Source organism: Lutimonas saemankumensis (assembly GCF_020171465.1).
Taxonomy (GTDB): domain Bacteria; phylum Bacteroidota; class Bacteroidia; order Flavobacteriales; family Flavobacteriaceae; genus Lutimonas; species Lutimonas saemankumensis.
This window is the reverse complement of sequence record NZ_JAIUZR010000003.1, coordinates 576,714-1,412,438: the sequence shown is the minus strand read 5'-3', so window position 1 is coordinate 1,412,438 and position 835,725 is coordinate 576,714. Positions and strand designations below refer to the sequence as shown.

742 protein-coding genes, 9 tRNA genes, 1 other RNA gene and 3 pseudogenes (1 of these 755 cut by a window edge) are annotated in these 835,725 nt (G+C 38.7%); 363 read left to right on the top strand and 392 right to left on the bottom strand.

Annotated elements, in window-relative coordinates:
- Positions 1–177 precede the first annotated feature (177 nt).
- Positions 178–1,149: a M20/M25/M40 family metallo-hydrolase gene (locus tag LCM02_RS07830; RefSeq protein WP_224927766.1), complete on the top strand. Its 972-nt coding sequence runs from the start codon at positions 178–180 to the stop codon at positions 1,147–1,149.
- Positions 1,150–1,239: 90 nt separating this feature from the next.
- Entirely contained in the window at positions 1,240–3,630 is a 2,391-nt protein-coding gene (locus LCM02_RS07825) for a Lon protease family protein (protein WP_224927765.1), read from the top strand.
- A 36-nt stretch (positions 3,631–3,666) separates the two neighbouring features.
- On the opposite strand, the gene dinB is transcribed toward LCM02_RS07825, so the two are convergent.
- A complete protein-coding gene (gene dinB / locus LCM02_RS07820) occupies positions 3,667–4,890 on the bottom strand; it encodes a DNA polymerase IV (protein ID WP_224927764.1) in 1,224 nt (407 codons plus the stop codon).
- Positions 4,887–7,862, bottom strand: a complete 2,976-nt coding sequence (locus tag LCM02_RS07815; protein ID WP_224927763.1) for a DNA polymerase III subunit alpha — start codon at positions 7,860–7,862, stop codon at positions 4,887–4,889. The genes dinB and LCM02_RS07815 overlap by 4 nt, the downstream gene beginning before the upstream one ends.
- A gap of 82 nt (positions 7,863–7,944) precedes the next feature.
- Here LCM02_RS07815 and LCM02_RS07810 point away from each other — a divergent pair, with 82 nt between their 5' ends.
- The 3 genes from LCM02_RS07810 (at position 7,945) to cmk (ending at position 10,550) form a co-directional block, all read left to right on the top strand.
- Positions 7,945–8,718: an XRE family transcriptional regulator gene (locus tag LCM02_RS07810; protein WP_224927762.1), complete on the top strand. Its 774-nt coding sequence runs from the start codon at positions 7,945–7,947 to the stop codon at positions 8,716–8,718.
- A gap of 103 nt (positions 8,719–8,821) precedes the next feature.
- Entirely contained in the window at positions 8,822–9,847 is a 1,026-nt protein-coding gene (gene porQ, locus LCM02_RS07805; protein WP_224927761.1) for a type IX secretion system protein PorQ, read from the top strand.
- A 1-nt stretch (position 9,848) separates the two neighbouring features.
- Positions 9,849–10,550, top strand: a complete 702-nt coding sequence (gene cmk, locus LCM02_RS07800) for a (d)CMP kinase (protein WP_224927760.1) — start codon at positions 9,849–9,851, stop codon at positions 10,548–10,550.
- Between the two features lie 7 nt (positions 10,551–10,557).
- Here cmk and LCM02_RS07795 read toward each other — a convergent pair whose 3' ends face one another.
- Positions 10,558–11,187, bottom strand: coding sequence for a 7-carboxy-7-deazaguanine synthase QueE (locus tag LCM02_RS07795; protein ID WP_224927759.1), 630 nt, complete (start codon positions 11,185–11,187; stop codon positions 10,558–10,560).
- Positions 11,188–11,373: 186 nt separating this feature from the next.
- Between LCM02_RS07795 and LCM02_RS07790 the strand changes: the two genes are divergently transcribed.
- From LCM02_RS07790 to LCM02_RS07775, 4 genes are all read left to right on the top strand, one after another.
- Positions 11,374–12,897: a helicase HerA-like domain-containing protein gene (locus LCM02_RS07790; RefSeq protein ID WP_224927758.1), complete on the top strand. Its 1,524-nt coding sequence runs from the start codon at positions 11,374–11,376 to the stop codon at positions 12,895–12,897.
- Between the two features lie 82 nt (positions 12,898–12,979).
- Positions 12,980–13,513: a hypothetical protein gene (locus tag LCM02_RS07785; RefSeq protein ID WP_224927757.1), complete on the top strand. Its 534-nt coding sequence runs from the start codon at positions 12,980–12,982 to the stop codon at positions 13,511–13,513.
- A gap of 31 nt (positions 13,514–13,544) precedes the next feature.
- Complete coding sequence (locus tag LCM02_RS07780; protein WP_224927756.1) at positions 13,545–14,192, top strand: pyridoxamine 5'-phosphate oxidase family protein; 648 nt, start codon at positions 13,545–13,547, stop codon at positions 14,190–14,192.
- Complete coding sequence (locus LCM02_RS07775; protein ID WP_224927755.1) at positions 14,179–14,541, top strand: cupin domain-containing protein; 363 nt, start codon at positions 14,179–14,181, stop codon at positions 14,539–14,541. The genes LCM02_RS07780 and LCM02_RS07775 overlap by 14 nt, the downstream gene beginning before the upstream one ends.
- On the opposite strand, the gene folD is transcribed toward LCM02_RS07775, so the two are convergent.
- The 4 genes from folD to LCM02_RS07755 all read right to left on the bottom strand — a co-directional run bounded on the left by folD (position 14,538) and on the right by LCM02_RS07755 (position 18,226).
- Entirely contained in the window at positions 14,538–15,410 is an 873-nt protein-coding gene (folD, locus tag LCM02_RS07770; RefSeq protein WP_224927754.1) for a bifunctional methylenetetrahydrofolate dehydrogenase/methenyltetrahydrofolate cyclohydrolase FolD, read from the bottom strand. The genes LCM02_RS07775 and folD overlap by 4 nt on opposite strands.
- A gap of 53 nt (positions 15,411–15,463) precedes the next feature.
- A complete protein-coding gene (ffh, locus tag LCM02_RS07765) occupies positions 15,464–16,792 on the bottom strand; it encodes a signal recognition particle protein (protein WP_224927753.1) in 1,329 nt (442 codons plus the stop codon).
- Between the two features lie 100 nt (positions 16,793–16,892).
- Positions 16,893–17,363, bottom strand: coding sequence for a peptide-methionine (R)-S-oxide reductase MsrB (gene msrB / locus LCM02_RS07760; RefSeq protein WP_224927752.1), 471 nt, complete (start codon positions 17,361–17,363; stop codon positions 16,893–16,895).
- On the bottom strand, positions 17,360–18,226 hold the full coding sequence (locus LCM02_RS07755; RefSeq protein ID WP_224927751.1) for an alpha/beta fold hydrolase: 867 nt from the start codon (positions 18,224–18,226) through the stop codon (positions 17,360–17,362). The genes msrB and LCM02_RS07755 overlap by 4 nt, the downstream gene beginning before the upstream one ends.
- Positions 18,227–18,403: 177 nt before the next feature.
- On the opposite strand from LCM02_RS07755, the gene LCM02_RS07750 reads away from it, so the two are divergent.
- Positions 18,404–19,708, top strand: coding sequence for an MFS transporter (locus LCM02_RS07750; protein WP_224927750.1), 1,305 nt, complete (start codon positions 18,404–18,406; stop codon positions 19,706–19,708).
- Positions 19,708–20,913, top strand: coding sequence for an L-2-hydroxyglutarate oxidase (gene lhgO, locus LCM02_RS07745; protein ID WP_224927749.1), 1,206 nt, complete (start codon positions 19,708–19,710; stop codon positions 20,911–20,913). The genes LCM02_RS07750 and lhgO overlap by 1 nt, the downstream gene beginning before the upstream one ends.
- A 37-nt stretch (positions 20,914–20,950) precedes the next feature.
- Here lhgO and LCM02_RS07740 read toward each other — a convergent pair whose 3' ends face one another.
- A complete protein-coding gene (locus LCM02_RS07740; protein WP_224927748.1) occupies positions 20,951–21,772 on the bottom strand; it encodes a mechanosensitive ion channel family protein in 822 nt (273 codons plus the stop codon).
- 504 nt (positions 21,773–22,276) lie between these two features.
- Here LCM02_RS07740 and LCM02_RS07735 point away from each other — a divergent pair.
- The 4 genes from LCM02_RS07735 to LCM02_RS07720 are packed head-to-tail and all read left to right on the top strand — an operon-like array spanning position 22,277 to position 26,300.
- The gene (locus LCM02_RS07735; protein ID WP_224927799.1) at positions 22,277–23,623 is read left to right on the top strand and encodes an MATE family efflux transporter; all 1,347 of its coding nucleotides are present in this window, start codon (positions 22,277–22,279) and stop codon (positions 23,621–23,623) included.
- Between the two features lies 1 nt (position 23,624).
- Positions 23,625–25,085, top strand: a complete 1,461-nt coding sequence (locus tag LCM02_RS07730; protein ID WP_224927747.1) for an oligosaccharide flippase family protein — start codon at positions 23,625–23,627, stop codon at positions 25,083–25,085.
- Positions 25,086–25,145: 60 nt separating this feature from the next.
- Positions 25,146–25,757: a LysE family translocator gene (locus LCM02_RS07725; RefSeq protein ID WP_224927746.1), complete on the top strand. Its 612-nt coding sequence runs from the start codon at positions 25,146–25,148 to the stop codon at positions 25,755–25,757.
- A gap of 45 nt (positions 25,758–25,802) precedes the next feature.
- Positions 25,803–26,300 carry a DinB family protein gene (locus LCM02_RS07720; protein WP_224927745.1) on the top strand — a complete coding sequence of 166 codons (498 nt, stop codon included), beginning with the start codon at positions 25,803–25,805 and terminating at the stop codon, positions 26,298–26,300.
- Positions 26,301–26,305: 5 nt separating this feature from the next.
- Here the strand turns inward: LCM02_RS07720 and LCM02_RS07715 are convergent, their stop codons facing one another.
- The 6 genes from LCM02_RS07715 to prmC form a co-directional block, all read right to left on the bottom strand.
- The gene (locus LCM02_RS07715; protein WP_224927744.1) at positions 26,306–27,373 is read right to left on the bottom strand and encodes an ATP-grasp domain-containing protein; all 1,068 of its coding nucleotides are present in this window, start codon (positions 27,371–27,373) and stop codon (positions 26,306–26,308) included.
- Positions 27,370–27,630, bottom strand: coding sequence for a DUF6095 family protein (locus LCM02_RS07710; protein ID WP_224927743.1), 261 nt, complete (start codon positions 27,628–27,630; stop codon positions 27,370–27,372). The genes LCM02_RS07715 and LCM02_RS07710 overlap by 4 nt, the downstream gene beginning before the upstream one ends.
- Before the next feature lie 119 nt (positions 27,631–27,749).
- Positions 27,750–28,976, bottom strand: coding sequence for an NADP-dependent isocitrate dehydrogenase (locus LCM02_RS07705; RefSeq protein WP_224927742.1), 1,227 nt, complete (start codon positions 28,974–28,976; stop codon positions 27,750–27,752).
- A gap of 1,109 nt (positions 28,977–30,085) precedes the next feature.
- On the bottom strand, positions 30,086–30,436 hold the full coding sequence (gene rplS, locus LCM02_RS07700; protein WP_224927741.1) for a 50S ribosomal protein L19: 351 nt from the start codon (positions 30,434–30,436) through the stop codon (positions 30,086–30,088).
- Between the two features lie 179 nt (positions 30,437–30,615).
- Positions 30,616–31,308: a tRNA (guanosine(37)-N1)-methyltransferase TrmD gene (trmD, locus tag LCM02_RS07695; RefSeq protein ID WP_224927740.1), complete on the bottom strand. Its 693-nt coding sequence runs from the start codon at positions 31,306–31,308 to the stop codon at positions 30,616–30,618.
- Positions 31,309–31,321: 13 nt separating this feature from the next.
- On the bottom strand, positions 31,322–32,200 hold the full coding sequence (gene prmC / locus LCM02_RS07690; protein WP_317197453.1) for a peptide chain release factor N(5)-glutamine methyltransferase: 879 nt from the start codon (positions 32,198–32,200) through the stop codon (positions 31,322–31,324).
- 74 nt (positions 32,201–32,274) lie between these two features.
- Between prmC and ribD the strand changes: the two genes are divergently transcribed.
- Both ribD and LCM02_RS07680 read left to right on the top strand, forming a co-directional pair.
- On the top strand, positions 32,275–33,327 hold the full coding sequence (ribD, locus tag LCM02_RS07685; protein ID WP_224927739.1) for a bifunctional diaminohydroxyphosphoribosylaminopyrimidine deaminase/5-amino-6-(5-phosphoribosylamino)uracil reductase RibD: 1,053 nt from the start codon (positions 32,275–32,277) through the stop codon (positions 33,325–33,327).
- Positions 33,320–33,937 carry an IMPACT family protein gene (locus tag LCM02_RS07680; protein WP_224927738.1) on the top strand — a complete coding sequence of 206 codons (618 nt, stop codon included), beginning with the start codon at positions 33,320–33,322 and terminating at the stop codon, positions 33,935–33,937. Before ribD ends, LCM02_RS07680 begins: the two co-directional genes overlap by 8 nt.
- Here the strand turns inward: LCM02_RS07680 and LCM02_RS07675 are convergent.
- A complete protein-coding gene (locus LCM02_RS07675; RefSeq protein ID WP_224927737.1) occupies positions 33,930–34,337 on the bottom strand; it encodes an acyl-CoA thioesterase in 408 nt (135 codons plus the stop codon). The two genes, LCM02_RS07680 and LCM02_RS07675, sit on opposite strands and share 8 nt — an antisense overlap.
- Positions 34,338–34,502: 165 nt before the next feature.
- Here LCM02_RS07675 and dnaA point away from each other — a divergent pair, with 165 nt between their 5' ends.
- From dnaA to LCM02_RS07660, 3 genes are read left to right on the top strand one after another with little or no spacing between them, the layout of a single operon-like run.
- On the top strand, positions 34,503–35,930 hold the full coding sequence (gene dnaA, locus LCM02_RS07670; RefSeq protein WP_224927736.1) for a chromosomal replication initiator protein DnaA: 1,428 nt from the start codon (positions 34,503–34,505) through the stop codon (positions 35,928–35,930).
- Positions 35,931–35,944: 14 nt separating this feature from the next.
- Positions 35,945–36,400: a low molecular weight protein-tyrosine-phosphatase gene (locus tag LCM02_RS07665; protein ID WP_224927735.1), complete on the top strand. Its 456-nt coding sequence runs from the start codon at positions 35,945–35,947 to the stop codon at positions 36,398–36,400.
- Positions 36,397–37,113, top strand: a complete 717-nt coding sequence (locus tag LCM02_RS07660) for an SAM-dependent methyltransferase (RefSeq protein ID WP_224927734.1) — start codon at positions 36,397–36,399, stop codon at positions 37,111–37,113. The genes LCM02_RS07665 and LCM02_RS07660 overlap by 4 nt, the downstream gene beginning before the upstream one ends.
- A 43-nt stretch (positions 37,114–37,156) precedes the next feature.
- Here the strand turns inward: LCM02_RS07660 and LCM02_RS07655 are convergent, their stop codons facing one another.
- From LCM02_RS07655 to dapF, 5 genes are all read right to left on the bottom strand, one after another.
- Complete coding sequence (locus LCM02_RS07655) at positions 37,157–37,786, bottom strand: peptidoglycan-binding protein LysM (RefSeq protein ID WP_224927733.1); 630 nt, start codon at positions 37,784–37,786, stop codon at positions 37,157–37,159.
- Positions 37,787–37,897: 111 nt separating this feature from the next.
- Complete coding sequence (locus LCM02_RS07650) at positions 37,898–38,827, bottom strand: DUF2279 domain-containing protein (RefSeq protein ID WP_224927732.1); 930 nt, start codon at positions 38,825–38,827, stop codon at positions 37,898–37,900.
- Positions 38,824–39,852 (bottom strand): endolytic transglycosylase MltG, encoded by a 1,029-nt coding sequence (mltG, locus tag LCM02_RS07645; protein WP_224927731.1) that lies wholly within the window; start codon positions 39,850–39,852, stop codon positions 38,824–38,826. The genes LCM02_RS07650 and mltG overlap by 4 nt, the downstream gene beginning before the upstream one ends.
- Entirely contained in the window at positions 39,852–40,382 is a 531-nt protein-coding gene (locus LCM02_RS07640) for a GNAT family N-acetyltransferase (protein WP_224927730.1), read from the bottom strand. Before LCM02_RS07640 ends, mltG begins: the two co-directional genes overlap by 1 nt.
- Before the next feature lie 2 nt (positions 40,383–40,384).
- Positions 40,385–41,164, bottom strand: a complete 780-nt coding sequence (dapF, locus tag LCM02_RS07635; protein WP_224927729.1) for a diaminopimelate epimerase — start codon at positions 41,162–41,164, stop codon at positions 40,385–40,387.
- Positions 41,165–41,280: 116 nt separating this feature from the next.
- Between dapF and LCM02_RS07630 the strand changes: the two genes are divergently transcribed.
- From LCM02_RS07630 to LCM02_RS07610, 5 genes are all read left to right on the top strand, one after another.
- On the top strand, positions 41,281–42,726 hold the full coding sequence (locus LCM02_RS07630; RefSeq protein ID WP_224927728.1) for a S1C family serine protease: 1,446 nt from the start codon (positions 41,281–41,283) through the stop codon (positions 42,724–42,726).
- 140 nt (positions 42,727–42,866) lie between these two features.
- Positions 42,867–44,312: a glyceraldehyde-3-phosphate dehydrogenase gene (locus LCM02_RS07625; protein ID WP_224927727.1), complete on the top strand. Its 1,446-nt coding sequence runs from the start codon at positions 42,867–42,869 to the stop codon at positions 44,310–44,312.
- Positions 44,313–44,432: 120 nt separating this feature from the next.
- Positions 44,433–45,584 carry an efflux RND transporter periplasmic adaptor subunit gene (locus LCM02_RS07620; RefSeq protein ID WP_224927726.1) on the top strand — a complete coding sequence of 384 codons (1,152 nt, stop codon included), beginning with the start codon at positions 44,433–44,435 and terminating at the stop codon, positions 45,582–45,584.
- 6 nt (positions 45,585–45,590) lie between these two features.
- On the top strand, positions 45,591–48,764 hold the full coding sequence (locus tag LCM02_RS07615; RefSeq protein ID WP_224927725.1) for an efflux RND transporter permease subunit: 3,174 nt from the start codon (positions 45,591–45,593) through the stop codon (positions 48,762–48,764).
- Positions 48,757–50,349, top strand: coding sequence for an efflux transporter outer membrane subunit (locus tag LCM02_RS07610; RefSeq protein WP_224927724.1), 1,593 nt, complete (start codon positions 48,757–48,759; stop codon positions 50,347–50,349). The genes LCM02_RS07615 and LCM02_RS07610 overlap by 8 nt, the downstream gene beginning before the upstream one ends.
- Before the next feature lie 96 nt (positions 50,350–50,445).
- Here LCM02_RS07610 and LCM02_RS07605 read toward each other — a convergent pair whose 3' ends face one another.
- From LCM02_RS07605 to sqr, 4 genes are read right to left on the bottom strand one after another with little or no spacing between them, the layout of a single operon-like run.
- Positions 50,446–50,949 (bottom strand): DsrE/DsrF/DrsH-like family protein, encoded by a 504-nt coding sequence (locus LCM02_RS07605; protein WP_224927723.1) that lies wholly within the window; start codon positions 50,947–50,949, stop codon positions 50,446–50,448.
- A gap of 33 nt (positions 50,950–50,982) precedes the next feature.
- A complete protein-coding gene (locus tag LCM02_RS07600) occupies positions 50,983–51,294 on the bottom strand; it encodes a TusE/DsrC/DsvC family sulfur relay protein (protein WP_224927722.1) in 312 nt (103 codons plus the stop codon).
- A gap of 32 nt (positions 51,295–51,326) precedes the next feature.
- Entirely contained in the window at positions 51,327–52,016 is a 690-nt protein-coding gene (locus LCM02_RS07595; RefSeq protein ID WP_224927721.1) for a DUF1641 domain-containing protein, read from the bottom strand.
- Positions 52,013–53,251 carry a type III sulfide quinone reductase, selenoprotein subtype gene (gene sqr / locus LCM02_RS07590; RefSeq protein ID WP_224927720.1) on the bottom strand — a complete coding sequence of 413 codons (1,239 nt, stop codon included), beginning with the start codon at positions 53,249–53,251 and terminating at the stop codon, positions 52,013–52,015. The genes LCM02_RS07595 and sqr overlap by 4 nt, the downstream gene beginning before the upstream one ends.
- A 204-nt stretch (positions 53,252–53,455) precedes the next feature.
- Between sqr and ligA the strand changes: the two genes are divergently transcribed.
- Complete coding sequence (gene ligA / locus LCM02_RS07585; RefSeq protein ID WP_224927719.1) at positions 53,456–55,453, top strand: NAD-dependent DNA ligase LigA; 1,998 nt, start codon at positions 53,456–53,458, stop codon at positions 55,451–55,453.
- A gap of 26 nt (positions 55,454–55,479) precedes the next feature.
- On the opposite strand, the gene LCM02_RS07580 is transcribed toward ligA, so the two are convergent.
- From LCM02_RS07580 to LCM02_RS07530, 11 genes are all read right to left on the bottom strand, one after another.
- On the bottom strand, positions 55,480–56,133 hold the full coding sequence (locus LCM02_RS07580; protein ID WP_224927718.1) for a Crp/Fnr family transcriptional regulator: 654 nt from the start codon (positions 56,131–56,133) through the stop codon (positions 55,480–55,482).
- Positions 56,134–56,314: 181 nt separating this feature from the next.
- Complete coding sequence (locus tag LCM02_RS07575; protein WP_224927717.1) at positions 56,315–57,367, bottom strand: porin; 1,053 nt, start codon at positions 57,365–57,367, stop codon at positions 56,315–56,317.
- Positions 57,368–57,384: 17 nt separating this feature from the next.
- Complete coding sequence (locus LCM02_RS07570; RefSeq protein WP_224927716.1) at positions 57,385–58,401, bottom strand: rhodanese-like domain-containing protein; 1,017 nt, start codon at positions 58,399–58,401, stop codon at positions 57,385–57,387.
- Positions 58,402–58,437: 36 nt separating this feature from the next.
- A complete protein-coding gene (locus LCM02_RS07565) occupies positions 58,438–59,439 on the bottom strand; it encodes a rhodanese-like domain-containing protein (protein ID WP_224927715.1) in 1,002 nt (333 codons plus the stop codon).
- Between the two features lie 443 nt (positions 59,440–59,882).
- Positions 59,883–60,509, bottom strand: coding sequence for a rhodanese-like domain-containing protein (locus tag LCM02_RS07560; protein ID WP_224927714.1), 627 nt, complete (start codon positions 60,507–60,509; stop codon positions 59,883–59,885).
- Positions 60,510–60,560: 51 nt separating this feature from the next.
- The gene (locus LCM02_RS07555) at positions 60,561–61,229 is read right to left on the bottom strand and encodes a rhodanese-like domain-containing protein (protein WP_224927713.1); all 669 of its coding nucleotides are present in this window, start codon (positions 61,227–61,229) and stop codon (positions 60,561–60,563) included.
- A gap of 11 nt (positions 61,230–61,240) precedes the next feature.
- Positions 61,241–61,831 carry a YeeE/YedE thiosulfate transporter family protein gene (locus LCM02_RS07550; RefSeq protein ID WP_224927712.1) on the bottom strand — a complete coding sequence of 197 codons (591 nt, stop codon included), beginning with the start codon at positions 61,829–61,831 and terminating at the stop codon, positions 61,241–61,243.
- 17 nt (positions 61,832–61,848) lie between these two features.
- A complete protein-coding gene (locus LCM02_RS07545; RefSeq protein ID WP_224927711.1) occupies positions 61,849–62,379 on the bottom strand; it encodes a YeeE/YedE thiosulfate transporter family protein in 531 nt (176 codons plus the stop codon).
- Positions 62,380–62,382: 3 nt separating this feature from the next.
- On the bottom strand, positions 62,383–63,324 hold the full coding sequence (nrfD, locus tag LCM02_RS07540; protein ID WP_224927710.1) for an NrfD/PsrC family molybdoenzyme membrane anchor subunit: 942 nt from the start codon (positions 63,322–63,324) through the stop codon (positions 62,383–62,385).
- An 11-nt stretch (positions 63,325–63,335) separates the two neighbouring features.
- Positions 63,336–63,869, bottom strand: a complete 534-nt coding sequence (locus LCM02_RS07535; protein ID WP_224927709.1) for a 4Fe-4S dicluster domain-containing protein — start codon at positions 63,867–63,869, stop codon at positions 63,336–63,338.
- The gene (locus tag LCM02_RS07530) at positions 63,866–66,109 is read right to left on the bottom strand and encodes a molybdopterin-containing oxidoreductase family protein (RefSeq protein ID WP_224927708.1); all 2,244 of its coding nucleotides are present in this window, start codon (positions 66,107–66,109) and stop codon (positions 63,866–63,868) included. The genes LCM02_RS07535 and LCM02_RS07530 overlap by 4 nt, the downstream gene beginning before the upstream one ends.
- A 212-nt stretch (positions 66,110–66,321) precedes the next feature.
- Here LCM02_RS07530 and LCM02_RS07525 point away from each other — a divergent pair, with 212 nt between their 5' ends.
- Together LCM02_RS07525 and LCM02_RS07520 are read left to right on the top strand one after the other, a co-directional pair.
- Positions 66,322–68,187 carry a hypothetical protein gene (locus LCM02_RS07525; protein ID WP_224927707.1) on the top strand — a complete coding sequence of 622 codons (1,866 nt, stop codon included), beginning with the start codon at positions 66,322–66,324 and terminating at the stop codon, positions 68,185–68,187.
- 4 nt (positions 68,188–68,191) lie between these two features.
- On the top strand, positions 68,192–68,860 hold the full coding sequence (locus LCM02_RS07520; RefSeq protein WP_224927706.1) for a lysoplasmalogenase: 669 nt from the start codon (positions 68,192–68,194) through the stop codon (positions 68,858–68,860).
- A gap of 1 nt (position 68,861) precedes the next feature.
- Here LCM02_RS07520 and LCM02_RS07515 read toward each other — a convergent pair whose 3' ends face one another.
- Positions 68,862–69,185: a YbaB/EbfC family nucleoid-associated protein gene (locus tag LCM02_RS07515; protein WP_224927705.1), complete on the bottom strand. Its 324-nt coding sequence runs from the start codon at positions 69,183–69,185 to the stop codon at positions 68,862–68,864.
- Positions 69,186–69,267: 82 nt separating this feature from the next.
- Here LCM02_RS07515 and LCM02_RS07510 point away from each other — a divergent pair, with 82 nt between their 5' ends.
- From LCM02_RS07510 to LCM02_RS07500, 3 genes are all read left to right on the top strand, one after another.
- Entirely contained in the window at positions 69,268–71,424 is a 2,157-nt protein-coding gene (locus tag LCM02_RS07510; RefSeq protein ID WP_394369929.1) for a S9 family peptidase, read from the top strand.
- A 124-nt stretch (positions 71,425–71,548) separates the two neighbouring features.
- Positions 71,549–72,586 carry a PLP-dependent cysteine synthase family protein gene (locus LCM02_RS07505; RefSeq protein WP_224927704.1) on the top strand — a complete coding sequence of 346 codons (1,038 nt, stop codon included), beginning with the start codon at positions 71,549–71,551 and terminating at the stop codon, positions 72,584–72,586.
- A gap of 163 nt (positions 72,587–72,749) precedes the next feature.
- Complete coding sequence (locus LCM02_RS07500; protein ID WP_224927703.1) at positions 72,750–73,994, top strand: aminotransferase class I/II-fold pyridoxal phosphate-dependent enzyme; 1,245 nt, start codon at positions 72,750–72,752, stop codon at positions 73,992–73,994.
- A 65-nt stretch (positions 73,995–74,059) separates the two neighbouring features.
- Here the strand turns inward: LCM02_RS07500 and tsaD are convergent, their stop codons facing one another.
- Positions 74,060–75,091, bottom strand: coding sequence for a tRNA (adenosine(37)-N6)-threonylcarbamoyltransferase complex transferase subunit TsaD (gene tsaD, locus LCM02_RS07495; RefSeq protein ID WP_224927702.1), 1,032 nt, complete (start codon positions 75,089–75,091; stop codon positions 74,060–74,062).
- Positions 75,092–75,346: 255 nt separating this feature from the next.
- Between tsaD and LCM02_RS07490 the strand changes: the two genes are divergently transcribed.
- The 6 genes from LCM02_RS07490 to LCM02_RS07465 all read left to right on the top strand — a co-directional run bounded on the left by LCM02_RS07490 (position 75,347) and on the right by LCM02_RS07465 (position 86,593).
- Positions 75,347–79,627, top strand: a complete 4,281-nt coding sequence (locus LCM02_RS07490; RefSeq protein WP_224927701.1) for a translocation/assembly module TamB domain-containing protein — start codon at positions 75,347–75,349, stop codon at positions 79,625–79,627.
- Between the two features lie 161 nt (positions 79,628–79,788).
- Positions 79,789–81,090: a sugar MFS transporter gene (locus LCM02_RS07485; RefSeq protein WP_224927700.1), complete on the top strand. Its 1,302-nt coding sequence runs from the start codon at positions 79,789–79,791 to the stop codon at positions 81,088–81,090.
- Between the two features lie 187 nt (positions 81,091–81,277).
- Entirely contained in the window at positions 81,278–82,738 is a 1,461-nt protein-coding gene (locus LCM02_RS07480) for a sodium:solute symporter (protein ID WP_224927699.1), read from the top strand.
- Positions 82,735–83,547: an N-acetylmuramic acid 6-phosphate etherase gene (murQ, locus tag LCM02_RS07475; protein WP_224927698.1), complete on the top strand. Its 813-nt coding sequence runs from the start codon at positions 82,735–82,737 to the stop codon at positions 83,545–83,547. The genes LCM02_RS07480 and murQ overlap by 4 nt, the downstream gene beginning before the upstream one ends.
- A gap of 71 nt (positions 83,548–83,618) precedes the next feature.
- A complete protein-coding gene (locus tag LCM02_RS07470; protein ID WP_317197452.1) occupies positions 83,619–84,365 on the top strand; it encodes a shikimate dehydrogenase family protein in 747 nt (248 codons plus the stop codon).
- A 131-nt stretch (positions 84,366–84,496) separates the two neighbouring features.
- The gene (locus LCM02_RS07465; RefSeq protein ID WP_224927697.1) at positions 84,497–86,593 is read left to right on the top strand and encodes a DUF349 domain-containing protein; all 2,097 of its coding nucleotides are present in this window, start codon (positions 84,497–84,499) and stop codon (positions 86,591–86,593) included.
- A 49-nt stretch (positions 86,594–86,642) separates the two neighbouring features.
- Here the strand turns inward: LCM02_RS07465 and LCM02_RS07460 are convergent, their stop codons facing one another.
- Positions 86,643–88,166: an alpha/beta hydrolase-fold protein gene (locus LCM02_RS07460; RefSeq protein WP_224927696.1), complete on the bottom strand. Its 1,524-nt coding sequence runs from the start codon at positions 88,164–88,166 to the stop codon at positions 86,643–86,645.
- A gap of 148 nt (positions 88,167–88,314) precedes the next feature.
- On the opposite strand from LCM02_RS07460, the gene ettA reads away from it, so the two are divergent.
- From ettA to LCM02_RS07445, 3 genes are read left to right on the top strand one after another with little or no spacing between them, the layout of a single operon-like run.
- Complete coding sequence (gene ettA, locus LCM02_RS07455; protein WP_224927695.1) at positions 88,315–90,006, top strand: energy-dependent translational throttle protein EttA; 1,692 nt, start codon at positions 88,315–88,317, stop codon at positions 90,004–90,006.
- A gap of 5 nt (positions 90,007–90,011) precedes the next feature.
- Positions 90,012–90,593, top strand: a complete 582-nt coding sequence (gene nudK, locus LCM02_RS07450; protein ID WP_224927694.1) for a GDP-mannose pyrophosphatase NudK — start codon at positions 90,012–90,014, stop codon at positions 90,591–90,593.
- Between the two features lies 1 nt (position 90,594).
- Positions 90,595–91,200 (top strand): alpha-ketoglutarate-dependent dioxygenase AlkB family protein, encoded by a 606-nt coding sequence (locus tag LCM02_RS07445; protein ID WP_224927693.1) that lies wholly within the window; start codon positions 90,595–90,597, stop codon positions 91,198–91,200.
- Positions 91,201–91,263: 63 nt separating this feature from the next.
- On the opposite strand, the gene LCM02_RS07440 is transcribed toward LCM02_RS07445, so the two are convergent.
- From LCM02_RS07440 to LCM02_RS07395, 10 genes are all read right to left on the bottom strand, one after another.
- Entirely contained in the window at positions 91,264–93,066 is a 1,803-nt protein-coding gene (locus LCM02_RS07440; protein WP_224927692.1) for a hypothetical protein, read from the bottom strand.
- A gap of 216 nt (positions 93,067–93,282) precedes the next feature.
- Positions 93,283–93,474, bottom strand: coding sequence for a cold-shock protein (locus LCM02_RS07435; protein WP_224927691.1), 192 nt, complete (start codon positions 93,472–93,474; stop codon positions 93,283–93,285).
- Positions 93,475–93,554: 80 nt separating this feature from the next.
- Complete coding sequence (locus LCM02_RS07430) at positions 93,555–94,784, bottom strand: Nramp family divalent metal transporter (RefSeq protein WP_224927690.1); 1,230 nt, start codon at positions 94,782–94,784, stop codon at positions 93,555–93,557.
- A 12-nt stretch (positions 94,785–94,796) separates the two neighbouring features.
- Entirely contained in the window at positions 94,797–95,351 is a 555-nt protein-coding gene (locus LCM02_RS07425) for an RNA polymerase sigma factor (RefSeq protein WP_224927689.1), read from the bottom strand.
- Positions 95,352–95,358: 7 nt separating this feature from the next.
- Positions 95,359–96,462 (bottom strand): glycosyltransferase, encoded by a 1,104-nt coding sequence (locus LCM02_RS07420; protein WP_224927688.1) that lies wholly within the window; start codon positions 96,460–96,462, stop codon positions 95,359–95,361.
- Positions 96,463–96,467: 5 nt separating this feature from the next.
- Complete coding sequence (locus LCM02_RS07415; RefSeq protein WP_224927687.1) at positions 96,468–96,689, bottom strand: membrane or secreted protein; 222 nt, start codon at positions 96,687–96,689, stop codon at positions 96,468–96,470.
- Positions 96,690–96,783: 94 nt separating this feature from the next.
- Positions 96,784–97,551, bottom strand: coding sequence for a GNAT family N-acetyltransferase (locus LCM02_RS07410; RefSeq protein WP_224927686.1), 768 nt, complete (start codon positions 97,549–97,551; stop codon positions 96,784–96,786).
- A gap of 67 nt (positions 97,552–97,618) precedes the next feature.
- A complete protein-coding gene (locus tag LCM02_RS07405; RefSeq protein ID WP_224927685.1) occupies positions 97,619–99,724 on the bottom strand; it encodes an elongation factor G in 2,106 nt (701 codons plus the stop codon).
- Positions 99,725–99,887: 163 nt separating this feature from the next.
- A complete protein-coding gene (murB, locus tag LCM02_RS07400) occupies positions 99,888–100,892 on the bottom strand; it encodes a UDP-N-acetylmuramate dehydrogenase (RefSeq protein WP_224927684.1) in 1,005 nt (334 codons plus the stop codon).
- On the bottom strand, positions 100,892–102,082 hold the full coding sequence (locus LCM02_RS07395) for a pyridoxal phosphate-dependent aminotransferase (protein ID WP_224927683.1): 1,191 nt from the start codon (positions 102,080–102,082) through the stop codon (positions 100,892–100,894). The genes murB and LCM02_RS07395 overlap by 1 nt, the downstream gene beginning before the upstream one ends.
- A 125-nt stretch (positions 102,083–102,207) precedes the next feature.
- Between LCM02_RS07395 and LCM02_RS07390 the strand changes: the two genes are divergently transcribed.
- The 4 genes from LCM02_RS07390 (at position 102,208) to LCM02_RS07375 (ending at position 104,693) form a co-directional block, all read left to right on the top strand.
- Positions 102,208–102,570 carry a YtxH domain-containing protein gene (locus LCM02_RS07390; protein WP_224927682.1) on the top strand — a complete coding sequence of 121 codons (363 nt, stop codon included), beginning with the start codon at positions 102,208–102,210 and terminating at the stop codon, positions 102,568–102,570.
- Positions 102,571–102,589: 19 nt separating this feature from the next.
- A complete protein-coding gene (locus LCM02_RS07385) occupies positions 102,590–102,940 on the top strand; it encodes a phage holin family protein (protein WP_224927681.1) in 351 nt (116 codons plus the stop codon).
- Positions 102,930–103,268: a hypothetical protein gene (locus LCM02_RS07380; protein WP_224927680.1), complete on the top strand. Its 339-nt coding sequence runs from the start codon at positions 102,930–102,932 to the stop codon at positions 103,266–103,268. The genes LCM02_RS07385 and LCM02_RS07380 overlap by 11 nt, the downstream gene beginning before the upstream one ends.
- A 96-nt stretch (positions 103,269–103,364) precedes the next feature.
- Complete coding sequence (locus tag LCM02_RS07375) at positions 103,365–104,693, top strand: PDZ domain-containing protein (RefSeq protein ID WP_224927679.1); 1,329 nt, start codon at positions 103,365–103,367, stop codon at positions 104,691–104,693.
- Between the two features lie 27 nt (positions 104,694–104,720).
- Here LCM02_RS07375 and LCM02_RS07370 read toward each other — a convergent pair whose 3' ends face one another.
- A complete protein-coding gene (locus LCM02_RS07370) occupies positions 104,721–105,170 on the bottom strand; it encodes a DUF1573 domain-containing protein (protein ID WP_224927678.1) in 450 nt (149 codons plus the stop codon).
- Between the two features lie 112 nt (positions 105,171–105,282).
- Between LCM02_RS07370 and LCM02_RS07365 the strand changes: the two genes are divergently transcribed.
- Entirely contained in the window at positions 105,283–107,919 is a 2,637-nt protein-coding gene (locus LCM02_RS07365; RefSeq protein WP_224927677.1) for a valine--tRNA ligase, read from the top strand.
- A gap of 24 nt (positions 107,920–107,943) precedes the next feature.
- Here the strand turns inward: LCM02_RS07365 and LCM02_RS07360 are convergent, their stop codons facing one another.
- From LCM02_RS07360 to rsfS, 8 genes are read right to left on the bottom strand one after another with little or no spacing between them, the layout of a single operon-like run.
- Positions 107,944–108,360 (bottom strand): VOC family protein, encoded by a 417-nt coding sequence (locus LCM02_RS07360; protein WP_224927676.1) that lies wholly within the window; start codon positions 108,358–108,360, stop codon positions 107,944–107,946.
- 1 nt (position 108,361) lies between these two features.
- Complete coding sequence (locus tag LCM02_RS07355; RefSeq protein WP_224927675.1) at positions 108,362–108,985, bottom strand: YceI family protein; 624 nt, start codon at positions 108,983–108,985, stop codon at positions 108,362–108,364.
- Positions 108,986–109,016: 31 nt separating this feature from the next.
- A complete protein-coding gene (locus tag LCM02_RS07350) occupies positions 109,017–109,286 on the bottom strand; it encodes an acyl-CoA-binding domain-containing protein (RefSeq protein ID WP_224927674.1) in 270 nt (89 codons plus the stop codon).
- Positions 109,286–109,936: a phosphatidylserine decarboxylase family protein gene (locus LCM02_RS07345; protein ID WP_224927673.1), complete on the bottom strand. Its 651-nt coding sequence runs from the start codon at positions 109,934–109,936 to the stop codon at positions 109,286–109,288. The genes LCM02_RS07350 and LCM02_RS07345 overlap by 1 nt, the downstream gene beginning before the upstream one ends.
- A complete protein-coding gene (locus tag LCM02_RS07340; RefSeq protein WP_224927672.1) occupies positions 109,936–110,757 on the bottom strand; it encodes a phosphatidate cytidylyltransferase in 822 nt (273 codons plus the stop codon). Before LCM02_RS07340 ends, LCM02_RS07345 begins: the two co-directional genes overlap by 1 nt.
- Before the next feature lie 4 nt (positions 110,758–110,761).
- Positions 110,762–111,361 (bottom strand): LUD domain-containing protein, encoded by a 600-nt coding sequence (locus LCM02_RS07335; RefSeq protein WP_224927671.1) that lies wholly within the window; start codon positions 111,359–111,361, stop codon positions 110,762–110,764.
- 39 nt (positions 111,362–111,400) lie between these two features.
- Positions 111,401–113,407 (bottom strand): ATP-dependent zinc metalloprotease FtsH, encoded by a 2,007-nt coding sequence (gene ftsH / locus LCM02_RS07330; protein WP_224927670.1) that lies wholly within the window; start codon positions 113,405–113,407, stop codon positions 111,401–111,403.
- Between the two features lie 21 nt (positions 113,408–113,428).
- On the bottom strand, positions 113,429–113,803 hold the full coding sequence (rsfS, locus tag LCM02_RS07325) for a ribosome silencing factor (RefSeq protein ID WP_224927669.1): 375 nt from the start codon (positions 113,801–113,803) through the stop codon (positions 113,429–113,431).
- 75 nt (positions 113,804–113,878) lie between these two features.
- On the opposite strand from rsfS, the gene LCM02_RS07320 reads away from it, so the two are divergent.
- The gene (locus LCM02_RS07320; protein WP_224927668.1) at positions 113,879–114,610 is read left to right on the top strand and encodes a biotin--[acetyl-CoA-carboxylase] ligase; all 732 of its coding nucleotides are present in this window, start codon (positions 113,879–113,881) and stop codon (positions 114,608–114,610) included.
- A gap of 9 nt (positions 114,611–114,619) precedes the next feature.
- Here LCM02_RS07320 and LCM02_RS07315 read toward each other — a convergent pair whose 3' ends face one another.
- Entirely contained in the window at positions 114,620–115,009 is a 390-nt protein-coding gene (locus LCM02_RS07315) for an SRPBCC domain-containing protein (RefSeq protein ID WP_224927667.1), read from the bottom strand.
- A 1-nt stretch (position 115,010) separates the two neighbouring features.
- Positions 115,011–115,655, bottom strand: coding sequence for an orotate phosphoribosyltransferase (gene pyrE / locus LCM02_RS07310; RefSeq protein WP_224927666.1), 645 nt, complete (start codon positions 115,653–115,655; stop codon positions 115,011–115,013).
- 7 nt (positions 115,656–115,662) lie between these two features.
- On the opposite strand from pyrE, the gene LCM02_RS07305 reads away from it, so the two are divergent.
- Both LCM02_RS07305 and LCM02_RS07300 read left to right on the top strand, forming a co-directional pair.
- Positions 115,663–116,265: an NUDIX hydrolase gene (locus tag LCM02_RS07305; RefSeq protein WP_224927665.1), complete on the top strand. Its 603-nt coding sequence runs from the start codon at positions 115,663–115,665 to the stop codon at positions 116,263–116,265.
- 65 nt (positions 116,266–116,330) lie between these two features.
- Positions 116,331–117,959: a SulP family inorganic anion transporter gene (locus LCM02_RS07300; RefSeq protein WP_224927664.1), complete on the top strand. Its 1,629-nt coding sequence runs from the start codon at positions 116,331–116,333 to the stop codon at positions 117,957–117,959.
- Positions 117,960–117,975: 16 nt separating this feature from the next.
- On the opposite strand, the gene coaD is transcribed toward LCM02_RS07300, so the two are convergent.
- Both coaD and LCM02_RS07290 read right to left on the bottom strand, forming a co-directional pair.
- A complete protein-coding gene (gene coaD / locus LCM02_RS07295) occupies positions 117,976–118,440 on the bottom strand; it encodes a pantetheine-phosphate adenylyltransferase (RefSeq protein ID WP_224927663.1) in 465 nt (154 codons plus the stop codon).
- An 11-nt stretch (positions 118,441–118,451) separates the two neighbouring features.
- A complete protein-coding gene (locus LCM02_RS07290; RefSeq protein ID WP_224927662.1) occupies positions 118,452–119,429 on the bottom strand; it encodes a D-alanine--D-alanine ligase in 978 nt (325 codons plus the stop codon).
- A gap of 124 nt (positions 119,430–119,553) precedes the next feature.
- Here LCM02_RS07290 and LCM02_RS07285 point away from each other — a divergent pair, with 124 nt between their 5' ends.
- Genes LCM02_RS07285 through yaaA form a run of 3 tightly spaced genes read left to right on the top strand, consistent with a single transcriptional unit; the run spans position 119,554 to position 121,965 of the window.
- Positions 119,554–120,123, top strand: coding sequence for a PASTA domain-containing protein (locus LCM02_RS07285; RefSeq protein ID WP_224927661.1), 570 nt, complete (start codon positions 119,554–119,556; stop codon positions 120,121–120,123).
- Positions 120,124–120,152: 29 nt separating this feature from the next.
- On the top strand, positions 120,153–121,187 hold the full coding sequence (locus tag LCM02_RS07280; protein WP_224927660.1) for an RluA family pseudouridine synthase: 1,035 nt from the start codon (positions 120,153–120,155) through the stop codon (positions 121,185–121,187).
- Positions 121,188–121,206: 19 nt separating this feature from the next.
- A complete protein-coding gene (yaaA, locus tag LCM02_RS07275; protein ID WP_224927659.1) occupies positions 121,207–121,965 on the top strand; it encodes a peroxide stress protein YaaA in 759 nt (252 codons plus the stop codon).
- Between the two features lie 16 nt (positions 121,966–121,981).
- On the opposite strand, the gene LCM02_RS07270 is transcribed toward yaaA, so the two are convergent.
- Entirely contained in the window at positions 121,982–123,508 is a 1,527-nt protein-coding gene (locus LCM02_RS07270) for a glycoside hydrolase family 10 protein (RefSeq protein WP_224927658.1), read from the bottom strand.
- Between the two features lie 237 nt (positions 123,509–123,745).
- Between LCM02_RS07270 and dnaK the strand changes: the two genes are divergently transcribed.
- Positions 123,746–125,674 (top strand): molecular chaperone DnaK, encoded by a 1,929-nt coding sequence (dnaK, locus tag LCM02_RS07265; RefSeq protein ID WP_224927657.1) that lies wholly within the window; start codon positions 123,746–123,748, stop codon positions 125,672–125,674.
- Between the two features lie 71 nt (positions 125,675–125,745).
- Here the strand turns inward: dnaK and LCM02_RS07260 are convergent, their stop codons facing one another.
- Complete coding sequence (locus LCM02_RS07260) at positions 125,746–126,201, bottom strand: hypothetical protein (RefSeq protein WP_224927656.1); 456 nt, start codon at positions 126,199–126,201, stop codon at positions 125,746–125,748.
- Positions 126,202–126,405: 204 nt separating this feature from the next.
- Here LCM02_RS07260 and LCM02_RS07255 point away from each other — a divergent pair, with 204 nt between their 5' ends.
- Both LCM02_RS07255 and LCM02_RS07250 read left to right on the top strand, forming a co-directional pair.
- On the top strand, positions 126,406–126,780 hold the full coding sequence (locus tag LCM02_RS07255; RefSeq protein ID WP_224927655.1) for a hypothetical protein: 375 nt from the start codon (positions 126,406–126,408) through the stop codon (positions 126,778–126,780).
- Positions 126,781–126,924: 144 nt separating this feature from the next.
- Positions 126,925–127,317 carry a hypothetical protein gene (locus tag LCM02_RS07250; RefSeq protein ID WP_224927654.1) on the top strand — a complete coding sequence of 131 codons (393 nt, stop codon included), beginning with the start codon at positions 126,925–126,927 and terminating at the stop codon, positions 127,315–127,317.
- On the opposite strand, the gene LCM02_RS07245 is transcribed toward LCM02_RS07250, so the two are convergent.
- Positions 127,314–127,922, bottom strand: coding sequence for a hypothetical protein (locus LCM02_RS07245; RefSeq protein ID WP_224927653.1), 609 nt, complete (start codon positions 127,920–127,922; stop codon positions 127,314–127,316). The genes LCM02_RS07250 and LCM02_RS07245 overlap by 4 nt on opposite strands.
- Positions 127,923–128,026: 104 nt before the next feature.
- Between LCM02_RS07245 and guaA the strand changes: the two genes are divergently transcribed.
- Both guaA and LCM02_RS07235 read left to right on the top strand, forming a co-directional pair.
- On the top strand, positions 128,027–129,559 hold the full coding sequence (guaA, locus tag LCM02_RS07240) for a glutamine-hydrolyzing GMP synthase (protein ID WP_224927652.1): 1,533 nt from the start codon (positions 128,027–128,029) through the stop codon (positions 129,557–129,559).
- Between the two features lie 84 nt (positions 129,560–129,643).
- Complete coding sequence (locus LCM02_RS07235; RefSeq protein WP_224927651.1) at positions 129,644–131,563, top strand: LysM peptidoglycan-binding domain-containing protein; 1,920 nt, start codon at positions 129,644–129,646, stop codon at positions 131,561–131,563.
- On the opposite strand, the gene LCM02_RS07230 is transcribed toward LCM02_RS07235, so the two are convergent.
- From LCM02_RS07230 to gcvP, 5 genes are all read right to left on the bottom strand, one after another.
- Positions 131,564–133,153 carry a cation:proton antiporter family protein gene (locus LCM02_RS07230; protein ID WP_224927650.1) on the bottom strand — a complete coding sequence of 530 codons (1,590 nt, stop codon included), beginning with the start codon at positions 133,151–133,153 and terminating at the stop codon, positions 131,564–131,566. It abuts the gene before it with no gap.
- Between the two features lie 38 nt (positions 133,154–133,191).
- Positions 133,192–134,511: a Na+/H+ antiporter NhaA gene (gene nhaA / locus LCM02_RS07225; RefSeq protein ID WP_224927649.1), complete on the bottom strand. Its 1,320-nt coding sequence runs from the start codon at positions 134,509–134,511 to the stop codon at positions 133,192–133,194.
- 120 nt (positions 134,512–134,631) lie between these two features.
- Positions 134,632–136,269 (bottom strand): pyruvate dehydrogenase complex dihydrolipoamide acetyltransferase, encoded by a 1,638-nt coding sequence (locus LCM02_RS07220; protein ID WP_224927648.1) that lies wholly within the window; start codon positions 136,267–136,269, stop codon positions 134,632–134,634.
- Between the two features lie 46 nt (positions 136,270–136,315).
- The gene (gene pdhA, locus LCM02_RS07215) at positions 136,316–137,314 is read right to left on the bottom strand and encodes a pyruvate dehydrogenase (acetyl-transferring) E1 component subunit alpha (protein WP_224927647.1); all 999 of its coding nucleotides are present in this window, start codon (positions 137,312–137,314) and stop codon (positions 136,316–136,318) included.
- Positions 137,315–137,469: 155 nt separating this feature from the next.
- Entirely contained in the window at positions 137,470–140,316 is a 2,847-nt protein-coding gene (gene gcvP, locus LCM02_RS07210; protein ID WP_224927646.1) for an aminomethyl-transferring glycine dehydrogenase, read from the bottom strand.
- Between the two features lie 116 nt (positions 140,317–140,432).
- On the opposite strand from gcvP, the gene LCM02_RS07205 reads away from it, so the two are divergent.
- Complete coding sequence (locus LCM02_RS07205) at positions 140,433–141,257, top strand: UbiA prenyltransferase family protein (protein ID WP_224927645.1); 825 nt, start codon at positions 140,433–140,435, stop codon at positions 141,255–141,257.
- Here the strand turns inward: LCM02_RS07205 and LCM02_RS07200 are convergent.
- From LCM02_RS07200 to ruvX, 8 genes are all read right to left on the bottom strand, one after another.
- Positions 141,231–142,742 (bottom strand): FG-GAP-like repeat-containing protein, encoded by a 1,512-nt coding sequence (locus tag LCM02_RS07200; RefSeq protein ID WP_224927644.1) that lies wholly within the window; start codon positions 142,740–142,742, stop codon positions 141,231–141,233. The two genes, LCM02_RS07205 and LCM02_RS07200, sit on opposite strands and share 27 nt — an antisense overlap.
- An 86-nt stretch (positions 142,743–142,828) precedes the next feature.
- On the bottom strand, positions 142,829–143,602 hold the full coding sequence (locus LCM02_RS07195; protein WP_224927643.1) for a zinc ribbon domain-containing protein: 774 nt from the start codon (positions 143,600–143,602) through the stop codon (positions 142,829–142,831).
- A 2-nt stretch (positions 143,603–143,604) separates the two neighbouring features.
- Positions 143,605–144,723: a Nif3-like dinuclear metal center hexameric protein gene (locus LCM02_RS07190; RefSeq protein ID WP_224927642.1), complete on the bottom strand. Its 1,119-nt coding sequence runs from the start codon at positions 144,721–144,723 to the stop codon at positions 143,605–143,607.
- A 31-nt stretch (positions 144,724–144,754) separates the two neighbouring features.
- Complete coding sequence (locus tag LCM02_RS07185) at positions 144,755–145,507, bottom strand: alpha/beta hydrolase family protein (RefSeq protein ID WP_224927641.1); 753 nt, start codon at positions 145,505–145,507, stop codon at positions 144,755–144,757.
- Positions 145,508–145,639: 132 nt separating this feature from the next.
- Positions 145,640–146,419, bottom strand: a complete 780-nt coding sequence (mazG, locus tag LCM02_RS07180) for a nucleoside triphosphate pyrophosphohydrolase (RefSeq protein ID WP_224927640.1) — start codon at positions 146,417–146,419, stop codon at positions 145,640–145,642.
- A 9-nt stretch (positions 146,420–146,428) separates the two neighbouring features.
- The gene (locus LCM02_RS07175) at positions 146,429–146,857 is read right to left on the bottom strand and encodes a DUF5606 family protein (protein ID WP_224927639.1); all 429 of its coding nucleotides are present in this window, start codon (positions 146,855–146,857) and stop codon (positions 146,429–146,431) included.
- A gap of 10 nt (positions 146,858–146,867) precedes the next feature.
- Complete coding sequence (gene def, locus LCM02_RS07170; RefSeq protein WP_224927638.1) at positions 146,868–147,452, bottom strand: peptide deformylase; 585 nt, start codon at positions 147,450–147,452, stop codon at positions 146,868–146,870.
- Positions 147,453–147,461: 9 nt separating this feature from the next.
- Complete coding sequence (ruvX, locus tag LCM02_RS07165; protein WP_224927637.1) at positions 147,462–147,872, bottom strand: Holliday junction resolvase RuvX; 411 nt, start codon at positions 147,870–147,872, stop codon at positions 147,462–147,464.
- A 107-nt stretch (positions 147,873–147,979) separates the two neighbouring features.
- On the opposite strand from ruvX, the gene LCM02_RS07160 reads away from it, so the two are divergent.
- The 4 genes from LCM02_RS07160 to LCM02_RS07145 all read left to right on the top strand — a co-directional run bounded on the left by LCM02_RS07160 (position 147,980) and on the right by LCM02_RS07145 (position 151,619).
- Complete coding sequence (locus LCM02_RS07160; protein ID WP_224927636.1) at positions 147,980–148,795, top strand: 2,3,4,5-tetrahydropyridine-2,6-dicarboxylate N-succinyltransferase; 816 nt, start codon at positions 147,980–147,982, stop codon at positions 148,793–148,795.
- A 61-nt stretch (positions 148,796–148,856) separates the two neighbouring features.
- Positions 148,857–149,609, top strand: a complete 753-nt coding sequence (locus LCM02_RS07155; RefSeq protein ID WP_224927635.1) for a glycosyltransferase family 2 protein — start codon at positions 148,857–148,859, stop codon at positions 149,607–149,609.
- Between the two features lie 14 nt (positions 149,610–149,623).
- Positions 149,624–150,184, top strand: coding sequence for an L-threonylcarbamoyladenylate synthase (locus LCM02_RS07150; protein ID WP_224927634.1), 561 nt, complete (start codon positions 149,624–149,626; stop codon positions 150,182–150,184).
- Between the two features lies 1 nt (position 150,185).
- Entirely contained in the window at positions 150,186–151,619 is a 1,434-nt protein-coding gene (locus LCM02_RS07145; RefSeq protein ID WP_224927633.1) for a CCA tRNA nucleotidyltransferase, read from the top strand.
- Positions 151,620–151,658: 39 nt separating this feature from the next.
- Here LCM02_RS07145 and LCM02_RS07140 read toward each other — a convergent pair whose 3' ends face one another.
- The 3 genes from LCM02_RS07140 to LCM02_RS07130 are packed head-to-tail and all read right to left on the bottom strand — an operon-like array spanning position 151,659 to position 155,287.
- Positions 151,659–152,798 carry an acyl-CoA dehydrogenase family protein gene (locus LCM02_RS07140; protein ID WP_224927632.1) on the bottom strand — a complete coding sequence of 380 codons (1,140 nt, stop codon included), beginning with the start codon at positions 152,796–152,798 and terminating at the stop codon, positions 151,659–151,661.
- Positions 152,799–152,808: 10 nt separating this feature from the next.
- The gene (locus LCM02_RS07135) at positions 152,809–153,663 is read right to left on the bottom strand and encodes a helix-hairpin-helix domain-containing protein (protein WP_224927631.1); all 855 of its coding nucleotides are present in this window, start codon (positions 153,661–153,663) and stop codon (positions 152,809–152,811) included.
- Positions 153,664–153,673: 10 nt separating this feature from the next.
- The gene (locus LCM02_RS07130; RefSeq protein ID WP_224927630.1) at positions 153,674–155,287 is read right to left on the bottom strand and encodes an alanine/glycine:cation symporter family protein; all 1,614 of its coding nucleotides are present in this window, start codon (positions 155,285–155,287) and stop codon (positions 153,674–153,676) included.
- Positions 155,288–155,499: 212 nt separating this feature from the next.
- Between LCM02_RS07130 and LCM02_RS07125 the strand changes: the two genes are divergently transcribed.
- Positions 155,500–155,865, top strand: coding sequence for a CoA-binding protein (locus LCM02_RS07125; RefSeq protein WP_224927629.1), 366 nt, complete (start codon positions 155,500–155,502; stop codon positions 155,863–155,865).
- Here the strand turns inward: LCM02_RS07125 and LCM02_RS07120 are convergent.
- Genes LCM02_RS07120 through pyrR form a run of 5 tightly spaced genes read right to left on the bottom strand, consistent with a single transcriptional unit; the run spans position 155,862 to position 159,037 of the window.
- The gene (locus LCM02_RS07120; RefSeq protein ID WP_224927628.1) at positions 155,862–156,782 is read right to left on the bottom strand and encodes a ribonuclease Z; all 921 of its coding nucleotides are present in this window, start codon (positions 156,780–156,782) and stop codon (positions 155,862–155,864) included. The two genes, LCM02_RS07125 and LCM02_RS07120, sit on opposite strands and share 4 nt — an antisense overlap.
- The gene (locus LCM02_RS07115; RefSeq protein WP_224927627.1) at positions 156,779–157,141 is read right to left on the bottom strand and encodes a T9SS type A sorting domain-containing protein; all 363 of its coding nucleotides are present in this window, start codon (positions 157,139–157,141) and stop codon (positions 156,779–156,781) included. Before LCM02_RS07115 ends, LCM02_RS07120 begins: the two co-directional genes overlap by 4 nt.
- Before the next feature lie 9 nt (positions 157,142–157,150).
- On the bottom strand, positions 157,151–157,504 hold the full coding sequence (locus LCM02_RS07110) for a ribonuclease Z (RefSeq protein WP_224927626.1): 354 nt from the start codon (positions 157,502–157,504) through the stop codon (positions 157,151–157,153).
- Positions 157,505–157,507: 3 nt separating this feature from the next.
- Positions 157,508–158,440 (bottom strand): aspartate carbamoyltransferase catalytic subunit, encoded by a 933-nt coding sequence (locus LCM02_RS07105; RefSeq protein WP_224927625.1) that lies wholly within the window; start codon positions 158,438–158,440, stop codon positions 157,508–157,510.
- 48 nt (positions 158,441–158,488) lie between these two features.
- Positions 158,489–159,037, bottom strand: coding sequence for a bifunctional pyr operon transcriptional regulator/uracil phosphoribosyltransferase PyrR (gene pyrR / locus LCM02_RS07100; RefSeq protein ID WP_224927624.1), 549 nt, complete (start codon positions 159,035–159,037; stop codon positions 158,489–158,491).
- Positions 159,038–159,196: 159 nt separating this feature from the next.
- Here pyrR and LCM02_RS07095 point away from each other — a divergent pair, with 159 nt between their 5' ends.
- The 3 genes from LCM02_RS07095 to LCM02_RS07085 all read left to right on the top strand — a co-directional run bounded on the left by LCM02_RS07095 (position 159,197) and on the right by LCM02_RS07085 (position 162,626).
- The gene (locus LCM02_RS07095; RefSeq protein ID WP_224927623.1) at positions 159,197–160,588 is read left to right on the top strand and encodes a tetratricopeptide repeat protein; all 1,392 of its coding nucleotides are present in this window, start codon (positions 159,197–159,199) and stop codon (positions 160,586–160,588) included.
- A gap of 91 nt (positions 160,589–160,679) precedes the next feature.
- Complete coding sequence (locus tag LCM02_RS07090) at positions 160,680–161,603, top strand: DUF368 domain-containing protein (RefSeq protein WP_224927622.1); 924 nt, start codon at positions 160,680–160,682, stop codon at positions 161,601–161,603.
- Positions 161,604–162,626, top strand: coding sequence for a DUF368 domain-containing protein (locus tag LCM02_RS07085; protein WP_224927621.1), 1,023 nt, complete (start codon positions 161,604–161,606; stop codon positions 162,624–162,626). It begins immediately after the preceding gene.
- 16 nt (positions 162,627–162,642) lie between these two features.
- Here LCM02_RS07085 and LCM02_RS07080 read toward each other — a convergent pair whose 3' ends face one another.
- Complete coding sequence (locus LCM02_RS07080) at positions 162,643–164,091, bottom strand: SLC13 family permease (protein ID WP_224927620.1); 1,449 nt, start codon at positions 164,089–164,091, stop codon at positions 162,643–162,645.
- 149 nt (positions 164,092–164,240) lie between these two features.
- On the bottom strand, positions 164,241–165,188 hold the full coding sequence (gene trxB / locus LCM02_RS07075; protein ID WP_224927619.1) for a thioredoxin-disulfide reductase: 948 nt from the start codon (positions 165,186–165,188) through the stop codon (positions 164,241–164,243).
- 406 nt (positions 165,189–165,594) lie between these two features.
- On the opposite strand from trxB, the gene LCM02_RS07070 reads away from it, so the two are divergent.
- Positions 165,595–165,669: transfer RNA gene (locus LCM02_RS07070), tRNA-Pro, on the top strand.
- A gap of 379 nt (positions 165,670–166,048) precedes the next feature.
- Here the strand turns inward: LCM02_RS07070 and LCM02_RS07065 are convergent.
- Positions 166,049–167,788, bottom strand: a complete 1,740-nt coding sequence (locus LCM02_RS07065) for a CRTAC1 family protein (protein ID WP_224927618.1) — start codon at positions 167,786–167,788, stop codon at positions 166,049–166,051.
- 38 nt (positions 167,789–167,826) lie between these two features.
- Positions 167,827–170,715 (bottom strand): tetratricopeptide repeat protein, encoded by a 2,889-nt coding sequence (locus LCM02_RS07060; protein ID WP_224927617.1) that lies wholly within the window; start codon positions 170,713–170,715, stop codon positions 167,827–167,829.
- A 167-nt stretch (positions 170,716–170,882) separates the two neighbouring features.
- Here LCM02_RS07060 and LCM02_RS07055 point away from each other — a divergent pair.
- Together LCM02_RS07055 and LCM02_RS07050 are read left to right on the top strand one after the other, a co-directional pair.
- Positions 170,883–170,956, top strand: a tRNA-Pro gene (locus LCM02_RS07055).
- 253 nt (positions 170,957–171,209) lie between these two features.
- The gene (locus LCM02_RS07050) at positions 171,210–172,157 is read left to right on the top strand and encodes a calcium/sodium antiporter (RefSeq protein WP_224927616.1); all 948 of its coding nucleotides are present in this window, start codon (positions 171,210–171,212) and stop codon (positions 172,155–172,157) included.
- On the opposite strand, the gene LCM02_RS07045 is transcribed toward LCM02_RS07050, so the two are convergent.
- Complete coding sequence (locus LCM02_RS07045; protein WP_224927615.1) at positions 172,147–174,798, bottom strand: cation-translocating P-type ATPase; 2,652 nt, start codon at positions 174,796–174,798, stop codon at positions 172,147–172,149. The genes LCM02_RS07050 and LCM02_RS07045 overlap by 11 nt on opposite strands.
- Positions 174,799–175,018: 220 nt before the next feature.
- Positions 175,019–176,278, bottom strand: coding sequence for an NAD(P)/FAD-dependent oxidoreductase (locus LCM02_RS07040; RefSeq protein WP_224927614.1), 1,260 nt, complete (start codon positions 176,276–176,278; stop codon positions 175,019–175,021).
- Between the two features lie 168 nt (positions 176,279–176,446).
- Here LCM02_RS07040 and LCM02_RS07035 point away from each other — a divergent pair, with 168 nt between their 5' ends.
- The 13 genes from LCM02_RS07035 to LCM02_RS06975 all read left to right on the top strand — a co-directional run bounded on the left by LCM02_RS07035 (position 176,447) and on the right by LCM02_RS06975 (position 187,424).
- Entirely contained in the window at positions 176,447–177,574 is a 1,128-nt protein-coding gene (locus LCM02_RS07035) for an NAD(P)/FAD-dependent oxidoreductase (protein ID WP_224927613.1), read from the top strand.
- Positions 177,571–178,284 (top strand): methyltransferase domain-containing protein, encoded by a 714-nt coding sequence (locus tag LCM02_RS07030; RefSeq protein ID WP_224927612.1) that lies wholly within the window; start codon positions 177,571–177,573, stop codon positions 178,282–178,284. The genes LCM02_RS07035 and LCM02_RS07030 overlap by 4 nt, the downstream gene beginning before the upstream one ends.
- Complete coding sequence (locus tag LCM02_RS07025; protein ID WP_224927611.1) at positions 178,274–179,326, top strand: type III polyketide synthase; 1,053 nt, start codon at positions 178,274–178,276, stop codon at positions 179,324–179,326. Before LCM02_RS07030 ends, LCM02_RS07025 begins: the two co-directional genes overlap by 11 nt.
- Positions 179,320–180,111 carry an SDR family oxidoreductase gene (locus tag LCM02_RS07020; RefSeq protein ID WP_224927610.1) on the top strand — a complete coding sequence of 264 codons (792 nt, stop codon included), beginning with the start codon at positions 179,320–179,322 and terminating at the stop codon, positions 180,109–180,111. The genes LCM02_RS07025 and LCM02_RS07020 overlap by 7 nt, the downstream gene beginning before the upstream one ends.
- A 3-nt stretch (positions 180,112–180,114) precedes the next feature.
- A complete protein-coding gene (locus tag LCM02_RS07015) occupies positions 180,115–180,552 on the top strand; it encodes a 3-hydroxyacyl-ACP dehydratase FabZ family protein (protein ID WP_224927795.1) in 438 nt (145 codons plus the stop codon).
- Complete coding sequence (locus tag LCM02_RS07010) at positions 180,552–181,826, top strand: beta-ketoacyl-[acyl-carrier-protein] synthase family protein (protein ID WP_224927609.1); 1,275 nt, start codon at positions 180,552–180,554, stop codon at positions 181,824–181,826. Before LCM02_RS07015 ends, LCM02_RS07010 begins: the two co-directional genes overlap by 1 nt.
- Positions 181,827–181,829: 3 nt before the next feature.
- Entirely contained in the window at positions 181,830–182,078 is a 249-nt protein-coding gene (locus LCM02_RS07005; RefSeq protein WP_224927608.1) for an acyl carrier protein, read from the top strand.
- A 20-nt stretch (positions 182,079–182,098) separates the two neighbouring features.
- A complete protein-coding gene (locus LCM02_RS07000) occupies positions 182,099–182,668 on the top strand; it encodes a 4'-phosphopantetheinyl transferase family protein (protein ID WP_224927607.1) in 570 nt (189 codons plus the stop codon).
- Between the two features lie 160 nt (positions 182,669–182,828).
- Complete coding sequence (locus LCM02_RS06995) at positions 182,829–183,917, top strand: Gfo/Idh/MocA family protein (protein WP_224927606.1); 1,089 nt, start codon at positions 182,829–182,831, stop codon at positions 183,915–183,917.
- 164 nt (positions 183,918–184,081) lie between these two features.
- A complete protein-coding gene (locus tag LCM02_RS06990) occupies positions 184,082–184,861 on the top strand; it encodes an MlaE family ABC transporter permease (RefSeq protein ID WP_224927605.1) in 780 nt (259 codons plus the stop codon).
- A 5-nt stretch (positions 184,862–184,866) separates the two neighbouring features.
- On the top strand, positions 184,867–185,607 hold the full coding sequence (locus LCM02_RS06985) for an ABC transporter ATP-binding protein (RefSeq protein WP_224927604.1): 741 nt from the start codon (positions 184,867–184,869) through the stop codon (positions 185,605–185,607).
- 6 nt (positions 185,608–185,613) lie between these two features.
- The gene (locus LCM02_RS06980; protein WP_224927603.1) at positions 185,614–186,612 is read left to right on the top strand and encodes an MlaD family protein; all 999 of its coding nucleotides are present in this window, start codon (positions 185,614–185,616) and stop codon (positions 186,610–186,612) included.
- 23 nt (positions 186,613–186,635) lie between these two features.
- Positions 186,636–187,424, top strand: a complete 789-nt coding sequence (locus LCM02_RS06975) for a patatin-like phospholipase family protein (RefSeq protein WP_224927602.1) — start codon at positions 186,636–186,638, stop codon at positions 187,422–187,424.
- Here the strand turns inward: LCM02_RS06975 and LCM02_RS06970 are convergent.
- The 4 genes from LCM02_RS06970 to LCM02_RS06955 all read right to left on the bottom strand — a co-directional run bounded on the left by LCM02_RS06970 (position 187,415) and on the right by LCM02_RS06955 (position 191,813).
- Positions 187,415–188,635, bottom strand: coding sequence for a metallophosphoesterase (locus LCM02_RS06970; protein ID WP_224927601.1), 1,221 nt, complete (start codon positions 188,633–188,635; stop codon positions 187,415–187,417). The genes LCM02_RS06975 and LCM02_RS06970 overlap by 10 nt on opposite strands.
- A gap of 4 nt (positions 188,636–188,639) precedes the next feature.
- A complete protein-coding gene (locus tag LCM02_RS06965) occupies positions 188,640–189,236 on the bottom strand; it encodes a CDP-alcohol phosphatidyltransferase family protein (RefSeq protein ID WP_224927600.1) in 597 nt (198 codons plus the stop codon).
- Positions 189,237–189,241: 5 nt separating this feature from the next.
- On the bottom strand, positions 189,242–189,850 hold the full coding sequence (locus LCM02_RS06960; protein WP_224927599.1) for a WG repeat-containing protein: 609 nt from the start codon (positions 189,848–189,850) through the stop codon (positions 189,242–189,244).
- A 136-nt stretch (positions 189,851–189,986) separates the two neighbouring features.
- On the bottom strand, positions 189,987–191,813 hold the full coding sequence (locus LCM02_RS06955) for a SulP family inorganic anion transporter (RefSeq protein ID WP_224927794.1): 1,827 nt from the start codon (positions 191,811–191,813) through the stop codon (positions 189,987–189,989).
- A gap of 113 nt (positions 191,814–191,926) precedes the next feature.
- Between LCM02_RS06955 and udk the strand changes: the two genes are divergently transcribed.
- The 3 genes from udk to LCM02_RS06940 are packed head-to-tail and all read left to right on the top strand — an operon-like array spanning position 191,927 to position 193,350.
- Entirely contained in the window at positions 191,927–192,532 is a 606-nt protein-coding gene (gene udk, locus LCM02_RS06950; RefSeq protein ID WP_224927598.1) for a uridine kinase, read from the top strand.
- Between the two features lies 1 nt (position 192,533).
- Positions 192,534–192,854, top strand: coding sequence for an FtsB family cell division protein (locus tag LCM02_RS06945; protein ID WP_224927597.1), 321 nt, complete (start codon positions 192,534–192,536; stop codon positions 192,852–192,854).
- A 19-nt stretch (positions 192,855–192,873) separates the two neighbouring features.
- Positions 192,874–193,350 (top strand): hypothetical protein, encoded by a 477-nt coding sequence (locus LCM02_RS06940; protein ID WP_224927596.1) that lies wholly within the window; start codon positions 192,874–192,876, stop codon positions 193,348–193,350.
- Between the two features lie 14 nt (positions 193,351–193,364).
- Here LCM02_RS06940 and LCM02_RS06935 read toward each other — a convergent pair whose 3' ends face one another.
- Positions 193,365–193,745 carry a hypothetical protein gene (locus LCM02_RS06935; protein ID WP_224927595.1) on the bottom strand — a complete coding sequence of 127 codons (381 nt, stop codon included), beginning with the start codon at positions 193,743–193,745 and terminating at the stop codon, positions 193,365–193,367.
- A 74-nt stretch (positions 193,746–193,819) separates the two neighbouring features.
- Positions 193,820–196,099 carry a TonB-dependent receptor gene (locus LCM02_RS06930; RefSeq protein WP_224927594.1) on the bottom strand — a complete coding sequence of 760 codons (2,280 nt, stop codon included), beginning with the start codon at positions 196,097–196,099 and terminating at the stop codon, positions 193,820–193,822.
- A gap of 122 nt (positions 196,100–196,221) precedes the next feature.
- On the opposite strand from LCM02_RS06930, the gene LCM02_RS06925 reads away from it, so the two are divergent.
- From LCM02_RS06925 to LCM02_RS06915, 3 genes are all read left to right on the top strand, one after another.
- Entirely contained in the window at positions 196,222–196,884 is a 663-nt protein-coding gene (locus LCM02_RS06925) for a metal-dependent transcriptional regulator (protein WP_224927593.1), read from the top strand.
- 147 nt (positions 196,885–197,031) lie between these two features.
- A complete protein-coding gene (locus LCM02_RS06920; protein ID WP_224927592.1) occupies positions 197,032–197,547 on the top strand; it encodes a DUF2892 domain-containing protein in 516 nt (171 codons plus the stop codon).
- 35 nt (positions 197,548–197,582) lie between these two features.
- On the top strand, positions 197,583–198,428 hold the full coding sequence (locus LCM02_RS06915) for an endonuclease/exonuclease/phosphatase family protein (protein WP_224927591.1): 846 nt from the start codon (positions 197,583–197,585) through the stop codon (positions 198,426–198,428).
- Positions 198,429–198,439: 11 nt separating this feature from the next.
- Here the strand turns inward: LCM02_RS06915 and LCM02_RS06910 are convergent, their stop codons facing one another.
- A complete protein-coding gene (locus tag LCM02_RS06910; RefSeq protein WP_224927590.1) occupies positions 198,440–200,266 on the bottom strand; it encodes a cation:proton antiporter in 1,827 nt (608 codons plus the stop codon).
- A gap of 121 nt (positions 200,267–200,387) precedes the next feature.
- Here LCM02_RS06910 and LCM02_RS06905 point away from each other — a divergent pair, with 121 nt between their 5' ends.
- Together LCM02_RS06905 and LCM02_RS06900 are read left to right on the top strand one after the other, a co-directional pair.
- On the top strand, positions 200,388–201,095 hold the full coding sequence (locus LCM02_RS06905; protein WP_224927589.1) for a copper homeostasis protein CutC: 708 nt from the start codon (positions 200,388–200,390) through the stop codon (positions 201,093–201,095).
- 90 nt (positions 201,096–201,185) lie between these two features.
- Positions 201,186–202,367: a PNGase F N-terminal domain-containing protein gene (locus tag LCM02_RS06900; RefSeq protein ID WP_224927588.1), complete on the top strand. Its 1,182-nt coding sequence runs from the start codon at positions 201,186–201,188 to the stop codon at positions 202,365–202,367.
- A gap of 66 nt (positions 202,368–202,433) precedes the next feature.
- Here the strand turns inward: LCM02_RS06900 and LCM02_RS06895 are convergent, their stop codons facing one another.
- Both LCM02_RS06895 and LCM02_RS06890 read right to left on the bottom strand, forming a co-directional pair.
- Positions 202,434–203,348, bottom strand: a complete 915-nt coding sequence (locus tag LCM02_RS06895; protein WP_224927587.1) for a bifunctional metallophosphatase/5'-nucleotidase — start codon at positions 203,346–203,348, stop codon at positions 202,434–202,436.
- Complete coding sequence (locus LCM02_RS06890) at positions 203,348–204,025, bottom strand: 5'-nucleotidase C-terminal domain-containing protein (RefSeq protein ID WP_224927586.1); 678 nt, start codon at positions 204,023–204,025, stop codon at positions 203,348–203,350. Before LCM02_RS06890 ends, LCM02_RS06895 begins: the two co-directional genes overlap by 1 nt.
- Positions 204,026–204,135: 110 nt before the next feature.
- Here LCM02_RS06890 and LCM02_RS06885 point away from each other — a divergent pair, with 110 nt between their 5' ends.
- From LCM02_RS06885 to LCM02_RS06835, 11 genes are all read left to right on the top strand, one after another.
- Positions 204,136–204,663, top strand: coding sequence for a DUF6913 domain-containing protein (locus tag LCM02_RS06885; protein WP_224927585.1), 528 nt, complete (start codon positions 204,136–204,138; stop codon positions 204,661–204,663).
- 20 nt (positions 204,664–204,683) lie between these two features.
- Positions 204,684–205,559, top strand: coding sequence for a 4-hydroxy-tetrahydrodipicolinate synthase (gene dapA / locus LCM02_RS06880; protein ID WP_224927584.1), 876 nt, complete (start codon positions 204,684–204,686; stop codon positions 205,557–205,559).
- 12 nt (positions 205,560–205,571) lie between these two features.
- Positions 205,572–206,084, top strand: coding sequence for a ferritin (locus tag LCM02_RS06875; RefSeq protein WP_224927583.1), 513 nt, complete (start codon positions 205,572–205,574; stop codon positions 206,082–206,084).
- Positions 206,085–206,217: 133 nt separating this feature from the next.
- Positions 206,218–207,039 carry an outer membrane protein assembly factor BamD gene (locus LCM02_RS06870; RefSeq protein WP_224927582.1) on the top strand — a complete coding sequence of 274 codons (822 nt, stop codon included), beginning with the start codon at positions 206,218–206,220 and terminating at the stop codon, positions 207,037–207,039.
- 3 nt (positions 207,040–207,042) lie between these two features.
- Positions 207,043–207,381, top strand: a complete 339-nt coding sequence (locus tag LCM02_RS06865; RefSeq protein ID WP_224927581.1) for a DNA-directed RNA polymerase subunit omega — start codon at positions 207,043–207,045, stop codon at positions 207,379–207,381.
- A gap of 2 nt (positions 207,382–207,383) precedes the next feature.
- Positions 207,384–208,595: a bifunctional phosphopantothenoylcysteine decarboxylase/phosphopantothenate--cysteine ligase CoaBC gene (coaBC, locus tag LCM02_RS06860; protein ID WP_224927580.1), complete on the top strand. Its 1,212-nt coding sequence runs from the start codon at positions 207,384–207,386 to the stop codon at positions 208,593–208,595.
- Positions 208,588–209,478 carry a type IX secretion system protein PorD gene (gene porD / locus LCM02_RS06855; protein ID WP_224927579.1) on the top strand — a complete coding sequence of 297 codons (891 nt, stop codon included), beginning with the start codon at positions 208,588–208,590 and terminating at the stop codon, positions 209,476–209,478. Before coaBC ends, porD begins: the two co-directional genes overlap by 8 nt.
- 69 nt (positions 209,479–209,547) lie before the next feature.
- Positions 209,548–211,200, top strand: a complete 1,653-nt coding sequence (recN, locus tag LCM02_RS06850) for a DNA repair protein RecN (RefSeq protein WP_224927578.1) — start codon at positions 209,548–209,550, stop codon at positions 211,198–211,200.
- A 91-nt stretch (positions 211,201–211,291) separates the two neighbouring features.
- Positions 211,292–212,113 carry an enoyl-ACP reductase FabI gene (locus tag LCM02_RS06845; RefSeq protein ID WP_224927577.1) on the top strand — a complete coding sequence of 274 codons (822 nt, stop codon included), beginning with the start codon at positions 211,292–211,294 and terminating at the stop codon, positions 212,111–212,113.
- 94 nt (positions 212,114–212,207) lie between these two features.
- Complete coding sequence (locus tag LCM02_RS06840) at positions 212,208–213,200, top strand: glycosyltransferase (protein WP_224927576.1); 993 nt, start codon at positions 212,208–212,210, stop codon at positions 213,198–213,200.
- 69 nt (positions 213,201–213,269) lie between these two features.
- The gene (locus LCM02_RS06835) at positions 213,270–214,631 is read left to right on the top strand and encodes a pyridoxal-phosphate dependent enzyme (protein WP_224927575.1); all 1,362 of its coding nucleotides are present in this window, start codon (positions 213,270–213,272) and stop codon (positions 214,629–214,631) included.
- Positions 214,632–214,665: 34 nt separating this feature from the next.
- Here LCM02_RS06835 and LCM02_RS06830 read toward each other — a convergent pair whose 3' ends face one another.
- Positions 214,666–215,454, bottom strand: coding sequence for an MBL fold metallo-hydrolase (locus LCM02_RS06830; protein WP_224927574.1), 789 nt, complete (start codon positions 215,452–215,454; stop codon positions 214,666–214,668).
- 1 nt (position 215,455) lies between these two features.
- Positions 215,456–215,977: a DUF7935 family protein gene (locus LCM02_RS06825; RefSeq protein ID WP_224927573.1), complete on the bottom strand. Its 522-nt coding sequence runs from the start codon at positions 215,975–215,977 to the stop codon at positions 215,456–215,458.
- A 201-nt stretch (positions 215,978–216,178) separates the two neighbouring features.
- Here LCM02_RS06825 and LCM02_RS16020 point away from each other — a divergent pair.
- The 8 genes and pseudogenes from LCM02_RS16020 to dnaJ all read left to right on the top strand — a co-directional run.
- A pseudogene (locus tag LCM02_RS16020) lies at positions 216,179–217,423 on the top strand (OmpP1/FadL family transporter); the annotation flags it as partial.
- Between the two features lie 186 nt (positions 217,424–217,609).
- A pseudogene (locus LCM02_RS16015) lies at positions 217,610–218,017 on the top strand (thrombospondin type 3 repeat-containing protein); the annotation flags it as partial.
- Positions 217,997–218,395 (top strand): OmpA family protein, encoded by a 399-nt coding sequence (locus LCM02_RS16010; RefSeq protein WP_449566802.1) that lies wholly within the window; start codon positions 217,997–217,999, stop codon positions 218,393–218,395. The pseudogene LCM02_RS16015 and the gene LCM02_RS16010, both read left to right, overlap by 21 nt.
- Before the next feature lie 87 nt (positions 218,396–218,482).
- Positions 218,483–220,846 carry an ATP-dependent helicase gene (locus LCM02_RS06815; protein WP_262902490.1) on the top strand — a complete coding sequence of 788 codons (2,364 nt, stop codon included), beginning with the start codon at positions 218,483–218,485 and terminating at the stop codon, positions 220,844–220,846.
- A gap of 83 nt (positions 220,847–220,929) precedes the next feature.
- Positions 220,930–221,556, top strand: coding sequence for a DUF4290 domain-containing protein (locus LCM02_RS06810; RefSeq protein ID WP_224927571.1), 627 nt, complete (start codon positions 220,930–220,932; stop codon positions 221,554–221,556).
- Between the two features lie 23 nt (positions 221,557–221,579).
- The gene (gene murA, locus LCM02_RS06805) at positions 221,580–222,896 is read left to right on the top strand and encodes a UDP-N-acetylglucosamine 1-carboxyvinyltransferase (protein ID WP_224927570.1); all 1,317 of its coding nucleotides are present in this window, start codon (positions 221,580–221,582) and stop codon (positions 222,894–222,896) included.
- Between the two features lie 101 nt (positions 222,897–222,997).
- Positions 222,998–223,579: a nucleotide exchange factor GrpE gene (locus tag LCM02_RS06800; protein ID WP_224927569.1), complete on the top strand. Its 582-nt coding sequence runs from the start codon at positions 222,998–223,000 to the stop codon at positions 223,577–223,579.
- Between the two features lie 27 nt (positions 223,580–223,606).
- The gene (gene dnaJ / locus LCM02_RS06795; RefSeq protein ID WP_224927568.1) at positions 223,607–224,725 is read left to right on the top strand and encodes a molecular chaperone DnaJ; all 1,119 of its coding nucleotides are present in this window, start codon (positions 223,607–223,609) and stop codon (positions 224,723–224,725) included.
- A gap of 64 nt (positions 224,726–224,789) precedes the next feature.
- Here dnaJ and LCM02_RS06790 read toward each other — a convergent pair whose 3' ends face one another.
- Entirely contained in the window at positions 224,790–224,996 is a 207-nt protein-coding gene (locus tag LCM02_RS06790; RefSeq protein ID WP_224927567.1) for a hypothetical protein, read from the bottom strand.
- A 73-nt stretch (positions 224,997–225,069) separates the two neighbouring features.
- On the opposite strand from LCM02_RS06790, the gene rnpB reads away from it, so the two are divergent.
- The 4 genes from rnpB (at position 225,070) to LCM02_RS06770 (ending at position 228,950) form a co-directional block, all read left to right on the top strand.
- Positions 225,070–225,397, top strand: an RNA gene (gene rnpB, locus LCM02_RS06785) — RNase P RNA component class A.
- Between the two features lie 184 nt (positions 225,398–225,581).
- Positions 225,582–227,849, top strand: coding sequence for an aconitate hydratase (locus LCM02_RS06780; protein WP_224927566.1), 2,268 nt, complete (start codon positions 225,582–225,584; stop codon positions 227,847–227,849).
- Between the two features lie 129 nt (positions 227,850–227,978).
- On the top strand, positions 227,979–228,368 hold the full coding sequence (locus tag LCM02_RS06775; protein WP_224927565.1) for a DoxX family protein: 390 nt from the start codon (positions 227,979–227,981) through the stop codon (positions 228,366–228,368).
- Positions 228,369–228,377: 9 nt separating this feature from the next.
- The gene (locus tag LCM02_RS06770; protein WP_224927564.1) at positions 228,378–228,950 is read left to right on the top strand and encodes a TlpA family protein disulfide reductase; all 573 of its coding nucleotides are present in this window, start codon (positions 228,378–228,380) and stop codon (positions 228,948–228,950) included.
- Between the two features lie 55 nt (positions 228,951–229,005).
- Here LCM02_RS06770 and LCM02_RS06765 read toward each other — a convergent pair whose 3' ends face one another.
- The 10 genes from LCM02_RS06765 to LCM02_RS06720 form a co-directional block, all read right to left on the bottom strand.
- A complete protein-coding gene (locus LCM02_RS06765) occupies positions 229,006–229,347 on the bottom strand; it encodes a hypothetical protein (protein ID WP_224927563.1) in 342 nt (113 codons plus the stop codon).
- 245 nt (positions 229,348–229,592) lie between these two features.
- Entirely contained in the window at positions 229,593–229,943 is a 351-nt protein-coding gene (locus tag LCM02_RS06760; protein ID WP_224927562.1) for a hypothetical protein, read from the bottom strand.
- A 189-nt stretch (positions 229,944–230,132) separates the two neighbouring features.
- On the bottom strand, positions 230,133–231,317 hold the full coding sequence (locus LCM02_RS06755; RefSeq protein WP_224927561.1) for an aspartate aminotransferase family protein: 1,185 nt from the start codon (positions 231,315–231,317) through the stop codon (positions 230,133–230,135).
- Positions 231,307–232,776, bottom strand: a complete 1,470-nt coding sequence (locus LCM02_RS06750) for an OstA-like protein (protein ID WP_224927560.1) — start codon at positions 232,774–232,776, stop codon at positions 231,307–231,309. Before LCM02_RS06750 ends, LCM02_RS06755 begins: the two co-directional genes overlap by 11 nt.
- A gap of 133 nt (positions 232,777–232,909) precedes the next feature.
- The gene (locus LCM02_RS06745; protein WP_224927559.1) at positions 232,910–234,178 is read right to left on the bottom strand and encodes an adenylosuccinate synthase; all 1,269 of its coding nucleotides are present in this window, start codon (positions 234,176–234,178) and stop codon (positions 232,910–232,912) included.
- Positions 234,179–234,196: 18 nt separating this feature from the next.
- Positions 234,197–234,643, bottom strand: coding sequence for a Fur family transcriptional regulator (locus LCM02_RS06740; protein WP_224927558.1), 447 nt, complete (start codon positions 234,641–234,643; stop codon positions 234,197–234,199).
- Positions 234,644–234,725: 82 nt separating this feature from the next.
- The gene (locus LCM02_RS06735) at positions 234,726–236,942 is read right to left on the bottom strand and encodes a RelA/SpoT family protein (RefSeq protein ID WP_224927557.1); all 2,217 of its coding nucleotides are present in this window, start codon (positions 236,940–236,942) and stop codon (positions 234,726–234,728) included.
- A gap of 81 nt (positions 236,943–237,023) precedes the next feature.
- Complete coding sequence (locus tag LCM02_RS06730; RefSeq protein WP_224927556.1) at positions 237,024–238,253, bottom strand: M48 family metallopeptidase; 1,230 nt, start codon at positions 238,251–238,253, stop codon at positions 237,024–237,026.
- A 42-nt stretch (positions 238,254–238,295) separates the two neighbouring features.
- Positions 238,296–239,108, bottom strand: a complete 813-nt coding sequence (locus LCM02_RS06725; RefSeq protein WP_224927555.1) for a TrmH family RNA methyltransferase — start codon at positions 239,106–239,108, stop codon at positions 238,296–238,298.
- A gap of 36 nt (positions 239,109–239,144) precedes the next feature.
- The gene (locus LCM02_RS06720; protein ID WP_224927554.1) at positions 239,145–240,218 is read right to left on the bottom strand and encodes a DUF3810 domain-containing protein; all 1,074 of its coding nucleotides are present in this window, start codon (positions 240,216–240,218) and stop codon (positions 239,145–239,147) included.
- A 289-nt stretch (positions 240,219–240,507) separates the two neighbouring features.
- Here LCM02_RS06720 and dnaB point away from each other — a divergent pair, with 289 nt between their 5' ends.
- On the top strand, positions 240,508–242,031 hold the full coding sequence (dnaB, locus tag LCM02_RS06715; protein ID WP_224927553.1) for a replicative DNA helicase: 1,524 nt from the start codon (positions 240,508–240,510) through the stop codon (positions 242,029–242,031).
- Positions 242,032–242,051: 20 nt separating this feature from the next.
- Entirely contained in the window at positions 242,052–243,335 is a 1,284-nt protein-coding gene (locus LCM02_RS06710; RefSeq protein WP_224927552.1) for an asparagine synthetase B, read from the top strand.
- Between the two features lie 32 nt (positions 243,336–243,367).
- On the opposite strand, the gene purL is transcribed toward LCM02_RS06710, so the two are convergent.
- The 3 genes from purL to LCM02_RS06695 all read right to left on the bottom strand — a co-directional run bounded on the left by purL (position 243,368) and on the right by LCM02_RS06695 (position 249,174).
- Positions 243,368–247,030, bottom strand: coding sequence for a phosphoribosylformylglycinamidine synthase (gene purL / locus LCM02_RS06705; RefSeq protein ID WP_224927551.1), 3,663 nt, complete (start codon positions 247,028–247,030; stop codon positions 243,368–243,370).
- A 130-nt stretch (positions 247,031–247,160) separates the two neighbouring features.
- On the bottom strand, positions 247,161–248,366 hold the full coding sequence (locus LCM02_RS06700) for an RsmB/NOP family class I SAM-dependent RNA methyltransferase (protein ID WP_224927550.1): 1,206 nt from the start codon (positions 248,364–248,366) through the stop codon (positions 247,161–247,163).
- 49 nt (positions 248,367–248,415) lie between these two features.
- Positions 248,416–249,174 (bottom strand): TIGR02757 family protein, encoded by a 759-nt coding sequence (locus tag LCM02_RS06695; protein ID WP_224927549.1) that lies wholly within the window; start codon positions 249,172–249,174, stop codon positions 248,416–248,418.
- A 144-nt stretch (positions 249,175–249,318) separates the two neighbouring features.
- On the opposite strand from LCM02_RS06695, the gene recG reads away from it, so the two are divergent.
- Both recG and LCM02_RS06685 read left to right on the top strand, forming a co-directional pair.
- The gene (gene recG / locus LCM02_RS06690) at positions 249,319–251,355 is read left to right on the top strand and encodes an ATP-dependent DNA helicase RecG (protein WP_394369928.1); all 2,037 of its coding nucleotides are present in this window, start codon (positions 249,319–249,321) and stop codon (positions 251,353–251,355) included.
- 104 nt (positions 251,356–251,459) lie between these two features.
- Positions 251,460–252,476, top strand: a complete 1,017-nt coding sequence (locus LCM02_RS06685; protein WP_224927548.1) for a DUF481 domain-containing protein — start codon at positions 251,460–251,462, stop codon at positions 252,474–252,476.
- Positions 252,477–252,517: 41 nt separating this feature from the next.
- Here the strand turns inward: LCM02_RS06685 and LCM02_RS06680 are convergent, their stop codons facing one another.
- From LCM02_RS06680 to lon, 6 genes are all read right to left on the bottom strand, one after another.
- On the bottom strand, positions 252,518–253,729 hold the full coding sequence (locus tag LCM02_RS06680) for a C40 family peptidase (protein ID WP_224927547.1): 1,212 nt from the start codon (positions 253,727–253,729) through the stop codon (positions 252,518–252,520).
- A 10-nt stretch (positions 253,730–253,739) separates the two neighbouring features.
- Positions 253,740–254,399 carry an alpha/beta hydrolase gene (locus tag LCM02_RS06675; protein WP_224927546.1) on the bottom strand — a complete coding sequence of 220 codons (660 nt, stop codon included), beginning with the start codon at positions 254,397–254,399 and terminating at the stop codon, positions 253,740–253,742.
- A 27-nt stretch (positions 254,400–254,426) separates the two neighbouring features.
- Complete coding sequence (locus LCM02_RS06670; RefSeq protein ID WP_224927545.1) at positions 254,427–254,756, bottom strand: DUF4870 domain-containing protein; 330 nt, start codon at positions 254,754–254,756, stop codon at positions 254,427–254,429.
- Positions 254,757–254,794: 38 nt separating this feature from the next.
- On the bottom strand, positions 254,795–256,051 hold the full coding sequence (locus tag LCM02_RS06665; RefSeq protein ID WP_224927544.1) for a dihydroorotase: 1,257 nt from the start codon (positions 256,049–256,051) through the stop codon (positions 254,795–254,797).
- Positions 256,052–256,085: 34 nt separating this feature from the next.
- Positions 256,086–258,047, bottom strand: coding sequence for a BatA domain-containing protein (locus LCM02_RS06660; protein WP_224927543.1), 1,962 nt, complete (start codon positions 258,045–258,047; stop codon positions 256,086–256,088).
- 168 nt (positions 258,048–258,215) lie between these two features.
- Positions 258,216–260,657 (bottom strand): endopeptidase La, encoded by a 2,442-nt coding sequence (gene lon / locus LCM02_RS06655; RefSeq protein ID WP_224927542.1) that lies wholly within the window; start codon positions 260,655–260,657, stop codon positions 258,216–258,218.
- 281 nt (positions 260,658–260,938) lie between these two features.
- On the opposite strand from lon, the gene LCM02_RS06650 reads away from it, so the two are divergent.
- Genes LCM02_RS06650 through LCM02_RS06635 form a run of 4 tightly spaced genes read left to right on the top strand, consistent with a single transcriptional unit; the run spans position 260,939 to position 263,899 of the window.
- Positions 260,939–261,511: an RNA polymerase sigma factor gene (locus LCM02_RS06650; protein ID WP_224927541.1), complete on the top strand. Its 573-nt coding sequence runs from the start codon at positions 260,939–260,941 to the stop codon at positions 261,509–261,511.
- A gap of 5 nt (positions 261,512–261,516) precedes the next feature.
- Positions 261,517–262,062: a hypothetical protein gene (locus LCM02_RS06645; protein ID WP_224927540.1), complete on the top strand. Its 546-nt coding sequence runs from the start codon at positions 261,517–261,519 to the stop codon at positions 262,060–262,062.
- Between the two features lie 18 nt (positions 262,063–262,080).
- A complete protein-coding gene (locus tag LCM02_RS06640; RefSeq protein ID WP_224927539.1) occupies positions 262,081–263,163 on the top strand; it encodes a hypothetical protein in 1,083 nt (360 codons plus the stop codon).
- 13 nt (positions 263,164–263,176) lie between these two features.
- Positions 263,177–263,899 carry a head GIN domain-containing protein gene (locus LCM02_RS06635; protein ID WP_224927538.1) on the top strand — a complete coding sequence of 241 codons (723 nt, stop codon included), beginning with the start codon at positions 263,177–263,179 and terminating at the stop codon, positions 263,897–263,899.
- A 55-nt stretch (positions 263,900–263,954) separates the two neighbouring features.
- Here LCM02_RS06635 and LCM02_RS06630 read toward each other — a convergent pair whose 3' ends face one another.
- From LCM02_RS06630 to LCM02_RS06610, 5 genes are read right to left on the bottom strand one after another with little or no spacing between them, the layout of a single operon-like run.
- Positions 263,955–264,338, bottom strand: a complete 384-nt coding sequence (locus LCM02_RS06630) for a DUF4258 domain-containing protein (protein ID WP_224927537.1) — start codon at positions 264,336–264,338, stop codon at positions 263,955–263,957.
- Between the two features lie 2 nt (positions 264,339–264,340).
- Positions 264,341–265,540: an alanine dehydrogenase gene (locus tag LCM02_RS06625; RefSeq protein ID WP_224927536.1), complete on the bottom strand. Its 1,200-nt coding sequence runs from the start codon at positions 265,538–265,540 to the stop codon at positions 264,341–264,343.
- Between the two features lies 1 nt (position 265,541).
- Positions 265,542–265,949 carry a tRNA (adenosine(37)-N6)-threonylcarbamoyltransferase complex ATPase subunit type 1 TsaE gene (tsaE, locus tag LCM02_RS06620; RefSeq protein WP_224927535.1) on the bottom strand — a complete coding sequence of 136 codons (408 nt, stop codon included), beginning with the start codon at positions 265,947–265,949 and terminating at the stop codon, positions 265,542–265,544.
- 33 nt (positions 265,950–265,982) lie between these two features.
- On the bottom strand, positions 265,983–266,702 hold the full coding sequence (locus LCM02_RS06615) for a YebC/PmpR family DNA-binding transcriptional regulator (protein WP_224927534.1): 720 nt from the start codon (positions 266,700–266,702) through the stop codon (positions 265,983–265,985).
- Positions 266,703–266,725: 23 nt separating this feature from the next.
- Positions 266,726–268,354 (bottom strand): acyl-CoA carboxylase subunit beta, encoded by a 1,629-nt coding sequence (locus tag LCM02_RS06610; RefSeq protein WP_224927791.1) that lies wholly within the window; start codon positions 268,352–268,354, stop codon positions 266,726–266,728.
- A 141-nt stretch (positions 268,355–268,495) separates the two neighbouring features.
- Between LCM02_RS06610 and LCM02_RS06605 the strand changes: the two genes are divergently transcribed.
- From LCM02_RS06605 to LCM02_RS06595, 3 genes are all read left to right on the top strand, one after another.
- The gene (locus tag LCM02_RS06605) at positions 268,496–269,026 is read left to right on the top strand and encodes an NADPH-dependent FMN reductase (RefSeq protein ID WP_224927533.1); all 531 of its coding nucleotides are present in this window, start codon (positions 268,496–268,498) and stop codon (positions 269,024–269,026) included.
- Between the two features lies 1 nt (position 269,027).
- The gene (locus LCM02_RS06600) at positions 269,028–269,468 is read left to right on the top strand and encodes a MarR family winged helix-turn-helix transcriptional regulator (protein ID WP_224927532.1); all 441 of its coding nucleotides are present in this window, start codon (positions 269,028–269,030) and stop codon (positions 269,466–269,468) included.
- Between the two features lie 199 nt (positions 269,469–269,667).
- Positions 269,668–271,356 carry a histidinol-phosphatase HisJ family protein gene (locus LCM02_RS06595; protein WP_224927531.1) on the top strand — a complete coding sequence of 563 codons (1,689 nt, stop codon included), beginning with the start codon at positions 269,668–269,670 and terminating at the stop codon, positions 271,354–271,356.
- 6 nt (positions 271,357–271,362) lie between these two features.
- On the opposite strand, the gene LCM02_RS06590 is transcribed toward LCM02_RS06595, so the two are convergent.
- The gene (locus LCM02_RS06590; protein ID WP_224927530.1) at positions 271,363–271,791 is read right to left on the bottom strand and encodes a VOC family protein; all 429 of its coding nucleotides are present in this window, start codon (positions 271,789–271,791) and stop codon (positions 271,363–271,365) included.
- A 202-nt stretch (positions 271,792–271,993) separates the two neighbouring features.
- Between LCM02_RS06590 and LCM02_RS06585 the strand changes: the two genes are divergently transcribed.
- Genes LCM02_RS06585 through LCM02_RS06575 form a run of 3 tightly spaced genes read left to right on the top strand, consistent with a single transcriptional unit; the run spans position 271,994 to position 274,328 of the window.
- Positions 271,994–272,314: a Dabb family protein gene (locus LCM02_RS06585; RefSeq protein WP_224927529.1), complete on the top strand. Its 321-nt coding sequence runs from the start codon at positions 271,994–271,996 to the stop codon at positions 272,312–272,314.
- A 17-nt stretch (positions 272,315–272,331) separates the two neighbouring features.
- Complete coding sequence (locus LCM02_RS06580; protein ID WP_224927528.1) at positions 272,332–273,729, top strand: M20/M25/M40 family metallo-hydrolase; 1,398 nt, start codon at positions 272,332–272,334, stop codon at positions 273,727–273,729.
- Positions 273,730–273,737: 8 nt separating this feature from the next.
- A complete protein-coding gene (locus tag LCM02_RS06575) occupies positions 273,738–274,328 on the top strand; it encodes a hypothetical protein (protein WP_224927527.1) in 591 nt (196 codons plus the stop codon).
- Between the two features lie 75 nt (positions 274,329–274,403).
- Here LCM02_RS06575 and ftcD read toward each other — a convergent pair whose 3' ends face one another.
- The 10 genes from ftcD to LCM02_RS06525 form a co-directional block, all read right to left on the bottom strand.
- Entirely contained in the window at positions 274,404–276,098 is a 1,695-nt protein-coding gene (gene ftcD, locus LCM02_RS06570) for a glutamate formimidoyltransferase (protein ID WP_224927526.1), read from the bottom strand.
- A gap of 210 nt (positions 276,099–276,308) precedes the next feature.
- Positions 276,309–276,491, bottom strand: a complete 183-nt coding sequence (locus LCM02_RS06565; RefSeq protein WP_224927525.1) for a YgaP family membrane protein — start codon at positions 276,489–276,491, stop codon at positions 276,309–276,311.
- Between the two features lie 31 nt (positions 276,492–276,522).
- Entirely contained in the window at positions 276,523–276,828 is a 306-nt protein-coding gene (locus LCM02_RS06560) for a hypothetical protein (protein ID WP_224927524.1), read from the bottom strand.
- Positions 276,829–276,833: 5 nt separating this feature from the next.
- Positions 276,834–280,040, bottom strand: a complete 3,207-nt coding sequence (locus LCM02_RS06555) for an efflux RND transporter permease subunit (protein ID WP_224927523.1) — start codon at positions 280,038–280,040, stop codon at positions 276,834–276,836.
- 6 nt (positions 280,041–280,046) lie between these two features.
- Positions 280,047–281,135, bottom strand: coding sequence for an efflux RND transporter periplasmic adaptor subunit (locus LCM02_RS06550; protein WP_224927522.1), 1,089 nt, complete (start codon positions 281,133–281,135; stop codon positions 280,047–280,049).
- A gap of 9 nt (positions 281,136–281,144) precedes the next feature.
- On the bottom strand, positions 281,145–282,476 hold the full coding sequence (locus LCM02_RS06545; RefSeq protein WP_224927521.1) for a TolC family protein: 1,332 nt from the start codon (positions 282,474–282,476) through the stop codon (positions 281,145–281,147).
- A gap of 190 nt (positions 282,477–282,666) precedes the next feature.
- Complete coding sequence (locus tag LCM02_RS06540; RefSeq protein WP_224927520.1) at positions 282,667–283,443, bottom strand: TerC family protein; 777 nt, start codon at positions 283,441–283,443, stop codon at positions 282,667–282,669.
- Between the two features lie 17 nt (positions 283,444–283,460).
- Positions 283,461–283,838: a hypothetical protein gene (locus tag LCM02_RS06535; RefSeq protein WP_224927519.1), complete on the bottom strand. Its 378-nt coding sequence runs from the start codon at positions 283,836–283,838 to the stop codon at positions 283,461–283,463.
- Positions 283,839–283,847: 9 nt separating this feature from the next.
- Positions 283,848–285,191: an adenylosuccinate lyase gene (purB, locus tag LCM02_RS06530; RefSeq protein ID WP_224927518.1), complete on the bottom strand. Its 1,344-nt coding sequence runs from the start codon at positions 285,189–285,191 to the stop codon at positions 283,848–283,850.
- Between the two features lie 61 nt (positions 285,192–285,252).
- On the bottom strand, positions 285,253–285,807 hold the full coding sequence (locus LCM02_RS06525) for a hypothetical protein (RefSeq protein ID WP_224927517.1): 555 nt from the start codon (positions 285,805–285,807) through the stop codon (positions 285,253–285,255).
- A gap of 187 nt (positions 285,808–285,994) precedes the next feature.
- On the opposite strand from LCM02_RS06525, the gene LCM02_RS06520 reads away from it, so the two are divergent.
- The 3 genes from LCM02_RS06520 (at position 285,995) to LCM02_RS06510 (ending at position 289,006) form a co-directional block, all read left to right on the top strand.
- Positions 285,995–286,696, top strand: coding sequence for a toxin-antitoxin system YwqK family antitoxin (locus LCM02_RS06520; protein WP_224927516.1), 702 nt, complete (start codon positions 285,995–285,997; stop codon positions 286,694–286,696).
- A gap of 96 nt (positions 286,697–286,792) precedes the next feature.
- Positions 286,793–287,980, top strand: coding sequence for a tRNA 2-thiouridine(34) synthase MnmA (gene mnmA, locus LCM02_RS06515; RefSeq protein WP_224927515.1), 1,188 nt, complete (start codon positions 286,793–286,795; stop codon positions 287,978–287,980).
- Positions 287,981–288,049: 69 nt separating this feature from the next.
- Positions 288,050–289,006 carry an NAD(P)H-dependent flavin oxidoreductase gene (locus LCM02_RS06510; RefSeq protein WP_224927514.1) on the top strand — a complete coding sequence of 319 codons (957 nt, stop codon included), beginning with the start codon at positions 288,050–288,052 and terminating at the stop codon, positions 289,004–289,006.
- 79 nt (positions 289,007–289,085) lie between these two features.
- On the opposite strand, the gene LCM02_RS06505 is transcribed toward LCM02_RS06510, so the two are convergent.
- The 11 genes from LCM02_RS06505 to LCM02_RS06455 all read right to left on the bottom strand — a co-directional run bounded on the left by LCM02_RS06505 (position 289,086) and on the right by LCM02_RS06455 (position 298,828).
- The gene (locus LCM02_RS06505; protein WP_224927513.1) at positions 289,086–290,012 is read right to left on the bottom strand and encodes a lytic transglycosylase domain-containing protein; all 927 of its coding nucleotides are present in this window, start codon (positions 290,010–290,012) and stop codon (positions 289,086–289,088) included.
- A gap of 24 nt (positions 290,013–290,036) precedes the next feature.
- Positions 290,037–290,576 carry a dTDP-4-dehydrorhamnose 3,5-epimerase gene (rfbC, locus tag LCM02_RS06500; RefSeq protein WP_224927512.1) on the bottom strand — a complete coding sequence of 180 codons (540 nt, stop codon included), beginning with the start codon at positions 290,574–290,576 and terminating at the stop codon, positions 290,037–290,039.
- Positions 290,566–291,234 carry an alpha/beta hydrolase gene (locus LCM02_RS06495; protein ID WP_224927511.1) on the bottom strand — a complete coding sequence of 223 codons (669 nt, stop codon included), beginning with the start codon at positions 291,232–291,234 and terminating at the stop codon, positions 290,566–290,568. The genes rfbC and LCM02_RS06495 overlap by 11 nt, the downstream gene beginning before the upstream one ends.
- 7 nt (positions 291,235–291,241) lie before the next feature.
- Positions 291,242–292,576 (bottom strand): tRNA (N(6)-L-threonylcarbamoyladenosine(37)-C(2))-methylthiotransferase MtaB, encoded by a 1,335-nt coding sequence (mtaB, locus tag LCM02_RS06490; RefSeq protein WP_224927510.1) that lies wholly within the window; start codon positions 292,574–292,576, stop codon positions 291,242–291,244.
- Between the two features lie 108 nt (positions 292,577–292,684).
- Positions 292,685–293,707 (bottom strand): endonuclease/exonuclease/phosphatase family protein, encoded by a 1,023-nt coding sequence (locus LCM02_RS06485; RefSeq protein ID WP_224927509.1) that lies wholly within the window; start codon positions 293,705–293,707, stop codon positions 292,685–292,687.
- A 17-nt stretch (positions 293,708–293,724) separates the two neighbouring features.
- Positions 293,725–294,582, bottom strand: a complete 858-nt coding sequence (locus LCM02_RS06480; RefSeq protein ID WP_224927508.1) for a rhomboid family intramembrane serine protease — start codon at positions 294,580–294,582, stop codon at positions 293,725–293,727.
- Positions 294,583–294,594: 12 nt separating this feature from the next.
- Positions 294,595–295,332, bottom strand: a complete 738-nt coding sequence (locus tag LCM02_RS06475; protein WP_224927507.1) for a rhomboid family intramembrane serine protease — start codon at positions 295,330–295,332, stop codon at positions 294,595–294,597.
- 5 nt (positions 295,333–295,337) lie between these two features.
- Entirely contained in the window at positions 295,338–297,191 is a 1,854-nt protein-coding gene (gene mutL, locus LCM02_RS06470; protein WP_224927506.1) for a DNA mismatch repair endonuclease MutL, read from the bottom strand.
- Positions 297,191–297,481 carry a hypothetical protein gene (locus LCM02_RS06465; RefSeq protein ID WP_224927505.1) on the bottom strand — a complete coding sequence of 97 codons (291 nt, stop codon included), beginning with the start codon at positions 297,479–297,481 and terminating at the stop codon, positions 297,191–297,193. Before LCM02_RS06465 ends, mutL begins: the two co-directional genes overlap by 1 nt.
- Before the next feature lie 93 nt (positions 297,482–297,574).
- Positions 297,575–298,057, bottom strand: coding sequence for a 6,7-dimethyl-8-ribityllumazine synthase (ribH, locus tag LCM02_RS06460; protein WP_224927504.1), 483 nt, complete (start codon positions 298,055–298,057; stop codon positions 297,575–297,577).
- Between the two features lie 6 nt (positions 298,058–298,063).
- Positions 298,064–298,828: a tetratricopeptide repeat protein gene (locus tag LCM02_RS06455; protein ID WP_224927503.1), complete on the bottom strand. Its 765-nt coding sequence runs from the start codon at positions 298,826–298,828 to the stop codon at positions 298,064–298,066.
- A gap of 212 nt (positions 298,829–299,040) precedes the next feature.
- On the opposite strand from LCM02_RS06455, the gene recF reads away from it, so the two are divergent.
- Together recF and LCM02_RS06445 are read left to right on the top strand one after the other, a co-directional pair.
- On the top strand, positions 299,041–300,138 hold the full coding sequence (recF, locus tag LCM02_RS06450) for a DNA replication/repair protein RecF (protein WP_224927502.1): 1,098 nt from the start codon (positions 299,041–299,043) through the stop codon (positions 300,136–300,138).
- Positions 300,139–300,146: 8 nt separating this feature from the next.
- A complete protein-coding gene (locus tag LCM02_RS06445; RefSeq protein WP_224927501.1) occupies positions 300,147–300,443 on the top strand; it encodes a DUF721 domain-containing protein in 297 nt (98 codons plus the stop codon).
- Between the two features lie 77 nt (positions 300,444–300,520).
- Here LCM02_RS06445 and LCM02_RS06440 read toward each other — a convergent pair whose 3' ends face one another.
- The gene (locus LCM02_RS06440; RefSeq protein ID WP_224927500.1) at positions 300,521–300,940 is read right to left on the bottom strand and encodes a nucleoside-diphosphate kinase; all 420 of its coding nucleotides are present in this window, start codon (positions 300,938–300,940) and stop codon (positions 300,521–300,523) included.
- Positions 300,941–301,011: 71 nt separating this feature from the next.
- A complete protein-coding gene (locus LCM02_RS06435; protein WP_224927499.1) occupies positions 301,012–302,013 on the bottom strand; it encodes an alkaline phosphatase D family protein in 1,002 nt (333 codons plus the stop codon).
- A gap of 112 nt (positions 302,014–302,125) precedes the next feature.
- Here LCM02_RS06435 and LCM02_RS06430 point away from each other — a divergent pair, with 112 nt between their 5' ends.
- The 9 genes from LCM02_RS06430 (at position 302,126) to lgt (ending at position 309,674) form a co-directional block, all read left to right on the top strand.
- Complete coding sequence (locus LCM02_RS06430; RefSeq protein ID WP_224927498.1) at positions 302,126–303,151, top strand: DHH family phosphoesterase; 1,026 nt, start codon at positions 302,126–302,128, stop codon at positions 303,149–303,151.
- A complete protein-coding gene (gene gldI, locus LCM02_RS06425) occupies positions 303,148–303,702 on the top strand; it encodes a gliding motility-associated peptidyl-prolyl isomerase GldI (protein ID WP_224927497.1) in 555 nt (184 codons plus the stop codon). Before LCM02_RS06430 ends, gldI begins: the two co-directional genes overlap by 4 nt.
- Positions 303,686–304,786, top strand: a complete 1,101-nt coding sequence (locus LCM02_RS06420; protein WP_224927496.1) for a peptidylprolyl isomerase — start codon at positions 303,686–303,688, stop codon at positions 304,784–304,786. The genes gldI and LCM02_RS06420 overlap by 17 nt, the downstream gene beginning before the upstream one ends.
- 168 nt (positions 304,787–304,954) lie before the next feature.
- A complete protein-coding gene (locus LCM02_RS06415) occupies positions 304,955–305,500 on the top strand; it encodes an RNA polymerase sigma factor (protein ID WP_224927495.1) in 546 nt (181 codons plus the stop codon).
- Positions 305,490–306,038, top strand: coding sequence for a hypothetical protein (locus LCM02_RS06410; RefSeq protein ID WP_224927494.1), 549 nt, complete (start codon positions 305,490–305,492; stop codon positions 306,036–306,038). The genes LCM02_RS06415 and LCM02_RS06410 overlap by 11 nt, the downstream gene beginning before the upstream one ends.
- Entirely contained in the window at positions 306,019–306,957 is a 939-nt protein-coding gene (locus LCM02_RS06405) for a hypothetical protein (RefSeq protein WP_224927493.1), read from the top strand. Before LCM02_RS06410 ends, LCM02_RS06405 begins: the two co-directional genes overlap by 20 nt.
- 119 nt (positions 306,958–307,076) lie before the next feature.
- A complete protein-coding gene (gene cysS, locus LCM02_RS06400) occupies positions 307,077–308,540 on the top strand; it encodes a cysteine--tRNA ligase (protein WP_224927492.1) in 1,464 nt (487 codons plus the stop codon).
- Between the two features lie 12 nt (positions 308,541–308,552).
- Entirely contained in the window at positions 308,553–308,807 is a 255-nt protein-coding gene (gene yidD, locus LCM02_RS06395; RefSeq protein ID WP_224927790.1) for a membrane protein insertion efficiency factor YidD, read from the top strand.
- 48 nt (positions 308,808–308,855) lie between these two features.
- The gene (gene lgt, locus LCM02_RS06390; RefSeq protein WP_224927491.1) at positions 308,856–309,674 is read left to right on the top strand and encodes a prolipoprotein diacylglyceryl transferase; all 819 of its coding nucleotides are present in this window, start codon (positions 308,856–308,858) and stop codon (positions 309,672–309,674) included.
- Here lgt and ppk2 (LCM02_RS06385) read toward each other — a convergent pair.
- From ppk2 (LCM02_RS06385) to LCM02_RS06340, 10 genes are all read right to left on the bottom strand, one after another.
- Positions 309,671–310,453: a polyphosphate kinase 2 gene (gene ppk2 / locus LCM02_RS06385; RefSeq protein ID WP_224927490.1), complete on the bottom strand. Its 783-nt coding sequence runs from the start codon at positions 310,451–310,453 to the stop codon at positions 309,671–309,673. The two genes, lgt and ppk2 (LCM02_RS06385), sit on opposite strands and share 4 nt — an antisense overlap.
- A gap of 6 nt (positions 310,454–310,459) precedes the next feature.
- Positions 310,460–311,323, bottom strand: coding sequence for a polyphosphate kinase 2 (gene ppk2, locus LCM02_RS06380; protein ID WP_224927489.1), 864 nt, complete (start codon positions 311,321–311,323; stop codon positions 310,460–310,462).
- A 3-nt stretch (positions 311,324–311,326) separates the two neighbouring features.
- Positions 311,327–312,019, bottom strand: a complete 693-nt coding sequence (locus LCM02_RS06375; protein ID WP_317197454.1) for a sulfite exporter TauE/SafE family protein — start codon at positions 312,017–312,019, stop codon at positions 311,327–311,329.
- Between the two features lie 29 nt (positions 312,020–312,048).
- Positions 312,049–312,501: a FixH family protein gene (locus LCM02_RS06370; protein ID WP_224927488.1), complete on the bottom strand. Its 453-nt coding sequence runs from the start codon at positions 312,499–312,501 to the stop codon at positions 312,049–312,051.
- Positions 312,502–312,509: 8 nt separating this feature from the next.
- Positions 312,510–313,916, bottom strand: coding sequence for a cytochrome c oxidase accessory protein CcoG (gene ccoG, locus LCM02_RS06365; protein WP_224927487.1), 1,407 nt, complete (start codon positions 313,914–313,916; stop codon positions 312,510–312,512).
- Between the two features lie 117 nt (positions 313,917–314,033).
- Positions 314,034–314,672 (bottom strand): cbb3-type cytochrome c oxidase N-terminal domain-containing protein, encoded by a 639-nt coding sequence (locus LCM02_RS06360; RefSeq protein ID WP_224927486.1) that lies wholly within the window; start codon positions 314,670–314,672, stop codon positions 314,034–314,036.
- Positions 314,665–314,856 (bottom strand): CcoQ/FixQ family Cbb3-type cytochrome c oxidase assembly chaperone, encoded by a 192-nt coding sequence (locus LCM02_RS06355; RefSeq protein WP_224927485.1) that lies wholly within the window; start codon positions 314,854–314,856, stop codon positions 314,665–314,667. Before LCM02_RS06355 ends, LCM02_RS06360 begins: the two co-directional genes overlap by 8 nt.
- Positions 314,857–314,868: 12 nt before the next feature.
- Positions 314,869–317,013 (bottom strand): cytochrome-c oxidase, cbb3-type subunit I, encoded by a 2,145-nt coding sequence (gene ccoN / locus LCM02_RS06350; RefSeq protein ID WP_224927484.1) that lies wholly within the window; start codon positions 317,011–317,013, stop codon positions 314,869–314,871.
- A gap of 21 nt (positions 317,014–317,034) precedes the next feature.
- Entirely contained in the window at positions 317,035–317,226 is a 192-nt protein-coding gene (gene ccoS / locus LCM02_RS06345) for a cbb3-type cytochrome oxidase assembly protein CcoS (RefSeq protein WP_224927483.1), read from the bottom strand.
- 96 nt (positions 317,227–317,322) lie between these two features.
- Complete coding sequence (locus LCM02_RS06340) at positions 317,323–319,698, bottom strand: heavy metal translocating P-type ATPase (protein ID WP_224927482.1); 2,376 nt, start codon at positions 319,696–319,698, stop codon at positions 317,323–317,325.
- Between the two features lie 102 nt (positions 319,699–319,800).
- Between LCM02_RS06340 and LCM02_RS06335 the strand changes: the two genes are divergently transcribed.
- On the top strand, positions 319,801–320,490 hold the full coding sequence (locus LCM02_RS06335; RefSeq protein WP_224927481.1) for a Crp/Fnr family transcriptional regulator: 690 nt from the start codon (positions 319,801–319,803) through the stop codon (positions 320,488–320,490).
- Positions 320,491–320,573: 83 nt separating this feature from the next.
- Here LCM02_RS06335 and rocD read toward each other — a convergent pair whose 3' ends face one another.
- Complete coding sequence (gene rocD, locus LCM02_RS06330) at positions 320,574–321,851, bottom strand: ornithine--oxo-acid transaminase (RefSeq protein WP_394369927.1); 1,278 nt, start codon at positions 321,849–321,851, stop codon at positions 320,574–320,576.
- 211 nt (positions 321,852–322,062) lie between these two features.
- On the opposite strand from rocD, the gene LCM02_RS06325 reads away from it, so the two are divergent.
- The 6 genes from LCM02_RS06325 to LCM02_RS06300 all read left to right on the top strand — a co-directional run bounded on the left by LCM02_RS06325 (position 322,063) and on the right by LCM02_RS06300 (position 327,323).
- Positions 322,063–322,665: an acyl carrier protein phosphodiesterase gene (locus tag LCM02_RS06325; protein ID WP_224927479.1), complete on the top strand. Its 603-nt coding sequence runs from the start codon at positions 322,063–322,065 to the stop codon at positions 322,663–322,665.
- Positions 322,655–324,373, top strand: a complete 1,719-nt coding sequence (ggt, locus tag LCM02_RS06320; protein WP_224927478.1) for a gamma-glutamyltransferase — start codon at positions 322,655–322,657, stop codon at positions 324,371–324,373. Before LCM02_RS06325 ends, ggt begins: the two co-directional genes overlap by 11 nt.
- A gap of 91 nt (positions 324,374–324,464) precedes the next feature.
- Positions 324,465–325,604, top strand: a complete 1,140-nt coding sequence (locus LCM02_RS06315) for a trans-sulfuration enzyme family protein (protein WP_224927477.1) — start codon at positions 324,465–324,467, stop codon at positions 325,602–325,604.
- A gap of 1 nt (position 325,605) precedes the next feature.
- Complete coding sequence (gene bshB1, locus LCM02_RS06310; protein WP_224927476.1) at positions 325,606–326,325, top strand: bacillithiol biosynthesis deacetylase BshB1; 720 nt, start codon at positions 325,606–325,608, stop codon at positions 326,323–326,325.
- 116 nt (positions 326,326–326,441) lie between these two features.
- A tRNA-His gene (locus LCM02_RS06305) sits at positions 326,442–326,517 on the top strand.
- 128 nt (positions 326,518–326,645) lie between these two features.
- Entirely contained in the window at positions 326,646–327,323 is a 678-nt protein-coding gene (locus LCM02_RS06300; protein WP_224927475.1) for a tetratricopeptide repeat protein, read from the top strand.
- 32 nt (positions 327,324–327,355) lie between these two features.
- On the opposite strand, the gene uvrA is transcribed toward LCM02_RS06300, so the two are convergent.
- Positions 327,356–330,127, bottom strand: a complete 2,772-nt coding sequence (uvrA, locus tag LCM02_RS06295; protein ID WP_224927474.1) for an excinuclease ABC subunit UvrA — start codon at positions 330,125–330,127, stop codon at positions 327,356–327,358.
- Positions 330,128–330,410: 283 nt separating this feature from the next.
- On the opposite strand from uvrA, the gene LCM02_RS06290 reads away from it, so the two are divergent.
- Positions 330,411–330,995 (top strand): RNA polymerase sigma factor, encoded by a 585-nt coding sequence (locus tag LCM02_RS06290; RefSeq protein ID WP_224927473.1) that lies wholly within the window; start codon positions 330,411–330,413, stop codon positions 330,993–330,995.
- Positions 330,996–331,259: 264 nt separating this feature from the next.
- On the opposite strand, the gene LCM02_RS06285 is transcribed toward LCM02_RS06290, so the two are convergent.
- On the bottom strand, positions 331,260–331,892 hold the full coding sequence (locus tag LCM02_RS06285; RefSeq protein WP_224927472.1) for an endonuclease III domain-containing protein: 633 nt from the start codon (positions 331,890–331,892) through the stop codon (positions 331,260–331,262).
- Positions 331,893–331,923: 31 nt separating this feature from the next.
- Here LCM02_RS06285 and bcp point away from each other — a divergent pair, with 31 nt between their 5' ends.
- On the top strand, positions 331,924–332,373 hold the full coding sequence (gene bcp / locus LCM02_RS06280) for a thioredoxin-dependent thiol peroxidase (RefSeq protein ID WP_224927471.1): 450 nt from the start codon (positions 331,924–331,926) through the stop codon (positions 332,371–332,373).
- Positions 332,374–332,429: 56 nt separating this feature from the next.
- On the opposite strand, the gene LCM02_RS06275 is transcribed toward bcp, so the two are convergent.
- The 4 genes from LCM02_RS06275 to LCM02_RS06260 form a co-directional block, all read right to left on the bottom strand.
- Positions 332,430–333,893, bottom strand: coding sequence for a TonB-dependent receptor (locus LCM02_RS06275; protein ID WP_394369926.1), 1,464 nt, complete (start codon positions 333,891–333,893; stop codon positions 332,430–332,432).
- Between the two features lie 95 nt (positions 333,894–333,988).
- A complete protein-coding gene (locus LCM02_RS06270) occupies positions 333,989–335,383 on the bottom strand; it encodes an NAD(P)(+) transhydrogenase (Re/Si-specific) subunit beta (RefSeq protein ID WP_224927470.1) in 1,395 nt (464 codons plus the stop codon).
- The gene (locus LCM02_RS06265; RefSeq protein WP_224927469.1) at positions 335,380–335,688 is read right to left on the bottom strand and encodes an NAD(P) transhydrogenase subunit alpha; all 309 of its coding nucleotides are present in this window, start codon (positions 335,686–335,688) and stop codon (positions 335,380–335,382) included. The genes LCM02_RS06270 and LCM02_RS06265 overlap by 4 nt, the downstream gene beginning before the upstream one ends.
- A gap of 11 nt (positions 335,689–335,699) precedes the next feature.
- Complete coding sequence (locus LCM02_RS06260) at positions 335,700–336,800, bottom strand: Re/Si-specific NAD(P)(+) transhydrogenase subunit alpha (RefSeq protein ID WP_224927468.1); 1,101 nt, start codon at positions 336,798–336,800, stop codon at positions 335,700–335,702.
- 215 nt (positions 336,801–337,015) lie between these two features.
- On the opposite strand from LCM02_RS06260, the gene LCM02_RS06255 reads away from it, so the two are divergent.
- Positions 337,016–337,783 (top strand): MBL fold metallo-hydrolase, encoded by a 768-nt coding sequence (locus LCM02_RS06255; RefSeq protein WP_224927467.1) that lies wholly within the window; start codon positions 337,016–337,018, stop codon positions 337,781–337,783.
- A gap of 19 nt (positions 337,784–337,802) precedes the next feature.
- Here LCM02_RS06255 and fdhF read toward each other — a convergent pair whose 3' ends face one another.
- The 8 genes from fdhF to LCM02_RS06215 form a co-directional block, all read right to left on the bottom strand.
- Complete coding sequence (gene fdhF, locus LCM02_RS06250; protein WP_224927466.1) at positions 337,803–340,514, bottom strand: formate dehydrogenase subunit alpha; 2,712 nt, start codon at positions 340,512–340,514, stop codon at positions 337,803–337,805.
- Positions 340,515–340,523: 9 nt separating this feature from the next.
- Entirely contained in the window at positions 340,524–342,155 is a 1,632-nt protein-coding gene (locus LCM02_RS06245; protein WP_224927465.1) for an NADH-ubiquinone oxidoreductase-F iron-sulfur binding region domain-containing protein, read from the bottom strand.
- A 66-nt stretch (positions 342,156–342,221) separates the two neighbouring features.
- Positions 342,222–343,397 carry a class I SAM-dependent methyltransferase gene (locus LCM02_RS06240; RefSeq protein WP_224927464.1) on the bottom strand — a complete coding sequence of 392 codons (1,176 nt, stop codon included), beginning with the start codon at positions 343,395–343,397 and terminating at the stop codon, positions 342,222–342,224.
- A gap of 1 nt (position 343,398) precedes the next feature.
- Positions 343,399–344,484 carry an AI-2E family transporter gene (locus LCM02_RS06235; protein ID WP_224927463.1) on the bottom strand — a complete coding sequence of 362 codons (1,086 nt, stop codon included), beginning with the start codon at positions 344,482–344,484 and terminating at the stop codon, positions 343,399–343,401.
- Positions 344,485–344,563: 79 nt separating this feature from the next.
- Positions 344,564–345,772 carry a copper resistance protein NlpE N-terminal domain-containing protein gene (locus tag LCM02_RS06230; protein WP_224927462.1) on the bottom strand — a complete coding sequence of 403 codons (1,209 nt, stop codon included), beginning with the start codon at positions 345,770–345,772 and terminating at the stop codon, positions 344,564–344,566.
- 88 nt (positions 345,773–345,860) lie between these two features.
- On the bottom strand, positions 345,861–347,450 hold the full coding sequence (locus LCM02_RS06225) for a peptide chain release factor 3 (protein WP_224927461.1): 1,590 nt from the start codon (positions 347,448–347,450) through the stop codon (positions 345,861–345,863).
- Positions 347,451–347,497: 47 nt separating this feature from the next.
- Positions 347,498–348,001: a DUF4760 domain-containing protein gene (locus LCM02_RS06220; RefSeq protein WP_224927460.1), complete on the bottom strand. Its 504-nt coding sequence runs from the start codon at positions 347,999–348,001 to the stop codon at positions 347,498–347,500.
- Between the two features lie 46 nt (positions 348,002–348,047).
- Positions 348,048–348,809 carry a peptidylprolyl isomerase gene (locus LCM02_RS06215; RefSeq protein WP_224927459.1) on the bottom strand — a complete coding sequence of 254 codons (762 nt, stop codon included), beginning with the start codon at positions 348,807–348,809 and terminating at the stop codon, positions 348,048–348,050.
- A 103-nt stretch (positions 348,810–348,912) separates the two neighbouring features.
- Here LCM02_RS06215 and idi point away from each other — a divergent pair, with 103 nt between their 5' ends.
- Genes idi through LCM02_RS06200 form a run of 3 tightly spaced genes read left to right on the top strand, consistent with a single transcriptional unit; the run spans position 348,913 to position 350,380 of the window.
- Positions 348,913–349,428 carry an isopentenyl-diphosphate Delta-isomerase gene (gene idi, locus LCM02_RS06210; protein ID WP_224927787.1) on the top strand — a complete coding sequence of 172 codons (516 nt, stop codon included), beginning with the start codon at positions 348,913–348,915 and terminating at the stop codon, positions 349,426–349,428.
- Positions 349,429–349,430: 2 nt separating this feature from the next.
- On the top strand, positions 349,431–349,844 hold the full coding sequence (locus tag LCM02_RS06205; protein WP_224927458.1) for a 6-pyruvoyl trahydropterin synthase family protein: 414 nt from the start codon (positions 349,431–349,433) through the stop codon (positions 349,842–349,844).
- Positions 349,841–350,380 carry a peroxiredoxin gene (locus LCM02_RS06200; RefSeq protein ID WP_224927457.1) on the top strand — a complete coding sequence of 180 codons (540 nt, stop codon included), beginning with the start codon at positions 349,841–349,843 and terminating at the stop codon, positions 350,378–350,380. Before LCM02_RS06205 ends, LCM02_RS06200 begins: the two co-directional genes overlap by 4 nt.
- 11 nt (positions 350,381–350,391) lie before the next feature.
- On the opposite strand, the gene LCM02_RS06195 is transcribed toward LCM02_RS06200, so the two are convergent.
- On the bottom strand, positions 350,392–351,405 hold the full coding sequence (locus tag LCM02_RS06195; protein WP_224927456.1) for an adenosine deaminase: 1,014 nt from the start codon (positions 351,403–351,405) through the stop codon (positions 350,392–350,394).
- Between the two features lie 156 nt (positions 351,406–351,561).
- Here LCM02_RS06195 and LCM02_RS06190 point away from each other — a divergent pair, with 156 nt between their 5' ends.
- From LCM02_RS06190 to LCM02_RS06170, 5 genes are all read left to right on the top strand, one after another.
- Positions 351,562–352,755, top strand: a complete 1,194-nt coding sequence (locus tag LCM02_RS06190) for a DegT/DnrJ/EryC1/StrS family aminotransferase (protein WP_224927455.1) — start codon at positions 351,562–351,564, stop codon at positions 352,753–352,755.
- 9 nt (positions 352,756–352,764) lie between these two features.
- Positions 352,765–353,496: a 3-deoxy-manno-octulosonate cytidylyltransferase gene (kdsB, locus tag LCM02_RS06185; protein WP_224927454.1), complete on the top strand. Its 732-nt coding sequence runs from the start codon at positions 352,765–352,767 to the stop codon at positions 353,494–353,496.
- A 20-nt stretch (positions 353,497–353,516) separates the two neighbouring features.
- A complete protein-coding gene (locus LCM02_RS06180) occupies positions 353,517–354,599 on the top strand; it encodes an iron-containing alcohol dehydrogenase family protein (RefSeq protein WP_224927453.1) in 1,083 nt (360 codons plus the stop codon).
- A 57-nt stretch (positions 354,600–354,656) separates the two neighbouring features.
- Positions 354,657–354,929, top strand: coding sequence for a hypothetical protein (locus LCM02_RS06175; protein ID WP_224927452.1), 273 nt, complete (start codon positions 354,657–354,659; stop codon positions 354,927–354,929).
- A gap of 104 nt (positions 354,930–355,033) precedes the next feature.
- On the top strand, positions 355,034–355,231 hold the full coding sequence (locus LCM02_RS06170) for a hypothetical protein (RefSeq protein WP_224927451.1): 198 nt from the start codon (positions 355,034–355,036) through the stop codon (positions 355,229–355,231).
- Positions 355,232–355,234: 3 nt separating this feature from the next.
- Here LCM02_RS06170 and LCM02_RS06165 read toward each other — a convergent pair whose 3' ends face one another.
- Positions 355,235–356,188 (bottom strand): LysR family transcriptional regulator, encoded by a 954-nt coding sequence (locus LCM02_RS06165; RefSeq protein ID WP_224927450.1) that lies wholly within the window; start codon positions 356,186–356,188, stop codon positions 355,235–355,237.
- Between the two features lie 102 nt (positions 356,189–356,290).
- On the opposite strand from LCM02_RS06165, the gene LCM02_RS06160 reads away from it, so the two are divergent.
- Positions 356,291–356,761 carry a Dps family protein gene (locus LCM02_RS06160; RefSeq protein ID WP_224927449.1) on the top strand — a complete coding sequence of 157 codons (471 nt, stop codon included), beginning with the start codon at positions 356,291–356,293 and terminating at the stop codon, positions 356,759–356,761.
- Positions 356,762–356,791: 30 nt separating this feature from the next.
- Here LCM02_RS06160 and LCM02_RS06155 read toward each other — a convergent pair whose 3' ends face one another.
- Together LCM02_RS06155 and LCM02_RS06150 are read right to left on the bottom strand one after the other, a co-directional pair.
- Complete coding sequence (locus LCM02_RS06155; protein ID WP_224927448.1) at positions 356,792–357,604, bottom strand: lysophospholipid acyltransferase family protein; 813 nt, start codon at positions 357,602–357,604, stop codon at positions 356,792–356,794.
- Positions 357,605–357,636: 32 nt separating this feature from the next.
- Positions 357,637–358,269 (bottom strand): NUDIX hydrolase, encoded by a 633-nt coding sequence (locus LCM02_RS06150; RefSeq protein WP_224927447.1) that lies wholly within the window; start codon positions 358,267–358,269, stop codon positions 357,637–357,639.
- Positions 358,270–358,421: 152 nt separating this feature from the next.
- On the opposite strand from LCM02_RS06150, the gene bshA reads away from it, so the two are divergent.
- Positions 358,422–359,555, top strand: coding sequence for an N-acetyl-alpha-D-glucosaminyl L-malate synthase BshA (gene bshA, locus LCM02_RS06145; protein ID WP_224927446.1), 1,134 nt, complete (start codon positions 358,422–358,424; stop codon positions 359,553–359,555).
- A gap of 20 nt (positions 359,556–359,575) precedes the next feature.
- On the opposite strand, the gene aroB is transcribed toward bshA, so the two are convergent.
- The gene (aroB, locus tag LCM02_RS06140; RefSeq protein WP_224927445.1) at positions 359,576–360,652 is read right to left on the bottom strand and encodes a 3-dehydroquinate synthase; all 1,077 of its coding nucleotides are present in this window, start codon (positions 360,650–360,652) and stop codon (positions 359,576–359,578) included.
- Between the two features lie 86 nt (positions 360,653–360,738).
- Between aroB and LCM02_RS06135 the strand changes: the two genes are divergently transcribed.
- Positions 360,739–361,905 (top strand): proline dehydrogenase family protein, encoded by a 1,167-nt coding sequence (locus LCM02_RS06135; RefSeq protein WP_224927444.1) that lies wholly within the window; start codon positions 360,739–360,741, stop codon positions 361,903–361,905.
- Complete coding sequence (locus LCM02_RS06130) at positions 361,906–363,168, top strand: metallophosphoesterase (RefSeq protein WP_224927443.1); 1,263 nt, start codon at positions 361,906–361,908, stop codon at positions 363,166–363,168.
- Between the two features lie 54 nt (positions 363,169–363,222).
- On the opposite strand, the gene fahA is transcribed toward LCM02_RS06130, so the two are convergent.
- The gene (gene fahA, locus LCM02_RS06125) at positions 363,223–364,512 is read right to left on the bottom strand and encodes a fumarylacetoacetase (protein ID WP_224927442.1); all 1,290 of its coding nucleotides are present in this window, start codon (positions 364,510–364,512) and stop codon (positions 363,223–363,225) included.
- A 141-nt stretch (positions 364,513–364,653) separates the two neighbouring features.
- On the opposite strand from fahA, the gene glyA reads away from it, so the two are divergent.
- The 3 genes from glyA (at position 364,654) to LCM02_RS06110 (ending at position 369,056) form a co-directional block, all read left to right on the top strand.
- On the top strand, positions 364,654–365,940 hold the full coding sequence (gene glyA / locus LCM02_RS06120; RefSeq protein ID WP_224927441.1) for a serine hydroxymethyltransferase: 1,287 nt from the start codon (positions 364,654–364,656) through the stop codon (positions 365,938–365,940).
- Positions 365,941–366,001: 61 nt separating this feature from the next.
- Complete coding sequence (locus LCM02_RS06115) at positions 366,002–367,882, top strand: CBS domain-containing protein (RefSeq protein WP_224927440.1); 1,881 nt, start codon at positions 366,002–366,004, stop codon at positions 367,880–367,882.
- A gap of 1 nt (position 367,883) precedes the next feature.
- Positions 367,884–369,056 carry a M14 family metallopeptidase gene (locus tag LCM02_RS06110; protein WP_224927439.1) on the top strand — a complete coding sequence of 391 codons (1,173 nt, stop codon included), beginning with the start codon at positions 367,884–367,886 and terminating at the stop codon, positions 369,054–369,056.
- Positions 369,057–369,066: 10 nt separating this feature from the next.
- Here LCM02_RS06110 and LCM02_RS06105 read toward each other — a convergent pair whose 3' ends face one another.
- From LCM02_RS06105 to LCM02_RS06095, 3 genes are all read right to left on the bottom strand, one after another.
- The gene (locus LCM02_RS06105; RefSeq protein ID WP_224927438.1) at positions 369,067–369,813 is read right to left on the bottom strand and encodes a 5'-methylthioadenosine/adenosylhomocysteine nucleosidase; all 747 of its coding nucleotides are present in this window, start codon (positions 369,811–369,813) and stop codon (positions 369,067–369,069) included.
- A gap of 15 nt (positions 369,814–369,828) precedes the next feature.
- On the bottom strand, positions 369,829–370,488 hold the full coding sequence (locus LCM02_RS06100; RefSeq protein ID WP_224927437.1) for an ABC transporter ATP-binding protein: 660 nt from the start codon (positions 370,486–370,488) through the stop codon (positions 369,829–369,831).
- Positions 370,489–370,576: 88 nt separating this feature from the next.
- A complete protein-coding gene (locus LCM02_RS06095; protein ID WP_224927436.1) occupies positions 370,577–373,000 on the bottom strand; it encodes a DUF5916 domain-containing protein in 2,424 nt (807 codons plus the stop codon).
- A 208-nt stretch (positions 373,001–373,208) separates the two neighbouring features.
- On the opposite strand from LCM02_RS06095, the gene sucC reads away from it, so the two are divergent.
- The 6 genes from sucC to LCM02_RS06065 all read left to right on the top strand — a co-directional run bounded on the left by sucC (position 373,209) and on the right by LCM02_RS06065 (position 377,279).
- On the top strand, positions 373,209–374,402 hold the full coding sequence (gene sucC, locus LCM02_RS06090) for an ADP-forming succinate--CoA ligase subunit beta (protein ID WP_224927435.1): 1,194 nt from the start codon (positions 373,209–373,211) through the stop codon (positions 374,400–374,402).
- A 630-nt stretch (positions 374,403–375,032) separates the two neighbouring features.
- Positions 375,033–375,374 (top strand): hypothetical protein, encoded by a 342-nt coding sequence (locus LCM02_RS06085; protein ID WP_224927434.1) that lies wholly within the window; start codon positions 375,033–375,035, stop codon positions 375,372–375,374.
- 84 nt (positions 375,375–375,458) lie between these two features.
- Positions 375,459–375,824 (top strand): hypothetical protein, encoded by a 366-nt coding sequence (locus LCM02_RS06080; protein WP_224927433.1) that lies wholly within the window; start codon positions 375,459–375,461, stop codon positions 375,822–375,824.
- 40 nt (positions 375,825–375,864) lie between these two features.
- Positions 375,865–376,254: a hypothetical protein gene (locus tag LCM02_RS06075; protein WP_224927432.1), complete on the top strand. Its 390-nt coding sequence runs from the start codon at positions 375,865–375,867 to the stop codon at positions 376,252–376,254.
- A 30-nt stretch (positions 376,255–376,284) separates the two neighbouring features.
- Positions 376,285–376,635: a hypothetical protein gene (locus tag LCM02_RS06070; RefSeq protein WP_224927431.1), complete on the top strand. Its 351-nt coding sequence runs from the start codon at positions 376,285–376,287 to the stop codon at positions 376,633–376,635.
- A 74-nt stretch (positions 376,636–376,709) separates the two neighbouring features.
- A complete protein-coding gene (locus tag LCM02_RS06065; RefSeq protein ID WP_224927430.1) occupies positions 376,710–377,279 on the top strand; it encodes a DUF2911 domain-containing protein in 570 nt (189 codons plus the stop codon).
- Positions 377,280–377,379: 100 nt separating this feature from the next.
- Here LCM02_RS06065 and LCM02_RS06060 read toward each other — a convergent pair whose 3' ends face one another.
- Positions 377,380–377,790: a thiol-disulfide oxidoreductase DCC family protein gene (locus LCM02_RS06060; protein ID WP_224927429.1), complete on the bottom strand. Its 411-nt coding sequence runs from the start codon at positions 377,788–377,790 to the stop codon at positions 377,380–377,382.
- Positions 377,791–377,867: 77 nt separating this feature from the next.
- On the opposite strand from LCM02_RS06060, the gene LCM02_RS06055 reads away from it, so the two are divergent.
- From LCM02_RS06055 to LCM02_RS06035, 5 genes are all read left to right on the top strand, one after another.
- Positions 377,868–378,560, top strand: coding sequence for an ABC transporter ATP-binding protein (locus tag LCM02_RS06055; RefSeq protein WP_224927428.1), 693 nt, complete (start codon positions 377,868–377,870; stop codon positions 378,558–378,560).
- Positions 378,561–378,563: 3 nt separating this feature from the next.
- Positions 378,564–379,796 carry an ABC transporter permease gene (locus LCM02_RS06050; RefSeq protein WP_224927427.1) on the top strand — a complete coding sequence of 411 codons (1,233 nt, stop codon included), beginning with the start codon at positions 378,564–378,566 and terminating at the stop codon, positions 379,794–379,796.
- 11 nt (positions 379,797–379,807) lie between these two features.
- Positions 379,808–381,052, top strand: a complete 1,245-nt coding sequence (locus tag LCM02_RS06045; protein ID WP_224927426.1) for an ABC transporter permease — start codon at positions 379,808–379,810, stop codon at positions 381,050–381,052.
- Between the two features lie 33 nt (positions 381,053–381,085).
- Complete coding sequence (locus tag LCM02_RS06040; RefSeq protein ID WP_224927425.1) at positions 381,086–382,192, top strand: efflux RND transporter periplasmic adaptor subunit; 1,107 nt, start codon at positions 381,086–381,088, stop codon at positions 382,190–382,192.
- Positions 382,193–382,356: 164 nt separating this feature from the next.
- Positions 382,357–382,737, top strand: coding sequence for a hypothetical protein (locus LCM02_RS06035; RefSeq protein ID WP_224927424.1), 381 nt, complete (start codon positions 382,357–382,359; stop codon positions 382,735–382,737).
- 33 nt (positions 382,738–382,770) lie between these two features.
- On the opposite strand, the gene LCM02_RS06030 is transcribed toward LCM02_RS06035, so the two are convergent.
- The 8 genes from LCM02_RS06030 to LCM02_RS05995 all read right to left on the bottom strand — a co-directional run bounded on the left by LCM02_RS06030 (position 382,771) and on the right by LCM02_RS05995 (position 392,251).
- Complete coding sequence (locus LCM02_RS06030) at positions 382,771–383,658, bottom strand: 3-hydroxyacyl-CoA dehydrogenase family protein (RefSeq protein WP_224927423.1); 888 nt, start codon at positions 383,656–383,658, stop codon at positions 382,771–382,773.
- Positions 383,655–384,296 (bottom strand): sterol desaturase family protein, encoded by a 642-nt coding sequence (locus tag LCM02_RS06025; RefSeq protein WP_224927422.1) that lies wholly within the window; start codon positions 384,294–384,296, stop codon positions 383,655–383,657. The genes LCM02_RS06030 and LCM02_RS06025 overlap by 4 nt, the downstream gene beginning before the upstream one ends.
- A gap of 2 nt (positions 384,297–384,298) precedes the next feature.
- Positions 384,299–385,258, bottom strand: a complete 960-nt coding sequence (locus LCM02_RS06020; RefSeq protein ID WP_224927421.1) for a Gfo/Idh/MocA family protein — start codon at positions 385,256–385,258, stop codon at positions 384,299–384,301.
- A 91-nt stretch (positions 385,259–385,349) separates the two neighbouring features.
- A complete protein-coding gene (locus tag LCM02_RS06015; protein WP_224927420.1) occupies positions 385,350–386,231 on the bottom strand; it encodes a TolB family protein in 882 nt (293 codons plus the stop codon).
- Positions 386,232–386,339: 108 nt separating this feature from the next.
- On the bottom strand, positions 386,340–388,133 hold the full coding sequence (locus LCM02_RS06010) for an acyl-CoA dehydrogenase family protein (protein WP_224927419.1): 1,794 nt from the start codon (positions 388,131–388,133) through the stop codon (positions 386,340–386,342).
- Positions 388,134–388,164: 31 nt separating this feature from the next.
- Positions 388,165–389,349 (bottom strand): acetyl-CoA C-acyltransferase, encoded by a 1,185-nt coding sequence (locus LCM02_RS06005; RefSeq protein ID WP_224927418.1) that lies wholly within the window; start codon positions 389,347–389,349, stop codon positions 388,165–388,167.
- A 3-nt stretch (positions 389,350–389,352) separates the two neighbouring features.
- The gene (locus LCM02_RS06000) at positions 389,353–391,758 is read right to left on the bottom strand and encodes a 3-hydroxyacyl-CoA dehydrogenase/enoyl-CoA hydratase family protein (protein WP_224927417.1); all 2,406 of its coding nucleotides are present in this window, start codon (positions 391,756–391,758) and stop codon (positions 389,353–389,355) included.
- Between the two features lie 22 nt (positions 391,759–391,780).
- Entirely contained in the window at positions 391,781–392,251 is a 471-nt protein-coding gene (locus tag LCM02_RS05995; protein WP_224927416.1) for a MarR family winged helix-turn-helix transcriptional regulator, read from the bottom strand.
- Between the two features lie 90 nt (positions 392,252–392,341).
- On the opposite strand from LCM02_RS05995, the gene LCM02_RS05990 reads away from it, so the two are divergent.
- From LCM02_RS05990 to LCM02_RS05975, 4 genes are read left to right on the top strand one after another with little or no spacing between them, the layout of a single operon-like run.
- Complete coding sequence (locus LCM02_RS05990) at positions 392,342–393,037, top strand: hypothetical protein (protein WP_224927415.1); 696 nt, start codon at positions 392,342–392,344, stop codon at positions 393,035–393,037.
- Positions 393,038–393,096: 59 nt separating this feature from the next.
- A complete protein-coding gene (locus LCM02_RS05985) occupies positions 393,097–394,026 on the top strand; it encodes an ABC transporter ATP-binding protein (RefSeq protein ID WP_224927414.1) in 930 nt (309 codons plus the stop codon).
- A gap of 19 nt (positions 394,027–394,045) precedes the next feature.
- Positions 394,046–395,374 (top strand): ABC transporter permease, encoded by a 1,329-nt coding sequence (locus LCM02_RS05980; protein WP_224927413.1) that lies wholly within the window; start codon positions 394,046–394,048, stop codon positions 395,372–395,374.
- A gap of 24 nt (positions 395,375–395,398) precedes the next feature.
- Positions 395,399–396,565, top strand: a complete 1,167-nt coding sequence (locus LCM02_RS05975; RefSeq protein ID WP_224927412.1) for a sigma-54-dependent transcriptional regulator — start codon at positions 395,399–395,401, stop codon at positions 396,563–396,565.
- Between the two features lie 7 nt (positions 396,566–396,572).
- Here LCM02_RS05975 and LCM02_RS05970 read toward each other — a convergent pair whose 3' ends face one another.
- From LCM02_RS05970 to LCM02_RS05950, 5 genes are all read right to left on the bottom strand, one after another.
- The gene (locus LCM02_RS05970; protein ID WP_224927411.1) at positions 396,573–397,022 is read right to left on the bottom strand and encodes a Spy/CpxP family protein refolding chaperone; all 450 of its coding nucleotides are present in this window, start codon (positions 397,020–397,022) and stop codon (positions 396,573–396,575) included.
- A gap of 4 nt (positions 397,023–397,026) precedes the next feature.
- Positions 397,027–397,590 (bottom strand): hypothetical protein, encoded by a 564-nt coding sequence (locus LCM02_RS05965; RefSeq protein ID WP_224927410.1) that lies wholly within the window; start codon positions 397,588–397,590, stop codon positions 397,027–397,029.
- 8 nt (positions 397,591–397,598) lie between these two features.
- Positions 397,599–398,147, bottom strand: coding sequence for an RNA polymerase sigma factor (locus tag LCM02_RS05960; protein ID WP_224927409.1), 549 nt, complete (start codon positions 398,145–398,147; stop codon positions 397,599–397,601).
- 78 nt (positions 398,148–398,225) lie between these two features.
- On the bottom strand, positions 398,226–400,682 hold the full coding sequence (locus LCM02_RS05955) for a TonB-dependent receptor (protein ID WP_224927408.1): 2,457 nt from the start codon (positions 400,680–400,682) through the stop codon (positions 398,226–398,228).
- Between the two features lie 14 nt (positions 400,683–400,696).
- Positions 400,697–402,394, bottom strand: a complete 1,698-nt coding sequence (locus LCM02_RS05950; RefSeq protein WP_224927407.1) for a M23 family metallopeptidase — start codon at positions 402,392–402,394, stop codon at positions 400,697–400,699.
- Positions 402,395–402,555: 161 nt separating this feature from the next.
- Between LCM02_RS05950 and LCM02_RS05945 the strand changes: the two genes are divergently transcribed.
- The 3 genes from LCM02_RS05945 to rny all read left to right on the top strand — a co-directional run bounded on the left by LCM02_RS05945 (position 402,556) and on the right by rny (position 404,924).
- Positions 402,556–402,846 (top strand): hypothetical protein, encoded by a 291-nt coding sequence (locus tag LCM02_RS05945; RefSeq protein ID WP_224927406.1) that lies wholly within the window; start codon positions 402,556–402,558, stop codon positions 402,844–402,846.
- 8 nt (positions 402,847–402,854) lie between these two features.
- Complete coding sequence (locus tag LCM02_RS05940; protein WP_224927405.1) at positions 402,855–403,148, top strand: cell division protein ZapA; 294 nt, start codon at positions 402,855–402,857, stop codon at positions 403,146–403,148.
- Positions 403,149–403,364: 216 nt separating this feature from the next.
- Entirely contained in the window at positions 403,365–404,924 is a 1,560-nt protein-coding gene (rny, locus tag LCM02_RS05935; protein WP_224927404.1) for a ribonuclease Y, read from the top strand.
- A gap of 45 nt (positions 404,925–404,969) precedes the next feature.
- On the opposite strand, the gene LCM02_RS05930 is transcribed toward rny, so the two are convergent.
- The 15 genes from LCM02_RS05930 to LCM02_RS05860 form a co-directional block, all read right to left on the bottom strand.
- A complete protein-coding gene (locus LCM02_RS05930) occupies positions 404,970–406,082 on the bottom strand; it encodes a DUF4421 family protein (protein WP_224927403.1) in 1,113 nt (370 codons plus the stop codon).
- A gap of 3 nt (positions 406,083–406,085) precedes the next feature.
- The gene (locus LCM02_RS05925; protein ID WP_224927402.1) at positions 406,086–407,636 is read right to left on the bottom strand and encodes an AlbA family DNA-binding domain-containing protein; all 1,551 of its coding nucleotides are present in this window, start codon (positions 407,634–407,636) and stop codon (positions 406,086–406,088) included.
- A 115-nt stretch (positions 407,637–407,751) separates the two neighbouring features.
- On the bottom strand, positions 407,752–408,801 hold the full coding sequence (locus tag LCM02_RS05920; protein WP_224927401.1) for a hypothetical protein: 1,050 nt from the start codon (positions 408,799–408,801) through the stop codon (positions 407,752–407,754).
- Positions 408,798–409,589: a porin family protein gene (locus LCM02_RS05915; protein WP_224927400.1), complete on the bottom strand. Its 792-nt coding sequence runs from the start codon at positions 409,587–409,589 to the stop codon at positions 408,798–408,800. Before LCM02_RS05915 ends, LCM02_RS05920 begins: the two co-directional genes overlap by 4 nt.
- Before the next feature lie 10 nt (positions 409,590–409,599).
- On the bottom strand, positions 409,600–410,097 hold the full coding sequence (locus LCM02_RS05910) for a glycine zipper family protein (protein ID WP_224927399.1): 498 nt from the start codon (positions 410,095–410,097) through the stop codon (positions 409,600–409,602).
- A gap of 19 nt (positions 410,098–410,116) precedes the next feature.
- Positions 410,117–410,602: a nuclear transport factor 2 family protein gene (locus LCM02_RS05905; RefSeq protein WP_224927398.1), complete on the bottom strand. Its 486-nt coding sequence runs from the start codon at positions 410,600–410,602 to the stop codon at positions 410,117–410,119.
- A gap of 124 nt (positions 410,603–410,726) precedes the next feature.
- Positions 410,727–411,371 carry a porin family protein gene (locus LCM02_RS05900; RefSeq protein WP_224927397.1) on the bottom strand — a complete coding sequence of 215 codons (645 nt, stop codon included), beginning with the start codon at positions 411,369–411,371 and terminating at the stop codon, positions 410,727–410,729.
- Between the two features lie 30 nt (positions 411,372–411,401).
- Positions 411,402–412,355: a transketolase family protein gene (locus LCM02_RS05895; RefSeq protein ID WP_224927396.1), complete on the bottom strand. Its 954-nt coding sequence runs from the start codon at positions 412,353–412,355 to the stop codon at positions 411,402–411,404.
- An 89-nt stretch (positions 412,356–412,444) separates the two neighbouring features.
- A complete protein-coding gene (locus LCM02_RS05890; RefSeq protein ID WP_394369934.1) occupies positions 412,445–413,026 on the bottom strand; it encodes a Maf-like protein in 582 nt (193 codons plus the stop codon).
- A 2-nt stretch (positions 413,027–413,028) separates the two neighbouring features.
- Positions 413,029–413,886, bottom strand: a complete 858-nt coding sequence (locus tag LCM02_RS05885) for a geranylgeranylglycerol-phosphate geranylgeranyltransferase (RefSeq protein WP_224927394.1) — start codon at positions 413,884–413,886, stop codon at positions 413,029–413,031.
- Positions 413,887–413,930: 44 nt separating this feature from the next.
- Complete coding sequence (gene smpB, locus LCM02_RS05880) at positions 413,931–414,389, bottom strand: SsrA-binding protein SmpB (protein WP_224927393.1); 459 nt, start codon at positions 414,387–414,389, stop codon at positions 413,931–413,933.
- A gap of 93 nt (positions 414,390–414,482) precedes the next feature.
- Positions 414,483–414,875: a hypothetical protein gene (locus tag LCM02_RS05875; RefSeq protein WP_224927392.1), complete on the bottom strand. Its 393-nt coding sequence runs from the start codon at positions 414,873–414,875 to the stop codon at positions 414,483–414,485.
- A gap of 86 nt (positions 414,876–414,961) precedes the next feature.
- Complete coding sequence (locus LCM02_RS05870; protein WP_224927391.1) at positions 414,962–417,547, bottom strand: phosphoenolpyruvate carboxylase; 2,586 nt, start codon at positions 417,545–417,547, stop codon at positions 414,962–414,964.
- 207 nt (positions 417,548–417,754) lie between these two features.
- A complete protein-coding gene (gene clpB / locus LCM02_RS05865; protein WP_224927390.1) occupies positions 417,755–420,343 on the bottom strand; it encodes an ATP-dependent chaperone ClpB in 2,589 nt (862 codons plus the stop codon).
- Positions 420,344–420,506: 163 nt separating this feature from the next.
- A complete protein-coding gene (locus LCM02_RS05860; protein WP_224927389.1) occupies positions 420,507–421,517 on the bottom strand; it encodes a TlpA family protein disulfide reductase in 1,011 nt (336 codons plus the stop codon).
- Between the two features lie 196 nt (positions 421,518–421,713).
- Between LCM02_RS05860 and LCM02_RS05855 the strand changes: the two genes are divergently transcribed.
- Positions 421,714–422,559, top strand: coding sequence for a transketolase (locus tag LCM02_RS05855; RefSeq protein ID WP_224927388.1), 846 nt, complete (start codon positions 421,714–421,716; stop codon positions 422,557–422,559).
- 4 nt (positions 422,560–422,563) lie between these two features.
- On the opposite strand, the gene LCM02_RS05850 is transcribed toward LCM02_RS05855, so the two are convergent.
- The 4 genes from LCM02_RS05850 to LCM02_RS05835 all read right to left on the bottom strand — a co-directional run bounded on the left by LCM02_RS05850 (position 422,564) and on the right by LCM02_RS05835 (position 426,331).
- Complete coding sequence (locus tag LCM02_RS05850; RefSeq protein WP_224927387.1) at positions 422,564–423,172, bottom strand: trimeric intracellular cation channel family protein; 609 nt, start codon at positions 423,170–423,172, stop codon at positions 422,564–422,566.
- A 14-nt stretch (positions 423,173–423,186) separates the two neighbouring features.
- A complete protein-coding gene (locus LCM02_RS05845) occupies positions 423,187–424,656 on the bottom strand; it encodes an MltF family protein (protein ID WP_224927386.1) in 1,470 nt (489 codons plus the stop codon).
- Positions 424,657–424,808: 152 nt separating this feature from the next.
- Entirely contained in the window at positions 424,809–425,813 is a 1,005-nt protein-coding gene (locus LCM02_RS05840; RefSeq protein WP_224927385.1) for a glycosyltransferase family 2 protein, read from the bottom strand.
- Between the two features lie 74 nt (positions 425,814–425,887).
- Positions 425,888–426,331: a type I restriction enzyme HsdR N-terminal domain-containing protein gene (locus LCM02_RS05835; RefSeq protein ID WP_224927384.1), complete on the bottom strand. Its 444-nt coding sequence runs from the start codon at positions 426,329–426,331 to the stop codon at positions 425,888–425,890.
- Positions 426,332–426,378: 47 nt separating this feature from the next.
- Between LCM02_RS05835 and holA the strand changes: the two genes are divergently transcribed.
- Positions 426,379–427,383: a DNA polymerase III subunit delta gene (gene holA / locus LCM02_RS05830; RefSeq protein ID WP_224927383.1), complete on the top strand. Its 1,005-nt coding sequence runs from the start codon at positions 426,379–426,381 to the stop codon at positions 427,381–427,383.
- 33 nt (positions 427,384–427,416) lie between these two features.
- On the opposite strand, the gene LCM02_RS05825 is transcribed toward holA, so the two are convergent.
- The gene (locus LCM02_RS05825) at positions 427,417–428,082 is read right to left on the bottom strand and encodes a YggS family pyridoxal phosphate-dependent enzyme (RefSeq protein ID WP_224927382.1); all 666 of its coding nucleotides are present in this window, start codon (positions 428,080–428,082) and stop codon (positions 427,417–427,419) included.
- A 22-nt stretch (positions 428,083–428,104) separates the two neighbouring features.
- Positions 428,105–429,340 carry a DUF1015 domain-containing protein gene (locus LCM02_RS05820; RefSeq protein ID WP_224927381.1) on the bottom strand — a complete coding sequence of 412 codons (1,236 nt, stop codon included), beginning with the start codon at positions 429,338–429,340 and terminating at the stop codon, positions 428,105–428,107.
- Positions 429,341–429,480: 140 nt separating this feature from the next.
- Here LCM02_RS05820 and LCM02_RS05815 point away from each other — a divergent pair, with 140 nt between their 5' ends.
- Entirely contained in the window at positions 429,481–431,124 is a 1,644-nt protein-coding gene (locus tag LCM02_RS05815; protein WP_224927380.1) for a sulfatase-like hydrolase/transferase, read from the top strand.
- A 249-nt stretch (positions 431,125–431,373) separates the two neighbouring features.
- Here LCM02_RS05815 and LCM02_RS05810 read toward each other — a convergent pair whose 3' ends face one another.
- From LCM02_RS05810 to porX, 3 genes are all read right to left on the bottom strand, one after another.
- Complete coding sequence (locus LCM02_RS05810; protein ID WP_224927379.1) at positions 431,374–432,324, bottom strand: D-2-hydroxyacid dehydrogenase; 951 nt, start codon at positions 432,322–432,324, stop codon at positions 431,374–431,376.
- 21 nt (positions 432,325–432,345) lie between these two features.
- Entirely contained in the window at positions 432,346–433,404 is a 1,059-nt protein-coding gene (gene serC / locus LCM02_RS05805; RefSeq protein ID WP_224927378.1) for a 3-phosphoserine/phosphohydroxythreonine transaminase, read from the bottom strand.
- Between the two features lie 196 nt (positions 433,405–433,600).
- Complete coding sequence (porX, locus tag LCM02_RS05800) at positions 433,601–435,148, bottom strand: T9SS response regulator signal transducer PorX (RefSeq protein WP_224927377.1); 1,548 nt, start codon at positions 435,146–435,148, stop codon at positions 433,601–433,603.
- Positions 435,149–435,259: 111 nt separating this feature from the next.
- Here porX and LCM02_RS05795 point away from each other — a divergent pair, with 111 nt between their 5' ends.
- The 11 genes from LCM02_RS05795 to LCM02_RS05745 all read left to right on the top strand — a co-directional run bounded on the left by LCM02_RS05795 (position 435,260) and on the right by LCM02_RS05745 (position 449,231).
- Complete coding sequence (locus LCM02_RS05795) at positions 435,260–436,480, top strand: HD domain-containing protein (protein WP_262902488.1); 1,221 nt, start codon at positions 435,260–435,262, stop codon at positions 436,478–436,480.
- 64 nt (positions 436,481–436,544) lie between these two features.
- Positions 436,545–437,582 carry a UDP-3-O-(3-hydroxymyristoyl)glucosamine N-acyltransferase gene (gene lpxD, locus LCM02_RS05790; RefSeq protein WP_224927376.1) on the top strand — a complete coding sequence of 346 codons (1,038 nt, stop codon included), beginning with the start codon at positions 436,545–436,547 and terminating at the stop codon, positions 437,580–437,582.
- Positions 437,579–438,976, top strand: coding sequence for a bifunctional UDP-3-O-[3-hydroxymyristoyl] N-acetylglucosamine deacetylase/3-hydroxyacyl-ACP dehydratase (locus LCM02_RS05785; protein ID WP_224927375.1), 1,398 nt, complete (start codon positions 437,579–437,581; stop codon positions 438,974–438,976). The genes lpxD and LCM02_RS05785 overlap by 4 nt, the downstream gene beginning before the upstream one ends.
- 15 nt (positions 438,977–438,991) lie before the next feature.
- The gene (gene lpxA / locus LCM02_RS05780; protein ID WP_224927374.1) at positions 438,992–439,777 is read left to right on the top strand and encodes an acyl-ACP--UDP-N-acetylglucosamine O-acyltransferase; all 786 of its coding nucleotides are present in this window, start codon (positions 438,992–438,994) and stop codon (positions 439,775–439,777) included.
- A gap of 9 nt (positions 439,778–439,786) precedes the next feature.
- The gene (gene efp / locus LCM02_RS05775) at positions 439,787–440,353 is read left to right on the top strand and encodes an elongation factor P (RefSeq protein WP_224927373.1); all 567 of its coding nucleotides are present in this window, start codon (positions 439,787–439,789) and stop codon (positions 440,351–440,353) included.
- Positions 440,354–440,357: 4 nt separating this feature from the next.
- The gene (locus LCM02_RS05770; RefSeq protein ID WP_224927372.1) at positions 440,358–441,290 is read left to right on the top strand and encodes a UDP-3-O-(3-hydroxymyristoyl)glucosamine N-acyltransferase; all 933 of its coding nucleotides are present in this window, start codon (positions 440,358–440,360) and stop codon (positions 441,288–441,290) included.
- Positions 441,291–441,369: 79 nt separating this feature from the next.
- Positions 441,370–442,242 (top strand): succinate--CoA ligase subunit alpha, encoded by an 873-nt coding sequence (sucD, locus tag LCM02_RS05765; RefSeq protein WP_224927371.1) that lies wholly within the window; start codon positions 441,370–441,372, stop codon positions 442,240–442,242.
- A gap of 152 nt (positions 442,243–442,394) precedes the next feature.
- Positions 442,395–445,358: a M16 family metallopeptidase gene (locus LCM02_RS05760; RefSeq protein ID WP_224927370.1), complete on the top strand. Its 2,964-nt coding sequence runs from the start codon at positions 442,395–442,397 to the stop codon at positions 445,356–445,358.
- 119 nt (positions 445,359–445,477) lie between these two features.
- Entirely contained in the window at positions 445,478–446,224 is a 747-nt protein-coding gene (gene fabG, locus LCM02_RS05755; protein ID WP_224927369.1) for a 3-oxoacyl-[acyl-carrier-protein] reductase, read from the top strand.
- A 126-nt stretch (positions 446,225–446,350) separates the two neighbouring features.
- On the top strand, positions 446,351–448,363 hold the full coding sequence (locus LCM02_RS05750; protein ID WP_224927368.1) for a hypothetical protein: 2,013 nt from the start codon (positions 446,351–446,353) through the stop codon (positions 448,361–448,363).
- Between the two features lie 40 nt (positions 448,364–448,403).
- Complete coding sequence (locus LCM02_RS05745) at positions 448,404–449,231, top strand: prohibitin family protein (protein ID WP_224927367.1); 828 nt, start codon at positions 448,404–448,406, stop codon at positions 449,229–449,231.
- Between the two features lie 51 nt (positions 449,232–449,282).
- Here LCM02_RS05745 and LCM02_RS05740 read toward each other — a convergent pair whose 3' ends face one another.
- From LCM02_RS05740 to LCM02_RS05715, 6 genes are all read right to left on the bottom strand, one after another.
- Positions 449,283–450,212 (bottom strand): carboxypeptidase-like regulatory domain-containing protein, encoded by a 930-nt coding sequence (locus LCM02_RS05740; RefSeq protein WP_224927366.1) that lies wholly within the window; start codon positions 450,210–450,212, stop codon positions 449,283–449,285.
- Between the two features lie 120 nt (positions 450,213–450,332).
- Entirely contained in the window at positions 450,333–451,016 is a 684-nt protein-coding gene (locus tag LCM02_RS05735; RefSeq protein WP_224927365.1) for an SDR family NAD(P)-dependent oxidoreductase, read from the bottom strand.
- Positions 451,013–451,708 (bottom strand): GTP cyclohydrolase I FolE, encoded by a 696-nt coding sequence (gene folE / locus LCM02_RS05730; RefSeq protein ID WP_224927364.1) that lies wholly within the window; start codon positions 451,706–451,708, stop codon positions 451,013–451,015. Before folE (LCM02_RS05730) ends, LCM02_RS05735 begins: the two co-directional genes overlap by 4 nt.
- 64 nt (positions 451,709–451,772) lie before the next feature.
- On the bottom strand, positions 451,773–452,414 hold the full coding sequence (locus LCM02_RS05725; protein ID WP_224927363.1) for a flavin reductase family protein: 642 nt from the start codon (positions 452,412–452,414) through the stop codon (positions 451,773–451,775).
- Positions 452,411–453,724 carry an ABC1 kinase family protein gene (locus LCM02_RS05720; protein ID WP_224927362.1) on the bottom strand — a complete coding sequence of 438 codons (1,314 nt, stop codon included), beginning with the start codon at positions 453,722–453,724 and terminating at the stop codon, positions 452,411–452,413. Before LCM02_RS05720 ends, LCM02_RS05725 begins: the two co-directional genes overlap by 4 nt.
- Positions 453,724–454,380, bottom strand: coding sequence for a TetR family transcriptional regulator C-terminal domain-containing protein (locus LCM02_RS05715; RefSeq protein ID WP_224927361.1), 657 nt, complete (start codon positions 454,378–454,380; stop codon positions 453,724–453,726). The genes LCM02_RS05720 and LCM02_RS05715 overlap by 1 nt, the downstream gene beginning before the upstream one ends.
- Before the next feature lie 234 nt (positions 454,381–454,614).
- Between LCM02_RS05715 and LCM02_RS05710 the strand changes: the two genes are divergently transcribed.
- The 3 genes from LCM02_RS05710 (at position 454,615) to LCM02_RS05700 (ending at position 457,982) form a co-directional block, all read left to right on the top strand.
- A complete protein-coding gene (locus tag LCM02_RS05710; protein WP_224927360.1) occupies positions 454,615–455,586 on the top strand; it encodes a glycosyltransferase family 2 protein in 972 nt (323 codons plus the stop codon).
- A gap of 264 nt (positions 455,587–455,850) precedes the next feature.
- Positions 455,851–456,345, top strand: a complete 495-nt coding sequence (locus LCM02_RS05705; protein ID WP_224927359.1) for a DoxX family membrane protein — start codon at positions 455,851–455,853, stop codon at positions 456,343–456,345.
- Entirely contained in the window at positions 456,342–457,982 is a 1,641-nt protein-coding gene (locus LCM02_RS05700; RefSeq protein ID WP_224927358.1) for a Gfo/Idh/MocA family protein, read from the top strand. Before LCM02_RS05705 ends, LCM02_RS05700 begins: the two co-directional genes overlap by 4 nt.
- 343 nt (positions 457,983–458,325) lie before the next feature.
- Here the strand turns inward: LCM02_RS05700 and LCM02_RS05695 are convergent.
- Together LCM02_RS05695 and LCM02_RS05690 are read right to left on the bottom strand one after the other, a co-directional pair.
- Positions 458,326–458,400, bottom strand: a tRNA-Pro gene (locus LCM02_RS05695).
- A 22-nt stretch (positions 458,401–458,422) separates the two neighbouring features.
- A tRNA-Ser gene (locus LCM02_RS05690) sits at positions 458,423–458,506 on the bottom strand.
- A gap of 276 nt (positions 458,507–458,782) precedes the next feature.
- On the opposite strand from LCM02_RS05690, the gene LCM02_RS05685 reads away from it, so the two are divergent.
- The 6 genes from LCM02_RS05685 (at position 458,783) to LCM02_RS05660 (ending at position 466,436) form a co-directional block, all read left to right on the top strand.
- Positions 458,783–459,460 carry a hypothetical protein gene (locus LCM02_RS05685; RefSeq protein WP_224927357.1) on the top strand — a complete coding sequence of 226 codons (678 nt, stop codon included), beginning with the start codon at positions 458,783–458,785 and terminating at the stop codon, positions 459,458–459,460.
- Between the two features lie 189 nt (positions 459,461–459,649).
- Positions 459,650–460,426: a DUF2490 domain-containing protein gene (locus tag LCM02_RS05680; RefSeq protein ID WP_224927356.1), complete on the top strand. Its 777-nt coding sequence runs from the start codon at positions 459,650–459,652 to the stop codon at positions 460,424–460,426.
- A 75-nt stretch (positions 460,427–460,501) separates the two neighbouring features.
- Positions 460,502–461,830, top strand: a complete 1,329-nt coding sequence (locus tag LCM02_RS05675; protein WP_224927355.1) for an anaerobic C4-dicarboxylate transporter family protein — start codon at positions 460,502–460,504, stop codon at positions 461,828–461,830.
- Positions 461,831–461,875: 45 nt separating this feature from the next.
- Positions 461,876–462,949, top strand: a complete 1,074-nt coding sequence (locus LCM02_RS05670; protein ID WP_224927354.1) for a type II asparaginase — start codon at positions 461,876–461,878, stop codon at positions 462,947–462,949.
- Between the two features lie 47 nt (positions 462,950–462,996).
- On the top strand, positions 462,997–464,175 hold the full coding sequence (locus LCM02_RS05665) for a porin (protein ID WP_224927353.1): 1,179 nt from the start codon (positions 462,997–462,999) through the stop codon (positions 464,173–464,175).
- A gap of 92 nt (positions 464,176–464,267) precedes the next feature.
- Positions 464,268–466,436 (top strand): tetratricopeptide repeat protein, encoded by a 2,169-nt coding sequence (locus LCM02_RS05660; RefSeq protein WP_224927352.1) that lies wholly within the window; start codon positions 464,268–464,270, stop codon positions 466,434–466,436.
- A 23-nt stretch (positions 466,437–466,459) separates the two neighbouring features.
- On the opposite strand, the gene LCM02_RS05655 is transcribed toward LCM02_RS05660, so the two are convergent.
- The gene (locus LCM02_RS05655; protein WP_224927351.1) at positions 466,460–467,263 is read right to left on the bottom strand and encodes a DUF2490 domain-containing protein; all 804 of its coding nucleotides are present in this window, start codon (positions 467,261–467,263) and stop codon (positions 466,460–466,462) included.
- A gap of 97 nt (positions 467,264–467,360) precedes the next feature.
- Here LCM02_RS05655 and LCM02_RS05650 point away from each other — a divergent pair, with 97 nt between their 5' ends.
- Positions 467,361–467,786, top strand: coding sequence for a (4Fe-4S)-binding protein (locus LCM02_RS05650; RefSeq protein WP_224927350.1), 426 nt, complete (start codon positions 467,361–467,363; stop codon positions 467,784–467,786).
- A gap of 73 nt (positions 467,787–467,859) precedes the next feature.
- Here LCM02_RS05650 and LCM02_RS05645 read toward each other — a convergent pair whose 3' ends face one another.
- The 4 genes from LCM02_RS05645 to LCM02_RS05630 form a co-directional block, all read right to left on the bottom strand.
- Entirely contained in the window at positions 467,860–469,401 is a 1,542-nt protein-coding gene (locus LCM02_RS05645; protein ID WP_224927349.1) for an arylsulfatase, read from the bottom strand.
- A gap of 107 nt (positions 469,402–469,508) precedes the next feature.
- Positions 469,509–470,117 carry a hypothetical protein gene (locus LCM02_RS05640; protein WP_224927348.1) on the bottom strand — a complete coding sequence of 203 codons (609 nt, stop codon included), beginning with the start codon at positions 470,115–470,117 and terminating at the stop codon, positions 469,509–469,511.
- Between the two features lie 9 nt (positions 470,118–470,126).
- A complete protein-coding gene (locus LCM02_RS05635; RefSeq protein WP_224927347.1) occupies positions 470,127–470,597 on the bottom strand; it encodes a hypothetical protein in 471 nt (156 codons plus the stop codon).
- 29 nt (positions 470,598–470,626) lie between these two features.
- Positions 470,627–471,007 (bottom strand): hypothetical protein, encoded by a 381-nt coding sequence (locus LCM02_RS05630; protein WP_224927346.1) that lies wholly within the window; start codon positions 471,005–471,007, stop codon positions 470,627–470,629.
- A gap of 199 nt (positions 471,008–471,206) precedes the next feature.
- On the opposite strand from LCM02_RS05630, the gene LCM02_RS05625 reads away from it, so the two are divergent.
- The 3 genes from LCM02_RS05625 to LCM02_RS05615 all read left to right on the top strand — a co-directional run bounded on the left by LCM02_RS05625 (position 471,207) and on the right by LCM02_RS05615 (position 474,855).
- A complete protein-coding gene (locus LCM02_RS05625) occupies positions 471,207–471,683 on the top strand; it encodes a (2Fe-2S)-binding protein (RefSeq protein ID WP_224927345.1) in 477 nt (158 codons plus the stop codon).
- Complete coding sequence (locus LCM02_RS05620) at positions 471,680–473,869, top strand: xanthine dehydrogenase family protein molybdopterin-binding subunit (protein WP_224927344.1); 2,190 nt, start codon at positions 471,680–471,682, stop codon at positions 473,867–473,869. Before LCM02_RS05625 ends, LCM02_RS05620 begins: the two co-directional genes overlap by 4 nt.
- Positions 473,870–474,186: 317 nt before the next feature.
- Positions 474,187–474,855 carry a hypothetical protein gene (locus LCM02_RS05615; RefSeq protein WP_224927343.1) on the top strand — a complete coding sequence of 223 codons (669 nt, stop codon included), beginning with the start codon at positions 474,187–474,189 and terminating at the stop codon, positions 474,853–474,855.
- Between the two features lie 143 nt (positions 474,856–474,998).
- Here LCM02_RS05615 and LCM02_RS05610 read toward each other — a convergent pair whose 3' ends face one another.
- Positions 474,999–476,744 (bottom strand): T9SS type A sorting domain-containing protein, encoded by a 1,746-nt coding sequence (locus LCM02_RS05610; protein WP_224927342.1) that lies wholly within the window; start codon positions 476,742–476,744, stop codon positions 474,999–475,001.
- 89 nt (positions 476,745–476,833) lie between these two features.
- On the bottom strand, positions 476,834–478,126 hold the full coding sequence (locus LCM02_RS05605; RefSeq protein WP_224927341.1) for a dipeptidase: 1,293 nt from the start codon (positions 478,124–478,126) through the stop codon (positions 476,834–476,836).
- 366 nt (positions 478,127–478,492) lie between these two features.
- Here LCM02_RS05605 and leuC point away from each other — a divergent pair, with 366 nt between their 5' ends.
- The 9 genes from leuC to LCM02_RS05560 all read left to right on the top strand — a co-directional run bounded on the left by leuC (position 478,493) and on the right by LCM02_RS05560 (position 491,662).
- Positions 478,493–479,890, top strand: coding sequence for a 3-isopropylmalate dehydratase large subunit (gene leuC, locus LCM02_RS05600; RefSeq protein WP_224927340.1), 1,398 nt, complete (start codon positions 478,493–478,495; stop codon positions 479,888–479,890).
- Positions 479,891–479,918: 28 nt separating this feature from the next.
- Entirely contained in the window at positions 479,919–480,515 is a 597-nt protein-coding gene (leuD, locus tag LCM02_RS05595; protein WP_224927339.1) for a 3-isopropylmalate dehydratase small subunit, read from the top strand.
- A 10-nt stretch (positions 480,516–480,525) separates the two neighbouring features.
- On the top strand, positions 480,526–482,046 hold the full coding sequence (locus tag LCM02_RS05590; RefSeq protein WP_224927338.1) for an alpha-isopropylmalate synthase regulatory domain-containing protein: 1,521 nt from the start codon (positions 480,526–480,528) through the stop codon (positions 482,044–482,046).
- Positions 482,047–482,061: 15 nt separating this feature from the next.
- Positions 482,062–483,120 carry a 3-isopropylmalate dehydrogenase gene (leuB, locus tag LCM02_RS05585; protein ID WP_224927337.1) on the top strand — a complete coding sequence of 353 codons (1,059 nt, stop codon included), beginning with the start codon at positions 482,062–482,064 and terminating at the stop codon, positions 483,118–483,120.
- A gap of 199 nt (positions 483,121–483,319) precedes the next feature.
- Entirely contained in the window at positions 483,320–484,837 is a 1,518-nt protein-coding gene (locus LCM02_RS05580) for a DEAD/DEAH box helicase (protein WP_224927785.1), read from the top strand.
- Between the two features lie 125 nt (positions 484,838–484,962).
- Positions 484,963–485,361 carry a hypothetical protein gene (locus LCM02_RS05575; protein ID WP_224927336.1) on the top strand — a complete coding sequence of 133 codons (399 nt, stop codon included), beginning with the start codon at positions 484,963–484,965 and terminating at the stop codon, positions 485,359–485,361.
- An 87-nt stretch (positions 485,362–485,448) separates the two neighbouring features.
- Positions 485,449–489,780 carry a CusA/CzcA family heavy metal efflux RND transporter gene (locus LCM02_RS05570; RefSeq protein ID WP_224927335.1) on the top strand — a complete coding sequence of 1,444 codons (4,332 nt, stop codon included), beginning with the start codon at positions 485,449–485,451 and terminating at the stop codon, positions 489,778–489,780.
- A gap of 10 nt (positions 489,781–489,790) precedes the next feature.
- Complete coding sequence (locus tag LCM02_RS05565) at positions 489,791–490,933, top strand: efflux RND transporter periplasmic adaptor subunit (RefSeq protein ID WP_224927334.1); 1,143 nt, start codon at positions 489,791–489,793, stop codon at positions 490,931–490,933.
- A 111-nt stretch (positions 490,934–491,044) separates the two neighbouring features.
- Positions 491,045–491,662, top strand: coding sequence for a TetR/AcrR family transcriptional regulator (locus LCM02_RS05560; RefSeq protein ID WP_224927333.1), 618 nt, complete (start codon positions 491,045–491,047; stop codon positions 491,660–491,662).
- A 1-nt stretch (position 491,663) separates the two neighbouring features.
- Here the strand turns inward: LCM02_RS05560 and LCM02_RS05555 are convergent, their stop codons facing one another.
- The gene (locus LCM02_RS05555; RefSeq protein WP_224927332.1) at positions 491,664–492,911 is read right to left on the bottom strand and encodes a mechanosensitive ion channel family protein; all 1,248 of its coding nucleotides are present in this window, start codon (positions 492,909–492,911) and stop codon (positions 491,664–491,666) included.
- Positions 492,912–492,987: 76 nt separating this feature from the next.
- Here LCM02_RS05555 and LCM02_RS05550 point away from each other — a divergent pair, with 76 nt between their 5' ends.
- Both LCM02_RS05550 and LCM02_RS05545 read left to right on the top strand, forming a co-directional pair.
- Positions 492,988–493,833, top strand: coding sequence for an ATP cone domain-containing protein (locus tag LCM02_RS05550; RefSeq protein ID WP_224927331.1), 846 nt, complete (start codon positions 492,988–492,990; stop codon positions 493,831–493,833).
- 432 nt (positions 493,834–494,265) lie between these two features.
- Positions 494,266–494,646, top strand: a complete 381-nt coding sequence (locus tag LCM02_RS05545) for a DUF423 domain-containing protein (RefSeq protein WP_224927330.1) — start codon at positions 494,266–494,268, stop codon at positions 494,644–494,646.
- Here LCM02_RS05545 and LCM02_RS05540 read toward each other — a convergent pair.
- On the bottom strand, positions 494,599–495,876 hold the full coding sequence (locus LCM02_RS05540) for a glycosyltransferase (RefSeq protein ID WP_224927329.1): 1,278 nt from the start codon (positions 495,874–495,876) through the stop codon (positions 494,599–494,601). The two genes, LCM02_RS05545 and LCM02_RS05540, sit on opposite strands and share 48 nt — an antisense overlap.
- A 31-nt stretch (positions 495,877–495,907) precedes the next feature.
- Positions 495,908–497,209 (bottom strand): alginate export family protein, encoded by a 1,302-nt coding sequence (locus LCM02_RS05535; RefSeq protein ID WP_224927328.1) that lies wholly within the window; start codon positions 497,207–497,209, stop codon positions 495,908–495,910.
- A 244-nt stretch (positions 497,210–497,453) separates the two neighbouring features.
- Here LCM02_RS05535 and nrfH point away from each other — a divergent pair, with 244 nt between their 5' ends.
- The 4 genes from nrfH (at position 497,454) to LCM02_RS05515 (ending at position 503,484) form a co-directional block, all read left to right on the top strand.
- Positions 497,454–498,041: a cytochrome c nitrite reductase small subunit gene (gene nrfH, locus LCM02_RS05530; protein ID WP_224927327.1), complete on the top strand. Its 588-nt coding sequence runs from the start codon at positions 497,454–497,456 to the stop codon at positions 498,039–498,041.
- A gap of 12 nt (positions 498,042–498,053) precedes the next feature.
- The gene (nrfA, locus tag LCM02_RS05525; protein WP_224927326.1) at positions 498,054–499,547 is read left to right on the top strand and encodes an ammonia-forming cytochrome c nitrite reductase; all 1,494 of its coding nucleotides are present in this window, start codon (positions 498,054–498,056) and stop codon (positions 499,545–499,547) included.
- Between the two features lie 65 nt (positions 499,548–499,612).
- Positions 499,613–502,771: a cytochrome c biogenesis protein gene (gene ccsA / locus LCM02_RS05520; RefSeq protein WP_224927325.1), complete on the top strand. Its 3,159-nt coding sequence runs from the start codon at positions 499,613–499,615 to the stop codon at positions 502,769–502,771.
- A gap of 38 nt (positions 502,772–502,809) precedes the next feature.
- Entirely contained in the window at positions 502,810–503,484 is a 675-nt protein-coding gene (locus LCM02_RS05515) for a DUF2461 domain-containing protein (RefSeq protein WP_224927324.1), read from the top strand.
- A 24-nt stretch (positions 503,485–503,508) separates the two neighbouring features.
- Here the strand turns inward: LCM02_RS05515 and LCM02_RS05510 are convergent, their stop codons facing one another.
- The 3 genes from LCM02_RS05510 to LCM02_RS05500 all read right to left on the bottom strand — a co-directional run bounded on the left by LCM02_RS05510 (position 503,509) and on the right by LCM02_RS05500 (position 508,512).
- Positions 503,509–505,803, bottom strand: coding sequence for a type IA DNA topoisomerase (locus LCM02_RS05510; RefSeq protein ID WP_224927323.1), 2,295 nt, complete (start codon positions 505,801–505,803; stop codon positions 503,509–503,511).
- Between the two features lie 146 nt (positions 505,804–505,949).
- A complete protein-coding gene (locus LCM02_RS05505; protein ID WP_224927322.1) occupies positions 505,950–506,384 on the bottom strand; it encodes a hypothetical protein in 435 nt (144 codons plus the stop codon).
- 571 nt (positions 506,385–506,955) lie between these two features.
- The gene (locus tag LCM02_RS05500) at positions 506,956–508,512 is read right to left on the bottom strand and encodes an amidohydrolase family protein (RefSeq protein ID WP_224927784.1); all 1,557 of its coding nucleotides are present in this window, start codon (positions 508,510–508,512) and stop codon (positions 506,956–506,958) included.
- Between the two features lie 220 nt (positions 508,513–508,732).
- On the opposite strand from LCM02_RS05500, the gene LCM02_RS05495 reads away from it, so the two are divergent.
- Positions 508,733–509,218: a nuclear transport factor 2 family protein gene (locus LCM02_RS05495; protein WP_224927321.1), complete on the top strand. Its 486-nt coding sequence runs from the start codon at positions 508,733–508,735 to the stop codon at positions 509,216–509,218.
- A 10-nt stretch (positions 509,219–509,228) separates the two neighbouring features.
- Here LCM02_RS05495 and LCM02_RS05490 read toward each other — a convergent pair whose 3' ends face one another.
- Positions 509,229–510,266, bottom strand: coding sequence for a S1C family serine protease (locus LCM02_RS05490; RefSeq protein ID WP_224927320.1), 1,038 nt, complete (start codon positions 510,264–510,266; stop codon positions 509,229–509,231).
- Positions 510,267–510,748: 482 nt separating this feature from the next.
- Here LCM02_RS05490 and LCM02_RS05485 point away from each other — a divergent pair, with 482 nt between their 5' ends.
- The 9 genes from LCM02_RS05485 to LCM02_RS05445 all read left to right on the top strand — a co-directional run bounded on the left by LCM02_RS05485 (position 510,749) and on the right by LCM02_RS05445 (position 519,365).
- Positions 510,749–510,970: a hypothetical protein gene (locus LCM02_RS05485; protein ID WP_224927319.1), complete on the top strand. Its 222-nt coding sequence runs from the start codon at positions 510,749–510,751 to the stop codon at positions 510,968–510,970.
- 10 nt (positions 510,971–510,980) lie between these two features.
- Complete coding sequence (locus tag LCM02_RS05480) at positions 510,981–511,487, top strand: glutathione peroxidase (RefSeq protein WP_262902487.1); 507 nt, start codon at positions 510,981–510,983, stop codon at positions 511,485–511,487.
- Positions 511,488–511,519: 32 nt separating this feature from the next.
- A complete protein-coding gene (locus LCM02_RS05475; protein ID WP_224927318.1) occupies positions 511,520–512,011 on the top strand; it encodes an SRPBCC family protein in 492 nt (163 codons plus the stop codon).
- Positions 512,008–512,544 carry a CIA30 family protein gene (locus LCM02_RS05470; protein ID WP_224927317.1) on the top strand — a complete coding sequence of 179 codons (537 nt, stop codon included), beginning with the start codon at positions 512,008–512,010 and terminating at the stop codon, positions 512,542–512,544. Before LCM02_RS05475 ends, LCM02_RS05470 begins: the two co-directional genes overlap by 4 nt.
- 80 nt (positions 512,545–512,624) lie before the next feature.
- Positions 512,625–513,389: an SDR family NAD(P)-dependent oxidoreductase gene (locus LCM02_RS05465; protein ID WP_224927316.1), complete on the top strand. Its 765-nt coding sequence runs from the start codon at positions 512,625–512,627 to the stop codon at positions 513,387–513,389.
- Positions 513,390–513,499: 110 nt separating this feature from the next.
- A complete protein-coding gene (locus LCM02_RS05460; RefSeq protein ID WP_224927315.1) occupies positions 513,500–516,001 on the top strand; it encodes a T9SS type B sorting domain-containing protein in 2,502 nt (833 codons plus the stop codon).
- Positions 516,002–516,012: 11 nt separating this feature from the next.
- Positions 516,013–516,975 (top strand): PorP/SprF family type IX secretion system membrane protein, encoded by a 963-nt coding sequence (locus LCM02_RS05455; protein WP_224927314.1) that lies wholly within the window; start codon positions 516,013–516,015, stop codon positions 516,973–516,975.
- 157 nt (positions 516,976–517,132) lie between these two features.
- Positions 517,133–518,230: a DUF7486 family protein gene (locus tag LCM02_RS05450; protein WP_224927313.1), complete on the top strand. Its 1,098-nt coding sequence runs from the start codon at positions 517,133–517,135 to the stop codon at positions 518,228–518,230.
- Positions 518,231–518,408: 178 nt separating this feature from the next.
- Complete coding sequence (locus LCM02_RS05445; RefSeq protein WP_262902498.1) at positions 518,409–519,365, top strand: aldo/keto reductase; 957 nt, start codon at positions 518,409–518,411, stop codon at positions 519,363–519,365.
- A gap of 1 nt (position 519,366) precedes the next feature.
- On the opposite strand, the gene LCM02_RS05440 is transcribed toward LCM02_RS05445, so the two are convergent.
- Entirely contained in the window at positions 519,367–520,299 is a 933-nt protein-coding gene (locus LCM02_RS05440) for a DUF1295 domain-containing protein (protein WP_224927312.1), read from the bottom strand.
- A 150-nt stretch (positions 520,300–520,449) separates the two neighbouring features.
- Between LCM02_RS05440 and gshB the strand changes: the two genes are divergently transcribed.
- The 11 genes from gshB (at position 520,450) to LCM02_RS05385 (ending at position 533,110) form a co-directional block, all read left to right on the top strand.
- Positions 520,450–521,484 carry a glutathione synthase gene (gene gshB / locus LCM02_RS05435; protein WP_224927311.1) on the top strand — a complete coding sequence of 345 codons (1,035 nt, stop codon included), beginning with the start codon at positions 520,450–520,452 and terminating at the stop codon, positions 521,482–521,484.
- 18 nt (positions 521,485–521,502) lie between these two features.
- A complete protein-coding gene (locus LCM02_RS05430; RefSeq protein ID WP_224927310.1) occupies positions 521,503–522,330 on the top strand; it encodes an N-formylglutamate amidohydrolase in 828 nt (275 codons plus the stop codon).
- A gap of 11 nt (positions 522,331–522,341) precedes the next feature.
- Positions 522,342–523,502 carry a flavohemoglobin expression-modulating QEGLA motif protein gene (locus tag LCM02_RS05425; RefSeq protein ID WP_224927309.1) on the top strand — a complete coding sequence of 387 codons (1,161 nt, stop codon included), beginning with the start codon at positions 522,342–522,344 and terminating at the stop codon, positions 523,500–523,502.
- A 22-nt stretch (positions 523,503–523,524) separates the two neighbouring features.
- Positions 523,525–525,099 carry a carboxypeptidase-like regulatory domain-containing protein gene (locus tag LCM02_RS05420; RefSeq protein ID WP_224927308.1) on the top strand — a complete coding sequence of 525 codons (1,575 nt, stop codon included), beginning with the start codon at positions 523,525–523,527 and terminating at the stop codon, positions 525,097–525,099.
- Between the two features lie 178 nt (positions 525,100–525,277).
- The gene (locus LCM02_RS05415; protein ID WP_224927307.1) at positions 525,278–526,399 is read left to right on the top strand and encodes a vWA domain-containing protein; all 1,122 of its coding nucleotides are present in this window, start codon (positions 525,278–525,280) and stop codon (positions 526,397–526,399) included.
- Positions 526,396–527,859 (top strand): AAA family ATPase, encoded by a 1,464-nt coding sequence (locus tag LCM02_RS05410; protein WP_224927781.1) that lies wholly within the window; start codon positions 526,396–526,398, stop codon positions 527,857–527,859. Before LCM02_RS05415 ends, LCM02_RS05410 begins: the two co-directional genes overlap by 4 nt.
- Entirely contained in the window at positions 527,856–528,959 is a 1,104-nt protein-coding gene (locus LCM02_RS05405) for an MBL fold metallo-hydrolase (protein WP_224927306.1), read from the top strand. The genes LCM02_RS05410 and LCM02_RS05405 overlap by 4 nt, the downstream gene beginning before the upstream one ends.
- A gap of 173 nt (positions 528,960–529,132) precedes the next feature.
- Positions 529,133–529,609 (top strand): Hsp20/alpha crystallin family protein, encoded by a 477-nt coding sequence (locus tag LCM02_RS05400; protein WP_224927305.1) that lies wholly within the window; start codon positions 529,133–529,135, stop codon positions 529,607–529,609.
- A gap of 502 nt (positions 529,610–530,111) precedes the next feature.
- Positions 530,112–531,332, top strand: a complete 1,221-nt coding sequence (locus LCM02_RS05395) for a sulfite oxidase (RefSeq protein ID WP_224927780.1) — start codon at positions 530,112–530,114, stop codon at positions 531,330–531,332.
- Between the two features lie 30 nt (positions 531,333–531,362).
- The gene (locus LCM02_RS05390; protein WP_224927304.1) at positions 531,363–531,803 is read left to right on the top strand and encodes a monoheme cytochrome C; all 441 of its coding nucleotides are present in this window, start codon (positions 531,363–531,365) and stop codon (positions 531,801–531,803) included.
- 65 nt (positions 531,804–531,868) lie between these two features.
- Positions 531,869–533,110 (top strand): alpha/beta hydrolase-fold protein, encoded by a 1,242-nt coding sequence (locus LCM02_RS05385; RefSeq protein ID WP_224927303.1) that lies wholly within the window; start codon positions 531,869–531,871, stop codon positions 533,108–533,110.
- 4 nt (positions 533,111–533,114) lie between these two features.
- Here the strand turns inward: LCM02_RS05385 and LCM02_RS05380 are convergent, their stop codons facing one another.
- From LCM02_RS05380 to LCM02_RS05370, 3 genes are all read right to left on the bottom strand, one after another.
- Complete coding sequence (locus tag LCM02_RS05380; RefSeq protein ID WP_224927302.1) at positions 533,115–533,702, bottom strand: pseudouridine synthase; 588 nt, start codon at positions 533,700–533,702, stop codon at positions 533,115–533,117.
- Between the two features lies 1 nt (position 533,703).
- Entirely contained in the window at positions 533,704–535,905 is a 2,202-nt protein-coding gene (locus LCM02_RS05375; protein ID WP_224927301.1) for an APC family permease, read from the bottom strand.
- Positions 535,906–535,973: 68 nt separating this feature from the next.
- Positions 535,974–536,495: a 5' nucleotidase, NT5C type gene (locus tag LCM02_RS05370; protein ID WP_224927300.1), complete on the bottom strand. Its 522-nt coding sequence runs from the start codon at positions 536,493–536,495 to the stop codon at positions 535,974–535,976.
- 165 nt (positions 536,496–536,660) lie between these two features.
- Between LCM02_RS05370 and LCM02_RS05365 the strand changes: the two genes are divergently transcribed.
- Positions 536,661–537,365: a DUF6090 family protein gene (locus tag LCM02_RS05365; RefSeq protein WP_224927299.1), complete on the top strand. Its 705-nt coding sequence runs from the start codon at positions 536,661–536,663 to the stop codon at positions 537,363–537,365.
- A gap of 23 nt (positions 537,366–537,388) precedes the next feature.
- Here the strand turns inward: LCM02_RS05365 and LCM02_RS05360 are convergent, their stop codons facing one another.
- Positions 537,389–538,252 (bottom strand): sugar phosphate isomerase/epimerase family protein, encoded by an 864-nt coding sequence (locus tag LCM02_RS05360; protein ID WP_224927298.1) that lies wholly within the window; start codon positions 538,250–538,252, stop codon positions 537,389–537,391.
- A gap of 106 nt (positions 538,253–538,358) precedes the next feature.
- Between LCM02_RS05360 and LCM02_RS05355 the strand changes: the two genes are divergently transcribed.
- Both LCM02_RS05355 and LCM02_RS05350 read left to right on the top strand, forming a co-directional pair.
- Entirely contained in the window at positions 538,359–539,621 is a 1,263-nt protein-coding gene (locus LCM02_RS05355) for a cation:proton antiporter (RefSeq protein ID WP_224927297.1), read from the top strand.
- A gap of 198 nt (positions 539,622–539,819) precedes the next feature.
- On the top strand, positions 539,820–541,949 hold the full coding sequence (locus LCM02_RS05350; protein ID WP_224927296.1) for a carbohydrate binding family 9 domain-containing protein: 2,130 nt from the start codon (positions 539,820–539,822) through the stop codon (positions 541,947–541,949).
- Between the two features lie 21 nt (positions 541,950–541,970).
- On the opposite strand, the gene LCM02_RS05345 is transcribed toward LCM02_RS05350, so the two are convergent.
- The gene (locus LCM02_RS05345; protein ID WP_224927295.1) at positions 541,971–544,163 is read right to left on the bottom strand and encodes an amino acid permease; all 2,193 of its coding nucleotides are present in this window, start codon (positions 544,161–544,163) and stop codon (positions 541,971–541,973) included.
- A gap of 100 nt (positions 544,164–544,263) precedes the next feature.
- Here LCM02_RS05345 and LCM02_RS05340 point away from each other — a divergent pair, with 100 nt between their 5' ends.
- A complete protein-coding gene (locus LCM02_RS05340; RefSeq protein WP_224927294.1) occupies positions 544,264–545,232 on the top strand; it encodes an NAD(P)-dependent alcohol dehydrogenase in 969 nt (322 codons plus the stop codon).
- Positions 545,233–545,235: 3 nt separating this feature from the next.
- On the opposite strand, the gene LCM02_RS05335 is transcribed toward LCM02_RS05340, so the two are convergent.
- The gene (locus tag LCM02_RS05335) at positions 545,236–546,054 is read right to left on the bottom strand and encodes a DUF1853 family protein (protein WP_224927293.1); all 819 of its coding nucleotides are present in this window, start codon (positions 546,052–546,054) and stop codon (positions 545,236–545,238) included.
- Positions 546,055–546,265: 211 nt separating this feature from the next.
- Here LCM02_RS05335 and LCM02_RS05330 point away from each other — a divergent pair, with 211 nt between their 5' ends.
- On the top strand, positions 546,266–549,991 hold the full coding sequence (locus LCM02_RS05330) for a glycosyl hydrolase (RefSeq protein ID WP_224927292.1): 3,726 nt from the start codon (positions 546,266–546,268) through the stop codon (positions 549,989–549,991).
- A 57-nt stretch (positions 549,992–550,048) separates the two neighbouring features.
- Here LCM02_RS05330 and LCM02_RS05325 read toward each other — a convergent pair whose 3' ends face one another.
- The gene (locus LCM02_RS05325) at positions 550,049–550,753 is read right to left on the bottom strand and encodes a LytR/AlgR family response regulator transcription factor (protein WP_224927291.1); all 705 of its coding nucleotides are present in this window, start codon (positions 550,751–550,753) and stop codon (positions 550,049–550,051) included.
- On the bottom strand, positions 550,746–551,876 hold the full coding sequence (locus LCM02_RS05320) for a sensor histidine kinase (protein WP_224927290.1): 1,131 nt from the start codon (positions 551,874–551,876) through the stop codon (positions 550,746–550,748). Before LCM02_RS05320 ends, LCM02_RS05325 begins: the two co-directional genes overlap by 8 nt.
- 326 nt (positions 551,877–552,202) lie before the next feature.
- On the opposite strand from LCM02_RS05320, the gene LCM02_RS05315 reads away from it, so the two are divergent.
- A complete protein-coding gene (locus LCM02_RS05315) occupies positions 552,203–553,093 on the top strand; it encodes an ABC transporter ATP-binding protein (protein WP_224927289.1) in 891 nt (296 codons plus the stop codon).
- A gap of 3 nt (positions 553,094–553,096) precedes the next feature.
- Positions 553,097–556,657 (top strand): ABC transporter permease/M1 family aminopeptidase, encoded by a 3,561-nt coding sequence (locus LCM02_RS05310; RefSeq protein WP_224927288.1) that lies wholly within the window; start codon positions 553,097–553,099, stop codon positions 556,655–556,657.
- A 101-nt stretch (positions 556,658–556,758) separates the two neighbouring features.
- On the opposite strand, the gene LCM02_RS05305 is transcribed toward LCM02_RS05310, so the two are convergent.
- Positions 556,759–557,163 (bottom strand): heavy metal-binding domain-containing protein, encoded by a 405-nt coding sequence (locus tag LCM02_RS05305; RefSeq protein ID WP_224927287.1) that lies wholly within the window; start codon positions 557,161–557,163, stop codon positions 556,759–556,761.
- A 341-nt stretch (positions 557,164–557,504) separates the two neighbouring features.
- Here LCM02_RS05305 and LCM02_RS05300 point away from each other — a divergent pair, with 341 nt between their 5' ends.
- Both LCM02_RS05300 and LCM02_RS05295 read left to right on the top strand, forming a co-directional pair.
- Positions 557,505–558,788 (top strand): alpha/beta hydrolase family protein, encoded by a 1,284-nt coding sequence (locus LCM02_RS05300; protein ID WP_224927286.1) that lies wholly within the window; start codon positions 557,505–557,507, stop codon positions 558,786–558,788.
- 88 nt (positions 558,789–558,876) lie between these two features.
- Positions 558,877–560,103: a multidrug effflux MFS transporter gene (locus LCM02_RS05295; protein WP_224927285.1), complete on the top strand. Its 1,227-nt coding sequence runs from the start codon at positions 558,877–558,879 to the stop codon at positions 560,101–560,103.
- Positions 560,104–560,112: 9 nt separating this feature from the next.
- On the opposite strand, the gene LCM02_RS05290 is transcribed toward LCM02_RS05295, so the two are convergent.
- Positions 560,113–560,295, bottom strand: coding sequence for a CPXCG motif-containing cysteine-rich protein (locus LCM02_RS05290; protein WP_224927284.1), 183 nt, complete (start codon positions 560,293–560,295; stop codon positions 560,113–560,115).
- A 100-nt stretch (positions 560,296–560,395) separates the two neighbouring features.
- Here LCM02_RS05290 and LCM02_RS05285 point away from each other — a divergent pair, with 100 nt between their 5' ends.
- Both LCM02_RS05285 and LCM02_RS05280 read left to right on the top strand, forming a co-directional pair.
- Positions 560,396–561,799 carry an exonuclease domain-containing protein gene (locus LCM02_RS05285; RefSeq protein ID WP_224927283.1) on the top strand — a complete coding sequence of 468 codons (1,404 nt, stop codon included), beginning with the start codon at positions 560,396–560,398 and terminating at the stop codon, positions 561,797–561,799.
- Between the two features lie 32 nt (positions 561,800–561,831).
- Positions 561,832–562,431, top strand: coding sequence for an SOS response-associated peptidase (locus LCM02_RS05280; RefSeq protein WP_224927282.1), 600 nt, complete (start codon positions 561,832–561,834; stop codon positions 562,429–562,431).
- A gap of 61 nt (positions 562,432–562,492) precedes the next feature.
- Here the strand turns inward: LCM02_RS05280 and LCM02_RS05275 are convergent, their stop codons facing one another.
- The 11 genes from LCM02_RS05275 to LCM02_RS05225 all read right to left on the bottom strand — a co-directional run bounded on the left by LCM02_RS05275 (position 562,493) and on the right by LCM02_RS05225 (position 574,915).
- The gene (locus tag LCM02_RS05275; protein WP_224927281.1) at positions 562,493–563,089 is read right to left on the bottom strand and encodes a 3-keto-disaccharide hydrolase; all 597 of its coding nucleotides are present in this window, start codon (positions 563,087–563,089) and stop codon (positions 562,493–562,495) included.
- 172 nt (positions 563,090–563,261) lie between these two features.
- Positions 563,262–565,637, bottom strand: coding sequence for a GH36-type glycosyl hydrolase domain-containing protein (locus LCM02_RS05270; protein ID WP_224927280.1), 2,376 nt, complete (start codon positions 565,635–565,637; stop codon positions 563,262–563,264).
- A gap of 18 nt (positions 565,638–565,655) precedes the next feature.
- Positions 565,656–567,302 (bottom strand): MFS transporter, encoded by a 1,647-nt coding sequence (locus tag LCM02_RS05265; protein ID WP_224927279.1) that lies wholly within the window; start codon positions 567,300–567,302, stop codon positions 565,656–565,658.
- Between the two features lie 109 nt (positions 567,303–567,411).
- Positions 567,412–568,158, bottom strand: a complete 747-nt coding sequence (locus LCM02_RS05260) for a sulfite exporter TauE/SafE family protein (RefSeq protein ID WP_224927278.1) — start codon at positions 568,156–568,158, stop codon at positions 567,412–567,414.
- On the bottom strand, positions 568,151–568,762 hold the full coding sequence (locus tag LCM02_RS05255) for a nucleotidyltransferase family protein (RefSeq protein WP_224927277.1): 612 nt from the start codon (positions 568,760–568,762) through the stop codon (positions 568,151–568,153). Before LCM02_RS05255 ends, LCM02_RS05260 begins: the two co-directional genes overlap by 8 nt.
- 1 nt (position 568,763) lies before the next feature.
- On the bottom strand, positions 568,764–569,795 hold the full coding sequence (locus LCM02_RS05250; protein WP_224927276.1) for an XdhC family protein: 1,032 nt from the start codon (positions 569,793–569,795) through the stop codon (positions 568,764–568,766).
- Positions 569,796–569,830: 35 nt separating this feature from the next.
- The gene (locus tag LCM02_RS05245) at positions 569,831–570,505 is read right to left on the bottom strand and encodes an OmpA family protein (protein ID WP_224927275.1); all 675 of its coding nucleotides are present in this window, start codon (positions 570,503–570,505) and stop codon (positions 569,831–569,833) included.
- Between the two features lie 12 nt (positions 570,506–570,517).
- The gene (locus tag LCM02_RS05240; protein WP_224927274.1) at positions 570,518–571,024 is read right to left on the bottom strand and encodes a lipocalin family protein; all 507 of its coding nucleotides are present in this window, start codon (positions 571,022–571,024) and stop codon (positions 570,518–570,520) included.
- Between the two features lie 70 nt (positions 571,025–571,094).
- Entirely contained in the window at positions 571,095–573,074 is a 1,980-nt protein-coding gene (locus LCM02_RS05235) for an alpha-ketoacid dehydrogenase subunit alpha/beta (RefSeq protein WP_224927273.1), read from the bottom strand.
- 140 nt (positions 573,075–573,214) lie between these two features.
- Positions 573,215–573,700, bottom strand: coding sequence for an Lrp/AsnC family transcriptional regulator (locus LCM02_RS05230; protein WP_224927272.1), 486 nt, complete (start codon positions 573,698–573,700; stop codon positions 573,215–573,217).
- A gap of 93 nt (positions 573,701–573,793) precedes the next feature.
- Complete coding sequence (locus tag LCM02_RS05225; RefSeq protein WP_224927271.1) at positions 573,794–574,915, bottom strand: M14 family zinc carboxypeptidase; 1,122 nt, start codon at positions 574,913–574,915, stop codon at positions 573,794–573,796.
- Positions 574,916–575,203: 288 nt separating this feature from the next.
- Here LCM02_RS05225 and LCM02_RS05220 point away from each other — a divergent pair, with 288 nt between their 5' ends.
- A complete protein-coding gene (locus tag LCM02_RS05220) occupies positions 575,204–575,587 on the top strand; it encodes a helix-turn-helix domain-containing protein (RefSeq protein WP_224927270.1) in 384 nt (127 codons plus the stop codon).
- 53 nt (positions 575,588–575,640) lie between these two features.
- Here the strand turns inward: LCM02_RS05220 and LCM02_RS05215 are convergent, their stop codons facing one another.
- The 5 genes from LCM02_RS05215 to LCM02_RS05195 form a co-directional block, all read right to left on the bottom strand.
- Complete coding sequence (locus LCM02_RS05215; protein WP_224927269.1) at positions 575,641–578,094, bottom strand: M1 family metallopeptidase; 2,454 nt, start codon at positions 578,092–578,094, stop codon at positions 575,641–575,643.
- 147 nt (positions 578,095–578,241) lie between these two features.
- Positions 578,242–578,793 carry a DUF4252 domain-containing protein gene (locus LCM02_RS05210; RefSeq protein WP_224927268.1) on the bottom strand — a complete coding sequence of 184 codons (552 nt, stop codon included), beginning with the start codon at positions 578,791–578,793 and terminating at the stop codon, positions 578,242–578,244.
- Between the two features lie 11 nt (positions 578,794–578,804).
- Positions 578,805–579,326, bottom strand: a complete 522-nt coding sequence (locus tag LCM02_RS05205) for a DUF4252 domain-containing protein (RefSeq protein ID WP_224927267.1) — start codon at positions 579,324–579,326, stop codon at positions 578,805–578,807.
- A 27-nt stretch (positions 579,327–579,353) separates the two neighbouring features.
- On the bottom strand, positions 579,354–579,818 hold the full coding sequence (locus tag LCM02_RS05200; protein WP_224927266.1) for a hypothetical protein: 465 nt from the start codon (positions 579,816–579,818) through the stop codon (positions 579,354–579,356).
- A complete protein-coding gene (locus LCM02_RS05195) occupies positions 579,805–580,314 on the bottom strand; it encodes an RNA polymerase sigma factor (protein ID WP_224927265.1) in 510 nt (169 codons plus the stop codon). The genes LCM02_RS05200 and LCM02_RS05195 overlap by 14 nt, the downstream gene beginning before the upstream one ends.
- 132 nt (positions 580,315–580,446) lie before the next feature.
- Between LCM02_RS05195 and LCM02_RS05190 the strand changes: the two genes are divergently transcribed.
- The 5 genes from LCM02_RS05190 (at position 580,447) to LCM02_RS05170 (ending at position 585,053) form a co-directional block, all read left to right on the top strand.
- The gene (locus LCM02_RS05190; protein WP_224927264.1) at positions 580,447–581,958 is read left to right on the top strand and encodes a S41 family peptidase; all 1,512 of its coding nucleotides are present in this window, start codon (positions 580,447–580,449) and stop codon (positions 581,956–581,958) included.
- Between the two features lie 100 nt (positions 581,959–582,058).
- Positions 582,059–583,573: a S41 family peptidase gene (locus LCM02_RS05185; protein WP_224927263.1), complete on the top strand. Its 1,515-nt coding sequence runs from the start codon at positions 582,059–582,061 to the stop codon at positions 583,571–583,573.
- Between the two features lie 24 nt (positions 583,574–583,597).
- Positions 583,598–583,975, top strand: coding sequence for an RNA-binding S4 domain-containing protein (locus LCM02_RS05180; protein ID WP_224927262.1), 378 nt, complete (start codon positions 583,598–583,600; stop codon positions 583,973–583,975).
- Complete coding sequence (locus tag LCM02_RS05175) at positions 583,965–584,549, top strand: TPMT family class I SAM-dependent methyltransferase (protein ID WP_224927261.1); 585 nt, start codon at positions 583,965–583,967, stop codon at positions 584,547–584,549. The genes LCM02_RS05180 and LCM02_RS05175 overlap by 11 nt, the downstream gene beginning before the upstream one ends.
- Positions 584,550–584,555: 6 nt before the next feature.
- On the top strand, positions 584,556–585,053 hold the full coding sequence (locus LCM02_RS05170) for a phosphoribosyltransferase family protein (RefSeq protein WP_224927260.1): 498 nt from the start codon (positions 584,556–584,558) through the stop codon (positions 585,051–585,053).
- Positions 585,054–585,057: 4 nt separating this feature from the next.
- On the opposite strand, the gene LCM02_RS05165 is transcribed toward LCM02_RS05170, so the two are convergent.
- Positions 585,058–585,582, bottom strand: a complete 525-nt coding sequence (locus tag LCM02_RS05165) for a shikimate kinase (RefSeq protein ID WP_224927259.1) — start codon at positions 585,580–585,582, stop codon at positions 585,058–585,060.
- A gap of 110 nt (positions 585,583–585,692) precedes the next feature.
- Between LCM02_RS05165 and LCM02_RS05160 the strand changes: the two genes are divergently transcribed.
- Positions 585,693–585,768 (top strand) — tRNA-Lys (locus tag LCM02_RS05160).
- A gap of 59 nt (positions 585,769–585,827) precedes the next feature.
- A tRNA-Leu gene (locus tag LCM02_RS05155) sits at positions 585,828–585,911 on the top strand.
- Positions 585,912–585,946: 35 nt separating this feature from the next.
- Here LCM02_RS05155 and LCM02_RS05150 read toward each other — a convergent pair.
- From LCM02_RS05150 to LCM02_RS05130, 5 genes are all read right to left on the bottom strand, one after another.
- Complete coding sequence (locus LCM02_RS05150; protein ID WP_224927258.1) at positions 585,947–586,294, bottom strand: hypothetical protein; 348 nt, start codon at positions 586,292–586,294, stop codon at positions 585,947–585,949.
- 137 nt (positions 586,295–586,431) lie between these two features.
- Entirely contained in the window at positions 586,432–586,845 is a 414-nt protein-coding gene (locus tag LCM02_RS05145; RefSeq protein ID WP_224927257.1) for a hypothetical protein, read from the bottom strand.
- Positions 586,846–587,066: 221 nt separating this feature from the next.
- Positions 587,067–589,019 (bottom strand): CHRD domain-containing protein, encoded by a 1,953-nt coding sequence (locus LCM02_RS05140; RefSeq protein ID WP_224927256.1) that lies wholly within the window; start codon positions 589,017–589,019, stop codon positions 587,067–587,069.
- An 82-nt stretch (positions 589,020–589,101) separates the two neighbouring features.
- Positions 589,102–589,413, bottom strand: coding sequence for a hypothetical protein (locus LCM02_RS05135; protein WP_224927255.1), 312 nt, complete (start codon positions 589,411–589,413; stop codon positions 589,102–589,104).
- Positions 589,414–589,706: 293 nt separating this feature from the next.
- Entirely contained in the window at positions 589,707–590,012 is a 306-nt protein-coding gene (locus LCM02_RS05130) for a hypothetical protein (protein WP_224927254.1), read from the bottom strand.
- 170 nt (positions 590,013–590,182) lie between these two features.
- On the opposite strand from LCM02_RS05130, the gene LCM02_RS05125 reads away from it, so the two are divergent.
- From LCM02_RS05125 to LCM02_RS05085, 9 genes are all read left to right on the top strand, one after another.
- Positions 590,183–590,256, top strand: a tRNA-Arg gene (locus tag LCM02_RS05125).
- An 808-nt stretch (positions 590,257–591,064) separates the two neighbouring features.
- Positions 591,065–592,528, top strand: coding sequence for a type III PLP-dependent enzyme domain-containing protein (locus LCM02_RS05120; protein WP_224927253.1), 1,464 nt, complete (start codon positions 591,065–591,067; stop codon positions 592,526–592,528).
- A 3-nt stretch (positions 592,529–592,531) separates the two neighbouring features.
- A complete protein-coding gene (gene speB, locus LCM02_RS05115) occupies positions 592,532–593,470 on the top strand; it encodes an agmatinase (protein WP_224927252.1) in 939 nt (312 codons plus the stop codon).
- Positions 593,460–594,434, top strand: a complete 975-nt coding sequence (locus LCM02_RS05110; RefSeq protein WP_224927779.1) for a deoxyhypusine synthase family protein — start codon at positions 593,460–593,462, stop codon at positions 594,432–594,434. The genes speB and LCM02_RS05110 overlap by 11 nt, the downstream gene beginning before the upstream one ends.
- Positions 594,435–594,453: 19 nt before the next feature.
- Positions 594,454–594,750 carry a hypothetical protein gene (locus LCM02_RS05105; protein WP_224927251.1) on the top strand — a complete coding sequence of 99 codons (297 nt, stop codon included), beginning with the start codon at positions 594,454–594,456 and terminating at the stop codon, positions 594,748–594,750.
- Between the two features lie 142 nt (positions 594,751–594,892).
- A complete protein-coding gene (locus tag LCM02_RS05100) occupies positions 594,893–595,144 on the top strand; it encodes a hypothetical protein (RefSeq protein ID WP_224927250.1) in 252 nt (83 codons plus the stop codon).
- A gap of 5 nt (positions 595,145–595,149) precedes the next feature.
- Entirely contained in the window at positions 595,150–595,563 is a 414-nt protein-coding gene (locus tag LCM02_RS05095) for a VOC family protein (protein ID WP_224927249.1), read from the top strand.
- 107 nt (positions 595,564–595,670) lie between these two features.
- Positions 595,671–596,453 carry an SDR family NAD(P)-dependent oxidoreductase gene (locus LCM02_RS05090; RefSeq protein ID WP_224927248.1) on the top strand — a complete coding sequence of 261 codons (783 nt, stop codon included), beginning with the start codon at positions 595,671–595,673 and terminating at the stop codon, positions 596,451–596,453.
- Positions 596,453–597,529 carry a DUF1295 domain-containing protein gene (locus tag LCM02_RS05085; protein WP_224927247.1) on the top strand — a complete coding sequence of 359 codons (1,077 nt, stop codon included), beginning with the start codon at positions 596,453–596,455 and terminating at the stop codon, positions 597,527–597,529. Before LCM02_RS05090 ends, LCM02_RS05085 begins: the two co-directional genes overlap by 1 nt.
- Before the next feature lie 34 nt (positions 597,530–597,563).
- On the opposite strand, the gene LCM02_RS05080 is transcribed toward LCM02_RS05085, so the two are convergent.
- Complete coding sequence (locus tag LCM02_RS05080; RefSeq protein WP_224927246.1) at positions 597,564–598,520, bottom strand: aldo/keto reductase; 957 nt, start codon at positions 598,518–598,520, stop codon at positions 597,564–597,566.
- Between the two features lie 357 nt (positions 598,521–598,877).
- Between LCM02_RS05080 and LCM02_RS05075 the strand changes: the two genes are divergently transcribed.
- From LCM02_RS05075 to LCM02_RS05055, 5 genes are all read left to right on the top strand, one after another.
- Complete coding sequence (locus LCM02_RS05075; protein ID WP_224927245.1) at positions 598,878–599,291, top strand: hypothetical protein; 414 nt, start codon at positions 598,878–598,880, stop codon at positions 599,289–599,291.
- Between the two features lie 34 nt (positions 599,292–599,325).
- Positions 599,326–599,997 carry a hypothetical protein gene (locus tag LCM02_RS05070; protein ID WP_224927244.1) on the top strand — a complete coding sequence of 224 codons (672 nt, stop codon included), beginning with the start codon at positions 599,326–599,328 and terminating at the stop codon, positions 599,995–599,997.
- 242 nt (positions 599,998–600,239) lie between these two features.
- On the top strand, positions 600,240–600,842 hold the full coding sequence (locus tag LCM02_RS05065; protein ID WP_224927243.1) for an SGNH/GDSL hydrolase family protein: 603 nt from the start codon (positions 600,240–600,242) through the stop codon (positions 600,840–600,842).
- A gap of 276 nt (positions 600,843–601,118) precedes the next feature.
- Positions 601,119–601,430 (top strand): hypothetical protein, encoded by a 312-nt coding sequence (locus tag LCM02_RS05060; protein ID WP_224927242.1) that lies wholly within the window; start codon positions 601,119–601,121, stop codon positions 601,428–601,430.
- Positions 601,431–601,538: 108 nt separating this feature from the next.
- Positions 601,539–602,858, top strand: a complete 1,320-nt coding sequence (locus tag LCM02_RS05055; protein WP_224927241.1) for a hypothetical protein — start codon at positions 601,539–601,541, stop codon at positions 602,856–602,858.
- Between the two features lie 15 nt (positions 602,859–602,873).
- On the opposite strand, the gene LCM02_RS05050 is transcribed toward LCM02_RS05055, so the two are convergent.
- Positions 602,874–603,422, bottom strand: coding sequence for a hypothetical protein (locus LCM02_RS05050; protein ID WP_224927240.1), 549 nt, complete (start codon positions 603,420–603,422; stop codon positions 602,874–602,876).
- Positions 603,423–603,433: 11 nt separating this feature from the next.
- The gene (locus tag LCM02_RS05045; protein ID WP_224927239.1) at positions 603,434–604,309 is read right to left on the bottom strand and encodes a PPK2 family polyphosphate kinase; all 876 of its coding nucleotides are present in this window, start codon (positions 604,307–604,309) and stop codon (positions 603,434–603,436) included.
- A 104-nt stretch (positions 604,310–604,413) separates the two neighbouring features.
- On the opposite strand from LCM02_RS05045, the gene LCM02_RS05040 reads away from it, so the two are divergent.
- Positions 604,414–604,854, top strand: a complete 441-nt coding sequence (locus tag LCM02_RS05040) for a hypothetical protein (RefSeq protein ID WP_224927238.1) — start codon at positions 604,414–604,416, stop codon at positions 604,852–604,854.
- 39 nt (positions 604,855–604,893) lie between these two features.
- Here the strand turns inward: LCM02_RS05040 and LCM02_RS05035 are convergent, their stop codons facing one another.
- The 5 genes from LCM02_RS05035 to LCM02_RS05015 all read right to left on the bottom strand — a co-directional run bounded on the left by LCM02_RS05035 (position 604,894) and on the right by LCM02_RS05015 (position 610,022).
- Positions 604,894–606,426: a serine hydrolase gene (locus tag LCM02_RS05035; protein WP_224927237.1), complete on the bottom strand. Its 1,533-nt coding sequence runs from the start codon at positions 606,424–606,426 to the stop codon at positions 604,894–604,896.
- Between the two features lie 97 nt (positions 606,427–606,523).
- A complete protein-coding gene (locus LCM02_RS05030) occupies positions 606,524–607,723 on the bottom strand; it encodes a receptor L domain-containing protein (RefSeq protein ID WP_224927236.1) in 1,200 nt (399 codons plus the stop codon).
- Between the two features lie 181 nt (positions 607,724–607,904).
- Positions 607,905–608,219, bottom strand: a complete 315-nt coding sequence (locus tag LCM02_RS05025; RefSeq protein WP_224927235.1) for a YdhR family protein — start codon at positions 608,217–608,219, stop codon at positions 607,905–607,907.
- 127 nt (positions 608,220–608,346) lie between these two features.
- Complete coding sequence (locus LCM02_RS05020) at positions 608,347–609,213, bottom strand: helix-turn-helix domain-containing protein (protein ID WP_224927234.1); 867 nt, start codon at positions 609,211–609,213, stop codon at positions 608,347–608,349.
- A 2-nt stretch (positions 609,214–609,215) separates the two neighbouring features.
- A complete protein-coding gene (locus tag LCM02_RS05015; RefSeq protein ID WP_224927233.1) occupies positions 609,216–610,022 on the bottom strand; it encodes an aldose epimerase family protein in 807 nt (268 codons plus the stop codon).
- Positions 610,023–610,253: 231 nt separating this feature from the next.
- Here LCM02_RS05015 and LCM02_RS05010 point away from each other — a divergent pair, with 231 nt between their 5' ends.
- From LCM02_RS05010 to LCM02_RS04990, 5 genes are all read left to right on the top strand, one after another.
- Positions 610,254–612,089, top strand: a complete 1,836-nt coding sequence (locus LCM02_RS05010; RefSeq protein ID WP_224927232.1) for an adenylate/guanylate cyclase domain-containing protein — start codon at positions 610,254–610,256, stop codon at positions 612,087–612,089.
- A 114-nt stretch (positions 612,090–612,203) separates the two neighbouring features.
- Positions 612,204–612,362, top strand: coding sequence for a hypothetical protein (locus LCM02_RS05005; protein WP_224927231.1), 159 nt, complete (start codon positions 612,204–612,206; stop codon positions 612,360–612,362).
- Positions 612,363–612,443: 81 nt separating this feature from the next.
- Entirely contained in the window at positions 612,444–613,892 is a 1,449-nt protein-coding gene (locus LCM02_RS05000; RefSeq protein WP_224927230.1) for a serine hydrolase domain-containing protein, read from the top strand.
- A gap of 143 nt (positions 613,893–614,035) precedes the next feature.
- A complete protein-coding gene (locus tag LCM02_RS04995) occupies positions 614,036–614,728 on the top strand; it encodes a protein-L-isoaspartate(D-aspartate) O-methyltransferase (RefSeq protein ID WP_224927229.1) in 693 nt (230 codons plus the stop codon).
- Positions 614,729–614,750: 22 nt separating this feature from the next.
- Entirely contained in the window at positions 614,751–617,162 is a 2,412-nt protein-coding gene (locus tag LCM02_RS04990; protein WP_224927228.1) for a spermidine synthase family protein, read from the top strand.
- Here LCM02_RS04990 and LCM02_RS04985 read toward each other — a convergent pair.
- Both LCM02_RS04985 and LCM02_RS04980 read right to left on the bottom strand, forming a co-directional pair.
- Positions 617,089–617,694: a DUF998 domain-containing protein gene (locus LCM02_RS04985; RefSeq protein ID WP_224927227.1), complete on the bottom strand. Its 606-nt coding sequence runs from the start codon at positions 617,692–617,694 to the stop codon at positions 617,089–617,091. The genes LCM02_RS04990 and LCM02_RS04985 overlap by 74 nt on opposite strands.
- 31 nt (positions 617,695–617,725) lie before the next feature.
- On the bottom strand, positions 617,726–618,679 hold the full coding sequence (locus LCM02_RS04980; protein WP_224927226.1) for an alpha/beta fold hydrolase: 954 nt from the start codon (positions 618,677–618,679) through the stop codon (positions 617,726–617,728).
- Positions 618,680–618,842: 163 nt separating this feature from the next.
- Between LCM02_RS04980 and LCM02_RS04975 the strand changes: the two genes are divergently transcribed.
- Positions 618,843–619,208 carry a lipocalin family protein gene (locus tag LCM02_RS04975; RefSeq protein ID WP_224927225.1) on the top strand — a complete coding sequence of 122 codons (366 nt, stop codon included), beginning with the start codon at positions 618,843–618,845 and terminating at the stop codon, positions 619,206–619,208.
- 63 nt (positions 619,209–619,271) lie between these two features.
- On the opposite strand, the gene LCM02_RS04970 is transcribed toward LCM02_RS04975, so the two are convergent.
- Together LCM02_RS04970 and LCM02_RS04965 are read right to left on the bottom strand one after the other, a co-directional pair.
- On the bottom strand, positions 619,272–620,003 hold the full coding sequence (locus LCM02_RS04970; RefSeq protein WP_224927224.1) for a sulfite exporter TauE/SafE family protein: 732 nt from the start codon (positions 620,001–620,003) through the stop codon (positions 619,272–619,274).
- 11 nt (positions 620,004–620,014) lie between these two features.
- Positions 620,015–621,589, bottom strand: a complete 1,575-nt coding sequence (locus LCM02_RS04965; RefSeq protein WP_224927223.1) for a T9SS type A sorting domain-containing protein — start codon at positions 621,587–621,589, stop codon at positions 620,015–620,017.
- A gap of 306 nt (positions 621,590–621,895) precedes the next feature.
- On the opposite strand from LCM02_RS04965, the gene LCM02_RS04960 reads away from it, so the two are divergent.
- Together LCM02_RS04960 and LCM02_RS04955 are read left to right on the top strand one after the other, a co-directional pair.
- Positions 621,896–622,366, top strand: coding sequence for a cupin domain-containing protein (locus tag LCM02_RS04960; protein ID WP_224927222.1), 471 nt, complete (start codon positions 621,896–621,898; stop codon positions 622,364–622,366).
- Positions 622,367–622,565: 199 nt separating this feature from the next.
- Positions 622,566–623,105 (top strand): hypothetical protein, encoded by a 540-nt coding sequence (locus LCM02_RS04955; RefSeq protein WP_224927221.1) that lies wholly within the window; start codon positions 622,566–622,568, stop codon positions 623,103–623,105.
- Positions 623,106–623,145: 40 nt separating this feature from the next.
- Here the strand turns inward: LCM02_RS04955 and LCM02_RS04950 are convergent, their stop codons facing one another.
- On the bottom strand, positions 623,146–624,564 hold the full coding sequence (locus LCM02_RS04950; RefSeq protein WP_224927220.1) for a sulfatase family protein: 1,419 nt from the start codon (positions 624,562–624,564) through the stop codon (positions 623,146–623,148).
- Positions 624,565–624,700: 136 nt separating this feature from the next.
- On the opposite strand from LCM02_RS04950, the gene LCM02_RS04945 reads away from it, so the two are divergent.
- The 5 genes from LCM02_RS04945 to LCM02_RS04925 all read left to right on the top strand — a co-directional run bounded on the left by LCM02_RS04945 (position 624,701) and on the right by LCM02_RS04925 (position 629,600).
- The gene (locus LCM02_RS04945) at positions 624,701–625,471 is read left to right on the top strand and encodes a DUF6090 family protein (RefSeq protein WP_224927219.1); all 771 of its coding nucleotides are present in this window, start codon (positions 624,701–624,703) and stop codon (positions 625,469–625,471) included.
- A gap of 85 nt (positions 625,472–625,556) precedes the next feature.
- A complete protein-coding gene (locus tag LCM02_RS04940) occupies positions 625,557–625,988 on the top strand; it encodes an HYC_CC_PP family protein (RefSeq protein ID WP_224927218.1) in 432 nt (143 codons plus the stop codon).
- Between the two features lie 72 nt (positions 625,989–626,060).
- Positions 626,061–628,310: a TonB-dependent receptor gene (locus tag LCM02_RS04935; protein ID WP_224927217.1), complete on the top strand. Its 2,250-nt coding sequence runs from the start codon at positions 626,061–626,063 to the stop codon at positions 628,308–628,310.
- 44 nt (positions 628,311–628,354) lie between these two features.
- Positions 628,355–628,720, top strand: a complete 366-nt coding sequence (locus LCM02_RS04930; RefSeq protein WP_224927216.1) for a heavy-metal-associated domain-containing protein — start codon at positions 628,355–628,357, stop codon at positions 628,718–628,720.
- A gap of 148 nt (positions 628,721–628,868) precedes the next feature.
- A complete protein-coding gene (locus tag LCM02_RS04925; RefSeq protein ID WP_224927215.1) occupies positions 628,869–629,600 on the top strand; it encodes a DUF6090 family protein in 732 nt (243 codons plus the stop codon).
- Here the strand turns inward: LCM02_RS04925 and LCM02_RS04920 are convergent.
- Positions 629,597–630,607, bottom strand: a complete 1,011-nt coding sequence (locus LCM02_RS04920) for a DUF3500 domain-containing protein (protein ID WP_224927214.1) — start codon at positions 630,605–630,607, stop codon at positions 629,597–629,599. The two genes, LCM02_RS04925 and LCM02_RS04920, sit on opposite strands and share 4 nt — an antisense overlap.
- Positions 630,608–630,862: 255 nt before the next feature.
- On the opposite strand from LCM02_RS04920, the gene LCM02_RS04915 reads away from it, so the two are divergent.
- Entirely contained in the window at positions 630,863–634,108 is a 3,246-nt protein-coding gene (locus LCM02_RS04915) for an adenylate/guanylate cyclase domain-containing protein (RefSeq protein WP_224927213.1), read from the top strand.
- Between the two features lie 13 nt (positions 634,109–634,121).
- On the opposite strand, the gene LCM02_RS04910 is transcribed toward LCM02_RS04915, so the two are convergent.
- The 3 genes from LCM02_RS04910 to LCM02_RS04900 all read right to left on the bottom strand — a co-directional run bounded on the left by LCM02_RS04910 (position 634,122) and on the right by LCM02_RS04900 (position 637,749).
- Complete coding sequence (locus LCM02_RS04910; protein ID WP_224927212.1) at positions 634,122–635,462, bottom strand: leucine-rich repeat domain-containing protein; 1,341 nt, start codon at positions 635,460–635,462, stop codon at positions 634,122–634,124.
- A gap of 88 nt (positions 635,463–635,550) precedes the next feature.
- Positions 635,551–635,754 carry a hypothetical protein gene (locus tag LCM02_RS04905; protein WP_224927211.1) on the bottom strand — a complete coding sequence of 68 codons (204 nt, stop codon included), beginning with the start codon at positions 635,752–635,754 and terminating at the stop codon, positions 635,551–635,553.
- Complete coding sequence (locus LCM02_RS04900) at positions 635,755–637,749, bottom strand: tetratricopeptide repeat protein (RefSeq protein ID WP_224927210.1); 1,995 nt, start codon at positions 637,747–637,749, stop codon at positions 635,755–635,757. It lies immediately after the preceding gene.
- A gap of 266 nt (positions 637,750–638,015) precedes the next feature.
- On the opposite strand from LCM02_RS04900, the gene LCM02_RS04895 reads away from it, so the two are divergent.
- On the top strand, positions 638,016–638,417 hold the full coding sequence (locus tag LCM02_RS04895) for a hypothetical protein (RefSeq protein ID WP_224927209.1): 402 nt from the start codon (positions 638,016–638,018) through the stop codon (positions 638,415–638,417).
- Between the two features lie 40 nt (positions 638,418–638,457).
- Here the strand turns inward: LCM02_RS04895 and LCM02_RS04890 are convergent, their stop codons facing one another.
- Both LCM02_RS04890 and LCM02_RS04885 read right to left on the bottom strand, forming a co-directional pair.
- A complete protein-coding gene (locus tag LCM02_RS04890) occupies positions 638,458–640,944 on the bottom strand; it encodes an alpha/beta hydrolase family protein (RefSeq protein ID WP_224927208.1) in 2,487 nt (828 codons plus the stop codon).
- A 185-nt stretch (positions 640,945–641,129) separates the two neighbouring features.
- A complete protein-coding gene (locus LCM02_RS04885; RefSeq protein ID WP_224927207.1) occupies positions 641,130–641,300 on the bottom strand; it encodes a hypothetical protein in 171 nt (56 codons plus the stop codon).
- 31 nt (positions 641,301–641,331) lie between these two features.
- Between LCM02_RS04885 and LCM02_RS04880 the strand changes: the two genes are divergently transcribed.
- Positions 641,332–642,069: a DUF6090 family protein gene (locus LCM02_RS04880; RefSeq protein WP_224927206.1), complete on the top strand. Its 738-nt coding sequence runs from the start codon at positions 641,332–641,334 to the stop codon at positions 642,067–642,069.
- Between the two features lie 86 nt (positions 642,070–642,155).
- Here LCM02_RS04880 and LCM02_RS04875 read toward each other — a convergent pair whose 3' ends face one another.
- The 3 genes from LCM02_RS04875 to LCM02_RS04865 all read right to left on the bottom strand — a co-directional run bounded on the left by LCM02_RS04875 (position 642,156) and on the right by LCM02_RS04865 (position 644,964).
- Entirely contained in the window at positions 642,156–643,052 is an 897-nt protein-coding gene (locus LCM02_RS04875) for a hypothetical protein (protein ID WP_224927205.1), read from the bottom strand.
- Positions 643,053–643,224: 172 nt separating this feature from the next.
- Positions 643,225–643,527 carry a DUF3817 domain-containing protein gene (locus LCM02_RS04870; RefSeq protein WP_224927204.1) on the bottom strand — a complete coding sequence of 101 codons (303 nt, stop codon included), beginning with the start codon at positions 643,525–643,527 and terminating at the stop codon, positions 643,225–643,227.
- A gap of 216 nt (positions 643,528–643,743) precedes the next feature.
- Positions 643,744–644,964, bottom strand: a complete 1,221-nt coding sequence (locus tag LCM02_RS04865) for a hypothetical protein (RefSeq protein WP_224927203.1) — start codon at positions 644,962–644,964, stop codon at positions 643,744–643,746.
- 327 nt (positions 644,965–645,291) lie between these two features.
- Here LCM02_RS04865 and LCM02_RS04860 point away from each other — a divergent pair, with 327 nt between their 5' ends.
- Together LCM02_RS04860 and LCM02_RS04855 are read left to right on the top strand one after the other, a co-directional pair.
- Entirely contained in the window at positions 645,292–645,762 is a 471-nt protein-coding gene (locus LCM02_RS04860) for a hypothetical protein (protein WP_224927202.1), read from the top strand.
- 71 nt (positions 645,763–645,833) lie between these two features.
- On the top strand, positions 645,834–646,247 hold the full coding sequence (locus LCM02_RS04855) for a hypothetical protein (RefSeq protein ID WP_224927201.1): 414 nt from the start codon (positions 645,834–645,836) through the stop codon (positions 646,245–646,247).
- A gap of 43 nt (positions 646,248–646,290) precedes the next feature.
- Here the strand turns inward: LCM02_RS04855 and LCM02_RS04850 are convergent, their stop codons facing one another.
- The 3 genes from LCM02_RS04850 to LCM02_RS04840 all read right to left on the bottom strand — a co-directional run bounded on the left by LCM02_RS04850 (position 646,291) and on the right by LCM02_RS04840 (position 648,403).
- Positions 646,291–646,755: a DUF4174 domain-containing protein gene (locus LCM02_RS04850; protein ID WP_224927200.1), complete on the bottom strand. Its 465-nt coding sequence runs from the start codon at positions 646,753–646,755 to the stop codon at positions 646,291–646,293.
- A gap of 88 nt (positions 646,756–646,843) precedes the next feature.
- Positions 646,844–647,371: a hypothetical protein gene (locus tag LCM02_RS04845; RefSeq protein WP_224927199.1), complete on the bottom strand. Its 528-nt coding sequence runs from the start codon at positions 647,369–647,371 to the stop codon at positions 646,844–646,846.
- A gap of 108 nt (positions 647,372–647,479) precedes the next feature.
- Positions 647,480–648,403 carry a hypothetical protein gene (locus LCM02_RS04840; protein ID WP_224927198.1) on the bottom strand — a complete coding sequence of 308 codons (924 nt, stop codon included), beginning with the start codon at positions 648,401–648,403 and terminating at the stop codon, positions 647,480–647,482.
- Positions 648,404–648,577: 174 nt separating this feature from the next.
- Here LCM02_RS04840 and LCM02_RS04835 point away from each other — a divergent pair, with 174 nt between their 5' ends.
- Together LCM02_RS04835 and LCM02_RS04830 are read left to right on the top strand one after the other, a co-directional pair.
- Complete coding sequence (locus LCM02_RS04835; RefSeq protein ID WP_224927197.1) at positions 648,578–649,312, top strand: DUF6090 family protein; 735 nt, start codon at positions 648,578–648,580, stop codon at positions 649,310–649,312.
- Complete coding sequence (locus LCM02_RS04830; protein ID WP_224927196.1) at positions 649,309–650,055, top strand: DUF6090 family protein; 747 nt, start codon at positions 649,309–649,311, stop codon at positions 650,053–650,055. The genes LCM02_RS04835 and LCM02_RS04830 overlap by 4 nt, the downstream gene beginning before the upstream one ends.
- 288 nt (positions 650,056–650,343) lie before the next feature.
- On the opposite strand, the gene LCM02_RS04825 is transcribed toward LCM02_RS04830, so the two are convergent.
- Complete coding sequence (locus tag LCM02_RS04825) at positions 650,344–650,652, bottom strand: hypothetical protein (RefSeq protein WP_224927195.1); 309 nt, start codon at positions 650,650–650,652, stop codon at positions 650,344–650,346.
- A gap of 266 nt (positions 650,653–650,918) precedes the next feature.
- On the opposite strand from LCM02_RS04825, the gene LCM02_RS04820 reads away from it, so the two are divergent.
- Positions 650,919–651,452, top strand: coding sequence for a DUF1566 domain-containing protein (locus tag LCM02_RS04820; protein ID WP_224927194.1), 534 nt, complete (start codon positions 650,919–650,921; stop codon positions 651,450–651,452).
- Between the two features lie 385 nt (positions 651,453–651,837).
- Entirely contained in the window at positions 651,838–652,794 is a 957-nt protein-coding gene (locus LCM02_RS04815) for a proline iminopeptidase-family hydrolase (RefSeq protein WP_224927193.1), read from the top strand.
- A 333-nt stretch (positions 652,795–653,127) separates the two neighbouring features.
- On the opposite strand, the gene LCM02_RS04810 is transcribed toward LCM02_RS04815, so the two are convergent.
- The 12 genes from LCM02_RS04810 to LCM02_RS04755 form a co-directional block, all read right to left on the bottom strand.
- Positions 653,128–655,992: a phospholipase D-like domain-containing protein gene (locus LCM02_RS04810; RefSeq protein ID WP_224927192.1), complete on the bottom strand. Its 2,865-nt coding sequence runs from the start codon at positions 655,990–655,992 to the stop codon at positions 653,128–653,130.
- Positions 655,985–657,604 (bottom strand): hypothetical protein, encoded by a 1,620-nt coding sequence (locus LCM02_RS04805; RefSeq protein ID WP_224927191.1) that lies wholly within the window; start codon positions 657,602–657,604, stop codon positions 655,985–655,987. Before LCM02_RS04805 ends, LCM02_RS04810 begins: the two co-directional genes overlap by 8 nt.
- 14 nt (positions 657,605–657,618) lie before the next feature.
- Complete coding sequence (locus tag LCM02_RS04800; protein ID WP_224927190.1) at positions 657,619–658,461, bottom strand: GIY-YIG nuclease family protein; 843 nt, start codon at positions 658,459–658,461, stop codon at positions 657,619–657,621.
- Between the two features lie 293 nt (positions 658,462–658,754).
- Complete coding sequence (locus LCM02_RS04795) at positions 658,755–660,467, bottom strand: hypothetical protein (protein WP_224927189.1); 1,713 nt, start codon at positions 660,465–660,467, stop codon at positions 658,755–658,757.
- A complete protein-coding gene (locus tag LCM02_RS04790) occupies positions 660,464–661,798 on the bottom strand; it encodes a restriction endonuclease subunit S (protein WP_317197448.1) in 1,335 nt (444 codons plus the stop codon). The genes LCM02_RS04795 and LCM02_RS04790 overlap by 4 nt, the downstream gene beginning before the upstream one ends.
- 5 nt (positions 661,799–661,803) lie before the next feature.
- Positions 661,804–663,240: a class I SAM-dependent DNA methyltransferase gene (locus LCM02_RS04785; RefSeq protein ID WP_224927187.1), complete on the bottom strand. Its 1,437-nt coding sequence runs from the start codon at positions 663,238–663,240 to the stop codon at positions 661,804–661,806.
- Positions 663,240–665,633 (bottom strand): EcoAI/FtnUII family type I restriction enzme subunit R, encoded by a 2,394-nt coding sequence (gene hsdR / locus LCM02_RS04780; protein WP_224927186.1) that lies wholly within the window; start codon positions 665,631–665,633, stop codon positions 663,240–663,242. The genes LCM02_RS04785 and hsdR overlap by 1 nt, the downstream gene beginning before the upstream one ends.
- A 129-nt stretch (positions 665,634–665,762) precedes the next feature.
- Entirely contained in the window at positions 665,763–666,173 is a 411-nt protein-coding gene (locus tag LCM02_RS04775; RefSeq protein ID WP_224927185.1) for a DUF6438 domain-containing protein, read from the bottom strand.
- Between the two features lie 8 nt (positions 666,174–666,181).
- Positions 666,182–666,871 (bottom strand): YDG/SRA domain-containing protein, encoded by a 690-nt coding sequence (locus LCM02_RS04770; RefSeq protein WP_224927184.1) that lies wholly within the window; start codon positions 666,869–666,871, stop codon positions 666,182–666,184.
- Positions 666,872–666,898: 27 nt separating this feature from the next.
- Positions 666,899–667,276, bottom strand: a complete 378-nt coding sequence (locus tag LCM02_RS04765) for a PH domain-containing protein (protein WP_224927183.1) — start codon at positions 667,274–667,276, stop codon at positions 666,899–666,901.
- A gap of 127 nt (positions 667,277–667,403) precedes the next feature.
- The gene (locus tag LCM02_RS04760; RefSeq protein ID WP_224927182.1) at positions 667,404–667,901 is read right to left on the bottom strand and encodes a hypothetical protein; all 498 of its coding nucleotides are present in this window, start codon (positions 667,899–667,901) and stop codon (positions 667,404–667,406) included.
- A gap of 51 nt (positions 667,902–667,952) precedes the next feature.
- Positions 667,953–669,077, bottom strand: coding sequence for a hypothetical protein (locus LCM02_RS04755; protein ID WP_224927181.1), 1,125 nt, complete (start codon positions 669,075–669,077; stop codon positions 667,953–667,955).
- 381 nt (positions 669,078–669,458) lie between these two features.
- On the opposite strand from LCM02_RS04755, the gene LCM02_RS04750 reads away from it, so the two are divergent.
- Complete coding sequence (locus LCM02_RS04750; RefSeq protein ID WP_224927180.1) at positions 669,459–670,475, top strand: NAD-dependent epimerase/dehydratase family protein; 1,017 nt, start codon at positions 669,459–669,461, stop codon at positions 670,473–670,475.
- Between the two features lie 7 nt (positions 670,476–670,482).
- Here the strand turns inward: LCM02_RS04750 and LCM02_RS04745 are convergent, their stop codons facing one another.
- Entirely contained in the window at positions 670,483–671,304 is an 822-nt protein-coding gene (locus LCM02_RS04745; RefSeq protein WP_224927179.1) for a hypothetical protein, read from the bottom strand.
- Positions 671,305–671,316: 12 nt separating this feature from the next.
- Positions 671,317–671,853 carry a PadR family transcriptional regulator gene (locus LCM02_RS04740; RefSeq protein ID WP_224927178.1) on the bottom strand — a complete coding sequence of 179 codons (537 nt, stop codon included), beginning with the start codon at positions 671,851–671,853 and terminating at the stop codon, positions 671,317–671,319.
- A 156-nt stretch (positions 671,854–672,009) separates the two neighbouring features.
- Between LCM02_RS04740 and LCM02_RS04735 the strand changes: the two genes are divergently transcribed.
- Positions 672,010–672,558: a hypothetical protein gene (locus LCM02_RS04735; protein ID WP_224927177.1), complete on the top strand. Its 549-nt coding sequence runs from the start codon at positions 672,010–672,012 to the stop codon at positions 672,556–672,558.
- A 4-nt stretch (positions 672,559–672,562) separates the two neighbouring features.
- Here the strand turns inward: LCM02_RS04735 and LCM02_RS04730 are convergent, their stop codons facing one another.
- From LCM02_RS04730 to LCM02_RS04680, 11 genes are all read right to left on the bottom strand, one after another.
- Entirely contained in the window at positions 672,563–674,824 is a 2,262-nt protein-coding gene (locus LCM02_RS04730) for a CocE/NonD family hydrolase (protein WP_224927176.1), read from the bottom strand.
- A 43-nt stretch (positions 674,825–674,867) separates the two neighbouring features.
- On the bottom strand, positions 674,868–675,506 hold the full coding sequence (locus tag LCM02_RS04725; protein ID WP_224927175.1) for a hypothetical protein: 639 nt from the start codon (positions 675,504–675,506) through the stop codon (positions 674,868–674,870).
- Positions 675,507–675,689: 183 nt separating this feature from the next.
- Positions 675,690–676,409, bottom strand: a complete 720-nt coding sequence (locus tag LCM02_RS04720; protein ID WP_224927174.1) for a LytR/AlgR family response regulator transcription factor — start codon at positions 676,407–676,409, stop codon at positions 675,690–675,692.
- Positions 676,406–677,515: a sensor histidine kinase gene (locus LCM02_RS04715; protein WP_224927173.1), complete on the bottom strand. Its 1,110-nt coding sequence runs from the start codon at positions 677,513–677,515 to the stop codon at positions 676,406–676,408. Before LCM02_RS04715 ends, LCM02_RS04720 begins: the two co-directional genes overlap by 4 nt.
- 133 nt (positions 677,516–677,648) lie before the next feature.
- Complete coding sequence (locus LCM02_RS04710; protein WP_224927172.1) at positions 677,649–680,150, bottom strand: S41 family peptidase; 2,502 nt, start codon at positions 680,148–680,150, stop codon at positions 677,649–677,651.
- A 61-nt stretch (positions 680,151–680,211) separates the two neighbouring features.
- Entirely contained in the window at positions 680,212–681,720 is a 1,509-nt protein-coding gene (locus LCM02_RS04705; RefSeq protein ID WP_224927171.1) for a carbon-nitrogen hydrolase family protein, read from the bottom strand.
- Positions 681,721–681,769: 49 nt separating this feature from the next.
- Entirely contained in the window at positions 681,770–683,296 is a 1,527-nt protein-coding gene (locus LCM02_RS04700) for a DUF1254 domain-containing protein (protein WP_224927170.1), read from the bottom strand.
- A 34-nt stretch (positions 683,297–683,330) separates the two neighbouring features.
- Positions 683,331–684,788, bottom strand: a complete 1,458-nt coding sequence (locus tag LCM02_RS04695) for a serine hydrolase domain-containing protein (protein WP_224927169.1) — start codon at positions 684,786–684,788, stop codon at positions 683,331–683,333.
- 4 nt (positions 684,789–684,792) lie between these two features.
- On the bottom strand, positions 684,793–684,981 hold the full coding sequence (locus tag LCM02_RS04690; RefSeq protein WP_224927168.1) for a hypothetical protein: 189 nt from the start codon (positions 684,979–684,981) through the stop codon (positions 684,793–684,795).
- An 11-nt stretch (positions 684,982–684,992) separates the two neighbouring features.
- Positions 684,993–685,154, bottom strand: coding sequence for a hypothetical protein (locus LCM02_RS04685; RefSeq protein WP_224927167.1), 162 nt, complete (start codon positions 685,152–685,154; stop codon positions 684,993–684,995).
- 100 nt (positions 685,155–685,254) lie between these two features.
- Complete coding sequence (locus LCM02_RS04680; RefSeq protein WP_224927166.1) at positions 685,255–686,247, bottom strand: GlxA family transcriptional regulator; 993 nt, start codon at positions 686,245–686,247, stop codon at positions 685,255–685,257.
- 134 nt (positions 686,248–686,381) lie between these two features.
- Between LCM02_RS04680 and LCM02_RS04675 the strand changes: the two genes are divergently transcribed.
- Positions 686,382–686,750: an antibiotic biosynthesis monooxygenase gene (locus LCM02_RS04675; RefSeq protein WP_224927165.1), complete on the top strand. Its 369-nt coding sequence runs from the start codon at positions 686,382–686,384 to the stop codon at positions 686,748–686,750.
- 67 nt (positions 686,751–686,817) lie between these two features.
- Here LCM02_RS04675 and LCM02_RS04670 read toward each other — a convergent pair whose 3' ends face one another.
- On the bottom strand, positions 686,818–687,420 hold the full coding sequence (locus tag LCM02_RS04670) for a c-type cytochrome (protein WP_224927164.1): 603 nt from the start codon (positions 687,418–687,420) through the stop codon (positions 686,818–686,820).
- A 225-nt stretch (positions 687,421–687,645) separates the two neighbouring features.
- Here LCM02_RS04670 and LCM02_RS04665 point away from each other — a divergent pair, with 225 nt between their 5' ends.
- Positions 687,646–688,527: a universal stress protein gene (locus LCM02_RS04665; protein ID WP_224927163.1), complete on the top strand. Its 882-nt coding sequence runs from the start codon at positions 687,646–687,648 to the stop codon at positions 688,525–688,527.
- Positions 688,528–688,546: 19 nt separating this feature from the next.
- Here the strand turns inward: LCM02_RS04665 and LCM02_RS04660 are convergent, their stop codons facing one another.
- Complete coding sequence (locus LCM02_RS04660; RefSeq protein ID WP_224927162.1) at positions 688,547–689,824, bottom strand: gliding motility protein GldB-related protein; 1,278 nt, start codon at positions 689,822–689,824, stop codon at positions 688,547–688,549.
- 74 nt (positions 689,825–689,898) lie between these two features.
- Positions 689,899–690,519 carry a uracil-DNA glycosylase gene (locus tag LCM02_RS04655; protein ID WP_224927161.1) on the bottom strand — a complete coding sequence of 207 codons (621 nt, stop codon included), beginning with the start codon at positions 690,517–690,519 and terminating at the stop codon, positions 689,899–689,901.
- Positions 690,520–690,630: 111 nt separating this feature from the next.
- On the opposite strand from LCM02_RS04655, the gene LCM02_RS04650 reads away from it, so the two are divergent.
- On the top strand, positions 690,631–691,560 hold the full coding sequence (locus tag LCM02_RS04650; protein WP_224927160.1) for a hypothetical protein: 930 nt from the start codon (positions 690,631–690,633) through the stop codon (positions 691,558–691,560).
- A 32-nt stretch (positions 691,561–691,592) separates the two neighbouring features.
- Here LCM02_RS04650 and LCM02_RS04645 read toward each other — a convergent pair whose 3' ends face one another.
- Both LCM02_RS04645 and LCM02_RS04640 read right to left on the bottom strand, forming a co-directional pair.
- Positions 691,593–692,447, bottom strand: coding sequence for a hypothetical protein (locus LCM02_RS04645; RefSeq protein ID WP_224927159.1), 855 nt, complete (start codon positions 692,445–692,447; stop codon positions 691,593–691,595).
- Between the two features lie 131 nt (positions 692,448–692,578).
- Complete coding sequence (locus tag LCM02_RS04640; RefSeq protein WP_224927158.1) at positions 692,579–693,898, bottom strand: hypothetical protein; 1,320 nt, start codon at positions 693,896–693,898, stop codon at positions 692,579–692,581.
- 120 nt (positions 693,899–694,018) lie between these two features.
- Here LCM02_RS04640 and LCM02_RS04635 point away from each other — a divergent pair, with 120 nt between their 5' ends.
- Complete coding sequence (locus tag LCM02_RS04635) at positions 694,019–694,858, top strand: hypothetical protein (RefSeq protein ID WP_224927157.1); 840 nt, start codon at positions 694,019–694,021, stop codon at positions 694,856–694,858.
- A 69-nt stretch (positions 694,859–694,927) separates the two neighbouring features.
- Here LCM02_RS04635 and LCM02_RS04630 read toward each other — a convergent pair whose 3' ends face one another.
- From LCM02_RS04630 to LCM02_RS04620, 3 genes are all read right to left on the bottom strand, one after another.
- Positions 694,928–697,792, bottom strand: a complete 2,865-nt coding sequence (locus LCM02_RS04630) for a M16 family metallopeptidase (RefSeq protein WP_224927156.1) — start codon at positions 697,790–697,792, stop codon at positions 694,928–694,930.
- Positions 697,793–697,964: 172 nt separating this feature from the next.
- Positions 697,965–698,786, bottom strand: a complete 822-nt coding sequence (locus tag LCM02_RS04625; protein WP_224927155.1) for an HAD family hydrolase — start codon at positions 698,784–698,786, stop codon at positions 697,965–697,967.
- 146 nt (positions 698,787–698,932) lie between these two features.
- Positions 698,933–699,322 (bottom strand): (deoxy)nucleoside triphosphate pyrophosphohydrolase, encoded by a 390-nt coding sequence (locus LCM02_RS04620; protein ID WP_224927154.1) that lies wholly within the window; start codon positions 699,320–699,322, stop codon positions 698,933–698,935.
- A 196-nt stretch (positions 699,323–699,518) separates the two neighbouring features.
- Between LCM02_RS04620 and LCM02_RS04615 the strand changes: the two genes are divergently transcribed.
- The 9 genes from LCM02_RS04615 (at position 699,519) to LCM02_RS04575 (ending at position 715,051) form a co-directional block, all read left to right on the top strand.
- Complete coding sequence (locus tag LCM02_RS04615) at positions 699,519–701,417, top strand: tetratricopeptide repeat-containing sensor histidine kinase (protein ID WP_224927153.1); 1,899 nt, start codon at positions 699,519–699,521, stop codon at positions 701,415–701,417.
- Positions 701,418–701,419: 2 nt separating this feature from the next.
- Complete coding sequence (locus LCM02_RS04610; RefSeq protein ID WP_224927152.1) at positions 701,420–702,085, top strand: DNA-binding transcriptional response regulator; 666 nt, start codon at positions 701,420–701,422, stop codon at positions 702,083–702,085.
- Positions 702,086–702,240: 155 nt separating this feature from the next.
- A complete protein-coding gene (locus LCM02_RS04605) occupies positions 702,241–702,654 on the top strand; it encodes an HYC_CC_PP family protein (protein ID WP_449566800.1) in 414 nt (137 codons plus the stop codon).
- A gap of 103 nt (positions 702,655–702,757) precedes the next feature.
- Positions 702,758–706,462 carry an efflux RND transporter permease subunit gene (locus LCM02_RS04600; protein WP_224927150.1) on the top strand — a complete coding sequence of 1,235 codons (3,705 nt, stop codon included), beginning with the start codon at positions 702,758–702,760 and terminating at the stop codon, positions 706,460–706,462.
- 7 nt (positions 706,463–706,469) lie between these two features.
- A complete protein-coding gene (locus LCM02_RS04595) occupies positions 706,470–707,687 on the top strand; it encodes a TolC family protein (protein ID WP_224927149.1) in 1,218 nt (405 codons plus the stop codon).
- A 2-nt stretch (positions 707,688–707,689) separates the two neighbouring features.
- Positions 707,690–710,098: a heavy metal translocating P-type ATPase gene (locus tag LCM02_RS04590; protein WP_224927148.1), complete on the top strand. Its 2,409-nt coding sequence runs from the start codon at positions 707,690–707,692 to the stop codon at positions 710,096–710,098.
- Positions 710,099–710,108: 10 nt separating this feature from the next.
- Positions 710,109–711,833, top strand: coding sequence for an efflux RND transporter periplasmic adaptor subunit (locus LCM02_RS04585; protein WP_224927147.1), 1,725 nt, complete (start codon positions 710,109–710,111; stop codon positions 711,831–711,833).
- Between the two features lie 122 nt (positions 711,834–711,955).
- Complete coding sequence (gene glgP / locus LCM02_RS04580) at positions 711,956–713,611, top strand: alpha-glucan family phosphorylase (protein WP_224927146.1); 1,656 nt, start codon at positions 711,956–711,958, stop codon at positions 713,609–713,611.
- A 561-nt stretch (positions 713,612–714,172) separates the two neighbouring features.
- Entirely contained in the window at positions 714,173–715,051 is an 879-nt protein-coding gene (locus LCM02_RS04575) for a helix-turn-helix domain-containing protein (protein ID WP_224927145.1), read from the top strand.
- 146 nt (positions 715,052–715,197) lie between these two features.
- Here the strand turns inward: LCM02_RS04575 and LCM02_RS04570 are convergent, their stop codons facing one another.
- The gene (locus LCM02_RS04570; protein ID WP_224927144.1) at positions 715,198–719,283 is read right to left on the bottom strand and encodes a hybrid sensor histidine kinase/response regulator transcription factor; all 4,086 of its coding nucleotides are present in this window, start codon (positions 719,281–719,283) and stop codon (positions 715,198–715,200) included.
- Positions 719,284–719,478: 195 nt separating this feature from the next.
- On the opposite strand from LCM02_RS04570, the gene LCM02_RS04565 reads away from it, so the two are divergent.
- The 7 genes from LCM02_RS04565 to LCM02_RS04535 all read left to right on the top strand — a co-directional run bounded on the left by LCM02_RS04565 (position 719,479) and on the right by LCM02_RS04535 (position 732,637).
- A complete protein-coding gene (locus tag LCM02_RS04565) occupies positions 719,479–720,861 on the top strand; it encodes a DUF4625 domain-containing protein (RefSeq protein WP_224927143.1) in 1,383 nt (460 codons plus the stop codon).
- 112 nt (positions 720,862–720,973) lie between these two features.
- Positions 720,974–724,000, top strand: coding sequence for a SusC/RagA family TonB-linked outer membrane protein (locus tag LCM02_RS04560; protein WP_224927142.1), 3,027 nt, complete (start codon positions 720,974–720,976; stop codon positions 723,998–724,000).
- Positions 724,001–724,019: 19 nt separating this feature from the next.
- On the top strand, positions 724,020–725,525 hold the full coding sequence (locus tag LCM02_RS04555; protein ID WP_224927141.1) for a RagB/SusD family nutrient uptake outer membrane protein: 1,506 nt from the start codon (positions 724,020–724,022) through the stop codon (positions 725,523–725,525).
- A 24-nt stretch (positions 725,526–725,549) separates the two neighbouring features.
- Complete coding sequence (locus LCM02_RS04550; protein WP_224927140.1) at positions 725,550–727,145, top strand: glycoside hydrolase; 1,596 nt, start codon at positions 725,550–725,552, stop codon at positions 727,143–727,145.
- 13 nt (positions 727,146–727,158) lie between these two features.
- Positions 727,159–728,424: a serine hydrolase domain-containing protein gene (locus LCM02_RS04545; protein WP_224927139.1), complete on the top strand. Its 1,266-nt coding sequence runs from the start codon at positions 727,159–727,161 to the stop codon at positions 728,422–728,424.
- Positions 728,425–728,432: 8 nt separating this feature from the next.
- On the top strand, positions 728,433–731,612 hold the full coding sequence (locus tag LCM02_RS04540) for a glycoside hydrolase family 2 TIM barrel-domain containing protein (RefSeq protein ID WP_224927138.1): 3,180 nt from the start codon (positions 728,433–728,435) through the stop codon (positions 731,610–731,612).
- Positions 731,613–731,668: 56 nt separating this feature from the next.
- Positions 731,669–732,637 (top strand): ketopantoate reductase family protein, encoded by a 969-nt coding sequence (locus LCM02_RS04535; RefSeq protein WP_224927137.1) that lies wholly within the window; start codon positions 731,669–731,671, stop codon positions 732,635–732,637.
- Between the two features lies 1 nt (position 732,638).
- On the opposite strand, the gene LCM02_RS04530 is transcribed toward LCM02_RS04535, so the two are convergent.
- Both LCM02_RS04530 and LCM02_RS04525 read right to left on the bottom strand, forming a co-directional pair.
- The gene (locus LCM02_RS04530) at positions 732,639–733,166 is read right to left on the bottom strand and encodes a hypothetical protein (protein WP_224927136.1); all 528 of its coding nucleotides are present in this window, start codon (positions 733,164–733,166) and stop codon (positions 732,639–732,641) included.
- Positions 733,167–733,187: 21 nt separating this feature from the next.
- Positions 733,188–733,541: a 4Fe-4S dicluster domain-containing protein gene (locus LCM02_RS04525; protein ID WP_224927135.1), complete on the bottom strand. Its 354-nt coding sequence runs from the start codon at positions 733,539–733,541 to the stop codon at positions 733,188–733,190.
- A gap of 60 nt (positions 733,542–733,601) precedes the next feature.
- On the opposite strand from LCM02_RS04525, the gene LCM02_RS04520 reads away from it, so the two are divergent.
- Positions 733,602–734,660 (top strand): acyl-CoA reductase, encoded by a 1,059-nt coding sequence (locus LCM02_RS04520; RefSeq protein WP_224927134.1) that lies wholly within the window; start codon positions 733,602–733,604, stop codon positions 734,658–734,660.
- Between the two features lie 9 nt (positions 734,661–734,669).
- Here LCM02_RS04520 and folE (LCM02_RS04515) read toward each other — a convergent pair whose 3' ends face one another.
- Together folE (LCM02_RS04515) and hisS are read right to left on the bottom strand one after the other, a co-directional pair.
- Positions 734,670–735,335, bottom strand: a complete 666-nt coding sequence (gene folE / locus LCM02_RS04515) for a GTP cyclohydrolase I FolE (protein WP_224927133.1) — start codon at positions 735,333–735,335, stop codon at positions 734,670–734,672.
- Between the two features lie 78 nt (positions 735,336–735,413).
- The gene (gene hisS / locus LCM02_RS04510) at positions 735,414–736,778 is read right to left on the bottom strand and encodes a histidine--tRNA ligase (RefSeq protein ID WP_224927132.1); all 1,365 of its coding nucleotides are present in this window, start codon (positions 736,776–736,778) and stop codon (positions 735,414–735,416) included.
- Positions 736,779–736,914: 136 nt separating this feature from the next.
- Here hisS and LCM02_RS04505 point away from each other — a divergent pair, with 136 nt between their 5' ends.
- The gene (locus tag LCM02_RS04505) at positions 736,915–738,321 is read left to right on the top strand and encodes a M20/M25/M40 family metallo-hydrolase (protein WP_224927131.1); all 1,407 of its coding nucleotides are present in this window, start codon (positions 736,915–736,917) and stop codon (positions 738,319–738,321) included.
- 37 nt (positions 738,322–738,358) lie between these two features.
- Here LCM02_RS04505 and yidC read toward each other — a convergent pair whose 3' ends face one another.
- Complete coding sequence (gene yidC, locus LCM02_RS04500; RefSeq protein ID WP_224927130.1) at positions 738,359–740,281, bottom strand: membrane protein insertase YidC; 1,923 nt, start codon at positions 740,279–740,281, stop codon at positions 738,359–738,361.
- Between the two features lie 144 nt (positions 740,282–740,425).
- On the bottom strand, positions 740,426–741,070 hold the full coding sequence (locus LCM02_RS04495; RefSeq protein WP_224927129.1) for a rhomboid family intramembrane serine protease: 645 nt from the start codon (positions 741,068–741,070) through the stop codon (positions 740,426–740,428).
- 148 nt (positions 741,071–741,218) lie between these two features.
- Here LCM02_RS04495 and LCM02_RS04490 point away from each other — a divergent pair, with 148 nt between their 5' ends.
- Positions 741,219–742,103, top strand: a complete 885-nt coding sequence (locus LCM02_RS04490) for a lysophospholipid acyltransferase family protein (RefSeq protein WP_224927128.1) — start codon at positions 741,219–741,221, stop codon at positions 742,101–742,103.
- 110 nt (positions 742,104–742,213) lie between these two features.
- Entirely contained in the window at positions 742,214–743,107 is an 894-nt protein-coding gene (locus LCM02_RS04485; protein ID WP_224927127.1) for a lysophospholipid acyltransferase family protein, read from the top strand.
- 11 nt (positions 743,108–743,118) lie between these two features.
- Here the strand turns inward: LCM02_RS04485 and LCM02_RS04480 are convergent, their stop codons facing one another.
- The 10 genes and pseudogenes from LCM02_RS04480 to LCM02_RS04435 form a co-directional block, all read right to left on the bottom strand.
- Positions 743,119–743,676: a DUF1697 domain-containing protein gene (locus LCM02_RS04480; RefSeq protein ID WP_224927126.1), complete on the bottom strand. Its 558-nt coding sequence runs from the start codon at positions 743,674–743,676 to the stop codon at positions 743,119–743,121.
- A 9-nt stretch (positions 743,677–743,685) separates the two neighbouring features.
- On the bottom strand, positions 743,686–745,155 hold the full coding sequence (locus LCM02_RS04475; protein ID WP_224927125.1) for an aminotransferase class V-fold PLP-dependent enzyme: 1,470 nt from the start codon (positions 745,153–745,155) through the stop codon (positions 743,686–743,688).
- An 18-nt stretch (positions 745,156–745,173) separates the two neighbouring features.
- Complete coding sequence (glmM, locus tag LCM02_RS04470) at positions 745,174–746,565, bottom strand: phosphoglucosamine mutase (protein WP_224927124.1); 1,392 nt, start codon at positions 746,563–746,565, stop codon at positions 745,174–745,176.
- Between the two features lie 115 nt (positions 746,566–746,680).
- Complete coding sequence (rpsA, locus tag LCM02_RS04465; protein WP_262902496.1) at positions 746,681–748,522, bottom strand: 30S ribosomal protein S1; 1,842 nt, start codon at positions 748,520–748,522, stop codon at positions 746,681–746,683.
- A 114-nt stretch (positions 748,523–748,636) separates the two neighbouring features.
- Positions 748,637–748,951: pseudogene (locus LCM02_RS04460) on the bottom strand (DUF2853 family protein); the annotation flags it as partial.
- Between the two features lie 218 nt (positions 748,952–749,169).
- Positions 749,170–750,123 carry an AAA family ATPase gene (locus LCM02_RS04455; RefSeq protein WP_224927123.1) on the bottom strand — a complete coding sequence of 318 codons (954 nt, stop codon included), beginning with the start codon at positions 750,121–750,123 and terminating at the stop codon, positions 749,170–749,172.
- 2 nt (positions 750,124–750,125) lie between these two features.
- The gene (locus LCM02_RS04450) at positions 750,126–751,472 is read right to left on the bottom strand and encodes a peptidylprolyl isomerase (RefSeq protein WP_224927122.1); all 1,347 of its coding nucleotides are present in this window, start codon (positions 751,470–751,472) and stop codon (positions 750,126–750,128) included.
- 1 nt (position 751,473) lies between these two features.
- Positions 751,474–752,307: a hypothetical protein gene (locus LCM02_RS04445; protein ID WP_224927121.1), complete on the bottom strand. Its 834-nt coding sequence runs from the start codon at positions 752,305–752,307 to the stop codon at positions 751,474–751,476.
- Positions 752,304–754,196 (bottom strand): peptidylprolyl isomerase, encoded by a 1,893-nt coding sequence (locus LCM02_RS04440; RefSeq protein ID WP_224927120.1) that lies wholly within the window; start codon positions 754,194–754,196, stop codon positions 752,304–752,306. Before LCM02_RS04440 ends, LCM02_RS04445 begins: the two co-directional genes overlap by 4 nt.
- A gap of 82 nt (positions 754,197–754,278) precedes the next feature.
- On the bottom strand, positions 754,279–754,560 hold the full coding sequence (locus LCM02_RS04435) for a DUF493 family protein (protein WP_224927119.1): 282 nt from the start codon (positions 754,558–754,560) through the stop codon (positions 754,279–754,281).
- An 87-nt stretch (positions 754,561–754,647) separates the two neighbouring features.
- On the opposite strand from LCM02_RS04435, the gene LCM02_RS04430 reads away from it, so the two are divergent.
- From LCM02_RS04430 to LCM02_RS04410, 5 genes are all read left to right on the top strand, one after another.
- Entirely contained in the window at positions 754,648–755,181 is a 534-nt protein-coding gene (locus LCM02_RS04430; RefSeq protein WP_224927118.1) for an AAA family ATPase, read from the top strand.
- Between the two features lie 7 nt (positions 755,182–755,188).
- Positions 755,189–757,090, top strand: a complete 1,902-nt coding sequence (locus tag LCM02_RS04425) for a RecQ family ATP-dependent DNA helicase (RefSeq protein ID WP_224927117.1) — start codon at positions 755,189–755,191, stop codon at positions 757,088–757,090.
- Entirely contained in the window at positions 757,087–758,031 is a 945-nt protein-coding gene (gene fmt / locus LCM02_RS04420) for a methionyl-tRNA formyltransferase (protein WP_224927116.1), read from the top strand. The genes LCM02_RS04425 and fmt overlap by 4 nt, the downstream gene beginning before the upstream one ends.
- Positions 758,032–758,221: 190 nt before the next feature.
- Positions 758,222–758,494 (top strand): HU family DNA-binding protein, encoded by a 273-nt coding sequence (locus LCM02_RS04415; RefSeq protein ID WP_224927115.1) that lies wholly within the window; start codon positions 758,222–758,224, stop codon positions 758,492–758,494.
- Positions 758,495–758,587: 93 nt separating this feature from the next.
- Positions 758,588–759,145, top strand: coding sequence for a YqgE/AlgH family protein (locus tag LCM02_RS04410; RefSeq protein ID WP_224927114.1), 558 nt, complete (start codon positions 758,588–758,590; stop codon positions 759,143–759,145).
- Between the two features lie 2 nt (positions 759,146–759,147).
- Here the strand turns inward: LCM02_RS04410 and LCM02_RS04405 are convergent, their stop codons facing one another.
- Positions 759,148–759,984, bottom strand: a complete 837-nt coding sequence (locus LCM02_RS04405; RefSeq protein ID WP_224927113.1) for an aminotransferase class IV — start codon at positions 759,982–759,984, stop codon at positions 759,148–759,150.
- Between the two features lie 67 nt (positions 759,985–760,051).
- On the bottom strand, positions 760,052–760,435 hold the full coding sequence (locus LCM02_RS04400; RefSeq protein ID WP_224927112.1) for an START-like domain-containing protein: 384 nt from the start codon (positions 760,433–760,435) through the stop codon (positions 760,052–760,054).
- A gap of 159 nt (positions 760,436–760,594) precedes the next feature.
- On the opposite strand from LCM02_RS04400, the gene LCM02_RS04395 reads away from it, so the two are divergent.
- Positions 760,595–760,668 (top strand) — tRNA-Met (locus LCM02_RS04395).
- Between the two features lie 93 nt (positions 760,669–760,761).
- Here the strand turns inward: LCM02_RS04395 and LCM02_RS04390 are convergent.
- The 3 genes from LCM02_RS04390 to LCM02_RS04380 are packed head-to-tail and all read right to left on the bottom strand — an operon-like array spanning position 760,762 to position 763,361.
- Positions 760,762–761,751, bottom strand: coding sequence for a DUF4421 family protein (locus LCM02_RS04390; protein ID WP_224927111.1), 990 nt, complete (start codon positions 761,749–761,751; stop codon positions 760,762–760,764).
- A gap of 19 nt (positions 761,752–761,770) precedes the next feature.
- Positions 761,771–762,205 carry a GNAT family N-acetyltransferase gene (locus tag LCM02_RS04385; RefSeq protein WP_224927110.1) on the bottom strand — a complete coding sequence of 145 codons (435 nt, stop codon included), beginning with the start codon at positions 762,203–762,205 and terminating at the stop codon, positions 761,771–761,773.
- Entirely contained in the window at positions 762,183–763,361 is a 1,179-nt protein-coding gene (locus LCM02_RS04380; RefSeq protein WP_224927109.1) for a THUMP domain-containing class I SAM-dependent RNA methyltransferase, read from the bottom strand. Before LCM02_RS04380 ends, LCM02_RS04385 begins: the two co-directional genes overlap by 23 nt.
- A gap of 58 nt (positions 763,362–763,419) precedes the next feature.
- Here LCM02_RS04380 and LCM02_RS04375 point away from each other — a divergent pair, with 58 nt between their 5' ends.
- Together LCM02_RS04375 and LCM02_RS04370 are read left to right on the top strand one after the other, a co-directional pair.
- A complete protein-coding gene (locus LCM02_RS04375) occupies positions 763,420–764,196 on the top strand; it encodes an SAM-dependent methyltransferase (RefSeq protein ID WP_224927108.1) in 777 nt (258 codons plus the stop codon).
- Complete coding sequence (locus LCM02_RS04370; protein ID WP_224927107.1) at positions 764,193–764,867, top strand: ZIP family metal transporter; 675 nt, start codon at positions 764,193–764,195, stop codon at positions 764,865–764,867. Before LCM02_RS04375 ends, LCM02_RS04370 begins: the two co-directional genes overlap by 4 nt.
- On the opposite strand, the gene ppk2 (LCM02_RS04365) is transcribed toward LCM02_RS04370, so the two are convergent.
- Together ppk2 (LCM02_RS04365) and recQ are read right to left on the bottom strand one after the other, a co-directional pair.
- Positions 764,868–765,689 (bottom strand): polyphosphate kinase 2, encoded by an 822-nt coding sequence (gene ppk2, locus LCM02_RS04365; RefSeq protein ID WP_224927106.1) that lies wholly within the window; start codon positions 765,687–765,689, stop codon positions 764,868–764,870. It lies immediately after the preceding gene.
- 28 nt (positions 765,690–765,717) lie between these two features.
- Entirely contained in the window at positions 765,718–767,916 is a 2,199-nt protein-coding gene (recQ, locus tag LCM02_RS04360) for a DNA helicase RecQ (RefSeq protein ID WP_224927105.1), read from the bottom strand.
- Between the two features lie 149 nt (positions 767,917–768,065).
- On the opposite strand from recQ, the gene LCM02_RS04355 reads away from it, so the two are divergent.
- From LCM02_RS04355 to lptB, 4 genes are read left to right on the top strand one after another with little or no spacing between them, the layout of a single operon-like run.
- Positions 768,066–769,031 carry a KpsF/GutQ family sugar-phosphate isomerase gene (locus LCM02_RS04355; protein ID WP_224927104.1) on the top strand — a complete coding sequence of 322 codons (966 nt, stop codon included), beginning with the start codon at positions 768,066–768,068 and terminating at the stop codon, positions 769,029–769,031.
- 44 nt (positions 769,032–769,075) lie between these two features.
- Positions 769,076–769,903 (top strand): twin-arginine translocase subunit TatC, encoded by an 828-nt coding sequence (gene tatC, locus LCM02_RS04350; RefSeq protein WP_224927103.1) that lies wholly within the window; start codon positions 769,076–769,078, stop codon positions 769,901–769,903.
- Between the two features lies 1 nt (position 769,904).
- Positions 769,905–770,498, top strand: a complete 594-nt coding sequence (locus LCM02_RS04345) for a YdeI/OmpD-associated family protein (protein WP_224927102.1) — start codon at positions 769,905–769,907, stop codon at positions 770,496–770,498.
- Between the two features lie 12 nt (positions 770,499–770,510).
- On the top strand, positions 770,511–771,260 hold the full coding sequence (lptB, locus tag LCM02_RS04340; RefSeq protein ID WP_224927101.1) for an LPS export ABC transporter ATP-binding protein: 750 nt from the start codon (positions 770,511–770,513) through the stop codon (positions 771,258–771,260).
- Between the two features lie 122 nt (positions 771,261–771,382).
- On the opposite strand, the gene LCM02_RS04335 is transcribed toward lptB, so the two are convergent.
- The 3 genes from LCM02_RS04335 to LCM02_RS04325 all read right to left on the bottom strand — a co-directional run bounded on the left by LCM02_RS04335 (position 771,383) and on the right by LCM02_RS04325 (position 776,011).
- On the bottom strand, positions 771,383–771,664 hold the full coding sequence (locus LCM02_RS04335; RefSeq protein WP_224927100.1) for a hypothetical protein: 282 nt from the start codon (positions 771,662–771,664) through the stop codon (positions 771,383–771,385).
- Between the two features lie 207 nt (positions 771,665–771,871).
- A complete protein-coding gene (locus LCM02_RS04330; RefSeq protein WP_224927099.1) occupies positions 771,872–772,810 on the bottom strand; it encodes a PorP/SprF family type IX secretion system membrane protein in 939 nt (312 codons plus the stop codon).
- Positions 772,811–772,816: 6 nt separating this feature from the next.
- On the bottom strand, positions 772,817–776,011 hold the full coding sequence (locus tag LCM02_RS04325) for a T9SS type B sorting domain-containing protein (protein WP_224927098.1): 3,195 nt from the start codon (positions 776,009–776,011) through the stop codon (positions 772,817–772,819).
- A 208-nt stretch (positions 776,012–776,219) separates the two neighbouring features.
- Here LCM02_RS04325 and LCM02_RS04320 point away from each other — a divergent pair, with 208 nt between their 5' ends.
- Entirely contained in the window at positions 776,220–776,771 is a 552-nt protein-coding gene (locus LCM02_RS04320) for a lipid-binding SYLF domain-containing protein (RefSeq protein WP_224927097.1), read from the top strand.
- 38 nt (positions 776,772–776,809) lie between these two features.
- On the opposite strand, the gene LCM02_RS04315 is transcribed toward LCM02_RS04320, so the two are convergent.
- Positions 776,810–777,574, bottom strand: a complete 765-nt coding sequence (locus tag LCM02_RS04315; RefSeq protein WP_224927096.1) for a CDP-alcohol phosphatidyltransferase family protein — start codon at positions 777,572–777,574, stop codon at positions 776,810–776,812.
- Positions 777,575–777,720: 146 nt separating this feature from the next.
- Between LCM02_RS04315 and LCM02_RS04310 the strand changes: the two genes are divergently transcribed.
- Both LCM02_RS04310 and LCM02_RS04305 read left to right on the top strand, forming a co-directional pair.
- Positions 777,721–779,580, top strand: a complete 1,860-nt coding sequence (locus tag LCM02_RS04310) for a DNA topoisomerase IV subunit B (protein ID WP_224927095.1) — start codon at positions 777,721–777,723, stop codon at positions 779,578–779,580.
- Between the two features lie 19 nt (positions 779,581–779,599).
- Positions 779,600–782,236 (top strand): DNA gyrase/topoisomerase IV subunit A, encoded by a 2,637-nt coding sequence (locus LCM02_RS04305; RefSeq protein WP_224927094.1) that lies wholly within the window; start codon positions 779,600–779,602, stop codon positions 782,234–782,236.
- Here the strand turns inward: LCM02_RS04305 and LCM02_RS04300 are convergent.
- On the bottom strand, positions 782,233–782,811 hold the full coding sequence (locus tag LCM02_RS04300; RefSeq protein WP_224927093.1) for a non-canonical purine NTP diphosphatase: 579 nt from the start codon (positions 782,809–782,811) through the stop codon (positions 782,233–782,235). The two genes, LCM02_RS04305 and LCM02_RS04300, sit on opposite strands and share 4 nt — an antisense overlap.
- 97 nt (positions 782,812–782,908) lie before the next feature.
- On the opposite strand from LCM02_RS04300, the gene LCM02_RS04295 reads away from it, so the two are divergent.
- The 6 genes from LCM02_RS04295 to LCM02_RS04270 all read left to right on the top strand — a co-directional run bounded on the left by LCM02_RS04295 (position 782,909) and on the right by LCM02_RS04270 (position 791,117).
- A complete protein-coding gene (locus LCM02_RS04295) occupies positions 782,909–784,783 on the top strand; it encodes a DUF3604 domain-containing protein (protein ID WP_224927092.1) in 1,875 nt (624 codons plus the stop codon).
- A gap of 9 nt (positions 784,784–784,792) precedes the next feature.
- Complete coding sequence (locus LCM02_RS04290; protein ID WP_224927091.1) at positions 784,793–786,706, top strand: DUF3604 domain-containing protein; 1,914 nt, start codon at positions 784,793–784,795, stop codon at positions 786,704–786,706.
- A 103-nt stretch (positions 786,707–786,809) separates the two neighbouring features.
- The gene (locus LCM02_RS04285) at positions 786,810–788,654 is read left to right on the top strand and encodes a DUF3604 domain-containing protein (RefSeq protein WP_224927090.1); all 1,845 of its coding nucleotides are present in this window, start codon (positions 786,810–786,812) and stop codon (positions 788,652–788,654) included.
- 149 nt (positions 788,655–788,803) lie between these two features.
- Positions 788,804–789,670 (top strand): peptidyl-prolyl cis-trans isomerase, encoded by an 867-nt coding sequence (locus tag LCM02_RS04280; RefSeq protein WP_224927089.1) that lies wholly within the window; start codon positions 788,804–788,806, stop codon positions 789,668–789,670.
- A gap of 15 nt (positions 789,671–789,685) precedes the next feature.
- Entirely contained in the window at positions 789,686–790,678 is a 993-nt protein-coding gene (locus LCM02_RS04275; protein WP_224927088.1) for a HupE/UreJ family protein, read from the top strand.
- Between the two features lie 76 nt (positions 790,679–790,754).
- Positions 790,755–791,117, top strand: coding sequence for a hypothetical protein (locus LCM02_RS04270; protein WP_224927087.1), 363 nt, complete (start codon positions 790,755–790,757; stop codon positions 791,115–791,117).
- A gap of 91 nt (positions 791,118–791,208) precedes the next feature.
- Here the strand turns inward: LCM02_RS04270 and LCM02_RS04265 are convergent, their stop codons facing one another.
- The gene (locus tag LCM02_RS04265) at positions 791,209–792,084 is read right to left on the bottom strand and encodes a DUF808 domain-containing protein (protein WP_224927086.1); all 876 of its coding nucleotides are present in this window, start codon (positions 792,082–792,084) and stop codon (positions 791,209–791,211) included.
- Between the two features lie 40 nt (positions 792,085–792,124).
- Positions 792,125–792,598 (bottom strand): 23S rRNA (pseudouridine(1915)-N(3))-methyltransferase RlmH, encoded by a 474-nt coding sequence (gene rlmH, locus LCM02_RS04260; RefSeq protein ID WP_224927085.1) that lies wholly within the window; start codon positions 792,596–792,598, stop codon positions 792,125–792,127.
- Between the two features lie 58 nt (positions 792,599–792,656).
- Between rlmH and nadC the strand changes: the two genes are divergently transcribed.
- Positions 792,657–793,514: a carboxylating nicotinate-nucleotide diphosphorylase gene (gene nadC / locus LCM02_RS04255; protein ID WP_224927084.1), complete on the top strand. Its 858-nt coding sequence runs from the start codon at positions 792,657–792,659 to the stop codon at positions 793,512–793,514.
- Between the two features lie 21 nt (positions 793,515–793,535).
- On the opposite strand, the gene LCM02_RS04250 is transcribed toward nadC, so the two are convergent.
- The 4 genes from LCM02_RS04250 to LCM02_RS04235 are packed head-to-tail and all read right to left on the bottom strand — an operon-like array spanning position 793,536 to position 795,700.
- Entirely contained in the window at positions 793,536–794,384 is an 849-nt protein-coding gene (locus LCM02_RS04250; RefSeq protein WP_224927083.1) for a sulfurtransferase, read from the bottom strand.
- Between the two features lie 15 nt (positions 794,385–794,399).
- Positions 794,400–795,047, bottom strand: a complete 648-nt coding sequence (locus LCM02_RS04245) for a protein-L-isoaspartate(D-aspartate) O-methyltransferase (RefSeq protein WP_262902485.1) — start codon at positions 795,045–795,047, stop codon at positions 794,400–794,402.
- Between the two features lie 43 nt (positions 795,048–795,090).
- On the bottom strand, positions 795,091–795,411 hold the full coding sequence (locus LCM02_RS04240; protein ID WP_224927082.1) for a CCC motif membrane protein: 321 nt from the start codon (positions 795,409–795,411) through the stop codon (positions 795,091–795,093).
- A gap of 4 nt (positions 795,412–795,415) precedes the next feature.
- Positions 795,416–795,700, bottom strand: a complete 285-nt coding sequence (locus LCM02_RS04235; RefSeq protein WP_224927081.1) for a DUF2752 domain-containing protein — start codon at positions 795,698–795,700, stop codon at positions 795,416–795,418.
- Between the two features lie 58 nt (positions 795,701–795,758).
- On the opposite strand from LCM02_RS04235, the gene LCM02_RS04230 reads away from it, so the two are divergent.
- Positions 795,759–796,301, top strand: a complete 543-nt coding sequence (locus LCM02_RS04230) for a Smr/MutS family protein (RefSeq protein ID WP_224927080.1) — start codon at positions 795,759–795,761, stop codon at positions 796,299–796,301.
- Here the strand turns inward: LCM02_RS04230 and LCM02_RS04225 are convergent.
- Positions 796,298–796,816, bottom strand: a complete 519-nt coding sequence (locus LCM02_RS04225) for a hypothetical protein (protein ID WP_224927079.1) — start codon at positions 796,814–796,816, stop codon at positions 796,298–796,300. The genes LCM02_RS04230 and LCM02_RS04225 overlap by 4 nt on opposite strands.
- Before the next feature lie 111 nt (positions 796,817–796,927).
- Between LCM02_RS04225 and LCM02_RS04220 the strand changes: the two genes are divergently transcribed.
- Positions 796,928–798,067, top strand: coding sequence for a cysteine desulfurase family protein (locus LCM02_RS04220; RefSeq protein WP_224927078.1), 1,140 nt, complete (start codon positions 796,928–796,930; stop codon positions 798,065–798,067).
- 58 nt (positions 798,068–798,125) lie between these two features.
- On the opposite strand, the gene LCM02_RS04215 is transcribed toward LCM02_RS04220, so the two are convergent.
- Entirely contained in the window at positions 798,126–798,962 is an 837-nt protein-coding gene (locus LCM02_RS04215) for an FKBP-type peptidyl-prolyl cis-trans isomerase (protein ID WP_224927077.1), read from the bottom strand.
- Between the two features lie 118 nt (positions 798,963–799,080).
- Positions 799,081–800,850: a translational GTPase TypA gene (typA, locus tag LCM02_RS04210; RefSeq protein WP_224927076.1), complete on the bottom strand. Its 1,770-nt coding sequence runs from the start codon at positions 800,848–800,850 to the stop codon at positions 799,081–799,083.
- A 185-nt stretch (positions 800,851–801,035) separates the two neighbouring features.
- Between typA and LCM02_RS04205 the strand changes: the two genes are divergently transcribed.
- Positions 801,036–801,854 (top strand): HAD family hydrolase, encoded by an 819-nt coding sequence (locus LCM02_RS04205; RefSeq protein WP_224927075.1) that lies wholly within the window; start codon positions 801,036–801,038, stop codon positions 801,852–801,854.
- Positions 801,855–801,860: 6 nt separating this feature from the next.
- On the opposite strand, the gene LCM02_RS04200 is transcribed toward LCM02_RS04205, so the two are convergent.
- The 10 genes from LCM02_RS04200 to LCM02_RS04155 form a co-directional block, all read right to left on the bottom strand.
- Positions 801,861–802,268 (bottom strand): acyl-CoA thioesterase, encoded by a 408-nt coding sequence (locus LCM02_RS04200; protein ID WP_224927074.1) that lies wholly within the window; start codon positions 802,266–802,268, stop codon positions 801,861–801,863.
- Between the two features lie 10 nt (positions 802,269–802,278).
- Entirely contained in the window at positions 802,279–802,872 is a 594-nt protein-coding gene (gene hisIE / locus LCM02_RS04195) for a bifunctional phosphoribosyl-AMP cyclohydrolase/phosphoribosyl-ATP diphosphatase HisIE (protein WP_224927073.1), read from the bottom strand.
- On the bottom strand, positions 802,869–803,624 hold the full coding sequence (hisF, locus tag LCM02_RS04190; protein WP_224927072.1) for an imidazole glycerol phosphate synthase subunit HisF: 756 nt from the start codon (positions 803,622–803,624) through the stop codon (positions 802,869–802,871). Before hisF ends, hisIE begins: the two co-directional genes overlap by 4 nt.
- A 9-nt stretch (positions 803,625–803,633) precedes the next feature.
- On the bottom strand, positions 803,634–804,368 hold the full coding sequence (hisA, locus tag LCM02_RS04185) for a 1-(5-phosphoribosyl)-5-[(5-phosphoribosylamino)methylideneamino]imidazole-4-carboxamide isomerase (RefSeq protein WP_224927071.1): 735 nt from the start codon (positions 804,366–804,368) through the stop codon (positions 803,634–803,636).
- Between the two features lie 2 nt (positions 804,369–804,370).
- Positions 804,371–804,955 carry an imidazole glycerol phosphate synthase subunit HisH gene (hisH, locus tag LCM02_RS04180; protein WP_224927070.1) on the bottom strand — a complete coding sequence of 195 codons (585 nt, stop codon included), beginning with the start codon at positions 804,953–804,955 and terminating at the stop codon, positions 804,371–804,373.
- 1 nt (position 804,956) lies between these two features.
- Entirely contained in the window at positions 804,957–806,090 is a 1,134-nt protein-coding gene (gene hisB / locus LCM02_RS04175; RefSeq protein ID WP_224927069.1) for a bifunctional histidinol-phosphatase/imidazoleglycerol-phosphate dehydratase HisB, read from the bottom strand.
- A 10-nt stretch (positions 806,091–806,100) separates the two neighbouring features.
- Positions 806,101–807,156 (bottom strand): histidinol-phosphate transaminase, encoded by a 1,056-nt coding sequence (hisC, locus tag LCM02_RS04170; RefSeq protein ID WP_224927068.1) that lies wholly within the window; start codon positions 807,154–807,156, stop codon positions 806,101–806,103.
- 17 nt (positions 807,157–807,173) lie between these two features.
- The gene (hisD, locus tag LCM02_RS04165; protein WP_224927067.1) at positions 807,174–808,457 is read right to left on the bottom strand and encodes a histidinol dehydrogenase; all 1,284 of its coding nucleotides are present in this window, start codon (positions 808,455–808,457) and stop codon (positions 807,174–807,176) included.
- 10 nt (positions 808,458–808,467) lie between these two features.
- On the bottom strand, positions 808,468–809,328 hold the full coding sequence (gene hisG, locus LCM02_RS04160; RefSeq protein WP_224927066.1) for an ATP phosphoribosyltransferase: 861 nt from the start codon (positions 809,326–809,328) through the stop codon (positions 808,468–808,470).
- A 220-nt stretch (positions 809,329–809,548) separates the two neighbouring features.
- A complete protein-coding gene (locus LCM02_RS04155; protein ID WP_224927065.1) occupies positions 809,549–810,430 on the bottom strand; it encodes a patatin-like phospholipase family protein in 882 nt (293 codons plus the stop codon).
- 64 nt (positions 810,431–810,494) lie between these two features.
- On the opposite strand from LCM02_RS04155, the gene LCM02_RS04150 reads away from it, so the two are divergent.
- The 5 genes from LCM02_RS04150 to lysA all read left to right on the top strand — a co-directional run bounded on the left by LCM02_RS04150 (position 810,495) and on the right by lysA (position 816,078).
- Positions 810,495–811,532 (top strand): WD40/YVTN/BNR-like repeat-containing protein, encoded by a 1,038-nt coding sequence (locus LCM02_RS04150; protein ID WP_224927064.1) that lies wholly within the window; start codon positions 810,495–810,497, stop codon positions 811,530–811,532.
- Positions 811,533–811,535: 3 nt separating this feature from the next.
- Positions 811,536–812,102 carry a hypothetical protein gene (locus tag LCM02_RS04145; RefSeq protein ID WP_224927063.1) on the top strand — a complete coding sequence of 189 codons (567 nt, stop codon included), beginning with the start codon at positions 811,536–811,538 and terminating at the stop codon, positions 812,100–812,102.
- Between the two features lie 82 nt (positions 812,103–812,184).
- On the top strand, positions 812,185–813,438 hold the full coding sequence (locus LCM02_RS04140) for a hypothetical protein (protein ID WP_224927062.1): 1,254 nt from the start codon (positions 812,185–812,187) through the stop codon (positions 813,436–813,438).
- A 99-nt stretch (positions 813,439–813,537) separates the two neighbouring features.
- Positions 813,538–814,767 carry a peptidase T gene (gene pepT / locus LCM02_RS04135; protein WP_394369933.1) on the top strand — a complete coding sequence of 410 codons (1,230 nt, stop codon included), beginning with the start codon at positions 813,538–813,540 and terminating at the stop codon, positions 814,765–814,767.
- Between the two features lie 99 nt (positions 814,768–814,866).
- Positions 814,867–816,078, top strand: a complete 1,212-nt coding sequence (lysA, locus tag LCM02_RS04130; RefSeq protein WP_224927060.1) for a diaminopimelate decarboxylase — start codon at positions 814,867–814,869, stop codon at positions 816,076–816,078.
- 18 nt (positions 816,079–816,096) lie between these two features.
- Here the strand turns inward: lysA and LCM02_RS04125 are convergent, their stop codons facing one another.
- The 4 genes from LCM02_RS04125 to LCM02_RS04110 all read right to left on the bottom strand — a co-directional run bounded on the left by LCM02_RS04125 (position 816,097) and on the right by LCM02_RS04110 (position 822,947).
- Positions 816,097–817,290 (bottom strand): serine hydrolase domain-containing protein, encoded by a 1,194-nt coding sequence (locus LCM02_RS04125; protein ID WP_224927059.1) that lies wholly within the window; start codon positions 817,288–817,290, stop codon positions 816,097–816,099.
- A gap of 163 nt (positions 817,291–817,453) precedes the next feature.
- Entirely contained in the window at positions 817,454–819,283 is a 1,830-nt protein-coding gene (locus tag LCM02_RS04120; RefSeq protein ID WP_224927058.1) for a DUF885 domain-containing protein, read from the bottom strand.
- 95 nt (positions 819,284–819,378) lie between these two features.
- Positions 819,379–820,794 (bottom strand): S10 family peptidase, encoded by a 1,416-nt coding sequence (locus LCM02_RS04115; protein ID WP_317197447.1) that lies wholly within the window; start codon positions 820,792–820,794, stop codon positions 819,379–819,381.
- 95 nt (positions 820,795–820,889) lie between these two features.
- Complete coding sequence (locus LCM02_RS04110) at positions 820,890–822,947, bottom strand: HD family phosphohydrolase (protein WP_224927057.1); 2,058 nt, start codon at positions 822,945–822,947, stop codon at positions 820,890–820,892.
- Between the two features lie 261 nt (positions 822,948–823,208).
- Here LCM02_RS04110 and LCM02_RS04105 point away from each other — a divergent pair, with 261 nt between their 5' ends.
- Genes LCM02_RS04105 through LCM02_RS04095 form a run of 3 tightly spaced genes read left to right on the top strand, consistent with a single transcriptional unit; the run spans position 823,209 to position 826,112 of the window.
- Positions 823,209–824,384 carry an acetyl-CoA C-acyltransferase gene (locus tag LCM02_RS04105; protein ID WP_224927056.1) on the top strand — a complete coding sequence of 392 codons (1,176 nt, stop codon included), beginning with the start codon at positions 823,209–823,211 and terminating at the stop codon, positions 824,382–824,384.
- Between the two features lie 33 nt (positions 824,385–824,417).
- Positions 824,418–825,188 carry a C40 family peptidase gene (locus LCM02_RS04100; RefSeq protein ID WP_224927055.1) on the top strand — a complete coding sequence of 257 codons (771 nt, stop codon included), beginning with the start codon at positions 824,418–824,420 and terminating at the stop codon, positions 825,186–825,188.
- Positions 825,189–825,230: 42 nt separating this feature from the next.
- Positions 825,231–826,112 carry an SdiA-regulated/phytase-like domain-containing protein gene (locus LCM02_RS04095; RefSeq protein WP_224927054.1) on the top strand — a complete coding sequence of 294 codons (882 nt, stop codon included), beginning with the start codon at positions 825,231–825,233 and terminating at the stop codon, positions 826,110–826,112.
- A 59-nt stretch (positions 826,113–826,171) separates the two neighbouring features.
- Here the strand turns inward: LCM02_RS04095 and LCM02_RS04090 are convergent, their stop codons facing one another.
- Together LCM02_RS04090 and gyrA are read right to left on the bottom strand one after the other, a co-directional pair.
- Positions 826,172–827,437: a tetratricopeptide repeat protein gene (locus tag LCM02_RS04090; RefSeq protein WP_224927053.1), complete on the bottom strand. Its 1,266-nt coding sequence runs from the start codon at positions 827,435–827,437 to the stop codon at positions 826,172–826,174.
- A 44-nt stretch (positions 827,438–827,481) separates the two neighbouring features.
- Complete coding sequence (gyrA, locus tag LCM02_RS04085; RefSeq protein WP_224927052.1) at positions 827,482–829,995, bottom strand: DNA gyrase subunit A; 2,514 nt, start codon at positions 829,993–829,995, stop codon at positions 827,482–827,484.
- Positions 829,996–830,219: 224 nt separating this feature from the next.
- Here gyrA and LCM02_RS04080 point away from each other — a divergent pair, with 224 nt between their 5' ends.
- The gene (locus LCM02_RS04080; RefSeq protein WP_224927051.1) at positions 830,220–832,754 is read left to right on the top strand and encodes an ATP-dependent Clp protease ATP-binding subunit; all 2,535 of its coding nucleotides are present in this window, start codon (positions 830,220–830,222) and stop codon (positions 832,752–832,754) included.
- Positions 832,755–832,860: 106 nt separating this feature from the next.
- Here the strand turns inward: LCM02_RS04080 and LCM02_RS04075 are convergent, their stop codons facing one another.
- Positions 832,861–833,451 (bottom strand): HdeD family acid-resistance protein, encoded by a 591-nt coding sequence (locus LCM02_RS04075; RefSeq protein WP_224927050.1) that lies wholly within the window; start codon positions 833,449–833,451, stop codon positions 832,861–832,863.
- A 454-nt stretch (positions 833,452–833,905) separates the two neighbouring features.
- Here LCM02_RS04075 and thrA point away from each other — a divergent pair, with 454 nt between their 5' ends.
- Positions 833,906–835,725, top strand: the 5' portion of a protein-coding gene (thrA, locus tag LCM02_RS04070; RefSeq protein ID WP_224927049.1) for a bifunctional aspartate kinase/homoserine dehydrogenase I. 625 nt of this gene lie beyond the right edge of the window; only the first 1,820 of its 2,445 coding nucleotides appear in the window; it begins with the start codon at positions 833,906–833,908; the stop codon falls past the right edge of the window.

Here is an 835,725-nt window from a genome sequence, read left to right as displayed (position 1 = left end):
CCGAACAGAGAAGTTAAACCTATCAGCGCTGATGGTACTGCCACTGGTGGGAGAGTAAGTCGTTGCCTTTCTTTTAAAACCTCTGATACAATCGTATCGGAGGTTTTTTTTTGGTAAAATTCCAATAATTATGTCACATATTCAATTTGAAGGGGTCTTTAATAGAAACCCATTGGCATGAACAACATTTCCCTGAAGTTAATTTGCTGTCTGTTGATTATTTTTAACTATGATATACTGACGGCCCAGATTATTGATAATTTCAAGTCTCATACAACTATACTGTCTTCAGATAAAATGGAGGGAAGGGGAGCTGGAAGCAAAGGAATACAGAAGTCGGGAGACTACATCAGTGAGCAGTTTCAAAAGTTAGGATTGCAGCCATTAAAAGACGGTACCTATAAACAATATTTTCCTTATCCGGATCAAAAAGAACCTGAAGCAAACATCATAGGAATTATAAGTGCTTCAGAACCTACAGAAAAATCTTTGGTTTTTACTGCTCATTATGATGGATACGGTATACGCAAAACGGAAGGTACTGAGGATTCAATATATAACGGGGCTCGGGACAATGCTGTTGGAGTAGCGGCCTTGATCGAGCTTGCAAGAATTTATAAAAATGAAAAGTTGCCACCGGTGAACCTTGTGTTTATAGCAACAGCAGGAGAAGAATTCGGTCAACACGGAGCGGAATTTTATCTCGAGCAACCTGTTTTTGAAACGAAGAAGATCATCTTTTGTTTGAATTTTGACGGGTTCAATGTATCAGGTAAGCGAAGTGATTTTTTTATGATGCCAAGACAAGGAGTAGATTTTGTTGATGAGATTATTCTTACAGCCCAACGTTCTGGCTGGATGTATAACCCTCCAGAATGGGTTGATGCAATGAATAAAAACTTTGATTCCGCATCCTTTTTAAAAAGAGGTATTCCGTCAGTTACCCTTTGGGCAGGAGATCGATTACTTGGGGGAGAAATTGCACCAAAACTAAATTTTGGAGATATACACAGTCCTTTTGATGAAATCAATGAAGAATGGGACTGGAGTGGAGTGGAAGATCATTTGAAATTGTATAAAAGAATAGCTGATTACTTCATGCGTTCTAATAAAAATGTTTTGGTAAAGAATCCCGAACTGTTTCAATAAAAACGCTCAGGATCAACAAAAGGAATGATTTTGGTCATTTTATTTCCATCGGGAATAATGTAAATTACAAGGTGTTTTAAAGCCTTTGTCATGTCTGTCCCTCAAAAAAATAAGCTTAAGTTTAATAAATTAAGACGAAAAATCGATTTTTCATATGAAAAATGGTCTCAGATACGCAAGCAAACCCGTCCCAAGTTTATTATCGGACAGCAGAGGGCCCTGGAGGCCTTTGAATTTGGAATTGGTAATAAGGGAACCGGATTTAACATTTACGTTTCAGGATATCCGGGAAGCGGTAAGTTAAAAGCATTAAAGAGTTTTTTGGAAGAAAGAGCCAGGACAGAAGAAGCTCCGGGAGACCTGTGTTATGTTAACAATTTTAAAGATCCGTATTGCCCTAAACGAATCAATTTGAAAAAGGGAGGAGCCCTTATTTTTAGAAATGAAATTGGACAGTTGATAGAAGAAGCAAGAGATGCACTGATTCGAGCTTTTGAAAGTAAGGAATATGCCAATAAAAGGCAGGGAGTTATTGATCATTTTAAACAGCAGGAAGCAGAACTTTTCAAAAAAATCTATAAAAGGGCGCAGGAGAATAGTTTTGCCATCAGCAGGACCCCTATTGAAATCATTGTCGTTCCGATTGACGATAGGGGCAATCCGACCAGCGATACAGTATTTAAGAATTACACGAAAGAAAAGCAGGATGATATTCTTCGAAAGCGAGACATGATTATGGAGGAATTGAAGTCTCTGTTACGTAAAAACAGAGCGCTGGAAAGAGAACGCAATAAGGCGCTGATTGAACTTGACGATTCTGTTTCGATTTATGCCATTGAATTATTACTCGAAGAACTGCGGGATAAATACAAGGATAATGAGGATGTTCTTGAACATCTTGAGGAAATCAAATCCGATATTATAAATAATTTGTCAAATTTTTTAGAGGTAGGCCGTCCTTCCCCCGCCCTAACAACAGGTGTTGATAAAAAATGGCTGGAATATGATGTCAATATTATCACAGATAATACGGAACTTCAGGGGGCACCTATAGTAATGGAATTCAATCCCACCTATAATAATTTGTTTGGTAAAGTTGAGCATGAATCAGATATGGGAACCATGGTAACTGATTTTACCTTGATTAGAGGAGGGGCACTTCATAAAGCAAATGGTGGATACCTGATTATCCCGGTAAGGGATCTTCTCTTGAATTATTTTTCATGGGACAGTTTGAAAAGAGCGCTAAATAATGCTCAGATTGTTATTGAGGACGCCAGCGAAAGATTTGGGTTCATGAGTGCCAAAAGTTTAAAACCAGAGCCTGTTCCGTTACAGGTACAGATCATTTTGATCGGACCTCCCATTTTATACTATTTATTGTATAAATGGGATGAAGATTTTAAAGAATTATTCCGGGTTAAAGCTGAGTTTGATACTTCGATGAGCTATACCGCGGCTCATGTCCGGGATTTTGCATCCGTCATATCTAAAATTGAAAAAGAAGATGAGTTACTGCCTGTCGATCTTAGTGGCATTGAACGGATTTTGGAAGAAAGCTGCCGATTGGCTGAGGATCAGAAACGCATCTCGATTCGTTTTGGGGAATTGAGCAAGATCTTGCAGGAAGCTCATTATTATGCTTTGTCCGATAAGAAGAATAAAATCACTTCAGGGCATATAGAAAAGGCCATAGAAAGTAAATATTACAGGTCCAATCTCATTCAGGAAAAGATAAATGAATTGATCAGAAGAAATACCCTGATGATCGAACTTGAGGGAGAGAAAACAGGGCAGATCAATGGCATCTCGGTTATGGATATTGGAGATATCATGTTTGGACGCCCTAACAAAATTACTGTAGCGGTAGCTTCAGGTAAAGAAGGCATCATTGATATTGAGAGAGAAGTAAAATTAGGTGGCCCTGTTCATAGTAAGGGGGTACTCATTATCAATGGCTTCCTTCGTGATCATTATGCGCAGGATAAATCGATCAGTATGATGGCCAGCCTTGTTTTTGAACAGAGTTATGGAGAAATTGAAGGTGATAGTGCTTCCAGTGCCGAGTTGTATGCCATTTTATCTGGATTGTCTAGATTACCGATAAAACAGGGGATTGCAGTTACAGGCTCGGTAAATCAAAAAGGACAGATTCAACCGATTGGAGGAGTCAATGAGAAAATTGAAGGTTATTTTGAGGTGTGTAAGCAGTTTGGTTTGAATTCTGAGCAAGGTGTAATTATCCCTCGCTCAAACATAGATAACCTGATGCTTAAACCCGAGGTGGTACGAGCAGTAAAAGCAGGCAAATTTCATATTTGGTCTGTAGATACCGTTGATCAGGGGCTTGAAATTCTTACGGGACATCCGGCAGGCAGAAGATTGAAGCAAGGATCTTATACCAAAAACTCAGTTCATTACTTAGTTGATGAACGCATTAAAGAATTGGGCAGGAACCTGTCAGGTAAGAGCAAGGCGTAAAGCTGATCACTTATGAATTTCAGTTGTTTTTAGACCTTATCTTCTTCTGTTTGCAAGTAAGGGAGGAGCCTCTCCATTAAAAGGATTTCCTCTTCCAATACTTTTGGCCCCCATTCCTGAAGCATTAATTACGGCTCGGCTTCCATAACGTTTTCTGATACGGTCCATAGCCTGATAAAGGCTGATCACTTTATCACTGTCTTCAAATAAGTTGATCTGGTGCCCTCCCTCAACAAGATGGCTGAAATTTACTCCGATCAACCTAACCAGTAAACGGCGCTGATACAGTCGTTTGAAGAGTTCCATAACTACAGGAAAGATACTGTGGTCAGAGGCACTGTATGGAATGCGTCTTTGCATGGTATAGGTTTGAAAATCAGAATACCGGATCTTGACGGAAACACAGGCCGTTAGTTTATTTCCGTTTCTAAGCTGGTAAGTGAGCTCCTGAGCCATAGCTGTCAGAATACTTTTAAGTTTTAAAACGTCGGTCGTGTCACGGTCAAAGGTCCTTTCAGTAGAGATGGATTTCCGTTCCTGATATTGTATCACAGGAGTAGGGTCTATACCATTGGCTTTCTTCCAGATGGTACCTCCGTTTTTCCCCAGGACCTTGGACATCATTTCATAAGGCATTTCCTGTACGGTTCTGATCTTTTTAATACCCAGGTCGCAAAGTGATTTATAAGTCACCTCTCCCACCATGGGAATTTTTCTTACCGATAAAGGAGCCAGAAATGGCTTTTCATTGCCTTTGCCGATCTTGATCTGGTTATTGGGTTTGGCTTCTCCTGTTGCGATCTTTGCAACGGTTTTGTTGATCGATAAACCAAAAGAGATGGGTAATCCGGTTTCTTTAATGACCTTGTTTCTCAATTCGGATGCAAGTTTATAGGAGCCAAAAAATTTATCCATTCCGGAAAGATCAATATAAAATTCATCAATGGATGACTTTTCATAAAGAGGTACATTTTCTTTAATAATATCGGTTACCATATTAGAATATTTTGAATAGATTCCTGAATTGCCCCTGAGTACAACAGCTTCAGGACAAAGTTGTTTGGCCATACGCATGGGCATGGCAGAGTGAATGCCAAACTTGCGTGCTTCGTAGCTGCAGGAAGCCACGACCCCCCTGTCAGAAGTTCCTCCGATCAATACAGGTTTACTGTTCAATCTGCTGTCGATGAGTCTTTCACAGGAAACAAAAAAAGTATCAAGGTCCATGTGAAGGATATTTCTTTCATTTAGGTGTATCATGTGATGATCTGTTTGTTTTGTTCTTCGGCATAGCGAGGGTCCTGCATCATATCAAGTTTTTTCATACTGCTGATCTCAATACTGATACTGTCAAATTCTTCCATTACTTTTCCGATCAGCTGATAAACCCCCTTCCCTCTGAAAGGAAACTTTCGGGCCACAGGAGGAAAATGCACCGTATCGATATAATCGCCGTTTCGATCTAAAAAAGTTCCAAAATACATTCTGTCCCCTTTATGGGTAGATGTGTTTTTGGCCGTTACATAATAGCCATAAGTAATCACTGTTTTATGAATATGTTCAGGGAGTTCTTTGGCTTGAATATAAGAGTCTATTTTGTTGGTTATCAATTCAAAAGGATCACATAAAGGAAAGCCAAGATATTCGATCTCATCAAAGGCATCTTCATATTTTGAACTGGGAAGGTCAGGAGTTCGGTAACAGATTTTTTCTGTTTTAAACAAGGTTACGACCTGCTCTTCCAGATTGACTTTATTGATCTTCATATAAGCTTCCCATAACAGTTCTCGTTTATTCCTTCCCGTAAATGCGAAGGCATTGATTTTTATCAGAACAGAGATCTGCTCAATTGAAATGGGTACTCGTTCAATAAAATCATCAAGATCGGTATAGATACCTTTCCTTTCTCTTTCCGCCACGATTCTCCTGGCATTGGCTACTTCAAAAGAATGGAGCAGGATAAAACCCAGATAGATGTGTTTTCCTTCTATACGTGTTTCATAGTTGCTTTTGTTGATATCCGGCGGATGGATCACGGCCCCGTGCATTCTGGCTTCGTGCAGGTACAGGTCTACTCTGTAAAACCCTCCAAAATTATTGACGGTTGCTACCATATATTCAAGAGGGTAGTACGCTTTTAAGAATAAACTTTGATAGCTTTCTACCGCATAAGAGGCGGAATGCCCCTTGGCAAAGGCATAGCCGGCAAAACTTTCTATCTGTCTCCAGATCTCAGCCGTTAATTCATACGAATGTCCCTTTTGCCTGCAGTTTTCAAAAAACTGATTTTTAACCTTTAGGAACTCTTCCCGGGACCTGAATTTTCCGGACATACCTCTTCGAAGCATGTCTGCTTCACCTAAGGTAAGCCCTCCAAAATAGTGGGCAACCTTGATCACATCTTCCTGATATACCATGACCCCGTAAGTTTCAGGCATAATTTTAAGAAGTATGGGGTGGGCATCTTTTCTCTTTTCCGGATGACGGTATCTTAAAATATATTCCCGCATCATTCCTGATTTTGATACCCCGGGGCGAATTACAGAACTTGCTGCCACAAGGCCGAGATAATTATCGACCTGCAATTTTTTAAGCAGCATTCGCATAGCAGGGGATTCTACATAAAAACAGCCGATGGCTTTGGCATTTTTTAATAGGTATTTGATTTTTTTATCTTCTTTAAAGCGCTTGATGTCATGAATGTCGATAGGAGGAATCTCCGGCCTGTTGTACTTAACGATCTCAACGGCTTCTTTGATCTTTCCTAAACCTCTCTGGCTTAAAATGTCAAACTTATAGAGCCCTATATCTTCTGCAACCACCATGTCAAACATTGTTGTAGAAAAACCTTTTGGGGGTAAAAAAGTAGCAGTATAATGAGAAATTGGTCTTTCCGAGATCAGAATCCCTCCGGCATGTATACCCAGGTAATTGGGAAACCCTTCGATAAACTGACTGTAGGCAATGACCAGTTTTGATAAAAAATCCAGCTGGTCTATATGAAACTGTCTTTTGCTGAGCTTGTCGATTTCCTCTTTGGGCAAGCCAAAAACCTTTCCAAGTTCACGTACCGAAGCTCTGAATTTAAAGGTATTATATACACTGATCAGTGCGGTGTTCTTAAACGTTTTAAAAATAAAATTAGTGATGTCATCCCTGTCTCTCCAGGAAAAATCAATATCAAAATCAGGAGGATTCTTTCTGTATAGATTGATGAATCGTTCAAAATAAAGGTCAAGCTCAATAGGGTCCACATCTGTGATCCTCAAAAGGTAAGCCACGATACTGTTGGCCCCGCTGCCTCTGCCAACATAGTAATATCCTTTGCTTCGGGCATATTTCAGGATCTTCCAGTTGATCAGGAAATAAGATACAAACTGTTTTTGCTGAATGATCTCCAGTTCTTTTTCCAGGCGGTTAAAAATGCGAGACCCCAGTTTTTTATAGCGGTATTTCAAGCCCTGATAGGCAAGTTTTCGCATTAACCTGAAATCCAGATCTTCATTTTGGGTATAGGTCTTTTGGTTTTTAGGAACCTGGTTCTCAAAATCAAAACTGATATGGCACTGTTCCAGAACCCTTTGGGTATTTTGGATGAGCTGCGGATAGTCTTTGTAAACTTCGTTGAGTTCCTTAAAAGACAACATAATATCGGTTTCTTTTCCCTGTTCAGAAAGAGGAAGTTTGCTCAACAGAGTGTTGTTGTCTATAGCTCTTAAAAGGCGATGGGTATTAAAACCTTTCTTGTTTTGAAAGGAGACTGTTTGCAGGATCACCAGTTTTTCCATGGGCCATACAGAACGAGTGAATTTTAATTTGGGCAGCTCTTCGGGCCTTATACCCAGAAACTCATTATGGTTTAAAGGCCTTTTAAGTTGTTTTGAAAAAGGGTAGATCACAAAAACTTCCGGTAGGATAGGGGGTTCTTCTGCTACATAAAACTTTTTTTGATGGAGCAGGCTGCTCAGGAATTCATTGATATACCGAAATCCTTTATTGCTTTGGGCCAGCAGCACAAACTCTTGTTGTACACCGTTTCTAAAATCAACCCCCAGCACGGGTGAAATACCGTATTTGGAGGAAAGGCGTACAAAATCGATACAGGCTGTCGTACTGTTTATATCAGTTAAAGCAAAGTATTTCAGCCCTTTATGCTGAGCCAGCTGTAAAAGCTCTTCAGGTTTTATGGTGCCGTAGCGCAAGCTGTAATAGGTATGTGTATTCAGATACATGTAAGACGTTAAAAAGAAATATTGGAATATGTTACAAATTTAGGTTATATTTGTACCAAACCTTGATAATATATGTACCATTATGAATTTTATTGCAAATAACATCAAACATCTGAGAGAGCTTAAGAATCATACCCAGGAGTTTTTTGCCAATGAACTGGAGATCAGCAGAGAGCGAGTAGCGTCTTATGAACAGGGAAGATCTTCACCCCCGGTAGAGATACTGATAGCACTTTCGGACTATTTCGATCTCCCTATCGATGTACTGATCAAAAACGACCTTTCCAAGTCGGAGGATGCTTCCTTTATTCATATTGGAAATCAACGCATATTGTTTCCCATCAAGGTCAATGAAGCTAATGAGGATATGGTTGAAATTGTTGCGGATGACGCTTCGGCCGGATACCTGCGAGGCTATTCGGATCCTGAATACATCGAGAGCCTGAATAGTTTGAAACTACCTTTTTTACCAGTCGGAAAGCACAGGGCTTTTCCGATCAAGGGAGATTCCATGCTGCCGATCAAAAGCGGCTCTTTTATCATTGCCCGTTATCTTGAAGATATTCATCACCTGAACAGTGGTAGTACTTATATCGTACTAACCCATAATGATGGTTTGGTTTACAAGAGGGTTTATGATAAGATCGAAGAGCACCAGTGCCTGCTTATGGTATCGGATAATAAGAAGTATGATCCTTATTATGTTCCTGTAAATGAGATTCTTGAATTATGGGAATTTACCTGTCATATTAATTTAACCGAGTATGATGAAAGTGAGATCAATACGGATAGTATTGCTCAAATGCTTACCAATATTGGTGTTCAGCTCGAGTCTATACGGAAAAAGGTAGGCTGATCACAGGCCTGTTTTTGTCTGCAAAGATGCCATTCTGATTAAATGATTAAATCTGCATATCCTTATATCATTTAACTCATTATTTCATTTCTTTGTAGGACCTATGAAAATTAGATTCTCAATACTGTTCTTTATGATCTGCCAACTCATGTCGGCACAGGTTGGAGGAGAACGAATCTATACTTTTTTAAATATTCCCACTTCAGCCCCACAGGCGGCACTTGGAGGTGAGACCCTGATTTTGAACGACGACGTAAACCAGCCACTGTGGAACCCCTCGACAATCAGTAAGTTCATGGATAACCAGGTTTCGGTAAATTACGTGAATTACCTCACTGATGTCAATATGGGCTCTGCAACTTTTGCACATACCATTAACCGGAGGTTTGGCACCCTCCATACAGGGATCCAGTATATCAATTACGGAGAGTTTATAGGGGCTGATGAAGACGGGGTTGAAACAGGTGATTTCGGAGCCAGGGACCTGGCTTTTTCAATCGGATACGCCTATAATTTCCCGAGGTCTGATTTTTATGCCGGAGTCAATCTTAAATTTTTGAGCTCAAAGATTGAGAACTACACCTCGCAGGGTGGAGCCATGGACCTTGGAATATTATACTATTCTGATTTGAGGCCTTATTCTTTTACCGCAGTGATACGAAACCTTGGCTATCAGTTTTCTCCCTATGATGAGAAAAGAGAAGAGATCGCTTATGATATAGCGGTCGGAGCAACCTACGAATTATCAGATGTTCCTCTAAAGTGGCACCTTACCATAAACAGCCTTCAGCAATGGAATATTGCAGTGCCGAACCCATCAAATGATGAGACAGATCTTGACGGAAACACAACCTCAGAGGATATCAATTTTTTCGAAAATGCGATCCGGCATTTCGTTATAGGCGCAGAATTTTTTCCGAGAAGGAAATTTAGTGCACGTCTGGGATATAATTTCAGGAGGGCGGCAGAACTGAAATTGACCGAAACCAGAACCTTTGCAGGAGTTTCACTTGGATTCGGTTTAAAAATGGGGAGACTTAAATTAGATTATGCTTTTACAAAATACCATCCTGTGGATAATTCCAGTACCTTTACCCTCTATTTTGACTTGACAAGAAAAGGATTTTAATATGAACCCTAAAAGAAATATAATCATCGCTGTGGACGGATATTCCTCTACTGGAAAAAGCACTTTGGCCAAACATATTGCCAGGGAAATTGGCTACGTTTATGTTGATACAGGAGCCATGTACAGAGCTGTAACCTACTTTGCGATGATCAAAGGATTTATTGATGAGAAGCATTTTGACAAGGAAAGTTTAATTGCCAACCTTTCAGAAGTGAATCTGAGCTTCAAGTTTAATAAGGGCCTTGGATATGCTGAAATCTTTTTGAACGGAGAAAACGCAGAATCTTTTATTCGTACCATGAAGGTTTCGAACAGGGTAAGCCAGGTGGCAGCTGTCCCTGAAGTTCGTCAGAAACTGGTTGAACAACAGCAAAAAATGGCACTTAAAAATGGGATTGTTATGGATGGCCGCGATATTGGTACAGTGGTTTTTCCGGAAGCAGAACTCAAATTGTTCATGACTGCCAGTACGGAGGAGAGAGCCAGGCGCAGATTTAAAGAAATGAGGGATAATGGCGTTGAAATTGATTATCAATCTGTTCTTGAAAATGTCATGTTGCGTGATCACCTGGACACTACCAGGTCGGATTCTCCCCTGGTAAAGGCTGCGGATGCCATCGAAATAGATAACAGCCAGTTGAACGTGGATGAAACCTTTGCTTTAGCTATGGGTTACGTAAAGGAAAAACTCCTGAAAACTTAAATAATTTTCAGGGAATGTTGAGATATTTATGGGTTTGCAGGGAAATTTTCCATTTGGGATGTTCCATGACATAATCAACGATCTGAGGTGTCATTTTATCTCGGTTGCTCCATTCAGGCTGAAGAAAAAGTTCACAATCCTTACTTACTCTCGCAGCTTGCTCTTCGGCAAATTTAAAATCATGTTTATTGTAAACGATCACTTTTAATTCGTGTGCCGCCTCATATACTTCACTAAGCGGAAGCTTGGTCTTTTTGGGAGATAGGCAGATCCAGTCGTATTTTCCAGTAAGGGTATAGGCCCCGGAAGTTTCAATATGAACTTTTAACCCCGCTTCATAAAGCATGCCTGTAATATAATCCATGTTCCACATAAGAGGCTCTCCACCGGTTATTACAACTGTGTTTGCATATTTTTGCGCTTTTTCAACGATATGTTTGGTCAAAGTGGGAGGATGTAGTTCTGCGTTCCAACTTTCCTTTACGTCACACCAGTGGCAGCCAACATCACATCCTCCTATCCGAATAAAGTAGGCGGCCTTACCGGTATGGAACCCTTCTCCCTGTATGGTGTAGAACTCTTCCATAAGCGGAAGCATTTCACCTTTGTCAATCCGTATTTCCGTTTCTTTTAGCATGGCGCAAAGATAAACAGTAATTCAGTATTATAGTGATTATTTTGAGGACATATTTTTATATTCAGAATCTTCAATGGAAGTTTGATCAGGAACATTGTATTTATTACAATCCCATATATTCCAAGAAGGGTAGAATAGATTTTTAATTATTCCTGAAAAGGGTTAAATTTAACAAAAAAGTATTCTATGGCAGATAGTAAAAAGTTTGTTGATTCAATAGCCAGGGGTTATCAGACAAAAGGAGAATTCATAACAATGGGGGCCGCTATGCTGGGAGAAGAAACCTTTACCGGTTCCTTGGTGAACATTCCCTTGAAAACAATCAACAGGCATGGTTTGATTTCAGGTGCAACCGGTACAGGTAAGACAAAAACATTACAGGTATTTGCCGAGAACCTTTCAGAAAAAGGAATACCAGTTTTATTAATGGACCTAAAGGGAGATTTAAGTGGTCTGGCAAAGGCCAGTCCCGGGCATCCTAAAATTGACGAACGCCATGAAAAGATAGGAATATCTTTTGAAGCTAAGGAATTTCCGGTTGAAATATTGACAATATCAGAGCAAAAGGGTACAAGATTGCGGGCTACTGTATCTGAATTTGGCCCGGTCCTATTATCCAGAATTCTCGGCCTTTCAGAAGTTCAGGAGGGAATACTGGCAATTTTATTTCAATATTGTGACGATAAGAATTTGGCCCTTTTGGATCTTAAGGATTTGAAAAAGGTTCTTCAATATGCCACCAGGGAAGGAAAAAGCGAGATCGAATCGAGCTATGGCAGAATCTCAACAGCTTCCACGGGTGCCATTCTGAGAAAAATTGTTGCTTTGGAACAGCAAGGAGCAGATTTGTTCTTTGGGGAGAGATCCTTTGATGTTCAGGATTTGTGCAGGGTGTCAGATGACGGGCGCGGCATTATCTCGGTTTTGAGACTTACCGACATACAGGACAAGCCGAAGATGTTCAGTACATTTATGTTACAGCTCCTGGCTGAAGTGTACAACTCCTTTCCTGAATTAGGAGATAGCGATCGGCCTGAACTGGTTTTGTTTATTGACGAAGCTCATTTGGTCTTTGAAAATGCTTCGAAATCACTTCTTGATCAATTAGAAAGTATTGTTAAGCTAATTCGTTCCAAAGGCATAGGAATATACTTTGTTACCCAAAACCCTAAAGATATACCATCAGATGTCCTGTCTCAGCTGGGCTTGAAAATACAACATGCCTTGCGTGCATTTACAGCAAAAGACAGAAAGGCTATAAAAATGGCCGCCGAAAACTATCCTGACTCAGAATTTTATGATACGGCAAAGGTACTAACAGAACTGGGCATTGGAGAGGCTTTGATCTCTGCTTTAAATGAGAAGGGTATTCCAACTCCATTGGTCAGAACCTTATTGAGGGCGCCGATGAGTAGAATGGATGTTCTTTCTAAGGAGGAGTTGGAAAATCAGATCGATCAGTCAGAGATAGCCTCTATATATAATGAAGTAGTAGACAGTGAAAGTGCCTATGAGCTGTTGAATGAAAAAATTGCTGCCGCACAGATGCAGGCTGAAGAGATTAAAAAGAAAGAAGATGAATTGGAAAGCAAAAGGAAGTCATCATCAAAAAGGAGCAAATCAACAATTAATCCAATTGTTAAAGTTGTTACAAGTGCAACCTTTATAAGAGGAGTTTTTGGAATTCTCAATAAAGTAATGCGAAAATAAATCCTTGTATTGGGATAAATATTTTTTGCAGAATTTCAAATGTGTATCTATATTGCTCCTTCAAAAAATAAATATTTTGAAAATGAAAAGAATACTTGGAATTTTTCTGTTGTCAATCCTTTTTGTTCAATGTGGACAGGATAGTGATCTGCTGATTGCAAAAAATCAATTGGGTAAAATTGAAAAAAATACCACCATTGATCAGCTCGATAAAATATTTAAAAAGGATTCGATAGAAAAGTTCCCCTTGGAATCAGAAATTATTAGAGAATACAGGGTTTTTGATTTAGAAGGAAAGCCCTCCTTGGTTTTTTTCCCATTAATCGAAAATGATTCTGTTAAAGGATTGGAGCTGGTAAAGATCTACAGTGATGATTACATAACGGAAAAAGGTATTTCTACATCTTCCTCATTTGGAGATGTGGCTGAGAACTACTCGATAGACAAAATTGAACCTTCTTTTAGTTCGGCAATTTTGTTTATCAACGAAATAAATGCGACCATTTCCTTGAATAAGGAAGATTTGAATCTGGAGGAATTTGATATGAGTGAGATTCGTCAGGATCAGATCCCTGATGAGGCTAATATCAAATTCATCAGCCTCTGGTTCGAATAAACTTGAATTTGATTTTTCAATAGATATAAGTATGAAAACTGACCGCTCTAAAGTCAAAAGGATCCCCAAAAGAGGTTCTTATGACAACGAAATCATTTATAGTATTCTGGACAAAGAATTTATATGTCAGATCGGTTTTGTTCATGAAGACCACCCGGTGGTCATTCCAACAATTTATGGAAGGAAAGAAGATACCTTGTATTTTCATGGGGCCAATGTGAGCCGAATGCTTCAATCTATGGAAGAGGGAGTCCGCCTTTCGATAAATGTTACAAGGACCAATGCTTTGGTTTTGGCCAGATCAGCTTTTCATCACTCTCTGAATTATGAATCGGTAACACTCTTTGGACAGGCATTTCTTGTTCAGGATGATAAAGAAAAATCAGAAGCTCTTCGAATTATTTCGGATCAGGTTCTCGCCGGCAGATGGGAGGAGGTAAGAGAACCCAATGCCAAGGAACTGAACGTGACGAAAGTTTTAAAATTTAAAATCAAAGAGGGTTCAGCAAAAATCAGAGATGAAGGAGTAGGAGATGATACAAAGGATTATGAACTTGATATCTGGGCTGGATTACTCCCTATAGAAAAAACTTACGGAAGGCCTATTTCAGATCCTTCGTTAAACGATGGAATTGAAATTTCAGAAAGTGTAAAAAAAGCAGCAGATGAAAAACTATAAAGTTCAGAAAAATCCATTTGTTGTTCCTACAGACGATGGGAAGTTAATCGAAGAACATTTTGGGCTTGCCAGTATCGTGGCCGATCTTAGTCTGGCTCACATGATAGCACCTCCGGGTTGGAGTGAACCTTTTCAAACGCCTGATTTTGATGAATTCACTTATATTATCAAAGGTAAAAAGAGATTTATCATCGATGGTGATGAATTGATTCTCGGGCCTGGAGAATCTATAAGGATAAACAGAGGTAGCCGCGTTCAATACGCCAATCCGTTTGATGAACCCTGTGAATATATTGCAATTTGCACTCCTCCCTTTGAGCTGGACAGGGCCAACAGGGAAGATGACTAATTATTTTTGCAGGCCTGAAGCGTATTTTTCAAGAGCATAGCAATCGTCATGGGTCCAACACCACCAGGTACAGGCGTGATATAACCCGCTTTTTTACTCACTGAATCGAAGTCAACATCTCCGGCAAGCCTGTAACCTCTTTTTCGGGTCTCATCCGGTACCCGTGTTATTCCCACATCAATGATCGTTGCCCCTTCTTTAACCATGTCGCCTGTTAGAAATTCAGCTATTCCCAATGCGGCTACCACGATATCTGCTTCTCTTGTCAATGCAGCCAGATCTTTTGTTCGGCTATGGGCTATGGTTACCGTTGCATTACCCACCTTTCGCTTTTGACTGAGTAAAATGCTCATGGGCCTTCCTACGATATGGCTTCTGCCTATAACTACGACGTTCTTCCCGGAAGTTTCCACTTCATACCTTTCTAAAAGTTCAAGTATCCCATAGGGAGTAGCTGGTAAAAAGGAGGGGAGGTCCAGCGTCATTTTGCCAACATTTACGGGATGAAAACCATCTACATCCTTATCAGGATCAACAGCCATTAAAACCTTTTGTTCATCAATCTGCTTTGGCAGCGGCAATTGAACGATAAACCCATCTATGTCCTTATCATTATTCAGTTCCTGGATTTCGTGTAGTAACTGTTCTTCGGTAGTATCCTCTGGCAAGTCAATTAAGGTAGAATTAAAACCAACTTTATGACAAGACTTGACTTTACTGTTGACGTAGGTCATGCTGGCTCCGTCTGTTCCAACAATAATGGCTGCAAGATGAGGTGTTTTTAACCCGGCTTCTTTACGGCTCTTTACTTCCTCGGCAATTTCGTTTTTGATATCGTCTGATGTTTTTTTGCCATCAAGTAGGATCATATCATGTAAGTTTTAATTGTTCAAAGCGATTTATTTGTTGTAGACCGATAAATTTATTGCATTCCCTTCATCATTTGCATCATCTTCTTACCACCGCCACCTTGCATCATTTTCATCATTTTGCTCATCTGATTGAATTGCTTCAATAACTGATTTACTTCCTGCACATTGGTACCTGAGCCCTTGGCAATTCTTTTCTTCCTGCTGGCATTAATTATTGATGGGGTGCTTCTTTCACCTGGAGTCATTGAATGAATGATTGCCTCAATTCCCTTGAAAGCATCATCATCAATGTCAACATCTTTCATCATTTTTCCAGCTCCCGGAATCATTCCCACAAGGTCCTTCATGTTACCCATTTTCTTGATCTGCTGGATCTGTTTCAGAAAATCATCAAAACCAAATTGATTTTTGGCAATTTTCTTTTGAATCCTTCTGGCTTCTTCTTCGTCATATTGTTCCTGGGCTCTTTCAACAAGAGACACTACGTCTCCCATACCCAAAATACGTTCGGCCATTCGATCAGGATGGAAAACATCAATAGCCTCCATTTTCTCACCGGTTCCGATAAACTTTATGGGTTTGTTAACAACAGATTTGATAGAAAGGGCTGCTCCACCTCTGGTGTCACCATCTAATTTGGTAAGTACTACACCGTCAAAATTCAATACATCATTAAAGGATTTTGCCGTATTTACAGCATCCTGACCCGTCATGGAATCAACCACAAAAAGTGTTTCCTGAGGTTCAATGGCCCTGTGAATGTTGGAAATTTCATTCATCATTTCCTCATCAACTGCAAGACGCCCGGCGGTATCGATGATCACCACATTTTTTCCGGTTGATTTGGCATGTTTAAGTGCATTTTGCGCAATTTCAACCGGGTTCATGTTTCCTTCTTCGGCATATACTTCAACACCAATCTGATCTCCAACAACCCTTAACTGATTGATAGCGGCAGGACGGTAAACGTCACATCCAACAAGAAGGACCTGCTTTGTTTTTTTATTTTTAAGATAATTGGCAAGTTTACCTGAAAAAGTAGTTTTACCGGAACCCTGAAGTCCTGACATCAGGATTATGGTGGGAGAACCTTTTAGATTGATCCCTACGGTATCCCCTCCCATCAGCTCGGTGAGTTCATCTTTAACGATCTTCACCATCAACTGACCTGGGTTCAAGGTAGTCAGTACATTTTGCCCAAGTGCTTTTTCTTTTACGGTATTCGTAAAATTCTTGGCAATTTTGAAGTTAACATCAGCGTCTAAGAGTGCTCTTCTAACCTCTTTTAAAGTTTCAGCTACATTGATCTCCGTTATACTTCCGTGCCCCTTGAGCACATGAAAAGCCTTATCTAATTTGTCACTTAAATTATTGAACATAATTACTTATCCTGATTTTTTATCGATGCTTTTTATAATAGCATGCAAAGATAAGAAATTAGAACAAAGATATCCGCAACAAAAAAAGCTCAGTGCTCTTTTACAGATCGGATTTTTCAAATCTTATTGAAGAAGTATTCACGCAATAGCGTTTCCCGGTGGTATCTCTCGGACCATCATCAAAAACATGGCCTAAATGTCCTCCACAGCTTGTACAGATGATCTCTGTTCTGATCATTCCGTGACTCTTGTCCAGGACATACTCAACACTTCCCTTGATAGCATCGTCAAAAGAAGGCCAGCCACAATGTGATTCGTATTTTGTACCCGATTCGAAAAGCTGAGCATCACAGGCGGCACAATGATAAGTTCCTTTTTCAAAATGTTTGGTATATCCTCCATTGCCCGGCCGATCAGTACCCTTTTCTCTCAATACATAATACTGCTGGGGAGTTAAAATTTCTTTCCATTCCTCTTCCGTTTTATTTACCTTTCTTTCCATACTTTTTTTTTCCTGTGCCGATAAAACTGTACCCGACAAAATTAACAGCAGTACAATAAATGTTCTCATTTTATAAAATCAATAATTCTCTGAATCACAAAACCGTCCTTAAATATTTTGTGATGACCAAGACCATTCGTGATCAGTAATTCACCTTTTTTAAGGCTTTGACGTATTTCAACCGCGCTGCTTACATCAACATACTTATCTTCACTGTCATGAATGATCAGGGTTGGAATATGAATGCTTTCAGCTTTATTTTTTGAAGAAAGAGCATCAAGTGAGGTACCCAGTTTCTTTTCTGATAAGGTGATAAGCCGCTTTTCAATTTCGGGTTTCAATTCTACCTTTTTTACAAAATACTTAAATATCTGAGGAATTGAATTATCTGCTCCAATGGTAACCAGTTTGGATACTTTTAAACCATTGGCAACGGCATTGATCAGGGACATACCACCAAAGGAATGACCTATGGCTGCATCAAATGGTCCGTATTTTTTATTTACCTCACTGATCGCTTCGAGAAATTCCATCATGTTGGTTGTTTTACCTGAGGATAGCCCGTGTGCCGGTCCGTCAAAACTTACAACCATCATTCTGTTTTCAAGAACTTTGTCGGCAATTTGAAACAACTGAGTTCCTCTTCCGGCCCAGCCATGAACCATAAGTATTTTCTTTTTAGAATATCCGTAGACATATACATTAATTTCTTTTTTGCATTTCGGAAGGTAAAGAGATTCATTTTTTGCGCTGTTTCTCATGGTTTGTTCCCTTTCCGGAACTTTAACCCTAACCGGTGTAGAAAATAATTTGGCCACAAACAGAGTTGCGGCATTTTCTGAGAAGAATTGCAAAACCTTGCCAAAGGTTATTATATATCTGGGGATAACAAAGGAATTATGATTTCGAGCGGGCAATTTATTATCAGGCACAATGTATTCTTTTCTGACTTTGTTTTACGATTTGTTTTTGTTGGGTCATGAACAATTTCCACTAAACAAAGCTAACGAATTTCTCAACGAAATAAAATCTAGGTATTTGGCCTTTTCTTACAGGTGAAAAGATAAAAAATTGTACATTGTCGTTCGAAATTTTTAAACTACCAAACTATGCTCCAAAAAGGAGATAAAAAACTGATTCACAGTTGGGCATTTTACGATTGGGCCAATTCAGTTTACTCACTTGTTATAAGTACTGCGGTATTCCCTATTTATTACGAAACGATTACCGAGACTGAAAGCGGCCTTGTTAACTTTTTAGGAATACAATTTGACAATACCTCGCTTTACACCTATGCGCTGTCATTTTCGTTTTTGATTGTTGCTTTTATTTCTCCTATCCTTTCCGGTATTGCTGATTATGTTGGAAACAAGAAATCCTATATGCAGTTTTTCTGTTATCTAGGATCTATCAGTGTAATGAGTTTGTATTTTTTTGATGGAGTGGACAGTTTATGGATAGGAATTGTCTTTTCGATTTTGGCAAGTATTGGATTTTGGGGAAGTTTGGTGTTCTACAATGCTTTTTTGCCCGAGGTTGCTTATAATGATCAACAGGATCGTGTAAGTGCGCTTGGTTTTATTTATGGTTATATCGGGTCAGTCTTACTTTTGATTTTTAATCTCAGCATGGTGATGAAGCCGGAATGGTATGGGATTTCAGAACCAGGGATGGCTCCAAGAATTTCCTTTTTAACGGTCGGAATCTGGTGGATGGGATTTGCTCAGGTTACTTTTAAGAGATTGCCGGATGGGTTTAGAAGCGATAAGAAAAAGCGAGATTATATCTTTAAAGGATTTCAGGAACTCAAAAAGGTTGTGAATGAATTGAAGGATCAGCCTGTCCTTTTAAATTTTCTAACTTCCTTTTTCCTTTATAGTGTAGGGGTGCAGTCAACCATTTTGCTTGCTACGATTTATGGAAAATCGGAAATAGGGCTTTCAACCAGTAGCCTTATTCTAACCATAATTGTAATACAGCTCGTCGGAATTGCAGGTGCATATATTTTTTCCAACCTGTCAGGTAAGATTGGAAATATAAGTACTTTGAAAATAACCATTATAATTTGGGCGCTTGCCTGTTTAAGTGCTTATTTCCTGGATAAGAATGATCCAAACGTGCAATTGAAATTCTATGTGATAAGTGGTTTTATTGGGCTGGTTCTTGGTGCGATTCAAACCCTTTCGAGATCTACTTATTCTAAACTTCTCCCTGAAAACACCCTTGATCCTACCACCTACTTTAGCTTTTTTGACGTTACCGAAAAAGTAGCCATTGTCTGGGGTACCTTTATTTTCGGTCTGGCTATTTCTATAACGGCCTCTATGAGATTGTCCATCCTTTTGCTCTGCATCTTTTTTGTGGCTAGTTTTATTGTTCTTAGTTTTATGAAAAAAACAAAATACGTGCATTGATGGCTGGAGATCAGGTTTTTGATTATCTGGTTGTAGGGGGAGGAATTGTCGGAACCGCTACGGCCTATAAACTCAGTGTTAAACATCCGGATAAATCCATTGCCCTTGTTGAAAAGGAGAGCGAGCTGGGCATGCATCAAACCGGCCGTAATTCAGGAGTCATCCACTCGGGGATCTATTACCGTCCAGGTTCGCTTAAGGCTGAAAATTGCAGAATCGGGAGAGAGCAGCTTGTTAAATTCGCAAAGAAGTATGACATTCCGCATCAGATTTGTGGAAAGATTATTGTAGCCACTACCAAAGAGGAATCTTTGATTTTAGATGAGATTTTTAAAAATGGAATCGAGAACAGGACCCCTGGTATTGAGTGCATTGATAGTGATGAAATCACTGAAAGGGAACCCTTTGTAAAAGGAGTGAAAGCAATTTGGGTTCCAAGCGCAGGGATCATTGACTATGTTGAAGTGGTCAAGACATTTGTCAGGCTTCTTTTAGAAAGGAACCCTGAAAACAAATTATTTCTTGGAAAAAAAGTTATTGGTCTGCATCGGGAAGCTAATTTGGTATACGTTGAAACTTCAAAACAGTCTTTTACAGCGAAGGAAGTAATTGTTTGTGGGGGGCTATTCTCTGATCGGCTTGCCCGTCTTGATAAACTAAAATTAAAAATGCAGATTGTAGGATTCAGAGGTGATTATTACGAGTTAAAACCCAGTGCAAAGCATAAAGTAAATAATTTAATATATCCTGTTCCTGATCCGAGGTATCCATTTTTAGGGGTACACTATACCCCGATGGTAGGAGGAGAGGTTGAGTGTGGGCCAAATGCAGTTTTTACTTTTAAAAGAGAAGGTTATCAAAAAACTAGTTTTAACTGGAAAGACAGTCTTCAGGCCCTTACCTTTAAAGGAACTATTAGACTCTTTGCGAATAACTGGAAGAAAGGTGTCGAGGAATACCGAAGGGCTTTTTCAAAAAAATTATTTGTAAAGGAATTAAAGAAACTGATGCCCTCAATTACCGAAGATGAAGTTGTTGCAACACGTTCAGGTGTCCGTGCCCAGGCTGTCGGAGAAAAGGGAGAAATGATCGATGATTTCAAAATTATCCATACAAATGGTGTTACCCATGTGATTAATGCTCCTTCACCGGCGGCTACAGCTTGTTTGGCAGTTGCGGACGAAATTATAGCAGGATTAGGGTAGACACAGGCCTACCCGCTATCCCGTCTACTCTTAATTTTTACTTTTGAATATGTACATCCATTTGAGGGAACGGTATACTGATACCTTCGGCGTTAAAGGCATTATACGTTTTTTCATTGATGTCAAAGTAAACATCCCAGTAGTCGTCACCTTTAACCCAGGCTCTTGCAGTTAAATTCACAGAACTGTCAGCCATTTCGGATAAGCCGACAAAATAGGCAGGGTCCTTAAGTATTCTTTTGTCACTTTTAAATAGATCAAAAATAACTTTTCTCGCCTTGTCCACATTATCTCCATATGCAATACCGAAGGTGAAATCAACTCTTCGGGTAGGTTGTGTAGAATAGTTAACCATTGATCCTGTAGACAAAGGACCATTTGGAAGTATAACAGTTTTATTATCCAGTTCGAGTAAAATTGTATTAAATATCTGTATCTCCTTTACAATACCTGCATGTCCCTGAGCATCAATATAATCTCCCACCTTAAAAGGCTTAAATAATAGAATAATTACTCCTCCTGCAAAATTTTGAAGGGTCCCTGACAAAGCCATTCCAACCGCTAAACCCGCAGCACCCAGAACAGCAATGAACGATGTCATTTCCACTCCCAGCATACCTAATACACTGATAACGAGCATCGTTTTTAAGAGGATGCCTGCCAGACTTATCAAGAATGGTTTGAGTGATTCATCAGTCTTTCTTTTATTTAGCATTTTGGTAAAGGATCCCATTAGAAGTTTAATGATGAATCCTCCAATGATCCATACGAGTATTCCTCCTAATAATTTTGGCCCGTATGTGTAAACAGCTTCTGTGAATTGATCTAGTAGATTGTTACTATTGAAGTTAATATCCATTTTGAGTATTGATTTAAAAAATTTTAGTGTTAATTAATGGTTTGATGCCTGGTCCTCACATGACCTGAACTTGAAGCAGGTGTTCACGAGGCGGAGGGTGTTGAAGACCTCGAATTCGGTCTTGTAGCTGGTCGCGTGGATGATCGTCTTGTGTCTGGTCTTTTCCTTGGTCTATTCGAAGATCTTTTGAATCACCTAATACAGACCTGACAGGATCATGATCTTGATTGTGGCTGATGTCTTCAATGCCTGCTGTCATTGTCGTAACTTTTTGAATACGTAAGACTTCCGAAATAAAAAACAGGAATGATGTTGAGATAGGAACTAAGGAAATAAATCTTTTCAAAATAAGACTGAATCGTGGGGGTTACAAACAAGCTTTTGCACAAAGATACATAAAACCAAAAGCATTTAAAACAGTGACAAAAGAAAATAATTAGGCACAATGAACTACCTATGCAAGAATACTATAAATTTGCATCAGCCAAACCTAAATATACCACGTTGAATTTAAAAAAATACACATCTGAATTTAAGTATAATTTTCAGTTGGCCATTCCTGTAATGATCGGGCACCTGGGTCATGTACTTGTGGGTCTTGCTGATAATATTATGGTAGGAAGACTCGGAGCGGCTCCACTTGCTGCCGTTTCCCTTGGGAACAGTTTTGTATTTATCGCATTTTCACTTGGTATTGGATTTTCAATGGCGATTACACCTTTAATTGCTGAAGCAGACGGAGAGAAAGACAGCGATAAAGGAAGAAGGTTGTTTCAGCATGGATTGATATTGTGTTCAATATTAGGTATTAGTATGTTTGTCATGCTGGTACTGGCAAATCCCTTAATGGAATACATGGACCAGCCACCAGAGGTTGTTGAGCTGGCCAGACCCTATTTGAACATTGTGGCTCTGTCTATGATCCCTCTGATGATTTTTCAGGCTTACAAGCAATTTGCAGACGGAATGTCCAATACAAAATACGGCATGAATGCTACCTTGATGGCAAATGTGGTCAACGTAGTCCTTAACTTCTTTTTAATTTACGGATTCTGGATATTTCCAAGGCTGGAGCTGGTTGGAGCTGCGTACGGCACATTGTTTGCCCGGTTTGCAATGGTTTTTTTTATGATCATTATTCTAAATTCGAGAAGCAAGTTTCATCCCTATTTTAATTGGTTGAAGTTAAAAGAGATTTCCAATGAGTTATTCAGAAGAATAATAAATCTTGGCTTCCCAACTGCCATGCAAATGCTCTTTGAGGTTGGTGTTTTTACGGCTGCAATTTGGCTGGCAGGAACAATGGGGACCATTGATCAGGCGGCAAACCAAATTGCACTTAATTTATCCTCCATGACCTTCATGATTGCTGTAGGGTTGGGTGTAACGGCGACCATCAGAGTTGGCAATCAAAAAGGATTAAAGAATTTTACAGAGTTGAGAAGGGTTAGTATTTCAATTTTCCTTCAGGTTTTTATGATCGAAATGGTATTTGCATTTTTGTTTATTACCTTTAAAAGTATCCTTCCCGAGATTTATATAGACGACGTCTCCGTTGTGAATACGGCAGCATCCCTGTTATTGATTGCTGGCCTTTTTCAGCTGTCTGACGGGGTTCAGGTCGTTGTACTGGGTGCCTTAAGGGGTCTGCAGGATGTTCGTATTCCTACCTATATCACTTTTATAGCTTATTGGATTGTTGGTTTCCCTATATGTTATATCTTGGGCAAAGAGCTTGGATTGGGATCCCAGGGAATTTGGATAGGACTTTTAGCCGGGTTAACGGTTTCTGCTGTTCTGCTCTTATTAAGATTTAATTATTTGACCAATAAACTCATAGATAATAATTAGAATGGGAATCGTATTTAAACAATCCTTCAATAATACTTTGATTCTGTTTTTAGGTTTTGCCATAGGTGGACTGAACGTATTGTTTCTTTACACCCATTTTCTGGAGGCCGAATATTTTGGCTTGATCACATTTCTATTGTCATCTGCCAACATGATCATGCCGCTTATCGTATTTGGTATGCAACATACGATTATTCGTTTTTTCTCTTCGTATAAGGAAAAGATGGATCAGGATAATTTTCTTTTGACCGCAGTTTTGCTCCCTCTCCTGGTGATGGTTCCTATGGGAATTTTGGGAGTTCTTTTTTACACTAAGATTGCAGAGTTTTTAGCAAGGGAGAATATCATCATTAAAGAATACACTTTTACTATTTTCTTCATAGCTGTTTTTATGGGCTATTTTGAAGTTTTCTATGCCTGGAGCAGGGTTCAGATGAAATCGGTTTTTGGAAATTTCGTAAAGGAGGTGTTTGCAAGAATCTCGGTTACACTCTTGTTGTTAGCGGTTTTTCTCGATTGGATTACAGCAGATGAATTTGTATATGCCGTCGTACTGGTATATTTTCTGCGAGCGGTAATTATGATGATCTATGCTTTTAAATTGTATTTCCCTGAACTCGTTTTGCAAAGGATGCCCGGGAATTTAAAGGAGATCCTTTCTTTTTCAATGTATATCATTTTGGCGGGGTCTGCGGGTACCATCCTTTTGGAGATTGATAAGTTTATGATTCCTCAGATGAAATTTATTGCTGAAGTTGCCTATTATTCTGTTGGGGTTTATATAGCTTCTGTTATAGGCATTCCATCAAGGGCCATGCAGCAGATCATTAACCCGATAACAGCCAGAGAGATCAATAACAAAAATATGGAAGAGGTTAGGAATCTTTACCAGAAAAGTTCTTTGAATCTTTTAATCGTTGGAGGATTACTGTTTTTATTGATCAACTTGAATATTGGAGATTTGTACAGTATCATAAACAAACCTGAATATTCAGTTGGAATTTACATCGTATTGATAATTTCGATTTCCGAACTGGTTAAGCTGTCTTTAGGAACGAACGGAGCCATTCTTACAAATTCCAAATATTATAAAATGCTCTTTTACTATTCAATAGGTATGGCAGTGAGCGTAGTAGTCTTAAACCGTATTCTTATTGAATCTATGGGTATTGATGGGGCAGCCCTGGCCACTTTACTGGTTGTTGGGATTTTTTCCTTGCTCAAAATCCTCTATGTCAAGGCTCGATTAAATATGCAGCCTTTTACTTCTAAAACGGGAGTTTTATTGATGATTATTGGGGCAGTCTATACTGTTTTCTCCTATGTTGACCTTTCTTTGAATCCCTTTGTCAACATTGTTATAAGATCACTTTTAATTTCAGCTGTTTTTATTTTTTTAGTGATAAAATTCAAGTTGTCAGAGGATATAAATTTAATATTCAGGAAATATCTTGGATTATAAGAGATTTTTATAATCATTATACCGAAATTTGATCTCAAACGCATTTATGGAAATAACTCTATGACCTATTTGACGCATATTTTATTGGGATTCGTTATGGCCTTTATAAGCTTGATTCCGCCAGGAATGCTCAACATGACTGCTGTAAGAACTACCATTGAAAAAAATAAAAAAGAAGGGGTTTGGTTTTCTCTGGGTGCTGCCTTGGTGGTAATTCCACAGGCATTTATAGCACTTGTATTCGCCCGTTTCTTTGCTGATCACCCGGAAATAATTGATCGATTGAACCTGGCTGGAATTATTGTATTGTTTTTTCTATCCGTGATGTTTTTTATTCAGGCCAGAAAAAAGTTCAGAGGAGAAGGAGGAAAAAGAAGAGGGAAGAGTTTTTGGTTGGGCATACTGATGTCTGGAATGAACATGCTGGCCATACCCTTCTATCTTGTACTGTCATCGGTTTTGGAGCACAGAGGTTTGTTAAATACCGAACAACCTTTTATTAATCTCTTCGTTACAGGGGTTTTTCTGGGTGCCTTTACTTTATTTTTTACCTACGTAAATTTTGCCAGGATCGTCGTCAAAAGAGCACAGTTCATTGCACGCAATATCAATTATATCTTAAGCCTGTTATTTTTCTTTCTGGGTATTTTGACGTTAATTCGATTTTTGTAGTAATTATTTTTATTAAATTAGCGACACATCCCAAAATAAATGTTAATGATTCCAGCTATCATTCAAAACCTCAACCGAGGAATCAGATTATTGAATTCAATAAATGATGAGGAATACTCCAATAATTCTACAGCACCCTATTACTCAAGTATAGGGGTACATATGCGCCATATTCTGGATGTATTCAATTGTGTTCTAAAAGGTATTGATAAAGGAATTATCGATCTGTCGGCAAGACAAAGAAATGAATTGGCGGAAATTAATGTTGCTGTCGGCCTCGCATATTTTGAGGAAATTCAATTAAAACTGAGTAAAATTGACCCGGCAAGTCTTGAACGTGTTGTTCAGGTGAAAGATGATTTAGGACTTGGCATGGTAACCGCCAATTATACTCTCGCAGCTGCCTTGATTCAGGCACACAGTCATGCTATTCATCATTTTGCGAGTATTGGATACATTATTTCTCAATTGGGAATCGATCTTCCCGATGGCGATTTTGGTTATAATCCAACCACTCCAAGAGGAAATACCGTCAACAAATAACGAGACTAGAGATCTAACATATTTAATTTTTTCAACTTTTTCGAGTACGTTCTTAACCACAGAATATTTTTTAGGTAGGCTGCAACCGAAGGATAGGGAATGTTTTGGTCATTATGGACCTGAACCGCTATTTTCCCCATAATTGCCCAATGTTTATTGATGGACTTAAGCGCATTTAAGAAAGAAGCATTTTTATCGGTGGCGTCATAGATATGTGTTGGTTCGGAAATGATGCCGTTAACTTCCAGTATCTTAAAATCAGTTCCTTTCATTAAACTTTTGTAATCTTTGTACTTGATGTCAAGCCTTCCATAATTCCACCCTTCCATTTCTTGACAAATTCCGTCCATAAAATCGATCAGTTTACCATTTATTAAATGATTGCCATTAATAAATTGGGTCCCCTTGGAGTGGTTCCCAATGACCGAAAGTGTCATTTCTTCGTCAAGATCCAATACCTGGTCAATTCTGTCTCTGTGAAGAATCGAAAACAGGTCCTTATAGAGAAAAGCTCTCTCGTCTTTTTGAATCAGTTCGGACAAGGTTAGTTTTCCGTCACCGGTTACTTTGACAAATTTTTTTATCGTAACTGAACTCACACTGCCAGTTTTTTTGTCTGGGAACTTATGGTAAAAAACGCCTATTTCGTTTTGATAGGTGATGAATTCCTGAATGATGGTGTTTTCATCGAGAAGTGTCAAATATTTTTTCAACTGATCCAGATTATCGATCTTTTTGACCATATAGCCTCTAAACCCGATGTCAGGTTTGGCAACAAGCGGAAAATTTATTTGAGCTTCAATCAACCTTTTTTCCAATCCATCCAGCGAATCATTCTTAGAAAAAAGAAATCCTTTTGGTCTGTATTTTTCAGGAAGGAGTTCCAGGGTTTTAAACTTTGATTCGGTACCGTTTCCTGAATATAGTACTGCAGGGTTTGCAACCGTATAGTAAATAGGGTGTCTGGCTTTTATAGATCGTACAAGAAACAGAGGCAGCAAAGGTAAATAATAGGTAAAGGCTGGCCAGTGTTCCCAGTGAGTAAGCTTGACAAAGGCCGCATTGCGTTTCATGAGCTAAAAAGTGCTTTTAAAATAAGCCGAAAGGCCTGGGTGACCAGTCCAATTGTAAAAATTGTCATAAGGCAGCCCAAAACCAGAAGAAAATATCCGTTTCCCTTATTTAAAGATTTAAAACCTATGGTTACAACAATAGGAGAGGCGAATAACAAAGGCAGAGAAGCTGCCAGAAATTTTAATCCTTTCTGGTAAATCTTTTTGGTCTCTGTATCCTTAAAGACTTTTTTCTGTTTAGAGGTTTCCTGATTCATGGTCATTTATATTCTTTGAGCCTGGGGCATGATAAATATAAAAGTGAAATTTCTTATAACCAAAAAAAGGGCTTTAATAGTTTATATCAAAGCCCTTCTGATTCAGTAAAACCTGTTGATTAAGCCAATGCTTTCTCAAGGTTATGTTTCAATTCATCAAGGAATTCCTGTGTGTTCAGGTAATCGTCTGAAGTCATATTTTCTTTGTGAATTAAAAGTGCAAGGTCTTTTGTCATTTTACCGCCTTCAACTGTGTCAATACAAACTTTTTCCAAAGTATGGCAAAAATTGATCAGTTCCTGATTGTTGTCAAGTTTCCCACGGTGTTCCAAACCTCTGGTCCATGCAAAGATGGATGCTAAAGGGTTCGTTGAAGTTTCCTTCCCTTGCTGATGTTGTCTGTAGTGTCTGGTTACAGTTCCGTGGGCTGCTTCAGCTTCAACAGTTTTTCCATCAGGAGTAACAAGAACAGAAGTCATCAGTCCTAAACTTCCAAATCCTTGGGCAACTGTATCTGATTGAACGTCGCCATCATAATTTTTACAAGCCCATACAAATCCACCATTCCATTTCATGGCAGCAGCTACCATGTCATCAATCAATCTGTGCTCATATGTAATTCCGGCTGCTGCGAACTTGTCTTTAAATTCATTTTGATATACCTCTTCAAAAATATCTTTGAACCTTCCGTCATAGGCCTTAAGAATTGTATTCTTTGTACTGAAGTATAGATTCCATCCTTTGGAAAGAGCCTGATTGAAACTTGAACGAGCAAAGCCATAGATGGATGAATCAATATTGTACATGGCCATGGCAACTCCATTCTCCTCAAAATTATAAATTTCGAAAGATTGAGTTTCACCACCATCCTCAGGAGTGAAGGTCATTGTCAATTTACCTTTTCCCTTGGTTACAATATCAGTTGCCTTGTACTGATCGCCAAAGGCGTGTCTTCCAATACATATCGGCTTGGTCCATCCCTGAACATATCTTGGAACATTTTTCATAATGATCGGTTCCCTGAAAATCGTTCCTCCTACTATGTTTCTGATGGTCCCGTTTGGTGAACGCCACATTTTTTTCAGATCGAATTCTCTAACTCTGTCTTCATCGGGAGTAATGGTGGCACACTTGATTCCAACATTATATTTCTTAATGGCTTCCGCAGCATCAATAGTAATCTGGTCGTTGGTTTCATCTCGGTACTCAACACCCAGGTCATAATATTTGATGTCGAGGTCAAGATAAGGAAGTATAAGCTGGTCTTTAATGAATTTCCAAATTATTCTTGTCATCTCGTCCCCGTCTAATTCAACGATGGGGTTGGTTACTTTTATTTTAGTCATTGTCGTTTTGATTTAATTGCTGCAAATATAATAAACCATCACTAAGTTTGGAACTTGGAAAATTAAAAAATGCAGTTTTGAGAATTCTCTAAATTTTAGCCCTGTTTCTAATGTATTTAAAAATTAAAAGCCGTATCAAAGTGGGACTTTGTACGGCTTTTTGGTTTGGTTAACAATATTTAATAGTATTTAAATATTGCTTTGGTTTAAAATAGGGAGGATTTAATGGTAGTATAACATTAAAAACTCTTTAAATGACTGCCTTTTGTAAAACTAAAATTGAATTGCGCTAAACACTTTAGTTCCATATTTCAAAAAACAGCTTTAGAAATTAATCTAAAGTCTTTTTTCTTAATGAGACAATTTTCATAACCTTTTTATCGGGGAGAGCCCCATCAGGATCAAAGACCAAAACAAATTTAAATGAACAGATTCACAAGTAATTAGAAATGAATAATAAAAAGACTAACAGGATATTAACAATCGTTATTAACAATTGTTAATAAGTCTAAAACCTCTTTATGGCTTCTATCAATTTTGATTGAAATGGCGCTTGTGAAAAGGAGGTCAAATTCTTAAAAACAATACCCATGAAAAAGTGGAACTTTCTCATGGGTAGTTGCCGAAACATTTAGCTTAAAATTGATCACTTATCCTCACATTTTCATGTTCCAATAATTAAACTTTAAGCTTTTATCTCTTTAAACATTTTGTCTATGTTTTTTGAAAATGCCTTCATCGAAAATCAGACTCCTTCAAAGAACAGCAACAAAACATTCTATTGCAATAACTAACCTTAAAATCTAAATATTTATGCTAAATACATTGATCTTATTGTAACGATCAGTCATCGCGCCAAGACTTTCATCCTGACAAAACCAAGTCGATTTCAAAAAAGGAAGAAACTTAAAATCTGCACCTCAAGTTCCAAACCTCAACTGGACCATCTTGATTTCTAATTCAAATATAAATCGTAAAATCTTAGAATTCAATTTTTAACCACTTTTGTTTTTAACATATTATTAAATACGATTATTAACAAAAGTTAATAAAAAAACCTCTTCAATCATAATGATCAAAGAGGTTGCTAATTTTTTATGAAATAAGGATTATGACCTTTTTTCTTTGATTTGTGCTTTTTTACCTGTAAGATTCCTGAAATAGTAAATTCTTGCTCGTCTTACTTTTCCGCGCTTATTTACTTCAATTTTTTGGATCGCTGGAAGGTTTACAGGGAAGATTCTTTCAACTCCGATTGTTCCAGACATTTTTCTAATGGTGAAAGTCTCTGAACTTCCGCTTCCTCTTCGTTGAATTACAACTCCTCTAAAAAATTGAGTTCTGCTTTTTGAACCTTCTTTGATTTCAAAGTAAACCGTAATTGTATCTCCGGCTGCAAACTCAGGAATTTCTTTTTTTGCAACAAATTCGTCCTGTACAAATTTTACTAAATTTTCCATTATTATATTTTAAAATGGTTTGTTAAGAATCAACATACACGATTTTCGTCAGAGGTTAATTTTTGAGAGTGCAAATTTATAAAAAAGTTTTGATTAAAAAAGAAGAGCTGTAAAATATTTTAGTAGGGTCAGGTTTCTTTCTAAATGACTTTCGCTCTGGTAATTAGGTTTTTTTAAGACTATTCATCTAAGGATTCCTCTTCCAACAGATCGGGCCGAATAAGCCGGGTTCGTTTCAAGGCCTGTTCATGTCTCCATTCATCTATTTTCGGAAAATTTCCCGAAAGGAGTATATCGGGTACTTTCATGCCTTTGTAATCAGCAGGTCGTGTGTAGACAGGAGGAGCCAGCAAGTTGTCCTGAAACGAATCCGTCAGAGCGGAAGTCTCATCTCCTAAGACCCCTGGAATGAGCCTTATTACAGCATCACAAAGTACAACGGCAGCCAACTCTCCTCCAGACAGTACATAATCTCCTATTGAAACTTCTTTGGTTACGAATTTGTCTCGTACCCGCTGATCAACTCCTTTATAATGTCCGGTCAATATGATCAGGTTTTCTTTAGCCGAAAGTGAATTAGCCATTTGCTGATTTAAGCTTGGAGCGTCTGGTGTCATGTAAATAACTTCATCGTATTTTCTTTTCTGCATTAACTGGCTTAAACACTTGTCAATGGGTTCCATCATTAAAACCATTCCGGCCCCGCCTCCAAACTGATAGTCATCTATTTTTCCGTACTTATTTATGGCGTACTCTCTAAGGTCATGAAAATGAATTTCCACTTTACCTTTTTCCTGTGCTCTTTTAAGAATTGAATGCTCAAAGGGGCTTTTCATCAACTCTGGTGAAACTGTTATGATGTCTATTCGCATGTGACAAAGATATTTATTTTTTAAGAGCCCTGATCATTCTGTCCGATCCGTAAATATCCTTTTTTAATTCAACAGATTCAAAACCCATAGCCTCTAATAGTTTAATTACATCTTCGGCCAGATACTGATTGATTTCAAAAAATAAATAACCCGACCTCTTCAGGCTGCTACAAGCGAGTTCTCCTATTTTACGATAAAAGATCAAAGGGTCCTCATCTTCGACAAATAGTGCCAGTTCAGGTTCGTATTTTAAAACATTATTTCTCATCTTGGTTTTTTCTGATTTCCTCACATAGGGTGGATTTGATACGATGATATCATACGATCGGGAAAGCTTATTCAAACCGAGAACATTATCATGTTCAAAATTGATTCTAACCTCGTTTTCTAAGGCGTTTTCAGCTGCAATCTTAAGTGCCTCTTTTGAGATGTCAATTGCATCTATTTTGGCATCAGGTAATTGCTTTGACAAGGATATGGGGATACAGCCGCTCCCTGTTCCTATATCAAGTATGTACAGTTTCTTGTTTTTAATCGTTGATTCCAGTATCCAGTGAATCAATTCCTCAGTTTCAGGTCTTGGTATCAGCACATTGTAATTCACTTTGAACCTCATTCCCATAAATTCGGTATGACCAATGATGTATTGGATGGGATATTCTTCTTCGAGCTTTGCCAGGGCGTCAAGGAAGATGTCAGAATCTTTTTGGTCCAATTTCAATTCTGGTTCCAAAGCGAGTTCTAAACGAGATTTATTCAGGTAGTTCTCCGTAAGCATATGGAAAAAACTGTTGATTTCACGGGCAGGATAATAGGTTTTTAATTTATGATGAAACAGGTTCTTAATTGATTTGATATGCATAAGTTGTTTAAAACGCTTGTCGTATTTCAATGTTATTAAATTAGAACAGTAGAAATATACATTTAAATTTTAATATTTTTATTTTCGCAAACCAATTGAGCCTTATGGAGGATCATGAAAAATTTATGAATCGTTGTCTGGAATTGTCAGGGCACGGTCTGGGCCTGGTATATCCAAACCCAATGGTGGGTGCCGTTGTTGTTTGTAATAATAAGATAATTGGCGAGGGATGGCATCAAAAAGCCGGTAGTCCACATGCCGAGGTCAATGCTATTCATGCCGTTAGAGATAAGGGCTTACTTCAAAGATCGACCATTTATGTAAATCTGGAGCCTTGTTCTCATCATGGGAGGACTCCTCCCTGTGCGGACCTCATTCTGAAAAGTGGTATTCCAAGGGTTGTTGTAGGGTCACTTGATCCAAATCCCATTGTAAGTGGGCGAGGGGTGAAAAGGCTAAAAGATAATGGTGTGGAGGTCATTTCCGGAGTTTTGAGACAGGAGTGTGAAGAAATCAATAAAAGGTTCTACACATTTCACAAGAAAAAAAGGCCATATGTAATTTTAAAATGGGCTCAAAGTAAAGATGGATTTATATTTCCGGATGCTGAGAATATTAAAAAGGGCAGTCCTGTTTGGATAACAAATGAATATTCCAGGCAAATAGTTCACCAATGGAGAACAGAAGAAGCTTCTATACTGGTTGGAAGAAAAACCGTCGAACAGGATAATCCCCAATTGAACAGCAGAGATTTTAAGGGCAGTCAAATTTATAGAATCATCATTGATCCTGAATTACGATTAAAGGGAGATCTGAACATTTTTGACAGTTCATGCCCAACCCTGGTTTTTAATTCCAGGCGAGATGACCTTGAAAATAACATTGAGTTCTGTAAACTTGATTCTGAAAAGGATGTTACAGAGCAAATTCTGAAGGTGTTGTATATAAAAGGCATTCAGTCACTGATCGTGGAGGGAGGATCAGTTACACTGAACTCATTTATTGAATCCGGATTCTGGGATGAGGCCAGAGTTTTTGTGGGCAATTCAGTTTTTCTAAATGGAATAAAGGCTCCTGATTTTAAAGGAAAACTTCAGGCCAGGTCAGAAATTGGTAAGGACATACTATATATGTATAAAAAAATGATTGATGGCTGAGGATAAAAATGATGTTTATTACACGATAGCTTCTCCATGCAGGGATGGTTTGTATAAAGAAAAGGGAAGTAAGTTTTTGGGGTTATCATTCCCGGTTTCAAGTCAGGATCAGGTCGAGCAGTACCTTTTGAGCGTAAAAAAGGATCACGCTAAAGCGAGACATTGGTGTTATGCATGGAAATTAGGGGTTGAAACTCCTGTGTTCAGGTATAATGATGATGGAGAGCCTGGCAACAGTGCCGGAAAACCTATTTATGGACAGATTCAGTCTTTTGGTCTTACTAATGTTTTGGTCATTGTCGTTCGTTATTATGGGGGTACAAAATTAGGGGTAGGAGGTTTGATCTCGGCATATCGCGCAGCGGCAAAACACAGCTTGGAGCAGTCAGAGATTGTTCAAAAATTAGTGGCGAGTTTGTTTTCGATTAAGTTTCAGTATGCGGATATGGACAAGGTCATGAGAATCATCAAAGAAGAGGGTATCATTATTGAAGGGCAGAAAATGGATTTGGATTGTGAATATTCATTATCGGTAAGAAAAAGTAATTTTGCGCAGGTGGAAAACAGATTTGAGAATCTTCGGTGCGTAGACCTTAAAAGAATCACTTGAAATATGAATAGATCTGATCCAGTAATTCCTTAGGGGCTTTTATGGGTTTTGATTTTTGCATATCCATAAAGACAAGGCTTGCATATCCTGTTGTCAGCAATTCTTTTTTTTCATTTTGGACTTCAAAATCAAATTCGATTTTAACAAGAGGTTTTTTTGAAAGAATCGTGGTAATTGTTAAGAGATCATCGTATTTAGCTGGTTTTAAATAGTTAATGTTTAATTCCCGAACAGGGAGCATAATGCCGGATTCTTCGAGGCTTTTATAACTAACCCCCAGAGCCCTAAGCCATTCTACTCTTCCCACTTCAAAAAACTGAGCATAATTACCATAATACACATATCCCATCTGATCAGTTTCTCCGTATCGAACACGAAGTTTAGTTTGGTTTTTGATCATTTTGTTGTAATTTGTAGTCGGATAGTTTAATCAAAAAATAAATAAGAATCAATAGCAATTTTATTTTTTTTTAATAAACTTTATTCACAAATTTGTAATAGCAAAAAAGATACCTGATTTGCTAAAAAAAGGGAACTATACTTAATTCAAAAATATTTTAATTAAATGACGAGAACAGCCTCCTCTGTATGGAATAATTGTTTACTTTTTATAAAGGATAATATCAAGCCTCAGGCCTATAAAACATGGTTTGAGCCGATAAAACCCATTAAGCTGTCAGGAGATGTATTGACCATTCAGGTACCAAGTAAATTCTTTTTTGAATGGCTGGAGGAACATTATATTAAATTATTGAGAGTTGCGCTGATCAGGGAGCTTGGAGATCATGCAAAATTGGTCTATGATGTAAGAATGGAAAATACCTATAGTAATAAAAAACCTCACACTGTAAAATTTCCAAGTTCAAATAAAAAACCCTTTAATTCACAGGGAGTAACCATTCCCCTCGAAATTGATAAAAGAGAATTAAAAAATCCATTTGTTATTCCGGGAATTCAAAAGGTAAAAATAGAGTCACAACTTAATCCCAATTATAATTTCGAGAATTTTATTGAAGGAGATTCAAATCGCCTGGCGAGATCGGCTAGTATGGCAGTGTCCAATAAGCCGGGTGGGACTTCTTTCAATCCTTTACTGATCTATGGTGGTGTAGGCTTGGGTAAGACCCATCTTGCACAGGCCATCGGTGTAAGAATAAAGGAAAGGTATCCTGAAAAAACGGTTCTGTATATTTCAGCGGAAAAGTTTACCCAGCAATTTATTGATTCGGTTAAGGCAAATACCCGAAATGATTTTATTCATTTTTATCAGATGATTGATGTTTTGATTGTGGATGATGTTCAGTTCCTTTCAGGAAAGTCCGGTACCCAGGACGTATTCTTCCATATCTTTAATCATTTGCATCAAAATGGCAAACAGGTTATTCTAACCTCTGACAAGGCACCTGTTGATATGCAGGATATTGAGCAGCGATTGTTGTCTCGTTTTAAATGGGGATTATCTGCTGAGCTTGTGGCTCCGGATTATGAAACCAGAATCAGTATTTTAAAAAGCAAAATGTTCCGTGACGGAGTTGAAATTCCTGAGGAAATTGTTGAATATATCGCCAAAAACATCAAAACAAATGTTCGCGAACTGGAAGGTGTACTAATTTCCTTGATAGCACAGGCTTCTTTTAACAGAAAGGAATTTACATTATCACTTACCAAGCAGATTGTTGATAAATTCGTTAAAAACACCAAGAAAGAGGTGTCTATAGACTACATACAAAAGGTTGTTTCAAAGTATTTTGAAATGGATGTCACAACCTTACAGTCCAAAACTAGAAAACGTCATATCGTACAGGCAAGACAGTTGGCGATGTATTTTGCAAAAAGAATGACCAAGGCATCATTGGCGAGTATTGGTTCGCAAATAGGAAGCCGTGATCATGCTACCGTTTTACACGCCTGTAAAACCGTTGATAATCTTACGGAAACAGACAAACAGTTTCGCAAGTATGTTGATGAGTTGACAAAGAAACTTACATTTTAGAAATTCAAAAGTTTATGGTGAGGGTATTAATGGTATGTCTGGGTAATATCTGCAGGTCACCATTAGCAGAAGGTATCCTTAAGTCTAAAGTTAATGCAGAAGCTATTTTTGTTGATTCAGCAGGTACGGGTGGATGGCATGTTGGAGAACTTCCGGATGTCAGATCCATGGAAGTTGCCCGAAAAAACCAGATTGATATAAGTGATCAGCGTTGCAGAAAATTTTCAGTTCAGGATTTTATAGATTTTGATCTCATTTATGTCATGGATAGTTCTAACTTGAGGGATGTGCTGAATTTGGCTGGATCTCAAAATGAAATTGATAAGGTAAAACTTATTCTCAATGAAATGGAGCCAGGAATGGACAGAGAAGTTCCGGACCCCTATTACGGTGGGAATAATGGTTTTGATCTGGTGTTTAAAATGTTGGACGCAGCCTGTGAAGTAATTGCAAAAAAAATTGAAAAATGAGTTCCGGATTTGGTAAACTGTACTTGATCCCAACAACCTTGGGTGACAATGAGCCTCTCGAGGTACTTCCGATCTCGGTAAAAAAGCGAGTCGAAAACATTGATTTTTTCATTGTAGAGAACGAGAAAAGCGCAAGAAGGTTTATTAAAAAAATCACACCCAGAAAATCTCAGCCGGCACTTCGATTGTTTTTGCTCGATAAATACACCAGTGAATTTGAGTCTAAGTCTTTTTTGGACCCCTGTTTTCAAGGAATAAATGTTGGTCTGTTATCAGAAGCGGGAGTGCCTGCTATTGCTGATCCCGGGGCAAATATTGTGATGCTGGCACATCAAAAAAAAATTGAGGTTGTACCTATGGTTGGGCCATCGTCCATCATTCTGGCCATGATGGGATCCGGGCTTAATGGCCAAAACTTTGCATTTAATGGTTATTTGCCCATTGAAAAAATAGAGCGAAAAAAGAGGCTCAAGGAGCTTGAAAGGCTTTCAAAACAAAATAATCAGACACAGATCTTTATCGAGACTCCATATCGGAATCAAAAACTTTTCAATGAGTTCAAGGCTTCATTAACTCCATCTACACTTCTGTGTGTGGCAGCCGATCTTACATTGAGTACGGAATACATCAAGACATTGACCATAAAGGAATGGAAAAATGAAAATATTGATCTGCATAAACGACCCTGTATTTTCATTTATCACAAATATTAGACGAGATCGGTTTCTTCAAGGTACCAGACCTGAAAATCCGATTTTAGATTCTGGCGTTTTTGACGGGCTTGATAAAGGAAGTGTCATAACCGGCAAACTTTTTCATATACTGATGCACGTTGGTGCCATAAGCATCATAGGCATTAAATTCACCATTGCTTCTCAGGTATTTCTTTACGTTTCCCGCGCCTGCGAGATGCGCAGCAGCCAGAATTCCGGATTCGGTAATAACCACCCCGTTAATTTTTTTACCCACGCTTCTCTTAATGTCTCTTATCAGGATCCATTTATTTAAAGAGCAAAGGGTGTAGAAAGCATCTTCCTGTAATTTTGGGTCATTGAGGAAATTCTCTGTATCATAAATTCTTATCCGGTTTAAAGTAGATTCACCAAATTGATACTTACCTAAATACCCAAGACTGTTTACTTTCTTGTAATTTCCTCTTGATTCTTTAAAAGCGATGGCTTCTTTAAATCCGATATAATGATTATCTACTGAAGGAGTAAAATAAACCTTGAAAGGCTCTACACTTTTACTTACCGTGACAATTGTATTTGCCTTTGGAAGGTTGTAACGCACTTTTTTATCTGCTTTATAAAAAAGGGTATAATTCTGTGTAAAAACAACTAAAATTATCGCAATGTATGCGATAAACATCATTCTCTTTTCCATGATTGTATTTTTTAGTTAGGGAGCACCTAAAAACTACATTTCTGGGACAAAGATAAGCCATTTTTTACAAATCGTTCAAAATGAGAAGAAAAGCTTGGGCACGAGGCAAATTTAAAAGTAAAGAAAATGGAATTTAAAGCTACCGTTACTTCTGTATTCAACTGTTGGCGCCGGTATTTTAACAAAGTTAAAAACGTTAAAAACAGTTTTCAGAAAATCTGATTTTGTTTTGATTTTTGTAAGATCTACATCAATACTTGTGAAAAATTGTCTGTATGATTCAATGGGAGCAGGAGGTTCAACCGAGTTGTCAAAACTCCCCTCGGGAAGCCCGTTGGCTCCATAGCCCAGGGAGAAGTTTAACCATGGCGGAATGTTACTTTCTTTAAAAAAGGACTTGAGATTGAAAGATAACCAATAAGTCTGACCGTTGTAATCTTTAAGAAGTTGTTCCAGGGTAGTACCACCCAGTTGCTCCGGATCATTTATAGCGTAATCCGTTGTATGAAAAGAAAATTTTATTTGGATTCTCTGTTCGTCCCAAAGCAGTTCCTGGCCAATCAATAATCCTGTTCCCAGAGCATTGGCTGCAACATCTCCCGTGGAAAAGCCCCATTCCTCAGAAAACCCATCTAAAATCTCTACGGCAGTTAAAAATACAAATCCAAGTGTTGCTCCATACAGGAGCTGGTTCTTTTTCGATTCACCCGCCCAGGCCAGGGCATCCATCCCCATTTTACCTATATAATACGAACTAAAAACATGCCCAAACTTATCCATTTGCATCCACTCGGAATTGTCATTGAAGGAATGAAATCGGGACCGGTCATAATCTGAATACCAGGCCTCGTTCAGAGCCAATAGGGTTACAGTAGCCAAAGACGCTTCTGTTATATATACAGCGTTTCTTCTTTTCTTGTTTAAAGTGTCAGAACGTTGGAAGAAAGGAGTTTTTTGCTGGGCCCTTAGTAAATCACTACCCGTAAAAGACAGCAGGAAGCACAGAAGAAAAAAAATATGTAATTTTTTTGAACCTATCACCTGTTTATTCCCTGTTGACTAACCCACCTCTGATATTCAGCGGCATTCTTATTGTGTTCTCTTAAAGTTTTGGCAAATTTATGATAACCTATTTTTTCAACACTCGCGCACATATAATAAAACTTATGGCCTTCAGGGTTCAAAACCGCATCAATTGAGGAAATGTCTGGCATTCCTATGGGTCCCGGAGGCAGTCCGAAATTTGCATAGGTGTTATAAGGCGAATCTATATCAAGATCCTTGTTCAGGACTCGTTTGAATTCTTTTTCCTGACCATATTTTTGTTTCAAGGCAAAAATAATCGTCGGATCTGCCTGTAGCGGCCAGAAATCATGAAGACGGTTCAAATAAAGTCCCGCAACGGTTTTTCTTTCCTCAATAATGGCAGTTTCTTTTTGAACGATGGATGCCAGGGTGGCTACCTGAATCGGATTCAGGTTCTGGGCCTTGGCTTTTTCCATTCGTGCATCGGTCCAGAACCTTTTGTATTCTGTGAGCATTCTGTCTCGAAATTCAACGGGGTTCGTATTCCAATAAAAATCATAAGAATTTGGGATATACATCGCAAGGGCCGTTTCGGGTGTGAACCCATTCCTGGCTATAAAATCAATATCTTTAAAGGCCTCAAATAAGGCTGCCGAATCTGCTTCAATCTGCATTGCAACCCTTCCTGCGAGTTTTTCGAAACTATCCTGATTGTTGAAGGTCAGGGTAATGGTCTCTGCTTTTCCGCCTCTTAAATGATTGATCAGTTCATCATTGTTCATTCCTTCAGTAATTCTGAATTTTCCGGGTCTTATTTTGTTTGGATAATTCTTCTTCTCGGCAACCCAGATAAATCCGTTCATGTTTCGGATATAAGGATCCAAAATTGGAATCAATTCTTTTATCGTGGTTCCGGCAGGAATGAAAACAGAAACGGTCTCTTTTACATTGGGGGCATAAATTTTTCGGTAAAAAGAGTAGCCGATTATGCAAAGCATCAAAAACAGTATTCCTAAGGTAATTGCGATTTTCTTTTTCATTAATGATTCGGGTTTATTTTTTGATAAAGTGCAACGTGCTCAAAGGACCCTCTTCTCCTGATCCATTCCTTCTGGATTCCTACTTTCTCAAACTTTTTTGTTTGAAAAAGGGATAAACTTGCATGGTTTTCTACCGGAATATTGGCATAGATCTGATGGAGGTCCAAATGCCCAAAAACATAGTTGAGAAACAGGTCCAGGGCTTTTGATGCATAGCCATTTCTTTTAAATCGATTCAAAATCAAAATACCTATACCGGCTCTTTTGTGGTGCGGATTGAAGTCATACAGGTCAATCAGTCCCAAGACACATTTGTCGGAAGCCCTAGTAATGACCAAACGCAATTGTTTGGCTTCATAAAGGTCAAGGTGCGCATTTTCAATATATCTTAATAAAACATCCCTCGAGAATGGTGTGAGTGTATCACTGACCTCCCAATAAGAGCTGTTATTTTCCACGGAAAAAAGCAGATCGAGGTCATCTCTCTCCAGTGCCCTCAATTTTAAAGTTTCATTTTCGAGCAAACTCATCGTTAAATTTCTATTTGACCTTCAAATACAAGGGTCGCAGGTCCCGTTAAGACTATATTTTTGAATCCGGTTCCATCAGGTTCAAAAGATATTTTCATTGACCCGCCTTTGGTTTCAATATGAATTTCTTCGGATTGGGTCTTATTCAAAAAGTAGGCGGCAAGAGCAACTGCCGTAACGCCCGTCCCACAGCTTAAGGTTTCATTTTCAACACCTCGTTCATAGGTTCTTACTTTAAAAGAATCGACGCCTGATTGTTCTACGAAATTCACATTTGCGCCAGTCTCGAAATAAGGCGCTCCGTATCTGATTTTTCTCCCCATCTCTACAACATCAACATTATTGACGTTTTGAGTGAACTCAATATGATGTGGTGACCCCGTATCAATAAAAACATGATTTGACTCTTTTTCAATGGATGAAACGTTCATCATTTTTAAACTTACCAGATCGTTTTCAATACTGGCCTCATAAAGTTCCCCAATAGCCTTGAATTTGGTCTTATTTTTAAAAACACCCATTTTCTTCGCAAAAGCAACCAGACATCTTCCACCGTTTCCGCACATTGACCCCGGCCTGCCATCTGCGTTATAATACTTCATTTCGAAGTCAGCTTCTGAAGATGCTTCAAGTGTCATAAATCCATCTGCTCCAATTCCAAATTTTCTATCGCACAAGCGTTTGATAAGATCAAAATCATCAATGGGGAAAACAGCGTCCCTGTTGTCTACGATAACGAAATCGTTACCGGCTCCCTGATATTTGAAAAAGTCTAAATTCATTAGGCAAATGTATGAATTATTGCAAGAAAATTCCCTTGTTAAAGTATAGTTAAAGTAGGTAGAACTTGGTTTTTTTCTTTTTATTTTTGAGATTAATGTTAAAAAATTGAAGAATTATGAAAAACTTTTTTAAGATTCTTGTCGTATCTGCCCTTGGTGGGGTTCTAACATTAGGGGGATATATTTTGTTTTTTGAAAATCAGGAAACAGTAGATAGATCTATGCGATCTTCAATGCCGGTTAGTATTCCTGCCATATACGAGAACGTCAAAGCGGAAGCCGCCGAAAGAACAGATTTTACTGCCATAGCGGAAAAGTCGATTCATGCGGTTGTCCATGTAAAGAATCTGAGTACGGCGCCTTCCAGGTCGAATCCGTTGCTGGAATTCTTTTACGGCCAGTCAGGAGGCTCAGAACGTCAGGTAGTTGGTTCCGGATCCGGTGTGATTATTTCGTCCGATGGGTATATTATTACCAATTATCATGTGATCCAGGGAGCAAAAAAACTAGAAGTAACCCTCAACAATAAAGAATCCTATCAGGCTGAAGTCGTAGGGATAGACGAGAGTACTGATATAGCCTTGTTAAAAATTGAGAAAAGTGATTTGCCTTATCTGGCCTTTGGAGATTCAGATAATCTGAATGTGGGAGAATGGGTTTTGGCAGTCGGAAATCCGTTTAATCTGACTTCTACCGTAACTGCAGGGATTGTAAGTGCCAAGGCCCGGGATATCAATATCATGAATAATAATAAGCGCATTGAGTCCTTTATACAGACTGATGCGGCCGTTAACCCCGGAAATAGTGGAGGTGCTCTTGTAAATACCCGTGGAAATTTAATAGGTATCAATACGGCCATATCTTCTCAAACCGGATCATACATTGGATACTCTTTCGCTGTTCCATCGAATATTGCAAGAAGAGTGATCGAAGATATACTTGAATTTGGTAATGTCCAGCGAGCCTATTTGGGAATCAATTATGAAGAATTAAATAGTGAAAAAGCGGAGGAGTTTGGAGTTTCCAGTACTGAAGGTGTTATAGTAACAAGGGTTTTACAGGGAAGTGCATCTGATGAAGCCGGTATTCAGGTTGGTGATATCATTGTCAAGATGGATAATATCAAGATTTCCAATTTTTCTGATCTGCAAGGTTTTCTTGGATCGAAAAGGCCAGGGGATGAGGTTCAGGTTACAGTTCTAAGAAATGAAAGCCGTAAAACGTTTCCGTTGAAGTTAAAGAATCAGTTCAATAAATATAAATTCGATAATTCTGATTTTTCAAAATATTTCATAGGAGAGCTTCAACCCATTTCCAGGGGAGCTGCGAGTAAGTTTGAACTTGATCACGGGGTAGAGATCACAAATTTGAGAAATAAGGAAATTGAAGAAATGTATGGCGTTGGGAACGGAGATATCATTTTGGCGGTTGAAGATCAGAAAGTATCAAGTGCTGAAGAGGTTGATTTATTGCTTAAAAAATACCAAAGCAAGGATTATTTTGAACTTCAGATTCTTACACGAAGCGGAAAAATGGGTTATATCAGGGTACGATCGAACTAAACTGCTGGATTTATCTATCTTTCTCTAAAAAATAAAAAATTAAGAACTTGACAAAAAATCACTCAACTTGAGTGATTTTTTTGTTGATTACATATAATAAACACATATTTTTGCGTTCTTAACAAAAAGACCCCTTTATTATGAAATTAATGAATAGCTATGAAGAACAGCTTTCTGAGCAGGTTGAACTGAGAAGAATGACCGTTGAACTGATCAAAGTGATCAGTGATCTGTGGTATGAAAACAACATAGAATTATTCCTTTTTAGAAATCAGCTTATCGACAGAAATGTTAGTGAGGTCCTGAATTTACTGGATTATGCCAAAGGATTTGTGCAAAAGCCCATTTCGATGAGTCATATGCTACAGATCGCTAAAAAGATCCAGCAATTGGAACTGCACCCTTCAAAGATCGATATTGGAAAGCTGGCCTATGTCTTCCATTTGACAGGTGAACACGACGTGGATGCATTTGTGACGAAGAAACTTGAAGGGGCCAAATACGGCAATGGTATCAAACCAAAGGATGTTGTTCTCTATGGTTTTGGACGAATTGGAAGGCTTTTGGCACGGGAGTTAATGTCCAGAACGGGTAAAGGAGTTCAAATGAGATTGAGAGCCATCGTTACCAGAGGTGAAATTACACCTGAAGTGCTCGAAAAAAGAGCATCAATGTTAAGAAAGGATTCTGTACACGGCTATTTCAAAGGATCGGTTAAAGTAGATTCAAAAAATAATGCGCTGATCATAAACGGAACCACCGTTTTCGTGATTTCTGCTAATGGCCCTGAAGACCCGGATTATACCTCATATGGTATCCATGAGGCATTGATTATAGATAATACAGGAGCCTTTAGGACAGAAGATGCCCTGGCCAGGCATTTAGAAGCCAAGGGAGCTGATAAGGTGTTACTTACAGCCCCTGGAGTCGGGACGGTTCCCAATATTGTATATGGTGTGAATCAAAATAACTTTGACCCGGACCAGCACCGTATTTTCTCAGCAGCATCTTGTACAACCAATGCCATTACACCTGTTTTAAAAGTCATTAATGATACCTTGGGCATTAAACATGGTCATATTGAGACCATTCATGCTTACACCAATGACCAGAACCTTGTTGATAATATGCATAAGAAGTATCGCAGAGGCAGAGCCGCCGGGCTAAATATGGTAATTACGGAAACAGGAGCAGGTAAAGCGGTATCCAAGGCAGTTCCGGAACTTTCGGGAAAGTTGACCTCTAATGCTATCCGGGTACCAGTACCTAACGGTTCACTTGCTATACTGAATTTGAACCTGCATAGCAAGACTTCAAAGGAGGATCTAAATGCAATTATCAAAAAATATGCTTTGGAAGGTGATTTGGTAGAACAGATTAGATATTCTCTTAGCAATGAACTTGTGTCATCGGATATTGTGGGTACTTTGGAACCGGCAATCTTTGACAGTCATGCAACTATTGTTTCCAAAGAAGGAGATAATGTCTTGTTATATGTTTGGTACGACAACGAATACGGCTATAGCCATCAGGTTTTAGGCCTGGCCAAGTATATTTCCAAGGTAAGGAGATTTGCCTATTACTAAGAGTATCGAATCATTTCCAGGGAACTTTGAATTATTTCTAGGGTTTTGAGGAATCATTGGTTTTCTTGTTAAAAGTTTTTATTATTTTTAACAATCCTTAACAGAACCAAATTTACCCCTATGAAAAAAATATACTTCCTTTTTTTATTGTCAGTTTTGATATCTTCCTGTAAAAAAGGAGATGACCAAAAAGTAATGCCTCCTCAGCCCTTTGAGGTTTATGAAATTCATACCGAATCGGTTCCACTTTATGAAGAGTTTGTGGGGCAGGTTTACGGAGAAAAGGATATTCCGATCCGTGCACGTGTAGAAGGCTTTCTAACAGGGATTCATTTTGATGAAGGACAACGAGTTAACGAAGGGCAGTTATTGTATACCATAGACCCTGAACCTTTTCAGGAAAAAGTTGTGGCAGAAACGTCAAAAGTTTCTGAGGCTAAAACTGTACTTGTTCAGGCTGAAAGTGATTTGCGCAGGATTGAACCACTTGCTGCTATGGCGGCTGTAAGCCAGCAGGAACTGGATATGGCGGTGAGTAAAAGGGATGCCGCACAATCGAGCCTTGAGGCGGCAAAGGCCAACCTGAACATAGCCAAGATCAACCTGGGCTATAGCAAGATGTATGCACCCATAGAAGGAATTATAGGTAAGACCAATGCACGTGAAGGCGAATTTGTGGGTAAAGACCCTAACCCGGTTATCTTGAATACGGTGTCCCAGCTTAGGAATATACGTTTTCAATTCTTCCTTTCAGAAAATGATTACCTTAAAATTGCACGTGAGTATATTTCTAGAACTGAGAGAAAGATAGAAAGATCGGACAGTGCTGATGTTGGGTTACGACTTATTTTGGCGGATGGAGAGGAATTCCCGGAAGATGGTAAGATAGATTTCATTGACCGAAACATAGATTCTTCAACGGGTTCCATTTTGATTCAGGCGACTTTTCCTAATCCGGACCGTCTTATTCGACCCGGCCAGTTCGCTCGAATCCGGGTTCAGTTCAGCCGTGCCGATGATGCCATCCTTATTCCTCAGAAATGTGCTCTAGAACTTCAGGGACAATATTCTGTCTATGTTGTGAATGCTGAAAACAAGCTTGAGAGCCGACAAATAAAGGTAGGTGAAACGGTAGGAGAATTTTACCTTGTTCAGGAGGGTTTAAACGCTGGTGACAAAATACTGATGGAAGGCTTACAAAGAGCTCGGCAAGACATGGAGATCATTCCAAACGTTACTGAATTCCAAAGCAAGAAAGTATCTAAACTTTAGAAGTATATGGCTACAAGTAAAGGTAATTTTTTCGTAAGACGTCCAATTGTGGCTATGGTAATTGCCATAGTTATAGTTATTGTGGGAATGGTATCACTGATAGGCCTTCCTGTTGAACAATACCCGAATTTCACGCCTCCAATCGTTCAGGTAAGAGCTACTTACACCGGAGCGAATGCTATCAATGTGGAAGAATCTGTTGCCACGCCCCTTGAACAGGAGATCAACGGGGTCGACAACATGATCTATATGAAATCTACCAATTCCAATGACGGAACTATGGTGATAGATATCTCCTTTGATGTGGGTACTGACCCGGATATGAATACCGTTTTGGCCCAGAACCGGGTTTCTGCTGCGACTGCCAAGCTACCTGCTGAAGTTACTAAATACGGGATCACAACACAAAAATCATTTCCAAACTTTGTGGGTTTGTATACGCTCACATCGGACGGTAGGTACGATCAGGAGTTTTTGAACAATTACGCGCTGATCAACATTAAAGATAAACTGGCGCGTACAAAAGGGGTTGGACGTGTAGATGTACTGGGAGCAGCAAATTATTCAATGCGAATCTGGGTGAAACCGGATCGTCTGGCTTCTTTGGGGATTGCTGTTCCAGAGATCATGAATGCCATCAACCAGCAAAACATTATTGTTCCAGGGGGTAAATTTGGAGCAGAACCGGCCCCTCCAGGCACCGAGTTTACGTATACGGTCAGACTTCCGGAAAGATTTAATTCTCCAAAGGCTTTTGAAGAGATTGTGGTAAGAACCAATTCGGATGGGTCGCAGGTTAAAATAAAGGATATTGCAACGGTGGAGTTGGGTGTTGAAACCTATAATATGCGCGCTCGCCTGAACAAGGAGACTTGCGCTATTGTAGCGATTTATCAGGCACCTGGAGCAAATGCCGTGAACCTGGTTGAAACCATTACCGCACAGATGAATGAGTTGGAGAAAGATTTTCCGGAAGGAATGAAATATGACCTCTCGCTGGATACCACTACAGCCATTACGGCAGGAATCCAGGAGATTATCACAACGCTGTTTATCGCTTTAGTTTTGGTGATACTTGTGGTATTTATTTTTATTCAAGACTGGCGGGCAACAATCATTCCTACCCTGGCAATTCCTGTATCACTGATAGGTGCCTTTGCTTTTTTCCCAATGCTGGGATTCACGATTAATGTATTGTCCTTGCTTGGATTGGTACTTGCTATTGGTATCGTGGTAGATGATGCTATCGTTGTGGTTGAAGCAGTGCAGGTGAATATTGAAAAAGGGATGAGCACGAAGGAGGCGACGAATGATGCTATGGCAAAAGTTACAGCTCCCGTTATTGCCACAACGCTTGTTTTAGTAGCAGTGTTTGTACCTGTTGCGGGTATGGCAGGAATTACGGGTATTTTATATCAACAATTTGCGATTACGATTGTAGTATCTGTACTTGTGTCATCGGTGAATGCCCTGACTTTGAGTCCGGCTCTTTGTTCGATATTGTTGAAGGAACCTAAACCCTATAAAGGGCCCTTGGGCTGGTTTTTCGGCAAGTTCAACCAGGGCATGGAACGCTCAACTGAGGGTTATATGAGTTTTACCAATGTTGTAACTAGAAAGCTAAAGCGAAGTGTTGCCTTTATCCTGATCATGACAATTGCGGCAGGGGTCTTCTTCAAACTGGTGCCCGGCGGATTTATCCCGGAGGAGGATATGGGTTATTTCTATGTCAATGTACAACTTCCTAATGCCTCGTCAATTCAAAGATCTGATGAGATTGCAAAAGAGATAGAAGAAATTTTAATGAGTATGCCTGAAGTGGAGTATACAACTACCGCTACTGGGTATAGTTTGCTTTCGGGGTCAATGGTTCCTAATAATGGCTTCTTTTTTCTTTCTTTAAAGGATTGGAGTGAGCGTGATTTAACAGCTGATGAGGTGATTCAGAAACTAAATGCCAGGCTGGCTGTTCAGATCAAAGGAGCACAGGCGTTTTCGTTTGGTCCACCTGCTATTCCGGGATTGGGTAATGGATCGGGATACAGCATCATGATTCAGGACAGAGGAGGTAATTCCGCCAATTACCTTCAGGAAAATGCCATGAAATTCGTGAGGGCTGCGGCAGAACAGCCGGAAGTGTTTAATGCTTTCACACCTTTTCAGTCTACCGTTCCTCAGCGTTATATGGATATTGACAAAGAGAAGGCCTTGAAATTAGGGGTGTCACTGAATGATCTTTACCAGACGATTGGATCATTTATGGGAGGCTCCTACGTCAACGATTTCACGCGTTTTGGACGTCTGTACAAGACCTATATTCAGGCTGAACCTGAATATCGCGTTGATGAAAGTCAAATTAATAAATTCTTTGTCCCCAATAAGGATGGTGATATGGTTCCTTTGGGAACAATAGTAAGTATTAAGCCTGTTTACGGACCTGATTATACGAATCGATTTAATTTGTTCAGGGCGGTTGAAGTGACCGGGGTTCCGGCTCCGGGTTATACATCAGCACAGGCCATGGAAGCATTGGAACGAGTTGCGGCTGAAACTTTACCGGCAGATATGACCTACAGCTGGAATGCCATGTCCTTTCAGGAAAAGAAGGCTTCAGGCTCTTTAGGGACCATCTTGATTTTTTCTTTGGTATTTGTATTTCTGATACTTGCCGCTCAGTATGAAAGCTGGTCTCTTCCTTTATCGATCTTGATGGGAACACCATTTGCCATCTTTGGAGCTTTGTTCTTTTTATGGGTATCCAGATTTATCAGCCCTTCTTTCGAGAACAACATCTTTGCCCAGGTTTCCTTTGTGATGCTTATCGGAATGGCTGCCAAGAACGCCATCCTGATCATTGAATTCGCGAATGAAGAATTTGCCACGGGAAAAAGCCTTTTCGATTCGGCTATGGAAGCTGCTAAATCCCGTTTCAGGCCGATATTAATGACTGCCTTCTCTTTTATTCTTGGAGTGTTGCCCTTGGTAGTGGCCTCCGGATCGGGTGCAGAGGCAAGAAAAGTGATGGGAATGGCCCTACTGGGAGGAATGACGATAGCAACATTTCTTGGAGTATTTCTATACCCAATGCTATTTGTTTTGATCGGAAAATTATTTGGCTATGAAAAACAACGTGAAAAGGCAATGGCCTTGGAACAAAAATCAACAGAAAGCAATGACTAAGAAACTTATTACATACGGTACGCTGGGCTTGATGACTATGTTGTTTGTGGTTTCGTGTAAGGTGGGGCCAAACTATGTGGAACCTGAAGACACAACTCCGGCTGATTTTAGGTTTGCCACAAAAAAAACGGATAGTATCATCAATTTCAAATGGTGGGAGATCTTTAATGACCCTACACTTGATACACTGATTCATGTTGCCCTACGCGAAAATAAAAACCTTTTGATCGCTGCAAGTCGAATCGAGCAGGCTCGTGCAAATTACAAATTCAATAAGGCGGATATGGGTCCAAAATTTGGTGTACAGGCGGATGCCTCGGTTCAAAATCAGTTATTTGGCCAGCCCCTTGATCAAAATCTCGAGACCTATGGAGTGAATGGCACTGTGAATTGGGAACTGGATTTCTGGGGAAAGTTCCGAAGAGGTAATGAGGCCGCCCAGGCTGAATTAATGGCCTCTTTTTACGGGAAGCGTGCCATAGAGGTTGCGTTGATCAGTGAGGTCGCCATTAATTATTTTCAATTGCTAGATTTCAAGACAAGACTCGATATTTCAGAGAAAACGCTGGCCTCTCGTGACACCTCGTTACAGATCATTCAGGCTCGTTTTGATGAGGGTTATACGCATATTATTGATGTGAACCAGGCTGAGATCCAGAAAGCTATTGCAGAGGTTTCTGTTCCTACGTTCCGTCGTGAGATTGGTTTTGCTGAGAATAATTTAAGTATACTATTGGGAAAAAACCCGGGAGGAATTTTAACTCCAAAGACGCTTATTGAGTACAGTGTTCCTGATTCTGTACCTCACGGAATCCCGTCGGAATTATTGGCAAGAAGGCCCGATGTTATGGAGGCTGCACAGCTATATAGAGCACAAAATGCCCGAATTGGTGTGGCACAGGCGATGAGGTTTCCGGCGATTAGCCTTACCGGAGCCTTAGGCGTTGGATCCAATGATCTTTCGAACTTATTGGATAATGGATTAGGATGGAGCGCAGGGGCAAGTCTTTTAGGGCCATTATTCGAATGGGGAAAAAATGTTCGTCGCGTGGATATCGAGCGCGAACTTGCCAGGCAGTCCCTTTTTTCTTATGAGAATACCGTTTTAACGGCGCTTCTGGAAGTAGATAATTCCTTAATCTCTTTGCAGACTTTACGGGATGAGCTTGCAGCGAATGAATATAAACTGGCAGCTGCTGAAAATGCGAGTTACTTGTCAAGGCAGAGATACTTTCAAGGGGTAACCAGTTATCTTGAAGTGATTGAAAACCAGCGACAGGAATTCGAAGCCCGACTTAGTTACTCTGAAAATTATCAGCGATTGCTCAGTGCTTACATAGGACTTTATAAATCCCTTGGAGGAGGTTGGGTTACCGAGGCCGAACTTGAAAAATACGCCCTTCAATTGGCAGATGAATTAAATGTTGATGAGTCTGAGATTGATCGGGACAGCCTTTATTATGCAGGCCAGTTAGTGGATTATTATTTGACACCTGAACAGGAACAACAACGTAAGGAACAACGAAAGGAACTGAATCGTAAAGAGCGTGAAATGCGCAAGGCCGCAAGACAATCAGCCAATTAAACGGACCAATAAAAAACGGCCGCATTTTACTGCAGCCGCTCTTGCTAAAAAAATCAACACAAAATCCCTGGTATGGATTGCCAGGGATTAATATTTTTATGTAAAGATAATTTGTGTTCTGTCACCATCGCAAAGTCCGTAGAAATCTCCAATCGTGATGATCGAATCTACTTCTTCATGAAGGTCCTCTTTTTCCAGTTTGAACATATCCACAGCCAGTTTACAGGCATAAATTGTTCCACCACCTGCCGTAATCATTTCAAGGAACTCATCAACAGGAGGAATATCCAGTTCTTCCATCTGATTACGCATCATTTTAGACACCCCTGCTTCAACTCCAGGCAAACCTCCAAGCATGGTTGGGAATGGAAGCCCTCCCGGCATTCGCATGGCCGGATTTCCGGTTGTAGCTGTATGTAAGCTGTTCAGACGTTCCTTAGTAATTCCATCCAGTCCGAAGAAAGTAAAGAATACGTTTGTTTCAATACCTTCCATAACGGCACCGTTTGCCATTACTAATGTTGCATATACATCTTCCAAAGATCCTTTGGCGCAAATAATACATACTTTTTCTAATGGTTTTTTTTCTTCTGTACTCATAATTCTATATTTTACATTGAAGGAATTGATCTTTTACACACAACTTGCGGGTTTTGGAATACCAGCGATTCTTGCTGAGTATTTTAGAGGCCCTTTAGGGAAAAGTTTGTAAAGTCCTTTGATGTCAGTTATTCCTGATTTCCCGACCTTTCTTATTGTTAAAGATTCACCTGCTTCAGTTTTGTCTCTTAAATAGTTCAAAACCTCGAAATGTTTATCCGTTAACTCGATACCAATTTCACTGGCGATTTCTCTTGCAACGTCTTCATTCCATTCATTCATATTTTCAAGATATCCATCTTCTGATACATTGATCTGTGCTCCTGCGATTGTTTGTAAAGCCATAATATTATTATTTAAGTTATTTATTTAATTGTTTATTTTTCTATACTTACGTCTCTAGAGACATTTTTCATAAAAGTTATTCCGTAACCCAGTGCTTTTTGCATTTCGGGGCTGTTCATTTCTCTCATCAGTTTCCAGACTGAGTAGGAAGGAACGCTTTCAGTTTCCATACTGTTAAATGCTTTAATGGCATTTTGCATGGTATTTAAAACCTCGGGCTGGGTCATTTCTTTGACAATGTTTAGAATTGAAACGATGCTATTGGCAAGTTCCTTTAGGTCCTGAGGACTGAATCCCTGAACAATATTGTCTACCACAGGCCCGATTTCTCGTATAAAGTCAAAATATCCTTTTTCCTCGAGAGAATTCATTTGTTTTGTAAAGTCAATGATTACCTCATTCGCTATTGGGCCAACTTCTTTACCCAGGTCCACTGCCATCTCAAGGGTATCCATTACGGCTTTAATATTCCCTACATTTCTAAGAAACGATACGGCCAATCCTGTCAGTTCGGACGGATCCAGTTCAACCTGTCTTTTGTCAAGCTCAGCAACTGTTGATTCATAAGCATCCTTTCCAACGATACTGAGGTCGCTAACAAGATCCTCAATCATTCTTGATTGCGAATTTTGTTGCTGGACATAGCCCAGTATCATGTCCATTTTTTTATCAAGTGCATCAATCTGCATTTGAATATTTGTATCTTCTGCTATCGTTTTCATGCTGTCACTCTTTTTTTACCGGCCATGGTCATATCGGCTTCAATGGGTAATTCTCTTCCCTTGAGCAAAATGTGCCAGTAGATCCATCTAAACAAGATTTTCCCGTAGTGGTTCATTTTGGTGTTCTTCAATAATCCAAAGGGTCCGATTCCAGGTAAAGGGAAGGTCCCTGGAAGGGGCTCAGTTTCATAATTGAAATCGATCAATGCTCCTTTTCCGTAACCTGTTTCAATATAACAGTTAGCGTGACCATCAAACTTAGCAGGTAATTCTCGTCCTTCTACGGCGGCTAAGATGTTCTCTGTTAGGATTTCAGCAGCGAAATGTGCTACAGATCCTGCTTTTGACGTTGGAATATTTGAGGCATCTCCAATGACAAAGATATTTTCAAATTGTTTTGATTGTAAGGTATGTTTGTCCGTGGGAACATAATTCATGTCATCACCTAATCCACTTCTTTCGATCATATCTGATCCCATATTTACGGGAACAATGGTTAAAATATCAAAATCAATTTCCCGGTCATCGTAAGAGACAATCTTTTTGTTTTCGTTATCTACATGACTTAAATAGAAATCAGCTTCTACCTTAATGTTCTTTTCTTCTAAAAGATCTCCCAGTACTTTTGACGCTACGGGTTTTGTGAAAGCACCTGACATTAAAGTAACATAAGTAATGTCTACTTTATCTCTCATTCCACGTTCAGCAAAATAGGCTTCCGCAAGACATACAAACTCTATGGGTGCCACGGGACACTTATAGGGTAATTCAGGAATACACATAACCAGTTTTCCACCTTCCCAGTCTTTAAAGCGCTTTTGCAAGGCGACTGCACCTTCAACCGTATAAAAGTCAAAAATGTCTTTATACCATAATTTGTCTTGTAACCCTTCCGTTTCAGAAGGTCTTGTCTCCGTACCCGTTGCGATGATCAAAAAATCGTAATTCAGTACTTTTCCATCCTCGAGCAATACCTTGTTCTCTTCACCTACAATTTTATCGATCGGGCTGAAGATCACGTTTACACCTGGAGGGAAAAAGTCATATTTGGGTTTAATGACATCTTTCTTGTTATAAATTCCAAATGGAATAAATAAAAACCCGGGTTGATAATAATGCGTTTTGTACTGATCTACAATTGTGATTTCCCATTCCTCTCTATCGAGTTCATGATGCAATTTGTTCAGCATCATTGTTCCGGCTGTTCCAGCTCCTAAAATCACTAGCTTCTTCATAATATTTGTCTTAATTAATTATAGCACAAAGATAGAGCGAGGTTTTTTTTCAATATGTGATTTAAATCATATTTTTGATCGTAAAGTCACTATTTTCAGTAACTTAAGTGACACAAAGGCTGAGGTATTTTTTATATAAGACCTGTATTCAAATTAAAAAAAAATAAAAAAAAGATTATTTTTAGTGCCTAAATACAACATTTGATGACTCCAGTAGAAAAGAAGATCAATGATTTAAGAGAAGAACTACGACAACATAACTATAACTATTATGTTCTTGATCAACCAACTATATCAGATTATGAATTTGATATGAAGTTAAAAGAACTTCTTCAGCTGGAAAAGGATCATCCGGAATTTGAGGATCATAATTCTCCCACACAGCGGGTTGGAGGTGAGATTACGAAAAATTTTGAAACGGTAACCCATGTGAACAGGATGTATTCTCTTGATAATTCGTATTCAAAGGAGGATATTCTTGACTGGGAAAAGAGAATTCAAAGGATATTGGGGGATGTGGATCTTGAATTTACCTGTGAATTAAAATATGACGGTGCTTCCATCAATCTGAGTTATGAAAATGATCAGTTTGTGAGGGCGGTCACTCGAGGAGATGGATTTATGGGGGATGATGTCACAGCGAATATTAAAACGATTCGCTCTATTCCTCTTGTTTTAAAAAATGGCAAACTAAATTCATTCGATATCCGAGGAGAGATCATTCTTCCACTTGAGGGATTCGAAAAAATGAACAAGGAAAGGATTGAGGCAGGGGAGGACCCCTATAGAAACCCCAGAAACACTGCAAGTGGAAGTTTGAAACTTCAGGACAGTACCGAGGTAGCTGCCAGGCCCCTGGATTGTTTGTTATATCAGGTTGTAATTGCGGATAATCCCTTCAAAACTCATTTTGAGACTTTAAAATATGCGAAATCACTTGGTTTTAAAATTCCAAAAACCATTCGTATCTGTAAGAATGTAGAAGAAATAATGGACTTTCTCAACCTGTGGGATACAAAAAGACATGAATTGCCCTACGAAACTGACGGGGTGGTTATAAAAGTGAACTCTTTACATTATCAGGAAGAGCTGGGTTATACTTCCAAATCTCCGCGATGGGCCCTTGCCTACAAGTTCAAGGCAGAACAGGTAAGTACGATATTGAATGAGGTTACTTATCAGGTAGGCCGAACCGGTGCGATAACTCCTGTGGCGAACCTGGAACCTGTTGAGTTGGCAGGAACGATTGTGAAGAGAGCCTCTTTACATAATGCAGATCAGATCGAAAAAATTGATCTTCACCTGAAAGACAGGGTATATGTGGAAAAAGGGGGGGAGATCATTCCTAAAATCGTCGGGGTTGACCTGGAGGCCCGTGCTCCCGATGCGCTTTCAGTTCAGTATATAACGCATTGTCCCGATTGTGGAACTGAGTTGGTAAGAAAGGATGGTGATGCCAAGCATTTCTGCCCGAATGAATTTGGTTGTCCGACTCAGATCACGGGAAGAATCCAGCATTTTGTGAGTCGTAAGGCCATGAATATTGACGGGCTTGGGGCAGAATCGGTAGAGTTGTTATTTAAAAATAATCTTATTCACAACTTCGCTGATTTGTATGAATTAAAGATTGATCAGGTTGTTCCGCTCGAAAGAATGGCCGAAAAATCTGCCCGGAATCTGATTAATGGAATCGAGGCCTCCAAAAAGATTCCTTTTGAAAAAGTCCTGTTTGCTCTCGGAATCAGATTCGTGGGAGAAACGGTTGCAAAAAAATTAGCCAGACATTATAAGTCCATTGATGCCCTGAAATCCGCGAGTTTTGAGGAACTGGTCGAAGTAGATGAAATAGGAGAGAAGATCGCTGAAAGTATTGAATTGTTTTTTAAAGATGAGGGAAACCAGATCCTGATCAGTAGGCTTGAGAATTATGGATTGCAGTTGTCTATGGATGAGACAGAACTGGAGGGTCAAACGGAACTGTTAAAAGGTAAGGTTTTCGTGGTTTCAGGGGTTTTCGAGATCATGTCTCGTAATGAATTAAAAAAGTCTATTGAGGACAATGGAGGAAAGGTTACAGGGTCCATTTCCAAAAAAACGAATTTTGTCATTGCCGGCGCCAATATGGGGCCAAGTAAAAAAACCAAAGCTGAGACGCTTGGCGTTCCCATGATTTCAGAGCAAGATTATTTGGATATGCTGTGAAGCAAATTTATCATTACAGAGCTTAATTACAGTTCAAGAACCTGTACTTTATTTCTTGTGGAATAAACTTTACCTTCATTGTGCAATTGCTTCAGCAAACGAGTAACAACAACTCTTGAAGTGTTGAGATCATCAGCAATTTCCTGATGTGTGATCTCAAGATTTACATCTTGATTGATTTTGGCCTTGTCCCCAAGATATTTCATCAGTCGCTGGTTCATATTCATAAAGGCAAGTCCGTCAATGGATTCGACCATTTCAATAAGCCTGAAGTGATAACTGTCAATGATAAAATGTCTCCAGGTTTTATAAAGGGCCAGCCAGTCATCAATGTATTCCACCGGTAAAAAAATGGCTTCTGTATCATTTTCAACCACGGCCCTGAAGATACTTTCTTTTCTATTGATACAATTAATAAATGAAATGGCACAGGTATCTCCTTTTTCAAGAAAATATAAAACGAGTTCCTCGCCTTCTTTTTCCTTCCTTATGATCTTTACAGCCCCGTTGAGTATTAGAGGGATATGTGTCATGTTCTCACCAATATCGACAAGGATTTCACCGTGCTTGTATTTATCGATAAATCCTACTTTGACGATTTCTTCGACAAGCTCCTTTTCAAAAATAGAGCCATAATATTCAGCTATTTTTTCCCTTAAAATTAATTCCTGTGTATTCATTGTTCTCGTTGATCTGCAGTAAGTTAAATTGTTTCAGTCAAAATTAAATGAAAAAAACAGGAGCAAATAGAACATTTATCATACTGTAACATTTGTTACCTAAAAAAACTCCCTGGCAATTTACCAGGGAGTTTTCACCAAAATCGATTCCGGCTGAATTCAAGCAAAACAAATAAAATACTTAGAAAACTACTTGAATTTGTGCCAAGAATTTATCGTTGTCCTGATTGATTACAGTTTCAATGTTGGCCTGATAATTGACTTGTAATCGTACGGCTTTGTTAAAGTAATAATTGAGGCCTAGAGTCATTCTTTCGCTGTAACGATAAGGAACATCCTTAAGGTCAAGATCCTGATCAAAGAACTCATATTTAAAAACAGGTTGCAGGTTCCACTTGGTATCATACCAGATCATGCCATAAGCTCCGTCTCTTTTTTCTCCCAAGGCAAGTGGTTCACCTCCACAGCCGGCATCTGCTCCGGGGTCATAAGCACCCTCGTCATAGATATATTCCCCTTGTATATGAAGATTATTGATGTCAAAAAGGATTTCCCCACCATAAGTGGTTCTACTGTCTTCGTCATTGTTAAGCTTTGGGTAACCATATCTGAAACTACCTCCAATGGTAACAAAATCAAAAAGCTTGTAGGTTACGCGCCCAACGATATCCTTTTTATTGTTGTTATCTGTTGTGAGTAATCCCTTACCATTCATAAGGGCAACTGCATAATTTAGTCGGGTATTCACATTACCACCCCAGACAGAGATACCATAATCCCTTTGAGGGACAACAAGCTGGTCCGAAACAATGGCACGGTCAATGGTGATTAATGCGTTACATGCGGTTTGAACTTCAAGTCCAAAAGGCTGTTTGTAGGAACCTACTGCAATTCTGGCCCAGTTGTATTTGTCCCAGGTAACAAAGGCATCCATCAGGTATGCTCTTCCTTCATTTCCACCATTAATAAATGGACTTGTTTCCAACATGAAATAATAAGTAAAATCTTCGAACAATCGACCTCTTACACCTATTCTTGCTCTTCTGAACTTAAAAGTGCTTTCAGCTGGGTCAGAAAAGGTGTAATTGTATTCGGGTTGAATAAAACCAAAAAGTTTGATCTTTGGCGGTGCTATGGTGTCATTAGGGTCCTCTGCGTCACAACCCTGGGCTTGTACCTGAGAGCTGAGCATAACAAGGACTAGTACGATAAAAATCGAAATGATGTTTTTCATAATGTCAGAATTGAAGATTAATTTTTGATCAATGGTAAGTTCTTAGGAACAGAAGATCCTACACCCCACTGATTTGGTCCCCATGCCGGATTAGAATGATAGATACCATTCATTCCAAAGGTCATACTGTAGGCATCATAACCAAGTACCTGCAACCAAGCTGTAATTACAGCAGAAGTTTGACCGGTATAGCAGTATGTGATGACTTTTGCATTGTTTTCCGGATTTAAATAGTTGGTTCCATTTCCTTCCAGTTTTAATTCTTCTTTAATTCTGAATGCATCCTGAATATGTCCGAAGTTTCCATAATCCGTATCGCTGAAATAATTATTGATAAAGTAATTAGATGGGTTATTCAATACATCCGTTCCTTTTGCGGTTTTGAATCCTCCTGCAACTACTGCTTCAATTCTTTGTTTTAAAATATCAGCTCCGTCTGCAGAATAGATATCAATGAACGGATCCTCGTAAGTGATTTTAGAAGGAGCACTATGTGCAGCCCAGTTGGTATGACCTTTTGCTTCGTCTCCTGTTTTTGAATACCATGGACCCGATGTATCTGCGTTCCAGCCGGACATTCCCCATTTTAGTGCCTGAGCATCACTATGGCCCGCAAGACGTAATAAGGAGGTTGCAAAGCAAGCTGTTTGGCCTGTGTAACAAACTACAAGAATCCTTTTGGAAGCTGCATCACCTTCGGTGAGAATATCAGCAAATGCAATGTTTTTTGCTCCCTGAATATGCCCGGAATTAAACGCTTCCGTTGAGCGTATATCTAGAATCGTATATTTGTTTAGGAAGGCATCTAAATCAGCTTCGGCAGGTGCACCGGCAACAAATTTGACCTCTCCACCAGGTCCGCTCAATATATTCCCAAGATCCAGTTGATTATCAAGCATATATCTTTTCATGACATCAAATGCAGGTTCCATAATTGGATTTTCCGGATTGATATCGTCACCTCTGTCACAGGAACTGAGCAATATTGCCGGTATACATAATAATGCTAAGACGAATAGATTTATTTTTTTCATAATTATTTTATTTATAGATAGTATTTTGAGTTTTTCTTATTCAATTACCGGGTACATGTTCACTTGTTTTTTAGTGAAGGCTTCCCTGTTATTTTCTTTTAAGGATTTGTGCATAAAACTGTTGGCACCATATGCAAGGTTGCCAGCGTCATAGCCCAGGATGTTTAAATAGGCTACTACGTAGGCTGTTTCCTGGCCGGTTGGACCATATACTAATATTCTTTTATCCGTTGGAAGTGTTAATAAATCATTGGCAGAACTTAAAGATCCCTGTGGGTCGTACTGAACAGCTGAAGGTATATGACCCTTGGCATAATTTTCTGATCCCGTATAGTCAACGATGTAATATTTGTCAGGATTTTCAAACACATCACTTGATTTCACGATGTACTCCTTATAGGGAGTTTCAAAGGCTTTTTGAAGACGGTCTCTTAAGATCTTTTCACCCTCACTCTGACCCGTGTTAATTGAAGGTTTAGAATTCTTTTCAGCTTTATCATTTGTGGTGGTTTCCAGTTTGGAAACAAAACTGTCAGAGGTGTTTTTCAACCAGGAGTTTTCAGCAAAATCCACTCTCCATGAGCTCATTCCCCAGTTCATACTGTAGACATTGTCATACCCGGCAATTCTCAGTAAACTAGTAAAATATGCTGCAGACTGCCCTGAATAACAGATTAGCACGATTTTATCAAAATCGGAAGGAACTATACTGCTTTCAAAATGATTCAGAAGTTGAGTGGGATGAACATTTACGGCATTTTTTACGTGACCGTATTCGAACCAGCTTTCACTTCGAATGTCAATGATTTGATATTTCGGATTTTTGAGATTCTTTTTAACCTCATCAGCCGATATCAGGGCAGGTGCAGCATCGGTATTGATGAATGGCCTGTTGGATTCTAAATATGCCAACAAGGTTTCAAATTCACCAGGGGGATTAATTGCGGTAAGAGAATTGCTATTGGTTGCTTTAAATCCGCTTAGTAAAATCCAAGCAGGCAAAAGCATAATTACGAGAATAAAAGATAGTTTTCTCATGATGTAAAATTTTAAAATTCAATAATTTATCTGTTTATACTTGACCTAAAAATAATTTTGGAGTAAGCATATTAACATGATATTTCTCATGAAATGTTAATACAGAATGAGTTTGCTTAGTAGCATAGGTTACATAAAAAAGATACCGTTGTTACTTCTTTTAATTCCTTATGAACAGTATGTAACAACCATATAATCAGTTGCTTAGAAGGCAATTGTTTAGATATTATTTACCTTGATACAGCAATGGGTATAATCTGATATGAGATAAGGTTTCATTCCATGGGTTCATGGCTAAACAATCCAAAATTATACACTAAAAATTGACTTAGAAATCGGCGAATCAGGCTCTGTTCTTTCAATTTTTTTTAAAAAAAAAATGCCCTGCAAAGAGCAGGGCATTTAACAAAACAATCAACTAACTTAGCCTAAGGATTCGCATTTTAACATCCTCCTTCCGGCATTTTCTTCTTCTTTTTGGGTTTCGTAACAACTTTTTTCTTTTGAGGTAAAGTTTTTTGTTTTTGTATTATTTTCTTCACCGGGGCAATTCCCGCTTCTTTCATGGTTTGAGCATAATCGTACAATGGATCCTCAATTGTGTTGTCGACAATTTTAAAGGTTTCACTCTGGTAATAGGCATCTACTGCAAGTAGCTTTAAATTCTCAATGCCAAGCTGATACAAAAGCAGACATGAATTGTTAGCTATCTCAGGAGTTTCATTATATATAATGATCGTTTTATTGTTTGCCGCGGCATTTTTTATAACATCGAGATACTCTTTTTTTAAAATCTGATTTTGGGGAATATTAACAGCATCGACCATATGTCCTTTTGTGTATTCAAAATTACTTCTATTGTCGATCAACAAATAAGACCCTTTCTCCATTAAAGCAAGCGAATCAAGCTGAATAATATAAGCGTCATCATTTAAAAACTGAAGGGTGTGATCTGAGTCCTTCGTGAAAAACACATCAGGTTTTCTAATCGTTACGAAACCAACAACGAGGACGAGTAAAAAGAGAATTGCTGAAATTGATATTCTCTTGGTTTTTTCTAATTCTTTCATAATCTATTATTGGAGTAAGCTAAATCATTCAATTCATATATCTTATTGTTTCTAACATCCACCCTCAGGCATCCGTTTCTTTTTCTTCGGTTTTGGAACCACCTTTTTTTTAGGTTCTGGAGCCACTTTAATTTTTGTTATGACCTCAATGGTATCCATATTAACTCCAAAATACTTGCCTGCTGCTTTTCTGAAATTATACAATTCAAAAGCTTTATTAGGCATGGTCTGATCCGGAAACGGAGGTTTGATGATCGTATTAAACCAGGCATTAAGGCCTCCTTGAAGCACATACAATCTTTGGTATCCTAGTCTGTTTCCAATCATCCATACCTCTTCGGCAAAAAAATGATCATTTGAATACAAAACAATATCGTATACTTCCTGATCCAGATACATATTGTTTTCCGGGTTGAATATTTCTGATACCGGAATATTGATGGCATTCGGAAGACTGTATTTTTCAAATGCTTCGGGGGATCTTGTATCTATAATGAGCAAAGCGGGATCCTGATTGATTATCCGGTCAGCAAGTTCATCAGAACTTATATATCTTTCTGAGCTCAACATGTTCTTAACATAGTGTTCCGGGGAAAGGCCTTCATGTTTTTGTATATCCGGAAGCAGAAAAAGGCCCGCTGCAAGAAGAATCAATAAAACAGCCAGGAATTGATAGCTTCTTTTGACAAGGATTCTTTTGGTTTTGTATGTGGCAGACATGATGTTTTGTTTTAGTAGAATATTTTTTTTGTACGTTTTCTGATTCGATCTGAAACGGCAAAAGCAAGTATGGCTAACAGCGTAAATCCAAAAATTATGGTTTCTCTGGATATTCCGAGAGTTTCATCCAGGGTAACATGTCCCAGATTAAAGTCTTCATAAATGGGTTCGATCCAATGAAATAATTCGGAAAACACTAAAATTCCTATAAAAAGGCCGATAGTAAATATAATCCCGTCAATTTTTCCTATCCCAACGGCGCAAAGACTGGTTCCGGGGCAAAATCCACCTGCAAGAAATCCGACTCCCATTGTAACACCTCCTATCAAGGATGCCCATAAAAAAGTAGGCTGGACAAAGAGTTGATCCAGGTCAATCCAGTTCAGATAATTCATATAACTCAGGCCAATCAAAGAAACCAGACAGGCAGTTAGAAATACCTTAAGGACGGCAAAGTCATAACCGTAAAAAACTCCGACAAGTTTCCTCGAGGAAGAAAATCCTGACGCTTCCATGATGAAGCCAAAAGCCATTCCTATCAGAATTGCCAATACAAAGTTCCATTCAACGGGTATGATTTCATTTGGAATAAGTGGTCCCATAATTTCTTTTTTGTGGTTTATATCCAGTTTTTTCTAAAAAAATATGCTACCAGATATCCGGTACCGAATATGGATAGCATACTTATAAATCCTGCAGTTGCCATCATGGAAATACCACTCAAAGCGGCTCCACTGGTACATCCTCTTGTGATTTGCGCTCCAAACCCGAACAGCAATCCACCTATCAAGGCAAATACCAGGCGCCTTCTGGCTGTAATTTTAGGGGAATGCTGGGTTCGCCATTGAATTCTTCCGGTAAGTACACCTGAAAGAAAAGCTCCCATGATTACACCTATCGCCTCAAAGACAAGCCAGTTATTCATCGGAGAATTTGATCCTTTCAGAAACTTGCTGTAGTAGGCGTTACTTTCACTGTGCTCGGGAGATACTTTATTGACAACTGTTACAACGCTGCTTTTTAAAGCTCCACTGGCTCCAAGACCTCTCCCGGTTACATAAAAGGTGAACAGGATAAGCAGACCTAAAAGGAAGCCACCGAAATAAGGGTTCCAGTATATGTGCCGATTTTGATTTTCTTTCTTTTCCATGTCTCAATATAAGTATCTAGTTAACTGACCTGCTTCGATCATTACCATCCTGAATATCAGTCCTCCAATTAGGATTAATAGCGCGGGAATGGCCACCGGAACTTTAAATCCTAATAACTCAATACTTTCAAGGAGGGCTGGAACCATCAACCCTAATAAGATGACAAATACAAAAAACATGACGGTATATTCTCCTCTAATCAGTATGTCAAGGGCTTCGAGTTGAACTGCTGAACCCGCATACATTCCCATTAGCATATGAGCAATAAGGGCAAGTTCAATAATGATTAAAGCCAGGTCTATTTTACTGAACAGCTTTCTTTCAATATGATCTCGGGAGAATAAAATGATACAGGCAGCTCCGGTTGACAAGCCCGAAACAAGAAACAAAGGCCCCAAAATGGCATTATTCCATAAAGGCCTTGCATTAAATGCAGACAGCAGTATCCCCGTGTAGATTCCCAGAATTATAGAAAGAGGCAACAGTATGATCGCCAGTTGCTTCCTGTGATTGATCAGGTAGCGTTCAAAGTTTTTAAGCCAACCTGTTTTAATGGACCACTTTGGGAACAATTCGGAAAAATAGCTGAATACCCATAAGAAGCTGGCGACTGTGACAAACAAAAGTACCCAGGCCCCCCAGGACATCGGGGATTCAACTCTTAGGGTAGTATATAGCCTCCAAACATATAGTTTGTGGGTAAGGTCATAAAATAATGCAATTAAGCCGATACTTAGGGCAAATAGTACAATGATCATTGCGGGTTTTATGGCTGTTTGCACTTTTTTTTCTTTTCCCAGGATTGTAAAAAGCGAAGCAAAGAAAATGATTCCGGCTGCCATGCCCCCTAAGAATAGATAGAGGGATATCGGAAAATGCCAGACCTCCAGGGATGGATCGATCTTTGGTATATTTCTTCCGCTTATGAATAGTTCTTCTTGCATGATTCAATATGTCAAATTAGATAATAAACATTCGGTTTGGTTCCGGCTTCAGGAGCCAGAACTTTATATTTTCTGGATTTTAGGAGATGAGAAACTTTGCTGGTAGGATCTTCAATATCTCCAAAATACATGCATTTTGTAGGACAGACAGACACACAGGCGGGGAGTTGGCCTTCTTTGAGCCTGTGGGCACAAAAAGTACATTTGTCAACGTAGCCATCAGGGTGCTGATATCTGGCATCATAAGGACAAGAAGCGATACAGGCACCGCAACCAATACATTCATCAGCCTTAACCAAAACTATTCCTCCTTCAGTTTTATGACTTGCACCGGTTGGGCAACAACGGACACAAGGTGCATTGTCACATTGATTACAACGTTCTGATTTTAATTCCAAATTGAGCTTCGGATAACTTCCGTTTACAGATTCAGTAACCCAGTCACGACAATAACCGACAGGAACCTGGTTTTCAGTTTGACATGCAACGACACAATCGCTGCAACCCACACATTTTAAGGTGTCTATGACCATTGCATATTTCATATCAGTACTTCTTTTGCCGGGTTTTCAGCATGGATTTTTACAAAATTACCTCGCATGCCTGTTCCACCCATTAGCGGATCAACCTTGATTCTTGTTATCATATCAGTATCGCTGATTCCTTTTCCATGGGCTCTGGATAATTTTTTATTATTATGTCCAAAACCATGGTACATATAAACCGAGTCCCATCGAATTCTTTCCGTAACGCGAACTTTAATCGGAAACTGCGATACTATTCCATCCTGATTTTCGAGCCAGACTTCCTGGCCCTTTTTCAAATTTTCTATTCTTGCAACCTTTGGGTTCACCCAAAGTGTATTTTCATCCGTTAAGTCGCTTAGATTCGGATTGTTGATGGTTCTGCTGAAGGTGTGCATTGGAGATCTTCCATAGTTAAGTCTGTAAAATCCGGAATCAGGCGTTTCATGAGGAGTGTATACGGGCATTGGATCAAGTCCCATGCCGGCCAGTTCCTCTGAATAAAATTCGATTTTTCCTGATTGGGTCGGAAATTCATAAGGTTTCCCTTTTTCCAGATAGAGAGGGCCCGATTTTCTCTTGAAATTTTTCACACCAATTTTTTTCATTTCTTTAAGCGAGCTGCCGATCTGCTTAAGTTGCCAGTCCAGCACTTCTTCAATATTTTCAAAGTCAAAATAATCGGCTAGCCCAAGACGATTTCCTAATTCTTTCGCCATCCACCAGGCAGGCTTCGTGTTGTATTGAGGTTCCACGGCAGGGGCTCTTAAAGCAACTGAAGGTTCTCTGTTAGGAGATGATCGCAACCCGTCATAGCGTTCCAGATAGGTGCATTCCGGGAGTATTACATCTGCATAGCCTGTAATTTCCATGGGCATGGTATCCATAACCACAATAAATTCGAGTGATTCAACGGCTTTCTCAATGATGTTTTTTTGAGGTACGGAAGCAACCAGATTTGTTCCTGCCACAAACCATCCCTTAATGGGATATTTTTGATTTTCAGATGCTATAGAAGCTTTGATAACTTCGGTTGTATTTCCCATTTCGGCAAATGGAAATTTTTCGCCGATCTCTTTCCATCCCCATTTTGGATGTGGGTATTTTGGATGTGGGTATTTTGGAATTTTGATTTTTTCTTTAAAATAAAAGCCACCCTTGTTTCCCCATGATCCCAGAAGGCCATTAAGAATGGCAACGGCTCTTGCACGTTGGGAATCATCTCCGTACCAGGTAACATGCCTACCGGGATGAACAATTGTTGAAGGTGCCGCGGCGGCCATGGCTCTTGCAGTTTTCCTGATTTGATCAGGTTTAATGGCCGTGATACCATAGGCCCATTCCGGGCTGAATGGTTTGACATGCTTTTTAAGCGCTTTAAAACCATGACCATATTTTTCTACATACTCTTTGTTGTAGAGATCCTCATAAATCAAAACATGCATCCATGAGAGGAGGAGCGCTATATCCGTAGACGGTTTGATAGGGAGCCAAAACTGTGATTTACTGGCAACCGTTGAGAACCTTGGATCCACTGTTATGATCTTTGCTCCGTTGTCAATGGCATCGGACATTTCCTGAACCTGACTGTTATGCATATTTTCACCTAAATGAGAGCCAATGAGTACGAGACATTTTGTATCTCTGATATCAGTGGGTTCGGGAGAACCTACCCAGGAACCAAAAGTCAGTCCAAAACCAGTTTCTCGTGGGCCCCTACACTGGGCATAAGCGGGCTCAGCGATTGTGTCAGAACCATATGCCTTAAATAGGTGTTCAAGGTGACTTCCGGGCGAGCCGTGTTTGATCAAAGCCATAGATTCGGGCCCGTATTGGTCTTTTATGGTTTGCATTTTACTGGCAACTAAATTCAGGGCCTCTTCCCAGCTGGCCTCTTTAAATTCCTGTTTGCCATTGATTTCGGTTCGAATCAAGGGGTGTTTTAACCGGTCCTTGTCACTGTACATTCCAACCCCACCGGTTCCTCTTGGGCACAAACGCCCAAAACAATGGGGGTCATTTTGATTTCCAATGATCTTATGAATCGTGCCTTGTTCATCAGAAAAAGCCCAGGCTGCACATTTCCAAAAACAGACCTCACAATAAGTAGCCGTTCTTTTGAGCGGCAAAGGATCGATTTTAGCTACTCCGGAATTTATTGTGTCTTTTATGGGAATTGCACTAAATGCTGCAGAAGATAAAGCCACACCACTTGCTCCCAGGGCAGAAAGCTTGATAAATGACCTGCGTGAATTGTTCATCTCGATTGAAATTTATGGAATTGAAAATGCATGAATGAATTTTTCCCTCTTGTTTCAATTGTAAAATTAGAGCTGAGAAGGAGTTGATTAGCTGATAAAAATCATATTGAAATGTGACTCCGGTCACATATCAGAGTCAAAAAACTGTCATTGCTCATAATTTAAAAAAAATGGTGGTCGTAGTTTTGTTGAGAATTAGCTGAAAAGTAAAGATGAGTGCTTTCCGTAAATATTTCAGCAGGAGCTGGCCCGCAATGATCATACTGATCTTTGTATCAATATGGCAGGTGTTGAAACATTTTGACAAAGAGTTGGAAAACACAGTTGAATATGCCTATGATAAAATCGACGAGTCAAAAGAATCCTGTATGGAATGCCACATCCGGGTAGAAGGCTTTTCAAAATATCACGATCCGGGTTTAATAGGTTGTGTAGTTTGTCACCTTGGCAACGGAAGCGAAACCGACAAAAAGAAAGCCCATCAGGATATGGTCCTGATTCCGGGAAATCTGAGTAATGCAGAACAGACCTGTGGGTCCTGTCATCCTGATGAACTGTATAAGGTCAGTCAATCTTTGATGACCACCAATAGCGGTATTGTTGCAGTAGATAAATATGTTTTTGGTGAAACGGACAGCCCCGATCTTCATTATGATATAAGAAATCTCGGGTATGATTCTTCAGATGAACATTTAAGAAACCTTTGTGCGAATTGTCATCTGGGGGCAGAGAAAACCGAATTGGGAAAAATTGATCAACTCAGCAGGGGAGGTGGATGTAACGCATGTCATTTAAACTATTCAGATCAGGCCGAGAATCATTTACATAACTATCTTTCATCTTCAAAAAAAGAATTACCTACGGTTCATCCCTCAACAGATATTTTTGTGCAGGATGAACATTGTTTCGGATGTCACAGCAGGTCCTCCAGAATTTCATCCAACTATATGGGATGGCACGAAACCTTACTGGAAGAGGATGAGGTTAAGGACACCTTAAAGTACAAGGTATTTCAGGACAAAAGGGTCTATGAATTCAAGGGGGAAGATGTGCATCATTCCAAAGGTTTGTTATGTATTGATTGCCATAGTTCACACGAGGTGATGGGGGATGGGAACAGGTATATACACGAGGAAGACGCGGTTTCGTTGCGCTGTGATGATTGTCATTATCAGGAGGAACCGCTAACAGTAAATTATGAAGACCTTGATAAGGAATCCTTACTCGTGTTTATGCACCGGGAATATTCGCATCAGGACCATAAAATGTTACGTGTTAAAGATGATGGGCACCCTTTGGTGAACACTTATCTCGATGAAAATAAAAATCTTTATCTGATAGGTAAAAAGGACGGAAAGAAACACTTAATTAAACCTCAGGCAGAGACTTGTGCCAGAGATCTTGCGCATTCCGAATTGAGTTGTTCCACATGTCACTCTCAGTGGGCTCCACGCTGTATCGGATGTCATAATACTTACAATGAGACGCAAAGAGGATATGATCTGCTGGATAAACAATTGACACGTGGAACCTGGGTAGAGCATGTCTTCGAATTTGAAACAGGGCTTCCTTCACTTGGAGTGAGAGAGGTTAAAGAAGGCAAAAAATACCAACCGGCCATACCGGGAATGATCTTGTCCATAGAGGCAGGGGATGAAGAAAAGTTTGAAAGACTCTATGCGGCTAATGCCCCCCATACCACGGGCAAGGGCGCAAGAAGCTGTGCTTCCTGCCATAAGGATCCTTCAGCCCTGGGTTATGGCAAAGGGAAACTTATATACACGATCCATGGAAATACAGGAAAATGGAGTTTTGAACCGGATTATGCTGATAACCCTATCGATGGCAAACCTGAAGATGCATGGATAGGCTTCCTGGAGGGGGAATCAGATGGAAAAGTGTCAACTCGTAAAGACTTCAGGCCCTTGAATATTGAAGAACAGAAACATGTTCTTAAGGTAGGGGCCTGCCTTGAGTGTCATGAGGAATCTTCAAAAGTTATGACAAGGGCGTTGAAGGAAGGACTAAATCCATTACTTTTGAATCTATCAGAAAACTGTATTTTACCTGACTTTTAATTTTATGAGTTCAACCAGGCCGGCTTCACGATTATTTCTATCGATTTTTCTTATTGTTTCTTTGGCTGACCTACTTGCCATACTATTCAATAACATTTTTTGGCAGACGCTTTTTAAACCTTTGATTATTCCTTCGCTAATTGCATTTTACCTTTCTGTTTCAGATCAAAAGAACAAACTTTTCCTTTTGGCTCTTTTTTTCTCCTTTTTGGGTGATGTCCTGCTTCTGGATAAGAATAAATTGTTCTTGTATGGAATCGCTGCATTTTTAATTACCCAGCTGCTCTATATTTTTTTATTCTCCAAAGGACTGAAGCAAAGTTCCCGGGATATCCGGGTAAAATCTTCTATCCCGTTTATGGGATTCTATATTGTACTGATATGGTTTTTATATCCGGGCCTGGGCCCATTTCTGGTCCCGGTACTTGTATACGGATTTGCAATTTCTGTTTTTGGGGTTGTAAGTTTGGTGAATTTTCTCGCCGGAAACAGAGAAATAACGCTGTATTTATTAGTAGGAGCCATTTTGTTCATTATCTCTGACTCCATGATCGCGCTTCATAAATTTCACTCAGAAAAGCCTTCCTATGGCCTTCTGATTATGGTGACCTATATATCAGCTCAGTTTCTGATTACGCATTATATGATACAACTTGAAAAGGTGAGGAAATAAATTATTTGAACATGTCCATTCCCGGAATGTCAGGCAGCCCTCCCTTTGCGGCAGCAGCCATCTCAGCTTCATTTATTTTGTTTGCTTTTTCAATGGCTTTGTTCAGTGCCAGGATCAGATAATCTTCCAAAGCCTCTTTATCCTCCAGCAACTCATCATCGATTGCAATATTCTTTACCTCCCTATTGGCGGTAATGGTAACAATGACCATTCCATTACCTGCATCTCCATCAACCATTACGGTATTCAATCTGCTCTTGGTCTCTTCAATTTTCGCCTGGGCCTCTTTCAATTTTGCCATCATGCCCTCCATATCTCCAAACATAATTATTTCTTTTAAAGTTAGAATTGATTTGTATTTTCGTGGGAAAACAAAATTACGAATTAAAGAGATACGGCGATTTTAAATGAAGAAATTAAATGTTAGTGTCATTATTTTATCTATTACTTTTGCATTTTCCTGTAACAATGAAAAGTTGGATAACAAAAAAGTTAGAAATATGCCAAACAAGGGGTTAAAACCTCCAGTAGCTGAAAGGATTCCAAAAAAAATGGAGATTCACGGTGATGTGAGAATAGATGATTATTATTGGTTGAATGAACGTGAAAACAAGAAGGTTATCGACTATTTGAATGCCGAAAATGATTATTATGATTCAGTAACCGGACATACAAAAAAGTTTCAGGAAGATCTTTTTGAGGAAATGAAATCCAGGATTAAAGAAGATGATGAGTCGGTACCTTATAAAAAGAACGGCTACTTTTATATTACCAGATACGAAAAGGGTAGCCAGTATCCTGTATATACAAGAAAAAAAGAGAATCTGGAGGCCAAAGAAGAGATCATTGTGGATGTTAATGAGCTTGCCAAAGGGCATGAGTATTATGCCCTCACAAGCCTGAATGTCAACAGAGCTAACAATGTAGCTGCTTTTGGAGTGGATACTATAAGCCGCAGGCAGTATGACATCATGTTCAAAAATCTGGAAAACGGTAGATTATTTCCAGAGGTTATTAAGAATACGACAGGAAGCACAGCCTGGTCAAATGACAATAAAACTGTTTTTTATGCGAAAAAAGATCCTGTTACCCTTCGAAGTGATAAGATTTACAAACATATTTTAGGAACCGACGCATCCGAGGATGAGTTGATTTTTGAGGAACAGGATGAAACCTTCTGGACTTTTGTCTACAAGTCAAAATCCCAAAAATATATAATCATTGGGTCCTATAGTACCTTATCAACTGAATACAGATTTCTGGATGCTGACAAACCGGAAGAAAGTTTCAGGATCATTCAGCCTCGCCAACGAGAGCTGGAATACAGCGTGGCTCACTATGGGGATGACTTTTATATACTTACAAATCACGGGGGAGCAACGAATTTTAAACTGATGAAAACCCCTGTCGAAAAAACGGGACAGGAAAACTGGGTAGATGTAATTCCTCACCGTGAGAACACCTTACTGGAGGATATATCTATTTTTAAGGATTTTTTAGTGCTTGAAGAAAGGACCAACGGACTGAACAAAATCAGAATCAAAAGATGGCATGATGAAGAAGATTTTTATTTGCCATTTGATGAGGAAACCTATACGGCATCGGTTTACAACAATCCTGAATTTGATACCCATATCATCCGCTACAGTTATAACTCATTGACAACCCCGAATTCAGTGATCGATTTTAACGTTGACGATAAATCCAAAGAGGTAAAAAAGGAACAGGAAGTTCTAGGAGGCAATTTTGACAAGAATAATTATACCAGTGAAAGGTTATGGGCCACCGCCCGTGATGGTAAAAAAGTTGCCGTTTCACTTGTTTATAGAAAATCAACTGAAATCAATGAAAATACCCCTTTGTTACTTTATGGTTATGGATCATATGGTAGTATAGTCAGTGATCGTTTCAGTTCGGTGAGACTGAGTTTGCTCGACAGGGGTTTTGTCTATGCTATTGCTCATATCAGGGGAGGTGAATACCTCGGTCGTGCCTGGTACGAAGATGGTAAGATGTTCAATAAGATAAATACCTTTTATGATTTTATCGATGTCGGGAAATTTTTGATCGAGCAAAAGTACAGCTCCGCATCACATCTTTACGCAGAGGGCGGCTCCGCAGGAGGTTTACTCATGGGTGCTGTAATTAATCTTAATCCTGAAATTTTTAACGGTATAATTGCGGCGGTTCCTTTCGTGGATGTGGTGACTACCATGCTTGATGAAGATATTCCACTCACCACGGGAGAGTTTGATGAATGGGGGAATCCAAAGAATAAGGATTCATATGAATATATGCTTTCTTATTCACCCTATGATAATGTAAAAAAACAAGACTATCCGCATATGCTGGTCACGACAGGTTTACATGACTCCCAGGTGCAGTATTTTGAACCTGCCAAATGGGTGGCCAAGCTAAGGGTGAACAAAACAGATGACAATAAATTACTCCTTTATACCAATATGGAAACAGGTCATGGCGGTGCCTCCGGGAGGTTTGATGCTCTAAAGGAAGTTGCCCGTGATTATTGTTTTTTACTTGATCTTGAAGGGATTACCGAATAATTATTTTTTTGTATTATTGTAACTTAAAGAACCTTTGCTTCAATCTTATGGAGATAATAAGTAGTAGTTTAAAAAAATTACTTAAATTTGCCCCCGGTTTTTATAATCAAAGCATTATATTTTTATGAAAAAACATAACGGTATAACTAATAATATATTAGATTTAGTCGGTAATACCCCATTGGTTAGATTAAATAGAATTACAAAAGAGTTAGACGGTCAGTTCTTAGCAAAATATGAAGCCTTTAATCCGGGCCATTCGATGAAAGATAGAATTGCTACACATATTGTGGAGCAGGCCGAGAGAAAGGGAATCCTTAAAAAAGGCAGCAAGGTTATAGAGACGACTTCCGGGAATACAGGATTTAGTGTTGCCTTGGTTTGCATCATAAAAGGATATGAATGCATTTTAGCGGTCAATTCCAAGGCCTCCAAGGGAAAGATCAATATGTTGAGAGCCATGGGAGCAAAGGTATATGTTTGCCCGGCCAATGTAAGTGCAGATGACCCAAGATCTTATTATCAGGTTGCCAAGAGGCTTCACGACGAAACAGCGGATTCTGTATATATCAATCAATATTTTAATGAACTGAATTCAGAGGCTCATTATTTGTCTACAGGGCCGGAAATCTGGGAGCAGACGGAAGGTAAACTTACACATGTTGTTGTGGCAAGTGGTACTGGAGGAACAATCTCCGGGGTTGGTAAATATTTGAAAGAAAAGAATCCAAACATTAAAGTTTTGGGTGTAGATGCCTACGGTTCAATACTGAAAAAATTCCACGAAACTTCTGATTTCGATACCGAAGAGATTTATCCTTACAGAATTGAAGGATTGGGAAAAAACTTAATTCCTACGGCGACAAATTTTGAGGTGATTGATGTTTTTGAAAAAGTAACTGATGAAGATGCTGCCCATAAAGCCAGACAGTTAGCTCTTGAGGAAGGGCTTTTTACCGGATATACAAGTGGTGCGGTGGTACAGGCCACGATGCAGTATGCTGATCAGGGCTATTTTGACAAAGATTCAATGGTTGTCATGATTTTGCCGGATCATGGATCACGTTATATGGAAAAGGTATACAGTGATGACTGGATGAGGGAGCAAGGCTTTTTTGATGCAAAAAAGCAAGAGACGAATTCCTTGGAGATTATAAGATAATTATTATGAAGATTTAATAAAAAGGCTGCTTGAATTCAAAGCGGCCTTTTCTTTTTTTTAAAAACTGTGAACATAGAAATTGTTGCTTAAGTATTTTTTCTATTTTTGCAAATAATTTAAAATAGGCGATTTAAATGATTGGCTATAGAAATTAGACAGATTTATGAAAGACTTATTTGAGAGAATTACTAAGGATAAAGGGCCGCTTGGCAAGTGGGCAAAGCAGGCTGAAGGATATTATGTGTTTCCAAAATTAGAAGGAAATATTTCCAACCGAATGAAATTCAATGGTAAGGAGGTAATTACCTGGAGTATCAATGATTATTTGGGTCTGGCTAATCACCCTGAAGTTATGAAGGTTGATGCCGAGGCTGCAAAGGAACATGGAATGGCTTACCCAATGGGAGCCAGAATGATGAGTGGACATACTGATTATCATGAACAATTAGAGCGTGAATGTGCTGAATTTGTTGGTAAAGAGGCAGCCTATCTGGTAAATTTTGGCTATCAGGGAATGGTTTCTGCCATTGATGCCTTGGTTACGAAGAATGATGTAGTGGTTTATGATATGGATTCACATGCATGCATCATTGACGGAGCCAGATTGCATCAGGGTAAAAGATTTACTTTCCGTCATAACGATATGGAAAGCTTTGAGAAAAACCTTATAAGAGCCTCAAAGAAAGCCGAAGAATCTAATGGAGGTATTCTTGTGATAAGTGAAGGTGTTTTTGGTATGCGAGGAGAGCAGGGTAAATTGAAGGAAATTGCAGCTCTTAAGGAAAAATACAATTTTAGATTGCTCGTTGATGACGCCCATGGATTTGGTACTTTAGGGAAAACCGGTGCGGGTGCAGGCGAGGAACAAGGGGTTCAGGACGCCATTGATGTTTATTTTGCAACGTTTGCAAAATCCATGGCAGGAATCGGTGCTTTTTTCGCAGGAAATGAAGATGTAATTAAATATTTACAATACAATATGCGATCTCAGATGTTTGCCAAGTCCTTGCCAATGGCCATGGTAAAAGGAGCATTGAAGCGATTGGATATGATCAGGACAATGCCGGAGTTGAGAACAAAACTTTGGGAAAATGTTAATGCCTTGCAGAATGGCCTTGTTGAAAAAGGATTTAATATTGGTAAAACGAACACCTGTGTGACCCCTGTATTTTTGGAAGGAGACATTCCTGAAGCAATGGCCATGGTAAATGACCTCAGAGAGAATTACCGAATATTCTGTTCTATTGTTGTATATCCGGTTATTCCAAAGGGAATGATCTTGTTAAGATTGATTCCTACTGCAGCGCACAATTTGGATGATGTTGCCGAAACGATTGAAGCATTTTCTTCTATAAGAGAAAAACTTAAAAAAGGATTTTACAAGAGAATCGCAGCTTCACTTATGTGATATAGCTCAAATCAATAAAAAAAAGCCGAAGATACTTTCTTCGGCTTTTTTTACTTTGTGGCGTTTTATTTATTAATGTCAAGTCTTGATGTGGCAATAACATTTTCGCTTGAGAAATCTTTACTCAGGTATTTGTAATAGCCTACGATACCAATCATGGCTGCGTTGTCTGTTGTATATTCAAATTTAGGAATATAGGTGATCCAACCCAATTCTTTTTCCATGGCCTTGAGCGTCGACCTGATCTCAGAGTTAGCAGAAACGCCTCCGGCAATGGCCACGTGTTTAATACCGGATTTTTCCGCTGCCAATTTTAATCTGTTCATCAGTATATTAACAAGGCTGCGTTGAACAGAAGCACAAATGTCATTGATGTTATTTTTAATGAAATCTGAATCCTTTTTTTGTTCCCTTTGAAGAAAATAAAGAATTGCTGTTTTAAATCCGCTAAAGCTAAAGTCCAGTGGATTCGGGGTTTTAGGTTCTGAAAAGCTAAATGCCAAAGGGTTTCCTTTTTTTGAATTTTTATCAATCAAAGGACCACCAGGATAAGGTAGCCCCAGTAATTTTGCCGTTTTATCAAAAGCTTCTCCTACTGCGTCATCAATGGTTTCACCAAGTATCTCAAAATCCTCATGGCTGTTTACCCTCAATATCTGGGTATGTCCTCCACTTATAGTCATACAAAGAAATGGAAACGGCGGTTGTTTCTGTGACTCGTCCTCTATAAAATGAGCCAGAACATGGGCTTGCATGTGATTTACCGGTATCAGTGGGATATCCAGCGCAATGGAAAGGGATTTTGCAAATGATGTTCCCACCAGTAATGACCCCATCAATCCGGGGCCTCTTGTAAATGCAATGGCGTCAAGTTCACTCTTGTCAACATTTGCAATTTTCAAAGCCTGATCCACTACTGGAACAATGTTCTGCTGATGGGCCCTGGATGCAAGCTCAGGAACCACTCCTCCATATGCGGCATGGACCTTTTGTCCGGCAACTTCATTGGATAGAACCCTGTTGTTTTTTAGCACAGATGCCCCTGTATCATCACAAGATGACTCTATAGCAAGTATGTGAATAGTTTTTTTTGACATGTCAAAAATTTAGGCACAAATATTGTACTTTTAAACATGCAAATTTAGAAATATTTTATTATCAGGCGGTTAAAAAGAATAGCAATTCGTATTTTTCTAATAGGCAGTTTTTTACTGGTTCTGTTAAGTATTATCTTCTCTTTTTCAAGTGTTCAGACCGGCCTGGCAAAAGTTGTTACCAACAGGGTTAATGCGAGGTATGACACCAATATAAACATTGAAAAACTCGACTTATCTTCCATACGAAACATTTCCTTGGACAACGTTTTGATTAAAGATCATCATGGCGATACCTTGATTTCAGCCGGAAGCATTGAAACCTCAATATTGAATTATCGGAATTTATTTACGAGCCAGCTGGATTTTGGCGAGATTTATCTCGATGACGGGGCTTTGTTAATGAAAACCTACAAGGGTGAGGAAAAAAACAATCTTACAGTATTTGTAAAGAAATTTAAAAAAGACAGTACAAGAGAAGGACGACAGTTTAAAATGTATGCGTCTTCCATTATCGCTGAGAATGTAGATTTTGTATTGTTCAATGAGAATAAGAGGGAGGGACCCATTGTTTTCTACAAGAATATTTATGGCGATTTTGATGATTTCAAGGTAGAAGGATCCAATGTTAGTGCAAATATTCATGATTTAAGAGTGATTGAAAATCATGATGTTTCGGTAACAAATTTCTCGACAAATTTCAAATACTCCAATTCTCGTATGGAATTCCTGGATACCCGGCTGGCAACCCGAGGATCGAATTTGGAGGCAGACATTGTATTTACTTATGAATTGGACGATCTGTCGGATTTCACCAATAAGGTACAGATAGAAGCAGATTTTAAGAAAGGCGACGTAGTTTTGTCTGATCTTAAAAAATTTTACGGCCAGTTTGGAAAGAATGATGCTATACATTTCACAGCAAAGGCTAAAGGAACAATTAATGATTTTGTTGTAGAGGATATTGATCTTGAATCTGACAGACAGTCTTCATTGAGAGGAACCGTGCATCTTAAGAATGTCCTTTATCCTGAGAAATTCAGATTGAAAGGAAATATCAGGGAAATTAGTTCAAATTATGATCATTTGGTTAATTTATTGCCTGATCTACTTGGGGCCAGAATTCCAAAGGAACTTGAAAAAATAGGATATTTTTCGAGTAGAGGAAAAGTTGATATCACAAAATCAGATATCGATATCCAGTTGAGAACCATTGCTCAGCTGGGATTGTCAGATGTTGATTTGAGTTTGAAAGATATTGATAAGGGAGATCTCGTTTCTTATAAAGGAAAGGTAGAACTTGTTGATTTTAAACTTGGGGAATTTGTAAGGGATTCTCTAATTGGCGAATTTTCCATGATCGGAGAGGTTGAAGGGCAGGGATTTTCAATTGACAACATCAGTGTAAAGGTGAATGGTCATATTTCAAAACATCAGTATAAAGGTTACACGTATTCAAATATTGATATTAACGGAGTTTTGAGAGATAAGGAGTTTGATGGCTATTTACGTGTGAACGACCCAAACATAAATCTAGAATTCAGAGGTTTAGCTGAACTTGGGGATGATAAAAAGTTTAATTTTAACGCTGATGTAGATTATGCCGATTTCTTGAAGCTAAACCTTTTTACAAGGGATGAAAAATCAATTTTAAAGGGTGAGATCCAGATGGATCTTACGGGAAGCAGTTTGGATAATATGGAGGGGGTTATCAGCTTTAAGGATGCTTCGTATTCAAATCAAAATGACGATTATTTTTTTAAGGACTTTACGATAACAGCGGAGAACAAGGATACCATAAGGGAAATAAAGGTAAATTCTTCAGAAATAGTCAATGGATACATTAAGGGAAATTTTAGATTCAGGGATCTTAAAAAACTGGGAGTCAATTCCCTGGGCAGCCTGTTTGTCAATTTTGAAAAGGAGAAAGTCGAAGCAGGACAGTTTCTGGATTTTAGATTCAGTATTTACAGCAAAATCATAGATGTTTTTATTCCTGACATTCAACTTGGCCCGAATTCTTTTATAAAAGGTTCTGTGGATTCGGATCGTGATATTTTTAATCTCACCATCAAGTCTCCCAAGATTGAGGCCTTTGATTACGCTGTAGACAAGATTAACCTTCAGGTAGATAATCAGAATCCTTTGTACAATACTTTATTGAGCATTGATGAAATTGATCATAAATATTATAGTCTTGCAGATATAAACATGGTTAATGTCATGTTGAAGGATACCTTGTTTGTACGTGCTGAAATGATTGGAGGTAAAGAAAAAAGAGAGAAATACACCTTTAGTTTTTATCATACCATTAATGAAAATAATCAATCTGTTCTCGGAATGAAAAGATCAGAACTGATTTTTAAGGACAACCAGTGGTTGATCAATCCTGAGAATAACAATCAAAATAAGGTGGTTTACGATAAGGAGATAAGAACCTTTGCATTTGATAATTTCAATATGGTGAGTGGTGATCAGAGAATTCACCTGGCAGGTCTCATTACCACAGATCAGGATAAAAACCTCGATTTGAGCCTTCAAAACGTGAACCTTGAAGATATTACGCCTTCGATTGACAGTGTTTCCCTTGATGGAAAAGTTAATGGTACCGTCAACTTAAGAACAGTTAACGGAAAGACCTTACCCATTGCCGACATGGATATCAATTATTTCAGTATTAACAATGATTACTACGGTGATTTGAAATTCAAGGCTACTTCTGACAATAATATTCGCAACTACACTTATGATCTTTTTCTGGATAACGGTGGATTAAGGACAGTACAGTCTCAGGGAGAAATTGACCTGACGTCCAATGCCCCAACAATTTTGGCTACGGCAAAATTTGACAGGTTCAGGATTAATGGATTTAGCCCTCTTGGAAAAAATGTACTGTCAAAATTGCGAGGAATGGCTTCGGGAGAAGCTACGGTCACGGGCAGGTTGTCAAATCCTGATATCCAGGGTGAAATTACCTTGGTGGATTCCGGATTGATGTTGCCATATTTAAATGTTGATTACGATTTCTCAGGAGAATCAGTGGTAAAACTTTATGGTCAGACATTTGATTTTCAAGATTTTAGAGTTAGGGATAAAGCTATGGGAACAACAGGTATTATTGATGGGACCATAACACATCGTTCTTTTAAGAAATGGAATTTGGACCTGGTTTTAAGAACCGATAATCTGTTGATTCTGAATACAGAAGATAAAGAAGGAGCCCTTTACTATGGTACAGGACTTATGGCAGGGACAACAACCTTAAAGGGGTATACGGATAATCTTACCATTAATGTAAATGCTACCACCAAAGCTGGAACAGCCTTTTACGTTCCGTTAGGAAATGTCAGTACAGTCAATACCTCCAGGTTGATTCATTTTGAAACTTTTGAAACCGAAGAGGAGGAAGAGAATTACCGGGAAAGTATTGTATTTGAAAAGCTGAAAGGATTGAATCTCAATTTTAAATTAAAGGTAACCAAAGAGGCCGTTGCTCAAATTGTCCTGGACAGGGCTACTGGTAGTATATTAAAGGGCTCAGGAGATGGAAATCTGGTTTTGAATATTGACACCAAAGGTAAATTTGAAATGTTTGGAAATCTAGTCGTGGACAATGGTGAATATCAGTTCAAGAATATTGTGAATAAGGATTTTATCGTTCAAAAAGGTGGAACCATTATCTGGGAAGGGAATCCATATGACGCTCAACTTGATATCACCGCCATCCACTACGCAAAAGCGAACCCTTCCGTCTGGCTTGATGCCATAGCCAGTTCGAGAAAACTTGACGTTGAGTTGTATACCAATATTTCCGGAAATCTTTCGGCACCTGATCTGGATTTTGACATTAAAATACCGAATGCCAGTTCTGATGTTGCGAGCGAACTTGATTTCAAACTAAGAAATGAGGATGAAAAGCTAACGCAGTACTTTTCACTTTTAGCCACTGGTGCCTTTGCCAGAACCGAGAATAACAGGACAAATTTTGACGGGAATGCCGCTATTGCAGGAACCCTTGCTCAAAAGGCATCCCAACTCCTTTCAAACATGTTGGAGAGCGATAACGAAAATTTTGAGGTCGGGGTTACTTACGACATTGGGGTTGAATCGGGCGTTCAGGACGTAATTACAGATGATCAGCTTGGTCTGGAAGTTTCAGGAAGAATTGCGGACAAGGTCATAGTAAGCGGAAAGGTAGGAGTTCCTGTTGGTTCAAATACCAATTCAAGTGTTATTGGAGAAGTTGAAGTCAAGGTGCCTCTGAATGAAGCTGAAACGTTTCAGGCCAAAGTTTATAACAGGCAAAATGAGATTTATTTTGACCCAACTGAAGGAGAAGGGTATACCCAGGGTGTTGGAATATCTTACAGATTTGATTTCAATAATGGAAGAGAGTTCATGGAAAAGCTTGGTTTAAAAAAGACGGCTGAGGAAAAAGAGATGACCAAGGGGCAGAGGGATAGCGTGAGAGCTGAAAAGAAACTTATTAGACAGGAATATAAGGAGGTAAGAGCTCAATCCGCTAAAAAAGGAAATTAATATGCTATTCTGACAACTTCTTTTCTATGCCGAAAAACGGTTATTTATCTAAGGATTGTTGTATTTTGTAGAAAATTACATGAGTAGTTTTTAATAAATACTATTTTTATTGCCGGTTCCCCCCAAAAAAGAACTTAATTAGTTACATTAAATTTTAGGATATGTCCAAACAATCATCTCTTGTGCCCTTAATGATCATCGCAGCCTTGTTCTTTATCTTTGGTTTTGTAACATGGATAAACGGAGCCTTGATCCCATTCATGAAAACTATCAATGAACTTACCGCTGCCCAGTCTTATCTGGTGGCATCTGCCTCTTATATTTCTTTCGTTGTTATGGCTTTGCCTTCATCAGCAATTTTAGCGAAGACGGGATACAGAAAAGGTATGTCTATTGGCCTGTTCGTTATGGCATTAGGAGCCTTGGTTTTTATTCCCGCAGCTAATGCAAGAACGTACTGGGTGTTCCTCTTAGGAATTTTTATTCAGGGAGCGGGAATGACTTTATTGCAAACCGCTGCGAATCCTTATGTAACCATCCTGGGACCCATTGAAAGCGCTGCGAAGAGGATTTCCGTCATGGGTATAGCCAATAAAGTTGCAGGGGCTTTAGGATCTTTGATATTTGGAGCACTTCTTTTATCAGGAATTGATGAGGTGAATGAGAAACTAAAAACGGTTACCGGAGAGGAAAAAAACCAGTTACTCGATACGATGGCTGACAGTGTTTTTGTGCCTTATATTATTATGGCAGTTGTTCTCTTTGTATTGGGAATTTTAATACGCAAAGCCCCGCTTCCTCATGTTGAAGCTGAACCAATAAAAGAGGAAGAAGGAGCTAAATCAGTAAAAACCAGTATTTTTCAGTTTCCACAATTAATATTAGGGGTTATAGCCTTGTTTATGTATGTTGGTGTTGAGGTGATTGCCGGAGATTCTATTATCGCTTACGGTTTATCACTTGGACTTCCAGTTTCACAGGCCAAATGGTTTACCACTTTTACTTTGTTTGCAATGGTTGGAACTTATGCGCTTGGGGTTATATTAATACCAAAATATATGAGCCAGACGACTGCTTTAAGACTTAGTGGGTTGCTGGGTATTGTTTTAAGTCTTGTTATTGTCAATACTACCGGTTTTACTTCGGTTCTGCTTGTTGCCGCATTGGGTATCGCTAATGCCCTGGTCTGGCCCGCAATTTGGCCATTGGCTATTGATGGTTTAGGGAAGTTTACAAAAACAGGAGCCGCATTTCTGATCATGGCAATTTCAGGTGGAGCAATACTTACGCCACTTTACGGAAGATTGGTAGATTACTTGAAAGAAGTGTATCTGGCGGAAGGCATGGAGGAAGTTTTAGCGACTTCTCAATCGGCTAATCAGGGATATTGGATCCTCCTTCCCGCATATATCATAATCTTCTTATATGCATTAAAAGGGCATAAGATTAAATCTTGGAGGTAAACTCCTGGATTTAGTTATTTTGAATTATTCAAATTACAGATAGATTTTAAGTTTTTATTTGAGTTGGTATAGCATATGGGGTAGCCTGAGAAACTACTCCATGCTGTACATTTTAAAATAATTTACATTTCGTTTTTATTTACGGATAACTGAGCCTATTTTTGAACGGAATCCTTAATAGAAAAGCTTGAGTACAATTCTGATTTTCGCAATTATTGTCGTTTATTTTGGCTTTATCATGGCCATTTCTTATTTCACTTCCAGGAACAGAAGTGATGAGTCATTTTTTACCGGTGACAGGCAGTCTCCGTGGTTTCTGGTAGCTTTTGGAATGGTAGGAGCAGCCCTTTCCGGGGTTACTTTTGTATCAGTTCCCGGCATGGTGGGCAACAATAGCTTCTATTTTTTTCAGTTCATTCTTGGTAATGTGGTGGGTTATCTTTTTATAACTTTTGTTTTAATACCATTGTATTACAGACTGAAGCTTGTCTCTATTTATGGGTATTTAAAGGATCGATTCGGAAATACCACTTATAAAACGGGCTCTTTATTCTTTCTTATTTCCCAGTCTTTTGGGGCCTCTTTAAGATTGCTGCTCGCCGCAAAAATTTTACAATTTGCGTTTTTTGAAAAGCTGGGAGTTCCTTTTTATTTAACTGTGATAATCATATTATTACTCGTCTGGCTTTATACCAATAAATCGGGTATAAAAACCATTGTCTGGACCGATACCATGCAAACTACATTTTTGATCCTCGCTGCTGTGGTCACCATTTATTCGATAACCTCAGCCATGAACCTTTCTGTAGGAGAGTCCGTAAGCAGGGTGCTCCAACATGATTTTTTTAAGGTATTTAACTGGGATGGAAGGTCAGGAAATAATTTTTTTAAACAATTTGTGGCTGGAATTCTGATTGCTATTGCCATGATGGGGCTCGACCAGAATATGATGCAAAAAACACTGACTTGTAAGAACCAATGGGATGCGCAAAAAAATACGCTTACCTTTAGCCTCATACTGGCCTTGACGCAATTCTTATTTCTTGGATTGGGGATACTTCTCTATATCTATGCGGATGCCATTCAAGTTACCTTACCAGTGGGTGAACAAGGACAATACCTGGATACGGATACCTTATTCCCCAATCTGGCTATCAATCATCTCGGGTTGATCACCGGAGTGAGTTTCCTGCTGGGAATCATTGCGGCCTCATTTTCAAGTGTTGATTCGGCACTCACGGCGCTTACGACTTCATTTACTTACGATTTCATGGATATTTCACATAAGTCAGGGGATGAAAAAAGAAAATTGAAAAACAGAGTGCTTTTTGGGTTTTCACTGGTGGTATTTTTAATCATCATGTCTTTTTCAGCAAGCCGGGGAGATGTAATTTCTTTAATATTTAAGGTGGCAGGCTATACTTATGGACCCTTACTGGGATTGTTTTTGCTCGGAATGTTTTCTGAGGTGACTGTAAAGGACAGATGGGTTCCTTTAATTTGTGTTATGGCACCGGCTTTGACTTATGGACTGAGTATTTACCTGAAAAATAGTTTTAATTTTGACTTCGGATTTATAAGTATTGCAGTTAATGCTTTAATCACGATAATAGGTTTATTGTTAATTAAACAAAAAGAACAGAAATGAGAGAAGGATCCACTACTGAACAATCATCGTACTATGACGATTTGGAGAAGATGAGTGTTCGGGACCTATTGGTAAACATGAACAATGAGGATAAAAAAGTTGCGCTGGCAGTTCAGGAAGCCATTCCTCAGATTGAACCTTTAGTAGGTGAAATTGTGAAACGATTTAAAAAAGGGGGAAGACTCTTTTATATTGGAGCAGGCACAAGTGGACGCCTTGGTGTTTTAGATGCTTCGGAATGCCCTCCAACTTACGGAGTTCCGGATACCTGGGTTATAGGACTTATTGCAGGAGGAGATGGAGCTCTTCGCAAGGCAGTTGAAAATGCCGAGGATGATTTTCAACAGGCGTGGCATGACTTAAAGGATTTTGATATCAATGAAAATGATGTTTTGGTTGGAATCGCTGCCTCGGGACGGACCCCTTATGTTATTGGAGGATTAAGAGACGCCAATAAAAATAATGTATTAACGGCATGTGTTACGTGTAATGTAGGGTCTGAAGTGGCACAGGAGGCTGTTTACCCCATCGAAGTGGTCGTGGGGTCTGAATTTGTAACCGGAAGTACAAGAATGAAGTCCGGAACGGCACAAAAACTGGTTTTGAACATGATTTCGACTTCGGTGATGATTAAACTGGGCAGGGTGAGAGGAAATAAAATGGTCGATATGCAGTTGAGTAATGAAAAACTTGTAATCCGGGGAACAAGGATGGTGGCTTCGGAATTGGGTATAGATGAGGGTCTGGCTCAGGAGTTATTGTTAAAATATAAGAGTGTCAGAGCGGCAATAGATAACTATAAGAAATAAATCAACCCAATCGTTGTGCTCTCTTTTGCGGGTTCAACAGTAAGTTTTTTTAAGATTAGAAGATTTTAGAAGTGGATAAAAAAAGGTTTGGCTTAATTGGAAGGAATATATCGTATTCGTTTTCCAGAAACTATTTCAATGATAAATTCAAGACGTTGAATTTGAAAGATCATGAATATGTGAATTATGATCTTGAGGACATCAATGATTTGAGAAATGAGTTACAAAGAGATCAGGCCATTTTAAGAGGCTTGAATGTTACGATTCCTTACAAAGAGGAAATAATTCCTTTTTTAGATGAAATTGATGCGGAGGCATTGAATATTGGTGCAGTAAACACGATTAAAATTTTACCAGGTAATAAATTAAAAGGCTATAATACTGATGCTTATGGTTTTGAAAAGGCGCTGAAATCGATCTGGAGGGGTTCGGAAAAAAGGGCCCTGATCCTGGGAACAGGTGGGGCGTCTAAAGCCATAGCCCACGTTTTGCACAAAACGGGAATTGAGTTTTTATACGTATCGAGAAAAAAGGGAAACGATTTTACCATCACCTATGACGATCTCGATATGGATATTATAACTGCACATGAATTGATCATTAATTGTAGCCCGGTTGGAACCTTTCCCAATGTGGAAGATTGTCCCAAATTGCCCTATGAGTATCTCACCGAAAAGCATTTACTATTTGACCTGATTTACAATCCCGAAAAAACCACCTTTATGAAAATGGGTGAGAAAGCAGGATCACTGGTTATTAATGGGTATTCCATGCTGGTCTATCAGGCAGAAAAGGCTTGGGAAATCTGGAATTCGTAGATAATACAGGGAGCTGCAACCTTTTAAAATTTAAGCATCTTATTATAAACATAATTTTGCGCTTTGTTGGGCTATTAGTATCTTTCACAACTTTTTTAAAGTAAAATTTTAGGAACCTTAAACATGAAACAATGTTAGACGTAAATAATGATCAGTTATCATCCGATTCAATGGCAGACGGAGAAGAAGGAAAACAGGAAATTAAATCTGTAAAAGCGAAGAAAGACAATAGCGATGCTGTAAAGGAAGAAATTAAGGAAACTCAGGAAGCACCTGAGATAAATGAAGTTGAGACAACGGATACGATTGAATCTGAATCTGAAGAAGCAGTTAAGGAACTTGAGCCCAAGGAGAAAGCAGAAGTAAAATCTAACGCTAAATCAGTGGAAAAGGCAGAAGATAAGGTCGAAGATAAGATCGAAGAAAAAGAAGAAGTGAAAGACGAAGAGGATACTGAAGCTAAATCTGGTCAGGACGTTGAGGAAAAGAAGGAGGAGGAAACTAAAAATAAGCTCCCGGAAATAGATCTTTCAACACTAACACTTGAAGGGGTCGTTGATACCATGAAAAGTCTGTTGGAAGAGTTCGATATCCAGGAGATCAAACAGCAGATAGAAGATCTTAGAATCGATTTTTTAAAGAAATTTAAGGCTTTTATTCAAGAAAAAAAGGAGGAATTTGTTAAGTCAGGTGGGAAGGCTGAAGATTTTTTCTATAACGCAACGGTTAAAAACAAATTTGATGAACAGCTCAGTATTTACAAAAGGAAACGTCAACAGTTTTATCGTGATATTGAGCGTATTCAAAAAGAAAACCTTGAGTTAAGACTGAAGCTTATAGAGGAATTAAAGCAGCTGATAGACAATGCAGAGGCTTCAACCATGTACAAGAAGTTTAGAAACCTTCAGGAGAGATGGAGAGAAGTGGGACAGATTCCTCATGCAAAATATAACGATATATGGAGGACCTATCATCACCACGTGGAGCGGTTTTATGATTTGCTGCATTTGAACAATGATTTTAGAGATCTGGATTTTAAACATAATCTTGAGGAAAAGACGAAACTCATTGAAAAAGCGGAAGCACTGACTGAAGAGGAGGATGTGAACCATGCTTTTAAGGAATTACAGGTCCTTCACAGAATGTGGAAAGAGGAAATAGGTCCGGTTGCCCGGGAGTTAAGAGAAGAGGTATGGCACAAATTCAGTGAAGCAACGAAGAAAATTCATAAAAAGAGACATGAGTTTCAGGAGATCCTGGATGAGAGGTACAGGGCCAATGTGGGTTTAAAACTGGCCGTTATCGAGAAAATTAACAGTCTCGATTTTGAAAAGAATCAAACACATAAAGATTGGCAAATCAGTATTAAAGAGCTTGATAAACTGAGGGATGAATTTTTTGCTATTGGGAAAGTCCCAAAATCAAAAAATGAAGAAGTCTGGCAATTGTTCAGAGAAGCCACAAGGAAGTTTAATGCTGAGAAAAATGCCTTCTACAAGAATATTAAAAAAGGCCAGGCTGAAAATCTGAAAATGAAACTTTCCCTTGTTGAAAAAGCAGAGGAGCACAAGGATAGTGATAACTGGGCAGAGGCTACAGAAATCTATAAAAAGATTCAGGCTGAATGGAAAACAATAGGCCATGTACCAAGGAAGGATTCGGACAAGATTTGGAAACGTTTTAAGGAGGCATGCAATTATTATTTTGATCGCCTTCATGAGAAACAAAACAATATTGATAAGGACCAGTCCGCTTTGATCGATAAGAAAAAAGAGTTTATCGAAACACTAAAACAAGAAATCGAAAAAGGAAAAGATATCAGCGCTGATTTGGTTCATAAAGCACTTGAACAATGGAGGGCTCTGGGGGTATTACCTCAGAAGGTCAAGCACCTGGATATAAAATTTAATAAGGTGTTAGACGCTGCATATAAAAAATTGAATATTGATAAGGATGAGGCAGATTTTTTACGGTTTAAAAATTCTGTTGATGCCATGTTGGATCAAAAAAGTACGAGAAAACTTGACAGTGAACAACTGTTTATTCGAAGAAAGATTGACGATATTACCAAGGAGATAAAACAACTTGAAAATAATATTAGTTTTATTTCAAATGCATCAGAAGATAATCCACTGGTTAAGAATGTTTACAAGAACATAAAGGGACATAAGAAATCACTGGAGGTCTGGAAAAGAAAACTTTCGTATTTAAAGAAAATGGAATATTAGCAAAAAAACCCACCGAAAAGTGGGTTTTTTTATGGGTTGTTATTTATATCTATTCCGATTTTTTAAGCCTTTCTTTTATTTTAAGCAATATTTCCTTGTGAGAGAACAAGGAGCAATGCCCTTCCATGGGACTAAACTCAATGATAGCATCCGATTTGGGGTCCTTGGTGTTTTTTATAAAATTTTCAAAGCCTCTGGTTCCTGTATTGAGATAGAAGTGGTCCATATCTCCCATCCAGATATATATTTTTCCTTGTAATTTTGGCCCCAGGGTTTTCCAGTTTTTTTCAGCATATTTTTTAAAGTCATATTTCTCCCAGGATTTTGCAACCAGTGAGTCTATTTCACCGGTCAAGTGGTCAAACATGGGCTGGGGAAGGCCATCCTTACCTTTTGGGCTGTATAAAGCCGTATGTGCACTAAACTGGCCTCCGGAATCAAGATAGGTGTCTGAGGCCCCAAAGACGTTTTCATAAGCGATAAACTCTTTCATGGACAACATGGGTTCTCCGTATTGATCGCGCATGATTGGCCTTAAATAGCCATATTCATTGTAAAAGGCATTTTTTTCCTTATAAATATTAATGAGTTGATAGTATTTAAAATCAATAGCATCAGGGCTGTAAGCGTAAACACCGTTAAAGATGTCTGGATAATACAGCTGTAGTCCAAGTGAAACCCAACCACCGGTTGAGCAGCCGTCAACAAATCGTGTTCTCATATCATTACTTCCTCTGTATTCAGATTCTATTTTCGGAATAACTTCATGGATCAGGGAATATCCATAGGGGCCGCTGTTGTCTGAATCCATTTGATAGGAATCTCCAAAAGGGCCTTCTCCGTCAAGAAAAACATTGATGACCTTTGGAGCCTGATCAGACTCCCACCATTCCATAAATTTTTTATTAGCCAATAATCGGTTCAAACGCGTGTAACGCCCGCCGTATCCTGCGACATTATAACGAATCGGATAACTTTTCCCTTCCTGATACCCATAAGGAAGTAGGATTGAAGCCTTGACGCGCATTTCTTTGTTCCACCAGCTTGAAAGTGTATCACTTTTTAGGTCAATTAATTTTGCAAGAGGATGTTCTTGAAGGGATCTTTTTTCGATTTGCTGGTTTAGTAAGACAGCAACCTTCTTCGAGGAATTGATCTCTATTTTCTTTTTTGAACTATAGAGGTTTCCGGGAGCACCGGTTCTGCTCTCTTTTGTATCCTGATCCCACAGGGCCTGCATATAATAAATTCCTTCCGGAACATTCGATAATCCCCATTCTGTAGTTTTGGTCCAGTTTTGATCGGGGCCAAATAGCAATGCTCTGTCTTGGGGGAAATCATTTTTATTGATGGCAAAAATATGAGTTTTGCTATAGGGGTTTGGCCAGGTTTGATTCCTTGGTTCCAGATCAGGATTTTTTGTTAAAAAGATAAATAGACGTCCGGATCTGCTAAAAGAATTGAGTATCCCTTCATCAACGGATACCTCAACAGAAAGGCTGTGACCCGTTGACTGGGATTGTAAACTTGCAAAGGAAAGCAGAAAAAACAGGCAATATACCAAATATTTCATGTCAGGTTTAATTAGTTATTGCCCTAAAAATAACAAATCCTATTATATTTGTAGCTCTTTATCAAAATGGAGTTTTCCAAATCAAAGATATCCTAATTGAATTTAGAAAACGGGTAACAGAAACAGCAAAAACTAAAAATCATCAAATATGTCAGACGATAAAAAAGTCATTTTCTCCATGTCCGGAGTGAGTAAATCTTACCAGGGAACCAATAAGCAGGTACTTAAGAATATTTATTTAAGCTTCTTTTATGGAGCGAAGATCGGAATACTGGGTTTGAATGGATCGGGAAAATCCACTTTGTTAAGAATAATTGCCGGTCTTGATAAAAACTATCAGGGCGATGTTGTTTTTGCACCGAATTATACCGTTGGATATCTTGCGCAGGAACCGGAACTGGACGACTCAAAAACCGTTATGGAGGTCGTAAAGGAGGGAGTTTCAGAAACTGTGGAGATTTTAGAGGAATACAATAAGATCAATGATATGTTTGGACTGGAAGAGGTGTATTCTGATGCGGATAAAATGGAAAAATTAATGGCCAAACAGGCAGATCTTCAGGATAAGATAGATGCGCTTAATGCGTGGGAGCTGGATACACAGCTTGAAATTGCCATGGATGCCCTCAGGACCCCCGAGGGAGATGCCTTGATAAAAAATCTTTCTGGAGGAGAAAGGAGGAGGGTTGCCTTATGCCGCTTGCTTTTGAAACAGCCGGATGTCTTGTTACTCGATGAACCCACAAACCATTTGGATGCAGAATCTGTTCACTGGCTCGAACATCACCTGGCTCAGTACAAAGGAACGGTGATAGCGGTCACCCATGACCGTTACTTTCTCGATAACGTGGCGGGATGGATTCTTGAACTTGACAGAGGTGAAGGAATTCCCTGGAAGGGAAATTATTCTTCATGGCTGGAACAAAAATCCGATCGTCTTGCAAAAGAAGAAAAATCAGCTTCAAAGAGGCAAAAAACCTTACAGCGAGAACTGGAATGGGTTCGTATGGCTCCCAAGGGGAGACATGCCAAATCAAAGGCCAGATTATCAAGTTATGATAAGTTGATGAGTCAGGATCAAAAGCAAAAGGAAGAGAAACTGGAGATCTACATACCAAACGGGCCGAGGTTAGGAAATAACGTAATAGATGCAGTGGGAGTGGCGAAGGCTTTTGGAGAAAAGCTTTTATATGATGATCTTAATTTCAAATTGCCACCCAATGGTATCGTAGGAATAATTGGACCCAATGGAGCCGGTAAAACGACGATATTTAAAATGATCATGGGAGAGGAACAACCTGACAAAGGAGAATTCAAGGTGGGGGAAACCGCCAAGGTTGCTTATGTGGACCAAAGTCATTCGAATATTGATCCTGATAAATCGATCTGGCAAAACTTTTCAGATGAACAGGAGCTGATCATGATGGGAGGTAAGATGGTAAATTCCAGAGCCTACCTGGGCAGGTTTAATTATAGCGGATCCGAGCAAAACAAGAAAGTTTCGGCCTTGTCCGGTGGGGAAAGAAACAGGCTTCATCTGGCCATGACACTCAAGGAAGAAGGTAATGTATTGCTTTTAGATGAACCAACTAATGACCTGGATGTAAATACGTTAAGAGCATTAGAGGAAGGGCTTGAAAATTTTGCAGGCTGCGCTGTGATCATTTCTCATGACCGTTGGTTCCTCGATAGGGTATGTACCCATATTCTGGCCTTCGAAGGAGATTCTCAGGTCTACTTTTTTGAAGGTAGTTTTTCTGAATATGAAGAAAATAAGAAAAAAAGGCTTGGCGGAGATATGATTCCAAAGCGGATAAAATACAAAAAGCTGATTCGATAAAACCTATGAATCCGAGAATAAGGAATGTGAGGAAGCTGCTCTTGTCTGACAACTGGTATACACTTCATAAGGTTGTATTTGACTATCAGATGCCTGACGGCAGTTGGGTGGAGCAGGTAAGGGAGTCCTATGACAGGGGAAACGGTGCAGCGGTTTTACTATACAACATTGAGAAAAGTACCGTAATATTAATTTCCCAGTTTCGGATGCCAACCTATCTGAATGGAAATGAATCGGGAATGATGATTGAAGCCTGCGCGGGTTTACTCGATGGTGATGATCCCGAAACCTGTGTGATTAAAGAAGCGGAGGAGGAGTCAGGATTCAGAGTATCCAAGGTTGAGAAAATTTATGAGGCCTATATGTCCCCGGGAGCCGTAACAGAAGTGGTTCACCTCTACATTGGACAGTACGAGGAGTCTGATCGGGTTGGAACAGGAGGGGGGCTTAAAGAAGAACATGAGGATATCAGTGTTTTGGAACTTGATTTTAGTAAAGCCTTAGACCTGATGGACAATGGCCAGATCAGGGATGCAAAGACGATCATACTTTTGCAGCATTTGAAGCTGCTTGGCTTAATGAGATAAGATGAAACTGTTTGATGAAAAAATTGATCCTGATAGAAATCTTCTGCCTAAAGATGGAATTGTAAATTATTACGGAATTATCTTCGATTCAAACGAAGCGACTGACTATCTGAATTTTTTACTGGATGAAATTCAATGGGAACAGGATGAACTTTTTATGTTTGGAAGAAAAATAATTACCAGGAGAAAAGTGGCCTGGTATGGTGACAGGCCTTTTAAATACTCGTATTCGCAGTCGCTTAAAACGGCACTTTCCTGGAAGGAGGAATTGTTAAATTTAAAAAACAGGGTCGAGGAGGTATGCGGAGAACGGTTTAATTCATGTCTCCTGAATTTATATCACAGTGGCATGGAAGGCATGGGATGGCACAGTGATGATGAAAAAGAACTAAAACCAAAAGGAGCTATTGCTTCTTTGAGTTTTGGAGCCACCAGAAGATTTGTTTTTAAGCATAAGGAGTCAAAAGAGAAAGTTGAGTTGCAACTGGAACCAGGAAGTTTAGTCCTGATGAGAGGATCAGTCCAAACATATTGGTCTCACAGTTTGCCAGTAAGTAAAAAGGTTATTTCTCCAAGGGTTAATTTAACCTTCAGGACCATTGCCTAAAGGTTATATTTAATTGAATTATGAATGTGAGTTCCCGGATGACCAAGGGGTGCGTTCAATACATTATGAGGTCATTGATTTAAGTCTTTTCTCAAACTGCTCAAGATTTTTCATGTGTCGCTGCAATTCGGTAGTAACACTGTTTTTAGAGTCTTCAAACCGATCCACAAATCTGTTAAAAAGATTTTGGTAATAGTTTATTCCGTTTTTCATATTACTGGCGAAGGAAAGAAAGTATTTCTCTTGTCTTTTGTTCAATTCACCCTTTGTGTCTTCTAGCTTTTCCTGTAGGTAATCAGCATATAGTTTTAGTTCTTTTAAAAACATGTGAGGCCTGTCTTTTCCTGATAAAAGGTTATTTCTGCCATAAATATGGTCCGTAATATCTTTCAAACTCATAATTTTCGAGAAATAGGCCATGTTGGGTCCGGGACAGATTGAAACCCCTTTTGAAGTCCTGCTGGTCTTGATGTTGTGCATCTTTTCTGTAGCTGCACCAAGACCGACACATAAACAAGATTTCTCAACGATTCGTTCAAATTGCTTTAAAAATGTCTTTTTGGGTAGGTTTTCGGCTTCCAGTTCCTTGATCTTGTTTCGTTGATATTGCCTTGAGGCGGTACAAATTGATCTATCAGAAAATTCACTGTTTAAGGCAAGAAATTCCTTGGGACAAGGGCTTCCGGGTTTGCCAGAAGCTGTTTTAATATCCTTTTCAATATCTTTAGAATTCCCTTTTAAATTATTGAAAGGAACTCCAAGCGGAGAAATATTGCTCAAATAAAGATCTTTTTCTTCCGCTTCAGATAATTTAGTCAAAGTAGCTTCGTCAACCGTTGTGGCTTCAGGCACCAGTAAAAAAGGGCTTCCCCAGCCCACAGAATCTAAGCCGTAATGATCGATAAGAAACTGATGCTCTTCATCTGTTCCAACGCCTCCCTGTGCAGTAATTTTTAAAGGCAGAGGTTTCTTAGGCTGAACCCGCCCCGCATCGGACAGGGATTTTGAAAGAATCTCATTTACTGCATTCGCAAGATCTTCTCTATTCATTTTGAATTCCTCTAATATTGGACCCAAAAGGAACCCCTCTGTAGCAAAGGCATGTCCACCGCAATTAAGCCCGGATTCAATTCTGTATTCTGAAACCCATAGTCCTTTTTTGGCCAGAAATTTACCCTGAATCAGGGCAGATCTGTAATCGCTTACCTTGATAACGATTTTCTTCTTGATATATCCATTGGCATCCGGATAAAAGTCATCAAAATTTTCCATGTAGCTGTATAATCTCGGGTTCATGCCCGCAGATAGAATCAGTGACGATTCAAGGTTGCTTTTCGCAAAACCTCTCAGAGCAGCGTGAGCATCGTTGTATTCCTGATCCAGCTTTTCTCCATGCTGATAATTGGACTTATCAAGTTTTGTCATAATATTTACATCGATACTACCCATACTCAAATGATCATGGGCCCAGGATTTGATATCATTCCAAGTAGCATTTTCAGATAGCATTGTTTTAAAATGCTCTTTTAAGGTACTCGAATCGGGAAGCATGTCAAAATAGTTTCTCAATTCAAGGCCTGATTCATAAGTGGCCTCTTTAAGTTGCTTGAATTTTTCTTCAGTCAGCTCCTGTAAAAGATTTAAATAGGAGGTGATTCTTTTGGCTCTGAAGTCTTCAATTTTGTTTGTAATCGTCTGATAAGGAATCTCAAACTTCTCACAGTAGCTCCTTCTGAGCTTTTCAATTAAAACATCATCTACGATGGATATGACAGAATCCATTCCATAATGTGATACTTTTAACGGGGTGTCCAAGGTAAAACCGGTCCCCATAACCGGGATATGAAAGGTATGTTTTGCAGGCATTTGTTTCTCTTTTTTCAGTATTCGTAAAGTAAATTCGAACCATTGATCCAAGCTTTTTTTGGTAACAGTTCGCACAGCCTACAAAAATAAAATTCAAGAGTTCTTATTTATTGATATTTATCATGTTTTAAGAAATAGGGAAAACATTTAAAATTTAAACAAAAAAACCTATTCATACGAATAGGTTCTGTCAATTAAAAAAATTAAAGCCAAATATTAAATGGTCTTCACATTTACTGCGTTTAATCCTTTTTTACCTTCTTTTAAATCGAATTCAACTGCATCTCCTTCTTTAACTTTGTCAATTAAACCAGAAATGTGAACAAAATGCTCTTTGTTTGAACCCTCTTCAGTGATAAATCCATAACCTTTGGATTCATTGAAGAATTTTACTGTTCCTTGTAACATTGTAATAAATTATAATTAAAGTACAAAGATAGTACTATTTTTTATAAACCCGTACTTAATTCAAGGCGTAAAGTACTGAATTAGATGTTTGTTAGATAAAAGATGCTGAAAAATATGAGAAAAGCGATTCCCAAATAACTGAGAATTCTCAAAGCCAAAGATGGTTTTGCCTGTTTAGGCATATGTTTTCCGGTAACAAGTAAAAGGTTGGCTACAGCGTAAAAAGGAGCTGTTAGAAAGGAAATAATTGTAGCAACTTTTACAAAAGTGATCATACTCGCCTTAAAATAGCCAAGAATGATAAGTGTTCCTGTCGATAAGGTAAGTATCCATATCAGGTAATAATAAGAGTTCTTTTTATTAAATAGAAGTTCAGTACTTCGGGCCATGGCACGAGGAGATGCGTCCAGGGTGGTTAGCGTAGTGCTGAACATCGTTGTTAATGCAGCGACCCCGATAAACACAGCTGCACCTGTTCCCAGGTTATCTGTGTAAAGACTGATCAGCTGACTTGCGAATCCACTGGCTCCCTGACTGATTTCTTCTGACGAATAAAACATGACAAAAGCTCCAAGGCTCATAAAACAGATACCCAGGAAAACAGTAGATATGTATCCGATATTGAAATCGGTGAGGGCTCTTTGCCGGTTAAAATCCTTGACCGTATCCTTTTGCTTTTCTATAGCCCACAAGGAATGCCAGGTTGAAATGTCTAAGGGAGCCGGCATCCAGCCAAGGAAAGCTATAAGAAAGGCAACCTCAATTGTTCCCTTGGGAAATTGAGGAGCGAGTGAAAAACTCTGGTCTGTTTTGAAGGCAGCAATACCGACTGCAATAACAGAACTTATGGCTAAAACAGAAATAATGATTTTCATCGTTTTGTCAAGGATATGATATTTCCCCAAAAGAAGAATAACGAGACTTATAATGGTGATGACAAGGCTCCAGATCGTCAGGTTTGAGGTCAGGCCGAAGAGGTTTTGAGCCAGTCCGGCAGTCACTATGGTTACTGCCGCCTGAATGGTAAACATGGTTAAAAAAGTTAGCACATAATAGAGTATCAATACCCACGTGCCCAGCCTTTTATAACCATCGATGAGGCTTTCACCCGTTGCAGCGGCATATCTGGGTCCAAATTGAAAAAAAGGGTATTTAAAAAGATTGACCAAAAGTAAAGCCCAGAGCAGACCAAAGCCAAAATCTGCTCCTGCGCGTGTCGACTGAACCAAATGGGAAACTCCTATGGCAGCACCTGCAAAAAGTAAACCTGGCCCCAGATTTTTGATGATATCGCCAAATTTCCCTTTCATAAATTTGATCAATTATTTCCCCGTAATAATCTCGGCAAGAAGTTTTTTTGCCCTTAACAGTTTCACCTTAATATTGTTCATGGGTTCATCAAGTTTTGTCGCCATTTCCTTATAACTTAATTCCTGAAAATACCTGAGGTTGATCACTTCCTGATAATGCGGTTTTAGCTGGCTGATATACGCTTTTAACTGGGCAAGATTTTGCTCCTGAATAAGTTTGTCCGAGGGAGAAGGATCTTCATCGACAATTCTGTGAAATTCTTTTCGGTTTTTATTTAAAGAGACAGTTTCAGTTTTTTTCTTTCTCAAATGATCAATATATAGGTTTTGAGCAATTGTGATCAGCCAGGTGTTGAACTGGAATTTTTCATCGTAACTGTCAATTTTATCAAAGGCTTTGGCAAAAGCTTTTATCGTGATGTCCTCTGCCTCATCTTCATTCTTGCATTTGTTCAACTGAAAAAGATAAACTTCTTTCCAATATAAGTTAAGGAGGTCATTAAAAGCCTTTTGTTCCCCTTTTTTGGCCTGATCAATTAATAAACTGATGTCTTTTATGTCGCTCATGTTTTGATTACCAATGTTTTGGGGGAGTAACTAAATTTCTTAAATAGATATACAACTGCATAAATATAATTGAAATTTCATACAAAGGTCCAAATAGGACCAAATCTTTTTCGTTTAACTTCGAGGCGGCTTTTGAAAGGTTCAAATACCAGAAAAGGAATCTTAAGAAAAATCCAAAAATAACTGCCGGCAGAAAATTTCCGCTAATCATGAGAGCAACAAAAAGTATGTAAAAAGAAAGTTGAGAAAGATAGAATAAACCCAGGAGAAATTTGATATTATTCTTATAATGATCCGCGGTTGTAATATGCCTTCTTTTTTGCTTGATCCATCCTGATAGAGATTTAGGCGCAATAGATATGGTGAACGATTCCCTGATTGAGCATATCTGCGTATTTGAATCATCGGCAATTTCCGAAATAAGCAGGTCATCATCACCGGATTTAACATTGATATGATTTGAAAAGCCATCCACCCTGTCAAAACTCGATTTTTTATATGCAAGATTTCTGCCCACCCCCATATATGGTTTTCCGGCCAAAGCATAGGAGAAGTACTGCATGCCGGTGACTAAGGTTTCAAAACGAATAAGTTTGTTCAAAAAGGATCTTTCGATTTTTTCATAGGCGCCGTAACCCAGGACAATTTCTGTTTGTTCGTTTAAAGCGGAAGTCATTAATGTGATCCACTGATGGCTCACCGGAACACAATCAGCATCAGTCAATAAAATCCATTCATGATCAGCATGACTGATCCCTTGAGCCAAAGCAGATTTTTTGCCTTTGGAATCTTTTTTGTCTATATGAACGACTTTTATCGTGAATACCGCTTTGGAATATTGTTTCTCAAAGGATCGAAATATCTTAATTGTTTCATCCTCAGAACCGTCATTGACTAATATGATCTCAAAATTTTCATGTTGCTGATTCGCAAGTGAAGGAAGTAATTCCTTTAAATTGTCGGCCTCATTTTTTGCGCAAATGATGATACTCACTCCAACTGAAGGATCTTTTGCGTGTATCCTGGAGTAATTCGAGAATTTAAGAAATAAGAAAAGATGAAAATAGAGTTGAACCAGTATAATAAAGTAAAATGCTATAAGCAATAACATCTTTTTTAACTTATACTCTTTGGACTTAGATCAGCTTCTTTGTTGTCAAGGTTTGTTGAACAACTCCCTTCCTTACCACAGCCACAAGTTATTCCTTCCGCTTTGAGTCTAACATTTTTTCCGGCACAGGTTCCGTCGAACTCACCGTCTTTTTTGGCCCAGATCTTAATCGCTATTCCAGCAAAGCCCAGACCTAAAAGAATTATGCTTAAAAGAAGTAATTTCATATCGAAAAAATTATGGGGCAAAATTAATGATTTCCTATCTTAAAGAAAAACTTTTGCTCCACTTTATAATTACTTTAAGAACTGATCGAAATGTCTAAACATTGAGATTTTCCAGGAATAAATCCGTATCCTGTTTGAAGGTATCTACCACAAAATTACCGTCGGCCCTGCATTTCAATTTTAAAGACTTTACATTTTTAACCCATTGATTGCCATCAAAGTATGACAAACCCTTAAAGTCTCTAACTTTATACAAAGACTTTTCTCCATAACAGGTACCTAAATAAACATATGAAAGATCATTTTCAAAAGCCCAGCGAATAACACTGAACATCATCCATTTACCCAAAGAATATTTTGGGTTGTCCAGGTCGAAAAATGCGAACCAGTAATGCAGGGTGTCATTCTCGATAATCGCAATGACATAGCCCACAGGTTTACCATCAGCTCTAAATCGAAAAACATGGCTGACACTTTTGGCGCTAAATATATATTCCAGCCGATTCATACTTATGGGTTCGCTGAAACGCTTGTTTGCAAAATCAAAACAATAGGACAGGAATACCGGGTCTTTGAGATTAAAATCTTTTACCGGGATAACTTCGAAGGAAGGATTTATCTCCTGAATTTTCCTGTCAACGCGTCTGTTCTCAGAAGTTTCTTTGTAGTCTGATAATTCAATCCTGAGGCTTCTTGCAAGATAATAAGTCTCCACTTTTAGATCTGTATTATTGGAATAAGGCAGGAATCCTTTGTCATAAATTTCAGGTAATTCACTTTTCTTTTCCTTTATGCAATAAGTTGCATAATTAAAAGTGTAGGTCTTATAATCAACAAAACTTTCTGATCGGAATATTTTCATAAGCAGCTAAGGTCAAAAAAAAACCCATCAAAAAAAATTTTTGATGGGTAAAAGTTAATTCCAGAATTTAGGCCTCCTGAATCAATTCGCTTTGAACGTTTGATGGAACCGGTTCAAAAGAAGCAAACTTCGTACTGAAAGTAGCCCGTCCCTGCGTTTGTGATCTAAGACTTGTAGAATATTTATACATCTCCGCTTCTGGTACTTTTGCTTTTATGATCTGATGTTTACCATCGCTGTCCATTCCCATTATTATGGAACGTCTAGATTGAAGATCGGTCATTACATTTCCTAATAATTCCTCTGGCACTTTGACTTCCAGGTCAAGGATTGGCTCGAGTAATTTTGGTTTTGCATCCAGGAATGCTGCTTTAAACGCGTGAGCTCCTGCGATTTTAAAAGAAATATCATTAGAATCCACTGAGTGCATTTTTCCATCAAAGACCATTACTCGAATGTCTCGGGCATAGGACCCGGTTAGAGGGCCTTCTTCCATGACCTCCAGAATTCCTTTCATGATGGCAGGTAAATAACGCGTATCGATCACACCACCTGTAATACAGTTGTAAAAAATCAATTTACCGCCCCATTTCAGATCAACTTCTTCCTTACCTCTAATATTGAATCCTTCCGGTTCATCCATTCCTTCATACCAAGGCTCAATTTTTAAATGAACTTCACCAAACTGACCGGCACCACCTGATTGCTTTTTGTGTTTATAACTTTGGGTTGCAGCACGCTGAATGGTTTCTCTGTAGGCCACTCTTGGCTGGTTAAAGATTGCCTTGATTCCATAAAGGTTTTTTAAGGTCCAGTCAATGGTTGCCAAATGTAATTCCCCCTGACAGGACAGTATCTGTTGCCGGAGTTCATTACTGTATTTTATTTCGATTGTTGGATCCTGACTGTGCATCTTTTTAAGAACCTCATTCAGTTTTTCTTCGTCTTTCTTGTTTTCCGCTTCCACCGCTTTTCTAATCCTTGGCTGAGGGAAGATTATAGGTTTGATGGTAATCTCAGTTCCTGGATCTCTCAAGGTATCATTGGTTTCGGTGTTCTTGAGTTTAAGAGTGGCCCCAATGTCACCCGCAGTAAGTTTTTCGACCTGATGTCTTTTCTTACCATCCATAATATAAAGTTGATTCAGACTTTCTGTTTCGCCATTTCTGGAATTTTTCAATCTGTCATTTTGGTTTACTTCACCGGATTTAACTTTGAAAAAAGTGATTTGGCCTAAATTAGGCTCATGAAATGTCTTGAAAATAAACAAGGCCGTAGGTTCGTTGGCCTTACAAAATACTTCGTTTCCTTCCAGGCTTTGTTCAGGTTTAAGGTCTGAAGCAGCCGGAGCCACATTGTCAATAAAGCCCATCAATCTTCCCGTTCCCATGTCATTCAATGCCGAAACACAGAAGACAGGGAAAAGTTCGTGATGTAACATACCTTTCTGAATTCCCAGTCTCATCTCATCTTCATTCAAAGTTCCCTTATCAAAATAAAGTTCCATCAATTCCTCATCGTTTTCTGCAGCTTTTTCCACCAGTTCATTATGCAAATAGTTAGCTGTTTCCGATTCACTTTCCGGAATTTCAAGTTTTTCAGGTTTCCCGCCCTCTGGTTTGAATTTGTAACATTTCATCTTCAGTACATCCACAATACACTGAGCGCCGTCAAGAAGTATAGGATACTGGATCTTCACAGCGTTGTTTCCCACAAGATCAACGATGCTTTGATAACTATTGTCAAAATTAGCCTGAGGATGATCGATCTGATTGACAACGAATAAGGTAGGGCGACTGAATCTGTTGATGTATTGCCAGATGATTTCTGTACCTACTTCAACTCCGTGTTGAGCGTTCACTACGGTAACCAAAGAATCCGCAACTCTCATGGTCGAGGCTATTTCGCCTATAAAGTCATCGAGTCCCGGAGTGTCAATAATATTTATTTTGTAGTTTCTCCATTCAGTGTGAAGAGGTGTGGCAAAAATGGAGGTTTCTCTTTCGTGTTCTATGTCGTGATAATCGGCAACGGTATTTTTATCTTCCACAGATCCTCGTCGATTGATCAATCCTGCTTCAAATAACATAGTTTCGGCAAGTGTGGTCTTGCCGCTGTTATGGGCTCCAACAAATGCAACATTCTTAATGTGTTTTTCGTCATATATTTTCATGGAAATTGTCTTTAGAAGTTCTCTTGTATAAAGTTAAGAAAATATACGACAAGTATTTTATGACATATGTTAGCTCTTATATCAATTTTTTTTCAACTGTAAAAAAAGAGCCAAAAACCGTAGAAAAACTTTTTAATAAACAGTGGGATCGGCTTTTTAATCCCTACAGGATATTAACTTCCATTTCGAGTGAGATGTTGAAATTTTGTTTAACGGTTTTTTGAATTTTTCGTGCCACTTCAAGTATTTCTGATCCGGTTGCCTTATCATAATTGACGAGGACCAGGGCTTGCTTTTTGTGAATTCCGGCATCTCCAAATCGTTTTCCCTTAAATCCTGACATCTCAACGAGCCAACCTGCAGGAACTTTTACAAATTCTTCTGAAATTCTGTAGAAAGGCATATTGGGATAGGTGGAATGAATTTTTTTGAAATGCTCTTCTGAAATCACAGGATTTTTAAAAAAACTTCCACTATTTCCTATTTCTTTCGGATCGGGAAGTTTTGACTGTCTTATTTTGATGACGGCATCTGAAATATTTTGTATGGTAGGATTTAGGATACCATCTTCCTTGAGCTGTTCTTTTATCGCCCCGTATCCGTCAAAAATGGCATGATTTATTGTTGTAAGTTTAAAGGTGACGTTCAAAATAACATATTGACCTTTTAACTCGTTTTTAAATACCGATTCCCTGTAGCCAAAATCACATTCCTCTTTGGTAAAGCGGACTGTATTTCCAGTCTGAATCTCCATCGCCTCCAATGAAACAAAACAATCTTTTATTTCAACGCCATAGGCCCCTATATTCTGCATTGGCGAAGTTCCCACATTTCCAGGTATCAGGGACAAGTTTTCCAATCCACCGAAATCCTTTTCCAGACACCAAATGACAAAATCATGCCAGTTTTCGCCGGCCTCAGCCTGCACAATCACATGGTCCTCAAATGTATCAATGATCTTTATTCCTTTATTCTTGAGAAGCACAACAGGTTTTGACAAATCCTTCGTCAACAGGATGTTACTTCCGCCGCTTAAAATAATCACATCCTTGTTCAAAGACAGGATCGAAGATAACATCGCCGCAGATGTGACTTCCACAAATTTTTCGGCAATTACATCAATGCCAAAGGTATTGTAAGGTTTTAAAGAGACGTTTTTCTGAAACATTAGTCCTTGTATTGTTCAAGTGCCAGTTTGAGTAATTCCACAGAACGTATCAAACTTTCTTTTTTCAAAACATAGGCGATTCTGATCTGATTTTTTCCTGAACCAGGCGTGGAATAGAATCCGCTTGCGGGGGCAACCATGACGGTTTGATTATTGTCGCTGAATTTTTCAAGCATCCATTGGGCAAATTCATCCGCATCTTTTACCGGCAACTGAGCAATACAGTAAAAAGCTCCTTTTGGACGTGATACCTTTACACCTTCAATCTCTGACAGTGCCTCAATGAGAACATTACGTCTTTCATCGTATTCTTTAATGACATTTTCAAAATAACTTGCAGGAGTTTCCAACGCGGCCTCACTGGCCAGAAGGGCATACGAAGGTGAACTAAGTCGTGCCTGGGCATATTTAAGCGCAGTCTGAATCAGATTTTTGTTTTTTGAAACGATACATCCTATTCTTGCCCCGCACATACTATACCTTTTCGACACAGAATCAATAACGATGGCATGTTCTTCCATGCCTTTCAGACTGAGAATTGAATGGTGTTTAATACCGTCATAAACGAATTCTCGATATACTTCATCAGCAATAAGAAAAAGATCGTGTTTCAGGGCAAGAGCCTTCAGTTTTTCCAGCTCCTCAATGGAATATAGATAACCAGTGGGGTTACCCGGGTTGCAGATAAGAATGGCCTTTGTTTTATCGGTGATCAGTTTTTCAAAATCCTCAATGGGAGGTAAAGCAAAATCATCTTCGATACTTGAGACGATTGGAACCACTTTTATCCCATTCGCCACCGAAAAGCCGTTGTAGTTGGCATAAAAGGGCTCTGGAATGATGATTTCATCTCCAAAATCAGTAACGCTTCCTAAGGTAAACAGCAAAGCCTCTGATCCCCCTGTGGTCACGATAATATCCTGGTGGTCGACTTCAATATTGTTTTTCCTGTAATATTGGCTTAATTTTTTACGATATTCCTCCGATCCTTCACTTCGGGCATAGGATAAGATCTTAATATCATTCTCCTTAACAGCCTTCAATGCAGCTTCCGGAGTTTCAATATCAGGTTGGCCGATATTGAGGTGAAATACTTGAACTCCTCTCTTTTTTGCGTCTTCTGCATACGGTACGAGTTTTCTTATTGGAGACTCGGGCATTTGTAACCCTTTCGATGAAATAACAGGCATAATATATGAGTTGAATCTGACTGCAAAATTGCAAAATATAATTTACTTTTTCCTCTTTGAAGCTCCCTTTTTTCAATGATTTTTAGTATCTTTATGTATATTATTCTAATCTTAAACAATGTATTATGTCTAGTGATTCAAAATTGTTGTTAGGTCTCATTTTAGGAGCCGCAACAGGTGCAGTGGCAGGATTGCTCCTAGCTCCCGCTTCCGGAAAGGAAACAAGGGAAAATCTTTCTGAAAAGGCTGGAGAATTGAAGAGTGATTTTGACAAAAAATTTAATGAGTTGTCAAAAAAAATTAAAGATTTGGACGATGAGTCGCTAAAGGATTTTAAAGAAAAATTTAGTGACATGAAAACTTCTGTAAAAGAGAAGTACGACCAGGTGGCGGCAAAAGTAAAAGATCTTGAAAAGGAATTGTCAGAAAAGATCGATTCCTTGAAAAAAGAAGCCAAAACCGTTGAAGCGAATGCCAATTCAATTTAATTTAAGGTTGACATAACTGATGATAGATTTGCTGAAACAGTATGTTGAAAACAGAATTCAACTGGTTAAATTTAATATTATCGGGGCAATCGCCAATGTGGCAGCAGGATTAGTCAGCTCGTTTCTGCTTTTGGTTATGGGCTTACTGATATTGCTTATGTTCAGTATTGCACTGGCATTTTGGCTTGCTACTTTTTTTGAAAGCGAAGTCATCGGATTTGCTCTGGTGGGTTTGGTTTATGTGATTTTGTTTGTTGTTTATGCTGCTTTTGCAAAAGAGCGTATAGAGTTGAAAATAAAAGACAAGATCGTCGAATCTGCTTTGACGGATGATGATGATTTTAACGAGTCCATAGAGTATGAGGAGTAAATTTAACCAGCGGATTACAACATTCGAAGAGCTTAATGCGGCTAAAAAGAAGTTGTCAGTTCAAATAAAAGCGCAGGAGGAAGAAATTCTTAGTAATCCGATAATTTCCATTCCTGCAGCTATACTTCAGGGAGGTTCCTTTAAGAGCTCCCTCAGGAGTTCTATGGAGTCAGTTTCACTGGATCATTATAAATCGGCGGCAATCAACCTGCTCAGTTCTTTTTTAATGGCGAATAAGAAAACCAGAAAGTTTTTTGTGGCTTTCATTATTGCTAAAGAAATGGTCCCCTTTATACTTCAGAAGATTAACGAGTATGTCAAAAAATAGCAGGATTTGACCTTGGCTTAAAAGCTAAATATTTCTTAAAATTATGGTCATCTCTCAATTTTGTACTACATTCCTATTGCTATTTTACATACCATCATGTTTCAGAAATTTTCGCTGACTATACTACTCTTGACCACCTGCCTGTTTCTTCAGGCTCAAGGTAGATTTTTGATTTCTGACAACAGTAAAGAATTAGAATCGGTTCCATTTAGGCTGGTTAACAACATGATTGTGGTTACCGCTGAGATCAACGGCGCTAAACTTTCTTTTCTACTGGATACGGGGGTAAAAAAAACAATGTTATTTAATCTTAAAATTGAAGATTCAATTCAACTTAAGAATGTCAATCAGCTTAAATTAAAGGGGTTAGGAGAGGGTAGTACAATAAATGCCTTGTCTTCAAGAGGTAATTATTTTAAAATGAAGAGCATTGTAAACCCATCGCTTTCGGTCTTTGTTATCACTGATGAATTATTTGACTTGTCCGCGAAAATGGGAATGGATATTCACGGAATCATTGGAGGTGATCTTTTCAGAGATTTTGTGATTAAGATCAATTATGGAAGCAAGAAATTGACATTTTATAAACCTGGCACCTATGACCTGTCAAAATGTAAAGGATGTGAAACGTTCCCCCTGGACTTTTATAACAACAAGCCTTTTATTGATGTAATCGTACAAAATCATCTTGGGAAGGAGTTCTCGGTAAAATTACTTATCGATTCCGGAGGAGGAGACTCCTTATGGTTATTCCCTCATTCAAATCCGAATATCTTGATCGGGGATAATTATTTTGAGGATTTTTTAGGAAGGGGACTAAGCGGTGATATAAGTGGTAAAAGGAGTCTGATCAGAAAATTAAAAATTGGAACATTTGAATTTGAGAATGCAACTGTTTCCTATCCGGATTCAACCTCCATAGTAAGAGTTCATGCCAACAAAGATCGCAATGGCACGCTTGGAGCGGAGATATTAAAAAGATTTCAGGTAATTATGGATTATTCAGGAAGTAAAATTACCCTGAGGAAAGTAAGCCGGTATTTTAACGCTCCCTTTCTTTATAACAAAAGTGGAATTGAACTGATTTATGGAGGGGAAATTCTTGTGAAGGAACATAGACAATTCAAGCCTATCCAACCCAATCAGAATCAGGCGCAGAATATCACGGATATCTTTTACACCTATGGATTGACTTACAAGCCCAGTTATAAGATTTCGAATATCAGACATGGTTCCCCTGCCCATTTGGCGGGATTACTTGAAGGTGATATAATACTGGAGGTTAATGGCAAGCCAGCCTATTCAATAAAAATGGAAGAAATCATTTATTTGTTTTCTTCCAGGGATGATAAGAAGATCAAATTACTTGTTGATCGAAGAGGGGAACACCTGAGGTACGAATTTTACCTTAAAAGCCTCCTATAAAAAAAGCCCTTGAAAAAGGGCTTTTATTTAGTTGGATTCTGAGACAATCGCTTTTTTCTTTTGAAGATCACCTGAACCTTCTTCAAGGACTCTTCCTTTAATCTTTAAAACCACTTGAGGCTCATAGGCATTTGAGCTTATTGTAATGGTTTTTGAAAACGGTCCGATTCTATTGGTTGCGTATTTTACTCCTATTTCTCCAGTTTCTCCAGGCATAATTGGTTCTTCAGGTTTTGTTGGTACTGTACATCCACAGCTTCCTTTAACCTTGGAAATAATCAACGGTGATTTCCCGATATTTTTAAATTTGAATACACGATTTCCATCAGAATTTGCTGCAATTTCACCATAGTCGATCACCTTCGTTTCAAATTCAAATACAGGACCTGTGTAATCTTTTTTAATATCTTCTTTTGTCTGTCCGTTCATTGGGATAGACATTACTCCAATAAATAATAAAATCAGTATTTTTTTCATGATAAATAATTTGCGCTAAAATTAATACTTTTTGCAATAAATCTAACTTTAAAACAACCTATTTATTGCTTAAAATTGTAATTTTGCACACTATTTGACAAAAATTTAACAAATGAATATACCTGCAAAATACAATGCACAATTGGTAGAAGAGAAATGGTACCGATTCTGGATGGAAAATAACTATTTTCATTCGGAGCCCGATGATCGGGAACCTTACACCATTGTTATTCCTCCTCCAAATGTGACCGGTGTATTGCATATGGGGCATATGTTAAATAATACCATTCAGGATGTTTTGATCCGTCGAAAAAGAATGCTGGGATACAACGCCTGCTGGGTGCCGGGAACGGACCATGCTTCGATCGCGACAGAAGCAAAGGTGGTAGCCAAATTAAAGGCCCAGGGTATTGAAAAATCAGAATTGAGCAGAGAAGAATTTATTGAGCATGCCTGGGACTGGACAAGAGAACATGGTGGTCTTATTCTTGAGCAATTGAAAAAACTTGGAGCATCCTGCGACTGGGAGCGAACCAAGTTTACCATGGATGAAGACCTCAACAAAGCGGTGAACAAAGTGTTTGTCAATTTGCATGAAAAGGGGCTGATTTACAAAGGTTACAGAATGGTTAACTGGGATCCTGAAGCAAAAACCACCTTAAGTGACGAAGAGGTTATCTATGTTGAACAGCCCGGTAAGTTATATTATGTCAACTATAACATAGAAGGCAGTGAGGAGGTGGTTCAGATTGCTACCACAAGGCCTGAAACCATTTTGGGAGATACAGCTATTTGTGTCCACCCAGAAGATGAACGTTTTTTTCATCTAAAGGGAAAAAAAGCAATCGTTCCTATTGTAAACCGTTCCATCCCTATTATTGAGGATGAATATGTAGACAGAGAATTTGGAACGGGTAGTTTAAAAATTACCCCGGCACATGATCCAAATGACAAAGAAATAGGAGAGAAACATAATCTGGAGGTCATTGATATCTTTAATGATGACGCAACTTTAAACAGGCAGGGACTTCATTATGAAGGAATGGACAGGTTCAAGGTGAGGAAAGAAATCGTAAAAGAGCTTGAGGAAAAGGGTTTTCTTGTGAAGACTGAAGATTACATGCATAAAGTAGGAACCTCAGAAAGAACCAAGGCTGTCATTGAACCAAAGATTTCAGAACAGTGGTTCCTCAAAATGGAGGATCTTGTAAAACCGGCGATCGAAGCAGTCCTGAAGAAAGAGGAGGTAAAATTGGTCCCACATAAATTTGTGAATACCTACAGGCACTGGATGGAGAATATCAGGGACTGGAATATTTCAAGACAATTGTATTGGGGGCATAGAATTCCGGCCTATTATTATTCTGAAGGGACCAGTGATTATGTCGTTGCGGAAAATGCCGAAGAGGCCCTTAGTATAGCTAAAGAGAAGACAGGAAACAAAAACTTAAAGGCTGGAGACATTAGGCAGGACGAAGACTCTCTGGACACCTGGTTTTCGTCCTGGCTATGGCCCATTAGCGTCTTTGATGGAATCAATAATCCTGAAAATAAGGATTTTAAATATTATTACCCTACCAATGATCTGGTTACAGGACCTGACATCCTTTTCTTTTGGGTGGCACGCATGATTATTGCAGGTTATGAATTTGCCGATGAGAAACCATTTGAACATGTTTACCTGACAGGTCTGGTGCGCGATAAAAAGAGAAGGAAAATGTCCAAATCTCTTGGAAATTCACCGGATCCGGTTGAATTAATGGAGTCTTACGGAGCTGACGGGGTAAGAGCAGGAATATTGATGAGTTCAGCAGCCGGAAATGATCTTCTTTTTGATGAAGGATTGATGCTTCAAGGTAGAAATTTCGCGAATAAAATATGGAATGGTTTTAGGTTGGTCAAGGGATGGAAAGTCAACTCAGATTCCGATCAACCTGATTCATCGAGAATGGCCATTGAATGGTATCAGGCAAAATTCAATAAGACCTTAAAGTTTGTAAATGAGCAGTTTGATCAATACAGGTTGTCAGATGCACTTACCGCGATTTATAAGCTGGTTTGGGATGATTTTTCTTCGTGGTATCTTGAAATGGTCAAACCACAATATGGAGAGTCTATGGACAGTGCTACATTTGAAGCCACCGTTGCCTTCTTTGAAGACAATATTAAAATACTTCATCCATTTATGCCATTTATATCAGAGGAAATCTGGCAATATTTTAAGGAAAGAAATACAGATGAGGCATTGATCGTTTCAAAGTACCCTGAGCAAGGAGATTTTAACGAATCGATTTTAGAATCATTTGAAGTCATAAAAGAAATTATATCAGCTGTGAGGAATTTACGTAAGCAAAAGAATATTTCTTTTAAAGAAAAGCTTGATCTTTTTGTTTTGAAAAAAGAATCCATTGAAACTGGATTTTACGCTTTGATTGGAAAGATGTGCAATATTTCAAAACTTATAGAGATCGACGAAAAAATAGAAAACGCTCTAACTTTTAGGGTGGGCTCTAATGAGTTTTTCATTCCTTTTAAAGAGGAAATCAACATAGAGGAAGAAAGATCCAAATTGGAAGAGGAATTGGCTTATCACAAAGGGTTTTTAGCATCTGTACAGAAGAAACTGGCCAATGAAAGGTTTGTCAGCAATGCACCGGAAAAGGTAATTGAAATGGAGAGAAAGAAGGAGGCCGATGCACTGGCAAAAATCAATATGCTGGAGCAAAGCCTTGCTGCCCTGAAAAGCTAAACTGATTTTAAATAGAATTGAGATTTATTTGGTTGTTTTGCCATTTAGGCTATCGGTAAAGACTTGATCGACCGGCTCCCACAATTCTATTTTATTGCCTTCAGGATCCATAATATGGACGAATTTACCATATTCATAAGTCTCAATCTCGTCACATATGGTAACACCGGATTTTTCTAATTCTTTCACCAGCGCTTCCAGATTGGCTACACGGTAATTGATCATAAAATCCTTTTTTGAAGGTTCGAAATAGGAGGTATCTTCTTTAAACGGGCTCCATTGAAGGTAATTGATCTTTTCTGGGTCGTTAGCGTTTCTAAACTCAAAAGGAGAGCCATAAGCGTCAATGACCAGTCCAAGGTTTTTATTGTACCATTCTTTCATTTTTTCAGGATCCGAACTTTTAAAAAAGATTCCTCCTATTCCCGTTACCTTTTTCATTTTATTTGGCGCTTGTTACTATTTTAGCCGCTATACCAACAACATCCCAGGTTTTACTCACTCCATCCGGCCCGGTATGAAGTTCCAGGCATGCCTCATTTATGGATTCCACTGCTTTTTGTGCCTGCCATGTGTTCAGGTCCATCGTCGCATTAATATTGATTGTGTCTTTGTCAATCTCGTAAGTAAAAGGAAGGTCTTTTGTCAATCCATTCATCGTGAATGCAATATTTCCATTGCTGTCATCCTGTATCTGAAACTTACCTTTTAACTTCATTGAGTTTTCCATTACGGCAAAAAAGAATCTTTGAAGTTTACCGTCGCGTATTGTATCCTTTGAATAAATACTTGATACAGGGACCTCAAATTCAAATCCTTCCAGTGCCTCAACCCCGGTAGATCCGTTATTTGCCTTCAAAACATTGATCTCTTTAAATGTTCCCTTTACAGGAATTTTGTCAGTTGTTTTATAGGCAGTCCAGGTAACAGAGGACAAATCTTTATTCACTGAAATTTTAGCTGTATCGTCTTTAACAGCATCCGTTGTTTCCTTTTTTTCCTTCGAACAATAGGTCAAGGAAATAGCCATAAACATGACAAGTGAAAAGTGTGTGATCTTTTTCATTTTCTTAGTTTTAATTTAGTAGTAATTCTATTTATTCAACTTTTTTACCGGTATATTTTTCAACCAGTTTTATATATTCTTTTTTCGCATCATCCGCCGATATATTGGCTATCTGAAAATAAGCGTTTAATTTGAATGCGTTACGAACCATGTCATTTCCCGATGGAATAACCATAGAGTCTTTTGTGGTTGCATGTTTGTAGTAGGAATAAAATTGAAGCATGATGTCTGGCGGCAACTTTTTTGTCATGGCCGATGCAATGTCAAAAGCCTTTTTAAATCTTCTGTCCAGATCATCCATTATTTAGAGGCCAAGATGGTTTCACCACCTCTTGTTTTTTGGTCTAGTTTCACTTCAATCTTCATCTCCAAAGGTACAAAAATATCTATTCTGGAACCAAACTTAATAAATCCGGCATCTTCACCCTGAATCACCTGATTATTTGATTTCGCATAGTTTACGATCCTTCGGGCCAGAGCTCCAGCAATTTGACGATAAAGTATTTCTCCGGAAACTTTATTTTCAATTACAATCGTTGTTCTTTCATTTTCTTCAGAGGATTTCGGGTGCCAGGCAACCAGATATTTTCCTGGATGATATTTGCTGTATTTTACAAGGCCTGAAACAGGATATCGAGTTACGTGGACATTGAGTGGTGACATGAATATTGATATCTGACGTCTTTTCTCCTGGAAGTATTCCTTTTCTACAACCTCCTCAATGACCACTACTTTTCCATCAGCCGGTGCAATAATATGATTGTCATCCAAAACGGTATTTCTCTTGGGATCCCTAAAAAACTGCAGGATGAGTATAAAGAAAACCAGCAGAAGAATCATCAGGGATTTTTGAAGCCAGTAGTTTGAGATGAAATTGTCAACTAATAAAATTCCGCCCACCACGATGAGGGCGCTTATCAATATAATCTTGAAACCTTCTTTATGAAACATTAGGTAGTGAGAAATAGATAAATAAAAATAAATGGAGTAGCAAAGATAACACTATCCAGCCTATCTAGAAAACCTCCATGACCCGGAAGTAAATTACTGCTGTCCTTGATTTTGGCCTGACGTTTAAACATGGATTCAATCAAATCTCCTAAAACTCCAAAAGTACTCACCAATATGGCAATTGTGAACCACTGGAGTGGCTGTATGCTCGGGCAATATTTGGCAACAATATAACCGGCGATAAAGGTGAAAATGAATCCTCCCAAAAATCCTTCCACCGTTTTATTGGGTGAAACCCTTTCGATCAGTTTATGTTTTCCAAAATTCTTTCCAATCAAAAATGCAAACACATCATTACTCCATATGAGAATAAAAATTCCAATAATAATTGAGGTATCGAATCTTCCCTCAAAATTCAGGTAGGGGATCTTGATTAACAGGGAAAATGGCACAATGATGTACATCAGGGTCAAAAAATTCTTTCCAAGGTATTGTATTCCAATCTTTCTCGAAGAAACCAGGGCAAGTATAAAAGAGAAATATACGGCAGCCATAAAAACTGATAAAATCAATTTCTCAGATGAGTCATCTTCAAATACCACCAGATTATTGTTTGAAATAACCGCTGTAAAAAAAGAAGTGGCTCCCAGAAGATAGGGATAAATACTTTTTAAATCGATTATCTTGATAAATTCGTAAATACAAAGCATCATGAAAACCAAAAACAGGCTGTAGAAATAAACGGCTCCCAACGTGGTTGAAGCTATTATAAGACCTACGTAAAGAAGGCCAAATACAATACGTTTGGTAAAGTTGTTCATGAATTTATAAGTCTTCTAGCAGCAACAAATATAAAGTTTTGGAATTAGTATTGCCATAACTCATAAAATCAGTCTCGGTTTTGTTTACAATGAAATCTTTAATAGAACTGATAATCGTAGGAGAATTCTTTTCAGACCGGTTCCTGATACCTGATATTCCGTCTCGTGAATCTTTGACGATTTGACTGGTTTTTGCGTAAACTATAAAATTATTCGGAAGGTCTTTTAGTTTTTTATCCTTTAACTGTCTGGACGAAAACATAATGCTTCCGTCGTTGGCAATTAAACATTCACAATAGGTCATAAAAGGTAAGGAGGGAATAATTTTACTGGTCTTGGCACTTTTTATTTTTGTGAGCAATTCTCTAAGTTCCTCATTGAAAGAAATCACATTGTTCCATTGATTTTCTTCCAGTACCTGAATTAAATTTCTTTCAACCTCATCCAATTCAGAACAATATAAAAACTTGCCTCCTTTATGGATGAATTTTTTAACGAAAAGTTCATCGATTGAGAGTTCATCCTCTCCTTCTTGCTTCTTTTGGATTTCCTCTTTCTGAGAAGTTTTAACGATATTTTTAAAAAACTTATTGAAAAAACTCATAATCAATTTGTATTGTCCAAATGTACAAAAACACTTTGATTATTTTGAATTTTCCTCAGCAATTTCCTCCTCCGAACTTTCCTTATCTTTTGATTCAGAAGTTTTTTGATTTGCTTCAATTTCCTTAGAAAAGGGCCTTTCACCAAAGATCTTTTTCAGATCCCCTTCAAAAATTACTTCCTTCTCCGTCAAAATCTCAGCAAGTTCAATTAGTTTGTTCTTGTTGTCCTGAAGAATTTTAATCGCCCTGTTGTATTGTTTTTCTATTATTTTGGAAATTTCCTCGTCAATGGTCTGCGCCGTTAGCTCACTGTATGGTTTTGTAAACCCGTATTCATTTTGACCACTCGAGTCGTAATAGGTTATATTACCTATTTTATCATTCAATCCGTAAATACTTACGATTGCCCTTGCCTGACGCGTAACTTTTTCAAGATCATTTAAGGCTCCTGTAGAAATTTTATCAAACATTACCTTTTCCGCTGCTCTACCCCCTAGGGTGGCACACATTTCATCAAGCATCTGGTCGGTCTCAACAATTTGTCTTTCTTCAGGAAGGTACCAGGCCGCTCCAAGGGACTTTCCTCTTGGAACTATAGTAACTTTTACCAGCGGAGCAGCGTGTTCAAGCATCCAGCTCACAGTAGCATGTCCGGCCTCGTGATATGCGATTGTTTTCTTTTCCTTATCCGTAATGATCTTATTCTTTTTTTCAAGACCTCCCACTATTCGGTCCACTGCATCCAGGAAATCCTGGTGATGAACACTTTTTTTACTTTTTCTTGCTGCCACCAATGCAGATTCATTACATACATTGGCAATATCAGCTCCAGAAAACCCTGGAGTCTGTTTGGATAAAAAGTCAAGGTCAACATCTTTGGCAAGTTTCAAAGGTTTCACATGTACCTCAAAAATTTGTCTTCTTTCATTTTTGTCCGGTAGGTCAACGTAAATTTGACGGTCAAACCTTCCCGCTCTCATAAGGGCCTTGTCCAACACATCAGCTCTGTTGGTAGCGGCAATAACTATAACGTTGGTATCCGTTCCAAAACCATCCATTTCTGTCAGTAACTGGTTCAGGGTATTTTCTCTTTCATCGTTTCCTCCTGTAATACTATTTTTTCCTCGGGCACGACCAATAGCATCAATTTCATCAATAAATATGATAGAAGGTGATTTTGCGGCCGCCTGTTTGAAAAGATCCCTCACCCTTGAGGCTCCAACTCCTACGAACATCTCAACAAAATCAGATCCTGACAGGGAGAAGAATGGTACTCCAGCTTCCCCGGCTACTGCTTTAGCAAGGAGGGTTTTACCGGTTCCGGGAGGGCCCACCAAAAGAGCTCCTTTCGGTATTTTTCCACCCAGGGAGGTATATTTTTCAGGGTTTTTCAGGAAATCAACTATCTCCTGAACTTCTTCTTTAGCTCCCTCAAGACCTGCAACATCTTTAAATGAGGTCCTGACCTTTGCATTCTCGTCAAAAACTTTTGCTTTAGACTTTCCAATATTGAAAATCTGACCACCGGCGCCACCACCGCCACCTCCGGACATTCTTCTCATAAAGAAGATCCAAAGACCAATGATGAATATAAAGGGTAGCCAAACAAGGAATGAATCGAAAAAACTTGTTCGGGTTGTGTTGTCCTTATCGAAGTCTAGATCAAATTCTGTGCGCGCAGCTTCCAGATTTTTTTCGAAATTCTGAAGGTCTCCAAAATCGTAAATATAGACCGGACCCGTTTGTCCAAAAATACCAGGGTTCTTGTACTTACTATACTTGTCCTTTGTATTCAGGGCTTCACTTTTGATGGTAAGTTGAGCAATATCGCCGTTTACGATAAGTATCTTCTCAATGTCATTGTCATTAAGGATTTCCTTAAATTCATTTTGTGTGAGTTTATTGCTTGCCAGATCTGAACTGTTAACCAGTTGATAACCAATCAGCAAAGCAAAAATAATTCCATAGATCCAGTAAAAATTGAATTTAAAATTAAATTGCTTGAATGGTGAGTTATTATCCTTATTTGTATCTTCTTTTTTCATTTGATAAGTTTAACGTTGACGCTATTTATAAGCGTTTTCAATGTTTGTAATTTTGCCATCACCCCAAAGCTCCTCCAACTTGTAGAATTCTCTGACATGCTTTTGAAACACATGGACAACTACGTTCACATAATCGATCAAAATCCATTCCGCATTACTATCCCCTTCCACATGCCAGGGCTTGTCTTTAAGACTTTTGCTAACATTTTTTTGTACAGAGGCTGCTATGGCACTAACCTGTGTGTTGGAGGTCCCATCACACAAAATAAAGTATTCACAAACAGTATTTTCAATTTCTCTTAGATCAATTATAGAAATATTCTCTCCTTTTACGTCTTCAATTCCCTTAATAACTTCTGTGATCAAAAGATCCGAACTAACTATTTTTTTTGCCATTAAATTGTTTCAAAATTTCTTGCAAATGTATCACATTTTTGTCACTTTAGATGTTCTATAATTGCAATATTACACATGTATCTATTCAAACTTGATGCCATAGATTCAACAAATTCTTATTTAAAGCAATTGTCTAAAAATGAAAAATTGGGTAAATGGACAGTTGTAACGGCAAAATTCCAAACAAATGGGAGAGGTCAAAAAGGAGCTGTATGGGAATCAGAAAAAGGTAAAAACCTGATATGTAGCATATTAGTGAAACTTGAAGGTGTAAGGGCTGAGGATCAGTTTATGCTGAATTGCGCTGTGTCTTCAGGTATTCACAATTATTTGAAAAGGTTTAATTTACCGAAATTAACTGTCAAATGGCCTAACGACATAATGTCAGTCTCGAGTAAACTTGGAGGTATTCTTATCGAAAATACCCTCTTGGGAGGTGAAATTAGTCAAAGTATCATTGGTATCGGAATTAATGTCAATCAGGAATCATTTTCTAATGAACTTCCTAATGCCGTCTCATTGAAACAACTCACAGGTTCAGAGACAGATCTTGAAATTTTTCTTCAGGACCTTCTCAATTCCATTCAAAATAAGTTCGAACTGGTTTTTGAAAACCGATATGACGAACTGAAATCAATATACGAAGCCGATCTCTACAGAAAAGACAAAGTCCATACCTTTAAAAATTTAAAAGGTGAACTGTTTTCAGGATTAATAAGAGGCGTTAACCACCAGGGAATGCTTCAGATCGAAAGAGAGAACGGGGCAATGGATTCTTATAATTTTAAAGAAGTGAGTTACCTTTAACCTCCTTTATTATTGCTGCCCAATATTTCCTATCAGGGTGTCAATAAATTTTTGAAGGGGTTTTTTTACCATCATAGCCACCATAGGATTGAATTCTCCGTCAAAAAGCAGCTGGACATCACTGGAATCATCGTCATTATCTTCAATATCTGCAGTCAGATTAAAAGGGAATTTTTCACTGGCCGAACCAAGTACTATTTTTTTTGGAGCTTCGGTTTCTTTCATTTGTAATTTGATCTCAGGCATTCCTTTCAGCGCAAACAAAAAGGAATTTTCACTGGCTTCAAATTTATCTATGTTCTCCGGCATGATCCTCTCAAAGTTTTCAACCTTTGATAAAAAATCAAAAACTTCCTGACTACTTTTTTTTACGGTTACTTTCGGGCTTTCTAAATTCATATTAACTTGGGTTCCATTCTCCTGGATCTTCTCTCCAGGATTTTAAGGTTGTAACTTGTTTTGAACTAATGAAATTGGTGTCAAGAGCCTGCTCGATCAAATGTTCATAATCACTCAGTGTGGTTAGGTCGAGATGCTCTTGTTTAAAATTATTCTCGGCAACCGGAAAGCCGTAATTGAAGATGGCAACCATACCTATTACTCTGGCTCCTGCATCTTTCAGAGCCTTGACTGCATTTAAACTACTTTTTCCTGTTGAGATAAGATCTTCAACAACAACCACGTTCTGACCACTGTCCAAAAAACCCTCGATCTGGTTTTTTCTGCCGTGTTTTTTTGGTTCTGGCCGAACATAGATAAAAGGTATGCCTAGTTCCTGAGCAACGAGAACTCCAATGGCAATAGCTCCGGTTGCAACTCCGGCAATTACATCAGGTTGTCCATGTTTTTCAAGGATTATTTTCGCCAGATTCTCGCGAATATAGTTCCTGATCATTACGTAGGACAGGGTAATTCTGTTGTCACAGTAAATTGGAGAATTCCACCCTGAAGCCCAGGTAAATGGTTCCTCGGGTTGCAATTTTATCGCTTTTATCTTTAAAAGCAATTCAGCTGTCTTTTTTGCTGTATTTTTGTCAAAAATCATAGTGCAAATGTATACAATTTTTAAGAATGAAACTTTAATTATTTTAACAGATCAGTTAAATATTTCTGATAAAGGGTTTCGTTTTAACTGGGAGGAATTAACTACTAAAGAGGCGCTATTAAGCTTGATTTCAGAGGGTTTAGATAAGATAGTATTTTATCATTCTGACTTGAAATTCATGTGGCAGGAATTTAGAAATAAGTTTAAGATTATTGAGGCTTCAGGAGGAATAGTGAAGAATCAGAAACATGAGATTTTGTTTATATTCCGGAACGATAAATGGGATCTTCCGAAAGGTAAAATTGAATCAGGAGAATCCAGAGCAGAAGCGGCTTCAAGGGAAGTTGAAGAGGAATGTGGTTTTACCCGGTTGAAAACGGGTGAGTTCGTTGGTACCACCTATCATTTGTATTCGGAAAAAAATGAGGAAATTTTAAAAGTTTCATTCTGGTATGAAATGTTTTCTGATCAATCAGATCTCACCCCTCAACTGGAGGAAGGAATCACGGAATTAAAGTGGGTAAAAGAACAGGATTTTAGCTCCGTTCTTGACAATACCTACCCAAATATTTCCCTGCTCATGGATATGTATGTTGCTTCAAATCAATAATATGAGATTCTTAGTATTTGAAAGAACAGAATGTAGTATATTTGCCGCTTTTTAAAATTAATGAGATGACGGAATTTATCAGTAAAAGACTACCGAATGTAAAAAGTGATGTTTTATCCGGAATTACGGTCGCCTTGGCTTTGGTACCTGAAGCCGTTGCTTTTGCCTTTGTTGCAGGGGTAGACCCTCTGGTAGGATTGTATGCGGCCTTTATGATAGGGCTGATAACTTCTGTATTCGGAGGAAGGCCTGGAATGATCTCGGGCGCAACAGGTGCATTGGCGGTGGTTATGGTAAGTTTAGTAGCCAAAGGAAATGAAATGGGAGCTCCAGGTGAAAATCTGGGTCTCTATTATTTGTTTGCAACCGTCATCCTCATGGGTTTTATTCAAATTATGGCAGGCTTACTGAAATTAGGAAAATTTGTGAGACTGATTCCTCATCCTGTCATGATGGGATTTGTGAATGGACTGGCCATCGTTATTTTTCTATCTCAATTGGGCATGTTTAAAACAAATGTTGATGGCAATAAAATATGGTTACAGGGATTTGATCTGTATTTGATGATGGGATTGGTAGGACTGACAATGCTAATCATGTGGTTACTTCCGAAATTCAAACTAACGGCAAAACTTCCTGAAGCACTGTTGGGTATCCTTATTGTTTCGGCCATTGTCATATTTTTTAAGCTCGATGTGGCTACTGTCGGTTCTTTTATAAGAGATGGAGGAGGAGAAGGGTTAAAAGGTGGGCTTCCTGTTTTTCAATGGGAAATATTTTCAAAGGTTCCTTTTAACTGGGAGACCGTACGATTTATTTTTCCCTATGCTTTGATATTAGCGGCTATAGGCCTGATTGAATCATTGATGACATTAAACCTTATTGATGATCTTACCGATACCAGGGGTAATGGAAACAGGGAGTGCGTTGCCCAGGGAAGTGCCAACATCGTTACAGGACTCTTTGGAGGAATGGGCGGATGCGCGATGATCGGGCAATCAATTATCAATATCAAATCAGGGGGTAGAACCAGATTGTCGGGAATTGTAGCTGCTCTCATGTTACTTGCTTTTATATTATTTGCTTCATCCTATATCGAACAGGTACCTATTGCAGCTCTTGTCGGGGTGATGTTCATGGTAGTTGTGGGTACTTTTGCCTGGTCAAGTTTTAGAATAATCAATAAGGTTCCAAAGACCGATGTCTTTGTTATTATACTGGTTTCTGCCTTAACCGTTATTTTCGACCTTGCAATTGCGGTTTTTGCAGGGGTTATCGTTAGTGCCTTGGTTTTCTCCTGGGAAAATGCGACGAGAATCAGGGCCAGAAAGCGAATGAAGGAGGACGGGACCAAAATCTATGAAATCTGGGGCCCCTTATTCTTTGGTTCCATATCTGCCTTTAATGAGAAGTTCGATGTAAAGAACGATCCGGATAAGGTTGAGATTGATTTTGTTGAATCACGTGTTAGCGATCACTCTGCTCTTGAGGCTATATTGAACCTGGTCAAAAAATACGAAGCAGAAAACAAGAAGATTCGCTTAAAACATTTAAGTCAGGAATGCAAGGCTTTGTTGTATAAATCAGACCCTAAGTTTCATCAGGTTATTGTTGATGATATTGATGATCCCAGATATCATCTTGCAGCCAACCCTGAGGAGTTTCCGAAAAGTTTATCAGAATACCATCTATAACACATGGTAATCTGAATTATTGATCTCTCCTTCCCACAGCTTTTGGGACAAGCATGGAGACATCACCTTTATTAACCAGAATGTCTCTGACAATGGACGAACTGATGTAGGAAGTATCAGCCGAGGTAAGTAAGAATACCGTTTCAATTTCTGACATTTTCCGGTTGGTTTGAGCTATGGCTTTTTCAAATTCAAAGTCTGCCGGATTACGCAATCCTCTCAGAATAAACTGACTACCCACTTTCGAGCAATAATCTATTGTGAGGCCTTCATAAGTATCCACACGAATTTTGGGTTCATCTTCATATGTTTTTTCAATGAATTTTCTTCGCTCCTCAAGACTGAACATATATTTTTTAGAGGAGTTTGTACCAATGGCTATAATGATCTCGTCAAATAGGGGCAGGCCCCTGTCGATAATATCAGTATGTCCCAGGGTGAGCGGATCAAAGGATCCCGGAAAAACAGCAGTTTTTTTCATCATTAATTTATTTATCTGGCGTTAGGAATATCAATGGTGCTTTCAAAAAGTTCAGCCAAAGAAATCCCGGCTTCTTTTGCCTGCTTCGGTAAAATACTCTCTGCGGACAAACCGGGCACCATATTCAATTCAATAAAATAGGGTTCGTCACCAACAAAAATAAAATCGGCCCTTGACAAGCCTTTCAAATCCATGCTTTTATAAATTTTTCGTGCAACACGAGTAAGATTTTCTTTCTGTTTATCTGATATTCTTGCCGGTGTTATCTCTTTGGATTCACCCATGTATTTGGCCTTATAATCAAAAAAATCATTGTCAGAAACTATTTCGGTCACGGGCAGGACCCTAATATCATTCTTCCAGGTAATAACCCCAACAGAAACCTCAATCCCTTCAAGATATTGCTCGATCAAAACTTCTCTATCTTCCAGATATGCCTTTTCAAGTGCAGGGACAATTTCCTCATTTGTATAAACTTTGCTCACACCAAAACTTGAACCGGCTCTGTTAGGTTTGACAAAACAAGGCAAGCCTACAGTTTTTACTATATTTTCAATATCAATCTTATCTCCTTGATTTAAATATACGGATCTGGCGCTTTTTATTCCATAAGGCTTTAAAAGGCTCAAACAATCTCTTTTATTGAATGCAACTGCCATTTGATAAAACGGTGCCGACGAGTGAGGCATACCTAAAAGGTCAAAATAGGCCAGTAAGGTGCCATCTTCCCCGGGATGGCCATGAATGGCGTTAAAAACAAAATCAAATTTAATTTTATATCCATTAACCGTCGTGGTAAAGTCAGCCATATTGATCGGATATTCCTGTTCATTTTCATCAATATGAACCCATTTTTCTTTCGAGATCAAGACCCGGAAAGTTTCAAACTTATTTTTGTCGAGATGTTCAAAAACCACGTTTCCGCTTTGAATTGAAATTCCTGATTCAGAGGAATATCCACCCATAATTATGGCAATATTTTTTTTCATGTAATGCATTTGTCAGGCCAGGCCCCTTATCAAACAAACTTACAAAAAAAAGACTGCAATTGACCATTACTCCTTCTCGTGCATATTAATTTTTAAAGTATATTTGACAAATTGAAAAATGAAAATGAAATTATTCCAGTACCTTAAAAGCAAAGAGTTCCTGAGAACGATAATATTGATAGTGGCCATTTCTCTTTTACTTGTATTGGGATTGGCAAAATGGCTCGGTCATTACACCAAGCACGATGAGAGGATTTTGGTACCTAATCTGGAAAAATTAAGTCTTGCTGAAACTGAAAAAATTCTTTCGGAAAACAGATTGAACTTTGTGGTTATCGATTCGGCAAGTTTCAACCCTAAATTTCCACCTCAGTCAGTGATCGAACAGAACCCCTTGCCAGGGGATTTTGTCAAGGAGAACAGAAAGATATACCTTACCCTGAACCCTTCAGACTATAGAAAGGTTACGGTTCCCAATGTTTTGGATCAGACTAAAAGGCAAGTGACAATCCAACTTAAATCTCTCGGTTTCAGGATTGGAAAGGAAAGGTATATAAAAGATCTAGGAAGAGATGTTGTCAGAGAGCTCGAAATCAACCGAAAGGAGGTCAAACCTGGTGACCAGCTTCCAAAGAATACGGTTATTGATCTGGTGCTCGGCGATGGACTGATCAACAAGGATACTGTCTATTAAACAGTCATTATAAATTAGGAATGGACCTCATGAAGGAAAACGAAGAACATATCAGTTCTGAAGATGAGCTGTTTGAACACTTTAAATTTACGGCCAGTGAAGGACAGGAACCATTGAGGGTTGATAAGTTTTTGATGAACTTTATCGAGAATGCCACACGAAACAAGATTCAGCAGGCCATAAAGGCCGGAAATGTTCTGGTCAATGGGGCCCCTGTTAAAGCAAATCATAAGGTAAAGGCAAGGGATGTGGTTCGAGTAGTTTTAGCACATCCGCCTCATGAAAACCTTCTTGTTGCAGAGAAGATTCCATTGGATCTGGTTTATGAGGATGAAGAAGTTGTAGTGGTCAACAAACCCGCAGGAATGGTGGTTCATCCGGGCCATGGAAATTATAGCGGAACCCTTGTGAACGGATTGATTTATCATTTTGAACACCTTCCCAAGAACAGTAATGAGAGACCGGGTCTGGTACACAGGATCGACAAAAATACAAGTGGACTTTTGGTTGTGGCAAAAACAGAGTACGCCATGGCAAATCTGGCGAATCAGTTCTTCGAAAGAACCACGGACAGGATCTATTATGCCCTTGTATGGGGAAGTGTAGAAGAGGAAAAGGGTACTATAACCGGAAATATTGGCAGGAGTTTTAAAAACAGGTTGCAAATGGATGTTTTTCCTGATGGTGATTTCGGAAAGCATGCGGTTACGCATTATAAAGTGATCGAAAGATTCAACTACGTCACTTTGGTTGAATGCAAACTTGAGACGGGCAGGACGCATCAGATCAGGGCCCATTTTAAATACATCGGACACCCTTTATTCAATGATGAGCGATATGGTGGGGATCGAATATTAAAGGGAACAACCTATACCAAGTACAGGCAGTTTGTTGAAAACTGTTTTAAGGTTTTGCCGAGGCAGGCTCTTCATGCAAAAACGCTTGGGTTTGAGCACCCTGTAACGAAGAAAAGATTATTTTTTGACTCTCCATTGCCTGAGGATATGGTTCAATGTTTGGAAAAATGGAGGGCATATACGGTTAATCAGCACGAGAAAAGTTAAGAGTATAAAAAGAAGAAAAATGAAGATAGTTATTTCACCCGCAAAGTCATTGGATTTTGAATCCGAGGCACCCTTCACAGAGTACAGCCAGCCGATCTTTTTAAAACAGGCGGAACGCCTGAACAGGATTTTGAGAAAGAAGTCGGCCAGATCACTGTCAAAATTAATGTCTATTTCTCCAGCCCTGGGACAACTGAATTACGAGAGAAACCAGGAATGGGAACTTCCTTTTGAACCCGATAATTCCAAGCAAGCGGTCTACGCCTTTACAGGTGAAGTGTACAGAGGTTTGGATGCCAATACGATACCTGAAGAAGACCTGGAGTTTTTGCAAAACAGCCTGCGTATTTTATCAGGTCAATATGGAATTCTTAAACCTTTGGATTTGATACAAGCCTATAGATTGGAGATGGGGACAAAATTAAAAGTGGGTGTAAAACCGAATTTATATAAATTTTGGGGAAGCCATATTACAGATGCTCTCAACAACGAACTCGATGAAAATGAACTTTTTGTCAATCTTGCGAGTAATGAATATTTCAAAGCGATACAGCCTAAGGATTTAAAAGTTCCTGTGATAACCCCTGTATTTAAAGACCTTAAAAACGGAGAGTACAAGGTGATCATGACTTTTGCAAAACATGCACGTGGTTTGATGGTTAGATATTTAGTGGATCATAAAATTTCCAATATTGAAGGGATTAAGGGATTCAACTACGGAGGCTATGGATTTGATGAAAACTTATCAACTGAGACACAGCTCGTTTTTACAAGATAGTTCTCGATTTAGACTTTTAGAATTTAACAGTGACCGGGTTTCCCAAGTTATTGTTTCGACTGACGCTCAAAATGATCAGGCTATCTCCTGTGTTGATATCCTTTTTGGGGATCTCAACTTCAGTTTTTCCGGTAAGGGCTATGATCTTAGAGGTCTTATTTAAGTTATGAACCTCATCCTTTTTAAATTTATACACCAGGAATTTGACGGCCTGATAGGATCCGTTCTCGGGAATTACGTCCCAGGATAAAAGGTACTGTTTGTTCCTGTTTTTAGATATTTTGGCGTTTTTAACAGGTTGAGGCGTAAATTTTTCTGATTTATTTATCACGGGTTGCAAAGAGGGATGCACAAAAAATGTATTGGCCAAGGTATTATTTATGTTGTAGGTATTGGAGAGAAAAGATTTTGCACTAAAAAACACACTACCATCAATATTTGAAAGGCTTTGGTTCAATTCCAGTTGTTTTTCTATTTCCGTCGGGCTTTTATTTGTCCATGCAGAGGGTTCGCTGTCATTTCCAAGTTTGTATATACCGTGCCCAATGTATAGGTTGGTTCCATAAGAATTATCGGACCACCAGTTGATCACTTTATCATAAGATACTTTTTCATGTCCAATGTGCCAGTAGGCCTGAGGAAGAATATAGTCTACCCATCTATTTTTCATCCAATATAATATGTCAGCAAAGAGATCATCATAATTGGTTTGACCGGCCAGGGTTTCAGAACCTCTTTGATCATCTTCCCTATTGCGCCAGACCCCAAAAGGGCTGATTCCAAATTGTACCCAGGGTTTGAGGCCCTTAATGGTATGATGCAGGTCTCTTATGATATCGTTCACATTTTCTCTTCTCCAGTCGTCTTTGTTTTCGGGAAAGAAATTGCCTCCGTGCGTAGTAAAACTCCTGTCATCATCAAAAATCTCATCATTTAATTTATAAGGATAAAAGTAATCATCAAAGTGAATGGCATCAATATCGTAATTCTGGACAATATCGGTAACAATAGCCGTTGTGTAGGTTCTTACCTCGGGAATTCCCGGATCAAAGTATTTGTTATTTCCATAATTAATAAACCATTCCGGTTTTTCGTAGGTCAGGGGAAAAGGATTGGATCGGAACTCATGATAATTCACCACCGCGCGATAGGGGTTCAGCCACGCATGGAACTCCATGCCTCTTTTATGCGCCTCTTCAATGATAAATGCCAAAGGGTCATAGTAAGGATTCGGAGCCTTGTTGTTTTCTCCGTTAAGATAATAGGACCAGGGTTCGTATTTTGAGTTGTAAAATGCGTCGGCAGAAGGCCTGATTTGAAAGATAATGGCATTAAAATTTAGTCGCTTGAAAAGGTCCAGCAGATTAATGATTTCCTTTTTTTGCTGTTCACTTGTCAGATTTCTGCTGCTGGGCCAGTCTATATTCCCAACAGTGGCCACCCAGACGCCTCTGAATTCACGTGGGGGCGATTCCTGTGCCTTAATACGAAGCAGAGAAAACAAAATCAATAATATGAACGGGACGGATCTCAATGGATTCATACGATTTTTATTAATTCAAAAATAAACTGTTCTGGTTATATGACAAGTTTTTGTTTTTATTAAAATATAGATGCTTACTGCTGATTTTGACTCTTTTTTTCAAGAAATTATGCCAGTATGTCATTCTATATTGTCAAAAACGTGACAGATTACTATAAATTGTCTGTTGGCACAATGATTGACTATACAGCATCAGTTATTTAACATTAGAATTGATTAAAATTAAAATATAATATTATGAGTAAGATAATTGGAATAGATTTAGGAACAACCAACTCCTGCGTTTCTGTAATGGAAGGTAACGAGCCTGTTGTAATTCCTAATGCAGAAGGAAAACGCACAACACCTTCTATCGTTGCTTTTGTTGAAGATGGTGAAAGAAAGGTTGGAGATCCTGCGAAACGTCAGGCGGTTACCAATCCGATCAAGACCATTTATTCGATCAAAAGATTTATGGGAAACAAATTCTCAGAATCAAAAATGGAGGCAGACAGAGTGCCTTATAAAGTAGTAAAAGGAGACAATGACACCCCTCGAGTTGATATTGATGGAAGATTGTACACTCCACAGGAAATTTCTGCCATGGTACTTCAGAAAATGAAGAAGACAGCTGAAGACTACCTTGGAACTGAGGTAAAGGAAGCAGTGGTAACCGTTCCTGCATATTTTAACGATGCCCAAAGACAAGCCACAAAAGAAGCTGGTGAAATTGCCGGTTTAAAGGTGAGTAGAATCATTAACGAACCTACCGCAGCAGCTTTGGCTTATGGACTTGATAAATCAGGTCAGGACAAAAAGATTGCCGTATATGACCTTGGTGGAGGTACGTTTGATATTTCAATTCTTGAGATTGGAGACGGAGTATTTGAAGTATTATCAACCAATGGTGATACGCACCTAGGTGGTGATGACTTCGATCAGGTGATTATTGACTGGCTTGCAGATGAATTCAACAAAGAGGAGAATATGGACCTGAGAAATGACCCAATGGCACTCCAAAGGTTGAAGGAAGCTGCTGAAAAAGCGAAAATAGAATTATCTTCAAGCACGCAGACAGAAATTAACTTACCTTATGTTACGGCTACAGCGTCCGGACCTAAACACCTTGTTAAAACATTGACAAGAGCTCAGTTTGAGAAGTTATCTGACAGCCTTGTAAAAAGGTCTATGACTCCTGTTAGCGCAGCGTTGAAAGATGCAGACTTGAGTAAATCGGAAATAGATGATGTAATTTTGGTTGGTGGTTCCACGAGAATTCCAAAAATTCAGGAAGAAGTTGAAAAATTCTTTGGAAAGAAACCTTCAAAAGGAGTGAATCCTGATGAGGTTGTAGCCATTGGAGCTGCAATTCAGGGTGGTGTTTTGACGGGAGATGTAAAAGATGTACTCTTACTTGATGTAACACCTCTTTCATTAGGTATCGAAACAATGGGTAACGTAGCTACAAAATTGATTGAAGCCAATACCACGATTCCTACCAAGAAATCCCAGGTGTTCTCTACAGCTGCTGATAATCAGCCATCGGTTGAGATCCACGTTCTTCAGGGTGAGAGAGCCATGGCCGCTGACAACAAGACTATTGGTAGATTTCATTTAGATGGAATTCCGCCAGCACCTAGAGGAGTTCCTCAAATTGAAGTGACGTTTGATATTGATGCCAACGGTATTATTAATGTATCTGCAAAAGACAAGGGTACGGGTAAAGAGCATAATATTCGTATCGAAGCATCTTCAGGACTTTCTGAAGAAGAAATCCAAAAGATGAAAGCTGATGCTGAAGCAAATGCTGATGCAGATAAGAAGGCGAAAGAGACAGCTGAAAAGATCAATGGAGCAGATGCGATGATCTTTCAGACAGAAAGCCAGTTAAAAGAATTTGGTGAAAAGCTTTCTGCTGACAAAAAGGCACCGATTGAGTCTTCACTGGAGGAATTGAAAAAGGCACATGAGTCAAAGGATATTGCTCAGATTGATGCAGCGATGGAAAAGATCAATGAAGCCTGGAAAGCTGCTTCAGAAGAAATTTATAAAGCACAACAAGAAGCTCAGGCAGGAGGTGCTCAGGCAGGACCTGATGCAGGAGCAGGAGCAGGAGCCGCCGGAGGAAACGATGCCGCTCAGGATGATGTGCAGGATGTTGATTTTGAAGAAGTCAAAGAAGATTAATTCAAGATCAAATGAATACAAAAAAACCGCCACAATTCAGTGGCGGTTTTTTTATTTCAGTACTGATTAATTTAAGACTTTAATCTTTTAAAGATGAAACGGGTAATGAAAATACCAGTTCCGTCTCCTTTTCCAGCGTCACTTTCAACACCACTGGTAACAAAGGCCAGTTCCCAACCTTCTTCAATCATTTTATTCACTTTTGATGAAAGGAAAGCATCATTTGAAGCTACATTCTGGAAATTTATACCCGTGGCACTGTAGAAGTTTAAAATTTTGGTCTCATCAAAATTAGAAACTTTGGCATCACTTCGCTTTGATTTATTCTGTTTTTTGTTGTCTTCAGTTCTCGATGTGGTAAAATTCTCATAATTGATTTCTTCTTCCGAAGAGATGATTCTGGATCTACCAATTCCCATGGGGACTACTGATTCAATACTCGTTACAATGGTGTATTCATATGCCTGAGCCTTTAAGTCCATAAAGGATGCAATTAGAAAGAATACAAAAATTAGGTTTTTGTGCATGATTTAAATTTAAATGTTTTGAGCAATATAACATATTATTACCGATATTATTGTGCGTAGAAATTTACTTATTCACAAGCAATTAACACTGTTTTATATGGCAAATAAGGTTGAATTCTGTCATTTTGGATCTTGTACTTTCAACAGATGAAATTTTTAGTTAGATTTGAAGCTTAATAATCAAAATTATATTTTAAATACATTATGAAGAATTTTACATTTAAAAGTCTGATGCTGTTGACAGTGATCGTCTTGAGCAGTTATAGCGTACCGGAAAGTTTTATGGGAGTAAAGAGGATTCTTGGAGAATGGGATTATACGGTGCCGGATGCAAGTTATGAATACCAAAAAGGAGTGTTGTTTCTCGATAAAGTTGATGGCGAACTGACCGGAGAGGTTAGAATAGGGGGACAGGCTATGGCTTTGGAAAATTTGGTGTTTGAGAAAAAGAATTTAAAAGGAGACATTTATGTTCAGGGAGAAATAGTTAAACTTGATCTGAATTTTACAAAAAAGACTTTTGAAGGGACGGTAACCTATTCAATGGGAGCCCTTAAAATGAACGGAACAAAGAAATAAATAATAGTTCAAACTGTTTATTGACCGCTGATAATTTTGTCAGCGGTTTTTTTGTTTTATATTTTAACAAATTATGATTCAGGGGCTTGAAAAACTGTGTTTATTTCGTAGTTTTGCAAAAAAATTGAAATCAACCCCTGAAATATGAAGAAAATTTTACTTTTAAGTACCCCCGTCTTATTGGTAATCTTATTTGGATTTAAAAGTGCTCATACCAGGAGTATAATTGGTGAGGAGGTACCTCCTGAGTTATTAGGTTCCTGGGAATATTTGGCTCCAAACATTGGATTGAAATACCAAAGAGGAGCAATAAATTTTAGCTATGCCAACAATGAATTGAAAGGTGTGGTTTTGATGAATTCCGAAGAAATTCCCATGAAGGGCCTTATTTATGAGGATAACAAGGTAAGGGCTCATATTTTGATTCATGGAGAAAAACTGGATATTTTTCTTCGTTTTGAAACGGACTCTTTTAAAGGCACCGTTTCTCATCCACAGGGATATCTCAGAATTTCAGGAAGTAAAACCTCAGGTTAGAATAATTTACCGATTCCAATTCCATAAGTGAGGCTCTGATAGGCATCAATATTTATGTCATAGGTTAGCACTCCAAAAAGTTCCCAGTTTTTCGGAAGATGATAGGGAGCTTCAATACCGAATCGGATCACTGTAAAATCTTCATGACTTGAAAATTCCCGACCAAATCCTGCCAGCAAACCCAGATATGGAATAGGTTTGTAAATTGCGACAATGCAGGATGCTATTGGTGTTCCTCGTTCAATACCCTTGATTTCACCTCCTCCATGATCATCATCTGAACTGGTGGAAGAACTTTCTTTAACAACAAAATCTTCAATAATGATATCACTGTGAAGACCAATACTCCATTTGTCATTTATTAGATAGGTATAATTTAGTCCGAACGAGGGAAGGGTAATGTTCGCAGGATTTTCACCATCTTTTAAAGCATTGAATATCATTGTATGGTTTATGGAGGCCGAAATAGCATGCTTTTTATGGTCACCATGGTGTGTGTCGTGGTTGACTGAGGAGCTATGCTGATCCGTATGTTCCTGAGCTGATAAACTTCCATAATGGATTATGCATAGGAAGAATAGAAGGTGGATTGATCTTTGGAGCATATTCGATTTCGAGTGCATATCTGTATTAAAGGTAAGATTTTTAATTCTTTAATAAAAAAATAATTTAGTCTGTCATTTTTGACAATTAAATTTTATTTTTGCGGATGCAAAACAAGGTACTTATTTTAGATTTTGGATCACAGGTTACTCAACTCATAGCCAGGCGAGTCAGGGAACTGAATATATATTGTGAAATCCATCCATTTAACAGTAAAAAATTTAATGTTGATGACTTCGAAGCGGTAATACTTTCGGGGAGTCCTCATTCTGTCAGGAATGAAGATGCGCCTCATCCTGACCTGTCTCAGATTAAGGGTAAAAAACCTTTACTGGGAATTTGTTACGGAGCACAGTATTTGGTGCATTTTTTTGGGGGAAAGGTAGGTCAGTCTAATTCGAGAGAATACGGTAGAGCCAATTTATCCTTTGTTGATCACAGCAATGAACTTTTTGACAACATAAACGAAGGGTCTCAGGTTTGGATGAGTCATAGTGATACGATCATGGAGATGCCGGAAAACTATACGGTGATTGCAAGTACACATGACATTGATAATGCCGCATTCAAGATCAACGGAGAACAAACCTACGCCATTCAGTTTCATCCTGAAGTTTATCATTCAACAGATGGAAAACAACTTTTGGAGAACTTTCTTGTCCATATAGCAGGATTGGTTCAGGACTGGACCCCAAATTCCTTCGTTGAGACAACTGTTTCCGAACTTAAAGAAAAGATTGGTGACGAAAAGGTGGTCCTCGGATTATCGGGAGGAGTAGATTCTACAGTTGCTGCCGTTCTTTTGGATAAAGCAATAGGCAAGAACCTTTATTGTATTTTTGTCAACAACGGATTACTTAGAAAACATGAGTTTGAAAGCGTTCTTGACCAATACAAACATATGGGTCTGAATGTAAAAGGAGTTGATGCTTCGGATCGTTTCCTTGAAAAACTCAAGGGAATAGAAGACCCCGAATTAAAAAGAAAGGCAATTGGTAATACCTTTATCGAGGTATTCGATGATGAAGCACATCATATCGAAGACGTTACCTGGTTGGCACAGGGAACTATATATCCCGATGTAATTGAATCCGTATCTGCAACTGGCGGCCCCTCTGCAACCATAAAATCTCATCACAATGTAGGCGGATTACCAGACTTTATGAAGTTAAAGGTTGTTGAACCCTTAAGAACCATTTTTAAGGATGAGGTACGAAGAGTGGGAAGAAGTATGGGAATTGATGATGAACTTCTCGGAAGGCACCCTTTTCCAGGACCTGGATTAGGGATCAGAATTTTGGGAGACATTACTGCAGAGAAGGTGGCGATGCTTCAGGAGGTCGATCATATTTTTCTGGATGGGCTCAAAAGATGGAAACTATACGATTCAGTCTGGCAGGCGGGAGCCATGTTATTACCCGTGCAATCGGTGGGTGTTATGGGGGATGAAAGAACCTATGAAAAGGCAGTTGTTTTAAGGGCAGTTTCTTCTACTGATGGAATGACAGCAGATTGGGTTGATCTTCCTTACAAATTTCTACAGGAAACCTCGAATAAAATAATAAACGGTGTCAAAGGAGTGAATAGAGTGGTTTATGATATCAGTTCAAAACCACCTGCAACTATAGAATGGGAATAATACCGAATAAAAAGGTCAAAAATCATATATTTGGTAAAATATCCCTGGATGTTTTAAGTTTAGAATATTAAGATTTGAAATTGTATGAAAAGAATAAAACTTGTCGTTGTACTAATTTTCTTTGGTTGGTTTTCATTGTTTGCTCAGGACAAGAAATTTATTACCTACAAGGTCAAAGAGGGTGAAAGTATACAAAGTATTGCCAAGACCCTGGCAATTACTCCTTATGACCTTCTTAAATTGAATCCGGATATTCAGGGGGATGTTGCTGAAAATGATATTCTGATCATTCCCAATAAACAATATGACCCTTTGCTGGATATCAGTAATGCCGATTTGACCGGGATCAGTGACCGGGATATCATCGTGGATAAATTTGTATATCACGAGGTTATTCCTAAAGAAACGCTGTTTAGTCTAAGCAAAAATTACAATGTCAGTACTGATGAGTTGAAAGAATTCAATCCTTTTTTGTCTGAAAGCGGATTGAAAATCGGGCAGGTCATAAAGATTCCCTTGCAGGTTGATGATACAGAGTTATTGTCCAAAGAAGAGAATTTACAGCCTTATCTGGTAAAGCCTAAGGAAACCAAGTTCAGTATTGCGAAAAAGTTTGGGATTACCATTGGATACCTCGAAGAACTTAATCCTAGAATAGAAAAAGACGGGCTCCAGATTGACGATGTTATTCTGGTACCTGCAGAGGTTCAGGAAAGTGGAGATGATGGATATCTGGTTTACGAGGTGCAAAAACTGGAAACGCTTTACAGCCTAACCAAGAAATTTGAAATATCTGAAGAAGACCTTGTGGAATTAAATCCTGAAATTCGTCAGGGAATCAAGGCCGGAATGCTCATCAGGATTCCTGATCTTCTTGCTGGATCCAAGCCAATGTTTATTGATGTTATACCTGAAGACAGGGAGTTGAAAGTTGCGATGATGCTTCCGTTTAAGAGTAAAAGGGATAGTTTGAATTTTGAGAACGACAGACTTTTAAATATTACAACTGACTTCTATTTTGGAGCATTGATAGCTATAGATTCATTAAAAAAACAAGGACTTTCAGTTCATATGAAGGTATTTGATACGGAAAATAACCGGCAGATATCAAAACAAATAAGTAACCAGGTTGAGCTTCAGGAGTTTGATGCCCTGGTTGGGCCATTGTTCTTGACGAATGTGAGGGAGGTGTCAGATAATTTGAAATATGGTAAACCGCTCATTGTTTCTCCTATATCGACAAGGGATCATTCAGACATTCAGAATTCAAAACTAGTACAGGATAAAGCATCGATAGAGAATCATATCACTAAAATGCTGGATTACGTCAAGCGAAAATATGAGAATCAAGATCTTATTGTAATTCGAAACAGCAGTGAAAGGTCTGAGATACAATATAACAGGATAATTGATGAGTTGAAAGCTCTGAACCCTGAAAAGGAAGTGTTAACCCTCTCTCCTGAAGATGGCTATATCAAGCCCGATGATTTCAAGGTTTTTAGGGATACACTTGATCGCGATATCGTAAACTGGTTTTTTGTAACCGATAATGATCCTGCCTATCTGGGTGATGTTTTTAATAATCTGGGGGTATTTCCTGAGGCAGACAGCCTGATGGTTTTTGGTTTTGAAAAGGACAGAAACTTTAATAAAATTGATAATAATTTTTTAGCTAGAGTAAATTTCCATTATCCAAGTAATTCTTTTATAGATCCTAACAATAGTGCGGCATATAGAAATTTTGAAGCTGTTTACAGAAGAAAATACTATACCCTTCCAAGTTCTTATGCTGTTGAGGGTTTTGATGTCACTTATGATCTTTTGATGAGGTTGGCCAGTGATCCGGATTTCGTCAATCAGGGCAGGTCCGAGAGGATTGCTACCAGATATGATTATATAGAGAATACTTCGGGAAGTATCATCAATAACGGAATTTATATCATTAAATACGACGGACTGGAACAGAAGGTTATTTCCGAGGAGATTACTCCTTTGGATCCATAGTTACCGGGAATCATAGATCTGGTTAAACGTATGGTTGGCAAATCCGAATCCGGCTTCTTCATAAAGATTGAAAACAACTTCAACACCGGCATCTGTTAATTCCTTCATTTCATCATCAAATCTTGAAATAGCTGCAATTCTGATGCTGCAATGAATCTCATCCAGTTGTTCGATAACCCGCATATGAGTTGAGTGACTAGGTGTTGCAAGGATAACCAGGGGTAGCTTTTCTGACATGTTGATACGTTGCCAGAAATTCAGATCTGTCGCATCACCCTGAATGACATTATTACCCAGTTTTTTACGTTTATTTATCACCTCGGAGCTAATATCTATACCAAGAACTTTTTTCCTGTATTTTTCGGTCATCACCCTGTATACTTCAGAGCCAGTTCTGCCCATTCCGAAGACAATTACTTCTTCATCTGCAAACACAATGGGTTCATCGCCTTTTAATCGGGTTTCAGTTTCAAACTTTAAAAAATACGTTTGAAATTTAGCATAAATGAGTTGTGACCTTGTATTGAGAATAGACGAAAATAACATTGAGAACGAAAGAGCTACAGCGAATATGACCAGCCACTCAGACGTGATCCATCCACCCGATACACCTGCAGCCCCGACAATCAAACCGAATTCACTGTAATTTGATAAACTGAATGAACCCAGTACCGAAGTTCTGGCCCGTACCCTTAACCTTGTAAAAATGGTAAAAAACAAAACAGTTTTTATAGGAATCAACAGAGACAGCAGGAGGGCAATACCAATTGCTTCAATTCCCGGACTACCCATAAGACCAATCGATAGAAAAAACCCAACTAAAAACAGATCTTTGAAACCCATCATTGTCTTTGATAATTCATCCGCTCGCTTATTATCAGCTAAAAGAACACCAAAAACCAGAGCACCCAGATCAGCTTTTAAACCGACCAATTCGAACAAAGCTCCTCCTGTAATTGGCAAAAGTACACCTAACAAAATCAATAACTCTCCATGTCCGGTTCTATTCAGTATAAAGGAAAGCTTTGTTTTGTTAAGAAGTCTTGGGACAAATAATAGTAATAGTAGACTAAAGGTCCAAAGTGATGGGCTTTTTCCCGAGCTTATTGTTAGAAAAAGAACCGCGAAAATATCTTGAATCACCAAAATCCCGATTGCCAGTTTACCGTGCGAAGTTTTCATACTTCCTGTTTCTTCCAGAATTTTCACGGCAAAGACAGTACTTGAAAAGCTTAAGGCAAAGGCAATAAGTATAGAGGACTGCCCACTGAGCCCGCTAAATTTGGAGAAACCAAAATAACTCAACAGCAGAATGATCATCCCAAAAATCAAGATGGTAATCATCATGTGAAAGGATGAGGTGATTAAGATCTGTTTGTTTAAAAGGTTCCTGATTTTTAATTTAAGACCAATTGTAAAAAGAAGTAACATTACCCCGAAATCTGCTATCATTTCCAGAGTATCACTATGTTCAACCCCAAAGATGTTTAGAACGAATCCTGCAATAAGAAAACCAACCAGAGGTGGCAGATCGATCTGTTTGATCGCGAAACCAAATGCAAAGGCAAAAATGATCCATAAAGGGTCCATAGAAATAGCTTAAATTTTACATATTTCGATTAACTATATCATTTATTTTCACTGCTAGTCAGTCCCAGCCACAGCATACCAATGAGGGCAGATAGTAGTGACGCACCCATGATTCCTACCTTGGCTATCTGTTTAAAAGAATCATCTTTAAAGGCCAGGTCAGAAATAAACATAGACATCGTAAAACCTATTCCAGCAAGAAATGCCACGCCATAGATCTGATTCCAGTTTACGCCTTCCGGTAATGCTGCAATTTTCATCCTTACCATTAATTTTGAAAATAAGGCGATTCCCAGGAATTTTCCAAGAACCAGACCGGCAATAATACCCAGTGAAATAGGATGTATCAACATATCATCAATGCTGCCGTCAATATGGACCCCGGCATTACTCAAGGCAAAGACAGGAAGAATAAAATAAGCAGTCACAGGATGAAGGGCATGTTCCAGTTTTTGTAAAGGAGTATGAGCTTTTTTACTCAGATCCTCAATTTCTGAAATTACATGAACCTGACCCTTGGTGAGCAATGTAGAATTCGTGTCCGGGTTTTCTTTTTTGAACTTTTCGAGATACCGGCCAAGTTTATCTATATAATCGTTTTCACTGATCTTTGTTCTGGCGGGGATGGTCAGTGCGATCAGGACTCCAGCGATCGTAGCATGCACCCCTGAATATATAAAGGCGATCCAAACGCCTGCAAATCCGATCAGGGCATAAAAGACTGTTTTTCTGACACCTGCAAAGTTTGCAGCCACGAGCACCGCCAGACAAAATCCGGCATACATAAGTTCATTCATATCTATCGATTCGGTGTAGAATAGTGCTATTACCATTACGGCTCCCAGGTCATCTGCTATCGCCAGTGCGGTAAGGAAGATCTTTAAATTTAGCGGGACTTTGCTGCCAAGCATGGCCAGCAACCCTAAAGCAAAAGCAATGTCTGTTGCCATAGGAATCCCCCATCCGTTGATATACTCAGGAAAATTGATGGTAACAACTACATAGAGAAGGGCTGGAATTACCATACCGCCTACAGCTGCAGCTATTGGAAGGGATGCCTTTTTCATCGAGGAAAGCTCCCCACCCATGATTTCTCTTTTGATCTCCAGTCCAACAACGAAGAAGAACAGGGCCATCAATCCGTCATTAATCCAGTGATGCAGTGACGCCACCATATCAATTTCTCCCCATACAAAACCCACCTTATAATCATGCCATACATAATGGTAGCTTTCAAAAAATGATGAATTTGCCCATATCAAGGCGATGATGGTTGCAATGATCAATAAAATACCGCCATAGGCCTCTTCATTGATGAATCGAGATATTCTAAAGGAACTTAAGGGTTTGTTTTTCATGGTTTGGTTTTTGTAAAATATCGATAAGCCTTAAGTTCAAATATACAAATATTAGTTCCATGGAATTCAAAAAAAAAACCGTGCTCAAAGCACGGTTTTTTTTATTTCTGTTACGAATTCTTAAACAAGCATCGTCACAGGATTCTCTATATATTCTTTAAGAGTCTGAAGGAACATGGCCCCCGTTGCGCCGTCAACTGTTCTGTGATCACAGGCAAGCGTCAGTTTCATTGTGTTTCCTACCACGATTTGACCATTTTTTACAACCGGTTTTTGAACGATGGCTCCTACCGAAAGTATTGCGGAATTAGGTTGATTGATGATACTGGTAAAATCGGTAATTCCAAACATTCCCAAATTCGATATGGTAAAGGTACTTCCTTCCATTTCTTCTGGAGTAAGCTTTTTCTTTCGTGCCCTTCCCGCAAAATCCTTCACCTGGGACCCTATTTGAGTAAGGCTTTGTTCGTCTGCAAATTTCAGAACAGGTACCAAAAGCCCGTCTTCAACAGCTACGGCTACACCAACATGCACATGATGATTCTTTTTGATTCTGTCATCAAACCACTGAGAATTTACTTGTGGATGCTGTTTTAAAGCCAAAGCAGTTGCTTTTACAACCATATCGTTAAAAGATATTTTTGTATCCGGGATTGAGTTGTACTGGGTTCTGAATGCAATCGCATTATCCATATCAAATTCCACATTCAAATAATAGTGCGGAGCACTGAATTTGGATTCGCCCAATCTTCTTGCGATGACTTTACGCATTTGTGAATTTGGAACCTCTTCAAAACTTTCCTGACCTGCAGGTACGAATGGCATCGCTGATGCTCCGGAAGCTCCTGGTGTGTAATTTTCTATATCCCTTTTTATAATTCTCCCACCTTCTCCTGTCCCTTGGATATGTGACAGGTTAATATTTCTTTCTGCAGCAAGTTTTTTAGCCAATGGAGAAGCTACTACTCTGCCTCCCGAAGTATTTGTCACCTGGACAGCAGGGGCAGGAGCAGAAGAGCTCGATTCCTTGACCGGAGCAGGAGATTCTGCTTTTTTGGCAGTCTCAGGAGCCTTTTTAGATTCTGCTTGTTTTGGAGCAGTCTGAGCATTTTTAAGACTTTCCGCAAAAACTGAAACATCCGTTCCTGCTTCTCCGATAATAGCCAAAACAGCATCCACACTTGCAGACCCACCTTCTTCAACACCAATGTAAAGTAATGTACCTGAATGAAAAGATTCAAATTCCATGGTTGCCTTGTCGGTTTCAATCTCGGCCAGTATATCTCCTTCATCAACTTTATCACCAACCTTTTTTAACCAGCTGGCAACTGTACCTTCTGTCATGGTATCACTCAAACGAGGCATGGTGATAACTTCCACTCCGGCAGGGGCAGCAATCTCTTCCTGTAACTCTTCAGAAGCAGCATGGGTTTCTTTTGCAGCTTCCACTGATTCTGCAGTATCTGCTTTTTGATCGCTTCCGTTTGAAGATTGAGCCAAAAGAGGCTTATAATCTTCTCCGTCTTCACCAATGATAGCCAATAGTGCATCTACATCCGCTGTTTCACCTTCATTTACCCCAATATGCAGTAAGGTTCCTTCATGAAAGGATTCAAATTCCATTGTGGCCTTGTCAGTTTCAATTTCTGCAAGAATATCTCCCTCTTCGATTTTATCACCTACTTGCTTTAGCCATTTGGCCACAACTCCTTCAGTCATGGTATCGCTTAATCGAGGCATGGTTATAATTTCAGCCATATATTTTTTCTTTATTGGTAATTAACTCTTTTCAATTATGCTTAAACTAAAGCCTGTGCTTGATAAAAGGATAATCCTCCTGCTCATAAACCACATCGTATAACTGTTGTTTTTCAGGATATGGAGATTCGTCAGCGAATTTTTCACATTCATTAACCATATTTTTCACCTCATCATTAATTGACTGAATCTCTTTCTCCGTCAAATACTTCTTCTTTTTGATGACATCGAGAACCTGGGTTATCGGGTCGATCTTTTTATATTCAGCAACTTCTTCTTTGGTTCTGTATTTTTGAGCATCACTCATTGAATGGCCTCGGTAACGGTAAGTCTTCATTTCAAGGAAATACGGTCCTTTACCACTTCTGGCATGAGACAAAGCTTTATCCATGGCTTCCGCAACAGCAACAGGGTTCATTCCGTCAACGGGTTCACTAGGCATTTCGTAGGCCAGACCAAGTTTCCATATATCCTCGTGATTTGCTGTTCGGGCAACTGATGTTCCCATTGCATATCCATTATTCTCAACAATAAATACAACAGGTAGTTCCCAGGCCATAGCCATGTTGAAAGTTTCATGCAGAGATCCTTGTCTGGCGGCACCATCGCCAAAATAAGTAATAGTTACTCCTTTACGTCCGAAATATTTATCTGCAAAAGCAATTCCGGCTCCCAAAGGAATCTGACCACCAACAATTCCATGGCCACCATAAAAACCTTTCTCTTTGGAAAAGATATGCATTGATCCCCCCATTCCATATGAGGTACCGGTAACTCTACCGTATAATTCAGCCATTACACGTTTGGCGTCAACCCCCATACCAATGGGCTGTACATGGTTCCTGTAGGCAGTGATCATCTTATCTTCTCCCAGGTTCATCGCGTGTAAAGCCCCAGCTAAAACCGCTTCCTGTCCATTATACAAGTGAAGAAAACCTCTCACTTTCTGTTGGATATAAACCGCGGCAAGTTTGTCTTCAAACTTTCTCCAAAACAACATATCCTTATACCAGTTAATGTAGGTTTCCTTTGTTATTTTCTTCATTTGTTTTAAAAATTTTTTCGGAATGGCAAAAATACAATTTTTTTAGATAAATAATTTCTAAAAAAAAGAACAAAATTGACGAAATAATGCACTTTCGTCATGTGATTCTTCAAATTTTGCTTTATTCTCGTTTTTATTTACAATCAGTTCAAATATTATTGCTCAATATAGTCTTCAATGGGATTACATGAACATACCAGATGTCTGTCACCATAAGCCTCATTTACCCTTCTAACAGTTGGCCAGTATTTGTTCTGACTCACAAAGTCCAGGGCGAATGCGGCATCCTTTCTGCTGTACGTGTAAGGCCATTCATCTGCGGTTAGCATGGACTGGGTGTGTGGAGCATTCTTTAGAACACTGTCTCCATCCTGATATTGATCTATTTCCTGCTTGATCTGGATCAAAGCATCTGCAAATCGATCTATTTCCTGTTTATTTTCACTTTCCGTTGGCTCTATCATTAATGTTCCTGCCACAGGAAAAGATACTGTAGGGGCATGGAATCCAAAATCCATGAGCCTTTTTGCTATGTCGGTTACTTCAATACCTTTGGCCTTAAATTCTCTGAAATCCACGATCATTTCATGGGCAGCAAATCCTTTTTCTCCTGCATATAAAATTTTATAGTGCTTTTCCAAACGAGATTTTAAATAATTGGCATTTAAAATAGCAGTTACAGTAGATTCAGTTAAGCCACTGGCACCAAGCATTTTAATGTAGCTATATGAAATTAGGTCGACCATGGCCGAACCGAAAGGTGCTGCAGAGATTGCACTTATAGCTTTTGTTCCCCCTGTCTTTACAATTGGATTAGAAGGTAAAAACTCGGCAAGATGTTCTGCAACACAAATAGGCCCTACGCCTGGGCCACCCCCTCCATGAGGGATTGCAAAAGTTTTATGAAGGTTGAGATGACATACGTCAGCTCCGATCTTAGCAGGATTGGTCAGGCCAACCTGTGCGTTCATATTGGCCCCGTCCATATAGACCTGCCCTCCGTTTTCATGAATGATCCTTGTGATCTCTCTTATTTCAGATTCAAAAACTCCATGAGTAGAAGGATACGTTACCATCAATGCAGCCAGGCTATCTTTGTGCAATATCGCCTTTTCTCTTAAATCTTCGATATCTATGTTTCCGGATTCAGAAGTTTTGGTAACGACCACTTTCATTCCTGCCATAACGGCTGATGCAGGATTCGTACCATGCGCCGAAGCAGGTATAAGACATATATTTCTATGCTCTTCCTTGTTGGATTTATGGAATGCTCTTATGACCATAAGTCCGGCATATTCTCCCTGAGCCCCGGAATTGGGTTGCAAAGATGTAGCGGCAAAGCCCGTGATTTCGTTTAGCTGAGCTTCGAGTTCTTTCAGCATCAAATGATATCCCTTAGCCTGGTTTACAGGTACAAAGGGGTGTATTGAATTCCAATTGCTCATGCTCAAAGGAAGCATTTCTGTTGCAGCGTTGAGTTTCATGGTACATGAACCAAGTGAGATCATTGAATCGGCGAGAGAAATATCTTTTCGTTCCAATCTCTTGATATAACGCATCATTTCAGTCTCAGAGTGATATTTATGAAAGACTTCATGAGTTAAAAAACTTGATTTTCTTTTAAGTGAGTCAGGAATAGACAGGCTAACAGGACAGTCTTTTATTTTAAATGAATAAAGATTTTCCGCCTGGGCCAAAATGTCTATGATCTGCTCTATATCCGCATCTGTAGTTGTTTCATTAATGGAAACACTTATCGTAGTCTCATCAATATAATTGAAATTCACCTCCTGTTCCTCGGCAAGGTCTTTGAGCTTATCAGCATTGGAAACTTTGATTTTCAAGGTATCAAAGAATGCCTTATTTTCCTGTTCCAGACCAAGTTTCAACAATGCCTGATCGAGGATATTTGCCAAAGAGTGAATTTGCCTTGCAATATATTTGATTCCTTCTCCTCCGTGATACACGGCATACATCCCGGCCATCACAGCAAGCAAAACCTGGGCAGTACAAATATTAGAGGTTGCTCTTTCTCTTTTGATATGCTGTTCCCTGGTTTGAAGCGCCATTCTTAATGCCCTGTTTCCATCCGCATCAACCGTAACGCCAATAATTCTGCCTGGAACAAGTCGTTTAAAATCTTCAGTTGTAGCAAAATACGCCGCATGAGGTCCTCCAAAACCTAATGGAATACCAAAACGCTGCGTAGTTCCAACGGCAACATCGGCACCCATTTCACCCGGTGATTTTAAAATGGCAAGACTTAGTATATCTGCTGCCACAATTGACCTAATCTCAAGTTGATGGGCTTTTTCAATGAACTCTGTATAATCGAAGATCATTCCGTCTCTGGAAGGATATTGAAGGATACATGCGTAAAATTCTTCACTTAACTCTATGTCTCTGTGATCTCCATAAACCAATTCGATTCCCAAAGGTTCAGCTCTGGTCATTAAAATATCCTTTGTCTGAGGAAGGATTTCATCAGAAACAAAAAATTTATTAGCGCCATTTTTTTTCTGACCCCTGCTTCTTCCGTTATATAACATGATCATGGCTTCCGCCGCGGCAGTTCCTTCATCCAGCAAAGACGAATTTGCAAGTGGCAAACCGGTCAGGTCAGTAACAACAGTTTGGAAGTTGAGAAGTGCTTCCAATCTACCTTGTGATATTTCCGCCTGGTAAGGGGTATATGAAGTATACCAGCTAGGATTTTCAAAAATATTCCTCTGGATAACCGCAGGAAGCGTTGTGGGGTGATAGCCCAGACCAATATAAGACTTGAACTGTTTGTTCAAATTCCCGAGTTTTTGAATATGAGAGGCAAATTCATTTTCACTCATTGCTTCTGGCAAATTCAATACTTTTTTCAATCGTATATCGTCAGGTATTGTATTGTAAATCAGTTCATCAAGGGAGCTTACTCCAATCGAGTCAAGCATTTCAGTTACTTCATTTCGGCTTGGGCCTAGATGACGTAAAACAAAAGAATCTGTACGCATAATTTTTCCGTGTATTAAGGATGACAAAAGTACTTAATTTTAACGAAATGATTTGTTTTTTGATTGTTATAAAATAGCCAAATAATTATTTACATTTAAAGCTTAGAAACCGAAGAATGAACTTAGTAAAAAAAGGTTTTTCCTTTTATGTTTTTGGAAATATTCATGTTGCCCTGGCTGTCTATTCGCTTGTGAAATTAACCCTGATGCAGTTCGGAACAAGCCACGATGAAATCGCTTATTTATCGTTCTTTGGAACTATCCTTTCGTACAACCTGATACGATATTTTCAGTTAAACAGGCTCAATTCAAGTATTTCCATATGGATCAGGGGAAATAAAAGAAGTCTTATCACATTAAACTTTATAGCACTTGGTGCAAGTATTTTTTATCTTATGAAACTGGAGAAAGAAGAGATCTGGTTTCTGTTTCCACTAGTTCTTGCAACAATTTTTTATGTTCTTCCGTTTCGATCCGGCCTCATTGGACTCAGAGGGATTCCCATGCTCAAACTCCTTATAATTTCTGGTATTTGGGCGGCACTCACCGTATTGTTACCCTTAATTTCATTAACGGGTCAATTCAACGATATAATATGGCTGGTTTTCGTACAGCGGTTTTTGTTTGTTCTGGCCATTACAATTCCCTTTGATATTCGAGATGCTGATTTCGACAAACCAGAACTTATGACCTTACCGCAATTTATTGGGCCCGAACGGTCAAAAATGGTTGCCATTATTGCATTATTTGGATCTATTTATTTGAGTTCCCGAATGAATGACCTTAGAAGTTTCAATTTTGGTATAGACACCCTGGTTATGTTGATATCCATTATTTTTGTAGCCTTTACAAATGTCAGAAGGCAGAGATACTACACGGCTTTCTGGATCGAATCTTTACCGATTCTTTGGTATTTACTCTTCGCTTTTTTTATGGAATAGTCTATTTTCCAGTACCATGATATCGGCATTGTTCTCACCCCAGGAAACTGTAAGGGATCTTGGAACAGGAGTGAAAACATAGGTAAAGCCACTTAAAATAATATCCATGTCCCCATCAAGGTCTATATCACCCTTGTCCAGTAAGAACCATCGGCTCAAATTAGCCTCCTCAAAGGAATAGGTCTGAAATTGGTAGGAACCGGAATCTTTGTTCTCGAGATAAACCAGTGAATACTCCGGTTTGTTCTCGTAATCTGGAAATGTTGAGATGATTGCAAAATCAAAATCCCCATCCTGATCAAAATCATCACTAACAAATCGAGTGGCACCGTTCAAAGGATAAAAGAAAGCTTCACTGAATTTATTATTGCCATCATTAAGGTGAATTCGTAATCCATGATAAGGTTTCTGGATGTAGGTTTTATCTGCATTGTCGCCGTTAACAGTGACAATATCTATATCGCCATCACCGTCATAATCCATCATTTCAAACCAGCTGCTTCCATAAATGGGGCTGAATCGGATGGCTTTATCTGTTTTAAAAACTAGATTATCCTGCTGATACAAAATGGTAATGCTTTCATCGCCCTGAGAGGTAATGGCTATGAGGTCAAGATCACCATCCGCATCCATATCTCTGGCTAATGTTCTAATCGTTCCGGGTTGAGAAAGCAGCGTTCTTTTCTCATAAGTTCCATTATTGTTCCTTACAAGCATTGAGAGTTCTCCTGTAAGATGGCCAAACTCACTGACAACCATCTCATCAATTCCATCATTATTCAGATCGATAACAAGATTGTTTACGGGTCTGTGAAGAGTATCCGGCAACTTTATTGTTTCATTCTTGTATGCTGCAACGATTCTTCCCGTTGATAACTCCGATGGATCCAGAATTCCTATATCGGTGATATAAGCTACGGTATCTTTTTCAATATAGTCAACCACAGCATTTTCTACTGTATGCAGTTTAGTGGTCTTTCCATCAGAAAAAGAGTGTTCAAGTACGTTTCCTGAAATATCACCGGTCCAGAATTTATTGCCTTCCTTCTGATATTTAAGAAAGGTGAAAAAAGAACCGGGAACTTCGTCTATGGCAAAGGTATTGGCCTCGAACTGTATTTGTTTTTTTAGATCCCCTTCGTGTGATACTATTCGCAGGCTGTCAGGAGCCAGATCAAGGATATAGGTCTTTAACAGGCCCCAGTCTCTTTCATTTAAGATGGGCATGTAAGGATAGATTCCCGAATTATGAACGATTTCCATTTCTTCAAATACCATTCCTTCATAGGGTTTGAATCCCTCACTTTTAATTCCCATTCGAGCCGCCATTTCAGGCAAAATGTAATTTGTCCAATATTCTTTTGGAAGGTCATCGATGTCTGGTGCAATATGACATCTGGCGCAATGCATTTCGTATAATTCGGTACCTCGATCAACTTTTTTTGTTTGTTTACAACTTATCACAAACAAAAAAAATACAGTCATCAGGACTGTATTTTTTATATTGGATTTGAATATGTTCATTATTCTGAATGAATCTTTTATTCTAAATAATTATCTCATTTCTAATTTTAAGAGAAATACTTGGACATTTTTTCTTTTTCTTCCTCGGCAAGCTGGGAGTCAATCAAAATCCTTCCACTGTGCTCATCCGTGATAATCTTTTTTCGGGTTGCAATTTCAACCTGACGCTGAGGAGGTATCGTAAAGAAAGAACCTCCAGAAGCTCCTCTTTCAATAGTTACTACTGCAAGACCGTTTCTTACATTGGAACGAATCTTGTGATATGCTTTAAGAAGCCTTTCATCAATTAATTTTGCATATTCCTCAGACTTCTGGTGCAGCAACTCTTCTTCTTTGGCAGTTTCCTCCAATATTGAGTTTAATTCTTCCTGTTTATGCTTTAAATGCGCTTCCTTTTCCTGCATTTTTTCTTTTGCAGCATCGATGATCTCATTTTTAGCCGCAATTTTAGCCTCAAACTCACGAATGTGCTTTTCTGCAAGTTGAATTTCAAGATCCTGATATTCGATTTCTTTTGAAAGCGAATCAAATTCTCTGTTATTTCTTACATTTTTTTGCTGCTCCTGGTACTTTTTAGATAATGTATTTGCTTCCTCAATATTGTTCTTTTTATTCGCAATACTGGTCTCCAGATTTTCAATATCAGTACTGAAATTATTTAATCTGGTTTGTAAGCCTGCTATTTCATCTTCAAGGTCTTTCACCTCCAAAGGCAATTCTCCTCTGGTATTTTTGATCTCGTCAATTCTAGAATCTATGAGCTGCAAGTCATACAGAGCTCTTAATTTTTCTTCAACGGTAACCTCTTTCTTTTTTGTCATCTCTAAAAATAGTTGATCGGATTTGTATTGATTTTTGATAAAATAATCCTCCCTTCCGGCAAGGCAGGTGCAAAATTAGTGATTTTTTTTGTAAGATACTCTACTAAAATATTTTTTGTAAACTGTTCACTTTCATAGTGTCCAATATCGGCAAGAACTACTTTTCCTTCGGCTCTGTAAAAATCGTGATATTTTAGGTCAGCGGTAACATATATATCTGCATTTGAATGTATAGCGGACTCAATAGCAAAACTGCCTGAACCACCCAAGACAGCCACTTTTCGGATCGCTCTACCGGTGTCTTTCGAATGCCTTACAACGGGTGTATTGAATTCTTTCTTTAAAAGCATTAAAAAGTCATTCAACTTCATTTCTTTTGAAAGTTCACCAACAATTCCCATACCAATTCTATTGTGTTCATTTTCAAGGCCAACGATATCATAAGCCACTTCTTCATAAGGGTGAGAAGAAATCAAACTTTGAATGATCTGAGATTCTTTATCCTTTTCAAAGATCACACTGATAAAATTCTCTGAAACCGATTCCACAGCTTCCTTATGTCCTATAACCGGATTGGAATTTTCATTTCCCATATAGGTGCCCGTTCCCCGCATATTAAAACTACAATGACTGTAATTGCCTATATGTCCAGCTCCTGATCTAAAAAGAGCATCTCTCACTTGATCAGCTGCATTTTCAGGTACATAAGTAGTTAGCTTTCTGAGAAACCCCTTTTTTGGTAAAAGAATTTTTTTACTCTCCAGTTTTAAGACTTCTGCCATTTTTGCAGATACTCCCTCGAAAGAATTATCAAGAGCCGTATGCATGGCATAAATAGAAATATCATTCTTGATGGCTTTGATAACAGTACGTTCTACGTAATTTTTACCATTCAGTTTTTTAAGACCTTTGAATATGATAGGGTGGAAGGCAACGATAAGGTTGCATTTATTTACGATGGCTTCTTCCACCGTAGATTCAAGGCAGTCTAATGTGACAAGTATCCCTGTCACTTCCTGCTCAGAATTACCTACAAGCAGCCCCACGTTGTCAAAATCTTCTGCGTATTGCAACGGAGAAAGTTCCTCTATTAAGGCTGTGATTTGTTTGATTTTTGTCATAATTCGATTTGTTTCAATTATAGATTCACCACTAGATCAATGAATTTAAAAATTCTGTAACAGCGATCCAGTATTCCTGATGGCTGGGATTATCTGACCATAGTGCTTTTGAACCATGCTTTCCCTCTGACTGAGGCAGGAAATATGTTTTTTCAGATTGAACGTTGTCATACATTGCTTTCCAGTTTTTGTGTTCGCTCCTGGCAGAAGTAACAAAAACGGGACAGGTAATTCTAGCTGCGTAGGTTTTAAGGTCCTTATTATTAATCCTAAAATAAGCTCCCGGGGCAAAACTAAGTATACCATCTAAATTAGTGTGATGAACACTACCCATATAGAACATTAAGGCAGCAGAATAGGAGCTTCCCCAAAGAATTATTTTTTCCGGTTTGATACCAAAATTGACATAAAGATAAGCTGCTTCAATATCGGGTAAAGCATCCAGATATTGAGTTTCCAAACCTTTTGAAACAGCTTCTTTATGGGTTTGGTTGACTACTCCGTTTACCTGATCCCCAGATCGTTGATCAACAGCCATGCAGTTAAAACCCATGGCATTGAGTTTAGGTGCAATGGATCTGTATTCTCCCCGGCTGTATCCCGCCTGATGATATAAAATAATAAAAGGGGCTTTGTTATCGTGTTTCAGATATAAATCGGCTGTAATGGTCAATCCATCATCTGATTTAAAAGTGACGGTTTCCCATTGAGAATTTTCATTGTTCTGCGCAATAAATTGAGAAGAATAAAAAAGCATCAATAAAAAATAAAGGCGAATCGGCATTTTGAATTATTTGATTTGAAGTCAATAAAGTTAGTGATATTTATTATTGAATTCCAAAACAAAATCAGAAGGACAAGAAGCGGGCTAAACGGAAATAATAAATAAATTTCTTCAAGCGTTATACTGAAATATTTATTTGAAATAAGCCTTTGATTTGTCCCAGTAAACATCCATTTCTTTCAGGCTTAATTTTCGGAGATCTTTTCCTTCCTTGGCGACTTCTTTTTCTAAGTACTGAAAGCGCTTAATAAATTTTTTATTGGTTCTTTCGAGGGCACTTTCAGGGTCAACATCAATGAATCGCGCATAGTTGATCAATGAGAACAGAACATCTCCAAATTCTGATTCAACCTTGGAGGAATCACTTTTTTTAACTTCCGTGTGAAGTTCCTCAATTTCTTCCTGAACCTTTTCAAAAACCTGTTCTGACCTGTCCCAGTCAAATCCTGCACTTGCCGCCTTGTCTTGAATCCTACTTGCTTTTACAAGGGCAGGTAATGAATTGGGTACCCCTTCCAATATCGATTTTTTACCTTCTTTGAGTTTGAGTTGTTCCCAGTTCTTGGCAACTTCTTCATCGGTCTGAGCCACCACATCTCCAAAAACGTGAGGGTGTCTGTCAATAAGTTTTTTATTGATACCCTGAATCACGTCTAAAATGTCAAACCCTTTTGATTCCGAACCAATTTTGGCATAGAAAACAATATGAAGCAGAAGGTCACCTAATTCCTTGGAAATTTCATTGTAGTCGTTATCCAGAATCGCATCGGCAAGCTCATAAGTTTCTTCAATGGTAAGATGACGCAAAGATTCCATAGTCTGTTTTCGGTCCCATGGGCATTTTTCCCTTAATTCATCCATGATGTCCAGCAGGTCACCAAAGGCTTTAAGTTGCATTTCTCTTTGAGTCATAGATAGAGCTTAAGATTCTTCTTCTTTATTATCTTCTTCCAATTCTGCTTTGAGTCCCGTAAAATCGAAATCAGCAGCTACGAGAGAATTGTACCATGCCAGTACTTTTTTAATATTGGAGGCGTAAACTCTTTCCTGATCAAAATCGGGTAAAACCTGGCTAAAATAATTTAGTAGATCATCTTTAGAAGACTTAGGATTGATCGTTTCCTTGCCTTCCTCCTTGTCGAAGATAGAACAAAACACCTGTTTTAAGGGAATCTCTTCTTCGTAGGTATAAATTGCTATATCATTTAAGGTGCTGATATTGTGTAAAGAATTAACAGGAAATCTTTTTTTATCGGCTAATGATTCAACGATTACTCCTGATTTTGATTGAGAAATGATCTCGAACAGTCCTGGTTTTCCTGAAATTGCGATTACTTTTTCTAATGTCATATACTAATTTTTATTTTTTAAGATTAGGGAACCTCATTCTATAGTCAACCTCAACTTTTCCCTTTGAAATATTTTCTAATTTCTTTTTTAGAAGCCTTTTCTTTAAAGACGATAACTTGTCGGTAAATAAAACCCCTTCGATATGATCGTATTCGTGTTGAAAAATACGAGCTGCTAATCCTGAAAGTGTTTCCTTCTTTTTATCAAAATTTTCATCCTGATACTCAATAATGATGGTTTCATTTCTGTAAACATCTTCATTGATGTTGGGAATACTTAAACATCCTTCGCTAAATGCCCATTCTTCACCTTCTTCCTCTATGATTTGAGCATTGATAAAGGTTTTTTTAAAAGTTTTAAGAAATTCTTTTTCTTCTTCTTCCAACTCATCGCTTTCTGCAAAAGGAGAGGCATCGATCAAAAACAGCCGGATATCTCTACCAATTTGCGGTGCCGCAAGACCTACGCCCTGTGCATTTTTCATGGTCTCCTGCATATTCACGATTAACTCTTCGAGATTAGGATAATCCTGAGTGATTTCTTTTCCAACTTTTCTAAGGACTGGATCTCCGTAAGCAACTATAGGTAATACCATATTTCTAACTTAGTTATTGTACAGATAAGACTGTAGTATTATTGTAGCGCTGATCTCATCGATCAAAGCCTTGTTTTTTCTCTGTTTCTTTTTCAATCCACCGTCAATCATGGTCTGGAAGGCCATTTTAGATGTGAATCGTTCATCAACTCTTTTGACAGGTATCTTTAGGTATTTGCCTCTCAATTTTTCGATAAAGGGTGCAATTAACTTTTCACTTTCAGAGGGCGTATTGTTCATTTGTTTGGGCTCTCCGACCAAAATCAATTCCACTTTTTCATTCGCAAGATACTGATCCAAAAAATTAAATATATCAATAGTTTTAACAGTTGTCAACCCTGATGCAATGATTTTTAACTCATCAGTTACAGCAATTCCAATTCTTTTCTCACCGTAGTCCAGCGCCAGAATTCTTGACATATTTTATAATTTTTGCAAATTTACCTCTTTTTTGAATTAAAAGAATATAAAAAAAATGGATTTTTTATTTCATGCTTTTTTATATTTGCCACTTACTTAAAAGCCTTATGAAAGAATTACGAGAAATAATAGAAAAAGCCTGGGAAAACAGGGACGATTTATCTAAAACCGAAGTTCAGGATAGCATCAGGAAGGTGATTGATTTGCTGGATCAGGGGACCTTAAGAGTTGCTGAGCCACTTGAGAATGGGTGGCAGGTGAATGAATGGGTAAAAAAGGCTGTGGTGCTCTATTTCCCAATACAAAAGATGGAAACCCTGGAGGCTGGTATTTTTGAATATCATGATAAAATTCCTTTGAAAAAGGGCTATAAAGAAAAAGGAATTCGGGTAGTCCCTCATGCAGTTGCCCGACACGGCTCATTTATTTCTTCAGGAACAATTCTTATGCCAAGTTATGTCAACATTGGAGCTTATGTAGACGAAGGGACCATGGTAGATACCTGGGCAACAGTTGGTAGTTGTGCTCAGATTGGCAAGAACGTACACCTCAGTGGAGGAGTAGGGATAGGAGGAGTGCTTGAGCCTTTACAAGCCGCACCGGTCATTATTGAAGATGGTGTTTTTGTGGGGTCGAGATGTATTGTTGTAGAGGGTGTAAGAGTGGAAAAAGAAGCAGTTCTAGGAGCCAACGTGGTACTAACCATGAGTACTAAGATTATTGATGTTACAGGAGATGAACCTGTTGAAATGAAGGGAAGAGTTCCGGCAAGATCCGTAGTGATTCCAGGAAGCTATACGAAAAAGTTCAAGGCAGGAGATTATCAGGTTCCATGTGCTCTGATCATTGGTAAAAGAAAGGAATCCACGAATAAAAAGACCTCCCTGAATGATGCCTTGAGGGAGTACAGTGTAGCTGTTTAATATACCTTTTTACAAAAGGGGATAGAGTCATTTTCAAGGATGATCAATCAATTAATCTGTCATGTCGATACAGCAAAAGATTACTGCCATCATACCTACGCTCAATGAGGAAAGTAATATTCAAGGAGCTATTAGATCCTTATCTTTTGCACATGAGATCCTTGTTGTTGATTCCTTCAGTTCAGACCGAACACTTTCTATCTGTAAAAGAGAAAATGTCAAAGTTATTCAGCGCAGGTTTGATGATTTTTCAAGCCAAAAGAACTTCGCCATAGAACAAGCTTCGTTTGACTGGATTTTCATTTTAGATGCTGACGAAAGGATAACACCTGAATTGGCTTCTGAGGTGGTTGAAATTGTAAGGGACCCGAAAGGAATAGACGCTTTCAATATTTACAGAACCTTCTTTTTTAAAGAAAAAAAAGTATCTTTTGGTGGATGGCAAAGCGATAAGGTTATCCGTTTGTTCAGAAAGGATAAATGCAGGTATGACGGGAAACTGGTTCATGAAGAAATCAAGTGTGAAGGAAAAATTGGATTCCTTAAAAACCGGATGGACCATTTTTCATACACAGACCAAGAACAGTATGAGAAAAAACTCGAGTTTTACGCCCTGTTACAGGCTAAAGAGTTACATCAAAATAAGTCAAGGGTTACTTTTATGCATAGATTAGTGAAGCCTGCTTTTAGGTTTGTGGTATTGTACTTTGTGAGATTTGGTTTTCTGGATGGCAAAAAAGGCCTGGTTCTGGCAAGAGTTCATGCAAAAGGAGTTTTGCAGCGTTATCTGAAGTATAAGGAATTAAAAACCTAATTGTTGATATCAGTATGAAGGAAATGATTAAAGAAGCATTACATGTTTTGAAGGATAACGGGACCATTATCTATCCTACAGATACGATCTATGGCATCGGCTGTGATGCTACAAATCCAGATGCTGTTGATAAGGTTTATAAGTTAAAAAACAGACCGGACAGCAAGAGTTTGATCATTTTGGTGGATGGAATGGAAAGACTTAAAAAATACGTTGATAAAGTTCCGGATCAAATTGAGATATTTTTAAATACAGCCACCCGGCCTACTACGGTCATATATGAGAAGCCTAAAGGGTTGGCTCATAATGTGGTAGCTTCTGATAATACCGTTGCAATACGAATTGTGAAAAATGATTTCTGCCAGGCCTTGATAAGAGAATTTGATAAACCTATAGTTTCAACTTCGGCAAATATTAGCGGGAATCCTGCACCAGCTTCTTTTGATGAAATTGATCCGATACTTTTGAAGAAAGCGGATTATATAGTAAATTTGCCCGCAATTGAAACAAGAAAAACAGCGTCTCAAATTATCAGATTGAATGATCGTGGTGAGATCGAGTTCCTTAGAAAATAACATGCTAGATTTTAACAATAATTTCAAAAAAGCCCTTTCATTACCGGCTTTTGAATATATCGCCAAGGCGGCTGAGGACCTTTCCCTGGACACCTATGTAATTGGGGGTTATGTGCGAGATTTTTTACTGGAACGAACCAAATCCAAGGATATTGATGTTGTAGCCGTAGGGAGCGGAATTGAACTGGCCCACAAAGTTGCCGAATTACTTCCTTCAAAAACCAAGGTCCAGGTTTTTAAGACCTATGGAACGGCAATGTTAAAATATCAGGGTCTGGAAATAGAGTTTGTCGGGGCGCGAAAAGAGTCATATGTAGAACATAGTCGAAACCCATTGGTTTCTACGGGCAGTTTAAAGGACGATCAAAATCGCAGGGATTTTACCATCAATGCGTTGGCTTTGAGCTTGAATAAAAGTGATTTTGGAAAACTTTTGGACCCCTTTGACGGCATTGCTGACCTTGAAAACAAAATTATTCGAACACCTCTCGATCCCGATATTACCTTCAGCGATGATCCCTTAAGAATGATGAGAGCCATACGTTTTTCCAGCCAGTTGGGATTTGAGATTGAGGAAAAGTCTTTGAAATCATTAAAGAAAAATGCAAAAAGGATCAGGATTATAAGCGAAGAAAGGGTTGTGGATGAACTTCATAAGATCATGCTTAGTGATAAGCCATCCATTGGCTTAAAGCTTTTGTTTGAAACAGGTTTGTTACAATTCATTCTTCCGGAACTTGCTGATTTACACGGTGTCGAACGTATTAAAGGGCAAAAGCATAAGGATAATTTTTACCATACCCTTCAGGTGGTTGACAATATTTCTGAAAAGACAGATAAGTTATGGTTGCGATGGGCTGCTTTGTTGCATGACATTGGTAAGGCTCCTACAAAGAAATTTGATCAAAAAATTGGATGGACCTTTCACGGACATGAATACATCGGTTCCAAAATGGTTAAAAAGATCTTTCAGCGCTTGAAAATGCCTCTGAACGAAAAAATGAAATACGTTCAGAAAATTGTAATGATGAGTTCAAGGCCGGTTATTCTCGCTGAGAATGTAACTGATTCAGCTGTAAGAAGATTGATTTTTGATGCGGGAGATGATCTGGAGGATCTGATGACACATTGTGAAGCCGATATCACCACAAAGAACCCAAAAAAGGAAAAAAAGTACCTGAACAATTTTAAGTTGGTACGTCAAAAAATAAAAGAAGTGGAGGAGCGTGATCATGTACGAAATTTTCAACCTCCCATTTCAGGCGAACTTATCATGGAAACTTTTAATCTGAAACCTTGCCGTGAAATTGGCATCATAAAGGATGCGATCAAGGAAGCCATTTTAGAAGGTGAGATTTCAAACGACTACGAAGAAGCGTTTGCATATATGCTCAAAAAAGCTGAAGATATAGGTCTTCAGCGTCAAATAGGCTAGAGGCAAATCTCCAAGCCAAAAACGATGTCAGTTCTTAAACTATTTCAGCAGGTTTCTTGAAATAACGAGTTTTTGGATTTCGGTAGTCCCTTCTCCAATGGTACACAATTTGGCATCTCTGTAAAATTTTTCGACAGGAAAATCTTTGGTATACCCATATCCTCCGTGAATTTGAAGCGCTTCATTAGCAATTTTAACACAAACCTCTGAACTGTACATTTTGGCCATGGCTCCAATCTGAGTAATCTTTTCGCCTTTAGCCTTGTCGTGTGCTGCTTTGTGCAGTAACAATTCCGAAGCTTCAATTTCAGTAGCCATATCAGCAAGTTTAAATCCAATAGCCTGAAACTTACTTATGGATTTTCCAAACTGTTCCCTTTCCTGAGCATATTTCAGTGCAGCTTCATAGGACCCTTTTGAAATTCCAAGAGAAAGGGCACCAATAGAAATTCTTCCTCCATCCAGTACCTTCATGGACTGAATAAATCCTTCTCCAACCTCTCCCAGAATATTGTCCTTATGAACCCGGCAATTGTCAAAAATGAGTTCGGCTGTTTCGGACGCCCTCATTCCCATCTTGTCCTCTTTCTTACCGGAAGAAAAACCCGGGGTTCCTTTTTCAATGGCAAATGCCGTCATCCCTCGGGAATCTCCTTTTTCTCCTGTTCTGACAATAACTACTGCTATGTTTCCGCTAATGCCATGGGTAATAAAGTTCTTGGCCCCATTGATTATATAATAGTCACCATCCTTGACAGCAGTGGTACTCATACCGCCGGCATCGCTCCCTGTATTGTGTTCCGTGAGCCCCCAGGCGCCGATCCATTCCCCGTGGGCAAGTTTTGGCAGCCACTTTTGTTTTTGCTCCTCATTTCCAAATTCCAAAATATGATTAGTGCATAAGGAATTGTGCGCTGCAAGCGAAAGACCAATCGAAGAATCCACTTTAGAGATCTCTTCAATAACGGTAATATATTCATGGTAATCCATTCCGCTTCCACCATATTCTTCAGGTACCAATACACCCATATATCCCATTTCGCCCAGCTGATGAAAAAGATCCTCAGGAAAGGTCTGATTCTCGTCCCAATCCATCATAAAAGGCTTAATGTGTTTTTTGGAAAATTCCCGTATCGAATGGGCAATAGCCCTCCTCGTCTCTGACATTTCAAAATTCATAATACGCAATTTATTCAGCACACAAATATAAGGCTATTCTGTCAAAATTCTCTAAGGGAAAAGAGTCTAATTTTTTTAGTTCTTCAAGGTTTTTTATGATCAATTGCTCTTGTCTGTAGCGCATTATCTTTTTTGTTAAACCATAGTCAATGTAGGGGTTAGACAAGATTTCTTTAAAGCTTGCTTTATTTACATTCGTTTTTTGAATGACTGGTGGAGAAAGTAGGGGATAGCTCTTAAGAATTTTAGGCACAAGTTCCATTTTTAAATCATATACTTCATACAACTGATTATCGATTGAATAGCCCCCCAGAAATTTTCTGTAGGAAAGAATACGTTGCGCCAATCTGTACTGCATTCCTTCTATTTCCATCAAACCCTTCACTGTGACTGTATTTAATCCGATTATTTTGGAGTTCGACTTTGTGGGCAATGGCTTTGCAGGTGTTTTCTCACCGGCCCATTTGGGAAAGGAGAATAATGGCGCGATCTGATTCAAAAGACTATCGCTAACCTGGGTTACACGTTGAAATTCCGCTTTGGAATTAATAAACTTTCCACTGTCCCGAAAGAGAAACAGGCGATCAATTTCTTCGACGCTAAGACCTAATCGGTACGCCTTGTAGTCTGTAAGGTAGTTTGGATTAAATTTTCGTTCGACGTATTCTGGTTTTTCCGCCTGCAATCTTTTCAGTGAATCTATTTTTTGCTGAATCAGGTCAAATTCAATCTCATTATAGACAAATTCCTTCCTGTTATTGAGCATATCAATGGAAACAAGCACTATGATAAGTGTCAGGAGCAAAAATAAAATCCCATTTCTTTGACCTTTGGTATACCAGAAATGGGATTCGAAAAAGTTCATTCAATAGGGCCTATTTTGCTTTGATCGTTTTGATATCTCTTACGTAACGATTAATTTCCTCTTTAACTTTTGGAAACAACAATACCAGACCAATCATATTTGGAAATACCAAAGCCAGTATCATCGCATCGGAGAATTTAATCACCGCATCCAAGGTTGCAGAGGCACCTATGACAACAAATACAAGAAACAATAATTTGTAAAGGATATCTGCTGTTTTTCCCCTTCCAAAAAGATATTTCCATGATTGAAGTCCGTAGTAAGACCAGGAAATCATTGTAGAAAAAGCAAACAGAATGATTGCAATGGTGAGTATATAACTAAATCCTGGTAAAACAGAGTCAAAAGCCATTGATGTTAGGTCAACACCTCCAACATATTCACCTGTGGCATTAATCAGTACAGCGCTATTCTGTGAATTTCCATAGTCAAATGCACCCACATCCATATTGAAAAATATAATTACCAAGGCAGTCATGGTACATATTACTACTGTATCGATAAAAGGCTCGAGCAGGGCCACAACACCTTCACTCGCAGGATATTTAGTCTTAACCGCTGAATGCGCAATAGCTGCAGAACCGGCCCCTGCTTCATTAGAAAACGCAGCTCTTTGGAATCCAACAATAATAACCCCAAGAACGCCTCCCAGTCCTGCCATTGGAGTGAAAGCTCCCTTAAATATGAGTTCAAAAGCTGACCCGATATGTTGAAAGTTTGAAAATATAATGATCAAGGCTGCAATCACATAAATAATGGCCATAAACGGCACAATTTTTTCCGTAATCTTAGCGATTCTCTTAATACCTCCAATGATGACAATTCCGACTAAAATGGCCATAATAACACCTATGATAAATCCTGATGCTCCACCACCTAATTTCAGCATACTCACTATTTGAACCGCTGCCTGATTTGATTGAAATGCGTTTCCTCCCCCAAAAGAGGCACCCACACATAAAATTGCAAATATTCCAGCCAAAATTTTTCCTAGCATGGCTTTATTCTGACTTTCCAAACCTCTCTTAAGATAATACATTGGCCCCCCATAAACCGTACCGTCTTCTCCCACATCACGATACTTTACACCCAGTGTACATTCTACCATTTTTGTAGACATACCGATCAAACCACAAACAATCATCCAGAACGTGGCTCCAGGGCCCCCTACAGCAATGGCAACGGCCACCCCTGCTATATTCCCCAGACCGACTGTTCCAGAAACTGCAGTAGCCAGGGCCTGAAAGTGACTTACTTCACCTTCCTGGCTCTCGTCTTTTATGGTATCCACCAAATCACCATCAATGATATTAAGTTCGGATTTCTCAACGCTATGATGATCGATTTCATCGTATTTACCCCTCACCGTATTTATGGCCAGTTTAAATTTTGAGATAGCGGGAAATCCAAAATAAACTGTGAACAATGTGGCACCAAAAACCAATAGAATCAACACGATAGGAATGTTATAGCCGGCGATAGGGATAGAGGTCAGTACCGTATTTTCCCACCATGTGGCAATGGGCATGAATTCTTCATTGATCTCTTCGTCAAGCCCTTTTTCTTGAGCAATTCCCAGAAGTGGACTAAAAATCATTGTAAATAATGCAAGTTTCTTCAACATAATTGTTTAGGATATTTTGGTTGGGTTCGCAATATCCAAAAAATTATATCTTGTGGCAAAAAAAAACGGTTAAAATGTTGGGAAGCCCTACGGATTGAATTATTTTACCCTACTTAAAAGGAGCATAATTTACTTGTGCTCCCAGTTTACAACCAGAAATGTAAATTCTTACTTCCTCTTTCGACCCAATGAAGAAATGAAAACTCAAAATTATGAAAATGAAAAAAGTGATCGTCCTGGGAGCTTCGTTGAATAGCAACAGATATTCAAATATGGCAATAAAGAAGTTAAAAAAGAATAATTTTGATGTTTACGCACTCGGAATATCAGCAGGTGAGGTAGAGGGCGTAAAACTTTTTTCAGAGTTTAAAAAGATTGATGATGTTTATGCCGTAACGATCTACTTGAATCCATTTAATCAAAGACAATTCTATGACTATATACTGGATTTGAATCCGGAAAAAGTGATATTCAATCCCGGGGCAGAAAATAGAGAGTTAGAGCTTATTCTTGTAGAAAATGAAGTCGAATTTGAACTGGCCTGTTCCCTGGTGTTGCTTAGTCTGAACTCCTTTTAATTACTGAGATGGATATGATTTCCAGCTTCGGCCAGCTCTGTATTTTTAAATAGTATACTGGCCTCTTCCAAAAACAGGTCAAGGGAGGTGTATCGGCTTGAGTAGTGGCCTAGTAAAAGCCTTTTAACCTTAGCTTTATGAGCAATTTGAGCGGCCTGATAGGCGGTACTGTGTTTTGTTTTTTCCGCCAGGTCCCTGTGCTCTTCTAAAAAGGTAGCTTCATGATACAGAAGATCAATATTTTCAATTAGAGGAATGATTTCTTCATGGTATTCAGTATCACTGCAGTAACCGTATCTCAAAGGCTCTGCCGGATCAATGGTAAGGTCTTTGTTTGGAATTATTTTTCCGTCAGTAAGCGTAAAGTCTTTTCCGTTTTTTAGATTTTGATAGTCGCAGATATCAATTTCTTTGTATTTGGAAATTTCCTTCATATTGAGTTTTCTTGGCAATGGTTGTTCCGTGAAAAGAAAACCATTTGTATATATCCTGTGTTTGAGTGGGATGGTGTAAACTTTTATTCGATCATTTTCAAGAATCAACTCACTTTCTGAACTGCTTAATTCATGAAAATGCAGGGGGAAGTCTACCCATGATTTGGAAAGCTTCAGTTGGAGCAAAATAATTTCTTTCAATCCTTTTGGGCCATAGATGTGAAGTTCCGAATTTCTGCCGAGGAGGCTAAAGGTAGAAATAAGACCAATAAGACCAAAAAAATGGTCCCCGTGCAAATGGGAAATAAAGATGTATTTAATTCTTGAAAACTTGATCTTGTATTTTCGTAATTGGCGTTGAGTTCCCTCACCACAATCTATCAGGCAACATTCATTGTTCATCTCTAAAAACTGAGATGAAGTATATGTTAGACTTCTAGGTGTAGCAGAATGACAACCTAATATGGTTAGTCTTAAACTCATTTGATCACCATCCTCTTGGAAACAACTTTTGTCTTGGTCTTTATAGAATAAATATAAATACCAGACTCCAGTTCATCCCTGTAGAAAGTAATGGAATTATGACCCTTTTTAGCGATCTGCTTTTTCGCGTAAACGGTATTCCCCAGCAAATCTTTAACAAGAAAATCTATTTCGAATTCTTCATCGGCCTCAAATCTGATACGGGTAGACACACTAAATGGATTGGGTGATGCCACTACTTCGTGTATCCCAATCAAAGCATTCTCGAGGATCTCAAGATCTTTAGCATCATCTTCCTGAGCAAGAAGAGCTGTAGAAAAGGTTAATAAAAAAATAATAGAGAGTAGTTTTTTTACCATATAGTCTGTTTAAATTCCTAAATCACGTTCAATATCTTCGATTTCAATGATGTCTTCTGCTTCTTTCAAAGTGGGAACCACAACAATTTCATCCGGTACCTGGTCAAACTCTATTCCACTGCAAACTATCACAAAAGATTTATTATTAGATTTATGCGCTTCGCTTATTGGCGAAAATAACAAGATTTTATTTAAATCTATGTTAATAATATTAGAAAAATCCAATATTAGATTTATCTTCTTAAAGTTAGCATAATTTTTTTTAAATGAATCCATAAAATTCGCTAAGCTCTCATCCGGACTCATTTTGTTGTTTACTTCCGGAATTAGATGGTAATAAGATTCTTCTTTTATAATTTCCATAACTTAATCTCGTTTAATCTGCTGTGCCAGTAAATAGATCACTGCCATTCTGACGGCAACTCCGTTTTCAACCTGATTCAGAATAATGGATTGCTTAGAGTCGGCCACGTCACTAGTCAGTTCGACCCCTCTGTTAATAGGACCCGGATGCATAATAACGATGTCTTTGTTTATGCTGTCCAATAGTTCTTTATTGATGCCAAAGAGTTGTGTATATTCTCTTATAGAAGGGAAATATTTGACATCCATTCTTTCGTGTTGCACCCTTAAAACATTTGCAACGTCGCACCACTCAAGCGCCTTTCTAAGATCCTTTTCATAACTTACGCCAAGTTTGGTGATAAATTTCGGAATAAGGGTTGTAGGTCCGCAAAGCATCACTTCAGCTCCTTGAAGTTTTAAGGCATAGATATTTGAAAGAGCAACCCTAGAATGTAAAATATCTCCAATAATTACTACTTTTTTTCCTTTTACCTCCCCTAGTTTCTCTCTGATGGAAAACGAATCGAGTAAGGCCTGAGTCGGGTGCTCGTGTGCACCATCACCGGCATTCACGATTTTAGCGTCAACATGTTTCGCAAGGAAATCGCAGGCTCCTTCATTCGGGTGCCTCATAACGATGATGTCAACCTTCATCGAAAGAATATTATTGGTTGTATCGATAAGAGATTCACCTTTTTTTACCGAAGATTGAGCTGCTGAAAAATTTATAATGTCTGCTGAAAGTCTTTTTTCGGCCAGTTCAAATGAAAGCTTGGTTCGGGTGCTGTTTTCAAAAAATAAGTTGGCGATGGTTATATCTCTTAACGAGGGAACTTTTTTGATGGGTCTGTTGATAACCTCTTTAAAATGATCGGCTGTATTGAAAATTAAATTAATGTCTTCAAGTTTCAGATGTTTTATCCCAAGTAAATGAGATACACTTAATTTCGCCATTTTCTTAGTCGCAATTGAATTTTAATATTCAGTTTTTTCTGCTTCAAACTATACGGTGTCAGGTCGTACGATACAAACCTTGTCTTTTTGTTCATTTTCTTTCCACTCCACCTTGACCTGCTCATCCTTGATCACATCTACCTGCCTGCCCTTATAATCGGGTTGTATGGGCAGGTGCCGGCTGAATCTTCGGTCGATCAATACGAGTAATTCGATATTTTTTGGTCTTCCAAAGGCCTGAATTGCGGTCAAGGCTGCTCGGATGCTTCTTCCAGAGAATAAAACATCATCAATAAAAACAACATTTTTATTGTCAACGATAAAATTGATATCCGTTGTACTCGCCGACAAGGGATCTTCTCTTCTCCTAAAATCATCCCGGAAGAAGGTAATATCAAGTTTCCCCAGTTTTATATCTTTCACCTGATAATCTTCCTGAAGAATTTTTACGAGTCGATCAGCCAGAAAAATTCCTCTGGGTTGAATTCCTATTAATATGGTATTACTAAAGTCCTGATGATTTTCGATGAGCTGGCACGCCAAACGATTAAGAATAATTAAGATTTCCTTTTCGTTAAGTAAGGTCTTTCTGGCCATAGTAGCATTGAAGGCTTTAAATATGAAACAAAGTTACAGTTTTTTTTGTCACAGCATAGAAAATTACAAGGTGTTAATTAAATTGTTAAGAAAAATTAAAGGTGGATCGCTCATCGGGCTCAATTGATATTATTTTAGTATCAATTAAAAAGCTATTCTATGCAGCACTTTTCAAATAATAACGATAATCAGCCCTTATCCAAATTTGAATTGATGCTTAAAACCAACAGTGTATATTTTTTTGATTCCAATGAGTTTGAAGAGATTATTTTGTTCTATGTTGACAGTGGAAAATTTTCATTGGCAAAAAAAGCATTGCACCTAGGCCTTTCTCAGCATCCTACCTCTGTTAGTCTTCAATTGATTCAGGTTGAATTATTGATTCTTGATGAAAACCTGGATAAAGCCGAAAAAATCCTCAATCGACTTCAGGAAATTGAACCTTCAAATGAGGACATATATATACAGAAGGCAACAATTCATTCGAAAAGAGGAAAGCATAAACTGGCCGTGGATAATTTGAAAACAGCTTTGATATATGCTGATGATGATGCCGAAATTTTATCGATGATTGGAATGGAATATTTGTTTCTGGAAGATTTTGATACCGCTCGGTTTAATTTTGCCAAGAGCCTTGATGTTGAATATGAAAATTATTCTTCGCTTTACAATGTGATCTATTGTTTTGATATGATGAAGAAACACGATGAGGCGATAGAATATCTCAAAAATTACATTGAAAAGGATCCATACAGTGAGATAGCCTGGCATCAGCTGGGAAGACAATACTATATCGTTTATGATTACCCAAAGGCACTTCAGGCATTTGAGTATTCCATACTTATCGATGAGGAATTTATCGGAGCCCATCTCGAAAAGGCTAAAACCCTTGAAGAATTGGGCCACTACGAAGACGCCATTGAGTTTTATCATAAAACTATGGAACTGGATACGCCAACTTCATTTGCCTATTTAAGAATAGGAAAATGTTATGAAAAACTGAATTCTGTAAGAGATGCCATTGATTTTTACAACAAAACCGTTAATGAAGACCCTCTGCTTGACAAAGGATGGCTGGCTCTGACGGATATATATATCAATAACAAAAATTACCACAAGGCGCTTTTTTATATCAATAAGGCTCTTGGAATTGATGAAGAAAATAATTTGTACTGGCACAAGTTTGCAGAAATAAACCTGAAACTAAATTTATTTGAAGAGGCTGCTCGCGCGTATTATAAATGTATTGGCCTTCAGGATGATAGGATAGAAGTATATCTTGCTCTTTCGGATGTTCTTCATTTTTTAGGAGAATTTCATGAATCCATAAGGGTTCTTCTGGACGCCAGAGAATCTTATAAAGATGAGCCAGAGATCACTTACAGGCTCGCCGGTTTGCATTTTCTGATTCAAAAGGAAAAGGAGGGCTTATTCTTTTTTGAGAAATCCCTAAAGTCAGACATAGACTTCCTAAGTGTGGCCTCCGAAATTTTCCCTACCATGATGGATCTTGAAAGTGTCAAACTTTTAATCGATAAGTTTAAAGACTAAATTTCTGAACTTCTTTATTTAGAGCTAAATTTAATCATAGCGCTCAATGCAATTTTGGTTATCTTTGGCACTTAATTTTTAGAAAGTTAACGTGGGAAAGAGAACCCTAAAAGAATATTTTGTCGTTGGATTAAAAGGTGTTGCCATGGGTGCCGCTGATGTTGTTCCAGGAGTTTCAGGAGGGACAATTGCTTTTATTTCAGGAATCTACGAGGAACTTATTGATTCAATAAGTAATATAAATCTAAAAAACCTTAAACTTTTAAAGGAGGAGGGCTTTGTTTCCTTGTGGAGAGCCTTGAACGGAAACTTTCTGCTTTCACTGGTCATCGGAATAGCCATAAGTATTATTTCTCTGGCAAGAGTGATCAAATACTTACTCGAAAACCAGCCCATATTGATTTGGTCCTTTTTTTTCGGCTTGGTTTTGGCGAGTATTATTTATGTAGCAAAACAAATCAATAAATGGAGAATAGGAACTATAATTCTTCTGTTTGCAGGGGCTTTGATTGCCTATTATATTACTAAGCTGACACCGCAGGAAGCCAATCCTTCCTATCCCTATGTATTTCTATCCGGGGCATTGGCCATTTGTGCCATGATCTTACCCGGAATATCAGGCAGTTTCATTTTATTATTGCTCGGAATGTATAAGCCCGTTCTCGATGCAATACATGACAGGAATGTGATCCTGCTTATAACGCTGATCTCAGGAGCCATAGTAGGATTATTATCTTTTTCAAGAGTATTAAAATGGCTGTTCGATCATTATGAGAATTTAACGCTTGCCGTATTGACTGGTTTTATTTTAGGCTCATTGAACAAAATCTGGCCATGGAAGGAAGTTTTAGAGACTGAAATCATAAATGGTAAAATTAAAGTATTAAGAGAGGAGAGTGTATTACCCGGGAGCTATGAGGGTGACCCTCAACTTTTATGGGCACTCTTACTTGCCTTTGCCGGGTTTATGTTTATCATCCTTTTAGAAAAACTGGCTGTTAAAAAGAACGATTAGATGGCAGAGAATACAAGGACACTGGGGGACAAGATTCTACTCTTTATCAAAGGGGTAGCCATGGGTGCCGCTAATAAAGTTCCAGGGGTCTCAGGTGGCCTGGTAGCCTTTGTTACAGGATTTTATGAGGAACTGATTTATTCTCTTCAGAAAATAAACCGTAAAGCTTTTAAACTTTTGATCGATGGAAGATATAAAAGCTTTTATCAATATGTCAATGGGAGGTTTTTATTGCTGGTCTTTGCCGGATCAACTTTTAGTTACTTTTCAGTTTCAAGGGTTCTCGATTATCTGATACAAAATTTCGAATTGTATGTATGGGCTACGTTTTTTGGAATGATTCTAGGTTCTATTTATTATGTGGCAAAGGATTTTAATGATTTTTCGCGTACCAATATTATTTCAATGGCAGTTGGGGTAGCAATTGGTGTATCCATTAGCTTTATGAGTCCTGCAAAGGAGAATGATAATTTATGGTTTGTTTTTTTGTGCGGTATCATAGGAGTTTCAGGGATGACTCTTCCAGGTTTATCAGGTTCTTTTATTCTGATATTGATGGGGAATTATGTATTACTTCTCGTTGATGCGGTCAATGAACTCTATAAGACCATTCAAGATATTTTTACCTTGAATTTTGATTTCGTTTACGACGAGGTAAGAATGCGCTACATGAAAATAATAGCGAGCTTTGGTCTGGGATCGATTTTTGGTTTGGTGGTTACCTCGCATATTCTTGGATTTCTTCTAAAACGGTGGCACCAGATCATTACGGCACTGATCATTGGTTTTATTGGCGGGTCTCTAGGAAATGTATGGCCATGGAAAAGAGAACTGTATAAAACAGAAGAGGGGCAGTACCTTTACGACAGCTTGGGAAATAAAATTGTTGAAAATTATATCAGGTATATCCCTGACTTTTCCGACTACACAACCTGGATGGCCATTTTTTATGTCATCTTAGGAATCGCTATACTTCTGGCAATAGACTGGTATGGAGACAAAAATAAGAGATCTGCATCCTGATTAAACAGGTTAATCTTTAATTTCCTACATATATCACGCTGATTAGCAAGACCATCAAAATAATGACCGTTGGGCCGATCAGACCTGCGAACAATCCTCCCGCCCTGAAATCTTTTTGATCCAGTTTACCGGTACTGAATGCAATCGCATTAGGAGGGGTTGAAATTGGAAGGAACAGAGCAGCTGAAGCACTTAAACCAATGACCAAGGGCAGAATTACCTGGTTTGAAGACACTAGTATAATTGCAATAGGAATTAAAATGGTCGTAGTTGCCGTATTACTCATAAAATTAGAAAGAATTACCGTAAGCAATGAGAATACGATCATCAGCGCATATAGATTCAGGTCGTAATTGCTAAGTAAACTCACATAATATTCAGCCAGTCCGGTTTCCTGGATAGCTAGCCCCAGGGATAAACCACCTGCAACCAACATCAATGTATCCCAAGGTAATTTTCTAACATCATTACCCGATACAATTCCCAGCATGGTCAACAGCATAATTGGCAATAACGAAACTGCGGAGGCGGGAATTCCGTGGATGTTACCGGTAAGCCATAAGGTTAAAGTAAGCAGGAGCACACCTGAGACAATTTTTCGTTTGATATTAAATATTCTTGAACTGGTTTTGGATTCAAGGCTGTCCAGAAAAGACAAGTCAATTTTTGACACTTTAGGAACGTACCTCGTTATCAGAAAGCTCCAGAATAAGAAGACCATAATAATGGCAACCGGGAAACCGATGATCATCCATTCCAAAAACCCGAATTCTATCCCATGATTGTTCATGGCGTCTACAGCAATAGCATTGGGTGGTGATCCGATAATGGTTCCCATGCCACCTAAAGAGGCCGCTGCGGGAATACCGATTAAGAGCGCTTTGGACATCGGAGAATCCTTATCCAGGGTATTTATAAATGGTATCACTGCCGCAATCATCATCGCCGTTGTTGCGGTGTTTGACATGATCATAGAAAAAATGGCCGTAACCAACATAATGCCCAGCAGCACGTTTCTCGGTTTACTTCCAAATTTGGATATAGTCATCTTGAAAAGTGATTTATCAAGACCCACTTTTTGCATGGCTTCGGCCATTACAAATCCACCTAGCATTAACCATATGACACTATTTGACCATGTTTCAACATATTTCGCAACATATTTCGAAGCGTTGTCTGGATCTATTTCAGAATAATATCCACCTAGCGCAAATACCAAAAAACCAAAGATGAGCAGACCTACGGCAAAGGGTGGTACAGCCTCCGTGACCCATAAGCCAATGGATAAAAACAATAGAAACAGCACATAGATCTGTGCCTGATCCAGTTCCGGACTGTTGAGCCAATAGGTGAGTAAAAAAGCAAAAATTATGCTTAAAAGAAAATAAATGATTTTCTGCTGTATATCAACAACATGCTGAAATTTCTTTAAATACCGCATCGAGGCGGTCCTGGAATCGGCCATAATTTCAAAACTTAATTAGGAATACAAAGTTACGTTATCTCTGGTTTCACGGGGCTTTTCCTTGAAAATTTTACGAAAACGTTTTATTTGGAATCTAAAAAGCCTAAGATTTACTTAGGCTTTTTGATCATAATTTGATGATAGATTTTCTACTGAAGAGCTCCAAGATAACGCTCAGAATCCAAAGCGGCCATACAGCCAGTTCCCGCCGCAGTAATTGCCTGTCTGTATTCTTTGTCCTGCACATCACCGGCAGCAAAAACACCTGGAACATTGGTCTTGGTTGATTTCCCTTTAGTTTGAAGGTAACCTACCTCATCCATGTCAATAATTCCCTTGAAAATTTCTGTATTAGGCTTGTGACCAATCGCAACGAATACTCCTGTTACATCCAATTCGGACCTTTCATCAGTAATATTATTGAATATGCGAACACCTTCTACAGTCTGATCTCCAAGAACTTCATCCAGTTCCGTATTGAACATTACCTCAATGTTCTCCGTTTTATTTACCCGATGCTGCATCGCCTTTGAAGCCCGCATATAATCCTTTCTTACCAAAATCGTAACCTTTCTGCAAATATTCGCCAAATAAGTAGCCTCTTCAGCCGCAGTATCTCCGGCCCCAATTACAACCACATCCTGTCCTTTATAGAAGAATCCGTCACAAGTGGCACAGGCAGAAACTCCTCCACCTATCAATCTCTGTTCACTTTCCAATCCAAGATATTTTGCCGTAGCTCCGGTTGAAATGATCACAGTTTCGGCCTCCACTACTTTTGATTCATCTATTGTCACCTTGTGAATTCCTCCAACTTCTTCGCTGAAATCAACTTTGGTCGCCATTCCAAAACGAACATCAGTCCCGAAACGTTCCGCCTGATTCTTGAAATCTTCCATCATGGCAGTTCCATCCGTTCCGTTTGGATAACCCGGGTAATTGTCAACTTCCGTAGTAGTTGTCAGTTGCCCGCCCATCTGCATTCCAGTGTATACAACTGGTTTTAAATCCGCACGAGCCGCATAAATGGCTGCGGCATACCCAGCTGGTCCCGATCCGATTATCAAACATTTGATTCTTTCAATATTGCCCTCCATTTTCTATTCTTTTTTTACATTTTTTCAGCTAACAAAAATATACAAATCAAAACGTTTAAAATACGTTTCACAATCTTTTTTTTCAATACTGCAATAACGATTTTTAATCCATATTTTTGATCTGAATCTATTGACGTAAAAGTACCTTTAAACTAACAAATGTCCGACAAATGATAAATGTATCTGATAAGCAGGAGTTTGAGAAAACTACAGAAGCTAACAGAGGCATACTTTTTTATTTTCGACAGATAGTTGTGTGGTAGGGGAGGCACTTGAGCCAAGGGTCCGCCAATTGCTCAATGAAAAATTTCATAAAATAGCCTTTTGCTTTTGAAGATTGATCTTTTTTTCTTGAATATGTAAGATTTAGTGTTATCTTTGCAGCCTGAAAAAATCGGTAACTTTTCGGGGTGTAGCGTAGCCCGGTTATCGCGCCTGCTTTGGGAGCAGGAGGTCGCAGGTTCGAATCCTGCCACCCCGACAAAAGAAAACCCCTTCAAACTCAGTTTGAAGGGGTTTTTTGTTTTCCTCCGGTGAAAGCCTGCTTTCAAAAAGGAGTGAAAACAAAAAACACCAAAATGCGACAGCATTTTAGCGGGTTTTCTTTTGGCATCGACCCCACTACAGGATCAACGAAGTTAATCCTAAAACGTATTCAACGAAGTTAATTGAAAGCTTGCTTTCAAAAAGGAGTGAAAACAAAAAAAACCAAAATGCGACAGCATTTTAGCGGGTTTTCTTTTGGCATCGACCCCACTACAGGATCAACGAAGTTAATCCTAAAACGTATTCAACGAAGTTGATTGAAAGCCTGCTTTCAAAAAGGAGTGAAAACAAAAAACACCAAAATGCGACAGCATTTATTCTGTTATGATAAGAGGAGTTCCTGATTTATATTCCTTAATGATGGTTTCCTTTCCCGATGCAGGCCAGGTAACCTTAATACTATCGGCTTTCTCATTTTCACCCAGGCCTACGATTATATTGCTGATGTCGGACTGAGATAAATAAGAAGATCCGGTTCTAAGCATACGATTCCGCATTACACCTTTATTCCATAAAGTAATTTTAGCACCAATGGCATTTTGATTAGGACTTTTTCCATTGAGCTTAATGGTGACAGAATTATTTTTTGATTCCGTGTCATTTCGGAACAATTTGGGGCTTCCTCCATTAACGGTCAGCAATATATCAGTATCTCCGTCTTTGTCAATATCGGCCGTTGCAATTCCCCTTCCAACAACAGGATCTTTAAATGATTCACCGACCTGATCACTGATATCCATAAATTTGCCTCCCTCGTTATAGAAGATCTGAGGGCTTTGTTTGAATGTAATGTTCTGTTGAACGACATTAATATCGGGCTCGATATGACCGTTTGCAGTGATTAGCTCTACGTATCCGTCATTGTCGAGATCGGTAAAATGGACCCCGAAGGTCAGTTGCAAAAGAGAGGCACGTGTTAACTGGGCCACACCCGCACGGTCATGGAACAATCCACCAACTGTCTGGGCATAAAGTGACAAAGGTTCTTGAGAGAAGTTCCCAATGGCAATTGCAAGATTCTCATCATTGTAAACATCTGCAATATCAATTCCCATTCCAGCACGAGCCCTTCCTTTTTCATCGTATCCGATACCGGCAGCAATAGCCTGGTCCGTAAATGTTCCGTCTCCATCGTTGATGTATAGAAAATTGGGTTGTGTATCATTGGAAACCGCAATATCGGGCCAGTGATCGTTATTGAAATCGGCAATGGCAACGCCAAGTGATTTTCCTTCCGGGTTCAGCACTCCGGCATTTTCGGTAATGTCTTCAAAGCGAAGTCCTTTGATGTTCCTGTAGAGCCTGCAAGACTCACCTTGATAAATATCGGGGGTAGCGTATGATTTGTTCTTACCGTCCCGGGTTGTGTATATATCTGATTCCGGGGTCCACTTTACATAATTGTCAACAAAAAGGTCCATCCACCCATCACGATCCACATCAACCCAGGCTGCCCCGGTTGACCATGCCGGATTATTTTTTCGATCCGGATCATTTCCCGTCACACCCATTTTTTCGGTAACATCTTGAAAAACACCATTTTCATTCCTCAAAAGTTTATTGGTGCCAACGGCTGTGATATAGATATCGATATCACCATCAGCATCAAAGTCAGCGAAAGCGCAACCCATTCCATAAATCGAAAAATTCAAGCCCGCTTTCGTACTTACATCCATAAATGTTCCGTCCTTATTATTCTCATACAAAGCCGGATATGGGGTCTTTCCGCTTTGTTCATGACCCGGCCAGTAAGCACCGTTTACCAAAAATATATCAGGCCAGCCATCATTGTTGTAGTCCAAAAAACCTCCGCCGCTGCCAATTGTTTCCGGCATCCACTTATTTCCAAAAGCTCCTGTGGTGTGATTAAAATCAATTCCTGATTCCTCAGTAATATCCGTCAAACGGATGGGACTTATCATTTCGGTCGACCTGTCAGCCGTAAAATCCAGGCTTTCCCGGGTAAATTCTAAATTTTGTTTTGGAGCTTCTTTTTTTCCGCATCCCATGAATTGAAGAAGGAACGTTAAAATAAGCAGGTATTTAAATTTCATAAGATATGTTACTGATTATGATTTGCAAGGTTATAATGTCAAAATTTCAACTTGTGGATTCGGATATCCTGGGCCATTAAATTATCTCCCGGGTTTTTCTTTCGGTATTTTTGAGCAACTTCTGATGCTGACTCATCAATGCTGTAATAGGTGAAGGCCTGGTCCATAATAACAGCCTTTCTCAAGTCTCCCAAAGCTCGGTAATTTAATGAAAGATGGTAGTATGCCTCCCGGTCCTCGGGATCTATGTCAAGTACAGTTTTATACATCCGGATGGATTCTTCATATTGCTGATCAAGATAATAGGTGCGTCCAAGCTGTCGTCTGGCAGCCCTGTCGTCCGGAAAAAATTGCAATACATAGTTGTAGGCAGCTATTGCGTCTTGATACAGGCCATCCTCTTGTCTTACGCGTCCCCATACCCATGCAACCTGAGGGTCACCTTTTTTCAATTCTTCACAGACTCTGAGATTTTGGTATGCTTCCTCAATGTTTCCTTCCTGTAAAGCGGTTTTGGCAAGATTCAGGGGGCCATCCAGATTTTCAGGACGCAGCTTAGCGACCATCTCAAAGGCCTGAACTGCTCCCCTTGAATCACCTTCAAGCAATAAACCAATTCCGTAATCATTAAATCTGATCCAGTCGGAGGACGGAATCTTTTTGCGCTCAGTTTTTGAAGCCGAAGAATTATCTTTTATTACCATAAAATCAATCTTGTCGGCAGCGATTTCCGTAATTGGAAGATCAGGTATTTTCTTAAACTGTTTGAATCCTTTTGGATTCGCCTTGTAGGCAAATTCCATGTAGTTACGGTCAAACTTCCTAAAGAGCAACCTAGCTTGCATGATCAATTTTTTATTTTCCAGTTCCTTTGGAATTGTAAAAGTATAATGGGCAATGTCAGCCGTTCCAGGACCTATGACGTTTGTATAAACCGTCGCCCGGATATCCTGAGCATTTCGTTGATGAATGGGTTTGGAGTTTTTATCCACCAAAACAGATTTATAGGTGTGAGCATTTTTATCCAGGTGCCCTTTTTCGTCAATACGACCGCTAATCACCAAGGTTGTACCTTCCTGATCTTTGATACTGAATTCGAGCCAACCCTCATTCGAATCATTTGTTCCTCCCGGAAAAGTGTGTCCTACTCCCTTGTTCCGAACAACAACATCTACCGTCACTTCCTCACCGGACTGCAGCACGAGTTCTTCATATTCCAGTCCCATAAGGGGCTTGGAAGTATTCCCTCTTTTAAGGGCAAAAATATCCACACCGAGCTTATCATTCTTAAGGAAGGTTTCAATCTTTTTCAGGGTAGCTGTATCATTTCTTATAAAAGGCAAAGCCGTGTTCGCAGCAATGAATCTGTGCGATCTTACCATTCCGTTTTTAGCAGCCAGGTCACCAAGTGGAGCACTTTCGGGAGGCATGTGGCAGTCCTGGCATTCTTTTTTGATCGGGGGCAGGTAAAATGTCCTGGAAGCATTAAGTGATACCCCGCTGTCATGCCAGTTATCATATTCATCCTGGCCCCTGAGCCATCGATAGTTATTGACCGATTCCGGCAAACTAACTTTATGACAGGTCAGGCAGTATTCGCTTTTTCTGAAAAATGGCTGCATCATCTGTTCCATGTGCACCTCAGGTTTTGCTTTGATCGCAGCATCGTGAAGGAAGGCACCAAGACTCCCATCCTTGCTTTTTGGAAATAAATAGGGATCTTCCTGTTCATCGGCTATATTATAATTTCCATTACCCGTCTTGTTATGGATCTTATCGATGGAATGACATGCCAGACAGGTAAGGCCGGCCTGGGCTTCAGGTGTATTGCGGTCAATGATGCCGTTCATTTTTCCAGCCAGCATCAGAGAAGGGTCGTGGCAGCCACTACACCATTTACTTTTTGCCCTTCCGATGCCATCGTTGCCAAAATCCTTGTATTGACTTACATGTTTATCAACCCATGCGTTCGGTTCATCAGCGTTATTTCTCAAGTCTGTAACCGTTGCCTCGTAAAAGGGATTGTTAAAGGATGCAAAGCGATGGGCAGAAGATTTCCACTGCTCCACGATATCCTGATGACAGCGCGCACAGGTAGTGGCACCTATTGCCGTGTTCTGCACAAAACCATAACGATCTATTTCGCTTTTTATCTTTAAGGAGTCCCCAAGTTCTCCGCGAGTGATGATTCTTGAAGGTAAATAATCTCCAGAAGTTGTGGTTGTGGCCGAAGGGAAGAAGGGACTTTCGGGAGGCACAAAACCCAGAGGAACATATTCACTGTCAGAATAATCTTGAACATTTCGAGCTTTTGCTCCCGGGCCCTGATGCATTCCTTTTGCCCTGGCTGCTTTCGCTTCTTCCGTCAGAACCGTACTGCTTTTTGTTACTAAATGCCCTATGAGCATGAGCACCAAAAGGGTCCCAAGGGCCCAGCTATATTTTCTAAATGACTTTTTTTCCGGCTTGTTTCCCCTGCTGCTCATTCGATGTACGATATATCCGGTAGGAGCGAGAACTGCACAGATTACATGAATCCACCAGGCCCAGTTATTGTCCCTGCTTGCAGCAGAATTAAGTATAAACAATCCGGTGATCCCCAGCAACAGCCCGACTAACATATATGCAATACCCGATAAGCCACTTTTGGGTTGATACAGCCTCCAAACTCGCGGCAGGTGCATAAATCCAAACAGGAGCATCAAAATAACCAATAGAATTCCTGCTCCCGTATGGGACAAGATCATGGTTTGCAACAAAACAGGGATGCTGGTCTTTGATGATGCAAAAAAAGTCAGGCCAAGGTTCTCTGCCAGCCTGTTGGTCAGTAGGTATAAGGTATTGGCCAGCATGAATACCGATAAACCAATGGCTATCCAAAGTAATATTTTGAGATTCTTAGAAACAATCCAGCGTTTGCGTCGCATTTGAAGATCTTAAAAAAATGAATTAAGATTTATAAAAAAGTGGTTAAATATAAATGAAAATTAGTGATTGAATATGCCAATCGATTTTTTTATCCAAAATATTTAAATATTTCATAAAATTAATTGTAAGAGAAAGATTACCCGTTTATATTTGTCCTCTCCATTTTCGGGATGTAGCGCAGCTCGGTAGCGCGCTCGGCTGGGGGCCGAGAGGGCGCAGGTTCAAATCCTGTCATCCCGACAGAAAAATGCCGGACTCTTGTTCGGCATTTTTTGTTAGATCAACCTGTACCCTTGTTTTCGAATCAGAGAAACGTAAAACAATTTCCTGCAATCTTCTAAGTAAGATTAAATCCCGAATTCATTTTGATTTTATCTTTAATTCGATCAAGTTTTATTAACTTTAATACTGTCGATCTCTATGCCGGAAAAACCACCAAATTCAGGTATGGCAGACTTTTATACTAATAGTTTTAGATATATAATTCTATACGATGATCCCTTTTATCTATCTTATTTTTGGAATATTTGGTCTTTGGATTGGAACGGAATTCACCGTGAGAAATGCAGTTAAACTTGCACGTTATTTTAATATTTCCGAATTATTTATAGGTATTTCTGTATTGGCTTTCGGAACGGATCTTCCTGAACTTGTGGTTGCCATTGACGGAGCCTTTCAAAGCCTGGCCGGAACGGATACCTCTGGTGTGGTTGTGGGTAATGCCATTGGAAGTTCAATAGCTCAGATAAGCATCGTGATAGGATTCATTGCAGTCTTTTATTATGTTTCTTCCGGAGAAGTCCAGTCCCGTCAAATAGCAACGGAACTTATTGGATCTGTCATTTTACTGATGCTTGTGTCCTTTGATAATGTTATCACCTGGAACGACGGAGCTTTACTGCTCATCGCCTTTTTAATGTATATTGTTACTCTCTATCGCAGAGAGAAGAAAACTGAAAGGGCTCAAAGCAACGAAAAAAAGGAAAAGCGCATGACAGTACCCATTATTATTTTGACGGGTGGTCTTATTATTGTTGCTGTAAGCTCTCACCTTACCCTTGAGAATGCCTTGATAATAACTGAAAAATGGGGTATACGTCAATCTTTTGTCGGGGCTGTGATTATCGGACTGGGAACTAGTCTCCCGGAACTGGCAATTTCTTTCAGAGCTTTATCGGCAGGGAAAGCAAGTCTGTCTGTGGGCAATATTGTCGGGAGCAATATTTTTGACCTTTTGGTTCCGTTAGGAATAGGTTCTCTTATATCAGAAATAAGAGTTAGTGATGCTGTGCTATGGTATGATATGTCAGTATTGCTGTTTATCAGTATCATTTTCATTTGGTTTTTAAGGCAAAAAAGAGGACTTCAAAAAAGGGAGGGTATTTTTTTAGTTTGCCTATACCTGGGTTATAGCTCCGTTAAATTTTTCATTAGCTCTTAGATATTCGTCTTACTTGCTTGATCAGTTGAGTCAATAAAAAGGAACCCAACGCAAATAGAAATGTCAGGAAAAACTGTTCTTTGTTCAACTCCATTAATGACAGCGCTTCAGCTATGGGGTCTGTAATATATGCACCCCAGGTAATGAGGAGAGAGAGAAGTATGGCAGCCCAAACGTAAATGTTTTTGGTTACTTCGTTTATAAAAATTGATTCTCGATGATGAGGCATATTGAAGACATTAAACAATTGTGCTAATACCAGGGTATAGAAAGCCATATTGTTAATAATGTTCCAGCTGAGGTTCATCACAAAATAGGAGTATACTACGATGCCCAACACAGAGGCGCTTATCGAAAATCCATAAAACATGGTAGCATACCATTCACGCCTTGTCATAATAGGTTCATTTGGGTTTCTGGGCGGGCGTTTCATGATATCTCCGTGTCCTTTTCCAAGCCCCAGGGCTAAAGCAGGGAAAACATCGGTAACCAGATTCAAAAATAATATTTGAAGCGGAAGCAAAGGGGAGGGAAGATTCAGCAGCGCTGCCATTCCTACAGAAACGATTTCTGCTAAATTACACGACAAGAGGTATACAACAAATTGTCTGATATTTTGAAACACAATTCTACCCTGTCTGATAGCCAGCTCAATCGCCGTAAATTTATCATTTTTTAAAATCACATCGGCTACTTCCCGCGCAGCTTCGGTTCCGCGAATACCCATAGCAATGCCTATATCTGCTTTTTTCAGGGCAGGAACATCATTTATACCGTCACCGATCATTCCAACTATATTTCCTTTTTTTTGATGGAAAGTTATCAAATCAAGTTTCTGCTTTGGCGTAACTCTGGCAAAAATGGATGCATTTAATAGTTTGTATATCAAATTTGAATCTTCCTTAATAATATTGCGTAATTCGTTTCCGTGAAGGGCCTGTATGGAAAATTTGTCTTGAGTCGCAAGCCCCACGTCAGCAGCAATCTTTTCGGCCGTTTTAAGATGATCGCCTGTTACCATAACGACCTTGATCCCTGCTTTTTTATAGATTTCTATGGTTGCCTTAACATCTTCTCTCGCGGGATCCAAAAAGCCTATAATTCCAAGAAAAACAAGATTCTGCGCAAGGTTTTCTTTTTGAGGTATTTTTTCAACTTCATGATAAGCGAATGCTAATGTTCGAAGACCCTTCGAAGCCAATTGATCAACTTTTCTCTTCCAAATTTCCTTGTTTGTAAAATCTCTTTTTTTTCCGTCGATCAAAATGGTATTACAGGCTTCTCTAAGTGCTTCAAATGCACCTTTTACATAAATTTTGAAATGTTGTTGATTTCTGTGGACAGTAGCCATTAGTTTACGTTCGGCATCAAAAGGTAATTCCAGTTCCTTGGGATTGTTTTTTCGAATTCGATGCACCTCATATTCTGCCTTATGTGCAAAATCCAGCAGTGCGACTTCAATGGAATCACCTATGATGTTGCCTTCAATTGACGATGCGTTATTACAGAGGATACTGCCGTTTAAGATTTCCAGAAAGGACTTGTTTTCTCTCAATGAATCCAATTCAAGCTTATCTGTGATGCCGATGTTATCTAATTCCAGATCTTCAAATAAAACAGAATGAACCTTCATTTGATCTTCTGTGAGCGTACCGGTTTTGTCGGTGCAGATAATGTTGGTAGCACCCAAGGTTTCAATGGCCTCCAACTTTTTGATAATAACTTGGCGCTTCGATAATCGCAGCATTCCCTGGGCAAGGGCTATAGTGGCTACAATGGGAAGTCCTTCAGGAATTGCGGCAACAGCCAGGGCCACACCCGTTTCTATCATAAGGATCAAATCCTTGCCTCGAAGATATCCCGCAATGATAATGAGTACGGCGAAGATCAAAGTAAGCCAAATAAGCCACTTACTGAATTGATTCAATTTCTTTTCCAAAGGAGTAATTTCTTTATGGGCCTCAATACCCATTTGTTGAATCTTTCCCAATTGCGTATTGGCCCCTGTCGAGGTTACAACCGCCTTGCCCGAACCTGTTGTTACCATGGTGCCTTTGAATAACATATTGCACTGATTCGTTACAGGTGTATGAAGCGGTAGTATTTCTATTTTCTTTTGTACCGGAGTACTTTCACCCGTCAGTGCAGATTCTTTCAGTGTCAGGTTTTCATGTGAGATTAATCGGGCATCAGCTGTAATCACATCTCCGGCCTGTACCAGTATTATATCTCCCGGAACCAATTCCAATGCCGTTATTTTTCGAATCTTTCCGGAACGCATGGTATAGGTCATAGATTGCCCCAGCTTTCTTAGGGCCTCGAGGGATCGAATGGCCTGAAACTCCATAGAGAAACCGATGGCGACGGAGATAAAAATAACGATAAGGATGGCTGCTCCTTCGAGCCAGTCACCAAACACAAACGCAAGAACCGTTGCGGCGGCCAGAATATAGATGATTGGATTCAGCAGTTGATCAATCAGAATTTGAAATTTGGACTTGGGTTGATCACGGGGTATTTGGTTTGGTCCATAATGGGCAAAATGCCTCTTTACAGTGCTTATGTCGAGACCTCTTGTGAAATCGGTGTGCAACCTTGCAGCAATGTCTTCAATAGTTAAAGCGTATGCATTTTTAATCATGATTTAAAAACAATGATTAAGTTAAGTATGTTTACACCTTGCAGTAAACTTTAAATCAATTCCTTCTGAAGCAAATGTTCCCGTCCGTCATTCAGGACTCTTCACAGAAGGAATTTCCAAACAATCAGAACTTCTGGAAAGTTGATCGTCACGCTTACTGCAAGTTACGATTTTATCTTAGGATTTTCCGGGATTTATGGTCCCTAATTTCAATTTGAATTTACTTCCTTTTGTGAGGCCTGAGAATCAAACCCAGTGGTTTGTCGTAGGTTAAGTAATTTGTAAACCAGTCCAAAAATGCAACGAACTTATTTCTGAATCCAATGAGGGATACGATGTGTACAAACATCCAAAGAAACCAGGCAAATGAACCTTGAAATTTCCAGTTCGGCAGATCAACAACAGCTTTTTTTCGACCTATGGTTGCCATAACCCCTCTGTCTTTGTAAACGAATGGACGAATCGGTTTATGCTTCATCATTCTAAGGATATTTTTTGCCAGTAACTTTCCCTGTTGCTTGGCTACCGGGGCGAGCATAGGAAGTCCTCTCGGATTTTCCTCGGTAATATGAGCGGCTACGTCACCAATGGCAAAAACGCGTTCAGTGTAACTAACCCTGTTAAATGCATCAACTAATATTCTGTTACCTCCGGTAAGTGAATTTTCTGGCAGGCCTTTAATTGGAGCTCCCTTAACTCCCGCAGTCCAGATAAGTGTATCTGTAGGAAAGGAGCTTCCATCTGCAAGGCTCAGTTTATCACCATCATAGTTTGTTACCTTTGAATTCAGAAATACATTGATACCGAGGTTTTGGAGATATTCAAGGGTTTTTTCTGAAGCCTCATCGGACATTGTCTTTAACAATTTTGGAGCAGACTGGTAGAGATTGATGCTTAACTTGGAAATGTCAAGATCTGGAAAATCTTTGGGAATCACATATTTTTTCATTTCCGCCAGTGCACCTGCCAATTCGATTCCGGCCGGACCCCCGCCCACGACTGCAATATTAAGGATTTCTTCAAGGGATTCATCCTTTTGTCGTGTGAGGGATTTTTCCAGGTTTTGAAAAATAAAACTTCTCATATTCAAGGCATCCGGAATTGACTTCAGAGGAAAAAGAATATTTTTAATCGAGTCAAAATCATAAAAGTTACTTGTGCTTCCCGTGGCAATGATCAGGTAATCGTAATAAAAACTGCCCACTGAGGTTTTCAATTTTTTCTTATCCGTATCCACAGATTTCACTTTTGCCATTCTAAATCTGACATTTTTGCGTTGCCTGAGAATTCTTCGAACGGGATATGCAATACTATAGGGCTCTAAACCTCCTGTGGCAATTTGATACATCAGAGGTTGAAAGTTATGGTAGTTGTTCTGATCAATTAGAAGTACTTCGACATTTTCATTTTTTAGAAATTTTGCCAGCGTTATTCCGCCAAAACCAGCTCCTATGATTATGATTCTATTTCTTTTTGCCATTCTATCAAAGATATGGGAAAATTTCCGCTTTTTATTCCCGTATGTTTTGATAAACGAGGTGTTAAAAATCGATATATGCAGTTATACGCCTTCCTGATTATTTTAATCAGGGTTTAATCATTATAAAAATAGCCGTATCTTTTAGGTTGAAAAATTGAACCCAAATTCATGTCGAGTTTTAAAGTTGTTATTGTTGGTGGAGGTCTCGCCGGATTAACTGCTTCCTTACATTTGTCCAAATATGGAATACAATCACTTCTCGTTGAGAAAGAAGAATATCCCAGGCACAAGGTTTGCGGAGAATATATTTCAAATGAGGTTTTGCCCTATTTGATTTCTTTGGGGATGGATCCATTTTCATACGGTGCTAAAAAAATGGAGCATTTTGAACTTTCAGCTGTGACCGGTGATTCCTGTATGTCAGATCTTCCTTTGGGAGGATTTAGTCTCAGTCGCTACACCCTGGATGCAGCCTTGTATGAGATTCTAAAACAAAAGGAAATTATCCTCTTGCATGATACGGTTACGGATATTAAATTTCATGGAGACCTCTTTCGGCTTGAACTTAAGGATAAAGGAACAGTAAAAGCCAAATTTGTGCTTGGAGCTTATGGCAAAAGGTCTTCACTCGATACAAAATTAAAAAGGCGTTTTATGAACTCATCTGCTCCTTATTTGGCAGTTAAGGCCCATTATAAAGGTGATTATCCTGACAATGTGGTGGGACTTCATAATTTTTACGGAGGCTACTGCGGAGTCTCAAAAATTGAAAATGGGGCACTCAATATTTGTTATATAGTCAGTTATGAGGAATTTAAAAAGTACAGAAACATAGAAGAATTTGAAGAAAAGGTATTATTCAAGAATAAATTCCTCAAGAACATTTTGCTTAATGCCCAAATGCTTTTTGATAAGCCGCTGGCCATTAGTCAGATATCCTTTGAATCGAAGTCATTGATCGAGGATCATGTAATCATGTGTGGAGACGCTGCAGGAATGATTCATCCCTTATGTGGGAATGGAATGAGTATGGCCATTTTAAGTGCCAGGATGATTTCAGATCTTCTTGTTGAATATTTTAACGCAAAGTCTATGACCAGAGAACAGTTGGAAAAGAAATACAGGGTTCTTTGGAAGAAGGCTTTTTCTTCCAGATTGAGGACTGGAAGGGTTCTTTCGCGATTGTTTGAATACAAACAATTGTCTTTATTCGTGATAAACTACCTCAAATCCTATCCGGCTGTCATTGAACAGATCATAAAACGAACCCATGGCAAACCCGTTGAAAGCTTATGATTAGTACCAGGTATAGAAGTGAGCAAAGAGAAATCATGGATGATTTTACGATGAGGGGTAAGGACTTAAGAGATAATCTTGACATTTTATCCAGGATTAACTGGTGGCTGGGTGGAAATCATGTATCATTGGATGGTATTGATAAAATCTTAAAGTCAGAAAATCCCAAAGGAAAGGTGAAGATAGTCGATCTGGGGTGTGGAAATGGTGATATGCTCAGAAGGATTGCGAATATGGGATTACAAAAGGGGTATCAATTCGAACTGATCGGTATCGATGCAAATGCCGACACTATAGCTTATGCCGCCGAACTCTCAAATTCTCATAATAATATCAGCTATTTTCAACTTGATATTTTTTCTAAAGAATTCGAAGAGCTTGAGTATGATATTGCGGTATCAACCTTGTTTTTACATCATTTAAAAGATGAAGAAATTATTAGTAAACTAAATTTATTATGCAAAAATGCAAGTTTGGGAGTTGTGATCAATGATCTTCATCGAAACAAACTCGCTTATTTTTTATTCAACATTATCAGTTTTTTTATCAACAATAAGATCATTCGAAACGATGGGCTTATATCGATTTTGAGAGGCTTTAAAAAAGATGAACTGGAACACTTTTCAAAAATGATGGGAATGCGTTTTGAAATTGCCTGGAAATGGGCTTTTCGTTACCAGTGGTTACTATATTCAAAGAATGAAAGTTAGAGTTAAATCGGTAGCAAAGGCGCTGCCAAAATATACAAGAGATACAGGGGAAATACTTCCTTTCCTGGAATTATGGTTACAGGACCAGGAGCCCAGATTTCGAAGGAAAATTAAGAAGATCTTTGAGAATGCCGGCGTGGACCGCAGGTACTCCATTATGGATGCTGATGAGGTTTTTCATAAATCTTCCTTTGAAGAGAAAAATGATATTTATGAAAGAGAATCGGTACTTCTGGCTGAAAATTGTTTAACTGAAGCTTTACAAAAGGCAAATCTTGCTCCTAAAGATGTTGATTTCCTGATAACAGTAAGCTGTACCGGAATTATGATCCCGTCTATTGATGCCTATTTGATCAACCGGCTGGATATGCGCCAGGATGTTGTACGATTACCAGTAACTGAAATGGGTTGTGCTGCTGGGGTCTCGGGCATGATCTATGCCAAGAATTTTTTGCAGGCCAATCCGGATAAATGTGCTGCAGTTGTGGCTGTTGAATCTCCAACTGCAACGTTTCAGCTTGAGGATTTTTCAATGGTTAACATGGTTAGTGCGGCAATTTTTGGAGATGGTGCAGCTGCTGTGATCCTCAGCTCCGAAGAAGATAAAAACGGACCGGCGATCTTAGATGAATCCATGTATCATTTTTTTAATGCTGAAAAAATGATGGGGTTTAAATTGAGAAATACAGGACTGCAAATGGTACTTGATAAGGAAGTTCCTGAAACCATAGCAGCTCATTTCCCAAAAATCGTGCATCCTTTTTTGGAGCAGAATAGTTTGACAATAAACGATATAGATCACCTGGTTTTTCATCCCGGAGGCAAGAAAATTGTTCAAACCGTAGAGAGCCTATTCGCATCTTCGGGAAAGAATATTGACGATACAAAAGAAGTGCTTCGATTGTATGGAAATATGTCAAGCGTAACGGTATTGTATGTTCTTGAACGGTTTCTGGAAAAGGATATTAAACCGGGGGAAAAAGGTTTGATGTTAAGTTTTGGGCCGGGGTTCTCCGCTCAAAGAATATTATTGGAATGGTAAAAGAGTTTAAAAATAATTGGGCCTTAATTTTAGGTGGCTCAAGTGGTTTGGGTCTTGCTACGGCCAAAAAGCTGTCTCGTTATGGCATGAATATATGTATCGTGCATCGAGACCGGAAAAGTGAAATGCCTGAAATAGAAGCTCATTTCGACGAGATCAGGGCAAATCAGGTTTCTCTTATTAGCTTTAATAAGGATTTACTAAAGACGGAAAACAGAGAGGAAATTTTGAAAATTCTTCTTGATAATCTTGGTGATAAAGGTGTTGTTAAATGCTTGGTCCACAGTATTGCAAAAGGTAATTTAAAACCCATGATTGATGTGGATAATGCTGAACTTTCCAAACTTGATCTTGAAATCACGGTAGATGCCATGGCGTTGAGTCTTTATGACTGGTTCAAGGCTGTTTATTCAACCTCTAAAATGGCCAAGGATTTTAGGTTGATAAGTTTTACAAGTGAAGGAGGAAGAAGGCCATTGAAGAATTACGCCGCTGTTTCAGCAGCGAAAGCATCCTTAGAAGCGATCACCCGGAATATTGCAATTGAATTCGCCTCAAAAGGAGTAAGGGCTAACTGCATTCAGGCGGGAGTAACCAATACCAAATCGTTTAGAATGATTCCGGGAAGTGAAAAATTAGTTGCTCATGCTTTAAAGCGAAATCCATTTGGACGTCTTACTCTGGACAAGGATGTTGCCAATGCCGTATATCTTTTATGCAAAGAAGAAGCTGCATGGATCAATGGTTGTATAATTCCCGTGGATGGAGGGGAACATTTAAGCTAGATGATGAACAAGGAAGAAATTATCAATGCATTGCCGTTTACCGAACCATTCTTGTTTGTGGATGAAATCATGACCATAAATGAGAAAGGGGTTCAGGGGAGCTATACCTTCAGGAAGAATAGTTTCTTTTATGCGGGTCATTTTAAGGATAACCCGGTTACCCCCGGAGTCATTTTGACCGAAGTGATGGCCCAGATTGGTGTTGTTTGCATGGGGATTTTTTTATTAGGCAAAAAGGAAGTTGAAATCAGGCCAAAAATTGCGCTGACTTCGAATCAAATTGATTTTTACCTTCCTGTATATCCCGGAGAAAAAGTAATAGTAGAATCAGAAAAAATCTACTTTCGATTTAATAAATTAAAATGTTCTGTACGAATGCTGAATGAAAAGAAAGAACTGGTATGCAGGGGTGAAATTGCAGGAATGATTGTTGGCGAATAATGAAAAAAAGAGTTGTTATTACGGGAATGGGTGTTGTTGCTCCTAATGGAGTTGGGATAGATGATTTCGTACAGGGAATACGAACGGGAAGATCAGGGGTTGAATACTTTCAGGAATTGAAAGAGCTGGGTTTTTCCTGCTGTATTGGCGCGGTTCCGAAGCTTTCTGAAGATTTGATAAGCCGGTACCTTACGGATTTGCAACGAAAGAATTTCAACAGTTCGGGAATACTTTACGGATGCATTGCCGGTATGGATGCCTGGACTGATGCAGGATTGGCGATTGATCAGAATTCAGAGGAGGATTATGACACGGGAATTATTTTTGGTACGGGTCAGTCAGGAGTCGATAAGTTTCGTGAAGCCATTTATAAACTTGATGACAAAAAAGTGCGGCGATTGGGAAGCACGACAGTTGCACAAACCATGGCGAGCGGAATCAGTGCATATCTGGGAGGAATTTTAGGCTGTGGAAATCAGGTAACGACAAATTCATCGGCTTGCACTACGGGAACCGAGTCTATATTGATGGGTGTGGATAGGATAAGGTCAGGCAGGGCCAGGAGGATGCTGGTAGGAAGTTGCAGTGACCACGGTCCTTATATCTGGGGTGGCTTCGATGCCATGCGTGTGATGACCTATAAACACAATGATACGCCTGAAAAGGGTTCGAGGCCAATGAGTGCTTCAGCGGCTGGCTTTGTTCCTGGGTCGGGGGCAGGTGCCATGATTTTGGAGGATTTGGAATGGGCTTTGGACAGAGGAGCAAAAATATATGCTGAGATTCTAGGGGGGCATATTAACTCGGGAGGTCAGCGTCAGGGAGGCACAATGACTGCACCTAATGCCACAGCGGTTAAAAAGTGTATTCGTGAAGCCGTTAAAGAGGCGGGTATCGATCCAAACTCCATCGACGCTATTAACGGGCATCTAACGGCGACGACAAAAGATGTGCTCGAAATTTACAACTGGAAAGAGGCCCTGGGTTATTCCTCAAAAAATTTCCCTTACATAAACTCCCTAAAAAGTATGACAGGCCATTGCCTCGCTGCCGCAGGGAGTATAGAGTGCATTGCTTCTGTTCTTCAAATTTATCATGGATTTCTCTTTCCGTCAATTAACAGCGAGGATCTGCATCCTGATATTATTGAGCTCATTAACCCGTCCTCGGTTTCCGGCAAGATCAAGGCGCAGGATGTCAGGACCGTAATCAAAGCAAGTTTTGGGTTCGGAGACGTAAATGCTTGTATCATTTTTAGAAAACTAAAAAATTAACATATGAAAAAAGAAGAATTGATCATTCAGCTGAAGGAAATTGTGAAGCCCTACATTCAGGATCAGCAAGCCTTTGATAACCTAAATGAAAAAACGGATTTTATCAATGATCTTAAGATAAATTCCGCAAACCTTGTGGATATAGTTCTTGATGTAGAAGATGCCTTTGATATTGAAATTGATAACGAATCCATGGAGCAAATGCTTTCGGTTGAAAAAGCGATGGAGATCATAGAAAGTAAAATGAAGTAATTAAATGAAGTAATCAATAGATGGTTGGAACTGACATCGTTGATCTTAAAGAAGCCAGAGTAAAGTCTGACTGGAGGCGGAATGGATATCTTGAAAAACTCTTTTCGAAAAACGAGATTCAATTTATCGAAAGTGAGAAGGATCAGGAAATGGCGATATGGAGGTTGTGGTCAATGAAAGAAAGCGCCTACAAAGCCGATTTTCATCTTACGCGTTTACGAAGTTTTAATCCTTTCAAATTTGAATGTGAAGTGATTAACTCTGAATCTGGCCTGATTCAAATTGACTCAAGGATATATCATACAAGAAGTATTTTAACGAAAGAGTATGTCTTGACATGGACAATAAATAAAAAGGATGCCTGGTGTAAACCTGTTAGAACCGGATTATATAATTGGAAAATTGTCTCGAAGCTTCTTTATTCCAAACTAAAAGATGAACTCGCCAAAAAATTAGAAATGGACCCTTCAGATATTGATATCCTAAAAAATGAAGGTGTTCCTGAAGTTTTTTTGAGAGGTCACAAGGCCGATATTTTTTGCTCTGTAAGTCATCATGGACGATTTGGAAGTTTTCTTTGCACTGTTTAAACCGTAGCCCTGATATTTATATTCTAACTTCCTATAGTCGGCCTCAATTCCAAAATACATATCCTTACTTAATTGAAAATCAATTCTGGTTATTTTTTACTAACTTTAAAGGAAGAGTGTTTTAGCCTTACCTTAAAGTTGAGTTTAAATTTTTCAGAATATGATCAGCAGACGTAATTTCATTAGGCAATCTGGTTTGGTTGCAGCCTCAAGTGTTTTCCCTATTCCTGAATTTTTAAAATCCGGACCTTCCCGAAAGCTGGGAGTTGCATTGGTAGGACTTGGATACTACAGCAGGGATCTTCTTGCCCCTGCTTTACAACTGACTAAATATTGTGAATTAAGAGGCATCGTTACGGGAACTCCTTCAAAAATTCCTGTATGGCAGGCAAAGTACGGAATTGCTGACAGGAATGTTTATAATTATGAAAACATGTATCAAATGGTTAACAATGACGATATTGATATAGTTTACATTGTTTTGCCCAATGCAATGCATAAAAAATATACAATCATTGGAGCTGAAGCCGGAAAACATGTATGGTGTGAAAAACCAATGGCAACCACAGCAAAGGATTGCAAAGCTATGATCGATTCATGCAGGAAGAATAAAGTGCAGCTCACAATAGGCTATCGAATGCAGCATGAACCCGTAACTCAGGAAATCATTCGAATGGCGGGATCAAGACCTTTTGGACGAATAGAGAAATTGAAGGCTGAAGCTGGTTTTTATAACCGGGGAGGCGATGGAAGCCATTGGAAACTTCATCCTGAATTAGGAGGAGGCGCCATGTTTGATATGGGAGTATATCCTCTTAATGCTGTCCGATATGCAACCCAAATGGAACCCATAAGTGTATCCGCTCGAATTGAGAATTCCAGGCCTGAACTTTTCAAAGTAGATGAGACTACGTTTTTTGAACTTGAGTTTCCTAATGGAGTTATGGCTAAATGCAAGACTTCCTTTGCAGAGAATATAAATCATTTAAAAATAGATTGTTCTTCTGGATGGTACGAATTAAGGCCGTTTCAATCCTACAGTGGAGTTCAGGGGAGAACAAGTTCAGGCAGTACGTTTTTACCCTTTTCAGGAAACCAGCAAGCTAAACAAATGGATGACGATGCAATTGCCATTATAGAAAATCAAGACCCCGTAGTACCTGGGGAAGAAGGATTGAGAGATATTCAAATTGTGGAATCAATATTTAAATCAGCACAAAGCGGCGGGGCGCGAATTTTATTGAGTTAAGATCAAGGCGATTTTTGGATGATTATGTTAGGTTAATAGGGGGATGTTGTCAGCACGTAAGAAGAAAATTCAGCCTGGATTCAATGAGTTAAAATAAAATGATTGAAATCATTTTATTTATTGATTCCCTTAACTAACTTTGGTAGAATGGCTAAGTATATCTTATGAATTATGAGATGCACATACCAAAAAGTATCAGGTCTTTTCTGATAGAAGTAGGAGATCTGTCCTATTTTGCGGGACGTTTTTTCAGAGAAGTTTTTTCCAGGCCTTTTGAACTGAGAGAACTGATGCATCAGTGCTATAAAATGGGTAATAAATCGCTTACTCTTGTGGGGGTCACTGGATTTATTCTCGGGCTTGTGATGACCTTGCAAACCCGTCCGACACTGATGGAATTTGGGGCTGAATCATGGATGCCCTCTATGGTCAGTATCTCAATTGTAAGAGAAATTGGACCTGTTATTATTTCCTTGATTTGCGCGGGACGAATTAGTTCGGGGATAGGGGCGGAATTGGGTTCAATGCGGGTTACGGAACAAATAGATGCCATGGAGGTATCCGGGACCAATCCTTTTAAATACCTGGTAGTTACACGCATTCTGGCAGCTACATTGATGATTCCCCTGTTAATAATCTATGGGGATGCCATCGCGTTGATTGGCTCAGCACTGGTTGAGAATCTAAAGGGAGATGTTTCATTTCAACTGTTTTTTAATAATGTATTTGATGCCCTGGAATATTCGGATATCAACCCGGCAATCATCAAGTCATTCTTCTTTGGTTTTGCCATTGGCCTCGTTGGATGTTACAAAGGCTATTATTGTGAGCGGGGTACAGTAGGAGTTGGTGAGGCGTCCAATTCAGCAGTGGTATATACTTCGATGCTTTTATTCATTATTGACTTTATTGCTGTTTTTGTAACTGATATTTTTTATAACTGATCGAAATGGATACGGATAAGGACATAAAGAATATTCTGGAGATAAAGAATCTTGTAAAGCACTTTGGTGACAATGAAGTTCTTAATGGTTTCAATATGCGTTTGTATAAAGGTGAAAACCTGGTGATTATGGGGAAATCAGGATCAGGAAAATCGGTGATGATAAAATGTTTGATGGGCTTAATGCAACCGGATTCGGGCCATATAGAGATTATGGGTAATGATGTACTTGAACTGGAACAGGCCGAATTGGATGCCCTAAGAAAAAAGATTGGATTCCTTTTTCAGGGGAGTGCCCTATACGATTCCATGACCGTCAAGGATAATCTCGAATTTCCTTTGAGAAAGCAACACATTAGTCAGGAACAAAAAGATAAGCTTGTCCATCAGGCCCTGGAAAGCGTGGGCCTGCTTGAAACCCTTGCATTAATGCCAAACGAACTTTCGGGAGGAATGAAAAGACGAGTGGCGCTTGCACGAGCAATCATATTACATCCTAAAATTATTATATACGATGAACCCACTACCGGACTTGACCCGATAACGGCTAAAGAAATCATTCAATTGATGAGGGACATACAGGAAATTTATGGATCATCGGCCTTGATCATTACACATGATGTGGATTGTTCCAGAGTTATTGCAGATAGAATGATTTTGTTGATCGATGGAATTAATTATGCTGAGGGAACCTTTAAGGAATTGTCTTCTTCGGAAGATCCCAGAATACAGGCCTTTTTTAAATAAACGTTTATGAAAGTTACAAACACAGAAAAAACTAAACTTGGAATTTTCGTAATTCTGATTGGAGCCATATTGATTATTGCACTTTACTTCATAGGCAAAAAGCAAAATTTATTTGGTAATACTTTTAAAATAACCGCAGTTTTCAGTAACGTGAATGGATTGAAATTAGGCAATAACGTGCGTTTTTCAGGTATCAATGTTGGAACCGTTAAAAATATAATGATGGTGGACGACTCTACAATTTGTGTTGATATGGTCATCGACGAGGAAATCAGAAGGCACATGAAACAAAGCGCCGTAGCTGTTGTGGGCTCTGATGGATTGGTGGGAAGTATGGTTGTTAATATTTTTCCTGGAGGCTCTCGTGGTGACATGCTTCAGGAAGGTGATACAATTCAATCGCTCAAAAGAAAATCTTCTGCCGATATGATGTCTACCTTAAGTGTAACAAACGATAATGCCGCTGAACTTTCAAAGGAACTCCTGAAAATAACAAAGAGTATAAACGAAGGAGATGGAACATTGTCCCTTCTTCTAAACGATAAGGAAATGGGTGATGATTTAAAGCAAACATTTCAGAACCTGAATCAGGCCAGTGTTGAAGCTTCAAAGGCCATAAACGAAGTAAAAGACTTTGTAAATGTGGTCAATAACGAGGACAACCTGATTAACGTATTGGTTAGAGATTCAGTGTCAGCCAGGCAATTTCGAAATATTATCAGCAATCTTGAGAAATCGAGTGAAGATATAGATCTGGTGATTAGAAATTTAAACGATTTTATTGTTGAAATTAAGGATAGTCAAGGAACATTGAATTATATAGTATCGGATACAGTTTTGGTTCAGGATATAGGAGAAACGGTGAAGAACATAAAGAAAGGAAGCGAAATGCTTAATGAAAACCTGGAGGCATTAAGACACAATACTTTTTTTAAAGGATACTTTAGAAAGCAGGAGAAAGAAAGGTTAAAAGAAGAAAAAAGGCAGAATAAACTTAAGGAATGATTACGAATTTGAGTTGAAAATTGATGAATGAAAAAAAGAATACTCTTGGATTAGTATTGTCTGGTGGAGGAGTGAGAGGAATTGCGCATATAGGGGTGATCAAAGCCTTATTGGAGCATAACATTAATCCTGATATTGTTTCAGGATCTTCCGCTGGGGCAGTTGTTGGGGCTTTATTTTGTAACGGCTATGATCCTGATGAAATGCTTGATTTTTTTAAGAAAACCCCTTTGTTTCACCTCAATCGATTTGCTTTTTCAAAACCCGGTTTTATTGATACGGATAAATTTTACAATGATTTTTTGAAATACCTGGATCACGATAGTTTCTCCTTTCTTAGAAAAAAACTTTTTGTGTCTGCCGTTAATATGTGCAATGGTCGTCTCAGGGTATTTGAAGAGGGGCAGTTGATAAGGCCCCTATTGGCCTCATCCGCGTTTCCGGGTCTATTCTCACCGGTCAATATTGAGAACGAACTATATGGAGATGGTGGAATTCTTGATAATTTTCCAATCGCACCGATTAAGTCATCCTGTAACCTGATGATTGGTTCATATACCAGTCCTTTGGGAGAAATAGAACCTGAGGAACTCAAGTATTCGGTGAATGTTCTTGAGCGCGCTATAAGAATTAATTATTCAAAGCGATCCCATGCTAAATTTAAGCATTGTAAACTGATGATCGCACCTTTAAAGCTCGTAAAGTACGGATTGCTTGATGTGGGGAAAATAGATGAAATATTTCAAATTGGTTATGAAAGTACTTATGATGAATTATCTAAATTAAAGGACCTCAGTTTCTTTCAGGTTTGAGTTTTGACATCAATACACGTTATCTCAGGCCTCATACCTAATCTTCCCGGAAATCCCAACCAGCCTAAACCCCTGTTGACATTCAGGTATTGATCTCCTTCCTGGTGCAAACCTGCCCAGTGTTTATACTTGAATTTGATCGGGCTCCATTGCTTATTTTTCAACCTGACGCCGGCTTGCATACCATGTGTGTGTCCAGAGAGAGTGAGATAAATGTTGGTATAAGATACAACTTCCTCAGGCCAATGCGTAGGGTCATGGCTTAGTAAGATTTTAAACGGAATTGATTTCACATTCTCTAATGATTTTTCCAGGTCTCCATATTGTTTGAAAGGAGGTACTCCCCAATTCTCAACGCCCAGAATGGCAATCTCATCCGCTTCATTTTTAATGACAAAAGACTCGTTCATCAGAAGGTTAAACCCTATTTTTTTATAAAAATATTTGATCGATTCGAAGTTACTCTTTTTCAATTCCGGTGTCTCCCAGGAGCTGTAATCTCCATAATCATGGTTTCCCAGAACCGCAAATTTCCCTTTTTTTGCTTCTAATTTATCCAGAACTTCACTCCATCCTTTTAATTCCCAGGCAAAATTATTGACCAGGTCACCGGTAAAAACGATTAGATCCGGCTTAAGATGATTTATGATCTTAACCGCCCTCTCCAGAATATGATATCTGAAATTAAAACTTCCAAGATGAAGGTCAGAGATCTGAACAACACGAAGCCCCTCAAAATTTAGGGGTAAAAGTTTAGTTTTTAAGTGAAGATGATGAACCTTGAAGCGATAGAGGGCCTTGAAAATGGCATAGATGATGACAAAAAATGGCAAAAACCCGGCGAGTAAGCCGATTACCGGAATAACCATCAGTGACTCCCTTTCCGAAAGCATATAATTTGAAAAATATAAGAAGGAAATTATGATCACAAAAATTATTTTGGGAATAAAGGACGATACAGTCAATCCGTATAAAGAGGTGATCAAAAGGTGCTTTCTTTGGGGATGAATATTGTCAAGCCTTATTTTCAAAATTACGATTGCCGTAATCAGACCAATGGTAAAAAACCAAAAAGCAATATGGATGCTGAGCCTTAGATTGGGCAAATTGATCAACTGGGTTATGGATTGAAGCCAATAAAAGGCCAGAATATCAATCACCAGTATTGACAGGCAGAGCAGGAATATGGTAAAGTTTGAAAATGACCTCATTTGTTCAATTGTCTTTATTTATCAGAAGTCTTCTCTTATCGTTGCGCGCCCAGAAATATCCTTTAACCCCTGCCACCCAGTGTGGGTACATAAAAATCAATATTATTTCTTCCAAGGTTTCGATGATCCCGATAAATATCATAAAGTAGAAAAGCCACAGAAGAGGACCCCAGAATAGAAGTCCAAGAATAAATATGGCCTGAATTACGGCCGAAAATTTAGCCAAATAGGTGTGAAATGCGGTAGCCTTACCGTATTTTCCAAAAGCGATGATCATCTGAATAAAGTAAAGCGTCAGAGGAACTAGTATCCATTGATAATAGGCTTGAATAAATCCAAACTCGAATTTTAATATTCCCAGAAAACCGATTACCAGGGTTATTTGATCACCCATGGAATCCAGCTGGGACCCCCTTGGACTGGTTATTTTCAGTTTTCTGGCGAGAAATCCGTCAATTGCGTCCGTGCTATAACTTACCAGTAATAGCCAACTGAACAGTTCCCGCTCTCCCAACCATATGATTACCAAAAGAAAAGGGGCGGCAAAAATTCGGTAAAACGAGAACCAATCGGCAATATTAAAATTTCGGAACGTGAGCATTTGATCTAAAAACTATGAAGCTCCCAATTATTGTCTTCTGTGTAAACTCCAATCATTCTGTCACCTAAAAGTTTTGAGGTGAAATCCGGAGCTTTTTTGGATTTCATTTTATCAGGGACATAATTTCTTGAGTTCAACATCGGAGTCATGGTTTTACCGTCAGCATCAATCACAAATTCTTCTATACGATAGCTGACCACATCTTTTCCCAGTAATTTGTTCTTGCCGACAACCTCTTTTATGTAATTCATGACAACAGCAAAGCCACCCTTAAAGGGGGTTGCATTGACGTACTGGGGTTCAATAACTATAATTCCAGCAGGATCAATATAGCCGTAGTAAATCAATCCTTCTTTTTCCCTCCGAATAAGACATCTGCCCTCATGAAAAACAGGATACTTCTTTTTGTTCAATACATTTTCAACTTCAACCAGATCATCTCTGAAATCTATAACAATAGCTCCTTTATGATCAACGAAAGCCCATTGACCATTTTTCTTAACGGCTAATAGCCCTTCACTTAACAACCCAACCTCCTCGAGGTTCATCATAATTTGAGCATTTACAGAGATACTTACTATGACACCCAGCAAAAAAAATATTAGATTTTTCATAGGCATAAATTAAGGTTAAACCTAAGAAAGGTACAATTCAAATCATTTAAATACTATGATATTGATCATGAAAAATTAGCTATGATGCAACATTTACAAACCCCATTTTAGAAACCCTGTAGTCTGTTATTAATAATTAAGTTACATTCTTATATATCCAATCTGTGCATTCCTCGAAGGTTTCAAAAATGTGCTCTTCTGAAACCAGATCCGGAACGATATCTATTGATTTCATCAAATAAAGAGGTTGTTGCTGAATATCAACAATCAGAACGTGAACGTCATTTTTTTCCAATTCAAGAAAGACGTCTTCCAGAACAAAAAGCCCAGTCTGATCTATATAAGGAACCCGATCCATCCTTATGATAACATGAGAAGCCGTCTCGGGAATTTGCTTTGCAAGCACCTGTATAAAACTTGTCGAGCCAAAAAATACAGGCCCTTTTATATGTTTGATGAATACTTTTTCCTTCATTTCATCCGGAAAATTTTCTTCGTCCTTCCAGGATTTTTCAGCCTTAAGTGTTTTTACATCCGATTTATCAGCCGTGGCATCACCCATTTTCTTCATGAATACAAGCGATGCAATGATAAGACCAATACCTACTGCATAAACCAGGTTCCAGAATGTGGAAAGGAAAAGCACCACGATCATGATCAATATTTCAGATCCCGGCATGGATGGAATTGCTTTTAAACCTTTGTAATCCATGACACCAATCCCTACGGTTACCAGGATCCCTGCCAATACGGCGGCTGGAATCTTAGATGCCAACGGACCCAAAGCCAAAAGAATAACCAAAAGGAACAAACCGGCGATCATTCCCGAAAGTTTAGTTTTTCCACCTGAATTAATATTTACAACTGTCCTAATGGTAGCACCTGCTCCAGGTAATCCGCCAAAAAGGCCCGACAAGCTGTTACCGATTCCTTGCCCTATTAATTCCTTATTGGGGTTATGACTGGTTTTAGTCATGTTATCCGCAACAATTGAGGTAAGCAAGGAATCAATTGCACCCAGGAAGGCCAGCGTTATAGCTGTAAAAATATGAGGTGAAACAGCAGCTAAATTAAACTCAGTGAAAATTTCGGTATTGAATACGGGAAATCCACTTGGTATTTCTTCAATGGGCCGATAGTCTAAATTTCCAAAAATGGCAATGCTCGAAACTATAACCAACGCGACCAAAGTCGATGGAATTTTATTCGTTATTTTCTTAAATCCATAAATGATGAATATGGTGAAAAAAGCCAGTATGAGTTCCATATAGCTTATATTTCTCAAGGCTCGAGGTAAGCTTTTTATTGCTCCGATCACTCCTGAGGTTTCTTTTTTGGCCAAAACCTTTGCCTCATTCATGATTTCTTCTTCAGATATCAACTCAGACCTTCGTATCGTTTCACGAAAATCCTCTAAAACAAGAAGCCCTTCTTCAGCTTCTTCCTTTAAAATATTTTCCATTATCAGCTCCTCAGCCTGAGGTTTGAATTTTTGAATTCTTTCCTGATCATTTTCAACATAATAACCGAGAATGGGTAAGATATTTGTAATGAGGATGATAAGGCCGATGGCCGTCATAAATCCTGATACCACCGGATAGGGAATGTATTTTATGTATCTCCCAAGCCCAATTGCACCAATTAAAACCTGAAACAATCCTGCAAGAACAAAGACCGTCAAAATGATAGGGAGTGCTTTATTTACATCACCATCATTTATCTGAAGAATTCCCGCAATCAAGATCATGCTAATCGCCGTCATCGGGGCAGTAGGTCCGGAAATCTGAGTTGGGGTACCTCCTAACATGGCGCCAAAAAAGCCTAAAATTATCGCCCCATAGAGACCGGCACTTGGTCCTAATCCGGAAGAAACCCCGAAAGCCAAGGCTAATGGAAGAGCCACTACACCAGCTGTAATTCCTCCAAAAGCATCTCCTCTGAAGTGTGCGAATAAATTTTTGATCATGTTTTCATTATTTTACCCTAGTGAAAATAATGTTTTTTTTCAATAAATTCAATCCTTTTTTTATAGTTTTGGTATATAAATAAGGCTAAATTTCTTTTAAATATCTAAAAATGCTGATTCTTGGAATCGCCGGAGGAACGGGAAGTGGAAAAACTACTGTTGTAAGGCAAATTTTAAACGAACTGCCTGAAGCTGAGGTTACTGTTATCTCTCAGGATTCTTATTACAATAAAAATGATCATTTAAGTTATCAGGAAAGGTCAAAGATTAATTTTGACCATCCCAATGCCATAGATTTTGATCTGTTGATCAAACATGTTGAGGAATTGAAAAAGGGCAATTCAATTGAACAGCCCATTTATTCTTTTGTGACCCACAACAGGGTTAGTGAAACGATCATAACCTATCCCAGAAAAGTAGTGATCATTGAAGGAATACTCATTTTTACTGAAAAGAGGTTAAGGGATCTTATTGATATAAAGGTTTATGTGCACGCCGATTCGGACGAAAGATTGATACGAAGGCTGAAAAGGGATATTCATGAAAGAGGAAGGGATATCAATGAGGTTCTCGACCGTTATCAGTCGACTCTAAAGCCAATGCATCTGGAGTTTATTGAACCAACCAAGAATTATGCTGATATTATCATACCGAATGATACATATAATACCGTAGCCATCGATATTGTCAGAACCGTTATTAACGAACGTTTATAAGATGAACTTTAAAAAATTCAAGGAAAATAAATTCGTTAGAATAATCAGTAACAAATATGTTATTATTTTGGTTGTTTTTGTCGTCTGGATGGGTTTCTTTGATGAAAATTCATTTTTGAATCACCGGGAACTGGATGAAGAGATCGATAAGCTTGAAGATGCCAATGAATATTATAAAAAGCAAATAGATGCCGACCAGAAAATAATCAATAATTTAAATGATCCTGATTCCCTTGAAAAATATGCAAGAGAGGAATACAAAATGAAGAAGGAAAACGAAGATATTTATATTATCGAATACGATACTATTGAAGAAGATTAAATTCGAATAAAAAGTCAATTTGAAAAAGAACGATTCCGAAAATCACGATTTTCGAAAAAAAGCACTATCGCTCAGTGATTTGTTTTTCGAATTAGAGGGAAGGAGGCCGCGTGTTTTGGTTGGAACTTTTCAGAATAATGCAGGAACAGTTTTAAATACTATAGCTAATTCCCTTTCAGACACAGGCTTTGACGTGGATATATCACCTTTTATTACTTCAGGGCAAAGCGTTTGTATGAATGCGCTTGAAAATGATGTTGATGTTTTATTGATGTTGATAGATTCGAGTGAATTTAAGGATCATATCCTTGAACTTGAGAGTTCTTTGAGTCATCATAGTGCAGATTTTTTGCTCTTGTATATCTGTAATAACTGTAGGTCGAGATACCTCCAAAAAGAAGAATCATCAGACCGGATCATTTTGGAACTGAATGAAAAACGATCAGAAATAGGGCACTTGATTATGAAGCTTTTATTACACGAAACGGGCTCCTGATCTATATATTAAACCTAGCTTTTAGCTATGGGTTTTAGCAATTTTTCTTTTCTTGTCAGAGGCCTCATTTCATCTTCCATTAATTTCAAATATTTATTGGTTTTGTGTTTGCTTAAAAATCCGCGTAATTCCTTTTCACGGGTATAAGCCAAAGCTTTCATCAATTGCTTTTTCTGTTTATCTTCCTGATCACTTTCCAGTATTTCATAGACGCGTTCAACAAAGTCCTTATTGTATTCCAGAAGCTGATCCAGGGGTTCTTTTTCCAGATTCAGGTGAGCTACGCTGTTCAGGGTACTCAGCAATAATTCCTTCGGGACTTTCTCCTGAGCCAATGATTTTGTGCTAAAAACAGAGAAGACAAATATGCTCAATAAAATGGTAATATTTTTCATATGAATCAATTTAAGGCAATTAAGGATGCTTAAATTTATGAAAAAACATGTTTGTTTAAAAGATATTTTGGCTTTTATTCTTCCAAAGCAACAGTTGCTTGTTTGGGTTTTTTGGACAGGTCCCATTTGAAACCAAGATAAAATTCTATCCCGTGGTTTGGGGCATAGGCGTAGGCTGTATCAAAGAAAGGACTAAATCCTGGCTCATAATTCGGGTCGTCATATCCAACGAGCGGAGATTCCGTTTGTATGAAATTGAACAGGTTGTTTACACCAAAATACAAGTTGTAATTGTTTTTGATCAATTTGCTGATTTGAATCTGATGAACTGAAAAAGGTTTGCTGTTAGTGGGACGAGGATCTTCTAGAGGAATTCCTTGTTCGTCAAGGTCATAAACCTCGGGAAGCGCCATTGTTCCGGTAAATGTCGCAGAATAAGCCAAAGTTATTCTCTGTCTTCTCAACTCATAATTAGCATTGAGTACACCACTCCATTTTGGAGCAAAAAGAATATCTGTAGTTATCTCCTCATCATCCGGCCCATAATCCGTTTCGGTCGACTCCAAAAGATTCAATCCTATGTTTACACTAAAGGGAAACTTAAAATTATGATTGAGATTGATTCCCAAGCCCATCGTCTTCGCAAAGCCATCAGAATTCTCATAAATGATCATTCCCGGAATATCATAATCCGGAATAATCTTGTTTGTGAAGTGCGTGTAAAATGCTTCAAGGTCAATGGATCCACTACCTCCTAGTCCCGTATAAACCTGGTTATAATTCAGGGAAAAATTATAAGAACTCTCCGGCTCAAGTTCCTCTGTTATGAACACTTCCCGCTGGCCTGTTACAAAGGCGTGATCTTCTGTGAAGAGGTTGACCACCTTAAAACCTGTTCCAAAATTAAACCGGAAGGTAGTCCAGTCAGAAGTTTTTGCTTTTAGATTCAATCTAGGAGCGTAAATTAATCCGTGCTCCTGATGATGATCCACTCTTAACCCACCTAGTATTGTGAATTTTTCGGAAAACCTGTATTCATCCTGTGCGAATACTCCCGGAACAAACTGATTGTTCGGAGTGTTTGTAACAATTCCGTCAATCTCTTCTTCTGTGGCCATGGTATTGTCATCATAAGCATCGTATCTCAGTGTGGCACCTACAAGAACATCATGTTTTGATTTGTTGAAATTCCAAAGAAAATTTCCAAATGCAATTTGCTGGGAAGCCTTGTAATATTGGTCACCATAGTAACTGTCCTGGTCGTGATTAGATAAAGAATAATCTATTTTCAAATTTGCCTTGGTATCGAGGGCATAAGTGCCGAAAAGCTCAGCCCGATTGGTATAGATACTTTCCCCGTATATCTGATCATTACCTCTTAGTCCCCTGTAAGCCCTGTCCTTGACATAGGCCTGAACACCATTTCTTCTGTCCTCATAATAGTATTTTGCAGCAAGTGAAAATATCTTGTCACTGGGACGGTAAAAATTTATTTTGGAAAAAACGGAAATGTGATCAGAATTGATCCCGTCACCAAAGCCGTCAAAATTGTTATCCGCATATAAATTAGCATAACCAAAATTTACGCCCAGATAGGCATTTGACCTGCCCAATCGAGGAGCCATTGCCACATTTCCAAATACTTCTTCATGGGAACTTGTCATCAGGTCAACAGAAACAGCTGGCTGGGATTCCGGATTCTTCGTAATGATATTGATCACTCCTGCTACCGCTTCTGAACCATACAATGTACTGCTGGGACCTTTTATTACTTCAAAACGATCGATGATCATATTTGGTATTCCATTAAGTCCGTAAACCGAGGCAAGGCTTCCGTAAATTGGCGTGCCATCCATTAAGATGGCAGTATAAGATCCTGGCAATCCGTTAACGCTGATATTGTTGGTATAACATACCCCACAGGCAACCACTTCCTGCACACCATTGACTAATTGGACACTTTCCACTACTGAGCTGGAAGCTGAAGGAAGATAGGTGTCAAGTTGTTTTGAGGTTACCACATCAATTTTTATGGGTGAGGCCGAAACATACGTTTCCTTCATTGTTCCTGTCACGACCACTTCTTCGAGCGTTGAGGAGGAAATCAGGTGAAAATTAGCGATAAGGGTCTGTCCGGCTTTTAGCTGTATGGATTTTTTCTCAGATATATGGCCCACAAAAGAGGCTATGAGCGTATAATTTCCCGGGGGAATGTTTTTCAACTGATAATTACCATTGAGATCAGTGGTGGCTCCATATTCTGTATTTTTGAGATGCAAAGTTGCAAAAGGGAGTACATTTTCCTCGCTGGTCAGGCGTCCTTCGATCTGGCCTGATTGAGCAAGTAGGCCCATACAGTTGATGAATAAACCTATTAAAAAAATGATTCTTAATTGCATATTGTTATAAAAGACTATAATTTTATCTTTTGAATGCAAAACTAATAAAGTTAGATATAACTAACAAAATATCCTTTATGAATATAACTAGTAATATTGAAGATTATATAAAAGCTATTTTTCATTTGACATTTGAGGGCTCATCGGATAAGGTTGGAACGAACCAACTGGCAGAGTATTTAAAATTATCTCCGGCATCTGTAAGTGTGATGATCAAGAAGATGAAAAGTAAGCACCTTGTGGATTATGAGAAGTACGGGAAGATCAGTTTGACGGATGTGGGCCATAATCTAGCCGTAAAACTTATCAGGAAGCATCGTCTTTGGGAAACTTTTTTGCATCGATATATGAATTTTAGCTGGGATGAAGTTCATGAAGTTGCACATCAGCTTGAACATATTCAATCTCCAAAATTAATCAGAGAACTCGATAATTTTTTAGGGAATCCAAAGGTTGATCCGCATGGTGACGTAATTCCGGATGAAGAGGGTAATTTTAGCCATACCACAAGGAAATCTTTGTCCGAACTTGAGAAAGGCCATCGTTGCCGGATGGTATCGGTAAAAGATAGTTCAGCAGCGTTTCTAAAATATGTTACGCAGCTTGGCCTTGCCTTGAGCAGTGAAATTGAGGTCTTGGAGGTGAGAGAATTCGATCATTCGATGATGATCAGGTATGAAAATAAAGTGGAGAATGTGTCAAAAAAGTTTGCGGAAAGTGTGTATGTTGAGGTACTTTGAGCAAAAACGGACACAATATTCAACAGACGATAAAAAGTTGTCTGTTACGTTAGGGATGATTCCAATAAATCGATAAGCATTTAATCCCGTTTAATAGAATGATTAATGCCATAAAAATGTAAATTTGCACCAAAATTAAATTCACTTATGTTCAATAAATATCTAAAACTTGTCCTGGCTGCCATCATTACCGTATGGGCCGTTTATGAATTCTATCAGGGACATATCATGAATGGTATCTCCATTTTGTTGCTTGCAGGTATCTTTGTTTTCTTTTATTTTAAAAATGAAATTCTTCTTTTAACTTTTTTCAAATTGCGTAAACAGGATTTTGAAGGAGGTAATAAATTACTCGACAAGATCAAAAATCCTTCAGCAGCATTGACAAAGAAGCAAGAGGGGTATTATAATTTCTTACGTGGAATCATGGTTTCTCAAACTAATTTAACACAAGCAGAAAGGTTCTTTAAAAAGGCCTTGAATCTTGGCCTTGCCATGGACCACGACAAAGCCATGGCAAAATTGCAACTGGCAGGGATAGCGCTAACGAAAAGAAGAAAAAGAGAAGCAACAAATCTTATAACAGAGGCGAAAAAGCTGGATAAACACGGTATGCTTAAAGATCAGATTGCTATGGTAAAGCAGCAAATGAAAAAGATCTGACAAGGTGTTTTAATTCAAAGATTTGACTGGATTACATGAATAAAAAGATTCTTCTCGTTACACTTCTGATCATCATGGCTGGTTCCACGGGTTTTTGTCAGGGTCTGAGCCTGATGACATACAATATTCGCTACGCTACTGACAGTGACGGAGAAAACAGCTGGGAAAACAGAAAAGAGTTTTTAACAGACCAGATTCGTTTTTATTCTCCTGATATTTTTGGAATTCAGGAAGGCTTGAAGCTTCAGGTTGATCATCTTCAGGCTGAATTAACTGGCTATGACTTTGTTGGCGTTGGGAGAGATGATGGAAAGGAAAAGGGCGAGTATTGTGCTGTTTATTACAAAAAGGATAAGTTCCAACTTCTTGGCCATGACACATTCTGGCTTTCTGATAAACCTCAGAAACCTTCAAAAGGATGGGATGCTGCCTATGAACGAATCTGTACCTATGCTTTCTTTATGGATAAGGATACTGGAATTAATTTTTGGGTTTTTAATACACATTTTGACCATGTTGGGGTTGAGGCCAGGAATCGTAGTGTAGAGCTGATCAAAAATAAAGTTGATGAACTAAACAAAGATAATTTCCCGGTTTTTATTTTGGGCGATTTTAATTTGAATGAACAAAGTGATGCTATATTGTATATGTCAGAACATTATAAAGATTCGAGGCAATTCACTGAAGAGAGAGCTTTTGGCCCTTTTGGGACTTTTACCGGATTTGAGTTTCACAATGCTGTTCAGGACCGCATAGACTATATTTTTTGCTCCAAAGAAGGTGTTCGAGTTAGGAAGTATGCCGTACTTACAGATTCAAAACATCAAAAATACCCTTCCGACCATTTTCCTGTTTATGTCAGGGTCTTTTTAAGCAGATAAAAAGGAATCCATTAAATTTTCAATTTCTTTCCGATATACATCAATGAATGTCCTTCTTCTACGGAAAGGTCCTTATAATTCGCTGGAATAATATGTATCTCATTATCTGTTCCTTTTACAAACACAGGAATAGATTTTATCTCCTTCATGGTGGCTTTCATCAGATCTTTATAATGTTCCGGTGAATTTATCTTCACTTCATTGATGATTGGATAGTCACGGACCACTTCCGAAATATTGATAAAATCGTCAGTTTGAGAGAAGAGCCCTTCTTCAGGGTTGTTGTCAGGGTCTCTCATTTCTTCTGCACTGATCAATCTGAAGGCACCTTCCTCTCCAAAGGTTTGCTTTAGTTTTGAGAGGGCATATTCGTTAATTGTATTACTTCCGGTCAGAGCCAGTAAAAAACCAATATCATTGAGTTCAATATTCTCAAAGATTTCATCCTCGTAAATATTGCATTCCATGGCCTCAAGTCCTTCCTCAATAGATGTTTCAATATTGGTTCGATTACTGTCTATGAGAACCACTCTACGATTGTTGTTTTGTAAGTATTTTGCAATCAATCGAGCAGGAGGGGAGGCACCTACAATTAAAATCCCTTCTGATTTTTTGAGTAATACCCTGGTAAATCGAGCCATAAGTTTAGCCGTGGTTGCATTGAGTAATACAGTGCCTAACACAATCATAAATACCAAAGGTGTAATATAGTTTGCATTTTGAACCCCTTGCATAGTCAGTTTCAATCCAAACAGTGAGGCGATACCTGCTGCCACGATACCACGAGGCCCAACCCAGCTGATAAATATTTTTTCATTACTGGATAGTCCGCTCTTTCTTGCACTGAGAAAAACCCCAAGGGGCCTCACTAAAAGCACCACCACACCAAATAGAATAAGGGAATTCCAATTGTAAATTAACTCAAGATCAGAAAGATTGATGTTTGCCGAAAGTAATATGAACAAAATAGATATTAACAGTATACTGATGGTTTCCTTAAAATACAGGACATCCTTTAGTGCCTCAAGTTTCATGTTACCCAGAACCATCCCCATGATCACAACCGCGAGAAGACCGCTTTCATGAGCAAACAAATCTGCAAGTACAAAAACTCCCAGTACCAGGGCAAGTGCCACAACATTTAAAAGGTAATGAGGAATTAATTTTTGTTTTATGGCAGTTGCAAAGGCATATGCCGAAGTAAATCCAATTGAAAGGCCTATGATCACAATCTTACCAAATTCAACAAGGGTTTCCTTACTGTATTCCATTCCGGTGTCTCCGCCAATTCGTATAAACTCAAAAACCAGTACGGCAATCAAAGCACCGATTGGATCAATGAGTATCCCTTCCCATTTTAAAATAGTTGAAATATCTTTTTTAAGAGGCAGGTTTCTTAAAATAGGCGTAATTACTGTTGGTCCGGTAACAATGATCAGGGAAGAGAACAGGAATGATAAAGGCCAGTTGAGCCCGATAATAAAATGAGCTGTTACTCCCGCTGTGATCATGGTAATAAAAGCTCCAAGTGTGATCAGCTTGTAGATCACAGGCCCCACACTCCTTATCTCATCTTTTTTGAGTGTCATTCCTCCTTCAAACAGGATCAATGCAATAGCAAGGGAAACAAAATTGAAAAGACTTTCCCCTGGAAACAAACCTTGTTTTCCGTTCCAGACAGGTTCAATCCATTTGTTGCCATCTTCGGAAATCAGAGTTGAAATAGGACCTACGAGTAATCCGATCAAAATAAGTGGTAAGATCGCGGGAATTTTAAATTTCCATGCAACCCACTGGGCAATGATCCCCAATATAATAATTCCTGCAAGTTCGAGCATATTTAATTTTATTGATCAGCTAAAAATACTATTTTTATCCGTACCAAAACCTAATGCTTGTGTCAGATCACAATAGTTTAAAAATATGGGCACAAAAGTATTGGTGAAAAATAAGTGAACTTTGAACTTTGAACTTTGTACAGACAGTCTGCAAGGCGCCATGAAGGCGGGTAAGTACGGATTTAAGAGCATTGAGTTATGTTCTTCACTTTCAGCAGGAGGCCTTACCCCCAACTATGGACTGATTAAAAAATGCGTTGAAGAATCAGACGTAGAGGTTCACGTTATGATCAGGCATAAAGAAGGAAGGTTCTCAGCAGAGATTGAGGATCTGAGCTTGATGAAATATGATATAGAGGCATCCAAACAGGCAGGTGCAACCGGGGTTGTTTTCGGAATTTTAAATGAAAAAAATGAAGTTGATGGCAAAAATGAGATTTTGGCCGATTTTGCTAAGTCCATAGGTTTAAAAACAACATTTCACAGGGCTTTTGATTTTGTACCCGATTTTAGGGTAGCCATTGAACAAGTAATGAAAATAGGATTTGACAGATTATTAACATCAGGTTTACAGCCCAAAGCTGAATTGGGTGTTTCAGTCATTGCGGAAATCCAACAAAATTTTGGAAAAGACATTCAAGTCATTGCCGGAAGTGGAATCAGTCCAAAAAATGCTTTAAAATTTTCGGCTTCAGGAATTGATTATTTGCATTTTACTGCAAGAAAACCCATAGGAGATCCTTTAGAAATGGAAATGGGACAAGTTTATGAGACAGATGAAAGGAAAATTCAACAGATTTTAAACCTTCCATTTAACCATATTAATTGATACAGGTAATGAATTGAATGAAATAAAGGAAGGCCTACAATAGATTTTATAATTTTCAGTTCTGTTTTTAATGACATTCCATAAATTATAATGAATAAAACTTTAGCTTACAGCATCCTTTTCTTGGTTATACCTTACTTGATCAGAGCACAGGATTCTTTTGATTTGAATGTATTCCGTAATCAACCGGTAAACTATGAGGGTATCACTGGCGACGATAAAAATGCGATAAAAATTCAAAAAGGAAGGTTGGTCTACAAAAAGGTCAAGGTACCTAAATATAGAGAAGGTTCTGACGTGAATTTAAAACTCAGGTTAAAATCGATGGGTGATAGATGGGATAAATCAGGTTCTTGTTTTGTCGTATCGAACCCGGAGCTGATGTCCATATTAGATACAGGGGAGGATGGAAAAGAATTTCCGATTGAATCAGGTGTTATGTCTAGGAATTTAGGTATCAAATCCACTTCAGAATATTTGCCAGTCGTTGAATTACTTCGGTTTGTTACACCATTTGGAGCCGGTTATTACAGTGAGAACAACGAAGGACACAGGAAACCTGTCTACATTCCTAAATGGGAGAATGAAATTGTTTGGGAAAAGGATATTAGTCATCTCCTTTCCATAACAGAAGGAGAGTTTTACCTTGGGGTATGGATTGACACCTGGACCAAAGAAGGGTTTGAAATTGATCTCAGTCTTCATTATTCAGGACGAAGAGATGCCTTAAAGCAGGTGAAACCTTTGCTGAATACCATTGGCTATGTCAAGGGACAGAACCTACCGGAATTTTTTGCTGATACGACGCTAACTCACACATTTACAATTGAAAATAAAATAAAAAATGCGAAGTTGTATTTTCTTACTTCCGGACACGGAGGCCATAGTGGCGGGGATGAATTCAGCAGAAAAAAGAATCAGGTCTGGTTGGATGGCAAAAGTATTTTGGATACCATTCCCTGGAGGGATGATTGCGCCTCCTTCAGAAGATACAACCCAACTTCAGGGGTATGGTTAAAAAAAGATACAGCTTCTTATATTGATTTTGAGGCCAGAAAGTACAAAGTGAAAGAAATTGAAGAGCGAATTGCTTCTTCTGATTTGTCCCGTTCTAACTGGTGTCCTGGTTCAATCGTGGAGCCTTATATAGTGAAGCTTGGTGATCTGGAGTCTGGTACACATCAAATTGAAATAGCCATAGATGCCGCTCGGGCAGAGAAAGAAAAATACAATCATTGGCTCGTTTCGGCTTATCTTATTTACGAAGAGTAAGGCTCTTTAATCAGGATTTGTGCCGGAACAAATCTCTTGTTCTTTGGTAATCAGCGTATTTATATTTTAGACGACAATGGACGTTCCTTTTGAGGAGATGTTTTTCTTATCATCGAATATGAAATCGATTTTACCCATATTTATTCCCCAGCATCCCACCTGATTAACCAACATATTCTTGCCATCAACATTTTTAGTTACAGTTGGTTTTTTCAAAAAGGTATGGGAATGTCCTCCAATGATCAAATCAATATTTCTTGTACTTTTTGCCAGGGTCAGATCACTCATACTCTCCGGATACTTTTTATAATAATAGCCAAGATGTGATAGGCAAATAACGAGATCGCACTTTTGCTCCTCTCTCAAAATTTTGGTCATATCCTGAGTTATTTCTATGGGGTCAAGATATCTGGTTTCTTTGTAAAGCCTTGGGTCCACTAAGCCCTCCAGCTTTATTCCGATTCCAAATACCCCAATTTTCAGTCCATCTTTATAAAAAATTTTAAAGGGAAGCGTTTTGCCATCCATCACAGTATTTGTAAAGTCATAATTTGAGATCAGGAAGTCAAACTTTGCATGAGGTAGTTGTTTTTCAAGACCGTCTATACCGTTGTCAAAATCATGATTGCCAATAGTGGCGGCGTCATAGCCAAGCTTACTCATCATCTTAAACTCAACCTCACCTCCAAAGTAGTTGAAATAAGGTGTACCCTGAAAGATATCTCCTGCATCAAAAAGAAGTGTATTAGGATTTTCTTTTTTTAGATGCTTAATAAGTGTGGCCCTTCTGGCAACACCCCCTGTATTTGGGTATTTGCTGTGATTCTCTGAAAAAGGCTCAATATGACTGTGAACGTCATTGGTGTGAAGGATCGTGATCTTTCTTTCTCTTGAAATGTTACAGGAGCTTAATGGCAATCCACCCAGGCTTATCAGCGAGCCTGTGGCAAGGCTGTTTTTTATAAATTTTCTTCTTTCCATTACTTTACTTTAACGAATCGGTTATCAAGAGATGCATATAATGTATCCTTGGTTTTCAGATGATCTATGATGGCGTCCCTAACCTTGTAATTGGTTGGGTACAACTCAAGAGGGTCCTTAAAGAAGGTCATATTATCCCCTCCGTGCTGCAGATAATCATGAGTGAGGACCCAATAGGTTTTATCCGGGTCAAATTTCTCTCCTTGAATTTCAATTTTCGAAAACTGCTTATTTTTCAATCGCAACTGAACTCCTGAAACAGGGTGGGCAACACTTCTTTTGGCGAGTTGATCAAATAATTCCTTGGTTTTGGCCCCAGATAATTTAACGATGACCAGTTTGTTTTCAAATGGCATTAATTTAAAAATGTTTTCCACTTTTAAGTCACCTCTTGGCAACGAAGTTCTGATGCCACCGTAATTGAAAAGAGCGAAATCTATATGTTCACCGGTCTTTCTGTAAAATGTGCTGTCTGCATTCTGATAACAGAGATCGGCATAGAAGTTACCGAGTGAACTTTCAAGGTCTGCTTCTGTCCTGTCCAGAGGTCGGGGATTGTAACACAATACTTCATTTATTTTGTTTTCAAGCTCAATTTTATAAGGTTCAAAAGCCTCAATTACTTCTTTATTGGATTCAATTTTTTCATCGATATGAAGCTGTTCTCCTCGTATCATTTTAAGTTCGCTGTTTTTTTCTTTACAGGAAACAACTATTTTGTTTAATAATGATGAAATCAGTATTAATACTAGAATTTTATATAGTTTTGTCTGCATAATTCTGGTAAATGAAACTATTGAATTTAAGGAATAAAACGGCCAGTAAATTTATAAAAAACCAACGGAATGCAGCTGAAAGAAAAAAGGAATTTGAACTAAAGGCTGTAAAAAAGATAGGTGTTCTGGCAGAATTGAGTTTATTTGAAACCTATGATTTTACAAAAAGGCTCGCAGATCATTTAAAGGTGCGTCATGAGGATTTGAAAGTCTTTTTGTTCGATCCTTCGGGAAAAGGGGAAGCTCCTGGGTTTTACAAGACTTGTAATGAAAAAGATTTTGGATTTTTTGGCAAAGTAAAGTCGGAGGCCCTGAACAGATTTTTATCCTTTGATTTTGATCTGCTCATTAATTACTGTGATGCATCTTTGCTTTATCCAAGGGTCATCATGTTGAAGTCGGCTTCAAAAATGAGAGCAGGATTTGAAGATGAATTGAATTTCTTTAATGATATAGCCATTCATGCCAAAAAAAATGACATTGACACTTTTAATAGTGAGTTGGCAAAATATTTAAAGATATTGAAACTGATCGATTAGAAATACAATAATCAAAACAAATGAAAGAATTTAGAGGGACGGGAGTGGCATTGGTTACACCTTTTGACAATGAAGGTCAAATAGATTTTAAGGCTCTTGTGAAACTTGTCAGGTATCAAATAGACAATGGTGTGGATTATCTTGTTGTCCTTGGTACAACAGGGGAAACCGCCACTTTGACTGATGAAGAAAAAAGATTGGTTAAAAAATGCGTTCTGGATACATGTAATGGAAGCGTACCCGTTGTTCTGGGCCTTGGGGGCAATAATACACAACGTATTCTTGAAGATCTGGAAGAGGAAGACTTATCGGGTTTTTCGGCTATTTTATCCGTGTCACCCTATTACAATAAACCTTCCCAGGAAGGAATCTATCAGCACTACAAACTGTTGTCTGAAAAAAGCCCCTTGCCTTTGATTCTCTATAATGTGCCTCCCAGAACCGGGAGTAATATTGAAGTGGAAACCGTGGTAAGGCTTTCCAATGATTGCAAGAATATTATTGGAATAAAGGAAGCCGCAGGGGATTTTGAACAGGTGCTTGAGTTAATCAGAAAAACACCTGAGGATTTTTTGATTATATCAGGGGAAGACAAATTGGCACTTCCTCTTGTTCTGGCAGGAGGCGATGGGGTTATTTCTGTAATTGGTCAGGGACTTCCAGAAGCATTTAGCAGGATGATAAAAATGGGATTGGAAGGGAAATCTCGTGAAGCATATGACATATTTTATACATTGACGGAAAGCATCGATCTGGTGTTTGCTGAAGGAAACCCTTCAGGCATCAAAAGTATGCTAAATTCATTGCATATTTCTGAGCCGTTTGTCAGATTGCCTCTTGTCCCGGCAAGCTCTGATTTAAGACAAAAAATTAATACCTTTGTTAATCATTTTTAAATCGAGAAATAAATGGTTTCAGAAATTATCGAAAAAGCTTTGAATCATCAGATTCGAATTGAAGCTGAATCATCACAAATATATCTTGCTATGGCTTCATGGGCTGAAGTGCAGGGATTCGAAGGTGTCGCCTCATTTATGTACGCTCATTCTGACGAGGAACGTATGCATATGTTAAAACTGGTCAAGTTTGTCAATGAAAGAGGAGGGCATGCAGAAGTTTCCGATCTGACAAAACCACCGGTTTCGTTTGGCTCCTTCAAAGAGATGTTTCAAAAGTTATTTGATCATGAGGTAATGGTTTCTCAAAAGATCAATGAGCTTGTGGATATTACACTAAAAGAAAAGGATTATGCTACACATAATTTTCTTCAATGGTATGTTGCTGAGCAGATCGAAGAGGAAGCCCTGGCCCGAACAATCCTTGACAAGATCAACTTAATCGGAGATGATAAAGGTGGGCTTTATCTGTTTGATAACGATGTTAAACTTTTGGTTACAAATCCAACTCCTGACATGGAGTAAGGCTCACTTTTCGGAATAAGTATAGTTAAGCTGCTAGGAATCAAATCCTTGTTGGCATTTAACTGCTATAATTTAATCAAAAAATATTTTTTCAAAATCCATTTGAAAAGACTAATTTTGCCAAATGCAAAAAATGAAGAGGTTAGTTTATTTATTTACACTTGTATTGGTGTTGGTATCTTGCAGTGAATATCAGAAGGTCCTTAATAAAGGTAAGAACACTGAAAAGTACCAGATGGCTGTAGATATGTATGAAAAAAAAGAGTACAAAAAGGCCATTACCTTGTTTGAAAAAATCATGGGTCCTTATGCAAATAAGCCGCAGATGGAAAGAATCCAGTTTATGATTTCTGACTGCTATTTTCAAACTGAGAATTACACCATGGCATCTTATTACTTTTCAAAATTCATTGCCAATTATCCTGAAAGTACCAAAGTTCAGGAGGCAGCCTACCATAGTGCCAAAAGTTATTACCTGGCCTCACCGGCATACAGCAGGGACCAGGAAGATACCTACAAGGCCTTGACAGCCTATCAGAATTTTATAGATAAATATCCGAATTCTGAATTGATCGAAGAAGCGAACAGAGATTATGCAGAGCTCAATAAAAAACTTGAATTTAAAGATTTTGAAGTGGCTCGTCTTTATTATCATACAGAAAATTATCAGGCTGCCATTCAGGCATTTGAAAATTTCAATGAAGATCATTTAGGTTCTGTATATAAAGAGGATGCTCTTTATTTCAGTTTTAAATCAGCCTATGAATTGGGCATGCAAAGCGTTCTCAGTAAAAAAGAAGAAAGATTGTCCAACGCGATCCTGGCCCACAAAAAATTTGAAAAAGCCTTTCCTGAATCCGAAAAGCTGGAGGAAGTCAATTCAATGGGTTTGAAATTGCAGGAGGAAATGTTAAAAACAAAAGAATTATTATCTACAATATCACAAAATAATTAATTGATGAAAGATTATAAAAATACTTCGGCTCCGGAAAGTACGGTTACTTTTGACAAAGTGAAGATTGAAGAGCCTACGCAGAACATCTATAAAGCGATTTCAATTATGTCGAAAAGAGCTGCGCAGGTCAATGAAGATTTGAAAAGTGAACTCATTGACAAACTTGAAGAATTTGCCACGTTTAATGATAGTCTTGAAGAAGTTTTTGAAAACAAAGAGCAGATCGAAGTTTCACGATTTTATGAAAGACTTCCAAAACCTACATCAATTGCGGTTCAGGAATGGTTAGATGAAGAAATTTATTTCAGGACTCCGGAAATTAACAAGGATAATATAGAATAAGGATGTCTGTCCTAAGCGGTAAAAAAATACTTCTTGGAGTTACTGCAGGAATAGCTGCTTATAAGGTTACTTTTCTTGTTCGACTTTTTATTAAGGCTGGAGCAGAGGTAAAAATAGTTATGACTCCTGCCTCAAAAGATTTTGTTACCCCGTTGACCCTGTCAACCTTATCAAAGAACCCGGTTCATTCCACTTTTTACGATAAAACAGACGAAAATGAGTTGTGGAATAATCATGTTGATCTCGCTTTATGGGCGGATCTGATGGTTATTGCCCCGCTTACTGCAAACACACTTGCAAAAATGGCTGACGGTATATGCGACAATCTTTTGCTCGCAACCTACCTTTCTGCCAAATCAACCGTTTATTTTGCACCTGCTATGGATCTCGATATGTACAAACATGAGACCACGGCGAAAAATATAGGTACCCTCGAAAAAAGGGGAAATATCTTTATACCTCCTTCTTTTGGAGAGTTGGCCAGCGGCCTGGAGGGAGAAGGCCGAATGGCGGAACCTGAAGAGATTTTGTCCTTTGTTGAAGAACATATAAAGGAAGGAATGCCCTTGCGAGGTAAGCGTGTTTTGATTACTGCAGGGCCAACATTTGAGGCAATTGATCCGGTAAGGTTCATTGGGAATCATTCTTCGGGAAAGATGGGTTTTGCCCTTGCTGAGGAAGCCGCCTCCCTGGGAGCTGAGGTTGTCCTTATTTCCGGACCTAGCCAGGAGAAGTTGGTTGATGGTGCCATTCAAAGGATCGATGTTGTAAGCGCAGATGAAATGTATGAATCTACTCATAAGTATGCAGACGAAGTGGATATAGCCATATTTTCGGCTGCGGTTTCCGATTTTAAGCCAAAAATTGTATCTTCTGAAAAAATAAAAAAGAAAGAGAATTCAATGAATCTGGAGCTTGTTAGGACCAGAGATATTCTTGCTTCGGTAGGGGCAAAAAAAGGGAAACAGTTTCTGGTTGGATTTGCTTTGGAAACTGAAAACGAGCTTGAAAATGCCAAAGAAAAGATTCGGAATAAAAATCTGGATTTAATCGTTCTAAACTCCTTGAATGATAAAGGAGCCGGTTTCAGGTCCGATACCAATAAAATAAAACTGATTGATAAGAATGAAAAGATAAAATCATTTGAATTAAAAACGAAGAAGGAAGTCGCTTCGGATATTTTTAATGAAATAATAAAACATTTTGATGCGTAGATTACTCTTCATAGTATTTTTTCTGTTAAGTTTCAGTTCAAGGGCCCAGGAGTTGAATTGCGTGGTTTTTATCAACGATGCAGAAATAGGTTTTTCCAACAGGAAAATTTTTGAAACCCTTCAAAATGCCGTTTTTGAATACATGAACAATACCAAATGGACTTCTTCAGTATATCAAACCCATGAAAGGATCAATTGTTCAATTACCATTAATATCTTAGAAGCGATATCGGCAAACAGTTTTAGAGGCAGCTTACAGCTTAAAGTTTCTCGCCCTGTATTTAACTCCACTTACAGTACATCGATTTTGAATTTTAATGATAACAACATCTCATTTACATACGAAGAGTTTGAGCCTTTGGTTTATAATGAGAATAATTTTGATTCTAATCTGGTTTCAATCCTGACTTTTTACGCTTACACAATTCTCGGATATCAGGCAGACACCTTTGGATATAAAGGAGGTGAAAACTTTTTTAAGCTTGCTGAAAATGTAGTAAACGTTGCCCAGCAGGGAGGTGGAGTAGGATGGAACAGGATAGATGGTAATTTCACTCGTTACCAGTTGAATGAAAACCTCTTGTCGCCCGTGTACGAGCAATACAGAAAGACCATGTATGAATATCATTTGTTGGGACTTGATCGTATGGTCGATAATACCAGAGATGCTAAAGAAGTAATAAGCAAATCTGTCCAGGATCTTGAGAATTTATTCAATGACAGGCCTAACACCTTTCTGATAAGGGTGTTTTTTGATACAAAAGGAGACGAAATTGTGGATGTTTTTGCCGATGGTCCAAGAATTGATACCTCCGGACTCAGAGAAGTATTGTCCAAGATCTATCCTGCTTATGATGAAAAGTGGAAGGAAATAAAGATATAGATTTTTCGATTTACGTATTTTTTTCTCTGTAATTGTTTATTAGTTTTAAATTATTCAACCAAGTAGAGCATGCTTTCATCCCTTTCTATAAAAAATTACGCTTTAATTGAAAACCTTAAAGTAGATTTTCAGTCTGGTTTATCAATTATAACGGGTGAAACTGGGGCAGGAAAATCAATACTTCTGGGAGGATTGGCCCTGGTCCTGGGAAAAAGGGCAGATAATTCTCTTGTTTATGATAAAGCTAAGAAGTGTATCATTGAAGCCGAATTTCAGGTAGAGAACTACCATCTTCAAAACTTCTTTGAGGCCAATGATCTTGATTATGATTCCGTAGTGATCATTCGGCGGGAAATTCTTCCGAACGGTAAATCGAGGGCTTTTGTCAATGATACTCCTGTCAACTTAGCCCTACTCAATGATTTGACTAACAGGCTGATTGATATCCATTCTCAGCATGAAACCCTGCAACTGGCAGATTCTGATTATCAATACCATATCATTGATTCTTTGGCTGGAAACGAGGGACTGCTCAAGGCTTATCAAAAATCATATCTGGATTTAAGAACAAGTGAAAAAGAACTCGAAAAAATCAAGTTGAGTCAGGCGGAAGCGAGAAAAGAGTATGACTACCACCTTTTTCTTTGGGAAGAACTGGATAAAGCCAATTTGAAGCCTGATGAGCAGGAAATACTGGAGAAGGAACTCGAAAAATTGTCACATGTTGAAGAGATCAAGATGAAATTGTCGGAAATTATTGGATTGTCCGAACAAGAATCCATGGGTGCCCTGAATCAATTATCTGAAATTAGTCAAAATCTTAATCGGATTTCATCCTATTCAGAGTTGTATGAGAGTTTATCCGACAGGCTTGAAAGCCTTTTGATTGAATTCAAAGATATTCTTGAAGAAGTTGAAAATGAAAATGATCAGTTGGTCTATGATCCGGGCCTAATGGAAGAACTTGATCAGAGGCTGCAGTTGATTTACAATCTCCAGAAGAAGCACCTGGTTCAGGATGTTGCGGCACTGATTGAAGTAAGGGAACAGTATAAAAACAAGATTGAAGGGGTCGATCATGCAGAAGAGTATCTGGAGGATATTTTGAAAGCTATAAAGGCTAAGGAGAATCAATTAAAAGAACTAGGTGAGAATTTACATCAAAGCAGAGTTCAGGCTGTTCCTGAATTTATTACTTTGATGGAAAATAACTTGAAAAGACTGGAGATGAAAAATACGCGTCTTTCAATTCATCTGGACAAATCAAAAGAATTTTTATTCAACGGACAGGATCGTCTTACATTTTTAATGTCTTCTGATAAGGGCAAGACTTTTGAGAATCTGAAAAAAGTAGCCTCCGGGGGTGAGATGTCGCGAATCATGCTTGCGGTTAAATCCATACTTTCCGAATATTCGGACCTTCCAGCGATAATATTTGATGAGATTGACTCCGGAGTTTCAGGAGAGGTATCCAACCGTATCGCTGAAGTGATGCAGAAAATGAGTGTGAACATGCAAGTAATTACCATAACACATTTGCCCCAGGTGGCGGCAAAAGGTCATCATCATTATAAGGTGTTCAAAAAAGAAACCAAGTCGGGTGTAAATTCTAATATAAAACTCCTGGATCCAGATGAACGACTTGTTGAATTGGCTGAAATGCTTGGCGGAAGTAATTTAAGTGAATCAGCGCTGGCTCATGCCAGACAATTGTTATCTTAATTTGTTAAAAATATTCTTTTAACTTTGAGCCGGTTTTAGACCTTGAAGGTTAAACAGATTTATCATAAATACAACAATTAAACTATATCATATGTACAATCTATTAAAAGGAAAAAAAGGAATCATTTTTGGAGCACTGAATGAAGACTCTATCGCATGGAAAGTTGCAGAAAGGGCTCATGAGGAAGGTGCTACATTTGTTTTGACCAATGCCCCTATTGCAATGCGAATGGGCGCTATTAATCAGCTGGCAAAGGATACCGGTTCTGAAATTATTCCTGCTGATGCTACCTCCATGGAGGATTTGGAGAATTTAGTTGAAAAGTCAATGGAAATATTGGGAGGGAAAATAGATTTCGTACTTCATTCTATCGGAATGTCGATCAATGTGAGAAAAGGAAAACATTACACACAATCAAATTATGATTTTACGCATAAAGGATTTGATGTATCGGCGTTGTCATTTCACAGGGTTATGAACGTGCTATACAATAAAAAGGCTATGAATGACTGGGGTTCAATTGTAGCGCTTACGTACATGGCTGCCCAAAGGGTATTTCCAGATTACAATGACATGGCAGACAATAAGGCATATCTGGAATCTATTGCGAGAAGTTTTGGATATTTCTTTGGTAGAGATCATAAAGTTCGTGTCAATACGATTTCTCAATCTCCTACGCCAACAACCGCAGGGAGCGGAGTAAAGGGGTTCGGAGGATTTTTAAGCTATGCCGAGAAAATGTCACCATTAGGTAATGCCACGGCACTTGAATGTGCGGATTATACAATTTCCTTATTTTCAGATTTGACCAAAAAAGTGACACTTCAGAATTTGTTCCATGATGGAGGATTTTCGAATATGGGAATCAGTGATGTTATCATGGAGGGCTTTATGGAAGGTGGAGAGGAATAAGACAAAGGGTTTATACAATAATTTATCAACGGGAAAATTTATCAAAAGTTAGATTTTCCCGTTTTTTTTTTAACCTTTGCTGAAACGAAATCAATTGCAGTTTTCTATTATAATACCCGTATTCAACAGACCTGAGGAACTCGATGAGTTACTCGATTCTTTGCTCAACCTGTTGGAATTTGAATCTACCGAAGTTGTTATTGTAGAGGATGGTTCAACAAGGACAAGCCGGGAGGTTGTCAAAAAATACGAGGAAAAGCTAAACATTAAGTACTGTTTTAAAAACAATTCGGGGCCCGGAGATAGCAGAAACTATGGAATGGAAAGAGCATCAGGAGATTATTTTATTATTCTGGACTCCGACTGCCTTCTTCCTCGGGACTATTTGCATATTATAAGAAATTCGCTTGAAAAATCGTTTGTAGATGCTTATGGAGGCCCTGACTGCGCACATAAGAGTTTTAGCAGTTGGCAAAAGGCAATCAATTATAGCATGACTTCTTTCCTGACAACAGGTGGATTGAGGAATCGTGAGACCACAAAAAGAAAGTTTCAGTTGAGAAGTTTTAATATGGGGCTTTCAAAAAAAGCCTTTCAGACAACAGGAGGTTTTTCAAAACAACGCATTGGAGAAGATATCGACTTGAATTTTAAATTAATTGACAAAGGATTTTCTCTCAGGCTTATCACTGAGGCTTTTGTTTATCACAAAAGAAGATCTTCCTGGCTTTCTTTTTTTAGACAAACCATAAGTTTTGGCAGGGCCAGACCCATTTTAAACAAACTTCATCCAGGTACGGCAAAATTAACCTATTGGTTTCCCACTGTTTTTGTATCGGGGTTTGTTGTTGCTGTTCTCTTTTTCATGCTTGGATTCTATTCCTTTCTGCTTATTTATTTGTTGTATTCGATTGTCATTTTTATTGACGCAATAGTGAAGTCTAAAAATATTTTAGTTTCGTTTTTAAGTGTTGCGGCAGTGTATACTCAGTTTTTTGGTTATGGCTCCGGCTTTGCAAAATCTATGTTCCGTCTTCATGTTCGCAGAATGAGTTTAAGAGAGGCTTATCCTGCTATGTTTTCCTGAGAGGGACAGGAAAAGTTATTGATTCTCCAGCTAATATTTTCATTAAATTTGTAATGAATAGAACTTTTTATGGAATACGCTAAAAATATTTTGGAAACAATTGGTAATACACCAATGGTAAAGCTCAATAAAATTGTAGAGGACATCGAAGCATTGGTTCTTGCAAAAGTTGAGACGTTCAATCCTGGAAATTCTGTCAAAGACAGGATGGCTCTCAAAATGATAGAAGATGCAGAAGAGGCAGGTTTGTTGAAGCCAGGAGGTACGATCATTGAAGGTACTTCTGGAAACACAGGTATGGGGCTTGCCATTGCAGCGAATATCAAGGGTTATAAATGTGTTTTTGTTATTGCGGATAAACAGTCAAAAGAAAAAATAGACATTTTAAAGGCCCTGGGTGCTGAAGTTGTAGTATGTCCTACGCATGTTGAACCTGATGATCCAAGATCTTATTATTCAGTTTCCAAGAGGTTGTCTGAGGAAACACCCAATTCCTGGTATGCCTTGCAGTATGACAATTTATCAAATACGGCGGCTCATTACGAAAGTACCGGGCCCGAAATCTGGAAACAGACAGATGGAAAAGTAACTCATTTTGTGGTTGGTGTAGGGACCGGAGGGACGATTTCAGGCGTTGGGAAATATTTAAAAGAAAAGAATCCGGACATTAAAATATGGGGAATTGATACCTATGGTTCGGTATTTAAAAAATATCACGAAACCGGTATCTTTGATCAGAATGAGATCTATTCCTATATCACAGAGGGGATAGGTGAGGATATCCTTCCTAAAAATGTCGATTTTGATATCATCGACGGATTTGAAAAGGTTACAGACAAAGACGGGGCGGTTTATACTCGTAAACTGGCCCGGGAAGAAGGAATTTTTGTAGGGAACTCGGCGGGTTCTGCCATTAAGGGTGTGCTTCAGTTGAAAGATCATTTTAAACCAGAAGATGTGGTTGTGGTTTTGTTTCATGACCATGGAAGTCGTTATGTTGGAAAAATGTTCAATGATGACTGGATGCGTGAGAGAGGTTTTCTGGATGAAGAGATTGCCGTTGCCTCTGATCTGATCAAAAGTAAAGATGGATCTGAGTTAGTTTCCGTTAAAACGGAAGAACTGGTTTCTCATGCCATTGAGCGCATGAGAACACATGAAATTTCACAATTGCCGGTCATGGATGCCAGTGGTATAGTCGGTTCTTTGGATGAAAGTAGTTTGTTTCGGTTGTATTTAGAAGATAAGTTTATTGCAGACAAACCTATTAAAGAAGTTATGGGCAAACCCTATCCCATTGTGAAAAATGATGTTTCCGTTGAGAAGATCTCCGCCCTTATTCATAAAAATAATCAGGCAGTACTTGTAGATATGGGAAACAACCTGTACCATATTGTAACCAAACACGATATTATCAGCGCGATTCACTGATCCAAATAATCAGCTCTTTACAGCACCTGAAATTTTAATCGTATTCCGGATACCAATTCCTTAATCTGACCTCAATATCCTGGTTTTGGGTTTTGACAAGTTGGCTGAAGGCCTCAGTATCACTAATATCTGGCCGACCTCTGTAATGATAGGGATAAACTATTTTTGGCTTAAAATCAAGAACCGCACTGGCGGCCTGATCTATATTCATCGTATAGGGAAGGTTCATGCAAACAAATGCAATATCAATATCTTTTAAGCTTCTCATTTCAGGAATATCTGCGGTGTCTCCAGATATATAAATATTTTTTCCTCCCAGTTGAAGCAAGTATCCGTTTCCCCTTCCTTTTACGTGTTTGGCATCGGCCGATTCAGGGAGGTTATACATCGGAATGGCCAGAATATCAATGCCTTTCACAGATTTCTTCTCTCCATTGGAAAGAATGACAAGCTGATTTTTATATTTTTCAGATATCTGATCTGCCACTGCCTGAGGAACTAAGGTAGTAATACCTTCTACACCCAAACCATCTAATGTTTTTTCATTCAAATGGTCACCGTGAATATCAGTGATTAAAATGAGATCGGGTTTTTTGATACCTGCAAAGGCTTTGGAACCACCATAGGGGTCGACATAAATTACTTTTCCATCATATTCAAGTACAAGGGTTCCATGTAAAACAGGCTGAATGGTCAATGCTTTGCCATCTGCCATAATTCTGTCCGCCTCGGGCCTTTGAGACCAGGCCGACAGACAAAAGAACAAACCCGATAAAATAAGTAATTGTTTTGGTAATGAAAGTATCGAATTGATGAACATCATATTAAAATATTTTTTTGACTTCTATTTTTAAATAAGAAATGGCCGCATTGCTGGGGCCCTCATTTTTTGCCAGGTTTTTTAATAATTCTTCTCTTAACTGTTCAGCTGTTTCAATCTCCTCTTTTGCCGCTGTGGTCCTTATAATTTTGACCACCAGATTTTTAGATGTAATAACAGCTTTCCAGGCAGTTTCGGAAACATAGATCTGTTGGGCGAGATTGTGTTCGAATTCCTGCTCCACAATCCCTATTAATTTATGGCTGTATTTTTCAGGATCCTTTGTGGTTGGTTTAATCCTGATCAATAATTTTGAAAGTGAGATTCTTTCAAGAAACAACACGAGTCTTTCAAAAGCCTGCAAACGAAGAGGTAATACATGTTGTTGTGAATCTTTTCGAAGGAGATAAGTTCTTCGGTTGTCTTCATTGGCCGTAAAACTTTTAAAAAAGTACAACGCAACGAGACCGGTAACAATAGCTGGTAAAGTATAGGCCAGTAATTCAATGATCTTATTGATGTCCATATGTTTGTTTTAGGTTTTAAATATAGCTTATGTAACTATAATTACAAAGGCGAATTAAATGATATTTGTCACAATTATATGTAACGATTGACACTAAATTTGGTACAAAATAACAGATGCGCCAGTTAAAAAAATAGTACTGCATTTGAATAAAATAATGTACGTATTTAACTTGTAAATGGCGTCGCAAATTTAATCATTATGATACACAAAACAATTAAGCTATTTTTAATCCTTATCGGTAGTGTGGCGATGGCACAGACTGGGCATCTCATGCAAGGTGTGGGTGCTGTAAATATGTCCATGGGTGGAGCAGCTACGGCACAGCCTCTTGACATCAGTGGCGCCATGCAGTGGAACCCGGCGGCACTATCGGTGTTTGACGGTTCAATACTTAAATTTGATATCGGGGCCTTTGAGGGTGTTCCCGAATTATCATCATCACTTCCTCCCGGAATGCTTGGTGAGGGAGCACCGGGTACCTTTGGTAAAACCAAATCTGAATTAGGATGGAACCCGATGCCTGCTCTTGGTTTTGCCTGGGGAAAAGAGGATTCAAACCATACCTTTGGTGTTTCTGCCTTTGGTATAAGCGGTTTTGGGGTTGACTTCCCTCAGGAAACAAATTTACCCGTTGATGGCACTGGTAATCCCAATCCAAATTGGGATCCCAATGATTCAAATGCCATTCTATACCCGCAAAATCTGATGGGCTTTGGAAGGTTACATTCTGAATACATGCTTTTACAGGTTGGTTTTACCTGGGCTTATAATTTTTCAGAAAAATTCTCAATTGGTTTGCAGCCAACCTTTAATTATGCTTCCCTGATTTTAGAACCGAACCCTTTGGCAAGACCAAGTCAGACTTTGGGTTACCCGGTTAGTAAGTCAGCTTCGACAACAGGATTTGGAGGTCAGGTTGGTTTGTTCTACGATTCTTTAAATGGATTTAAAATTGGTGCTTCTTATAAGTCGCCACAATATTTCAGCGAGTTTGATTTCGAGAATACTTATCTGGATGGATCTTCGGCAGATAACGTGAAATTCACCATGAATTACCCAGCTATTTATTCCATAGGTTTGGGTTACTCAAAAGGAATAGTTGACATTGCCGTTGACTATCGTTATGTGGATTATGAAAATACAGAAGGATTTGAAAAATATGGTTGGGAAACCCAATTGAACCCAATATTAAGACAGGAAATTCCCACAGGAGCAGTAAATGGTTTTGGATGGCAAAATATATCTGTTGTTTCTGCCGGGCTTCAGTTAAAAGCCGTTGACAGATTGCCTTTAAGATTTGGTTATACCTATAGTTCAAATCCAATTCAGGATGAATTAGCTTTTTTCTCGACTCCGGCGACAGCAATTATTGCGCACGCCTTCCAATTTGGTCTTTCCTATGAATTTACTGAAAACTTTAGACTGGACGCTGTGTATCATTATGGTATGAGCGATGGAAAAACAAGCGGAAATTTGTTGAGCCCGATACCGGCTATCGACTTTAATCAGGATGGATTCCCTGACGGGCCATGGGATGCAGACCAGAATCCTCTGGGCAAAATTCCTGGATCTGAGGTGGCATATGAGATGACTACACAAATGTTTATGATTGGTTTGAATTTTAATCTTGGTGGAAAAGATACTGACGGTGACGGTGTCAAGGATAAATATGACCAGTGTCCGGAAGAAGCTGGATTAGAAGAGTTCAACGGATGTCCAGACACGGATGGTGACGGAATCATGGATTCAGAAGATAAATGTCCAAACGAAGCCGGCCCGGCCAAATTCAACGGATGTCCTGATACCGATGGAGATGGATTTATAGACAAAGAAGATATGTGTCCAAACGAGGCAGGACTGGAGCAATTCAACGGATGCCCTGATACGGATGGTGACGGAGTTATGGATTCTAAGGATGAATGTCCAAATGAAGCGGGACCTGTTGAAAACAAAGGATGTCCTGTAAAAGATGCAGATGGTGACGGAGTGCCTGATGACCAGGATAAATGCCCTAATGTGGCAGGTGTGGCCGAGAATTACGGATGCCCGATCGTAACAGCAGAGGTTCAGAAGGAGATTACCGATTTGGCGAGAGCTATCTATTTCAAAACAGGAGCTGATGCCTTTACGGACGAAACCAAGATAAGACTTGAGGGAATTGACAGGATTTTAGCCGAATATCACGCTTCAAAATTCGTAGTGGAAGGACATACAGATAACACAGGTAGTGACAAGATCAACAAGGAGCTGTCTCAAAAAAGAGCAGATGCCGTAAGAAACTATCTTGTTGAAAATGGGTTCCCTGCTGAGAATATTAGAGCAGTTGGATATGGTTCTTCCAAACCAATTGGAGATAACAATACCAGAAAAGGACGTCAGGCAAACAGACGCGTAGAGATTTACCTGGATAAATAATCATTTAGATTGATCAGAAAAAACCGCTTTATCAAAAGCGGTTTTTTTTTGACAAAATGTCAATAACTTTTATTGTTGTTGATTAATATGGATTGTATTTTTGGAGAAAATGAAGAGGAAGTGACAAGTTATTTGGAAGCCCTGAATGAGGCACAAAAGGAGGCGGTTATTCAACGTGAAGGACCCATGATCATCATTGCAGGGGCAGGATCAGGTAAAACAAGAGTTTTAACTTACAGGATTGCCCATTTGATGAGAAATGGAGTGGATCCTTTTAATATCCTCGCCCTCACTTTTACCAATAAGGCGGCTCGGGAAATGAAAAGCCGCATTGCCGGAGTTGTTGGTCCAAGCGAGGCAAAGAATTTATGGATGGGTACATTTCATAGTGTCTTTGCAAGGATTCTCAGAAGTGAAGCCGAAAAATTAGGCTATCCTTCTAATTTTACAATTTACGATACCCAGGATTCTGTAAGGCTTATAACTTCGATTATTAAAGAGCTGCAACTCGAAAAGGATAAATACAAACCCAAACAGGTTCTCGGTAGAATTTCTCAGTTTAAAAACAGCCTGATTACGGTAAGGGCTTATTATCAGAACCCCGAGGTCATGGAGGCTGATAAGGTTTCAGGAAGGCCCAAAATCGGTTCTATCTATAAAGAATATGTAGATCGCTGTTTTAAAGCCGGGGCGATGGACTTTGATGATTTACTTCTCAGGACCAATGAACTTTTAACCCGGTTTCCGGAAGTTCTTGCCAAGTACCAGGATCGGTTCAGATATATTCTTGTGGATGAGTATCAGGATACAAATCATTCGCAGTATCTTATTGTAAGGGCATTGGCGGACCGTTATCAAAACATATGTGTTGTAGGAGATGACAGTCAGAGTATCTATGCCTTTCGTGGAGCAAACATCCAGAATATTTTGAATTTTCAGAAGGATTATGATGATGTTAAAATCTTTAAGTTAGAACAGAATTATCGATCCTCGAGTAATATTGTACAGGCGGCGAACAGTGTTATTGATAAGAACAAGACCAAGCTTGAAAAAGAAATCTGGACCTCAAATAAAGAAGGTGAACCCATCAAAGTCATGAGAACGTTTTCTGAGGGAGATGAAGGAAGGTTTGTTGCAAGTTCAATTTTTGAAAATAAAATGCAACATCAGATCCCGAATAATGATTTTACGGTTCTTTACAGGACAAATGCGCAATCCAGGGCTATAGAAGATGCGCTTAGAAAGAAGAATATTAAGTATAAAATTTACGGGGGATTATCTTTTTATCAAAGAAAAGAAATTAAAGATACATTGGCTTATCTGAGGCTATTGGTCAATTCCAATGATGAAGAAGCGCTAAAGAGGGTGATCAATTATCCGGCCAGGGGGATAGGCCAGACAACGATTGACAGGTTGGTAATCGCGGCGAATCAGAATGATATATCCATTTTTGAATTGCTGTTCCAGCTGGACAGAATTCCTGTTAATATTAACTCTGGAATTAAATCCAAGCTGATCAATTTTAGAGATATGATTCGCAGCTTTCAAATTGAGGCTCAGTCAAAAAATGCATATGAAGTTGCCGATCTGGTCGTTAAAAAAACCAGGCTTGTTCGCGATATTGAAAGTGAAGGTACCACTGAAGCCATAAGCAGAGTTGAGAATGTTCAGGAATTGATGAACGGAATAAAGGATTTTATTGAGGAGCAAACGGAAAAAGGTGAAGATTCTTCCCTGGCATATTTTTTAGAGGATGTGGCTCTGGCCACAGATTTTGATAAAGAAAAGGAAGATGTTCCAAGGGTCTCGCTGATGACGATCCACCTGGCAAAAGGATTGGAATTTCCTTATGTCTACATTGTTGGACTGGAAGAAAACCTGTTCCCTTCGGCCATGAGTATGAATACAAGAAGTGAAATAGAAGAAGAGCGCAGGTTGTTCTATGTGGCCCTTACCCGAGCTGAAAAACAGGTGTATCTTTCCTACGCTCAATCCAGATACAGATGGGGTAAACTCATCGATTGCGAGCCGAGCAGGTTTCTTGAGGAAGTGGATGAGAAATTTCTTGAATTCATAGCCCCGAAACAGGAAACAAGACCCGCCAATAAATTTATCGATAAGGATATTTTCGGAATTCCTGATCAGAAAAAGATTCGATTTAAAAAGCCGGTTTCCAGAAAGCTGGAGAAAAAGGTGAATAAACCAGTCATGAAGCCTCCCGTCTCGGTTCCTTCTAAAAACCTTAAAAAAATGAGCGAGGTAAAGGCATCGAGTAATCTGTTTGACACGGATCTTTTGCCGGGAAATATTGTTGAGCATGCAAAATTCGGAACAGGAAAGGTAGTTTCAATAGAAGGTGCGGGTAACAGTAAAAAGGCAGAAATACTGTTTGAATCAGGAGATCGTAAGAAGTTATTACTTCAATTTGCCAAGTTGAAGATTATTGGTTGATTCCTTGCCACTGTCATCAAAATAATTGTTACTTTGCAGCAAGTATAAGAATTTAATTAAAAGTTGAAATAAAGACCCAAAGAATGGAATTAGAGTACAATTCTGATCGAGAGCATTTGATCATTCCCGAGTACGGAAGACATATTCAAAAGCTTGTCAATCATTGTGTAAAACTGGAGGATAGAGAAGTGAGAAATACCATGGCCAAAGCCATCGTGCAGGTAATGGGTAATATGCAGCCGCATTTACGGGATGTACCTGATTTTCAACATAAATTATGGGATCAGTTGTTTATCATGTCAGATTACGAACTGGATGTGGATACGCCATACCCGAAACCAGAAAGAGAAGTATTGCAGGCCAAACCACAGGCTCTTGATTATCCGAGATCTGCTTCAAAGTACAGGTTTTACGGTAACAACATTCAGATCATGATCGATACTGCATTGACCTGGGAAGACGGAGATCTAAAGGATGCCTTGGTTTTCACCATCGCGAACCATATGAAGAAATGTTATTTGAACTGGAATAAAGATACCGTTGATGATGAGGTAATCTTTAGTCATTTAAAGGAACTTTCAGGAGGCAGGCTTGTGGTTAAGGATACTGATAGCTTATCCGAATCGAAAGATCTTGTGCGAAAAAAGCCTTCAAAAGGATTTCAGAAAAGCAGTTCAAAGCAGGGCAAAAAGAATTTCAGAAAAAGATAAGTTCCAAAAATTAAACACCAATAATGTCAGTATTTAAAATTGAAGGAGGACATCGCCTGAAAGGTGAAATTGTTCCTCAAGGTGCGAAAAACGAGGCCCTTCAGATTATTTGCGCCACCCTTTTAACGCCCGAAAAAATCACCATAAGCAATATTCCTGACATCAGGGACGTGAATAAACTCATCTTCATCTTGGGGGAACTTGGGGTTAAAATTGAAAAATTAGACAGAAATACTTATACGTTTCAGGCGGATGACATCAATTTAAAGTATCTCGAGTCTCTCGAATTCAAAAAGGACGGAAGTTCACTGAGGGGGTCAATCATGATAGTAGGGCCTTTACTGACCCGTTTTGGAAAGGGATATATCCCACGTCCGGGAGGTGATAAGATAGGCCGAAGAAGGCTTGACACTCATTTTGAGGGCTTTATCAAACTGGGGGCTTCCTTCCGATATAACAGAGAAGAGTATTTTTACGGTGTAGAGGCTGAAGAGCTTGTAGGGACCGAAATGCTGCTGGATGAAGCATCGGTGACCGGTACTGCAAATATTTTAATGGCTGCTGTCCTGGCGAAAGGAGAAACCATTATTTACAATGCAGCTTGTGAACCTTATATCCAGCAACTTTGCAGGATGCTGGTGAGTATGGGAGCAAAGATAGACGGATTAGGATCCAACCGCTTAATCGTTCAGGGTGTTTCTGAGCTAGGCGGATGTGAGCATAGAATATTACCGGATATGATCGAGATTGGCAGCTGGATAGGAATGGCTGCAATGACACGGTCCGAATTGACGATCAAAGATGTAAGCTGGAAGGATCTGGGTTTGATTCCTGATGTTTTCAGAAGATTGGGAATAGAACTTCAAAAAGTAAATGATGACATTTACATTCCTGCTCAGGATAGTTACAAGATCCAAGGATACATGGATGGTTCGATTTTAACGGTTTCTGACGCGCCCTGGCCCGGTTTCACTCCTGATTTACTAAGTATTGTCCTGGTAGTTGCCACTCAGGCAAAAGGGAGCGTGCTGATACATCAGAAGATGTTTGAAAGCAGGTTGTTCTTTGTGGATAAACTGATTGACATGGGTGCCAAGGTAATCTTATGTGACCCTCACAGAGCCACGGTGATTGGTATGAACCATGAATCGAGTTTAAAGGCTACTACTATGAGTTCTCCTGATATTAGAGCGGGAATTTCATTGTTGATTGCCGCTTTGTCAGCAAAGGGTACGAGTGTCATACACAATATCGATCAGATAGATCGAGGGTATGAAGATATCGATGTCCGATTGAGATCTTTGGGAGCAAAGATCGAGCGAATTGAGAATACTTTTTAAGCCTTAGTCAAAGACTTTATTTTTTTAGTGACATTATGACACAAATGAACTCTTGGCAAGTAATTTGCTTAGCTAGGGTAAGAGGATAAAATTGAATAATAATGAGTGATCAAAAACATACAGAGAAAGAACTGGAAAAAGATATACCTCAAAATGAAGTTGAAAATGAGACTTTGAATGAGGGAGATGATAATAAATCAGCGGATACGGCGGAAGAAAAATCAGAAGAGATTTCTGAAGTGGATACTCTAAAAGCTGAGGTTCAGAAGGAAAAGGACAATTTTTTACGTCTTTTTGCCGAATTTGAAAACTATAAGAAACGTACTTCACGAGAAAGAATAGAATTGTTTAGCACTGCGAATAAAGAGCTGATGACAGCTCTCTTACCAATTCTTGATGATTTTGAAAGAGGATTGAAGGAGGTTGAAAAATCATCAGATCAAGCCTTGCTGGAAGGAATGCAGTTGATTTATAACAAGTTTAAAAACACCCTTAGCCAGAAAGGGCTTAAAGAAATGGAAGTTAAGCAGGGTGACAGTTTTGATGCTGAGATCCATGAGGCGATTAGCCAGATTCCTGCCCCAAGTAAGAAGTTGAAAGGGAAAATCATTGATGCCGTTGAAAAGGGTTATAAACTTGGAGAAACGATCATAAGATTCCCGAAGGTTGTTATTGGAAATTAATCCTTTTAAACTAAAAATTTTAATATTGTGAAACAGGATTATTACGAAATTCTTGGAGTGAGCAAAAATGCTACTGCGAGTGAAATAAAAAAGGCTTATCGTAAAAAGGCCGTGGAGAATCACCCGGATAAGAATCCTGGTAACAAGCAGGCTGAAGAGCGCTTTAAGCAGGCCGCAGAGGCCTATGAAATTTTAAGTAATGCTGACAAAAAGGCAAGGTATGACCAATATGGCCATGCTGCTTTCGAAAATGGTGGAGCCGGAGGAGGTTTTGGAGGTATGAATATGGAAGACATATTTAGCCAATTCGGTGACATTTTTGGTGGACATTTTGGAGGCGGCTTTGGTGGTGGTTTCGGAGGAGGCTCCAGACAGGGACGGATCAAGGGTAGCAATCTTCGTATTCGTGTGAAACTGGAGTTGAAGGATATACTAAACGGTGTCAATAAGAAAGTTAAAGTAAAGCGTCAGGTCAAGGCACCCGGTGTAACCTATTCCACATGTACGGCATGTAATGGCCAGGGGAGTGTAATGCGTGTTACCAGCACAATTTTAGGACGAATGCAAACTGCAACGACCTGTCCAACATGTAAAGGTGCGGGTAAAGTTGTAAATCACAGGCCAAAGGGAGCAGACATTAATGGTTTGATCCTTAAAGAGGAAACCGTTGAAATTGATATTCCTGCAGGTGTAACGGATGGTGTGCAGTTAAAAGTATCAGGTAAAGGAAATGAAGCTCCCGGAGATGGTATTCCGGGTGATATTTTGGTTGTAATACAAGAAGTTCAACACGAAAAATTAAAGAGGGAAGGAACGAATCTTCACTATGACTTGTATATAAGTTATGCGGAAGCGGTTCTGGGATCAAGTAAAGAGATAGATACACTTACCGGGAAAGTCAGAATCAAGATTGAGGAAGGAACTCAAAGTGGAAAAATTCTTAGATTAAGAGGAAAAGGTCTTCCAAGTCTTGAAAGGTATGGCAATGGAGATCTCTTAGTTCATCTTAATGTGTGGACACCTAAAAAGTTGACAAAAGATCAAAAAGCCTTCTTTGAAAGTGTGAGAGATCATGAAAATTTTGTTCCGAAACCATCAGTTTCGGAAAAATCGTTTTTTGAAAAAGTGAAAGATATGTTTTCATAACTTCTGAAGAATCAATTTCTTATAAAGAAGTATTTGAGAATAATGAATTTTTTTAGGAAAAATTTCAGTATATTTGTTTTGCTGGATTTTTAAATTCAGTAACTTTTTCTTTTTCATAGCAATTTTCCCACTCTTTTTTAGAGTGGGTTTTTTTTGACACCAATGTCAAAAATTGTTTAAAATAAATTTTCAAAAGATTAGGATTTTGATGTAAATATTGTATTTTTACAGTCTTATTTATATTACTTTTAATAGTAATATTCTTTTTCATAGCAATTTTCCCACTTTTGTTTACAAGAGTGGGATTTTTTTATCATTCAGTTTAGCACTACTTTTGCATTTGAAAAGTAAGCCGTCTTATCGCTGCGCTTCTGGCGTGGAGGAAAGTCCGGACACCAAAGAGTAGCATAACGGATAACATCCGTCGTCATACATTTATGTATGATAGGACCAGTGCAACAGAAAGTATGTACAGTTCGGCTGTAGTGAAATCAGGTAAACTCTATGCGGTGCAATGCTATGTACATTGGAGATCCGAGAAATCGGGAGAGAACTACTCGTTCAATTCAAGGGGTGAGCAGCTAGAGTTGTAAAGTAATTTACGACCCAGATAAATGATAAGAATCTGTCCTCGGGCAGATACAGAATCCGGCTTACAGGCTTACTTTTCTATTTATAGATTTCACAATTTATACCCTGATTTCGTTCCATTTATTGTCAATTTTGAAGAAAAAATCCAGCTGTTTGAAGAATAGGAAATGGGAGGCTAATTTCGTTGAATATTTTATAAAATCATCTTATTATTTTGTACTTTTGGGGACGATAAATTTTAACCGGAATAAATTAAATTAAGATTATGGCATTTGATGTTGATATGATAAAGAAGGTATATGAGCGCATGGCAGAACGCGTTGATACTGCAAGAAGCGTTGTGGGAAGACCTTTGACCTTATCTGAAAAAATATTATATAACCACCTTTGGGATGGTCTACCAACTAAACCCTTTGAAAGAGGTGTTGATTATGTAGACTTTGCTCCGGATCGAATTGCATGTCAGGATGCTACGGCACAAATGGCCTTGTTGCAATTCATGCAGGCCGGAAAGAAAAAGGTTGCAGTTCCTACTACTGTTCATTGCGATCACTTGATCCAGGCGAGAATCGGGGCAGATAAGGACCTGCAAGAGGCGATTAATACCTCCAGTGAAGTATTCAATTTCCTGGCATCAGTTTCTAATAAATACGGCATTGGTTTTTGGAAACCGGGAGCCGGTATAATTCATCAGGTGGTACTCGAGAATTATGCCTTTCCAGGTGGGATGATGATTGGTACCGATTCTCATACCGTAAATGCCGGAGGTTTGGGTATGGTTGCCATTGGTGTTGGTGGAGCGGATGCAGTTGATGTCATGGCAGATATGCCCTGGGAACTCAAGTTTCCGAAGTTGATCGGAGTAAAACTTACCGGAAAGTTAAGCGGTTGGACTGCTCCGAAGGATGTTATTTTAAAGGTAGCCGGAATCTTAACGGTTAAAGGTGGTACAGGATGTATAGTAGAGTATTTTGGAGAAGGAGCCAAGGCTTTATCTGCTACAGGTAAAGGAACCATTTGTAATATGGGCGCCGAGATTGGGGCAACGACATCAACCTTTGGTTATGATGAATCCATGGAACGTTATCTAAGGGCAACAGGAAGAGATGAAATAGCTGATGCCGCAAATAAGGTTGCACCTTATCTAACGGGAGATGAAGAAGTATATGCTGATCCGGAATCGTATTTTGACCAGGTTATCGAGATTGACTTATCTGAGTTAAAACCTCATCTAAATGGACCATTTACTCCAGATCTCGCTACGGAGGTTGGAACGATGACGGAAAAGGCAGAAACCAATGACTGGCCAATGGATGTTGAGTGGGGATTGATAGGATCTTGTACGAATTCTTCCTATGAAGACCTGTCAAGAGCAGCTTCAATTGCCAAACAAGCTTTAGATAAAAAGCTGGTTGCAAAAGCTGAGTTCGGAATAAATCCCGGATCCGAGCAGGTAAGATATACGGCTGAAAGAGATGGTCTATTGGAGATCTTTGAAGACCTTGATGCGAAAATATTTACCAATGCCTGCGGGCCTTGCATTGGCCAGTGGGCGAGGGAAGGAGCCGATAGAAAAGAAAAGAATACCATTGTTCATTCTTTTAACAGAAACTTTTCAAAAAGAGCTGATGGAAACCCCAATACACATGCATTTGTAGGTTCACCGGAAATGGTTGCGGCCCTTGCCATTTCAGGTAAGCTGGATTTTAATCCTATAACTGATAAGTTAATAAACAAGGACGGAGAAGAGGTGATGTTTGATGAACCTACGGGGTTTGAATTGCCTCCAAAAGGGTTTGATGTTGATGATCCTGGGTATGTGGCTCCGGTAGAAGATGGTTCGGCAATCGAGGTGAATGTAAAAGAAGATTCAAAAAGATTACAATTGTTGAGTCCTTTTGAGCCTATTGGGGATCAGGTTAAGAATGCAAAATTGTTAATTAAAGCTTATGGCAAATGCACAACCGATCATATTTCCATGGCAGGACCATGGCTAAGATTCAGAGGGCATTTGGATAATATTTCAAACAATTTATTGATTGGTGCTGTTAACGCTTACAACATGGAGACTAACAATGTGAAGAATCAGTTAACCGGTGAGTATCAGCCCGTACCGGATGCGGCAAGAGCTTATAAAGCTGCCGGAGTATATTCAGTTGTTGTAGGTGATCACAATTATGGAGAAGGGTCTTCCAGAGAGCATGCAGCTATGGAACCGAGGCACCTTGGAGTTGCTGCGGTTATTGTGAAGTCATTTGCACGAATTCATGAGACAAATCTAAAAAAACAAGGTATGCTAGGTTTGACATTCGCGAATGAAAATGATTACGATCTTATTCAGGAGAATGATACATTTAATTTTGTTGATCTGAATGAATTTGCTCCTGGAAAGCAATTAACGCTTGAAGTAATTCATGAAGATGATGCTAAAGACACGATTAGGTTGAACCATACCTATAATCAGAATCAAATCGACTGGTTTAAAGAGGGTTCTGCATTGAATTTGATAAAAAAGGAAAACGCGGAAAAGTAAGTTTTTAGTTAACCTGCGAAATGCCCCGATTTTAATCGGGGCTTTTTTTTGATTCCTAAATTTATGTAAGAATTTTGTGGCAAGTTCGTCTCAATGGCTAGAAATTAAGTGCAACATCAAATAGACGAGATGAAATTTTATATAGAAAGAGTTTCTTCAATCCTTGCGGCTGTCATTCTTTTACAAACCTTGTTTTTCAAGTTCTCAGCGGCGCCAGAAAGTGTTTACATTTTCAGCGAACTTGGAATGGAGCCTTATGGTAGAATCGGAACAGGTATCATAGAACTATTAGTAGCTTTGTTACTTTTGATAAGGAGAACCAGTCTTATTGGGGCCTTGGCAGGTTTAGGCGTAATAAGCGGAGCAATTTTATCTCATTTATTTGTTTTGGGTATAGTGGTTCAGGATGATGGCGGATTGTTGTTTGGTTTAGCCGTATTGGTATTCGTTTTATTATTGATAAGTCTTATCTTGCAAAAGAATAAGTTATTAGCTCTTCTGGATTCAATCAGGAGATAGAGATTTATTATGACAAAATTTTTAAGGAAGCACTTTACCAATATTCTTTTTTTTGGATTTATTTTATTCTTGTTTACACCCTATGGCTTACCTGTAAGGTCCACTTTGATTAAGGGTGTTTCATTTTTAACGACCAGAGTATTTTCTTTAGAGGTAGATGAAGACAAGCAAAAAGTTCTAAGTAGTTACTATTGGACCCTGAGAGATTCGGAGGGAGTGGATATCAATATGGAATCCTTAAAAGGAAAAGTAGTCTTTATAAATTACTGGGCTACCTGGTGTCCTCCATGTATTGCGGAGATGCCAAGTCTGCAGAAACTGTATTCGGAATATAAGGATAAAGTTGTTTTTCTGTTTGTCGCAAATGATGAACCGGATAAGGTTGGATATTTTATGCGAGAAAAAGGATTTAATTTCCCCGTTTATTTCCAGGTTTCTCAGCCTGCAGAGGAATTGAGATCGAAATCGTTACCAACTACTTTTATAATAAACTCAGAAGGAAAAATTGTAGTAAAGAAAATTGGAGCGGCTGACTGGAACAGTAACAAGGTTCGTAATTTATTATCAAGTTTGGTTCAATGAAAAAAAGTTGCCCTTTCAGACAACTTTTTTCTTCAAATAAAAATGATAAAGTGGATTAAATTTGTTTGATCATTTTAACGGGTAAAAGGTAGATCTCACCGTACTTTGTAGGTTTGTGATTTACTTTTTTGTAATTCAATCTTCTCTTTAAATAATTTTCAAGTTGATCGTTATCTGACTCAACTGATAAGACGATAAGTTCTTTATTTGCGTTAACTGTGAATAAGACATTCGCTTCGTATTGATCCTCAAGCATCTCATCCATAAAGTTGGATCCTATTAATTCAATCATTTCCGAACGCAATTCGTCGGTCGCTTTAATTGGATTTAAGTTTGCTGCAGAAAGGTTAAGTGTAAAGAGACCCAAAGCCAGTACAAATAATTTTAAATTTTTCATGATATATAATTTAGATTAGACAAATAGATTAGACATTTATATATTAAAGGACGGAAGAATTGCAATAATTGTTACACATAGAAATGTTAAAATATCATGAATTAAGAAACATTTAACAATGGACAATGAGAATCTATTGATTTTTTAAGAAACACTTAACGATTTTATTATTTCTTGGTTATCAGGCAAAAAAAAACTATCTCATTTTGAGATAGTTTTCTAAATAGCGATATTATTTGGGATCGTTATAGTTGTTTTACCATTTTCACTGGTAGTAAATAGATTTCACCATGTTTGCTTGGTCTGTGATCTACTTTTTTGTAATTCAATTTTCTTTGAAGATAAGATTCCAATTGACCGTTTTCCGAATCAACTGATAAGATTATTATTTCCTGTTTTGCGTTTACGGTGAACAATACATCAGCTGAAAATTCATCTGCTGACATTTCATCAATATCCAAATAGCTTGAACCAATCAATTCCACCATTTCAACTCTTAACTCGTCGGTTGGTTTAATAGGGTTGGTTGTTGAAGCTGCTGCGATGTGAACTGTTAATAGAGCGAATGCAAAAACGAATAATTTTAAACTTTTCATGATATATAATTTAGATTAGACAATAATAGATTAGACATTTATATTTTAAAGGACGCAACTTTAGACTGATTTATTACATTATTTAAAGTTAAATTTCTCTGAATTAAGAAACATTTAACTTTTTTGGCAAAAAAAATCCTATATCGTTAAGATTAGATTAACAATTTTAACAAAAAGACAATAAATAATTTAGTTTTCTGGATAAGTGTCAAGTATATCTCGAATAATTTGACAACCTGATAAAATCTGTTTTTCTGAAATAGTCAGTGGAGGAGTAATTCTAACGGCTTTGGGTTCATAGAGAAGCCAAAACAGCAAAAGCCCTTTTTTTATTGCGGTTAGAATAAGGTAATTGGTTATTTCAGGTTTCTCCATGATAAGTGCAAGCATCAGGCCCTTCCCTCTTATCTCCAAAATATGCTTATGAACAAGGTGTTTTCTAAAGAGTTTTTCTTTTGGTTGGGTTGCTTCCATCAGATTGGAATTAAACAATGTCTGAAGTGTTGACAGCGCAGCAGCAGCAATTACAGGATGGCCGCCAAAGGTCGTGATATGACCCAGTTTTGGTTTGCGCATTAGCAAATTCATTCTTTCCTTTGAAGCAATAAATGCACCAATGGGCATTCCTCCTCCCAATCCCTTTCCTGTGATGACGATATCAGGTTCTATTCCATAATGTTCAAATCCATAGAAAGTACCGGTCCGTCCGATACCACTCTGAATTTCGTCAAGAATCAATAAGGCACCAACGTCTTTACATCGCTGATCAACCTTTTTTAGATAATCATTTTCCGGTAAAATAAATCCTGCACCCCCTTGAATAGTTTCTAAAATCACAGCAGCAGTATGGCAGTTGATTTTTTTCAGGTCTTGTTCATTGTTGAATTCAATAAACTTTGAACCTGGAACAAGTGGTCTGAAAGCAGCATTTTGTTCTTCTTTTCCACAAACACTCATGGCGCCTTGAGTATTCCCATGATAGGCATTTTTCGCCGCAATAATCTCAAATTTTCCCGTAACCTTCTTTGCAAGCTTTAATGCCCCTTCCGTCGCCTCTGTTCCGGAATTGGTCAGGTAAATACAATTCAGAGAATTGGGCAGGTGGGAGGCCATAAATTTACAAAGCTCAGTTTGAGGCTCCTGGATGAACTCTCCATAAACCATGACATGCATATAGGCATCAAGTTGATTTTTAATGGCTTTTATAACCGGCTCCGGTCGATGGCCCAAGGTGTTGGCAGATACCCCTGCAATAAAATCCAGATATTTTTTATCCTGTTCATCGTAAATATAGCATCCTTTGGCTCTTTTAACCTTAAGCAGGATAGGATGTTCACTGGTCTGTGCCTGATATTTCAGAAAATCATTTTTCATCTTTAACGAATATATCGTATTTGGACATTGGCTTTTCCGATTCTCTCCAAAGGAATCCCCTGAGTTTTCTCGCAGCGATGGGCAGCTTTGAAGGAGGGTAGGTTTGCCCGTCGGGGAGATTTATAAATTTTGATGTTTCAATTTTTCCATCTCTTAAGACAAAATGTATTTCACTACATGAAGTTTTCTCAATTCCTATAAGTGTTTGTTCCTCATCCCTCACAAAGTGAATGACTTCGGCATTACCTATTATATTGACAAATCTTAAATCGTTTTCTTCAAACTTTCCATACAGGTCGCGCCCCTTTATTTGGTTAAACCCTATGGAATCCTTATCAATAATAAAAGCGTTTCTAAGGACTTTAAGGCTATCCAGGTTGTTTGTTTCGGTGTTGTTAAGCAATTGAATAGTATCTCCCGTTATCTGACTTTTTTTTGACCATAATATAGGAGACCTGAACATTTGGGTGAGTCCGTTTCCTTGATCTGAATGGATGGAATCACATTTTCCGCTTAGATCGCTCTTAAAGAATTTAACATGATGGTATGCCCTTATGATTCTTTTCTCAGGTCTTCCGGTTGCAAGAATTGTATCTCCATGTATAAAAAGTGAATCTTTATTTGTATTGGTAATTGCCACAGCCCTTTTTACCACATAGGCTGAATCCAGTTTTTCGAAGAATTCCGCATATCCACCCTTCAGCACACTGTTATTCAGGGTATCAATAATGACAATATTTTCTGTAGCTGAAGCAAAACCAAGATTTCTGTTGTAAAACAAGCTGTCGGCTTTAATTTCTTTATCATCATATTCAATCCTCGCATTACGGGTGAAGTGAGATATGTTTTGTTTTGTATCGTAAAAGCCTTTTTCACAATAAATCAAATTATTGTCACTGGTAATCGTTGAAGAACCGTATAAATAAGCTCTTCCACTGTCTGTGTAATAATCCAGATGGTTCGATTCCAGGACATAATCGGGATTTGTAAGGACCACATTGGAAATAGCCTGGAACTTATTGTTGTCAAGATAATAGTTTCCTGTATTAGAGGTAAGGACATTGATACTGTCTTTAATAGTCGCTCCGTATTTGTAAAAGAGCAGTTGACTCGTCCGATCAAAATTTAGCGTATCCGTACTCAAAGTCATTTTTGAATCCCTGATAACCACATTACCCCATGAAAGTGCCTTTTGTGTATTTCCGTTGTATTCAGTGTATTGGCTCGTCTGAATGATACTGTCTCCCTGATTTAATACTACATCTCCATAGGCTTTGATAAAATTCTCGTTCTTGTAATGAACTGCTTTTTTGCATCTGAGTTTGATGCCTTCGTGCCTGATCACAATATTTCCAAGCAGGATCGTGGCTCCGGGAAGCCGTTCCTCATCAATACTTGAATTATCAGAATGAATGATCTGAATTCTTTTTCCCTGCGCCAGGGTAGCAAAGTTTATCAAGAAGCAAATTATAAAAAGGGTGCAGTATTTCAAGGTTACCTTCTTTTATTTTAGCAATACAAATATACTCGAAAAGAAAAAAGGTAAAGTTCTTCAAAAGAATCTTTACCTTTTTTAATTGATCAAACGGTAATTAAACCATAATTGTTTGTTTCCTATCCGGGCCAACGGAAACGATATGTACCTTAACTCCAACAAAATCTTCTATAAAAGCGATATAGTCTTTTAGGTTTTTTGGAAGTTCTCCGGCATCAGTCATTTGCGTCAGATCCTCTTTCCATCCTTCAAATTCTGTATAATTCACCTTGACATTTTCCCCTTCAATATTATACGGAAAATGGAAGATGTCTTTACCTTTATAATGATATGAGGTGCAAGCCTTTAAAACTTCAAATCCCGATAACACATCTCCTTTCATCATCATGAGTTGTGTTACCCCGTTGATCTGAACGGCATATTTCAATGCAATAAGATCCAACCATCCACATCGCCTTGGCCTTCCCGTTGTGGCTCCGAATTCATGACCTACTTTTGCCATGGTCTTACCATCCTCATCAAACAATTCAGTAGGGAAGGGGCCAGACCCTACCCGGGTTGTATATGCCTTGAATATTCCGAACACATCTCCAATTTTATTAGGAGCTACACCAAGTCCAGTACAGGCACCCGCCGCTGTTGTGTTTGATGATGTTACGAAAGGATAAGTTCCAAAATCGATATCAAGCAGTGATCCTTGTGCTCCTTCAGCAAGTATAGATTGCCCTTTGGCAAGAGCCTGATTGATATACTCTTCGCTATCGATAAAGGTCAATTCCTTTAATGCGTCAATCGCAGTGAAAAAATCTTTTTCCAGTTCTTCAAGATCAAAATCAAGCTCAACCCCGTAAAAACTAATCATGTTCAGGTGTTTTCTTGTCAGGTTTTGATACCTTTCTTTCCAATCCTTCATCTCAAGATCTCCAATTCGCAAACCGTTTCTACCGGTTTTATCCATATAGGTAGGGCCTATACCTTTGAGCGTTGATCCAATTTTAGACTTCCCTTTCATTTTTTCCGAAGCCGCATCCAATAACCTGTGCGTAGGTAAAATAATATGGGCTTTACGGGAAATCAGCAATTTCGTCTTGAAATCAATATTATAACCACTGAGGTTGTCGATTTCATTTTTGAAAATAACGGGGTCAATAACTACACCGTTACCAACAATGTTAATGGCTCTTTCGTGAAATATTCCCGAAGGAATGGTATGCAAAACATGTTTGTTCCCGTCAAAAATTAAGGTGTGCCCGGCGTTAGGTCCGCCCTGAAACCTTGCAATAATATCATAATTCTTAGTCAGTACATCTACGATTTTTCCTTTTCCTTCATCTCCCCATTGCAGGCCTAGTAGTAAATCAATCATTTAATTAATTTTAGTAAGTTATTCAGCATTTTGTTTTTTTTGACCATAAAAATAGAGGGAATGGCTGTCAATTTTTACATTGAAAACCTCTTCAATCGATTTTTTAATATTCTCGATTCTTGGATCACAGAATTCGATTACTTCACCCGTGTCCGTTAAAATAATATGGTCATGTTGTTTGTTGAAATAAGATTTTTCATAATGAGCCTGGTTCTGACCAAACTGATGCCTACGTACTAATCCGCATTCCAATAAGAGTTCTATGGTATTGTACAACGTAGCTCGGCTCACCCTGTAATTCTTATTCTTCATTTCAATGTATAGGGTTTCAATGTCGAAATGATCGTCATTGTCATATATTTCTTGAAGAATGGCAAATCTTTCTGGAGTTTTCCGATGATTATTGTCTTCTAAAAACTTGGTAAAGAAGTTTTTAACGGTTTCCTGATTCTGACTGTTACTCATGAAAATAAAATCCTGGTTCTTGCAATGCAAAGTTACATTTTATCCCCACAATAATGTGAATTATTTCTAAAAAATCAAGCCCTTACGATGAATTTCTGGTCACTTTTTCGAGTCCTTCAATTTCAAGAAGTTTCTTGATCAAATTATTAACTTGTTTATTGTTTTTGACATGTACCGTGATCGTCCCGTGAAAGAAGCCTTCATCACCTGAAATATTCAGACTGTGAATATTCACACTTAGATTCCCCGAAATCACTCTTGTAACCTCATTTACTAATCCCATATTGTCCACCCCTGTCAATTCCAGAGTTACTTTGAACCCTTGTTGAGAAGAGTCTATCCATTTTGCAGAGATCACCCTGTAGGCATATTGAGATTGCATACTTACCGCATTCGGGCAATTTCGTTTATGAACCTTGATGCCGTCTTTTATGGTTATAAACCCAAAAACAGGATCTCCTGGTATTGGATTACAGCATTTAGAAAGACTGTATTTAAGTTTTTCTTCGTCTCTTCCAAAGACAAGCATATCATAATTTGCAGTAACTTCTTCTTTTAATGCTCCGTCTTTTAGGGCCGTAGGTCGATTCATACGGCTCTTTAAAAAGTGCATCAGGACATTGGATCTTTGGCTGGCATATTTTTTCAGCTGCTGATTGTCTATTGATCCGTTACCAATCTTGTAGAAAAGATCAAAACTCGTTTTTAATTTAAAAAAGTTGACAAGCTCATTGATGGTTTTTTCATTCAGTTTTATTTTCAGATGGCGAAGCTTGCGATCAAGGACCTCTTTTCCTTCTTTGGCAATTATTTTATGCTCTTCTTTTAGTATACTTTTAATTTTGGACTTAGCCCTTGCTGTTTTCACTATATCGAGCCATGCCAGTTTCGGTTTTTGGTTTTTGGCAGTAATGATCTCAACCTGATCTCCACTGTGAAGTTCTTTGCTGATCTGTGTAAGGCGCCCATTTACTTTTGCCGCCCTGCAACGCATTCCGATTTCAGAGTGAATGGCGAAGGCGAAATCCAAAGCTGTCGCACCTTTTGGCAAGGATTTAATATCTCCGTCAGGTGTAAACACATAAATCTCTTTTGCATAAAGGTTAAGTTTGAACTGCTCGACAAAATCAACGGCATTTACATCAGGGTTTTCAAGCGATTCTCTCAATTTGTTGAGCCATTCCTCCAATCCGCTTTCTTTCTGAGATCCGTGTTTGTATTTAAAATGTGCTGCGTAACCTTTTTCTGCAATTTCATCCATTCTGGACGATCTGATCTGGACTTCAACCCATTTTCCCTGAGGGCCCATTACGGTGGTATGCAATGATTCGTATCCTGTGGTTTTGGGCTGGGTAATCCAGTCTCTCAACCTGTTCGGATTAGGGCTAAAGTGATCCGTTACTATGGAATAAATTTTCCAGGCGTCGAATTTTTCATCCTTCATGGTTGAGTCATAAACGATTCGAATCGCAAACTTATCGTATACTTCATCAAAAGAAACAGCTTGTTTAAGCATCTTTCTTCTAATGGAATATATAGATTTTGTCCTGCCTTTGATCGTGTAAGTGAACCCCTCCTGATCAAGGGATTTTTTTATGGTTTTTGTAAAGCTGTCGATATACTTCTGCTGTTCTTCCTCACTTTCAAAAATTTTATTCTTGATATCATTATAAACCTCACTTTCAGTATACTTAAGCCCCAGGTCTTCAAGTTGTGTTTTAATATTGTACAGTCCGAGTCTATGGGCCAGAGGTGCATAAATAAATAAGGTTTCAGAAGCGATTTTTACCTGTTTGTCTTCCCGCATGGAGTCCAGGGTCTGCATATTGTGAAGCCGGTCGGCAATTTTGATCAGAATCACCCTGACATCGTCATTCAGCGTGAGCAACATTTTCCTGAAATTTTCTGCCTGGATAGAAACGTTCTGATCCTTTTGTAATTTTGAGATTTTTGTGAGCCCGTTAACAATTTTAGTAATCGTCTCTCCAAACAACTGTTCGATATCAGAAAAAGTATAATCCGTATCTTCCACAACATCGTGCAGCAGGGCTGCAGCAATTGAATAAGCCCCAAGGCCAATTTCATTGGCCACAATTTTGGCAACAGCAATGGGATGGAAAATATAGGGTTCTCCCGTTTTTCGTCTTTGATCTTTATGAGCATCTGCAGAGATGTCAAAAGCTTTACGAATCAGGAGTTTATCCTGATTGGATAAAGTTTGATAGGAGTCTTTAAGCATATCCTTATACCGGATCGCTATCTCTTTCTTCTCGCTTTCTATGCTCGCAGTATACGCCATTGATCTATATAACTATCAAGCTTCTAAAATACCAAGTTTTAGCATCTAAAGCAAACAGAAGAGAAAAAAGAAAGCTACTTTTTAACTAAGGTTTTTTACACGTTGTAAAAGTGTTGGGTGAGAATAATGTAAAAATACATTGGCTTTATGAGGCGTTAAGTTGCTTAGATTGTTTTTAGACAACTTTTTTAAGGAACTGATCAGATCCTTACCATTATAAAAGTGCTTGGCATAATTATCAGCCTGGTATTCGAATTTTCTTGAAATAAAATTCATAAGGATTCCTGTTAATTCGGAGATCGGGCTGTAAAGGATCCCGAAGGTGATCAATCCTATGTGGAAGCTTGGGACTTCAACTGACAAGGCTTCGGATAGAATACTGTTGCCTATGAACAATGAAAAAATATAAAGTGTAATCCCTGTCAGTAGCAGAGACATGAACATATTGAATAATACATGATTCTTTTTGTAATGTCCAATTTCATGCGCCAGAACCGCTACTATTTCCTCGTTATTCAGATCATTGATGAGCGTGTCGTAAAGAACGATTCTCTTTTTTGCTCCAAATCCTGAAAAATACGCATTTGCCTTTGTAGATCGTTTTGACCCGTCAATAACAAAAATATTATCAAGTTTAAACCCTACTTTCTTTGAAAAATCTTGAATCGCTTCCTTAAGGTTGCCATTTTCCAGGGGAGTTTGTTTATTGAAAAGGGGAACGATAAGGGAAGAGTAGAACATGGTCATAAAAATAGTAAAGAGGCCTATCAGGATCCATGTGTAAATCCAAAACATTTCATCGGTTTTTTCATAGAACCATATAATCAGTGCCAGAACGCCACCTCCTATGATCGCACTTAAAAGCCATCCTTTCAGCTTATCCACAAGAAAAAGCCTTTTTGAACTTTTATTGAATCCGTATTTTTCCTCTATGATGAAAGTCTGGTAGAAAGAAAACGGTGTGTTAAGAATGTCACTTCCAATCATGATAATTCCAAAAAATATAAGTGCCACTATAATCTCGTTTTCACCGTGATTTCTGGCAAATTTATCAACCCAGGCAAACCCTTTGAACAAGAAAAAAGCAAGTGTCAGCAATATGCTGAAACTGCTGGTTATCAAAGAGAAGCGATAGTTTTCTTTTTTATATGCCTGAGATTTATAATACTCTTCCTGGTTAAAGACATCCCTTAGTTCTTTGGGAATCTCATCATCAAAATGCTTAGCATTCAAATAGTCAATGATCTTGTCCACGATGAAGCTAACGATCAAAATCGCAATAATGATGTAAAATAAGAGCTTTGGGTCCATTCTGTCTGAAAGCTTTAGTCTTGGATGAATATATAAAAATGTCTAGAAAGATTGCGCTCGCTGTCTTTTGGCCTCAAAAATAAGAATTGCAGCCGAAACAGAAACATTTAGTGAATCAATTTTGCCTTCCATCGGAATAATGATCTTTTCCAGCGATTCTTTAAGCCATTTTTCACTAAGGCCTTTGTCTTCTGTCCCAACTACTATCGCTGAGGACTCCCTAAAGTCCGGCCTGGTGTAAATGATGCTTTCTTCATTTAATGCAGCGGCATATATATTAACCCTGTTCTGTTTCAGAAATTTCAGAATTTCTTCTGTACTTCCCGTAGCGATCTGATTTGTAAACAAACATCCAACACTGGATCGAATAATATTAGGATTATAGACATCGGTTTTGGGGTTGGCTATGATTACGGCATCCAGATTTGCAGCATCTGCCGTCCTGAGCAAAGCACCAATATTTCCGGGTTTTTCAGAGGCCTCGGCAACCAGTATAAGAGGATCTTTTTTTAAGCTTATATTGCTTAAATTCAGTGATTTAATTTTTCCTATTGCAAGTATACCTTCAGTTTTTTTTCTATGAGCTAATTTCTGATAGATTCTTAAGGATATCTTGATGAGTTCAAAATTTAATTTCTTTTTTAGGCCCAGGATTTGATCAAGGTCATTTGAAGAAAATATTTCTTCACAATACAAAACTTTTTCTATTTCGTATCCTCCCTGAATCGCCAGCAGGAGCTCTCTGAGTCCTTCTATGACGAACAACTCTTTCTTTCTCCTTACACGAGATTTCTCAAGTAGCTGAACAATATCCTTGATAAGAACGTTATTGGGACTCGAAATCTCTTTAATCATTTGTCTTGAATTGGAGTATCAAAAATATCAAATTAATCATAATGGATTTTTTTTATCATAGGAAATAAGAAGTCCCATAATCTGATTATAGGTCTGGAGTCCGTCAGGCTGTTGGTTATACTTTAAATAATGATCATAAAAAATTTTGAAGAGAGGCTCAAAGGGGTTTTCGTATTTTTTCCAGAATTCATCAGATTCTCTTATGTTCTTGAGGATCCCTTTCGGAAGCTGGTCGAGATAGTCTTTAAACAGTTTTTTGTCATACCTTCTGATATCCATTAAGGCATAGCGAAGAACAAGAAGGTAACCCGCATACCGAAAGTAAGGGTCACTATGGTTGCTGCTGGCTAAAAAGCCGACAAAATTAGCTTCGTTTTCGGATGCAATACCCAGTTGGTGAGCAACCTCGTGAGAGCAGGTAAAAGGTAAATTAATTTTAGGTATCAAGTAATCTACATGAGCTTCTCCCGTCAGTGGATTCAGGTATCCAGCAAATCCCATATAGGTTAGCGGTAAACTGAAAAGGGATTTTTTCAAAGATACTGTATGATAATTGAACTCAGGGAAACTGTTTCCAAGGGCTGTATATCCCCTGGCTGTCAAATCAATAATTTTTTCCTTTGAATAAGGTACGATGACCGGGAGGCTGTCGTGTTCAGAAAGTACTGACTGAAGCTCTTTTGTTTTAAAAATAATTTTTTCAGTGATTACTTGAAGCTGCTCAATATTGAATTCTTCTTTTTCCAGTTTTAGTGAATCGGTCAATGGTTTGCGTGAATAGTTTAAACCCCAGAAGAGATAAAAGAAAAAATAGAATATTGATATGGCCGCCAGAAATTGAAAAAGCTGTTGTTTTCTGTTTTTTTTAGGGTTTCGTATCATATTCCAGATGAAACGAAAAAGAAGAAAAATCAAAATTCCATAGAGGATATCTCCTATTGATAAAGGAATCCAACCAAACAGCACACGCAATATTTTTGAAATTACAGGATAGATTCCATGGACATAATACTTTTCTATAAATGAAGGATATCCAGATAAAAAGGCTACGAGGAAAATCTGTAAAAAAAGGAAAATGCTTAGTAGAATATTTCTTTTTTCTTTATACATTGCATTATATTTCGTAGAACAAAAAAACAAATTATTAACAACAATTACAATTCGGTTTTTCGTTGTTTTTATTTAGAATCGAGGTTCTGAAATTGCTAAGGAATTGCAAATTAATTTATTGCGAATTTTTAAAATCAGGAAGGTTCATTCTATCTTATTTGTAAAGGAGAGAATTAAGCGAATACTTTTATGCTTTATTAACATCTTTTATCAATAGTTAACATCAATTGTTAATTTTAATTTGTGTAATTAATCGTTTTATACCTTTCTATTCAGTTACATTTGCCACATGGATTCAGCTAGGTCATTATCATATAATAAAAAAGGAAAAGGGACAATCATAAATCTTGAACAGGGAAAAATCCCGCCTCAGGCACTGGACCTCGAAGAAGCTGTTTTAGGTGCTATGATGATCGATAAAAAGGGAGTTGACGATGTTATTGATATTCTCCATGCTGAAGCTTTCTATAAACCGGCTCATCAATTTATTTACGAAGCTATTTTTAAGCTGTTTGAAAATTCAGAACCCATAGATTTGCTGACGGTTTCCAATCAGCTAAAGAAAGACGAGAAACTCGATGCGATTGGTGGAGATTTCTATCTGATCAATCTCAGTCAGAAAGTATCCTCAGCCGCACATATTGAGTTTCATGCCAGGATTATTCTTCAAAAATTTATTCAGAGAAAGCTGATAACAATATCGAGTGAGATTATCACCAGTTCCTATGATGAAACCATCGATGTCTTTGACCTTCTAGACGAGGCAGAGGCAAAATTATTTGATATTACACAAGGTAATTTAAAGAAGAGTTCAGAGGCGGCTCATAATCTGGTTACTCAGGCTTTAAAGAAGATTGAAGAAATTTCCAATCAGGAAGGAATGAGCGGGGTGGCTACGGGATTCAGTAAACTGGATCAACTGACCTCTGGATGGCAACCTTCAGATTTGGTCATTTTAGCAGCAAGGCCAGGTATGGGTAAAACGGCATTCGTAATGTCTATGGCCAAGAACATGGCTATTGATTTTGATATTGCTGTAGCTATTTTTTCACTTGAGATGTCATCAGTTCAGCTTATCACCAGGATGATTTCAAGTGAAACGGGAATATCTTCTGAAAAGCTAAGAAAAGGTAGTCTGGAGACATATGAGTGGGAGGCGTTGAACGTCAAAGTTAAGAAACTGTCAGATGCCCCTATATTTATTGATGATACGCCTTCTTTATCTGTTTTTGATCTTAGAGCAAAGGCAAGAAGACTCGTGTCACAACATGATGTGAAAATAATTATTATTGATTATCTTCAGTTAATGACCGCTGGTTCGGCACAAAAAGGATCAGGTAACAGAGAGCAGGAAATATCAACCATTTCCAGAAACCTTAAAGCCCTGGCGAAAGAACTTAATGTACCTGTAATTGCTTTGTCACAGTTATCAAGGGCCGTTGAGACCCGTGGAGGAAGTAAAAGGCCTCTGCTTTCAGATCTCAGGGAGTCAGGTGCGATTGAGCAGGACGCTGATATTGTATCTTTTATTTACCGGCCAGAGTATTACGGTTTAACAGAATGGGATGATGATGAAAGAACTCCTTGCGAGGGACAGGCAGAATTTATAGTTGCCAAACACAGAAATGGAGGCCTGGATAATATCAGGATGAAATTTATTGGACGACTGGCTAAGTTTGCCAATCTCGATGAAGGTTTTGAAACTGAATTCCAGTCTTCAATGAATACCGGTTCTATTTCGCCAAGTAATTTTAGCAGTACCAGTGACGCTTTTGGCCAAATGGAAAATGATGACGATGATGTTCCATTCTAAAATCTTTAATTAATTCCATTATGCAGAATAAAAGGATTTGTACAATTACTGCTGTCTTGTTATTCGTATTGGTTCTTTTTTCTCCCACAAATCTTTTCGCATCTTTTCTATTAATTCCTATGGATGATTCCAGTCAGTCAAATCATTTAAAGGCTTACGGAATAACATTCAAATCGTTGCTTCAGGGAAGAAAAGTACAATGGCTCCTGAATTACAGAGGAGGTTCCTTTTTGCTTGAAGATCATGACGAGTTCAGGCGTGAATGCACCATAAGGGGAGTTTCATTTGAAATAATTTCTGATGCGGAATCGATCAAAATAATTGAAATGATCTCTAGTCCTTCTATGAATATGGAGGCTGTTGTATTGGAAAAAGCTCCCAAAATTGCAGTTTATTCTCCTAAAGATAAGCAGCCGTGGGACGATGCTGTTACCATGGTTCTGCAGTATGCGGAAATTCCCTATGAGGTAGTTTACGATCAGGAGGTCCTTGAGGACAAACTATTACTTTATGAATGGCTGCATTTACATCATGAAGATTTTACCGGCCAGTATGGTAAATTTTACGGTGCCTTTCGAACGGCGCCCTGGTACATTGAGAACAAGGTGAATTCTGAAAAAAGAGCCCGGGAAATGGGCTATGATAAAGTTTCACAGCAAAAACTGGATGTAGCGCTGAAAATAAGAGATTACGTTTTTGGAGGTGGGTTTATGTTCGCTATGTGCTCAGCAACGGATAGTTTTGATATTGCGCTTTCAGCGGAGGGTATTGATATTTGTGAAGTTATGTTTGACGGTGATCCTTCTGAACGTGGATATCAGAATAAGCTCGATTTTGGAAACACTTTTGCCTTTACCGACTATCAATTGGAGAGGAATCCGGTTGTTTACGAATTTTCAAATATTGACACCACGCGAAAAAGAAAGGTCCTTAGGACAGAAGATTATTTCGAATTAAAAGAGTACTCAGCAAAATGGGACATGGTTCCAAGTATGCTTTGCCAGAATCACACCTTACTCGTAAAGGGATTTATGGGGCAAACCACAGCCTTTGACAGTAACTTGATAAAACCAACTGTTTTGATCATGGGGCAAAATAATGTCAATGGTGAAGCCAGATACATTCATGGTGTCAAGGGCAAAGGAATGTTTACCTTTTTCGGCGGACATGACCCGGAAGATTACCAGCACAGGGTGGGGGATCCGAAAACCGAGCTTGATCTGCACCCAAATTCTCCCGGATACAGACTAATACTTAACAATGTATTATTTCCAGCAGCCAAGAAAAAGAAACAGAAAACCTAGCCGATCCTAGGAATTCAGTTTTAATGGTCTGGTTAGTCCTGATGATTTTCAATCCATTTTCTGGCATTGACAAAGGCTTCCAGCCATGGGCTTACCTCATCTTTCCTGCCTGACGGGTAGTTGGCCCAGTTCCATTGAAAAATCGACCTTTCAATATGAGGCATCATAACCAGATGTCTTCCGTCGTCACTGGCCATCATGGCCGTGTTAAAATCAGATCCGTTCGGATTGGCCGGATAACCCTCATAACCGTATTTTGCCACAATATTATATCTCGATTCTTCATATGGAAAACTAAATTTTCCTTCACCGTGAGAAATCCATACCCCTAAGGTCAATCCTTCCAGTCCGGATAGCATAACGGAATTGTTGGGTTGAATTTTAACCGAAGTAAATGAACTTTCGTGCTTAAAAGAGTTATTATGAAGCATTTTAGGTTTTTCTTTATGGTCTGGATTGATCATTTCCAACTCAACAAACAATTGACAACCGTTACAGATACCTACAGACAAAGTGTCTTTTCTTTCAAAGAATTTTTTGAGCGTTTTATTCGCTCTTTCGTTGTAAAGAAATGCTCCTGCCCAACCTTTGGCTGAACCCAGTACATCGGAATTTGAAAATCCTCCAACCGCACCTATAAACTGAATATCTTCGAGGGTTTCACGACCACTAATCAGGTCCGTCATGTGCACGTCCTTAACGTCAAAGCCTGCAAGGTACATGGCATTGGCCATTTCCCTTTCACTGTTTGACCCTTTTTCCCTGATTATAGCCGCTTTAGGTCTTTGCACAGTTTCTTGGATGACCGGTAAGTTTCCTGAAAAAGCCTCGGGAAACGTATATCTTAAAGGCTGTTTTTTATAATTCTCAAACCTTTCTTCGGCCAGTCCGTTGGCAGTTTGTTCTTTGTCCAGCAAAAACGACGTTGTGTACCAATAGTCTCTGTATTGTTCTATATTAAAACTAAGGTCAAAGTTTGAGATTTCAAGATTACCGGATCTTATTGCGTTTCCGATCACATGGAAATTAACCTTATTTCTGTTAAGTAATTCCGAAACTTTTTCCAGATCATTTATTTGCAGAACGACTCCGCTATTTTCCGAAAATAATACCTTCATGGGATCCCTTTCTTCCACAGAACTCAAATCGATCTGCGCTCCAAGTTCATTTTCTGCAAAGCACATTTCAAGCAGCGTAGTTATTAATCCACCCGATGAAATATCATGACCGGCAAGCACAAGGTCATTATTGATCAATTCCTGAACCGAATTGAAACAGTTTCCAAAGTAAAGCGGATCTTTAATATCCGGGGTTGAAGCCCCTACGCTGTTTCTGATCTGGGCGAAACTTGATCCTCCCAGATGAAATTCATCTTTTGAAAAATCAATGTATATGATCTTGTTGTTCTCAGAGATCTGTAAAACCGGTTCTACAACCTTTCGGATGTCGTTTACTTCACCTGCTGCAGAAATGATCACCGTTCCCGGAGCGATTACTTCTTCATTGGGGTATTTTTGCTTCATAGAAAGGGAATCTTTACCGGTAGGGACGTTAATCCCCAAAGCAATAGAGAATTCAGAGACGGCCTGAACCGCATTGTAAAGTCTCGCATCTTCACCTTCGTTTCTGCAAGGCCACATCCAGTTGGCCGAAAGAGAAACAGATTTTAACCCTCCTTTTAAGGGCGCCCAGACAATATTGGTTAGGGATTCTGCGATTGCATTTTTAGAACCTGCTTTTTCATCGATCAGGGCACTTGCAACAGCATGCCCGATTGAGGTTGCTATTCCGCTTATTCCTTTGTAGTCCAGCGCCATGACACCCACATCATTTAATGGAAGCTGAAGGGAACCGGCACATTGTTGTTTTGCCACCTTTCCACCAACACATCGATCTACTTTATTTGTCAGCCAGTCTTTACATGCCACTGCCTCGAGCTGGAGTAATTTTTTTGTGTCCTCATAAATATCCGAGGAATGATATTCAACCGGGCCAAACTTTCTTTCAACCGTTCTGTCCTTCATGATGGTATGAGGTGAGCTTCCAAACATATCCGCCAGATCAAAATCCATTGGTTTTTCACCTGTTTTTTCCGAAGAAAAAGTAAATCGAAAGTCATCGGTAACTTCACCAACATCATAGATCGGAGATCTTTCCCTGTCAGCAATTCTATGCAATAGGTCGTGGTCCTTTTCGTGAATAACCAAGCCCATCCTTTCCTGAGATTCATTTCCGATTATTTCTTTGGATGACAAGGTTTTATCTCCTACAGGTAAGGCGTCAAGATCGATAAGTCCTCCGGTTTCTTCAACAAGTTCCGAAAGGCAGTTAAGATGTCCTCCCGCACCGTGATCATGGATAGAAATGATCTTGTTCTCTTCTCCTTCAACCATTCCACGTATTGTGTTGGCTACTCTCTTTTGCATTTCGGGATTCGATCTTTGAACCGCATTGAGCGTAATGGCGGTGTCAAATTCTCCGGTATCAGCCGAGGATACTGCGGCACCACCCATTCCAATGCGATAGTTGTCCCCGCCAAGCAGAATGATACTGTCTCCTTTGACAGGTTTTTCTTTTAAACTATCTGATTCTTTTCCATATCCAATACCTCCGGCAAGCATGATTACTTTGTCAAATCCAAGTTTACGATTGTGCTCTTCATGCTCAAAAGTATATAGTGAACCTGAAATCAATGGCTGACCAAATTTGTTTCCAAAATCTGAAGCCCCGTTAGAAGCTTTTATGAGTAAGTCAATAGGAGTTTGATACAACCATTTTCTCTCTTGCATGTTCTCCCAGGAACGATTTTCGGTAAGTCTTGAATAAGGCGTCATATAAACTGCGGTTCCGGCCAATGGCAACGACCCTTTACCTCCTGCGAGCCTGTCCCTTATTTCTCCACCTGACCCGGTGGCAGCTCCGTTGAAAGGTTCCACAGTAGTCGGAAAATTATGAGTTTCAGCCTTCAGAGATATAACTGATCTTACTTTTTTTATCTCATAATAATCGGGTTTGTCCGCTGATTTTGGTGCAAACTGTTCAATAACAGGCCCCTCAATAAATGCCACATTGTCCTTATAGGCGGATACAATGGTATTTGGATTTTCAGCTGAAGTTCTTTTGATCATTTTAAACAAGGACACCGGTTTCTCTTCTCCATCAATAACAAAGGTCCCGTTGAAAATTTTATGCCTGCAGTGTTCTGAATTAACCTGAGAAAATCCAAAAATTTCCGAATCTGTAAGCTTTCTGCCAAGTTTGTTGGATAAATCCTTTAAGTAGTCAATTTCTTCATCGCTTAAAGCCAGTCCCTCTTTTTGGTTATAAGCTGCGATATCCTCTATTTCGAATACAGGTTCAGGTTCAATATTCACCGTAAAAATATCCTGATCTAATTCCTTGTAATGATGTTGGATCATCGGGTCAAAATCAGGATTATCGCTTGAAGAGCTGAAAAATTCTTCAATGCGACTTATTCCTGTTATACCCATGTTTTGGGTGATTTCAACGGCATTGGTGCTCCACGGGCTGATCATTTCCTTTCTTGGCCCGACAAAATTTCCTTTAAGCGTCTCCGATTTTAGTTCCTTGGCATTACCAAACAACCAAATTAATTTTTCAAGATTTTCTTTACTGATTTCTTCTTGGGAAGAAACGGCAAAAACTGTTTGTTTTTGATTAAAAAAGTAGATCATTTGACAGATATTATCTTTCGATTTGGAAAAATGCAAATTTAATCAATTGACCCATTATAATTGGAGAGATTGTTAATAATATTAAATAAAATCTTTAACGAATAGAAATCATTGTTGTTTCTGATACTTTTTATGACTCTTTTTGCAAAAGAGCCATATAAAATCCGTCAAATCCTGAAGTTGAAGGTGATACCTTTTTATCTTTTATCAATGTAAAGTCTTTGTGAGCGGATAGGAACGATTCAACCTGTTTCTCATTTTCAGAAGGAAGAATGGAACAAGTGGCATAAACCAGTTTACCTCCTTTTTTAACCATGGATGAATATTGATTCAAAATTTCGGCCTGTGTTTTTCTGATCCTGTCCAAAAATTCTTTGTCGAGTTTCCATTTAGAATCAGGGTTTCTTTTTAAAACTCCTATACCGCTGCATGGCGCATCAATCAGAACACGGTCGGCTTTTCCCTTGAGACGTTTGATCACCTTTGAATTTTCAATGGTACGGTTTTCAATATTATGGGCTCCGTCTCTTTTAGCCCGTTTTTTTAATTCAGCCAGTTTATGACCATGGATATCCATGGCGATGATCTGACCTTTATTCTTCATAAGTGATGCCAGATGGAGAGTTTTTCCTCCTGCACCTGCACAGGTATCCACAACTTTTTGACCTGGTTGTACATCCAGAAAGGGAGCTACCAGCTGCGAAGATGCGTCCTGAACTTCAAAAAGTCCATTTTTAAATGCCTTGGTCAAAAAAACATTTTTTCTTTCTGTTAATACAAGGGCATCAGGATATCCGGGAATAAATTCCGTATCTATTCTTTCAGCTTCAAGAGCCGCCTTAAGCTCTTTTTTTGTTGTTTTCAGGGTGTTTGTCCTCAATATAACACGGGCCTGTTTATTCAGTTCTTTTAACTCCTTATCCCATTTATCTCCTAATTCTTCAAAGCCCGTTTCATCCATCCAGTCCGGAATCGACTCTCTGAATTTCCTTATACCTTGAAGCTCGTCGAATTTTCCTTTTATTCTTCTTGTCGGTGTACCTTCAAAGTGTTTCCAGTCAGGCAGGTCAATGCCTTTTAAAGTGGCCCAGACTGCAAAGTTTTTCCAGATGTTTTCTCGCGTATAATGTCCTTTGGTTCCCGCTATTTCATTGTACAATCTTTTCCATCGAACCATGTCATAAATGGTCTCGGCGACAAACTTTCGGTCTCTCGACCCCCACCTTTTATCTAATTTCAAAGTTCTTTGTACCACTTTGTCTGCATATTCATTCTCGTTATAAATAAGATCCAGGGCATGAACAACCGCTGAGACTAAATTTCTGTGTAAACGCATGACATTTTAAATTTTGGGATGCAAAGGTAGCCAATTAAAGCATAGTGATTTACGAAAACTTTTCAAATACTCCGAGTCCAAACAGGGCAAAATCAAATTTAACCGGATCAGAGGGATCTAAAGCACGTAAATTAAGATCCAGTTCTTTAAGTGCTTTCGCATCGTTTTGCCTTCTTTTCAGTAATCCCAGTTTTCTGGCCACATTGCCCGAATGGATATCCAGCGGACATGAAAGAGCTGCCGGTAAAATATCCTTCCAGAGTCCAAAATCTACTCCTGCCTCATCCTTTCGGACCATCCATCTCAAAAACATGTTGATTCTTTTGGCAGCAGACCCTTTCAAAGGGTCCGAAACGTGTTTCATGGTTCTTAAAGGATGCGGTATTGAAAAAAAGACCTTTTTAAATTGATGTATGGCGACCTGTGTGTTGTCAGGAGAGGCATAACGCGTAAATATTGTTTCTAAACCTTTGTGTTCCCTGTAAATATATTTTAAGCTTGTAAGAAAAAAATCAAGATCTGTGGAATTAAACGTTCTATGGATAAAATCCGGAGAATTATGTTTTTCGTATTCCATGACAAAATCGTAGGGAGAATTCCCCATAAGTTCCATCAGTTTTTCTGCGTTTTTGATAATCATTTTGCGGTTTCCCCATGCGATAGTGGCGGTTAAAAATGCCGATATCTCAATATCCTCCTTCACAGTGTAACGGTGTGGTACCTGAATGGGGTCGGATTCTATAAACTTAGGATTGTTGTATTCAAAAACCTTTTCTTCCAATAGAGTTATGATCTCATCTGATAACATAAATAATGATTAAAAAATCAAAAGTAAAAAATATGGAAAAGAATTAAGTTTTATATTTTCGTAACAGGAATAAATAACTATCAGATTATCTTTCAAACCTCTATATCATATTTAAAAGGAGTCGGACCATCGAGAGCTCAGCTATTGGGCAAGGAGCTGGGAATTTTCACCTATGCTGATCTGGCTAATTTTTTTCCTCATCGGTACATAGATCGCACTCGATTTTATAAAATCAGGGAGCTTCAGGTAAATAGTTCCGAAGTGCAGATCATTGGAACGATTAGCGCTGTAAAGATGGTTAAACAGAAGAGAGGGAGCCGTTTGGTGGCTCAGTTCGGGGATGATACCGGAAGAATGGAATTGGTTTGGTTCAAAGGGGTAAAATGGATCAAAGATTCTTTAAAAATGAACCAGCCTTATGTGGTCTTTGGTAAAGTGAATTTCTTCAATGGTCTCTTCAACATGCCTCATCCTGAAATGGAACTTCTGAAAGATTATAAGAAGGGGTTTAAAAGTGCAATGCAACCGGTTTACCGTTCAACGGAAATCCTTTCGAATAAAGGGGTAAGTAATCGAGTGATGCAGAAAATGCAGCAACAGCTGTTTCTTGAAACAAAAGATAAGTACAATGAAACCCTGAGTCAGGTTATTTTAAAGGAAGAGGGGTTAATCTCTAAAAATGAAGCCATGTTCAATGTTCATTTTCCTCAGAGTCAGGTACTATTGTCCAAAGCACGTTACAGGCTCAAATTTGAAGAACTTTTTTTTATTCAAATGCAGCTAATTGTCAAGAATCTAAATAGTAAAACCAAAAACAAGGGCTTTGTTTTTGATCGTATTGGCAAGTATTTTAATGAATTTTATGCAACGCACCTTCCTTTTGACCTGACCAAGGCCCAGAAAAAAGTTCTAAAGGAAATACGAAGGGATGTCAATACCGGAGCTCAGATGAACAGATTACTTCAAGGTGATGTGGGATCGGGAAAGACCATAGTTGCTGTGCTAACTATGTTAATTGCCTTGGATAATGAATATCAGTCTGCATTTATAGCTCCAACGGAAATTCTTGCTCAGCAACATTTTGCGGCGGTAACTGAACTGTTGGCGCCAATGGGGGTTAATGTTCGGCTTTTGACGGGATCATCTTCTACCTCAGAAAGAAAGATGATTCATAGAGAACTTGAAGAGGGGAGTCTACATATTTTGATAGGAACCCATGCCTTGTTTGAGGATAAAGTTCAATTTGAAAACCTGGGTTTGGCTATCATTGATGAACAACACCGTTTTGGAGTTGCTCAGAGGGCGAAAATGTGGATGAAAAATGAACTCCCTCCTCATATTTTAGTCATGACAGCCACACCTATTCCACGTACCCTTGCCATGAGTGTTTACGGCGATCTCGATATTTCTGTAATTGATGAGTTGCCCCCGGGCAGAAAAGCCATCCGGACGATTCACAGGTATGATAGTAACCGGCTGTCAGTGTTTAAATTTATTCGGGAGGAAATTGCAAAAGGAAGGCAGGTTTATATTGTTTACCCATTAATCAAGGAATCGGAACAATTGGACTATAAGGATCTAATGGATGGTTATGATAGTATCTCGAGAGAATTTCCCTTACCGGATTACAGAATAAGTATTGTTCATGGACAAATGAAGCCCAGGGACAAAGATTATGAGATGCAGAGATTTGTGAAAGGCGAGACGCAGATCATGGTGGCTACAACGGTTATTGAAGTAGGTGTCAATGTTCCTAACGCCAGTTTGATGCTTATTGAAAGTGCCGAGCGATTTGGCCTCTCCCAGCTTCATCAGTTAAGAGGAAGAGTAGGGCGTGGTGCAGACCAGAGCTATTGTATTTTGATGACGAGTATGAAGCTGACAAAAGAAGCCAAAACTCGTTTACAAACGATGGTCGAGACGAATGATGGATTCAAAATTGCTGAGGTTGATCTAAAACTGAGGGGCCCCGGAGATTTAATGGGGACACAGCAAAGCGGCATATTAAATTTAAGAATAGCGGATATTGTTCAGGATTCGGAACTTTTGTATAAAGCCAGAACTGCGGCAAAAAAAGTAGTTTATGCCGAAAATGGTCATCTGAATCCATTGCATCAGAAAACCTGGATGAGCTTTCAGCATATTATGAAAAACAAATCGATCTGGTCAAATATTAGTTAGGGTCAAGAAAACACAATTGCTTGAGAATAAGTATTAATTACATATTTGGTACATTCAAATCGCTTAGATTTTTTTGATATATTTGTTTGAAAATCCCCTTAGTTATGACCAAATACTTACCCTTCATTTTATTATTTTTCGTCACATCCCTGGTTTTTAGCCAAAAGGATTCCATTAAATTGTCAAATAACGATGTTCTGGTAGGGTCCATAGAAAAAATGGATTTCAGTATACTAACCTTCAGCACCTCATACGATGATTCTGATTTTAAAATTAAATGGGGTGAAGTCTTAGAGATCTATAGTTCAGGACAGTTTATTATTTCAGTTGAAGATGGTGATCGATTTACTTCAGATATTCAAAGCGTTGACGGTAAGGAAAAGACTGTTAAGGTAATGGCGGAAGGAGTAGAGACGGAATATGCGTTAGATGAAATCGTTTTTATTGAGCCTATTGGAAGCGGTTTTTTCTCTCGACTTACTGTTGATATCGATTTGGGGATTAATATAACGAAAGCGAACAATTTCAGACAGGTAACCTCCAATATTGATGCTACATATCTGGCCTATAAATGGAGGGCCAGGGGTTATTACAAAACTGTAATCAGTCGTCAGGACGGGGCCGCTGATATTAATCGGATGGATGCCCAGTTAGGAGGAGAATATTATTTACCACATGACTGGTTCCTGCAGGCCAACGCGATTTACCTGTCGAATGATGAACAATTGCTGGATCTTAGATCAACCTATCAGTTTGGTGGAGGTTATTATTTTATAAGGAACAATTCCATGTTTTTCTCTGCAAAGGCGGGTCTCGCTTATACTACAGAGAATTTTTCGAATGATACTCCTGACAGGAATAGTACGGAAGGTTTCCTGGCCCTTGGATTTAATAAATACGCTATTGGAGATTTAAGTGTTCAAACCAACGCGGCACTTTATCCAAGCTTTTCTCAGAGTGGTCGGTACAGAGTTGATTTCAATTTTGACATGAAGTATGACCTTCCGCTTGATTTTTATATTCGATTAGGACTTAACTATAATTATGATAACAAGCCTGTTGAAGATGCTTCCGACAGCGATTATGTATTTACAACATCTTTTGGATGGGAGTGGAATTAATTCTGATTGACAGGTTTTTTATCTGATGTAAATACTTATGATCAAGATTTTAATTTGCTTATCATGCTGACTTTTTTTAGGTCCATGATCAAGGGATCTTCTGCATCCAGATACCTTCTGCTTCCAAGATATCTGTTCTTGTTAAAAGCATCATAATATTCTGACTCCGGCTTGATTGATCCAATTTTGACTTTTCCGGAAGCATGAATGAATTCACCTTTTTCATTGCCCAGCCAGATACCCACATGAGTTACCCTTTGCCTCGTGCTGTCTGTAGCTTTTTTTCCAAAAAACATAAGGTCACCTTTTTTAAGTTCACTCATATCCAGTTTGGGATCTATATCATTTCCGGCCATAATTTGCTGTGAGGCATCTCTTGGAATAATAAATCCGTTCATAAGATAAACGGTTTTGGTGAAACCGCTGCAGTCCATTCCTTTTGAGGAGGTTCCTCCCCATAAATAAGGAACCCCAACGAGTTCTCTGGCGTATAGCTCAAGAAGGTCCCCCGAAGGTTGTACTTCATTAATCCAGTTGTTGAATAGGAAACATTCGGATTTTTTTACATATCCTGTTCTCTGGTCAGGGTAGAGGACCTTAAAACTACCCTCAAATTCTTTTAGTACTGCAAGCTGGCTCCCCAAGACGATGTCCCCGACTTTTTCAAATTCACTCATTTCGTTTTTATAAACGTTGCCATACGATTTTGTAAATATGATCTTTTCAGCCTCGTGCCAAACTTCCAATTCCTCCGGGGTCATCAGTTTGACACCTCCGTGGTCCACCCATGAGATATAGCCATCCGGGGTTTGAACCAGATAAAAGTCGCCCTTAATTTTTAGCACTTTAAGTTCAGTTCCTAAAACCGCCTGTGTAGCGAGTTCAGCTGAATGTTTTGGCTTTGATCTGATATTGGCAACGGAGTTATTTACAATGGCATATTGAAATTTCCCTACAGTGCTGTCTGGCAATACATTAATTTTATTTTCTACATCGGACCCCAGATTTTGAGCCATATCTACTAAAACCTCTACAGCCTGCGGTTGATCAGATTCTCCTTCAAGAATAAGCTTATTGTTTTTTAAATGAATTCCAATATCAAATCGTGCAACTCTCTTATCGGGAGCATAAACCGTTTTAAGACTGTCATTGATATTGTTTAAAACTATTAAATCTTTATTGTAGGTTTCAGCACAGGAAAATACAACCAGAAAAAAACTACATAGAATTAAGGGAAGGATTTTTTTACACATTTTTGTATGATTATTTACATCTCTCTTTTATCCAGCGCTGAAGATCGAAGAAGTTCTGCGGGGCCACACCATGGCCCACCGGATATTCGTGATACTCATTCTTAATCTTTAATTTGTTGAGAAATGGTTCTGTTTTTCTGGCCCATTCCACAGGTATCACCTGATCCACAGTGCCATGTGAAACAAAAAAGTCCAAAGCTTTAAATCGTTCTTTTTCAAAGGGCTTTTCAATCAGGTCCTCATTAATATAACCACTTAATGCGATAACTTTTTTGATTTTATCCGGATGGTTTAAGGCATAAGCCATACTGAGAATAGTACCTTGACTGAATCCTAAAAGGAAAATTTTCTCTTCATTAATCTCATATTCAGCTTTAAGTTCCTCAATAAATAGATCAATTGTTGATAAGGCGGATCGTGCCTCTGGAAGATCTGAAAATTTATCACTCGTTGTAGCATCAAAATGTATGGTATACCAGGCATAACTTCCAAAACCCATCGATAAAGGTGCTCGAGCGCTTATGATCAACAATTCATCCGGTAATTCCTCCGCAAATGAAAAAAGGTCTTGTTCATTGCTTCCATAGCCATGGAACATGATCAATAAAGGTGGTTTGGAAATTTCAATTTTTGGCCTTCGTATTAGGTATTCCAAGGATTTTGTATGCATAAAAGGTGTAAATCAAAAAAAGGTTAATTATCCAATATTACGAAACCATTCCTGAAACTGATCCCCAAATAAAGGAATTCTTTTTTCTTCGCCCTGAATCGCTCCCAGCAACCCAAAAATCCATAAAACAAAAACCCCAATACCCAATATCGTGTTCAGCCAACCAAAATCTGAATAGCGCTGAATGAAATTCACAATCAGCCACATGATAAAAATTCCCAGAGCCTGACGAATGTGAAAGGAGGCAAAATAATTGTGTTTATTCTGGTTCATAATAAACGCTATCAAAGTTCCTATAACTGTGATGTAACTTATTATAGCCATTGTTTTTCCTTCTTTAACTGTTTGATTATACATAGTGATAAGTTTAAAAACTATATTGATCGATTCGAAGTTTATGATAAGATAAGTTGCTTGTTCGCAATTATTCCATAGGCCCTACCTTTGAGCTGTTTTCCTAAAAACGCCGAATTCTTGGACTTTGAAAGGATATTTTTTTCTTCAAAGATATAATCGATTTCCGGGTCAAACAGGGTAAGTTCAGCCTTGTTGTCTTCCTCAATAATTCCTACAGGAAGATCGAACCTTTTTCTTGGATTTTCAGTGAGGCAAACAATGGCGTCCTCAAGATCAATTATTGAACCAACACTGCCGAATAACGATTCCATTCCAATCGTACCGAAATGAGCATTTTCAAATTCCACATTTTTATTCTCAATATCGATCGGATTGTGGTCGCTTACAATCATATCAACAACACCCTCCTTGATCCCTTTAATAAGGGCTTTAGTGTCCTTTGTTGCCCTTAATGGCGGGTTTACCTTATAGTTTGTGTCAAAAGAACTTAGCTCTTCATCGGTAAGATAAAGATGATGGGCCGTAACGCTGCAGGTAACATCCAGTCCTTTTTTCTTGGCTTCTTTCACAAGCTGAACTCCTTTATGAGTTGATATGGTAGGAATATGTAGTTTTCCACCTGTATATTCAAGTAGCGAAAGGTCTCTTGTAATTTGCAGTTCCTCCGAAAGATTTGGAATGGAATTAAGCCCGAGTCTTGTTGTATTTTCACTTTCATTTACAAATCCGTGCTTTCCAATACCCTCGTCCTGTGGAAAACTCATTACAATTCCATCAAAATTTTGAACATACAAAAGGGCTATTTTGAGCAGGTTTGCGTTTTCTATGGATTTATTATAATCTCCAAATGCAATGGCTCCTGAATTCTTCATATCATAAAGTTCAGCCATTTCTCTTCCCAGGGCTCCCTGAGTCAAATTGGCAATGGGATGAAGGTCAACGGCCGAGTCCTTTGCTTTTTGAATAAGAAACTCAACAGCAGATTTGTTATCAATTAAAGGATTTGTATTTGGGTTGACAGCAACCCTTGTAAAACCCGATTTCGCAGCTACTTCAAGTCCGTGCTCTATGTTCTCTCTTTCCTCAAAGCCTGGCTCTCCCAAAGAAACACTGCTATCGAACCAACCCATGGAAACATGCAGGTTTTTAAGATTTATTTCTCGGCAGTTTTTAGGTCCTTCCAGTGTTTTTCCAATTTCGGAGATCATACCATTTTTGATCAAAATATCCATTTTCTTATTGTGATACTTTGAGTTTTTGTCGATGATCTTTGCAGATCTAAGAAGTATGTTCATTTATTTCCTGTTTTGATGCTACTCACCTAAAGTTTCAGTTTTTTAAAAATTTTTGGAGAAGTATTTCCAAGCTTAAAAAAACCAAAGCAAAAATAATAAATAATTGCCACAATTTTTTATTATTATCCCTTTCAATTCGGTCCTCTAAATCCTTATTAAAACCGTCGTAAAGTTTGATATTGGCATGTTTGGAAACGAATTCCTCCATAGGGTTAAAATTCATATCGCTCTCTTTACGATCATAATTATAGGCCATTTTTTTAAGCTCAGTATTTCCTGAGACAAGACTGTAAATACCTTGAACCTGAGGGTACTGCTCGGTTGAAAATCGTATCATGTCTCCTGACTTTGATTGCAGGGGTATGAATTCATTATCATCCCGAACCATTTTAATGATTTCGTCTCCTGAATAGCTGAATTCAACAGCAAATTCGCTTGGTTGTCCAATAGTGTAAAACAATGATCTGGAATCCTGTTGATTTATGGAGAAATTATAAAAAAGAGGTACTATGAGGGGAGACTCTGTAAAAGTATTATTGACTGTGGAAAGGGGTGAAGAAAGCCAGTAAATTTTTTGATTAAAATAATTATACTCAGAGGCAAATACATTGAAATCGCTAAATTGCAACAGTGGGGAAGATCCTTTTAGATCCGTAATATAGCCGTTTTTCAAGATCGGGTATTGAAAATTATAAACACGCTCCTCAAATACATTTTTAAAAAACGGATGATCATAGTTTATCCGGTTTAAAATTTTTTCATTTTCAAAAGCACTTAGAATTTTCCCCATACCCAGAGATTCAAACAGGTGGTTATATGCAATGAAATCAATGTCATCAGATGGAATGATCACTAAGTTTCCTTTTGTTCTTGCAAAACTTTTAAGACTTTGTACAAGGGGGCGAGAAATTGATTCCAGCTCATTCAGAATGATTAGGTTCTGGTCCAGAATTTTACTTTGATCGAGATCGGATAAGCTGCTGCTTATGAGTTCAAACTCCTTTCTATTGTATATTCTTTGAATAAAAGGTGCTGGTTTACCAATGAGCATGACCTTTGTCTTTATTTTTTCAGGAATAACAAAATAGAGTTCATTATCGAAATTGATACGGTGGTCGTTGATACTTACTTTTCCTGAATTAACTTTATTTTCCGGAACCTTAAATTCGATCTCAATCGTTGAATTTTCTTCAATGTCTACATTGGCTTTCCCAAACAACTCTTCACCTAAATGCAAGGAAACAGCCAGATTCACTGATTGGTTTTGCCAGCTTTTGAGCCTTGATTTAATTGTGATTTGATCTGAAGGCCCGGGTTCAATCCAGACACTGTCAACGGATAAGTTCATCTTATTAATTCCGGAAAGGTCAACAAAATTGTATTGTTGATTACCATCAATTAATGCACTGTCAGGGTAGCCGTTAATTTTTTGAAAATCAGAAATTAAATAAACTTCATATAAAATATTTTCATTTCTCGCTATATGGAAATTGATTTGATTTAAAATTTGATTTAACTCTTTTTTTATGGGGTGTAATTTTAGTTCTATCAGTGTTTTTTCGAGTTCCTTTGGGCTGAGATCCTCATAGGACTCGTCATTGGTTATTAAAGAGATGTTTTCACCAAAAGAAGTAATTCTGTCTATGAGCCTGTTCTTGGCCATCTGAAACTCTTCAATATCACCGTTACTTTTTGCCTGGAGGCTCAAAGAATTATCAAGATAAAGCAAGGTTTCTCTATTGAGCCTATTCGTGTTGTCTGTGAAATAGGGTTGAGCGAATGCCAGAACAAGCATGGCCAGGGCAAGCATTCGGCATATCAATATCAGTAGTTTTTTTAGTTTCGAACTTTTCCTGGTTTCCAATTCGATTTGTTTAAGATATTTCACATTAGTAAAATATTCCTTTCGAAATTTTTGAAGCTGAAAAAGGTGAATAAGAATGGGGATAAGGAGCAGCAATAAAAAAAATAAAATCTCTGGGTGTTTAAATTGCATCAGTCCGAATTACTTTGGTCAAAAGTAGGAATTTATTTCACAAAAATGACACAGTAGGTTGCGTAAAATGTGTTCAAAAAATTACTTTGACAGCTATCTTCACACAAAAAAGGGTTGTTTTATTAAACAACCCTTTGAATATGATAATTTATCTATGATTATTAGAATCTAATTTTTCGCTTTTTGCTTAAGCAGGGCCAGATTTATAACCTCTTTCATTTCTTTGACATAGTGAAAAGTTAATCCTTTAAGATATTTCTGATTGATTTCTTCAATATCTTTACGATTGTCGTCGCATAAAATGATCTCCTTGATATTGGCCCTTTTCGCTGCCAGTATTTTTTCTTTTATACCCCCAACAGGCAAGACCTTACCACGTAGAGTAATCTCTCCTGTCATCGCCAGTTTGGCTTTCACTTTACGTTGAGTTAATGTTGATACAAGTGAGGTCAACATTGTAATCCCTGCACTAGGGCCATCTTTCGGTGTAGCTCCTTCCGGAACATGAATATGAATGTTGTTATTAATCAAAGTTTCATACTCGATTCCGAATTCCTCTAAATTAGCCTTAATGTATTCCAGGGCTATCGTTGCCGATTCTTTCATAACCTTGCCAAGATTACCGGTAATGGATAAATTTCCTTTTCCTTTTGAAAGAATGGATTCAATAAAAAGAATATCTCCGCCAACACTTGTCCAGGCCAGGCCGGTTACCACCCCTGCAATATCATTGTTCTCATATTTATCTCTTTCAAGATGAGAAGGCCCAAGAATATTTTCAATATCCTCATCAGTGATTTTCACATTGTATTCCTCCTCCATGGCGATGGACTTTGCGCCAAACCTTACTATTTGAGCCAATTTCTTTTCGAGCCCGCGAACTCCGGATTCACGCGTATAACCTGTAACTACCTTTTCAAATTGTTTTTTGGCTATTTTTAAATGAGTACTGTTTAGACCATGTTCCTTCAGTAATTTTGGAAGCAGATGTCTTTTCGCAATTTCAACCTTTTCCTCCACGGTATATCCGCTCACATTAATGATTTCCATTCTGTCTCTTAAAGCCCATGGAATGGTTGACAAGCTGTTGGCCGTTGCAATGAACATTACTTTTGAAAGGTCATAACCAACCTCAAGGTAATTGTCGTAAAATTCAGCATTTTGCTCAGGATCCAGGACTTCAAGCATTGCCGATGAAGGGTCACCACTGTGACTTGACCCCAGTTTGTCAATTTCATCAAGCACAAACACCGGATTCGAGGTTTCCGCTTTCTTAATACTTTGAATGATCCTTCCCGGAAGTGCACCAATGTACGTTTTCCTGTGGCCCCTTATTTCGGCCTCATCTCGTAATCCACCCAATGACATTCTTACGTATTTTCTACCTAATGATTCCGCAACGGATTTGCCTAATGAGGTTTTTCCGACTCCCGGAGGTCCATACAAACATATGATCGGAGATTTCATATCTCCTTTAAGTTTTAATACAGCTAAATGTTCAATGATCCTTTTTTTAACCTTTTCAAGCCCATAATGATCCCTGTCAAGGATTTTTTGCGCTCTTTTCAAATCAAACAGATCTGTCGAATATTCTTCCCAAGGTAGTTCAAGTAAAAGGTCGAGGTAGTTTCGCTGCACTGAATACTCCGCTACCTGAGGATTCATTCTTTGCAACCTGCCTATTTCCTTTTCAAATGTGGTGGCCACTTCTTTGCTCCATTTTTTACCCTTGGCCAGCTCCTTCATTTCTTCGATCTCCTCATCATGAGAAACCCCACCCAGCTCTTCCTGGATGGTTTTCATTTGTTGATGCAAATAATATTCCCGTTGTTGTTGATCCATGTCTTCACGAACCTTAGACTGGATATCATTGCTGAGTTCAAGGCGTTGAAGTTCTTTATTCATCTTTCTCAAGGTGGCGAGTGCTCTGCTCTTGAGGCTGTTGATATTCAAGAGTTCCTGTTTTTCCTCTTGTGTCAGATTCAGATTTGAAGAAACAAAATTGATCAAAAAGGAATTACTTTGAATATTCTTAATCGCAAAAGAGGCTTCTGTTGGTAAGTTCGGGTTTTCCTTTATAATTCTCAGGGAAATATCTTTGATAGAATCTATGATCGCCTTGAATTCACTATCCGTTACAGAAGGAACTTCTTCTACAACTTCTTTTACCAGAGCCTTTAAATAAGGCCTCTCCTGTGTCAGACGGTCGATTTCGAATCGTTTTTTACCCTGAAGTACTACCATGGTATTACCATCAGGCATTTTTAAAATTTTCAGGATTCTAGCAACGGTACCTACTTTAAAGATATCATCCATTCCCGGATTTTCAGTTCCTTCATTCTTTTGAGCTACTACCCCAATAGTTTTATCACCCTTATTGGCTTCTTTTATCAATTTGATGGATTGATCTCTGCCCGCCGTTATAGGGATTACAACCCCGGGGAAAAGAACCGTATTTCTCAGTGGTAAAATGGGTAATTCTTCCGGAACATCTTCTTTTCGCATTTCCTCCTCATCTTCCGGAGTCATCAATGGAATCAATTCCGCTTCTTCATCCAAAATGTTCTGAAGTGACAAATTGTCAATGTTTATAAATTTTGATCTGCTCATCTTCTTTTTAAGCCATTTTGACATTGCTTGAGTAATGTTAAAATGAATTTGTATTAATTATCAATATTTAATTATCTCATTAAAAGTGAGTTAAGGCGTTATCCCTAAGATCACCACTATGTATTGGACAATTCCTGTGCCATTTTTTTAATTTCTTATTAAGGGTATAGATCTATATATATAATGTATTGATTCTAAATTTATTAGAAAAAAGTTTAAATTTAATTGACCAAAGTGTAACACCTTTGAAAATCAATTGTCATTAAAATAGAAGAGAAACATTGCAAACAGATCAACAACATATTAAAGACTTGCTGCAGGCTTGTTCGAAGGGAAGTAAAACAGCGCAGTTTGAAATCTATAAATTATATTATAAAGCCATGTATAACACCGCTTTAAGGATACTTCAAAATACTTTTGATGCTGAAGATGTAATGCAAGAAGCATTTTTAAACGCCTTTACAAAGCTGGATTCATATAAAGGAGAAGTGCCTTTTGGAGCATGGTTGAAACGGATTGTTATTAATAGAAGCCTTACACTTTTAAAGAAAAGAAACAAGCTTCAGGAAGTGAATCTGGAAGTGGTGGATAACAAACTGGAAAATGAAGAAGAATCCCAGACTAATGAAGTAAAAATAGATTATGTAAACCTCAAGGTACAGGAAGTAGGCAGAGCAATGAAAGCGCTTAAAGAAAATTACAGAACGGTGCTGACTTTAAGTTTGGTGGAAGGATATGACAATGAGGAGATTTCTCAAATACTGAACATAAGCAACGAGAATTGCAGAACGACAATTTCAAGAGCTAAGCGAAAATTAAGAAAAATATTAATGGATTCATCCGTCTTAAATTAAAAGATATGAAAACGAATTTAGAAGATTATTTTAAGAAGAATAAAGAGAATTTTGATTTTGCGGAACCAAATTTAGGACATTTTGAAAGGTTTCAAAAAAGACTTGAAACAGACTCAGAAAAATCCCAAAGAAAGGGTGGTACTCCCTGGTATATTCTGGCGGTAGCTGCCTCAGTACTTTTGTTCTTTGGATACTGGATGGGAAATTACAATCAGAATGATCTGAACAGAGGGTTGGAACTTGCTGAAATATCTCCTCAAATGGAGGAAACTCAAAATTTCTATGTTGCTACTATTCAGAAGGAAATGGAAGAGATCAAGTCAATGCAAACCCCATCGAATCAACGCATCATTGACGATGCATTTAAACAATTGGATTTACTGGAAACAAACTATCAGAGGCTGACTTTAGAGCTCAAGGAAAGCAATGCTGATAAGCGTGTTATATATGCCATGATAACAAATTTTCAAAGTAGACTTTTAGTCTTGCAGAATTTGATGGATCAACTCGAGGAATTTAACGAATTAGTGCCTCAGGAAAATAAAGTTTAAAACAATAAAACAAAAGTCATGAAAAATAAGATACAATTATTATTAGCTATTCTTTTAGTGATTCCTATGCTTAGTATAGCAAATCCTTGGAAGAAGAAATGGGATTATGAGAAAACAAAGACAATCAAAAAGGAATATTCAGTAAATGCGGATGCGGCACTGAACATTAAAAACAAGTATGGAAATGTTGATGTTATTTCCTGGGACCAGAATAAGGTGGTCATTGAAGTAACTATAACAGTGTCTGGAAATAATGAGTCCAAAGTTGTGGAACGTTTGTCAAAGATCGATGTGGAATTTGAAAGCAGTAAGTCCTTAGTTTCAGCTGAAACGAAATTTAACAACAAGTCTAAAAATTGGTGGAACTCAGGAAGTAAAATGAGCTATCAAATTGACTATAAGGTGAAAGTGCCGGTTACCAACAAGGTTGACCTGAACAATGACTACGGGACAATTTCATTGAACGAGATCAAAGGCCAGGCAGAAATAAATTGCGATTATGGTAAAGTTTTAATCGGAAGTCTGCATCACAATAACAACAGTATCAACATTGATTATACATCAGATTCAGAGATTGAATATATGAATGGAGGAAGTATCAATGCCGATTATTCTAAATTCAGATTGGAGAAAGCAAATAATATTGATTTGAACGCTGATTATACAGATTCTGAATTCATGTCTGTTGAAGAGCTGAAATTTGTATGTGATTATGGAAAAATTGAGGTTGACAAGGCGGCCAGCATTGAAGGAAACGGAGATTATTTGACCATGAGATTCGGAACCATTAAAAATAAATTGCGCATTCAGGCAGATTACGGCAGTATCAAGGTGGATAAAATGATGAAAGGATTCAGAGAATTATATGTTCATTCAGATTATGCAGGTATTAAAGTCGGACTTGATGATGATATTGCATTTGACTTCAAGGTTGAATTAAGCTATGGCGGGTTTGATTACAATGGAGAGGGAATCAATTATCAAAAGAAGATCATAAAATCACAATCTAAGTATTTTGAAGGCTACGTGAAGAGTCAGAATTCCGGTTCCGTTGTAGATATTTCTTCTGAATACGGCGGAGTAAAATTATATAACAATTAAAATCAAACCAATAATGAAAAACTTAATTTTTAAAACAATAGTATTCACATTCGTATTTTTCCTTTCATTAGGAATGGGGTATGCACAGAAGGTCAAGGGAAATGGAAAGGTCATAGAGAAGACAAGAAACGTTGGAAATTTTGATGGAGTAGGAGTATCCGGTTCATTTGACGTATTTCTTGTAAAGGGCCAGGAAGGTAAAATTGAAATTACGGTAGAAGAGAATCTGGAACCTTACCTGATTACCGAAGTAAAAGACGGTTCATTGAAAATAAAATGGAAGAAAGGTGTTAATATCAAAACCACCAAAAATACAGTATTAACCGTTCATTTTAACGATTTAAGCGGACTGGCTCTGGCAGGTTCAGGAGATATAATAGGAAAGGATAAGATCGTTACTGAAAATTTAGGATTGGCCATTGCCGGATCCGGAGATATTAAAATATCGGCCGATGCCACTAAAATTGGCGCAGCGATTTCAGGTTCAGGAGATATGGAACTAAGCGGAACTTCGACACAGTTTGACGCAAAAGTAGCAGGCTCCGGAGATATTGATGCTTACGATCTGGTTACGGAAAAGGCAGAATTAAAGATTTCAGGTTCCGGGTCGATCGGGACGAATGTCCAGAAAGAAATTATGGCAAGAATATCTGGCTCTGGTGACATAAAATACAAAGGGAACCCTCCCGTTGAGGATATAAAAGTTAGTGGTTCCGGAAGTGTAAGCAGCTATTAAGAAATTGTGGTTAGTTATTTGATAAATGTCGGTAAATATATTTTACCGGCATTTATTATTTTTTATCAAGGAGCTGAAGGCTGTTTACGATTGCCGTGGAATCGCATACATCAACGGTTATGATCATTCTTGAATCGGTAGCTCCTCCTTGAATCCAATAATTCCTGCAAGGATCATTTTTTACCCTGCTTTTTGAAAAATCGATTTCACCGGTTTTTATAATCTGCATGATTTGAAGACTATCTATATCACTTGATTGCAATTCTTCACGAACGTCCTGACTGAAGCTTATTTTCTTCTGCTGAATAATGTTGAGAATCCTGTCATTGGGAAGCCAGTTGCACGAAGCATTTTTACCACCCAGAAAAAAGAAAACAATCACAATGCCCATGACAAAACCAATGCCATAGAGCGTAAAACGCGTTTTCATATCTTCCATAATCAGAATATAAGTAAATTGATATCGGTAAATGGCAGTCCAAACCAATCGGCAATATGCTTATTGGTTAAGATACCGTGGTAAAAATACATTCCTTTCTGAAGACTTTTGTCAAATCGGGCTGCATTCTCAATTCCTCCCATATCTCCTATGTTTAGCAGGTAAGGTGTGAAAATATTGCTGATAGAAACCGAGGCAGTTCTTGAATAACGGGAAGGAATGTTCGGAACACCGTAATGAATCACTCCATGTTTAACGATGGTTGGGTTTGTGTGTGTTGTTACTTCCGAGGTCTCAAAGCAACCACCGTTATCGATGCTTACGTCAATAATAACAGCGCCATCTTTCATTTGTTCCACCATGCTCTCATCAGCTACTACAGGAGTCCTTGTCTTACCGCGTAATGCTCCAATGGCCACATCACATTCAGCGAGTGATTTGGTAAGGTTTTTGGGTTGCAGGGTAGAGGTAGCTATAGGATGTGGCAATTTATGTTGAACACTTCTAAGTTTTGTAAGAGAATTGTCAAACACTTCTACACTGGCCCCAAGTCCTAAAGCGGATCTCGCTGCAAATTCACATACGGTTCCGGCACCAATGATGACCACTTTACTGGGAGGAACACCACCTATATTCCCCAATAAAAGTCCATTACCCAGATTATTATTATTCATAATTTCAGCCGCAATGAGTACCGAAGCCGTTCCGGCAATTTCACTCAGGGATTTTACCAAAGGATAAATTCCATGATTATCCTGAATATAATCAAAGGCAATAGCAGTAATTCTTTTTTCAGCCAAAGCTTTAAAATACTCCTTTGTCTGAGTTTTGATCTGCATGGCAGAAATAAGGACACTTTGAGGATTGATCATTTTGACCTCGTCAAGAGATGGTGGTTCTACCTTTAAAATGATGCTGCAAGCAAAGACATCATTGGGATTGTAAGAGATTTTAGCACCGGCCTCCGAATATTCCTGATCCGTGTAGTTGGTTCCGTCTCCCGCACCAGACTCAACGACAATCCTGTGGCCGTTAGACGTAAGTGCTGCAACGGCGTTTGGAGTCAGACAAATTCTTTTTTCATCAAAATGCGTTTCCTTGGGAATACCGATGTATAATTCATCTTTATGCTTCTTTACCTCAAGCATTTCAGGTTTGGGCATCAGTTCTTCTCGACTGAATGGTGATAGTTGTTTGGGCATTTTAGCTGATTTCTATAGTGCGGCTGTTATCCTTGTTAATGGTCAATTTAATAACATCCGACTCTAAAGGTAATAAATTTTGAACTTTGTCCGGCCATTCGATGAAACACCAGGCGCCACTGTCAAGGTATTCTTCAATACCCATATCAAAAGCTTCTTCTTCATCTTCTATTCTGTAAAAATCAAAATGATATACCGTTTCTCCGGTGTTCGATAGATATTCATTAACCAGAGAGAAGGTAGGTGAACTGGTTACATCATTTACTTCTAATTGTTTGGATATTTCCTTGATCAATGTCGTTTTTCCACTTCCCATTGGGCCATCAAACAACAAAATTCTTGATTTACAGTTCTTTAAAACCCATTGGGCTGCATGGCTGATCTTATCTAAGTTATACTTTTGCTTCATTGCAACAAATAGCTCTTAATCAAACTTGTAGGGTTAATTTAGTTCCATGGAGTGATAAACATTTTGAACGTCATCTTCTTCTTCCAAACGCTCAAGAAGTTTTTCAACATCTGCCTGCTCATCTTCACTGAGTTTTTTGGTTGTTGTTGGAATTCGCTCAAATCCAGAAGACAAAATTTCAAGCTCATTCTCCTCAAGATATTTTTGAATCGCTCCAAATTGCTCAAAAGGTGCATAGATCAGAATTCCATCTTCATCCTCAAAAACTTCTTCAACATCATAATCAATAAGTTCAAGCTCAAACTCTTCCAGATCCATTTTCAACCCCTCCGCATTGATTCTGAAGTTACAGGTATGATCAAACATAAAAACAACGGATCCTGACGTTCCAAAGGTGCCGTCACATTTATTAAAGGCCGCCCTCACATTGGCCACCGTCCGATTATTGTTATCCGTGGCGGTTTCAACTAAAATGGCAATTCCGTGGGGTGCATATCCCTCAAAAAGTACCTCCTTGTAATTCGCGGTATTTTTATCACTCGCTTTTTTTATGGCACGCTCAACATTATCCTTTGGCATATTTGCAGCCTTGGCATTTTGAATAACGGCTCTTAAACGAGAATTGGTATCGGGGTTGGGACCGCCTTCTTTAACAGCCATCACTATATCCTTTCCAATTCTGGTAAATGTTTTAGCCATTGCGGACCAACGTTTCATTTTTCGGGCCTTCCTGAATTCGAATGCTCTTCCCATATTATTCTGTAAAAATTGTGTTATTAAACTTGTATCACACCAAGGTTAAATGGTTTTTCTATCGGTGCCTGATCAGCAGCCTTTATACCCATGCTGATCCAATGTCGGGTATCCTTCGGATCGATAATGGCATCGGTCCATAACCTTGAAGCGGCATAATAAGGAGAAACCTGCTCCTTATAACGCTGGGTAATGGTCTGGAGAATTTCGTTTTCTTTTTCCTTGGTAATTTTCTGACCTTGTTTTTTTAAAGTTGCCGTCTCTATCTGTAAGAGGACCTTTGCGGCTTGTTCGCCGCCCATGACTGCAAGTTCGGCACTTGGCCATGCAACAATCAGTCTGGGGTCATAGGCTTTTCCACACATTGCGTAATTTCCGGCACCATAACTATTCCCAATGATCACTGTGAATTTAGGAACAACTGAATTACTCACCGCATTCACCATTTTTGCACCGTCCTTTATAATTCCTCCGTGCTCTGATTTACTTCCAACCATAAAACCCGTTACATCCTGGAGAAAAACCAATGGGATTTTTTTCTGATTACAATTCGAAATAAACCTTGTTGCCTTATCGGCACTGTCAGAATATATAACTCCTCCAAACTGCATTTCTCCCTTTGCATTTTTCAGAACCTTACGCTGATTGGCCACAATTCCAACGGCCCATCCATCGATTCTTGCATAGGCACAAATGAGAGTCTTTCCATAATTCGCTTTATACTCCTGCATTTCAGAGTTGTCAACCATGCATCGAATGATCTTTTTCATATCATACTGGGCAGACCTTTCTTTAGGAAGTAATCCAAAAACGTTTGAAATGTTATCCCTGGGATTCTGCGGGTCGATACGGTTAAAACCTGCAGATTCCGAATCTCCTATTTTATCGATGATGTTAATGATCGTCTTCAGGGCATCCTTGTCATCTTTGGCTTTATAATCGCAAACTCCTGAAATCTCGGTATGTGTAGTCGCACCTCCTAATTTTTCATTCTCAATCAATTCACCTATTGCTGCTTTTACCAGGTAGCTTCCCGCAAGAAAAATACTTCCGGTTTTATCTACGATTATTGACTCATCGCTCATAATCGGCAAATAGGCGCCCCCGGCTACACAACTTCCCATAACCGCAGCTATCTGGGTGATCCCCATACTGCTCATAATGGCATTATTTCTAAAAATCCTGCCAAAATGTTCTTTATCAGGAAAAATTTCATCCTGCATCGGCAGAAAAACTCCTGCACTATCCACGAGGTAGATAATAGGAAGTTTGTTTTCCATGGCGATTTCCTGAGCCCTGAGGTTTTTCTTTGCTGTGATGGGAAACCAGGCTCCAGCTTTTACCGTTGCATCATTAGCTACAACAATACATTGTTTACCTTTGATAAAACCTATTTTGACTACAACGCCTCCAGCGGGACATCCACCTTGGTCCTTGTACATTCCTTCTCCCGCAAAAGCTCCAATTTCAATGGCATTTTCAGGTTGATCAAAAAGAAAGTCAATTCGTTCCCTGGCAGACATTTTTCCTGCGGCATGGAGTTTTGCTATTCTTCCATCTCCGCCACCTTTATGCACTCTCGAAAGTTTTTTTCGTAATTGAGAGGTTAGCAATTTGTTGTGATCTTCATTAATATTGAAGTTGAGATCCATCTTTTTCAATCTGATTAGAGGGCTAAAATACAAAATACGCATCAATAATAATTAAAAATATACCATGTAAATATATACCATGGTAAATATTTAAAATAATTGTTTATCTTTGCATCATTAACAAAATTGAAACAGAAAAAAATGAAAAAAGTATTGACTATTGGTGGGAGCAGCAGTAAGGCTTCCATAAACAAGAAACTTGCAGAATACACGGGGCAAATGATCAAGGATGTTGAATTAAATCACATTGATCTAAATGATTATGAGCTTCCTTTGTTTTCAATAGATATAGAAAAGGAGTCGGGTTTTCCGGATGACCTGGTAAGATTGAATAATCAAGTGGAATCGTCTGACGGATTCGTAGTTTCACTTGCAGAGCATAATGGTGCTTACAGCGCCGCCTTTAAAAATGCTTTTGATTGGTTATCAAGAATGGAATCTAAAGTCTGGAGAAATAAGCCAATGCTCTTGCTTAGTACATCTCCCGGAGCAAGGGGAGGGCAGTCAGTTATGGAAATAGCACTCAGCAGATTTCCACGTAACGGAGGAAACATTATTGGTTATTCTACTTTTCCGTCATTCAATGAAAATTTTGTGGATGGAGAAATAGTAAACCCCGTGCTCAAGGAAAAAATTAAAGGACTGGTTTCGGATTTCTCAGAAAGTCTTTGATATGGGAGATTTTGCCAAAGAAATAAATTCCTCATTCTCCAGCGATCGTTTAAAAGCCTTGCTGAATATCAAATATACCTCAAACTGGCTCGATCAAATAGGAACCGAAATATTGAAACCATTTAATATTTCAGAGCAACAATACAATATTTTGAGAATTCTCAGAGGATCGCAAAAGGAGATTTCAGTAAATCAGGTGAAGCAAAGAATGATTCAGAAATCGCCTAACTCGACGAGATTAATGGATAAACTCTGCGAGAAGAAATTGATAGTAAGAACAAGATGTGAAAATGACAGGAGGGTCGTTTATGTTAAAATATCGGACAAAGGGTTAAAACTTCTCGATACTATCGATATGTCCGAATTTGATAAATATATTAGTAGGTTATCGGAAACTGAGGCTGCTAAACTAAATGAGTTACTGGATAAAATAAGAGGTTAGAAGTTAAAACTATTTGATGGAATTCCTATCTTCATGAGCTATTGATTTACCAAATTATACGTTGGATTATAAAATTATTCGTAACAAGAAGATTTTAACACTTTAAATAGTTCAAATTTATGTTCAATTCAATATTTATTTTGCATTGCAATTCTTATGTTTGCACCGATAAGCAAAAGTAATTATCGGAAAAGTCGAAATGAAGAAACTCAACGATTTTATTTGGGAAACACATGGGATACATGCCGGGACCGAGAATGATCATGTGAAACATGGAATTGATAAACTGGAAGATATTGTAGACAAGGCTATTGAACAAAATCATCCAAGCATTACGTTTATCATTCATTCTCCTCGTCTGACCAATTTCAGATATCTCGCGGAAAGAGACACGAACATAAAGTTTATACGTGGAGACAGGTCTTATATCAATTATCCAAAGCGCATTGCAAATCTTAGAAAAAAGTACGCGGACAAGATCAATATAAAGTATGGAGTTGAACTTGAATGGATGGGCCCTGACCTTGGACTTTTGTGGAGTCGATCTAAAATATTTCAGGCAGAGGACGCTGATTTTGTAATTGGATCGGTGCATTTTGCTCCGGAAGGTCTGCCTTATGACGGATCAAAGGAAGAAGCTCTTGAGTTATTGAAATTGCGAGGTTCCCTTGAGGCCTACTGGAACGGATATATTAACGAAATGATCGAAATGATTGAATGTTTCGGTGATATGATACAAGTGGTAGGCCACATAGACCTTCCTAAATTAAATGTTGAGGTTCCCGAGGTTTTGAAGAATTTTGAAACCAGTTCTCATCCTTTGGCCAATAAATTTAGAACATTACTGGAGATCATTGCAGACAGGGACCTGGCCCTTGATGTGAATATGGCGGGGGATTTTAAGGGCGTTGGCGTTTATCCGTCACAGAATATTTTAAAGAGGGCCCTTGAATTACAAATTCCAGTATCCGTGGGAACTGATACCCACCATGTGCGCTATTACGGTATTAATTTTAGAGAAAGCCTGGAATACATTTATAAGGCGGGTTACGAGCAGTATGTGAGTTTTTCGAAGTTGATTCCTGAAAAAAGAACCATTTTTGACGATCACGAACTTAAGGTGAAGTACACCATTTTGAACAAGGGTATTGAACTTTTGAATCAACGTTTTCATCACGGAAGCAGAAGAATAATTCCAGACTTTTCATTCGGAGGATCATTTTCGGAATTTATTGATATTTACAAGAATGCTACCGGAATGGGGGATTATAATGCGGTCCGAATCAGAAAAGGAAATAAATCGATAACCGTATCCAATGAAACTCCCGTCGCGAGTAAAAATAACGTGCAGGGTTTATTTTCCAAGCATCTTGATCGACCCGGTGTTTTATCTTCTCTTTTCAATTCACTGGCTTCAGAAGGGGTAAACGTTGAAACAGCCAGGCTGCATTCCAATAATGACGGTACTGCTGTCGCCTGGTTGACACTTGAACAGGATAATGGAAATGTAAAAAATGCGATCGATTTTGTATATGGTACAGATCAGTCGACCTTTTTGGAACTTTCTCATAAGGAGAAAACCCAATTGCCTAATTTTTACGGAGAGGGAGTTTATTTGTATGAGATGGATGGCGTTGAGTTAAAAATAGCCTTAAGCTCAAAGATGATTCTTACAAAACATGAAAATTCCCCTGGGGTTCTATTGATTCTTTTATCTGCACTGGCCTCAAAAAATATCAATATTATTGATTTGAGATTGGGAAAAAGAAACAAGATTGGTTATTCGGCACTGGCCATTGACGGGGATTCAAACGTTATTAGAAATTTGCTTGATAAATTGGGAGAGCAATACTACGAAGCAAACCTTGTAGAATTTCACAGTATGTAATTTTTGTCAGGTTGCGAATAGCTTCGTTGGATCTTTAAAGGATTTAAATTCCAAAGCGTTTCCCTCAGGGTCGAGAAAAAACATGGTAGCCTGCTCACCGGGCTTTCCTTCAAATCTAATATAGGGTTCAATAATAAATTCAATTCCTTTATGGCGAAGGGAATCTTTTAACCCGTGCCACTTTTCCCATTCAAGTACAACTCCAAAATGGGGGACCGGAACGTCATGTCCGTCAACAGGATTGGAGCTTTTCTTATGTTTTTCCTCAGCAGCAGGTTTTTGATGAATCACAAGCTGGTGGCCAAAAAAATCGAAATCTACCCAGTGAGTATCACTTCTCCCTTCCCTGCACCCAAGTACCTTTCCGTAAAAATTTCTGCATAATTCAAGGTCCTGGACAGGGATAGCAAGATGGAATGGGGTTAAACTACTCATAATCATAAGTTTTAATAAAGGTGGGTTCCCGGCAATTGTAATTGGACCCAGAGCAGTAAATATAGGCAATTGAACAGAACATCTCAAAGGGATTCATTTCGATTTTGATTTCCTGATCTTATGCCGGAATACCAATATCTTTTTTTTCTTCAATACTTTTTTCGGAAATTGGAACCTTCGAAAATTAAAGACCATTGTATTCATGTCAAATGAAACATCAGCAAAAGTGCTTCGGCATGTAGTATTGTTAAAATTTAAAGAAAAAGTATCCAAAGATTCCATTTTCGAGGCTGAACAGTCTTTTTTGTATGCCATAGATCGAATCGGAGCAATAAAAGACTTTGAATGGGGACTGAACAGTTCTCCCGAAGGATTAAACAAGGGATTTACTCATGCTTTTGTTCTTACATTTAAAGATGATAAAAGCAGGGACGCTTATTTGCCGCATCCTGAGCATTTGAAGTTTGTCAAACAATTAAAACCAAAGGTTGATGATGTTCTGGTTATCGATTATTGGACCTAATAAAAAGAATCATATTTATGAAGTTAAGATCATTTTTTTCTGCGTTTCTTCTGGTTTTGGCGGCGAATGCGCAAAACGATGAAGAAATTATTAAGAATATTTATGCCAATTCCCTGACAAAAGGAATGAGTTATCAATGGCTGGATCATCTTTCCAATGAAATAGGAGGGAGGCTTTCAGGTTCTAAAGGAGCTCATGATGCCGTGGAATATACAAAAGCTGAATTAGAAAGCATTGGCCTTGACAAGGTTTGGCTGCAACCTGTTATGGTGCCCTACTGGATCCGGGGTGAAAAGGAGACGGGATATTTTTTAACAAACGGAAATCGTCACGAAATGAATATTTGCGCCTTGGGAGGGTCTGTAGCCACACCCGAACAAGGTACGGAGGGCCAGGTAATTGAGGTGCATGGGATAAATGAAATGAAAGACCTTGGAGCAGAAATGATCAAAGGAAAGATTGTATTTTTTAATCGGCCGATGGAACCTACTTTGATTCACACATTTCAGGCTTACGGAGGATGTGTGGATCAAAGGTATGCGGGGGCCATGGAAGCGGGAAAGCTTGGGGCGAAAGGGGTGATCGTGCGATCGATGACACTGCGCTTGGACAACTATCCGCATACAGGAGCCATGACCTATGGAGATTTACCCGTTGAAAAAAGGGTTCCGTCTGCTGCGATAAGCACAAGGGATGCTGAAGCGCTGAGCGCGGCTTTGAAGAAGGATCCCGGTTTAACGATTAACTTTAGACAGCGTTGCGAGAAGTTGGAGGATGTTGAATCATTTAATGTAATTGGCGAGATTACAGGTAGCGAATTCCCAAATGAAATTATTATCGTTGGTGGCCATCTTGATTCCTGGGATTTGGGTGATGGATCTCATGACGACGGGGCGGGGGTTGTCCAGTCGATGGAAGTTTTGAGGATGTTAAAGCAGGCAGGAATTGAACCAAAAAGAACCATTAGGGTAGTTTTGTTTATGAACGAAGAGAATGGTTTAAGGGGTGGAAGAAAATATGCAGAAGTTGCAAAATCGAAAAATGAACATCATATTATGGCCCTGGAGAGCGATTCAGGAGGATTTACGCCTCGAGGATTTTCGTTTGATTGCAGTGATGAAGAATTTGAACAGATCAAATCCTGGGAACCTCTTTTTAAGCCCTATCTGATCCATTATTTTGAAAAGGGAGGAAGTGGAGCAGATATTGGCCCGTTAAAGACTGAAGGAATGGTTTTGGCTGGTTTAAGGCCTGATTCTCAAAGATATTTTGATCATCATCATACCAGTATTGATACCTTTGATGCGGTTAATAAAAGAGAACTTGAACTCGGTGCGGCCACCATGACCTCATTAATTTATCTTTATGATAAATACGGTTTGAAGAATCAGCTTCAGTTACCTATAAAAAATTAATATCTTGTATGAAAAATAAGTTTTTAATCAGTTTTATCCTAAGTTTTCATTTCTTTATGACCCAGGCACAAAATAATAGCATGGACTTACCTTATTATGAAATTCCCGAGGCCTCTGAAAATTATACGGGAGGTACAGTTCTTGCCAGAATGGTTGATGGTCTTGGATTTCGATATTATTGGGCCAGTGAAGGGTTAAGGGATCAAGATCTTGTTTACAGGCCTTCTGAGGAGGCGAGAACAACAGAAGAAACTATAGATCATATCTTGAACCTCTCTTATGTCATACTAAATTCAGCTTTGAACCAAGTGAATGAAGGAAATGATTTTACAAACATGACTTTTGATGAAAAGCGAAAACTTACACTGAATAATTTGAAAACGGCTGCTGATATTTTCAGGGAAAGTGAGGATCTCGACGAATTTAATATCGTTTTTAAAGGCAGGTCCGGATCGAAAACGTATCCTTTATGGAATCAGATCAACGGACCTATAGCTGATGCCATATGGCATTGCGGACAGGTTGCTTCCTTTCGTCGCTCATCGGGAAATCCGTTTAACGGCAAGGCCAGTGTATTCCTTGGCAAACTGAGAGAATGAATTTAATCAATTTTCTTTACCACTTTTAAATCCTTCCACTGTTGATTTAAGAGAATTAAAAATTTGAAATAACTCTTAAATTCGGGTATCAATAATCGAGATAACGTCCTTTTCAACTTTGAGAGTCTTGTGATAGATTTCTTCGGCTCGTGAAAGGATATCTTTAACAAAATCCGTATCCTTAATGTCTTTTGCGTTGATCCTGACATTAAAATAGGCACCTAAAACAGCGGTCCTTGCACACAAGATCCCGACCCCTGCATCCGAAAGCGAATTCGGAAGGCCATCTGATATCATAGCCTGCATAACTTCCATAGAGTCAAAGGCAGTCTGCATTACCTGAAATGGAATTTCGGTTGCGTATTTTGTGGCATCTTCAACAGCCTGAAGGCGCAGCTTTTTCTCTTCTTCAGTGCCCTTGGGCATCCTGAAAGCTGCAATTATTTGATTAAAAGAATTGGTATCTTCATCAACCAGATACAGGAGCCGGTCTTTATACTGCTGACCCTTTTCAGCCCATTTAGAAAAAAAGGACCATTTTTCATCCCATCCTGCCTTGTGGGCAGAAAGGTTCGCTACCATAGTACCGAGAGAAACTCCCAGTGCGCCAACATAAGCAGAAATTGAACCTCCTCCGGGAGCCATCGATTCACTAGCCGTTTCTTCCGCCAAATCTCCGGCGCTAAGGTCGATCAACTTCTTTTCATTTGTCCGATCAAGAAGGTATTCTATGATTTTTTCATCTGGATTAAAGGGTTTCAGGTCGTCCAATCCAAGAGACTTTACAGCTATTTTTATTTTTTCGCTTTCTGCTATTCCGAGAGAACGCTCTTGTTTCTTCAGATAAAAGTCAGCTGCATCAAGCATGGCCTGCAAGGGTATTAACCCAACAAGTTCGGATCCTGTAACTCGGAGCCCTCTCTTATCTGCTGCCTTACAAGTTTCGTCAAAAGCTTCATGCATCGAGGTGATGCTTATATTTGTAAGGTTGTACGAAATCTGTGCAATTCCATACTCTTCTATATACCAGCCAATGCCTTTCACGGCCTTCAATTTCCCGGGAATTCTTACCGGTTCTCCCTTGGCATCCAAAACTTTTTTACCCGTAGCGGGGTTTCCCTCCCTTTTGATTCTCCCTGCCTCTCTGATGTCAAAAGCTATGGCATTCGCTCTTCTTGTTGAAGTTGTGTTCAAATTTACATTGTAAGCAATGAGAAAATCTCTTGCCGAAATGGCCGTAGCACCTGAAGCGGCCACTGAATCGTTAAATTCATCAGGCCCAAAATCGGGTTTCCAGTTTTTATCTTTGAACTTGTCCTTCAAACCTTCATATTCTCCGGACCGGCAGTTTGCCAGGTTTACACGATCTTCTTTTTTAGCTGCTTTTTCATAGAAATATCCCGGAATTCCAAGTTCTTTTCCCACACGTTCACCGAGTTGATGGGCAAATTTGGCTGTCTCCTCCAGGCTTATGCCCGAAATGGGTACAAGAGGGCAAACATCAGTAGCGCCAAACCTGGGATGCTCACCAGAATGCTTTGACATGTCTATCAGTTCAGCAGCTTTTTTGATTAACCTAAAAGCTGATTCAATAACCTGTTCAGGTTCTCCCACAAAGGTGATCACCGTTCTGTTAGTGGCTTTACCCGGATCCACGTCCAGAAGTTTAATGCCCTCTACAGATTCTACCACAGCAGCTATTTCATTGATTTTATGAATATCTCGTCCTTCACTAATGTTTGGAACACATTCTATTAACCTTTTTTCCATGTCAATTGATTTGATATGCCAAATTTAGGAATTGCGGTTACAACACAAGTTAAAAATTCACAGAAAATCGCAATATTTTTCTCAATTAAATTTGAAGCATATTGCAGGGTCCTTTGGAAATCAAAATTTAATCCCAATACGATATTTCAGCCCCTACTTCGTATTGGATTTGAAATACTGCTTATGGGGTGAATTTAGAAAACGCGAGAATCATTTTACTCCCAACTTTTTCAGAATCACCGACATCAGGCACCAGTTTGTGAATCCTGATTGCAGAAGATTGGCCCCTACAAATGCTGTGAACCAAATCCAGTTGGGGTTTACAAAATGAGCCAGTGCGAGACTTATGAGGATGAATGTACCGGCTATGCTGTTGATATATCTATGTATCATAATTTTATATTTTAATTGTACTCACTTATGCCTAGCGAAAAGTCTCTATGCTTAAAACTGCAGCTTTTAGAGGGTTGTCGCTTTCTAATTTATGATTGAATTCATCGAGTTTATTTAAAAAGCCATTTACGTCTGTTTCATTTGCAAAACTGAAAAACAGCACAGACTTCACATTTTCGGAAGAACCCGAAAACCAGTTGTCCTGAATACTTCTTTCATCAAGACTTTTAAACCCATTGATATCGGCGTGGCTAAATGCTTTTATACCTGATTCTTTTAACAATTTCGCAGCCTCTTTTTGATAAGATTTAACTGCAGTAACCAGAAGTAGTTTCATGTTCTTTAGTTTTTAGATTTAAATTTTGATCTTTCCAGATAATAATAGATCAGAGGGACCGCAAGTAAGGTCAGGAAGGTTGAAAAAATGGTTCCTCCCAGAAGTGAGATGGCAAGGCCTTGAAAAATGGGGTCAAATAACATGACCACGGCTCCGATAACCACCGTTCCTGCCGTAAGCAAAATCGGTGTTGTTCTCACTGCCCCGGCCTCAATGACAGCTTGCCTCAGACCGATACCTTCCTCAATTCTCAGGTTGATAAAGTCAACGAGCAAGACTGAATTTCTGACCATGATCCCTGCAAGTGCTATAAGGCCAATCATGGAAGTTGCCGTAAAGTAGGCGTCAAAAACCCAATGCCCCAAAATAATACCTACCAAAGAGAGAGGTATGGCTATGAGCATGACAATCGGCGACCTGAAGCTTTGGAACCATCCTACCAGAAGCATATAAATAATGATAACCACCACGGCAAAGGCAGCCCCAAGATCACGGAACACCTCAAAGGTGATCTGCCATTCTCCGTCCCATTTCACTGTATAGTCATCAGTATTACCGGGCTGTTGATTCCATTCCTCCTTAAGTTCATATCCTTCAGGCATCTTTATATCCCTTAATCTATCAGACAAACTCAATAAAGCGTAGACAGGACTTTCAAGGTTTCCGGCCATGTCAGCCGTTACATAAACAACTCTTCGCTGATTTTTTCTCATTATGCTTTTTTCAATCGTGTCCTCTTTTACCTGGACCAGATCCCCAATTGGAATGGCCTGGCCCTGATTTGAAAGTACTTTAAACTGAAGAAGATCCTGAACTGAACCAATCTCCTTATCCTCAAATTTCAACACAATTCCCACGTCACTGTTGGAATGATCTCTGTACAACTTGCCAATGGGTTGATTGGACAAGGACATTTGCATGGTATTCACGATTTGCTGCGGACTGATTCCGTAGATCATTGATTTCTCTTTATCGATCATGAATTTGTACTCAGTCTGATCGGCTTCGATCATCCAGTCAATGTCCACGACATCATCAGTTGTTCCAAAATGATCTTTTAACTGGCGCGCTATATTTATCTGTTCCTTATGATCCGGCCCGTAAACTTCGGCTACTAAGGTTGAAAGCACAGGAGGGCCTGGCGGAACCTCAACAATTTTAATATTTGCATTAAACTTTGATCCAATAGCCTGTATCCCAGGCCTGAATACTGTTGAGATATAATGACTCTGTTCCTTCCGATCACCCTTATCGATCAGGTTGACCTGAATGTCTGCCATGTTGTTCCCTATTCTTAGGTCATAATGACGAACCAGCCCGTTAAAGGTTATAGGGGAGGCGGTACCCGTATAGGATTGGTAGTGCTCTACATATTCACTTTCCCTGATGTATTGCATGATTTCCTTGGCTACCATGTCTGTTCTCTCCAATGTTGTTCCTTCAGGCATATCAATGATCACCTGAAATTCATTTTTATTGTCAAAAGGAAGCATTTTAACAGCTACTGATTTGGTCAGGAACATGGCCGAAGTAGCCAACAGCATTAGAATATTTATGCCAAAAAATGCAAAACGGTATATTTTGTTATCCAGCAGCGGATCCAGTGTCTTTCTGTAGACCTTATAAATTTTTGAGGATTCCAATGTTTTTGGCTTTTTCTTCTTCTCGTCAGAGGACTTATCCTTTTCTCTTAGAAATATGTAGCCCAGATAGGGAGTGATTGTTAAGGCCACAAAAAGCGAGATCAGCATGGCAATTGAAGCCCCGATAGGCATAGGGCTCATATAAGGACCCATAAGACCCGATACGAATGCCATAGGAAGTACCGCGGCTATAACTGTAAAAGTTGCCAGGATTGTTGGATTTCCAACCTCGTTTATAGCGTAAATTGCCGCCTGTTTAAAAGGAAGCCTTTTCATTTTAAAATGCCTGTGCATGTTTTCGGCGATGATAATGGAATCATCGACAACGATACCTGTTACAAAAACCAACGCGAATAAAGTGATTCGATTTAAGGTGTAATCCATAAAATAGTAGCTGAACAGGGTTAATGCAAAGGTTACAGGTACGGAAAGGAAGACCACAAGACCGCCTCTCCATCCCATGGCGAGCATCACCACAAGCGAAACAGAAATAATCGCAATGAACAAATGACTCAATAATTCGGATACTTTTTGTGAGGCCGTTGCACCATAGTTTCTTGAAACAGTAACCTGAACCTCATCAGGGATTAAGGTCTTTTTGAGCTCTTCAATTTTATCCAGAATTACTTTGGAAACCTTCATGGCATCTCCTCCCTTTTGTTTTCCAACAGATAGTGTAACCGCGTTGTAAAGGTCAGGATGCTGAATTCGATTATCAGAGGCTTTTCCGTATCCAAAATTAACATACTCCTTTGAGGATTCGGCTCCGTAATTAAGATGAGCTACCTGATGAAGATAAACCGGTTTGTTTTCATTGACACCTACAATAAGGTTTTCAACATCTTCGAGAGAATGAAGGAAATCACCAGTATGAATACTTAGTAGTTCATCGTTTTTATTGATGTTTCCTGATTTGGACTGAAGGTTACTTGCCTGGATCATCTGAGAGACACTCAGGATATCCAAATGGTTTTCGGCGAGTTTATCCTTATCAAGATATACACTTACTTCCTGACTTCTGCCTCCTATGATATTCGTAATAGCAACTCCCTTGACCATCTCAATCTCAGAGTTTACCTCCTCTACAAGCTGCTTTAGCTGAAAATCATCATAGGTATTGCTCCAAAAAGTAAGTCCAAGTACAGGTACATCGTCAATGGCCCGTGTTTTAACAAGGGGTAATTGAACCCCCTGGGGTATTTGGTCCATGTGCTTAATGATCTCATTATAGAGTTGAACAAAGGACCTTTCGAGATCTTCTCCAACATAGAACTGTACAATGAGCATTGCCTTACCATTCATAGAGGTGGAGTAAACGTACTCAACCCCTGGCAGGTTACTCACTATTTTTTCCAGTGGTTTAGCCACTTTAGACTCTATTTCCACGGGGGATGCCCCAGGGTACCCGACAAATATATCGGCAATGGGTACCTCAATTTGAGGTTCTTCCTCTCTGGGGATCAGGTAGGAGCTGTACACACCTATGATCATAAAAATGATCATCAGTAAAATGGTCAGTTTGGATTGTAAAAAGACCGAAGCTATTTTTCCTGCAAATCCTTTATCCATGATCTTCTATTTTATGTTGAGCCTTGCTCCGTTATACAATTTGCCTTCTGCTTTAACGATATATTCTTCACCTGGGGCCAGGCCAGACAGTACTTCAGAGAATTCACCATGGTTTTTACCTAGTTTTAACCAGCGCAAAATGGCGGTTCCCGAGGAAGAAACTGTATAAATTCCCTGGAGGTCTCCTTTCCTTACGATTGCGGAATTAGGTATAAGTACAGGCTGAAACATTTCATGGCATCCCTTAAAAGATGCCGACACAAACATCCCGCTGTATAATGAAGTTTTCTGATGTTTATCAAGCTTAATCTTTACAAGATATTGACCGCCTGAATTAAATGATGAGGTGCTGACTTCATCAACAATACCTAGAATATTTTGCCCTGAAGACTTGACCAGAACATTTACCTTGCTGTCAACTTTGATATATGAGATTTGACTTTCCGGAACCATTACTGCAGCAATATATTGTCCTGGTCTTTCCAAATTTAAAAGTGGAAACCCCGGTTTGGCCAAATCACCTTTTTTTACCGATTTAGAAGTTATTACACCGCTAAATGGAGCTTTAACATTGGAGTAAGACAACATGTCCTCAACCTCATTCCTTACTTTTACTGCCCCTTCCAACTGCGCTTTTGCAATTTCAAAATGAGTCTTAATTTCTTCGAGCTCCTTTTCAGAAGCACTGTTTTGATTGTAAAGATTCTGATAACGTTTTAAATCCTTCTCGGCCGAATTATAGCGTGCCTGTGCCTGTAGTACACCGGATTCAGCTTCGGCTTTCTTTGCCTGAACATCACTGTTGTTGATGTCTATCAAAGCATCACCTTTATGAACCTGCTGACCTACTTTTACATAAACCTTGGTCACATAACCCATTACTCTTGTACTGATTCTTGCAAATTCTTCAGCTTCAATTTGACCACTTGCATTAAAATAGCTCCCTTCGGAAGGTGATTCTGATTTTTCAATTTCAACCGTGACAGGGGCTTGAAGTTCTTGATCCCTATCTTTCTGATCTGAACAACTCAGTGAGATTATTCCCGTAAGAACGACAAGTGTAATAATTTTAAAATTTTGTATTGCTGGTTTCATGACGAATATTTATTGGGTTAAGAATTTTAGATAAACTTTTGAAAAATTGAAATTGAATATGGCTTGTGCGTATTCAAGTTCTTTTTCCTGATACTTGGTTTCTGCAAAAAGAAGATCCTTCGATTTTTCCAGACCTTCTTTGAATCTGTTATTGGTTATTCTATATGCCTCTTTTGATTGCTCAAGGGCCAGGCCTGAAAGCTCAATCTGTTTTTTAGCATCGTTTAATTGCCTCACTGCTTTTTTGACCTCAAGCGCACTTTCCTGGATGTATTTTTCTTTTTCAAGATTTACCTTTTCCAGTTGAGCTTTTTCCTGATGGATTTTTCCAATATTTTTGTAACCGCTGAAAATATCCCATGAAAGTTGAAGCCCCACGAGGTAATTATTTGCACCAAAGCCCATAAATGAGGCATCATTCCACTCGTAATTGGCAACCGCGTTTGCCCTTGGAATAAATTTCAGTTTTGAGGATTGAAGCTTTTGTTCCTGAGCCTCAACCGCATATTGCATGGCCAGAAGATCTTTCCTGTCCATATTCAAGGAATATTCATCCGCCGCATCCAGATCATTTATGATTAGGCCTTCGGTTGGTTTTAATATTTCTTTAGTTTCTTCACCTATTAGAAATGACAGGTATTCAGAAACATTTTTCATATGAGAATTTGCCAGTTGTAATTTGTGTTCAATCTCAGCCACCCTTACTTCCATGTTCAGATAGGAAGCATTTTGAATTAAACCCTGATCGAGATTATTTTTAGCCCAGTTTCGATTTTCCAATGCAGTTAATTTGGCCTGTTCCATAACTTCCACCGATTTTACCGCAAGCTGAAGTTGCATGTAGGTTCTTATAGCCTCCAGTTCAATATATTCTTCGGTTCTTTGAGACTGCAGTTCTGATGCCTGCAGGCTGAGATTTGCAGTTTTTCTTTCTTTCCATCCATCCACATTGATCAAGGGCTGCATCAATTCAATTCGAGTATTGAAGTTTTCTACATCTCCCGGATTGTTTAACAGATCAGGATCAAAATCTTCCGAACTAACATCTCTTTGAAGTAATTTAAAACCAAAGGCATGAAGCGGATTGTTTGTAAAGGTGCTTGTGTTGCTCAATCTGATCTGTGGCAACAATATGGCACTGGAACTTTCATATTGAGCCTTGGCATAAGCGTAATCCTGTTGGGAAATTTTAAGGCTTTTATTTTTATCCAGTGCCTTGGCCTTGACCTCTTCGAGACTTATAAGGTATGTAGTCTGTGCTCCGGCTTTTTGAAATGAAGCAAATGCTATTAATGCAAAAACACTTGCCAGTATCGATTTTTGTAACTCTATTTTGTGCATGGACTTATTTAATTATTTTCCTGCAAAATTAGAGTTGAGGGAACCTTGTAAAAGTAACATAAGGTACAGTAGCTGATCACAATTTGTTGTAATGGCTCTGTAGATTTGTCACTGTACAGAAGGTGTAATTAACGCACAATGGAAGTGTGACATTTATGCCGGCTATGCTTTAATAGGTTTAATACCGTCCTTATGCCTTGACCTGTTTCTTTCGCATTTTCATGTTAAGCGCTTCAACTCCCAGAGAAAAAGCGATGGCAAAATATAGGTAGCCTTTCGGGATGGCACCCACATGCTGTTTGAATATCACGGCCTGTGAAAGGTGGGCACTTTCGGTTACCAGCATAAATCCGATAAGAATTAAAAATGACAAAGCCAGCATCTGAACCGTAGGGTGTCTATTTACAAACTTGCCCACCGGAACTGCAAATATCATCATGATGATTATGGAAACAATAACAGCTGAGATCATAACGACCAGCGCACCATCGAGGCCATTGGTCATTCCAACTGCCGTCAGGACGGAATCAAATGAGAAGACAATGTCAATAACAACAATCTGAATGATAACCGAGGTCAAAGTAGATTTGACAGCATCGGTCCTGGTGGCACTGTGCTCTATGCCTTCAACCTTTTGATGAATTTCCCGGGTACTTTTGTAAAGGAGGAAAAAACCACCTCCCAGTAAAATTAAGCTCTGTCCGGAAACAGAGGCTTGAAACCATGAAAGGTTGACTGAAAACAACGGATCTTTCATTGCAATGATATAGGATACCCCCATGAGTAGCAAAATCCTGAAAACCATGGCCAGCAATAAACCAATATTGGTTGCCTTTCTAATTTGATGCTTCGGTAATTTGCCCGCAGTTAATGATATAAAGATTATATTATCTATTCCTAAAATGATTTCCAGAAAAGTAAGGGTGAAAAATGCGACCCATGTATCGATATGCGTAAAAATTTCCATAATTTATAAGATCTAAATTATTTTATATCAAGCTTATATGCAGTCCCTTTTTGTTTGAACTTTGAGCCCTTGTAGTAGGCGCTAAATTCGTATCCGTTCTTTTTGATACTTGTTATCTTTACGTGGAAGGGCGTACTGTCAAGCAAAGTTTTTGGACGGGATTTTGTCAATACATATTCAAACTGATCAATCCATTTAATATCAAAAGTATCGACACTTCCCTGGTATTCTTCAATTTGAATCGAGTCATTTCTGGTCGCATAAGATTCGGTCTGTTCATCTTCAAGAACTGTTTTATAACGACCCGATTTTAAATCATCAACGCGCAGCCTCTTACCCTGATCACATGAAATGAAGAAACAAAAAATCAGAATTAGCAAAGAATAGCGCATCATTGAATAGATTTAAATTCCAGTATAGTTATGAGGAGTTATGGCTTTCAACTCATCTTTGATATGTTCCGCGACATCTAAGGTGTCGATAAATTCGGCAATTGATTTTTGATCAATTTTTGAATTTGTTCTGGTAAGACCCTTTAGGGCCTCATAAGGGTCAGGATAGGCTTCTCTTCTTAAAATGGTTTGAATGGCCTCTGCAGCAACCGCCCAATTATCTTCAAGATCTTTGTCGAAGGCCTCCTGGTTCAGCAATAGCTTATTTAAGCCTTTCATTGTTGATTTTATAGATATGATGGTATGGCCCAAAGGAACACCAATATTTCTAAGTACGGTAGAGTCCGTCAGATCTCGCTGTAGCCTGGAAACAGGTAGCTTAGCCGATAAATGCTCGAATATGGCATTGGCTAAACCAAGATTGCCCTCACTGTTTTCAAAATCAATCGGATTTACTTTATGAGGCATTGCCGATGATCCTACTTCACCTTTTTTGATCTTTTGCTTGAAATAATTCATGGAGATATATTGCCACACGTCACGATCAAGGTCTATGATTATTGTGTTGATCCTTTTCAATCCGTCAAAAAATGCGGCAAGGTGATCGTAATGTTCGATCTGTGTGGTAGGAAAAGAGTGGCTTAGTCCAAGGATATTCTGAACAAAATGGCTTCCAAACGCTTTCCAGTCATTTGAAGGATAGGCTACTTTATGAGCATTGAAGTTACCGGTGGCACCCCCGAATTTAGCTGCAAAAGGAACTTCATTCAGCAATTTGAGCTGTTGTTTTATTCTTTCAACAAAGACCAGGATTTCTTTTCCTAATCTCGTAGGAGAAGCAGGCTGTCCATGGGTTTTAGCCAACATCGATACGCCTGACCATTCTCTTGAAAGGCTGCTCAGTTTCTCAATTAAGCTAAGGATTGACGGTAAATAAACATTTTCATAGGCATCTTTTAAAGATAAAGGAATAGCCGTATTATTGATATCCTGCGAAGTAAGCCCAAAGTGGATAAATTCTTTATAAGATTGTAATTTGAGCAGGTCAAATTTTTCTTTGATAAAATATTCAACGGCCTTGACATCGTGATTAGTCACATTTTCTATCTCCTTAATCCTGACAGCATCTTCGGTACTAAAGTCCTGATAGATTTTTCGAAGTTCAGTAAAAACGCCGGAATCAAATTCCTCAAGCTGAGGTAAGGGAATTTGACATAAGGCAATAAAATATTCAATTTCAATTTTGACCCTGTATTTGATCAATGCTTCTTCTGAAAAATAGGCCCCCAGTTCATCTATTTTATTCCTGTATCTGCCGTCAATGGGAGAAATCGCATTTAAAGTAGTCAAATTCATAAAGTTTCAATTTTTAGTAAGTTGCAAAAATAGGACTTTAAGTAATTTCTGCGGTATTCTTTTATAGATTTTTCAACAATTTCCTGGCATGTGCCTTATAACCGGAAGAACCTGATTCAGTCTTCATTTCCAAGATCGATCTGAGCTCATGACCAATCCACGTTTCTTCCATTGACCATAAATTTAGGGTGTCCATGGCAAAAACCTGAGTGGCGACTTTGTGATCTTGAATAAGCCAGTCAAAATTGCAGGAAATAATTGTTTCTTTATCATTTGTACCTAATTCAGGTCCAATATAGGTTTCTGAAAAATAATAGGAGCACCAGTAAAAACAGGTTTTTGAGGCAGGTCTTAATGCGCTTTCATGGCTCAATCGAGGGAGCCCTTGAATAAATTTACTGATATAGTCGTCCAAGACCCTGAGATCTTTCATACACACAAGTTCCAGTACCCATGCGGCCTTTACGTGAAGAGGATCAGAAACATCATACATCTTTTCAATCAGTTCCGGAAATAAGTCGGGATTTTCAGAGATGGCCATAGCGGCTCTGTCACGATAGATTCTCTTGGCGTTGATAATACCCTCTAATATGCCGATAAGCCTCTGATTGCCCATTAAAATAGTATTCTATTCATTTTTTAACTGTATCAAAACCTTTAAGTTATCACGATGAAAGCCCGGTTCTGTAAAAATGGCCGCAAACAATAAAATTAAAAAATATTTCTATTTTTATCCTTTGATTTACGGATTTTAAACAACAAATTACGCTATTTTAAGTTATCTAATTACTAATATGATTTCAATGAAGAAACTTAGCCTTTTTTTAATATGCTTTTTGCAATTCGTTGTCTTTTACGGTCAGGGAGATACCAATCAGATGGATGAAGAGGGCAAAAGACATGGATTGTGGCGTAAATACTATAATAATAATCGAGTTAGATATACCGGGACCTTTGAACATGGGAAAGAGGTAGGCGTATTTAAATATTATTCAGCCTCAAATTCTGACTATCCTATTATTGTTAAAGAGTTTGAAGCCTCAAGTGACCTGGCCAAAGTAAGTTTTTACACTCCGCAAGGGGTTCTTGAAAGTAGAGGAATGATGAAAGGAAAGCTGAGAGAGGGAAAATGGCTGTTTTATCATCCGGACGGAAAATCGATCATGAGCGAAGAAAATTATGTAAATGGTAAGCTTGAAGGAGACTACAAGACATTTTATCTGTCAGGAGAACCTACCGAAATAACTACTTATAAAAACGGGCTTCTGCACGGTAACTATAAAAAATACTCGATTAAGGGCTTCCTTTACCAGGATTTTAATTACGCCAACGGTAAATTAAACGGGATGGCTGTTTTCTACAGCAGAAAAACCGGTGATTTGATCAAAAAAGGACCCTTCAAAGATGACTTGAGAGTTGGTACCTGGGAGAATTATGTTGATGGAGAACTTGTCAGTACGGAACAGCCTGCTTTAAAACCTGATCAAAACAGGGATCAAAACTAAGATTCAATATTATTTTGACAACTTTTTTAAGGCTTTTTTCAAAGTAAGAAAATAGCTGTGGATTTTTGTATCTTTGCCGACGCAATTTTAGTAAGCATGAAAAGAGTAATTGTAGGATTGTCCGGAGGTGTAGACTCAAGTGTAGCTGCCTATCTTCTTAAAGAACAGGGTTATGAGGTTATTGGCCTGTTCATGAAAAACTGGCATGATGACAGTGTGACCATTTCCAAGGAATGTCCATGGCTTGAAGATAGTAACGATGCCATGCTCGTTGCGGAAAAACTCGGTATACCGTTTCAGGTAGTTGATCTGAGCGAACAGTACAAAGAAAGGATTGTTGATTATATGTTCCGTGAATACGAAATGGGACGGACACCAAATCCTGATGTGCTCTGCAACAGAGAAATAAAATTTGATGTGTTCATGGATATTGCCATGGGACTCAATGCAGATTTTGTAGCAACCGGACATTATTGCAGAAAGGATGAACAGGACATTGATGGAAAAAGAATCTATAGCCTATTGGCGGGTAAAGACAATAATAAGGACCAATCTTATTTTTTATGTCAGCTCTCTCAGGATCAATTAGCAAAAGCGTTGTTTCCAATAGGTGAACTGAATAAGTCAGAGGTGCGTGAAATAGCTTCAAAATTAGACCTTGTGACAGCCGAGAAAAAGGATTCTCAAGGGCTCTGCTTTATAGGAAAAGTAAGATTGCCTGAATTTTTACAACAGCAGTTAAAACCAAAAGAGGGTGACATTATTCAAATTCCAAATGATTCTGATATCTATAACGTACATGAACCTCAAGGACTCGGAGCGGAGGAGGTTTTGAAATTCAGAAGCACCAAATATGTTTATTCCCGGCAGGATGGGAAAAAGGTTGGAGGGCATCAGGGCGCTCATTATTTTACAAAAGGTCAGCGAAAAGGTCTGGCAGTAGGAGGTACCGTAGAACCTTTGTTTGTAATTGACACTGATGTTGAAGAGAATATTATCTATACGGGAGAAGGGAAAAACCATAAAGGTCTTTATCGAAGTGCCTTATTTGTCAGCGAGAATGAAATTCACTGGATCAGAAAAGATCTTAGGATGAAGGCAGGTGAAGAAATGGAGGTTATGGCTCGAATTCGATACAGGCAATCCCTTGAGCAAGCCACCTTATTCAAAGCTGAAGATGGTATGTACGTATCTTTTAAGAATCCTCAGTCTGCGATTTCAGAAGGCCAGTTTGTTGCATGGTACCATGATGACGAACTTTTAGGTTCAGGAGTTATTAGCTGATTTCAATAAATTACCGTTAACATTTCTGATTAAAGTTTTATTTTTATCCTTAATTCTAAAAATGGAATTATGGAACCTTCAGAGAATAAAATATGTTCACTTTTTGATATCGACTTTCCCATCATTCAGGCAGGAATGGTATGGGTGAGCGGGTATAAGCTGGCATCGGCAGTGAGTAACAAAGGAGGTCTCGGGCTGATAGGGGCAGGATCAATGTACCCGGATGTACTGAGAACACATATCAGAAGGTGCAAATTGGCAACAGATAAACCGTTCGGAGTTAATATTCCCCTGTTTTATCCGGATCTGGAGGAAATCATTCAGATCATCATTGAGGAAGGAGTCAGGATTGTGTTTACTTCTGCTGGAAATCCAAAGTTGTATACCAAATATTTTCAGGATCACGGGATTAAAGTGGCTCATGTGGTAAGTAGTGTCAAATTCGCAAAGAAATCGGTTGAGGCCGGGGTTGATGCTGTGGTAGCAGAAGGATTTGAGGCCGGAGGTCACAATGGGAGGGAGGAAACCACTACCTTTACTTTGATTCCTATGGTTAATGAAAGCATCGAGACCCCTTTGATTGCAGCGGGGGGAATTGCTTCCGGGCGAGGGATGTTGGCGGCCATGGCTTTAGGTGCCGATGGAGTACAGATTGGTAGCCGTTTCGTTGCCAGTACCGAATCATCAGCCCATATTAATTTTAAGAACGAAGTAGTAAAAACAAAGGACGGAGGTACGCATTTGACCCTGAAGGAACTGACCCCTGTAAGATTGATAAAAAACGAGTTTTATAACCGCGTAATGGAACTATATCAGAGCAACGCATCCGCAGATGAGTTGAGTGCTCTGCTGGGGCGGGGAAGAGCCAAGAAAGGAATGTTCGAAGGCGATCTCGAAGAAGGGGAACTTGAAATTGGTCAGATAGCAGGACTCATTCATGACATTAAGCCCGCAGCTATGATCATTCAGGAAATTCTCGATGAATTTACAGAGGCCCAGGAAGGGCTAAAAAAAATTCGTTTTTAGTAAATCTTTTAAATTGGAAATTTTCCCTGATAAATTCTGCAAAGGACCAAAACCATTGCATATTGTAAATTCCCTATTCCTATTTCGGAATTTTGATCTCGTACAATCTCCGTGTTTTATTGTTCAGTTTATTCTCTCTCAACCAAGGGTTATACATTTTAAGCTCCTTATAATTCGTTCCAAATTTTTGGGCAAAATGGGCTATGTTGGTAATCGCTGTATCAACTTGAACCGTATAGGTTGGCCCCATCTGGTATAAGTCTTCTTTGTCGAATTCGAACCCATATTTTTCAGGGTGGCTCAAAATTTCTTTCGCAGCAACAATTCTGGGGATATAACGCTCAGTATTTTCACCGGCAAGTACGTCGTAATAACTGTCAACCATTTGCTGTTCAAGCCTTTTTTCTATGCCGTAATTTCCAGCGTGGTATGCGGCTGCAGCAAGGGTCCAGCTTCCCAGCCTTTCCTTGGCAGCAATCAGATAATCACAAGCTGCTCTAGTCGCTTTTTCGAGATGATATCTTTCATCGACATTACTGTTGATCTCCAAACCATTTTCCCTTCCGGCATCTTTCAGCATTTGCCACATCCCTTTAGCCCCTGCAGGTGAGGTAACATTACGGAGGTCACTTTCTATGACAGATAAATATTTAAAGTCATCAGGAACTCCCTTTTCTTTCAAAATTGGCTCTATAACAGGAAAGTATTTATGTGTTCTTTTGAACCACAATAAGGCATTTGACTGCCAATAGGTATTTACAAGCAACTCCCTGTCAATTCTTTCTCTTATATCTGTTTTGTCCAGTTCTACTTTTTCACCGGCAAAACTCAAGTTGTCTGGAATTTTGAGGGCCTTAATTCTATAATTGCTGTCTACGTTCTCAGAAGTGTCTCCAACCGAAGATGCTGATTTCGATTTCTCAACATCAGAATTTTCGGCATTTATAAAAAAAGCGGCTAATATGATAATACTTGTTATTACGATGAATCGATATGACCTGTTCATGGCTATGAATTTGTGTTTAAAAAATTAGAAGGGATTTTCAAATGTAGCAAATTTTTCGGCTAAACGATCTTTTTCCGTTAAAATTGGATCCGTAATTCCCCATTCAATCTCAAAATCAGGGTCATTCCATAATAAGGAAACCTCACTTTTGGCATTATAATAGTCTGAGCATTTGTAGTTGAGAATTGTATCGTCTTCCAGACTTAAAAATCCATGGGCAAATCCAGCCGGAACAAATAGTTGTTTTTTGTTTTCTCCGCTAAGGACATGTTTAAAATGTTGTCCATAGGTTCTGGACTCTTTTCTGAGATCAACGGCAACATCCAGAATACTTCCTCTTATGACCCGTACAAGTTTTGCCTGTGCGAATGGCGGTAACTGGAGATGCAGGCCTCTTAGAACATTCTTTTTCGAAACCGATTCATTGTCCTGCACAAACTTTTCCTTGATCAGGACTTCCGTTTTTTTTTGATTGTAGGATTCCATAAAATATCCTCTTTCATCGGCATAAACATTGGGAGTTATAAGTAATAAATCCGGAATGTTGGTCTGTTCAATAATCATTTTGCAGGAGTCTGTTTATTATTTGATTAATTTTTTTTGCCTTTATGAGTATCATTGCGTGTGTTCCACCCTCAACAGGTATACAATTTTCAATATACTTAATTGGAAAGATTTCGTCCCTTGTACCGTGAATATGTATGAGGTCAGAAACGGAGGATTTATTTTCCCAATGCAGAACCGCCCGCAGGGACCAATTTAAATATTTTTCGTTTCTTACCCCCAGATATTTGTTATATAATTCTCCTTTTTTTTTGAGATGAGGATGATAACTGAACCTTGTGAAATCATCAATTTTTGACAAGCGCCTGACTGGGAAAAGTTTATAAACCCTCAATGACTTTAAAAAACGAAGTCGCTTAGGCATTTCCTGTTTGCCTTTAATACTTGAGATTATAATTACTTTTTCCACCTTTATCATCCTGCTGATTTCCTGAACAAGAATACCCCCAAAAGAAACCCCAATCAATATCGGATCGGAGTGTTGAATCAGTTCAACATACTTCTGAGCGTATTGTTCAACAGGCTCTTTTTCATGTGCCGGAGGAATCCATTCAAGATAATGAAGTTCTGTTTTCAGCGGATCAATTTCAATATATTCGAAGATCCTGGGGCTGGCGGCCAGACCCGGCATAAGATAAATATGTTTTTTGTCTGCCATTGACAATTTAAGCCATTAAGGCTTGCTCATTTTTAATAAACCTTACGAGTCCGTCTTCGTCAATTTGTGTGAGTTTAACAGTATGAACGGTATTTGCCAGTGCCGGATCCCAAGGGGCTTTTACCTTAACGTAGTTTTGAGTAAAACCATGGATGTATCCTTTTTTATTTTCATCCTCAAACAATACTTTGAGCTCATTTCCGATTTGAGATTCATAAAAGGCCCTTCTTTTTTTGGCAGATAATCCTCTCAACATTTTGCTCCTTTTGTTTCTGATATTCTGAGGAACTACTGCTTCCATATCTGCCGCTTCGGTATTAGGCCTTTCAGAATAGGTAAAAACATGAAGGTATGAAATATCTAAATCTGACAATAAATTATAGGTTTTTAAAAATAACTCGTCTGTTTCTCCCGGAAAACCAACAATGACATCAACCCCGATACAGGCATCAGGCATTACTGACTTGATTTTTTTGACACGATCGATGTACAGATCAGTCTGGTATCTCCTTTTCATGGTTTTAAGCAATTCATCACTGCCACTTTGAAGCGGAATGTGGAAATGAGGAACAAAGGATCTGGATCTCGATACAAAATCGATGGTTTCATTTTTTAACAAATTGGGCTCAATGGAAGATATCCTGACCCTGTGTATCCCTTCTACCGTATCAAGTTCCTGAATGAGTTCCAAAAATGTATGTTCATGCTTTTTGTTTCCGAATTCACCCTTGCCATAATCACCAATATTCACCCCGGTCAGCACAATTTCTTTAATACCCCTGGCTGAAATTTCTCTGGCATTATTCAAGACATTGTCGAGGGTGTCACTTCTTGAAATACCTCTTGCCAAAGGAATTGTACAGTAGGTGCATTTGTAATCACAACCATCCTGTACTTTTAAAAAGGCTCTTGTTCTGTCTCCTATGGAATAGGAACCTACATAAAAATCGGCTTCATCAATTTCGCAAGAATGAATCTCACCAATATCATTTTTGGATAAATCCTGAATATAATCCAGAACCTTAAACTTTTCCGTTGCGCCCAGGACCATATCAACGCCATCTGTATTGGCCAGCTCTTCAGGTTTTAGCTGAGCATAACAGCCAATGGCTATAATAAATGCCTCCTCATTCATTTTTAAGGCAGATCTTACAATGGTTTTGAATCGTTTATCTGCATTTTCGGTAACTGAACAGGTATTGATCACATAGATATCCGCGTAATCATTAAAATCCACTCTTTCAAATCCCTCATTTTGAAAATCTCTTGCGATGGTTGAGGTTTCAGAAAAGTTCAACTTACATCCCAGTGTATAAAAAGCTACTTTCTTATCAGTCGTCATGATCAAATCTTTGGCGTGGACAAAAATACAATTTTTCGTCGAAGGAAAATTTTAAACATTCTTAAATTACCGGTTGCTTTTATTTACCTGTATTTCTTAATAAATAGTTCAATAACTCAGTTTGGCAAGAACGGGTTCATGATCGGAAAGTTTCAGATTAAAATTCTTATGCTGATTCACCTTTAGACTGGGATCAGTCAGGATAAAGTCTATTCGAAGGGGGTATCTGTTAAAAGAATAAGTCCTGCCAAACCCCTTTCCCGATTCGATAAAAGTATCATTTAGATTGGATTTAAGCATACGATAAGCCCAGGAATAGGAGGTATTGTTGAAATCTCCACTGATAATGACCTTATGGCTGCAATTTACCCTGTGCTCAATGAATTTTTCAACCTGCTCCTGTTGCTTGGTAAAAGATTTTTTTAATCGGTATATCAGTTTTTTCGACCTGGTTTCATTCAGATTAAGATCAACACTATCAGGTTTTATTCCAAAAGATTCAAGATGAATGTTGTAGATCCTTAAAGTATCATTGTTTCGCAGAATATCAACAAAAATCGCATTGTTAAAAGAGTTTTCAAAATCCAGACTTCCTTTATTCACAATGCGGTATTTGGAATAAATGGCGAGTCCGCTGCCTTTTCTTCCACCATTCAGCTTTTCATAGACATAGGGATAGTTCAGGTTCAGGGAATTATCTTGTCTAAATTCCTGGAAGCAGATGACATCAGCCGTTTGCCCTTCAATAAATTTTGAAATTTGCTCGGCAACATTTTCTTTTTTGATCCATTTATACTTGTTGAATAATCGGACATTGTAATTCATAATTCCGAAACTATTACCGCTTACGACCTCCTTCGATTTAAATTTATATGGGAACAATGAAAGCCCGACAGCCAAAAGAATACAGATCGAAGACAATAAAAACTGCTTTTTGAAACCTGCCAGAATCCAATAAAGAATAAACAGGATATGAGTGAAAAGTACAAGAGGAACGGCAAGGCTGATTACAGATAATAAAGGAAATGAATTTGGCGGAATATAGGGAATAAGCACTGAGGCAAAAAAGACTAATGCCGCAATATTGTTCAAAAAGAACATGATCTTATTTAAAAACGACAGGTTTTTCAAGAGGGGATCGTTTTAAATTACTTCTTTCCGGCCTGAAACAAGAAGTCTTTTTCTTCTTTTGTCAAAGTATCATAACCGGATTTACTAATCTTATCCAGAATAGCATCAATTTTTTTCTGCTCTTCAGACTTGCTTAAGGGTTTTTTATAGGTTTTCTTTTTAGAACTTTTATAAACTGTCTTTAAAGGTTTCTTTTCTCTCTTCATAAATAGGCTCTGCAAAGAATCCAGAAGATCACGTCCCTGGTTCATATAACTTGTAAGTAAAAACCCGATCAGCGATCCACCGAGATGGGCCAAATGCCCTCCGGCGTTGCCCGCAGGGATTTGTACGATGTCCAATACGACCAATCCAACAGCAATATACAACAATTTGATGTTACCGATAAACCTGAATCTTAAAGAGTAATGAGGTATATGCGATGATATACCTACCACGACTGCCATTACCCCGGCAGAGGCTCCCAGCAAGATGGTCTGTTTTGTTTGAAGTCCGGGTAAATAGTTATAGGACAGCATATAAACCAATCCACCCGATAGAATTCCCAGGATCATATAGAGTAAAAACTGTCTCGAGTCAAAGAAATCCAGAAAGAGGTTTCCAAAATAATACAAGACCAGCATGTTGAAAAGAATATGAAAAAAGCCTGAGTGCAGAAATCCATATGAAAGTATGGTCCAGGGCCTTAACAATAAGATATCAAATTCGGGTTGCAACGAGAACCAATGAACAATGAAATTACCGTCAATCTGAAACAAAAAAGAGAGTGTATTGAAGAGGTAGGTAAGTATGAAAATAACAACATTGAGAATAATAATCCTTTCAACAATGCTTCTGGAAACAAACTTGTGATATAAATGATTAAACCAATTCATTTTTTCTTCCTTTTAATTCCATCTTTGAAATTGATTCTTTTGCCAATATTTCATCATAATAAATCCAATAATGGCACCTCCGACATGTGCAAAATGAGCTATTCCTCCACCGAATATTGAGAATCCGGTAACCCCAGAAAACAGATCAAGCCCAATAAGGACAGGGATGAAATATTTTGCTGATATGGGAACAGGAAGAAATATCAATGCAAGTTTTGCATTTGGAAAGCTCATTCCAAATGCTACAAGAACTCCATAAATTGCTCCAGAGGCTCCCACTGCAGGTGTATTGTATATCTGGTAAATTTCAGCAAGCCTGGATTCGGAAATCTGATTCAAAATCCCGGAATTGTATCGCCCTGTTTCCAATAATGACTGTATCTCTGCCGGTTGCAGCCCAATCGAGATCAGATCCTCATAGATTCCGTTAAACTGGAAATAGTTTACTGCGGTATAAATAAGCCCGGCACCGATCCCGGCCGAAAAGTAGAAGAATATGAACTTATTTCTTCCCCACATTTGTTCCAAAGGAGAGCCGAAGGCCCATAAGGCATACATATTGAATAGAATATGCATAAAACCACCATGCATGAACATATGGCTTACAATCTGCCATGCTCCAAAATGATCATTTTTTGGAAAATACAATGCGAGCCAGTTACCCAGGTTTAAACCGAGCATAGAACTTGCTGCAAAAAAGATAACATTTAGAATTATTAAATGTTTGATGGCTTCCGTCAATCTGCCCATATCAATTAAGAATTAAATTTTTCTTCCAGGTCATCCAGTGACAAGGTAATAAATGTTTTTTTGCCAAAAGGAGAATAATTAGGTTCTTTACAGGAAAACAAACTATTTAAAATATTTTCCTGCTCTTTGTTGTTGAGAATGGTTCCAGGTTTTATGGCCAAACTTTTTGCAAGGCTTTTTGTAATCATATCGATCTGACTGAAGCTGGATTCGGGAACTTCATTTTTAAAATTATCTATCAGGGTTTCTAAAATATTGATGACCTCTTTTTCCGAAATGGTTGTTGGAATTGCATCGAGTATCAAAGCTTCATCTTCGATTTTGGAAATATGAAAACCAGCACTTTTCAAGTCTTGCTGAATTTGTTTTACTACAGGGATGTCTATTTTGCTGATGGAGATACTTAAAGGAAACAACAGTTGCTGATGCCCTAAACCTTCCATGGTGATCTTTGCAAGATATTCTTCGTAAATAATTCTTTGATGGGCCGCATTTTGATCGATGAGTACCATTCCTGACTTGATGGAGCTTGCAATGTATTTTGACTGCACCTGGAAGGTCTTGAATGAAGTTGACTCTTCAGATTCATCAAATAATTCCTGCGAAATATTGTCGAGATCAACGGTAATGTTTTCAATCAACTCTTTTTCCGGATGATCACTCAGGTATAGAGCCTCCCAATGGCTGTTTTTCTCATGTCTTTTTATACCCTGATACTGATTTTCGGATTTAAATGGATTGTAGTTCTGGTCAACTTCTATACTCGGTTCACTTGTATATGCTTTATCTTTAAACGAATAAGGCGTATCAAGTTCTGCGTCACGGTTAAAGTCTAATACCGGAGCAACATTATATTGACCCAGGCTGTGCTTAATCGTTGATCGAATAATCGCATAAAGGTCTCTGTCATTGTCAAACTTGACTTCCGTTTTGGTGGGATGTATGTTCACATCAACACTTTCTGCTGGAACTTCTAAAAAAAGAAAATAGGAGGGGTGGTAACCGGGCTGAAGCAGGCCATCATAGGCATTCATTACGGCATGATTCAGATAAGGATTCTTGATGAACCTGTTATTTACAAAAAAAAATTGTTCTCCTTTTTTCTTTTTGGCAAATGAAGGCTTGGTAACAAATCCTTTGATCTTCAGAATATCAGTATCTTCCTTTATCGGAACCAGTTTCTCGTTGGTTGCCTTTCCCATGATCGCCACAATTCTTTGTCTTGAATTACTTATCCATTGGGTACTTTTACCTTTAGGAAGTTTAAAAACTTCATTTTCATTGTGAACCATTGAAAAAGAGATATGCGGATAGGTAAATGCGATTCTCTGGAAAGCGTCAATAATATGCCGGGTCTCAATTGTATTTGATTTTAGAAAGCTTCTCCTGGCAGGAATATTATAAAAAAGGTTCTTAACTTCAAAAACAGATCCTTTAGAGCAATTAGCAGGTTGCTGAGTCAAAATCTCTCCACCATTTATTTTAATTTCCGTCCCTAATTCATCTTCCGAAGTTTTGGTTTTCAAATGAACGTGTGAAATGGCAGCAATTGAAGCCAGAGCCTCACCTCTAAAACCGTTTGTACTCAGATTAAACAGATCTTCTGCCTTCTTTATCTTTGAGGTGGCATGCCTTTCAAAGGCCATTCGAGCATCCCCGGCACTCATTCCCGCTCCGTCATCAATAACCTGAATAAGTGTTTTTCCGGCATCCTTAATAATAAGTTTGATGTTTTTGGCTCCTGCATCAACAGCATTTTCCATTAATTCCTTAACAACCGATGCAGGCCGCTGCACCACTTCTCCTGCAGCTATTTGATTGGCCACATTATCTGGAAGTAATCGTATGATATCTGACATTAAAAAAGTTTATGCAATTCAAAGATGTATGCTAAGATTCCGACTAAAATAGCAATAATTATTGCAAGGCGCAGGTTTACCGCTCTGTTGGAAGAAGCTTTTTTATGACGAGACCAGCTTGATCTTAGTTGCTCCTTGGTAAGGGTAATTTTTGGTATATCATCCGATGCACCCTCTTTGTTTTCGTATTTCGCCTTTAGTTTTTCCAAACGCTCCTTTCGTTCGTCATAATAACGAGGTTTGTAATCAAACACATAGTGCGACCTGGGTTTAAAAGCATTACCAAACATGATTCTTACTTTTGCAGTTACAACAAAATTAAAGAAATAAGATTAGTTGGTCAAATAAAGTTCTGTTAAAAGGTATGCTATCCTGGCAAGTAATTACTGTTTACTTTTGAGTTCAGCCATTTTTATTGCGGCTACAGCACACTCAACTCCTTTATTCCCGTGTTTCCCACCTGATCTGTCAACGGACTGCTGTTTATTATTATCGGTTAGAACACAGAAAATTGTCGGGGCACTATATTTGATATTCAAGTCCTTAATACCCTGTGTCACTCCTTCACAAACAAAAGTAAAATGCTCGGTTTCGCCCCTTATAACATTTCCAATAGCAATGACCGCATCAAGATCATTTTTTTCAAGCAGTTGTTTACAGCCCCAGATTAATTCAAAGCTCCCGGGAACCTGGACAGATATAATGTTTCCGGGTTTGGCTCCGTGTCTTAAAAGAGTTTCAACGGCTCCTTCGTATAATTTTTGAGTAATTTCGGGATTCCATTCTGAAACGACCAAACCAAATCGAAAACCTGAAGCATCAGGAATGCTGTCAGTGTCATATAAGGAAAGGTTCGTGGTCGCCATGAAGTCTTATTTTTGCCCTATTTGTGCACGTTGAATATAAACCGAAATATTCCTAGCTTCTTCTGATTTAGGATAGTCCTTTTCAATTCTTGAGTAATATCCTTCAGCTTCACTGAATCTTCCAAGTTTCATGGCTGTATTACCTGCTCTGAAAAGATACAATGGAGAAGTGAAGTTATTATCTTTAATGTTTGCGGCTTCCACATAATATTGCAATGCATCTTCAGGTTGCTCAATTTCAACAAAAGCATCCCCAATGTTTCCTTTTGCAAGAGCAGCAAGCATCTCATCATCGGATGAAAAATCACTTAGGTACTTGATGGCACTTTCGTAATCACCCGTTTTTAAGAAGGCGATTCCGCTCATGTACTTAGCCAGGTTTCCGGCCTTTGTACCACTATAGTTGTCAACGATGTCAATAAGGCCGTATTTACCATCTGCTCCGTTGAGACTTAAATTATACAGTGAATCAACTTCTACACTTGTGTTCTGAGCCTGTTCAAAATATTTTTTTGGAAATGCCAGTTCATCGGCCGCTTCCTTTTCCTTTGGCTCAACAATGTATTTGTTATAGGCCAGAAAGGCAAGAATTATACCTGCAACAACAATCAGTCCGGTGAAAATTATCTTTTGGTTCTTCTCTACCCATTGTTCTGATCTTGACGCTGTTTCATCCAAGGTGTTAAATACCTCGGCTGTTGTGCTCTGATCTTCAATGTTTGCCTGATTACCTTTCTTTACCTTATTACCTCTTTTTTTGTAAGTCGCCATGCGTATTTTTATTGATTGCGCAAAAATAAAATTTTTATTCAAATTATTGACTTAATTTAAACTTAATTTTTGTTTTTTTGTACTGCACGGGGATCTAACTATAGTAAATTTGTAAATTACTGATATGTAGTTGTTTAAACTGATTTAAACGGTCACATCAGATCTTTGTTGCCTGCTTTGGTTCAGTTTTGAGGTTTGTTATTTTTTTATCTATGTTTTTATCGAGTATTTCACTGATTAATTTTAAAAATTTTGAGGAAAGATCCTTCAGATTTGATCAGCGAATTAATTGCCTGGTAGGAAATAACGGAGTTGGTAAGACCAATGTTCTGGATGCGATTTATTATTTGTCTCATACAAAAGGGTATTTTAATGCTGTTGCCTCACAGAACATAAAACACGGCAAGGATTTTTTTGTGGTGGATGGGGTTTATCTGAAGGAGGAGAGAGAAGAACATATTCATTGCAGTTTAAAGAGGGGAAACAAAAAAGTATTCAAAAGAAACGGAAAGGAATATGAAAAGCTTTCGGATCATTTTGGTTTGATACCCCTGGTTATTATCTCACCTTCGGATACGAATCTTATCAGTGAAGGAAGTGAGTTCAGAAGAAAGTTTATGGATATGATAATTTCCATGAATGACAAAGAATATTTTCAGGATCTGATTCATTACAATAAGACCTTGAGTCAGCGAAATTCCCTGCTAAAATATTTTGCTTCCAACTTTACATTCGATCAAGACAATATTGAGATCTATGACGAGCAGTTGTGTTTGTACGGAGAAAGAATTTTTGAGAAAAGAAAGTCCTTTATCCGGGAATTCACCCCCATTTTTAACAGGAGATATCAGCATATCATTGCAACCTCCATGAATGAATCAGTAAAGGAGGAGGTAAGTTTTTCATACAGAACTCAACTGAATGATTCTGATTTTAGAACTTTGCTTCAAAGACAACTTGAACGTGATCGAATTCTTCAGTATTCCTCTGCCGGGATTCACAGAGACGACCTGCTATTTCACATCAACGACTACCCGGTTAAAAAGGTGGGCTCGCAAGGGCAGCAGAAATCATTTTTGATTGCCCTGAAATTGGCACAGTTCGACCTAATTTCGAAAAAATCAAATATTAAGCCCATTTTGTTGCTGGACGATATTTTTGATAAACTTGACGATCAAAGGGTAGGGCAATTGCTTAATTTGGTCAATGATGATAGTTTTGGTCAGCTGTTTATTACAGACACCCATGATAAGAGAACGGAAGATCTGATCCGGCAAACCGGCCAGTCCTATAAAATGTTTAGCCTATAAAAAAAGACATGAGTAAAAGAGACAGAGAAAGCAACAAGCTTAAAGATTTGATTCCCCAGATGCTTAAGGAGAATAAGCTCAAAAAGGGAATGGATCAGATTCAGGTCAAGGAAGTGTGGTTTGAAGTGATGGGGCAAGGAGTTGCCAATTATACAGAATCGGTTTCCTTAAAAAATGGTTTACTTATGGTCAAATTGAAATCTTCTGCTCTAAGGGAAGAACTTAATTATGGTAAGAACAAAATTGTATCTATGATGAATGAAGCCTTGAATCAGATTGAGATAAAAGAGGTCAGGCTCCTTTGATGTCGATCATAACAGATGGAAAGAACAAAAAAAGCGCTTCATTTTAATGAAGCGCTTTTTGTTTTAAAAATATTTTTTTAAAAGATCTCTCTGCCGGAAAAGTGAAAAGATCCCTCTATGAATGCATTTTCATCACTGTCCGATCCGTGAACAGCATTTTCACTGATCGAATTGGCAAACATTTTTCTAATGGTTCCTTCAGCAGCATCTTCGGGATTTGTTGCCCCGATCAAAGTTCTAAAATCCTCAACCGCGTTTTCTTTTTCAAGAATCGCAGCAACAATTGGTCCTCTTGTCATATATTCCACCAAATCAGTGAAGAAAGGTCTGTCTTTGTGAATAGCATAAAAAGTCTCAGCGTCTCTTTTGCTCATTTGGGTTTGCTTCATTGCAACGATCTTAAAACCTGAAGCGTTGATTTTTTCTAAAATCGCCCCTGTATTACCTTTTTCTAAGGAATCCGGCTTCAGCATTGTAAATGTTCTATTTGTTACCATGTTGATATAATTTCAATTTTTGTGCAAAAATACTCTATTTACCATGTTGAACAAGTATCTGCCCTTATTTTTTAATATTTCACCACATATTGTTCAAACAAAATATTTTCCTCACCACGAATTTCTGCTGTAATTTGGTTCTTTTTCATATCAAATCTTAAGACCGCAAAATTCTTTTCTGAGATCACTTTTCCCACCCGATAGGCATTGGGTTCAGATGTGAATGACTCATAACTGTGCGTCATTCCACTTGAGGTAACGTCTGCCAGTTCAATCTCAGAATTTTCTATACCTGTACTTGAAATTTCGGCAATATGACGGTCACCGCTTAAAAAAATGACACCTCGTGCCTTACTGGATTTGATCAGATCTATCATTCTTTTCACTTCATGAGGCATATTGCCCCAGGTCTCAAACCCGTGTTCTTTTGAAAGGAACTGAATGCTGCTCACAATAACATTAAACTGCGATGTTGAATTCTCCAGCTCGCTTTGAAGCCAGGCCCATTGTTTTTCTCCTAACATTGTGGATTCAGTATTCGAGGTAGGGATGTATCTCTTTTTCCCGGATGGGTCCTTTTCCAGATCGCTTCTAAAAAAGCGAGTATCCAGGAGAATAATCTTAATTGAAGATCCACCTGTCTTGAAAACCCTGGAGTGATAGATTCCTTGCCGGTTCCTACGAGGATTTTCTAGGTCTACATCAAAAAAATCCAGGAATAAGCTTTGAGCACTGTCCTTTTTAGAATAGTGAACCCCTCCGTCATTCAGCCCGTAATCATGGTCATCCCAGACTCCCATAATTTCGGTTTGCTCTCTGAAATAGGCATAAGAGGAATCATTTTTAAAACGGTTGTAATTATGCTTCATCAAATTCATGTCATAAGTGTCAGAATAGATTATATCACCACCCCAGATGAAAACATCAGGATCATTTTCCAGTATAGGTTTCCACATAGGGTTAGGTAAATTCTGATTGTTACATGAACCAAAGGAAAGGACAAATTTTTCATCCTTATTGCAGGAAAAAGTTATAATCAACGGAATCACTAGAATCAAGGGGATATTTCTCATTATTGCTGAACTTTTCTAACGGAAAATTTGAAGTCTCACAAAGTACGTAAAACTTGACTAAACATCTTTAAATTTTAAGGATAATATTATTTTTATTGTATATTCGCCAACTATGAATGAAGTAGCTTTTCAAGAGTTAAATCAAGCACTTTCCGATCCTAAAAAAATTGTCATCACCACCCACAGAAACCCGGATGGAGATGCTTATGGATCGAGTCTTGGGCTTTATTGGTTTTTAAATCAATTAGGGCATGAGGTTACCATTGTGTCTCCTAATGACTGCCCCGGATTTCTTAAGTGGATGCCGGGACAGGCTGATATCGAGATATTTGAGTCGGCCCCTGAAAAATGCACTAAGATTCTCAGAGAAGCGGAAATGGTCTTTACACTGGATTATAATGCTTTTCACAGATTGGGTGAAATAATGGAGCCTGTAATGTCGACGATTTCTCCTGTTTTCGTAATGATAGATCATCATCAGGAGCCTGATGATTTTGCGCAATTCTCATTTGTAGACCCTGCCATGAGTTCAACCAGTGAAATGATATATCAGTTCATACAGCGGATGGGGAAGAAGGAACTGGTTGAGAAAAATATTGCTACTTGCCTCTACGCGGGGATTTTAACGGATACCGGTTCTTTTAGGTTTCCGGCAACCACGAGTGATACACACCGGGTGGTAGCCAATTTACTGGAAAGGGGAGCGAATAATTCTGATATTTATAATCGGATTCATGATGTGAACACGTATAATAGGATGCAGTTATTGGGTAAAGCCTTGAATAATATGGTCGTTTTGGAGCGTTTTCATACCGCTTACATTACCTTGTCTCAAAATGAACTAAACAGATACAAATTTCAAAGAGGTGATACCGAGGGTTTTGTGAATTACGCTTTATCCTTGAAGAATGTAATGTTCGCAGCTATTTTCATTGAAGACAAGAAACAGAAGATCATAAAGATTTCTTTCAGGTCCGTGGGAGATTTTTCAGTCAATGAATTTGCCCGTCAACATTTTAATGGTGGTGGTCACATTAATGCCGCCGGAGGAAGAAGCACTTTATCCTTAAAAGAAACGGTAAATAAATTCGTTGATATACTACCTGGTTTAACTGATGAATTAACGCTGTCACAATGAAGAATTACCTTTTAATTATTTTTCTGGGAATTGTAATGACGTCTTGCTCTGATTCAAAGGCAAGAAAGCCCATAGTAAGAAAAACAAGCTCTTTTATGTCTGAGTCTATCGAACGAAACAAATTACTCAATAAAGCTGAACAGACCGTTTTAATTCAAAAAATGGAATCAGACAGTCTGAATCAGTATTTGAATTCAGAACATGGATTTTGGTATTATTATGAGAAGCAAAATCCAGATGAAACTATTTTCCCGAGTTCAGGAGATGAAGTTTTTTATACACATGAAATCAAAAATCTGGATGGAAGTATTTTATATTCCATGGAGGAATTGGGTACTCGCAGTTACCTTATTGACAAGGAAGAATTGATCTCGGGTTTGCAGGATGGTTTTAAAATAATGAAAGAGGGGGAAGTAATAACCTTTTTGTTTCCTTCTTATAAGGCCTATGGATACCTGGGAAATGATCGAATAGAACCTAACCAACCCCTAATATATACAGTTGAATTATTAAAAATCAATAAATTAAGTGAGAATGAAAATAATGAATAGTTTTCTTTTAATCATTTTGATGAGCATTATCTCATGCAAAAGTACCAAACACGCGGATCTTGATGATGGTCTCTATGCTGATCTGCAAACTGATCGTGGAGATATTTTGTTGAAGCTTGAATATGACAAGGTTCCAATTACCGTTGCGAACTTTGTTTCATTGGCCGAAGGAACTAATCCTTATGTCGAGGATCAGTATAAAGGGAAACCTTTTTACGACGGACTGATATTTCATAGAGTTGTGGAGGATTTTATGGTTCAGGGAGGTGATCCCAGAGGTAATGGTTCGGGAAATCCGGGATATAAGTTTGAAGATGAATTTCCAATGGATGATACCGGTAACCTGGTTCTTTCTCATGATTCCGGGGGCATTTTGTCAATGGCCAATTCAGGTCCGGATTCAAACGGATCTCAGTTTTTCATAACCCATAAAGAAACTCCGTGGCTGGATGGGAAGCATTCCGTGTTTGGATTTGTTGTTCAAGGTCAGGAGGTAGTGGATTCTATTGCCAAGGGTGATATTATCCAAAAACTTGAAATCATACGTGTAGGTAAAAAAGCAAAGGAATTCGATGCTGCTACCGAATTCACCAGTTATTTTGAGAAAATTGAGGAAAGGGAGAGGCTGGCCGAAGAACGAAAAAAGGAGGCAAAAGAGAACCTGGTTCAGTTTGTACAGGATAATGAGGCTTCAGCAGTGGTTCTGTCATCCGGTTTAAAAGTGATTAAAATTAAAGAAGGAAATGGGGAAAAGCCGGCCATTGGGTCCAAAGTCAATGTTTTGTATGCTGGTTACTTTGTTTCAGGTGATTTGTTTGATACAAATGTAAAAGAAACTGCAGAGACCTTTGGTAAATATGACAGGCGCAAGGATCAGATGAACATGTATAAGTCGGTGCCTATGGATTACAGCCCTGATGCTGCATTGATTCCAGGTTTTAAGGAAGGCCTTCAACAGATGAATTATGGAGATAAGGTATTATTATTGGTCCCTTCGCATTTGGCTTATGGCGATCAGGGTGCGGGTAATGTAATCCCGCCAAATACTGACCTTTTGTTTGAGTTGGAAATTTTGGAAAAGTAAGACACGTTCAAGATACTGTACTAAAGGGCCTTTGGCCCTTTTTTTTGATTCTTTACGAGACCAAAGATGATTAAATAAATGATTAATTTTAAGACATTTATAAAAAAAATCACGGATTTTGTCACACTAGTCTTAATTCGTCGTATTTAGAGTAGAATTTGTAACCATATGGATAAGAATAATCAGGCAGATTTAATTGAGGGCTGTAGAAAAAACGACAGTTTGTCTCAGATGCAATTATATGATCTTTATTGTAAGGCAATGTTCAATACAGCTTATAATTTCATCAAGGATGATGATATTGCTCAGGATGTGATGCAGGAGGCCTTTATTAAAGCCTTTAAAAAAATAGATACCTATACAGGCGAAGCTTCATTTGGAGCATGGTTGAAACGCATTGTAATTAATCAGAGTCTGGATTGGCTGAAAAAACAAAAAATCAAGACGGTGGAACTCAATGATGAGGTTACTTACCTTCCTAATGATGATCCATGGGAGGTGGAGTCCGGAATCAGTATGGCTGTAATCTATAAATGTATAGAAGCCTTGCCCCTGAAATGCAAGAACGTTGTTAAACTTTATCTTTTGGAAGGGTATGATCATCAGGAGGTAGCTCAGATACTGAATATTTCAGAGGTTTCTTCCAGGTCTCAATTATCAAGAGGGAAAAGTAAATTGAAAGAACTATTAATTCATGAAAATTATGAAAGTTGATATAAAGCAAAAACTAAAAGAAGAAAAGATGTTAAGGGAATTATCAAAAGATCATCGTTCAGTTTTCGAAACGAAACTAAAAAGAGAGCTTCATAATGAAACTAAAGTTTCTTACAAGTTCCTTCTTATTGCAGCTTCGGTGGCTATCTTATTCTCTATTGGTTTAATGACCAGTATCAATCAGGAATCTTCTGTTAATCAGATTCAGGCACCACAAAGTGCCAAAGTGAGCCTTGAAGAATTTTCTCCGGAATTAAAGAAAATTGAAAATTACTATTTGACCGCAATTAATTTCGAGTTAGCTAATCTTGAAATTACGGAAGGTAATAAGCTGATCCTGGAAGAGTATTTTAGAAAAATGAACAGCCTAACAAATGAATACAAGTTGCAAAGTGAGCGATTAGAAATAGACAAAATCGACGAAGAATTAATAAACGGCTTGATAGATAACCTACAAATGAGACTACAATTGATGATCGAGTTAAAAAATGAATTAAAAAAAATAAAAACGAAAGAAAATGAAAACTATGCAATTTAAATTATTCATTCTTGTCTTTGCATTGTCAATCGGGACATTTGCTCAGCAGTATACCAAACCTGTTCAAGAATTCAAGGTTGGTAGCAATACCACGGTATCCGTTGAGGCCTCATATGCTGAAATAGAGATTATTGAATGGAATAAGAATAAAGTAGAGATAGAAGGGCTTATGAGTGTTCAGGGACTGCCTGAAGAAGAGGCGAAAAAGATTTTTGAAAGCTGGGATATCAGTGTACAGGCGGATGCCGAAAAAATCACAATCAGATCTAATGCCAGTAATTTTGGGAATGAGTATTTCTTTATCAACAGTGATAAGTATTTGGGAAATGTTATCGTGGATATTCCGGAGGTGACGGCAAGAATTACAGATATTATGGATTCGGTCGAGTTTGTTATGCCGGATTTTGAAAGTTTTCCGGAAATTGATATGGACATGATTCAAAGTTTTCAAATATCCGGTGATTCAATTGCGTTTAATTTTCAAGATTTTGAATATGATGCAGAAGATCTTAAGAAGTGGCAGGAAGAACATAAAGAAGAAATGAAGAAGCTTCAGGAGGAGTTAAAGAAGAATAAAGTTATTACAGTTGAGCAGCACAGAAAAATGCATGAGGAGCAGCGAAAAATTCAGATTGAAATGAAGGAAATTCAAAAAGAGGCGATGAAGCAGGCAAGGGAGGCACAGCTAATGGCTCGTGAGGCTCATCGAGAAGCTGAAAGAGAAGCGAGAAGGCACATGACTGAAGAAAGGGCAAGAATGATAGAAAAAGGAGCCAAAGAGAGAGAAAGAGAGGTACAGCGTATCATTAGAGACAGACAAAAGGTAAAGATCAAGAAAACCCTGAGAATAAAAGTTCCGAAAAATGCAAAACTTGAAATGGACGTTGATTATTGTAAAATCATTACTCAAAAGGTCTAAATTTTTAAAGCGAAAAAGCTATGACATCCGATAGAAATATCGGATGTTTTTTTATGGTTTTCCTTCTCGTAATTGTTCTTATCTTTGGAAACTTAAAATCAGTTTTAAAAAGAATCAAAATGAAGCAGGACCTGTACCTCTATAACTCCCTTACGAATAATAAAGAACGTTTCGAACCTGTAAAAGAAGGTTATGTGGGGATGTATGTTTGCGGACCAACCGTTTACAGCAATGTTCATCTTGGAAACGTTAGAACCTTTATGTCATTTGACATGATCTACAGGTATTTCCTTCATTTGGGGTACAAGGTAAGGTATGTTAGAAATATTACCGACGCAGGACACCTCACGGATGATTCTGACGAGGATAAAATTTCAAAGAAGGCCAGGTTAGAACAGTTGGAGCCCATGGAGATTGTTCAAAAATACACAACAGATTTTCATTTGATACTTCAAAAATTTAATTTCCTCCCACCCAGCATTGAACCAACAGCCACAGGCCATATATTGGAACAGATTCAAGCTATTGAAACCATTTTGGAAAATGGACTTGCTTATGAGGTCAACGGCTCAGTATACTTTGACGTACTCAAGTACAATGAAAAAGAGCACTATGGAATTTTATCAAAAAGAAATATTGAGGATGCGATTGAAAATACAAGAGCACTTGATGGACAGTCAGATAAAAAGAATCCGCAGGATTTTGCACTTTGGAAGAAGGCAGAACCCGAACATATTCAGCGTTGGAACTCACCCTGGGGCGTTGGGTTTCCGGGTTGGCACCTTGAGTGTACGGTAATGAGTACAAAGTACCTTGGTGAGCAGTTTGATATCCATGGTGGAGGAATGGATCTTAAATTTCCCCATCACGAGTGTGAGATCGCACAGGCTCAGGCATGTAATCATCAGAATCCCGTAAAGTACTGGTTGCATGGGAACATGCTTACGATGAATGGAAAAAAAATGGCAAAGTCAACGGGAAATAATATTCTTCCCGAGGAAATTTTCACCGGAGAGAACCCCAATATTTCCAAGGCATTCGAACCAAGTGTTGCGCGGTTCTTTATGATGCAGGCTCATTACAGAAGCATACTGGATTTTTCTAATGACGCAGTTTTGGCGGCGGAAAAGGGATATAACAGGCTTATGGAGTCCATTGGTTTGATGGCCGAAGTTCAATCTTCGGGCAATTCTTCTCTGGATGTTTCTTCCTGGAAGGCAAAATGTTATATGGCCATGAATGATGATTTTAACACACCTGTTTTGATAGCTCACTTATTCGAAGGAGTAAAATGGATAAATCTTCTCAGCGAAGGAAAAGAAACCCTTACCTCATCGGATCTCGAAGTTTTTAGTTCAACAATGAAGGTGTTTACTTTTGATATTCTTGGGCTGGAAAACTCTAAAAAATCTGATAAAAATACCGATCGTCTGGATGGACTTGTCAATCTACTTATCGAGATGAGGAAAACGGCAAGAGATGACCGTAATTGGGAGCTTTCTGATAAAATAAGGGATGAACTGACGAAATTAGGAATTCAGTTAAAGGATGGAAAAGAGGGAACTACTTATTCCTTAAATTAATTTAAAATGATCATGATAAAAAGGATTTTGATTTACCCTTTTCTTTTGTTGATCCGCTTTTATCAGGTTGCCATTTCACCTTATACTCCGGCGAGTTGCAGGTATTCTCCTACTTGTTCTCAATACGCCGTTGAGGCCCTTCAGGTTCATGGTTTGTTTAGAGGTGGCTGGTTGGCCGTTAAAAGGATCTTTAGCTGTCATCCATGGGGTGGGAGCGGTTACGATCCTGTCCCTCCAAAAGATTTTTATAATAAAGCCAAAGAGTAGGAAGCTTGTTAAAACTTTCAATTATATTTACGCCTTAAATTAGAATTCATGTTGTTTTTAAGTATAGACTGGGATCCAAATATTGAATTGATAAAAATAGGATCGTTTGCAATAAGGTATTACAGCCTCATGTTTGTCATCGCCTTTGTTCTTGGGCTTCAGATAATGAAACGGATCTTTAAAAAAGAAGGAGTTTCACTGGATAAACTCGACTCTTTATTCATTTATACAGTAATAGCAACATTACTCGGGGCGCGCCTTGGGCATTTTCTATTCTATGATACCGAGTTTTTATTATCAAACCCTTTAGAAGTACTTCTTCCTGTTAAATTTAATCCTTTTCGCTTCACGGGTTACCAGGGTTTGGCAAGTCACGGTGCAGCAATAGGAATCATCATAGCGATGTATTTTTACTCAAAGAGAGTAGTTAAGAAACCCATGCTTTGGATTCTCGACAGAATCGTAATCCCGGTTGCAAGTGGTGCTATTTTCGTGCGAATTGGAAATTTGATGAATTCAGAAATAATCGGAAAGCCCACTAATTCTGACTATGGTTTTGTTTTTAAGCAGTTGGGAGAGGACTTCCCAAGACATCCAACCCAGCTTTATGAATCATTCGGTTACCTGATCACTTTCATCTTACTTTGGTATGTTTACTGGAAGACTGATAAGAAAGATAAGCTCGGATACATTTTTGGATTGTTCATGGTTTGCCTCTGGTCGGTGAGGCTGATAGTTGAATTCTTTAAAGAGGCCCAGGTGGATCAAAGAGGGGACTGGGACTTGAACACCGGGCAAATATTAAGTATTCCGATGATCCTTGTCGGTCTTTATTTTATGTTCCGAAAATCAGCAAAAACAGCTTAGATTTCTCTGTTTTTATCGTAAGGAATACTTTTAAGGAGATGCTCTATAACATCAATTCTGGCATCGGTTTTTCTGTTCGCCTTGATCACTTTGAAAGGAAGCCCTCCGGATTTGGTATTGTCAAACATTTTGTTTTTATAAAATGTATAGGAATCCCAAAGTTCCTGTGCCTTTTCATCGACCTTGCTCATTTTCCATTGCTTCAAAGGATTGTTTTTGATGTCTTCAAATCTTTTGGCCTGCTCCTTTTTGGAAATCGACATATACAATTTCACCAAAAGAATACCCGATTCAGTGATCATTCTCTCAAAATCATTGACCTGATTCATAAAAATCCTGTACTCCTCGTTGGTGCAAAACCCATTAACGGGTTCCACTACGGCTCTGTTGTACCAGCTTCGATCAAAGAACACGATTTCACCAGCTTTGGGAAATTGTTGAATATAACGTTGAAAATACCATTGAGATTTTTCGACGGCCGTGGGCTTTGGCAGTGCCACAATTCTGTAATGCCTGGGATTGATTCTTTCTGTAATTCTTCTAATAGCACCACCTTTTCCGGCCGCATCTCTTCCTTCAAATAAAACAATTACCCTCATGTTTTTGTCTATGATACAGGCTTGCTGACGAATCAGTTCAGTCTGAAGGACTTTGAGCTGTTTTTCATAATCAATATACCTGATCGTTTTCGGTAAATTGATTGTATCATTCATTAATATAGACAATAAACCCTTTTTGGAATTCAATTTCTTTAAATCCTTTGCTGATAACTTTTCCATAGCTGTCTAATCGTATTTGTGTAATGAACGAAAATAACGCATGATCACGTTAGGATCGGGGAAGAGAGAAACTTCACTGTCGTCCTTTTTATCATAATCAAAAAGTGACAGGACATATCTCATACATTCAAGCCGAGCAGTTTCTTTATTATTTGTTTTGACTATGATCCACGGGCTGAACGAAGTATGCGTTTTACTAAACATCAACTCCTTGTATTTGGTATATTCATCCCAGTATTCCTGGCCTTTTTTGTCAACAGGACTAAATTTCCATCGTTTCAATGGATTGTCTTCTCTGGCATTAAAGCGATTGAGTTGTTCCTCCTTGGTAATAGAAAGCCAGAATTTAATAATAACAACCCCGTCTTCATAAAGCATGTGCTCAAACTCAGGGAGCTGAACCATGAACTGTTCGTATTGATGTTGGGTACAAAATCCCATAACAGGTTCCACGACCGCCCTGTTATACCAGGACCTGTCAAAAAAAACAAGTTCACCCGGGTTTGGTAAATGTTGGATGTATCGGGTAAAATACCACTGTCCTCTCTCAACATCAGTAGGTTTGTTCAATGCAACCAATCGCATCGACCTTGGATTGAGATGTTCCGTGAATCGTCTTATGTTTCCTCCCTTTCCGGCAGCGTCTCTACCTTCAAAAATGATCGCTACTCTTTTATTATTCTTTTTGACCCATTGCTGAAGCTTGACAAGTTCAATTTGAAGGAGCCTTTTTTCAAGTTCATAATTAAATTTAGATATAACGGAAGAGGAATCAATATTTTTATGCTTCAGGATTTCCAGGAGGTCCTCATGAGAAGTAATGCTGTTGAATTCAGCCTCGGTTATTTTATTATCAAGGGTTATGCTCATTTATTATTCTGTTAAACATGAATTAGGATCACTGGAAATTAATAGTTGAGTGTCTGAGGGCGATATATAGGGGATTCCCAAACCCATACCTCTTATTATAAAAAGTACTCCTATGATAAATACAAATATAGGAATTGCTTTCTGAATTTTATTCCTGACCGAAATTTTTAAAAAGTTACCAAGATAAACGGCTCCGGTCATCAGTGGGATGGTCCCTAGTCCGAATGCCGCCATATAAATCGCACCATCAGTTTCATTTCCGGATGAGATCGCTCCCAGCAGGGCCATGTAAACAAGTCCGCAAGGAAGAAATCCGTTAAAAAAACCTATCGAAAACAGAGCCTTAAAAGAAGATTTATTCAGATACAATCCCAATTTTGATTTTACCACGCCCACGGCTCTGTAAAGTGGTTTGGTAAAATGGTACCTGTTCAGCAGGTTTGTTGGAACCAGAACGACCAGGATCATGATCAGGCCGATTAATATGGACAGTCTTTGTTGAAATCCGGCAAGATAAAGACCCTTTCCAAGTAATCCGAAAAGAAATCCAATAAGTCCGTAGCTAAGTATTCTTCCGGTGTGATACAAAAAAGTTCCAAAAAAAGTCTGAACCTTACTTTTCTTATTTACAGGCAGTACAAAGGCAATAGGGCCACACATCCCTATGCAGTGAAAACTTCCTAAAAGGCCTAATATGAGTGCAGTGTAAAGAATAATCTATAATTTTAATAGAACCAAGAATCTTTAAACAAATATTCTTTCTCTTGATTTTTCCAATCAATTTTTACAATCCATTTTCCTGAAACCAATCTATCTGATCTAATCAACTGTTTATGATTATCGAGCTTTATTTCTTCGACAAAATCAAGTTTTTCGTTAGAAAGCCGTTGAAAATAAATAGTCCCTGAAATGTTGGCCATTAAAACTTCCTCAGGAAATTTTATCAAAATTCCTTCATTGGTGTTTTCAAGTTCAATGTTTTCACTTAGTTCTTTGGCATTATTAATCTTGTCAATCTCTTCCTGATAGTGTAACTCATCTTTGTAATAATCTTCAGATACCAGTTCATGCTGGTATTCATCCAAGGCAATGGATTTGTAAACAAATGTCAAAATAAAGATCATAAATGCAAGCATGGCCAAAAAGATCCCTGTTCCCCAATTCAATCGTATCTTCATATAATATATTATTTAACCTGTAGCGGAGAAGAAAAATTTGTATGAGATTCTTCTATTAATTCTCCATCCGCATATATTCCCAGTTCAATTTTTTCTTTTGATGACGATAATTCACTTTTATCAATCTTTACAAAAAGAGTTCCTTCAAAAAGTCCCCCTTTTGGTATGTTGATCTGTCCGCCCACCACTTCAATTTTTCCTTCATGCGACATAAGCCTGATGTCTATTCCTTCAAAAGGGTTGTTGGTTTTGTTGATCAGTTTAAATGTGTAAACATTACTTATCGTTTCCCCCTCTGTGGAGTATAACTGGCCCGGTAAATGAAGGAAGTTTGCCTGAACATCATTTCTTAAAAAAAGCAAAGTTACTAAAAAGGTCAGGAGTAGGGTAAGCACCACAATATAACTTTTGATCCTGGCATTATAGGAGAATTTTTCGCCCTTTTCGATATTGTTTTCCGAGGCATATCTGATAAGTCCACGTTCAAATCCCACGGTATCCATGATAGTATCACAGGCATCAATACAGGCTGTACAATTTACACATTCCAATTGGGTTCCGTTTCTTATATCAATACCGGTAGGGCATACCAGGACGCATTGTTTACAGTCAATACAATCACCATAAGACTTTTCTTCCCTGTTTTCTTTCTTTCTTAATTTTTGACGGTTTTCACCTCTTTTGTGGTCGTAAGCCACAACAATGGATTTGTTGTCTAACAGGACTCCCTGAAGCCTTCCATATGGGCATGCGATGATACAAACCTGCTCCCTGAACCAGGCGAATACAAAATAGAAAACAGCGGTGAATACCAACAATTTGAGAAAGGTATCAACATGTTCAAAAGGCCCGTCCTTCACGTGCTGAATCAGTACATCACCTCCAATGAAGTAGGCCAGAAAAGCATTGGCGATCATAAAAGATACCACAGCAAACAGAAACCATTTTATTGATTTTTTACTTATTTTTTCCGCATTCCAGGGTTGTTTCGAGAGTTTAATCTGCTTGTTGCGATCCCCTTCTATCCAATATTCAATTTTTCGAAAAACCATTTCCATAAAAATGGTTTGCGGACACATCCAGCCACAAAAGATTCGACCAAAAATGACTGTAAATAGAATGATAAAAACAACCGAAACCAATAATGATAAAACCAGTAAATAAAAGTCCTGAGGCCAGAAGGGTTGCCCAAAAATATTGAACTTTCGATCTATGATATTGAATAGCAGAAACTGATTCCCATTGATTTTGATAAAAGGAGAAGCAAATAATATGGCGAGAAGAAACCAGCTTACATAGGTACGGTATGAAGTATAACGTCCTTTCGGTTTTTTAGGATGAATAAAATTCCTTTTTCCTTCTTCGTTAATAGTGGCAATGCTGTCTCTAAAATTTTCCTGTTCATTCTTATCCATAAAGCGGGGGTATTTGAAAAGGCTACTTCGCCGTTAACGACAACCGTAGCCTTTTCTACTACTAACTAAAAAAATCAAAAACACAGTAGTTCACACAAGCGAGAACTAATGATTAAACTACTGTTTGCTCCAAATGATGTCTCCTTCGGCTTCTTTAGGGTTGGCTGGTGTGGTTCCATTCAGGGAAATCACATAGCTGGCAAGTTGCTGAAGTTCATCATTATTAAATGTATTTTTCCAGGAGATCATACCTTTTCCGGCTCGACCACCTTCATTGAGAGTCTTTAATATATTTTCCATTCCCCCTCCAAGAATCCAATTATCATCGGTGAGATTAGGACCAATTCCTCCACCTCCGTCGGCCATATGGCAGGCAACGCAATAGGCATCAAAATTTTTCTTACCAGCTGCAAGGCTGGCATCATCGGTTAACAGGGTGGCATCCAGTTTAAAAAGTTCAGGATTGGCTGCTTTATAGGCTTCAACTTCTTGTTTTCCTTTTTCAACCTCAGCGGCATATTCTTTCTCCTGGCTGTATTCTTCTGAATTTGTGAATACCTGGATGTAATAGAAAATACCAATGGCTATGGTAATGTAGAATCCATATTTCCACCATGGTGGAAGTACATTGTCCAGTTCTTTTATTCCGTCATAGTCATGATCGGTCATGATTTCTTCTTCTTTCCCAAGTTCATGAGCCTTGGTCATAGACTGAAGGAATTTTTTCCAACCACTTTTTTGTTTATTATCACTCATGATGTGTATTTTTTATGTCGTTATCTAAAGGTAAATTACTTAGTTTATCAATATTCTTTTTTGGCATTTTCAGAACAATGATCAACATTGTTGTAAAGACCAGAAAAAAGAGAAGCAGCGAAATGATAGGATATATTTCAACCCCCGTCATCGAATCTAAATGATGTTTTATATATTTTAACATAATCGCTTTTTTTTATTCTTCGGCCTCTGCCTTAATATCGGTTCCTAATCGTTGTAAATAAGCAATAAGAGCAACTATTTCCTTCTTTTCTATTTCAGAGTTCCCATAGTTCTTGACAAATTCAGGATCCTGTCTTAAACTTTTTTCAATCTCTTTTGCCTGATTCTGCAATAAATATACTGCCTTGTCCAACTCAAATTGCGTATAAGGGACACCTAGTGTGACCATGGCATTAACCTTATTTACAGTTTGAGACACATCGAGGTCATCCGTAATTAACCAGGGATATTGAGGCATGATAGACCCTGGAGATGTAGTTCGCGGATCAAGCATATGGTTAAAATGCCAGTTGTCATTGTATTTTCCTCCAATTCTGTGCACATCCGGACCCGTTCTTTTTGATCCCCACAAGAATGGAAAATCATAAACAAATTCACCAGCTTTTGAGTATTCGCCGTAGCGTTCCACTTCAGAACGGAAAGGACGTATCATTTGTGAATGACAGTTGTTACAGCCCTCTCTTATATAAATGTCTCTACCTTCCAATTCAAGCGGAGTATATGGTTTGACAGAGGTAATTTTCGGAATATTTGAATCAACCGTTAACAGAGGAATAATTTCCACTGCTCCTCCAATGGCAACCGCTATTACCACTAAGAAAGTAAATAATATTGTTCTTCTCTCTAGCCAAGAATGGAACCCTTCTCCTGCAACTCTTGCCGGAGATATTTTCTTCAACGGAGCTGCCTCTGCTAGTTCATCTTCAACAGCAGACCCGGCCTTTGCCGTTTTGATTACATTGTATGCAAGAAGGATGAATCCTGCAAGGTACAAAGTTCCTCCAAATGCACGCATCATATACATGGGCATGATCTGGGTTACAGTTTCCAAAAAGTTTCCATAGACGAGCGTTCCGTCAGGGTTGAATTGCTTCCACATGGCAGCCTGAGTAAATCCTGCTACATAAAGTGGAAGGGCATAGAACAGAATACCCAGGGTTCCAAGCCAGAAATGAATATTTGCCAGTTTCGTTGAGTACAAATCTGTTTTCCAAAGCTTGGTTGCCAGCCAGTAAATAATACCGGCAGCCATAAACCCGTTCCATGCCAGTGCACCAATATGAACATGACCTACGATCCAGTCAGTGTAATGGCCGATGGCGTTAAGTGTTTTAAATGAAAGCATTGGTCCCTCAAACGTAGACATACCGTAACCTGTGATGGCAACAACAAAGAACTTTAGAACAGGATCTTCTCTAACTTTATCCCATGCTCCTCTGAGAGTAAGTAAACCATTGATCATACCACCCCAAGAAGGGAAAATAAGCATTACTGAAAACACGGTTCCAAGGTTTTGCGCCCATTCAGGAAGAGCTGTATACAGTAAATGGTGTGGTCCTGCCCATATGTAAATAAAGATCAGTGACCAAAAATGTATGATGGATAGTCTGTAGGAATAAACCGGCCTGTTGGCAACTTTTGGCACAAAGTAGTACATCAAACCAAGAACAGGAGTTGTCAAAAAGAAAGCAACCGCATTGTGCCCATACCACCATTGAACCAGGGCATCCTGCACACCAGCGTAAATAGAATAACTTTTAAAACCTGTAACTGGTAATTCAAGGTTGTTGAATATGTGGAGGACAGCTACTGTAATCAGGGTTGCAAGATAAAACCAGATGGCAACGTAAATATGCCGCTGACGCCTTTTTAAAATGGTTCCGATCATATTGATACCCATTACCACCCAAATCAGGGTTATAGCGATATCAATGGGCCATTCCAACTCCGCATATTCCTTAGAACTTGTAATTCCCAGCGGAAGTGTAATGGCAGCAGCAACAATTATCAATTGCCAGCCCCAAAAATGAATTTTGCTTAACGTATCGCTGAACATCCTGGTCTTCAACAGGCGCTGCATCGAATAATAGATCCCCATAAAAATGCTGTTCCCAACAAAAGCAAAAATCACAGCATTTGTATGCAGTGGTCTGATACGACCAAAACTAAGCCATGAAATACCTTCGAGCAAATTGGGGAAAATGAACAGCAAGGCTACTATTAGCCCCACCAACATTCCCACCACACCCCATAGAATGGTAGCGACAAGAAACATTTTTACTATTTTGTTGTCGTAATAAAATTGTTCTTTTTCCATTTGAATAATTTTGATAATAATTTAGTTGATTGATTCTTGATTGTTTTTTTTTGCGGATGATTTGTCCTCAACCAATTCATCGTCAAACAGCATCCTGACCGATGGCGTATAAACGTCATCATACTGTCCGGTCCTGACCGATTTGACAAATAAAATAAAAAATAAGACTGCAATGACAAGACTTGCAATGATAAGCATGAATATTATATTCATTACTGATTTTTTTAGTTGCAACAAATTAACAAAAAGTAACATATCTTAAACATGATAAAAGTCATGTTTTTAAAAATTACTTCAGGTATTGCTGAGCTAAGATAATATTTTTTTTGCTAAATAATTAGTGCTGACCGTTGCGAAAAGAACAACTGAAATTGAGCTTATTGGCATTAATATGGCGGCTACAATTGGAGATAAATTCCCAGTGACCGCAAACAAAAGACCAATGATGTTATAGAGGAATGATATCGCAAAACTGACTTTAATAACAACAATGGTTGAATTACTTAATCGCAAAAAATCTGGCAATTGTTCGAACCTGCTGGCATCAAGGATACCATCGCAGGCCGGAGAAAATACATTGATGTTTTCTGAAATAGCAACCCCAACATTGCTTTGAGCCAATGCTCCTGCATCATTTAATCCGTCTCCCAGCATCATCACGTGTTCTTTGTTTTCCTGCATAGATTTGATAAACTCAAGTTTGTCCTCAGGTTTTTGATTGAACAAAAGCTTCTCAATTTCCGGCAGGAGATCTTCCAGTCTTGCTTTTTCACCCTCATTATCCCCGGACAGCAGTGAAATTTTGTATTTAAGGTCAAGTTCTTTTATCATTTCCCTGAGCCCTTTTCTATAGGCATTCTTAAAAATGAATTTCCCCTTCACTTTGTTTTCGAAACTCACGTATACTGCAGTGTCAAGGCCCTTTTCATCTTTCATTCCCACAAATGAAGCCGAACCAAGCAAAATTCTTTTATTGTCTATTCTTCCTTCGATTCCTTTCGAAGTGAATTCTTCAAATTCACTTAAGTCTCCGAGGTCACTGCTGTCAATATGGTCATAAAGAATTCGGCTTAAGGGATGATTTGATGAACGCAATAAGGTTTTTATCATACTAAGCTCACTATTATCAAGAACCTGCCCCTCGTAAATTATTTCTGATTTTCTGTTTGAAGTTATCGTTCCTGTTTTATCAAAAACTACGGCATTGACTTTTGCCATAGACTCTATAACTGCTGTGTTTTTGAGGTAAAATTTATGTTTTCCAAATAAACGGATCATATTTCCGAGAGAAAATGGAGCCGACAATGCAAGCGCGCAGGGGCACGCAATGATCAATATTGCAGAAACTACCTGAAAAGCAGCACTTTTATCCTCAAAATACCAATAGATACCTGATATTAATGCAATTGATAATATGATGATTGTAAATTGTTTTGAGATGGAATCCGTAAGTGATTTGATATTTTTTGGATTCTCCTTATGAAAAACATCATGGCTCCAGAGTTGTGTCAGATAACTTTGTTTAACAGTCTCTATTGCCTCCATTTCTATCGCACCACGTGTTTGTTTACCACCCGCGTATAATTTATCTCCTGACCGTTTTGAAACGGGGATTGATTCTCCCGTAACAAAACTGTAATCGATCATCCCTTCCTTACTTATCAGTATTCCATCAACGGGAATGATCTCATCATTTCTGATCAGTAGTCGGTCGCCTTGCTGAATTTCATGGATACTGATATTCTGTTCTTCATTGTTTCCGGCAATTCGGGTAACTGCAATTGGGAAATAGGATTTGTAGTCTCGCTCAAAAGATAAAAACCCATAGGTCTTTTGCTGGAAAATCTTTCCAAGAAGCAAGAAGAAAATAAGTCCGGTAAGGCTGTCGAAATATCCTTGTCCTGTTTGAGAGATAATTTCATAGGAACTTCGAAAAAAAAGGACCAAAATCCCCAGCGATATTGGCACATCTATATTTAGGATACCATGTTTTAGCCCTTTAAATGCGGAGCTAAAATAATCCTGGCCCGAATAAAGAAGCGCTGGTAAGGATAACAAAAACATGAGCCCTCTGAAAAAAGGCTTGTATCGATTAAGCCAATATTCATCCATTTGAAAATATTCGGGAAAAGAAAGCATCATTACGTTGCCAAAAGCAAATCCCGCAATGGCTACCTGATAGATCAGCTTACGGTCTGTCTTACTGGATTTTACATTTGTCGAATCAAGGCTTATATAGGGCTCGTATCCTATAGAGGCAATAAGTTCAACTACCTCTTTCAATGAAATTTCGCCTTTGCGAAAAGTTATTCGAACCTCTTTTTTAGGAAAATTAACCAGGGCAATTTTAATACCGTCATTTAACTTATGAAGATTTTCAAGAACCCAGATACAGGAGCTGCAATGAATGGTTGGAATGTAAAAATTGGCTACGGAAGTTTCCTGATCATCGAACTCGATCAATTGCTCTGCGATGTCCTCATTATCGAGGTAATCAAACTTCCCTCTGAAGTCAGTCGGAGCAGTTCCAGGATTAGATTCCAGGTCATAATAACCTGTAAGCTGGTTTTGATTGAGAATTTCATAAACAGTCCTGCATCCATTGCAACAAAAGGATTTTTCGTCAAATTCAGTTCTTTCAGCATTACAATCAAGACCGCAGTGGTAGCAATTTTCTTTAGACATATATCCCTAGAAAAATTGGGTAAATTTCTTATAAAAAAATTACATAAAAAAATGAATCATATTATAATTTATATAAATTTGCAAAAAACAACCCTAACATTTATGAAAGAAGATTGTGAAAAATGCGTCATCAGAGATTTGAATTCCTTGAATTCCGTAACAGGCAGAGAGTTGCAGGAAATAGCAAAGAAAAAATCCTCGCTTCATATTCAGAAAGGGGAGGTGATTTTTAGTGAAGGAACATCTTTGAGAGGTGTTTATTGTTTGCGAAACGGGAAGTGTAAATTGACCAAACTGGCACCTAATGGCAAAGAGCAGATAGTGAGATTTATCAGAAGGGGAGAATTGGTTGGCCACAGGTCTGTAATTAGTAATTCAGTAGCGCATTTGACCGTTACTGCATTGGAAGAAATGGATGTTTGTTTTATACCAAAGCATGAGATATTGGAATTGTTTAAAAATAATTCTGAATTCTCTATGGAGATCACTAAATCATTGGCAGAGGATCTGGATGAAGCAAACTCTTCAATTGCCAATATGGCGCAAAAAAACGTAAGAGAGAGGCTTGCAGAATCTCTCTTATTTTTTGACAAAATATTTGGAGTAGATAAGGAAGGATATATTTCGGTAACCCTGACCAGAGAGGAAATTGCGAATGCAATTGGAACCGCAACGGAATCGACGATTCGTTTGTTATCCGAATTCAAGAAGGAAGGGTATATTTCTTTGCAAGGAAAGAAAATAAGGATCGAAGATAAAGTAAAACTTCAACACCTTACGGAGGGATATTAATACGCTTTTAACGTAATATAAAGAAAAAGCCCTGACTCGTTGTCAAGGCTTTTTTTTGAATTAAATTTCTTTAAATCAATTTATTAAATCATTGAATTTAAAGTTTTTTTGATGATGTGTATACAATCCATAAGTTGCGCCTCGGTCATAACCAAAGGAGGGGCAAAACGGATAATATTTCCATGAGTTGGTTTGGCAAGAAGCCCATTTTCTTTGAGTTTCATACAAATATTCCATGCAAGGTCACTATCCTCATTTTCGTTGATGACGATGGCATTTAAAAGGCCTTTTCCCCTTACCATCGTAACCATATCATTTTCCTGAATAAGTTCTTCCATTTCCTTTCTGAAAATCTTTCCGAGATTGTAAGCATTAGAAGCCAGGTCTTCATCTCTGATCACTTTTAAAGCTTCCATGGCAACCGCAGCTGCAACCGGATTTCCACCAAAAGTTGATCCATGAACCCCAGGTGTAATCACTTCCATTATTTGATCATCGGCAAGTACAGCGGAAACCGGATATGCTCCTCCGCTTAGAGCTTTTCCTAAAATTAATATATCTGGTTTCACTTCCGGTATTCCGGAACAATTTCTTTCCGGACAACTGCAGTTTCCGCACGTTGCCAGCAATCTTCCTGTTCGAGCAATTCCAGTCTGAACTTCATCGGCAATGAAAAGGATGTCATTTTCTTTACAAAGGTCTCTTGCCTTTTTCAAATATCCTTCCTGTGGAACATAAACCCCGGCTTCTCCCTGAATGGGCTCTACAAGGAACCCGGCAATATTTTCAGTCGATTCTATGACTTTTTTTAGCGCTTCAACATCATCGTAGGGTATTTTTATAAATCCTGGTGTATAGGGCCCGAAATTTTTCCTTGCCGTTTCATCATTTGAGAATGAAATGACCGTGGTAGTCCTTCCATGAAAATTATTTTCACAAACTATAATCTTTGCATCGTTTTCAGGTATCCCTTTCTTTTCATATGCAAACTTCCTGCAAAGTTTAATCGCCGTTTCAACAGCTTCCGCACCAGTATTCATAGGCAGAATTTTATCAAAACCAAAATAATGGCTCATAAACTCTTCGTAGACTCCAAGCTGATCGTTGTAAAACGCTCTTGAAGTAAGGGTCAGGGTTTCCGCCTGTTCCTTGAGTTTATTGATTATTCTGGGATGGCAATGGCCCTGGTTAACAGCTGAATAGGCAGATAAGAAATCATAGTATTTGTTGCCTTCAACGTCCCATACAAAAACACCATCACCTTTTTTGAGAACAACTGGCAGTGGGTGGTAATTATGAGCTCCGTACTTGTCTTCCAGCGCTATGGCAGCCTTGGAAGATTGATTATCTTTCACTAACATTGAATTAAGAATTGATCACTTTATGTATGATTTTACACAAAGTGGAATTATACTTGTACAATTCCTTCTTTAGGAGAGAAATCATCCTGATTATTCGCAAAAATATTAAAAAAAATTACAAGAATGATATATTTAGACCTCTGGATCGAAGTATTATTGAGAATATTTCATTCCTTAAGTCGAAAAGTTTATTTTTAGCAGAAAATATCTAATGAATTATTTGGCTCATATATATCTTTCCCGGGATCAGGAAATGGTTAGCATTGGTAATTTCATGGCAGACCATGTTAAGGGGAGTAAATACAAAAGTTACAGTGAGCCTTTACAGATCGGGATATTACTTCACAGGCAGATTGACTCGTTTACGGATGCACATCCCATTTCAAGAAGAAGCAAGCGCAGATTACATGACAGATACGGTCTTTTCAGGGGGATTATAATTGATATATTCTATGATCATTTCCTTGCTAAAAACTGGAAGGATTATTCCGCTATGGATTTAAAAGTGTACTCTGAAAACTTTTATGAGCTACTCGGCAAGCATGAAGAGGTGCTTCCTCAAAAAGTGTTGATGATTTCCAGCTATATGATCAGAGATAACTGGCTGCTGAGTTATGCTGAGATTGAAGGAATTGAAAAGGTCCTGAACGGAATGAACCGACGAACAGGTAGCATTTCCGAAATGAATCGAGCCGTTATGGATCTACAGGATCATTATGAGGAGTTTGAAAACGATTTTCGGCTCTTTTTTAAAGATTTATGTGAATTTTCAGATCGAAAAATGAATGAAATAAAACAACTATATGAGAAATAGAGTCAAAGGTTTCAAATTTCTATTTGCCCTGCTTTTCCTTGTTTTTTGGATTGAAGGATGTTCAGAACGGAAGAACAGCGAAGTTTTGGTGTCTAACACCGAGAAGGGTGTCATAGCTGAAAATGGAATGGTGGTCAGTGCCCGTGGCGAGGCTTCTAAAATTGGTGTTGAGATCCTAAAAAAAGGAGGGAATGCCTTTGATGCGATGATAGCAACGGATCTTGCACTTGCTGTATGTTATCCACAGGCAGGGAATATTGGTGGGGGAGGATTTATGGTTTATCGAAAGTCTGATGGTGAAACAGGAAGTATTGACTACCGGGAGAAAGCCCCGGTGGAGGCATCGAGAGATATGTATCTTGATGAAGATGGCGTTCCGATTCCTGATAAAAGTAGGTTCGGGGGATTGTCTGTAGGAGTTCCAGGGACGATTGCAGGCCTGTTCGAAATACACAAAAAATTGGGAAGCTTACCCTTTGAGGATTTGATCAATCCTTCGATTGAATTAGCGAAACGAGGCGTCGTTGTTACTGAGATGCAAGCCGGTAATTTTAACGGAGTGAAAGAAAAGATCGAGAAGGTCAATGGTGAAATTTCGTTTATTCACAGGGTTTGGAAGCCTGGAGATACAATGAAGTTACCTGCTTTGGCCAGAACCCTTGAAAGGATCAGAGACAACGGCCGAGATGAATTCTATAAGGGCGAAACAGGAGAATTGATGGTTCAACATTTACAAAGCCTTGGAGGTATTATTACCATGGAGGATTTGGCAAGTTACAGGGCCATCTGGCGGGATCCGATAGAATCCCAATATCATACTTACAAGATAATTTCCATGGGCCCTCCTTCAAGTGGAGGTATCTGTCTTTCACAATTATTAAAAAGTGTAGAGTCATTTGATTTTAAAAAGATGAAACATAACGGAGTGCCCTACATACAATTGCTTACAGAATCAGAGAGACGTGTTTATGCGGATCGTGCCTATTTTCTTGGAGATCCTGATTTTATTGAAATTCCTGTGGAAACCTTGTTGTCTTCAGAATACAACAGGAAAAGAATGCAAAGTTTTTCCTTCGATTCGGCCACTGCCTCTTCTGAGATTTCTCATGGAAATATTGAAGTGGTAGAAAGTGACCAGACAACACATTATTCGATCGTTGATGCCCAGGGGAATGCCGTTGCTGTTACGACTACTCTGAATAGTGGATATGGTTCAAAAGTTTTTGTTAAATCTGCCGGTTTCTTTCTAAACAATGAAATGGATGATTTCAGTTCAAAAGTAGGATATCCTAATAAATACGGGCTGGTTGGTGCTGAGGCCAATGCAATTGCTCCTGAGAAGAGAATGCTCAGTTCCATGACACCCACGATTATTGAGGAAGAAGGAAAGTTGAAGATGGTAGTAGGATCTCCCGGTGGTTCCACGATCATTACTTCAGTTTTTCAGAATATTCTCAATGTTCTGGAATACGATATGGGGATGCAGGAATCGGTTTCTTCGATCAGGTTTCACCATCAATGGTTACCTGATAAAATACGATTTGAAGAAACCTTTGATACCATTCATTTTCAAGCTTTGAGACAAAAAGGTTATCATCCGACAATAATTTCATCACTGGGAAGGGTAGACGCCATTCTGGTGATGGAAGATGGAAGGCTGGAAGCTGGTGCTGATCCAAGAGGAGACGACACCGCTGTAGGATATTAGATTCATTTCCTTTCCGTTTAATGAAATAAAAAAATAATACATCAAGTATGGTTATATTTGACAACAAAATCAGATACAAAATAATTGATATATGAAAAAAAATGGTACCCATACGGCTTGTGTTCATGAAGGTCAAATCAAGGACAAGCAATTTGGCGGAGCTGTTTCTCCCATATACCTGGCAACATCATATCCGTTTTTGGACGTTCAGGAAAAAAGGTACCCCAGGTATTTTAACACCCCAAATCAAGAGGTGATAGCGGAAAAACTTGCAGCCCTGGAAAATGCTGAAGCAGCATTGCCATTTTCGAGTGGTATGGCTGCGATAAGCACAAGTTTGTTTGCGTTTCTTGAGCGCGGAGATCATGTTGTTTTTCAGAATGAGATATATGGAGGTAGTCATCATCTTGTACAGGAAGAATTTTCTAAATACGGAATAGAATACTCTTTTACCAAGGGTATGGAGATCTCTGATTTTAAAAACGAGATTCGAAAAAATACAAAAGTGATCTACCTTGAAACCCCATCGAATCCACTTTTGAATATAACAGATGTCCGAGGAGTCGCAACACTGGCCAAAGAGATGGGGCTGGTAAGCATGATTGACAATACTTTCGCATCGCCAATCAACCAGACACCCTTGGATTTAGGCGTTGACCTGGTCATTCACAGTGCGACGAAATACCTCGGAGGACACAGTGATATTAGTGCAGGCGCCGTAGCGGGTAAAAAAGAATTGGTGGAGCGAGTTATGTATAAAGGAAGAAACTTTGGGGGTAATTTGAGTGATTTTATGTGTTTTTTACTGGAGCGTAGCATGAAGACGCTTGCTCTGAGAATTGAAAGACACAATGAAAATGCCCAGTTCGTTGCAGAAAACCTGGTTCAGAATTCGTTGGTGAGAAAAGTGTATTATCCCGGACTTTCCAGTCACAAAAATCATGAGCTGGCTAAAAGGCAAATGCACGGTTTTGGCGGAATGTTGTCATTTGAACTTGCAGATGACCTTGATGCCAAAGTTTTTCAGCATAATCTAAAAATGATAAAACCCTCAATGAGTCTTGCCGGAATTGAATCTACCATAATACAGCCGAGTTTAACCTCACATGCCCTTTTGTCTCAGGAAGAAAGAATGAAGATAGGAATTTCAGATAATTTGCTGAGACTATCTGTGGGGCTCGAGAATAAAGAAGATATACTTGAAGATTTAATGCAGGCATTGATACGATAACATGGAAAAATTAGACATTTTAGCAATAGGAGCCCATCCCGACGATGTTGAATTAGGATGTGCAGCAACCCTGGCCAAGGAGATTTTCAATGGGAAGAAAGTTGGGATTCTTGATCTGACTCGGGGAGAACTTGGGACAAGAGGTTCAGCAGAAATTAGAGACAAAGAGGCTTTAAAAGCAGCTGAGATTCTGGGTGTGCATGTTCGTAATAACCTTGGATTTAAAGATGGATTCTTTGTCAATGATGAACAGCATCAAATGGAGGTCATTCGTATGATAAGAAAATATCAGCCAAAAGTTGTTTTGTGTAATGCTGTCCGGGATAGACATATTGATCATGGAAGAGCCAGTAAGCTGGTTTCCGATTCATGTTTTCTGTCAGGCCTCAGGAAAATAGAGACCTATGAAGAGGGTAAATTGCAGGAATCCTGGCGACCTGACCGGGTTTATCACTATATCCAGTGGGAGAATTTAAATCCGGATTTTGTCGTGGATGTATCTGGATTTATCGAAAAAAAACTTGAGGCTGTAATGGCCTATGGTTCACAGTTTTATGATCCATCTTCTAAAGAGCCAATATCTCCTATTTCAAGCAAGAACTTTTTGGAAAGTATAACTTACAGGGCTAAGGACCTGGGTCGGCTCATCGGGAAAGATCATGCCGAGGGTTTCACAGTCGAGCGTCATTTGGCCGTAGATAACCTGGATATGCTGCTCTGAAAACGATTTGAATCTGGTACAAATATTTTCAATAAAAATTTACTTTTTATTTGAAGAAGTTGGGAAATAGATTATATTTGCACCCGAATTTACGGCAAGTAAATTCAATGTATCACGGTGGTTGTAGCTCAGTTGGTTAGAGCATCGGTTTGTGGTACCGAGGGTCGCCGGTTCGAATCCGGTCTTCCACCCAAAAATCAAAAAACGTTCAGAGTCTCTGGGCGTTTTTTTTTGCTTTATTTAAAGCTTTGTTAATCTTTTGAAAAAGAATTTATTATTCCAATAAAATCTATATTTTTGAGCCCCGAAAAATAATTATTATGAAAAATTTATACACAGCCTTTGTCATGAGCCTTATTGGAGTATCCATTTTTGCTCAGTCATCGAAGGAAGAATCTATTGCAATTGAGAAAGAGATCATAAGGAATGCAAAAAGATTCGGTGACCAAAATGTGGCTACGTACAGCATGTACAAACTGATTTCCCTGGAAGGGGAAAACAGCACCTATAAAGACAGTCTTACTTATATATATTTTTCATCGAGAAAATATGCATCATGTTTTTTGATGGCCAATGAAGTATTGGAAAGAGATCCAAGGAATCAGGCCATTTTGGAATTAAAAGCTATATCATTGGAATCTTTAGGGGCTCTGGATAAGAGTATGGAGACTTATTCGGAATTATTTGCTTTAAGCAATAACAATTATCATGGCTATAACGTTGCAAAGCTTCAATTGTCTATGAATAAATTTGAAGAGGCTTATACCACGATAAAAAAAGTGGAAACCTTAAACGATACCGGTAAGGTTCAGGTTACTTTTACTATAAATCAGAATCATACGCAGCAGGTTGAATTACTGGCTGCTATACCCTATTTAAAAGGTGTCATTGAGGAAGAACTCAAAAAAATTCCTGAGGCTAAGGCAAGTTATGATAAGGCAATCAAAATTCAACCGGATTTTGTTCTCGCCAAGGAAAAGCGTGACAAGCTTAATTAATCAGGACCTCATTGTGGCATAATCGCCTTTTTTTAAGCGAGTTTTTGCTTTAGATATTTAGCCGTGTAAGAGCCCTTAATTTGGGCTATTTCTTCAGGCACTCCCTGTGCAATTATATTTCCTCCGTTTTTTCCACCTTCAGGGCCCAGGTCGATTATGTGATCAGCACATTTGATCAGGTCCAGATTATGTTCAATTACTATAATTGAATGGCCCTTGTCAATTAATGCATTAAATGATTTAAGTAATTTGTTTATGTCGTGAAAATGAAGCCCGGTGGAGGGTTCGTCAAAAATGAACAAAGTCTTTTCTTTACTATTTCCCTTTACAAGAAATGAAGCCAGTTTGATCCTTTGGGCCTCACCACCGGATAGGGTAGAAGATGCCTGCCCAAGTTGTACGTAACCAAGCCCAACATCCTGCAGAGGTTTTAACTTGTTTACAATTTTGTTTTCACCGTTTTGAGCAAAGAATTCAATGGCCTCATCAACTGTGGTTTCAAGAATGTCGTTTATGTTCTTACCCTGATATTCGATTTCCAGAACTTCCTTTTTAAATCGTTTTCCCTTGCACGTTTCACACTCGAGGTGAACATCCGCCATGAACTGCATCTCTATGGTAACCTCTCCTTCTCCTTTACAGGTGTCGCATCTCCCCCCGTCAACATTAAACGAAAAGAATTTCGCCTTATAGCCCCTGAGTTTTGACAATTTTTGATCGGTGAAGAGCCCGCGTATATCATCATAGGCCTTGATATAAGTCACAGGATTTGATCGACTTGACCTTCCTATTGGATTTTGATTGATGAATTCAATATTCTGAAGGGATGAGATTGCTCCTTTAATTTCAGAAAACTGTCCCGCTTTTTCACCGTACTTGTGAATTTCCTTCTGCAGGGCAGGGTACAGGATGTTTCTGATCAGCGTACTTTTGCCACTTCCTGAAACTCCTGTTATCATTGTGAGTGAATTTAACGGGATTTTTACATCAATGTTCTTTAGATTGTTGGCTCTTGCACCTTTAATCTCAATATACCTTTTTGAACTTCGTCTTTTTCCAGGTATTTCAATTTTAAGATTGCCATTAAGATATTTAGCCGTTAAGGACTCTGCTTTTAAAATCTTTTCAATACTACCTTCCGCAACAAGTTCTCCTCCAAAGCTTCCGGCCTCAGGACCAATATCAATCACATGATCCGCTACTCTGATAATATCTTCGTCGTGTTCAACCACAATTACGGTATTGCCTAGATCTCTCAGTTTAAAAAGCACCTTGATCAGTCTTTCAGTGTCTCGTGAATGCAATCCAATACTTGGCTCGTCAAGGATGTACATGGACCCAACAAGGCTGCTTCCCAGGGAAGTTGCCAAGTTAATTCGCTGGCTTTCTCCCCCTGATAGGGTATTGGAATTCCTGTTAAGACTTAGATAGCTCAATCCAACATCATTAAGAAAACTCAATCGGTTTCTTATTTCAGTCAATAGCCTTTTTGCTATTTTCTCTTCATGTTTTGTCAACTTCAAATTATTAAAAAAGTCAAGGACCTCATCAATGGGAAGATCCACGAGTTCAGTGATATCCTTCCCGTGCACCTTAACATAATGTGCTTCTTTTCTTAAGCGCTTGCCATTACAGGTTGTACATTTGGTTTTCCCTCTGTACCTGGAAAGCATAACACGATACTGTATTTTGTAGCTCTTTTCTTCAAGGTGTTTAAAGAACTGATGCAAACCGCTAAAATACTCGTTTCCGTTCCATAATAATTCGTATTGTTCTTCACTTAATTCGAAAATGGGTTTATGAATTGGAAAATCAAATTTATAAGCATTCAGTACCAGTTCTTCCTTGTAAATTCTAAACGAGTCACTTTTCCAGGGTAATATGGCATCATCAAAGACGGACAAGGAAGTGTTTGGAATTACCAGATCATCATCAATCCCGATAATGTTTCCATAGCCTTCACAGTTTTTGCAAGCCCCATACGGATTGTTAAAGCTGAAAAAATGTACGTTTGGTTCCATAAAAGTGATCCCGTCCTGCTCAAATCGATTGCTAAAGTGAATTCTTTTTTCAGAATCTATCAATTGAAGCGAACATTCTCCTTTACCTTCATAAAAAGCGGTTTGAATGGAATCGGCAAGCCTGTTATAGAAATCTTCACCTTCCTGAATAACAATCCGATCAACAACCAGCCAGACCTCCTCGTTTGTATTGGGATCAAATTTTTCAATTCGAATTGTTCTACCGTTGACCAGTAGTCTGGAAAAACCCTGTTGCTTTAAAATAGAGATTACCACCGGAAGTTCTCTTGTCTCGTCAGCATGAACAGGTGCAATCAGGAGAACTTTTTCGCCAAGCTCCATATCTCTTATATGATCAATTACGTCAGAAACCGAATCTTTTTTGACTTCTTTTCCTGATACAGGTGAATAAGTCCGTCCAATTCTGGCGTATAATAGCTTTAAATAGTCATAGATTTCTGTAGTTGTTCCAACCGTTGATCTGGGGTTGGTACTGTTCACCTTTTGTTCGATTGCTATAGCGGGAGAAATTCCTTTTATAGAAGTGACTTTTGGTTTGTTCAATTTACCCATAAATTGCCTGGCGTAGGAAGACAGGCTCTCAACATATCGTCGCTGGCCTTCGGCATAAAGCGTATCAAAAGCAAGGCTTGATTTCCCCGATCCGGACAGTCCGGTGAGTACCACAAGCTTATTTCTTGGGATTTTTACGTCTAAATTCTTCAAATTGTGAAGCGAGGCTCCGGTAATTGATATAAAATCTTTAAAATTACTGTTATTCAAGGAGTTACATTTATATTAAGGAAAATATTTTACAAAGATACATAGGTTTTTTTGTTAAAAAAAGACCTAAAAATGTTAATAAAAGTAAAATAAATCGCAAAAAAATTTGTTTATAAGAAAAAAAGTTATTTATATTTGTCCAGAGACTTTATGAAATATTAGACTAGTCTCCCCTAACGATTTATTAATTTAAAAATTTTTGTATATAGTATAGTTCTACTTTTCATAACAATAATAATTGGAAGCTGAATAGTATTAAGGCTTCAAAAAAAAAAGGGGAATTATGCATACACAGAAATTAGACGACAGTGTCTTAGTTAGTAACTACATTGCAGGTAACGAACGTTGTTTAGAAATCTTAATCCTGCGTCACAAACAAAGAATTTTCAGTTTTATTTATTCAAAAGTACAAGACAGAGATGTTGCTGATGACATTTTTCAGGATACTTTTATCAAAGTGATCAATACTTTGAAAATGGGTAAATACAATGAGGAAGGTAAGTTTTTACCTTGGACCATGCGAATTGCGCACAATTTGATCATTGATTTCTTCAGAAAAGGGAACAGAATGCCTACTTTTCAGAATACAGATGAATTTGATATTTTTTCAGTTTTAAGTGATGACTCATTGAGTGCTGAAGGAAAGATAATCAAGAATCAGATTCATGAAGATGTGAAGAAATTGGTGGATGAGTTACCAGAGGATCAAAGAGAAGTTTTGATGATGAGAATTTTTAAAGATATGAGCTTTAAAGAAATTTCTGAGCAGACCAATGTGAGTATTAATACTGCTTTAGGTAGAATGAGGTATGCATTGATCAACTTAAGGAAAATGATTGACAACAATAATATTATTCTAACAAATTAACAGAAAATTAAATTTTTTTAATGTTCGTACAATAATATTTATTTTTGTCCGTTATCTTATTAATCCCTAAAAAATTATAAGATTTATGGCAAAACTTTACACTGAAAGATTTTTCAAAGAAAAACTTGATCCAAAATCGGAAACGATTTCATTTTTACTAAATTATTCGAAATCGATCAAAGCGGTCAAGACAGAAAAAGAAAGCTTAATGTTTCATTTGAATTAATCGGAAAAAGCTCTTAATTGAATTATTAAGAGCTTTTTTTATTTTAGATGTTTTCTTCCTATTGTCCTCGTAATAATATCTTTTTCTTTGTTCCAGCCCCTTGCAGGAGAATATTCTCTTCCATAATATATTATTTGCAAATGCAATTTGTTCCATAGTTCCTTTGGAAAGAGTCTTTTTGCATCTTTTTCGGTCTGAACCACATTTTTACCCGTACTTAGGTTCCATCGATACATTAGCCTGTGAATGTGAGTATCCACAGGGAAGCTCGGAATTCCAAATGCCTGGTTCATAACTACAGAAGCTGTTTTATGACCCACAGAAGGCAGTTCTTCCAGTAATCTGATATCAGCAGGGACTTTACCTTTATATTTTTCAATTAAAATTTTGGACAAGCCATAGATTCCTTTCGATTTCATGGGGGAGAGCCCTACTGGTTTAATGATCTCCTTAATCTCATCAACACTCAGCTTAACCATATCATAAGGATTATCAGCTCTGGCAAAAAGGATAGGGGTGATCAGGTTTACTCTTGCATCCGTGCTTTGTGCCGAAAGTAAAACCGCAATCAACAAGGTATATGGATCTTTATGTTCCAGTGGAATTGGCGGATCCGGATAAAGTGATTGAAGAGTGTCTATTGCGAATTGAACCTTTTCCTTTTTAGTCATTTTTCAGTATTTTTGAGTAAAAATACAAATAATGACAACACTAAAGGTGGGGGATAAGGCCCCTGGATTTTCAGTTAACAATCAACATGGCGAAACAGTAAGCCTGGATGATTTCAAAGGTAAAAAAGTTGTTCTGTTCTTTTATCCGAAAGCCAGTACACCGGGATGCACGGCAGAAGCTTGTAATTTAAGGGATAATTACAGCTCTTTCAAAGACAAAGGATATGAAATTATAGGGGTTAGTGCTGACTCTGAAAAACGTCAATTGAATTTTAGCAACAAGCAGGAATTACCTTACAGTTTGCTGGCAGATGAAAATAAAGAAGTAATAATGGCCTACGGAGTCTGGGGACCCAAAAAATTCATGGGTAAAGAATATGAAGGTATTCATCGAACAACGTTTGTGATTGATGAAAATGGAGTCATTTCAGACGTAATTTCAAAAGTGAAAACCAAGGATCACGCCGCGCAGATTCTCTAGTTTGAATTTTATTCGAGATATAAATGAATAAAAAAAGGGACCTCAGGTCCCTTTTTTTATTTTACTTTTTTTCTTTTGCCTTCATGTCTTCGCCTGTTGTATCCAAATAGTCGTTTGTCTTTGATGATCTTTGCAACTCCTTCAGGGAGCATTTCCTCCCATCCGTCTTCTCCGTTTACGATCATTTTGAAGGCTTTCCTTGAAAAGATCTCTAAAATATTTGGATCAAATTTGGTAATGTCGGCAATTCTTCCGTTGAATTTGAAGTACTTATAAAGTTCTTTCATACGGGGATGTACCTTTAAATTGGCACTTGTAATGATTTCTCCGGTCTCCATATCTTTAAGGGGATACAGATATACTTTAAGATCTTTGTAAAATAATTTACCGAATGCTTCAAGAACCCCTCCACTAAGATCTCTGTAATATTTTTCATCAAAAATCTGAATAAGGTTATAAACACCCATGGCAAGGCCCATCCTGGCCTTGGTAAACTCAGAGAAATAATCAACCAGCTTGTAATACTCCTGAAAATTCGTAATCATAACCGTCTGACCCAGAGAGCACAGTAACTCGGCCCGATCCAGAAAATCACGTTCATTGATCTTTCCCTCAGACCTTAAATTCGCAAGAGTAATTTCGAAAATGACATGCGTGTTCTTTTCGGTAACCCGCTTGTCAGAGAAGAACATCTTTTTGGCTTCTTCATACATCTCCATATTTACCCGGGTAACTGGTCGATAACTGCCCCTTAAAGCAAGAATATTCTTCTTATACAGTTGTTGTGCAGGAAGGAGGTTGTTTCCATCAGGACCAAACATTACAGCATTTGTCATCCCATTTTTCAACAAGTGCAGACTCATCAGCCTGTTATCCACATACATAAATCTTGGTCCTGAAAAATCGACCATGTCTATTTCAATGGTGTCTTTATCGATGTTGTCATAAAAAGATTTGAGTAAATCTTTAGGACTGTCGTTTAGGTAAAAAGCTCCGTAAATAAGATTAGCTCCAAGCATTCCCAGAGTTTCCTGCTGAAGTTTTGAATCCGTTTGTTTAAACCTGACATGGATGACAATTTCGTTGTAATCTTCAAGTGCATCCATCTGAAAACGAATACCGACCCATCCATGTCCTTTGAAATTTTTTGCAAAATCAATGGTGGTTACAGTATTGGCATATGAAAAGAAAATCTTATTGGGGTGCTTATCTCTGCTCAATCGTTCTTCAATGAGCTCTACCTCATGCCTAAGCATTTTTCTAAGACGAGATTCTGTAACATATCGTCGATCCTCTTCCATGCCGTATATAGCATCAGAAAAGTCCTTATCATATGCGGACATTGCCTTGGCTATAGTTCCCGATGCGCCTCCCGCTCTGAAAAAATGACGCACAGTTTCCTGCCCAGCACCTATTTCGGCGAAAGTACCATAAATGTGTTCGTTTAAATTAACCCTTAGAGATTTTTGTTTAATCGACAGAACATGTTCCAGTTCTGCATCACCTTTAATAAAACTCATCAGTAAATCTTTTTAGCAAATATACTCAAGATTTAACGAGTAGAAAGATTTAGATTAAAAATTGTTAGACTCCAATGAGGTCTATTCATAAAAGCTTACATGGTTTTAAGTTCCTGAACCAGTTTGGTCAAAACGTCTTTTGCATCACCGAACAGCATTGAAGTCTTTTGGTTAAAGAACAATTCATTCTCAATTCCTGCATAACCGGGATTCATACTTCTTTTGTTGATTATGATGGTTTTGGCATTTTCCACATCCAGAATCGGCATTCCATAGATCGGACTTTGTGGATCGTTGTGTGCCGCAGGATTGACCACATCATTTGCACCAACTACCAACACGGCATCCGTGTTCTGAAAATCGGAATTGATATCTTCCATTTCTATCAGTTTGTCATAGTCCACATTGGTCTCAGCCAGAAGAACATTCATATGACCAGGCATTCGGCCCGCCACGGGGTGGATAGCATATTTCACTTCCACTCCTTTTTCTTCAAGGAGTAATTCTAATTCATGAATTATGTGCTGGGCCTGAGCCACAGCAAGACCATATCCAGGAACTATGATGACCTTATTGGCATAATTCATAAGGATAGCGGCATCACTTGGAGTTGTTTTCTTCAAATTGCCCTGGGTACTTTTTTTAGCCGCGCCGGCTCCTGCTGATCCTTCACCAAAAGCGCCAAAAATAACACTTGATAAAGGCCTGTTCATGGCATCGCACATGGCGAATGTAAGAATGGTTCCGGCTGACCCGACCAAAATACCACCCGTGAGCATTACCATATTTCCGTAGAGGAATCCTGCAAACGCGGCTGCCAGTCCTGTAAATGAGTTTAATAAGGAGATGACTACCGGCATGTCGGCACCTCCAATTGGGATAACGAATAATATACCGTACAATAATGCAGCTAAAAATAATAAATACAGGTACAATTGGCTTTCAGCACCACTCAAAGTAATATAGGTACCGAATCCGAGAATCCCTACCAGCACAACATTATTGAGTATGTTATAGGAGGGGAGTCTTACAGGCTTGTTCATGGTACCATTTAATTTTGCCCAGGCAATCATACTGCCTGAAAAAGAAATACTACCAATGATCATTCCGGCGATAATCGTGAATACAGATATAGTATCCCCTGTATAATGACTAAATTCAATAAGACCTATTAGAGCGGCACTGGCACCTCCCATACCATTGAACAGGGATACGAGCTCAGGCATTTTTGTCATGTCAACTTTTTTGGCAATACCCCAGCCAAATAGGGTTCCGATCAATATGGCTCCAGCAATCAGGTAATAGACCTTTGGTTGAACTTCTCCTTTAAATAAAAAAATGGTTCCTAAAATTGCCAGAGTCATACCAAAGGCAGCAATAAGGTTCCCTTTACGGGCGGTTTCAGGGTGACCAAGCATTTTTAAGCCAACTATATAGGTCACCGAGGCGATGAGATAAATAATCTCAAGACTGAATAAATAGGTCATCATTTTTTCTTTTTAAACATTTCTAACATACGGTCGGTGACAACAAACCCACCTACAACATTAAGTGTTCCCAGGAACACGGCTACAAATCCGAGAGATAAAGCCAAAAGATTATCCGGATCCGCGCCTAGCATCACCAAAATGGCTCCAATGATGACAACCCCGTGTATGGCATTTGCACCAGACATTAAGGGGGTGTGCAGAACTGCAGGGACATGCCCTATGACCTCAACACCTACAAATATCATTAAAATGACAATGTAGATCATTTGAAGGTTATTACTGATTAATTCTATGAATTCTTGCATAATTATTTAGATTAATTTTTTCTGATAACACCGTCTTTTACGATCAGTGTTTCATCGGTGATTTCATCTTCAAGATCCCACTTAAACTCGTTGTTTTCAGTAAGATAAGTTATAAAGTTAGACATGTTTTTTGCATAAAGGTCACTGGCATTCGTTGAGACACTTTCGGGAGCAATAGTTGTTCCAATAATCTTTACTCCGTTTTTCAATACGGTTTTATTCATTTTGCTCAGTTCACAGTTACCGCCCTGAGCAGCTGCCAAATCTATAATAACCGCTCCATTCTTCATTTGTTTCACCTGCTCCTCCGTGATTAGAACCGGGGATTTTCTTCCGGGGACCATAGCAGTGGTGATGACCAGGTCAGCTTTGAAAAGTGATTTGTTTACAGCTTCTTTTTGTTTTCTTGCATATTCTTCCGAAGCCGCTTTAGCATAACCTTTTTCTGACTCCTGTCCGTTTCCTTCTACCGTTATAAAGCTGGCACCCAAAGATTCGGCCTGTTCTTTCGTTTCAAGTCTGATATCTGTGGCTTCTACTATGGCACCCAGTCTTTTAGCCGTGGCAATGGCCTGTAGTCCGGCGACTCCAACTCCATATATTAAAACCCTGGAAGGAGTAATTGTGCCTGCTGCCGTCATCATTAAAGGAAATATTTTGGTCATCTCATAAGCTCCTTTAATAACTGCCTTATAGCCTGCCAGATTACTTTGAGAACTTAAGACATCCATATCCTGTGCTCTTGAGATTCTTGGAAGTGCATCCATCGAAAATATGGACGCTCCTTTCTCGGCAATCAGCTTCACAATTTCAGGGTGCGATTTGTGAAACAATTGACAGATCAGAATGTGGTGATCATCCACGAGTTTTAATTCATCTTCATCAAATGGGTTGATTTTAACAAGTACATCACTGTTTTTATAAACAACACCTCTTTTTTCAATCTTGGCGCCCGCATCTGCATAATCCTCATTGCTGAATTTAGAAGAATTACCCGCTCCGTCCTGCACTATAATATCGAATCCCTGATCAATCAGAAACTTGGCTATTTTTGGGGAAATAGAAACTCTTTTTTCGCTTTTAATCGTTTCTTTTAAAATACCTATTGTCATGTGGAATGATTTGAATTGATCATAAATTTAGAATTAAATTTAAGTTTAATTACTGATTAAAGTCATTTTGTAGCAACAAAATTCAATCTTTATCCAATTTTTTTCTCGATTTTTTTTAGACCTTAAGTGTCAGTAAATCAGTTAAATATATTCTTTTTTGACGAGCTGTAAAAGTTTAGGTCATTAAATGTTATTTTTGTCACAAACTGCTATCAATGAAAATCACTTTTTTAGGCACCGGAACTTCCCAGGGAATCCCTGTCATTGGATCTACACACGAGGTTTGTCTATCAACGGATCAAAAGGATAAAAGGCTGAGATCTTCGTTAATGCTGGAATGGAATGACCAGGTGTATGTCATAGATTGCGGCCCTGATTTTCGTCAGCAAATGCTATCTGCTGGTGCAAGCAGGCTTGACGGAATTCTTTTTACACATTATCACGCAGATCATACAGCTGGTTTAGACGACGTCAGACCATTTTCTCTACGTTCCGGTTTTGTTAATATGTACATGGATGAGCAGGTAGCCAGCAATCTTAAAGAGAGATTTGCATATATATTTGCTACAGAAAACAGGTACGCAGGTGCACCGAGTGTTTCCATTGAAATTTTTGAAAATAAAGAATTTAACCTTGGGGGTAAATTAATTTGCCCTGTTGAGGTGATGCACGGTAGGTTGAAGATCTATGGCTTCAGGATTGATAAAATGGCATATATAACGGATGCGAAAACAGTTTCAGAAGTAGAAAAGGAAAAGCTGAGAGGTTTGGATGTGCTTATATTAAACGCACTCAGAAAGGACCCTCATCCTACTCATTTAAATCTTGAAGAGGCTCTAAGTTTTATAGGAGACATTAAACCAAAAAAAGCATACCTAACCCATATTAGTCATCGTCTTGGTTTTCATGAAAGTGTTTCAAAAGAGCTGCCTCCCAATGTCTTTCTGGCCTACGATGGATTACAAATGAAAATTGGTTCCTGAATATTTTAAAATTCTGAAATCAAACTTTTTCAAAATCTACGGCTACGACTTTATATTCAGGAGTCAGGGTATATTCGTCTCCAACATTTCCGGTGATCATATTAATAAAAACCTCAGGCTGATGAAACGTCGTTCGTACAACACCTGGTTTTACCAGATACGTGAGTTTGACGGGTATATTTACACTGCCTCGATCCGAGAAGATCCTGACTGAGTCTCCCGCTGAAATATCCTTATCCGCAGCATCCAGCGGATTTACCTCTAAATAATCCATAGGGGATAATTCCTGATTATCCGTTCTTCTTGTCATTGTCCCCGCATTATAATGTTCAAGTTGTCTTGCTGTAGTTAAAATGAACGGATATTTTTCTCTGTGCTCAACAAGTTCAGGGGTTTCTTCAAAATCAAAATGATGAAACTTTCCCTTTCCTCTTTTAAAATTTCCATCCCTGTGGATGATCTTTGTATCTGTACCATCTTCTAAAATAGGCCATTGTAACCCGTTCTTGCCTAATCTTTCCCAACTGATACCTTTCATAAAAGGGATCACTTCAGCAATTTCTTCCAAAATCTTTGCTGCGTCATAAACGGGTCCTGTAGGTTGTTCATAACCAAGTCGGTACATCATATCAATGATCATCTGGCCGTCCGGTTTCGTATTTCCTATAGGATCAACAACTTTATTGACTCTTTGAACCCGCCTCTCACCGTTGGTAAACGTTCCGTTCTTTTCAAAATAAGAACTGGCCGGAAGTACAACATCGGCCATTTCTGCGGTAGCCGACATAAATAATTCCTGAACGATAAGAATATCCAGTTGTTCCATTGCCTTTCTGATGTGCAAGGTATTCGGATCTGTCATAAGTGTATCCTCACCCATGATCCAAAGTGCTTTGAATTTACCCGCTATAGCCGCTTCAAGCATCTCAGGAATCTTTAGCCCTTCCTTTTCAGGCATTCCGGATATTCCATATTTAGATGCATAATAAGCCTTGACCTCAGGATCGTTTACATCGAGGTATCCAGCTCCCTGATGAGGCTGAACCCCCATGTCTGCAGCACCCTGAACGTTATTCTGACCCCTCAGTGGATTCAACCCAACCCCGGAACGTCCAACATTACCGGTCATCATTGCCAAATTAGATAACAACATCACGGTTTTACTTCCCTGAAAATGTTCAGTTACTCCGAGTCCGTGAAACTCCATGGCATTTTCTGCCCGGGCATAGGCAATGGCAGCTTTTTTTACCAATTCTTTAGACACTCCTGTAAGTAATTCCAGCTCGTTCATATCCAGAGTGGATACATGATCTTTAAAACTGTCGTATTGTTCAGTATATTTCTGGATGAAATCTTTTTTAACCAGGCCCTCTTGAACAATGTAATGCCCCATCATATTTAAAAGAGCGACATTGGTACCGGGTCTCAATTGAAGGTGGTAGGTAGCGAGTTGGGCAAGACTTGTTCTCACCGGATCCACGACGATGCTAGGAATACCTTTCATAAAGAGCTGTTTGATCCTAGCACCGGTAACAGGGTGGGCCTCTGTTGGATTCGCTCCGAAAAGCATAATACAATCGGTTTCCTCCATATCTTGAATGGAATTGGTGGCCGCTCCCGTACCAAATGCTTTTTGCATGCCAAATGCGGTAGGAGCATGACAAACTCGTGCGCATCCGTCAATGTTATTAGTGTTCAGGGCAACTCGTGTCATTTTCTGCATGAGGTAATTCTCTTCATTGCAAGCTCTTGAAGATGATATACACCCTATGGAGTCGGCTCCGTATTCTTTTTTAACCCTTAAAAGTGCTTCAGTCATAAAATCATAGGCTTCTTCCCAGGAAACAACTTCAAATTTTCCGTTTTTCTTGATCAATGGATTTTTCAGTCTGTCCGGATGATTATAAAACTGGAAGGCAAATCTTCCCTTGAGGCAGGTATGTCCTTCATTTACTTCCGCTGTCACGGGGGCCTGAATCCCTTTTATTTCACCATCGATAACAGAGACATCCAGTTGACAACCAACACCGCAGTAAGTGCAGGTAGTCCTGACCGTTTCATCTGCTACCAAAGTTTTAGTAGTAAATTTATCCGAAAGCGCTTCTGTTGGACAAGTTTGCACACACGCTCCGCAGGAAACGCATGCGGAAAGGTCAAAATTCGTGTCAAAACCTTTAATGATCTGTGTCGCAAAACCTCTTCCGCTCATTCCTAAAACCATTTCTCCCTGAATTTCCTCACAGGCCCTTACGCATCGATAGCAATTAATACATTGAGCCAGATCTGATTTAATATAAGGGTGTGAGTCATCTTTTTCAATTTCAAGGCTATTTTTACCCTTTGGGTAGCGAACATTTGGAATTCCGATTTGGGCTATGGTTTTCTGAAATTCCGTAGGTTTCTTACCTTTTTCAGGAAAAACCTTATCAGAAGGATAATCCGTAAGTACTAATTCCAGAATATTTTTTCTCAGTCTTTTTATCTTGTCAGTTTTGTGATAGATATAAGCGCCCTCAAAAACGGGCGTATGGCAGGAAGCTACAATTTTAGTGGTTCCATTTTTTTCACGAGCCACTTCAACAGAGCATACTCTGCAAGAACCAAAATTCTCAAGTCGATCATCCTGGCACATTGTAGGAATGGCTTCCAGACTTTCAATTCTTCTTACAAATTCCAGAATTGTTTCATTCTTTTTCGCCTCATGGGCCATGTCATTCAAGTATACGGTCATATCTCTGTTTTACGATTCAAAATATGATTTTAATTCAGGTTGAAAATATTGCATAGCGTTTTTTAAGGGTAAGGGTACCCCGCCCCCAAGAGCACATAAAGATCCTATTTCAAGGGTTTCGATAAGATCATCAAATAGGTTCTTATCAATTTTATACGCTTCGCTTTGTGCTTTTTCGAGCATTTCAAATCCTCTGTAGGATCCAATTCGGCATGGATAACATTTACCGCAACTTTCCTCGGCTGTAAATTCAAGTAAATGACTCATGAATTTAATCATGGGATAGTCATCAGGAATTGAAACAACGCTAGCGTGACCCAATAAAAATCCTCCCTGGTCAAGTGATTCAAAATCAAGATTTAATTCTTGGATCATGTTAGCGGGAACAATCCCTCCCAAGGGTCCGCCAATTTGAAATGCTTTAACCTTGGTTTTCAAACCCTGCCCAAATTCATCAAAAATTACTTGAAGTGGTGTGCCCATTTCTATTTCGTACATTCCGGGCCGATTAAAGTAACTATCCAAAGAAACCAGTTTTGTTCCGGTTGAAGCACCTTGACCCAAAGCAGCAAAGGCTTTTCCTCCATGATCGAGAATCCAGTGGATATTTGCAAAGGTTTCAACATTGCTCAGTACCGTAGGTTTTCCGAACAATCCATATTGTGCAGGATAGGGGGGTCTGACTCTTACTTCCGGCCTGAGTCCTTCAATAGAATTTATAAGTGCCGTTTCCTCGCCACATACATAACTACCCTGTCCGCGTATAATTTTAAATCGGAAATTACCAATCAAATTGTTTTCTTTTACATAATGAATTGCATTTTCCATGGAGCGTATTGACTCAGGGTATTCTCCTCTTATATAGAGAACCCCTGTATCTGCTCCTGCACATATTCCTGAGACATACATGCCAAACAACACCTTAAAGGGTTGTTGTTCCATCAAATACATGTCGCTATAGGCCCCTGGGTCACCTTCATCGGCGTTGCAAATAATATATTTCTGGCTTTGATCTTCTTTCTTTACTGCGTCAAGTTTAAACCAAAAAGGAAATCCGGCTCCACCTCTTCCTCTCAAATTCGAAGCTTTCAATTCATTTAGGATAAGCTCTTTATTGCCGATGAATTTTTCTGCCAGTTTAAAAAAAGAATTTACCTCATACACAGGAGCTGTGAGAATGGGGGTTGAATTAGCACCCACATGATAGGTGTTTTGAGACTGCCCAGGTTGATTTTCAAGTGATAATATAGATTTTAAATGCTCATTATTTTCAAGGCTATACGTTTGATCATTTAACATGATGGCGCCGTTACTGTGACAGTGTCCCACGCAGGCAACGTGACCAATATCTTTTTCATCAAACTCAGATTTAAGAATATTCTTTGTCCGATCCTGAGTCCCGGCGACCATACAAGCGGTTCCATTACAAATTCGTACCTTTTTTGAAGTCTCTCCAGGTTTTATAAAGTCATAAAATGAAGCGGTCCCAAACACTACGGAATCATCAATAAAAAACTGTTTTGACAGTCTTTGAAATTCATGTTCACCAGCTTCATTCCCGGACAATTCTGCAATTTTTTCAAAAAGGTTATAGTCCAGGCCCTTTCTCGATGAAAGAGATCGGATATTTTTATTGGCCATGGTTTTGTTTTGAAATATTAAGAATTAAAAGTAAGAAATATATTCAGGAAGTTGAAAAACGGCTTGTTAAACTTTTCTGCAATAAATAACGATTGCCTGGTCGTCAAGGTCTCTGGTAAAAAACAGGTAATCTTCTCCACCTTCCTTAATTCCGGTCTTTTTTCTGATCTCCGCCACAGACTCGTTAAAGTTTCGGATGCTTATATTTGCTTTTTTTGAGCCAAATAGTTTTTTAATTTTCTTTTTATTGTACTTGAAAATATCCTTGATTAAAAAGCGTCGACCCGGAAAATTAATTAATTTACAAGATGTGTATAAGTGACTGTTAATATGAAGTTTATCTATATTCAGTTGATGTGAAACTTCATTAAAAAGACCGGCTTTTAAAATGGCTGAATTTGGCTCATACAGATAGGTTTCCGGAAATGAATAAGAGGCTTTTGAGATTATGGGAAAGGTTGCTTTAAAAATTGTTTTTCTTTTATGGCTGTAATCAACGGCCACGAGTTTTATCTGATCCGTGTGGTTTTTTTCAATGATTACCACAAGCTCTTTCATTTCATTTCTCACAGCAATCGTGTGTACCTCTTTTACAAAGTTCAGACTTTTTATTGTAGCCGAAATATCCAGGAGGGGAGATAGCTTTATCATAATATGATCAGAAAATTTCAGCAGATCGTCCAGATGATTGATCACATTTGGTAAACAATCTTCAAGCCTGAATACCTTTCCTTTTATGTCATTACGTCTGGAAGGATCCAGGTAAATCCAGTCAAAAGTTACATTGGATTTCATAAGGTATTCAATGCCGTTTACAGGAACTGAGCTGATATTTTTCGCTCCTAAAACTTGGAAGTTATGAGCGGCAATTTCAGACAAATCTCTATTAATTTCACAATGGAAGACCTCCTTGAAATGAGCCGCAAAAAAAAAGCTGTCAACACCAAAACCTCCCGTTAAATCAATAAGTTTTTTTCCTTTTGTTAGCCCAGCTTTATATTGAGCCGTAATTTCAGATGAACTCTGTTCAAGATTGATCGAATTAGGATAGAATATTTGATCTGTATTGTACCAGGTAGGAAGTTTTCTTTTTACCTTGGATTTGGACTTGATCTGCTCCACCAGCTCCTGAATTGGAATATGAGGAAACGGAGATCCGCTTAATACAATTTTTGTAAGATCTGAATTAAGATTTTGATTTATAAACAACTGAACATCAGTATGTAAAATATCTCTATTCAAATCAATCCAATCCTTTGGTGAGGCTTTTAACAATCGGATTGTCCGAAAGAAATTCTTTTAAAACAACTTTGATCACCGTATAAGATGGTACCGCAAAAATCATTCCCGTGATACCAAACAAAAGACCTCCTATAACGATGATAAGGAATATTTCAAGTGGATGTGACTTAACACTTTTTGAGAAAATGATTGGCTGGCTGAAAAAATTATCAATGAGCTGCGCTATAATATAACCGAATAATACATATAAGGTAACCGGAAGTATATGTGTCTGAAAATCATACTCAAGGCTGCTCGTCATCGTAAGAAGTATCATCAATACACCTCCGATCAAAGGGCCTATATAAGGAATCAAATTGAGCAGGGCACATAAGAATGCGATCACTACTGCACTTTTTATATTGAAAATGAGCAAAGTGATGGAATAAATGGTGAATAATATTGAAATCTGAATGATCAAACCAATAAAATAACGTGACAGCAGGTCATTAATCGTCTTGAGAGAATTCAAAATCTTAGCCTCATTTTTGTCAGGGGTCACCAGTACAAATACGTTATGCAACATTTTGGTATCCTTCAAAAAGAAGAAGGTGATAAACAAGACGGAAAAAAGTCCAACGCTAAAAGTTCCAACAACCCCCACAAAAGAATTCAAAAGACTCGGTATAGAGGCGATGTTTGATGTAAGGTCAATATTTTTTAATTCGCCGAACAAATTGATGCGACGTGCAGCAAAATAAAGATCAATTTCGTGAAAGAGATTAAAAATTCGTCTTCGTAATTCTTCCGTATTTAAAAGAGAGATATTATGGCCCTGTTCTTTGATCAAAGGAATGAACATGGATATAATGCCCATGATCACCAGCAAAAACATAGACATGGTGATGACCACTGCAAGTACATTTGGAAATTTTAACTTGTTCTTTAAAAAGCGCTGAACCGGGGTGGCAATGAGTGATAATACCGTGGCTATGACCAGGTAAACCAAGACACTTTGAATTTTGTAGAGAAAATATAGAAAGATGAGAATGCCGACCAAGACGGCTACTGCCCTTAAGATTCCATTGGCTATAATCCTTGAATTCATGCTAACTTGCTGATCATTGACTTATATTGTAAATATATAATAAATCTTCAGATAGGAGAAGCATGGATCCAAGAAATAATTATTCAGGCGCTGGTGTAAGTACCATTACTTTATTTGATCCTTCGTAAAAAATGAGCCTATCCTTGTCAAAGACATAAGCCAAGGTATTTCCACCAATTGCACCAGTTATTTTACTGCTGATATCCATATTGGGACAGGCCATCAGTGTTCCTGCCAAAGGCCCAATTACCACTTCCTCAGCCTTGAACTTTATCTGCCCCTGAAAGCCGTTACACCCCTCATTCCCGAATATCTTTCCTTGATCTATGTCTATTTTTATGAAAGGCTGTCTGCCTTCAAATTGCGCTTTGTCTATGGTTGCATCCTTTGCCCAGATTATAGTCCAGGAACCTTCTAGATTAGGGTCAGGAACAAAACTTCCACAACCCTCCAATTCATAGATGTTTTTATCCGCTTTTAAATCCAGTTTAACGTTTACCTTAAAGTTTTGAATTTGATCTGAATTGTTCAAATTACATTTTTCTTCAACCAAGTGAACAAACATTTCTCCTTCTTTGTTTTTAACTCTGTAATCAAGGATTTCTGGTTGTAATGAAGGAAGTGGCTTTGGAAGTTTTGCCGTAAATGAACGCCCCTGTTTCATTGTTAATTTTAGCGAATCATCTGAAAAGTATCTAAGTGTCCAGCTTTTATTCATATCAGATGCCATGAACACAATACCATCTTTACGTTTTTTGGTCAGGCTGCGTACTTTTGTCGTATCTGGTAAAGACTCATTTTTTGAGGCAGTAGCAACAGCTTTCAAGATATACGAATCTGAAGGTCCAGCAGTAATCGGTTTGCGATTCTTGTCAAGTAATCTGAGTTGATTCCCCTCAATCTTGAAAAAACTCGTACTCTCCGGAGCATCGTTTAATGCAATAATGTCGTTTTCCAAAAAATTAAAATAACTTTCTTGAATCTCAGTTTTCAGCGATTTCCCTTTGTAAAGGATTTCAGCTCTATACGACATATCATTTTTCAAGATGAGCTTATAATGCACTCCTTCGCAATCCTTGCAAGGAAAAGTGCCCGAATAGGTGCCTGTAAACAAGTTGATGCTGTTTTGATAAGCCTTTTGAAGCTCCTCCTGTACAAGCTGGTTGTGCAATTGCTGATGGGCCTCAGCATGAGGGTCCATATATTTACTTCTGCTGGAACTTGATGAAGAACCACAGGAACATATTAAAACCGAGGCTGTCAAGGCTAGTAAGAATTGAATTTTCATTATTTGTAATTATAAAAATGTTCTTTCAAAGATATTAACTTTTCAAGAGATTCAATTCCTGTGCCAAACACGAATATTTATGAACTATTTAATTAAATTCACTCACAAAATGCAGTTTTACCGTTGGGTATTTCTGCTGAGTCATTTGTACCGTAAAGGCTGAATCAGCGAGGAACACAAGCTGACCTTTTTTATCCTTGGCCAGATAGCGCTGTTTCACTCGTTTGAATTCTTTGTATTCTTCGTTATTTTCGTCTTCTGCATCCACCCAGCATGCTTTATGAACGTTTACATTTTCATAAGAACACTTTGCCCCGTATTCATGCTCCAGTCGGTACTGAATTACCTCAAATTGAAGGGCTCCGACCGTTCCAATCACTTTTCTGCCATTCAAATCAAGTGTAAATAATTGAGCAACACCTTCATCCATCAACTGGTCGAGTCCTTTGGCTAATTGCTTAGCTTTCATAGGATCGGCATTATTGACATATCTGAAGTGTTCGGGGGAAAAGCTTGGAATACCTTTGAATTCAAGAATTTCACCTTCCGTCAGGGTATCTCCAATTTTAAAATTCCCTGTATCATGCAGACCCACAATATCACCTGGAAAGGACTCATCCACAATTTCCTTTTTTTCTGCAAAGAATGCATTTGGGCTCGAAAATTTCATTTTCTTTCCCAGTTTTACATGAAGGTAATTCGTGTTTCGTTTAAAGATCCCCGAAACTATTTTTACGAAAGCTAATCTGTCCCTGTGCTTGGGATCCATATTTGCGTGAATCTTGAACACAAACCCTGTAAATTTTTTCTCTTTGGAATCTACGAGTCGGGTATCAGACATTTTTGGCAATGGGGCCGGAGCAATGTCGATAAAACAATCCAGCAATTCTTTTACACCAAAGTTATTCAGGGCCGAGCCAAAGAAAACAGGTTGAAGGTCTCCTTTCAAATAGGCATCTTTGTCAAACCCTGGATAAACCTCTTCAACCAGTTCAAGCTCTTCTCTAAGCTGCTCAGCGGCCTCTGAACCAATCATCTCATCAAGTTCGGGATCGTTGACATTGTCAAATTCAATTCCATCCGAAACAACAGTTTTGCTCCCGGCACTAAACAAATTAATTTTTTTATCCCAGATATTGTAGATTCCTTTGAAGTCATAGCCCATTCCAATAGGGAAGCTCAATGGAATTACTTTAAGGCCTAATTTTTGTTCAACTTCATCAAGCAGGTCGAAAGCATCTTTACCTTCACGGTCAAGCTTGTTTATGAATACGATCATTGGAATATTCCGCATTCTGCAAACCTCAACCAGTTTTTCTGTCTGCTCCTCAACACCTTTAGCCACGTCGATAACTACAATAACACTGTCAACGGCGGTTAAGGTTCTAAAGGTATCTTCAGCAAAGTCCTTGTGCCCGGGTGTGTCCAGAATATTGATTTTCTTATCCTTGTAGACAAAGGCAAGGACCGAGGTAGCAACAGATATTCCCCTTTGCCTTTCGATTTCCATAAAGTCAGATGTGGCTCCTTTCTTTATTTTGTTGCTTTTTACAGCTCCGGCTTCCTGAATAGCACCTCCAAAAAGAAGTAGTTTTTCGGTTAAGGTCGTTTTACCAGCATCGGGATGGGAAATGATTCCAAACGTTCGTCTTCTCTGTATTTCCTGAAGTAGATCCATTAAAAAAAATTAGTTTGCAAATATAAGCCAACTTTGATTATCTACCATTAGGAATCCCAATTTTTGAATTTTTCCAGTGCCGGTTTTGCTTTGTCACGTTCTCTTTTCTTCAAAATATAAGAGAGCCATTCAAACCACTCAAGAAAAAGCTTTTGATCATTGATCTTTCTGTATTCCAGAACATATAAATTTAACTTTTCCCATAAGGCCAGACAAACCCCTCCCACAAGCTGTTCTACAAATTCGATCGGGATAACTCTTTTATAGACCAGGAAACCGAGAGTTTCAAATTTCGTAGTGATGGCAAAAATAGCTTTTTCGAGATTGGGATTTACTTCTTTTAGCGAGTCAAGCTGTTCAGAATGATTGATCACATGAAGAGATTCTGTAAACTGAGCATCCTGCATGGTTCGCATTATCTCTACGGCCGCGATGTCTTTTCGTTGGGTTTTGAATTGTTTCAATTGGATGACTCCAAAGATAATTGCTATGATGATCGTAATAAAGCTCAAAATGGGAGCCAGTTGAGTGAGAAATTCAAACAGTTCCATGTCTATATTCTAAAAATGATTGGTTGTAAAATCGAATATACCAAAATTAATCGACTACCTCCACTTTCATAAATACATCATTGAGAGGCCATTCATCCCCTCCCGCTTCGAGTTGAACGATTCTGTCGATAGTTTCAAAACCAGAGATTACTTCTCCAAATACTGTATGCTCACCATCCAGGTGATGGGCGCCTTTTCTGTTTTGAACAATATAAAATTCAAATGCTGTAGAATACTTTCGAGGGTTGTCTTTCCAATCCCTTGCAAGCGCTATGGCTCCATATTTATGCTTTAATTTCTTATTGAATTCAGGGGGAATTTTATAGCGTTCATATCTTGCTTTATATCTTTGTGTATCCAGGCGTTCCGATTCACCTCCCTGAATTATAAAATCCGGAACAACACGATAGAAGCAGGTAGTATCGAAATAACCCATTTTTGACAGAAAAATAAAACTGGCCCTGTGTAAAGGGGTTTCTTCATACAAACGAATTTTCATATTTCCCAGCCTCGTTTTGACTAGGACAATGCTTTCTCTGTTTTCCTCACCATATTTCTGAAGAAATAGAACGGCGTTGTCTTTGTTTATGGAATCGAGGGGTCTGGATTCAGCCCTACTTTGAGCATTTTCCTTTATCTTCTTTTCACTCTTATCACTTTGCAAATCCTCAATCTCAATATCAGATCCCTCAGATCCATTGTTTTCAACGGGAGTTGAATTATTCTGCAGCGATTCTTTTTTATCTGTTTTGCAAGAGGCAAAAACAATCACCAAAAAAAGAAAAAAACGAAATGTGGCAATTTTCATGGCCTTATGGATCAATTATTGCATGCAAATATATGTTATTGTCTCAAATTCAATAGGGGGTTTTAATTAAAGTAGGAAATAAGTAACTTTGTAAAAAAGAAGCATTTTGGAAGAAAAAGTTATTTTAGTTAGTGAAACTGATGAGCAATTGGGGCTTATGGGTAAAATGGAGGCCCATGAAAAAGGTTTGCTTCACAGGGCGTTTTCAGTATTTATATTCAATAAGGACGGAAAGTTGCTGTTGCAGCAAAGAGCTCTTGATAAATACCATTCACCTGGTTTATGGACCAATACCTGTTGCAGCCATCAGCGAGAGGGGGAAACGAATCTGCAGGCAGGCAAGAGAAGATTACTGGAAGAGATGGGTTTTAGCTGTGAGTTAAAAGAGTTATTTTCATTTGTCTATAAAGCTCCTTTTGATAACGGCCTTACTGAACATGAACTGGATCATGTCATGGCTGGGTATTACGATGAAGATCCTGTAATTAACGCAGAGGAAGTAGGTTCTTTTAAGTGGATGACCTTAGAGGATGTCCGGAGAGACATGCTTTTGAACCCTGGAGCGTATACAGAATGGTTTAAGATCATTTTTAAGGAATATTATCAGCGATTGATTTAATTATGAAGGTTACGGTAAGCAGAAAGGCACATTTTAATGCAGCTCACAGATTGTATAACAATGAATGGACAGATTCAAGGAATTCAGAGATTTTCGGGAAATGTGCAAATCCGAATTATCATGGTCACAACTATGAGCTGATCGTTTCCGTCAAAGGAGAGATACATCCTGATACCGGATTCGTCATGGATATGAAAGTGTTGAAGAATTTGATACGATCGGAGGTAGAAGATCAGTTTGATCATAAGAACTTGAATGAGGAAGTTAAAGAATTCAAAACTTTGAATCCTACTGCTGAAAACATCTCGGTTGTAATTTGGAACAAGCTGAGGTCAAAAATTGAAGAACGGCTTCAATTGACTGTAACCTTGTATGAGACCCCCAGGAATTTTGTAACCTACGACGGCGGAAAATGATGAAGAAAGCCTCTCTTGTCATTCTTGTAATAGTTGCCTTAATTGGAATTTTCTCGATTTTTAGTTCAAAGGCTCAAACCCCGGTTCAGGTGGGTGATCAGGTTCCTTCTTTTAAGCTTGAGGATCAGAATGGAGACATGTTTGACCTGAGTGCTTTTAAAGGAAACACGGCCATGGTGATTTATTTTTATCCCAAGGATGATACGCCCGGATGTACGAAAGAAGCTTGTTCCTTCAGGGATTCCTATGAAACATTTACGGACAAGAATATCAAGGTGATCGGAATTAGTTCAGATGATGTAGAAAGCCATAAGAATTTTGCTGAAAAATACAATTTGCCTTTTACGTTGCTGGCTGATACGGAAAACAGAGTCAGAGACTTGTTTGGAGTAAAAGCAAATGCCTTTGGCCTGATTCCGGGAAGAGTCACTTATGTGATCGATAAAGAAGGTGAAATCATCTTTATGTATCAAAGCCAGTTCCAGGCTAAAAAGCACATCGAGGAAGCTTTGAAAGCCATCAATTCATCACTCTGAGATCAAAACTATTATTCAGAAATACTCTTTTGATAGTATGCCTCAACTTCAGCAAGGTGTTTATCTTTGGATTCTCTGCTGAGCAATGAATATTCGAAAGAGTTTCTAGCAAGTTGATATAGATCATTTTTCGAGAGCCCAAGTGCCTCTTGAATTTCAATATAATTCTGATTGACCTGCCCTCCAAAATAAGCCGGATCATCTGAGTTTACGGTTACTTTCATACCATAATTCATCATTTTTTTCAAAGGGTGATCCTTAAGATTCGGAACCACTTGCAGAGCCCTGTTAGACAGAGGGCATACCGTCAATGCTATTTCTCTTTTGACAATTTCATCAACCAGTGAATCATCCTGTAAAGAATTATTTCCATGATCGATTCTTTTGATCCTTAAAATATCAAGAGCCTCCCAGACATAATCTGCATTTCCTTCTTCTCCGGCATGTGCCAAGGGGATATAGCCTTCTTTTACTGAGGCCTCAAAAACATTTTTGAATTTAGAAGGAGGATTTCCTTTTTCAGAGGAATCCAATCCCACCGCTGTTATCCAGTCTTTAAAGGGGAGAGACTGCTCCAGTGTTTTAAAAGCTTCGTCTTCTGACAAGTGCCTTAAATAACTCATAATAAGAATTGATGAAACCCCTAAATTCGTTTTTGCATCTTCACATGCCTTGTGAATTCCATTGATTACAGTACTAAATGGGACGCCTCTTTCCGTATGCGTCTGGGGATCAAACATGATCTCGGTATGTCTTACGTTTTGACTTGCGCATTTTTCAAGATAAGCGTAAGTCAGGTCGTAAAAGTCACGTTCATGGATCAAAACACCGGCTCCCTGGTAATAAATATCCAGAAAATCCTGAAGGCAATCAAACTGATAAGCCTCCTCGATCTCTTTTACCGAATTAAAGGGAATTGAAATCTTATTTCTTCGTGCAATTTCGAACATTAACTCAGGTTCAAACGTGCCTTCGATATGCAAATGTAATTCTGCTTTAGGTAATCCTTCAATAAATGCTTTCATAATTCAAAAATAGTAATTTAATTGGATGACAGTGGCATTTTGTTCCAAGCCCATTTACTTTTGTGGAAATACCTATTTGAATGATTTTCAATACCTGTAAATTGCCTTTAAATAATTATCTTTGCTTGCTTTGAATCTTTAATAAAAATAAACAATATGCCCGGATTTGAATTATTTGGCGATGCCGAACGAAAGGAACTCAATGACGTTCTTGAGAATGGAGTACTTATGCGTTATGGTTTTGACGGTATGAGAAATGGCCACTGGAAGGCCAAGGAACTAGAACAGGAGTTGCAAAACCGTTTTGGTGTGAATCACGCACAACTTACAAGCAGCGGAACAACGGCTTTGAACGTTGCCTTGGCAGTTATGGGAGTAGGGGCAGGTGATGAGGTCATTATGCCTTGTTTTACCTTTGTTGCCAGTTTTGAATCGATACTGGCTTCAGGAGCCACGCCAGTTCTGGTTGAGATTGATGATACCCTTACTCTGGATCCTGCTGCAGTGGAGGCTGCTATAACTCCAAGAACAAAAGTAATCATGCCCGTGCACATGTGTGGTTCGATGGCTGATCTGGATGCCTTACAAGCCATTTGTGATAAACATAATTTATTGCTTCTTGAAGATGCCTGTCAGGCATTTGGAGGATCCTACAAAGGGAAAATGCTGGGAGCGATTGGGGATGCAGGAACTTTTTCATTTGATTTTGTAAAAACCATTACCTGTGGGGAAGGAGGAGCACTTCTAACCAACAATAGTGATTATGCAACCTGGGCGGACCAGTATAGTGATCATGGTCACGACCATATCGGAAGTGACAGAGGGGCGGAAACCCATCCGATTCTGGGATATAATTTCAGGATTTCTGAACTGCATGCTGCCGTTGGACTCGGCCAGATTAAAAGAATGGATGAGTTTATAGCAATTCAGCGAAGGAATCACGCCATATTAAAGGAGTCCCTTAGTGAAATTCCGGAGGTGAGTTTCAGAAGAATTCCTGACCCGGAAGGTGACAGTTGTGGGTTCCTTAACTTTTTTATGCCAACAGCAGAACTTTCAAACAAAGTTGTCGAAGCCTTTGCATCATACGGGATTGACGCCTATTGGAATTATTTCAATAACAATTGGCATTACATTCGAAAATGGGATCACTTTAAAGAACTTAAGAGTTTGTTCCCGCTGTCGGATCATGTTAAAAATGGCTTATCTGGACTTGAGAAGAAAGAATTTCCTCAATCTGATGACCTGATTTCGAGAAATATTTCGTGTCTGATCAAGTTGTCATGGACTGAAGAAGAGGTCAGGGAAAGAGCCGAAAAAATGGCAAAAGCCATTAAATCTGTACTTTAAAAGAAAAGAATGAAAATTATTGCAATGATTCCTGCCCGTTATGGAGCCACCAGGTTTCCGGGTAAATTAATGGCCGACCTTGGAGGAAAGCCGGTAATTGTGAGGACTTATTTGGCAACCAAGGCCACAAACCTTTTTGATGAGGTCTATGTTGTTACCGACAGTGATGTCATAAAGAATGTAATAGAAAAAGCCGGAGGCAAGGCCATCATGAGTCAGAAAGAACATGAATGCGGTTCAGACCGGATTGCAGAGGCTGTTGAGCATCTTGATATTGATGTTGTGGTAAATGTACAGGGAGATGAACCTTTTGTTAAGAAGGAACCGCTCCAAGCTGTGATTGACGTATTTAATGGTGCCGATGCGGATAAAATCGATCTTGCATCGCTGATGCAGGAAATTACGGACTGGAAGGACATTACAGATCCGAATTATGTTAAAGTGATAGTGGATAAGGACAACTTTGCTTTGTATTTTTCCAGATCTCCAATTCCTTACCCGAGGGATAAAGATGCTGGAGCCCGATATTTTGAGCACATTGGTGTGTATGCATTTAGAAAACAGGCAATAATGGATTTTTATCATTTGCCTATGAGGGCACTGGAAGCTACCGAAAAGGTTGAATGTATTCGCTATCTGGAGTACGGGAAAAAGATCAAGATGGTGGAGACAAGCTATATGGGCATTGAAATTGACACACCTGAAGATCTTGAGAAAGCAGCAAAATTTATTAAAGATTAACCTTTTAAAATCAAAAAAATATGAGTTTTAGAAACTTTCCTATGGTTCCAAGAGTAGTGTTTGGAAGAGGTAGTTTTAACCAATTAGAGGAAATATTGGAACCCAAGAGAACGGATGAAAAGTCTCCTTTTATTTTTTTAGTTGATGATGTGTTTAAGGGTAAGGAGAGTCTTATCTCCAGAATTCCATTGAAGCAACAGGATCAGGTTATATACATCAGCGCTGAAGAAGAACCTAAAACAGTGTATGTCGATTCCATTCGGGATGATATTGCCAAACAATTTTCCGGTATTCCTTCCGGAATTATTGGGATCGGAGGGGGAACACTTCTTGACTATGCAAAAGCTGTTGCTTTGATGCTGACCAATCCCGGTTCCTCAGCGGATTATCAAGGCTGGGATCTTGTTAAGAATCCGGGAGTTTATCATGTTGGTATTCCAACCATTTCGGGAACCGGAGCTGAAGTTTCGAGAACAACTGTATTGACAGGGCCTGAGCGTAAACTAGGAATGAATTCTGATTACACACCCTTTGATCAGGTAGTACTCGATCCGGAACTACTGGATGGTGTACCTAAGAATCAATGGTTTTACACAGGTATGGATTGCTATATTCATTGTATCGAGTCTTTGACAGGTACTTATTTAAATGCTTTCAGTCAAAGTTACGGGGAAAAATCTTTGGATCTTTGTCGTGAGGTTTATCTGGAAAAAGATGAGATTGATGCAGATTCGCAAGATAAACTTATGATGGCATCCTGGCACGGAGGTATGAGTATTGCTTATTCTCAGGTTGGAGTTGCACACGCAATGAGTTATGGTTTGTCTTATTTATTGGGAACCAAACACGGAGTTGGAAATTGTATTGTTTTTGATCAGTTAGAAGAGTTTTATCCTGAAGGAGTTAAGGAATTTAAAGAAATGGTCATTAAGCATGGTATTGATATTCCAAAAGGACTTTGTAAGGATCTTTCAGATGAACAATTTGATACAATGATAGATGTGGCACTTAGTTTGGTTCCGCTTTGGGAAAATGCCTTGGGCAAGGAGTGGCAGAAGACCATTACCCGGGAAAAATTAAGGGCGATGTATGAACAGATGTAATAAGAACAGGTTTGATAATTGCTCGAAATTGATATATATTTATAAAAAAACAAAATTATGGCCAGTATAAGAAAGTTAAAGAAAGACATGAACACCGTTTTGTCGGATATTATTGAAGACTGTTATGTTTGCCAGCTCAATGGGGATGATAAGGTATCTGCAAAGGCAGAAAAAATAATTGATGAAGCTATTGAAACCTTTGATGAATTGATAGCAAAATTACATGGAAAAAATGTAGATAATGTTAAAGTACATATGAGAGAGGTCAGAGCTGCCCTAGATAAAAAGTCTGAGGAACTTTCTCTCAAAATATCTAAGTTAACATCTTGATATTTAGATTATTAACGATTTAATTTCATTTTTTCATTTTTTTTTACTTAATTTGTGATAAGTGTTCCTTTGAATACGTTGTTTACTTAAATAAGACAATATATATGGCAAGAGCAATCTTAGACTACACCAAAACCGTTTTAAAAAAAGTTAGTTTTGATGTTGAATTGTTTAGCAAGGAATTAAAAAAAGCTGTGAAAAGGTTATTACCATTTGAAATTGAAGAATTGCGACTTTGGTTGTTGCAATTCACTGCAGACAGACCGGAACTTTATCCGAGTCTTGCTTTAATCAAAAATTAGATTTTAAATTTCGACCGATTTCTTGTTAAGAGGGCTGATAATTTTCACATCGTGAAAAGATATGGCTCCTCTGATTACACCATCTATTGTGGTTTTTAATGCTTCAATAAGTTGCATTTTAAGCTGTGATTTATGGTATATGATACTTACCTCCCGGGCAGGAATGCTATTTGAGAATTCTTTGAGATATTGTTTGTCCTGTTCAGGCAGTTCCAGTGAGTGAAGATAGGGAATGAGCGTCATACCCAACCCTTCCTTACTTAATTTTACCAGTGTATAAATATTACCGCTTTCCAATTGAAAATGGTTTTTGTCAATAGTATTTTTGTTTTGACAAATATTAATCACACTATTCTTAAAGCAATGCCCTTCTTCCAGAAGCAGAACATCATCGATGTCCAAATCTTCTTCCGAGATATTTGGTTTACTGAAAAGGCGATGATCTGATGATACGAAACCAATAAAAGGCTCATAGTAAATAGGTCTTTCTTTAATGGCTTCATTTTCAAGCGGTGTGGCTGCAATGCCAACATCAAGGTGCCCGTCAGTAAGTTTCTTGATTATTTCTTCAGTCGTCAATTCCTCAATGACCAATTTGACTTTAGGGTATTTATTCAAAAAGTTCTTTAAAAAGATAGGCAGAAGCGTAGGCATCACGGTTGGAATAATTCCAAGTTTGAACTCACCACCTATGAACCCTTTTTGCTGATCAACAATATCATTGATCCTTTCACTTTCATCAACAATCAATCGTGCCTGTTGAATGATCTTTTCCCCAATAGGAGTCAACTGAATTGGTTTTTTCTTTCTGTTAAATATAGTTACCTCCAGTTCTTCCTCTAATTTTTGAATCTGCATGGAAAGTGTTGGTTGGGTAACATAACTATGTTCAGCCGCCTGGGTAAAATTTTTGTATTCTGCAACGGCAAGGACATATTTCAATTGAGTAATAGTCATGTATAAATATTTTTGATAAATATATATAAACTATCAATGAAATTGATAGAAAAATAACTCAATTTTAGTCGAAATTTGTAACTGAATTTAAATCAATATGTTATGAACAGTACAATTTTAGGATTAGATAGAGAAAAAGTTTCAGGATTAAAGGAAAGTTTGAATGAGCTTTTGGCCAATTTTCAAGTTTACTACCAGAACTTAAGGGGTCTTCATTGGAATATAAAGGGTAAATCGTTTTTTGAATTGCATGTGAAATTTGAGGAATTATATACAGATTCGCAGGAAAAGATCGATATGATTGCGGAACGTATCCTTACCCTGGAGGGAACTCCACTACACACATTTAAGGATTATATGGATCTGTCTGCTGTTCCTGTTGGAAAAGATGTTTCAAATGATAGGGAATCGGTTGAGTTGATTGTAAATTCACTAATAATTTTGATCGAAATTGAAAGAAAAATTCTAAGTCAGTCAGCTGACGCGGATGATGAGGGAACTAATGCAATGATGAGCGATTTCGTTTCTGAACAGGAAAAAACGGTTTGGATGCTGAAGTCCTGGTTGGCATAAAAAAACATCCGCCTAAGGCGGATGTTTTTTTTAGTACATATCCCAAAATTCTCTTTTTTTATTGAGTTCTCTTTCGCTTTTATGGTAGTCTTCGACTTTTGTGACTTTCAGAAAAGAAGGATGTTGTTCAATAGCGTATTGCAATTTTTCCACAATCTCTTCAATGGTATCATTTTCATAGTCAATATCCATGGGTTTTTTGATCACCATAGACTGCAAGATTCCCCTTTTTTTTATGAGTAATCCCTTTTTGTCAAAAGATCTTCGAAATCCATCGATAACAATGGGTATTACAATGGGTTTATTCTGTCTGATAATATGAGCAGTCCCTCTTCGGATCGGTTTAAAAGGTGTCGTAGTCCCCTGCGGAAAAGTGATGACCCATCCATCTTTTAGGGCTTTGGTAATATTTGAAACATCAGAAAGTCTTACTTTTTTGTTGACATCCTTTCCTTTTTCTCTCCAGGTTCTTTCTATCGAAATCGAGCCTGCATATTCCATGATTTTAGGAAGTATTCCAGCTCTCATGGTTTCTTTTGCAGCCACAAAGTAGATATTGAGTTTTGGTTGCCACAGATATCCTACATCTTTAATACTGTCAACACGCCCGCTAAGTGACGCGTTAAATACGTGAAGCATTGCCGCAACATCCGCAAAATATGTCTGATGGTTTGCAACAAATAACACATTGTTATGAGGCAGGTCTCTGATGATCTCAGAACCTTCAATCTGTAATTTGTTGAAGCCACGGTATCTTCTATGAGAAAATAATCCCAATACTCTAATCAATGTTTTTTTCAAAAAAAGGTTTTTGCCAAAAACATCTCTTTTAAATAAGCCCATTCTTAACGATTTGCTTCACAAACATAAAAAAATTATCGAAGACTTTCTTTGATTAAGTCTTTAATTTCACTCAACATCATGGCGGTTGCACCCCATACGACCCTGTCATTAAGATGAAAACAAGGGACGTCAACATTTTGCATATAACTTGTGGTAAGATTTTGAACCGAAACACTATTTTCGTTCAAAAGGTCCTGCAAAGGAACTTCAATAATTTCTTCAACTTCATGGTTAGTCTTGAACCGGGGTATGTCGTGGGAAAGACCGAGATATGGACTCACCATAAAATTGGAAGGAGGAATATAGGTGTCGGTTATTTTTCGTATCATCTTGATTTTTTCCATTGGGATTCCAACTTCCTCAGTGGTTTCCCTGAGAGCCGTAATTTTTAAATTTCCGTCATTTTCTTCGAACTTTCCACCCGGAAAACCAATTTGAGCGGCATGGGTCCCATCATAGGAGGCTCTTAAAATCAAAAGAAAATGTGTCAGATTGAACTGGTCCGGATAGAATAAGGCTAAAACGGCCGCCTTCTTTGGGTCTTTAATGGATTCAACATTTATCATTTTCCGCTCCTTGGGCACCATTTTGAACTGCGATTCCAATCCGCCTAACCGCATTTCTTCCATCTTCGAATTCAATGATAAAAAATAGTCAAAGTCCATTTAAAAGCATATTTTTACAACAGACGAATTTACAATTATTCTTTTGAAAAAAGTTATCGCATAAATGAAGTGACATTAAACAGGAGGAATGATCAAACTTTTAAAGTAAGAAAAGAGTTTAATCTCGTCTTTATATAAATAAATTTCAAAACATGAACATAGGAATTGTTTGCTATCCCACCTATGGAGGTAGTGGAGTAGTGGCAACCGAGCTTGGAATGGCCCTCGCGCAGAAGGGGCACCAGGTACATTTTATAACCTCTCATCAGCCCGTTAAATTGAATTTTCTTAATCACAACTTGCATTTTCATGAAGTTTTTGTAGAGAATTACCCCCTATTTCATTATCAGCCTTACAATCTGGCTCTTTCCAGTAAACTGGTCGAATCTGTTGAAAAGTACAGTCTGGATGTGTTACACGTACACTATGCCATTCCTCATGCTTATGCGGCCTACATGGCAAAACAAATGCTCAGGGATATTGGTATTGAGATTCCAATTGTGACGACCTTGCATGGCACTGATATTACCCTGGTTGGAAGCCACCCTGTTTACAAGCCAGCTGTGGAATTCAGCATTAACCATTCCGATGCCGTAACTACGGTGTCAGAGAGCTTAAAAGATGATACGCTAAGATTGTTTAATATCAGAAAGAATATTGAAGTTATTTACAATTTTATTGATTTTGAACAACAGGAAAAATGGAGTTCCGAGGACTGTATCAGAGGAACCCTCGCAAAACCCGAGGAAAAGATATTGGCTCATGTAAGTAATTTGAGACCAGTAAAACGAGTATTGGACGTAATTAATATTTTTCACCAAGTACAGAAACAAATTTCAGCTAAACTCATTCTTGTTGGAGATGGCCCGGACAGAGAAAAAGCGGATCTTTTGGCCAAGGAATTAGGTATCAAGGAGAAGATCCTGTTCCTGGGAAAAAGTGATGAAATAAGAAAAATACTTTGTTTATCCGACCTGTTCCTACTCCCTTCAGAAACTGAAAGTTTTGGATTGGCTGCTCTGGAGGCCATGGCAGGAAAGACTCCGGTTATTTCGAGTAATACAGGTGGACTTCCTGAAGTGAACATTGACGGAGTTACAGGATTTTTGAGTGATGTTGGAAATGTTGATGAGATGGCTAAAAATGCGCTCTATCTGCTAAGTGATGAAAAGAGGCTCGAAAAATTTAAGCAACAGGCATTTGATGAGGCTCACAGATTTTCCATTGACTCCATTCTTCCCAAGTATGAAAAAATGTATAAGAGAGTTATCAAAAATGGTAATTGAGACGCCGGTTCTCTAAATTTTTAGGTTAGACCGTGCTTATAGTAATGTAATCCCTCTTCGATTAACTCGGGGTTGAGCTGAATATCAAGTTTACAATTTTCAATGGCGTTCAGCAGGACAAAATTGACCTTTCCACCGACATTCTTTTTATCGAATTTCATGAGATCTACGATTGCATTGAAGTCCTCTTTTTCCAGTTGAATGGAGCCATAAAAGTCCAGGACAAAGGAGCGCAGCGATTCCGTAAGTGAAAAAGGAAAATCAAAAACCCGGGAAGAATAGAATAGTTCTATGACCATACCGGCCGCAATGGCTTCACCATGAGTCAGATTTTTTTTATCAGCAGATTCCAGGAAATAAGACTCAATGGCATGGCCAATGGTATGTCCAAAGTTTAAAGACTTTCGAAGATCATTTTCGAGAAGATCCTTTAAAACAACTTCATTTTTTATCTCGACAGATCTGTACACCAGCGGGTTGATTTTTTGTAAATCAACTTCTGTAAACTCCTCGATGGTACCCCAAAGCTTTTTGTCAAAAGTGAAGCCGTATTTTATAATCTCAGCAAGTCCGGACCTCATTTCTCTGTCAGACACGGTCTTTAAAAAATCCATATCCACCAAAACCATTTCAGGATTGCTGAATAATCCGATTTGATTTTTTAGCACCCCAAGATCTACACCTGTTTTACCACCAACTGAGGCATCCACCATACTTAGAAGGGTGGTTGGAATATTGATGAATTTGATCCCTCTTTTAAACGTGGAAGCCACAAATCCTCCCATGTCAGTAATCACTCCGCCACCGAGATTGATCATCAGTGATTTCCTGTCGGCACCTTTTTCAGAAAGGGTATTCCAAAGATAATTACAGGTTTCTATATGCTTGAACTCTTCACCTGCCTCAATCCGGATCACTTCAAAATTCAAATCAGACTGAGCTCTCTGCAAAAATCCTTTCAGGCAGTGCTTCTCAGTGTTCGTATCTACAAGAATAAATACTTTTGAATGATGATTTTCATTCAAATAATCCCGCAAAGATCTGTAGGCTTCTTCCTGAAAATGCACAAAGTAATTTGTAGATCGTATTGATTGCATAAAAATCGTTTTTTATGATGCAAATAACGGTGAAATTTTTTAAAAAAATAAATCACTCTCGGTATCTTTGCTAAAAAGAAAATAGCATGAATGAACTTTTTAATAATACTGAGGTGGCTTTTAGTCTAAAATCTGATTCAGAGTTGGAAAGAGCCTATTTTTTATTTAAACTAATCAAGAGTGAGCCCTTGGTTAAAATTGGAACAGCGGTTACCAAATTTGCTTTGAAATCTTCATTACCTGTGGAAGGATTAATCAGGTCGACTGTTTTTGATCATTTTTGCGGAGGGGTTAGTGAAACGGACTGTATGCCGATCATTGAACGAATGCATGAAAAGAAAGTTTATTCGGTATTGGATTATTCGGTTGAAGGAAAGGAAGAGGAAGCGCAGTTTGATGCCGTACTTGATAAAACCCTTTCTCTTATCAGTTTTGTCAATGAAAAGGATGCGATGCCGTTTGCAGTATTTAAACCAACAGGTTTCGGAAGGTTTGAATTGTATAGAAAAATAACAGAAGGCGAAGCATTGAATAAGGAAGAGGAGAAGGAATGGGAACGGGTTGTGGAACGTTTTGAAAAGGTTGCCAAAGCTTGTTATGAAAGGAATGAATGCTTACTTGTTGATGCCGAAGAAAGCTGGATGCAGAAAGCCGCTGATGATCTCTTAGAGGATCTGATGGAAAAGTATAATAAAGAAAAGGTGATCATATTCAGTACCTTACAGCTATATCGTCATGACAGACTGGACTATTTAAAAGGCCTTCACCAGCGGGCAAAAAAGAAAGGTTTTAAAATAGGTATGAAGCTCGTAAGAGGAGCCTATATGGAAAAAGAACGAGAACGGGCTGAAGAAAACAAATACCAGGACCCCATATGCGCCACAAAGGAAGATACGGATAAAAACTTCAATGATGTCCTCAAATACATGTTCGATAACATAGAAGATATGGCAATTTTTTGCGGAACGCACAATGAAGAAAGTTCTTATTTGCTTATGGACCTTATCGAAAAGGCCAAAATTGACAAAAGTGATGATCGATTGTGGTTTGGTCAATTGTATGGAATGAGTGATAATATATCATTTAACCTGGCTGATCAGGGTTTTAATGTGGCCAAATACCTTCCTTTTGGTCCCGTGAAAGATGTTATGCCTTACCTGATACGACGTGCAGAGGAAAACACCTCTGTAGCAGGTCAGACTAACCGAGAACTAGACCTTATTTCTAAAGAAAAGAAAAGAAGGAAACTATAAATGTCGACAAGAAATATTTCATTTAATCTCGTATGGACCCTGATCGTTTTTTTGATCATGGACGTTTACGTTTATACCGCTCTGCGAAAAAGTATCAGTAAGAGCAGATGGAAGAATTATTATAATTTCTTGTTCATTATTTTTTTGGCCTTGGGCTATACAGGGTTCTATTATCTGTATACTTATTTTACATTAAAACCATTAGTGGTAGAATGGGCCCCCAATCTGGCCATTGGATTCTTCTTTGCTTTTATGGTTGTAAAGATTCTTCTGGTCCTTTTGTTTTTGTTTGAAGATGTTTACAGGTATCTTAGTTATTTTGTTTTGGTGATTCGGAATTTATTCCAATCAAAAAAGGGAGAGATATCAAGGCCGGGGAGAAGATCCTTTATTAGAAAAACGGGATTGATTGTGGCCGCCATACCATTTACATCCATGCTATATGGAATCACTAAGGGAAAATATAATTTTCGTGTAAACACATTAAAGTTGTCATTTGATAACTTGCCAAAGGCTTTTCAGGGATTCAGGATCGTTCAGATTTCTGACATTCATTCAGGAAGTTTTGATGATGCTTCTGCTATCACAGAAGGAGTTGAAATGATAAATGAGCAAGAACCGGATCTGATTTTGTTTACAGGGGATCTGGTCAATAATGACTCTCGTGAAATTGTACCGTTTATAGAGGATTTTAAAAGGCTGAAGGCCCCTCATGGAGTTTATTCGGTTCTGGGAAATCACGATTATGGAGATTATAAAAAATGGGATTCCCTGGCAGACAAGGAAGAAAATATGAAATTGCTTTACAGATACCAGAAGCAGATGGGGTTTAAGTTATTGAATAATGAGAATGCAACCATAGAAAAAGAAGGGGACAGGTTTGGAATCTACGGAGTTGAAAACTGGGGAAACAAGCCTTTTCCACAACGAGGAGATATTGACAAGGCCCTGGAAGGAAATCAAGATATGAAATTCAAGATTTTACTCAGTCATGATCCTACGCACTGGAACAAGAAGGTCATTGAACATCCGGAGCATTTTGATCTCACACTCTCTGGCCATACACATGGTATGCAGTTTGGTGTAGAGATTCCCGGATTCAAGTGGAGCCCGATCAAATATATTTATCCCCAATGGGCAGGCCTTTATGAGAAAAGTAAACAGTATTTATACGTCAATCGCGGCTTTGGATTTTTGGGTTTTCCCGGAAGAGTCGGAATATGGCCGGAAATTACGGTTATTGAATTATCCGGTAATTCGTAATTATGAAATTTAAATTTTTTAATTCCACAATCAAATCGAAAATAATAAATCTGCTTAGTTGTCCTCAAAGGTTAAGGCCTTTTTGATTTTTCCGGTGCATTCCCCAAAACCGATTCTTACCTCTCCATTATCGCAGTGTCCGCGCATGATAACCGTGTCTCCGTCAAGAATAAACTTTCTTTCCGTTCCATCTGACATTTTTAGCGGTTCAGTTCCTTTCCAGGTTAATTCCAGCATGGATCCATAACTGCTTTTTTCTTTTCCGGATATCGTACCACTTCCATAAAGATCACCAGCCCTTACATTACATCCGTTAACCGTTTGATGGGCCAATTGCTGAGCAATACTCCAGTAAAGATTATTGAAATTGGTCGTACTGACCAAAGTCTCTTCTTGTTTTTTGGGTTTTATAGAAGTCAGCAGCTTAATGTCGTAGCTGTTGAGCCCTTCTTCTTCAAGATATGGCAAAGGTTTAGGATCTTGTTCCGGACCTTTCGATTTATAAGGTTCGAGCGCATCCAGAGTTACGACCCAGGGAGAAATTGTTGAAGCAAAATTCTTTGCAAGAAATGGGCCCAGAGGCACATATTCCCATTTTTGAATATCCCTCGCAGACCAGTCATTGAGCAAAACCATCCCAAAAATATGATTTCTCGCTTCCGATACCGGAACTGGTTTTCCAAGATCATTAGCAGCTGTGGTTATAAAACCCATTTCAACCTCAAAATCAAGTAATTTACAAGGGCCAAAAACAGGTTCAGAGGCTCCTTGTGGGAGTGTCTGCCCGGATGGTCGTCTGATCTTGGTCCCGGACACCACAACTGAAGATGCCCTTCCGTGGTAACCTACGGGAATATGCAACCAGTTGGGAAGAAGCGCGTTTTCCGGGTCCCTGAACATGGTACCCACATTTGTGGCGTGGTCCTTACTGGAATAGAAATCCGTGTAATCACCTATATCCACGGGTAAGAGCATTTCCACTTCATCGATGTTAAAAATAATTTCCTCACAATGCTTCTTATTATTTTTTAACTTATCGTTTTTACTATCAAATATGTCAGCGATCCTGTTGCGGACAAGCCTCCAGGTAGTTCGGCCGTCGGCGATAAAATCATTTAAAGAGTCCTGCATAAAGATATCATCAGTCAAGGGAATCCCTTCAAAGTATCCCAATTGCTGAAAAGCGGCAAGATCTATTGCCGAATTGCCTATTCTTGTTCCTATTGTTGTGATGTCATCCTTGGTCAGAAAAACTCCAAAAGGAATGTTTTGAATAGGGAAATCTGAATCCTTTTCAACGGGCAACCAGCTTTTTCGTTTCGGATTATTAGCAGTTATCTTCATGTTTTTTAAGAATTTGATAAAAAAATTTCGTTTAATTAGGAAAACAATTATTTCATTCCAAATATATAAGTTTCTCTATATATCAGGGATGAATTTATTATTTTTGTGCAGATATATAAATTTACAAATAAAACGACATTCATGAGCCGAGATGAAATAATTTTTGACCTGATAACTGAGGAAAGAGAAAGACAGACAAATGGTTTGGAGTTGATAGCTTCAGAAAACTTTGTGAGCGAGCAGGTAATGGAAGCAGCAGGATCCATTTTAACGAATAAATATGCTGAGGGATATCCCGGTAAAAGATATTATGGAGGATGTGAAGTTGTTGATCAGATAGAGCAGATCGCCATTGACAGAGCAAAGGAACTTTTCAATGCGGAATATGTAAATGTTCAGCCTCATTCAGGTTCTCAGGCAAATACAGCTGTTTTTCAGGCCGTCTTGGAGCCTGGGGATCAAATATTAGGTTTTGACCTTTCACACGGAGGGCATTTGACTCATGGGTCGCCTGTAAATTTCTCAGGAAAACTTTATAAGACTGCTTTTTATGGAGTTGAGAAGGAAACAGGTGTGTTGAACTACGATAAAATCCAGGAAAAAGCAGACGAAGTAAAACCCAAATTGATTATTGCCGGTGCATCTGCTTATTCAAGAGATATTGATTTTAAGCGCTTTAGAGAAATTGCGGATAGTGTGGGAGCCATCTTGCTTGCAGATATTTCACATCCTGCCGGCCTTATTGCCAAAGGGATTTTAAATGACCCTATTCCTCATTGCCATATTGTAACTACAACCACGCATAAAACGCTGAGAGGCCCAAGAGGTGGTATCATCATGTTGGGGAAAGATTTTGAAAACCCCATGGGAGAGACAACACTTAAGGGAAAGGTTAAAATGATGAGCACTATTTTGAATTCTGCGGTTTTCCCCGGAATCCAGGGTGGTCCGTTAGAGCATATCATTGCTGCCAAAGCCATTGCTTTTGGTGAGGCACTCACTGATGAGTTTTTAAATTATCAGATTCAGGTGAAAAAAAATGCTGCTGCACTAGCTAAGGCCTTTGTTGCTAAAGGATATCATATCATTTCAGGCGGAACCGATAATCATATGATGCTTATCGATCTAAGAAATAAAAATATCACGGGTAAAGAAGCGGAAAATGCCTTGGTTAAAGCGGACATAACGGTTAATAAGAACATGGTTCCATTTGATGATAAATCTCCTTTTATCACTTCCGGAATCAGAATTGGTTCGGCAGCAATTACAACCAGGGGTCTTCTCGAGTCAGACATGCAGGCTATAGTTGATCTTATAGATGAAGTCATCGTTAACTTTGAAGATGAAACTGTTCTGGAGTCTGTGGCAGAAAAGGTTAACAAAATGATGCAGGATAAGCCATTGTTTGCCTCTTCACTTGTTATATGATAATAATCATTTAATTACCATTATTTTTAACCTATTTTTACTTAGGTAAATTTGATGGTTCATGGGTTCTCAATCTGTAAAGGCAATTGAAAATTTAAGGGAGCGGAAGGAGTTTTTATATCATTTGCTCAATGATGTAAAGGCGCTGGAAATGATGCTTGATCGTGAAGTTTTTGAAAAAGGGATACAGCGTATCGGAGCCGAACAGGAACTTTGCCTGGTAGATAAAAACTACCGGCCTTCATGTAATTCCCTGGAGATTCTTAAAGAGATCAATGACCCTCACTTTACAACTGAGCTAGCCTTATTTAATATGGAGATCAACCTGGATCCCCACAAATTGTCAAATAAGTGCTTTTCGAAAATAGAAGAAGAGTTAAACACATTGATTTCAAGAGCAGATAAAATTGCTTCGGAAATCGATAATACAAAAATCATTCTGACAGGTATTCTCCCGACACTGAGAAAACGTGATATGATTTTCAAGAATATTACACCTTATCCAAGATATAAGGTTTTGAATAAGATTTTGAAAAGTATAAGAGGGGATGATTTTCTTTTAAGGATAAAAGGTGTAGATGAACTGATCATCAATCATAAATCAATTTTATTTGAGGCTTGCAATACAAGTTTTCAGGTCCATTTACAAATTCCTCAGGATGAACTTGTTGATAAATACAACTGGTCCCAAACCATTGCAGGGCCTGTTTTGTCGATTGCAGCAAATTCACCCTTATTGCTTGGCCGTGAGTTATGGAGTGAAACCAGAATTGCCCTGTTTCAGCAAAGTGTTGACCTGAGAAACCGTTCTTATCTTCTCAGGGAACAAAAACCAAGAGTATCTTTTGGAAGTAGCTGGATAAAGGATTCGGTAATAGAGTTATATCAGGATGACATCGTCAGATACACGCCACTTCTTACCACGACAAAAGAAATGAAAGAGGATGCCGTGGCTCAACTTGAGAACGGGAAGATTCCTAAACTGGAAGCTATCAATATACATAATGGAACCATTTACAGATGGAACAGATTGTGTTACGGTGAAACTCATGGGATTCCACATATGAGAATCGAAAATAGGTATATTCCCGCGGGACCCACTGTTAAAGACGAAGTTGCCAATGCGCTGTTCTGGGTTGGGTTGATGCAGGGAATTCCGGAAAAATACAAGAATTTACCTGATTTCCTTCCATTTAATGAAGTCAAGGGTAACTTTATAAATGCGGCACGAACAGGGATCAATACATATTTTAACTGGTTTGGTCAAGGGATTTCTGCAAGAAGATTGATACTAACGGAGCTAATTCCGATTGCCAGGGAAGGGCTTCTTAAATCTCACATTGATCAGAAAGATATCGATTATTATCTCAATATTATTCAAAAGCGGGCGGAAACGAGATATACCGGTTCGCAGTGGATGAGACACAGCAATCGAATTCTGAAGAAAAAAATGACAAAGGACATTGCCAATGCTACCTTGACAGCGCATTTATATCAAAACCAGAAAGAAGGAAATCCTGTTCATGACTGGAAACTAGCCAAGGACAATCACGTTTTGGACCTGGATATTGGTATGACCAAATTGGAAAAATTCATGACCACTGAAGTTTTTGTGGTTAATGAAAATGATCTGGTTGAACTGGTTTCTAAAATCATGGAGTGGAGAAATATTCATCATATCCCGGTGGTTGATGACAAAAACAGGCTTACCGGATTGATTACAAAGAAAAATATTCAGGAGATAAGTGGCCAGGATACCAATGTGATTGTTGCTAAAGATATAATGGTAAAAGATGTCATCACCGTTGATTCAGAAACTTCCATTGAAAAGGCAAATAAAATTATGATAGAAAACAGGATTGGATGTTTGCCTATTATTGAATTAGAGGATCTGGTTGGAATTCTAACGAAAAACGATCTGAATAAAATTCTGAGTTCCTGATATGACTGCGGTTACGAAGAATAAGAAACGGTTTTCGCCTGAAAATAGGGTTCTCGGAAGTTTTTACGGTACGAATAATGGTCCTACAATACTAATTTTTGCTGGAATACACGGAAATGAAAAGGCAGGTGTATACGCTTCTGAAAAGGTTATTTCGAAAATTGCGGAAAGAAATATCCGATTTAAAGGTAATGTACATTTTATTTTGGGAAATATAAATGCCTTGAATAAAGGAGTTCGTTTCGAGGAGTTTGATCTGAACAGGATATGGAGAAATGAGCACTTTGAGGATCCCATTAAAACCAGTGCAGGATTAATCGCTGAAAGAAAGGAACAAATAGAAATTTTGTCCATTGTTAAGGCAATTCTGCTAAATGAACCAGGGCCGTTTTATTTTCTTGATTTACATACTACTTCTGCACCTTCTGTTCCTTTTATTACAATTAGCGATTCCCTGAATAATAGAAAATTTTCATCAAATTTTCCTGTCCCTGTTGTTTTCGGGATTGAAGAGTTTCTAGATGGTCCCCTGTTGACTTTTATCAATGAATATGGGCATATTGCCCTGGGATTTGAAGGCGGTGCGCATGAGGATCCTTCCTCGATAGTGAATTGCGAAGCTTTCATCTGGAAGGCTCTCGTTCATTCCAAGTGTATAGAAAAAGGAAATGTTCCTGAATATTCAACCTACCAGAAAGTATTTGAAAACCTCTGTTGCAAATATCAGTTCTTCGCGATAAAATACAGGTACGAGATCAAACCGGATGAGGATTTTAACATGCGGCCGGGATTCAAAAATTTTGAACCTATCAAAAAAGATGCATTATTGGCTTTTAGCAATGGTACACCTATTCCTTCTCCCAGAAGGGGGAGGATTTTTATGCCTTTGTATCAAGAGCAGGGAGAAGACGGTTTCTTTGTCTTAAAGAAAATATCGAAATTCTGGTTATGGCTATCCATCATCGCGAGAAGACTTAAATTTAATCACTTTTTGAGGCTAATACCCGGGGTAAACCAGGACCCGGAGAATAATTACACCTTGATTGTTGACCCAAAAGTAGCCCGGTTCATGACGCTTCCTATTTTTCATTTATTCGGATACAGGCAACAGATTTATAAAGATGATAAATTGCATTTTATCAAGCGGGACAGAAAGGTTACAATTTTTCCTTAGTAACGGAATACTAATCTTTCAGATAATTCTCTAAAACAGCAAGTGCATAGATACTGGCAATTTCATTGGCAAATTTTGGAAAATCGACGTGAGCGTTATGATTGGCATTATCAGATATGGTTCGGATGATGGAGTAGGGCACCTCGTACTCATAACATACCTGAGCAACAGCTGCTCCCTCCATTTCCACACATTTTACATCAGGCAGTCCCGATAGAATAGAAGATATTTGTTCCTTTCCTGATATGAACTGATCACCCGAGGCAATGGCCCCAATATGAATGTTCGGTTCTGAGATTTCAAATTGGCTCAGCTTGTCACGATCAATATAATTATGAATAGTATCAAAAAAAGATTCACAGGCCAGCTTCAATTTGTTCCTTTTATCATGATCTGTATTGAAAGATCTCAATCCCAAAAGAGGAACTTCATATGTGGCCACCAAAGGACTTCCATCTAAATCATGTTGATAGAGTTCTTCTCCTATTATTATGTCTCCAATAGACACTTCAGGCTGAATCCCTCCGGCAACACCTGTGAATATTATTTCCTGAATATTAAAGTCATTCAATAGTTGGGTTGCAGTTGTCGCTGAGGCCACTTTCCCCCATCTTGAAAAAACGATGACCACCTCTTTGTTAAACAGAGTACCTTCAAAATAGGTACGCATGCCTTTGGTCGATTTTTTTTGAACCTTTAGAACATTGAGAATAGCCTGAATCTCCTCCTTCATGGCACTGACAATACCTATTTTCATACAACAAATGAAGATTTATGAATGAATAATTTTACCATCCTTCATTTCCAGTTTTCGATCCGCCATTTGAGCCAGTTCCTGATTGTGGGTCACAATGACGAAGGTCTGCTTAAACTTATCGCGAAGGGTGAAGAAAAGCTCATGTAAATTTCTTGATGAGGTGGTATCCAAATTGCCACTGGGTTCATCAGCGAAAATAACGTCAGGTTTATTGATCAAGGCCCTTGCCACTGCTACTCTTTGCTGTTCTCCTCCGGATAGTTCACTTGGTTTGTGATTCTTACGATCTGAAAGTCCCATAAAGGATAATAATCTTTCTGCTTCTTCCTCTACTTCTTTCCTTGATCTGTTGGCAATGAACCCGGGTATACAAACATTTTCCAAGGCTGTAAATTCTGGAAGCAGCTGATGAAACTGAAAAATGAATCCAATATGCTTATTTCGAAATTTCGAAAGTGCTTTGTCGTTTAGTCTTTTAATCTCCGTATCATTGATGGACAAGCCTTCACTTTGGGTAGGTTTATCCAGAGTTCCCAGAATTTGTAAAAGTGTTGTTTTTCCTGCTCCACTTGGACCGACTATGGCAACGATCTCACTCTTTTTTATATGAAGGTCCACACCTTTTAGAACTTCCAGGTCTCCATAATATTTATGGATGTTTTCGGCTTTGATCATTACAGTAATTTATGCGTGTGAAAATACAATATTTTGATGAGTTATCAAGTGCACCTAATCTTTTCGGTAAAGGCTTACAACGAAGTAATTATGAATTTTCTTTACTCAACCAGCTTTTGATATTATTGTAGTCGAGAAAGTATATCAGTTTTATGGATAGCAAATGTCCATAAGGTTGCTCAAGGAGTTCAGAAAGGTTTTCCCCAAATGACAAGTATGAACGATCATTTTGATTTTCGATTGTATTTCTGTACAAGGCAACAAGTTCACTTCCCCTGGTGAATTGCCAGACATATCTAAGATCAAGGTTCCAGTTGTTAAAATTCACATCATTATTTTCTTCATAGGGGTGGGGGCTTAAATAACCGTCTTCTTCAAGTTGATAATATTGGTCTTCGTAGGCCACTGTTGACCAATAATGCCTAAAGGAAATACTGATTGAAGATTTATCATTAAAATTGTATTTACCTGAAAAACTATTTTCGATCTGGTTGTTTTGTCTTACTCCAAAAATTATTGTTTCATCCTCAAGGGTATCAACATAACCCGGTTGGTTAAAGCTCTGATCCAGAATAAATCCATAGCCAAATTCCAATCGATCATTCATCCTGAATCGGGGAGAAAGACCAAATTCGAATGACTGCTCTTTAGTGCCGTATCGCTTTCTGTATTCAAGACCAATTTCAGCTGCCAGCCTCTTTCTGAAATCTGATGAAAAGAAACCTTCTGTTGAAAACATACCGTTACGTTTCCAGAACCTTCCTTCAGTACGTGGTTCGAAAAAATCAACTCGCTCCCCCAGATTTGTGCCAATTTCCAAACCATAGGAGTATTGTTTAAGATTGGTGGCAAATGCATCTATTTCCATGTAATTACCCGTGGATACACTTGGGTCAAACCTTCTAAAATGTCCGGCAAAAAAACTTACTCTGAAATTATTGAAATGCTCTGTGGGTTTAAAGATCTGATAGGAAACATTTCCCATGATATCGTTATAATTATTATTTCTTTGAAAACCCAGATCATTTTTGTCATACTTGTCATCAGCAAACCGATGTCTTATGCTGTATCGAATACTTCCTTTTGTTTTTTCAAAATCCATTCTCGAGGAAAACCCTGTAGTATTCATATCGTTTTCACGAATTGTACTGGTACTCCCGTCCAGACTGAACCTATAGGAATTGGCCCTGTTAGCAAGACTCATAACCAAAGAGGTTACATTGGCATCGCGAAAATCTCCTTCCCTCAAAACATTTGTATTGACAATTCCTATAGATGAGTTTTTGTTGAATTCCTGATCCACCACAAAAACATTGTAATTTGCCAGAGGCTCCGTTTTTATTCTTGAGGATTCTCCTGTAATGGTGTCTACTACGGTAGCATAGGTGTTTTCGGTTACAGCATTCAATACCCCAATTCCTAAACCTTTTTGTGATCGTCCCGTTACTTTTACAGCATTCAGAACCTTAACTTCATCCGGATTATCGACAATTTCATACTCGTCATAAGCATCTTCCACATCTCCTCTTCCCACCGGGCTATTCCCAATTCTTCTTGAGAAGAACAGATTACCCTTGTTCAGTAAATCGGCACCTTCAATGAAAAATTGGCGCTGTTCCGAAAAGACTTGTTCAAAAGGGCCAAGGTTTAGGACAACATTATCAAATCCCGCCTGGGAAAAATCCGGGACCAAAGTGGCGAACAGCGTAAAATTATCTGTTATTCCATATTTGAGATCCATCCCGAAGTTCAGGCTTGTATCCGTATTTCCATCATAACTGTTAAGAATGAATGATCCAAAAGGTGAAAAACTTAGTCGGGTAGGGGGATCAATGTTTTTTAAGCCTTTTAGAATGCCGTCATATTGGGTGAATCTCCCTGTTGATTTGTCAATATAATTCCAAACATAATGTTGACGGCTGCTCTCAATACGTCTGTGTAAATTAAGGCCCCAGGTCATATCTTCACCGGAAGCAAATCTCAAGGCTGAATACGGAATTTTCATTTCTACGTACCATCCTTTTTCGTCAAAACTCACCTCACTGAACCAAACTTCATTCCAGCTGAAATCTTCGCCGTTGGCAGGTGAGAACTGAGCATCCAGTTGTGTAGCTCCCGAAGTAACAAAAAAAGCGTACATATTCTGTCCGTCATTATTGGGGCTGATCCCGATCGCAAAAAAATCTGCCGTTCCAAAATTATCGCGCTCACTGAGCTGTTTTAAGATCTTATCAGGATTCGAATCATATAAATAAGCACCAACATAAATGGCAGAGTTATCATAGATAATTTTTACTTCAGTCTTTTGATTTTCGGGTTCCTTATCACCATCTCCTGGTTCAAACATGACAAAATCTTTGGCAATTTCCGCATTCTGCCATTCTTTTTCATCAAGTTTTCCGTCTATAACAGGAGCTTCAGTTACCCTATTGGTAAGTAGTTCTTTCCTCTCGATCTGTGCCTGTACTGACAACACCGATATTAAAAAATAAAAGAGAAATATTGTTCTCATAAAAGAGGAATAGTAGGCTTATTTTGACCCAACGAAAGTATACAGGGGAGGGATAATTCTGTCTTAAAGAATTGTTAAACTATTTACGATAATTTGAGAATCTTGAATATGAGGATGTAATCTGGATAACAAAAAATTTAATAAGGTGGTTTATTCTATCTCAATTAAATAGTTACTTTTGTAATTATCAAACAAAAACGTCTAATTAATGAACTTACACGAATATCAAGGAAAAGAGATATTAAACAGTTTCGGAGTAAAAATACAACGAGGAATAGTGGCCGATAATCACAAGAAGGCTGTTGAAGTAGCAAAGCAATTGGCAACTGAAACCGGTACAGGATGGTGGGTTATAAAGGCTCAGATTCACGCAGGTGGAAGAGGAAAAGGTGGTGGGGTTAAACTGGCCAAGAGTCTTGATGATGTGGAAAACATATCAAAAGACATCATTGGAATGATGTTGAAAACACCACAAACTCCGGTGGAAGGAAAAAAAGTGAATCAGGTGTTGATTGCGGAGGATGTATATTATCCTGGTGATAGTGAACCCGAAGAATATTATATGTCTGTTTTGCTCAACAGGGCAACGGGCAGAAATATGATTATGTATTCCACAGAAGGAGGGATGGATATTGAAACAGTTGCCGAAGAAACCCCTCATTTAATTTTTACGGAAGAAATTGATCCGGGAACGGGATTACTTGGTTTCCAGGCTCGTAAGATCGCTTTTAACTTAGGATTATCAGGTAAGGCGTTTAAAGAGATGGTAAAATTTGTATCAGCACTTTATACTGCCTATGTTGAATCTGATTCCTCATTATTTGAAATTAACCCAGTATTGAAAACCTCTGATGATATGGTTCTGGCGGTTGACGCTAAGGTAACCCTGGATAACAACGCCCTATACAGACATAAAGATTATCTTGATCTCAGAGACTTAAGGGAAGAGAACCCTATTGAGGTTGAGGCCAATGCTGTGGGACTGAATTATGTGGATCTCGATGGAAACGTGGGATGCATGGTTAATGGAGCAGGTCTTGCCATGAGTACAATGGACCTGATCAAACAATCCGGTGGAGAGCCTGCAAACTTTTTGGATGTAGGAGGAACAGCTGATGCGGAAAGAGTTGAAACAGGATTTCGTATTATTCTTAAGGATCCTAAAGTAAAAGCCATTTTGGTTAATATTTTTGGCGGAATTGTGAGATGCGACAGAGTTGCTCAGGGAATTGTTGACGCTTATAAAAACATGGGAGACGCCATTAAAGTTCCGATTATTGTAAGACTTCAGGGAACAAATGCTGTTGAGGCAAAAGAACTAATTGACAAGAGTGGACTTGACGTTATATCAGTTGTCGAGTTTAAGGAGGCAGCCAATAAAGTGCAACAGGTACTGGGATAAGAATTTTTATTTTTAAAAAAATAGACTCGATTTATCGGGTCTTTTTTTTGACATGAATTGCCATCTGACAAATTTCAAGCGGTCAATAATTTGAAAAAAAGGTTCTCGATTAGAATATATGATTCATAAATTTGGCCGGATTTTAGAAAAAGAGATCAAATTGGGTGTTTTTGTTTTAACCGTTTTCCACTAGGCCTAATTGAATAAGCATACTTAATGCATCAATAAATGGATCATTTCTAACTGAAACAAAATTGTTTAAAGGAGGGTGTTAATAGATAATAAGCTGTTTATAAGTCAATTAGACATATAAATAGCTAATTCTGGTAAACTACCTGTTTTCAGGGATATTTTAAATTCCCATTTTTATCTATTGTTTGATACTGATATCCTGACTTACATTTGAACTATGGTTTTCACGTAAGATCATATTCTTTAACAAACAATAAGATTTAATACTATAAAGAGATAAAATTACTTTACTCCTATTTGATTGAACCCGAGTTCATATTTAATTCAAACGGATCAGAAATATTTTTATCCAGGACTAAATCTTCTATTTTACAGTTTTTCCTAATTTGAAATAACATCAATATTGAATCGTCAATTATTAACGTAAATATTTCAATTATGAAAAAGATAACTTTATTATTCGTCTTCGCCCTAGCCGGCATTACAGGATTCGCACAGGAATCATCTGAATCAAAACAAATAAATTCTGAATCAATAGAACGTGAATTGGAATACATTATTGTACTGGATGACGTTGTTGTAGATGATAACATTGATATGTTACTGAATGACAGCGCACTAGAAGGGGATATTCATTTTGATTTTAACACTCATGAGTTGGTGCATGACGCTCCGGAACCTGCTGGAATTGAAAGTAAATTCATAGACGGTGCCTTTACTTATAATGAGTATGCCTACAACTACAATTTTGAAGATACACTGGGTAGCATAAGCTCATAGTTAGCAGCATATCAAAAGTTATCTTCCCTCATTACATAAAGAGTAATCAAATAAAACAACTATAAAACATTAAAATTATACGCCATGAAAAAGATAGTATTCATTTTAGCCATTTCATTAATAGGAATTTCAACATACGCCCAGGAGTCCAAATCAGGTCCAAAGGAAAAAATTACCAAGTATGTTACAACTTTTCCAAACGGAGATGAGGCAATCACGATCACTGATAATTCGAGATCTACCAATATGGAGTTAGCATCTTCTGACGACTTCTATAAGTATGAAATCCTGGAAACTTCCAGCCATGAATTGGTACATGGGGAGACCAATCGCGGGAATGTATGTGCCATTGACAAAACCAAGCTTGAAGAAGGAACCTATACTCTAAAAGTGTATACGGAAGATTTTGTCATCACTTCTGATATAACAATTGGAGAGAGTGAAAGCTAAATCAGGAGTAAAAATTCAAGAATTCATTAAAATATATATCATGAAAAATTCAATTATAACATTTGCAATTCTTCTCATAAGCGTAGCGGGATTTGCTCAACAATCAAACAAACAATCTGAAAAAGTGACCAAGTATGTTACAACCTTTCCTAACGGTGAGGAGGCTATAACCATTACAGATCATTCAGCGTCCGACAACCTTACATTAAATTCAGCTGACAATTTCTACAAGTATGAAATTCTCGAGACGTCGAATCATGAGCTTGTTCACGGATCTGATAACCAGGGAAAGGTTTGTAACATAGATAAAAACAAGTTTGAAGACGGAACCTATACTTTAAAGGTTTATACGGAAGATTTTGTCATTACTTCTGACATAACAATATCAAACGGATTTGAAAATGAGGAACATGATTCTACGATTCAGTAGACTGTTTTAAAGAAACATGTACATAATTATATGAGATATATTTTAAAGATAGTAATGCTGTTTATAGCCTATAACGGATTCGCTCAGAATGCATCAAAAATGAAGAAAACTGTTACAACCTTCCCAAATGGGGATGAGGCCATAACCATCATTGAAAATTCAGATACCAATGTCATAAAATTGATCAGTTCCAGAGATTTTAATGCATATGAAATGCTGGACCTTTCAAATCATGAAATCAATCACCGTTCATCAAAAAAAAGGGAGATTATCAGAACGGAGAATAAGAGCAGGTATGAACAAAATTATGCCATTGGTAGAACTGAATCTGAAAAGTTAAAGAAAAAAAGGGAAGACAGTGACAAAACTGATGGGGCATAAATGATCAAAACAAATGAAGAGATGCCAACAGGATGTTTTTAAGTCTTGACAGAAAACAAGTAAAACAAAGTAAAATGAAAAATTTGAACACAATCGGAATCGGCCTAATCCTTTTTATAGGAACGCTTTTCAATCAGGAATTGAAGGCTCAAAGTTTTAATGATCAGGACAAAAACCCACATGACATAGTCTATTACAGGCCGGCCGAGCAAACCAGGCCACAAATTAAAGTGGTGTATGGAAGACCGGCTGCAAATGACAATGAGGTGTTTGGTACTCAAATTCCATTTGGACAAATTTGGAAAACGGGTAGTAACGAATCTACCGAAATAAAATTTTACTGTGATGTAATGTTCGGTAACAAGTTTGTAAAAGCGGGCACGTATTCATTGTACACTATACCCAACAGGGATTACTGGATTGTTATTTTGAATGGAAAAACGGATACATACGGGGCGCATTTTTACAATCCTAAATATAATGTGGCCACGATTGAAGTACCGGCTGTAAAAGGGCAAAAAATGGATAACTTTTCGATTGGATTTGATTCAAAAAGTTACGGAACTCAAATGGTTTTGGCCTGGGCTGAAACAAGAGTCAGAATTCCATTGTATACTGAAGAAAGACTCATTTCTAAAATTTAATTATTGATTAATTTGTGTTGACTGTTTTGGGTTAAAGCCATAAAAACCAAAGCCGTCACATTCAAAAAAAAGGGGATTATTTTAAAAACAGGTTCCTCCATTATTGGAGGAACCTGTTTTTATATTCGTTAATTTCCATTGTACAGGAATCTTTTTTTCCGAACCATTTATAACGGTTTCTGGCAACCAATCGATAAATGGCGTCTCGAAAAGAAAGAGGAAGGTATTTAAAAACGGTAAACATGTTCCATGGCCTGTTCAGATTTCTGCAAATCTCCAAAACCGCATCTGATTCGTCAAAGACTTTGTTATTTGCTAGAAGAAGGATCGAAGAAGGATTAATATTTTTTATGTTATAATGTAACAAAATATTTTTTGCAGCGTCTGATTGTAAGGAAGCGAATATGAACTGTGGCTTGGATTCATTTTTTAAAATGAACTTTACGGATCGGTTGCACAAATTGCAAACACCGTCAAATAAAATTACAGGGTTTTGTGTAATATCAGACATCGTGCAAAATTATGAAATTCGCCTAGCAAAGAAATGACAAAGTATGTTTTTAATTAAAATTAAAATAGGGTCTTCTAATGATAGAAATTAAAAATCTTCATAAATCCTACCCAATGGGGGAGGATTCATTACATGTTCTTAAAGGATTAAATTTACATATAAAAGAAGGAGAGTTTGTTTCCATTATGGGTTCTTCGGGATCAGGTAAATCAACCTTATTAAACATTGTAGGTTTATTGGATATTCATGACGAAGGTGAGTATTACCTGAATGGACAGTTGATTCAGAATTTAGATGAAAAGAAGGCGGCCGTATTGAGAAATAAGTTCTTGGGTTTTGTTTTTCAGTCTTTTAACCTGATCACTTATAAAAATGCCCTTGAAAATGTAGCCTTACCACTGTATTACAAAGGAGTAGGCAGGAAAGAAAGGCAGAAGGTTGCTATGGAATATTTAGAAAAAGTAGGTCTGGGAGAATGGGCGGATCATTTACCAAGTGAACTTTCAGGTGGACAGAAACAGAGAGTGGCAATTGCCAGGGCCCTGGTTACCAATCCAAAAGTTGTTTTGGCCGATGAACCAACAGGTGCACTTGATTCTACAACGTCCCATTCTGTGATGGAACTTTTAAAAGAGATCAATGACGAAGGAATGACAGTTTTTGTGATTACACACGAAGAGGATATTGCTGCTGAAACTGACAGAATTGTTCGATTACGTGACGGTGTAATCATCAGTGATGAAGTAACGAATAGAAAAGTAAAGGCATAATTTATGTTTGATTTAGATCGTTGGAGAGAAATATTTCAAACTTTAGGCAAGAACAAGCTTAGAACTATCTTGTCAGGTTTTACTATTGCTTTTGCCATCCTTTTATTCACCCTGCTTTTTGGAATCGGTAACGGGCTGAAGCATTTTTTTGAAGAAGCCTTTGCAGGAGATGCCGTTAATTCTGTTTATATATTTTCTGGTACCACCACAAAGCCATATAAAGGGCTTCAAAGTGGTCGCAATATACAATTCCGGAATGATGACACTAAATTCATCAATGAAAAATTTGAAGAAGAAATAGCCTTTTTCAGCCCGAATATTCAGCGCTTTAATGTTTTGACTGTTTATCGTGGTAATCAAAACAATTACACGGTAAGAGGAGTTTATCCTGATTATTTGCCACTGGAATCAGCTGTTATAGAAAAGGGACGTTTTTTAAGTGTAATGGATCTGAAAAAAAGGGCGAAAGTGGTAGCCATAGGCCGGCTAGTTGAACAGGATCTTTTTGGAAACAGAAGTGCGATGGGTAAGGACATCAGCATAGGTGGTATATCTTACAAAGTTATCGGAGTATTTAGTGATCCGGGAGGAGACCGTGATGAACGATTTATTTATACCCCGTTCACGACGGCACAAGGGATGTATAGAGAGAATGATGAACTTGATTACTTTGGGCTAACCTATAATCCAAAACTCAATGTTGATCAGGCTTTGCAGTTCACTAGTGTTTTAACCAGAATCTTTAAGGAAAAGCATAGTGTGGACCCTAGAGATCAGGGTGCCATCAGGGTTCGAAATTATGCTGAGGGATCCAAAAATGTGCAACAATTTATTCTGGTTTTGAATATTATCATTCTTTTTATAGGTATCGGGACGTTGATTGCCGGTGTAATTGGTATCAGTAATATTATGGTGTATATAGTTAAGGAGAGGACCAAGGAACTGGGAATTAGAAAGGCGCTCGGTGCAACACCGGGTTCTATAGTATCTATGATCATGCAGGAATCAATTTTTGTTACGGCAATCGCAGGTTATGTGGGACTCATGATCGGTGTTCTGGTTTTAAGAGGTATAGGTGATAGTTTGGAGAAATATTTTATTGTAGATCCGAGTGTCGAAACTTATGTCGTGATTGGCGCTACTATTGTCCTCATAATTGCAGGAACGATAGCAGGATACATTCCTGCCAAAAGAGCGGCCAGAATTAAACCAATTGTGGCCTTGAACGACGAGTAAACCCAATCATTATGAAATTTATATTTGACAGAGACACGTGGCAGGAGATATACGGCAGTATTCGCAAGAATAAAATGCGTGCATCAATTACAATTATTGGTGTTATGTGGGGTATATTTCTTTTGATCGTTTTATTGGGGGCCGCAAGAGGTATGGAGAATAATTTCAACAAATTGTTCGGGGATTTTGCCACAAACAGTGTATTTGTCTGGGCTCAGTCAACCAGTATGCCTTTTAAGGGATTTCAGGAAGGGAAAAATATAAGATTAAAACTTTCCGATGCCGATCATATCATGAGTGAGATCGAAGGCCTGGAATTTGTGGTTCCGAGACATCAAAGACAATCTCAGGCTACCAATAACTTTAAAACAGGTTCCTTTGGAATCTATGGCGATTATCCTGAATTGGACCGTGTAGAGAAAAAGGATATGGTTTACGGAAGGTTTATTAATGACTCTGACATAGAAGAAAAGAAAAAGGTATGTGTGATCGAAGAAGAAATCTTTAAGCAGTTATTCGATAAAGATGAATATCCTATTGGTCAGTATATCAAGATAAACGATGTAAATTATAAAGTTATCGGTATGTATAAACAGGGTCAGGTCAGAATGGGCGGCCCACAGGGAGCTATACATATTCCATTTACGACCTTTCAGCAGGTTTACAATACTGGAAATACGATGGGCTGGATGATGATAACAGGAAAACCTGAATATGAGATCAAGCAGATCGAGGCAGATGTCAAGTTACTTTTAAAGAATTTACATAAGGTTCACCCAAATGACAACAGGGCTTTTGGAAGTTTCAACCTGGGAAATGAAATAAAGAAATTCACAGGTTTCCTGACCGGGATGCAATTTCTGACTTGGTTCGTAGGTATTGCCACTTTAATTGCAGGTGTATTTGCAATTGGAAATATTCTTCTGATCACTGTAAAAGAGAGAACCAAAGAAATCGGTATCAGAAGAGCACTGGGAGCAAAACCCTGGGAAATTAAAAGACATATTATGCTGGAATCAGTTTTTCTGACTAGTCTGGCGGGGGCACTCGGAATAATTTTTGGGGGGATCATACTGATGGTCATAGATTCGACCATGGGTAAAGGCCCGGATTCTGCCCTGACGAATCCTACCGTTGATATTCCGGTTATTTTAATTGCGGTTTCCACTTTGATAATACTGGGAACTCTTATAGGAATGATTCCGGCGCAGGTAGCCGTTAGCATCAAACCAATTGATGCCTTAAGAGATGAATAATTAACAATCAAATTGAATAGAAAATAATTTACGATGAAAAAAAAGTTAATATTTGGAAGTATTATTATAGCCTTAATCGCTGTTCTTGTTTGGCTTGGAAAAAAGAACAGTAAATCTCCAATTGAATATGAAACAGAAAAACCTTTCAAAACCAATATCGTTAGAAAAACGGTGGCGACAGGAAAAGTTATTCCATTGGAAGAAGTTGAGATTAAACCTCAGATTACAGGTATAATTGAAAAAATATATGTTGAAGAGGGAGCAAAACTCGAAAAAGGAGATCTCATTGCAAAAGTAAGGGTAATCCCTAATGAGCAGGCGCTTGCAAATGCACAGGGACGTGTAAGAAAAGCTGAACTGGCCTTAAATAATACCAAAATCATTTATGATCGAAATAAAAAATTGTACGATAACGGGGTAATTTCTCAGGGTGAATTTGAAGTTTTTGAGCTTAATTATGATCAAGCAAAGCAAGATCTAGTAAATGCCGAAAATGATTTCCAGATAATCAAAAAAGGATATACCGGGCAAGGAGGATCGGCCAATACGAATATCAGGGCCACCACTTCTGGAATGATTTTGGAGATTCCTGTTAAAGAAGGATATCAGGTAATTCAAAGTAATAATTTTAACGCTGGTACGACAATAGCGTCAATTGCAGATATGACCAAAATGATTTTTGAAGGAAAAGTGGATGAAGCTGAGGTTGGAAAATTGAACGAAGGTATTGAAATTGAAGTTGGACTTGGAGCCATTGAAAAGAAAAAATTCCCGGCTAAGCTAAACTTTATCGCTCCAAAAGGAACGGAAGAAAATGGGGCAGTACAATTTAAAATTAAAGCAGATGTTACCCTGGATGAAGAGTATTTTGTAAGAGCAGGATACAGTGCCAATGCCGATATCGTTTTGGAAAAGAAAGACAGTGTTTTATCTATTAAAGAATCTCTGTTACAATTCGATAAAAAAACGGAGATGCCTTATGTTGAAATAAAAACAGGGGATCAGCAATTTGAAAGAAAAGATCTGGAACTGGGAATTTCTGATGGAATTAACGTAGAAATAGTTTCCGGTATAACCGAAGAAGACGAGATCAAGATCTGGAATAAGACAAGAAAGGATGATCAAAACCAGAGAGGATAAAATTTAGTAATGAATGACAAAAAGGCTCCGCATATGTGGAGCCTTTTTTTGTTTAAATGGATATAAAAATGAATGTTCCCGATAAAAAAATGACTTTTATCAATGGTATACTCACTTTTTTTTAGGAAATTTAGGGTATTATTAATTGCAAACATTTTAAGCCCATGGAGACAAAACTAGTTTACTTAAGCGATTTGAAATTTAATTTAAAGGTGTGGAAGGAAGAATTAAGGTTTCATAGAAAAGAGATGGAGAAATTTGAGAAGAAACTCGAAGCCATAGCCAAGCGGAATTTAGGAATAGAAGCGATGGCACCTTTAGAAGGTTTTCAGAATAAAATAATTAGGGAAAAAGAAGTAATAGGAAGAATGCTTCAGCGAATTAGGATGAAAAGAAAGATTATTGAAACCGCTGATTTAAGTGAAGAACTGGATGGAAGATTAAGAAACCAGCAAACGTCAATGCGTGATGATATGAAAACTTATATAAAATTGCACTATGAATTGAAAGAAGATCTCATGGATTATTTCTTAAGATGGTTGTAATAGAATAAAAGCCCCGATGTCGGGGCTTTTTTTTTATGAAAATTGTTTGGAGATTTTATCAGCTTTTCTGGATTCTGAATAATCGTAAAAGCCTTCTCCGGATTTTACTCCAAGTTTTCCGGCCGTAACCATATTGACCAGTAAAGGACAGGGAGCGTATTTTGGGTTGCCAAATCCGCCATAAAGTACGTTAAGAATAGATAAACACACATCAAGTCCTATAAAATCAGCTAGCTGCAATGGTCCCATGGGGTGGGCCATACCTAATTTCATGACCGTATCTATTTCATATACTCCTGCCACACCTTCATATAGAGAATAAACGGCCTCATTGATCATTGGCATCAATATTCGATTTGCAATAAACCCGGGATAATCATTTACTTCTACAGGGACCTTACCCAGTTTTTTGGAAAGTTCCATGATCAACAGGGTCACCTCGTCGGAGGTTGAGTAACCCCTGATGACTTCCACTAGTTTCATGATCGGAACGGGGTTCATAAAATGCATGCCTATAATCTTATCAGCCCTTTTTGTTACCGAGGCTATTTCCGTAATCGAAATGGAAGAAGTGTTTGTGGCTAAAACAGCTGATGATGGAGCAAACTCATCTATCTGTTGAAAAATCTGTTTCTTTAAATCAAGGTTTTCGGTTGCCGCTTCCACAACCAGATCGGCTTCTTTAACACCTTCATTTAGAGACGTAAAGGTTTTTATTCTGTGTAAGGTTCCCTCTTTGATATCAGCACTAATTTTTCCTTTAGAGACCAGTCGATCCAGATTTCTGTCAATACTGATTAGTGCATTTTCCAAAGCTTTTTCAGAGATATCAACAAGCTTTACTTCAAAATCATTTTGAGCAAAAACATGGGCAATTCCATTGCCCATGGTTCCCGCTCCAATTACCGTTATATTTTTCATTTATAGGATTTTTTAGGAGGCATGGTACCAAAAACATGATCCCATAATGTATTTGAAACACCAAAAGCCTTATCTGGATACTTATAGTGGTGCAAACTGTGATGTTTCCATAAAAATTTAAATCGTTTAGGTGGTTTTACCACATGCGTGGCTCTGTGTAAAAATGAGTATAACAGATAACCAAGAAAGAATCCCGGGAAAAATCCCCAGGTTAATACAGGTTGACCGAGAATACTAAAAACTCCATAAAAAATGGCAAATAATATTGACGCCATGATAAGCCCAGGAACGGGAGGCATTAATAACCTTTCAGTATCCCTTGGGTAAAGGTGGTGCGATCCGTGCATAATAAAATGAAAACGCTGAACAAACTTGTTCTCAGAGATCCAGTGAAACAGGTACCGGTGAAGCATATATTCCGCAAAGGTCCAGAAGAATAGTGCAAAAATAAATAATCCGGTAAAGGTCAGCACGGGAATCTTTTGGATGAAGATTCCATTGTAGATGAGTAGTAAAACAACCAGGCCATATACTATTATATTTTGCTTTAAAGAGGTTTTGGTAAGGCTTTCTAAAAAAGGATTTTTAAAAATAGTGGCAGATCCTCTGTGATGTTCTGTAGTAACTTTTGGTTCCATAATTAAAAACTGTCAATAATCTTTTGGGCAACTTCCAGGGCTTTTGTTCCCTGACTCAAAGACACAATTGGAGTTTTGTTTTGATCTATCGCTTCAGCAAATGATTCCAACTCGTCTAAAATTGCGTTGTTCTGATGAATTTTTGGGTTTTCAAAATATATTTGTTTCTTTTTTCCTTCAGCGTTCTGAAGGATCATAGCAAAGTCGTCCGTATCTTCCGGCGCATCTTTCATTTTAACAACTTCAGATTTTTTCTCCAAAAAATCGACCGAAATATAAGCGTCTTTTTGAAAGAATCTGGACTTGCGCATATTTTTCATGGAGATTCTGCTGGCCGTGAGGTTAGCAACACATCCATTCATAAATTCGATTCTTGCATTTGCAATATCCGGGGTTTCACTTATTACCGAAACACCACTTGCATGAATTTCTTTCACCTCTGAATTTACGACACTTAAAATGATATCAATATCATGAATCATTAAATCCAGAACCACCGGGACATCTGTGCCCCTGGGATTAAATTCTGCAAGTCGATGGCTTTCAATGAACATAGGATCCTCTATCATATCCTTAACCGCTGTAAAAGCGGGATTGAATCGTTCTACATGGCCTACCTGACCTCGAACCTTATTTTTTGCAACAAGGTCCCTTAGAGTTTCTGCCTCTTTCAGAGTTTTGGTAATAGGTTTTTCAATGAAAATATGTTTCCCTTTTTCTATTGACCTCTGAGCACAGTCAAAATGATTCAGGGTAGGAGTGACAATATCAACAACATCGGAGGCGTCTATCAGTTTTTCAATACTATCAAAATATGTGTAGCCAAATTCCTCGGCAACCTGTTTGCCATAGTCTTCTATCGGGTCATAAAAGCCAACCAATTCATATTTAGAAGATTGCTGAAGAAGTTTTAAATGAATTTTACCGAGATGACCAGCACCTAATACTCCTGCTTTTAACATAAAAAAATTTTTCCCAAAAATACAAAATACAATTCGAAATGAAAATGAGGAGCAGTAATAAAGTTCAAAAAAAATGAAGTGGTTTTGAGTCTTATTCCTGGCAGACAACGGCTAATTTGGAACCATCGGGACTAACCGTTATGCGACTTATGTTTTTTAAGGAAAAATCAATATCCATTTTTACGGGTTTCCATTCCTTGTCGATACCGGGTTTGTATTTATACAATTGATTTCCCTTACCCATGATCATACTTCCTTTTAAAGTCCAGGCCAGATCTTTGGACCCGGAAAGAGCGTCGGTGATGTATTTGGATTCACTTGTTTTTGGGTTTATCGAATAAATTTCAGGATCTTCATGCTCAAGGCTGATAAAACTAACAAGGTTGTTTCCAAGTCCCGCATTAAACGGAATTTTGCTTAAGGATCGTCCTACATTAGATTGAATAGGATATCTTATTTTATATTTAAAATTACTCACCTGCAAGGTTTCTATATCACTTATAACAAAACTGATCAGTGATTTTTCATCGAGCCACAGATAGTAGCCTACCTTTAAATCAGGTATCAGCACTTTTGGAGGCTTTTTTTTGTACGCGTATTTGTACAAGAATTGGCTTTCATCTTTATTTAAGCGTACACAAGTATAATACTTCTTGCTTCCCGGCATTTGCACGGGAGAGAATTCACTTTCTGGTGTGTCTGTCAGCCATACCCTGTATTTTTCTTGAATAAAATATTTAGAGATATCCGATTGCCCACCTCTGAACGAAGCAAAAAGTACGGCATTACCATCTTCTGTGAAGCTAGGCTGATTGTCGTATCCTTCGTTATTTGAAATATTGATAGCATTGGACAGAACAATTTGATCATCTTGTTCTTCAAGATCCAGGAGATAGATCTCTGTGGCTTCCTGTGACCAAATAATGGCACAAACAAAAACCATCAAAATGGAGGGGAGTATTCTGACAGGCATGTAAAAAAAATTAAGCTATTTATTACTCAAATATAAGGCTTAATCTTATACAAAATACAAATTGAGAATTGTTTTGGCCAGGCGCTTATCTCACCTGGCCAAAAACAATTAAAAGCAATACCTGTTTTCCTCGATTAAAATGGCGGCAACTTCTTTTCGAAGGGCTATGATATTTGGAAGATTGGTATACTTAGTAAATCTTTTTAATCCCATAAGCATCATGCGCTGCTCATCACCTTCAGCAAAGTAGGCAATAGCTTCTTTCCCTTTTTCATTAATTATTCCAACAGCGTTGTAGAGATTAATTTTGGCCATTGCGATTTGTCCCCTGGCAGCTTCTTCTGAAGTCAAACCTGCAACTTTCTCTGCTTTAAGCAAGGCACTTTCAGCCATATAGATCTCAATTAAGACCTCAGCAGCAGCCAGAATCAACTGCTGATGTTCCTCGAGTTCCATTCCAAAAGTTTCCACAGCTTTTCCTGAGATCATCAAAAATGCTTTTTTCAATTTTCCAATGATTTCTTTTTCCTCGGAAAACAATTCTGAATAGTCAGGTACATCAAAGGAGGGTATTTCCATAAGACTTCTGCCCACAGCCATGGCAGGAGTCATCAAGTCAATGTCACCTTTAAATGCCTTTTTGAGCAACATACCTATGGTAAGCAGGCGATTTATCTCATTGGTTCCTTCGTATATTCTGGTTATCCTTGCATCTCTCCATGCAGCCTCCATGGGAGTATCTTTTGAGAATCCCATACCACCAAAAATCTGAATACCTTCATCGGTAACAAACTGAGACGTTTCCGAACCGTAAACTTTTAAGATTGCAGCTTCAATGGCATATTCACTAAAAGCGATCAATTCGGATTCCTGATGTGACTTGCCGGATTCCAGTAGCGCATCAATATAGTTTTGAATATCTTTTGCCGCTCTGTATGAACCTGCATCTATGGTAAATGTTTTGGTTGCCATTTCCGCAAATTTTGATTGAATTGCTCCAAAACTTGAGATCGGTTTTTTAAACTGAATTCTCTCATTTGCGTATTTAATTGATTCCGTCAAGGTTCTCCTGCTGGCATCCAGGCAGGCTGCAGCGAGTTTGATTCGACCCACATTTAGAGAATTTAGCGCAATTTTAAATCCTTTACCTCTTTCCGAAAGCATATTTTCAACGGGGATAGCCGTGTTGTTAAAAAATACCTGGCGTGTTGACGACGAGGTAATACCCAACTTTTTTTCTTCGTCACCGAAACTGACCCCGTTTGGATTTTCCTTGTCATACTCCAATAAAAATCCTGTTATATTTTTATCGTCTTCAATACGGGCAAAAACAATAAATATCTCAGCAAAACCGGCGTTGGATATCCACATTTTCTGACCGTTAATCAGGTAGTTCTTGCCATCTTCACTTAAGGTAGCCGTTGTTTTACCTGAATTCGCATCACTCCCTGCTCCAGGTTCTGTTAAACAGTAGGCCCCGAATTTCTCTCCAGAGGTCAAAGCCGGAAGATATTTTTGCTTTTGTTCTTCGGTGCCATACAGAAATATTGGCATTGTTCCAATACCAGTGTGTGCTCCATAGGCGGTTCCTAATGAACCAGATGCCGCCGAAATATAATCAGTTACAAGCATTGTTGAAACAAAACCCATTCCAATTCCGCCGTATTTTTCCGGAATTGAAACACCAAGAAATCCCATTTCACCAGCTTTTCTCATTAACTCCTCGGTTAAGGCATAGTCTTTTTCCTCAAACCTTTCCTTTATTGGCCAAACTTCACGATCAATAAATTCAATTACGGCATCTTTCATCATTCGCTGTTCCTCACTAAACTGCTCTGTGACAAAAACATCTTCCTTTTTGACTTCTCTTACAAGAAATTCACCTCCTTTTATAGCTTTCATATTTTTTTTCAGTTTTAATTTTGGTTTTATTTTATTTCAATAACTCATACACCCCTGCAGCACCTTGTCCCGTTCCTACACACATGGTAACTATCCCGTACTTCTGTTTTCTTCTTCTCATCTCATTGAAAAGCTGGACAGATAGTTTTGCACCGGTACAGCCAAGAGGGTGCCCCAGGGCAATAGCTCCACCATTTACATTGACAATATCCTGATTCAGGCCAAGTTCTCTGATAACTGCTAAAGATTGAGATGCAAAAGCTTCATTCAACTCAAACAATTCAATATCATTTAAGGCTAAACCTGCCTGCTCAATTGCTTTTGGAACAGCGGCAACAGGTCCTATTCCCATTATTCTGGGTTCCACACCAACTGCTGAAAAACTAACCATTCTTGCCACGGGTTCCAAATTCAGCTCTTTTACCATTTCCTCACTCATAACAAGTACAAAAGCTGCTCCATCGCTCATCTGGCTGGAATTTCCTGCGGTTACACTTCCTTTATTGGCAAATACCGGTCTTAATTTTGACAGAGCTTCCTTATTTGTTCCTCTTCTGGGACCTTCATCTACCTTGACCGTGTAATTTCTTGATGTTTTTCTACCGTTTTTATCAAGAAATATCTGCTCGACATCGATTGGAGCGATATCCTCTTCAAAAATGTTATTATCTATAGCATTAAGAGCCTTCATATGAGAATTAAACGCAAATTCATCCTGGTCCTCACGGCTGATATTAAATTGCTCAGCAACAGCTTCCGCAGTAAGTCCCATGCCCCAGTAATAATCTTCATGACCTTGCTTTGCCGTTTCATAATTTGGTACGGGCCTGTAACCTCCCATAGGAATATAACTCATGCTTTCAACTCCTCCGGCAATAATGCAATCTGCCATTCCTGACTGAATTTTTGCTGTTGCCATACTAATGGTTTCCAGTCCTGAGGCGCAGTATCGATTTACAGTTACACCGGCTACTTCATTTGTTTTTGTTCCCATTAGAGAAACCAATCGACCCATGTTTAATCCTTGCTCGGCTTCAGGCATTGCGTTTCCTACAATAACATCATTGATTCTTTTGACATCAAGCTCAGGAACCTTTTTCAATAAATAGGCAATTGTTTCTGCAGCAAGTTCATCAGGTCTTTTAAACCTGAAAGTGCCCCTCGGCGCTTTACCCACTGCTGTTCGGTATCCATTAATTATATATGCTGTTTTCATAATTTAGTTTCTTAAAGGTTTACCTGTTTTTAAGGTGTGTTCAATTCTTTCCAAAGTCTTACGTTCTGTTAACAGGGATAAAATAGCTTCCCGTTCAAGATCAAGAAGATACTGTTCAGAAACCATGGAGGGTTCTGAAAGATCACCCCCGGCCATTACATAACCCAGTTTATTGGCGATCTTTTTATCATGTTCCGAAGCATATCTTCCTTGCTCAAGGCTGTCAGTACCTACCAGAAACATTCCAAGTGCCTGCTGACCCAATACCTTAACTTTTTTGGCGACGGGCTTTGTATATCCGTCTTCCAGCATTTGAATGGCATATTGTTTAGCGGTTGCAATCTGTCTGTCAGCATTCACAACCACAATGTCCTTTCCTTTTTGAAAATAACCCATATCAAAAGCTTCCTCGGCCGAAGTGGCAACTTTTGCCATGGCAATATTGATAAAAGCATCTCGTAATCTGTTCAACTTAACATCGTCCTTTTTCCATAATTCGGAAACACGTTTTGTCATTTCTTTTGTTCCTGCTCCTGCAGGGATAATACCTACACCAAATTCCACCAATCCTGTGTATGTTTCCGCGGCTGCGACCACCTTGTCTGCATGAAGACCCATCTCACAGGCTCCCCCAAAAGTCATTCCTCTCGGTGTTATCAGGGTAGGGACAGCGCTGTACTTCAATCTCATCACCGTGTCCTGGAACATTTTTGTTGCCATTGACAACTCATCGTATTCCTGCTCAATTGCCAGCATAAATGCCATGGCCAGATTGGCGCCAACCGAAAAGTTTGCAGCCTGGTTGCCAAGTATAACAGCTTCGTATTCCTCTTCGGCCAGATCGATACCCTTGTTAATGGCCTGTAAAACTCCACCTCCAATTGTATTCATTTTTGACTGAAATTCAACATTTAAGACTCCATCACCTAAATGTTGAATTGAAGCATCATTATTAGACCAAATCGTTTTGGATTCTCTAATATTATCCAGGATGATAAAGGCGTCCTGACCCGGTATACGAATCTGTTTTCCTTCTTTTAGATCAAAATAAAGCTTGGTACCATTATCAATTCCGTAAAAAGAATTGCAATTCGAAGCCAACATTTCATGAACCCAGGCATTGGGTTGAAATCCTTCAGCCTCCATGATCTTTAAACCTTCTTCGACACCAATGGAGTCCCATATTTCGAACGGTCCGTGTTCCCATCCGAAACCTGCCTTCATTGCATCGTCAATTCGGTATAGTTCGTCCGAAATTTCAGGTATTCTGTTTGAGGCATAGGCAAAAATTGCTGAAAGGGTTTTGCGATAAAATTCACCAGCTTTATCCTTGCCTTTGACCAAAACCCTGAATCGATCAATTACTCTCTCAATCGATTTGGTTGTTCCCAGAGTCGCAAATGAAACCTTATTTGATTTTCTGTATTGCATGGTATCAAGATCCAAAACAAGAATTTCTTTTTTACCGTTTTTGTCAACCGTCTTTTTATAGAAACCTTGTTTGGTTTTGCTTCCCAGCCAATTATTTTGAACCATGGTATCGATGAATTCCGGGATCGCAAAAGAATCCTTCATTTCATCATTTTTAGCATTGTTCGCCACCCCATTTGCCGTATGGACCAAGGTGTCAAGCCCTACAACATCAATGGTTCTGAAGGTTGCTGATTTGGGCCGGCCAATAAGAGGCCCCGTTAATTTGTCAACTTCTTCAACGGTGAGACCCAAGTCTTTTACAATATGAAAAAGACTCATAATACCGAAAATCCCAATTCTGTTTCCTATGAATGCCGGGGTATCTTTAGCAAGAACAGAGGTTTTACCTAAAAACTTCTCTCCGTACATCATTAAAAAATCGGTGACTTCCGATTTACAAGATGGGCCGGGAACAACCTCAAATAGTTTTAAATACCTCGGAGGATTAAAGAAATGTGTTACCGCAAAATGGTTTTGAAAATCTTCACTTCTTCCCTCATTCATAAATTTAATGGGGATTCCTGAAGTGTTTGACGTTATAAGGGTACCCTTTCTTCTATATTTTTCAATTTGCTCAAAGACCTGTTTCTTAATATCTAATCTTTCGACAACGACCTCAATTACCCAATCCGCATCTTTGATGTTTTTTAAATCATCTTCAAGGTTCCCTGTAGAGATTCGGGAAGAAAAAGCCTGATCATAAATAGGGGAAGGCTTGGATTTAAGAGCTGATTTCAAACTATCATTTACTATTCTGTTCCTAACCTGATCATCATCAAGAGTAAGTTTTCTCGCTTTTTCCGACTCGTTCAGTTCTCTGGGAACTATGTCGAGAAGCAGCACTTCAACGCCAATATTAGCGAAGTGACAGGCAATACCGGAACCCATGATTCCGGAACCTATAACGGCTACTTTTTTAATATGTCTTTTTTTCATTGATTGTAAATTTGTGCTTTTTTTAGTCCTTAAAAATTAGTTTGTCGTTAATCAGTTCCTTGATAAGATCTGTTACCTCAAAAAAATGATCAATTTTTTTCTGGTCAATTCTGTCTTTGATGCATTGGTTGAACTGATATACAGAGTCCTTTGAGATTTCTCTTTTCTCAATTCCTAAAGCTGTCAGTTTGATCAGTACCCCTCTTCCGTCTTCCGGATTCTTAACTCTGCAGATCAGGCCCCTTTCTTCCATACTGTTCAGTATACGCGAAAGACTTGTCGCTTCCATTCCCATGGATGGGCCCAGCGCCGTCGAAGGAGTTCCTTTTTCTGCATCTATGTATAGAAGCGCCATGGCCACTGACATGGTACTATCATGTTTTGCAGCTCTTTCGTTATAGGTTTTTGCCACAGCTTGCCAAGTGGCTCTCAAAGCGTGGTCTATGGTTTTTTCTTTTTGCATATGCCAAATATAGGAAAAAATACTATGCATGCATAGTAAATTAAAAAAAATTACTTTGTTCAATAAATATTCGTAAATTAGATCGCATCCTTTAATATCAACCGATCAAAAATCAATTTTATGGAAGTACGCGAATTAATTGGAAAAATTACACTTCAGGAAAATGTTAGTCCTATTGAAAGGAATAAAGTCAACGGAACGTTTGTGATCCATATTCCGAACCCGCTGGCATCCTATTATAGTCGTTTTACTGAAGTGAACAGGCCAAATTCCATAGTTTTTGTTACCAAAGACCCCGTTTCATTTGAAAGGATATTGAGATCGACCAAAATCATTAACGCCAAAAATACTTTGCAGGTTAATAGCGCAAAATGTGAGGTTATGATTGGTAGAAACAAGTATAGTGGAATCAGAGTTATGGGAATTGACAGGTATACGAATATTGATAAGGTACAATCGGCTTATCAGGAGGAAGGCTTTGATTTCCATAAAAATGTTCGGCTCAGCAAAGGGACAGATGCCCTGATCCGTGTTAATAAATTCTTCAACTTTATCGATGTGGAAGACAAGATTTTTCAGTCTCCAAATAATAAAGACAGGTTCTATTTTGAGGTCCCCAGATACATGGATTGGGAGGAATTCAGGAAGCATACCTTCGCGATCAAGAACAATATTTCTGTTACTAATTATGATATCGCTAAAGGAATCATCTATGAAAAAGATGGGATAACAGATATTTTGAGGGTTATCAAACCGAACATAACTGTTGAAATGGTTCGACAGATCCGTGAAAAATATCTCGATAAACTCTCCTGATTAATTAAATGATTTATTAGACTCTCATTTTACTATATTTGAATTCTCAAAAATCAAATATGGAGAATATTTTAGTGGCCGAAAATATCGTGAAGAATTATGGCAGCTTTAAGGCCTTGAATCGAGTTTCTCTTGAGGTTCCCAGAGGTAGTATTTTTGGTCTCCTTGGGCCAAATGGGGCTGGGAAAACAACATTTATAAGAATCATCAATCAGATCACATTACCGGATGAAGGTGTGGTTTATTTTGACGGAAAACCTCTGGCACCTGATGATGTGCATTATATAGGATATCTTCCTGAGGAAAGAGGCCTGTATAAACGAATGAAAATAGGGGAGCAGGCATTGTACCTGGCTCAGTTAAAAGGGATGTCAAAACGGGATGCAAGACAAAAATTAAGATTCTGGTTCGAGAAATTTGACATTGGCCCCTGGTGGAATAAAAAGGTGGAAGAGTTGTCTAAGGGAATGGCACAGAAACTTCAGTTTATTATTACCGTATTGCATGAACCTAAACTTTTGATTTTTGATGAACCTTTCAGTGGCTTCGATCCGATCAATGCTAATTTGATCAAGGAGGAAATTCTGAATTTACAAAAACAGGGTGCTTCTATCATTTTTTCGACCCACAGAATGGAATCGGTAGAAGAACTGTGTGAATATATAGCACTGATTCACCAATCAAATAAGGTTTTGGATGGTAAATTGTTAGATATTAAAAGAGCGTATAAGACCAATACATATGAAGTAGGCCTTTCTACCGATAATAAACTCCTTCTCGAAAAGGAACTAAAGGAAAAGTTTGAATTGAGTCGGGCCAGTTTTAAGTCACTTGAGGATGACCTGAAAGTAAACATAAAGCTTCGTAACGGAAGCACCTCTTCAGATTTGATAAGGTTTTTAAATAGTAAGGCTTCGATTACGCATTATAACGAAATCATTCCTACTGCTAATGATATTTTTATTCAAACAGTTAACATGAACTCTTGATTAAAAAAGGTTTAAAAAAATGAATAAGTTAAAGTTAATTATACAAAGAGAGTTTCTTGCAAAAGTGAGGAATCGGACCTTTATCATCATGACCTTTTTGAGCCCGATTTTAATGATTGGTATGATTGCTCTTGTTACATTGCTGACAAAGAGTAGTATAGAAAAGAAAAGCGTTGTTGCTTATGTAGATGAATCAGGTCTTTTCAAAGGTGAGGATTTTAATAAGGACAAATCGATAAGTTTTGAGAACTTGTCTGAAATCGGATTGGAAAAGGCTAAAATTATTGTAGATGAATCTTCTCATGAAGGACTTCTGTATATTCCGCCCTATGAGAATATCGATGACCTGGCCATCAATATTCAATTCTTCTCAGAGGATTCTCCAAGTATGATTACCATTTCAACTTTAGAATCTCTAATTGATAAAAAGCTCGAGACTGAAAAAATGAAACTTTTGGACATCGATCTGGTCAAACTCGATGCTTCAAGAGTTGATGTGAATATAAAAATGTCAAATTTTAGTGGGGTAAAATCTTCCAAGCTTATAAATGGTTTAAAGATTGGAATAGGTATGGGTGCAGGATATCTTATCATGATGTTTATTCTTATCTACGGGGCTATGGTTATGAGAAGCGTAATCGAGGAGAAGACTAGCAGAATCATTGAAGTAATTATTTCATCGGTTAAACCATTTCAGCTTATGCTCGGTAAGATTTTTGGGACGGCTCTCGCAGGATTGACCCAGTTTATAACCTGGGGGTTTTTGATGTTAGTCATCTTTATAGGTAGTTCATACTTTTTTGGAGTCGACTTGCATAATAGTGATTTGGGTGTTCAACCCATGAGTGTTCAGGAAATGGGGGTTGATCAAATGGATCAAATTGCTCAGAACGAGACTCAGGCCATATTTAATGAACTAATACAGTTGCCATTAATAAGTACCTTTGTGTATTTTATTCTTTATTTTGTGCTGGGTTACTTATTGTACAGTTCACTATATGCTGCAATAGGTGCTGCAGTAGATAATGAAACGGATACCCAGCAGTTTATGCTGCCGATTATGCTTCCGTTGATGTTAGGGGTGTATATTGGTTTTGCCACAGTGATTAATGATCCTCACGGAACCATTGCCACAGTGTTTTCGATCGTTCCGTTTACATCTCCGATAGTGATGCTGATGCGCATACCTTTTGGAGTTCCCATATGGCAGATATTAACATCCCTGCTATGTCTGTTCATGAGTTTTCTGGCCGTGGTCTGGGTGGCTGCGAAAATTTACCGAGTAGGAATTTTGATGTACGGAAAAAAAATTAATTATAAAGAGTTGATCAAATGGATTCGTTATTAGACTTTTGATCCTAATTGTAAAGTGATGCCAAAAATATTAATTATAGAAGATGAAGACGCGATCAGAAGAGTGCTGATCAAAATAATAAAGAATGAAAACAACTCCTTTGAAGTGGAAGAGGCTTCTGATGGAGAAGAGGGTTATGAAAAACTTGAGAGTTCAGATTATGACCTGGTGCTGTGCGATATAAAAATGCCTAAACTGGATGGGGTGGAAGTGCTTGAAAAGACACAAATGATAAAGCCAGAAATTCCGTTTATTATGATATCAGGTCATGGCGAGCTTGAAACTGCAGTACAAACCATGAGGCTTGGGGCTTTTGATTATATATCTAAACCCCCTGATTTAAACAGATTGCTAAATGCAATAAGAAATGCGCTGGACAGAAAACAATTGGTTGTTGAAAACAAGCGATTGAAGAAAAAGGTTGACAAGAATTATGAAATGATAGGAGAAGGTCAGGAGATTTTAAAGATCAAGACCATTATTGATAAAGTGGCTCCGACGGATGCAAGAGTTTTGATTACGGGTGAAAACGGAACCGGTAAGGAACTAGTAGCGCACTGGCTACATCAAAAAAGTGAAAGGTCGAAAAGTCCCATGGTTGAAGTGAATTGCGCAGCAATTCCTTCTGAACTTATTGAAAGTGAGTTGTTTGGACATGTAAAAGGTTCTTTTACCGGTGCAAATAAAGACAGGGCAGGGAAATTCGAAGCTGCCAATGGTGGCACAATTTTCCTTGACGAGGTGGGAGATATGAGTCTTTCAGCACAGGCAAAAGTGTTAAGAGCGCTCCAGGAAAATAAGGTAAGCAGGGTAGGTAGTGATAAGGATATTAAAGTCGATGTTCGTGTAATTGCTGCCACCAACAAGAATTTGAAGGAAGAAATTTCAAAGGGACGTTTTAGAGAGGATTTATACCACAGGCTTGCTGTAATTTTGATCAATGTTCCATCTTTAAACCAACGAAGAGACGATATTCCATTATTGGTCGATCATTTTTCAGAACTTATTTCAGAGCAGCAGGGTAATGCCAAAAGATCTTTCAGTGACGGAGCAATGGAGCTCCTGAAAACTTACGACTGGACCGGTAATATAAGAGAGTTGCGCAATGTTGTTGAGCGCTTGCTGATTCTCGGCGATGAAGTGATAAGCACATCCAATGTGGAGTTATTCGCCAATAAGAACTAAGAACCTGTTATTTTCGAGATTTACCTTTTCTGTATTCATTCAATAATTTTCTGTTAAAATTATTTTCTGCGTGATACAACTTTAATAGTTTTTGAGGTGTCAAAACTTTAGAGAGTTTTACATACATTTTCTCTCTGGTAACCGAAGCTTCTTTTTCAACGGAAAGCATTTTGTTCAAAACATTTTTCGATTCCTCATCATTCATTGAATCAGGTCCTCCTGATTCTTTAATGAGTTGCATTGATTTCTTGACCTCCCTGACCTTGAGGTCAAAGAGTTTTTTTTCATATTCGTTGTATACGGGCCAAAACTTTTCAGCTTCTTCTGAGCTAAGATCCAGTTCCTGTGTAATATAGGCTGTCTTAAAGGCTTTGATTCTTTCTCTTCCTCTTTCCTGTGCCGATGTGATCAGTCCGGACAAAAGGAATGCCAAACAAATGATTATTTTTTTATTCATAATTTTAATTTTCAATCATTAGGTTTTCAACATCTATTTCATCAATATAGTAAAACAAATCCTCCTCATTGATCAGGCTTCCTTCCAGTTCAACGTCACTGAACGCCTCTGCAATTTCATACGAATCTAAGTGAACAAGGCCACTGTCTATCCAGCTGGCAATGTCTTCATTATTAAATTCGTTCAAATCTGTTGAGTTTTCCGGTAAGTTTAAGGTTCTGATTCCAAAAAACAACAGAATTGACGCCGCTATGGATAAGGAAAGGATTCTGAGTTTGGGATGGGTTAATAGAAAAATCTTCTTTTCATTTTCAATCCGCAAATTAGATTCCAGTTCATCGAAATAGCCCTCAGGCACCGAGAATCCTGTTTTACGCTTATCCGACATAGAAAAAATCTCTTTTTCAGCCCTGTTTTCCTTTCTCTTTTCCTTTTCGGGAATGAACCCTTCTGCATCAACTTGATTTTGCAACTGATGTTCCAGTTTTTTGAAGTATCCTTTTGGGATTTCAAACCCATGGCCCGAATCCTTGAAGTGCTTTAATATGTCCTTTTTATTTTGATCCATAACTCATTTTAATCGAAGCTATTTAATAAATAGGTTTCAATTTTTTTTTTAGCATGATGATAAGATGCCTTTAATCCGCCCACTGAAGTTTCAAGAATTTCCGAGATCTCGTCATATTTCATCTCATCAAAGTATCTCATATTAAAAATCAGGCGCTGCTTTTGGGGCAAGGTTGCTATTGCCATTTGTAACTTCATCTGAATTTCATCTCCGTTAAAATAAACATCATCCTCAAGCTTTTCTGCCATTTTTTGCTGCAAACCTTCCGAACTTACTTTGAGCGATCTCGCCTTTTTGTTTAAAAATGTAATAGATTCGTTCGTCGCTATTCTATAAATCCAGGAAAATAAGCGGCTTTCTCCTTTAAATCCATTTAGATTATTAAATACCTTAATAAAAGTGTTCTGGAGAACGTCATCCGCATCATCGTGATTTAAAACAATCTTTCGAATGTGCCAGTACAGGCGTTCTTTATGCTCACTGACCAGTTCACGATAGGACACATCCCTCGTATTAGGATCTTTTAACCTGTCGATAAACACTTTTTCGTCCTGCACTAATTTTTATTTATAGGACCCGTTGAAGGTCTAAAGGTTTAAAGTTCAGAAAAAAAAATGATAAAAAAGTTATAATTTCTAGAATCTCATAGCGATTTTGAGATTGAGCACCCTTCCGCTGAGATAATTGGGTATGGCTACATAACGATCTGCTGAAATATCTCTTACCCAGGTATTTGTAATTGTATTTTGATTGTCAAACATATTAAAAAGTTCTATACCTGCGGAAAGGTGTTTGAATGATTTTTGCCAGTTTGCCTTTGGAGGATTATTTAAATCCACAAAAATATAGGAGATTCCCAGGTCGGAACGAAAATAAGCCTTTAGCCTGTTTTGGTAATCATATGGATCGGCATAAGAAGGTGAACCCCCTGGAACTCCGGTATTATAGACAAGGTTCAGATACATTTTTAAACTTGGCACCGAGGGGACGTAATCCTGAAAGAGCAAGGCAAATTTGAAGCGTTGGTCGGTTGGCCGGGAAATATACCCTCTGTCATCTATATTTTCTTCGGTTTGAAGATATCCAATGCTAAACCAGGATTCCGTGCCTGGAACAAACTCACCATTAAGCCTTAAATCGGCACCGGCTGCATAGGCAATGGCATTGTTTCTGGCTCTGTATCTTATTTTAACATTATCGATGGTGAACGGATTTACATCGGTCAAATTTTTGTAATAAACTTCACTCACCAATTTAAAAGGGCGGTTCCAAAGAGTAAAGCTGTAGTCATGACCCAGGACAATATGAACCGATTTCTGTGCCTTAACTTCGGGATGTACCATTCCAACTGAGTCCCTGAGTTCCCTGTAGAAGGGAGGTTGATAATAAACACCACCCGATACCCTGAATAGCATGTCGTGGTCCCAGGCTGGTTTTATGGAAAACTGCCCCCTGGGGCTTACCACGGTATAGTCCTGGGATGAAAGTCCTTTCCCACTTATCGTCCAGTGCTGAGCTCTTAGCCCGAGATTATACCAAACCCGGTGGTCACCGATATAGGATTTACGGCTCCATTGGACAAATCCTGATATCCTTTCAATGGTGACATCATTTTCTGCGTTTATATTAATAAACGGGACTATAGGGCCTGTAAATGGTTCGTAGGGTTCATCATTTCTAGGTAAAAGATGTGGAGGACGCAGTGAGAACCCGGCAGAATCGACTACCTGCCATTCATTGATGCGGTCTTTTATATTCTCATGTTGATACTTCGCACCGAATTCGAACAAATTCGAGTTTAGTCTCCAATCAGCGGTTAACTTAATGTTGCTGATCTGGGCTTTCAAATTGTTTCTTGCATGGTCGAGTTGAGATCCAATGGACTGGACAAAATTTGAATCCCCAAAATCATCGGACCCGAAATCTGCATCAACTTCTCCTAATCCGTAAAACGAAAGGATGTCATAATACTCCTGTTCTTTTGTACTATATGTTGAAGCAGTCAGGGAAGCGGAAACATTATCGGAAAATACATAATTACCTTTTAAGGCACCGAACAGGGTCTCGTATTGATCTTCTTCTTTTCCCTGGTAAGAAACCACCAAAGATAAAGGATTTGTCAGTGTTCCAAAATTCGTTTGTCTTGATCTGGGTGTAACATTGTAATTGTTCAAAGAGTAGCTTCCCAAAAAATCCAGGGAGAACTTCTCTGAAAAATCATAAGAAAGATAAGCCTGAATATCCGTAAAATTGGGATTGAAGTTGGCATCGACATCATTACTGTTTAGAAAGAGACTGTTGTTTCTGTATCGAGCACCAACCAAAACCTTGAATTTTTCATCTTTTGATAAACCCTCAACAGAGGCCGATGCGCCTAAAAAGCTTGCTTCAAAGCTCGCTCCAAACCTAGATGGTTTTCTATAAGTAATATCCAGCACAGAAGATAATTTATCTCCGTATTTGGCCTGAAAACCACCGGCTGAAAAATCAACGTTTTGTGTGAGTTCCGGATTAACAAAACTCAATCCTTCCTGTCGACCTGAGCGAACCAAAAAGGGCCTGTAAATTTCGATACCATTGACATAAACAAGATTTTCTTCAAAACTCCCCCCTCGAACATTATACTGTGTGCTTAATTCATTGTTAAAATTAACGCCAGGCAAGGTTTTTAAAACACTTTCAATACCCTGGTTTGCACTTGGAATGATTTGCGCCGTTTTGCTTTCAACAGGAACAAGCCCCTGCGTACTGGCCCTTTCGTCAATGATGATAACTTCATCAATGGATTCGGTCTTGGAAAACAATCTGGGAGAGAAATAGAGTGTTTTGCCACGTTGTATTCTAAAGGTTTTTGAAAAACTGTTAAAGGAAACATGCCCATACCTAACTGTGATATTCCTGTTGGCAGGAACCTTTATCTCATAAGCACCTTCCTCATTGGTAACAGTTCCCAAATTCCCTATACTGACCGTGGCATTTTCAATGGGTCTGTTAATGCTGTCCAATACCCTTCCTTTTAGGGTAGCCGATTGGCCCAAGACATATTGAGAGCAAAGAACAAAAAAAAGAATGATGACAAGCTTGGTTTTCAAAGGGAGTACAAGATTTAATTCTTTTTATTAAACGTAGTTGTAAATGTAGTAGAATTATTTACATTATCAGTAACAACCACCTTTAAATTATGCAAGGTTCCTTCCAGGTTTTTATCACTGAAATCGTAAGTAAGGATTCCTTTCTTAGGGTCATAGGCCATGCGGATCCATTGCCCGTCAATTTCGCCCCTATACGATTTAATTCCTGATCCTTTATCGTGTATTCTAACTTTGAGTGTCTTGAATTTAGTTAACCACTGACCGTTAGCAAAACCTATTGTTTTAACAGTAGGTTTATGATTATCAGAAGCTAATGTGAAATCACCTAAATATCTACTTAAGGTGTATAGGGTATTGTCTTTTCGTTTGGTGCTCACATAATTCAATTTCCCGTATTTGTTCTTTTTGGCGATATACATTTTTTTAACATCTTCCGTCTTGTATGATGAAACATCAAAAGTCAACCTAAAGTTTTTATGTACCGGCACAGTACTATTGTGTAATTTTGCAACACCATTCTCAAAGGAATAATCGAAATAAAAATCTTCGTAAAAAATGTTTTCAGGAAAATAGGCCGTAATGATTGAGTCTTTAATGGTGTTGGGTAACTTGGCCTTAAAATAGCGATTCGTAATTTTTTCTTTTTTAGGTATTGCAACGGAGTCTTTCTTTCCCTGTATCGGAATGATCAGTTTTGTTTTATTTCCTGTAAAATCTCTTGCAATGATAGATACAGTGTATTCCATACTGTCTTTTACATTGATATACCCACCATCGGTTATTCTTTTGTAAAGGCTCAGATTATTCATGTCATGGTCCACAAAACATTTTTGAACCCGTTGCTTCTGATTGATATACTTATCATAATCGATATAAGAATTAATAAATCTCGACTCGTCAAATGAAAACTTATCTGCCGCAAATTGAAAAACCCTTTCCCCGTTGACGCTCATGTCAAGAATATACAAACCATTTCTATTCAACGCCCCATCCAGCCTGTCATATGAGTTGATCCCAAAACCGATCTTGCCGTATGCATAAATTTTATTTGCCAAAAGATCCCCGTCATACTGACGGTTAAATACAATCTTGACATCATTTGCAGATTGATTTACATGAGAAGAATCTGTCAATGCATATGCGTAAGCATTTTGAATTGTAGGATTCTTATGATCCGGTACCGTAATACCGAATAGCATGGGATTCATCGTTCTGGATTTTACATCTCTGATCTCGTAGTGAAGATGAGGGCCTCCCGAACTACCTGAATTCCCACTAAGTGCTATTACCTGTCCCTTTTTAACAATTAATTCTTTTGATTTTGGATAAAGCCTTATGGAATAGCGTTCGTTCTCATATTGTTTTTTCCTAACATAGGCATCGATCTCGGGTGAGAACTTTTGCAGATGTCCATACACAGTGGTATAACCATTGGGATGTGTGATGTAAAGAGCATTGCCATATCCCCATAATGAAACATTTATCCTTGAAACGTATCCATCAGCTGAGGCTACCACTTTGTGTCCTTCAACCTGTTGAGTCTTAATGTCAAGACCTGCGTGAAAATGATTACTTCTGAGTTCTCCAAATGTACCGGAAAGAACCAGGGGAATCTCTAATGGATTGATAAAGTAATCCTTGGGATACCCTGACTGAGAAGCTATTTTTTGACAAAAGGCCAGAAGAAGAAGTAAGACAATTTTTTTGCGCATAATTGCGCTAAAATAACAATAAGACATCATATTAAAAAATGAATATTTTAAGTGATTATTATTCAATAAATTGAACTTCTTTTTAGGGTTTTATGTCAAAATAGTTGTTTTATAGAGTCAGGTATCCTAAATTTGTTCATTATGTTTGATTCTTTGAGTTGATGAGTAAGTTGTTAAAAATAGTGGATGACCTTGAAACCAAATTGACAAGAATTTTAGGTCAGAAGTCTATTTTGCAGGAGGAAAAATCGAATTTGCTCCAGGAAAACAGTAATCTTCAACAAAAGTTGATAAAGCAACAGGAGATAATTAATTCATTGGAGGAAAAATATGAGTCTCTCCGGGTTGCCAACACTATAGTAGGCAGCAAAGAAGACAAGCATGCAACAAAGCTTAAAATTAATACCTTGATTCGGGAAATCGACAAGTGTATCGTTCAATTAAGTGACTGAAATATAAAATGAATAATATTCTGAAAATTAAAGTTACCATTGCAGACAGAGTCTATCCATTGACTATACGTGATGAAAGAGAGGAAGAAGGAATCAGGCGTGCGGTAAAGAATATCAATGAAATGGTAAAACAGTTTGAACAGAATTATGAGGTGAGGGATAAACAGGATGTATTGGCAATGTGTGCCCTGCAGTTTGCATCTCAGAAGGAAGTTAAAAGTGTTCATGAAGATCAGGATTCAAAAAAAATAGAAAGCAAGTTAAGTGAGTTGAATGAATTATTGGATTCGCACCTTGCATAAGTTCTTTTAAAGAAAACAATTACTGCCTACATTAGTTATTTGTTTAATAAACTCAACACTATCAAATTAAAAAGGATGAGTTTTTAAAGTAAAAGCGTGCCTAAGTAAACGATTCGATCGTTTTAAAATTGGATACTTGACCTTTAAGTTAGTCCTAAACTTGTTAAAAGGAGTTTACAAAACCGTAACCGATGTAGGCTTTTTTATTTAAATATCATGATAGAAACAACCATAAGTATAGCAATTGTAGCTCTTATTTTAGGGTATTTTGTTGCTAAACTCTTAGAAAAGAAGAAGGCTTCATCAACACTCAAGAACGTTCGTGAGCAGGCTTCAACCATATTGAAGGAAGCTAAAATAGAAGCTGATGGAATAAAGAAAGATAAGATCCTGCAAGCGAAGGAAAAATTTATTGAATTGAAGTCTGAACACGAGAAGGTGATCATCTCCCGAGACAAAAAGATCAATGAAGCGGAGAAAAGAATCAGAGAGAAAGAATCCAAAGTGTCTCAGGAGCTTGACAGAAACAAGAAATTGAATAATTCTCTGGATCAGAAGAACCGGCAATTACAGAATCGTCTTGAGTTGATCGAGAAAAAGAACAATGAGATTGATAAGCTGCATAAGAGGCAGGTGGAACAACTGGAAGCTATTTCAGGTGTGTCTGCGGATGAGGCAAAAAAAGAACTGGTGGAAACCTTAAAAGAGGAGGCAAAAGTAGATGCTATGGCATTTATGCAGAGCACCATAGAAGAGGCAAAAATGGGAGCTCAGCAGGAGGCAAAGAAAATTATTTTGAATACAATTCAAAGAATAGGGGTTGAGCAAACCATAGATAATTGTGTTTCGGTTTTTAATCTTGAAAATGACGATGTTAAGGGGAGGATCATCGGAAGAGAAGGAAGAAATATTCGTGCCATTGAATCAACAACAGGAGTTGAAATCATCGTGGATGATACACCGGAGGCCATTATTTTATCCTGTTTTGACCCGGTTAGGAGAGAAATTGCGAGATTGTCTTTACACAAGTTGGTTACCGATGGTCGAATACATCCTGCACGAATCGAAGAGGTTGTAGCCAAGACCACGAAAGAGATCAACGAGGAAATCATTGAAGTGGGGAAGAGGGCTGTCATAGACCTTGGAATTCACGGACTACACCCCGAATTGATAAAAACGGTTGGCCGAATGAAGTACAGATCTTCATATGGTCAGAACCTGCTTCAGCATTCGAGGGAAGTAGCCAATTTATGTGCAATCATGGCATCTGAACTTGGATTAAACCCAAAGATTGCCAAAAGGGCCGGACTATTGCATGACATAGGAAAAGTTCCGGATACTGATACGGAGTTACCACATGCTATATTAGGAATGCAGTGGGCAGAGAAATACAATGAAAAAGCAGATGTTTGTAATGCGATTGGTGCCCATCATGATGAGATAGAGATGAAATCCTTGTATGCTCCAATAATTCAGGTATGTGATGCCATTTCAGGAGCCAGGCCAGGTGCGCGCCGACAGGTTGTTGATTCTTATATACAGCGTCTTAAAGAGCTGGAGGATGTGGCTTTTGCTTTTAATGGCGTTCAAAAGGCTTATGCCATTCAAGCCGGTAGGGAACTGAGGGTCATTGTGGAAAGTGAAAAGGTTGACGATACAAAAGCTGCGGAATTATCGTTTAACATTACTCAGAAAATTCAAAATGACATGACTTATCCGGGGCAGGTACGGGTTACTGTGATTCGTGAGACCAGGGTGGTTAACGTTGCCAAATAAATTGTTAGCAGGAGGCTTTGATCAGATTAAAAATGTGCTTGGGATTTAATCGTCTTTCAGAATGGGTATTTTGTTTTCCATATAATCTACAGGGGCACTAACGGTTTTTGGTGTTTTAAAACGATAGCCAAAAAACACATTAAATTGATTTTTTGACGGTGATATTTTAACCCTGTTGGAACTGAATTTTTCGTTGGTAAATCGATTTTTGAAGTCTATTCCAAAAAAAAATTTATCACCATTATATCCTCCCCCGAACCCGTAATTTAAGGAAACAAATGTATCGTTGAAATGAGTTGTATTTGTCCCTTCAGGACTCATGTTTTTTGTCTGGTAAAAATCGAAGCCAAAACTTGGAACCCCATAGGCATTAATATACCAGTTCTTTTTCAAAACGAAGGTATAATAATAACCAAGAAGTAGTGAAAGATTAAAGCCTTGGTATTCAGAATAATAATCTCTGTAAACAATTTCGCCATCAATATCTTTGATTACATCTGTGCCACTAAGGCTGTAAAAAACATACCCGATTCCGGGCATAAATGAACCTGCACTTTTGGTTTGTATTTCGGTTTGGGACTGGATAGCCCTCATTGAATAATTCTCATTGAATTTGTAAGAAGACGATCCAAATAAAATATTTGATGAAAGTTCAGGAAATTGAATTCGAATGTCGGAATTTGAATTCATGATTTCATTGGTGTTAGCCAGGTAAAACCCTTTGTCAATATTGTATTCCAGTACATGGTTCCAATAGTCAAAAAGTGCCTGGATTCTGAACCTAAAGGTGTCCGATCCTCCTTTGAGCTCCTTGTCCTCATCAGATATTTTTGGCCTGACCCCAATTCGTATTGAAAGAAATTTATAACTAAAAACCAATGCATATCTCAGATTCAAATTGGGTTTTAAGTACAGATCAAGATCATTTTCTTTTATCTCAAACGTTGCGATGTCATTACCAACTTCCAATTTAACATTGAATCTCTTCTTATGATCAGCTATGTATTCGTTGGTGAGTACAAGACTGTCATTTGGATTGGATGTTGAAGGGATACTATCGGATTGAGAATAGGCGGAAACAGAGAAAATTAACAAGGTGATGCAGAAGAGCATGGATCTTACCTTTATAATGATCGTTTCTCTTGTTTTAAGGCACACGGGTTATTTGAATTTTGAATTGATATAATCGTTTATTTCCGCAATAGATTCTATCTCGTGGGAGGAGTTTCCGCTTCTGACATAGAATTTTTCATCAAGTTGACCGTTTTTGTTCTTGTATTTCAGGTATAACGGTTCCTTGGCAGGGATCACCTTGATCTTACAGACCCAGTTTGCGTCTTCTAACCTTTCAAACTGAGTTCGAATGTACTTGCTTACGTATTTTACGCCCATCAGTTTGTGCATGATGTTTCTCAAATGTACCTCATAGTAATCTGCATCCGGTTTCTTAAGCGTTTGAAAGTCTTTTTCAAGTCCTACTATATTTTTGTCATCATCTACACCAATGATCAAAATTCCACCGTCGGTATTACCAAAGGCTGCTATAGTCTTCATGATGACTTTCTCTAGTTCAGGATTGGTCTTTTCCTGTCTGTAGTCATACCTCAATGAAGACTTGAATTCGAGATATCTGTTTTCTTCATCTTTTAATATTTCTTTTACTGAAGGGATATTCATCTTGTTTGGTCTGTAAAAAAACCTTTTCCTTATCACTAGTAAGATGCCTCCAAGAACCAGTAAGGCCAGACCTATTTTACCACCATAATCATGAAGAGGCCCTGAAGAAGCGCTTATAAGTTCGCTGTTGGTTACGGTGTATAAATAATATTCAATACCACTGTCTTTGGGTAGATGTTTGAATGCGGTCCAGTAAAATCGTTCTTTAAAATTAAAATTGAAGCTTCCTCGATCAATATCTTTGAAATTTGAAAAATGACGATCGATGGTTAATTGAAGGCTGTCAGTTGAGTTCAGCGAATCTAAATCTGCCAAGGGATCCAATTCTCTGCTGTTCAATTTCAATTCCTTTCCCTCAATATCCCTGAAAGTAAGCCTGGGCTGAATTTTTTTTGAGTTCAGATCGAATTCCTTGAAAAGAAAGTTTTTGGAAAATTCAAATACAATGGCACTAACCTTTCCTTTAATGTTATAGGAATAAGCAGCATAGAAAAATTCCATTTCCTCATCGTTGCTATCGAGATAGCTTCTTTTTCTTAGATACCATTTGAGCTGGTCCTGACTGCTTATTAAATCCTTGAACCAATCTCTGCTGTAAACGGTTTGTTCAAAACTTTCCAGCCAGCTGCTGATCACCTTTCCATCTTCAACTCGACTCCATTGAACAACGCCAAAATCATTTAAACTGTCGAGAGTGATAATATGGCTTTTATCTTTTTTTCTGATCACCAGTTTATGGTTTCCCTGGAAAAAGGCGACCGAATTAACCGATTTATTTCTTTCGAGGAAATCCAGAAAATAACCAACCGTATATACGGAGTCCTTGACTTTAAGAGTGTCGTTATAGACGTTTTTGACCGCAAAAATATTCTCTTTAATCTGACTGTTGAATTTGTCGAACAAATCTTCGAATTTTCGAGCTTCCTCAGCAAAGGATTTTTCAGTGTAAACCGGGTTTTTCTTTTGGGTGTAAGCAATGATGACAAGTGTCAACCCGCATAAAATCAAAACAAGGGATAGGATGTATTTTCTCATCGAATAAAATTAACTGATGATGATTATTTTTACGGTAAAAATAAAGATCAAAAATACATTTTTCTACTATTGAATTCCCTTATTTACTTGATTTGTTTCGGAATATGAATCAAGATTATAAAAGGAACCTGTAATTAACAGAAATTAAAAAAGATTTTCGGTTTCCTATCAGTCCCGCTTCGCTTCGGAACATCCAGCGCTTATTCAGCTGGAATTGGCCGCCAATGGTCCCGTTCCATCGATCCAATACCTGTTTATCCATACCGTACCTGACAATGGATTCTCCATCGGCCGCATCAATTCGTTCAACAATTGGCGTCAACACCTTATCAGCAACAATCTTTTGAGCAGGAGTGGCTACATTTTCATACCAGTCATAATAGTTTAAAACGATCTCATCTTTTCTTTCCCAGGTTTCCGGTGGCAGGGCATCTATCAGTTTTATTTCGCCACTTGTTTCAGTATTCATTTGCATGCTCATGGCTCCTGCCCATAAGGCAAAATTTCTGTCTGGTTTATTTTTAAATACAAAAGTATGTCCTACACGAATTCCAAGAACATTTACCCGTACCGCTTTATCAAGAAGCTCGGGTTTACTCCAGGTCCAGTTGGCATCAACAGAAAACCAAACAGGGCCTACTCCTCCTGCAGCCATAACACCAAATCCGGCTGTTCTGAGCCCTTGTTCAACTTTTGAATAGAGAGGGAAGGGAGCTGTAAGGTTAACTTCGGTTTTTGACTGTCCACCTCCAAAAATTCCATATACATTCAAGAAAGGGAATATCCAGATATCGGGCCTGACATTATAAGCATACGAAGTATTTAAATTGTCTCCGAATTCAATAAATTCAACAGGGGTCAAGGGAATATCAACATTATCCGTTTTTAGACCGAGCTGCATATTGTCAAAAAGCAGATTCTGCCTCATCCACATATAGTTTGCCATCAATCCTACAGGGTATGGAATATCAAATCCTTTCCGGTAAGCACCCTGGCCAAAAATTGGAAAGATATAGTTGTATTCCACCTGTTTTAAACTATCAGTATACACCTCATGTTTCGATTTTATCCGGGTGTTTGCGTATTGTGCATTGGCATTCTTTATACCAAAGAAGAGTAAAAATAAAATTAAGCAGTAAGTGGTTCTAACAAGAAATTTCTTCATAGATTTTCTATTTTATTCTTTTCCTTTTCAGCTTTTTTCAGTTCCTTCTTTTGTTTTTTTCTTTCAGCCCTTTTATTCTTCATTTCCTTAATCTGAGCTTTTTTTTCATCACTCAGTCCGATGGGGGCATTAACTTTTAAAAAAAGTGCGCTGTTATTTGTACCGGATCGATCCTTGTAAACGTCAAGAAAACCGTAATAATAACGAGCACCAATGGTCCAGCCAAGTCCTTTTAATAATCTGTATCCGGCACCTGCAGCAATACCCATATCAAATCTGTTGATCATGCCCAGGTTATTTTCCTGTGCATTAATTTCAATATCGTCTATTTTGGAATAAAACTTTATCGATGCCCTGTGAGCAAGGCCAAACTGAGGCCCCAATTCAGCATACATATGATTGTCGAATTTGTACCTTGCCAATGCAGGGACTAAAAAATAACTTATGGATTGACTATATTCCCCCTCCTCATCATGGATGGTGGCTCCTAAAAATTCAAGATCACTTTCTGTTAAATCATCCAGACCCAGTTCAGATTTCACAAGAACACCCGTATTCAAATACCATTGGTTCTTAATTTTAATGTCAAAATAAAATCCAAGATTCCATTTTCGGTAGTAACTGTCAGATTCCATTCCGCCTAAAGTAGCATAATTTACCCCCCCATCAAGCCCGAATTCGATTTTGCCTGTATTCAGGCTTTTTCCTAACAAAAGTGCGATCAGTACCTGAGATTGCATCGAAATACTGATGAAAAGGAAAAATACAAGAAGGACTTTGTATTTCATTGTCAAATATTTACTTGACAGTATAGCCCTTACCTTCCATACACACGGCAAAAGCTTTGTTGTAATCATTTGCAGCATCCTTTGAGGCCTGAGCCGCGGCCTGATCATTAGCCTGTTGCTGCATTTCATCACCAACAACCTTCGACCTTCGTCCTCGGACACCTCCAACAACAGCCCCTATCGCAGCACCTTTTCCTGCATCACCAGCAATGGCTCCTATCGCAGCACCTCCGGCAGCTCCCAAGGCTGCTCCTCCAACCGCCGAACCGTCAGCAGAGCGATCCACCTGAGCACCCTGATATACTGTTGGATTCATTGGGTCATACCCTGTTTGTTCCTTTGCCCATTTAAAACAGGCCATTTCATCAGCCTCCTGAGTGGCTGCATCCTGATTATTGGCTGGAAAGACGTATAAACCTAAACTGCTTGCAATTCCCTGTGCCTGAATTGAAGACAAACTCCCAAATAACAAAATAAATATTGAAACGTATTTTATCGATTTTTTCATGATTATAAAAATTTTAAAATTACAGATCATCCGGATTAATAAAAACATAACCTAATTGTTCCAACGCATCTGCTTCATTATAAAAAGTGATACTTTTAACAATTTTTCCATTCTCTATCTGATAGATCGTATTTGAGAGAATGCTCACTTGTTTTCCGGATCCTTTGTAGGTTATTGTAAGATCGGCCCAATTTGACACCCATTCTCCCTCGGGAGTACTGACTGCGATGTTTCTATTTTTAGAGTAGGTTATCTTCTCGTAGAGATTCTCCACATTCTGCTTCCAGTTTTTGATCGCATTTTCTTTATTTATTGAATCTGATTTTGAAGGGCCTATGCCGATATAATTTTCGTCAAGAATATCGTCCATGGCATTATAATCGAGATTCTCAACGGCCTTCACATAATTGGTGACGAGCTTAACATTTTCTTCCGATTTCATGTCTGAGGAGGAACAAGCCACAAGTAAAAATCCGGTTATCATAACCAGTATTAAATTTTTCATGATATTATAAATTAATGGTGATAATGGTTTCACTATATATGAATCCTAAAAATAAGAAAACAATTTCAATTTCAATAAGAAACTCTTGACTCTATTGAAAAAATCTTGTTTTGACCCAGTTGATCTATTTGGCTTTTTTGAACTTATAAAAGAAGCTCAGGATAAATTGTGAGTGAGAGGTGTCAGCGACCCCAATATTCGTGTCGTTCGCTATGTTTTGAATAAAACTGGCCTCAGAATCTGTAAAACCGGTTTCCCATCTGATATCAGCACCAATCTTTCCAAAATTTACACCTATACCTATTTGACCTGAAACTGTAAAGTCATCATAATCCACATTTGAGATACTCTCAATAGTTTCCGGAACTGACAGTTTGGTATTTATAACATAACTGAAATTGGGTCCAAAAAACAAACGGCCGAATTTAAGTATACGAAACCCAACCAGAACAGGAAGTTCCAGTTTATCCATTTTAAGTTTACCAGTTTCATTTTCAATGTTATAACTACTCTCGGTGTGGGTGTAAACAAGCTCGGGTCTGATATAAAGGAACAAGGGTAATTTGATTTCTGCCAACATTCCCAGATGGTATCCGGTTTCTTCATTTGAAGAAAATTTGCTTATTTCATCAGGGTTGGAAATGGTGAATGCACGCAGATCTCCATTGGAATTGTAATTAATTCCACCTTTTAACCCAAAGTTTAGAAATTGTGCATTGGCATTTAGGCAAATAAAAAAAGCGAAAACAAATAAATATGAATTCTTCATGAGGGGGATTTTAATAAGTAAAAATAGATATTATTTTCTTTTCAGAACCTTTTTCACGGCCTCAATTACCGCTTTATCGTTCAGCTGGTATTTTTCCATCAATTGAGCAGGTGTTCCCGATTCTCCAAAACTATCATTAACTGCTACAAATTCCTGCGGGACAGGATTGTTCAATGCCAGCACTCTCGAAACACTTTCTCCCAGTCCTCCTAAAACATTGTGTTCTTCGGCAGTTACGATACATTTAGTCTTGGAAACTGATTTTAAGATAGCTTCTGAATCCAATGGTTTTATGGTGTGAATGTTTATAACTTCAGCACTAATCCCCATAGAATCAAGCGCTTCAGCAGCTTGAAGAGATTCCCATACCAAATGACCCGTGGCAACAATAGTAACATCATTTCCTTCAGTCAAATGAACAGCCTTTCCAATTTCAAATTTTTCATTCTCAGGCATAAAAACAGGAACAGCAGGGCGTCCGAACCTCAAATAAACAGGCCCTTGATGTTCTGCCACCGCAATGGTTGCCGCCTTTGTTTGATTATAATCACAGGGATTAATCACAACCATTCCAGGAAGCATTTTCATCATCCCAATATCTTCCAGACTTTGATGTGTGGCGCCATCTTCCCCAAGGGTCAGTCCGGCATGAGATGCACAGATTTTTACATTCTTTCCCGAATAGGCTATTGACTGTCGGATCTGGTCATATACCCTTGCCGTTGAAAAATTTGCAAATGTTCCGGTGAATGGAATTTTACCTCCGATAGTAAGTCCGGCTGCTATTCCCATCATATTGGCTTCTGCAATTCCTACCTGAAAGAATCTTTCCGGGTTTTCTTTAATGAACTCATCCATCTTAAGGGATCCTACCAGGTCAGCACAAAGTGCAACCACATTCTCGTTGGTTCTTCCCAACTCTGCAAGTCCGGCACCGAAGCCTGAACGTGTATCAACTTTTTTTGTGAAGGTGTATTTTTTCATCAGTTTTATGGCAAATGACATTTTTGTAATGCGGCAAAAATAGCAATTTATATTCTTAATAAAGCCTTTTTGAAAAAGATAATTATCGATTATAATTGTCTCAGGGTTTCATAGAATTTTTGAACCGGAAACCCCATGACATTAAAGTAGCTTCCCTGAATTTCAGTTACTCCAATAAACCCAATCCACTCTTGTATCCCGTAAGCTCCGGCCTTGTCAAATGGCTGGTAGTTATCAATATAATAATTGATTTCTTTGTCATTTAGCTTTTTAAATGTGACTTTGGTCGAATCAGACAGAATTATCTGATCCCGAACCGTTGTTATGGCCACTGAACTGATAACCAAATGCGATTTATTTGAGAGCGAACTCAGCATCTGGAAAGCCTCCTCTTTATTCTTCGGTTTTCCCAGCGCAATGGAATCATGCCAGACAATGGTATCAGCAGTAATCAGTATTTCATTTTCTTTTAACTCCTTTTTGAAAGGTTTTGCCTTTTGTACAGAAAGATACTCACTGATTTCCTCTTTTTTTAGATGTTCCGAATATATCTCTTCAGTATCCTTTAAACGGATTTCAAAATCCAGCCCCAATTCTTTTAAAAAGAAACTTCTTCTGGGAGATCCAGATGCAAGGATTAATTTCTTGTCGTTTAATATTGAGTTCAGCAGGTTCATAGCATTAGCATTGAAAGCATTCCGGTTAACATGATCATTTTTACAATTGCACTAAGGAAATGAAAGTCCCTTTTTTCCCGAGACTGATACAATCTGAACACAAAAAAAATGAGTGGAAATAAAACCATGATCACCGTATAGAAAACAAGGGCCTTCTCACCGCCATACAACCTGAACATTAAATAACTGATTCCGGAAATTAACAAAATACTTAGGGTTAATACGGTGGTTTTTGTTTTCTCATTTCCCAGTACAATGGGCAGTGATCTAGCATCCATTGATTTGTCTCCTTCAATATCTTCCATATCCTTAACGATCTCTCGTATCAAAGTAAGAAAAAACCCAAAAACACCATAAACCAGAAGGACGTAAAAAACTTCAATCTGAATTTCAATATTATAGGCATTTGTGACGGGAGCAATATCGAAAACCGCAGGCATCATAATGCATAAAAAGATAATAAGTGAAACGGTTATGTTCCCAATAAGAAACATCTTTTTAAGATACTTTGCATATTGATACAAAAGCAAGGAGGTAAGCACGTAAATAATGAAGTAGGAGGTGTGCCCCACGTAATAAGACAAATACATCCCAAGCAGGAGACCAATTGAATTGAATCCGAGAAAGAGGTACTGGGCATTGATCCGTGTGATTTTTTTATCTACATACAATTTATCTGGCTTATTGATTATATCGGCTTTGACGTCATTCACATCGTTGATTATATATCCTGCAATAGCCAGAAATACCGTTGAGAAGGCCAGAAGTCCGAAATGAATATCATCCAATGAAACTTCGATATTGTATTTTTCAAACAAAAAATATTTAAAAAGATATTGGATTAATAAAATCATTAAGACATTCTTCCATCTAAAAAAACCTAAATAATCTTTAAATGTCATGAAAAATTTTTCTTTAAACGGTCTAATGATTTTTTGTGGTCCCGGTCCTTCAAAACCTGTCTCTTGTCATAGAGTTTCTTTCCTTTGCAAAGTCCTATTTTAAGTTTGGCCCAGCCTCTTTCTGTAATGAAAAGATTGAGGGGTATTATGGTCAGTCCCACATTCTGAACTTCTTTACGAAGCTTTTTTAATTCCTTTTTGTTAAGCAAAAGCTTCCTTTCTCCTTTTGACCTGTGATTGTAAAAACTTCCAAAGCTATATTGTTCAATAAACATATTGATCACAAAGAGTTCTCCTTTTTCATTGAATTCACAAAAACTTTCCGTAATTCGCGCCTTCCCCTGTCTGATCGACTTTATTTCGGTGCCCGTCAGTTTTATTCCCGCTATATAGGTATCGAGAATCTCGTATTCAAAACGTGCTTTTTTATTCTGAATATTAATATTCTTTTGCATGGAGCAAATCTAAATAAAAAATATGCTTTTTAAGTGGTTTGAAACTTAAATGATAAATTAAGGAGAGTAAGGGGATGAGGTTTTATTACCCTTTTAGTTGATTCCTGTCCATTCAATCTTAATAAAACCTTCCTCCAGTAGCTGGTTCAGATCCTGATTGGCAATTTCATCTGTTTCCACCTCATACATGACAACAAGATTGTTGAGCAATTCTGATCTGAGCTTGCCAGATTCATCAATCTCTATCCTTGCGTTGTAATCAGAGGTTCTGAATAAAGGTACCTGATCATAAACGATGGGATGCTCTATTTCCGGTCCAGGCATAATTATTTTTGCATGGATATTGTCGGCATTAATGTTAAAAACATGTGAACCTAAATCTTTGATAATGATTGTTCCTGAAATTTCCTTGACATCATTTGTTGTGCATGATGAAAACAGTAACATGAAAACGCATGCTGCACAACTAAAAAAAATCTTCTTCATAGCCCCTTATTTTTTTAGCAATTGTTATTATTGAAACTTATAACGCTAATTAATAAGGTTTTATTATAATTGAGCTAATGTTTTTCTTACGCTGAATTTCGGCTTGCATTAATGTTTCCAAACAGCGATCTCGTTATGATTTTTTCATAAACGTTTAACAGATCCTTGTCAGGATTTTCAACCGCATTCAGGTCCTGAACTTTTTTCAGTGCATACTGTTGAATCGTCAGCAAAGGTAAAACTATAGATTCTCTAACTTCTATGGATGCTTTGCTGATAGGATAATTCTGCATGAGTTCAGACTGATTGGCAAGTTTTAGAACGAGTCTTTTGCTTCTCAGGAATTCTTCATAAATAAGCGTCCAGAATTCTCCAAATTCAGGATCTTTCTCCATGTAGCGTGTAAGCTCAAAAAACGATTTTTTCATAGCCATCATACTATTGTCAATAAGGCTTTTGAAAAACTTCGAATTGTTGTAAAAACTTACCACCTTGTCGAAATTCCCTTCTTCTTCAAATTTGAGCAGGGCAGTTCCCACCCCAAAGAAACCAGGTACATTTTGTTTGAGCTGGCTCCAGGAACCTACAAAAGGAATGGCTCTTAGATCGCTGAAATTAAGTTGATCGGATGTTTTTCTTTTGGATGGACGGCTTCCAATATTGGTTTTTGCATAGTATTTTAACGTGCTAATTTTTTCTAAATATGACAAAAATTTGTCATGATTTTTAAAATCGGTATAAGCCTTATAACTGATCTCGGCCAGTTCATTCATGATTTTTCGATGCTCCGGGTTCAATATATTTTTTGCACTGTCAAAGAACTCATTGCTGACACCCGAACTTATAAGTTGTTCCAGGTTATACTGAGCCGACTCGGAAGTCCCAAAATTCGAGCTGATAGTTTGCCCCTGAATGGTAAGTTGTACTTCTTCATTTTCAATGGTTGGACCAAGTGATGCATAGAATTGATGGGTTTTTCCTCCGCCCCGGGCAGGAGGGCCTCCGCGCCCATCAAAGAATATTGCCTTGATATTGTATTTTCTGGATATTCTTGTCAGTTCTTCCTTTGCTTTGAAGATAGACCAATTGGCCATAAGATATCCTCCGTCCTTTGTTCCGTCCGAAAAACCGAGCATGATGGTCTGCTGATTTCCACGATTCTTAACGTGAGCTCTGTAAGCTTCATTACTGTATAGTTCCTCCATGATCCGAGAGGAATTTATAAGGTCATCAACGGTCTCAAATAATGGGACAACATCAACAGTAAGATCATTTTTGAATGCAGTCATTTTAAGCATTGCAAAAACCTGCATTACATTCAGGGAGCTTTGATTGTTACTTATGATATACCTGTTGGCACCTTTTTCCCCATTTGTATGCTGAATTTTTTTAATGGCTTCTATAGACCCCAGGGTTTTTACCACCAATTCATCTTTAAAATCAATTGATCTGATGTCTCCTTCAACGGTTGATAATATTTTCATTTGAGACAATTCATCCAGTTTATGGTAGTTTTTCGGTAGGATCTGATCATCGCTGTTTATTAAATGATCGGCTATTTGGGTAAATACCTGATGATGTATTCTACTGTCCTGTCTGATATCAAGAGTGGCAAAATAAAATCCAAAAATCTTGCTTTTATGGATCAAATCCTTCAATTCAGTAAGATAGAGGGACTGATAATCGTTCACTATAAGTTCCTTAATCTCCAGAAGTTTTGATGAAAACTCCTCATGGGTAATAATTATCTCTGCCGGATTGATAAAACTTCGATACAGTTTGTTTTCAATTTCAAGAATGATATCCGATACTTTTCTGAAAGTCAGTTTTCTTCGAAGCTTTCTTATATCCCTGTAATAACAGCGGATCACCGTTTGTCTTAGCTTTTGCGCAACTTGCTCCGTTATCTCAGTGGTAACAAAAGGATTTCCGTCTCTGTCGCCACCCGGCCAGAATCCCATGTTGACAAATTCATTATTCACTTCTTTGCCCTCGTAAATATTACTTTCGATATAATTAAAGATACTTGCCGCTGAATGATAAAAAATATTTTCCAAATACCATATCAAGTTTACGGCCTCATCCAGAGGAGTAGGCTTTTCAGCTTTCAAAAAGGGAGTAACCCCTAGCTGAGCGAGCAACTTTTTAATATTGACCAGATCGTTGTTTTCTATCGCCGTTGTTAAATCGGTTATGATCCCTAATACCGATCCCGGGTAAAATTGTGTCGGGTGTGCCGTGAGCACGATTCTCACCTTAAAGTCTTCCAGATATTGTTGAAGTGCCTCTTTTTTATTCTGTGAAAACGCCTCTTCTTTGGCATTTCGCAAGGTTCCTTTACCATCCATATTATGTGTGATGGGAAAGGCAGCATCTTCAACAGCATCAAATAACACAACCTGTCTTTCGATGTATTGAATAAATTTGAAAAGAAGATTTATTTGCTCTTTCTGATCAATTGTATCCTGATATTTAAGGAAGAACCTGTCAATGATCTCTATTGGGGTGAGGCCTTTGGCAAATCCTTTTTCACATTCACTTTTAAGCAAAGGCATCAGTACTCCTGTATTACTGATATTATCAAATGGAAGTGTAATAAAGATACTGTTGTAAATTTGATATTTACTCAGTATATTTTCATTAAATCGTTTGGTTTTTGGTTGTATATCCATAGAAATCTTAAATAGGCCCTGCAAATTTAATAAGAAATGGAGGATAATACTATTTTGACATAAGATTTACTGACTTACTAATTTGAATTTTGATAAATTCATTTTTTTTCATTTTAGCAGTAGTAAAATTCTAAATTCTCAAGATCCGACCTGTCAGAATAAAAAAAACCGGCTTAATTGCCGGTTTTAACTTTTATTATAATTCAATTAATTGTTTCTAAAAACAAGTTGTTCGCCAAAAGCATCAAGTAAGATCGAACTTTTTGGAGAAATATTCCCTGCAAGAATTTCTTTGGAAAGCGAATTCAGTACCTCTCTTTGAATTACACGTTTGATTGGTCTCGCACCAAATTGAGGGTTGAATCCTTTTTCAGCCAGACTTTCAATGGCCTCATCCGTAGATGACAATGCAATGTTCTTCTCTTCCAGCATTTCAGCCAGGGCTTTGATCTGAAGTTTTACGATCTGTGTTACTTCTTCTTTGTTCAGAGGGGTAAACATGATGATTTCATCTATTCTATTCAAAAATTCAGGTCGTATCGTCTTCTTTAATAATCCCAGGACGTCTATTTTTGTCGTTTCAATAATGGATTCTCTCGCATCCATGTCCATGTTTTCAAAATTTTCCTGAATGATATGAGCTCCCATATTGGAGGTCATGATGATAATTGAATTTCTAAAATCAGCCACACGCCCTTTGTTATCTGTTAAACGCCCTTCATCCAAAACCTGTAGTAAAATATTGAAGGTATCAGGATGAGCCTTCTCGATTTCATCGAGAAGAATTACCGAATAGGGTTTTCTTCGCACGGCTTCTGTAAGTTGACCTCCTTCATCATATCCAACATAACCCGGAGGGGCCCCAATTAATCGGCTTACAGCATGTCTTTCCTGATATTCGCTCATGTCAATTCTGGTCATGGCAGATTCATCGTCAAAAAGGTAATCTGCCAGGGCCTTCGCCAGTTCAGTTTTTCCAACTCCTGTCGTACCCAGGAACAGGAAAGAACCAATAGGTTTTTTGCTGTCCTGCAAACCGGCCCGAGATCTTCTTACCGCATCAGAAACAGCTTCAATAGCCTCATTCTGGCCAATGACCCTTTGGTGCAATTCCTCCTCCAACTGCAAGAGTTTCTCTCTGTCGCTCTGCAGCATTTTTTGAACCGGAATTCCTGTCCATTTGGCAACAACTTCCGCAATATCCTCGCTGGTAACCTCTTCCTTGATCAGAGAGTTTTCCTGATTCTCTTCCAGTTCTTTCTGATATTCAAGCAATTTTTCTTCTTCACTTTTGATCTTTCCATATCTGATCTCAGCTACCAGACCGTAATTACCTTCTCTTTCGGCACGTTCTGCTTCCAGTTTGAATTTTTCAATATTCTCTTTGGTTGACTGAACCTTGTCTACAATCTCTTTTTCACTTGTCCATTTCGCATTGATCTCATTTCTCTTTTCCTTGATATTTGCAAGTTCTTCTTTTAAGAATTTAAGCTTTTTCGTGTCTTTTTCCCGTTTGATGGCTTCAATTTCAATTTCCAGCTGCATCACTTTTCTATCCAGGACATCGAGTTCTTCCGGTTTTGAATTGATCTCCATACGCAACTTTGAAGCGGCTTCATCCATTAGGTCAATCGCCTTGTCGGGAAGGAACCTGTCGCTGATGTACCTTTGAGAAAGCTCAACAGCGGCAATTATAGCACTGTCTTTTATTTCAACCTTATGATGCGTCTCATATTTATCTTTGATACCGCGTAGTATTGAGATAGCGCTTTCAGTATCCGGTTCATTAACGGTTACTTTCTGAAACCTGCGTTCAAGGGCCTTATCCTTTTCAAAATGTTTTTGGTATTCATCCAGGGTAGTTGCACCAATAGCTCTAAGTTCTCCTCTTGCCAAAGCGGGTTTAAGAATATTGGCAGCATCCATGGCTCCCTGTCCGCCTCCGGCACCAACGAGTGTATGGATCTCGTCAATAAAGAGTACAATTTCACCATCCGATGAAATCACTTCCTTGACCACCGACTTTAATCTTTCCTCGAATTCACCTTTATACTTTGCTCCGGCAATCAATGCTCCCATGTCCAGGGAATAAATAACCTTGTTTTGAAGGTTTTCAGGAACATCACCTTTTACAATTCTATGTGCAAGGCCTTCCGCTATGGCAGTTTTACCCGTTCCTGGTTCTCCGATTAGGATAGGATTGTTCTTTGTCCTTCGTGACAGGATCTGCAAAATCCTCCGAATTTCTTCATCACGCCCAATTACCGGATCGAGTTTTCCGTCATTCGCGAGTTGATTCAAGTTCTTTGCGTATTTCTCTAAAGAGTTGTAAGTTTCTTCTGCACTTTGCGAAGTTACCCTGTTTCCTTTTCTGAGCTCTTCGATAGTGTTTAAAAGGTCCTTTTCATTGATACCGTTGTCTTTTAAAAGCTGGGTTGTATCCCCTTTGGACTTTAAAATGGCCAGCAATAAGTGCTCAAGCGAAACATACTCATCTTTCATGCTTTTTGCAATGTTTCCAGAATCTATGAGCATCTTATTCGCCGATTTTGATAGCATCAGCTCGGCCCCTTCTACTTTTGGAAAACTCTGAATGATATTTTCAAGTGTTTTGTTGAAAAGCTCAACATTTACACCAAGTTTCTTAAGAATAAACGGGGTTACATTTTCATCAACTTCCAATATACCTTTTAAAATATGAGCATTTTCAATTTGCTGTTGCTCCAGGCCTTGTGCAATTTGCTGGGCTCTTTGCACAGCCTCTTGAGATTTTATAGTGAAATTATTAAAATTCATTTGTCTGTTCTTTTTGTTCGTTTAAATTGTTTCAAAACATATTCCAATCCTATCTAAACATCTAAAAAGTGTCAAAATGACTGTTTTATAAGGAATTAGCTGACTTTTCGGCATAAAAAAAGCTCCTGGGTTAACAGGAGCTTTCATAAATCTTATCTGATCCTTACAAGGACAGACCATCTAAAATATCTTTCAGGTTCGGATCCGATGGCCTCGGAGCATTCGAATCCAAGATATTTCCCTGGTCATCCAGCAAGATAAACCTTGGAATACCCCTTATGTTGTATGAAGTTACAAAATCAGAATTCCAGTCATTATCGGCAAGTAACTGTATTCCTCTTAAATCTTCATCTTCGATCATTTTAAGCCATTTATCTTTATTTTCCATTTTATCTATGGACAGGCTCACAAAAGCAATATTCTTGCCTTTATATTCCTCATCCATTTCTTTTAGAAAAGGTATTTCTTTCATACACGGCCCGCACCAGGTGGCCCATACATCAATGTAGACGAACTTTCCTTTTAAGTCTTCAAGAGAAACGTTTTTGCCATTTTGATCCGGGTAACTGAATCCAGGCGAGGGATCACCTGTTTTGAGTCCTGCAAGTGCTTTATGCTCTATTTCATAATTATCCTGAAAGAAAATGATCATTCTGTCATTGGCATCTTTTTCCATTCGAATAACCTCAGGTTCAAGACCCTTGGTCTCATTTAGCAACGCATCCATTTTTGATTGAAGGAGGGCAATACTTACATCAAACTCGTCCTTTTCAAGTTCAAAATATTTGTTGTAATTAGCCAGATCTTCATCCTTGATAAATTGAATTTTTCTTTTCAGATATTCATTTGTAATAGCTCCCTTTCCTTCAAAAGAAATAGATTCAGGGAAACGTTCCATGTCCATGGTTACTTCCAGTTCATAGCCATTTTTAAGGTATAAATAGAACTCTCTTGAACCGTTGCTGATCGCGTGAAATCCATCTGTAATTCTCATCGTGTCTTTAAAAGATCCATCTTCAGAGATTTTCATTGTCTTGCTAAAATTTCTTCCCTTCACGGTCAAGCTATCTAATTTGCCGTTACTCACCTTTCCTTCAAGGCTTACATAATCTTTTGGTTCCTTTTCACAGGCTAGCAAACTTATAGCAACTGCAAAAATTATTAATCTTTTCATTAAGTGTCAATTTTGTTAAACCGTACAAATTTAGCTTTTTCGTATGGATATAAGATAACTCTTTTGTTAAACATAGTTTAAAATTTGATGAAAATGAAAATTCTTGATTACTGTTTATAAGCCTTTAAATTATCTTTTTTTTTGATTCAGATATTGGATTGAGTTTAGTATTTTTGCCCTGCTAAAACAAAGAGATATGCCAACTGTAAGTGAACTTAAAGATTTTTCGACACAAGTAAGACGTGACATACTAAGAATGGTGCATGCCGTTAATTCAGGACATCCGGGAGGATCTTTGGGTTGTACGGAATTTATGACAGCCTTGTACCAGGAGGTGATGGATTATTCCAAAGATTTTGATATGGATGGAAAAGGGGAGGATTTGTTCTTTTTATCTAACGGACATATTTCACCTGTACTTTACAGTGTGCTTGCAAGGACTGGTTTTTTTCCTGTATCTGAATTGGCTTCTTTCAGGAAAATTGACACAAGGTTACAGGGACATCCCACAACGCATGAAGGATTGCCTGGCGTTAGAATGTCGGCTGGTTCTTTGGGGCAGGGATTGTCTGTAGCAGTTGGAGCCGCAACGGCCAAGAAGCTTAACAATGATGAGCATTTGGTTTACAGTTTGCACGGAGATGGTGAGCTTCAGGAGGGGCAAATATGGGAAGCCGCCATGTATGCTGCCGGTAAGAAAGTTGATAATCTGATTTCAACGATAGACTACAACCTGAAACAAATTGACGGGGCAACTGATGAGGTTATGCCTCTCGGTGACCTAAGAGCTAAATTTGAAGCTTTTGGATGGACGGTTCTTGAAATAGAAAAAGGGAACGATATTGAGAGTGTGCTTGAAGGTTTGAAGAGAGCCAAAGCGGAAACGGGTAAAGGTAAACCGGTTTGTATTTTAATGCATACTGAAATGGGGAATGGAGTAGATTTCATGATGGGAACCCATGCCTGGCACGGAAAAGCCCCAAATGATGACCAGTTAAAAACGGGACTGGACCAGAACCCTGAAACTCTTGGGGATTACTAGAATTTTAAGAGCTATAGAAGGTAGGTAGTTGTAATTTGAATCGAACTGCAATTAACCTTACGGCGATCACCATTATTGTTGTTAATATATGGATCAGGTCCCGATCAATTTGGTAATTATTAAGTATTAAATACGTAGTTGCTCCTATAATGCAGGCGGTTGCATAAATTTCTTTCTGAAAAATCAGTGGAATCTCATTACTCAGGGTATCTCGAATCACTCCGCCAAAAGTGGCTGTAATCATTCCCAGTGAAACACATATAACTCCATGGAATTCATTCTGCAACCCGATTTCTGTACCAATTATGGTAAAGATTCCGAGCCCGATTGTATCAAAAAGGAACAGCGATTTACTGAGGTAGCCTATTTTTTTTCTAAATATTATTGCAAAGATCACTGAAAATAAGATCACATAAATATAATTTAGATCATTCATCCAGGTTATTCTGTCGGCATTTATCAATATATCCCTCAAAGTTCCGCCACCAACGGCTGTAACAAAAGCAATGATCAAAACACCAAAGGTGTCCATTCTTTTTTTTATGGCAAATAAGGCTCCAGATATAGCAAATGCTGCCGTTCCTAATAGGTCTAGAAAATCAAAAATAGTCATTGGGCAGGTAATTTTTATTGGGAGGAGATGGTCTTATAATTCTTATAACGGTCAAAAATATCTTTGACATAATTATAAGGTTCATATCCTCTGGCATAACCAAATTCAACCACGGGGTCATTGTAAAATTCAGGCTTTGAAAGGTTTAAAACATAATAATCAACCCCATTGTCCCAATTCAATGAATCCTTTCCTTTTACAGACGCCAGCTTTTGAGCGTCTTTGATATGTCCGTATCCACAATTGTATGAAGCAATGGCAAATTTGATTCGTTGTATGGAATCAGGTATCTGATCCCAGTATGAATACATTCGTTTCAGATATTTTGTACCTCCTTTAATATTCTGTTCAGGGTCATAGATGTTGGTTACACCCATTTCTTTTGCCGTTGTAGGCATCAATTGCATCAGGCCGCTTGCACCAGTCCAGGCCGTATTATCTGATTTGAACATTGATTCCTGATAGATCAGGGATTTTAAAAGAATCCAGTCCCACCCCAGACCATCAGAATATTTTTTAACAATCTCGTCGTATTCACTGAATTTTCCAGTTTTACCGGTATAAAATTCGCTGTCGAGCCTTTTATGAAACTGGCGCCTGTTTTTAAAATACTTGTCATAGATCATATTATAATCTGGTTTTCTTTTGATCGTGGCAAGTCCTTTATTAATGGTCTCGAGAAGTTCAGGCGATGTTTTTCGAACCGCCCAGGCAATTCTTTGGGATAAACTTATTGGGGTACTGATATCGATATTTGGAAAATAACTTTTGTGAATTGAGGCTTTGTGATTGTCAATCACAGAATATTTTATTGTTCCTTCAGAGACCATTTTGATGATTTGCTCATCAGATAACTCTCCAGGAAGTACCTTAATGTAAATAGAATCTCCAAGTTCATTGGATAATTCTTTTATCCTCAGGTAATAGGAAGAGTTTTTTCTTACGGAAACCGTATCATTGATCAGGTCGATAACATCTGTTGCCAGACTTTTTTTGATGTTATCTTTAGTCATTTTCCTCCAGTTATCGGGTTTTTTCTGGATAAGGGATTGATGCGTTATCAAATAGGGGTCCGTAAAACTGACATCTTCTTTTCGTGCAGATGTAATCGTATATCCCAGTGCGATTATATCACCATCTCCACGATTGAGCATCGGAATCACGGAGTCAACATTTTTTGCGATAACCATTTCAAGCCTTACTCCGAGATGATCAGCAAGTCGCTTAAATATTTCGTATTCAAAACCCATTGTTTTCCCTTTGTAAAGAAAATAACCTGTTGGAGAGTAGCTCGTTATGACTTTTAGAACCCCGGATTCAATAATCTGCGGTAAGTCTGTGGAAACAACCTGTTTTAGATTATGGCTTTGTTCAGCTAATTTTTTTTCCCCGGATTCACATGAGAGCAAAAAAATAAGAAAAACAACAAAGATCATTCTAAAAAGAATTTTATCCTTATTTATGAATTTCTTATTCCTATTCATTTTTCATTTGCTTTTTAATTCGAACTGTTGATCCGGATAGAGGTCTTTGATTCATTATACCAAAATAGGCATCTCTTTCAGCTCTTGAATCAAATATAGGAAAATTAATGAAAGATCAATAAATAGAAGAAAATGCAATTGGTAAAAGAGCATTATTTACGTAAGGAATCAAATCGATTCTTCCCTAATATAAAATGTTCCCACACTATGCTAAAGCAGTAAAAATAGGAGGTTTGTTTAAAGGAAAGCGCCCTTCTTTTTGCAAGCATTCTTCTGGAATACCAGTAAAAACTCAAATGGGCTTTTATAATGGCCCAGCTATGAACCGGTCTCAGTTCGAGGACAAATTTTAATCCCGCCACTCCGTCAAGGATGAGCCTGAGCAAAATGACAAGAATGACATAACGTTTAGGTACGTTTTTGGTGATCGTAAACAGGCTGTTCCGGAAGTTGAGAAAGGTTTTTCTGGGATTGGATTCCCTCAGAGTTGCCCCTCCAACATGGTAAACTTCAGATTCTCCCACGTATTTTATGTTGTGCCCTTCGTTTTGAACCCGCCAGCATAAATCTATCTCCTCCTGGTGGGCAAAATACTGTTCGTCAAAGCCACCAAGTTCATGATAAATTTTCGATTTTATAAAGAAGCACGCTCCGGAAGCCCAAAAAATGTCGGCAACATCGTTAAACTGGCCTTGATCCGATTCCAGTTCCATGAATATCCTTCCTCGGCAAAATGGATATCCCATAAAATCTACATATCCACCTCCGGCTCCCGCATATTCAAATTTGGTTTTGTCTTTGAAGTCGAGAATTTTAGGCTGAATAACTGCCGTTTGCGGAAATTTTTCGAATGCACTTCTAACCGGTTTTAACCAATTTTTGGTCACCTCTATGTCAGAGTTGACAAGGGCGTAAATATCAGCGTCGATCTCTTTCAAGGCATCGTTGTATCCTTTGGCAAAGCCTCCATTGATCTTGTTTTGAATTATTTTTACCTCCGGATAATTTGCTTTTATGAAATCTATAGAATCGTCTTCCGAGTCATTGTCAGCCACATATACTTCGGCATCATCAAGACTAAACTTAACCATAGATGGCAGAAACTTTTCAAGAAGTTTTCTTCCATTCCAGTTTAAAATGACAATTGCTATTTTCAAGACAATGAATAAATTGAATTTGGGAGTGCAAACATAGCTTTTTTCAACAATCAAAACTATAATTCCGACAACTTTTAAGCATAATCCGGAATTTCCTTTAAGAATCTGTATTCTTCTGCTTCATGATCCATTTGACAGTAAAAATGCTGAAGCCCGTTGGTGACGATGAGAAACTTTGCATTTAACGTCATATTATACCTTGCTATCTGATCGAAACTCTGTTGAGTGATCTGTACCTTTGGAGCTTTACATTCCACGATTATATAAGGTGAACCCATTCCGTCAAAAACCACTATATCTGTCCGTTTCGCCATATTATTTACAACACATTTTTTTTCAACGGCCATACGTGATAAGGGATATTTTTTATCTTCATTAAGGTAAGTTATAAAATGCTGCCTTACCCATTCTTCCTCGGTAAGAACGAGGTCTTTTTTTCTAACCTTATCAAAAATATAAAGCTTATTTTCTTTACTTTTGATTCGAAAGGAATATTTGGGAAGATTGAGATTTATCATTGAGTAAAAATAATAATCTTTGTCAAATAGTACCATTAATTTGTAGGATGAACAGACTCAAACAGATCGCTGAAGAAATAAGGTCAAAAAACACCAAGCCTATTTATTTTTTGATGGGGGAGGAAGCCTATTACATTGATAAGATTTCCGATTTTATTGAAAACAACGTTTTGACCGAGGAGGAAAAGGGATTTAATCAAATGGTGCTGTATGGAAGAGATGTCACTATTGAGGATATTGTAGCCAACGCGAAACGTTTCCCGATGATGTCTGAAAAACAGGTTGTCATTGTCAAAGAAGCTCAGGACTTGTCCAGAACCATTGAAAAACTGGCTGATTATGCTGAGAACCCTCAACCGTCTACTGTTTTAGTGATTTGCTACAAATATAAAACGATAGATAAGAGAAAAAGGCTTGGCAAGATCGTGGCACAGAAGGGTTGTCTGTTTGAGAGCAAAAAACTTTATGAAAATCAAGTGAGTGACTGGATTGGATCCATCCTGAAACAGAAGGGGCATAGAATAGAACCAAAAGCGGCTCACATGCTGGTAGAGTTTTTAGGAACGGACCTGTCTAAGATCGATAATGAACTTGAAAAACTATCCCTGATTCTGGAAGAAAAGACCCTGATTACGCCCTTGCACATCGAAGAGAATATAGGAATCAGCAAAGATTTTAATAATTTCGAGTTAAGAAAAGCCATTGGTGATAAAGAAATAGTAAAAGCCAATCAGATCGTTCAATATTTTGCTCAAAACCCAAAGAGCAATCCTCTTGTAATGACGATATCATTGCTGAACAGTTTTTTTACACAACTGTTGCTTTATCACGGTTTAAAGGATAAGGGAAAAATAAATGTGGCCAAAAGTCTCAGGATTAATCCGTATTTCGTTCCTGAGTATCAAAGAGCGGCAAAGAATTATCCCATGCGAAAAGTAGCTCAGGTCATTACCAGACTTAGAGAGGCAGATCTAAAAAGTAAAGGGGTGGGCGCAACTGCGCTTCCTCAGGGAGATATTTTAAAGGAGTTGTTATTTAAAATCATTCACTAGAGAAGTGAATTCGGGTTGATAAAGCAGCCGAATTTAAGAGGCAATATAGTTTCTTGGGCCAAAAATAGCGCTTCCGACTCTGATCATGTTGCTGCCATGTTCTATGGCTAGTTTATAATCACCGCTCATTCCCATGGATAATATCTCTAACTCTTGACCTTCTTTATTCAATTCGTCAAATAAACGTTTCAAACTTTTAAATTCATCGGAAATGACCTTTTGATCCGTTGAGAAACTCGCCATTCCCATAAGGCCCTTCACTTTAACATGGGTCAAAGCTGCCAACTCTTCACTCTTTAAAATGTCTTTGACCTCGTCAAAGGTCAGTCCAAACTTCGTTTCTTCTCTGGCAATTTTAGCTTGAAGTAAACAATTGATTACCCGATCGTGCTTTTTGGCCTGTTTATCAATTTCCTTTAAGGTTTTCAGACTGTCTACACCATGTATCAGACTGACAAAATGTGCCATATATTTTACCTTATTCCGTTGAAGGTGGCCAATCATATGCCATTCAATATCCTCAGGAAGAACCTCGTGTTTGTTCACCATTTCCTGTATCTTATTTTCGCCAAAAATTCGATGTCCTGCTTCATAGGCACCCCGTATGTCTGACACAGGTTTGGTTTTGGATACTGCAACGAGGGAAACGTGACTGGGTAAAGTTTCTTTAAAATTGTTTAAATTCTCTTTTACAAACATTTATGTATTTTTATTGGAATTATTACTTTAATTCATAGATGGTTAATCCACTTCTGAGTTTAGGTTCTATGTAACTGCTCTTAGGCGGCATGGTAAGGCTGTTTTCTGCTACGGTTTTTAACTGTTCAACCGAGACAGGAAAAATACCGAAGCCTACCGCAAATTCTTGTGAATCGACCAGGTGCTGCAACTGAAGTTCATTGCCTTTTTCAGGTAGGTAATGAATATTTTGATCCTTAGAGGGATCCTTTATGCCTAGAATGGGGTCCAGAATTTTTGTGAATAAGATTTGAGAATCAAGCTTGTCTAATTCATTTTTAGGTTTAAAGCTGCTTTTTCTAAGATATAATTTATAGAAATCGCCGTCCAGGTACATGGAGAAATGATGTTTTCTTGACGGACTATAGTGTCTTTTCCCCAGTTTTTGAATCCTGAAGTTTTCATCCAGTGCCATAAGAAACTCCTTCTTGGGAACATCATTAAGGGTCTTTACAAAACGATAGAAGGAAGTGATTCTCATGTTCGATTCCGGAATAAAATAGGCCATAAAATACTTACTTAGTTCTTCCTTTTTTGCCCCTTCTTTCTTTAAGATTTTCTGATACAGGTAATTTGATGAGGCCGTTCTGTGATGACCGTCTGCAATGTAAAGTGACGGCATTTTTTCGAAAGCTTTTACAATCGTTTCAATTTCAATATCGTCTTCAATGAGCCACATCAGATGGGTACGATTCTTATTCGTGGTAAATTCGTATTCAGCTCTCAGTTTACTGTATTTTTTTATCAAAGACCCTAAGTATTCATCGTCCGGATAGGTGATAAGCACCGGTTCGGCATTAAATCCTGTAACTTCCAGGTAATTCCCAAATAGAGCTTCTCTTTCACTCAGGGTATTTTCATGCTTTTTGATTACTTCCTTTTGATAGTCTATTAGTGATGCAAGTCCAATGATGCCCCAGAATACATCACCGTTGTGAGATTTCTGATGTAGGTAAAAGCAGGGTTTATTATCTTTTTTAAAGATGCCATTTTCTTTAAACTCACAATACCTGTTATGAACCATTTTAAATCGTTTAAATCCATGAACGGTTTTGTGAAATTTGAACCCTGGCCTGAGGATGTGAAGAAATGAAAATGGATTTAATCTTAGAATATCATTCAATTCCTTCTTTTTGTATATATCATAAGATCGGGTTGTTACCAGGGCAACCTTGTCTCTGGTTGGTCTCGTGGCTTGGAAGGGTTTGACGTTGGCCATTGTTGGATATTGATTAACTTTTTTCTAAATCAAATGATGCATCATAAAACAAAAATAGAGATTTATCGTAGATTTAAAATAAACTGTCCTTTAAATCGTAATAATTAATAAATTCAAAATTAATTCGTTATTTATGTCATATGAAAGTTATTCTCAGGGATCTGTTTGTAAATAAGGAGCTAAATATTGCCAGAATCTTATATAGTTTACCAATTCTGGTATCTCCTGCATTGATTTTTATCATTTATGGAAAGTATTTGTATCCAGATGTATTAGGGTTTAATATTCTCATTATTTTATTAACGGTACTTGGGGCTACCCTTATATTTAATCATTCCGTTGGTGCTATTATGGAAATTACGAGTCTAATACTATTGAATCTTATGGTATTTATAGATTTCTCGCATATTTACCTGTTTGAGTACAATTTTTCTCAAAGTTCGATGTATGTTCTTCTGGAAACAAACAAATCCGAAGCTTCTTCGTTTTTATCCATGTATTTTGACAAAAACCTATTCTTATTTGGGTCTTTTATACTCCTATGCATTTCTGTTTCATCATATTTGATTAGAAAGTATTTCAGGATAAATAAATCGGATTATTTAATTATAGAGGGAGGGTCAAGAGCGATTAAACAATTATTCATTTTTTTTAGTGCGACTTTGGTTTTTGCTGTTTTTCTCTATTACAACAAGTATAATTTCTTACCGTACACAATTGTTAAAGGATACAATCATTACCATCAAGATTGGTTGTCCTTTCAAAAGTTAGGAAACAATAAAGTTGGAGGAAATTTCAGCAATGTCAAATTAAAATCTAATCAATCAAACCAAAATGTTGTATTGGTTCTGGGGGAGTCAACAACGAACGGGCACATGGGTATCTATGGATATTATCGTAATACAACACCGCGACTCAATGAATTAAAAAATGAGCTTCTAATTTTTCAAAACGTAATTTCACCCCATGCTTCAACCATTCCTTCGTTGAGTAAAATTCTAACTTTAGGCGATTATAACAATCCTGAAAGAAAGTTTGACGGATCAATAATACAGTTATTTAACAAGGCAGGATTCAAAACTTACTGGATTTCGGCCCAAGATAAAACCGGTGTCAACTCATCTTTTGTCACAGGTATTTCAAATGCTTGCGACGATCAAATTTTTATATCAAGTTACGATTACACTCCTTTAGATGGAGAAATATTGAATCCATTAAAAGAGGTATTGTCAAATGATACTGAGAACAAGTTGATTATACTTCATCTCCTGGGAACACATACTAGATATGATGAAAGATATCCTGAAGATTTCGATAAATTTAAATCTACCCCTAGAACGAAGTTTAAACATGAAGATGCATATAAATACATTAATGAATACGATAACGCAATTTTATATAACGATTATGTTATTAGTGAGATAATTTCCTTACTTAAGGAATCAAAAACCAGATCAAGTTTTTTATACCTTTCAGATCACGGTGAGGAAGTTTATCAATCTCTGAATATCGCAGGTCATTGGGAAGAAAAGTTTAGAAGTACCATGTATGAAATACCTTTTATTATCTGGTCGTCAGATTACACCACACAACATTTTAAGACTTTTGAAATAGATGTGGATAGAAAATACAATTCTGAGGATCTAATTTATACTATGGCTGATTTGGCCAATGTATCTTTTATTGAATTTGATTCGACAAAAAGTTTGATTAACAAAAACTTTGAATATAAGAATAGGATGATTTTGAAAAATCTCAATTTTGATCAATTATCTTCGGAATAGAATAAGAAATAATTTCCACTATTTTTCAGATTCTAATAAGGATGAAATGAAGTTTAGTTTTGAATTCAAAAGTTTTATTTTCTTAGCTAACGAACAATAAAAACAAAGTTTTATCAAAGAAAAACACTCCAAATCATTTTGGAGTGTTTTTAAATCCAATTGGAAAAGGCTATAATGAACCCATTTTTATATCGGAAAGTTATTGTCCTAATATTAAAGTAATTTATATCCGGATTCGTTTAGGCAAAATCAGGATAAAATCTCTATTATCTGAGTCGCTAATTCTTCTCCAATTCTGTCCTGAGCTTCTTTTGTTGCAGCTCCAATATGGGGAGTTAAAGAAATACTTCTGTTCATCAGTAATTTGATTTCGGGTGTTGGTTCATTTTCAAAGACATCCAAAGCCGCGTTTGAAATTTTCCCATCTTCAATGGCTTCGATAAGAGCCTTCTCATCGATAACCCCGCCACGAGCGGCATTTACAATACCCGCCCCGTCTTTCATTATCTTAAATTCTTTTTCTCCAATTACATATTCGTCCTGAGCAGGAACATGAAGAGAAATAAAATCAGCCTGTTGTAAAACGGCTTCTTTATCAATGGTGTCAATCGTGAAATTTACGTGCTGTTTGTCAAAGAAATCAAGTTGGATATTTGCCGCATCGATATAAGGGTCGTATGCAACTACTTTCATTCCAACTCCCAAACCAATTTTTGCAGTAGCTTGTCCAATACGTCCAAATCCAAGAATTCCCAAGGTTTTACCTCTTAATTCAACACCTTTAGCATAAGCCTTTTTCAATTCTTTGAACTTAGAATCTCCTTCAAGAGGCATATTTTGATTTGAATCATGTAAAAACCGAACCATGCCAAACAAATGAGCAAAAACAAGCTCTGCTACAGAATGAGAGGATGCTGCCGGGGTATTAATGACCTTGATCCCTTTGTTGCGCGCATAATCAACATCAATATTATCCATTCCAACTCCTCCGCGACCAATAATCTTTATCGATGGACAACTGTCAATTAATCCTTCACGTACTTTTGTCGCACTTCTTACCAGAAGTACATCTATCTGATTCTCATTTATAAAATCAGCCAATTGCTCCTGCGCAACTGTTTTTAAGATGACTTCGAATCCTGCATTTTCCAAAGCAATGATTCCTGAAGTCGCTATTCCGTCATTTGCTAATACCTTCATAATTTATTTATTTTTTTATTTTTAAAGTGCCTTCATTACATCTACCAGGGCCTGTACACTTTCCAATGGCATCGCATTGTATATACTTGCTCTGTATCCTCCAACAGATCTGTGGCCATTGATTCCACTTATGCCGGCAGCTTTCCATTTTTTGTCAAATTCATCTTTTTTACTTTCATCTGTCAATGTAAAAGTAACATTCATTGTTGATCGATCTTCCTTTTCTGCAACACCCTGGAAAAGTGGATTTGAATCTATTTCTCCATAAAGAAGTTCTGCTTTTTCCTCATTGATTTTTTCAATTCCTTTTATACCTCCAAGATCTTTAAGCCATTGAAGGGTAAGCATTGAAACGTATACAGGAAATACTGATGGTGTATTGAACATACTGTCTTTAGAGATATGTACCTGATAATCCAGCATAGATGGAATTTTACGACCCGTTTTGCCGAGTATGTCATTTTTTACAACCACCAGGGTTGTACCTGCCGGACCCATATTTTTCTGAGCCCCCGCATAAATCAGGTCAAACTGACTAAAGTCGAGTTCACGTGAAAAAATATCCGAACTCATATCACATACAAGGAGCTTATCTGTCTGAGGAAAAGTTTTGAATTGAGTTCCAAAAATCGTGTTGTTACTCGTGCAGTGAACATAAGTGGCATCAGCAGGAATTTCAATATCTTTAGGGATGTAATTGTAGTTTTTATCCTTGGAAGAAGCAATTACATCGATCTCACCTAACAGCTTTGCCTCCTTAATTGATTTCGCACTCCAGGTTCCTGTATCAATATAAGCCGCTTTTCCATCTTCGGGCAGAAGGTTATATGGAGCCATCAAAAACTCAAGACTGGCCCCACCTTGAAGAAACAATGCGGAGTAACCTTTATCTTTTAGGTCTAATAACTCCAGAACGAGATTCCTGGCTGTTTCCATTACTTCAACAAAATCAGCACTTCTGTGAGAGATTTCTATCAGTGAAAGGTCCAGATTGTTGAAGTTCAAAACAGCTTCTGAGGCCTTTTTTAGGACTTCCTGAGGAAGGATACAAGGTCCCGCACTAAAATTATGTTTTTTCATCAATTTCCTGTTTAAATGATTAGTTAAATTTGCTTTTGCAAAATTGATAAAATTCTTTCAAAAACAGACTAATAAATCACTAAAAATTACAGTGCTTTATTACGCATTTATAAATGTAAAGGATCTTAATTATTCAAATCATAATTCAATTATGGTTTGAATTAAGATGAATCAAGTTCAGATTAAAACGAAACTTTTACTTTGGTTCAAAGGTCATACAGGGAATAATCATTTCTTCCAAAGAAATTCCTCCGTGCTGATAGGTGTTCTTGTAATATTTTACGTAGTGGTTGTAATTATTTGGGTAAGCAAAGAAATAATCTTCTTTCGCGAATATAAAGGAGCTACTGATATGAAGAGCAGGAAGAAATATGTCTTTTGGATCCTTCACCTCATAAACCTCTTTTTCATTATAACTTAGACTTTTACCCGTTTTATAACGCAGATTTGAGCTAATATTCTTGTCTCCGACTACTTTTGAAGGCCTTACAGAATTGATTGTTCCATGATCCGTAGTGATGATCAATTTCAATCCCATTTTCTGGGCGTTTTGAATAATCTCCAAAAGTGGAGAATTTTTGAACCAGCTCAGCGTCAGTGATCTGTACGCCTTATCATCGCTGGCCAGTTCTTTGATCATATCCATTTCGGTCCTGGAATGTGACAGCATGTCCACAAAATTATAAACAACTACGGTAAGATCGTTATTTTTAACTTTAGCCAGATTTGAAGCGAGTTCACGACCTTGACTCAAAGAGGTGATTTTATAATACTCGTGATTTAAATCCAGCCCCAGTCTTTTGATCTGTTCCGTCAGGAATTCATTTTCATATAGATTTTTTCCACCTTCGTCTGTATCGTTCTTCCAGTATTGTGGAAATTTCTTTTCCATATCCAGTGGCATTAACCCGGAAAAAATCGCATTACGGGCATATTGAGTGGCTGAAGGTAAAATACTAAAGAAGGATTTTTCTTCTTTCAGCTTGTAATACTCATTAATTATCGGTTCCAGTACCCGGAGCTGATCATAACGAAGATTATCTATAACCACGAGCAAGGTACCCGGATCGTTCTCAAGCTGTGGAACAATTACTTCTTTAAATAAGGTGTGTGACAGTACCGGCCGATCTTCTCCATGAAACCAGTCCCTGTAATTGTTTTTGATAAACTTGTAAAACTGAGAATTGGCCTCTTCTTTCTGGCTTTCAAGAATTTCGGTCATGCCAGGATCCGCTATCGATTCCAGCTGAATTTCCCAGTGGATCAGTTTTTTGTATAATTCTATCCAGTCCTGATAAGTATTGACCATAGCGAGGTCAAGTGATATTTTCCTGAATTCCTGCTGATAACTCGAGGTAGTCTTTTCAGATACCAATCTCGAAGTGTCAAGATTTTTTTTCAAACTCAAAAGAATTTGATTTGGATTAACGGGTTTAATCAGATAATCAGCTATTTTAGATCCAATGGCTTCTTCCATTATATATTCTTCTTCACTCTTCGTGATCATGATAACAGGAAGATTGGGAAGTTTCTCCTTAATTTGAGACAAAGTTTCCAAACCGGACAATCCAGGCATATTTTCATCGAGAAAAACAATGTCAAATTGTTCTTCGCTAACGCTTTCAACGGCATCAGCACCATTGGTACATGGTGTTACTTCATAATTCTTTTTCTCTAAAAATAACATATGGGGTTTTAGAAGTTGGATCTCATCGTCAACCCAAAGTATTTTTCCTGAACTCATTCTAAATCTATTAACTATGATTAATTAAATTAAACCTTTATTTTTGCGCATATTCTTGGACTGCAAGGAACAAAATTAATTCTGAAAAGTACAAAAATCAAAGTTAATATATTGAAAAAAATAAAAATTTTTAATGACCCTATCTATGGTTTTATAACCGTTAGAAGCCCTCTGGTTTTTAAGCTAATCGAACATCCTTATTTTCAGAGGTTGAGAAGGATTTCTCAGATGGGATTATCATATTTGGTTTACCCGGGAGCACATCATACAAGATTTCATCATGTGCTGGGTTGTACTTACCTGATGCAGATGGCCATTGAAACGCTTCGAAGTAAACATATCGAAATCAGTGAAAAGGAGGAGGAAGCTTTAATCGTGGCCATATTGTTGCATGATATGGGACATGGTCCTTTTTCACATGCTCTTGAACATAGTTTTCTTCATAAAATTAGGCACGAAGAAGTTTCCTTGCGCTTTATGGAAGCCTTGAATACAGAATTTAACGGAGAGCTTGACCTGTCTATTGATATTTTTAAAGGTGTTTATCACAGGGTCTTTATGAATCAGCTTGTTTCGAGCCAGTTAGATATGGACAGGCTGGATTATCTGAAAAGAGACAGTTTTTATAGTGGTGTGGCGGAGGGCAATATAAATGTTGAGCGTCTTATAACGATGCTAAATGTGAAGGATGATAAACTTGTTTTGGAATACAAGGGGATCTATTCGGCCGAGAAGTTCATTATGGCAAGACGTTTTATGTACTGGCAGGTGTATCTTCACAAAACCGGTATTGTGGCCGAAAAAGTACTGGTAAAGATTTTGCAAAGAGCGAGAGAGTTGACCTCGCAGGGTACCGAACTGAGGTGTAGCCAAACACTAAAAGTATTTTTGAAAGAAGACATAGACCGGGAAAAATTTGATCAAAGTAAACTTGATATGTTTAGCCGTTTGGATGATTATGATGTCATGTCTGCCTTAAAACTGTGGTCAAATCACGACGATTCGATTCTTTCTTACCTGTGCAATTCAGTGGTGAACAGAAAATTGCCAAAAATCGAAATGAGTAATGAGGCTTTTGCTAAAGAATACATTGAGGATGTTAAATCAAATGTAAGGGGAAAACTCGGAGTGAAAAGGGAAGACCTTGATTATTTTGTTTACGATGGAAGCGTTGAAAACAAGGCTTATAACCCAGAGAAGGAGGCTATAACAATTCTCTATAAAAATGGTGATCAGAGGGATATAGTCGAGGCCTCGGACAGTGAAAGCATATCCGCATTATCCATGACCGTTAGAAAGTATTTTTTGTGCTATCCAAAGAATTTGTTATAATTAACCTGAATAGCTAAAATTTAGTATTTTTGCAATCAGCAACAGGAATTTTAAAACGTATCGATTGAAATTTACAGCCAAACAAATCTCAGAAATCCTCAATGGGGAGGTTTATGGAAACCCAAATGAAGAGGTATCAAAATTATCCAAAATTGAAGAAGGAGAAAAAGGCTCTCTAACATTCTTGTCGAATCCAAAGTATAATTCCTGGCTTTATACCACTGACGCATCTGTTGTTATTATAGATCAAAAATTCCAACCCGAAAAAGAAGTTTCCAGTACGATGATTAGGGTAGAGGACCCTTATATGGCCTTTACTAAACTTCTGGAATTTTACAACAACATTCAATTACATAAATCAGGTGTTGAGGAGCCTTCATTTATACATTCAAGCGCTACATGTGGGGAAGAGATTTATTTAGGGGCGTTCAGCTATATTAGTGAAAATGCGAAAATAGGTAATCACGTTAAAATTTACCCCAATGTTTTCATCGGAGATAATGTAGTTATTGGTGATCATACCACCATTTTTGCCGGTGCCAAAATATATTCTGAAACTGAAATTGGCAATAATTGTACAATTCATTCAGGATGTATTATCGGGAGTGATGGTTTTGGTTTTGCTCCGGATAAAAACGGAGGTTACAATAAAATCCCACAAATCGGGAATGTGATTATAGAAGATTTTGTGGATATTGGATCAGGTACAACCATAGACAGGGCAACTCTGGGTTCAACCATTATCAGATTCGGTGTAAAACTGGACAATCAAATTCATGTGGCACATAATGTGGAAATCGGTGCCCATACGGTTATAGCGGCTCAGACTGGAATCGCGGGTTCCACGAAGATTGGAAGCGAATGTAAGATTGGTGGACAGGTAGGAATCGTTGGGCATATAACCATCGGCAATAAAGTTAGGATTCAGGCACAATCCGGGATAGGTAAGTCGATTCCTGATGGTGAAATCGTACAAGGAAGCCCCGCAATGCCTTATAACGATTTTAATAAATCATATGTACATTTTAGGAATTTACCCAAATTATGTTCGAGATTAGATGATCTGGAAAAAAAAATTGGTGATAATCAGAATAAAAAATGAGTGAAAAGCAAAAGACTATAGGAAATGAGGTTTCCTTGCAAGGAATTGGACTGCATACAGGAAATCAAGTTTCTCTTACTTTTAAACCGGCCGAAGAAAATACCGGCTTTACCTTTGTGAGAACGGATCTGGAAGGCCAGCCCGCTATTGAGGCCTTGGCTTGCTATGTTACCGATACCCAAAGAGGAACCAATATTGAGAAGAATGGGGTCGTGATCAATACCTCAGAACACGTCCTTGCTGCCATTGTAGGGATGGACATTGATAATATTGTCATTGAGATTGATGCTCCTGAGCCTCCGATCATGGACGGGTCTTCTAAATATTTTGTCGAAGTTCTGGAGAAAGCCGGAATCGTTGAGCAGGATGCGGAAAGAGAAATTTACGAAGTAAAAGACATTGTTTCTTTTAAAGATGAAGAAACAGGAAGCGAGATCATGATCATGCCTTCGGACAAGTACGAAATTACCACTATGGTTGATTTCGGAACAAAAATTTTGGGGACTCAAAATGCGAACCTGGAAAGAATGAGTGATTTTAAAAAGGAAATCGCGGATGCCAGAACATTTAGTTTTTTACATGAAATAGAAATGCTTCTTGATAATGATCTCATCAAAGGTGGGGACCTTAATAACGCCATCGTTTATGTGGATAAACCACTGTCAGATGCCACGATGAAGAAATTGAGCAAGGCTTTTAAAAAAGATTCTGTAAAGGTAAAGCCTAATGGGATTCTTGACAATTTAACCCTTCATTGGGCCAATGAAGCCGCAAGACACAAACTTCTTGATGTAATTGGTGACCTTGCCCTGATTGGAACGAAAATTAAAGGAAAAGTTATTGCAACAAAACCGGGCCACAAGATCAATACTCAGTTTGCCCGAAAAATGATGAAGCTTATCAAAATTGAAAAGAGGAATAAAGTACCTCAGTACGATTTGAACAAGCCACCTCTTATGGATATTCATAAGATCATGAAATTGTTGCCGCACAGACCTCCTTTTTTGTTGATTGACCGTATCATTGAACTTTCTGATCATCATGTTGTGGGTATGAAAAATGTCACCATGAACGAATCATTCTTTGTTGGGCATTTCCCTGGTGCACCTGTAATGCCCGGTGTACTGCAGGTAGAAGCCATGGCACAATGTGGAGGAATTCTGGTTTTAAGCACAGTTCCTGATCCTGAGAATTATCTTACATATTTTATGAAAATGAATAATGTCAGGTTTAAGCAAAAAGTTCTTCCGGGAGATACGTTGATTTTCAAAGCTGAGCTTATGGCTCCAATCAGAAGGGGGATTTGTCATATGCAGGCCTATGGTTACGCAAATAACAAGCTGGTTGTAGAAGCAGAATTAATGGCACAAATCGTCAGAAACCCTGATATTTAATCAAATCTAAAATTTATGAATCAACCATTAGCATATATACATCCTGGAGCTAAAATTGCCACTAATGTGGTTATTGAACCTTTTACAACGATCCATAATAATGTGAAAATTGGTTCGGGTACCTGGATTGGTTCAAACGTAACCATCATGGAAGGTGCAAGAATTGGAAAAAATTGCCGAATTTTCCCAGGAGCCGTCATTTCCGCCATTCCTCAGGATCTTAAATTTGAAGGAGAGGACTCTCTTACAGTGATAGGTGACAATGTGACAATCAGAGAATGTGCAACGATCAACAGAGGTACCAAAGCCTATGGTAAAACAGAGATTGGAAATAACTGTTTAATTATGGCAACAGCGCATGTGGCGCATGATTGCATCATTAAAAACAATGTAATTATTGTTAATGGTGTGACGTTGGCGGGACATGTAGAAATTGGAGAATTCGCCATAATAGGGGGGTTAGCAGGAATCCATCAATTCATTCATATCGGGAAACACGCCATGATTTCGGGAGGATCCCTGGTTCGTAAAGACGTTCCTCCTTTTGTTAAGGCGGCTAAGGAACCCTTATCGTATATTGGTATAAATTCTATTGGACTCAGAAGAAGAGGTTTCTCATCAGACAAGATCAATGAAATACAAAATATTTACAGGATCCTGTTTCAGCAAAATAACAATACTACGCAGGCTGCAAGGATTTTGGAAGCAGAATTAGATGCGAGCCCGGAGAGGGATGAGGTATTAACCTTTATCAACAATTCACAAAGAGGTATCATGAAAGGATACACTAGTAATTATTAAAAAACAGAAATGGCAAACACATCAGACATAAAAAAGGGTCTTTGTATCGTATTTAACAATGATACCTATAAAATCATTGAATTTTTGCACGTTAAACCGGGTAAGGGGCCTGCTTTTGTAAGGACAAAACTAAAGAGTTTGACAACGGGTAAAGTGCTTGAAAATACGTTTTCTGCAGGACACAAGATCGAAGAGGTAAGGGTAGAAACAAGAAAATATCAATACCTATATCCGGAAGGAGATACTTATCACTTTATGAATACAGATGATTACAATCAGATTTCACTGGAAAGACAGGCTTTAGATGCGCCTGAACTTTTGAAGGAAGGGGAGATCGTAACAATTATCATCAGGACTTCAGATGAACTTCCCCTGGCCGTAGAAATGCCATCCCATGTTTACCTTGAAGTTACTCATACGGAACCGGGAGTCAAAGGTAATACAGCAACGAATGCGACAAAACCGGCAGTTGTGGAAACCGGTGCAAAAGTAAATGTACCCTTATTTATAAATGAAGGAGATAAGATAAAAATTGATACTGAAAAAGGATCTTACGTTGAAAGAGTGAAAGAATAAAGAGATGAAATTTTCACGAACGTATGAATTAAAGGAAATTGCTGATATATTAAGCATTGATTATATTGGTGATGACGATTTTCCTGTGAAGGGAATGAATGAAATTCACGTGGTAGAACCTGGTGATATTGTTTTTGTGGACCATCCTAAATACTACGAGAAAGCGCTTAATTCAGCTGCCACAATCGTATTAATTAATAAAAAGGTTGATTGTCCTGAAGGTAAAGCTCTGTTGATTTCTGAAGATCCGTTCTCAGATTTCAATAAACTCTCGACTCATTTTAAACCGTTTCAAAGAGCAGCTCAGTCCATTTCAGAATCTGCGATCATCGGTGAAAATTCCATAATTCAACCCAATGTTTTTATAGGTAATCATGTAACCATTGGCGACCATTGTTTGATTCACGCCAATGTTATCATTAATGACAACTGCGTTATTGGGGATCATGTAGTGATCCATTCAGGTACTGTTTTGGGCGCTGATGCTTTTTATTTTCAAAAACGGCCAAAGGGATTTGACAAGCTATATTCCTGCGGAAGAGTGGTCATTGAAGATCATGTGGAAATAGGTGCGGCATGTACCATTGACAGGGGAGTTACCGGAGACACCATTGTAGGTGAAGGGACCAAAATCGATAACCAGGTACAGATTGCCCATGACACCACTATTGGCAGGAAATGTTTGATAGCCTCTCAGGTTGGTATTGCAGGGTGCGTGCGAATTGAAGATGAAGTAACATTATGGGGTCAGGTTGGAGTGATCAGTGATGTTACCATAGGAAAGGGAGCTGTAGTATATGCCCAGTCCGGAGTGGGCAAGGATCTGGATGCAGGAAAGGCTTATTTCGGTTCGCCTGCTGGAGAAGCAAGAGAAAAATACAAAGAAATGGCCTCTCTGAAATCACTGCCAAAATTACTTGAAAATATTAAGAAATAGATGTAATAAGTCAACCTATTGATATACTTTTGTACTAGTATATTTATAAAATATAGATTCACCCAAAAAAATCAATTAAATGAGTGTTTTAGTTAATAAGGATTCTAAAGTAATCGTACAGGGTTTCACAGGAAGTGAAGGTACTTTTCACGCCGGACAGATGATCGAATACGGGACAAATGTAGTTGGAGGGGTAACCCCGGGAAAAGGAGGCCAGACGCATCTGGAGAAACCTGTTTTTAATACTGTTGCTGACGCCGTAAAAGAGGTAGGAGCAGATACTTCAATAATTTTTGTTCCACCGGCATTTGCAAGTGACGCCATTATGGAAGCTGCTGAGGCGGGAATTAAAGTAATAATTTGTATTACCGAAGGAATTCCAACCGCGGATATGGTAAAGGTAAAGGCATACCTGGAAGGCAGAGATTGTACCCTGGTTGGACCAAATTGTCCGGGTGTAATTACTCCGGAAGAAGCTAAGGTTGGTATCATGCCCGGTTTTGTTTTTAAAAAAGGAAAGGTGGGAATCGTTTCCAAGTCAGGAACCTTAACTTATGAAGCAGCCGATCAGGTTGTAAGAAGGGGGCTTGGAATAACAACCGCTATTGGAATTGGAGGAGATCCAATTATCGGAACCACTACGAAAGAAGCGGTTCAGTTGTTAATGAACGATCCGGATACAGAGGTAATCGTTATGATTGGTGAAATTGGTGGCCAATTGGAGGCCGATGCTGCAAGATGGATCAAAGAAACAGGAAACAAAAAACCTGTAGTTGGATTTATTGCGGGTCAGACCGCTCCGGCAGGTAGGACCATGGGGCATGCCGGTGCCATAGTAGGAGGAAAGGATGATACTGCCCAGGCAAAGATGAAAATACTCGCAGAGAATGGAGTTCACGTAGTTGAATCTCCTGCTGAAATAGGTCAGAAAGTAGTGGAAGTTTTGAGTTAAAAAAATTCCAATGAAAAATGTTAAAACCTGTCATTTACGGCAGGTTTTTTTATGCTGTAAAATCAAATGTTAAAATATTCACAATAAAACCGTAAAGAAAATTTTATACTTGAACAATTGATATTTTTGATTTGAATCTAATGTAACTTGAAATGAAAAAAATACAATTTTTATTTTATGCTTTTTTATTGGTAGGAAGTGTCGCATGTAAAAAAACCGACAGCAAAACCGATTATAAAGTACAATCCGAGAAGGACCTCAATGGTTATGTCTATGAAACAGTTTCAAATGATCCAACGGGTTTAAGATTATATACCTTGGATAATGGCCTTAAGGTATATTTAAGTCAGAATAAGGATGAGCCTACCATTCAGACTTTTATTCCAGTTAGAGCCGGTTCCAATTACGATCCAAAAGATAATACTGGATTGGCACATTATCTGGAGCATATGGTCTTCAAGGGAACTGACAAGATTGCAACATTAAACTGGGAAGAAGAAAAGAAGCTGATAGCAGAGATTTCTGATTTGTATGAAAAACATAAAGCCGAACCGGACCTTGCCAAAAAATTGGCCATTTACAGGGAAATAGACAGCATTTCCTATATAGCCTCCGGATATGCCGTGGCAAACGAATATGATAAAATGGTCAGTTTGTTGGGAGCCTCAGGTACGAATGCACATACCTGGTACGAGGAAACTGTGTATAAAAACAAAATTCCTGCAAATGAACTGGAAAAATGGGCATCATTGGAAAGTGAAAGGTTCGGTAAATTGGTCTTGCGTTTATTTCATACCGAATTAGAAGCAGTTTATGAAGAATTCAACAGAGGGCAGGACAATGATGGTAGAAAGGCACACTATGCAAAAATGGAAGCATTGTTTCCCACACATCCCTATGGCCAGCAAACCACGATTGGAACAAGTGAGCACTTAAAAAATCCTTCAATGGTGGCTATTAAGAATTATTTTGACACGTATTATGTTCCAAATAACATGGCTGTTGTTTTAGTAGGTGACATAGATTTTGATAAAACCATAAAGACAATTGATGCCACCTTTGGAAAGTTTGAATTTAAAGAAGTCAAACATCCAGAACTTCCAAAGGAGGAACCTCTTGCTGGAATCGTTTCAAGAGAAGTTTTTGGACCTAACAATGAAAGTGTGACTGTTTCATTTAGAACCGGAGGAATTGGATCTGAAGATCAAAAATATATAACCTTGATCGATATGATTTTGGCCAATAGCAGCGCAGGATTAATGGACCTGAATCTGAATCAAAAACAGTTGGTTCAGTATGCGACTTCATCACCTTTTTTCCAGAATGATTACGGAACTTTGACTTTTAGCGGAACTCCTAAAGCCGGTCAGACATTGGATGAAGTAAAAGATCTGATGTTAAGTCAGGCCGAATTAATCAAATCTGGAGATTTTGAAGACTGGATGATCGAAGCCGTTGTGAATGATTTAAAACTAACTGAAATGCGTGGATATGAAAATTCTACAGCACTGGCATCAATGTATTACAATGCATTTATTCATGATGAGAAATGGAGTGACAAGATCCGGTTCCTTGATGATTTAAAGAAAATAAGCAAGAATGAACTGGTGTCCTTTGCAAATGATTTTTTTAATAATAATTATGTCGTTGTATACAAAAGGCAGGGGGAAGATAAGAATATTGCCAAAGTGGAAAACCCCGGGATTACACCAATTCAGATCAATAGAGGAGCTGAATCAGACTATTTGAAAGAGTTTGTTAAAATTGAATCGACTGATTTACAGCCGGTTTTTGTTGATTATAAAAAGGAAATTCAGGCAGATCGGCTGGAAAGCGGATTGGAAGTTTCCAATATTAAAAATCTGAATAATGATCTTTTCAATCTGAATATCATTTTTGATATGGGTAAGGATAATGATAAAAAACTATCTCTTGCTGTTGGATACCTGGAATTTTTGGGGACTGATCAATACAGTGCTGAGGAATTGAAAAAAGAGTTTTACAAACTCGGAATCAATTACAGCGTCAGTACAGGAAACGATCGTTCTTATGTAGCCATCTCAGGACTTCAGGAAAATCTGGACCCTGGACTTGAATTGCTGGAACATTTGATGGATAACGTTGTTGCTGATCAGGAGGCCTACGATCTTTATGTTGAGAGAATCTTAAAGGCAAGAGAAGATGGAAAAACCCAGAAGGGAAATATATTACAGAATGGCCTGAATAGTTTCGCCCAGTACGGAGAGGACTCAAGATTGAGAAACATTTATACGGCCGAGGAGTTAAAAAATATGGATGTATCAGAGTTAGTAGATATTATTACAGACTTAAATAATTATAAGCATCGAATTTTTTATTACGGAAAGGATGTTCAGGCTGCAAAAACGGCATTGAATAAGCATCATAAGGTTTTGGAATCTTTAAAGGAATACCCTCCGGCCAAGGAGTATAAGCAGCTGGCGACAGGAAAAAACGTGTATTTTGCAGATTTTGATATGGTACAGGCAGAGATGTTCTTTATTGCCAAAGGAGAGCAGTTTGATGCAAAAAAAATGGCACTGGCCACTGTGTTTAATTCGTATTTTGGTCAAGGTTTCTCCTCTGTGGTTCTTCAGGAAATCCGAGAGTCAAAAGGTCTGGCCTATGCCGCTGCTGCGGGTTATTTGCCATCTTCAAAAAAGGAGAATTATGATAGAACATTCGCATATATCGGAACTCAGGCCAATAAAGTTCCGGAAGCTGTTGAAGCCATGCTGAATCTATTGAACAATATGCCCGAAGCAGAGCAACAGTTTATTACGGCAAAGGAATCTGCTTTAAAGCAAATTGCTTCTCAACGAATCACCAAGTCGAATATTTTTTGGAGCTATGAGAACCTTAAAAAAAGAGGTCTGGACTATGATAACAGAGAGGAAATGTATAAGGAAATACAGGAAATGACCATGGCTGATCTGAGTAATTTTTTCGCCTCCAATATCAAAGGTCAGGATTACTCTGTTTCTGTTATTGGAAACAAGAAAGATCTTGATATGCAGGCTTTAAAGAAGTTAGGTAAAGTCCATGAAATGGATATTGATTATTTATTTAATTATCAGGAAACAGAAGTCAAACAATAGATCTCTGATACATTATTTTGAATACCCCGTGTTTTTCCACGGGGTTTTCTTTTTTAGTTTGCTTGTTATTCTCTAACACAAATTAGTATCTTTGATTTGGAAAATTCACAAAATAAATTATGACATTACTAAAAGATAAAACAGCTTTAATCACCGGGGCCTCACGCGGAATAGGCAAGGGGATCGCTGTTGAGTTTGCAAAACAAGGGGCCAATGTAGCCTTTACTTTCAATGCTTCGGTAGAAGCGGCAAAGGAACTTGAAAAGGAACTGGAGTCTTATGGCGTTAAAGCAAAGGGATATCAGTCAAACGCTGCAGATTTTGACGCAGCACAGGAACTGGTAAAGGAAGTCCTCAAAGATTTTGGTAGTTTACAGGTTTTAATAAATAATGCCGGTATCACAAAGGACAATCTTTTGATGCGTATTTCGGAAGAAGACTTCGATAAGGTAATAGAAGTCAATTTGAAATCAGTATTTAATTTGACCAAAGCAGTCATTCGTCCGATGATGAAACAAAGAGAAGGTTCTATTATCAATATGAGCTCTGTTGTTGGTGTTAAAGGAAATGCGGGCCAAACGAATTATGCAGCTTCCAAAGCCGGTATTCTAGGCTTTTCAAAGTCAGTAGCTTTGGAACTAGGATCGAGAAACATAAGATGTAATTCAATTGCTCCTGGTTTTATTGAAACTGAAATGACAGCGAAACTGGATCAGAACACAGTAGATGAGTGGCGAAAGGCTATTCCTTTAAAAAGAGGAGGTTCACCTGAAGATGTTGCAAATGCCTGTGTGTTTTTAGCATCTGACATGTCTTCCTATGTTACGGGTCAGACCCTTAATGTGGACGGTGGAATGCTTACATAAGTGATGAACGCCTAATAGCTCAAAGCAAACCTTTTAACGGTTTGCTTTTTTATTTTATTTATCGTTCAAAATAAAAGTATCTTTACTTAATCAATAGTCAGGGTCTATATTTTCAATAAAAAAACTATGAATTTTACAAGCATCATCTTAAGTGTTCTGGCTCTTATTTTGTCTGCCTTGATAGTTTTTTATCAGTATTTTTTCAGAAATAGAATAAATCGCCAACATTGGGTATTGGCAGCTTTTAGATTTGTTGCCATGTTGGCAGTAATGCTTTTGCTTATTAATCCAACGGTTGAAAAGAAGACCGTTACATTGGTAAAACCAAAGCTTTTTCTCGCTATTGATAATTCGGCGTCAATGAATCGGCCTGAGATTGATCAAGAACTAAAAAGTTTCATCGATGACCTGAATGAAGATGCTGACCTTAACAATCGATTTGAAGTTTCTACTTTTCTTTTTGGAGAAAGGTTGGTCTCAGATTCCTTATGGAATTTCCGGGATGAGCAAACCAATATACACAGGGCGATAACGGATCTTGAAGCACTAAGTGAGGAAGGCAGTGCCTCCATAATAATGATCAGTGACGGAAGACAGAACTATGGTCAAAATTATGCCTACTTAAAGCCTAAGAACCCCATATTTCCAATTATAACAGCTGATACACTTCATATAATCGATTTGAGTATTGAAAGGATTAATGCTAATGCTTATGCAACTTTAGACAATAATTTTCCGGTTGAAATCTTTGTCAATGCAAATTTATCTCAAGAACTCAAATCAAAACTAATTGTGAAAAAAAATGGCGAAGTAGTATTTTCGAAAACAATTGATTTTGATAAGGACAAAAGAAATGAAGTAGTTACCATGCTGTTACCTGCAGATACCGTCGGAATGCAACTGTATACAGCATCAATAGAACCGATAATAAACGAGAAAGTATTGGCAAACAATACTAAGAATTTTGGAGTTGAGATCCTGGATGAGCAGACAAACGTCGCTATAGTTTACGGGCTTTTGCACCCTGATGCAGGCATGATAAAAAGGTCCGTAGAGGCCAATCGGCAAAGAAAAGCAAATCTTTTGAACATTGAAGAAATTGAAAGCCGTAAAAATGAATTTGATCTTTTTATTTTGTATCAGCCGGATGAGAGCTTTAAAAACTTGCTGGGATATATTCAAGAGGAAAACCTAAGTTATATGCTCTTTATTGGTACCCAAACAAACTGGAAGGTCCTGGAAGAATTTCAAAATGGGTTTAGGAAAGAGTATAGCGATCTCACGGAGAATCTGTTTCCTGTATATGAAAGAGATTTCAACGCGTTTTATACTGAAGATATTGGTTTTGGTTCGTTTCCACCCTTAAAAGGCAAAATCGGGGAGATCGTATTGAGTAAGAACAATCAGGTTCTATTATCACAGCGTATCAATGATATCCAAAGTCAGAACCCTCTTCTTATTGCTTCTGATCAGGGTGATCGTAAAAATGTTGTTTTTTTCGGTGAAGATATTTGGAAATGGAGGGCCGAAAGTTTTTCAATTCACGGATCATTTACAGAATTTGACAATTTTTTCAATAGTTTGATTCAATATCTGCAATTATCAGAGAGAAAAAAAGAGTTGGAACTGACATATGATCCTGTTTTTCATGCCAGGCAACCCATATTAATTCAGGCAAAGAAATACGACAGTAATTTAAATTTGGATTTAAATTCCAGTCTGGCTCTAAAACTTGACGATTCGGATGAAGTATTTCCATTTTACTTAAAAAACAGGAGTTATGAAGTCAATATTGGTTCATTGAAACCAGGAACTTATCGGTTTCAGGTTAATGATCTTGATTCTGAAGGCTATAAAAAGGGATCTTTTATTGTGGATAAATTTTCACTGGAAGAAGAAAATATGGCCCCCAATATTAAAGATTTACAACTTTTAGCGGATCATAGTGGTGGAGCAGTGTATTTTATAGATGATTTTGAGAATGTCAAATCTGACTTGATGAATAACAACAAGTTCAGACCATTGGAAAAAGTACGGATCAAAAGGGTTTCTTTGATCGATTGGAGATGGCTTTTAGGTCTAATTGTGCTATCTTTGAGTTTGGAATGGTTTCTTCGAAAATACCGTGGATTGGTATGAAGAAAAACATTTAAATAGAGTTTAATATAAAATTTATAAAATGGCACAACAAGCGCAATTGCAATTTCCAAAAGGAATATTGCCAATAATATTTGTCGGGATTCTCGTCCTGATATTTATTTCAAAATCTACAATCACTATCGAAGCGGGAGAAGCCGGGGTTCTATGGAAAAGGTTTGGAGGTGGAGTAGTAACAGATGAACCACCCTTGGGTGAAGGATTTCACCTTGTGGCTCCCTGGAATACTGTGATTGTTTATGAAATCAGACAGCAGGAGCTTACAGAAAAAATGAAAGTACTTTCATCCAACGGGCTTGATATTCAGCTTGAGGCAACGGCCTGGTATCAGCCAGAATCAGATAATCTTGGTATGCTTCATCAAACAAAAGGGACGAATTATCTTGACAGAGTTTTGAAGCCAGCCATGAGATCTGCAACCAGGAGTGTTGTGGGACGATATACGCCTGAACAGATTTATTCTTCAAAAAGAGATGCTATCCAGGAAGAGATCTTTGATGAAACCAAAAAGATTGTTCAGGATCAGTTCATACAATTGAATGACGTATTGGTAAGAGATGTTACCCTTCCACCTGCTATCAAGGACGCCATCGAAAGAAAGCTTGGGCAGGAGCAGGAATCTCTGGAATATGAATTCAGGTTGGAGAAGGCCCAGAAAGAAGCTGAGAAGCAAAGAATTGAAGCCCAGGGTAAAGCGGATGCAAACAAAATCCTAAGCGCCTCTTTAACTGACAAGATATTACGGGATAAGGGAATTGAAGCCACATTGAAGTTGTCAGAATCTCCAAATACCAAAGTAGTTATCGTTGGAGGTCAGGATGGGCTGCCTCTGATTCTAGGGAACAATTAATTGATAGAAACTCATATTTGAAAAGGAAAGGTCGGTGAAAACCGGCCTTTTTTAGTAACTATCCTTGATATGGATAATATCTTTTTTAACCTGTCCTTTTTGAAGTGCTCTGTAATTCTCATAACATTCCAGCACTGCTTCAATGATCTGAAGGTCACTGGCCTTATTGATAAATCGATTTGAATAGTTGCATTCCGAAAGAAGGTCATTCAATTCTTTTCGACTCATATCAAGATAGTCCATCATGATTTCTCGGCTGTACTTTTGCTCCATCATGTTTCTCATCTGATCCCCTTCCTTCAACTTCCTGAGTCGCTGCATTTCCTTTGGTTTCTTACCAAACTTATTATACCAGAAATCAACAGGGTTAAATATGGCTCCCAATCCCGAATTAAAATTCCTGTTATACGCATTGCCTCTTTCATAGGCCTGAGGCAATCCGTTAATATGAATTCTGCTGTAGGAATCCTGAGGCACATTTTTGGCATCCACAACAAGCACACCGATCAATTTGTGCGATTTTAACGTTACTTCCTGAATGTTCACTACTTTCTCATGAATCGCAATCTCCAGTTCATTTCCCTTTAATAAATCATTGGTGATCTTAAGTTTAATTGATTGAAAACCAATATAAGAGATGAATATGGTATCGTTGACAACGGCAGGGATCTCAAACTGTCCATTTGAGTTAGTTATGGTTCCGTCTACCGAATTTAGGTTTACCACATGCGCGCTTTGAAGAGGTTTTTTGTCCGTGATACTGATAATTCTCCCCTTCAGGGTATATGCGCCTTGATCATCCTTTCCAACAGTATCGTTTACAATCCCTTCAACATTCGTAAATATTCCACTATTGATCGAATCCTGTTTACTGGATACAGATTCAGCGGGCACAGAATCTTTTTCTTTTTCTGTAACCTGCTGAGAAAAAATATTCAGATGAAAGCAAATCAAAAAAAATGTCAACACAATTTTTTGCATGCGCAATGATACTAAATATTGAGTTAATTATTTAATAAAATAATGTGAAAAACACAGCACGAGATCATCTTTATTCTGAGTTCTCGAAAATATTTTTATCGATTTAATACAGTACTCAGACTAAATCTTAAAGGTAACTATCCCGCAATCCAATTCAAATACCTGGCCTGATATTTTTTTACTTTTGTCTGAAATCAAAAACTCCGCCATTTCAGCCACATCATTAGGTTCCAGATAGGACTTCATAGGATGTCTCTCTCGCATTTTTTCTTTCATGGCATCGTTCCTTAAAATTTTTTCGGCTAAGGAGGTATCCGTGATTGTGGGGGCTATAGCATTGAATCTTATACCAGGTGATAACTCTGCCCCCAAAGACTTAACCAGTGCTTCTACTCCAGCTTTCGCAACCGCTATACTGGCATGAAAAGGCATGCCCATTTTCACCGCAACTGTGCTGAAAAGTACCACCGAAGAATCGGATCCATTTTTAAGAGCTTTTTGGTATTTTTGAATCACCTTTACCGCACCCAATACATTGATCTCAAAGTCTTCCTTAAAATCTGTTTCGGACAATCGAGTAAACGGTTTTAGATTAATACTTCCCGGACAATAGACCAGACCATCCAGTTTCTCAATGTCCGGTAGGTCATCCTTCAAAATGTCACAGGAATAATGGACCGAAACATTATCAAGATCATCCAAAGATGACCTGCTTATCGAGATCAATTCATAGGATTCACTCATGATTTGCGCCAGGGCTTTGCCTATTCCCTTACTTGCTCCGACAAGGAGTACTTTTTTCATGATTGGATAAAATTTTGAAGCTCAACTATTTTCTCATGTTTCTCAAAGGCTCCTCCGTAATAGGCAGTAACTGTGGTGGAACTGTCATCTTTTATGCCTCTTGAGGAAACACAAAGATGTTTGGCATCGATAATGACAGCAATGTCCTCGGTTCCTAAGATATTCTTAAGTTCATTGGCTATCTGATTGGTCAGCCTTTCCTGAACCTGAGGCCTTTTTGCGTAATACTGAACGATGCGGTTTAATTTGGAAAGCCCGATTACTTTTCCCGAAGAAATATATGCCACATGTGCTTTTCCGATAATGGGAACAAAATGGTGTTCACAATTGGAATAGAAAGTGATATTTTTTTCAACAAGCATCTGATCGTATTGGTATTTGTTGTCGAACAAAGCAACTTTTGGTTTATTTTTTGGATCCAGTCCTGAAAAAATTTCTTCTATATACATCTTAGCCACCCTGTCAGGCGTTCCCTGAAGTGAGTCATCCGTCAGGTCCAGGCCTAAAGTTTCCATGATTTCACTAAAATGAAAGGCTATTTTCTCTTTTTTTTCCTCATCGCTTATATCAAAAGCAGAATCTTTCATTGGGGTATCCAAACTGGTCATCATGTGATTGTCGCCAATTTCATTGTGGTCCAAAATCTTTAAAGCAGAAGTTCCGTCGGTAAATAGGGGCTCATTTGTTTTCATAATTGTCTTTTTTTAATGCTGTCTTTTCTAGCAAAGCATTGATTAATATAAATAGGTATAAAGTTTATGTTTCTTTTATTAATTGATTCGATATTTTGGGTCTCTGATAGGGAAGACGTTTCTCCGACTGCGGAATCGTATAATGGTCAAGACCATTTAAGGCCACAACCTTAGCTTCCGTTAGGTTTATCAAACCATCATCTTTTAAAATGTCTTGATCAACGAACAACTCCTGAATTTCCCCAATGATCATCAAGGTTCCGTTTAAATTTAGTTTTACTTCTTCAAGAAATTTCATTTTCATTTGAACGGGCGCACCTTTTACAAAAGGTGCCTGGCATCCCGATTTAAATTCTTCTGAAAGGTCCGTCATGGTAAATTCTGAAATCGACGCATCGTATTTTGCTGACGTATGATGGGCATCTTCAATGATGTCTTCATAAATATGATTAATGGTATAAACTCCTGTTTCTTTAATGTTGTCGTAAGTATTCCGACGTACGGAAACAGGTCGGCTTACAAACCCAAGCAAAGCAGGATCAGAACCGAGATGGATGACGGAGCTGAAAATGGCAACATTACCATTACCTGATTTACTTATACTGCCGATAAGGTTTGCAGATTTAAAACCAGAAGCAGAGTTTATAAGGTTTATTTTATACAACCTTTCCATCTCTTTCAAATCATATTTAGTAAACGATCTCATGAAAATGAATTGAAGCGGTTAATCTCTACATTTTTAGCCTTTAGATCGAACATCAGATTATATAGCCCGAAGAAGGTTCTATTCATATAGATGAAGTGTTTGGATCCTCTGTTGGCATTCATTTTTCTCAGCTCAGTGTTCTTGCTGTATTTCTCACTCAGATCACTGATTTTATCAAAAAACGTACTCCTTGAAAAATCAAAAAATTCGGATTGGAAGGGTTCGGTAAAAACTGTCAGCAATTCATGGAACATCGCAGTAAAAAATTCAATTTCCTCCTTTGAATCATCCTCCAGCAGAATTTCAAGTTCAAATAGTTTGTTTCTAAAATATGCCGGGTTTGACAGATTTTCTCTATTGGCTAACTCGAAATATGGATTGTAAAAGTCATCAGGAATTTGTTTGATGCAACCAAAATCAAGCGCGATTAACTTTTTATCTCTTGAAATCAGGAAATTACCGGGATGAGGATCTGCGTGAACTTTTTTCAACTTGTGAATTTGAAACATATAAAAGTCCCATAAGGCCTGTCCCAAAACATTTAAGTCCGATTGATCATTCTCATGCTTTACAAATTCAGACAGATGCTCCCCTGACATCCAATCCATAGTAAGGATTTTTTCAGATGAAAATTCCTCGTAGTAATCAGGAAACTTTAAGTTTGGAATGTGACCGCATGCCTTCGCCATTTCTAAGGATTGTTTTAGTTCCAGTCTGTAATCTGTTTCTTCAATGAGTTTATCTTCAACCTCCTTAAAATATTTGTCCGAATCTTTGCCCTGAATATTGAACATTTTAATGGCTATTGGTTTGACCAGGGCCAGGTCGGAACTTATACTTCCGGCAACTCCGGGATATTGAATTTTAACAGCGAGCATTTTGTCATTGTTTTTGACCTGATGAACCTGTCCAATACTCGCTGCATTAACGGATTTGGAATTAAATTCATCAAATACCTCGTGTGGTGACCTGCCAAAGTATTTTTTAAAAGTTCGAACAACCAGAGCCGGGGATAATGGAGGTACAGAAAACTGGGATAACGAGAATTTTTCCACATAGGCCTGCGGCATGATGCTTTTTTCCATGCTGAGCATTTGAGCCACTTTAAGGGCACTTCCTTTCAACTTTTTTAATCCATCATAGATGTCTGAAGCGTTGTCTTCATTTAACCTGGCTCTTGCTTCTTTTTCACTAGAGGTTAGTTTTTTTCCATAGTATTTAAGATAGTTCACTCCAACTTTTGCTCCGGTCTGAACCAGGTTGGTGGCGCGTTCTACTTTTCCAACGGGTATTCTGTCAATAGTATTCATTAATTCATGTGTATTTTCTCATGGTATAAAAACTTACCAAGGTCCAGGATACTCCTCAAGGGTTTTACATTAAGAAGATCAAAGCCTGTGTTTACTGATTTTTCTATAAAAATGTCTGTTTTTTCCAATGAGGCGGATTCATCATCAAGCCAGAATTTGAAACAGACTACGAATTGAACCCACAGACTTTCTTCAATGGATCTGTCAATAAACTTATCCAGTTTTGTGTCCTTAAGATCAAATTTGTCAATTTCGAGTCTTTGAACAAAAAATGAGAATTTCCTTTTTGTGGAAGATAATAACTTCAGCAGGTCGTATTTGAACGTACTTTTAGATGCAAGAGCCATGACAAAACTCCTGTTGGCTGTGAGTATTTCGAAATAAGTGTAGTAAAAGCTCAGCAATTTATTTCTGACGTCAAAACTTTCAAAATCCTCACTATTTTGCAATAGTAGGAGGGTTTGATCGTAAAAGGAATCGAAAATTGATTTTTCAACAGTTTTCAAATTTCCGAAAAAAGTGTAGAAGTCCTTTTCATCAAAATTATGCAATTTTGCCAGTTCAAAGGCTGAAGATGGAGCTCGACCATTTTCAAGATAATAGTTCATGTAAAATGTGTAGATGTCTTCTTTGTTAATTTTTTTCTTGCGTGCCATATCTCTTAATTTTAGTCAAAGATATGTTTTGTTTAACTATAAAGCAAAAAAGTTAAACAAAAATTTTGTTAATATTTTATTTTACCTGTTTCCTGATGTTGTATTCTGCTACCTGTTTGTCTTTTAAGACATAGATAGTCCCGTATAAATTAATTTATCATTGTTGATCATTTTAACCAAGAATCTTGTTTCTTTGTGCTCACGAAAGTGAAGACTCTTTTTTAAACTTTTCGGATGATTTCAATAATTATAGTTAATTACAGAGGTTGGAGAGCATTGAAGAAATGTCTTTTGTCCCTGGTGCAAATTGATCGCGATGAGGTCCAATTTGAAGTTATCGTGGTCGATAATGATTCCAATGATGGGAAATTACTCGCCTTTAAAAATGAATTTTCAGACTTTCAATTTATCTTAAATGACGGTAATTTTGGGTTTGCCAATGGATGTAATCTGGGTGCAAGAAACTCAAAAGGTAATTATTTGCTTTTCCTAAATCCTGACACGATCGTTAAAAAGGACACCTTACAGTCCCTACAACAAACCTATGAATCGAATCCCGAAATCGCTTTGTTGTCCTGTGTCCAGGAAGATGAGGATGGAAGAATTGAAAAACAGGAGAGGCTGTTTCCTTCGTTTTCCCGGTTTTTTGGAGTTTTCAGAAGTTTTGACAGAATAATAAATCGACAAAAGTACCTGGATCGGTTCAATGATGCTGATTCAGATTTGGTGTATCCGGACTGGATTTCCGGCTCAGTGATATTCACCGACCGAAGCTGGTTTGAGAAAGTGTCCGGATGGAATGAGGATTTCTGGCTTTATCTGGAAGATGTGGATTTTTGTAAAAGAATAAATGAAGGGGGAGGTAAGGTAGGTATTTCTAAAAAAATTTCAATCCTGCATATGCATGGGGGGACTTCAAGGATCAATTTAAAAACAAAAGCACTTACCAAGACCGAAGTAATTATTTCAAAGCATGTTTATATCTCTCGTCATTTTAATGGAATAGAGGCTTTTTTACTTCATTTCTTGATGATCACCGGTTTTCTTCTCGAGCGAATCTTTCTCTCGATTCTCGGATTATTATTCTTTTTTAAACCCAAGTTGAGAGTGAATATATTGATCTTAAAGAATCTTGTTTCTTATTATTTGAGTGCCTTAAAACATTTGACATGGATAAGCCCAAGGTCCGTGAATTACAGAAAATGATTGGTTAGGGAAATAGGGTAGAGGTTTGAGTTTTAATGCCTTTGGAACATAGACCATAAATTCTTGTTGTCATAAAAGTTTAAGTGTACTGAGATCAAGTGAACCCTGGCGTTTGGTTAACGATCCAACATCAATGATCAAAAAGCATTTTTACTGATTTCTGTCATTGATTTTTAGACTGTATGAGCTACCTTTGTCAGGCTCTTTTTTTAAGGGAATATATAAACGACGGCTACATTATTTTAAAAATCAAACATGATCGATATGTCTTCAACATCCAAAAAGTGGGGACTCAAACAGAGTATTACCCTCCTTCGAATACTTGTGGGTTGGCATTTTCTTTACGAGGGAATTGTCAAGGTGTACAATCCGGAATGGACCAGTTTTGGTTACCTGGCGACTGCCCAGGGACCGTTTCGACCCATATTCCAGGCCATGGCCTCGGAAGCTCTACTTCCCTGGGTGGATACCCTAAATTGGGCAGCCCTTGTCTTTGTGGGTATTACGCTTATCCTGGGTATATTTGAAAAGGCAGGTGCTCTGGTAGGCGCAGGCCTGCTGTTGCTGTATTACCTGGCACACCCTTCCTGGCCGGGTATGGCCCAGATCAATACGGAAGGTAGTTACTGGATCGTGAACAAGAACCTCATCGAGGCGGTCGTATGCCTGGTTTTATTCTACTGCCCTACAGGGGCCGTTTTTGGCCTTTCCCGATTTTTTTCAAAGAACAAAGCAAACACTAAAACCGAATTGACATGAGTTGGACAAGAAGAGAAGCACTTTTAGGATTAGGAAGCATCCCTGTATTGGGTGCAGTATGGTGGGCAGGAGCCTATGGAACCGTTGGAAAAAAAAGACAGCGGGACGAATTGCTCGAACAGTTGAACATTCAGCCGTCCCTTCCATCTCCGGTTCCAGCCATTACAGGAGAACCAGTCCGCGTGGGAATAATCGGTTTCGGAATACGCGGTGAACAGCTCTGCAGGTCCCTGGGATATGCTACTGACGAATGGATTGCCGACATGGAGGCGGCCGCGGACCGTGCCAGGAAGGAAGATCGACCTTTTACTGCACTTGAAGATTTTCAAAAGCAGGATCCCTTAAACGTAAGGATTGTTGGGGTTTGTGATGTCTTCGATATCCGCGCCGAAAAAGCCATCCGGTCCTTCAGCACTCCTGAGCAGACTGTGAAACGATACACCACTCACAAGGATATGATCCTCAGCGGGGATGTGGATGCCGTGGTTATTGCCACTCCGGACCATTGGCATGCTCCCATGTCCATTGAAGCCCTGCGGAACAACGTGCATGTCTACGTGGAAAAACCCATGACCCATACCATTGCCGAAACCTACGAATTAAGGGAAGCTGTCCGTAATTCCAAGGCCGTATTCCAGGTTGGGCACCAGCACCGCCAGACCTTGAGTTTTAAAACGGCCCAGAACATCGTGGATAATGGGATTTTGGGACATGTGTCCCTCATCACAACCAACACCAACCGAAATGATGATAACGGGGCGTGGAACTATGATATTCATCCGGATGCCAATCCTCAGACTATCGATTGGGAGCAGTTTCTGGGATCGGCCCCTAAAATACCTTTTAATAAGAACCACTTTTTTCGCTGGAGGAAATGGTGGGCTTATGGTTCAGGTCTTTCCGGTGACTTGCTCACCCATGATTACGATCGACTGAACTGCGTCCTTAAAATGGGGATGCCTCAGTCAGTGATGGCCTCAGGAGGTATTTATACACACAGGGATGGACGCAACGTGCCCGATGTACTGCAGGTGAATTTTGAGTACCCTGACTTTAGCACGGGCAACAATCAAAATCCCAATAATCAAAGGGGAATGACCTTTACCTACAGTGCTTCCCTGGGCAACGGATTCAGCCGGCCGACCATGCTCATGGGACATGATGCCTCCATGGAGCTTGGCAACCGTTTAACCATTTGGCCCGATTCAGGTTCTACGCGCTATGCCGAACAGTTAGGTTCCCGTAATATGACACCTCAAACCCCAATTTACAGGTATGATCCTTCGGAAACCGCAATTGACGGGGTCTCCTCTGCAACCTCTCAATACTTTGCCGATAAGGGTTTAATGTGGACCTATATTGATGGCAAACGGGTAGATTCCACCTTCCTTCACATGCGGGAATGGCTGAGTGTCATCCGGAATGGCGGCAAGGTAAGCTGTGGCATACAAGAGGGCTTCGAAGAAGCTATGTCTGCACATATGGCGGGGCTCTCATGGAAATTGGGAAGGCGTATAGAATGGGACCCGAAAGAAGAGGTGATCAGACCCATTGAAGGCGTGGACCTGGATGCTGTGCTCCTTGAAAGTCCTTCCGGGGTAGGACAATTAGCACCGGATACGGTTGGTGCAGTATGATGCGGATACTGTTAACAAAAGAATATTGGGCAAAGGAAAGTACTTGCTTCAGTTTACGAAACGGAATATTGTTGAAGAGGGCTTGATCCTGAAATAGGTAGTGACTCAAAAGCTGAACCCTGGCTAGTACCTCGTATCTTTTTTTATTCTCCTTTACCTTGACTGTGAGATTTCGGCGGATTAACTGCGTTGATCCTGAGTGAGGGTGTCGTTCAGATCAAAATCCTTTGAAATGCTGGCGCATTTCGGATTTTTTGGTTTGCCCCGCTTACGCAAGCAAGCATGCGACGCGGTCCAAACAAAAAAATCCTCTCGAACTTCCGTTCAAAAGGATTTTGATCTGTCGGGGTGGCAGGATTCGAACCTGCGACCTCCTGCTCCCAAAGCAGGCGCGATAACCGGGCTACGCTACACCCCGAAAATAAATTTGAGTATAATTGCGGAGAGACTGGGATTCGAACCCAGGCAACGGTTGCCCGTTGACAGATTAGCAATCTGCTCCATTACCACTCTGGCACCTCTCCGATAATCTTTTTAAAAGAACAAAAATTTTGGTTTGCAAATGTATTATTTGGTTTAGAATCCTCCAAACATTTTTTATATTATTTTAAGAAAAATAGGAACTCAAAAGTAAAATCCATTTCACTTATATTTTGATAGTTTTTGAGGCTAGAGCGATTAGCCAACTTCCGCCGAGGAAAACGATCCGTTGAAAAATAAATATATGCAGTCCTTTCAATAAAAAATACTCTATATTTGTAATACTATAATGATTAAAACCTAACTACATTTTAAGAAACATGAAAAAAATCAAACAGTTAATAATGTTGATGTCAATCGTTGTGATTGCATCAAGTTGTTCTTCCATCAAAGTGGTGGATTCCTGGAAAGCAGATGAGATCGAATCTTTGGCAGGGGCAAAAATATTGGTAATTGCCAGATCGGATGATATGGTGGGAAGACAACGTTTTGAACAGGAAATAGCAGAAAGATTAAGGGCAGGTGGAGTGGATGCCATGGAAAGCTATAAAAAGTTTCCTGCGATGAAACAGAATCAGGAATTGACGGAAGAGCAGATTGCACAAAGGGTACAGATTATTAAAAACGAAGGTTATAAAGGTGTTGTACTAACAGTCCTTAAGGACATGAGCAAAGAAATTGTAACCTCCGAGACCGGTGGTTATGTTTCTGGAGGATATTACCCTTCTTACTACGGAGGATACTACGGAGGATTCGGTGGATACTACGGACGTGTCTACTCACCCTATGGTTACGGATACGGAGGAACCTATGTTCCATCCGAAACGAGAACTTACACTTCGGAAACGTATAACTTAGAAACGGTAATCTATAACCTTGACCTTGAACCAGGGAAGCAGTTGTTAGGTGTTATAGCCATCGATATTACTGATCCTAAATCAGCTTCAAAAGTGGCTCCAAAATACGCGGATGCTGTTGCTAAACAGTTAAAAAAGTAAATTAAAGAGCTTTTTAATATATCAAAGGCTTGAGTTCGAATACTCAAGCCTTTTTTTTTGACCTCGTATTCCAGAGATTTAAGCCTCTGGAAACCCTTAAAATTGATCTTATTTCATCGAAATCGTTTTCTTAGATTCTGTCGATTGTTCTGTACAGATCTGTGCCTATTTCGTATTTTTGCTCCCCTTATGAAGAGAATAATATCATTATCAGTTTTCCTGCTTATTGGCTTAGCTTTAAGGGGGCAAACTGAAAAAGAAATAAATCAACAGGTCCAGTTCTGGACGAGTGTCAACTCCACCTGGAGATTAAGTGAACACTGGGGTGCCATGGGAGATTTTCATGTAAGAAGAAATGATTTCCTCAAAGATCCGAATTTTTATTTCCTTCGATTGGGTGGTGTTTACTGGTTTAACGATAAAATTTCTCTTGCAGGTGGTGGAGCGCGCTTATGGCTGGCCCAACCTGCGCTGGATGGAGGTTGGAATTACGCCATTGAAAATCGTATCTATCAACAACTGCTTTGGAGAAATGTAAACGGAAGAGCCAAATTTTTGCAGCGAATAAGAAATGAACAAAGATGGCACGAGGTACTTAACCCGGATGGAAGTGTAAATCGAATTAGATTTTCAAACAGGGTAAGATTTTTATTTTCTGCCGCAATCAGAGTGTTTGAGGATGAAAAAAAACCACGGCTTGTGTTATCTGATGAAATCCTGTTTCATTTTGGAAAAGAAATTGTTTACAACACCTTTGACCAAAACCGATTGTTTGTAGGAATAAATCACAAGATGGGAAAAGGTTGGTCATTTGATGCGGGTTATATGATGGTTTTTCAGCAAAAATATAGTGGATTTCGATATGATATGAATCATACCATAAGACTATTTTTCTATTTTTCACCAGATTTAAGAAAGAAGAAGGGCAAAGAATTGCCCCACTATCCGGTTGGAGATATAGAGTAGGCACATCATTCGTTTATTTTTTGTTTTATGGGGAATGCTTATATTTATAAGTCAGTAACTTAACCATTCCCTCAAATGCTCTGGATCGAACTGATCATATTTTTATCTATTGTTATTATAGGTTCCAGGATTGGAGGAATAGGTATGGGTACCCTTGCAGGTATTGGTCTTATTCTTTTTATATTTCTTTTTAAATTACCCGTTGGTAGCCCGCCAATCATTGTTTTAGGAATGATCCTGGCTGTAATTACCGCATTGTCTGCCATGGAAGCTGCAGGTGGACTGGACTATTTGATCGGAGTCGCAGAAAAGATAATGAGAAAGAGGCCCCAGAATATAACCTTTGTTGCACCACTTGTTACCTACGTTTTAGTTTTATCAGCAGGTACGCAGCATGTTATATACGCCCTTTTACCCGTAATTGCCGAAATTTCCAGGAAGTCAGGTATAAGGCCTGAAAGACCCATAGCAATGTCAGATATCGCTGCAATGCAAGGTATCGTGGCCTCACCAATCTCTGCGGCTACCGTTGCCATGCTGGGTATTTTGACCGTGAGTGGAGTGAGTTTGCCCCGTATTCTCATGATCGTGATTCCATCCACATTTTTTGCCGTAATTATTGGATCGATAAGCGTTTATAAAAAAGGGAAGGAACTATCTGAAGATCCTGTTTATCTTCAACGCTTAAAGGAAGGAAAGATAAGGGAGTTGGCAAATTCTAAATCCTTGGAAAGAAAATCAGTTAAGAATGCCAGGAGATCTATAGCCTTGTTCTTTTCTGCCATATTGCTGGTTGTTGTTTTCGGAATGTTCCCGGAGTTAAGGCCAGTAAGTGAAATCATTAAAGATGGAACGGTTGTAAGGGATCAGATAGCTATGGGGCCTACCATTATGATATTGATGTTAACTGTTGGTGCTTTGATTATGATCCTTTTAAAGGCTGACCCGGAAAAAGCAGTTTCTGGGAGTGTTATGAAAAGTGGAGTGGTTGCCATAATTTCCATTCTTGGAATCGCATGGCTTGGTTCCTCTTTTTTTGAAGGGAACAGAACAGTTCTCGTTGATGGAATTTCTCAGTTGATCGAAGGTTATCACTGGGTTTTTGGATTTGGTTTATTTACCATGTCTATCATGCTTTTTAGTCAGGCAGCAACGGTTGTAACCCTCATGCCACTGGGCCTGGCTCTTGGACTGGATGCTGAATTGTTGATAGCTCTTTATCCAGCTGTTAACGGTTTCTTTTTCCTGCCCACCTACGGAACTATATTAGCCGCCATATCCTTTGATCAGACCGGAACAACAAAAATTGGAAAGTATCTGCTCAACCATAGCTTTATGTTGCCTGGCCTCGTAACAACATTTTCCGCTGTTGCCATTGCTCTGTTGATAACCTTTGTTACCTGATTAGAAACTGTAAAAGATGATCAAACCTATTAAACTTTTTGCCCTATGTTAAGAAATAAAATATTCAGAAAAATTATAATGATCGTTGTCATTTTGTCTGCGATCAGTTATTCAAAAGCTCAAAACAAAGATCTGCCCAATGTTGTAATTCTTGCAACAGGCGGTACCATTGCAGGTTCTGCAGCAACCGGAACCCAGGCAGGTTACACCTCAGGGCAGGTTGGTATTGAAACAATGATTGCAGCAGTACCCGGAATAACAGACCTCGCTAACGTAACGGGCGAGCAAATATCCAATGTCGGTTCTCAGGACATGAGTGTTGAAATCTGGTTAAAGCTGGCTAATAGAGTGAATGAACTATTAAGTCGGGATGATGTTGACGGAATCGTCATCACGCATGGTACAGATACCCAGGAAGAGACGGCTTTTTTTCTTAATCTTGTCGTCAAAAGTAACAAGCCTGTTGTAACCACAGGATCCATGAGGCCCTCTACAGCTGTCAGTGCGGAAGGGCCATTGAATCTGTATAACGCCGTAGCCATTGCAGCGGATTCGAAGGCCAGTGGTTATGGGGTGCTGGTTGTAATGAACGATCAGATCCATTCTGCTCATGGAGTTACGAAGACAAACACAACCTCAGTACAAACCTTTATGTCACCCATGCATGGGTTAACAGGAGCTGTAATTTATGGGAAACATGAGTTTTACAGTAAACCACATGGCATATTTGGACTGGAAAGTGAGTTTAGCATTGAAGGGGTTACCTCCCTGCCAAGAGTTGATATCATTTATACCGGAGTAGATTCACCTGCAGACCTTGTTGACATGTCTTTAAAGGCAGGTGCCAAAGGGATAGTCATAGCGGGTGTGGGAAATGGGAACATGAATGCAGCCACGCTAAATGCCTGTAAAAATGCGGCTGAACAAGGGGTTGTGGTTGTCAGAAGCACCAGGGTTCCAACGGGTTATGTTTTAAGAAATGCAGAAATCAATGATGACGAGAATAAGACAATTGCCTCAGATGAACTGAACGCTCAAAAGTCCAGGGTTTTACTCATGCTGGCCTTATTGAAGGACCGAAGCCTGGAGGATATTCAGAAACTGTTTTATACCTATTAGTGGTTTATTGAATTCTTTATATTAATTTTCAACAAAACGATCAACACATGAAATTTAAGTCTGCTATTTTATTTTTATTGCTTTGTCTTACCATACCAGGGGTGCTTGCTCAAAACAGACAGGTAGACACCGTTTCTACGTATAGAAGTTTAATTCCTACAGGAAAACAATCGCTTTTGAAGAATGTGGACATGATTGCAAATTTACAAATGGCCTTAAGAAGTGACTTTTATGAAGGAGAACATCTGGAAACAAAATTCAGGGTGGAGCAATTCAGATTGGAGTTTAAGGGCTATGTTCATGAAAAAATATATTTTAGATTCAGACATCGCTATACCAGTACATTTGAACCCCAATCCATAGATAAGATCATAAAAGGTGTGGATTTTGCCTTTGTAAGGTTTGATGTGTCTGAAAAAGTTCAGTTGACAATTGGTAAAACGTTTGCAGACTGGGGTGGGATTGAATTTGATCTGAATCCTATTTATGTCTATGAATTTTCTGATATCATCGAGAAAGCCGATAATTTCCTGACTGGTGTTGGGGCTTACTGGCAGGCAACCGAGAGAAACGGGTTTTCTTTTCAGATTTTAAACTCCAGAACCCAGTCTTTTGAAGAACTCTATCAAGGACACCCCGAACTCGAAGGCTCTGATATCCCTCTGGCGGCTGTGGTCAACTGGCGGGGTAAGTTCCTTGATGGGAAATTTACAACACTTTGGTCCTATTCGCTGTTCAACGAGGCAAAGGATACTTTTAAGAATTACATAGCGCTTGGTAACCAGTTAAAACTGGATAAATGGACCATTGCATATGATTTTAAATGGAGCAAAGAAGATTTGGACAGAACGGGTATAATCAGTGAAGACGTTCCTGATGACTTGTACCCATGGGCTTTGGAAAATACCTTGTATTACAGTCATTGGACAAAGATCGACTACCGATTCGCAAAGAAATGGGGGGCCAGTTTTACCGGATTTATAGATCAGGCAAAATGGCTCGATGACATTGATCCTGAAAAAACAACAGACCACTGGCGTACAGGGTATGGAGTCATTCCTTCCATTGAATTCTACCCCTGGTCAGATATAAATTTGAAATTCTTTGCGGTTTATGTTGGCAGATTTTACAATTATTCAAGTTATGCAGAATCCAGAGTAGGTCTGGTCGATTATCAGACTGGACGATTTGCCATCGGTATTATTTCACCCCTGAAAATATTTTAATATCCTGATACTATTTCACAAAAAGACCTTCAAAAATGTTAGGTCTTTTTTTATGAATACTCTATTTTAGCGATCTACTCTAATCAGCACTAATGAGATTTTCGTTTCCAATTATTATCTTGATTTCGTTGTTATTGATAGCCTGCGAGAAGGGATCAAATGAAGGAGCATATCAGGAAATCAGCAAGGTGTCACACGCCGACAGCGAAGGTTATTTGGGTGATGCCAGTTGTGTGTCATGTCATAAAACTGAATATGATACCTGGAAAGGTTCACATCATGACAAAGCCATGCAGGTGGTTACCGATTCAACCGTTCTTGGAGATTTTAATAATGTTAATGCCCGCATTGATGGGGTAGACTATGAGTTTTTTAAAAATGATAATGATTTCATGATTAAGGTGAAGGAACTTGATGGTTCTGAAGCCGAGTATAAGGTTGCATATGTTTTTGGATTGACACCCTTGCAACAGTATATCGTGGAATTTCCAAATGGAAAGAATCAAGTTCTGCGGGTTACATGGGACACACTGGAGCATAAATGGTTCCATCAGTATGCAGGTGATGAAATAACTATAACAGACTGGCTGCACTGGACAAGAGGGGCTCAGAACTGGAATACCATGTGTGCCGAATGTCATTCAACTAATTTGAAAAAAAATTATTTTGTTGAGAAAGATTCTTTTCACACCACGTACTCATCGATAAACGTGAGTTGCGAAAGTTGTCACGGGCCTGGTAAAAAGCATGTTCAATGGGCATATTCAGGTCAGAAGAAAGGGGAGATGCATACAATTTTAGGAAATGATCAAAAGTCTCAACTGAATATGTGCGCCCCGTGTCATGCACGAAGAATGAAACTTACACAAAATTTGATTCCGGGCAACCTTTTTGAAGACCAGTATCTCGTTCAGAATATCTCGTCAGAGTATTATCACCTTGACGGCCAGATTTTAGAAGAAGATTATGTTTATGGATCTTTTCTTCAAAGCAAGATGCATACCCAGGGAATTAAATGTGGAGACTGTCATAATGTGCATTCCAATAAGTTAAAACTCGAAGGCAACAAACTATGTCTGCAATGTCACGTACCTGAAAAATACGATAGCAAAGAACACCATTTTCATGAAATGAATTCAGAATCGGCAAAGTGTATAAACTGTCACATGACAGGCAGGTATTATATGGGTAATGATTTTAGAAGGGATCATAGTTTCAGGGTTCCTAGACCGGACCAGAGCGTATCCTATGGCACGCCAAATGCATGTAATGAATGTCACCAGGATCAGTCAGAGGAATGGGCGGCCAATTGGGTGGAGAAATGGTATGGTAAAGACAGGACACCTCATTTTTCGGATTATCTTTTGTTGAGTAATCAAAATGAGATTTCTTACGAGGATCGGTTGAAACTGAACGAATTCATTAACGATCTGAATTATCCATACATCGCTCGGTCAACAGTGATCGGAAATTTAACGTTTTCAGGAGAAGATCAGGTAAAATCTTTACTTAAAGCTTTGAGTGACTCTTCGGCAGTGGTCAGATATCACGCGTTGATGCAATTCAGGGGTATGGCTCCCCAGGATCGAATGACAGTTGCTCAAAAGCATTTGACCGATAAGACAAAACTGGTGCGTATCGGGTCGGCACAACTGCTTATCGGTTTTAATGGGGAAGGCTGGAGTGAAACGGATAAACTTAATTTGTTCAAAGCGAATGAGGAGTTTGAACAAATGTTATTTGCCAATGCTGATTTTTCCACCGGAAGGCTGCAACTGGGTGATTATTTCATGCAAAACAATGATATTAAGACGGCCATAAAGCATTATGACAAAGCCTTGGAGATGGATAGTTTACTTTTTCCTGTTTATACGAATCTGGCCACTGCCTACAGTATAGATCAGAATACAGAAAAAGCATTTGAGACATTGAACACCTGGATGGATTATCAACCAGATGCCGGAAGGCCTTATTATTTAAGGGCATTGCTAAACTTTGAATTGGGAAATGGTGAAATTGCGGTGGAGGACCTGAAAATGGCGATTGATCTTGATCCTCAGGATATACGCTCTATGTATAATCTTGCGACCTATTATTATCAAAATAAAGATTTTGAGTCAGCCCTGAAAGAAGCGAATCACGCACTTGGAATCGATCCGGCCAATCCGGATATAAAATACTTAAAAGCTCTGATTTTAAAAGAATTGGGACGTATTGATGAAGCCAATACGATCCTTAATGAACTTCAATCATCCCAGTGATTCAACAAGGTTTCAATGGTATTTTATTCGATTAGCTCTTTTAGATCTTCTTCCTTGGTATTAAAGACAGGAGGCTTCTTCTGAATAGATTTTTTATAGATTCTGAGTCTAAATACAAAATCATTGGTCGAATCGTCATCTTCAGAAGTATTCTGGCTGTAATGATAGGACACATAGAATTCAGCCTTCCATTCCTCGTTGAATTTATATCCAAGTCCGGGAGTTATTCGAATTACATCGTTAAAGCGGTCCGCTTTTTTTAAATTGAAAAAGAATTCTACGCTCATGGGTATGTATAGACCCTTATTAAAGGAGAAAAGATGCTTTTTCCATTCAATCACAGTTGAAATTTTATATCTGAATCTGAAGGAAGCATTCCAATAGGATCCATCAAAAGTCTTTTGAAATCGTTCTTCGAGCCTTACATAGTTCTTTAAGGGAATCATATCAATTGAAGGTAAAAAGAATTTCAATCCCTGCATCAATCGGAATTCGAAATTATCGGGTTCGTACTTGTTATTCGTGTAGTACAAACCGGCACCTAAATGAAATGAGCTAATCAATGGTTTTTCCAGGTTCATGAATTTTGGGCTTTTTGTATGTATAATGTTATAGGTAGGAACCACCAGAAATTTATCAAAAAGATGAGGCGAAATGCTTCTGTAGCCAACAAAACCGCTTAATTCATGTATGGAATCCAAACTACGCCTGGTATTGAAATCCAGCCAAAACTGTCTGTTAACGTTGGCATCTACAGGATCTTCTTGCTGTGCTGAAACAACAAGAAAGTTCAGGATAAATAAAAGCGAAACCAATAACCTAATCATAAAAATCAAATACTCCGTTTTAACTGAAGTTAAGTAAATCAGATATTAACATTATCTTTGAGTAGAACCTGAAGTTGTGAATTTAAACATTTAAATCATGGATAAAAAAGATATAATCAAAAAGTATAAAAGGGATAATCTAATAATTAATTGGCAGCCGGGTAAATGCATACATTCCGCGGTATGTGTAAAGGAGCTTCCTGGTGTTTATGATCCAAAGTCCAGGCCTTGGATCAAACCCGAAAATGCCTCGGTTGAGGAACTAAAAAATCAGATTGATAAATGCCCTTCGGGGGCGTTGAGTTATGATTTGGAGGATGCCTCCAATCCTATGCAGGTATTAAAAACTGAAGTTGAATTAATGGAAAACGGCCCTTTGCTTGTCAAGGGCTCTTTACGGATCAAATCCCCTGACGGTTCGGTTGTGAACAAGGAAAAGATCACGGCTTTTTGTCGTTGTGGAGCTTCAAATAATAAACCATTTTGTGATGGTGAACATAAAAAAACTGGATTTGAAGGATAAACCCATTAAAAAAACAGGTAGTTAAACTACCTGTTTTTTTTATGCTACTATCTTAAATTTTACTTCTTCAAAGTTAATTGTTACCGGGGGTAGAGAGCTCCTCCATAACTTTCTCGAGACTAAAACTGGCTGCTTTCATTCGAGGTGGATATTCTTTGAATGACCCCAAAAACTGCCCCACGATTGTTTGTGCAGGAACTAGTAGGAAGGCATGGTCAAGTTGCCAGTCATAATAAGTGTTGGAAGTAATGGTAGCCGCTTCATAAGGGTCCCTTCTTAAATTAAAGATCAGTGGTAACCTCAATGGAGTAAATGGATTTGCCCATACCCCTAAAGTACCGGCCATTCTTTGTTCCATAAAAATAAACTTCCAGTCATCATATCGCATAGCTGTTAGGTCACCATCATCAGAGAAGTAGAAAAGTTCTTTTCTTGGCCCTTTGGCTTCTTTACCTGTTAAATGAGGTAAAAAATTATAACCATCAAGGTGTACCTTATAAGATCTGCCGTTCACGGTTTTTCCTCCTTTAAGGTCTTCAACCACGTTCTCATTTCCCGCTGCGGCTAAGAAAGTAGGAAACCAGTCCATACCGGACATTATTTCATTAGAAATTGAGCCTGCCTTTATCTTTCCAGGCCATCTTACCAAGGACGGAGTTCTCCATCCACCTTCCCAGTTTGTGTTCTTCTCACCTCGGAAAGGGTTAGAAGCAGCATCAGGCCATGTATTCTTATGGGGTCCGTTATCCGTACCGTACTGGACAATAGTGTTGTCAGTTACACCCAGTTCATCCAATAAATCCAGTAATTTTCCTACATGCATGTCATGTTCAACCATTCCATCGCTGTATTCATTCTGCCCTGATATCCCTCTCAATTCATCTTTAACATGTGTTCTGAAATGCATTCTGGTTCCATTCCACCAAACAAAGAAAGGTTTACCGGATTTTACTGCATTTCGAATGAATTTTTCTGCAGCTGCAACCGTTTCATCGTCTACCGTTTCCATTCTTTTTTTGGTCAAAGGACCAGTATCTTCAATTTTTCCATCAGCATAAGAATGGATTACACCTCTGGGACCAAAATTCTTACGGAAGTTCGGATACTCCTCAGGATCCGGATAATCCGGTAATTCCGGCTCTTCTTCTGCGTTCAGGTGATAAAGGTTTCCAAAGAACTCATCAAAACCATGATTCGTTGGAAGATGTTCATCCCGGTCTCCTAAGTGATTCTTACCAAACTGACCTGTGGCATATCCAAGTTCCTTTAACATTACTGCTATGGTCGGGTCTTTTTCGCTAATTCCTTCTTTGGCACCCGGAAGACCCACCTTACTAAGGCCTGTTCTGAAAACACTTTGTCCGGTTATAAAGGATGATCTTCCGGCCGTGCAACTTTGTTCAGAATAATAATCCGTAAACATCAATCCTTCATTGGCCAATCGATCAATATTCGGAGTCTGATAGCCCATTAATCCAAAGGTATAGGCGCTGATATTGGATTGTCCAATGTCATCGCCCCATATGACCAGAATATTGGGTTTCTCTTGAGAATAGACGCTTCCTGTCAAAAGGAAGCTCATCAAAATAATTGTTAATAGGTTATTTTTTTTCATAATTAGGGGGTTTAATTGTTATTCAGTATTATTTAATTGTCTCCTCAAAGTATTTTGAGGACTAGATTAGAGAACTTTAGTTACATTTTTGCACCAATATCATGAGATCAATCTCCTAGTCCTATGACCAGGCCTCCGCTGAAATTTAATTGTAATATCGAACCACCCGTGGTAACACCACCACCGCCACCTCCAATATAAACTCCTCCCCAACTAACGGGCATAAGTAACTGAGCCTGGAGTCTTAGACCTATTCGATCGGTAAAGAAATATTTCAGACCACCGGTAAGTCCAAGGGTAAAGGTTGTTGTTCCGTCATATCGATTGTTTTCTGGATTAAATGTTGACCATCCTGCAGATAAGCCGGCAAATGGTCTGGCGTCACTATATCCAAACATATGAATACCTCCAATTTGATAATGATTCACTACTACATCGGTTAATTCTGTTTCCTGAGGATAAAACTGAAAATCTTTGATGCTTACCACTGAATTCTGCTGTGCCCACATAAATTCAACGGTTATATCATCTGTTGCATTGACTCCAAAAGTAAGACCGTACTGCTCTGAACTTTTCAGTTTGACATATCCGCCGTAATAATTGTATTTGGCACCTACCTGATATCCAAATTGTGGTGCTATCTCAACTTTTTGGGCATGCATGGAACCAAAAACCCAAAAGGTAAGAAGCACAAAGACGATTCGATATTTATTCATCGATGATATTTATTTTTTATCCTGAATGAAATCAATATTGTTTAAAATCGCAAATCGGATTCCGTCGGAAATATAATGTTCTATCTGATAGAACTGAACTGAAACCAGGGCACTTGTGGCTTTTTCAATTCTTTTAGTGTAATTAAGTATCAATTTGTCTTCAGAGGTTCTTAAAGGAACAGCCTCCATCAAAAGGTCCTTCGCCTGGGCATTCGTAAGGTCGCCTTGTTTTGTGGTATACTTTTGTAATAATTCAAGTTTCGCCTTACCAAGATCCTGACGCTGCGCTTCATACTCATCATAAAGTTTCCAGAAGGCAACCCCGTCTACACCGGTCAAGTCAACATTATCTTCTATAATCATTCTTTTTTCCTGTCCGAATAATTCTTGAACCATTTGAATTTCTTCAGAAGCCGAATCCTGAGCAAAAGACATGTTGAACACCAGGAAAGCGGCAATTAAATAAGTTAATTTTTTCATGTTATTGTTTTTAAGTTATTGAATTAGTGTTATTTTTTTTTAGTCGTGTATATTTCTTCTAAAAGTTCCATTCTTATTGCATCAGAAAGATAGTTCTCAATCTGATAAAACTGCATGGCAACTACCGGGTCAGTCCTGGATTTAATTTTATTGTAATAGTTATCCCGTAGCTTATCTGTCTTAATTCGAATTGGAATGGCTTGCTTCATAAAATTTTCTGCGTTTTCCGGTTTTACTTCCCCGTATTCATTTACATAGCGTTGAAGCAAATCAAAACGTTCCTGACCGAGTGCCTTTCTTTTGTTTTCATACTCGTCATAGAGGCTCCAGAATTCATTTTCCTGAGTTTCACTTAATTCTACGAATTCAGCTACAATATCCCTCTTTTCCATACCGTAAAGGGATTGCATCAATTGCAATTCGTCCTGATTTGATTGTGAATTAGAGGTAAAACAAATAGAAATAAATAGTATAATAGTGAGCAGTGGTTTGAGCATGTTGATGTGGGATTTTTGGGGGTTCGATAAATGAAGTTTTGCTTTTGATCTGAATTAACTAAATTAATTAAAAATACTAACTTTACAAAGCTACCTTTTCAATTGAAAAAATATGATTAATATAACCGTAAACGGGAAACCCCATTCCCTTGATGTTTCCCCGGAAATGCCTGTTCTTTGGGTGCTAAGAGATGTGCTTGAGTTGACTGGGACAAAATACAGTTGTGGGTTGGGTGTGTGCGGAACCTGCTCAATTTTGGTCGAGGGGAAAGCCCTTAGATCATGTGTGACTCCCATTTCAATTTTGAATAATAAAGAAATTGTTAGTATTGAAGGTATTTCAGAGATCAATAAATCCGTGCAGAAGGCCTGGGAAAAACTCAATGTGCCGCAATGTGGATTCTGTCAGCCGGGTCAGGTAATCAGTGCAGTAGCCTTACTCAATGAAAAACCCTCTCCGTCAGACGAGGATATTGATAAAGGGATGAGCGGTAATATTTGCCGATGCGGTACCTATGTAAGAATAAGAAAAGCGATTCATTTGGCGGCTTCAATGAGGAATGAATCTGAAAATGAAGGAGGACTATGAAGAATTTATCAAAAACGAACAGACGTGTTTTTATTAAGAATTTGAGTCTTTTGAGCGGCGGTATTTTATTGGCCTGTGATATGAATTCTTCAAAGGATGTTTCGTTGAATACGTCTGATCCCAGCCGATTTTCGCCGAATTTATTTGTTGAACTCAGAAAGGACGGTTCTTTGATATTGACAGCTTCGAGAAGTGAAATGGGACAGGGAGTCAGAACTTCATTAACTTCGGTAATTGCTGATGAAATGGATGCTGACTGGTCAAAGGTATCTGTGGTTCAGGCACCTGGAGATGATGCTTATGGTAATCAAAACACGGATGGATCGAGGAGTATAAGAACCATATATGAACCCATGAGAAGAATGGGGGCCATGGCAAAGGCCATGCTTGTTTCCGCTGCGGCTGAAAAATGGGGTGTTTCTGAAGAACTTTGTAAAACGGAACTGCATCATGTTTTCCGGACTGGTTCGAATGAAAAACTATTCTATGGTGATCTGGTCGAAGCGGCCGGAAAAATGCCCCTGCCTGAATCCCCAAGGCTTAAATCCCGTGATGAATTTATTTATATAGGTAAAGATCTGGCCAGTGTCGATGTTGCTGATTTTGTCAATGGAAGGTCAAAATATGGCCTTGATATAAAAGTTGATCAAATGATCTATGCAAATATCAGCAGATGTCCTGTTACTTTTGGAAGGGCTGTATCATATGATAGTTCCGAGGCAATGAAGATTCCGGGTGTGATTGATGTCAGGGAAATGAAAAGGATAGAAAAACCTTTTGGTGCTTTGGGTGGAGTAGCGGTTTTAGCGGAGAATAGCTGGGCTGCGATCAAAGGAAATGAGGCCTTAACTATTGAATGGGACCCCGGTGAAAATGAGTCCTATTCAACCAAGGAATTCATGGATACACTTACCCGGAACGTAGAAAATAAGGCAAAATTGATCCGTGAAGAGGGCAATGTTAGTGGAGCCATGCAGAAAGCAGATAAAATTGTTGAAGCTACATACAAACTTCCTCATCTCGTCCATGCACCCATGGAAACTCCTAATGCAACAGCAAATGTTCAGGAAGGATTTTGTGAAGTGTGGGCACCTGTTCAGGCCCCACAACTTACGAGACAGGAAATAAGTGACTTTTTGGGCTTAGAAACTGAGCAAGTCAAAGTTAACGTTACATTTTTAGGAGGAGGGTTCGGCAGAAAGTCTAAACCGGATTTTGTACTTGAAGCTGTCGCCTTGTCAAAAATGATGGGGAGGCCGGTCCAGGTTTTATGGACAAGGGAAGATGATATCAGGCACAGTTATTATCATGCTATCAGCGCACAGCATCTAAAGGCTTCAATGAAAGAAGGTAAAGTGACCTCATGGCTCCATAGAAATGCTTTTCCTTCGATCACATCCACCTTTATGCCTGGTGTTAACCATGCCGCAGGATTTGAATTTCAGCAAGGGATGACCAATATGCCTTATGAGGTAGAAAATATAAAGTTTGAAAACGGAGAGGCAAATGCTCATTTGAGGATAGGTTGGTTGCGCTCTGTTATCAACATCATCCATGGTTTCTCAGTCAATGTCTTTGCTGATGAACTCGCAGTAGCTGCCCAAAAAGATGCATTGGAATTCAGGTTGAACCTTATCGGTTCAGATCGCTTATATCCCTCAGACAACGAGTATAAACTGGATACGAAAAGGCTGAAGAATGTACTTTCGAAAGCAGCCAAAAATGCAGGTTGGGGAAGAAAACTTCCTTTTGGGCATGGGCTTGGATTGGCCGTTCATTATAGTTTTTACAGTTATGTGGCTTCCGTAGTAGAGGTATCTGTAATCGATGGCAATTTAAAGGTACATGATGTTTTTACAGTGGTTGATTGCGGAACTGTGGTAAATAAAAATACGGTGAAGGCTCAGCTGGAAGGAGCGGCCATTTTTGGAATGTCACTGGCTTACTATGGAAATATCTCGACCGATCAAGGCAGCGTTGAACAAAGTAATTTTCATGATTACAGAGTGTTAAGGATGCATGAAAGCCCGAATGTGCATGTTGAAATTGTTGAAAGTTCCAAGGCCCCAACTGGAATAGGAGAACCAGGAGTTCCGGTTATAGCTCCTGCAATAGTCAATGCCATTTTTAATGCAACCGGAAAGCGATACAGAAATTTGCCTTTGAGTAATGAAGGGTTGGTATAAATAAAAAAGCCATAGCAAGTTTCAATAGTTGAACATCTATATCTAAATGTTTTTAGTTTGATCAATAAGCCCCCCTCAAGGCCGTTTTACTCGCTATGACTCTTTTTGATAAATATCCTTTTTCTTCCGGATTATTTAGCAATTTAATTATGGTTAAGAACTTATATCTAAATAACGCCATTGGTTCATAATTATTGTATGCTTGTTGTTTTTAAGCTGTTTTTATCTTTTCGGGCTTTGAAAGGGCATGATTCAGTTATTTTGAGGTAATTGTGAATTGTTCTATCTTAGCTTTAATCAACAAAAGATTCAATATCATGAAAATCAAATTAGTTTTACTTCTGGTTTTAAGTATGGTTATCAATAGTTGCGGAAAACCTTCGTATAAAAAAAATGAAATTTTAAAAACTCAGGAGGAAGCTGCTTCTGAAAGCTCTATTTTTGACGAAATCCCTTTGAATCAAGAACTTACTGCAGCTCAGCAGATTGCTTCGGCTACGCTGGTTGTCCCTAAGGCTGCAAGAGACGGAGCCACTGTTTATGGATATAGTGAGAATGGAGAGTTCATGACCTTGAGAGAGGGAACCAATGACTTTATTTGTATCGCTAATAATCCGAAAAAAGATGGTTTTCAAATCGTGGCTTATCACAAAAGCCTTGAGCCCATGATGGCCAGAGGTCGTGAGTTGGATTCTGATGGAAAATCAAGAGAGGAAAAAGAAGAGATAAGGGCAAAAGAAGCTGAAACAGGAAAGATGCCCCTACCGGAAGCACCGGCAACGTTGCATATATATTATGGGCCTGATGCCTATTTCAACACCGAAACAGATAAAATTGAAAATGGTAAATTCAGGTATGTTGTTTATATCCCTTATGCCACACAGGAAAGTACAGGCCTTTCACTTGCACCCAATGAGCCGGGTCATCCCTGGCTGATGTTTCCGGGGCAGTATAATGCCCATATCATGATCACTCCTGAATATTAGGATTTTCCTTAATTGGATTGCTTCAATATTTTTACGCAGATTCAGAGCTTGTAAAACAATTAAATAAAACAGCCCCACAATTCCTGGTAAAGTGAGGCTGTTAGTCTATGGGAAGACTTGGTTAATTGTTATTGTAAGCAAAATTAATTTTTAATCATTTTAATGGTTCTGGCCTTTCCTTTATGCCAAATTCTGGCATAATAAAGCCCATTTCTTACAGATTTACCTCTGTAATTTTCGCCGTTCCACAGAACTTCATATTCACCCGGCCCCTGGTTCTTATTCACAAGTTTGGTAACATACCTGCCATAACGATCAAAAATCATTAAGGATACATATGATTTACTCGGAATGTAGTACTTTAAAGTAGTAGACTCATTGAAAGGGTTGGGATAGTTAGGGTATAAGGTCAGGGCCTTTGCCACCTCTGTTTCTTCCTCTGATTTTTTCGGTAAACTGAACTTCCAAACATCATTGTCCACGTTCTTATAGTTTTGATCATCATTAAAGTCGAAAGTTTCGCGGTCCCCACCAAAAGTATAAATGGCATCCTGATTTCTGTTTTTACCTTTTACAACGACTGCATCAAAATCGTATTTGATATCTTCAGAACCATCAGCGTTCCATGGTGCATCACTCACTTTTTTCCACACCTTTCCTTTATTACTGATCCATACATCAGACGGATTTGAAGGAGTGGCGCCATTGTCTTCTCCTAATCCAAATCCACCAAATAATACCAATCGGTCCTGAGCCACTACTACCTGATGACCCGGACGTTTATCCCATTCCGCTTCAGGGGTCATTTCTTCCCAATTTATGCCATCCTTGGTTCTCCATACATCATTAAAATAAGGTGGGCAAGGAATATCAGATGGAACTCCTTGAGGTGCGCATGTAAATCCTTCCTCTCCGCCAATCATATACATATAACCACCTTTAACAACAGCTATACCACCTGCTCTTGGAGCCCAAGGCGCATTATTTACCTTTTCCCAGTTCCTTCCATTTCTGGATCTCCAAACATCATTAAAATAAATTCTGGCTGGAGCCGTAGGATCTATAGAGAGATCGTCATTAACAGAGCCTCCCATAACATAAATATAGCCTTTGAAAACCGTTGCACTTAAACCAGCGCGTCCTGCCCAGTGAGCTGGATTTTCCTCTTTTGGATCAATCTCCTGATTCTGTACCATTCTTTGCCAATTAATTCCATCCATTGACCGCCAGACATCGTTAAAAAACTGTGATAGAGGTTTTTGAGGAAAACAAAACTCGGGAGGGACAAAAATACCACAAGGAAATTCAGGATTTAAATCTGGTCTGTAATCAGGATTTTCAACAATATTAAAGTCTTGTCCTCCTATTATGTACATATACCTTCCTTTTTTCACTGCCTGAAAATAGGCCCGATTTGCCCAATGTGAAGTCGAATTTGGGTCAGGAGGCACACCCGGAATGGTTGGGTTAGATTGAAGGAGGTTTTGCCAGGTCTTTCCTTTGTCAGAACTCTTCCATACATCTCCGTGAATAATACTTGCTCCCGGAACTGGAATTGGTAATGGCGTACGCCCGCCAAAAATGTAGAATTCACCTCTGTGGTTTAAAGCCTGAAGCCCCGCTCTTTGATACCAGTTGTCAGTTGGAGGTGGAATGTCAGGGCCGAAAGGCGGTGGAAGAGGTATTTGAACAGTTTCCTTGATTACCTCCCAGGTCCAGGATTTGAAGTTTTTTCCCTGATTCTTTTGCCAATCAGGTATTCCATTGGCTGACAAAATAAATACCAATAGAGCCAATAAAGTCTTACCAAATACAGATTTTCTCAAAACTTCATTTGTAACGTTTCTGTAAATTGTAGAAAAAAATTTTTGAAAAGTAATTTTGTCCATAGCATAGGGGTTTAGTTATCAGCAAGATACAAAAAATATTGTATCAAGTCAACCCCTCGCCAATGACTCTGTTTGAAAAGGCAGAGACTTTACTGCATTTTCTTTGAAACCAATTCCACTTCCCTCATAACCCGAAGCAGATTTCCTCCCCATAATTTTTCAATTTCCTCTTTCGTATAACCTCGCTTAACGAGCTCATAAGTTACATTGAATGATTCAGAAGCATCCATCCATCCTACGATTCCACCTCCGCCGTCAAAATCAGAACTTATGCCTACATGATCGATTCCTATTAATTTTACCATAAAATCAATATGATCTATAAAGTCAGAAACGGAAACCTTAGGGTGTTTTTTAGCTATTTCCCGGGTACGATCCTCGGAAATTTTCATGATCTTTTCATAATTAATGTAAGCCTTATGAGCTTCTTCACCTGTTAATTGCCCTATTTCATCAATGGTTAAAAAACTAACATTCAGTTCTGAAGCAATCTCCTCCAATACCGGTCGGGAAGCCTCTAAAAAGGCATTAAATTTTTCAGCGTTAAGAAAAGTTCCTACGGCAACAGTTTGCACCACACCACCGTTTTCCTTGATCATCATTAGCACTTCGTCATCAAGATTTCTACTCACATCGCTAAGTGATCTGGCGGATGAATGAGAGGCAATTACGGGGGCCTTGGAAAGCTGTATTGTTTGGATATTCGCTTCCTTTGAAGGGTGGGAAAGGTCAATCATAATACCAAGCCGGTTCATTTCTTGAATAGCCATTTTCCCGAGGTCCGATAAGCCATTATGAAGCCATTCACCTTCTTTTTCTCCTGAATGAGAATCAGCGAACTGATTATGTCCGTTATGAGCCAAAGACATATATCTTGCACCCTTGTTGAAGAATTCCTCGATCCTGTTTAAATCTTCTCCAATGGGATAGGCATTTTCCACACCGATCATTGCAATTTTTTTTCCTGAATCATGAATTCGAACAACATCTTCTGCAGTAAGGGCAAGCTCAATTTTGTCAGGTGCCAGCTCTTGTGTAAATCTGTGGATCGCTTCAAACTTCATTTGAGAGTGAATATATGCCTTTTTATATCCTGATTTGTTCAATTCCCCCTGGCCTGTAAAAACAACGAGCCAGGAAACATCCAGGCCTCCGGAAATCATTTTTGGAAGGTTTATCTGAGTATCCAGATTCTGAGTATAATTCTTTTCTGGAGTGAAATTGTCCAGATCGAAATCATTATGTGTGTCAATGGTGATGACAGACGCATGAATGGATTCGGCCTTGCTTCGAATGCTGTAATCACTTTCGGGAGGTCTTGTTTGAGAAAAGATACTGGATGAGCAAAACAATAAGGTCAGGAAAGTTAAAAATCGTTTCATTGAATGTGTATTTTGATTTCAAAGGGGTTAAAAATACAATATTATTCCACTTAAAAATCGTATTTCAATATTGATTAATATTGGTATTTTACGGTCCTAAAGAATCAAGATCGATCCTGGTAATAGTAAATTTTTAATAATTCACCTTGGTATTGATTATATCGCAAAAAAAACCTCAGTTTGTTAATATAATTATAATTTAAATTCAAATATATCAAGCCCAGGTAATTGAAAAATCTGGGCAGAAGATTTTTCACACCTTTGAACGTTGTAAAAAAAATAATAAAACCCTAAATAAGATTGATCTAAAGAGATAAATTTGCATCTGCCTTTGGTAAAATCGATAAAAAATAATTAAGCAAGATTATGAGTAATAATACCTTATTTGATAAAGTTTGGGATTCGCATGTGGTACGCAAGATTGAAGACGGACCGGATGTTTTCTTCATCGACAGACATTTTATACACGAAGTGACCAGCCCGGTAGCCTTTCTTGGCCTTGAAAACAGAGGAGTTGGTGTGATGTACCCTGACAGGACATTTGCAACCGCCGACCATAATACCCCAACCATTAACCAACACCTTCCCGTCAAGGATCCGCTATCAGCGAATCAGCTGAAAACTTTGGAAAGAAATGCCGGAAAATACGGCATAAGCCACTGGGGTCTGGGCGATAAAAATAACGGTATTGTTCATGTTGTTGGGCCTGAGCATGGTATTACCTTGCCCGGTTCTACAATTGTTTGTGGTGATTCTCATACATCAACGCACGGTGCCTTTGGTGCCATAGCCTTTGGAATTGGTACTTCGGAAGTGGAAATGGTACTTTCAACCCAATGCATTATGCAGCCCAAGCCAAAGAAGATGAGAATTAATATAAATGGTAGCCTGGGAAGGGGAGTTGGCCCAAAAGATGTTGCTCTTTTTATCATTTCAAAGTTGACCACTTCAGGGGCGACGGGTTATTTTGTTGAGTATTCCGGTGAAGTCTTTGAGCAAATGAGTATGGAAGGAAGGATGACAGTTTGTAATCTCAGCATTGAGATGGGAGCAAGGGGAGGAATGATAGCTCCGGATCAAACCACATATGATTATTTGAAAGGTAGAGAATTTACCCCAAAAGGTGAGGACTGGGAAAAAGCAATGGCTTATTGGAAAACCCTTAAAACAGATGAAGACGCGGTTTTTGATAAAGAATTTGCATTTGATGCCTCTGAAATTGAACCCATGATCACCTACGGAACAAATCCTGGAATGGGTATTGGTATTTCCAGGGATATTCCTAATGCAGAAAAGGTAGAGGGAGGAAAAGCAACTTATGATAAGTCCCTTCAGTATATGGGCTTTAGTGAGGGTGAGGCCATGAAAAAGAAAAAGATCGATTATGTTTTTTTAGGCAGTTGTACCAACGGCCGAATTGAAGATTTCAGGGCTTTCGCATCCATTGTGAAAGGACGTAAAAAGGCTGAGCATGTGACGGCATGGTTGGTTCCGGGATCTCATATTGTTGAGGAACAGATCAAAGAAGAAGGAATTCTTGATATATTGACCGAAGCAGGATTTGAATTGCGTCAGCCGGGTTGTTCGGCCTGTCTGGCAATGAACGATGATAAGGTGCCGGCAGGTAAATATGCCGTAAGTACCTCCAACAGGAATTTTGAAGGAAGACAGGGTCCGGGTTCAAGAACCTTACTCGCAAGTCCTTTGGTGGCAGCAGCAGCTGCCGTAACGGGTGAGGTAACAGATCCGAGAGAATTAATTTAAAAAGTATTCAATTTAAGAAACAGAAAAAATGGCTTACGATAAATTTACGATTTTAAAGAGCAGTGCGTATCCCTTGCCTATAGAGAATGTCGACACGGATCAGATCATTCCGGCTCGATTTCTAAAAGCTACGGAAAGAAAGGGATTTGGTGATAACCTTTTCAGGGACTGGAGATACAACAATGATGGTTCCCAAAAAAGTGATTTTGTCCTGAACAAGGACATCTATAGTGGAAAGATACTTGTGGGGGGACGGAACTTTGGGTCAGGTTCATCACGTGAACATGCTGCATGGGCTGTGTATGATTTTGGTTTTAGATGTGTCATATCCAGCTTCTTTGCGGATATCTTTAAGAACAACTGTTTAAATGTGGGGGTGCTTCCTGTGCAGGTTAGTGAGGATTTTCTAGCCGAGATTTTTGCGGAAATAGAAAAGGATCCTAAAACAGAGATTCTGGTAGATCTGCATCAACAAGAGGTATCTCTTTTATCAACAGGAACAAAGGAATCTTTTGTGATCAATGGTTACAAAAAAGAAAACATGCTGAACGGATTTGATGATATTGATTATCTGCAGAATATAAAGGAAGAGATCATAGAATTTGCTGGTAAAAGACCATTTTAATTACCCTTAAATGGCAGGAAAAAGAAAAATAGAGATCATGGACACCACGCTGCGAGATGGTGAACAAACCAGTGGCGTGTCATTTTCATCTTCTGAAAAACTCACCATTGCCAAGCTGTTACTCGAGGAACTGCACGTTGATAGAATCGAAATTGCCTCAACCCGGGTCTCAGAAGGAGAATTCAAGGCCGTAAAAAGTATTACTGACTGGGCGAGGGAAGAAGGTTTTATAGATCAAGTAGAGGTTTTGTCATTTGTGGATAAAGGACTTTCAATCAAGTGGATGGTTGAAACCGGTGCCAGGGTTCAGAATCTTTTGACCAAGGGATCATTAAATCATTTGACCCATCAGTTAAAAAAGACTCCTGAACAGCATTTTAAGGAAATTGCTCAAAGTATAGCAATGGCCAAAGAAAGCGGGATTGATACCAATGTATACTTAGAAGATTGGAGCAATGGCATGAGGAATTCTCCTGAATATGTCTTTCAATTTCTGGATTTTTTATCAGGGCAGCCTATCAAAAGACTCTTATTGCCGGATACCCTGGGTGTCTTGACTCCCAAGGAATCCTTCGATTTTATAAAGCAGGTAAAAGACAGATATCCGGATCTCCATGTTGATTTTCACGCTCACAATGACTATGATCTGGGAGTTGCAAATGTTCTGGAAGCGGTAAGAGCAGGAGCGGATGGATTGCATCTGACTATGAACGGCATGGGTGAACGTGCAGGTAATGCACCGCTCGCCAGTGCTGTAGCAGTCATAAATGATTTTGTTCCGGAAGTTAAAATCGGGGTGAAAGAGAAATCCCTCTATAAAGTCAGTAAGCTTGTTGAAACTTTTTCAGGCTTCAGAATTCCAGACAACAAACCAGTTCTTGGAGATAATGTGTTTACACAAACTGCTGGAATTCATGCTGATGGAGATAATAAGAATAACCTTTACTTTAATGATCTGCTTCCTGAAAGGTTTGGTAGAAAAAGACAGTACGCTTTAGGTAAAACCTCGGGTAAAGCCAATATCCAAAAGAATCTTCAGCAGCTGGGATTACATCTCAGTGATGAAGATATTGCCAAAGTGACCAAACGAATTATTGAATTGGGTGATAAAAAAGAGGTGGTCACCAAAGAAGACCTTCCTTATATTATATCCGATGTGCTGGACAGTAATGCTGTTGAAGAGAAGGTGATTGTCGAGTCTTATGTTCTGACACATTCCAAAGGTCTGCGGCCTTCCACTACTGTTTCCCTGAAGTTTGAGGGTGAATCCATTCAGGAAAATGCCCAGGGGGACGGGCAGTTTGATGCTTTTATGAATACCTTAAAGAAAATTTACAAGGATAAGGGTAAGGCTTTACCAGAATTGACGGATTATGCCGTAAGAATACCTCCTGGATCCAATTCTGATGCACTTTGTGAGACTGTGATCACCTGGCAATTGGATGATAAATCATTTAAAACACGTGGCCTTGATTCTGATCAAACGGTATCAGCTATTGTTGCCACACAAAAAATGTTGAATATAATATAGTTAAAAAAACTTCTTATGAAATTAAATATTGCACTTTTGGCAGGAGACGGAATTGGACCAGAAGTAATCGATCAGGCTGTAAAAGTCTCTGATGCCATTGCAAAAAAGTTCAATCATGAAATAAGCTGGCATCCTGCATTGACCGGAGCTGCGGCCATAGATGCGGTAGGTGATCCTTACCCTGAAGAGACACATGAGATTTGCGCGAATTCGGATGCGGTCCTTTTTGGCGCCATCGGTCATCCTCGATTTGACAATGATCCTTCAGCCAAAGTCAGGCCTGAGCAGGGATTATTGAAAATGAGAAAAAAACTTGGCCTTTTTGCCAACGTGAGGCCAACTTTTACTTTTCCCTCATTAATCGATAAATCACCCTTAAAGAAGGAAAGAATTGAAGGTACGGACCTTGTATTTTTAAGAGAATTGACAGGCGGTATCTATTTTGGAAAAAAAGGAAGAGAAAATGGCGGAGATGTAGCTTATGATCATTGTGTTTACTCACGTGAAGAGGTTCAGCGCCTGGCTAAAAAAGGTTTTGAAATGGCCATGAGTCGCGGTAAAAAACTATGCTGTGTAGATAAGGCGAACGTATTGGAAACCTCAAGATTATGGAGAGAAACAGTGCAGGACATGGAAAAAGATTATCCCGAGGTTGAAGTGTCTTATGAGTTTGTTGATGCTGTTGCCATGCGTCTGGTACAGTGGCCCAATTCATATGATGTTCTGATTACAGAAAATCTGTTTGGTGATATTTTAACCGATGAAGCCTCGGTGATTTCAGGTTCCATGGGCTTGATGCCTTCTGCTTCTGTAGGTTCAGAGGTTTCTCTTTTCGAACCAATTCACGGTTCATATCCGCAGGCTGCAGGTAAAAATATTGCAAATCCGCTCGCTACTGTACTGTCCGCCGCTATGATGTTTGAAACAGGATTTGGCTTATATGAAGAAGGTGCTGCAATCAGGGCGGTGGTCAATAAATCTTTATCAGAGGGTGTGGTAACCGAAGATCTTGCTGATGGAGGAAAATCCTATGGTACATCTGAGGTTGGAGATTGGCTCGCTGAGAATATTTAGATAAAAACCACAAATCAAAATTTTAAAAATGCCGACCTTTTTGAAAGACGGCATTTTTTTATTTCAAATGATTGAAGTTCTAAATTTTTAGTAATCAGTCGGATAGAAAAAGAATAAAGAATAAGTGGAAAAAATCTTTTAAAGAATTGCAAAAGAACTTAGTTAATTGAGTATTTTTGCAAGGTTTATTTTTAACGATATGGTGCTCACAAAACTTGATAAGGAAGAAAAGATAATTGGTAAGAAACTTTATGATTACCAACACGGTGCCATCGATAAGATTTTCCAGAGAATAAATGAAAACCCCACAAGTTATAATCTCTTGTATCAATTGCCTACAGGAGGAGGGAAAACCGTAATATTTTCGGAAATAGCAAGGCGTTACATCAAAAAGAATCAGCATAAAGTTTTAATTCTGACGCATAGAATTGAGTTGAGCAAACAAACTTCGAGCATGCTGACGGAATTTGGGGTAAACAATAAAGTAATTGACAGCAGCGTAAAGGAGGTTACCAACGAGGAAAAATATTCCTGTTTCGTTGCTATGGTTGAAACCCTTAATAACAGGATAAAAGAAGAAAAAGCGGATCTTCAGGATATTGGTCTTGTTATTGTTGATGAGGCACATTACAACTCATTCAGAAAGCTTTTCAAGCATTTTGAAAGATGCTTTATCCTGGGGGTTACTGCTACTCCGTTAAGTTCGAACATCAATCTTCCGATGCATGAGATATATAAAGATCTTATTGTTGGTGAAAGGATCCCGGCCCTGATCGAAAAGGGTTTTCTTGCCCAGGCCACCACCTACAGTTTTAATGTGAATCTGAGTACCCTTAAGATAGGTGCCAATGGAGATTACACCGTAAAATCTTCTGAAGAGCTATATACTAAAAGTGAAATGCAGTCTAAACTGATCTCGGCCTATGAAAGTACGAGTAAGGGAAAGAAAACACTGATCTTTAATAATGGTATTCATACTTCGAGACATGTTTATGAGATTTTTAAAAGAGCCGGATACAAAGTCAACTATATTGACAACACGAACACAAAAGAAGAGCGCCGGCAGGTATTGAGCTGGTTTAAAAATACTCCGGACGCAATTTTAACCTCGGTTGGAATTTTAACAACAGGTTTTGATGAACCCAGTATAGAATCTATCATTATCAATAGGGCGACCAAGTCTTTGGCCCTATATTTTCAGATGATTGGCAGAGGTTCAAGGGTTGTGGATGACAAGAATAATTTTACGGTAGTTGACCTTGGCAATAATGTTTCAAGATTTGGGTTGTGGACCGATGAAGTAGACTGGCAGCTCATATTCAAAAATCCTTCTTATTTCCTTGAGAACCTTATCAGTGATGAGGAAATTGAACGTAATTTCAAATATGAGATGCCTGAAAGTGTTAAAGCATTATTTTCGAAATCAGATGATTTTGACTTTGATGTGAAGAAGGAGTATCAGGAGGCTGTAAGTTCAGGTAAGAAATCAAAATTAGTACTGGAAAAATCAATTGCACAGCACGCCAGGATATGTGCTGAGAACAGTGAAGATGTTTTTGATGCCCATATTCTTTCAAGGGAACTTCATGATGAAATCGAGTACAGGATCAAACAATACTCATTCTGCATTTTAAAAAGCTCCAAAAATTATATCAAATGGCTCGAGGAGGACTATAAAAGACAGTTAAGAGTTAAAATCAGCATGCTTTTCAGGTAGTCTGCTCGGGAAATCAGATTTTTCAGGGTTCTTTTCGAAATGTGACATTAGTCAACATTTGATTTTCAATTATGTCTTATTTTTATAAATCATAAGAACAGTAATTATTATCAAGTTTTTTCTCCATGTTCCTCAAGGTGATATCAACGGTACTCTCATTATTTATGCTTACTCAAAGTATAAATCTTCATATAAGGGACATTGCTAATTTTGGAGCTTTAATGGAGCATATTGAACTGCATCAGGCTGAATTCGGGGACAATTTGTTTTCATTTATTTCCAAACATTACGGAAATAAGATTTCAGAACACCAGGAACACGAGGAGCAACAAAACGGAGATCATCACAATCTACCTTTTAAACATGCGGTTTATGCTGATGGCGGACAATTCTTTTTGATGGCTCCGGATGTTGTAAAATGTATTGTCTCAACAGAAATAAAGCATCAGCAACCCACTTTTTACTACAATAATTACTCCTATCTGAAGAATTCAGACATCTTTCAACCTCCAAGAATAGGCTAATATTTATTCACTGAATTTTTTTGGCTTTGTTTTACTTGATAAAAGTAAGAATCAGCACATACCACAACAGTAAAGAAATTAAATAGTATGCTTACGAAAATAATTGAATTCAGCCTGAGAAACAGGTTGACCATTTTTATTTTCACCTTTGGAGTAATCGCTTTTGGAATCTATTCCATAACCAGGATCCATATAGGTGCAGTGCCGGACGTGACCAATAATCAGGTACAGGTAATAACGACATCCCGGAATTTATCTACAGAGGATATAGAACAATTTATCACCTATCCTATAGAACTTGAAATGGCCAATTTGCCTGGGGTGGTTGAAATCAGATCGATATCAAAATTTGGACTTTCAGTTGTAACTATTGTATTTGAGGATAAAATGGGCACCTATTTGCCAAGACAACTCATTTCAGAAAAGATTCTTGCAGTAAGTGAAAAAATACCCGAGGGCTATGGGCATCCTGAGATGGGACCGATCAGCACCGGGCTCGGTGAGATTTATCAATATGTTCTTGATGTTGAACCTCAATTTGAATCAAAATACACGGTAACTGACCTGAGGTCCATTCAGGATTGGATTGTAAAAAGACAGCTGTCTGGAATTCCGGGAGTCATTGAAGTTAATACATGGGGAGGATTCCTTAAACAGTATGAGGTTTCCATCAATACGGAAAAGCTCAATGCGATGAATATTTCAGTATCCGAGGTATTTAGGGCTGTCAACAGAAATAATTCAATTGCCGGGGGTGCTTATATCGAAAAAATAGATCAGGCTTATTTTATTCGCGGAGAAGGACTCGTTAAGACTCTTGAGGACATAAGGAACATCTCTGTTAAAAATGTTAATGGTCTTTCCATATACATCAGAGATATAGCTGAGGTTGGATTTGGTCATGCTAACCGGTTCGGTGCCATCACCGGCAATGGAGAAGGAGAAAAGGTTTTGGGGCAGGTGATGATGTTAAAGGACGGGAACTCCAAAAAGGTTATTGACGACGTTAAATCAAGGGTAGACGAGATATCAGGAATACTTCCGGAAGGAGTTTATATCAATGCCTTTCTGGAACGCAGCGAGCTTATCCATAGAACTTCATTAACCGTTGCAGAAAATCTGATTTTGGGTTGTTTAATTGTCATATTTGTAGTTGTGCTTCTCTTGGGAAATTTAAGATCAGGCCTGGTAGTGGCCTCGATGATTCCAATGACGCTTCTTTTTGCCATTTCAATGATGCATATTTTTGGGGTTGATGCCAATTTAATGAGTTTGGGAGCTATAGATTTTGGTATCATTATCGACGGATCGGTAATCATTGTTGAATTTATCTCCTATAAGCTGGTTTCCAGGCGTAAAGAAATTCTAACTCTTGATATACCCGAACAGAAAAAGAAAATTTCAAGAATTACTTCAGAGGCGGCCTCAAAAATGATGAATTCAGCAGTTTTTGGACAGCTGATCATCCTGATTGTCTTTATTCCCATACTTTCTTTGAGCGGAGTAGAGGGTAAAATGTTCAAACCGATGGCTTTGACCTTCAGTTTTGCCCTGATCGGGGCTATGATCTTTGGCCTTACTTACATCCCGGTAATGTCGGCCATTTTTATTAAACCCGCTCAGAAAGAGGGATTCAATATAAGCCAAAGGATCATGAGCGTTATCTCGAATCTTTATCAACCCATAATACGCTGGGCCTTGAGATCCAGGAAGATGGTGATAGGATCTGCTGTTACCCTTCTGATAATTGCCGCGGTGATATTCAGTAGAATGGGAGGGGAATTTGTACCCACTCTCGATGAAGGAGATTTTGTAATTCAACCCGTTCTGAAAACAGGAACTTCTCTTTCGAAAACAATAGAAACCACAACAAAAATTGAACAAATATTACTGGATAATTTTCCTGAGGTTGTGCAGGTTGTGAGCAGGATCGGGGCCGCGGAAATACCAACAGACCCCATGTCGATGGAAGACAGTGACATCATCATAAAACTAAAACCCAAGGGGCAATGGGTTTCTGCCAGATCCAAGGATGAACTGGCTGACCGATTCAAAGAGGTTCTCAAGGGTTACTTTCCAGATGTTGAGCTCGAGTTTACTCAACCCATTGAAATGAGGTTTAATGAACTTATAACCGGAGTGAGGTCGGATATTGCCATAAAAATATTTGGAGATGATCTGGATATTCTTTCTCAGAAGGCCAATGATATCAGCGAATTGATTTCCGGCGTTAAAGGGGCATCTGATATTACGGTTGAAAAAATTGAAGGTTTACCACAGATGAAGATTGATTATGACAGGCACAAGATTGCCCGATACGGACTAAGCATAAAAGAAGTAAACGATGTCATTTCCATGGGGTTTGCCGGAACAGTAGTGGGCAGTGTATTTGAAGGGGAAAGGAGATTTGATCTTGCCATCAGGCTTGCCAAGGCTCACAGGCAGGATATTTCAAACCTTGAACAACTTTTTATTGATACCCCTCTTGGCTTCAAGGTTCCTCTGAGTGAACTGGGTAGTATAAGCTATACCAAAGGGCCAGCCAAGATCTCCAGGGATGATACAAAAAGAAGAATTGTGGTTGCCGTAAATGTCAGGAACAGAGATCTTCAATCTGTGATAGAGGATGCTCAGGAACTGATAGCTAAAGAGATTGAGCTTCCTACGGGATACCGTATTACCTATGGAGGACAGTTTGAAAACCTCCAGCGTGCAAAATCCAGATTAAAAATTGCTGTTCCCGTAGCCCTGGTGCTAATTTTTATCATGTTGTTTTTCGCCTTCGGATCGGCCAGAGAAGCGGCACTTATATTTTCTGCAATTCCTTTAGCGGCAGTAGGTGGTGTACTTCTTCTGAAACTAAGGGGAATGCCATTTAGCATATCAGCTGGCGTCGGATTCATTGCCTTATTCGGAATTGCAGTATTGAACGGGATTGTTTTGATTGAACATTTTAAAGAATTAAAAAGCAAAGGTATGTATGATATTAATAAAATTATTATAAAGGGGACTACCGAAAGGCTTAGGCCGGTAATTTTAACGGCCCTGGCGGCTGCTCTCGGTTTTCTTCCCATGGCGGTTTCAACAGGAGCCGGGGCAGAGGTTCAACGTCCGCTGGCAACGGTGGTAATTGGAGGCCTGGTTTCTTCAACCTTGCTGACCATGGTAGTCTTACCCGTTTTGTATTCGATTTTTAGCAGGTCAAATGGGGTAAGAATCGGATCCGTAAAAAAACCGCTTTCCATCATTTTGATAGGTGTTTTAAGTTTTTCGGCACATGCTCAGGAGGTTGAAACCCTCGATTTGAAGTCAATTACGAATCTTGCATTGGAAGGTAATTCTGGTTTAGTTGCTTCTTCGTTGGAAGTTGAAAAGGTTGATGCCTTAATCGGTGATGCCTTCAGTTTTGATAAAACAGAGCTTTATTATCATTATGATGAAAACAACCTTGCCTACAATAATCAGGCGGTTAAAGTATTTGGGATTGAGCAGGAATTTCTTTTTCCTACACGTTACTTTGCTGACAAAAAAGTAAATAAGGCGAAACTGGAAATGCAGAACAACTCTTATTCTATGAAAAGAAGGCAACTGGAGTTTACTGTGAATTCAAGATATTATCAGCTTCAATATGAATTTGAAAAAGAGAATGTTTTAAAAAAGCTTGACAGTTTTTACAGGACCTTTGCCCATGCGGCCAAAAGAAAATTTGAAATTGGAGACAGCAATTATCTTGAAAGGATCACCGCACAGGCCAAGCAAAAGCAATTACAAACCTTGTACAGGCAATCTCAGCAGGATGTTGATCGCGCCATAATTTTATTAAAAGAGGCTGTTCAAAGTGATAAAAAATTTAAAGTGGTAAAAATCCCACTGGCTAAATTGGAGCTGAGGGAATCAAAACTCGAAGAAAATCCCGGATTGATCTATTTTTCAAAGAGAAAAGAGTTTGTTCAGGCAAAGAAAAGTGTAGAGTCCCAAAGTCTGTTGCCGGATATAAAAATAAATTATTTTCTGGGTTCAAACTCCGGGCTTGATGAAAATTTAACCGGTTACCAGATCGGGTTGAAATTTCCGATTTTGTTTAGTGGGAATGCAGCAAAGATAAAGGCGTCAAAAATAGAAACACAGGTATTGGAAAACCTGGAAAAGGATTATCGAATTCGATTGGAGACCAAAAAATCTGAAATGATCTCTGAATTACAAAAATATCAGGAGGCATTGACCTATTATGAGTCAGAAGGAGAGCATTTATCGCGAGAAATCTTTAAAACGGCACAATTTAGTTATCAATCCGGTGAAATTAATTTTTTCCAGTACATACAAAGTATGGAGAATGCACTGGGAATCTTACTCGACTATTTAGGTAATTTGAATGACTATAATCAGCTCGTTTTGGAAATCAACTATTTAACTTTATAAAAAAGAGAAAATGAAGTCAATCAAGCAAACTATTATATTGTTTTTTGTTTTTTCAGTTATGATCAGCTGTTCAAAAGATTCTAAAAAAGCAGATCCTTTATCAAGCTCATCAGAATTAACGATTGTCAATGGAACTTTAGAGATATCCAAAGACGATTTTACAAAGCAGGACCTGGATCTAATTGATTTGGTGCATCATCCATTGGGAAAAACAGTATCCTCAACAGGATTGATCGAAGTTCCCCCAAATGGGAAAGCCGTTATTACAGCACAGATAGGCGGGTTTGTAAAAAATACACCTCTGCTGGTTGGAGATAAAGTGAAAAAAGGGCAATTCTTAATGAGTATTGAAAATATTGAATTTCTGGAAATTCAACAACAATATCTTGAATCGAAGGAGAGACTTAAATTTTTGAAGTCAGAATTTGAACGTCAAAAGGAACTTTATCAGGAAAAAATAACTTCAGAAAAATCTTTCTTAAGATCAGAAAGTGAGTACCGGTCAATTGAGGCAATGCATTTGGGGTTAAGAAAGAAGCTTCAGCTTCTTAATATTGATCCAGGGCTGGTTGAGAAAGGAATATTGAGCTCGGAAGCAAAATTGTACGCACCAATTTCAGGAGACGTCACACATATTGATGTCAAATCGGGTTCACCCGTCAGTCCGACTGATGTTATCATGGAAATCGTCAATACAGATCATTTGCATTTAGAGCTCAGCGTGTTTGAAAAGGATGTACTGAAATTAAAAGTTGGACAGACGGTAAAATTCACGATTCCCGAGTCAAATTCAAAATCGTACAATGGAGAAATTCATTTGATAGGTAAATCCATTGGAAAAGACAGAACCGTAAAGGTACATGTGCATATTGAAGAGCCCTATGAAGATGGATTCATTCCGGGAATGTTTGTACAGGCAAAGATAATTCTGGAGGAGAAAACCTCTTTAGCAATAGACAAAAATGCAATCATTGAAAAGGAAAATAAATATTATATTCTTCGGTTGAATCGAGAAACGAAGGATAACTACGAGTTCGAATTGATCAGAATCGAGTTAGGGGAGGAAAAAGACGGAGTACAGCTTGTGACGATCCCGGAAGGACAACACGAAGATCAAAAGTTTCTTCGCGGGAGGGAATATCTAATCAAATAATTGTTTCTGTAAGGATTTAACGCGTGTGTTACTAGTAGGTTAAATGATCAAAAACAGTTTTGGATGATAAATTTTATTTTTTACATTTATCTTTAAAATATATACATACAAATGAACAGTTTCCCCCCAAAACAAAAGCAGGTCATTGAAGCTGCTATTCTGGAATTTCAGAATAATGGTTTCAATGGAACCAGTATGAGTTCTATTGCCAAGGAGGCAGGAATCTCCAAAAAGAAATTAAAAGAGCTTTTTTCGAGTAAAGATGAAGTATTTAAATATGTATTTCTTGAATTATACGGAAGAATTGCGCCCCAACTTCAAGATATTCTCGATGGAGATATGCCCGTGATCGAAAAAATAAGGCATTTTACCAACAACTATGTTTCTTTTATTAATGATTACAAGTTTTTACCCCTGGGACTGATAAGAAAATTGAACTCAAAAACTGATTTTGCGAAGGAATTTATAGTCAATTTAAGGATGCCCGATCCAAATAAATTTTATCGTCAGGTAGAAAAGGAAATTGAAGCAGGAAGAATTAGGGAGATAAATCCCAAGCAATTGATCATTAATATTTTTGCCCTTAGCGTGTTCCCTCATGTGGCTTCACCCTTGATGAAAGATTTTATAAGTGCGGGCAATGATGAGTTTGAAATGATCAAAAAGAAAGGTGGAACCTTAGTGGCCGATTTTATTATAAACTCCATCCAGGTTCCTGTTCATGCATAACTTATGAATTTGTTGAACTAAAGTCTGTAGCCAGCTCGAAGACTTCAAGGTCGAAGTAAGGCACAGCAGCAATGACGTGATCAAATATATCAGCCATGATATATTCATAGTTTTGCCACCTTTTGTCCTTGCTGAAAGCATATATTTCAATAGGTACGCCCTGAGTTGTGGGAGCCAGTTGTCTGGTCATGATCATCATTTCCTTGTTTATGGCGGAATGACGTTCTACATAAGACTCCACGAACTTTCTGAAAAGGCCTATGTTTGTTAGGTTTCTTCCGTTGATTAAAACCGATTTATCAACCTTGTTTTTTGAATTGAAATCATCAATATCCGCTGATCTGGTCTTGATATAATCTGCTATAATTTCAATTTTCTTCAAATCATTAATTTCTTCCTTATTGAGGTATTTGATACTGCTTTGCTTAATGACAACAGCTCTTTTGATCCTTCTACCTCCTGAATTTTCCATTCCGCGCCAGTTCTTAAAAGAATCAGATATTAGGGCATAGGTTGGTATTGTTGTTATGGTCTTGTCAAAATTCTGAACCTTGACCGTGGCAAGATTGATCTCAATAACGTCACCATCTGCACCAAATTTTTCAAAAGTGATCCAATCACCAATTTGAACCATATCATTGATAGACACCTGCAAGCTGGCTACAAACCCCATTATTGTATCTCTGAAAATCAGTAAAATAACTGCAGAAGCCGCCCCTAAAGTTGTTATAAACTTAAAAAATGGAATACCAGTAACGAGAGCAAAGGCAGACAATAATCCAATTGACCATACAATAATCAGAATTACCTGTACATAGCTGTTTATAGGTTTGTCCTTTAATCTTTCTTTCGTATTCAGGTAATCCCGAATGGCTTTTACAAAACTACGAATCACCCAGATCGTGAGGAGAATACTAAAGACTTGCAATCCTTTCTCCACGATATTTTCAAAATAGGGGAAATCAACAAAGGCAAATGGCACGAATTCCAGAGCTATCAAAAGAGGGATGATATGAGCAACGTTCCTTGGAACTTTATTTTTCACAACATAATCATCAAAATGAGTTTTCGTCTTTTCTGAAAACTTGGTAAAAAGATTCAATAATATGCGCCTTATAATGATGTCAATAACAAATATGATTAAAAGAGTCGCTAAAACCAAAATGGCCATATTCAGATATTTTGCACCTAAATCAGTCATTCCAAGTTTTACAAAATAATCGTAGAAAAAGTGAGAAAATTCCTTCATTGTTTTTGTATTTTTCTGAACGGGCAAAAATACAACGATTAGCCTGAATAAGAAAATATCTTATTATATTCGATTCATGAAGGAACCTATAAAAGTTAGAAAATTTTCGGGTGACCTTGTCGATTTTGATGAGAGTAAGTTAATTCGATCACTGAAAAACGCAAGAGCAGATGATGAACTTGCCAAAACCATTGTTAGACAGATCGAAAACGACCTTTTTGACGGTATGACAACAAAAGCCATTTACGACAAAGCCTTCAGGCTCTTAAAAAAGAAAAAAAGGCCCAGTGCGGCGCGATATAAGTTGAAAAGGGCAATCATGGAACTGGGCCCCTCAGGATTTCCATTTGAAAATTATATCGGGCATATCTTTAGACATGATGGTTATACTACCGAGGTAGGAATTATTATGGAAGGGAAATGTGTGAGTCATGAAGTTGATGTTTTGGCCTGCAAAGAAGAAAAGTGTTATATCATTGAATGCAAGTATCACAATTCTCAGGGAAAACGCAATGATATTAAGATTCCTTTATACATTCAATCCAGGTATAATGATATAAAGAGTCAGCTCCAACAGGATAAAACGAATGGTTTTACAAAATTTCAGGGATGGATCTTTACGAATACCAGATTCACTATGGACGCGATTCGGTATGCGAAATGCAGTGGGTTACAATTGGTAAGCTGGGATTATCCGGAGAATAAAAGCCTTAAGTTCAGGATAAATAAATCAAGGTTATTCCCCATAACTTCTCTTACTTCTCTGACTAAAAGAGAAAAGCAGTATTTTCTGGGGCAGGGGATAGTTCTGTGTAAAGAAATATATGAAGCTCCCGAATTACTGCGTAAAAACGGTTTTTCCAAGACAAGAATTAGAAAAATTCATGAGGATATCATTGACCTTTGTGAAAATCATATTTAATAAAACTGATTCGTGAATTGATTCTGCTTAGTATCTGTAATGTCTGTGTTCTGACCATTTTATTCTTTTGGCATTTCTGAAATTTGAAAATTGAACATACCTTCTGTCCTCTGTTGCGAATGTGTTGATATCTGCTTTCATAATTGTGTAATTTGATGGTTTCTATTATAATGACGTAATCAAATCCACTAACGTTACGAATTGCTAATTATATTAACTATATTTTAACGATATGATTAAAATAGTGCTAATAAAAATTTAAAAATCATAATAATTTTGGCAAATATTTCTTTAATTTAAAAATCCTTGGGGTAGATAATAGTCTGCGTTCCATGTGGGTTTTGTGTCATTTAATTCTAATCGTTCTGGCTATTGAAAATATTGCGGTCATTTTGGCGTTCTAATGAGTCAGGATCTGAAAAACATTCTTTTATGCTTCTACTGGTTAAATTTTTTGCTGCGGTTTTTGGCTTTTTTGGAATAATATTTGGCGCTTTTGGAGCCCACAGGCTTAAACGTATTTTGCCTGCGGAGGTACTACATAGTTTTGAGACTGGCGTTAAATACCAGCTCTATCACGCCATTGTCTTATTGATTTTAGGCTTTCACTTTGAATTCATTGACTTTACTGAACGAATGATTGCATCTACAATGATCATTGGGGTATTTTTGTTTTCTTTCAGCATTTATGCTTTGTGTTACGCAAAAGCAAAAAAGATCAACCTGAAGTTTCTGGGACCGGTCACTCCTGTAGGAGGGTTATTGTTAATGACCGGATGGGGGATTCTTCTCTATTATTTTATCGTCAGGTAAGTTTTTAGCTTCAATCCATTTGGAAAGGTACTTCGTACTTTTATATTGATGAAACTGCAGAAGGCTTCCCATAAAGTTTTTTTCACGATGTGCTTGCAGGTTTTTTGAAATTGAAGAAAGTTTATTCTCAAGCAAATTTTCATGAAACTCACGATTAAAATTTTCATTGATAATTTTAAATCCGTCGGTCTGTGCTTTTAGCCAGGATTTTTCATTTTTATAAAGCTCAATGGATTTTTGAGCAAAGGCCTTAGGGTCGTCAAAAATTCTATCGTCCCAATCTTCTGCGGGCCCCATGGATTCAGCTCCTATTGATGAGGTAATTGCAGGGGTTCCATGAATCATCGCGTCGAGCAGTTTTCCTTTTTGCCCCGCACCGAAGCGAAGTGGAGCCAGACAGAGTTTTGACTGCTGAAATGCTTTTTGTTTATCCTCAACCCAGCCTTTGATAAGGAATCCGTTATCAGGATCATGCAACTGCTGGACTTTGGCTGTGACGTACGCCCCATAAATATGCAGTTCAGCCTTTGGCAAGGCCTTTCTGATCAAAGGCCATATCTCTTGATATAAATAAAAAATGGAATCCTGATTCGGTAAATGTTTGAAATTCCCTATAGTGATGAAATGCTTTCGTTCCTTGAAACCAGGGAGTTTGACAATGGTTTTCTTATCAATTTCATTTGTTAAAAAAGGGGTGTACTGAAGGAGAATTTCCGGTACTTTAAATTCGTGCGCCAGCAACTGCATTTCAAATTCAGAGATGATGAGTGAAAGGTCGCATTTATAGATAGATGCGATTTCTCTTTTACTGGTATCATTGTTTATATAACTTCTCCAGTCATCTGTTTTATTTTTAAGTGCAAGGTGTCTTGAAGTTCTTAACAAATGAAGATCTTCAGTGTCCAGTATTCTAATTGCATCAGGGCAATTTTCCTGAACACGCCAGCCAAACTGTTCCTCTGTTAGAAAGCGGTCAAATAATACAATTGTAGGATCTAATTCAATGATTTTTTTATCGAAAGCGCTGTTATTGAGTTCAATCTCAAAAGTAGAAACAGGTGTTTTTTGAAAGTCATACGACAACGTTGATTTTGAAGCCGAAGAAGCAAAAAACACCTGGTATCCTTTTGATGTAAAAAAATGAATAAGCTGCATCATTCTTGTACCTGCTGCAGTTGCATCGGGTTCGGGCCAGGTGAGGCCTATGATCAGTACTTTCTTATTCTTCATTACAGCCCAATAAGACTCAAAAGAGATTTGATCACCCTTTAGGTTCGTTAAATTTCTTTTTGAAAAAAGTGGGTTTGAAGGTAACCATGATCCATCCCCAGTTGTTGACTTCATCTTTACTTCCTCCCTTAATAAGTTCCATGGATTCAGTGGCAAACATTTGAGAGTACCCTGCAAAGATCATGACATCTTTCACTAACTGATATCTGAATTCGAAATCTATTTCGGTTCCTAAATAAGAATCGGCCTTTTCAAATCCTGGTTTCAAAATTGTCCCGTTGGCTGAGAAAAAGTGAGGGATCAACTTTAATCCTACTTTATCTTTTGTCACTCCCAAAGGAACGTAAACGTCAAAAAGCCCTACGTTATTGGCATGGTTTCCAACATAGAAATAATCCATCCAGCCATTGAATTTATGATTCGTTCCGTAAAAAGGATTAAAGGCATTATTCTTATTTGAATCTCCATCCTGGTCATTACCCGAAAAAAGTTCAAAACCGGCACCTAAATTAAATATATCGGTCAATTTGAAATTCGCGTTTGCACTTAAATAGTATGCTGAGAGATCAACGGTCATATCTTTTGCAGCGTTTGGCGTACTTCCTCCCTGATAATAAGTGGCTCCGTTCAAACTTAACCGGTCTTTTTTATAGGTAACTCTACCTCCGATAGTCTGGCTGTAGGTTGTTTTTTGTTTAGTATTGTTGTTTTCGGTTTTATCATATGGCATTCCATTATTCAAAAACAACAGGCTTAGATCAAGGTTGTTCGAAAAATTTGTATGAAACCAGGCATATTGCAGACTTTTATACTGGTTCACCAAATAGTCTTCGCCAAAATTTGTTTCTCCGTTTGCATTTAACGCAAAACCTACATCAAGCTGACTTTTCTCACCGGGTTTAATTTTAAAAAGCAGGGCGTCATGGCTTCTGGCCTGTTGTGCCCAGTCCACTGCACCAAAAATTCTTTGATCATCATAGGATATTTCCTGGCGCCCAAGTTTCATGGCAAATTTTGGGCTAAAATGATACATACCCCAGGCTTGATGAAATGAAGTACCATTTTTATCTCCTTTGGATAAGGTACTAACATCACCCCAAACCCCAACATTCTGGACATCCACCAAAAACTGGTATTTTTCTGTTGCAAAATCAAATCTCAAACGAGTACGCTGAGAAATGAACAAGGCCGGATCGTCTTCAGGAGATGCCAAAGTACCAAATCCATGTCTTGCCTCAAATCGAGGTTTTAATTCGGCGGACATTTTGAGTTCCTGAGAGAATGCCTGAGAACAGGCAATAAAGGTCAAGGCAATAAAAAGTATATTTTTCATAATTTTGATAGTTAGTAGAGTTTCAATTTATTTCATGCAAAATAACAAATGTTTTCTGTCACGAAAAAATTAAAACTCTGAATTAATGGAATTTATGTTAGATTTTTCTGTCAGATTTTTCTGACAGCACAAACTAACAAAAACAATCATATGTGATTCATGATATTTCTCATATTTGAAAGTTTTGACGTTTTGTTTAATTGCATATATTTGTGAAACCAAACTAATTAAACTAATCAAACAATTGGCATTTAACTTGTTTCCATATCAATCGCGCTGGTTGCCCTATGCGATAGTTATATTTGGAAGCATCGTAGGACTCTCCATTTTTTTAGCAAAAGAATCTGAAGTTATCTCCTATATGGGAGATGATCCGAAGACCTGTGTGAATTGTCATGTGATGACATCGGAATACAACAGCTGGATGCATAGTTCCCACAGGGAAGCAACTACATGTAATGATTGCCATGTTCCGAACGATAACATTGTAAGTAAATATTATTTTAAAGCAAAAGATGGCTTGTACCATGCTTCTGTATTTACCATGAGAAATGAACCTCAGGTAATCTTTATGAAGGAAGCTTCGGCCGAAGTAGTACAGAATAATTGTATCAGGTGCCACTTGGGAAAGGTAACGGATGTAAAGCTTACGAGTTGGATCGATGCTCATAAAGCGAACAGGACGGACAGGAAGTGCTGGGAATGTCACAGAGAAGTGCCACATGGCCGTGTACACGGATTGGCCAGTACCCAATATACAATCGCACCGATTCCTACTGATCCGGAAAAGGATGTGATCCCGGAATGGTTAAAAACAGAAATGAATAAATAAAAATATCGAGATATGAAAAATTGGATCTTATTTGTCGTAACTGCGGTAGTGGTGTTTCTTTTAGGGATACTTGCTTCAAGTGTGATCAACAGAAAAAATGAAGCAAAGTTTGCCTACACCCCAAAGGTTGAAATTAATGACAATGAACCCAGAAATGATGTTTGGGGAAAGAATTTTCCGAAAGAATATCAGTCATACCTCCAAACGCTTGACACAAATTTTGCCTCTTATCAAGGGGGAAGCCATATGGTTGATTTACTTGAGGAGGATCCTAATCTTGTGATTTTATGGGCAGGATATGGTTTTTCAAAAGATTATAATCAGGGTAGAGGACACTACTATGCTATAGAAGATTTACACAATACATTACGGACAGGTGGGCCAACGGGTCCGGATGATGGTCCGATGCCAAGCACTTGCTGGACCTGTAAAAGTCCGGATGTTCCAAGGTTAATGAATGAAACTGGTATTGACGAGTTCTATTCAGGGAAATGGGCCTCAAAAGGACCGGAAGTTGTAAATAATATTGGATGTGCAGATTGTCACAATCCTAATGATATGAGTTTGCAGATTTCAAGACCGGCTTTGGTTGAAGCTTTTGAGGTTATGGGCAAGGATATCACAAAGGCTACGCATCAGGAAATGAGATCCCTGGTTTGTGCTCAGTGTCATGTTGAATACTATTTCAATAAAAAGATTCCTGGAAAGGAAGGCGTACCGTATTTGGTTTTTCCATGGAAAAATGGATTTACTGCCGAGGATATGGAAAAATATTATGATGATATTGAATTCAGTGACTGGACCCATTCTTTAAGTAAGGCTCCTATGCTGAAGGCCCAACACCCGGGTTATGAGGTATATTTGACAGGGGTCCATGCTGACCGAGGTGTTTCATGTGCAGATTGCCATATGCCTTACAAAAGTGAAGGTGGCCAGAAATTTACGGATCATCATATTCAGTCTCCTTTAAATAATGTTGCTAATTCGTGTCAGGTATGTCACCGCCAGGAAACCAATAAGTTGATAGAAAATGTTTATTCAAGACAAAAAAAATCAACAGAAACCAGACTGGCCCTTGAAAAAGACCTGGTTATGGCACATCTTGAAGCCAAGAAAGCATGGGACCTTGGAGCTACAGAGGAGCAGATGAAAGACATCCTTCAGGATATCAGACACGCTCAATGGCGATGGGATTATGGAGCAGCTTCTCATGGAGGTTCTTTCCATTCACCTGTTGAAATCGGACGAGTTTACGCCACGGGTATGAGTAAGGTTCAGGATGCAAGAATTAAATTAGCTCGTCTTTTAGCGAGCCTTGGTCATAACAAAGCTATTGATGTTCCGGATATTGCGAGCAAAGAAAAAGCCCAGGAATTCATTGGCCTGGACATGAAGAAGCTAGAGGCGGAAAAAGAAACCTTTAAAAAAGATCTTGTTCCTGTCTGGCTTGAAGAGGCAAAGGAGAGAGAAGCTAAAATGGAGGTAAAATCTAGCGGACTTAATTAATCAACAGAATAACTTATTTTTGAAACCTCATAGGTACTAATCTATGAGGTTTTTATTATCCTTCTATGAAGCGATTGATTTCAATTTTTTTTTCTCCAAAAATGGCGCTAAGCCTTCTTTTCGTTTTTGCCTTCGCCATGGCAACGGCAACTTTTATCGAGAATGATTTTGGAACGCAGACGGCCAGAACAGTGATATACAATGCGTGGTGGTTTGAACTTGTTATGGTTCTTCTGGGGCTTAACTTTCTTTATAATATTTTTAAATATCAATTATATAAAAAGAGGAAATGGCCGGTTCTTATGTTTCATTTAGCGTTTATTATTATTCTGATCGGAGCGGGAATAACGCGATATACGGGTTTCGAAGGAATTATGAGAATAAGAGAAGGTACGGCTTCGAACAGTATGATTTCCGATAAAAATTATCTTCAGGTTTCGGTTCATAAGGACGCTGAGGACATGGAGATCCAGGAAGAAGCCTATTTTTCTCCCATTAAGGATAATGCTTTTTCTATTGAGGAATCCCTGGAAGGTGAGTCTTTTAAAATTGAGTTGATCGATTTTATAAGCGATGCACAGGAAGAACTTATTGAAACGGATCAGAGTGGGCAAGCCTATTTATCGTTGGTAGTTTCAGCAGGGGACGGACGTAAAAATCTTTACCTAAAAGATGGTTCTCTAAAGAAAGTGGGGGGTCATGAGCATCTGATTGGCTTTAATACGGATCAAAAAACCGATATAGAGTTCACCAGTGAAAATGACTCGTTGTTCATTTCTTCACCTTCGAAACTCGATTTTTTTGTCATGGCAGAGCAAAAAGGAGGAAGCCTGGAACCTGAGATGAAACATATTTTAAGATTCAATACACTTTATAAGTCTCATGATTTTTCTTTTGTGGTCGTAAAATATGTACCGCAAGGTAAATTACAATGGGTATCGGGAGCAAAGAAACCGAAAGATAACGATGAACGTATCGATGATCTGGTGATTTTGGAGCTTGAAACAGAGGGAGATACAAAAAAGGTTCCACTAATATATCGTCATGGGTATTTACCGGAAAAGAAGCTTATTTCATTAGGTGGTTTAAACTTTGAAATCTCTTATGGTTCTCTTGAGGTTAAAACTAATTTTAAATTGAAGCTGCGCGACTTTCAAATGGAAAAATATCCGGGATCTACGAGTCCTTCTTCCTATGCGAGCGAGGTCACTGTAATCGACAAAAATGAGGAAATCGATTACAGGATATATATGAACAATGTTCTTGATTATAAAGGGCACCGATTTTTTCAGGCCTCTTATGACAGTGATGAAAAGGGTACTGTCCTGGCTGTGAACAAGGACAGGCCGGGTACCATAGTTACCTATGTAGGTTATTTATTTATGGGTCTGGGTATGTTTTTCACTTTGTTTTCCAAAGGATCGAGGTTTAGTTTGGTTCGTAAGAAATTGAATAAACTGAACTCAAGACAGATGCTCTTTTTTCTACTGTTTCTTTCGGTGAATATGCTTAATTCCAAAACTCTTGAAAAAAATAGTAACAGGAATAAGGAGCCTGTTATTGATAGTATTCTAATGCTTCAGAATGTTCAGGAAAAGCATGCTAAACTCTTTGGAAAACTAATGGTTCAGGACCTGGATGGAAGGATAAAGCCTTTAAATACCCTGGCATCTGAGTTTTTGAGAAAAGTATCCCGTAAGCCTTATTACAAAGGCGATCAGTTTAAAATGGACGCAAATCAGGTTTTTCTGGCAATGCATATGAGTCCCGGAACCTGGTATGGCCTGCCATTGATAAAGATCGATAAAAAAAAGGGAGGAGAACTTTTTAGCTCCTTGAACCCTAATCAGAATGGCTTGATTTCATTTCAGGATTTACTGGATGTACAGGAAAACTACATCCTAGAAAAGGCCGTTCATAAGGCAAATGAAAAAAAGCCTGGGGAACGAAATGAATTTGATAAAGAGATCTTACTCGTTGATGAACGATTCAATCTCGTTTTTAATGTTTTATCCGGAAACTATTTAAGGATATTCCCCAAAAAGGGAGATCCTTCCAAAACCTGGTTCAACCCGAATCATGACTTTAAAGATTTTGAAGAAGAAGACGCTCGTTTTGTAAAAGGTATACTACCCATTTATTTTATAAATATTCAGGAGGCAAAATTAACCGGTAACTGGACCCAGGCAGAGGATAAACTTGCCTACATCAAAAAATATCAGGATGTACTTGCGTCCGATATCATTCCTTCAAAGGACCGCATCGAAGCTGAATTATGGTATAATAAACTTAACTTGAATTTCTGGTTGTTTCAGGCATATTTTACACTGGGCTTTATATTACTGGCCCTTGCTCTTATTCGGATATTCTATCGCAACAGTCTGGTCAATACTGCTATAAACTTTTTTGTAATTATCACTTTAATTACTTTTTTGTTGCAGACTTTTAATTTGGTATTGAGATGGTATATTGGGGGTCACCCTCCATGGAGCAACGGATATGAAATGATTGTTTTCGTGTCCTGGGGTTTGATGCTTTTTGGGTTGCTGTTTTTCAGAAAATCGGATTTCTCTCTTCCCTTATCGAGTATTTTCGCCGGAACTCTTTTATTTGTAAGCTATCTGGATTGGCTGAGCCCGGAGATAACGAACCTGATGCCTGTTTTAAAAAGCTACTGGCTTAAGATACATGTTGCTACGATAATTAGTAGTTACGCACCTTTGGCCTTATCCGCCTTATTGGGTGTGATGGCCCAGCTGATGATCATTTTTAAATCAGACAGGAATGAGTATTTACTTGGTTCAAAAATTAAGGAACTGTCTTATATTAACGAAATGTCCATGACACTGGGGCTGTTTATCCTTAGCATCGGAACTTTTCTTGGAGGAATCTGGGCAAACGAATCCTGGGGGCGATACTGGGCCTGGGACCCAAAAGAGACCTGGGCATTGATCAGTATCATTATTTACGCCATCGTATTGCATATGAGATTGATTCCTCGATTGAATAATGATTTGGCCATTAATATTGCCAGTACATTTGCATTTTTCTCGATCATCATGACTTCTTTTGGTGTAAACTATTATTTGACGGGGCTTCATTCATACGCAACCGGGGATCCGGTTCCGATACCCAATTTTGTTTACATCGCTTCGGGCCTCTTGCTGCTCATTGCTTTATACAGCAGTTATAAATACTTCAAAGGAAGTAAGGTTGCTCAATAATTACGACAACATTAAAAGAAATAATTCTGGAATCCATTATGAAAGTAAATAAGGAAGTATTAGAGTTCTTAAAAAAATTGAAGAAAAACAATAACAGAGTCTGGTTCAAAGAGCACAAACCTGAGTTTGATGAGTTGAAGTCAGGGATGGAAGAATTCTATCTTGAAATAAAAAAAGGACTTTCAGAGGAAGATGAAATCGAAAAATTGAAAGTTTATCGCATTTATCGGGATGTTCGGTTTTCAAAGGATAAAACGCCCTATAAATCTCATTTTGCTGGTTCCTTCAGTCGAAATGGTAAAAGACTGAGAGGAGGGTATTACTTGAGAATCAGTCCGGGAGAATCATTTTTGGCAGGTGGTTTTTGGGGCCCTAATAAGGAGGACCTGTTCAGGATCAGAAAAGAGTTTGAAATCAGTGATACTGAAATAAGAGAAATTTTGTCAGCCGCTGATTTTGAAAAATATTTTGGAGGGAGACTGGAAGGAGATGAACTGAAAACGGCACCCAAAGGATTTCAAAAAGATGATCCGGCCATTGATCTGATCAGAAAAAAGGCCTTTATTGCCACCAGAAAATTTACGGATCAGGAAGTTCTTTCTCCTGATTTTAAGGATGAAGTTATTCGATCTTTTAGAGCCTTGAGACCTTATTTTGATTATATGAGTGAGGTACTGACAACAGACCTGAACGGCGTTTCCACAGTCGACTAAATGGTAATGTCGAGAGCCCTTCATTTAAATAGCAGACATAATTTTAAGTGCCTCTTCTTCCGTTAATTTTTGACCCCTGGCAAGATTTCTAAGTTTATCAAAAGGGAAAACAAAATCACAACCTTGTTTATAATGGCTGCATCCATAGGCCGTTTTGCCCCTGACTATGGTTCCTTTAGCACATTTGGGACAAGTTCTGACAGGAGTTTCCTCTTGGGACTTATTGTTACTTTTTATTAGCAGCTCAAGTTGAAATTCATCATTTAAAATGATTTTTCCGTCTACTTTTTTTTCCAATTCCTGAAAACCCTTGAGCTGAACTGTTTCTTTTTTCTCGAGTAATCTCAGGTACTGTTTTTCGGAAATTTTCTTCTTTTTAAACTGAAAAGGAAGAATAAAATCACAGCCACTGTTGTAATTACGGCAGCCGTATGCTTTGGAACCCTTCACCAATACTCCGTTCTCGCATTTAGGGCAATGAGTCCCAACAAGATTCAAGGCCTTATTTTTCTTCTTGTTTTGTTTGTTTTTCGGCAAATCTGTATCCATAGTAATGGATCGGGGCGAGTTATCTGACCTCACTTCATATACCAATTGATCTACCATGGATTTCATTTGTCGTATAAATGACCCCGGACGATATTCCCCCCGCTCAATTTCTTTTAGTTTTCGTTCCCAGCTTCCGGTCAGTTCGGCCGATTTTAAAAGTTCATTCTGTATAGTGGCTATCAGATCAATACCCATTTTTGTGGGCAGGATCTGCTTCTTATTTCTAATAATGTACTTTCTTTTAAAAAGTGTTTCTATGATACTGGCCCGTGTTGAAGGCCTTCCAATGCCATTTTCTTTCATCAGGTCCCTCATTTCATCATCCTCAATATCCTTGCCAGCAGTTTCCATGGATCTTAGCAGTGAAGCCTCAGTAAATTGATTTGGAGGTTTCGTTTCTTTTTCAATAAAAGAGGGCGAATGACTTCCTTTTTCACTCTTTTCAAAAAGAGGAAGTGAAGCTATTTGCTGACCTCCCGTTTGATCTGTTTTGCTGAAGACATCCTTCCATCCTGGAACCATAATTATCTTTCCACTGGTTTTAAAAACATATCCTTTTATATCAGCTCTAACATGGGTGTGCGCCACTTCACAATCCGGGTAAAATGCTGCAATAAACCTTCTTGTGATAGCATCATAAACCTTTTGCTGATCCGCAGTAAGATGAATTTCCATACCGGTTGGAATGATGGCGTGGTGATCGGTTACCTTCTTATCATTGAAAACCTTTGAAGATTTTTTTATTTTATTTTGCAATAGAGGCGCACAAAGATCCTTATACCTGAATAATTTTTTGAGAATTCCCGGAACTTTTGGATAGATGTCATTCGATAAAAATGTAGTATCTACCCTGGGATAAGTGATTACTTTAGATTCGTATAACTTTTGGGCTGTGTTCAATGTCTGTTCAGCGGTCATTCCAAATTTCGTGTTGCAATAAACCTGAAGACCGGTCAGGTCAAAAAGTTTAGGAGCATATTCTTTTCCTTTTTTCTTCTCAATATCAATTATTTCGATTTCCTCTTTGGAAATCATATCCGCAATGATTTGACCTTCTTCTTTTGAATGGAACTTTCCATCCTCATATCTAAAGGTCACATCTCTGTAAGTAGTATTCAGTTCCCAATAGGGGACAGGTTTAAAGTTTTTGATATCGGTAAAACGATTGACTACCATAGCAAGTGTCGGCGTCTGAACTCGACCAATAGAAAGTACCTGGCTGTTTTTACCGTATTTAAGGGTGAACAGGCGCGTGGCATTCATGCCGAGAAGCCAGTCACCAATGGCTCTGGAATAGCCTGCATAGAATAAATTGTCATATTCTTCTGAGGCTCTAAGATTCTTAAAACCCTCGCTTATTGCTTCCTCGGTCAGCGAAGAGATCCAAAGTCTTTTTGATTTTCCGGAATATTCTGATTCCATCATCACCCAACGTTGAATCAGTTCACCTTCCTGACCGGCATCTCCGCAATTTATTACAACCTCCGCTTTTTCAAATAAATTTTTAATCACTGAAAATTGCTTTTGGATACCAGGATCATCATTTACTTTGATTTTAAATTTTTCCGGAAGCATGGGCAAATTATTAAGATCCCATCGTTTCCAGTAAGGTTTGTAATCAATGGGTTCAAATAATGTGCATAGATGGCCAAAGGTGTAGGTCACTGCATAACCATTTCCTTCATAATACCCGTCACGTTTTGTGTTGGCCTTCAGTACTTTGGCAATTTCTCTGGCTACACTTGGTTTTTCAGCTATGCAAACTTTCATTCGAAAAAATTAAGATTTGCAAAATAAAAAATTGTGACAGATTCCAGAAGATTTAAGGCTATATTTTAATAAAAAATTGTCTGGTTTTTTAAACAAAAAAAAGCCCTTTCCCGTGGAAAGAGCATGTAAACGTAAGATTAATTTTATTAGGTTAGTACACCTTGTGATTCCATTTTCTTTGAGTACCATACCAGAAATATACTTATAAGAATTACAAGAATGGGCATATAAATTGCCATGGGTCCCATGACTTCTACAGCATTTGTCATGAAGAAATTATAACTCATCTGGGCCAGAACACTAATCAAAGAAATGATAAAGACCACTGTTGCCAGTTTCTTTTTTATGAGCAGTAAAATGCAACCAAGAAGGCCTCCAAAAACTGCCAGCGCGAATGCTCCTGTTACCCAGGCGGGAACATTTTCATAAAGTGCCTGTTGCTCTGTGGGCAAGGCAGCAAGCGCCTCATCTGTCATATAAGCTTGCTGCAAATAGCTTGCAACCCCCATTAAATTCCATAATAACGCAACAATTCCAATAATCCAGAATCCTTTTGGACTCTTACTTTTTGTTTCAGTCATGATTTAAGATTTAAGGTTAATTGATATACAATATAGCTAATAATTTTAGAATGAGAAGAATAGGGGGTAAAAAGGTGAAGTTGAAACCAAAAAAAAACCTACTCAAGATATCGAATAGGTTTAACTAAGGTGGGTTTTCTTTATTATAATCCATAACGTCTGTGTTCTGACCATCTGACTCTTTTTGTATACTTATATTCACTAAAGTATAATTGTTCCCTGGCCTGTGTGCTTGAAAGGTTAATACTTGTATTCATGATAAACTGTTTGATGTATTAGACTTTAATTTTTTCAATTAATGACCGAAATGTCTGTATTCTGACCATTTAATTCTTTTTGTGTTTCTGAAATTAGAAAATGTTACATATTTTCTTGATTCGGATTCTGTCGGAGTGCTTACTAAATTTCTCATAATGTGTTATTTTTAATTGGTTTCTACTATATAGACGCATGATTTAACCATTTTGTTACAGTACTATGTAAAACCAAGTACTATATTAACAAATATTTAACACAAAGTCCTTGAAATTCAATGGTTAGTGAGGAAGTGCAAAATAATATAAATAAAAAATTAACGTGTCAATCCGGGTTGAATGATCTCAAAATTAGTGTCATTTTTTGCTTTCTGAACCATTTCTTCTACATCTTTAAGTAATTCTTTGGCATCATAGATTATTCCATCCTTAATGGTATATCTTACACCTCCAACGCGGACTACTTTATTTTCTTCCGTAAGTTTAATGGCTCCGGTACCGTATAGAACCTTTAAATTCATGAGCGGATTTTCCTCAAGAATCACAAAATCAGCAAGTTTTCCAGTTTCAACTGTTCCCAATTTATCATCGAGATTTAAGGCTTCAGCCCCGTTTAAGGTAGCAGACCTTATTATTTCCAGTGGATGAAAACCTGCTTCTCTGAGGAGTTCCAGCTCTCTGATATAGGCAAAACCATAGAGTTGGAATATAAATCCCGAATCTGAGCCGGTAGTAACACGACCACCACGATTCTTATATTCATTGACAAAGGTCATCCAAAGCTGATAATTTTTTTTCCATTGAATCTCCTGTTCAGTTCCCCAATAATGCCAATAAGAGCCATGTGAGATTTTACTCGGTTGATAAAACTCCCATAATTTAGGCAGGGTATAGGTTTCATGCCATTCAGCTCTTCTTGCCCGATGCAGATCTCTGCTGGCTTCATAGATATTAAATGTGGGGTCCAGCGTAAAATCAAGCTCAAGCAATTCGTTCATCACCGCATTCCAATGTTCGGAATAAGGTTCCGCAGCCTGTTCCCAGAGTTTCCCTGCCTCTTCAAAACGATGCTGTTCATTATTATAATTATAATCCAAGGGGTAATTTTGAACCGTCCTGTCTTCAAACAAGGCTTCTGGCAGCCCGTACCAATGTTCCATTGTGGTTAGGCCTGCCCTGGCAGAATGAAGCACGTTCCATCTTGCTACACTCATCTGGGCATGATGACAAGCGGATCCAAGTCCCAGTTTTTTATTTTCATCGAGCGCCGCCGCCATAATTTTAGGATCGGCTCCAAAGAACTTTATGCCATCCGCGCCTCTTTTAGCATTCGCCCGTACCCATTCACGAGCCAATTCCGGAGTATTAATGGGCTGATCGTTTAAAGGATTAAAGGTTTTGCTCTTATGTCCAAATCCCGTATACGAAATGATTCTCGGGGCTATAATTTCATTGTTCGTACTTTGTTCTTTCAGGTTTAGGGTGAAATCAATTCCTATGCCGCTCGGTTCTCGAATGGTTGTTATTCCATGTGCCATCCATAACTTAAATACATAGTCAGGGTCCGCTCCTTGTGATTTTCCTCCAATATGTCCATGCATGTCAATAAAACCAGGAAGTAAATACATTCCCTCGGCGTCAATCTCTTTTCCACCTTCTTGCAATTGAGGCCTTCTTTCCGGCTTTATTTCAACGCCGGGATAACCTACTACTTTGACTTCCTTGATGATATTATTTTCAACCACAATATCTACAGGACTAACAGGTGGAGCACCATTTCCATTGATCAAAGTCACACCTCTGATAATTAACTGTTTGTAAGGGCCTTCATGGTTGCTTTCCATCTGTTGTGATAACAATTCTCCATGGAACATGAAGAGAGCTACAGAGGTGATAAAGAATAGATAACGCATCATAACTACAAGTATTAGATAGTCATAAAAATACAATTTAATCAATTAGAAAAAATGACCTCGACGCTAATCGATTCAGAATCCCTAAAAATCAAATGATAAGTCAAATCCTATCTTTGAGGCCCATTGAGTTAATTTTTCTAAATTTGACCTTAACTACTTTTAAAATCAAAAATTCAAAATGAATTCTATAAAACTCTTATCAGCACTTATACTATTAATTTTTTCCGGGTCAACTATGATCGCTCAATCAATTAATGCTCCAGAGCATGAAAAAAAAGAAATCCTAAATGTTATTGAAAAACTTTTTGACGGTATGAGAGAAGGAGATAGTAGCAAAGTGGCCTCAGTATTTGATAAAGAGGTCAGTATGCTTACTTCCTACACAAATAAAGAGGGAAAGAAAATAATTTCCAAAGGGGACCTGTCCAGGTTCCTGACCGCAATCGGAACTCCGCACGAAAAGGTCTGGGATGAGAAGATCTGGAATACACAAATTATGATCGATGGAGGAATAGCACAGGTCTGGACCGATTATGCTTTTTACGTCGGTACAGACTTCAGTCACTGCGGAGTTGATGCATTTCATCTTGTCAGAAGAGGAGAATCCGGATGGAAAATTGTCCACCTCATGGATACCAGAAAAAAAGAAGGTTGCAAGGAATAACTTAAAAGTTTTATTTTCTGCCCAGGGTCACTTTTTTACCTGCCCTGAAAACCACAATTTCAAGCGGATCATTTTCTGATTTTCTTTCCATCACTTTGGCAATGTTAACCAGGGATTCATCCGTGTTTTCAAATTTAACTCCATTAATGGAAAGAATGATGTCGCCACCGACGATCAGTTTTTCTCCATTCAATGTCATTTCAACATCGCCATCTTCAATACCCAATACCCCAAACGGAGACAGTTTGACCACTCTTTGAACCAGTAATCCGCTTTCCTGAGGTAAATTGAAAATTTGAGCGACCTTACCTGTTAATGGTATAAGATCCGTTCCGTTCCAAATTATTTTCTTTTCAAAAAGAAGTTCTTTTGTGATATTGGAAGAAGATGCAAATCCTATTCCCTGGAACCCGCCTGATTGTGTTAAAATATTACTTACAACCCCAATCACCTCTCCCTTCATGTTCATCATAGGGCCTCCTGAGTTTCCTGTATTGATGGCCGCATCTGTTTGAATGTACTCAGAATTTGTAAAGGGATTTTTATCATCCTTATCTCGTATAATACCACTGACATAACCTGACGAAAGCGAATGACCAAGACCATAAGGGGCTCCAACAACAAAGACACTTTCCCCAACTTTTACAGCATCCGAATCTGCAAGCTTCAAGGTTACAGCGTTTTTACGAGGCCAGATTAATTCAAGGAGAGCAACGTCTGCCGTGGCATATGCCGAAATTACTTTCGCCGGAATAATTTCACCATCAAGAAACTGAACATCTACTTTTTCAGCAACCTGGACCACATGAGCAGCAGTTACGATTTGTGTGTCCGAAATCATGAATCCGGACCCAAGCCCCCCTGAAGTTACAGTTTGAGTCATTTTTCCGGAACTCACCAATTCCTTTTGTTCCGTTAAAATAACAACGATGGCAGGATTCACTTTTTCATAAAGTTCTGAAAGGGACTGAGCCTTCACAGAGGTAATTATTAAGATGAAAATAAAAATTAGGATTCTGTTCAAGGTTGTTATTTGCAGCTTTTTCATTCCTATACGATGTTTAATTTTTTATTGCCCGTAAAAGTAGGTAATAATTTTAATTTCTGATAAAGGCCCGAAATAATTCTAAATTACAAAGAAAATAAATGTTCAGATCCGATTTATTTGTTCGAAATCCATTTCTAGCTTCGAACTTTGAGGTTAAATTTCTGTTAATTTTTTAAATAAGGTTAACAATTTTACTTTTTTCCAGTCTTTAATAATGAATCATCACATTGAGAGTTTTTTGTTAATATGGTGAAGAACCCGGGGCTTTTTGCTTTGGGTTCTTCTGTTTTCTAAAACGTATTTCGGACATTCATAGACAATTTCTATTTGATCATAAGATTTTCCTATGCAATTGATAGGGAAATAATTAATTCAATCCTTTAACTTTAGAGTATCAAAGAAGAAGATTATAAGTTCTTAATCTCCTTTCAATAAAAAGTTAACAAAAAAAATTAAAGGTATAATTTTTAATCCCCCGAATTATGGAAGTTATAGCACAAGCAATTGAATTTGAAAACAGAAAATTATCATTGAAATCAACGAATGACAGAATTTTGGCTTCAAGAGAAGTAAAATCACTTATTTTGAGTTTGAATGAAATTTATAAGGTGAACAAGGACCAAAGTATTATGGATTTGATGAAACGTCTTACCGTAATCAAAAGGAAAGTAGAGTCAAGGCTTAAATTTAATATCACGATTTGATTTCCAGGTTTTGAAAGATAACAAAGAAATTCCCGAGTATTTATACGATATTGAAATCAATACCCTTCAAGGCAGTATTTTTGATTGGAGCATTTGCAAAGGAAAAAAAGTTTTAATTGTAAATACTGCTTCTGAATGTGGTTTTACAAAGCAGTATAAAGACCTTCAAAAAATTTCTGAGAAATATGCGGATTCACTGCTTGTTGTAGGCGTTCCCTGTAACCAATTCGGTCAACAGGAACCCGGCAGTTCGGATCAGATCCAAAGTTTCTGTTCTTTAAATTTTGGAGTTACCTTTCCTTTGACTGAAAAAGTTGATGTTAAAGGTCCAAACCAGCACCCACTATATGCATGGTTAACTCAGAAAAAATACAATGGAGTCAAAAACTCCACTGTTAAATGGAATTTCCAAAAATATTTAATCGATGAAAATGGAAAGTTGATAGATTATTATTATTCCATAACCAAGCCAGGCAGCAGTAAAATTTTGAAAAAGATCGAAAAAGCTCCTGCTTAGGATCTTGCTTATTTTTTCTCAGGTGTTCTTTTATGGTAGAATTTCAAAAACAAGGAGCCGTTTTTTGTTTAAAGGCAAAGCTTAATATGCCAATTAGACTGGAAGAAGCCTGGAATTTTTTTTCAAACCCTTCAAATTTAAAAGAAATTACCCCGGATTACATGGGGTTCAATATAATTTCAAGCCTGGACCATTTCATGTATCCCGGTCAGATTATTAGTTATAAAGTGACTCCCTTGTTTGGCATCAATATGAACTGGGTGACCGAGATCACTCATGTGGAGCAAAATAAGTTTTTTGTTGACGAACAAAGAATAGGTCCCTATAAAATATGGCATCACAAGCATTTCTTTAAGAAAATCAGCAATGGTGTTGAGATGACCGATCAAGTACATTACAGACTGCCGCTACCGATCGTTGCCAATAGATTTCATTCTTTGCTCATAAAACCAAAACTAAAGGAAATTTTTGAGTACCGGACCCGGGTACTGGTTTCCCGATTTGGAAAATATGAGAAATCATGAAACACATATTTTTTTATATTCTAATTCTATTCACGCCTATGCAAGACAATGATGTTCTTTTTGACTTTTCTCAAGAAGTTTCTTCCAATGGATGGTTCATTATAAATGATGGAGTAATGGGAGGGCTCTCAAAAGGAAGTTTCAGTGTGGATGATAATAAGGCATTTTTTAAGGGGAATGTTTCCACGGAGAACAACGGGGGCTTTACCATGGTGGCCAATCGATTTAATGCCCTCAATATGGAACGTTTCAGTAAATTTAGTCTAAAACTTAAAGGGGATGGTAAAAATTATCAGTTCAGGGTTAAATCTGATTCCGGGCAGCAATTTTCTTATGTAGCGGAATTTTCGACAAATGGAGAGTGGCAGGAAATTATCATACCATTTAACAGCATGGAGCCAAGATTTCGAGGCAGGCTTTTGAATCTGCCAAATTTTGAAGGTGTTCAAATTGAGGAGATTGCATTTTTAATTGGAAACAAAAAAATGGAATCTTTCGAATTGAAAATATCGAAAATATCTGCCATAAAATAAAAGTTCTTTTACATTGATAAAAATCTCAGCTCAGGTCTGGTAATTTTTTTATCTATCTTTAAGGTAAAAAGTTGATCCTGATGATTCAAGTAGACCTTAATAACAAAAATATACTTGTAACCGGAGCTTCCAGTGGAATTGGTAAGGAAATTGCCCGTTTTTTAATGGAAATGAACGCCAACGTGGCCTTACATTGTTTTAGAAATAAGAATTCCGCAAAAGAACTGGCAGCATTTTACCCGCATACAAATTCAAGAACTTTTCAGGCTGATCTTGAATCTCCTCAAGAAGCCGAGTCTATGTGGAGAAAGGTACTTGATTACTATGAAAGGATTGATGTCGTTATTTTTAACGCCGCGGTTTTTTTAAAGCATCATACTGAGGAAGAACTATCCAAATGGTTTAAGGTTTGGGAAAAGACAATTCGCGTTAATTTGGATACCCCAGCTTTGATTTCAAGGTTGGCCATAAATCACTTTAAAGAGGAGGGTGGCGGCAGGATGGTCTTTATTGGAAGCAGGGCTGCTTTCAGGGGAGAAACTCAGGAGTATTTGGCTTACGCCGCTTCTAAAGGAGGGCTTACTTCCCTTTCCAGAAGTATCGCACGTTCATTTGGCAAATTCAACATTAAATCATTTACAATTGCCCCGGGTTTTGTAAAAACCAAAATGGCAGAACAATTTATTAAAGATCATGGTGAAAACATGATTCTAAATGAATTGTCCTTAAAGGAGTTAACTGTTCCTTCTGATATCAGCCCTCTGATTGGCCTGATATGCAGTGGAGGTATGGATCATGCTACAGGGGCCACCATTGATATCAATGCGGGAAGCCATATACGATAATCCTTTTTGCCTCTAAATGACTCCTTGAAACCAAAGGCTTTAAAAGTTGTGTATTCGATGACATTTTAATACTTTTAAAACTTGAAATGCTGTGAAGAATACTTCCCCTCATGCTAAGATTTGTTTCTCTTTATTTTTTCCTTTTTGGAGGAATATGTTTCGCCCAGGCTCAAATTGATCCACCTGAAATTTCAGCTTCCGGAGATCAGTTCTACTGCCCGGGGGAAAAGATACCGGTTGTTACAGACTTCGATCTGACCACTGAAGAAGGAGCAATTGATGAATTTTTTATTCAGATTTCATCTGGATATGAGTTTGGTTCTGATTTTCTGGAACTAACCGGTTCAATGGATGGCATTGTTTGGAGTTTTAACCAGAATACTGCGAAATTAACACTTTCTTCCTCAGATGGTGATCCAATGGAACATCAAACTGTTATAGACGCTGTAAAGAGTGCTGTGTTTTACAGTACCAACGAAAACATTCAGGGAGAACGGTTTTTTTCATTTACCCTGGGAGACGCCAATTTCCTTCCTTCGACGGGACACTATTATGAATATGTTCAGGACATTGGCATAACATGGACACTTGCAAGGACAGCTGCTGAAGCCAGAACGTATTACGGTATTCCGGGTTACCTCGCTACCATTACCTCAGCAGAAGAAGCGCAATTATCAGGAGAACAGGCTGACGGTGCCGGATGGATAGGAGGAAGCGACCAGGAGGTGGAAGGGACCTGGAAATGGGTAACGGGCCCGGAGGCTGGTACAGTCTTTTGGATCGGAGACATGAATGGATCCCCTCCAAACGGTGAATTTGCCTTTTGGAATAACGGAGAGCCAAATAATCTCGGAGATGAAGATTATGCTCACATAACAGCACCAAATGTAGGAATTACCGGTTCCTGGAATGACCTGTCAGTATCAGGTGCCCCGTCCGGAGATTATCAGCCCAAGGGATATATCGTGGAATACGGATATAACGACCCGGATGATGCACCCGTTTTTTCGGCCTTTACAAGAATCTATACCAATACGATTGACAGTGTGTTTTCCGGAAGCCATTGTGGTCCGGGAACGGTTCAATTAAGAGCAACAGTTAATGAAGTTGAGGACCAGCCAGAGAAAACAGAAGTGTATTGGTTCGATTCCGAAGAGGAAGAGGTTCCGGTTTTTATTGGTGATATCTATGAGGTGGACTTACTGGAAAGCAAGGATTTTTATGTGCTGGCCTCTCAGAACGATTGTGTTTCAGGAGTTAGAAAAATAGTAAGTGCCACAATTTTTGATATTCCCGAAATCAAGGCCGAAGTTACCTTAAAAAATTGTGATCAGGATGAGGATCCCACTGATGGTTTTACCGACTTTAATCTTGAGGAGGCTAATGAGCTAATTCCCTTGAACAACACAGAAGAACAACCCTTGATTTTTTCCTATTACCTGACTGAAGAGGATGCAGATAATGGGGTCAATGCCCTGAACCCCTTTCCATTTAACAATAGAACCTCAGAATTCGTTTTTGGCAGGGCTGAGAGCGAAGATGGTTGTTTTGATGTTGCTGTCGTGTTTTTGGAAGTTTCGGCTACACAGCCTGTTGAAATAGTCACATTGGAATCTTGTGACACGGATGATTTTAATGATGGCCTTGTTCGTTTTGATCTGGCTGAAGCAACGAATCAGATTTTGGTTCAGTTACCCCCGCAGGATTTGAGGGTTCAGTACTATCGAAATCTTGATGACGCAACGCTCGAGCAAAATGAGATCTTACCTCAGGATGGGTATACCAATGAAACTCCTTATTTTCAAACACTTTATGTCAGGGTGGAAAGTGTTAACAATAATGAATGCATAAGCCTGGGTGAATTTGTGGAGTTGTACGTTTTTCCTTTGCCAGAGTTCTACCTGCAGCCTAATACGGTTTATTGTCAAAACGTTGGCCCCTTTGAGATTTCAATCAGTAATCCGGATGGAAAATATACTTATGAATGGAAAGATGATTCTGGTGAAGTGATCAGTAATGAGGGTATAGCTTTAATTGAAAGAGGAGGAGTTTACACAGTTTTAGGTTATTCTGAAGAAGGTTGCGAATCTAAAGTCAGAACTTTAGTTGTAGAGGAATCTTCTATTGCGACCATAACACAAGAAGATATTGATGTGGTTGACGGAGGTGAGAATAATTCCATAAGTATAGATCCCTCAAATCTTGGAATAGGAGATTATGAATACGCCCTTGACAGCCAGTTTGGCCCTTATCAGGACGAACCCTTTTTCGATGGGGTATTGCCCGGTATTCATACCATTTTTGTTCGCGACAAAAATGGATGTGGTGTTGCCTCAATTGAGGTATCCGTTATCGGGTACCCCAAGTTCTTTACTCCAAATGGAGACGGGTACAATGATACCTGGCAGGTTCAGGGAGTTTCCTTCCAACCCGGGTCAGATATTTATATTTTCAATAAATTCGGTAAATTGCTGGCCGAATTAGATGCCTCAGGTGAAGGATGGAATGGCATTTACAATGGAATGCAGCTTCCATCAGCGGATTATTGGTACAGGGTTCAACTTGAAGACGGAAGGATTCATACGGGCCATTTTAGTTTAATTAGAAGATAGTAAAGTCACTTATGAAAAACCTTTTGGCATTGATCCTAATATTCTCTGCGCTTAATTTAAGTGCGCAGGAAACCTTTCCTATCTATTCTGATTATTTGTCGGATAATGTTTATCTGGTCCATCCCGCAGCCGCCGGAATAGGAAACTGTGGAAAAATTAGATTCACTTACAGGCAGCAATGGATGGGAGTTGAAGATGCACCTTCTTTGCAAACCTTAAGTTTTCATACACGGGTAACCGAAAAAATGGCCCTCGGAGGAATTGTATTCAATGACGAGAACGGCTATCATTCACAGCAGGGTTTTCTGGCCACTTATGCCTACCATATCAATTTTGGACATGAAGCCGCCTTGAATCAGTTATCCTTTGGATTGTCGTTCATGTTCAGTCAGAATTCGGTAAATCAGAATGATTTTGTAATTCCAGACCCCATTGTAGCTCCTGGAGTAGAGTCTACCGGATACTATAATGTAGATTTCGGTTTAGGATATCACTTTTTGGATGCCTTTGGTTATTTCACTATAAAAAACCTTTTATTGACTCCTCGTGATCTGGCCAACAACAGGTTTGAGTCTGATAATTTGAGAAGATATCTTCTAACGCTGGGTTACTATTTGGGAAGAGGTATGAAGTTTCAACTTGAGCCATCCATCATGTTCCAATTCATTGAATATACAGGAGAAACATTTGCCGACCTTAATTTAAAGGTGTATCGTAACATTGGAGACAAAAGTCAGTTGTGGGCGGCATTGTCCTATCGTCAGAATTTCGATTCCAATATTGAAAGCTTTAAGATGATTACCCCGATCATAGGAATTAATTATAAACGATTTATGTTTTCATACACCTATTCCTCCCAAATAGGAGACATCGTACTTGAAAATAGCGGGCATCATCAACTCACATTGGGCTTTAATGTTTTCTGTAAAAAGCCGAGGGCTACAGGCTGCCCTAATCTAAACTCTGTTTATTAAGCGGGCTTGATATTGACTCATGGATCGATTTTAAATCCTGATAAATGTCATGTATTTCCTGAAGTATAGGTCATAAATTTAGGGGGAAGGCCCGTTATCCAATCAATATTTCTCGGTCTTTCAGTTCAAGGCGAATATTCTTAAAAATTATCGTAATATGCTTATTCTCAAAAAAATGGACATAAGGCTTATTGGAGCCTTGGTCATCGCAGTCTTTGTATTCTTGAGTTTTGGACTTAATTCAGATTCAAACTACAGCAAGGATGAGGTACAACATGAAAAGAGTGATAAGGTTGGAGGGGAAGTCATTTGGCACGTTAAAGCCATTCATCCGGAAGGTAATTTTCTCGATATAAAGGCCTTTGATCAGTACGGGAACAAATACGATGTAAAAGCGATACAGGATGCCAGCCAGACTACCTTGATGGATGTTAAAGTTTTGATGAAGGGAAAAAAGTTACCCGTAAAAATTCTTCAAAGTGACGGACGGTTTATGCCTGTAAAAGGTATAACAAATGAAGGAGTAATACTCGATATCAAGGCCATCAATGCCAAAGGTGAAAAATTGGATGTCAAAGGCATTGGACACTCCGGAAATATAATCCACATCAAGGCCATTACGAAAAACAAAGAATTCTATGGGGTCAAAGCTGTTTCACCGGAAGGCTTGCTTAATGATGTTAAAGGGGTTAAGGTGAATTCCGATCCCGTTGAAGGAAGTATAAACGGAGTGTTGATTCATGCCCATGTAAAAGCCATTTCTCAAACGGGTTGTGCTTCTGATAATTTTATTTGGCACATAAAAGGAATTCATCCGGAAGGAAAAACGCTGGACATCAAAGCCATAGATCCTGAAGGAACTGCCCATGATATAAAGGCCATAAAAAACTCCAGTCAAAGAAGTCTGCTTGATATTAAGGCTTTTGTCGGGGATAATCTTCAACTACCCGTAAAAATCATAAAAGGCTCTGACTCAAAACAGGGAATTTTTGCAATTACCAAAGAAGGTTCATTATATCCCTTAAAGGCAATGGATCTGGACGGCAATTTACTTGATGTCGTTGCCGGAGAGAGATTGGGAAATCTTATCCATATCAAAGTGGCCCAAAAGAATGGTGATTTATACGGCGTAAAGGCCATCTCCCCGGAAGGAGAATTAAATGATGTGAAGGGAGTAAAAATGCTTAAAGAGAATGTTGAGATGGAAATTAGCGGGGTCAAGGTTTATGCCCATATTAAGGCTTTACCTCAATAAAAAGCTCTTAAAATATTAGTGTAAAGCTAATTAATAATAAAAATAAACTATTCCGGAGGATCTTTAACTGAGCCCTTTGGAATAGTTTATAATGTTTATTTTTATAACTGATTAAAGAATAATTTTAATTCATTATTTGATTACAACTATGGAAAACGATGAATCGAGATATCAAAATATGAAGTATAACCGTTGTGGCCAAAGTGGCTTGCTGCTTCCAATCGTATCTCTGGGCCTATGGCATAATTTTGCCGGAGTAGACGTCTATGAAAATTCAAAAAAAATGGTACTTCGCGCCTTTGATCATGGAATTACCCATTTTGATCTGGCCAACAATTATGGTCCTCCTCCAGGATCTGCAGAAGAAACCTTTGGAAAAATTCTAAGTCAGGAGTTATCGTCGTACAGGGATCAAATGATCATAACGTCCAAGGCAGGTTATTTGATGTGGCCGGGCCCCTATGGGGAATGGGGTTCCAGAAAATACCTTATATCCAGTTGTGATCAAAGTTTAAAGAGAATGGGGCTCGAGTATGTTGATATATTTTATAGTCACAGACCAGATCCTGAAACCCCCTTGGAAGAAACGATGATGGCTCTGGATCAGATCGTACGGTCCGGGAAAGCACTGTATGCAGGAATTTCAAATTATGATCCGGAACAATCTCAAAAAGCCATTGATATTTTGAGGTCACTTGGTACTCCATGCCTTGTTCACCAACCTTCTTACAGTATGTTCAACCGATGGGTTGAGGATGGTTTGCTTAATGTACTGGAGAAAAATGGGGTTGGGTCCGTAGTTTTCAGTCCATTGTTCCAGGGCTTGCTGACTGACAAATACCTCGAAAGAATACCTGAGGATTCAAGGGCTGCGAAATCTCATGGATTTTTGCAAACCGACCAGATTACTTCAGAGAGAATAAGAAAAGTCAAAGCACTCAATGAAATTGCAAGGGAACGTGGCCAAAAGATGTCTCAGCTGGCTCTTTCCTGGGTGTTGCGGGATAAAAGAGTGACAAGTGTTATAATTGGTGCGAGCAAAGTTTCTCAGATCGACGATGCGGTTGGCATTGTGGATCATTTAAACTTTTCAGAGGAACATCTTGAAAGAATTGAGAAAATCCTGAATGAATAAGTTACTTTTTGGATTTTACCAATCCTATGAATCTAGGGACTCTTTGTTGATAATCTTTGTACAAAGGGTACTTTTCGGCACTAATTTCTTCGCTAAAATTGGAACTTCCCTGGAATAGTACTATTAAAAGGAGTGATCCTGCAATGGACCAGTTAAGCCATTGCCCCGATGCAATAACGCTGAACAGATAAAAGCTAACCCAGACAGCCTGTTCTGCAAAATAATTAGGGTGTCTTGAATAGGCCCAAAGTCCTTTGTCCAAAAACCCCTTTTTCTGATCCTCCTCGAGGGGTTGATTATTATTAATTTTTTTCCACTTCTCACTCTGATACTTCCAGTGCTGATTATCAGCCACCATTTCATAAACGATAAAAAACAGCATGGCCAATGCAACAAAAATATCCCAGAAATTCAAAGTGGTGTCATTGAACTGAAGCGCTATTAAGGCGGGCAACGTAAATAACAAGATAAGTGTCAACTGATAGCTGCAAATAAAAAACAAATTGAACAAGGTCCATTTCCACTTTGGCTGAAATTCAGGTTTTTTCCTTAGTATGGCCCAGCGATAATCTTCATGGCCTTCCCAAAATCGTATGGTAAAAGCCCCATGACGTGAAAAATTATACGTAAGTCGTAAGCCCCAAAAGGTCACAAGAACCGACATGATGATCAGTCTCGGAGAAAAATCACCATAGTAGGCGATAACCCAAACATAGACTATAGGCAGCAAACTCCAAAGTTTATCCACCTGGCTATTATTACCTGTTAGTTCGCCTATAACAAAACAGTATACGATGGCCACAATTAGGATTTTGGACACCATTTTAAGCGCTTCCACAGAAATCTCATTTAAGGGAGTCCCAAAAAAATAGGAAAAAACCGGTACAATTACCAGTGTTATGATCAGGAGCAGGGCCGTTCTTACAATATTCATCAGGATAAAATTTAAAGCAATATACTATTTTTCATCAATAGGAAAAATTGTACAGTCGTCTTGCTAGAAAAGCTTAAACTGTAATCTTGAAGGAGTTCATTTGAGCGTTGAATTATTTTTTATATTTGAAATAACCAAAAATAATGTCAGATGAATGTTTGTTTTTTAATGTATCCATGGGAAGAAATTGTGCCTGAGCATGATTCTTCACTGGCCTTGATCAAAGAATGTGTCAAAAGGGGCCATGGCGTTGCTATTTGCAGTCCTTCCAACTTAACAATTCGCGATAGTGTAACAAATGCTTTTTGCACGGTTATCGGCAGAATGGAGAAGGTTCCCAGCAGTGCCAAATCTTTTTATCTTAAAGCTAAGTTACGGGTTGAAATGCTTCCTTTAGCAGGTTTTGACGTGATTTTCTTCAGAGCCAATCCTCCATTGGATTCCATCATGCTGAATTTTCTGGATTCGGTTAAAGACGATGTCTTTATCATGAATTCGCTCGAGGGAATGAGGGAGGCGAACAATAAATTATATACGGCAGCATTTGGAGATGCTCACAGTAATATTATTCCTAATACCCATGTGTCGAAGAACAAACAATATCTGATCGAGCGGATCAAAGAATCAAAATCCGACAAAATGATTCTGAAACCACTGAATGGATTTGGGGGATCAGGGGTTATATTGATCGAAAAGACGGCCATGAATAATATCAATTCGCTGTTGGACTTTTACATTAACAGTGGAGGGTCTTCGAATTATGTGATACTCCAGGATTATATAGAAGGTGCAGATCAGGGAGATGTCAGAATTCTGATGCTCAATGGTAATCCGGTAGGTGCCATGAAACGAGTACCGGGTCAAGGTGACCACAGGTCCAATGTATCTGCGGGAGGTTCGGTACAAAAGCATAGTATGACAAAGGTTGAAAAGGCCCTGTGTAAGCAGATTGGCCCAAAACTGGTTAAAGACGGGCTTTATTTTGTCGGTATCGATGTGATAGGTGGAAAACTTGTTGAGGTCAATGTGATGTCACCAGGGGGAATCACATATATCAACAAGGTCTATAAGACAAAGACCAAGGTTGAGGAAAAGGTTATTGATTTTCTGGAAAGTAAGGTAATGGATAAATTACAGGCCTTTGACAGACGATCAAGATTGAGAAAAACGGTCCAGGACGCTTAACTAAATTATATTGAATAAATGCAAAAGTTAAGCCTTTCTCAAATCATAGATAAAATTGAATCGGCCCAGTTGTTTGAAGCTGTTATCGATGATTATTCCTTTACACTCAAGGTAGAAGAATATACTCCTTATGTCTGTGCTGCTGTACATGACGGTCATAAACTAAGGAAAGAACTATGGGGCAATTGCCTTCATACTCCTTATGAAAGATGGTATGAAGATGATCCGGCCACCAAAGAGATGGTGGCAAATCATCCTATTGTGATCGCTGGACTGGACTCCAGGTTTGAGTATGACCTTAACAGGGCCCCTGAAAATGCCATTTACGAAGATGCATGGGGCAAACCTTTATGGAAAAATCCTTTATCCGAGGAAATGAAGTCAAAAAGTTTGGCGAAACACAAGGCTTTTTACGATGTTTCGAGAGCATTGATAAAGAAGTTGGAGTCCCTTCATAACATTTGTATTGTATATGATATGCATAGTTACAATTGGAAGCGTTGGCCCAGAGAGATTCCAACCTGGAACCTGGGAACTCAAAACATAGATAATCAAAGATTTGGAGAAACGGTGGAATCATGGAGGCAAAGTTTATCTGAAATACAATTACCCAATGACCTGCCTTCATCCGCCGCGATTAATGATACTTTTTATGGTAACGGATATTTTCTGAAATTCATTACTTCAAATTTTAAAAATACATTAGTTTTGGCAACCGAAGTTGCCAAGATCTATTGTGATGAATACGAACAGGTCCTTTTCCCGGAAGTCGTAAGAGCCATAGCAAAGGAACTGGAGGTCCGAATTCCGGAACACGCTGCTTCATTTATGGAGAAACACAGATAAGAGAGTAAATAATGGATGATAAAACAGTAACGGAGTTGAGCGATTTAATGCGCATCGATGCGAAGATTGATGAATTGGTAAGGCAAATAGAATTGCTCAGTTATGTTAATCCAATTAATATTGAAGAACAAAGAAAGAAGTTTTTTGCCTCCAAATACCTGACGGATCCGGTTTTTGAATACCCTGAAATAAATTTTGACAAATTTAAACTCCACAGAGAGCTTTTTACACAGCCTATTGAACGAATAGAAGATGCCAATATAAGGAAGCTCTACGAGGAAATTATTTACACATATTCCGGTTTAATTCAATGTATAGAGACCATAGGTTCTGGAAAAAAGTTTTACTACAATTGCCTGCACTGTTTTGGTACACCTACTGAGAAGGATGTGGAAAATGCGAAGTTTATTCTTCATTTTGAGGAAGAGGACCCAAAAGAGAAACGATTTGAACAAAAGTTTGATGCCAAACAGACCGAAGCTTTTTTCAGGGAATTTTCAAGGCCCTATGATTTTGAATATCATATCGATCGTTCAAGAAAGATCTCAGCGGCAGCAATGGTTTTAAACAATATAAAGACCCTTGTGATCAATGATAATCACAAATTTTCTGAACATGAACTGCAGGTTTTGGGTAATCATGAAATTGGAGTTCATATGGTAACCACCATGAATGGTCTGCTTCATCCTCTAAAGATATTTTCGCATGGGTTTCCCGGATATGAGGAAACCCAGGAAGGTTTAGCAGTTTTTGCTGAATATATGAGTAATAATTTAACTGTCAAAAGATTGAAAGAGCTGGCCTATAGGGTGATTGCAGTGGATAGCCTTGCCAAAGGATATGATTTTTCCAAAACATTCAGGCTTCTGCACAACCAGTTTGACCTGGACAGGGATAGTGCCTTCAACATAACACTTCGTGTTCATCGAGGTGGTGGTTTTACCAAGGACTATTTATACCTTACGGGGCTGAAAAAAGTTTACGATTATTATAAATCAGGTCAGGACTTGTCTCTGCTGCTTACCGGCAAGGTTACTTTGGAATATTTGCCAGAAATCAAGCTACTGATTGACAGTGATTTGGCTGTTGAACCAGTCTATCGGACGAAAGCCTATTCCGAAAATAATAATACAAACAAGACTGTAGATTTTATTTTGAATAATCTAAATTAGCCTGAAGTAAATCTTCAGGTGTATGAAGCGTTTTTATTCTTTTCTGATAGCTTGTGCTCTTTTTACCCTTCCTTCAATTTTGAGGGCCCAGGAAACTGAATTCTCATGGTTCAAAGTTATCGATCAAACTACAGATCAACCTTTGATTTATGCAACCGTCATTCTTGAACGTACCAGGGTGGGTGTAATTTCAGACGAGACGGGGGTTTTTAGGGTTCCCAACAGATTCATCCAACCCGGAGATTCCATAAAAATCTCAAGTATTGGATACAGGACGACCATTTTTACGATAAGCCCGTCCGAAGATGGCTCTATTCGATCTTTAAGAATTCAACAGCAGACGGAGGCCCTGAATGAAGTTGTATTGAATTTTAGCAAGAAACAAAAAAAACTTTCAGCAAGACGCATTGTTAAGGAGGCCATTAATCGAATTCCGATGAACTATCCACATAGCCCTTTCGCTTTTACGGCCTATTACAGGGACTATCAGAGAATTATCGATGCCAGTGAACTTGAACCTGAACATCCATTAAATTTTCAGGACTATGTTAATTTAAGTGAGGGGATCGTCAAGGTTTTTGATGCGGGATTTGGAACCAACAAATATTCAGACAACCTGAATCAGTCCGTACTTTATTCCTATGGGCTAAATAAAGAGTTTTATACGGATACCATCCTTTCTGTTCCCTATGATAATTACAATGAAAAATACCTGAGAAACGTGACTGTTTCACCTTTAGGGGGGAATGAGCTGTATTTACTGCACATTGGAGATGCCATCAGAAATTTTGATATCAAATCTTTTTCTTTTGTAGATGTTCTGAAAAATGATTTTGTCAGGAACCATCATTTTAAAATTGATAAAGTCATGTATCAGGATGAAGAAGCTATTTATAAGATTGATTTTACATCTTCAGTATCGGAAATGGATAAGTATTTTAGAGCCACAGGTTCTGTTTATATCCATAAGTACAGTTTTGCAATTCAAAAACTGAACTATGTAAATCGGGAATCACGAACAAAAGCTCCGTTATATGAGGTAAATCTTGCCTATAAGAAGCATGAAGATCAGTATTATTTAAACTACCTCATGTTTAATAATTATTTTAACGTCAAACACGGGGATATCTTTAAAGTTGAAAAGGTGAACTACCATTATGAAAGTGATTCGTTCACGATTTTTTTTAACCATGGCCTTAATGTAAAATCAATTCGACAGCCGAGTAAGCAATTCAATTTTTATCAAAAGAAAAAAAGAATCGAGATAAGCAAAATCCAAATTATTAATCAGAAAACGTTGCGAGTACAGGTGGTCCCCTTTGACGATGAAATAGAAAGAGAGAAGTTTCCGGATGATATTGCTTATTATCTTGATAATCTCCAGGATGTCTTTGGCAACACAATTAATGAGGGGCCCAGGATTCGTGTAAAGCAATATCGAGAGTTGTTCGTACAGGAAGTTGAAACGGAAAGTAGTTTGGATAAAGATCTGAAGTTTGTCAAGAAAACTTCTCCATTACTTCAATCTGAGGTGTCGCCCAAAGAAGGAATCGATAAATTTTGGGTAAATTCTCCATTAAAAGAAAGTGAGCAATAATCCTTATCTTTGTTTTACTATCAGTTTTTTTATCAAAAGAGATTGTTTTCGTTACATGGTCTTTTTTGAGATATCCAAAATCTATCGAATCTTGAATTTTTTCTGGTCCGTCCGATCAGAAAACAAAAAATTTCACTAAACGGGGTATCAAAAGCTCTTTATAAGTGATGAATAAGATATGAAAAAAGAAAAACGTCAATTAGGTTATCAATTTGAATTGTATTCAGAAGGAAAGAAAAGTCCTTTTGACAAATTATTTGATATTTTCAAAGAACTTATCACGCATACCTCTGGCGATTTTGATGAGGCTTTGGATTGGTTGGAGCAACTTGATCAGGAATACCAGCTTACCGATGAGAATTATACACTTGATGATTTCGTAGAGGAATTAAAAGAAAAAGGTTATATCAGGGAAGAATTAAAACCAGACGGGTCTTACGACAAAAAAATAACGGCAAAAACCGAAAGAGCGATTCGAAAGAATGCTTTGAACCAGATTTTCGGCCAAATCAGAAAGAAAGGATCAGGAAATCATAAGACAAAGAGCAGCGGAGTGGGTGATGAACATACCGGAGATCTGAGGGAATTCAGGTTTGGAGATGCTCTTGAAAACATAAACATTACGGAAAGCCTTAAAAATGCGCAGATCAATCATGGATTTGGTGAGTTTACATTACACGAAAATGATTTGATCGTTGAGGATACGCATCACAAGGCTCAGATGAGCACCGTATTGATGATAGACATAAGCCATAGCATGATCCTCTATGGAGAGGACAGGATCACGCCAGCAAAAAAAGTAGCCATGGCACTTGCTGAATTGATCACAACGAGATACGCAAAGGATACTTTGGATATCCTGGTCTTTGGTAATGACGCATGGCCCATTCGATTGAAGGATTTACCTTATTTGGAAGTGGGTCCCTATCATACCAACACCGTTGCCGGCCTTCAGCTCGCCATGGATATGCTGAGAAGGAAAAGGAATACCAATAAACAAATCTTTATGATCACGGATGGAAAGCCGAGTTGTGTGCGTCTTCCGGACGGAAGGTACTACAAAAACAGTAACGGGCTGGATGGTTTTATTGTGGATAAATGTTATCAGATGGCTGCACAGGCCCGAAAGCTCCATATTCCAATAACAACTTTCATGATTGCCAGGGACCCTTATTTACAAACTTTTGTAGATGCCTTTACCGAATCCAATAAAGGAAAGGCTTTCTATACAGGGCTCGACGGCCTGGGTGAGATGATATTTCACGATTACGAGAACAACAGAAAAAAAAGAATCAGATAATGTACAGATCAGTAAAAACGCTTGGAGAGCTGAAAAAGCAGGGGTATAAAACGAGAAGTATTAAAGAAGAACTTCGGAAGAATCTCATTGAAAATATAAAACAGGGAAAGGATTCTTTTACCGGGATCCATGGTTATGATGAGACCGTTATTCCTCAATTGGAACGAGCTATTCTTTCTCAGCACAATATAAATCTGCTTGGGCTTCGGGGACAGGCCAAGACAAGGCTTGCCAGGCTTATGGTTCAGTTACTGGACGAGTATATACCTGCAATTAAGGGCTCTGAGATCAATGATGATCCTCTAAAACCGATAAGTCGATTTGGTAAAGAACGTATCCAGGAAATGGGAGACGAGACCCCCATTGAATGGATACACAGGGAGCAAAGGTTTTATGAAAAGCTCGCTACACCTGATGTTACCATCTCAGACCTGATCGGAGACATCGATCCTATTAAAGCTGCTAATTTGAGGCTTAGTTATGCGGATGAACGTGTGATTCATTTTGGTATGATTCCCCGCGCTAACAGAAGTATTTTTGTGATCAACGAGCTTCCAGATCTTCAATCAAGAATACAGGTAGCTTTATTTAACATATTGGAAGAGGGGGATATACAGATCAGAGGTTTTCAAGTGAGATTACCGTTGGACCTTCAATTTGTCTTTACGGCCAACCCGGAAGATTATACAAACAGAGGAAGTATAGTAACTCCCTTAAAAGACCGTATAGGTTCTCAGATTCTTACGCATTATCCTGAGTCAATTGAAATAGCAAGGGAAATTACCTCACAGGAAGCCAGTTTGCAGGACAACAGGATGTGCAAGATCCATATTCCTGACCTTGCCCGTGATTTGGTAGAGCAAATTGGATTTGAAGCTCGTAAGAGCGAATATGTGGATAGCAAGAGTGGCGTTAGTGCCAGAATGAGTATCACAGCATATGAGAATCTTTTAAGTACGGCTGAACACAGGTGCATTGCCTCGGGTTCAGATCAAACAAGTATTCGATTTATTGACGTCATGGGTATGATTCCTTCCATCATAGGAAAAGTGGAACTGGTTTATGAAGGAGAGCAGGAGGGGGCAGCCTTTGTTGCGGAAAGACTGATTGGAAGTGCCGCAAAAAGTATTTTTGATACGTATTTTCCTGTGATAAAAAAATTAAAGCGAGAGGATGAGAAAGATCCTTATGAGGCTATTCTTCAGTGGTTTTTTGAACAAAGTTCATTTGAGATCATGGATGACGGAACAGAAGAAGAATATCAAAAAGCTTTAAATGCGATAACACCATTGGAAGAACTTATTGAAACGTATATGCCGAACTCAATATCAGAGGATAAATTGTTTATCAAGGAATTTATTCTTTGGGCACTTGTTGAGTATAAAAAACTGAATAAAAAAAGAATACAGAAAGGATTTGAGTTCAAGGACTCATACGGTGCCTATTTATCAAACCTATGATTTCATCAGTATTGATCCTTATTTTAGGGTTTGGATTACCCTTTGGATATTTTTATTTTACTAAGAACCCACAGTTTGGAGGCAAAGTTTCAAAGAATGAAAAGAAACTTTTAAAAGCTTCCAAGAACTGGAAGAAAGGCAAGTTCTTAAATCTGGAAAAGACCACTATGGAGTTAAAACTTAGTGGTATTCCCGGGCTGATCAGAGAAAGTAACAAAACCAAGAAAACTCAAAATCCGAAGTCTAACCTGCAGATACTTGCTTTTAATAACGAGAATTTTCAAAAGGATGGAGAACCCAAGTTTATCTGGTACGGGCACTCGGTATTGCTTTTACAGATTAACGACCGGAATTTACTTATCGATCCAATGTTTGGCCCGGATGCTTCTCCGGTGGGCCCTATAAGAACAAAAAGATTTTCTGAATCAAGTCTTGACCTTATTGATCGTTTGCCAGAATTGGATGCCATCTTGTTGACCCATGATCATTATGATCACCTTGATTTTGAAAGTATCCGAAAGCTGAAGCAAAAAGTAGATCTGTTCCTGGTGCCATTAGGGGTGAGCAGGCATCTTGAACGATGGGGAATTCCTAAGAGTTTAATTCAAGAGTTCGACTGGTGGGACCATACCGAATTATTTGACTTAAAACTTACATTTACTCCCTCAAGGCATTTTTCGGGAAGGGGTCTTGCGGACCGTGCGAGATCTCTTTGGGGAGGATGGGTGATAAAAAGCAATTCTTATGCTGTTTACTGGAGTGGTGATGGTGGATATGGTGACCATTTTAAAATGGTAGGAGAGAAGCTGGGCCCATTTAATTGGGGATTTATGGAATGTGGGCAGTACAATCAAAGGTGGCATCAAATTCATATGTATCCGGAAGAAGCTGTTCAGGCCGCTCTAGATTCAGGTGTTGAAAATGCTATTCCCGTACATTGGGGAGCATTTAGTTTGGCATTGCATCACTGGAAAGATCCAATAACAAGATTTGTGAAGGCTGCTGAGCAAAATAAACTAAAATATACAAGCCCCAGGATCGGTGCGGTGGTTAAGGTTAATGATTCTTCTATGGAACATTGGTGGGAGACTTTGGACTAGATTTCAAGATCAAAAATGCCATTATGACATAATTATTTTTTGAAAAGAGACATTATGTCTTGTTTTTGTTACGGTTTAAGGCTAAATCAGGTAAAAATCGAGTTTGGCTACTTGTTTGCTATAAGATGGATAGTAATTAAAATTGAAGTTTAATCTATTTAAATCAAAAAATAATGAACAATCTTATAGTAAATAAAAACGGTAATATCTTAAGAAAACATAATACAATGACTGGCTTTCCTGCCTGGGCGTCTTTTATCGATGAGTTATTTGGAGAAGAGCTGGGAAATTCAAAAGTCACAAATTTCAATAATGGCCTAAGTACCCCTAAGGTTAATATTAAGGAAAACGAAGATGCCTATACACTGGATATGGCAGTTCCGGGATTTAAAAAATCAGATTTTGTAATTGATGTAGAAGATGAAACTCTTTCTATCTCCATGGAAGCATCAAAAGAAGAGGAGAAAACAGAAGAAAACTATTCCCGCAAGGAATATGGATACGCATCTTTTAAAAGAAGTTTCAGCTTGCCTGAAACCGTAGATGAAGAAAAAATTGAAGCTATATATAAGGATGGTATTTTGAGCCTGAGTATACCCAAAAAAGAAGAAGCAAAACCAAAACCAGCCAGAAAGATCGTGGTTGGATAATTAGATTAGACATTTGATCTTAAGGCCGTCAAACAGAGCTTTGACGGCTTTTTTACTTTGATTTTTCAAATTTTTTACAATTCGTCATTGTTTTTCGACAACTCGGTAAATGTAAATTTTAAATCAGAGTGTTTCGGATGATATTTGATGTATAATTTAAAACCAATATTATGAAAACTACAATAATTAGTAACGCAACAAACGAAATTCGTTTTAATCATTTTTCAACGTTTAAGGACAGTAAAAGAATTAGATGGTCAAATTACAGAAACTACGGATTATAAATATTGTATGAAGTGCGTTTAGTAAGAATAAGAGTACGATCATCTAAAAATAATTAAAATGGAACGAAAACGAATTCCACCGTAAAAGCCTCAACAGATCAGTTGAGGCTTTTTTTTGGTTCATTTTAAAAGAAAAACGTTTAAGAAAAAGCAGATCAAAAGGCTTATGGTGAGAAATTGTTCAATCGTATTTATTTGTATATTTATTTCAATATATGATGAAAAGACGCAAATTTTTACGGAACGCCGGATTTAGCGGCATCGCATCCTTCACAGGATTAAACATCGTATTTGGTGCTAATATTCCGGAAGGCTATGAAATACTTGGTTTGCAGGAGCCTGACCCATTTAAAATGTTTGATCTGGACAGTGAAATGATCGTTTTAAACAACAAGCCCTTTAATATTGAAGCACAGGCTCATCTTCTGGATGATAAAATTACGCCAAACAGTAAAATGTTTATTCGGAACAATGGGCTCATTCCTAAATCAATCCATGCTGATCAATGGAAACTTGAGATCATGGGAGAATCTGTAAAAGAAATCAAATCCTATACCCTTGATGAACTTAAAACCAAATTTAAATCGTACACCTATCAGCTGACCTTAGAATGTGGTGGAAACGGCAGGAGTGAATTTGATCCTCCGGCAAAAGGAAATCAATGGACCGTTGGTGCTGTTCATTGTGCCCAATGGACTGGCGTTCGATTAAAAGATGTGCTTGAAGATGTTGGTATCAATGAAGATGCGGTTTATGTTGGTTATCATGCCAGGGATGTGCATTTAAGCGGGGATAGCAGTAAAGAACCCATTTCCAGAGGGGTTCCAATAAGGAAAGCATATCAAAATGAAACATTACTGGCCTATGAAATGAACGGAGCTCCTATTCCATTGGTTCACGGTTTTCCACTTAGGCTGGTAGCAGGGGGATGGCCGGCTTCAGCCTCAGGAAAATGGATTCATCAGTTAAGCGTACGAAATAAGGAACACGACGGATCTAAAATGGGCGGGATGTCGTATCGTGTGCCTAAATTTCCTGTTTCACCCGGGGAGAAGGTGGATGAGGGAGATATGAAGATCATCGAGTCCATGCCCGTGAAATCATTGATCACTTATCCCAAAACAGGTGCGACATTCAAAAAATCAAAAATTCTTCATATCAGAGGCCATGCATGGGCGGGAGAATTGGAGGTGTCAAAAATGGAGTATTCCATAGATTTTGGAGCTACCTGGGTAAGTTGTGACCTGGAACGGCCCTTGAACAGACTGGCATGGCAGCATTTTAAAGCGGATATATTATTTCCTCAGAAAGGTTATTACGAAGTCTGGGCAAAGGCAACCGATGCTGACGGGAATGCTCAACCTATGCTGGTTCCTGGCTGGAATCCGAAAGGGTATTTGAACAACGCCTGCCATCGCATAGCGGTGAAGGTGGTCTGATCAGAAAGGATAAATGTAAATATCAAATAAATGAACTTTGCTAAAGGCCAACATAAAAAAAGTCTCCTTACGTCAATACTTGTCTTTGTGGCTGCGCTGTTATTTGTTTTATTAATTGTGGTAAAATTCAAAGATGAACCTTTGGAGCCTTCCCCAAAGAATAAAATTCAAAGTTCTGATATTGTTGATGGAATCCATCAGCCCACTGGATTAAAGGATGATGAAGGAATGATGGCTGTGGTTACTCACTGCACGGGATGCCACTCGGCCCAATTGGTTATTCAGAACAGAATGAACAGGGAAAGATGGAATGCCACGATACGCTGGATGCAGGAAACCCAAAACTTATGGGATCTTGGAGAGAATCAGGAGCTTATCGTAGATTATCTTGTTAAAAATTACCCGGTTTCCGAGAAGGGAAGACGTGCACAACTTCAAGATATCGAATGGTATGAATTAACGATCAATTAATGCTGATATTAATTGTTAATTATATCTTTCACGTCTGCAATATTTATAAAAATCAAAAAACAGTCATGCTAAAAAAATTACCTTACATATTGTTATTTTTCCTTTGTTTTGGAATTCATGAAAATATCATTTCCCAATCAGATTTTAAAATTAAAAAAGGGTTAATAGATAGTGTTTATTCATCGGTTTTAAATGAATCGAGAGAATTCTATGTTGAAGTGCCGAAAGATTACAACCCTGACAATGATTATAAATATCCAGTAGCAATTATCCTCGACGGAGAATTTCAATTTAATGCGCTTCAAATTGTACATGATTATTATTCAGGAGGTTTTGTGCCTGAAATGGTTTTGATCGGGGTGTCGAATGCAAAAAACAGAAATCGCGACCTTACTCCTTCGAAATTAGATAAGGAAACGGCCCCGCCATACCTTCAGGATACAGGAGGGGCCGATATATTCCTGCAATTCATTGAAAAAGAGCTGCTTCCTTATGTTGAGGAAAAATATCCAGTAAGCACTTACAGAACCTTGATTGGACATTCATATGCCGGATTGTTTACCGTGAACACCCTTCTTAAGCGCCCTGAATTATTTGATAATTATCTTGCCATAGATCCCAGTATGGACTGGGATAATCAAATACTTGTCAGGGAGTCCAGAGATTTATTAAGTAAAGGTGATTATAAGAACAAGTCACTATTTGTGTCTTTAGGCGGACAATTGCATATGTCAAATACGAACATTACCCTTGACAATGTAATGAAAGACAGCACGGAACTGACTTTGTTTGCCAGATCCAATATAGAATTTACTGAGGCCGTGAAGGATAACAAAAAGAATGGGTTACAACTCTATTGGAAATTTTATCCAAATGACCTTCATGGAACAATTCCGCTTCCGTCAGTAAGAGACGGTTTAATTGATTTGTTTTCCTGGTACCAAATGGAGCACATCAATCGATTCAATGATCCTGAAACCCCAAAAGACGAGTTGTCCACTATCATAAAAAAAAGAAAACAAAAATTAAAAGAGCATTTCGGATATGATGAACCGCCATATCCCGCTTATCTTTTGAATACCCTGGGATATATGAGTATGGATATGGGACAACCCGAAAAAGCTTTCATGTACTTTAACTTTAATACTGAATATTATCCTGAAAGTGCCAACAGCTATGATTCACTGGCAGATTATTATGAGGCTCAGGGTGATAAACAGAAAGCGCTTGAAAATGTAAAGAAGGCCTACGCCATAAGCGGGTCCGATTATCACAAAAAAAGAATAGAAACGTTAAGTGGAAAATAGGGGCTTATAAACATTGAGGCAGGTTGATCATCTCAACAGCATTTTTAACCGGTAGCTCCTGTCTGATATTTCCAATCCTCATTCGGATCAATCTTTGAGTCGGAAATCCCACGGCAGCAGTCATTTTTCTAATTTGCCTGAATTTCCCTTCAGTGATGATGATCCTGATCCAAGACGAGGGCCTGTGCCTTTCAATTCTCAATTTTGGATCTGCATTCGGAATGGCAACTGGAGGATCAATTACTTCAACAGTGCATGTTTTGGTGAGGTATCGATTTCCTTTAAGCCCAATTTCAACTCCGTCGGATAAGGTATTTATTGCATGTTCATTAATGATTCCATCAACCTGAACCCAATACTCTTTTTCAATTCCCGAACGGTTGATGGTATCTGATAATTTGCCATCAGTAGTAAGCAACAGGAGGCCCTCAGATTTTTCATCCAGACGGCCCACCGGCATGATTCCTTTGGGAAACTCATACAGCTCTGTTAAAAAATTTTTAGTTCTGGCTTCCCGGGGATCATTGGAATACAACTGGCTCAGCATTCCATAAGGTTTATATATTTTAAAATGGCAATGATTTTTTTCCATTTTAAATGGGTTCGTCTTCTCCCGATTCCTGAATGAAATCAAGTTCCAGAACATTAAAATTGTTGGCAGCTTTCACTAAAAGGGTCGAACCAATCGTTTCAAACAGATGGTTGGTCTTTAAAACAAACTCGGCCTGTTTTTCTATTCTGAAATTTGGGATTCCCACAAGGGTAAGATCCGTCGAAGAAGATTCTTCTTCAATGATGTCGTAAAAAGCTTTTTGTTCAACGGCATTGTTAATGATCTTAATGACAACCTTCACCCTCAGGTCCTCGACCAGGGCAGATATTTTTTCTTCAACCAAGGCATTGTCAACATTATTATTATTAACAAAAAGAACTCTGATTTTGGGATTGTTCCAACGGGGCGAGGCAATGATAAATCGGGCAATATTAAGCATCATTTCGGCATTTTTACTGTCCGTTTCCCGCCACCAAAGGTCTACTGAATTATAACTGCCAAATTTTGTATCCTGATCAAAATCGAGATAAAGAAGGTTGTAGTCAAGGTGGAGCAGGGTTTGTGTCATTTTTGAATACTCCTTGGAATTTTCCAGCCCCTTTGGCCAGCCCATCATGATCGTATTCGGTTCGACTCCTGAAAAACCAAAGGTCGAAGCAATATTCGTAATTCCATCGTATATGTTCGTCACCTTCAGCTGACGGGCAAAAATTCCGAGCTCCTGAAAATTCTCATCTGTAACCACCTGTTCAGCCCTTTTTAAGGGCTTGTCATCCGTGTTATCCACGATCAGTTTAAAATTGGTCACAATACCCGTTCGGCCCGAAACGGTTTTTCCCAGTTCCAGAAGGTATTTCTGATGGTCACTCTGCCCGCTGAATAAAATGATATTCGGATTCCAGTTGGAATTTTCATCATTTTGGGCATCGATCATCTTCAGGCCCTTGTTCACAATATTTTCCCATACACTTCTCCAGACATCGTTCGATTGTAATTTTACTTCCTTGCGCTGTAAGCCAAAATATAATCCTCCGATAACTGCAAGAGCCACCATCATTGCCAGCATATCCAATTTGAACATCACGGCAAAACAGGCTAAAAATCCAACGAGACCGATCCATCTTTTAATTTTGAAGGTGGGTTGAAAATCAGGATTGGCCCAACTCTCCAGGAAGTAGCAAATATTGATAAAGCCATAAGCTGTTAAATAAAACATGGAAACCAGACGGGCAATTACATCAAGCTCCCCGATCAATATTCCAATTTCAGCAATAACGAAAACAAGTAAAAGTGCATTGACAGGTTCGTCATTGGCTCCTTTCCCTTTGCCAAAGATCTTTGGTGTGACCAAATCCTGAGACATGGCCTGTAATATTCTGGGGCCACCAAGGATACCGCCTATGGCAGAAGAAAGGGTTGCTCCCCAGATACCAGCAACAACAGCAGGAGCAAAGAGTGCAATTTTCATAAGTATATTGTAGTCACTAACTAATATTTCAGGACTTACGGCAAAGGCAAGAAATAGGGCCAGAATTAAGTAAACAATTAATCCTACCCCAATGGCCATTAAGGTCCCAATAGGAATCGAGGTTTTGGGGTCCTTGAGGTCTCCACTCATAGCAATTCCTGCCGTAAAACCGGTTACTGCAGGGAAAAATATGGCAAATACAACTTCCAGGGGAACCGAATCTTCAGTTGGTAAAAGATTTACTGTTTCCGGTGCAAAATCAGTACTTCCAAATAAAATTGAAATAATGGAAACAATGATAGCAGATAAAATAAAAAATTGAGTTCTTAATGCCACAGTTGTGCTTATAAGAGCCAAAATGGTAAGTGATAACAAGGCAAAACTTGCTGTTATCCGAAAATCATTGGTGGTCATTCCCAACCCAAGATATTCGTTAAAACTCTCAGAAAACCCTATTAAATACAGTGAAATAGAAAAGGCTGTACCCACAAAAATAGCAATACCTATAGAGCCTCCAATGGGAATTCCCATACTTCTTGAAAGCACATAATAAATTCCGCCGGCCCCAATCTTTTTATCAGTTGCCACCGAGGAAACGCTCAGTCCTGTGGTTACAGCAATGATATGGGCGATAAAAATAATGGCAATTGTTCCAAAAAGGCCTGAATTACCAACTACCCATCCAAGTCTCATATACATGATCACCCCAAGAATGGTTAAAATCGAAGGTGTAAAGACGCCGGCAAACGTTCCGAATTTCTTTTTCTCTGGCATAAGCAATAGTACTGAAGCATTCTTGTCGGTGGGTCAAGATAGCCAATCTTTTTTAATATCTGGTATGCTTAAAGCAGTTTGTCGGCAACCTCTTTCCAACTGTCTACCCGTTCATGGCTATTCTCAAGAATATTGTGAGGAGAAGTAAACAAAAGGGTATCACCTTTGAACTTATCAAGGTTCAAAGACCGATCATCGATCAAGAGATTCCCGCGAAGCATGTATTTATGTCCGCATAAAATTCGGTATTGCCAGGTAATAAAAGGAAAATATTGATCAAGCCAGTCACTTTTTTCACGGAGTGAATTGGGAAATTGCATGGCTGCTGAAGCAATATATACCTCGTGTTTCTGGCTCAGTTCTTTAAGAATTTCAATACTGTCTTTGATGGGCTCAAGATTTCTGAAAAAGCCATCGGTAAGGGCATGCCTTTTTATACTATCCTGATGCATTTCAGGTACATTCTGCCATACCTCTCCACTCTGAATATTTGAAAGTGAAAGAAATTCATTAAACTCATCATTATACATTTCAATATGCTTGCCATAGGTGTCGGCAATCACATCATCCATATCTACAAAAATCGTCATGTCTAATTTTTTTTGAAAAATAAGTCAATCAAAGGGAATTTCCAATTCGGGAACCCATCTTATTATTATGGGGATATTTTTAAAACTTGGATTTTATTAATACCTTCAGCATAATGAAAGAAACATTTGGTTATTTCAAAGATGTTCAATATCGAATCAGATGAAATGAATTTTTTTAAGAAATTAAGACAAAATCTAATTAGGCAGGGAGAAATCAAAAAATATTTTACCTACGCTGTTGGCGAAGTGCTGCTCGTTGTTATTGGGATCAGTCTGGCCTTTCAAGTCGATAACTGGAACGAAGACAGGATTAATAGAAAAATCGAAGTTCAGTACTATGAAAATATCAGGGAACAGATTATGGATGATCAGGAATTAATTCAGTCACAGATGGGATTCAACAAGGGTTTTATGAAGGAATTTCGTTATGCCTATGATATGATAGATTCCAACGATAATAGTAAATTGGATACCCTGGGCATCATTATTCGAAATATGACCCAGTATTCAGATTTTGACAGGCAAGGAAATATTTATGAAACAATGGTCAATAGCGGAGAGATTAAAATTCTGAGAAACCATGGTATCGTAAATGGTATACGAGAATTGGAAGAATATTATATATACGTCAACAGAATGGAATCCATTCATTATGATGCCATGATCAATCATGTTGTCACAACCATTAATCCCGTTCTGAAATTTTCAACAGGAGAATTAATGAAGCCGGAAGCCGTTTTTACCTATGAGTTTCAAAACCTGTTTTCTATGCTTATCCAAATCATGATCGAGAAGGACGAGGTCTATCAAAAAATTTTAAACCAGATTGAAAATCTAAAAACCTTAATTGATGAGGAAATAGGCAATTGATGAGGAAATTGGCCCAAATTGATTTACTTAAATCCAATTTCTTTTAGTGCAATATGGCTTGTCTGTATCGCCTCAATGGGTTTCATTTTAAAGGTCCTGTCTTGTTCTACAAAATAATATTGCATTCCTGAAAGGTCTTTTTCCTTCAATATTCTGCTGAAATCAATGGTGCCCTTACCAACCGGAGCAAATCTTCCCTGTTCATCCATATCCTTTACATGCCATAATTTGAATCTGCCAGGATATTTTTCAAAATAAGCTAATGGATCTGCACCCGCTTTGGTTACCCAATACAGATCCATTTGAAAATTGACATATTTTGGGTCACTGTTTTCAAGTAAGTAATCAATGGTCACTACCCCGTCTTTGTCCTTCATAAATTCAAAATCATGATTGTGGTACAACAGTTTAAGCCCTGCCTTATGGCATTTTTTACCCAGCTCAGCCAGGATTTTTGACAGGTTTTCGGCACCTCCTTTCATACCCATGGATTGAGTTTCAGGATCCTTCTGAAACAAACCCATAGGCGGAATGGGAACAACAAAATATTCAAATCCTGCAGCTTTGGCGTCTGCAAACATGGTATCCGCATTTTCGAGTGTTACAGCTGACTGATGTGTGCTAACGGGAACAAGACCAAGCTTTTCAACATATTGTTTAAATTCAATTGGAGACATATTGTAATATTTACCATCGCGGTATCCCGCCGCTTCGATATTCTTATATCCTATATCAGCCACTTTTTTCAGGGTTTCTTTTGCATTGGCACCCATGTCATTTCTAACGGTATACAAAGCCAGGCCACCATATTTATCCTGGGCAAAAGAACTGATCGTGAAGAGAGCGAAAATTAAAACTGCAAATAACCTAAGTTGATTCTGATTCATTTTATAAAGTTTAAGGATAGTAATGTTTTTCTAACAGGTCTCTAAAATAAGAAACATTTTTAATGAATCCTTTTCCATATCTTGCAAATTCAATCAAATTTATTTCATGGATTATTTTTTCATCATATCGGTGCTGGTAACCATTTCTGCTATTTTCGGTTATATTAATGTTAGATTCTTAAAATTACCCAATGCCATTGGTTTAATGCTGATAACGATTCTTTTTACCATTGGTGTTTTTGGAATCAGTTATTTCAATTCTACCTTGCTTGATGCTGAAAAATACATAATCACTCATATTGATTTTAAGGAGGTATTGCTTGACATTATGTTGAGTTTTCTTCTTTTTGCCGGTGCACTCCATACAAATTTCAATCAGCTTAAGGTTCAGAAATGGCCGGTACTTGTGTTTTCAACACTGGGAGTTTTGTTTTCAACATTTTTAGTTGGTTTTGCCATTTACTGTCTGTTGCCTGTTTTGGGTATGGAGGTGAAACTGGTTTATTGCCTGCTTTTTGGGGCCTTGATTTCTCCAACCGATCCAATTGCGGTTTTAAGTATTTTGAAACAGGCCGGCGCACCTAAAAAACTGGAGACTAAAATCGTGGGGGAATCTTTGTTCAATGATGGAGTCGGTGTAGTTGTATTCTTGACCATTTTTAAAATTGCTCAGTTGGGAGGTGATCATGTTGAAGCCATGGATGTGATAAAATTGTTCAGCCAGGAGGTAATCGGTGGCGTTCTGTTAGGATTTTTACTGGGGTGGATCACATTCAGACTTATGAAATCCATAGACGATTACGATATTGAAGTCATTATAACCTTGGCCACAGTAATGGCTGGAACTTTAATTGCACATAAATTACATTTTTCGGCACCATTAGCGATGGTTACGGCAGGTCTGATCGTGGGTAATGATACCGTAAGAAATTCTGCTATGTCAAAAATAACCGAAAATTACGTAGATAAATTCTGGGAGCTGATCGATATCTTATTGAATACCATATTGTTTGTTTTAATCGGAATGGAGATGTTGGTGCTGTCATTTGAAACCAGTTACCTTGTAGCCGGTTTGATAGCAGTTCCTGTAGTACTCGTCTGCAGGTATCTTTCACTTATCCTTCCGGTTAAATTCTTTGAAAAGAAATTGAACTTTGTACCAAGAACCAATCTGATCATGACCTGGGGAGGGCTTCGAGGAGGCATATCGATAGCTCTGGCGCTCGGACTCACTCAAGATATGAACCGGGATCTTTTTTTAGTTATGACCTATATTGTTGTGGTATTCTCGATTTTGGTACAGGGACTTACTGTGGGTAGGCTTGTCAAAAAGGTTACTCAAGACCTTGATCCGGTTTACCTGGAATAGGAGGTAGCTCAGAAAACTGAGTATTATACAATACAAGAATCTTTTTTTAAAAACTTACATATGTCATAAATATCTACTGTGAACATGTCTATATTTAGGGCGAAATCTATAAGATGATTCATGTATTTTTCTTCGTGTTTTAAAATATTTTTATCCGGGAGAAGCATTTTATTGTTATTGTGCCTCCTTTCGATCTCATTGCAGGCACAAAAAAAGAATGCTAACTATCGTTTACATATAAAAAAGGCGACTTCAGAGATAACCATTGACGGAGTTATGGATGAAGAAGCATGGAAGGAAACTGATGTTGCCAAAGATTTTTTCATGGTTTTACCGGCAGATACCGGTCGCGCTACCCAGCAGTCTGAAGTGCGAATGGCCTATGATGAAAATCATCTTTATTTAATAGCGGTCTTTTATAATACACCTCCCGGGCCTTATTATGTAGAATCGCTCAGACGTGATTTTCAATTCGGGAAAAATGATAATTTCCTGATCTTTATGGATCCCTTCAACAATCAGACCACCGGATTTTCCTTTGGGGCCAATGCGGCAGGGGCACAATGGGACGGAACCATGAATAATGGGGGCAGAGTAGACCTGAACTGGGACAGCAAATGGATTTCAAAAGTAACGCGCAATGAACGCCAATGGGTCTTTGAGATGGCCGTTCCATTTAAATCAATTCGGTATAAAAAAGGCGTAACGGAATGGGGCATAAATTTTAGCAGGCTAGATCTGAAATCGAGTGAGAAATCGAGCTGGACTCCAATTCCACGACAATTTCCCACGGCATCTCTGGCCTATTCAGGAGTTCTTGTATGGGATGAACCACCACCGGCACCAAAAATCAACTTTTCTTTGATACCCTATGTTTTGGGAAGTGCCAATGTAAGCAGCCTTGACGAGAATAATATAGACTATGAGACCAAAGTAGGAGGGGACGTTAAATTTGCCGTTACATCATCTTTGAATCTTGACCTGACTCTAAACCCCGATTTTTCACAGGTAGAAGTTGATAACCAAATTGTAAATCTGGATCGATTTGAGTTGTTTTATCCGGAGAAGAGACAGTTCTTTCTGGAGAATGCCGATTTATTCGCAAACTTTGGATATGCTAATATAAGGCCGTTTTTTTCAAGAAGAATTGGTCTGGATGTGCCGATAATAGCGGGAGCAAGATTAAGTGGAAATTTGGACGAAAACTGGCGAATCGGAGCCATGGACATGCAAACGGCCAATGATGAGACCATCGGTTTACCAAGTCAGAATTTCGCAACGGTCTCACTGCAACGAAAAGTTTTTAGCCAATCCAGCATAGGTTTTCTTTTTGTTAATAAAGAATCCTTCAATTATCCCGATGAATCTGATGAGTACTATGAATTATATCCCAAGTATAATAGAAATATAGGATTTGAATATAACCTGGCCTCCTACAATAATTTATGGACAGGTAAGGCATTTGTTTTTAAGTCCTTCTCTCCGGATGATGACGGCAACGGTTTTACACAGGCAGCCAATATTGAATACAAAAGCCAAAACTGGAATTTTGGATTTAAACAAGAATATGTAGCTGATGATTTTCGGGCCGAAGTGGGATTTGTGCCTCGAAAAGGCTACTTCAAATTTAATCCTTTTTTGGGTTACTTATTTTATCCGAAAAAAAACACGCCAATTCTAAGTCACGGACCAAAATGGACGAGTATTTATTACTTTGACGAGAATATGAATAATACAGACTATCTCAACCTGCTTCAATATTTTCTCAACTTTAGAAACAGAAGTTCATTTAGAGCTACCTTTATTGATGAATATGTAGAACTACTGGAACCTTTTGACCCAACAGGGACGGGAAAGCCAGAACTTCCTGCGGGCTCACAACACCATTGGAATGCACTGAGGTTAAATTATTCCTCAAAACCTCAAAGTATGTTTACTTATACCATTGGAGGAAGGGTGGGAGGTTATTATGAAGACGGTTCCTGGTTAAGCTTTAATAATGAGTTAGGATACAGGTTTCAGCCTTATGTGAGTTTGAGTTCCGTAATCAGCTATAACAATATTCAAATGCCGGCACCGTGGAACACCACTGATTTTTGGCTCGTCGGGGCAAAGGCAGATATTACGTTTACCAATAAATTGTTTTTTGCAACACTTTTTCAATACAACGAACAATCTAAAAATTTCAATTTAAATTCTCGTTTCCAATGGCGCTATCAGCCTGCATCGGATCTGTTTATTGTTTATACTTACAATGATTTGATGCCACCCTATTCTGAATCAACCCATTCCCTTACCTTAAAACTGGTCTATTGGTTCAACAAATAAATCGAAACCGGCAGAATGATATTAGGCCAGGATACTTTCATGTCCCGAATCTCTTACAAACAAGCAAGAGCTTTTCGTTTTATTTGACATTTCCTTGACAAAGTTAAACTTGAGATCTTCATCCATTCCAAATATGTTGAGATCGGCATTTGGAGCATTTTTGATAACTGTATAAAAATCTCCAATAAAGACCTCAGTCAACGTTTGAGGCAATCGGGCTAGACTGGTCAGCGTCTTCAGGAAATCTTTGGCATTTTGTTCTTCATCAGGATTATTTACCACAGTAATGAGCCTGATACGTGCTCCCCAGTTCATTTTGAGTTTATATGCCACCAGTATGGAAAGATCCAGATTTCCAATATCCCATCCTAAGTTCCATTGACCTCTTCTATCACTCACCCATACATTAATTATATTGCGCTGTCCTAACAAAGCAGCGGGATGTGCTAAATAAAGCAGTACGCCAATTTCTAAACGTATGGATTCTTTCATAACGGGTCTTAACTCAGTTTCATAATTATCATGATCCTGCAGGTTTAGAAACACAATGTTGGGCCTGAAGAAGGCTCCTTGAAGCGCCTGATTACTGTTATTGATTCCTTTGGCAAACTCTTCGGTATGAATGACTGATGAAGATGAAAACACTTCCTTTTCTCGAAACGCTGCTGAAATTGCTTCGAGTTCTGAAGCCAGGGAACTCGAGGCTGAAAATGGTTCTATTCCCAATAATTTGATCGAGCCCCTTGGTTTGGCAATATTTCGCAGGAATTCAAAATTTCCCTTTAAACCGTTGACATCCCTGACAGGTACAATCAGATTAGCCTTCCATGCACGTTGTTGCATTTTTTTCATACCCCAGGTATGTTTAGCCGCCCATTCAGCAAAAGAAACAAAAAGTCCCGAACGAACATCCTCAAAAGGAGTCTCTAAATTTTGTCTGGATAAATACCAGTATACCATCAATACAATAACGATCGAGATCAAACTGATGGATGGATTAATAATAAACATGGCAAAGACAGAAGAAAACAGCCCAAACCATGGAACCCAGTTGTGTATTTTGAATATTGGCCGGTAACTGATCAGGCCCAGGTTCTGTTCAATAATTACCACAATATTGATCATGGCATAGGTGATCAAAAAGAAAAGTGTCACCAAAGGTGCCACAGCATTGATATTCCTTAATAAAAGGGTTAGAAATATAAGAAGGCCGGTTATGATCATGGCGTTTCTGGGTTGTCCGTTCTTACTCTGGCCACTCAGAAATCCGGAGTAGGGAAGGACCCTGTGTTCACCCATGGCAAAAAGAATCCTCGAGGAGCCTACTATGGAAGCCAGTGCTGATGAAAAAGTGGCTCCCAGGATACCTGCGATAACCAATGGGCCAAAAAAGGCCTTGTCTACCATAATATAATAATCGGTTAAAAGTTCTTCTTCAGTGGCACTTCTTGAGATCCAAAAAGCAAGAAGCATATAGATCACAAAACTGACTCCTATGGCCCACAGCGTACCTCGCGGTATACTTCGTTTGGGCTTTTCCAGTTCCCCGGACATATTGGCTCCTGCCATGATACCGGTTGCCGCGGGGAAAAAAACCGCAAAAACAATCCAGAAATTGCTGCCGCTGAAATTATTCTCCATAGATCCCTTAAAGGATCCCCAGCTTAAAGCGTCGCTGGTTGGAATGGTCATAGACCCTTCATAAGCCGCTATGGTTATTGAAACAAGAGATAAAACGATAACAGCCATAATGAAATATTGAGTCTTTATGGCCAGATTCGCACTGATATAGGCAATGGTATACAAAATGACAAAGACAATAATATCTACTAAAAAAGCATTGTGCTCCGGAAATATACCAAGCCAACCTTCTCTAAAACCAAAAATGTACATGGTAACGGCCAATCCCTGTGAAATATATCGAGGAATTCCCAGGCTTCCCCCAACTTCAAGGCCCAGGGCCTGGGACACAATGGCATAAGCGCCCCCGGCACCGATACGAATATTTGTTGTAATTGCAGACATGGACAAGGCCGTACACAATGTAATTAGAAATGAGATAATTATGATCAGCCAGGCCCCAAGAAGCCCCGCATTACCTACAACCCACCCGAGACGCAGATACATGATGACTCCAAGAATTGTGAGCAGAGTAGGCGTAAAAACCCCGCCAAAGGTTCCAAATTTTTTAATGGTTTTAGGTTCGTTGTTCATAAATGGGATCCTATCGGTTTGGCGGAGTAATTTACTAATTTAAATGAAAATACAGGGACCATTGGTTGTAACAAAAACAAGGGCATGACGTCATAGGAGTATGAAAGCAGTTATTACAAAAAAATATGGGCCCCCTGAAGTTGCCATGATTCAGGAGATCGATAAGCCGGTACCGAAAGAAAATGAAATCCTTGTCAAGGTTATTGCAGCTCCTGTAACCTCCGGGGATGCCAGAATCAGAGGGTTGAACGTCCCGTTTGGATTTAAATTTATTACAAAACTTATGTTTGGGTTTAAGGGCCCGAAAAAACCTGTTTTAGGGGTAGTGTTTTCGGGAATAATCGAACAGGTGGGAGACAAAGTAAGCGGGTTCAGCAAAGGCGATGCAGTTTTTGGATCCAAAGAAGATTTCGGATGTCATGCAGAATATCTCGTGATCAAAGAGAAAGCAGCAATACTTCATAAACCTGAAAAGCTATCACATGATGAGGCAGCTTCGATTCCTTTTGGTGCTATGACTTCTTTAAAATACCTGAGAGATTTTGGAAAGGTAAAGAAAGGTCAAAAGATTCTAATCAATGGTGCTTCAGGTGCCTTGGGAATATACGCGGTTCAATTGGCAAAATATTTTGGCGCGGAAGTAACCGGGGTCTGTAGTACATCAAATGTTGGTCTGGTTAAATCTGTTGGTGCTGACCATGTTATAGATTACAAGACCACCGATTTTACCAAAAATGGTGACACCTATGATATCATCTATGATACAGTTGGTAAACTTGATTTCTCAAAATGCAGGGATTCCTTGAATAGTAAGGGGGTTTTGCTTTTGGCAGCAGCCGGAATAAAGGAATATGGCCAGGTCTTATCTACGTCCTTTTCAGGTGCCAAAAAAGTAGTTGCCGGGGTGGTATTATTCAAAAAAGAAGACTTAAAAGCGGTGGCAGAACTTATTGAACAGGATCATATAAAACCAGTAATCGGACAAACTTTTGAATTATCAGAAATTGTAGAGGCTTACAAACATGTTGACGGGGGCCACAAAGTGGGTAGCGCTGTTTTAAAGGTTTAATTTTCAGTTCCACCAAACCACAAAGAGTTTTTGCATTTTTCCATCGGGATATTTGACCCAGCACAGTGGAGAACGTTTTTGAACCATAAACCGACTTACATCTTTCCGGAATTCTGGAAAAGAGAGCCATTCCACGTCATTTTGAATCTCCATGAGCCAGCCCAGCTTGGAAGGAATATAAAACTCACAGTTCTTAAAATGATCAATATCGGCAAAAGGAATATAATTTCCAGACAAACATGACTTATTCAAAATTTCAATTTGATCCGAACTCAAATCTAAGGGAAGGAATAACTGAGCCTTAAAATGGACCCTTTGCTCAAGTTTCTTTCTATCGATTCCAAGTTTATTTAAAACAGGCAGCGCATCAGGTTTAAAAAGTAACGGCAGTTGTTTGTCCCTGAGTTTATTCAATTTTTGAATGAGAGAGTCATTTCTGTTAGGGCCAATCCAATGATCAAGTTCAGATTTACCATAATGAGGGTCGTACAAATAAAATTTGTAAATAACTTCTAAATGAATGGGAGTTTCATTCTGTTTGAGCAGGCAGTCCAGCTCACCGATGGTCACTTTACCCTTCTTTACCTGAATATTTTCCTTAAAAATTTCTATGTTTTCGTTTTGCTGCAGCGTATGGATCACAAATCGTTCTACGAGTTTTCCCAATCGCAGATTAGTAGAAAGAAATTCCGAATTTATTGAATTCAGATTGGTTTTGGGGCCAAATTGCCTGAGTCCAAAGACAGAATCATGATTCCACAACAGGCCGGTATTGACATATCCCTGAAAAAGTAAATTCGCATTTTTAAGATCTGAACTCATGAAGGCTAAACTAAGGGTTATGCTGAAATTCTCAAATCTTATTTTAAAAAATCGATCTGAATGGGAATATTTAGGTGCTAAATTTCAAATGCTTGATTACCAGGTATATTTTTCTGGCGTAAATCAATTCTGTATAGTTTTTGTATAGGTGTTATTTTTGCTCAGCCTCAGGCTAAAGACTAACTTCGGTCCCGATCCAAATAAAATCCGAATGCACAAAATTACCCTTTTAAAAGTCATACTTTTCTTTTTTTTATCCAACACAATATTCCTTACTGCTCAGGTCAATGTAGGGGGCGGAAGTTATTCAGATTCATTTCCCGGGACCGATGCCGCAGGAAGAAATGGGTTTCCCTCGGGATCTCCTCAATTAAGTGGAAATGCGGCAGGAAAACCGGTTCCGACAAACGATTGGTGGTCAACGCTGATCAAGGAAAACCATGCCGATAATTTATTCAATTACCCCATGACCTTGAAAACAACCAATCAGGGTCTCATTGTAACCTATATTCCCTGGGGACCCATTGGGGATTCCGCACCGATAGAAGTAAGACTTTCAGGATTAAGCGCTTCAAAAGCGACAGTTTCTGATTATTCCGACTGGACGGTCACCATGAACTGGAAAGACAATGCCCATGAATTAATGGCAACTTCGGGTATAGGAATGCCTTTTATTTATTTCGAAAAAGAAATTGATGATGTAGTTGAAATCAAAGTGAATTCAGGAATTGCATCGGTTGAAGGCGAAATGCTCATAATTAAAGATGCCTCCCATGGTGCAGATTTTGTGTTTTACGCCCCTTCGGGAAGTTCCTGGTCTTTGTCGGGCTCAACGTATACCTCAGCCTTAAATGGTAAAAATTACTGGTCGATGGCCATGCTTCCACAAAGTACTGTCAACACAAACACGGTTGCCCAGGAATATAAAAAGTATGCCTATGTTTTTCCTGTAAATACAACTGCGGAATGGAATTACGATGAGTCGAGTTCAAAACTAATAACAACTTTTAATGTGGCTACTGATGTCAAAGAAGGATCAGAATCAAAGGTTTTGCTTGGATTGTTGCCCCATCAATGGGATAATCTGTCAGCAGCTTCTGCAACCCCTGAAGAATACAATTATGAAACAGTAAGGGGAGCATTGAAAACCTTGAATGGAAACAGTTTTACAGTGGAAAACACCTTTAAGGGAATTCTGCCTACACTACCTAATTTAGTTCATTTCAGCTCTGATTACAGTCCTGCTGACCTGAATTCGAAAATTTCACAAATTGAAAACGATGCTCTTGCAACATGGACGGATTCGTATAATGAGGGTCAGGTTATGAATCGATTAATTCAGACCGCAAGAATAGCAGATCAAATTGGTAATACGCAAGCCAGAGATAATATGATCGCTACCATCAAAGAACGTTTGGAAGATTGGTTAACGTATCAATCCGGGGAGGTGGCATTTTTATTTTACTACAATGATAACTGGTCTTCCATGCTGGGTTATCCGGCTGGACACGGCCAGGATAATAACATTAATGATCACCATTTTCACTGGGGCTATTTTATTCATGCCGCGGCATTTATGGAACAGTTTGAACCTGGATGGGCTGAAAAATGGGGAGATATGATTCGTTTGTTGATTCGGGACGCTGCTTCAGATAATCGGAATGACGCCATGTTTCCATTTTTAAGAAATTTTAGCCCCTACGCCGGACACAGCTGGGCCAATGGATTTGCAACCTTTCCACAGGGAAACGATCAGGAATCTACTTCGGAAAGCATGCAATTCGCCTCCTCTCTGATTCATTGGGGAACCATTACCGAAGATGACGCTATAAGAGATTTGGGAATCTATATCTATACGACTGAGCAAACAGCTATTGAGGAATACTGGTTCGACATGTATAAACGAAATTTCGGGCCAACACAGCAATATAGTTTAGTGTCCAGGGTATGGGGAAATTCCTATGATAACGGTACTTTCTGGACAGCAGATATAGCGGCTTCATATGGAATAGAGATGTATCCAATTCATGGGGGTTCCTTGTATTTGGGACATAACCAGGATTATGCAAACAGCCTGTGGACAGAGATCACGGCGAACACCGGTATTTTACAAAATGAAGAGAATCCTAATTTATGGCACGATACCTACTGGAAATATCTCTCCTTAATTGATCCTCAATCAGCGCTGGATCTGTATGAATCCTATCCTGAACGGAATTTAAAATTTGGAATATCAGATGCACAAACGTATCATTGGCTGCATGCCATGAAGGCCCTAGGAACAGTTGATCCTTCTGTTACAGCAAATTATCCTGTTGCAGTTGCTTTTAAAGAGAATGGACAAATGACTTATGCCGCTCACAATTATTCTGATTCGGACCTAACCGTCAGCTTTTCAGATGGGTTTAAGTTACAGGTCCCAGCGAATTCCATGGCTACCAATCGAGACTTGAACGTATCTGGCGTGATTACCGCTGATTCGTATCAAATAGATGAAAATGAAAGTGTTGAGCTCAAAGTTTCTGCAGAAGGAAGTGGAATAACCAAAGTTGAGTTTTACAACGATGACATCCTTTTGGGTGAAGACCTTTCCGCTCCTTACGAACTTGGCCTCTCGAATTTGGATTTAGGAATTTATTCCGTCTTTGCCAAGGTATATGTTGGTTCTGATTTTAACGTTACCAATGTGATTACAATTCATGTTGGTAGCCAGGTTCCTTATCTGGGAACTCCAAATACTGTTCCCGGAACAATAGAGGCAGGGCACTATGACACTTTTGAAGGTGGAATTGGCCAAAATATAACATATTTTGATTCCTCCGCTGACAATCAGGGAGGTTTCAGACCGGTGGAATATGTGGATGCCTCAACGGATGTAAATGAAGGTGCGACGCTGGGATGGATCACGGCAGGTGAGTGGCTGGAATATACCATTGACGTGCAAACAACAGGATGTTACGATCTTAATTTGCGTTATGCTTCAGGGAATAATGGTGGTGGAGGGCCATTTTACTTTGAGGTAGATGGTGAAAAAGTAAGCCCGGATATTGTGATGGCAACCACAGGAGGATGGGGTAACTGGAACAGTAAAGTAAGCAGTATCAAGCTGACAAAAGGAGTGCATATTTTAAGATTATCAGTTACGAATGGGGAATTTAATTTAGGCAAAATGACCTTTACCTATAATTCTGAAATATGCGTCCCGGTTGAAATTGGATTACCCTTTGATTTTGAAACCTCACCGGTCACCTCTGATTTCAACAATTTTAACGGAGGTACCGCAACAGTTGAGCCCGTAACAGCACCTCAGGACTTGAATAATAATAGTATCAATCTTGCAAAAATCGTAAGAGACGGGGGAGATATCTGGGCCGGAGCTTTCTTAAATTTACAGGGAGGATTGGATTTTACCTCTGCCAAGTATCTGACGTTGAAATTGTGGACAGAAGCTCCGGTTGGAACCACGGTAAGGATGAAGCTTGAACAGCAAACCAATCCGGGGAGTTTTGCAGAATTGGATGTGCTTACCAAAGAATCCGGAGAATGGGAAACCTTGAGCTGGGATTTTTCAAATCTGGGGGCCACACTATACGACCGAATCGTATTCATGTTTGATTTTGGAAATACCGGAGACGGCTCTTCAAGCTCAACTTTTTATTTTGACGATGTCGATCAGGTTGCAACTTTAAGCGCTAAAGAATTTCTTGATGGTTCGATTAGAATATACCCAAACCCGGCAACCAATATCATTTACCTGGAAACCTCTGGGATAAATGAATTAACCAGAATTGAAATCTATTCCATACTTGGCCAAAAGGTATTAGAGCAAAAGTCTGATCTGAAAATGGTGAACGTTGATAGCCTGATCAGAGGAATTTATTTTTTAAAGGCCTACAATGGAAAAAGCTATACTACAGTAAAAATTATCAAGAAGTAATTGGCTGCTTATATTTTATGGCTTTTGAATAATCATCTTTATTAACGACTGACGGGTTTAAGAATTATAAAGCCTATTAATTTTGCTTTTGTAGGTTTGACCTACAGGGATTTTGTGTTTGTCTATAATGATCCTGTTACCCTCAATCAATTTTATTTTGTCAATGGCCACAATAAAAGACTTATGAACTCTTAAAAACCCCGAAGCGCTTAACATTTCATCGTAGTGAGAAATTTTTTCATGAGTTACAATCATTTCTTCTTTTAAAAACATTTTAGTGTAATTTCCGAATGCTTCTATATATAACAAATCGTTCAAGTCGATCTGATGGTGTTTTTTATCTCCTTTGACAAAGATTCGTTTCGATGGTTCCCTTGAACTTTCCACCTCCTTGATAATGGTTTTTGTAGTTTGAGATTCCGAAACTTTGTTAACAGCCTTTACCAGTCTGTCAAAACTAAAAGGCTTTAAAATATAGTCCACAACATTGAGTTCAAAACCCTCCAGGGCATGTTCTTTATAAGCCGTTGTAACAATGGTTTTTGGCGGATTAGTTAATGTTTTTAAGAAATCCAGACCTCGTAATTTGGGCATATTGATATCCAAAAACATAAAGTCCACTTTGTTTTCATTCAAATACTGCATGGCTTCCATGGCGTTGTAACAGTTCTTTTCCAATTGTACGTGTGGCAGCATACCACAGAATTCTTCTATAATTTCATGTGCCAAAGGTTCATCATCAATTATTATATACTTAAGCATGTGTAGAAATTTTTAATGTGGTTTTGTGGCAATTATTTTTGGTTTCCGTTATAAGCTCATGTTCTTTACCGTAAATTAACGAAAGCCTCTTTTTCAGGTTCTCCAGACCGATTCCGTTTGTTTCGGCCTTTTCGTTTGGATCAAAATTATTCTCTATTTGGAAATAGATATAGTTATCCTTTTCAAACAAGTCAATTTGGATAAAAGCATTTTCGGCCAGGGTTTCCACTCCGTGTTTAAAAGCATTTTCCAAAAGAATAATATACAATAAAGGTGCAATATGAATACTGGTGTCTATATCATGGCTAAAGATTATTTTTACCGTCTTCTTGTAACGAATCTTATGTAATTCTATATAATTTTTCAAATAATCGATCTCATCCTGAAGCTTTACGGTTTCTTTTTCTCCTTCATAAATGGTATAACGCATCATATCAGACAATTTTAAGATTACCTCGGGTGCCTTATCGGAGTTTTTAACGGTTAAAGCGTATAAATTATTTAGTGTGTTGAAGAAGAAATGAGGATTGATCTGTGTTTTTAATAAGGATAATTCAGTTTTTGATTTTTCAGCTTTCAGGTTCTGAACCCATTTCCATTGCTCAAAGATCCAGACCAAAAACAAAATCGGGATAGGTAGAAAGAATAATATGAAAGGGAAGTCTTCTTTGATGATCAAATAGGCTTCCAAATCTCCGGAAAACAATCTCAGATAAAGAAAATAAGCCAACAGAGGAATGTAAAAAAATACAATTAATTTCCAGTATTTCTTAATAAACCCGGGAACCAATAAATAAGCAATCCCCAACCAAAAAGCCATTAACAGGGTAAACGTAATTGGATTATCCGGGAAATTCATGGTCGAATCAATGACTAAAGTCACAACAAACAAAATGATCAGACTGATAACTCGGATCACCGTCTTCTTTTTTGTTTTTAAATACTGGTAGTAATGAATAGGTAAAGCAATAATAAGTCCCCAAATCAGTGTATAAATAACAATTTCATAGGTCTTGTCTTCAGGGAGAATTATTAAACCAATACGATCTAACAAATAGAATAGGGGAAGTACAATAATCGGCCCTATAAAGAATCCTTTGTATTTGTTTAGAAATTTAATCATGAGCCAAAAGTAATCAAGTTTGATTGTCTTGACAAGCAAGTTGACACACACTATGATAATTGGCACGAACACCTCAGTTTTCATGACGAATACGATTGATGCCAATTTTTACCTAGTCTGACCCGAGAAAAATACCTTATATCATATTAATTATTGGGCCCTTTAAGATCAGTTTATGTTTGTCTCAAATTAAAAAATCAAAATTATGAGAACCCTTTTAAACAATGAGTACAGGAATAAACTAATTAAGACGAATGGAAGCAGATGGAACACTAAAAGACGTTTTAAATAAGAGTTAAACCAACCCAAATACAAAAAAGAAAAACATGAATACTTTAGCCATAAAAAATCTTACAAAAACCTATCCAAACGGGGTCAGGGCCCTAAACGGGATCAACCTGGAAATAACCAACGGAATGTTCGGTTTGTTGGGAGCTAACGGAGCAGGCAAATCCTCTTTGATGAGAACCATTGCTTCCTTGCAGGAACCTACATCCGGAACCATTTCCTTTAATAATTCAGATGTGGTTCAAAAACCTGAAGAAATAAGAAAAACCTTGGGATACCTACCTCAGGAATTTGGCGTGTACCCAAAAATATCTGCGGAAAAGTTATTGAATCATTTGGCCGTTCTTAAAGGAATTCTGAATAAGAAAGATCGTAAGGAGCAGGTCAAAGCCTTACTTCAACAAGTAAACCTGTTTCAACACAGAAAAAAATCTGTGGCTACTTTTTCAGGTGGAATGCGACAGCGTTTTGGTATTGCTCAGGCGCTATTGGGAAACCCTCAAATTATAATCGTAGATGAGCCTACAGCCGGTTTGGACCCTGAAGAAAGCAACCGTTTTTTAAACTTGTTAAGTGAAATAGGGGAGAATGTCATTGTTATACTCTCCACTCATATCGTTGAAGACGTTAGAAACTTATGTCCTAAGATGGCTATACTTTCAGAAGGCGAAATTATTTCCCAGGGAAATCCAAAAATCCTGGTAGCAGAGATCGAAGGTAAAATCTGGACCAAAATTATTCCGAAAACAGATATTGATATTTATAAAAAAGCCTTTAATGTAATTTCGACGAAACTGGTTTCCGGAGAAACACAAATCAGAGTGTTGTCAGAGAACAAACCTGAAAACGGATTTGAAACGATTTCACCGAATCTGGAAGACTATTATTTTGCAACCTTGTTGAACCAATCCTTAAAAAAAGCTTCATAAGTCATGTTTAAAAAGTTACTAAAATTCGAAGTATTTTACCAGTTCAAGCAACGTGCATTTCCATTATTTGCAATTTTGTTTTTGGCCTTGGGGATATTTGTTGGAAGACAGGGTTTTGCTCCAAAGGGCATTAATTTTAACGCTGTGTATCAGGTGTATTTTCACAGTAGCCTTTTTACCTTGGGAAGCGTTTTTATTATCATGTTTTTTGCCATAAGCGCAATGCTAAGAGACAGGCAATTCCATATGGAAGGTTTAATTTTTAGCTCTGCAATAAAAAAGTCTGATTATTTCTGGAGTCGATTCTTAGGAACATTTATTTTTAGTGTATTTGCTTTTTCACCTTTTTTGCTGGGTTATATGTTGGGGATTCATTTTTCAGATCTGGATCCTGAGCGTCTCGGAAAATTTGAACTACTGACCTATTTGCAACCCTGGTTGTATATTGTTCTTCCAAATATTCTAATATGTTCATCTATTGTATTCTCAGTCAGTACCTTAACCGGCAATAGTACGGCTACCTATGTGAGTGCCGTATTTGTTTATATGCTGTATTTTGTGAGCTCCATTTTTTTGAATTCACCCCTAATGGCTCAGTCAGTTCCGGCATCACCGGAGAGCATGGCCATTGCAGCGGTAGCCGATCCTTTCGGTATTGCGGCATTTTTTGAACAGACTCAATACTGGACCCCATATCAAAAGAATACACAGTTATTATCCTTTTCCGGATTATTTTTATGGAACAGGCTTGTCTGGATTTTAGTATCCGTCGTAATTTTAACAATAACCTACAAGGTATTTTCCTTTCGAAAAATAACCAAAAGGGTAAAAAAAGAAAAAAGGGTAAAAACAGGCAACAAACAATTGATATCCTACAGGCCGTTGGATACGGTTCACGGTTTGATGGCCCAGAAATCAGCATTTTTCTTTTTGCTGAAATTAGAATTAAAAAGTGTTTTTAAAAGTTTGCCTTTTATCGCGGTGTTGATCATGTGGTTGTTCATTGTATTCGTAGAACTTTACGCAACTGCGGTAAAAGGAGGTGAGTATGGTGTTAGTTTACTTCCATTTACGAATCAGTTAATGGGCTTGATCGTTGACGCTTTAACTATTTTTAGCCTGATTTTAATTGTCTTTTACAGTGCCGACATTGTCTGGAGAGAACGCAATTTTAATTTCAATTCAATTGTCGACGCAACACCGGTAAAGAACTGGGTGTTCTTTTTGTCAAAATTTGCGGCCTTGCTCATGCTACCGGCAATTTTGATTTCTACGGGTATTGTAATATGCATCGGATTCCAGTTTGTACTGGGTTATTCAAACTATGAAATTGACCTTTATTCCACTTTATATTATCACTATGGACTGCAGCCGGCCATATTTAGTATGATTGCCTTATTCATCCATAGTTTGGCGAAGAACAAATTTATGGGAATGGGAATTTTCGGTTTCATTGTGATCCTCAGTATAAAATCCGACGTATTGCGATTGGAACACCCATTGACAAGTCTCGGATTTTTACCTAGAATTGAATACACTAATATGGATGGATTTGATGGTATTTCGAATCTGTTTGACCACCTGGCCTTGTATTGGATGGCTTTTGGTTTGATATTGACTGTTTTATCTTTTAAGATCTGGAATAGGGGAGTAGAATCTGGTTTTCGCCTTAAGCTAAAGCAACTTACAATGGAATGGACAAAAGTTCAAAAGTTTACTATGGTTACCTTAATTGCCTTATTTCTGGGAGCCGGAAGCTTGACTTATTATAACTTGAATATCGTATCGGGCTATGAAAATGTAAGTGATCAATTGCAGCTTAGAGAAGAATATGAGCTTAAGTTCAAGAGATATGAAAGCATCGAAAGGTTGTATCCCACTTCAAAAAAGACAGAAGTGGATATATATCCGGAGCAAAGGATGTATTTAGTCAGAGCTGACTATATATTAAAGAATAAAAGTGATCATCCTTTGACAAACCTGTTTATAACGGAAAGAGTTGCCATGGAAAATGTAAGTATACAAAATGCCCGATTGGTTGATCATGATTCGGTGCATGGAACCTATTTGTTTAAATATGACAGGCCCCTGGAAGTTAATGATTCTGTGAGGATGACTTATATATTAAAAAAGCAGGTAAAGGGCTATGAAGAAGACAATTCAATAGTGAATAACGGAACTTATATAAACCGTTTAGGGAATTTTGAGCCCATTTTAGGCTATACCAAAGGAATGGAGATTTCAGATAGAACAGAACGTAAAAAAAGAAACCTGCCTGAAAGAGAGGAAGAAGATAATTCAGACGAACATATCGTATTAGAAGACAATAAATATGAAAAAATAAGATTTGAAACTATTATTTCCACCTCTTCGGATCAAACTGCCATTAGTTCAGGTAAATTGGTAAAACAATGGTCTGAAAATAATAGAAACTTCTTTCATTACAAGACTAATGTCAAGATTTTACCCGAGGTTGCTTATTTTTCAGCCAGATACGCCACAAGAAAAATTGATTATAAAGGAATTTCAATCGAACAGTTCTATGATGAAAACCATGATTATAATATAGCCGATGTTGAGACAAGTGTGAAACAAACATTAGATTATTGTCAGGAAAATTTTGGAGATTATGCTTTTGATCATGTTAGAGTAGCCGAAGTACCTTCATATTGGGGATTTGGAGGGTTTGCACATCCGGGTGTGATTAGTATGGTTGAAGATAAATTGTATTTAACCAACGTAAGTAACCCGGAGACGTTTAATCTGGTTGCAAAAAGAACGATTCATGAAGTTGCTCACCAATGGTGGGGCCATACCTTATCGGCAAAACCAGTTGCGGGAGGCTCACTGTTTATTGAAGGGTTTGCAAAATATACCGAAGCTGTTGTGATGGAGAAGATGTTTGGGAAAAGATCTTTATACGAGCTTAGCAAAGATGCAAGGCGTAAATACTTTTTCGGAAGGTCCATGGCAAGTGAAACAGAACCTCCGGTATATAAGGTGTTTGGTCAGGCATATATTTCGTATGGAAAAGCTTACACGGTTTTGATGGGATTGCGAGACCTGATCGGTGAGGATCTGGTAAATAATGTTTTGAAATCTTTGACTGATAAACATAGAAACATCAATAAATTAGAAGTTAATTCGATTGAATTTCTAGAGGAGATTTATCAGGTAACTCCCGATCAATTTCATCACTTAATTGACGACTGGTTCAAAAAGGTGATAACCTATGACTTGTCAGTCCAGGAAGGGTCGTATATAGAATTGGAGGATGGAACTTATGAGGTTTCGCTAAATATCAAAGCAAAGCGATTTGAAACTAACGCTACAGGAAAAATTAGTCAAATAACTATCAATGAGCCCATTAAGGTTGGCGTATTTACGACTCATCCCTCATATGTAAAAGATGAAAGCTCTATTCTGTATTTTGAATCGAATACCATTCAAAAAGAAGATACTGTGATTAAAATCATTGTAAAAGATAAGCCAATGTATATTTCAATTGATCCATTTGGAACAAGGGTGGATGAAAATTTTGACGACAATGTTTACAGTTTGTAGGAGCCCGTTCTTGACCAAATAGAAATTAACTAAAGTCCAAATGTAATAAATCGAAATTTCGGTTTATTACATTTGAACTTTGTTTAAGAATGAGGGAGAATTCAGGAATGTTCGACGCAGTTTTCGCAGGCGCACTTTTTCCCTTCGCAAGTACATTTACCATCTTTGTGCTTTTTACAGGTCATAGCCTGAGCGTGTTCTGCACAATTCTTACAGGCACATTTTTCACCTTTACAATCGCATTTTCCGTCTTTGTGTTTTTTACATGTATGCGCCTTTGCTGAATTCATAGCTTTGAGATCCATTTTGCAGACTGGACAAGATCCGGATTCGTCATAAGTTTTGCCATTTTCACAATCCATTGGACATTGATAGGACGATTCAGCAGAAACGGTTTCCTTAACGGATTCAGTTTTTTGTTCGGTCTTTTTATCTGCGCAAGAAGAAAACAGGAACAATGAAAAAATTAAAATAAACAGGTTGGTAAGCAATCGATTGACTTTCATAAGAATTCTATTTTGAAGTATTTGTATTTCGGTTTATTGCCATTACTAAATTATGGAATTAAAAGGAAATCAAAACAGATTTTTATCATGAAGTAAACGTATAATATGCTTTTCGGATTAAGTTTAAAGATCGTTGATATACCTTGTATAGAACAAAACCTTATACTTGTACTATAATTAATATTATGTTAAATAGAAAATATGGAAACCCTCTCCTTTTCATAATCATTATGATGCATCCGAACCAGGTCAAAAGCCGTATATAAAAATATTTCTCTGCCTTTTATTTAAAATTTTTTAAAGAATTGTTACAAAAAATGACGTTAGACGTCTTACATATTATGAGACTAAAAAATTACTATTATCTATTTCTAAGTATTTTGGGAATTGTTCAATTTTCTCAAGCTCAGAAAATTCCGGAACCAGGTGTTTATTCAGGACAATTTAAATTTGAAACTTTTGAAACAGATCTTGAATTTGATATTTCCAAGATTAACGATCAGTATGTTATTAAATTCAACAGTCTTGGCCAGAATGCTTTTGGAATACCAGCCGGTGACATTTCGGTCAAGGATGCTTCACTTTTCTTTGCTCTGCAAAGCGATTTTTTTCGCTATGAATTTGAATGTTCCAGTGTTAACGATAATGAAATGCCTTGTCAGCTGACCGTGGATGGCCGTAGCTATGATTTTGAATTGAATAAGAGAAATCCAGACACTGAATCCGCAAAATCCAAAGATGTCCGGCTTAGATCGGGCTCAAACCTATTATATGGAACCATTTACTATCCGGATACCCCTAATGGTAAAGCCATCTATCTGGTTACGTCTTCAGGAAACCAGGATCGCAGCAGTTCACGGGCCGAAGCACTTTTATTGGCAAAAGCCGGATATATAAGTTTTCATATTGACAAACGCGGAACAGGATTATCAGATGGTAACTGGCAACTGGCGGATATACCCGAGCTTTGTGGTGATGATCTTAGTGCCTTGGAATTCCTTCATGAATCTGAAAAGATCGATTATGCTGACATTGGCATTATTGGAAGTAGTCAAGGCGGAGCTAAAATTCCCTATATCTTAAAGAAGCAACCAAAATTAGCTTACGGCGTAATCGTAAGTTGCCCTGCTTCAACACTATTGGAAAGTGATCTCAATTATTGGAAAAACAGGAACAAAACTGTAATTGGAGAGTCAAGTATCGAAGAAGCTTCATTGATGCAAGGAGCTGTATTTGAGTATATTGCCTCCAATATTGATAAACAATCACTTGAAGGTAAAATCTCACAGTATGAATCAAAAAACTGGTTTCATCAAATTTGGATTCCTAATCTGGATGAGGTGGTTACGGATCGAAAATTAAATTATACCCCGCTTCCCTATTTTGAAAATCTGTCTACTCCTCTATTGATTATTGAAGGTGGACAGGACCAGGTCATTCCTGAATCAAGCCTTGAAAAGATTGAAAGCCATATTGGTAAAAAGGCAAATAAGAAAAATAAATACCTAAGAATTGAAGGTGCCGATCATTCCATGATGTTGAGGGAAAACCCTGATTTCTCCTATTGGTCCTCATTGCATCCAGAATTTTTCAAAACGGTTCTTGGCTGGACCAGTCAGTTCTAAAAAACGAATCCCGCACAGCTGATGGAAGGACAAATTTATAGGTATGTTAAATGGTTAACAGCAAATAAATTTGGCGTATTTTTGCCGGATGCAAAATCGAATACCTTCCCAGTTTGAATTCGTAGCGCTGATGGCGTCCCTGATGTCAATTGTGGCGCTTGCTATTGATGCTTTACTTCCCGCACTGGATTATATCGGTTTTTCAATCGGAACGACAAAATCAAGTGATACACAGCTGCTGATAACCATGATCTTTCTTGGATTGGGAATCGGGCCGCTTCTGTTTGGACCTATTTCAGACAGTTTAGGCAGAAAGCCCATTGTGTACATGGGTTTCACCATTTTTATTATTGCAAGTTTGATCTGTATTTATTCGGAAAGTTTATTTTGGATGGTGATTGGCCGAATTTTACAGGGAGTTGGTTTATCCGCCCCTAGAACCATTAGTATCGCTATGGTGCGTGATACATTTGAAGGTGATTATATGGCCAGAATCATGTCTTTTATAACGGTTGTTTTCATTTTGGTCCCCATTATAGCTCCTGCCATGGGGAAGTTTGTACTTGATCACTATAACTGGCAAGCAATATTCTATATTCAATTGATATTCAGTATTTTAGTGTCTTGGTGGTTTTGGAAAAGGCAGCCTGAGACCTTACCTGATGCACAACGAATCAGTTTTTCGGGACATATTTTTTCTGATGGATTGAAGGAACTGATCAAATACAAAAAGACGATGGGTTATACAATTATCTCTGGTTTTATCACAGGATCCTTTATGGTTTATTTAAGCTCCTCCCAGCAAATATTTCACACGCAATATGGATTGAAAGAGGAATTTCCTTTCATTTTTGCAGGGCTGGCCATCTCCATTGGATCTGCTACTTTTTTAAACGGAACCCTGGTAGTTCGATTTGGAATGGAACGAATTATTAACACTGCTATTTTGTCTTTTTTTAGTATTTCCCTGCTTTATTTGATACTATTCTATAATACAGATAATCCGGATGTTACCCTTCTCCTGTTGTTTTTTGGCATGCAGTTCTTTTCTATTGGATTCTTATTCGGAAATTTAAGGGCAATGGCTATGCAGCCTATAGGACATATAGCGGGAATAGGTGCCGCGATTACCGGTTTTATCTCTACCATTATGGCGGTTCCCATCAGTATCTATATTGGCCGATTTATCGATCAGCGAGCCTTACCACTATTTATAGGATTCCTGATATGCAGTTTCTTATCGATTCTGATCATTATCTATTTGCGAGTCGATACAAAGCGGCAAAGGCGAAAAGTAATGGATAAATTAAGTTGATTCGAATTTTTACTGACCAAGATCCTTGGATTCAAAACTGACCAAAGTGCCCTGATCAAAGACTATCGTTATTTCTATCGGGTTACAACAAACCTCGCAATCCTCAACAAGAATTTGTTCTGTAACAGAAGGATCTGTCAGAATGGAAATCTCCTCCCAGCAGTAAGGACACTGAAAAAATTGTTCTTCCATAAAAAATTTGCAATAAAGTTGTTCAGATAAAAATAAGTATAAATTTCTTTCTTATTTTTAAACAGGAGATAATCTGCGGCTAAATTCTGTTACTTTTTTGATGAACGATGGTGTAAAATATGCAATAATTGATGTTGAGACCACAGGGATGGGCATTCAGGGAAATAAAATCACTGAAATTGCCATCCTGGTTCATAATGGGAAACAGGTTGTCGATGAATTTCACAGCCTGGTCAATCCTGAGAGCAGTATCCCCTATGCCATTACAAGATTGACGGGAATCGATGATTATATGGTTGCGGATGCTCCAAAATTCTATGAAATTGCCAAAGAGATCATTGAATTTACTTCCGATTGTATTTTTGTTGCCCATAATGTCAATTTTGACTACAACGTAATTCACAAGGAATTTGCTGATCTGGGATTTCCCTTTAAAAGAAAAAAACTATGTACGGTAAGATTGTCTCGCAAGCTAATTCCGGGGCTTCCCTCCTATAGTTTAGGGAAACTATGTGCCAATGTGGGAATACCTCTTCATGACAGGCACAGGGCGATGGGTGACACAAGGGCAACAGCCATGCTTTTTGACAAACTTTTAAATTTAGACAATGATCGGAAAGTTTTTAATTCATTTTTAAAGCAAGGATCCAGACATGCCACGCTCCCTCCTGGATTAGCCAAAGAAGTTTTTGATCAATTACCAGAAAAAACGGGTGTCTATTATTTTCGAAATGAAAAGGATGAGATTATTTATGTGGGGAAGGCCGTAAACATCAAAAAGAGGGTTTTGAGCCACTTTTATGATAAGAAAAACAGGGAAGTTTCTTTGTGTCAGCAAACCACCAATATAACTTTTGAAATAACCGGAAGCGAATTGATCGCGCTCCTTTTGGAATCGGAAGAAATAAAAAAGTACTACCCGCTTTATAACAGGGCCCAGAGAAGAAATAACGAAGGTTTTGCGGTATTCAGTTATGAAGACAGGTCGGGATTGATGCATTTGGCATGGAATAATCTTAAAAGCGCTCCCAACCCCATTTGCAAGTTTTATAATTCTACTGAGAGCAGGCTATTTTTGGAAAGAATCTGCGAAAAATTTGAGCTTTGCCCCAAATATTGCCATTTACAGTCTAACGTGAACTCCTGTTTTCATTATCAGATAAAAAAATGTAAAGGAGTTTGTCGTGGCGAAGAATCCGTAGCCAGCTACAATAAGAGGGTCAAAGAAGCCATTGAATACATGAGTAATGACAGTAAGAGCTATCTTATTAAACAGCGAGGGAGGAATCGTGAAGAGCTGGCGTTTGTACTGATCGAAAACGGAATTTATCAAGGTTTTGGCTTTATTGATTCGGATCAGCAGATCGCTTCCCTTGACCAGTTAAAAGAGTTCCTTATTATGAAGAAGGATAACAGAGATATTCAGAAGATTCTGAGAGGATTTAGAAATAAAAATGAAGATAAATTCGTACTTCTCGAAACCGAATCCGGCTTTATCATTTAATCCCTTAGTCAAATTTCAAAACCATTCATATCATGTGCTATCAAACCAAGATAACCAAGAAAAAAGAAGAAATCCAAAGACAGTTTGATGCTCGAATCAGTGGATTGGATGAGTTTGATCCCAGTGAAGTGATCAAAGCCTTTGACTTTCCCAAGACTCCTGTAATAACAGATGAAGATCCAAAATTGATCCAGCTTTATCAATGGGGACTTATCCCCTACTGGGCAGATGAAAGCTGGAACAGGCAATACACCCTGAATGCAAGAATCGAGACACTGGAAGAAAAACCTTCCTTTAAGAATATCACGAATAACAGATGTTTGATCATCGTAAATGGCTTTTATGAATGGCAGCATATCAATGGAAGTAAAATCAAATATGATATAGGATTTAACAATGAATTGTTCGCCCTTGCCGGGCTATATGACCACTGCTCCGATACAAAAACGTATGCGGTGGTTACAACGGAAGCGCAGGGTGTTATGCGCGAAATTCACAATACCAAATTAAGAATGCCCTTTGCCTTATATGATCAGGACGAAATGCAGGCCTGGTTAAATTGCAAAGATGTAAAGCCTCGCTATGATTTTACAACCAACCCCGGGCTTTATCAGCAACAAAGCCTATTTTAAAAACAAAGCCTGTCTGGCTAAGCAAACAGGCTTTAAATAAAATAATTCAAAAATATTACAATTACATTTCTTTGATCACGATATTTCTCCATTTCACTTTGATACCGCCCCCGTCGTGAATTTGCAGTGCAACTGAGCCTTCACCTGCACCGATTTTTGCATCGGAAATCTTTATCATTTCAACTCCATTTAAATAAGAAGTCAAAATGTTCCCATTAACTATGATTTTCATTTGATTCCATTCTCCTTCTTTAAGCACATTTTCCTTTTCTGGTTCAGGCTTGATCAGCCAACCTCGGCCATAAGATTCGTAAACCCCTCCGGTATGCTTGCCTTTCGGAGCTACTTCCACCTGCCATCCGCTTACTTTGGTTCCTTCAATGGTCGATCTAATAAACACCCCGCTGTTTCCATCAGCTTCTTGTTTAAACTCAAGATTCAATTCAAAATTTTTATAATGTTTATTCGTAGCCAGATAACCGTACTGCTCGTCAGGGCCACTTTCACATACCAAAAGTCCATCCTCAACATACCATTTTTCGGTACCATAGGCTGTCCAGCCCGAAAGGTCTTTTCCATTAAACAAACTTGTTTGTGCCGATAATCCTGCCGATATACTAAGGCAGAAAAGAAATAGTATAAAACCAGCTTTTCTCATCTCTTCTTGTGTTTATGTTATTTATAATTCCAATCAATATTTGTGTCGAGCCGAAGATCAATCACTGCATTAAAATTACATATTTAGAGGATCATGAAAAACATTATTCGCCCTACAACCTCAATCTCCTTATAAATGCAGGCCTATGCCTTACAAACGGAACTTTTCCGGATCAGGAAACTGATCCTGGAAGAGTTACTCTGATCTGGTATTCATTACCTATTTGAAAGTTCTCTATAAGATTGCCTTCCAGCCGTTCATCGTTTTGAAAAACCTGAATGGTTGAAACTTCATGATCAACTCTCATGTCAATATGAAAATTAGCACCTCTAAACCGCCTTGTCACTTTCACATGATCCCAAGCATCAGGAAGTTGAGGGGAAATTCTCAATCCGCCGGTTTCTCCTTTTAGACCAAATAATCCTTCAATAAGACATCTGTAGATCCAGTGTACCGTACCAGTATTAAATAACTGGCTCGACCTTCCTGCAGTTCTTGGATGTTGTCTGAATGCTCCTCTGTAGTAATTTGGAATAAATACCGGTAGTTGTCCCCTTTGTAAAAGGTCCTTCTCATCCGTTCCCGGAATCATTTTATCGATCAAACGGTAGGCCTTGTCAGCATACCCTTTGGTATAAAGCGCAAAAATATAAAAGGCCTCGGCGTGATTATACACAGATCCGTTCTCAGCCGACCCGGGATGTTTTTGAGTAACACGCCCTATATCTTCCCTCATTGAAGTAAAAGAAGGGTTTAACATTTCTATCCCATAGGGTGATTCTAACTCCTCTTCCACAGCCTTAATGATCTTATTTTCTTTATCGCGGTCTGCTGCATCGCATAATAAAGACCAGGCCTGCGGGTTAAGAAATATCCTCCCTTCAGGATCTGAGTGGATCCCAAATAGTGTGTTATCATCAGTAATACCCCTTCCATACCAGTGAACAGACCATATATGCCTGTTGACGGAATCATTTAGTTCCTTGATACATTCTTTAAAAACCGAGGTGTCCACGTCGAGTTTATAGGTTTCAACAATTTGAACCCATGTTTTAAGGGCATAAGAGCAAGCCATTGACAGCCAGCCAGAAACCCCTTTACCCTTGTAACCAACCATATTCATCGGATCGCACCAATCGCCCTGATTGATATAATTCAATCCTCTTTCATCTCTGTTTTCCATTAACCAGATCATGGCCCTGTTTATGTGTTCTGTAGCCGAAACCTTTTCTTCACGATCTGCAAAAGGCTGAAGTGAAGAAAGAAATTCATGATCATTCGTTTCGTCCAGGTAGCTTTTTAAACAAACAGGAAGCCAGACACAGTGATCCGTGTGAGGAACCTGATTGATGTATTTCAGTTCGGCTCCCTTGACAATAATGACACCGTCAGGCATGGCACCTGAAGACTGTTGTTGAGACAAAGCTTTTTCAAAGGCCTTGCGTGCAATACCTGGTTTGATATACCCCATCCCCATATTATCCTGAAGATAATTACGGGTTTGAGGGTCCGTTGACAACCTATTGGTTTCCCCGTGATAATAAATTTGTCTTGGCAGCCAATGATTGACAAACTCATTCAGTTTTTGGTTTGGTGTTTCAATTGAAATGAGGTTAACACCATTTTCAATGTATTCCTTATAATCTCTCTTTGCCTTTTCAACTCCCAATGGATCTTCAAAAAACCTTTTACGAATCCCTACAATTTCATCCCGATCTTTGGCAGGGCCAAAAATAAAATTCAGGCATTTTTCTTCTTCCGGGTCAAGTTTAAGGTCATATTGCATGGCACAAGTGGGCGTTTCATAAATAGCATTACCATTCTTTAAACCACCCGACGCAATTGAGGATGGAGCATGCAACCCGCCTTCTCCCTCAAATGCTTCCTGATTTGTTTCAAAGGCATCTGGTTTTTCTTCAGCAAGTAGAAATGTTTTGTCTTTGAAACTCTTGATTTTATCATAGTCCTGATATTTCTGATAAGGTGAAATGCTGCTGCATATAATGGCATTTAATCTTGAATCGTAGCTTGAGGATTGATTCATCCAGGACATGTATCCCACAGGAAAATAAGGAAAGACCTGAAGCCGTTTGGATTTGTTACTCAGATTTTGAATTTCAATCTGCCACATTTCAACAAGGTCATCCTTTGTTAAATTCAGGGTCATTTTGACCTGAATCTCGTTTTTTATAATCTGCCATCCTATATCATGCTGACCTGCGGAAAAACAAAATTCATCAGGCACGGACCTTACGGGTTCATGGGGTACTGAGAACAGCTCATCGGTATCCAGGTCTTTGATATAACAAAATCGTCCAGGATGATGTGCATAATAAGGTTGCTCAGGCTGCATAAAGGTCTTGGCTTCGAGGTTTGGAGCATGAGCGTATTTTGCAGGTTCAGGCTGCATGAATTGAGCGACGGCAAATCCCCTGCAATTCATATGGATCATCATTTTCCTGTTCCAAAGAAAAGAGGATGCCTTGGGCATGGCTACCGGACTGTACAAATTAACCCGTTCGCCATTATTGATTGATTTTGTAAGCATTTTATTGATCTTCAATATTTATGAATTTCTTTCACTTAGATCCTGTTGGATCTGCTTTAACTTCGCCTCACTCAAATCATAGAATTTCAAAGCAAATATGGCGACAAAAGCAAAAAAAGCAGGAACAACAGTTTGCAGCCAAACGATCCCTGATAGCGAAGCGCCTTCCTGGATCTGGTTAGCCGAATAACCCAATGATGCAAGAACCCAGAGAATACCTGCAGATCCCAGGGCCCCTCCGAGTTTCTGGGAGAAGGTGGCCGCTGAAAAAGTCATCGCCGTAGCCCTTCTTCCTGTTTTCCATTGATTAAAATCTGCTGCATCCGCGTACATGGACCAGGTTATCGGAGATTTTGGTCCGAGTGCAAGGCTGATGATGATGTTCAAAATAAACATCCATATTATTTCCTTGGGAAGGTCTGAACTGTCTTGAATTACAGCGCCATTTTCATCCATTTGATAAACACTTATGACCCGATTCGCTTTGGCTTCGCTTGTTACTGGCTCCAAGATTAAGGAGCTTGTATTGTCTCCAATGGGATCCAGGTCCTTGAGAAACCAAAATATTCCGGCCTTGTGCTCGACCCATTGAAAACGATTCGAATTTTGGTCTATATCATCCAGAAGGTCTTTTGCATGTAATTCTATCTTAGTTGAATTATCAACGGTTACCACGCCTGTAGACTGAGGCTTTGGTATGAAGGCAAAGGCAATCGAAAAGACACCGACCAGCGTCATAAGGACCATCAAAAGTTTTGCTTTGTCCATCAACTTGGTTAGATAGGGTGATAAAAGACAGCCAACGGCATATGCCGCCATTTGAACCCCGATAAAGGCTCCCATTAAATCCGGTCTTTGTACAAAATATTTAAAATAATAAGTAGCAGAACTGCCTCTGAATACAATGGTCATCATAATGATCATGGCAAGGGCAAAGAGAATGATCCATGGCTTATTATTCAAAAGATCCTTTATGTCATCCAAGGGCTTGGTAACCTGACCCTTTGGAGGCTGTATTCTTTCTTTTGTTGTGGCAAAGGTGATTAAAAATAAAACCGTGGCCACAGACGCATACAGCACCATGGTCATTTGCCAGCCATGAGCTTCACTGCCATTGGCAAAATAATCTGCAAGGCCCGGAGTGAAAGCACCTACAATGATTCCTGTGGTGTACGCAAAAAAGAATCTCCATCCAAAAATTTTGTTTCGTTCATCTGCGTTGGCTGTAACTACACCTGCTAAAGATGAATAAGGAGTGCTCAGTATGGTATAACACAACATCATCATCGTATAGGTTGCATAGGCCCATACAATTTTTCCTGTATCACCAAGGTCTGGAGTACTCATAGTCAATATAGCGGCAGCTGCCATTGGGATGGCTCCAAATAAAAGATAGGGTCTGAATTTCCCCCATCTTGAATTCGTACGGTCAGCAATTGCTCCCATGGCGGGGTCCGTAAAAGCATCGATGATCTTTGTGACTAAAAACATCGTTCCCGCTGCTGCGGCAGACATTCCGAAAATATCCGTATAAAAATAAGAAAGATAGGACCCAATAATGATCCAGTAAAAATTAAAACCTGCATCACCCACGGCATAGCCAAGAATTTCCTTTAGTGAAATGGGTGAAAGTGCATCTTTTTGATGATTCTTTGAATCTGACATTTGATTGATTAAATAGTTGTTTTTTGGGAAAAATTCCACCAAATGTAAGGAATTATTGTCATAAATAATTAGTCAAGAACATGAGTGACAATACCTGTATGATTTGGGCTTATTTGAATAAAATTACAATGGCGCCCACTGCAGTTACTACAAGTACAAGTTTTCTGTAGAAGTCATTATTGATCAGTTTAACCAATCGAACTCCGAGAAAAAAACCTAAAGGTATGGCCGGAGAAAGCCACAGGTTCATGGTTAAAGTTTCAATAGTAACCGTTTTCCAGACCAGGATGTGAAAGGGTAATTTGAAAACATTGATAATAAAGAAGAGCCAGGCTGCCGTTCCAATGAATTCATTCTTGGGCAATCTCATCGCAAGGAAATAAATACTTGCGAAAGATCCCGCAAGATTCCCTATCATCGAGGTGATTCCGGATAATAAGCCTAAAGAACTGCTAAAAGCCCAGTGCTTTGGAATGGTATATGACCTTCTCCTGTCCATCCAGATCATGATCAGCACGGTCAAAAGAATAAATGCCGCCATGACCTGTTTAAAGAGATCCTCGGAGATATCATTTCCCCACCAAACGCCGAGTAACACGCCAAGAACCATCATCGGCAAGAGTTTCTTTAAAAAAAACCATTGCGTGTGTCTGTGGTAATAAATTACTGCAAAAATGTCAGCAGCGATCATCATAGGCATTAAGACTCCGGTAGAAGCTTTTCCTCCAAACACAATGGCCATTAAGGTAACAATGACAACACCAAGGCCCTTGAGCCCCGATTTACCCATTCCCAAAAGCAGGGTAGCGAGAAACGCCAGCAGGATATCTGTAAAACCAAGTGAAATACTATCCAAAAGCAGTGTAATAATGATTGTATTGTTCCATTGTATCTAAATCGATAAGTCCGTTTGGAGCATCAAGCTGAATCATTTTACTCAAGTGTTTTTGAATAACTGATTTTGCTCCATAATCATGCTTTAGCTCTTTTAATTCAGAAAAGAAATTCTTGCCGAATAACGCCGGTACACCTACTTGGTCCCCATAGGAGGACACAATAATACGATCTTGACTTATGCAGCTCATTACAAGTTTTTTATAATGGTTGTTATCAAGTAATGGTTGATCACAAACTGCAATTAGTAAGCCATCAAAATCAAAGTTCATTTCCTCAAAGTATTCTATGATTTTGACTATCGAAGAGCTCATTCCATCTTTCCATTTTGCATTGCTAATGAGCTCAATATTTTCAGTTTTTACCTGTTCCGAAATAATGTTTTCATTGGCCCCTAAAACGACAAAGACCTTTTCGACTCCTGATTGCAATAACTGATTGATGGCATGACCTAAAAGCGTAGTTTTCTTCCAGGGTAAAAGTTGTTTTATTCTTTTCATTCTGTTTGAAGCACCTGCTGCCAGGACAACACCGGCAACCTTTGGACGGAATGTAACTCCACTCATCTTAGAGTTTGGTATTTAAATGGATTCTGCCTATTTTATCTTTAAGGGACTTCGGCTCCTGACCCCTTGTAATTGAAAGAATCTCGGAACAAATGGACAAAGCAATTTCCTGAGGAGTTTCGGCTCCGATGTTCAAGCCTGCAGGGCCAAACATGACGTCAAATATTTCTTCATTGATCGAAGGGAATTTTTCAATCAAATCGTTAAGCATCCGCTCCCTTCTGTTTGAAGGACCTAAAAGACCAATGTAGCAGGGTTGACTTTTGATCAAATGAAACAGATATTCCAAATCCTTGACATAGCTATGTGTCATCAGAACCACAGCCGTATTATGATCAATAAGGTCCAGATTAAGTTCTCCCGGGTTTGTTTTTTCCAATTTTTGGCTGCCCGGAAAATCCGTTAATACCTGGGGGCTGGACGGGCTGACAACAACGGTAACATCCCAGCCCAGTGAGGCAGCCATCAGGGATAGTTGAGATGCATCATGCTCTGCACCGATGATCAGTAAATGAAAACATGGATTTAACTGCTGCTCAAATACTTTAAGTTCTTTCCCTTTTATTCTGTATTCCCGACCCGAAAAAGCAAATGCTCCCTGAGAGCCAAAATCAAAATACGAGCCCAGTTCGGCGTTCTCACCCTGCTCTCTTGAATATTGACTTTTTATGATAAAAGTATTCCGACTTTCGAGTATTTCTTCAAATGTCGTGATCATATCCTGACTCGGACAGAATTTTTCGATCAGAATATATAAGGTTCCTTCACACCCTAATCTGTAACGACCATCATAGGTCATCATTTTGGATACCCCTGTTTTAAAAACGGTTCCGGATTGTTTAAGAATCTCTTTTTCAACACAGCCACCGCTCACCGCTCCCGTCATATGCCCATGTTCGTTGATCAACATGCGGACCCCCGGCCTTCTGTAAGACGAGCCATCAAGGTCAACTACTGTTGCCAATACACAATCAAGCCCTAAATGCCGCGCATTTAGATAACCCTGAATAATTTGTTTTAGTTCATGTGTCATAAATCATAAAATATCAAAAGCCTACTTTGATGTATTTATTCCGTCTGGGCTTTTGCATCTTCAATCATCTGTTCATTGGCTGCAACCCCAATCTCAACACGACGGTTTTTAGCCTGATTCTCCTTCGTGTCATTTTCAAATCGAGGTCTGGTTTCTCCAAAAGCTTCTACTTTAAACCGATTTGCGGCAACTCCTTTGGCTTTTAAATAGGCTACAACAGAATTGGCACGTCTTTGGGACAATTTCATATTATAATTTTCATCACCAACGCTATCTGTATGCCCTTCGATCATTAATTCAGTATCAGGAAACTCTATAAAAATCTCAGCAACAGCATCGAGATTCTTTTTGGCTTCCGGGGTTAAATCAGCGCTGTCAAAAGCAAAATTAACTCCACTTTTGTCATCAAAAATAATTTGAATCCCCTCTCCCACACGTTTTACTTCAGCCCCAGGAACTGCTTCTTCAATCTTATCAGCCTGTTTATCCATTTGCTTTCCAATTACTGCCCCTGCAGCTCCTCCAATTGCGGCTCCAATTAAAGCACCACCAATATTTCCACCAATCAATCCTCCAACCAATGCCCCGGCTGCAACACCTATCCCTGCTCCTCGTTGGGTCTTGTTAGAATTTTGAATCGCAGTACAACTCATGTTTAAAGACAATATTACTGCCAGGGACAATCCGTATATTTTTATCTGTTTTAGCATTTCTTTTGGTTTTTATAGTGCAAAATCATCAGAAACCTTTGTATAAGTGAGCACAACGTCAAACTCGTTGCCCTCGTAACTTGTCCTAACCCTCATTAACATCGTGTTTTCATCAAGAGAATCTATATCCGATCTGTAGCCTCTGTTTGCAGAATCAATAGGCTTATTCTTTTCATCAACATACTTGAATTGAAACTGGTAGGTTCCGTCTCCTGGCTCATAAAATGACCAGTGAATTCTCGTGGCAACACCTTCGCATTGAGAACCATCATTGATAGTGTATTTACCAGACCCGTTATTAGGAATGAATACCCATTGACTACCCTTAAAACATGCTGAATCCGCCATGTCAAACAAATTGGCCTTGTAGAGCCCTTTTTCGCCAACAAATTTAATATTGGTTATTTCCCAGGTCCCTTTTAAAGTTTTCTTGCTTGGCTTAGAGGCTGAACTTGACTGCGTTGAGCCACATGAACTGATTAATAAAATAGTAAGTGTAAGAAGTAGTAGTTTTTTCATAATGTGGCGGTGTTAAAGTTTCTCAAATTTACGAAATTAAAATCTTCGCTCATAATCAAAATTTAAGGGATCAATAATTGATCAGATCCATTAAAGCCAATTCAAATCTCTTGTTGGGAAGGTAGATCTCTTCCAGGTTCTTCGCAAATGGAATGGGCATCTCCGGAGAGCCGATTCGAACTACAGGAGCATCAAGAAATTCAAAACAATGTTCACTGATAAGTGCTGAAATATCAGAGGCAATACCCCCAAACAATGAGTCTTCCTGAAGAATAATAACTTTTCCGGTTTTTTTAACAGAGTTGTAGATTGCCTCGGTATCAAGGGGCTGCAAAGACCTTAGGTCAATCAGGTCAGCTTTCAGCTTAAGTTTTTCCAAGGAGTCAATTGCCCAGTGAACTCCAGCTCCATAAGTTATTATCGATATTTCTTCACCTTCCTGAACCAGTGAGGCCTTACCGATAGGGATCGTGTAAAAATCGTCAGAGACTTCCTGATAAACAGATCTGTACAATTGTTTGTGCTCAAAAAATAGTACCGGGTTTGGGTCTTCAATTGCTGAAGCTAAAAGGCCTTTTGCATCGGCAGGAAAAGCAGGGTAAACAACCTTTAATCCCGGAGTTTTTGTAAACCATGCTTCGTTTGTTTGACTATGGAACGGTCCTGCTCCTACTCCAGCTCCACAAGGCATTCGCAAAACAACATCAGCATTCTGACCCCATCGGTAAAAAGATTTTGCCAGAAGGTTTACAACTGGATTAAACCCGGAAGTCACAAAATCTCCAAATTGCAGTTCAACGACCGATTTTACACCTGAAACACTTAAACCAAATGCAGCTTCAATAATCGAGGATTCACATATGGGGGTATTCCTGACTCTTTCGGGTCCGAATTTTTTTGCAAACCCTTCCGTTATTTTAAAAACTCCGCCATAGGAAGCGATGTCCTGCCCCATAATGACCAGTTCCGGATGTCTTTCCATACTTTGATACAAACCCTGTGAAATCGCATCGACCAATCGGATCTTTGAGACTTTCTTGCTAGGATCAATAATCTGGTTATCAAAGTTTTTGTATACGTCACTTAATTCTTTTTCCAGGCTCGAGTTGACCTCTTTTTCCTGAAATGCAATGTCAAGATTATCATTGATCTCGTGAGCAAATTCGGTTTTAATAGCAACTTCCTCCTTTTCCGAGAGAATAGATTCATTCCTTAAAAACTCCTGAAAGTTTAAAATAGGATCCTTTCTTGACCATTCATTTAAAAGCTCTTTGGGGACGTATTTGGTTCCGCTGGCTTCTTCGTGTCCCCTCATTCTAAATGTTTTGAATTCAAGTAAAACGGGCCTTGGATCTTTACGGATGCTTTTGGTAATTTCGGCTACCCTGGAATACACTTCAACGATATTGTTGCCTTCAATAATATGGCTTTCCATGCCATATCCTTTTCCCTTATCTGCAATATGTTCACAATTGAATTGTTCACTTACAGGTGTGGATAAGCCATATCCATTGTTCTCGATGCAAAACAGGACCGGTAAGCTCCAAACGGATGCTACATTTAAAGCTTCATGAAAATCACCTTCACTTGTAGCACCTTCGCCCGAAAAAACAGCGGTAACCTTTTCTTCATTTTTCAACTTGTGAGCCAGGGCTATTCCATTAGCTACCCCGAGCTGTGGCCCAAGATGAGAGATCATACCGACAATTTTAAATTCCTGTGTCCCAAAATGAAAGGATCGATCACGACCTTTGGTAAAACCATTCATTTTACCCTGCCATTGAGAAAATAGCCTATACAAGGGGATTTTCCTGTTTGTGAATACGCTTAGGTTTCTGTGCATGGGAAGGATGTACTCATCTTCCCTCATGGCCAGTGTAATTCCTGAAGAGATTGCTTCCTGGCCAATTCCTGAGAACCATTTTGAAATTTTTCCCTGTCTTAAGAGGATCAGCATTTTCTCCTCGATCATTCTTGATTTAAGCATTGCCTTGTACAGATCAATGAGTTGGGAAGCATCCAGTTTAGGCTTGGAGTAGTCAAAATTCATAGAAAAAACATTCAATAATATGACATAAAGAAATTCTACTCAAATATCGATTTTTTTATCATCTTTTAGGTATCATATCAAGTAAAAATCCTCCTTATTAAAACGTAACAAAGAGGATTTTCATAAATATTCTATATTCTTTAAAAGGATATTTCCTTGAATATCTGGTGCATGAGCCTTTTCTTGTCATTGATCACTTCTTCAAGAGAAATAGAGGTTTCAGTTCGTTTGATTCCTTCGATTCTATCAAGCCTGAAAATGATCTCCTTGGCATGCATGGTGTCTTTTGCCCGAATTTTGCAGAAAATTGAAAATTTACCGGTCGTAAGATGAGCCACCGTAACTTCGGGAATTTTTCTCACTTCTTCAATCACCAGTTGTGTTGTTGAGGAGTTTTCCAGAAACAACCCGACATAAGCAATGAAAGTATATCCCATCTTATTGTAATCGACGCTTAGCGTAGAACCTTTGATAACCCCCTCATCTTCCATCTTTTTCACTCTTACATGAATGGTACCGGCTGATACGAGAAGGTTTTTTGCTATATCTGTAAATGGAGTTCTTGCATTTTCAATAAGGGCCTCTAAAATTTGATGATCTAATTCATCCAATTTGAATTTTGACATAAGTATTGCATTTGTTTATATTGCAAATATGACAAAATTTGTCAAAATAAATACATTTTTTACTAAAAAAGATTAGTATTTTATGGTTAATTTTTAATTAAACGTGTTTTTAACCCAAATCTCAACATCTTTTTCATCATTAAATAAGAGCCCTTCACCTTCAATAATCTTATCAGCATTAAAGTCAGCTAAATTTCTTAACTGATTTACACTTGGTTCAAATTCCAGTTTCCCTTCTTTATTAAGTTTTTCAATAAATAATACTCCAATATCCATTAGTTCATCTTTCAGGTTAATATTTCGCACAATAATATCCAGGTACTTCTTCTCATTGTTGGGAATGTTGAAATAGTCTTTATGAAGATCCAGGTCAGATTCTAAGGCAATAAACCTTATACCCTCGAGAAGTGCTAAAAATGTACCTAATCTTGATTCCTTTCGCAAGTAGTCTCCTTTACTGTGGCCAGCTTCAATGAGAACAGTATTGAAACCCATTTTCTGAAAATTATCTCCTGTTGCCGTTGGGTAAAACTCATCGGTGTAACGCCCTATTCTGCCCGGCATAACCTGTTGCAGGGATCTGTTGATCGAAGAAATAACACTCATTGTTTTTTTTCTACCCTCGGTTATGCTTCTTTTTACATCAACTGAAGGAGCCAAAAAAGACATGGTTGCCGTTTTAGTACCCGGTTCCACACTAAAAATTGTCCTCTGGTCATGAAGATTAAAGCAATAATCGGGTTTTATCTTTTGCAGGACCTCCTGCAAAACGACACTTTCAGGAGCCTTTTTGTCAATGACATCCCGGTTTAGGTCAATACCCTGGGCATTTACCCGGGTATAAGCCTGTGCTCCGTCAGGGTTCAAAATAGGTATACAATGAATCGAACATTTATCGAGAATTTGATCTTTTAAGGGGTCAAATTCATTTGAATTGTCAAAGAAATTAAACAGGTCGAACAATCCTCTTGTCCCGGTACTTTCATTTCCATGCATCTGGGTCCATAGGAGAATATTAACCGGACCGCTTCCAAAGACGATTTTGTGAATATCCCTTCCCTCAAAGGACCGGCCAATTTTCTTCAGCTTAAAATCTTTTGGCAGGGAGGACATGTATGGTTTTATATCCTCAAGAGATAGGTGACGGCGATCAAGATTTTCGTCTCTGATCGCTCCATATATATCGATAATGGAACTGACTTCTTTTTCATTCATTTTACAAATGTAAACAATTAGATTTTTACAATTGTAAACAGCATTAATCTAGAATAATTTTACAAGTGTAAACAATGTGAAGGCCTAACTTAGCATTGGTACCAAGGTTTTATAAAATATTTTTATTGATCTTTAAAATATTATATAAAATATATTATATCAGGTTTTTAAATTACTTTACTTCAATTTAATATTCATGTTAATTCACTTTACATACCTCAGAATTTATAAATATTGTTATGTCAATCAATAATAATATTTACATTTGTTACAGTAGAGCAGTTTACAATGATAAACAATACCGAATTTTCTGAAAGACTTAAAAGGATCATGGAGTATTACCAGCTGTCGGCCTCGGGTTTTGCTGATAGAATTGAGGTTCCAAGATCCAGTATTTCTCATTTGCTTTCAGGAAGAAACAGACCAAGCCTCGACTTTGTTATGAAGGTCATTAAAGAATTTGACCAGGTTGAATTGTACTGGCTTTTAAATGGGAAAGGTAATTTTCCTAAGAAGGCATCCCCTATCGAACCGGATGTAAATCCCGCTCCTAAAGAAAAAACACAGGAAACCAAAGAAAATGCCGATCCAAACAAAGGCATGCGCTCCAAGGAAATAGAACGAATTGTGATATTTTTTAAAAACGGAACTTTTAAAGAGTATCTCAAATAAAAAACCCCTGACTTTGATGTCAAGGGTCTGTTTGGTTTAATGCATGTCTGGTTCTATTCAAGTCGGGTGAGTCCGTCCTGAACAATGTTTACCAATGTTTCTTTATTGTCAAAATCCGATTCATTTTTCACTGCAAGAACCTGCTGTAAGACTTGTTTAGCCATTTTATCAACACCGTATTGCTTGTATTGATTTCCAACCTGGACAAATGAATCCACGAGATTTTGGGTAGCTTCCTCATTTGAACTGGAGGCAACCCACTGAAATCCTGATTTATAGGTGTTCGCTTTTTCTTTGTCTTGCGTAAAAAACATTCCAGCGATTAAATTATTGGCTACAAAAGGCATTTCTGATTCTGTTTCATCCATGATGAATAATGGAATCAATGCATCTTTTAAACTTTCTTTTTCCATTTTATCTGTAATGGAAGTCGCATAGGCAAGGGCAGCCTCTTTATCTTCCCAGTAGAGTGATGTAAGGGAGCTACCCTTTACAGCGCTGGACTCACTATTTAATCCTTCGCGGTACAAATCAACATAGGCACCTCCATCAAGAATGAATAGTTTATCAATGGCTGCTGCTCTTACAAGCGTTTTTGGATCATTGACCGCCATGGCTTCAATTGCCTTTACGGCTTTTTTTGAACCATTGGCTTCAAGATCAATATTTTTAATCGCCAGGATCCTTATGCCGTAATACGGGTCATTTAAAGCGTTTTCATAGGTTTTAAATACCTCCTCATTTTCCTGATAGTTTATCAGTTTATCAAGAGCCTCTTTCCTGTCTTCATATTTCTTGCCCACTTTATATAAGTGAACCAGGTTTTCCGCCGTCTTTTCATCGTTGAATTCCGCCAAAAGCGTCCTGTCGGCATCAACATTGACCAGTTTAGGCATATTTTCATATTTGAAAGAAAAAGAATTGGTTTTTTGATCCACCCAAACTTCATATCGCTTTGGAGTTTCTTCTTCAAAAACTTCTATTGCAAGCGGAAACTCAAATATATTCTCCTGGGTCTGTTCGATCTGAACCGTTACAATTTTTGCCTCTTCACTGTAAACATAGTTAACATCGAGTTTTGGATGACCGTTGCTAAAATACCATTGATTAAAGAACCAGTTCAGATCTTTTCCGCTTACTTCTTCAAAAGCCAGCCTTAACTGATGAGCTTCTCCGGTTCCGTATTTGTTATCATTCAAAAATTGATTCATCCCAGCTTTAAAGGCTTCATTTCCAAGATAACTTCTCAGCATATGCAGGATGGTTCCTCCTTTATTGTAAGAAACGGCATCAAACATATCTTCTCTGCTGTTATAATGAAACCTTACCAGGTCTTTTAGTTCATTGCTCGGTGTAAGGTACCCTTTTACCTCCTTTAATCTGTGGGCATCTGCATGGTCTCTTCCGTACTTATGCTCTAACCACAAATACTCACTGTAATTGGCAAATGATTCATTGATCGTCAGGTTGCTCCAGCTTTCAGCAGTGACAAGATCTCCAAACCAGTGATGGAACAATTCATGGGCTATGGTAGCTTCCCAGGTATTATCATCTATGAGTTCTCCGGCCGTTTGGTAGGCCATCTCTCCATGTAGAACCGCCGTTGTGTTTTCCATTGCTCCGCTTACATAGTCACGTCCAACCATTTGAGCATATTTTGGCCATGGATATTCAACTCCCGTGTATTCAGAATAGAAACCTATCATTTCCGGTGTCAAACCAAAAATTCCTCTTGCAACCGATTCGTATTCTTTCTCCACATAATAGTCCACGTCAAGCTCCTTCCATTTGTCCTGGACCACGCTAAATTCTCCCACCCCCATAAAGAATAAATAAGGAGCATGTTTTTGATCAAATTTCCAGTAATCAGTTCTGGTTCCGTCTGAATTTTTAGTTTGGTTTTTTAAGAGCCCGTTAGAAAGGGTTACGTATTGATCAGGAACAGTCATATAGATTTCCTGAGACGTTTTCTGGTTTGGCGAATCAATTGTTGGAAACCAGCAGCTACTCGCCTCGGTTTCTCCCTGGGTCCAGATCTGGGTTGGCTTTTCCGGGTCCTCGCCAAGCGGATCAATGAAATACAGTCCTTTCGCCCCGGTTATGGCTGCGCTTCCCTGCTGAGTTACTTCTTCAGGCCTGGCCGTATACTTTATGTAAACCTCGTATTCTTCGCCTTTGCCATAGGTGTTGCCCAGTTTGATCTGAAGTTTTTCACCGTCATATTCATACTTTAAGTCTTTGCCATTTGAAGTAATTTTATGAATCAGCATAGATTTGGCATCTAATTCCAACTCATTTACATTGTAAAAATGAGGTGTTAAAGTGATCCAGGCTTCTCCATTCATCTGACTTTTATCAAAATCAAAATCTACTTTTAATTTTGTATGAACCAGGTTACTAACCTTTTCACGTTCAGCTCTGTATTCCGTATTGATCGACTCAGTTACCTGAGCAAATGTAAATCCTATACTTAAAAAAAAGCATAGCAATAGTGCTTTAAAATTCATGGTTTTAATAAAGTTAATGGTTTGAGACCGCAAATATAGATGAAATGTTAGAAATCAAATCGTTAAAGTTGGGTTAAAAAAAACTGCTTCAGCGCTGGGCTGAAGCAGTTTATTAAAGTTAACCAGATTTAAATATTACAAACAGATTTAAATATCACCAAATAATTCAGATAATTGTCCAAGAGCATCTCCTGCTCCCCCTTTATCGATATTTTCCATATCCTTGGCCATTTTCATGATCTTTGCCGGATCCATTTTATTGCCAAGTACCCTTGCAATGGCAAATCCTTTATCGTTATCCGCGGCAAACAAGACAAACTCGTCAATGGCATCATCTTCTCCCTGGTAATTGATTACAATGTTGACATTGTCGTGCTTCATTCGCATTAGCTCATTGTACTTACTCCCTTTAATGATCTTTTTAACCTGTTCGTACTCTGTCGCATATTGATCGGCATTCTCAGCATTGATCTTGAATGCCAGCACATTCAGTTTTTTAATGCTTTCCATTGTCGATTTTGTTTCCTCAGAGGCGCTTTCCTGGACCTTAAAAAGGCTTGCAGGGATGTCAATGGCTAAAAAGTTTGAGTTATCCTGCTTTTTGACATAGTATTCCTGGATTGTCATTTCCTTATTACAGGATATAAAGAACATGGTCGTTAAGACGAGGATTGAAAGTGTTTTTATTTTGTTATTCATGGTTTTAAATTTTATTGTTTACTTGCCTTTTCTAAATGTTCTCCCCCTGGAAGATCCATCTTATCGGTCAATTTGGCAATTTGATTCAAATCGATATCACCTGTTAAAGAAATGATCACAGACTCTTTTGAAGTACTGTCACTGTCTTTTACGAACATGAACAGTTCTTTTACAAAATCTTCAGACTTACCTTCTTTGACATAAATGGTAACATTGCTGCCCTCATCCTTTACACGCATCAGTTCTTCAAGGTTTGCTGACTTTAAATAACTCTTTGCTGCGCTTTCCATCTGCTTGGCAACTTCCGAACTTTCTGTTGCATAAACCTTCAGTGAATTGATGTTCTTTATCAGATCCATGTATTCTTCATCAGAATCCTGACCAATCTTACTCATCAGGGAAAATGCCTTTTGAGTTACCACTACTGAAGTTACTCCTTCGATATCTTCAAATTTATCGAATTGTGACTGGGCACTGGCAATCCATCCTGACATTACCATTACCGCTACTAAAATGACTTTATTGATTTTCATAATTTTATTATTACTTGTTTATTAGATTTATTGATTAAAAACTTTATTCTTCGCACTCTCAAAGGTTCTAAGCTGGGCCATGGCTTCAGTACCTTTGTTAAATTTATCCAGTTGCGCTATGGCACCTGTACCTTTGTTAAGGCTTTGAGAGATCAGTTCAAGAGCCTTTTGAGTTTCCATATAGGCCAATCTTGCTTCTTCCTCTTCTCTTTCGTTTTCCTGGTAAACAGAATAGACTCCTATAAAAAAGATTAGCATTGCTGCTATGGAAAGCCATCTGAGGTTTAAATTCACAGGTTTCTTTAATTCAATCTTTCTTTCTGAAGACTCCATGGAACTAGCACTAAAGAAGTTGAACATTTCCTTGTGCTCTGCTAAATGAGCCGGCACATCTTCCTGTTCAAAGAAATCTTTTAGAATTGCCTCCTCTTTTAATGAGGTTTCAGCTTCAAAATATTTTTCCAGTAAGTTTTCAATTTTAGCCAATTCCATAATTCTGTTTTTTAATAAATTTTTCTCTTAATGTTTTTCTTGCTCTCGACAAGGCCACCCTTATCGCTGTCGGTTCCATATTCATGATCTTTCCAATTTCCTGAAATTCATAATTTTCTACATCCCTCAATTGAATGATCATTCTTTGTTTTGCAGGCAGGTCATTCATCATCCTTTTTAAGATATCTGCCCCGTCTTTGTATTCAAGATTTTCTTCTTCCCTGCTCGATTCATCCTTATAATTACTGTGAACCAGCGTCAGATTTGATGCTCTTTTTGATTTTAACTGGTCAAGGCAGTAATTCTTGGTCATCATCATGGCGTAAGCCTCAACATTATCATATTGCTCTATTTTATTTTTGTTTCTCCATAATTTAAGGTAAAGCTCCTGCGTGGCGTCCTCTGCTTCATCCGAAGACACAAGCAATCTTTTTGCCAATCGAAACACCTTATCTTTAAAGGGTAAAACCGTTTCCAGAAATTCTTTTTGGTTCATTTATTTCAGTAAAAAAAGCAATTTATAAATTCTGCTACACCTTTAACACGATTTGGCATCTCTTTTGTTACATAAAAAATAAAAAAAAGTGAAAAATTCCTTATTTTTGAGGTGCTAATAAAAAAATTGAAAATGAAAAGATTACTCCCCCTATTCTTTGGAATGGCTCTGTTTTTAGCCTCCTGTAGTGATGATGACTCCGTTATTGACGGCGGAGTTAATGGTGATGGGCAGGAAGTTAACCTGAACGAACCTATTAATGATTTTGTGTGGAAGGCGATGAATTCCTGGTACAACTGGCAAAAAGAATCTCAAAATCTTGACGACACAAAAGATGATATTAAAAATGATTACTACACGTTTTTAAATTCTTATAACGATGCTGAGGATTTTATGTATCAGTTATGCTATAAACACTGGAGTGTTGTTGGAGATGGAAATGCGGTAGACAGGTTCTCATGGTTTATCGAGGATTATGAGGTTCAGGAAAAGGCTTTTCAGGGTATAACGACGTCTTTTGGAATCAGGTATCAGCCTGTTCAGGTTACTAATGACGGAGACGTTATCTTATATCTTGAGTTTGTATCACCTGATTCACCAGCTTTCAAGGCTGGGATGAAACGGGGAGATCTTATCAGTGGCCTGAATGGTACAAGTATTAACACTTCAAATTACAGTAGTGTAATGAGTTCTTTGTCAGATAATACTGTAACTTTTTCCATTGCAGCGATAGAAGGAAATTCCTTGAAAGAATTAGATTCCAAAACCATTACCCGAGCGGTTGTTGCTGATAACCCTGTACATTTTTATAAGGTTTTTGAGGATGTGGGCGGAAAAAAGGTTGGTTATTTGGTTTACAATGGTTTTCGTTTTTCTTACAATGATGAGCTCAACGAAGCTTTTGCCTTTTTCAAATCAGAAGGAATTAATGAGCTGGTGCTGGATCTGAGATTGAATGGAGGCGGTTCAGTTGAAACAACGGCTTTTCTTGCCAGTATGATTTATGCGGATGCAGGTACTGATATTTTTGCCGAACTGATCTTTAATTCAAAGCATAGCGGATCAAACGGGGCCTATAATTTTTCCAATACACTCAACAAGTACAATGCTGAAGGGGACTCAGAAGGACAGGAACCCATTAATCGATTGAGTTCGATAGATCGTTTGTATGTCCTGGCCTCCGGAGGTACAGCATCAGCGAGTGAAATGATCATTAATGGTTTAAAACCTTTTATCCCTGTCAAAGTTATAGGTACACGGACCTATGGTAAAAATGTAGGGTCCATAACGCTTTATGATTCACCTGGTACCGATTTTAGAGCTAAATCAACCAATCAAAGTCATAAGAATGCCATGCAGCCCATTGTATTTCAAATATTTAACAAATCTGGAGAAAGTGATTACACACAAGGATTTGCTCCGGATATAGAAGTAAAAGAATGGCAGTACTGGGACAACATCCTGCCTTTTGGCGATGAGAATGAAATTGTCTTAAAGTCTGCTTTGGATGATATCAGAGGATTTGCCGCAAAGCCTGAATCAATCAAAAGGCGTACAGATGCTTTAAAACTTGATTTCGATGACCCGGAACAAAAGTTCGAAAAAGAGATGTATATTCACGCAAATTTTTTTGAGTTACCCTAATGGTGACGGCTTCTCCAGTAATGAAATTTGATGAAATTAATTTTTTGTAAAAATTCAAAATGACGAAGTAAAATAACATGATTTAACTTAACAAAAAACAATGAAAAAATTTTTCCTCCTTTTTTTGGGTTTGACTTTTTTAGTCTTCTCATGTAGTGATGATGACCCCGTAATTGATCCGGGGAATGGAAACGGAAGTAACAACGTTACGCTTAATGATCCGGTAAATGATTTTATCTGGAGAGGGTTAAACTCCTGGTATAACTGGCAGGAAGACTCTGCAAACCTGGCCGATTCAAAGGATGACAATCAAAATGATTACTATACTTTTTTAAATGGCTATAATGATTACCGGGATCTGATGTATAACTTGTGCTACAGGCACATATCTGTCGTTGGCGCAGCAAATGCAGTTGACAGGTATTCCTGGTTCATTGATGATTACGAAGAGCAAAATAATGCTTTTCAAGGGATAAGAACCCGATTTGGATTTACGGCGAATGCAGTAGAAATAGAAGGAGGGTTTGTTGTTGTTTCGATTCTTTTGGTCGAACAAGGATCTCCGGCAGAAATGGCTGGCCTTAAAAGAGGCGACATTGTGAATGCCATTAATGGTACCGTGATGAATACGGGTAATTTCAGTTCCGTTTATGGGCAGCTTGGGGATGAAACAGCAACGCTTTCAACAGTAACAGAAGAAGATGGCGTACTGACACCGGTTGAGGATATAACTATGACAAAAGCGGTTGTTGCTGCTAATCCGGTTCACTACTTTAAAATTTTTAATGATATAGGTGGAAAAAAGGTTGGATATTTACTGTACAATCAGTTTAGCGATTCTTATAACGACGAGTTAAATGCAGTTTTTGCCGATTTTAAGGCTGCCGGTATTGATGAATTGGTTCTTGATCTGAGATTCAATAGTGGCGGGTCTGGATTGGCCACTACCTATCTTGGAAGCATGATCTATGCACAGGCTGGAACCGGAATCATGTACGAGACCAAATTTAATTCTAAGCATTCACAGTATAATAGCGAAGACAGATTCCAGGATGTTTTGCAGATTCAGAATACACAACTCGAGGTGATTGGTGAAGAACCTGTAAACAGGTTAAATACCTTAAACAGGTTGTACGTGTTAACAACGGGAAGCACGGCATCTGCAAGTGAATTGGTTATCAACGGCCTTTTGCCCTATATGAACTCAATCAAATTGATCGGGACAACAACGTCTGGGAAGAATGTTGGCTCCCTCACTTTATACGATACACCTGAGATCAGGGATTATCTCGGTGAGGAATATGCGAATCCCTCGCATAAATATGCTATGCAGCCCATTTGTATACAGGTTTTTAACAAGGATGGACAAAGTGATTATATCAATGGATTTGAGCCAGATATTGAAATTGATGATTCTTTAAACTGGAATGAAGTATTACCATTTGGTGACAGAAATGAAACCCTGTTAAAGGCTGCACTGGATGATATCGAAGGAATTTCCTCAAAAAGAGAATTGACCAAGTTTCAATTGAATTCGAAAAAGCTGGATGTCAGGTCACCGGAAGATGACCAAGAGGTCTTAAATTTTGATCACTTGATCTATCCAAGGAATTAAGGTATTTTAAAAATCATAAACTCTATGCGTATTGACAAGTACTTATGGTGTACTCGTTATTATAAAACGAGGAGCATTGCCACTGAGGCTTGTAAAAAGGGGCATGTAAAACTGGATGGAGCCAATGTAAAGCCCTCGAAAGAGGTATTCAATGGTGAGAAACTGACAATCAGAAAGAATCAGATCAATTATGAAATGATAGTTTTGGATTTGCCTAAGAATCGAGTGGGTGCCAAACTGGTTGATCTTTACAGAAAAGATGTAACTCCACAGGAGGCTTTTGAGAATCAGGAGTTGTTGAAATACTCCAAGGATTATTATCGAAAAAAAGGTACGGGCAGGCCCACCAAAAAGGATCGCAGGGATATTGATAACTATAACGACGAAGATTTTGACTTTTGATGCATCCTTTTGGTCCGAAAAATACAATACCAACCAGACAGGCTGGGATATGGGACAGGTCTCCCCTCCTCTTAAAAAGTATATAGATCAGCTTGAAAATAAGGATTTATCGATTTTAATTCCGGGGGCAGGAAATGCTTATGAAGCAGCATATCTTTTCAAAAAAGGTTTTTCAGATGTAACCGTGCTCGACCTGGTTAAAGAGCCTCTTGAAAATTTTAAGAAAAGGGTACCTGAATTTCCTAAAAGTCATTTGATACAAGAAGACTTTTTTCAACATCAGGGGCAATATGACCTGATTCTTGAGCAAACTTTTTTCTGTGCTCTAGATCCTTCTTTAAGAATGGATTATATCAATAAAATGAATTCGTTACTTAAAGATAATGGAAAGCTCGTTGGCTTGCTTTTTGACTTTCGCCTTACTGATGAAGGCCCTCCTTTTGGGGGTGATGCTGACGCCTACAGCCTGGCGTTTGAAAAACGTTTTCATTTGCGTACCATGTCTCCCTGTTATAATTCTATAAAACCGAGACTTGGGAATGAACTTTTTATTATTTTTGAAAAGATAAAATAAGCAAACATGCAAAGGACCATTATCTTAAATAACGAGCAAATTCAACATAAAACAAAGCGAATAGCTTATCAGATCTATGAATCAAATATTAATGAGACTGAAATCGTTTTAGCAGGAATCAAGGAGAATGGGTTCATTTTTGCAAAAAAGATCAAGGAAGTACTTGAAACCATCTCACCCATAAAAGTGATTTTATGTGAGGTCCAAATGAATAAAAAGAAGCCCAGGGAACAAATCATCACAAGCATTAGGCAAGAGGAATATGAAAACAAAGCTCTGGTGTTGGTTGATGATGTGCTAAATTCAGGCACAACCCTGATCTACGCAGCAAAACTCTTTTTAGAGGTTCCCCTGAAAAGATTTAAAACAGGTGTACTGGTCAATCGAAATCACAAAAAATACCCCATCAAGGCTGATTTTAAAGGTATTTCTCTTTCAACCTCTATGCAGGAACATATATACGTAGAATTTAAAGGGAACAAGGCTGAGGCCTATCTGGATTAATACCTTATTTTAAATATTCTTTTAGGGTCAGCGTTACTTCAGTCAATAAATCTTCCAGGGATTTCCCGTCGATACTTATTATTTTATTGGCTTTTTCGTAAAAATTTCGCCTTTCGAACAAATGTTTTGCAACGAACTCAGTGAGTTGTTCGTCGTTCAAATCGGCGATTAGGGGCCTTTGATCCTTTTCGTTTCTGAGTCTTTGACAGATTGTGGGAATGCTCCCTTTCAGGTAGATCGAGCTGGAAAACCGATTGATCAATTCCATGTTGTTTGAATAGCATGGGGTTCCCCCTCCTACCGAAAGAACCAGTTCTGAATCCATCTTCAGTATTTCCTCAAGGAATTTGCTTTCCTGAAGCCTGAAATAGATTTCTCCCTGAGTCTGAAATATTTTATTTACAGACATTTGTTCTTTCTCTTCTATATAATCATCCAGATCCAGGTGAGGTAAATGAAGCTTGTTGGACAGTGCTTTGGCTACTGTTGACTTACCGCTTCCCATGTAGCCCAGTAAGACAAATTTCATAAAATACTGATTTATAGGTTTGTAAATTGACAGCAAATATCTTTAATTTTTTTTTAATAAAAACACTTGTATTATTAATAATTGAATGTATCTTTGCATCCGAATTATTTGACCTGGTAGCTCAGTTGGTAGAGCATCTCCCTTTTAAGGAGAGGGTCCTGGGTTCGAGCCCCAGCCAGGTCACCAGATATTCAAAAAAATATCCCGCCAAAGCGGGATTTTTTTTTAGTTTTGCATCTACTACTGCACATGTGGTGAAATTGGTAGACACGCAGCCTTGAGGGGGCTGTGTTCGCAAGAACGTGCTGGTTCGAGTCCAGTCATGTGCACTTTTAAATTTCTCTGCCCCGTTTACATAATTAAATTAAAAATCGGCGTCGTTTTCCCCTTCTCCTATGGGTTCCTTACCTGTTCTAATATATCCAAGTTTTGACTTTTCCGAATAACTAAAATAGATAGGTTTCTCATTTCTTAAAAGATCAATCACATTGGGATACATGGAAACCGGATATCTCAAATAGACCAATTTTGAATTTACGTCATGATAGTTTTCAGGAAGGCTTTTGCCGTCAGGATAGAAACTAGCCTGTAAAACGTAATCTTCATCGTGATAACATTTCACTATAATTTTTGGATAGATAAGGTTGCTTCCGGTTCGTCCGGCTTGAAAATGAACCCAATAATGGTTTATTTCACTTACAATAATTTTCATGTTTAGGTATTTAAATTGTCAATATTGAATTTAGCAAATAAGCATCAATAAAAAATTTTCACAAGGATGAATTAAGCTTATTACTTTCCGAAAGTTACATTTTATTTACCGAATCAAATAAACTATTCAAAAAAATACTAGTGAACCGGTACAGCCAATACACTTAATTCTGCTTCGGCCTGGTTTTGCCTGTAATTCCAAGAGCAACTCTTAGAACCCTTGTAATAAACTTCAACTGTATTTTCGCCAGGAGGAATTTCAGAAACTCCCTGAATACTTACATCTGACAATTTTTCAAGTTTCCTTGGATTTGGAACGTGGTATTCAACGACCTTTTCACCATTAACCAGTATTCTGTAGTAAAGGGAACTGTTAGCGTTTTCCTGATAGCCTGAGGACGGTTTGCCTTTAAATCCAACCGAAGCCGATATAAAGATCTTACTGGGTTTATCTTCCTTAATTTTCATGCTCATTGGGCCTGGAAACGGAGACCATTCTGAGCTTATGGCTCCATCAACTCTATTCTTCCAGATCTTGCTATATCTATTCATGGCGGACATATTAAAATTTACAACTAGGTAAATTTACAATCCAATGAAGAAAATAATATTGACAAAAATCATGATTTTAATAATTATTAATAACTAAAGTATAGTCAATTAACTCTCAGTCACGGTCCTGTGATTCATATAACTTAGAGTAGATACCATCCAAGTTTAACACAAATAAAAAACCCCAGTAAACTGGGGCTTTTACTCAAAAAATCGGGGGATTAATCAACAATGTTGATCGTTCCAGCCATTTCAGCATGGAACTCGCATATATAGAAAAGGGTATCAGGTGCATCCATCGGTACAGTAAAAGTAATTGTATCAGTAGCTGCTCCGTTATTGGTCACTCCATTATCATAGGAATCACCAGTCCCAAGTGTTTCAGTTGTTTTGATCAAAAAAGGATGTCCGGGTGCATTTACATTAAAAATATAAGTTTGTCCGCGTTTAAAAGTAAAATCAGGATTAGATTCGTTATTCAGGTCTCCGCCTGTAAAAACATAGGCACTCGAACCCGTGTTGCCAACGGCATAAGTTACAGCTTCACCTTCACCTCCCCCATTATCATTCAGATTGGAACCAATATTTCCCTGAGCCACTATTGTTGCAAGGTTGTCAGGACTTAAATGCACATTTATATATCCGTCGAAAGTTTCAATATCATCAAAGCCAAAAGAGCTTCCGTCATCTAGTTGTGCCAGGTGCGTATAACTCATTCCTGTATCTCCGTCAACAGGATTGAAAGAAAAGGCAATTCCTCCACCTTCTGCGGCTGAATTATTGTGAATATGAGCCGGATGAACGCCTCCAGCAGGAGTATTCATTAATTTTATCATAGCCAGAGCTTCTCCACTCTTTCTTTCATAAAATGTGGCCATTCCGGAAATACCTGGTACATCTTTTTCACCCAGGTCATACATAATTGACATTCCCGTTAACTCATTTTGGCCAATATCACCCTGAGCTACGATAACGGCAAGGTTTTCAGGACTTAAGTGTACATTTATATATCCGTCAAAGTCCATTAGCTGGTCATAAGTAAGTGCCGAACCATCGTCTAAAGCCCTAATATTGGTATAGCTCATACCTGTGGTTCCGTCTACCGGTGTAAGGCTTACAGCAATTCCGCCTCCTTCAATAGCAGAATTGTTGTGTATGTGGGCCGGGTGAATTCCTCCTTCAGGAGTATTCATCAATTCGAGTTTTGCCAGGGTTTCACCATTATTTCTTTTATAGAAATGAACCATTCCTGAAATTCCAGCTACATCTTTTTCACCTAACATGTACATCATTTCGCTTCCTGACAACTCATTGCCTCCAATATCACCCTGAGCCACAATCGTGGCTAATTCTTCAGCGCTTAGATGAACATTGATATAGCCATTGAAATCCAATAGATCATCATATGAAACGGCAGTTCCATCATCTAATTGGCTTACACTTGTTTTACTCATTCCCGAAGTACCGTCTACAGGATTTAAAGAAACAGCTATTCCGCCACCTTCCAGTGCATTACCATCATGGATGTGGGCCGGGTGGATTCCACCTTCCGGTGTATTAGAAAGTTCGATCACACTCAGGGCTTCTCCATTGATTCTTTCAAAGAAGGTAACGGTTCCTGAGATCCCAGGGACCGCTTTTTCCAACAAATCATATGATTTTGAAGTTCCGGTTAGTGCATTTTCGCCTATATCTCCCTGTGCCACGATCGTTTCAAGGTCATCTGAACTTAAATGAACATTTATATATCCGTCAAAAGCAACCAGATCATCGTAACCAATGGCTGTTCCGTCATTCAATGCTGATACAGTAATTGAGCTTTTTCCTGTCGTTCCATCTACAGTACCTAAAGTTAAGGCTACATCTCCTCCCTCAGCTGCCGTATTGTAGTGTATGTGTGCAGGATGCTGGCCACCGGCAGGAGTATTTGATAGTTCTAGTTCAATTGCCACCGTATTATCGGAATATTCTATAAAAGTTGCTTTACCAGAAATATCAGCTACGGCAACGGCATTGAGATCATACTCAGTACTTTTGGAGACTGTGATTGGTGGATCCACAGGATCTGGATCCGGAGTTATAATGGGATCATCATCATCACTACATCCAGTGAAGGATATAACGAGAAGTGCAAGCATCAAATTTTTTAAAATGGAAAGTTTAATCGGTTTCATGGTTTCTATTTGTTTAGGTATTCTTGTCTTATTCAATAACGTTTTAAGCGGTGCTTGGAGGCTTATGGGTTACCTCCAAACACTATCTTAAAAAAGATCGATTCACCTTCTCCTCTAGATTAACTGAAGACTTTACAAGCAGAAACCAAGACCTAAATGCAACAAGAATTAAATACAGAAAAGCGAGGACCCTACCTGTCTCACCATTTCTGTAAAAAGCCTCATATAAAGCCATACAGGGAATTAAGAGAATAACAATGAATCGATTTAAATGTCCGTTGACAGCCTCTGCTGCAGATGTCAAATCAAACGCCTTGATCAATGAATGGTTTTGAGTCGCCGTAGTGCTTAAGCGATCATTTCTTGGATTCATTTTTCTTGATAAAGCGTTCATAATTCAAAATTATTGTTCAACAAATATACAACTAAAACTGAACAAAAAAAATATTTTGAATAAAAATGTCTAAGATTATTATTTTTTTCTTAGACAATATTAAGAAATTGCTTTAGGCATTAAAAAAACCCGAATGAATAATTATCATTCGGGTTTTTACTAAAATTATAATCTTACTTAAGATTTACTTTAAATTTTTCCCCCCAAAAAAACTTAAAGTATTCAAAATTAAAACCTGACTAAAAAACAGGCAATGATTTTTATCATGAAAATTTCCGCATACCAATCCCTGGTCAGTCTTCCTTCTCCAAATAATCAAATCTGATAGGTACGAGGTGCTGATCTATAATTACTGTTTTTAACTGACCCTTAGATTCATATTTGACCAATACGACATTATAATTCATTTGAGGCTTCATTTCATGACTTAATTCAAGTGCCTTCCATTTTTTTACTGTTTTAAGTTTGATAATGTCAACATCAGAGTCTTCAAGCTTGATTAAAACCTCTTCCACTTTGTCTTCCGATACACTTATCTGACCGAGTATTACAGCAGGAAACATTAAAGCCAGAATGAGCAAAAATAGATTCTTTATCATAATTAGGGGGATTTATGATTAAGACTGAAAAGATACGAATTATTTGGGATTCTAAATTTTGAGATAATTCCTATCCGTTAATTTTGTTTTTAAAAAAAATTATCTCTTATCGTTTGTTTTATTTGTAATGTCAGACTATATTTGCACCCGCTTAAAACAATCAATTAATGGGTCGCGTAGCTCAGCTGGATAGAGCATCTGCCTTCTAAGCAGACGGTCATAGGTTCGAATCCTATCGCGATCACAGATGAATAGTAAAGGCCTCACGAAAGTGAGGCCTTTTTATTTGGAGAATCCGTTAAAACCTTGGTTTTATAAGGAGTCGACAAATAAAAAGGATCTATCCGTCTTTAGACGGATGTGGGCCTTTTATTCTCAAAATGGATTGCACTTAGGATCACGCGAGTAATCCTTTAAGGAATTATCCGTCGTTAGACGGATGTGGGCCTTTCATTCTCAAAATGGATTGCATTTAGGATCACACGAGTAATCCTTTAAGGAATTATCCGTCGTTAGACGGATGAGGGCCTTTCATTCTCAAAATGGATTGCATTTAGGATCACACGAGTAATCCTTTAAGGAATTATCCGTCGTTAGACGGATGTGGGCCTTTCATTCTCAAAATGGATTGCACTTAGGATCACGCGAGTAATCCTTTCATTGTCAATATGTCCGCAATGTTGTACCAGTCTTGAGTTGTGAATTTTCATCTTAAGTAATGGTCTGGAAAATATTTATTTTTTTTATTCATTTTTTTGTGTTTCATTTGTAAACTGAAGCTTTTATCAAACGGAGCTTTTAGCTGAACAAAGTGAAAACTGTTTTTACGTTCGGGCTTTTGAAAATTAGGAAGTCAAATTCAAAAGCAGCTTATGGTGTAAGCGACCGAAATTTAAAGCTAACTTCCGCTGTAAATTATTTTTCCGCGCAAATTATTTCGTGTTTCATTTTAGAAATACAGTATCATATTATGATTTAATAAAAGTATTAGACTTCTCTATATGAGGCAGTTATCGCTCCCCTTATATTCTATTAACTTTTAAAAATCTAAGATGAATACAAAATATATTGATTTTATCAATCAGACTTTTGATTTTCCACAACCTGAATTTGACCTGGTTGATAATAAATTATTGTTTCATGACATTGACTTAAATAAACTAGTTGAAGTTTATGGGTCACCTTTGAAGTTTACCTATCTACCCAGAATATCCGAAAACATAAACAGAGCAAAAAAATGGTTTAAAGATGCAATTAGAAAGCACGATTATCAGGGTGTTTACAAATATTGTTATTGTACCAAGAGCTCACATTTTAAGCATGTGCTTCATGAAGCGTTGAAGAATGACATACATATCGAAACATCTTCAGCATTTGATATCGACATTGTAGAAAGCCTTAAAAATTCTGGAAAAATAAAGAATGATACCTTTATTATATGTAACGGTTTCAAAAGGGAACAATACATTACCAACATTGCGAGACTTGTAAACGACGGGCATCTAAATTGCATACCCATAATTGATAATTTTGAGGAAATTGATCTGTTGTCAAGTGAAATTCACAAGAATTTTAATATTGGTATCAGAATCGCTTCAGAAGAAGAGCCAAAGTTTGAATTTTACACCTCAAGATTAGGTATTGGCTACAAGAATATAGTTCCTTTTTACGAGAGTCAGATCAAATACAATCCCAAGATTCAGCTTAAAATGCTTCATTTCTTCATTAACACGGGTATCAATGACAATGCCTATTATTGGAATGAACTTTTAAAATGTTTAAAAGTATATACAAGTCTAAAAAAGATCTGCCCTTCATTGGATAGCCTGAATATTGGAGGTGGCTTTCCCATTAAAACCTCTTTAGCATTTGATTTTGATTATGCCTACATGATTGATGAAATCATAAACCAAATCAAATTAGCCTGTGAGGAAGAAGGAGTTCCCGTTCCGAATATTTTTACTGAATTTGGAAGCTTTACCGTTGGAGAAAGTGGTGGAGCTATCTATGAGGTTCTGTATCAGAAACAACAAAATGACAGAGAGAAATGGAACATAATCAATTCTTCATTCATTACTACTCTTCCCGATACATGGGCTATAAATAAAAGGTTTATCATGCTTCCAATCAATAGATGGGATTGTGACTATGAACGCGTATTGCTCGGTGGTTTAACATGCGATAGTGATGATTATTACAATAGTGAGCAACACATCAACGCGATATACTTGCCTAAGTACGACAAGGATAAACCATTATATGTAGGGTTTTTTAGTATTGGAGCTTATCAAGATACAATCGGTGGGTATGGAGGTTTACAACACTGCCTGATTCCTGCCCCGAAGCATGTATTAATTAGTAAAGATGAGAAGGGAAATATTAATACTCAACTATTTCGTGAAGAACAAAAAAGTGAAGAATTACTTAAAATTTTAGGATACAAAAAAGAAGTTAAACGAATAGATAAATTTCAAAACGAAGAGTCTGAAAGAAATTTTCAATTTGTAAATAAATAACCTATGAATACGAAAACTTATGCTGGAATTCCAGAACAATATGCAAAGTTAGAACAGGCGAAGATTGTATTAATTCCTGTTCCCTACGATGGGACAAGTACCTGGCAGAAAGGAGCAGATAAAGGACCGGAAGCCTTCCTGGAAGCTTCGGAAAATATGGAGTTATATGATATAGAAACAGATTCTGAAGTATACAAAAATGGTATTTTTCTAACACCCCCCATAGATACAAATGCTACACCAGAAGACATGGTCAATGCGGTGCACATGGAAACAAAGAAATACATAAAGAAAAATAAGTTTGTTACTGTTTTTGGGGGAGAGCATTCTATTTCAATCGGCACAATCAAGGCTTTTAATGAAGTTTATGATAATTTAACGGTTTTACACTTAGATGCTCACGCTGATTTAAGACAGTCCTATGAAGGCAGCACTTGTAATCACGCCTGTGCCGTTTATCAGGCCAGTATAAATACAAACCTGATACAGGTAGGAATCCGTTCTATGGATGTTAAGGAGAAATCTGTAATGGATTTTGATAAAACCTATTTTGCTCATGATATGGCAGCAGATGATACCTGGGTTGATTCCGCTCTTGAACAAATGACAAATAATGTTTTCATAACATTTGATCTGGATGCATTTGACCCTTCAATTGTGCCAAGCACAGGAACGCCAGAGCCTGGAGGTTTATTTTGGTACGAAACCTTAGGTTTCTTAAAACAAGTATTTGCAGAGAAAAACGTCGTTGGGTTTGATATTGTGGAGTTATGTCCTAACGAAAACGACAGATCATCAGATTTTCTGGCTGCTAAATTATATTATAAAATGTTGAGTTATAAGTTCTGTAACGAAGTAACAGATGATCATTATGACGAATCATATGAAGAACCCAATAGTTTGATTAAAAAAATAAAATTTGATGAAGAAGATGAGTACTAAAGGAGCCATTTCTGCTTTTATTGAGAAATACTATTTGCATTTTAATGCGGCTACCTTAGTAGATGCTGCAAAAGCGTACGATGAACAGCTAAAAAACGGGGCAAAAATGCTGGTGTCACTGGCAGGTGCCATGAGCACTGCTGAACTCGGAAAGATTTTTTCTGAAATGATTCGACAGGATAAAGTTCATATCATATCGTGTACAGGGGCCAACCTAGAGGAGGATCTTATGAATCTGGTGGCACACTCACATTATAAGCGTGTACCTAACTATAGAGATTTGACCCCACAACAGGAATGGGATTTACTGGAAAAAGGATTGAATAGAGTTACGGATACTTGTATACCAGAAGAAGAAGCCTTTAGAAGATTGCAAAAACATATTTACGCCATCTGGAAAGAAGCAGATGAAAAGGGAGAAAGATTCTTGCCACATGAATATATGTATAAACTGCTTTTATCTGGTGTCCTTGAGGAGTATTATGAAATTGATTTAAAGGATTCATGGATGTATGCGGCTGCAGAAAAGAATTTACCAATCGTATGCGCTGGTTGGGAAGACAGCACCATGGGTAACATATTCGCCAGTTATGTCTTGAAAGGAGATCTGAGACCTGGTACTATAAAATCTGGAATAGAATATATGACGTTTTTAGCAGATTGGTATTCTGACAATTCAAGTCGAGGAATTGGTTTTTTTCAAATCGGAGGTGGCATTGCCGGTGATTTTCCTATTTGTGTAGTTCCTATGCTTTATCAGGATATGAATAGAACAACAACACCATTTTGGAGCTATTTCTGCCAAATAAGTGATTCAACTACCAGCTATGGTTCCTATTCAGGCGCTGTACCCAACGAAAAAATTACCTGGGGAAAACTAGGCATTGATACACCTAAGTTCATCATAGAAAGTGATGCGACTATAGTAGCGCCATTAATCTTTGCTTATTTGTTAGGCATGTAACGGTGTAACATAAGAATTCATGATACGAAAAATTGTAGATTATCAAAAACTGAATGAAGATATACTCAATTTATTAATTGAGAAGTTCCCGTATGGATATGGAAATGACGATTTTATCACTTTTCAAAATGCCAAGGGTGAGGTTATTGAAGCGGTCGAAGTTAGAACTGAAGACACTATTTATCTCGTAAAAGTTGGTGTAAAACTAATTAGGGCAATGGAGGATTTTGTTGAAGAAGTTGACTCGATAAATGATGAAGAGAAAGACAACATCGATATTGATTCTCTGGATAATGATGACTTAGATGAATTATAAGTGTTCATAACGACCTTAATGGACAAGAAGAATAAAAAAGTTTATCCAAATAAATTGATTTGAATATGAAAAAGCCATCGTTCCTGAATTACATATGTAAAAGGTAATAAAAGGATTTTTGATCCATAAACTTAAATAAACTATGAGCTCAAAATATTATACATGTATTTTTAAATCATTTAAGAATGGTTACTACACTTTTGTTTTTGAAGATGGTTTGGAAATGGTATTCGAGGAAATACATCCTAAAATACTGTTGAAATATGATTTAAAGAATGACAGCAAATTAAGAGGAAACTTGTTTCATTTGTATTTTTCGGAATACATGTCAGACGATGAAGTAGATTTTGTTATCTACAGAATAGAGTATTTAGAATTAATCAATAATAAATAAAATCAATGGCAACATCATTTCATCTTTCACTCCCCAGCCTTAAATTAATTGAGACCAAAATATTTTATGTCGATAGTATTGGGGGATCAATGGGAAGATATACTCAAAACTGGCTGGATATTAATTTATTCGGGAATCAAATTACTTTTACCAATGCCGGTCCTTTTGATCTTTCTGTCCCTAATTATAAATTTGAAGGCAACATACTTCCATCATTTCATTTTGGAGTAATATTAGATACTGATTCATTTAACCAGGTTTATCATAGATTAGAAACAAAAGATTTTAACTTAACGGAAAAAACCACTTTTCTCCAAGACAAACCCGGTGAGCATTTGTCATTCTTCGTAACTGACCCGAATGAATACAGGGTTGAATTTAAATGTTTTAAGAATTCCAATGATGTTTTTCAGGCTTAATTCAGAGTTGCTTTAAGCAGAATCGGAATGTTGGTACTATATAAAAACTGGTTCAATCCGCTTTTAAAACATTATCATTTTTGGTTATATTCACAAAACCAAACGTGATGATTGATTTTAAATCAAAATACGGTCCCTGGGCCCTTGTGGCCGGAGCTTCTGAAGGATTGGGGGCAGCCTTTGCCGAGATTCTTGCCGGCAAGGGATTGAACCTGATCCTAATTGCAAGGACTCAAAGTAAATTAGAATCTTTAGCCGTACACTTGAAAAGTATATATTCAGTCGATATTATAACATACAGTGCTGATTTGTCAGATTTCGAATCTGTCAAAAATTTTATCTCCCATTCCAAGGTCTCAATAGGATTATTGGTATACAATGCGGCATATTCTCCAATTGGTTACTTTGAAAATATAGAGGAGCACAGGCTCGAAAAGATCGTGGAAGTAAATATCAAAACCCCTTTGCTTCTCTCAAAACTCCTGTCACAGGATATGATACAGAGACAACAAGGAGGTATTATATTAATGTCCTCACTTGCAGGAACACAGGGAAGCCCCAAAATTGCTACCTACGCAGCTTCAAAAGCATTTAATGCTATACTGGCGGAAGGGTTATGGAATGAATTAAAGAAGCATGGAATTGACGTTCTTGCCTCATGCGCGGGAGCTATATCAACCCCGGGATACAAAAACGCTCAAAATACCGGAGATGCACCTGGAACACTGTCTCCAATGGAAGTGGCCAGCTCTTCCCTCAATGCTCTTGGAAGAACACCCACGATCATACCTGGTTTTACGAATAAACTGGCTCATTTTTTTATGAATCGTATTCTGCCTAGAAAATGGGCAATTTCAATAATGGACAAAAACACTAAAGATTTATCATAATGGCACAAGCACTAGGTTTCTTTTCACCCTGGATCATATACCTCTTGATTACAATTTTACATTATTTCCTACCAGGAAAATGGGAAACGGGCTATGTTAAGGACGAAACTTCAGGAAGTCTTTTGAGATACAGGCTCAATGGAAGGCTGGTTCTGTTTTCTACCGTTTTTCTTTGGTTCGGTTTGGGTTATCTGGGCTGGGTTCCTTTTGACTGGCTGTATACGATCCGATGGTACAGCCTTGCAGGAGCTTTTGTTTTTGGAATGCTGTTTTCATTTTGGATCGTGCTATCGGCACCTTCTACCGGTGGATCATGGCTGTCAGATTTTTATTTAGGACGGCTGATAAATCCTCAACTAAAAGAAGGAAGAATCGATGCAAAAATGTGGCTGTACCTGATCGGAGCAGTAATGCTTCAGTTAAACGTATTGAGCTTTATTTCGCACCATTATCTGACCTTCGGTACAATTTCACCCGGACTGATCCTATGCGGAAGTATGCTTACTTATTTCATTTTGGATTACTTGAGTTTTGAAAAAGTACATTTGTATACCTATGATATTTTCGCAGAACGCGTTGGGTTTAAACTAGGATGGGGCTGCCTTTCTTTTTACCCTTACTTCTACTCCATTGCAATCTGGGCAACCGCAAATTTACCTGATCCTCACACACCTTTATGGTGGCTTGTATTTTATGCACTGCTTTTTCTACTGGGATGGAGCCTTGCTCGTGGAGCCAACATGCAAAAGTTTTACTTTAAAACAGCTCCAGACAAATCTTTTCTGGGAATTAGACCGGAAATTATCACGGATGGAAACAGGACTTTACTGGTCAATGGATTTTGGGGGCTCAGCAGGCATATCAATTATTTAGGTGAAATTTTAATGGGAACCGCTATTGCCTTAAGTGTTGGTTATCCCGAAGTTTTGTGGGTGTGGCTGTACCCCTTATACTATGTGGCTTTGCTATTTCCCAGGCAAATTGATGATGATAAAAGATGTGCGGTCAAATATGGTGATTTATGGCAGGAATACACTCAAAAAGTAAAATATAAAATCATACCCTATCTCTATTAAAAACATTTGAGCTTCTCTTTTAGTGATCTATAAATTAATACCACTTTAAGTTTTTTCTTTCATTCCAATAGAAATCGCAGTCTACAGCGTATTGTTTTAACTGATCCAGTTCCTTTGGTTGAAGTTTGAATTTCAAAGCCTTTAAGTTTTGTGTCAATTGTCGTTTATTCGATGCCCCGCTTAATACAATGGCAGGCTGCAAATGATCTATAACAAACCGCAATCCAATGGCATCGAGAGAAACCTGGTACTTCTTGGCCAAACTTTCCATGAAAATTACCAGTTCCGAATAGTGATCATAATCTGCATTTCCAAAGATTCTTCCGTTAGCCAGCGCCTCCTTTATAATAATTGCCTTCCCATTGCTGATCAATTCCTTAAGTATTTCGTGGGTACTGGATTCTAAAATATTGTAGGTAACCTGAAAACTTTCAAAAAGAATCTCCCCTTCAACCCGTTTTTTTGATGCGTATTCCAGGATATCTTTTTGTTGAATTCCGCTGGCTGAAAGTCCAATTTTTAATCCTGTTGATTTTTTGATGTCATGAAGTTCCTGAAGCACCTCTTTGTTCTTAAGAACCCCACTTTCAAATGTTGCAGAATGAATCTGATATGTTTTTAAAGCAGGTAATAAACTTTTGGAAACAGACCATTGATCTCTGAGTTTATTTAAGGAATGCTCTTTGATTTCATGAGGTTTGGAATATCCCAGATCCCAGTTTGCCATATAGGTGTATCCCCATTTCGTGCTTAAGGAAAGATCCTTATAAGGATTGTTCAGGTACCATTGCTGAAGGAATTCTTCTCCCTTTCCGTAAGAAGGAGCAGTGTCAAAATGCCTAATTCCCTGATCATAGGCGAAGCTTAGCAAATCAAAGGCCCTGCTTCTGTAAAAAAATTCTGATTTATCCGGGTCGGATTCCTGCCTCAAGTTAATATACTGAGGCCTGCCAATGGCAGCCAAACCAAGTCCAATTTTGGTATTGTTCAAACTACTTATACGATTAGTTATGTTAAAGATACTAATTTTGAGTACAGTTCAGAAAGTAGAGTTTCAATGTGGGTAAAATCTTTTATTCAATAATAACCTTGGTCTCATGGATCATTAGTAAGGGGAGTGAGATGATCAAAATGAAGGCAAGGAACATGGCAAGGATTAACTCCAAAAAATTTTTCATCAGTTGATTTTTAAAAACCTAAAGATAAGAACTTTAAATGAATTAAAGCATGAGTTAAGTCATTTTCAATAAACACGGAGAATATGTTAGTGGTAATAATTTTATATCTTCAACAATCCGTTTAAGTTCATGTTGAAAAATACGGAAAAAAATAATGAAACAATTATAAGATGAAACCAATCCTCAGAAACATATTGGCCGTTCTTTTTGGATGGCTGTCTGGAAGTATCATAAATATGGGTTTGATTAAAACGGGACATCTGGTTTTTCCGATAAAGGATCTGGACCCAAATGATATGGAAGCCCTCGCGAGGGTAATGCCTACCCTGGATTTTAAATATTTTATTTTTCCTTTTTTAGCACATGCTCTTGGAACTTTGGCCGGAGCGATTTTGGCTGGGTGGATAGCCTCGAGTCAAAAAATGAAGTTTTCAATGGGGATTGGGATGTTATTTTTATTGGGAGGAATCTGGGCCAATTATATGATCAAAGGGCCAATTTGGTTCACGATTACCGATATTGCACTGGCCTATCTACCCATGGCCTGGATAGGTGGAAAAATTGCTCAAAAATTATCGAAGTAAATGATAAAAAGTTTATTTGCTAAAAATTGAATCTATGAAACTGTTTTATTTTTCACGTGTAATTGTCTTACTATGCTTTATTCCTTTTGCGGTCCAGTCTCAGGAAAGGGTTTTGCTTTCACCCGAACTGAATAAAGAAATGAAGGCAGGTCCCGGGGAGCTGATTGCCTCTTCAAAACTAATGTCCAGAACATTACAGGTTCAAATCCTTGAATCTTTTGAAGTAAAAAGCGGATTCACAAAATACAAACATCTAAAAGCTACTAAATATCCACTTCGCAGAGCAAAAAAAGGATACGATCTCTATTATGCAAATGACAAATTGGTAGATGGTAAATATTGGGGAATAGGAATTAATCAAAAGGATTCACTCGATGTGATTTCAGTTTTGGTAACTCCGGAAGGAGATATGTCGAAACAAAAGAAATATAAAATCCAAAAAAGTATTGAGCGAATAGAGTCTTTACAGCCATGCAATGATTGCTACATTCAGAAACTCACCTTTCTGGGTCAGCAAGATGATGAATTAAGGTTTACATATCAGTTGTTGTCCGGGGTGCTCAACAAAATATCAGTTGAAAAAGAATATTCCTTTAGATTACAGGAAGACACCATCTACGAATGTGAGGGACTCAGATTTACGATAATCAATATTGACGGATCCGATCTGGAATACGAGCTATTGTCATCCTTTACACCAATTTAGGGATAATTATAGATATTTAGTTGAAGATAAAGCGTATTTTTGCTTTACCCTACCCGTGATCAGATTTCCTGGTCAGCATTTTTATTAATTTCTAGTCCTATAGCCTAGTGAAACTGCATTTCAACATATTCATAGTGACCCTTTCTTTGCTATGGTCCTGCTCGGATGATTCATCTTCGCGAATGGAATATTTTCAGCCAGATAATACGAATGCATTCAATACCCAACTAAATCAGTCCCCAATGGAAAATTCATTCACTTTTCTTGCACTAGGCGATTCCTATACGATCGGTCAAGGTGTTTCTGATGAAATGAGATGGCCAAATCAGCTAAAGGATCGATTACTTAAAGAATCTGTTACCCTTGAGAAAGTTGATATTATAGCTCAAACAGGATGGACCACTTCTGCCCTGCTGAACGCCATAAACGAGAAGCAGCCAGGGCAATATGACCTGGTATCTCTTTTAATAGGTGTGAATAATCAGTATCAGCAGAGGCCTTTTGAAGAATTTCAGGAAGAGTTCAAAGAACTTCTGAATATTTCCATGAATCTCGCCGGGGAATCCAAGAGAGTGTTTGTGGTGTCCATTCCTGATTATGGAGTTACAAGATACGGATCGGCAAATCCGGGAGGAATCGCTTCAGAAATTAATAATTACAATGGCTTTATAAAAATGCACTGTCAAGAAAATAATGTTCCATTGGTTGATGTCACGGAAATCTCAAGAAACCTTGGCGATTCCGACGGGGCGCTGGCTTCAGATGCCTTGCATCCCAGTGGGTATCAGTACAGCCTTTGGGTAGAAGAGATCGTTCCTGTGGTACTTGAATTACTGGAACAGTAAAAAACCGGCTGCAGAAAACTATAACCGGTTTTTTAGAGGGGAAGTGAAGTAAATTTGATCAAATGTAAATATCAATTTCACTTCAATAAATGATCACGATCATCAAAAAAAATGATTCTCATCATCGTACTCAAAATGTCCCTTGATCGGGCTGAAAAATTTCCCTCTAAATCGTTATTCAAAACTCAGCATGGCACATTAAACTATTCTGATTATACTAAAGCTTAGTATTTAGAGTTTTATATACTGAATTCCTATTTTTATAAACGACTTAAAATGAACATGATCCTGGTTATCGATGTTGGAAGTACCATTTTGGTGATTATCACCTTGATCTTATGGATTGCCATATTATTCGAAAAATTTGTGCATCCTGCATATAAAAATATTTTTAGAGGAACTCCGCTCTGGCCCTCAGATGACCTTGAGCGACGAAGACTTAAAAAATGCATGCAAGGCGTAGGTTTGTACTATTTTACTGCGGCACTATTACTCCTTTTCTCTCCCGCAATAGCCATATTAATGGGATTTGGAGGAATATTTTATAGCATAATTATTTATTACTGGCTCGTTGTTTCAAAACGCTAAAAAGGAAATTAAACCTTTCTGAATTAGATTTTTAACAGTATATCCTTTTGCCCATTACAGGTAAAGTTCAAATTGTTTAACTTAGACCGAACAATATGAAAATTTAAAATGGCGCAGAACAACAAAAAATCCTTTGCCAAATGGCTAGAAATCCTTCAACAGGAGAGCTGGCAACTTGAACTGCTTATATCGGGGTTTGCTATTTTTTTACTCGCCAGCGCTTATGACCCACTCGTACAATTAAATTATGATTTAAGGCTCTTAACAATGGGTGGCAGTTATTACGGAGCCTTGTTTCTTCCTTTACAAATAGCGGTTGGTACCTGGTATGTTTTGATCATCAACTTGATTTTACATGTTTTATTGAGAGGATTATGGATCAGTACCATTGGCTTACGCTATGTTTCTGATGAAATTGATTTTGACAGCCTGAATTTTAGCCCTAAATTTGATCAGTTCCTGAGAAGAAAAATAGTCAGTTTTGACAACTATATTGAGCGGCTTGAGAGCCTGTGCAGTATTGTTTTTGGTTTTACCTTTCTCATCATTTTTATATTGATTTCCATTGGCTTTTATGTAATGGGAATTATTTTAATAAGTCTTGCCATTAATGCAGTGCAGGATTATTACAGCTCGGGTTGGCTTGGACTTCTGATTCCCATATTATTGATATACATCATTGGCGGAGTTATCTATTTTTTCGATTTTATGACCTTGGGATGGTTTAAGCGAAATAAATCCATTGGTAAAATTTATTACCCCATTTATCGATTTTACAATTTTGTAACGCTTTCTTTTATTTACAGGCCCATTTACTACAATCTTATAGACAATCGATATGGGAAAAAAGTAGTTCTTTTTCTCATCCCCTATCTATTTATTTTTGCTCTTTTTACAAGCATGCGCGTAGAGCCGCATGGCTATCTTCCCGGCCGAAGAACGATGCAATCCATTAATAACAATTTCTATGATGACACCTGGGATCGTTCTGAATTTTTGGGTGAGGCAAGCATTGGCTCTCGATATGTAAAAAACGCATATATAGAGTTGTTTCTCCCTTATTTTGGGAGGTCCGATGATGAAGTTATTGCGAAAATATGTCCGGAGCTTACACCTGCCAAAAAAGGGGTTTTTATTTTTAGAACGGATTTTAAGGAACGGTTAGAAATGGATGGGGATGAGGCCCTGGCCTGCCATGCAAAACGATTTGAGATTTTCGTCAATGACAGCCTTATTAATGATCCAAAGTATAGATTCTATCAGCATCCGGAACGAAAGAACATTGGATTATTAACTGTTTTGGATGTTGATTATTTAGATCGAGGTGAATATGAGATAAAAATCAATGCCTTGCAAAAAAAGCGACAAGATGGTAAGGACACCATAGTCATGCAGCATAACAAAACAATTCCCTTTTGGAAAGAATGATAATACCTGATTTAACTAAAGTTCATATTTAGATTCTGTTGTTTCCGTATTGCCAATGCCGGCATTTGATTTTTTGATTTCCATTTCCTTCGCAAAAGCAGGAGGTAATTCAATAAAGCCTTTTTCCTGATAAACCCTGAGCATATTTGACCTGAAATGAAAAATGTTAATATTATCATTATCAAGGTCTATAAAAAAATCATAGGCACTGGCCGGACAATCATGCTGTCTGCATCCACTCATGTGCACCACCTGATCAACAATGGTCACCGGCGTTTCCGTATTATAATTCTTTAATAGCGCTTCATAGTTAAAACGATCCAGTGATTTGAGTCTCTGGGCAAATTCTTCTTTTTCAAACAGCTTTTCCTGAGTTGCGTATTTACCCTCATAAGTTACAAGAAATCCCAGGGGGACGTCCGGAACAACAATCTCATCAGCCACAGTTTCAGGAACAGCCTCTTTCTCTGAAGCCTCATTCTTGTTAGAATCTTGATTTGATTTTACCTTGTTACAACCAACAAACAAGGTTACAATGAGCAATGCTAGTATTATTTTTTTCATCACAATAAATATTATTCATTATTTAATTCAGCCTTGTATTCTTCCAATCGGGCCCTGATGTCATCATCAAGTGGAGGCTCTTTTATATCAGAATATCCCTTTAGGGCCTGATATAGAATTGAAGCTACAATATAACGTGCAGAGGGTTTATTGTCAGCAGGAATGGTAAACCAGGGAGCATGAGAAGTAGAGGTCCTGTTGATCGCATCCTCATAAACAACCTGATACTCGTTCCAGAGCTTTCTTTCTTTAAGGTCTCCAGGAGAGAATTTCCAATGCTTATCTTCAATGTTCAATCGGCGTAACAGACGATTTTTCTGCTCTTCTTTTGAAAGGTGAAGAAAGAACTTGAACATAATGGTCCCATTGTCGGCCAGATGTTTCTCGAAGTTTTTTATTTCTTCGAACCTTCTGTCCCAAAAAGCTTCATTAACATCTTTCACGGTATGAATACCAGGCTGATTTTCACCTAGAATATAGGATGGGTGAACCCGGGTAACCAGTACATTTTCATAATGTGTCCGGTTAAAGATGGCAAACTTACCTCTTGCCGGAAGCGCTATATAATGCCTCCAGAGATAATCGTGGTCGAGTTCCAGAGGCGTGGGAACCTTAAAACTGTGAACAATCAGGCCACTGGTATTAAAATCTTTAAAAACCTCTTTGATCATGCTGTCTTTACCTGCTGTATCCATGCCCTGAATACAGATCAGAACAGCATATTTACCATGGGCGTAAAGGGTATCTTGTAGTTTGCCAAGCTTTTTTCTCAGTTTTCTCAGTTGTTTTTCAACTTTCTCATCTTCATCCAGCTGAACAAGCGTCTTTCTGTCTTTTAACGTTATGGAACTTTTTACCATGTAATCATCGGGGGTAATCTTTGGCATAAGGAATTTGATTTTTTAGTTAGTTCTAAAGATAAGAAAAGATCAGGTATTCCCTCTGTGGCACGAATTTTGGAAATATCAATTAGACCCTCAATAATGAATGTATGATTAGATTTATACCTACAAGATCTGCAAAATATATTTTACCTTTTGCATTTATCCTTTCTCTGAGTTCATGTGAACTTTTTAATGAAGAAATTTCAGAATGTATTTACAAGATCAGGCCAAAACTACCTGATAAAGCCCTACGTACGGGTCAGGTAGGAGTTCCTTATACGGAGACTATAGATGCTTATATCAAAAATGCTGATGATGATGCATTTGAATACAGTTTCAGTTTGGAGGGCCTTCTTCCTTCAGGCCTTAATTACAGATCAGAGGGAAGGACCTTTATTATATACGGAACACCAAATCTTGAAGGGAGCAAAGAAATTAAGGTGCGTGTAGAGCTACGTGCTGATCTGTACGGACCTGGAGATGGATTTTGTTTTTCCCAGGATTATGACAATCAAAAGTATACGATTAGAATTTTGGCAGCACCATGATCTCAATTATTTCAGAATCTTTAAGTTTATCTCAGTTCCTTAGTTTCGTCTCGGTTTTAACTCTTCGAAAAAAATGTCATCATTGGGGACATCAAAGTCAAAACCTGTAACTTCAAGATTATTATTACTGTTAAATTTGATGGTTCCAAAATTGAACCAGGCCTGTGGTTCGTCCCATTCAATTTGATAGGTATCATAATGCCAGTGGCTCAATCTGGCGCTGAGCAATGGATGATGTTCGAATTCCAGCCTAAGCTGTCCTCCTTTATCCACAATTTTAATTCCACCCACCATATCAGAATAATACGATCCAGCGATTGAACTTTCACTTAATGTCGGCTGGGTGTTCATTACCCGCTTACTTTTTATGGAACTCACTCTTTTGTCATTGGCAGCACGCTTTTTCGTTCTTTCCAAATAGAATTTGGACCAGTCCATTTCTTCTTCATCTAAAAATCGATCCAGCGCGTAATAGGTTGCTGCCATGATTGGGCTTTGCGTTCCGTTGGTCAGAACAACTACTCCAAGATTTTCCTCGGGCAACATGGTAACTGCAGTTATCATTCCGTCATAGCCGCCTGTATGACTCACACGAAGCTTTCCTTTATAGTCACTTATACCCCATCCGAGCCCGTAACTTGAAAAACGACGCCCCAGGTTGTTCGGTTTGGTTTGATCTACCATAAAGCTATTGTGTGGTTTCCACATCATATTACGGGTAGAAGCCGTCAGTAAGGTATCCTTACCATGTATGCCGTGATTCATGTTAAAAACCATCCATTTTGACATGTCAGAAACACTTGAAATCAACCCTCCGGTAGCGGCAACGGTCTCCCAGTCAACCCAGTCAATTTTGATATTTTCACCGTCTCGATAAACATAAGGTGTTACATAATTCCCTATTTTATCCAAATCATCAAGTTTATAAATGCTACGATCCATCCCTAAGGGTTCAAGTATCCGCTCTGTCACATTCTCTCCCCAGGATTTGCCGGTAATCGTTTTGATAAGCTCTCCCGCTGTGATATACATCAGGTTGGAATATCCGTATCCGGCTCTAAAATCAAATGCCTGTGGCACATATTTGATACTTTTGATGATCTCTTCTGCGGAGCGATTGGATTTATACCAGATATTGTCACCGCTAAAGGTACCTAGTCCTACACGATGGCTCAGCAGGTCCTGTACCGTTACATGCTCACTTACCCAATCGTCATAGACTGCAAAATAAGGCAGATAGTCCCTTACCTTATCATCCCATTTAAGTTTACCCTCCTGAACAAGCATACCTAATATGGCAGATGTAAATGCTTTTGAATTTGAGGCGACGGCATAGAGGGTGTTTTCATCAGGCATCTCCTTCTTACCTATTTCTTTGACCCCGTAATTTCCTGTAAATACGAGATTCCCGTCTTTGACAATACCAATGGAAGCCGAAGGAAGTTCCCAGTCTTTAACCATTTGGGCAAAATAAGCGTCAAGTGCCTTCAGGTCAACATCGGATTGCTCTTGAGCAAACAAGGATTGACCGGCAAAAATGAAAAGTAAAATAAGTGTTCTGACTATTTTCATCGAAAAAGAGTATTGATTAGATAATGTCACAATTTAGGAAAATTGAGAGCTTAATCAAACAATTAGTTGAAGTTCTTATTATTACTAAAATCTTGTGTTAATTGCAATCAAGTTCCAATACTTCTGCTACCGTTGGGTTTAACATATTTCCAGAAGCTCCAAATGATTTAGGCGGCAGTGGTGGAATAGTAAAGCCTTTGTTATAATATCCGGGAGCATCTTGAAAACTATTATTTTTCAATAACTCTTGTAGAGGACAAAAGTCTTTCAGAAGAATATTGTCAGTAATGATGATTATAGCTGCATTCTCTATTCCTGACAGAGCATCTAAATTGCTTAGTTCCTTATTATTTTGAATATAGAGCTGATAAACCATCGAAAGACCCTCTAAACCTTCGAGGTTTGTAATTGAATTTGCATTCCTGATAATTAAACTACCTTGTATCTCCAATAAACTTTCCAAACCTTCAAGCGAAACTATTCCCTCTCCTTCAGGATCTTCATCAATAATAAGGTCTCCTTGTATCGTATGGTAATTGTTTTTAACGAATTCATCAAGTTCTGTTTGCGTTGTAATTCTTACAACACCTGTCAATACTCCTGGCGCAGTTACCACAGGTTCCTGGGGTTCTTCCGGAACAACAATTTTATTCAGATTAATACTAAACAAAACCTCCTTTTCCGATTCATCATTTGAAATTTTGACCATTCCAGAGATTGAGGAGTTTAGGTCGTAGGCAAAAAGTGAGGGGTCATTGACCAAAACTTCACCTGTTTCAGCATCAATGCTAACGGCATTTTCCGGAGTCTGTGACAGCAATTCAAAATTGATTGATCCATGATCTGCTCGTGCCTGCAAGAACCCTAAAGATTGATTTTCAGAAACTCCCTCATCCATAGTCATCACAAAATTTTCCGCATAAATCTCGTTCACGTCATTGATAAAGATCATGATATGCGACTCATCGGACTCCTTTTGATTGGAAACATGAATGACTCCAAGAATTAATTGATTATGTTCATAATCAAAAGCAGTATTTTGCTTCACAATGATGTCACCATTTGAATTGACAGAAAAGGAATTCCAATAAGAGGATTTTAAAATATTAAAGATAAGGTCATCGCTTTCTGAGGTTATATTGATTTTTCCTATCACATCTCCCGGTTTAGGGTTCTCATCAATGCTAAATTCAGCATCGGCCGCAATTATTTTAAATTTATCACTGTCATCACTACATGAAATGCTTGTTACAAATAGCGATATTAGAATTAATAGGGTCAGGAAATTCTTGATCATAACGATTTTTTTCTTCTGTTTTAGATTCTTATAAATCAGCCGAAATCTAAGTCAAAAGAACGAAATAATTGTACGGTAAACCGTAAAAACCAAACTCCACTATTGAAGTTTGGTTTTATGAGAAAAGATGAAACTATATGAGTATTGTTTTATTGCCTCAATATGAGTCCTTTAGCAGGTTTTAAGCTGAAACTTTATCATTTAAGACGATAGCCATTTCGTATTCCTCTACACGTAATGTTTCAGGTATCACCGCGTATCTTTCAGGAATCGTGGCAGCCAGTTCAGAGGTCCAGAAATCAGATCTTGCACTTTGTGTTTCAAACAAGTAGATCCCGCTGATTGCTCCAGTGCCCTCCTCACCGATATAATATTTTTCTATCAGGCCTGGAACATTTCTGAAAATATCCAGATCCTCATGGCATATCTGCATCAGCTTTTCAGGGCTATGGTTTGACTTAAATTTTACGGACAAGACAGATTTTGCATTTTTCATAATTCTTAGATTTAAATGATTATTAATTTGTTTAGAGCAAAATTAGGTTCAGTACTACCTTTTGTGATAGGATAAAAAGTCGAATAAATCGACTAAAAAGTCAAAACCAAAAAATGTCATTTAATATCTATTCCGAACTATCTAAACGGCACTGTAATGGGGTCTTGCCATATTTGAGTTTAAAAACTCTCGAAAAATGTGAAGGGTCTTCAAAACCACATTCAAAAGACAATTGGTGGATCGGCAGATCTGAATTCAGCAAACGATGCATTGCCAGGTCCAGTTTCCTGTTTTTTAACCATACAGCAGGAGTGGTTTTATAATGATCCTTGAAGTTCTTTTTAAACGTTGAAAGGCTCATGTGGCATAGTCGGGCATAATCTTCAAGCTTTAGATGATATGCAAAATTCTCTTCCATGACCCGGGTCATATGATAGATCCTGCTTTGGCACAATGAAATAAAATAATCTTTGAGTTTACTGTGCTTGTTATCCGTACAAAGATGCAATAACAACTCTTCAAATTTAAGTGTAAGTAATTGTTCGTTAATATCTTGAGAAGACTGAAGATAAGTAATGATTGAATTTTCATATCCCTGGAGGATTGTATCCTGATTTACTCTCAAAACAGCATCCTGTGATGAAAGATCCTTTTGTTTACTCTCTGAAAGAAAAGAATTCTTTTGTATAAATGATCGAATAAAATCATCGGGCAGAAAAAAGAAAATGGCACAAAATTCATCCTCAAAGAATTGATGTGTAAGATTGGCTCCTTTCTTTATAAAAAGAATATCCCCCTGCCCGGCAATATAATCGTGGTAAATACTTTTCCACATTTTTTTACCCGAGGTAATAAAAGCAAAATAGTTACTGTCAGACCAGATCCCGAATTTGGTTTCCTCCTGCATACATGTATATTCAACAAAAAGCAGATCATTCACCTCAAGTTTTCTGAAGGAATCGGATTGCTTAATAAAAGAATACAGATTGATCATTGTTAAACTTTTATGGGTTTAATAACGACCTCAAAAAAAGCTTTCTTCCCTTTTTCTGCTTTGCGAAACAACGCTTCTGCCAGTTCTTTTTTTCCTGTATACGGATAAGATGTTATGGGTTCTATGCAAAGCATTCCCGGTACTTCGGTCCAGAGCATAAAGTTCCCGAACCCTTTTGTTTTTATCTCTATATGCGGCCCCTTAGTTTTTATGAGCCTTATTTGATCTGAATCCTTGACCTGATACGCTATGGAACCCACGTCCAGAACGGCCTGAAGACCTATCCGGTCCTTTCCATACTCAATCAATTCATTATTCTGACCTGACAATTTAAATGCCGGATGATATCCCAGCATATAGGGCATACCCTCTTCAGCTTCTACATCAAAATGAATAAGAAGTTCCTCATTGGTAATTTTCAATTTCTTTCTAAAGATAAAATCGTAGGGCCAAAAAACAGATTCAATACTTGATTTATCCGGGTATTTTGAATTCTTTAAATGCGTACCCTTGTTATAGGATTTTTCAAGATCAATTTCATCCTCTTTTACCCCGGTCACCTGATAATTCATTTCCCGTAGCAGACCATGCTGATCCTGCACGGCATACCCTCTTGAAGTGATTACCCTATAGTCATTGGCGGCAGTTGGCCCAATTACAGGAAACATTTCGGTATCTGAGTTCCTCCATCCCCTGTCTCCTTTTTGATGTATCAATTCTTCCCCATAATGACTGTAACTCACTAGTTCACCGTTATCTACAACCACCGTACTTTCCTTGTCGGGACTCGTAATGACATATTGATCCATTTAAAATATTTTAAACAAATATACTTTACAAAATTCATTTGAAAGAAAAACGATGCTTTTAGGAAAGAAAAACATACCATTCATCCTAAATGATTTTATAAAAAATTGAAATCTATCTATTTTCAAACTTTAAATAAAGATGATTTAGTTATTATATGCTAAAATATCATTTAAAGAGGTTTGAAGTGGGTCTCGGCAATGACGTTCTTAGTTATTATCCCTACTGTCAAAATGAAAATAAATATAACCCTCGTTATCCTTTCCTTACTGGGGAATTTCTTATTAGCTCAGGATCAAAAAAAGGCGGATAGTCTTATCCTGATGTATCGTTCAGGAGCCTATGGTTCCAGCGAGCTTGAAATGCTTTCTAAAATCACAGATTATGACACTAATTATAAGCGTGTTATTCAGTACACTGAATTGATAGTTCAGAAAGCTGCTGAGGATTCTTTATTCGAGTATCTCTATGTAGGTCACCTTCAAAAAGGAAATGCACTCACAAAACTTGGAAACAATATTGAAGCCATACAGTCATATCTGACTGCTCAGAAATACGCCTGGCGAATGGAGGATCAAAGAAGGGTTGCAAGTACAATGACTGCAGTTGCCGGCACATATTCGGCCATGGAGAGTTACGATGAAGCAGAAAAATACTATTTAGAAAGTATCGAACTGTTCAGAAATTTAAATGAGGAAGGAAAATTAGGGACCGCACTGGTCAATTTAGGAGACCTCTATATCACTATGGAAAAGTATTCCCAGGCAACGAAAGTGACCAATGAGGGATGGAACATTTTCAAGCGAAATGGATTTATTCTGGGAGAAGCCTATTGTATGGGAAATACAGGTATGATACAGGCAAGCCTCGGGAACGATGAATCGGCAGAGGCCAATATCAACGAAGCCATCAAAATTCTCGATCAATACGAAGATTACTACCCAATTGCTGTATATCTGACCTACATGTCTGACATTTATTTACGCAAGGATAATTGGGATAAAGCATATTCCTATGCCCAACGCAGTCTGGAATTATCTGAAAAACATGATTTAAAAGAGCAAATTGCAGAGGCCAATCTGAAATTGTCGGTGTTGTTTGAGCTTGCAGAGAATTACAAGGAGTCAAATGAGTATTTGAAAAAATATTATAGTTATCGGGAAAGCACACTTAATTTAGAGAATATAACCAAGGCCGCCAATCTAAAATTAGATCACGAACTGTCATTAAAACAAACCGAACTCGATCTGTTAAGTGCAAAACAAGATAATCAGAGAATTGTGGCTATTAGCAGTTTCATCGCACTCATATTGATCTTATTGTTACTTATCGGGCTTTTACATCGAAATCACTTCATTAAAAAAACGAGCAACATCATCGAAAAAGAAAGAGATCGGTCAGAAAGCCTTCTTTGTAATATTCTTCCGGAAACGACAGCTATGGAACTCAAACAGGCAGGCAGAGTCAAAGCCAAACATTTTGAAGCCGTAACGGTGATGTTCACTGATTTTAAGGCCTTTACCTTGAATTCAGGGAAGTTATCCCCCGAAGAACTGGTTGAAAGCATCGATTTTTATTTTTCAAGATTCGATGAGATCATGGAAAAATATAGCCTGGAAAAGATCAAAACCATTGGAGACGCCTATATGTGTGCCGGGGGCCTCCCCTTTCCATCTCATGATCATGCAAACCGAATAATAATGGCCGCTTTTGAGATCATAGACTTTGTAGAGGAATCCAAAATTTCAGATCCAAATAATCTGACCCGATTTGACATCAGAATAGGAATAAATACCGGTCCTGTTGTGGCGGGTGTGGTTGGTACCAAAAAATTTGCCTATGACATCTGGGGAGACACCGTCAATATTGCATCGCGTATGGAGTCAAATTCAGAACCGGGCAAGATCAATATCTCAGAAAATACATATCAAATCATAAAAGATCATTTCCGTTGCTCCTATCGTGGTGAGATTCCTTGCAAGTACAATATAAAGATGAAAATGTACTTTGTAGATGGTAAAATCAGACAGACTCAGGATAAAGCAAAAATGAATCTTGTTTATGGATAATTAGTGATGTTCCATTTTTTTTATCATTAAATACTTGAATTCCAATTTGTTTTCAGACAATATTACACCTCCTTTAATCGTTTAATATCATACTTTACCAATAATTGCTTACCTATGAAAACGATAAATGACCTGATTAAGGAATTACAAAAGTTAGACCCAAAACAGAAAAAGTTACCCTTTGTTCTCTACGACATTGAGCACAACCAAGAGTTTAACATCATTGAAGTTGAAGTATCAAATAAAAACAGAATTGATTTGAATCTGATGTAGTGCAATTAAATAAATGTCTGAAAACATCTTTTTAGGACGGACTGTATTATCTTTAGCGGTGAAAATCAAAATGCCCTTGCATTGACACCAATCAAAATTCAAAACTATCATCCTCTTCAGACCAATCGTCTCCAAATCCTTATTCTTGTATTCTTTGTTTCGATTTTATCCCTGAATTCCCAAACGAGATTCGATTCAGAGAAAGTGACAAACTATGTGGAAGAAATAAAAGAATCCTATAATCTTCCCGGGATTGCCGTGTCAATTACAGATACTGATAAAACACTTTACCTGGAACATTTTGGAAAAATCAATGATAATGAACAATTATTGATCGGTTCCTGCAGCAAATCCTTTACGGCACTTTTGACCTTAAAACTTCAGGACAAAGGGTTATTGAATATAAATGATCCCGTGGTTCAATATCTCGACTGGTTTCAATATGCAGATAAAAACCAATCTGATAAAGTGATCATCAAGGATTTACTGCATCATACCTCAGGCATCCCTTCCATACTTGGAAGAATTACAATCAAGGAAGACAGTTTAGGATCAACTAAAAGGGAGGTGAAAAGAATGTTGTCTGAACTTTCCATTGACACCTCACAAAATATATATCAATATTCCAATATCAATTACCGATTACTTGGATACATCGTGGAACAGGTTACAGGAAGTCTGTACGGTGAAGTCCTGCAAAAGGAAATTCTTCAGCCCTTAGGATTAACCCATACCACAGGATTTGTGCTGAAACCTGAGGATAAAAATTTTCCAGGGAGTTATAATTATTTTCTTTACTATCCTGTTGTTCCTTATGTTTCATCCTACTACAAAGACCAGATCCCGGAAGGGCACATAGCCAGTAATGCAGAAGATATGGCCATTTATTTGAGAGAACATTTAAAAGGCTATTTAAAGGATTCCGGCCAAATTATCAATCAAAAACTTTCTAATACTCTCTTTACTCCCAGGAGCCAAAACTCTTTCCACTATGGTCAGGGGTGGTTCATCAGGAACAAGGAAAATAAAAAGATTGTTTTTCATACCGGGCTCACAGAAGGATTCAATACCTGCATGATCATAGATCCTCAAGAGGAAAAAGCCATCTTTGTGGCCATTAACTCAGGGGTTGATACGGCTTATGAGATTGCAGCCGGCATTTCAAATATTTTAGTCGGGAAAGAGCCAAACTTCTATTCTAAAACATTTTTTTACCTGATAAGAAGTATTCCTCTTTTAGTATTGGCCCTTATCATTATACTTGGCCTGCAATTCCTTAAATGGAAAGACTTAAATTTCAGTCTGGGACTGAATAAAAAACTCCTTCCAAATCTGATGTTGATTCTCGGAATTCTTTTTGGATCCCTCTGGGTCATCATTTTCCCTGTCATGTATCAAACCACACTTAAGGTAATCATAAACCATGACCCCGTTAGCGGTATAAGTCTGATTATGATCGCTGTGCTAATCATTTTGATTTCCCTGATCAATTACTTTAAAAAGCAATCGCATAACCCGCATCATGCCTGATGGAATATCTTAGTGTAAAATGGCATTCATTCAGATATCACGATAAGCCATCAATGGGGCAATCCCTGTAAAAATTACTTTGAAATCATAGCTTATTGTCGTAACTTTAAAGGTGTCATAAACCTTAGAACATACTAATGAGGATGGCCAGGTTGTTCATAGTATTCCTTTTATTCTCGCCTCTTTTCCTTTCTTCTCAAAATGATTATCTGGAAGCAAGAGAAAGAATGATCGCGGATGACATCAAACCAAGAGGGGTTAAGGATAAGGCCACTTTAAACGCCCTGAATGAAGTTCCCCGACATCTGTTTGTGCCTCAAGAACTATGGTCACAAGCCTATCGTGATGGCCCTTTACCCATTGGTTACGGACAAACCATTTCACAACCTTATATCGTGGCATTTATGACCGAAGCCATTAAACCTGAAAGCGATTTCAAGGTGCTTGAAATAGGTACCGGCTCAGGATACCAGGCAGCCATACTCAGCAGGATCGTGGACAGCGTATATACCATTGAGATCATTGATGAGTTGTACAGCAGGTCCAAAAAACAACTCAAGGAACTGGGCTATAACAACATAATGACCAAAAGTGCTGATGGCTATTTTGGATGGGAAGAAAAAGGCCCGTTTGACGCCATTGTGGTAACCGCAGCGGCTGAATTCGTTCCGCCGCCACTTATCGATCAGTTAAAAGAAGGGGGACGAATGATCATTCCTGTAGGCACACCTTTTGCAACACAACAACTCCTTATGGTAACAAAAAAAGGAGGAAAAACAAAATCAAGAAACCTCATGTTCGTGCGTTTTGTTCCTTTTACCCGAAGATCTGAATAATCAATTCTTCATTCGTTCTTTTATGAGTGATCGGTTCACATACAACAGCAATACGTTCAAGCTGGCTCTTTCTGTGGGAGTTTTGTCGGCGGCCATAGTGGCTTATGAAATACAGCTGATGCACTTTTTTACCATTGTGCAATGGCACCATTTTGCCTATATGGTCATATCCATTGCCCTGTTGGGGTTTGGAGCAGGCGGAACACTTCTATCACTTTACAGAAACTATTTTTTGGGCCGGTCTGAATGGATGCTTCCGTTTTTTATGATCAGCAGTGGATTACTCATGAGTCTTGGAGTTCGTTTGTCCCGATTGGATTTTTTATTGTTTGATTCCTACCTCCTATTTGTTGATCCTTCACAATTTGGAAGGCTGCTGGGCAGTTACCTGGTATTTTTTCTTCCCTTTTTTATGGGTTCTCTGGCCCTGGGTCTCATTTTTATTAAAAAAGTAGATCAGATAGGGATTTACTATTTTGCAGATATGTTCGGATCGGGCCTGGGAGGAGCCCTGGGAGTTCTTTTACTTTGGTATTTGACGCCGGCAGACTTGCCCTGGGTCATTGCCTTGTTACCCGTTTTTGGGGGGCTGCTGATCGTTAAAAGTTCAAAACGTTACGCATTATTTTTTTATGGGCTGGTGGTTATGGCCAGTTGTATTTATCAGGGCTATCATTCTTTTGACCTTAAACCCTCACAGTTCAAAAGTATAAGTTACGCTTTGAATCTCCCTGATGCCGTATTGGAGCATGAAACCAGCAGTCCATACGGGCTGGTACAAGTAGTTTCATCACCCATGCAACGCCATGCCCCAGGTTTGAGTCTCAACTATTCCGGAACCATTAAGCCGGCAAAGGTGATTTTCAACAATGGAAACTGGTTTGCGGCAATACCTCAAAAAACAGAAACAGCTCAAGCCCATATTTTAGATTATACTACAATGGCCCTGCCTTATACTTTAGGGAAGCCTGATCAAGTACTTATCTTTCACGCGGGGGCCGGGCTGGAAGTGGTACATGCTCTTGAAAAGGGAGCCAAAAAAATCTATGCTGTTGAACCCAATGCCGGTGCTACCCATTTAATCAAAGGCCCTTATGCCCAGACAACGGACTCCTTGTATTTTAAGAAAGAAATAAAGCTTTACAACTCCACACCACGTTCCTTTTTAAAACAAACGGATCAGTCATTTGACCTGATCCAGTTACCATTGTCAGGATCCTTTGGTGGTTCAGTTGGGCTAAATGCCCTTCATGAAGAAAACCTGCTTACGGCTCAGGCCCTGTCGGAAATGTGGCATAAATTGACCGATGACGGAATGATCGTCTTTTCTTCCTATATCGACCTTCCTCCAAGAATTACTCTTAAAAATGCCGCCTTGATCGCCGGACTACTGGAAAACCTGAAAATATCAGATCCTATGCGGCATGTGGTGGCAATCAGAAGCTGGGCCACGCTTACCTATGTACTAAAAAAGAGTCCGCTAAAACAGGATGAAGTTAAAAATGTGATCCATTTTTGCGATTCAAATGGTTTTGACCCGGTGCTGCTTTCCGGATCTGAACCGGTTGAAGAGAACAATAATAGTTTTGAAGATGAAGAAGTCTTTGAACTTATCAGAGGAATGTTCGGCCCGGAGAGGGATCAACTTATTCAGGCTAACGATTTCAATATTAAAATACCTACCGATAACCGTCCTTACTTCTTTCAGTTTCTCAAATTAAAAAATATTGGCAGCCAGTGGAAGCAACTTGGTGAGCGAGCCGCTTTTTTAGAACTGGGTTATCTTATTGTTATAGTTACCCAGGTACAGGTTTTATTACTTGCATTGGTACTGATCATACTGCCTCTTTTTAAATTGGGCTTTAAAGGAGGGAACAAGGCCTGGGTCCTGCTTTATTTTTCAGGCCTGGGATTAGGATACATGTTCCTTGAAATCGTACTGATCAAGCACCTTGTTCGGTTTTTAGGCCATCCCATCTATGCCGTAGCAACCGTGATCAGTGTAATGTTGCTGTGTTCTGGCCTGGGCAGCTTGTACTCATCCCGATTAAAGGTCGGTAAAAAAGTATTGCGCAACACTACAACCTTGATCGGCAGTATTATTCTGATTTATGTTTTCCTGTTTGGCTTTATACTTGGTCAGACCGAGGGTTGGCCTCCAGCTGCAAAGCTTGTCATAACCTTGATAGCTATTGGAATACCGGCTTTCTTTATGGGTATGCCTTTTCCGATGGGGTTGAAATTATTGGGCAAAACACAAGAACATCTGGTGCCCTGGGCCTGGGGGATTAACGGCTGTGTATCCGTCATAAGCACCTCATTGGCCACAATTATAGCCGTGGAGGCGGGATTTAATGCCGTTATGATCCTCGCTTGTCTGGCTTATTTGATCTCGTTCTTAAGCTTACGAATCCAACATAGATATAAAAGGTAAACAGCAAAAATCGCTGAACCAAACCGTAATACTCCATTGGATAAAGATCCGGTGCAAAAGCAGGCGTCAGGTTTAAAAAGATACCAGACATGATCAAAACAAAAGCAAGGACCGAGATCATTTTAAAGGATTTGCCCAGACTGTTCTTCCAGCTCAAGGCAAATACCAAAGGAGTAAAATATCCAATGGTCATGGACAGACCAAAAATATTATGCATGAAATGAGGAGAGGGAAACCATCCTATGCCGAATTGAGAGATCCCATAAAGCATCATGAAAATACCGGGTAATATGGACCATTTTCGTTGTTTTGCATAAAGGTTAAGGCCAAAAGCAAATATAATCAGCAAGGTCCCTACGGTAAGGCTGAACAATTGCCAGTTAAGATACATCGGGGATCCCTCCCGCCCTATTTCACTCACTGTTTGAGTTATCGGATCGTAGTCCCTGACAAGACTCCCCAAAATCAAAGATCCGAAAATAAACAGAGCGGAAGAGAACCAGCCCAACCACAGTATTTTATTTGTATTCATTGAATTCCTTTCTCTAAAGACGAATCACAATTCAATTCGTAACACCTAAAAAATTCAAAAGGGAATTTAAACTTTCATCAGGGCTCTCTTCCATCGGAACATGACCTGAATTGCTAAGAATAACCAACTGACTGTTTGGAAGGTCCTTGTGAAAACGATGGGCATTTTCAACGGGAATCAACCTGTCCTGCTGGCCCCAAAGCACCAGAGTGGGTTGAACGATATCTTTGATACGATCTGCCTTTTTCATATCATTTTCCATAGCCATTCTGTCTACCAGGGCCTGACGGTTTCCTGCCCTCAGCGTCAATTTGAAATAGCGCTCAACCAGGGCATCAGAGACTTTGGATTTATCCGCATATACATTTTCAACACTCGAGCGTACCATGCTGCGCGGTGTTATATACGTTAAAGCTTTATTCAATAAAGGAATCCGTGCCAGGGTAAACGCAATCGGCCTGCTTTCAGATTCCATGGGATAACCCGCAGCATCAATCAAAATTAGTTTTTCCACCCTGTCAGGGTTTTTGGCTGCAAACTGCCATGCAATGGCGCCTCCCAGGGAATTTCCGCCCAAAATACATTTACTTACTCCCCGACGGGTCAAAAACGCTTTTAGAAACATGGTATAACGTTCCATTGAATAATTTCGATCCGGGAAAGGGCCTGTCAATCCAAATCCCGGCAGGTCCATACGGATCACCCGATACTCTTTTTTCAATTGCCCCGTCCAAATATCAAAGGTGTGCAGACTTGCTCCGGTACCATGTATCAGCACAATGGGTGTTTTTCCCTTGGCATTCCCTTCATCCCTAAAATGCACCTGCATGCCGTCCATGGTTTCAAATTGTGAAGGTGGCTGGGCATAGGTGGACTTGAGTTCTTCAAGGCTCAGGTCCTTTTGGCCAAAAAACAAACTCATGACCAGAATTAAAACACCCAGGATCAATAACAGGGCCTTGACAATTTTACCTAAGGATTTCATAGTGGCCGGATCGTAATTTTAAGTTTATGATTGGATTACATTCTATAAAGATAGCCTTATAATCATCATTTCAAAACCGTTAACAATGGTCATCCGATACTAAATCGAGATTTGAAACGTTTTCAAAGGGTAATTAAACAGAAACCAACAAAAATATAATATCATGAAAAATTTTAAATTTATACTTATCATGTTCGTAGCTTTAACCGCGGCCGTATCATGTACTGATGATGGCGGAGATGATGTAAACCCAATCATAGGAACATGGGCCTTAACAGAATCAGCTGAAGGCATAGAAATAAGTTTAGAAGCCACGTTTCATGAAAACAATAACGGAACCATGGTAGCCACTGTTAGCTTTGCAGGAGAATCTGCCTCGGATAGCAGTTCTTTTACCTGGAGTACGGATGGCGATGAACTCACTATGACCATGGAAGGAGAGACAGAAGTTTCAACTTATTTTATTGTAGGAAACAAGTTGACCATAACCGACGATGAAGGTGAAGTAACTGTTCTTACAAGAGTATAACGAATTCATTGAGAACTAAATCTCATCAACACAGATCAACCCTGCCCGGAACGGCAGGGTTTTTTATTTGATAAAAAGTTGAATTATGGTAACAATTCCAATGACAAGAATCAGGAACAATGACAATTTCCTAAATTTGGATTGTGGAATATAAGCCAACACTTTCTTGCCCAAAAATGAACCAACCAGGCCGATAACAAAGAGGAAAGGAATATATTTCAAATCGTGTTTATGGATATATCCGTTGTTGTAATACACAAAGGTCCTTGAAAAATCGATCATAAAATCTATCGTGGCTGAAGTAGCCAAAAAGGCACTTTTCTCCAGATTGAATGCGGCCATGGTCAACCCTCTTATGGCTCCTCCCGTACCTAATAAACCCGCTGAAAAACCTGAAAACGTCCCTCCTATTAAGGCATTTTTCCTGTTAGGTGAAATTTGTATTTCGCTTTTGATCAAAAACAAAAGGCTAAATCCAACCAAAAATAACCCTAGGGAAATTTCGAGAAAATCACTTTTTAACCATTTCGACAATAAACCTCCAACAATAACAAAAATTACCGAGGGGATACCAATATTCATTAAAAGCTTCTTGTTTAATCCCTTCTTAAATAGCAGAATTTTGCTTAGGTTACTCGACAAATGAAATATGGCCGTCAGCCCCAATACCGAATAAAAATCAAAATAAAAGTTTCCCAACGGAACAAAGAACACAGAGGAACCAAAGCCTCCTATCGTTCCAATAACTTCGGCTACCATGGCCAACAGTAAAAAAATAAAGTTGACATCTTTCATTGATATATACTTTACTTCAGTAAATCCCTAATTTTCACTACCCTTCTTACGGAGACAGCCTTCTCTCCAATGAATCGCACGAGATATAGTCCGTGGTTTAATGAACTTAGATCAATGGATTCCTGAGGGTTTTTGAATTCAAGTATTCGTTGTCCAAGATAAGAATAAAGTTCAATGGAATTGAGTTTTACACTGGACTCAACTATCAGGCTACCTCCTGTAGGGTTAGGATATAAATGCAGTCCGCTATTGAGTTCATGATCGGCAATACTAAGTGCGTAAAAACAATCTTCTGCAAAAGAGGTGGTGTCATCACGATTTTTCCAGTTCGTTGTGGAATAAATGGCATCGTCTACTTGTACACATGTTAAATTAGCATTATTTAAAATGTCAATCGCATTTATATGTTCATTGGAGCCGCTTTTTAAATTCAATGATTGTAAAAGATTATCGTTAGCGAACAGCCAAAGTAACTGTTGATTCTGACTGAGGTCTAAATCTATGAGCTTGTTATATCCCAATTCCAAGCCTTCCAATTTTGGAGACTCCGAAAGATAAATTGAAGCCAGTTCGTTGTTGTCGGCGAAAACAGCCCGTAAATCAGGGTATGAGGTCATGTTAAGATCCGATATTTGATTATCGTAGCATATTAATTCTCTAAGTGCATTATTTTCGCTAAGATCCAGATTGGTAATCTGGTTTTCACTGCAGTATAAGACTTCAAGTAAAACTGCTCCTTTAGTAATCATGGTTGACAGTTTTCCGACGTAACAATATACCTCTTTTAAATTTATATTCGAACTTAGATCGAGACCTTTTAAATTATTATTCTCACAGTACAGTTTCTCTAGTTTCTTTAAACCTAAAAGATTGATCTGCTCAACTGGATTCATTCCAAAACTTAGTTCTACCAAGTTTATATTTTTTGATACATTAAGACCTTTTATTTGATTATCAGAGCAGTCCAAAAACTCCAGAGCATCTGCTCCTTCTGTGATCAATTCCGTTAATTCATTATCATGAACAAAAACTGTTTTTAAAGAGGGGTTGGCGCTAAGGTCGAGAGTTTTAAGTTTATTAAAACTCATCCATAACGTTTCTAAAGATTTATTTGAGCTTAAGTCTATTTCCGTCAAAAAAGTGTCCGTGCATTGCAGATATTTCAGCTCAGAATTGTTTGTGAGAATTACCTGGTTCAATGGATTATAATCACATTGCAATTTTTCAAGTAATGTGTTCTGACTTAAATCTACTGAATTCAGTTGATTTCCATTTATGTTCAATTCTTTGAGCTTTAAATTACCATTAAGATCTATTGAACTTAATCGATTTTCGCCAATATTAAGCACCTCCAGTTCCACAAAATCTTCAATACCCGTAAGGTCACTGATCGATTGAGAATCGAGATTTAACTCTGTAAGGCCCGAAATATTTTCGGTCAGGACATAGTCATCCAAAACATCGTCATAACCCAGATTGATCAGAGCAACTTCAAAATTATCATCCGGGATATAGGTTGTTTGCCCGGATAGTCCTAATGTCAAAACAAAAAATAAAACGCAGAGAATTAGATAGCTATTTTTCATATCAGCAATCTTTACAGGTTGAATAATTAAAGTTATTCACAGCGTAATGATCGGTCAATGATATGAATCAACTAATACCATGATTCTTATCAATTTTCCTCCTGCCTGAAAAGGTTTAATCTCCTCATCATTTCATGAGTATTGGTTTTTAGACAAATTCCTAACAGACATTTGTAATTTTTGCTCGATAAATATTTTATTCCTTTCGTAAAGGATTAGAGGCCGTTCGTCCCAATTCATTATTTTAAAATTCGGTTTCAGATTATATTTAACTCAAAATAATTAACCTATCCTAAACCAATTAAAATGAAATTAGCCAAACTTTTATGTTTTACCATCCTCCTGACTTTTGGAATGATAAGTATCAGCTGCGAGCAAAAACCTAAGGAGCCTGCCGCGCCGGAAGCGCCGGAAAAACCCGAAGCCCCAGAAGCTCCTCAGATAAGCGAGGTTTACACGGTTGATGAGGCCTTGAACCCTCTAAACGTATACCGTGATAAAACCAAGATATATGCCGACTCGTTAAACGTACAGATGTATGAACTCATCCTGGAGCCCGGAGATTCTATTGGACTTCATGCCCATCTTGATCATACTATTTATGTACTTGAAGGAGGCTCCGGAACGGTCTGGGTGGATGGAAAAGAACCAAGAGAAATATCATTTACAGCCGGTCAGGGATGGCTGGGAGGACCATTGACAGATTCTGCCAAAAACACCGGAGACACAACATTAAGGCTCCTGATCACGGAGATCTTCAGACCAAGAATGCAATAAACCAAACAACTAGCCAACCTTGATTAGTATAAGCCACATTCATTGTGGCTTATACTATCTTTTTATTCCTTCCGTTTGCTTGCGGGATTTTCTCATCATTCAAACCACGATCAATAGAATTGATGACCCCGGTCATTGCTTGCTCTTAAGTCCTCTCCTAACTTTAATCCTATTGAAATTAATTGCTAAAATCGATAGGATGAAAACAAAAACAGCATACTTAGGAAGCAGGTTATTATGGTTCTTTACCTTTATCGCATTGATCATGTTTACAATCAACTGTGATTCGGACGATGATGACGATATAAAAGACCAGACATTTCTCGAAAAAAATGACGGTACCAAATGGAAAATCCTTGAAGATGGAATTCTGGTATATATGCGCCTGAATAATGACATGAATAAACCTATCGAAATCTGGATGAATAACATGGAGTTGGGTAAGGGAATGGATGATCCCATCTGTTACTATTACAGCGATGACATGCTGAACGTGGATGAAGAAGGCATAGAAATAATTGAAAATTCAGCCAACAAATTAGAATTCACCTATTTTGGAGAAGAAACCTGGGAAATGAAGGTTGAAGGTGACCGTTTAAAAATGACTTTCACTTCCATGAATGACCGGGTGGAATATGTCTATCTGGACAGAACCAACGAAAATGTGGACAGTTTTGAGATCTGCCCGGAGGAAATGAAAGACTCGGTTAAAAAGCGTCATTTCTCAAGGAGTTTTTAATCTCCTTCTCCTTTAAAGCTGAATACCTTTAGGATTCATATTACTGATCGGCCTCTAGAATTGCTGCTAAATTATCTTTCAGGGGGTTGGTTATATCCAACTGGTGTTTCTGAGCTATTTTTAACAATTTCTCAACAACGGCAGGGTTCTTGGCGGCAACATCGTATTTTTCCGAAACATCGGCATCCAGATTATATAGCTCTGGCCGCTCCAAAGGCTCCGTTGGCTGCCAATAAAGAACAGGAGCAGACTGCTGCAAGTGCAGTTTCCATTTTTTAGAACGAACCGCAAATAATTTTGCATTCGTTGACCAATAATAAAAACTGGATCTGGGGCTAACTTTAGCGGATCCTTTTAGTACCTTGGAGAGATCATAACCATCCATTTTTCTATCTTTTGGAACTTCCGTTCCTGATAAAGAAGCAATCGTATTGATCAGGTCAAGCGTAGATCCCATTTCATTGATTATCCCGGGCTTAACGTTTCCTGGCCCCCAGAAGATTGCAGGTACGCGTTGTCCACCTTCAAAGGTAGTTCCCTTTCCCGCCCGCAAAGGCCCCGCTGAACCCCCGTGGGTTTTAAAGGCTAGCCAGGGTCCGTTGTCAGATGTGAAAACAACCACTGTATTCTTATCCAGCCCCAGGTCTTTTAAAGTATTTAAGATCCTTCCAACGCTCCAGTCAATTTCTTCGATTACGTCTCCATAGATTCCCTGTTTACTCGTTCCTACCCTGTCGGGATGGGCAAATAGTGGAATGTGGGGTAAGCTATGGGCCAGATATAGAAAAAAGGGCTTATTCTTATGATCTTTTATAAACTCTATGGCTTTTTGGGTATAGCGAAAGGTAATGGTATTTTGATCAGCTGGCTGTTCAATCACCCGATCGTTTTCCATCAACGGAACATTAAACTTTTTATAATCAGACCTATAATATGGATCTTCCGCGTTTTCAAATTGTTCCGACCACTCTCCTGTATAGTTCATGTCATTCGAATAAGGAATGCCGTAGTATGAATCAAAACCATTCTGATCGGGCAAGAATTCCGGAAGATGACCCAGATGCCATTTCCCAATGGCTCCTGTAGCATAATCCTTCTGTTTTAAGACTTCAGCGATGGTAATTTCAGATTGAGGCAACCCCCCGGCTGAATTAGGAAACAAGACGCCTCTTTTTGAAGAGGTCATACCGTTCCGTATCGGGTATCGACCCGTGAGCAATGCTGCTCTGCTTGGAGTACATACCGGAGAAGCTACATAAAACTGCGTCCACTTCTGCCCTTCCGAAGCCATCCGATCAAGGTTTGGTGTATTGATGGTAGGGTGTCCAAAACTACTCAGATCCCCATAGCCCATATCATCAGTAAAAATGACAATAAAATTTAAGGGTTTGTCATCTTTGGAATCAAAATTCATGAATCCAAAAAGAACCAGCGAAGCAAAAATGAGTTTGTATTTCATGGTTTGATGATCAGATTAACTTTCTAAAATTACTCAAATTAAATCTATTTGATTCAAGTCTTTTGGCCCGCCGATCAATAAATAAATTCAATCCTAATTTCAAAAATCTTATATTTAGGCATTAACAAACATACCTATGATCCCCTTTTTTAGAAAAATCCGTAAACAACTTGCCGATGATAACCGACCTTTAAAATATGCCCGATATGCCATTGGAGAGATCGTTCTTGTGGTCATTGGTATACTGATCGCCCTTCAGATCAATACCTGGAACAATGAACAGATTGATAAGCGCAAGGAGCAATCCTTACTCAAAGGCCTGCATAAGACTTTTCAGGATAACCTCGATAACCTGAATTATGTTATTGATGATTCAAGAGTTGCTTTTGATTCAAGTAAAAAGCTGTTGTCAATGCTCGGCCCGAATGCCTCAGGGTATTCAGATTCTGAAGTGGATTCCCTACTAAGCGATATCATCAATTATACCACCTATGACCCCTCTACCGGTGTTATTGACGAGATCATCAATTCCGGTAAACTCAATATAATTCAGAACAAAACTTTAAAGGAAAATATTTCCAGCTGGTCAGGAATGCTTACCGATGCCAATAAAGACATAGAAATAGCCAATGATCATACCTTTAATGTGCTGCTGATCTATCTTAACAAAAAGGCCAATCTCAAAAATTTGCCTAAGCCTCAAAGTATCATTGATAAAACGGGTATGGAGCTTTCCGATTCTTCAAATTTCCCTTCAGACTATGATGAATTCATGACGGACAAGGAATTGGAAAACCTTATTGAGTTCCATGCATTGAATTTTATCTATTTAACAAGAGAATACCTGGAGATCAAGGAGTACCTGGAGTATAATATAAGCTTGATGGAAGCTGATATCAGCGAATAAGTCATCCTCAGAATACAGGTAAAAACAAACGTTAAAGATTTCTCAAAATAGTTCAGGAATTTGAAATAATTGCTAAATTTGCAACGTGAAGTACAATCATTTTCAACAAACGATTTCTGTGGTTATGGCCCTGCTGGTGTTGATCTCAACACTGTCTTTCAGTATTGACAAACATTATTGCGGCGATACCCTTGTAGATTTCGCTATTTTGGCAGATGCTGAGAATTGCGGAATGGAAGAGGCTGAGAATGATCTGGATTCCTCAACTGAGGTACCCGTACTTACCCAAGAACCTTGTTGTAAAGATGTGGTCGATCTCGTAGAAGGTCAAGATGAATTGAGTATTGAAAAAATACAGGTCCTTGATACGGATCAAAAAGTATTTGTACTTTCTTTTGCCTCTGTATTTTACGCGTTAAACCTTCTGGAGCCTCAAAAGGACCCTCCCTTTGAACATTACGCTCCTCCCGTTTATGTCAAAGACATTCAGGTCCTCAATCAGGTATTCTTAATTTGATTTGAAGTCATTAACAATGTGTGCCCTGCAAAGAGCGGGCAAACAAAATAATGATCAATCAAATTATATTACATGTCATTTAGAAATCAACTAAAGATTTTAGCTTTAGTCTTTACCCTGCCCCTGTTTGTTCGGGCGCAGGAAACATTGAAGGGAGAAGTTTTAGAGGTGGTGGACGGAAAGGAAGTACCACTGACAGGAGCCAATGTTTATTGGCAGAATACTTCCATTGGTGCCATGACAAATGAGGACGGAAAATTCTCTGTTCCTTATTCCGGGGAGTACCATCAATTAGTGATCTCCTTTATCGGTTTCAAAACCATAACGCTGGAAGTGCATTCAAATGCCTTTATCAGGCAGGTATTGCAGTCAACTTCTGACTTGGACGAAGTTACATTAAAATCACAAAAACAAAGTACGGCAAAGTCTTATTTAAAAGCGGCCAATACCTTTACTGTGACCAACGATGAGCTGTTAAAAGCAGCCTGTTGTAACCTGTCAGAGAGTTTTGAAACCAACCCATCCATTGATGTTAATTTTGCCGATGCCGTAACAGGGACACGACAGATCAAGATGCTGGGACTAACCTCTCCCTATATCCTCATCGCAACGGAGAATATTCCAGCTGTGAGGGGAGCTTCACAGGCCCAGGGGCTCAGTTTTATACCAGGTACCTGGGTAGAAAGTATTCAGATCACAAAAGGAGCAGGAAGCGTAGTTAACGGCTTTGAAAGTATTGCCGGTCAGATTAACGCAGAGCTGGTCAAACCCACTACGGACCATAATTTTTTCCTGAACCTCTATGCTGCTTCAAGCCAGCGTATTGAATTGAATGCCCATTACAACACTCCTGTATCGGAAAAATGGAGCACAGGAATCTATGTACACGGTAATACCCTTCAAAAGAAGCATGATGTAAATGATGATGGTTTTCTGGACATGCCCTTGTATAGCCAGATCAATGTGATGAACAGATGGCAGTATACGAATCCCGAAAAAGGGATCGTTACTTTTATCAACCTTCGTTATTTAAATGACGGTAAACAAGCAGGCCAGGTAGATTTTAAACCGGATACAGATAAGTTCACAACCAATGCATGGGGAAGTGAAATTGATACCGAAAGAATGGAAGGTTCGTTTAAACTGGGTTACGTCAACCCTGAGATCCCTTATCAAAGTTTAGGATTTCAACTGGCTTACAGCCATCATGAACAAAACTCCTATTTTGGGCAAAGAATCTATGATATCAGGCATAAAAGCTTCTACTCCAACCTGATCTACAATTCGATTATATCAGATTCGAGGCACAAGATCAAAACGGGTATCAGCTTTACTTATGATCATTATAATGAACTTGTGGAGTCTGCAGATTATGCAAGGAATGATAATGCCATTGGAGGATTTTTTGAATATGCCTTTGACAATCTGGACAACTTTACTATGACAGCCGGAATCCGAGCCGATCAGCACAACAGACTGGGCTTTTTTCTTACTCCACGCTTACACCTGCGATACACCCCCTGGGAAAAATCCGCCCTGAGGGCCTCTATTGGCCGTGGAAAACGCAGTGCCAATATTTTTGCAGAGAACCAGAACCTGTTTGCCAGTTCGCGACAGATCAATATTCTCGATGACGGAGGGCAGATCTACGGGCTTGACCCTGAAATTGCCTGGAACTACGGAGTAAGCTTTTTACAAGGTTTCAACCTTTTTGAGAGAAAGGCAGATATTACTTTAGATTATTATCGCACAACTTTTGAAAATCAAGTAGTTGTAGACTGGGAAAATCCTTATGAAATCAGCTTTTATAATCTCGAGGGCCAGAGTTTTGCCAATAGTTTTCAATTGGAAATCAATTATAATATTGCGGAACGTTTTGATTTAAGGACGGCCTATAAATATTACAATATCCAAACAGATTACCAGGATGGAAGAAGAATAAAACCTTTGGTTCCCGAACATCGTGTTTTTGTAAATCTGGCCTATGAACTTTTTGGTCAGAATGTTCAGGCTCCATGGAAGTTTGATGCCACTTTTAACTGGCTGAGTGAGCAACGTTTTCCGGATACGTCACTGAGTCCTGTGGAATACCAGCGCGATGAATTTTCACCAACGGTAGCAACGCTTAACGCGCAGGTTACCAAAGTATTTTCACCCAAATTTGAAATTTATTTAGGCGGGGAAAACGTGACCAACCTTAGACAACCTGATCCTATCATAAGCGCCGAGGATCCTTTTGGTCCTAATTTTGACACCAATTTTGTGTATGGACCAATATTCGGCAGCATGTATTATGCAGGATTACGATTTAAAATGAATTAGTAACATTAATAAAATGAATTAGTAACATTAATAAATAGAAAATTATGAAACAGTTTATCACCATTTTAGCACTATTGATGATCAATATCAGCTTCGCTCAGGACAAGAATGCAAAAGCAAGTATTGAAGTTGACGGCGTCTGCGGTATGTGCAAAGCACGAATTGAAAAGGCCGCCATTAAGACCAAGGGAGTTAAATCTGCCGTTTGGAGTGTTCAAACCCATGAACTGGCCCTTATTTACGATGCAAGTAAAACAAATGTGGAAAGCATTTCGGAAAGTATTGCAGCTGTTGGGCACGACACCCAGGCCGTCAAGGCTTCAGACGAGGCTTATCAATCGATTCACGGATGCTGCCAATACAGGGATGACGAAGTAAAGAAGGATCATGAGGGAGAGTCTAAGAATTGACCCCTGCATCAATTAAAAAGTATTTTATCAAAAACACAGTTAAAAAGGAACCTTTTTAACTGTGTTTTTCATTTTGTCTTTCTGATCTTCTTCATTTTTCTCGGTTCTGAATTCATTTTCCTATATTTAGGATTCAAGAAACCAACTCATGATCCCCTTTTTTAGAAAAATTCGTAAAAAAATGGCTGATGACAACCGGCCTTTAAAGTATGCAAGATATGCCTTTGGTGAAATTATATTAGTTGTGATTGGAATCTTGATTGCTTTACAAATCAATACCTGGAATGCTGATAAAAAGGCAAGGAAACTGGAGTATTTAACGCTTACAGAACTTAAAAAAAATATTGAAACGGATCTTGTAGCGATGGACCTAATGAAGATTAGTTTAAATAGTCGTATTAGAGCCTGTGAGATTGTCATACAAAGTCTATCAAGCGATCAGCCCTATCATGATTCTTTGAATATTCATTTTGGAATGGCTATGGTCTATGATGATATGGATTTTCATAAGGGAATTTATGAATCCATTAAAATTTCGGGAAATCAACTAATCGATGATAACAGCCTGCGCTTTGCTATTAATAATTATTACGATTATTCTGTACAGGATATGGAGGACGGAATCAGAGAAATTCGTGATGATTTCTACAATTATATGCTCACCTATCTCCGGGAAGACTTCAAGTATTACAGACACATTGATTCAAAAGCTGAACCTCGTGATTTTGAAGCTCTCAAGCAAGACATGACATACAAATTATCTTTGGGGATATTTATGGATGTCAAAAAAATGAACCTAAGGATTCTTATCAATACAATTCAAGCCTCTACTGAGTTAATTGAAAAAATAGATCAAAGATTGAGTAAAATAGAGCACTAATGACTCGACTCCAGATAGTGTTCCCTGATGATATCTTTTCCAAAGTCTCCGTCAAAATCACGCCAGACAGTATGGATGTGGTTGGCATTATTGATCGTGTTGTCAAATTCTATCAAAAAGGAATGTCCTTGAATTCGGTAGTAATGCCCCTCACCTGGTTCTGTAGCTCCAGCCCATCCGAATCGAATCTCTGACAGATTTTCCTTTTCAATTTCTGCCCTGCGTTGTTTTGCAATATCCACGGGCATTACAGACAGATATTCATTGATCAGGGCCAGTAAATGCTTTTGCTGCTCCTCGTTCAATTCGGCAAATTTGATTCCCACAGGTCTCAGAGGGCCTACTTCAGTAGCATTGGAGGTGACGATTTCAAAATAAGACCTTGTACTAAAAATGGCTTTGATCCTCTGGCTGGAGTCCAGTGAATTGACCAGTTCAAAAGCCATGTCCTCTTCCGCTTTCAAAGCCCGTTGACCTTTTTTCTTTCCAATGGGTATTGTGGCCGGGTTGGCTCCCAGAAAACGTGGCGTCATACTCACTTTTTTATTGGTGATGGTGAAATTAAGTGACAAGTGATGTCCTTCAAACGACCAGGCCCATAGATCGTCTTTTAAAGGGTCTCCATAAATGGCAACAAAATACCTGTTCGGGTCCCTGAAATCCTTGTCCTGTCCCATCTCAATCAGTACATTTTCCAGGTCGATGATACTCATGATCTTTTTGTATCCGGCCTCACTTAAATGATCATGCAGGAGTGAGAAGGCGAGTTCTTTCTGTTTGGGATTTAAATCCTTAAGAAGAATCCCTTTTCTCGGCCACATCTTACCCGGAAGGAAATGCCAGGTCTCCCTGCTTAAATCATCAAAAGGCAATTGGGCTTTTTCAAGTTGCTCTTCATCCAGAGCCTTGATAAAGTCCGTTACGGGTGAGTTTCGTGTATAGGTAAAAGCTACCAACAATACAGACAGTATTAGAATCAGGCTTAGAGTAATGTTCTTATATTTCATAAACCAAATGTAATATTCAAACCGCTCAATAAAAACTATTCTGGTACGAACAGCCCCAAATACTTTCCGAAGGAGAAAAATTGTGATGTGAAACGTATGTCATATTCACGAGTTGTATGGGTCCAAGATGTTTCCTGTTTCCCTCATGTGTAAATGGCAGCTCATGGACCCGTGCAGTTTCGTTTTTGAATTATCCTGAATTATGACTAACTTATTGACGATTTGCCGTCATCTATAAACTTAAAATGTTGTAGTATGAAAATCTGTGCCCATTGTCAGGAGAAAAATCCTGATCAAGCTAATTTCTGTCAAAATTGTGGCTCGAATCTTTCCTCTTCTCAAAAGACTGTCTCCAAAGAAAAGAAAGACACAGCTGAGCGTCGGCAACTGACCATCTTGTTTTGTGACCTGGTTGATTCCACCCCGCTTTCCGAGCGAATGGACCCTGAAGACTACCGACAAATGATCCTCGATTATCACGAAGTTGCCGAAGAGGTGATCGAGCGTTACGGAGGCAAGGTTGGCAATTATCTGGGCGATGGCCTCCTGGTTTATTTCGGATATCCGGAAGGTCTGGAAAATGCTGCCATAACCGGGGTTCAAACCGGATTAGCAATCCTTGATGCCATGTGGAAAGTACGCAAACGATGGGAAACCGGAGACGATATTTATGTCAAGTTACGCGTTGGAATACACACCGGGATTGTCATTGTTGATGAACACCTGGCACTTGGTGAAACGGTTAATATTGCGGCCCGTTTAGAAGGCCTGGCGCCCCATAACGGATTGGTGGTCAGCGCACAGACCTATCACCTGATCAAAGGCTGGTTTGAGGTTAAAAGTATAGGCAAAAAAATGCTGAAAGGTATTACCGAGCCTATGGAGGTCTTTGAAGTCATAAAGGAAACCGGTGCCAGAACCAGGCTGGATATAGCCCGGGGAAAAGGGCTGTCCCCTCTGGTTGGCCGAGAAAAAGAACTCAAGCAACTCCAACGGCAATGGGAGAAGGCAAAAAATGGCCAGGGAACATGTACCTTGCTCACAGGTGAGGCAGGTATAGGCAAATCCAGACTGGTTGATCAGCTGGAGAAAGAGGTCCTGAAGGAGGAAAAAGGATTGATACTTGAAGCAAGATGCTCCACCTATCAGGTTTATAGCGCCTTATATCCTCTCCTGGAATTGATCCAGAATGACCTGACACAAATCAAAGCCGAAGATACCAACGATCAAAGAGCAGAAAAGCTCAAAATATTTATAAACAACGAGCTGCCTGCCGTGGTGCACACTATCCCTTTACTTGCTGAGTATATGGGTATTTCATCTGATGAGTTTCCTCCTCTTGCGATGAGCCCCTTTGCAAAAAGGCAAAAGATCATGGAAGCGATCAGCCAGGTTTTGCTTGAACTTATCGGCGGAAAAACGGTTCTCCTGATCATCGAGGACCTGCACTGGGCAGATGCCTCTACCCTGGAATGGCTCAAAACATTTATTCCACAGACAGAAAAAAAGAGTTTGTTGTTTCTTGGAACAACCCGTCCAACTTTACGCCATGACCTGGCTAATTTTGAAGGCCTGAGCAATATAGATTTGTCAAGGTTGACCCCCCGTGATATGAAGGAAATTTGCCTTTACCAGGCCAAGGGTAAGAATCTTCCGTCAGCAATTCTTGATAAAATCATTGAAAAGACCGAAGGGGTTCCGCTCTTTGTTGAAGAACTGACCAAAATGGTAATGGAGTCTGACCGGCTAATCGAAAAGCATGACCACTATGAACTTATGGGATCCTTGTCATCCATGGATATCCCATCGACCTTAAAAGACTCTCTCCTGGCACGTCTGGACCAATTAAAAGACGTTAAGGAAATCGTTCAGGTCAGTTCGGTGATCGGTCGTGAGTTTTCTTTGGAAATGCTCAGGGCAATGCTTCCTGAAGAAGCAGACAAAATTGAAGCTGCCATCAGTAAACTGCTCCATGCAGATATATTTCAGAAAACGGAAAAAGATCAGGCATCTGAATTCAAGTTCAAACACGCTTTGATCCAGGAAACCGCCTATGGATCCATGCTGAGGATCCGTCGACAGCAAATCCATCAGACCTTTGCAAAAGTACTGCAGGAAAATTTTAAACTTATCTGTGAAAATCAACCTGAACTGCTGGCCCATCACCTTACCGAGGCCGGCAAGCCTTTAGACGCCATACCACAATGGCTCATTGCAGGACAGCATGCCAGTAAGACCAACGCCGCAAAAGAGGCCGTAGCGCACTTGACTAAAGGGCTTGAATTACTGCCAAATGTAAAAAACCAAGCAGAACGTAACAGTCTGGAACTCGACTTCAGGCTGACACTTGGAGGAAGTTATATGGTATCTCATGGCTTCCCGCATCCCTTGGTAAAAGAAACCTTTAACAAGGCCGAAGAAATAGCAAAAAGACTGGAATTGAGCCCTAAACTGGCCCTTATTCAATTAAACCTGCTCAATTATTTCTTTAATACTGAGGATTACGATTCCTTTGATAAGTTATCAGCGCATATGACTAAACTGGCTGAGGATCCAGAAAACGGTTACTGGTTTAAATTGTTCGTCACTCATTTTAAAGGAGGTAAAGTTGTTCGAGGCGAAATCAAAAACTCTCATCCCTATTTTAAACGAGCCCTTGAGATTTTTGATCCGTCACTCCCCTTTCCCTGGGAATTAGCACCTGCCGGCTATATGCCCTATGCCACGAAGGGCTGGTATGCCCTGAACCTTCAGATTGCAGGGCTGTTCGATCAGGCTGAAGACCTGGCGAAAGAGCTGTTTACTTATGTGGACAAAGAATATCAGGATTCCACGAGCCTGTATCATGTATACACCTTTCCTGCCTTGTATTGCCTGCTGGCCAAAAAATGGAGTGAATGTCAAAGTATCATTGAACGATATCTCCCAATAGCAAGAGAATTTGGCGATCCTGTATTTAATCTGACTGCAGAAGTCTATTATCATCTGGCCCTTGCATGTCAGGGGAATCAATCCTCATATCAGCAAGTTGTACAATTGATACAGGTATGCTTTGACATTGGATTCAAAGCCTTTGCGGTAACCATGTCGGCATTAGTGGCTGAATGCCACCTGATCCATGGAGACCCATCTCGTTGCCTGGATTGGATCACAAAGATCCTGAACCATGTAAACCAGACGGGCACCCATATCCAGACGGCCGAATTGTTCAGAATCCGAGGACGTGCTTTAAAGATATTGGAAAAACCCCTGGAATTGGTTGAGCGAGAGTTTGAAAAATCTTTGGAACTAGCCGAAAATCAAGGCGCCGGCACCTTTGAGATTCGCGCAGTCATGGATCTGGCCGGTCTCTGGCAAGAACAAGGAAAGACCGAACAAGCCCAACAACTTTTACAGGAATGTTATGATGGATTTACCGAAGGATTTGAATCATCTTTAGACCTTCAGGAAGCCCACACCTTTTTAAAAACCCTGAAAAGTGGAGCCCAGGGAATCTTTTAAGGATGTCTTAAAATCAGTCACATTCTAATGCCAAAACAGCGGTGCTATCTTTCTTGATCCAGGTGGCATTCAATTGGTCCTCATTGACTTTAATACAGGTCAATTTGTTATTCGTAACATCTACATTATACAATCTGGTATGTTTACTTATATCCAGCTTCGACAGGTTATTGTCGCTAAAACTGATGTAAGTCAAGTCAGGATTATTTGTAATATCAATTTGATTCAGATCATTGAATTGGCAGAATGCATAAATGAGGTTCACATTATTACTCAGATCAATTTCTCCCAGAGGATTGTTTGAACAAAATATACTTCTTAATTCTGTATTTGAACTTAAATCTAAATCACGGAGTTCATTCTTAAAACATCTTAGATCTTCAAGATTTAAATTGTTACTAATATCAAGGTTTCTGAGTTGATTACCTCCAACCCATAAAGAGATAACCTGATTCAAGTTAGAAACATTTAATTCCTGCAACGCATTAAATTCACAATCCAAACTTTCCAATTTACTGTTATTTGAGACATCTATGTTACCTATATTGTTGAACTCACAATTTAAAAATCTTAACTCAGGATTAGATCCAATATCCAGAGATTTTAAATCATTTGACGAACAGTTTAAGTTGCGTAGCTTGCTTAAATTATTAATTTCCAGAATTTCAATCTCATTAGAACCTACATCAAGTATTTCAAGACTATCCAAGCCATTTAGGTCAATAGAAGACAGCTGATTTCCATTGCAGGAAAATCCTTCTAGGAATTTATTTGTATTTAAACTCAACGATTTAATTCTGTTTGAGCTACAGTCCAGAGATATCAAATTTTTGAAATTATACAAGTTAAGAATGCTTATAGAATTGTCTGGGCAATCAATCGCTATAAGATTGTTCATATTCTCTATATCCAGTGAATTCAATTTATTTTCTCCACAGTGCAACACATACAGGTTTACTTGATCCCCAAATTCTATGGTTTTTAATTCATTATTATTACAACGTAAATACTCAAGGGAGGTATTTTGACTCAGGTCTAGAGTTGTGAGCATATTATCAGCGCATTCAAGGGATTCCAGACTTTTAAAATCCTGTATTCCTGTGAGATCCCTGATCCCTAATCGATTCAAATTCAGGTTCTTTACACCAACAATGTTTGACGTAAGAACGTATTGGTCATATGCATCATCATAGCCAAGTCGAATAAGCTCTCTTTCGAAAAAAAAATCGGGAATGATCGTTTTGCCTTCAACAGGATCCGGGGAACTTTTATTGTTGTCAGAGTCACATTGATACAACAAGCTGAAACAGATCAGCACGGTAATATTCTTCAATTGGGGAAAAGATAGTTTCATGATGGGTACTACCCATTAAAAATAGAACAGATCCTGATCAATATTCATGACTTATATCATCTAAATATATGTTCTGCAGAAGCTGCTTTCATTCCAAAAACCAATGTACATAACCACAGTTATCACAAATGTAATTCTGGGCTCTTTTATTGGCCCACTCTATACCGAACAGGGTCATGCCAGGTGTGTTCATAAGGGTTTCCCGTTCCCAGAAGGTGTCGTTTTTGCAAACCTGACACTCGAGTTGATGTCCTTTGATAAATCTTGGTTTTGATTCTTTCTTTGTAGCCATTTAGTTATTTTCTTTTTCCAGATAAGTATTTATTTCTCGCCTTGCTTTCTCCAACTTTTTACCTCCGGTTTCCACCCAGTTGATAAAGGCAGGATCCTCTCGAATACTATCAAATAAGGGATCAATTTGCACCAAAGAATAGACGGAACCATATTTTAACCAGCCTTCTCCTTCATTAAATAGATCTATCCATCTGAATGCCTCTTCTTTTTGTCCCAAAAAGGAATAAATACCTGCCAAATCATATATAAGTCCATAATCAGGACGATTCAGTTCTATAAGCCTCTTATTGATTTGTATCTGTCTTTGCATCATTTCCATTCCCTTCACTTTATTACCAGTTTCAATTAAAGTGTGCCCGTATCTGTGAGAATCTCTGATCACAACTGCATAATTATAATTTTCTTCCTGCACCAACTGCTCCATTGCATCATAATACCGGATGGCATTCTGATAATCTCCGCCAAAATAATAACATCCCGCCAAAGAAGACACCCTGTATTGGTTGATCTCTTTTTGATGTGTATCAACATAGTCTAAACATTTTTGCATTCTTTTTGTACGAGCATAGGTAAACCAAAAATTGACAATTTCACCAGGTTTTATATCCTGCTGCTTTTTCAAATAATACTCCTCCTTTTCAAGATCGTCTAATTGAACGTAAAATTCTGCATACTCTCCATAAAGTCTCCAAAGTTCCTCCTGGGAATGAACCAGACTCTCTATTTTTTCGAGCATCTCCAGGGATTTACTAAAATTCAGGTCAAAAAAGCGGTATACAAGGGACAAATTGTACAGTGACTCAATATTATTGGGATCTATTTCCAAGGCTTTTTTACTGTCTGAAACGGCCATTTGCGGTTTAAAAACTCTTGTATGATACAACCCTCTTACGCTGTAAGCGTCAGCAAGGCTGGGATCAAGTTCTAAAGCCTTATTCGCCATTAGGAATACATTTTCAAGATAAGAATCTTCAAGAATAGCCGCATCCAAATTTCTCTTGTAATCCACCCTGGCCAACCCTACATAGGTCTGAGCAAAAGATGAATCACTCATAATTGCCTGGTTGTACGATAAGGTGGCTTCCTCAAGCAATTCCATCCACTCCCTATTTTTTTGTTCCAAACTATTAGCCTTGAAATAAAATTCATTTCCTTTTAAAAAGTGATCGTAAGCCAACGTGTTTTCTGTAGGAATTGTTTCAATTTTTTCCATTGCCTCCGGGCCAATTTTTACACTGATTTCTTTTGCAACTGTTTTGGCAACCTCACTCTGTACCTGAATTATTTCGCTGTAATCTCTATTGTATTCCTTTGAAACAATCTGGTCTTCTTCTTCTGTTGATACCAAATTAACACTTAAGACAACTTTGTTATCAACCATAAAAAAACTTCCTTCAAGAAGGTAGGTAACGTTTAGTTCATCACCAATTTCCGTTGCTGTTTTTGTCGTACCTCGATATTGTTCTACGGAAATTCTAGGAGTTACCCTCAGCCCTTTTATTTTTGATAAATGGGCACGTATTGCATCCCCAACACCATTGGCAAGATATTCTTTTTCCGAATCCTGACTTTGAAATTCTAGAGGTAAAACCGCAATTGAAACTTCTTCATTTTTATCAGCATAACTTTCATTCTGATTGAATTTATAAAAAGCAAACTGGCCAATGATGATCAGGACCAGGACCCCGATAAACAATTTTCCCGTCAAAGGTTTTTTCTTACCGGGTGGATATGGATTGGTCTTTGCTGCCTCTGAGGTGGTCCTTACCATTCCCTCCGGAGACATTTCAAAGGCCCAGGCCAGGATGATGGCAATAGGAAAACCTGCAATCAAAATCACGGTCATCATTTTTGCTACCCACAACGGGGCTTCAAAAGTTGACGTAAGCTGGGTAACAATTTGAGAAATGATCCAGGAAACAACTGCATAGGTAACTGCTACATTGTAGACCTTACGTCGCTTGAGTTCGGCAAAGAACTTTTTAAAATTCATGTTTAAATATAGTTATTTTACCCAAAAAAAATAGAAACTATGATCCATGCGTGATGATCTTTTAGGGAGAAGCATCTAATTCTGGTTCAATATCAAAGATGTCAAAAAATTCAAAATTGACATTATAACTCATTTCAGGGTTAATATAGTACACATTTTGGTCATTATGATTGATTTTTATGACGAGGATCAACCCTATCTTTGACGCAAGTCAATTTTTGTAATTTTTATTGGTTTTATTTTTATATTCGTATAAAATCCCCTCTATGAAAAAAAACTACTTTCCCCTAACCATCTTACTTGCCTTTTTTTTACCCCTTACCCTTTCGGCCCAGATGTATAAGCTGGATGACGGTATGGTGGGAAGAGTTCCTGTAACCTTTAAAGAAGGATCTTATATCAAGATCAAAGACTCTGTTTTAGAACTCAAAATTAATGCCCATATCTATAAATCTGCCGTAAGGGAATTCAAGATCATCGAAGACCAGACCAAGAAATTCGATGACCGCGAAATCAGAACCTTGCGTTTGCTCAGTAAGACTGATGAAAACCTGAGAGTACATGGAACCATAGTCACGGGTGAAAATGTAAGAAATACGGTTTCTGCCAACTACTATGACATGACTACGCAGATCACGATTCCGTATGTGATCTTTCTCGAGAATTAAAGTCTTGCAGTTCTAAAATTTCAGCTCACAGAAGCAACCCTTAGAGTTGCTTCTTTTTACTTTCTTCGTCAGGATCCTTACGGTTCTTTACATATTTGTCAAACCAGTTCATTTGTTCCCATAAAACGTGTTCAATGGACTCTTTGGCCCGGTATCCGTGGTCTTCAAAAGGCAACAGAATCAACCTTGCGGTTCCTCCGGACCCTCTTACCGCTTCATAAAACACCTCTGACTGAAAGGTAAGCGTTCCCGGGTTAGAATCATCATCACCGTGTATGATCAGTACAGGTTCATTGACCTTGTCTGCAAAAAATGTAGGTGAGCAGTCAATATAGGACTGGGTTGCCTCAAATAAGGAACGTCGTTCACCCTGAAAACCATAGGGCTGGTTTGTCTTGTTGTAAGATCCGCTGCGGGCTATACCGGCGCAGAATAAATCAGTATGTGCCAATAAATTGGCCACCATTAAACCTCCGTGACTATGGCCAATGATTCCAATTCTGTCCGGATCAGCAATACCCATGTCAACTGCTTTAGCTACCGCAGCTTCTGCATCGGCCACCAGTTGAGGAACAAAGGTGTCATAAACCGTTTCCGGATCACCGATCATCGGCATGGCGGTATTATCCAAAACAGCGTATCCCCGCATCAGGAAATATTTGTGTGAAGGTCCATAGATACGCATAAATCGATTGGAAGAACCCCTTACCTGCCCCGCCGTTTGGGCTCCGGAGTATTCCAATGGATAGGCATAGACTACCGTAGGAACTTTTGTCCCTTCCTTGTATCCGGGTGGCAACAATAACTGAAAGCTCAGTTCCACACCGTCTTCCCTCTGGTATCGTACCAGTTTATTCTCAATTTGACGCAATTCCGGACTAGGGTCCTTGAAGGCTGTAATCGGACGTTTCGTATATACCCGGGCACTTTCGCCTTTCTCAGCAGAAATGGATTTACCCAGTTCTGCCAGATAAAAATTAGGCACCTCCTCAGGTGATTCCGAGCTCATGATAAAGGTGTTCTTCTTTTTACCAAAATCAACAAAATATTCATATTTATCCGGGGCACATCTGAATATTCTTTCTGCGTCACCTGATTCGAGGTTGCGACGATCAACAAAGGGCCGATCCCCATCTTTGGTGCCACCTTGTCCCCTGAAATAGACGTTGCCTTCCTTCACGATAAAGGCGTATTTTCCATTTTCCATCTGGCCGAATATTGGGAAGCCGGGGTCACTGTAACGATCATTTTCACTGTGATCGAACCATAACCTTGAAGTTCCTTTATCCACGTCAAGGAGCCAAATATAACGCCATCTTTTCATGCGTTCCCGCTGATACACCAAAAGCATACCTTCTTCCTGCCCCCATAGGGTTGCCTGAATACGATGCTCGGCTTTAAAAACTTCTTCAGGGCCCTTGCCAAAAGGTGCTTCCCAGCTCATCAACCGGTCCCTATGATCCGCTTTAGCCATCGGATCACCACCGTCTAATGCTTCTCTCCAGAATAGGGTATGCTGCGCTGTGGGCTGCCATGAAACGCTCCTTGGACCCGTGATCACACCACGAACCGGCACTTCGTTCGCCAAAGGCTGCTCGGCAACGGTTTTAACCAGTTCTCCTTTTAAATTCCATACCTCTATGTCATGTGCAAATCGCCACCAGGCTACCTCATGCGACCAGGGGCCTTTCAGCCTTTCCACCAACAGGTATTCCCCGTCAGGCGAAATTTCTGCCGAGCTGTATGACGCCGCCGGGCCTACAACTTGTTCCTGCTTTGTTTTGGTATCGTAGATAACCAGTTCGGATTGCGTATAGTAACTAAACAATTCATCATCATAGGCTGTTTGAAGCAGGTTTCTTGCCTCATAGGTTGACCTTGCCGAAGCTCCTGAGTCCTCAAGAATCTTTGGGCCATAAGGTATGGATGGTTCTTGAGGAACATCTCCCCGGTCACTAATTCTTCTGACCAGTAATTTTTCCTGATCCGGAAACCATTTTACCGCGTCATCCATCAGTGGGTTCAGGATCATATTGCTTACTTTTTCTGTATGTCCGCTTAGATCGCCCATCCATAGTTCTACGCGATCTTCAAATCCAACGGACATGGCAAATCGTTCTCCGTCTGAGGTCCAGGAGGTGGAAAGAACTTCTGCCCCATCCGGAATATTCAAGGGTACGGTATTTCCGTTCTTGATGGTAAGAATCCTTGGCGAAGTACCGCCGTGCCTGCCATGGTAATAATTGTTCTTTGGATTTACCCTTGTTCCTGCCAGCTTAAGCATAGGCCCAGCCAGTTCTGACAACTCGGGATAGATGATCGGATCGGTCAGGATCATGTGGGTCTTTGCCGGAGAAGTGGATGTCCTTGGCAACTGGGGTGCATACAAGATCTTCATGACATCTTCATCAGGTGATTTCCAATAGCTTGAGTCACCTTCCGCGGCTTTGTTCTGAGAATGGATCGTTTGGTTTGAAAAAAGGAAAATAAAACTTAATGCTAACAGGGGAAAGAATGTTCTTTTCATTTTGATGGAATTAGGTAAGATAAACTCTGGTTAATGGTCTGTCTAATTTACAAAAAGGATGTTGATTTTAAGCGAAAAATATTCCTGGATCATGATTAAATTTTAAAGAGATAGCTATAAGTTCTGATAGTTTAAAACCATACAATTTAAAAATCGAAACTACTTTCAGTTCTCTGTTGCTTTTCTTACTTGCTTGCTCCTACGCAGTCTAAGCCGCTTTGCTCGAAGACTGCTTCTTGTACTTTTCCAATCAAGTCAGAAGCAAAGACGAGAACTAAAAAAGGTTCCTCCTTTTTAAATGTATTTTTATTTTTAGCTTTTTTAGCCTTTTTCCAAATTCTTGTTTCCGAAATCATTTTCCTATATTTAGAATTCAACTTACAACGAATGATTCCTTACTTTAGAAAACTCAGAAAAAAAATGGCTGACGACAACCGACCTTTAAAATATGCCCGATATGCGATTGGTGAGATCATTTTAGTAGTGATAGGGATATTGATCGCCTTACAGATCAATACCTGGAACGAGGAGCGAAAAGCTCAAAAAAAAGCATGCTTTTACCTGATTGATTTAAAAGAGAGTTTACTAAACACAAAGGTTGAATTGAAACGAGTTATAGATAAAAGTCGATTGAGCTATATGGCCTCTGACACTTTGGACAGAATCTTGTTTCACAAATATGAAGTTCCTGATTTTACTCTGGATACAATTATTCAAGGAACTTATGGTTATACCATTTATAGTCCTCACAGCGGAGTAATCAATGAGATTATGAATTCAGGTGAACTTGAATTATTTAAAAATAATTTTATTCGAAAGACGGTTGCCTCATGGGATTCAAGACTCAACAATATTGCAAAATTTGAATCTGATGGAAGACTCGCTTTTTTAGATTATACAGATTTGATGCTGAACTACATTGATCAATCAAATATTGAGCGGAATAAGCCTGTAATTATCGAGGCCAAACGTGAAGAATTCTTCAATGATCATAGGGTATTGAATTTAAATTTTCCAAAAATGAGGATGCAAAGAATTCTAAATGATCTCTATATCAAAGAGATGATTCTGATTGATTCTTTGGAGTCTGAAATTAACAAGGAGCTTCAAAAATGTAACACATGATTCCTTTCTTTAGAAAACTCAGAAAATAAAATGGCTGATGATATCCGACCTTTTAAAACAGGTACATGGCTCAGCAATTTGAAGGCTTAAAACCTTATCCTGTATTCCAGGCTGGCCACAAAACTTCGCGTCAGACCATCAGGCCTTACTTCTCTTACAATAAAAGGAGATCCCACGTTGAACTGGAGTGCCTGTTTTTCATCCAGGTAATAATCCAGGTACAGATTCCCGTTTAAAGTAAGCCCCTGAGATCCGTCAATTTCAAGTTCCGTTCCGTCTTTATCGGTATACTTGTCGTTGGCCAGGTGATAAATGGGCAATAAACTTGGCGTCAGCCTGAATTTTTGACCCAAATCTATGGGGTATGAGGCACGAAGCAGGATATCTCCGCTTCTTTTGTATTGATTGGTAGACTGAAAATTCCGTAACGGAGAACCCAAAGGATAATCTTCTGCAAAAAAGCTGTTGTTGTTTTGAGTAAGGGGCTGTTGATAAGCAGCCACCAGATGCAACTTGTTGATAAAATACCCAAAGCCCAGCAGCAGGTCAAAGGTTCCTAAACTCGATTGATAATCCATGGGAAGGGCCCTGCGGTCTTCCATTTTATTGGCATCGGATAAAGGAATTTTAAACCCTAAGGTAAGGGTCGCTTTTTTACTGATCCTGTAATTGGAATTCAGAAAAATATCCGATAAGCCAAAGGTTGAGATGTCATTCCCTGATTGTGCCAGGGAAGTCAATCTGGCATCGATCCCAAACTTATCGCTGAATTGCCTGCCATATTCCAGATAGCTTCCAAAAACCGAGATATTGTTATCTGCGGCTCCGTAAGAAATACCAACCTTAAACTGATTGGTAAGTTCTGAAATACTGTCCAGGCCATTGGGTTTAAAACTATGCACGGTACATACACCTGCATCGCTGCAACCCTGGGCCTGAATAGCTGTTGAAAATAAAAAAGTAAATCCTATGAATAAGATCAAAAAAGGGGGAAATTTTGAAACCATACTAACCTGTGTTATCAATTCAACAGGCAATTAGTCTCTAAAAATTCAATTCCTTTCAAAAAAATAAACTGGCACAAATTTTTCAAATTGGTTCATGGCCTGACCGATCAAAATTTAATTTGGGTATCAAGTGATGTTTTGGGCTCAGTTAATTCTCTACCTGCTCTTTTTTAAGAATTTTCTGGTCCACGATAAACGTAGCAAAAGGAAATAAGGAAGCGGCTAAACAGATCAGGGTTTTCGTGAGGTCCCATTTCTTTATCAAGGCATAATACCCTACCCAGACGCTGTATAAGATAAATAAAAGGCCATGGATACTTCCAACAATCTTATTGGGCATTCCCATCTCATAACCATACTTCAGTATCACTGTTGGAAATAACAGGAGATAGGAGATTCCTTCCAGAATCGCCAGGATTCGTAATTGGCCCAATGTCGTGCTTAATTTCATGAATCTATCGGAATTATCTACCCTTTTTGATTTCAGGCGCAAAGATCAAATAATTCTTTGAGATTATCCAATACAAATCCGGAAACATCCTCACATTTCCCAATGATTTAATATGAATTTATAAGCACACTCGTCTTTTTGAGTAAAGCTTAAGTCAAACAAAAAACCCCAGTCTAACTGAGGTTTTTCATTCATTTTTAAGCCAGGGCCGTAATATTAATCTTCACAGCTTCCGAGGGTATCCTCTGAATGGTGATACAAATGCCCCCAAAGAGCATTGATACTTACACATATGGTTTTACCCTTATGACATATAATTACTTTTTTCTTGTTTTTATCACAATACTCATATTCGGAATCTGAATCGTTTTCATCCGTACTCAGTGATTCCTCTTCTGAACCATTATCAGAACTTTCTCCTGAACCGTCATCAGAACCACTACCGGAACCATCGTCAGAACCGCTACCGGAATCATCATCAGAACTTTCTCCGGAACTATCGTCAGAACTTTCTCCGGAACCATTATCAGAACCACTGCCTGAACCATCATCAGATCCACTACCTGAACCATCGTCAGAACCACTACCGGAACCATCATCAGAACCACTACCGGTACCGTCATCAGAACCACTACCGGAACCGTCGTCAGTACCACTGCCTGAACCATCGTCAGAACCACTACCGGAACCACCGTCAGTACCACTATCGGAACCGTCGTCAGAACCACTTCCGGAACCGTCGTCAGTACCACTACCGGAACCATCATCAGTACCACTACCGGAACCATCATCAGTACCGCTTCCTGATCCATCATCAGTACCACCGCCAGAACCATCTTCAGTACCACTACCGGAACCGTCATCAGAACCACTGCCAGAACCGTCATCAGAACCACTACCGGAACCATCGTTTTCCAGACTGGCACAGACTTCAACAGCCATTTCCAAAGTTCCTTCCAGTTCAATTAAATTATTCAATTCCGTTTCAACGCCATCAGAGTCCAGTAATATAATTGGGAATCGAATGTACATTTCATAATTAGGCGTGGTTGCAATAGAGAGTTCCTCTTCAAAAGTAAATCCATCTATAAATGCAATTAATTCCTCATCTGAATTAATTTCTTTCTCCTCCGGAACAGGATTGTCGCCTACATAAACGTCAATGTACATTGGATATAAAAAGTAAGTACATTGATCATCCGTTTCCGTTTCAGTTCCTTTAGCCAAGTCAGTTTTGTTACTGGTCGAGTATTTATCCGAATCGCTTTGAACGGCAGCTTTCATTAATGAAAATACCTTAGCGTCTTTAGATAGTCCCTTTTCTGAATTAAGAACGGGTTCTTCTAAATTACTGTCACAATATGAGAGTAATAGTATGGGCAGGAATAAAAGAAATTTAAACGAGCTCAATTTAATTTTAATAGTTTTCTTTTTCATAGCGATTTAATTACAATGCAAAACCATTTTTATAGCAAGACAGGGTATCAATCAGCTACGTAGCTGACTCATACTCAATCATATCCTTAAAAATGAGGTTTCTTTTAATAGTCAATTTATAACCCTTTTCGAGTTTAGTATATTCTTTTTCTACAATTGATAACGAATTTTATCGGTAAAAATTATGTTGAAGACATGATTTTATTGAACATACTTTATAAGCTAAGATAATCTTCAAATAGGTCTCAATTTATCCGATTCGGGGATTATGGGACATTCAACTGAACTCCTGTATTTAGATTTGATCAAATTTTAAAATCCAAGATCATGAAACTAAAAAAAACAAAACTTTCATTTTTAAAGCAAACAGCAATCTGTTTAACATTTATTGCCTTGATGACCAGTTGTGATGATTCGGATGATATGGACAGTACTTATTTCTCTCCTCCTTCCTGGATCATTGGGACATGGGAAAGCGATATACCCGATGAGGAATGGAATTTGTATTATTTATATCGAGTTTTTGAGTTTACCAGTGACAATGTTATCGGCAAATCTTCCTTAGAGCCAAATGTTTCCAGCATGAATTTTAACCAAACCATAAACACCTCTGAATGGGGACTTAAGGGACTTGATAACATAAGGAATAATGAATACGAGGCGATCCTGGTATTTGCCGGCATTCATACCAGTCATCGCTTTGAAAAAGTTAATGATACTACACTGATTTACCATTATTTATTCAATAAGGATTATCCCGAAGATGAGGAATCAATAATAATGCATAAGGTGAAATAGGCCCAATAAAAATTCCTCGAGTATATAAAATGTATGAATCTATTTATCAATTGTTCCTAAAATCCAAGATCATGAAATCCTATCTTTTATTATTGTTCATCTTCTTTTTCAACGTTCAAACGGCTCAAAGCCAGGTCATAGAAAACTCAACGGAATACGGGCACCAAGATATGTATGACTTTTATATGCAAAAACATAAAAAACTAAGGAAAACAGGATACATACTGCTGGGTGCAGGCGCAGGCGCCATGCTTACGGGATGGCTCATTGGTGTAAATTCGGATACCTGGAGCGGAGCAGGTTCAGGTGCACTGATTATGACTGTTGGAGCTGCATCCTCCCTGGCCAGTATTCCTGTGTTTATTGTGGCTAATTCGAACAAAAGAGAGGCCCAGGTAATTTTAAATGCCGGAAAGATTGGCGCTGTGGGACTCCCGTTTCAAGACACAAGCTATGCTTCTGTGGGCCTAAAAATCAGTTTTTGACAGGATCAAAGCCCAGTAGATACAGGAAACTGGAAATTTACAGTTATTTATTTTTCCTGTTTAATTCAGATCGTCTCATGGGCATGGCATCTACAATACCATAAAGATCTTCTTTGCTTAGGACTTCCGTTTGTCTCAGTTTTACCCCTCCATCAAGTCCAATAAGAACAACTTCAAAATGTTCTTGGGCATGGAAGATCTTCTCCAGGGATGTTCCTGAAATGTTACCAGAATTGGTCGATGCCTCTTGGGTATAATCGATGCTTTCAAAATCATCTCCTGTTACCTTGTACAGTACAAATTTACGGTCCTTGAGCTCGGCCTCGGAATTTTCAAATTCTTTGACTTGCTGCTGATAAATTTCTGATGTCTTGTTTGTGGTTTTAATTACCAGAATTCGGTTTTTCCAGGTATGTTTTTCCAAATTTTGCCCTTTTATAGGCACAAATGATGCACAACCCATGAGTATGAATATCATACTTACTTTAAATAACCTTTGCTTTGTCATTTTTCTTGTTTCGGTTGCCGGAACACTGTTTTGTGTGTCCTGTCCTACAAGATACGGTTTATTTAAATGAATGGGTTGTGCTTTATCTTTACTTCAGGGCGTATTTCTCACCTTTTGTGAGTTCCATATTACCTGAAAAATACCATTCACCCTTGTATCTGACCGCATCAAAATAAAAGTGACGGTAGTCTGAATTGTTCAATTTTGTATCAATAAAAAACGGAATATACTCCTCTCCTTTTGACTCAGCCTTGTATAAAATTAGAAATTTCAAATGACTCCAGTTCACATTGCTGGCTTGATTGAGCTTTACCATTTGCTTAAACTTTTCTTCATAGCGCGGTATGACCTTAAGATCATAGGCCGCCTCATGTTCGGCCATTAAAGAATCCCGAGTTTCCTGATCTGTGTTTTCCAGATCATGATTATACTGATATTTTAGGACTACTTCCTTTGGTAATAACAGCGATTTAAAACTGTCAAGATCATCATTTAGAATACTCGATACCATGGCCTTTCCCAAAGCTTCTTTGCTTTTGCTTTGAGCATATACCGAATTAGAGAGCAGAACTACGATTAAAAGGGAAGAAGCAAAAATGATCTTTTTGAATTTCATGATCTTTTAAGGTTTAAAATGTAAGAAAATATAAAGGGTATCCATAGCAATTTAGAATACAATCTGTTCCTTATAAAACGTAAGATCTGATGATTTATTGAACAAGTTTTACTCGTAGTATTCAATTTCAGTTTCTGTACCGGGTGCGCCCCAGTAGGAAAGGCTGAACTTTTGCGGATAGACCTGGTCATCGTAATGGTAAACCCTTTTGACAACTTCTTCATAACAGGGGTTGCATAAGTTGTCTACTACGCTGGTCATGTTGTTCTTTAGATAAGGGAATTTGAAAGCGTCTGTTGAGATCGTATCTGAGGCCCAGTAACCGGCATCGTAAAACAGACTGATAAATCTTTGCAGATAAATAGACTTAAACTGATCATAATACGGATTGGTATTGTCGTCATAGAATATACTGATGCTGTATTTCAGGTTGCCTTCATGGTCAAAATCTTCCACTTTGACCAGGTTGCCGTTGGTGTCATATGCAAAGGTGGTCGTGATCACCTGGTCCACAAAACCGAGATCCGCGTTTCTATCCAGGCGGATCACCTGCCCCAGGCTATTGAGTTGCATGCTTATTGAAGCATTTTCATCCATCCCGATGATCCCTGAAGCTGTCACGACATTTCCATTATAACTGAGCTCATAATTGGATTCTCCCTGATAGGTATTGCTAAATCCTACCAGCCTGTTTTGCTCGTCATAGGTATAGAAATAATCGGAAGCGTCATATTGCGGGTCTTTGGTTTCATCTACCAGTCTTTCCACCAAATTATTGCTGCAATCATATACATAGGTATATTCAAAATTCCGTGTTGGCGAAGTACGTGTTCTAGAAGCCAGCAGGTTCTTTTCATTATAGGTATAACTGTTGATCACCTCATTTGATCTGCTGTCGGATTTTACAAATCGGGTCATGCTTACCTGATTCCTGTCTTCCTGGCAATTCAGGTCTTTATCGGGTTCATCATTTGACGTACAGGAAATTAAGGATACTGTTAATATGAACAGGGGGAAAATAATTTTTTTCATTTGATATAGATTAGACTTTTTACAATGTGATTAGACTGCTCAATGACTCTTGTGTTACATGTTTTTAGCCTTATTTCTTGTTTATTTTTGGGGTGTTTTTGTAAGGGGCTGGGGTGCAATCATTTCTCTGTTATAAAATCATTTTCCTATATTTAGATTTCAACTTAGAACCAAATGATACCCTTCTTCCGTAAAATCCGTAAAAAAATGGCTGATGACAACCGTCCTTTAAAATATGCTCGCTATGCCATTGGTGAAATCATCCTTGTCGTGATCGGGATCTTAATTGCGCTTCAGATCAATAACTGGAACGAGGAAAGAAAATTAAAAGAAATAGAAAAGCAATACCTTATGAGTATCAAATCTGGCATCAATTTATCTCAAAAGGAGCTTATGCGGGTTATTGATGATTCAAAAGAAATCTCTAAATCAGCTGATACACTTATTATGCTTTTGGCTTATGATGAATTCGACCTTTTAGAAGGAATGGTTTTAGATTCATTATTGTTCAACGCTGGAGACTATAGCATAATATCTATGAATGACGCAAGCATTCAAGAAATATATAATACAGGATCATTAGATATCTTTCAAGATGAAAGAATTAGAAAAATATTATCTTCTTGGACAGAAAGGATACATCAAATAAGAAAATTTGAAGGCGAATCAGAATATCTTTCGCGACGATATAATGAGTATATTATTAATTTTATTGACATTTCAAGATATGAACTTAGATTAAGTGCCGTGATTCCCGAGAAAAGGAAAGAATTGTTAAAGGACCCATTACTAAGAAACCATTTAGGTCGTATTTACGGGACACATCAGCATATGAACCAAATATACACAGCAGAGAAATCTATTTTGGATTCATTAAGAATTTTAATCGATCAGAACTTATCAAAATGATACCCTTCTTCCGTAAAATCCGTAAAAAAATGGCTGATGACAACCGTCCTCTGAAGTATGCCCGTTATGCGATTGGTGAAATCATCCTTGTCGTGATCGGGATCTTAATTGCGCTTCAGATCAATAACTGGAACGAGGAACAAAAAACCCGTGTTATTGAAATCAAGACTTTAAAAGAAATTCGTGCCAATCTGCCTCTGGATTTGATTGAAATCAATCAGGATATTGCTGTGATGGATTCCATTACTCATTCAGGAACGGCCGTCCTTAACTATTTAAATAACAATGACAAGCCTTCTGAAACTTTTAAATACAATATTCATGTTTCAAGGCTTAATCCTCATTTTGATGCGGTTCAGGGTAGTTATTCACTCCTGCAGTCCAAAGGTCTGGATATCATTTCCAATGACAGTTTAAGGGGTGCTATTTCTAAACTTTATGAATTGAGTTATCCGTATTATGCCAAGTATGAAACTGAGCGTATTTTTAAAATAAATAATATCATTCTGCCAAAATATACTGAGTACTTTTCTTTCATTTGGAATGGTAGTGAAACTTTTTATAGCGGTACCTCTGAAATTTCTGAGAAAGGATTTTTTGCCATGAAAAATGACATTACGTTTATCAACGTCCTCAATTTGGCATTGAATGAGAATGAAGGTGTGAAAGATCGTGCTTATAGAACGGCGGGGAACATCCAGGATTTGATCGATTTTATCGATGCGGAATTGAAGGGGAAATAAGATTCAAAATTTGATTTTTCGATAATAGCATTAGAGTTGTGTATGAAGTTCATACCATACAGATAAAAGTTCAAAACGGCTTTCATTTCTCTGTTGCTTGGCTTCCTTGTTTGCTCCTTCACCCTAGTCAAACAAGTCAGTATGTAGCAGTCTTATTTATTGCAAAGAATTAAGATTAGCTGATTCTTTTAATTCCTTTAAAAGACTAACATCAAAGTGATACTCAATAACCTTCCATTTGTCTGCAGGTTTATACAATATGGTAGTCAATCGAACAACTTCCTTTTCCTATTTAATTAAAAAGCTTAGAAGTTTCAAACTATTGCCAAGGCTTTTTTCTATTATTTTTTCATACCCATAATAAACACCAGATTGGTTCGCGGCAAATAAAATCTGTTTTTTTAAATTTTCAGTAGTCTCTTGACCTCTTATCACCTTTATATCTTTCGATAAAAAGTCAAAAGCTTCCTCAGGTGATTTTTCATATAATTTAAAATATTCATCAATAATTTCATCTGTGGTCGTCTGTGCTTTCAAACTAGTAGATGACAGCAATATCAGCATTATTAATACAACTAAATTGATTTGTCTTTTCATTTGGATGGGTTTTAAATTCGTATCATGTATAACTGATGAACAGTTGTTGTTTTACTTATCAAGATCGAATATCAAATTGATAGTCAAACCTAAATAATGTTCTCAACTTTTTTGTCCTAATTAATTCAAATCTTATGAATTGAGACATTTAAATTTTGGTTCTTAAATACATTTGTTTCAGGTTATTTTAAAAATATTTAAAAATGAAAACATCTAAATCATACGTATCATTTAAAAGTGAAGTATTTTTTTTCCTTATTTCAATCTTGTTTTTACTTTCGTGTTCGGACGATGGGCCAATCACTGAAATACCAATTGGAAATGAAATAATTAAGAATGAGATAATCGAGATAGGTAGCAACTATCAGGGAGGAATCATTTTCTTCATCGACGAGACAGGTCAACACGGTCTGATCGCTGCTAAAGAGGATCAAAGTATAACGGATCCTTGGTGGAATAATGAATTTCTAACTACTGGAGCTGTGAGTCTAAGTGATGGTAAAGGCAACACTAATCTCATTATCCAGGCTCAGGGAAATACAGGCCTCTACGCTGCAAAATTATGTAGTGATTATGAGAGTGCAGGCTATAAAGACTGGTTTTTACCCTCAAAGGACCAGCTAAATATTCTTTATCAAAACAAACATTTAATGGAAGGTTTCGCAGAGGAGCTTTACTGGTCTTCAACAGAGTATGAGATAGGAAGTGCCTGGGTTCAGGATTTCACAACTGGAGAACAACACCTGGACAACACCAGCGATGCAGCTAATGTTCATACAAGAGCTATAAGAGAGTTTTAGGCGTATCATAGCATCGAACCTTTTAGCCTGCTGAGATATTTTTGCTTGCAATCCGGGTATTTTCAAAGCATACAGATAAAAGTTCAAAACGGCTTTCATTTCTCTGTTGCTTGACTTCCTTGTTTGCTCCTTCGCAGTCTAAGCCGCTTTGCTCGAAGACTGCTCCTCCGCCCTACTCAAACAAGTCAGAAGCAAAGACGAGAACTGAAAAAGGTTTCTTCTTTTTATCTGCATGTATTGAATTGAGCAATTACTTCTAAAGCTTCTAAATATCATGAAGCAAATGGAATACAATCGTCTTGCTGAGCCGAAAATTCAATTCTTCGTATCTTTGAGATAGACCAAATTTTTTAATCAAAGTATCAACTAGTAAAACCAAAATGTGATGAAAAATTCGAGATATTTTATCTATACTGCTCTTACACTAATTTTATTTTTTATACTGGGATGCCAGCCCCAGCCAAACAACAAATTAACTCAGGGAGAAGGATTTATCGATGTTACTGGCGGAAAAGTATGGTATAAAGTTGTTGGAGAGGGAGACAATACACCTCTTTTACTCTTGCACGGAGGGCCGGGTTTTACAAGTTACTATCTCAATCCGATGGCTGACCTGGGTAAGGACCGTCCTGTTATATTTTTTGATCAGTTAGGTTGCGGAAGGTCCGATCGGGACATTGATACCACGTTGATGACTGTTGAGGCCTATGTGGAGCAAGTTGAGCAACTCAGGAAAACGCTGGGCTTAAAGGAGTTTTATCTTTATGGCCATTCATGGGGTACCATGCTTGGTATAGACTATTATCTTAGCTACCCGGATCATGTAAAAGCCATGATCTTTGCGAGTCCTGCCTTAAGTGTTTCCAAATGGTCCAAAGACGCTGATGCATTAATTTCAACGCTTCCTGACTCGATCCAAACCGATATAAAAACCAGTGTTGAAAATAACACCTTCGATACCCCATCCTATGAACATGCCATTACTGTTTTTTACCAACGTTATGTAGCGCGAAAATTACCCTGGGATGCCAATATGGACAGTACGTTTGCAGGGGCCAATTTGAATGTCTATAATTATATGTGGGGGCCGAGTGAATTTACCGCCACAGGAACATTAATGAATTACGAGCGTGCTGACAAACTCCCTGAAATCAAGGTCCCAACCCTGTATGTTTGCGGAGAGTATGACGAGGCTCGTCCTGAAACAGTCCAATATTTTCAAAGTCTGACTCCGGGTTCTAAAATGGCTGTTATTGAGGATGCGGCTCATGTTACGATGCATGATAATCCTGTTCAGAACAATATGGTTATTGGGGATTTTTTAAAGGAATTGGAGGAATAGGGTTGATTTCATAGTTATCAGAGTTTTCAAAGCATCCAGTTAAAAGTTCAAAACTACTTTCATTTCTCTGTTGCTTGGCTTCCTTGTTTGCTCCTTCACAGTCTAAGCCGCTTTGCTCGAAGACTGCTCCTACGCCCCTACTCAAACAAGTCAGAAGCAAAGACGAGAACTGAAAAAGGTTTCTTCTTTTTATCTGTATTTATTGATTATTAAATCAATGCTTGAGTTGAATGTTTTCTTTTTCCACTAAATACTGAACTACTTCTTCCCAGTTCTTAAAATTCCCATCTTTACCAAAATGGATATGTTCTTCTTCAAATTGGTCTACTCCTTTTAGGCAAATCTCAAAATCTTAGCTCCAGGATAGGTTATCTTTAAGGTGTTTTTTTTGATCAATTCATCCCAAGGCAATCCCGCCTTTTCTAACCGAAGAAGTCCCTTTTCTTTGTGATGAATTTTTGCAAAACCTATTTTACTGCTGAATACATAATCTCCGATAGACAAGTCTGAAACCAATCCTAAAATGGCTTGTCTGTCATGATCGAAATTTCTTTTCCAAATCATATAATTTGGTAAAAGTGACTTGATAAAGTGACTTAGGTTAGAATCAAAAAAAGTATCTTTCTTCTTATATGTTTCATAGGTAGATATCAAATTGTCTTCTATGCTTTTAATACTTTCTCTTGTAATGTAAACAGGTAAGACAAAATGTAATAAATCTAACAAAAGTATATTTCGTAAATCCAATTCAGAATCTTTCCAATGAAGATTTAAACATAAAAATGTTGCTCTTTCAAAAATAGAATTTCGAAGTGATTTTGTTTTATCATTTAATGATTCGTATTCATATTTTTTAAAACCACTTGTAGAATTAGCGTTTATTAGATAACTACCTAACATTTCAATTAAATATGATTTGACATTAGAACCTCCTTCACCTTTATAATTACCATGTAAAATATACCTTACGGGAAGCGATTTTACTTGGTATTCATCTTGATGAACCCAAAGTTTCAAATCTAATTTGTCAAATTGATTTTGAACTTTCTCGAACATTTTTAACTCAACACCATAATATACTAGGTTTATTCTGTTAGGGTCGTTGTTATCAATTCGTTCAAGACTGTAAAGTTTTTCAATCTGTCTGATTTTTAATTCATATTTATGATCATAATTTACAGCAAATATTTTTCTATATTTTGAAAATCCTTTTTCGTAAAAAATATGAATCAAATTTAATGCTATTGACATGTAAGACAGATCTTTGTATACCATTGGTCTATTTGGCACATTGAATAAGGATTTAGAATTTATGAATTCTTGTAAATTATATAAATAGAATTTTCTAGCCTTATTAAGATATCCTATTATTGCCTTTCTAACCAATTCCCCAGAGTCTTTAACTACAGAAATTTCAGTAATCAAATCATCCTTTGTTCCGTCTTCATCTTCAGATAAATTAGTTAATTTCTCCTCAACACTCTCCTCAAAATCATTCTTAGCAACTAGTAGACCTTTTGAAGTTAGACTTAATAAATCTGCAATTTGAACACTTGGATCATTTAAAACTTCCATTTCCTTGGATTGAACTGAACTCAGACTATCGAACTCTTCTGGTGACAGTTCTTTATAACTCTTTCCAGACCTATTCCCAGTCTTTCGCGTTGGATATACACCCCTGGAATTTGCATTTTTAGTATCCAATTCATCTTCTACCCAAGCATAGTCTAAATGCTCAAATAAACCCAAATAGTCTGCATTCTCAGGATCAGAAATCAAGGTTTCCAGAACTTGGCTTAGACTCGCATATTTAGGATCCGGATTTGTTTTAGACAAATAGGAAACATCATCGATAAAGAAAAAATTTGATATACGTTCACTTTGCTTAAATAAGGCTAATTTGAAACAACCCTCAAAAATTTCCAGATCAAATGTTTGCTCTTTCTCTGACTCTAATAATTTCTTCGTTTCAATAATCGAATTGTCAGAACTAAAGATAAAAAGTTCACTTTCTACTTCCGGTTTAGTTTTGAAATATACATTGAGCTTATTTCCATTTATTTCAGCATGTTCAATTCTCGTAATTACATGAATTGCAACAATCTCATCAGATGGTCGAGAAGACGGTTTAATAAATGAGCGTAAATCAATAGCTGCTGCAGCTTTAATACTTATCCCAAGATCTGCAAGGAATCCATTGGTGCCTTTCCTTTTTAAAACAATACTTGCTTCACCATTTTTGGCCTTCTCAATATTTGAACCTAATCCATGGATAGTAGAATTTGCGCTTCCTAAAACAAAATACTCCCAACCATTTTCATATTCAAACTGAAATATTTTCGCATGGAGACGATTAAACTTAGCATCAAATTCTTTGATACAATTCTTCCAATCATAAAACGGAATTACTTGACACAAATGATCATTTAATTTTGTAGGTAATAAGCCAAAATCTGAATCAGTAATGCAAATCATTTTATCAATATCAAAATCGTTCTGGAAGTTCTCCAACACCTTTCCATTTATATCAAAGTAGGGTGATATAATTGTTAATTTTTCTATCCTTTCCTTTGGAAGAATACCTTCCAACTGCTGATATATTGAACTTTTAGGATAGTTGCCCAAAAACCTTAATGACAAATCTTTGTTGATCTCTATAAAATTATCAGAATCAAACTCCTCAATTTCTTTAAGCCAGGGCGAATATTGATTTATCCAACTTAACTTCTGTGTATTAAATCCTTTAACTCTATTAATATATTGCTGTAAATATTTCCATACTTCAGCAAAAAGAGGTGTATTTGGGCTGTCAATTGAGTTTAAATGAAACGCTCCCCATACTTCATCATTGGTACTTAAGCCGGAAGATGTAAGATTTCCTGAACCGATAACTAACAAACCATGTTTAGGTCCTGTAAGCAGCATGATTTTAGGATGAAAGACACCAATTTCATAAACTGGGATGAGACTATAAGATTTATGATGTTTAAACTCATTTCCTGTAGTTTCTTCTAGGTGTTTTTCCAGAAATTTTCCATCGACAAATACGTTGACATTTTTTATATTGGCGTGTCTTAGAACGGACATAACCCTTCCTTCGAAATAATTAAAATCAAAAGAAAAACTTGTTATAATACAGGATGAATATTTACTTTTATTTCTACCTATTAAGTCAAGGATATTCTGTCTTTCAATCATCCTTATAGACATTTAAAAGTTCATTACCCTTATCAGTTAGTCTAAAATCTTTATCAAGAAGATTTAAATCTTGTAGAAATTCTAATAAACTAACAATCCTCGGACTTGTAAAGCCTGGATCGAAGTTGCCAATTATTCTTAAATAGCCGTCTTCAATAATAAACTTCTGAGTAGACTGCGATCCACCACCCATTTTACGATAGGCAACATATTGATGTCTATGGATAATTTTATTTAAAAGGAAATCAGATATAAATGTAACTAGATTAAGATTCAGTGAACTTTTGAATCCGAGGTAATAATTAAGTACCTCCTGATTATCCTGGTTATTACTGATTTCGTTATTGTTAGAATAAGATCTTAGAAAAGGTAAATATGATTCGTTCACCTTGAATAATCTTAAAACGAGCAGGAGACCATATGACATTCTTTCTTCCGATTTGCTTCTCACGAGTTTTACGTACAACTCTTTTTCAGTATATATTTCCACATCCGAAACTAAATCGCTAATACCCTTGTCAGTATCAAGAAGGTTCTCATTATTAATATATTTGATAATATCATTTGTACACCCCTGAACAAATTCATTGATGGGCATCCAACCAGGTCCTTTTTCTCTTTCAAGCCAATTTAAACAACCATTAAATAGACCTGTTAAAGCAACCTGCCAATACTCACTAAATTGATATAAATACCAACCCGTCAAGGTCTCGTCAATAATTCCATTTACTTTACCTTTTACATCATAGGCAAACATGGTGAAATCATGCTGCTCAAACTTCTCAAAACTATAGTTGGATAAAAATTTTAGAATATGAATTAAGGTTTCTTTTCGTGAGAAGCTAGGTTCTTCTTTAAGTAAGGTAGGTTCATTTACGTCTAAGAGTAATTCGATCAGTAAATCACACTCCTTACTTTTCTTCTTAATCGCCTTTAAGTTGAAATCTAATGCCAATTCTTCAAGTTCCTCTATACTCACTTTTCCTTTAGCGATACAATCCAAAAACTTGATCTTTCCATCATCAGAAATATTCTCATCAAATGCCTTTGCTAAATCTTTACCGCAAATATTAATATCTTCTTGTGATGAGGTTGTTCTGTATATCCCCAATGGTTTGCCCTCAGCATTTATTGGTTCATCAATCAATCCAATTTGCCTAAGTGATCCGACATAATACTGGCCAAAGATCCCTAAATAATATTGCCAATAAGTATTCGGAGTAGATCCATCAGTATTGAAAGTTCCCTTTTCTAAATCAAATTCTTGAAGATTCTCTTCAAACCTTTTTTGAGCATATTGTCTACCATTAATTCCTAATATTTCCGAATGATACGATAATAATGCAATCATATATTCCGCTCTTCTAATAAACCTTTGTTGCTCATAAGGATTTGTTGACGTAATTATTTTGGCATATTCATCTAGTAACCAACAATAAAAACTATAGTTTCTAATATGAGAGGTTACATTGTTCAATCCAGCCATCAAATAAGTATAAACCTTATTTGATGTATTCTGAAGTCCTAAGGGATCTAAACCCGTAATAAAAGACATTCGATCTCCTAAAAAAGGAACTCTGGCTTCATTTTTATCAATAACGTAAGTGGCCATTTTTTCAATTAAGATTACTTTCTCTTCAACTCATCCAAAGTCATACCTTCTTTATTCTTCCATTCTTTCCAACCATTAGCCCTTCTGGCAAGAATGGTTCCTGCAGCTGCACTTGGTGAATTAAAAATATGATCCTTTTGAAACACCAGTACTCCATTGTCTTCAATTAATACATCATCATCTATTAATCGCTGACGCATGTTTCTTATCCAGTTTCCAGCGGTAGGAGTTTCCACTAAATTGCACTTCCCTCCTTTAAGAACCACAATACCATCGTCAATTAATTCGCCACTAGCAATCGCTTTTTTCCCCTTACAGGTAAACACTTCACGATTTCTTTTAGATTTTCTTTTATCCTCAAAAATGGGATATCCTAATGTTGCTAAAAGCATCTTGGCAGTTTCAAAATTGTCAAGTAAATCATATTCTCGACTTTCTGATAATGAGGGCTTTTTCGAACCAGTATCGTTATCAATTTTGTAACGATCTATCTCCTTGGCCCTTTCTAAACAAAAATATTCAAGATATTTTCCATCTGTTTTAGTGTATTCATCTGTTTTGGTGGTTACGATTACACAATGCGTCCAAAAATCTTTTTTTCTATTATGGGATCGAATTCGATTAAAACAATTTTCTCCCTCACCGATGTAAACTACAGATTTTGAACTGTCTTCATTGGTCCCAAATAAAAAATACACTCCAGTATGGTGCACAATTTCTCGTTTTGAGGCTTCTTGCATCTTATTTCTGGGAAAGAGTATTGCCTTCACAAGTCTGTTGGTTATCTCAGCCTCCCGAATACTCGTGGGTGACCCATCCGGGAGAAATATTTGTATGGTTTGTGGTCGTTTATTCATATTTGAATTGATCATTTATATATAAACGTATCTATTTTTTTTAAGTCAATAAAACAGGTTCTATACTTACTTCTTTCTTTTTCAAAATGGAACTAAAGAAAGTTTGACCTGTTGTGGTTTGGTACTTTATTTTTCTTTTCGTTTTAGTCTTCATTTTCAATGTCGTCCTGTGCGGTGGGGTATTTTTTAAAATTTCTCTTTTCTAGGGCAGGGACTTGGAAGCTCTTTTGCAGGTTTTGGTCAAGCGTTGGCCTGGTGTGACCTGTAAATGTGCTTACAAGTGTGCGATGGCTTTACCAAAATATGTACTTCCCACTTTTCTTTTCAGCCAATAATTTCTCGTTTTCAAAGCCCATTCCCTTGTTGTATTGTTCATCAAAAATTGCTGGCAAATCCGGTGTGGTAACTATCGTGTCAGCTTTTTCGATTTTGCTTTCCGAAATAGCACCCGTCAAGAATCCTCCAGATACCTCAAGTTCATCTGAACAGATGAGTTTGCCGTGCAATTCTTCTCTTAGTAAAAGATAGTCGATGAAATCCTGAGGTCTCTTTTTCTTCGAAATCATTGTCAGTAAAAAGGTTTCCAAATCGTCAAGTTTTACGACCCATGGATAGACATCATCCTCACCAACTTCTAATAAAGTTGATAGATCATTCTGGATTTGACCAAAGGAATTGATGTTCACAATTATCGAAAAGTCATTCTCTTCGTATTTGGTCGTGTCAATTTCCTCAATCAGGTTGCCATCTTTGTCTTCAATGCGAAGTGGTACTTGGTCAACGAATTTTTGTTCAACTCGCTTGGTTTGTACATAACCATAACCGATGCTGGCTTTAAAGTCGTCCTTTATCCTAACGAAGGCTTTGTTTGGATCACGTAATGGTTCGCGAAGATTGTATCCTTTCGCTTCAATGATAAAAGCATAATCTTTCCAAAGAAATAGAATATCCTGCTCACAACCATCAACATAGTATCCTTCGAATACTTTAAAATTTTTTTTGAAAAACTTCTTAAAAATCTCTACAATTCGCTTTTCAAGCAGCTTTCCTTTTCTATCAATCAGTTTATCCTTTGCTTTTGCGTTTTTAGAGCATACTCTTTCTAGCAAATCGTCAATAGCATGAATGACCTGCTTAACTTCAAAAACCTGAAATAGGTCATTTCCAATATCAATAATTGGGAATTCATATAGCGGATTGCTGGGTCTCGTAGAAGTATAATAAAGAAAATCGCTTTGGTTTCTGGAACAGGTGAGAATAGGAAGTATAGCATTGACCTTTTCAAGTGGCAATTCAGCGGTTACCAAATCTTCTGGTTTGAACCGATTAATGATTCCATGGTCAGCCATGAAAGTATAAAGAGGTCTTCTTTCTTCACCGAGTTTTTTAATTACCTCTGGAGCTTCATCAATAACACCCATTTGGATTTTGGTGTAGGTCAACCATTCATCTTGAAATAGGTCTTTTCTTGTACTGAAACCTTGAAACTTCCGCTGTACTAGATCATCTAAGTTGTTGTAGAACTGAATGAAATCACTCGTTTTTACACCTGTTTCTGCTTCAATCGTTACGTCAAGTTGAGAGTAAAGATCATTTACCCAATTGATGGTCTGTTCTTCATAGTTCAAAGGACCTTGGTTGAAATAGGAAAGGAAGGATGGAATGGCAACTTGTCTTATTTTTTTCCATTCCTCATCAATTTCTTCATCTGGTTTGGGGAAGAAGAGTTTGTCGTATTCCCGTTCAATTTCATTTAGTAGTTCTACAATTTGATTCCATTTGTCAGGAGTGTATCGCATATCTATTCCATTAGTATCATCAGATGATACCAGCAAACCAGCGAGAAAATACATTTGTCGCATAGGAGAAGAAAGCTTGCCAAGTTGGTCTTGTGCTCTTCCTGAAGCGATATTCTTCATAAGGCCAGAGAGATCACCAAGAAACCATTGAGTATCGTATGTAGATACCAAGTCTTTTAACTCTTGTGATTTTGCTTCAAGACTCATTCTACAACCTCCTTTTCTTTCGGCTCCAACGCCTCTCGCAACACCTGCTGCAAAAGCAACTCATTTTGTTGCTGACTGTCTTCGATGCTTTTCTCCAATTCATCACAATACTGCATCAACCCATCTAGTTTGGTTAAGATGCGTTTTTGTTCTTTCAAAGGTGGAAGAGGAATATTAAGGTTTTGTTTTAAATAATTTATTGACCCTAAATTCTTCATGGCACTCCCTTTTGCATCATTATTGACTCTGTCTTTAAGTAATGATTGGAATACTTTAGTAAAGTAAACGCTTGTAATTATTTTTTCATTGACTACTACTTTAAGTAAAGCCTGATTTATAATTCCTTTCGGAGCATCACTTGGCAGGACGTATGTTTCTCCTATGGTTCCAGCACAACTTATTATTATGTCACCTGGTTTTGCAATAAATGATTTTAAATTTGGAAATTCTTCAAGTTCAATATGATAATCGCCTAATTCAAAATTCTTATAAATAGCATTCTTTTGTTCATATACTTTTGTTGTATAAGCTGATTGTTTGACAAACATATTTTTCTTTATAGAGCTACCAAATGGACCTCTTCTAAGGCTTGTGTTCGTTAATTCTAATATATCTTCAAATCTGCACCACACCCAATTAGCCGGTATTTCAAAAGGAATTTCCTCTTCGGGGATTTGCGGAAGTGTTTTTTGCTTCTTGATTTTCTTTTCCTTCATCAAGCGTTTTTTCTCTAACTTGATTTTTTCTAGAATTAAAGAGGCCTGTTCATCATTTGGGTCTTGTGGAACTAACTTACCCTGCATGGCCTCCCGTAAAAAGGCTTTGCGAAGTTGCTTTACTAAATTGAGTTGGTGGGTAATCTCTTCACCTAAATCATTGCTTTTTTCTTCAAGTATTGAGTATTGTTGAACAAAAACTATTTGAGCTTCAATTGGTGGAACAGGAATTTTAATTTTCGCAATTTCCTTTATTGGTAAGGTTACATTCGCCATGCCTTTCATCCTACTTACTAATTCTTTTTCTCTGTTCAAGTCCAAAAAGCGGTATAGATAATCGGCTCTTAAAACGTTTTCATCAATTGGGATAACAGCACAGAGAATATTGCCAACTGCGAACTTGCCTGATTGAAAATGAATGCGTTTTAAACTTTTGTGACCATGACCTGTAGAGGAAACCAAAGGAATTATGACAGCATTGCCTTCAAAATGATATTCGTTGTGCGAAAGTCTTTCTTCGGCCGTAACTACTAATGGAAATTCACCCGGAGTAGCTTTCTTAATACCTATCTTACCTTTTTGGATGGTGCAGAGTTCACCTAATGTTTTTTTCACCCAACTCATTGAACTGCTTCTCTAATATGATTAAGTAATTCATGGCTTCTTTCAAAGGAATCATCCAGCATGGTCATTAACTCTGAACTCGAATGTTCTATAGCCTCTTCTTTTTTGTTAGGGTTATTGATATCTAAATCATATTTCCTATCGGTTATAGTTTGAATATCAACCTTCCAAGCTAAGTCGTTTTCCACTCTATTATTCCACCAATCTTTTATTGGTTCAAATTCTGATAATTGTAGCGGTTTGGTTTTACTGTAACTTTTTTGGCCTTCTGGTAAACGGTGTTCATAATACCAAACTTCTTTAGTGGGCTCACCTTTGGTAAAGAATAGGAGATTGGTTGCCACCGTTGCATAAGGTTTGAAAACAGAATTTGGTAAACGAATAATGGTGTGCAGGTTACAATCTTCTAGCAACTTTTTTCTCACTCTTTCTTTTACACCATCTCCAGTTAATGAACCGTCAGGTAAAACAATACCAGCACGTCCGCCATTTTTCAGTAAATGCACCATAAGTACCAAAAAGAGGTCAGCACTTTCTTTGGTGCGGTAATTCTGCGGAAAGTTGTTTTCGTTGTTGTTAGCTACTATGCCCCCAAAAGGTGGATTCGCCAAAATCAGGTTTACTCGGTTCTTTTCGGTGTAGTTGCTCAGCGGTTGGTCTAAACTGTCACGGAACTGGATGTTGGGCACTTCCATATCGTGCAAAATCAGGTTGGTGGTTGCCAGCAAATACGGAAGCGGTTTGTATTCCCAGCCCGCAATGTTTTTGGCAATGGTTTCGCGTTCTTCAACGTTGTTGGCCTGCTTTTTCAAATGCTCAATGACAGCCGTGAGGTAACCACCTGTTCCGCAGCTGGGGTCGAGTATCTTTTCACCCAATTGGGGGTTCATGATTTCGCAGATAAACTCCGTAATGGCTCTTGGGGTGTAGAACTCGCCACTTTTACCTGCACTCTGCAGTTCCTTCAAAATGGTTTCGTAGAGTTCGCCAAAAGCATGACGGTCTTTGGCAATGTTGAAATCAATCTCATTGAGCTTGTTCAACACCTTACGGATGTTGATGCCGCTTTTCATGTAGTTGTTGTTGCCCTCAAATACTTCCCGAACCAGCAAGGCACGTTTGTTTGCCAGGTCATCACTCATACCCACTTTCAGGTTTTTAAGGGTAGGAAAGAGTTTTTGGTCAACGAACTGTTGCAACTCGTCACCTGTGATGCCTTCATCATCACCTGCCCATTCGTCCCAATGAAATTCGGCTGGAATAGGACTTTCGTAATCGTCTTTGATGATTTCCAGTTCTTTGTCTTTATCGGAAAAGATTTTCAAAAATAGCATCCACCCCAACTGCTCAATGCGTTGAGCATCACCGTTTAGTCCGGTGTCTTGCCACATGATTTTGCGGATGCTGTCTAATATGCCTTTTAGGTTTGCCATTAAGCTCCTGTTTTATAAAGTTCTTGTTCTAATTCTTTTACTGCTTCCAAATACTTGGCTTTGCTTCCAAACTGCTTGATGATTTCTAATGGTGAGCCGTAATCTGTTAATGGTTTCACTTTAAGAATGTCCATGCTTTCTATGTTGGTTACGCCTTCATCAGCGTACTTGTCCAAAAGTGTTTCTAGTACTTTTCGGGCTTGGTCTCCGTATTTGGTGAAGTAGTCTCGTTTCTTCACATTGTTTGCCCGTTCTTTTCGGGTAAGAGGTGGCTGCTCAAATGCCACATGGCAAATCAGGTCGAACAAATCCACTTCACGGTTTACTGCATCTCTCAACGCTTCCACCAAAACTCCCTGATCTTCCAATTCTTTGATGATGACTTCCTTTTTGTCTGTGCAATTCCAACGGGTTAAGAAATCATCCAAAGAAGCGTATTGCCCTTTGATTAGTTCTTTGGTATGATCTTTTAAGCTGGTGGTTATGGGTTTGCCATGATTGTCGAAATACATTTCACGGCTTATCAAAACCGAAACATCTACACCGTTTACATAAACCTTTTCTCTTGGTTCATGAACTTTATCTGTGGGAGTTTGCGGTTCAGGGTATCTGATTTTAGGTTCAATTTCAATTTCCTCACCAGATTCTTCGTCAATAATTGAGGTGTCTATGTTTTCTTCTTCATCAACAATGCCGCTCAAATCCGTGTCTTCTGATACTGGTTTTACCCGAATCGGATCGCCATCAAAGTCTTTGTCTGCAAACAGGTCGGTTACATTCCTAAAGTCGAGAATGGTGAAATACATTTTCCCAAACTCTTCATTGATTCGGGTTCCTCTCCCCACAATCTGCTTGAACTTGGTCATGGACTTAATTTCAGCATCCAAGACAATCACTTTGCAGGTCTGAGCATCAACGCCTGTAGTCATCAATTCAGAGGTGGTGGCTATTACGGGATAGGATTCTTCTGGATTGATGAAGTTGTCCAACTCTCGTTTACCTTCATCATTATCGCCCGTGATCTGCATAATGTACTTGTGGTTTTTCGCCACCAAGTCGGCATTCATGTTTGATAAAGCAGAACCTATACGTTCAGCATGATCAATATCGGTGCAGAATACAATGGTTTTGGCAAAGCAGTCATAGCCTTTCAAAAACTCTGTTAGTTTTCGGGCGACAGTTTGCGTTCGCTCTTCAATAACCAGGTTTCGATCAAAGTCTTTTCGGTTGTAGATGCGGTCTTCAACTTCATTCCCTTCTTTGTCGGTTTTCCCTTGTTCAGGTCGCCATCCTTCGGCATCCACATTCAGGTTTACCCGTACTACTCGATAAGGAGCCAAGAAACCATCGTCAATTCCCTGCTTTAATGAATAGGTGTAAATCGGATCTCCGAAATATTCAATGTTCGATACTTCTTTGGTTTCCTTTGGCGTTGCGGTCAAGCCGATATGCGTTGCTTTGTTGAAGTAGCGGAGTATCTCTCGCCATGCACTGTCTTCCTTTGCACTTCCTCTGTGGCACTCGTCAATGACAATGAGGTCGAAAAATTCAGGTGAAAACTGTTTGTAGGCATTTGCTTCTTCATCTGCACCTGACAAACCCTGATACAAGGCCAAATACACTTCATAGCTTTTGTCAATCATACGGTGTTTAACCACCGTCATTTTGTCTTTGAAGTGTTTGAAGTCGCCTCTTCGGGTTTGGTCAATCAAGGCATTTCGGTCAGCTAAAAACAGGATTCGTTTCTTTGCTCCGCTCTTCCATAGTCTGTGAATGATCTGAAAAGCAGTGTATGTTTTTCCCGTTCCGGTTGCCATCACCAGCAGGATTCTGTCTTGTCCTTTCGCAATGGCTTCAACAGTTCGGTTAACAGCAATTTGTTGGTAGTATCTTGGTGAGCGGCCACTGCCGTCAAAGTAGTAATCCTGGGCAACTACCTTTTCAGTTTCAGGTGTTTTAATGCCTTTGTATTTCTTGTACTTCTGCCAAAGTTCTTCAGGAGTGGGGAAGTTGTCATTGTCAAATTCAGTTTCAATATTCCCGTCCGTTGCGGTTCTGTCATGAAAAACAAATCCGTCTCCATTACTGCTGAAAACACAAGGAATGTCTAAAATCTGAGCATAGCCCAATGCCTGTTGCATGCCTGCTCTTACTGAATGCTTCTTGTCTTTAGCTTCTACAATTGCAATGGGAATGTTAGGCTTGTAATAAAGAATATAGTCGGCTCTTTTTCTTGTTCCTCTGGCGGTCAGTTTACCACGAACATATATTTTTCCATCTGTAAAAGAAACTTCTTCCAACAGTTGTGTATTCCTATCCCATCCTGCTTTTTCGATTGCAGGTGTAATGAACTTCGTGCAAATATCTCTTTCCGATAATGTTTTCTTATTCATTTACTTTCCTTAATAATAAAATTAAAAAGTCTCTAAATATAAAGACTTTGTTCTAAAAGCTAACTTATTTTTCTTTTATTAATCGTAATTTATGTCATTTGATATGTTGAATGAAAAGCACTCTTTTATTTAGAAGAAATCACTTTCCTCAAGATATTGATCAACTCCTGTTATTCGATCTATCCAATTCTCAATGGTTGTTAATCTTTTAGGCCAGGCATTATCTCCTAGGTAGTGCTCAACTTTTCTTTTAGTACCATCCTCCAATTCAATTTCACTAGTACAAAAAGCCATATCAGTGGCTCCCTCAGTTGGCTCTTTTTCCTTTAAATTAAAATATCCATATTTATGAATGATCTCGTCTAACTTATTTAAAGCCTCTTTGTGAATCTTCCATTTTCTCATTTTCTTTTCGTATCCAAAATGAAATTCTTGGGTTAAATGAACATTGCCCTTTGAGGTTATAAATAGTTTATATATCCCTCCATTTCCAAAATAACCGCTGGTTCTTTCGAGATATATTTTCTTGAATTGAGTCATACTTGATTTTATTTAGCCAAATACCTTTTTATCTCTAACACCTTAAACCCATTTCCAAAATCAATTTCATCTCCAACATTCCTGTCCACTAGTTTTTTAGCAAAAGCTCCTTCTCTACTTAGTCTTTGAGCATTTTTTGGTCCATCAACTCCAATACTAAACCATTTTGGTTTTAAGCCTTTGGGTTCGAGTAAGACTAAGGTCCCTACTTTTATTTTAGTGGCTTCATCTTTTTCTAAAGCATCCTCTTTTCTTAATTTGAAAACACAAACAGAAAAACCGCTTTTACCAATTTTATCCCAACTATCAATAACTCTATACAAGCCACTATATTTATATCCACTTAGAGGAGCGAATTGAGAGTTTTTATGTGGTCCTCTGATAACCCTAACCGGCAATTGCCTCATTTGACTCACTACAAGTCCTTTATTACCATGTGAAGACCAAGATTGATCTGCAATCTGTTTCTTAGTTACCGGATCATTCCCTCCGTGACCTGTATAGATAATTTCATCGCCTAGATCTAGATCATCTTCATATCCTCCAGAAACTACTATGGCGGCAACTCCTTCCGATCCATTTCCATCTATGCCATGTTGAATAGATCTATGCAGCCCTGCATCAACTAATGCTCTTCTGCTAACAAATTTTTGACCTTCATGTATTCCTGGAATTTCTCCGAATCTTATGTTGCTCATGATACAATGAATTGAAAAGCTTTTGCTTTAAAGTGTTTTCTCAGCCAACAGTTGCTGTACAGCATAAACATCAATACTCTTATTAAACTTTTTAGAAACGGTTGGTGTATCTTCACTTGAAATCCAGATTTTCAATTCAGCGTCCAGATCAAAGGTGCCGGCTGTTTCCAAAGAGAATCTTGAGATATGCTTATACGGCAAGGATTTATATTCCGCCTTACTCCCTGTAACGCCTTGAACATCAATAAGGATCAATCTTTTGTTGGTAAACATAAAAACATCCCGAAATAGTTTAAAGCCTAGTTCTACTTCTTCATTTTCAATTAGTAATCGACTGTATTTTTCTGTTAGTTTTTCTGAATCTACCTCACTGGCATTCCCAAGTATATTATTAAATAGTCCCATGGATTTGTTTTAATTGATTTCAAAGTTCTTGTGCATTATTAGGATTGAATTTCTACTCACTAATTTTTCTAAATAGCACTTACCTTTGCCTTAAATTTTATCTTTCGTTTTATTACTTCGGTTTTTCCTATTCACTTATTATGTATTGAGGATTATATGATAAATTCAACCTTACTTTAAAAGTATTTCCGGAATTATTATCAATAAAATTTACCTGAAATTTCCAATCGATATCGACAGGTTCTTGATACATCTTATCAACAGCTCTCTCGATTTCCCCATATGTTTGAGCAACTTCTAGTTCTGCTCTTCCAGTATTACCCGCTGTATTTCCCATTTTAGTGGCGATACTCTTAGGGACTGGTACCTGTCCAACCTCTGTAATAGTTATATCAGTAAATCCAAATTTCTCCAATTTTTTAGGCAACCTGCTCTTCATGGCATCTATAACGTTACTTGATAATCCATCTTTAGACACCTCTTGCAAATACTCTCCTGGAAACTTTTCCTCAACCTTTAATGTTTTTTTTCCGACTGGAGCTTCTTGAGCTGTTATACTATTGCTTGCAACAGCTAGGAAACATATCAATAACAATACTGATTTAAAATAATTACATTTTACCATTGTACAAATTTTGATTTTTTATGTTATTCAATTAATATATTTTGTCATAATTTACTCTCTAACTTTCTTCTTAAGTTCTTCTATTTTTTCCATTTCTAGATCGATTATTTTCCTCTTCAATTTTGACATATCCAGAAAATCAGATCCTTTAATATCCGATCGTCGCCCATAGGATAATGTGTTTCGGTCAAGCGAAATGGTGAAAATATCAAATGAGTTATTTAAACTCTCTTCTCCAACAAATAATTTATTGAAGTCCATAAAAACGGAACTGGTATTTCCTCTAATGACGCTAAATTTCGTATCAAAGTCAGTCTTCCAATGAATTCGTAGTTCATAAAATGTATATAGATCATCGAAACTATTTTGAACTTTATTTATTTTCCATGAAAATTTTTGGTTGGAATCTTCCAAAGAGATCTTAATATCCTTTTGATTGAAATTAACTGGAAGGACTGCTAATAATTTTTCAACGGTTGAATTACCTGGAATCACCATATCTGATTTGTAATGATGCCGTTCCAAGGTCATCAGCTTAAATCTGTTTGCCATATCCAAGGAATCTAATTGATTTAACAATTTCTGTGTCGACAAATGATCTAACAAGATATTGCCATTTTCTACTAAGAGTCTTTTATTCAGTTTAACCTGTGAGGAAGAGGGGTTAGATATAATGACCTTGAATAAGTTCAGGTATTTACCATTAACATAATATGGATTTGCCGCCGTTAATGTATTACTTTCATAATAGTTCTTAGCGTACTCTTCATCAAAGTAATAAATAATACTCTTTTCTAACTCGTCATATTCTGACTGATCTATATGATCATTATCAAACAACCACGATATTCCCTCTATATAGAATTCTAGATCAGTTTTTTTCCTTTTACCCCTTCTTTTTTTTAAAAAATAGGATTCCCTTGATTTATCATAATGTGAGTATTCAAATTTTCCGTTTAGAAAATTTTCATTCATAAAAATATCATTCATTTCATTGGCTGATATGGGTATTACTTGTATATCTAGACCGTTATATGATAATTTGTCATTTATTACCTCAAAATTCATTTTGATGTTAAAACCCTTTTCTCTTACTTCAACTTTTTTAATTTTCCTTTGACTATAAGAGCTAATGCTCAGACATAGCAGAATTAAAAGAATTGCATTTTTTTTCATAGTAATTTGTTTTTTCCTATTGTTTCTGATTTATATGATGAAGTTCTGTTTTCCTCCAAAGATTCCGCTGTTGCGCAACCATTTGACCGGCACACAGGAAACAAAGCAGAAAAATAAAGCTAATGTAGTTTTTTACCATAGAATGCACTTTATCATAGCTATAGAACAGATTCTTATGTTCAATTTTTGAAGGTATGAATGTACTATAGATTAAACAATTATCAAATACCCTGTCCAAGGTATTTGCATTTTATTTTTCATTAAAAGTAAGTCTTGCAAAAACATAATTCTTACGGTTTTCCGCAGTTCTATTCCATTCTGCAGCATGAACCTAGGATTTCCGTATTTTTACACAACTAAAAACTAAAACACATCAAAAACATGAAAGAAGTACTGATCACCGGGGTTTCGGGTTATGTGGGCCAGCATTGTGCCGTGGAACTATTAAACCAGGGCTATGCCGTTAGGGGTTCTGTAAGAAGTTTATCCAAAACCGATAAGATCACCGATGACATTGCCAAGGTCATTGATCCGAAGGGAAAGCTGGGCTATTGTGAACTAAACCTGTTAGAAGATGAGGGATGGGAAGAGGCCATGCAGGGTTGTGATTATGTCTTACATGTGGCGTCTCCTTTTGTGACTAGCCAGCCTAAGGATGAGAATGACCTGATAAGGCCGGCGGTGGAAGGAACCCAGCGCGCCTTAAAAGCAGCCAAAAACGCGGGGATCAAACGTATGGTGCTCACTTCTTCCATGGTGGCCATGATCGGTGGTTCCAAGGGTGTGGTTGATATCAACCCGAATAGCTGGACCGATGTGAATGCCAAAGGGGTATCTGCTTATTTAAAAAGCAAGACCCTGGCCGAGAAAAGTGCCTGGGACTTTATCAAAAACCAAACCAGGGAAAATCTATTGGAACTCGTTACCGTACATCCGGGGCCGGTATATGGCCCTACCCTTTCAGGAAACCTGACCGGGGAATCCATGAATACCTATAAGGAACTGATCACCGGGGGTATGCCCCGATTACCGCAGGCAGCCATCAATATGTCCGACGTAAGGGACGTGGCCAAGATCCATGTGGCAGCGCTTGAAAATAAAGCAGCTAACGGGCAGCGTTTTATTGTCAGTACCGAAAAAGCCTATTCTTTTCAACAGATGGCCCAGATCCTGAAATCGAACGGATATGATAAGGTAAGTACCAAGGTGGCCCCTAATTTCTTATTAAGGTTCCTGGCCAATTTTAATGCAGATCTCAAAGGCATGCTGCCTTATATCGGCAATACCTTTAACGGGGATATAAGCGCTACCATGGATACTTTTGACTGGAAACCCCTTCCGATCGAAAAAACCGTATTGGACACGGCCAAATCCGTGCAAGAGGCTTTACAGGGATAGGGACCGGTTAGAATTCTTTTGAATTTTTATTCAGCCATTCCTGGCCCAACAAATAGGCTAAGGCCATTCCGTAGAGAAAATTGGAGATTCCTACTTCTATACCATGAACCATTCTGATATTGGCGGGCATAAACTCGCTGGGCGGGATCAGTGGGGCAATACCTCCGATGACCGAAAATACGAGTCCAATGAGGAGGCCCTTTTGGATTCGTTTCAGTTTCAAGGTTCGAAGCATTAAAATCGCAATTAAGACGAATAGAAGTCCTCTGGGAAACTGGGTCAGGATCATCACCTCCACAGGTGGCAGTTTCTCTGCATAATAGGACATCAAATCGGGATAGTTGGCCTGTAAGATCATACCGGCAGCCAGATAAAATACCAAATAGATAAACATACCCAGGGCAATTCTCCAGATCCAGCTGAAAACGGATCGCTTTTTAAACTGTAAAGTTTCCGGGCTTCCCTCCCATGTATTGAGGAGCAGCACAAACAAGGGCGCAAAAACAGTAACCGTAAAAAGGCCCTGAAACATTTCTTTGGTGGTTTCTGCCCGGTCAGTTACATTAAAAATATAGGCTTCGATCAGGAGATTAAAGTGGCCGATAACATAATAAATGAAAAATACAGAAAGTACCAGTTTTAAGCCGCTTAAATTTGAATTCGACACGTAAATGCCTAAAAGGACAACGATAAGAATATTCGAAACGACACCCCATATACTCATGGTATCCAGGCTGGTATCTGAAAAGAAAAGAGCGTTGGAAACAAAATATAAGGCAGTTATAATCAAAGAGGCCAGTAACAGTTTTATATAATAATTGAGTTTCATGATCTTATTTTTTTAGGTTACTACTTGGATTGTGTTTTTACACCATTTTAAGGTTGTTTTATTGGTCTCTATACCATGCTGAAATGCGAGCCTGGCGTGCAAAGGCATTTGATCGGATTCTTTGCTGTAATACCCCTGAAGCTCCTGAACATAGTTTTTTAACAAGTCCTGTAAAGCATGAAGAAACTGTATTTTTTGCTGCTTACTGACCAGGTTTTCCATAAATGCAAAGCGCAACAAAAGCTCATCTAATTTCTTTTCAACTTCCTTTTTTTCAATGGGTCGTGTCAGCCATTTTTTAAGTTCCTGAAGTCCTTTACTCGTAATTTGAAACGCTGTTTTTCCGGTATCTTTTTGGGCCGCCTTTTCCACCAGTTCGAATTTCTCCAATCGTTTGATCGCAGGATAAATGGTTCCGGGGCTGTTGCTGTAATTACCCATGGCGGTTTCCTCGAATACTTTTCTTATACCATATCCGGATAAGGGCTGGTCCTGAATCAAGCCAAGAATGGCAAAATCCAGTAATGTAGGTTTAATCTCTTTTTTCATAATAGTACGATTCGTACTACAAATATAATACGATTCGTACTATTTACCAAATTTATTTTAAAAGAATTGAAATCAACAGGATCAATGATCCAGATCAATGCCTGGATCAGGTTGAAGATTTAACTTTATGGCTATAGAACTTTTAAATCCATAGTCATGAAAGTCATGAACTCACCTAACAACAAAGTAGCTCGGTTTTTTATCCTGTGTATATCGCTGGGATTACTGATTATATACAGCCGTTGTGAACCTGATCAAAAGGACAAGGAAATTCTGGGTGTTCAAAGTTTCCTTGAAAAAAATGATGGAAGCACATGGACGGTCATTGAAGCGGATATGCGCGTTTATGCCCGACTTAATGATGATGTGGAAAAGGAAATTGAACTATGGATATCTGAGATGGCTTTCGGGCAGCTCATGAACCGCAAAGAATGTTATTATCATCTTCAGGAGATCCTCTATACCAAAGAGGTAGAGGTCCTGGAACATTCCGGGAGCACACTTTCATTTCGCTATCTCGATGAAAACTATACCTTTAGCAAGGATGGAAAAAGTCTGAAACTGGAGTTTGAATCCTCAGACAAGATCAAAAAGACCATCTACTTTTCTAAATCCGATGAAAAGGTAGATGATCTTGATATTTGTCCTGAAAAAACAACACAGGTTGCCTTTGACTGGCCTTTTTTAAAGGGTGGTGATCAATAAGATTTTATTTCGGAGCGCTATAAACCGGTAACTCAATCGTACTGGAAGCATGAACTTTTATTCGCAGTGGTGCCGTCGCATCTTTGATGGATTCCAGGCTTACATCTCCTCCTGTGCCATAGTTGATCTGTCCGTGTGGGTTCTTGTTCCCGTTGACCACAATGACGATTTTTGAGCCTGCTGAGATCTTCTTGGAGGTGATTCGGGTATTGTCAAACCTGATGGTCGTTACCTCATTGGGGTTTAACAGTACGCGCTTCTCCCTTCCTTTGGCATAACTTGCTCGCCCGATATACCAGCTCAGATGAAAGTATTTACCTTCAGGGGTCAGTTCATACAGATTAACACTCAGGTCAAAATCCTTTTTATTGATCTCTACTTTGAATTCTCCGCTAAAAGAACCATTAAGTATCATATCTTCTTTGAGGGGTTCGGTCATAAAAACAAGGCCATCGCTTAGGTCCAGACTGTCCCTGATAATGGGCCAGGGAAAATACTGAATATTGTTCTTAGTTGTCCTGTCGGCAAAATCCACCTGCAGCTGGAAGTCATCCTTGCTGTCTGGCTTTTTCTGCACCAGGCTGTAATGCCCCTCAGATTTTGCCGTACTCAGATAGAAAGTCTGCGGATCATTGTTCATGGCAGCAAGTGAGGGTTTATGCATCCAGGTATTGGTTCCCATCACCTGGAAGTTGACCTTGTCTTTCAGCAGTTCGGGTTTTTCCTTTCCCTTCAGGATATGATCAAACCACTGATAAGCCAGATCCTGTCTTATATTCAGGTGTGCCACTTCATCGATCTGATAACCTCGTAAATTGGCGCTTGAGCTGAGTTGCGCACCCCAGTGGTCATAGGGCCCGATAAGCAGGTAATGCTCGGCATCAGGATTGTACTTCAGGTGTTCCAGGTAATAATACATCGCACCCCGCTGGCCGTCGTCATAATAGCCTGTTGTGGTTAAAATCGGGATATCGATATGGGCAAATTCCTCTTTATAGGGGATCATTCCCTGCCAGTAGGCATCATAAGAAGGATGACTGATCCATTCCTGAAAAACCGGGCTGGGGGTTCCGTCTATTTGATCCATATCACGAAAGGCCCGGCCTGATTCGAACCAGGTATTTTGAAGCCTGTTCCATCGCTCAAAATCAAAATTTGCTGCCTTATCCAGGAACTTGTTATTGGTTACATAAGGGATCCATTTATAGGGAAAATTATAAAATACGTTGTTCTCCATGGGCGCATCAATTCCCGGGGCCACCGATACAGACGGAATGATGGTCTTTAAGGCAGGGTGTACCTTTTCTTTCATGGAGGCCCACTGGGTAAAGCCATCAAAACTACCACCGTACATCCCCACTTTGCCATTGTTCCATGGCTGCTGGCTGATCCAGTCGATCACCGCGTAAACGTCTTTATATTCGTGCTTATAGGGTTCTATAGGGTCCTTGCTCAGGCGCTTTCCCCTTGAAGTGGCCACAACCCCCGCATAGCCTTTTGAGGCAGCCAGTAAGGCGTGATTTGTATTTCCTTCATCCGCATAAATGGTAAAATCCAATACCGCCGGCATGGGGGTGGAACCCCTTTTCCTGGCCGTGATCACAGATAGTTCCGCCCCGTCTCTTGGCGAGATGATCAATTCTTCTTTAATAACATACCTTTTGTTTTCTTCCTGTTTCAATGCTTCCTTGGCGATGGGTTCAGTCAGGGAATACACATGGTATAAAAAATAGGATCTTAACAGCGTCCTGGCCTGCTCAAGGTCCATGGGTTTACCCGCCAATTCATTGTAATTTGATTCAAAACTCCGGGTAAACTGCGCCACTTCATCATAGGTGGTAAAAACAATATGGGCCGAATGTGCCAGTTCATCATTACAGGCCTCCAGGTAATTTTGAAAAACCTGTCCATAAGACGCATTAAAGCCTTTGCCCGATACTGATTCCTCAATTTTGGCTCTTGAAAACAGTTCAAAGGGCATATACTGCGGATGCCCATAATTCAGGTCGGCATCCACTCTCAGCGATTGAATCGTTTTGATCGAAGCCTCGTACTGTCCGGCCAGTATTTCAAACTGATACCGGTGGTAGGGCACAATATCGAGATCTTGTGCCTGGCTTTGCTTTATATATTCTTTTGCCAGATCTTGCATTTCCAGGGCCACGGCAGCAGTGTCAGACAAGGCCGGTTTATCAATGTGCAGTTCCTGTCCTGTCACCGTCAAGTTGATCAGGGCCACAAAAAGCAATTCAAACAGTTTTTTCATCAGTTCTAAATCTCAGCTATTATTCTCTGCTTATTCTCTTATTCTATTCTCCGCTTTTATAGTCCAACAGCTCCAGTACATAGGAACCGTAACCGTCATCCTGTACTTGTTTGATATTCATTTTTAAAGCCGGCGCGTACCAGTGTATATTATGTACCTCTGACCCTTTTCCAAATGTATGATTGGTAATGGTACCCTTATATTCAATTTTATAGGCCTGAAATCTTCCCGCCAGCACGGCCTCTTCTCCATAAGATACCACTTCAACCTCCATACTCGTTGTCATAGGCGAGCCTTCTGCGTTTTCCCAGTCAGTCTCGTATGTCCACTTCTTACCTACTTTAAGCGGCCAGCTGCGGTATGGGGTATCGCTTTGTTCCTGGTTTAAAATATTTGAGATCAGCGTGGTATCCCTGCCGTTCCATAATCCGAGAGAACCCTCAAATTCAACTACTTCCAAATGTTCTTTTCCTTCATGTCGTGTTCTTCCTTCCGCTACGCTTTTCTCCATCCATATCCATCTCTCGCCTTTTTTAAAGGATTCTAATGTGGGTTCTGAAGTTACTGGCCCCGATGCTATGGCCTCGGCTGCCGTGCTATCCGAGGTGGCATGATGGGATTCCTTCTTGCAGGCGTTAAACGCCATGATGACTAATACTACTAAGATCGTGTAATTTTTCATGTTAAATTAATTTTTATTTTGTTCTTTTCTGATTGTTACTTGATTGTTTCTTGATCGTTTATTGTTTGTTTTTTGATCGTATTTATCCATTTTCAAGCCGATTAAAGCCTGAATCAAGGGGATTTTCTTTTAAATTTTTTTTAATTATTCCTTCTCTAATTTTCGAGGCATTTCTCTTGCTATTTATAAACTGTTCCAGTTTTTAAACTTGGCAGACTGACGGCTCGAAACTTCAAGTTTTTCGCCACTTGTCAGGGTAATCTGCAGTTTGTTGTTAAAATAGGGATGAATTTCTTTGATATAATGCGTGTTGATGATCTGGCTCCTGTTGATCCTAAAGAATACATTTGGGTCCAGCTTTTCCTGTAACAGGTTCAGTGAACGCTTGATCATGGCCTTTTCCTCATTAAAGAACAGTCGCGCATAATTGTCCATGGACTGAATCAGCCTGACATCTGATAAAGGAATAAAATGGCACTGTTCCCCGTCTTTGATAAAGATCTTGTAGTGCATGGGCAAAGGATCTTTCTTTACCTCGGGTTTTGAAAACCCGGCCTTGATCTTTTCTATGGTCATTGCAAAGCGTTCCTCTCTTAAGGGCTTGACCAGATAATCCAGCGCATTGACCTCGAAAGCCTGAACGGCATATTGATCATAGGCGGTTGTAAAAACGACCTCAGGTACCATGGTCAATTCTTCCAGCAGGTCAAAACCTGATTTTTCGGGCATATGGATATCTAAAAACAGCAGGTCCGGTTGCAGCTTTTCAATCAAAACTATAGCCTCGTCCGCGTTGGCCGCCTCTCCCAGCACCTCAAATTCCGGATAATTTGAAAGGGCCCTTTTCACTTCTTCACGTGCCAGGCGCTCATCATCTATTATTATGGTTTTATAAGTTTTCATTTTTTCTGATTAGGAATTTGTATAATAGCCGTTACCTGGTCCTCGGATTCATTCTTCAGGCTAAGGCTGGCCTCCCCGTTATACTGTAGCGCCAATCTCTTGGACAGGTTCTTTAGGCCGATGCCATTTTCTGAACCTTTGTCAGTCATCCTTCCCGGGTTCTGAACCTTAATCTCAAGCTTTTCTTCTCTTTCTCGAATCGATAATTCAATGGTTCCTCCGTTGATACGTTTATCGATACCGTGTTTGATGGCATTCTCTACCAGGAGCTGGATGCTCAGTGGCGGGATCATAAAGTTCTCCAAAGAATCATCCATGTTTATGGTCATATTCAGGCGCTCCTCAAAACGTACCTTTTCGAGTTCTATATAGTCTTTTACCAGTCCTAATTCATCTTTGATACTGATAAACGGGGCGTCTTTTTCATAAAGCGAACTGCGCAGAATATCCGATAACAGATCAATGGCCCTTCTTGCCGTTTTTGGATCCTCGATCACCAAAGACTTGATGGAGTTCAGGGAATTGAACAGGAAATGAGGATTTAACTGCACGGCCAGGTTATCCAGCTGGGCCTGTTTGGCAATGACCGATAATTCCGCATTCTGCTGGGCCGTTTTGATCTCTCTTTGATAGTAATGGTATAAATGATAGGCCAGTACCCAGATAGACATCAGTCGGAGGCCTGTGATCAAAACCGGGTCCCAATACAGCAGGGATTCGGATACAGAAGATGCCTCTCCACCGGCAAATGACCATTCCCCGATCCAGTTCCAGTACGTATACCATTTCAGATTTACTAAAAATGCATACAGTACGGACATGATGATAATGGACGGTACCACCCGTACAAACAATTCTCCCAGGCTTAAGGCTTTCCAGTTTAATTTTAGGGCAACGGATCTGTAGAGATGCGTAAGGAAAATACCAATACCTATGTCTAGGACATAATTGAGAAAGGTGTAAAAATACCCGTAATCATCTCTTGAAAATACAACATAAGCCCAGTAAAGGGAAACCGTTCCCCATCCCAAAAGCTGACATCTCCAGTAAAGAGAAATGTATTTATGTGTTGCTATTTTCTTTGATCCGCTCATTATGCTGCTCATTGATATTTACATTGATACTGCAAAGTAAAGCTATACTTCCTAATATAAAAAAGGAAAGTACAGGAGCGTCAGATTTTGGTGATGAACGAATTAGGGGTTAATTATTTCGTTATTAGATCATATGTTTTCAATATTAATTCTTATTTAATCCATTAGCGGTACGGTCCTGCATAGCTGGTGGTGGAGTTGCCATTCCTGGATTTGATTCTAATAATTTCATTACCTCATTTACAACTTTTTCCATTTGAGGATCACGGTCCTTCATTAATAAATTGGGATCGTCCCAGACCGCAAAATCAGGTTTCACCCCTACTCCTTCATCGAACCATTTACCGTTATTATAATAGAGTCTCGCTCCTGGAACCGTAATACCTCCTCCGTCAATAAGCTCGTGTCCTGTTGCGGGACCCACCAGAATTCCTACTGTTCTCTCTCCTACAATTGGGCCTGCATCTAGTTCTCTAAACGCCCAGGGAAGACCATCTCCGCCTGAACCGGCCCAGCCATTAATTAACATTCCCATGGGTCCTGTATTGGCTTTCACAGGAAAAGTATGAGACTTACCATGCCGCCAATATAAATTGTAGATAACAGGTCTTAACATTAATTCCAAAAAACGATCGGCCAGCTGACCCCCACCGTTAAATCGCTCGTCAATAATAAACCCTTCTTTGTCGAGTTGTCCGTAGTACATTTTTACGAGATCAAGTTGCCCCCGACCACCGGTATTGGTCATGTATACATAGCCCAGTTTTCCATCTGAAAGCTCTTCCACCCTTAGTCTGTTTTGTTCAATCCAGTCCAAATATCTAATATTTCCTTCCTCTTCAGGAGTTAAACAAGTAACAATAATTTCTTTTGTCTCACTTAAATTTCCTGTTTTGCTGATTTTTAATGTTACCGTTTTACCGTCAAGCCCTTCGAATGCTGCATAGGGATCTTTATTTAACGGAAGAGACATCCCATTCACAGAATGGATGTAATCTCCTTCAGAAACTTTAACACCAGGCCGATCAAAGGGAGATCTGTTTTCAGCATCCCAGGAGGCAGGTTTTACGATTCTTTTGATTCTATATCCCTTTGTGTCTAAAGACCAGTCAATACCCAGAAATCCTGTATTTACGGATTCAACATTTTGGTTATCGCCACCAAAAGTGTATGTATGCCCGGCACTTAATTCACTCAATAGATTTGATTGTAAAAAAGACACATCCCAGCGTGATCTTGCATCTTTAATCAAAGAACCATATCGGGTTCTCAAATCCTGCCAATCTACCTGCTGCATATTTTCATCATAGAAAAAATCTCGGTAACGCCCACCATGTCCGTAATTCCATTTGAAGTTATCGGCAATCTCAATTGTTCCAGTAGACACATCAACAATATTGATATTATTTTTTTCATCGATAAAGGCTATCTTTTTACTGTTGGGCGACCAATGAAGTTTATATCCAAAACCTTTATTTCTTGATGTTAGTTTTTTTGCTTTTGCATCTTTACGCATTGGCTGTAAATAAATCTCGTACTCTCCTGATTTATCACTCCAATAAGCAACAAAATCACCGCTTGGAGACCAAGATGGGTTCTGATCAAATGCTCCGGAACTTGAGGTGATGTTTTTTACATAGCCCTCTTTAACCGGTAAATTGAATAACTCACCTCTGGCTTCCAATACAATGCGTTTTGCACTCGGTGAAACAGTCATGTTCTTGATTTTCTTATCCACTTTAACTCTTCGATTCATTTCTAAAGTCAAATCATCTACCACTGTTACCTGTACTTCTTTTGATTGTTCTGATCCAAGATCCATGGTATATAATACTCCGCCTACTTCATAGACCAGGTCTTTTGGCCCTGCTGATAAAAAGGAGATATCAAAGTCATCATATTCTGTAACCTGTTTTAGTGATTCAGTATTGATATCATAACTCCAAACATTCAAACGCATGTTATCGGCACGATCGGATGTAAAATAAATTTTATCATTTGCCCATGCTGGTTTGCCATCATTTGCTACATTATCCGTAATGTTTTTGGCTGTTTTATTTTCCAAATCAAATAATATAACATCAGAAGTGAGGCCTCCACGATATCTCTTGAAAGGATAATTTTCCGTAATTTTAGTTATATATGCCAGTTGTTTACCATCGGGTGAAAAGGTTCCTGTTTGACCATAAGGGATCGGTAATTTCTCAGGAATTCCGCCGATTTTAGGAACTAAGAAAAACTGATTTATCCAGCCTGATGGAATACCGGTTTCACGACGAGACGCAAAAAGGATTTTCTCCCCTGAAGGATGCCATTCCACCATACGATCATAATGAGAGCCATAAGTGATTCTCTGAGGAAGACCGCCCAAAACAGACATGACATATATATCCGGATTACCTCTGTAACTTGCCGTAAAGGCAATTTCCTGACCGTTTGGAGAGAACTTGGGATATGACTCTTCACCAGGTGAATTTGTCAATTGAATTGCCATTCCTCCTTTTTTGTCTACTAACCATATGTCACCGCCATAAACAAAACAAATTTGATTTTCTGAAACATCAACATGGCGCATCAGTTTCGCATTAATCTGACTAAATGTGTTCAAGCTTACAAGAACCAATAATAAGATGATAAAATTTTTCATGATAGTTGATTGATTGATTTACTGTACTAAAGATAAACAAAAAGGATTCGGTTCTGTACAACTACTGCGCCTCCAACTGAATCTTTCGCTTACTATAAATGACCCAGCCCAAAAGTACAAGCATGATCAGCAGATTGAGCCATCCTAATACGTCACCAATGACGGGGTAGATCACTTTGATACCTTTGGTGGGCACATCGGCATACATGATCCCGTCTTTTGAGCTGCCAAATTGCATATATGTGATCACGGCTCCATTGTAATCAGCCGCATAGGAATATCCGTTATAGGTGGGCCTGACCATGGAAAATCCATTTTCTATGGTATTTGTAATATACCAGGGCCCATAACTCCTGGGGAAGTCATAAGAGGGTGATAGCATGATATCCACATCGCTTTGGGCTGCCTGTCTTATATAGGATGGGAAACTCATATCCCGGCAAATAGAAATTCCTATCCTACCGTAAGGAGTCTTAACCGACTGAATAATTTCTGCCCCTTTTTTAAATACAGCGGTTTCCCCATAGGGGCCTATACCTAATAAGAATCGTTTGGCATAATCCAGTTGGATGGTCCCTGATTCATCAATAAAAAGATGGATGTTCTCTCCTTTTTCTTCTTTGCCATAATAAGCATAGGTAACACTGAGATAAACCTTATGTTCCCTGGCCATCCTTTGAAATTCGGATCTCAGCCTGTTTTGATCTTCCTGGTTGACAAGGATCGAATACTCCTGAAAGCTGACGATCTTAGCTCCCTGACCGGCTGCTTTTCGGGTCTGGGCCTCAATTTTAGCAAGGGTCTCGTCAAAAGGCGAGGTGGCTCCTTCATCAAAATACTTGGTCATGGAAACTGCATTTCCATCTTCCGGCATCAACACAACAGAAGCGATCTTTACTGTTTCCACTTCTTTTTGTAAACTCATTTTTACAAATCCGAAAACAAATACCAAAACAAATACAGCCGTATAGCTGATCATCGCATTTTTGACCTTGCTCCATCTAAAGTTTTGCTCCCACAGATAATTTATAGTGGAGTAAAGCCAGGAATGGATGAAAACAAGTGCCCAGACCCCAAAAACAGAACGTATTTGTGTAAAGGCATGTGAACCATAGTTGTAACTAAATGAGCTTAAGGTTCCTGCACCATCATCAAATGGCCCCTCCAAAGATGTGAGATAAAACATTCCGGTGGCCACAATTGGGAAAGTCAGTGTTGACCAGGCTCCCTTATCTTTGAATTTTGGATAAATAAAACGGTCCACCATAAATGGCAAAAACCAGATCAGGGCCAGAATTGTGCTCCTGATAGCTCCAAATCCATAGGTCAGCCAAGGATCATCCATCTGAAACAGCCCCCAAAGGGCAATGTTCATGCTTAATACAAAACCTAAAAGCGTGAGCCATACACCTCTTTTTCTAGGCTGAGTTCGAATAAAACGCAGAATAAAAATGGGAGCAATTACGATGGCAAAACTTATAAAAGGAACCAGATTGCTCAACCGGGTAAACATAAAAAGGCCAAAGCCCAGCATAAAACAGGTTATGGATTCATACTTTTTATTAGACATATTCTGGGTTTTAGAATGTTTGCTTTTCTAAGCGCGCTTTTGGGCTGTTCTACTCTGTGATCAACTGGATCTCTCCGGGTTGCCAGGTTTTGTCAAACCAGGGCTCCAGCGGGCCATAGATCCTGAGCAGTACGAACCAACCTTTGTTTTCTATGGTCTGGATCCAGTTCTTTTCTTTACCTTCAGGAGGTTTCGGCCCAAAATACAGATCAACCGAACCATCACTGTTTTTTTCAAGATCGCTGAGCTCACTGTTTACACTTGGAAATGGATTATCCGTTTCCAGCATGCTTCTGGTTTGCGGGTCATAAATAACAATCGACCAAAAATCTTTTACGGGAGGATTGGCCGGAATAGTGAGTTTGTAATTTTTGGAACCGTCCAGATAATTTCCGTCATCATCTTTATAGGTAGCTGCATATTGCGACCCCACCCCTACCATTTTAATTTCCATAGCCGGGGTTACTGCTGTGGCTATATAATGGAACAGGGTTCGCCCGTCCAGTTCACGTGCATGATTGGTCATAAACTGATAGCCACCCAAAAAAGCAATGGTCCAGTAGCTGTCGGGATAGATATAGATGTCCTTGTTACGTGGGCTAAACGATATCGATCTTGCCGTGGCATTACCTACTTTAACGGCATCCTCCAGGATGGCTCTCATTCTTTCGTCCGGATTAAATTCTTTACCCTTTTCAATTCCTATGGATTTAAAAATGCCTAAAATCTGAGGTTCAAAGGCTTCTGAAGGCTCGTATTGAATCACCTCATTCAATTCTTCATAAAACTTAAAATCATTGGCATGTACCGTATTAAAGCGTTTGCCTGACCAGTCAATAAATACAGGTTCGGGCGGATTATTAACCTGTCTCCATAAATAAATATTGGTATTGGCCTTGATACTTTCAACCGCAGGTTTTGGGTCTCCTTTTTGCAGGAAGCCTCTCCAGAAGATGATGTTCTGGTAGGTTGGGGATTTGACGATATAATAACCATCCGGGGTCTCTCCTTCAAAATCGGGAGGAAGTATCAGATATTTTCCACCCTGCCCAAGGTCGGGTCCGGCATTCCCAAGATCGGTCACGTATCGGAAAAACATATCGTTGATCATACCCAGCGTATTCGGCGGGCTTTCCACAACAATGGGTCCGTCTTTTAGGTCAAAGTGACTGATGGTATACACCGATTCGGTATTGGGGGTCAGGAATATGGATCGGGAATCCATCAGATTTTCAAAAATGGCGATTTCGCCAAGATCGTTGACACCCTCACTTCTAAATCCTTCAATCAGGGCATGCATGGAAGCTGCAGGAATACCATTTAAAAACGTTTCCATACCCCGGGTAAAATCCAGGTTATCATATACTTTTTCCACGGTTTCTTCAGAAGGGTATCCGTCAAAATAATTAAGGGTTCCAAGCCTTTCCGTTTCTACCACTGAAGGGGTAACAATGTGCTTTTTGATGGGTTCAACTTCTGAAGTTTCAGCTGTCGTTTCTTTTTGATCAGGCCTAGTACAGGCAAAGAGCCCGCCAATCAAAAGCAGGGATGCGAATTTGTAGAATCTGGGTTGCATAATGGTATAATTTGGGGTTAAGTTCAACTTTTAGTTATTTGTATTTAGCAATATTTGAATAATCGCTGTGTGAAATCCTTTCCATAATTAATCCATTCACTCTTCCTATATTCATGGTAAAACCGGTAATAACTCCTTTCTCATTCCTGATGAAATTGATCTGCGCCCAGGCTCTGCTTGAATTAAACTGGTCACTTTTTGATGTTGCTAACATAGGTCTCATCCAGCCTTCAGGCCCAACCTTTAGAAAATCAGCTTCTGTCTCCACTTTAAAAATGACATTCAATTCGGGTGCGTAATAATTACCCGAAAATTCGGTCAATTCTTCCTTGCTCAGTTTGAGGGGCTCTCCGTCTGGAGCCGGCCAGGGTTTACGGTATTTTTCATAAGAAGCAGCGTCCTCATCCGGGCCCAGCTCGTCTTCTAAAAGAATCTCGGATACCCTTCGGTTAAGTTGAACAGCATCAAGATTTGAGAGATTACAAATGGTGCAAATGGCAAGATTATTTTCAGGATAAATCCCCATGGCTGTCCTGTATCCCATTCCTGCCCCTCCATGGGAAATCAAAGGAAGTCCTCCTTGCTTCATAACATTAAGACCAAAAGCATAGTCGGTTGTATCGCCATTATTTAGAATTCCTCTTTGTAACTGAAGATCTTTAAATCCTTTGGAACTAAGGTTGTCACCTTCAAGGGCAACCATCCATCGCCCGAGATCACTAATATTCATACGAACACCAGGTGCATTACCTACATGCGCCTTTCTTATAAAATTATCCTTTACCGAAACAAAACCGTAAGAAGACTGGGGTATAGCACCCTGATAGGGACCAAAACCAGCAGAGTTCATACCCAATGGCTTAAAAAACTCTTGACGCAAATAGGCTTGCATTGTCATACCCGTAGCCCGTTCTAAGATTTCAATCAAGAGTAAGTAGCCTCCATTACTGTACAGCTCTTGTTCTCCTGGTTCAAAGTTCAATTTCTTTTGGCGTACGAGCAGTTCAATAATCTCTTTTCGGGTAATGTCCTCGGGAAGGTTGGCCACTGCACGAAGTTGGAGCTCATCTCGAATTCCGCTAGTGTGATATATCAGATGACTTACGGAAATCACATTTGAATATTCAGGAAATTCAGGAATCCACTTACGAATATCATCATCAAGGGTTAGATAACCTTGGAGTGAGGCTTTCAGGATTGCAGCAGCAACAAACTGTTTGGTTACAGAGCCTAAATACATTACGGTTCCAGAATCAATTGGAATTTCATAATCTAAATTTGCGTATCCGTAGCCACGGCTGTATACAACTTCATCATTTTGAATGATTAACAATGCACATCCAGGTGAGCCAGTTTGGTTTACATCATTGAAAACAGAATCAATACGAGAAATGGGCAATTTATGCTGAGCCCCAATACAGAAAGGTATGAGGATCACTAGAATTAATGCGCTGATTAAATTCTTATGAAAGGAGGGAAAATCGGTTGTCATGTGTCTATTTTTTTGATTCGTCCTTTCTTTTCAAACTCATTCCGACAATAAAAAAGAGCCCTCCGATGGCAATAAAAACAACACCTAGGGTGCCAAGGGAATCTTTTAAGGTGGTAGTAAAGCTCACTCCAAGGGTAGTAATGATTATAGCCACGAAAATATATCGCTTATGTCGCTCCATTTTGGTACTCATAAAATCAAAATTTAGTTAGGTTTTTTATGCGGTTTAAATCTGCCGATTAAACCCACAAGAAGAAAAAGGAAGCCTAGTGGCCAGATATTTGAGTTTTGATAAATAAGCAATCCAACGATGACCCAGACCAGGCCAAGAACAAGAAAAACAGCATTGATTTTCTGATTTTTCATCTTGAGGTATATGCAGGTTTAAGGGGGACGGACCTCCGAATTACTAACAATATTAGCAAGAATCAAAGAGAATTTACATGACATTTGTCACGGTTTGAACTTAAACTGATGCCATTTCGCGGTTGTACTTTCTTTGGTATTCTTTTGGGGATAAACCTGAATATTTTCTGAATGTGGACCGAAAAGCCTTTTCGTCATTGTAACCAATGTCGTACATCACTTCCAGGATGGTTCTGGCAGTGGATTCCAATTGCTTTTTTGCAGCTTCCACCTTAACACGCTGTATATATTCAAGTGGTGTATTTGCCGTGGCTTTTTTAAATCTTCTTAAAAAACTCCGCCCGTTCAAATGAACCATCTGAGCGATATCATTGATGCGTAAAGAATCCTTGTAGTTCTTTTCAATAAATTGTTGTGCTTCTTTAATGGGTTCATCCATATGGTCCTTTTGGCCACTGAAAATGATGAATTCCTGCTGACTGAGCCTGTCAAATTCAATCTCAGAAACTTTCGAGAGCCAGATGGCTGTTTCTCTGCCAAAATAGCGTTCTATCAGATAGAGCGTAAAATTTAAAATGGAATAGGCTCCTCCGCTTGAATAGATCCCGTTGTCCTCGCAGATGATCTTGTCAGGAACCAGTTTTACCTTTGGATATCGGCGTTGAAATGCATTGTGGACCGTCCAGTGTGTGGCGCAGGATTTTCCGTTTACAAGTCCGGTCTCGGCCAGTAAAAAAGCCCCCTGGCACAAACTGGCAAGGTCCGCGTCATTTTTGATCCGTTGTGTCTTGATCCATGCTACAAAATCCCTGTTGTTCTCTATGGCTTTTTGCGGATCACCGCTGATTGGGGAAATGATGATCAAATTGGTCTTGCTAACCTCTTTCAGGGTTGCTGTGGGCTGAATGCTGAAAAGGCCCTGATACAAAACAGGCTCTTTGGTTTGCCCTACCAGATCTATTTTAAATGGTTCCTCGGAAAGCCCGTTGATTCTTTTAAAGTGACGATTCGCCATTCGAAGCAGGTTGAATGGGGCAATTATGGTATCTACAATGCTGCTCCCTGAGGGAACAATGACGCTGATATGTTTCATGATCTTTAAAATATGTACAAAGATACTATATTAATATGTCGTAAACAACCCTTTTAAATGTCGTAAAAGACACATTTATTATACCTGATACCGACATATCTTTGTAATGTAATCAAATATTTAAAACAATAATCATGGAAAATCAAGAAGTAATGGTAGTCTATAAATGGACGGCTAAAGAAGGAAACTCAGAAGCGTTAAAATCAATTTATAAAGAGGTGGAAAGCCAGATGAAATCAAACGAACCCGGGGCCTTAAAGGTGCAGTGCTATTTTGATGAGACCTCTTCTACCCTGGTGGTAATGGATCTGTTTTCCGACGCGGGTGCAGTAGGGTTTCACCTTGGGACTACTGCTGCGGGCCATTTTAATAACTTACTCCAAATTGCTGTTCCCGGAGAATTTTTGTTCTGCGGAGAGGTACCTGAAGAAATGAAACAGGCAGCTGTGGGCATGGGCCTCAATGCCACCTTCGCTCCTGCCGTATTTGGTTTCGAAAGATAAACCGGGTATAAAAAGCACAAAAATAGGATCCGATATACATCAGTCTGAATCGGATCCTTATTTATGGCTACATTCCGTCCGGAGCTACCGGTGCGGGTACAACATTTTCAACTGGATTGATACTTTTTAAATAGGTATACACGGCTCTAACATCTTCGTCTTTCATATTCGCATAATTCATCCAAGGCATGGGCGGCAAGAGCATACGTCCGTTTTCCATTCCTTTGGCTTTCCCCTGGGTAAGGGCTCTTTTAAACTGTTCTTCGGTCCAGTTCCCGATTCCGGATTCATGCGGGGTAAGATTGGCTGCAAAGGATCCCCCCCATGGACCAACGGATGCGGTAAGATCCGGGTAAAACATGGCGAACCCTTCTTTGATCAGTTCATGCTTTAGCGGTACCAGCGGCCTTTCAGCCGGATAGCCTGACAACATTAATTCTGGGATGATCTCGGGTCCCTTCTCTCCCATTCTCTTTGGTGAATGGCAGTCATGGCACCCCATAATACCCACGAGATATTCTCCCTGGGCGATCAATTCTTCCTGAGTAGGCTCTTTTACTTCAACCACTTCTTCTGTGGCAGGGGCCGGTTCTTTTTTACAGGATGACAAGAGCAAAGGAATAATTAAGATGATCAAGGCAATTTTGGGTAGGTTAGATGAAAATTTCATTGTTTTAGGTTGTAGGTTAATATTGATTTTGAACAGACTTTTATATATCAATCTTAACGTGTTGATTGACAAATAAATGCACCCTAATATACCGCATTTTTTTGATTTTTAAAAATCCCGGGGTTTACAAAACAATGTCCTGGATCAATGATTTCATTGATTTTGGTCAATGCAAATAAAAAGGCTAATTGTTATATTCTGACAATAATCTTAAAAGGCATAAAAATGGAAAAAATATTATTTGCAACCGATTTTTCGAGCAATGCTGACAAGGCGTTCAAATTTGCTCTGCACATAGCTGAAAAGCGTAAAGCTGACCTGGTCATGGTTCATGTTTTTGATATAAAAACGGTATGGACCTATCCGTACACCAATGACCCGTTTGAAATGAAAACCCAGGCCATGAGTAGCTGGGAAAGAAGTCTTCAGGAATTTTTTGAACATTATGATACTGAGGTAAAAGCCAGGTATATGGCTGTTGAGGACCCATCTGTAGTTAAGGGAATACTTACGGCTATTGAGAGACATAAACCCCAATTGGTGGTGGTAGGAACCAAGGGCAAAAGTGTCTTAAAAGAAGTATTACTTGGTGGCACAACAAAAGCCCTGGTCAAAAGATCTCCTGTTCCTGTTTTGGCGGTACCCCAGTATGCTGAACTGAAGGATTATGACAAGGTGTTATACGCCTCTGATTTTAGGGAGGTTGACCTTGAAGCGATGAAACAAATGATCGATCTGCTTAAACCCAATCAACCCGACATTCGAGTACTTCACATCAGTACGGACAATGACTATAAGAGCGTTGAAAAAATGGAATGGTTTAAAGAGATGATTCGAGAAAAAATTGGTTATGAGAATATAACCTTTGAACTGATGTTATCAGGCAATATTTTTGATACGCTTAACAAGTATATGAGTGAAGATGATTATGATATGCTTGTCATGCTTGAAAAGGAGCGCAGCGGAATTATTGACAAATTGTTCCATCAAGGGCTCGTAAGTAAAATGGAGTTCCGCACCTGGATACCTCTATTGAGCTTCAATGAGCATTTCTTAAGCGTTTCCGGTAAGAAGGATGTTAAAGAACATGACATCATAGAGCACTGATCATCGGAAATCAGGTTATTTAAGGCATCTGTTCCAACTTTGACTCCCAACGGCTGTCTGCAAGGAATTTTTTATAATCCTGAATATGGAGCATGTCGTAAATAGCCTGGTTTTTATCCTCAGCATTCTCATAATAGGATTTACAGATTTCATATCCTATCCAGTAGCCTAAGTCGGGATAGCTGTCTTTTGACGCGGTGTTATAGTTTGCGATCCAATTGCTGTAGCGGTTTAAATACATGTCTTTTTGAAATTCGGTCCAGATTTGTTTTTCCTTACCTCTGGCCCATTCAAATATTTTTTCATTGGCCGTTCCCCCACTGATCAATTCTCCGATAAAGTCAGCCATCCCTTCTTTTATGACATCTCTTAAGGTAATCGATTCCTTTTTCATTCCGTCCTGTTGAAAATGAATCAATTCATGGGCCACAATATTGGGAATATAAGCTGACTCATTCATTAATAATTTCATCCCAAAACTCAACTCCTCTGTATTTACCTCTGCTCCGTCACTCATCTGATTGGTACCTATGAAAAGACCAGAAGACGATATCGTGCCGCCGCTGGTAAAGGCCCCTATCACAAAGTATACGTCAGGAAATTTAGCCTGGGGATAAATGGCTTTGAAATTTTCAAAACTCTTTTGAATTTCGATCTTATATTCATCTACTTTCAAGGTATTCTCCCTTATCGTTTCATAGAGCTTGGGATAGGATTGAATATGTTTTACAAAATGATCAATAGAACTGACCTTTAAGCCCATATAATCGTGCATCCCATCTGTTCCTTTGTCAAAATAATGCGTTTTATAGATCTCCCTTGCCACGGCAGAATCTTTGATGGCCAGATCGTATGCCTCCCAAAAATGGTGAATGTCTGAGGTGTGGATCACTGCCATTTTCGGATCACTGTTCAGCCCACTGGACTCAGGCATATGATTTAGTAATTCTTTCCATTTCTCACTGCTGTGAAGAACATTCAAATCAGAATCCTTAATAAGGTGAGCCTTATTATTATATCCATTTTCAATCGCCTGGCTTAACAAAATAAAAGCGCTGTCCTTTTTATTGAGTAAAGCCAAACAACATGCGGCATTATATGCGGCATTCTTCTTTTTACTTCTGAATTCTGCAAGTTCGACTACCTTGATATAATTCTGGGCTGCTTTATCATAATTCTTTTCTCTGTAGTAACTGTCAGCATAGGCGTTGATCTTGCCCACGTTTGGCTTTTCCTGAGCGCCTGCAAGATTTAGAATAAGAAAAAGTAGTACGGTTAATTGAAATCGTCTTTGCATTGGATAAAGTTTATTATGAGACTGAACGAAGCTAAATATGTTACAGTCACAATAAATTTCATGGTTTAAAAGGGTCAATTCTTACTCATTGATTCGCACAGGCCACTGACAAATTTATTTTTGCCTCCATTGGCCGGATGCCTGACGTAATTGTGTTTTAGTCCCAATTCTTTCACCATGGATTCGGGTTTCCTGCCTAAAGTGATTATTTTTTCAATGCTAAACAGCTCCAGCAAGTGCAAAAGATATTTTTTACCTGTCTGGAGTTCCGCCTTATTCGGGGTCCTGTTGGCACGTTTATTTTCAGTGGTATGGGGATGAAAAGGGAAAATATTCCAGATGAGAGGAATGTTGTCAAGACGCTCAAGTTCATCCCAGACAATGGTGGCCGAAATTTCACTTTCAGGTTTTAAGATATTGCTTCTAATTTTAAACCCCCGATCTCTAAAAAAAGAATGTTCGGCCAAAACCCGCTCACTGGTAAAAGGAACTCCTGTGATCCCGCATCCTTTATATCCCGGGGCCTCTCCAAGCAGAAGGACAGTTGGCTTCAACCTTTCCATTTTATGGAGATACATGGCTAAATTTGACCTTCTGAGCTGTGCCGATTTTGACTCACCTCGGTATAAATTGGTGGTTTGAGCAGCAACTTTCTGCTTTCTCAAAGCATTTATAAATTGATCGATAGGGTTCAATTCAACGAATTTTTGTCAAAAATAGAAAAACCAATAAGAATTTTGATTTTTGAATGTAACATTCAGTAGTCCGTTTGAGTCTTATAATAGTCTAATCTATAATAAATTTATATGCCTCTTAAGAATCTTAGCCGTGCAGTTTTCGTTTTTGTCTTTGTATTTACCTTGCCACGAACAGGGTTTTCCCAGATTGAAAATCAGTTTAACGGAATCCGCTTAAAAGAATCCCTTCAATCGGTAAAGGCGAAACTTGATAAAGTTTCGGAACATTCCAAAGTAATTAAAGTAAAGAAGCCTCTTTATCCTCTGGCTCAATATGATGAAAAACATTTGGTCTGTACGGGAATCAACCTTGAGAAAGGCACCATCAACAAGGCGGTATTTACTTTTTCGGATGACAGCCTTACTTTCATCGAGGCAAAAGGAAACGTGGAAAAAGCTCTTGTAAGCCAGGTAAAGGACACTATATCATGGCATTATCTTGGATATGACGTCTATCAAAAACAGAAACTATTTGTACATAAAGAAACTGATGTAGCGCGGATTATGACGGATGAAGCCATTCATCCGAATTTGTTTGTTTGGGAGAATCCCTATCTGAATGGGAAAGGGAAGCCTGAACCTCTTGAAAATACCGGACTGATACCTTCTTTTTTAAAAATGGGAGCCTCATATGATGAACTTCAAAAGGATCTTGAAAGTCACAGTGCCTTTACCAGCAGACGGGATTTGCCTGACGGCGACCCCAATGCCCAATACCAGATCAACTGTTTTGGCGTAAACTATTTGGGATTCCCAAGAAAAATTGAAGCACGTTTTGGTGATGACACGCTCAATGTAGTTTGGATCCTTACGGCTAAGGGCGAAGAAGACAGGATACGAAAAGCTTTGATCAACCAATTCGGCAAGCCGGTTTTTGAAGACGAAACCTGGGAAATTTACAATGACTGGCAGGTGGGGCTTCGCAAGGATAAGCCGGAAGTGCTTCTCCTGGAAAAAGAACTTGGACAGGTGTATAAGAAGGAATTCTTTAAGCAATAAGAATCGAATATCGGTTTCGAACAAGGTAATCCTTATTTCTTCTTGCCAACGGGAATGGTATATGAGATGTTAAGACGATAGGAATTCTTGACCGCGGCTCCTTCCCAGTCTTCATAAATGGCACTGGTCCGGTACTCAGCATAAAGGTTCCAGGAGGCTTTTTCCAGTACCCATACCTTACCGGCCCTCAGGCCAAGAGGCAAATAAAAATGCCCGGTATTCCAATCGTATTGGGCAACGATATCAGCTGTTTGAACGTACCATCCTTTTGAACCAATACGGTAATTCACAAAGGGTGCTATACCAAGTGGATTGGTATCCGTATTGTTTTCCGGTAAGGCGTTGGGGTCTATGGCGCGCCAGGACTGGGTCAATAAAAGTCCGTAGAAGAATTTCCCTGTATTGTTTACAATGGCACCTGCAAATCCGTATCCCCATTCATCCCTTGCTACATTTTCATTTCCTGGTAGGGTCACAAGCGGCCCTATACCGGCCCGGCCTGATCCCCAATCTGAAAATTTCGGAATGATTAGTGCAAACAACTCTGTATTTCCCATACCCGATTGCCCTTGAGGATTTTCATAATGCCTGAAGGTCAATCTTGGAAGGATGGTCAGGTTTTTCATGGGTAGGGGCGCTACGATTCTAAGCTGAATATAATCGTCCATACCTGCGGGACGTGGCTCGCCGTTGACCAGGTCATCATAATAATCGGGCATCATCTGATAGGCCAGTTGGAAACTCCATTGGGTAGCTGTTGCATCTACAGCCATAGATTCACGGCTTTGCGCACTTTCTGAAGTATCCGATGGGACGCCTTCAATTTCCTGGCCAGGTAACATGAAACTCGTACAAAACAATAAAAGGAAAAATGGTATTCGTTTCATAAGAATTGAATTTTGCCATTATCCTTATAAAATTAAAATGTATGGCTGACAATTTTTATGAGATTTGTCAGTTCATCAAATCACTGCATCAAGAAAATGAAAAGCAGCCGATGCAAGGAAGGTTTCAAGAATTAGAATTCAATACCAATACCGAGTTCATAAAGGGTTTCTGATGCCGGAACATCCTCCTGCGGATCAAGGTTGTCCCTAAATCTGACATCAAATTTTACAACAAAATGATGATTGGGCTTGTAGTTGAATCCAACCATCCAAATGTTCAGGTTATTGCGCACATAGTCCAGATCTTCAAGTTCAGGGGCAACACTGCTGTGGGTATCCATTCTTTCATAACGAATAAATAACGGAAGCTCCGGATTGGAAATGGTAAATATGTTTCCGCTTTTAACTTCATCTTTTGATGAATGACCTAATACTTTTAACAAATCAAGGCTGGGTTCAATATAAAAACCATAGGCCTCTTCTCCTATGACCTGGCCTACACCCTGGTTTTTTTCCGTTAAGCGATATACTTCAGGGGTTTCACCCAAGGTTCCATAGGTTCCCATGCCTATCAGACTAAAGGCCTTATAATCCCATCGTGCATAACCAGAAACCACAAATACCGGGGCCTTTACTTCTTTACTGTCTTGGTCTGTAGTGATCTTTTCATCACGACCCGATTCATTATAATAGGTACTGGCACTTAATGTAACATTATTGACAGGCAAATAATTAACCTGTGCATTTATGGCTATTTTATTAAACGATTCCATCTGCCCATCTGCTCCTCCTCTGATCCAGCTTGCTGATTTAAAATCTTTAGCCAGGACACCATTGGTAAAACCCAAAGCATAATTGAACTTATTATAGAGATCTCCGTATGCTGTAACTCCCGCCTCGATCCATTCTGTTGGCAAAATGAGCCTCTCCGTCTCCGGTCGATTAACACTTTGAAAAAGTAAGGGTTCCTCATTATTATTGATATATCCGATATTTAAAGGTTGTAAACCTGCCCTGAAACTCATCCATTTCTTTACAATAAAATCCATGTAGAGTTCAGGGAAAAAGTGTAATTCACTTTCTCCATTCCCCTCAAGGTACTCAATACCGAATTCAGCAGTTAAAAAAATACTTTTATTGATTCTTACACCTACAAAAGGGGTGAATCTATAAAGTTGATTAAAGAATAATTCCAGATCTTCTGAACTTGTATCTCTGGGCTCACCTCCGTTAAACACATTGGCAAGTTCAGCATAACCTGAAAAAGTCACAGGTTTGTCAGAGTAGAAAATTTCAGAAGCAGCACGTCCAAGGCCGGGGTACTGTCCCTCTCTGTAACCGTCTCCACCCAATTGGTCTATCGCTGAAATAGTATCCAGCTGCGCATAACCCACTTCAGATCCAAGAATAATCAATAGTAAGAAGAAAACCAATTTGGGATGTATTTTCATGAGGTCAGGCTAGCTATTTTTTATTGTGTTAATTCAATTTAAATATAATCAATATTGCTAAGCCGCAAAAAATGATTTTGTCCTATATTTGACCGAAATTTCAAGGAGAACTCCTTATCTATGAAAAAGCTGCTTATCGTTTTATGTGTCACTTTGGTTAGCTCCGGGTTTATGAATGCCCAGGACACGATTAACTTTGAAAAAAACCCTGTCCTTACAAAAAAGATTTACATCTATGCCGGGGCTTTTGCACCTCTGAAGAAGGTAAGATTCGGCTTTGCGGGTACTGCTCCGGTGCCTTACCAGGATCTGATAGATGTTGATAAAACCTTTGATTTAGAAGGGATTCAACCTACTTTTAACGCAAATATTGATTGGAGATTTTCAAAAAACTGGAGCATGAATGCAGATTATTTCAGTTTGAGAACCAGAAACACTGTGGTTCTTCCCAGAGACATCGTATGGGATAAATACACCTTAAAAAAGGGATCCACCATCGAAGGTGGTTATGGGGTGTCTGTTCTTAAAATCGGATTTGGAAGGGCCATCAGTCGGGGTTTAAAACATGAACTAGAAGGATTAATCGGGATCTATATTCTCAGTCCAAACGGTTTTGTTTCAGGACTCGCCTATGTAAACGAAGAAGAGGTTTTCCTGGATCGCTCCGAGATTTCCGTCACCCTGCCACTCCCCAGTATTGGACTAAAATATTTGTATGCCCCAACACGTACGCTATCCTTTTTTGCCAAAGCGGAATGGTTTGGAATTAAAGTTGATGGAATTGAAGGCTCTTTATGGAGCCTTTCTCCCGGATTGCAATTTCAATTTTCCAGATATATAGGCGCCCGTTTGAGTTATAAATATCTCAATCTGATCGGAAATGTAGACACCTTAAACTGGAATGGCTCCTTTGAACTCCTTTTTAATGGCCCGTCTTTAGGAGTAACAGCCAGCTTTTGATCGATATTCATGCCTAATAAAAAAAGCATCCCCTTTGGGATGCTTTTTGCTTTCTCATCAGCTGTTGAATTATTCTTTTATTTTTTCATTGGTACTTTCAATCACTTCTCCCTTTTCATTCAATTCAACAATTTCATAACCCAGTTCATTCAAGGCGTCTATATTGCTGTCTTTATCACCTACCACTACAATATTCATATTCTCAAGCTGTAGCTTTTCCTGTGCGAGTTTGTTGATCTCTTCTTTTGAAATACCATTGATGATCTTGGTTTGATCATCGACAAAAGATTTATCAAGATCATAGTGAACTATGCGTCCTAGGAAATTTGCCTTCTGGCCCGGAGTTTCATAATTTCTGGCATCGCGTTGTCCGATGGAATTACGCATAAAGGTCAACTCTTCATCAGTGATGCCGTCTTTCCTGTAATCGGTCATCTCCTTCATGAATTCTGATACCGCACCTGCTGTAGCATCAGCTTTAACTCCGGCAGTAGCCGTAAAAGGGCCCGGGTCATCATCTGAATTAAAATAAGACCAGGCACCATAGGTCCATCCTTTGTCCTCTCTTAAATTCAAATTGATCCGACTGTTAAAACCACCACCAAGAGCATAATTCATCAAATAAGATTTGAAATAAGTTCCTGTAGCATCATAAGGCATGTCTGTTACATAACCTATTCTAATCTCTGATTGTGGCGCCTGCTTTTTATCGACAAGATAGATCTTTGTCTTATCCTGATCGCTTACAGGAGCCATTTCAGGCAAGGTCAGTCCTTTGGGTTTCCACTCTTTCAAAAAATCAAGTGATTTCATGACCTCATCTTTGGAGATATCCCCAACAACGACCAGTTCCGAAACTTCAGGAGCATAATATTTAGAATAGAAGTTTTTGGCATCTTCCACGCTTATATTTTCAACTGAAGTTGGAATCCCCGCACTTGGAACCGAATAAATATGATCCTCTCCATATAGCAATCTCCTGTAAACATTTGATGCGATCAGTGCAGGATCCTTTTCATTTGATTTTAAACTTTCAAGCTGTTGTTTTTTGATTCGGTCAAAATCTTCAGCCGCAAACTTTGGACGGTACAACATTTCCTCGAGGATTTCAAGGGTCCTGTCTACGTTTTTCTTTAGGGAATTTACAACAATGGTCGTTTGGGCATCGCTGGCAGATACACTGATGGTACTTCCAATCTTTCTGAGTTCTTCCTGCAAGGCCTCCGTACTGTAATTTTCTGTGGATTCGTTCAACATACCCGCAGTAATGACTGCCAATCCGGATTTATCTGGTGTATACATATCCAGCCTGTGACCACCATTGATTCTCATTCTCATGGCAACAACAGGTATTTCTGTTGTCTGGGTTCCGATGATCTTCATGCCATTATCCAAATTTTCGGTCCAGAATTCAGGAACCTGAACCAAAGGAGAAGCTCCCGGAGTGGGTTTAATGCTTCTGTCAAACGAATCACCTTCAGGCCGGTTATAGGTCAAGCCTGAATAATCCGTTGTTGGAAAAGGGTTTTCACCTTCCGTCTGAGGGCTAAAATTATCGGGTCTGGCTGCAGCTGTTCCGTCTTCAGGAAGCACACTTAATACCACGGACGGCTTTCCTTTGATATATTTGTTATACACACGCAATACATCTTCTTTAGTGATGTTCTGATAGCGTTCCAGGTCGTTTCCAATGCCATTGGGGCTCCCCTGAAAAGTCTCATAACTTGCCAGTTGGGATACCTTACCACTCACACTGGCCAAACCATTGATAAAATTCGACTCCATGGTTACCTTGAATTTTTCCACATCATCATCCGTAACCCCTGAGGCTTCAAATTCCTCAAAGACCTGGTAAATCTCTTTTTCAATATCCGCGAGTGAACCTCCAGGATAAGGTAAAACATATACAGAAAACTCACCGGCAAGTTCAGAACATGGATGAGAGCTCGCTGCCTGAACGGCCTTTTGATTCAATACAAATTTTTTGAACAGGAATGAGTTTTGTCCCGTTCCTAATATATCGGCCAGACAGTCCAGCGGGGCCTCGTCCGGATGAAATCTTCCTATGGTAGGGAAAGATAAAAACAAGGCAGGGAATCTGATATTTTTATCCGTGTAAGAGATGTACCTCGATTCATTGAGCACTACCGGATCAAGCTTCATAGGTTCTACTTCAGGCCCGGCAGGGATCACTCCAAAATACTTCTCCACTTTTTTGATTACTTCCTGAGGATCCACATCGCCTCCTACGGTTAAGGTTGCGTTGTTTGGGCCATACCAGCGAAGGAAGAATTTTTTCAGGTCATCCACATCCACACGATCCAGGTCTTCCAGCTTACCGATTGTTAACCAGGAATACGGATGCCCGTAGGGATAAAGTGCGGCAGCCAGTAATTCCGATCGTTGTCCGTAAGGTCGGTTATCATAGTTTTGACCCTTTTCATTTTTGACTGTGGATCGCTGTATTTCAAACTTCTGTTGCGTAACGGCATCTAAAAAGAATCCCATCCGGTCGGCTTCGAGCCATAACATGACGTCCAGCTGATTACTGGGGGCGGTTTCAAAATAATTGGTCCTGTCTCGGTTCGTGGTTCCGTTTAGGGTTCCTCCCGCATTTGAGATCAGTTTAAAATGTTCTTCATCAGCCACATTTTCCGATCCCTGAAACATCATATGTTCAAAGAAATGTGCAAATCCAGATTTTTTCAATTCCTCTCTTGCAGAGCCCACGTGATAGGTAACATCAACATGAACAAGAGGATCCGAGTGATCTTCATGGATCACTAGTGTCAATCCATTATCAAGTACATATTTTTCATAGGGAATAACTACTTCGTCCCCTGTTTTACTCACTTTTTCAATGAGCTTGGTTTGTGACCAGCCGAGGGTAGCGGCCATCAACAAAAATGCAATAAAAAACTTTGTTCTTGTCATTATAAAAATATTAAGTTAATTCATCCGTGAAGATACTGCTTTCACAGGTATTATAAAAGCAGAAAAAAATTCAAAGAAATATTGAATTTGATCCTTCTAGAATCCAAAAAAATATGACATCTGTTTTTTCGGCCAAATGGAATCTCGGCAACAAAATTTTTTGGCAGGGCCCTTAGATCGCTTCGGAAAGAACAAGGTTCTTTTCCATAAAATCAGCTACTCCGTCATCGATGTTGCAAGTGGTTTGAAATGAGGCGGCCTCCCTGGCTTCTGCTATCCCGTTTTCCACGGCAACGCCAATTCCTACCGAGCGTAACATGTCAATATCATTATGATTATCACCAAAGGCCATCACCTGCTCCAGGTCAATTTCCGGATATTCAAGGCTCATCAGGGTTTCCAAAGCGGTTTTTTTGGAAATTTGTCTTGGTGAAATTTCAAGATAGGTTGGTTTAGAACGGTATCCGATAATTTCATCTTTATAGTAGTTGTTGATAAAGTCTACCAGCTGATCTAACACATTGGGTTCTCCCATGCACATGATCTTGTGCGCCCCTTTACCCTGATCCTCCCAGGTTTCCAGGGTTTTTCTAACAGATTGCAATTCGGGGTCTACCTTGGTATTATGACTCTCGCGCTTTGCCCAGTAATCCATTTCCTCCACATACCATTCTCGTCCGTGGTACAAGCTGCAATGAACCCTGGAATGAAGACAAAATTCTGCAACGGATTTACTCGTTTCGATGTTGATCTCCGTACTTTGAAGAACCTGTTCACCTTGAACCATATATCCTCCGTTATAACAGATCAACGGCAAATGACTGATGTCAAGTTCATCCTGCAGATGCTCCATGGCCTGAGGCATACGGGAGGAGATCAAAATAAATGGAATATGGGAAAGCTCTTTGATAACGCTTTTGGTCCTTTCTGACAATTCTCTTTCTTTGTTCAAAAGTGTTCCGTCAATGTCAGAACAGATTAATTGGGTTTGCATTCAATATAATTTCTTCAGGAGGGAATCATTATTCAGGGCCCCTGAAATTTTTTGCAAAGGTACACCAAAATCTCAATTCAAAAATATATTTTTTAAACAAAGTTATCAACTTGAATTTCAGGCAATTTCTTTGCTGAATTTCGAATTTATTTTTGGCTTCTGTTCTTTAAAAACTCAATGATGGGATAATCAGCTTTATTCATGTCAAACCGATCCATTTCCTGCAATTCCACCCAGGCGATCTTGTCATGATCAGATAGCTCGAACTCACCACTCAGATATTTTGATTCATAGGCCAAAAGCTGAATCTGGAAGTCACTATAATCACAAATACTTTGAATCAGGTACTTTCCTGTTTGGGTCCTTATCTTAAATTCCTCATACAATTCTCTTTCCAGAGCCATTTCCGGACTTTCGGCTGTTTCAATTTTACCTCCGGGAAATTCCCATTTTCCGGGTTGGTCTTTATGACTGGCTCGCCTTGCTATAAAATACTGTGCATCTTTCTTAATAACTCCGGCAACTACTTTGATCATGATAGTATTTGATAAAAATTGATTCATTCTTGATTTGCAAAATACACAAATATTGCATTAGTTTACGATACGGTAAGGCTCAAGGAACTAATAATAATCATTTTTTTAGTTAGTAATAAAAATTATCTTAGCCTCGCTTGAAAACCAATAAATTATTTTGCCATTGCGTCTATCGATTTTCTGTATCATACTTGTTATGATCAGTTGCAAACCTAAAACTGAATCCTTTCCTTCAGAAGATCTTTCAAAAAGCGGATCAAGGTACTCCCAGATCGAAAGGCTTCCTTCTAAAAGCAATGCGGATTTTCATGCTGGTCTTGAAATCATGAATGAAGCCCTGGCTCAGGCCATAGAAGAAAACAATGATAGTTTACAGCTTTTGATCTTTAAAAGAAAGTCATATTTCTTGTATAAATTAAAAATGATGGACAGTGCAAAAGTTGTTTCATACAAGTATAAGCAACTGGCGCAGAAACTGAAGGACACGGCATTTATTTCAAATAGTTATAAAAGACTGGCACGTATTCATTCAAAGCAGCATCAAAATGATTCGAGCTTTATCTATCATTCCGATGTTATTGGGTTGTTGAAATCGAACAAAGCGAATATGGATAGTGTCCAAATTGCTCAGAATCTTCTCAATATGGCAATCATTCTGGAAGAAAGCGGGAACGATGCTGAAAGTATGGAACTGTCCTTAGAGGCCTTGGAGTTATTGAAGAATTTTGCCGATTCAATAACCAAAGCAAGTCTGTATAATAACCTGGCCATCATTTCCAAAAGTGAATCAGACTATCCTGAGGCACTCTACTGGTATGATAAGGCGATTCAAACAACACCAGTAGAAAAAAACCGGCTTCTCTATTTAAGTAACGTGGCGAACGTTTACAGGTATTTAGGAGACTACGACCGGTCCGAAGAATTATGTCGACAAGTACTTGATCATGACCTGATCCATAAGGATGGTAGTGAAAGAATTCGGGTCCGTGCGAACCTGGCCTACTCAAAATGGCTGAGAACCAAAGATGTTCAGTATGAAAAGGAATTGCTCGATCTGTTAGATGTAAGCAAAAAAGAAGGGTATTTGAGAGAACAGATCGAGATCCATAGAAAGCTTGCCTGGCTCTACGCTGAATTGAATCCGGAAAAGGGAAAGTATCACTCAAATAAATTTTACAGCCTGGCCAGGGAGGCGAATAAATTAGATGAGCAAATCGAAGGATTGAAAATACTTATGAAGCAGGCCAGGGAGGATTCCGGGGAGTATAAAAGGTATGCTACAAGGTATATATATTTAAAAGACAGCCTTGAAACATCAAAAAAAGGCCTAACCCATATTTTTGGTAAATACAAATTTGACACCCAACAAAACAGGGAGGAACTTGCCAGCTTGAAAATGAAGGAACTTGAAAATGAACTTGAACTTCGAAAATCAAAACAACAGAATATCATCTATATTGGTTTGGGAGTTATATCAATACTGGGGTTTATTGTTGTTACCGTAACGATTAGAAACAATTATAAGCGGGAAAAGGTTGAAGAGGTCTACAGAACCGAAACCAGAATTTCGAAAAAATTACACGATGAGGTGGCCAATGACCTGTATCAGGTCATGAATCAGATGGACAAGGCGGAATCAAAACAGGTTCATATCATTGATAACCTGGAACAGATTTACCAAAAGACCAGGGATATCTCGAGGGAGAACAATGAACTTAATGTAGAAAAAGACTTTGAGGAGTCTCTTGCTGACCTTTTTACGGCCTATAAAAATGAAAATCTAAATGTGATTACCAAAGGTATTAACCAAATCAATTGGTCAGAAGTTGATATCCTGAAGAAAAGGGGGTTATATCGTGTTTTACAGGAGCTAATGACCAACATGGCCAAACACAGCAAGGCTGATCTTGTTGTGCTATCCTTCAAGAAAACCAATTGGAAAATAGAAGTGATCTACAAAGACAACGGGGTTGGCTGTGAGCTGGCAAAAAATAATGGTTTGTTAAATGTGGAAAACCGTATTCATAGTTTAAATGGTAAGATTACCTTGGTCTCATCAACCGGAAAGGGGTTTAAAGCCTCAATAATTATATAGCTATGTTTAGAAAAGTACTAGTCGCCGAAGACATGGATGATATCAACAAAGGTGTCGTTGCCTTTTTGGCTGAACTCGGAATCGAGGAAATTCAGCAGGTTCAGTATTGCGATGATGCCCTTTTAAAATTGAAACGAGCAGCTCTGGATAACGAACCTTATGACCTGCTCATTTCGGATTTATCTTTTGACAATGATTACAGAAATCAAAAGCTTAAATCGGGGGAAGATCTTGCTAGGGCTGCTAAATCGAATTTTCCGGATTTAAAAGTTATTATTTATTCAGTAGAGGATAGAATTCAGGTAGTCAGAAGACTGTTTAAAAATAAATTGGTACAAGCCTACGTATGCAAAGGCAGAAATGGTTTAAAGGATCTTTCCAAGGCTTTGTCCAGGGTTTTCACCGGAGATGTTTTTTTATCGGACCAGGTCAGACATGCTTTGAAATCAAATCATCATTTTGAGATCGATGATTTTGATATTATCCTCCTTGATCAATTATCAAAAGGTCTTTCTCAGGATCAGATAAGTGACTATTTAAAAAAGAACAAAATCAAACCGGCAAGTTTAAGCTCTATAGAAAAAAGACTCAATAAGCTTAAAGTTGAATTCAAGGCCAATAATGCCATTCATTTGATCGCAAAGACTAAAGACATGGGATTGATCTGATTCGGAAGGAAATCTTTCCATTAGCCTTTCAATATTATTGTCAATAAAACGTTATAAACAAACAGTTTAAGAATTAAAATCAATAAAAATAAGTTTCCCAAAAGAGATTAAAATAGGTGATTGGTAATTATTTTTGTTGTAATTTTGCAATCAGAATGAAAGAGGTATTCCATAAAATAATGTCAGTTTGTATGGCTGTTGTAGTTTTGTTTTCTACAACTTCCTTTACCATGCATATGCATTATTGCGGGGACACTCTTGTAGACAAAAGTTATTTTGTCAAAGCAGAATCCTGTGGAATGGAAACACCCCAGCCTGAGGAGTCTTCGGATTGCGAAACTGTAAAGAAAGATTGCTGTTCTGAAGACCAGCTCACCGTTGAAGGTCAGGACGAACTAAAACGGTCCCACGAACTTTCACTGAAACAGCAGGTGTTTGTGGCAACGTTTGTACAAACACATCTTTACCTTTTTGAAAGTGCTGAAAAAAGCCCAGATTTTGGCAAACATTATTTACCTCCTCCTCTGATCAAGTCAATATACAAGCTTGATGAAGTCTATCTCATTTGATTTTTAAACAACCGGCTTTTTTATTTTACGGGAACACTTCCGTGGAATGAATGATTATTGATGTTATTGTACATCTAAGTCTCACTGTTTAATTATCAAAATTATGCTAAACAAAAGCATTCAATTCTTTATAGAAAACAAATTAATAGCTGTTTTACTTCTCCTTCTGTTTTTTGGGTGGGGATTGAGTACAGCACCTTTCAACTGGAACCTGCCATTTCTTCCTGATAATCCTGTTGCAGTTGATGCCATTCCGGATCTTGGTGAAAATCAACAAATCGTTTTTACTAAATGGCCGGGCAAGTCACCTCAGGATATTGAGGATCAGATTTCTTATCCACTAACAACTTCCCTGCTTGGAATTCCCGGGGTAAAAACGATCAGAAGTTCTTCGATGTTCGGATTTTCTTCAATTTATGTCATTTTTGAGGATGATATAGAGTTTTATTGGAGTCGGACAAGAATACTTGAAAAACTGAATTCGCTTCCCGCCGGACTCTTACCGGATGATGTGAGCCCTTCCCTGGGGCCTGATGCAACGGGGCTGGGCCAGATTTTTTGGTACACCCTCGAAGGCAGGGATGAAAATGGAAACGTTACAGGAGGATGGAACTTGCAGGAATTGAGAAGCATACAGGACTACTATGTAAAATTTGGATTATCCACGGCAAAGGGAGTTTCCGAAGTGGCCTCCATTGGAGGGTTTGTTCAGGAATACCAGGTAGATGTTAATCCTGAAAAAATGCGTCAATACAGAATCAGTCTTTCCCAGATCGTAAAGGCGGTGAAGGAATCCAACAAGGATATTGGCGCACAAACCCTTGAAATTAATCAGGCAGAATATCTGATAAGAGGCCTGGGTTATATTAAAAGTATCAGTGATATTGAAAATGCTGTTGTGGATTCCAAAGATTTTACCTCGATCAGGATAAAAGATGTTGCGAGAGTCTTTATTGGCCCTGCCTCAAGAAGAGGAATCCTTGATAAGGAAGGAGCTGAAGTTGTTGGTGGTGTGGTAACCGGAAGATACGGTGCCAATCCGATGAAGGTGATTGAATCGGTCAAGGAAAAAATACAGGAAATGAGCCTGGGGCTACCCTCTAAAATTTTAAAAGATGGTCGCACCTCTCAATTAACCATAGTTCCTTTTTACGATCGAAGTCAGCTGATCCAGGAAACTCTTGGGACACTGAACGAGGCACTCACCCTTGAGATCCTTATTACCATTTTGGTTATTGTAATCATGGTTTATAATTTGAGGGCTTCCATTCTTATTTCAGCTCTTTTGCCTATTGCGGTACTCATGGTTTTTATAGCGATGAAAATGTTTGAAGTAGATGCCAATATAGTGGCTCTTTCAGGAATAGCCATTGCCATTGGTACCATGGTGGATATCGGGGTGATACTGTCAGAAAATATGATTCGTCATTTAGAATCAAATACCAAAGGACTTTCTGTTGAAAAGATCGTTTTTAAGGCCACGAAGGAAGTATCAGGGGCCATTGTGACCGCAGTACTGACCACGATCATAAGTTTTATTCCCGTATTTACAATGATCGGTGCAGAAGGCAAACTTTTCAGACCATTGGCTTTCACCAAAACTTTTGCCTTAATTGCCTCTTTACTTGTAGCACTATTCTTGATTCCTCCATTTGCTGCCCTTATATTCAGAAGGAAAGATCAGTCTAAAATTTTCAACCTTGGTGGTAATGCCTTGCTAATTGTCCTGGGTTCTACAGCCTTATATTACGGGGAAATTCTGGGCTTGGTACTTCTTGGATTCGCCCTGATCAATCTCCTTAGAATTTATGGATACCTTTTAAAAGAAAGGGAGCGTCACTTAAAAATTGGCTTAACCTCTGTTACCATTGTTGTAGCATTGGCAGCGTACTGGAGGCCTTTGGGAGTGCAACAGAGCCTGCTGATGAATTTGATATTTGTAGCGCTGATCTGTTTTGGATTATTGATTGTTTTTCGTGTGTTTCAACATTACTATACACGAATCTTGAATTGGGCACTTGATAACAAGCTTCTATTTCTTAGCCTGCCTCTTGGGCTTTTAATTATTGGATTCCTGATCATGAAAAATACCGGGAAAGAATTTATGCCGGCCCTGAATGAGGGTACTTTCTTGTTGATGCCAACTTCTATGCCCCATTCCGGAATTACTGAAAACAAAAGAGTACTTCAGCAATTGGATATGGCAGTGGCTGGAATTCCCGAGATAGAGACCGTAGTGGGCAAGGCAGGCAGAACAGAATCTTCTCTGGATCCTGCTCCACTTTCTATGTATGAAAACATAATTCAGTATAAACCTGAATACCTGTTGAACAAAAACGGACAGAGACAACGATTTAAAGTCAACAGTGATGGTTCTTTTGTTTTGAAAGATGGGGGGCGACTGGCAAACCCGAATAATACTGAGAAATCTGTAGTGCTTGAGTCGGATATATCTGCTTCAGATTTGATCCCTGACCCCAATGGTGTTTATTTTCGGAACTGGAGACCTGAGATCAATTCGGCCGATGATATTTGGAATGAGATCATAAGAGTGACTGATTTGCCAGGTGTGACTTCAGCTCCTAAGTTACAACCCATAGAAACCAGGCTGATCATGCTGCAAACTGGAATGAGGGCCCCAATGGGAATCAAGGTAAAAGGTCAGAATCTGGAGCAGATCGAGAAATTTGGAATGGAACTGGAAGAAATTCTCAAAGAAGCCGAGGGCGTTAAAAAAGAATCTGTTTTTGCAGACAGGATCGTTGGAAAACCCTATCTGATCATCGATATAGACCGGGAAAAACTTGCTCGCTATGGTGTCCGAATTGACCAGGTGCAGGAAGTGCTGGAAATTGCCGTTGGTGGGAAGGTTTTAACCCAAACCATAGAGGGTAGAGAAAGGTACGCCGTTCGTGTAAGATATCCGCGTGAACTTAGATCCAGCCCCACAGACCTCGAAAACATTTACATTACTGTGGCTAAAGGAACCCAGGTTCCTTTGAGTGAAATGGCTGAAATCAGATATGAAAAAGGACCGCAGGTTATAAAAAGTGAAGATACATTTTTAGTGGGTTACGTTCTGTTTGACAAACAGAATGAATATGCTGAAGTGTCTGTTGTTGAAAACGCTCAGGACCTGATCAATCAAAAAATTGATGAGGGTTCCTTGAAAGTCCCAAAAGGCATAAACTTTCAGTTTACAGGATCCTATGAAAATCAGGTCAGGGCGGAAAAGACATTGAGTTTTGTTGTTCCCCTGGCACTTGTCATCATTTTTATCATTCTCTATCTGCAATTTAGATCGGTGGGTACTTCACTTATGGTATTTTCAGGAATAGCGGTTGCATTTTCAGGTGGATTTATCATGCTCTGGCTCTATGGACAGGAATGGTTCATGAACTTCTCATTTTTTGGAGAAAACATAAGGGCCTTGTTCCAGATGCACCCGGTTAATTTAAGTGTTGCTGTATGGGTAGGATTTATTGCGCTCTTTGGGATTGCCACAGATGACGGTGTTGTGATGGCTACCTATTTAAATCAGACTTTTTCAAAAAATAATCCGCAGGATCATGTTTCTTTGAGGAAATCTGTAATTGAAGCGGGGCAAAAAAGAATCAGGCCCTGTTTGATGACAACGGCCACTACCCTTTTGGCATTGTTGCCCATATTGACCTCTACAGGTAGAGGAAGTGATATTATGATTCCTATGGCTATACCGGCCTTTGGTGGAATGCTTATCGCTTTGATAACACTTTTTGTAGTTCCTGTCTTGTATAGTATTCGAGCCGAAATGAAATTAAAAAAATAGTAAGATCATGAAAAGAATAATCACAATAGTATATTGTTTAACCATTTCTATGCAGCTTTCTGGACAGGATCTGGAGTCATTGATTGGCATAGGATTGGAAAATAATCCCGAAATTAAAAAGTTTGAGGCTCGGTACGAGATCACTGCAGAAAAGGTAAATGAAGTGAATTCAATTCCTAACACGGAATTTAGCTACGGATATTTTGTCAGTGAACCCGAAACCAGAACAGGAGCTCAGAAAATGAAATTTTCATTAAAGCAAATGCTGCCTTGGTTTGGATCAATTACGGCCAGGGAAAACTATGCTTCAAGTTTAAGTGATGCTCAATATCAGGAAATAGTCATTGCTAAAAGAAAACTTAGCATGCAAATATCTGATAGTTACTACAAACTTTATGCACTCCGGGCCAAAGATAAGTTTATAAATAAGAACATTGATTTGCTCAAAGTTTATGAAACCCTTGCCTTGAGTTCAGTGGAAACGGGAAAAGCTTCGGCTGTAAGTGTATTGCGATTGCAAATAAGAATTAATGAATTATTGGAGTTGAAAGAACTTGTTAACCATAAATATAAGGCTGAACAGGCTTTTTTAAATGGTCTTTTAAACAGGGGGCCTTCAGAAGAAATTTACCTGAGAGATGAATTGCCCCTTCCGGAATCTGATTTTGAGTTTGAATCAGATAAATTGCAAATGCATCCTGAACTACTGAAGTATGAAAAACTTTATGCATCCGTTGAGCAGGAGGAATTATTGAATCAGAAAGACAAAAGCCCAATGATTGGTCTGGGATTTGATTATATTCCTGTTGAAAAAAGGCCGGATATGGATTTTGCGGACAATGGTAAAGATATATTTATGCCCATGATATCTCTTTCTATTCCGATCTTTAATAAAAAGTACAAGTCCAGTTCAAAACAACATGAACTGATGCAAATAGAAATCAATGCGAGCAAACAGAATCAATTCAATAAATTACAGCAGATGATGGATCATGCAATTCATGGAAGACGGGCTGCAAGGGCGACCTATAATACCCAGGTAAGCAACTTGGAACATGCCAAGAACGCTGAAGAAATATTAATGAAAGGATACGAATCTGGGAATCTTGATTTTATTGAAATCCTTGATGTACAGGAATTACAGCTGAAGTTTCAACTTGGTCAGATAGAGGCGATTAAAGACTATTACTTACAAACATCGGTAATCAATTATTTAAGCAGTTAATGATGAGGCAAAGTTATCAAATACAAGGAATGACCTGCGACGGGTGCAGGAAACACGTTGAAAAAACCTTACGAAGCGTTAAGGGGGTTGATGAGGCCTTTGTAGACTTAAATAAGGCAGAGGTTCTTATAGAAATGCCTCTTGAACTATCAATTGAAGAATTAGGTAAAGCATTAAAAGATGATGGTGGGAGATATAGTATTCATCCCCTGGGCACAGAAGTTGATCCTTCTCTAAAGAAGTCTCATTCTCCGGGAGCTTCAAAGGGAGTCTCTACAGGAGTTTATTACTGCCCTATGATGTGTGAAGGAGACAAGACCTACGACCAGTTTGGTGATTGCCCTGTTTGTGGCATGGATCTGGTTCCGGTTGTAACAGACCTGTCTGAAGAGGATGAAAACTTTAAGGCACTGTCAAGGAAGTTCTGGATCTCTGTACTTTTTACCTTGCCTGTCTTTGTGATTGCGATGTCTGAGATGATCCCGGACAATCCTCTTTTTAAAATAATGGGGCAAAAACAGTGGAACTGGGTACAACTTGTTTTATCGGTTCCTGTAGTTTTTTATACCGGCTGGATGTTTTTCCAAAGAGCCTACAGGTCAATTAAATTTTGGAACCTGAACATGTTTACGCTAATTGGAATTGGTGCCGGAGTAGCTTGGTTTTTCAGTGTTTTTGGCTTATTGTTTCCCGATTTTTTTCCACAACAGTTTAAAGATGAAACCGGCAATGTTCATGTTTACTTTGAAGCTGCAACCGTAATTCTTACTCTGGTTTTATTGGGCCAGGTGCTTGAGGCCAGGGCACACAGCAAGACCAGTGGAGCCATTAAGGCCTTGCTCAAACTTGCCCCAAATGAGGCCATAAGAGTACGCGGTACCAATGAAGAAGTTGTAGCTATTGATGCAATTCAAATAGGTGATATTCTTCGTGTAAAACCTGGTAACAAGATACCGGTAGACGGAAGTATTACTGATGGGAACAGTAGTATAGATGAATCCATGGTCACCGGAGAACCAATCCCGGTTTCAAAAAAAGAGGGTGATTTTGTGGTTAGCGGAACCATCAATGGCAAACAATCCTTTTTAATGAAAGCTGAAAAAATTGGTGCGGATACCTTGTTGGCTCAAATCATTGAAATGGTCAACTCAGCGAGCCGAAGCAAAGCTCCTATTCAAAATGTCGCCGACAGGATTTCAAGTTATTTTGTTCCGATAGTGGTTGGAATTTCCTTAGTGACTTTTGCTGTCTGGGCAAAATGGGGGCCCGAACCTTCTTATGTTTATGGACTTGTTAATGCGATAGCTGTTTTGATCATAGCCTGTCCTTGTGCCCTGGGCCTTGCAACTCCAATGTCTGTAATGGTAGGCATAGGAAGAGGAGCCCTGAATGGGATTTTGATCAAAAATGCAGAATCCCTTGAGAAAATGGATCAGGTCAATACACTGATCGTAGACAAAACCGGGACCTTGACCGAAGGAAAACCAAAGGTTGAGGAAATTGGTCTATATGATCACAGCAACTTAAATTATAAGGATAAAAATTCTGTGCTTGGGTTAATGGCCTCCTTAAATCAAATGAGTGAACATCCATTAGCAGATGCCATTGTTGCTGAGGCCAAGGAAAAAGAATTGAAGCTCGAAATGCCTCAATTGTTTTTTGCGGTTTCGGGCAAAGGTGTCAAAGGAAAAGTAAATGGTATGAAAATAGCCCTGGGAAATGAAAAATTGATGGAGCAAGAGAAATGTTTGCCAGAGAAGCATGAGTTAGACGCTTCGGCTGTTTATCAGGAACAGGGCAAAACAGTATCCTACATGAGTATTGACGGGAAGTGTGTAGCCTATATTGTGATCTCGGATCCTATAAAATCAGGCAGTAAAGAAGCTCTTTCTTTATTGAAAAAGCAAGGCGTAAAAGTTATGATGCTGACCGGAGATCATGATAAAACAGCCAGCTATATTGCTTCTGAATTGAAACTGGATGATTACAAAGCTTCGTGCTTACCTGCCGATAAAATGAAGGAAATCGAACGCCTTCAGGAAAACGGCTCTATCGTTGCCATGGCCGGAGACGGGATCAATGACGCACCCGCCCTCGCAATAAGCGATGTTGGTATTGCCATGGGAACCGGAACCGATGTAGCCATTGAAAGCGCAGGAATAACATTAGTAAAAGGAGACCTAAGGGGTATAGTAATGGCCAAGAACCTCAGTCAAAAGGTGATGAGAAACATTAAGGAAAATCTGTTTTTTGCCCTGATTTACAACACCATTGGTGTTCCGGTGGCGGCAGGTGTACTCTATCCGTTGTTTGGGCTGCTCTTATCTCCAATGATTGCTGCCCTTGCCATGAGTTTTAGTTCTGTCTCAGTAATAACCAACTCCTTAAGATTAAAGAATAGTAAAATTTAAAAAATAAACCATGAAAAAATATATTATATACATCGCAGTTTTGTTTGCCGGATTTGTTATCGGCGGACTTTATTTTGCAAATCGAACCGATGATAGTGCAGCTCATGTCCATACGGACGGCAGTACTGAGAAGCAGATGTGGACCTGCTCAATGCACCCTCAGATCATGCAACCGGAAGCAGGTACCTGCCCCATTTGTGGTATGGATCTGGTTCCTGTAATTAGTGGTCAGGAAGGGGTTTCGGAAAATCAGTTTAAACTGACTCAAAATGCCATGGCACTGGCCAATATAGAAACTACCGTCATCGGAACGGATGAATCTGGCTCAGGAAGGTTAAAAGTTTCGGGGAAAATCACTGAAAATGAAGAAAATATCCAGGTTCAGGTAAGCTATTTTTCAGGAAGAATAGAAAAATTATATATCAACAGTACAGGTATCACAGTAAAAAAAGGTCAATTGCTTGCGACCTTGTATTCACCAGAACTCATATCTGCCCAGCAGGAACTTATAACCGCAGCTTCTCTCAAAGAATCTCAGCCTGATCTTTACAGGGCAGTAAGAAACAAGTTAAAACTCTGGAAATTGACCGAAACACAAATTGAAGAAATAGAATCGACAAAAGAAGTTCGGGAATATTTTTCAATCTATGCTACCGTTGCAGGAACTGTTGTTGAAAAGCTGGTTTCGCAGGGAGATGCGGTACATAATGGAATGACAATGTTCAAAATTGCTGATCTCAATTCGGTCTGGGCGGTTTTTGACATTTATGAGGATCAGATTGATCAGGTCAAAGAGGGCCAGGACATCGAAGTGATAAGCAACTCATTTCCCAATGATCCTGTAAAGACAACAGTTTCATTTATTGAGCCTGTTTTAAATTCGAATTCAAGAACTGTCAAATTAAGAGCAATTCTGAATAATTCTGCCCGAATGTTCAAACCGGGTATGTTTGTGGAAGGATCGTTGAATAGAGTCACTTCATCTACTGATCAAAAGATAATGATTCCGGAAGGGGCAGTATTATGGACGGGAAAACGTTCTATTGTTTATCTGAAGTCAGATGCAAATCAGCCAATTTTTGAAATGAAGGAAGTAAAACTGGGAACTAAGTTTGCAAATAAATATGAAGTTTTGAGCGGACTAAAAGCTGGTGATGAAATAGTAAGTCATGGAACGTTTACCATTGATGCTGCGGCCCAGTTGCAAGGAAAAAGATCTATGATGAACCAACCGGAATCAAAGAAGCAGGAAGCTTCTTCTACCCTACAGCGAAGAGATAATGTTCCTGAATCCTTTAAAAGCTCATTAAAAAATGTCTTTGAAACCTATCTGCTTATGAAAGATGCCCTCGTCAAAGACGATCAGGAAACCGTTGTAGTTCAAAGTAAGTCAATGTTGACTGAACTTTCCAAAGTTAGTTCAGATGACTTAGAGGATAGTATCTCCATTGAATCATGGGAGAAAATTAAGAACAATATGGAAATTGAAGCCGGGAAAATAAGTGCTACCAACAGCTTGGAACAACAAAGAAGTCATTTTAAAGACCTGTCCAATTACACTACCAATGCAGTTCAGATCTTTGGTGTGGGTCAGGAAGTTTATCATCAGTATTGTCCGATGGCTGACAATGATAAAGGAGCTTATTGGTTAAGTGACAGTGAAAATGTGCTCAACCCCTACTTTGGAAATGCCATGCTTGCCTGTGGTTTGGTAAAGCAAGTCATTGAGAAATGAAAATGAGATGTGACTCTCTTATGATTTCTGTTTTACGTTTACAATTATATCATGATATGACAATATTTGTCGTATTTATTTACATCTTATTTTCTTACATTTGCTGCTTAATTTTTTAGGACATGGAAACACTAACAAAAAGCAAATACAGTACCTGGTACCACCCGTATAAACCGGCAAAGGAGTATCGGAAAAAAGCAGCCTATTTCAGTATGGAATTTGGTATTGATCAGGCGCTAAAAATATATTCAGGAGGACTGGGATTCCTGGCAGGATCTCATATGAAGTCAGGATTTGAATTAAAGCAGAACATGATCGGAATCGGTATGCTTTGGAAATACGGATATTACGACCAGGGAAGAAATGAGGACCAGACCTTACGAACTGATTTTATTGAAAAAACCTATAATTACCTGGAAGATACCGGAATTGAGGTTGAGGTTCAACTGCATGATAATCCTTGTGTAAAGGTTAGAGCCTATGTGTTAAAACCGGAAATATTCGGTACGGTTCCAATTTATCTGTTAAGTACGGATGTTGAAGGAAATGATCATTTGTCAAGAACGATTACAAACCACTTATACGATGCCAATGAAGTTACGCGTGTATCGCAAAGTATTGTACTTGGAATAGGAGGGGCAAAAGTGGTTGAAGCTCTTGGCGGATCAGACATTTATCACCTGAACGAAGGTCATGCCTTGCCTGCCTTCTACTATTTAAGAGATCAGGGCGTTAAAAAGAACCAGCTTGTCTTTACTACCCATACTCCAGAAAAAGCAGGTAATGAAGAAAGAGACGCGCGTCACTTGAACCGTTGTGGATTCTTTGGCAGACATCTTTCTGAGGAGGAATTGCAAAAAGAATCGGTAAACGGTGGTATGATCAACTATACGGTATCTGCTTTGAGAATGGCTAAAAAAGCCAATGCGGTTTCAAAACTTCACGCCAAGGTGGCCAAGGATATGTGGAAGGATTTTGACAACACCTGCAATATCATTCCGATTACCAATGCTCAGAGCCAGACTTTCTGGCAGGACAAGACCATAAAAAGAACCTGGGAAAGAAAGCAGGTCAAAGCCTATCAGAAGCGTAAAACTGAATTGAAGCAGGAGCTTTTCACAGAAGTAGCGCATCAAACTAATAAAATGTTTGATCCTAATGTCCTCACCTTTGTTTGGGCAAGAAGATTTGCCGGTTATAAAAGAGCTGACTTGTTGCTTCATGATCTTGAAAGGTTTGAGCGTTTGATTTCAAATGAAAAATATCCGGTTCAGATCATTTGGGCAGGAAAGCCTTATCCTTATGATTTTTATGCTATTGACATCTTCAATCATCTGGTAAACTATTCAAAACAAAAATCAAATCTTGCGGTCTTGGTAGGTTATGAAATAGAGCTTTCTAAGAAGTTGAAATTAGGTTCTGATATTTGGTTGAATACCCCAAGAATTACAAGAGAAGCTTCAGGAACAAGTGGTATGACTGCCGCAATGAACGGTTCGGTGAATGTTTCTACCAATGACGGATGGATTCCTGAATTCCAGAAAAATGGCAAGAACTGTTTCGTCCTTCCTGAACTGGATCATAATCTGCCTCACTGGGATCAGGATAAAATGGATGCGGACAATCTATATGACATTTTAGAAAAGAAAGTAATTCCCACGTATTATGATCAGCCTGAAAAATGGCAGGAAATCGTGTTCAAAGGTATTGACGGGGTCATCCCCGAGTTCACGAGCCACAGAATGGCGGATCAGTATTACAAGAAACTGTTTAAGTAACAGCACTTTAATCCATTAAAAAAGTTGGACATCAAGTTTGGTGTCCAACTTTTTTTTTGCTAAAAAAATTAAGGAAACAGCTTTTGTTCAGCTCGACAGATGAAAATATAAAACAAAAAAACCTGACAGAAAGTACCGTCAGGTTAGGTCAGTTTCAAAACTTTTCCCCCGAGTATTTTGAAACGCATATCAAAAGTAATAATAATTATCTATTATGTAACACTTACACAATAAAAATGTTACCAAATTATTAACAAATCGTTAAGCGACTTATAACGTACTGTCTATAAGATTTTTAAGTTTACTCTTTCTTTTTTAAAATTGTAATTTCTAAAAACTTCATAACTTAATTTTCCTGCATTACTGCATCTTTTAGGGCTTAAAATAAAGTCTAAAGAATTACATTTTTTTACGGTCGCTAATTCATCCTCAAAAAATAAGATTGCATCTTGACCGGCCCACGAAATTTTGATCCAGAGTTTGTTCAACCCATCAAGGAGATCTGGTTAAACAAATCCTGACTACTGGATTTTTCATTATTTTTATATCTTTTACAAATACATGAAACAATATTTTTCCATAGGTGAATTACTTATCGATTACCGACAAGACAGAGAAATTTCTCAGCTCGATTTATCTTCATTGATCAATGTGGATGTTCGAACTGTTCAACGTTGGGAAAAGGATATAACCCTGATCAAACCGGATAAGGAAAAGGAGCTGGCCGAGGCCACCCTTCTACCCTACCAGCTTATCCGAAATTTGAATGCATCAATCCCTATTCCGACCTTCTATGATTTCAGGATCAGAAAATATTCACTTACCAGGCTCAATAACGAACTGCCGGATGCAAAGTGGTTAAAAGACAGGGTGAAAGAAATGGCAAAACGTATCAGAACCATTGATGTAGCAACGGATATGGATATTTTGAGAAAGGATCTGATGCTTCAAAAGAATAACAGAGAACCGATCTCCAGATCAGTCTTATCCAGGGCCGTTGAATTATTGCCCATGATGAATCTGATCATTATGGATGACCATAGTAATTATTCAGGACATTGCATCGTCTTGCCGCTCAAGAAAGATGTATACAACAAGTTAAGAGACCGGGAGATGGTTGAGGCCGAAATTCAGGCCACGGACCTTGGCAATTATAAAACCATGGAACATCCGATTTTTTTTAACTATGATATTACGGCTGATTGCAATGACAATATTTACTACCTGGCACATAGTTATCTCGATTTTTTTAAGAATCTTAAGCAAAATTATGAGTTTTGTTCTTTTACAATGCGATACGATTCTTATGAAATAAACAGGCAATTGGGACTGGAACTGGTATGGGAGGATCCTGTCCAAAAAGATGGGTTGGGGCTTGAATATCATCCCAGATTCTACACAGGTAACTTTGACAATTACTTCGCCCAATTCAAATCATAACGGTTTTAAAAAACGAAGCCGATGCGAACACATCGACTTCCGGAAACAAAACTTATACTAATTCAAAATATTTGAAAGATGCCCAAATGTCATTTTTTATTGTTAACTAAAGGTATCCTTCTGATTAAGTTTAGGTCAATATTGGATTAGGAGTCTGCTTTAACAAGTTTCCGTTTTCGATATACCGAAGGCACAACCCCAAATTGTTGTTTAAAACATTTTCTAAAATATTTTAAATCATTGAAACCTACTTCAAAGGCCACCTGAGACACATTCATCTCGCCAAGATCAATTAAACGGGCTGCCTTGTCCAGCCTTACTTTTCTTACAAACTGATTTATGGACATACCGGTAATTGCCTTTACTTTTCGATAAAGCGAAGATCTGCTGAAACCAAGTTCCTGAGCCAGGTCCGGTATCGACTGATCCTTGTCATCAAATTGCTCCAAAATCATTTTCTCTAATTTTATGAGGAACTTATTCTCCAAAGGCTCAGAACCCGTTTCAAAACTCGCATCAAAATTCGAATCAACGGATCCCTGATAATGTTGGATCAGTTTTACTCTATTCGAAAACAGGTTTTGCACTCTGGCCTTTAAAAAAGCAGAATCAAATGGCTTTGTAATATAAGCATCAGCCCCTAAATTCATGCTTTTCAATTGATTCTCACTTTCCAGTTTTGCAGTCAGAAAAATAATGGGAATATGGCTGGTTTGACTTTTATTCTTTAACTCCTCACATAATTCCGTCCCTGATTTATTCGGCATCATGATATCCGAAATGATGAGATCAGGAATATATTTAAGTGCCATGGTGATCCCTTCCTGGCCATCTTTTGCCGTAATAATCTTATATTGATCTGACAGGATATCCGAAACGTACTGAACTACATCCTGATTGTCATCAATTACCAGTATCACCCTGTCGTCATTCGCGATATCCTCAGCATTGGTACGGTAAGGAAGAGATGAACTTTTCAAGAATGGCTTCCTGATGACAAAACGAGTATCTGTTAAAAATTCCACATTGTCCAATTCCTTATAGTGAGTTTTGTTTTTGTGAAGATAAATGTTGAACTCGGCTCCTTTTTTCAATTTACTTTTTACTTCAATCCTGCCTCCATGAAGATCCATCAGTTTTTTGCATAAAGCTAATCCGATACCTGTGCCATCAATAACTTCATCAAGATCATTATGAAAGTAAAGATCAAATATGGAAGATTTAACTTTCTCACTTATTCCGGGCCCTGTATCCTTAACCTGCAGCACGAACCAATCTCCATGATCTTTTATCCTCATTTTGATTGTTCCTCCCTGTGGGGTATATTTAAAGGCATTAGATAACAAGTTGTTGATCACCAACTGTAGTTTCTTGTAATCAAACCATATTTTTGATTCCTTCCAACCTTTAAACTCAAATTTAATATCCTTTTGTTCCGCATAAAATTTAAAATTTGAGTGAATTTCAGAAACAAAATCATGAAAAGAATAATGCCCGATTTCCAGGTGATTGTGTTCTGTCTCTGTTTTTCTGAATTCAAGCATCTTATTGATCAATTCAAGCAAAACATTTGAATTCCTTTTAATCATCTTCAGTTTTTCAAGTTTCGCCTCGCTCTTTTCTGATTGAATCATATCTTTTACGGGGCCCAGAATTAAGGTTAAGGGCGTTCTTAATTCATGCGAAAAACTTGTAAAAAACCGAAACCTTTCCTGATTCAGATCAGATTCCTTTTGACGCAGCTTTTTCTCATAAAACAGAGAATTCCTCAACTTAATCTGGCTGGCATAATACTTTGCAATAAGCACGAGAATAAGAATAAATGCAAAAACATATAATAGTATTGCCGGCCACGTTAACCAGAAAGGAGGTCTGACCCGTATATCGATTTCCCGGATTAAGCCTAATTCACCGGAATCTTCAACAATTCCAACTTGAAATTTATAATCTCCGGGGGGAATATTTCTGTAAACAGCCGAGGTTGACTTTCCAACAAAGTTCCAGTCAGCATCAAAATTATTTAGTTTGTACGCATAGTTAAGTTCCTGAACAACTGGATATTGCAAACCAATATAAGAAAGGGTTATATCATTTTGATCATAAGACAAATCCAAACTATTCGTTTCTGAAATGTTTACCTTTAAAGGGCTTTTAACGGAACTGGTCTCTACGGGAACAGATTCATTGAATAACTTGAAGTCAGTGATCACCATTGTTTTTGGTAAAGGCTTCTTCATGGCGAGTTCAGGGTAAAATATATTCATCCCGTTGATGCCTCCAAAAACAAGATACCCCTCATTTGAATAGAAACCTGAACTATTGTTGAACTGGCCGGCCTGAACTCCACTGCCATTTTTATATTGAACAATATGATTACTGGATTCATCGAGCATATTTATACCATCGTTTGTACTTACCCAAACATTTCCATATGGGTCGGGTACTATGGCCTGAATTGTGTTGTTAGATAAACCGTCATTCTCTGTATACTGCTTTACCGTTCCATGCTTCGGATCGAATTTTAACAATCCCTTATAACGTGTTCCTATCCACAGTATGTCATCAGGATCCATATATAGACTAAATATAATATGACTATTAAAAGCCTGTATTTCAGGATATTCCGTAAGTGTATTTGAAGTTGGGTCAAAAGACAACAGGCCATTTCCAAATGTGGCTAACCACAAAACTCCTTTTCGATCCTCAGTGATGGCCCGGATATCGATCCATCCCACCTCTTGCATAAATTCAAAATTATCGGATTCTTGATTATAAAGTTGCAATCCTCCACCATTTGTTCCGATCCAGATCCTTGCACTGCTATCTTCATATATGACCCGAACATCGTTACTATTGATACTTTCCGGTAAATAACCCGTTTGATAATTCCGGAATCTTTTGGTCCTGGAATCATATTTACTTATCCCTCCGGCATAAGTGCCTAACCATATATTTTGTTTACTGTCTTCCAGTGCGGTCAATATTGCATTATCGCTCAGCGATTGTGTATCATCAGGATCATGTTCAAAATGTTCTATTTCATTTGTTGCCGGGTCAAACAGTACCAAACCGTCTCCGTCAGTACCTGCCCATATCTTACCCCCCTGAGCCTGACAAATACCCCATATACTTTGAGTTTCTGCCTTGCTTTGATGAGTTAACTGAGGATAGTATCGGATTGTTTCCCCGGCAGGTCGCACAATATCAACCCCACCCTGATGGGTGCCAATCCAGATATTACCCTGCAAATCTTCGTACAGGTAACTTACCGTTCGATGATGAACACTTTCATCTGTTCCGTTGGGTGCATATTGATTCCATCTGGTATTTTCCTTATTTGACAAAAGGTCACGTCGGGATGCCTTTACGATTCCGGCATTTCTTGTACCCATCCATAATTCTCCATGGGTATCTTCGTAGATACTCAGAATATCATTGTCAGTCAGATACTTGCTATTTTCTTTGGAAATCCAAGTAAAGCTATCTTCAATGGTATTGTATACACTTAGTCCTTGATCCGTTCCGATCCACAAAAACCCTGAAGGGTCAAGATAGATGTCATTAACCCTCCCGGAAGGAGTTATGGAAGAAGTTCCTACCCCAAAATTCTGAATCGAGCCATCATCGAGATTTATCCTACTTATTCCGCTGTTCCAGGTAGCTACCCAAACCGTATTATCATTCTGAAGTTCAAGATCAGATATAAGAAATGATGCTAATGGGCGGTCACTGTTGGGACTGAAGTTCTTAATAAAGTTTTTACCGTCAAATACGTCTACTCCACCTCCGTATGTGCCAATAAAATAAGTTCCATCATCTCCCTGTATCATTTTTGTGACACTGTTATAGCTTAATCCGTCATCTGTGGAAAAGGTGTCAAATCGTTCAAAAGTGGGGTCATATCTGTTCAATCCCTGATCTGTCATGATCCAAAGGTTGCCTGATGCGTCAAGAAATAAGGATTGTATAAAATTATTCGATATACTATTGTGATTCTTTGAAGATTCCCGGAAGTACTTAAAACTGTTACCATCATAACGGCACAGACCGTCATTGGTTCCAATCCATACAAACCCCAATGAGTCCTGGACTATGGCGTTCACAGTATTATTGGGTAATCCATCTTCTACCCTTAGGGAGTGAAACTTCAGTTTTGCCGGTAATTTTGACTGTCCCTTAGTGGTACCTGGTGTGCAGATAATGGCAAAAATAAACAGTATTAAAATACGCATAGAAATTAAACTAAATGTTCTGGTTGGTTTTCCCTGGTGATCAAATTTATCAATTTTCCGGTCAAAACAAACCTGAATTTACACGATAATCTGATTTGGTCAAAATACCCCTTCTATTTGATCAATTTATACAGTATGTATCCACATTATTGGTTCTACTTTTATCCTAAATTAATTTCAAAATAAGCAAATATCATGATTAGAAAATTATTAACAGGGGGATTACTTAGCCTAGCTATATTCTCTTTCGTCCTCGTTTCATGTAATGACGATGATGATTTTGACAACAGTGTAATTCCGGAATTTCCGGATTTTCCCACAAGTATATCCAGCGCTCCGGGATATGAATTCATTTTTGAGGGTCTCATCACCGACGGAATTGGAATTGAAACCGTAGAAATGCAGTATCCGGCATGGTATCTGGATAAGACAATTGATTTTGAAGAAGCTCCAAAAGAATACCTGTTAAAATATAAATTTCTGGTACCAGAAGAAGAAACTCCTGAAACTTCCCATACCATTAAAGTCTCAGTAACCAATTTGGCCGGAAATAAAATTACACATGATGTGGTGGTTACCCTGGATCTGGATGTAACGGCTCCGGAAATTGAAATCCTGTCACCTGTTCCTGGAACCTCCGTGGCTAAAGGTGATAATGTAGCACTTCAAATTAATGTCACTGATGACAAGTCCCTTGATTCTATCATCGTATTTAATGAGGCATTCGGCATTGACATGAAGCTTAAGATGGAGTCCGGAACCACTAACTATCAAATAGATGAATCCTTTGATGTACCTGCTGATGCCGTGGAAGGAACGCAAATTGTTTCTGTTAGGGCTGTCGACAAAGAAGGAAACCAAACTTCAGGAAGTTCGGCTGTGATTGTGGGTGAGAAAGATGAAATCAATCAAATGTTTGCCGTAGGAGGATCCATGTGGTGGGAATGGGACGTAAGCAAGAGCACCAAAATGTGGAAAGATCCTGAAAATGAAGACTGGTTCGTTTTAGAATTTTATTACTGGACCGGATATGGAATCAAGTTCGTGGGCCAGCTAGACTGGGCACCAAATAACTGGGGACTTGATCCAAACGATGAAACCAAGATGATCAATTCTGAAGACAGTAAGGAAATTAATTTCCCAGACGGTGATGGATATTACAGGGTTAAATTCAACCCATATACATTGGAATACACCTATGAAAAGATGACAGTAGATGTGGACGTCAAAAGTGAAATGTATATTGTTGGCAACGGATATCCTGATTATCCAAATCTTGACTGGAATCCGGATGGAGCAATTAAAATGGACGCCGATCCTTGGGGTAATCCTTATGTTTTCACTGCATGGATTCAAATATCTGATGATACGAGCATGAAATTTATAGGTCAAAACGACGGATGGTCTCCTTATGACTGTGGATTTGAAGAAGGCGGTGAAATGCAGTTCCCGATCAATTACGCTAAAAATAAAGTTGGGGACGGAAGTGCTGACCTTAAGTTCAAGGGACAAGCTGGCTGGTACTATATCAACTTCGATTATTTCCTATTGCGCACCACTATTCATTATTATGAATAATACGAGCTGCTGTAAAATTCAACGGTCTGAGAGTGCTTTGAGTGTTCAAAGCCTTTCAGACTAATGGATACAGTTTCAGAATCTAACCTATTTGAATTAAAATTTTTCATTAATGAAAGCAATTAAACATATTGTAATGGCATCCCTGATGCTATTCACAAGCCTGGCCTTGGCTCAGGAAAAACAGATATCCGGAACGGTCACCTTCAACGGAGAACCCATACCCGGGGTATCAGTACTTATTAAGAACACCTCAGTTGGAACAGCCTCCGATTTCGATGGAAACTATACGATCACTGCCAGTGAAGGAGATATCCTCGTCTTTTCTTATGTGGGATTCGCCTCCCAGGAAATTCCGGTTGGAACTGATTCCAGAATCGACGTTGGACTCGTTGAAGATTCCCAGGAACTTGAAGAAGTGGTCCTGATCGGATATGGAGCAGTAAAAAAGAAGGACCTCAGTAGTGCGATCTCCACCGTCAAGGGGGAGGAGCTTTCCAAAAGGACCGTTACCAATATTCAGGATGCACTTGCAGGACAGTTACCAGGAGTTCAGGTGCAATCAAGTGGAGGCCAGCCCGGGTCAGAGGGCACAGTAACCATTCGTGGATTATCAACCCTAAATGACAACACCCCGCTTTATGTTGTTGACGATGTTCCACTGGATGATATAAACTTCCTGTTACCTGATGATATAGAAAGTGTTCAGGTACTTAAAGATGCATCTGCATCCGCAATTTTTGGATCCAGGGCCTCAAATGGTGTTATTATCATCAGAACAAAACAAGCCAGAACAGATCGATTTACCGTAAATATAAACGCGAACGGAGGAATTCAGAATGTGGCTAAAAAACCTTCTTTGGCAAATGCAAGCGAATACGGCCGTATTATCAATGCTTCCCTGGAGAATGACGGTAACCTTCCACTCTATCCGAACCCGGAAGAATTGGGTATTGGAACGGATTGGTGGGATGAAGTTACGCAATCGGCACCAATGAGTAATTTTAATGTGAACATTACTTCCGGTTCAGAAACGATGAAGATTTCTACCGGAGCTTCTCACCAATATCAGGATGGAATCATAAAAGGAAGTGATTTTCAAAAATGGAACGTTCGATTGAATACCGAATTTAAGCTGGGAGAAAAAGTCACCATTGGAGAAAACTTTACATTGGCTAATTCTCAAACAACAAACGGTCCTAACCTTGTGTGGGATGTACACCGGCTGGAACCGGTAACGGATCCATTCCTGCCGGATTATGAGCAGGTCGGGCTGAATGAATTCAGCATCTTCTCCCCTACTATTACCGATGTTCCCAATGCCTTGGGTCAGTTGGCAAGATCTTTTAATGATGATAACTATACCCGTGTGGTTGGAAACTTCTTTATCAACTGGGAAATTATTGAAGGACTTTCCTTTAAATCACAGTACAACATCTATTTCAGTTCTTTCGAAAACAACTGGTTTGAGCCGGATTATTATATCGAAGAAACCGATAAAAGAGACGTAAATAAGGTAAGCAGAACGCATAATAACAGGACCAATACTACCTGGAACAATTTAGTTACCTATCAAAAAGATTTTGACAAGCACCATCTTAATGTTATGGGTGGTATAATTGTAGAGTCCAGAGAGCACAGAACACTCTATGGTGAAGGAGAAAATGTACCCAATAATACCCCTTCCCTGCGTTATCTTGACGCAGCAACAGAAGCATTTTTCTCGTCTGGAAACAACGATAAATACAATCTGATTTCTTATCTGGGCAGGGCCTCTTATGATTTTGACAATAAATATCTTGTAACGGCAACGGTTCGTGCCGACGGATCCTCTTTGTTCCCGGAAGAAAACCAATGGGCGGTTTTTCCTTCAATTTCCGCAGGATGGGTAATTTCGAATGAAAGCTTTATGGACGACACCAACTGGATCAACCTCTTAAAGTTAAGAGCCGGTTATGGTCAGATAGGAAATGACAATAGAAATTCACTCCCGAATTCAGCAAAACTTACTACAATAGGAAATGAATTTTACACCTCCGGCGCAGGTCAGAACACCTTGATCGGACAGGCACCGGATAATGTTGGAAATCCTGACCTTTTGTGGGAAACCGTTGAAGATATAAACTTTGGGCTTGACTTGTCATTTTTCAATTCGGAGCTGGGAGTTAACCTTGACGTTTATTCACGTACAACAACAGATATGATCATGGAAAAGAGCATTCCTCTTTATCTGGGAGCTGGCTTTATCTATCAATGGGCCAATGTGGGCAGCTTTAAAACCAATGGGGTCGATCTTGGAATCAACTATCGTCACGATTTTAATGAATTTAAAACCAATTTTATACTGAACCTGACGCACTATAAGGCCAAAGTGACCAATCTGGCTGACGGAGAAGCTATCTGGGACGGGAATCACCAGCGTTTAAACAGCCTTTCTCGTACGGCTGAAGGAATGGCACCCGGTCAATTCTATGGTTATGTAGCTGACGGAATATTCCAAAACAGAACGGAGATCAATAGCCATTCAGATGAATTTGGAAATATTATCCAACCCTTCGCACAACCAGGTGATATGCGGTTTAAGGACCTTAACGGGGATGGACAGTTAACCGACGACGACCGAACTGAAATTGGTAACCCAATTCCCGATTTTACCTTTGGTTTTACCATGAAATTTGAATATAAAGGATTTGATCTAAGCACTTTGTTTACCGGATCCTATGGCGGTGATATGTTGAATGCGGCCAAACCTTACCTGAATTCAGGAGCGGGGAACTACAATTCATATGCCGGTCTGTATGATGCAGCCTGGAACGGTGAGGGAAGCACAAATGTACAACCCAGGCTCTCAAATGATGACCCGAATCAAAACTTCAGATACTCGAGTTATTATATCGAAGACGGCTCATTTATCCGTCTGCGTAACCTGCAGTTTGGATACAGGTTGTCACAAAATACACTTGATAAAATGAACCTCACCAACCTAAGGATCTTCCTGACAGGAGAAAATATCTTTACGGCAACTTCCTTTAGTGGTTTGGACCCTGATATTGGAGGTACAGCAACCCTCCAAGGTGTAGACTGGGGGCACTATCCCCTTCCACGAATATTTAACATAGGTGTAAATATTGCCTTTTAATGAATTAAAATCTAAGAAGATGAAACAGATATCATATAGTTTATTAGCCTTGATTCTATTGCTGAGCGGATGTTCAGATTATATAGACAACGAAGTGACAGGAAAACAAAATCTTGATAGTTTTTATTCTAACTATTCGGAATGTGATGGTGCCATTATAGGTTGTTATTCAACCCTTAGCCCTCAAGACTGGTGGGAAGTAGACTTCTTCTGGCTGGTTGGTGATGCGAGCTCAGATGATGCCTTTAAAGGAAATAACAATGAAGGAGATCAAAGAGATTTTGGAAATCTTGCAGACTTCAATATAACCTCGTCCAATGAGTGGGTTGAATATAAATGGAGGTTTTCATATCAGGGAATTTATCGCTGCAATCTGGCTATAGAGCGAATTCCTGAAGCGCCCATTTTGCAAGAAGAAATTGATGAATTAGTAGCAGAGGCTAAGTTTTTAAGAGCAATTTTTTACTTTGAACTCGTAAAGAACTTTGGGGGAGTTCCTCTATTAACTGAGCCTATTTCAATACAGGAAGCGAATCTCACCAGATCTTCTGCCGAAGAAATCTGGGCACAAATAGAAACTGATCTAAAAGATGCGTCTGATTTTTTGCCTACTAAAAGTCAGATATCTCCTGAAAAACTGGGTCGGGCAACAAAAGGTGCGGCAATTGCTTATCTGGCAAAGGCAAGTCTTTATCAGGAAAAATTCACGGATGCTTATGATTATGCCGAACAAGTTGAAAATCTTGGAGAACACAATCTCAATGATTCCTTTGAAAATGTATGGAGTATCAGCAATCCCAATGGTAATGGATCAATCTTTGAGATCCAGCATTCCTATGATGATATCTATTATTCCGGAAGTGCACTTCCGGTATTGTCACGAAGTCGTGCCGACGGCGGCTGGGGATTCTGCACGCCAAGCAGTCATTTAGATAATTTTATGGGCGAAGATCCCAGGCGTGTACATACGATTATTCGTCACGGAGAATATGTTGATGAAGATCATCCTTCTTATGACACCGATCCTTCTCAGAACATGACGGGAAGAATTAACAGAAAGTATTACCTTTCGTTTGATGAGCGTCCTCCCAAAGATGAGCATGTCCGATCCGGATTGAATCACATCCTGTTTCGTTTTGCAGATTTATTGTTAATGAAGGCCGAAGCCGGTTATCATACCGGTAAAGAAGGTGAAGCTCTGATTGCGGTAAATAAGGTAAGACAACGTGCAGGCGTCTCGGAAATAAATGTTTCGGGGCCGGCCCTACTTCAGGCTATATTCGATGAAAGAAGACTAGAACTTGCCATGGAGGGCCACAGGTATTATGATTTAAAAAGAACAGGCAGGTTACAGGCTGCCATGGAGAACTTCTTAAATTATAACCTGAATGAAAGTACAGATCTTTATGATGCCGGAAACGATGAAGGTAAATATTTTAATGCAAGTATTCATACTTTATTTCCAATTCCTCAAACGGAGATCGATCTTTCGAATGGAGATATTCAGCAAAATCCTGGTTATTAATTCGTGGGAATAAGTTTGTAATCTATGACAAAAACAAGTTTTTTAAGAGCGCGGCTCACCTCCTTCCTTTTAGGGATCTTATTGATCTCATGCGGGGGTAATTCTTCAGAGGAAGAAGAAGGAGGAGGTGGACAGCCTCCTGGTAGTTATCTGGAAGTAGAGATTCTTCCAACGGCCGGATATCAAAATATTCACAGTTTTGGTGCCTCAGATGCCTGGTCTATTCAATTTGTGGGTAAAAATTGGCCCCTGGAAAAAAGAAACAGAATAGCCGACCTCCTTTTTAGCAAGGAGCTTAAATCAGATGGCAGCCCTAAAGGAATCGGCCTGAACAGCTGGCGTTTTAACATTGGTGCCGGAAGTGCCTCACAGGGGGCTCCAAGCGGCATTGATGACGAATGGCGCAGGGCGGAATCTTTTATGACTCAGACGGGCTATGACTGGAATGCTCATGAAGGCCAGCGATGGTTCCTTCAGGCGGCCAAATTAAGAGGAGTTGAATATTTTACAGCCTTCTCTAACAGCCCACCTATCTATTTGACCAAGAATGGCAAGGCACATTCCTCTGGCGGGGCATCTTCTAATCTTGCTGCGGAAAATTACACGTCTTTTGCCCAATTTTTAAAAGACGTTGTTGAAAATGTTCAAAGCAATGACGGGATCCTGTTTGACTATATCTCCCCGTTCAACGAACCTCAATGGGACTGGACCGGTGGCCAGGAAGGAAGTCCCTGGCTCAATGATGAAATTGCTGTTGTCACCAGATTGTTAGATGAAAAATTAAAAGAGTCCTCCCTCAATACTAAAATTGAGATTGCCGAAGCCGGGAAACTGAACTATCTCTATGAGAATGCTGATAAAACAGGACGAGGAGATCAGGTCAGGACTTTCTTTGATCCTGACTCAGATAACTACCTTGGTGACCTTCAACAGCTTGCTCCCAAAATTGCAGGACATAGTTATTACACCACCTACGGAACGAGTAACCTGTTAAACATTAGAAAAAACCTATTTAATGAAATAAACAGCCTGGATCCAACTTTAGAGTTTTGGATGACCGAATACTGTCTTTTGGAAAATAATACTGAAATAAATGGAAACGGCAGGGACCTGGGCATTGATCCTGCTTTGTATCTTGGACGGGTCATATACGGGGATCTGGCTGTGGCCAATGCATCACACTGGAGCTGGTGGTTAGCCGTGAGCCCTTATGATTACAAGGATGGGCTGGTATATATTGATGCGGATAAAAATGATGGAGAAATTTATGATTCCAAAATTCTGTGGGCATTGGGGCATTATTCAAGGTTTATAGAGGAAGGTTATCAACGCGTTGATCTTAAACGATCGGATAATCAATCCCTGGAACAATCCATCAATGGATTATTGATCTCAGCCTACAAGGCACCTGACAGTTCAAAAGTCATTGTAGTCATGGTTAATCAGAGAAGTATAGAAATTCCTGTCAAGGTTAAAATTGAAGGAAAATCATCATACTCGGCAAAGGTGTATCAAACCACGGCTTTAAAAAGTGAAAATCTTAAATTTAAGGGATCATTATCAGAAGAGAATCTATGGAAGGTACCGGCCAGAAGCCTTGTCACGTTCGAAATCCAATAAATCAAATTTCAAAATGAACAGATTTTTTATTATCGGTGGTTTATTGATATTGGTTATTGGGATCAATGCTATTTCCTGCAAGAACAGCAATGCTGAAACACAAGGGGAAGACAATAATATCTCCGCTATTGAGAACAGGATTGATTCTTTGTTTGAAAAAGCTGTTAACGACCAGGAAATTCCGGGCGCCGTGGCACTTGTTAAGCATGATGGAAAAATAATCTTTCATCGTGCCTATGGCTACAAAAACAGAGAACTTGGACATCAACAGGATACAATGGATATCTTCCGTCTGGCTTCAATGACCAAAGGGCTTACCGCTGTTGCGATCCTTCAGTTAAATGAACAAGGGCTCTTAGGGCTGGACGATGATATCGCCAGGTACCTGCCCGAATTCGACGATCTAATGATACTGGATTCCGTATATCAGGATTCTTCCTTTTCAGGACACAGGACAGATTCTCGAATCACAATAAGGCAATTACTGACCCATTCCTCAGGAATAGGTTACGGTTTTCAAAATGAAGAATACAACAAACTGGTTTTACATCATGGAGTGAATGAAGGATTTTGTCAGGACAACAGAACATCACGTGAGAACACCTTAAAGATTGCCTCTCTCCCACTGCTGCAGGAACCTGGAACGGGTTTTATATACAGCTTAAGCTACGATGTGCTTGGAACTCTCATTGAAGTTGTTTCCGGACTCCGTTATGATGAGTATATCATTAAAAATCTTCTTTCCCCCCTCCAAATGAATGATTCCTATTTTATTATTCCTAAAGATAAAAGAAGCCAACTGGTGAGTGTTTACGAGCCTTCTCCAGATGGGAAAAGCCTGCTTCCGGCATCCTATACAGATATTGAATATCCTCTGATGGAAAACAGAGAATTCTATTCAGGAGGCGCTGATCTTTGTGGTACGGCGGAAAATTACACCCACTTTATTCAAATGATCATGAATGGTGGAACTTATCAAGGAAACAGGGTTCTGTCAGAGGATTCCGTAAGGATGATGCTCGCCAAACAAACGCCGTTTGATGACGGTGATGCTGATCAGGGTTTCTCAACCTGGGTCACAAATTCAACAGGTGCTGAAAATGGCTTCATGTCTGAAGGCTCGTTTGGTTTTGGAGGATTTTTTGACACCTATGGATGGGCAGACCCCAATAATAACATGAATGCCATTCTTCTTTTACAGATGTATCCGAATAATCAGGTCGATATACATGGTAAATATCAACATTTAGTATACGAGTTGATCCATCAAATAAATTGAATAAAAACATGAAAATAATATCTATTGTTCTAATATTACTGAGTCTTTCAACTTGCTCCAAAAAGCACAAATACACGGATAAAGAAGTGCTCACTGATGCCGTTAAAGACTGGGAAAATCCTGAAGTAGTTTCGAGAAACAAAGAAAAACCACGTGCATCGTTTGTTCCATTTGCTTCCAGAGAAAACGTTCTGGCAAACAATTATGAAAGTTCTGCATTTTACACTTCCCTGAACGGTAAATGGAAATTCCATATCGTTGATAAACCCGACGAAAGGCCATTCTATTTTTACAAAACAGATTATGACGACGGTGACTGGAAAGAAATAGATGTTCCTTCAAATTGGGAACTTCAGGGCTTTGGTTATCCTATTTATACTAATGTGAAATACCCTCACGAAAAAACACCGCCTTTCATTCAAAAGCATTACAACCCGGTCGGCTCATACCGTACCACATTTCAGGTCAATAAGGAATCACTTAGCAGAGATCTATACCTTCATTTTGGAGCCGTAAGTTCAGCCATGAATGTATGGATCAATGGACATAAAGTTGGATATAGTGAGGACAGTAAAACCCCTGCCGAGTTTCTTATTAACGATTATGTTGCAGAAGGAGATAACTTACTTGCCGTTGAGGTGTTCAAATGGTCCGATGCAAGTTATCTTGAAGATCAGGACTTTTGGAGACTGGGGGGTATTACCAGAGATGTTTATCTGTTATCCAGAAACAAGGATCATATCCTGGATCTTGAAATTGGGGCTGATCTCTCGAATAACTTCTCATCCGGGGAGCTATCGCTGGATGTTCTGATCAAAAGAAGCACTGATAGGCAACTTTTTGTTCAGGCTGATCTGATGGATGACCAGGGCCAGAAACTGTTAAGCCGCAGGGAAAAGGTTGTACCTGAGGGACAACAGGGCTTTTTGCACCTGGAAGAACTGATTCATGACATCAGACCATGGAGCGCAGAAAAGCCAAATCTTTACAGATTGCTCCTATCCCTTGAGGATGATGAGGGTCAGATTCTGGAATATGTAAGTACACAGGTAGGATTCAGAACCGTTCAGATTGAAAATGGTTTGCTGAAAATCAATGGAAAGAAGGTTTATCTAAAAGGTGTTAACCTGCATGAACATCATGATAGAACAGGGCACCTTGTTGACGAAGCTACCATGATTAAGGATATAAAAACCATGAAATTACATAATATTAATGCAGTACGAACCTCTCATTACCCGCAACCGGAGAGATTCTATGAATTGTGCAACACCTATGGATTATATGTCATTGACGAGGCCAATATTGAATCTCACGGTATGGGAGCCGAACATCAAGGCCCTTTTGATACTATTCAGCATGTGGCCTACAGACCTGAATGGAAAGCTGCCCATCTGGACAGAATCAAAAACATGGTCGAAAGAGATAAAAACCATCCTTCAGTGATTATCTGGTCCATGGGGAATGAATGTGGCAATGGTCCGGTTTTTTATGAAGGATATGATTGGATCAAGAAGCGTGATCCGAACAGATTTGTCATGTTTGAACAAGCCGGACTGAACAGTAATACGGATATCGTGGGCCCAATGTATGCCACGATCGATCAGCTGGAACAATATGCCAAGGTTCACAAGGACCGTCCTTTTATCCTTTGTGAATATGCTCATGCCATGGGAAACAGTGTGGGAAACTTTAAAGAATACTGGGACATGATGAAGCAATATGATGTTTTACAGGGGGGCTTTATCTGGGACTGGGTGGATCAGGGACTAATCAAGGAAAATGACCAGGGAACCGAATACTGGGCATATGGAGGGGACTTTGGTCCGAAAGATGTACCATCAGATGGAAATTTTTGCCTGAATGGCTTGGTAGATCCCGACAGAACTCCAAAACCATCTTTGATGGAAGTGAAAAAAGTTCATCAGTTTATTGATTTCAGTTTAAAGAATGGAAACAGGCTCGAGCTGATCAATAACTATCATTTTTTGGATCTGTCTGAATTTTATTTGGTTTGGGAAATCCTGGAAAATGGAAAAGCTGTTAAATCCGGAAAGATTGATGAACTCAGTGCGCAACCAGGCTCTAGTTTTCTTACAGATCTGCCTTTTGAATACGATGCTAAAACCGGGGCTGAGGTTGTACTAACTGTCAGGATCCTTACAAATTCATCCAGCGGGCTTGTTCCAAAAGATCATTTAACCGCCTGGGAACAATTCATAATTGAGGATTCTGAGCCAATAACACTGCCTGTTGCCAAAAATAAGGTGATTGTATCTGAAGATGACAACTCGATCACCGTGAGCAATAAAGCCCTCAGAGTAGTCTTCAGCAAGGCGGATGGCATGATGAAAGAACTAACCGTTGACAAAGATAATCTGATTTACGATGGCCAGGGATTTGTTCCGAATTTCTGGAGGGCACCTATTGACAACGATTTTGGGAACGATCTCCATAAAAGATGCAAAGACTGGCGTTATGCAAGTAAAAACAGGATCCTGAAACGAATAGAATCTGATATTGAAAAGGGGCTCGTAACAGTACTTGTGGATTATGAATTCTTTAATGAGGCTCAGCAAAAAATGGCAGAAGTAGGACTGCAATACAAGATAAATGGCGATGGAATCATTCAGGTTATTTACAAATTATCAAAAGAAGAGATCAAGCTGCCTGAAACTCCAAGGATTGGACTGCAGCTGGTGCTAAAAAAGGAACTCAATCAGGTATCCTGGTATGGAAGAGGGCCATATGAAAGTTATTGGGACAGAAAAACGGGAGCCCCTTTGGGTCTGTATTCGGGAACTGTTTCCGAACAATACTGGCCTTATATCAGACCACAGGAAAATGGTAATAAGAGCGATACCCGATGGTTGACCTTGACTACTCCCAACAAAGATAAAGGCCTTAAAATTGTTGGTTATCCTTTGGTAGATTTTAGCGTTCACCACCAAATAATGGAAGATTTTGAATCTTTGGAACGAACCGATGGAAGACATCGCGATGGTGACCTTGTCAAGAATCGCCACACCATAGACGTGCGGGAAAGAGATTTGACTACGCTCAATATTGACTACAAACAAATGGGTGTAGGCGGAGATAATAGCTGGGGAGCCAGAACCCATCCTGAATATACCCTTGACGGCAGATTCTATGAATATTCGTTTTTTATTTTTCCCATTAACAAATAATAAACAATGTCGTAAGTAAAGAAGTGTATCGAAGTTTATCCGGTACACTTTTTCTTATGATAAGAATCACTACTTTTAAGGAAAATTATGACATGCATATCGTTATTATAGGTGTGGGTGGCGTTGGAGGGTATTTTGGAGGCAAACTAGCCCTGGCCGGTCATTCAACAACATTTATAGCAAGAGGAGCTACTTTTCAGGCTCTTAAACAAAAGGGGCTAGAAGTCAAAAGTATCAAAGGGGACTTTCATATCAACCCCAAGGTGGAGGACAATTTTGACAGTATCAGAAATTGCGAGCTTGTGTTGCTGTGTGTCAAATCCTGGCAAATTGAATCTATCGCCAGGCAGATCAAACCCTTGCTCCCAGCACATGCTACGGTCCTACCGCTGCAAAATGGAGCTGACAATGCAGAGAGGCTTCTAAAGATTTTAAACAAACGCAATCTGATTGCGGGCCTTTGCAGGATCGTAAGTAAAATTGAGAGCCCTGGGGTCATTGATCATTTTAGCTACGAACCGGAAATTGTATTTGGTGAAATAGATCATTCGCTAAGTGAACGGGTCAAAAAGATCAAAAGTGCTTTTGACCAGGCTGGTTTTAAAAACAGAATTTCAGGGAATATTCAACGTGATGTCTGGATCAAATTCTTATTTATAGCTTCTATCAGTGCTGCCGGGGCCCTGACCCGAAGTGTTCTTGGTGTGATGAGGGAGGATAATTATTTGAGAAATGTCCTGGTTCAGACCGCAAATGAAATTATCACGATAGGTCAGGCACTTGAGGTTGAACTTGTTGAACAAGACCTTGAGAAGTGTTTTGAGATCATCGATAAAATAGATTATAACACAACGATGTCCCTGCAACGAGATATGATGGAGGGAAGACCCAGTGAACTGGAAAATTTCAATGGTTTTATCGTTAGAAAGGGAGATGAACTGGAAATTGAAACTCCGGTAAATGATTTTATCTATTATTCCCTAAGGCCCATGGAATTAAAGGCCAGAGAAACGGCAAGGGGGTAATTTACTCGTAACCCAGACCTGCCATGGGGTCAAAGATCTGTGAAAACGCCGTATCGAAGGTATTGAGCACATTGATCGTGACATTGTTCCGTTTAATCAATCCATCCTGTCGTAAAATGTATTGTTCAAGGGTACCTCGGGGATTATGCATGCGCCTTCCGTTGTAATATTCTTTTTCAATAAAATCAGGGAATACGATCTGTTTGATGGTAACTCGGTATCGCCCACCGATTATATCCAGATAAAGAAAAGCCTCATAATCGTGTTGTGCGTATTCCGGAAGATTATCACCTATCAGTCTGTAGGGTTTGGTTTTGGTGGATTTGGTAAATTTCGAGATGTCAAGATCCGAGGTGAAATCATTGCTTTTTAACATTCGGTCCAGCGTTGCCTTATCTTCCAAGGGATACCATTTTTGCCAAACCAGCTTATAATCAATAACATAGAAGCTGCCTAAGGAATCCATTTTATGGAACTGTGAAAAAGCCTGTAAACTGAAAAACAGCAGTATAAAAGCGATTTTTTTCATTTTAATTTTAAACCTTTATCATTAGTCCTCCTGGTGCAGAAATCGTTTTTTAGCCAGTAACTCTTCGTCTGATTCAACATGATCATCATCCGGCACACAACAGTCAACAGGGCAAACCGCAGCACACTGGGGTTCGTCATGAAATCCCTTGCATTCTGTACATTTATCAGGAATTATATAATAAACTTCATCACTCACGGGTTCCTGATCCTCATCAGCGTTCACTTCCTTTCCATTAGGTAAAATAACATCTCCGGTTATTTCAGTTCCATCCGAATATTTCCATTCTTCTGCTGCTTCATAAATTGCCGTATTAGGGCATTCCGGTTCACATGCCCCGCAATTTATACATTCATCTGTTATAATAATTGCCATTGTTTTTTTAACTAAATTTGCGCACAAATATAATGTATCCACTAGTATTATCCTATCCGAATGACTGTTGAAGAAAGAATTGAAGCTTTTGCAAAACTGGGAGAATTTTTATCTCAGTTTCAACCTGATGGAATTGTAAACAATCAGCAGGTAGCACTGAACGATACATTTTTTGAACCATTCAATTTACAGATCAGCCGTGCTGCCGAGTATAATGGTTGGTTTACAAAGGACAATGTATTAACAGCTTTTTCAAGGTGGGGTAAAATACTGAATAAAAGCAATCTAACCAACTGGACCTCTTCTTATAATTTAGATACTATTGAGCCTAAAATGATTGGCGTCGTTATGGCCGGTAACATTCCATTGGTTGGATTTCACGACTTTTTGACCGTACTGATTTCAGGGCACAGTATCAAAGTTAAACAATCCAGTGCCGATAATAAGTTTCTGCCATTGATTGCAAAATATCTTGAATATGTGGCTCCGGATTTTAAAGGTAAAATCCACTTTACTGATGAAAAACTTGAAAATATTGATGCTGTTATCGCCACAGGAAGTAACAATACGGCAAGGTATTTTGACTATTATTTTGGAAAATTCCCAAATATTATAAGACGCAACAGAAATTCTGCCGCTATACTTACCGGAAAGGAATCCGAGGACGAACTCATCAACCTTGGTGAAGATATTTTCAGATATTTTGGACTAGGCTGCAGAAGCGTATCCAAGTTATTTGTTCCTGAAGGTTATGATTTTGACCCCTTGTTCAGTGCCTTGTACAGGTATAAAGATGTACTCAATTATGACAAATACGTCAATAATTACGACTATAACAAGGCCGTTTACCTGATGAGCAATTTCAAATTACTTGAAAATGGTTTTTTAATGCTGAAAGAGGATAAGAGCTACTCCTCTCCTATTGCCACCGTATTTTACGAATACTACAGTAATGACTCCGAGCTGGAACAGAAACTTAGCGATGACAAAGAATTGATTCAGTGTCTTGTAGGTAGCTCCGAAAAATCCGGAATGGTCTCTTTTGGCCAGACTCAAAAACCCGGACTCTCAGATTACGCTGATGGAATTGACACGCTTTCCTTCCTGGAAGGGCTCTAGATCCGCTTATTATTCAAATTTGGTGTCGAGCTGAATATAATCAAGCAATTCCCTCTTTACAGATTCTTCCTTGAATTTTCCGCCAAACTCAGAAGTAACGGTACTGCTCGCCGTATCACTGACTCCCCTTGAATTAACACAAAGATGTTTAGCATCAATAATGCAGGCAACATCCTCGGTACCCAGTGCTTCCTGTAAAGCCTGCACAATCTGCATATTGAGCCTTTCCTGCACCTGGGGCCTTTTGGCGTAATATTCAACGATCCTGTTCATTTTAGACAGGCCGATAACCTTTCCTTTTGAAATATAAGCTACATGGGCCTTTCCAACAATGGGCAAGAGGTGGTGCTCACAGGTGGAATACAGAGTGATATTTTTTTCAACGAGCATCTCTCCGTATTTGTAATTATTGTCAAAGGTTGATAATTTTGGTTTTCGTTCAGGACTTAGCCCCCCGAAAATCTCCTTTACAAACATTTTTGCAACACGAAGTGGCGTTCCCTTAAGACTATCATCATTCAGGTCCATACCCAGCGTGTGAAGGATATTTGAAAAATCCTTCTCAATAAGGTCTATTTTTTCCTTTTCAGTCAATTCAAAAGCATCCTCCCGAATTGGGTTGTTGGCAGAACTTGAAATATGATCATTTCCCATCTCGTCAATGATTTCGTTCATTTTATCAATTTTTCCTTCAAACATGTTCTTTTTCTTTTAGAAGTGCAAAAATACAATATTGTGATCAATTAAATGAGTTTAGGAGCCTATTAGTCGGATTAAATCATTGAGATTACAACTGTTTTGCTCTCCGGTCGCCATATTTTTTAATTTATATACACCCTCAGCCATCTCCTCCTGCCCAACCAGGATCACATAAGGTATGGACCTGTTATTCGCATAATTCATCTGTTTCTTTAGCTTTGCCGATGAAGGATACATTTCAGCTCGAATACCTGCATTGCGAAGCTCTTTCAAGGCTTTCATCGAATAGGCAGCTTCTTCAGTCCCGAAGTTTATAAAGAGTACCTCTGGTCCTGAACCGGGAGTATTTGAAAAAAGGCCAAGTTCCTCCATAACCAGATAAATTCTATCGAGGCCAAATGAAATTCCGACCCCGCTTATTCCCTTCAGGCCAAAAATCCCTGTCAGGTCATCGTATCGGCCACCTCCGCCAATGGAACCCATTTGAACTTCTGTAGCTTTAACTTCAAAAATGGCACCGGTATAATAATTCAGACCCCTTGCCAAAGTCAGATCAAGATCTAATACTGAACTTTTAAGGCCAAGCTGCTCTACCTGTTCAATCACAAAAGACAGTTCTTCAATTCCTTTTAAACCTTCTTCACTTTCAGCCAGAAGATCTTTTAATGCATCCAGTTGTTCTTTGTTACTCCCTTTCAGATCAAACAAAGGCATCAGTCTGTCCAGGGCCTCCTCGGAAATTTCTTTAGCTCGCATTTCTTTTAGCACCCCTTCAACTCCAATTTTATCCAGTTTATCCAGGGCAACGGTAAAATCTATCAACTTGTCTTTTGCTCCAATGATCTCAGCAATACCCGAAAGGATCTTCCTGTTATTCATTTTGATCACGGTTCCTTTTAGCCCGAGATCACTAAAAACAGCATCATATAATTGTACAAACTCAACCTCCTGCCATAAGCTATCACTTCCAACGACATCCGCATCACACTGATAGAATTCCCTGAACCTTCCTTTCTGCGGCCTGTCTGCCCTCCATACAGGCTGAATCTGGTAGCGTTTAAATGGAAAACTTATTTCATTCTGGCGTTGAACCACATACCTTGCAAAAGGTACGGTTAAATCATAACGCAAAGCTTTTTCAGATATCCTGGCGGTTAGCTTCGTTGCATCCTTCTGCTGGTAGAGTTCATCATCGACCTTTCTTAAAAAATCGCCCGAATTCAAGATCTTAAATATCAATCGGTCCCCTTCTTCCCCGTATTTTCCCATCAAGGTACTTGAATTTTCAAAAGAGGGAGTCTCTATGGGTTCAAAACCAAATAATTGAAAGGACCTCTTGATCGTATCAAAAATATAATTGCGTTTTGCCAATTCAGCAGAAGAAAAATCTCTGGTTCCTTTTGGAATACTAGGTTTCATTATCTCTCGAGTTTAATTCTTGTTTTATTCAGCGTTTCTAAGGCCCGAATGGGTGCAAATATCCGAAATTATTTCTTTTAAATATCATTTTTGAATTAGCAGTATTCAAAAGAAGTTTTTTTATCTTGCATCACCTATGAAGCCCCTATTGATTGCCTTTTTTCTTATGATTCCATGCTGCCTGTTTTCGCAGGAAACTGGAATTAAGAATCTGGATGGTTCGAGTGTTGCGATTGAATATATTTTACAGGATTATATCCAGATCCCTTCTGTAAGTGGAAATGAAAAAAAAGCCGGTGATTTTTTAAAAGAAATTTGTCGAAACAATGATCTGCACATTGCTGATTTTGGCTCGGAAGACGGGCAGTATAATTTTGCGGCATCCGTTTTTCCTTTAAGCACTCGCAAACCCAATATTATATTTTTAAATCATATTGATGTAGTTCCGGAAAGTAAAAGTGAACTTAGAGAGCCCTTTAGCGGTGATATAGAAGACGGTATTATTTACGGAAGGGGAACCATTGACAACAAAGGGGCCGCCATGATGCAACTCTATGGTATCATAAAAGCCATGAAGGATGAGAAGGTTTACAATAGTCCTTACAATTTCACCTTTTTAGCCGTTTCCTGCGAAGAAACTCAGTGTGAAGGCGGTGTCTCCTGGGTGCATCAAAATTATTTTTCGGATTTGAATCCGGTAGCGGTTTTGGGTGAAGGCCCCTCGGAGCTTACCAGTTTGATGGAAGGGGATTTCAAACAGCAGGTTTTCGGAATATCTGTGGTACACAAAAAACCGCTATGGCTGGAACTGACCCTGGAACATGGAACGAATGGTCATGGATCCATAACTCCCCTGACTTATGCCAATAAGGAACTAGTGGAAGCCCTGCAGCGCTTGACCCGTAAAAAGCCAAAAGCAGTGTATAACGACATAAATACACAATTCTTAAAAGATATGGCGGAACATCATAAGGGAGGAAAAAAAATTGTTTTAAGACATCCCAGGCTCTTTCGGCCGGCGCTGACCCCTCAATTAAGAAAGCATCCGGAATTATTTTCTCTTTTCACCAATACGATTACCCTAACCAATATTTACAGCAACAGTAAGTCCGTAAACAAAATCGCATCAATGGCTGGTGCCCAGCTGGATTGCAGGCTTCTTCCCGAGACAAATGAATACGAATTTATAGGCATGATCAGAAAACGACTGAAGAATGACAACATTAAAATTCGTGTCATTAAAAAAATGCCTTCCGACGTAATAAGCAGTACAAATACGGTATTCTACAAAAACCTTTCTGCGGCTATTCAACGAAAATATCCCCAGGCCAGGACCATGAGTATGATGATGCCTAATGTGAACGACCTGGGTTCCTTCAGAGCTAAAAAAATTCCCTCTTACGGCACCTTACCCATTATTTTTGATACGGAAGAAGTACGAAGCGTTCACGGAAAAGATGAGCATCTGCATATCCATTCCCTTTATGACGGGGCTGATGTTTTTGAAAATTTTATCAAGAAGATGTCCCGCGAAGAAATATAACCTTGATAATTATCCTCTTTTTCTGATATTAGCTTGATTATCTCCCTCTCCTTTGCCTTTCCTGTTGTTCCTGGGCCTGTTTCATGGCCTCATCAAGACGTTGACGGAATGCGCTTTTCTTCTTTTCAGGACGTTTCTTGTTTTCCTGTATTTGAGCATGGATCTTGTCTTCGTCAAGAATAAAGTGCTTGATCACCAGCATAATGGCAATCGTCAACAAGTTGGAAACAAAGTAATACAAACTCAAACTACTTGCATAGCTGTTGAAAAAGAACATCATCATGATGGGCGAGAACCACATCATCATCTTCATCATTTTCTGCATATCGGGCATTCCTTCCTGCTGTGGCTGCTGCATATTCATCTGCTGGCTCTGGGTCATCTGCATGTAAAAGAAAATAGCAACCGAAGCCAGAATCGGGAACAAACTAACATGGTCCCCGTAAAATGGTATTTTAAACGGAAGTTTCAATACTTCATCATAAGCTGAAAGGTCATCTGCCCATAAAAATCCATGCTGCCTGATATCTATATTGGCAGGGAAAAATCTGAAAAGGGCAAAGAAGACAGGCATCTGAATAAGTGCCGGTATACAGCCGCTTAAAGGGTTTACCCCAGCCTTTCGCTGAAGCGCCATGGTTTCCTGCTGACGTTTCATGGCATTCTCCTTACCTTTCCATTTGTCATTGATCTCCTGCATCTCAGGTCTTAGGACCTTCATTTTGGCACTTGAAAGATAAGACTTGTATACCACAGGTGACATGATGATTCGAACTACGATGGTCATCAAGATGATCACAATTCCAAAGCTCCCAATAAACGAACTTAAAACACTGAAAACAGGAATAAACACATACTTATTGATCCATCGGAATATTCCCCATCCCAAACTTACAATCCTATCCATTTGTTTTCCTTTGTACTGGCTAAGCACGGCGTAATCAACAGGCCCGTAATACATGTTCATATTGTAGGCAAGTTCTCCGTTTTTGGCTTGCAAAGGGATCAACGCCTGGTATTGCTTGGTAAAAACCGTATCCGTATCCTCGTTTTTAACAAGGTTTTTGGAAATCAGTTTTGCCGATTCGAACTTGTCCTCTGCCAGAAGAACAGAAGCAAAAAACTGCTGTTTAAAAGCAATCCAGTTCACATCATTGACATCCTCTTCATCCTCGTCGCTCATGGCATTCATATACTCAAAGGTGCCATTTTCAAGATAGCGCAGATCCGTATACTGATTTTCGTATTTAACGCTTTTCTCTGTTCTTAAGCTTTTTAACTGCCAATCCAGATTGATCGCCTGGCTGGTATTAATGGCCGATTCCATACCCTGGGTACGTACGGCAAAATCAAGCATATAATCATCAGGTTTTAACTCGTAACGGTATTCGAGATACTGATTAGATGAAACTTTCAATTTCATTGACAAAACTTGATTGTTGCCATTTGATGTCAGCGTTGGTTCAAAGTAAAGATCTTTGGTCTGAAGATTCCTGTTGTCCTGGGTAGCGAAAGACATGTTAAAAGAAGCATTCTGGTCTTTTATAATGTACAGCGGAAGTTTGTTGAAGGTTTTATAGTTTTTCAATAAAACCTCTGTGATCTGCCCACCTTTGTTGGCTACCTTTATCTGTACCAGTTCGTTTTCAATAATCGTTTCTGAATCTGTTGCTGATGGCAATCCTGCACTGTAGGCAAATACACCAAGCCTGTTTTTAGCCTGTTCAAATGCAAGCGTATCAGAAGGACTAACCGGCGATTGTTTAAAATCAGCAGTTCCTTGACTTTCAACGGTCTGTGATTCTTTAACTGATTGATTTATTGAATCCTGAACCTGCTCTGCTCTCCGTTGTTCTATTTGCTCTGGAGTGGGCTGATTGGTATAAAAATAATATATCATGATCGCACCTAAAAGCACGAAACCTATCAAAGAATTTAGATCAAATTTTTTTTCTTCCATTGTTTTGTTTTTCTACGCTTGGGATGATTATCCATCACTTGTATTCATTAAAACATCCCGTCACTTCTATTTTTGGAAATGTTCGGCAAATGTAGTAAAAACAAGGAAATTAAAATTTATAAAAACAGAGAAATTACAAACCTTCTAACTCCTTTCAAGTTTATCCTTGAAAACAAACATCAGAATAATTGGAACAGCCAACAAAATAACAATCAACAGATTATTCGATAATATGCTCGGATAGAAAATAATCGCAAGCAGATATCCTCCTATGGCACCACCTATATGTGCGCTGTGGCCAATGTTTCCCCATTGCTTTTTCATTCCGAAAATCGAATATAAAAGGTATCCGACCCCAAAAACGTAAGCCGGGATAGGAATAGGGATAAAGAACAAATACAGGTTCATCCCGGGGTTCAGCATGATGGAGGCATATACAATACCCATAACGGCCCCCGAGGCACCCACTGCACTGTAATAGGGTTCCTTTTTATGAAAACTTAAGGCAAAGAGACTTCCGGCGAGTAAGGAACCAAAATATACGGCCAAAAACTTGGGAACACCAATATACTTGATCACGGGGTCAGCAAAGAAATACAAGGTCAGCATGTTAAAGAACAAATGTGATTGATCTACGTGCAAAAAACCTGAGGCGAGAAGCCTTATTTTTTCACCTTTTATGATAGGCCCTATCTGAAACTTATAGCGCTCAAAAAACATTCTGTCACTAAACCCTTTCAGAGAAACGACAACATTAGCAACAATGATTACGATCACGGCAGTATTCATGAATAACAATTTCGAATTCTAAACTGAAAATTTAGAAAAATTTACGATTACGAATTTATCAATTAAAAAGTAATTAGCAGGAGCGAGAGGCATTTTTTATGGAAAAGAAATAAAAAAATATAGCGATATTTGAACTCAAATTGAAACGATGCAATTACTGGCGTATATCCTGCTCTATCCACCATTATGGCTGATTTCAATGCTTCCCATGCGAGTATTGTTTGGGATCTCTGACTTGCTGTATCTGGTTCTTTATTACCTGGTGGGCTACAGAAAAAAAGTAGTACGGAACAATTTAAAGCTTTGTTTTCCTGAAAAAACTGATGAACAGCGCCTTGCCCTGGAAAAGGAATCATTCAAACATTTTGTTGATGTTTTTATGGAACTCATTAAATCCTTTACAATAACAGAAAACGAAATTTCAAAAAGGCTTTCTATATCAAATCCTGAACTACTCGACGAATATTATCGGGAAGGTAAAAGCGTGATTTTTCTTTCCGGGCATTATGCCAATTGGGAATGGGTCTCTTTTATTGTGGAAAAAAGCCTGAACTACAATATGAGCGTGGTCTATAAAAAACTGAAAAACAAATATTTTGACAAACTCATTAAACGCACTAGAAATAAATTTGGGGTAAATTTTGTCCCTACCAAGGATTTTTATCCACAGATATTGACCAATCTAAAGAATGAAAAAATTCAGGCCTATGGATTTTTGGCGGATCAAAGCCCAAAATGGGAGAAGATCAAATACTGGGGTACTTTTATGGATATTGAAGTGCCGATTGTGATTGGACCCGAAACCATAGCCAGAAAACTCGATCTCCCTGTATTCTATTTTCAAACTGAAAGAGTCAAAAGGGGGGTTTACAGATCAACGTTTATACTCCTTGAAGACAGGCCAAAATCAGCACCGCTATATCAGTTAACCAATAAATATGTTGCTGAGATGGAAAAACAGATCCGAAAAGCTCCCGAGTTCTATTTCTGGACCCATAAAAGATTCAAGCACATGGGGAAAAAACCGAAATAAGGCCAACCTCTTTCACATATTTATTTCTGGCAGATGACATCCCTTTTTTTCAAATAGTTTTTGAAAATTTAGACGCCGGAATCACTTTTTTACCTGATATTTGCCCACTAATGTTGCAACTCATTACTTATCTTATCGCCTATCCGTTTATCGTTTTGATCTCGATACTTCCTTTCAAGGTATTGTATCTTATTTCTGACTGCCTTTTTTTGATACTCTACCACTTGATAGGATACAGAAAAAAGGTGGTACTTCATAATTTAAAAATTGCTTTTCCTAAAAAACCTGAGTCTGAGCTAAAGAGAATCAGAAAAGAGTTTTACCATCATTTCCTGGACATTTTTATGGAAATGATAAAGACTTTCAGTATATCAAATGAGGAAATCCTGAAAAGATTTAAACTTACCAATCCTGAGGATCTGAAAGCCTTTATGGATAAGCATGAGAACATTTTACTAATGAGTTCTCATTATGGCAATTTTGAATGGTTGTTCAGTTTGAATCTCAGCGTAGATCACCATGGCTTTGCGGCCTATAAAAAAGTCAGGAACAGATATTTCAATGATTATATTGTGCGCTCAAGAAGTAAATTCAATACCACCCTGGTTCCCACGAAGGAAATGATGGAACAGCTAGCTAAAAACGACGCTACAGGTGAAAGATACGTGTATGGGATGCTTGTGGATCAATCTCCTAAACTTCATAAAACATATCATTGGTCGAATTTCTTTGGAGTCGAGGTACCCGTTATTACGGGTACCGAAATGCTTGCCAAGAAGTATGATTACGCGGTAATGTATATTGAGACCACAAAAATTAAAAGGGGCTATTATGAGGCCAAAATGGAAATTTTAAGCGAAAATCCAAGGGAAGTCCCTGACTTTGGCATTACGGACCATTTTATGAAAAAGCTCGAGGCTCATATAAAAAGAGAACCCGCCTATTATTTCTGGAGCCATAAAAGATTTAAGCATATGAGGCTTGCCAATGAAGAGAAAGAATAATCATTTGTCCTTTAATTGAGCAGATTACCCGCCATTAGATCAAGTTTTATCATTGTATTATGATTCCTTGCCGTGACCTTCAGTTTCAATTTATTTTCAAAAAAACCATGGGTCAGTTTCGACCTGCCATAGCCATTTTTATAGTGAACATAAATGATCTGTCCTGAACTGTTCAAAACCATTTCTTCATCAAATTCATAATTTGAAATCAAATGGTCAAAATCTTCGACAGGAATCTTTTCGAACAAATGTATATAGTATAATTTCTTGGTATCTATCAACGGCCTTTTTAAAAACGGGTTTTCTAAAACACCTTGATGAAATTCTTCCTGTGGTATAACCTTTACGGCCACCTGATAATTAAATTCATGATAAATCTCCTGTGAAATAGCCTTTGAAAGGATCCGGACATCCTCCTCGGGAGACCTAAAAACCAGGTTACCGCTTTGTACATAAGTCTGAAGATGTTCCAGGTTCAGATTAGAAAGGGAATATTTCAAATCGGCCATTTTCATTACATTCTTTCCCGACACGTTGATCCCTCTGAGTAATGCAATGTAAATATTCATGAGAATTTTCTATAAATCAAACCATTGTTTTACCAGCTCCTTTTCGCTGGGAGTAAAAGATTTGTGAATAAATTCATTGCTCTGGGCATCATAGATGTAGTCTCTGGACCATTCCTTAAAGTTCTCGGCAACTTCTTTGATGGCCATACAAATAAATCTTACTTCCTCATCCGTAGTTGTGGGATGTATGGACATTCTTATCCATCCCGGACGTTCGATCAGGCATCCCTGCTCCATTTTCTCCATGAGCTCATGAGACTGATTCTGGTCTACATGAAGAAGAAAATGTCCGTAGGTTCCTGCACATGAACATCCTCCCCTGGTCTGAACTCCAAAACGGTCATTCAGGAGCTTGACACCCAAATTATAATGAAGGTCATCAATAAAGAATGAAAATACACCAAGCCTGTCCCTGTGCTGCTCTGCCAAAAGGTTCAGGTTTTCTATGGGCAACAACTTGTCGAAAACTATATCGATGATCTCTTTTTCCCTGTCATGAATATTTTGAGTACCCATTTCTTCCTTAAGCTGAACGGCAAGAGCGATCTTTATGGTCTGCAAAAATCCCGGAGTACCTCCGTCTTCTCTTGTCTCAATATCATCAAGATACCTGTGCTCTCCCCACGGATTGGTCCAGTTCACGGTTCCTCCTCCCGGATTGTCGGGTATCATGTTCTTATAAAGTGATTTGTTAAAGATCAGCACGCCTGAAGTTCCCGGCCCTCCCAAGAACTTATGAGGTGAAAAAAATATGGCATCCAAAGAGGCTTCTTTGTCCTCCGGTCTCATGTTGATATTCACATATGGGGCTGAGCAGGCAAAATCCACGAAACAAACTCCTCCATGCCTGTGCATGATCTTGGCGATACGATGGTAATCGGGTTGAATCCCGGTAACGTTTGAACAAGCCGTTACCGAGGCGATCTTCATTTCTTTGTCTTTATACTGATCCAGGAGGCGGATCAAATCGTCATAGTCCACCAGTCCCTTTTCATCGCAATTAATGATCTCAACATCGGCAATGGTTTCCAGCCAGGAAGTCTGGTTGGAATGATGTTCCATATGCGTTATGAATACCACAGGCTTTTTTTCTTCAGGTATCGCATCGGAAAGCTCCCTTAAATTTTCGGATACCTTTAATCCCAAAATACGCTGAAATTTATTGATGACACCTGTCATTCCCGTCCCTTCTGCTATAAGGGCACAATCTTCCCCTGCATTTACATGTCTTTTAATGATTTGTCTTGCTTCGTGATAGGCCAGAGTCATTGCCGATCCCGAAAAAGTAGTTTCCGTATGTGTGTTAGCCACAAACGGGCCAAATTCATTCAGCATCTTCTCTTCTATGGGCCGATAAAGCCTTCCACTGGCCGTCCAGTCTGCATAGATCATCTTCTGCTCCCCATAAGGAGTTACGAAAGTTTCATCCAGTCCAATGATCTGTTGGCGAAACTTATCAAAATACTTCTCTAAACTCATCACCGTCTAAAATTTTGATTAAAGCCCGGCTATCACTTTGATTTCATCAATAAATCGCAATGCCAGCGCGTCAGCTTCCTTTTGAGAACCGCTCTCTGTGTAAATACGAATTATGGGCTCAGTATTCGACTTCCTCAAATGTACCCATTCTTTTTCAAAATCGATCTTTACCCCGTCAATGGTGCTGATATCCTCCTTAGAATATTTTTTACTCATTTCAGACAATATGGCATCCACGTCAATCTGAGGCGTTAATTCAATTTTGTTTTTGCTCATAAAATATGCAGGATAAGAATCCCGCAATTCTTTACACGATACTTTCGATTGTGCAAGATGGCTTAAAAACAAGGCAACTCCTACAAGTGAATCTCTGCCATAATGGGACTCCGGGTAAATAATTCCTCCATTACCTTCTCCGCCAATGACAACTTTATTTTTTTTCATGAGTTTCACCACATTCACCTCGCCTACAGCAGAAGCCTCATAGTTTCCGCCATGTTTCTCAGTAACATCCCGTAAAGCACGCGAAGAGGAAAGGTTTGAAACCGTATTTCCCCGCTGTTTTGACAACACATAATCTGCACAAGCAACCAGGGTATATTCTTCTCCAAACATACTTCCGTCTTCATTGACAATCGCCAATCTGTCGACGTCGGGGTCAACCACAATTCCCAGATCCGCTTTTTCCTCAACGACCCGTTTTGAAATTTCGGTAAGATGCTCCGGAAGTGGTTCCGGATTATGAGGAAAATGTCCGGTGGGTTCGCAATAGAGTTTGATGCATTCTACCCCTAAGGCTTCTAACAATTGAGGAATTGCCAATCCTCCTGTCGAATTTACCGCATCTACAACAACTTTAAACCCTGCCTTTCTAATTGCCTCAACATCAACAAGAGGCAATTTCAACACTTCATCAATATGCTTTTTAAAATAATTTTTTAGTTTGGTATATGTACCCAGCTCATCAACTTCAGCATAGTCAAAATCCTGTGAAGAAGCAAGTTCTAAAATAATCCCTCCTTCTTCAGCATCCAGAAATTCACCTTTTTCATTGAGCAGTTTAAGGGCGTTCCATTGCTTAGGATTGTGCGAGGCTGTTACTATGATTCCACCATCCGCTTTTTCCAGTGGGACAGCTACCTCTACGGTTGGGGTTGTGGACAATCCGAGATCAATAACATCGATTCCGAGACCAACCAGGGTATTAGAGACCAGGCTACTGATCATTTTGCCCGAAATCCTGGCATCCCTTCCTATCACAATTTTGCATTTTTTATCGGAAGGATTTCTTCTAAGGAGCCATACTCCATATGCAGAAGCAAATTTTACGGCATCTAACGGGGTTAAATTATCATCAACCTTTCCGCCGATAGTTCCCCGAATTCCGGAAATAGATTTTATTAAAGTCATCTGGTATTTTTTGAATGATACAAATATACTTTTTACCTAAAATCCGGCAATAAAAAAACCGTTCAAATTTTGCCTGGCAAAACAAGAACGGTTTATAAATTTAATGAGATTCTGATTATTTACCAGATTCCATTTTTTTCTTAAGATCAGCAAGTCCTGAAATATCTCCTAAAGTTGTTTTTTCAGCTTGTTCAGACTGCTTGTTAGCCGCCTTGATATTTCTTTCTTCCTGCGCTCTGAATATGGCAGAGTGAGAAACCACTAATCTTCTGTACTCTTTATTGAATTCCAACACTTTGAATTCAGCAGTATCTCCTTTTACCAGTTTAGATCTGTCTTCTTTTTCCATATGACGTCCAGGAACAAAAGCCTCAACTCCATCTTCAAAAGTAACAATGGCTCCTTTGTCATTAACTTCCTTGATGGTTCCGGTATGAACAGAATCAACTGTATAAGTCTCTTCGTGTTTATCCCATGGATTCTCGGTAGTTTGTTTATGACCAAGGTTTAGTTTACGTCCTTCAACATCCAGTTCAAGAACTTCAACATCAAGCTTGTCGCCAACTTTCACAAAGTCAGATGGGTGCTTGATCTTTTTGGTCCATGAAAGGTCAGAAATATAAACCAATCCATCAATTCCTTCTTCCAATTCAACGAACACTCCAAAATTCGTGTAATTTCTTACGGTTCCGGTGTGTTTAGAACCAACCGGGTATTTTGTTGTAATGTCCGTCCATGGGTCCGGTTGCAATTGCTTGATACCTAAAGACATCTTTCTTTCATCTCTGTCAAGGGTAAGAATAACAGCCTCAACAACGTCTCCTACCTTTACAAAATCCTGAGCCGATCTCAAGTGAGTTGACCAAGACATTTCAGAAACGTGAATCAATCCTTCAACACCTTCACTTACCTCGATAAATGCACCATAATCCGCGATGATGGCAACTTTACCTTTTACCTTGTCACCTACATTAAGGTTTTCATCCAATGCCTCCCATGGGTGCTTGCTCAATTGTTTCAATCCAAGTTGAATTCTGGTCTTCTCATCATCAAAGTCAAGAATCACAACATTCAGTTTTTGATCCAATTCAACAATTTCACTTGGGTGATTGATTCTGCTCCATGAAAGATCTGTGATATGTACCAATCCGTCAACACCTCCAAGGTCAACAAATACTCCATAAGAAGTGATGTTTTTCACAACACCTTCCAGTACCTGACCTTTTTCTAACTGACCGATGATCTCTTTTTTCTGCTCTGCAAGATCCGCTTCAATAAGAGCTTTGTGCGAAACAACGATATTTTTGAACTCGTGGTTGATCTTTACAACCTTGAACTCCATATTTTTGTCTACAAACTGGTCGTAATCTCTAATTGGTTTTACATCAATCTGAGAACCTGGCAAGAAAGCCTCAATTCCGAAAACATCGACGATCATACCACCTTTTGTTCTACACTTAACATAACCGGTAACTATTTCCTGAGTTTCGTGAGCTTTGTTTACTCTTTCCCATGCCTTGATTACTCTTGCTTTTCTGTGAGAAAGTACTAGCTGACCTGTGTTATCTTCTAACTTGTCAACTTTTACCTCAACGGTATCACCCACCTTCAGGTGAGGATTGTATCTGAATTCATTTAAAGAAATAACTCCTTCAGACTTTGAATTGATATCGATGATAGCCTCACGGTCTGTAAGTCTTACAACAACTCCGTCAATCACCTGACGCTCTTCAACAAACCCTACTGTATTTTCAAGGGCACTGTCAAATGCATCCAATTTTTTCTGATCAACAGCTTCAATTCCTTCTTCGTACTTCTGCCAGTCAAATTCCTCAAGGAATTTTCCAGCGTCTACTTTTGGTTCAGTTTGCTCAGCAACTGCTTCCGCTTTTTCTGCAACTGGTTTCGCTGTTTCCTCAACTTTTTCAACAGCTTTTTCTGCTACTTTTTCTTCCAACACTTCTTCTTTTTTTGGTTTTGCAACTTCTTTTTCTGCTTTTTCCGATTTTACCTCCTTCTCTTCTTTTGCCGGAGCCTCTTTAGCAGCTTCGTAAAAAGATTCTGAACCTGTTTCTTTCACTAACAAATAGTAAAAAAGCGCACGATATTTTTTCTTATTGCCTGATCCAAGTGTTTCAATTGCCTTTGCAATTGCACCGTCAAGCACCTCATCGTTTGCTTCAAGTCCCAGTTTCTTAATAAGGAAGTTCTTTTTTATGGTTTCAAGTTCATCTTTATTTGACGATGAAACCAGTTCTGCGTCCTCTTTGTAGATTGAAGGACCAAGTCCTTTGGTTACTAATTTAAAAAGATCCGCATCTAATTTTATACCCAGCTTTTCGGCAGCGCCAGTGTATAGTTCAATTTTTTCCTGTAGTTTCGACATAATGTCTTATACCTTGTATCTTATTGTTCTTCAGATTTTTAAACGATTAGAACGCAAAGAGAAATGAATACTTATTTTGCTTCACCTTTTGATAATCTGATTTTCGTTCAAAAGGCGTGCAAATATACAAACAAATAATTGTTTATACAAAGTACAATTACACATTATTTAATGAATAAGAAAATCGTATTGTAAAGGACTGTTTTCCAGCACTTAACCTAAAGTATCGCATTAATGATCTGGGTCTCGGAAATCCCTTCAGCCTCTGCTTTGTAATTTTTCACGATCCTGTGGTGCAGAATTCCATGTGCCACAGCCTGGACATCTGCAATGTCCGGGGAGTATTTACCGTGTATCGCGGCATAGGCCTTAGCGCCCAGTACAAGGTTTTGGGAAGCTCTGGGGCCTGCACCCCAATCAATATATGTTTTAACAATATCCGGAGCCTCATCTTTGTTAGGCCTGGTCCGGGATGCGACCCTTACGGCGTATTCTACCACATTATCTGCAATAGGAATTCTTCTGACCAGATGCTGATAATCTATAATGTCACTTTTAGAAAAAACGGGGTTGACTATAGCATTTTCATCGTTCGTCGTATTTTTCGCGACAAACACCTCTTCTTCAAAAGAAGGATAGTCCAGATAAATAGAGAACATAAATCTGTCCAGCTGCGCCTCGGGAAGCGGGTAGGTACCTTCCTGTTCAATTGGGTTTTGGGTGGCCAAAACAAAAAACGGCAAATCCAGATCAAAACGCTGGCCCGCCACGGTTACAGATTTTTCCTGCATGGCCTCTAGAAGAGCTGCCTGGGTTTTAGGTGGCGTCCTGTTGATTTCATCTGCCAGAATGATATTGGCAAATACCGGTCCTTTTACAAATTTAAAATGCCTGCTTTCATCAAGAATTTCACTTCCTAATATATCCGAAGGCATCAGGTCGGGTGTAAACTGTATTCTTTTAAAATCCAGTCCCAGTGCCTGTGCTACCGTATTGACCAAAAGGGTTTTTGCCAAACCCGGAACACCAATCAGTAAGGAGTGCCCTCCACATAAAACCGAAAGTAATACATGATTAACAGCATCATGTTGCCCCACAATCACCTTTCCTATTTCCTGCTTTAAAAGCGAGTAGCTCTGAACAAGCTTATCTATTTTGGCAACGTCAGACATGCTTATTGACTTTTACTCCAGTTACTTTTGAATTCGCACTTTGAATAAAAATCATTGATGTTCACATACGTATCCTGGATTTTTTCTTCGGACCACTTCTCAATAGATTCCGTTTTCTTTTTTTGAAGCGCCAAATCCATGATCTTCACATAATCCTGAACAAGATCCGCCGTATGGCTTTCTGTTCTGCTCTTCAATAAAAGTATTTTGTACATTTTTAACCCCTGACGAGTTTCATCCAAAAAAACATCACTGATTTCTCCTTCTTTTAATCCGCTTACTTTAGCATAAAGATCCGGATCCATTCTGGTGAGGTCAAAATGGGTATCACCAGATTCGGGGTTCATCAAAACCCCTCCGCTCAACCGGGTATCTTTATCCTGAGAATACTTTAAAACAGCTTCTTCAAACGGAATCTCCAGTTTTAAAATCTGTTGTCTGTACTTGATCAAAGAATCTCTTACACTTTCCGCAGCAGCTTCATCCGCTTTAGGCTGCATTAAAATATGATATACATCTCTTTGCTTTCCTTTAATTTTTTCACACAACATGATATGGTACCCAAAATCAGATTTAAAAGGCTGTGAAATCTCACCCTCTTCCAGGCTGAACGCGGTTTCTTTAAATTCCTTAACAAAAGGGCTGTTTCTTTCAATGGTATAAAAACCGCTGTTTTGAGTTACTCCCGGATCATCTGAATACAGGATCGCTTTCATTTTAAAATTACCTCCGTCTTCAACTTCTTTCTTTATCTCTTTTAACCTGGCAATGGTTTTCTCTACTTCTTCTTCTGTGGGTTCCACATTCAAAACAATCTGAGAAAGTTCTATTTCGGCTCCAATTTCCGGAAGGTTTCCTTCTTCCTCCAAACTGTTGTAATATCGTTTTACTTCCTCTGGAGTGATGTCGATATCAGCCGTTAACTGTTGTTGCATTTTCTGAATCAAAAGGCCTTCTTTTTCCACTCGGTAAAGTTCATCCTTTAAATCTTTAAGATTATCAAAACCATAAAGCTCAAGCATTTTTTCCTGAGAACCCAGCTGCTGGCTAAAATAATCTGTTTTACGCTGCACCTGCTGCTGGATTTCACCTTCATTGACAACGATACTATCGATTACCGCATGATGGGCCAGCAATTTTCTGTTCATGATCTGCTCCAGCATTTCACAATCAGAAATCTCGATCTGTCCCCCGCTTTGCTGAATCAACTCCTGTTTAAAAGCATCAATCTCTGAATCCAGCACAATATTATCACCAACAACCGTTGCTACACCGTCAATCTTTACCTTTTCCTGAGCCAAGACCTGAAAACAGGAAATCAATAAGGCAATCATTATAAATCTTTTCATCTTAATACGCTTCAAATTGTTTTTTGTTGATCGCGTCAACCATTAATGTTTTTTCAATCTCATTCATCAGCTCCAACTTCCTTTTATGCAGTATCATTTGCCGGATCGTTGGAAGGACATAATTCTTGGGAGCAATATCGTTGCGCTTTCGTATGTCCCTAACAGCCAGCAAATATACTCCTAATGAATCTTCTTTTTGAATAAATTGATCCTTTTTTATTTTTTTTTCGTCCCGAAGAAAATATAATTTATTTTCCACATCTTTAAAGCTTACCCAAATACTATCATTAAAAGAAAATGAATTGAATTCCAGCTCTCTGTCGATCAGGGTTTGCAGATCTTCGCTATCTTCTGACTTAAAAAGTCTTATTACTTCCTTCTTGTCATTGAGATCATTACTAAAGTAAATATATTTTAATTGGATTAGTTCTTCGTTTAATCGGTAAACATTTTTATTGGATTCGTAGTATTCATCCATATCCTCTTCAGTGATGACCGTATCGAGTTCCTGTTGTAAAAGTGCTTTTTTGTATTTATCGATTAGAAGTTCTTTTTCATAATTTTTTACCAGATTTTCTATCTCCCCGTTGTCATCTGCTACATTGATACGAGCCTTATCCAAAAGCAATTCTTTAGTGGCCCACATTTTAATGTAATTATTTCTAAACAGCAAACTGTCTTCTTCTGAAAGTCCCTGGGGCATAGCTTCGGCCAATTCCTGCTTTGACAGGAATTTTTCTCCCACTCGGGCAACTGCATCCACTTCCGGATCTGCTTTTCCGCAAGCCGATAATAAAACAAGCAACATCAGATATAGAATTTTACCGTTTTTCATGATTTGGAAAATCTATTTTTAAGTTCCTTATAATTTTTGTGGTTGACCTTAACCTGATATTTTTGATGTAAAGCCTTAACCCAATTATCCTCCAGATACTTTTGATAATCATTCATCACCTCTCCCCGGGTTTCACTTAGTGTCTTCCATTGTGGCCCAAACAGATGATCTACCCTGATAATTGTAAAATTATCCTTATTCTCTTCATACACCTTTGAAACTCCTTCCTTGAGAACATATCCCTTGGGCAATTTAGAACTCCCCTCTTCCAGTTTACCTTCACTAAATAAAACATGGATGGTAGCTCCTTCATTTACTTTATCCTTGATGGAAGCCGTTGACTCTCCCTGCATCAAAAGACTCCTGACAAGTTCTGCCTTTTCTAAACGCGTGCAACTCGCCATCACCAGACTACCTCTTTTCTTCCAGGTATATTTTGACCTGTTCGACTCAAAAAACGTTTGAAGCCCTGCTGAATCCGTTTCGGATTTCTTCCAGATTTCTCTTTGCAGCAATTCAAAAAGCAGCAAACCGTCCTTGTATTCCTGATAGGTCAAGGCAAATTCTTTGTTGGTAACATTCAGGTTTTCCTTATAGTAATTGATCACCATTTTATTACAAAAATCATCATAGATTTCCTCCATGCCTTTTTGTTTAATATCTTTTCCATAAAGGTAAAAAGATCTGCCGGTAAAATACTTTTCTTCAATACGAAGTAACGTGTCCTCGCTTTGTTCAAATCCTTCAATAGAATTGTGTTTTTGAAGTTTACTCTTAAAGGTGACATAATTGTAATCCTTCACAATTCGTTCAGCAAGGGACCGTTCTACATAAGAAGATCTGCTTCCATTCTTGACTTTAGACTCAAGTTTCGGATAAAGCTCTTCATAATCGGGAATCGGATACTTTTTCAACAGCTTCAAAATATGCCAGCCATATTGGGTTTCAAAAGGTTCTGAAAAATCACCTTCGGCCTGCAAGCTAAAAGCAACTTCTTCAAACGACTTTATCATTCTACCTGTTCCAAATTTTGGCAAAACCCCACCTTTTCTTGCAGATCCTAAATCATCGGACTGTTCCCTGGCCATTGAGGCAAAATCATCACCTCTTTCCAATTTCATATAGATTTGATCTATCTGATCTTTTGGGTCCCTTAAAACGGTACTGTCTTTTTTGATCATGATATGCGCTACCTGCACCTCTCCCGGTGATTCTCTTTTATCATTGATCTTTAAAATATGGTATCCAAATCGTGTTCTAAAAGGCTCAGAAACATCTCCTTTTTCGGTTGTATAAGCTGCATTTTCAAAGGAGTATACCATTGAAAATGCACTGAAATAACCCAAATTTCCATTATTTGTTTTGACGGATGGATCTTCTGAATAAATGCGTGCTATACTGTCAAAAGAGGCACCATTCAGTATTTTTGCTCTTGCTTCCGTAATTTTTAAAAAGGCTTTTAAAGTGTCGGCAGGAATTGCATCCGGTTCTAAACGGACCAATATATGGCTCGCATTTACTTCCTGAAGAGTCCTTTCATAAGCCTCCCGGATGAGTTCTTCAGTGGCCTCAGGGTTTTGTAAATAAGGCTGAACAAGCTGCTCTCTGTATTTGGCCAATTCTTCTCTGTATGAAGATATGGTATCCAGAGAAAGTTCTCTTGCCTGCTTTAATTTTAGCTTAAAATCTACAAAAAGATTGAAATAATCCTCGAAGTCCTTTTGATCATCATCAACAACAATGTCTTTATTTTTCTCATAGACTCGAATGAACTCAGCATTATAAACATCCTCTCCATCAACAGAAAAAAGTATTTTTTTCTCATCCTGCGCCATAACCGGGTTCAACGCAAATAAAAGAATGATGATCACTAACTTGTTAAATCTCATTTTTAATGGATTCCTCTTACTTTTTGAGTAGAATAAAACGGTCAAAAATATTTTATATTTTTTAAATGGATTGTTAAAAATATCACAAAGATATTACGCCCTCAACCTTTGAAACTTCCTGATATTTAATAATTACATCTTCTGCGCTTTCCATTTTTACCAAGATAGTTAAGCTGGTATATTTCCCTGTCTTTGAAGGTTTTGAATTGATAACGGCCCCTAAATTATCAAAAATTCCTTCAATTTGTTTAAACTTTTTATCCTCGCTGGGAATAATAAATTTATACATGTATTTGGTTGGGAACTCAGTTGTCTCCGTCAGGCTTTTTCTCAGCTTTTCATAAAAATCAGACTCTTTGCTCATCTTTGACAATATTGAATTTTAAGTGTCCAAATTTACAACTATTATTTTCTTAATTTTGGAATTCACTAAAAGAAAAATGCTCATTTTTTGAAACAGCTGAAAATTGTAATAACAGGTGGACCCGGTACAGGAAAATCATCGGTCATCGATCGGCTTGCCACTTTGAAGTTTACCTGTATGCCGGAAATATCACGAACAGTAACCAGGGCAGCTCAAAAGGAAGGTATTGAGCAGTTATTTTTGAATGAGCCGTTGCTTTTTAGTCAAAAACTGCTCGAAGGAAGAATACGTCAATACAGAGAGGCTGAACAATCAGGTAGTGAAAAGGTATTTTTTGATCGCGGCATTCCGGACATCCATGGCTATATGGATTATTCAGGTACTGCTTATCCTGGCGTTTTCAAGTCCAGAAGCAGGGAATTCAGGTATAATTTTGTTTTTATGATGCCTCCCTGGAGAGAAATTTACCAAACGGATAATGAACGATATGAAACCTTTGAACAATCCTTATTGATTTATGATCACTTAAGGGCCTGTTATTCGGACATGGACTACAAGGTGATCGTTGTACCGGAAGGCAATATTGATCAAAGAGTGGATTTCATATTAAACGAGCTTTAAATATTCAATGAGCAACGCACTTGACCTTTTAAAACAAATATGGGGTTTTAACAGCTTTAAAGGCCAGCAGGAAGCTGTTGTGAATTCTGTGGCTCAAGGTTTTGACTGTTTCGTCCTGCTCCCAACCGGGGGAGGCAAATCGATCTGTTATCAGCTTCCTGCCTTAATGAATGAAGGAGTTTGTATTGTTATCTCACCTTTGATTGCTCTGATGCAGGATCAGGTTTCTGCCCTCCAGGAAAAGGGAATTAAAGCCATAGCCCTAACCTCAAAGTTAAACAGGCATGACACAATCATAGCTTTTGACAATGTTATGCATGGTGGCTACAAATTCCTCTATCTGTCACCGGAAAAACTTCAATCTGAACTGATACAGGAAAAAATAGCTCAGTTACCTGTCAATTTGATAGCCATAGATGAGGCTCACTGCATTTCTCAATGGGGCCATGATTTCAGACCCGCGTATTTGAAAATACCGGTCCTTGATAAGCTCCTTCCGAATACTACTAAAATTGCCCTGACAGCAACAGCAACAAGATCTGTTCAACAGGACATAATTAAAAACCTAAAATTAGATCAGTGTAAATCATTTAAAGGATCTTATCTAAGGGAAAACCTTATAATTCAAATAAAAAAAACAGAGGATATAAGGAACAATCTTATTCAGCTTCTTCAAAACAATAATGAACCTGCCATAGTTTATGTTGGGACCCGCAAGCAAACTATAGACATTGCCAGATTATTGAATGCGAATCATCTTAAAACCTGTTCTTATCATGGAGGTATGAAAACAGATGAAAAAGAAAGTGCCCTTGCCTTGTGGAAAGAAGAGCAGATAAAAATTATGGTGGCTACCAATGCCTTTGGAATGGGAATCGACAAGGCTAATGTCAGGATGGTCATTCATTTGTTCATCCCTAACAGCCTGGAGAATTTTATTCAGGAAATCGGTAGAGCCGGCAGAGATGACAAGCCTTCCCATACCGTGATGCTCTATAATGAAAACAGCATTCTCAGGAGCAAGGAAATGAAAGAAGCTTCAACATTGACACCGGAATTAACCAAAACCATTTACCAAAAACTTAACGATTATTATCAGATTGTCACCGGGGAACAACCCGATGAAGTGTTTGATTTTGACATTCAGGATTTTGCTCAGGCTTATCGGATTCCTTATATGAAAGTGTATTATGCTTTGATGTATTTGGAGCAAGAAGATATCATTATTTACGATCATAAGGGACAGCGATTTTCAAGGGTAAAAATCATTGAATCATCAAAAAAGCTACTCGAAATACAAAAAGAAAATCATCCAAAATCTCGTTTGCTTGAATTGCTTCTCAGAAGCTATGGAGGCATCTTTGATCAGTTCATTAACATTAATGAAACTTTTCTTGCCGCAAGGTTGAATGTGGATAAGGCTATGGTTATTAAAACTTTAAATCAAATGGACCATGACAAGGTACTGATTTATGAAAAATCCAAAATCAACTATAATCTGAGGTTCTTATGGCCCAGAGAAGATAATTTTGTCTATCAATCAATTCGCGGTCATATCAATTCGAGAAACAAGGCCAAAGAGCAAAAATTGAAGTCTGTTCTTCGTTTTATTCATAATGATTTTGTTTGCAGGCAGATTCAGTTATTGAAATACTTTGATGAAGTACTCGAAAAACCATGTGGAAGATGCGATGTTTGCCTGAATAAAAAGAAAAGAGGTGTAACAAATTATTTTGAAGTATCAAACAAAATAATAACACTTCTAAACAAGAATCCATCACTGAGCCTTAACGAATTAGAAGGTTTCTTGAAAATGGACAAAAAAACTCTTGTAAAACCGCTTCATCTATTGAGAGAAAAAGGGCTCATTGCCTTAAATTTGCAGAATAAATTTTACATAGAAAAATGAGAGAATTGCGCATCGTATTCATGGGAACTCCGGATTTTGCAGTGAACTCCTTAAAGGCATTGGTGGAGGGAAGTTACCATGTTGTTGGGGTAATAACGGCACCGGACAGGCCAGCAGGCAGGGGAAGAAAACTCAATGAATCTGCAGTAAAAAAATATGCAATCTCTGAGGGACTCAATATTCTTCAGCCAACAAATCTTAAGGATCCTGCTTTTTTAAGTAAGCTCAAGGATCTCAATGCTGACCTACAGGTTGTAGTGGCGTTCAGAATGCTTCCTAAACAGGTTTGGGCCATGCCAAAATATGGAACTTTTAATCTTCATGCTTCCCTTCTCCCCCAATACAGAGGAGCGGCCCCAATTAACTGGGCCATAATTAATGGGGAACATAAAACCGGCGTGACCACATTTTTTATCAATGAAGAAATTGATACCGGATCAGTAATACTGCAGAAAGAAACTGACATCTCCCGGGAAATGTCTGCCGGTGATTTACATGACATTCTTATGGATTTGGGAAGCAACGCTGTTATTGAAACCGTGGAGCTCATTAAAAAGGGTTCCCTAGAAGTAATTCCTCAGGGAGAGGGAGACTACAAATCCGCTCCTAAACTGAACAAGGACAATTCCAGAATAAACTGGACCAAATCGGGGAATGACATATACAATCATATCAGGGGCTTAAGCCCGTATCCTGGAGCCTGGAGCACTCTCGAAAATAATCAGAAGAAAATTGAATTAAAAATCTATAAAACCAAAATAATCACTGAGCAGCATGACCTGGAAAAAGGAGTGATCGTCGCCTCGAAAAAAAATCTTAAAGTAGCTGTTGAAAATGGTTTCATTGAAATACTTGATTTGAAGCTGGCAGGCAAAAAAAGAATGGATGCCCGAAGTTTACTTAATGGTTATATATTTTCAGAAGGCAGTAAGATGATCTAAACACAATACTTATAGGTAATTAGGCTCTTTAATGCGCTTATTTTACTGGGTTTATTAACAAATTGAGTTTAATTATTAACAAAATAGTGGTTTCATGAGCCAAAACTTGTGTAAACCCTTATAAAATCTATATTTGTTGTGCTATTGAAAGGCAAAAAATGAATATTTAACCAATTTTAAATTTTTAATTATGAACAAATCAGATTTAATCGAATCAATGGCTTCTAACGCTGGGATTTCAAAAGCTGCTGCCGGGAAAGCATTAGACGCAATGATGAAGAGCATCACAGGCGAATTGATGACTGGTGGAAGAGTATCATTAGTAGGTTTTGGATCTTTTTCAGTTTCTACAAGAGCTGCCAGAGACGGAAGAAACCCACAAACTGGAGCAACTATCAAAATTCCTGCAAGAAAAGTTGTCAAATTTAAAGCAGGTTCTGAATTAAAAGAATCAGTGAACTAATCAAGTTCAAACGCACAATATAGAAAGCCCTCTTTTTTAGAGGGTTTTTTTATTTGTTTATTTTTCGTACATTGTAATCACAACTATTTTATTATGACAACGTTAAAACCAACAAAAGGGAAATTGCTCGTGGCAGAACCCTCTATTCTCAGCGACAGTTCCTTTAATCGTTCTGTGGTCTTACTGACTGAACACAACGAAAGCGGATCTGTTGGTTTTATTTTTAATAAGCCTTCTCCTTATATCATAAGTGATCTGATTCCAGAAATTGACTCATCGCTAAAAGTATATTTCGGAGGGCCCGTTTCTGAAGATAATCTTTATTTTGTTCATAAGGTACCCGAGCTGATTCCTGACAGTATAGAAATTGCGGATGGAATATTTTGGGGAGGTGATTTTGAGACCATCCAGTCTTTGCTCAAAGATGATATCTTGTCAAAACACGATATCCGGTTCTTTTTGGGATATTCCGGCTGGAGCCATTTGCAACTGGAAGAAGAACTTGAAACTACCTCATGGTTAATTGTAGAAAACAAGTTTAAGAACCTGTTCACTATAAATCCAAATAATTTCTGGAAAAATGAACTTCTTAAATATGGAGGGGTTTACACGCTTTGGGCAAATGCTCCCAAGGACCCTGGAATGAACTAGATTTATTTTGTATTTAATTTTAAAAACAACTCTTGAATTTCAAGGGTTTTTTGTTTTTTAAAAGATTTTTTCCTGTATTTATCGACCGATATAATATCCTGAATCGAATTAGTAAGAAATACCTCATCTGCCTTGAGCAATTCAAATGGAGAAATTGAAGTTTGCCTGATCTGAAACTCCTCATGGGTTTCCAGCAATGATATTATTTTTTTTCTAACAATGCCATTTATACATCCTGACTCCAGTGAGGGCGTTAAAACTTCCTGGCCCTTGATCAAAAAAACATTTGAATTAACCCCTTCAACCAGCTCCTTTTTCTCATTGATGAGAAAACAATTTTGATAACCATTCTCTTTGGAAAAAATACTTGCCAAAACATTAAGCATTCGGTTGTTGGTCTTAATGGTAGAAAAAAGGCCTGAAGTTACCGGGTAATCTTTAAACAACTCCACCTCTACAAAGTCTAAAACATGGCTTATTAGTTCTTTTACCTCAATCAGAAAATCTATCTCATTGGTTTCAGGAGTATACAGCCCTCCATTTTTCCGATAAACAGTAACCCGTATTCTTGCTTCTGCGCTTAGATGATTTGCTTCCAGGGTTTTAAGGATTTGACTTTCGTAAAATTCAAGAGTAAAATTCATTGGAATACGCATTCTCATCATCCTCATGGATGACATCAGGCGAAAGTAATGATCCTCCAAAAATAAAAGTGTATTGTTCTTGAATTTTATCGTATCAAAAACCCCGTCGCCATATTTAAAGGCCCTGTTCCCGGAACTCAGTGAAAGCGAATCTGAAGCAACAAGTTCAGTATTTACATTAACCCAGTTGATCATATTATTTTTTGGCAAAAATAAAAAAAGCCTTGATTCCTCAAGGCTTTTTTAATCTTTATAATTGGAGCTACCCTCCTATGACGTGTTTTAATTCTGCAATTTGGTTCTCCCAGAACATTTTTGATTCTTCAACTTCATCTTCTTCAGCAAAATCAACCACGAGAAGCGATACATCTTTTGTAAGGTCATCTACTTCAATCCTAAATTCAAAAAAAGTATCGTCATCCTCATCTTCCTCCCACTTGAATCTTATAAAAGAATCTGTTTTCTGACCAATCCTTTCAGCAACCTCCTCAACATCGTTCCACATAAAAATATATTTCTTTCCACGTGAATTCACATTGTCCGCGAACCACTCTCCCATACTGTCAGGAGTAGAGATGTATTGGAATAAAAAACTCGGCGATGCATGTATCGGAAATTCCAAGTCTATTCTTACTTTATTTGACATTCCTGATTTATTTTTGAAGGCAATATATAGATTATCTATTTCTAAAAAAAATATTTTATTTAAATATTTTTAGATGGTTTACTTGTCGTAAATAAATTTGTTTCTATATTTGCAAACTCTAAATTTAGATAGCCTTTTAGGGCCTTATTTAATGATTATGGCGAGGTAGCTCAGATGGTTAGAGCGTCGGATTCATAACCCGGAGGTCGGCAGTTCGATTCTGCTCCTCGCTACAAAAAAAGACTGTTGCGCAACAGTCTTTTTTTATGCTTGAAAATAATCGGTCTTCCACAGGGGTTACCCCCATCAAGGGCTCCTTGACAGCTTTACTTTTTCTTAAAAAGGTTGCCAATTCTGTATCCTACAATAAATTTTGCTTTGGTAACACTTAAAAAGATGTCGTTTCCATGATCCATGCTGGTTAAGTACCAATTAGAACCAAATGTAGCGTGTATGTAAAATTTCTTCCTGTTGTATCCTAAAGCCCCAAAAATAGTAGCCTTGTAGATTAAAGGGTCCGATGGTACGTAATTTTCGGTTTCCGTTTTAACATATTTGTATTCCAATCCTATTCCTGGAGCCACATACATGGTAAAGAAAAAATTGGCAGGTAACTTGAAATAAGAAGAAACCCCGGCCAATATCCCTCCGCCAAAAGTAGACAGATCATAGATTTGAGCCTGATCGTTAAAATAAGGCCGATCCTTTTCTGGAATAATTGAACCATCCGCATGCAGGCCCCTCAAAATCATAAATCCACCAAGGCCGTAGGCGAGAAATGATCTTCGATTGGATGTTGATCCGGATTTCATATCTCTCACCGTAAAACTCTCCTTACTAAGGATCCTTAAATATTCCAGTCCTAATGAATAGGCTGAAATGTCATCTCTAAAAATATCTTCATCATGCTGCAGGCTTTCAACTTGATATCCATGAACATTTTCAAGCATAAAACTGAACATATTCTTATTGAACAATATCGAACCTTCGGCCGCAAATTTGTTGGTCTGATCCTCTTCACCTCCCTTGATATTAAATATGATATCGATAACGATTTTTTGATTTGCGATACCAAAACCAATACCAAAGGGATTGTTCGGCCTGTAAATTAGCTTGCTTTCTCCGTTTCCAAGTCTGAACTGTTGCTGCTTAAAATTTGTCACGGCCCTCACGGACCAGTCTAGTTTGTCACTCAATACTATGGAATCCAAAATCTTTCCTGGTTTTGGTAGGGTGTCTGATACTTTCAGATTTGATGCATATCCGTTGCATGCAAGCAAAACACTAAATACCAGATGGATCAATCTTGGTCTCAAAATATTCTTTTATAGTTGATTAACGAATTTTTTTAAACATGACATAATGAGGGCCTACCTGAGGGACATGAAATTCGTTTCCAGCCTTTTGATATCCTAATTTCTCATAAAAACCTGTAGCTCGGGTTCTGGCATTGCACCAAATTAAATCAACTCCTTGCTTTTCAAGAATCTCTTCGGCTTCATTCATTATGAGTTTACCATGGCCCTGTCCTTGTGCCTTTTCAGAAGTTGCCATTCCGCGTAACTGATACTGGAAGCCGGAAAATTCTTTGTTGCTGTTTTTCATAAAACTACAAACGCAGACAAGTTCCATATCTGAGAACAGTCCTAGATGCAGAGACGACTTATCTTCATCACCGGGCATTTTATGACTCAGGGTCATTCCTTTTCTGAGAATCTCCTTTCTGAGCGGATAAGTTTGCTCCACCTCAATTCGCTCTATTCTGATCATGTTGTTTTTTTGCTTTTCTGCTACCGGCATACATTTCGTACTTCACAAACCTGCATTCAAGTTTTCCATTGAACACTTTTATCTTTCTTGAAGTTCTCAAACCCACATTTTTAAGGCCCGAATTAAAATCTGAGGTGATCAGCCAAACATTCGTATCCGGGTAATGTTGTTTCAGCGTATCTCCTATTTCCCGGTAAAAAACCGGAACATTTACAGTAAGCCTTTCTCCGTATGGTGGATTGAACAACACAATGGTATTTCCTTCAACAGGGCAATCTTCAACAAAAAAATTCTTTCTGTCAATCGTAATAAATTCCTCCAAAGAGGCATTGCTTACATTGTTCTGAGCCTTGCGAACGGCCGAAGGAGCCTTGTCAAATCCCATGATCTTTTTTTCATTGTTTCTGATACGCTTCAATAAAGCATCGTGGATCAGTGAAAACAGGTCTTCATCAAAATCCTGCCATTTCTCAAAAGCAAATTCCTGCCTGTTAATATTGGCCGGAATATTATTGGCAATCATGGCTGCCTCAATCAGCAGGGTCCCGCTGCCACACATGGGGTCAATAAAATGCTGGCTACCGTCATAACCCGTCATCAAAATCAGTCCTGCCGCCAGGACTTCGTTAATTGGGGCTATATTGGTGTCACTTCGATAGCCTCTTTTGTGAAGCGACTCACCTGAACTGTCCAGTGAAACCGTACAAGTGTTATTTTGTATGTGAATATCAAATTGAACATCAGGGTGCCTGATATCAATACTTGGCCTTTTATGATATTTCCTCCTAAAATAATCAACGATCGCATCTTTGCTCCTTAATGAAACATAATGTGAATTTGAAAAAATCTGAGAATTAACTGATGAATGTATGGCGAGCGTACCTGTTTCATTCAGGTATTTCTCCCAGGAAACTTTGGACAAATAATTGTAGAGATCATCCTCATTTCTTAATGTAAAGGTTTCAATAGGAATAAGAATTCTAATTGCTGTTCGAAGGGCCAGGTTAGCCTTATACATAAAGCCCTTGTCCCCTTTGAACTTAACATTTCTAACACCTTCTTTTACATTTTGAGCACCAAGATGTCGTAATTCTCTGGCCAGTACGGCTTCAAATCCGTACAAACATTTGGCCAGCATGTCATAGTTTTCATTCATAAGACAAAAATACATTAAAGATAGGAGTCCTTAAACATTTCTTACAAAAACTAAATGTATGGATACAGAATGCGAATATTTTCTATTTTTGTGTGTTTTTAAAGTCATGGAAAAAGAAAAAGAATGGTTTGAAAATTGGTTCGACACTTCCTTCTATCATATTTTATACGATTATCGTAATGATGATGAGGCCAGAGTTTTTATGAGTAATCTGACCAACTATCTCGAATTAAAAAGTGGAGACACCGTACTTGATTTGCCTTGTGGAAAAGGCAGGCATTCGCTGTATTTGAATAAAATAGGGTTTGACACAACAGGTGCAGATATTTCGGAAAACAGTATTGCGCATGCGAAACAATTTGAAAAACAAGGCTTAAGGTTTAGTATACATGACATGAGAAATCCTCTTTCCGGGAAGTATCATGCCATATTTAATCTGTTCACAAGCTTTGGATATTTCAATAATGAAACCACGAACATAAAGGTATTGGAGAACTTTAAAAAAGCTTTGAGGCCTAATGGTCACATCATCGTCGATTTTCTAAACCTAACAAAGGCCAAAAATGAATTGGTTCCTGAGCAAGAAATCGTAAAACAAAATGTCCGGTTTAAAATCAGTAAAAACATTTCTGAGAATTTCATAATCAAGAAAATTGAAGTTAACTTTGAGGGTAGGACCCACTATTTTATGGAAAAAGTACAGGCATTGGACCTGGATAAAATGAAAATTTTTGCGAAAACCGCAGGACTTGAAATAGAAAAAGTTTTTGGAGATTATGAATTGAATTCATTTGATGAAAAACTTTCAGACAGATTAATACTTGTGATGAAATGATATATATCTCACTCATCTTACCTGTGCTTATTGGATTTTTGTTGATCCAGTTCATCAAACCCAATTCAAAGCACCTTCAGTTGTTATTGTCATTTAGCGGGGCCTACCTGCTGTCAGTAACTGTCTTGCACCTTTTGCCCGAAGTATTTTCAAAGGGTGAAGAATACATGGGTTTATTCATTTTATTGGGAATTGTTATACAGACGGGCCTGGAATACCTGTCCAAAGGTGCAGAACACGGTCATGTTCACGGAAATGATTTTGAATCAAATATTCCATGGCTTCTGGTGATTAGCTTGAGTCTTCACGCATTTCTGGAAGGGATGCCTCTAGGAATTGATGAAAACCTCAATCTGTTGTACGCCATTATGATTCACAAATTACCCGTGGCAATCATACTGGCATTTTTCTTAAAAAAATCATCTCTATCTGCCATGCAGGTATTTCTTATTCTTTTCCTTTTTGCCATCATGAGCCCTTTAGGCAGCTGGATATCGAATTCTTTCCCCTATGTTCACCAGTTTGCGGATCAGATCAACGCCATTATCATTGGGGTATTTCTGCACATCTCAACAGCAATTTTGTTTGAAAGTTCTGAAAATCACAAATTCAATTTGAAAAAATTCATAGTAATCCTGATTGGATTTACCGTGGCATTTCTTGGAGTCTGATCAGTAAATTTGAGGTACTATAGTCTGATTTGAAAATGGAGATCTGATATAGCCTTTATCATCTTTTCTGGGAGGCAACACGATTTTTTCACGTTCAACTTTATGGTATTCAATGCTGCTTAGAATATGGCTGATACAATTCAATCTGGCACTTTTTTTATTATCTGCCGGAACTACATACCACGGTGACTGTTTGGTGTCCGTAAATTTAAACATAGCATCTTTTGCCATACTGTACTCGATCCAGTGCTCTCTGGATTTCAAATCCATCGGGCTCAATTTCCAGCCTTTCATGGGGTCATTGATACGCGATTTAAACCTTCTCTCCTGCTCCTCATCAGAAACAGAAAACCAATATTTTAATAAGATGATACCTGACCTTATCAGCATTCTTTCAAATTCAGGGCAGGTTCTCATAAATTCATCGTATTCCTGAGGTGTGCAAAAACCCATGACATGTTCGACACCCGCTCTGTTGTACCAGCTTCGATCAAATAAGATCATCTCGCCTGCACTTGGTAAATGGGGAACATAGCGTTGAAAATACCACTGACTTTTTTCCCGGCTGGACGGAGTCCCTAAGGCTACAATCTTACACACCCTTGGATTCAGGCTCTGTGATATTCTTTTTATCACACCTCCTTTACCTGCGGCATCTCTTCCTTCAAAAATGACGACAACTTTGAGCCCTTTATGCTGAATCCAGTCCTGAAGTTTTACAAGTTCAATCTGGAGTCTCTCGAGCTCTTCTTCATAAAATCTGGTGGTGATCTTTTTCTTTTTTGTATTCTTTTTTCCTGGGTTTTCTTGGGTATGGGACATAAACTTTTTCTTGGGCAGTTTTTAAATTTTAATTGGCTACTTCACTTATAAATTTGATTCGCATTAACCTCAATTCTTCGTCGTCATAATCTCCATCAAACTCATCTAAGGCCAGCTGGATCCTGTCGCTTTCAGCCTCCATGAAATAATCCATAATCTCTTCCTGCTGGTCTTCATCAAGAAGATCATCGAGGCAGTAGTCAATGTTTATCTTTGTCCCGGAATATATTATCTGTTCCATAACTTTGACCAGCTCCGGCATCTCAAGGCCTTTCGATTTAGCAATATCTTCCAAGGGCAATTTCTTATCCGTATTCTGTATGATATAAAGCTTCAATCCGGAATTAACCCCGGTTCCCTTCACGATGAGATCATCGGGACGAACAATATCATTTTCTTCAACATATTTATCAATTAATTCAACAAAGCTTTTTCCATATTTTCTGGCCTTCCCTTCTCCAACGCCATGAACATTCTCCAGTTCTTTCAGGCTTGTCGGATATTTCAAGGTCATATCCTCTAATGACGGGTCCTGGAACACTACAAAAGGCGGAACTCCCAATTTCTTTGCAACCTTCTTTCTAAGGTCCTTTAACATCCCCATCAATTGATCATCAACTACAGCTCCTGACCCTTTTGAATTGGTAACTATACCGGCATCACTTTCCTTGTCATAGACATGGTCCTCTGTCATCATAAATGAGGTAGGATTTTTAGCAAATTCTTTTCCTTTGGCCGTCAGTTTTAAAACTCCGTATTGTTCAATCTCTTTCTTCAGTAAGCCGGCAACTATAGATTGCCTGATCAATGCCATCCAGTGTTTGTCATTTTTATCCTTGCCAATCCCAAAAATTGACTGCTGATGGGTTTTATGAGAGATCAGCAAGGCATTCTCCTTGCCAATCAGGGTGTTAATAATTTCTTTGGATCGGTATTCTTCCTTTGTTTTTTCTACAACCTCAAGAAGAATTTTAACTTCATCCCGGGCTTCAACCCTCTTTTTCGGGTTTCTGACGTTATCATCCATATCGGCACCTTCGCCATTCACTTCATCAAATTCCTCACCAAAATAATGTAACAGGAATTTTCTTCTCGACATGGAAGTTTCGCAATAAGCTACCACTTCCTGAAGCAATGCATTGCCAATTTCCTGTTCAGCAACGGGCTTACCGGATAAAAACTTTTCAAGTTTTTCAATATCCTTGTAGGAATAATATGCAAGACAGTATCCTTCTCCTCCATCCCTGCCTGCTCGTCCGGTTTCCTGATAATAACTTTCCAGGCTTTTGGGAATATCGTGATGTATAACGAACCTTACATCCGGTTTGTCAATTCCCATACCAAAGGCTATGGTTGCCACAACCACGTCAACCTCCTCCATCAGGAACATATCCTGGTGCCTGGCTCTGGTCTTTGCATCCAGCCCTGCATGATATGGCACGGCTTTTACTCCATTTACCTGAAGTACCTGCGCAATTTCCTCCACTTTCTTTCGGCTAAGGCAATAGATGATTCCTGATTTACCGCTATAATTACGTATAAATCTGATAATATCTTTTTCAACTTCAGCTGTTTTGGGCCTTACATCGTAAAAGAGATTGGACCTGTTAAACGATGCCTTAAAAGTTTTGGCATCAGGAATACCGAGATTCTTTAAAATATCATCCTGGACCTTTTGCGTGGCCGTTGCGGTCAATCCAACAATAGGGAAATTACCAATTTTATAAATAATGTTTTTAAGGTTCCTGTATTCGGGCCTGAAATCATGGCCCCACTCGGATATACAATGTGCCTCATCAATGGCAAAAAAAGTAATTTTCTGCTTTTTGAGAAATTCTATGTTTTCTTCTTTGGTAAGTGATTCAGGGGCAACATATAAAAGTTTGGTAATCCCGTTTTCGATATCACTTTTTACTCTTGCCACCTCACCCTTGTTCAAAGAAGAATTCAAAACATGGGCTATCCCCTGTTCCGCAGAAATACCGCGTATTGCATCCACCTGATTCTTCATCAAGGCAATTAAGGGAGACACAACAACTGCCGTTCCGTCCAATATAAGTGCTGGTAACTGATAAATCAAAGATTTTCCGCCTCCGGTAGGCATGACCACAAAAGTATTGTGACCTTCAATCAAACATTCTATAGCATCCTCCTGTAAACCTTTAAACTTACTGAATCCAAAATATTTTTTCAAATATTCCTGTAAGTTAATTTTTGTCACTTTCATCCTCTTATTAATCTATTTTTGAATATTTTTGCATCTTTAGCAGCAATAATTGCGAGGGGGAATTGATTGAATTTAATTCTTATTTTCATGAATTAAATTCATCATACCATAAATATAACATATTATTTTTAAAAAATAAATACAAAATATTGATTAAGAATAAAAACATTTTGCAGACCGCCAAAGAGACAATTCTGATAGAGGCTGATGCGATCAAACAGCTTGCTGATCTGGTTTCAGAGGATTTTGAAAATGCCGTTATGTGTATTTACAATTCGAAAGGCAGGGTAATTGTTACAGGTATTGGAAAAAGTGCCAACATAGCATCAAAAATTGTGGCCACAATGAATTCTACGGGAACTCCTGCTGTCTTTATGCATGCTGCGGATGCCATTCATGGGGACCTGGGAAATATTCAGAAAAACGATGTGGTCATCTGTATTTCAAAGAGCGGCAACACACCTGAAATTAAAGTTCTGCTGCCTCTGATAAAAAATTATGGCAACAAGATCATAGCCATTACGGGCAATGAAACCTCCTTCCTGGGAGAACATGCTGATTATACCATAAGCTCGTATGTAGAAAAGGAGGCTTGTCCCAATAATCTTGCACCGACAACAAGTACAACGGCCCAACTTGTAATTGGGGATGCCCTGGCCATATGCCTCTTAAATCTGAAGGACTTTTCGAGCAAAGATTTTGCCCGGTATCATCCCGGGGGTACCCTGGGAAAAAAACTATACCTGAGGGTTAGCGAGATTGCCGAAAAGAATGAAGCTCCTGAAGTTGATAAAATCACTCCCATTAAGGACGTAATCGTGGAGATTTCAAAAAAACGACTGGGAACAACTGCGGTAACTGACAATAATGAAATTGCGGGTATTATTACCGATGGAGATATTCGTAGAATGCTTGAGAAATCAACTGATATAAGTTCTTTAAGGGCACAGGATATCATGAGTATTGACCCGATCAGTGTAAGCTCCGACACAATGGCTGTTAATGCGCTTGACATCATGCAAAAAAATAATATCACACAGGTACTGGTGACCCGAGATGGAAAATATGCCGGGGTGGTGCATTTTCATGATCTGCTAAAAGAAGGAATTATCTAATAACAAAATCCAGGCACTAATTGTTGGTGCGGAACCTATGAACTATGAGCGAACAATCTGAAGAAATGTCTTTTCTGGGCCATCTTGAAGTATTAAGATGGACGCTTGTAAGATCTTCTTTGGCCATTCTGGCTTTTGGAATGATTGCCTTTATGATGAAGGATTTTATTTTTAATTCAATTCTACTCTACCCTAAGGATCCTCAGTTTTTTACATACAGGTTTTTATGTTCAGTCTCGAAAAGTTTTGGGACGGAAGGATTGTGTATCGACGAGATTCCATTTATTGTCCAAAGTAGAACAATGGCCGGTCAGTTTTCGGCACATATCTGGACTTCTATAGCCTTTGGATTTGTCATGGCCTTCCCATACATCATTTGGGAGGTTTGGAAATTTATCAAGCCAGCCTTATATGAAAACGAAAAGAAGAATGCGAAAAGCTTTATCATTATCACTTCCTTTCTTTTCTTCTTAGGGATATTATTTGGATATTATGTAATTACTCCTTTATCCATCAATTTTCTGGGTAGTTACAGTGTTGCCGAGGAAGTGCGAAATAATTTTGACCTGAGTTCTTACACGGGCTTGCTTAAGGCTTCCTGCCTTTCTGCCGGATTTATCTTTGAACTTCCGGTCATCATCTATTTTTTGACAAAAATGGGACTTGTTACCCCTGAATTTCTGAGAACCTACAGAAAATATGCGCTGGTTCTCGTTTTAATTCTTGCCGCAGTAATTACCCCTCCGGATATCATTAGCCAGATCATTGTGGCCATACCCATGATCATTCTTTATGAGGTCAGCATAAAAATCTCTAAATTTATCATTAAAAAACAAGAGAAGGAAGCCGAGAAAAACCTGGTGAAAAAATAAAATGAGCCTTGAGGATAAAATACAAAAGTATATTTCCGAACATCAAAAGTTTGAAGAGATCCTAAACGAATTGCGACGAATTATCTCTAAGCATCCGTTTGAAGAAACACTGAAATGGGGAATTCCTACTTATGTATACGGAAAAAAGAACCTGGTTGGAATTGGTGGTTTCAAAAATCATGTGGGTTTATGGTTTTTTCAAGGCGCTTTGCTAAAGGATAAAGAGCAGGTACTGCATAATGCCCAGGAAGGCAAAACAAAAGGGATGAGGCAGATTCATTTTAAATCCCTTGAAGAAATAGATGAGGACATTCTTGATCAGTATCTTGAAGAAACTATCGAAAATCAAAAGGCCGGAAGGTCAGTAAAAATCAGAAAGGCGGTCAAAGAGATAAATCTTCCGGGTGAGCTAAAAGAATGGCTCAAAAATGACAATGAATTAAATAATTGTTTTCAATCCCTTACTCCTGGACGTCGAAAGGAATATGCTAATTATATTTCTGAAGCAAAAAGAGAGAAAACCAAATCTGACAGGCTTCTTAAAATTACCCCGATGATCAAAGAAGGTAAAGGGCTTTATGACAAGTATAAATAGAATTGAATCAATATGATCCTAAGAGCAGATAATATTATGAAAATGTATGGCAACCGCAAGGTTGTCAAAAATATTTCACTTCAGGTTGAGCAGGGTGAGATCATTGGATTACTTGGACCTAACGGGGCGGGTAAAACCACCTCCTTTTACATGATCGTGGGAATGATCAAACCGAACGAGGGACGTATTTACCTGGATGATATAGAAATCACTCATGATTCTATGTATAAAAGAGCACAAAAAGGCATAGGTTATCTCGCCCAGGAAGCTTCAGTATTCAGAAAACTTTCAGTGGAAGATAATATCATGTCGGTACTTCAGTTTACTGATCTTAGCAAATCAGAACAAAAAAAGAAACTTGAACTTCTTATCGACGAGTTTAGCCTGGGGCATGTTCGCAAGAACAGAGGGGACCTTCTTTCAGGTGGAGAAAGAAGAAGGACTGAGATAGCCAGGGCACTGGCTTCAGACCCCAAATTCATACTTTTAGACGAACCCTTTGCCGGAGTGGATCCGATTGCCGTAGAGGACATTCAAAGTATTGTGGCCCATTTAAAAGATCGAAATATTGGAATTCTGATCACGGATCATGATGTACAGGCTACGCTTGCCATTACGGATAAAACTTATCTGATGTTCGAAGGAGGAATTCTAAAGGAAGGTACCCCTAAAGAACTTGCCGATGATGAATTGGTCAGGAAAGTATACCTGGGAGAGACTTTTGAACTTAAAGAGAGAAAGAAGAAACTCAAATTAAAGTAATTCTCAAATCAGAGCTACTCTTGATTGTTTGTAAAAAAAAACCCTGCTACGTTAAGTAGCAGGGCATACATACAAACAAATCTGAAAAATTTATAAAAAATTTTTCCAGATGACTTTAAGCTTTAATGTTCACCTGTTTCTATTCCTATGATTTTTCCTTTCTCATTGATCAACAGATAATGAGACCAGGATCCTTTTTCTACTTTGAATTTGTAAACCTTAAGATCTTTTTTATGCACATAGGTCACTTCATTTGCAATCTTGTAGTTTGAATAGTCCTTTAAAGATTCCTTTACTTTTACCGGTGTTTTTTCTTTGGTGGTTTTGTAAACTTCTTTTTTTAACTCCTTTTTCTCCTGCGCATAACTTCCCTGTGCACTGAAAAGTGCAAAAACAAAAAGCATAATAATAATTTTAAAACCTTTCATAAGATGTTTTTTCTTTAATTGTTAAACTTTGGTTACAGTGGGGAGTTTATGATCTGTTTAAAAAAGCTGATCAACCAAAAGTTGAAAAACTTAAAATTACGAACAACATCAATAACAGGATTATTTGTACCTTTTTCATAATTCAGCAATTTATTATTCCTATTTAATTTCTTTCTTCAAGCATTACCAGCGTGGACTCCCTCTTCTCGATTCAAAATCATATCCCAGCGTCAACATATGAGTCCCTCCATGATTTAACTCATTTGCTTCATTAATATTGTATTGAAATGCATATCCTACGTAAAAATCTTTCTTTTTTAGTCCTAAAAGGGGTACAATTGCCAGAGGCTCAAAGCTTTGATCATTAAGGAACCTCGTACTAAAACCTGCCCAGTAATAACCATCATCCGTAATTCTTTTACCTTTTATGTTAATGTCAGTGATCGATCTGGCATCACTTTCAAAATATTTAAAGTACAAGGATGGCTCAAGTTCCCAGATTCCTTCATCAAACTCAAATGTATATCCGGTATAGATATAATAGTTTCTCAGCTTTTTAGGTTCCGATTCGTCAAAGACCTTTACATTCTTATTCAATATATTCGCCGCGTTAAAACTGAAAAAGAAACGTTCAACCTTATATAAGAACCCAGCATCAAAATTTGAATTATGCGATGAAATATCGGCCCCTATATTCGGGTCATCATTTGGGTTGTCAAAATCCGAAACATCTATCTTAAACTGTGTAAACTTATAGGAAAGCCCAAATGAAATATACTGTTCATTTGAAGAATTAATCGTCAAATGGTGCGCAAATGACAATTGCCCTCCTATCTGAGAGGTGTTACCATTTTTATCAAGATAAATAACCCCTCCAACTCCTGAGCGCTCCCAAAGGTGGGCATCATAGGATAAAGTCTGCGTATTTGGAGCACCACTCAGGCCTACCCACTGAAAGGCACTGGTTAATCTTAATCGATTCATTTCGCTGTCACCTGCATAAGCCGGATTGATCAGGAAAGGATTTTCAACCAAATATTGCGTAAACGGAGTGAGTTTGAACTCCTGGGCACTTGAATATGCCGTTACAAAAAATAGTATGACGATTATTACTTTTTTCATGATTTTCTATCTAACTAAGCTGAAATTCCCTTTAAATTCTCTATTGTCTGAAGATTCGTTGAGTCGAACCACGTACCAGTAATCACCACTTGGTAGCGGCTTACTTTTATAGTTTCCATCCCAGCTGCTGGTATTCCCTTCATAGCTCGCAATAAGCCGCTGATACCTGTCAAAGATCTTGACAGTGATTTTTGGATATATTTCGATATTAATTGGATACCAGGTATCATTGATCCCATCCCCCTGAGGTGTAAAAAAGTCAGGGATTTCTATATCAAGAAACTCCAGAAATACCGTTTTTTCTATGATACAGCCTCTTTGATCTTTTACATAGAATTTGTAATCACGTGATTCTCTTGTTTCGTTTAGGTTCAGCACATTGGTCGAACCGAAATCATCATCGGAATCAATACTGTATTCATAATCAGGTATACCTCCGTTTGCAACGATCTCATAGACATTGATATCCGTGGGAACCACATTAAAGGTGATAGGAACATACTCCTCTATAACCACTTCAATTGGAGCGTCTGTACATCCATACTCCTTATGGGCAACGGTTACCGTATGCTTGCCTTTTGATACATTTTCAAAGATTCCTGAATCCTGGGTAAGAGAACCATCAAGGGTATAACTCACTTCACCCTCATAAATAGGATCCACCGAAGCAATAATGATATTACTTGCCCCCTGGCATGAGAAATCAGTTTCAGCTTTTAACTCAAGATATACCAGTTGCTCCAGTTCGATGGATTTCTGGGATACACATGAATGAACACCATTCTCTTTTTTGATCCAGATATCATAGATTCCTTTTTCAAGGCCCGTGAAATCAGGGTTTGCTCTAAAATTGGTTCCGTCCATACTGTAGGTTACCTCATAACCCTGATCATTGCCAAGATCAATACTAATCCTTCCGTCTTTTTCACCAACACAGATCACATCTTCCTGAGAAATCGTATATTCGATCTCCTGGTCAAATCCAACTTCCACCGTACTCACCGAAGTACATCCGTTTGCATCTCGGGTAGTTATTTGATAGGACTGCTCATTACTTACAAAAAACTGAGTCTCATCCTGATAGTTTGCCCCGCCATCAATACTGTACTGATACGGAGGAGTACCTCCAGAAGCCGAAGTTTCCAGACTTCCGTTCATTATTTCGCCGTTACAAATGGTTATATTATACAATTTGGCCGATGTCGAGGTGAGTAAGGTAGGTTCGCTAATCGAAAACTCACTTATGTCAAAGCATCCGTCGGCATTTGTGGATCGAACCTGATAATTCCCAATATCCAGATTATTAAACGTATGGCTGTCATTGGTTTTAACAATTGAATTGATAACGGATCCGTTCTGAAGTAATTCAAAGTTATATGAATCAGAAACATCATTGATTTTTATTTCTACAGTACCGTTACTGCTGTCTTTACATAAAGCATCTGAAGGAGTTAATTCTACATCTAGCCCCAAAACTGTTACTACTCGTATAGTCTCCGTACATCCTGTTCTTCTTTGAGTAGCTGTATAAACTCCGGCACCTGTTACGGTGATTTCTTTTGTGTTACCAATCGTATTTCCGTTCTCGTCTGTCCAGATGTAGGTATCATATCCGTCATCACCTGAAAAGGTCAAAGTATTGTTACAAAAGAACAGCTCACTATCAAAAGAACATGAACTGGTATCAACAAACAGATCCATGGAACCCACACTTCCGAGCCCGCAACCATTGATTCCGTTCAATCCGGGTTGTCCTGAAACATTCTGACCCGAGGTTTCTCCGTCATAATATGAAATGATGCTGTTTTCCAAAAGGTTTGTACAGGCATCTGAATAATCAAAACATTCATTCGATGCTGTAACCTGATAACGAATACTGTGATTTGTGGATAATGATTTTCTCTCAACCAGAGAATCATCAATTTCAAACCTCAGTTCGCGCGTAGCCTCGTTAAATGTGTAACTCACACCATCCGGTAACTCCATAGAATTCTCATCAAGAGTCACATTGATAGGCAATGAATTAAGGATATATGTATTCTGAGCGTTATCGGTTCCGATATTTCTAAAATCAATATTGTACCATACGGTTGATCCAAGTGGTACGGGAGACTGATGAGTAATTTGATTGTTAGAAGTGTCCTCAACACTTGTTACGACCTGAAGGTTAGGCTCGATAATATTTATCGCAAAGGTGTTTAGGAAAGAATAAATCCAGTCAGTTCCATTATTACTTGATACTCTGACTGTGGCTCCGGTTTCATTATTTCCGATCAAACTATTGTTCTGATTGATATCAGCTAAATTTAAAAGCTTTTGATCCCAACCCAATGTATTTGTGCTGTTCAGGTTCCGATCCAATACCTGAACCCCATCTTTTGTAATTTTTCCGTTAAAAAAATTATCTACCTCGTTTTCATTATCGTATAAAGCCGTAAAATCCGGATTTGAATCTGATTTAAATAAGAGTTGATCCCCAACTCTCGTTTGGTCACCTTCCAATGCTACAATACCCACTCTACCTTCCACAGGTCCTGAAGGAGGTGTGGTAAAACCAGAATAATTAAAATCTACTACATCGTTAGGAGACCGAGAAACCGCTGAAAATCCGTCAAATGTTGAAATGTACTTTCGGGATTCGGTAGGATCCTCATAAACAATAACCATTGACCATCCTGCTGAAGAGTTAAATCCTTGAGAGGTACTTACATTGGCTACATAGTAATCTCCAATAATGTTTCCACTTGAAGTAACAATGTCCGTAACATCTTTATAATAAATCCAGTCAAGCTGTTCGTCGGCTTCAATGTCAATGTAGGGATTTCCTGGAGTTTTAAATTTAACTTTAGTAGGTTCTAATTCCTCAGGGGATAAAACTGCTCCCCAGTAAAGGCCTGCATAAACTATTCTGTTACAGTTACTTGTTGTAAATCTGGCACTGCTTGAATTAAAAGTAGAATCATCACCATCAATATCGATAAAAACCATATCAATAGTGTTATTTTGACCATCACCATTGTAAGGAGTATCAACGGATTCACCCAAGATCATATTCCCGATAATGGTTAAATCTCCATTGATACCAGCCGTTTCATACCTTTTGGTAAATGGAACTGTGGTCTGGGCCTGAACAAAAAAGCCCGTCATGATAAAAGCAAAAAATAAAAGCCTTAAATTTTTGGTTTGATATACTGTTTGCATAGCATTTATTTAATTTAAACGATAACGTCTTAATAAATAATGACAAAACAGGGAGAAGATTAAATCATTATATGATAACTATGAGAATAACTGAAAAAACAGCAATAAATTGTATTTAGATCAAAATTTTCCATTTCTTTTCTGTAGATGAAGGACCGTGATCTCAAATTGATTATTTTTGAGTTTTAATATTAAATTCTGGAATTGTATGAAAACAACCACGCTTAAAAAACTAACAATACTACTAGTATTTTGTGCTATTTTGACCTCATTTACAGCCGTTTCACAAGTTGGAGGCTGGAAACCCGATCTGGTAGAAGATTCTAACAAAGCACTGGATGAAATGATTGAAAAACAACCGAAACTCCAATCCTATAAAGACAAAGCCTATGGCTATGCGGTTTTTCCTAAAGTTACCAAGGGAGCCATTGGTATAGGGGGTGCCGGTGGCAAAGGAGTTGTTTTTAAAGGAGGTACTCCAATGGGACAATCCTCTCTAAGTCAGGCTACCATAGGGTTTCAATTAGGTGGCCAGCAATACAAGGAAGTTATCTTTTTCGAAAACAAAAAAGCCTATGACAGGTTTACCAACGAAAAAGTCAAATTTGACGGCCAGGCCTCGGCAGTGGCCATTACAGAAGGAGCTTCTGTAGACGTAAACTGGAAAGATGGAATGGCCATTTTTACCCAAACCAGTGGTGGATTAATGTTTGAAGCATCAATTGGAGGACAACATTTTTCTTTTAAACCAAAGGAGTAATTAATATTTGTTAATATTCAGAATAACAAGGGGTTAATTTATTTTTCCCCTTGTTTTTTTATAAGGTTATCTATTACAGATAAAATAATGTAAAAGATGATCACCAACGGAATGGCCACAGTTTTCAAAGTGAAAAGCAAAACAAATGTAGCCGCCAGAAACAGGAATTTGATCTCATTTCCTTTCCAGGCATAATCTTTGAATTTCAGAGAAAACAGAGGAATTTCTGCATTCATAAAATAGCAACCGGCTATTGTCAACCCAATTAAGACATAAATATTTTGAACCAGATCAATAAAAAACTGGCTTTCCCCGTAAAATAAGATCAATGGAAGAGACATGACAAAAATTGAAAAAGCTGGTGTTGGAAGCCCTATAAATGATGAGGTCTGCCTTTCATCAATATTGAAATTTGCCAGTCTGTAAGCAGCTGCAAGCGTTATGAATAACCCGGTAAAAGGGAGGAAATAATAATAGGTTTCCTGATATGCTGTCCAGTTTCCTACCTCGCAACTCAATTCCATAAACCAACGCTGCTTCGAGGCATAAAGCATCATTTGAAACATTACAATCCCTGGGACCACGCCGGAGGTCACCACATCGGCTAAAGAATCCAGTTGTTTACCCAATTCTCCTTCCACTTTGAATTTCCTGGCAAAAAATCCATCAAAAAAATCAAAGAATATTCCCAGAAATACAAAATAGGCAGCAAAGACAAGTTCATCTGTGGCAGCCATCAGAACAGCGATCATTCCTGAAAGTAAATTCAATAAAGTGAAAAGGTTAGGTATGTGCTTTTTCATTTTAGCTTATCAGATTAACAGGAGTAAAAATAACAATTAAATGGACAAACCAACTTTTAATTACTCTGTTAATAAATATTTGAGCTACTATTTCATTTTAGGAGCCTAATTACTACATTAGCACAGCTACTTAATCCAAGAACTTAATGTCAAGCCATACTTCATATACAGAAGAGAATATTCGCTCGTTAGACTGGAAGGAGCATATCAGAATGCGCCCGGGAATGTATATTGGAAAATTGGGAGATGGTTCTGCACCTGATGACGGAATTTACATACTGATCAAAGAGGTACTGGACAACTCCATTGATGAATATGTCATGGGAGCCGGAAAAACCATAGAAATCTCGGTAAAAAACAATCAGGTTACGATCAGAGATTATGGCAGGGGCATCCCTTTGGGGAAAGTGGTTGATGTGGTTTCCAAAATGAATACGGGAGGAAAGTATGACTCCAAGGCGTTTAAGAAATCTGTAGGGCTCAATGGGGTTGGTACAAAAGCAGTCAACGCTCTTTCTTCTCATTTCAGGGTGCAATCGGTACGTGACAATCAAACCAAAATAGCTGAATTTGAAAAAGGCATTCTCGTAAACAACCTCCCTGAAGAGACTTCTTCACTAAGAAAAGGAACCAAAGTTTCTTTTATCCCCGATTTAAAAATATTCCCTCATTACAAGTTCAGAAATGAGTACGTGGTAAAGATGATCAAAAATTATGTTTACCTGAATACGGGCCTTACCATAATTTTCAACGGGGAGAAATACCGTTCTGAAAACGGGTTAAAAGACCTGTTGAATGAAAATATTGCCGAAGAGTCCAAGCTTTTCCCCATTGTTCATCTGATGGAAGATGACATTGAAGTGGCACTTACCTACAGCAAATCTCAGTATAGTGAAGAATACCATTCTTTTGTGAATGGACAGCATACCACACAGGGAGGAACCCATCAAAATGCATTCAGAGAGGCAATTGTAAAGACAATTCGTGAGTTCTTCGGAAAGAATTTTGATGCCTCTGATATTCGGAAATCTATTGTTTGTGCCATCAGCATTAAGGTTATGGAACCTGTATTTGAAAGTCAGACCAAGACCAAACTGGGTTCTACCGAAATGGGTGCTGACCTGCCCACGGTAAGGACCTTTATCAATGATTTTGTAAAAAGAAGGCTTGATAATTATCTGCATAGAAATCCGGAAACGGCTGAAAAGATCCATAAAAAAATAATCCAGGCAGAAAAGGAAAGAAAAGAATTGTCGGGTATTCGAAAGATTGCCAGGGAAAGAGCCAAAAAGGCCAGCCTGCATAACAAAAAGTTACGCGATTGCAGGATTCACCTGAGCGACATGAAGAAAAATGACAGGCTGGACAGCACCCTGTTCATAACAGAGGGTGATTCGGCCAGCGGATCCATAACCAAGTCAAGAGATGTGAATACCCAGGCTGTATTCAGCCTTAAAGGAAAGCCCCTTAACTCCTATGGCCTCAGCAAAAAAATAGTTTATGAAAACGAAGAATTCAACCTGCTTCAGGCTGCGTTGAACATTGAAGATGGCATTGAAAACCTTAGATACAACAATATCGTCATCGCCACTGATGCCGATGTTGATGGTATGCATATTCGTTTGCTACTGATCACTTTCTTTCTTCAGTTTTTCCCTGAGGTAATCAAGGAGGGGCATTTGTATATTCTGGAAACACCGTTGTTCAGGGTAAGGGATAAAAAGGAAACCTTTTACTGTTATTCGGAAAAGGAGAAGCAGGAAGCCAGCAAAAAACTTCGAGGCAAGCCTGAGGTAACCCGATTTAAAGGGCTGGGAGAAATTTCTCCCAATGAATTTGTTCATTTTATAGGAAAGGACATACGGCTGGATCCGGTGATGCTCAATAAGGAGACTTCAGTTGAAAAACTACTTGAATTTTATATGGGCAAAAACACTCCCGAACGTCAGAAATTCATCATAAACAACCTCAAAGTGGAATTGGACCTGATCGAAGAAGGAAACTAAAGAAAGACAGAAAGATTAAATGGATACCCAAGAAGAATTTGAAGAAAATAAGGACCAGAATCAGGATACAATCACTAAGATTGGAGGAATGTATGAGGACTGGTTCTTGGACTATGCCTCTTATGTCATTTTAGAAAGAGCGGTACCCGGGATAAATGATGGCTTTAAACCGGTACAAAGGCGTATCATGCAGTCAATGAAAGACCTGGATGACGGACGTTATAATAAAGTGGCTAATCTGGTGGGTCACACGATGCAATACCACCCTCACGGGGACGCCAGTATTGCAGATGCCATGGTGCAACTGGGTCAAAAGGAGCTTTTGATTGACATGCAGGGAAACTGGGGAAATATTCTTACCGGGGACCGTGCGGCTGCATCAAGATATATTGAGGCCAGGCTTTCAAAATTTGCGCTGGCGGTAGTCTTCAATCCAAAAACCACAAAATGGCAGGCCTCTTATGACGGGAGAAAAAAAGAACCAATTGATTTACCCGTCAAGTTTCCCCTATTACTTGCACAAGGGGCCGAAGGGATCGCTGTTGGGCTGTCCACAAAAATTCTGCCACACAATTTTAATGAGTTGATACAGGCTTCGATTAAAATCCTCAAGGGACAGAGTTTTTCAATTTACCCTGACTTTCTGACGGGTGGTGTGGCTGATGTTACCAATTATAACGAAGGTAAAAGAGGTGGCAAAGTAAGGGTTAGAGCCAAAATTTCTCAAAAGGATAAAAGTTCGTTAGTCATAACCGAAATTCCTTATGGCACCACGACATCTTCACTGATCGATTCAATTTTAAAGGCTAATGACAAAGGCAAGATCAAGATCAAAAGAATCGAGGACAACACAGCCAAGGATGTTGAAATATTAATTTATCTTCCAGGCGGGGTCTCTCCGGACAAGACCATTGATGCCTTGTATGCCTTTACAAACTGTGAGGTTTCCATTTCTCCCCTTTGCTGCATCATTGATGATAACAAACCGATCTTTGTAAGTGTCAAAGAAGTTTTGAAAAGATCGACCAACCACACGGTTGATCTGTTAACCCAAGAGCTGGAAATTCTGTTGGCAGAACTGGAAGAGCAATGGCATTTTTCGTCACTTGAAAGGATTTTCATCGAAAACAGGATTTACAGGGACATTGAAGATGAAGAAACCTGGGAAGGAGTCATTTCAGCCATTGACAAAGGACTCAAACCTCATATTAAGCACCTTAAGAGGGCCGTGACCGAGGAGGATATCGTCAGGTTAACCGAAATAAAGATCAAAAAGATTTCAAAATTTGATATCGACAAGGCAAAACAATTCATCGAGAGCCTTGAAGAAAAGATTGCGGCGGTTAAAAATGACCTGGAGAATATTATTGACTATGCCATTGCCTATTTTAAGAATCTCAAGGAGAAATTTGGCAAAGGCCGAGAGCGAAAAACAGATATTCGAATTTTTGAAAATATTGTTGCAACCAAGGTGGTTTTAAGAAATTCCAAGCTTTATGTAAACCGCTCAGAAGGATTTATCGGCACCGCTCTAAGAAAGGATGAGTTTGTGGCGGATTGTGCCGATATCGACGATATCATTGTTTTCAGAAAAGACGGGAAAATGATGATCACTAAAGTCGATAGCAAAACCTTTGTGGGCAAAGATATTATACATGTTGCCGTCTTTAAGAAGAACGACAAAAGAACGATCTATAACATGATCTATAAAGATGGCAAATCTGGATATACTTATATGAAACGGTTTGCCGTCACATCGATCACTCGTGATAAGGAATACGACCTTACTACAGGGGCAAAAGGTTCAAAAGTATTGTACTTTACGGCTAATCCCAATGGGGAGGCGGAAATCGTGACTGTGAATTTAAGAGCCGTGGGATTGATCAAAAAGTTAAAATGGGATCAGGACCTTGCCGAATTGTCGATTAAAGGAAGGGGAAGTAAGGGAAACTTAGTAACCAAATATTCTGTACGAAAAATAGAACTCAAAGAAAAAGGTGTTTCTACCTTAAAACCAAGAAAAATCTGGTTCGATGAAACGGTACAGAGACTTAATGTTGACGAACGCGGTGACCTTATTGGAGAATTTACAGCAGATGACCGTTTACTGATCATCAATCAAAAAGGAGAGGCAAAAACAATTATTCCTAATTTGAATACCCATTTTGAAAGCGACATGATCGTCCTTGAAAAATGGAATCCCAACAAGCCAATTTCAGTAGTATATTTTGACGGGGAAAGACGACGGTATTATGTCAAGCGTTTCATGATTGAGCATCCGGATAAAGACGAAAAATTCATTTCCGATCATGAAGACTCTAAGTTAATGATCGTTGCCATGGACTTTAGGCCTGTGGCTGAGGTTGTCTACTCCAAAAGAAGCCTCGAAAACGAAACTTTAAATTTTGAAGCATTCATTGCAGTAAAAGGGATTAAAGCTCTTGGAAATCAACTTACTGCTGAAAAAATAAAAGATATTAATTTATTGGAACCATTACCTTATGAAGAACCTGTACTCGAAGAAGTTGAAGTGATTGATGAACAGGTCATAGAAGGTAATAATAATACGGATAAGCATCCTGAAAATGAGGAGGAAGCCTCCAAGAAAGATGAGAATAACGAAGAGGATGACTCAAATCAGATAACTCTTTTTTAAGCCTTGTTTCTTAAAAATTCCACCAGTTTTTGAACAGCTTTTCCTCTGTGGGAAATTCTTCCTTTAGTTGACAAATCCATTTCTGCAAAAGTCAGGTCATATCCAATCGGCCTAAAAATGGGGTCATAACCAAAACCTTGAGTTCCCTTTGGCGAAAGTTCTATTGCACCTTCACAAACACCTTCAAAATATTCCTGGTTCCCATCAATATTCAGGGAAATCACGGTTCTAAATCTGGCTTTTCTGTTGGATTCACCGTCCAAAGCATTCAATAATTTATTTACATTGTCTTTAAATGTGGCATTTTCTCCAGCATATCGTGCAGAATAAACTCCTGGCTCCCCTCCTAGTGCCTCCACCTCCAGCCCTGTATCGTCCGCAAAACAGTCATATCCGTATCCATCTTTTACATGGTCAGATTTTATTTTTGCATTTCCTTCCAGGGTTGTGGCCGTTTCCTCAATTTCTTCAATACAGCCAATTTCATTCAAGGTCATCACCTCAATACCTGATGGCAACAAGTCTTTGATCTCTTTTACCTTGTGTTTGTTATTGGTTGCAAAAACTATTTTCATCTCTATTGTTTGGTTTAAAAATAAGGAATACCATTTGAATGTGAATGAATATTGATTTTTTTATTAAATTTAAGGTACTTAACCCAAAGACTTTATTATGCGCTCTTTATCCCTCTTTTTATTGTTGCTTCTTGTTATTTATTCCTGTGAGACAGAAAAAAAGAAAGACATACCCACTGATGAAAATTTGCAAAAAGAAATTACTTCATCAGGTTCTGAATCCTATCCTACTCAAGTGTATTTTGGCGACACTCATCTTCATACGGATCTATCGATGGATGCCGGAGCTTTCGGGAACCGAATTGGTATGGATGAGGCATATCAGTTCGCCCGTGGAGACGAAGTAACTTCCTCAACGGGAATCAAAACCAAGTTGAACAAGCCTCTGGACTTTCTGGTTGTTGCAGATCACTCTGACGGAATGGGGTTTTTCCCGGACCTGATGGCCGGAAAGGAACATGTGATGCAATATGAAGAATCGGTTAAATGGAAAAAACTGATCGATGAAGGAAAAGGTGGAGAGGCAGCCATTGATATTATCAAAACCTTTTCTCAAGGAAATTTTCCATTTAAAACCAATGAAGTGAGTATGATGACCCCCGTGTGGAAAAATGTGGTTGATGCTGCTGAAAAATATAATGATCCCGGTAGATTTACGGCCTTTATCGGTTATGAGTGGACCTCCCTGATCAAAGGAAATAATCTGCATAGAGTAGTCATTTATCGTGATGACGGAGATGTGGCCATTAAGCAGTTGCCTTTTACCAATGAAGACAGTTCGGATCCGGAAAGGCTATGGGATAACCTTGAAAATTACGAAAAGAATACCGGAGGAAAAGTGCTTGCCATTCCGCATAATGGCAACCTGAGCAATGGAATGATGTTTGCCGAGACTACAGTTTCCGGAAAAGCGTATGATAAAAATTATGTGGATAGAAGAGCCCGGTGGGAGCCTCTTTATGAAGCTACTCAGATCAAAGGTGACGGAGAAGCTCATCCCTTCCTTTCGCCTAATGATGAATTTGCAGATTACGAAAACTGGGACAAAGGCAACCTGGATATGAGTGAGGCGAAAACCAATGACATGCTTCAGTATGAATATACGCGCTCTGCCTTAAAATTAGGCCTAAAATTCAAACATGAATTGGGGACAAACCCTTACAAATTTGGGCTAATCGGAAGTACGGATTCTCACACCTCACTGGCAACCGGTGATGAGGACAACTTCTTTGGAAAGGCCTCAAATGTAGAACCGGGAAAGGATCGCTGGAATCATCCTTTCATCGATTCTGACAAAGGTGTAGTCAATACCTGGGAAACAATTGCTTCAGGTTATGCAGCTGTCTGGGCACATGAAAATACCAGAGCGTCTTTATGGGATGCCATGATGCGAAAAGAAACCTATGCTACCACCGGGTCCCGTATGACGGTTCGCTTTTTTGGAGGATGGGATTTTACCGAGAATGATCTGGGCGATGCTATGGTACAAATGGGATATAAAAAAGGTGTACCTATGGGTGGTGACCTGGCAAAAGGTGAAGGAAAATCCCCTACTTTTATGGTTTATGCCTTAATGGATCCCGATCGCGGCAGCCTGGACAGAATTCAAATTGTCAAGGGTTGGTTAAATGAAGATGGCAGTCTAAGTGAAAAAGTTTTTGATGTGGTATGGAGCGGTGACAGAAAACCGGGAACAGATGGCAAGGTGCCTTCAGTAGGAAATACAGTCAATACGGAAGATGCAACCTGGGACAATTCAATTGGGGCCACTGAACTGAAAAAAGTATGGACTGACCCTGATTTTGATCCGGCGGCTGAAGCCTTTTATTATGTTAGAGTCCTTGAAATACCAACTCCAAGATGGACACTCTATGATAAAGTCAGGTATGGTGCAGAGCTTTCAGACGAAGTACCTCTTACTTCTACTGAGCGCGCCTATACTTCCCCAATTTGGTATTCTCCAACCTACTAAATCTGAATTATGAATAAGTATCAATTTTTAACAACAACTCTGTTATTTATACCATTTCTAGTCATGGGTCAGCAAGTGGGTGAAATGACAATGGATATGAAAGAAGGTGAAAAGATTCATCAAAAGAGAGGTTACTCACCCTATGCAGGACGCTATTTTCCCACACAGGTTTTTTGGGGTGACACGCACCTTCACACAAGTAATTCGTTAGATGCCAGAGCTTTTGGAACCGTATTGGGCCCAGAAGAAGCCTATCGTCTTGCCCGGGGAGAAGAAATAACAGCAACTCATGGCGAGAAAATAAAACTCTCGCGGCCACTTGACTGGCTGGTCGTAGCCGACCATTCAGACGGAATGGGAGCCATGAATGAAATTATCAAAGGAGATCCGAATTTAATGTCAGATGCCACAGTAAAAGACTGGCACGAAAGAATCAATCAAGGAGGTAAGGAAGCTTTAATGGCAACGATGGACGTAATTAACAGCTTTGCTCTTGGAAATATTCCCAAGGTACTGATCGATGAAGATTTCGCTCAAACAGTTTGGGACCGATATATTAAAACTGCAGAAAAATACAATGATCCGGGAAGATTTACAACGATCATCGGTTATGAGTGGACTTCTACCGAAAATGGCAATAACTTGCATCGAAATGTACTTTATCGTGACAATGGAGATCTGGCAAGGCAAATGCTTCCTTATACAACAACTGAGAGCTTTAACCCGGAAGACCTCTGGAAATGGATGGAACAGTATGAATTAAAAACCAAGGGAAATGTACTTGCCCTTGCTCACAACGGGAATTTGAGCAATGGAATCATGTTTCCGGTTGAGGTCAATCCGGCCACCGGAAAACCACTGGATGCAGACTACATGAAAGATCGTATTAAATGGGAACCACTTTATGAAATTACCCAGATCAAAGGAGATGGAGAGGCTCATCCGCTGCTTTCGCCTAATGACGAATTTGCCGATTACGAGAATTGGGAAAAGGGAAATCTCAATTTGAGTGTAGCAAAAACGGATGATATGCTTCAGTACGAATATGCAAGGGAAGCCCTTAAGAACGGATTAAAAATGGAAGCCAAATTTGGCACGAATCCTTATAAGTTTGGAGTTGTGGGATCAACAGATTCCCATACCAGTCTCGCTACAGCTGAAGAAGATAATTTTTTCGGTAAACATTCCGGTAATGAACCCAGTGCACATCGTGCTACTGGAATTGTAGGTGAATTCGAGGGAAATAAAATCTTCGACTGGGAGCTGGTTGCCTCAGGGTATGCCGGGGTATGGGCCACTGAGAACACAAGGGAGGCTATTTTTGATGCCATGGCAAGAAAAGAGGTATACGCAACAACAGGGCCAAGAATACTTGTCAGGTTTTTTGGTGGCTGGGACTTTGACAGCAGTGACGCCAAGAACAGACTTCCAGCGGAAACAGGTTACTCCAAAGGAGTTCCCATGGGAGGAGATTTATATAAAGCGCCTAAAGGAAAAGTACCAACCTTCCTCGTGGGGGCCTTAAAGGACCCCTATGGAGGAAATCTGGACAGAATTCAAATCATCAAAGGCTGGCTGGATAAATCCGGTAAAACACATGAAAAAGTTTACAATGTGGTTTGGAGCGACATGGATATGAGAAAAGCGGATAAGAACGGTAAAATCCCGGATGTGGGCAATACAGTTGACGTGGCTAATGCAACCTGGTCAAATACCATCGGAAGAGCAGAACTCATTTCAGTTTGGAAGGATCCTGACTTTGACCCCAAGCAAAGAGCGTTCTATTATGCACGAGTCATTGAAATCCCGACCCCGAGATGGACCGCTTACGACGCGAAGAGATTCGGGGTTGAAATGCCAAAGGAATCCCCGATGACAACAACGGAAAGAGCTTATACCTCACCCATTTGGTACACTCCTTAAATGAATATTTTATTATTTATGATAAAAAGGTCCTGATTTGATTAGGATCTTTTTTTTATCTTTAAACATCTCACGTTACTTAACAAATCTTAAAATAACAGTCATGAAAATTATCTTCCCCTTGATTTTCATCTTTTTTGTATTCTACAGTTGTGAAAAAAGAAATCAGGAAAAACAAATGAACGAGATTTCTGAAACGTCCAAAACCGAGGATCAAATTAAAATCAATCCATTAAAAGATGCTTATTTTGGCGAAACGCATGTACACACCAGTTCCTCAATGGATGCTTTTATTGGAGGAAACAGACTAACTCCTGAGGATGCATACCGATTTGCAAGAGGCGAAGAGGTTATGGCGAATGGTAGTCCACACCGACTTAAACGGCCTTTGGATTTCTGTGCAATTTCAGATCATGCTGAATATCTCGGAGAAACCTATACGTTAATGAATGAAGGCACTCCTGGTTATGATGACCCAGTTGCTCAGCAAATGCGTAATGCAGATAATTATGAAGATGCGATGGCGCTTTTTGTGAAATATGTGATTACTCCGGCAAGAACAGGCGGCTCCTCTCATCCTGACTTCTATCAGGGAGAAGCTTCAACGATCTCGGGCTGGCGTAAAAATTTTAACGCCACTGAAAAATACAACGAACCTGGAGTTTTTACAACACTTCATGCTTTTGAATGGACCTCGGCCCCAAATGCAGGTAACTTGCATCGAAACATCATATTTAGAGACACTATAGTCCCCAAGGTTCCATTCAGTGCAAATGACAGCAGAGATCCTCAAAAACTCTGGGTATGGATGCAGTTGCAAATGGATTCGGGAGCCTCATTGCTTGCCATACCACACAACTCTAATGGAAGCAAGGGGATGATGTTTCCAGAAGTTGATATTGAGGGAAATCCCATTGACCTCTCTTACGCCCAAACAAGACAAAAAATGGAACCCCTGATCGAAATGATGCAGATCAAGGGAAACTCTGAAGTTCATCCCCAATTTTGGCCCAATGATGAATTTGCTGATTTTGAAATGGCCTATTCCATACAAGACTATAGCGGCAGAAAATTTGAAAAGAAAAATTATGTACGTTATGGACTGGAAAGAGGCCTTAAATATGAAGAGGATCTTGGCGTAAATCCATTTAAATATGGATTCGTTGGAGGTACGGATAATCATAACGGCACCCCCGGTAATGTGGAGGAAGATAATTATGGTGTGGGAAGCCATGGCTATGCTGATCAAACCGCAGAGAACAGAACCAGACAGGTTATCGATGGCTGGGCAACAGCTTATGACATTAGTCCTGGTGCCCTCACGGGAGTTTGGGCTGATTCCAACACGCGTGGATCTATTTGGGATGGCCTGTACAGTAAAGAAACATTTGCTACCAGTGGGCCGAGAATAAAAGTACGTTTTTTTGGAGGTTACAACTTCAAATCATCCTATAACGATGATAGCTATGTTGAGGATGGATATGCAAAAGGAGTACCTATGGGGAGTAATTTGTCACCCTCAAAAGAAGACAGTCCACAATTTATCGTATGGGCCATGAAGGATCCATTGGGTCCTGGTCTTGATCGGATACAAATCATCAAAGGATGGTTGGATAATGGTGAGATGAGGGAAAAGGTTTTCAATGTCGCCGTTTCAGACAACAGAGAAATAAAACCCGATGGCTCAGTTGACCCTGTGGATGCCCCTGTTAATCTGGAAACAGGAGAATTTAATACTGAAAAAGGAAGCTCACAATTGATGACAGTTTGGACGGATCCGCAATTTAAAGCCTCTGAAAGAGCTTTTTACTATGTGAGAGTATTACAGCTACCTGCCGCCAGATGGACCCTTTATGACGAATTAAGGGAAGGTGTCTCGTATCCGGAATCAATCCCGAAATCTATTGTAGAAAGAGCATGGTCAAGTCCTATTTGGTATCAACCATAAAGTTTAAACATGTAGGGCAGAATATTTTTTACTAACATACTATTGTTATCTGTAAAAAATAGCAAAATCAATACCTTTCAAAACATTTGCGATTAGATTTTATGAAATGTCATTTAAATAGTATTTTTAAAGCTGATAAAATTGCCTAGATGAAAAAAATATTAAAAGAACCCCTGGCCCATTTTCTGTTATTTGGACTAGCCTTATTCGCTCTTTACGGACTGGTAAACAAAGAAGATGACAGCGCTGACACAATAGTGATTGATGATTTTGATATGAATAATATCATTGCAAGCTGGGAAATGCAATGGAAGAGACTACCCTCGGATGAGGAACTTAAAAGCTTGATTCAACAGAACATCAAACAGGAAATTTTCTATCAGGAGGCGCTTAAAATGAATCTGGACCATAATGATGAAATTATTAAACGAAGGTTAGCCCAAAAAATGCAGTTTTTATCGAATGATCTGGCAACCATATCTGAGCCTTCTGAAGAAGAATTAATGAATTTCTATAATGAAAATGTCAATAATTATTTAAGCCCTTATTCTTATTCTTTTTATCAGATCATTTTTAGTCCTGATCATCGAAGCGATCCGAAGAAAGACGCACAAAAGTTAATGGGCGCGATTCATAATACTGATCCAACCGCTATTTCTAATGAAGGGGACTCCATGCCTTTCCCCTACTTTTTTAAAGAGACTGATGCAATTGAGGTTCAGCGACGTCTTGGAAATGAATTCTCTGAAGAGCTTGAAGAATTACCTGTTGAACAATGGCTGGGCCCGATAAAATCCGGATTTGGTTATCATTTGGTTTATATCCTTGAAAGAACAGATCCGCAAAAACCGGAATTTGAATCAATTAGAAATGAATTGGTAAGAGATCTCGAATACCGCAATCAACAGAAACTTGATCAGCTTATTTTTGAAGAATTAAAGAAAAAATATAATATAGAATATGAACTCGATCCGGAAAAATTTGATGAGTCTTTTGTTGAGTATTTAAAAGAATAATAAATTTTAAAAGGTATGAAAAAGATCATTCTAATACTTACAGTTTCCATAGTTTCATTGAGTATGTCCTCAGTATATTGCCATGAGATCAGGCCCGCTTATTTACAGATTATTCAGGTTGCTGAAGATTCTTATGAAGTATTTTGGAAAGTTCCCAGCATGGGTGATGCGGTGCCCAAGATTCAGCCCGTTTTCCCTAGTTCTTTTTCCATTGAAAACTTAAAAGCTCCAAATCAAATTCCTGGTTCCGTTATTTATTATTATTTAATTCGTTCTGATGAATCATTACAAGGCAAAGAATTATACATTAAAGGTCTTGATAAAACCCTGATTGATGTTTTGGTAACGGTTACCTATCTCAATGGAGAAAAGGCAACCCTGCTGCTCCAGGCTGATAAGAACAGTAGTTTGATCCCGGGGCAAACCAGTGCTTATGATGTCATTAAAACGTATACGATTCTGGGGGTGGAACATATATTACTTGGCATTGATCATTTGCTGTTTGTTCTTGCTTTGATCATGATCACAAAAGGAAAATGGAAGATTCTAAAGACCATTACGGCTTTCACAATTGCTCACAGTATTACCCTGTCACTTGCGGCACTGGGCTATGTAAATTTTCCGGGTGCTCCGGTTGAAGCCGTTATTGCACTGAGTATTGTTTTTTTAGCTCTTGAAATATTAAAGAACATTAAAGGAGAACAAACCCTTACAAGCAGGAAACCCTGGATCGTTGCGTTTAGTTTTGGTTTGCTCCATGGTTTTGGCTTTGCCGGAGCGTTGGCGGATATAGGTCTTCCTCAACATGAGATTCCACTTGCACTTGCTTTTTTCAACATTGGGGTGGAACTGGGTCAGCTTATCTTTGTAGTAATTATCCTGGGGTTGATTAAACTATTATCTCTTTACAAAAACTGGCCGGTATACAGCAGAAAAATTCCTGCCTATGCCATAGGTTCCCTGGCTGCTTTTTGGATGATACAACGCGTCGTTGCTTTCTGGGATTAAACCTCTTTTCTTCTTGTTCAATAAATTATTGTTTACTAACTTTAATGGAATTAATGAAACTTCTTATTCGTTTGACATGAAGAGTTCCATCTATTATTCAGCAACACTTAGCATGGCATTTCTTTCGATACGTTTCGTTGGCCTCTTTATTGATTTGACCCATAAAGATCTCTTTTTGATTATAGGGTTAGGCATTTTACTTTTAGTGACATTGCCCCTCTATTTAACTGAAAGAAGAAGATATGACAAAAAGAAACAAATCATATTCAAAACTTTTAACAAAGGAGGAAAAATTGATAAAAACAATAAGAAAAAACCTCTACAGAATTCTGAATACCCTTCCTTTAGGAAACAAAAAAGTGGCTTAACCTGGACTGGTGGCAGCGTTCATGGCTCAAGTGCCAAAAGAGGTTCCAAAAGAGGATTTTTAAAACACTAAAGAAATCCTATTAAACTCTGAACAACTCCATTTTCAGAAAAGAAACCAGGATTAAGTTCATGATAGTCAATAAATCCGGCCGCAAATATCATTACCACCGCTTTATTAATTTCTTAAAACCCTCAACAAGAAAATAGGCAATAAAACCTACTACTAATCCCACCAAAAGTTCGGAAACAATCATAGGTAAGGCGTGAAGAAAATCATGAACCTCCTTGATGTTGTGCACAAACATTCCTCCTCCTACCAATAGCATGGCTATAGTGCCAATGACCGCCAGTAACTTGATTAGTTTAGGAAGTGAATACACCAATCCTTTTCCGATGATCACGAAGACGGATTTAACGAATTGGCTTTTCCCCCTGGCCATATGGATCAACTTCATTCCCGTATCATCCATACGCACCATTAAAGCTACAATACCGTAGACCCCGATTGTGGCTATAATCGCAACTATGGAAACGACAAGGATCTGCTCGAGTAGTGGCTGTTCCGTTACCGTTCCCAGGGCGATCATGATGATCTCCAAGGATAAAATAAAGTCTGTTATAATGGTATTCTTAATCTTTGCTTTTTCAACTTCAAGCAATTCCTCTTCTGTCTGAAACTGAACCTTTTCTTTTTTGTTGTGCTTTTTATCAAAGAACGTATGTACGATCTTTTCTACACCCTCAAAACTTAAATAGACCCCGCCGATTAGGAGGATGGGAACTATAAATTGAGGGGCATAAGCACTTAATAAGAACGCAAAGGGTAATATTATCAATTTATTGAGAAAGGAACCTTTGGTAATCTTCCAAAGTACCGGTAACTCCCTTGAAGCCCTGAAGCTGGATGCTTTTTCAGCCCCAACGGCCAAATCATCTCCCAAAACACCTGCAGTTTTCTTTGTGGCAAATTTTGCCATCAGAGCTACATCGTCCATCAATGTAGCTATATCATCTAAAATTGCAAAAAATCCTGTCACAAGGCTAAGACTTTAATCATTAATTATTTCATGGGTTCTGTCATTCGTGATGATACGGCTCATTTTTTAAAATACTAAAAGCTCTGTACAATTGTTCAACAGCAAATAATCGAATCATTTGATGCGAAAAGGTCATTTTTGACAAGGATATCTTGCCCGTCGATTTATTGTAAACTGCTTCTGAGAACCCATAAGGGCCTCCTATGACAAGAACAAATCTTTTTACTCCTGAATTCATTTTCTTTTGAAGGAATCGTGAAAATTCCACCGATCTGAACATCTCTCCTTTTTCGTCCAGAAGCCATAACTGATCTCCTGGAACAACCTTCTTGAGTATGAACTGGCCTTCTTTATCCTTCTGGTCCTTTTCGGACATATTTTTAATGTTCTTTACATCGGGTATTATTTCCAGATCAAAATTGATATAATGTCTCAATCTCTTTTCATACTTCTGAATTAAAACCTGAAGGTTTTTGTCATCTGTTTTCCCTATAACCAGTAATTTGATTTTCATTCAACCGATTGTTTTGGTAAATATAAAGACTTATTTTTGCATGGATAAATTGAAAACTATGATCAGTAAAGAACAGATGTCTATTGAACTTCAGGGGATTATCAAAAACGGAATTCGCGAGGATATCGGTGAAGGAGATCACAGTTCACTTGCCTGTATTCCAAAAGACGCCAAGGGCAAAGCGAAATTACTGGTAAAGGAAAAAGGAATCATTGCCGGGGTGGAATTTGCCAAGATGATTTTTAAGGAAGTTGATCCTGATTTAATTGTTGAAACCTTTATCGATGATGGAACTAGGGTCAATGAGGGAGATATTGTGTTTTTTGTGACGGGAAGTTCTCAATCGATTTTAAAGGCTGAAAGACTGGTGTTAAATGCCATGCAGCGAATGAGTGCGATTGCCACCAAAACCAAGAAATTTGTTGATCTCCTAAAAGGTACCCGAACCAAAATACTGGATACAAGAAAAACAACTCCTGGCATCAGAGCCATTGAAAAATGGGCAGTTAAAATTGGTGGGGGTGTGAATCATCGATTCGCATTGTATGACATGATCATGCTAAAAGACAATCACATTGATTTTGCCGGCGGAGTAGACAGGGCCATTAAAAAGACTAAAAATTACCTTAAGGAGAATAATCTGGATCTTAAGATTATAGTGGAAGCCAGGAGTTTAGAGGAAATCGAATCCATACTTGATCATGATGGCATTCATCGGATCCTCATTGATAATTTTAATTACGAGGACACAGAAAAGGCGGTCAAACTCATTGCCGGGCAATGTGAAACGGAATCTTCGGGTGGAATAACACTGCAAACGGCAAGAAAATATGCAGAATGTGGGGTAGATTATATTTCTTCAGGGGCACTGACGCATTCGGTAAGCAATATGGACCTTAGTTTAAAGGCCATCTAAAAGTTTTACCTTGTAAACTCATTATCCCTTTTCAACAGGTAAATGATTCATACTGCCCCACTCCGTCCATGAACCATCATAAACCGACAGATTCTTTAATCCGCTTAATTCGGCACCCAGGGCCAATACACAGGCAGTTATTCCCGAGCCACATGAAAAAATAAGGCCATTTTCTGTCAAGGGATACGCTGAAAATATCCTGTTTAACTCCTTTTCATCACGCATTTTACCCTCTTTTAAAAGCTGTGTATAAGGCAGGCTCTTAGAACCCGGGATATGGCCACTTTTCAATCCTTCTCTTGGTTCTTCTGCCAAACCCAGAAATCGTTCCTTCGCCCTGGCATCCAGTATCAACTTTTGATCATCCTTTAAATTTTTAAGTACTTCCGGGTGATCAATAATATAATCTTTATCAAACTTTCCGTCAAAATCTCCTGCTTTTGATCTATTCTTTCCCTTAAGTTCCGTAACTCCTCCTATAGATATCCAGGCAGGAAGGCCTCCATTTAAAACGGCAACATTATGGTGTCCCATGGCCCTGAACATCCACCATGCCCTTGCACTGGAATAGATACCGTGATCATCGTAAACAACGATAGCGGAATCCTTATTTATTCCCAGCCTTCTAGCCGCTGCAATGAACTCATTTTCACCTGGCCAGGTATTTGGATAGATGGCATTTACATCACTAAACTCTTTTTTAATGTCAAAAAACAGTGCTCCCTTAATCTGTTCTTTTGGAGATTCAACAGCTTTCCCTTTTACGGCCTTAGGTAAGGTAGCATCCAGAACAACAAGATTTGATGCCCCAAGATTCCGGAGTAACCAATCAGCTTCGACGACTGGAGTTTTGATATGAAATTCAGGCATGATCCAAAGGGTTTTTTAATTTTTTTCTTTCAACATAGGCACGAACCTAAAATCACCGTACTCCAGTTTTTCAAATTTCTTTTCACCGGTCCGTGTAAAAACAGTCATTACCTGAATATCATCTCCTACAGGAATAACCAGCTTTCCTCCTATTTTTAATTGTCCCAGCAATTCTTTTGGTACATAGGGTGCCCCTGCCGTTACAATTATGCCGTCAAATGGTGCATCTTCCGGAAGTCCTTTATAACCGTCACCAAAAACAATCTTCTTAGGTACATAACCCACTTTAGGGAGAAACTTTTTTACCTTGGTATAAAGTTCCTTTTGTCTTTCTATACTGTAAACCTGGGCTTTCAATTCTATCAGTACGGCAGTCTGATAACCTGAGCCGGTTCCAATTTCAAGTATTTTTTGACCTGGTTTGACTTCCAGTAATTCAGTTTGGAACGCCACTGTATAGGGTTGTGAAATCGTTTGGTCTGCTCCAATGGGAAAGGGTTTATCCTGATAAGCAAAATCCACAAACCCGGAATCCATAAACAGGTGCCTCGGTACTTTTGCAATAGCATCCAGTACCAGTTTATCTTTTATTCCTTTCCGCTTAATGGTTGAAACCAACTGATTTCTCAGACCTTTATGTCTGTTAGAATCATTTATTATCATGCCGTAAAATTAGACAAATAATTCTTGATTTTATACTTTAAAATCAATACTCGTCAATCATGTTATTATACTCTTCAAAGAGAATCTCGTAATCCCCTGAGCTAAAGGTATAAATGTGCCATATCATCAAAAGGATTCCAATAATAATACCTATTATGGATGTAGTTTTTCCTGTCTGCGCATTATTTATTCCGTCAAATGCATTTGGATCTTCCTCATGGATTTTTATTGCTTTATTGGCGTTGCTAAGGCCTATAATACCAAGAATGACCCCAATTAAACCCCAGCAACAGCATGCGGTAACAATCGAGCTGATTCCGAGAATCAAAGCACTTCTTGAATAAGGTAGTTTTTCTTTGTACATAATATCAAAATTTAAGAACGTAATTTAAAAGTATGATTGCTGTATTTAAAACAAAAAGCCATTTCAGAATCAAGTGTCCCTTTTGAAAATTTAACTTAAGATGCAGGCCCAGATAGATGAACATGATCAATAAGGTATAAATAGCGGGATACATCAGGAAAGCCTTCAAAAACTCTCCCTTTAGCAAAAAAATGAATGCACGCTGAAATCCGCATCCTGCGCATTCCACTCCAAATTCCTTCCATTGACAAGAAAGCATGTTTTCCTCGAGGAAAGTAATAAATCCCATGTAGCTAGTGTTTGAAAAGCAAATAAAAATACAATTTTTTAAGTATATATTTGCCACTATGAATTCGAAGGTTCCATTTAAAATTGGCGACAAGGTTAGCGTAGTTAATGATACGCTGGAAGGCGAAATTGTCCAAATCGATGCGGAAACTGTTACGATTTGCAGCGCAGATGGTTTTCACTACAAATTTCTGTATCATGAGCTCGTCGCCAGGAAAGAGTGGAAAAATATGATTGAGACTTTTGAACCTGAAAGCCCTGATGAGGCTGCCAGGAAAAAGCCAAAAAGCAAATCAAAAAAAGGGGAACTGATCACAGAAGTGGACCTGCATATACATGAACTTATCGATTCCGAAAAAGGGATGAGCAACTTTGAAAAATTGTCACTTCAACTGGAGACTGCAAGAAAAACCCTGGAATCAAGCCTTGCGAAAAAACATCAAAAAATAATTTTTATTCATGGAAGGGGTGCAGGGGTACTCAAAAAAGAGCTGATCAATTTACTGAGTAAATATCCTGTGATTTATCATGATGCCTCCTACTCCGAATATGGACAAGGCGCTACTGAAGTCATTCTCTTTCAAAACAGAAATAAAAATTAAGAAGCAGGTCCGGTTTCAACGGTTCCGTAAACAAAAGTTTCGTCAAGTTTAAGTTCCTGGTCATCTACCCTCAATACTACATCATTAAGCACCACATAATGCTTCCAGCCCGTTATGGTTTCTCCGTCCGTATCGTAAATCGGTTCATTGACCACAAAAATAGTTCCTGAAACTCCTCTCCAGTCCTTCAAAACTCCGGGTTCAACCGGCGGTACCGAAGCGCAGAAATAACTATCGGTTAACTGATCGTCAAAAAGCCTGTAAGTAACAGTATAATCACCATTTTCGCTAACATTAACAGGTAGAACCGGATCTTCATCCTTCCTGATCTGAAGATCTGTTAAAGTGACAATCAAAGCTTCTCTCTGTTCATTCGTACTTAGCCTGTAAAGGGTATATTTATTAGTACCACAAATATTTACCTCATCTTCAAATTCAAAACTTGAAATATCCAAATCGCCGTCATTACACGAATAAACGAAGGTAAGTACAACCAACAAAAACAACTTCTTCATACTTAGAAAAGTCAAATTTCAACAAACAATTACCATCTAAAAGATGCACAAAAGTAAGGTTTTATGCGGATTTTAAAATAGTATTGCTAATAAAATAATTACTTTTGTCACATGCAAAAAATTTATTTTGACAATGCAGCCACCACTCCCCTTGACCCAGATGTGATCAGGGCAATGGCTGAGCATATGACGGACAATTTTGGCAATCCTTCTTCTTCGCATGGATTTGGAAGAAAAGCAAAGGCCGAGCTAGAAACAGCAAGAAAAAAAATCGCTGCCTATTTCAATTGTTCAGCTTCAGAAGTAGTATTTACTGCAGGCGGAAGTGAAGCCGATAATATGGTATTATACAATGCGGTAAAGGAGCTTGGGGTAAAGAGAATAATAAGTTCTCCCTTGGAGCATCATGCCGTATTGCACACCATTGAAGCCCTCGGTAAAGAGTTCAACATCGAGATTGTTTATGTCTCTGTAGACGGGCAGGGAGAGATTGATTATGAAGAATTGGAGAGTTTGTTAAATTCGGGAGATACAAAAACACTTGTTAGCCTGATGCTGGTGAACAATGAACTGGGAAATATTCTGGATGCATCACGGGTTTCCGAGATATGTAAGAAAACCAATACTCTTTTTCATTCGGACACGGTTCAGGGAATCGGACATGTTCCTATTGACCTTAAAGGAATTCCCATTGATTTTATTGCCGCAAGTGCCCATAAGTTTCATGGCCCGAAGGGCGTGGGATTTGCCATCATTAATAAGGCATATAAGTTTGAACCCATGTTACACGGAGGAGAGCAGGAAATGGGACTCAGGGCAGGTACAGAGAACACCCATAGTATTGTTGGCCTTTCCAAGGCGCTTTCCTTGGCCATGGATCATTTTAATGAGGATAAGAAGTTTATCTCAGATCTAAAGCAATATTTTATTCAAAATCTCAAGGCAAAGATTCCTGGAATTGAATTCAACGGCCTGTCTGAAAACCCGGATAGATCTGCCTTTCATATTTTAAATGTAAGGTTCCCGAGAGAAATTCCTATGTTATTGTTTAACCTTGACCTTAAAGGAGTCGCGGCATCAGGAGGCAGTGCCTGTCAAAGTGGTAGCAGTAAGGGATCGCATGTTCTCGGAGCCATACTTAGTGAAGAGGACGCAAAACTTACTTCTGTTCGTTTCTCATTCAGTAAATTCAATACCAGAAAAGAAGTGGATCAGGTTATAGAAGTACTGGTTTCACTGACAGGAAAATAAGAAGAAATCATTGGAAAATAAAAAAGGTTGTGAATCTCACAACCTTTTTTTATATCGATCAACTATCAGCATCGAGATAGTTGGGGATTCCGTCTCCGTCAGTATCATCGTTTCTAGGATCTCCGTCTTCATTCGTATCCTCCAAAAATGTAGGGGTACCATCGTTGTCATCGTCAATATCGCGATAATCAGGGATACCATCACCGTCAGTATCATCGTTAACAACATCCCCGTCTCCATCTATATCTTCATCATTATTAATAACAAAATCTCCATCTGCATCAGCAAAAATCACTTTGCCCAGATCGATAAAATAATAGATTGGTGTGTTTGGAGGAATTGAAATTGATCCGATATTGGCATATCCAAGTCCGGAAGGCATAAAAAACACTCCGTTACCGGTATTTTCATAACCAAAGGATTCGTCAGGATAAATTACCTTTTCACCAGCTTTATAATAACTAACCCCATATCTGAAACCGGGAATGGTCTGTGGTAGATGAAACCAGGATTTATTTGTTGTGTAATTTGTATTTTCATCAAACTTGGTACTATCCAGCATAAAACCTCTGTACAAAACCTGAACAGAATCATTTCTGCTTGCCTGTATTCCGGTTCCTTCACTGTTTACGTAATAGTACATTTTGTAATCAATATCATTGTACTCAATTTCATCAACACTAACAATTTCATAAAGAGGTGTTTCCCCGTTTGTAATCGTATCGATTTCCATATCCTCGGTTAGATAATGTGTTTGAAGAAACTCTACCAAAACTGCATCATCTATCAGGGCCTGAGCCACTGGATCATGATCCGGTATTTTTGGTTCATCATCATCACTACAGGCATAAATTGCTATTCCAAGCAATACCACAAATAAATAGTTCAATTTCATTTTCATCATTTTGTCGCGCAATTTACAATTTTAAAAAATTTCAAATAACAGGGTCGTGATATTTAACAAAATATTAGTCTAGCAAAACCCATGCCATCCAAATCATAAGAAAGTTTAATTATCTGAATTCTATTTTTCTCATTCTTAAGCTGAGCGGAGTAATTTCAAGGTATTCATCGTCACGTATATATTCCATGCATTCTTCCAGCGAAAAATCAATTTTCGGGAAGATCTTTGCTGCGTCATCCGCTCCGGATGACCTTACATTGGTAAGCTTTTTACCTTTGATCAGATTTACACCCATATCCTCCTGTCTGCTGTTCTCTCCAACTACCTGTCCTTTATAGATTTCTTCGTTAGGATCAATAAAAAACTTCCCGCGGTCCTGTAATCTGTCGATAGCATAAGCCGTTGCCTTCCCGGCTTCAGAAGAAACGATAGCTCCATTTGACACTTCACTAAAATCACCCTTGTAAGCATCATAACCTCTCAACCTGTGATTGATGATAGACTCCCCCTGAGTTGCCGTAAGAATCTTGTTCCTCAATCCGATCAAACCCCTGGACGGGATATCAAATTCCAGATGCTGAAGATCACCTTTTGGCTCCATTACATGGAGGTCCCCTTTTCTCAGGGTAACAAGGTTTATGGCCTTACTGGCCAGCTCCTCGGGAACATCGATCACCAGAGTTTCAAAAGGTTCACTTTTAACTCCATCAATATCTTTTAGTATCACTTTTGGCCGGCCCACCTGCAACTCGTAACCTTCTCTCCTCATGGTTTCAATTAGTACCGATAAATGCAGGATCCCTCTTCCGTAAACGATAAACTTATCTTCTGTATCCGTCTCCTCAACACGTAATGCCAGATTCTTTTCAGTTTCCTTAAAGAGCCTGTCCCTCAAGTGACGAGAGGTTACAAACTTCCCTTCCTTTCCGAAAAAGGGAGAGTTATTAATGGTAAATAACATGCTCATGGTAGGTTTGTCCACCTCAATTCTGGGCAACGCCTCAGGAGACTCAAGATCAGCTATTGTGTCTCCGATCTCAAATCCTTCAATACCGGTAATGGCACAAATATCCCCACTTCTCACTTTGGCCGTTTTGGCTTTGCCCAAACCTTCAAAAGTATGAAGTTCTTTAATTCTGACTTTTTTTACGGACCCGTCAGCCTTACACAAAGAATAATCTTTACCTTCTTCCAAATCACCTCTAAAAACTCTTCCAATAGCTATTCTACCGGTGAATGATGAATAATCAAGTGAAGTGATCTGCATTTGGGGTGAACCCTCCCTGTAAGGAGCCTCGGGAATATTCTCGATTATGGCATCAAGCAAAGGAATGATATTGTCTGTTTCTTCCTTCCAGTCGGTATTCATCCAGCCGTTTTTAGCAGAACCGTAAATCGTATTAAACTCTAACTGCTCCTCTGTTGCATCCAAAGCAAACATCAGGTCAAATACTTTCTCGTGGACCAGTTCAGGAGTACAGTTATCTTTATCAACCTTGTTGACTACAACAATTGGCATCAAACCAATTTCAAGCGCCTTGCTCAATACAAATCTTGTTTGTGGCATGGGCCCTTCAAAAGCATCAACCAGCAACAATACCCCGTCTGCCATTTTTAATACCCGCTCCACTTCACCACCAAAGTCTGCGTGTCCCGGAGTATCGATCACATTGATCTTTATCCCTTTATAATTGACCGAAACATTTTTCGACAAAATGGTAATTCCTCTTTCTCTTTCCAGATCATTATTATCCAAAAGAAGATCCGTTCTTTCCTTCCTCTGGTCCAGGATCTTGGCCTGATCAATGATTTTATCTACCAAAGTTGTTTTACCATGGTCAACGTGAGCAATAATTGCTATGTTTCTGATTGATTGCATATACATTTTTTAGAAAGTGCAAAAGTAATTCTTTATTTTGATTGTCAGGGTATTTGGTTAAATAATAATTTATTTGAGTTAAGACCTTTTTATTTTGAAAAGTTAACCCAAAAAAAACATGGATTGCAAAGTGTAAATCAACCAATAAGATTATTTTTACACTTTTTAATTTATTATCTGTCTCTATGGATCTTTCTCGGGTAAAATTGGTGGTATCAGATATGGATGGCACCTTACTGAATTCAAAAAGTGAGGTAAGCAGTGAGTTTTTCCGGCTTTTTGATATGCTTCAGTCCCACAAGGTACATTTTGTTGCTGCGAGCGGACGACAATACACAAGCATTCATGAAAAATTGAAGCTGATTTCAGAGCAGATCACCATAGTTGCCGAGAATGGAGGATACATAAGACAGGGCGATAAAGAACTTGGATCCATTCACCTTTCGGCTGATCGAGTCAAAGAATTGTTACCCGTATTGAAAGCCACAGATGACTTATATTATGTAGTATGCGGGAAAAATTCTGCTTATATAGATCAAAACGAAGTTCGTTTTACAAGTATCTTAAAAGAGTACTATACCCGATATACGATTCTGGAAGATCTTATGAATCTTCCTGATGATCAGGTTTTTAAGGTTGCAGTTTACCATTTTGAGAGTTCGGAAAGATATATCTATCCTGTGGTAAAACACCTGGAGGATTCCTATCAGATCAAAATTTCAGGCAGTAACTGGGTAGACATCTCGGATCCGGGAGCCAATAAAGGAAGGGCCGTAAAATTACTTCAGGAAACCTTAGGAATTACCAAAGAAGAAACCATGGTTTTCGGAGATTTCAACAATGACCTTGAAATGATCGACCAGGCCTTTTTCAGTTATGCCATGGAAAACGCTCACGACAATGTGAAGAAAGCGGCAAATTTCAGCACCAAAAGCAACAATGATTCCGGGGTGGAATTGATACTTAAAGAATTGATTCAAGCCAAAGAAAGAAGTAGTATATAAATTTTCCTATTTTCTGGGCTCCAATATTCTTAAAATATCATTTTTAATCCTAGTTGGCCTTTGGGTCGTTGAATCAATAAGGCACCAGGTCGAAGCCGCTTTTAACAAAAGTGTATCTTTTTTGTGTATTTCCACATGCCTTACCGATTTTACACCTTTTGATTGACCCACCCATGTAGAAATGGTCAGTTCGTCGTCTAATTTTGCTTCCTTAAAATAATCCAGTTCATGCCTCAAAACTACCCAAAAATACCTGGTTTTCAACTCCTCCCCGGCAAGTATATTCCAGTGCTTTTCAGAAATATCATTGACCCATTGCAAATAGACCACATTATTTACATGCATCAGATTATCCAAATGAGATTCATCTACTTTTTGGATATAGGAATAAGAAATTGAATCTTCTGGAATCATAAGCAAAATTTTATTTATGTCTTTGAATAAGTACCTCTTCAATATCCTTTAATGTATAGCCTTTGGCCTGCAACAGGATCAAATAATGAAAAAGTAAATCTGCTGCTTCGTCCAGAAATAATTTCTCATCATTATCCTTTGATTCAATGACTACTTCCACAGCCTCCTCTCCCACCTTCTGGGCAATCTTGTTAATTCCTTTTTTGAAAAGTGATGCTACATAGGATTTTTCAGAAGGGTTTTCTCTTCTGCTTTTAATAACATCCTCCAGGGAACTAAGAAATCCAAATTGTGAGCTATTGGTTTCGGCCCAGCATGTGTCCGTACCCTTGTGACAGGTCGGCCCCTGGGGATTTACACTCACAAGCAGACTATCTCCGTCACAGTCATTCTTGATTCCTTCCAAATGCAAAAAATTTCCGCTTTCCTCACCTTTGGTCCAAAGTCGCTGCTTACTTCTGCTAAAAAAGGTAACTTTCTTTGTGGCCATCGTTCTGTCAAAAGCTTCCTGATTCATATAACCCAGCATCAACACATTCTTTGTTTTTGCATCCTGTATAATTGCCGGTACCAACTTTGTATCCTTATCAAAATTTATTTTCATAACCTCACGTTAATGCCTTGCTTATCAAGAGTTGATTTTAATTCTTTAATTTCAATTTCTTTGTAATGAAATACACTGGCTGCCAGAGCGGCATCCGCCTTTCCTTCCTTAAAGGTATCACAAAAATGCTGAACATTTCCTGCCCCGCCACTGGCAATAATAGGAACATTGACAATTTCAGACAGTTTTTTTAAGGTGTCATTGGCAAATCCATTCTTTGTCCCGTCATGATCCATTGATGTAAATAAAATTTCACCTGCCCCCAGTTCAACACCTTGCCTAACCCAGTCAAACAGATCTATTTCTGTCTCAACCCGTCCGCCTACCAAAAAGACCTTCCACTTCCCTTTGATGAATTTGGCATCTACGGCCAGGACAATACACTGACTACCAAACTTATCAGCCAGTTGTTTGATCAATTCAGGGTTTTTTACAGCTGACGAATTGATTGAAATCTTATCCGCACCGGCTCTTAGCAGGAGGTTTACATCTTCAACACTTGAGATACCACCTCCAACGGTAAACGGAATATTCACTTTTTTCGCTACCTTTTCAACAAGTTCCAACAGGGTTTTTCTTTTTTCCTTGGTGGCCGTAATATCCAGAAATACCAGCTCATCAGCCCCTTCCCTTGAATAACGATCGGCTAACTCCACCGGATCACCGGCATCCTGCAGGCCAACAAAATTTACACCCTTTACCGTTCTCCCGTCCTTAATATCCAGACAAGGTATAATTCTTTTACTTACCATATTCGAACATTAATTTGATGATTGATTAAGTATAAACCCTTCCAGTTGCTTAAGACTGATCCTCTTTTCGTAAATGGCTTTCCCAATAATGGTTCCCTCACATCCAGCCTCGGCTAACCGTGCCAGTTCGTCGAATTGCGATATCCCTCCGGAAGCGATCAATTTGATACCAGGAACCTCTTGAAGAATTCTTTGATACAATTCAAATGACGGGCCTTCCAGCATTCCATCTTTGGAGATATCTGTGCAGATCACATAGGAAATTCCTTTATTGTAATAGGATGTAATAAATGGAATTAATTCTTCTTTTGAAGCTTCCATCCATCCCGAAATAGCTACTTTTTCATCCTGTGCATCAGCCCCGAGAATGATTCTTTCATTGCCATAACGTTTGATCCATGATTCGAAAATTTCAGGTGATCTGACCGCAATACTTCCTCCTGTAATTTGCGAGGCACCACATTCAAAAGCAATGCGAAGATCATCATCCGATTTTAACCCTCCTCCAAAATCAATTTTTAAATCTGTTTTTGAAGCAATGGATTCAAGGATTTTATAGTTCACAATATGCTTACTTTTGGCTCCATCAAGATCCACAAGGTGAAGATGTTTTATCCCCACGTCCTGAAAGGTCTTGGCCACCTCTAAGGGGTCTTCATTGTAAATCTTCTTCGTGCTGTAATCTCCTTTGGAAAGCCTTACGCATTTTCCTTCGATAATATCTATGGCAGGAATAATTCTCATTGTCATACCGCTTTTATAAAGTTCTTTAAAATTTGTTCTCCTGTATCACCACTTTTCTCCGGATGAAACTGACAGGCATAAAAATTATCCTTTCGAATGGCACCTGAATAATTGATACCATATTCAGTATCGGCAATTGAGAATGGATTTTCCGGAATATAAAAACTGTGTACGTAATAGACGTATTCCCCCTCGTCCACCTCTTCAAACAGATGTCCTTTCAAGTTCTGTATCTGGTTCCATCCAATATGCGGAACCTTGAGTTTTTCGTCGAATTTTTTTACGTCAACAGGAAATATCCCCAAACAATCCGTATCATTCTCTTCGGAGTGTTCACACATGAGTTGCATCCCCAGACAAATTCCGAGAACAGGTTGTTTAAGCTCCGGTATGATCTTGTCCAGTCCAAATCTATTCAACTCCTGCATGGCACTTTTAGCCTCTCCAACCCCAGGAAAAATAACTTTGTCAGCACTAATAATTTTACTCGCTTCATTGGTACATTCAGCCTCATAGCCCAGTCTTTCGAGGGCAAACTGAACGGACTTTACATTTCCTGCTCCATAATCAATGATAACTATATTCATCTTATAAAAGTCCTTTAGTACTTGGTAAAATCATTTTATCAGCATCTCTTTTAACGGCAACTTTAATAGCCTTGGCAAAGGCCTTGAAAATAGCCTCTATCTTATGATGCTCGTTTTTTCCTTCTGCTTTTATGTTCAAATTGGCTTTGGCCCCGTCCGTAAAGGATTTAAAAAAGTGATAAAACATTTCTGTAGGCATATCCCCGATCATCTCCCTGTTAAATTCAGCTTCCCAAACCAGCCAGTTCCTTCCACCAAAATCAATGGCTACCTGGGCAAGGCAGTCATCCATGGGTAAGGTAAAGCCATATCGTTCCATACCTCGTTTGTCACTCAAAGCCTGTGCAAATGCTTCACCCAAAACGATAGCTGTATCCTCCATGGTGTGATGTTCATCAACTTCAAGGTCACCTTTTACCTCAATTTCAAGGTCCATGTTCCCGTGTCTGGCTATCTGATCCAGCATATGATCAAAAAATCCAATTCCGGTATTGATCCTGCTTTTTCCGTTACCGTCGAGATTTAGTTTTACATAAATATCGGTTTCTTTGGTCTTTCTTTCAATCTCCGCACTTCGGTTTTTTAGTTTTAAAAACTCATAGATATCTTTCCAGTTTTCAGTTTCCAGTCCTATGCATTCCTGTATCTCGGTATTTGAAGCATCCGTTTCATCAGCTCCCAAATTTCTTTGGTTATTGATAAAGATCCCTTTAGCATTTAAATTTTTTGCCAGTTCCATATCGGTCATCCGGTCACCAATAACAAAGGAATTTTTTAGATCATAGTTCCCGGTGAGATATTTGCCCAACAATCCAGTCTTTGGCTTTCTGTTTGGGGAATTATCTTTCGGAAAACTTCGATCTATAAATACCTCGGAAAAAACCACACCTTCATTGGCAAAGGTCTTCATAATGAAATCATGAACCGGATAAAAGGAATTTTCAGGATATACTTCCGTTCCGAGACCATCCTGATTGGTTACCATCACCAATTCAAAGTCCAGCTCTTCAGCGATTCTCGACAGATAATACAAGGCCTTAGGGTAGAAAACCAGTTTCTCAAAACTATCGATTTGCTCGTCCTCAGGTTCCCGGATCATCGTTCCGTCTCTGTCTATAAATAATACTCTCTTCATGAGTTCTCTGTTATTTCGTATCTAAATAAATTAAACTTTTAATCAATGACTTATTTTCCTCAGGAGTCCCAACCGTTATTCTCAAACAATTTTCGCATAAAGGTTCTTTGCTTCTGTTTCGAATCACGAGATCTTTCCCGATCAGTTCCTTGTATCTTCGGTCCGCATCATCCACTTTTACCAAAAGAAAATTACTGTCCGAAGGATATATCTTTTTTACCAGGTTTATTTTGGACAACTCAATTGCCAGTTTCTTTCTGTTTTCAACAATTTCCGCAACCTCCTTTTTGGTTATAGCCTCATCTTCCAGTTGTTTCAATGCTGTTTTTTGAGTCAAAATATTAATATTGTAGGGCATTTTTACCTTTTTCAGTAAGGTAATCACCTCCGGGTCGGCGTAACAAACCCCCAGCCTGATTCCTGCCAGTCCATAGGCTTTTGAAAAAGTCTGGGTAACAATCAGGTTTTTATAATTTTCCAATTCCTGGTTCCAGCTGGATTTTCCCGAAAAATCAATATACGCCTCGTCAATTATTACAAGTAAATCCTTGGAAAGAAGCTCCTTTATCGCCTCCTTTTTCATTAAATTTCCTGTTGGATTATTTGGAGAACATATAAAAATTGCCTTGGTGTTCGCATCTATGGCCTCTGAAATCTTATCCGGGTCCAATTGAAAATCCTTCGTCAGGGAGACCTCCTTATACTCCACGTTGTTCACCCCACAAAGCACTTTGAACATCCCAAATGTTGGCGTATTGATAATGATATTATCCTCTCCGGGCTCAAAGAACACCCTGAAGATCATATCCAGAATTTCATCGCTTCCATTTCCGAGCAATATTCGATCTGCAGGAACTCCCTTTAATGTTGAAATACGCTTTTTTAAAATCATCTGATGAGGATCAGGGTAGCGATTCAATCCATTCTCATAAGGATTTTCATTAGCGTCCAGATAGATGAGTTCCTGATCAAAATCCTGAAACTCATCCTTGGCTGAAGCATAAGGTTTAAGCCCCTTTACGGATGGACGAGCCAGATTCATTATATCGATTTCATTTCTTTTCATTATCCAAATCAATTCTTTTATTTTAAAGCATCCAGTCTTAAGGTAACTGCATTCTGATGTGCGAATAAGCCTTCGGCCTCAGCCATTTTCTCAATTGCCGAACCGATATTTTTAATTCCTTCTTTGGTAATTTGCTGAAAACTGACGGCTTTCTGAAACGCATCCAGATTAACCCCGCTATAGTTCTTTGCAAAACCATTGGTAGGAAGGGTATGATTTGTACCAGACGCATAATCTCCCGCACTCTCCGGACTGTAATCCCCAACAAAAACCGATCCCGCGTTTTTTATTAATGGCAATATCCCGGAAGTATCCTCAAGGCTCAAGATCAAATGTTCCGGAGCATAAAAGTTGATCAGGTCTAGCGCTGTTTTATCATCATAGCAGCAGATCATTTTCGAATTTTCAATAGCTTTTGCAGCTATATCCTTTCTGGGAAGCTTCTCCAGTTGTTCATAAATTTCCTTTTTAATTTCTGTCAGTTTTTCAAGAGAATTGCTAACCAGAATTACCTGGCTATCGACTCCATGTTCAGCCTGAGAAAGCAAATCAGCAGCCATAAAACTTGATGTTGCCGTTTTATCAGCATACACAAGTAATTCACTGGGGCCCGCTGGCAGATCTATGCCAACACCGTATTTCATGGCCATTTGCTTGGCAACAGTCACAAACTGATTGCCTGGGCCAAATATTTTATACACTTTTGGAATACTTTCGGTTCCCATGGTCATTCCGGCAATTGCCTGGATTCCTCCAACCTTAAAAATTTTCCTGACTCCGCAAAGATCAGCCGTATATAAAACAGCAGGATGAACCCTGCCTTCTTCGTTGCAGGGAGTGCACATAACAACTTCTTCGCAGCCTGCAATTGCGGCTGGAACGGCCAGCATCAGGATCGTTGAAAATAATGGCGCTGTACCACCAGGAATATACAAACCTACTTTTTCAATGGCCCTTTTTTCCTGCCAGCAAATAACCCCAGGGGTAGATTCAATTTTTTTAACCGAGGACTGCTGCGAGGCGTGGAATGCCACAATATTTTTTTTGGCCAGTTTGATGGCATCTTTGAGGGACGCATCAAGCGAACTTTTTGCTTCCTCTATTTCAGCGGAGCTTACCTGGAGCTGTTCAAGGCGAGCCTGGTCAAATTTTTCAGTATATTTCTTGACAGCTTCGTCTCCGTCAGCCCTAACCTCGTCAAAAATCTCATTCACCAGGGGTTCTAAGTCAGAATAGGTCTGAGTCGGCCTCTTTAAAATCTGTTCCCAGTCTTTCCTTTTTGGGTTTTCCAATATCTTCATCATCAATATTTTAGATTACCATTTTTTCTATTGGTGCCACCAGGATCCCTTCTGCTCCAAGGTCCTGAAGTTCATCAATAACTTCCCAGAATTTATTCTTCTCAATAACCGTATGAATTGAACTCCAGCCTTTTTCCGCCAAAGGCAGCACCGTCGGACTCCTCATACCAGGTAAAATTGAAATTACTTTTTCAATCTGTTGATCAGGCACGTTCATTAAAATATATCTGAAGTTTCTTGCTTTCAAAACCGACTGTAACCTAAATCTCAGTTTACCAAGAATTTCTTTTTTCTCATCCGATATTTCAGGAGATACCGCCAAGACGGCTTCAGACCTTCCAATTACCTCAACCTCTTTTAAATTGTTCTTAAACAAGGTGCTTCCACTACTGACAATATCGCAAATAGCATCTGCAAGGCCAATATTGGGGGCTATTTCAACCGAACCGGAAATCTGGTGCAGTTCCGCATTAATTCCTTTAGAATCTAAAAATTTATTAAGGGTATTTGGATAAGAAGTAGCTATTTTTTTACCGTCAAGATCCTTAATACTGCTGTACTCAAAGGTCTTAGGAACCGCCAGTGAAACCCTGCATTTAGAAAATGAAAGTTTCTCCAGAACTTTAATCGACCCCTGATCCTTTTCTACCAGCAAATTTTCTCCAATGATGGCAATATCGACTACCCCGTCAATCAAATACTGTGGAATGTCACTGTTTCTCAAATACAGAATTTCCATCGGAAAATTTGAAACAGTAGCCCGTAACTGGTCCAGTCCGTTACTGACAGAGATCCCGCTCTCTTTTAAAATTTTAAGGGAATCTTCATTGAGCCTTCCCGATTTCTGTATTGCTATTTTTAATCTTTCCATGTTTAAAATTTATGTTCAAGCATCACTTGAGGTCATAAAAAAACCCGCCTGAATGCTCAAACGGGTTCTAATATTTTGACTTTATATCACAACATTATCATCTCGCCTGAGTGCAAGTATGAATATGATGGTGATGTAAAGCTATTCTTTTCATTTTTTTAAAATATGCCACAAATGTAAACATATATTTTAAAAATTCCATGACTAAGATTAAAATAATTTATTTCAGCCTGTTATGCGCATAATCAAAACCTGATTTCCACCACTTTCTCATGTTCTCCTTCTGAAAAACCAGGCTGTTCGTTGTCAGGACTATGGGCGTGTAATAAAGATTCAATTGAACATTCCTGTTCTCAGCAGCCAATTTACCGATAGAAATATTGTGTTTTTCAATATGGATCTGCATGTAATTAAACAGGTTGTTGATCAAAGAAAACGGGTTTTTTGAAGGCATTCGGTTGAGCTGGGTTACTTCAGTTTCCAATATAATGGCATCAATCTCGGTTGCCCCCTGCCTTATGGCTTCTCTAATGGGAACCATATTTGCAAAACCCCCGTCAGCATATTCGTAATTATCTTTGACCAGCAGGCTCATGAAGGGAACAAAATTGCTTGAGGCCCACATAAAATCCCGGAAATCATCGAAAGTATGATTTGCCAGATCTTTAAATTCCACTTGATTCAAGGTTAGGTTAGACACCGTGATCAAAAGCTTTTTTCCGGATTCCTTCACAGCGCTCAAATATTCATCTTTAATATGCTTATCAATCAGGTTTTTAAGGTGCTTGCTTTCACCAAAGGTCTTACTCCCTTTAATAAAGCTCCTGATCGTATTGAAATGATTTATTCCGACCAGGGTATGCCCCTTGTACTTCTTAATGTTGAAAGGACAAATGCTGAAGATGGAATCCTGATCAACATTAGAATAAATATGCTGAAGTTCCAGGGTCTTTCCAAGAGCGAGATGTGTAAGCATCAAACTTCCTGTTGATGTTCCCAGAAACAAATCGTACTCCTTTTTCCTTTCATCGATCAAATACTGAGCCACACCTCCTGCGAAAGCGCCTTTGCTCCCTCCTCCAGAAATTACCAATGCCCTCATTTATTCGATTTAATTTAGTCAGATAAATATAAAAAAATTACTTTTGGGAAAATCTAATCCCCAAATGATGCGTACGATAAAGGTATTGGTTATTTCGTTTCTTTTCTCTATATCTTATTTAAATGCCCAAGGATCCCTGCAGGTATCACTTATCAACAGTTTTAAACTGCCCGGGACAAGCATAAGAGCAATAGAAGTGACCGGTGAAAATACGATCTGGTTTGCCGGATCTGGCGGAAAATACGGCAAAATAAGCCATGATAAAATTGAAATGGATTCTATTAGTTTTGAGGGAAGATTTCCCCAATTTCGCTCCATTGCTTATAACGGTAAACATATTTTTATACTGAGTATAGAGAACCCAGCCTTATTATACAGAATCGATCCGAATAAACCTTTGGGGCATCGCGAACTGGTCTACAAGGAAATTCACGAAAAAGTATTTTATGATTCCATGCTGTTTATAGACGAAAATTTCGGGATTGCCATGGGAGATCCGGTAGAAAACTGTCTTTCGGTGATAAGGACTTCCGATGGGGGAAATACCTGGCAAAAAACAGAATGCGCAGATCTGCCGACGGTTTCTGAAGGAGAAGCTGCCTTTGCTGCAAGTAACACGAACCTTGCCGCAGTCAACGACAAGGTCTGGATCGTGACCGGAGGGACTAAGGCACGGGTTTTTATTTCGGATAATAAAGGGGAATCCTGGAGTGTCCGGGATACACCTGTAATGCAGGGAGGGAAAATGACCGGCATATTCACAACGGATTTTTATGATGAGAATAACGGCATCATAATGGGGGGCAACTGGGAGGAAAAAAAGAATGGTTTACATTCAAAGGCCCTTACTTCGGACGGAGGTAAAAACTGGACCTCAATTGATTCTGATATTCCCGGTTATATCAGTTGTGTTCAGTATGTTCCGGGAAGTAAAGGAAGAAAACTTGTTGCAGTTTCTACCGAAGGACTCTATTTCAGTGAAAATAAAGGTAAAAATTGGAAGAAAATTCACGATACCGGATATTACAGTCTTCGTTTTGCAGGGCCGGATGAAATCTGGCTCTCCGGACATGAAGAAATTGTCAAGATTAAATTACAGTAATACATGAAATATTTTTTTAATATCATTTGCTTCACCTTGATTCTTATCACCGCATCCTGCGGTCAAAGCAAATTTGAAAGAGAATTTGAATGCGATACGCCAAGAAGTTATACACAAACCAAGACGTATAAAGATGTATTGAACCATTTTGAAATAGACATTCCAAGTAGCTGGAAAACTGAACTTTACTACGATGAATATCAATCAGCACTTTATACTGCTGATACGACCAAACAACTGAGAGAAACTTTCATTCTCGATGTTGCCTGGCATCAAGGTGAACTCGTTATGAATAAGGAATTCGAAGTAAGAGTGGCAAAAAATGCAACTCAGAATCTCAAATTGATTCCTGTAAAATCCGGATTTGGGGAATATCTGGGACAACCCGCATATTATCATATTTCAACGGGAAAAAGTGAAGATTTAAGCTGGCATTATCTTGAAATTTATGTGCAGCATAAGGTCGACGAATATTATACTTTTACCTCAAAAATTTATGGGGATGAATTTGTTTCAGAAAGAATCTGTGCCTCCTTTAGTACTTTTAATGAGATTTCCTTTCTCGAATAAAATATTCTCCCCAAAATAGCGTTATCTAAGTTGATAAGAATCTTCCCCTGTTCTGCTCGACTAATTATTATAATACAACGCTATGAAAAAGAAAAAAAGTATTGTAATTGGTTTGGCTCTTTTGTTCGTTTCATTTCTCTCCTGCGATTCGGAAGATCAAATTGATTCCTTAAACTCAATCAACGGTTCATCATCTCTGGGCAAGAGTGTTAACCAAGAATCACAAACATCATTAATTACCAAAGAAGACATAGAGGCCGAAAGCTGTGATGACCCCATTAATTTTCCACTGATGGCCGGGCAGCATATTGAGGTTGGTGTTATTCAAGTTTCCAACGACGAAAATAATGTATACGTAAGGTATGAGATCACTGAGAGTGAGTGGTGGCTAACAGAAACCCATTTATTTATTGGAGATATAGGTAGTGCCCCATTCACCAACAGCGGCAATCCTCAGATAGGAAGGTTTACCTATCAGTCCGACCATGAATTTGTCCATGAATTTATTTACACACATCCCATTGATGGCAATTATGAAGAAATATCGATCATTGCTCATGGGGTAGTCGTTCAAAGGGACGGAGACACAGCAACTTCTAATGAAACAGCTTTTGGAAAAGGACAAACTGAATTTGATGGGAATCGATGGGGTTGGATCATAAACTATCAACCCGTTGAATGTGATGATGACGGTAATAACGATGGTACCGGCGATGATGGGAGCAATGATGATGACGGTAATGACGATGGCACCGACAACGGGTCCGATGATGGAACCAGCAATGGAACCGATGGTGACACAACCATTGGAGGAATTGGTGGGACAGACGGAAACACGGGTTCTGACTCGAGTTCTGATAACGGTTGCATGGATGCATATGCTTATTCAAATGACATACAATCAACCTGTCTTTTAGACGAATTCGGGCAATGGGGCTGGACGAATCTGGTCAATGAAAATTCACAACATTATGTCCCTGGAGGAGTGAACTACAGCTATCCCCTATATGCAAGTGCCTATCAATGCGACACTTCCAATAGCATACTAATTGGAGAAATGAGGCTCAATGTTCAGGGTGGAGACGGCAAACTCTATGCAAAAGTCGATATCGTTTTGAATAATCAAGACCTTTCAATCACCGATGTCAACCTATATTTTGGAAGTAGCAAATATCCGCTGGACGAAAGAGGGCAGCCTACTATATCTTCAGATGCATTTGATATCAATTTGACAGGCTTGAACGAGAAAAGTTTTTCTGCAACCTGGATCGAATGGGATCCAGAATCCTATTTCATTGCACATGTTAAAGTATGTCCTGAGGCATCATTGCCCTAAGGTAATAGAATCATATGACGCAAAAAAAGATTGCCCTGAGGGCAATCTTTTTTTTATGGTTCTTGTTAAGATTAATTACATTTGATGAAACATTTAACCATGGAGAATATCACAGAGCGATTTTTAAAATATGTCAGTTATGACACCCAGTCAGATCCAAAAAGCAATACAACGCCCAGTACGGAAAAACAGTGGGAACTTGCCAATTATCTTGTAGGTGAATTGAAAGATTTGGGGCTTAAAGATGTAAGTATCGATGAGAATGCCTATATCATGGCCACACTTCCTTCGAATGTGGATCATAAAGTTCCAACCATAGGCTTTATTGCGCATTTTGATACCAGCCCCGATTATACTGCTACCAACGTTAAACCACAGATCCACAAAAATTATCAGGGTGAGGATATCGTTTTGAACAAAGAACACGATATCGTTCTGTCTCCTTCCTATTTTGAGGATTTGCTATTGTATAAAGGTCAGACGCTCATCACTACGGATGGTACTACGCTTTTAGGTGCCGATGACAAGGCTGGAATAACTGAGATCGTATCAGCGATGGAATATTTGATGGCTCATCCCGAAATTAAGCATGGCCCCATTCGAATTGGTTTTACACCTGATGAAGAAATCGGTAAAGGGGCTCATAAATTTGACGTTAAAAAATTTGGTGCGGAATGGGCCTATACCATGGATGGCAGCCAGGTAGGAGAACTGGAATATGAAAATTTCAATGCTGCCGGAGCAGTTGTCACTGTTCACGGAAAAATTGTTCATCCCGGATATGCAAAAGGTAAAATGATCAATTCAATGTTAATCGCTTCTGACTTTATAAATGCACTGCCGAAAAATGAGATTCCACAGGAGACAGAGGGATATGAGGGATTTTTCCACCTGGCAGACATGCAGGGCGAAGTTGAGAAAACAACGCTGGAATATATCATCCGGGACCATGATAAAACCTTATTCGAAAAGCGAAAAATCGTAATGCTGGAGACAGCCAAAGAAATTAACCAAAAACATGGATCCCAGGCGATAGAAATCGAGATCAAAGATCAGTATTTTAATATGCGTGAAAAAGTGGAACCGGTCATGCACATCGTTGATATTGCTGAAGAAGCGATGAAGGCCCTTGATATTGATCCCTTGATCAAAGCAATTCGTGGAGGAACTGATGGGTCCCAGCTTTCCTATATGGGTCTACCCTGTCCAAATATTTTTGCAGGCGGACATAATTTTCATGGACGATATGAATATGTTCCCGTAGAATCGATGATCAAAGCAACAAAGGTCATTGTGAAAATTGCTGAACTTACGGCCAAAAAGTACTGATCGATTAAAATTTCACGAATTAGTTCTTTCTGTTATTATTTTTTAAAAATTTTGAAAATAGTATCAGTATGCTACTTTTGCCCTGATAAAACTTAAGTCATGACCAATAAATTTTTGATCTCTTTAACAAAAAAATACGAAAGCCCTTTGTATGTATATGATGCTGAAAAAATAATATCACAGTACAACAGGCTTTCCAAAGCATTTTCCACGGTTAAGAATTTAAAAATTAATTATGCCGCAAAAGCCCTTTCGAATATCAGCATTTTAAAATTGTTCCGGTCCTTGAACTCAGGACTCGATACCGTTTCTGTACAGGAAGTTCAGTTGGGATTGAAAGCCGGGTTTGATCCTCAAAATATAATTTTTACACCTAACGGAGTTTCCTTAGATGAGATTGAACAGGCTATGGAACTCGGGGTGCAGATCAATATTGATAATATTTCTATTTTAGAACAATTTGGTCAAAAACATCCTGAAGTACCAGTCTGTATAAGAATGAATCCTCATGTAATGGCAGGCGGGAATAAAAAGATTTCAGTGGGTCATATTGATTCGAAGTTCGGTATTTCTATCCATCAACTGCCACATATACACAGGGTGGTTGAAAACACAGGAATGCTGATCAACGGGGTCCACATGCACACAGGATCAGATATTTATGATATTGATGCGTTTTTAAGGGCTACAGAAATATTGTTTAACGTAGCTTCGTCTTTCAAGGACCTTGAATATATTGATTTTGGTTCTGGTTTTAAAGTGCCTTATAAAGAAGGTGATATTCAAACGGATATTGAAGAACTTGGAGACAAATTATCGAAAAGGTTCAATGATTTTTGTAAGGAAACAGGTAAGGATTTAACCTTGATGTTCGAACCTGGAAAATTTCTGGTAAGTGAGGCCGGGCAGTTTCTTGTCAATGTGAACGTAGTTAAACAAACAACCTCTACCGTTTTTGCAGGAATTGATTCGGGATTAAATCATTTGATCAGGCCCATGTTCTATGACTCTTATCATCACATAGAAAATCTTTCAAATTCCAAAGGAAAAAAAAGGTTTTATACCGTGGTAGGATATATTTGTGAGACTGATACTTTTGGGACCAACCGACAGATAAGTGAGATCAAGGAGGGTGATATTCTGAGTTTTAAAAATGCGGGTGCCTATTGCTATTCCATGGCCTCAAATTACAACTCGAGATACAGGCCGGCCGAAGTAATGGTTTATAAGGGAAAAGACTATCTCATCAGAGAACGTGAGACCATTGAGGATATTCTGAACAAGCAGGTAGACGTTACCCTTTCGCTCTAAATAAGTAAAAACAGCAATTTATTCGACAGGTAAGTCAAAATTCTGATCAACGATACTCTTGATCTTCTGATTTAGTGTCTTCATGGAATTATAGTTGGAATGTTCCAGGGTGATGACAACAAGGTCCTCATCAGTATATTGCATCAGTGAAGTACTAAAACCATTCCATTTTCCATTGTGATAGACCACTTTACCATTGTCGTCTTCTTTGATCCTAAATCCAAATCCGTAAGGAACTTTTCTTTTATATTTGGTTTCGCCCCTTGTGTACATTTCATCTAAGGTTTTCCTGGAGATGATCTCGCCTGAATTTAGGCCATTGATCCATTTCATCATATCTTCAGTGGTAGAATAAACATTTTTATCTCCAACAATTCCATCATTCACCGTACCTCCTATTCTCGCATGCCACCTTCTTCGATACACCCTGTAGCCACTGAGCTGGCCATCTTTTATTTCATCCTTCTCAAAACGATATACAAAGGTATCCTTCATGTATAGCGGATCAAAAATTTTATCTTTTACAAAATCTCCAAATGCCTTACCCGTAACCTTTTCCACTACTGAAGCCAGTACAAAATACCCTGTATTTGAATAATCAAAATTAGCTCCCGGGCTAAAAAAACGCTGGACATCATGTTCGCTCATCATTTTCATCATTTCTCCGTTGGAAGGAACGTGTTCTTTATCCCATTTGTGTTCAGCAAGCCAGAAATACTTTGGCAAACCCGAAGTGTGGTTCAAAAGCTGTCTAATGGTAACTTCCTGATAAGGAAACTCAGGGAAAAACCGGGTTACTTTATCGTCAAGTTCAATTTTACCATCCTCATAAAGAATCAAAACTGCCGCAGCGGTAAACTGCTTGCTAACCGAAGCCAGTTGGAAAATTGAAGTGTCATCTATCTTGGATCTCTTTTTAAAATCAGCGTATCCATAATGATCTTTAAAGATTACTTTGCCTTTTTTAGCAACAATAACCGAACCGTGAAAATCATATCTTTTATTGTATCGTGCAAAAAGCGAATCCAGTTTTTCGTTTACCCGAAGCGTAGCAGCTTCCGGATAAAATACCAGAGGCACGTCTTTATTCAGCCTTTCTTCCGTGTCAATATCTCCGTGATTTAAATCACGTATGGACGTGGAAACACTAAAACTGTTAAACACAAAGAAAATAATAAGCAGGAAATACTTAATATTAACACTCCTTTTCATAAAAATTTTGTTATTGTTTTAAAGACGCCGAAAATTATAAAAAAACCATTAATTATCAAAACATCAGTGGTTTCTTGTGTCTGACGTCAATAACTTAACGCCAAAAATTGAAAATTATTGGACTATTAATGAATTTATGAGAATTTATTGTCTTAAATCTGAGCTAGTTAGCCTGTTTTAGCATTTTATTATTTTCGAGAATAAGTTGCTGCGATTTAATCCAGAATTCGATCTGTTCCTCCAGAATTGAAAGGGTAATACATCCGGTTTTCAATATCTCATGATGAAAGGACCGCAAATCAAATTGATCTTCTAATTCCTCCTCTGCCCTTTTCCTCAATTCGATGATCTTGAGCTGGCCGATTTTATAGGAAAGGGCCTGGCCCGGTCGTGCCATATATCGCTCCACTTCACTCGTTATTCTGGGTTCGGTCAGCGCTTCGTGATCCATGGAATACTGAATGGCCTGTTCTCTTGTCCAGCCTTTTGAATGCAATCCGGTATCCACAACAAGCCTGATGGCCCTGTGCATCTCTGCGTTGAGCATGCCAAAATACTGGTAAGGATCTTTGTACAAACCCAGTTCTTTGCCTAATGATTCGGCATACAGGGCCCAACCTTCACCATAAGCACTGAACCAAAGGTTTTTTCTAAAATCCGGAAGAGAATCATTTTCCTGGGTCAAAGCAATCTGGTAGTGATGGCCGGGAATTGCCTCGTGAAGAAAAAGAGATTCATCATAAAACGTATTGTATTTTGACGCATCCGGAATAGGTACATAAAATATACCCGGTCTGTCTTCTTCTAAAGATCCCTGGTTGTATTGAGCGCTTGCTGAGGCCTCCCTGAAGGCTTCCGTTCTTCTTACTTCAAACCTGGTTTTTGGGGCCTCATAAAACAATTTCTTCAAATTCGGTTTCATATTTTCATGAATCCGGCCAAAATTTTGAATCACCTGATCTGCTGATGTAAAAGGCATTAACTTCTCATTTGTTCTGATATGATCAAAGAACGCGGTCATACTCCCTTCAAATCCAACTTCATCTTTTACCTTTTCCATTTCGGCAAGTATCCTGGCTACTTCATCAAGTCCCATTTGATGAATTTCTTCTGCTGACAGGTCCGTCGTGGTATAATTCAGGATCGCAAAATCATAAAATTCCTTACCATTTGGAATGGCGTCAATTCCACTTGAATTTCTTCCAGCCTCGAGGTATACTTTACTCACATAATCGTGTAATGTCTTGAAAGCCGGGATCAATTTATCCTTAAGCATGGTAGTATAGGACTCCTTTAAATGCTCTTTATCCTCCTTTGAAAAAGATGAAGGAAAATTCTTTACCGGCGCATAAAAGAGATGATCCTCAACATTCTCTTCGGTCATGGCCTGTAATTGAGGAACAACTTTAATGATCAAAGAACTCGGTAGAATATATCTTATACTTGCCCCCTCTTTCATTCTTTGCTCTGCTGCACTAAGCCAAAGAACAAACCCATCCAGACGCTTCAGCCAATTCTCATAATCCTCAACCGTTTTAAAAGGCTGGGCGCTTGTGCCACTTGCGAATTTCCCCATAAGAAGGTTCTTGCCCGAGAGTTGATCCAGAGGAAACAGCTCTGTTCTAAACTCTAATCGCTTCAGCTCCATTTTCAACTTCCAGATCAGTACCGCTTTACTAACAGAATCGGTTTGAGACAGGTATCTGCTTTCAATTAATTCAGCTCGTTTCAGATATCTTTTGTTAAAGGAAATCACACTATCCTTATAGCTTTTGGATAAGTAATCCGGAAACTGGTCATTATAGGTATGAATTCCGTTACTGGTTGCCGCCAAAGGATCCAACTTCATGCTTTCTGAAAAATAATCCTCCAACAAAACTTTAAGTTCCGCCTTGACAAGTCCGGGATTCTTTATTTGGTTTTGATTCGATTCCTTCTTACAGCCAACCATCAGGACCGTGAAAATCAACAAAATCAGTACTTTTTGAGACATGAATGTTATTTTTGAAGCCTAAATATAAAAAAAAGAGACCATAACTTGGTCCCCTTTTAAACGATTCGGTTTCATTCTGATCCGGATTTTTGTCTCTAATCGTATTTGGCAGGTTTATTCTTTGCCGTGGATTTTTTTATAAAGGTTCTCAGGTCCTTGTTGGCTGTTTCGAGATCTTCACTTCGTAAATACATCATATGGCCGCTCCTGTACCCTTTGAAATCCATGCGGTCCTGTAATTTACCGGCACGGTCTAACTGCCACATGGTGTATTTGGCGCTGAAATATGTTGTTGCCCCGTCATAATATCCGGATTGAAAAAGAAGGTTCAAATAGGGATTGTTCGCCATGGCTTTACGCAAATTTTCCCGGGTATTATTGTCTCGTCGATCCCAGGGATGGACAGGCCCAAATACATTGTATTTTAAATCCGTTTCAAACTTTAAAAAATTCCGCATATAGTGATTGATCGCTGGAGTAAAAGCGTGATTCCAGGCAACAATAGCGGCGTTATAGTCTGGTTTGGTTCCGGCAAGCATTTTATCGATTCCCTTATATCTCGAATCCAGTCTTCCAATGGTATGCCCCTCTCTTTCTCTCAATAATTCCTTCCAGTAAAAGTCTTTTGGGACGTGTAAATTATGATCAAGGATGGTCTTTACTTCCAATCCGGAATACTTTGAAATTTCCTTTGCGATTTCGGTTTTGTCCTCAGTTGAGAGGCTACCCCCTTTTGCCAGGGCCGGCATCAAATGATCCAGTGCAAAGCGTTCTGAGTCAGGCAAAATCTCTAAAAGATCTTTTTCTTGTAAAGAAGGCGGCAAAATTTTATGATACCATGAAGCCGCCGTAAAATAGGGTAAATTCAAGGCGGAAGAGATGGCAGGATCCGAATTGAAGAATTTATAATCAGCGGGAGACACCAGAATAACTCCATTGAGATACATCCACTGACTCTGCTGAAGTTCATGTGCCAGCCCTGAAACACGCGTTCCACCATAACTTTCCCCAATCAAAAATTTAGGGGACAGCCATCGATTATTTCTGTTGACAAAAGTTGTTAGCCAACCTGCAAGATATTTTATATCAGCATTGATCCCAAAAAACTTCTCCCGCTTAACTTCCTCACCTTTTAACGGAACTGTTCTTGAATATCCTGTATTTACCGGATTGACATACACGATATCGGCAACATCTAATATTGAGTACTCATTATCCTCAATTCCATAGGGTTGAACAGGATATCCTTCATCATCCAGTCGCAATAGTTTAGGGCCCGTATAGGCCATATGCATCCACAGTGAGGCCGATCCCGGCCCTCCGTTAAAAGAAATAACCAGAGGCCTACCAGCCATGGACCCCTGAATATTTCTTTTGTAATAGGTATAATGCAAGGTTGCTATAACCTTTCCTTCCTCGTCCCAAACGGGCTGTGTTCCTGTTTGTGCGGTATAATTTATTTTTTGCCCCCTGATGGTTGAGCTATGTGTGGTCTTAATCCAGGGTGTCAACCGGGATCATGAGTTCCTGGCTCCACATCGTAATAGTTCCTATTAGGAATATTAGTATCGATCCTTTCAATTTCATAAAAAATTTATTTTAGTGACTATTCAGGGTACTCTATCCTTAAGTGATAGATATTATGAAGTTTCTTTTTGATTACCTTTTTTATGGTCTGAATCTCCTTAAAAGTAATATTTGAATTCATATACTGTCCCTGGTTCATCTGACCATTGATTACCTTCTCAACCAGTTCGTCGATCAACATGGCGGTTGGTTCCTTTATACTCTTCGAAGCCGCCTCGCAGGCATCGCACATCATAAGGATAGCCGTTTCTTTTGAGAATGGTATGGGCCCAGGATAGGTAAAATCTTTTTCATCAACCTGATCCGGAGTTATATCATTTTGTTTCCGATAAAAATAGTAAACAATAGTCGTCCCGTGATGCGTTCGAATAAAATCAATGATACGATCAGGCAGCCTGTTCTTTTTTGCGATTTCAATTCCCTTTAAGACATGTCCGATAATAATATCCGCTGAATCACGGGGAGGCAGTTCATTATGTGGATTGACATTGGTACTTTGATTTTCGATAAAGTACATTGGGTTAACCATTTTTCCAATATCATGATACAGGGCCCCTGTCCGGACCAGCATGGCATTTGCTCCAATCTCATTGGCTGATGCCTCCGCCAGGTTAGCCACCTGCATGGAATGCTGAAAGGTTCCGGGTGCTTTTTCATTAAGCTCTCTTAGTAGCTTTGAATTGGTATTGGACAACTCCAGCAAGGAGACATCAGAGACCAGGTTAAAGGTCCTTTCATAGATCAAAATAAGAAACAGGGAAAGAAAAGAAAGTACCCCGTTCAGCGCAAACATCACAAAATAAGAAAGTTTCAACTGCTCTGCATTTCCCTCCTGAATGATCGAAAAGGCCAGGTAGGCCAAAATATAAACGCCGGTAATCTTAATAATTGAAAAAAACAGATTCGCTCTCCTGTGTAGTTCAGAAACGGTTAATATAGTTACAATTCCGGCAATGATCTGAAGAAAAATAAACTCAAAACTGTTGGGAACGATAAACCCGAGTATTAAAACTGTAATAACATGAGCAAACAGACCTAGTCTCGCATCAAAAAACGCCTTAAATATAATAGGGAGTATAATAACAGGCACAACATAAATATAATCCACCCAGTATTTCTGGACAATTGTTACCAGGAAAACGATAAGGATTACATTAAAAAAGATAAAGGTCAGCTTGGTGTTGTTTTCCCATATATGTTTCCGGTAGCGCTGCAGAAACAGCATGAGCATCAAGAGAACCAATGCAACGAGCACGGTATAACCAAATACGATCCAGTTGTAATTTGACTTGCTCCAGAGTTGTGAATCATACTCACTCTTCAAAGAGATCAGTATTTCGTATTTTTCCCCTTCAACCACATCTCCTTTTGCAATAATTCTTTCTCCATCGGTAACAAGTCCTTTATTTATGGTTATTCCCCTTACCTCTTCGTCTATCACTTTTTGTGTAAACTCTTCATCGTAAAAGATATTGGGCTCCAGGATTTCAAAAAATAAGGTCGTGAAGTTTTGTTCCAGCCTCTGATAACGTGTTTTGTCAAAATACTTCTGAAGCTCAGGGACGAGCATTTCGGTAGTGAACAATTTGTCAGATAGAATATCCTCTGCCTCATTACCTTTTCTCAGCGTTATGATCGTGTTTTTAATTACTTTTTCATTGTCCGATTTATTAAGGAATCCGGTCTTGTAAACTTTCTTTAAGAATCCAAGCCCAAAATTTTTGATTCTGTTTTTGCCTAATCCGGCCGCTGCAGAGTCTTCCTGAATCAAAAGGATTTTGGACAAGTATTTCTCTTCTACTTTTTCGTAGATTCCTTCACGTATGGTAAAAAACAGTTTTTTATTTCCCTCAATTTCTTCAATCTCCTTCTGAACATCTTCATCAGTTTTAAGAATGGCAAAGTCAAACGGAGCATATAAATTCTCATATTGCCAGGGTTTTCCCTTTTGTATATCGTATTTAAACTGTCCCCCTTTAGGAAAAAGGTAAACCACCGTAACGGTCATTACGATAAACAGCATAATTTTATATACCAACGAGTGATTCTGGTAATATTTATTTAAAACATCCTTCATACAAATCGATTTCGTACCCAAATGTAAAAAATAATACTTCAAAACTGCATTATTTCAACAACTTATAAACCTATTAATAATTTTCTTCCGGATCCCGTTGAAACACCTGGCGGACAAAATTTCTTTTCATGAAAAACCTCATTTTTCCAAGGTCTTATATTTTAGGTAATATCTGATAATCTCATTAAAATTAATTACTTTCGCATATACACGATACCCCAGGGTAATTCACTTTAAAGCACGTAAAAAAGTTTATATAAAATGAAAGAAGTTGTCATTGTATCAGCTGTACGCACTCCAATTGGAAGTTTTTTAGGAAGTCTTTCCGAAGTTTCTGCTACAAAACTGGGAGCCGCCGCCATAAAAGGGGCCTTAAAAAAGATCGATCTGGATCCAAATTTGGTGGATGAAGTGTTTATGGGCAATGTGGTTCAGGCCGGATTAGGACAGGCACCTGCAAAACAGGCAGCTCTCTATGCCGGGATTCCTGACACGGTTCCTTGTACCACGGTTAACAAGGTCTGTGCCTCCGGAATGAAATCAATTGCCTTTGCGGCTCAGGCTGTAAAATGCGGCGATTCGGAAATTGTAGTGGCAGGCGGAATGGAAAATATGAGTAGTATTCCGCATTATATGAATGGCAGAAAAGGTCAGAAATTTGGAAATATTCATATAGAAGACGGACTTTTAAAGGATGGACTTGTCAATGTGTATGACGGCAAACATATGGGAACCTGCGGGGATGCCTGTGCCGAAAAATACGAATTCAGCCGTGAAGATCAGGATGCCTTCGCCATAGAATCCTATAAAAGATCGGCCGATGCCTGGGCTTCAGGTAAATTCAAGGAAGAAGTAATCCCGGTTGAAATACCACAACGAAGAGGAGAGCCCGTTGTACTCTCGGAAGATGAAGAATACAAGAATATTAAAATAGATAAAGTTCCCAATTTGAGGCCGGCGTTTGGTAAAGAAGGAACCGTTACGGCGGCCAACGCTTCTACCCTGAATGACGGAGCAGCAGCCTTGGTTATCATGAGCAGGGAAAAAGCAGTTGAGCTCGGATTGGAACCCATGGCGGTCATTAACGGATATGCGGATGCTTCTCAGGAACCTGAATGGTTTACAACGGCCCCGGCCAAGGCCCTGCCCAAAGCCTTGAGTAAAGCAGGTATAAGTGAGGATCAGGTTGATTTTTACGAGTTGAATGAAGCCTTCTCGGTTGTGGGGCTCGCTAATATCAAATTACTGAATCTGGATCCATCAAAGGTAAATGTTCATGGAGGAGCGGTTTCACTGGGCCATCCACTGGGATGTTCCGGGGCAAGGATCATCGTGACGCTGATAAACGTCTTAAAACAAAATAATGGTAAGACGGGAGCTGCGGGGATTTGCAACGGAGGCGGTGGTGCAAGCGCCATGGTAATAAGCTTGCCTTAATCTATAGCACAAAGTTTTATTTAAACCGCCTGCATGGAATTCGGAATTTGTCATCTTAATTGTATCGCAATCAGAAAAGAACCCTCAGATCAAAGTGAAATGGTTTCACAGTTGTTATTTGGCGAGGTTTTTCAGGTAATATTTGAGAATTCAGATTGGCTTAAAATACATATGGACTACGATTTTTATGAAGGCTGGGTGCTTAAGAAACAGGTTTACCCACTTGATAAGGATCGATTTAAAAGGATTTCTGAGAGCGAAAAACATTTTTCCAATGAAATGGCCACTTATATCAATGATCAAAAAGATCAGCTTCAGATTCTGACCCTTGGAGCGGTACTTCCCGAATTTGAATCAGGCCAGTTTGTGATGAACGAGCAAAAACTTGAGTTTGAAGGGGAAGTAATTCATGGAAGAAAACCAAAATCCAGTTTGGTCCTCACGGCCTATAAATTTTTGAATTCGCCATTTTTATGGGGTGGCAGAACTCCTTTAGGTGTGGATTGTTCGGGATTTACTCAAATGGTATACAGAATCAACGGATACCAGTTGTTCCGGGATGCCCATCAACAGGCTAGCCAGGGAGAAGTACTGAGTTTTATTGAAGAATGCGAACCCGGAGATCTGGCATTTTTTGACAATGAAGAAGGTGAGATCATACATTGCGGAATTCTTCTGGCCAATAATTACATCATCCATTGCCATGGAAAGGTAAGAATTGACAGAATAGATTCCAGCGGAATATATAATGTTGACACAAAAAGACATACCCATAAATTAAGGGTAATGAAGCAAATCTTTTAACAAAATACTTTTTCTTGAGTTCATCAACCCTTGGCTTAAATTATGAAAATAAAAAAACGGCATCGGTTTTTAATTGCGAGCATTATAGTCCTCGGTATCATTATCTGGAAGGTATATTTGAATTATAGCCATAAGCTCTTATCTGTAGATGAGCGACTTGGGGAGATTTCAGGAATTGAATTCGACAAACACGGGAACCTTTGGGCCATCAATGACAGTGGAAACAGTACGGAGATACACCAGCTTGACACGTTGGGCAAGCTCGTGAGGTCCGTAGACATAATCAACGCAAAAAACATTGACTGGGAGGATCTGACCCAGGATGACTTTGGACATTTTTTTATAGGCGATTTCGGCAACAATAAAAATGATCGCAGGGACCTGACCATTTACAAGATAGAGAACCCAATAGATCTTAAGACGGCTCAAACGGAAGCGGAAATAATCAGATTCAAATTTATCGACCAGAATCTTGGCAACCCTAAGGACAGCCTAAAAAATTTCGACCTTGAAGCTTTTGTCTTTTATAAGGGGAGATTGTATCTGTTTACCAAGAATCGTACAAAACCCTTCGATGGATTGACGAATCTCTACCGTATGGAAGATTATGCATCCAATCAAAAGGCACAAAAAGTAAGTAGCTTTCAAACCTGTAAGGCAGGAAAATACCAATGCTGGATTACCGGGGCAGCCCTGAGCCCAAATCGTAAAAAGCTTGCCCTTTTGGGTTCAAACAAAATCTGGCTCTTCGAGAATTGGGAAAAAGATGATTTTTTCTCCGGTGATTTAAAAGAAATAGATCTCGGTTTAATAACTCAAAAAGAGGCAATTACATTTTATAACGACTCTACCCTGGTCATTGCCGATGAAAATTTTAAAGGCCTTTTTGGGGGTAATATCTACACCTACGATCTAAACGACTAAAAGGCAAAAAAAAAGCTATCACATAATTGCAATAGCTTTTCCTCATCAGTATTTATTTCTTATTTCATCGAATCATACTTTTCCTTCATGGCCTGGAACTTATCGTTCATTTCAGTATTTTCATACAGGCTCATTAAGGTTCTGATCGTATCAAGATCGTTTGGTCTTAAGCTATACGCTTTCTCATAAACAGGAATAACTTCTTTGTACAAGGCAATCTGTTTTGCTTTTATCTCATCGTATTTGTCAAAATCATTCAGGCTTTTATTCATTTCTTCAACCAATACCTTGTCATCCTCTAAAATAGCAGATCCCAGATTGATATAAGCGTCAACATAATCAGGATCTAATTCAATGGCCTTTTTATAATACTCCTTTGATTTTTCAGATTCTCCCTGCTCTCCAGCAATCACACCCAAATTGAAATACAAGGTTGGGTTTGTAGGGTCCAATTCAATTGCCTGGCTCATCAAACTCGCAAACTCGTCTCTGTTACCCAATTTGATCTGAAGATTCGCCTCAGTTAAAATAAGCGCAACATCTTCCGGCGCAACTTTTCTTGCGTCCTTAACAGCCGCAATGGCTTTTTCAGTATCGCCTTTTTCCACGTGAACAAAAGCTATGTTCTTGATGATGGTTGGTTGCTTGGATTCAGAGGTTATCTCTTTTGGGTCTGAGTAAGAACCAGCTTTTACCATAAGGTCCATTTGAGCCTTGGAACCCATATTTTCTCTTTCTCCTGTTTCAACATTAACGGCTGTGTATTCTGTTGCAATTCCAGTATAACCCAAATCTTTCAGGGTGGTAAAGTAATCTAAAGCAAGATCAAAATCTTTTGCCATGTAGGCAGCATTTGCAGCATATTCCAAATAAACAGTATCTCTTGGGCTCAAACTGTAAACCTGATGCAATTCTGTTTTGGCAGCTTCGTAATTTTTGTCCTGGTAAGATTTGATTCCTTTTGCTGAAACCTCAGAAATCATCGTATTCAACGTAGGTTCTGCCATGGTTGTATATTTGCTCGATCCTAATTTCTCCTCAACATCAAATAATGCATTAAACGATGATGCAGCCTGGTCATAGTTCTCTGCAGAAGGGTCCGTTTTTGCCAATCCGGCATAAGTTTCACCTTTCAGGTAGTAAAATTTTGCTTTGGTTTTGTCATCTGCATTTGCAATCAATGATTCAGCACTTTGAATCTGAGCTTGTGCCGCAGCATAATCATCTTTTTTGATGGCTTTTTCGGCAGCCTTAATTTCATCCTTTTGAGCGAATGTTACCGTACACATGAAAAGAGCCACCAGTAACAAGATTTGATTTTTCATATTAATATTTAATATTTTGTTATTTAATTATTTAGCGTGCAAAATTAATCATTTTGCTCATTATTATTATGATTTTCATCAGTTTTTATTTCTTCCTCATCAATTTCATCCACATCTGACTCTTCGCGCTTTACCTTTGCAACTGCTGCTATTGAATCATTGTCTTTTATATTAATGAGTTTTACTCCCTGGGTGGCACGCCCCATAACTCTGAGATTGGCAACGCTCAATCGAATCGTGATACCCGATTTGTTGATGATCATCAGGTCATCCTCATCAACTACATTTTTAATGGCTACCAGTTCACCTGTCTTCTCGGTAATATTTATGGTTTTAACTCCTTTACCGCCACGATTCGTGATTCTGTAGTCATCAAGTTTCGATCGTTTCCCATAACCTTTTTCAGAAACTACCAGAATATCACTTGCATCGTCCTGAATCGATACCATTCCTACAACCTCATCATTTTCATCTCTCAAGGTAATTCCTCTCACCCCGGATGCATTTCTACCCATCGGCCGCGTCTTACTTTCCTCAAACCGTATGGATTTCCCGGATTTGGCAGCAATCATGATCTGACTGGCACCGTTGGTCAACTTAGCCTCAAGAAGCTCATCGCCCTCTTTAATGGTAATAGCATTTATACCATTGGTCCTTGGCCTGGAATATTGCTCAAGAGAAGTCTTTTTGGTTTGACCTTTCTTAGTCACCATCACTACATAATTGTTGTTCACATACTCCTCGTCCTTAAGGTCCTGGGTAACTAAAAACGCTTTTACCTTATCGTCATTTTCAATATTGATCAAGTTCTGAATAGCTCTTCCTTTTGAGGTCTTATTACCTTCCGGAATTTCATAAACACGCATCCAGAACACTTTCCCTTTTTGAGTGAAGAAAAGCATATACTGATGGTTCGTGGCAACAAACAGGTGCTCAAGGAAGTCTTCATTTCTCGTAGCAACACCTTTTTGGCCTCTTCCCCCTCTATTCTGAATTTTATACTCAGAAAGATCAGTTCGCTTTACATATCCGGCATGAGAAATGGTAACAACCACCTGCGAATTCGGGATCATATCTTCAATATTGAGTTCCCCGCCGGCATATTCAATTACAGATCTTCTTTCATCACCGTATTTTTCTTTGATTTCCAGCAATTCATTCTTGATGATCTCCATTCTTCTTGGTTCACTGTCCAGGATATCTTTAAGATCCTCGATCAATTTCATGATCTCTTCGTATTCAGCTCTCAACTTATCCTGCTCGAGGCCTGTTAACTGCCTTAGCCTCATCTCAACAATCGCCTTTGCCTGAACCTCACTCAGTTCAAAACGCTCCATCAGCTTTTCTCTTGCCTCGTCCGCATTCCCTGAAGCCCTGATCAGTTTGATCACCTCATCGATATTATCACTTGCGATGATCAGACCTTCAAGTATATGAGCTCTTGCTTCTGCCTTTTCAAGTTCAAACTTGGTTCTCCTCACCACAACTTCATGCCTGTGATCAACAAAGTGCACGATAAGGTCCTTTAAATTAAGAACTTCAGGTTTTCCATTGACCAAAGCAATGTTATTTACGCTGAATGAAGTTTGAAGGGCAGTATACTTATAAAGTTTATTGAGTACAATGTTTGGAATAGCATCTCTCTTTAAAACATAAACGAGCCTTCTTCCTTTTCTGCTGGTCTCGTCTCTTATGGAAGCGATTCCGTCAATTTTATGATCATTGATCAAATCAACCGTTTTCTTCAACAGCTCTGAGCCGTTTACCTGGTAGGGCAATTCGGTTACGACGATGCACTCTCTTCCGTTCACTTCTTCGAAATTAGCCTTGGCGCGCATGACAACTCGCCCGCGACCCGTCAAAAAGGCCTGTTTAACTCCCTCGTAGCCATAAATGGTCCCTCCTGTTGGAAAATCAGGTGCCTTAATATATTGAATCAGTTCTTCAACTTCAATGTCACGATTATCGATATAAGCTACCGTTCCGTCAACTACTTCGTTCAAATTATGAGGAGCCATATTGGTAGCCATACCCACGGCAATTCCCGAGGCCCCATTGACAAGTAAACTTGGAATCCTTGTTGGCAGCACCGTAGGCTCCTGAAGCGTATCATCAAAGTTGAGTCGATGATCAACCGTGTCCTTTTCTATATCGGCCAGCATCTCTTCTGAGATCTTTCTCATTCTGACCTCAGTATAACGCATTGCCGCCGGGCTGTCTCCGTCGGGTGAGCCAAAGTTCCCCTGCCCATCAACCAGTTCATAACGCATGCTCCAGTCCTGGGCCATCCGCACCATGGCATCGTAAACCGATGTATCTCCATGGGGGTGATACTTACCTAAAACCTCCCCGACAACCCTGGCCGATTTCTTATGAGCTCCTGTGGCTTTGATACCCAATTCATGCATCCCGAACAAAACCCTTCTATGAACCGGTTTTAATCCGTCCCTTACATCCGGAAGCGCTCTTGAAACAATTACGGACATCGAATAATCGATGTAGGCCGATTTCATTTCCTCCTCAATATTAATTGGAATAATTTTATCCTGTTCCGCCATATTTAATTACCGTTTTTAATCGTATTTTTTTAGCTGGAGCAATATACAATTATTCTTATTTTTAGGGAGACCCGGAGGCATTTTTATTGAGATTAGTTATTAACAATTCCTCCGAATTATTTCCTTGAATTTTAGTAACTTAGTATGAACTTAATAGTTGCTGATAACTTTTGTAATGAATTAGTTAAAAAATCTACTAAATTTACATCATAAACAACAAGCAAATGGACGATAATTTTTCACCAAAAGTAAAGGATGTAATTGCCTATAGCAAGGAAGAAGCGTTGAGACTGGGACATGATTTTATAGGTACTGAACACTTGATGCTTGGCATTTTACGCAAAGGAAAAGGCGAAGCCTATGACATATTGAATACATTCGAGCTGAATTTTTCGGCACTGAGAAAAAAAATAGAATTACTTCATGAAGTCGGTTCAGCCTCATCCGGAGTTAACGATAAAAAAAGTCTTCACCTTACAAAACAGGCTGAAAAAGCCTTGAAGACAACTTTTCTGGAAGCAAAGCTTTTTAAAAGTGATGCCATAAGTACAGCGCATCTTTTGCTCTGTATTTTAAGAAATGAAAACGATCCTACAACGAAGGTCTTGCACAATTTTGATGTGTTTTACGAAGATGTCAAAGAAGTGTTTCAGGAATTGTTTGCAGGAAATAAAGAAGAGGATATTACAGAAAGCCCGGTAGCAGAGACGCCTCCGGAAGATTTTAACGAACCAAAAAAGAATCCTTATCAGGGATCAAAAAGTAACGTGGCAAAAAAATCCAAAACCCCAGTTCTAGATAATTTCGGAAGAGATTTAACGCTTCTGGCTGAAGGAGGCAAGCTTGACCCCGTAGTAGGAAGAAAGCGTGAAATAGAACGTATCTCCCAGATTTTAAGCAGAAGAAAGAAAAACAATCCCATTCTTATTGGAGAACCAGGAGTAGGTAAATCTGCAATTGCAGAAGGGCTTGCCTTACGGATTATCCAGAAAAAAGTATCGAGGATTCTCTTTAATAAACGAATTGTGTCCCTTGATCTTGCAAGCTTGGTTGCGGGAACAAAATATCGTGGTCAGTTTGAAGAAAGAATGAAGGCGCTGATGAATGAACTGGAAAAGAATGATGATATTATACTTTTCATTGATGAAATCCACACGATCGTTGGCGCGGGTGGAGCAACGGGCTCGCTTGATGCTTCAAATATGTTCAAACCTGCCCTGGCCAGGGGGGAAATCCAATGTATCGGAGCTACCACCCTGGACGAATTCAGACAGAACATCGAAAAAGACGGTGCTCTGGAAAGAAGATTCCAAAAAGTAATGGTTGAACCTACAAGCGTTGAAGAAACCATTCAGATTCTTGAGAACATCAAAAATAAATATGAAGATCATCACAATGTGGTCTTTACCCCGGAAGCCATAAAGGCATGTGTCACATTGACGAATCGCTATATGACCGACAGATATTTACCTGACAAGGCTATTGATGCTTTGGATGAAGCCGGTTCAAGAATTCATATCACCAACATTGTGGTTCCTAAAACCGTACTGGAACTGGAAAAGAAACTCGAGGAGATCAGAGAACATAAAAATGACGTGGTAAAGAGCCAGAAGTATGAAGAAGCGGCAAAACTGCGTGATGATGAGAAAAGAACAGAAAAGGAACTGGAAACGGCTCAGTTAGACTGGGAAGAACAGTCCAAACTGCATAAAGAAACAGTAACCGAAGACAATGTTGCCGAAGTTGTAAGCATGATGACGGGAATACCCGTGAACAGAATTGCCGAAGCGGAAAGTAAGCGACTCAAGGACCTGCCAGATCTTATCAAAGGTAAAGTCATTGGACAGGACGAAGCTGTTATGAAAGTGGTTAAGGCTATCCAAAGAAACCGTGTGGGCCTTAAAGATCCGAACAAACCTATCGGATCCTTTATCTTCCTTGGACAGACGGGTGTGGGTAAAACCCAGTTGGCCAAAGTTTTGGCTACTCAGTTATTTGATTCACCCGATGCACTTGTCCGCATTGACATGAGTGAGTATATGGAAAAATTTGCCATTTCTAGGCTAATTGGTGCTCCTCCGGGATATGTGGGCTATGAAGAAGGTGGGCAGTTGACGGAAAAAGTTAGACGCAAACCTTATGCTGTTGTTCTGCTGGATGAAATTGAAAAAGCACATCCCGACGTATTTAATATGTTGCTGCAGATTCTGGATGATGGTTACATCACCGATAGTCTTGGGCGAAAAATTGATTTCAGGCATACAATAATTATCATGACCTCTAACATTGGCTCGAGACAATTAAAAGACTTTGGACAGGGAGTTGGATTTGGTACAGCGTCCAAAAAAGAGCAGGCTGATGCCAATGCAAAAAGCATTATCCAAAACGCCCTTAAAAAGAGTTTTGCACCCGAATTCCTAAATAGAATTGACGATGTGATCGTGTTTAATGCCCTTGAAAGGAAAGACATCCATGCCATAATTGATATTGAACTGGCCAAATTATTATCAAGAATTTCTGACCTCGGCTACAAGCTTAAATTAACCGAAGCAGCGAAAGATTTTATCGTTGAAAAAGGTTTTGACAAACAGTATGGAGCAAGGCCTCTTAAAAGGGCCATTCAGAAGTATATTGAAGACGCGCTTGCTGAAGAGATCGTCAATGCCAATTTAGGTGAGAATGACACTATCTTTATGGATCTGGACAAGAGTAAAGATGAACTTCAGATCAAAATTGAAAAGGAAAAGGAATCGAAATAATCTGGTTCTTATCATGAAATTTTTGATGATCCGTTTAGGGATCATGGTTTAAAAATTAAAAAGCGAGGCTTTGCCTCGCTTTTTTATATCTGATTACATACATCGTTTATCCCTGCAATTTCTCCTTGATATCCTTAACACCGGATTTAACTTTATGTAACCTCAAAGAAAGCATGATATTCGCGATTCCGAGTAAAACTAATGTAAATGCCAATGTATACACCAGGTAAGCTGCACCTATCAATGGGTTAATGATAGACATCATCGCAAAAATCACAACAAGAATACCAAATAACAAAACCCAGCCCCAATTTCCAACTCCTACTTTTTTTATTTTAAAGGAAGCTGAAATCATATAGAAACCCCTGAACAAGAGCCAGAATCCAATGAACATGGAAAAGAGGACCACTGTAAGACCAGGGTATTTGAGTAAAATGAAACCGACAATTACATCCAGGATACCACTGGCCAGGTAGAGTCCAAAGTTATCAATATCATCTTTATTGGTCAGTGCAAAAAACACACTAAATAATCCGCTTACAAATATAAGGGCACTAAAGAAGCTTGCGAGTCCAACAAAACTTTCAACGGGAGTAGAAAACATCCAGTAGGCACTTAGAATCAATAAAATTCCGATAATAAGAAAGACCCACCAGTTTTTCACCGTTCCGGATACTTTCGAGATAAGGTTTGACATAGTAAATATTTTTAAGGTTTGCCTAAAGATAACCCAATAGTTTCAATATTAGCTTCTTAGAGCCCATTTTTTAAAATGAATAATTCTGATTCATATGAATTTTTATTTATTATCAGGCTGGTTCTATACGTATTTACGAAATTGAATAAATAAACCAATGGGGTAATCAATGAGAATAATTCAAACATTTTTTTTGAACATTTTCTATTATCAAAAAAAATGCAATATTCTTTATCAATTAAAAAAAGAAATATATATTTGCCTCATCATGCAAAAAATAGTCAACTTAACGTCTTCACTTCGCTGTCTTACAACAACAGCTACGTTCACTATGAACACCCTTTAGGGGTTGTTTTGCATATATTACTACGTCCCAAAAAGAATCTGTTTACAAGAAGTAAGTCGAGAATCTTTACAATAAAAAAGTACATTTCAAGAATAAAAATTCAAAACGATGATAGTTTCGAAATTCGGTGGAACTTCAGTAGGATCCGCTGAGAACATAAAAAGAGTAATCCAGATAGTTAAGGAAAAGAAAGAACAGACTGCCATAGTGGTTTCAGCACTTGGGGGGGTAACAAACCTTTTGATCGAGGCTTCTGATCTGGCCCTTAAAAATGATTTGAGGTTTGAAAAAATCGTAGATCAGATTGAGAAAAGGCATTTTGAGGCCATAGAAAACCTTCTCCCGCATGACAACCAAACAAACTGTAAAGCAGAAGTTGCCAAAAAGCTGAATCAATTAAAGGAAATCCTGCATAGTATTTCCCTGCTTAATGACCTTTCCGACAAAACCTCGGCCAGAATTGTAAGCCTTGGAGAAATTATGTCTTCTTTCATTATCCATCAGGCTATGTTGCAGAATGCATTAAATGCCACATTAATTGACAGCCGTGAGGTAATAAAAACCGATGATAATTATTTGAATGCTGAAGTTGATTTTGAACTTACTCGTAAAAACCTGAAAGATGCATTGGGCAGTAATTCGGCAGAAGTTTTTTTATTTCCCGGGTTCATATCTTCAAATCAGTCAAATGAAACAACTACCCTTGGAAGGGGTGGATCAGATTATACGGCAGCCATTATCGCCAATGCCGCGGGAGCGAATATTTTGGAAATCTGGACGGATGTGAGTGGTATGTATACGGCTAATCCAAAGTTGGTAAGACAAGCGTACCCGATTGAGGAAATATCCTATCAGGAAGCCATGGAACTTTCTCATTTTGGTGCCAAAGTACTCTACCCCCCTACTATTCAACCCGTTCTGGATAAAAGGATCCCAATTTTGATAAAGAACACGTTGTCCGCCAAGGATAAGGGCACGTTGATTGCAGAAAAGTCTTTGGTATCCGGATCAACCGTAAAAGGAATCAGCCATATTGAAGATATCGCGTTACTCACGCTTGAAGGAAATGGAATGGTCGGAGTTCCCGGAATTTCAGAACGCTTGTTCGGAGCTCTGGCAAAAAAAGGAATTAACGTAAAATTTATCACGCAGGCCTCCAGTGAACATTCAATTTGTATTGCCATTGATTCTGATGAAAGTGATCTGGCCAAAAAATCAGTGGACCAGGAATTTGAGTTTGAAATTATTCAGCACAAGGTTAATCCACTGATTATCGAAACAGAACTGGCCATTATTGCCCTGGTTGGGGATCATATGAAATCACATCAGGGAATAAGCGGCAGAATGTTCTCTGAACTGGGTGCAAACAATGTGAATATACGAGCCATCGCCCAGGGGTCAACGGAAAAAAATATTTCGGCGGTCATCAGCAAGAATGATGTCAAAAAAGCTTTGAACACCTTACATGCTGCTTTTTTTGAAGATCAGATCAAACAGATCAATCTTTTTATTGTCGGGGTGGGCAATGTAGGTGGAAAGCTATTGGAGCAAATAAAGCTTCAGGCTGATTACCTTTTAGAAAAACAACATTTGCAATTACGTGTTGTTGCCATAAGTAATTCGAGAAAAATGTTCTTCAGGAGTGATGGTATCGAGTTGTCGGATTGGGCAGATCAGCTGGAACAACAGGGTGAAAAAGCGGATCTTGAAGGATTTATCGATAAAATGAAAGGCCTGAATTTACGCAACAGTGTATTTGTTGACAATACAGCCAATGACAGGGTACCCGACTTATATGCGGACTGCCTTTCAGATAGCATCGCCGTTGTGGCCTGCAATAAAATTGCCTGCTCTTCGGCCTTTGACAACTACCAGCACTTAAAATACCTGTCCAGAAAATATAATGCCCCCTTCTTGTTCGAAACCAA

Coding starts and splice junctions, on each gene's coding strand:
- LCM02_RS07515 (WP_224927705.1), bottom strand. CDS start 69,185: ATGTTTGGAGATATGGAGGGCATGATGGCAAAATTGAAAGAGGCCCAG.
- LCM02_RS04870 (WP_224927204.1), bottom strand. CDS start 643,527: ATGAAATTAAGCACGACATTGGGCCAATTACGAATCCTGGCGATTCTG.
- udk (WP_224927598.1), top strand. CDS start 191,927: ATGCTGATTCTTGGAATCGCCGGAGGAACGGGAAGTGGAAAAACTACT.
- LCM02_RS07195 (WP_224927643.1), bottom strand. CDS start 143,602: ATGACAAAAAAGAAAGAGGTTACCGTTGAAGAAAAATTAAGAGCTCTG.
- rny (WP_224927404.1), top strand. CDS start 403,365: ATGATAGAAACAACCATAAGTATAGCAATTGTAGCTCTTATTTTAGGG.
- sucC (WP_224927435.1), top strand. CDS start 373,209: ATGAACTTACACGAATATCAAGGAAAAGAGATATTAAACAGTTTCGGA.
- LCM02_RS06985 (WP_224927604.1), top strand. CDS start 184,867: ATGGATACGGATAAGGACATAAAGAATATTCTGGAGATAAAGAATCTT.
- LCM02_RS04625 (WP_224927155.1), bottom strand. CDS start 698,786: ATGCAAACCCAATTAATCTGTTCTGACATTGACGGAACACTTTTGAAC.
- pyrE (WP_224927666.1), bottom strand. CDS start 115,655: ATGATTTTTGACAAAAATACAGCAAAAAAGACAGCTGAATTGCTTTTA.
- nadC (WP_224927084.1), top strand. CDS start 792,657: ATGATCAGTAAAGAACAGATGTCTATTGAACTTCAGGGGATTATCAAA.
- LCM02_RS07270 (WP_224927658.1), bottom strand. CDS start 123,508: ATGAATCCATTGAGATCCGTCCCGTTCATATTATTGATTTTGTTTTCT.
- LCM02_RS04615 (WP_224927153.1), top strand. CDS start 699,519: ATGATCAGTTGCAAACCTAAAACTGAATCCTTTCCTTCAGAAGATCTT.
- LCM02_RS06415 (WP_224927495.1), top strand. CDS start 304,955: ATGGATAAGAATAATCAGGCAGATTTAATTGAGGGCTGTAGAAAAAAC.
- LCM02_RS07250 (WP_224927654.1), top strand. CDS start 126,925: ATGAAGAAAATTTTACTTTTAAGTACCCCCGTCTTATTGGTAATCTTA.
- LCM02_RS06300 (WP_224927475.1), top strand. CDS start 326,646: ATGAAAAATTTATACACAGCCTTTGTCATGAGCCTTATTGGAGTATCC.
- LCM02_RS04495 (WP_224927129.1), bottom strand. CDS start 741,070: ATGAATACTGCCGTGATCGTAATCATTGTTGCTAATGTTGTCGTTTCT.
- LCM02_RS05245 (WP_224927275.1), bottom strand. CDS start 570,505: ATGCTAAAACAGATAAAAATATACGGATTGTCCCTGGCAGTAATATTG.
- LCM02_RS05330 (WP_224927292.1), top strand. CDS start 546,266: ATGCACAAAATTACCCTTTTAAAAGTCATACTTTTCTTTTTTTTATCC.
- LCM02_RS04610 (WP_224927152.1), top strand. CDS start 701,420: ATGTTTAGAAAAGTACTAGTCGCCGAAGACATGGATGATATCAACAAA.
- LCM02_RS05560 (WP_224927333.1), top strand. CDS start 491,045: ATGAACAGTTTCCCCCCAAAACAAAAGCAGGTCATTGAAGCTGCTATT.
- LCM02_RS05045 (WP_224927239.1), bottom strand. CDS start 604,309: ATGCCAAAGATTACCCCCGATGATTACATGGTAAAAAGTTCCATAACG.
- LCM02_RS05075 (WP_224927245.1), top strand. CDS start 598,878: ATGAAACCAATCCTCAGAAACATATTGGCCGTTCTTTTTGGATGGCTG.
- LCM02_RS07710 (WP_224927743.1), bottom strand. CDS start 27,630: ATGAATCAGGAAACCTCTAAACAGAAAAAAGTCTTTAAGGATACAGAG.
- bshB1 (WP_224927476.1), top strand. CDS start 325,606: ATGGAAAAATTAGACATTTTAGCAATAGGAGCCCATCCCGACGATGTT.
- LCM02_RS07150 (WP_224927634.1), top strand. CDS start 149,624: ATGAAGGAAATGATTAAAGAAGCATTACATGTTTTGAAGGATAACGGG.
- LCM02_RS05740 (WP_224927366.1), bottom strand. CDS start 450,212: ATGCAAAAAATTGTGTTGACATTTTTTTTGATTTGCTTTCATCTGAAT.
- LCM02_RS07605 (WP_224927723.1), bottom strand. CDS start 50,949: ATGAGTACAGAAGAAAAAAAACCATTAGAAAAAGTATGTATTATTTGC.
- murA (WP_224927570.1), top strand. CDS start 221,580: ATGTCAGTATTTAAAATTGAAGGAGGACATCGCCTGAAAGGTGAAATT.
- LCM02_RS05510 (WP_224927323.1), bottom strand. CDS start 505,803: ATGAAAGTTTGCATAGCTGAAAAACCAAGTGTAGCCAGAGAAATTGCC.
- LCM02_RS04415 (WP_224927115.1), top strand. CDS start 758,222: ATGAACAAATCAGATTTAATCGAATCAATGGCTTCTAACGCTGGGATT.
- LCM02_RS04645 (WP_224927159.1), bottom strand. CDS start 692,447: ATGAAACGAATACCATTTTTCCTTTTATTGTTTTGTACGAGTTTCATG.
- LCM02_RS05370 (WP_224927300.1), bottom strand. CDS start 536,495: ATGACGATTTTTGTAGATATGGATGATGTGATTGCCGACACCTATGGC.
- LCM02_RS07395 (WP_224927683.1), bottom strand. CDS start 102,082: ATGCCTGTTATTTCATCGAAAGGGTTACAAATGCCCGAGTCTCCAATA.
- LCM02_RS05920 (WP_224927401.1), bottom strand. CDS start 408,801: ATGAAGAAATTTCTTGTTAGAACCACTTACTGCTTAATTTTATTTTTA.
- LCM02_RS06135 (WP_224927444.1), top strand. CDS start 360,739: ATGAATGAACTTTTTAATAATACTGAGGTGGCTTTTAGTCTAAAATCT.
- hisD (WP_224927067.1), bottom strand. CDS start 808,457: ATGAAGATATTGGAAAACCCAAAAAGGAAAGACTGGGAACAGATTTTA.
- glmM (WP_224927124.1), bottom strand. CDS start 746,565: ATGACTTTAATAAAATCTATTTCCGGAATTCGGGGAACTATCGGCGGA.
- LCM02_RS07085 (WP_224927621.1), top strand. CDS start 161,604: ATGGCAGAGAATACAAGGACACTGGGGGACAAGATTCTACTCTTTATC.
- LCM02_RS06440 (WP_224927500.1), bottom strand. CDS start 300,940: ATGGTAACAAATAGAACATTTACAATGCTGAAGCCGGATTCCTTAGAA.
- LCM02_RS07305 (WP_224927665.1), top strand. CDS start 115,663: ATGTATACAATTTTTAAGAATGAAACTTTAATTATTTTAACAGATCAG.
- nhaA (WP_224927649.1), bottom strand. CDS start 134,511: ATGAAAAACAAACCCTTAAGTTCCTTTAGAATATCTCGATTCATCAAT.
- purL (WP_224927551.1), bottom strand. CDS start 247,030: ATGATCTACTTTTTTAATCAAAAACAAACAGTTTTTGCCGTTTCTTCC.
- fdhF (WP_224927466.1), bottom strand. CDS start 340,514: ATGACCGTATACTTGAATGACATGGCCCATGAGGCGAAAAAGAATGAA.
- LCM02_RS07505 (WP_224927704.1), top strand. CDS start 71,549: ATGAAAAAACATAACGGTATAACTAATAATATATTAGATTTAGTCGGT.
- LCM02_RS06925 (WP_224927593.1), top strand. CDS start 196,222: ATGAATATAACTAGTAATATTGAAGATTATATAAAAGCTATTTTTCAT.
- LCM02_RS06340 (WP_224927482.1), bottom strand. CDS start 319,698: ATGTCTAAAGAAAATTGCTACCACTGCGGTCTTGATTGTAATGCTGAA.
- LCM02_RS06995 (WP_224927606.1), top strand. CDS start 182,829: ATGATCAGCAGACGTAATTTCATTAGGCAATCTGGTTTGGTTGCAGCC.
- LCM02_RS07410 (WP_224927686.1), bottom strand. CDS start 97,551: ATGAAAATATTCCGATCAGAAAGTTTTGTTGATTATAAGACCTACACT.
- LCM02_RS05665 (WP_224927353.1), top strand. CDS start 462,997: ATGAAATTTAAGTCTGCTATTTTATTTTTATTGCTTTGTCTTACCATA.
- LCM02_RS07465 (WP_224927697.1), top strand. CDS start 84,497: ATGTTAGACGTAAATAATGATCAGTTATCATCCGATTCAATGGCAGAC.
- LCM02_RS06405 (WP_224927493.1), top strand. CDS start 306,019: ATGAAAACTATGCAATTTAAATTATTCATTCTTGTCTTTGCATTGTCA.
- LCM02_RS06325 (WP_224927479.1), top strand. CDS start 322,063: ATGAATTATTTGGCTCATATATATCTTTCCCGGGATCAGGAAATGGTT.
- LCM02_RS05655 (WP_224927351.1), bottom strand. CDS start 467,263: ATGATTAGGTTATTGGTTTCGCTTTTATTTATCCTGAACTTTCTTGTT.
- dapF (WP_224927729.1), bottom strand. CDS start 41,164: ATGAATTTAGACTTTTTCAAATATCAGGGAGCCGGTAACGATTTCGTT.
- LCM02_RS04570 (WP_224927144.1), bottom strand. CDS start 719,283: ATGCGTATTTTAATACTGTTTATTTTTGCCATTATCTGCACACCAGGT.
- LCM02_RS04330 (WP_224927099.1), bottom strand. CDS start 772,810: ATGAAAAAAGTAATAATCGTCATACTATTTTTTGTAACGGCATATTCA.
- LCM02_RS06035 (WP_224927424.1), top strand. CDS start 382,357: ATGGAGACAAAACTAGTTTACTTAAGCGATTTGAAATTTAATTTAAAG.
- LCM02_RS07340 (WP_224927672.1), bottom strand. CDS start 110,757: ATGAACAACTTTACCAAACGTATTGTATTTGGCCTTCTTTACGTAGGT.
- LCM02_RS06560 (WP_224927524.1), bottom strand. CDS start 276,828: ATGAAACTACTTCTGGTTACTGCAGTTAAATCTTATCAAAAAGAGGCT.
- yidD (WP_224927790.1), top strand. CDS start 308,553: ATGATAAAAAGGATTTTGATTTACCCTTTTCTTTTGTTGATCCGCTTT.
- recQ (WP_224927105.1), bottom strand. CDS start 767,916: ATGAAAGTGACAAAAATTAACTTACAGGAATATTTGAAAAAATATTTT.
- trxB (WP_224927619.1), bottom strand. CDS start 165,188: ATGGAGGGCAATATTGAAAGAATCAAATGTTTGATAATCGGATCGGGA.
- mutL (WP_224927506.1), bottom strand. CDS start 297,191: ATGTCAGATATCATACGATTACTTCCAGATAATGTGGCCAATCAAATA.
- LCM02_RS05415 (WP_224927307.1), top strand. CDS start 525,278: ATGAAAAAAGAAAAACGTCAATTAGGTTATCAATTTGAATTGTATTCA.
- LCM02_RS04990 (WP_224927228.1), top strand. CDS start 614,751: ATGAGTGATCGGTTCACATACAACAGCAATACGTTCAAGCTGGCTCTT.
- LCM02_RS04730 (WP_224927176.1), bottom strand. CDS start 674,824: ATGAAAAAACTGTTTGAATTGCTTTTTGTGGCCCTGATCAACTTGACG.
- LCM02_RS05450 (WP_224927313.1), top strand. CDS start 517,133: ATGCTTATTCTCAAAAAAATGGACATAAGGCTTATTGGAGCCTTGGTC.
- yidC (WP_224927130.1), bottom strand. CDS start 740,281: ATGGAAGAAAAAAAATTTGATCTAAATTCTTTGATAGGTTTCGTGCTT.
- LCM02_RS07235 (WP_224927651.1), top strand. CDS start 129,644: ATGAAAAGAATAAAACTTGTCGTTGTACTAATTTTCTTTGGTTGGTTT.
- LCM02_RS04660 (WP_224927162.1), bottom strand. CDS start 689,824: ATGCAAAGACGATTTCAATTAACCGTACTACTTTTTCTTATTCTAAAT.
- LCM02_RS04830 (WP_224927196.1), top strand. CDS start 649,309: ATGATACCCTTCTTCCGTAAAATCCGTAAAAAAATGGCTGATGACAAC.
- LCM02_RS05305 (WP_224927287.1), bottom strand. CDS start 557,163: ATGAAAGTCAATCGATTGCTTACCAACCTGTTTATTTTAATTTTTTCA.
- LCM02_RS07665 (WP_224927735.1), top strand. CDS start 35,945: ATGGTGAGGGTATTAATGGTATGTCTGGGTAATATCTGCAGGTCACCA.
- LCM02_RS04530 (WP_224927136.1), bottom strand. CDS start 733,166: ATGAAAAAAATCGCTTTTATACTGCTGTTTTTCAGTTTACAGGCTTTT.
- LCM02_RS04335 (WP_224927100.1), bottom strand. CDS start 771,664: ATGCTTTTTGTTTTTGCACTTTTCAGTGCACAGGGAAGTTATGCGCAG.
- gldI (WP_224927497.1), top strand. CDS start 303,148: ATGAAGAATTACCTTTTAATTATTTTTCTGGGAATTGTAATGACGTCT.
- LCM02_RS07285 (WP_224927661.1), top strand. CDS start 119,554: ATGAAATTATTCCAGTACCTTAAAAGCAAAGAGTTCCTGAGAACGATA.
- leuC (WP_224927340.1), top strand. CDS start 478,493: ATGAGTAATAATACCTTATTTGATAAAGTTTGGGATTCGCATGTGGTA.
- pyrR (WP_224927624.1), bottom strand. CDS start 159,037: ATGGCCAGAAAGACCTTACTTAACGAAAAGGAAATCTTAATTATTCTT.
- LCM02_RS04220 (WP_224927078.1), top strand. CDS start 796,928: ATGCAAAAAATTTATTTTGACAATGCAGCCACCACTCCCCTTGACCCA.
- LCM02_RS07555 (WP_224927713.1), bottom strand. CDS start 61,229: ATGTCTGCCACATACAAAACCAAAAGAATCCTTGTCAAAAGAAGCTAT.
- rfbC (WP_224927512.1), bottom strand. CDS start 290,576: ATGATTATTGAACAGACCAACATTCCGGATTTATTACTTATAACTCCC.
- LCM02_RS04155 (WP_224927065.1), bottom strand. CDS start 810,430: ATGAGGGCATTGGTAATTTCTGGAGGAGGGAGCAAAGGCGCTTTCGCA.
- LCM02_RS04680 (WP_224927166.1), bottom strand. CDS start 686,247: ATGAAACATATCAGCGTCATTGTTCCCTCAGGGAGCAGCATTGTAGAT.
- LCM02_RS04105 (WP_224927056.1), top strand. CDS start 823,209: ATGAAAGAAGTTGTCATTGTATCAGCTGTACGCACTCCAATTGGAAGT.
- LCM02_RS05680 (WP_224927356.1), top strand. CDS start 459,650: ATGAAGAGAATAATATCATTATCAGTTTTCCTGCTTATTGGCTTAGCT.
- LCM02_RS04895 (WP_224927209.1), top strand. CDS start 638,016: ATGAAAAAAAACTACTTTCCCCTAACCATCTTACTTGCCTTTTTTTTA.
- dinB (WP_224927764.1), bottom strand. CDS start 4,890: ATGATACACCTAAATGAAAGAAATATCCTTCACATGGACCTTGATACT.
- LCM02_RS04090 (WP_224927053.1), bottom strand. CDS start 827,437: ATGAAAAATCAAATCTTGTTACTGGTGGCTCTTTTCATGTGTACGGTA.
- LCM02_RS05195 (WP_224927265.1), bottom strand. CDS start 580,314: ATGAACCAAAAAGAATTTCTGGAAACGGTTTTACCCTTTAAAGATAAG.
- LCM02_RS04235 (WP_224927081.1), bottom strand. CDS start 795,700: ATGGGATTTATTACTTTCCTCGAGGAAAACATGCTTTCTTGTCAATGG.
- LCM02_RS05325 (WP_224927291.1), bottom strand. CDS start 550,753: ATGCTTAAGTATATAATAATTGATGATGAACCTTTGGCACATGAAATT.
- LCM02_RS04685 (WP_224927167.1), bottom strand. CDS start 685,154: ATGAAAAATCAGAAAATCAATGCTGTTTTTCTTGTTCTTGGCCTGGTC.
- LCM02_RS06265 (WP_224927469.1), bottom strand. CDS start 335,688: ATGCAAGAATTCATAGAATTAATCAGTAATAACCTTCAAATGATCTAC.
- LCM02_RS05650 (WP_224927350.1), top strand. CDS start 467,361: ATGGATAAAAAAGATATAATCAAAAAGTATAAAAGGGATAATCTAATA.
- LCM02_RS06815 (WP_262902490.1), top strand. CDS start 218,483: ATGGATTGTATTTTTGGAGAAAATGAAGAGGAAGTGACAAGTTATTTG.
- LCM02_RS04975 (WP_224927225.1), top strand. CDS start 618,843: ATGAAAAATTTTAAATTTATACTTATCATGTTCGTAGCTTTAACCGCG.
- LCM02_RS05995 (WP_224927416.1), bottom strand. CDS start 392,251: ATGCATAGTATTTTTTCCTATATTTGGCATATGCAAAAAGAAAAAACC.
- sucD (WP_224927371.1), top strand. CDS start 441,370: ATGAGTGTTTTAGTTAATAAGGATTCTAAAGTAATCGTACAGGGTTTC.
- LCM02_RS04595 (WP_224927149.1), top strand. CDS start 706,470: ATGAAAAGAATAATCACAATAGTATATTGTTTAACCATTTCTATGCAG.
- LCM02_RS04305 (WP_224927094.1), top strand. CDS start 779,600: ATGGATACCCAAGAAGAATTTGAAGAAAATAAGGACCAGAATCAGGAT.
- LCM02_RS04775 (WP_224927185.1), bottom strand. CDS start 666,173: ATGACTCAATTCAAGAAAATATATCTCGAAAGAACCAGCGGTTATTTT.
- cmk (WP_224927760.1), top strand. CDS start 9,849: ATGAACCCTAAAAGAAATATAATCATCGCTGTGGACGGATATTCCTCT.
- LCM02_RS06510 (WP_224927514.1), top strand. CDS start 288,050: ATGGAACCTTCAGAGAATAAAATATGTTCACTTTTTGATATCGACTTT.
- LCM02_RS06095 (WP_224927436.1), bottom strand. CDS start 373,000: ATGAGAACAATATTTCTCTTTTATTTTTTAATATCGGTGTTGTCAGTA.
- LCM02_RS04200 (WP_224927074.1), bottom strand. CDS start 802,268: ATGATTCCAGAAGATTCAATTTCTTATTCCTATATCCAAAAAGTAGAT.
- LCM02_RS04230 (WP_224927080.1), top strand. CDS start 795,759: ATGAATTCGAAGGTTCCATTTAAAATTGGCGACAAGGTTAGCGTAGTT.
- LCM02_RS06720 (WP_224927554.1), bottom strand. CDS start 240,218: ATGTATAAAGAAAAAAGAAATATTCTACTAAGCATTTTCCTTTTTTTA.
- LCM02_RS06065 (WP_224927430.1), top strand. CDS start 376,710: ATGAAAAATTTGAACACAATCGGAATCGGCCTAATCCTTTTTATAGGA.
- LCM02_RS06630 (WP_224927537.1), bottom strand. CDS start 264,338: ATGGAAGATATGAAAACGCGTTTTACGCTCTATGGCATTGGTTTTGTC.
- LCM02_RS06040 (WP_224927425.1), top strand. CDS start 381,086: ATGAAAAAAAAGTTAATATTTGGAAGTATTATTATAGCCTTAATCGCT.
- LCM02_RS07045 (WP_224927615.1), bottom strand. CDS start 174,798: ATGATTAAAAATGCATACGCTTTAACTATTGAAGACATTGCTGCAAGG.
- glgP (WP_224927146.1), top strand. CDS start 711,956: ATGGAAACACTAACAAAAAGCAAATACAGTACCTGGTACCACCCGTAT.
- LCM02_RS06000 (WP_224927417.1), bottom strand. CDS start 391,758: ATGAAAAAAAGACATATTAAAAAAGTAGCCGTTATAGGTTCCGGAATC.
- LCM02_RS04225 (WP_224927079.1), bottom strand. CDS start 796,816: ATGAAGAAGTTGTTTTTGTTGGTTGTACTTACCTTCGTTTATTCGTGT.
- LCM02_RS06760 (WP_224927562.1), bottom strand. CDS start 229,943: ATGAAAAGTTTAAAATTATTCGTTTTTGCATTCGCTCTATTAACAGTT.
- lpxA (WP_224927374.1), top strand. CDS start 438,992: ATGAATCAACCATTAGCATATATACATCCTGGAGCTAAAATTGCCACT.
- LCM02_RS05910 (WP_224927399.1), bottom strand. CDS start 410,097: ATGAAAAAATCGATAAAATACGTTTCAATATTTATTTTGTTATTTGGG.
- LCM02_RS06875 (WP_224927583.1), top strand. CDS start 205,572: ATGGTTTCAGAAATTATCGAAAAAGCTTTGAATCATCAGATTCGAATT.
- LCM02_RS04715 (WP_224927173.1), bottom strand. CDS start 677,515: ATGAGCAGCATAATGAGCGGATCAAAGAAAATAGCAACACATAAATAC.
- LCM02_RS06755 (WP_224927561.1), bottom strand. CDS start 231,317: ATGAAAAATGATTTTCTGAAATATCAGGCACAGACCAGTGAACATCCT.
- LCM02_RS04475 (WP_224927125.1), bottom strand. CDS start 745,155: ATGAGTTTAGAGAAGTATTTTGATAAGTTTCGCCAACAGATCATTGGA.
- LCM02_RS07420 (WP_224927688.1), bottom strand. CDS start 96,462: ATGTTATTGCTTATAGCATTTTACTTTATTATACTGGTTCAACTCTAT.
- LCM02_RS07135 (WP_224927631.1), bottom strand. CDS start 153,663: ATGAACTTTTTCGAATCCCATTTCTGGTATACCAAAGGTCAAAGAAAT.
- LCM02_RS07095 (WP_224927623.1), top strand. CDS start 159,197: ATGCAGCACTTTTCAAATAATAACGATAATCAGCCCTTATCCAAATTT.
- LCM02_RS05545 (WP_224927330.1), top strand. CDS start 494,266: ATGCTTCTACTGGTTAAATTTTTTGCTGCGGTTTTTGGCTTTTTTGGA.
- lysA (WP_224927060.1), top strand. CDS start 814,867: ATGACCAATAAATTTTTGATCTCTTTAACAAAAAAATACGAAAGCCCT.
- LCM02_RS07080 (WP_224927620.1), bottom strand. CDS start 164,091: ATGGCCGATTCCAGGACCGCCTCGATGCGGTATTTAAAGAAATTTCAG.
- LCM02_RS06745 (WP_224927559.1), bottom strand. CDS start 234,178: ATGATTGATTTACTACTAGGCCTGCAATGGGGAGATGAAGGAAAAGGA.
- ettA (WP_224927695.1), top strand. CDS start 88,315: ATGTCAGACGATAAAAAAGTCATTTTCTCCATGTCCGGAGTGAGTAAA.
- LCM02_RS04630 (WP_224927156.1), bottom strand. CDS start 697,792: ATGACAAGAACAAAGTTTTTTATTGCATTTTTGTTGATGGCCGCTACC.
- lptB (WP_224927101.1), top strand. CDS start 770,511: ATGATCCTAAGAGCAGATAATATTATGAAAATGTATGGCAACCGCAAG.
- LCM02_RS06685 (WP_224927548.1), top strand. CDS start 251,460: ATGACCAAATACTTACCCTTCATTTTATTATTTTTCGTCACATCCCTG.
- fahA (WP_224927442.1), bottom strand. CDS start 364,512: ATGAAGATAACTGCTAATAATCCGAAACGAAAAAGCTGGTTGCCCGTT.
- leuD (WP_224927339.1), top strand. CDS start 479,919: ATGGCTTACGATAAATTTACGATTTTAAAGAGCAGTGCGTATCCCTTG.
- LCM02_RS06410 (WP_224927494.1), top strand. CDS start 305,490: ATGAAAGTTGATATAAAGCAAAAACTAAAAGAAGAAAAGATGTTAAGG.
- LCM02_RS04370 (WP_224927107.1), top strand. CDS start 764,193: ATGATATATATCTCACTCATCTTACCTGTGCTTATTGGATTTTTGTTG.
- LCM02_RS07260 (WP_224927656.1), bottom strand. CDS start 126,201: ATGCACAAAAACCTAATTTTTGTATTCTTTCTAATTGCATCCTTTATG.
- LCM02_RS07350 (WP_224927674.1), bottom strand. CDS start 109,286: ATGGATGATCTGGACAGAAGATTTAAAAAGGCTTTTGACATTGCATCG.
- LCM02_RS07625 (WP_224927727.1), top strand. CDS start 42,867: ATGAAATTAATGAATAGCTATGAAGAACAGCTTTCTGAGCAGGTTGAA.
- LCM02_RS04735 (WP_224927177.1), top strand. CDS start 672,010: ATGAAAGTCATGAACTCACCTAACAACAAAGTAGCTCGGTTTTTTATC.
- LCM02_RS04250 (WP_224927083.1), bottom strand. CDS start 794,384: ATGCCTGAATTTCATATCAAAACTCCAGTCGTCGAAGCTGATTGGTTA.
- LCM02_RS07575 (WP_224927717.1), bottom strand. CDS start 57,367: ATGAAAAACATCATTTCGATTTTTATCGTACTAGTCCTTGTTATGCTC.
- LCM02_RS07775 (WP_224927755.1), top strand. CDS start 14,179: ATGAAAAACTATAAAGTTCAGAAAAATCCATTTGTTGTTCCTACAGAC.
- LCM02_RS05095 (WP_224927249.1), top strand. CDS start 595,150: ATGGCAACATCATTTCATCTTTCACTCCCCAGCCTTAAATTAATTGAG.
- LCM02_RS05060 (WP_224927242.1), top strand. CDS start 601,119: ATGAACATGATCCTGGTTATCGATGTTGGAAGTACCATTTTGGTGATT.
- LCM02_RS04150 (WP_224927064.1), top strand. CDS start 810,495: ATGATGCGTACGATAAAGGTATTGGTTATTTCGTTTCTTTTCTCTATA.
- LCM02_RS04095 (WP_224927054.1), top strand. CDS start 825,231: ATGAAAATAAAAAAACGGCATCGGTTTTTAATTGCGAGCATTATAGTC.
- LCM02_RS06235 (WP_224927463.1), bottom strand. CDS start 344,484: ATGAATTCAAGGATTATAGCCAATGGAATCTTAAGGGCAGTAGCCGTC.
- LCM02_RS07320 (WP_224927668.1), top strand. CDS start 113,879: ATGTATCTATTCAAACTTGATGCCATAGATTCAACAAATTCTTATTTA.
- LCM02_RS07440 (WP_224927692.1), bottom strand. CDS start 93,066: ATGCCTGCAAAACATACCTTTCATATCCCGGTTATGGGGACCGGTTTT.
- LCM02_RS05735 (WP_224927365.1), bottom strand. CDS start 451,016: ATGAAAAAAGTACTCCTTGTCGGAGCAAGTAAGGGAATAGGCAAAGCC.
- LCM02_RS05990 (WP_224927415.1), top strand. CDS start 392,342: ATGGAAGTACGCGAATTAATTGGAAAAATTACACTTCAGGAAAATGTT.
- LCM02_RS05010 (WP_224927232.1), top strand. CDS start 610,254: ATGAAAATAAATATAACCCTCGTTATCCTTTCCTTACTGGGGAATTTC.
- mnmA (WP_224927515.1), top strand. CDS start 286,793: ATGAAAAGAGTAATTGTAGGATTGTCCGGAGGTGTAGACTCAAGTGTA.
- LCM02_RS04405 (WP_224927113.1), bottom strand. CDS start 759,984: ATGATCAACTGGGTTAATGTAAATACTGAACTTGTTGCTTCAGATTCG.
- LCM02_RS05950 (WP_224927407.1), bottom strand. CDS start 402,394: ATGCGCAAAAAAATTGTCTTACTTCTTCTTCTGGCCTTTTGTCAAAAA.
- LCM02_RS06205 (WP_224927458.1), top strand. CDS start 349,431: ATGAAGGTTACGGTAAGCAGAAAGGCACATTTTAATGCAGCTCACAGA.
- LCM02_RS04835 (WP_224927197.1), top strand. CDS start 648,578: ATGATACCCTTCTTCCGTAAAATCCGTAAAAAAATGGCTGATGACAAC.
- LCM02_RS04850 (WP_224927200.1), bottom strand. CDS start 646,755: ATGACAAAGCAAAGGTTATTTAAAGTAAGTATGATATTCATACTCATG.
- LCM02_RS04205 (WP_224927075.1), top strand. CDS start 801,036: ATGGATCTTTCTCGGGTAAAATTGGTGGTATCAGATATGGATGGCACC.
- LCM02_RS07460 (WP_224927696.1), bottom strand. CDS start 88,166: ATGAAATATTTGGTATATTGCCTGTTTTTTCTGCTTTCCTTTGCAAGT.
- LCM02_RS07795 (WP_224927759.1), bottom strand. CDS start 11,187: ATGCTAAAAGAAACGGAAATACGGATTGACAAAGGTGAAATGCTTCCG.
- LCM02_RS05975 (WP_224927412.1), top strand. CDS start 395,399: ATGCCAAAAATATTAATTATAGAAGATGAAGACGCGATCAGAAGAGTG.
- LCM02_RS07430 (WP_224927690.1), bottom strand. CDS start 94,784: ATGAAAGGGAAATTTGGCGATATCATCAAAAATCTGGGGCCAGGTTTA.
- LCM02_RS06030 (WP_224927423.1), bottom strand. CDS start 383,658: ATGAAAAATATAACGGTAATTGGAGCGGGAACCATGGGCAATGGAATT.
- yaaA (WP_224927659.1), top strand. CDS start 121,207: ATGAAGATAGTTATTTCACCCGCAAAGTCATTGGATTTTGAATCCGAG.
- LCM02_RS05300 (WP_224927286.1), top strand. CDS start 557,505: ATGAGACTAAAAAATTACTATTATCTATTTCTAAGTATTTTGGGAATT.
- LCM02_RS04815 (WP_224927193.1), top strand. CDS start 651,838: ATGAAAAATTCGAGATATTTTATCTATACTGCTCTTACACTAATTTTA.
- mazG (WP_224927640.1), bottom strand. CDS start 146,419: ATGACTCAAAGAGAAATGCAACTTAAAGCCTTTGGTGACCTGCTGGAC.
- LCM02_RS05965 (WP_224927410.1), bottom strand. CDS start 397,590: ATGGATCAAAATAAAAAGGACATATTAAAGCACTTCAAGGATTCGGGC.
- LCM02_RS04985 (WP_224927227.1), bottom strand. CDS start 617,694: ATGAATACAAATAAAATACTGTGGTTGGGCTGGTTCTCTTCCGCTCTG.
- LCM02_RS06580 (WP_224927528.1), top strand. CDS start 272,332: ATGAAGTTAAGATCATTTTTTTCTGCGTTTCTTCTGGTTTTGGCGGCG.
- LCM02_RS05280 (WP_224927282.1), top strand. CDS start 561,832: ATGTGCTATCAAACCAAGATAACCAAGAAAAAAGAAGAAATCCAAAGA.
- LCM02_RS04300 (WP_224927093.1), bottom strand. CDS start 782,811: ATGAAAATAGTTTTTGCAACCAATAACAAACACAAGGTAAAAGAGATC.
- LCM02_RS05110 (WP_224927779.1), top strand. CDS start 593,460: ATGAGTACTAAAGGAGCCATTTCTGCTTTTATTGAGAAATACTATTTG.
- gyrA (WP_224927052.1), bottom strand. CDS start 829,995: ATGGCGGAACAGGATAAAATTATTCCAATTAATATTGAGGAGGAAATG.
- hisS (WP_224927132.1), bottom strand. CDS start 736,778: ATGAAACCTAGTATTCCAAAAGGAACCAGAGATTTTTCTTCTGCTGAA.
- LCM02_RS07595 (WP_224927721.1), bottom strand. CDS start 52,016: ATGAAAACGATAGCAGAAGATACAAATATTCAAATGCAGATTGATGCA.
- LCM02_RS05505 (WP_224927322.1), bottom strand. CDS start 506,384: ATGACTGAAACAAAAAGTAAGAGTCCAAAAGGATTCTGGATTATTGGA.
- LCM02_RS04960 (WP_224927222.1), top strand. CDS start 621,896: ATGAAATTAGCCAAACTTTTATGTTTTACCATCCTCCTGACTTTTGGA.
- LCM02_RS06680 (WP_224927547.1), bottom strand. CDS start 253,729: ATGTGTAAAAAAATCCTTCCCTTAATTCTATGTAGTTTTTTTCTGGTT.
- LCM02_RS06130 (WP_224927443.1), top strand. CDS start 361,906: ATGTCGACAAGAAATATTTCATTTAATCTCGTATGGACCCTGATCGTT.
- LCM02_RS05815 (WP_224927380.1), top strand. CDS start 429,481: ATGAAAGTTATTCTCAGGGATCTGTTTGTAAATAAGGAGCTAAATATT.
- hisF (WP_224927072.1), bottom strand. CDS start 803,624: ATGGTAAGTAAAAGAATTATACCTTGTCTGGATATTAAGGACGGGAGA.
- LCM02_RS06285 (WP_224927472.1), bottom strand. CDS start 331,892: ATGACTAAAAAGGAAAAGGTTCAATTCGCAATAGACACTCTTCAATCA.
- LCM02_RS05915 (WP_224927400.1), bottom strand. CDS start 409,589: ATGAAATACAAAGTCCTTCTTGTATTTTTCCTTTTCATCAGTATTTCG.
- LCM02_RS04810 (WP_224927192.1), bottom strand. CDS start 655,992: ATGATTGAAAGACAGAATATCCTTGACTTAATAGGTAGAAATAAAAGT.
- holA (WP_224927383.1), top strand. CDS start 426,379: ATGAACAGACTCAAACAGATCGCTGAAGAAATAAGGTCAAAAAACACC.
- LCM02_RS05925 (WP_224927402.1), bottom strand. CDS start 407,636: ATGAGAAAATACATCCTATCCCTTGTTTTGATTTTATGCGGGTTGACA.
- LCM02_RS05590 (WP_224927338.1), top strand. CDS start 480,526: ATGGCAGGAAAAAGAAAAATAGAGATCATGGACACCACGCTGCGAGAT.
- LCM02_RS06590 (WP_224927530.1), bottom strand. CDS start 271,791: ATGAGTAGTTTAACCCCATTCCATCTTGCTATCCCTGTCCAGGACCTT.
- LCM02_RS07785 (WP_224927757.1), top strand. CDS start 12,980: ATGAAAAGAATACTTGGAATTTTTCTGTTGTCAATCCTTTTTGTTCAA.
- LCM02_RS05150 (WP_224927258.1), bottom strand. CDS start 586,294: ATGAAAATTATTGTAAGTGAAATAAACCATTATTGGGTTCATTTTCAA.
- LCM02_RS06910 (WP_224927590.1), bottom strand. CDS start 200,266: ATGCTCGAACTTGCAGGAATTATTATATTGGGGATCATTGCCCAGTGG.
- rsfS (WP_224927669.1), bottom strand. CDS start 113,803: ATGGCAAAAAAAATAGTTAGTTCGGATCTTTTGATCACAGAAGTTATT.
- LCM02_RS04270 (WP_224927087.1), top strand. CDS start 790,755: ATGAAGAGTTCCATCTATTATTCAGCAACACTTAGCATGGCATTTCTT.
- LCM02_RS05745 (WP_224927367.1), top strand. CDS start 448,404: ATGGCACAACAAGCGCAATTGCAATTTCCAAAAGGAATATTGCCAATA.
- LCM02_RS05725 (WP_224927363.1), bottom strand. CDS start 452,414: ATGAGATCGTTTACTAAATATGATTTGAAAGAGATGGAAAGGTTGTAT.
- LCM02_RS05720 (WP_224927362.1), bottom strand. CDS start 453,724: ATGAATACTATTGACAGAATACCCGTTGGAAAAGTAGAACGCGCCACC.
- LCM02_RS05470 (WP_224927317.1), top strand. CDS start 512,008: ATGAAACACATATTTTTTTATATTCTAATTCTATTCACGCCTATGCAA.
- LCM02_RS06115 (WP_224927440.1), top strand. CDS start 366,002: ATGGGTTCTCAATCTGTAAAGGCAATTGAAAATTTAAGGGAGCGGAAG.
- LCM02_RS04280 (WP_224927089.1), top strand. CDS start 788,804: ATGAAAAAAATATTAAAAGAACCCCTGGCCCATTTTCTGTTATTTGGA.
- LCM02_RS05430 (WP_224927310.1), top strand. CDS start 521,503: ATGCAAAAGTTAAGCCTTTCTCAAATCATAGATAAAATTGAATCGGCC.
- LCM02_RS07365 (WP_224927677.1), top strand. CDS start 105,283: ATGAATATACCTGCAAAATACAATGCACAATTGGTAGAAGAGAAATGG.
- LCM02_RS04550 (WP_224927140.1), top strand. CDS start 725,550: ATGACAAAAACAAGTTTTTTAAGAGCGCGGCTCACCTCCTTCCTTTTA.
- LCM02_RS06010 (WP_224927419.1), bottom strand. CDS start 388,133: ATGAAAGCTATAAAAGGAGGTGAATTTCTTGTAAGAGAAGTCAAAAAG.
- LCM02_RS04845 (WP_224927199.1), bottom strand. CDS start 647,371: ATGAAATTCAAAAAGATCATTTTTGCTTCTTCCCTTTTAATCGTAGTT.
- LCM02_RS06455 (WP_224927503.1), bottom strand. CDS start 298,828: ATGGCGACTTACAAAAAAAGAGGTAATAAGGTAAAGAAAGGTAATCAG.
- gcvP (WP_224927646.1), bottom strand. CDS start 140,316: ATGCGTACAGATTCTTTTGTTTTACGTCATCTAGGCCCAAGCCGAAAT.
- LCM02_RS04555 (WP_224927141.1), top strand. CDS start 724,020: ATGAAACAGATATCATATAGTTTATTAGCCTTGATTCTATTGCTGAGC.
- LCM02_RS05290 (WP_224927284.1), bottom strand. CDS start 560,295: ATGGAAGAACAATTTTTTCAGTGTCCTTACTGCTGGGAGGAGATTTCC.
- LCM02_RS04690 (WP_224927168.1), bottom strand. CDS start 684,981: ATGAGTACCAAAATGGAGCGACATAAGCGATATATTTTCGTGGCTATA.
- LCM02_RS05055 (WP_224927241.1), top strand. CDS start 601,539: ATGGCGCAGAACAACAAAAAATCCTTTGCCAAATGGCTAGAAATCCTT.
- LCM02_RS06290 (WP_224927473.1), top strand. CDS start 330,411: ATGCATACACAGAAATTAGACGACAGTGTCTTAGTTAGTAACTACATT.
- LCM02_RS04285 (WP_224927090.1), top strand. CDS start 786,810: ATGAAAATTATCTTCCCCTTGATTTTCATCTTTTTTGTATTCTACAGT.
- LCM02_RS06055 (WP_224927428.1), top strand. CDS start 377,868: ATGATAGAAATTAAAAATCTTCATAAATCCTACCCAATGGGGGAGGAT.
- LCM02_RS06670 (WP_224927545.1), bottom strand. CDS start 254,756: ATGTATAATCAAACAGTTAAAGAAGGAAAAACAATGGCTATAATAAGT.
- LCM02_RS04620 (WP_224927154.1), bottom strand. CDS start 699,322: ATGATCAAAGTAGTTGCCGGAGTTATTAAGAAAGATGCACAGTATTTT.
- LCM02_RS06535 (WP_224927519.1), bottom strand. CDS start 283,838: ATGATGCGCTATTCTTTGCTAATTCTGATTTTTTGTTTCTTCATTTCA.
- LCM02_RS07390 (WP_224927682.1), top strand. CDS start 102,208: ATGTCTAGTGATTCAAAATTGTTGTTAGGTCTCATTTTAGGAGCCGCA.
- LCM02_RS05670 (WP_224927354.1), top strand. CDS start 461,876: ATGTTAAGAAATAAAATATTCAGAAAAATTATAATGATCGTTGTCATT.
- LCM02_RS06695 (WP_224927549.1), bottom strand. CDS start 249,174: ATGTTATCAGATGAGATCATAACTCTATTGGAAGAAAAGGTTTTTGAA.
- ppk2 (WP_224927106.1), bottom strand. CDS start 765,689: ATGTCCCATACCCAAGAAAACCCAGGAAAAAAGAATACAAAAAAGAAA.
- LCM02_RS05850 (WP_224927387.1), bottom strand. CDS start 423,172: ATGACTATTTTTGATTTTCTAGACCTATTAGGAACGGCAGCATTTGCT.
- LCM02_RS04545 (WP_224927139.1), top strand. CDS start 727,159: ATGAACAGATTTTTTATTATCGGTGGTTTATTGATATTGGTTATTGGG.
- LCM02_RS04705 (WP_224927171.1), bottom strand. CDS start 681,720: ATGTCTAATAAAAAGTATGAATCCATAACCTGTTTTATGCTGGGCTTT.
- LCM02_RS05705 (WP_224927359.1), top strand. CDS start 455,851: ATGTCTTCAACATCCAAAAAGTGGGGACTCAAACAGAGTATTACCCTC.
- LCM02_RS06665 (WP_224927544.1), bottom strand. CDS start 256,051: ATGAACATACTTCTTAGATCTGCAAAGATCATCGACAAAAACTCAAAG.
- folD (WP_224927754.1), bottom strand. CDS start 15,410: ATGATCCTACTTGATGGCAAAAAAACATCAGACGATATCAAAAACGAA.
- LCM02_RS06160 (WP_224927449.1), top strand. CDS start 356,291: ATGAACAGTACAATTTTAGGATTAGATAGAGAAAAAGTTTCAGGATTA.
- LCM02_RS04425 (WP_224927117.1), top strand. CDS start 755,189: ATGAGCAACGCACTTGACCTTTTAAAACAAATATGGGGTTTTAACAGC.
- tsaE (WP_224927535.1), bottom strand. CDS start 265,949: ATGAAGCAAAAGTATAACTTAGATAAGATCAGCCATGCAGCCCAATGG.
- LCM02_RS04965 (WP_224927223.1), bottom strand. CDS start 621,589: ATGAAAAATAGCTATCTAATTCTCTGCGTTTTATTTTTTGTTTTGACA.
- LCM02_RS06935 (WP_224927595.1), bottom strand. CDS start 193,745: ATGAAAAATATTACCATTTTATTGAGCATATTTGTCTTCTCTGTTTTT.
- LCM02_RS06180 (WP_224927453.1), top strand. CDS start 353,517: ATGAGTTTTAGAAACTTTCCTATGGTTCCAAGAGTAGTGTTTGGAAGA.
- LCM02_RS07380 (WP_224927680.1), top strand. CDS start 102,930: ATGAGGAGTAAATTTAACCAGCGGATTACAACATTCGAAGAGCTTAAT.
- leuB (WP_224927337.1), top strand. CDS start 482,062: ATGAAATTAAATATTGCACTTTTGGCAGGAGACGGAATTGGACCAGAA.
- LCM02_RS05940 (WP_224927405.1), top strand. CDS start 402,855: ATGAATAATATTCTGAAAATTAAAGTTACCATTGCAGACAGAGTCTAT.
- msrB (WP_224927752.1), bottom strand. CDS start 17,363: ATGAGAACATTTATTGTACTGCTGTTAATTTTGTCGGGTACAGTTTTA.
- LCM02_RS04120 (WP_224927058.1), bottom strand. CDS start 819,283: ATGTCTCAAAAAGTACTGATTTTGTTGATTTTCACGGTCCTGATGGTT.
- trmD (WP_224927740.1), bottom strand. CDS start 31,308: ATGCGAATAGACATCATAACAGTTTCACCAGAGTTGATGAAAAGCCCC.
- LCM02_RS07160 (WP_224927636.1), top strand. CDS start 147,980: ATGAAAGAATTACGAGAAATAATAGAAAAAGCCTGGGAAAACAGGGAC.
- LCM02_RS05440 (WP_224927312.1), bottom strand. CDS start 520,299: ATGAATATTGTAAGAACGGCCCTGCTCCTGATCATAACACTGGTAATT.
- dapA (WP_224927584.1), top strand. CDS start 204,684: ATGAAAGAATTTAGAGGGACGGGAGTGGCATTGGTTACACCTTTTGAC.
- LCM02_RS05895 (WP_224927396.1), bottom strand. CDS start 412,355: ATGAAAAAATACACCTTCACAAAAAAAGTTGATACACGTTCAGGCTTC.
- LCM02_RS04665 (WP_224927163.1), top strand. CDS start 687,646: ATGGAAAAAATATTATTTGCAACCGATTTTTCGAGCAATGCTGACAAG.
- LCM02_RS06990 (WP_224927605.1), top strand. CDS start 184,082: ATGAATTATGAGATGCACATACCAAAAAGTATCAGGTCTTTTCTGATA.
- LCM02_RS05225 (WP_224927271.1), bottom strand. CDS start 574,915: ATGAATGAAAAAGAAGTCAGTTCCATTATCGATATATATGGAGCGATC.
- LCM02_RS06230 (WP_224927462.1), bottom strand. CDS start 345,772: ATGAAAATTCAATTCTTACTAGCCTTGACAGCCTCGGTTTTAATATGT.
- LCM02_RS05845 (WP_224927386.1), bottom strand. CDS start 424,656: ATGAATAGGAATAAGAAATTCATAAATAAGGATAAAATTCTTTTTAGA.
- LCM02_RS06175 (WP_224927452.1), top strand. CDS start 354,657: ATGGCCAGTATAAGAAAGTTAAAGAAAGACATGAACACCGTTTTGTCG.
- LCM02_RS04855 (WP_224927201.1), top strand. CDS start 645,834: ATGAAATCCTATCTTTTATTATTGTTCATCTTCTTTTTCAACGTTCAA.
- LCM02_RS07660 (WP_224927734.1), top strand. CDS start 36,397: ATGAGTTCCGGATTTGGTAAACTGTACTTGATCCCAACAACCTTGGGT.
- LCM02_RS06575 (WP_224927527.1), top strand. CDS start 273,738: ATGAAAAATAAGTTTTTAATCAGTTTTATCCTAAGTTTTCATTTCTTT.
- rocD (WP_394369927.1), bottom strand. CDS start 321,851: ATGTTAGTGAAAGATAATCAATCTTCCAAGGCTGCCATAGCGCTGGAA.
- porQ (WP_224927761.1), top strand. CDS start 8,822: ATGAAAATTAGATTCTCAATACTGTTCTTTATGATCTGCCAACTCATG.
- lgt (WP_224927491.1), top strand. CDS start 308,856: ATGTTGTTTTTAAGTATAGACTGGGATCCAAATATTGAATTGATAAAA.
- LCM02_RS04770 (WP_224927184.1), bottom strand. CDS start 666,871: ATGAGCAACATAAGATTCGGAGAAATTCCAGGAATACATGAAGGTCAA.
- nrfA (WP_224927326.1), top strand. CDS start 498,054: ATGAAAAATTGGATCTTATTTGTCGTAACTGCGGTAGTGGTGTTTCTT.
- LCM02_RS07415 (WP_224927687.1), bottom strand. CDS start 96,689: ATGAAATTACTTCTTTTAAGCATAATTCTTTTAGGTCTGGGCTTTGCT.
- LCM02_RS07680 (WP_224927738.1), top strand. CDS start 33,320: ATGGCTGAGGATAAAAATGATGTTTATTACACGATAGCTTCTCCATGC.
- LCM02_RS05710 (WP_224927360.1), top strand. CDS start 454,615: ATGATTTCAATAATTATAGTTAATTACAGAGGTTGGAGAGCATTGAAG.
- LCM02_RS05395 (WP_224927780.1), top strand. CDS start 530,112: ATGAAAAGACGCAAATTTTTACGGAACGCCGGATTTAGCGGCATCGCA.
- LCM02_RS04540 (WP_224927138.1), top strand. CDS start 728,433: ATGAAAATAATATCTATTGTTCTAATATTACTGAGTCTTTCAACTTGC.
- LCM02_RS06060 (WP_224927429.1), bottom strand. CDS start 377,790: ATGTCTGATATTACACAAAACCCTGTAATTTTATTTGACGGTGTTTGC.
- LCM02_RS04445 (WP_224927121.1), bottom strand. CDS start 752,307: ATGAAAAACGGTAAAATTCTATATCTGATGTTGCTTGTTTTATTATCG.
- LCM02_RS07715 (WP_224927744.1), bottom strand. CDS start 27,373: ATGAAACGCAATGCGGCCTTTGTCAAGCTTACTCACTGGGAACACTGG.
- LCM02_RS06520 (WP_224927516.1), top strand. CDS start 285,995: ATGAAGAAACTTAGCCTTTTTTTAATATGCTTTTTGCAATTCGTTGTC.
- LCM02_RS05180 (WP_224927262.1), top strand. CDS start 583,598: ATGCGTATTGACAAGTACTTATGGTGTACTCGTTATTATAAAACGAGG.
- LCM02_RS06430 (WP_224927498.1), top strand. CDS start 302,126: ATGAATGAAGTAGCTTTTCAAGAGTTAAATCAAGCACTTTCCGATCCT.
- murQ (WP_224927698.1), top strand. CDS start 82,735: ATGAGAGAAGGATCCACTACTGAACAATCATCGTACTATGACGATTTG.
- LCM02_RS06050 (WP_224927427.1), top strand. CDS start 378,564: ATGTTTGATTTAGATCGTTGGAGAGAAATATTTCAAACTTTAGGCAAG.
- LCM02_RS05255 (WP_224927277.1), bottom strand. CDS start 568,762: ATGAGTGGAGTTACATTCCGTCCAAAGGTTGCCGGTGTTGTCCTGGCA.
- LCM02_RS05295 (WP_224927285.1), top strand. CDS start 558,877: ATGCAAAATCGAATACCTTCCCAGTTTGAATTCGTAGCGCTGATGGCG.
- LCM02_RS05275 (WP_224927281.1), bottom strand. CDS start 563,089: ATGAGAAAAGCTGGTTTTATACTATTTCTTTTCTGCCTTAGTATATCG.
- LCM02_RS05580 (WP_224927785.1), top strand. CDS start 483,320: ATGGTGCTCACAAAACTTGATAAGGAAGAAAAGATAATTGGTAAGAAA.
- LCM02_RS04435 (WP_224927119.1), bottom strand. CDS start 754,560: ATGAGCAAAGAGTCTGATTTTTATGAAAAGCTGAGAAAAAGCCTGACG.
- LCM02_RS06660 (WP_224927543.1), bottom strand. CDS start 258,047: ATGCAATTTAAACACCCAGAGATTTTATTTTTTTTATTGCTGCTCCTT.
- LCM02_RS07050 (WP_224927616.1), top strand. CDS start 171,210: ATGATCCCTTTTATCTATCTTATTTTTGGAATATTTGGTCTTTGGATT.
- LCM02_RS06545 (WP_224927521.1), bottom strand. CDS start 282,476: ATGCACAAAATAGAGTTACAAAAATCGATACTGGCAAGTGTTTTTGCA.
- LCM02_RS05400 (WP_224927305.1), top strand. CDS start 529,133: ATGAACAATCTTATAGTAAATAAAAACGGTAATATCTTAAGAAAACAT.
- LCM02_RS05900 (WP_224927397.1), bottom strand. CDS start 411,371: ATGAAGAATTCATATTTATTTGTTTTCGCTTTTTTTATTTGCCTAAAT.
- LCM02_RS06585 (WP_224927529.1), top strand. CDS start 271,994: ATGTCAAATGAAACATCAGCAAAAGTGCTTCGGCATGTAGTATTGTTA.
- LCM02_RS05945 (WP_224927406.1), top strand. CDS start 402,556: ATGAGTAAGTTGTTAAAAATAGTGGATGACCTTGAAACCAAATTGACA.
- LCM02_RS04315 (WP_224927096.1), bottom strand. CDS start 777,574: ATGAAAAAGCACATACCTAACCTTTTCACTTTATTGAATTTACTTTCA.
- ribH (WP_224927504.1), bottom strand. CDS start 298,057: ATGGCGACCACGAACCTTTCCTTATATGACACTGACAGCATTCCTGAT.
- LCM02_RS06960 (WP_224927599.1), bottom strand. CDS start 189,850: ATGAAAAATCTAATATTTTTTTTGCTGGGTGTCATAGTAAGTATCTCT.
- LCM02_RS04520 (WP_224927134.1), top strand. CDS start 733,602: ATGACTGTTGAAGAAAGAATTGAAGCTTTTGCAAAACTGGGAGAATTT.
- LCM02_RS05485 (WP_224927319.1), top strand. CDS start 510,749: ATGGAAGTTATAGCACAAGCAATTGAATTTGAAAACAGAAAATTATCA.
- LCM02_RS07020 (WP_224927610.1), top strand. CDS start 179,320: ATGGTAAAAGAGTTTAAAAATAATTGGGCCTTAATTTTAGGTGGCTCA.
- folE (WP_224927133.1), bottom strand. CDS start 735,335: ATGAACGAAATCATTGACGAGATGGGAAATGATCATATTTCAAGTTCT.
- purB (WP_224927518.1), bottom strand. CDS start 285,191: ATGAATTTGACTACTTTAAATGCGATTTCTCCCATTGACGGCAGATAC.
- LCM02_RS07110 (WP_224927626.1), bottom strand. CDS start 157,504: ATGGAAATTATAAAAGAAGAATCTTATTACCATCTAATTCCGGAAGTA.
- LCM02_RS06195 (WP_224927456.1), bottom strand. CDS start 351,405: ATGAAAGCATTTATTGAAGGATTACCTAAAGCAGAATTACATTTGCAT.
- LCM02_RS07620 (WP_224927726.1), top strand. CDS start 44,433: ATGAAAAAAATATACTTCCTTTTTTTATTGTCAGTTTTGATATCTTCC.
- LCM02_RS05105 (WP_224927251.1), top strand. CDS start 594,454: ATGATACGAAAAATTGTAGATTATCAAAAACTGAATGAAGATATACTC.
- cysS (WP_224927492.1), top strand. CDS start 307,077: ATGAAGCAGGACCTGTACCTCTATAACTCCCTTACGAATAATAAAGAA.
- glyA (WP_224927441.1), top strand. CDS start 364,654: ATGAGCCGAGATGAAATAATTTTTGACCTGATAACTGAGGAAAGAGAA.
- LCM02_RS05085 (WP_224927247.1), top strand. CDS start 596,453: ATGGCACAAGCACTAGGTTTCTTTTCACCCTGGATCATATACCTCTTG.
- LCM02_RS05385 (WP_224927303.1), top strand. CDS start 531,869: ATGCTAAAAAAATTACCTTACATATTGTTATTTTTCCTTTGTTTTGGA.
- mtaB (WP_224927510.1), bottom strand. CDS start 292,576: ATGACGACTGATAAGAAAGTAGCTTTTTATACACTGGGATGTAAGTTG.
- LCM02_RS04490 (WP_224927128.1), top strand. CDS start 741,219: ATGCAATTACTGGCGTATATCCTGCTCTATCCACCATTATGGCTGATT.
- mltG (WP_224927731.1), bottom strand. CDS start 39,852: ATGAAAAAGAAAATCGCAATTACCTTAGGAATACTGTTTTTGATGCTT.
- speB (WP_224927252.1), top strand. CDS start 592,532: ATGAATACGAAAACTTATGCTGGAATTCCAGAACAATATGCAAAGTTA.
- LCM02_RS05455 (WP_224927314.1), top strand. CDS start 516,013: ATGAAAAACCTTTTGGCATTGATCCTAATATTCTCTGCGCTTAATTTA.
- LCM02_RS04325 (WP_224927098.1), bottom strand. CDS start 776,011: ATGCAAACAGTATATCAAACCAAAAATTTAAGGCTTTTATTTTTTGCT.
- LCM02_RS07040 (WP_224927614.1), bottom strand. CDS start 176,278: ATGGCAAAAAGAAATAGAATCATAATCATAGGAGCTGGTTTTGGCGGA.
- LCM02_RS04480 (WP_224927126.1), bottom strand. CDS start 743,676: ATGAATATTTACATTGCATTACTCAGAGGGATCAACGTGTCGGGAAAG.
- LCM02_RS06085 (WP_224927434.1), top strand. CDS start 375,033: ATGAAAAAGATAACTTTATTATTCGTCTTCGCCCTAGCCGGCATTACA.
- LCM02_RS04765 (WP_224927183.1), bottom strand. CDS start 667,276: ATGGGACTATTTAATAATATACTTGGGAATGCCAGTGAGGTAGATTCA.
- LCM02_RS05335 (WP_224927293.1), bottom strand. CDS start 546,054: ATGAGTTCAGATCTTAAAAATGCGAATTTACTTTTTCAGGGATATGTC.
- LCM02_RS04920 (WP_224927214.1), bottom strand. CDS start 630,607: ATGAAATATAAGAACATTACTCTAAGCCTGATTCTAATACTGTCTGTA.
- LCM02_RS06675 (WP_224927546.1), bottom strand. CDS start 254,399: ATGCATACAAAATCCTTGGAATACCTAATACGAAGGCCAAAAATTGAA.
- LCM02_RS06635 (WP_224927538.1), top strand. CDS start 263,177: ATGAAAAACTTAATTTTTAAAACAATAGTATTCACATTCGTATTTTTC.
- LCM02_RS06810 (WP_224927571.1), top strand. CDS start 220,930: ATGGAATTAGAGTACAATTCTGATCGAGAGCATTTGATCATTCCCGAG.
- LCM02_RS06045 (WP_224927426.1), top strand. CDS start 379,808: ATGAAATTTATATTTGACAGAGACACGTGGCAGGAGATATACGGCAGT.
- murB (WP_224927684.1), bottom strand. CDS start 100,892: ATGTTTCAGAAAAACGTCTCTTTAAAACCTTACAATACCTTTGGCATT.
- hisA (WP_224927071.1), bottom strand. CDS start 804,368: ATGAGAATTATTCCTGCCATAGATATTATCGAAGGAAAATGCGTAAGG.
- LCM02_RS06275 (WP_394369926.1), bottom strand. CDS start 333,893: ATGAGTTTTATTAAAGGTGATGCAGAACTGGAACATGTTCTGTCGATT.
- LCM02_RS04885 (WP_224927207.1), bottom strand. CDS start 641,300: ATGATTTCGGAAACAAGAATTTGGAAAAAGGCTAAAAAAGCTAAAAAT.
- LCM02_RS06800 (WP_224927569.1), top strand. CDS start 222,998: ATGAGTGATCAAAAACATACAGAGAAAGAACTGGAAAAAGATATACCT.
- hisB (WP_224927069.1), bottom strand. CDS start 806,090: ATGAAGAGAGTATTATTTATAGACAGAGACGGAACGATGATCCGGGAA.
- LCM02_RS04455 (WP_224927123.1), bottom strand. CDS start 750,123: ATGTCTGACGTTGCCAAAATAGATAAGCTTGTTCAGAGCTACTCGCTT.
- LCM02_RS04695 (WP_224927169.1), bottom strand. CDS start 684,788: ATGACAACCGATTTTCCCTCCTTTCATAAGAATTTAATCAGCGCATTA.
- LCM02_RS04590 (WP_224927148.1), top strand. CDS start 707,690: ATGAGGCAAAGTTATCAAATACAAGGAATGACCTGCGACGGGTGCAGG.
- folE (WP_224927364.1), bottom strand. CDS start 451,708: ATGAAAACAAATGAGCCCCTATTTACCGACGGAACTTCTGCTTTAAAG.
- LCM02_RS06025 (WP_224927422.1), bottom strand. CDS start 384,296: ATGGAACCAAAAGTTACTACAGAACATCACAGAGGATCTGCCACTATT.
- LCM02_RS07335 (WP_224927671.1), bottom strand. CDS start 111,361: ATGAGTTTTTTCAATAAGTTTTTTAAAAATATCGTTAAAACTTCTCAG.
- LCM02_RS06775 (WP_224927565.1), top strand. CDS start 227,979: ATGAAATTTTATATAGAAAGAGTTTCTTCAATCCTTGCGGCTGTCATT.
- LCM02_RS05220 (WP_224927270.1), top strand. CDS start 575,204: ATGATAAACAATACCGAATTTTCTGAAAGACTTAAAAGGATCATGGAG.
- LCM02_RS06765 (WP_224927563.1), bottom strand. CDS start 229,347: ATGAAAAATTTAAAATTATTTGTACTGGCTTTGGGTCTCTTTACACTT.
- LCM02_RS05015 (WP_224927233.1), bottom strand. CDS start 610,022: ATGGATCAATATGTCATTACGAGTCCCGACAAGGAAAGTACGGTGGTT.
- hisH (WP_224927070.1), bottom strand. CDS start 804,955: ATGAATATAGTTATCATTGATTATGGAGCAGGAAATGTAAAGTCCGTT.
- LCM02_RS05320 (WP_224927290.1), bottom strand. CDS start 551,876: ATGATTAAATTTCTAAACAAATACAAAGGATTCTTTATAGGGCCGATT.
- LCM02_RS04710 (WP_224927172.1), bottom strand. CDS start 680,150: ATGAAAAATTTTATCATCTTATTATTGGTTCTTGTAAGCTTGAACACA.
- LCM02_RS07565 (WP_224927715.1), bottom strand. CDS start 59,439: ATGAGAAAACTATCTTTTATTCTCGTAATTATGCTTTTGCCTGCTTGG.
- rlmH (WP_224927085.1), bottom strand. CDS start 792,598: ATGAAAATCAAATTACTGGTTATAGGGAAAACAGATGACAAAAACCTT.
- nudK (WP_224927694.1), top strand. CDS start 90,012: ATGAATCCGAGAATAAGGAATGTGAGGAAGCTGCTCTTGTCTGACAAC.
- LCM02_RS06200 (WP_224927457.1), top strand. CDS start 349,841: ATGATGAAGAAAGCCTCTCTTGTCATTCTTGTAATAGTTGCCTTAATT.
- typA (WP_224927076.1), bottom strand. CDS start 800,850: ATGCAATCAATCAGAAACATAGCAATTATTGCTCACGTTGACCATGGT.
- LCM02_RS05715 (WP_224927361.1), bottom strand. CDS start 454,380: ATGGCACGCAAGAAAAAAATTAACAAAGAAGACATCTACACATTTTAC.
- LCM02_RS05475 (WP_224927318.1), top strand. CDS start 511,520: ATGGTAGAATTTCAAAAACAAGGAGCCGTTTTTTGTTTAAAGGCAAAG.
- LCM02_RS04910 (WP_224927212.1), bottom strand. CDS start 635,462: ATGAAACTATCTTTTCCCCAATTGAAGAATATTACCGTGCTGATCTGT.
- LCM02_RS07385 (WP_224927681.1), top strand. CDS start 102,590: ATGATAGATTTGCTGAAACAGTATGTTGAAAACAGAATTCAACTGGTT.
- LCM02_RS07255 (WP_224927655.1), top strand. CDS start 126,406: ATGAAGAATTTTACATTTAAAAGTCTGATGCTGTTGACAGTGATCGTC.
- LCM02_RS05215 (WP_224927269.1), bottom strand. CDS start 578,094: ATGAATTTTAAAGCACTATTGCTATGCTTTTTTTTAAGTATAGGATTT.
- LCM02_RS05825 (WP_224927382.1), bottom strand. CDS start 428,082: ATGTTTGTAAAAGAGAATTTAAACAATTTTAAAGAAACTTTACCCAGT.
- LCM02_RS06945 (WP_224927597.1), top strand. CDS start 192,534: ATGAACTTTAAAAAATTCAAGGAAAATAAATTCGTTAGAATAATCAGT.
- ribD (WP_224927739.1), top strand. CDS start 32,275: ATGGAGGATCATGAAAAATTTATGAATCGTTGTCTGGAATTGTCAGGG.
- LCM02_RS05820 (WP_224927381.1), bottom strand. CDS start 429,340: ATGGCCAACGTCAAACCCTTCCAAGCCACGAGACCAACCAGAGACAAG.
- efp (WP_224927373.1), top strand. CDS start 439,787: ATGGCAAACACATCAGACATAAAAAAGGGTCTTTGTATCGTATTTAAC.
- LCM02_RS05635 (WP_224927347.1), bottom strand. CDS start 470,597: ATGAAAAAATTAACTTATTTAATTGCCGCTTTCCTGGTGTTCAACATG.
- ftsH (WP_224927670.1), bottom strand. CDS start 113,407: ATGAAAAAAGAAGATACAAATAAGGATAATAACTCACCATTCAAGCAA.
- LCM02_RS04075 (WP_224927050.1), bottom strand. CDS start 833,451: ATGTCAAACCTTATCTCGAAAGTATCCGGAACGGTGAAAAACTGGTGG.
- LCM02_RS05345 (WP_224927295.1), bottom strand. CDS start 544,163: ATGAACAACGAACCTAAAACCATTAAAAAATTTGGAACCTTTGGCGGG.
- rplS (WP_224927741.1), bottom strand. CDS start 30,436: ATGGAAAATTTAGTAAAATTTGTACAGGACGAATTTGTTGCAAAAAAA.
- LCM02_RS07825 (WP_224927765.1), top strand. CDS start 1,240: ATGTCTGTCCCTCAAAAAAATAAGCTTAAGTTTAATAAATTAAGACGA.
- LCM02_RS04915 (WP_224927213.1), top strand. CDS start 630,863: ATGAAAATCTGTGCCCATTGTCAGGAGAAAAATCCTGATCAAGCTAAT.
- LCM02_RS04560 (WP_224927142.1), top strand. CDS start 720,974: ATGAAAGCAATTAAACATATTGTAATGGCATCCCTGATGCTATTCACA.
- ccsA (WP_224927325.1), top strand. CDS start 499,613: ATGAAGCGATTGATTTCAATTTTTTTTTCTCCAAAAATGGCGCTAAGC.
- LCM02_RS05120 (WP_224927253.1), top strand. CDS start 591,065: ATGAATACAAAATATATTGATTTTATCAATCAGACTTTTGATTTTCCA.
- LCM02_RS07615 (WP_224927725.1), top strand. CDS start 45,591: ATGGCTACAAGTAAAGGTAATTTTTTCGTAAGACGTCCAATTGTGGCT.
- pdhA (WP_224927647.1), bottom strand. CDS start 137,314: ATGAAGAAAATAACAAAGGAAACCTACATTAACTGGTATAAGGATATG.
- LCM02_RS05575 (WP_224927336.1), top strand. CDS start 484,963: ATGTTCCTCAAGGTGATATCAACGGTACTCTCATTATTTATGCTTACT.
- LCM02_RS06565 (WP_224927525.1), bottom strand. CDS start 276,491: ATGATACATAGATATATCAACAGCATAGCCGGTACATTCATCCTCATA.
- LCM02_RS05170 (WP_224927260.1), top strand. CDS start 584,556: ATGCAAAGGACCATTATCTTAAATAACGAGCAAATTCAACATAAAACA.
- LCM02_RS04320 (WP_224927097.1), top strand. CDS start 776,220: ATGAAAACAACCACGCTTAAAAAACTAACAATACTACTAGTATTTTGT.
- LCM02_RS06225 (WP_224927461.1), bottom strand. CDS start 347,450: ATGGATCTACTTCAGGAAATACAGAGAAGACGAACGTTTGGAATCATT.
- LCM02_RS07030 (WP_224927612.1), top strand. CDS start 177,571: ATGATTAGTACCAGGTATAGAAGTGAGCAAAGAGAAATCATGGATGAT.
- LCM02_RS06015 (WP_224927420.1), bottom strand. CDS start 386,231: ATGCCTGTCAGAATACTCCCCTCCATTTTGATGGTTTTTGTTTGTGCC.
- LCM02_RS07230 (WP_224927650.1), bottom strand. CDS start 133,153: ATGGACCCTTTATGGATCATTTTTGCCTTTGCATTTGGTTTCGCGATC.
- LCM02_RS07425 (WP_224927689.1), bottom strand. CDS start 95,351: ATGAGCGACATAAAAGACATCAGTTTATTAATTGATCAGGCCAAAAAA.
- LCM02_RS06370 (WP_224927488.1), bottom strand. CDS start 312,501: ATGAAGATACGATTGAATTGGGGAACAGGGATCTTTTTGGCCATGCTT.
- LCM02_RS04485 (WP_224927127.1), top strand. CDS start 742,214: ATGTTGCAACTCATTACTTATCTTATCGCCTATCCGTTTATCGTTTTG.
- LCM02_RS05130 (WP_224927254.1), bottom strand. CDS start 590,012: ATGATAAAGAATCTATTTTTGCTCATTCTGGCTTTAATGTTTCCTGCT.
- LCM02_RS04345 (WP_224927102.1), top strand. CDS start 769,905: ATGAGCCTTGAGGATAAAATACAAAAGTATATTTCCGAACATCAAAAG.
- LCM02_RS05465 (WP_224927316.1), top strand. CDS start 512,625: ATGATTCAAGTAGACCTTAATAACAAAAATATACTTGTAACCGGAGCT.
- ruvX (WP_224927637.1), bottom strand. CDS start 147,872: ATGTCAAGAATTCTGGCGCTGGACTACGGTGAGAAAAGAATTGGAATT.
- LCM02_RS04400 (WP_224927112.1), bottom strand. CDS start 760,435: ATGTCAAATAAAGTAAGAATAGACTTGGAATTTCCGATACATGCATCG.
- LCM02_RS07750 (WP_224927750.1), top strand. CDS start 18,404: ATGCTCCAAAAAGGAGATAAAAAACTGATTCACAGTTGGGCATTTTAC.
- LCM02_RS07630 (WP_224927728.1), top strand. CDS start 41,281: ATGAAAAACTTTTTTAAGATTCTTGTCGTATCTGCCCTTGGTGGGGTT.
- LCM02_RS06245 (WP_224927465.1), bottom strand. CDS start 342,155: ATGGCCAATAAAAATATCCGATCTCTTTCATCGAGAAAGGGCCTGGAC.
- LCM02_RS04385 (WP_224927110.1), bottom strand. CDS start 762,205: ATGATCAGAATAGAGCGAATTGAGGTGGAGCAAACTTATCCGCTCAGA.
- LCM02_RS05860 (WP_224927389.1), bottom strand. CDS start 421,517: ATGAAAAGATTAATAATTTTTGCAGTTGCTATAAGTTTGCTAGCCTGT.
- LCM02_RS06865 (WP_224927581.1), top strand. CDS start 207,043: ATGAAAGATTATAAAAATACTTCGGCTCCGGAAAGTACGGTTACTTTT.
- LCM02_RS04670 (WP_224927164.1), bottom strand. CDS start 687,420: ATGAAATTTTCATCTAACCTACCCAAAATTGCCTTGATCATCTTAATT.
- LCM02_RS05355 (WP_224927297.1), top strand. CDS start 538,359: ATGGATTATTTTTTCATCATATCGGTGCTGGTAACCATTTCTGCTATT.
- LCM02_RS04525 (WP_224927135.1), bottom strand. CDS start 733,541: ATGGCAATTATTATAACAGATGAATGTATAAATTGCGGGGCATGTGAA.
- LCM02_RS04745 (WP_224927179.1), bottom strand. CDS start 671,304: ATGAAACTCAATTATTATATAAAACTGTTACTGGCCTCTTTGATTATA.
- LCM02_RS04880 (WP_224927206.1), top strand. CDS start 641,332: ATGATTCCTTACTTTAGAAAACTCAGAAAAAAAATGGCTGACGACAAC.
- LCM02_RS04375 (WP_224927108.1), top strand. CDS start 763,420: ATGGATACAGAATGCGAATATTTTCTATTTTTGTGTGTTTTTAAAGTC.
- LCM02_RS06700 (WP_224927550.1), bottom strand. CDS start 248,366: ATGCGTTTACACAGAAATTTAGTCTCAGCGGTTGTTCATGCCCTGGAT.
- LCM02_RS06360 (WP_224927486.1), bottom strand. CDS start 314,672: ATGAGTGATAATAAACAAAAAAGTGGTTGGAAAAAATTCCTTCAGTCT.
- LCM02_RS05240 (WP_224927274.1), bottom strand. CDS start 571,024: ATGAAAAAACTACTACTTCTTACACTTACTATTTTATTAATCAGTTCA.
- LCM02_RS07025 (WP_224927611.1), top strand. CDS start 178,274: ATGAAAGTTAGAGTTAAATCGGTAGCAAAGGCGCTGCCAAAATATACA.
- LCM02_RS05235 (WP_224927273.1), bottom strand. CDS start 573,074: ATGAATTTTGACTACTCCAAGCCTAAACTGGATGCTTCCCAACTCATT.
- kdsB (WP_224927454.1), top strand. CDS start 352,765: ATGAAAATTATTGCAATGATTCCTGCCCGTTATGGAGCCACCAGGTTT.
- sqr (WP_224927720.1), bottom strand. CDS start 53,251: ATGAAGAAGCTAGTGATTTTAGGAGCTGGAACAGCCGGAACAATGATG.
- LCM02_RS07130 (WP_224927630.1), bottom strand. CDS start 155,287: ATGTTGAAGAAACTTGCATTATTTACAATGATTTTTAGTCCACTTCTG.
- LCM02_RS07370 (WP_224927678.1), bottom strand. CDS start 105,170: ATGAAAAAAATACTGATTTTATTATTTATTGGAGTAATGTCTATCCCA.
- LCM02_RS06150 (WP_224927447.1), bottom strand. CDS start 358,269: ATGGACTTTGACTATTTTTTATCATTGAATTCGAAGATGGAAGAAATG.
- LCM02_RS06080 (WP_224927433.1), top strand. CDS start 375,459: ATGAAAAAGATAGTATTCATTTTAGCCATTTCATTAATAGGAATTTCA.
- LCM02_RS06075 (WP_224927432.1), top strand. CDS start 375,865: ATGAAAAATTCAATTATAACATTTGCAATTCTTCTCATAAGCGTAGCG.
- LCM02_RS06170 (WP_224927451.1), top strand. CDS start 355,034: ATGGCAAGAGCAATCTTAGACTACACCAAAACCGTTTTAAAAAAAGTT.
- LCM02_RS07115 (WP_224927627.1), bottom strand. CDS start 157,141: ATGGTAAAAAAACTACTCTCTATTATTTTTTTATTAACCTTTTCTACA.
- LCM02_RS06105 (WP_224927438.1), bottom strand. CDS start 369,813: ATGAAAATAGGTATTGTCAGTGCCATGAAGGAGGAGATTCAGGCTATT.
- LCM02_RS06970 (WP_224927601.1), bottom strand. CDS start 188,635: ATGAGGTCATTTTCAAACTTTACCATATTCCTGCTCTGCCTGTCAATA.
- bcp (WP_224927471.1), top strand. CDS start 331,924: ATGACAACACTAAAGGTGGGGGATAAGGCCCCTGGATTTTCAGTTAAC.
- LCM02_RS06505 (WP_224927513.1), bottom strand. CDS start 290,012: ATGAACAGGTCATATCGATTCATCGTAATAACAAGTATTATCATATTA.
- LCM02_RS04890 (WP_224927208.1), bottom strand. CDS start 640,944: ATGAAAAGAACATTCTTTCCCCTGTTAGCATTAAGTTTTATTTTCCTT.
- hsdR (WP_224927186.1), bottom strand. CDS start 665,633: ATGAATAAGAAAACATTATCGGAAAGAGATATTTGCACGAAGTTCATT.
- dnaB (WP_224927553.1), top strand. CDS start 240,508: ATGGATTCAGCTAGGTCATTATCATATAATAAAAAAGGAAAAGGGACA.
- LCM02_RS05605 (WP_224927341.1), bottom strand. CDS start 478,126: ATGAAACGATTTTTAACTTTCCTGACCTTATTGTTTTGCTCATCCAGT.
- LCM02_RS05460 (WP_224927315.1), top strand. CDS start 513,500: ATGCTAAGATTTGTTTCTCTTTATTTTTTCCTTTTTGGAGGAATATGT.
- LCM02_RS07175 (WP_224927639.1), bottom strand. CDS start 146,857: ATGACATTAGAAAAAGTAATCGCAATTTCAGGAAAACCAGGACTGTTC.
- LCM02_RS07035 (WP_224927613.1), top strand. CDS start 176,447: ATGTCGAGTTTTAAAGTTGTTATTGTTGGTGGAGGTCTCGCCGGATTA.
- LCM02_RS07065 (WP_224927618.1), bottom strand. CDS start 167,788: ATGAAATTTAAATACCTGCTTATTTTAACGTTCCTTCTTCAATTCATG.
- LCM02_RS07355 (WP_224927675.1), bottom strand. CDS start 108,985: ATGAAAAAGATCACACACTTTTCACTTGTCATGTTTATGGCTATTTCC.
- LCM02_RS07290 (WP_224927662.1), bottom strand. CDS start 119,429: ATGAAAAAAAATATTGCCATAATTATGGGTGGATATTCCTCTGAATCA.
- LCM02_RS05365 (WP_224927299.1), top strand. CDS start 536,661: ATGAATTTTTTTAAGAAATTAAGACAAAATCTAATTAGGCAGGGAGAA.
- LCM02_RS05770 (WP_224927372.1), top strand. CDS start 440,358: ATGAAATTTTCACGAACGTATGAATTAAAGGAAATTGCTGATATATTA.
- LCM02_RS05250 (WP_224927276.1), bottom strand. CDS start 569,795: ATGACACATGAACTAAAACAAATTATTCAGGGTTATCTAAATGCGCGG.
- LCM02_RS07740 (WP_224927748.1), bottom strand. CDS start 21,772: ATGGATATTAACTTCAATAGTAACAATCTACTAGATCAATTCACAGAA.
- LCM02_RS05660 (WP_224927352.1), top strand. CDS start 464,268: ATGAGATTTTCGTTTCCAATTATTATCTTGATTTCGTTGTTATTGATA.
- LCM02_RS06830 (WP_224927574.1), bottom strand. CDS start 215,454: ATGATGTTCATCAATTCGATACTTTCATTACCAAAACAATTACTTATT.
- LCM02_RS07200 (WP_224927644.1), bottom strand. CDS start 142,742: ATGACTGTATTTTTTTTGTTTGTGATAAGTTGTAAACAAACAAAAAAA.
- LCM02_RS05030 (WP_224927236.1), bottom strand. CDS start 607,723: ATGATCAAGAATTTCCTGACCCTATTAATTCTAATATCGCTATTTGTA.
- LCM02_RS04440 (WP_224927120.1), bottom strand. CDS start 754,196: ATGAGATTTAACAAGTTAGTGATCATCATTCTTTTATTTGCGTTGAAC.
- fabG (WP_224927369.1), top strand. CDS start 445,478: ATGACATTACTAAAAGATAAAACAGCTTTAATCACCGGGGCCTCACGC.
- LCM02_RS06315 (WP_224927477.1), top strand. CDS start 324,465: ATGAAAAAAAATGGTACCCATACGGCTTGTGTTCATGAAGGTCAAATC.
- LCM02_RS05230 (WP_224927272.1), bottom strand. CDS start 573,700: ATGTCAAAATTCAAATTGGATGAATTAGATCATCAAATTTTAGAGGCC.
- LCM02_RS07185 (WP_224927641.1), bottom strand. CDS start 145,507: ATGCCGATTCGCCTTTATTTTTTATTGATGCTTTTTTATTCTTCTCAA.
- LCM02_RS04970 (WP_224927224.1), bottom strand. CDS start 620,003: ATGAAAGATGTCAACTTTATTTTTTTACTGTTGGCCATGGTAGCCGAA.
- LCM02_RS05135 (WP_224927255.1), bottom strand. CDS start 589,413: ATGAACGCTTTATCAAGAAAAATGAATCCAAGAAATGATCGCTTAAGC.
- ccoG (WP_224927487.1), bottom strand. CDS start 313,916: ATGGATAAGAATGAACAGGAAAATTTTAGAGACAGCATTGCCACTATT.
- LCM02_RS05785 (WP_224927375.1), top strand. CDS start 437,579: ATGAGTGAAAAGCAAAAGACTATAGGAAATGAGGTTTCCTTGCAAGGA.
- LCM02_RS05535 (WP_224927328.1), bottom strand. CDS start 497,209: ATGAAAAATATACTTTTTATTGCCTTGACCTTTATTGCCTGTTCTCAG.
- LCM02_RS06890 (WP_224927586.1), bottom strand. CDS start 204,025: ATGATACGAGGAGAACAGCTTCATATCGATGAAAAAATTGAATCCAAT.
- LCM02_RS05375 (WP_224927301.1), bottom strand. CDS start 535,905: ATGCCAGAGAAAAAGAAATTCGGAACGTTTGCCGGCGTCTTTACACCT.
- LCM02_RS06420 (WP_224927496.1), top strand. CDS start 303,686: ATGAAAATAATGAATAGTTTTCTTTTAATCATTTTGATGAGCATTATC.
- LCM02_RS04785 (WP_224927187.1), bottom strand. CDS start 663,240: ATGGCAAACCTAAAAGGCATATTAGACAGCATCCGCAAAATCATGTGG.
- LCM02_RS06260 (WP_224927468.1), bottom strand. CDS start 336,800: ATGACAATAGGTATTTTAAAAGAAACGATTAAAAGCGAAAAAAGAGTT.
- LCM02_RS04450 (WP_224927122.1), bottom strand. CDS start 751,472: ATGAAAAGATTTATAATGATTGCCTTATTGATTTCCTGTTTTCAGGTC.
- LCM02_RS05985 (WP_224927414.1), top strand. CDS start 393,097: ATGGAGAATATTTTAGTGGCCGAAAATATCGTGAAGAATTATGGCAGC.
- LCM02_RS06645 (WP_224927540.1), top strand. CDS start 261,517: ATGAAAACGAATTTAGAAGATTATTTTAAGAAGAATAAAGAGAATTTT.
- LCM02_RS04840 (WP_224927198.1), bottom strand. CDS start 648,403: ATGAAAAAAATTATTTTCCCCCTGTTCATATTAACAGTATCCTTAATT.
- LCM02_RS07220 (WP_224927648.1), bottom strand. CDS start 136,269: ATGGCTGAAATTATAACCATGCCTCGATTAAGCGATACCATGACTGAA.
- LCM02_RS05185 (WP_224927263.1), top strand. CDS start 582,059: ATGAAAAAATTTTTCCTCCTTTTTTTGGGTTTGACTTTTTTAGTCTTC.
- LCM02_RS06770 (WP_224927564.1), top strand. CDS start 228,378: ATGACAAAATTTTTAAGGAAGCACTTTACCAATATTCTTTTTTTTGGA.
- LCM02_RS05760 (WP_224927370.1), top strand. CDS start 442,395: ATGAAAAAAATACAATTTTTATTTTATGCTTTTTTATTGGTAGGAAGT.
- LCM02_RS05700 (WP_224927358.1), top strand. CDS start 456,342: ATGAGTTGGACAAGAAGAGAAGCACTTTTAGGATTAGGAAGCATCCCT.
- LCM02_RS06870 (WP_224927582.1), top strand. CDS start 206,218: ATGAAGAGGTTAGTTTATTTATTTACACTTGTATTGGTGTTGGTATCT.
- LCM02_RS05750 (WP_224927368.1), top strand. CDS start 446,351: ATGAATTTTACAAGCATCATCTTAAGTGTTCTGGCTCTTATTTTGTCT.
- LCM02_RS04575 (WP_224927145.1), top strand. CDS start 714,173: ATGAAACAATATTTTTCCATAGGTGAATTACTTATCGATTACCGACAA.
- LCM02_RS07725 (WP_224927746.1), top strand. CDS start 25,146: ATGACCTATTTGACGCATATTTTATTGGGATTCGTTATGGCCTTTATA.
- LCM02_RS05540 (WP_224927329.1), bottom strand. CDS start 495,876: ATGAAGAATAAGAAAGTACTGATCATAGGCCTCACCTGGCCCGAACCC.
- LCM02_RS07245 (WP_224927653.1), bottom strand. CDS start 127,922: ATGCTCCAAAGATCAATCCACCTTCTATTCTTCCTATGCATAATCCAT.
- LCM02_RS07560 (WP_224927714.1), bottom strand. CDS start 60,509: ATGAAAGAATTAGAAAAAACCAAGAGAATATCAATTTCAGCAATTCTC.
- LCM02_RS07545 (WP_224927711.1), bottom strand. CDS start 62,379: ATGGAAAAGAAAGAAAATCAAAATCGGCACATATACTGGAACCCTTAT.
- LCM02_RS06255 (WP_224927467.1), top strand. CDS start 337,016: ATGAAAATCACTTTTTTAGGCACCGGAACTTCCCAGGGAATCCCTGTC.
- LCM02_RS07570 (WP_224927716.1), bottom strand. CDS start 58,401: ATGAAAAAAATAAATCTATTCGTCTTAGCATTATTATGTATACCGGCA.
- LCM02_RS05835 (WP_224927384.1), bottom strand. CDS start 426,331: ATGATAAATCTCAATCTTCCCAAATATTCCTTTCGAATCAAAAGTAAA.
- LCM02_RS05870 (WP_224927391.1), bottom strand. CDS start 417,547: ATGGATATACAACCAAAAACCAAACGATTTAATGAAAATATACTGAGT.
- LCM02_RS06975 (WP_224927602.1), top strand. CDS start 186,636: ATGAATGAAAAAAAGAATACTCTTGGATTAGTATTGTCTGGTGGAGGA.
- LCM02_RS06615 (WP_224927534.1), bottom strand. CDS start 266,702: ATGGGAAGAGCATTCGAATTCAGGAAGGCCCGAAAAATGAAACGTTGG.
- hisG (WP_224927066.1), bottom strand. CDS start 809,328: ATGGAAAGATTAAAAATAGCAATACAGAAATCGGGAAGGCTCAATGAA.
- ftcD (WP_224927526.1), bottom strand. CDS start 276,098: ATGGAAAAAAGGTTAATAGAATGTGTTCCAAACATTAGTGAAGGACGA.
- LCM02_RS05025 (WP_224927235.1), bottom strand. CDS start 608,219: ATGAAAAATGCAAAATCTGTCTTGTCCGTAAAATTTAAGTCAAACCAT.
- tsaD (WP_224927702.1), bottom strand. CDS start 75,091: ATGTCAAAAAAAACTATTCACATACTTGCTATAGAGTCATCTTGTGAT.
- LCM02_RS04245 (WP_262902485.1), bottom strand. CDS start 795,047: ATGATAATAAATGATTCTAACAGACATAAAGGTCTGAGAAATCAGTTG.
- LCM02_RS07315 (WP_224927667.1), bottom strand. CDS start 115,009: ATGAATTTAGAAAGCCCGAAAGTAACCGTAAAAAAAAGTAGTCAGGAA.
- LCM02_RS06480 (WP_224927508.1), bottom strand. CDS start 294,582: ATGAATTGGTTTAATCATTTATATCACAAGTTTGTTTCCAGAAGCATT.
- LCM02_RS06790 (WP_224927567.1), bottom strand. CDS start 224,996: ATGAAAAAGAATATTACTATTAAAAGTAATATAAATAAGACTGTAAAA.
- LCM02_RS06740 (WP_224927558.1), bottom strand. CDS start 234,643: ATGAGTAACAGTCAGAATCAGGAAACCGTTAAAAACTTCTTTACCAAG.
- dnaA (WP_224927736.1), top strand. CDS start 34,503: ATGACGAGAACAGCCTCCTCTGTATGGAATAATTGTTTACTTTTTATA.
- lon (WP_224927542.1), bottom strand. CDS start 260,657: ATGAGCAGATCAAAATTTATAAACATTGACAATTTGTCACTTCAGAAC.
- LCM02_RS07445 (WP_224927693.1), top strand. CDS start 90,595: ATGAAACTGTTTGATGAAAAAATTGATCCTGATAGAAATCTTCTGCCT.
- LCM02_RS04605 (WP_449566800.1), top strand. CDS start 702,241: ATGAAAGAGGTATTCCATAAAATAATGTCAGTTTGTATGGCTGTTGTA.
- LCM02_RS05140 (WP_224927256.1), bottom strand. CDS start 589,019: ATGAAACCGATTAAACTTTCCATTTTAAAAAATTTGATGCTTGCACTT.
- LCM02_RS07640 (WP_224927730.1), bottom strand. CDS start 40,382: ATGAGTTTGCTCGAAAATGAAACTTTAAAATTGAGGGCACTGGAGAGA.
- LCM02_RS06005 (WP_224927418.1), bottom strand. CDS start 389,349: ATGAAAACAGCATATATAATTAATGGATACCGAACAGCAGTGGGTAAA.
- LCM02_RS04750 (WP_224927180.1), top strand. CDS start 669,459: ATGAAAGAAGTACTGATCACCGGGGTTTCGGGTTATGTGGGCCAGCAT.
- LCM02_RS04955 (WP_224927221.1), top strand. CDS start 622,566: ATGAAAACAAAAACAGCATACTTAGGAAGCAGGTTATTATGGTTCTTT.
- LCM02_RS07280 (WP_224927660.1), top strand. CDS start 120,153: ATGAAGGAAAACGAAGAACATATCAGTTCTGAAGATGAGCTGTTTGAA.
- LCM02_RS06540 (WP_224927520.1), bottom strand. CDS start 283,443: ATGGAAATTTTTACGCATATCGATACATGGGTCGCATTTTTCACCCTT.
- LCM02_RS04905 (WP_224927211.1), bottom strand. CDS start 635,754: ATGGCTACAAAGAAAGAATCAAAACCAAGATTTATCAAAGGACATCAA.
- LCM02_RS07145 (WP_224927633.1), top strand. CDS start 150,186: ATGCTAGATTTTAACAATAATTTCAAAAAAGCCCTTTCATTACCGGCT.
- LCM02_RS05500 (WP_224927784.1), bottom strand. CDS start 508,512: ATGTTCCATGGAGAATTGTTATCACAACAGATGGAAAGCAACCATGAA.
- LCM02_RS07205 (WP_224927645.1), top strand. CDS start 140,433: ATGAACTTAGTAAAAAAAGGTTTTTCCTTTTATGTTTTTGGAAATATT.
- LCM02_RS06165 (WP_224927450.1), bottom strand. CDS start 356,188: ATGACTATTACTCAATTGAAATATGTCCTTGCCGTTGCAGAATACAAA.
- LCM02_RS05270 (WP_224927280.1), bottom strand. CDS start 565,637: ATGCTTACAAAATCAATCAATAATGGCGAACGGGTTAATTTGTACAGT.
- LCM02_RS04600 (WP_224927150.1), top strand. CDS start 702,758: ATGCTAAACAAAAGCATTCAATTCTTTATAGAAAACAAATTAATAGCT.
- ccoS (WP_224927483.1), bottom strand. CDS start 317,226: ATGAATATAATATTCATGCTTATCATTGCAAGTCTTGTCATTGCAGTC.
- LCM02_RS06215 (WP_224927459.1), bottom strand. CDS start 348,809: ATGAAAATTGCCACATTTCGTTTTTTTCTTTTTTTGGTGATTGTTTTT.
- LCM02_RS06605 (WP_224927533.1), top strand. CDS start 268,496: ATGAAAAAAGTATTGACTATTGGTGGGAGCAGCAGTAAGGCTTCCATA.
- LCM02_RS05555 (WP_224927332.1), bottom strand. CDS start 492,911: ATGAAGGAATTTTCTCACTTTTTCTACGATTATTTTGTAAAACTTGGA.
- LCM02_RS07780 (WP_224927756.1), top strand. CDS start 13,545: ATGAAAACTGACCGCTCTAAAGTCAAAAGGATCCCCAAAAGAGGTTCT.
- LCM02_RS04800 (WP_224927190.1), bottom strand. CDS start 658,461: ATGAATAAACGACCACAAACCATACAAATATTTCTCCCGGATGGGTCA.
- LCM02_RS05970 (WP_224927411.1), bottom strand. CDS start 397,022: ATGAATAAAAAAATAATCATTTGTTTGGCATTCCTTTTGTCCGGACTG.
- LCM02_RS06020 (WP_224927421.1), bottom strand. CDS start 385,258: ATGTTAAAAGCAGGAGTATTAGGTGCTGGTCATCTCGGTAAAATTCAT.
- recN (WP_224927578.1), top strand. CDS start 209,548: ATGCTTTCATCCCTTTCTATAAAAAATTACGCTTTAATTGAAAACCTT.
- LCM02_RS05405 (WP_224927306.1), top strand. CDS start 527,856: ATGATTTCATCAGTATTGATCCTTATTTTAGGGTTTGGATTACCCTTT.
- porX (WP_224927377.1), bottom strand. CDS start 435,148: ATGAGTTCAGGAAAAATACTTTGGGTTGACGATGAGATCCAACTTCTA.
- gshB (WP_224927311.1), top strand. CDS start 520,450: ATGAATGTTTGTTTTTTAATGTATCCATGGGAAGAAATTGTGCCTGAG.
- LCM02_RS05565 (WP_224927334.1), top strand. CDS start 489,791: ATGAAGTCAATCAAGCAAACTATTATATTGTTTTTTGTTTTTTCAGTT.
- LCM02_RS04945 (WP_224927219.1), top strand. CDS start 624,701: ATGATCCCCTTTTTTAGAAAAATCCGTAAACAACTTGCCGATGATAAC.
- LCM02_RS05685 (WP_224927357.1), top strand. CDS start 458,783: ATGAAAAAAATCAAACAGTTAATAATGTTGATGTCAATCGTTGTGATT.
- LCM02_RS05980 (WP_224927413.1), top strand. CDS start 394,046: ATGAATAAGTTAAAGTTAATTATACAAAGAGAGTTTCTTGCAAAAGTG.
- LCM02_RS06525 (WP_224927517.1), bottom strand. CDS start 285,807: ATGGGCAATCAGAGGCTTATCGGCATATTAGAGGGTATTATCAACGCC.
- LCM02_RS04145 (WP_224927063.1), top strand. CDS start 811,536: ATGAAATATTTTTTTAATATCATTTGCTTCACCTTGATTCTTATCACC.
- LCM02_RS06725 (WP_224927555.1), bottom strand. CDS start 239,108: ATGATTAAAGAGATTTCGAGTCCCAATAACGTTCTTATCAAGGATATT.
- tatC (WP_224927103.1), top strand. CDS start 769,076: ATGAGCGAACAATCTGAAGAAATGTCTTTTCTGGGCCATCTTGAAGTA.
- LCM02_RS05625 (WP_224927345.1), top strand. CDS start 471,207: ATGATTAATATAACCGTAAACGGGAAACCCCATTCCCTTGATGTTTCC.
- LCM02_RS04505 (WP_224927131.1), top strand. CDS start 736,915: ATGAAGCCCCTATTGATTGCCTTTTTTCTTATGATTCCATGCTGCCTG.
- ppk2 (WP_224927490.1), bottom strand. CDS start 310,453: ATGGAAAAGTTATCAGCAAAGGATTTAAAGAAATTGAATTCCAAAAAG.
- LCM02_RS04720 (WP_224927174.1), bottom strand. CDS start 676,409: ATGAAAACTTATAAAACCATAATAATAGATGATGAGCGCCTGGCACGT.
- LCM02_RS07720 (WP_224927745.1), top strand. CDS start 25,803: ATGATTCCAGCTATCATTCAAAACCTCAACCGAGGAATCAGATTATTG.
- LCM02_RS04760 (WP_224927182.1), bottom strand. CDS start 667,901: ATGGTAAAATGTAATTATTTTAAATCAGTATTGTTATTGATATGTTTC.
- LCM02_RS07810 (WP_224927762.1), top strand. CDS start 7,945: ATGAATTTTATTGCAAATAACATCAAACATCTGAGAGAGCTTAAGAAT.
- LCM02_RS07580 (WP_224927718.1), bottom strand. CDS start 56,133: ATGAATACACAGGAATTAATTTTAAGGGAAAAAATAGCTGAATATTAT.
- LCM02_RS06885 (WP_224927585.1), top strand. CDS start 204,136: ATGAAACTATTGAATTTAAGGAATAAAACGGCCAGTAAATTTATAAAA.
- LCM02_RS07510 (WP_394369929.1), top strand. CDS start 69,268: ATGAAGAAATTAAATGTTAGTGTCATTATTTTATCTATTACTTTTGCA.
- ffh (WP_224927753.1), bottom strand. CDS start 16,792: ATGTTCAATAATTTAAGTGACAAATTAGATAAGGCTTTTCATGTGCTC.
- LCM02_RS06555 (WP_224927523.1), bottom strand. CDS start 280,040: ATGGATAAAGGATTTGCAGGAAAAATAGCTTCGGTCTTTTTACAATCC.
- LCM02_RS04635 (WP_224927157.1), top strand. CDS start 694,019: ATGAAAAAGCTGCTTATCGTTTTATGTGTCACTTTGGTTAGCTCCGGG.
- LCM02_RS05205 (WP_224927267.1), bottom strand. CDS start 579,326: ATGAAAATCAATAAAGTCATTTTAGTAGCGGTAATGGTAATGTCAGGA.
- guaA (WP_224927652.1), top strand. CDS start 128,027: ATGCAAAACAAGGTACTTATTTTAGATTTTGGATCACAGGTTACTCAA.
- LCM02_RS07155 (WP_224927635.1), top strand. CDS start 148,857: ATGTCGATACAGCAAAAGATTACTGCCATCATACCTACGCTCAATGAG.
- LCM02_RS04380 (WP_224927109.1), bottom strand. CDS start 763,361: ATGAATGAAAACTATGACATGCTGGCCAAATGTTTGTACGGATTTGAA.
- LCM02_RS04125 (WP_224927059.1), bottom strand. CDS start 817,290: ATGAAAAGGAGTGTTAATATTAAGTATTTCCTGCTTATTATTTTCTTT.
- LCM02_RS05445 (WP_262902498.1), top strand. CDS start 518,409: ATGAAGTATAACCGTTGTGGCCAAAGTGGCTTGCTGCTTCCAATCGTA.
- LCM02_RS05640 (WP_224927348.1), bottom strand. CDS start 470,117: ATGAATAAATATCGAATCGTCTTTGTGCTTCTTACCTTTTGGGTTTTT.
- LCM02_RS05490 (WP_224927320.1), bottom strand. CDS start 510,266: ATGAAAAAGCTGCAAATAACAACCTTGAACAGAATCCTAATTTTTATT.
- LCM02_RS05145 (WP_224927257.1), bottom strand. CDS start 586,845: ATGAATAGATATAGCAAGATCTGGAAGAATAGAGTTGATGGAGCCATA.
- LCM02_RS05050 (WP_224927240.1), bottom strand. CDS start 603,422: ATGAAAAAAATAATACTAGCATTGCTCATTGTAACCTTGTTTGTTGGT.
- LCM02_RS07010 (WP_224927609.1), top strand. CDS start 180,552: ATGAAAAAAAGAGTTGTTATTACGGGAATGGGTGTTGTTGCTCCTAAT.
- hisIE (WP_224927073.1), bottom strand. CDS start 802,872: ATGAAAATAAATTTTGATAAGGATACAAAGTTGGTACCGGCAATTATA.
- LCM02_RS07345 (WP_224927673.1), bottom strand. CDS start 109,936: ATGTTTCATAAAGAAGGTTTCAAGATTATATTGATAAGCGCCCTCATC.
- LCM02_RS07520 (WP_224927706.1), top strand. CDS start 68,192: ATGAGTTCAACCAGGCCGGCTTCACGATTATTTCTATCGATTTTTCTT.
- def (WP_224927638.1), bottom strand. CDS start 147,452: ATGGTATTACCTATAGTTGCTTACGGAGATCCAGTCCTTAGAAAAGTT.
- LCM02_RS04275 (WP_224927088.1), top strand. CDS start 789,686: ATGAAAAAGATCATTCTAATACTTACAGTTTCCATAGTTTCATTGAGT.
- LCM02_RS07105 (WP_224927625.1), bottom strand. CDS start 158,440: ATGGCGAAATTAAGTGTATCTCATTTACTTGGGATAAAACATCTGAAA.
- LCM02_RS06640 (WP_224927539.1), top strand. CDS start 262,081: ATGAAAAATAAGATACAATTATTATTAGCTATTCTTTTAGTGATTCCT.
- coaD (WP_224927663.1), bottom strand. CDS start 118,440: ATGAAAAAAACTGCTGTTTTTCCGGGATCCTTTGATCCGCTCACCCTG.
- smpB (WP_224927393.1), bottom strand. CDS start 414,389: ATGCAAAAGAATATTAATATTCAGAATAAAAAAGCACGTTTTGAATAC.
- LCM02_RS04290 (WP_224927091.1), top strand. CDS start 784,793: ATGAATAAGTATCAATTTTTAACAACAACTCTGTTATTTATACCATTT.
- LCM02_RS05065 (WP_224927243.1), top strand. CDS start 600,240: ATGGAAAATTCATTCACTTTTCTTGCACTAGGCGATTCCTATACGATC.
- LCM02_RS07485 (WP_224927700.1), top strand. CDS start 79,789: ATGTCCAAACAATCATCTCTTGTGCCCTTAATGATCATCGCAGCCTTG.
- LCM02_RS06445 (WP_224927501.1), top strand. CDS start 300,147: ATGAGTAAAAGAGACAGAGAAAGCAACAAGCTTAAAGATTTGATTCCC.
- dnaK (WP_224927657.1), top strand. CDS start 123,746: ATGAGTAAGATAATTGGAATAGATTTAGGAACAACCAACTCCTGCGTT.
- LCM02_RS05340 (WP_224927294.1), top strand. CDS start 544,264: ATGAAAGCAGTTATTACAAAAAAATATGGGCCCCCTGAAGTTGCCATG.
- LCM02_RS07730 (WP_224927747.1), top strand. CDS start 23,625: ATGGGAATCGTATTTAAACAATCCTTCAATAATACTTTGATTCTGTTT.
- LCM02_RS04295 (WP_224927092.1), top strand. CDS start 782,909: ATGCGCTCTTTATCCCTCTTTTTATTGTTGCTTCTTGTTATTTATTCC.
- LCM02_RS06915 (WP_224927591.1), top strand. CDS start 197,583: ATGAATAAAAAGATTCTTCTCGTTACACTTCTGATCATCATGGCTGGT.
- LCM02_RS04215 (WP_224927077.1), bottom strand. CDS start 798,962: ATGAAATTGAACTATTTATTTGTGGTATTGCTTGGAATAGCAATTTAT.
- LCM02_RS04240 (WP_224927082.1), bottom strand. CDS start 795,411: ATGTACAAAGAAAAACTACCTTATTCAAGAAGTGCTTTGATTCTCGGA.
- LCM02_RS04535 (WP_224927137.1), top strand. CDS start 731,669: ATGATAAGAATCACTACTTTTAAGGAAAATTATGACATGCATATCGTT.
- LCM02_RS06980 (WP_224927603.1), top strand. CDS start 185,614: ATGAAAGTTACAAACACAGAAAAAACTAAACTTGGAATTTTCGTAATT.
- LCM02_RS05615 (WP_224927343.1), top strand. CDS start 474,187: ATGAAAATCAAATTAGTTTTACTTCTGGTTTTAAGTATGGTTATCAAT.
- LCM02_RS05100 (WP_224927250.1), top strand. CDS start 594,893: ATGAGCTCAAAATATTATACATGTATTTTTAAATCATTTAAGAATGGT.
- clpB (WP_224927390.1), bottom strand. CDS start 420,343: ATGAATTTTAATAATTTCACTATAAAATCTCAAGAGGCTGTGCAAAGA.
- ppk2 (WP_224927489.1), bottom strand. CDS start 311,323: ATGAGCATAACCCTTGATAATAAAATAACCGAGGCTGAATTCAACAGC.
- LCM02_RS04995 (WP_224927229.1), top strand. CDS start 614,036: ATGGCCAGGTTGTTCATAGTATTCCTTTTATTCTCGCCTCTTTTCCTT.
- LCM02_RS04980 (WP_224927226.1), bottom strand. CDS start 618,679: ATGAAATCCTTAGGTAAAATTGTCAAGGCCCTGTTATTGATCCTGGGT.
- LCM02_RS04900 (WP_224927210.1), bottom strand. CDS start 637,749: ATGAATTTTAAAAAGTTCTTTGCCGAACTCAAGCGACGTAAGGTCTAC.
- LCM02_RS06835 (WP_224927575.1), top strand. CDS start 213,270: ATGGAATACGCTAAAAATATTTTGGAAACAATTGGTAATACACCAATG.
- LCM02_RS06625 (WP_224927536.1), bottom strand. CDS start 265,540: ATGCCCAAACAACTATCACCATTCAGTCGAGAAGAACTGATGCCCAAA.
- LCM02_RS06895 (WP_224927587.1), bottom strand. CDS start 203,348: ATGGAAAGAAGAAAATTTATAAAAAACAGCCTTGCCACAGGCTCGCTG.
- LCM02_RS07120 (WP_224927628.1), bottom strand. CDS start 156,782: ATGAGTTTAAGACTAACCATATTAGGTTGTCATTCTGCTACACCTAGA.
- LCM02_RS07375 (WP_224927679.1), top strand. CDS start 103,365: ATGTTTCAGAAATTTTCGCTGACTATACTACTCTTGACCACCTGCCTG.
- LCM02_RS06100 (WP_224927437.1), bottom strand. CDS start 370,488: ATGATCAAAGCCGAAAACATCCATAAATATTATGGAGACCTGGAAGTT.
- LCM02_RS06110 (WP_224927439.1), top strand. CDS start 367,884: ATGACTGCGGTTACGAAGAATAAGAAACGGTTTTCGCCTGAAAATAGG.
- LCM02_RS07125 (WP_224927629.1), top strand. CDS start 155,500: ATGAAAATGAAAAAAGTGATCGTCCTGGGAGCTTCGTTGAATAGCAAC.
- LCM02_RS04675 (WP_224927165.1), top strand. CDS start 686,382: ATGGAAAATCAAGAAGTAATGGTAGTCTATAAATGGACGGCTAAAGAA.
- LCM02_RS07530 (WP_224927708.1), bottom strand. CDS start 66,109: ATGAACAATTCACGCAGGTCATTTATCAAGCTTTCTGCCCTGGGAGCA.
- LCM02_RS05875 (WP_224927392.1), bottom strand. CDS start 414,875: ATGAAGAAGATTTTTTTTAGTTGTGCAGCATGCGTTTTCATGTTACTG.
- LCM02_RS06475 (WP_224927507.1), bottom strand. CDS start 295,332: ATGGGCAGATTGACGGAAGCCATCAAACATTTAATAATTCTAAATGTT.
- LCM02_RS04805 (WP_224927191.1), bottom strand. CDS start 657,604: ATGGCCACTTACGTTATTGATAAAAATGAAGCCAGAGTTCCTTTTTTA.
- LCM02_RS07190 (WP_224927642.1), bottom strand. CDS start 144,723: ATGACAAAAATCAAACAAATCACAGCCTTAATAGAGGAACTTTCTCCG.
- LCM02_RS05630 (WP_224927346.1), bottom strand. CDS start 471,007: ATGCAATCCCTTTACGGTATGGAAAAGAGGGATATTGTAGCTGAATTC.
- LCM02_RS07000 (WP_224927607.1), top strand. CDS start 182,099: ATGGTTGGAACTGACATCGTTGATCTTAAAGAAGCCAGAGTAAAGTCT.
- LCM02_RS05210 (WP_224927268.1), bottom strand. CDS start 578,793: ATGAATAACAAAATAAAAACACTTTCAATCCTCGTCTTAACGACCATG.
- LCM02_RS06600 (WP_224927532.1), top strand. CDS start 269,028: ATGGGAGATTTTGCCAAAGAAATAAATTCCTCATTCTCCAGCGATCGT.
- LCM02_RS06730 (WP_224927556.1), bottom strand. CDS start 238,253: ATGGACCCAAAGCTCTTATTTTACATCATTATTGCGATTTTGATCGTT.
- LCM02_RS06900 (WP_224927588.1), top strand. CDS start 201,186: ATGAATAAAACTTTAGCTTACAGCATCCTTTTCTTGGTTATACCTTAC.
- LCM02_RS07610 (WP_224927724.1), top strand. CDS start 48,757: ATGACTAAGAAACTTATTACATACGGTACGCTGGGCTTGATGACTATG.
- LCM02_RS07405 (WP_224927685.1), bottom strand. CDS start 99,724: ATGAAAATATATGACGAAAAACACATTAAGAATGTTGCATTTGTTGGA.
- LCM02_RS04650 (WP_224927160.1), top strand. CDS start 690,631: ATGCCTCTTAAGAATCTTAGCCGTGCAGTTTTCGTTTTTGTCTTTGTA.
- bshA (WP_224927446.1), top strand. CDS start 358,422: ATGAACATAGGAATTGTTTGCTATCCCACCTATGGAGGTAGTGGAGTA.
- LCM02_RS05070 (WP_224927244.1), top strand. CDS start 599,326: ATGAAACTGTTTTATTTTTCACGTGTAATTGTCTTACTATGCTTTATT.
- LCM02_RS07360 (WP_224927676.1), bottom strand. CDS start 108,360: ATGAAAAAGGTAACGGGAATAGGAGGAATCTTTTTTAAAAGTTCGGAT.
- LCM02_RS06070 (WP_224927431.1), top strand. CDS start 376,285: ATGAGATATATTTTAAAGATAGTAATGCTGTTTATAGCCTATAACGGA.
- LCM02_RS04930 (WP_224927216.1), top strand. CDS start 628,355: ATGAAACAGTTTATCACCATTTTAGCACTATTGATGATCAATATCAGC.
- LCM02_RS04310 (WP_224927095.1), top strand. CDS start 777,721: ATGTCAAGCCATACTTCATATACAGAAGAGAATATTCGCTCGTTAGAC.
- LCM02_RS04925 (WP_224927215.1), top strand. CDS start 628,869: ATGATCCCCTTTTTTAGAAAAATTCGTAAAAAAATGGCTGATGACAAC.
- LCM02_RS07500 (WP_224927703.1), top strand. CDS start 72,750: ATGAAAGACTTATTTGAGAGAATTACTAAGGATAAAGGGCCGCTTGGC.
- LCM02_RS05645 (WP_224927349.1), bottom strand. CDS start 469,401: ATGAAAAAAAATAACCTATTAACAATTATTTTGATGAGCTTCCTTTTG.
- LCM02_RS07705 (WP_224927742.1), bottom strand. CDS start 28,976: ATGACTAAAATAAAAGTAACCAACCCCATCGTTGAATTAGACGGGGAC.
- LCM02_RS06825 (WP_224927573.1), bottom strand. CDS start 215,977: ATGGACATCAATAAGATCATTGAATTACTGGCCTATACTTTACCAGCT.
- ggt (WP_224927478.1), top strand. CDS start 322,655: ATGAGAAATAGAGTCAAAGGTTTCAAATTTCTATTTGCCCTGCTTTTC.
- LCM02_RS05315 (WP_224927289.1), top strand. CDS start 552,203: ATGAATACTTTAGCCATAAAAAATCTTACAAAAACCTATCCAAACGGG.
- pepT (WP_394369933.1), top strand. CDS start 813,538: ATGGAGAATATCACAGAGCGATTTTTAAAATATGTCAGTTATGACACC.
- LCM02_RS04100 (WP_224927055.1), top strand. CDS start 824,418: ATGGAATTCGGAATTTGTCATCTTAATTGTATCGCAATCAGAAAAGAA.
- LCM02_RS04080 (WP_224927051.1), top strand. CDS start 830,220: ATGGACGATAATTTTTCACCAAAAGTAAAGGATGTAATTGCCTATAGC.
- LCM02_RS06610 (WP_224927791.1), bottom strand. CDS start 268,354: ATGGATCTCAACTTCAATATTAATGAAGATCACAACAAATTGCTAACC.
- nrfD (WP_224927710.1), bottom strand. CDS start 63,324: ATGCAAGAAGAACTATTCATAAGCGGAAGAAATATACCAAAGATCGAT.
- LCM02_RS05090 (WP_224927248.1), top strand. CDS start 595,671: ATGATTGATTTTAAATCAAAATACGGTCCCTGGGCCCTTGTGGCCGGA.
- LCM02_RS05515 (WP_224927324.1), top strand. CDS start 502,810: ATGAAAGTAAATAAGGAAGTATTAGAGTTCTTAAAAAAATTGAAGAAA.
- LCM02_RS05165 (WP_224927259.1), bottom strand. CDS start 585,582: ATGAAATTTGTCTTACTGGGCTACATGGGAAGCGGTAAGTCAACAGTA.
- LCM02_RS07550 (WP_224927712.1), bottom strand. CDS start 61,831: ATGGGACCACTTATTCCAAATGAAATCATACCCGTTGAATGGAACTTT.
- LCM02_RS05425 (WP_224927309.1), top strand. CDS start 522,342: ATGGATGATAAAACAGTAACGGAGTTGAGCGATTTAATGCGCATCGAT.
- LCM02_RS07525 (WP_224927707.1), top strand. CDS start 66,322: ATGAGTGCTTTCCGTAAATATTTCAGCAGGAGCTGGCCCGCAATGATC.
- LCM02_RS05265 (WP_224927279.1), bottom strand. CDS start 567,302: ATGTCAGATTCAAAGAATCATCAAAAAGATGCACTTTCACCCATTTCA.
- LCM02_RS05905 (WP_224927398.1), bottom strand. CDS start 410,602: ATGAAAAATTTAATACTGGTTATGATAACCGGATTTTTACTTGTGGCT.
- LCM02_RS05020 (WP_224927234.1), bottom strand. CDS start 609,213: ATGATCAATCTGTATTCTTTTATTAAGCAATCCGATTCCTTCAGAAAA.
- LCM02_RS04725 (WP_224927175.1), bottom strand. CDS start 675,506: ATGAAAAATTACACGATCTTAGTAGTATTAGTCATCATGGCGTTTAAC.
- LCM02_RS04825 (WP_224927195.1), bottom strand. CDS start 650,652: ATGAAAAGACAAATCAATTTAGTTGTATTAATAATGCTGATATTGCTG.
- LCM02_RS04140 (WP_224927062.1), top strand. CDS start 812,185: ATGAAAAAGAAAAAAAGTATTGTAATTGGTTTGGCTCTTTTGTTCGTT.
- LCM02_RS06155 (WP_224927448.1), bottom strand. CDS start 357,604: ATGGGCTTATTTAAAAGAGATGTTTTTGGCAAAAACCTTTTTTTGAAA.
- LCM02_RS04755 (WP_224927181.1), bottom strand. CDS start 669,077: ATGAAAAAAAATGCAATTCTTTTAATTCTGCTATGTCTGAGCATTAGC.
- LCM02_RS05040 (WP_224927238.1), top strand. CDS start 604,414: ATGATTAGATTTATACCTACAAGATCTGCAAAATATATTTTACCTTTT.
- LCM02_RS06550 (WP_224927522.1), bottom strand. CDS start 281,135: ATGAAACCAGCAATACAAAATTTTAAAATTATTACACTTGTCGTTCTT.
- LCM02_RS05285 (WP_224927283.1), top strand. CDS start 560,396: ATGAACGATGGTGTAAAATATGCAATAATTGATGTTGAGACCACAGGG.
- LCM02_RS06735 (WP_224927557.1), bottom strand. CDS start 236,942: ATGGCGTATACTGCGAGCATAGAAAGCGAGAAGAAAGAGATAGCGATC.
- LCM02_RS04935 (WP_224927217.1), top strand. CDS start 626,061: ATGTCATTTAGAAATCAACTAAAGATTTTAGCTTTAGTCTTTACCCTG.
- LCM02_RS07005 (WP_224927608.1), top strand. CDS start 181,830: ATGAAAAAAGAAGAATTGATCATTCAGCTGAAGGAAATTGTGAAGCCC.
- LCM02_RS06190 (WP_224927455.1), top strand. CDS start 351,562: ATGCCCGGATTTGAATTATTTGGCGATGCCGAACGAAAGGAACTCAAT.
- serC (WP_224927378.1), bottom strand. CDS start 433,404: ATGAAAAAACATAATTTTAGTGCGGGACCTTGTATCCTTCCTCAGGAA.
- LCM02_RS06920 (WP_224927592.1), top strand. CDS start 197,032: ATGTTCAATAAATATCTAAAACTTGTCCTGGCTGCCATCATTACCGTA.
- LCM02_RS06220 (WP_224927460.1), bottom strand. CDS start 348,001: ATGGAACTGTTTGAATTTCTCACTCAACTGGCTCCCATTTTGAGCTTT.
- LCM02_RS05885 (WP_224927394.1), bottom strand. CDS start 413,886: ATGATTTTATTAATCCAATATCTTTTTAAATATTTTTTGTTTGAAAAA.
- LCM02_RS07300 (WP_224927664.1), top strand. CDS start 116,331: ATGACGGAATTTATCAGTAAAAGACTACCGAATGTAAAAAGTGATGTT.
- LCM02_RS06965 (WP_224927600.1), bottom strand. CDS start 189,236: ATGCTCACGTTCCGAAATTTTAATATTGCCGATTGGTTCTCGTTTTAC.
- LCM02_RS06845 (WP_224927577.1), top strand. CDS start 211,292: ATGTACAATCTATTAAAAGGAAAAAAAGGAATCATTTTTGGAGCACTG.
- LCM02_RS04700 (WP_224927170.1), bottom strand. CDS start 683,296: ATGCAACCCAGATTCTACAAATTCGCATCCCTGCTTTTGATTGGCGGG.
- LCM02_RS05360 (WP_224927298.1), bottom strand. CDS start 538,252: ATGAATCAGAATCAACTTAGGTTATTTGCAGTTTTAATTTTCGCTCTC.
- LCM02_RS04585 (WP_224927147.1), top strand. CDS start 710,109: ATGAAAAAATATATTATATACATCGCAGTTTTGTTTGCCGGATTTGTT.
- porD (WP_224927579.1), top strand. CDS start 208,588: ATGCGTAGATTACTCTTCATAGTATTTTTTCTGTTAAGTTTCAGTTCA.
- LCM02_RS05390 (WP_224927304.1), top strand. CDS start 531,363: ATGAACTTTGCTAAAGGCCAACATAAAAAAAGTCTCCTTACGTCAATA.
- fmt (WP_224927116.1), top strand. CDS start 757,087: ATGAGAGAATTGCGCATCGTATTCATGGGAACTCCGGATTTTGCAGTG.
- LCM02_RS07015 (WP_224927795.1), top strand. CDS start 180,115: ATGAACAAGGAAGAAATTATCAATGCATTGCCGTTTACCGAACCATTC.
- LCM02_RS05810 (WP_224927379.1), bottom strand. CDS start 432,324: ATGAAGGTATTAGCAAATGACGGAATAGCGACTTCAGGAATCATTGCT.
- LCM02_RS04865 (WP_224927203.1), bottom strand. CDS start 644,964: ATGAAAAAGAAAACTATTAAAATTAAATTGAGCTCGTTTAAATTTCTT.
- LCM02_RS05620 (WP_224927344.1), top strand. CDS start 471,680: ATGAAGAATTTATCAAAAACGAACAGACGTGTTTTTATTAAGAATTTG.
- ccoN (WP_224927484.1), bottom strand. CDS start 317,013: ATGGAAAAAGAACAATTTTATTACGACAACAAAATAGTAAAAATGTTT.
- LCM02_RS07600 (WP_224927722.1), bottom strand. CDS start 51,294: ATGGCTTTACAAACAATCGCAGGAGCACAGATCAATGTATCAGAAGAT.
- LCM02_RS07435 (WP_224927691.1), bottom strand. CDS start 93,474: ATGTTACAAGGAACAGTAAAATTCTTCAATGAATCCAAAGGTTATGGA.
- LCM02_RS04110 (WP_224927057.1), bottom strand. CDS start 822,947: ATGAAGGATGTTTTAAATAAATATTACCAGAATCACTCGTTGGTATAT.
- LCM02_RS06780 (WP_224927566.1), top strand. CDS start 225,582: ATGGCATTTGATGTTGATATGATAAAGAAGGTATATGAGCGCATGGCA.
- LCM02_RS04565 (WP_224927143.1), top strand. CDS start 719,479: ATGATTAGAAAATTATTAACAGGGGGATTACTTAGCCTAGCTATATTC.
- LCM02_RS07535 (WP_224927709.1), bottom strand. CDS start 63,869: ATGAAATATGCAATGGTCATAGACACCTTAAAATGTGTGGGTTGCAGC.
- LCM02_RS07655 (WP_224927733.1), bottom strand. CDS start 37,786: ATGGAAAAGAGAATGATGTTTATCGCATACATTGCGATAATTTTAGTT.
- LCM02_RS06930 (WP_224927594.1), bottom strand. CDS start 196,099: ATGGGCCTACTTGCTCAATCAGGCCAGATCGAAGGACGCCTGACCAGC.
- LCM02_RS06495 (WP_224927511.1), bottom strand. CDS start 291,234: ATGGCAGACAAAAAACATATTTATCTTATGCCGGGTCTGGCCGCCAGC.
- LCM02_RS04795 (WP_224927189.1), bottom strand. CDS start 660,467: ATGAGTCTTGAAGCAAAATCACAAGAGTTAAAAGACTTGGTATCTACA.
- LCM02_RS06355 (WP_224927485.1), bottom strand. CDS start 314,856: ATGTTAAAATATATAAAACATCATTTAGATTCGATGACGGGGGTTGAA.
- hisC (WP_224927068.1), bottom strand. CDS start 807,156: ATGAAAAGAAATGAAATCGATATAATGAATCTGGCTCGTCCATCCGTA.
- LCM02_RS07830 (WP_224927766.1), top strand. CDS start 178: ATGAACAACATTTCCCTGAAGTTAATTTGCTGTCTGTTGATTATTTTT.
- LCM02_RS05190 (WP_224927264.1), top strand. CDS start 580,447: ATGAAAAGATTACTCCCCCTATTCTTTGGAATGGCTCTGTTTTTAGCC.
- LCM02_RS07815 (WP_224927763.1), bottom strand. CDS start 7,862: ATGTATCTGAATACACATACCTATTACAGCTTGCGCTACGGCACCATA.
- LCM02_RS05855 (WP_224927388.1), top strand. CDS start 421,714: ATGCCAACTGTAAGTGAACTTAAAGATTTTTCGACACAAGTAAGACGT.
- LCM02_RS05610 (WP_224927342.1), bottom strand. CDS start 476,744: ATGGACAAAATTACTTTTCAAAAATTTTTTTCTACAATTTACAGAAAC.
- lhgO (WP_224927749.1), top strand. CDS start 19,708: ATGGCTGGAGATCAGGTTTTTGATTATCTGGTTGTAGGGGGAGGAATT.
- LCM02_RS05550 (WP_224927331.1), top strand. CDS start 492,988: ATGAAGGAACCTATAAAAGTTAGAAAATTTTCGGGTGACCTTGTCGAT.
- LCM02_RS05675 (WP_224927355.1), top strand. CDS start 460,502: ATGCTCTGGATCGAACTGATCATATTTTTATCTATTGTTATTATAGGT.
- LCM02_RS07675 (WP_224927737.1), bottom strand. CDS start 34,337: ATGATCAAAAACCAAACTAAACTTCGTGTTCGATACGGAGAAACTGAT.
- LCM02_RS05570 (WP_224927335.1), top strand. CDS start 485,449: ATGCTTACGAAAATAATTGAATTCAGCCTGAGAAACAGGTTGACCATT.
- LCM02_RS05005 (WP_224927231.1), top strand. CDS start 612,204: ATGAAAACGATAAATGACCTGATTAAGGAATTACAAAAGTTAGACCCA.
- LCM02_RS04740 (WP_224927178.1), bottom strand. CDS start 671,853: ATGAAAAAAGAGATTAAACCTACATTACTGGATTTTGCCATTCTTGGC.
- recF (WP_224927502.1), top strand. CDS start 299,041: ATGTTTTTATCGAGTATTTCACTGATTAATTTTAAAAATTTTGAGGAA.
- LCM02_RS06270 (WP_224927470.1), bottom strand. CDS start 335,383: ATGATGACCTATTTATTCAGTCTTGAGATTATTTATCTCATCGCCTCG.
- LCM02_RS07060 (WP_224927617.1), bottom strand. CDS start 170,715: ATGCGACGCAAACGCTGGATTGTTTCTAAGAATCTCAAAATATTACTT.
- LCM02_RS05380 (WP_224927302.1), bottom strand. CDS start 533,702: ATGGAAAAAAATCATTGCCATTTTAAAATATATAAACCTTATGGAATG.
- LCM02_RS06335 (WP_224927481.1), top strand. CDS start 319,801: ATGAAAGAAGATTGTGAAAAATGCGTCATCAGAGATTTGAATTCCTTG.
- LCM02_RS06465 (WP_224927505.1), bottom strand. CDS start 297,481: ATGTTTGGTAATGCTTTTAAACCCAGGTCGCACTATGTGTTTGATTAC.
- LCM02_RS06595 (WP_224927531.1), top strand. CDS start 269,668: ATGAAGAAACTCAACGATTTTATTTGGGAAACACATGGGATACATGCC.
- LCM02_RS06710 (WP_224927552.1), top strand. CDS start 242,052: ATGCAGAATAAAAGGATTTGTACAATTACTGCTGTCTTGTTATTCGTA.
- ligA (WP_224927719.1), top strand. CDS start 53,456: ATGACTCCAGTAGAAAAGAAGATCAATGATTTAAGAGAAGAACTACGA.
- LCM02_RS07140 (WP_224927632.1), bottom strand. CDS start 152,798: ATGAATTTTGAAATGTCAGAGACGAGGAGGGCTATTGCCCATTCGATA.
- LCM02_RS04410 (WP_224927114.1), top strand. CDS start 758,588: ATGACAACGTTAAAACCAACAAAAGGGAAATTGCTCGTGGCAGAACCC.
- LCM02_RS04950 (WP_224927220.1), bottom strand. CDS start 624,564: ATGAAATACAAACTCATTTTTGCTTCGCTGGTTCTTTTTGGATTCATG.
- coaBC (WP_224927580.1), top strand. CDS start 207,384: ATGTCTGTCCTAAGCGGTAAAAAAATACTTCTTGGAGTTACTGCAGGA.
- LCM02_RS04640 (WP_224927158.1), bottom strand. CDS start 693,898: ATGAAAATACATCCCAAATTGGTTTTCTTCTTACTATTGATTATTCTT.
- LCM02_RS05310 (WP_224927288.1), top strand. CDS start 553,097: ATGTTTAAAAAGTTACTAAAATTCGAAGTATTTTACCAGTTCAAGCAA.
- LCM02_RS05200 (WP_224927266.1), bottom strand. CDS start 579,818: ATGGAATTGGCTAAAATTGAAAACTTACTGGAAAAATATTTTGAAGCT.
- LCM02_RS05420 (WP_224927308.1), top strand. CDS start 523,525: ATGAAGCGTTTTTATTCTTTTCTGATAGCTTGTGCTCTTTTTACCCTT.
- LCM02_RS05495 (WP_224927321.1), top strand. CDS start 508,733: ATGAATTCTATAAAACTCTTATCAGCACTTATACTATTAATTTTTTCC.
- LCM02_RS05035 (WP_224927237.1), bottom strand. CDS start 606,426: ATGAAAATAGTCAGAACACTTATTTTACTTTTCATTTTTGCCGGTCAA.
- aroB (WP_224927445.1), bottom strand. CDS start 360,652: ATGCAATCAATACGATCTACAAATTACTTTGTGCATTTTCAGGAAGAA.
- LCM02_RS06435 (WP_224927499.1), bottom strand. CDS start 302,013: ATGAGAAATATCCCCTTGATTCTAGTGATTCCGTTGATTATAACTTTT.
- LCM02_RS07790 (WP_224927758.1), top strand. CDS start 11,374: ATGGCAGATAGTAAAAAGTTTGTTGATTCAATAGCCAGGGGTTATCAG.
- LCM02_RS04860 (WP_224927202.1), top strand. CDS start 645,292: ATGAAACTAAAAAAAACAAAACTTTCATTTTTAAAGCAAACAGCAATC.